The organism is Bradyrhizobium sp. CCBAU 51753 (genome assembly GCF_015291565.1).
GTDB classification, from domain to species: Bacteria; Pseudomonadota; Alphaproteobacteria; order Rhizobiales; family Xanthobacteraceae; genus Bradyrhizobium; species Bradyrhizobium ivorense.
In genome coordinates this window covers 5521695-6437290 of the sequence record NZ_CP030037.1, presented here as the reverse complement: position 1 = coordinate 6437290, position 915596 = coordinate 5521695, and the positions used below count along the sequence as shown (strand labels likewise).

General features: G+C 64.7%; 852 protein-coding genes, 6 tRNA genes, 6 pseudogenes and 3 riboswitches (2 of these 867 cut by a window edge). Of the genes and pseudogenes, 519 read left to right on the top strand and 345 right to left on the bottom strand.

Annotated elements, in window-relative coordinates; genetic code table 11:
• The 4 genes in view from XH93_RS29450 to XH93_RS29435 are tightly spaced (at most 49 nt apart) and all read right to left on the bottom strand, a layout consistent with a single transcriptional unit that may run on beyond the window.
• Positions 1-615, bottom strand: partial view of a TRAP transporter large permease gene (locus XH93_RS29450; RefSeq protein ID WP_139485027.1) — the beginning only. The gene continues 681 nt to the left of window position 1, outside the view; 615 of the gene's 1296 nt are visible here — the first part of the coding sequence; it begins with the start codon at positions 613-615; its stop codon lies off the left edge, out of view.
• 16 nt (positions 616-631) lie between these two features.
• On the bottom strand, positions 632-1144 hold the full coding sequence (locus XH93_RS29445; RefSeq protein ID WP_194470172.1) for a TRAP transporter small permease: 513 nt from the start codon (positions 1142-1144) through the stop codon (positions 632-634).
• Positions 1145-1168: 24 nt separating this feature from the next.
• Entirely contained in the window at positions 1169-2200 is a 1032-nt protein-coding gene (locus XH93_RS29440; protein WP_194470171.1) for a TRAP transporter substrate-binding protein, read from the bottom strand.
• Positions 2201-2249: 49 nt separating this feature from the next.
• Entirely contained in the window at positions 2250-2984 is a 735-nt protein-coding gene (locus XH93_RS29435) for a GntR family transcriptional regulator (RefSeq protein ID WP_194470170.1), read from the bottom strand.
• Positions 2985-3081: 97 nt separating this feature from the next.
• Here XH93_RS29435 and XH93_RS29430 point away from each other — a divergent pair, with 97 nt between their 5' ends.
• A complete protein-coding gene (locus XH93_RS29430; protein ID WP_194470169.1) occupies positions 3082-3888 on the top strand; it encodes an SDR family NAD(P)-dependent oxidoreductase in 807 nt (268 codons plus the stop codon).
• A 13-nt stretch (positions 3889-3901) separates the two neighbouring features.
• Here XH93_RS29430 and XH93_RS29425 read toward each other — a convergent pair whose 3' ends face one another.
• Positions 3902-4609 carry a substrate-binding domain-containing protein gene (locus XH93_RS29425; protein ID WP_194470168.1) on the bottom strand — a complete coding sequence of 236 codons (708 nt, stop codon included), beginning with the start codon at positions 4607-4609 and terminating at the stop codon, positions 3902-3904.
• 35 nt (positions 4610-4644) lie between these two features.
• On the bottom strand, positions 4645-5616 hold the full coding sequence (locus XH93_RS29420) for a tripartite tricarboxylate transporter substrate binding protein (protein ID WP_139863200.1): 972 nt from the start codon (positions 5614-5616) through the stop codon (positions 4645-4647).
• A 145-nt stretch (positions 5617-5761) separates the two neighbouring features.
• Between XH93_RS29420 and XH93_RS29415 the strand changes: the two genes are divergently transcribed.
• Positions 5762-6832 (top strand): ABC transporter substrate-binding protein, encoded by a 1071-nt coding sequence (locus tag XH93_RS29415; RefSeq protein WP_244626756.1) that lies wholly within the window; start codon positions 5762-5764, stop codon positions 6830-6832.
• 95 nt (positions 6833-6927) lie between these two features.
• Here XH93_RS29415 and XH93_RS42850 read toward each other — a convergent pair whose 3' ends face one another.
• Complete coding sequence (locus XH93_RS42850; RefSeq protein WP_194470167.1) at positions 6928-8793, bottom strand: calcium-binding protein; 1866 nt, start codon at positions 8791-8793, stop codon at positions 6928-6930.
• A 462-nt stretch (positions 8794-9255) separates the two neighbouring features.
• Here XH93_RS42850 and XH93_RS29405 point away from each other — a divergent pair, with 462 nt between their 5' ends.
• Together XH93_RS29405 and XH93_RS29400 are read left to right on the top strand one after the other, a co-directional pair.
• Positions 9256-11352 carry a molybdopterin oxidoreductase family protein gene (locus XH93_RS29405; RefSeq protein WP_194470166.1) on the top strand — a complete coding sequence of 699 codons (2097 nt, stop codon included), beginning with the start codon at positions 9256-9258 and terminating at the stop codon, positions 11350-11352.
• 67 nt (positions 11353-11419) lie between these two features.
• Positions 11420-12199 (top strand): enoyl-CoA hydratase/isomerase family protein, encoded by a 780-nt coding sequence (locus tag XH93_RS29400; RefSeq protein ID WP_194470165.1) that lies wholly within the window; start codon positions 11420-11422, stop codon positions 12197-12199.
• A 12-nt stretch (positions 12200-12211) separates the two neighbouring features.
• Here the strand turns inward: XH93_RS29400 and XH93_RS29395 are convergent, their stop codons facing one another.
• The 3 genes from XH93_RS29395 to XH93_RS29385 form a co-directional block, all read right to left on the bottom strand.
• Positions 12212-12640, bottom strand: coding sequence for a heme-binding protein (locus XH93_RS29395; RefSeq protein WP_139863204.1), 429 nt, complete (start codon positions 12638-12640; stop codon positions 12212-12214).
• Positions 12633-15611: an FAD-binding and (Fe-S)-binding domain-containing protein gene (locus XH93_RS29390; RefSeq protein ID WP_194470164.1), complete on the bottom strand. Its 2979-nt coding sequence runs from the start codon at positions 15609-15611 to the stop codon at positions 12633-12635. The genes XH93_RS29395 and XH93_RS29390 overlap by 8 nt, the downstream gene beginning before the upstream one ends.
• A 102-nt stretch (positions 15612-15713) precedes the next feature.
• The gene (locus tag XH93_RS29385) at positions 15714-16466 is read right to left on the bottom strand and encodes a GntR family transcriptional regulator (RefSeq protein WP_194470163.1); all 753 of its coding nucleotides are present in this window, start codon (positions 16464-16466) and stop codon (positions 15714-15716) included.
• Positions 16467-16600: 134 nt separating this feature from the next.
• Here XH93_RS29385 and XH93_RS29380 point away from each other — a divergent pair, with 134 nt between their 5' ends.
• The 10 genes from XH93_RS29380 to XH93_RS29335 all read left to right on the top strand — a co-directional run bounded on the left by XH93_RS29380 (position 16601) and on the right by XH93_RS29335 (position 31370).
• Complete coding sequence (locus XH93_RS29380; RefSeq protein ID WP_194470162.1) at positions 16601-17800, top strand: alanine--glyoxylate aminotransferase family protein; 1200 nt, start codon at positions 16601-16603, stop codon at positions 17798-17800.
• A gap of 61 nt (positions 17801-17861) precedes the next feature.
• Positions 17862-19145, top strand: a complete 1284-nt coding sequence (locus XH93_RS29375; RefSeq protein WP_194470161.1) for an MFS transporter — start codon at positions 17862-17864, stop codon at positions 19143-19145.
• A gap of 128 nt (positions 19146-19273) precedes the next feature.
• Positions 19274-20473 carry an alanine--glyoxylate aminotransferase family protein gene (locus tag XH93_RS29370; RefSeq protein WP_194470160.1) on the top strand — a complete coding sequence of 400 codons (1200 nt, stop codon included), beginning with the start codon at positions 19274-19276 and terminating at the stop codon, positions 20471-20473.
• A gap of 32 nt (positions 20474-20505) precedes the next feature.
• On the top strand, positions 20506-21303 hold the full coding sequence (locus XH93_RS29365; protein ID WP_194470159.1) for an enoyl-CoA hydratase/isomerase family protein: 798 nt from the start codon (positions 20506-20508) through the stop codon (positions 21301-21303).
• A 498-nt stretch (positions 21304-21801) separates the two neighbouring features.
• Positions 21802-25713 carry a VCBS domain-containing protein gene (locus tag XH93_RS29360; protein ID WP_246799326.1) on the top strand — a complete coding sequence of 1304 codons (3912 nt, stop codon included), beginning with the start codon at positions 21802-21804 and terminating at the stop codon, positions 25711-25713.
• 249 nt (positions 25714-25962) lie between these two features.
• Positions 25963-26910: a Bug family tripartite tricarboxylate transporter substrate binding protein gene (locus XH93_RS29355; protein WP_371815125.1), complete on the top strand. Its 948-nt coding sequence runs from the start codon at positions 25963-25965 to the stop codon at positions 26908-26910.
• A gap of 275 nt (positions 26911-27185) precedes the next feature.
• On the top strand, positions 27186-28061 hold the full coding sequence (locus tag XH93_RS29350; protein WP_139863213.1) for an S-methyl-5'-thioadenosine phosphorylase: 876 nt from the start codon (positions 27186-27188) through the stop codon (positions 28059-28061).
• Between the two features lie 40 nt (positions 28062-28101).
• Positions 28102-29205 (top strand): S-methyl-5-thioribose-1-phosphate isomerase, encoded by a 1104-nt coding sequence (mtnA, locus tag XH93_RS29345; protein WP_194470156.1) that lies wholly within the window; start codon positions 28102-28104, stop codon positions 29203-29205.
• 88 nt (positions 29206-29293) lie between these two features.
• Positions 29294-29836 (top strand): tripartite tricarboxylate transporter TctB family protein, encoded by a 543-nt coding sequence (locus tag XH93_RS29340; RefSeq protein ID WP_194470155.1) that lies wholly within the window; start codon positions 29294-29296, stop codon positions 29834-29836.
• A gap of 22 nt (positions 29837-29858) precedes the next feature.
• Entirely contained in the window at positions 29859-31370 is a 1512-nt protein-coding gene (locus tag XH93_RS29335) for a tripartite tricarboxylate transporter permease (RefSeq protein ID WP_139485048.1), read from the top strand.
• Positions 31371-31380: 10 nt separating this feature from the next.
• Here XH93_RS29335 and XH93_RS29330 read toward each other — a convergent pair whose 3' ends face one another.
• Positions 31381-32574 (bottom strand): CaiB/BaiF CoA-transferase family protein, encoded by a 1194-nt coding sequence (locus tag XH93_RS29330; RefSeq protein WP_194470154.1) that lies wholly within the window; start codon positions 32572-32574, stop codon positions 31381-31383.
• A 355-nt stretch (positions 32575-32929) separates the two neighbouring features.
• Between XH93_RS29330 and XH93_RS29325 the strand changes: the two genes are divergently transcribed.
• On the top strand, positions 32930-35587 hold the full coding sequence (locus tag XH93_RS29325; RefSeq protein ID WP_194470153.1) for a M10 family metallopeptidase C-terminal domain-containing protein: 2658 nt from the start codon (positions 32930-32932) through the stop codon (positions 35585-35587).
• A gap of 31 nt (positions 35588-35618) precedes the next feature.
• On the opposite strand, the gene XH93_RS29320 is transcribed toward XH93_RS29325, so the two are convergent.
• Genes XH93_RS29320 through XH93_RS29280 form a run of 9 tightly spaced genes read right to left on the bottom strand, consistent with a single transcriptional unit; the run spans position 35619 to position 43095 of the window.
• Positions 35619-36539 (bottom strand): hypothetical protein, encoded by a 921-nt coding sequence (locus XH93_RS29320; RefSeq protein ID WP_194470152.1) that lies wholly within the window; start codon positions 36537-36539, stop codon positions 35619-35621.
• Between the two features lie 12 nt (positions 36540-36551).
• Positions 36552-37256, bottom strand: coding sequence for an acetyltransferase (locus XH93_RS29315; protein WP_194470151.1), 705 nt, complete (start codon positions 37254-37256; stop codon positions 36552-36554).
• Between the two features lie 17 nt (positions 37257-37273).
• Positions 37274-37987: a class I SAM-dependent methyltransferase gene (locus XH93_RS29310; protein ID WP_194470150.1), complete on the bottom strand. Its 714-nt coding sequence runs from the start codon at positions 37985-37987 to the stop codon at positions 37274-37276.
• Between the two features lie 8 nt (positions 37988-37995).
• Entirely contained in the window at positions 37996-38910 is a 915-nt protein-coding gene (locus XH93_RS29305; protein ID WP_194470149.1) for a methionyl-tRNA formyltransferase, read from the bottom strand.
• Between the two features lie 2 nt (positions 38911-38912).
• Positions 38913-39686 carry a TylF/MycF/NovP-related O-methyltransferase gene (locus XH93_RS29300; protein ID WP_139863222.1) on the bottom strand — a complete coding sequence of 258 codons (774 nt, stop codon included), beginning with the start codon at positions 39684-39686 and terminating at the stop codon, positions 38913-38915.
• Positions 39683-40609 carry a glycosyltransferase family 2 protein gene (locus tag XH93_RS29295; protein WP_194470148.1) on the bottom strand — a complete coding sequence of 309 codons (927 nt, stop codon included), beginning with the start codon at positions 40607-40609 and terminating at the stop codon, positions 39683-39685. Before XH93_RS29295 ends, XH93_RS29300 begins: the two co-directional genes overlap by 4 nt.
• A 3-nt stretch (positions 40610-40612) precedes the next feature.
• On the bottom strand, positions 40613-42136 hold the full coding sequence (locus XH93_RS29290; protein WP_194470147.1) for an amino acid adenylation domain-containing protein: 1524 nt from the start codon (positions 42134-42136) through the stop codon (positions 40613-40615).
• The gene (locus tag XH93_RS29285) at positions 42136-42867 is read right to left on the bottom strand and encodes an SDR family NAD(P)-dependent oxidoreductase (protein WP_210340406.1); all 732 of its coding nucleotides are present in this window, start codon (positions 42865-42867) and stop codon (positions 42136-42138) included. The genes XH93_RS29290 and XH93_RS29285 overlap by 1 nt, the downstream gene beginning before the upstream one ends.
• 6 nt (positions 42868-42873) lie before the next feature.
• Positions 42874-43095, bottom strand: coding sequence for an acyl carrier protein (locus tag XH93_RS29280; RefSeq protein WP_139485059.1), 222 nt, complete (start codon positions 43093-43095; stop codon positions 42874-42876).
• 381 nt (positions 43096-43476) lie between these two features.
• Between XH93_RS29280 and XH93_RS29275 the strand changes: the two genes are divergently transcribed.
• Positions 43477-44439 (top strand): right-handed parallel beta-helix repeat-containing protein, encoded by a 963-nt coding sequence (locus tag XH93_RS29275; protein WP_139485060.1) that lies wholly within the window; start codon positions 43477-43479, stop codon positions 44437-44439.
• 119 nt (positions 44440-44558) lie between these two features.
• Here XH93_RS29275 and XH93_RS29270 read toward each other — a convergent pair whose 3' ends face one another.
• Positions 44559-45254, bottom strand: coding sequence for a WbqC family protein (locus tag XH93_RS29270; protein ID WP_194470145.1), 696 nt, complete (start codon positions 45252-45254; stop codon positions 44559-44561).
• A gap of 188 nt (positions 45255-45442) precedes the next feature.
• Here XH93_RS29270 and XH93_RS29265 point away from each other — a divergent pair, with 188 nt between their 5' ends.
• Together XH93_RS29265 and XH93_RS29260 are read left to right on the top strand one after the other, a co-directional pair.
• Positions 45443-46360: a bifunctional 2-polyprenyl-6-hydroxyphenol methylase/3-demethylubiquinol 3-O-methyltransferase UbiG gene (locus tag XH93_RS29265; RefSeq protein WP_194470144.1), complete on the top strand. Its 918-nt coding sequence runs from the start codon at positions 45443-45445 to the stop codon at positions 46358-46360.
• A 963-nt stretch (positions 46361-47323) separates the two neighbouring features.
• Positions 47324-47905, top strand: coding sequence for a tetratricopeptide repeat protein (locus XH93_RS29260; RefSeq protein WP_246799325.1), 582 nt, complete (start codon positions 47324-47326; stop codon positions 47903-47905).
• A gap of 75 nt (positions 47906-47980) precedes the next feature.
• Here the strand turns inward: XH93_RS29260 and XH93_RS29255 are convergent, their stop codons facing one another.
• The 3 genes from XH93_RS29255 to gspD all read right to left on the bottom strand — a co-directional run bounded on the left by XH93_RS29255 (position 47981) and on the right by gspD (position 51881).
• On the bottom strand, positions 47981-48736 hold the full coding sequence (locus XH93_RS29255) for a hypothetical protein (RefSeq protein ID WP_194470143.1): 756 nt from the start codon (positions 48734-48736) through the stop codon (positions 47981-47983).
• A 65-nt stretch (positions 48737-48801) separates the two neighbouring features.
• Positions 48802-49374, bottom strand: a complete 573-nt coding sequence (locus XH93_RS29250; RefSeq protein WP_246799324.1) for an A24 family peptidase — start codon at positions 49372-49374, stop codon at positions 48802-48804.
• 194 nt (positions 49375-49568) lie between these two features.
• A complete protein-coding gene (gspD, locus tag XH93_RS29245; protein WP_246799323.1) occupies positions 49569-51881 on the bottom strand; it encodes a type II secretion system secretin GspD in 2313 nt (770 codons plus the stop codon).
• 219 nt (positions 51882-52100) lie between these two features.
• On the opposite strand from gspD, the gene XH93_RS29240 reads away from it, so the two are divergent.
• The 10 genes from XH93_RS29240 to XH93_RS29195 all read left to right on the top strand — a co-directional run bounded on the left by XH93_RS29240 (position 52101) and on the right by XH93_RS29195 (position 60455).
• Entirely contained in the window at positions 52101-53789 is a 1689-nt protein-coding gene (locus XH93_RS29240) for a GspE/PulE family protein (RefSeq protein WP_194470141.1), read from the top strand.
• Between the two features lie 4 nt (positions 53790-53793).
• Entirely contained in the window at positions 53794-55005 is a 1212-nt protein-coding gene (locus tag XH93_RS29235) for a type II secretion system F family protein (protein ID WP_194470140.1), read from the top strand.
• Positions 55006-55016: 11 nt separating this feature from the next.
• The gene (gene gspG / locus XH93_RS29230; RefSeq protein WP_139485070.1) at positions 55017-55466 is read left to right on the top strand and encodes a type II secretion system major pseudopilin GspG; all 450 of its coding nucleotides are present in this window, start codon (positions 55017-55019) and stop codon (positions 55464-55466) included.
• Positions 55429-55929, top strand: coding sequence for a prepilin-type N-terminal cleavage/methylation domain-containing protein (locus tag XH93_RS29225; protein ID WP_246799322.1), 501 nt, complete (start codon positions 55429-55431; stop codon positions 55927-55929). Before gspG ends, XH93_RS29225 begins: the two co-directional genes overlap by 38 nt.
• Positions 55930-56044: 115 nt before the next feature.
• The gene (locus XH93_RS29220) at positions 56045-56398 is read left to right on the top strand and encodes a prepilin-type cleavage/methylation domain-containing protein (RefSeq protein ID WP_233286805.1); all 354 of its coding nucleotides are present in this window, start codon (positions 56045-56047) and stop codon (positions 56396-56398) included.
• Positions 56395-57105, top strand: a complete 711-nt coding sequence (locus XH93_RS29215; RefSeq protein ID WP_194470138.1) for a prepilin-type N-terminal cleavage/methylation domain-containing protein — start codon at positions 56395-56397, stop codon at positions 57103-57105. Before XH93_RS29220 ends, XH93_RS29215 begins: the two co-directional genes overlap by 4 nt.
• A complete protein-coding gene (locus tag XH93_RS29210) occupies positions 57105-58031 on the top strand; it encodes a general secretion pathway protein GspK (RefSeq protein ID WP_194470137.1) in 927 nt (308 codons plus the stop codon). Before XH93_RS29215 ends, XH93_RS29210 begins: the two co-directional genes overlap by 1 nt.
• Positions 58028-59089 carry a PilN domain-containing protein gene (locus XH93_RS29205; RefSeq protein ID WP_194470136.1) on the top strand — a complete coding sequence of 354 codons (1062 nt, stop codon included), beginning with the start codon at positions 58028-58030 and terminating at the stop codon, positions 59087-59089. The genes XH93_RS29210 and XH93_RS29205 overlap by 4 nt, the downstream gene beginning before the upstream one ends.
• Positions 59086-59652: a type II secretion system protein GspM gene (gene gspM / locus XH93_RS29200; RefSeq protein WP_194470135.1), complete on the top strand. Its 567-nt coding sequence runs from the start codon at positions 59086-59088 to the stop codon at positions 59650-59652. The genes XH93_RS29205 and gspM overlap by 4 nt, the downstream gene beginning before the upstream one ends.
• Positions 59653-59744: 92 nt before the next feature.
• Positions 59745-60455, top strand: coding sequence for a hypothetical protein (locus XH93_RS29195; RefSeq protein ID WP_246799321.1), 711 nt, complete (start codon positions 59745-59747; stop codon positions 60453-60455).
• 9 nt (positions 60456-60464) lie between these two features.
• Here the strand turns inward: XH93_RS29195 and rffA are convergent, their stop codons facing one another.
• Together rffA and XH93_RS29185 are read right to left on the bottom strand one after the other, a co-directional pair.
• Positions 60465-61607, bottom strand: a complete 1143-nt coding sequence (gene rffA, locus XH93_RS29190) for a dTDP-4-amino-4,6-dideoxygalactose transaminase (RefSeq protein ID WP_194470134.1) — start codon at positions 61605-61607, stop codon at positions 60465-60467.
• Positions 61608-61809: 202 nt separating this feature from the next.
• Complete coding sequence (locus XH93_RS29185; protein ID WP_194470133.1) at positions 61810-62862, bottom strand: acyltransferase; 1053 nt, start codon at positions 62860-62862, stop codon at positions 61810-61812.
• Positions 62863-63174: 312 nt separating this feature from the next.
• Here XH93_RS29185 and XH93_RS29180 point away from each other — a divergent pair, with 312 nt between their 5' ends.
• From XH93_RS29180 to XH93_RS29150, 7 genes are read left to right on the top strand one after another with little or no spacing between them, the layout of a single operon-like run.
• On the top strand, positions 63175-64728 hold the full coding sequence (locus XH93_RS29180; RefSeq protein ID WP_194470132.1) for a lipopolysaccharide biosynthesis protein: 1554 nt from the start codon (positions 63175-63177) through the stop codon (positions 64726-64728).
• A 2-nt stretch (positions 64729-64730) separates the two neighbouring features.
• Entirely contained in the window at positions 64731-66569 is a 1839-nt protein-coding gene (gene asnB / locus XH93_RS29175; protein WP_194470131.1) for an asparagine synthase (glutamine-hydrolyzing), read from the top strand.
• Between the two features lie 3 nt (positions 66570-66572).
• Complete coding sequence (locus tag XH93_RS29170) at positions 66573-67661, top strand: glycosyltransferase (protein WP_194470130.1); 1089 nt, start codon at positions 66573-66575, stop codon at positions 67659-67661.
• Between the two features lie 8 nt (positions 67662-67669).
• Positions 67670-68524, top strand: coding sequence for a methyltransferase domain-containing protein (locus XH93_RS29165; protein ID WP_194470129.1), 855 nt, complete (start codon positions 67670-67672; stop codon positions 68522-68524).
• Positions 68521-69084 (top strand): DapH/DapD/GlmU-related protein, encoded by a 564-nt coding sequence (locus XH93_RS29160; protein WP_194470128.1) that lies wholly within the window; start codon positions 68521-68523, stop codon positions 69082-69084. The genes XH93_RS29165 and XH93_RS29160 overlap by 4 nt, the downstream gene beginning before the upstream one ends.
• A gap of 7 nt (positions 69085-69091) precedes the next feature.
• On the top strand, positions 69092-70021 hold the full coding sequence (locus XH93_RS29155; RefSeq protein WP_194470127.1) for an NAD(P)-dependent oxidoreductase: 930 nt from the start codon (positions 69092-69094) through the stop codon (positions 70019-70021).
• Positions 70018-71205, top strand: a complete 1188-nt coding sequence (locus XH93_RS29150) for a glycosyltransferase family 1 protein (RefSeq protein WP_194470126.1) — start codon at positions 70018-70020, stop codon at positions 71203-71205. Before XH93_RS29155 ends, XH93_RS29150 begins: the two co-directional genes overlap by 4 nt.
• Here XH93_RS29150 and XH93_RS29145 read toward each other — a convergent pair.
• Positions 71172-72509 (bottom strand): hypothetical protein, encoded by a 1338-nt coding sequence (locus tag XH93_RS29145; RefSeq protein ID WP_194470125.1) that lies wholly within the window; start codon positions 72507-72509, stop codon positions 71172-71174. The genes XH93_RS29150 and XH93_RS29145 overlap by 34 nt on opposite strands.
• Before the next feature lie 426 nt (positions 72510-72935).
• Between XH93_RS29145 and XH93_RS29140 the strand changes: the two genes are divergently transcribed.
• The 5 genes from XH93_RS29140 (at position 72936) to XH93_RS29120 (ending at position 79613) form a co-directional block, all read left to right on the top strand.
• Positions 72936-73934: an NAD-dependent 4,6-dehydratase LegB gene (locus XH93_RS29140; RefSeq protein ID WP_139485087.1), complete on the top strand. Its 999-nt coding sequence runs from the start codon at positions 72936-72938 to the stop codon at positions 73932-73934.
• A 6-nt stretch (positions 73935-73940) separates the two neighbouring features.
• Positions 73941-75173 carry a LegC family aminotransferase gene (locus XH93_RS29135; protein ID WP_194470124.1) on the top strand — a complete coding sequence of 411 codons (1233 nt, stop codon included), beginning with the start codon at positions 73941-73943 and terminating at the stop codon, positions 75171-75173.
• Positions 75173-76561, top strand: a complete 1389-nt coding sequence (locus XH93_RS29130; RefSeq protein ID WP_194470123.1) for a hypothetical protein — start codon at positions 75173-75175, stop codon at positions 76559-76561. The genes XH93_RS29135 and XH93_RS29130 overlap by 1 nt, the downstream gene beginning before the upstream one ends.
• 57 nt (positions 76562-76618) lie before the next feature.
• The gene (locus XH93_RS29125; protein ID WP_210340405.1) at positions 76619-77944 is read left to right on the top strand and encodes a lipopolysaccharide biosynthesis protein; all 1326 of its coding nucleotides are present in this window, start codon (positions 76619-76621) and stop codon (positions 77942-77944) included.
• 85 nt (positions 77945-78029) lie between these two features.
• A complete protein-coding gene (locus tag XH93_RS29120) occupies positions 78030-79613 on the top strand; it encodes a hypothetical protein (protein WP_194470121.1) in 1584 nt (527 codons plus the stop codon).
• 9 nt (positions 79614-79622) lie between these two features.
• On the opposite strand, the gene XH93_RS29115 is transcribed toward XH93_RS29120, so the two are convergent.
• Positions 79623-80588 (bottom strand): NAD(P)-dependent oxidoreductase, encoded by a 966-nt coding sequence (locus XH93_RS29115; protein WP_194470120.1) that lies wholly within the window; start codon positions 80586-80588, stop codon positions 79623-79625.
• A gap of 166 nt (positions 80589-80754) precedes the next feature.
• Between XH93_RS29115 and XH93_RS29110 the strand changes: the two genes are divergently transcribed.
• Complete coding sequence (locus XH93_RS29110) at positions 80755-81555, top strand: FkbM family methyltransferase (protein ID WP_194470119.1); 801 nt, start codon at positions 80755-80757, stop codon at positions 81553-81555.
• 33 nt (positions 81556-81588) lie between these two features.
• Here the strand turns inward: XH93_RS29110 and XH93_RS29105 are convergent, their stop codons facing one another.
• The 5 genes from XH93_RS29105 to XH93_RS29085 form a co-directional block, all read right to left on the bottom strand.
• Entirely contained in the window at positions 81589-82743 is a 1155-nt protein-coding gene (locus XH93_RS29105) for a hypothetical protein (RefSeq protein ID WP_194470118.1), read from the bottom strand.
• Between the two features lie 258 nt (positions 82744-83001).
• The gene (locus tag XH93_RS29100; protein ID WP_194470117.1) at positions 83002-84354 is read right to left on the bottom strand and encodes a hypothetical protein; all 1353 of its coding nucleotides are present in this window, start codon (positions 84352-84354) and stop codon (positions 83002-83004) included.
• Positions 84329-85879, bottom strand: coding sequence for an MBOAT family protein (locus tag XH93_RS29095; protein ID WP_194470116.1), 1551 nt, complete (start codon positions 85877-85879; stop codon positions 84329-84331). The genes XH93_RS29100 and XH93_RS29095 overlap by 26 nt, the downstream gene beginning before the upstream one ends.
• Positions 85880-86169: 290 nt before the next feature.
• Positions 86170-87366: a UDP-N-acetylglucosamine 2-epimerase gene (neuC, locus tag XH93_RS29090; RefSeq protein ID WP_194470115.1), complete on the bottom strand. Its 1197-nt coding sequence runs from the start codon at positions 87364-87366 to the stop codon at positions 86170-86172.
• Positions 87363-88109, bottom strand: a complete 747-nt coding sequence (locus XH93_RS29085) for an acylneuraminate cytidylyltransferase family protein (RefSeq protein ID WP_194470114.1) — start codon at positions 88107-88109, stop codon at positions 87363-87365. Before XH93_RS29085 ends, neuC begins: the two co-directional genes overlap by 4 nt.
• A gap of 179 nt (positions 88110-88288) precedes the next feature.
• On the opposite strand from XH93_RS29085, the gene neuB reads away from it, so the two are divergent.
• The 12 genes from neuB to XH93_RS29025 all read left to right on the top strand — a co-directional run bounded on the left by neuB (position 88289) and on the right by XH93_RS29025 (position 102643).
• Positions 88289-89371 carry an N-acetylneuraminate synthase gene (gene neuB, locus XH93_RS29080; protein ID WP_194470113.1) on the top strand — a complete coding sequence of 361 codons (1083 nt, stop codon included), beginning with the start codon at positions 88289-88291 and terminating at the stop codon, positions 89369-89371.
• On the top strand, positions 89368-90000 hold the full coding sequence (locus tag XH93_RS29075; protein ID WP_194470112.1) for a NeuD/PglB/VioB family sugar acetyltransferase: 633 nt from the start codon (positions 89368-89370) through the stop codon (positions 89998-90000). The genes neuB and XH93_RS29075 overlap by 4 nt, the downstream gene beginning before the upstream one ends.
• Before the next feature lie 6 nt (positions 90001-90006).
• Positions 90007-91047: a nucleotidyltransferase family protein gene (locus tag XH93_RS29070; RefSeq protein WP_194470111.1), complete on the top strand. Its 1041-nt coding sequence runs from the start codon at positions 90007-90009 to the stop codon at positions 91045-91047.
• Positions 91044-91856: an SDR family oxidoreductase gene (locus XH93_RS29065; RefSeq protein ID WP_139863258.1), complete on the top strand. Its 813-nt coding sequence runs from the start codon at positions 91044-91046 to the stop codon at positions 91854-91856. The genes XH93_RS29070 and XH93_RS29065 overlap by 4 nt, the downstream gene beginning before the upstream one ends.
• 60 nt (positions 91857-91916) lie before the next feature.
• Complete coding sequence (locus tag XH93_RS29060) at positions 91917-93074, top strand: N-acetyl sugar amidotransferase (RefSeq protein WP_229174674.1); 1158 nt, start codon at positions 91917-91919, stop codon at positions 93072-93074.
• A gap of 52 nt (positions 93075-93126) precedes the next feature.
• The gene (gene hisH / locus XH93_RS29055; RefSeq protein ID WP_139485104.1) at positions 93127-93765 is read left to right on the top strand and encodes an imidazole glycerol phosphate synthase subunit HisH; all 639 of its coding nucleotides are present in this window, start codon (positions 93127-93129) and stop codon (positions 93763-93765) included.
• Positions 93766-93778: 13 nt separating this feature from the next.
• Positions 93779-94555, top strand: a complete 777-nt coding sequence (locus XH93_RS29050) for an imidazole glycerol phosphate synthase cyclase subunit (RefSeq protein ID WP_194470110.1) — start codon at positions 93779-93781, stop codon at positions 94553-94555.
• A gap of 4 nt (positions 94556-94559) precedes the next feature.
• Positions 94560-95219 carry a hypothetical protein gene (locus XH93_RS41935; RefSeq protein ID WP_210340404.1) on the top strand — a complete coding sequence of 220 codons (660 nt, stop codon included), beginning with the start codon at positions 94560-94562 and terminating at the stop codon, positions 95217-95219.
• A gap of 56 nt (positions 95220-95275) precedes the next feature.
• On the top strand, positions 95276-95899 hold the full coding sequence (locus XH93_RS29040; protein WP_194470109.1) for a bifunctional 2-polyprenyl-6-hydroxyphenol methylase/3-demethylubiquinol 3-O-methyltransferase UbiG: 624 nt from the start codon (positions 95276-95278) through the stop codon (positions 95897-95899).
• 124 nt (positions 95900-96023) lie between these two features.
• Positions 96024-97739, top strand: coding sequence for a glycosyltransferase family 39 protein (locus tag XH93_RS29035; RefSeq protein WP_194470108.1), 1716 nt, complete (start codon positions 96024-96026; stop codon positions 97737-97739).
• Between the two features lie 254 nt (positions 97740-97993).
• Positions 97994-100054 carry a calcium-binding protein gene (locus XH93_RS29030; RefSeq protein WP_194470107.1) on the top strand — a complete coding sequence of 687 codons (2061 nt, stop codon included), beginning with the start codon at positions 97994-97996 and terminating at the stop codon, positions 100052-100054.
• A gap of 531 nt (positions 100055-100585) precedes the next feature.
• Positions 100586-102643: a calcium-binding protein gene (locus tag XH93_RS29025; protein WP_194470106.1), complete on the top strand. Its 2058-nt coding sequence runs from the start codon at positions 100586-100588 to the stop codon at positions 102641-102643.
• A 98-nt stretch (positions 102644-102741) separates the two neighbouring features.
• Here XH93_RS29025 and XH93_RS29020 read toward each other — a convergent pair whose 3' ends face one another.
• A complete protein-coding gene (locus tag XH93_RS29020; RefSeq protein ID WP_194470105.1) occupies positions 102742-104055 on the bottom strand; it encodes an aminotransferase class III-fold pyridoxal phosphate-dependent enzyme in 1314 nt (437 codons plus the stop codon).
• Positions 104056-104586: 531 nt separating this feature from the next.
• Between XH93_RS29020 and XH93_RS29015 the strand changes: the two genes are divergently transcribed.
• Genes XH93_RS29015 through XH93_RS29005 form a run of 3 tightly spaced genes read left to right on the top strand, consistent with a single transcriptional unit; the run spans position 104587 to position 107220 of the window.
• Entirely contained in the window at positions 104587-105648 is a 1062-nt protein-coding gene (locus XH93_RS29015) for a Gfo/Idh/MocA family protein (protein ID WP_194470104.1), read from the top strand.
• Positions 105645-106112, top strand: a complete 468-nt coding sequence (locus XH93_RS29010) for an acyltransferase (protein WP_139485113.1) — start codon at positions 105645-105647, stop codon at positions 106110-106112. Before XH93_RS29015 ends, XH93_RS29010 begins: the two co-directional genes overlap by 4 nt.
• Before the next feature lie 10 nt (positions 106113-106122).
• Complete coding sequence (locus XH93_RS29005; protein ID WP_194470103.1) at positions 106123-107220, top strand: DegT/DnrJ/EryC1/StrS aminotransferase family protein; 1098 nt, start codon at positions 106123-106125, stop codon at positions 107218-107220.
• Between the two features lie 60 nt (positions 107221-107280).
• On the opposite strand, the gene XH93_RS29000 is transcribed toward XH93_RS29005, so the two are convergent.
• A complete protein-coding gene (locus XH93_RS29000; protein WP_194470102.1) occupies positions 107281-108516 on the bottom strand; it encodes a glycosyltransferase family 4 protein in 1236 nt (411 codons plus the stop codon).
• A gap of 214 nt (positions 108517-108730) precedes the next feature.
• On the opposite strand from XH93_RS29000, the gene XH93_RS28995 reads away from it, so the two are divergent.
• A complete protein-coding gene (locus XH93_RS28995) occupies positions 108731-109195 on the top strand; it encodes a hypothetical protein (RefSeq protein WP_194470101.1) in 465 nt (154 codons plus the stop codon).
• Positions 109196-109215: 20 nt separating this feature from the next.
• Here XH93_RS28995 and XH93_RS28990 read toward each other — a convergent pair whose 3' ends face one another.
• Complete coding sequence (locus tag XH93_RS28990) at positions 109216-110439, bottom strand: phenylacetate--CoA ligase family protein (RefSeq protein WP_194470100.1); 1224 nt, start codon at positions 110437-110439, stop codon at positions 109216-109218.
• Positions 110440-110534: 95 nt separating this feature from the next.
• On the opposite strand from XH93_RS28990, the gene XH93_RS28985 reads away from it, so the two are divergent.
• Entirely contained in the window at positions 110535-111671 is a 1137-nt protein-coding gene (locus XH93_RS28985; protein WP_194470099.1) for an AGE family epimerase/isomerase, read from the top strand.
• A gap of 33 nt (positions 111672-111704) precedes the next feature.
• Here XH93_RS28985 and XH93_RS28980 read toward each other — a convergent pair whose 3' ends face one another.
• The 4 genes from XH93_RS28980 to XH93_RS28965 all read right to left on the bottom strand — a co-directional run bounded on the left by XH93_RS28980 (position 111705) and on the right by XH93_RS28965 (position 116039).
• Entirely contained in the window at positions 111705-112547 is an 843-nt protein-coding gene (locus XH93_RS28980; RefSeq protein ID WP_139485119.1) for an ABC transporter ATP-binding protein, read from the bottom strand.
• A 180-nt stretch (positions 112548-112727) separates the two neighbouring features.
• Positions 112728-114011 (bottom strand): ABC transporter substrate-binding protein, encoded by a 1284-nt coding sequence (locus XH93_RS28975; protein WP_194470098.1) that lies wholly within the window; start codon positions 114009-114011, stop codon positions 112728-112730.
• Positions 114012-114068: 57 nt separating this feature from the next.
• Complete coding sequence (locus XH93_RS28970) at positions 114069-115142, bottom strand: branched-chain amino acid ABC transporter permease (protein ID WP_194470097.1); 1074 nt, start codon at positions 115140-115142, stop codon at positions 114069-114071.
• Between the two features lie 3 nt (positions 115143-115145).
• Complete coding sequence (locus XH93_RS28965) at positions 115146-116039, bottom strand: branched-chain amino acid ABC transporter permease (protein ID WP_139863275.1); 894 nt, start codon at positions 116037-116039, stop codon at positions 115146-115148.
• Between the two features lie 83 nt (positions 116040-116122).
• On the opposite strand from XH93_RS28965, the gene XH93_RS28960 reads away from it, so the two are divergent.
• On the top strand, positions 116123-116488 hold the full coding sequence (locus tag XH93_RS28960) for an endonuclease domain-containing protein (RefSeq protein WP_194470096.1): 366 nt from the start codon (positions 116123-116125) through the stop codon (positions 116486-116488).
• A 62-nt stretch (positions 116489-116550) separates the two neighbouring features.
• Here XH93_RS28960 and XH93_RS28955 read toward each other — a convergent pair whose 3' ends face one another.
• Together XH93_RS28955 and XH93_RS28950 are read right to left on the bottom strand one after the other, a co-directional pair.
• On the bottom strand, positions 116551-118479 hold the full coding sequence (locus tag XH93_RS28955; protein WP_194470095.1) for a long-chain fatty acid--CoA ligase: 1929 nt from the start codon (positions 118477-118479) through the stop codon (positions 116551-116553).
• A complete protein-coding gene (locus tag XH93_RS28950; protein ID WP_194470094.1) occupies positions 118476-119297 on the bottom strand; it encodes an ABC transporter ATP-binding protein in 822 nt (273 codons plus the stop codon). The genes XH93_RS28955 and XH93_RS28950 overlap by 4 nt, the downstream gene beginning before the upstream one ends.
• Before the next feature lie 403 nt (positions 119298-119700).
• Between XH93_RS28950 and XH93_RS28945 the strand changes: the two genes are divergently transcribed.
• The 3 genes from XH93_RS28945 to XH93_RS28935 all read left to right on the top strand — a co-directional run bounded on the left by XH93_RS28945 (position 119701) and on the right by XH93_RS28935 (position 122538).
• Entirely contained in the window at positions 119701-120375 is a 675-nt protein-coding gene (locus XH93_RS28945; RefSeq protein WP_194470093.1) for a Crp/Fnr family transcriptional regulator, read from the top strand.
• A gap of 140 nt (positions 120376-120515) precedes the next feature.
• On the top strand, positions 120516-121601 hold the full coding sequence (gmd, locus tag XH93_RS28940; protein WP_194470092.1) for a GDP-mannose 4,6-dehydratase: 1086 nt from the start codon (positions 120516-120518) through the stop codon (positions 121599-121601).
• Positions 121582-122538, top strand: a complete 957-nt coding sequence (locus XH93_RS28935) for a GDP-L-fucose synthase (protein WP_139485128.1) — start codon at positions 121582-121584, stop codon at positions 122536-122538. Before gmd ends, XH93_RS28935 begins: the two co-directional genes overlap by 20 nt.
• Positions 122539-122640: 102 nt before the next feature.
• Here XH93_RS28935 and XH93_RS28930 read toward each other — a convergent pair whose 3' ends face one another.
• Positions 122641-123483 (bottom strand): uroporphyrinogen-III synthase, encoded by an 843-nt coding sequence (locus tag XH93_RS28930; protein WP_194470091.1) that lies wholly within the window; start codon positions 123481-123483, stop codon positions 122641-122643.
• A 138-nt stretch (positions 123484-123621) separates the two neighbouring features.
• On the opposite strand from XH93_RS28930, the gene purU reads away from it, so the two are divergent.
• Positions 123622-124485 carry a formyltetrahydrofolate deformylase gene (gene purU, locus XH93_RS28925; RefSeq protein ID WP_194470090.1) on the top strand — a complete coding sequence of 288 codons (864 nt, stop codon included), beginning with the start codon at positions 123622-123624 and terminating at the stop codon, positions 124483-124485.
• Positions 124486-124734: 249 nt separating this feature from the next.
• Here purU and XH93_RS28920 read toward each other — a convergent pair whose 3' ends face one another.
• A complete protein-coding gene (locus XH93_RS28920; protein ID WP_194470089.1) occupies positions 124735-125028 on the bottom strand; it encodes a hypothetical protein in 294 nt (97 codons plus the stop codon).
• A 386-nt stretch (positions 125029-125414) separates the two neighbouring features.
• On the opposite strand from XH93_RS28920, the gene XH93_RS28915 reads away from it, so the two are divergent.
• From XH93_RS28915 to XH93_RS28890, 6 genes are all read left to right on the top strand, one after another.
• Entirely contained in the window at positions 125415-126599 is a 1185-nt protein-coding gene (locus tag XH93_RS28915) for an ABC transporter substrate-binding protein (protein ID WP_371814806.1), read from the top strand.
• Between the two features lie 199 nt (positions 126600-126798).
• Positions 126799-127668 carry a branched-chain amino acid ABC transporter permease gene (locus tag XH93_RS28910; RefSeq protein ID WP_139863281.1) on the top strand — a complete coding sequence of 290 codons (870 nt, stop codon included), beginning with the start codon at positions 126799-126801 and terminating at the stop codon, positions 127666-127668.
• A gap of 7 nt (positions 127669-127675) precedes the next feature.
• A complete protein-coding gene (locus tag XH93_RS28905; RefSeq protein ID WP_194470088.1) occupies positions 127676-128707 on the top strand; it encodes a branched-chain amino acid ABC transporter permease in 1032 nt (343 codons plus the stop codon).
• Positions 128704-129456 (top strand): ABC transporter ATP-binding protein, encoded by a 753-nt coding sequence (locus XH93_RS28900; RefSeq protein ID WP_194470087.1) that lies wholly within the window; start codon positions 128704-128706, stop codon positions 129454-129456. The genes XH93_RS28905 and XH93_RS28900 overlap by 4 nt, the downstream gene beginning before the upstream one ends.
• A complete protein-coding gene (locus XH93_RS28895) occupies positions 129449-130165 on the top strand; it encodes an ABC transporter ATP-binding protein (RefSeq protein WP_194470086.1) in 717 nt (238 codons plus the stop codon). The genes XH93_RS28900 and XH93_RS28895 overlap by 8 nt, the downstream gene beginning before the upstream one ends.
• A 122-nt stretch (positions 130166-130287) precedes the next feature.
• The gene (locus tag XH93_RS28890; protein ID WP_194470085.1) at positions 130288-131406 is read left to right on the top strand and encodes a cobalamin-independent methionine synthase II family protein; all 1119 of its coding nucleotides are present in this window, start codon (positions 130288-130290) and stop codon (positions 131404-131406) included.
• Between the two features lie 114 nt (positions 131407-131520).
• Here the strand turns inward: XH93_RS28890 and XH93_RS28885 are convergent, their stop codons facing one another.
• Positions 131521-133260, bottom strand: coding sequence for a caspase family protein (locus XH93_RS28885; protein WP_194470084.1), 1740 nt, complete (start codon positions 133258-133260; stop codon positions 131521-131523).
• Between the two features lie 306 nt (positions 133261-133566).
• The gene (locus XH93_RS28880) at positions 133567-137199 is read right to left on the bottom strand and encodes a S8 family serine peptidase (protein ID WP_194470083.1); all 3633 of its coding nucleotides are present in this window, start codon (positions 137197-137199) and stop codon (positions 133567-133569) included.
• 1108 nt (positions 137200-138307) lie between these two features.
• Between XH93_RS28880 and XH93_RS28875 the strand changes: the two genes are divergently transcribed.
• From XH93_RS28875 to XH93_RS28855, 5 genes are all read left to right on the top strand, one after another.
• Positions 138308-147553 (top strand): hypothetical protein, encoded by a 9246-nt coding sequence (locus XH93_RS28875; protein WP_194470082.1) that lies wholly within the window; start codon positions 138308-138310, stop codon positions 147551-147553.
• 258 nt (positions 147554-147811) lie between these two features.
• Positions 147812-149167 carry a hypothetical protein gene (locus XH93_RS28870; RefSeq protein ID WP_139485140.1) on the top strand — a complete coding sequence of 452 codons (1356 nt, stop codon included), beginning with the start codon at positions 147812-147814 and terminating at the stop codon, positions 149165-149167.
• A 61-nt stretch (positions 149168-149228) separates the two neighbouring features.
• Positions 149229-150425, top strand: coding sequence for a methionine adenosyltransferase (gene metK, locus XH93_RS28865; protein ID WP_139485141.1), 1197 nt, complete (start codon positions 149229-149231; stop codon positions 150423-150425).
• 200 nt (positions 150426-150625) lie between these two features.
• Positions 150626-152053 (top strand): adenosylhomocysteinase, encoded by a 1428-nt coding sequence (gene ahcY, locus XH93_RS28860; RefSeq protein WP_194470081.1) that lies wholly within the window; start codon positions 150626-150628, stop codon positions 152051-152053.
• 509 nt (positions 152054-152562) lie between these two features.
• The gene (locus XH93_RS28855; protein WP_194470080.1) at positions 152563-152982 is read left to right on the top strand and encodes a nuclear transport factor 2 family protein; all 420 of its coding nucleotides are present in this window, start codon (positions 152563-152565) and stop codon (positions 152980-152982) included.
• Positions 152983-153098: 116 nt separating this feature from the next.
• On the opposite strand, the gene XH93_RS28850 is transcribed toward XH93_RS28855, so the two are convergent.
• Genes XH93_RS28850 through XH93_RS28835 form a run of 4 tightly spaced genes read right to left on the bottom strand, consistent with a single transcriptional unit; the run spans position 153099 to position 157623 of the window.
• A complete protein-coding gene (locus tag XH93_RS28850) occupies positions 153099-153893 on the bottom strand; it encodes an IclR family transcriptional regulator (protein WP_194470079.1) in 795 nt (264 codons plus the stop codon).
• 40 nt (positions 153894-153933) lie between these two features.
• Complete coding sequence (locus XH93_RS28845; protein WP_194470078.1) at positions 153934-154698, bottom strand: SDR family NAD(P)-dependent oxidoreductase; 765 nt, start codon at positions 154696-154698, stop codon at positions 153934-153936.
• The gene (locus XH93_RS28840; protein ID WP_194470077.1) at positions 154695-156413 is read right to left on the bottom strand and encodes an FAD-dependent oxidoreductase; all 1719 of its coding nucleotides are present in this window, start codon (positions 156411-156413) and stop codon (positions 154695-154697) included. The genes XH93_RS28845 and XH93_RS28840 overlap by 4 nt, the downstream gene beginning before the upstream one ends.
• Positions 156414-156423: 10 nt before the next feature.
• Positions 156424-157623 (bottom strand): ABC transporter substrate-binding protein, encoded by a 1200-nt coding sequence (locus tag XH93_RS28835; protein WP_194470076.1) that lies wholly within the window; start codon positions 157621-157623, stop codon positions 156424-156426.
• A 348-nt stretch (positions 157624-157971) separates the two neighbouring features.
• Between XH93_RS28835 and XH93_RS28830 the strand changes: the two genes are divergently transcribed.
• Entirely contained in the window at positions 157972-158901 is a 930-nt protein-coding gene (locus XH93_RS28830) for an aspartyl/asparaginyl beta-hydroxylase domain-containing protein (protein ID WP_194470075.1), read from the top strand.
• Between the two features lie 70 nt (positions 158902-158971).
• Here XH93_RS28830 and XH93_RS28825 read toward each other — a convergent pair whose 3' ends face one another.
• Positions 158972-159127 carry a hypothetical protein gene (locus tag XH93_RS28825; protein ID WP_194470074.1) on the bottom strand — a complete coding sequence of 52 codons (156 nt, stop codon included), beginning with the start codon at positions 159125-159127 and terminating at the stop codon, positions 158972-158974.
• A gap of 328 nt (positions 159128-159455) precedes the next feature.
• On the opposite strand from XH93_RS28825, the gene XH93_RS28820 reads away from it, so the two are divergent.
• Together XH93_RS28820 and XH93_RS28815 are read left to right on the top strand one after the other, a co-directional pair.
• Entirely contained in the window at positions 159456-161150 is a 1695-nt protein-coding gene (locus XH93_RS28820; RefSeq protein WP_194470073.1) for an NAD-dependent malic enzyme, read from the top strand.
• A 124-nt stretch (positions 161151-161274) separates the two neighbouring features.
• On the top strand, positions 161275-161493 hold the full coding sequence (locus tag XH93_RS28815; protein ID WP_194470072.1) for a hypothetical protein: 219 nt from the start codon (positions 161275-161277) through the stop codon (positions 161491-161493).
• A gap of 152 nt (positions 161494-161645) precedes the next feature.
• On the opposite strand, the gene XH93_RS28810 is transcribed toward XH93_RS28815, so the two are convergent.
• Positions 161646-162347: a fumarylacetoacetate hydrolase family protein gene (locus XH93_RS28810; RefSeq protein WP_194470071.1), complete on the bottom strand. Its 702-nt coding sequence runs from the start codon at positions 162345-162347 to the stop codon at positions 161646-161648.
• A 153-nt stretch (positions 162348-162500) separates the two neighbouring features.
• On the opposite strand from XH93_RS28810, the gene XH93_RS28805 reads away from it, so the two are divergent.
• Positions 162501-163679 (top strand): dipeptidase, encoded by a 1179-nt coding sequence (locus XH93_RS28805; RefSeq protein ID WP_194470070.1) that lies wholly within the window; start codon positions 162501-162503, stop codon positions 163677-163679.
• A 184-nt stretch (positions 163680-163863) separates the two neighbouring features.
• Here XH93_RS28805 and XH93_RS28800 read toward each other — a convergent pair whose 3' ends face one another.
• Positions 163864-165675: an ABC transporter ATP-binding protein gene (locus XH93_RS28800; protein WP_194470069.1), complete on the bottom strand. Its 1812-nt coding sequence runs from the start codon at positions 165673-165675 to the stop codon at positions 163864-163866.
• A 98-nt stretch (positions 165676-165773) separates the two neighbouring features.
• Positions 165774-166787 (bottom strand): UDP-glucose 4-epimerase GalE, encoded by a 1014-nt coding sequence (galE, locus tag XH93_RS28795; protein WP_194470068.1) that lies wholly within the window; start codon positions 166785-166787, stop codon positions 165774-165776.
• 137 nt (positions 166788-166924) lie between these two features.
• Here galE and XH93_RS28790 point away from each other — a divergent pair, with 137 nt between their 5' ends.
• Complete coding sequence (locus XH93_RS28790; RefSeq protein WP_194475365.1) at positions 166925-167965, top strand: glycosyltransferase family 4 protein; 1041 nt, start codon at positions 166925-166927, stop codon at positions 167963-167965.
• Here the strand turns inward: XH93_RS28790 and waaF are convergent.
• Positions 167947-169011 carry a lipopolysaccharide heptosyltransferase II gene (waaF, locus tag XH93_RS28785; RefSeq protein ID WP_194470067.1) on the bottom strand — a complete coding sequence of 355 codons (1065 nt, stop codon included), beginning with the start codon at positions 169009-169011 and terminating at the stop codon, positions 167947-167949. The two genes, XH93_RS28790 and waaF, sit on opposite strands and share 19 nt — an antisense overlap.
• A 135-nt stretch (positions 169012-169146) precedes the next feature.
• On the opposite strand from waaF, the gene rfaD reads away from it, so the two are divergent.
• From rfaD to XH93_RS28755, 6 genes are all read left to right on the top strand, one after another.
• Positions 169147-170127 (top strand): ADP-glyceromanno-heptose 6-epimerase, encoded by a 981-nt coding sequence (gene rfaD / locus XH93_RS28780; protein ID WP_194470066.1) that lies wholly within the window; start codon positions 169147-169149, stop codon positions 170125-170127.
• Positions 170128-170145: 18 nt separating this feature from the next.
• Positions 170146-171618 (top strand): D-glycero-beta-D-manno-heptose-7-phosphate kinase, encoded by a 1473-nt coding sequence (gene rfaE1 / locus XH93_RS28775; RefSeq protein ID WP_194470065.1) that lies wholly within the window; start codon positions 170146-170148, stop codon positions 171616-171618.
• Positions 171619-171626: 8 nt separating this feature from the next.
• Positions 171627-172904, top strand: coding sequence for an O-antigen ligase (locus tag XH93_RS28770; protein ID WP_194470064.1), 1278 nt, complete (start codon positions 171627-171629; stop codon positions 172902-172904).
• 79 nt (positions 172905-172983) lie between these two features.
• On the top strand, positions 172984-174891 hold the full coding sequence (locus XH93_RS28765; RefSeq protein ID WP_139485158.1) for a nucleoside-diphosphate sugar epimerase/dehydratase: 1908 nt from the start codon (positions 172984-172986) through the stop codon (positions 174889-174891).
• A gap of 45 nt (positions 174892-174936) precedes the next feature.
• A complete protein-coding gene (locus tag XH93_RS28760; protein ID WP_194470063.1) occupies positions 174937-176166 on the top strand; it encodes a glycosyltransferase family 4 protein in 1230 nt (409 codons plus the stop codon).
• A complete protein-coding gene (locus XH93_RS28755; RefSeq protein WP_139485160.1) occupies positions 176163-177098 on the top strand; it encodes an NAD-dependent epimerase/dehydratase family protein in 936 nt (311 codons plus the stop codon). The genes XH93_RS28760 and XH93_RS28755 overlap by 4 nt, the downstream gene beginning before the upstream one ends.
• Before the next feature lie 25 nt (positions 177099-177123).
• On the opposite strand, the gene XH93_RS28750 is transcribed toward XH93_RS28755, so the two are convergent.
• On the bottom strand, positions 177124-178140 hold the full coding sequence (locus XH93_RS28750) for a glycosyl transferase (protein WP_194470062.1): 1017 nt from the start codon (positions 178138-178140) through the stop codon (positions 177124-177126).
• A gap of 8 nt (positions 178141-178148) precedes the next feature.
• Entirely contained in the window at positions 178149-179114 is a 966-nt protein-coding gene (locus XH93_RS28745; protein WP_194470061.1) for a lysylphosphatidylglycerol synthase transmembrane domain-containing protein, read from the bottom strand.
• A gap of 329 nt (positions 179115-179443) precedes the next feature.
• Here XH93_RS28745 and XH93_RS28740 point away from each other — a divergent pair, with 329 nt between their 5' ends.
• The 4 genes from XH93_RS28740 to murJ all read left to right on the top strand — a co-directional run bounded on the left by XH93_RS28740 (position 179444) and on the right by murJ (position 185285).
• On the top strand, positions 179444-180856 hold the full coding sequence (locus XH93_RS28740; RefSeq protein WP_194470060.1) for a mannose-1-phosphate guanylyltransferase/mannose-6-phosphate isomerase: 1413 nt from the start codon (positions 179444-179446) through the stop codon (positions 180854-180856).
• Positions 180857-181451: 595 nt separating this feature from the next.
• Positions 181452-182468: a Gfo/Idh/MocA family protein gene (locus tag XH93_RS28735; protein WP_194470059.1), complete on the top strand. Its 1017-nt coding sequence runs from the start codon at positions 181452-181454 to the stop codon at positions 182466-182468.
• A gap of 35 nt (positions 182469-182503) precedes the next feature.
• The gene (locus tag XH93_RS28730; RefSeq protein ID WP_194470058.1) at positions 182504-183655 is read left to right on the top strand and encodes a DegT/DnrJ/EryC1/StrS aminotransferase family protein; all 1152 of its coding nucleotides are present in this window, start codon (positions 182504-182506) and stop codon (positions 183653-183655) included.
• A gap of 100 nt (positions 183656-183755) precedes the next feature.
• The gene (gene murJ, locus XH93_RS28725; protein ID WP_194470057.1) at positions 183756-185285 is read left to right on the top strand and encodes a murein biosynthesis integral membrane protein MurJ; all 1530 of its coding nucleotides are present in this window, start codon (positions 183756-183758) and stop codon (positions 185283-185285) included.
• Between the two features lie 61 nt (positions 185286-185346).
• Here murJ and XH93_RS28720 read toward each other — a convergent pair whose 3' ends face one another.
• Entirely contained in the window at positions 185347-187788 is a 2442-nt protein-coding gene (locus XH93_RS28720) for a bifunctional diguanylate cyclase/phosphodiesterase (RefSeq protein ID WP_194470056.1), read from the bottom strand.
• Between the two features lie 497 nt (positions 187789-188285).
• On the opposite strand from XH93_RS28720, the gene XH93_RS28715 reads away from it, so the two are divergent.
• Together XH93_RS28715 and XH93_RS28710 are read left to right on the top strand one after the other, a co-directional pair.
• Entirely contained in the window at positions 188286-190595 is a 2310-nt protein-coding gene (locus tag XH93_RS28715; RefSeq protein WP_194470055.1) for a xanthine dehydrogenase family protein molybdopterin-binding subunit, read from the top strand.
• 102 nt (positions 190596-190697) lie between these two features.
• The gene (locus XH93_RS28710) at positions 190698-191144 is read left to right on the top strand and encodes a cytochrome c (RefSeq protein WP_139485169.1); all 447 of its coding nucleotides are present in this window, start codon (positions 190698-190700) and stop codon (positions 191142-191144) included.
• A 155-nt stretch (positions 191145-191299) separates the two neighbouring features.
• On the opposite strand, the gene XH93_RS28705 is transcribed toward XH93_RS28710, so the two are convergent.
• The gene (locus XH93_RS28705) at positions 191300-191722 is read right to left on the bottom strand and encodes a CHRD domain-containing protein (protein WP_194470054.1); all 423 of its coding nucleotides are present in this window, start codon (positions 191720-191722) and stop codon (positions 191300-191302) included.
• Between the two features lie 229 nt (positions 191723-191951).
• Here XH93_RS28705 and XH93_RS28700 point away from each other — a divergent pair, with 229 nt between their 5' ends.
• The gene (locus XH93_RS28700) at positions 191952-192893 is read left to right on the top strand and encodes a cytochrome c (RefSeq protein ID WP_194470053.1); all 942 of its coding nucleotides are present in this window, start codon (positions 191952-191954) and stop codon (positions 192891-192893) included.
• Positions 192894-192967: 74 nt separating this feature from the next.
• Here XH93_RS28700 and XH93_RS28695 read toward each other — a convergent pair whose 3' ends face one another.
• Positions 192968-193213: an Lrp/AsnC ligand binding domain-containing protein gene (locus tag XH93_RS28695; RefSeq protein WP_139485172.1), complete on the bottom strand. Its 246-nt coding sequence runs from the start codon at positions 193211-193213 to the stop codon at positions 192968-192970.
• A gap of 186 nt (positions 193214-193399) precedes the next feature.
• Here XH93_RS28695 and thiD point away from each other — a divergent pair, with 186 nt between their 5' ends.
• From thiD to XH93_RS28675, 4 genes are all read left to right on the top strand, one after another.
• Positions 193400-194200, top strand: a complete 801-nt coding sequence (gene thiD / locus XH93_RS28690; RefSeq protein ID WP_194470052.1) for a bifunctional hydroxymethylpyrimidine kinase/phosphomethylpyrimidine kinase — start codon at positions 193400-193402, stop codon at positions 194198-194200.
• 310 nt (positions 194201-194510) lie between these two features.
• Positions 194511-195323 (top strand): UDP-2,3-diacylglucosamine diphosphatase, encoded by an 813-nt coding sequence (locus XH93_RS28685; protein ID WP_194470051.1) that lies wholly within the window; start codon positions 194511-194513, stop codon positions 195321-195323.
• Positions 195320-196411 (top strand): glycosyltransferase family 1 protein, encoded by a 1092-nt coding sequence (locus tag XH93_RS28680; protein ID WP_194470050.1) that lies wholly within the window; start codon positions 195320-195322, stop codon positions 196409-196411. The genes XH93_RS28685 and XH93_RS28680 overlap by 4 nt, the downstream gene beginning before the upstream one ends.
• Before the next feature lie 53 nt (positions 196412-196464).
• Positions 196465-197454: a threonine/serine dehydratase gene (locus tag XH93_RS28675; RefSeq protein ID WP_139485176.1), complete on the top strand. Its 990-nt coding sequence runs from the start codon at positions 196465-196467 to the stop codon at positions 197452-197454.
• A 108-nt stretch (positions 197455-197562) separates the two neighbouring features.
• Here XH93_RS28675 and XH93_RS28670 read toward each other — a convergent pair whose 3' ends face one another.
• Positions 197563-198771, bottom strand: coding sequence for a hypothetical protein (locus XH93_RS28670; RefSeq protein ID WP_194470049.1), 1209 nt, complete (start codon positions 198769-198771; stop codon positions 197563-197565).
• A 75-nt stretch (positions 198772-198846) separates the two neighbouring features.
• Here XH93_RS28670 and XH93_RS28665 point away from each other — a divergent pair, with 75 nt between their 5' ends.
• Positions 198847-200049: an MFS transporter gene (locus tag XH93_RS28665; protein WP_194470048.1), complete on the top strand. Its 1203-nt coding sequence runs from the start codon at positions 198847-198849 to the stop codon at positions 200047-200049.
• Positions 200050-200073: 24 nt separating this feature from the next.
• Here XH93_RS28665 and dgcA read toward each other — a convergent pair whose 3' ends face one another.
• A complete protein-coding gene (gene dgcA, locus XH93_RS28660) occupies positions 200074-201075 on the bottom strand; it encodes an N-acetyl-D-Glu racemase DgcA (RefSeq protein ID WP_194470047.1) in 1002 nt (333 codons plus the stop codon).
• A gap of 137 nt (positions 201076-201212) precedes the next feature.
• Here dgcA and XH93_RS28655 point away from each other — a divergent pair, with 137 nt between their 5' ends.
• From XH93_RS28655 to XH93_RS28645, 3 genes are all read left to right on the top strand, one after another.
• Positions 201213-202346, top strand: a complete 1134-nt coding sequence (locus XH93_RS28655; RefSeq protein ID WP_139485180.1) for an ABC transporter permease — start codon at positions 201213-201215, stop codon at positions 202344-202346.
• Positions 202347-202348: 2 nt separating this feature from the next.
• Complete coding sequence (locus XH93_RS28650) at positions 202349-203119, top strand: ABC transporter ATP-binding protein (protein WP_139863317.1); 771 nt, start codon at positions 202349-202351, stop codon at positions 203117-203119.
• A 109-nt stretch (positions 203120-203228) separates the two neighbouring features.
• Positions 203229-204098 carry an MlaD family protein gene (locus tag XH93_RS28645; protein ID WP_139485182.1) on the top strand — a complete coding sequence of 290 codons (870 nt, stop codon included), beginning with the start codon at positions 203229-203231 and terminating at the stop codon, positions 204096-204098.
• 493 nt (positions 204099-204591) lie between these two features.
• Here the strand turns inward: XH93_RS28645 and XH93_RS28640 are convergent, their stop codons facing one another.
• Positions 204592-210690, bottom strand: coding sequence for a negative regulator of septation ring formation (locus XH93_RS28640; protein ID WP_194470046.1), 6099 nt, complete (start codon positions 210688-210690; stop codon positions 204592-204594).
• A gap of 384 nt (positions 210691-211074) precedes the next feature.
• Here XH93_RS28640 and XH93_RS28635 point away from each other — a divergent pair, with 384 nt between their 5' ends.
• Both XH93_RS28635 and XH93_RS28630 read left to right on the top strand, forming a co-directional pair.
• The gene (locus XH93_RS28635; RefSeq protein ID WP_194470045.1) at positions 211075-211449 is read left to right on the top strand and encodes an Hpt domain-containing protein; all 375 of its coding nucleotides are present in this window, start codon (positions 211075-211077) and stop codon (positions 211447-211449) included.
• Positions 211450-211606: 157 nt separating this feature from the next.
• On the top strand, positions 211607-211927 hold the full coding sequence (locus XH93_RS28630; RefSeq protein WP_139485185.1) for a 2Fe-2S iron-sulfur cluster-binding protein: 321 nt from the start codon (positions 211607-211609) through the stop codon (positions 211925-211927).
• Here XH93_RS28630 and XH93_RS28625 read toward each other — a convergent pair.
• Positions 211924-212385 carry a thioesterase family protein gene (locus XH93_RS28625; protein ID WP_194470044.1) on the bottom strand — a complete coding sequence of 154 codons (462 nt, stop codon included), beginning with the start codon at positions 212383-212385 and terminating at the stop codon, positions 211924-211926. The genes XH93_RS28630 and XH93_RS28625 overlap by 4 nt on opposite strands.
• 164 nt (positions 212386-212549) lie before the next feature.
• Here XH93_RS28625 and XH93_RS28620 point away from each other — a divergent pair, with 164 nt between their 5' ends.
• Together XH93_RS28620 and XH93_RS28615 are read left to right on the top strand one after the other, a co-directional pair.
• Positions 212550-213578: an NAD(P)/FAD-dependent oxidoreductase gene (locus XH93_RS28620; RefSeq protein WP_139863321.1), complete on the top strand. Its 1029-nt coding sequence runs from the start codon at positions 212550-212552 to the stop codon at positions 213576-213578.
• A gap of 123 nt (positions 213579-213701) precedes the next feature.
• Positions 213702-214292, top strand: a complete 591-nt coding sequence (locus XH93_RS28615; RefSeq protein WP_194475364.1) for a DUF2147 domain-containing protein — start codon at positions 213702-213704, stop codon at positions 214290-214292.
• Positions 214293-214296: 4 nt separating this feature from the next.
• Here the strand turns inward: XH93_RS28615 and XH93_RS28610 are convergent, their stop codons facing one another.
• The 3 genes from XH93_RS28610 to XH93_RS28600 form a co-directional block, all read right to left on the bottom strand.
• Positions 214297-215343 (bottom strand): serine hydrolase, encoded by a 1047-nt coding sequence (locus XH93_RS28610; protein WP_194470043.1) that lies wholly within the window; start codon positions 215341-215343, stop codon positions 214297-214299.
• A gap of 77 nt (positions 215344-215420) precedes the next feature.
• Complete coding sequence (locus XH93_RS28605) at positions 215421-216020, bottom strand: DUF2867 domain-containing protein (RefSeq protein ID WP_194470042.1); 600 nt, start codon at positions 216018-216020, stop codon at positions 215421-215423.
• Between the two features lie 239 nt (positions 216021-216259).
• Complete coding sequence (locus tag XH93_RS28600; RefSeq protein WP_194470041.1) at positions 216260-217456, bottom strand: alpha/beta fold hydrolase; 1197 nt, start codon at positions 217454-217456, stop codon at positions 216260-216262.
• Between the two features lie 119 nt (positions 217457-217575).
• Here XH93_RS28600 and XH93_RS28595 point away from each other — a divergent pair, with 119 nt between their 5' ends.
• On the top strand, positions 217576-218592 hold the full coding sequence (locus XH93_RS28595; RefSeq protein WP_194470040.1) for a methyltransferase: 1017 nt from the start codon (positions 217576-217578) through the stop codon (positions 218590-218592).
• A gap of 207 nt (positions 218593-218799) precedes the next feature.
• On the opposite strand, the gene XH93_RS28590 is transcribed toward XH93_RS28595, so the two are convergent.
• From XH93_RS28590 to XH93_RS28560, 7 genes are all read right to left on the bottom strand, one after another.
• A complete protein-coding gene (locus XH93_RS28590; protein WP_194470039.1) occupies positions 218800-219828 on the bottom strand; it encodes an ABC transporter ATP-binding protein in 1029 nt (342 codons plus the stop codon).
• The gene (locus XH93_RS28585) at positions 219821-220801 is read right to left on the bottom strand and encodes an ABC transporter ATP-binding protein (protein WP_194470038.1); all 981 of its coding nucleotides are present in this window, start codon (positions 220799-220801) and stop codon (positions 219821-219823) included. Before XH93_RS28585 ends, XH93_RS28590 begins: the two co-directional genes overlap by 8 nt.
• The gene (locus tag XH93_RS28580; protein WP_139863329.1) at positions 220798-221619 is read right to left on the bottom strand and encodes an ABC transporter permease; all 822 of its coding nucleotides are present in this window, start codon (positions 221617-221619) and stop codon (positions 220798-220800) included. Before XH93_RS28580 ends, XH93_RS28585 begins: the two co-directional genes overlap by 4 nt.
• Positions 221620-221686: 67 nt before the next feature.
• Entirely contained in the window at positions 221687-222619 is a 933-nt protein-coding gene (locus XH93_RS28575) for an ABC transporter permease (protein ID WP_194470037.1), read from the bottom strand.
• A 57-nt stretch (positions 222620-222676) separates the two neighbouring features.
• The gene (locus tag XH93_RS28570; protein ID WP_194470036.1) at positions 222677-224266 is read right to left on the bottom strand and encodes an ABC transporter substrate-binding protein; all 1590 of its coding nucleotides are present in this window, start codon (positions 224264-224266) and stop codon (positions 222677-222679) included.
• A 200-nt stretch (positions 224267-224466) separates the two neighbouring features.
• A complete protein-coding gene (locus XH93_RS28565; RefSeq protein ID WP_246799320.1) occupies positions 224467-226350 on the bottom strand; it encodes a hypothetical protein in 1884 nt (627 codons plus the stop codon).
• A 164-nt stretch (positions 226351-226514) separates the two neighbouring features.
• On the bottom strand, positions 226515-227591 hold the full coding sequence (locus XH93_RS28560) for a YbhN family protein (RefSeq protein WP_194470034.1): 1077 nt from the start codon (positions 227589-227591) through the stop codon (positions 226515-226517).
• 585 nt (positions 227592-228176) lie between these two features.
• Between XH93_RS28560 and XH93_RS28555 the strand changes: the two genes are divergently transcribed.
• The 3 genes from XH93_RS28555 to XH93_RS28545 all read left to right on the top strand — a co-directional run bounded on the left by XH93_RS28555 (position 228177) and on the right by XH93_RS28545 (position 234305).
• Positions 228177-229595: an MFS transporter gene (locus tag XH93_RS28555; protein ID WP_194470033.1), complete on the top strand. Its 1419-nt coding sequence runs from the start codon at positions 228177-228179 to the stop codon at positions 229593-229595.
• A 67-nt stretch (positions 229596-229662) separates the two neighbouring features.
• Positions 229663-231669: a S9 family peptidase gene (locus XH93_RS28550; RefSeq protein WP_194470032.1), complete on the top strand. Its 2007-nt coding sequence runs from the start codon at positions 229663-229665 to the stop codon at positions 231667-231669.
• A gap of 233 nt (positions 231670-231902) precedes the next feature.
• On the top strand, positions 231903-234305 hold the full coding sequence (locus XH93_RS28545) for an EAL domain-containing protein (protein WP_194470031.1): 2403 nt from the start codon (positions 231903-231905) through the stop codon (positions 234303-234305).
• A gap of 215 nt (positions 234306-234520) precedes the next feature.
• Here the strand turns inward: XH93_RS28545 and XH93_RS28540 are convergent, their stop codons facing one another.
• On the bottom strand, positions 234521-234955 hold the full coding sequence (locus tag XH93_RS28540) for a hypothetical protein (protein WP_139863339.1): 435 nt from the start codon (positions 234953-234955) through the stop codon (positions 234521-234523).
• Positions 234956-235128: 173 nt separating this feature from the next.
• Between XH93_RS28540 and XH93_RS28535 the strand changes: the two genes are divergently transcribed.
• Positions 235129-235755 (top strand): hypothetical protein, encoded by a 627-nt coding sequence (locus XH93_RS28535; protein WP_246799319.1) that lies wholly within the window; start codon positions 235129-235131, stop codon positions 235753-235755.
• 62 nt (positions 235756-235817) lie between these two features.
• A complete protein-coding gene (locus XH93_RS28530; RefSeq protein ID WP_194470030.1) occupies positions 235818-236411 on the top strand; it encodes a YdcF family protein in 594 nt (197 codons plus the stop codon).
• A gap of 227 nt (positions 236412-236638) precedes the next feature.
• Here XH93_RS28530 and XH93_RS28525 read toward each other — a convergent pair whose 3' ends face one another.
• Together XH93_RS28525 and XH93_RS28520 are read right to left on the bottom strand one after the other, a co-directional pair.
• Positions 236639-237994 carry an adenylate/guanylate cyclase domain-containing protein gene (locus tag XH93_RS28525; RefSeq protein ID WP_246799318.1) on the bottom strand — a complete coding sequence of 452 codons (1356 nt, stop codon included), beginning with the start codon at positions 237992-237994 and terminating at the stop codon, positions 236639-236641.
• Positions 237995-238293: 299 nt separating this feature from the next.
• Positions 238294-239634, bottom strand: coding sequence for a PLP-dependent aminotransferase family protein (locus tag XH93_RS28520; protein WP_194470028.1), 1341 nt, complete (start codon positions 239632-239634; stop codon positions 238294-238296).
• A 182-nt stretch (positions 239635-239816) separates the two neighbouring features.
• Here XH93_RS28520 and XH93_RS28515 point away from each other — a divergent pair, with 182 nt between their 5' ends.
• On the top strand, positions 239817-240053 hold the full coding sequence (locus tag XH93_RS28515) for a DUF1127 domain-containing protein (protein ID WP_246799317.1): 237 nt from the start codon (positions 239817-239819) through the stop codon (positions 240051-240053).
• 287 nt (positions 240054-240340) lie between these two features.
• On the opposite strand, the gene XH93_RS28510 is transcribed toward XH93_RS28515, so the two are convergent.
• Entirely contained in the window at positions 240341-240766 is a 426-nt protein-coding gene (locus tag XH93_RS28510; protein ID WP_139484920.1) for a universal stress protein, read from the bottom strand.
• A gap of 146 nt (positions 240767-240912) precedes the next feature.
• Positions 240913-241455 (bottom strand): histidine phosphatase family protein, encoded by a 543-nt coding sequence (locus tag XH93_RS28505; RefSeq protein ID WP_194470027.1) that lies wholly within the window; start codon positions 241453-241455, stop codon positions 240913-240915.
• 95 nt (positions 241456-241550) lie between these two features.
• On the opposite strand from XH93_RS28505, the gene XH93_RS28500 reads away from it, so the two are divergent.
• The 5 genes from XH93_RS28500 (at position 241551) to XH93_RS28480 (ending at position 249421) form a co-directional block, all read left to right on the top strand.
• Positions 241551-243041, top strand: coding sequence for an FAD-binding oxidoreductase (locus tag XH93_RS28500; RefSeq protein WP_194470026.1), 1491 nt, complete (start codon positions 241551-241553; stop codon positions 243039-243041).
• Between the two features lie 75 nt (positions 243042-243116).
• Positions 243117-243617 carry a peptide-methionine (R)-S-oxide reductase MsrB gene (gene msrB, locus XH93_RS28495; RefSeq protein ID WP_194470025.1) on the top strand — a complete coding sequence of 167 codons (501 nt, stop codon included), beginning with the start codon at positions 243117-243119 and terminating at the stop codon, positions 243615-243617.
• Between the two features lie 182 nt (positions 243618-243799).
• The gene (locus tag XH93_RS28490; RefSeq protein WP_194470024.1) at positions 243800-245608 is read left to right on the top strand and encodes a flagellar hook-basal body complex protein; all 1809 of its coding nucleotides are present in this window, start codon (positions 243800-243802) and stop codon (positions 245606-245608) included.
• Between the two features lie 44 nt (positions 245609-245652).
• On the top strand, positions 245653-247539 hold the full coding sequence (gene flgK, locus XH93_RS28485) for a flagellar hook-associated protein FlgK (RefSeq protein WP_194470023.1): 1887 nt from the start codon (positions 245653-245655) through the stop codon (positions 247537-247539).
• A gap of 1 nt (position 247540) precedes the next feature.
• Entirely contained in the window at positions 247541-249421 is a 1881-nt protein-coding gene (locus XH93_RS28480) for a flagellar protein (RefSeq protein WP_194470022.1), read from the top strand.
• A 65-nt stretch (positions 249422-249486) separates the two neighbouring features.
• Here the strand turns inward: XH93_RS28480 and flbT are convergent, their stop codons facing one another.
• Positions 249487-249918 carry a flagellar biosynthesis repressor FlbT gene (gene flbT / locus XH93_RS28475; protein ID WP_139863347.1) on the bottom strand — a complete coding sequence of 144 codons (432 nt, stop codon included), beginning with the start codon at positions 249916-249918 and terminating at the stop codon, positions 249487-249489.
• Positions 249919-250286: 368 nt separating this feature from the next.
• Between flbT and XH93_RS28470 the strand changes: the two genes are divergently transcribed.
• The 3 genes from XH93_RS28470 (at position 250287) to XH93_RS28460 (ending at position 252411) form a co-directional block, all read left to right on the top strand.
• Positions 250287-251456 carry a flagellin gene (locus tag XH93_RS28470; RefSeq protein ID WP_139484912.1) on the top strand — a complete coding sequence of 390 codons (1170 nt, stop codon included), beginning with the start codon at positions 250287-250289 and terminating at the stop codon, positions 251454-251456.
• A 198-nt stretch (positions 251457-251654) separates the two neighbouring features.
• Complete coding sequence (gene flaF, locus XH93_RS28465) at positions 251655-252020, top strand: flagellar biosynthesis regulator FlaF (RefSeq protein ID WP_139484911.1); 366 nt, start codon at positions 251655-251657, stop codon at positions 252018-252020.
• Positions 252021-252048: 28 nt separating this feature from the next.
• A complete protein-coding gene (locus tag XH93_RS28460) occupies positions 252049-252411 on the top strand; it encodes a hypothetical protein (RefSeq protein WP_194470021.1) in 363 nt (120 codons plus the stop codon).
• Between the two features lie 12 nt (positions 252412-252423).
• Here the strand turns inward: XH93_RS28460 and XH93_RS28455 are convergent, their stop codons facing one another.
• The 4 genes from XH93_RS28455 to XH93_RS28440 form a co-directional block, all read right to left on the bottom strand.
• A complete protein-coding gene (locus XH93_RS28455; protein WP_139863349.1) occupies positions 252424-252816 on the bottom strand; it encodes a hypothetical protein in 393 nt (130 codons plus the stop codon).
• Between the two features lie 158 nt (positions 252817-252974).
• The gene (locus XH93_RS28450) at positions 252975-253472 is read right to left on the bottom strand and encodes a hypothetical protein (RefSeq protein ID WP_139863350.1); all 498 of its coding nucleotides are present in this window, start codon (positions 253470-253472) and stop codon (positions 252975-252977) included.
• A 22-nt stretch (positions 253473-253494) separates the two neighbouring features.
• Entirely contained in the window at positions 253495-253851 is a 357-nt protein-coding gene (gene flgJ / locus XH93_RS28445) for a flagellar assembly peptidoglycan hydrolase FlgJ (RefSeq protein WP_194470020.1), read from the bottom strand.
• Positions 253851-254942, bottom strand: a complete 1092-nt coding sequence (locus tag XH93_RS28440; RefSeq protein ID WP_229177098.1) for a flagellar basal body P-ring protein FlgI — start codon at positions 254940-254942, stop codon at positions 253851-253853. Before XH93_RS28440 ends, flgJ begins: the two co-directional genes overlap by 1 nt.
• A 298-nt stretch (positions 254943-255240) precedes the next feature.
• Between XH93_RS28440 and XH93_RS28435 the strand changes: the two genes are divergently transcribed.
• A complete protein-coding gene (locus XH93_RS28435) occupies positions 255241-255654 on the top strand; it encodes a flagellar assembly protein FliX (RefSeq protein ID WP_139863351.1) in 414 nt (137 codons plus the stop codon).
• Positions 255655-255696: 42 nt separating this feature from the next.
• Here XH93_RS28435 and XH93_RS28430 read toward each other — a convergent pair whose 3' ends face one another.
• On the bottom strand, positions 255697-256083 hold the full coding sequence (locus XH93_RS28430; protein ID WP_194470019.1) for a helix-turn-helix domain-containing protein: 387 nt from the start codon (positions 256081-256083) through the stop codon (positions 255697-255699).
• Positions 256084-256187: 104 nt separating this feature from the next.
• On the opposite strand from XH93_RS28430, the gene XH93_RS28425 reads away from it, so the two are divergent.
• The 5 genes from XH93_RS28425 (at position 256188) to XH93_RS28405 (ending at position 260402) form a co-directional block, all read left to right on the top strand.
• Positions 256188-256799 carry an NAD(P)-dependent oxidoreductase gene (locus XH93_RS28425; protein WP_194470018.1) on the top strand — a complete coding sequence of 204 codons (612 nt, stop codon included), beginning with the start codon at positions 256188-256190 and terminating at the stop codon, positions 256797-256799.
• Positions 256800-257009: 210 nt separating this feature from the next.
• Positions 257010-257375 carry an RNA polymerase-binding protein DksA gene (gene dksA, locus XH93_RS28420; RefSeq protein WP_210241787.1) on the top strand — a complete coding sequence of 122 codons (366 nt, stop codon included), beginning with the start codon at positions 257010-257012 and terminating at the stop codon, positions 257373-257375.
• A gap of 240 nt (positions 257376-257615) precedes the next feature.
• On the top strand, positions 257616-258422 hold the full coding sequence (locus XH93_RS28415) for a phytanoyl-CoA dioxygenase (RefSeq protein ID WP_194470017.1): 807 nt from the start codon (positions 257616-257618) through the stop codon (positions 258420-258422).
• Between the two features lie 81 nt (positions 258423-258503).
• The gene (locus XH93_RS28410; protein ID WP_194475361.1) at positions 258504-259532 is read left to right on the top strand and encodes an aldehyde reductase; all 1029 of its coding nucleotides are present in this window, start codon (positions 258504-258506) and stop codon (positions 259530-259532) included.
• Positions 259533-259616: 84 nt separating this feature from the next.
• Positions 259617-260402: a 2-keto-4-pentenoate hydratase gene (locus tag XH93_RS28405; protein WP_194470016.1), complete on the top strand. Its 786-nt coding sequence runs from the start codon at positions 259617-259619 to the stop codon at positions 260400-260402.
• A gap of 111 nt (positions 260403-260513) precedes the next feature.
• Here XH93_RS28405 and XH93_RS28400 read toward each other — a convergent pair whose 3' ends face one another.
• On the bottom strand, positions 260514-261245 hold the full coding sequence (locus XH93_RS28400) for a carbonic anhydrase (RefSeq protein WP_194470015.1): 732 nt from the start codon (positions 261243-261245) through the stop codon (positions 260514-260516).
• A gap of 780 nt (positions 261246-262025) precedes the next feature.
• On the opposite strand from XH93_RS28400, the gene XH93_RS28395 reads away from it, so the two are divergent.
• From XH93_RS28395 to XH93_RS28380, 4 genes are all read left to right on the top strand, one after another.
• Positions 262026-262349, top strand: a complete 324-nt coding sequence (locus XH93_RS28395) for a helix-turn-helix transcriptional regulator (RefSeq protein WP_139484898.1) — start codon at positions 262026-262028, stop codon at positions 262347-262349.
• Entirely contained in the window at positions 262346-262777 is a 432-nt protein-coding gene (locus XH93_RS28390) for an SRPBCC domain-containing protein (protein WP_139484897.1), read from the top strand. Before XH93_RS28395 ends, XH93_RS28390 begins: the two co-directional genes overlap by 4 nt.
• 141 nt (positions 262778-262918) lie before the next feature.
• Positions 262919-263152 (top strand): hypothetical protein, encoded by a 234-nt coding sequence (locus tag XH93_RS28385; RefSeq protein ID WP_194470014.1) that lies wholly within the window; start codon positions 262919-262921, stop codon positions 263150-263152.
• A 33-nt stretch (positions 263153-263185) separates the two neighbouring features.
• Entirely contained in the window at positions 263186-263620 is a 435-nt protein-coding gene (locus XH93_RS28380; RefSeq protein WP_194470013.1) for a DUF1801 domain-containing protein, read from the top strand.
• 84 nt (positions 263621-263704) lie between these two features.
• Here the strand turns inward: XH93_RS28380 and XH93_RS28375 are convergent, their stop codons facing one another.
• The 10 genes from XH93_RS28375 to flgF form a co-directional block, all read right to left on the bottom strand.
• Positions 263705-264154 (bottom strand): VOC family protein, encoded by a 450-nt coding sequence (locus XH93_RS28375; RefSeq protein WP_210340403.1) that lies wholly within the window; start codon positions 264152-264154, stop codon positions 263705-263707.
• A 20-nt stretch (positions 264155-264174) separates the two neighbouring features.
• Positions 264175-265923 (bottom strand): MOSC and FAD-binding oxidoreductase domain-containing protein, encoded by a 1749-nt coding sequence (locus XH93_RS28370; protein WP_194470012.1) that lies wholly within the window; start codon positions 265921-265923, stop codon positions 264175-264177.
• Between the two features lie 18 nt (positions 265924-265941).
• Positions 265942-266805 carry a DUF427 domain-containing protein gene (locus tag XH93_RS28365; RefSeq protein WP_194470011.1) on the bottom strand — a complete coding sequence of 288 codons (864 nt, stop codon included), beginning with the start codon at positions 266803-266805 and terminating at the stop codon, positions 265942-265944.
• Positions 266806-267102: 297 nt separating this feature from the next.
• Positions 267103-267447: a hypothetical protein gene (locus XH93_RS28360; protein ID WP_194470010.1), complete on the bottom strand. Its 345-nt coding sequence runs from the start codon at positions 267445-267447 to the stop codon at positions 267103-267105.
• Between the two features lie 153 nt (positions 267448-267600).
• Entirely contained in the window at positions 267601-267894 is a 294-nt protein-coding gene (locus XH93_RS28355; RefSeq protein WP_139484891.1) for an antibiotic biosynthesis monooxygenase, read from the bottom strand.
• 96 nt (positions 267895-267990) lie between these two features.
• Positions 267991-268422 carry a hypothetical protein gene (locus tag XH93_RS28350; protein ID WP_194470009.1) on the bottom strand — a complete coding sequence of 144 codons (432 nt, stop codon included), beginning with the start codon at positions 268420-268422 and terminating at the stop codon, positions 267991-267993.
• Between the two features lie 270 nt (positions 268423-268692).
• Positions 268693-269445, bottom strand: a complete 753-nt coding sequence (gene flgH / locus XH93_RS28345) for a flagellar basal body L-ring protein FlgH (protein ID WP_194470008.1) — start codon at positions 269443-269445, stop codon at positions 268693-268695.
• A gap of 6 nt (positions 269446-269451) precedes the next feature.
• Positions 269452-270504 (bottom strand): flagellar basal body P-ring formation chaperone FlgA, encoded by a 1053-nt coding sequence (gene flgA / locus XH93_RS28340; RefSeq protein ID WP_194470007.1) that lies wholly within the window; start codon positions 270502-270504, stop codon positions 269452-269454.
• Positions 270505-270508: 4 nt separating this feature from the next.
• Positions 270509-271297 (bottom strand): flagellar basal-body rod protein FlgG, encoded by a 789-nt coding sequence (gene flgG, locus XH93_RS28335; RefSeq protein WP_139484887.1) that lies wholly within the window; start codon positions 271295-271297, stop codon positions 270509-270511.
• Positions 271298-271312: 15 nt separating this feature from the next.
• Positions 271313-272077 carry a flagellar basal-body rod protein FlgF gene (gene flgF / locus XH93_RS28330; RefSeq protein ID WP_194470006.1) on the bottom strand — a complete coding sequence of 255 codons (765 nt, stop codon included), beginning with the start codon at positions 272075-272077 and terminating at the stop codon, positions 271313-271315.
• Positions 272078-272462: 385 nt separating this feature from the next.
• On the opposite strand from flgF, the gene fliL reads away from it, so the two are divergent.
• Genes fliL through XH93_RS28310 form a run of 4 tightly spaced genes read left to right on the top strand, consistent with a single transcriptional unit; the run spans position 272463 to position 275448 of the window.
• A complete protein-coding gene (gene fliL, locus XH93_RS28325) occupies positions 272463-272951 on the top strand; it encodes a flagellar basal body-associated protein FliL (protein ID WP_194470005.1) in 489 nt (162 codons plus the stop codon).
• An 18-nt stretch (positions 272952-272969) separates the two neighbouring features.
• Positions 272970-274172: a flagellar motor switch protein FliM gene (gene fliM / locus XH93_RS28320; RefSeq protein WP_139863367.1), complete on the top strand. Its 1203-nt coding sequence runs from the start codon at positions 272970-272972 to the stop codon at positions 274170-274172.
• On the top strand, positions 274169-274639 hold the full coding sequence (locus XH93_RS28315) for a DUF6468 domain-containing protein (RefSeq protein ID WP_194470004.1): 471 nt from the start codon (positions 274169-274171) through the stop codon (positions 274637-274639). The genes fliM and XH93_RS28315 overlap by 4 nt, the downstream gene beginning before the upstream one ends.
• Positions 274636-275448, top strand: a complete 813-nt coding sequence (locus XH93_RS28310) for a MotE family protein (protein WP_139484882.1) — start codon at positions 274636-274638, stop codon at positions 275446-275448. Before XH93_RS28315 ends, XH93_RS28310 begins: the two co-directional genes overlap by 4 nt.
• 25 nt (positions 275449-275473) lie before the next feature.
• Here XH93_RS28310 and XH93_RS28305 read toward each other — a convergent pair whose 3' ends face one another.
• Together XH93_RS28305 and XH93_RS28300 are read right to left on the bottom strand one after the other, a co-directional pair.
• Positions 275474-275773, bottom strand: a complete 300-nt coding sequence (locus tag XH93_RS28305; RefSeq protein WP_194470003.1) for a HigA family addiction module antitoxin — start codon at positions 275771-275773, stop codon at positions 275474-275476.
• A 47-nt stretch (positions 275774-275820) separates the two neighbouring features.
• Positions 275821-276104, bottom strand: a pseudogene (locus XH93_RS28300) (type II toxin-antitoxin system RelE/ParE family toxin).
• 205 nt (positions 276105-276309) lie between these two features.
• On the opposite strand from XH93_RS28300, the gene XH93_RS28295 reads away from it, so the two are divergent.
• Complete coding sequence (locus tag XH93_RS28295) at positions 276310-280170, top strand: tetratricopeptide repeat protein (RefSeq protein ID WP_194470002.1); 3861 nt, start codon at positions 276310-276312, stop codon at positions 280168-280170.
• A gap of 11 nt (positions 280171-280181) precedes the next feature.
• On the opposite strand, the gene XH93_RS28290 is transcribed toward XH93_RS28295, so the two are convergent.
• Entirely contained in the window at positions 280182-281015 is an 834-nt protein-coding gene (locus XH93_RS28290) for a glyoxalase superfamily protein (protein ID WP_194470001.1), read from the bottom strand.
• Between the two features lie 271 nt (positions 281016-281286).
• Here XH93_RS28290 and XH93_RS28285 point away from each other — a divergent pair, with 271 nt between their 5' ends.
• From XH93_RS28285 to XH93_RS28265, 5 genes are all read left to right on the top strand, one after another.
• Positions 281287-281523: a hypothetical protein gene (locus XH93_RS28285; RefSeq protein ID WP_194470000.1), complete on the top strand. Its 237-nt coding sequence runs from the start codon at positions 281287-281289 to the stop codon at positions 281521-281523.
• A 25-nt stretch (positions 281524-281548) separates the two neighbouring features.
• Positions 281549-282490 (top strand): LysR family transcriptional regulator, encoded by a 942-nt coding sequence (locus XH93_RS28280; protein ID WP_194469999.1) that lies wholly within the window; start codon positions 281549-281551, stop codon positions 282488-282490.
• A 171-nt stretch (positions 282491-282661) separates the two neighbouring features.
• Entirely contained in the window at positions 282662-283372 is a 711-nt protein-coding gene (locus tag XH93_RS28275) for an SDR family NAD(P)-dependent oxidoreductase (RefSeq protein WP_194469998.1), read from the top strand.
• Positions 283373-283393: 21 nt separating this feature from the next.
• Positions 283394-283651: a 4-oxalocrotonate tautomerase family protein gene (locus XH93_RS28270; RefSeq protein ID WP_194469997.1), complete on the top strand. Its 258-nt coding sequence runs from the start codon at positions 283394-283396 to the stop codon at positions 283649-283651.
• 126 nt (positions 283652-283777) lie between these two features.
• On the top strand, positions 283778-285010 hold the full coding sequence (locus XH93_RS28265; RefSeq protein WP_246799316.1) for a YbfB/YjiJ family MFS transporter: 1233 nt from the start codon (positions 283778-283780) through the stop codon (positions 285008-285010).
• On the opposite strand, the gene XH93_RS28260 is transcribed toward XH93_RS28265, so the two are convergent.
• The 6 genes from XH93_RS28260 to XH93_RS28235 form a co-directional block, all read right to left on the bottom strand.
• On the bottom strand, positions 285007-286158 hold the full coding sequence (locus XH93_RS28260) for an aminotransferase class V-fold PLP-dependent enzyme (protein ID WP_194469996.1): 1152 nt from the start codon (positions 286156-286158) through the stop codon (positions 285007-285009). The two genes, XH93_RS28265 and XH93_RS28260, sit on opposite strands and share 4 nt — an antisense overlap.
• A gap of 51 nt (positions 286159-286209) precedes the next feature.
• The gene (locus XH93_RS28255) at positions 286210-287097 is read right to left on the bottom strand and encodes a hypothetical protein (RefSeq protein WP_194469995.1); all 888 of its coding nucleotides are present in this window, start codon (positions 287095-287097) and stop codon (positions 286210-286212) included.
• 135 nt (positions 287098-287232) lie between these two features.
• The gene (locus XH93_RS28250) at positions 287233-287886 is read right to left on the bottom strand and encodes a hypothetical protein (RefSeq protein ID WP_194469994.1); all 654 of its coding nucleotides are present in this window, start codon (positions 287884-287886) and stop codon (positions 287233-287235) included.
• The gene (locus XH93_RS28245; protein ID WP_139484936.1) at positions 287883-288296 is read right to left on the bottom strand and encodes a RusA family crossover junction endodeoxyribonuclease; all 414 of its coding nucleotides are present in this window, start codon (positions 288294-288296) and stop codon (positions 287883-287885) included. The genes XH93_RS28250 and XH93_RS28245 overlap by 4 nt, the downstream gene beginning before the upstream one ends.
• 115 nt (positions 288297-288411) lie before the next feature.
• Positions 288412-289164: a flagellar type III secretion system pore protein FliP gene (fliP, locus tag XH93_RS28240; protein ID WP_139863375.1), complete on the bottom strand. Its 753-nt coding sequence runs from the start codon at positions 289162-289164 to the stop codon at positions 288412-288414.
• A complete protein-coding gene (locus XH93_RS28235) occupies positions 289161-290144 on the bottom strand; it encodes a flagellar biosynthetic protein FliO (RefSeq protein WP_194469993.1) in 984 nt (327 codons plus the stop codon). The genes fliP and XH93_RS28235 overlap by 4 nt, the downstream gene beginning before the upstream one ends.
• Positions 290145-290522: 378 nt before the next feature.
• On the opposite strand from XH93_RS28235, the gene flgB reads away from it, so the two are divergent.
• From flgB to XH93_RS28190, 9 genes are all read left to right on the top strand, one after another.
• Positions 290523-290933, top strand: coding sequence for a flagellar basal body rod protein FlgB (gene flgB / locus XH93_RS28230; protein ID WP_194469992.1), 411 nt, complete (start codon positions 290523-290525; stop codon positions 290931-290933).
• A gap of 20 nt (positions 290934-290953) precedes the next feature.
• The gene (gene flgC / locus XH93_RS28225) at positions 290954-291379 is read left to right on the top strand and encodes a flagellar basal body rod protein FlgC (RefSeq protein WP_139484867.1); all 426 of its coding nucleotides are present in this window, start codon (positions 290954-290956) and stop codon (positions 291377-291379) included.
• 30 nt (positions 291380-291409) lie between these two features.
• A complete protein-coding gene (gene fliE / locus XH93_RS28220; protein ID WP_139484866.1) occupies positions 291410-291721 on the top strand; it encodes a flagellar hook-basal body complex protein FliE in 312 nt (103 codons plus the stop codon).
• 134 nt (positions 291722-291855) lie between these two features.
• The gene (gene fliQ, locus XH93_RS28215) at positions 291856-292119 is read left to right on the top strand and encodes a flagellar biosynthesis protein FliQ (protein WP_139484865.1); all 264 of its coding nucleotides are present in this window, start codon (positions 291856-291858) and stop codon (positions 292117-292119) included.
• Positions 292120-292137: 18 nt separating this feature from the next.
• A complete protein-coding gene (gene fliR, locus XH93_RS28210; protein WP_139484864.1) occupies positions 292138-292908 on the top strand; it encodes a flagellar biosynthetic protein FliR in 771 nt (256 codons plus the stop codon).
• 9 nt (positions 292909-292917) lie between these two features.
• Complete coding sequence (gene flhB, locus XH93_RS28205; RefSeq protein ID WP_194469991.1) at positions 292918-293991, top strand: flagellar biosynthesis protein FlhB; 1074 nt, start codon at positions 292918-292920, stop codon at positions 293989-293991.
• A 137-nt stretch (positions 293992-294128) separates the two neighbouring features.
• Positions 294129-296717: a cell cycle histidine kinase CckA gene (gene cckA / locus XH93_RS28200; protein WP_194475358.1), complete on the top strand. Its 2589-nt coding sequence runs from the start codon at positions 294129-294131 to the stop codon at positions 296715-296717.
• 391 nt (positions 296718-297108) lie between these two features.
• Positions 297109-298095, top strand: coding sequence for a Tim44-like domain-containing protein (locus tag XH93_RS28195; RefSeq protein WP_194469990.1), 987 nt, complete (start codon positions 297109-297111; stop codon positions 298093-298095).
• A 160-nt stretch (positions 298096-298255) separates the two neighbouring features.
• On the top strand, positions 298256-298933 hold the full coding sequence (locus XH93_RS28190) for a lectin (protein ID WP_194469989.1): 678 nt from the start codon (positions 298256-298258) through the stop codon (positions 298931-298933).
• Positions 298934-299070: 137 nt separating this feature from the next.
• On the opposite strand, the gene XH93_RS28185 is transcribed toward XH93_RS28190, so the two are convergent.
• A complete protein-coding gene (locus XH93_RS28185) occupies positions 299071-299472 on the bottom strand; it encodes a DUF3606 domain-containing protein (protein ID WP_139484860.1) in 402 nt (133 codons plus the stop codon).
• 155 nt (positions 299473-299627) lie between these two features.
• Between XH93_RS28185 and XH93_RS28180 the strand changes: the two genes are divergently transcribed.
• Positions 299628-300335, top strand: a complete 708-nt coding sequence (locus XH93_RS28180) for a glutathione S-transferase (RefSeq protein WP_194469988.1) — start codon at positions 299628-299630, stop codon at positions 300333-300335.
• A gap of 98 nt (positions 300336-300433) precedes the next feature.
• Here the strand turns inward: XH93_RS28180 and XH93_RS28175 are convergent, their stop codons facing one another.
• Together XH93_RS28175 and XH93_RS28170 are read right to left on the bottom strand one after the other, a co-directional pair.
• Complete coding sequence (locus XH93_RS28175; RefSeq protein ID WP_139484858.1) at positions 300434-300793, bottom strand: GFA family protein; 360 nt, start codon at positions 300791-300793, stop codon at positions 300434-300436.
• 9 nt (positions 300794-300802) lie between these two features.
• Positions 300803-301477, bottom strand: a complete 675-nt coding sequence (locus XH93_RS28170; protein WP_194469987.1) for an isoprenylcysteine carboxylmethyltransferase family protein — start codon at positions 301475-301477, stop codon at positions 300803-300805.
• A gap of 156 nt (positions 301478-301633) precedes the next feature.
• On the opposite strand from XH93_RS28170, the gene XH93_RS28165 reads away from it, so the two are divergent.
• Together XH93_RS28165 and XH93_RS28160 are read left to right on the top strand one after the other, a co-directional pair.
• Positions 301634-301960 (top strand): helix-turn-helix transcriptional regulator, encoded by a 327-nt coding sequence (locus tag XH93_RS28165; RefSeq protein ID WP_139484856.1) that lies wholly within the window; start codon positions 301634-301636, stop codon positions 301958-301960.
• Entirely contained in the window at positions 301960-302400 is a 441-nt protein-coding gene (locus tag XH93_RS28160) for an SRPBCC domain-containing protein (RefSeq protein ID WP_194469986.1), read from the top strand. Before XH93_RS28165 ends, XH93_RS28160 begins: the two co-directional genes overlap by 1 nt.
• A 6-nt stretch (positions 302401-302406) precedes the next feature.
• Here the strand turns inward: XH93_RS28160 and XH93_RS28155 are convergent, their stop codons facing one another.
• Entirely contained in the window at positions 302407-302895 is a 489-nt protein-coding gene (locus XH93_RS28155) for a hypothetical protein (protein WP_194469985.1), read from the bottom strand.
• 96 nt (positions 302896-302991) lie between these two features.
• On the bottom strand, positions 302992-303309 hold the full coding sequence (locus XH93_RS28150; protein ID WP_194469984.1) for a Kazal-type serine protease inhibitor family protein: 318 nt from the start codon (positions 303307-303309) through the stop codon (positions 302992-302994).
• 218 nt (positions 303310-303527) lie between these two features.
• Between XH93_RS28150 and XH93_RS28145 the strand changes: the two genes are divergently transcribed.
• From XH93_RS28145 to XH93_RS28130, 4 genes are all read left to right on the top strand, one after another.
• Positions 303528-305183 (top strand): fumarate hydratase, encoded by a 1656-nt coding sequence (locus tag XH93_RS28145; protein ID WP_194469983.1) that lies wholly within the window; start codon positions 303528-303530, stop codon positions 305181-305183.
• A complete protein-coding gene (locus XH93_RS28140; protein ID WP_194469982.1) occupies positions 305180-305854 on the top strand; it encodes a DUF429 domain-containing protein in 675 nt (224 codons plus the stop codon). The genes XH93_RS28145 and XH93_RS28140 overlap by 4 nt, the downstream gene beginning before the upstream one ends.
• 188 nt (positions 305855-306042) lie before the next feature.
• Entirely contained in the window at positions 306043-306561 is a 519-nt protein-coding gene (locus XH93_RS28135) for a hypothetical protein (protein WP_194469981.1), read from the top strand.
• Positions 306562-306612: 51 nt separating this feature from the next.
• Complete coding sequence (locus tag XH93_RS28130; RefSeq protein ID WP_194469980.1) at positions 306613-307179, top strand: hypothetical protein; 567 nt, start codon at positions 306613-306615, stop codon at positions 307177-307179.
• 75 nt (positions 307180-307254) lie between these two features.
• On the opposite strand, the gene XH93_RS28125 is transcribed toward XH93_RS28130, so the two are convergent.
• From XH93_RS28125 to XH93_RS28110, 4 genes are all read right to left on the bottom strand, one after another.
• Positions 307255-307551 (bottom strand): hypothetical protein, encoded by a 297-nt coding sequence (locus tag XH93_RS28125; protein WP_194469979.1) that lies wholly within the window; start codon positions 307549-307551, stop codon positions 307255-307257.
• A gap of 85 nt (positions 307552-307636) precedes the next feature.
• Complete coding sequence (locus XH93_RS28120; protein ID WP_194469978.1) at positions 307637-308194, bottom strand: inner membrane-spanning protein YciB; 558 nt, start codon at positions 308192-308194, stop codon at positions 307637-307639.
• A gap of 49 nt (positions 308195-308243) precedes the next feature.
• The gene (locus XH93_RS28115; protein ID WP_194469977.1) at positions 308244-308819 is read right to left on the bottom strand and encodes a hypothetical protein; all 576 of its coding nucleotides are present in this window, start codon (positions 308817-308819) and stop codon (positions 308244-308246) included.
• Between the two features lie 289 nt (positions 308820-309108).
• Positions 309109-310509: a carotenoid oxygenase family protein gene (locus tag XH93_RS28110; RefSeq protein ID WP_194469976.1), complete on the bottom strand. Its 1401-nt coding sequence runs from the start codon at positions 310507-310509 to the stop codon at positions 309109-309111.
• Between the two features lie 127 nt (positions 310510-310636).
• Here XH93_RS28110 and XH93_RS28105 point away from each other — a divergent pair, with 127 nt between their 5' ends.
• On the top strand, positions 310637-311353 hold the full coding sequence (locus XH93_RS28105) for a TetR/AcrR family transcriptional regulator (protein ID WP_194469975.1): 717 nt from the start codon (positions 310637-310639) through the stop codon (positions 311351-311353).
• A 201-nt stretch (positions 311354-311554) separates the two neighbouring features.
• Here XH93_RS28105 and XH93_RS28100 read toward each other — a convergent pair whose 3' ends face one another.
• Positions 311555-312157: a hypothetical protein gene (locus tag XH93_RS28100; protein ID WP_194475357.1), complete on the bottom strand. Its 603-nt coding sequence runs from the start codon at positions 312155-312157 to the stop codon at positions 311555-311557.
• Positions 312158-312320: 163 nt separating this feature from the next.
• On the opposite strand from XH93_RS28100, the gene XH93_RS28095 reads away from it, so the two are divergent.
• Positions 312321-313001 carry an SET domain-containing protein-lysine N-methyltransferase gene (locus XH93_RS28095; protein WP_194469974.1) on the top strand — a complete coding sequence of 227 codons (681 nt, stop codon included), beginning with the start codon at positions 312321-312323 and terminating at the stop codon, positions 312999-313001.
• Positions 313002-313066: 65 nt separating this feature from the next.
• Here XH93_RS28095 and XH93_RS28090 read toward each other — a convergent pair whose 3' ends face one another.
• Positions 313067-313498 carry an Rrf2 family transcriptional regulator gene (locus XH93_RS28090; RefSeq protein ID WP_139863398.1) on the bottom strand — a complete coding sequence of 144 codons (432 nt, stop codon included), beginning with the start codon at positions 313496-313498 and terminating at the stop codon, positions 313067-313069.
• 83 nt (positions 313499-313581) lie between these two features.
• Between XH93_RS28090 and XH93_RS28085 the strand changes: the two genes are divergently transcribed.
• On the top strand, positions 313582-314043 hold the full coding sequence (locus XH93_RS28085) for a group III truncated hemoglobin (protein ID WP_194469973.1): 462 nt from the start codon (positions 313582-313584) through the stop codon (positions 314041-314043).
• A 141-nt stretch (positions 314044-314184) separates the two neighbouring features.
• Here the strand turns inward: XH93_RS28085 and XH93_RS28080 are convergent, their stop codons facing one another.
• Entirely contained in the window at positions 314185-314583 is a 399-nt protein-coding gene (locus XH93_RS28080) for a hypothetical protein (RefSeq protein WP_194469972.1), read from the bottom strand.
• A 26-nt stretch (positions 314584-314609) separates the two neighbouring features.
• Positions 314610-314834 (bottom strand): hypothetical protein, encoded by a 225-nt coding sequence (locus XH93_RS28075; RefSeq protein WP_194469971.1) that lies wholly within the window; start codon positions 314832-314834, stop codon positions 314610-314612.
• Between the two features lie 94 nt (positions 314835-314928).
• Here XH93_RS28075 and XH93_RS28070 point away from each other — a divergent pair, with 94 nt between their 5' ends.
• Both XH93_RS28070 and XH93_RS28065 read left to right on the top strand, forming a co-directional pair.
• On the top strand, positions 314929-315753 hold the full coding sequence (locus tag XH93_RS28070; RefSeq protein WP_139484746.1) for a helix-turn-helix domain-containing protein: 825 nt from the start codon (positions 314929-314931) through the stop codon (positions 315751-315753).
• Between the two features lie 125 nt (positions 315754-315878).
• The gene (locus tag XH93_RS28065; RefSeq protein WP_246799315.1) at positions 315879-316622 is read left to right on the top strand and encodes a helix-turn-helix domain-containing protein; all 744 of its coding nucleotides are present in this window, start codon (positions 315879-315881) and stop codon (positions 316620-316622) included.
• On the opposite strand, the gene XH93_RS28060 is transcribed toward XH93_RS28065, so the two are convergent.
• Positions 316610-317407, bottom strand: a complete 798-nt coding sequence (locus XH93_RS28060; RefSeq protein ID WP_194469969.1) for a thioesterase family protein — start codon at positions 317405-317407, stop codon at positions 316610-316612. The two genes, XH93_RS28065 and XH93_RS28060, sit on opposite strands and share 13 nt — an antisense overlap.
• A 158-nt stretch (positions 317408-317565) precedes the next feature.
• Between XH93_RS28060 and XH93_RS28055 the strand changes: the two genes are divergently transcribed.
• Positions 317566-318231: a DsbA family oxidoreductase gene (locus XH93_RS28055; RefSeq protein WP_194469968.1), complete on the top strand. Its 666-nt coding sequence runs from the start codon at positions 317566-317568 to the stop codon at positions 318229-318231.
• A 79-nt stretch (positions 318232-318310) separates the two neighbouring features.
• Positions 318311-318949, top strand: coding sequence for an NIPSNAP family protein (locus XH93_RS28050; protein WP_194469967.1), 639 nt, complete (start codon positions 318311-318313; stop codon positions 318947-318949).
• A gap of 4 nt (positions 318950-318953) precedes the next feature.
• Here the strand turns inward: XH93_RS28050 and XH93_RS28045 are convergent, their stop codons facing one another.
• The 3 genes from XH93_RS28045 to XH93_RS28035 form a co-directional block, all read right to left on the bottom strand.
• Positions 318954-320138, bottom strand: coding sequence for a GNAT family N-acetyltransferase (locus XH93_RS28045; protein WP_194469966.1), 1185 nt, complete (start codon positions 320136-320138; stop codon positions 318954-318956).
• Positions 320139-320343: 205 nt separating this feature from the next.
• On the bottom strand, positions 320344-320676 hold the full coding sequence (locus XH93_RS28040) for a hypothetical protein (protein ID WP_139484754.1): 333 nt from the start codon (positions 320674-320676) through the stop codon (positions 320344-320346).
• Positions 320677-320937: 261 nt separating this feature from the next.
• Entirely contained in the window at positions 320938-321348 is a 411-nt protein-coding gene (locus tag XH93_RS28035) for a hypothetical protein (protein WP_194469965.1), read from the bottom strand.
• Positions 321349-321488: 140 nt separating this feature from the next.
• Here XH93_RS28035 and XH93_RS28030 point away from each other — a divergent pair, with 140 nt between their 5' ends.
• The 3 genes from XH93_RS28030 to XH93_RS28020 all read left to right on the top strand — a co-directional run bounded on the left by XH93_RS28030 (position 321489) and on the right by XH93_RS28020 (position 325406).
• The gene (locus tag XH93_RS28030; RefSeq protein ID WP_194469964.1) at positions 321489-321719 is read left to right on the top strand and encodes a hypothetical protein; all 231 of its coding nucleotides are present in this window, start codon (positions 321489-321491) and stop codon (positions 321717-321719) included.
• A 130-nt stretch (positions 321720-321849) separates the two neighbouring features.
• Positions 321850-323313 carry a caspase family protein gene (locus tag XH93_RS28025; RefSeq protein WP_194469963.1) on the top strand — a complete coding sequence of 488 codons (1464 nt, stop codon included), beginning with the start codon at positions 321850-321852 and terminating at the stop codon, positions 323311-323313.
• 71 nt (positions 323314-323384) lie between these two features.
• A complete protein-coding gene (locus XH93_RS28020) occupies positions 323385-325406 on the top strand; it encodes a pyrroloquinoline quinone-dependent dehydrogenase (protein WP_194469962.1) in 2022 nt (673 codons plus the stop codon).
• Positions 325407-325568: 162 nt separating this feature from the next.
• Here XH93_RS28020 and XH93_RS28015 read toward each other — a convergent pair whose 3' ends face one another.
• Positions 325569-326261, bottom strand: a complete 693-nt coding sequence (locus XH93_RS28015) for a helix-turn-helix transcriptional regulator (protein WP_194469961.1) — start codon at positions 326259-326261, stop codon at positions 325569-325571.
• Between the two features lie 303 nt (positions 326262-326564).
• Here XH93_RS28015 and XH93_RS28010 point away from each other — a divergent pair, with 303 nt between their 5' ends.
• Together XH93_RS28010 and XH93_RS28005 are read left to right on the top strand one after the other, a co-directional pair.
• Positions 326565-327017 (top strand): DMT family transporter, encoded by a 453-nt coding sequence (locus XH93_RS28010; RefSeq protein ID WP_210241785.1) that lies wholly within the window; start codon positions 326565-326567, stop codon positions 327015-327017.
• A 275-nt stretch (positions 327018-327292) separates the two neighbouring features.
• A complete protein-coding gene (locus XH93_RS28005; protein WP_194469960.1) occupies positions 327293-327586 on the top strand; it encodes an HdeA/HdeB family chaperone in 294 nt (97 codons plus the stop codon).
• 323 nt (positions 327587-327909) lie between these two features.
• Here the strand turns inward: XH93_RS28005 and XH93_RS28000 are convergent, their stop codons facing one another.
• Complete coding sequence (locus XH93_RS28000) at positions 327910-328374, bottom strand: PaaI family thioesterase (protein WP_194469959.1); 465 nt, start codon at positions 328372-328374, stop codon at positions 327910-327912.
• Positions 328375-328631: 257 nt separating this feature from the next.
• On the bottom strand, positions 328632-330107 hold the full coding sequence (locus XH93_RS27995) for an amidase (RefSeq protein WP_194469958.1): 1476 nt from the start codon (positions 330105-330107) through the stop codon (positions 328632-328634).
• A 146-nt stretch (positions 330108-330253) separates the two neighbouring features.
• Between XH93_RS27995 and XH93_RS27990 the strand changes: the two genes are divergently transcribed.
• From XH93_RS27990 to XH93_RS27980, 3 genes are all read left to right on the top strand, one after another.
• A complete protein-coding gene (locus XH93_RS27990) occupies positions 330254-330385 on the top strand; it encodes a peptidylprolyl isomerase (protein ID WP_139484761.1) in 132 nt (43 codons plus the stop codon).
• 86 nt (positions 330386-330471) lie between these two features.
• A complete protein-coding gene (locus XH93_RS27985; RefSeq protein ID WP_194469957.1) occupies positions 330472-330792 on the top strand; it encodes a hypothetical protein in 321 nt (106 codons plus the stop codon).
• Positions 330793-330894: 102 nt separating this feature from the next.
• Entirely contained in the window at positions 330895-331125 is a 231-nt protein-coding gene (locus tag XH93_RS27980) for a hypothetical protein (RefSeq protein WP_139484763.1), read from the top strand.
• Positions 331126-331205: 80 nt separating this feature from the next.
• Here XH93_RS27980 and XH93_RS27975 read toward each other — a convergent pair whose 3' ends face one another.
• Positions 331206-331412 (bottom strand): hypothetical protein, encoded by a 207-nt coding sequence (locus tag XH93_RS27975; protein ID WP_139859926.1) that lies wholly within the window; start codon positions 331410-331412, stop codon positions 331206-331208.
• A gap of 914 nt (positions 331413-332326) precedes the next feature.
• Here XH93_RS27975 and recA point away from each other — a divergent pair.
• From recA to XH93_RS27955, 4 genes are all read left to right on the top strand, one after another.
• Positions 332327-333415 (top strand): recombinase RecA, encoded by a 1089-nt coding sequence (gene recA / locus XH93_RS27970; RefSeq protein WP_139484768.1) that lies wholly within the window; start codon positions 332327-332329, stop codon positions 333413-333415.
• A 113-nt stretch (positions 333416-333528) separates the two neighbouring features.
• Positions 333529-334533 (top strand): hypothetical protein, encoded by a 1005-nt coding sequence (locus XH93_RS27965; RefSeq protein ID WP_194469956.1) that lies wholly within the window; start codon positions 333529-333531, stop codon positions 334531-334533.
• Positions 334534-334551: 18 nt separating this feature from the next.
• Entirely contained in the window at positions 334552-335544 is a 993-nt protein-coding gene (locus XH93_RS27960; RefSeq protein ID WP_194469955.1) for a hypothetical protein, read from the top strand.
• Positions 335545-335570: 26 nt separating this feature from the next.
• A complete protein-coding gene (locus XH93_RS27955) occupies positions 335571-336557 on the top strand; it encodes a hypothetical protein (RefSeq protein WP_246799314.1) in 987 nt (328 codons plus the stop codon).
• Between the two features lie 58 nt (positions 336558-336615).
• Here XH93_RS27955 and XH93_RS27950 read toward each other — a convergent pair whose 3' ends face one another.
• The 4 genes from XH93_RS27950 to gcvT form a co-directional block, all read right to left on the bottom strand.
• Entirely contained in the window at positions 336616-337053 is a 438-nt protein-coding gene (locus XH93_RS27950) for a thioesterase family protein (protein ID WP_194469954.1), read from the bottom strand.
• 195 nt (positions 337054-337248) lie between these two features.
• Positions 337249-340122, bottom strand: a complete 2874-nt coding sequence (gcvP, locus tag XH93_RS27945) for an aminomethyl-transferring glycine dehydrogenase (RefSeq protein ID WP_194469953.1) — start codon at positions 340120-340122, stop codon at positions 337249-337251.
• Positions 340123-340132: 10 nt separating this feature from the next.
• Positions 340133-340498 (bottom strand): glycine cleavage system protein GcvH, encoded by a 366-nt coding sequence (gcvH, locus tag XH93_RS27940; protein WP_139484772.1) that lies wholly within the window; start codon positions 340496-340498, stop codon positions 340133-340135.
• A gap of 9 nt (positions 340499-340507) precedes the next feature.
• The gene (gene gcvT, locus XH93_RS27935) at positions 340508-341653 is read right to left on the bottom strand and encodes a glycine cleavage system aminomethyltransferase GcvT (protein WP_194469952.1); all 1146 of its coding nucleotides are present in this window, start codon (positions 341651-341653) and stop codon (positions 340508-340510) included.
• 140 nt (positions 341654-341793) lie between these two features.
• Positions 341794-341884: riboswitch (glycine riboswitch) on the bottom strand.
• Positions 341885-342085: 201 nt separating this feature from the next.
• Between gcvT and alaS the strand changes: the two genes are divergently transcribed.
• Complete coding sequence (gene alaS / locus XH93_RS27930; RefSeq protein ID WP_194469951.1) at positions 342086-344758, top strand: alanine--tRNA ligase; 2673 nt, start codon at positions 342086-342088, stop codon at positions 344756-344758.
• 14 nt (positions 344759-344772) lie between these two features.
• Positions 344773-346026, top strand: a complete 1254-nt coding sequence (locus XH93_RS27925) for a cyclic nucleotide-gated ion channel (protein ID WP_371814803.1) — start codon at positions 344773-344775, stop codon at positions 346024-346026.
• Here the strand turns inward: XH93_RS27925 and XH93_RS27920 are convergent.
• The 3 genes from XH93_RS27920 to XH93_RS27910 form a co-directional block, all read right to left on the bottom strand.
• Positions 346023-346532 (bottom strand): DUF3455 domain-containing protein, encoded by a 510-nt coding sequence (locus tag XH93_RS27920; protein WP_194475354.1) that lies wholly within the window; start codon positions 346530-346532, stop codon positions 346023-346025. The two genes, XH93_RS27925 and XH93_RS27920, sit on opposite strands and share 4 nt — an antisense overlap.
• 35 nt (positions 346533-346567) lie before the next feature.
• Positions 346568-347779: an NADP-dependent isocitrate dehydrogenase gene (locus XH93_RS27915; RefSeq protein ID WP_139484777.1), complete on the bottom strand. Its 1212-nt coding sequence runs from the start codon at positions 347777-347779 to the stop codon at positions 346568-346570.
• Between the two features lie 233 nt (positions 347780-348012).
• Entirely contained in the window at positions 348013-349716 is a 1704-nt protein-coding gene (locus XH93_RS27910; protein WP_194469950.1) for a S9 family peptidase, read from the bottom strand.
• Positions 349717-350054: 338 nt separating this feature from the next.
• Here XH93_RS27910 and XH93_RS27905 point away from each other — a divergent pair, with 338 nt between their 5' ends.
• Together XH93_RS27905 and XH93_RS27900 are read left to right on the top strand one after the other, a co-directional pair.
• Positions 350055-351254, top strand: coding sequence for a TrmJ/YjtD family RNA methyltransferase (locus XH93_RS27905; RefSeq protein WP_194469949.1), 1200 nt, complete (start codon positions 350055-350057; stop codon positions 351252-351254).
• A gap of 277 nt (positions 351255-351531) precedes the next feature.
• A complete protein-coding gene (locus tag XH93_RS27900; RefSeq protein ID WP_194469948.1) occupies positions 351532-352260 on the top strand; it encodes an SDR family oxidoreductase in 729 nt (242 codons plus the stop codon).
• A 175-nt stretch (positions 352261-352435) separates the two neighbouring features.
• Here the strand turns inward: XH93_RS27900 and XH93_RS27895 are convergent, their stop codons facing one another.
• Positions 352436-353098, bottom strand: coding sequence for a TetR/AcrR family transcriptional regulator (locus XH93_RS27895; protein WP_139859766.1), 663 nt, complete (start codon positions 353096-353098; stop codon positions 352436-352438).
• Between the two features lie 278 nt (positions 353099-353376).
• On the opposite strand from XH93_RS27895, the gene XH93_RS27890 reads away from it, so the two are divergent.
• From XH93_RS27890 to cynS, 7 genes are all read left to right on the top strand, one after another.
• Positions 353377-353919 carry an OsmC family protein gene (locus XH93_RS27890; RefSeq protein ID WP_139484781.1) on the top strand — a complete coding sequence of 181 codons (543 nt, stop codon included), beginning with the start codon at positions 353377-353379 and terminating at the stop codon, positions 353917-353919.
• A gap of 37 nt (positions 353920-353956) precedes the next feature.
• The gene (locus XH93_RS27885; RefSeq protein ID WP_194469947.1) at positions 353957-355072 is read left to right on the top strand and encodes an acyl-CoA dehydrogenase family protein; all 1116 of its coding nucleotides are present in this window, start codon (positions 353957-353959) and stop codon (positions 355070-355072) included.
• Between the two features lie 49 nt (positions 355073-355121).
• Positions 355122-356000 (top strand): sulfurtransferase, encoded by an 879-nt coding sequence (locus XH93_RS27880; protein WP_194469946.1) that lies wholly within the window; start codon positions 355122-355124, stop codon positions 355998-356000.
• 106 nt (positions 356001-356106) lie between these two features.
• Positions 356107-357495 carry a CmpA/NrtA family ABC transporter substrate-binding protein gene (locus XH93_RS27875; protein ID WP_194469945.1) on the top strand — a complete coding sequence of 463 codons (1389 nt, stop codon included), beginning with the start codon at positions 356107-356109 and terminating at the stop codon, positions 357493-357495.
• Positions 357496-357709: 214 nt separating this feature from the next.
• Entirely contained in the window at positions 357710-358549 is an 840-nt protein-coding gene (gene ntrB, locus XH93_RS27870; protein ID WP_194469944.1) for a nitrate ABC transporter permease, read from the top strand.
• A gap of 201 nt (positions 358550-358750) precedes the next feature.
• Positions 358751-359662 (top strand): ABC transporter ATP-binding protein, encoded by a 912-nt coding sequence (locus XH93_RS27865; RefSeq protein ID WP_194469943.1) that lies wholly within the window; start codon positions 358751-358753, stop codon positions 359660-359662.
• Between the two features lie 18 nt (positions 359663-359680).
• Positions 359681-360169: a cyanase gene (gene cynS, locus XH93_RS27860; RefSeq protein ID WP_194469942.1), complete on the top strand. Its 489-nt coding sequence runs from the start codon at positions 359681-359683 to the stop codon at positions 360167-360169.
• A gap of 170 nt (positions 360170-360339) precedes the next feature.
• Here the strand turns inward: cynS and XH93_RS27855 are convergent, their stop codons facing one another.
• The 3 genes and pseudogenes from XH93_RS27855 to XH93_RS27845 form a co-directional block, all read right to left on the bottom strand.
• On the bottom strand, positions 360340-360639 hold the full coding sequence (locus XH93_RS27855; RefSeq protein WP_194469941.1) for a hypothetical protein: 300 nt from the start codon (positions 360637-360639) through the stop codon (positions 360340-360342).
• The gene (locus XH93_RS27850) at positions 360623-361033 is read right to left on the bottom strand and encodes a hypothetical protein (protein ID WP_194469940.1); all 411 of its coding nucleotides are present in this window, start codon (positions 361031-361033) and stop codon (positions 360623-360625) included. The genes XH93_RS27855 and XH93_RS27850 overlap by 17 nt, the downstream gene beginning before the upstream one ends.
• 249 nt (positions 361034-361282) lie before the next feature.
• Positions 361283-362109, bottom strand: a pseudogene (locus XH93_RS27845) (oxaloacetate decarboxylase).
• A 132-nt stretch (positions 362110-362241) separates the two neighbouring features.
• Here XH93_RS27845 and XH93_RS27840 point away from each other — a divergent pair.
• Entirely contained in the window at positions 362242-363159 is a 918-nt protein-coding gene (locus XH93_RS27840) for a LysR family transcriptional regulator (RefSeq protein WP_194469939.1), read from the top strand.
• A gap of 350 nt (positions 363160-363509) precedes the next feature.
• Here XH93_RS27840 and XH93_RS27835 read toward each other — a convergent pair whose 3' ends face one another.
• Positions 363510-363833: a DUF1476 domain-containing protein gene (locus tag XH93_RS27835; RefSeq protein ID WP_194469938.1), complete on the bottom strand. Its 324-nt coding sequence runs from the start codon at positions 363831-363833 to the stop codon at positions 363510-363512.
• 346 nt (positions 363834-364179) lie between these two features.
• Between XH93_RS27835 and purC the strand changes: the two genes are divergently transcribed.
• Genes purC through XH93_RS27815 form a run of 4 tightly spaced genes read left to right on the top strand, consistent with a single transcriptional unit; the run spans position 364180 to position 366875 of the window.
• Positions 364180-364947 carry a phosphoribosylaminoimidazolesuccinocarboxamide synthase gene (gene purC, locus XH93_RS27830; RefSeq protein ID WP_171708996.1) on the top strand — a complete coding sequence of 256 codons (768 nt, stop codon included), beginning with the start codon at positions 364180-364182 and terminating at the stop codon, positions 364945-364947.
• A gap of 10 nt (positions 364948-364957) precedes the next feature.
• Entirely contained in the window at positions 364958-365197 is a 240-nt protein-coding gene (gene purS / locus XH93_RS27825; protein ID WP_139484622.1) for a phosphoribosylformylglycinamidine synthase subunit PurS, read from the top strand.
• An 11-nt stretch (positions 365198-365208) separates the two neighbouring features.
• On the top strand, positions 365209-365910 hold the full coding sequence (gene purQ / locus XH93_RS27820; RefSeq protein WP_194469937.1) for a phosphoribosylformylglycinamidine synthase subunit PurQ: 702 nt from the start codon (positions 365209-365211) through the stop codon (positions 365908-365910).
• 5 nt (positions 365911-365915) lie between these two features.
• Positions 365916-366875 carry a tripartite tricarboxylate transporter substrate-binding protein gene (locus XH93_RS27815; RefSeq protein WP_194469936.1) on the top strand — a complete coding sequence of 320 codons (960 nt, stop codon included), beginning with the start codon at positions 365916-365918 and terminating at the stop codon, positions 366873-366875.
• A gap of 15 nt (positions 366876-366890) precedes the next feature.
• On the opposite strand, the gene XH93_RS27810 is transcribed toward XH93_RS27815, so the two are convergent.
• Positions 366891-367181 (bottom strand): putative quinol monooxygenase, encoded by a 291-nt coding sequence (locus tag XH93_RS27810; protein WP_194469935.1) that lies wholly within the window; start codon positions 367179-367181, stop codon positions 366891-366893.
• A gap of 325 nt (positions 367182-367506) precedes the next feature.
• Here XH93_RS27810 and XH93_RS27805 point away from each other — a divergent pair, with 325 nt between their 5' ends.
• The gene (locus XH93_RS27805) at positions 367507-368244 is read left to right on the top strand and encodes a tetratricopeptide repeat protein (RefSeq protein WP_139484626.1); all 738 of its coding nucleotides are present in this window, start codon (positions 367507-367509) and stop codon (positions 368242-368244) included.
• Positions 368245-368822: 578 nt separating this feature from the next.
• Here XH93_RS27805 and XH93_RS27800 read toward each other — a convergent pair.
• Positions 368823-369806: a DMT family transporter gene (locus XH93_RS27800; protein WP_194469934.1), complete on the bottom strand. Its 984-nt coding sequence runs from the start codon at positions 369804-369806 to the stop codon at positions 368823-368825.
• Positions 369807-370128: 322 nt separating this feature from the next.
• Positions 370129-370461 carry a helix-turn-helix domain-containing protein gene (locus XH93_RS27795; protein WP_194469933.1) on the bottom strand — a complete coding sequence of 111 codons (333 nt, stop codon included), beginning with the start codon at positions 370459-370461 and terminating at the stop codon, positions 370129-370131.
• Positions 370462-370568: 107 nt separating this feature from the next.
• Here XH93_RS27795 and XH93_RS27790 point away from each other — a divergent pair, with 107 nt between their 5' ends.
• Positions 370569-371279: a glutathione S-transferase family protein gene (locus XH93_RS27790; RefSeq protein WP_194469932.1), complete on the top strand. Its 711-nt coding sequence runs from the start codon at positions 370569-370571 to the stop codon at positions 371277-371279.
• A gap of 16 nt (positions 371280-371295) precedes the next feature.
• Here the strand turns inward: XH93_RS27790 and XH93_RS27785 are convergent, their stop codons facing one another.
• The gene (locus XH93_RS27785) at positions 371296-372261 is read right to left on the bottom strand and encodes a GlxA family transcriptional regulator (RefSeq protein WP_194469931.1); all 966 of its coding nucleotides are present in this window, start codon (positions 372259-372261) and stop codon (positions 371296-371298) included.
• Between the two features lie 268 nt (positions 372262-372529).
• Between XH93_RS27785 and XH93_RS27780 the strand changes: the two genes are divergently transcribed.
• From XH93_RS27780 to pstS, 3 genes are all read left to right on the top strand, one after another.
• Positions 372530-372823 (top strand): hypothetical protein, encoded by a 294-nt coding sequence (locus XH93_RS27780; RefSeq protein ID WP_194469930.1) that lies wholly within the window; start codon positions 372530-372532, stop codon positions 372821-372823.
• A gap of 135 nt (positions 372824-372958) precedes the next feature.
• Positions 372959-373363, top strand: a complete 405-nt coding sequence (locus XH93_RS27775; protein ID WP_194469929.1) for a muconolactone Delta-isomerase family protein — start codon at positions 372959-372961, stop codon at positions 373361-373363.
• 139 nt (positions 373364-373502) lie between these two features.
• On the top strand, positions 373503-374552 hold the full coding sequence (gene pstS / locus XH93_RS27770; protein WP_194469928.1) for a phosphate ABC transporter substrate-binding protein PstS: 1050 nt from the start codon (positions 373503-373505) through the stop codon (positions 374550-374552).
• Between the two features lie 30 nt (positions 374553-374582).
• On the opposite strand, the gene XH93_RS27765 is transcribed toward pstS, so the two are convergent.
• The gene (locus tag XH93_RS27765; RefSeq protein ID WP_139484634.1) at positions 374583-375062 is read right to left on the bottom strand and encodes a PaaI family thioesterase; all 480 of its coding nucleotides are present in this window, start codon (positions 375060-375062) and stop codon (positions 374583-374585) included.
• Between the two features lie 159 nt (positions 375063-375221).
• Here XH93_RS27765 and purL point away from each other — a divergent pair, with 159 nt between their 5' ends.
• Complete coding sequence (gene purL / locus XH93_RS27760) at positions 375222-377441, top strand: phosphoribosylformylglycinamidine synthase subunit PurL (RefSeq protein ID WP_194469927.1); 2220 nt, start codon at positions 375222-375224, stop codon at positions 377439-377441.
• A 42-nt stretch (positions 377442-377483) separates the two neighbouring features.
• On the opposite strand, the gene XH93_RS27755 is transcribed toward purL, so the two are convergent.
• A complete protein-coding gene (locus XH93_RS27755; RefSeq protein WP_139484636.1) occupies positions 377484-377744 on the bottom strand; it encodes a GlsB/YeaQ/YmgE family stress response membrane protein in 261 nt (86 codons plus the stop codon).
• Between the two features lie 175 nt (positions 377745-377919).
• Positions 377920-379104 (bottom strand): acyltransferase, encoded by a 1185-nt coding sequence (locus tag XH93_RS27750; RefSeq protein WP_194469926.1) that lies wholly within the window; start codon positions 379102-379104, stop codon positions 377920-377922.
• A gap of 188 nt (positions 379105-379292) precedes the next feature.
• Here XH93_RS27750 and XH93_RS27745 point away from each other — a divergent pair, with 188 nt between their 5' ends.
• Entirely contained in the window at positions 379293-379466 is a 174-nt protein-coding gene (locus XH93_RS27745; RefSeq protein WP_024582607.1) for a DUF1328 domain-containing protein, read from the top strand.
• Here the strand turns inward: XH93_RS27745 and XH93_RS27740 are convergent.
• Positions 379456-380598 carry an alpha/beta fold hydrolase gene (locus XH93_RS27740; protein ID WP_194469925.1) on the bottom strand — a complete coding sequence of 381 codons (1143 nt, stop codon included), beginning with the start codon at positions 380596-380598 and terminating at the stop codon, positions 379456-379458. The genes XH93_RS27745 and XH93_RS27740 overlap by 11 nt on opposite strands.
• A gap of 83 nt (positions 380599-380681) precedes the next feature.
• Complete coding sequence (locus XH93_RS27735) at positions 380682-381041, bottom strand: DUF427 domain-containing protein (protein ID WP_139484639.1); 360 nt, start codon at positions 381039-381041, stop codon at positions 380682-380684.
• Between the two features lie 184 nt (positions 381042-381225).
• Between XH93_RS27735 and XH93_RS27730 the strand changes: the two genes are divergently transcribed.
• Positions 381226-381462, top strand: a complete 237-nt coding sequence (locus XH93_RS27730) for a BolA family protein (protein WP_139484640.1) — start codon at positions 381226-381228, stop codon at positions 381460-381462.
• Between the two features lie 24 nt (positions 381463-381486).
• Positions 381487-382668 carry a low temperature requirement protein A gene (locus XH93_RS27725; RefSeq protein WP_194469924.1) on the top strand — a complete coding sequence of 394 codons (1182 nt, stop codon included), beginning with the start codon at positions 381487-381489 and terminating at the stop codon, positions 382666-382668.
• A gap of 121 nt (positions 382669-382789) precedes the next feature.
• Here the strand turns inward: XH93_RS27725 and egtD are convergent, their stop codons facing one another.
• Positions 382790-383758: an L-histidine N(alpha)-methyltransferase gene (gene egtD, locus XH93_RS27720; RefSeq protein WP_194469923.1), complete on the bottom strand. Its 969-nt coding sequence runs from the start codon at positions 383756-383758 to the stop codon at positions 382790-382792.
• A gap of 53 nt (positions 383759-383811) precedes the next feature.
• Entirely contained in the window at positions 383812-385065 is a 1254-nt protein-coding gene (gene egtB, locus XH93_RS27715) for an ergothioneine biosynthesis protein EgtB (protein ID WP_194469922.1), read from the bottom strand.
• 283 nt (positions 385066-385348) lie between these two features.
• Here egtB and grxD point away from each other — a divergent pair, with 283 nt between their 5' ends.
• The 6 genes from grxD to XH93_RS27685 all read left to right on the top strand — a co-directional run bounded on the left by grxD (position 385349) and on the right by XH93_RS27685 (position 391181).
• A complete protein-coding gene (gene grxD, locus XH93_RS27710; protein WP_016843475.1) occupies positions 385349-385681 on the top strand; it encodes a Grx4 family monothiol glutaredoxin in 333 nt (110 codons plus the stop codon).
• Positions 385682-385696: 15 nt separating this feature from the next.
• Positions 385697-386245 carry an O-acetyl-ADP-ribose deacetylase gene (locus XH93_RS27705; protein ID WP_194469921.1) on the top strand — a complete coding sequence of 183 codons (549 nt, stop codon included), beginning with the start codon at positions 385697-385699 and terminating at the stop codon, positions 386243-386245.
• A 43-nt stretch (positions 386246-386288) separates the two neighbouring features.
• Complete coding sequence (locus XH93_RS27700) at positions 386289-387566, top strand: serine hydrolase domain-containing protein (RefSeq protein ID WP_194469920.1); 1278 nt, start codon at positions 386289-386291, stop codon at positions 387564-387566.
• Positions 387567-387631: 65 nt separating this feature from the next.
• Positions 387632-388891 carry a serine hydrolase gene (locus XH93_RS27695; protein WP_194469919.1) on the top strand — a complete coding sequence of 420 codons (1260 nt, stop codon included), beginning with the start codon at positions 387632-387634 and terminating at the stop codon, positions 388889-388891.
• 21 nt (positions 388892-388912) lie between these two features.
• A complete protein-coding gene (locus XH93_RS27690) occupies positions 388913-390424 on the top strand; it encodes a serine hydrolase (RefSeq protein WP_194469918.1) in 1512 nt (503 codons plus the stop codon).
• A gap of 211 nt (positions 390425-390635) precedes the next feature.
• Positions 390636-391181 carry a hypothetical protein gene (locus XH93_RS27685; RefSeq protein WP_139484648.1) on the top strand — a complete coding sequence of 182 codons (546 nt, stop codon included), beginning with the start codon at positions 390636-390638 and terminating at the stop codon, positions 391179-391181.
• A gap of 61 nt (positions 391182-391242) precedes the next feature.
• Here XH93_RS27685 and XH93_RS27680 read toward each other — a convergent pair whose 3' ends face one another.
• The 5 genes from XH93_RS27680 to XH93_RS27660 form a co-directional block, all read right to left on the bottom strand.
• Positions 391243-392310: a low specificity L-threonine aldolase gene (locus tag XH93_RS27680; RefSeq protein ID WP_194469917.1), complete on the bottom strand. Its 1068-nt coding sequence runs from the start codon at positions 392308-392310 to the stop codon at positions 391243-391245.
• 177 nt (positions 392311-392487) lie between these two features.
• A complete protein-coding gene (gene rpsD, locus XH93_RS27675; protein ID WP_139484650.1) occupies positions 392488-393105 on the bottom strand; it encodes a 30S ribosomal protein S4 in 618 nt (205 codons plus the stop codon).
• Between the two features lie 401 nt (positions 393106-393506).
• Positions 393507-394460 (bottom strand): helix-turn-helix domain-containing protein, encoded by a 954-nt coding sequence (locus tag XH93_RS27670; RefSeq protein WP_194475353.1) that lies wholly within the window; start codon positions 394458-394460, stop codon positions 393507-393509.
• A gap of 202 nt (positions 394461-394662) precedes the next feature.
• A complete protein-coding gene (locus XH93_RS27665) occupies positions 394663-395439 on the bottom strand; it encodes an HpcH/HpaI aldolase/citrate lyase family protein (protein WP_194469916.1) in 777 nt (258 codons plus the stop codon).
• 138 nt (positions 395440-395577) lie between these two features.
• The gene (locus tag XH93_RS27660) at positions 395578-397077 is read right to left on the bottom strand and encodes a multicopper oxidase family protein (protein WP_246799313.1); all 1500 of its coding nucleotides are present in this window, start codon (positions 397075-397077) and stop codon (positions 395578-395580) included.
• A 228-nt stretch (positions 397078-397305) separates the two neighbouring features.
• Between XH93_RS27660 and XH93_RS27655 the strand changes: the two genes are divergently transcribed.
• The 4 genes from XH93_RS27655 (at position 397306) to XH93_RS27640 (ending at position 400811) form a co-directional block, all read left to right on the top strand.
• Positions 397306-397755: an ester cyclase gene (locus tag XH93_RS27655; protein ID WP_194469914.1), complete on the top strand. Its 450-nt coding sequence runs from the start codon at positions 397306-397308 to the stop codon at positions 397753-397755.
• Positions 397756-397954: 199 nt separating this feature from the next.
• Complete coding sequence (locus tag XH93_RS27650) at positions 397955-399307, top strand: ISNCY family transposase (protein ID WP_194469913.1); 1353 nt, start codon at positions 397955-397957, stop codon at positions 399305-399307.
• A 109-nt stretch (positions 399308-399416) separates the two neighbouring features.
• On the top strand, positions 399417-400508 hold the full coding sequence (gene ada, locus XH93_RS27645; protein WP_194469912.1) for a bifunctional DNA-binding transcriptional regulator/O6-methylguanine-DNA methyltransferase Ada: 1092 nt from the start codon (positions 399417-399419) through the stop codon (positions 400506-400508).
• Between the two features lie 99 nt (positions 400509-400607).
• Positions 400608-400811 carry a hypothetical protein gene (locus XH93_RS27640; RefSeq protein ID WP_194469911.1) on the top strand — a complete coding sequence of 68 codons (204 nt, stop codon included), beginning with the start codon at positions 400608-400610 and terminating at the stop codon, positions 400809-400811.
• Positions 400812-400846: 35 nt separating this feature from the next.
• On the opposite strand, the gene murI is transcribed toward XH93_RS27640, so the two are convergent.
• Positions 400847-401644 (bottom strand): glutamate racemase, encoded by a 798-nt coding sequence (murI, locus tag XH93_RS27635; protein WP_194469910.1) that lies wholly within the window; start codon positions 401642-401644, stop codon positions 400847-400849.
• Positions 401645-401825: 181 nt separating this feature from the next.
• On the opposite strand from murI, the gene XH93_RS27630 reads away from it, so the two are divergent.
• The gene (locus XH93_RS27630; protein WP_194469909.1) at positions 401826-402404 is read left to right on the top strand and encodes a cytochrome b; all 579 of its coding nucleotides are present in this window, start codon (positions 401826-401828) and stop codon (positions 402402-402404) included.
• Positions 402405-402484: 80 nt separating this feature from the next.
• On the opposite strand, the gene XH93_RS27625 is transcribed toward XH93_RS27630, so the two are convergent.
• The 4 genes from XH93_RS27625 to XH93_RS27610 form a co-directional block, all read right to left on the bottom strand.
• Positions 402485-403657, bottom strand: coding sequence for a M20 aminoacylase family protein (locus XH93_RS27625; protein WP_194469908.1), 1173 nt, complete (start codon positions 403655-403657; stop codon positions 402485-402487).
• 170 nt (positions 403658-403827) lie between these two features.
• Positions 403828-405135 (bottom strand): adenylosuccinate lyase, encoded by a 1308-nt coding sequence (gene purB, locus XH93_RS27620; RefSeq protein ID WP_194469907.1) that lies wholly within the window; start codon positions 405133-405135, stop codon positions 403828-403830.
• Between the two features lie 619 nt (positions 405136-405754).
• Positions 405755-406408: a response regulator transcription factor gene (locus XH93_RS27615; protein ID WP_194469906.1), complete on the bottom strand. Its 654-nt coding sequence runs from the start codon at positions 406406-406408 to the stop codon at positions 405755-405757.
• A gap of 1 nt (position 406409) precedes the next feature.
• Positions 406410-407768, bottom strand: coding sequence for a histidine kinase (locus XH93_RS27610; protein WP_194469905.1), 1359 nt, complete (start codon positions 407766-407768; stop codon positions 406410-406412).
• Between the two features lie 272 nt (positions 407769-408040).
• On the opposite strand from XH93_RS27610, the gene XH93_RS27605 reads away from it, so the two are divergent.
• From XH93_RS27605 to XH93_RS27580, 6 genes are all read left to right on the top strand, one after another.
• Positions 408041-408820, top strand: a complete 780-nt coding sequence (locus XH93_RS27605) for a MotA/TolQ/ExbB proton channel family protein (protein ID WP_194469904.1) — start codon at positions 408041-408043, stop codon at positions 408818-408820.
• A complete protein-coding gene (locus XH93_RS27600) occupies positions 408817-409491 on the top strand; it encodes a hypothetical protein (RefSeq protein ID WP_139484665.1) in 675 nt (224 codons plus the stop codon). Before XH93_RS27605 ends, XH93_RS27600 begins: the two co-directional genes overlap by 4 nt.
• Positions 409484-410089, top strand: coding sequence for a hypothetical protein (locus XH93_RS27595; protein WP_139859849.1), 606 nt, complete (start codon positions 409484-409486; stop codon positions 410087-410089). Before XH93_RS27600 ends, XH93_RS27595 begins: the two co-directional genes overlap by 8 nt.
• Positions 410090-411032: 943 nt before the next feature.
• Entirely contained in the window at positions 411033-411623 is a 591-nt protein-coding gene (locus XH93_RS27590) for a TetR family transcriptional regulator (RefSeq protein ID WP_139484667.1), read from the top strand.
• A 329-nt stretch (positions 411624-411952) separates the two neighbouring features.
• Positions 411953-412693: a metallophosphoesterase gene (locus XH93_RS27585; protein WP_194469903.1), complete on the top strand. Its 741-nt coding sequence runs from the start codon at positions 411953-411955 to the stop codon at positions 412691-412693.
• Positions 412694-412698: 5 nt separating this feature from the next.
• Complete coding sequence (locus XH93_RS27580; protein ID WP_194469902.1) at positions 412699-414153, top strand: bifunctional serine/threonine-protein kinase/universal stress protein; 1455 nt, start codon at positions 412699-412701, stop codon at positions 414151-414153.
• Between the two features lie 30 nt (positions 414154-414183).
• On the opposite strand, the gene XH93_RS27575 is transcribed toward XH93_RS27580, so the two are convergent.
• Both XH93_RS27575 and rpe read right to left on the bottom strand, forming a co-directional pair.
• Positions 414184-414324: a hypothetical protein gene (locus XH93_RS27575; protein WP_172626996.1), complete on the bottom strand. Its 141-nt coding sequence runs from the start codon at positions 414322-414324 to the stop codon at positions 414184-414186.
• 277 nt (positions 414325-414601) lie between these two features.
• Positions 414602-415303, bottom strand: a complete 702-nt coding sequence (gene rpe / locus XH93_RS27570) for a ribulose-phosphate 3-epimerase (protein WP_139484670.1) — start codon at positions 415301-415303, stop codon at positions 414602-414604.
• 250 nt (positions 415304-415553) lie between these two features.
• On the opposite strand from rpe, the gene XH93_RS27565 reads away from it, so the two are divergent.
• Positions 415554-416324 carry an EF-hand domain-containing protein gene (locus XH93_RS27565; protein WP_194469901.1) on the top strand — a complete coding sequence of 257 codons (771 nt, stop codon included), beginning with the start codon at positions 415554-415556 and terminating at the stop codon, positions 416322-416324.
• Positions 416325-416555: 231 nt separating this feature from the next.
• Here the strand turns inward: XH93_RS27565 and XH93_RS27560 are convergent, their stop codons facing one another.
• The 6 genes from XH93_RS27560 to XH93_RS27535 all read right to left on the bottom strand — a co-directional run bounded on the left by XH93_RS27560 (position 416556) and on the right by XH93_RS27535 (position 422774).
• Positions 416556-417551, bottom strand: a complete 996-nt coding sequence (locus XH93_RS27560; RefSeq protein ID WP_194469900.1) for a P1 family peptidase — start codon at positions 417549-417551, stop codon at positions 416556-416558.
• Positions 417552-417671: 120 nt separating this feature from the next.
• Positions 417672-418790: a branched-chain amino acid ABC transporter substrate-binding protein gene (locus XH93_RS27555; RefSeq protein WP_139859861.1), complete on the bottom strand. Its 1119-nt coding sequence runs from the start codon at positions 418788-418790 to the stop codon at positions 417672-417674.
• A 163-nt stretch (positions 418791-418953) separates the two neighbouring features.
• Complete coding sequence (locus tag XH93_RS27550; protein ID WP_194469899.1) at positions 418954-419700, bottom strand: ABC transporter ATP-binding protein; 747 nt, start codon at positions 419698-419700, stop codon at positions 418954-418956.
• A complete protein-coding gene (locus XH93_RS27545) occupies positions 419697-420524 on the bottom strand; it encodes an ABC transporter ATP-binding protein (RefSeq protein ID WP_139859867.1) in 828 nt (275 codons plus the stop codon). The genes XH93_RS27550 and XH93_RS27545 overlap by 4 nt, the downstream gene beginning before the upstream one ends.
• The gene (gene livM / locus XH93_RS27540; RefSeq protein WP_139484676.1) at positions 420521-421846 is read right to left on the bottom strand and encodes a high-affinity branched-chain amino acid ABC transporter permease LivM; all 1326 of its coding nucleotides are present in this window, start codon (positions 421844-421846) and stop codon (positions 420521-420523) included. Before livM ends, XH93_RS27545 begins: the two co-directional genes overlap by 4 nt.
• A 10-nt stretch (positions 421847-421856) precedes the next feature.
• Positions 421857-422774, bottom strand: coding sequence for a branched-chain amino acid ABC transporter permease LivH (locus XH93_RS27535; protein WP_139484677.1), 918 nt, complete (start codon positions 422772-422774; stop codon positions 421857-421859).
• 369 nt (positions 422775-423143) lie between these two features.
• Here XH93_RS27535 and XH93_RS27530 point away from each other — a divergent pair, with 369 nt between their 5' ends.
• Together XH93_RS27530 and XH93_RS27525 are read left to right on the top strand one after the other, a co-directional pair.
• Positions 423144-423317, top strand: coding sequence for a hypothetical protein (locus XH93_RS27530; RefSeq protein ID WP_172626997.1), 174 nt, complete (start codon positions 423144-423146; stop codon positions 423315-423317).
• A 224-nt stretch (positions 423318-423541) separates the two neighbouring features.
• The gene (locus XH93_RS27525; RefSeq protein ID WP_194469898.1) at positions 423542-424078 is read left to right on the top strand and encodes a hypothetical protein; all 537 of its coding nucleotides are present in this window, start codon (positions 423542-423544) and stop codon (positions 424076-424078) included.
• Here XH93_RS27525 and XH93_RS27520 read toward each other — a convergent pair.
• From XH93_RS27520 to XH93_RS27510, 3 genes are all read right to left on the bottom strand, one after another.
• Entirely contained in the window at positions 424058-424450 is a 393-nt protein-coding gene (locus XH93_RS27520; RefSeq protein WP_194469897.1) for a carboxymuconolactone decarboxylase family protein, read from the bottom strand. The genes XH93_RS27525 and XH93_RS27520 overlap by 21 nt on opposite strands.
• A gap of 137 nt (positions 424451-424587) precedes the next feature.
• Positions 424588-425370 (bottom strand): 3-oxoadipate enol-lactonase, encoded by a 783-nt coding sequence (gene pcaD / locus XH93_RS27515; protein WP_194469896.1) that lies wholly within the window; start codon positions 425368-425370, stop codon positions 424588-424590.
• Positions 425371-425474: 104 nt separating this feature from the next.
• Positions 425475-426830 (bottom strand): 3-carboxy-cis,cis-muconate cycloisomerase, encoded by a 1356-nt coding sequence (locus XH93_RS27510; protein WP_194469895.1) that lies wholly within the window; start codon positions 426828-426830, stop codon positions 425475-425477.
• 219 nt (positions 426831-427049) lie between these two features.
• Between XH93_RS27510 and XH93_RS27505 the strand changes: the two genes are divergently transcribed.
• The 9 genes from XH93_RS27505 (at position 427050) to XH93_RS27465 (ending at position 434772) form a co-directional block, all read left to right on the top strand.
• A complete protein-coding gene (locus XH93_RS27505; protein WP_139484682.1) occupies positions 427050-427496 on the top strand; it encodes a carbon monoxide dehydrogenase subunit G in 447 nt (148 codons plus the stop codon).
• Between the two features lie 155 nt (positions 427497-427651).
• On the top strand, positions 427652-428137 hold the full coding sequence (locus XH93_RS27500) for a (2Fe-2S)-binding protein (RefSeq protein ID WP_139484683.1): 486 nt from the start codon (positions 427652-427654) through the stop codon (positions 428135-428137).
• A gap of 85 nt (positions 428138-428222) precedes the next feature.
• Positions 428223-429029 carry a xanthine dehydrogenase family protein subunit M gene (locus XH93_RS27495; RefSeq protein WP_139857748.1) on the top strand — a complete coding sequence of 269 codons (807 nt, stop codon included), beginning with the start codon at positions 428223-428225 and terminating at the stop codon, positions 429027-429029.
• A 48-nt stretch (positions 429030-429077) separates the two neighbouring features.
• Complete coding sequence (locus XH93_RS27490; protein WP_194469894.1) at positions 429078-429986, top strand: MoxR family ATPase; 909 nt, start codon at positions 429078-429080, stop codon at positions 429984-429986.
• A 120-nt stretch (positions 429987-430106) separates the two neighbouring features.
• Complete coding sequence (locus tag XH93_RS27485) at positions 430107-431309, top strand: VWA domain-containing protein (RefSeq protein ID WP_194469893.1); 1203 nt, start codon at positions 430107-430109, stop codon at positions 431307-431309.
• A 28-nt stretch (positions 431310-431337) separates the two neighbouring features.
• Positions 431338-431661, top strand: a complete 324-nt coding sequence (locus XH93_RS27480; RefSeq protein ID WP_066499895.1) for an XdhC family protein — start codon at positions 431338-431340, stop codon at positions 431659-431661.
• 2 nt (positions 431662-431663) lie between these two features.
• Positions 431664-432365: an XdhC family protein gene (locus XH93_RS27475; RefSeq protein WP_194469892.1), complete on the top strand. Its 702-nt coding sequence runs from the start codon at positions 431664-431666 to the stop codon at positions 432363-432365.
• Positions 432362-433966 carry an NTP transferase domain-containing protein gene (locus tag XH93_RS27470; RefSeq protein ID WP_194469891.1) on the top strand — a complete coding sequence of 535 codons (1605 nt, stop codon included), beginning with the start codon at positions 432362-432364 and terminating at the stop codon, positions 433964-433966. The genes XH93_RS27475 and XH93_RS27470 overlap by 4 nt, the downstream gene beginning before the upstream one ends.
• A gap of 398 nt (positions 433967-434364) precedes the next feature.
• Positions 434365-434772 carry a DUF4189 domain-containing protein gene (locus XH93_RS27465; protein ID WP_246799312.1) on the top strand — a complete coding sequence of 136 codons (408 nt, stop codon included), beginning with the start codon at positions 434365-434367 and terminating at the stop codon, positions 434770-434772.
• A gap of 9 nt (positions 434773-434781) precedes the next feature.
• Here XH93_RS27465 and XH93_RS27460 read toward each other — a convergent pair whose 3' ends face one another.
• Together XH93_RS27460 and XH93_RS27455 are read right to left on the bottom strand one after the other, a co-directional pair.
• The gene (locus XH93_RS27460; protein WP_194469890.1) at positions 434782-435396 is read right to left on the bottom strand and encodes a tetratricopeptide repeat protein; all 615 of its coding nucleotides are present in this window, start codon (positions 435394-435396) and stop codon (positions 434782-434784) included.
• A gap of 101 nt (positions 435397-435497) precedes the next feature.
• Positions 435498-436946: a serine hydrolase gene (locus XH93_RS27455; protein WP_194469889.1), complete on the bottom strand. Its 1449-nt coding sequence runs from the start codon at positions 436944-436946 to the stop codon at positions 435498-435500.
• A gap of 92 nt (positions 436947-437038) precedes the next feature.
• Here XH93_RS27455 and XH93_RS27450 point away from each other — a divergent pair, with 92 nt between their 5' ends.
• Positions 437039-437782, top strand: coding sequence for a Crp/Fnr family transcriptional regulator (locus XH93_RS27450; protein ID WP_194469888.1), 744 nt, complete (start codon positions 437039-437041; stop codon positions 437780-437782).
• 65 nt (positions 437783-437847) lie between these two features.
• On the opposite strand, the gene XH93_RS27445 is transcribed toward XH93_RS27450, so the two are convergent.
• Together XH93_RS27445 and XH93_RS27440 are read right to left on the bottom strand one after the other, a co-directional pair.
• Complete coding sequence (locus XH93_RS27445) at positions 437848-438294, bottom strand: DUF3224 domain-containing protein (RefSeq protein WP_194469887.1); 447 nt, start codon at positions 438292-438294, stop codon at positions 437848-437850.
• Positions 438295-438305: 11 nt separating this feature from the next.
• A complete protein-coding gene (locus tag XH93_RS27440; protein ID WP_194469886.1) occupies positions 438306-438986 on the bottom strand; it encodes a carboxymuconolactone decarboxylase family protein in 681 nt (226 codons plus the stop codon).
• 193 nt (positions 438987-439179) lie between these two features.
• Here XH93_RS27440 and XH93_RS27435 point away from each other — a divergent pair, with 193 nt between their 5' ends.
• Positions 439180-439590: a DUF2000 family protein gene (locus XH93_RS27435; protein ID WP_194469885.1), complete on the top strand. Its 411-nt coding sequence runs from the start codon at positions 439180-439182 to the stop codon at positions 439588-439590.
• A 27-nt stretch (positions 439591-439617) separates the two neighbouring features.
• Here the strand turns inward: XH93_RS27435 and XH93_RS27430 are convergent, their stop codons facing one another.
• Entirely contained in the window at positions 439618-440736 is a 1119-nt protein-coding gene (locus XH93_RS27430) for a hypothetical protein (RefSeq protein WP_194469884.1), read from the bottom strand.
• 97 nt (positions 440737-440833) lie between these two features.
• On the opposite strand from XH93_RS27430, the gene XH93_RS27425 reads away from it, so the two are divergent.
• The 4 genes from XH93_RS27425 to XH93_RS27410 all read left to right on the top strand — a co-directional run bounded on the left by XH93_RS27425 (position 440834) and on the right by XH93_RS27410 (position 444773).
• Entirely contained in the window at positions 440834-441208 is a 375-nt protein-coding gene (locus XH93_RS27425) for a VOC family protein (RefSeq protein ID WP_194469883.1), read from the top strand.
• Between the two features lie 203 nt (positions 441209-441411).
• Positions 441412-441873 (top strand): (2Fe-2S)-binding protein, encoded by a 462-nt coding sequence (locus XH93_RS27420; protein WP_172627924.1) that lies wholly within the window; start codon positions 441412-441414, stop codon positions 441871-441873.
• A 1-nt stretch (position 441874) separates the two neighbouring features.
• Complete coding sequence (locus XH93_RS27415; protein ID WP_194469882.1) at positions 441875-444130, top strand: xanthine dehydrogenase family protein molybdopterin-binding subunit; 2256 nt, start codon at positions 441875-441877, stop codon at positions 444128-444130.
• A 10-nt stretch (positions 444131-444140) separates the two neighbouring features.
• Positions 444141-444773: a hypothetical protein gene (locus tag XH93_RS27410; protein ID WP_194469881.1), complete on the top strand. Its 633-nt coding sequence runs from the start codon at positions 444141-444143 to the stop codon at positions 444771-444773.
• Positions 444774-445244: 471 nt separating this feature from the next.
• On the opposite strand, the gene XH93_RS27405 is transcribed toward XH93_RS27410, so the two are convergent.
• The gene (locus tag XH93_RS27405; RefSeq protein WP_194469880.1) at positions 445245-446483 is read right to left on the bottom strand and encodes a cytochrome P450; all 1239 of its coding nucleotides are present in this window, start codon (positions 446481-446483) and stop codon (positions 445245-445247) included.
• 533 nt (positions 446484-447016) lie between these two features.
• On the opposite strand from XH93_RS27405, the gene XH93_RS27400 reads away from it, so the two are divergent.
• The 6 genes from XH93_RS27400 (at position 447017) to XH93_RS27375 (ending at position 453182) form a co-directional block, all read left to right on the top strand.
• Entirely contained in the window at positions 447017-447745 is a 729-nt protein-coding gene (locus tag XH93_RS27400; protein ID WP_194469879.1) for a TetR/AcrR family transcriptional regulator, read from the top strand.
• Positions 447742-448527, top strand: coding sequence for an HlyD family secretion protein (locus XH93_RS27395; RefSeq protein WP_194469878.1), 786 nt, complete (start codon positions 447742-447744; stop codon positions 448525-448527). Before XH93_RS27400 ends, XH93_RS27395 begins: the two co-directional genes overlap by 4 nt.
• Complete coding sequence (locus XH93_RS27390) at positions 448524-449486, top strand: ABC transporter ATP-binding protein (protein ID WP_194469877.1); 963 nt, start codon at positions 448524-448526, stop codon at positions 449484-449486. Before XH93_RS27395 ends, XH93_RS27390 begins: the two co-directional genes overlap by 4 nt.
• 5 nt (positions 449487-449491) lie before the next feature.
• A complete protein-coding gene (locus XH93_RS27385; protein WP_194469876.1) occupies positions 449492-450655 on the top strand; it encodes an ABC transporter permease in 1164 nt (387 codons plus the stop codon).
• A 97-nt stretch (positions 450656-450752) separates the two neighbouring features.
• On the top strand, positions 450753-452066 hold the full coding sequence (locus XH93_RS27380; protein ID WP_194469875.1) for an adenylate/guanylate cyclase domain-containing protein: 1314 nt from the start codon (positions 450753-450755) through the stop codon (positions 452064-452066).
• 201 nt (positions 452067-452267) lie between these two features.
• Positions 452268-453182, top strand: a complete 915-nt coding sequence (locus XH93_RS27375; RefSeq protein WP_194469874.1) for a PhzF family phenazine biosynthesis protein — start codon at positions 452268-452270, stop codon at positions 453180-453182.
• Between the two features lie 266 nt (positions 453183-453448).
• Here XH93_RS27375 and XH93_RS27370 read toward each other — a convergent pair whose 3' ends face one another.
• The 3 genes from XH93_RS27370 to XH93_RS27360 all read right to left on the bottom strand — a co-directional run bounded on the left by XH93_RS27370 (position 453449) and on the right by XH93_RS27360 (position 455933).
• On the bottom strand, positions 453449-454438 hold the full coding sequence (locus XH93_RS27370; protein WP_194469873.1) for an enoyl-CoA hydratase-related protein: 990 nt from the start codon (positions 454436-454438) through the stop codon (positions 453449-453451).
• 166 nt (positions 454439-454604) lie between these two features.
• Entirely contained in the window at positions 454605-455066 is a 462-nt protein-coding gene (locus XH93_RS27365; RefSeq protein WP_194469872.1) for a DUF488 family protein, read from the bottom strand.
• 12 nt (positions 455067-455078) lie between these two features.
• Positions 455079-455933, bottom strand: a complete 855-nt coding sequence (locus tag XH93_RS27360; RefSeq protein WP_371814796.1) for a DUF72 domain-containing protein — start codon at positions 455931-455933, stop codon at positions 455079-455081.
• Positions 455934-456048: 115 nt separating this feature from the next.
• Between XH93_RS27360 and XH93_RS27355 the strand changes: the two genes are divergently transcribed.
• The 8 genes from XH93_RS27355 (at position 456049) to XH93_RS27320 (ending at position 464097) form a co-directional block, all read left to right on the top strand.
• Positions 456049-456405, top strand: a complete 357-nt coding sequence (locus tag XH93_RS27355; protein ID WP_194469870.1) for a hypothetical protein — start codon at positions 456049-456051, stop codon at positions 456403-456405.
• Positions 456406-456475: 70 nt separating this feature from the next.
• Entirely contained in the window at positions 456476-456676 is a 201-nt protein-coding gene (locus XH93_RS27350) for a hypothetical protein (protein WP_194469869.1), read from the top strand.
• 246 nt (positions 456677-456922) lie between these two features.
• Positions 456923-458053: a glycosyltransferase family 2 protein gene (locus XH93_RS27345; RefSeq protein ID WP_139484707.1), complete on the top strand. Its 1131-nt coding sequence runs from the start codon at positions 456923-456925 to the stop codon at positions 458051-458053.
• A 6-nt stretch (positions 458054-458059) separates the two neighbouring features.
• Complete coding sequence (locus tag XH93_RS27340; RefSeq protein WP_194469868.1) at positions 458060-459577, top strand: glycosyltransferase family 39 protein; 1518 nt, start codon at positions 458060-458062, stop codon at positions 459575-459577.
• A 119-nt stretch (positions 459578-459696) separates the two neighbouring features.
• Complete coding sequence (locus tag XH93_RS27335; RefSeq protein WP_194469867.1) at positions 459697-460392, top strand: DUF899 family protein; 696 nt, start codon at positions 459697-459699, stop codon at positions 460390-460392.
• Between the two features lie 428 nt (positions 460393-460820).
• Entirely contained in the window at positions 460821-461975 is a 1155-nt protein-coding gene (locus tag XH93_RS27330; RefSeq protein ID WP_371814795.1) for a tlde1 domain-containing protein, read from the top strand.
• Between the two features lie 117 nt (positions 461976-462092).
• Complete coding sequence (locus tag XH93_RS27325) at positions 462093-463589, top strand: AMP nucleosidase (RefSeq protein ID WP_194469866.1); 1497 nt, start codon at positions 462093-462095, stop codon at positions 463587-463589.
• Positions 463590-463875: 286 nt separating this feature from the next.
• The gene (locus XH93_RS27320; RefSeq protein ID WP_194469865.1) at positions 463876-464097 is read left to right on the top strand and encodes a hypothetical protein; all 222 of its coding nucleotides are present in this window, start codon (positions 463876-463878) and stop codon (positions 464095-464097) included.
• 42 nt (positions 464098-464139) lie between these two features.
• Here XH93_RS27320 and XH93_RS27315 read toward each other — a convergent pair whose 3' ends face one another.
• Positions 464140-464733, bottom strand: a complete 594-nt coding sequence (locus XH93_RS27315; RefSeq protein ID WP_194469864.1) for a cysteine hydrolase family protein — start codon at positions 464731-464733, stop codon at positions 464140-464142.
• 132 nt (positions 464734-464865) lie between these two features.
• On the opposite strand from XH93_RS27315, the gene XH93_RS27310 reads away from it, so the two are divergent.
• The 5 genes from XH93_RS27310 (at position 464866) to XH93_RS27290 (ending at position 472194) form a co-directional block, all read left to right on the top strand.
• The gene (locus tag XH93_RS27310; protein ID WP_194469863.1) at positions 464866-465702 is read left to right on the top strand and encodes a LysR family transcriptional regulator; all 837 of its coding nucleotides are present in this window, start codon (positions 464866-464868) and stop codon (positions 465700-465702) included.
• A gap of 264 nt (positions 465703-465966) precedes the next feature.
• Positions 465967-466032 (top strand) — tRNA-Leu (locus XH93_RS27305).
• Between the two features lie 335 nt (positions 466033-466367).
• Complete coding sequence (locus tag XH93_RS27300; RefSeq protein ID WP_194469862.1) at positions 466368-467531, top strand: slipin family protein; 1164 nt, start codon at positions 466368-466370, stop codon at positions 467529-467531.
• A 220-nt stretch (positions 467532-467751) separates the two neighbouring features.
• A complete protein-coding gene (locus XH93_RS27295; RefSeq protein WP_194469861.1) occupies positions 467752-471120 on the top strand; it encodes an adenylate/guanylate cyclase domain-containing protein in 3369 nt (1122 codons plus the stop codon).
• 294 nt (positions 471121-471414) lie between these two features.
• Positions 471415-472194: a Crp/Fnr family transcriptional regulator gene (locus tag XH93_RS27290; protein WP_194469860.1), complete on the top strand. Its 780-nt coding sequence runs from the start codon at positions 471415-471417 to the stop codon at positions 472192-472194.
• A 16-nt stretch (positions 472195-472210) separates the two neighbouring features.
• On the opposite strand, the gene XH93_RS27285 is transcribed toward XH93_RS27290, so the two are convergent.
• The 3 genes and pseudogenes from XH93_RS27285 to groEL form a co-directional block, all read right to left on the bottom strand.
• On the bottom strand, positions 472211-472402 hold the full coding sequence (locus XH93_RS27285; RefSeq protein ID WP_194469859.1) for a hypothetical protein: 192 nt from the start codon (positions 472400-472402) through the stop codon (positions 472211-472213).
• 455 nt (positions 472403-472857) lie between these two features.
• Positions 472858-473304 carry a phasin family protein gene (locus tag XH93_RS27280; RefSeq protein WP_246799311.1) on the bottom strand — a complete coding sequence of 149 codons (447 nt, stop codon included), beginning with the start codon at positions 473302-473304 and terminating at the stop codon, positions 472858-472860.
• Positions 473305-473757: 453 nt separating this feature from the next.
• A pseudogene (gene groEL, locus XH93_RS27275) lies at positions 473758-473955 on the bottom strand (chaperonin GroEL); the annotation flags it as partial.
• 321 nt (positions 473956-474276) lie between these two features.
• Between groEL and XH93_RS27270 the strand changes: the two are divergent.
• The 3 genes from XH93_RS27270 to XH93_RS27260 are packed head-to-tail and all read left to right on the top strand — an operon-like array spanning position 474277 to position 476152.
• Positions 474277-474759, top strand: coding sequence for a hypothetical protein (locus XH93_RS27270; protein WP_194469857.1), 483 nt, complete (start codon positions 474277-474279; stop codon positions 474757-474759).
• Between the two features lie 60 nt (positions 474760-474819).
• On the top strand, positions 474820-475383 hold the full coding sequence (locus XH93_RS27265; protein WP_194469856.1) for a hypothetical protein: 564 nt from the start codon (positions 474820-474822) through the stop codon (positions 475381-475383).
• On the top strand, positions 475376-476152 hold the full coding sequence (locus XH93_RS27260; RefSeq protein WP_194469855.1) for a hypothetical protein: 777 nt from the start codon (positions 475376-475378) through the stop codon (positions 476150-476152). Before XH93_RS27265 ends, XH93_RS27260 begins: the two co-directional genes overlap by 8 nt.
• A 120-nt stretch (positions 476153-476272) precedes the next feature.
• Here XH93_RS27260 and groL (XH93_RS27255) read toward each other — a convergent pair whose 3' ends face one another.
• Complete coding sequence (gene groL / locus XH93_RS27255; protein ID WP_139484721.1) at positions 476273-477913, bottom strand: chaperonin GroEL; 1641 nt, start codon at positions 477911-477913, stop codon at positions 476273-476275.
• Between the two features lie 48 nt (positions 477914-477961).
• A complete protein-coding gene (gene groES / locus XH93_RS27250) occupies positions 477962-478276 on the bottom strand; it encodes a co-chaperone GroES (RefSeq protein ID WP_194469854.1) in 315 nt (104 codons plus the stop codon).
• A gap of 386 nt (positions 478277-478662) precedes the next feature.
• On the opposite strand from groES (XH93_RS27250), the gene XH93_RS27245 reads away from it, so the two are divergent.
• Positions 478663-478953, top strand: a complete 291-nt coding sequence (locus XH93_RS27245) for an usg protein (RefSeq protein WP_139484723.1) — start codon at positions 478663-478665, stop codon at positions 478951-478953.
• Between the two features lie 130 nt (positions 478954-479083).
• A complete protein-coding gene (locus XH93_RS27240; protein ID WP_194469853.1) occupies positions 479084-479635 on the top strand; it encodes a cupin domain-containing protein in 552 nt (183 codons plus the stop codon).
• A gap of 165 nt (positions 479636-479800) precedes the next feature.
• Here the strand turns inward: XH93_RS27240 and XH93_RS27235 are convergent, their stop codons facing one another.
• Positions 479801-481057 carry a NupC/NupG family nucleoside CNT transporter gene (locus XH93_RS27235; protein ID WP_194469852.1) on the bottom strand — a complete coding sequence of 419 codons (1257 nt, stop codon included), beginning with the start codon at positions 481055-481057 and terminating at the stop codon, positions 479801-479803.
• A 214-nt stretch (positions 481058-481271) separates the two neighbouring features.
• On the opposite strand from XH93_RS27235, the gene XH93_RS27230 reads away from it, so the two are divergent.
• Positions 481272-482495, top strand: a complete 1224-nt coding sequence (locus XH93_RS27230) for an MFS transporter (protein WP_194469851.1) — start codon at positions 481272-481274, stop codon at positions 482493-482495.
• Between the two features lie 527 nt (positions 482496-483022).
• Here XH93_RS27230 and XH93_RS27225 read toward each other — a convergent pair.
• From XH93_RS27225 to XH93_RS27215, 3 genes are all read right to left on the bottom strand, one after another.
• Entirely contained in the window at positions 483023-483784 is a 762-nt protein-coding gene (locus tag XH93_RS27225) for an SDR family oxidoreductase (protein ID WP_139484479.1), read from the bottom strand.
• 11 nt (positions 483785-483795) lie between these two features.
• Positions 483796-484557, bottom strand: a complete 762-nt coding sequence (locus XH93_RS27220; protein WP_194469850.1) for a proteasome-type protease — start codon at positions 484555-484557, stop codon at positions 483796-483798.
• Positions 484558-484706: 149 nt separating this feature from the next.
• A complete protein-coding gene (locus tag XH93_RS27215; RefSeq protein WP_194469849.1) occupies positions 484707-485159 on the bottom strand; it encodes a hypothetical protein in 453 nt (150 codons plus the stop codon).
• A gap of 259 nt (positions 485160-485418) precedes the next feature.
• Between XH93_RS27215 and XH93_RS27210 the strand changes: the two genes are divergently transcribed.
• A complete protein-coding gene (locus XH93_RS27210) occupies positions 485419-487014 on the top strand; it encodes an ABC transporter substrate-binding protein (RefSeq protein ID WP_194469848.1) in 1596 nt (531 codons plus the stop codon).
• 103 nt (positions 487015-487117) lie between these two features.
• Here the strand turns inward: XH93_RS27210 and XH93_RS27205 are convergent, their stop codons facing one another.
• Both XH93_RS27205 and XH93_RS27200 read right to left on the bottom strand, forming a co-directional pair.
• Positions 487118-487540, bottom strand: coding sequence for a carboxymuconolactone decarboxylase family protein (locus tag XH93_RS27205; RefSeq protein WP_194469847.1), 423 nt, complete (start codon positions 487538-487540; stop codon positions 487118-487120).
• A gap of 57 nt (positions 487541-487597) precedes the next feature.
• A complete protein-coding gene (locus XH93_RS27200; protein ID WP_371814794.1) occupies positions 487598-488440 on the bottom strand; it encodes an alpha/beta fold hydrolase in 843 nt (280 codons plus the stop codon).
• A 322-nt stretch (positions 488441-488762) separates the two neighbouring features.
• On the opposite strand from XH93_RS27200, the gene XH93_RS27195 reads away from it, so the two are divergent.
• Positions 488763-489494, top strand: a complete 732-nt coding sequence (locus XH93_RS27195; RefSeq protein ID WP_194469846.1) for a protein-L-isoaspartate(D-aspartate) O-methyltransferase — start codon at positions 488763-488765, stop codon at positions 489492-489494.
• Positions 489495-489708: 214 nt separating this feature from the next.
• Here the strand turns inward: XH93_RS27195 and XH93_RS27190 are convergent, their stop codons facing one another.
• The 3 genes from XH93_RS27190 to XH93_RS27180 form a co-directional block, all read right to left on the bottom strand.
• On the bottom strand, positions 489709-490065 hold the full coding sequence (locus XH93_RS27190; protein ID WP_139484485.1) for an Mth938-like domain-containing protein: 357 nt from the start codon (positions 490063-490065) through the stop codon (positions 489709-489711).
• A 200-nt stretch (positions 490066-490265) separates the two neighbouring features.
• Complete coding sequence (locus XH93_RS27185; RefSeq protein ID WP_246799740.1) at positions 490266-490580, bottom strand: GYD domain-containing protein; 315 nt, start codon at positions 490578-490580, stop codon at positions 490266-490268.
• Positions 490581-490872: 292 nt separating this feature from the next.
• On the bottom strand, positions 490873-491091 hold the full coding sequence (locus XH93_RS27180; RefSeq protein WP_194469845.1) for a hypothetical protein: 219 nt from the start codon (positions 491089-491091) through the stop codon (positions 490873-490875).
• A 134-nt stretch (positions 491092-491225) separates the two neighbouring features.
• On the opposite strand from XH93_RS27180, the gene pdhA reads away from it, so the two are divergent.
• From pdhA to XH93_RS27165, 3 genes are read left to right on the top strand one after another with little or no spacing between them, the layout of a single operon-like run.
• Positions 491226-492323 (top strand): pyruvate dehydrogenase (acetyl-transferring) E1 component subunit alpha, encoded by a 1098-nt coding sequence (gene pdhA / locus XH93_RS27175; protein ID WP_194469844.1) that lies wholly within the window; start codon positions 491226-491228, stop codon positions 492321-492323.
• Entirely contained in the window at positions 492316-493296 is a 981-nt protein-coding gene (locus XH93_RS27170; protein ID WP_194475349.1) for an alpha-ketoacid dehydrogenase subunit beta, read from the top strand. Before pdhA ends, XH93_RS27170 begins: the two co-directional genes overlap by 8 nt.
• A gap of 19 nt (positions 493297-493315) precedes the next feature.
• Positions 493316-494416, top strand: coding sequence for a dihydrolipoamide acetyltransferase family protein (locus XH93_RS27165; protein ID WP_194469843.1), 1101 nt, complete (start codon positions 493316-493318; stop codon positions 494414-494416).
• 36 nt (positions 494417-494452) lie between these two features.
• Here the strand turns inward: XH93_RS27165 and XH93_RS27160 are convergent, their stop codons facing one another.
• From XH93_RS27160 to XH93_RS27150, 3 genes are all read right to left on the bottom strand, one after another.
• Positions 494453-495295: a transglutaminase family protein gene (locus XH93_RS27160; protein ID WP_194469842.1), complete on the bottom strand. Its 843-nt coding sequence runs from the start codon at positions 495293-495295 to the stop codon at positions 494453-494455.
• A gap of 39 nt (positions 495296-495334) precedes the next feature.
• Positions 495335-496279, bottom strand: a complete 945-nt coding sequence (locus XH93_RS27155) for an alpha-E domain-containing protein (protein ID WP_194469841.1) — start codon at positions 496277-496279, stop codon at positions 495335-495337.
• A 176-nt stretch (positions 496280-496455) separates the two neighbouring features.
• Positions 496456-497874, bottom strand: a complete 1419-nt coding sequence (locus tag XH93_RS27150) for a circularly permuted type 2 ATP-grasp protein (protein ID WP_139857701.1) — start codon at positions 497872-497874, stop codon at positions 496456-496458.
• Positions 497875-498099: 225 nt separating this feature from the next.
• Here XH93_RS27150 and XH93_RS27145 point away from each other — a divergent pair, with 225 nt between their 5' ends.
• From XH93_RS27145 to XH93_RS27135, 3 genes are all read left to right on the top strand, one after another.
• Positions 498100-498855 carry a molybdopterin-binding protein gene (locus tag XH93_RS27145; RefSeq protein WP_139857700.1) on the top strand — a complete coding sequence of 252 codons (756 nt, stop codon included), beginning with the start codon at positions 498100-498102 and terminating at the stop codon, positions 498853-498855.
• Position 498856: 1 nt separating this feature from the next.
• Entirely contained in the window at positions 498857-499384 is a 528-nt protein-coding gene (gene gpt, locus XH93_RS27140) for a xanthine phosphoribosyltransferase (RefSeq protein ID WP_194469840.1), read from the top strand.
• A gap of 168 nt (positions 499385-499552) precedes the next feature.
• Positions 499553-500167: a hypothetical protein gene (locus XH93_RS27135; protein ID WP_194469839.1), complete on the top strand. Its 615-nt coding sequence runs from the start codon at positions 499553-499555 to the stop codon at positions 500165-500167.
• A 178-nt stretch (positions 500168-500345) separates the two neighbouring features.
• Here the strand turns inward: XH93_RS27135 and XH93_RS27130 are convergent, their stop codons facing one another.
• Positions 500346-501368, bottom strand: coding sequence for a methionine synthase (locus XH93_RS27130; protein ID WP_194469838.1), 1023 nt, complete (start codon positions 501366-501368; stop codon positions 500346-500348).
• A 100-nt stretch (positions 501369-501468) separates the two neighbouring features.
• Between XH93_RS27130 and XH93_RS27125 the strand changes: the two genes are divergently transcribed.
• From XH93_RS27125 to XH93_RS27115, 3 genes are all read left to right on the top strand, one after another.
• Positions 501469-502188, top strand: coding sequence for a glutathione binding-like protein (locus XH93_RS27125; RefSeq protein ID WP_194469837.1), 720 nt, complete (start codon positions 501469-501471; stop codon positions 502186-502188).
• Positions 502189-502350: 162 nt separating this feature from the next.
• Entirely contained in the window at positions 502351-502962 is a 612-nt protein-coding gene (locus XH93_RS27120; protein WP_194469836.1) for a 2-hydroxychromene-2-carboxylate isomerase, read from the top strand.
• Positions 502962-503933 (top strand): NADPH:quinone oxidoreductase family protein, encoded by a 972-nt coding sequence (locus XH93_RS27115; RefSeq protein ID WP_194469835.1) that lies wholly within the window; start codon positions 502962-502964, stop codon positions 503931-503933. Before XH93_RS27120 ends, XH93_RS27115 begins: the two co-directional genes overlap by 1 nt.
• Before the next feature lie 61 nt (positions 503934-503994).
• Here the strand turns inward: XH93_RS27115 and XH93_RS27110 are convergent, their stop codons facing one another.
• The 11 genes from XH93_RS27110 to XH93_RS27060 form a co-directional block, all read right to left on the bottom strand.
• Positions 503995-504672, bottom strand: a complete 678-nt coding sequence (locus XH93_RS27110) for an alpha/beta fold hydrolase (RefSeq protein ID WP_194469834.1) — start codon at positions 504670-504672, stop codon at positions 503995-503997.
• Positions 504669-505559 carry a crotonase/enoyl-CoA hydratase family protein gene (locus XH93_RS27105; RefSeq protein WP_194469833.1) on the bottom strand — a complete coding sequence of 297 codons (891 nt, stop codon included), beginning with the start codon at positions 505557-505559 and terminating at the stop codon, positions 504669-504671. The genes XH93_RS27110 and XH93_RS27105 overlap by 4 nt, the downstream gene beginning before the upstream one ends.
• A gap of 135 nt (positions 505560-505694) precedes the next feature.
• Positions 505695-507113, bottom strand: a complete 1419-nt coding sequence (locus XH93_RS27100) for an amidase (RefSeq protein ID WP_194469832.1) — start codon at positions 507111-507113, stop codon at positions 505695-505697.
• Positions 507106-508278, bottom strand: a complete 1173-nt coding sequence (locus tag XH93_RS27095) for a M20 aminoacylase family protein (RefSeq protein WP_194469831.1) — start codon at positions 508276-508278, stop codon at positions 507106-507108. Before XH93_RS27095 ends, XH93_RS27100 begins: the two co-directional genes overlap by 8 nt.
• A 7-nt stretch (positions 508279-508285) precedes the next feature.
• A complete protein-coding gene (locus XH93_RS27090) occupies positions 508286-509806 on the bottom strand; it encodes a M81 family metallopeptidase (RefSeq protein ID WP_194469830.1) in 1521 nt (506 codons plus the stop codon).
• A gap of 258 nt (positions 509807-510064) precedes the next feature.
• Positions 510065-511729 (bottom strand): ABC transporter ATP-binding protein, encoded by a 1665-nt coding sequence (locus XH93_RS27085; RefSeq protein ID WP_194469829.1) that lies wholly within the window; start codon positions 511727-511729, stop codon positions 510065-510067.
• The gene (locus tag XH93_RS27080) at positions 511726-512613 is read right to left on the bottom strand and encodes an ABC transporter permease (RefSeq protein ID WP_139484506.1); all 888 of its coding nucleotides are present in this window, start codon (positions 512611-512613) and stop codon (positions 511726-511728) included. Before XH93_RS27080 ends, XH93_RS27085 begins: the two co-directional genes overlap by 4 nt.
• Positions 512614-512616: 3 nt before the next feature.
• Complete coding sequence (locus XH93_RS27075; protein ID WP_194469828.1) at positions 512617-513558, bottom strand: ABC transporter permease; 942 nt, start codon at positions 513556-513558, stop codon at positions 512617-512619.
• A 320-nt stretch (positions 513559-513878) separates the two neighbouring features.
• The gene (locus XH93_RS27070) at positions 513879-515177 is read right to left on the bottom strand and encodes an ArgE/DapE family deacylase (RefSeq protein WP_194469827.1); all 1299 of its coding nucleotides are present in this window, start codon (positions 515175-515177) and stop codon (positions 513879-513881) included.
• A gap of 197 nt (positions 515178-515374) precedes the next feature.
• On the bottom strand, positions 515375-516682 hold the full coding sequence (locus XH93_RS27065) for a D-amino acid dehydrogenase (RefSeq protein ID WP_194469826.1): 1308 nt from the start codon (positions 516680-516682) through the stop codon (positions 515375-515377).
• A gap of 66 nt (positions 516683-516748) precedes the next feature.
• Positions 516749-516863, bottom strand: a riboswitch (glycine riboswitch).
• A 3-nt stretch (positions 516864-516866) separates the two neighbouring features.
• Positions 516867-516971, bottom strand: a riboswitch (glycine riboswitch).
• Positions 516972-517063: 92 nt separating this feature from the next.
• Positions 517064-518194 carry a M20/M25/M40 family metallo-hydrolase gene (locus tag XH93_RS27060; RefSeq protein WP_194469825.1) on the bottom strand — a complete coding sequence of 377 codons (1131 nt, stop codon included), beginning with the start codon at positions 518192-518194 and terminating at the stop codon, positions 517064-517066.
• Between the two features lie 262 nt (positions 518195-518456).
• On the opposite strand from XH93_RS27060, the gene XH93_RS27055 reads away from it, so the two are divergent.
• Positions 518457-520058 (top strand): ABC transporter substrate-binding protein, encoded by a 1602-nt coding sequence (locus XH93_RS27055; RefSeq protein WP_194469824.1) that lies wholly within the window; start codon positions 518457-518459, stop codon positions 520056-520058.
• A 99-nt stretch (positions 520059-520157) separates the two neighbouring features.
• On the opposite strand, the gene XH93_RS27050 is transcribed toward XH93_RS27055, so the two are convergent.
• Both XH93_RS27050 and XH93_RS27045 read right to left on the bottom strand, forming a co-directional pair.
• Positions 520158-520301, bottom strand: a complete 144-nt coding sequence (locus XH93_RS27050; protein WP_172626984.1) for a hypothetical protein — start codon at positions 520299-520301, stop codon at positions 520158-520160.
• 300 nt (positions 520302-520601) lie between these two features.
• Positions 520602-520688, bottom strand: a tRNA-Leu gene (locus XH93_RS27045).
• A gap of 236 nt (positions 520689-520924) precedes the next feature.
• Between XH93_RS27045 and XH93_RS27040 the strand changes: the two genes are divergently transcribed.
• Entirely contained in the window at positions 520925-521347 is a 423-nt protein-coding gene (locus tag XH93_RS27040; RefSeq protein ID WP_194469823.1) for a twin-arginine translocation pathway signal, read from the top strand.
• Between the two features lie 61 nt (positions 521348-521408).
• On the opposite strand, the gene XH93_RS27035 is transcribed toward XH93_RS27040, so the two are convergent.
• Together XH93_RS27035 and XH93_RS27030 are read right to left on the bottom strand one after the other, a co-directional pair.
• On the bottom strand, positions 521409-522611 hold the full coding sequence (locus XH93_RS27035) for an FAD-dependent monooxygenase (RefSeq protein ID WP_194469822.1): 1203 nt from the start codon (positions 522609-522611) through the stop codon (positions 521409-521411).
• Positions 522612-522618: 7 nt separating this feature from the next.
• Entirely contained in the window at positions 522619-522864 is a 246-nt protein-coding gene (locus XH93_RS27030; protein ID WP_139484603.1) for a zinc-finger domain-containing protein, read from the bottom strand.
• Positions 522865-523115: 251 nt separating this feature from the next.
• On the opposite strand from XH93_RS27030, the gene XH93_RS27025 reads away from it, so the two are divergent.
• Complete coding sequence (locus XH93_RS27025) at positions 523116-524252, top strand: hypothetical protein (RefSeq protein ID WP_194469821.1); 1137 nt, start codon at positions 523116-523118, stop codon at positions 524250-524252.
• Between the two features lie 73 nt (positions 524253-524325).
• Positions 524326-525078 (top strand): alpha/beta fold hydrolase, encoded by a 753-nt coding sequence (locus tag XH93_RS27020; protein ID WP_194469820.1) that lies wholly within the window; start codon positions 524326-524328, stop codon positions 525076-525078.
• Here XH93_RS27020 and XH93_RS27015 read toward each other — a convergent pair.
• Positions 525064-526461: a hypothetical protein gene (locus XH93_RS27015; RefSeq protein ID WP_194469819.1), complete on the bottom strand. Its 1398-nt coding sequence runs from the start codon at positions 526459-526461 to the stop codon at positions 525064-525066. The genes XH93_RS27020 and XH93_RS27015 overlap by 15 nt on opposite strands.
• Before the next feature lie 209 nt (positions 526462-526670).
• On the opposite strand from XH93_RS27015, the gene cysE reads away from it, so the two are divergent.
• Together cysE and XH93_RS27005 are read left to right on the top strand one after the other, a co-directional pair.
• Entirely contained in the window at positions 526671-527498 is an 828-nt protein-coding gene (gene cysE / locus XH93_RS27010; RefSeq protein WP_139484517.1) for a serine O-acetyltransferase, read from the top strand.
• Between the two features lie 131 nt (positions 527499-527629).
• On the top strand, positions 527630-527845 hold the full coding sequence (locus XH93_RS27005) for a DUF3126 family protein (protein WP_139484518.1): 216 nt from the start codon (positions 527630-527632) through the stop codon (positions 527843-527845).
• A gap of 55 nt (positions 527846-527900) precedes the next feature.
• On the opposite strand, the gene XH93_RS27000 is transcribed toward XH93_RS27005, so the two are convergent.
• Entirely contained in the window at positions 527901-528611 is a 711-nt protein-coding gene (locus tag XH93_RS27000; RefSeq protein WP_139857677.1) for a hypothetical protein, read from the bottom strand.
• Between the two features lie 217 nt (positions 528612-528828).
• On the opposite strand from XH93_RS27000, the gene XH93_RS26995 reads away from it, so the two are divergent.
• On the top strand, positions 528829-529158 hold the full coding sequence (locus tag XH93_RS26995) for a hypothetical protein (RefSeq protein ID WP_194469818.1): 330 nt from the start codon (positions 528829-528831) through the stop codon (positions 529156-529158).
• Between the two features lie 159 nt (positions 529159-529317).
• On the top strand, positions 529318-529848 hold the full coding sequence (locus XH93_RS26990; RefSeq protein ID WP_194469817.1) for a gamma carbonic anhydrase family protein: 531 nt from the start codon (positions 529318-529320) through the stop codon (positions 529846-529848).
• A gap of 4 nt (positions 529849-529852) precedes the next feature.
• Here the strand turns inward: XH93_RS26990 and XH93_RS26985 are convergent, their stop codons facing one another.
• Positions 529853-530107: a hypothetical protein gene (locus XH93_RS26985; RefSeq protein WP_194469816.1), complete on the bottom strand. Its 255-nt coding sequence runs from the start codon at positions 530105-530107 to the stop codon at positions 529853-529855.
• Between the two features lie 72 nt (positions 530108-530179).
• Between XH93_RS26985 and XH93_RS26980 the strand changes: the two genes are divergently transcribed.
• Both XH93_RS26980 and XH93_RS26975 read left to right on the top strand, forming a co-directional pair.
• Complete coding sequence (locus XH93_RS26980; RefSeq protein ID WP_194475547.1) at positions 530180-530515, top strand: hypothetical protein; 336 nt, start codon at positions 530180-530182, stop codon at positions 530513-530515.
• A gap of 150 nt (positions 530516-530665) precedes the next feature.
• Complete coding sequence (locus XH93_RS26975) at positions 530666-531211, top strand: hypothetical protein (RefSeq protein WP_194469815.1); 546 nt, start codon at positions 530666-530668, stop codon at positions 531209-531211.
• Between the two features lie 114 nt (positions 531212-531325).
• On the opposite strand, the gene XH93_RS26970 is transcribed toward XH93_RS26975, so the two are convergent.
• The 7 genes from XH93_RS26970 to XH93_RS26940 all read right to left on the bottom strand — a co-directional run bounded on the left by XH93_RS26970 (position 531326) and on the right by XH93_RS26940 (position 536640).
• Positions 531326-532135 carry a dienelactone hydrolase family protein gene (locus XH93_RS26970; protein WP_371815124.1) on the bottom strand — a complete coding sequence of 270 codons (810 nt, stop codon included), beginning with the start codon at positions 532133-532135 and terminating at the stop codon, positions 531326-531328.
• A gap of 361 nt (positions 532136-532496) precedes the next feature.
• A complete protein-coding gene (locus XH93_RS26965) occupies positions 532497-532982 on the bottom strand; it encodes a hypothetical protein (protein ID WP_139858571.1) in 486 nt (161 codons plus the stop codon).
• A 180-nt stretch (positions 532983-533162) separates the two neighbouring features.
• The gene (gene fabA / locus XH93_RS26960; protein ID WP_194469813.1) at positions 533163-533693 is read right to left on the bottom strand and encodes a bifunctional 3-hydroxydecanoyl-ACP dehydratase/trans-2-decenoyl-ACP isomerase; all 531 of its coding nucleotides are present in this window, start codon (positions 533691-533693) and stop codon (positions 533163-533165) included.
• A 33-nt stretch (positions 533694-533726) separates the two neighbouring features.
• Entirely contained in the window at positions 533727-534332 is a 606-nt protein-coding gene (locus XH93_RS26955) for a TetR/AcrR family transcriptional regulator (protein ID WP_194469812.1), read from the bottom strand.
• A 142-nt stretch (positions 534333-534474) separates the two neighbouring features.
• A complete protein-coding gene (locus tag XH93_RS26950; protein ID WP_194469811.1) occupies positions 534475-534759 on the bottom strand; it encodes an addiction module antidote protein in 285 nt (94 codons plus the stop codon).
• Positions 534760-535074: 315 nt separating this feature from the next.
• Complete coding sequence (locus XH93_RS26945) at positions 535075-535689, bottom strand: transglutaminase-like cysteine peptidase (protein ID WP_172626986.1); 615 nt, start codon at positions 535687-535689, stop codon at positions 535075-535077.
• 333 nt (positions 535690-536022) lie between these two features.
• A complete protein-coding gene (locus XH93_RS26940) occupies positions 536023-536640 on the bottom strand; it encodes a PilZ domain-containing protein (RefSeq protein ID WP_139484529.1) in 618 nt (205 codons plus the stop codon).
• 312 nt (positions 536641-536952) lie between these two features.
• On the opposite strand from XH93_RS26940, the gene XH93_RS26935 reads away from it, so the two are divergent.
• The 3 genes from XH93_RS26935 (at position 536953) to XH93_RS26925 (ending at position 541494) form a co-directional block, all read left to right on the top strand.
• On the top strand, positions 536953-538104 hold the full coding sequence (locus XH93_RS26935) for a zinc-binding dehydrogenase (RefSeq protein WP_194469810.1): 1152 nt from the start codon (positions 536953-536955) through the stop codon (positions 538102-538104).
• Between the two features lie 185 nt (positions 538105-538289).
• Positions 538290-540152, top strand: coding sequence for a cyclic nucleotide-binding and patatin-like phospholipase domain-containing protein (locus tag XH93_RS26930; RefSeq protein ID WP_246799310.1), 1863 nt, complete (start codon positions 538290-538292; stop codon positions 540150-540152).
• A gap of 202 nt (positions 540153-540354) precedes the next feature.
• Positions 540355-541494 (top strand): amidohydrolase/deacetylase family metallohydrolase, encoded by a 1140-nt coding sequence (locus tag XH93_RS26925; protein WP_194469808.1) that lies wholly within the window; start codon positions 540355-540357, stop codon positions 541492-541494.
• 207 nt (positions 541495-541701) lie between these two features.
• On the opposite strand, the gene XH93_RS26920 is transcribed toward XH93_RS26925, so the two are convergent.
• A complete protein-coding gene (locus tag XH93_RS26920) occupies positions 541702-542922 on the bottom strand; it encodes an ABC transporter substrate-binding protein (RefSeq protein ID WP_194469807.1) in 1221 nt (406 codons plus the stop codon).
• 65 nt (positions 542923-542987) lie between these two features.
• On the opposite strand from XH93_RS26920, the gene XH93_RS26915 reads away from it, so the two are divergent.
• Together XH93_RS26915 and XH93_RS26910 are read left to right on the top strand one after the other, a co-directional pair.
• Positions 542988-543305 (top strand): hypothetical protein, encoded by a 318-nt coding sequence (locus XH93_RS26915; RefSeq protein ID WP_194475546.1) that lies wholly within the window; start codon positions 542988-542990, stop codon positions 543303-543305.
• Complete coding sequence (locus XH93_RS26910) at positions 543283-545292, top strand: SPFH domain-containing protein (protein WP_194469806.1); 2010 nt, start codon at positions 543283-543285, stop codon at positions 545290-545292. The genes XH93_RS26915 and XH93_RS26910 overlap by 23 nt, the downstream gene beginning before the upstream one ends.
• Before the next feature lie 182 nt (positions 545293-545474).
• On the opposite strand, the gene XH93_RS26905 is transcribed toward XH93_RS26910, so the two are convergent.
• Entirely contained in the window at positions 545475-547079 is a 1605-nt protein-coding gene (locus XH93_RS26905) for an ABC transporter substrate-binding protein (RefSeq protein ID WP_194469805.1), read from the bottom strand.
• Between the two features lie 260 nt (positions 547080-547339).
• Here XH93_RS26905 and XH93_RS26900 point away from each other — a divergent pair, with 260 nt between their 5' ends.
• The 6 genes from XH93_RS26900 to XH93_RS26875 all read left to right on the top strand — a co-directional run bounded on the left by XH93_RS26900 (position 547340) and on the right by XH93_RS26875 (position 555687).
• Positions 547340-548200, top strand: coding sequence for a xanthine dehydrogenase family protein subunit M (locus tag XH93_RS26900; protein WP_194475348.1), 861 nt, complete (start codon positions 547340-547342; stop codon positions 548198-548200).
• 4 nt (positions 548201-548204) lie between these two features.
• Positions 548205-548699, top strand: a complete 495-nt coding sequence (locus XH93_RS26895) for a (2Fe-2S)-binding protein (protein ID WP_194469804.1) — start codon at positions 548205-548207, stop codon at positions 548697-548699.
• A complete protein-coding gene (locus XH93_RS26890; RefSeq protein ID WP_194469803.1) occupies positions 548696-550954 on the top strand; it encodes a xanthine dehydrogenase family protein molybdopterin-binding subunit in 2259 nt (752 codons plus the stop codon). Before XH93_RS26895 ends, XH93_RS26890 begins: the two co-directional genes overlap by 4 nt.
• A gap of 254 nt (positions 550955-551208) precedes the next feature.
• Positions 551209-552264: an AraC family transcriptional regulator gene (locus XH93_RS26885; RefSeq protein WP_194469802.1), complete on the top strand. Its 1056-nt coding sequence runs from the start codon at positions 551209-551211 to the stop codon at positions 552262-552264.
• Positions 552265-552390: 126 nt separating this feature from the next.
• Entirely contained in the window at positions 552391-554388 is a 1998-nt protein-coding gene (locus XH93_RS26880) for a serine hydrolase (protein ID WP_194469801.1), read from the top strand.
• Between the two features lie 321 nt (positions 554389-554709).
• Positions 554710-555687, top strand: coding sequence for an alpha/beta fold hydrolase (locus XH93_RS26875; protein WP_194469800.1), 978 nt, complete (start codon positions 554710-554712; stop codon positions 555685-555687).
• Between the two features lie 242 nt (positions 555688-555929).
• On the opposite strand, the gene XH93_RS26870 is transcribed toward XH93_RS26875, so the two are convergent.
• From XH93_RS26870 to XH93_RS26855, 4 genes are all read right to left on the bottom strand, one after another.
• Positions 555930-556421, bottom strand: a complete 492-nt coding sequence (locus XH93_RS26870) for a cupin domain-containing protein (protein WP_210340402.1) — start codon at positions 556419-556421, stop codon at positions 555930-555932.
• A 176-nt stretch (positions 556422-556597) separates the two neighbouring features.
• Entirely contained in the window at positions 556598-556990 is a 393-nt protein-coding gene (locus XH93_RS26865) for a hypothetical protein (RefSeq protein ID WP_194469799.1), read from the bottom strand.
• Positions 556991-556998: 8 nt separating this feature from the next.
• Positions 556999-557646 carry a hypothetical protein gene (locus XH93_RS26860; RefSeq protein WP_139484543.1) on the bottom strand — a complete coding sequence of 216 codons (648 nt, stop codon included), beginning with the start codon at positions 557644-557646 and terminating at the stop codon, positions 556999-557001.
• A gap of 348 nt (positions 557647-557994) precedes the next feature.
• The gene (locus XH93_RS26855; RefSeq protein ID WP_194469798.1) at positions 557995-558939 is read right to left on the bottom strand and encodes an ornithine cyclodeaminase family protein; all 945 of its coding nucleotides are present in this window, start codon (positions 558937-558939) and stop codon (positions 557995-557997) included.
• 416 nt (positions 558940-559355) lie between these two features.
• Here XH93_RS26855 and XH93_RS26850 point away from each other — a divergent pair, with 416 nt between their 5' ends.
• The gene (locus XH93_RS26850) at positions 559356-560093 is read left to right on the top strand and encodes a hypothetical protein (protein ID WP_194469797.1); all 738 of its coding nucleotides are present in this window, start codon (positions 559356-559358) and stop codon (positions 560091-560093) included.
• A 145-nt stretch (positions 560094-560238) separates the two neighbouring features.
• Positions 560239-560619 carry a hypothetical protein gene (locus XH93_RS26845; protein ID WP_194469796.1) on the top strand — a complete coding sequence of 127 codons (381 nt, stop codon included), beginning with the start codon at positions 560239-560241 and terminating at the stop codon, positions 560617-560619.
• A gap of 107 nt (positions 560620-560726) precedes the next feature.
• Here XH93_RS26845 and XH93_RS26840 read toward each other — a convergent pair whose 3' ends face one another.
• Positions 560727-561299 carry an HdeD family acid-resistance protein gene (locus XH93_RS26840; protein WP_194475346.1) on the bottom strand — a complete coding sequence of 191 codons (573 nt, stop codon included), beginning with the start codon at positions 561297-561299 and terminating at the stop codon, positions 560727-560729.
• A 222-nt stretch (positions 561300-561521) separates the two neighbouring features.
• Between XH93_RS26840 and XH93_RS26835 the strand changes: the two genes are divergently transcribed.
• On the top strand, positions 561522-561743 hold the full coding sequence (locus tag XH93_RS26835; RefSeq protein WP_139484547.1) for a dodecin: 222 nt from the start codon (positions 561522-561524) through the stop codon (positions 561741-561743).
• 226 nt (positions 561744-561969) lie between these two features.
• On the opposite strand, the gene XH93_RS26830 is transcribed toward XH93_RS26835, so the two are convergent.
• Positions 561970-562530 carry a GNAT family N-acetyltransferase gene (locus tag XH93_RS26830; RefSeq protein ID WP_194469795.1) on the bottom strand — a complete coding sequence of 187 codons (561 nt, stop codon included), beginning with the start codon at positions 562528-562530 and terminating at the stop codon, positions 561970-561972.
• Between the two features lie 18 nt (positions 562531-562548).
• Positions 562549-564906: an Orn/Lys/Arg decarboxylase N-terminal domain-containing protein gene (locus XH93_RS26825; RefSeq protein WP_194469794.1), complete on the bottom strand. Its 2358-nt coding sequence runs from the start codon at positions 564904-564906 to the stop codon at positions 562549-562551.
• 221 nt (positions 564907-565127) lie between these two features.
• Between XH93_RS26825 and XH93_RS43140 the strand changes: the two are divergent.
• A pseudogene (locus XH93_RS43140) lies at positions 565128-566117 on the top strand (acyl-CoA dehydrogenase family protein); the annotation flags it as partial.
• Between the two features lie 181 nt (positions 566118-566298).
• Here the strand turns inward: XH93_RS43140 and XH93_RS42470 are convergent.
• A complete protein-coding gene (locus XH93_RS42470) occupies positions 566299-567456 on the bottom strand; it encodes a DJ-1/PfpI family protein (protein WP_246799308.1) in 1158 nt (385 codons plus the stop codon).
• 191 nt (positions 567457-567647) lie between these two features.
• On the opposite strand from XH93_RS42470, the gene XH93_RS26815 reads away from it, so the two are divergent.
• Positions 567648-568043 (top strand): ester cyclase, encoded by a 396-nt coding sequence (locus tag XH93_RS26815; RefSeq protein ID WP_194469792.1) that lies wholly within the window; start codon positions 567648-567650, stop codon positions 568041-568043.
• 105 nt (positions 568044-568148) lie between these two features.
• On the opposite strand, the gene XH93_RS26810 is transcribed toward XH93_RS26815, so the two are convergent.
• The 4 genes from XH93_RS26810 to XH93_RS26795 form a co-directional block, all read right to left on the bottom strand.
• On the bottom strand, positions 568149-568751 hold the full coding sequence (locus tag XH93_RS26810) for a lipopolysaccharide assembly protein LapB (protein WP_194469791.1): 603 nt from the start codon (positions 568749-568751) through the stop codon (positions 568149-568151).
• A 238-nt stretch (positions 568752-568989) separates the two neighbouring features.
• On the bottom strand, positions 568990-570723 hold the full coding sequence (locus XH93_RS26805; RefSeq protein WP_194469790.1) for an adenylate/guanylate cyclase domain-containing protein: 1734 nt from the start codon (positions 570721-570723) through the stop codon (positions 568990-568992).
• Positions 570724-570854: 131 nt separating this feature from the next.
• Positions 570855-571295: a cupin domain-containing protein gene (locus XH93_RS26800; RefSeq protein ID WP_194469789.1), complete on the bottom strand. Its 441-nt coding sequence runs from the start codon at positions 571293-571295 to the stop codon at positions 570855-570857.
• Between the two features lie 63 nt (positions 571296-571358).
• Positions 571359-571913 (bottom strand): PAS domain-containing protein, encoded by a 555-nt coding sequence (locus XH93_RS26795; protein ID WP_194469788.1) that lies wholly within the window; start codon positions 571911-571913, stop codon positions 571359-571361.
• A gap of 737 nt (positions 571914-572650) precedes the next feature.
• On the opposite strand from XH93_RS26795, the gene XH93_RS26790 reads away from it, so the two are divergent.
• A complete protein-coding gene (locus XH93_RS26790; RefSeq protein ID WP_194469787.1) occupies positions 572651-573448 on the top strand; it encodes a rhomboid family intramembrane serine protease in 798 nt (265 codons plus the stop codon).
• 189 nt (positions 573449-573637) lie between these two features.
• Positions 573638-574066 (top strand): CBS domain-containing protein, encoded by a 429-nt coding sequence (locus XH93_RS26785; protein ID WP_139484558.1) that lies wholly within the window; start codon positions 573638-573640, stop codon positions 574064-574066.
• A 2-nt stretch (positions 574067-574068) separates the two neighbouring features.
• Here the strand turns inward: XH93_RS26785 and XH93_RS26780 are convergent, their stop codons facing one another.
• A complete protein-coding gene (locus XH93_RS26780) occupies positions 574069-575118 on the bottom strand; it encodes a patatin-like phospholipase family protein (protein WP_194469786.1) in 1050 nt (349 codons plus the stop codon).
• 233 nt (positions 575119-575351) lie between these two features.
• Here XH93_RS26780 and XH93_RS26775 point away from each other — a divergent pair, with 233 nt between their 5' ends.
• Together XH93_RS26775 and XH93_RS26770 are read left to right on the top strand one after the other, a co-directional pair.
• Complete coding sequence (locus XH93_RS26775) at positions 575352-576431, top strand: hypothetical protein (protein ID WP_194469785.1); 1080 nt, start codon at positions 575352-575354, stop codon at positions 576429-576431.
• 276 nt (positions 576432-576707) lie between these two features.
• Positions 576708-579191 carry a bifunctional diguanylate cyclase/phosphodiesterase gene (locus XH93_RS26770; RefSeq protein ID WP_194469784.1) on the top strand — a complete coding sequence of 828 codons (2484 nt, stop codon included), beginning with the start codon at positions 576708-576710 and terminating at the stop codon, positions 579189-579191.
• A 686-nt stretch (positions 579192-579877) separates the two neighbouring features.
• Here XH93_RS26770 and XH93_RS26765 read toward each other — a convergent pair.
• The 3 genes from XH93_RS26765 to thrS all read right to left on the bottom strand — a co-directional run bounded on the left by XH93_RS26765 (position 579878) and on the right by thrS (position 583723).
• Complete coding sequence (locus XH93_RS26765) at positions 579878-580726, bottom strand: hypothetical protein (RefSeq protein WP_194469783.1); 849 nt, start codon at positions 580724-580726, stop codon at positions 579878-579880.
• Between the two features lie 299 nt (positions 580727-581025).
• The gene (locus XH93_RS26760; protein ID WP_139484565.1) at positions 581026-581589 is read right to left on the bottom strand and encodes a nitroreductase; all 564 of its coding nucleotides are present in this window, start codon (positions 581587-581589) and stop codon (positions 581026-581028) included.
• Between the two features lie 88 nt (positions 581590-581677).
• The gene (gene thrS / locus XH93_RS26755; protein ID WP_194469782.1) at positions 581678-583723 is read right to left on the bottom strand and encodes a threonine--tRNA ligase; all 2046 of its coding nucleotides are present in this window, start codon (positions 583721-583723) and stop codon (positions 581678-581680) included.
• Positions 583724-583931: 208 nt separating this feature from the next.
• Here thrS and XH93_RS26750 point away from each other — a divergent pair, with 208 nt between their 5' ends.
• On the top strand, positions 583932-585239 hold the full coding sequence (locus XH93_RS26750; RefSeq protein WP_194469781.1) for a hypothetical protein: 1308 nt from the start codon (positions 583932-583934) through the stop codon (positions 585237-585239).
• Positions 585240-585368: 129 nt separating this feature from the next.
• Positions 585369-586505: an MFS transporter gene (locus tag XH93_RS26745; protein ID WP_194475345.1), complete on the top strand. Its 1137-nt coding sequence runs from the start codon at positions 585369-585371 to the stop codon at positions 586503-586505.
• A 231-nt stretch (positions 586506-586736) separates the two neighbouring features.
• On the opposite strand, the gene XH93_RS26740 is transcribed toward XH93_RS26745, so the two are convergent.
• On the bottom strand, positions 586737-588041 hold the full coding sequence (locus XH93_RS26740) for an alpha/beta hydrolase (protein ID WP_371814793.1): 1305 nt from the start codon (positions 588039-588041) through the stop codon (positions 586737-586739).
• Between the two features lie 308 nt (positions 588042-588349).
• Here XH93_RS26740 and XH93_RS26735 point away from each other — a divergent pair, with 308 nt between their 5' ends.
• Entirely contained in the window at positions 588350-589720 is a 1371-nt protein-coding gene (locus tag XH93_RS26735; RefSeq protein ID WP_194469780.1) for an APC family permease, read from the top strand.
• Position 589721: 1 nt separating this feature from the next.
• Positions 589722-590927, top strand: coding sequence for a hypothetical protein (locus XH93_RS26730; protein ID WP_194469779.1), 1206 nt, complete (start codon positions 589722-589724; stop codon positions 590925-590927).
• A gap of 187 nt (positions 590928-591114) precedes the next feature.
• Here XH93_RS26730 and XH93_RS26725 read toward each other — a convergent pair whose 3' ends face one another.
• A complete protein-coding gene (locus XH93_RS26725) occupies positions 591115-591282 on the bottom strand; it encodes a hypothetical protein (protein WP_194469778.1) in 168 nt (55 codons plus the stop codon).
• A 75-nt stretch (positions 591283-591357) separates the two neighbouring features.
• Positions 591358-591672: a membrane protein insertion efficiency factor YidD gene (gene yidD / locus XH93_RS26720; RefSeq protein WP_139484570.1), complete on the bottom strand. Its 315-nt coding sequence runs from the start codon at positions 591670-591672 to the stop codon at positions 591358-591360.
• 311 nt (positions 591673-591983) lie between these two features.
• Here yidD and XH93_RS26715 point away from each other — a divergent pair, with 311 nt between their 5' ends.
• On the top strand, positions 591984-592907 hold the full coding sequence (locus tag XH93_RS26715) for a hypothetical protein (RefSeq protein ID WP_194469777.1): 924 nt from the start codon (positions 591984-591986) through the stop codon (positions 592905-592907).
• 753 nt (positions 592908-593660) lie between these two features.
• On the top strand, positions 593661-593807 hold the full coding sequence (locus XH93_RS26710) for a hypothetical protein (RefSeq protein ID WP_246799307.1): 147 nt from the start codon (positions 593661-593663) through the stop codon (positions 593805-593807).
• Positions 593808-593907: 100 nt separating this feature from the next.
• Here the strand turns inward: XH93_RS26710 and XH93_RS26705 are convergent, their stop codons facing one another.
• From XH93_RS26705 to XH93_RS26695, 3 genes are all read right to left on the bottom strand, one after another.
• Complete coding sequence (locus XH93_RS26705) at positions 593908-594096, bottom strand: hypothetical protein (protein WP_194469775.1); 189 nt, start codon at positions 594094-594096, stop codon at positions 593908-593910.
• Positions 594097-594672: 576 nt separating this feature from the next.
• The gene (locus tag XH93_RS26700; protein ID WP_194469774.1) at positions 594673-594978 is read right to left on the bottom strand and encodes a hypothetical protein; all 306 of its coding nucleotides are present in this window, start codon (positions 594976-594978) and stop codon (positions 594673-594675) included.
• 793 nt (positions 594979-595771) lie between these two features.
• On the bottom strand, positions 595772-596218 hold the full coding sequence (locus tag XH93_RS26695; RefSeq protein WP_194469773.1) for an iron-sulfur cluster assembly scaffold protein: 447 nt from the start codon (positions 596216-596218) through the stop codon (positions 595772-595774).
• Positions 596219-596460: 242 nt separating this feature from the next.
• Between XH93_RS26695 and folE the strand changes: the two genes are divergently transcribed.
• From folE to XH93_RS26675, 4 genes are all read left to right on the top strand, one after another.
• Positions 596461-597156 (top strand): GTP cyclohydrolase I FolE, encoded by a 696-nt coding sequence (folE, locus tag XH93_RS26690; RefSeq protein ID WP_194469772.1) that lies wholly within the window; start codon positions 596461-596463, stop codon positions 597154-597156.
• A 27-nt stretch (positions 597157-597183) separates the two neighbouring features.
• Positions 597184-597612: a phosphoribosyl-AMP cyclohydrolase gene (gene hisI, locus XH93_RS26685; RefSeq protein ID WP_194469771.1), complete on the top strand. Its 429-nt coding sequence runs from the start codon at positions 597184-597186 to the stop codon at positions 597610-597612.
• A gap of 117 nt (positions 597613-597729) precedes the next feature.
• A complete protein-coding gene (locus XH93_RS26680; RefSeq protein ID WP_194469770.1) occupies positions 597730-598731 on the top strand; it encodes a transglycosylase SLT domain-containing protein in 1002 nt (333 codons plus the stop codon).
• Positions 598732-598885: 154 nt separating this feature from the next.
• The gene (locus tag XH93_RS26675; protein WP_194469769.1) at positions 598886-600067 is read left to right on the top strand and encodes a DUF2336 domain-containing protein; all 1182 of its coding nucleotides are present in this window, start codon (positions 598886-598888) and stop codon (positions 600065-600067) included.
• 54 nt (positions 600068-600121) lie between these two features.
• Here XH93_RS26675 and XH93_RS26670 read toward each other — a convergent pair whose 3' ends face one another.
• From XH93_RS26670 to XH93_RS26660, 3 genes are all read right to left on the bottom strand, one after another.
• Entirely contained in the window at positions 600122-600700 is a 579-nt protein-coding gene (locus XH93_RS26670) for an Hpt domain-containing protein (RefSeq protein WP_194469768.1), read from the bottom strand.
• 9 nt (positions 600701-600709) lie between these two features.
• The gene (locus XH93_RS26665) at positions 600710-601255 is read right to left on the bottom strand and encodes a response regulator (RefSeq protein ID WP_139484582.1); all 546 of its coding nucleotides are present in this window, start codon (positions 601253-601255) and stop codon (positions 600710-600712) included.
• Between the two features lie 155 nt (positions 601256-601410).
• A complete protein-coding gene (locus tag XH93_RS26660; RefSeq protein WP_139484583.1) occupies positions 601411-602190 on the bottom strand; it encodes an NAD kinase in 780 nt (259 codons plus the stop codon).
• A gap of 158 nt (positions 602191-602348) precedes the next feature.
• Here XH93_RS26660 and XH93_RS26655 point away from each other — a divergent pair, with 158 nt between their 5' ends.
• Positions 602349-603923 carry a S10 family peptidase gene (locus tag XH93_RS26655; RefSeq protein ID WP_194469767.1) on the top strand — a complete coding sequence of 525 codons (1575 nt, stop codon included), beginning with the start codon at positions 602349-602351 and terminating at the stop codon, positions 603921-603923.
• 707 nt (positions 603924-604630) lie between these two features.
• Positions 604631-604849 carry a hypothetical protein gene (locus XH93_RS26650; protein WP_194469766.1) on the top strand — a complete coding sequence of 73 codons (219 nt, stop codon included), beginning with the start codon at positions 604631-604633 and terminating at the stop codon, positions 604847-604849.
• Positions 604850-605050: 201 nt separating this feature from the next.
• Here XH93_RS26650 and XH93_RS26645 read toward each other — a convergent pair whose 3' ends face one another.
• Genes XH93_RS26645 through XH93_RS26635 form a run of 3 tightly spaced genes read right to left on the bottom strand, consistent with a single transcriptional unit; the run spans position 605051 to position 607166 of the window.
• Positions 605051-605998, bottom strand: a complete 948-nt coding sequence (locus XH93_RS26645) for a fumarylacetoacetate hydrolase family protein (RefSeq protein ID WP_194469765.1) — start codon at positions 605996-605998, stop codon at positions 605051-605053.
• 17 nt (positions 605999-606015) lie between these two features.
• A complete protein-coding gene (locus XH93_RS26640) occupies positions 606016-606654 on the bottom strand; it encodes a ferric reductase (RefSeq protein ID WP_371814792.1) in 639 nt (212 codons plus the stop codon).
• Positions 606655-606674: 20 nt separating this feature from the next.
• The gene (locus tag XH93_RS26635) at positions 606675-607166 is read right to left on the bottom strand and encodes a Twin-arginine translocation pathway signal (RefSeq protein WP_194469764.1); all 492 of its coding nucleotides are present in this window, start codon (positions 607164-607166) and stop codon (positions 606675-606677) included.
• 339 nt (positions 607167-607505) lie between these two features.
• Here XH93_RS26635 and XH93_RS26630 point away from each other — a divergent pair, with 339 nt between their 5' ends.
• Positions 607506-608078: a hypothetical protein gene (locus XH93_RS26630; protein WP_194469763.1), complete on the top strand. Its 573-nt coding sequence runs from the start codon at positions 607506-607508 to the stop codon at positions 608076-608078.
• A gap of 36 nt (positions 608079-608114) precedes the next feature.
• On the opposite strand, the gene XH93_RS26625 is transcribed toward XH93_RS26630, so the two are convergent.
• Positions 608115-608996: a LysR family transcriptional regulator gene (locus XH93_RS26625; protein WP_139484591.1), complete on the bottom strand. Its 882-nt coding sequence runs from the start codon at positions 608994-608996 to the stop codon at positions 608115-608117.
• A 192-nt stretch (positions 608997-609188) separates the two neighbouring features.
• Here XH93_RS26625 and XH93_RS26620 point away from each other — a divergent pair, with 192 nt between their 5' ends.
• Entirely contained in the window at positions 609189-609650 is a 462-nt protein-coding gene (locus XH93_RS26620; protein ID WP_139484592.1) for a (2Fe-2S)-binding protein, read from the top strand.
• A gap of 2 nt (positions 609651-609652) precedes the next feature.
• Positions 609653-611827: a xanthine dehydrogenase family protein molybdopterin-binding subunit gene (locus XH93_RS26615; RefSeq protein ID WP_194469762.1), complete on the top strand. Its 2175-nt coding sequence runs from the start codon at positions 609653-609655 to the stop codon at positions 611825-611827.
• A 26-nt stretch (positions 611828-611853) separates the two neighbouring features.
• Here the strand turns inward: XH93_RS26615 and XH93_RS26610 are convergent, their stop codons facing one another.
• Positions 611854-612072 (bottom strand): GDCCVxC domain-containing (seleno)protein, encoded by a 219-nt coding sequence (locus XH93_RS26610; protein WP_194469761.1) that lies wholly within the window; start codon positions 612070-612072, stop codon positions 611854-611856.
• 266 nt (positions 612073-612338) lie between these two features.
• Between XH93_RS26610 and XH93_RS26605 the strand changes: the two genes are divergently transcribed.
• The 8 genes from XH93_RS26605 (at position 612339) to XH93_RS26570 (ending at position 618314) form a co-directional block, all read left to right on the top strand.
• Positions 612339-612800, top strand: coding sequence for a hypothetical protein (locus tag XH93_RS26605; RefSeq protein ID WP_194469760.1), 462 nt, complete (start codon positions 612339-612341; stop codon positions 612798-612800).
• A gap of 72 nt (positions 612801-612872) precedes the next feature.
• Positions 612873-613169, top strand: coding sequence for a hypothetical protein (locus tag XH93_RS26600; protein ID WP_194469759.1), 297 nt, complete (start codon positions 612873-612875; stop codon positions 613167-613169).
• Positions 613170-613178: 9 nt separating this feature from the next.
• The gene (locus XH93_RS26595) at positions 613179-614606 is read left to right on the top strand and encodes a TolC family protein (protein WP_194469758.1); all 1428 of its coding nucleotides are present in this window, start codon (positions 613179-613181) and stop codon (positions 614604-614606) included.
• Positions 614607-614619: 13 nt separating this feature from the next.
• A complete protein-coding gene (locus XH93_RS26590) occupies positions 614620-615972 on the top strand; it encodes a multicopper oxidase family protein (protein ID WP_194469757.1) in 1353 nt (450 codons plus the stop codon).
• 55 nt (positions 615973-616027) lie between these two features.
• Positions 616028-616489, top strand: a complete 462-nt coding sequence (locus tag XH93_RS26585; RefSeq protein WP_194469756.1) for a cupredoxin domain-containing protein — start codon at positions 616028-616030, stop codon at positions 616487-616489.
• A gap of 28 nt (positions 616490-616517) precedes the next feature.
• The gene (locus tag XH93_RS26580; RefSeq protein ID WP_194475342.1) at positions 616518-616811 is read left to right on the top strand and encodes a copper-binding protein; all 294 of its coding nucleotides are present in this window, start codon (positions 616518-616520) and stop codon (positions 616809-616811) included.
• Between the two features lie 136 nt (positions 616812-616947).
• Positions 616948-617229, top strand: a complete 282-nt coding sequence (locus XH93_RS26575) for a hypothetical protein (protein WP_194469755.1) — start codon at positions 616948-616950, stop codon at positions 617227-617229.
• A 170-nt stretch (positions 617230-617399) separates the two neighbouring features.
• Positions 617400-618314, top strand: coding sequence for an NAD(P)-dependent oxidoreductase (locus XH93_RS26570; RefSeq protein WP_194469754.1), 915 nt, complete (start codon positions 617400-617402; stop codon positions 618312-618314).
• A 109-nt stretch (positions 618315-618423) separates the two neighbouring features.
• Here the strand turns inward: XH93_RS26570 and XH93_RS26565 are convergent, their stop codons facing one another.
• A complete protein-coding gene (locus tag XH93_RS26565) occupies positions 618424-618966 on the bottom strand; it encodes a lipopolysaccharide assembly protein LapB (protein WP_139484261.1) in 543 nt (180 codons plus the stop codon).
• Positions 618967-619288: 322 nt separating this feature from the next.
• On the opposite strand from XH93_RS26565, the gene XH93_RS26560 reads away from it, so the two are divergent.
• Positions 619289-619618, top strand: a complete 330-nt coding sequence (locus XH93_RS26560; protein ID WP_244622339.1) for a His-rich protein BRANT — start codon at positions 619289-619291, stop codon at positions 619616-619618.
• A 128-nt stretch (positions 619619-619746) separates the two neighbouring features.
• Here the strand turns inward: XH93_RS26560 and XH93_RS26555 are convergent, their stop codons facing one another.
• From XH93_RS26555 to XH93_RS26535, 5 genes are all read right to left on the bottom strand, one after another.
• On the bottom strand, positions 619747-620196 hold the full coding sequence (locus XH93_RS26555; RefSeq protein WP_194469753.1) for a DUF3237 domain-containing protein: 450 nt from the start codon (positions 620194-620196) through the stop codon (positions 619747-619749).
• Between the two features lie 5 nt (positions 620197-620201).
• Positions 620202-621212, bottom strand: coding sequence for an NADP-dependent oxidoreductase (locus XH93_RS26550; protein WP_194469752.1), 1011 nt, complete (start codon positions 621210-621212; stop codon positions 620202-620204).
• 15 nt (positions 621213-621227) lie between these two features.
• Positions 621228-622202 carry a zinc-dependent alcohol dehydrogenase family protein gene (locus tag XH93_RS26545; RefSeq protein ID WP_194469751.1) on the bottom strand — a complete coding sequence of 325 codons (975 nt, stop codon included), beginning with the start codon at positions 622200-622202 and terminating at the stop codon, positions 621228-621230.
• A 217-nt stretch (positions 622203-622419) separates the two neighbouring features.
• Positions 622420-623538 carry an alkene reductase gene (locus tag XH93_RS26540; RefSeq protein ID WP_194469750.1) on the bottom strand — a complete coding sequence of 373 codons (1119 nt, stop codon included), beginning with the start codon at positions 623536-623538 and terminating at the stop codon, positions 622420-622422.
• Between the two features lie 66 nt (positions 623539-623604).
• Positions 623605-624168 carry a TetR/AcrR family transcriptional regulator gene (locus tag XH93_RS26535; RefSeq protein WP_172627915.1) on the bottom strand — a complete coding sequence of 188 codons (564 nt, stop codon included), beginning with the start codon at positions 624166-624168 and terminating at the stop codon, positions 623605-623607.
• Between the two features lie 235 nt (positions 624169-624403).
• On the opposite strand from XH93_RS26535, the gene XH93_RS26530 reads away from it, so the two are divergent.
• The 3 genes from XH93_RS26530 to XH93_RS26520 all read left to right on the top strand — a co-directional run bounded on the left by XH93_RS26530 (position 624404) and on the right by XH93_RS26520 (position 626387).
• Positions 624404-624799, top strand: coding sequence for a hypothetical protein (locus XH93_RS26530; RefSeq protein ID WP_371815123.1), 396 nt, complete (start codon positions 624404-624406; stop codon positions 624797-624799).
• A 441-nt stretch (positions 624800-625240) separates the two neighbouring features.
• Positions 625241-625957: an outer membrane protein gene (locus tag XH93_RS26525; protein WP_139484267.1), complete on the top strand. Its 717-nt coding sequence runs from the start codon at positions 625241-625243 to the stop codon at positions 625955-625957.
• A 190-nt stretch (positions 625958-626147) separates the two neighbouring features.
• Positions 626148-626387, top strand: a complete 240-nt coding sequence (locus XH93_RS26520; protein ID WP_139484268.1) for a DUF6719 family protein — start codon at positions 626148-626150, stop codon at positions 626385-626387.
• A gap of 55 nt (positions 626388-626442) precedes the next feature.
• Here XH93_RS26520 and XH93_RS26515 read toward each other — a convergent pair whose 3' ends face one another.
• Positions 626443-626697, bottom strand: a complete 255-nt coding sequence (locus XH93_RS26515; protein ID WP_139484269.1) for a hypothetical protein — start codon at positions 626695-626697, stop codon at positions 626443-626445.
• Positions 626698-627136: 439 nt separating this feature from the next.
• Here XH93_RS26515 and XH93_RS26510 point away from each other — a divergent pair, with 439 nt between their 5' ends.
• On the top strand, positions 627137-627505 hold the full coding sequence (locus XH93_RS26510; RefSeq protein WP_246799306.1) for a hypothetical protein: 369 nt from the start codon (positions 627137-627139) through the stop codon (positions 627503-627505).
• Positions 627502-628350: an alpha/beta fold hydrolase gene (locus XH93_RS26505; protein ID WP_194469749.1), complete on the top strand. Its 849-nt coding sequence runs from the start codon at positions 627502-627504 to the stop codon at positions 628348-628350. The genes XH93_RS26510 and XH93_RS26505 overlap by 4 nt, the downstream gene beginning before the upstream one ends.
• Positions 628351-628358: 8 nt before the next feature.
• On the opposite strand, the gene XH93_RS26500 is transcribed toward XH93_RS26505, so the two are convergent.
• The 4 genes from XH93_RS26500 to XH93_RS26485 all read right to left on the bottom strand — a co-directional run bounded on the left by XH93_RS26500 (position 628359) and on the right by XH93_RS26485 (position 629716).
• The gene (locus XH93_RS26500) at positions 628359-628841 is read right to left on the bottom strand and encodes a hypothetical protein (RefSeq protein WP_194469748.1); all 483 of its coding nucleotides are present in this window, start codon (positions 628839-628841) and stop codon (positions 628359-628361) included.
• Positions 628842-628974: 133 nt separating this feature from the next.
• Positions 628975-629178, bottom strand: coding sequence for a hypothetical protein (locus XH93_RS26495; protein ID WP_194469747.1), 204 nt, complete (start codon positions 629176-629178; stop codon positions 628975-628977).
• Between the two features lie 127 nt (positions 629179-629305).
• Entirely contained in the window at positions 629306-629482 is a 177-nt protein-coding gene (locus tag XH93_RS26490) for a hypothetical protein (protein ID WP_172626974.1), read from the bottom strand.
• A gap of 45 nt (positions 629483-629527) precedes the next feature.
• Complete coding sequence (locus tag XH93_RS26485) at positions 629528-629716, bottom strand: hypothetical protein (RefSeq protein WP_139484274.1); 189 nt, start codon at positions 629714-629716, stop codon at positions 629528-629530.
• Positions 629717-629910: 194 nt separating this feature from the next.
• Here XH93_RS26485 and XH93_RS26480 point away from each other — a divergent pair.
• The 4 genes from XH93_RS26480 to XH93_RS26465 all read left to right on the top strand — a co-directional run bounded on the left by XH93_RS26480 (position 629911) and on the right by XH93_RS26465 (position 632027).
• A tRNA-Thr gene (locus XH93_RS26480) sits at positions 629911-629985 on the top strand.
• 180 nt (positions 629986-630165) lie between these two features.
• Complete coding sequence (locus XH93_RS26475; protein ID WP_194469746.1) at positions 630166-630873, top strand: urease accessory protein; 708 nt, start codon at positions 630166-630168, stop codon at positions 630871-630873.
• A gap of 172 nt (positions 630874-631045) precedes the next feature.
• Positions 631046-631519: a hypothetical protein gene (locus XH93_RS26470; RefSeq protein ID WP_139484276.1), complete on the top strand. Its 474-nt coding sequence runs from the start codon at positions 631046-631048 to the stop codon at positions 631517-631519.
• Between the two features lie 55 nt (positions 631520-631574).
• Complete coding sequence (locus XH93_RS26465) at positions 631575-632027, top strand: hypothetical protein (protein WP_194469745.1); 453 nt, start codon at positions 631575-631577, stop codon at positions 632025-632027.
• 862 nt (positions 632028-632889) lie between these two features.
• Here XH93_RS26465 and XH93_RS26460 read toward each other — a convergent pair.
• A complete protein-coding gene (locus tag XH93_RS26460; protein WP_139861044.1) occupies positions 632890-633105 on the bottom strand; it encodes a hypothetical protein in 216 nt (71 codons plus the stop codon).
• 478 nt (positions 633106-633583) lie between these two features.
• Here XH93_RS26460 and XH93_RS26455 point away from each other — a divergent pair, with 478 nt between their 5' ends.
• A complete protein-coding gene (locus XH93_RS26455; protein ID WP_194469744.1) occupies positions 633584-634747 on the top strand; it encodes a DUF2652 domain-containing protein in 1164 nt (387 codons plus the stop codon).
• Between the two features lie 328 nt (positions 634748-635075).
• On the opposite strand, the gene XH93_RS26450 is transcribed toward XH93_RS26455, so the two are convergent.
• From XH93_RS26450 to rlmB, 3 genes are all read right to left on the bottom strand, one after another.
• On the bottom strand, positions 635076-636503 hold the full coding sequence (locus XH93_RS26450) for an ISNCY family transposase (protein ID WP_194469054.1): 1428 nt from the start codon (positions 636501-636503) through the stop codon (positions 635076-635078).
• Positions 636500-636859, bottom strand: coding sequence for a DUF6788 family protein (locus XH93_RS26445; RefSeq protein ID WP_194469053.1), 360 nt, complete (start codon positions 636857-636859; stop codon positions 636500-636502). Before XH93_RS26445 ends, XH93_RS26450 begins: the two co-directional genes overlap by 4 nt.
• A gap of 321 nt (positions 636860-637180) precedes the next feature.
• On the bottom strand, positions 637181-638008 hold the full coding sequence (rlmB, locus tag XH93_RS26440) for a 23S rRNA (guanosine(2251)-2'-O)-methyltransferase RlmB (protein WP_194469743.1): 828 nt from the start codon (positions 638006-638008) through the stop codon (positions 637181-637183).
• Between the two features lie 195 nt (positions 638009-638203).
• On the opposite strand from rlmB, the gene XH93_RS26435 reads away from it, so the two are divergent.
• The 9 genes from XH93_RS26435 to XH93_RS26400 all read left to right on the top strand — a co-directional run bounded on the left by XH93_RS26435 (position 638204) and on the right by XH93_RS26400 (position 643638).
• Positions 638204-638289 (top strand) — tRNA-Tyr (locus tag XH93_RS26435).
• Between the two features lie 396 nt (positions 638290-638685).
• A complete protein-coding gene (locus XH93_RS26430; protein ID WP_139861040.1) occupies positions 638686-639204 on the top strand; it encodes a papain-like cysteine protease family protein in 519 nt (172 codons plus the stop codon).
• A gap of 351 nt (positions 639205-639555) precedes the next feature.
• Positions 639556-640575, top strand: a complete 1020-nt coding sequence (locus tag XH93_RS26425) for an amino acid ABC transporter substrate-binding protein (protein WP_246799738.1) — start codon at positions 639556-639558, stop codon at positions 640573-640575.
• Positions 640576-640589: 14 nt separating this feature from the next.
• The gene (locus XH93_RS26420; protein WP_194469741.1) at positions 640590-641459 is read left to right on the top strand and encodes a L,D-transpeptidase; all 870 of its coding nucleotides are present in this window, start codon (positions 640590-640592) and stop codon (positions 641457-641459) included.
• Between the two features lie 178 nt (positions 641460-641637).
• Positions 641638-641910 (top strand): hypothetical protein, encoded by a 273-nt coding sequence (locus XH93_RS42465; RefSeq protein ID WP_246799305.1) that lies wholly within the window; start codon positions 641638-641640, stop codon positions 641908-641910.
• Positions 641837-642406, top strand: a complete 570-nt coding sequence (locus tag XH93_RS26415; protein WP_246799304.1) for a DUF2092 domain-containing protein — start codon at positions 641837-641839, stop codon at positions 642404-642406. The genes XH93_RS42465 and XH93_RS26415 overlap by 74 nt, the downstream gene beginning before the upstream one ends.
• Entirely contained in the window at positions 642403-642702 is a 300-nt protein-coding gene (locus tag XH93_RS26410) for a hypothetical protein (RefSeq protein WP_194469740.1), read from the top strand. The genes XH93_RS26415 and XH93_RS26410 overlap by 4 nt, the downstream gene beginning before the upstream one ends.
• Positions 642703-642783: 81 nt before the next feature.
• Entirely contained in the window at positions 642784-643239 is a 456-nt protein-coding gene (locus tag XH93_RS26405) for a hypothetical protein (RefSeq protein ID WP_194469739.1), read from the top strand.
• Between the two features lie 165 nt (positions 643240-643404).
• Positions 643405-643638 (top strand): hypothetical protein, encoded by a 234-nt coding sequence (locus tag XH93_RS26400; protein WP_139484285.1) that lies wholly within the window; start codon positions 643405-643407, stop codon positions 643636-643638.
• Between the two features lie 30 nt (positions 643639-643668).
• Here XH93_RS26400 and XH93_RS26395 read toward each other — a convergent pair whose 3' ends face one another.
• Together XH93_RS26395 and XH93_RS26390 are read right to left on the bottom strand one after the other, a co-directional pair.
• A complete protein-coding gene (locus XH93_RS26395; RefSeq protein ID WP_194469738.1) occupies positions 643669-645171 on the bottom strand; it encodes an ATP-binding protein in 1503 nt (500 codons plus the stop codon).
• 100 nt (positions 645172-645271) lie between these two features.
• The gene (locus tag XH93_RS26390) at positions 645272-646147 is read right to left on the bottom strand and encodes a LysR family transcriptional regulator (RefSeq protein ID WP_194469737.1); all 876 of its coding nucleotides are present in this window, start codon (positions 646145-646147) and stop codon (positions 645272-645274) included.
• 102 nt (positions 646148-646249) lie between these two features.
• Here XH93_RS26390 and XH93_RS26385 point away from each other — a divergent pair, with 102 nt between their 5' ends.
• Complete coding sequence (locus tag XH93_RS26385; RefSeq protein ID WP_194469736.1) at positions 646250-646861, top strand: DUF1989 domain-containing protein; 612 nt, start codon at positions 646250-646252, stop codon at positions 646859-646861.
• 18 nt (positions 646862-646879) lie between these two features.
• The gene (locus tag XH93_RS26380) at positions 646880-647809 is read left to right on the top strand and encodes a LysR family transcriptional regulator (RefSeq protein ID WP_194469735.1); all 930 of its coding nucleotides are present in this window, start codon (positions 646880-646882) and stop codon (positions 647807-647809) included.
• Here XH93_RS26380 and XH93_RS26375 read toward each other — a convergent pair.
• Both XH93_RS26375 and XH93_RS26370 read right to left on the bottom strand, forming a co-directional pair.
• On the bottom strand, positions 647790-648674 hold the full coding sequence (locus tag XH93_RS26375) for a polysaccharide deacetylase (protein WP_194469734.1): 885 nt from the start codon (positions 648672-648674) through the stop codon (positions 647790-647792). The genes XH93_RS26380 and XH93_RS26375 overlap by 20 nt on opposite strands.
• 36 nt (positions 648675-648710) lie before the next feature.
• Positions 648711-649484, bottom strand: a complete 774-nt coding sequence (locus tag XH93_RS26370; protein WP_194469733.1) for an FMN-dependent NADH-azoreductase — start codon at positions 649482-649484, stop codon at positions 648711-648713.
• Positions 649485-649794: 310 nt separating this feature from the next.
• On the opposite strand from XH93_RS26370, the gene XH93_RS26365 reads away from it, so the two are divergent.
• Positions 649795-651255, top strand: a complete 1461-nt coding sequence (locus tag XH93_RS26365) for a cytosine permease (protein ID WP_246799303.1) — start codon at positions 649795-649797, stop codon at positions 651253-651255.
• A gap of 48 nt (positions 651256-651303) precedes the next feature.
• Here XH93_RS26365 and XH93_RS26360 read toward each other — a convergent pair whose 3' ends face one another.
• From XH93_RS26360 to XH93_RS26345, 4 genes are all read right to left on the bottom strand, one after another.
• Positions 651304-651735: a hypothetical protein gene (locus XH93_RS26360; protein ID WP_194469732.1), complete on the bottom strand. Its 432-nt coding sequence runs from the start codon at positions 651733-651735 to the stop codon at positions 651304-651306.
• 116 nt (positions 651736-651851) lie between these two features.
• Positions 651852-656444 (bottom strand): autotransporter outer membrane beta-barrel domain-containing protein, encoded by a 4593-nt coding sequence (locus XH93_RS26355; protein ID WP_194469731.1) that lies wholly within the window; start codon positions 656442-656444, stop codon positions 651852-651854.
• Positions 656445-656810: 366 nt separating this feature from the next.
• A complete protein-coding gene (locus XH93_RS26350; protein ID WP_194469730.1) occupies positions 656811-657020 on the bottom strand; it encodes a hypothetical protein in 210 nt (69 codons plus the stop codon).
• Positions 657021-657634: 614 nt separating this feature from the next.
• Positions 657635-658030, bottom strand: a complete 396-nt coding sequence (locus XH93_RS26345; protein ID WP_194469729.1) for an NUDIX hydrolase — start codon at positions 658028-658030, stop codon at positions 657635-657637.
• 477 nt (positions 658031-658507) lie between these two features.
• On the opposite strand from XH93_RS26345, the gene XH93_RS26340 reads away from it, so the two are divergent.
• The 4 genes from XH93_RS26340 to XH93_RS26325 all read left to right on the top strand — a co-directional run bounded on the left by XH93_RS26340 (position 658508) and on the right by XH93_RS26325 (position 662002).
• Positions 658508-658795 carry a hypothetical protein gene (locus XH93_RS26340; RefSeq protein ID WP_139484296.1) on the top strand — a complete coding sequence of 96 codons (288 nt, stop codon included), beginning with the start codon at positions 658508-658510 and terminating at the stop codon, positions 658793-658795.
• A 211-nt stretch (positions 658796-659006) separates the two neighbouring features.
• Positions 659007-660530, top strand: a complete 1524-nt coding sequence (locus tag XH93_RS26335) for an FAD-dependent oxidoreductase (protein ID WP_194469728.1) — start codon at positions 659007-659009, stop codon at positions 660528-660530.
• Between the two features lie 189 nt (positions 660531-660719).
• On the top strand, positions 660720-661517 hold the full coding sequence (locus tag XH93_RS26330; RefSeq protein ID WP_194469727.1) for a lytic transglycosylase domain-containing protein: 798 nt from the start codon (positions 660720-660722) through the stop codon (positions 661515-661517).
• Positions 661518-661600: 83 nt separating this feature from the next.
• Positions 661601-662002 (top strand): hypothetical protein, encoded by a 402-nt coding sequence (locus tag XH93_RS26325; RefSeq protein ID WP_172626976.1) that lies wholly within the window; start codon positions 661601-661603, stop codon positions 662000-662002.
• 94 nt (positions 662003-662096) lie between these two features.
• Here XH93_RS26325 and XH93_RS26320 read toward each other — a convergent pair whose 3' ends face one another.
• Positions 662097-662483, bottom strand: coding sequence for a YciI family protein (locus tag XH93_RS26320; protein WP_139484300.1), 387 nt, complete (start codon positions 662481-662483; stop codon positions 662097-662099).
• Positions 662484-662996: 513 nt separating this feature from the next.
• On the opposite strand from XH93_RS26320, the gene XH93_RS26315 reads away from it, so the two are divergent.
• Positions 662997-663070, top strand: a tRNA-Gly gene (locus XH93_RS26315).
• Positions 663071-663142: 72 nt separating this feature from the next.
• Here XH93_RS26315 and XH93_RS26310 read toward each other — a convergent pair.
• The 6 genes from XH93_RS26310 to XH93_RS26285 form a co-directional block, all read right to left on the bottom strand.
• On the bottom strand, positions 663143-664393 hold the full coding sequence (locus tag XH93_RS26310; protein WP_194469726.1) for a hypothetical protein: 1251 nt from the start codon (positions 664391-664393) through the stop codon (positions 663143-663145).
• Between the two features lie 647 nt (positions 664394-665040).
• The gene (lpdA, locus tag XH93_RS26305) at positions 665041-666438 is read right to left on the bottom strand and encodes a dihydrolipoyl dehydrogenase (protein ID WP_194469725.1); all 1398 of its coding nucleotides are present in this window, start codon (positions 666436-666438) and stop codon (positions 665041-665043) included.
• A 4-nt stretch (positions 666439-666442) separates the two neighbouring features.
• Positions 666443-667717, bottom strand: coding sequence for a dihydrolipoamide acetyltransferase family protein (locus XH93_RS26300; RefSeq protein ID WP_194469724.1), 1275 nt, complete (start codon positions 667715-667717; stop codon positions 666443-666445).
• Position 667718: 1 nt separating this feature from the next.
• The gene (locus XH93_RS26295) at positions 667719-668732 is read right to left on the bottom strand and encodes an alpha-ketoacid dehydrogenase subunit beta (RefSeq protein ID WP_194469723.1); all 1014 of its coding nucleotides are present in this window, start codon (positions 668730-668732) and stop codon (positions 667719-667721) included.
• 3 nt (positions 668733-668735) lie between these two features.
• Positions 668736-670025 carry a 3-methyl-2-oxobutanoate dehydrogenase (2-methylpropanoyl-transferring) subunit alpha gene (locus XH93_RS26290; protein ID WP_246799302.1) on the bottom strand — a complete coding sequence of 430 codons (1290 nt, stop codon included), beginning with the start codon at positions 670023-670025 and terminating at the stop codon, positions 668736-668738.
• Positions 669992-670258, bottom strand: coding sequence for a hypothetical protein (locus tag XH93_RS26285; RefSeq protein WP_025035527.1), 267 nt, complete (start codon positions 670256-670258; stop codon positions 669992-669994). The genes XH93_RS26290 and XH93_RS26285 overlap by 34 nt, the downstream gene beginning before the upstream one ends.
• A 134-nt stretch (positions 670259-670392) precedes the next feature.
• Between XH93_RS26285 and XH93_RS26280 the strand changes: the two genes are divergently transcribed.
• Positions 670393-670905, top strand: coding sequence for an Lrp/AsnC family transcriptional regulator (locus tag XH93_RS26280; protein WP_194469722.1), 513 nt, complete (start codon positions 670393-670395; stop codon positions 670903-670905).
• A 76-nt stretch (positions 670906-670981) separates the two neighbouring features.
• Here the strand turns inward: XH93_RS26280 and XH93_RS26275 are convergent, their stop codons facing one another.
• On the bottom strand, positions 670982-672313 hold the full coding sequence (locus XH93_RS26275) for an MFS transporter (protein WP_194469721.1): 1332 nt from the start codon (positions 672311-672313) through the stop codon (positions 670982-670984).
• A gap of 633 nt (positions 672314-672946) precedes the next feature.
• Between XH93_RS26275 and XH93_RS26270 the strand changes: the two genes are divergently transcribed.
• From XH93_RS26270 to XH93_RS26260, 3 genes are all read left to right on the top strand, one after another.
• Positions 672947-673849: an NAD(P)-dependent oxidoreductase gene (locus XH93_RS26270; RefSeq protein WP_210340401.1), complete on the top strand. Its 903-nt coding sequence runs from the start codon at positions 672947-672949 to the stop codon at positions 673847-673849.
• 36 nt (positions 673850-673885) lie between these two features.
• Entirely contained in the window at positions 673886-675367 is a 1482-nt protein-coding gene (locus tag XH93_RS26265) for an aldehyde dehydrogenase (RefSeq protein ID WP_194469720.1), read from the top strand.
• A 140-nt stretch (positions 675368-675507) separates the two neighbouring features.
• Positions 675508-676587: an isocitrate/isopropylmalate dehydrogenase family protein gene (locus XH93_RS26260; RefSeq protein ID WP_194469719.1), complete on the top strand. Its 1080-nt coding sequence runs from the start codon at positions 675508-675510 to the stop codon at positions 676585-676587.
• Positions 676588-676599: 12 nt separating this feature from the next.
• On the opposite strand, the gene XH93_RS26255 is transcribed toward XH93_RS26260, so the two are convergent.
• From XH93_RS26255 to XH93_RS26215, 9 genes are all read right to left on the bottom strand, one after another.
• Positions 676600-677496, bottom strand: coding sequence for a LysR family transcriptional regulator (locus tag XH93_RS26255; RefSeq protein WP_194469718.1), 897 nt, complete (start codon positions 677494-677496; stop codon positions 676600-676602).
• A gap of 497 nt (positions 677497-677993) precedes the next feature.
• Positions 677994-679265 (bottom strand): aspartate aminotransferase family protein, encoded by a 1272-nt coding sequence (locus XH93_RS26250; RefSeq protein ID WP_194469717.1) that lies wholly within the window; start codon positions 679263-679265, stop codon positions 677994-677996.
• A gap of 4 nt (positions 679266-679269) precedes the next feature.
• On the bottom strand, positions 679270-680334 hold the full coding sequence (locus XH93_RS26245; protein WP_194469716.1) for a phosphotransferase: 1065 nt from the start codon (positions 680332-680334) through the stop codon (positions 679270-679272).
• Between the two features lie 22 nt (positions 680335-680356).
• On the bottom strand, positions 680357-681286 hold the full coding sequence (locus tag XH93_RS26240; RefSeq protein ID WP_194469715.1) for a glyoxylate/hydroxypyruvate reductase A: 930 nt from the start codon (positions 681284-681286) through the stop codon (positions 680357-680359).
• Positions 681287-681289: 3 nt separating this feature from the next.
• A complete protein-coding gene (locus tag XH93_RS26235) occupies positions 681290-682909 on the bottom strand; it encodes an ABC transporter ATP-binding protein (protein WP_194469714.1) in 1620 nt (539 codons plus the stop codon).
• Positions 682910-682912: 3 nt separating this feature from the next.
• Positions 682913-683752: an ABC transporter permease gene (locus tag XH93_RS26230; RefSeq protein ID WP_194469713.1), complete on the bottom strand. Its 840-nt coding sequence runs from the start codon at positions 683750-683752 to the stop codon at positions 682913-682915.
• Complete coding sequence (locus XH93_RS26225; RefSeq protein WP_194469712.1) at positions 683749-684720, bottom strand: ABC transporter permease; 972 nt, start codon at positions 684718-684720, stop codon at positions 683749-683751. The genes XH93_RS26230 and XH93_RS26225 overlap by 4 nt, the downstream gene beginning before the upstream one ends.
• A 71-nt stretch (positions 684721-684791) precedes the next feature.
• Positions 684792-686342: an ABC transporter substrate-binding protein gene (locus tag XH93_RS26220; protein ID WP_194469711.1), complete on the bottom strand. Its 1551-nt coding sequence runs from the start codon at positions 686340-686342 to the stop codon at positions 684792-684794.
• 52 nt (positions 686343-686394) lie between these two features.
• A complete protein-coding gene (locus XH93_RS26215) occupies positions 686395-687168 on the bottom strand; it encodes a class II aldolase/adducin family protein (RefSeq protein WP_194469710.1) in 774 nt (257 codons plus the stop codon).
• 148 nt (positions 687169-687316) lie between these two features.
• On the opposite strand from XH93_RS26215, the gene XH93_RS26210 reads away from it, so the two are divergent.
• On the top strand, positions 687317-688021 hold the full coding sequence (locus XH93_RS26210; protein WP_194469709.1) for a GntR family transcriptional regulator: 705 nt from the start codon (positions 687317-687319) through the stop codon (positions 688019-688021).
• A 59-nt stretch (positions 688022-688080) separates the two neighbouring features.
• On the top strand, positions 688081-689106 hold the full coding sequence (locus XH93_RS26205) for a histone deacetylase family protein (protein ID WP_194469708.1): 1026 nt from the start codon (positions 688081-688083) through the stop codon (positions 689104-689106).
• A gap of 799 nt (positions 689107-689905) precedes the next feature.
• Here the strand turns inward: XH93_RS26205 and XH93_RS26200 are convergent.
• A complete protein-coding gene (locus tag XH93_RS26200) occupies positions 689906-690844 on the bottom strand; it encodes a LysR family transcriptional regulator (protein ID WP_194469707.1) in 939 nt (312 codons plus the stop codon).
• A 210-nt stretch (positions 690845-691054) separates the two neighbouring features.
• On the opposite strand from XH93_RS26200, the gene XH93_RS26195 reads away from it, so the two are divergent.
• From XH93_RS26195 to XH93_RS26170, 6 genes are all read left to right on the top strand, one after another.
• Complete coding sequence (locus XH93_RS26195) at positions 691055-692137, top strand: ABC transporter ATP-binding protein (RefSeq protein WP_194469706.1); 1083 nt, start codon at positions 691055-691057, stop codon at positions 692135-692137.
• Positions 692138-692173: 36 nt separating this feature from the next.
• Entirely contained in the window at positions 692174-692890 is a 717-nt protein-coding gene (locus XH93_RS26190) for an HAD family hydrolase (RefSeq protein WP_194469705.1), read from the top strand.
• A gap of 15 nt (positions 692891-692905) precedes the next feature.
• Positions 692906-694213, top strand: coding sequence for an FAD-binding oxidoreductase (locus XH93_RS26185; RefSeq protein ID WP_246799301.1), 1308 nt, complete (start codon positions 692906-692908; stop codon positions 694211-694213).
• 21 nt (positions 694214-694234) lie between these two features.
• Positions 694235-695281, top strand: a complete 1047-nt coding sequence (locus tag XH93_RS26180; protein WP_194469703.1) for an ABC transporter substrate-binding protein — start codon at positions 694235-694237, stop codon at positions 695279-695281.
• Between the two features lie 69 nt (positions 695282-695350).
• Positions 695351-696163, top strand: a complete 813-nt coding sequence (locus XH93_RS26175; RefSeq protein WP_194475339.1) for an ABC transporter permease — start codon at positions 695351-695353, stop codon at positions 696161-696163.
• On the top strand, positions 696160-696975 hold the full coding sequence (locus tag XH93_RS26170) for an ABC transporter permease (RefSeq protein WP_194469702.1): 816 nt from the start codon (positions 696160-696162) through the stop codon (positions 696973-696975). The genes XH93_RS26175 and XH93_RS26170 overlap by 4 nt, the downstream gene beginning before the upstream one ends.
• Before the next feature lie 641 nt (positions 696976-697616).
• Here the strand turns inward: XH93_RS26170 and XH93_RS26165 are convergent.
• Both XH93_RS26165 and XH93_RS26160 read right to left on the bottom strand, forming a co-directional pair.
• Positions 697617-697844, bottom strand: coding sequence for a hypothetical protein (locus tag XH93_RS26165; protein ID WP_194469701.1), 228 nt, complete (start codon positions 697842-697844; stop codon positions 697617-697619).
• A gap of 158 nt (positions 697845-698002) precedes the next feature.
• The gene (locus XH93_RS26160) at positions 698003-698329 is read right to left on the bottom strand and encodes a hypothetical protein (protein ID WP_194469700.1); all 327 of its coding nucleotides are present in this window, start codon (positions 698327-698329) and stop codon (positions 698003-698005) included.
• Between the two features lie 1029 nt (positions 698330-699358).
• On the opposite strand from XH93_RS26160, the gene ftsH reads away from it, so the two are divergent.
• Entirely contained in the window at positions 699359-701200 is a 1842-nt protein-coding gene (ftsH, locus tag XH93_RS26155; RefSeq protein ID WP_194469699.1) for an ATP-dependent zinc metalloprotease FtsH, read from the top strand.
• 338 nt (positions 701201-701538) lie between these two features.
• Here the strand turns inward: ftsH and XH93_RS26150 are convergent, their stop codons facing one another.
• The 3 genes from XH93_RS26150 to XH93_RS26140 all read right to left on the bottom strand — a co-directional run bounded on the left by XH93_RS26150 (position 701539) and on the right by XH93_RS26140 (position 703692).
• Entirely contained in the window at positions 701539-701919 is a 381-nt protein-coding gene (locus XH93_RS26150) for a hypothetical protein (RefSeq protein WP_139861582.1), read from the bottom strand.
• 124 nt (positions 701920-702043) lie between these two features.
• Entirely contained in the window at positions 702044-702496 is a 453-nt protein-coding gene (locus XH93_RS26145; RefSeq protein ID WP_139861581.1) for an Hsp20 family protein, read from the bottom strand.
• A 257-nt stretch (positions 702497-702753) separates the two neighbouring features.
• On the bottom strand, positions 702754-703692 hold the full coding sequence (locus XH93_RS26140) for a LysR family transcriptional regulator (RefSeq protein WP_194469698.1): 939 nt from the start codon (positions 703690-703692) through the stop codon (positions 702754-702756).
• A 90-nt stretch (positions 703693-703782) separates the two neighbouring features.
• On the opposite strand from XH93_RS26140, the gene XH93_RS26135 reads away from it, so the two are divergent.
• Both XH93_RS26135 and rpoH read left to right on the top strand, forming a co-directional pair.
• Positions 703783-704661: an NAD(P)H-dependent oxidoreductase gene (locus XH93_RS26135; protein WP_194475338.1), complete on the top strand. Its 879-nt coding sequence runs from the start codon at positions 703783-703785 to the stop codon at positions 704659-704661.
• A 296-nt stretch (positions 704662-704957) separates the two neighbouring features.
• Positions 704958-705851, top strand: coding sequence for an RNA polymerase sigma factor RpoH (gene rpoH / locus XH93_RS26130; protein ID WP_194469697.1), 894 nt, complete (start codon positions 704958-704960; stop codon positions 705849-705851).
• A 39-nt stretch (positions 705852-705890) separates the two neighbouring features.
• Here rpoH and XH93_RS26125 read toward each other — a convergent pair whose 3' ends face one another.
• Entirely contained in the window at positions 705891-706109 is a 219-nt protein-coding gene (locus XH93_RS26125) for a hypothetical protein (protein ID WP_194469696.1), read from the bottom strand.
• Between the two features lie 308 nt (positions 706110-706417).
• Here XH93_RS26125 and groES (XH93_RS26120) point away from each other — a divergent pair, with 308 nt between their 5' ends.
• The 7 genes from groES (XH93_RS26120) to XH93_RS26090 all read left to right on the top strand — a co-directional run bounded on the left by groES (XH93_RS26120) (position 706418) and on the right by XH93_RS26090 (position 712079).
• Positions 706418-706732: a co-chaperone GroES gene (gene groES, locus XH93_RS26120; RefSeq protein WP_172628135.1), complete on the top strand. Its 315-nt coding sequence runs from the start codon at positions 706418-706420 to the stop codon at positions 706730-706732.
• Positions 706733-706767: 35 nt separating this feature from the next.
• Positions 706768-708390 carry a chaperonin GroEL gene (groL, locus tag XH93_RS26115; RefSeq protein ID WP_194469695.1) on the top strand — a complete coding sequence of 541 codons (1623 nt, stop codon included), beginning with the start codon at positions 706768-706770 and terminating at the stop codon, positions 708388-708390.
• A 197-nt stretch (positions 708391-708587) separates the two neighbouring features.
• Positions 708588-708920 (top strand): hypothetical protein, encoded by a 333-nt coding sequence (locus XH93_RS26110; RefSeq protein ID WP_194469694.1) that lies wholly within the window; start codon positions 708588-708590, stop codon positions 708918-708920.
• Between the two features lie 534 nt (positions 708921-709454).
• A complete protein-coding gene (locus tag XH93_RS26105; protein ID WP_194469693.1) occupies positions 709455-709913 on the top strand; it encodes an Hsp20 family protein in 459 nt (152 codons plus the stop codon).
• Positions 709914-710084: 171 nt separating this feature from the next.
• Positions 710085-710420, top strand: a complete 336-nt coding sequence (locus tag XH93_RS26100; protein WP_194469692.1) for a hypothetical protein — start codon at positions 710085-710087, stop codon at positions 710418-710420.
• 134 nt (positions 710421-710554) lie between these two features.
• The gene (locus tag XH93_RS26095; RefSeq protein WP_194475337.1) at positions 710555-711646 is read left to right on the top strand and encodes a trypsin-like peptidase domain-containing protein; all 1092 of its coding nucleotides are present in this window, start codon (positions 710555-710557) and stop codon (positions 711644-711646) included.
• Positions 711647-711839: 193 nt separating this feature from the next.
• Positions 711840-712079, top strand: a complete 240-nt coding sequence (locus tag XH93_RS26090) for a hypothetical protein (RefSeq protein WP_139861571.1) — start codon at positions 711840-711842, stop codon at positions 712077-712079.
• A 127-nt stretch (positions 712080-712206) separates the two neighbouring features.
• Here the strand turns inward: XH93_RS26090 and XH93_RS26085 are convergent, their stop codons facing one another.
• Complete coding sequence (locus XH93_RS26085) at positions 712207-712845, bottom strand: MarC family protein (protein WP_229174182.1); 639 nt, start codon at positions 712843-712845, stop codon at positions 712207-712209.
• Between the two features lie 296 nt (positions 712846-713141).
• On the opposite strand from XH93_RS26085, the gene XH93_RS26080 reads away from it, so the two are divergent.
• Positions 713142-714656: an ATPase domain-containing protein gene (locus XH93_RS26080; RefSeq protein ID WP_194469691.1), complete on the top strand. Its 1515-nt coding sequence runs from the start codon at positions 713142-713144 to the stop codon at positions 714654-714656.
• Positions 714643-716319, top strand: a complete 1677-nt coding sequence (locus XH93_RS26075; protein WP_194469690.1) for an ATP-binding protein — start codon at positions 714643-714645, stop codon at positions 716317-716319. Before XH93_RS26080 ends, XH93_RS26075 begins: the two co-directional genes overlap by 14 nt.
• A gap of 47 nt (positions 716320-716366) precedes the next feature.
• Here the strand turns inward: XH93_RS26075 and XH93_RS26070 are convergent, their stop codons facing one another.
• The 3 genes from XH93_RS26070 to XH93_RS26060 all read right to left on the bottom strand — a co-directional run bounded on the left by XH93_RS26070 (position 716367) and on the right by XH93_RS26060 (position 717673).
• The gene (locus tag XH93_RS26070; RefSeq protein ID WP_194469689.1) at positions 716367-716561 is read right to left on the bottom strand and encodes a hypothetical protein; all 195 of its coding nucleotides are present in this window, start codon (positions 716559-716561) and stop codon (positions 716367-716369) included.
• Positions 716562-716625: 64 nt separating this feature from the next.
• Positions 716626-717123: an Hsp20/alpha crystallin family protein gene (locus XH93_RS26065; protein WP_194475336.1), complete on the bottom strand. Its 498-nt coding sequence runs from the start codon at positions 717121-717123 to the stop codon at positions 716626-716628.
• Between the two features lie 79 nt (positions 717124-717202).
• On the bottom strand, positions 717203-717673 hold the full coding sequence (locus tag XH93_RS26060; protein ID WP_194469688.1) for an Hsp20 family protein: 471 nt from the start codon (positions 717671-717673) through the stop codon (positions 717203-717205).
• A 652-nt stretch (positions 717674-718325) separates the two neighbouring features.
• Here XH93_RS26060 and XH93_RS26055 point away from each other — a divergent pair.
• Positions 718326-719579 carry a glycosyltransferase family 4 protein gene (locus XH93_RS26055; protein WP_194469687.1) on the top strand — a complete coding sequence of 418 codons (1254 nt, stop codon included), beginning with the start codon at positions 718326-718328 and terminating at the stop codon, positions 719577-719579.
• Between the two features lie 614 nt (positions 719580-720193).
• Here XH93_RS26055 and XH93_RS26050 read toward each other — a convergent pair.
• Positions 720194-721117 (bottom strand): LysR family transcriptional regulator, encoded by a 924-nt coding sequence (locus XH93_RS26050; RefSeq protein ID WP_194469686.1) that lies wholly within the window; start codon positions 721115-721117, stop codon positions 720194-720196.
• Positions 721118-721228: 111 nt separating this feature from the next.
• Between XH93_RS26050 and XH93_RS26045 the strand changes: the two genes are divergently transcribed.
• From XH93_RS26045 to XH93_RS26030, 4 genes are read left to right on the top strand one after another with little or no spacing between them, the layout of a single operon-like run.
• Positions 721229-722851, top strand: coding sequence for an FAD-dependent monooxygenase (locus tag XH93_RS26045; RefSeq protein WP_194469685.1), 1623 nt, complete (start codon positions 721229-721231; stop codon positions 722849-722851).
• 2 nt (positions 722852-722853) lie between these two features.
• Complete coding sequence (locus tag XH93_RS26040) at positions 722854-723636, top strand: alpha/beta fold hydrolase (RefSeq protein ID WP_194469684.1); 783 nt, start codon at positions 722854-722856, stop codon at positions 723634-723636.
• Between the two features lie 24 nt (positions 723637-723660).
• A complete protein-coding gene (locus XH93_RS26035; protein ID WP_194469683.1) occupies positions 723661-725130 on the top strand; it encodes an MFS transporter in 1470 nt (489 codons plus the stop codon).
• Between the two features lie 35 nt (positions 725131-725165).
• Complete coding sequence (locus XH93_RS26030; protein ID WP_194469682.1) at positions 725166-726362, top strand: Xaa-Pro peptidase family protein; 1197 nt, start codon at positions 725166-725168, stop codon at positions 726360-726362.
• Positions 726363-726454: 92 nt separating this feature from the next.
• Here XH93_RS26030 and XH93_RS26025 read toward each other — a convergent pair whose 3' ends face one another.
• The 4 genes from XH93_RS26025 to XH93_RS26010 form a co-directional block, all read right to left on the bottom strand.
• On the bottom strand, positions 726455-728671 hold the full coding sequence (locus XH93_RS26025) for a calcium-binding protein (protein WP_194469681.1): 2217 nt from the start codon (positions 728669-728671) through the stop codon (positions 726455-726457).
• A gap of 201 nt (positions 728672-728872) precedes the next feature.
• Complete coding sequence (locus XH93_RS26020; RefSeq protein ID WP_194469680.1) at positions 728873-729094, bottom strand: hypothetical protein; 222 nt, start codon at positions 729092-729094, stop codon at positions 728873-728875.
• A 144-nt stretch (positions 729095-729238) separates the two neighbouring features.
• Positions 729239-730810, bottom strand: a complete 1572-nt coding sequence (locus XH93_RS26015; protein ID WP_194469679.1) for a recombinase family protein — start codon at positions 730808-730810, stop codon at positions 729239-729241.
• 65 nt (positions 730811-730875) lie between these two features.
• Positions 730876-731487, bottom strand: coding sequence for an SGNH/GDSL hydrolase family protein (locus XH93_RS26010; protein WP_194469678.1), 612 nt, complete (start codon positions 731485-731487; stop codon positions 730876-730878).
• A gap of 579 nt (positions 731488-732066) precedes the next feature.
• On the opposite strand from XH93_RS26010, the gene XH93_RS26005 reads away from it, so the two are divergent.
• Genes XH93_RS26005 through XH93_RS25975 form a run of 7 tightly spaced genes read left to right on the top strand, consistent with a single transcriptional unit; the run spans position 732067 to position 739668 of the window.
• On the top strand, positions 732067-732840 hold the full coding sequence (locus XH93_RS26005) for an enoyl-CoA hydratase-related protein (protein ID WP_194469677.1): 774 nt from the start codon (positions 732067-732069) through the stop codon (positions 732838-732840).
• A gap of 33 nt (positions 732841-732873) precedes the next feature.
• Positions 732874-733734 (top strand): xanthine dehydrogenase family protein subunit M, encoded by an 861-nt coding sequence (locus XH93_RS26000; protein WP_194469676.1) that lies wholly within the window; start codon positions 732874-732876, stop codon positions 733732-733734.
• Between the two features lie 9 nt (positions 733735-733743).
• Positions 733744-734220, top strand: coding sequence for a (2Fe-2S)-binding protein (locus XH93_RS25995; protein WP_194469675.1), 477 nt, complete (start codon positions 733744-733746; stop codon positions 734218-734220).
• Positions 734217-734978: an N-acyl homoserine lactonase family protein gene (locus tag XH93_RS25990; RefSeq protein WP_194469674.1), complete on the top strand. Its 762-nt coding sequence runs from the start codon at positions 734217-734219 to the stop codon at positions 734976-734978. The genes XH93_RS25995 and XH93_RS25990 overlap by 4 nt, the downstream gene beginning before the upstream one ends.
• On the top strand, positions 734971-737373 hold the full coding sequence (locus XH93_RS25985; protein ID WP_194469673.1) for a xanthine dehydrogenase family protein molybdopterin-binding subunit: 2403 nt from the start codon (positions 734971-734973) through the stop codon (positions 737371-737373). The genes XH93_RS25990 and XH93_RS25985 overlap by 8 nt, the downstream gene beginning before the upstream one ends.
• Positions 737366-738115 (top strand): SDR family NAD(P)-dependent oxidoreductase, encoded by a 750-nt coding sequence (locus XH93_RS25980; protein ID WP_246799300.1) that lies wholly within the window; start codon positions 737366-737368, stop codon positions 738113-738115. The genes XH93_RS25985 and XH93_RS25980 overlap by 8 nt, the downstream gene beginning before the upstream one ends.
• An 11-nt stretch (positions 738116-738126) precedes the next feature.
• The gene (locus XH93_RS25975) at positions 738127-739668 is read left to right on the top strand and encodes a class I adenylate-forming enzyme family protein (protein ID WP_194469672.1); all 1542 of its coding nucleotides are present in this window, start codon (positions 738127-738129) and stop codon (positions 739666-739668) included.
• A gap of 8 nt (positions 739669-739676) precedes the next feature.
• Here the strand turns inward: XH93_RS25975 and XH93_RS25970 are convergent, their stop codons facing one another.
• A complete protein-coding gene (locus XH93_RS25970) occupies positions 739677-740717 on the bottom strand; it encodes a helix-turn-helix domain-containing protein (protein WP_194469671.1) in 1041 nt (346 codons plus the stop codon).
• Between the two features lie 181 nt (positions 740718-740898).
• Between XH93_RS25970 and XH93_RS25965 the strand changes: the two genes are divergently transcribed.
• From XH93_RS25965 to XH93_RS25955, 3 genes are all read left to right on the top strand, one after another.
• Positions 740899-742125, top strand: coding sequence for an ABC transporter substrate-binding protein (locus tag XH93_RS25965; protein WP_194469670.1), 1227 nt, complete (start codon positions 740899-740901; stop codon positions 742123-742125).
• Positions 742126-742191: 66 nt separating this feature from the next.
• Positions 742192-743745, top strand: coding sequence for a 4-hydroxyphenylacetate 3-hydroxylase family protein (locus tag XH93_RS25960; RefSeq protein ID WP_194469669.1), 1554 nt, complete (start codon positions 742192-742194; stop codon positions 743743-743745).
• Positions 743746-743853: 108 nt separating this feature from the next.
• On the top strand, positions 743854-744294 hold the full coding sequence (locus tag XH93_RS25955; RefSeq protein ID WP_194469668.1) for a carbon monoxide dehydrogenase subunit G: 441 nt from the start codon (positions 743854-743856) through the stop codon (positions 744292-744294).
• Between the two features lie 346 nt (positions 744295-744640).
• Here the strand turns inward: XH93_RS25955 and XH93_RS25950 are convergent, their stop codons facing one another.
• Positions 744641-745534: a 3'-5' exonuclease gene (locus tag XH93_RS25950; protein ID WP_194469667.1), complete on the bottom strand. Its 894-nt coding sequence runs from the start codon at positions 745532-745534 to the stop codon at positions 744641-744643.
• Positions 745535-745861: 327 nt separating this feature from the next.
• Between XH93_RS25950 and XH93_RS25945 the strand changes: the two genes are divergently transcribed.
• From XH93_RS25945 to XH93_RS25935, 3 genes are read left to right on the top strand one after another with little or no spacing between them, the layout of a single operon-like run.
• Positions 745862-746077: a hypothetical protein gene (locus XH93_RS25945; protein WP_194469666.1), complete on the top strand. Its 216-nt coding sequence runs from the start codon at positions 745862-745864 to the stop codon at positions 746075-746077.
• Positions 746078-746094: 17 nt separating this feature from the next.
• A complete protein-coding gene (locus tag XH93_RS25940; RefSeq protein ID WP_194469665.1) occupies positions 746095-748224 on the top strand; it encodes a sorbosone dehydrogenase family protein in 2130 nt (709 codons plus the stop codon).
• Complete coding sequence (locus tag XH93_RS25935) at positions 748181-749119, top strand: SMP-30/gluconolactonase/LRE family protein (RefSeq protein WP_194475334.1); 939 nt, start codon at positions 748181-748183, stop codon at positions 749117-749119. The genes XH93_RS25940 and XH93_RS25935 overlap by 44 nt, the downstream gene beginning before the upstream one ends.
• 22 nt (positions 749120-749141) lie before the next feature.
• Here XH93_RS25935 and XH93_RS25930 read toward each other — a convergent pair whose 3' ends face one another.
• Positions 749142-750986 (bottom strand): acyltransferase family protein, encoded by a 1845-nt coding sequence (locus XH93_RS25930; RefSeq protein WP_194469664.1) that lies wholly within the window; start codon positions 750984-750986, stop codon positions 749142-749144.
• Positions 750987-751353: 367 nt separating this feature from the next.
• On the opposite strand from XH93_RS25930, the pseudogene XH93_RS43135 reads away from it, so the two are divergent.
• The 5 genes and pseudogenes from XH93_RS43135 to XH93_RS25905 all read left to right on the top strand — a co-directional run.
• Positions 751354-751635, top strand: a pseudogene (locus XH93_RS43135) (acyltransferase family protein); the annotation flags it as partial.
• Positions 751636-751688: 53 nt separating this feature from the next.
• Entirely contained in the window at positions 751689-753281 is a 1593-nt protein-coding gene (locus XH93_RS42795) for an acyltransferase family protein (RefSeq protein WP_194469663.1), read from the top strand.
• Positions 753282-753400: 119 nt separating this feature from the next.
• On the top strand, positions 753401-754450 hold the full coding sequence (locus XH93_RS25915) for a S1/P1 nuclease (RefSeq protein ID WP_194469662.1): 1050 nt from the start codon (positions 753401-753403) through the stop codon (positions 754448-754450).
• A gap of 554 nt (positions 754451-755004) precedes the next feature.
• Positions 755005-756006: an ornithine cyclodeaminase family protein gene (locus tag XH93_RS25910; RefSeq protein WP_194469661.1), complete on the top strand. Its 1002-nt coding sequence runs from the start codon at positions 755005-755007 to the stop codon at positions 756004-756006.
• 23 nt (positions 756007-756029) lie between these two features.
• Positions 756030-756842: a phosphate/phosphite/phosphonate ABC transporter substrate-binding protein gene (locus tag XH93_RS25905; RefSeq protein ID WP_194469660.1), complete on the top strand. Its 813-nt coding sequence runs from the start codon at positions 756030-756032 to the stop codon at positions 756840-756842.
• Here XH93_RS25905 and XH93_RS25900 read toward each other — a convergent pair.
• Positions 756824-757423 carry a HutD family protein gene (locus XH93_RS25900; protein ID WP_194469659.1) on the bottom strand — a complete coding sequence of 200 codons (600 nt, stop codon included), beginning with the start codon at positions 757421-757423 and terminating at the stop codon, positions 756824-756826. The genes XH93_RS25905 and XH93_RS25900 overlap by 19 nt on opposite strands.
• A 348-nt stretch (positions 757424-757771) precedes the next feature.
• On the opposite strand from XH93_RS25900, the gene XH93_RS25895 reads away from it, so the two are divergent.
• Together XH93_RS25895 and hutC are read left to right on the top strand one after the other, a co-directional pair.
• Entirely contained in the window at positions 757772-758311 is a 540-nt protein-coding gene (locus XH93_RS25895; RefSeq protein ID WP_194469658.1) for a hypothetical protein, read from the top strand.
• Positions 758308-759051, top strand: a complete 744-nt coding sequence (hutC, locus tag XH93_RS25890; RefSeq protein ID WP_194469657.1) for a histidine utilization repressor — start codon at positions 758308-758310, stop codon at positions 759049-759051. The genes XH93_RS25895 and hutC overlap by 4 nt, the downstream gene beginning before the upstream one ends.
• A 6-nt stretch (positions 759052-759057) precedes the next feature.
• Here the strand turns inward: hutC and XH93_RS25885 are convergent, their stop codons facing one another.
• The 3 genes from XH93_RS25885 to XH93_RS25875 are packed head-to-tail and all read right to left on the bottom strand — an operon-like array spanning position 759058 to position 761768.
• Positions 759058-760101, bottom strand: a complete 1044-nt coding sequence (locus tag XH93_RS25885) for an ABC transporter substrate-binding protein (RefSeq protein WP_194469656.1) — start codon at positions 760099-760101, stop codon at positions 759058-759060.
• Between the two features lie 18 nt (positions 760102-760119).
• On the bottom strand, positions 760120-760962 hold the full coding sequence (locus XH93_RS25880; protein ID WP_194469655.1) for an ABC transporter permease: 843 nt from the start codon (positions 760960-760962) through the stop codon (positions 760120-760122).
• A 14-nt stretch (positions 760963-760976) separates the two neighbouring features.
• Entirely contained in the window at positions 760977-761768 is a 792-nt protein-coding gene (locus XH93_RS25875; RefSeq protein WP_194469654.1) for an ABC transporter ATP-binding protein, read from the bottom strand.
• A 615-nt stretch (positions 761769-762383) separates the two neighbouring features.
• Here XH93_RS25875 and XH93_RS25870 point away from each other — a divergent pair.
• The 10 genes from XH93_RS25870 (at position 762384) to XH93_RS25825 (ending at position 771287) form a co-directional block, all read left to right on the top strand.
• Positions 762384-762575, top strand: a complete 192-nt coding sequence (locus XH93_RS25870) for a hypothetical protein (protein ID WP_194469653.1) — start codon at positions 762384-762386, stop codon at positions 762573-762575.
• 500 nt (positions 762576-763075) lie between these two features.
• Positions 763076-763951 (top strand): AraC family transcriptional regulator, encoded by an 876-nt coding sequence (locus XH93_RS25865; protein WP_194469652.1) that lies wholly within the window; start codon positions 763076-763078, stop codon positions 763949-763951.
• A 143-nt stretch (positions 763952-764094) separates the two neighbouring features.
• The gene (locus XH93_RS25860; RefSeq protein WP_246799299.1) at positions 764095-765291 is read left to right on the top strand and encodes an ABC transporter substrate-binding protein; all 1197 of its coding nucleotides are present in this window, start codon (positions 764095-764097) and stop codon (positions 765289-765291) included.
• Between the two features lie 26 nt (positions 765292-765317).
• The gene (locus tag XH93_RS25855; protein ID WP_194469651.1) at positions 765318-766196 is read left to right on the top strand and encodes a branched-chain amino acid ABC transporter permease; all 879 of its coding nucleotides are present in this window, start codon (positions 765318-765320) and stop codon (positions 766194-766196) included.
• The gene (locus XH93_RS25850) at positions 766193-767191 is read left to right on the top strand and encodes a branched-chain amino acid ABC transporter permease (RefSeq protein WP_194469650.1); all 999 of its coding nucleotides are present in this window, start codon (positions 766193-766195) and stop codon (positions 767189-767191) included. Before XH93_RS25855 ends, XH93_RS25850 begins: the two co-directional genes overlap by 4 nt.
• The gene (locus XH93_RS25845) at positions 767188-767937 is read left to right on the top strand and encodes an ABC transporter ATP-binding protein (RefSeq protein ID WP_194469649.1); all 750 of its coding nucleotides are present in this window, start codon (positions 767188-767190) and stop codon (positions 767935-767937) included. The genes XH93_RS25850 and XH93_RS25845 overlap by 4 nt, the downstream gene beginning before the upstream one ends.
• Positions 767924-768625: an ABC transporter ATP-binding protein gene (locus XH93_RS25840; protein ID WP_194469648.1), complete on the top strand. Its 702-nt coding sequence runs from the start codon at positions 767924-767926 to the stop codon at positions 768623-768625. Before XH93_RS25845 ends, XH93_RS25840 begins: the two co-directional genes overlap by 14 nt.
• A 47-nt stretch (positions 768626-768672) precedes the next feature.
• Positions 768673-769893 (top strand): CaiB/BaiF CoA-transferase family protein, encoded by a 1221-nt coding sequence (locus XH93_RS25835; RefSeq protein WP_194469647.1) that lies wholly within the window; start codon positions 768673-768675, stop codon positions 769891-769893.
• The gene (locus XH93_RS25830) at positions 769886-770626 is read left to right on the top strand and encodes an SDR family NAD(P)-dependent oxidoreductase (RefSeq protein WP_194469646.1); all 741 of its coding nucleotides are present in this window, start codon (positions 769886-769888) and stop codon (positions 770624-770626) included. Before XH93_RS25835 ends, XH93_RS25830 begins: the two co-directional genes overlap by 8 nt.
• A gap of 1 nt (position 770627) precedes the next feature.
• Positions 770628-771287, top strand: coding sequence for a glutathione S-transferase family protein (locus XH93_RS25825; protein ID WP_194469645.1), 660 nt, complete (start codon positions 770628-770630; stop codon positions 771285-771287).
• Between the two features lie 84 nt (positions 771288-771371).
• Here the strand turns inward: XH93_RS25825 and XH93_RS25820 are convergent, their stop codons facing one another.
• A complete protein-coding gene (locus XH93_RS25820; RefSeq protein WP_194469644.1) occupies positions 771372-772604 on the bottom strand; it encodes a TetR/AcrR family transcriptional regulator in 1233 nt (410 codons plus the stop codon).
• Entirely contained in the window at positions 772604-774271 is a 1668-nt protein-coding gene (locus XH93_RS25815; RefSeq protein WP_246799298.1) for an AMP-binding protein, read from the bottom strand. The genes XH93_RS25820 and XH93_RS25815 overlap by 1 nt, the downstream gene beginning before the upstream one ends.
• Before the next feature lie 513 nt (positions 774272-774784).
• Between XH93_RS25815 and XH93_RS25810 the strand changes: the two genes are divergently transcribed.
• The 18 genes from XH93_RS25810 to XH93_RS43130 all read left to right on the top strand — a co-directional run bounded on the left by XH93_RS25810 (position 774785) and on the right by XH93_RS43130 (position 792529).
• Positions 774785-776002, top strand: coding sequence for a carbohydrate porin (locus XH93_RS25810; protein WP_194469643.1), 1218 nt, complete (start codon positions 774785-774787; stop codon positions 776000-776002).
• A 103-nt stretch (positions 776003-776105) separates the two neighbouring features.
• On the top strand, positions 776106-777614 hold the full coding sequence (locus tag XH93_RS25805) for an MFS transporter (protein WP_194469642.1): 1509 nt from the start codon (positions 776106-776108) through the stop codon (positions 777612-777614).
• 7 nt (positions 777615-777621) lie between these two features.
• A complete protein-coding gene (locus tag XH93_RS25800) occupies positions 777622-778842 on the top strand; it encodes a serine hydrolase domain-containing protein (RefSeq protein ID WP_194469641.1) in 1221 nt (406 codons plus the stop codon).
• 57 nt (positions 778843-778899) lie between these two features.
• Entirely contained in the window at positions 778900-779775 is an 876-nt protein-coding gene (locus tag XH93_RS25795) for an SDR family oxidoreductase (RefSeq protein ID WP_194469640.1), read from the top strand.
• Positions 779776-779921: 146 nt separating this feature from the next.
• Positions 779922-781175: an AGE family epimerase/isomerase gene (locus XH93_RS25790; RefSeq protein ID WP_194469639.1), complete on the top strand. Its 1254-nt coding sequence runs from the start codon at positions 779922-779924 to the stop codon at positions 781173-781175.
• Positions 781172-784258, top strand: a complete 3087-nt coding sequence (locus XH93_RS25785; protein ID WP_194469638.1) for a glycoside hydrolase family 38 C-terminal domain-containing protein — start codon at positions 781172-781174, stop codon at positions 784256-784258. Before XH93_RS25790 ends, XH93_RS25785 begins: the two co-directional genes overlap by 4 nt.
• 153 nt (positions 784259-784411) lie before the next feature.
• Positions 784412-785140, top strand: coding sequence for an autoinducer binding domain-containing protein (locus XH93_RS25780; RefSeq protein WP_194469637.1), 729 nt, complete (start codon positions 784412-784414; stop codon positions 785138-785140).
• Between the two features lie 191 nt (positions 785141-785331).
• Entirely contained in the window at positions 785332-785967 is a 636-nt protein-coding gene (locus tag XH93_RS25775) for an acyl-homoserine-lactone synthase (RefSeq protein ID WP_246799297.1), read from the top strand.
• Positions 785968-786157: 190 nt separating this feature from the next.
• Positions 786158-786634 (top strand): hypothetical protein, encoded by a 477-nt coding sequence (locus XH93_RS25770; RefSeq protein WP_194469635.1) that lies wholly within the window; start codon positions 786158-786160, stop codon positions 786632-786634.
• Positions 786635-786898: 264 nt separating this feature from the next.
• Positions 786899-787909 carry an ArdC family protein gene (locus XH93_RS25765; RefSeq protein WP_194469634.1) on the top strand — a complete coding sequence of 337 codons (1011 nt, stop codon included), beginning with the start codon at positions 786899-786901 and terminating at the stop codon, positions 787907-787909.
• Between the two features lie 286 nt (positions 787910-788195).
• Positions 788196-788342 (top strand): hypothetical protein, encoded by a 147-nt coding sequence (locus XH93_RS25760; RefSeq protein ID WP_194469633.1) that lies wholly within the window; start codon positions 788196-788198, stop codon positions 788340-788342.
• Between the two features lie 120 nt (positions 788343-788462).
• Positions 788463-788981, top strand: coding sequence for a thermonuclease family protein (locus XH93_RS25755; RefSeq protein WP_194469632.1), 519 nt, complete (start codon positions 788463-788465; stop codon positions 788979-788981).
• A gap of 197 nt (positions 788982-789178) precedes the next feature.
• The gene (locus tag XH93_RS25750; RefSeq protein WP_194469631.1) at positions 789179-789382 is read left to right on the top strand and encodes a hypothetical protein; all 204 of its coding nucleotides are present in this window, start codon (positions 789179-789181) and stop codon (positions 789380-789382) included.
• Positions 789383-789701: 319 nt separating this feature from the next.
• Positions 789702-790463, top strand: a complete 762-nt coding sequence (locus XH93_RS25745; protein WP_194469630.1) for a DNA -binding domain-containing protein — start codon at positions 789702-789704, stop codon at positions 790461-790463.
• A gap of 157 nt (positions 790464-790620) precedes the next feature.
• A complete protein-coding gene (locus XH93_RS25740; RefSeq protein WP_194469629.1) occupies positions 790621-790839 on the top strand; it encodes a helix-turn-helix domain-containing protein in 219 nt (72 codons plus the stop codon).
• Positions 790840-790897: 58 nt separating this feature from the next.
• Positions 790898-791368: a S26 family signal peptidase gene (locus tag XH93_RS25735; protein ID WP_194469628.1), complete on the top strand. Its 471-nt coding sequence runs from the start codon at positions 790898-790900 to the stop codon at positions 791366-791368.
• 409 nt (positions 791369-791777) lie between these two features.
• Positions 791778-792188, top strand: a complete 411-nt coding sequence (locus tag XH93_RS25730) for a hypothetical protein (protein WP_194469627.1) — start codon at positions 791778-791780, stop codon at positions 792186-792188.
• 89 nt (positions 792189-792277) lie between these two features.
• Positions 792278-792529, top strand: a complete 252-nt coding sequence (locus tag XH93_RS43130) for a PilZ domain-containing protein (protein WP_371814790.1) — start codon at positions 792278-792280, stop codon at positions 792527-792529.
• Between the two features lie 53 nt (positions 792530-792582).
• Here the strand turns inward: XH93_RS43130 and XH93_RS25725 are convergent, their stop codons facing one another.
• On the bottom strand, positions 792583-792852 hold the full coding sequence (locus tag XH93_RS25725; protein WP_194469626.1) for a hypothetical protein: 270 nt from the start codon (positions 792850-792852) through the stop codon (positions 792583-792585).
• A gap of 688 nt (positions 792853-793540) precedes the next feature.
• Between XH93_RS25725 and XH93_RS25720 the strand changes: the two genes are divergently transcribed.
• From XH93_RS25720 to XH93_RS25650, 15 genes are all read left to right on the top strand, one after another.
• Positions 793541-793852 carry a DUF736 domain-containing protein gene (locus XH93_RS25720; protein ID WP_194469625.1) on the top strand — a complete coding sequence of 104 codons (312 nt, stop codon included), beginning with the start codon at positions 793541-793543 and terminating at the stop codon, positions 793850-793852.
• A 585-nt stretch (positions 793853-794437) separates the two neighbouring features.
• Positions 794438-796405, top strand: a complete 1968-nt coding sequence (gene rlxS / locus XH93_RS25715) for a relaxase/mobilization nuclease RlxS (protein WP_194469624.1) — start codon at positions 794438-794440, stop codon at positions 796403-796405.
• A gap of 133 nt (positions 796406-796538) precedes the next feature.
• Positions 796539-797684, top strand: coding sequence for a GSU2403 family nucleotidyltransferase fold protein (locus XH93_RS25710; RefSeq protein WP_194469623.1), 1146 nt, complete (start codon positions 796539-796541; stop codon positions 797682-797684).
• Between the two features lie 516 nt (positions 797685-798200).
• Positions 798201-800228: a conjugal transfer protein TraG gene (locus XH93_RS25705; RefSeq protein ID WP_194469622.1), complete on the top strand. Its 2028-nt coding sequence runs from the start codon at positions 798201-798203 to the stop codon at positions 800226-800228.
• Positions 800229-800239: 11 nt separating this feature from the next.
• On the top strand, positions 800240-800791 hold the full coding sequence (locus XH93_RS25700; protein WP_194469621.1) for a CopG family transcriptional regulator: 552 nt from the start codon (positions 800240-800242) through the stop codon (positions 800789-800791).
• Positions 800784-801767, top strand: coding sequence for a P-type conjugative transfer ATPase TrbB (gene trbB, locus XH93_RS25695; RefSeq protein ID WP_194469620.1), 984 nt, complete (start codon positions 800784-800786; stop codon positions 801765-801767). The genes XH93_RS25700 and trbB overlap by 8 nt, the downstream gene beginning before the upstream one ends.
• An 87-nt stretch (positions 801768-801854) precedes the next feature.
• A complete protein-coding gene (locus XH93_RS25690; protein WP_246799736.1) occupies positions 801855-802154 on the top strand; it encodes a TrbC/VirB2 family protein in 300 nt (99 codons plus the stop codon).
• Entirely contained in the window at positions 802154-802411 is a 258-nt protein-coding gene (locus tag XH93_RS25685) for a VirB3 family type IV secretion system protein (RefSeq protein ID WP_194469618.1), read from the top strand. The genes XH93_RS25690 and XH93_RS25685 overlap by 1 nt, the downstream gene beginning before the upstream one ends.
• Positions 802405-804987 carry a conjugal transfer protein TrbE gene (gene trbE / locus XH93_RS25680; RefSeq protein WP_194469617.1) on the top strand — a complete coding sequence of 861 codons (2583 nt, stop codon included), beginning with the start codon at positions 802405-802407 and terminating at the stop codon, positions 804985-804987. Before XH93_RS25685 ends, trbE begins: the two co-directional genes overlap by 7 nt.
• Before the next feature lie 27 nt (positions 804988-805014).
• On the top strand, positions 805015-805764 hold the full coding sequence (gene trbJ / locus XH93_RS25675) for a P-type conjugative transfer protein TrbJ (protein ID WP_194469616.1): 750 nt from the start codon (positions 805015-805017) through the stop codon (positions 805762-805764).
• A gap of 11 nt (positions 805765-805775) precedes the next feature.
• Positions 805776-806939 carry a P-type conjugative transfer protein TrbL gene (gene trbL / locus XH93_RS25670; RefSeq protein WP_194469615.1) on the top strand — a complete coding sequence of 388 codons (1164 nt, stop codon included), beginning with the start codon at positions 805776-805778 and terminating at the stop codon, positions 806937-806939.
• A gap of 3 nt (positions 806940-806942) precedes the next feature.
• A complete protein-coding gene (gene trbF, locus XH93_RS25665) occupies positions 806943-807647 on the top strand; it encodes a conjugal transfer protein TrbF (protein WP_194469614.1) in 705 nt (234 codons plus the stop codon).
• On the top strand, positions 807644-808669 hold the full coding sequence (gene trbG / locus XH93_RS25660; RefSeq protein WP_194469613.1) for a P-type conjugative transfer protein TrbG: 1026 nt from the start codon (positions 807644-807646) through the stop codon (positions 808667-808669). The genes trbF and trbG overlap by 4 nt, the downstream gene beginning before the upstream one ends.
• Positions 808666-809940 carry a TrbI/VirB10 family protein gene (locus tag XH93_RS42445; protein ID WP_194469612.1) on the top strand — a complete coding sequence of 425 codons (1275 nt, stop codon included), beginning with the start codon at positions 808666-808668 and terminating at the stop codon, positions 809938-809940. The genes trbG and XH93_RS42445 overlap by 4 nt, the downstream gene beginning before the upstream one ends.
• Positions 809941-809943: 3 nt before the next feature.
• Positions 809944-810219: a DUF2274 domain-containing protein gene (locus XH93_RS25650; RefSeq protein ID WP_194469611.1), complete on the top strand. Its 276-nt coding sequence runs from the start codon at positions 809944-809946 to the stop codon at positions 810217-810219.
• Between the two features lie 190 nt (positions 810220-810409).
• Here the strand turns inward: XH93_RS25650 and groL (XH93_RS25645) are convergent, their stop codons facing one another.
• Together groL (XH93_RS25645) and XH93_RS25640 are read right to left on the bottom strand one after the other, a co-directional pair.
• Complete coding sequence (groL, locus tag XH93_RS25645; protein WP_194469610.1) at positions 810410-812050, bottom strand: chaperonin GroEL; 1641 nt, start codon at positions 812048-812050, stop codon at positions 810410-810412.
• Between the two features lie 90 nt (positions 812051-812140).
• Positions 812141-812455, bottom strand: a complete 315-nt coding sequence (locus XH93_RS25640) for a co-chaperone GroES (RefSeq protein ID WP_194469609.1) — start codon at positions 812453-812455, stop codon at positions 812141-812143.
• 297 nt (positions 812456-812752) lie between these two features.
• On the opposite strand from XH93_RS25640, the gene XH93_RS25635 reads away from it, so the two are divergent.
• A complete protein-coding gene (locus XH93_RS25635; RefSeq protein ID WP_194469608.1) occupies positions 812753-813049 on the top strand; it encodes a hypothetical protein in 297 nt (98 codons plus the stop codon).
• A gap of 155 nt (positions 813050-813204) precedes the next feature.
• Here the strand turns inward: XH93_RS25635 and XH93_RS25630 are convergent, their stop codons facing one another.
• Positions 813205-814155, bottom strand: a complete 951-nt coding sequence (locus tag XH93_RS25630) for an oxygenase MpaB family protein (protein ID WP_194469607.1) — start codon at positions 814153-814155, stop codon at positions 813205-813207.
• Between the two features lie 324 nt (positions 814156-814479).
• On the opposite strand from XH93_RS25630, the gene XH93_RS25625 reads away from it, so the two are divergent.
• Together XH93_RS25625 and XH93_RS25620 are read left to right on the top strand one after the other, a co-directional pair.
• Positions 814480-816078, top strand: coding sequence for an FAD-binding oxidoreductase (locus XH93_RS25625; protein WP_194469606.1), 1599 nt, complete (start codon positions 814480-814482; stop codon positions 816076-816078).
• 1082 nt (positions 816079-817160) lie between these two features.
• Positions 817161-821792 (top strand): Ig-like domain-containing protein, encoded by a 4632-nt coding sequence (locus XH93_RS25620; protein ID WP_194469605.1) that lies wholly within the window; start codon positions 817161-817163, stop codon positions 821790-821792.
• On the opposite strand, the gene XH93_RS25615 is transcribed toward XH93_RS25620, so the two are convergent.
• Positions 821789-821986, bottom strand: a complete 198-nt coding sequence (locus XH93_RS25615; RefSeq protein ID WP_194475545.1) for a hypothetical protein — start codon at positions 821984-821986, stop codon at positions 821789-821791. The genes XH93_RS25620 and XH93_RS25615 overlap by 4 nt on opposite strands.
• Positions 821987-822443: 457 nt before the next feature.
• On the opposite strand from XH93_RS25615, the gene XH93_RS25610 reads away from it, so the two are divergent.
• A complete protein-coding gene (locus XH93_RS25610; protein ID WP_194469604.1) occupies positions 822444-822788 on the top strand; it encodes a hypothetical protein in 345 nt (114 codons plus the stop codon).
• Positions 822789-823013: 225 nt separating this feature from the next.
• On the opposite strand, the gene XH93_RS25605 is transcribed toward XH93_RS25610, so the two are convergent.
• A complete protein-coding gene (locus XH93_RS25605; RefSeq protein ID WP_194469603.1) occupies positions 823014-823190 on the bottom strand; it encodes a hypothetical protein in 177 nt (58 codons plus the stop codon).
• Positions 823191-824068: 878 nt separating this feature from the next.
• Between XH93_RS25605 and XH93_RS25600 the strand changes: the two genes are divergently transcribed.
• The 5 genes from XH93_RS25600 (at position 824069) to XH93_RS25580 (ending at position 829167) form a co-directional block, all read left to right on the top strand.
• Positions 824069-827146 (top strand): glycoside hydrolase family 38 C-terminal domain-containing protein, encoded by a 3078-nt coding sequence (locus XH93_RS25600; RefSeq protein ID WP_194469602.1) that lies wholly within the window; start codon positions 824069-824071, stop codon positions 827144-827146.
• Positions 827147-827151: 5 nt separating this feature from the next.
• The gene (locus tag XH93_RS25595; RefSeq protein WP_194469601.1) at positions 827152-827661 is read left to right on the top strand and encodes a GNAT family N-acetyltransferase; all 510 of its coding nucleotides are present in this window, start codon (positions 827152-827154) and stop codon (positions 827659-827661) included.
• Between the two features lie 76 nt (positions 827662-827737).
• Positions 827738-828190 (top strand): cupin domain-containing protein, encoded by a 453-nt coding sequence (locus XH93_RS25590; protein ID WP_194469600.1) that lies wholly within the window; start codon positions 827738-827740, stop codon positions 828188-828190.
• Positions 828191-828214: 24 nt separating this feature from the next.
• Positions 828215-828913 (top strand): glycerol-3-phosphate 1-O-acyltransferase PlsY, encoded by a 699-nt coding sequence (gene plsY / locus XH93_RS25585; RefSeq protein WP_194475331.1) that lies wholly within the window; start codon positions 828215-828217, stop codon positions 828911-828913.
• A gap of 71 nt (positions 828914-828984) precedes the next feature.
• The gene (locus tag XH93_RS25580) at positions 828985-829167 is read left to right on the top strand and encodes a hypothetical protein (protein WP_194469599.1); all 183 of its coding nucleotides are present in this window, start codon (positions 828985-828987) and stop codon (positions 829165-829167) included.
• 6 nt (positions 829168-829173) lie between these two features.
• On the opposite strand, the gene XH93_RS25575 is transcribed toward XH93_RS25580, so the two are convergent.
• Both XH93_RS25575 and XH93_RS25570 read right to left on the bottom strand, forming a co-directional pair.
• A complete protein-coding gene (locus tag XH93_RS25575; protein WP_194469598.1) occupies positions 829174-830109 on the bottom strand; it encodes a sugar kinase in 936 nt (311 codons plus the stop codon).
• On the bottom strand, positions 830093-831139 hold the full coding sequence (locus XH93_RS25570) for an SPFH domain-containing protein (protein WP_194469597.1): 1047 nt from the start codon (positions 831137-831139) through the stop codon (positions 830093-830095). The genes XH93_RS25575 and XH93_RS25570 overlap by 17 nt, the downstream gene beginning before the upstream one ends.
• A gap of 121 nt (positions 831140-831260) precedes the next feature.
• Here XH93_RS25570 and XH93_RS25565 point away from each other — a divergent pair, with 121 nt between their 5' ends.
• Entirely contained in the window at positions 831261-831968 is a 708-nt protein-coding gene (locus tag XH93_RS25565; RefSeq protein ID WP_194469596.1) for an NUDIX domain-containing protein, read from the top strand.
• 115 nt (positions 831969-832083) lie between these two features.
• Positions 832084-833784, top strand: coding sequence for an EF-hand domain-containing protein (locus tag XH93_RS25560; protein WP_194469595.1), 1701 nt, complete (start codon positions 832084-832086; stop codon positions 833782-833784).
• Between the two features lie 135 nt (positions 833785-833919).
• Here XH93_RS25560 and XH93_RS25555 read toward each other — a convergent pair whose 3' ends face one another.
• From XH93_RS25555 to XH93_RS25545, 3 genes are all read right to left on the bottom strand, one after another.
• Positions 833920-835623 (bottom strand): bifunctional protein-serine/threonine kinase/phosphatase, encoded by a 1704-nt coding sequence (locus XH93_RS25555; RefSeq protein WP_194469594.1) that lies wholly within the window; start codon positions 835621-835623, stop codon positions 833920-833922.
• A gap of 56 nt (positions 835624-835679) precedes the next feature.
• Positions 835680-836939: a NarK/NasA family nitrate transporter gene (locus XH93_RS25550; RefSeq protein WP_194469593.1), complete on the bottom strand. Its 1260-nt coding sequence runs from the start codon at positions 836937-836939 to the stop codon at positions 835680-835682.
• Between the two features lie 321 nt (positions 836940-837260).
• Complete coding sequence (locus XH93_RS25545) at positions 837261-837458, bottom strand: hypothetical protein (protein ID WP_194469592.1); 198 nt, start codon at positions 837456-837458, stop codon at positions 837261-837263.
• Positions 837459-837584: 126 nt separating this feature from the next.
• On the opposite strand from XH93_RS25545, the gene nirB reads away from it, so the two are divergent.
• The 5 genes from nirB (at position 837585) to XH93_RS25520 (ending at position 845166) form a co-directional block, all read left to right on the top strand.
• A complete protein-coding gene (nirB, locus tag XH93_RS25540) occupies positions 837585-840029 on the top strand; it encodes a nitrite reductase large subunit NirB (protein WP_210241774.1) in 2445 nt (814 codons plus the stop codon).
• A complete protein-coding gene (gene nirD, locus XH93_RS25535; protein ID WP_194469591.1) occupies positions 840026-840355 on the top strand; it encodes a nitrite reductase small subunit NirD in 330 nt (109 codons plus the stop codon). Before nirB ends, nirD begins: the two co-directional genes overlap by 4 nt.
• A gap of 10 nt (positions 840356-840365) precedes the next feature.
• Positions 840366-843029, top strand: a complete 2664-nt coding sequence (locus XH93_RS25530; protein WP_194469590.1) for a nitrate reductase — start codon at positions 840366-840368, stop codon at positions 843027-843029.
• A 244-nt stretch (positions 843030-843273) separates the two neighbouring features.
• Positions 843274-844500 (top strand): CaiB/BaiF CoA-transferase family protein, encoded by a 1227-nt coding sequence (locus XH93_RS25525; RefSeq protein ID WP_194469589.1) that lies wholly within the window; start codon positions 843274-843276, stop codon positions 844498-844500.
• A gap of 270 nt (positions 844501-844770) precedes the next feature.
• A complete protein-coding gene (locus XH93_RS25520) occupies positions 844771-845166 on the top strand; it encodes a Rid family hydrolase (protein ID WP_194469588.1) in 396 nt (131 codons plus the stop codon).
• Positions 845167-845373: 207 nt separating this feature from the next.
• Here XH93_RS25520 and XH93_RS25515 read toward each other — a convergent pair whose 3' ends face one another.
• The gene (locus tag XH93_RS25515) at positions 845374-846066 is read right to left on the bottom strand and encodes a TetR/AcrR family transcriptional regulator (RefSeq protein ID WP_194469587.1); all 693 of its coding nucleotides are present in this window, start codon (positions 846064-846066) and stop codon (positions 845374-845376) included.
• Positions 846067-846365: 299 nt separating this feature from the next.
• Between XH93_RS25515 and XH93_RS25510 the strand changes: the two genes are divergently transcribed.
• Both XH93_RS25510 and XH93_RS25505 read left to right on the top strand, forming a co-directional pair.
• Positions 846366-847598, top strand: a complete 1233-nt coding sequence (locus tag XH93_RS25510) for an acyl-CoA dehydrogenase family protein (protein ID WP_139860922.1) — start codon at positions 846366-846368, stop codon at positions 847596-847598.
• A 290-nt stretch (positions 847599-847888) separates the two neighbouring features.
• Positions 847889-848947, top strand: coding sequence for a phosphotransferase family protein (locus XH93_RS25505; protein WP_194469586.1), 1059 nt, complete (start codon positions 847889-847891; stop codon positions 848945-848947).
• A gap of 62 nt (positions 848948-849009) precedes the next feature.
• Here XH93_RS25505 and XH93_RS25500 read toward each other — a convergent pair whose 3' ends face one another.
• Positions 849010-849573 (bottom strand): immunity 8 family protein, encoded by a 564-nt coding sequence (locus XH93_RS25500; RefSeq protein ID WP_194469585.1) that lies wholly within the window; start codon positions 849571-849573, stop codon positions 849010-849012.
• Here XH93_RS25500 and XH93_RS25495 point away from each other — a divergent pair.
• Positions 849524-850438, top strand: coding sequence for a DMT family transporter (locus tag XH93_RS25495; protein WP_194469584.1), 915 nt, complete (start codon positions 849524-849526; stop codon positions 850436-850438). The two genes, XH93_RS25500 and XH93_RS25495, sit on opposite strands and share 50 nt — an antisense overlap.
• Positions 850439-850529: 91 nt before the next feature.
• On the opposite strand, the gene XH93_RS25490 is transcribed toward XH93_RS25495, so the two are convergent.
• Positions 850530-851402, bottom strand: a complete 873-nt coding sequence (locus XH93_RS25490) for an alpha/beta fold hydrolase (RefSeq protein ID WP_194469583.1) — start codon at positions 851400-851402, stop codon at positions 850530-850532.
• Between the two features lie 162 nt (positions 851403-851564).
• Here XH93_RS25490 and XH93_RS25485 point away from each other — a divergent pair, with 162 nt between their 5' ends.
• Entirely contained in the window at positions 851565-853124 is a 1560-nt protein-coding gene (locus XH93_RS25485; RefSeq protein ID WP_194469582.1) for a winged helix-turn-helix domain-containing protein, read from the top strand.
• Positions 853125-853201: 77 nt separating this feature from the next.
• On the opposite strand, the gene argE is transcribed toward XH93_RS25485, so the two are convergent.
• The 3 genes from argE to XH93_RS25470 form a co-directional block, all read right to left on the bottom strand.
• The gene (argE, locus tag XH93_RS25480) at positions 853202-854371 is read right to left on the bottom strand and encodes an acetylornithine deacetylase (RefSeq protein WP_194469581.1); all 1170 of its coding nucleotides are present in this window, start codon (positions 854369-854371) and stop codon (positions 853202-853204) included.
• A 106-nt stretch (positions 854372-854477) separates the two neighbouring features.
• Complete coding sequence (locus XH93_RS25475; protein WP_194469580.1) at positions 854478-855314, bottom strand: hypothetical protein; 837 nt, start codon at positions 855312-855314, stop codon at positions 854478-854480.
• A gap of 441 nt (positions 855315-855755) precedes the next feature.
• Complete coding sequence (locus XH93_RS25470; protein ID WP_194469579.1) at positions 855756-856541, bottom strand: SDR family NAD(P)-dependent oxidoreductase; 786 nt, start codon at positions 856539-856541, stop codon at positions 855756-855758.
• A gap of 137 nt (positions 856542-856678) precedes the next feature.
• On the opposite strand from XH93_RS25470, the gene XH93_RS25465 reads away from it, so the two are divergent.
• Both XH93_RS25465 and XH93_RS25460 read left to right on the top strand, forming a co-directional pair.
• A complete protein-coding gene (locus XH93_RS25465) occupies positions 856679-857386 on the top strand; it encodes a histidine phosphatase family protein (protein WP_194469578.1) in 708 nt (235 codons plus the stop codon).
• Between the two features lie 40 nt (positions 857387-857426).
• On the top strand, positions 857427-858194 hold the full coding sequence (locus XH93_RS25460) for an SDR family NAD(P)-dependent oxidoreductase (RefSeq protein ID WP_139484327.1): 768 nt from the start codon (positions 857427-857429) through the stop codon (positions 858192-858194).
• Between the two features lie 94 nt (positions 858195-858288).
• Here the strand turns inward: XH93_RS25460 and XH93_RS25455 are convergent, their stop codons facing one another.
• Positions 858289-859512 carry a serine hydrolase gene (locus XH93_RS25455; protein ID WP_194469577.1) on the bottom strand — a complete coding sequence of 408 codons (1224 nt, stop codon included), beginning with the start codon at positions 859510-859512 and terminating at the stop codon, positions 858289-858291.
• A 205-nt stretch (positions 859513-859717) separates the two neighbouring features.
• Between XH93_RS25455 and XH93_RS25450 the strand changes: the two genes are divergently transcribed.
• Both XH93_RS25450 and XH93_RS25445 read left to right on the top strand, forming a co-directional pair.
• A complete protein-coding gene (locus XH93_RS25450; protein WP_246799296.1) occupies positions 859718-860338 on the top strand; it encodes a DUF6778 family protein in 621 nt (206 codons plus the stop codon).
• A 91-nt stretch (positions 860339-860429) separates the two neighbouring features.
• Positions 860430-860505: transfer RNA gene (locus XH93_RS25445), tRNA-Trp, on the top strand.
• A 57-nt stretch (positions 860506-860562) separates the two neighbouring features.
• Here XH93_RS25445 and XH93_RS25440 read toward each other — a convergent pair.
• The 3 genes and pseudogenes from XH93_RS25440 to XH93_RS25430 all read right to left on the bottom strand — a co-directional run bounded on the left by XH93_RS25440 (position 860563) and on the right by XH93_RS25430 (position 862499).
• Positions 860563-860751: a hypothetical protein gene (locus tag XH93_RS25440; RefSeq protein ID WP_194469576.1), complete on the bottom strand. Its 189-nt coding sequence runs from the start codon at positions 860749-860751 to the stop codon at positions 860563-860565.
• Between the two features lie 163 nt (positions 860752-860914).
• The gene (locus XH93_RS25435; protein WP_194469575.1) at positions 860915-861088 is read right to left on the bottom strand and encodes a hypothetical protein; all 174 of its coding nucleotides are present in this window, start codon (positions 861086-861088) and stop codon (positions 860915-860917) included.
• A gap of 200 nt (positions 861089-861288) precedes the next feature.
• Positions 861289-862499, bottom strand: a pseudogene (locus XH93_RS25430) (ABC transporter substrate-binding protein).
• Positions 862500-862670: 171 nt separating this feature from the next.
• Here XH93_RS25430 and XH93_RS25425 point away from each other — a divergent pair.
• A complete protein-coding gene (locus XH93_RS25425; protein ID WP_194469574.1) occupies positions 862671-863435 on the top strand; it encodes a FadR/GntR family transcriptional regulator in 765 nt (254 codons plus the stop codon).
• A 52-nt stretch (positions 863436-863487) separates the two neighbouring features.
• A complete protein-coding gene (locus XH93_RS25420) occupies positions 863488-865101 on the top strand; it encodes an acyl-CoA synthetase (protein WP_194469573.1) in 1614 nt (537 codons plus the stop codon).
• A gap of 6 nt (positions 865102-865107) precedes the next feature.
• Here XH93_RS25420 and XH93_RS25415 read toward each other — a convergent pair whose 3' ends face one another.
• Entirely contained in the window at positions 865108-866016 is a 909-nt protein-coding gene (locus tag XH93_RS25415; protein WP_194469572.1) for a DUF3313 domain-containing protein, read from the bottom strand.
• 215 nt (positions 866017-866231) lie between these two features.
• On the opposite strand from XH93_RS25415, the gene XH93_RS25410 reads away from it, so the two are divergent.
• The 13 genes from XH93_RS25410 to XH93_RS25350 all read left to right on the top strand — a co-directional run bounded on the left by XH93_RS25410 (position 866232) and on the right by XH93_RS25350 (position 886728).
• Positions 866232-866978 carry a response regulator gene (locus XH93_RS25410; RefSeq protein ID WP_194469571.1) on the top strand — a complete coding sequence of 249 codons (747 nt, stop codon included), beginning with the start codon at positions 866232-866234 and terminating at the stop codon, positions 866976-866978.
• Positions 866978-868318: an ATP-binding protein gene (locus XH93_RS25405; protein ID WP_194469570.1), complete on the top strand. Its 1341-nt coding sequence runs from the start codon at positions 866978-866980 to the stop codon at positions 868316-868318. Before XH93_RS25410 ends, XH93_RS25405 begins: the two co-directional genes overlap by 1 nt.
• Positions 868319-868809: 491 nt before the next feature.
• On the top strand, positions 868810-869001 hold the full coding sequence (gene secE, locus XH93_RS25400) for a preprotein translocase subunit SecE (RefSeq protein WP_139484336.1): 192 nt from the start codon (positions 868810-868812) through the stop codon (positions 868999-869001).
• A gap of 20 nt (positions 869002-869021) precedes the next feature.
• A complete protein-coding gene (nusG, locus tag XH93_RS25395; RefSeq protein ID WP_016840553.1) occupies positions 869022-869555 on the top strand; it encodes a transcription termination/antitermination protein NusG in 534 nt (177 codons plus the stop codon).
• A 128-nt stretch (positions 869556-869683) separates the two neighbouring features.
• Complete coding sequence (rplK, locus tag XH93_RS25390) at positions 869684-870112, top strand: 50S ribosomal protein L11 (RefSeq protein WP_006611824.1); 429 nt, start codon at positions 869684-869686, stop codon at positions 870110-870112.
• Between the two features lie 6 nt (positions 870113-870118).
• The gene (rplA, locus tag XH93_RS25385; protein ID WP_139484337.1) at positions 870119-870811 is read left to right on the top strand and encodes a 50S ribosomal protein L1; all 693 of its coding nucleotides are present in this window, start codon (positions 870119-870121) and stop codon (positions 870809-870811) included.
• A gap of 97 nt (positions 870812-870908) precedes the next feature.
• Positions 870909-871862 carry a 2-hydroxyacid dehydrogenase gene (locus tag XH93_RS25380; RefSeq protein ID WP_194469569.1) on the top strand — a complete coding sequence of 318 codons (954 nt, stop codon included), beginning with the start codon at positions 870909-870911 and terminating at the stop codon, positions 871860-871862.
• Between the two features lie 571 nt (positions 871863-872433).
• The gene (rplJ, locus tag XH93_RS25375) at positions 872434-872952 is read left to right on the top strand and encodes a 50S ribosomal protein L10 (protein WP_194469568.1); all 519 of its coding nucleotides are present in this window, start codon (positions 872434-872436) and stop codon (positions 872950-872952) included.
• Between the two features lie 53 nt (positions 872953-873005).
• On the top strand, positions 873006-873386 hold the full coding sequence (rplL, locus tag XH93_RS25370) for a 50S ribosomal protein L7/L12 (protein ID WP_139484340.1): 381 nt from the start codon (positions 873006-873008) through the stop codon (positions 873384-873386).
• Positions 873387-873828: 442 nt separating this feature from the next.
• A complete protein-coding gene (gene rpoB / locus XH93_RS25365) occupies positions 873829-877947 on the top strand; it encodes a DNA-directed RNA polymerase subunit beta (RefSeq protein ID WP_139484341.1) in 4119 nt (1372 codons plus the stop codon).
• Between the two features lie 124 nt (positions 877948-878071).
• Positions 878072-882271 carry a DNA-directed RNA polymerase subunit beta' gene (gene rpoC, locus XH93_RS25360; protein WP_194469567.1) on the top strand — a complete coding sequence of 1400 codons (4200 nt, stop codon included), beginning with the start codon at positions 878072-878074 and terminating at the stop codon, positions 882269-882271.
• Positions 882272-882452: 181 nt separating this feature from the next.
• Positions 882453-884513: an FAD-dependent oxidoreductase gene (locus XH93_RS25355; RefSeq protein ID WP_194469566.1), complete on the top strand. Its 2061-nt coding sequence runs from the start codon at positions 882453-882455 to the stop codon at positions 884511-884513.
• A gap of 193 nt (positions 884514-884706) precedes the next feature.
• Positions 884707-886728: an ABC transporter ATP-binding protein gene (locus XH93_RS25350; protein WP_194469565.1), complete on the top strand. Its 2022-nt coding sequence runs from the start codon at positions 884707-884709 to the stop codon at positions 886726-886728.
• A gap of 26 nt (positions 886729-886754) precedes the next feature.
• Here the strand turns inward: XH93_RS25350 and XH93_RS25345 are convergent, their stop codons facing one another.
• The gene (locus XH93_RS25345) at positions 886755-887990 is read right to left on the bottom strand and encodes an NAD(P)/FAD-dependent oxidoreductase (protein WP_194469564.1); all 1236 of its coding nucleotides are present in this window, start codon (positions 887988-887990) and stop codon (positions 886755-886757) included.
• Positions 887991-888689: 699 nt separating this feature from the next.
• Between XH93_RS25345 and rpsL the strand changes: the two genes are divergently transcribed.
• The 34 genes from rpsL (at position 888690) to XH93_RS25175 (ending at position 910086) form a co-directional block, all read left to right on the top strand.
• On the top strand, positions 888690-889061 hold the full coding sequence (rpsL, locus tag XH93_RS25340; RefSeq protein WP_028168167.1) for a 30S ribosomal protein S12: 372 nt from the start codon (positions 888690-888692) through the stop codon (positions 889059-889061).
• Positions 889062-889076: 15 nt separating this feature from the next.
• Positions 889077-889547 carry a 30S ribosomal protein S7 gene (gene rpsG / locus XH93_RS25335; RefSeq protein ID WP_139484346.1) on the top strand — a complete coding sequence of 157 codons (471 nt, stop codon included), beginning with the start codon at positions 889077-889079 and terminating at the stop codon, positions 889545-889547.
• A 30-nt stretch (positions 889548-889577) separates the two neighbouring features.
• A complete protein-coding gene (gene fusA / locus XH93_RS25330; protein WP_194469563.1) occupies positions 889578-891650 on the top strand; it encodes an elongation factor G in 2073 nt (690 codons plus the stop codon).
• 39 nt (positions 891651-891689) lie between these two features.
• Complete coding sequence (gene tuf, locus XH93_RS25325; RefSeq protein WP_018272140.1) at positions 891690-892880, top strand: elongation factor Tu; 1191 nt, start codon at positions 891690-891692, stop codon at positions 892878-892880.
• A gap of 94 nt (positions 892881-892974) precedes the next feature.
• The gene (gene rpsJ / locus XH93_RS25320) at positions 892975-893283 is read left to right on the top strand and encodes a 30S ribosomal protein S10 (protein WP_002712302.1); all 309 of its coding nucleotides are present in this window, start codon (positions 892975-892977) and stop codon (positions 893281-893283) included.
• 55 nt (positions 893284-893338) lie between these two features.
• The gene (rplC, locus tag XH93_RS25315) at positions 893339-894055 is read left to right on the top strand and encodes a 50S ribosomal protein L3 (RefSeq protein WP_139484348.1); all 717 of its coding nucleotides are present in this window, start codon (positions 893339-893341) and stop codon (positions 894053-894055) included.
• A 1-nt stretch (position 894056) separates the two neighbouring features.
• A complete protein-coding gene (rplD, locus tag XH93_RS25310) occupies positions 894057-894677 on the top strand; it encodes a 50S ribosomal protein L4 (protein WP_139484349.1) in 621 nt (206 codons plus the stop codon).
• Positions 894674-894973, top strand: a complete 300-nt coding sequence (locus XH93_RS25305; protein WP_139484350.1) for a 50S ribosomal protein L23 — start codon at positions 894674-894676, stop codon at positions 894971-894973. Before rplD ends, XH93_RS25305 begins: the two co-directional genes overlap by 4 nt.
• Before the next feature lie 12 nt (positions 894974-894985).
• Positions 894986-895819 (top strand): 50S ribosomal protein L2, encoded by an 834-nt coding sequence (gene rplB / locus XH93_RS25300; RefSeq protein WP_139484351.1) that lies wholly within the window; start codon positions 894986-894988, stop codon positions 895817-895819.
• Positions 895820-895831: 12 nt separating this feature from the next.
• Entirely contained in the window at positions 895832-896110 is a 279-nt protein-coding gene (rpsS, locus tag XH93_RS25295) for a 30S ribosomal protein S19 (RefSeq protein ID WP_018272137.1), read from the top strand.
• Between the two features lie 24 nt (positions 896111-896134).
• Positions 896135-896521, top strand: a complete 387-nt coding sequence (rplV, locus tag XH93_RS25290; protein WP_066499414.1) for a 50S ribosomal protein L22 — start codon at positions 896135-896137, stop codon at positions 896519-896521.
• A 20-nt stretch (positions 896522-896541) separates the two neighbouring features.
• Complete coding sequence (rpsC, locus tag XH93_RS25285; RefSeq protein ID WP_097675076.1) at positions 896542-897243, top strand: 30S ribosomal protein S3; 702 nt, start codon at positions 896542-896544, stop codon at positions 897241-897243.
• Between the two features lie 30 nt (positions 897244-897273).
• A complete protein-coding gene (gene rplP / locus XH93_RS25280) occupies positions 897274-897687 on the top strand; it encodes a 50S ribosomal protein L16 (protein ID WP_139862946.1) in 414 nt (137 codons plus the stop codon).
• 5 nt (positions 897688-897692) lie between these two features.
• On the top strand, positions 897693-897899 hold the full coding sequence (gene rpmC / locus XH93_RS25275) for a 50S ribosomal protein L29 (RefSeq protein ID WP_139484354.1): 207 nt from the start codon (positions 897693-897695) through the stop codon (positions 897897-897899).
• Positions 897900-897909: 10 nt separating this feature from the next.
• Positions 897910-898158 (top strand): 30S ribosomal protein S17, encoded by a 249-nt coding sequence (gene rpsQ / locus XH93_RS25270; protein ID WP_092114991.1) that lies wholly within the window; start codon positions 897910-897912, stop codon positions 898156-898158.
• Between the two features lie 75 nt (positions 898159-898233).
• The gene (rplN, locus tag XH93_RS25265; RefSeq protein WP_011473865.1) at positions 898234-898602 is read left to right on the top strand and encodes a 50S ribosomal protein L14; all 369 of its coding nucleotides are present in this window, start codon (positions 898234-898236) and stop codon (positions 898600-898602) included.
• Positions 898602-898916 (top strand): 50S ribosomal protein L24, encoded by a 315-nt coding sequence (gene rplX / locus XH93_RS25260; RefSeq protein WP_139862947.1) that lies wholly within the window; start codon positions 898602-898604, stop codon positions 898914-898916. Before rplN ends, rplX begins: the two co-directional genes overlap by 1 nt.
• Positions 898909-899466, top strand: coding sequence for a 50S ribosomal protein L5 (rplE, locus tag XH93_RS25255; protein WP_139862948.1), 558 nt, complete (start codon positions 898909-898911; stop codon positions 899464-899466). Before rplX ends, rplE begins: the two co-directional genes overlap by 8 nt.
• 46 nt (positions 899467-899512) lie before the next feature.
• Positions 899513-899818 carry a 30S ribosomal protein S14 gene (gene rpsN, locus XH93_RS25250; RefSeq protein ID WP_016843757.1) on the top strand — a complete coding sequence of 102 codons (306 nt, stop codon included), beginning with the start codon at positions 899513-899515 and terminating at the stop codon, positions 899816-899818.
• Between the two features lie 12 nt (positions 899819-899830).
• Entirely contained in the window at positions 899831-900229 is a 399-nt protein-coding gene (rpsH, locus tag XH93_RS25245; protein ID WP_139484357.1) for a 30S ribosomal protein S8, read from the top strand.
• 14 nt (positions 900230-900243) lie between these two features.
• The gene (gene rplF, locus XH93_RS25240) at positions 900244-900777 is read left to right on the top strand and encodes a 50S ribosomal protein L6 (RefSeq protein WP_139484358.1); all 534 of its coding nucleotides are present in this window, start codon (positions 900244-900246) and stop codon (positions 900775-900777) included.
• An 11-nt stretch (positions 900778-900788) separates the two neighbouring features.
• Positions 900789-901148, top strand: a complete 360-nt coding sequence (gene rplR, locus XH93_RS25235; RefSeq protein ID WP_194469562.1) for a 50S ribosomal protein L18 — start codon at positions 900789-900791, stop codon at positions 901146-901148.
• 58 nt (positions 901149-901206) lie between these two features.
• A complete protein-coding gene (gene rpsE, locus XH93_RS25230) occupies positions 901207-901782 on the top strand; it encodes a 30S ribosomal protein S5 (RefSeq protein ID WP_139862949.1) in 576 nt (191 codons plus the stop codon).
• A gap of 27 nt (positions 901783-901809) precedes the next feature.
• On the top strand, positions 901810-902001 hold the full coding sequence (gene rpmD / locus XH93_RS25225) for a 50S ribosomal protein L30 (RefSeq protein WP_024578582.1): 192 nt from the start codon (positions 901810-901812) through the stop codon (positions 901999-902001).
• Positions 902002-902023: 22 nt separating this feature from the next.
• The gene (gene rplO / locus XH93_RS25220; protein WP_194469561.1) at positions 902024-902512 is read left to right on the top strand and encodes a 50S ribosomal protein L15; all 489 of its coding nucleotides are present in this window, start codon (positions 902024-902026) and stop codon (positions 902510-902512) included.
• 148 nt (positions 902513-902660) lie between these two features.
• Positions 902661-903992, top strand: coding sequence for a preprotein translocase subunit SecY (gene secY, locus XH93_RS25215; protein WP_139484361.1), 1332 nt, complete (start codon positions 902661-902663; stop codon positions 903990-903992).
• 16 nt (positions 903993-904008) lie between these two features.
• Positions 904009-905208, top strand: a complete 1200-nt coding sequence (locus XH93_RS25210; RefSeq protein WP_194469560.1) for a preprotein translocase subunit SecY — start codon at positions 904009-904011, stop codon at positions 905206-905208.
• Positions 905205-906083, top strand: coding sequence for an adenylate kinase (locus XH93_RS25205; RefSeq protein ID WP_194469559.1), 879 nt, complete (start codon positions 905205-905207; stop codon positions 906081-906083). The genes XH93_RS25210 and XH93_RS25205 overlap by 4 nt, the downstream gene beginning before the upstream one ends.
• Before the next feature lie 191 nt (positions 906084-906274).
• Positions 906275-906643 (top strand): 30S ribosomal protein S13, encoded by a 369-nt coding sequence (gene rpsM, locus XH93_RS25200; protein ID WP_139484364.1) that lies wholly within the window; start codon positions 906275-906277, stop codon positions 906641-906643.
• A 114-nt stretch (positions 906644-906757) separates the two neighbouring features.
• Entirely contained in the window at positions 906758-907147 is a 390-nt protein-coding gene (rpsK, locus tag XH93_RS25195) for a 30S ribosomal protein S11 (protein WP_006021048.1), read from the top strand.
• 119 nt (positions 907148-907266) lie between these two features.
• A complete protein-coding gene (locus XH93_RS25190; RefSeq protein ID WP_172626979.1) occupies positions 907267-908295 on the top strand; it encodes a DNA-directed RNA polymerase subunit alpha in 1029 nt (342 codons plus the stop codon).
• 135 nt (positions 908296-908430) lie between these two features.
• Positions 908431-908847 carry a 50S ribosomal protein L17 gene (gene rplQ, locus XH93_RS25185; protein WP_139862953.1) on the top strand — a complete coding sequence of 139 codons (417 nt, stop codon included), beginning with the start codon at positions 908431-908433 and terminating at the stop codon, positions 908845-908847.
• A gap of 138 nt (positions 908848-908985) precedes the next feature.
• A complete protein-coding gene (locus XH93_RS25180) occupies positions 908986-909780 on the top strand; it encodes an SDR family NAD(P)-dependent oxidoreductase (RefSeq protein WP_194469558.1) in 795 nt (264 codons plus the stop codon).
• 6 nt (positions 909781-909786) lie between these two features.
• A complete protein-coding gene (locus tag XH93_RS25175; RefSeq protein WP_194469557.1) occupies positions 909787-910086 on the top strand; it encodes a DUF1330 domain-containing protein in 300 nt (99 codons plus the stop codon).
• 15 nt (positions 910087-910101) lie between these two features.
• Here XH93_RS25175 and XH93_RS25170 read toward each other — a convergent pair whose 3' ends face one another.
• Positions 910102-911115, bottom strand: coding sequence for a zinc-binding alcohol dehydrogenase family protein (locus tag XH93_RS25170; protein ID WP_194469556.1), 1014 nt, complete (start codon positions 911113-911115; stop codon positions 910102-910104).
• A 153-nt stretch (positions 911116-911268) separates the two neighbouring features.
• On the opposite strand from XH93_RS25170, the gene XH93_RS25165 reads away from it, so the two are divergent.
• Positions 911269-911646: a helix-turn-helix domain-containing protein gene (locus tag XH93_RS25165; protein ID WP_194469555.1), complete on the top strand. Its 378-nt coding sequence runs from the start codon at positions 911269-911271 to the stop codon at positions 911644-911646.
• 164 nt (positions 911647-911810) lie between these two features.
• Here XH93_RS25165 and XH93_RS25160 read toward each other — a convergent pair whose 3' ends face one another.
• Positions 911811-913409 carry an OprO/OprP family phosphate-selective porin gene (locus XH93_RS25160; protein WP_194469554.1) on the bottom strand — a complete coding sequence of 533 codons (1599 nt, stop codon included), beginning with the start codon at positions 913407-913409 and terminating at the stop codon, positions 911811-911813.
• 290 nt (positions 913410-913699) lie between these two features.
• On the opposite strand from XH93_RS25160, the gene XH93_RS25155 reads away from it, so the two are divergent.
• Together XH93_RS25155 and XH93_RS25150 are read left to right on the top strand one after the other, a co-directional pair.
• Entirely contained in the window at positions 913700-915124 is a 1425-nt protein-coding gene (locus XH93_RS25155) for a DegQ family serine endoprotease (protein WP_194469553.1), read from the top strand.
• A gap of 7 nt (positions 915125-915131) precedes the next feature.
• A protein-coding gene (locus XH93_RS25150) for a replication-associated recombination protein A (RefSeq protein WP_194469552.1) crosses the window boundary here: on the top strand, positions 915132-915596 show its 5' portion. It continues 870 nt past the right edge of the window; 465 of the gene's 1335 nt are visible here — the first part of the coding sequence; it begins with the start codon at positions 915132-915134; its stop codon lies beyond the right edge, outside the window.

Sequence of the window (915596 nt, the reverse complement as noted above, 5' to 3'; positions counted from 1 at the left end):
CTGGCCATGCGGGTGTTTCTCGCGGTAGGCGATCGCAAGGCACAGCACGACCAGCGAGAAGCCGAGCAGGAGACCGGGGAACACGCCGGCCATGAACAGGGCGCTGATCGAGATCGTTCCGCCGGTGGCCAGCGAATAAAGCACCGCATTGTGGCTCGGCGGCACCAGCAGCGCCTGCACCGACGAGGTGATCGTCAGGTTGGTGGCGAAGACCCGCGGATAGCCGTTCTTTTCCATTTGCGGAATCATCACCGAGCCGATCGCGGAAGTATCGGCGACGGCCGAGCCCGAAATGCCGCTCAAGAATGTCGTCGCGAGCACGTTGACGATCGAGAGCCCGCCCCGCAGGCGGGTAAGGCCGACCAGCACGTCGGCGAACGCCACCAGGCGTCGGGCCATGCCACCTTCGGCCATGATGGCGCCGGCCAGCACGAAGAACGGAATCGTCAGCATCGCGACCTTGCTGACGCCGTCCGAAATCTTCAGCATCACGGCCTCGAGCGGAATCCCGATCGACAGCGCGCCGACGATCGCCGCCATCGCCAGCGAGTAGGCGATTGGCATCCCGATCAGGAAGCAGATCAGCATCGTCGCGAGCAGGATGAAGATATCCATGTATTTCCTCGCGCCATCAGTCGATTGGCACTTCGCGATGCTGTCCGATCTGGTCGGGCGGAACGCCGAGGAAAATCCGCTCGATGATGAACAGCAGCAGGCAAAGGCCGCCGACCGGGATCGGCAGATAGGTGACGCCGACCGAAAGGAATGGAAAGTCTGCGATGGTGTTGTGCCAGGTCACCTCGACGAGCCGCCAGCCCCAGATGATCATGAACAGCGCGATCAGTCCCATCAGCAGCTGCACGGCCAGTTCGGCGAGGGACCGGAGCCGGTCCGGCAGCTTGCCGGCGAAATAGCCGACGTTCATGTGCAGGTTGAGCCGATAGCCTGCCGCCGCGCCGACGAAGGTCACGACGATGGTGAGGAGAACCGCAAGCGGCTCGGGCCAGGAGGCGGCGCTGTTCAGAACATAGCGCGTGAACACCGCCCAGGGGATCACGGCCGAGATCAGCACCAGGGCTACGCAGCCGGTGATGACGCAAGCCCGATACAGAATGTCCATTGCGCGGCGATATGATCGAGCCATCTCGATGTCCCGTGCAATGCCGGATCAGGCCGACTGGATACGCGCGATCATGTCCTGGTATTTCGGACCATACTTGTCCCATACCGGCTTGACCGCATTCTGGAACGGAGCCTTGTCGGCGATCTCAACGATCTCGCAGCCGGCGGCCTTGGCCTTTTCCATCGCCTGCTTTTCATATTCGTTCCAGAGCACGCGTTCCTCCATCTGCGCCTCGCGCGCCAGCTTCTTGATCAGCGTCTGGTCATCGGCCGTAAGGGTCGACCAGGTCCGCTTCGAGAACACCAGCACCTCGGGAACGATCAGGTGCTCGGTGAGCGAAAAGTGTTTCGCCGCCGTGTAATGGTTGCTGAAGACGTAGCTCGGCGGATTGTTCTCGGCGCCGTCGATCACGCCGGTCTGCAGCGCGCTGAACACCTGATCGTAGCCCATCGCGACGCCATTGCCGCCCAGCGCGTTCATCATGTCGACGAAGATCGGGTTGCCGATCACGCGGAACTTGAGGCCCTTGATGTCGGCGATCGCCTTGACCGAGCGCTTGGTGTTGTAGAGGCTGCGCGCGCCGGAATTCATCCAGCACAGCGCGACCAGGCCGGCGTTCGGGTTGGCGGTAATCTTGTCGAGCAGGTCTTGCCCGATGGGACCGTCCATCATCCGTTCGGCATGCGCCATGTTCTTGAACAGGAACGGCATGTTGACGACATTGATGTCGTCGACGATCGGGCCGATCGATCCGGCGCTGACGCGCAGCATCTGGATCGCGCCGATTTGGGTCTGCTCGATGGTCTCCTTCTCGCCGCCAAGCTGCATCGAAGGGAACATCTGCAGCGAGAGGCGGCCGTTGGTTGCGGCCGCGAGCTTCTTGCCGAGGTTTTCCGTCGCCGCCACGGTCGGGTAGCCCGGAGGCTGCACGTCGGAGGCCTTGAACACCGCTTTCGACTGGGCATGCGTTGCCGACGTTGACGTCGCGACTGCCGCGCCAAGACCGGCGCCCAGCCTGATGAAGTCGCGACGGTTGAGCTGCGCCAGACGCCGCTGCGATCGACGTGTATCGTCCATGTCGTTTCCTTCCCTGATGCCGGGCTCGTTGGTTTTTTGGCCGCGGTCGCTAGCTTTGTTGGTCGAAGAACTCCGGATTATTGTGCCGGGTGGCGGAGATGTCGGCCAGCAGCCGTTCGAGATGCCTGGCCATCGCAGCTCCGGCAGAAATGGAATCGCGCGCCTCGATCGCCGCCATGATGGCCTCGTGCTCGGCGATGACCTCGGCCATTCGCCCGCGTTGCGGCAGGGTGAGGCGTCGAAAGCGATCGACGTGGACCTTGACTTGAAGGATCAGCTTCCAGATGCCGGGATGTCCGGCGATGTCGGCGATGCTGGCGTGAAAGGCTTCGTCAGCCTGATGGAATGCCTCACGATCATCCGCCGCATCGGCCTCGCGCTGACGCTCGAGGATGGAATGCAGGCCGAGGATCTGGCTGGAACTGGCGCGCTCGGTCGCCATCCGGGTCGTGGTCTCTTCCAGCGACCTGCGGACGATGATCGCCTCGGGGAGCGCGGCGAGCGGAATGCGCGACACGAAGATGCCGGATTGCGGGAAGATCTCGACCAGGCCTTCATCAGCCAGCCGCAAGATCGCCTCGCGCACCGGCGTTCGGCTGACGCCATAGGAGAGGGCGATTTCGGTTTCAGGTATCGGATCGCCTGGCCGGCGCTGTAACGAGACCAACTCGGCGCGCAGGTCGGCATAAATCCGGGCGGCCGCGGTGGCGGTGCGGGGCCGGCCAGCGCGTCTCGCGCCGGCCAAGGCACGGAGTTCGGATTTCTTCTGCGCGCGTGCGGGCATTTCCGGTCCCAAATCTGATATATTAGTATATGAAGATGAACCGAAAGGCAATTGGAGCGGGTAGGACCTGGCGTCTGCCACTGAAGGGAGTTTTCGCGTGACCGACTATCGCAAGCTGTTTGATCTCACCGGCAAGACGGCCGTCGTGCTGGGCGCGGCCTCGGGCATCGGAAAATCCTCGGCCGAGGCGCTGGCGTCGCTGGGTGCGCGGGTGCTGTGCGCCGACCGAACGCAGGAGGGCGCGGCCGCGACCGCCGATGCGATCCGTCAGCAGGGTGGAGCGGCGACGGCGGCCAGTTGCGATGCGGCCGACCGTGCCGACGTCGAGGCGCTGGCGGCGAAGGCGCTCGCGGAATTTCAGCGCATTGACATCGCCGTGACCACGCCGGGGCTGAATATCCGCAAGACCATCCTCGATTACACCGAGGAGGATCTCGATCGCGTCATCAATCTCAACATCAAGGGCACGGTGTGGTTCTTCCAGGCGTTCGGCCGCATCATGGTCAGCCAGCAGGGCGGCAGCCTCATTGCCTGCTCGTCGGTGCGCGCGGTGACCATCGAGCCGGGGCTTGCGGTCTATGGATCGACCAAGGCGGCGATCGGGCTCCTGGTGAAGGGCTTTGCGTCCGAGGTCGGACGTGCCGGTGTCCGGGTCAACGCGATTGCACCAAGCATCGCGGAAACCGCGCTGACCGGACCGTTCAAGCAACGGCCCGATATCTACAACCTCTATGCCGGACACACCGTGTTCAACCGCTGGAGCAGTGCCGATGAGGTCGCGACCGCGGTCGCCTATCTGGCATCGGACGCCGCAAGCTATGTCAGTGGCAGCACGCTGTTCGTCGATGGCGGCTGGACCGCGGTCGACGGGCCGCCGACGGGCCTGACGCAACTGGCGCGTTAAGCCGCGGCATTCGCTATCCAGATTCGGAGACGAAGCCGGCGCGGCTACGCAACTCCGCTGCGCCTGACGACGTCAGCAACTCGATGAGACGTTGCGCCTGCGATACGGCCGATGCCCGTGTTGCGATGGCGGCCGTATACATGGTCGCAAGCTCAAATCCCGGCGGCAACGCGCCTGACAGCACCACGCCGCTGTTGCTGATGATCTCGGTCGATTGCGTGCAGCCGATTGGCCGCCGCGCGTCGGAATCGGCCAGATGCCGCATCGCGGTCGTGCCGTTTGGAAAAACCTTCAGCCGCTCGGCGACGTCGCTCTCGATGCCGAGTCGCGCGAGAACCTTGGCGACATGAATTCCCGCCGTGGATGCCTTGGTGTCCGGCACAAAGATCGCGTCCGCAGCGAGCAGGGTGCTGCGCAGGCTGGCGGCGTCCTCGGCGCGCACGAGCGGGTCGCCGGCGCGAACGGCAAGTGCAGTTGCAACCCGGCCGATGTCGGCGATCGAACTGCGCTCGACCAGTCCTTCGTCGGCGAGTATTCCGATCAGGGCCGCGGTGAGGATCACGATGTCGGCCGGTGCGCCGGCGCGCAACTTCTCGGCCATGGCGCCGACTGCGCCAAACTCGCCGGCAATGTCGAAGCCGGTTTCGGCCTTGAGCGCCGGCGCGAGGCTGCCCACCAGGCCCTGCGCCGCGCCGCCGCTGAGGATGTTCAAGTTCTTCATACGCTCTATTCCATGGCCACGGTTCTACTCCGCGCTTACTGGGGCTTCTCGAACTTCTTGACGACATCGGCCCACTTCACGATATCGCCGCGCAGGAATGCGTCGAACTGCTCCGGCGTCATCGCCATCGGCAGCGCACCCTGGGCCGCCCAGAGCTTTCCGACCTCCGGCCGCTTGATCGCCGCATTCACGGCCTGGTTCAGTCTGTCGATGATCGGCTTCGGTGTACCGGCGGGCGCCATCAGGCCAAGCCAGATCGTCGCCTCATAACCGGAAACGCCGGCCTCGATGACCGTTGGAACACTGGGCAGCACCGCCGAGCGAATCTTGCCTGTGGTTGCGAGAGCGCGGACCTGGTTTTCGGCGATGTTGGGGGCCATCGCGGGAACGGCATCGATCATCATCTGCACCTGGCCGCCGATGACGCCACTCCGGGCTTCGCCGCTGTTGCGATAGGGCACGTGCACGATATCGATCCCCGCCATGGCTTTGAACAATTCACCCGCCATGTGATAGGGCGTGCCCTGACCCGACGAGGCATAGTTCAGTTTTCCCGGCTGCGATTTGGCAAGCGCGATGAACTCCTGCAGGGTCTTCGCCTGCACGGCGGGGCTGACCACGATCACGAGATCGGAAGAGTTCAGCGGTGCGATCGGCGCCAGGTCGCGCATCAGCTCGTATTTGCGCTGCGGTACCAGCGATTCATTTGCGGTCTGGGTGTTCGACATCATGAGCAGGGTGTAGCCATCGGCCGGCGCCTTCGCGACCTCGAGCGTGCCGATCACCCCGCCGGCGCCGGTCCGGTTCTCGACCACGAAGGGCTGGCCGAGGCCTTCCTGCAAAATGCTGCCGATCTGTCGCGCCACGACGTCGGCTGGGCCGCCGGGACCAAACGGAACGACGATCCTGACCGGGCGCACCGGATAATCTTCGGCGCCTGCATGCGTGCCGGCCATCAAGATGCACAGCAGCACGACGAGCACCAAGACGTTCCGTACGCTCGCCATTGCTCTCCCCCGACTTTAGTCTTGTTTCTTAATCACAAGTCTAGCTGCAACCTGAAGCCGCTGTCGACGACAGACTCATTCTCTTGCGTCGGAATAAGATCGGCAGGGCGGTGTATCAACTTCGCCATCACGTGCGGGGGAACACATGAGGAAACATTCGGGATTGTCGCGCCGCGATGTGCTGAAGGCGTCCGGCGCGGTGCTGGCGGGTGCCGCCTTTTCGACGCGGGTGATGGCCGCCGCGCCTCCGGCCGAGCCGGTCACGCCTGCGCTGATCGAGGCCGCTAAGAAAGAGGGACAGGTTGTCTACTACACCTCGACCGATCTGCCGGTCGCCGAGAAACTGGCAAGGGCGTTCGAGGCGAAATATCCGGGCATCGCCGTGCGCGTCGAGCGTACTGGCGCCGAGCGCGTGTTCCAGCGGGTCGGCCAGGAATACGCCAGCAACATTCATGCTGTCGACGTCGTCAACTCCTCCGATGCCGCGCATTTCATCGTCTGGAAGCGCGACGGCCTGCTTGCGCCTTACGTTCCCGAGGAGGTCGCAAAGTACTATCCGGACGAGCATCGCGATGCGGACGGCCAGTTCGCGAGCTTCCGGGTCTGGCTGTCGATCATCGCCTACAACACCAATCTGGTGAAGGCCGAGGAGGCGCCGACGAGCTTTGCCGATCTGCTCGATCCGAAATGGAAGGGCAAGATCGTCAAGGCGCATCCCGGCTACAGCGGCACCATCATGACCGCGACCTATCAGATGCAGCGCGATCTCGGCTGGGGCTATTTCGAGAAGCTCGCCAAGCAGAACATCATGCAGGTGCAGTCCTCGACCGATCCGCCGAAGAAGCTCGATCTCGGCGAGCGGGCGGTGATGGCCGATGGCAACGAATACAACATCTTCCAGATCAAGGAGGCAGGGCGGCCGGTCGAGCCGGTCTATGCCAGCGAAGGCTCTCCGATGATCGTCGGACCGAACGGTGTCTTCAAGGACTGTCCGCATCCCAGCGCCGCAAGGCTGTTTCAGGCGTTCGCGCTCGGGCGCGAGGGGCAGCAGCTCAACGTCGATATCGGCGGCCTGCGCTCCGTGCATGCACAGGCCCAGGAAAAGCCGGGACGCAAGCCGCTGAAGGACATCAAGACAATGAAGGACGACGCCGCAGCGGTGGAGCGGGAAGGGGAATCGATCAAGTCGCGGTACACGCGCATTTTTCGCGTCTGATTGCCGCGATCTCGTCCTGCCGGGCTCCTCATCGTGAGGTGCTGGCGGAGAGGATCGTGGCAATCACTTGAGCATGGTGCGTGCCCGGCTGGCGACTACACGATGAAATCGCTGTGGTCGAACACGGCGGTGCCGCCGAGTGCGACGAACAGCGAGCTCGGCGCTGCCGGACCGGCCGACCCGTCGACGTCGAGCAGCACGCGTGTCGCGGGTGCCCCTGTGCTGCCAAATGCGGCAATAGGTTGAAACGTCAGCACGCCGTTGGTGAAGGGATCGGCGCCGACCGGCCCGAGTGAGCTGAGCAATTGCGAGACGTCGATCTTGTCACCCTCGGCGCGGCTGAAGTCGTGGATGAGGTCGACGGCATCGTTGGCGGTCGTGAACACGAAATGATCGGCACCGCTGCCTCCGGTCAATTCATCGCCGCCGAGCCCCCCGGTCAGCGTGTCGTTGCCGGCGCCGCCATAGAGGAGGTCGTTGCCCGTGCCGCCGATCACCGTGTCATTCCCGCCGCCGGCATCGACCCCCGAGGCCGCACCAAGGACGCGGATGACGTTGGCGAGATCGTTGCCGGTGAATGGTCCCATGCCGGTTTGAATGGTGAGGTCTTCGACATTGCTTGGCAGGGCGAACGAGTACAGCGTCGTCTGCACCGTGTCGTGGCCTTCATTGGCGAATTCGGTGATGGTGTCGGCAGAGCTTCCGACGATGTACAGGTCGTCACCCTTGCCGCCTTCAAGCAAATTCACCCCATCGCCGCCATCATCGAGCGTGTCGTTGCCGCCGAGGCCGATAAGGTGGTCGCTGCCGACGTTGCCACGGATTGAATTGTCGGCATCGTTGCCAGTGCCGGTGAAATTACCCGTGCCGGAATATCGCAGATCCTCGAAGTTGGGCAGCAACGTCAGTTGGGTGAGCGTGGTGAGAACGGTGTCGTGGCCTTCGTTGGCGAACTCCACGAGCGTGTCGCCGGGATTCTCGACGATATAGGTGTCGTCTCCGGTGTCGCCCTGAAGCGTGTTCGAAAGGCCTCCCGTTCCGTAAAGCGTGTCGTTGCCATTAAGGCCAATGAGATAGTCCGCTCCGTTACCGCCCTGAATCCAGTTGTCACCAGCGTTGCCGAGGCCAATGAAATCCGCGCTACCGGTGTACTGCAGCTTCTCGACGTTGTTCACGAGCCGCGCATACGTGTCGGTCGTGTAGAGGGTGTCGTAGCCCTCGTTCGATTGCTCGAGGATCGTGTTGGGGTTGTTGTTGCTGTAATAGGTATCGTCGCCAGTGCCGCCGACGAGCGTGTCCAATCCGCCGCCCGCGGTCAATATGTCGTTGCCATCCTGGCCATAGAGCGTGTCGTTGCCGGAACCGCCGGTCAGCGTGTCGTCTCCCGATCCTCCCACTGCGATGATCGGGGTCGTCGCCGCGTGCGCGTCCAGATTGTCGTTGCCTGAGCCGGTGTAGAAGATGATCTGACCGGTCAGCCCGGCCGATGACAGATCGCCGACGGTCACACGATCATCCGTCGAGTACAGAACCGGGTAGCTGGATGGCGGCGCCGGATCATGCGTGGCGCTAAAGGTGAAATTCTCGACGCCTTTCAGCGTGACGGTCGACTGGTAGGTGCCACCGGTCGCGGTGTTGAAATTCGCCCAATCCTGCGACAGCGTGAACACAGCGGAACCTTCGCTGCCTGCACCGAGATTGTAGTAGGTGGGTCCGACGTAGCCGTTCCGGCCGCTGAAGAACGTGACGTAATCGACGTTGGCCTGAAATGTGTCGTAGCCCGTTCCGCCATCGACGCCGTCGCTACCATCGCTGCTGGCGACGTCGTGCCCCGTGGAGTACGTGAAGAGGTCGGCTCCGCCCAAGCCGAACAGGAAATCATCGCCCTTTTTCCCGTTGATCTGGTCGTCTGAGTCGGTGCCGTTGAGATTGTCGGGGCCGTCTGTTCCTTCGATGTACATTTTCCAACTCCCAAAATGCCGGTGGCGCTGTCTGGCGCAGAGCCGCAATGAAGGGAGGCCGATGAGCAACCTCCTTAGTTGTCGCAATGGACAACTGCAGTGTGGAGCGATCGTAGCAGCTTTGTCGACACCTACCAATTAGTGGTCGTGCCTTGACGGCTGTGTGAAATTCAACCCGGCATTCCCGATCTTCGCATCTGCGGTGCGTTGCGCGTCATACGAAAGAACTGCGCGAATCGAGGCGCGATCTGATCCATCAGACGATCTCGGTGCAAAGCGCCGGCCGCGGAGGCCGCCACAACCTCCGGTTCCCCTGAAGCGCTGTGCGCTGCGTCAACGGCAAGGTGGTCCTTGCGGCGGCCTTGCTTAGCCCGCCCGAAGCATGGCTCATGCCCGGCTTGCGCACGAGCCGGGCGGAAAATGCCTCTCGGCGGACAGGTCATTTGATGTTACCTATTTGACATGAACCAGCACGCCAAGGTCGACATCCGCCATTCCACCTGTCCGCACGACTGCCCGTCGGCTTGTGCGCTCGACATCGAAGTCATCGATGGCCGCTCGATCGGCCGTGTCAGAGGCTCCAAACAGCAGACCTACACGGCCGGCGTCGTCTGCGCCAAGGTCGCGCGCTACGCCGAGCGGATCCATCATCCCGATCGGTTGCTCTACCCGATGCGCCGGACCGGGCCGAAGGGTTCCGGCCAGTTTGCACGGATCTCCTGGGACGAGGCGCTGGACGAGATCGCGGCGCGGTTCGACGCGGCCGAGCGCGAGTTCGGCGCGCAGTCGGTCTGGCCGTATTATTACGCCGGCACCATGGGGCTGGTGATGCGCGACGGCATCAACCGACTGTCCCACGTCAAGAAATATTCGCGCTTCTATTCGACGATCTGCGCCAATATCGCGCGCGTCGGCTTTGCCATCGGCACCGGCAAGATCGCCGGCGTCGATCCGCGCGAGATGGGCGTATCCGATCTGGTCGTGATCTGGGGCACCAACCCGGTGAACACCCAGGTCAATGTGATGACGCATGCGATGCGCGCACGCAAGGAACGCGGCGCCAAGATCGCCGCGGTCGACATCTACAACAACGACACGATGAAGCAGGCCGACATCAAGATCATCCTGCGCCCTGGCACCGATGCTGCCTTCGCCTGCGGCGTCATGCATGTCCTGTTCCGCGAAGGTCTTGCGGATCGCGCCTACATGGACAAATTTACCGACTGTCCCGATGAGCTCGAAGCCCATCTCAAGACCCGGACCCCGGAATGGGCCTCGGCGATTTCGGGCGTCCCGGTCGAGGAGATCGAGGCGTTCGCGCGTCTGGTCGGCCAGACCAAGCATTCGTTCTTCCGCCTCGGATATGGGTTCACCCGCAGCCGCAATGGCGCGGCGCAGATGCATGCGGCACTGTGCATCCCGGCGGTAACCGGGGCCTGGCAATATGAAGGCGGCGGTGCCTTCTTCAACAACGCCGCGATCTGGCGTTTCAATGAAGCCGTGATCGAGGGCCATGATGCGATCGATCACGCGACGCGCTGGCTCGATCAATCGAAGATCGGACGCATCCTGACCGGTGATGCCGAATCCTTGAAGGGTGGCCCGCCGGTCAAGGCGATGCTGATCCAGAACACCAATCCGATGACGGTGGCGCCCGAGCAGACGCTGGTCCGCGAGGGGTTTGCGCGCGATGATCTGTTCGTCGCGGTGCATGAGCAGTTCATGACCGAGACCGCAGGGATGGCCGACATCGTGCTGCCCGCGACCATGTTCATGGAGCATGACGACCTCTATTACGGCGGCGGCCATCAGCACATTTCGGTCGGGGCCAAGCTGATCGATCCGCCCGGTGAATGCCGTTCCAACCATCAGGTGATCCAGGCGCTCGGGCGGCGTCTCGGCGCGGTGCATCCCGGGTTCGAGATGTCGCCGCGCGAATTGATCGACGTGACGCTGCAGAAGAGCGGCCACGGCGGCATCGAGGGCCTCGAGGCCGACATCTGGCGCGATCTGCAGCCGGATTTCCGCACCTCGCATTATCTCGACGGCTTCGCCCACGCCGACAAGAAATTCCATTTCAAGGCCGACTGGGCCAATCCGCCGTGGGGCAATCCCGGCCTCGGCCCCTGGGACCAGATGCCGGGGCTGCCGGACCATTGGACCATCATCGAGGAAGCCGACGCGCAGCATCCGTTCCGGCTCGCGACCTCGCCCTCGCGCAGCTATCTCAACACCAGCTTCAATGAAACGCCGGGATCGCAGGCGCGTGAGGGCGTGCCGACCGTGATGATCCATCCCGAAGACGCGGCGGCGCTCGCGATCGCCGACGGCGACGCGGTGACGCTCGGCAACATGCGCGGCGAAACCACGCTGACTGCGAAGCTGTTCGACGGCGTGCGCCGCGGCGTTTTGATCGCCGAGTCGATCCACCCGAACAAGGCTCACATCGGCGGCCGCGGCATCAACACGCTGACCGGGGCCGACGTGGTCGCACCCGTTGGCGGTGCTGCGTTCCACGACAACAAGGTCTGGGTCAGGAAGGCCTTGCCCGCCGCGTAAATCCCGCTTGCAGTCGGCGCCGATCCGGCCGCAAATGTGCTCTGGCAACAGCGCACAGGCGGCACACATGACTGACAACAGCGTCATTCTCGAAAAACGCGGGCAGGCGTTCTGGATCACCATCAACCGGCCGGACAAGCGCAACGCGCTCAATGCCGGCGTGATCGCGGGCATTGCCAAGGGCTATCGCGACGCTCATGACGACAAGGACGTGCGCGTCATCGTGCTGACGGGCGCAGGCGACAAGGCGTTCTGTGCCGGGGCCGATCTGCAGAACAGCGGCGCGGCGTTCTCGATGGATTTTTCGCGCCCCAATGTCGACTACGCGGATCTGTTGCGGCTGTCGCAGGACGCGACCAAGCCGGCGATCGCGCGCGTCGGCGGCGTCTGCATGGCCGGCGGCATGGGCTTGCTGTGCATGACGGACATGGCGGTCGCAGCCGATCACGTCGTGTTCGGGCTGCCGGAGGTGAAGGTCGGCGTGTTTCCGATGCAGGTGATGAGCCTGCTGCAATCGATCGCGCCGCCGCGCCTCGTCAATGAATGGGCGCTGACCGGCGAGCCGTTCGATGCCCGCGCCGCACAGGCGGCGGGACTGCTGAACTACGTCGTGCCTAGCGCCGAACTCGACGCCAAGATCGATTGGCTGATCGGCCGCATCGTCGACAAATCACCGACCGCAATTCGTCGCGGCAAGTATGCGATGCGCGCGATTGCCTCGATGTCGTTTGACGAAAGCATCGCCTACACCGAAAGCCAGATCGCGCTGCTCGCGATGACCGAGGATGCGAAGGAAGGCCTCAAGGCATTCGGCGAGAAGCGCAAGCCGTCATGGACGGGACGTTAATCGGGGAGCGCCTCAGCCCGCATTCGCTTTCAGGCCGGCTGCCTCGATGCCGGCCAGCGCGCAGATCTCGTCATTGTCGGACGTATCGCCGCTGACACCGACCGCACCGAGCAGGGTGCTGCCGTCGAGGATCAGCACGCCGCCGGGGACCGGCACCATGCGGCCCTGCGCCAGCGTGTTCACCGCGTCGATGAAATACGCCTGCTCCTGCGCGCGCTGAAACAGCGCCCGCGATCCCATTCCGAGCGCCAGCGCGCCATAGGCCTTGCCATGGGCGATCTCGGCCCGCATCAGGCTGGTGCCGTCCTGCGCCGCCGTCACCTTCACGGCGCCGCGGGCGTCGAGGATGGTGATGACCAGCGGCTTGAACTTCTTCTCGACCCCCTTGGCCAGGGCGGCATCGAGAATCTTGCGGGCAATTTCGAGGGTGAGCTCAGCCATGGGCCTCTTCCTTTGTCGGCGATATCGTTTCGGAACTGGACTTCGCACACTTCAGGCTCATCGCCAATACGCTGGCGACATGCAGCGGCGTGCGCCCGCTGCCGTCCCTGATCTGGTGCCGGCACGAGGTGCCGTCGGCCACGATCAGCGTGTCCTGGTCCGCGCCGCGCACCGCCGGCAGCAGCGACAGTTCCGCCATCTCGATCGAAGCCTGATAGGTGTCAGCACCATAGCCGAAGGCGCCGGCCATGCCGCAGCAGCTCGATTCGATGGTTTTGACATCGAGGCCGGGCACCAGGCGGAGGACTTTCTCCACGGGTTTGAAGGCCCCAAAGGATTTTTGGTGGCAATGACCGTGGACCATCGCCTTTGCCCCGACTGGGCCAAGCGGCAGGCTGAGGCGGCCGGTCTCGGCTTCACGCACCAAGAATTCTTCGAACAGCAGTGCATGCGCGCTGATACTCTTCGCCGCATCATCTGATCGCAGCGAAAGCAGCTCGTCCCGCAGTGTCAGAAGACAGCTCGGCTCCAGCCCAATAATCGGCACACCGCGGGCCGCGAACGGAGCGTAGGCCGCGACCAGCCAGTCCAACTCGCTGCGAGCCTGTTCGACCAGTCCGGCCGACAGGAACGTCCGCCCGCAGCACAGCGGCCGGCCGCTATCCGACGGCTTCGGCAGGTGCACGCGATAGCCGCCGGCGACCAGCACCTCGATTGCGGCATCCAGATTCTCGCGCTCGTAAGCGCGGTTGAAGGTGTCGGCGAACAGCACGACTTCGCGCCCATCCGGCGGGCCAAACGTCTCGGCGTCGGGCCGGAACGGATCGCGGCGGAATGCCGGCAACGCACGCCTGGCGCTGATGCCGGCGAACTTTTCAAACAGCGCGCGCAGCAGCGGACTGTGGTTGCGCAGGTTCGCCAGCGGAGCAAAGCGGGACGCAAGATCCACATAGCGGGGCAGGTAGCCGACCAGCCGGTCGCGCAGCGACAGGCCGCGCTTTGCGGCGCGAGCCGCCAGCACCTCGATCTTCATCTTGGCCATGTCGACGCCGGTCGGGCACTCATGGCGGCAGGCCTTGCAGGACACGCAGAGCTTGAGCGTCTCCGCCATCTCGTCGGACGCCAGCGCGTCCGGGCCCAGTTGACCGGAGATCGCGAGCCGCAACGTGTTGGCGCGGCCACGGGTGACGTCCTTCTCGTTACGGGTGGCTCGATAGGACGGGCACATCACGCCGCCCTCGAGCTTGCGGCAGGCGCCGTTGTTGTTGCACATCTCGACCGCGCCCTGGAAGCCGCCGCCGGCGCCGGGATAGGCCGACCAGTCGAGCGCGGTCTTCATTTCGGCGACGCGATAGTCCGGCCGGTAGCGAAACAGCGAGCGGTCGTCCATTTTCGGCGGATCGACGATCTTGCCAGGATTGAGCGTGTTGTCGGGATCGAAGCGCTGCTTGACCTCGCGGAAGTCGGCGACGATGCGCCGGCCAAACATGGCCTCGTGAAACTCCGAACGCACCAGGCCGTCGCCGTGCTCGCCGGAATGCGAGCCCTTGTATTCGCGCACCATCGCGAAGGCTTCCTCGGCAATGGCGCGCATTGCCTTGACGTCCTTGTCGAGCTTGAGGTTGAGCACCGGGCGCACATGCAGGCAGCCTTCGGAGGCGTGCGCATACATCGTGCCGCGCGTGCCGTGCTTGGCGAATACGGCGTTGAGCCGCTCGGTATAGTCCGCAAGGTGCGGCAGCGGCACCGCGCAGTCCTCGACGAAGGAGACCGGCTTGCCCTCCTGCTTCATCGACATCATGACGTTGAGCCCGGCCGCGCGGAAATCGGCGACGCCGCTCTGCAGCGCCGGCTCGACGATCTCGACCACGCCGCCCCATTTACGTGGCGGCTTGTCCCAGCCGAAGCCGAGGTCGGCCATCAGCTCGCCGAGCTGCTTGAGGCGGGCGAGATTGTCGGCCTGGTCCTCTTCTGCGAACTCGACCACCAGGATCGCGTCCGGATCGCCGCGCACCGCCGCTGATATGATCGGCTGGAACATCGCGATATCGCGGCCGAGTGCGATCATGGTGCGATCGACCAGCTCGACGGCGATCGGCCGCAGCTTGACCAAATGCTGGGCTGCATCCATCGCCTCATAGAAGCTGCCGAAATGGCAGACGCCGAGCACCTTGTTACGGATCACCGGCCACAGCTTGAGCGCGACCTGCGTCGTGAAGGCCAGCGTCCCCTCCGAGCCGACCAACAGGTGCGCCAGATTGTTCGGCGCATTGCGCGGCACCAGCGCGTCGAGATTGTAGCCGCCGACCCGGCGCTGCACTTTGGGAAACCGCTCGGCGATCTCGGCGGCCTCGCGCTCGCCCAGATCGAGCATGTCGCGAAACAGCTTTAGGCCGCTTTCAGGCGAATTGACCCGGGTGAGATCGCGCGGCACCTCGCCGAAATGCAGCAGCGTGCCGTCGGCCAGCGCAGCGTCCATCGACAGCGTGTTGTCGCGCATGGTGCCGTAGCGCAGCGAGCGGCCGCCGCAGGAATTGTTGCCGGCCATGCCGCCGATGGTCGCGCGCGATGCGGTCGAGACGTCGACCGGAAACCACAGCCCGTGCTTTTTGAGCTGGCGGTTGAGAGCGTCGAGCACGATGCCAGGCTCGACCACGCAGGAGCGATTGGCGACGTCCAGCGAGACGATCCGGTTCAGGTGTTTTGAGAAGTCGACCACGATGCCGTCGTTGACGGTTTGCCCGCACTGCGAGGTGCCGCCGCCGCGCGGAGTGACGATGTGGCCATCGTCGCGGGCAATCGCGAGCGTTCGCAAGGCCTCGTCGATGGTTCGGGGCACCACCACGCCGGCCGGCATGATCTGGTAGAACGAGGCGTCCGTCGCATAGCGGCCGCGATTGAAGGCGTCGAAGAAGACGTCGCCGGTCAGGTTCGACCGCAGACGCTGTTCGAGCGATGAGGCGTTCTTCATCCCAGATCCAGTGTGATCCACGAAACGACGGCGGCACCGGCGTCCGACGGATTATACATTCTGTTGGCTAGAGAGTTACATTATGAATTCATAATGAGCAAGCTAGCCGTCCTGCGACGCCGTCTCAGGCGCTGCGTCCTGCGCTTCAGCCAGGTGCTCGATGGCTGCGGTCCGCTTGTTGCGCAGGTGCTGGAACAGGACGTCGCTGAGCTCGCTGCCGGCGCGGCGGCGCAGGGCGTCAAGGATCGCCTCGTGCTCGCGCATCGCCTCGGCCCAGCGCTGCCGCTTGCGGGCGAAATTGGCGGAGTACCTGATACGGCGGATCCGGCCGGCGAAGTTGGCGTAGGCTGCGCGCAGGGTTTCGTTGCGTGCGGCCGCGACGATGCTCTCGTGGATGCGCTGGTTGATCTGGAAGTAGCCGTGCATGTCGCGGTGCAGGTAGTGGCCGTACATGTCGTAGTGCAGCCGCTCGATCGCGATGATTTCCTCGTCGGTGATGACCTCGCAGGCGAGGCGCCCGGCGAGGCTCTCAAGCCCGGCCATCACGTCGAACAGCTCCTCGATGTCGCGTTGGCCGAGCTGGCGCACCCGCGCGCCGCGATTGGGCAAGAGTTCGATCAGCCCCTCGGCGGCCAGCACCTTGAGTGCCTCGCGCAGCGGCGTCCGGGAAATGCCCAGCATTTCGCACAACTGGCGTTCCGGAACGCGGGCGCCGTCAGGGATGTTGCCTTCCACGACGTGGTCGCGCAGCCGCAGCAGGATCTCGCCGTGGAGCGAGGCCTCCTGGCGCTCGCCGCCCTGGCCGGCGGCAGGTTGGGTGATCGGAACCCCGGTCTCGGGAATCGCGGATTTCATAATCTCGGACAATAAGTTGCCAGCGCGGTCGCGTCGATGTCTTCGATCGAATACCAAAATTCGATTGAAAAGACAAAAAATGAATGCAAAATTGGTTGCCAATAGCCCGGCGCTGCGCCGATTGGGAGGTTCTCATGCATCAAGGACGCCATTTCCTCCAGATTCCCGGGCCCAGCCCCGTCCCGGATCGCGTTCTTCGCGCGATGGACATGCCCGTCATCGACCACCGCAGCGCTGAATTCGCCGAACTCGGCCTGGCGGTGCTCGATGGCAGCCGCAAAGTGTTCCAGACCGCCGGGCCGGTGGTGATCTTCCCGTCGTCGGGAACCGGCGCCTGGGAGGCGGCGATCGTCAACACGCTGTCCCCCGGCGACAAGGTCCTGATGGTCGAGACCGGTCATTTCGCAACCCTGTGGCGCCAGATGGCCGGCCGCTTCGGTATCGAGGTCGACTTCGTCCCCGGCGATTGGCGTCGCGGCGCCGACCCTGCCCAGATCGAGGCGCGGCTCAAGGACGACACCGCGCGCGCCATCAAGGCGGTGATGGTCGTGCACAACGAGACCTCGACCGGCGCGACCAGCCGCATCGCCGACATTCGTGCCGCCATCGATCGCGCCGCCCATCCGGCGCTGCTGATGGTCGATACCATCTCCTCGCTCGGCTCGGTCGATTACCGGCATGACGAGTGGAAGGTCGATGTCAGCGTCAGCTGCTCGCAAAAGGGCTTCATGCTGCCGCCCGGCCTCGGTTTCAACGCCATCTCGGAGAAGGCGCGCGCTGCGTCGCGAACCAACCGGATGCCGCGTTCCTATTTCGATTGGGACGAGATGCTGAAGCCGAATGCGAAGGGCTTCTTTCCCTACACGCCGGCGACCAACCTGCTTTACGGGCTGCGCGAGGCCATCGCGATGCTGCTCGAGGAGGGGCTCGACAACGTGTTCGCCCGCCACCAGCGGCTGGCCGCCGCCACCCGCGCCGCCGTCACCCATTGGGGGCTCGAAGTGCTCTGCCAGGAGCCTTCGGAGTTCTCACCGGTATTGACCGCGGTGTTGATGCCCCCCGGCCACGATGCCGATCAGTTTCGCAAGGTCGTGCTCGACAATTTCAACATGTCGCTCGGTGCCGGCCTGTCGAAGGTCGCCGGCAAGGTGTTCCGAATCGGTCACCTCGGCGAGTGCAACGAACTGACACTGCTCGGCGCGCTGACCGGGGTCGAGATGGGGCTGTCGATCGCCGGTGTGCCGCACCGTGCGGGCGGCGTCGAGGCCGCGATGCGAGTTCTGGAGCAGCGCGGCCCGCGCAACTCGCCTCATCTGAAGGTGGTCGCCACATAGCGGCGACTTCGCCATCGCGAACGCCGGCTCAATAAAAATCGCGCACCAGGGAGGGGAGGCTATGAAGGTTCGGTTCAAGGCCACGCATGTCGTGCTGGCCATGCTCTGCGTGATGTATTTCATCACCTACGTCGATCGGGTCAACATCGGCACGGCCGCGAGCGAGATCCAGAAAGAGCTCGGCCTGTCCAACACCGAGCTCGGCCTGGTGTTCTCGGCCTTCGCCTATCCCTACCTGCTGTTCCAGGTGATCGGCGGCTGGGTCGGCGATCATTTCGGGCCACGCAAAACCCTGTTCTGGTGCGGCATGATCTGGGCCGCGGCGACCATCATGACCGGGTTTGTCGGCAGCCTCGCCGCGCTGTTCGTCGCGCGCTTCGCGCTGGGATTCGGCGAGGGCGCGACCTTTCCGACCGCGACGCGCGCCATGCAGTACTGGACGCCTGCAAGCCGGCGCGGCTTCGCGCAGGGCCTGACGCATTCGTTCGCGCGGCTCGGCAACGCCGCGACCCCGCCGGTGGTCGCGCTGCTGATTCTCTGGCTGACATGGCGCGGCGCGTTCGTCGTGCTTGGCGCTGTCAGCCTGCTGTGGGGCATCGTGTGGGTCTGGTACTTCCGCAACGAGCCGAAGGACCACCGCTCGATCACGGCGGAAGAGCTTGCGACCCTGCCGGCGCGGCCGCAAGGCGCGAGGCCGAAAGTGCCGTGGGGCCCGCTGCTGCAACGGATGTGGCCGGTGACGCTGACCTACTTCTGTTACGGCTGGTGCCTGTGGCTCTACCTCAACTGGCTGCCTTTGTTCTTCAAGAACACCTACAGTCTCGACATCAAGAACTCGGCGCTGTTCGCATCCGGCGTCTTCTTCGCCGGCGTGATCGGCGACAGCGTCGGCGGTGTCCTCTCCGACCGTATCCTCGAGCGGACGGGCAATGTGCGCCTGGCGCGGCTCAGCGTGACCATCGTGGGGTTCGCGGGGGCGCTGTTGTCGCTGCTTCCGATCCTGTTCGTTCGCGACATCACGGTGGTCGCGTTGTGTCTGTCGGCCGGCTTCTTCTGCGCGGAGCTCGTGATCGGCCCGATGTGGTCGATACCGATGGACATCGCGGCGAAGCATTCCGGCACGGCAGCGGGAATCATGAATACCGGCTCGGCGCTGGCGGCCATCGTCTCTCCGCTGGTCGCCGGCTTCGTCATCGACGCCACCGGCAACTGGTACCTGCCGTTTCTGATGTCGATGGGGCTTCTGCTGCTCGGCGGCTTCTCGGCGCTGCTGATGCACCCCGAACGTCCCTTTGAGGAGGCGGAGGGACTGGTCCCGCCGGGAAAGGTGGTGGCCGCGGAATGAGCGCCTGCACGGGCTGCGGGAGCGCCGTCGGATATGCATGACGGACCCCCGCCGGGCGGGGGACAAGCCGGTCAAATAGTGATATGCGAGCGGCTCGTGAAGCCGAAGCAAGACCGGGAAGGACGCCGATGACCGTGCACACTGGAAGGCATTTTCTGCAGATTCCGGGACCGACCAATGTGCCGGACCGGGTGCTGCGGGCGATGGACATGCCGACCATGGACCATCGCGGCCCGGAGTTCGCGGAGATCGGCTTTGCGGTGCTTTCTGCGATGCAGCGCGTATTCCGCACCAAGCAGCCCGTGATCATCTATCCCTCGTCCGGGACCGGCGCCTGGGAGGCCGCGATCGTCAACACGCTGCAGCCGGGCGACAAGGTCCTGATGTGCGAGACCGGGCAGTTCGCTGTCCTGTGGCGCGGCATTGCCGACAAGTTCAAGCTCGACGTCGATTTCATTCCGGGCGACTGGCGCCATGGCGCCGATCTCGAGCAGATCGAGGCAAAACTGTCCGCGGACAAGGCGCACAAGATCAAGGCCGTCTGCATGGTCCACAACGAGACCTCGACCGCCTGCGTCAGCTATCCGCTCGACGTGCGCAAGATCCTCGACACCGTCAAGCATCCGGCGCTGCTGATGGTCGACACCATCTCCGGCCTCGGCTCGCTGGAATATGAGCACGATGCCTGGGGCATCGATGTCTCCATCGCCGGCTCCCAGAAGGGGCTGATGCTGCCACCGGGCCTCGGCTTCAACGCGGTGTCGGAAAAGGCGCTGGCTGTCGCCAAGGCCAATCCGGGCATGCGCTCCTATTGGGACTGGCAGGACGTTATCAACATCAACAAGGCCGGTACCTGGCCCTACACGCCCGCGACCAACCTGCTGTTCGGTCTGAGGGAGGCGGTGAAGATGCTGGAGGAGGAAGGCCTCGACAACGTCTTCGCCCGCCACAAGCGTCACAGCGAGGCGACGCGTGCGGCGATCAAGGTGTGGGGCCTGGAGACCCAGTGCCAGGAGCAGGGCGCGCATTCGCCGGCGCTGACCGCGGTGCGGATGCCCGAGGGCCACGACGCCGATCACTTCCGCAAGGTCGTGCTGGAGAATTTCGACATGTCGCTCGGCACCGGCCTGAACAAGGTGAAGGGCAAGGTGTTCCGCATCGGACATATCGGCCACTTCAACGACCTGATGCTGATGGGCACGCTGTCGGGCGTCGAGATGGGCCTCGATCTCGCTAAGGTGCCGCATCGCGCCGGCGGTGTGCTGGCTGCGATGGAGGTCCTGAAGGGACGCGACGCCGCGCAGGCGCCCAAGGCTGCGGTCGCCTGAAACGAACTCCTCAAGAACAGAAAGAGCGAGCCATGAACGCGCCAGCGGCACCGACCGAAGACCTGATCTACTCCGTCGAAGACGGCATCGCGCGCATCACGTTCAACCGTCCGCAGGCCCGCAACGCGCTGACCTTCGCGATGTACGAGCAGATGGCGGCGATCTGCGAGAGCATCAACCAGGACCATCAGATCAAGGCGCTGATCATAACCGGCGCCGGCGACAAGGCGTTCGCCTCGGGCACCGACATCTCGCAGTTCCGTGCCTTCAAGACCGCGCAGGATGCGCTCGACTATGAAGCGCGGATCGACCGCGTGCTCGGCACGCTCGAGCAATGCCGGGTGCCTGTCATCGCGGCGATCGCCGGCGCCTGCACCGGCGGCGGTGCGGGGATCGCGGCGTGCTGCGACATCCGCATCGGCACCGAGGCGACGCGGATCGGCTTCCCGATTGCGCGCACGCTCGGCAACTGCCTCTCGATGTCCAACATCTCCCGCCTGGTGTCGCTGATCGGACCGGCGCGAACCAAGGATCTGATCTTCAAGGCACGCTTGGTCGACGCGCCGGAAGCGCTTGCGCTCGGGTTGTTGAACGAGGTCGTGCCCGACGTGGCCACGCTGCAGCGCCGCGCCGAAGAGACCGCGAAACTCGTCGCCGGTCACGCACCGATCACACTCGAGGTGACCAAGGAGGCGGTGCGCCGCATCCGCCGCACGCTGTCGCGCGAGGAGGGCGAAGACCTGATCCTGCGCGCCTATATGAGCGAGGATTTTCGCGAGGGCATGGACGCTTTCCTCAACAAGCGCTCACCCAACTTCAAGGGCAAATAGCACGCGGCGATCGCGGCAGGGCTGCACGGCGGCCCTACAGACGGCGTCGGGAACTGCCTTCGTGCAGACGCGCGGTTCCATTGATCCCGGTGTTCTGTTGCGCCGGCGAATCAAAAAAGTTCCCGCGGCATCCTCCGGTTGTTCACCTGATTACCCTAGTCTTGGTGCCCACAGCGCGCCGAAGGTTCAACGTCAATTCACGTTCATGTTGACGATTTCACAACCTGAGACTTATGATCGTTCTGGTTGTTGTCCGCGGTCTTTTATCCCCACCGACAATTTTTCGACGGCTTCCGACCTCTCATGACTGCTGCCGCAACCACGCGTCATCAAACTGAGAAGCGACACCGTTAGTTTCTACGCCGCAACCGCGCCGGCACCCATTGCCAACGTTCATTTTCCGACGCCGAACGCGGTTTGCGAGCACGCCAGGGCCGATCCTCATTTCGCTGCAGCGAAACGCTGCGGCGCATGTCGCAACGTATGCAGGGGTTTTCCATGACCAATCATACTCCGACTTTTACCTCGTCCTCCGCGTCGGGCAGCTTCGCGGAATTTGCCAACACCACTGACTCGACCACGCTGCACCAGCTGACCGGCACGATGAGTTTCAGGGATTCCGATCGGAGCGATACTCACACCACCTCGGCCACGCTTCATTCCGCCGTGCTTTCGAGCGGATCCATCATCCCCGCTTCGTCGCTGGCGCACTTTCAGACCGCGATGACGTCGCAGATCACCAGCGATTCCAATGGCGCAGGCTCACTGAAATGGACATTCAGCGATCCCGACGACGATTTCGATTTCCTGTCCAAGAATCAGTCGCTGGTTCTGACCTACGACATCATCGTATCGGACAACCACGGCGGCACGGCGATCCAGACGGTCAAGGTCACGGTCACCGGCACCGACGACAAGCCGGTCATCAACATGACGACCATTGCGACGGTCACCGAGCAGGTCGATCAGACGCTTTCGATTACGCCCGACACGGTTCATGTCGCGCTGAACTTCACCGACGAGGACCTCACCAACACCGGTCACACCGCGACCGTGATCGCCGCCAGTGCGGACGGCAACACCTCAGGTCTGCTCCCCGGATCGCTCGGCACCGCCGAGTTGATGTCGTTCTACCATGTCGACAACGTCATCAAGACGTCGGGCTCGAGCGCCGGCACCATCAACACCACCTTCGCGGCGCCGGACCTCGCCTTTGACTATCTCGCGGCCGGCGAACATCTCGACATCACCTACACCGTTCAGCTCGACGATCACGCCGGCGGCGTATCGACGCAAACCGTCACGGTGACGGTGGTCGGCACGAACGACAAGCCGGTCTTCCTGTCGCCGCCGGAGGAGGCTCACCTCGTCGAGGACCAGAACGTCAGCCCCGCGGGCGATCTGACGGCGCATGGCGATCTCTTGTTCGGCGATCTCGACCTGTTCGACGCTCACACGGTTTCGACCACGGTCACCGCGACTCGCTCCGGAGGCGGTGCGATCCCGCTCGGCGACGCGGCCTTGCTGGCGGCGTTCATGACCGGCCTCACGCCGGATTCGACCGGGCATCTGCTCGGCGACGTCTCCTGGAATTTTGCGCTGCCAAATGCGGACGCGAGCTTCCTCAGCGGCGGCGAAACGCTGACGCTGGTCTATCACGTCACCGTCGAGGATCCGTCCGGCGCAACCGACACGCAGGACGTCACCATCACGATCCTCGGCACCAATCATCCCGTCGTCATCACCAGCGCGGCCGAATCCTCCACGGTGTCGGAGCTCGCGGATACCACGGGTTCAGGGACCCTCGACACGACGCCGACCGTGCCAGCCGGAACGCTCGATTTCACCGATCAGGACACCGCCGACACGCACACGGTTGCGGTGACGCTGGCCTCGACCTCGGGAGCCACCGTGCCGGCTGCGACGCAGGCCGACCTTGCGGCGGCGCTGACGACCACGCTGCACGACTCCACCGGAACCGGCAGCGGCAGCATCGACTGGAATTTTGCCATTCCCGATAGCGATCTCGACTACCTCGCCGCCGGCGAAACGCTCACCGTCAACTACGACGTCAAGGTCAGCGACAACTCGACAAGCTCGACCCAGACCGTTTCGGTCGTCATCACCGGCGCCAACGACGCGGTGGCGATCAGCAGCGGGCCCGGGTCCGCGTCGCTCGCAGAACAGCCCGGCGTGACCGATTCGGGCGCCCTCGATACCACGCCGACCGGGACACTGGATTTCACGGACGTCGACCTGTCGGACGCCCACACCGTCAGCGTCGCGCTGAATTCCGCGACCTGGTCCGCGAATCCGGACTTCCTGCCGGGCGACGTCTTTGCCGATCTGCAGGGCGCGCTTGCGACGGCGCTGCACGACTCGACGGGCACGGGATCCGGCGGCGTCGACTGGACGTTCAGCATTCCGGATCGCGATCTGGACTTCCTGAGCCTCGGGGAGACCCTGACGGTCAGCTACGACGTCACGGTGTCGGATGGCACGACCAGTTCCACCCAGACCGTCACGATCACCATCGATGGCGCGTCGGACACCGTGGTGGTGACCCCGACGTCGGTGGATATTTCCGATAGCGCCGATCGGGATGCCGGCAACGTGCTGGCAGCCGGTAGCGTCATCGATCTGGCGCATGCCGTCGATTTGAGCTCGCATCGGACTATTGTGGATGTCAATGGAAGCGCCGCAAATGTCGGTACGGCGGTGGCCGGTAGCTATGGCTCGCTCTTTCTCGATAGCGACGGTAACTATTTCTATGCCGCGAACTCGGCCGTCGATGTCCTGCGGGATGGCGACAACGTCACCGATCAGTTCAACTTCACGGTCGACGACGGCCAGGGTCATCAGACCACGACGACACTGACCTTCAATATTGCCGGCGCCAACGATAATCCGACCGCCACCGGCGGCAACGTCACCGGTTCGGTGACCGAGGACGCCGGTCCGCCGGTTCTCGTCAACGGCGATTTCGAGACCGGCAACCTTGCCGGTTGGACCACCACCGGCACGCACATCGAGGTCCAGCAGTTCGAACTCGGTGGCACCTTTGGGCACTACTCGGTGCACCTGGCGCCGACCAATGTCTTGGAGACATTGGCGCAGGACGTCGCGACAACGCCGGGCCAGAATTACTTCATTACCTTCGACCTGCTCGGCGATCCGGAAACCGATAACACGCCGTTTACGGTGACATGGGATGGCATCACCCTGCTGTCGCTCAGCAGCGTTCCTTTCGGACTCAATCACTACGCCTTCGAAGTCGCAGGCGATGCCACGGCCTCCAGCACGTCGCTGCAATTCACCTACGCCGATGATGCCAATGGCATGATCCTGGATTCCGTGAATGTCACCGCCGCGACAAGTCCGCCGACCGAGTCGACGTCGGGCATGGTCTCGTTTGCCGACGTGGAGACCGCCGACACCCACACGGCCAGCTTCGCGCCGCTGGACGGCGGATATGTCGGGACTTTCACGCTCGATCTGGTGACGGAGACATCCGGCACCGGATCGGTCGGTTGGCATTTCACCGTCAACAATGCGGACATCCAGTTCCTGGCCCAGGGCCAGACCCTGACCCAGGACTATCTGGTCACGGTGTCGGACAATCACGGCGGCTCAATGGTGCAGGACGTTGCCGTCACCCTGATCGGCACCAACGATGCGCCGACCGCGGTCGGCGAGACCATCGTCACCGACGTCGATGCCAGCGGTGTGGTCGACATCCCGGCCTGGGTACTGGCGGCAAACGACACCGACCCGGATACGGCGGACCATCTGTTCGTCAACGGCATCGCTTCGAACTCCGGTGGTGCCGCGGTGTTCGGCGGCTCCGACGTGTTCTTCTTCGACGACGCAACTCCGGGCGGCTCGTTCACCTACACCTCGTCCGACGGCGTCTTGACCAGCAACCAGGCGACGGCGACCGTCATCAACAATGCGGTGTCGGCGACGACGCTGACCGGCACCGGCGGGGACGACATCGTGATCGCTACCAACGGCACCGAAACGCTCGACGGCGGGGCCGGCAATGATGTGCTGATCGGCAATGCCGGCAGCCACACGATGACCGGCGGCAGCGGTAACGACATCTTCGCGTTCCTGACCACGACGGACGGGCCGGGCGCGATCACCGACTTCAACAACACCACCGAGCACGACCGGATCGCGATTTCCGCAAGCGGCTTCGGTGGCGGCCTCAGCGCCGGGATGGATGTGTCGTCAACCTTCGAGACGTCGGGCGACGACCAGTTCTCAGGCTCCGGGGCGCAATTCCACTTCGATACCGCCAACCAGACGCTGTATTTCAGCGCCGACGGGACGCAGGCCTCCGCCATCACGGTCGCAAGCGTGCAGGCCAGCGTGGTGCTGAACCCGCACGACATTCTGGTCGTGTAGCGGTTCTGCCAAGGGCGGATTGGTCTTTAGCAGCGCGGGCTCGAATCGAGCCCGCGCTTTTTTGTTTCAGCGGCCACGCGTCTCATTCCAAAGTCATACACCATGTGACAGTTCACACCTTGAACTCACCGGCATTATCCGCACAATGACGGCGACCGGCGGGCTACGCGCCTTTTTGCCAAGCGGAACAAGTAGATAGGGAAGAAACTCGTGGGACAGATTGTGAAAGCCGCGGCTGCCATCGCGGCCATGCTCGTCAGCGCACCGGCCTTCGCCGCCTGGGAGCCCAGCAAGCCGGTCGAGATCGTGGTCGCCGCCGGCGCGGGCGGCGCCTCCGACCAGATGGCGCGCATGATGCAGGCCGCGATCCAGAAGAACAATCTGATGAAGCAGCCGATGGTGGTGTCGCTGAAGGGCGGCGCGTCGGGTGCGGAAGCGCTGATGTATATGAAGTCCAGCGAGGGCGACCCCAACAAGGTGCTGATCGCCTATTCGCTGATCTACATGTTGCCGCTGTCCGCCAAGATCCCCTTCAACTGGCGCGACCTCACGCCGGTATCGGTGATCGCGCTCGACCAGTTCGTGCTGTGGGACAATGCCAACGGCCCCAAGACCGTCAAGGACTTCATCGCCGCCGCGAAGGCGGCGAGCAGCCCGTTCAAGATGGGCGGCACCGGCTCCAAGCGCGAGGACCACGTGCTCACCGTGTTCATGGAGCAGAAGACCGGCGCCAAATTCTCCTATCTGCCCTACAAGTCCGGCGGCGAGGCTGCGACCCAGTTGGTCGGCGGCCACACCGAATCCAACGTCAACAACCCCAGCGAGAACCTCGAAGTCTGGCGTGCCGGCCAGGTCCGCGCGCTCTGCGTGTTCGACAAGGAGCGCATCTCCTACAAGACCAAGGTCACCGAGACGCAGTCCTGGAACGACATTCCGACCTGCAAGGAGGAGGGGCTCGACGTGCAGTATCTGATGCTGCGCGCGATGTTCCTGCCGGGCAAGGTCACCCAGGAGCAGCAGGCGTTCTATGCCGATCTGTTCCGGAAGGTGACGCAGACGGCCGAATACAAGGACTATATGGAAAAGCAGGCGCTGAAGCCGATCTTCCTCACCGGCAAGGACATGATCGAATTCCTCGAGGAGGACGACAAGCAGAACGCCACGCTGATGAACGAAGCGGGCTTTGTCGCGAAGTAGCCGGTCGCGGTTTCACGCATCGTCATTCCGGGGCACGCGAAGCGTGAACCCGGAATCTCGAGATTCCGGGTTCGATGCTTCGCATCGCCCCGGAATGACGAGGCGAAATGTGCAGCGAGCGATGTGTCTTTGAGAAGCTCGCCTCGCGCCCCGTATCTCACGCTTTACCTTCCGTTCGAAATGGCCTTGCAACCGCCCAACCCGCGGTGATTATTGCGCCGCAGTGTGGTCCGGCGCGCCCCTCCGTCGCCGTCACGCGACCGTGAGGAGCGATCATGACCAAAGCCGTTCTGGGGATCATTGGCGGATCCGGCATCTATGACCTGCCCGGCCTGGAAAACGTCCGGGAGGAGGCGCTCGCGAGCCCCTGGGGCGAGCCGTCGGCACCGCTGCGGCGCGGCGAGATGGCCGGATTGCCGATCGTGTTCCTGCCGCGGCACGGGCCGGGCCATGCGCTGTCGCCCTCCGACATCAACTACCGCGCCAATATCGACGTGCTGAAGCGGGCCGGGGTCACGGACCTCGTCGCGCTGTCGGCCTGCGGCTCGTTCAAGGAGGAGCTTTCGCCGGGCACCTTCGTGCTAGTCGATCAGTTCGTCGATCGCACCTACAAGCGCGAGAGCTCGTTCTTCGGCAAAGGCTGCGTCGCCCATGTCTCGATGGCGCATCCGGTATCGCCGCTGCTCGCCGCGCATCTGGCTGCCGCGGCGGAAGCCGAGGGCATCGCCTTTGCCCGCGGCGGCACCTATCTCTGCATGGAGGGGCCGCAATTCTCCTCGCTGGCGGAAAGCCTGACCTACAAGGCGCAGGGCTATTCGGTGATCGGCATGACCAACATGCCGGAAGCCAAGCTCGCCCGCGAGGCTGAAATCTGCTACGCCAGTGTGGCGATGGTCACCGATTTCGATTGCTGGCACCCCGGCCACGATGCCGTGACGGTGCAGGACATCATCCGCGTACTGAACTCGAACGCCGAAAAGGCAAAGGCGCTGGTGGCGCGTCTGGCGCGGGATTTTCCGCGCGAGCACGAGCCTTGCCCGATCGGCTCGGACCGCGCACTGGATACCGCGCTGATCACGGCGCCGGCGGCCCGCGATCCCGAGCTTCTTGCCAAGCTCGATGCCGTCGCCGGACGGGTGTTGCGGTCGTGAAAAAGTCCTCGAGGGAGCGCGGACGCGAAGGGCGTAGAACATGAAAGTCGACGGCCGGCATTTCCGCAGCATCTGGCTCGAGCCCGACGGTTGGTCGGTCGCCGCGATCGATCAGCGGCGGTTGCCGCATGAGTTCATCGTCACCAGGATCACGACCGCGGACGAGGCCGGCGAGGCGATCCGCTCGATGCTGGTGCGCGGCGCGCCGCTGATCGGCGCCACCGCGGCCTACGGCATGGCGCTCGCGATGCGCACCGAGGCCTCCGATGCGGCGCTCGATCGCGCGGCAAAAATGCTGCTCGCGACCCGGCCGACCGCGGTCAACCTGAAATGGGCTGTTGACGAGATGCAGCGCGTGCTCGCGCCGCTTGCCGCCTCGGCGCGTGCGGAGGCGGCCTATGCCCGCGCCCGCGAAATCGCCGAGGAGGATGTCGCGATCAACCGCGACATCGGCCGCCACGGGCTCGACCTGATCGCGCAGATCGCCGCGACCAAGAAGCCGGGCGAGCCGGTCAACGTCCTCACCCATTGCAATGCCGGCTGGCTTGCAACCGTGGATTGGGGCACCGCGACCTCGCCGATCTACCAGGCGCATGATCGCGGCATCCCCGTTCATGTCTGGGTCGACGAGACGCGGCCGCGCAACCAGGGCGCCTCGCTCACGGCCTGGGAGCTCGGCCATCATGGCGTGCCGCATACGGTGATCCCCGACAACACCGGCGGCCATCTGATGCAGCATCGCATGGTCGATCTGGCAATCGTCGGAACCGACCGCGTCGCCGCCAATGGCGACGTCTGCAACAAGATCGGGACCTATCTGAAGGCGCTCGCGGCGCACGACAACGGCGTGCCGTTCTACGTCGCGCTGCCGTCGCCGACCATCGACTTTAGTATCGATGACGGGGTCAGGCAGATCCCGATCGAGCAGCGCGCCGCCAGCGAGGTGACCCACCTCACCGGGCGCACCGCGGATGGGCGGATCGAGACCGTGCGCGTGGTTCCGGAGGGCTCGCCGGCCGCCAATTTCGGCTTCGACGTGACGCCGGCGCGGCTGGTGAGTGGATTGATCACCGAGCGCGGCGTGCTCCGAGCGGATCGTGCTGCACTTGCGAGCGCGTTTCCCGAGCGTTCCAAGGCTGGCTGAAGGAAGGCCGGCTGAAGGGCTGCATTGACGCGGATCGCGCCTGCGCGCTATCCCAATCGTTGCCCTCGCAACCCAGATCATCTCATCCATGTCCAATACCGATATTGAGATCGTCGTCGACGATCCGACTGCGCCCGAAGACAACTCGCCCGCCGTCGTCAGCAACCGCATCGTCGATGTCGTCGTCTCGCTGCTGCTGCTCGCGCTGGCCGTCACCCTCGGCTGGGACAATTGGCGCACCGGCGCCTCGTGGGACTCGACCGGGCCGCAGCCGGGCTACTTTCCGTTCTATCTCGCGGTGATCCTCGGCGCCGCCAGCCTCTACGGGCTCGGCGCCGCCTTTCTCTCGCGCCGCGAGGCGGCAGAAGTTTTTGTTACCCGCGCCCAACTGCGCCGGGTGATGGCGGTGTTCGTGCCCACCCTGCTGTTCTGCCTCGTCACCCAGTATCTCGGGCTCTATGTCGCGAGCTTTCTGTTGATCGCGGGCTTCATGCGCCTGATCGGCAAGATCGCGCTGTGGAAGTCGCTGCTCACCGCCTTCGTCTTCACCGCCGTGATGTTCGTGACCTTCGACATCGTGTTCGACGTCATCATGCCGAAGGGGCCGCTCGAAGCGGCTCTCGGCCGCTAGCCAGCCGACAGGAATTCAAGACATGGAAGCCTTCGGTCTCCTGCTGCACGGCTTTGCCGTCCTGCTCACCGGCAAGACGCTGCTCCTGATGATGGTTGGCCTGGTGCTCGGCATCTTCGTCGGCGTGCTGCCCGGTCTCGGCGGCCCGAACGGGGTTGCGATCCTGCTGCCGCTGACCTTCACCATGGACCCGACCTCGGCCATCGTGATGCTGTCCTGCATCTACTGGGGCGCGCTGTTCGGCGGCGCCATCACCTCGATCCTGTTCAACATCCCCGGTGAGGCGTGGTCGGTGGCGACCACCTTCGACGGCTATCCGATGGCGCAGCAGGGGCGGGCGGCGGAAGCGCTCACCGCGGCCTTCACCTCGTCCTTCATCGGTTCGTTCGTCGCCGTGCTCTTGATCACGTTCCTGGCGCCGATGATCTCGTCATTCGCGCTGAAGTTCGGCCCGCCGGAATTCTTCGCGGTCTATCTCCTGACCTTCTGCTCCTTCGTCGGCCTCGGCCGCGAAGCCAAGCACAAGACGGTGATCTCGATGTCGCTCGGGCTGCTGCTCGCCGGCGTCGGCATGGACACGGTGTCCGGGCAATTGCGCATGACGTTCGGCTCGGCCGAACTGCTGCGCGGCATCAACTTCCTGGTCGCGGTGATCGGCCTGTTCGGCATCAGCGAGATCCTGCTCACGATGGAGGAGCGGTTGGCGCTGCGCGGCCACGCCGCCGCGATCAGCCTGCGCGTCGTGCTCTCGGTGTGGAAGGACCTGCCGAAATACTGGGTGACGCTGCTGCGCTCGTCGGTGATCGGCTGCTGGCTCGGCATCACGCCAGGCGGCGCGATCGCCGCCTCCTTCATGGGCTACAATCTGGCGAAGCGCTTCTCCAACGACCAGGAGAGCTTCGGCAAGGGCCGCATCGAGGGCGTATTCGCGCCGGAAACCGCCGCGCATGCGTCCGGCACCTCGGCGCTGCTGCCGATGCTCGCGCTCGGCATTCCCGGCTCCGGTACCGCGGCGATCCTGCTCGGCGGGTTGATGGTGTGGGGCCTCAACCCGGGGCCACTGTTGTTCGTCGAGCACAAGGACTTCGTCTGGGGCCTGATCGCCTCGATGTATCTCGGCAACGTCGTCGGCCTCGTGCTGGTGCTCACCACGGTGCCTATCTTTGCCTCGATCCTGCGCGTGCCGTTCGCGGCGGTCGCGCCGATGATCGTGGTGTCCTGCGCGATCGGCGCCTACGCGATCCAGAATGCGATGTTCGATATCTGGCTGATGCTGGGTTTTGGCGTCGTCGGCTATGTCTTCAAGAAGATCGGCATCCCGCTCGCGCCGTTCACGCTCGCGCTGGTGCTCGGCAACCGCGCCGAGGACGCGTTCCGACTGTCGATGATCGGGTCCGGCGGCGACATGAAGGTGTTCTGGTCGAACGGCCTCGTCGGCACCATCACGACGCTCGCGATCCTGCTGCTGTTCTGGCCGGTGATCGACCGGGCCTTTAGCGGCGCCATACGTATGGTGCGGCCGGCAAAGGCGTAGGCGTGAGGTTTTACACCACCTTGCGCTGCCTGAGCTCGGCGATCTCGTCCTTGTCGAAGCCGAACTCGGCCAGCAATTCCTCGGTCTGTTCGCCGAACTCCGGCGGCCGCGCCGCCATCCTGCTGGGCGTGCGCGACAGCGTCACCGGCTGGCTGACCAACTGGATGTGCCGGTTCTCGTCATTGGGCACGTGCTGCGCCATGCCGAGATGCTTGACCTGGGCATCCTCGAACATCTGGTCGATCGAGTAGATCGGCCCGCACGGCACGCCGGCGGCGTTGAGTTCCTGCACCCAGGTCTCGGTCGATTTCTTTTCGGTCAGCGTATTGATCTTCGCATTCAGCGCGTCGCGGTTCTTCGAGCGCGCCGGGGCGGTGGCGTAGTCGGGGTCGGCGACCAGTTCCGGCGCGCCGATCGCCTGCGCGCAGCGTTCCCAAATCCGCCCGCCCGTGGTGGCGATGTTGATGTAGCCGTCGGAAGTCTTGAACACGCCGGTCGGAATCGAGGTCGGGTGGTTGTTGCCGGCCTGCTTCGCCACTTCCTTTTCCATCAGCCAGCGCGCGGCCTGGAAATCCAGCATGAAGATCTGCGCTTGCAGCAGCGAGGTCTGCACCCACTGGCCTTCGCCGGAGACGTCGCGCTCCAGCAGCGCGGTGAGGATGCCGAGCGCGCAGAACAAGCCGGCGGTCAGGTCCGCCACGGGAATGCCGACCCGCATCGGCCCCTGGCCGGGCGCGCCGGTCACCGACATCAGCCCGCCCATGCCCTGGGCGATCTGATCGAAGCCGGGGCGCTTGTGATAGGGGCCGTCCTGGCCGAAGCCCGAGATACTGCCATAGACGATCCGCGGATTGATCTTGCGGATGCTCTCATAGTCGATGCCGAGCTTCGCCTTGACGTCCGGGCGAAAATTCTCGACGACGACGTCAGCCTGCTCGGCGAGCCGCTTGAACACTTCGAGCCCCCTGGGGTCCTTCAGGTTCAGCGTCATGGCGCGCTTGTTCCGGTGCAGGTTCTGGAAGTCGGAACCGCTCCGCGGACCGCCCGGCTGCTCGCCGCCGCCGTCCTCCAGCAGCGCATCGATCTTGACGACGTTGGCGCCCCAGTCGGCAAGCTGCCGCACGCAGGTCGGTCCCGAACGGACCCGCGTCAGATCCAGCACGGTGAAACGGGACAGGGCTTGGGACGCGCGGGGGAAGGGCATTGAAACACCTCTTGTTCGGCGGCCACTGCGGGCCCTGGGCCTGTTTCAGCCTTAGCCAATTTGGCTCGCCTTTCCAACCGTCAGCCCGCCGGAAATGGCCGTCGGCGGTCGGCATTTCCGAATAGCGGTTCCGCGTTGGAACGCACCCGGTCGACCACGGGATTCCATGCGAATGCGAGGCGCCCGGTTGGCATTCGGATTTTTTCCAGGCCTTGGCCGCGATTCTCTCGATCGCCTTAATGATGTGCCAATAACGTTGCTTCACCATCACGGTAAACGGCGTGTCGTTTGGCGATGCCATGATGGGCTGTCGGCGATTCATCCAGGATAATAACCCCCAGGTACGGTCGGTTTGATGCGAAAAGGCTACTGGCTTTCCGATGATCTCGGAACGGTTCACCTGTTCGACGGCTGGGATGATTCGGTGCTTGCAGGGGCGCCGTCGACCCCCGCAATGGGCGCGGCGGCGGACTCCAATCCACTGCAGGACGGCGGCGATCCATATCCGCTTGCGGCCGGTTCAACGTCTACCGTTGTGAACTCCGGAACCAGCGTCAAGCCGGTGGCGACGATCAGCCAGCTTGCCAACTATCTGGTCAGCGGGTTTTGGGCGTACAACAACGCGCTGCCCCATCATTGGGGCTCCAACACGATCACCTACAATATCAACGGACTGAACAGCGCCGAGCAGGCGCTCGCGCGCTCGGCGCTTGCAGCCTGGCACGACGTCGCCAATGTCAACTTCGTCGAGACCACCGGCTCCGCCAACATCACGTTCGTGCACACCGGCACGATGACGGCCGTGACCAACGCCAGCTGGACCGGCGCCGGCATCATGACTTCGGCGACGGTCGACATCAGCTCGGACTGGATCACCAATGACGGTGGCGCCCGTGACGGCAAGACCGGGCTCGATAGCTACGGATACCAGACCTACATCCACGAGATCGGCCACGCGCTCGGGCTCGGTCACCAGGGGCCCTATAACGGCAGCGCGACCTATTCGGCCAACGCGACCTACGCCAACGATACCTGGCAATATTCGATCATGTCGTACTTCGCGGAAGACAATTATTCCGGAAGTAGCTATCGCTACGTGATCACGCCGCAAATGGCCGACATCTATGCCGTGGGCCGGATCTATGGCGCGGCGACCGCGACGCGAACCGACAATACCGTCTACGGCTTCAGCAGCAACGCAGGCGGGGTCTACGATTTCAGCAACTTCAACCCGACGCCGGCACTGACGATCTATGATAGCGGCGGCGTCGATACGCTCGACTGCTCCGGATATGGCGTCGCACAGACGATCGATCTGCATCCGGGAGCGTTCTCCTCGGTGGGCGGGCTGGTCCACAACATCGGGATCGCGACCAATACCATCATCGAGGGAGCGATCGGCGGCTCCGGCAACGACACGATGATCGCCAATGACTTTGGCTGCACCCTCATAGCCGGCGCCGGCAACGACACGCTGATCGGCGGAGCAGGGGCCGACCGGCTGGTCGCGGGCTCCGGTGCCGATAACATGACCGGCGGCGGCGCCGCCGACACCTTCGTCTTCGCCGCCGGCGACCTGACGGCACCGGGCGGGACTCACGACCTGATCAAGGACTTCGTATCGGGCGTCGACCTGATCGATCTCAGCAGCCTCGGCTCATTCAACTTCCTCGGCTCGTCGGCCTTCGGCCACAGCGCCGACGAACTGGACTACAGCTACAACGGCGCGCTCGGCGTGACGACGCTGCAAGGCGACATCAATGGCGACGGCATCGCCGACTTTGCGATCGATTTCACCGGCAATATTGCACTGAGCTTGACGGACCTGGTGGGAGCGGTCGCCGTAACCACGGTCATTGAGTCCACCGGCACCACCAGCCTGACGCAGGTCGGTTCGAATTACTTCCTCAATCCGACGGCCGGCGGAACGGGGCCGTCGCTGAAATATGGCTCCCTCGTGGTGGCCGGTGCGGCGGCGCCGTGGATTCCGGTTGCCGCAGAGCAGACTGCGAGCGGCTATGATGTCGCCTGGAAGAACACGACGTCGGATCAGTTTTCGATCTGGACCACCGACAGCAACGGCAACTTCACGAGCTATCTGACCGGGGCGGTGTCCGGCAGCAGCACGACGCTGGAAAATCTCGAAAACACCTTCCATCAGGATCTGAACGGCGACGGGACGATCGGCGTACCGGTGTCGGTCGCACTGGAGTCGGCGGGCTCGACCACGCTCACGCAGGTGGGCAACAGCTACGCTCTCTATGCAAGCGGCACGACCAGCGGTCCGACTCTCAAATATGGCGGCTCCCTCGTGGTGGCCGGTGCGGCGGCACCATGGATCCCGGTTGCCGCAGACCAGACTGCGAGCGGCTATGATGTCGCCTGGAAGAACACCACGTCGGGTGAGTTCTCGATCTGGAGCACCGACAGCAACGGCAACTTCACGAGCTATCTGACCGGAGCGGTGTCCGGCAGCAGCACGACGCTGGAGAATCTGGAAGGCACCTTCCATCAGGATCTGAACGGCGACGGGACGATCGGCATACCGGTGCCGGTCACGCTCGAGTCGGCGGGCTCGACCACGTTCACTCAGGTGGGCAACAGCTACGCTCTCTATGCGAGCGGCACCACCAGCGGTCCGACTCTCAAATTTGGCGGCTCGCCTGTGGTGGCCGGTGCGGCGACACCATGGACGCCGGTTGCCGCCGAGCAGACCGCGACCGGCTATGATGTCGCCTGGAAGAACACGACGTCGGATCAGTTTTCGATCTGGGCGACCGACAGCAACGGCAACTTCACGAGCTATCTGACCGGGGCGGTGTCCGGCAGCAGCGCCACCTTGAAGTCCTACGAGGCGATTTTCCATCAGGATCTGAACGGCGACGGCACCACCGGAGCCCAGACCCTGGCGTCAGCGGCGGCGCCGGCCGCGACCAGCAGCGACGACCTCGCTTCCGCGACCTCCGCCGATCTTCTCGCGGCCTTGCATCTCGATCATTGGCATCTGGTGTGATGCCAATAGAAATTGGGCCGCTTGGCGTCGATCAGCGCCACCGCGCGGCGCCAAAGCCGTCCTTGCCGTAGGCGTTGCCGTTGTAGAGCAGAAAATCGCCGCCGGGTGTCTCGAGCCGGCTGCCGTAGCAGACCATTTCGGAATCCCATCCGTTAGCGGCGACTTCGATCAGGGGCGATGTATCGCGCTCCCAGGACAGCCCGTCGCCGGAGGTCGCGCTGTAGATGCGATAGGTCTCACCCAGCCGGCGCGCGGAATAGATCATGCGATAGCCGCCGTCGACTTTCATCACCACCGGCCGCGCGATGGCGTGCTCGTTCTCGAGATAGGGCAGACACAGCCGGTCGTCGGTTTGCCAGCTGATGCCGTCGACGCTCACCGCGTGCTTGATCGAGTAGTAATGGGTCGGCGCCTCGCCTTCGGTCGCCCCCGGCACCCACTCGGTCCCCGAAATATACCACATGCGCAATCGGCCATCCTCCTCGATGACCCAGGGCGCGCCGGTCAGAAACGGGTCATGATGGTTGCGCCCAAGCACCGGCGCCTCGGAGACCTTCTCGAATGTCTTGCCGCCGTCGCGAGATTCGGCCGCCCCGATGAAGAACGTGAACGGCACCGCGCGCGCCAGCGTCCAGCCCGTGTAATACATCAGGAGCCGTCCCCGATGCGTCACGATGCTCCCCGGCATCGCGCCGCAATCGTCAAACGCGCCCAGCCTGCCGAGCGTGAGCGAGGGCGCGGTCGCCGCCTCCTTCACGACCAGCCCGGAATTTTCCAGCTCGACGTCGGCCCAGGCGCCCTGCGAACGGTTCTTGTCGTCCCGCGCGGCGAAGTGCACGCGATAGCGCGTCGCCGAGAGTTGCTGCACGAACGGGTTCTGGCAATGCGAGCGATGCCAGGCTGCGCCGGTCGGGCCGTAGACGAGTCCCAGTCGTTCGAAATGTTCGGGCATGAATGTCCTGTCTTAGTGATGGTCCTTGAGCAGGCGCACGAAGCGCAGGCTGTCCAGTCCCGCGGCCGGAGTTGCTTCGACGATATGGACGGCGCGCTCCGCGGTATCCTGCGTGATCAGCGCGTTGGCGCCGATGAACGATTGCCGGCCGACATGGACGCTATTCGAGATGTTGCAGTTGCTGCCGAGGTAGGCAGATTCGCCGATCGTGACGTCGCCATTGAGCACCACATGCGCCGCTAGGAAGGCGTGATCGCCGACACGGCTGCGGTCGCCGATCTGGCAGCCGCTCCATATCACGACGTTGTTGCCGATGACGGCATCGAAGTTCACCGATTGATTTTCGAGGATGAAGCAATTCTCTCCGATCTCGCAATGACCGGCGAGCCTGTTCGAGCCGTGAACATAGGTGATGAAGCGATATCCCATTGCTTTCAGCAGCTGGTATTTCTCCGTGCGCACCAGGTTCATGCGCGCCGAGCCGAGCGGGACGAAGGCCAGGAATTCGTCGGGCGAAAAGCGCGCGAGGGCTTCATCGACCGGCGCCACCGGACGGCCGTTGAATTCGCCTGCGCCAAGGAACTCGCGATCGACGATGTAGCCGGCGACCTCGTGCGGCGTGTCCCACTCGAAGTAGCGTCTGGCGGTATCGGCGCCACGGCCGGTCCCGAAGATCACGATGCGGCGCGGCCGGTCTTCACCCAAATATAACGCCATGTTCAGAGGTCCCGCGATCAAACGGCCTTTCGGCAAGCCACCGTCCAGACATGCTCCTCGATACCCCAGAAATCGTTGCGACACGAGCCGATTTCGAAGTGCGTAAACGCCGGCCGCAGCGCCGCCTCGATCTCGGCTTCGTTGTCGAACTTCTTTAGAACGTATCCGTTCCGCAAACCGTAGGGATCGTCGGCGATCTCCATGTGGCCATCGCCGAGATCCTTGGCACCGCGCAACACGTAGGTCGTTCCGATCGGAGCCGAAAATATCAGGAAGCCGCCGCCGCGCATCACGCGGGCGATCTCGCCGACATTGTCGGAAAAGCGCGTGCCGGGATCGATGTAGTAGCAGGCGTGGCAGGCCAGCACGACGTCGAAATGGCCGTCGGGATAGGGCAGCGCATGATTGCGCCCGACCGCAAGCGTGGCGCTGATGCCGAGATTGTTCATCCGCGCCGTGGTGAGGTCGCAAATCTCCTGCGAAATCTCGGTCCCGTGGATCTCCATGCCGAGATTGTGCAGCAGCGGCATGTTGCGGCCGTCGCCGCAGCCGAGATCGAGCACGCGCTTTCCCCGGTAGCTCGCCGCATCGGTCTTGTGCCGCGGATAGTTGCCGAGAAAGGCGCGGACGACGAATTCCACCGGATAGACATGCACCGGATTGCGCTTCTGGTAGAAGGCGCCGTAGGTGCCGTCGATGGCGGCGGGAGTGTTGTTCGGTTGATCAGCCATGGGGGAGGTCAGAACCGGTTGCCGAGCCGGATGTGCAGGGCGATATCGTCGGGTCGCAGCAACGGAAACATGTCGTAGTCCTCGATCAGAAGGCAGCCATCGACGCAGGAGACGACGAACTTCATGTCGTCGAACACCTTGCAGATCGTGCCGGATCCTTGGGCGCGGTATCCCTCGAGCTCGATGAAGGACGCCTTGTTGATGGTCACGCACTTGTTCAGAAGGAAGCAATAAGCCGGGAAATAGGGTTTGGCGTGGACCCGGATCTGGTTGCGGATTTCCGAGCGCGGCTGGTGCCAGTCGATGCGGTATTGCGGCGCGATCTTGTTGTAGTAGGAACCACCGGCAGGCTGCTTTCTCGCCGTCAGTTGCCCGCGCAACAGCTGATCGAAATTGTCGATCAGCAGGTCGGCGCACAGCTTCATCGATCGCCGGTAGAGCTCATGGCCGGTTTCGTCTGGACCGATCGGATAGGTCCTCTGCATCAGGATGTCGCCGGTGTCGATGCCTTCGTCCATGTAATGCAGGGTGACGCCGATTTCCTTCTCATTGTTGAGAATGCACCACGGCGTCGGAAACGTGCCGCGATAGTGCGGCAGCAGGCCGGGATGCACGTTGATGCAGCCAAGCGGCGGGATCCTGAGCAACCGCCGCGGGAAGATGCGGGGATAGTAGGCGCAGACGATCAGGTCCGGCGCCATCGTTTCGACCTCGGTCAGAAACGCATTGTCGATCACCCTCGGCGTCAATGTCCGCACGCCCTTCTCGAGACACAGATCGAGCGTCGCGCGATAGCCGTAGATCTCGTCGCGCTGGGTGCGTTGGGTGATCACCACGAGGTCGATATCGTCTCGCGCGTGCAGGTACGAGAACACATCGTTGCCGATGTCCTGCGAGGTGAACAGCAGTACCTTCGTCGTCATGACTATTCCTTGATGAAATAGCCGCCCGGCCTGATCGAGTATGACAGCTTGCGAACGCGGGGCAGGGGCTGCCCGATTTCCTTGAAATAGTGCTCGAAGGCCGCGGTCTCGCCGAGCCAGGGCGGCGTGCCGTAGCCGTTCATCGCAACCACGCCGCCGGGAGCCAGCAGCGGATAGAGCGCGCGAAATCCGGCCAGCGTCGGCTTGTACAGGTTGACGTCGAGGAAGATCATCGACAGCCGCGTGCCCTGATTGCCTGCGGCAAATGCCGGGACGGTCTGCAGGATGTCGCCGGAAATCACACGGCAGCGCTCGACGCCCGGCAGCAAATTGTCCTGATTGGTCAGCTTCACCATGCGATCGAGATAGCCGTCGGGCACCTGCTTGCGGCCGACCACGCTCTCGATCCAGGGGCGGGGATCGCCGTCTTCGGGCGCAAAATCCTGGTAGCCTCCGCCGCTTTCGAAGCCGAACACCTTGCGGGAGCGGTCACCCGGGAAGAACGTCTCGAGCAGCTTGGACCAGGTGAACAGGCCGGCGCCGAGGAAGACGCCGAGCTCCGCGATCGAGCCGGGGATGTCCTGGATCATCCGGAACAGATCGTAATCGGCCAGCAGGCGGGTCATCTCGCGCCGGCGCACGAAAGCCGGATAATTGATCAGGGTCTCGGCGAGCGAGATCTGCCCGTCGTCGAGGATGCTCTTGAGCTCCGCCCAATGCTGCTCCTCCCTGGATTGGTAGGCCGCGCGCGCGGGATCGATCTTCTCGGTGGTCATGGTGCAGCTCGCTGATGAACCCGTCGGACGATGACATAGGGACGATTTTTGGTCTCGACGAAGATCCGCGACACGTAGATGCCGATGACGCCGAGACAGAACACGATGATGCCGCCCATCAGCCAGATCGAGACGATCAGGGAGGCCCAGCCGGCGGAGGTGTTGCGGATCAACTTTTCCAGAATGACGACGATGCCAAGCGCAAACGACGTCAGCGCGGTCGCCATGCCGAACATGACCATCAGGTTCAGCGGAACCGTGCTGAACGACGTGATGCCGTTGATCAGCGTGCCGAGGCGCAAGCGCGGCGAGTAGGTCGTCGTGCCGCTGCGGTGTCCCTTGATGATCGCGGCGCCGATCTGCCGGAATCCGGTGATGACCCAGAGGCCGCCGATCACGGTATTGCTCTCGCGGTGCAGTCGCAGGGCATCGACGTATTCCCGGCGCATCAGCCGGACGGTGCACTGGTTGCGCGGGATGTCGATCGAATAGAGCTTGCTGATCCAGTACCAGGCGATCCGGCCGCCGGCACTCTCGAACGCATCGCCCTTGCGTTGTTCCTGAAATCCGTAGACCACGTCGCAGTCGGTCGCAGACATCTTGTCGAGGAAGCTTCCAAGCAGCGCCGGATCCTCCTCGAGATCGCTGTCGATCAGGAAGCACAGCGCACCCTGCGCGTGGTCGAGCCCGGCCATTAGCGCCTTGTGGTGGCCGAAATTGCGCGACAGCTCGACCACGCGAACATGCGGATCGGCATCGGCGATCGCACAGGCGAGCTGCAGCGAGTTGTCGGGCGAGCCGTCATCGACCATGACGATCTCGTAGTCGTCGGTGACGCGGCGCGCCGCCTCGCTCGCGCGGCGATGGAATTCCTCGACATAGGCGCTTGACCTGTACAGTGTGGTCACGATCGAGAGCTTCATCACTTAGGCCATTTGCTCGAGAAACGCGCGCACGGCCTTGCGATCGACCTTGCCGTTGGCGTTGCGCGGCAGCTCGTCGAGCTGGATCGTCGTCGCCGGGCACATATAGGCCGGCAGCGTCTCGCGGCAGCGGTCCCGCACCTCGGTCGACTGGACGGCGCGATCGGCGACGTAGGCGACCGCGATTTCGTCGCCGTCAGCGCCGCCCACCACCACCGCGATCGCGCGCCTTACGCCTGCGAGGCTCTGCACCGCGAGATCGATCTCCTCGAGCTCGATTCGATGGCCGCGGATCTTGACCTGATTGTCGACCCGGCCGTGAAACCACAGCGCGCCGTTGTCGTCTTCCCGGACCCGATCGCCGGAGCGGTAGAAGATCGCGCGATAGCGGTCCTGCCGTGGGTCCTGACGAAACCGCGCCGCGGTCTCGTCCGGATTGCCGTAGTAGCCGAGGCCCACGCAGGGGCCGCCGATCCACAATTCGCCGGGCTCGCCCCGCGGCACCGGCCGCTGCTGGTCGTCGAGGATCGCGTGCGTGAAGTCCGGGTGCATGCCGCCGAGCGGCGGAAACTCGCTGTCCGGCGCGCCGAGGATGTCCGGCGTGACCTCGATGCTCGAGCAGATGCAGCTCGTCTCGGTCGGACCATAGACGTTGATCAGCCTGGCTCGTCCGGCGAAGCGGCCATGGAATTCGCGCAGCTTGCCGATTGGATAGCCCTCGCCGCCGAACTGGAATGTACGAATGTTGGGCAGCGATTGCGGGGTCAGGAGGCCGAGCTGGTCGAGGATCAGGAACAGCGTGGGCACCGCGAACATCACGCTGGCTCCGCCGGCACGGATGATCTTCACCCAGCGTGCGGGATTGGCGATCTCGGAGGTCTCGACTGGAACCAGCGCGGCGCCGTTGAACAGGCCGCAGTAGACGTCGAACACCGAATTGTCGAAGTGCAGCGGGTTGATGCTGGTGAAGCGCTCGCGCGGCGAGGCCGGCACCATGCCGCTTGCCCATTCGATCAGGCTAAGCACGCCCTGGTGCGGAATCACCGCGCCCTTCGGCTCGCCGGTCGAGCCGGACGTGAACATGATGTAGGCCGGATCGGTGCCGGCGACCGGTGCCTGGACGGCGGCGCGCCCGGCCTCGGAGAGCCAGGTCTCGTCGCAGCCGTCGGACAAGGTCAGCTTCGCACCGAACGGATTGTCGGTGCCCGACATCGAGACCAGCAGCTTGGGACCAAGCCGCGCCACGATGCGTTGGGTGCGCTCCGCCGGATTCTTCGGATCGATGAACACGTAGGGCGCGCCAAGCCGCAGGCAGGCGAGCAGGAGTGCGTAGGTGAAGCGGCGCTTGGGAAGCTGCAGCGCCACCACGTCGCCCTTGGCCACGCCATGAGAGGCCAGAATTGTCGAACCGTGCTCCGCGAGCCGCTTCAGATCGCCGAAGCTGCAGATGGTCTCGCCGAGGACGAGCGCGGGCGCGGCGGGGGCGGAATCCGCGATCTTTGCGAAGGCGGTCCAAAGGTCGGTCATCAGAGGCGCAAGCCTCCGTCCAGCTTCACGATCGTGCCGTTGGCGAACGTGTTGCTCGCGAAAAACTCGATCGCATTGATGACGTCCTCACGTTGCCCGAGCCGTCCGATCGGCGTCTTCTTGACGTAGCCCTGCAGGCGCTCCTCGGCGACGGCCTCCCGCGTGGTGGCGACATCGATGAAGCCGAGCGCCAGCGCATTGACGCGCACGCCGAGCGGACCGAGCTCGATTGCCATCGTCCGGGTCAGTCCTTCGATGCCGGCCTTGGCGGCGCTGTAGGCGGCCTGACCCGGGTTTCCCTCGCTTGCGATCGAGGAGAAATTGACGATGGCGCCGCCGCCGCGGCGGACCATCCGCGCTGCGACCTGCGTGGCGACCACGAACGGCGCGGTCAGGTTGGCTTCGATGACGTCGCGCCAGGATTTCAGGTCATGGGTGTGAAGCCGCGCGCCTTTCAGCGCGAGCGTGGGCTCGTTCCAGATCAAACCCACGGCGTTGACCAGCAGCGCGATCGATGCGCTTGCGGGGATCGCCTCGGCAAGCGCCTGCCGCACCTCGGCCTCGTCGGCGAGATCGAGGGTTCGCCGGACCGCTTGCGGCGGCGGAGCTTCCGCATCGAAGTGCCGGTCAAGCGCCAGAACGGGACCCTTGGCGGCGAAATGCGACACAAGCGCACGCCCCAGCGCGCCGCCTGCGCCGGAGATGACAATCCAGCTGTCATTCGCCGCCATCATGATTCACGAGGCCTTCAATATCCGATCGACGTCGCCAACCGATTGTAACCGCTCGATGTCGTCTTCCGAGAGCTCCCTGCCGACGATCTCTTCCAGGCGCAGTACGAGCCGGACGCCTTTCAGCGAATCCCATCCATCGAGCTCGGCAAGCGGCACGTCGTGGCTTGCAACGGAAACGCTGCTTCGGAGGACTTCGGCCAACAGCTCTATCGCTTGCATCGTCATCTCTGGGAACTCGTAGATTCGTCTTGGTTCTGCAGTATCTTAACGGGGGCGGAAACGGCGCCGCGGAGCCCCTTCATAGGCGAATGGGTTTGAGTGTGCAAACAGTGTGAAAATTGCGGAATTTTCTTTTCAGCTGAGCGCGAGATTCGCGTTGAACCAGCGTCGTAGTTGCGGGACAAATGTCCGTGTGCAGTTCCTTGTCTTTCTAGCAGAGGTTGCTTGGGCTCAGCCTGTGTTTGAAAGTTGGTCCGGTTCGCTGACAGGCCACAATCTCGGGAGGCGGTTGCGGCGCTTGTCCATTTCTGAAATATGACCCCCGGTTCCGGGGTTCGATGCTGTGCCAGGTAATTTCCTGGAGAGACGAATACTGCAATCATTTCAGTGGGCTGGAACGAAATTCCGGTCATTTTACAGGAGGGTTCAATAATGCGCCGTCGTTTGTCTCTACTGGCACTAGCTATCGGAATGTTCCTGCCGTTCCTGGCATCGGCCCCGGCTCACGCGCAAGCGAACCGCACGTGGGTGTCGGGTGTGGGGGATGACGTCAATCCGTGCAGCCGCACGGCGCCCTGCAAGACGTTTGCCGGCGCGATCTCCAAGACGGCTGCATTCGGCGAGATCAACTGCCTTGATCCCGGCGGATTTGGCGCGGTGACGATCACCAAGTCGATCACGCTGAACTGTGCCGGTACGCTGGGCTCCATCGTGGCCGCCGGTAGCAACGCCATCAACATCAGCGCCGGCGCCACCGACCGGGTCGTCCTCCGCAATCTTCACCTGCAGGGCCTGCGGGGCGTCGCCTCGCCCGGTCTCGTCGGGGTCAAGATCAACACGGCGCAGTCCGTTTCGATCGAAAGCTGCATCATCGAGCAGTTCTCCCAGCAGGGCATCAGCGATGCGCGAACCACCGGCAACACCACGCTGTTCATTCGCGACTCCATCATCAGCTACAATGGCTCGACCGGTATCGGCCTGGGTGCGACGGCTGCGAACCGGGTCTCGATCGAAGGAACCCAGTCGATCGGCAATTCGTTCGGCATAGCAGCCGGAAACAACAACAGCGCGATGGTGACCCGTTCGGTGTTTGCGGGCAACAGCACCGGCGTCGAGACCGATGCGGGCGGCTCGGTCAATCTCGACAACACCTCGATTACGGCAAACACGGTCGGCGTGCAGGCCGGTGGCAATATCCGCCTGTCGAACTCCGACGTTTCGTTCAACACCACGGGCTTCACCGGTGGTGCGGCGATCACCTACGGCAACAACCGGATGCTCGGCAACACCTCGCTCGGAACGTCGCCGACGGCCGCCGGCGCCGCCGTCAGCAACCTCGGCGAGCAGTAAGCCTCCTGCTGCATCGCCGGCGACCGACCGGCGGATCGCCCGACCATCACGACCACAAAATCCCGGGACATCGTCCCGGGATTTTTTTGTAGGCCGCAAACGGCGCGCCGGTTGCCTGCTCATTGCGTTGCCGCCCGCCTGATGAAGCGCGGCGCCTCCGCGCCGGTGTTGAACAGCACATCGAGCACGCTGACCGCATGCTCGAAGCCGCCGTGCAGCTGGGGATATTCGCTGTAGCCCTGGTAGCTCATCCACTCGGTCGCGATCCCCGCGGCCGCGAGCTCGGCTTCATCGAGATAGGCCCGCGCGGCCGGGCCGCTGAGGTAGCGGTCGGCGCCCGCGGCCCGCGCGATGTTGAGTAGCCGCGTGGTCTTGATGCCGTCGGCGGGATAGGCGCTGTCCCTGACGATGCGGGTGGTGAGGCCCAGCAGATCGGCGATGCCGCGCAGGAACAGCTCGTTGACCGCGGTGAGCTTGGTCTCCGCATCGGCGCGCTCGTACCAGGTGCGGATGGCGGGCGCGAACTGATCGAAGAACGGCGCGGGCTTGTAGGCCAGCTCGATCGCACGCCAGTGCTTTTCCGCCCAGGGCTTTTCGATCTCGACCTCGTCGATCGGCTGCTCAAAGCGTCCCTTGGTCACGACCGGGATGGTGAGCCAGACCAGCCCGTTGGCGGTCTTGATGCGGTTGCGGTTGTGCCAGTGCCGCTTGGTGAATTGCGCGCTGTCGAACACGACGTATTCGTCGCACTGCCCGATCAGGTCGAAAAAGCCTTTCCAGGGGATGTAGCAGGATTGGATGATGCTAACGCGCACGTGACTGCTCTTGTCCGGTCGGGATCGATACGGCGTCGGGGTCTGACGCCAGGGACGCGGTGAGGGTGCCGGCCAGGGCAGGGGTGGTTGCTGGCCAGCGGTTCGGTAAGTGTTTATAGTCGCGGCATGCTGAAAGCACGAGATATCGTTGAGCGGCGCGGCCGCGGCCGGCCAGGTGCGCGTCCGACATGAGCTCTCCACAGCGATCGGGACGGCGTTGCCTCGCCTGCAGCGCGGTCGAGGCGGTGGCCGACGACGGGGCGTTGTGGCCGCTCGGATGGCGCTGTTCCGCCTGCGGCACTGCCGTCGCGCAGGATGGCGGCATTCCGATGTTCGCCCCCGGCCTCGCCGACACCGTCAGCGGCGTCGATCCCAAGGGCTTTGAGCTGCTGGCCAAGGTCGAGGCCGGGCACTTCTGGTTCGTTCCGCGCAGCGAGCTGATCGTCGGCCTTGCCGACAAGTTCTTTCCGCAGGCCCGCAGATTCATCGAGGTCGGCTGCGGCACCGGCACGGTGCTGGGCGCGCTGGCGCGGTCGCGGCGCTGGGAGCGTCTGGTCGGCTCCGAGCTGCACCCCTCGGGGCTCGCGCATGCGCGGCAGCGCCTGCCCGACGGCGTCGAGTTCGTCCAGATGGACGCGCGGGACATCCCGGCGGCCGGCGTCTTCGATCTCACCGGCGCATTCGACGTCATCGAGCATATCGCCGACGACGAGGGCGTGCTGCGTGGGATGCGCGCTGCGACGCAGACCGGAGGCGGCATCATCATCGCGGTCCCCCAGCATCCCTGGCTGTGGAGCCGGGCCGACGACGTCGCCTATCACCAGCGGCGCTACCGCCGCGGCGAAGTCGAAGCCAAGCTTCGCCGCAACGGCTTTGAGGTGCTGTTCTCGACATCCTATACCTCGTTGCTGCTGCCGCTGATGATCGCAAGCCGCCTCAAGGGCCGCGGCAAGGACAGCAACGACGATGTCGAGCGGGAGTTCACGCTGGACCCGCGGGTCAATGGTCCGCTGACGGCGATCCTGCGCGCCGAGGTCCGCATGACGCTGGCCGGATTGCGCTGGCCCGCCGGCGGCAGCCGCGTCGTGGTCGGGCGAGCGGTGTAGCGCAAGCGGCGCAGCTCTCTCCACGCGTCGTCCTGGCGAAAGCCAGGGCGACATTTGTAGCGCCGCTATTCAACCCGTCATCCCCGCGCAAAGGCTTCGCCTTTGTCGCTGGAGGTGCGAGCTCTTGCGAGCCTCGAAGGGTGCACGGCCACCAGCGGGGCCGATTCATCCTTCGAGGCTCGCCCAGCAGCGCAATTGCGCTGCAAGGCTCGCACCTCAGGATGACGGTGATGGGTTTGAGCGTGCATTCTCATTCTCGCGACATGATTGCCCGAGCTTTGCTGGTCGTTCCGCCCTCTCGCTAACAGAGGGCGCAGGGAATGCCGGGTGCGCGCTGCACCCGCGGTCTCGCGTGCAAGGGTAGAGAAGAGAAGCGCACACGAGCATACAGGTTCAGCGGGAGACACTCCGGCATTCCCTGCGCAATGGTTTTACGGCTTATACGTGCTCACCCCGGCGAGACTGGGCTTTGTTGTCACCGTCACTCGCGAAGACGTTGCGTCTTGTGAGGAGACACCTGCCACGAGGGCGTCAGGCCTGCACGATTTCACCGTCCGCTTCGGCACGTTCGTCTCGTGCGCCGCAGCGGCCACCGCATCTCACCGCAACACTTGTGACGACTCGCGAAGCGCCCCTCGATCGGATGAGACGGGTGCATCATAGGATAATTTTCCGTTCGTGTAAACAGAATTATTTTGAGCGCGAGGGCTTGACAGGTTTTTGGCTGACTTGCCCGTCGGGTCGGATTGCCGCACCGTCGCGCCGCCCGCGTCGTTGCAAAGCGCGTGCTGGCGTCTTCGGACAATGCCCCGCGGGCGACCGCGAGGCGACGTTGATCCGCAGGCAGGCCCGGTTCCTGTCGGCGCAGCGCGGCCATGCGCAGGTTTCCGACGCGCGCGCTCTGCTATGGATTCTCCGTTGCCGGCAGAATAGGGTGCTGCGCTGACGGCAAGGCAGGGCGGCATGATGAAGCTGACAGACATCGATCCGAAACTGGATGACACCGTATCCGATACAGTCGCGCGACGCCGTCTGCGACCGCGGCTGCGCCGTCTTGCCGCTGTCATCGGTCTTGCCATTGTCATATTGGCGCTGCCGATCGCGACGCCGTCATCCGCGCAGTCGCTGCGCCAAGGCATCGCGGCGGTCAACCGTCAGGACTATCAGCGGGCGTCGCGGATTTTCATTCCGCTGGCCGAGCGCGGTAACGCGGCCGCGCAGGCCTATCTCGGCTTCCTGTTCGAGACCGGCCGCGGCGTGCCGCAAAACCATACCGAAGCCGCGATGTGGTATCGCCGCGCCGCCGAGCAGGGCGACAGCCTGGCGCAATATTCGCTCGGCCTGCTCTATGACCGCGGGCAGGGCGTGCCGCGCGATATCGTCGAGGCCAGCAAGTGGCTCAATCTCTCGGTGGCCGCCGCGCCGCCGCGGACGCGCGACGCCCGCCAGCGCATCCGCGATGCCGTCACCAGCAAGATGTCGCGCGGCGAGATCGCCGAGGCCCGGCTGCGCGCGCTGGAATGGGCGCCGGTGCGGGAGCATTGAGGCGCGGCACTTTCGCTGACGCGGCCGAAGCAAAAGTCCGCGGCCAGACGTCATGCCGAAGCGCGGAAGGTCCGATCAGAAGCCCACGTGTTCGTCTATGTAGAAGGTATTTAGGATGGAGATCCGATTTCGATCGGTCTCGATCGGCGGGCGGCCGTGCCAGCTCATGTTCTTGAGCGAGTGATATGCCTTCAGGACCACAAAGGCATACCCGAGGTTGGGCAGGAACGGAATGGTCTTCACCGGCTCCAGGCAGTATGAACCGACGTGCAACAGGCCCTTGAGCGAAGCCTTGTACAGTGTGGTGCCGAGGCTTTCCTGACTGGCATCCGGCGGACAATAGAGCTGCATTGTCACGACTTTTTTCCGCGTGTCGGGATGCGGTTTGATGCGGTAGCCATTGCGGTCGCTGTAGAGCACGGGCTTTGCCACCAGTTTCAATGAGCGGGCGTCCGCGACCTTGTCGCCCCGGGCGCGAATCTCGAGCCCGTCGTGAAGCCGCTTCCTGATCGCGTCTTCGATTGCCTTCGAGGTGAGCATCACCGATGCAGCTTCCCAAATGGGGCGAACCGGCTCCTCAACGTGCTTGATATGATCCCCATAGAGCCTGAGCGCCATGCGGGTGCCCGTGCCGGTGATCGGATCGTACCCCTTGGTGGGAACGCTTCTGATGAGGTCCTGATAAAAGCTTTCCGGGAAGAAGTTCCGGAAAACAATGTGGGGGAACGGGGCAGGCGAGTAATCGGACGACTCGATGCAGGCAACGGCGTGAGCGATCAGGTCGTCGACCAAACCGGATTGGCGGACCGCACATTCCACAATGCCAGTCATCCTTGGCCTCGCGGTCGGATCGATGCTGTCGATCCTATGAGGGATGCTCCGGTCTTGCAATCCGGTCAGTATGCACTCTGGTTCAGCAGCGCCTCGGCCAGCCAGCCGAACCAGATCGCCGGCGCCAGGAACAGGCCGAACGGCAGGTACGCGGTCGCTCGCAGTTTTCGCCGCCGCAGGGCGCCATGGGCGATATAGGCGGCGAGTGCCGCCAAGGTCGCAGCTTCGATGACGGCGAGCACCGTGACCAGGCTGAGCCAGGCCCCGGCCACCGCAGCCAGCTTGATGTCGCCGAGCCCGAGGCCGTCGCGGCCGCGCCAGGCGCGGTAGCCGGCCATCAGTGCGAGGAAGGGCAGCGCCACCGCGATCCCCCGTGCGGCCGCAACCAGCGCGGCGTACCAGCCGGCGTCCGGGGCCATGGCCGCGGCGCGGAGCAGCGCCAGCGCCGCCGCGGCGCCCACAAGTTCGTTGGGGATGATGTAGCGCTGCGCGTCGGTCGTGGCGATCGCCAGCATCAGTGTGCCCAGCAGCGCGCCCAGCACCCCGTCGAGGCCAGGGGCAGCCATCAGGCTCGCCGCGACCACCGCGAGGAGGAGGATGGTAAGGGAGAGCTGGCGGAGTTGATCGTCTGTCTTCACAAGATCACGGGTGGTGGTTGGGCTCCCTCTCCCGCCCTGCGGGGGAGGGTGGGGTGGGGGCTCTCTCCACGGGTCATATCGTGGAGAGAGCCCCACCCGGCGCTACGCGCCGACCTAAGAGCGAGCTTCGCTCGTCTCGACCCCCGCAAGCGGGAGAGGTGCAGCGAGCCTGCTGCCAGGACTTTACCCCCGCGCTAGCGCAGAGGCGTTCCGGGCGGGGTCGTTACGACGACGGGATTGCTGGTCCCGACCAGGCGGCTGTTCATCTTGCTGCGCATCTGCTCGGCGATCACATGGGCGTCGACGTTGTCCCTGATCAGCGTCGGGCGGATGAACAGGATCAGCTCGGTCCGCTTGCGGTTGTTGGTCTGGTGCGCGAAGGCGTCGCCGACGCCGGGGATCTGGTCGAGCACCGGAATGCCCTGCCGCCCCTTGGTCTCGGTCTCGCTGATCAGGCCGGCGAGCAGCACGGTCTGGCCGGACGTGACCGCGATCGAGCTCTTGACGCGGCGCTGCGAGATGGTCGGCGTCAGGCCGTTGGCGCCGGCGCTGGCGACGCTGGAGATCTCCTGCTCGATATCGAGCACGATGTTGCCATTGGCATTGGCGCGGGGCAGCACGCGCAGGATGATGCCGGTGTTCTTGTAGTCGATGGTGTTGACCACCGTGTTGTTGGCGGTGAGCACCGTCGCGGTGCCGGTCGAAAACGGCACCTGGTCGCCGACCTGCAGGGTCGCCGCCTGGTTGTCGAGCACCACCAGCGAGGGATTGGATAGCACCTTGACGTCGGTGATGCCGTGCAGCGCGTCGAGGATGACGCGCGGCGAGTTCTCGGCGCCGACCAGGAGATTGAAGCCGGGCAGCACGCGTCCCATCAGGGCGCCCGCCGCGGCGTTGACCGCGTTGTTGGGCGGCTCGACCGCATTGGTCGAGGTGCTCGATCCGTTCGAGAGCGTGTTGACCATCGAGCCTTGCTTGCTCGCGAGGAAGAACTGCACGCCGTAGTTCAAATCGTTGTTCAGCGTGACTTCGGCGATCGTCGCTTCGATCGCGACCTGGCGCTGCGGCCGGTCGATCTGGCGGATGGTCTGCTCGACGATGCGCTGCGACTCCGCATTGGCATAGACCAGCACCGCATTGTTGGTGACGTCGGCGGTGATGCGCACGTTGGGCAGGAAGCTCGGGCCGCCGGGCTTGCCGCCCGGGCCGGCGGCGTTGCTGGGCGTCTGATCGGCGGCGGGTGCGGTGGCAGGGCGCGCACTCAGCGAGCCGCCGCCCACGCCGGTGACCGGCGTCGATGCGCCGGCGCCCGCGGTCGGCAGCGCGCTGAGCGAGGCGACCGGGTTGCTGAAGGGGGACGATGAGGATGAGGTCGGCGATGAGGACGACAGCGACACCCCCGAGCCCGGCGCGATCTGGTTGGGGCCGTTGTCGAGCAGATTGGACGAGCCGGTGCCGGGCGCCACCAGCATCTCGTTGAGCATCGCCACCACCACGCGCGAATTGCCGTAGCGCAGCGGATAGGATTTCAGATTGACCGCCTCAGTATCGGAGCGGTCGAGCCGCGCGATCCAGGTGCCGGCGCGCTTCAGATATTCCGGCTTCTGGCTGACCACGAGGATGGCGTTGAGGCGGTTGATCGCCTGCAGCTTGACGACGTTGCTGCTGAGGCCGCCGTCGCCGGTATCCATGATCTTCTCGAGCTCGGCGATCAGCGGCTCGGGCGAGGAGTTGCGCACCGGGAAGATGCCGACCGACTGTCCGCGCATCCAGTCGGCGTCGAAGCTCATGATGGTGTCGACCGCCGCGGCGCGCTCCGAGCCGCTGCCGGTGACGATCAGGGTGTTGCGGCCGTTGTCCGGCCGCAAGGTGGTGGCCTTGACGCCGAAACCATCGAGCAGCTTGAACATGGTCTGCGCCGAGGTGTAGCGCAGCGGCACCACGCTGATGCCCTGGCCCGCCTCGATGCCGGCACGGTCGATGCTGCCGGGACCGGCTTCGGCCGCGGGCAGCAGGCGGTAGCTGCCGCCGCGGTCGCGCACCAGCGCGACGCCGGACATTTTGAGCGCGTTCTCCAGAACGTAGATCGCGTCCTGCTTTGGCACAGGTCGCACCGAGGCCAGCGTGACGGTGCCCTGCACCCGCGGGTCGATGGTGTAGCCGACCTGCAAAACGTCGCCCAGAATGACCTTTGCCACGGTCGCAACCGGCGCATTTTCAAAGTTGAGGTCGTAGCCGTTGCCGCCGCCGTCGCGCTCGGCGAGCGCTCCGCCCGCGGGCGTGCCGTCGCTGAGATAGATCGCCGGACGCGAGGCGTTCTGCTGGCGCAACCCGCCAGTTTGCGTATCCGTAGTCTGACGGGGCAAGAGGTCGATCGAATTCACTTTCTCGACGATATCCTGCGCGCGAGGATCCTTCGGATTGGTCTCGATCGATTGGTCGGCGGTGACGATGCAGGCGGTCAGCGCGAACGCGGACAAAAATAGAACGAGCGGTCCAGCCAACACTGAACGCAGGCGCGAAAGCGGATGCTCCACTTTGAACAAAAGACGCCTACCAACTACTACTGTTGAAACTGGAATTACGTCCGAGCCACCTCGGCTCGAACGCTGGTAAATTTGCAATCACAATTATGTTTTTGATGCTAAAAGAGTCAAGCGCCAAGGGCTGGGTTGTGCACGTGCAAGCTGTTGTATTCGGGTAACATTGTGAACGGTAGGACTTCGATGCGCGACCTGTCCGCAGAGACCTTCCGGCAGCATCTCCTCGAGAAATACGCTCTGCCACGACGCGTGCATGCTCGCACCGAACCTGCCGCCAATTCGACCCTGACCCGTCCGCTGCGCGAATTGTGGGAGGCGAGCGATCTGTCCGCCGCCGAGTTCGCCGACGAGGTCTCGGACTATTTCGGCGTGGTGCGGCTCGGCCTGCCGCAGCTGCTGGCGGCGACGCCATGCCTCGACGGCTTCTCGCGGCGCTTCCTGCGCGAGTCCACCGTGTTTCCGTGCCGCGCCCCGAACGGCGGCTATCGCATCGCGGTCGCCGATCCCTCGGACACCGCGGCTATACGCGCCGCCGAGATCGTGTTCGGCGACATGGTCGAGGTCGCGGTTGCCTCCTATGAGGACATCACGACCGTGCTCGACCAGCGCATCGACGCCGATGGCGCCGGCGCCGAGGACGCGCTCAGGGCCGCGAGTCAGCAATCCGACGACGACATCGAGAGCCTGCGCGATCTCGCCAGCGGCGCGCCGGTGGTGCGGGCGCTCAACGATCTGCTCGAGCGCGCGGTCGAGCTGCGCGCCAGCGACATCCACATCGAACCGTTCCGCACCGGCCTCGTGGTCCGCCTGCGCGTCGACGGGCTGCTGCGCGCGATCCCCTCGCCATTGGGCGTGCCGCCGCAGGCGCTGATCTCGCGCGTGAAGATTCTGGCCGGCCTCAACATCGCGGAGCGGCGGCTGCCGCAGGACGGCGCCGCGCGCGTTCGCGTCAGCCGCGCCGAGCTCGACGTCCGCGTCGCGACGATGCCGACCCAGGCCGGCGAGAGCGCCGTGATCCGCCTGCTGCCGCGCGACCGCGGGCTTCTTGAAATGAGCAAGCTCGGGCTTGCCGCGCGCGACGAGCGGATCATGTCGCGGCTGCTGACGCTGCCGCACGGCATGATCGTGGTGACCGGGCCGACCGGCAGCGGCAAGACCACGACGCTGGCGACGATGCTCTCGATCCTCAACGAGCCGACCCGCAAGATCCTGACCATCGAGGACCCGGTCGAATACGAGATCCCCGGCATCAACCAGTCGCAGGTCAAGCCGTCGATCGGGCTGACCTTTGCGTCCGCGATGCGCTCCTTCGTCCGCCAGGACCCCGACGTGATCATGGTCGGCGAAATCCGCGACGCCGAGACCGCGCATATCGCGATCCACGCCGCGCTGACCGGCCATCTGGTCCTGACCACGCTGCACACCGAGACCGCGGCCGCCGCGGTGCCGCGGCTGATCGATCTCGGCGTCGAGAGTTTTCTGCTGCGCTCGACGCTGCGCGCGGTGGTGGCGCAGCGGCTGGTGCGCGTGCTGTGCGACCGCTGCAAGATGCCGCACACGTTGTCCGCCACCGACGTCGCCAACGATCCGCGCTTTGGCATGATCGGTTTTGCCGCCGGCGAGGTGGTGCACGAGGCCGGCGGCTGCGAGCGCTGCGGCGGCACCGGCTATCGCGGCCGCAACGGCGTGTTCGAGATCCTCGAAATGAGCGAGGGCGTGCGCAAGCTGGTCGGGCCGCAGACCGACTCGCATTCGATCGATCAGGCGGCGATGACCGGCGGCATGACCACGATGCTGGCCGACGCCGTCGCCAAGTGCCGGGCCGGTGTCACCACCGTGCCCGAGGTATTCCGCGTCACGACAGTGCGGTGATGGCATGCCGAATTACCGCTACCGCGCGATGAATTCCGAAGGCGAGCTGGTCTCGGGCGCAATCGCCGCGCCCGCGCCCGGCGACGTCGCGGCGCGGATCGAGCGGCTCGGCCTCGTGCTGGTCGACAGTGTCACGCTGGAGCAGGGCGGCGAGGGGCGCCGCGCCTTCAGCCTGTTCAACACGCCGAAGCCCGAGGACGTCACGATCTTCACCCGCGACCTCGCGCTGCTGCTGCGCGCCGGCGCGCGGATCAATGACGGGCTCGAGCTGCTCGCCGCCGACCGCGATTTCGGCCGGCTGCGGCCGGTGGTCGCCGACATTCGCGCCCGCGTGGTGGCCGGCGAGAGCTTTGCCGAGGCGCTGGCGCGGCACCAGGGCCTGTTTCCGCCGATGTATGTCGCGCTGATCCGGGTCGGCGAGGCCTCCGGCTCGCTCGACCAGGTGCTCGAGGTGCTGGCCGACGAGCGCACCCGCACCGAGGCGCTGAAGCGCCGGCTCGGCGATGCCGTGCGCTATCCGCTGTTCGTGCTCGGCGCGGCGAGCTGCGTGCTGCTGTTCTTCCTCACATTCGTGCTGCCGCAGTTCGCCAGCATCTTGCAGGATTTCGGCGCCAAGGTGGATCCGTTCATCCTCGGCTTCCTCAACCTCTCGACCTTCCTGCGCGCCAACTCCGACACCGTGCTGGCGATCCTCGTCGTGGTGCTGCTGAGCGCCTGGATGCTGCTCAGGCAGGAGCGGGTGCGCCGCGGCTTGATGACCGCGCTGACGCGGCTGCCGGCGATCCGCGAGGTGATGAAATATTATCGCACCGCGCTGTTCTGCCGGAACCTCGGCCTGTTGCTTGGCAGCGGCGTCAATTTGACGACGACGCTGCGCATCCTGGTCGACATGATGGCCTCGATCGGCTCGTCGGCGGTGTGGACCGACGCCACCGACCGGGTCCGGCATGGCGCAAAATTGTCGGACGCGCTGGCCGCCACCGAGGCATTGCCGGCGATGGCGGTGCGCATGCTGCGGCTCGGCGACGAGACCGGCCAGTTGCCGATGCTGGCCGGCCGGGTCGCGGAGTTCTACGAGGCCAAGCTGCAGCGCACGCTGGATCGCGTGGTCGGTATTGCCGGTCCGGCCGCGATCATCGTGATCAGCGTCGTGGTCGGAGGCTTGATTGTGTCTGTCATGACTGCGCTGATGTCGGTCAGCCAGATCGTTAATTGAGGTTGTTCAAGATGAAGATGTTTCAGAGCAGGCCGGCGCGCCGCCGGCGCAGATCCGAAGCGGGCTTCACGCTGGTCGAGATGCTCGTGGTCATCACCATCATCGGCCTGATCATGGCGCTGGTCGGGCCGCGGGTGCTGAACTATCTCGGCGAGTCCAAGTCCAAGGCGGCGAAGATCCAGATCGAGAGCTTCTCCAGCGCGCTCGACCTCTATTATCTCGACCTCGGCCGCTATCCGAGCAGCAATGAGGGGCTGGCCGCGCTGACCCGCAGCAACAATGCGCCGGGCTGGAACGGCCCGTATCTGCGCGGCGGCGTCGTGCCCAACGATCCCTGGGGCCACGGCTACATCTACCGCGCGCCCGGCCAGCGCGCGCCCTATGACATCATCTCGCTCGGATCGGACGGCCAGGAAGGCGGCAGTGGCACGGCAGCTGACATCACCAGCGCCGCGCGCTGAGGCCGCGCAGGGCGAGGCGGGTTTCGCGCTGATCGAGATCCTCTGCGTGCTGGCGATCACCGGCATGTTGGCCGCGATCATCCTGCCGTCGATTCCGCGCGCCACCACGCGGGCGCGGCTGGAGAGCTATGCGGTCGAGACCGCGGCGCTGCTCAAGGCCGACCGCAGCGCCGCGCTGCGCCGGCAGGTTCAGATCACGACGCTGGTCGATGCCGAGGCGCGGGCGATCCGCTCCGGCGCCACCGGTCGCATCGTGCGGCTGCCGAGCGACGTCACCGTCGGCGCGACCTTGGCGACGCGCTGCGCCGACCGCAGCGCCGGCCGCTCGATCGATTTCTTTCCGACCGGCATGTCCTGCGGCGGCGCCATCGCGCTGGCGCGGCCCGGCATGACGTACGAGGTCCGCGTCAACTGGCTGACCGGAGGTGTGGACATTGTCGCGCAGAAGCAAAAGCTGCTCTGAGCGAGCCCGTTCGGTTCTGGTGACATCAGAACCGGGCTCGATTGGTTTTTTTGGACGCGTTTTCTTCGCGCGAACCGGTGCCCACTTCGCTCGAAAACGCTCTCGAGGCTTCACGCTGATCGAGGCGCTGGTGGCGCTGGCGATCATCGCGGCCGTGCTGGGCGCGATCGGCTCGGTGATCGGCACCACGGTGCGCGGCACCCGCGCGATCGACCAGAAGCTGGCGTTGAGCGGCGCCGCCGAGAGCGTGCTCGCCGCGCTGCCGCCGCGCAATGCGCTGAAGGTCGGACGGCAGAACGGCACGCTCGCCGGCCATCGCTGGCGCATCGACGTCGCGCCGATCAATGCCGCGCCCGACACGCCGCCGAGCCGGTTCGTGCCGCTGGCGGTCAACATGCGGATGCAGGGGCCGGGCGGGGCGCAGATCCAGGTCACCACCGTCCGCCTGGTGCCGAAGGTGGCCGAATGAGACGGCAGCGGACACAGCGTAACTCCTGGCGCGACGAGGCCGGCTTCACGCTGCTCGAAGTGCTGCTGGCGACGCTGCTGATGACGGTGATCCTGGCCGGGCTCGCCACTGTCACTGCGCAATGGCTGCCGAACTGGAACCGCGGCATGGCCCATGTGCAGCGCGCCGAGCGGCTGGCGATCGGGCTGGAGCGTGCGCTCGCCGATCTTGCGGTCGCCGAGATGGTGCCGATCAGCGGCGACGCCAAGCGGCCGCTGTTCGAGGGCGGCGAGCTTTCCGTCACCTTCGTGCGCACCGCGGTCGGGCCCAGCAGCCGTCCCGGCCTCGAGATCATCCGCCTGATCGAGAAAGCCGACGCCGACGGGCTCGCGCTGGTGCGCGAGCGCGCGCCGTTCCGCCCGATGCCATCGGATGCGCAGATCCGCTTCGCCGATCAGGTGGTGCTGGTCCGCGCGCCGTACCGCGTCAGCTTCGCCTATGCCGGGCTGGACCAGGTCTGGCAGCCGACCTGGAGTGGCCAGACCCAGCTGCCGAACATGGTCCGCGTCTCCGTGCGCGACGCCACCACGGGACAGGTGCTGGCGGTTTCCAGCGCCGCGATCGTGCATGTCAACGCGCCAGCGGATTGCGCCCGCGCCAAGAACGCCGTGACCTGCCTCGCCGGGCGCAGCAATCCCGCCGCGGACAAGAAGGAGGAGCAGCTGTGATGGAAGCTGCTCACGATACGGCGCGACCGCCGCGCGCGCAGCGCGGCTTCATCGTGATCGCGGTGCTGTGGATCCTCGCTTCGCTGGCGGCGCTGGTGCTGATCTATCTGACCTATGTCACCAACACCGCTGTGATCGTCGCCAGCAGCACCGACCGGGTCCAGGCCGAAGCGATGGTCACCGCCGGCCTCGAGCTGACGGCGCTGCGGCTCTCCGGCGCCAACGAGAACGAGCGGCCGACCAGCGGAACCTTCAACGCCCGGGTCGGTCCCGGCCGGGTGTTCGTGACCTTCCGCTCCGAGGCCGCACGGGTCGATCTCAACGGCGCGCCGAAGGGCCTGCTCGCCGGCCTGATGATCGGGCTCGGCGTCGGCGCCGACAATGCCGCTTCCTATGCCGACCGTATCCTGGCCTGGCGGGCGCCGACCGAGCTCGGCGAGAACGACCCCGAGACCGCATTCTACAAGGCCGCCGGCCTTGCCTATGCGCCGCGCCACGCGCCGTTCCCCGTGCCGGAGGAGCTGTGGCTGGTCAACGGCATCCCCGCAACCGTGATCGAGCGGATGCTGCCCTTCGTCACCGTGTTCAGCAATCTGGCGCAGGTCAATGTGCGCGACGCCGCGCCGCAGGTGCTGGCGGCGCTGCCGAACATGACGCCGGAGACGCTGCAATCGGTGCTGGCGCAGCGCGCCGATCCCACGGTCGATCCGCGCGTCCTGATCGGCATGACCGGCGGCGAGGGCACCACGCTCGCCGCGTCGAAGGCCTATCGCATCTCCGTCGAGGCCGAGCTCGGCGACGGCCGGCGGCGCGGCAGCGAGGTGGTGATCCTGCTTCTCGAAAGCGGCGATGAGCCCTATCGTGTATTGTCGTGGCGCAACAATTCCGACGGCAGCACGGCGCCGCAAAGGACCTCTTCGAGATGAGCCTGGTTTCGAGCTTCGGTGCGATCCTGAGCGCCTGGACCGGAAGCGTCGCGGGCGCCATCATCGGGTGCATCAACCGCATCGTCTCGCCGCGGGTGGTCCGCCTGGTCGAGGCCGACGACGGCGGCTTTGCCGTCGAGACCACCGCCAAGGCCGACAACCTGCCGTCGCGCGTCGCGTTCGCCGACGGTGCGCTGGAAGCGCCCAATCTCGGTCCGCTGTTCCGCGGCAAGCGGGTCGAGATCGTGCTGCAGCCGAAGCGCTTCCTGTTCCGGCCGCTGGAGCTGCCGGCGCGCGCGGCTGACTTCGTCGACGGCATCGTGCGCGCGCAGATCGATCGGCTGACGCCGTGGACCGCGGCCGAGGCCGTGTTCGGCTGCACCGCGCCGGTGGCCGGCAACGGCGACACCATCAGCACCATGATCGCCGCGACCACCCGCAAGGTGGCGACCGGCTACACCCAGGCGGTCGCCGTCTTCCATCCGTCGGCGGTTGCGGTCTGCACCGACGTCGAGGGCCGTGCCGACCGTGTCAAGGTATTCGAGCAGAGCGCGCGCGGCCATCTCGACGCGGTGCGGCTCGGCCGTGCGCTGCAGCTGGTGCTCGGCGCCGCCGCCGTGATCGCGGTGCTCTCGACCGCCGTCTCCACCTATGTCGGCAGCAGCCTCGGCGCGCAGGAGGAGGAAGTGGCGCGGCAGATCTCGGCACGGCGCGCCGCGATCCGTGCCGGTGGCGAGGGCGGCGACCGCTCGCCGCTCGCCGCGCTGGAGCGGCGCAAATACGAGACGCCGGCGAGCGTGATCGTGCTGGAAATGCTGAGCCGGGTGCTGCCCGACCACACTTACGTCACCGAGCTGCATCTCGCCGGCAACAAGCTGCAGATCTCCGGCATCACCAGCGACGCGCCGTCGCTGATCCCGCTGATCGAGCAGTCGCGGCACTTCACCCGCGCCACCTTCTACGCGCCGACCACCCGCGCGCCGTCCGATCCCGGCGAGCGCTTCCATATCGAGACGCGGGTCGAGCCGAAGAGCACGCTCAGCGCGGGGACGCCATGAGCGCGGCGGGCAACATCATCACGCGCGCGCTGGCGCAGTCGCCGCTGATCGCGGTGGTGCTCTATCTCGCGGTGCTCGGCGGACTGGTCGCCGCAAGCGGGCTCGCGATCGCCGGCATCCTCGATCACCAGCGCGCGCTGGCGCAGACCTCCGACCTGCTCGAACAGTTGCGTGGACGCAAGCCGCGCAACCCGGCTGCGCTGTCGGCGGAGCATCCGGGCACGCCGTTCCTGGAGGGGCCGACGGTGACGGTCGCGGGCGCGGCGCTGCTGCAGCGGGTGGCCAGCGCGGTCGGCAATGTCGGCGGCACCGTGCAGTCCTCGCAGGTCGACGTGCTCGGCACCCAGGCCAAGGACGGCTTCGTCGGTCTCGTCGTCAGCTGCGAGATGGAGCAGCCGGCGCTGCAAAAGGTGCTGTACGACCTCGAGGTCGGCATGCCCTTCCTGTTCGTCGATCAGCTCGACGTCCAGGTGCCGCAGCTGACCGCGACCGGCGAGGCCGGCGGCTCGAGCCGCATCCGCGTCGTGCTCGGCGTCTCCGGCCAGTGGCAGGGCGGCAAGTAGTGTCGTTGCGGTTGCTGGAATGGGGCCCGCCGGATAGGCTGCGACCGATTGATTGCGGCGCGGCCGCATGCACGGCAGGTATCTGAATCAGAATGGTCAAGCGGCCAAAATTGTCGGTCCTGGTGTTGCTCGGTGCGACGATGTCGGTCGGCGTTGGCCCGCAGCTATGGGCCGCGACGACGTCGACGATCGACGTGCTGCCCGTCGAACGCGATGGTTCCGATTCCGTCGACGTCGGTGGCCTGAAGCCGCTGGCGGAACCGGTTCGGGAACCGGCCAAGCCGCTGCCGAGCGGCAATCCGCTGTGGTCGGTGCCGCTGTCGGCGCTGACCGCGACCGTCGGCCGGCCGCTCTTCTCGGCCTCGCGGCGGCCGCCGCAGGGTGCGGTGGCCGGACCGCCGGTCGAACCCGTCGCCGCGCCGGCGCCGGTCGCCGCCGAGCCCGAGCGTCCGGCGCTGGCGTTGATCGGGGCTGTGGTCGGTGACAACGACGCCATCGCGGTGTTCCTCGACCGCACGACGCAGAAGACCATTCGCCTGCGCCAGGGCGATACCCATGCCGGATGGCAGCTCAGCGCCGTGCAGGGCCGCGAGGTCACCTTCGAGAGAGCCGGCCGCAGCGAGGTTCTGGCGTTGCAACGCCCGGAGGGGGCAGGGATGGCGCCGTTAGGTGGCCCGCCGCTGCCACCCGTGGCCGGCTTGGCGGTGCCGCAGCCGCAGCTGGTGCCCGGCGCGCTCGACGGCTCCTACGCGCCGTTCACGCCGCGCTCGACGCCGAAGAACGGCGAGTCGGACGGGCTGTAACGCAGGCGTTTACGCGGCGAGGATCGTGCCAAGCAACTCGCAGACGCGCTGCTGCTGGCTTTCGCTGAGCCCGACCCACATCGGCAATCTGATCAGGCGTTCGGACAGCCGTGTCGTCAGCGGCAGCTCGCCGTCGGCGCGTCCGAAGCGCAGGCCGGCCGGCGACGAATGCAGCGGCACGTAGTGGAAGACGGAAGCGACGCCATTGTCCTTCAGTTTCCGCAGCACCGCCTGGCGATCGATGCCGTCCGCCAGCAGCACGTAATAGAGATGGCCGTTGTGGCTGCAGTCCGCAGGCACGATCGGCCGGCGCAGCAGGCCGCGGCTCTCCAGCGCCTCGAGCCCGGCATGATAGCGTTGCCACAGCGCGCGCCGTTCGCGGGTGATACGCTCGACCTGTTCGAGCTGCGCCCACAGGAACGCGGCGATGATCTCGCTCGGCAAATAGGATGAGCCGACATCCTGCCAGGTGTATTTGTCGATCTCGCCGCGGTAGAAGCGGGCGCGGTCGGTGCCCTTCTCGCGGATGATTTCGGCGCGCTGCGCCAGCGCGCCGTCATTGACCAGCAGCGCGCCGCCTTCGCCCGAGATCACGTTCTTGGTTTCGTGGAAGCTGAAGCTGCCGAGATCGCCGATCGCGCCGAGCGCGCGGCCCTTGTAGTCGGCGCCGACCCCCTGGGCCGCGTCCTCGACGACCGCGAGCCCGTGGCGTCGCGCGATCGTCATGATCGTGTCCATCTCGCAGCCGACGCCGGCATAATGCACCGGCGCGATCGCGCGGGTGCGCGGCGTGACCGCGGCCTCGATCAACCGTTCGTCGAGGTTGAGCGTATCCTCGCGAATGTCGACGAATACCGGCACGCCGCCTCGCAGCACGAACGCATTCGCGGTCGAGACGAAGGTGAACGACGGCATGATGATCTCGTCGCCGGGCGCGATGTCGAGCAGCAGCGCCGACATGTCGAGTGCGGACGAGCAGGAATGGGTCAGCAGTGCCTTGGCGCAGCCGGTCTGCTGCTCGATCCAACGATGGCAACGCGCCGTGAAACTGCCGTCGCCGGACAGATGCAAGGCGCGCTGCACCTCGGCGATGTGGTCAAGCTCGTTCCCGGTGACGTGGGGCCGGTTGAACGGAATCGGATCGATGGCCACGGTGCTGCTTTCAGGCCTTTGAGATGGCGGCGGAATCGCCTCGAGGATGACGTCAGATAGGCGGTTTCCGGGCGCAGAATCAACGGCCAATTGGCGCCCGCAGGAGAGGACGCCGGTAACCCTCGACGATCGCCGCGCGGACCGGCTGCGCAGAATACGTTTCCCATCGACTGGTTCCCGGGCTCGCCGTGTTCGCGGGTCGCTAGGCGACTGCGGGCCGCCAACGAGATACAGCGCGTCCCATCTTGATGGATGGAACCTCGACGAGCCGATGCATTAGAACAGCAACCAAGACGCTCACGATCAAGCACAGCGCTGCGATCAACACTGGATTGAACCCGTCGAGCGCTCTGAAAAGCACCCCGATGACGATGAAGTGCCATAGGTAGAGTGAATAAGAAATCCGACCCAAGAAGAGCAGCGGCCGAACCGAGAGGACTGCTTGCAGCAGTGGGTCCGAAACCGTGGCGGCAATGAAGAGTGCCGCCATGACTCCCATCCTCAGATAGTTCTCATAGCCGGACATCTGCGGTTTGACGCTGACCCAATAGAATACGGTCGCGAAGATCGCGTAACGCAGTACTGCCCAGCGGCCGAGGAAATCAGTAATGGCGGTTTGGTATCGCGCGATAGCCGCGCCGGCCAGGAAAAATGATCCGTAAAACGTCGTCGAGAGTATCCAGTCAAATTGGCTCTGCTGCCAAAACGAGGTTTCGGCCACCATGACCGTGAGGCCGAGGACGACGACCGAGACGAGCTTCGGAGCATTCAAGAACGCCACGACGACCAGCGGGAAAACGATTGAGACCCGCCACTCGTAGACCAAGCTCCAAAGTGGCGGCAACAGGAGGTTCAGGGGGTTGCTCAGGGTCAGATGGACCAGAAACTGGTCGAACGTGATGCCTGGGGGCCAACTCACTTCCCTGAACCAGGGAGTCAGATGTTGGATCGCGGCGGGGGCCAGATGCAGGTAGATTGCATACGATGCCAATACAGCAATGATGCAAGGCGGGAATAATCGCAGGAATCGGCGTGCAACGAACACCAGATAGCTGGGCCGCTCTGTCTGCAATTGATAGAAAAGCACGAAGCCGCTAAGGACGAAGAATAGGTCCACGGCGAAATCCGGTGCGCGGAGAACCCCCACGTACTTGATTTCGAACCCCAAGGCATCATCGACCAGCGCGAGATGAGCAATGGCGACCAGCAGCGCCGCTACACCTCTGATCGAGTCCAAATAGCCAAGTCGTTTCAAAGTGCCATTCCCCTGCGCGCCCTAGTACCACCACCGCCCCCAATCGGGCAACAGCCGCCTATTCGTACGTGACCTAAGCCAGGAGCCGCTCGACCGACCTCGACAATCGCCGCGCCGGCTGCTAGCCCGTTCCGCCTCAAAAGGGGTTTTGCCTTGATTGAAGAGGCACTTGACGTGTACCCGGGCGGTCGCCGCAGAGGACCGTTCCAAGCGGAACGCCGCTTTGGATTGTTGTTTTGACGCGTTTTCCTTACGTGAACCGGTGGCCACTTCGGTGGAAAACACCCTGAAGCTGGCATGGTTGAGAAGAGGATGGCGTTGAAAAAGGGTCCGTCCGATCTGCTCGGTAACTCGGCATGGAATGCGATCGCCTTTGCGGTCGCAGTGCTGCCCAACCTCGCGATCCTGCCGTTCGTGATCTTCCGCCTCGGGCTGCCCGCGTTCGGCGTCGCGGGCCTCGTCACCGCCTGCGTTGCGCCGGCGCTGATGTTCAGCAGCGCGCTGGGGCTCTCGACCGCGCGCGAGCTCGCGCAGCGGCTGGCGCCCGCCGATCGCGACGAGGCGCGGCGGTTCTTCGCGACCGCGCTGCTGCTCGCCATCGCCGTCGGCGGCCTGATCGCGGCGCTGCTCGGCTTCGCCGCCGCACCGCTGGCACGGCTTGGATTTCATCTCGGCGGACCTGCCGCCGTCGACCTGGAGCTGGCCTTTGCGCTGGCCAGCGCGGGCTGGCTGTCGCAGTGCGTGTTCGCGGTGTTCCTGGCGTTGTTCACGGCGCGGCAGGATTATCGGCGGATCGCCGCGATCAGCATCGCCGGCACGCTGGTGGCGGCGCTGGCGACGCTGCTGCTGATCCCGCTTTCGCCGCGCGCCTCGACCTTCCTCGGCTGCCAGGCGCTGGGCTTTGTCACCAATCTCGTGATGGCCGTGTACTGGTCGCGGCGCACGATCGGCGAGTGGCTGGCGCCGCCTGCGCTCGATCGCGCCGCGCTGCATGCACTGGTCAGGCTGGGCGGTTGGCAGCTCGCGGCGCAGAGCGGCGCGCTGTTTGCCGGGCAGGCCGACCGCTATCTGCTCGGCGCGTTGCTGCAGCCGCAATTCGTCGGCTTCTACAGCGTCGCGCAGCGGCTGGAGGAGGCGGTCTATATCGGCGTGCTGAAGATCGGCGAGATCCTGTTCCCGTTCTTCAGCACGCTGCAGAAGGAGGCCGACGACCGCAAGGTCGACCTGTTGCTGCGCTCGTCCTGGATCCTCAACGTGCTCGCCGCGAGCGCGCTGGGCGGCGTGATCCCGGTCGCCGGCGCGCTGCTCCATCGATGGACCGGCGCGGAGGTGGCGGCTGCCGCCGAGCTGGTGCTGGTGGTGCTGTCGATCAGCGGCATCCTCGGCTCCAGCGCCAATGTGTTTGCGTTCTATCTGCTGTCGCAGGGGCGCTCCAGCTCCAACGCGCTGATCTCGTTGCTGACCGGCGTCTTCACGCTGGCGACCAGCGCCGTCGCGCTGCCGTATTTCGGCTGGCAGGCGGCCGGCTGGAGCTCCTGCGTCGGCATGGTCGCGCAGATGCTGACCACGGTGTTCCTGCTGCGGCGGACCTTCAACCTTCCGGGCATCTGGTCGCGCGTCGCGCATTTTGTCCTGCTTCCGCTCGGCGTCGGGATCGCGGTTGCGCTGGCGCTGCGCGGCTGGCTCGGCTATGCCGCATTCGACCAGGCGCCATCATGGTGGTATGTGGTGTCGCTCTACGCGGTGTCGGCGGCGGCGATCTTCGTTGCTGCCGTCGCCGCTTCCCAACTTGGACCCTATCGCGCCGTCTGCTGGCGGGACCTCCGCGCCATCGTCGTTCGCTTCTTGCCGTTGAAGGCCGTCTAGACATGTGCGGGATCGCAGGCATCGTCAATCTTCGCGGCAATCCGGTCGAGCCGGCCGAGATCGAACGGCTGCGCGGCCTGATCGCGCATCGCGGTCCGTTCGGTGAGGGCAGCTGGTTCAATGCCCGCCGCAACCTCGCTTTCGGCCACCGCCGGCTCGCGGTGATCGATCCGACCGAGGGCGGCCGGCAACCGATGACGTCGGGCGATGGCCGTCACGTCATCGTCTATAATGGCGAGATCTACAACTTCCTCGAACTGCGCCGCGAGCTCGAGACCAAGGGCGCGACGTTCCGCAGCCAGTCCGACACCGAGGTGATCCTGGCCGCCTGGCAGGCCTGGGGCGAGGACATGCTGGCGCGCTTCAACGGCGAGTGGGCGCTGGCGATCTACGACACCACCACGGACGAATTGTTCCTGGCGCGCGATCATTTCGGCATCAAGCCGCTGCAATATGCGCTGTCGTCCGAGCGCTTCGTGTTCGCGTCCGAACAGCGCGCGCTGGCGCGCAGCGGGTTGGTCGATGCGGCCATCGACGTCGACGTGGCGCGGCGCCTGCTGCTCGATCCGTTTGGGATCGAAGGCAGCGAGCGCAGCCTGTTCCGGCAGGTGCGCCGGCTGCAGGGCGGCCACTGCATGTGGCTGCGCAACGGACGCGTCGAGGTGCGCCGCTGGTGGCGCACCGTGGACCGCCTGCCCGAGGTGCCGCGCGATGAAGCCGACCGCGTGGCGCGCTTCCGCGAACTGTTCCAGGATGCGGTTGCCTTGCGCATGCGCAGCGACGTTCCGATCGGAACCTGCCTGTCCGGCGGCTTCGATTCATCAGCGGTGATCTGCGCGATGTCCTCGCACGAGAAGGCCGGCATGGGACCGCGCGACTCGACGGCCTGGCGCCACGCCTTTGTCGCGACCTTTCCGGGCGCCAGCAACGACGAGCGGCCGGCGGCCGAAGAGGCGGCGGCCTGGGCCGAGGTCAAGCCGACGTTCCTGGAGATCGGGCGCAACGATGCGCTGTCCGATATCGACCGCATCCTCGACGACAATGACGACGTCTATATCGGGCTGCCGAGCGCGGCCTGGATGATCTATCGCGAGCTGCGCCGCCAGAACGTCACGGTGTCGCTCGATGGCCACGGCGCCGACGAGCTGATGGGCGCCTACATGCAGGAGGGCCAGTCGGCCGCATTCCGGATCCGCAACGCCGCCGCCGCGCTCACCTCGCGCGTCCCGCTCGCGCAGCGCGGCGTCGACCTGCTGCGGGCGCAGATGATCCGCCGCCAGGGCCACTATTTCCTGCGCGGCGGGCTTGCCGGCATTCCGGCGGCGCTGCCGCTGGTCGCCGAGGATGACGAATTGCCGAGCGGCTGGGGCGCGTTGAACCGGCGGCTCTACCGCATGTTCCACTCGACCACGCTGCCGACCATCCTGCGCAACTTCGACCGGCTGTCGATGGCGCATGGCATCGAGGTGCGCATGCCGTTCATGGACTGGCGGCTGGTGACCTACACGATGGCGTTGCCGGAGACCAGCAAGGCGGCCGACGGCATCACCAAGGTGGTGGCGCGGCGGGCGATGGAGAAGCTGATGCCCGAGAGCATTCGCACCGCGCGCCGCAAGGTCGGCTTCAACTCGCCGATGCCGGAATGGCTGAACGGGCCGCTTGCGGGCTGGACCGCCGAACTGCTCGACCGCAAGGTTCCGGCCTTTGCCGAGATCGTCGACGAAGCGCCGCTGCGCCAGACCGTCGGCCGCTTGACGGCACAGCAGAGTTGGGATTGGGAGAGCGTCGGCCGGATCTGGCCGTATCTGAACATGAAATGGATGCTGGCAAGGTACGCGTGAGCGATGCGCCTGTTCCAGAATAGCGGCCTCTATCCGTCCTATCTGCCGCGCCTGAACCAGCTGGCCGCGAACGCAACGCGTTTCGAGGCGCGCCGCGACGTGTTCCTGCACGACCGCTTCGGCGCGCCGCATTTCCTCAAGCCCGTGCTCGAGGGCTCGCCCGACGCGTTCTTCACCAATGGCGACGACGAGGTGCTGCAGCGGCAGTGGGCGCGCGCGCAGGGCATGTCGGGCACGCCGACATCAGAGGCGATCCTGCTCGCGCAGATCGAGCATCACCGGACCGAGGTGTTCTACAATCTCGATCCGGTGCGCTACCCGAGCGCGTTCGTCGCCAGGCTGCCGGCCTGCGTGAAGACGACGTTGGCCTGGCGCGCCGCGCCGTCAGGCAATGCCGATCTCACCGCCTATGGCGCGGTGCTCGGCAATTTTCCGTCGATCCTGGAGTCATGGCGCAGCAAGGGCTGCCGGGCCGAGTTGTTCTTCCCCGCGGTCGATCCGGTGATGGACGAATACGGCCAGGGCGAGCGGCCGATCGATGTGGCGTTCGTCGGCGGCTATTCGCGGCATCACAGCGCGCGGGGCAGGACGCTGGAACAGGTCGCCGACCTGTCCGCCCGGCACAAGATCGTGTTCTGCCTCGATGCCTCGCGCCTGACCCGGCTCGCCGAGAGCGCGATCGGCCGGCTGCTGCCGCTCGGAAAGCACCGCCGCCCCGACGCCATCGCCCGCATCGCGCGGCCGCCGGTGTTCGGCCGGGATCTCTACGCGCTGTTCGGGTCGGCCAAGATCGTGCTCAACGGCGCGATCGACATGGCCGGCCATGATCGCGGCAACATGCGCTGCTTCGAGTCGATGGGCTGCGGCGCGCTGCTGGTCTCGGATGCCGGGAACTATCCCGAGGGGATGCGGGACGGCGAGACGATCGCGACCTATCAGAACGGCAATGATTGCCAGGTCCAGGTCGAAAACTGCCTGTGCGGCTGGGACGAATTGAAGGCGAGGGCCGAGAAGGGGCGGGCTGCGGTCAGAGATTTGTATAGCAAAGAGCGCCAGTGGGCTCTATTTGAGCAACTTTTGGGGCGCCTCTAGGAGTGGGCATGCACGTTGACGGTCTGGTTTTCAGGATCAAGGAGATCGCCGACGCGGCGGCGACGCCGCTCTATCAATTGCGCGGGCGCCAGCCATGGTCGTTCGGCTACTACACACGCAAGAAGGCGAGCATCGAGAGCGCGGTGGACGGCGCGGCCGTGCAGGCCGGACGCCCGCTTCCGGACGGTTTCGGGGTCGGCATCGACGAACGCGTGGTCGAATATCCCTGGCTGTTCGACCGGCTGCGCCGCCACGGCGTCAAGCTCGGCCGGATGCTGGATGCGGGCTCGACACTGAACCACGACTACATCCTCAGCCGCGATCCGCTGCGCAAGGCGCACATGACCATCATGACGCTGGCGCCGGAGAAGCGCTGCTACTGGTACGACGGCTATTCCTACGTGTTCGGGGATTTTCGCAAGACCAGCTTCGCGGACGGCGCCTTCGACACCATCATCAGCATCTCGACGCTCGAGCATGTCGGGCTCGACAACACGATGCTCTACACCAACGACCCCGCGAAGTCGGAAATGAACCGGCACGGCTTCGTCGACGCCGTCAGGGAGTTCAGCCGCATCATCGCGCCCGGCGGCCGCTGCCTGATCACCGTGCCGTACGGGCGTTACGACAATTTCAAGTGGTTTCAGCTGTTCGACAGCGGGATGATCCAGGCGCTGATCGACGCGTTCGGGCCGTCGTCCTACGACCTCGAATTCTTCGCCTATGACAAGGCCGGCTGGCGGCGGGCCTCGCAGGCCGACGTCGCCGACGCCACCGCGTTCGATCCGCACAGCGGACGCGGCCGGCTCGACGACAAGGCGGGCTGCGCTCGCGCCATCGCCTGCATCGAGATGATCAAATGAATCGCGACTATTGGCTGCAGCGGTGTCTTGGGCGCGCGACCTGTCGGCTCGGCGCGGAGGCGAAGCTGATGCCGACCGCGCGGATCCGCAACATCCGCGGCGACAATGATTGCATCGTGATCGGCGATCACAGCATCATCCGCGGCGAGCTGCTGACATTCGCGCATGGCGGGCTGATCGAGATCGGCTCATGGTGCTACGTCGGCGAGCACACGCGGATCTGGTCGGCGGCATCGGTGCGGATCGGAAACCGGGTGCTGATCGCGCACGGCGTCAACATCTTCGACAATTTGACCCATCCGGTCGATCCGGTGGTGCGGCACAACCAGATCCAGGAGATGTTCACCCGCGGCCATCCGCGCAAGCTGGACCTCGACGAGCGTCCGGTCACGATCAATGACGATGCCTGGATCGGCGCGGGCGCGTTCGTCATGCGGGGGCTCAGCATTGGCGCCCGCGCCATCGTCGCCGCCGGTTCGGTCGTGACCAAGGACGTTGCGGAGGATACGGTGGTCGCCGGAAACCCCGCGCGCGTGGTAAAATCCATCCTAGAGGCATGAAGGGCGCATGACGGTCTGGGTCACCGGCGCGAATGGGTTCATCGGCCGCCATCTCGTCCATGCGTTGGCGGCGGCGGGCCGCGCGGTGCATGGCGTCGGCCATGGCGCGCTCGATGCGGCGGAGGCTCGCCGGCTCGGCCTGCAGAGCTGGATAAACGGCGAGATCGATGCTGCCAATCTGAACGCGCTTGCGGCGGCGCATGGATTGCCGGCGCAAATCTATCATCTGGCCGGCGGATCGTCGGTCGGGGTCTCGATCGAGCGGCCGTTCGAGGATTTCTCGCGCACCGTGACCAGCACTGCCCGGCTGCTCGAATGGCTGCGCGGCGCGGCGCCCAACTGTTCGGTCATCGCGGCGTCGAGCGCGGCGGTCTACGGCGCCGATCACCCCGGTCCGATCCCCGAGAGCGCCGCACCGACCCCGATGTCGCCCTACGGCCAGCACAAGCTGATGATGGAGCAGTTGTGCGCCAGCTATGCGCGCTCCTACGGCATCAACTGCACGGTGGTGCGGCTGTTCTCGGTCTACGGCCCCAATCTGCGCAAGCAACTGCTCTGGGACATCTGCTCGCGGCTGAACGCCGGGCAGCCGTCGCTCGATCTCGGCGGCACCGGCGCCGAGATCCGCGACTGGACCGACGTGCGCGATGTCGCGAGGCTGCTGGCTGATGTCGCCGAACCGTCGCCGCAGGACGCGTTCCGCGTCATCAACGGCGGCTCGGGCCGCGGCACCAGCGTTGCCGATATCGCCGCCGGCCTGGTGCGGCAGTGGGGCGGCAGCACCCTCGTGCGCTATTCCGGGATTGCCCGGCCCGGCGATCCCGTGAGCCTGCTGGCCGACGATGCCAGCCTGCGCCGCATCGGGTTCGACTGGCGGATTCCGCTCGACCGTGGTCTTGCCGACTACGTGGCGTGGTTCAGGCAGCAGGCCGCATGACAGTGTCTTCCCCGATGCGTATCGCGTTCAACTCCATCTCGCGTCGGCAATGGGCCGGCGGGTACAATTATCAGCGCAACCTGTTCGCGGCACTGGCCCGGTTCCGGCCCGGCGAGTTCGCCCCGGTCGTGTTTGCCGGCAAGCAGAGCGACGAGAGCGAACTGGCCGACCTTGCCGCGATCCCGGACGTCGAGATCGTGCGCGCAGAGGCATTCGACGGGCAGCCGGAATTGCCGGCGGCGATCGCGCTCGGCCTCGCCCAACGCGCCGCGGCGTCGTTTCGCGCGGCCGGCATCGATGCGGTGGTCGAGTCGGCGCGCTTCTTCGGCTGGCGGCTGCCGATCCCGGCGGTGGCCTGGATCCCCGACCTGCAGCATCGCTCCCTGCCGCATCTGTTTCCGAGGGCTGCGCGCTGGCGCCGCGAGTTCGGCTTTCGCATGCAGATCGGTTCGAGCCGGACCATCATGCTCAGCAGCGAAAGCGCGCTGCGTGATTTCAAGGCTTGCTATCCGCGCGCCAGAAACAAGGTCTGCGTGGTTCGCTTCGCGACCCAGCCGCCGGCTGCGCTGCTGAACACGGATCCGGCCGAGGTCATCGCCACCTACGGCCTGCCGCAAAGCTATTTCTATCTGCCCAATCAGTTCTACCGCCACAAGAACCACCAGCTGGTGGTCGACGCCCTGGCGATCCTGAAGCAACGCGGCGCCGATGTGGTGGTGTGCGCGTCCGGCAGCACCGACGACCCGCGCGAGCCGGGCTACTACGAGCGCGTCAGTGCGCAGCTCAAGGAGCGCGGCCTCGCGGCGAACTTCCGGCACGTCGGCACCATTCCGCTGTCCCACGTCTATGCGCTGCTGCGGGCCGCGACCGCGCTGGTCAACCCGTCGCGTTTCGAGGGGTGGAGCACGACCGTGGAGGAAGCGAAATCGTTCGGCGTTCCGATGATCCTGTCCGACATCGACGTGCACCGGGAGCAGACCGCTGGTCGCGCGCGCTATGTCGGCGTCGATGATCCGGCAGCGCTCGCCGACCACCTGATGCAGGCGTCACAGCAGGCCAGCGGGCTCGTGGTGCGCAGCATCATCCCGGGTCACGACGACAGTGTCAGCGCTTTCGCGGCGAGCTTTGCCGCCACCATGCGCCAGGCCGTTCAGGGGGATGCCGGCAAACCGGCGGCGGGTTGACGCTGCGCCGGCCTGCGTTCGACGCGGAACGGCGCGATGTACCAGAGCAGGAACAGCAGGACCGCGCCGTGGGTCAGCAACACGGTGGTGAAGGGAACGTTGACGATCAGCTGCACCAGCACGGCCCCGGAGATCAGGACAAAGCGCGGCGGCAGATTGGCCGAGGCCCGGTTCCCCAGTGCGACCACCAGTCCGCAGACGAATGCCGAGACCGGCGCCAGCACCGGTCCGATCGACGCAATTCCCTCGGTCGCGAACAGCGAGGCGTTGAAGTATCCGCCGATCCCGAATGCCTTGTAGATGATCGCGGAGAGCTGCTCGTTGTACGGGCAGGACATCACCGACTTCAGCACCCCGATCTGACAGTAGTAGGTCAGCGGATTCTTGGAGAAGAACTCGTTGTAGTAGTCCATCGCCAGCGACGGGATCGCGACCATCCGGAAATTGACCAGGCCGAAATACGGGATGCCCGTCGAATAGGGGATCCAGTTGAACTGGAACAGCGTGAACAGGAAGATCCCGAGCGTCACCGGCACGAGCAGGGAGACGACGACGGCAATCCTGAGTTCGAAAATCCTCGACAGCACCGTCATCACGATCAGCCAGGCCGACGTGAGCAGCGAGATCTTGCTCACCGTCACCGGATAGAACGCCAAAAGGATCAGCAGCGCCGTCAGGGCGCGCCATTTCTTCTTCAGCTCGATGCAGCAGGCAAAGGCGAACGGCAGCAAGGCGCCGCTCGCCATCGCCATCAGGTAGTTGAGCCCTCGCGGCGCCCGCAGCGATTCGCGGTAGTCGTAGATGCGTTCGATCGACACCAGCTGGAAGTCGTAGAACGCGCCGATCGACACCACCGCGGCGCCGAACACCAGGATGACGTCGATCAGGCGGTCGAGCGCCCTCGGCGACAGGGTCCAGAATTGCGGCAGCGGCGATCGAATGAGCAGCGCCGGCAACAGGAACGCGATGGCCGATGCCGCCGCGGACAATCTGGTCAACGAATGATTGTAGATGAAGTCCGAGAACTGATTGAGCCAGAGATAGCCCAGGATCATCGTGAACAGGTAGAAGCCGACGAAGTAGCCGAAGCTGAACTCGGCGTAAACGAACAGGATCGCAACCGTCGAGAACAGCGCGACGACCGCGATGGTCGAAGGCAGGTCGCTCGGCCGGAAAAAGATATGGTACTCGGGATAGAGCTGCGCGACGCAGCCGAGCGAGACGCAGGTCACCACGACATGAATGAAGACCAGGAGCGGCAGCCTGTAGCTCTCCGGCATCAGGCCGCGACCGATCCCACCCACTTGGTATTCTCCAGCACAGCTTGGCAGTAGCAGTCCGTCCGATACCCCATTCGAAACGCCCGGACAACTCTGCGCAGGCGCCGCGTCCGACGCGGGCACCGCGTGTTCCCCGGCGAGTGCTGTTCCATGAGCCCATCGCGCACGTGCGCATGCGCGTTCGACCCCTGGACTGGCCGGTTTTGTCATCGGGATTCGCGCGGATCGAGCGTGCGTCGGTTGCTTTGCCGGCGGGCCGGCCCACGGGCAATCCGCGCAAATCAGGTCCGCGTCGCGGTTGCTTGATTGTTATAGTAAATTCAATGGCTTAATATCAAATGGCGGCAGTTTCGCCGGCCTTTCGGCACTTTCCATCTGGTTTCCAGCCGCCGGAGTGGCTAGAAGCGGCCGTGTTGCCGGAGGGTGCCGGCATTTTGGGAGATTTGGGGCTTGCAAAAGGTATTGCTGACGGGCGCAGGTGGATTCATCGGCTCGCATCTTGCCGAGGAACTGGTGCGCCGACAGTTCGGCGTGCGCGCCTTCGTGCACTACAACAGCATGGGGTCGTATGGCTGGCTGGATACGCTGCCCGCCGACGTGCTCGACAAGATCGACGTGTTTGCCGGCAACGTCTGCGACCCGAACGGGCTGCGCACCGCGATGAAGGGCTGCGATGCGGTGCTGCACCTCGCCGCGCTGATCGCCATCCCCTATTCTTACCATTCGCCGGATACGTATCTCGATACGAACATCCGCGGCACGCTGAACGTGCTGCAGGCGGCGCGTGATCTCGACGTCGGCCATGTCGTGCACACCTCGACCAGCGAGGTCTACGGCACCGCGCAGTTCGTCCCGATCACCGAGGAGCATCCGCTGCAGGGGCAATCGCCGTATTCGGCGACCAAGATCGGGGCCGACCAGATCGCGCTGTCGTTCGAGAAGTCGTTCGGCACGCCGGTGACGGTGGTGCGGCCGTTCAACACCTACGGACCGCGGCAGTCCACCCGCGCGGTGATCCCGACCATCATCACCCAGATCGCGGCCGGCCGCCGCCGCATCAAGCTCGGCAGCGTTCACCCGACCCGCGACTTCAACTATGTCGGCGACACCGTCGGCGGCTTCCTCGCCGCGCTGGAGAAGCGGGCCGGCATCGGGGAGGTCGTCAATATCGGCAGCGGGTTCGAGATCTCGATCGGCGACACCGCGCAGCTGATCGCCGAGCTGATGGGGGTCGAGATCGAGATCGAGCAGGACGACGTCCGCGTCCGTCCCGACCGCAGCGAGGTGGAGCGGCTGTGGGCCAGCAACGCCAAGGCGCAAAAGCTGCTCGGCTGGTCGCCGCGCTTTGGTGGCGTCGACGGGCTGCGCAAGGGCCTCGAGCAGACCATCGCCTGGTTCACCAAGCAGGAGAACCTGTCCCGCTATCGCGCCAATGCATACACTTTGTGATTTTTCATGACTGCTTTGTCCGCCCAAGCCAGCGATATCAATTCCGCCGCAGTCGACCTGCAGCCCGTGCTCGCCGCGGTCGATGCCGTGCTCGGCGCGCAGCCGCGTCCGGTCGAACTGCATGAGCCGCGCTTCGGCGCGCGCGAGCGCGAGCTGGTGCTCGATTGCATCGATACCAACTGGGTGTCGTCGGCCGGGCAATACGTGACCCGGTTCGAGCAGATGGTCGCGAAAGTGGCCGGCGCCCGCCACGCGGTGGCGATCGTCAACGGCACGGCCGCGCTGCATGCGGCGCTGCTGCTCGAAGGCGTCAAGCCGAATGACGAGGTGCTGCTGCCTGCGATCACCTTCGTCGCGACCGCGAATGCCGTGAGCCACGCCGGCGCCGTCCCGCATTTCGTCGATTCGACCTGGGATACGCTCGGGATCGATCCGGTCGCGCTCGACAAGCATCTCGAGGCGATCGCCGTGCAGCGCGACGGCGGCTGGGTGAACCGGCAGACCGGCCGGCGGCTACGCGCGGTGGTGCCGGTCCACATCTTCGGCCATCCGGTCGACATGGCCGCGCTCGGCGCGGTGGCGGCGAAATACGGCCTCGTGGTCGTCGAGGACGCCACCGAGTCGCTCGGCTCGACCTGGAACGGGCAGGGCTGCGGCACCTTCGGCCATTCATCCGTGCTCAGCTTCAACGGCAACAAGATCGTCACCACCGGCGGCGGCGGCATGATCCTGACCGACGACGACGATCACGCCCGCCACGCGCGGCACTTCACCTCGACCGCGAAGAAGTCGCACGCCTGGGCGTTCGAGCACGACGAGGTGGCCTACAATTACCGCCTGCCCAACATCAATGCCGCGCTCGGCTGCGCCCAGATGGAACGGCTGGAGGGGATGGTCGCCGCCAAGCGGGAGCTGGCCGAGCGCTATCTGCAGGCCTTCAGCGCCTTTCCGTGGGCGAAGATCTATCGCGAGCCAAAGGGCGCGCAGAGCAATTACTGGCTGAACACGCTGGTGCTCGATCGCGACTATGCCGCCGAGCGCGACCGGTTGCTGGCGGCGCTGCATGGCCACGGCATTCGCGCCCGGCCGTTGTGGACGCCGATGCACATGCTGCCGATGTACCGGGATTGCCCGCGTGCGCCGCTCGCCGTGGCGGAGGACATGTCTGCGCGCTGCATCAACCTGCCGAGCAGTCCGTTCCTTGCCGAAGCCGGTCGGACGAACGCGAACCAGCGCTGATGTCCCGCATCGTCTTCTTCACCATTCACAGCACGACGGCCTGGTGGAAATATCTGGGCTCGCGGCTGGAGTTTGCCGACGTCACCGTGCTGAGCGATCTGCGCGACGACGGCGATTATTCGCTGGTCGACGATTTCTATCGCTTCATCGACAAGGGCGATGCCGACAAGGCCGCGATCGCCCGGTTCGGCGAGGACGGCTGCGCCGACATCATCCTGCGCTGCCGCGTGCTCAGAAGCATCGACCGCGGCCAGGCGCTGCGGATGATCGGCGGCATGACCCAGGCGATCGAGCGCGCGTTCGACAAGCTCGCGCCCGAGCTGGTCATGACCTTCACCATCGACCGCTATGTCATGGACGTGATGGCGCGGATCGCGAACCGGCGCGGCATCGACTTCCTCGAGATGACCACTTCGATCATTCCCGACCAGGTCATGCTGATGCGCCGCGGCCGGCCGGTCCGGTTGCACGAGCCGTCGAGCGCCGCGGTCGATTCGGCGGTCGAGCTGCTCTGCAAGGGCGACTTCGCGCCGGCCTATGTGCGCGACGCCAAGCGCTTCTCGCTCGGAAAATTCTGGCGCGTGTTCGGCTACTACGCGCTGCGCGGCGCCTATTTCAACCTCTGGCGCTTCGTGAAGCGCGACCGCTACAACTGCCACTACCTCGATGCGCTGAAGCGGCTGAAGCACAAGGTGCGCCCCGGCGACGTCGCGGTGCTGCCGCTGCTCGACCATGACTGGGACAAGCGCCTCGCCGAACTGCCGCGCGAGAAGCGCGTGTTCCTCGGCCTGCAGCTGTTCCCGGAAGCCTCGATGGATTACTGGCTGACCTCGCAGCGCATGCTGGCGCATGACGACGTGGTGGTGCGCTATTGCGAGGTGCTGGGCGGCGCCGGCTATCGCATCTTCGTCAAGGACCATCCGCTGCAGTTCGGCTTCCGCCAGCGCGAGTTGTTCCAGCGGCTGGCGAAGCTGCCCTATGTCACGCTGGTTCCTTATGACGTTCCGGCCAATCTCCTGATCGGCAAATGCGCGGTGTCGGTCACCTTCACCGGTACGATCGGCTTCCAGGCGGCGCTGGCCGGGCTGTGTTCCGTTGCAACCGAACCGTATTATGCCACCGAGCAACATTTCCTTCATATTCGCGACGTCGACGAGATCGAGAGCCTGCCCGAAAAGCTCGCGCGCTGGCAGGTGCCCGGAGATCTGGCGGACACGCAGCGCGAGATCATGCGGCATCTCGCGGCGGTCAGCGTCGAAGGCGATTATTTCGGCTGGCGCAACTTCGATCCCGAGAACGAGGCTGCGCGCAAGTCGGTCGAGCCGCTGGCGCGGTCGCTGAACGCGTATCTGCCGCAATTCCTGAAGTCCTGCAGAACCGCGGCGTGACTTGTCTCGCAATGTCTGCCACGCAGTGTCGATGACCGGCGGTGATGGAACAGCATGATGCGATCTCGTGTGGTTGATCTGCTGAGGCGCCCCGCAGTCGCCGCCCTGGTCGCGACCCTCATTCTGAGGGTGCTGACGCTGGGAAGCCGGTTCTTGCTGTCGCTGCTGCTGGCGCGGATGCTGTCGCCGGCGGAGATGGGGGAATACGGCCTGTTGACCGCCGCGCTGGCGTTCGCGCTGCTCGCGGTCGGGCTCGAGTTCTATTCCTACACCTACCGCGAGATGGTGCCGGCGAGCCCGGAGGGCCGGACCAGGATCATCGCCAACCAGTTCACGCTCGGCGCGCTGGCACTGTTTGCGGTCGGTCTGGTCCTGGGCGGCTTGGTCGTGGCCGGCAGCTTTCCGGCCCGGCTGGCGCCCTGGTTCCTGATCATTCTCATCACCGAGCATGCCTCGCTCGAGGCGACGCGAATTCTGATCATCACCTCGCGGCCGGTCCGGGCCTATGTCGGGGTGTTCCTGCGCGGCGGCATCTGGGTCTATGTGATCGCGGCGCTGATGTTCGCGGCGCCCTCGACGCGCACGCTCGAAACCGTGCTGGTCTGGTGGGCGCTCGGCGGCATCGCGGCGATCGGCTTTTCGGCCCTTGCGCTGTCCGACCTGCCGTGGCGGAGCTTGCGCGGATATCGCCCCGACTGGGAGGCGATCCGCACCGGCTTGCGGACCGCGCGTCCCTTCATGCTGACCGCAGGCGGCGCGCTGGTCATTTCCTATGTCGACCGCTTCGTGATCGATCAATTCGTCGGGCGCGACGCGCTCGGCATCTATACGTTCTATTCGACGATCCTGATCGGGCTGTGGTCGCTCGGCGGGTCGCTCTCGCACCAATTCCTGCCCAAGGTGATTGCCGGATATAACAGGGGCGGTGAGGCCTATCGCGCAGCATTGCGTCCGTTCTTCTGGACCATGTTAGCGCTGGCATCGGGCACCACCGTGCTCTGCGGCGTTGCCATGGGACCGATGCTGGCGATGCTCGGACTGTCCGCCTATGCCTCCGGTCTTTCGGTCTTTTATGCGATGTTGCCGGGAATCTTCCTGCGCATGATGTCCGACGTGCCGTCATACGCGGTTTATGCCGCGCGATCGGACAGATCCCTGCTGGCTTGCAATCTGGGATCCGCGGTGGTGTCGACGGTGCTCAATCTCGTGCTGGTTCCGCGGCTTGGCATCCTTGGCGCGGCGCTGGCCAGCGGCGTTGCCAGTGCCGCATTGTTTTTCTCCCTGGCCGGTTTCGCCCTGCGTAAACTGCGCGAGAACGGCAGGGAACATGGCGCATCCGCATCGGCCGGTCTTCCCACCGATCCCGATATGCTCTACCCCTGAGATTGCGCGGGCACACGGATTGCGGGGCCCGGGCGGTATTGGTACACAGCGGTCCCCTTCGGTACGATTTTTTTAACGGGGCAGTATGCAACGATTTGTTCAGCTGGCAGGCGGCCTCTCGTCGCCCGCGATTCTCATCGTTTTGATCTGGTGCGTGGCGCTCGCGCTGGTCGCTGTCGGACCGATCGATTTTCCGGGACAACCATCGCCCGCTGTGCTCGCCATCGTCGGTACCTGCCTTGCGGCGTTTCTGCTGGCGTATCGCGGCGGCTCCGTCCTGTTCGAGGCGGGCTTCGCCCGCCGTCATGAGATGCCGGCGCCCTCGGCGTCGATGCTCAATCGCACCGTGACCGCGACCTCGCTGACCGGAATTGCCGGCATCGGCCTGATGGCGTTCGATCGCATCGTGCTCAGCGGGGTGAACAACAGCAGCTATTCCGAGCTGCTGCGCTGCGCCCCCGGGCTGATCAGTTTCATCGAGATCAAGCGGACGCCGATCCTGTATCTCGGCTACGTCACGTTCTCGTTCGGCTTCGTATCCGTGATCCTGTTCCTGCTGAAGGGGGAGGTCATCAGGGGCTGGGCGGCGGCGCTCGCGCAATTGTCGATCGTCTCGCCGGTGGGTTACGCCGTGCTCTATTCCGGGCGCTTCCCGATCCTGCTCGCCATGCTGCTGATCATCGCCACGATGCTGATCCGCGTCAGCCAGGGGCGGCGGCCGTTGCCGGCCGGGCACCATTTGCTCCTCAAGGTGTTGATCGCGCTCGGGCTGTTTGCCCTCTATTCGAGCTGGGTGTGGTCAAGCCGGCAGAACTTCTGCATCCAACTCACACCCTTGATCCGTGAATTGGAGGAGAAGCAGCGCCAGGCAAGTGGGGTGCCCAGCCCCGGCCAACAGACGCCAGCGGCTCCGGTCCAGCAGGCTCCGAGTCCGCCGCTCCCGCCGCTGGCCGCACAGGGCCCGGTCGCTCCTCCGCCCCCGGGTGAGGGAATCTCCGGGACCGACCTCAGCAAGAAGATGGCCGAGGCGGCGGCTGTCGCGCCCAAGACGACATCGGAGACGAACACGGCTGACGCCGTGCTGGCGATCATGCTGGAAGCCTGGAACGTGAAGCCGCGCGGCTACGTCACCACCGCGCTCAACGCCGGCTATTTGTCGCCGCGCGCTGCGCTGATCGGGCTCAGCACCTTCTTCTATCTGACCCATGGCGTGCGCACGATCGATATTGCCTGGCAGGCACGCGACAAGTTTTCCCCGCAATGGGGCGTCTACGAAGTCGGCATTCTGTCGCCGATCCTGCGGGTGTTCTTCCCGCAGGTCCAGCAGGTGTCCGTCATGGAGGCGGAGCTGAAGGCGACCGGAATCTACGGCTTCTTTCCGACGGCCTGGCTCGCAGCCTTCATCGATTTCGGGATGATCGGTGCAATCGTCTACATCCTGATCTGGGGCGGCATTGCAGGCTGGAGCGCGACCGGTGCAAGGCGCTCGGGCCTGCTGACGCCGCAACTGCTGCTGATCTTCGTGATTGCCAGCATCCTTCTCAGCCCGGTTCAGGGGCCGCTCGGCGTCGCCAATGCGGCGCTCATTCTCGTTTCGATGCTTGTGGTCGGGCTGATCGTCGACGGCTCGCCCAGATTTGCCAAGCGCACCGATCCGGTTGCTGCGTGACCGATCGCGCTACGTCTTCGGTTGCGACAGGCTGTTGAACCATTCGACGGTCTGTTCGATGCCCTCGCCGAAATTGCTCGGCAGCGGCCCGCAGACCGCCTGCGTTGCGCTCAGGTCGAACTGATACTGGGTCAGGATGTTCTTCAGCCGGCGCGAGGTCAGCGGAAACTGCTTGAGGCCGAGCGCAATCGCCGCATCGCCGGAGTGCGCCAGCGCCCGCGCGAGAAACACCGGCATTCTGGGAATCCGGCGCGCATGCAGCGCGCGCTGGAATGCATCCCCCCAGGCGACGAGGTCGAGCGGTTCGTAATCGGCCAGGTAGAACGTCCTGCGATGCACCTGTTCCGGGGACGCCCGCAGCAACTGCCGGTACTGATAGCTGATGTTTCCGACATAGCTGAATGATTTGAGCAGCGGCGCGCTTCCGACATGGAAGTAATATCCGCGCTGGATCATGCGAAGAAAGCGCTGATAGTGCGCGCTCATGCCCGGCCCCCACACCGTGGTCGGGCGGACCAGACACCACTCACTGCTGCCGCCATCCTGCTCGCGAACGATCTGCTCGGTCAGAACCTTGCTGCGGCCGTAGGACGAATCCGGATTGTAGTCGGTGTCGCTGCTGGGAAGATAGTCGACCCGACAGACCAGCTGCGACGAAGTCCAGATCGTCCGTTTGATCGACGGGGTGCGGCGAACGGCGTCGATCACATTGCGGACGCCCTCGACATTAGCAGGGTAGTCCGAAACGTCTGCGCTCTCGTCGATGTCGATCCGGGCTGCGAGATGCACGAGTGCATCAGGGGCCGCGGCCTGAACCGCCTCCTGCAAACGCCCGGCATCGAGGATGTCGCACACAATGTCGGTCGCCGGCCCCGGACGCCTGTCGAGACCCACGACTTCGCAATTATCGGCCTTCAATCGCTGCGCGAGTGCCGTACCGATAAAGCCGGAGCTGCCGGTCACAAAAACTTTCATGCGAATTTGGCTATTTTCGAGGAAAAAGCGGTCGCTTGACCGGTCTGCCGCGCTGATTTACCAAACCGACCCATCGATTGCAAACCGCAGTCAAACCCTTGCAGCAGGCGGATTTTACGGCCAACCGCTTCCGTCGCAACGTTCAGGCACAACCGGCGTTCGCTCAATGAAGGCATCACTTTCGGCCGTGTTCCAGGCGGTCAACCTCGTGCTGGAGCCGTTCGGCCTACGCCTGATGCGCACCGACGCGCCGGTGCGCAACTTCGGCCTGTTCTTCAAGCATCTCAAGTCGCTCGACTTCGACGTGAAGACGGTGATCGACGTCGGGGTCGCGCTCGGCACGTCGCCGATCTACGACGCGTTTCCGCATGCCCGCTACTTCCTGGTCGAGCCGGTCGAAGAATGCCGGCCGATTCTCGAGCGGCTCAAGCAGCGTCTCAACGCCGAATATTTTTTGGTCGCGGCCGGCGCCGAGAACGGCGAGGTCACCATCAATGTGCACGACGATATCTCGGGCTCGAGCATCTTCACCCAGGTCGAGGGCAAGGCGCTCGACGGCGAGGCGCGACCGATCCCAATGCGGCGGCTGGATTCGCTGCTGCCGGAGAAGCTTGAGCATCCGGTCTTTCTGAAGATCGATACCCAGGGCGCCGAGCTCGAAGTGCTCAAGGGGCTCGGCTCGCGCATCGCGGAGATCGATCTTCTGATCCTGGAGACCACGATGATGCCGATGCGCCACGGCATCCCGGTGTTTGCCGATATCGTGCGGTTCTGCGACGAGGCGGGCTTTGCCGTCTACGACGTGCTCGAGGGCCACATGCGCGCGCTCGACGGCGCGCTGGCGCAGATCGATCTCGCGCTGGTGCGCAAGGACAGCAAGCTGCGCAGCCAGTCGGCCTATTTCAGCGCCGATCAGCTCGCCGGCTATCTGAAGCGGCCGAGCAAGCTGCGCGGCGCCAACGGCTGATCGCCGCAGGCTCCCGCCAGCGGCGGACGCCGATCACAGCTCCGCAAGCAGGATGAACAGGCAGCGCCGCTCGCCCTTGTTGACCATGCCGCCGCGATGCATGCCGTTGCCGTCGAACAGCACGCAATTGCCGTAGTTCGAGGTGGCGGGGAAATGGCCCTCGCGCAGCCGCGCAACGTCGGGGGAACTGTCGCTCAGGTCACCGCCGAAATCGGCTTTCTTGCGCAGGAACGCCGGCAGCGCAAAAAACTTCTTGCGCGCGTCGGGACGGCGCCCGGAGAAGCCCGAGAAGTCGTTGGTGCGGCGGACCATGCCTTCGAACCAGCCGATCTTCGCGTTCTGGCTGCCGCGGATGTAGCAGAACGGGCCGCCGTCCGGGCCGATCTCGTGGACGTAGATCGCGCATTTCAGCATGCCGTAGGTGGCGTCGATGTGCAGGTAGCTGCCCCAGGGATCGGCGAGCTGGGTGTCGGGAAACACCCGCTTCCAGAACGCGAGATCCTGGTCGTTGATCTGCGCATTGACGTGCTTCACGCCGACCGGGCGGCCGAGATAGGCGCTCGCGGCCTCGATAATGCCGTAGCGCTTGAAGATGTTCTCGACCGATGCGAACGCCGCCGGATCGGCCGAGCGCGTGCACCAGTAGACATTGTCGTCGAACTTGCGCTTCTCCGGCGGAATGTTGGCGCGGCGCTCGTCGAGCTTGGCGAATCCCGGGTTGGTGACGCTGCGGATCTGCTCGATCTCCTCGGGCGTCAAGGTCAGGCAGACGATGCCGTCGGACTTGATCTTGTTCAGCAGTGCGGGATTGGCGGGCATCGCCGGACGCCGTGCGCCGGTCAGCGTGCCGATCATGCGGCTGAGGCGGATGCGGCTGTACATCCCGATGTAGCGCATCGCGGTCGAGAAATTCAGGCCGCTGAAGCCGGCTTCCTTGGAGAGCAGCGGCATGTTTTCGTAATCGACGATGCGGCGGATGGTGACGAAGGCGAAGGTCTTCACGAAGATCTTCAGCGCATAGAGCCGTTCGCTCAATGTCGGCTTCGGCAGCATGCCGCCATAGGCGGGATGCGCGTCATAGTCGATCTCGGGCAGGGTGGTGCCGCGATAGGGCGGGATCGGCAGCTCACCGATATTGGCGGCACGCGCGGTCGGCGCCACGTCGGAAAGGGAGTCGATTGTCGTCATGTCGCGTTCTCCGCCCGTGCACGGGACGATCCAGGTTCGCCCGATCTATACAACCTGCGGCGTCGCACAGGCAACCGGCCCGAGACATTATGCGCCGGGATTTGCCGTGTTCGATGTCCGCATTAAGCGCATGAAATACTTTACGAAAATCCGATTGGTGCCAGCGTCTTGAGAGGTTCCAGGCCGCGGGGCCGCTACCGGGCTGACGCCAGACCGTCGCAAATTCAGGCCGTGGCGGAAAGGCGACCGCTGCAACGCTCATCCGGGTCCGGCTTTTCCAAAGCACTTCTCGCGCGCTTCCCGGGCGAGGATGGGCGAGCCCTTCTCGTTCACGTGGTCCGTGTTCTGATACATCGCAGGGTCGTCGAAGCGATCCCAGAAACTCACGTAGGGGATGCCGTTGGCCCGGGCGACCTCCTGATAGAACTTGCGCGTTTCGGCGAACGCCGGGATCCGATCGGCGCGTTCGCGGTAGAACGTGTCCACCGGGTAATTGACCAGGCACACCTTGGCCCCTCGCGCGACCAGAAAAGCAATCAAGTCGCGATAGATGCGGGCCTCGTCCCGCTCGCGGAAATTTGCAACGGGCGTGTGGGTGTTGACCTCGTAATCCATGAACGCGTTGAACTTGGCGAGCATTTCAGGATTCGTCTCTGCCGTGGGCGCTGCATTGGCCGTCGGCGCGGATGCTGCATTCGTTGTTATCACGGGCGCTGGATTTGCCGTTGCCGCGGGCGCTGGATTCGTCGTTGTCACGGGTGCTGGATTTGCCGTCGCCGCCGGCGCTGCATTGGCCGCTGCCGCGGGGGCGGCATTTGCAGCTGCCACGGGTGCATTATTTGCAGCTGCCGCGGGTGCAGGACTTGCGGCTGGCGCCGGTGCTGCATTTGCCGCTGTGACAGGTGCCGGACTTGCCGCTGCCGACTCGGCCTCGACCTTTGCCGTGTTGCTCGCTGTGTGCGACGGCGAGCCCGATGCGGGTTGAGGAGCCGAATTCGTTTTCTGCTCGACGATGGTCTCGGCCGGCGCGCTGGTGTGCTCGGTCGATGCCTCCTGCGGCTTCGGCTGGCCGATAAGGATGTTGCCGACGCTCTCCCAGAGCTGGTCGTAGCCGGGCTGCTGTTGACCGCGCAAATTGCCCGTCAACAGGAACCGCTTCCAATATTCGAGCATGAAGCCGCGATGCCTTGGGTCAAGGATTCTCAGCCTGTAGGCGGAATAGACCTCGGGCACGTAGCTGCCCTGCGCCTCGAGACGATACTCGGCGAATGAGTGCGGATCGGCCTGGATGATGACCTGACCCGGCTGCAGGTTCCGGTAATAGTAGCGCACGCGGTCGTTCATCTTGCGGATGGTGGTGCCGCCGATTCCGAGGTTGATGAAATCAGGCTTGTTGTAGTCGGGGACGGCGGCGATGTGGGAATCGCCGAACGCCGCATTGGGTTGGCTGGACGAGACCAGCAGCGATGCGATCCACTCATAATTGTCGATCGGCGTAATGTAGATGCGCAGCAGCCGCTCGGATGCGACCCCGAACGTCACGACGACGGTCACGACGATGGAGAGAAACAGATAGAGCCAGTGCTTAGAACTGAAAGTAAATGAACTCACTGGGCACTCCGAGATAGATGATGGCGAGCACGAGAACTCCGACGAAGGCGCCTGCGATTGCCGATATCGGGGTCGGCCGGAAGGCGAGTGCGCGGGCCAGTCCTCTTCGAACCGGGTGACCCGGTTTGTCGTCGTAGGTTCCGAGCAGTAGCTGCTGCGAATTCGGCAGGATGAATACGAACAGCGTCACCAGCACCAGCCACAGCACCGCCGTTTCGCTTCCGAACGTCACCAGATTTCCGGTTTGCATGTGCAGCGTCCGCATCACGGACGGCGCGAACGAGCCCAGCATGGCCTGATACTGCTCCGGAACGAGAACGCCGAAGCCTCCCATCATGGACTTGAGCATGATCTTGGCGCCCATCCACGATTCCGAGCGGAAGAACACCCAGGAGAGCAGCACCGCGGGGAAAACCAGCAGCGAGCACAGCGCTGCGATGCCGGCAACGATGCGCGACGTCGGGGCAAAGTGTTCCCTCAGATAGCGGAACAGATGGTTGATGATGAGGTAGATTCCGTGCAGTCCTCCCCACACGACGAAAAGCCAGCTCGCTCCGTGCCACAGGCCGCCGAGCAGCATCACGATCATCAGGTTGACGTATCGGCGGACCCAGCCGTCGCGGTTGCCGCCGAGCGGAATGTAGAGATAGTCCCTGAGAAAACGCGACAGCGTAATGTGCCAGCGCCGCCAGAAATCGATGATGCTGGCGGATTTGTACGGCGAGTCGAAATTGACCGGCAGCCTGACCCCGAACAGCAGCGACAGGCCAATCGCGATATCGCTGTATCCCGAGAAGTCGAAATAGATCTGGTAGGTGAAGGCTAGCGCAGCGCCCCAGCCGTCGAAAAAGCTGATCGGTTGCGCCTGGTTGGCGAGGCGGAATCCGGGAGCGGCGTAGCTCGCCATCGTATCGGCGATGATCACCTTCTTGAACAGTCCGCACAGGATGTAGGCGACGCCGGTTGCGACCTCGGCGTAGGAAATCGACTTCAGCCGCTCATTGGTGAACTGCGACATCACCTCTTTGTGGTGAATGATCGGCCCCGCAATCAGATGCGGGAAATAGGAGACGAACAGGGCATATTTCGGCAGGCCGAGGTCATCGGTGCGGTTGCGGTAGACATCGACCAGAAAGGCGATCTGGATGAACGAGACGAACGAGATGCCGAGCGGTAGTTCGATGGCGACCGCCGGCACTTCGATGTGAAAGAGGTAGGCGAGCGTCTGAAGAATGAAGTTCGTGTACTTGAAATAACCCAGCACCGCGAGGTTTGCGGCGATCGCGGCCCCGAGCACCGGCTTCGACTTCTGGCGAGCGATATGCAGGGCGGCGGCATAGTTGCCTGCGATCGATCCGAACAGCAGGATCAGATATCTCGGCTCCCATGCGGCGTAGAAGGTGGCCGAGCAGATGAACAGCCAGATGAACACCCACTGGATGTTGCCGAAGCGGCGGCAGACCAGAAAGCCGGCGCAGGTGATCGGAAGAAACAGAAGAAGAAACTGCAGCGAATTGAACAGCATTTGAAATCAGTGCCAATCTTCTAGCCAGGGAAACCTTGAAGGGCGCGTTGCAGGGCGCCGTGAAGGACGCCTTGGGTGAACGTTGCGCTTTGGATACGTCCGCAAGCCGGACCTGATGCGCCGATCATGCGACTGGCGCGCATGCAGGCGTGCCGCGATGAGGCGCATTCAGTGCCGCATCGGACAGTCGGCCGGTTCTCGTCATGTTGCGTTCCCCCCGCAGCGCATGGACCCATCCAGGGGGCGATCTATACAACCTGCGCTGTTGCACAGGCAACCGGGCCGAAAGGTTATGCGGCCGGATTTGCCGCGCCCGGCGTGTCCGGCAAGTCATGGAAATGCTTGGGGAAAGCCCGGCGCAGGTCGATCCCGCGCAAGGTTCCCGCGATCAGCTCCGAAGCGCCGCCACGGCCGTAGGGCGGCACAGCGGACGGATCGGGGTTGAAGCGGCCGGCGAAGATGCTGTCGAGGGCGGCGCGAATGGCCGCAGAATCCGCCGGGCAATCGATGATCGAGGCGGCGCGCAGCCGGCCCTGCTGGCGATCGCCGATGTTGATCGAGGGCACGCCGGCGGCCGGCGCTTCCAGAATGCCGCTCGACGAGTTCCCGACCACCGCATCGGTCAGCCGCAGCGCGGCCCAGTAGCGGTTGCTGCCGAGCGAGGTGAACAGATGCGCGCGGTCCGGCCGTGCCGCCACGAAGCTGCGGATCGCATCGTCGATCGCGCGATAGCCGGGATCGGCGTTGACGCCGGTGAAGATGAAGCTGCGATCGTTCACCGCTTCCAGTGCGCCGAGCAGCGCGGCGATGTTGACGGCATCGGCTTCCGGCTGCGCCGTGGTCGGATGCAGCGTGATCAGCAGGAAGCGCTCCGGCCCGCCGATGCCGAGCTGGGCAAACAGCTCGGCGCGGGTCAGCGCCGGCGCGGTGGTCGCGACATCGAGGCCAGGCGCGCCGACATTGAAGACGAAGTCCGGATTCTCGCCCATCTGGATGACGCGGCGCCGATACGGCTCGGCGGCGACGAAATGGATGCAGGCCATCTTGGTGATGGCATGGCGGATCGCGTCATCGAAGGCGCCCGCGGTGACCTCGCCGCCATGAATATGCGCGATCGGGATGTTGAGCAGCGTCGCGGCGACCGCGGCCGCCATGATCTCGTAGCGGTCGCCGAGCACGACGAGAACGTCGGCCTTGAGCTCTGCAAGCACGTCGGCGAATCCTGATACCCCGATGCCGGTGCCGCGCGCCACGGTCTCGGCGCGATCGTCGTCGAGCTTGAGGTCGATCTTCGCCGCGAGCGGAAAACCGTCGGCTTCGATCGCCCGCCAGGTTTCGCCAAAGCGCGGCACCAGATGCATGCCGCAGGCGATCACGCTGAGCGCGACGTCATTCGCAGCCTTGAGCCGCGTCAGAATCCCCCGCAGCAATCCGTAATCGGCCCGCGATCCGGTGACGACGGCGATCCGGCGAGGGGCGGCGGTCATGGCGATGTCCGCCACGGCGCGGCGTCGAGCATGCCATGCTCGATGACGTAGGAGGCATAGGCGAGATCGGCGGCGCTCTCGATCTCGATCGAGTGCATGCGGTCCATCATGATGCCATAGCTCGCCGCCGGGTCGGCGTAGATCTTGCGATGCTTGCGCATGGCGTCCCAGCCGACCAAATAGAGCGCGCCGTTCATCGTCACCTCCGGCGCCTGGTCCTGCCGGCGCTGCGCCGGCGTCTTCAGCATCTTGTCGACAATGCCGCCGATCGAGCCGTCAGGGCCGAGCGTGCCGACGAAGACCGAGGCGACCTCGGTCTCGCGCATGCCGACCACGAGGCTCGCCTTGCGCGCCATGAACAGCTCGACCGCCTCGTCGAAATGCTTGGGGAGCGCGAATGGCGACGACGGCTCCAGCAGCATGATCGCGTCATAGCGCCGGCCTTCATGGGCCTCGATCCAGTCCATGGCGTGCAGCACCACGTCGTTGGAGGAGGCGGTATCGGTCGCGAGCTCGGCCGGCCGCTCGAACAGCATCTCGGCGCCATGGCGGACCGCCTCGGCGCGAATCGCCTCGCTGTCGCTCGACACGATCAGGCGACTGCAGTAGCGCGACTGCCGCGCCGCCTTTGCCTTGTAGCCGACCAGGCTGAGGCCGCCGATCTCGCGCAGGTTCTTGCCCGGCAATCCCTTGGATCCGCCGCGGCCCACCAATAGAAACAGGATTTGCGCCGTATCAGCCATTTGCTCGACAGCCCCATGCGTTACGCCCGGGAAACGAGCGCAAAAATCCACCTCGCGAGGTGGCTGTGGAACACACTGCAAGCCGCCCGCTCGCGTTGCTTTTACCAGTGTACTCGACTAAGACAACCGCTTGATTGGCGGGTGATTTCGGTTACCCACCGCATCTCCGACGAAACCCGATGCATCGCCGAACCCTGATCATTGCCGAGGCTGGCGTAAACCACAACGGTGACCCCGCGCGGGCGCTGGCGCTGGTGGAGGCTGCCGCGCGGGCCGGCGCCGACATCGTCAAGTTTCAATCGTTCCGCGCCGACAAGCTGGCGACCGGCGCCGCGGCGAAGGCGAGCTATCAGCAGGCCACGACCGGAAGCGAGCAGTCCCAGCTCGAGATGCTGCGCGCACTCGAGCTCAACGGCGACGACGAGGAGCGCATCGCCGCCGCCTGCCGCGCCGCCGGCATCACCTATATGTCGACGCCGTTCGACGCCGACAGCGCAACCCATCTGGTCCGCCGCATCGGCGTCGGCACGCTGAAGGTCGGCTCCGGCGATCTCACCAACGCACCGCTGCTGCTGCACCTTGCACGCTTCAAGCTGCCGATCATTTTGTCGACCGGCATGGCGACGCTGGCCGAGGTCGAGCAGGCGCTCGGCGTCATCGCCTTTGGCTATCTCGGCGATGCCGGCGCCAATCCGACACCGGCCGATCTCGCAAAAGTCCTGCTCGACCGCGCGGCCTGGGACGAGCTGCGCGCCAAGGTCACGCTGCTGCATTGCACGACCGAATATCCCGCCGATCCGCAATCGATCAATCTGCGCGCGATGGCGACGTTGCGCGATGCGTTCGGGCTTGCGGTCGGCTTCTCCGATCACAGCCGCGGCATTCATATCGCGGCGGCCGCGGTGGCGCTCGGAGCGACCGTGATCGAAAAGCACATGACGCTCGACCGCAACCTGCCCGGGCCCGATCACCGCGCCTCGATCGAGCCGGACGAGATGGCGGCGATGATCGCCTCGATCCGCGACATCGAGGCCGCGCTCGGCGACGGCCGCAAGGTGCCGGCGCCGGAGGAGGTGCCGAACCGTGCGGTGGCGCGCCGCAGCCTCGTTGCGATCCGTCCGATCAAAAGCGGCGAGCGCTTCACCGCGGACAATCTCGGCGTCAAGCGGCCCGGCAACGGCATTGCGCCGATCGAATACTGGAGCTATCTCGGCCGCACCGCGCAGCGCGACTACGCGGCCAATGAGGCGCTCGAGCCATGAGCCTGATCGTGCTGTGCGCCGGCGGCCATGCCAAGGTCGTCATCGAGGCCTTGCTGAGCCGCGGCGCGCGGCCTGCGGCCGTGACCGATCGCGACGCGTCGCGGATCGGCGAGACCATCGGCGGCATTCCGATCACGGGGCCGGACGACGATATTTTGAAGATGGACACTGCGTCGGTCACGCTGGCCAACGGCCTCGGCAACCGCGCCTCGCGTTCGGATTCCGGATTGGCGGGACGGCGCGCGCTGTTTGAGCGTTTCACCGCGCTGGGCTACACCTTTCCGGTGATCGCACACGCCTCTGCGGTGATCGCATCCGATGCGGTGCTCGGCGACGGTGCGCAGGTGATGGCCGGCGCCGTGATCCAGCCGGCGGTGCGGATCGGCCGCAACGTCCTGATCAACACGCGCGCGGTGGTGGAGCATGACGGCGTGGTCGGCGATCACGCGCATATCGCCCCGGGCGCGGTGCTGTGCGGCGGCGTCTCGGTCGGCGAGGGCGCGCATATCGGCGCGGGAGCAGTGATTTTGGTTGGCGTCAGCGTCGGGGCGGGAGCGATCGTTGCCGCCGGCGCTGTGGTCGCAAGGAATGTCGAGGCCGGCGGATTCGCCGGCGGCGGCCGGGATTAGGTTGTTATGAAAGAAATATTTGTCGTCAATGAAGATACGCCCCTGATCGAGACGCTGCGGCGGATCGATCAGGGACATTTGCAACTCGCCGTGGTCGAGCGCGACGGCAGGATCGTCGGCACCGTCACCGACGGCGACGTGCGGCGCGCATTGCTCGGCGGCGTCGGGCTCGATGCCTCGGTCGAACTGGTGATGAACCGCACGCCGATCACCGCGCCGGTCGGCATCTCCAATCCGGCGGCGCTCAATCTGATGCGCAAGCATTCGATCCACCAGCTGCCGATCGTCGATCCCGAGGGCCGGGTGGTCGAAGTCAAGCTGATCGACGACCTCGCACTCGCGCAACAGTCTGATCACTGGGTGGTGCTGATGGCCGGCGGCCTCGGCTCGCGGCTGAAGCCTTTGACCGACGACGTTCCGAAGCCGCTGATCCGGGTCGGCGACAAGCCGATCCTGGAGACCGTGCTCGGCGGCTTCATCAAGGCCGGCTTCGGCAAGTTCTTCATCTCGGTGAACTACAAGGCCGAGATGATCCAGGATTATTTCGGCGACGGCTCGGCCTGGGGCGTCGAGATCAGCTATCTGCAGGAGACCGAGCGGCTCGGCACCGCCGGCGCGCTGTCGCTGCTTCCCGAGCGTCCGAAGCAGGCCTTCTTCGTCATGAACGGCGACCTGCTCACCACGGTGAATTTCGAGCAGATGCTGAAATATCATCATCAGCATCAGGCGTTCTCCACCGTTTGTGTCCGCGAGCATTCCGTCACGGTCCCGTTCGGCGTGATCGATTTCGACGATCACCGCCTGGTCGGCATCCGCGAGAAGCCGACCCAGAAATTCTTCGTCAATGCCGGCGTCTATCTGCTGGATCCCGGTGTGCTCGATCATCTCCAGGGCAACGAGGCGATCGACATGCCGACCTTGATCGAGCGGACCATTGCCGGCGGCCAACAATCGGTGGTGTTTCCGTTGCGCGAGTACTGGATCGACGTCGGTCGTCTCGACGATCTGCAGCGCGCTTCCGACGAATTTCAGAGGATCTTTGGATGAGCACCGAGCGCTCGCTTCGCACCATGATGTCGCTCGCCGGGCGCGTCGCGCTCGTCACCGGCGGCGCCGGCCATATCGGCCGGGCGCTTGCCAACGGCCTTGCCGAACTCGGCGCCAACATCGCGCTGGTCGACATCGACGCCTCCGCCGGCACGGAGGCCGCCGCAAAACTGACCGAGAGCTGGTCGGTCAGCGCCGAGGCCTTCGCCTGCGATTTCGAGCAGGCCGCCGCCGTGCAGGACCTGCCGCGGCGGGTGCGCGAGAAATTCGGCCGCATCGACGTCATCGTCAACTGTGCCGCGTTTGTGGGCACCAGCGGGCTGCAGGGTTGGGCGGTGCCGTTCGCGCAGCAGTCCGATACGACCTGGCGGCGGGCGCTTGAGGTCAATCTGACCGCGCCGTTCATCCTGGTGCAGGCGGCGGCCGAGGATCTGGCCGCCTCCGGGCATGGCAGCGTGATCAATATCTCCTCGATCTATGGGCTCGCCGGGCCGGATTGGCGGCTCTACGAGGGAACCGCGCTGGGCAACCCGGCGGCCTATGCCGCCAGCAAGGGCGGCCTGCTGCAGATGACCCGCTGGCTCGCCACCACCATGGCGCCACGGGTCCGGGTCAACGCCGTGGCGCCGGGCGGCGTGTTTCGGGCCACGCCCGAGCCGTTCCTGAGCCGTTACGTGGCCCGCACGCCGCTTGCACGGATGGCGCGTGAGGACGATATGAAGGGCGCCGTGGCCTATCTGGCGAGTGATTTGTCGGCCTATGTCACCGGCCAGTGCATTGCGGTCGACGGGGGCTGGACGGCGTGGTAAGCCGTCCAAAATCATGCAATTGCAGGAATCTCCAAAATGTTGAGCTGTAGCAAGTGCTTATTGCCTGAAACGGCAGAGGCGACGTCGTTCGACGACGAAGGATCGTGCAGCGTTTGCCGCCAGATCGAGGTCCGCGACACCCAGATCGACTGGAACGAGCGGCACCAGCAGATGATGGAGCTGGTCGCGCAATACCGCGACAAAGGCCTCTATGATTGCATCGTGCCGTATTCGGGCGGCAAGGACAGCGTTTTCCAGCTCTGGTACGTGGTCAAGAAGCTCGGCCTGAAGCCGCTGGTGGTGCGCTTCGACCACTGGTTCTACCGCCCGCTGATCGAGGAAAACAACACTTCGGTGTTCAAGCAGCTCGGCGTCGACGTGCTGAACTTCACGCCGAACTGGCACGTGGTCCGCGAGCTGATGCTGGAATCGCTGAAGCGCCGCGGTGACTTCTGCTGGCACTGCCACACCGGCATCTATGCTCACACCATGCAGATCGCGATCCGCTACGAGACGCCGCTCTTGTTCTGGGGCGAGAGCCTCGCGGAATACCAGTCGTTCTATTCCTATGACGAGATGGAAGAGGTCGACGAGAAGCGGTTCAACCGCGCCATGAATCTCGGCATCACCGCCGACGACATGTATGAATTCCTCGGCGGCCGCGTCGCCAAGCGCGACCTCTATCCGTTCGTGTATCCGCCGCGCAAGGAGCTGATGCGGATCAAGTGCCGCTCGATCTGCCTCGGCAGCTACATCAAGTGGGACACCAAGAAGCACGTCGAGATCATCAAGAAGGAGCTCGGCTGGAAGGGCCAGGAGGTCGAGGGCATTCCGCCGGAATACGACTACGAGAAGATCGAGTGCTTCTTCCAGGGCGTGCGCGACTACCTGAAGTACATCAAGCGCGGCATGGGGCGGACCAACCACCTCGCCAATATCGACATCCGCAACAAGCGCATGACCCGCGAAGAGGGCGAGGCGCTGGTGCGCGAGTTCGACGGCAAGCGGCCGCCGAGCCTCGATCTGTTCCTCGACTATCTGCAGCTCACCGAGGAGCAGTTCCTCGGCATTGCGATCAAGCACGAGGTCAGCCCGTGGCAGTTCTCGCCGAACAAGGTCGAGCCCGGCCGGCGCATGCCCGACATGGATCAGTGGAACAACACCCACGTGCCGTGGCCGAACCATCCGGGTGTCGAGATCGGCGGCGGCAAGGAGTAGTCTTTCACCTCGCCCGCTTGCGGGGAGAGGTGGTCGGAGACGGGGGCAGGCAATGTCAGGCGTTGCGATCGTCGATTACGGCATCAACAATGTTCGCTCGGTGCGCAATGCCGTCGAATATTGCGGCTTCGACCCCATCGTGACCCATGACGAAGACGCGATCGCCGACGCCTCGCACGTGATCCTGCCCGGCGTCGGCGCGTTCGGCGACGCCATGGCCAATATCCGCGAGCGCGGCATTGACGCGATGCTGGAGCGCCACGTCCGCGAGAAGGGCAAGCCGTTCCTCGCGGTCTGCCTCGGCATGCAGCTGCTCGCCAAGACCTCCGAGGAGCATGCCGATGACGGCGTGCCGCATCGCGGGCTCGGCTGGTTCGACGCCGACGTGCTGCGCCTGTTGCCCAACGATCCGGCGCTGAAGATTCCGCATATGGGCTGGAACATGGTGGCGAAGGAGCGCAGCCACCCGATCCTCGCCAATATCCGCGAGAGCAATTTGGCGTTCTATTTCGTGCACTCCTTCGCCATGCGCTGCAACGCGGAGGCTGACGTGGTTGGCTACGCCCAGTACGGCCAGCCGGTCACCGCGATCATCGCGCGCGACAATGTGGTGGCGACCCAGTTTCATCCCGAGAAGAGCCAGGACAGCGGCATCGAGCTGGTGAGCAATTTCCTGCGCTGGAATCCTTGAAACAACACAAGCGATGCTGAAAAAGAGACTGATCCCAAAATTTCTGCTGCGCGATGGCAGGCTGGTGAAATACGTCCGCTTCTTCGAGAACGAGCGCGCCGCCGGCAATCCGGTGACGACCGCGAAGGTCTACAACGACTACGGCGTCGACGAATTGATCGTGCTCGACATCGTGCCGAGCGAAGCCTCGCGCAGCCGCGTCGTCGAGATCATCGAGCGGATGTCGGAAGAGATCTTCATGCCGTTCACGGTCGGCGGCGGCGTCAAGACGCTCGAGGACGTCAACATGCTGCTGCGCGCCGGCGCCGACAAGGTGTCGGTCAACTCCGAGGCGGTGCGGCGGCCGGAATTCCTGCGCGAGGCGGCGCGTACCTTCGGCGACCAGTGCATGACGGTGTCGATCGACTACAAGCGGATCAGTTCCCACCACGCCACCGTGTTCATCGACGGCGGCCGCGAGCACGTCGCGCTCGACCCGATCGAATGGGCAAGGCGCTGCGAGGACCTGCATTGCGGCGAGGTGCTGCTCGGCTCGATCGATCGCGACGGCACCATGTCGGGCTACGACCTCGACATGATCCACCAGGCCTCGCGCGTGCTGAGCGTGCCGCTGATCGTGTCCGGCGGCTGCGGCTCGCTGCAGCACGCGATCGACGCGCTGGAGGCCGGCGCCTCGGCGGTCGCGATCTCGTCGATGTTCCTGTTCACCGATCACAGCCCGATCAAGCTGCGCAGCCATCTCGCCTCGCGCGGCCTCGACGTGCGCTCGAGCTCCTCAAGCCGGAACTAGCACCATGCAGCTCTCGCTTGGCCGCAACGAACTCGCCCGCTATGTGCAGAAGCAGTTCGAGACCTTCTTTCCCGACGGCGCCGATCTCGGCGACCTGCCGGCGTTCGTCGACAAGGCGCTGGGCCGGGTCGAGCACTGTTTTTCGCGCGTCCGGCTGAAGGGATTTTTCGCTGACGGCGAGGCGCGGTTCTCGCACTGGCACTGCGATCAGTACGCAATCTTCCTGTACTATCTCGCCAACACGGCGTTCCGCGAAAAGCCGGGCCATCCGATCGCCGACAAGGCCTACGCGCTGAACAAGGCGCTGCATGCGCTCGACGCGTTCTACGAGGTCGAGCTGCCCGACGTGTTCGCGGTGCAGCATCCGGTCGGCACCGTGCTCGGCCGCGCCAGCTACTCCGACTACTTCATCTGCTACCACAACTGCACGGTCGGCGCGAACCTCGAGAACGACTATCCGTCGTTCGGCCGCGGCATCGTGATGTATGGCGGCAGCCGGATCATCGGCAAGACCGCCGTGGGTGACAACACCTTCGTATCGACCGGCGCGATCGTGATCGACGGCGGCGAGCTTGCCGCCGACAGCATCCTGCACGGCATCTATCCGAAGGCCGGACGGTCGCGCACCGAACGCAACGTCATCAGCGATATTTTCGGGATTTGATTTGGCGAAAACCTTGCGCACCACCCGGCGCATCGCGCAGCAATTGAGGGCCTGACATGGGGCAACGAATTTCGGGCATCTACCGGCTGATTACGATTCCGTCGATCTACAAGGGACTGATGTTTTCGCTTGGCGCCGATAACGCCATCGCGCGCTACGTCAACGAGGCGTTGCGGCCAAGTCCCGGTCTGAAGATGCTCGACGTCGGCTGCGGACCCGCAAACGTGCTGTCCTACCTGCCGGCGCTGGATTATACCGGCATCGACATGAACGAGAAACACATTGCCTACGCCCGGGAGCGGCACGGCGACCGTGGCCGCTTTCTTGTCGGGAATGCCGCCGAGGATTTGAAGCAGGAGGAGGCGACATTCGATCTCATCAATGTCTCCGCATTGCTGCATCATCTTGCCGACAAGGAAGCCATTTCGCTGCTTGCCTCGCTGACGCACCTGCTCAAGCCGAAGGGGCGAATTGTCACCATTGACAATGTTTGGTTGCCGAGGCAACGCGCCGCGGTCAAGCTGATCAACACACTGGATTCCGGCGTCAACATCAGGACCCCGGAGGGGTATCTCGGATTGTTGAGCGGCATGGGGCTCGAGGTCGAAACCATCACCTGGAACGACTTGCTGCGCGTTCCGTACGACCACTTTGTCATGATCGCCCGCAAGGCTTCGTAAACCGACAGCGCTGTCATTCGATCGCGCGCAGGCATTGCGCCGCGGTTAATGGTGCGACTTGAAATCGTCCGGCGATGCTGCAAGACAGCTATCGCCGGATCGGCGCGGCAGAGCAGGTATCGTTATGGATGTTTCGAAGGGCAAGATGCGTTATCGCGCCGCCGGCGTCGGCATCCTGCTCGCCATCCTTCTTTGCTGGATCGCACTCTCGGTTGCGGCTGCGCTGCGCGAGGGCACCTGGCCGGACGAAACGGCCTATATCATCAAGTCGTGGTGGTACGTCAGCGGTGCGGTCAAGCCATATACCGCCGAGGATACGACCTGGTATCAGCCGCTGATCTACTATGTCATGGGACCGTGGCAGTGGATGTTCGGCCCCGGCGTCGTGTCGGCGCGCCTGCTCTCCGTGCTGATCACGGCGATCGACATTGCCTTGCTGGGGTATCTGTTGCGCCGGCTCGGCTGCACCGCCTGGCCGATCGCCTTCGCGGTCGTCGTATTCGTCCTGAGCGAGGACGGCATCTTCTATTTCAGCAGCGCAACGCCGTACGCTTACTTCGTGTGCGTGCAACTGATCGCGCTGCATCTGCTGCTGGGAATGCACCGGCAGGCCAGTCTCGCCACCGCCATCGCGTTGGGCGCCGTGTTGACCATGGCCTACCTGCTTCGGATCAATGCGGTCGCCTTTATCGCATTGAGCCTCGGGATTGCCTGGGTGCGAGCCGGCCGGGATCGCTGGCGCGTCTATTTTTGCTCGGCTGCGATATTCCTGACGACGTGGTCATTGCTGGCTTTGCTCTGGGGGCCGCGGTTCGTCTACGTCACGCTCTGGCTTCCCGGGATGACGGACTGGCTGATCCAGGCGGGCGTGCTGCCGAACCTCTATTCGTTCGCGCTCAGTCACAGCAGCCAGGCGCTTGGCGTGCCCCACCCGTCGACGCTGCGCGACATGCTGGCATACGCCTTCGGCTGGGACATCATGGGGCACTATTTGCTCAATCACCATGGCGTACCGTTGGCAAGCGCCCTGGCCGCGACGATCGTTGCCGCGCTGCGGCCGATCCCCAATCGCGGCTGGACTGCGCTGTTTGCGGCCTCCTATTGGGCGCTGCTGGTTTTCCACCATCTCGGGCTGCAATCGATCTGCCCGACCTGCATCCAGGCCTACGCGAACTATGTCGACTATCTCGCCGCGCTGGCGGGCGGACTTGCGCTGCATGGTCTGATGCGGACGGCCTCGAACGATCGGCTGGCCGGCGGCATCGCGGTGGGGACGATCTTCGCATCGCTCGCGCTGGCGGCGGTGCAGGCCTGGAATCTCGTCGGTCCGTATCAGCTGCCATCGATCCGCAATCGTGTGAGCTCGCTTCCGGAGGAGGTGCGTCTTGCCGGTGAGACGATGCGGACGCTGTTGCCGCCTGGTACGAAGGCTGAATTCGTCGGCAGTGACCTGCGCATCCCGCTGGCGCTGGTTCAGGCGGGCATCCAGATCCCGCCGATCACGCTCACCTTGCCCTCGAACTATCGCAAGCTGAACGAGGGTTTGACTCCCGAGCAGGTGGCACAGGCGACCGCGGAGATGAAGCAGCTTACCGGGTGGACCGATACGATCGCAAAGCAGTGGATGCAGGAGAGTGGCGACTGGCTGATCCTGCAGCGGAGACCGGTCGTTGCGGCGCCAGACTGGCTGATCTGGGCTCCCGATGCGGCGCTCGTGAAGACCGGTCTGGAGAAATGCTTCGAGCGGGTCTCGGAGTCGACGTTTGACACCTTCGTTCCGCCCTTGTCGATCGCGCTGTACCGACGCGTCCGCCGCGGCAAGACTTGCCTCGGCGAATAGACCGCCGCGTGACCCGCAAGACCGCGCTCGGCGCCGCGGCTCAGGCCGGCAAAAGCCCGGCCCGGCGGGGCCTCCTTCGCCCCCGATAGAAGCTTTCTGCCGCGTCTCCTGGCAGCGATCGGCATCGGCATCGATACGCTCACTGCCATCGGCTTACATCGACGGTAAGATTATTTACCTCCTCATTTGAACCTGAGCGGCGTGCTTTCGACAGAAGCTCCGGGGGATGCATTGTCACATGAGGATCTATTGTAATGCCTATTGAGCAAAGCCCCTATTCGATCACACGCACTTCAGCTCTGCCCGATATCGTTCAATCGGAAGACGATGGTTCGATCGCCAACGCCAACTGGACCGGCCTGTCGGCGGGCGTCGCCGGCACGCTGCAGGCGAACGGTTTTATCGGCGACGGGCCCTTTGGCCTGACGTCGGGCGACCATGACGGCTTTCGTTTCGAGCTGGCCGCGGGCTGGAGCGTGAGTATCGATGTCGATGCGGTCGCGTTCGGTACGCACAACGGCGCCTTGTTCGATTCATATCTGCAGCTATACGACAGCGCCGGCACCGAAGTCGCCAATGCGGACGACAACGACGGGCTCGATGGCTTTCTCACATTCACCAACGCCACCGGGACGACCCAGACCTACACGGTTTTCCTGTCCGATCTGCAAAGCCAGGTCACCAATCCCAACAATTCGGGAAGCAGCACCGCACCGGTAACCAATCCGCTCACCGATACGGGCGTCTACCGGCTGTTCATCAACACGTTCGATCCCGGCAACGTCAACCAGGGAAGGATCATCGTCGGGACAGGCGGAGCTGACGCACTCGACGGCACTGCCGGCAACGATGTCATCGAGCTCAAGGGCGGCAACGATACATCGAACGGGAATGGCGGTAACGACGTGTTCCGTTGGGACATGTTCGATGGCAGTGACACCATTGACGGTGGTGGCCCGGCCCAAGTCAATGTGCTTGACGTTCTCGGTGACCAGAATAATCAGCAATTCACGGTTGGTGCCTGGAACGGCTTCGGCTTCCTGTTCACCGCCAACGACCTGAACAGTTCGAAGACCGTCACGGTCCAGCAATGGATTACGAACCTCGACGTTCACGGCGGCGATGGCAATGACAGCCTTGCTGTCAACAACGCTGGCGGCGACCTCCAGACCATCACGTTCTGGGGCGATGCGGGCGACAATTCGGTTGCGGCATCGGGTATTGCGAAGGTATTTCGCATCTTCGGGGGCGACGGCAACGATACTCTGGTGACCGGTTCGGCTGCCGACACGTTTTACGGCAACGACGGCGATGACTTCATGAATGGAGGCCTCGGCACCGACGAGTTGAACTACGCCGCGATCGGCCGGGACATCAATGTCGATCTCAACATCACGATCGCGCAGAACACCGGCGGCGCCGGTTTCGATACCATCCTCAATATCGAGAACGTGGTCGGCGGCAGCGGCTGGGACACCCTCCATGGCAACACGGTCGCCAACTATCTGATCGGCGGCGAAGGCAACGACAAATTGCTCGGCGGCGAGGGGGCTGCCAACACGCTGCAGGGCGGCACCGGGAATGACACCTACTTTGTGGAGGCGGCCGGCGACACGATCGTCGAGTTTGTCAACGAGGGGATCGACAGCGTCCAGACCACGCTGACCTCCTTCACGCTCGCTGCCAATGTGGAGAACCTCACCAAGGTCGGCAGCAGCGGCTTCACCGGTGTCGGCAACGGATTGAACAACATCATGACCGGCGGCTCCGGCAACGACTACCTGGTCGGTTTCGGCGGCAACGACACCTTCATCGACGGGTCAGGCGCCAATACGTTCCAGGGTGGCACCGGCAATGATATCTACGCGGTGCAGTCGAACGCCGACACGGTCACCGAGTTCGCGGCTGAAGGGTTCGATCAGGTCCAGACCTTCCTGTCGTCCTACACGCTGTCGCCCAATGTCGAGCAGCTCGTCTTCATCGGCAGCGGCGACCACACCGGTGTCGGCAACAGCATCGGCAATACCTTTGTCGGCGGCGCCGGCACGGAGACGTGGACCGGTGCAGGCGGCAACGACGTCTACAATTTCCGCACTGCAGGAAACGGGCTCGACATCGTGACCGATTTCAATGCCGACAACGCCAACGCGGCCGAGCACGATCATATCGACCTGACGGGACGGGGTCTGAACTTCGCCTCGCTTGCGGTCTCGACCGTCAGCGGCGGCGTGGTGGTCGGCATTCCCGGCGGCGACGCTATCTTCCTGCAGGGCGTCTCGGCCGGCGCCGTCGATGCCAACGACTTCTTCTTCTAGCGCTCGATCATCGCAGATCGGTTGATTTGCCTATCCGAGGATCGGGCCGTCCCGCGGGGCGGCCCGATCTGCGTCTGGTTGGGCGTGCCGATCAGGTCGGCCGCTCGAACGTGGAATGCGCGAGGCGGTCGAGCCCGCGCAGCACCCTGCACCGGCCTCTTGCTCCACCGCACGCGCAGATTGTGCGGCGCCTTGCGCAATGCCTTCGGTCGTTATCTGGATGGGCGCGACTGGTACGGCATCACGGTGGAACCTGACGCCGAAACAGTAACATAGGTGATACGGTGGCAACTTGTCGCAGCCGCGTCGTGACGCGCCGCAATGCCCGGAAGATCATCGAGGTTTGCGTTGTCGAACAGCGGATTAGCGAGGGTGTTGCCTCATCAGATCGGCGCTCTCCATTATCGTAAGCGACCCTGGGATGAGGCAGTTCCGCCGCGTCCATTGAACCCGCCCTGATGCCTTCGGACTAACCTAGGCTGTTGCCGTTAGCTCTCGCCGTTTTTCAATTGTACCAACAGGAGATATTGCATGCCCATTCAGCAAACCGACCTTATTACGCGCACCTCGGTCGTCCCCGAAATCAGTCAAGCGGAGGACGACGGCTCGATCTTCAGCGCCAACTGGACCGGCCTCTCTGCGGGCGTTGCGGGCACGGTGCAGGCGAATGGCTTTATCGGCGACGGGCCATTTGGCCTGACGACAGGCGACCACGACGGGTTCCGTTTCGAATTGGCCGCCGGCTGGAGCGTGAGCATCGATATGGATGCGAGCGCGTTCGGTCTGCACAACGGCGAAAGCTTCGATCCATTTGTGCAGATCTTCAACAGCGCCGGTGCACAAGTCGCCAGTAACGACGACGACGACGGGCTCGACAGTTTCCTGACGTTCACCAACGTCACCGGGACGACCCAGACCTACACGGTTTTCGTGTCCGACCTCGACACCACGGTCACCGATCCCAACAATTCGGGAGCCAGCACCGGTTCGGTGAACAGTCCGACCAGCGATCTGGGCTTCTACCGGATGTTCATCAATACGTTCGATCCCGGCAACGCCGCCCACGGACGGATCATCGTCGGGACGGCCGGGGCTGACGCGCTTGACGGCACTGCCGGCAACGATGTCATCGAGCTCAAGGGCGGCAACGACACGTCGAACGGGGGCGGCGGGAACGACGTGTTCCGCTGGGACATGTTCGACGGCAGCGACACCATTGACGGTGGTGGTCCGCAAAGCAATGTGCTCGACGTGCTGGGTAACGAACTCGGCCAGCAATTCACCGTTGGTACCTTCAATGGCTTCGGCTTCCTGTTCACGGCCAACGACTTGAACGGTGCGAAGACAGTCACGGTCAACCAATGGATTCAGAACCTGGACGTTCACGGCGGCGACGGCAATGACAACCTTGTGGTCGGGGCCAGCGTCGGCAGTGATCTCCAGACCATCACGTTCTGGGGGGACGGGAACGACAATTCGGTGTCAGCATCGACCGCCACGAAGGCATTTCGCATCTTCGGCGGCGACGGCAACGACATCCTCGTCACCGGTTCGGGCGCCGACAAGTTCTTCGGCAATGACGGCGACGACTTCATGAACGGAGGAGCCGGCGTCGACGAACTCAACTTTGCTTCGCTCGGCCGCGACGTCAATGTCGATCTCAACATCACGACAGCGCAGAACACCGGCGGCGCCGGTTTCGACACCATCCTCAATATCGAGAACGTGGTCGGCGGCAGCGGCTGGGACACGCTCCACGGCAACACGGTGTCGAACTATCTGATCGGCGGCGAAGGCAATGACAAATTGCTCGGAGGTGAGGGGGCTGCCAACACGCTGCAGGGCGGCACCGGGAATGACACCTACTTCGTGGAGGCGGCCGGCGACACGATCGTCGAGTTTGCCAACGAGGGCACCGACAGCGTCCAGACCACGCTGACCTCCTTCACGCTCGCCGCCAATGTGGAGAATCTCACCAAGGTCGGCAGCAGCGGTTTCACCGGTGTCGGCAACGGATTGAACAACATCATGACCGGCGGCTCCGGCAACGACTACCTGGTCGGTTTCGGCGGCAACGATACGTTTATCGACGGCGCAGGCGCCAATACGTTCCAGGGCGGCACCGGCAATGATATCTACGCGGTGCAGTCGAACGCCGATACGGTCACCGAGTTCGTCGGCGAAGGGAACGATCAAGTCCAGACCTTCCTGTCGTCCTACACGCTGGCGGCCAATGTCGAGCAGCTCGTCTTCATCGGCAGCATCGACCATACCGGTGTCGGCAATTCCATTGCCAATACCTTCACCGGCGGGGCCGGCACGGATGTGTGGACCGGTGCGGGCGGCACCGACACCTACAATTTCCGCACGTCAGGAAACGGGCTCGACATCGTGACCGACTTCAATGCCGACAACGCCAACGCGGCTGAGCACGATCATATCGACCTGACGGGACGCGGCCTGAACTTCGCCTCGCTTGCGGTGACGACCGTCAGCGGCGGCGTGGTGGTCGGCATTCCCGGCGGCGACGCCGTGTTCCTGCAGGGCGTCTCGGCGGGCGCCGTCGATGCGAACGACTTCTTCTTCTGAGTCTGCCGCCCATATCGGGTGAGTTTTGATCGCGAAAAATGGGCCGTTCCGCATGGGACGGCCCATTTTGTCAGCAAGGCCGGACGGCCGCGCGCCGGTCAGGTCAGCCGCTTGAACCCGGAATGCGCGACCGGGCCGCGCAGCAACTGCTTCACCGCCTTCTGGTCGACCGCGGTGCGCAGCTCGCGGAACACCTCGCCCACCGCCTCCAGATAGCGGTCGACATGGGCGTCGGTGTGCGCCCACATCGCGTAGAACGAGCCGGTGGCGAAGATGCCGCGGTCGAGCATCATCTGGGTGAACAGCGTGCGGGTTTCCTGCGCCTCCGGCAGCTCGAACGCGAAATGGCCGAGCGGCGAGATGCCCGAGATGTGCACCGGCATGCCGGTGGCCTGCGCCGCCTCGGCCCAGCCCTTCTGCACGCGGGTGCCGATCCGCATCAGGTGCCTGGCGACGTTCTGCTCGCGATGCTTGCGCAGCGTCGCAAGCGCCGCGACCGGGCCGACGCGCTCGGTCCAGGCGGTCGAGCTGACGAAGGTCTCCTGCGCGGCGTCCATCACCGAGGCGCGGCCGACGATCGCCGCCATCGGAAAACCGTTGGCGATCGCCTTGGCGAACACCGCGATGTCGGGGTCGACGCCGTAGGCGAGATGGGCGCCGCCGGAATTGATGCGGAAGCCCGAGGTCACCTCGTCGAAGATCAAGGCCGCGCCGCAGCGGTCGGCGAGCGCGCGAATTCCCTTGATGAAGGGCGGCTCCGGCTCGCTCGAGCGCACCGGCTCCATCACGATCGCGGCGAGCCGCTCGCCATGTTCGGCGACGATCGCCTCGATCTCGTCGAGCTTGTTGAAGTGGAACGGCTGCATCAGCCCGGCGAGGCCGCGCGGCACGCCCTTGGTGTCGAGGCCCGGCAACAGATGGCCGTCGAGCGCGGTGGTCTCGCCGAGATTGGCGCTGAGATACCAGTCGTGCCAGCCGTGATAGCCGCAGAACGCCACCATGTCGCGGCCGGTCGCGGCGCGCGCGATCCGGACCGCGATCGCCATCGCCTCGCCGCCGGCGCGGCCGAACCGCACCATGTCCGCCCACGGATGCAGCTCGACCAGCAGCTCGGCGAGCTCGATATCCTCGGCGCAGTTCAGCGTCGACATCGAGCCCATGTCGATGGCGGCCTTCACCGCCGCATCGACGTCGGGATCGGCGAAGCCCAGGATGGTGGCGCCGATCCCGCAATAGCTCATGTCGAGATAGGTCTTGCCGTCGAGGTCGGTGACCTCCGCGCCCTTGGCCGACTTGAAATAGCTCGGCCACTGCTCCGGCAGGAACATTTCCGGCCGCTTGGAGAGCAACTGGGTGCCGCCGGGAATCACCTTGCGGGCGCGCCGGTAAAGTGCCTGTCCTGTTCCCGACATCAAATCAAATCCTTCCCCGAAAAACCTTCGGCTGAATACCCCATGGCCCGGCCCCGGGCAAGGCTATCTGCCTGTCGCTTCAGCGTGAAATCGCTGCGCGGGGCTGCCAGCGGTGCCGTAGGCCTCCACCTCGTTCTACCAAAGGTTGAACGACTATCTGACGGCAGAACAGGCGGCCGCGGCCACCGCCGAGATCGGCGAAATGCTGTGAAAGGCTCGGCGCACGATCGTTCGACGCGTCGGTGCGCCCGTTGTCGATCGAGATCTTATCATCGGACCAAACGCGGCGAGAGCTGTGTTGGCCCCGCATGCGCGCTATGGCGCCAGGCGGGGGCGCCGTCCAGCGGACCCGTAGCCGCCCGGGGCCGGGACTTTGGCGGCCGTGCGGCCGCTCAAACCGGGCCGATACCCTTGCCTTGGCCCGAGTTTTCCGAGTAATGGACGGTGTCGTGCGGCCCGCAAGGCCGCTTGTTCCCTCGGCTCTTCGGCTGACTTGCTGCGGCCGGCGATCAGACAAGATAGGGCCTGTGCATGATCAGATTCGGCCTGCTCGGTTGTGGGCGCATTGCCAAGCGTCATTCGGACCTCCTCGGCGGCAACCACATCGAGGGCGCGAGCCTGGTTGCGGTCTGCGACCCCGTTCGCGCGCGCGCCGATGCGATCGCCGGCAAGTTCGGCGTTGCGGCCCATTACGACATGGACGAGTTTCTGGCGCGCAAGGACATCGATGCGGTTGCCGTGCTGACGCCGAGCGGGCTGCATCCCGCGCATGTGATCGCCTGCGCCAAAGCCGGCAAGCACGTCGTGGTCGAGAAGCCGATGGCGCTGCGCCTGCAGGACGCCGACGACATGATCCGGGCCTGCGACGAGGCCGGCGTCAAGATGTTCATCGTCAAGCAGAACCGCTTCAACGTGCCCGTGGCCAAGGCGCGCGAGGCGCTCGATGCCGGCCGCTTCGGCAAGCTCATTCTCGGCACCGTGCGCGTGCGCTGGTGCCGCGATCAGGCCTATTACGACCAGGACGACTGGCGCGGCACCTGGGCCTATGACGGCGGCGTGCTGACCAATCAGGCGAGCCACCATGTCGACATGCTGGAGTGGTTCTTCGGCGATGTCGTCAGCGTGCACGCGCGCGCGGCCACCGCGCTCGCCCGAATTGAGACCGAGGACACCGCCGTCGCCACGCTGAAATTCCGCAACGGCGCGCTCGGCATCATCGAGGCGACCACCGCGGCGCGCCCGACCGACCTCGAGGGTTCGCTGTCGATCCTCGGCGAGCGGGGCACGGTCGAGATCTCCGGTTTCGCCGTCAACCAGATCCGGCACTGGCGCTTTCTCGACGAGCTGCCGTCGGACAAGGACGTCGTGGAGAAGTTTTCGGTCAATCCGCCCAACGTCTACGGCTTCGGCCATCAGGCCTATTACCACCACGTGATCGATTGCCTGGTGAACCAGCGCGCCGCGCTGGTCGACGGGCTCGAGGGCCGCAAGAGCCTGGAATTGATCTCGGCGCTCTATGAATCGATCGAGACCGGCGCGGAAGTCGCGCTGCGCTTCACGCCGCGGCTGAGCCGGCTGGGTGTCGTCTCGTGAACCAGCCGCAGGTGCATCAGGCTGATGTCCGCGACGTCGAGTTCGGGACCGGCGTCAAGATCGTCGAGCCGTGCAATCTTTACGGCTGCAAGCTCGGCGACGACTGCTTCGTCGGCCCCTTCACCGAAATCCAGAAGGGCGTCGTGATCGGGGCGCGCACCCGCGTGCAGTCGCATGCCTTCGTCTGCGAGTTGGTCACGATCGGTGAGGACTGCTTCGTCGGGCACGGCGTGATGTTCGTCAACGACACGTTCTCGACCGGCGGCCCGGCGCGCGGACGCAAGGAGCTGTGGCGCGAGACCGTGATCGGCAACCGGGTTTCGATCGGCTCCAACGCGACGATCATGCCGGTCAGGATCACCGACGACGTCGTCATCGGCGCCGGATCGGTGGTGACCAAGGATATCACGACGCCCGGCACCTACGCCGGCAATCCGGCGCGCCGGCTGTTGGCGGGCCAATAGGGGACATCAGATGCCGGTGCCGTATGCCGATCTGCAACTGCAGTATCAGAACATCAAGGGCGAGATCGATGCCGCAATCGCCGGCGTGATCCGCGACAACGCGTTCATCCGCGGCGGCTATGTCGACGCCTTCGAGCGCGAATTCGCCGCCGCCGCCGAGGTCAGCCATTGCGTGTCCTGCGCCAACGGCACCGACGCGCTCTACCTCGCGATGCGCGCCTTGAAGGTGAAGCCGGGCGACGAGGTGATCACCACGGCGCATTCCTGGATCTCGACCGCCTCGATGATCACGCACTCCGGCGCCACCGTGGTGTTCTGCGACACCGATGATGCGACATTCACGATCGATCCGGCGGCGATCGAGGCTGCGATCACGCCGCGCACGGTCGGCATCATCCCGGTGCATCTTTACGGCCAGCCCGCCGACATGGACGCGATCATGGCGATCGCGCAGAGGCACAAGCTCTGGGTGATCGAAGATTGCGCCCAGGCGCATCTGGCGCGCTACAAGGGCCGGATGGTCGGCACGTTCGGCGAAGCCGCGACCTATTCGTTCTATCCCGGCAAGAATCTCGGTGCGATGGGTGATGCCGGCGCCGTCGTCACCAATGACGCCGCGCTCGCCGAGCACATGGCGATGCTGGCGCGCCATGGTGGGCTGGTGAAGCATCAGCACCGCATCGAGGGCATCAACAGCCGGCTCGACGGCATGCAGGCCGCGATCCTGTCGGCCAAGCTGCCGCATCTTGCCGACTGGACCGAGGCGCGGCAGGAAGCCGCGAAGGTCTATGATGCCGGCCTCAACCAGATCGAGGACGTCGTGGTGCCCGAGGTCGCGCCGGCGCGCAGCCACGTCTACCATCTCTACACCATCCGCCATCCGCGCCGCGACGCGCTGGCGGCGCATCTTGGCGCCAACGGCGTGCAGACCGCGATCAACTATCCGACCGCGCTGCCGTTCCTGGCGGCCTATGCGCGGTTCGCTCACCAGCCGGAGCAATTCCCCAACGCGCATCGCGACCAGGGACAGATCCTCTCACTGCCGATGTTCGCCGAGATTACGCGCCAGCAGCAGGACGAGGTGATCGAGCTGGTTCGGAAGTTTTAGAGCTATTCTTTTGACGCGTTTTCTTCACGCGAACCGGTATCCACTTCGCTCGAAAACGCTCTAACGGCCGGCCCTGATCTCGGCGACGATGTCGCGGTAGCGCGCGAGCGCGGCATCCTCGGTGAATTTCTCGGCGGCGACGGTTGCCGACCGGCCCATCTGCACGACCTGATCCGGGTTGGCTGCGGCGGCGCGGATCGCCTCCGCGAGGCGAGCAGGGTCCTCGGGCGGGACCACCCAGCCGATGTTTTCCCCGGCGACCTCGATGGCGGCCTCGGAATGGTCTTCGGAGCCCGCGATGACGGCGCGTCCGATCGCCAGCAGATTGTAGAGACGGCTGGGGATCGACACGCCCGCCATGTTGCGGCGATAGGGAATCGCCCAGACGTCGGCGGCGGACAGGAACTCGACCAGATGCTCGGCCGGCACGGGTTCGATCAGCGTGACGTTGGGCAGCTGTTCCGCCGATTGAAGAGCGTTGAGCTGTTTCCAGCCCATCCCCCACCCGGACAACAGGAAGTGGATGCCGGCTTCGTTGCGCAGAATCCTGGCGGCCGCGAACACGGTGGCGGGATCGTGGGTAAAGCCGAGATTGCCCGACAGTCCGACCACCAGATGCGCGTCGCGTGGCCTGTACCGATTTGACGGCGCCAGGTCGCGATATCCGATCGGCAGAAAGGTCCAGTTCGGGATGAAGTGAAGCTTCTCCGCCTTCACGCCGCGGTACTTCGTGAGCAAAGGAGGCACGTCGCGGCCGACGACCACGATGCTGTCCAGCGCGCGGAACATGATGCCGTTCAGGAGGCGCAACAGCTTGTTGAGCGGCGACCCCGAGCCGATGAAGCCGGCTGCGACCAACGCTTCAGGGTACACGTCGTAGATCAGCAGTTCGGTGGCCGCGCCGCGCAACTTGGCTGCGAGGACGACGGCGTAGGGCAGGGTGAACGGATTCGTCACGCAGAACACGAGGTCGTTCTTGCGGGCATGTTTCAGCACACCGAAGAACATCGAGATGGAAAGCGCGAGGACGGAAAGTGCCCGCGAGACGACGGCCGTCTTTTTCGCTCGTGGGATGATCTGTTCGATCACGAACGGATTGGTACGCGCGCCATCCCGTGGGCTCTCCGATTGCTTCGTCGCGGACAAAACCACGACCTCGGTGTCAACGGCGAAGGCCTCGGCGATCTTGCCGATATAAGTCGCCGTCGATGTTGGGTCGGGCGGATAATACTGGGTGGCCAGCACGACCCTGTTGAACGTCTCCCGGCGGCGCGGCTTTTCGAACTCGGACGGCATTAATGAAAATGCTTTCGTTTGGTGTAGCCTCGATCTGAAGACCGCTCTGTATGGGATCGCGAAGCAGTCCTCAACTGCATTATGGCTATCGAGAGGACCTCGGAGCCGGCCAATTTCGGCCTTAAACATCCCCTACCGGCTATGCTAGCATCCCCACAGCCGAGGTTGCCAAGCCAGGTTGCCAAGACCGCGGCGCCCGATGATGGAATGTGGAATGCGAGTTGCATCGGTGCGGTTGATCAATCATCCTGCGTTAACGGTCAGGTTTAGCGCTGCTGTTGCAGCGCTGTTCGCTATCTACCTGCCGCTCGCAGCGTGGATGAACCACCGCTATGTCGATCCGGTGCCCAAGGGCACGATCGTGATCAGGCTGAGCAAGCCGTTTGAGGCCCATGACCACGCCGCCGTCAGCCGTCAGGACGTGCTGAGCAAGCTGGCGCCATGGGCCGACGACGACAAGGTCGAGGCGCAGCAGTCGCCGATCATTGTCTATGAGGATGGCGTTCCGCTCGGACCCGCCCACAATACGTTCGGCGATATCGCGCGGCTCGGAGCAGGGCGTTACGCGCACTGGCGCAGCGGCGTGGCGTTCTCGGCCAGCGACAACAGCGACCCGAACGACAATGGCCGGAACTATTGGGCCGTCCTGCCCAACGAGCAAAGTCGCCGCCGGGATTGAAGCCGCGGCGCGGCGCTGGCTCAACGTTCGTCGGCAATCACCTTGCCGTCGTTCGGCAGCTGGCCTGCGCCGACCAGTTCCACGGCGCCGCCGAGCTTGGTGACCGCACGCAGCGTGGCCGCAAGCTCGGTCTGCAGCGCGTCGTGCGGCGCGGTGCATTCGGCCCGCAGCGTCATCACATCGGATTCCCCCGCGCGGGTGACGACGAGGCGCAGCCGCCCAAGCTCGGGATGCCGCTTGCCGATTTCCGCGATCTGCTCGGGGCGGACGAACATGCCCTTGACCTTGGTGGTCTGATCGGCGCGGCCCATCCAGCCCCTGATGCGCATGTTGGTGCGTCCGCACGGGCTGTTGCCCGGCAGCGCGGCGGTGAGGTCGCCGAGCGCCAGCCGGATCCAGGGATGATGCGGATCGAGCGAGGTGACGACGATCTCGCCGACGTCACCCGGCGCGACCGGATCGCCGGTGCCGGGCTTCACGATCTCGAGGATCAAATCCTCGTTGACCGTCATGCCGTCGCCCGCCGGCGTCTCGAACGCGACCATGCCGAGATCGGCGGTGCCGAAGGCCTGGCGGGCCTCGATGCCGCGCGACTTCATCTCCTCCTGCAGTGATTTCGGGAACGCCGCGCCGGACACCAGCGCGCGCTTGATCGAGGAGACGTCGCGCCCCGCGCTGGCGGCGGCGTCGAGCAGGATCTTCAAGAAGTCCGGGGTGCCGCTGTAGCCGACCGGGCGGTAGGCCTCGATCAGCTCGAATTGCTGCTCGGTGTTGCCAGGGCCCGCAGGAATCACCGCGCAGCCGAGCGCGCGCGCGGAGGCGTCGAAGATGAAGCCGCCGGGGGTGAGGTGATAGCTGAAGGTGTTCAGCACCACGTCGCCCGGGCGAAAGCCGGCCGCAAACAGCGCGCGCGCGCCGCGCCACGGATCGGCCTGGCGGCCTTCCGGCTCGAAGATCGGCCCGGGCGAGGTGAACAGGCGGGCGAACGAGCCCGGCTTGTCGGCCACGAAACCGCCGAACGGCGGGGCGGCCTTGTGCAAGGCGGGCAGGTCCGACTTGCGCAGCACCGGCAGCCGCGCCAGCGCGCCGCGGCTCGTCACTGACGCAGGATCGGTTCCGCGCAGCAGATTGGCGTAGGCCGGTGCCGCCATCGCCTGGCGCAGCACCTCCGGCAGCCGGGCGAACAAGTCTGCTTCGCGCTCGGCCGGGTCGCGCGTTTCAAGGGCGTCGTAGTGTTCGGTCATGGCGGGTCCTTGGGACGGATTGCGCTGGTGGCACGCGGCCTTGCGCGTGCTATCAGACGGTGATCGCTTGTATCGGGATGGTTCCAGGAAGCGCGATGACTGAAGCACAGGACGGAGCGGCGGGCGTCGTCGCGAGATTGAAGCGCCACATGATCGAGCAGGCGCTGCCGCTGTGGTCGACCGTGGGCTGGGATGCTGCGACCGGTGGGTTCATCGAACGGCTGCACCAGGACGGCAGCGCCGATCGCGCCGCGCCGCGCCGCGTGGTTGTGCAGGCACGGCAAATCTATTGCTACGCCAAGGCGGCGCAGATGGGCTGGTACCCGGAAGGCCGCGCGATCGCGCTCAAGGGATTGGAGTATCTGCTCGCCAAGGCCAAGGCGCCGGACGGCCGGCCGGGCTTTGTCTACGGCCTGACGCCGGACGGCGGTGTCGCGGACCCGCTGCGCGACACCTACGGCCACTCCTTCGTGCTGCTCGCACTGGCGACGGTCTACGGCCTCGAGCCCGATGCTCAGGTCAAGGCCGAGATGGACGAATTGCTGTCGTTCCTCGACAGCAAGCTGCGCTCGCCGCATGGCGGCTTCCTGGAGGGGCTGCCGCCTGCGATGCCGCGCCGGCAGAACCCGCAGATGCATTTGTTCGAGGCGATGATCGCCTGCTTCGACGCCACCCACGATTTGTCGTTCCAGAACCGCGCCGGCGAGTTCTTCGCGCTGTTCCTCGCCAGCCTCTACGACAAGCAGACGCGCGTGCTCGGCGAATATTTCGAGGAGGACTGGTCGAAGATTCCCCCGGTCAGCGTCGAGCCCGGGCATCTTGCGGAGTGGATCTGGCTGCTGAAGGGCTTCGAGCGCGTCACCGGCTGCCCGACCGGGCGTCCGCGCGGTGAACTTTTGGCGTCGGCGCTGCGCTATCGCGATGCGACCGGCTGCCTGATCGACGAGGGCGACGCCGAGGGCAACATCCGCCGTCACACGCGGCGGCTGTGGCCGCAGACCGAGCTGGCGAAAGCGTGGATCGCGCAGGCCGAGTCGGGCGAGAGCGGTGCAGCGGACGAGGCGCGCGCGGCGCTCGTGCTGCTCGAGCGGCACTATCTCAGCCATCCCGTGGCCGGCGGCTGGTACGACCAGTTCGACCGCGAGGGCAACTCGCTGGTCGCCACCATTCCTGCGTCGTCGTTCTACCATGTGCTCTGCGCGATCACCGAAGCTGAGCAAGTGCTCGGCTGACGCCGCCCGGTTGTCGTGACGCGGTATCATGCTCTACAGCCAGCGCTTGCGCCGCTTGAAACTCTTCAGGTTCTTGAAACTCTTGCGCTGGTCGCCGGCGCCGCCGAGGTAGAATTCCTTGACGTCCTCGTTGTCGCGCAGTTCGTCGGCGGAGCCGTCCAGCACCACCTTGCCCTGTTCCATGATGTAGCCGTGGCTGGCGACCGACAGCGCGGCGCGCGCATTCTGCTCGACCAAGAGGATGGTGACCCCGAGATCGCGGTTGATCTCCTTGATGATCGCGAACACTTCCTTGACCAGCAGCGGCGACAATCCCATCGACGGCTCGTCCATCAGGATCATCTTCGGGCGCGCCATCAGCGCGCGGCCGATCGCCAGCATCTGCTGCTCGCCGCCGGAGAGATAGCCGGCAAGGCCGGTGCGCTCCTTCAGGCGCGGGAAATATTTGAACACCATGTCGATGTCGGCGGAAACCTCGTTGTCGCGGCGGGTGAAGGCGCCGAGCCGCAAATTCTCCAGCGACGTCATGTCGGCGACGATGCGGCGGCCTTCCATCACCTGGAAAATGCCGCGGCGGACGATCTTGTCCGGATCGATGCCGTTGATGCGCTGGCCCTCGAACAGGATCTCGCCGCGGGTGACCTCACCGTCCTCGGTCTTGAGCAGGCCGGAGATCGCCTTCAGGGTCGTCGACTTGCCGGCGCCGTTGGCGCCGAGCAGGGCCACGATCGCGCCCTTCGGCACTTCGAGGCTCAGCCCGCGCAGCACCAGGATGACGTCGTCATAGACGACCTCGATGTTGTTGACGCTGAGCAGCGGTGGCGGCGGGACCGCCGTCGGGACTGTGCGCGTGGTGGCTGTTGCGGTGTCAGTCATGCTTCGATCACCTTCGACTGTCGTCACCCGCGTTTCGTGCGCAACTGCGCACTAGAGCGGGTGACCCAGTATTCCAGAGACGCCAGCGATCAACCGAGAAGCCGCGGCGTACTGGATCCCCCGCTTTCGCGGGGGATGACGAGTTATGGTGGGGCTGCGCTGTCGGCAGCCTCACGAGCCTCACCAGCCGAACCATTCCGGCTTGCGGGGCAGTTCGACGGTCTTCACCTTCTCGAGCTTGATCGTGCCCTTGCTCATCAGGTCGTTGAGGTCGCCATCGGTCGCGCCTGATACTTTCGAGCGATAGAGATCGACTTTCATGGTCGGGCGGTGATCTTTCTCGGTCCAGGTCGAGGGATTGCAGACGCCGTCCATGCCGGCCGGCACCCAATCCTTCTTCTGGTAGAAGCCCTTGGCGACGTTCTCGCCGGTGGCGCCGCCGTTCTTGACGGCCCAGTCGAGCGCTTCCTTCAGGTACAGGGCGCTGCAGACCGCGGCGATGTAGTGCACCGGGCGATACACCTTGCCCGAGGGATCGGACATCTTGGAGATTTCCATCAGCGTCTTCATGCCGGGCGCGTTGCCGCCCCAGGCGACCGCGGTGCGCAGCGGGAAGATCACGCCGTCGGCGGCATCGCCCGCGGTCTTGGCGGCGTTCTCGTCCATGCCCCAGACATTGCCGAGGAACTGGACGTCGACGCCGGCGGTCTTGCAGGCCTTCAGCACCGAAATGTTGGAGGCCGCGGTGTTGCCGAGATAGGCGTAGTTGGCACCCGAGCTCTTCAGGCTCAGGCACTGCGCCGAATAGTCGCCTGGCGTCAGCGCGAACACCAGCGGCGGCAGCACCTCGAAGCCGAGCTCGGTCGCCAGCGCTTCGCCGGCGGCCTTCGGCGCGTTCGGATACGGGTGGTTGGCGCCCATATGGACGAACTTCGGCTTGCCCGACTTGCCCTTGGCCTTCCAGTCCTCCGCCGCCCAGGTCAGCATCGCGCGCATCGAGTCCGAATAGCTCGGGCCGTAGAAGAAATTGTACGGCGCGGGCTTGGCCTTGCCGCTGCTGCCCTCCGGATCGGTCAGGGCTGCGGCGTAGGAGCCGGAGATGTCGGGGATCTTGTCCTGGGCGAGGAAGCCGGTCAGCGCCTCGGTATCCGCGGTGCCCCAGCCCATGATCGCAGCGACCTTGCCGTCGGGCGCCGACCACTTCTTATACAGCGCGATCGCGCGCGGCACCTGGTAGCCGTAGTCGTTGCTGTCGACATTGAGCTGCTTGCCGCCGACGCCGCCGTTCTTGTTGACCCAGGCGAAGGTGTCGACGACGGCCTGGCCGTAGGGCGTGCCGACGTCGGAGGTGCCGCCCGAGAGGTCCTGCAGATGGCCGATCGCGATCTGGGCCTGCGCGGCGGTGGCGGCGCTGCCGATCAGCAGCGCCAGCGAGACCGAGCTCAAAAGGGATCTCATCGTCATTGTTGTTTCCTCCGGTTTTTCGTTGAACGATCTTGTGGGTAATATCCCGTGCCTGCCTCAGTGCGAGAACGGGTAGAGTTTCCAATAAGCCTTGATCTGCCGCCAGCGGTGTGCGAGCCCGTCCGGCTCGAACATCAAAAAGCCGATGATGATCAGCCCGATCGCGATCTCGCGCAGGAAGGTGATGTTGTTGTTGAGCTGCAGCGCCTTGTCGATTGCGCCGCCCTTCAGCCACGCACTCAGCCATTCCATCGATTCCGGCAGCAGCACCACGAAGGCGGTGCCCATCAGCGTGCCCATGACCGAGCCGGTGCCGCCGATGATCACCATGGCGAGGAACAGCACCGAGCGCTCGATGCCGAAGCCCTCCTGGGAGACGACGAGCTGGTAGTGCGCGTAGAGCGCGCCGGCGATGCCGGCGAAGAAGGCGGCCAGCCCGAACGACAGCGTGCGGTACTTGGTCAGGTTGATACCCATGATCTCGGCGGAGAGATAGTGGTCGCGGATCGCGACCAGCGCGCGGCCGTCGCGGGTGCGCATCAGATTGGTGACGAGCAGATAGCTGACCACCATGTAGGCCAGCACGACGTAGAAATACTGCCGGTCGCCGCGCAAGGTGTAGCCGAAGATCGAGAACGGGTTGGCGCTGGCCGGCACCGAGCCGCCGGAGAACCATTCGGCGCGCGAGAAGAAGTCGAGCAGGATGTACTGCGCGGCGAGGGTGGCGATGACGAGGTAGAGCCCCTTCAGCCGCGCCGCCGGCACGCCGAAGATCAGGCCGACCAGCGCGGTGATCAGGCCGGCCAGCGGAATGGCGAAGAACACCGGGATCGGTGCATTGTTGGAGATGTAGGCCGAGGTGAAGGCGCCGAGCAGGAAGAACGCGGCGTGCCCGATCGAGATCTGGCCGGTGAAGCCGACCAGGACGTTGAGGCCGAGCGCTGCGATCGCGAAGATGCCGATCTGGATCGCGATCGAGAGCCAGTAATTGCTGAGCAGCATCGGCGCAAAGCAGGCCAGCGCGATGCCGAGCAGCGCGAAGTTACGGCTGGTCGCGGTCGGGAAGATCGTGGTGTCGGCCGCATAGCTGGTGCGGAAATCGCCCGACGGAATCAGGGTGCTTGTTGCCATCGATCAAACCCGCTCAATGTCCTTGGTGCCGAACAGGCCGTAGGGCTTGATCATCAGGATGATGATCAAGACGTAGAACGGCGCGATCTCGTAGAGATTGCCGAGGTGCAGATACTGGCTGTCGACATATTGCGCGATGTTCTCCAGGAGCCCGATGATGATGCCGCCGAGCACGGCGCCGCCGACCGAGTCGAGGCCGCCGAGGATCGCCGCCGGAAACACCTTGATGCCGTAGGCGGAGAGGCCGGACGACACGCCGTTGACCACGGCGACCACGACGCCGGCGACCGCCGACACGGTGGCCGAGATCGCCCAGGCCATCGCGAATACGCTCTTCACGGAGATGCCGAGCGACTGCGCGACCTGCTGGTTGAAGGCGGTGGCGCGCATTGCGAGGCCGTATTTGGAGGCGCGGAAGAACCAGGCCATGCCGAACATCATGGCGAGCGACACCACGAGGCTCATGACATAGACGGTCTGGATCTGCAGCCCGAACAGGTTGACCGACTGGCTCTCGAACACCCGCGGGAACGGCTGCGGGTTGACGCCGAAGATCCACTTCAGCGCGGCCTGGAACACGGTCGACAGGCCGATCGTCACCATGATGACCGAGATGATCGGCTCGCCGATCATCGGCCGCAGGACGATGACCTGGATCGCGATGCCGAAGATGAACATGAACACCAGCGTAACAGGCATGCCGATCCAGAACGGCAGCTGATACTTGGTCAGCAGCGCCCAGCACACCCAGGCGCCGACCAGCAGCAGTTCGCCCTGCGCGAAGTTCACGACCTGCGTCGCCTTGTAGATCAGCACAAACGACATCGCGACCACGCCATAGAGCGTGCCGACCACGAGACCGTTGACGATGAGCTGGATCAGGAATGCGGTGTTCATGTGCTATGCTCGATCCTTCGCCTCTCCCCGCTTGCGGGGAGAGGCCGGCGCGCGAAGCGCGACGGGTGAGGGGGAGTCTCCGCATGCGCGGTGCTGATGAGTCCAAGACCGAGCGAGCAAGGAATCTGCGAAATGCCTCGACTGATGCCGAAGGGAAGCTCTGGTACCGGCTTCGCGCCCGCAGGCTGAGCGGCTACAAGTTTGTCAGACAGGAGCCGATTGGTCCGTACACCGTCGACTTCATCTGCCGCGAACGCCGCCTCGTCATCGAGGTGGACGGTGGGCAACATGCTAACAGCCAGCACGATGCCGTTCGCGACAAATGGCTCGTCGACCACAACTATCGGGTCCTGCGTTTCTGGAACAACGAGGTTTCCAGCAATTTGGCGGGCGTTCTCGAAACGATTATCACCGCGCTCGCGGAGGCTCCCCCTCACCCGGATCGCTGACGCGATCCGACCTCTCCCCGCAAGCGGGGCGAGGTGAAGAGCAGCGCTCGCGTTGAGAGGCCTCATTCCGCGGCCTCCGCGGTCATGGCGCGGCCGAGGTCGACGACCTGCAGCGTGGTGCGCACGCGCTGGGTGGTGCCGTCCTGGAAGCGGATCACGGTGTCGACCGGGATGTTGGCCTTGCCGCGATAGATCGCCTCGATGATGTCGGCGTATTTCTCGTTGATGACGCCGCGGCGGACTTTTCTGGTGCGGGTCAGTTCGCCGTCGTCGGCGTCGAGCTCCTTGTAGAGCAGCAGGAAGCGCGAGATGCGCTGCGCCGGCGGCAGCGTGGCGTTGACGGTTTCGACCTCTTTCCTGAGCAGCGCATAGACCTCGGGGCGGGAGGAAAGGTCGGTGTAGGTCGTGAACGAGAGCCGGTTCTTCTCCGCCCATTTCGAGATGATCGAGTAGCGGATGCAGATCATCGCCGCGAGCGCGTCGCGGCCGGCGCCGAGCACGACGGCTTCGGCGACGTAGGGCGAGAATTTCAGCTTGTTCTCGATATATTGCGGCGAGAAGCGTTCGCCGCGCGCGGTCTCGGCGAGATCCTTGATGCGGTCGATCACGACCAGCTGCTTGGCGTCGTTGTAGTAGCCGGCATCGCCGGAATGCATCCAGCCGTCCTTGATGTCGGCGACCGAGGCCTCGGGGTTCTTGTAATAGCCGAGGAACATGTTGGGGTGACGGACCACAATCTCGCCGACGCCGTTGACGTCGGGATTGTCGACCCGGATCTCGATCGTGTCGTCCATCGGGACGCCCGTGGTATCGGGGTCGACCTTGCCTGCCGGATGCAGCGTGTAGGCGCCGAGCAGCTCGGTCTGGCCGTACAGCGTGCGCAGCGGCACGCCCATCGCCTGGAAGAACTTGAAGGTCTCCGGCCCGAGCGCGGCGCCGCCGGTCGCCGCCGAGCGCAGCCGGGTGAAGCCGAGCCGGTCGCGCAGCGCGCGAAACAGCAGCTGGTCGGCGAACATCGAGCGCTTGCCCTCGGCCAGCGCGGCGAGACCGGTCCTCATGCCGAGATCGTAGAGCCGCTGCTTGAACGGCGAGGCATCCATCACGCCGGCGCGGACGTCGGCGGCGATCGATTCCCAGACCCGCGGCGCGAACAGCACGAAGGTCGGCGCGATCTCGCGGAAATCGTGCATCATGGTGTCGGGCTCTTCAACGAAGTTGACCTTCATCCGGCAAAGCAGCCCTTTGCCCATCGCGTAGACCTGCTCCATGATCCAGGGCAGCGGCAGCACCGAGACGTATTCGTCGTCCGGGCCCTTCGGATCGAAGGCGAGATACGTCGCGCAATGCCGCAGCACGCGGCCCGCGGCAAGCATCGCAAGCTTCGGGTTGGCCGTGGTGCCCGAGGTCGTGCAGAGGATTGCGACGTCCTCGCCGTTGGTCGCGTCGACCAGGCTGTCGTACAGGGTCGGCTCGCGCGCGGCGCGCTCGCGGCCCATCGCGACCAGCTTGCTCGCCTCCATCAGCCGCGGGTCGTCGTACTTCCGCATGCCGCGCGGGTCGGAATAGACGATGTGCTTGAGCTGCGGCACGCGATCGGCGAGGCCGAGCAGCTTGTCGACCTGCTCCTCGTCCTCGGCGAACACCAGCTTGGCCTCGCCGTAGCTCAGGAGATAGGCGGCTTCCTCGTCGAGCACGTCGCGGTAAAGGCCAAGGCTCATGGCGCCGATGGCGTGGGCCGCGATCTCGGCGGCGACCCAGTCCGGCCGGTTGTCGCCGATGATGCCGATCACGTCGCCGCGGCCGAGCCCGAGCTCGACCATGCCGAGCGCGAAATCATGGGTGCGGGTCTGGTAGTCGTTCCAGGTGAATTCGCGCCACAGCCCGAAGTCCTTTTCGCGCAGGGCGATCTCCTTGCCGTGCTCCTTTGCGTTCAGGCGCAGCATCTTCGGGAAGGTGTCGGCCTGCGCGGCGCGACCGGCGTAGTCCATCATGCCGCGCTCTCCCGCACCGACGGCTTGTCGTCGGGGTCGACCAGCACCTCGTCCTCTTCGCCGAGATAGGCGCGCTTGACATGCGGATCGGCGAGCACGGCCGCCGGGTCGCCCTCGGCGATCTTGCGGCCGAAGTCGAGCACCATGACGCGGTGGGAGATGTCCATCACGACGCCCATGTCGTGCTCGATCATCATCACGGTCATGCCGAACTCCTCGTTGAGATCGACAATGTAGCGCGCCATGTCCTCCTTCTCTTCGAAGTTCATGCCGGCCATCGGCTCGTCGAGCAGGATCAGCCGCGGCTCCAGCGCCATCGCGCGGGCGAGCTCGACCCGCTTGCGCAGGCCGTAGGGCAGGGTGCCGGCGGTCGCCTTGCGCACCGACTGCAGGTCGAGGAAGTCGATGATCTCCTCGACCTTGCGGCGATGCTCGAGCTCCTCGCGCCGCGCGCCGGTCAGCCAGTACAGCGATCCCGTGATGAAGTTGTTCTTCAGGAGGTGATGGCGGCCGACCATGATGTTGTCGAGCACGCTCATATGGTGGAACAGCGCGAGATTCTGGAAGGTGCGGCCGATGCCGAGCGCCGGCCGCGCATTGGGGTTGAGCCCGGTGATGTCCTGGCCGCGCCAGAACAGCTGGCCCTCGGTCGGCCGGTAGCGGCCGGAGATGCAGTTGACGATCGAGGTCTTGCCGGCGCCGTTCGGGCCGATAATCGAAAACAGCTCGCCCTCGTTGACGCCGAAGCTCACATCGGTCAGCGCACGCACGCCGCCAAAGCGTAATGAGACTCCGCGCACCTCAAGACTATCGGCCACCCTGTTCCCTCCAGATAAGGCGCTTGGCGCGCTCTTTATCTTCGCTTGAAAGCACGACTTCGATCTTGCATCGATCTTACACGTCGATCCTACATGGGCCGCTGTGGGGTGACCATCCGACTGATGCCGGAGCCGGAAGCGTCGCTTGCCGTTCACCGACATGATGCGCGGTAACGCCGCACCCACCTGTCCCACCTCGCGTCATCTGCCACTAGCGATCCGTTCGGAGCGTGCGCGGCGTTACGCGAGGTGGTTCTCAATACGGGAAAGCGTTAGGTTGAATTGTCATGTGCCGGACAATTGGGCAGGAATTTTTGCTGGCATTCCAAAGACGCCGGTTCCTGGACTGGTTGCTGCGGCCTGTTGCGGTGCAATATAGCTGGGGTGGGGTGCCGTCGCTCGAATGATTGCTGCTGATTACCTGAAGCGCATCGCGGTGTGGTCGCGCGAACTGACCGAGGCGGAAATCGAGATCGCGCGCGCCGGCGTCTCCGAGAAATCCTACCGCGCCAACGAATTCATCTTCGCGCGCGGCGACAATTTCCAGTACTGGACCGGCATCGTCACCGGCCTCGCGCGGATGGGCATCGTGTCGCGCGGCGGCAAGGCGGCGAGCTTTGCCGGCCTCACCGCCGGCGCGTGGTTCGGCGAGGGCACCGTGCTCAAGAACGAGTTGCGGCGCTACGACGTGGTCGCGCTGCGCGACACGCGGCTGGCGATGATGGACCGCCGCACCTTCGTCTGGCTGTTCGAGAACAGCGTCGGCTTCAACCGTTTCCTGGTCGGGCAGCTCAACGAGCGGCTCGGCCAGTTCATCGCGCTGCTCGAATATGGCCGCACCCTCGATGCCACCGCGCGGCTGGCCCGCTCGATCGCCTCGCTGTTCAATCCGATCCTCTATCCCGACCTGACGCGGCACCTGGAAATCACCCAGGAGGAGATCGGCGCGCTGTCCGGGATTAGCAGGCAGAACGCCAACCAGTGCCTGAAACGGCTGGAACGGGAGGGCCTGCTCCGGCTCGAATATGGCGGGGTGACCATCATCGACCTGGAACGGCTCCGCCACTACGGCGAGTGACCGCCCCGGGCCCAAAACGGAGGCATTTTGTGGGATTTTGGGTCCTGATTCGGGGGGCGGGGCATTAGACTTGGGCCGGGTCGGATGCTACAGACCGGCCCGAGTTGGGACCGCGCGGGTTCGCGCCCTCTGGAGACAATATGGCAGTTCAGGATTCGAAGCGGCGCGTGGCGCTGATCACCGGTGTCACCGGGCAGGACGGTGCCTACCTCGCCGAGTACCTGCTCGGTCTCGGCTACACCGTGCATGGCATCAAGCGCCGGTCGTCCTCGTTCAACACCGCGCGCGTCGATCACCTCTATCAGGACCCGCATGTCGGCAATGTGCCGTTCCTGATGCACTACGGTGACATGACCGATTCGACCAATCTGATCCGGCTGATGCAGCAGATCCGGCCGACCGAGGTCTACAATCTGGCGGCCCAGAGCCACGTCGCGGTTTCCTTCGAGAGCCCGGAATACACCGCCAACGCCGACGCGATCGGCGTGCTGCGCCTCCTGGAGGCGATCCGCATCCTCGGCATGGAAAAGGAGACCCGGTTCTACCAGGCATCGACCTCGGAACTGTACGGCCTGGTGCAGGAAGTGCCGCAGAAGGAGACCACCCCGTTCTACCCGCGCTCGCCCTATGGCGTCGCCAAGCTCTATGGCTACTGGATCACGGTGAACTACCGTGAGGCCTACAACATGTTCGCCTGCAACGGCATCCTGTTCAATCACGAGAGCCCGATTCGCGGCGAAACCTTCGTGACCCGCAAGATCACCCGCGGCGTCGCCCGCATCGAGGTCGGCCTGGAGAAGACGATCTATCTCGGCAATCTCGAGGCCAAGCGCGACTGGGGCCATGCCCGCGACTATGTCGAGGGCATGCACATGATCCTGCAGGCCGATAGCCCCGACGACTTCGTGCTGTCGACCGGTGAGACCCGTTCGGTGCGCGAATTCATCGAGCTGGCGTTTGCCGAGGTCGGCCGCAGCGTCGAGTGGCGCGGCAAGGGTGTCGACGAGGTCGGTATCGACAAGGCAACCGGCAAGACCGTGGTGCGGATCGACCCGACCTATTTCCGCCCCACCGAGGTCGATCTTCTGATCGGCGACGCGAGCAAGGCGAAGGCCAAGCTCGGATGGAAGCCGAAGACGTCGTTCGCGCAACTGGTGAAGGAAATGGTCGCCGGCGATCTCGCCGAAGCCAGACAGGACGCCGCCAATGGCAAACGCTCCGTTTGAACTGAAGGGCAAGACGGTTTTCGTCGCCGGCCATCGCGGCATGGTCGGCTCGGCGCTGCTGCGCCGGCTGGCGCGCGAGGGGGCGGACCTCTTGACGATCTCGCGCAGCGAGGTCGACCTGCGCAACCAGGCGGCGGTGGATGCCTGGTTCGCCGCCAAGCGGCCGCAGGCGGTGTTTCTCGCCGCGGCCAAGGTCGGCGGCATCGTCGCCAACAACACGCTGCGCGCCGAATTCCTCTACGACAATCTGGCGATCTCGACCAACGTGATCCAGGCCTCGCACGCCAATGGCTGTGAGAAGCTGATGTTTTTCGGCTCGTCCTGCATCTATCCGCGGCTGGCGCCGCAGCCGCTGCGCGAGGACTCGATGCTGACCGGCCCGCTGGAGCCGACCAACGAGCCCTATGCGATCGCCAAGATCGCCGGCATCAAGATGGCGGAGGCCTATCGCAGCCAGTACGGCTCCGATTTCATCAGCGTGATGCCGACCAATCTGTACGGCCCCGGCGACAATTATCACCCCGAATACAGCCACGTCGTTGCGGCGCTGATCCGCCGCTTCCACGAGGCCAAGCTGTCGGGCGCCAGCAACGTCGTGGTGTGGGGCACCGGCACGCCGCGGCGCGAGTTCCTCTATGTCGACGATCTCGCCGACGCCTGCATCCATCTGATGAAGACCTATTCCTCGCCGGAACTGGTCAACATCGGCACCGGCGAGGACATCACCATCGCCGAATTCGCCCGCGTGGTTGCAGCCACCGTCGGCTATCGCGGCGAGATCAGCTTCGATACGTCGCGGCCCGACGGCACCCCGCGAAAACTGCTCGACGTCAGCCGGCTGGCAAAACTCGGCTGGCGCGCGACGACGTCGCTCGAGGACGGCATCCGGCTCGCCTACCAGGCTTTTCTCAGCGAGACCAAACAGGCGGCGGAGTAGGGCTCTCTCCCCGTCATTGCGAGCGCAGCGAAGCAATCCATGCTTCAGCTTGCGCGGAGGGATGGATTGCTTCGCTGGCGCTCGCAATGACGGCGGTTGCGGCTACTTCGCCGCCATCCGCGGCGGGTTCTTCGCCAGCGCCGCCGCCATTGCCGAGATCAGCGGCTTCATGAAGAAGGCATCGTTGGCCGGATAGATGTCGGTGCGCAGGCCATAGGCCTGCAACTCGTCCGACACCACGGGCCCGACCGAGGCGATCGGCGTGCGCTGCAAGCCATCGCGGAGTTGCGGCTCGCAGCCATGCGCCTTGGCGACGTCGATCAATCGGCGAACCTGGCCGGAACTGGTCAGCGCGACCGCGTCGATGCGGCCCTGCGCCATCTCCTCGATCGCGGTGACGATGTTGGCGTCGGCGGCCTCGGCGTCATAGACATAGGGCAGCACGGTATCGACGTCGGCGCCCTGCGCCGTGATGGCGCCGATCAGCGTCGCATGGTCCTTGTCCGGATAGAGCTGCAGGCCGAGGCGATGGCCCTTCAGGTCGAGTTTGGACAGCATCTCGGCGACGCCCTCCGAGGTCGGTTTCTCGGTCGTCAGCTGCGGCTCCAGCCCAATCTCACGTAGCGCTCGCCCGGGCTTCGGGCCGCGGGCAAACTTGCGCGCCTTGGCGAGGCCGCCGACGAACTCCGCCTCCAGCCCGATCCGGCGCACCACCTTCATCAGGCGGCGCAGGCCTTCGCCGGTCATCAGCACGAGATCGTCGAGCGGCCGCTCGACGGCGCGGCGAATCCAGGCCTCGATCGGCGCCGGATCAGGCGCGTCATGGATGGTGAACATCGGGCATTGCAGCACGTCCGCGCCCTGCTCGGCGAGCAGGCGGGAGAACTGCGCCTCCTCGCGGGTCTCCAGGATGAGGATGCGGTAGCCGTTCAGCCGGTCAGCCATGATGATGTCCCAACAAATATTGCCGTCATTGGTTCGATTTGAACCCTGAGCGGGATTGGCGCAAGGGCGCGGGCGGTGCTAGACGGGGCCGAAAAATCGCCACTCCGCACGTTCCTGCTCAAGCTTTGGTCAATTGGCATGCCCGACCATCAATTCGTTCTGACCCTGTCCTGTCCGGATCGCCCGGGCATCGTCTCCGCGGTCTCGACCTTCCTCGCCCATAACGGGCAGAACATTCTCGACGCCCAGCAGTTCGACGACATCGAGACCGGCAAATTCTTCATGCGCGTGGTGTTCACCGCGGCCGACCTCGCGGTCGAGCTCGCGGCGCTGCAGACCGGCTTTACCGCGATCGCCGAGCGCTTCGGCATGGACTGGCAGATGCGCGACCGCGCCACCCGCCGCCGCGTGATGCTGCTGGTGTCGAAGTCCGATCACTGCCTGGTCGACATCCTCTATCGCTGGCGCACCGGCGAGCTCGAGATGATTCCGACCGCGATCGTCTCCAACCATCCGCGCGAGGTCTACGGCTCGCTCGATTTCGGCGACATCCCGTTCCACCATCTGCCGGTGACCAAGGAGACCAAGCGCCAGCAGGAGGACGCGGTCTGGCAGCTGGCGCAGGACACCAAAACCGATCTCGTGGTGCTGGCGCGCTATATGCAGATCCTCTCCGACGAGATGTCGGCGCGGCTCAGCGGCCGCTGCATCAACATCCATCACTCGTTCCTGCCCGGCTTCAAGGGTGCAAAACCCTACCACCAGGCGCATGAGCGCGGCGTCAAGCTGATCGGCGCCACCGCGCATTACGTCACGCGCGATCTCGACGAGGGCCCGATCATCGACCAGGACGTCGAGCGCATCAGCCACCGCGACACGCCCGAGGATCTCGTGCGCAAGGGCCGCGACATCGAGCGCCGCGTGCTGGCGCGCGCGATCCGCTATCACCTGGCCGACCGCGTCATCCTGAACGGCCGCAAGACCGTGGTGTTCGTCGACTAGCGCATGATGAAGTTAGGTTGAGCTAGAACGGCATCATGGTTCACCTCTCCCTTGGGAGAGGTGGGCGCGCAGCGCCGGGTGAGGCGTCTTGGTCTCTCGATGGAGCGTAACCCCTCACCCGATTTGCTGCGCAAATCGACCTCTCCCAAGGGAGAGGTGAACCGAAACCGCGGCAAGCCGATTTGACCTAATCTCATCACGCTTGGAGCGCGAAAGCGGGGCGCTTTCCACGACCGGATTACTCCGGCCTCACTGGGTTTTGGCTGCGCCCTGCGCGCTCGATGCCGCCGGCTTGCTCGCGTCCTGGTCGCCGCGCTCGGACGCCGGCAGCAATCGCTTGCGCTCCCGTTCCCGCATGAACGCGTCGTATTCCGGCGTGCCCGCGCGGGGCGGCGCATCGGCGGGGAGGCCGCCGGCCCAGGCCGGAATGTAATCGGCCATGCCGGCCGAAAGCTTCTCGTTGACCGTGCTGCATCCGCCGAGCGCGCACGCCGCCAGCACGAGGACGGTCAGGACAGGAATATGGCGGGAGATGATCGGCATTGGAGAACGATACAGTCCTAACCTTTAACGATGATGGATTTAGGGCGCGACCGTTCGGCTGCAATTGTGCTTGTTTGTTGACATCGGCGGTTCGTTTGTACGATCGTACAAATCGCGCGATGGTCAATTCCGGCCAGCCGAGCCTTGGCCAGGCGAAATCCGTTCTCATCGGCAGTGGATTTTGTAGCGCGATCCCGGTATTAAAATACCGTATAGGGTCGGCCGGGTGACCGTTTCGCGCAGGAAACTCGCCCATCGTCCGATTGACAATGGGGCAGCGGGAGACGCCATGTCGCCTTGCGGCCTGGCCGCAGAGAATGTGAGCTAATGGCGGGCAAGGGCCGGGGACTCGGTTCGCCGCAGAAGACTGGAAGGGGGAGACATCGATGGATTTCAATCGTCGCAAAATGTTGCTGTGGGCCGCCACGACGGCCTCCATCGCCGCCCTGTGCGCGGCTGCGCCGGCGCGCGCGGAGGACACCGTGAAGATCGGCCTGATCGTGCCGATGACCGGCGGCCAGGCCTCGACCGGCAAGCAGATCGACAACGCCGTCAAGCTCTATATGCAGCAGCATGGCGACAGCGTCGCCGGCAAGAAGATCGAGGTCATCCTGAAGGACGACGCCGCGGTGCCTGACAACACCAAGCGGATCGCGCAGGAACTGATCGTCAACGACAAGGTCAATTTCATCGCCGGCTTCGGCGTCACGCCCGCAGCGCTTGCCGCGGCGCCGCTGGCGACCCAGGCGAAGATCCCGGAAGTCGTGATGGCGGCCGGCACCTCGATCATCACCGAGCGCTCGCCCTACATCGTCCGCACCAGCTTCACGCTGGCGCAATCCTCCACCATCATCGGCGACTGGGCGGTCAAGAACGGCATCAAGAAGGTCGCGACGCTGACCTCGGACTATGCGCCGGGCAAGGACGCATTGGCGTCCTTCAAGCAGCACTTCACCGCCGGCGGCGGCGAGATCGTCGAGGAGGTCAACGTGCCGCTCGCCAACCCCGACTTCGCGCCGTTCCTGCAGCGCATGAAGGATGCCAAGCCCGACGCGATGTTCGTGTTCGTGCCGGCGGGGCAGGGCGGCAATTTCATGAAGCAGTATGCCGAGCGCGGGCTCGACAAGAGCGGCATCAAGGTGATCGGGCCGGGCGACGTCATGGACGACGATTTGCTCAACAACATGGGCGACGCCGCGCTCGGCGCGGTGACCGCGCATCTCTACTCCGCGGCGCATCCGTCCGCGATGAACAAGGATTTCGTCGCGGCCTACAAGAAGGCGTTCGGCAACCGCCCCGGCTTCATGGCTGTCAGCGGCTATGACGGCATCCATCTGATCTACGAGGCGCTGAAGAAGACAAATGGGGATACCAACGGCGACAAGCTGATCGAGGCGATGAAGGGCATGAAGTGGGAAAGCCCGCGCGGCCCGATCTCGATCGATCCGGAAACCCGCGACATCGTGCAGAACATCTACATCCGCAAGGTCGAGAAGGTCGACGGCGAGCTCTACAATGTCGAGTTCGCGACCTTCGAGGCCGTCAAGGATTCCGGCAAGACCAAGAAGTGATCCGCGAAAAGCGCGAACGCTGCTGCCCTGCGTCATGCCCGGGCAAAAGCGCGAAGTGCGTCTTCGCGCAGATGACCCGGGCATCCACGTTTTTTCCCATGCAGCGAAAGACGTGGATGGCCAGGACGAGCCCGGCCATCGCAGAAAATCGACGTTTCCCACGTGGCGTTTGAAGCATCTTCTCGGTTAAGCTGACCCTATGGCCTCTGTCCTCACCAACCTGTTCGACGGCGTCGCCTACGGCATGCTGCTGTTCGTGCTCGCCTGCGGGCTGGCGGTGACGCTCGGGCTGATGAACTTCGTCAATCTGGCCCATGGCGCCTTCGCGATGGCCGGCGGTTACATCTGCGCGGTGCTGGTCAACAATTCCGGCTGGCCGTTCTTTGCCGCGCTGCCGCTCGCGTTCGTCGCCAGCGCGGCGATCGGCGTCGCGCTGGAGCGCACGCTGTACCGCCATCTCTACACCCGCAGCCATCTCGACCAGGTGCTGTTCTCGATCGGCCTCGTGTTCATGTCGGTGGCGGCGGTCGACTACATCATGGGATCGTCGCGGGTCTTCATCAAGCTGCCGGCGGCGCTGGAAGGGCAGATCGACCTGTTCGGTGTCGGCATCGGCCGCTACCGCCTGATGATCGTCGTGATCTGCGGTCTGCTGACGCTGGCGCTGCAACTGATCCTGGCCAAGACGCGGTTCGGCAGCCGGCTGCGCGCCGCGGTCGACGATCCGCGCGCGGCGATCGGGCTCGGCATCAACGTGCCGCAGGTGTTCGCCTTCACCTTTGCTTTTGGTTGCGGGCTCGCCGGCCTCGGCGGCGCGCTGAGCGCCGAGATCCTCGGGCTCGATCCGTATTTTCCGCTGAAATTCATGATCTACTTCCTGATCGTGGTGACCGTCGGCGGCTCCTCCTCGATCACCGGGCCGTTCCTCGCTTCGCTCTTGCTCGGCATCGCCGATGTCGCCGGCAAATATTACGTGCCGAAGATGGGGCCGTTCGTGATCTACACCGTGATGATCGTGATCCTGCTCTGGCGCCCGAACGGCTTGTTCGGCCGCACGGCGGCGCGGTGAGGGCGCCATGACCGCGCTAACAGACGTCTCCTCCCATGCCATCGCCAGCGCGCGCTGGCGGGTCGGCGAGATCGCATTCTGGGTGCTGGTGCTGGCCTGCGCCTTGCTGTTCCCGTCGCGCTACCTGATCATGACCGACATCGTGCGGCTCGCGCTGTTCGCGCTGTCGCTCGACCTGATCCTCGGCTATGCCGGCATCGTCTCGCTCGGCCATGCGGCCTTCTTCGGCGTTGGCGCCTATGCGGCCGGACTGATAGCGCTGCACGGCATCATCAACGAGCCCGTGATCGCACTTGTCGTTGCCGGCCTCGTCGCGGCGGTGGTCGGTTTCCTGACCAGCTTTCTGGTCATCCGCGGCGTTGACCTGACCCGGCTGATGGTGACGCTCGGGATCGCGCTGCTGCTGGAGGCGCTCGCCGAGCGCTTCTCCAACATCACCGGCGGCACCGACGGCCTGCAAGGCATCGAGATGCAGCCGATTTTCGGGCTGTTCGCCTTCGACATGTTCGGCAAGACCGGCCTGTTCTATTCGCTGATCGTGCTGTTCATCCTGTTTCTGCTCGCCCGCCGCGTCGTGCATTCGCCGTTCGGGCTGTCGCTGCGCGCCATCAAGAACAATCCGCTGCGCGCCGCCGCGATCGGCATCCCGGTCAACCGCCGCCTGATCGCGGTCTATACGCTGGCAGCGTTCTATGCCGGCATCGCCGGCGCTCTGTTCACCCAGACCACGGCGCTGGCCTCGCTCGACGTGTTCGCCTTCGAGCGCTCCGCCGACCTGATGCTGGTGCTGGTGATCGGCGGCACCGGCTATCTCTACGGCGGGCTGATCGGCGCCGTTGTGTTCAAGATGCTGCAGGAGCTGTTCCAGACAATCACCCCGCAATACTGGCTGTTCTGGATCGGCCTCGTGCTGGTCGTGATCGTGCTGGTCGGCCGGGCGCGCATCCATCGCTGGGTGCTGTTCGTGCCGAACCTCATCATCCGGCAGTTCGCCGGACGCAAGGCGGTCGTCGCCGTGCCCGAGAGTGAGGCGTCATGACGATCGCACTCGAAACGCGCAGCCTCGAAAAGTCCTTCGGCGGCCTTCGCGTCACCCGCGACCTCTCGCTGAGGGTGACGCAGGGCGCCCGCCATGCGCTGATCGGACCGAACGGCGCCGGCAAGACCACGGTCATCAATCAGCTCACCGGCGTCCTGAGGCCGAACAGCGGCCGGATCCTGCTCGAGGGCAGCGACATCACCGATCTGTCGGTGCACAAGCGGGTGCTGCGCGGGCTGTCGCGCACCTTCCAGATCAACCAGCTCTATGCCGATCTGACCCCGCTCGAAACCATCGGCCTTGCGGTCTCCGAGCGGATGGGCCGCGGCGGCGACTGGTGGCGGCGGATGGGGACGCGCGACGACGTCAATGCCGAGATCGCCGATATCCTGTCGCGTTTCCATCTGCTCGACGTGATGACCGAGCCGACCGCGACGTTGCCCTACGGCAAGCAGCGCCTGCTCGAGATCGCGGTTGCGATCGCCGCCAGGCCGCGCGTGCTGCTGCTCGACGAGCCCGCCGCCGGCGTGCCGGAAAGCGAGCGCCACGACATCCTGGCCGCGGTCGCCGCCCTGCCGCGCGACGTCACCGTGCTCTTGATCGAGCATGACATGGACCTGGTATTCTCGTTCGCCGATCGCATCTCGGTGCTGGTCAATGGCGGGCTGTTGACCGAAGGCGCGCCCGACGAGGTCGCGCGCGACCCGCAGGTCAGGGCGGTCTATCTTGGCGAGGCCGCCGATGCCTGATCTGCTCGCGGTCCAGGGCCTGCGTGCCGGCTATGGCGAGGCGGTGGTGCTGCCCGATCTGTCGCTGTCGCTCGCCGAGGGCCAGGTGCTGGCGCTGCTCGGGCGTAACGGCACCGGCAAGACCACGCTGATCAATTCAATCGTCGGCATCGTCAGGCGTTTTGGCGGCAGCCTCGCGCTCGCCGGCCGCGACATCACCGCGCTGCGGCCGGACCAGCGCGCTCGCGCCGGGATCGGCTGGGTGCCGCAGGAACGCAACATCTTCCGCTCGCTGACCGTGGAAGAGAACATGACGGCGGTGGCGCAGCCCGGGCCGTGGACCGTCGAGCGGGTCTATGAGATGTTTCCGCGGCTCAAGGAGCGGCGCGGCAATTTCGGCAACCAACTGTCCGGCGGCGAGCAGCAGATGCTGGCGATCGGCCGCGCGCTGACCTTGAACCCGAAGGTGCTGCTGCTCGACGAGCCGACCGAGGGGCTGGCGCCGATCATCGTTGAGGAACTGTTAAAGGCGATCGGCAGCATCACGCGCGCCGGCGGCATCTGCTCGATCATCGTCGAGCAGAATGCACAAAAGATTCTCGGGCTCGCTGATCGCGTTGTGATATTGGAGCGCGGTACGATCGTGCATGATGCCGCGAGCAGCGTGCTGAAGGCCGATCCGTCCGTCCTGGAGCGCCATCTCGGCGTCGCCGGGGCCAAAATACACTAAAGCGTTTTCGAGCGAAGTGGATACCGGTTCGCGTGAAGAAAACGCGTCAAAACAAGAATCTAGAGCTCCGTTCCGATTCCATCGGAACGGAAATGGCTCTAGAAAACGTCCGGGAGTTGACCATGCAGCGAACCAAGCCTCCGTTCCGCGCCGACGAGGTCGGCAGCCTGTTGCGCCCGCCGAAGATCAAGGAAGCCCGCGCGAAGCTCGAGAAGGGCGAGATTTCGGCCGACGAGCTGCGCAAGATCGAGGACATGGAAATCGAGAAGGTCGTACACAAGCAGGCCTCGCTCGGCCTCAAACTGGCGACCGACGGCGAGTTCCGCCGCTCCTGGTGGCATTTCGATTTCCTCAGCCATCTGACCGGCTGCGAGCTGTTCCATCCCGACATGGGCATCCAGTTCGCGGGCGTGCAGACCCGGCATGATGCGATCCGGGTGATCGGCAAGCTCGACTTCCCCGACCATCACCCGATGCTCGATCACTTCCGCTTCCTGAAGAAATACGCCGACCAGGCCCATGTCACTGCCAAGATGACGATCCCGTCGCCGGCGGTGCTGCACTTCCGCGGCGGCCGCAAGCTGATCTCGAAGGAGGTCTATCCGGACCTCGAGGCGTTCTATCAGGACCTCGGCAAGACCTACCGCAAGGCGGTGAAGGCGTTCTACGACGCCGGCTGCCGCTATCTGCAGTTCGACGACACGGTGTGGGCCTATCTGTGCTCGCAGGAAGAGCTGCAGAAGTCGCGCGAGCGCGGCGACAACCCTGATGGCCTGCAGGAGATCTACGCCCGCGTCATCAACTACGCGATCGCCGAGCGTCCCGCCGACATGGTGATCACCACCCATGTCTGCCGCGGCAATTTCCGTTCGACCTGGATCTCGTCGGGCGGCTATGAGCCGGTCGCCGAGACCCTGCTCGCCGGCACCAATTACGACGGCTACTTCCTCGAATATGATTCCGACCGCGCCGGCGGCTTCGAGCCGCTGCGCTTCCTGCCGAAGGGCAACAAGGTCGTGGTGGTCGGCGTCATCACCTCGAAGTTCGGCGAGCTTGAGAAGAAGGACGACATCAAGCGGCGGCTGGAGGAAGCGGCAAAGTTCGCGCCGCTCGAGCAGCTCGCGCTGTCGCCGCAATGCGGCTTTGCCTCGACCGAGGAAGGCAACATCCTCTCCGAGGAAGAACAGTGGGCCAAGCTGCGGCTCGCCGTCGAGGTCGCGAACGAGGTGTGGGGGAAATAAGATTCTCTCCTTCGTCATTGCGAGGCGCGAAGCGACGAAGCAATCCATCTTTCCGCGTATGCGGAGCGATGGATTGCTTCGCTTCGCTCGCAATGACGTGGAGATAGCAGTGCGCTATTTCTCCGCCAGATAGACCTCGCCGAGCAGCGAGGAGTTCGACCACGGCACCTGCTTGCCCTTGGTCGCGGCCACGACCTCGGCGCGGACCCGCGTCAGCATCTGCTGCACTTCGAGCCCCGGCGTGCCGACATGGCGCGACAGCGCCGCCGAGAACGGGCTGTTGGCGCCCTCGCCGTCGAGCGCCACCTGGCCCGGCGCGGTCGCAAACGCGATCAGCGTGCCGGCGCCGAGCGTCGAGCCGGAGCCGAGCGAGGCCGGCGCTGCGAGGCCCGATCCGGCCTCGACGCCGCGGCTCGGACCGGCGGATGCCACCTGCGGCGCCATCGGATTGTTGCGGCAGGCATCGAGGATCAGGATGTTGGTGCGGATCTGGTCGTCGAGGCCAGCCATGATCGTGTCCATGTCGACCATCGCGTCGGTGACACGGCCGCCGGCCCTGAACTCGATGTCGACGGGCACGAGGTAGTTGCGGCCGTCGATCTGCACGCCATGGCCGGCATAATAGACCACGGCGATCTGCGCGCGGGTGGCCTCGCGCAGGAAATCGCGGATCGTCTTCTGCATGGCGTCGCGATCGAGGTCGAGGCCTTCGGACACGGTGAAGCCGATCTCGCGCAGGCTCTTTGCGATGGCGCGCGCATCGTTGGGCGGATTGGGCAGCGCCTTGACATGGGTGTAAGTGCCGTTGCCGATCACGAGCGCGACCCGCCGGCCGGCTGCGGCCTGCGCCTGGGCCGCGGGAGCAGCAGCGGGCGCGGCTGGTTCCGCGGTCTGGGTGGGCGGGGCAGCGCCTGGACTGGCCTGCTCGCGGGCCGGCGCCGCGGCCGCCTTGGGCGGCGCGATGGCCGCGTCCTGCAGCAGCGAGAGCCGCACCCGGGCGGTGGCCTGGCTGGCCTTGCTGGCGGCATCGGAGGCTTGGCCCTCGAGCACGGCGGCATAGTCCTGCCTGGCGCGCTCGCGGTCGCCCTTCGCCTCGTAGGCGAGGCCGCGCTGCGTGTAGGCCGAGATCAGGACGCTGCCGGGCGGCGTCATGATGTTGGCGGGTGCCTTCGCCTTGGCCAGCCGGATCGCCTCGCTGATGTCTGCAATCGCGCGGTCGATGTCGCCTTTGGCGCGCCAGATCACACCGCGGTTGATCAGCGGCTGCGGCAGCGACGGATCGATGCGGATCGCCTCGTTGATGTCGGCCAGCGCGCCGTCGAGATCGCCCAGCGCCTGCTTGCAGCCGCCGCGGTTCTGATAGGAGAAGGCCGACTTCGGGCCGGCCTTGATCGCGGCGTCGTAATCGGCGATCGCCCTCGCGTAGTCGCCCTTGCTGCGATAGGCGTTGCCGCGGTTGTGGAAGATGATGCCGCTCGGCGGCCCCATGCGCAGCGCGTCGTTGAAGTCTGATATCGCGATGTCGTATTCGCCCTTGTCGTAATAGGCCGAGCCGCGCAGATTGTAGATCGCGACGCTCGGGTGCAGGCGGATCGCCTCGGTGGCATCGGCGATAACCTGCGCATAGTTGCCCTTCTTGTTCCAGCCGACCGCGCGCCAGAAGTAGATGGTCGCGAGCTTCTCGCCGGAAAACACCTTTAGCCCGACGATCTTGGTGCAGGCGCTGATCATCTGGTCGGCCGGCGTGGTTTCGGTCGTGCAGAGCGGACCGAGCTGCGCGCGCGGTTGTGCGAAGCAGGGCGCCGCCCACAGCGCGGCGGCGAGCAGGGTGAGCAGCAGGATCGAGCGGCGCATCGGATTTGGCCTTGGCCTTGAGGGGGATGACCAGGGGTTTGTTGCCGCCGGCGGGCCGATGGTTCAAGGCGGCCGCCGGATCAGCGCCTCGGCGAGGGAGCGGCCAGCGACCTCCCGCCCGAGGGGGCGGGTGGCACCTGCATAATTTCGGAATATTGGAATAATACCGGTGATTTGCCCGACGTGTCAAGCTGTCGTGGCGCCGTCGGCCCGCCGGCTACTTTGCATGGGGTTGTTTTTCGGTATTTGCTAGTAACGCCCCTGCCGCCCGAGGCGGCAGGAGATCGCGGGCCTGTCACGGTTGCCTCAGAGGACCAGGAAATCGTGGGCGCTCAGGCCGAGATGCGCCCCGACGGTTGCGAACTGGACCGCGGCGGCGGCGCCATTGCCGTCCGCATCGTACGAGATCGCGCCGGTCTCGTTGTCGTAGATGATCCGCGTATCCGCGGTTTCGCTGCCCAAGCTGAAGGCCGCATCGGCCAGCACGCCGGTCGCGCCGATGGCAGAGAAGATCGAATGGTCGAGCACAATGCGGTCGACGTTGACGGCAAAGTCGGTGATCGTGTCGACATTGTTGCCGCCGGCAATGGCGGTGGAGAACACGAACAGATCAGCGCCCGCGCCGCCGGTCAGCGTGTCGTTGCCGGTCATGCCGTTCAAGAGATCGTCGCCGTCGTTGCCGACGATGACGTTGTTCTCGGCGTTGCCGACGCCGGTATGGGCATTGGCGCCGATGAAGGTGAGATTCTCGACATTGGCCGACAGCCCGTAGACCGACAGGAAGGTCTGCACCTCGTCGGTGCCCTCGCCGGGGATCTCGTAGACGGTGTCGTAGTTCGACTGCACGGCATAGATGTCGTCCCCGGCGCCGCCCTGCAGCGTGTTGAGGCCGCTGCCGTCGATCAGGGTGTCGTTGCCGTCGCCGCCGAACAGATAGTCGTTGCCGGTGCCGCCGACGATGGTGTTGTCGAGCGCGTTGCCGACGCCGACGAAATCATTGCTGCCGGTGTGGGTCAGGTTTTCGACATTGGCGCCCAGCGTGTAGCTGGACAGCGCGTCGGTCTTGACCGTGTCAGTGCCTTCGTTGGCGTTCTCGATCACGACGTCGCCGGCGTTGTCGACGACATAGGTGTCGTTGCCGGCGCCGCCGACCAGCGTGTCGGCGCCGAGGCCGCCGTCGAGCGTGTCGTTGCCGGTGTTGCCGGTGATGACGTTGGCGAGCTCGTTGCCGATGCCGGTGTGGGCGTTGCTGCCGATGAAGGTCAGGTTCTCGACATTCGGCGACAAATGATAGGACGTCAGGAACGTCTGCACCTGGTCGGTGCCCTCATTGGCGAACTCGAACACGGTGTCGAGGTTGGACTGCACGGCGTAGATATCGTTGCCGGCGCCGCCCTGCAGCGTGTTGAGGCCGTTGCCGTCGATCAGGGTGTCGTTGCCGATGCCGCCGATCAGGTAGTCGTTGCCGGTGCCGCCGATGATGACGTTGTTGAGGTCGTTGCCGATGCCGACGAAGTCGCTGCTCCCGGTGTGGGTCAGATTGTGCGCGTCGGCGGCAAGCGTGTAGGAGCCGAGCGCCGTTTCGACCGTCGACGGGTCGACGTCCTGGCCGCCGACCGTCGGTGGCGGCGCAGCGAAATCCGACAGATCCACCGACTGGGTCACGGTGTGGCCGGCCAGATCGCTGATCTTCACGATCACGCTGGCGTCGAGGTCAACCGAAGCATCGTTGGCGTAGATCACCGCCGTGGTCGCGCTGGTCTGCGCGATGTGGAAGCTGCCGTGGTAGTCCGAGCCGTCGGCATTGGTCAGGCTGAAGGTGAGCTGGTCGCCGAGCGCCAGATTGGCGTCGGCCGCGGTCACCACCGCGATCGACTTGGCGGCGCCCTGCAAGGCGGTCAGGGACGTGCTGGCGGCCACCGAAACCACCGTCGGCGCGGCCTCGATGACGTCGATCGCATCGACCTGCGACCCGATGCCGAGCCCGAGGAAGTCGAACACCTCGACATTGGTGACGGTGTCGACATCCGACGTCCCGTGATGGGCGACGTGATAGGAGCTGGTCGCCGCATCGTAGGTGATGTCGTAGTCGAACCAGATCCCCGCCAGCACGACCCAGTCGAGGCCTGCGCCGCCGTCGATCGTGTTCGAGCCGGTGCCGCCGTTCAGCACGTCGTCGCCGGCGCCGCCGAGCAGGATGTCGTCGCTGCCGCCGCCCGAGATCAGATCATTGCCGAAATCGCCGACCAGTCTGTTGGCCGCGTCCGAACCGGTCAGGACGTCGTTGTATATGGTGCCGATGGCGTTCTCGAAAGTGCCGCCGAGAATCACCGGGGTATTCTGGAACGAGCTTGCGGTCGCGCCCGACAGGTCGAGCGTGACGGCCTGGTCGCCGGCGGCGAAATTCAGCGTGTCGTTGCCGCCATCGCTGTCGGTCGCGTGGGTGCGGGTCGGATCGGCGGCGGCCAGCGCCGCATAGCTCGAAGTATAGTAATAAGTGTCGTCTTCGCTGCGGACGTCGCCATAGACATGGACGTCGGCCTGGGAGACCGCGAAGGTTGCGCCCGGCGTCGCGTGGGAGAACTGCAGCGTCCAGGTGCCGTAGGGGTTCTCGCCCATGAACTGCACGGAATCGAAGGTGAAGCTCAGCGTGGTCTTGCTGCCGAGCTGGCTCAAATTCTCCACCAGTTCCGAGACGGTGCCGTCGGGCGAGACCAGGTTGATCTGCAGGTCCTTCAGGTCGGCGTCGCTGATCGCAAGGTCGATATCGACGCGGCTGGTCGAGAGCTTCGCCATCGACGCGTCAGTCGGCGTCAGCGTGAAGGACAGCGACGACTGGGTCGGATCGAGATTGCTGGCCGGCGCGAACGAGAAGTCCAGCTCCTTCTCATTGGCGTAGGTCGAGGTGTACGACCAGTTGCGCGCCAGCGCGACGGCGGCGCTGGCGTCGAGCATGCCGAAGCCGCCGTTGCGGTCGAACATCAAGCCGCCGCCGTTGTAGCCGTCGAAGCCGTTCGCCGTGGAATGACCGTCGAGCCGCGAGGTCGCGCTTATCGCCAGAATCTCCTGCACGTCGCGATAGCCGAGATCGGGGTTGGCGGCGAGCATCAGGGCGACGGCGCTGGAGACCAGCGGCGCGGCGGCGGAGGTGCCGGAGGCGTAGCTGGTATTGGTGCTGCCGGCGGCGTTGCCGTCATCGACCACGAGGCCGACGCCCGGCGCCGTCAGCAGCACCGAGGTGCCGGGGTTCGAGAACACCGCGGGCGTGCCGTCCCGATCATGGGCGCCGACCGTAATGGTGAACCTCGAATTGCTGAAGTTGTGGAAGTTGGCGTCATCGCCGACGTTGCCGCTGGCGGTCTGGATCTTGCCGTTGCCGGCTGCGAACACCATCACGGTGCCGAGACCGTCACGGCCGTTGGCGACGTCGGCCTGCAGGGCGGCCGCCGCCGCGGTAAACGGCGCGGTCTGGAAATTGTCGGCGAACGACGCCGTGAAGCCCCAGCTATTGTTGCTGACGTCGTAGTTCTGCTGATGCGCGACGAGGCCAGCGAGCTCGTTCTGGTCGTACAGCACGCCGAAGCGCATGTAGCTGCCGGTGATGGTCGCGCCTTGCGCCGCGCCGACCGCGCCGAGGCTGTTGTTGATGTTGCCGGCGATCAGGCTCGCGACCATGGTGCCATGGTGCTGGGCAGCCGTATCCGGCATGGCGTCGTTGTCGCCGGTGTCGCGGGGGTCGTAGTCGATGCTGGTGTCGTAGCTGCCCACGAGATCGGCATGGAGGTAGTTCACACCTTCATCGACGACACTGATGACGATGCCGCTGGCGTCGTTCTGGGCCCAGGCGCCGAGAAAATCGGCGCCGCCAATCACGCTGCTGCCGAGATGCCAGAGCAGCGGCGCCGATGCTGTCGCAAGCGCCGTCGAGCTCAAGCTCATCGACTGTATTTCAAGATCTAGTCTATCTATTTCGGATACGTCCCCAGTATCCAAAATAGAATTACTTGCCGTGGTCATCCGCCGTCCCCGTCTTTTTGTTGGGGCCAGATGTACGGGCGGCGCAGTTAATTCAGGCTAATTCGCGTAGTTAAGGGAACTTGTGGCTGAAGATCTGCTGAATCGCGGCTTAAGAGAATACTTGAAATTGCAGTCGATTAAGATTGACCAATATTGAATATCAGCAAACCAATACTATTCGTTAAGCAACGAATGGTTGACGAGTACTGTTTCTTAACGTCAAAATTTTGCGCCGCTGCTTAGCGTGATGTTAAGCACGCCGGTGCGGTGCGTTCACAGGCAGCGGGTGAGGGCGATCAAAAATCGAGCATCGCATTCGCATTGGGTGCAGCAAACATTGCTCAACATTTCGCCCCGCGTTCAAACACCGCATCCAGTAATTCCACGGCCGGTTAAATGCTGCGAGGCAAGACCAACTCTACCAGAACGCGTAAAACTGGCGGTTCATTATTGATGTATTACATAATGATCGGCGTCGCACGATGAAATCTATATTCGATCAGCGCAGATATACTGCACGATAGCTCGCGAACTTCAAAGATAAGCCGACGGTAAAACGGTGCGGATATTAACCTAAACATCCGCATGACCGCGCAGCGTCTAAGGTCGAACTTGCCGACCGCACGGACTTCCCCTACTAGTCATCGTTAAGTTTGAGTTAACTTTTCCGTCGAGGTTTCTTTGAAATCGCCAGATGTCCCGTAGAGGACCAGGCGAGACAGGGTAGTTGCGTCAACAGGAGTCTTTTGAGGGGCGGCCAAGTAGGCCGGTCAGGAATTTAAGACCATCTCCGACGGGCTTTCGGGAAGCGTCCCGGAAGAACGGCGACGATGGGTGGAATGATTGCGAATGCTGTGAATTGGAATACCGCAAGCGTGCCGCCCATCTGACGATGGCGGACCCCCAGGTCCCACCGACATCCACAAATCTTTGAACCCTGCGGAGGAAGCGGCTGTTCGCGCCGTTTTCCCGCAACAGCAACCTATTGCCCGCGTCAATGCGGGTTGTGTGACATCGAGGAGACAATCAGATGGCGACGATTATCGTTCATGCGGGCAGCTCGATCCAGGCGGCGATCAACAGTGCCAGCAGCGGCGACACGATCTTCATCGAGAACGGCACCTATAGCGAACAGCTCAGCATCGCGGGCAAGACCGGCATCACCCTGCAGGGCGAGAGCGAAGGCGGGGTAATCATCACAGCGCCGGTCTCGCTGCTTCAGCAGAACGCCACCGACGCCACCACGGGCCGGCTGCAGGATGCGCTGATCGCGGTATCGAATTCCTCCAACGTCACCATCAAGGACCTATCGGTCGACGGCGCCGGTCGCGGCAACGACGTCGCCGGCGGCAACGATTTCGTTGGTATCGCGGTCGCGAACTCGACCGGCACGATCGACCATGTCGACGTCAGCGGCATCCGGGACGCCCTGATCGGCGGCGACCTCAGCGGCGTTCAGCGCGGCAACGCCATCGTGATCAGCAACACCGTCGGATCTCCGCAGGCCTTCACCGTCAGCAATTCCTCGGTCGAGGACTATCAGAAGACCGCGATCATCGCCCGCAACACCATCGCGACGGTGACCAACAACGACATCGACGGCAGCGGGCCGCACGGCGTCATTGCGCAGAACGGCATTCAGCTGTCGTCCGGCTCGACCGGCAGCGTGACCGGAAACCACATCTCCGGCATCGGCTTCACGCCTGATACCAATGAGGTCGTCGGCGTGATGGTGTTCGACAGCCACGGCAGCCTCAATGTCTCCGGCAACACCTACGACGGCACCCACACCAACGACCTCTTCGTCTATCTGCAGGATTCCACCGGCGTTACCGTCTCCGGCAACACCATCAACAATGCCAGCGAAGGCATCGAGGATTTCGGCACGACCCCCGTCACCACCGGCAGCAACACGTACAACGGCACCGCCGGCGACGACGTCATTCACGGCGGAGCGGGCAACGATCACATCGACGGTCTCGGCGGCAGCGATACGATCGACATGTCCGGCGCGGCCAGCGGCGCGTTCGTCAATCTGACGACCGGCCTCGCGATCTCGGCCGAAACCGGCATCGATACGCTGGCCCACATCGAGAACGTGCTTGGCAGCTCCGCGAGGGACAATCTGATCGGCGACGGCAACGCCAACACCTTCTTTGCCACGGCAGGTGGTGACACCATCGACGGCCGCGGCGGCAGCGACACCTACGACGCCGCGAGCGCCTCGACGTCGGTCTTCATCGATCTCGACGGCGGCTTCGTGGCCGGCGCGGTCAATGCCAGCATCACCTCGATCGAGAACGCGATCGGCGGCTCCGGCGACGACTACATCGCCGGCAGCACCGGAGCCAATGTGCTGACGGGCAACGGCGGCGCCGACTCCTTCGTCAATCTGCACGCCGGCGACGTCGTGCACGGCGGTGCCGGGCTCGACAAGGCGATCTTCGACGGCAATGTCGGCAGCGCGACCTTCGCGGCGGGAGCAACCCCGGGTTCGATCGCGGTCACCCTTGCGGGCGAAACCATCACGCTCGACAGCGTCGAAACCATGCAGTTCAACGACCACAATGTCCTGGTGGTCGGCTCCGGCGGTCAATATTCGACCATCCAGGCCGCGATCGACGCGTCGCATGCCGGTGACACCATCGTCGTCCTGCAGGGCACCTACACCGAGAACGTCAATGTCGACGTCGAGGGTCTGACCATCGCGGCCGTCGGCAATGTCGTGCTGCACGGCACCTTCAAGAGCGACAACACCATTGCCGATGGCGGCGTGGCGACCTTCCTGCAGACCGCGGCGAGCTATAGCGGTGCGGCCGGCAGCGGCCTGACGATTTCGGCCAACAACGTCACCATTCAGGGCCTGCACATCGACGGCTTCCTGAACGGCGTCCAATTCGCCGACAACATGAACGTCTCGGGCGCCACCTTCACCGATGTCGCGATCAGCGATTCCGTGAACGGATACTGGAAGGGATCGGCCGCCGGTGTGAGCGGTCTGACGCTCAACGACGGCTCGATTACCGACAGCTACATCGGCGTCTATTTCCAGAAGAACACGACTGCCGGCCAATCGGCTGTCGGCAATGCCGATCACGTTGTCATCGACGGAACGTCGTTCACGGATATCACGCAGAAGGGCATCTACGCCGAGACCCTGTCGAACGCGCACCTCACCAACATCACGATGGACAACGTCGGTCAGTACGGCGGCGGACCGGCTTTCGGCGCGAATGGTGTTGCCGGCAACGGTATCGATCTGAACCTCAAGAACGGCACATATTCCAACGTCGAGATCGACAATTTCACGCTGCACAATGTTGGCGCGTCGGACGGCGTGGTCGCCGGCGGACACCCGAATGGTGGCGCAATCGTCGTTGAAGCTCGTAACGACGGAAGCACCTATGGCGCAGCTCCTGCCATCTTCAACGGTGCGGTCGACATTCATGACGGCACGATCGATGGTCATACGTCGACGGGGATTCAGGCCGGCGAACCGACGAAGAGCAACACTGGCCCGATCGTCACCGTCACCAATGTGACGATCGACGGTGCGCAGCATAACGCAACCCATGGCGACATCGCCAACGTGACGCAGTCGGTGATGACGTTCAACGGCACCGCGGACGCCGACGTCGTCGCGTCCAGCACCAGCTCGACCGGCGCGATCGTGTTCCACGGCGGCGCCAGCGGCGACACCTTCACCGGCCATAACGAGCTCGATACCGCGACCTATGACGTGGCGCTGACCGCCGCCAACATCACCTACGACTCCGTCAACCATCAGTGGGTGGTCGACGCCGGCACCGACGGCATCGACCGTCTCAGCGGCGTCGAGAAGATCGTCGATGCCAACGGCCAGACCTTCTACCTGGCCGGCAATGGCTACGGCACGCTGCAGGCCGCGATCAACGCCGCCAGCGCCGGCGCCACCATTCTGGTCGCCGGCGAAACGCTGGCCGATACCGGCAGCGTCAACGTCAACAAGGAGCTCACCATTCTCGGCGTCTACCACGGTGTCGACGGCGCCGACGGTACGCGCGATGCAGGCCACGAATCCGTCCTGAACGGCGGGCTGTACATCTCCGCCGACAAGGTGACCATCGACGGCATGAAGGTCGTCGGCGGTGCGATCAACGCCGGCAATTCCTCGGCGATCTATGTCGACCACAACAACGTCACGATCTCTCACACCATCATCGATGCCGGCAACAGCCCCGCGGACTACGGCTTCCTGACGCCGTACGGCGGCAACGTCTCCAACCTCAACATCGACCACAATCTGGTGAACGGCTGGGATTCAGGCGGCTACTTCAATCCGTCGACCCAATTCCACATGACCAACAACACCTTCACGAATGCCAGCGGCAACTTCAACGGCTTCGTCGGTGACGATTGGGCGCCGGGCACCTTCATCGACGGCAACCATTTCGGCGCGTCGACCTCTTCGGCGGTCGGATACGGCGTGTTCGACAACGTCGAAAACGTTCAGAATTACTTCGGCACCAACGAGTACGACAGCAGCGGGCGCAAGGTCGGAATCTATCTGTACGGCGACGGCCTTAACGACGGCGACGGGCAGACCGTCACCGGTACCGACCAGGACGACTACATCACCGCGACCTACTCCTTTGTCGCAAACTCGAATCCGAACGACACGCTGATCGGTGCGGGTGGCAATGACAAGCTCGAGGGCGGCGCCGGAGACGACATCCTGATCGGCGGCGACGGCACTGATCTCCTCGACGGTGGCACCGGTATCGACACCGCGGTCTATGCCGCGGCGCTGACGGTCAATGATCTCTCCTTCGCGTCCGGCCACTGGACAGTGCATGCCGGTTCGGAAGGCGTCGAGACCCTCGCCAACATCGAGGAAGTCGACGGCAGCGGGCAGGGCGGCGCACGCATCCTGCTGGTCGGCGGCGACGGCTTCGCCAGCATCCAGGCTGCGGTCGACGCGGCCCACGACGGCGACACCATCCTGATCGCGGCAGGAACCTGGGCTGGCGTTACGGTCACCGACAAGCAGCTGACCTTCGTCGGCGCCAACCATGGCCTCGACGGTGCGAGCGGCGCGCGTGGCGCTGAATCGATCATCGTGGGCCAGGTGCAGGTCAGCGGCAGCAAGAACGTCACGTTCGACGGCCTCGAGTTCAAGGCCGACGCCAGCGTCACCGGTGCGTCCAATCCGGCGCTCGGCTTCCACGGTTCCGGCAATTATCACGTCCAGAACTCGGTGTTCTACAATCCGGCCGCGGGCGGCGCGAACGGCGTCGATGCGCGCGCGATCAGCCTCGACACGTCCGTGTCGGGCGCGGTGACGATCGACCACAACGCGTTCACCGGCGCGTCGGTCGGCAATTTCGGCACGGCGTCGTGGGGACGCGGCATCTGGTCCGACGGCACCAGCTCCGATCTCGATATCAACCACAACACGTTCTCGAACGTTCGTAGCGGCATCAATCTCGATGGCTACAACGATGCGACCCACAGCGTGACGGACAACACGTTTGTCTCGGCAGGCAGCGGCATCTCGGTCGGCGCTCCGACCGGAACGACCTTCACCGGCATCCACGACAACGACTTCCAGGCGGTCGGCGACGACTTCAACTTCCAGAACGTGACCACGCCGGTGACCCTCGACCTCACCGCGAACCCCGAGACCTCCTCGGGTGGTGATCCGCTGGCGGGCGGCGGCGTGCTGCAAATCCTCGGCGGCAAGGTCGACGACCACATCACCGGTTCGGCAGGCGCCGACAACATCTTCGGCAACAACGGCAACGACGTCCTCAAGGGTGGCGGCGGCGCCGACCTGATCGTCGGCGGTGCCGGCACCGACACGGCGGTCTACTCGGCCAACATCACGCTCGACAAGCTGTCCGCGGTACTCGATATCGATCCGGTTACGGTGGGTAACCAGTCGGGCTGGACCGTCACCACCGGCGGGGCAGAGGGCACCGACACGCTCACTGGCGTCGAGATCGTCAGCAGCGGCACGGGCCACATCCTGCTGGTCGGCAGCGGCGGCTTTGCCACCATCCAGGACGCGGTCAATGCGGCGGCCGATGGCGACACCATTCTGCTCGCGGCGGGCACCTATGCCGAGAACGTCACGGTCAGCGACAAGCAGCTGACCTTCGCCGGCGCCAATTTCGATACCGCGGGTGCTGATGCGCGCGGCGCCGAATCCATCATCAAGGGCCACATCTCGGTCACCGGCGGCAAGGCGGTGGAATTCAACGGTCTTGAATTCCTCGCTGATGCGACCACCGGCACCACCGGACACGGCAACGCCGCGCTGCAGCTGCACGGGTCGGGCACCTACACGGTGCACAACTCGGTGTTCTACAGCAACTTCGTCGGCGGCAATGTCGAGGCAACCGCGATCCAGCTCGACACCACGGCGACCGGCACCATCAACATCGACTCGAACCTGTTCACGGGGCCTGCCGCCAACACCAACCTGTTCGGCGGCGCCAACTGGCAACGCGGCATCTGGTCGGACGGTGCCGAGCACCAGCTCAACATCACCGGCAATTCGTTCTCCAACGTTCGCAGCGCCATCAACCTCGATGGCTACAACGACGCGACCCATGACGTCTCGGGCAACACCTTCGTCTCGGCGGGCACCGCCATCTCGGTCGGTATTCCCGTTACCAACGACTACACCGGAATCCACGACAACGACTTCCAGTCGGTCAACGACGACTTCAACTTCCAGAATCTGACGACGCCGGTCACCGTCGACCTGACGGCGACCAACGAGACCTCCTCGGGCGGCAACGTCGCGCTGGGCGGCACCGTCATTCAGGTTCTCGGCAGCACGGTCGGCGATCACATCACCGGCTCGGCAGGCGCCGACAATCTGTTCGGCAATGGCGGCGACGACGTGCTCAAGGGCGGCGGCGGAGCCGACCTGATCGTCGGCGGCGCCGGCACCGACACCGCGCTGTTTACGACCAACATCACGCTGGACAAGCTGACCGCAGTTGCCGACCTCGATCCGGTGACGGCGGGCAATCAGTCCGGCTGGACCGTCACCACCGGTGGCGCCGAAGGCACCGACACCCTGGTCGGCGTCGAGGTCGTCAGCAGCGGTGCGGGCCGCATCCTCCTGGTCGGCAGCGGCGGCTTCGCCACGCTGCAGGACGCGATCAACGCGGCCCAGGCCGGTGACACCATCTATGTGCCGGGCGGCCTTACGCTGACCGGCGATGTCACCGTCAACAAGCAGGTCACGATCGTCGGCGCCCAGCATGGCGTCGCGGGCGCGGACCACGCGGGGGCGGAATCCGTCATCAACGGCGGCCTCTACATCACCGCGGACGGCGTCGTCATCGACGGCATCGAAGTCACCGGCGCCGTGCAGGCCGGCGGCACCGAGCGTGCCTACGGCATCGTGGTCGGCGCCGACAACGTCACCATCAAGAACTCGACCTTCGACGGCACGGCGACGTTTGCTTCCGACACCCGTCCGTTCGGCACCGTCGCAGGCACCACCGGGCTCTCGGTGACCGGCAACGCGATCCACGATTGGGCCGAAGGTGCCTACATCGTGATCGGGACCACGGGCTCGATCGACCACAACGTCTTCACCGACAACGGCAACGGCGTCGTCAGCGAATCCATCGATACCCAGATCGCGTTCAACACGTTCTCGAGCGCGGGGGCTGTCGATCCGGGTGCCCACATCGCACCGCTGCCGTTCGTGTCGGCGGATATCGGCAGCTTCGTCCACGACAACACCTTCGAGGACCAGGCTCGTCCGATCACGATCTATGCCAACGGTCCGGCCGGGCAGACCATCACCGGCAGCGATGTCGCCGAGACCATCCACGGCGAGTATGTCAGCGGACCGCTGACCATCAACGCGGGCGGCGGCAACGACAAGGTGATCGGCAGCGCCGGTGACGACACCATCGACGGCGGTGCCGGTAACGACACCATCGACGGCGGCGCCGGCACGGGTGACACCTACGTGCTGAGCGGGGCATGGGCCGATTACGCCATCACGCGTTCGGGCGGCACCTACACCATCGTCAAGGGCGGCGAGACCGATACGGTCACCAATGTCGAGAAGTTCAGCTTCAACGGCAATGTGGTGAGCGTGACCTCGGATCCCGACACCATCGTCTCGCTCGCCCCGACCATCACGGGCGTCGCCGAGACCGGAACCGATGAGGATCACAACGCCGGCACGGTGGCTGTGAGCGAAGCGGCGATCAGCGGCACTGCGATCGCCACCGTTTCGGCCACAGATCACAACATCGCCGCCGGCGACGTGCTGACGTTCACCCTGGTGGACGGTTCGGGCAATGCCTTCAGCGGCCCGTTCTCGATCACCAAGAATGCGGACGGCGTCTCGGCAACGATCGCGGTGGCCGGAGCCCTCAACTTCGACCTGCACTCGTCGTACGGCTTCAATGTGAAGATCACCGACAGCGCCGGGCATTCGGTGACGCAGGCGACGGCGGTCAGCATCATCGACGCCAACCTGCCGCCTGTCTCTCCTGCGCTGTCGAACGTGAACGTGGAGTCCGGCGTGACGGAGGCCAAGCTGTCCGATCCCAACGACGCGCCGTTGAATCTGACACTGCCGGTCGATCCGGAAGGCGATACCCTCGCGTTCCATCTCGACACCGTGCAGCCGACGGCCGGCCATCAGGCCGGAACGGTGATGCTCAATGGCGTGGCGGTCGTTCTGGGCTCGCAGGATCTGTCACCGGCCGACATGCAGAACCTGACCTATCTCGCTCCGGTCACCGGCGATGCATCGACTGAGACGGTGACGCTGAACTTCAGCTACACCGACGGGGTCAACACCGGCAACATGCAGGTTATCGTCAACGTCGCAGCCGCCGTTGACGGCACCTTTACCGGAACGGCGGGAGCCGACCGGTTCGACGGCGGTGCCGGCAACGACACCTACACCGTCAACAACGTCGGCGACGTGGTGCTGGAACAGGCCAACGCAGGCATCGACACGGTCACCACCGCGCTCAGTGCCTATCATCTCGGCGCCAACGTCGAGAACCTGACCCACACCGGAAGCGCCGACTTCACCGGCCTCGGCACCGATGACAACAACGTCATCATCGGCGGTCTCGGCAACGACTACCTGGTCGGTTACGGCGGCAACGATACGCTGATCGACGGCAACGGCCTCAACACGCTGCAGGGCGGAGCCGGCGACGATATCTACGCCGTTCAATCCAACCTCGACACCGTGTTCGAGTTCGCCAATGAAGGCACCGACCAGGTGCAGACGTTCCTGGCGTCCTATCATTTGTCGGCGAACGTCGAAAACCTCACCTTCATCGGGGGCACTGCGCACATCGGCATCGGCAACGAACTGGCCAACGTCATCACCGGCAACGCCGGCAATGACACGCTGGACGGCGGTCTCGGCGCCGACACGCTGGTCGGCGGCGCCGGCGACGACAGCTACATCGTCGACAACGCCGGCGACGTCGTGACCGAGAACGCCAACGAAGGCAACGACACGGTGGCAGTCGGGTCGCTGGCCTCCTACGCGCTGTCGGCGAACGTCGAGAACCTGATCCATGGTGGAAGCAATGCCTTTGCCGGTATCGGCAACGCGCTCAACAACGTGATGATCGGCGGTCTAGGCAACGACTACCTGATCGGTGGCGACGGCAACGACACGCTGATCGACGGTAGCGGTGCCAACACCTTGCAGGGCGGAACCGGCGACGACATCTACGCCGTTCAATCCAACCTCGACTCGGTGGTCGAGTTCGCCAATGAAGGCACCGATCAGGTGCAGACATTCCTGTCGGTCTACGCGCTGCAGGCCAATGTCGAGAACCTCACCTTCATCGGTTCGAATGGCCACACCGGTGTCGGCAACGAACTGGCCAACGTCATTGTCGGCAACGCCGGCAACGACTTGATCAACGGCCTGGCGGGCAACGACACGCTGACCGGTGGTGCCGGTGCCGACCTGTTCGTGTTCAACACGGCGCTCGGTGCCAACAATGTCGACACGATCACCGACTTCACGTCCGGCACCGACAGGTTGGTGCTCGATCACGCGATCTTCTCGGCGATCGGGACCGGCCCGCTGGCGGATACGGCATTCGCCTCGTCGCTGGCAGCGGAGACCGCATCGACGCGGTTCGTCTACAATACCAGCACCGGCGCCGTGTTCTACGACGCCGACGGCAGCGGCGCCGGCGCCGCGGTCCAGTTCGCAACGCTGGGCACCACGACGCATCCGGCAACCCTGACCGCGCACGACTTCCTGATCGTGTAAGGCACAACCCGATCCCGCGATGTCCTGCAGTGCAGGGCATCGCGGATCAGTCTCGCAAAGGCCGGCCCGGACCTCCGGGCCGGCCTTTGGCGTTCATGGCCGGCGACCGGCCGTGCTGCGGGACCCGGTTGCCCACGAAAATGTCAGGCGATCCTGCGGCGCAGCGGGGTTTCCATGTTGGGCAATTGGTGATACTGATTTGGTCCGATCTGGTTCTGCCCACTCCCGTCCCAACGCCGGCGCCTGCCCACCGTCCTGATGAAGAACGACGAAATCCTCAGTCAAATCTCGGACTTCTGCCGGGACTCCGACATGGCGGAGACGACGTTCGGCCGCCGTGCGGTCAACGACGGCAAGCTGGTGCACCGGCTGCGCGAGGGCAAGCGAATCACCATCGACACCCTCGATCGCATCAACGCCTTCATCGCGGCGTCGACGCCGGGCGGGGTGCCGCCGCCGCGCGGCCTCGTGGTGCCGCCGGAGAAGCGCGACCCCAGGGGCAATTTCCGCTTCTTCGAGAACCGCCAGCGCTATCTGCTGTTCGTCCATACCTGCAGCGAGAAGCGGGTGGTCGCCGATCGGGTCGCGCTGGAATTGTCGGCAATCCAGCCGCGGCCGCCGGCGCTCCGGGTGTTCGACGCCGGCATGGGCGATGGAACCGTGCTGGCGCGCGTGCTGCGCGCCATGCATGGCCGCTTCCCGCATATGCCGTTCTATGTCGCCGGCAAGGAACTGAGTGTCGAGGACATCCGCCTGACGCTTGACAAGGTGCCGGACCGCCTGGTCGAGCATCCGGCGACGGTGTTCGTGTTCACCAACATGTATTACGCCGAGGCGCCCTGGCTGACGCCGCGGGCAAACGCGGCCGCCGCCAGCATGATCTGGCATGAGGTGCCGCTGCGCGGGACCGCCTCGGGCGAATTCGAGACCCAGATCGCCGAACTTGCCCCGTTTCTCGAGCAGAACTGGCGCGCCAATGTCAGCCCACGAACCGCCATGCCCATCTACGAGCGGCCGGTTGCCCTGGTGCTGTACCGGGACGACCACCGGTTCCTGCTCGATTCCATCATCCCGCGGGCCGGCCGCACCGAGGCCAATTTCGATCTTGTGATCGCCTCGCAGCCCTACCGGGCGAAATCCTCGGTGAATTTCCGTGCCAAGCGCATCATCGCCCCGCTCGCGCGCGCCCTGCGCGCCGGCGGCCGCCTGATCGGCATTCACTCCTACGGGCACGATCCGGGATTGGAAATCATCCAGTCGGTGTGGCCCGGAGAAAATCCTTTCGCCGTCAGCCGTCATGAGATACTGCGCGCCGTGAAATACGAGCTGGGCGCGGCCGGGCGCGATCTCAACTTCAACGCCTACGCCGACAATCGTTCGATCTTCCGTTATGATATGGAAGCACTGCCCAATGAGGTGACGGGCACGATCGGGACGTCGACCGCCTTTGCAGCGTGGAACGCGGCGGTGTATGTCGCCCAGATCGAGGATGACCGGTTGACCGATATGGCCGAAAGCGCGCGGACACTCGAGGCCACGCGCGACGTTCTCCGCAAACACAACGGGCTTTGGTTCTACGACGAATCCTACGTCATTTCGCGGCGACGCGAGTGACATTCCAGGGACACATTCACCAACGAAACGTCAAAGTACGACGAAACAAGGGGTTTGCTTGATGCGCGCGTCATATCTGTTCACCAGCGAGTCGGTCTCCGAAGGACATCCCGACAAGGTCTGCGACCGTATCTCCGACGAGATCGTTGACCTGTTCTACCGGGAAGGGCCGAAAGCCGGCATCGATCCGTGGGCCATCCGCGCCGCCTGCGAGACGCTTGCGACCACCAACAAGGTGGTGATCGCCGGCGAGACCCGCGGGCCCGCTTCGGTCACCAACGAGCAGATCGAGAACGTCGTGCGCGGCGCGATCAAGGACATCGGCTACGAGCAGGACGGCTTCCACTGGAAGACCTGCGACATCGAGATCCTGCTGCATCCGCAGTCGGCCGACATCGCGCAGGGCGTCGATGCGCTGCAGCCCGGCGAAGTCAAGGAAGAGGGTGCCGGCGACCAGGGCATCATGTTCGGCTACGCCACCAACGAGACGCCGGACCTGATGCCGGCGCCGATCTTCTACGCCCACAAGATCCTGCGCCTGATCTCCGAGGCGCGCCATTCCGGCCGCGAGAAGGTGCTGGGTCCGGACTCCAAGAGCCAGGTCACCGTGCAGTACGAGAACGGCAAGCCGGTCGGCGTCCGCGAGATCGTGGTCTCGCACCAGCATCTGGTCGAGGATCTCTCGTCGAACCAGATCCGCGACATCGTCGAGCCCTATGTGCGCGAGGCGCTGCCGAAGGAGTGGATCAACGGCAAGACGATCTGGCACATCAACCCGACCGGCAAGTTCTTCATCGGCGGTCCCGACGGCGACTCCGGCCTGACCGGGCGCAAGATCATCGTCGACACCTATGGCGGCGCGGCGCCGCATGGCGGCGGCGCGTTCTCCGGCAAGGACCCGACCAAGGTCGACCGCTCCGCGGCCTATGCCGCGCGCTATGTCGCCAAGAACATCGTCGCCGCCGGTCTCGCCGACCGCTGCACGCTGCAACTCGCCTATGCGATCGGCGTGGCGCGTCCGCTCTCGATCTACATCGACACCCACGGCACCGGCAAAGTGCCGGAGGATCAGCTCGAGCAGGCGGCGGCCAAGGCGATGGACCTGACGCCGCGCGGCATCCGCACCCATCTCGACCTCAACCGCCCGATCTACGCCCGCACCTCGGCCTACGGCCATTTCGGCCGCACGCCGGACAATGAGGGCGGCTTCTCCTGGGAGAAGACCGATCTCGTCGAGCCCCTGAAGCGCGCGCTCTGATCCACTTACCTCGCCCCGCTTGCGGGGAGAGGTCGCCGCGAAGCGGCGGGTGAGGGGGACTCTCCGCGAGTTCGTTGCGCGGATAGAGCCTCTCACCCCAACCCTCTCCCCGCGGCAGGCGGGGCGAGGGAGAGGGCCGCGCCGCAGGCGTTCGGCCTGCTTCGTTACTGACACGCTGATTGACCGATTAGGAAACAGACATGAACGCCCCCACCAAGCCCGTCTTCACCGACTACATCGTCAAGGACATTTCGCTTGCCGATTTCGGCCGCAAGGAAATCTCGCTGGCCGAGACCGAGATGCCCGGCCTGATCGCGACCCGCGAGGAATACGGCCCGAAGCAGCCGCTGAAGGGCGCGCGCATCGCCGGTTCGCTGCACATGACAATCCAGACCGCGGTGCTGATCGAGACGCTGGCCGCGCTCGGCGCCGACATCCGCTGGGTCTCCTGCAACATCTACTCGACCCAGGACCACGCCGCGGCCGCGATCGCCGCCGCCGGCATCCCGGTGTTCGCCGTCAAGGGCGAGACGCTGACCGAGTACTGGGACTACACCGCAAAACTGTTCGACTGGCACGGCGGCGGCACGCCGAACATGATCCTCGATGACGGCGGCGACGCCACCATGCTGGTGCATGCCGGCTACCGCGCCGAGCAGGGCGATGTCGCCTTCCTCGACAAGCCGACCTCGGAGGAAGAGGAAATCTTCTACGCGCTGATCAAGCGCCTCTTGAAGGAGAAGCCGAAGGGCTGGTTCGCCGAGATCGCCAAGAACATCAAGGGCGTCTCGGAAGAGACCACCACCGGCGTGCATCGGCTCTACGAGATGGCCAACAAGGGCACGCTGTTGTTCCCGGCGATCAACGTCAACGACAGCGTCACCAAGTCGAAGTTCGACAACCTCTATGGCTGCCGCGAGTCGCTGGTCGACGGCATCCGCCGCGGCACCGATGTGATGCTGTCGGGCAAGGTCGCGATGGTCGCGGGCTTCGGCGACGTCGGCAAGGGCTCGGCCGCCTCGCTGCGCCAGGCCGGTTGCCGCGTCATGGTCTCCGAGGTCGATCCGATCTGCGCGCTGCAGGCGGCGATGGAGGGCTATGAGGTCGTGACCATGGAAGACGCCGCGCCGCGCGCCGACATCTTCGTCACCGCCACCGGCAACAAGGACATCATCACCATCGAGCACATGCGCGCGATGAAGGATCGCGCCATCGTTTGCAACATCGGCCACTTCGACAACGAGATCCAGATCGCGCATCTGCGCAATCTGAAGTGGACCAACATCAAGCCGCAGGTCGACGAGATCGAATTCCCCGACAAGCACCGCATCATCCTGCTGTCGGAGGGGCGCCTGGTGAACCTCGGCAATGCGATGGGCCATCCGTCCTTCGTGATGTCGGCCTCGTTCACCAACCAGACGCTGGCGCAGATCGAGCTGTTCGCCAACAACAAGGGCGGCAAGTACGAGAAGAAGGTCTACGTGCTGCCGAAGACGCTGGACGAGAAGGTCGCCCGCCTGCACCTCGCCAAGATCGGCGTCAAGCTGACGGAACTGCGCAAGGACCAGGCCGACTACATCGGCGTCAAGCAGGAAGGCCCCTACAAGAGCGATCACTACCGCTACTGATCCCGCACTCGCACGCGATCACGCGAAGGCCCCGGCATCGTCCGGGGCCTTTTTGCTGTGGAGGTGTGGGCGCACGCCCGTGCGATGGATTGTGTAACGTCGCCATGTCCACTGCTGTCGTCCCGGCCTTCGCCGGGACGACATGGAGTGTGTTGCGCGATCTGGCCAGCACCGACGCCGTCATTGCGAGGAGCGAAGCGACGAAGCAATCCATCGTTCCGCATTCGCGGAGCTATGGTCTCCAGCAGGTGCGTAGCCCGGATGAAGCGCAGCGCAATCCGGGACCGGCGCCGCAACAGGTGAGAGCGGCCCCGGATTTCGCTTCGCAGCATCCGGGCTACGGAACTGATCCGGCACGAGGATACCAAAGCCCCGGGTTAACTCCCGGGGCTTTTTGATTGCGCCCGTGACCTTCCGCCATCTATAGTAGCGACGCTGTGCAGCCACGACTTTTTCGGGTTGGGGCCAGTATTTATTTTCAAGCATCGAGCCATTTGTGGAGGACGACCATGTCGGATGCCGCTGCCAATGTTGCCGTTTTGAAGGAGGCCTATCGCCGGTGGCACGAGAGCCGCGGCGGCAGCGTCGACCACTGGTTCGACAGCGTGTTCGGCGACCGGATCAGCTTCGGGTCGATTCCGCGCGGCGCCGCCCCGATGGAGTTCGCGACCCAGTACGAAGATCGCGCCAAGCTGCGTGCCTATTTCGACGGTCTGCGGTCCGAATGGAGCATGCAGCACTACACCATCACCGAATTTGTTGCACAGGGCGATGCGGTGGTCGCGCGCGGCTCGACGGCCTGGACCAACAAGAAGACCGGTCGGATCGCCGAGACGCCGAAGATCGATTTCTGGCGTTTCAAGGACGGCAAGGCGGTCGAATTCTACGAGTATTTCGACACGGCCAGCGTGTTCGCCGCCGCAAGTTGAGCACGCCGCGCGCGTGCGGCCGCGGTTCGGGCGCGACGAGATCCTCGCAGGATCGATCCGTGGGGCCATTCGGGCGCCGTTCTGCGCAGCCCGTGGCCGTTAGCCTTCCGGCCGCGTCACTCCGACGCGCGCACCGTGCCGTACCCGAGCTGCCGCGAGATCTCGCTCGCGCAACCTCGCAGCGCGGCCGCGATCGCGCTGTCCCAGCCGACGTCGAAGGTGCCCTCGGGGCCCATCGCGGTGATGACCAGCGCGACGTGGCCGGCGTGATCGAACACCGGCGCTGCGAATGCGTTGACGCCCGGCAGCGGATCGCCGATGGCGCGTGCGAGGCCCCGGATGCGGACCTCGGCAAGCATCTCCGTGGTCTTCGCGCTGGCAGGCGCGCGCTTCGGGTTGTAGCCGACGCCGAGCCGATCGAGGCCGCTGTCGAGCGCGGTCTTGACCGCGTTCGGCGGCATGAAGGCGGCGAAGGCGCGGCCGGTTGCGGTCTCCAGCAGCGCCACCACCGATCCGACGCGCATCGCGATGTGCACGGGGTGGCTCGGCTCCTCGAGCCGCACCACGGTCGGCCCGTGGGTGCCCCAGACCGACAGCGACACCGCGTGATTGATGCCGTCGGCGAGGCTGGCGATCCGCGGCGTCGCGATCCGCACCGCGGAGAGCCGGCGCAGGCTGATCAGGCCGAGTTCGAGCGCCAGCGCGCCGATCTCGTAACGGCCGGTGGTCTCGTCCTGTTCGATCAGGCCGATGCGGGAAAAGCTCACCAGGTAGGGATGCGCCTTGGCCGGCGGCATGCCCGCCTCGCGCGCGAGGTCGCGCAGCATCATCGGTTCGCCGCTGCGGGCGAGCGCGCGGAGCAATTCGCCGCCGACCTCGATCGACTGTATGCCGCGGCTTTCTCTGGTCATGTGGTCGTCATGGAATCTTGCCAGCTCTCCGATAACGTCCTTATACGGCGAGAAACCCTCCGTCGACCGGCATGGTCACGCCGTTCACATAGGATGCAAGCTCGGACGCCAGGAACACCACCGGCCCGACCAGCTCCTCCGGCTGCCTGACCCGGCCGAGCGGGGTGCGTCCGATGAAGCCGGCAAGCCGGGCAGGGTCGTTGCGGGTCGCTTCGGTCATCGCGGTTGCGATCACGCCCGGGGCAATCGCATTGACGCGAATGCCGTCGGCGGCAAGCTCGCGGGCGAGCGCCTGGGTCAACAGCTTCACGCCGCCCTTGGACGGCGCATAGCCGAGCGTATCGGCGACGCCGACAAAGGAGGCGACCGAGCCGAGATTGATGATGCTGCCGCGCGTCTCGCGCAGCGCCGGCAAATAGGCGTGGGTGACGTTGAACGTTCCGGTCAGGTTGACGTCGAGCACCCGCCGCCAGTTGTCTTGCGCGCGCGGCGAGTCGATGCCTTCACGGATGATGATGCCGGCATTGTTGACCAGGATCGCGATCGGCCCGATCTCGCGAGCCGTTCGTTGCGCCAGGGCGTGACACGCTTCGGCATCGCTGACGTCGAGCGCGAACGGCCAGGCGGCGCGGCCGCGCGCGCGGATATCGCCCGCGGTTCGCTCGGCTCCGGGAAGGTCGATGTCGGTCACCACGACGTCGGCGCCATGCGCGGCAAGTCCAATCGCGATGGCGCGGCCATTGCCGTGCGCGCCGCCGGTCACCAGCGCCCGCTTGCCGGCGAGCAGGGTGGCCATCGTGCTCATTCCGCGCTTCTTTCTTGCGTTGCGCCGGCGAGGTGCTTGCCCGCGATATAGCCGAAGGTCAGCGCCGGCCCGAGCGTGATGCCGGCGCCGGGGTAGTTGCCGCCCATGATGCTCGCCATGTCGTTGCCGGCGGCATAGAGGCCCTGGATCGGGTGGCCGTCGGCGTCGAGCGCGCGGGCATTGGCGTCGGTCCGGATGCCGGCATAGGTGCCGAGGTCGCCGATCACCATCTTGATGGCGTAGAACGGTCCATGCTGGATCGGCGCGACGCACGGGTTGGGCCCGTGCAGCGCGTCGCCCTGGTAGCGGTTGTAGGCGCGCGAGCCCTTGCCGAAGGCGGGATCGCGGCCCTCTGCCGCGGTTAAGTTGAATTCGGCGACGGTGGCCGCGAGCGCCTTGGCGTCGATGCCGGTCTGCGCGGCGAGCTCGGCGAGCGTCGCGCCGCGCTTGAGATAGCCGGTCTTCAAATGATGGCCGAGCGGCATCGGCCGCGGCGGCACGCAGCCGAGACCATAATTGCGCAGGGTCTGGTGATCGCAGATGAGGTAGGCCGCGATCTCCTCGCCGGGCTTTGCGGCCTTCATCATCTCCTGCACGAAATCGTGGTAGGAGTTGCCTTCATTGGCAAAGCGCTTGCCGTCAGCCATCACCGCGATCACGCCGGGCTTGGCGCGATCGATGAAATGCGGCATCACGCCCTTGGTGCCGTCCTTGCGCGTGGTGACGGAGACCGGCACCCAGGCCGCCGCGTTCGGCAGCGCGTCCTCGACCCGCCCGCCGGCGGATTCCGCCAGACGCAAGCCGTCGCCGGTGTTGCCGACAGGACCCGGCGAGTAATGCTCCTTGCCGGTCGGCGCGTGTGGAAACATCTTCTGCCGTCGTGCGACGTCATGCGGGAAGCCGCCGCAGGCCAGCACGACGCCGCGCCTGGCGTTGACGCGAATGGTGCGGCCCTCGCGCATGACCACCGCGCCGCGCACGATGCCGTTGTCGACGATCAACTCGCGCACCGGTGAGGACAGCCAGAGCGGGATCTTGAGATCGAAGGCGGATTTCGCCAGCCGGCCGGCGAGCGCATTGCCGTTGGTCAGCGTCATGCCGCGGCCGTTGCGCGCCACGTCCATGGCGTGCCGCGACAGCCGCTTGGCGACGTAGAGCGCCGAGGGCAGCGACTTCGTCGCGCGCATGAAGTGGATGATCTCCTTGCCGGAGCCGAGCATCATGCCGAACACGGTGAGCTCGGGCAGCGGGCTGCCGAGGTCGTTGATGGCATCGCCGAGCTCGTGGCCGTCGAAGGGGCGCGTCACCATCGAGCGGCCGCCCTGCGCGCCGCCGGGCGCCTCGGCGTGATAGTCGGGGAAGGTCAGCGGCATGTCGAAGCGCACCGCGGTCTTGGTGGTGAAGAAGTCGACCGCCTTCGGGCCCTCGGTCAGGAACGCATCGACGCGGGCAGCATCAAAACTGTTGCCGGCCTCGTGGCGCAGATAGGTCTTGGCCTGATCGGGGCTCTCCTGAATGCCCCAGGCCTTCGCCAGCGAGGTGCCGGGAATCCACAGCCAGCCGCCGGAGCGGGCGGTGGTGCCGCCGAACTTCGGCTCCTTCTCGACCACCAGAACCTTCAGGCCGTGATGGCCGGCGGTGACCGCCGCCGACAGCCCGGCACAGCCGGAGCCGACGACGAGCGCATCGCATTCATAGGTCTCTTCGTTGGCCACGTGATCGATCCTAATGTTTCAGGAGCGGGCATTTCGACTCGGAGACCGGACGATAGGCGTCCTCGCCCTTCACGGTCTTGACGATGTCGAGATAGTCCCACGGCTCCTTGGATTCCGACGGCTTCTTCACCTTCGCAAGATACATGTCGCGGATGACGCGGCCATCCTCGCGCAATTTGCCGCCGTGCACAAAAGTGTCCTCGATCGGCAGCTCGCGCATCTTGGCCATCACGGCTTTCGGATCGTCGGTGCCGGCGGCCTTGATTGCCTTGAGATAATGCAGCACCGAGCCGTAGACGCCGGAATGGATCATGGTCGGCATCACATTGGCGCGGGCGAGGAATTTCTTCGACCACGCCCGCGTCTTGTCGTCCATGTTCCAGTAGGACGCGGTCGTCATGTAGGTGCCTTGCGCCGCGTTGAGCCCGATCGCATGCACGTCGGTATCGAACATCAGGAGGCCGACCAGCTTCTGGCCGCCCTGCACGAGGCCGAACTCGCCGGACTGCTTGATCGCATTGTCGGTGTCCTGGCCGGCATTGGCGAACGCCACCACGTCTGCCTTCGAGCTCTGCGCCTGCAGCGCAAAGGAGGAGAAGTCGGCGGTGTTGGTCGGATGGCGGACATTGCCGAGCACCTTGCCGCCCATCTCGTTGATGAAGCGCGTGGCGTCCTTCTCGAGCTGCTGGCCGAAGGCGTAGTCCGCGGTGACGAAGAACCAGGATTTGCCGCCCTCGTTGATCACGGCCGAGGCCGTCACCTTGGACAGCGCGTAGGTGTCGTAGGCGAAATGCACCGTGTTGGGGCTGCACAATTCATCGGTCAGCGAGCTCGCGCCGGGGCCGGACAGCAGCGCGATCTTGTTGCGCTCGCGCACCATGTTGTGCACGGCGATCGCGATGCCGGAGTTCGGGATGTCGACGACCGCATCGACCTTGCCGTTGTCGAACCAGCCGCGCACGATCTGCACGCCGACATCGGTCTTCATCTGGTGGTCGGCCGAGATGATCTCGATCGGCTTGCCGAGCACGGTCGCGCCGAACTCCTCGACCGCCATCTTGGCGGCCTCGACCGATCCCGGCCCGGAATTGTCGCGGCCCCAGCTCGACAGGTCGGTCAGCACGCCGATGCGCACGACGTCATCGGATACCTGGGCGTGGGCGGCCGTCGTCATCGCCGCAATCATGGCTGCCGCCAAAACCTGTCTCATCGTTCCTCCTCTTGGTGTCCGCGTTCTCGGGCGGGTCACCCTGATTAGTAATTATCTAATCGATTTGTCAATGGCGAATGATGCGCGGAGGTCACAAGGCCGAAGCTCGAATGGCGCAACCCTTCACTTTCAGTGAGCGAATGCTTACAAAGCCATTCGCGATGGTCCTCGGCAGGGCTTCCGGCCTCAGTGCCGGAATCTCTGACGGCGGAGCCAAGCAGCGACGAAACAAGGGGAATTTTCGCGGACGGCGCCGCCTCTGCCGATGCCGAGCCACCCGTCGAGGGATCTGTGCTTGCGCTAGGCGGTGTGTGGCGGGCGTCGAGGGGCCGCGATCATAGATCGATCATGTTGAGACAGCTCTTCGCGCCGCAGCTCGTCATTCTCTACGTGCTGGTGGCTTCCACGCTTTACGTTCACTTCCGCGGCAAGCAGCGGCTGCGCTTCGCGCGCCAGCTCGGCGACCACTCGACCTACCTCGCACCCTACAACGTGCTGATGTATGCGGGATCCGCGGTGCCCAATACGCCGGTGATCCCGGTCGAGCAGTTTCCCGAGCTGAAGAAGCTCTCGGACAATTGGGAGACGATCCGCGACGAGGCCACGCGGCTGTTCGACGAAGGCTTCATCCGCGCCGCCGCCAAGAACAACGACTGGGGCTTCTATTCCTTCTTCAAGAGCGGCTGGAAGCGGTTCTATCTGAAATGGTACGACGACTTCCTGCCGTCGGCGCGCACGCTGTGTCCGAAGACGGTCGAGCTCTTGAACTCGATCCCGAACGTGCATGGCGCGATGTTCGCGATGCTGCCGCCCGGCGGCAAGTTAGGGGCGCATCGCGATCCCTTTGCCGGCTCGCTGCGCTACCATCTCGGCCTGGTGACGCCGAACTCGAACCAGTGCCGGATTCTCGTCGACGGCGTCGAGTGCGTCTGGCGCGACGGCGAGGCCTTCATGTTCGACGAGACCTTCATCCACAGCGCCGAGAACAAGACCGACGTCAACCGCATCATCCTGTTCTGCGACGTCGAGCGGCCGATGAAATACGGCTGCATGACCCGGATGAACCGCTGGGTCAGCCACAACATCGTCAAGGCGTCGGCGACCCAGAACGTCGACGGCGAGCATGTCGGCGCGCTCAACAAGGTGTTCGGCAAGCTCTACGAGGTCCACCTCGCCAGCCGCAAGGTGAAGGAGTGGAACCGCAACGTCTACTACACGCTGAAATATTCGGCGACCGCGCTGATCCTCGGGCTCATCGTGATGTCGGCGATCAGGTGATATTGCCGGTCCCGCAAATGCGGGATTGCTGCGGTCGAATTTGCGGGCTGCGAGGCGTAACCGCTGAAAGTCAGTCGCGTTCGAAGACCTTGGCGCCCGGGTAGACTCGCCTTGCGTAGGCGACAACCCATTCGCGGTCCTGAGTCTCCAGGAACGGCGTTCGGATCTGGCACGATCCGACGATGAGGTGCCAAAGGCCATTGAGCTTCTGAATGGTGACGATCATGTGAGCGTTCCTCGAAGAACCCGCATACAGCAACCACTTCGGTCTCGTCTTACGATTCACTCCGCGAGTATAGGAATCGCGCTCAATGGCTCAATTATACGAGCGTAAGCGTGAGGGCATGAAAAGGGATCGGGGAGATCATACCAAGGTATGGTGATCTCTGTCCGAGGGTGTAGCGTTTTCAGCGCGCAAGCCCCGGACGCATTGTCCGAGGCTTTCGCCTTGTCAATCGACTTCAATTTTACCGACCGCGTGCCTTCGCGCTCCGATCCGTCGCACCGAGGTGCTACAGTTCCGGTCCGGCATTCTGCATTGAGGGGACCTTGTCATGTCCGAGACGTCTGGAGCTTCCATCACCACCGCGCTGAGCGCTTATGAGTTGCTCGCGGATCCGCAGCTCAACAAGGGCACGGCGTTCTCGGAGGCCGAGCGCGATGCGTTCGACCTGCACGGCCTGCTGCCGCCCAGCGTGCTGACCTTGGACGAGCAGGTGTCGCGCCGCCTGCAGGCGCTGCGCGGCTATGAGACCGATCTCGAGCGCTACGCCTTCCTGCGCGAGTTGCAGGACACCAACGAGACGCTGTTCTATGCGCTGCTGGTCGGCAATCTGGAGGAGCTGCTGCCGATCGTCTACACGCCGACGGTCGGTGCCGGCTGCCAGCATTTCAGCCGCCTGTTCCGCAAGCCGCGCGGCCTGTTCCTGAGCATCCCGCACAAGGCGCGGATCGATCGCATCCTCGCCCATCCGCGCTTCGATGCGGTCGAGGCGATCGTCGTCACAGACGGCGAGCGCATCCTCGGCCTCGGCGACCAGGGCGCCGGCGGCATGGGCATCCCGATCGGAAAACTCTCGCTCTATACCGGCTGCGGCGGGCTGCATCCGGCGACCACGCTGCCGATCCTGCTCGACGTCGGCACCGACAATCCGGACTGCCTGGCCGATCCGCTCTATATCGGCTGGCGCAACGAGCGCGTCCGCGGCCAGGAGTATGACGACTTCATCGAGGCGTTCGTCTCCGCGGTGGTGAAGCGCTGGCCGCGCGTGCTGCTGCAGTGGGAGGATTTTGCCAAGAACAACGCGACGCGCATGCTGGATCGCTATCGCGACCGGCTCTGCACCTTCAACGACGACGTCCAGGGCACCGCGGCGGTGGCGACCGGCACCTTGCTGTCCGCCATCAACGTCACCGGGGTGCCGCTGACCGAGCAGCGCGTCGCCGTGCTCGGCGCGGGCTCGGCCGGCTGCGGCATCGCCGGCCTGATCCGCGCCGCGATGCGCGATGCCGGCCTGTCGGAGAGCGAGGCGGCGACCCGCTTCTTCATGGTCGACCGTGACGGGCTTTTGGTCGAAGGCATGAGCGGGCTCGCGCCGTTCCAAATGCCGTTCCTGCAGAACAAGGCGGCGATCGCGAACTGGAAGCTCGACCATCCCGACCGCGTTGCGCTGCTCGACGTGGTGCGCAACGCAAAGCCCACCGTGCTGATCGGGGTCTCCGGTCAGGCCGGCGCGTTCTCCGAGCCGGTGGTGCGCGCGATGGCCGAAGCCAACCAGCGGCCGGTGATCTTCCCGCTGTCGAATCCGACCTCGCGCGCCGAGGCGACGCCGGTCGACGTCGAGGCCTGGACCGAGGGGCGGGCGCTGATCGGCGTCGGCAGCCCGTTCCCGCCGATCACCCGTGACGGCGCCCGCTTCAAGGTCGACCAGACCAACAACTCCTACATTTTCCCGGGCGTCGGCCTCGGCGCGCTCGCGGTCGGCGCGGGCCGCGTCACCGACGGGATGTTCATGGCCGCGGCCAAGGCGCTGGCGAGCTCCTCGCCGGCGCGCAACAATCCGAAGCACAATCTGCTGCCACCGGTCAGCGCGCTGCGCGACGTCGCGCTGACGGTCGCGCTTGCCGTGGCGCTGCAGGCGCACAAGGAAGGGCAGGTCAAGGATATCCCGCTCGACCAGATCGAAGCGCGCATCCGCGCCAAGATGTGGACGCCGCGCTACGCGCCGTACCGGCGGGCGAAGGGCTGAGGGCGTTGCCGCGATGAGGCGGTCGCGCGCCGGTGATCGCGCGTGATGAAATAAACCGGCGCGCAGGTCGTATCTCGTCATAGGAGCCGGGTTTGCTCGGCTCTCTCATCGTCGGGAGAAAACCATGACCAAATCGATCTTCATCGCGGCCGCGCTGATCGCAGCAGCCGCATTCGCGACCGATGCCTCTGCCGCCACCCGCAACGCCGCCGCATCGCGCCAAGCCCACGCGCAGCCAACGGCCGGCAGCTTCGCCGGCGACTGCGTGCGCGCGCCGAATGTCGGCGCCTACGCCACAGCGCCGTATGCGGCGCCGCCCTGCCTGCCCGGCACGGCCCACTGATCACAGCAAAGGGCCCCGGACGCGATGTCCGGGGCCGTTGTTCGAACCAGATGCGTAGCCCGGATGCAGCGTAGCGCAATCCGGGACAGCCACGGTGAAGCCTCCCCGGATTTCGCTTCGCTTCATCCGGGCTACGGGTTAGCCGCGCTGCGCTACTCCGGCTCGCCGATCGAGACCTTCAGCGTGCCGACGCCGTCGACGCCGCATTCGAGCTTGTCGCCGACCTGCAGCTGCGAGACGCCGGCCGGCGTGCCGGTCATGATGATGTCGCCGGCGGCGAGCTTCACCTGCTGCGAGAGCTGCCAGATGATTTCAGGCACGTTCCAGATCAATTCGGTGAGGTCGCCCTTCTGGGTTTCCTTGCCGTTGACGGTGAGCCAGATCTTGCCCGCGGTCGGGTGGCCGATCTTGGACGCCGGCTGGATCGCCGAGCAGGGCGCCGAATAGTCGAACGACTTGCCGATCTCCCAGGGCCGCTCCTTCTTGCGCGAGGCGAGCTGCAGGTCGCGGCGGGTCAGGTCGATGCCGACCGCATAGCCGTAGACGTGATCGAGCGCCTTCTCGGCCGGGATGTTCAGCCCGCCGCTCTTCATCGCGACGATCAGCTCGACCTCGTGATGCAGGTCCTTGGTCAGCGGCGGATACGGAATCGTCGCGCCATCGGCCACCAGCATGTCGGCATGCTTGGCAAAGAAGAACGGCGGCGCGCGCTCGTCATTGCCCATCTCCCTGATATGCTCGAGATAGTTGCGGCCGACACACCAGATGCGGCGGACCGGGTAGACGCCGGCTTCGCCGACGACGGGAAGCGAAGGCTGGGGCGGAAGCGGGATGACGGTGGAGGCAGCGTTCATGAAGGGGTCCCGGAAGGTTGCAGGAGGGAGCGCGGACCGTATTTACAGGGCGGCGGCGTCCCGGGCTAGGGGCTGCGGCCACGCGGGGCGCAGATGTGAGGTCTCCTTTCGGATGAGCCCGGCCGCGACCTGTCGGCGGAAACGGCGCAGTCGATGAGGAAATGGCTCCTGATCGGCCTCGCCGTGGTCGCCGCGGTCCTGGTCGCCGGCGGCGCGACGGTCTTCGCCTTCGGCCCGGAAAAGATCGACCGTGCCCAGAACAAGGTCCAGCACGTCGCGATCGACATCACGCCGGCGGCGCAGGCGCTGCAGGCGACGCTCGACGTCGCCGACATGCACGCCGACAGTCTGTTGTGGAAGCGCGATCTGATCGCGCGCTCCGACCGCGGCCACATCGACCTGCCGCGCCTGCTCGAAGGACGCTACGCGCTGCAGGTGTTCTCGTCGGTGACCAAGTCGCCGAAGGGACAGAACTACGATTCCAATCCGTCCGACACCGACACCATCACCAACCTCGCCATCGTCAATCAGCAGCCGCCGCGGACCTGGTCCTCGCTGCTGCAGCGCTCGCTATGGCATGCGGAGAAATTGCAGGGCTTTGCCGGGGAGTCCGCGGGGCGCCTGCGCGTGATCACGACCGCCGCCGACATCGATCGTCTGCTGGCCGACCGCAAAGGCGGCGCATCCGTGGTCGGCGGCATGCTGTCGATCGAGGGGCTGCACAATCTCGAGGGCAATATCGACAATCTCGACGTGCTCTATGCCGCAGGCTTTCGGATGGCCGGGCTGACGCACTTCTTCGACAACGAGATCGGCGGCTCGATGCACGGCACGTCGAAGGGCGGGCTGACGCCGCTCGGCCGCCAGGTGGTGCAGCGGATGGAAGCCAAGGGCATGATCGTCGACATCGCGCACGCCAGCCACGAAGCGGTCGCCGACGTGCTGGCGATGGCGACGCGTCCGGTGGTCTCCAGCCATGGCGGCGTGCAGGCGACCTGCAAGGTCAACCGCAATCTCACCGATGACGAGGTCAGGGGCGTGGCGCGCACCGGCGGCGTGATCGGGATCGGGTTCTGGCAGGGCGCAGTCTGCTCGCTCGAGCCGAAAAATGTCGCGCGCGCGATCGCCCATGTCCGCGATCTCGTCGGCATCGATCATGTCGGCCTCGGCTCGGATTTCGACGGCTCGACCACCACAGGATTTGATGCAAGCGAGATCGTCGCCGTGACCCAGGCGCTGCTGACGAGCGGCTTCTCCGAGGACGACATCCGCAAGGTCATGGGCGGCAACGTCCTGCGCGTGCTGCGCGCAGGACTGGTTCCGAAGGGGTAAGGCCCTTGAGGAGCCGCATCGGAGGTTCACCTCTCCCTTGGGAGAGGTCGGCGCGCAGCGCCGGGTGAGGGGTTACGGTCTCTCGTTGAAGCTGCGGCCCCTCACCCGATTTGCTGCCGCAAATCGACCTCTCCCCGACGGGGAGAGGTGGACCGAACCCGCGGTCAAACTGACTTAACCGCTTCTACGCCCGCGCGCTGATCGGCGCCAGCGCCAGCGGCGAGGGGTCGTGGTGGTGCTGCAGGCGGAAGAACGAGGCGTAGCGGCCGCCGCGGCGCAGCAGCTCGTCATGGCGTCCGCGCTCGACGATTTCGCCGCCTTCGACCACCAGGATGGCGTCGGCATGCATGATGGTGTGCAGGCGATGCGCGATCACGATCGTGGTGCGGCCCTGGCAGAGATGCTCGATCGCCTCCTGCACCTGCTTCTCCGATTCGGAGTCGAGCGCGGCGGTGGCCTCGTCGAGCAGGATGACCGGCGCGTTCTTGATCAGCGCGCGCGCCACCGCGATGCGCTGGCGCTGGCCGCCGGAGAGCTGGGTGCCGTGCTCGCCGACCGGCGTGTCGTAGCCGAGCGGGAAACTCATGATGAAGTCGTGCGCGCAGGCCGCCTTTGCGGCCTCGACGATCTCCGCCTCGGTGGCGCCGTGCTTGCCGAAGGCGATGTTGCTCCGGATCGTGTCGCGGAACAGATAGACGTCCTGGCCGACATAGGCGGTCTGCTGGCGCAGCGATTTGCGCGACACGGCCGCGATCGACTGGCCGTCGATCAGGATCTGGCCCGCCGTGGTCTCGTAGAAGCGCAGCAGCAGCGCCAGCACCGTCGACTTGCCGCCGCCGGATGGACCGACCAGCGCGGTGACCTTGCCCGGCTCGGCGACGAAGCTCATGCGGTTCAGCACCAGCTCACCGGGCCGGTAGGCGAAGCTGACGTCGCGCAATTCGATCCGCGCGTCGGAGAGCTTTAGTGCCGGCTTGTCGTCGTCGCTCTGCTCGCTGGCCGGGCTGTCGACGACCTCGAGCAGCATCCGCGCGCCGACCAGCTGGCTGTTGAGGTCGATGTTGAGCCGCGCCAGCCGCTTTGCCGGCTCGGTCGCCATCAGGAACGCGGTCAGGAACGAGAAGAACTGGCCCGGGGTGGCGCCGAGCGCCACCACGCTGTAGCCGCCATAGAGCAGGCAGCCGGCCACCGCGAAGCCGCCGAGCATCTCCATCAGCGGATTGGAGCGGTTGGCGATCCGCGCCATCTTGTTGGCGTTCTGCTCGACGGTCGCGATGTTCTGGTCGATGCGCGCCTGCATCGTGCCTTCCAGCGTGAACGCCTTCACGGTGCGGATGCCCTGCAGCGATTCCTGCATCGTCTCCAGAATATCGGCGGTGCCGGTGAACTGGTTGTAGGCGAGACCCTTGATGCGCTTCACCAGCTTGCGCAGCACCAGCATCGCCGGCGGCACTGCGACGAGGCCGATGAACGACATCAGCGGATCCTGCCACACCATCACCGCGACCATGGCGATCAGCATCAGGAAGTCGCGGCCGATCGCGTTGACCAGCATGTTGAGCACGTCGGTGATCGACTTGGCGCCGGCGGTCAGCCGCGCCAGGAATTCCGAGGAATGCCGCTCGGAGAAGAAGCCGATGCTCTCGCTCATCAGCTTGGCGAACAGCTGGCGCTGGTTGTTGGCGAGGATGGCGTTGGAGATCTTGTTGAGGATCACCATGTGGCCGTAGGTCGCCACACCCTTGATGAACAGCAACACGCAGGTGACGCCGGCAAACATCGCGATGCCGGGGATGTTCTTGTCGACATAGGCCTGGTTGATGACCTGGCCGAGCACATAGGTTGCGGCCGCCGTGGACCCTGCGGCGAGCGCCATCAGGCCGAACGCCATCAGATAGCGCCGCCAGAAGGTGATCCCCTGTTCCATGACCAGACGGCGGATCAGGATCGCCGCGCCATAGGGATCGTCGGTGATTTTCTTTGGAAACTGAGCCATTCGCGTTCCATTGACGGGCGGCTTCTGCCGGCCGTCAGGGTTGCGGAGACTCCTTGCCCGCTTGGCGGGGCTTTTTCAAGTCCAATAAATGCTTGATTTCAGGCCGATTCCGCCTGCCGCGGCAGGCCGCCGCGCTCCCGGAACAGCTTCTCCTCCCAGGCCAGCGCATGGCTTGCGATGGTCTCGAGATCATCGAAGCGCGGCGTCCAGTCGAGCAGCGAGCGCAGCCGGCCGGTGTCGGCGACCATCGCCGTGATGTCGCCGGGCCGCCGCGCCGCATAGGCGACGGCGAAATTGCGCATCGAGATCCGGCGCACCGCCTCGATGGTTTCGAGCACGGAATAGCCGCGGCCATAGCCGCAGTTCAGCGTCACCGATTGGCCGCCGCCGCGCAAGTAAGACAGCGCCGAGCGATGCGCCTCGACGAGGTCGCTGACATGAATGAAGTCTCTGACGCAGCTGCCGTCCGGCGTCGGATAGTCGGTGCCGAACACGTCGATCTTGGCGCGCTGGCCGGTCGCGGCCTCGACCGCAATTTTGAGCAGATGGGTGGCGCCGACGGTGGCAAGGCCGCAGCGTCCCTTGGGGTCGGCGCCGGCGACGTTGAAGTAGCGCAGCACGACATAGCCCATGCCGTGCGCCGAGGCGACATCGTGCAGCATGATTTCGGTCATCAGCTTCGACGAACCGTAGGGCGACAGGGGGCGCGTCGGCGCGATCTCGGGCACCGGAACCTGGTCCGGATTGCCGTAGACCGCGGCGGTCGAGGAGAAGATGAAGCGGCTGACGCCGCCCTTCACCGCGGCGTTGAGCAGGCTGCGCGTCGTCATGGTGTTGTTGCGGTAATAGCCGAGCGGATCGCGCATCGAGTCCGGCACCACCACCGAGCCGGCGAAATGGATGATGCTGTCGATCTGGTGCTGCGCGATCACGCCCTCGACCAGGTTCTCGTCGCCGGCGTCGCCGATGAACAGCGGCACGCTCTCGGGCAAGAACGCCGAGAAACCGGTGGAGAGATTGTCGATCACGACGACGCTCTCGCCGGCATCGGCCAGCGCGTGAACCATGTGACTTCCGATATAGCCGGCACCGCCGGTCACGAGCACCGTCATGGCTAGAGCTCTCCAGATAGCTTTGGCCGGCGATGCTAGCGGTAGCGGGATGAAGAGGGGGTTTCGCCGCGGCCGAACTGGCCGCTATGCTTAATGTTGCGTATAGGAACTGGCGCGAAACGGAGACTTGCGTGCCGATCGAGAACATGCCCGCCGGCGAGCTCGCGCTCATCGTGCCGAATTTGCACAGGCGCTATTCAGGCGTCACCGCGACCAACCGCATGGTCGCGCCGAAGCTCGCAAACATGTTTCGCGCCGCCTGGCTCGGTCCGCACCGGCCCGACGGCATCGCCGCGCTGGGCTTCTTCGATCTGATGCGGCTGTGGCGGCGCGCGACGCCAATCATCTGGCACGCGCGGCGCAATGACGAGATGATCGCGGGGCTGCTGCTGCGCGCACTCGGCTGGCCGCTCAAGCTTCTCTTCACCTCGGCGGCGCAGCGGCATCACACCTGGCTGACGCGCTGGCTGATCAGCAAGATGGACGCGATCATCGCGACCAGCCCGCTGTCGGCGTCATACCTGAAGCGCGAGGCGACGGTGGTGATGCATGGCGTCGATACCGACCGCTATGCGCCGCCGGCCGATCGCGCGGCGGCGTTTGCCGAAAGCGGATTGCCGGGCCGCTATGCGATCGGATGCTTCGGCCGGGTGCGTGCGCAGAAGGGCAGCGACGTCTTCGTCGAGGCGATGTGCCGGCTGCTGCCGCGCTATCCCGATTTCACCGCGGTGATCGTCGGCGCGGTGGTGCCGGAGCAGCAGGGCTTTGCCAACGAGCTGAAGCGGCGCATCGAGGCCGCCGGCCTGCAGTCGCGCATCATCATCACCGGCGAGCTTGCGATCGACGATGTCGTGCGCTGGTACCAGCGGCTCGCGATCTACGCCTTCACCTCGCGCAACGAGGGATTTGGCCTGACCCTGATCGAGGCGATGGCGGCGGGCGCGGCGCTGGTTGCCGCGCGCGCGGGCGCAGCCGAGTTTGTCGTCGAGGACGGCGTCACCGGCGTGCTGATCCCGCCCGGCGACACTGATGCGCTGGTGGCGGCGCTGGAACCGCTGCTGCGTGATCCGGCGGCGGCTGCCGCGATGGGTGCGCGGGCGCGGCAGCAAGTTGTGGATAAGTTCAGCCTCGATGCCGAGGCCAACGCGATTGCCGCGGTCTACCGCACGCTGATCTGAGCCAGCACGCGCTCGGCGACGTCGACGACTTCGTCGGCGGCGATGTCGCGCATGCAGCGATGGTCGTTCATGGTGCAGACCGTGCGCTGGCACGGCTGGCAGGGCAGCTTGCTCTTGCTCTGCCGCACCGTCGCGGCGAGGCCGTTGAGCGGGGCCCAGAGATAGGGATCGGTCGGGCCGAATATGCCCATGGTCGGCGTGCCGATCGCAGCCGCGATGTGCATCAGCCCGGAATCGTTGGAGATGCCGACGCTGGCCGCGGCCATCGCCAGAATGCCGTTGCGCAGGTCGGTGCCGGTGAGGTCGCGGACCCTTGGCCCACCCGTGGCCGTGATCTGCTGCGCCGCCGCCTTTTCCGCGGGGCCGCCGACCACCCAGACGTCAAAGCCGCGTTCGGCGAACAGCCGTGCCGCCTCCGGGTAATAGGTCCAGCGTTTCGATTCGCCCACCGAGCCCGGCCCGAGCGCAATCGCGGGGCCACTGCCCAACCCGTTGGCCTGCCGCCATCGCCCGATCTCCTCAGTGGGAACCCGCAGCTGCGGCACCGGCCATTCGGCGGGGCGCGCCGCGCCCGCGGGTAGCGCCAGCACGGCGTTCTTGTCGATGAAGCGCGGCAACTGCCGTTCGCCCCAGCGCATTGCGTTGATCATGCCGAATCGGGCCTCGCCGAAAAAGCCGACCCGCTCCGGGATGCCGGCCAGCACCGGCGCGATGGCGGCCTTCCAGGTCCGCGGCAGCACCAGGGCGGTGGCGTAGTTCCGCGCCTTGAGCTCGGCCGCCAGCGCCCACTGCCGGCCGAGCGCCAGCCGGCTGCGCGGCAGGTCGGACACAATACCGGCGCGAACGCCCGGCATGTAATCCACAAGCGGGGCGCATTGGCGGGTGACCAGAAGGTCGACCGGCCGGTTCGGCCAGCGCTTCTTCAGCACCCGGACCACGGTGTGGCCGCGTACGAAGTCGCCGATCCAGACATAGGGAACCACCAGGATCGGGCTCGTATCCGCGCTATCCTGGGTCTCGATCCCTAATACTGAATCAACGTTCATATCTAAATGAGCCGGGCACGGTCGGTTGCGGCCCCGTCGGTAAACGGTTCGTGGGAATAGGTAAAGCCGTCGTTGCCTGCGGCACGGGAGTGGGGCAAAGCTGGCGTCGCACTGGGGCTTAGATAAGGTTTCGCAATGTTTCTGGTAACCGGGGGTGCCGGTTTTATCGGGTCGAACGTCGTGGCCGCGTTGAACGACGCCGGTCACAGCGACGTCGTGGTCTCCGATATCCTTGGCAGCGAAGGCAAGTGGCGGAACCTGGCCAAGCGCCAGCTCGCCGATGTCGTGCCGCCGGCCGAGCTCGGCGACTGGCTGAAGGGACGGCGCCTGGAGGCGGTCATTCACCTCGGCGCCATCTCGGAGACCACCGCGACCGACGGCGACCTCGTGATCGAGACCAATTTCCGCCTGTCGCTGCGGCTGCTCGACTGGTGCACGGCCAACACCACGCGGTTCATCTATGCCTCGTCGGCGGCGACCTATGGTGACGGCGAGGCGGGCTTTGACGACGATGCGTCGGTCGCGGCGCTGAAGCGGTTGCGGCCGATGAACCTGTACGGCTGGAGCAAGCAGCTGTTCGATCTCGCGGTTGCCGAGCGCGTGACGCGCGGCGACCGGCTGCCGCCGCAATGGGCGGGGCTGAAATTCTTCAACGTGTTCGGCCCGAACGAGTATCACAAGGGGACAATGATGAGCGTGCTCGCGCGCCGCTTCGACGACATCAGGTCGGCTCGCGCCGTGCAGCTGTTCAAGTCGCATCGCGAGGGCATCGCCGACGGCGATCAGCGCCGCGATTTCATCTATGTCGATGACGTCGTGCGCGTGATGATGTGGCTGCTGGCGACGCCGCAAGTCAGCGGGCTGTTCAATGTCGGGACCGGCACCGCGCGCAGCTTCAAGGATTTGATCGTCTCGGCCTATGCCGCGCTCGGCCTGCCGCCGAATATCCACTATGTCGAGATGCCCGAGCAGATTCGCGGCAGCTACCAGTATTTTACCCAGAGCGTGGTCGATCGTCTCGGGCGAGCCGGATACAATGGCGGCTTTACTCCATTGGAAGACGCGGTCGGGGCCTATGTGAAGGGCTTCCTCAACCGCGCCGATCGCTATCGCTGATGCGGGTTATGGGCACAGATGTTCGATTTTGAAGCCATCTCGCAGGCGATCTCCGGCAAGACCGTGCTCTGCGTCGGCGACCTCATGCTCGACGAGTTCGTCTATGGCGAGGTGTCGCGGATCTCGCCGGAGGCGCCGGCGCCGGTGATCGCGGCCAAGCGCAGCGAGATCAATATCGGCGGCGCCGGCAACGCCGCGCGCATCGTCGCCTCGCTCGGCGGACGCTGCATCTTCGTCGGATTGATCGGCGAGGATGATGCCGCCGTGCGGCTGGAAGCCGTGCTGGCGCAGGAGAGCCGGATCGAGTGCGTCCTGGTGCGCGATGCGAGCCGGCCGACCACGCGCAAGGTGCGCTTTGTGTCCGATCATTTCTCGACCCACATGCTGCGCGCCGACTGGGAGCACGCGGCGCCCGCTTCCGGCGAGGTCGAGCAGCAGCTGATCGACGCCATCCTGCCGCAGCTTGCGCGCGCCGATATCGTGCTGCTGTCGGACTATGCCAAGGGCGTGCTGACCGCGCGGGTGATCCGCAACACCATCGATGCCGCGCGCAAGCTCGGCAAGTCTGTCATCGTCGATCCGAAGAGCCTCAACCTTGCGATCTATCGCGGCGCCACGTTGATCAAGCCGAACCGCAAGGAATTCGCCGAAGCGACCCGCAGCCGCGCCGATTCGGATGACGCGATCGCCGCCGCCGCGCAGGACGCGATGCGGCTCGCCGACTGCGCGGCCATGCTGGTGACGCAGGGCGAGCACGGCATGACGCTGGCGCTGCGCGACGGCGGCACCATCCATGTGCCGGCGCTGCCGGTGAAGGTGCGCGACGTCTCCGGCGCCGGCGACACCGTGGCGGCGATGCTGGCGCTGGCGCTGGCCGCGAAAGCCGATTGGGACGTCGCGCTCCGCCTGGCGTCGGCTGCGGCCGCGGTGACCATCGGCAAGACCGGCACCGCCATCGTCAGGCCGGATGAACTGCGCCGCAAGATCCTGCCGCATGCGTCGCTGGCGGCCGAGGACAAGATCGTCGCGGCGGGCGGCGACATCGATGCGCATCTCGCCGAATGGCGCGCGCAGAATCTGCGGATCGGCTTCACCAATGGCTGCTTCGACATCCTGCATCCCGGCCACGTCAAGGTGCTGACCGCGGCGCGCGGCGCCTGCGACCGCCTGATCGTCGGGCTGAACAGCGACGCCTCGGTGCGGCGGCTGAAGGGCGAGGGGCGTCCGGTGCAGGACGAGCGCGCCCGCGCCGAGGTGCTGGCGGCGCTGGAGGCCGTCGACCTGGTCGCGATCTTCGAGGAGGACACCCCGATCAACCTGATCACCAGGGTGCGGCCGAGCGTGCTGGTCAAGGGCGGCGACTACACCCGCGAGCAGGTGGTCGGCCACGAGATCGTCGAGGCGGCCGGCGGCGAGGTCGTGCTGGTCGACATCCTGCCCGGCCACAGCACGACGTCGCTGGTCGACCGGGCGCGCGGGGGCAAGGCGTGAGCGCGAGCATGGCCGCAACGCCCGCCGCCGCATGCCCGGCCTGGCGCGATCCGGCGCGCTGGGAGACCACCGCCGACGTGGTCGCGGTGCTGATTGCGCTGTCATTGCCGTGGTCGACCTCGCTGGTCGGCATCTTCGGCGTCGTGCTGCTGATCGCGATCGCGCCGACCCTCGACCTCAAGGCGTTCTCGACGTTGCTGAAGCGGCCGATCTGCGCGGTCCCGGTCGCGCTGTTCGCCCTCGCGCTGATCGGCACGCTGTGGTCGGACGCCGCCTGGCGGGCGCGGTTCTATGCGGTCGAGCCGACCGCGAAGCTCTTGGTGCTGCCGGTCCTGCTGTATCATTTCCAGCGCTCGAAACGCGGCACCTGGGTGTTCGCCGCGTTCCTGGTCTCCTGCACGCTGTTGATGCTGATGTCGTGGCTGGTGCTCCTGTATCCCGGCCTCTCGCTGAAGCCGCCGAACACCGCCGAGCGCGGCATCTTCGTCAAGGACCACATCAATCAGAGCCAGGAATTCACCCTGTGCGCGGTCGCGCTGGCCTATCCGATCGTCATCCTGCTGAAGTCACGGCGTTTCGTGCTGGCCGCGTTGCTGACCGCGATCGCCGTGAGCTTCTTCGCCAACATGGCGTTCGTGGTGGTGTCGCGGACCGCGCTGGTCACGGTCCCGATCATGTTCGCGGTGTTTGCGCTGCTGCATCTGCGCTGGCGCAGCATCGCATTGATCCTGTGCGCGACCGCCGCGCTCGCCGTGGTGGCGTGGCATGCCTCGCCGCAATTGCGCCGGACCGCCGATTCGTTCAACCGCGACTACCAGCTCTACATGCAGCGCAATGCCCCGACCTCGATCGGGCTGCGGCTCGAATTCTGGCGCAAGTCGCTCGGCTTCTTCGCCGAAGCGCCGCTGATCGGCCACGGCACCGGCGCCACGCGTGGCCTGTTCGAACGGGTGGCGACCGGCGGGGTGACCAAGGCCTCAGGCGAGGTGATCGGAAATCCGCACAATCAAACGTTGAATGTCGCCGTGCAGTGGGGCATCATCGGCGTGACATTGCTGTATGCGATGTGGATCCTGCACCTGCTGCTGTTCCGCGGCGGCGGGCTGGTCAACTGGATCGGGCTTCTCGTCGTGGTGCAGAATATTTTTTCATCGTTGTTTAATTCACACATCTTCGATTTCCACGAAGGCTGGATGTATGTGCTGGGCGTCGGCGTTGCCGGCGGCATAGCGCTGAAGGGGCGGTCACCGGCGAGCACGGAACCTGAACGTCCAATCAGTCCATGATCGCTGGCATGAGCCCGGCAGATACGCTATCAGCCTTCGTACTTGCAAAGTTCCCGGTTGTCGCTAACCCCGCCGCTACATGACGCGCCTCTCACAATTCACCCTGCGCAACTTCCTGATTCTGGTCCATGACGCGCTCGCGACGACGTTCGCGCTGCTGGCGAGCTTTTATCTGCGGTTCGAGGGCAGCCTGCTCGCGGAGCGCTGGCCGCAGCTGATCCACATCCTGCCCTGGTTCGTGCTGTTCAGCATCGTGGTCAGCTATTTCAGCAACCTGACCACGGCGAAATGGCGCTTCACGTCGCTGCCGGATGCGCTGAACATCCTGCGCGTCGCGGCGGTGCTGACGCTGGCGCTGGTGGTGCTGGACTATGTCTATTTCTTCACCGGCTCGCGCACCTTCGTCTTCCTCGGCCGCGTCACCATCATCCTGTTCTTCTTCCTCGAAGTGTTCGCGCTGAGCGCGCTGCGGCTGGGCTATCGCTATTTCCGCTACTCGCGCACGCGGCTGCACGCCCGCTCCGACAGTGCCGCGCCGGCGCTGCTGGTCGGGCGCGCCGCCGACGCCGAGGTCGTGCTGCGCGGCATCGAGAACGGCGCCATCAAGCGGCTGTGGCCGGTTGGCGTGCTGTCGCCGTCGCCGGCCGACCAGGGCCAGCTGATCCGCAACATTCCCGTGGTCGGCGGCGTCGATGACATCGAGGCGGTGATTCGCGATTTCGAAACCCGCCAGCGCCCGATCAAGCGCGTGGTCATGACGCCTTCGGCGTTCGAGCCGGAGGCGCACCCGGAAAGCGTGCTGATGCGCGCCAAGCGGCTCGGCATGATGGTGAGCCGGCTGCCGTCGCTGGAGAGCGGCGACGCGCCGCGGCTCACCAATGTCGCGGTCGAGGACCTCTTGCTGCGCCCGACCCAGAAGATCGACTACGCGCGGCTCGAGGCGCTGGTGAAGGGCAAGTCGGTGATCGTGACCGGCGGCGGCGGCTCGATCGGCGCGGAGATCTGCGACCGCGTCGCGACCTTCGGCGCCGCGCGCCTCCTGGTGATCGAGCATTCGGAGCCGGCGCTCTATGCCGTCACCGAGGCGCTGTCCGCCCGTGACACCGGCGCCGTGATCGAGGGCCGGATCGCCGACATCCGCGATCGCGAGCGCATCATCCGCCTGATGGGCGAGTTCAAGCCCGACATCGTATTCCATGCCGCGGCGCTGAAGCATGTGCCGATCCTGGAGCGCGACTGGAGCGAGGGCGTCAAGACCAACATCTTCGGCTCGGTGAACGTCGCCGACGCCGCGCGCGCCGCCGGCGCCAGCGCGATGGTGATGATCTCGACCGACAAGGCGATCGAGCCGGTGTCGATGCTCGGGCTGACCAAGCGGTTTGCCGAAATGTACTGCCAGGCGCTCGACCACGATCTGGCGGCAGAGGCCGGCAGCAAGCCGCATATGCGGCTGATCTCGGTGCGGTTCGGCAACGTGCTGGCGTCCAACGGCTCGGTGGTGCCGAAGTTCAAGGCCCAGATCGAGGCCGGCGGCCCGATCACGGTGACCCATCCGGACATGGTGCGCTACTTCATGACGATCCGCGAGGCCTGCGATCTCGTGATCACCGCGGCGACGCATGCGATGACGCCGGCGCGGCCCGACGTCTCGGTCTACGTGCTGAACATGGGACAGCCGGTCAAGATCGTCGACCTCGCCGAGCGGATGATCCGCCTGTCCGGCCTGCAGCCCGGCGTCGATGTCGAGGTGGTGTTCAGCGGCATCCGTCCCGGCGAGCGGCTCAACGAGATCCTGTTCGCGAGCCAGGAGCCGACCATCGAGATTGGCGTCGACGGCATGATGGCGGCGAAGCCGAACCAGCCGCCGATGTCGACCTTGCGCAAATGGCTGGCGGCGCTGCAGGAGGCGATCGAGCGCGATGACCGCGTCACGATTCGCGCCGTGCTGCAGGACGCCGTGCCCGAATTCGGCTCGAATGCCGCCTGATCGCGCCGTCGCGCGCGGCGCGGCCTGACCGTTCGAGAGCCACCGATGCGCAAGCCCCGCAAAGTCGTCGTCGTCAGCCAGCATTATCCGCCGGACCACTCGACGACCGCCGCGATCATGGCCGCGATCGCCGAGCGGATCGCCGACGATGCCGAGGTGGTGGTGGTCTCCGGCATGCCGGGCTCGGCGCAGCCGGCCGCGCCGGGACGGCCGGTCGTCGTCGAGATCAAGAACTGGCTGCCGGGTAAGGCGGCGCTGCTCAAGCGCGCGCTGGCCGAGACGCTGTTCACGGCGCGGATCTTCCTCGCGCTGCTGACCCAGCTGAAGCGTGGCGACGTGGCGCTGACGGTGACCGCGCCGTTCGTGCTGCCCTATGCGGTTGCCGCCGCGGCGCGGCTGAAGGGCGCGAAGTCGGCGCTGATCCTGCACGATCTGTTTCCCGACGTGCTGGTGATGGCCGGGCTGCTTAAGCCGTCCTCGTTCGCGGCGCGCGCGCTGCGCGCGATCAACGCGCTGATGTTCCGTGCCCTTAACGCCGTCATTGTCATCGGCCGCGACGCCGAGAAGCTGCTGCTGCGCTATGGCGGCATGACCCAGGACAAGATCAGGTTCATTCCGAACTGGACCACGCTCGCGCCCGGCTACCGTCCGGTCAGCCCGGACAATCCGTTTCGCAAGGCGATCGCCGCCCGCTTCGTCGTGGGGCTGTCGGGCAATCTCGGCTTCACCCACGATCCGGACATCGTGTTCGAGGCGGCGCGGCTGCTGCAGGGCGAACGCGATATCCATTTCCTGCTCTCGGGCTGGGGCATCGGCTTTGACCGCCTCAAGGAGATGCAGGCGGCCGCACAGCTTGCCAACGTCACGCTGGTCGAACGCGTCGCCGATGACGAGCTGGCAGCGCTGCTCTCCAGCGCCGATGTCTGGCTGATTCCCTATCGCAAGAACGTCGCCGGCGTGTCGGTGCCGAGCCGGTTCTACAATCTGCTTGCGATCGGCCGGCCGGTCATGCTGGTCTCCGAAGCGGAGGCCGAGGCCGCGCTCACGGTGAAGGAAAACCAGCTCGGCTGGGTCGTGACCCCGAGCCGGCCGGATCAACTCGCCGATGCCATCCGCCTGGCCGCCGGATCGCTGGCCTCGGAAGCGCAGAGCGCCGCGATGGCCGAGCGGGCGGTCGCGGCGGCGCGGACCTTCAGCCCCGAACGGGCGCTCGGCAGCTATGCCGCGCTGGTCGGCGAATTACTGGGCAATCGCGACGTGGAGCGGACGGCATGACGGACGGTCGACCGACGGTTCTGGTGACGGGTGCGAACGGCTTCGTCGGCCGCCACGTGGTGCCGCTGCTGGCGAGCAACGGCTGGGTGGTGCGGCGCGCGGTGCGGCATCCGCCGCGCGACGCCAACGACGTCGAGATCGGAACGCTCGGCCCCGCCACCGACTGGGGCGCCGCGCTCGACGGCGTCGACGCCGTGGTTCATCTCGCCGCGCGCGTGCATCACCAGGACGAAGAGCATGCGATCGAGCTCTACCACAACGTCAATGTCGGCGGCACGCTGCATCTGGCGCGCGGCGCGGTCGCGGCCGGCGTCAAGCATTTCATCTTCATCAGCACCATCCTGGTCCATGGCCGCAGCAACAACGGGCGCCCGCCGTTTCGCGAGGACGACGTCCTGACGCCGCGCGGCCTCTACGGGATGTCGAAGGCCGCCGCCGAAGGCGGCCTCCGCGAACTGGTGCCGGGGAGCGGCATGCGGGTTACCGTGATCCGCCCGCCCTTGATCTACGGCGCCGGCGCAAAGGGCAACTTCGCGCTGCTCGAGAAGGCGGTGAAGCGCCGCATCCCGCTGCCGCTCGCCAATATCCAGAATCGCCGTGCGTTCCTGTCGGTGCAGAACCTCGCCGCGTTCGTCCTGTTCCGGCTGACCAATCCGGGGGCGGATTTCGACGTGTTTCTGGTCGCGGATAGCGAGCAGGTGTCGACGCCGCAGTTCATCGAGCGCCTCGCCCGGGCGGCGCAGACCGCGCCGCGGCTGTTCTCGCTGCCGAAGCCGGTGCTGAGCACGCTGTTCAGGCTCAGCGGCCGCAAGGAGATCGATGACAGTCTGCTCGGCTCGCTCGAGCTTGATCTCTCGAAGGCCGCCGCGAGCGGCTGGCAGCCGCCGGTCAGCCTCGACGAAGGCCTGAAGCTCGCGCTGGACCACGGCTGATCCGCCGCGCGCGGATCGCGCTGCTTCAGGCGCCGCGCGGCCGGGAGAACCGGCGCAGCAAGGTCGCGACCGCGACGCCGCCGGCCGCCAGCAGGCCGATGTCGGCGGCGAGCGAATTCACCGCGACCGAGACGATTGCAAGCAGCGCCAGCACGAGGTTGAGCGCGAACACCTCGCCGACCACGCGCCACACCGAAAAGCCGTTGTCGGTCGCGCGCTGATAGAAGTGGGAGCGGTGCGCGGCCCAGAACGCCTCGCGCCGCGCCATGCGGCGCAGCAGCGTCACCGTCGCGTCCGCCAGATAGTACAGCGGCAGCAGCAGCGCGGCGGCGAATTGCTGATGCCATGCGAGCTCCAGCAGACACCAGCCCAGCAGCAGGCCGATCGGCAGGCTGCCGACATCGCCGAGGAAGATCTTTGCGACCGGCCGGTTGAACGGGACGAAGCCGAGCAGCGCTCCGCCGAGCGCGGCGGCGACCAGCGTCGCCGCCGGCGGGACATGGCCGAAGCTACCGAGCAGGGCGACCGCGGCCGCGATCGGCACCGCCTCCGATACCGTCATCAGGTCGAGCCCGTCCATGAAGTTGACGAGGTTCACGAACCACAATCCGGCAATCAGCAGCAGCCCGCGTTCGAGCCAGAGCGGGCAGGCCTGAACGATCTTGAGATCAAGAGGCGCGGCAAACACCACGGCGGCGACGGCGGCGGCCTGCAGCAGCAGCCGCGGCGCGACCGGCAGCGGACGGACGTCGTCGACGAATCCGACCAGCGCGATGAACAGGGTGGCCGCGAACACGGTGATGGGGACGGTCAGGTTCGGCGATCCGGCCATCACGATCACGATGCCGGCGGCGAGCAGCGTTGCCGCGGTCACCGCGATGCCGCCGCCTTGCGGCGTCGGCACCTTGTGCGACGAGCGCGCATTGGGCTTGGCCAGCGCCACGCGCAGCAGCATCGGCCGCGTCGCCTGGATCAGGATCGCCGAGATCGTTGCGGCCAGCGCCGCTGCAACCAACGACAGGAGGATTTCGAAACTGCTCATCTGCTCGGCTACTGGGATGCGGGGACTTCGATCGGGGCGGTGCCCTTGGCGGCCTTTTCCGGACTCAGGATCCACACCAGGCCGCCGAACACGCCGACCACGAACGTCACCGCGCCGAACAAAAGCGAGATGTTGACGCCTTCGTTGGCGACCAGTCCGGCGTAGCCGAAGGCCAGCGCCATGGTGGCTTCGCGCACGCCCCAGCCCGCGATCGAGATCGGCATCATCGTGATCAGCATCACCGGCGGCAGCAGCTGGAAGATCTGGCCAAAGGTGACCGGAGCCGCGATCGCCTGCACCACGCACCAGGCGGTCACGACGGTCACCACGTGAATCAGCACCGACAGCACCGCGACCTTCAGGCCATGCGCGCGGCTGAACAACACCCGGTTGGCAATCACGGCGCAGGCATGGATGTGATGCGTCGCCCACCACTGTCTCAGCCAGGGCCACGGCAGCACGCCGATCAGCAGGAAGCCGAATCCGGCGCCGAGCGCGGCGAGATCCAGCAGCAGCAATGCGGTCCAGCCATTGGCGTCGGAAATCAGCCGGTAGCTCCACGGCAGCGTCGCGGCGATGACGACGGCAAGCGCGATCAGCCCGACCGCGCGATCGACGAAGATCGAGTAGGTCGCCGCGCGCCAGCCGGCGCCGCCGCGCGCCACCAGCCACAGCCGCACCGCGTCGCCGCCGATCGAGGACGGCAGGGTCTGGTTGAAGAACGCGCCGATCAAATTGTAGCGCATCGCCTGCCGGGTCTGCAGCGGCGCGCCGCACTCCGTGCCGATCTCGCGCCAGCGCAACACCCCGAGGAAGATCTGCAGGAAGGTGACCGCCATCGCCAGCCCCAGCCAGCCGAGGCTGCCGATCTGGATGCGGGAGGCGAGATCATGCAGGTCGACCTTGCGCAGCGAGAAATACAGCAGCGCAGCCGAGATCAGGATCTTGGAGGTGGAAAGCAGGATTCGGCGCATTTCGCCCGCGCTGGCCCGGTTCAGAATGTGTCAAAAACAGCGCAAAACGCCTTCGCGCGCCCAAATTCGCCGCCTTGGTATGGTTTCCGCAACGATCTGGCAATAGCCGTCCGGTCCCTATTGCGGCCGGCGCGACGGGGCGGTTAAAGAGGCCGGAACGGGGGGAACGCCTGTCATAAACCGGGGGGTTACAATACCGGAATAATCCGGGCCCGGACGCGCGGCTTGGCGTGATACTGCTTGGGGAACGGCTTCCCGAGCAACGATCGCGACGGCCTTCGCGCAATTTTGATGTGCCAGCCGCTGATACGACAGGACGTGAGGCATCGATGGACGGACGAATTATCCCCTTGATCATGTGCGGCGGCGCGGGCACGCGGCTGTGGCCGGCCTCGCGCGAGGTGCACCCGAAGCAGTTCCTGTCGCTGTTCGGGGCGCGCTCGACCTTTCAGGAGACGCTGCTGCGGGTCTCCGACGCCACCCTGTTCGACCGTCCCATCGTGATCACCAACGAGGCCTATCGCTTCATGGTGCTGGAGCAGCTCGCCGAGATCGGCCGCGAGGCCGACGTGCTCTTGGAGCCGATGCGCCGCGACTCCGGTCCGGCGATCGCCGCCGGCGCCGCCTTCGCGCAAACGCGCGACGCTGATGCAATCGTGCTGGCGCTCGCCGCCGATCATCTGGTGCGCGACACGCCGGCCTTCGTCGCCGCCTGCCGCGAGGGGCTGGCCGCGGCGGAGCGCGGCCGCATCGTCACCTTCGGCGTCAGGCCGGAACGGCCCGCCACCGAATACGGCTACATCAACCCGGGCGAGACCGTCGCCGGCGAGGTGAGGGCGGTGGCCAAATTCGTCGAGAAGCCGGATGCCGCGACCGCGGCCGGCTATATCGATGCCGGCTATCTCTGGAACAGCGGCAACTTCATGTTCCGCGCCGCGGTGCTGCTCGATGAATACCGCAATGTCGATGCCGACAGCGTCGCCACCGTCGAGACCTCGGTTGCCAACGCCGAGCGCGATCTCGGCTTCGTCAAGCTCGATACGCCGTCCTTTGCCGCGGCGAAGGCGATCTCGATCGACTATGCGGTGATGGAGAAGACCGCGCGTGCGGCGGTGGTGCCGGTGGCCTGCGGCTGGTCCGACATCGGCTCGTGGCGGCAGGTCTGGGAGCTCTCCGAGAAGGACAGCCAGGGCAACGCCTCGCGCGGCATGGCGGTGTTCGAGGATTCCCGCAACTGCAACGTCACCACCGACCGCGCGCTGGTCGCGCTCGAAGGCGTCGACGATCTCGTCGTGATCGCGACCCAGGACGCGGTGCTGGTGTCGCGGCAGCAGGACGCCAATGGACTGAAGCGGCTGGTCGCCAAACTGAAGGTGACGGCGCCCGAGGTGACCGAGAGCCACATCAAGGTGCATCGTCCCTGGGGCTCCTACCAGTCGGTCGACAATGGCGACCGCCACCAGGTCAAGCGCATCGTCGTCAAGCCGGGCGGACGGCTGTCATTGCAGAAGCATCATCACCGCTCCGAGCACTGGATCGTGGTGCGCGGCACCGCGCAGGTCACCGTCAACGAATTGATCAAGACGGTGCACGAGAACGAGTCGATCTACATCCCGATCGGCGCGGTGCACCGGCTGGAGAACCCGGGCAAGATCCAGCTCGAGCTGATCGAGGTGCAGACCGGCAGCTACTTCGGCGAGGACGACATCATCCGCATCGAGGATGATTACCAGCGTACCTGAGAGATTGTGAAGCTTTGTCCTCATCTACGCTGTCATCGCCCGGCTTGACCGGGCGATCCAGTACGCCGCGGCCTCTCGCTTCTATCACCGGCGTCTCTGGAATACTGGATCACCCGGTCAAGCCGGGTGATGACACCGAGCAAGCTAAGCAAACCAACACTGTCACCGTTGAGGTGCGCGGCCTCCCAGTGCCCGTCGTCCCGCTTGTGAGCCAAACGAGCGGGTTGCTTCGCGGTCGTTTCGCGCAAAAGCGACGGCCGCCATGTTGACGCAATCTTTCCCGTAAACCTTTCTCGAGCTGGGCTCCCATGCTCAAAAATGAGTCATCGGACGATGTAACTCTTTGAATCAAAACGTGTCCGGATATCGTCCTTGGCATTCGCCACATTTGTGGCGCCGTGCTATAGCGGCTGCCAACGAAGCGGGTCGTGGTTCGCGCCACAGCGCAAACGGGGGTAACCTTCGCGCTGATTCCCCGAGGGAAGGCCGGGGGTGGGCTTCCTGAGCAGCCGGGACAACCGCCAAAACTTCAAAAACGTCGCTTCAAAAACGTCACTGAAAAACGTCACTGAATACGTCACTTGGGGTCAATGAAATGAACGCAAAAGTGTCCGCATCGGGCGCGAAGGCCGACATCCAGCGCGCGTTGCGCGTCGGCGTGATCGGGGCCGGCGTGATGGGCAGCAACCATGCCCGCGTGCTGGCCGGACTGCCCGGTGTGGTGCTGGTCGGCATCGTCGATCCGCTGCCGGAACATCGCACGCGCGCCACCGAGCTGGTCGGCTGCCGCGCCTTCGAGAGCCTCGACGAGCTGCTCGGCGAGGGCGTCGATGCGGTGACGATCGCAGCTCCCACCCATCTGCATCACGAGATCGCGCTGACCTGCATCGCGCGCAACATCCACATCCTGGTCGAGAAGCCGGTCGCCTCGACCGTCGAGGAGGGCCGCGAGATCGTCGAGGCGGCTCTGCGCGCCGGCGTGACGCTGATGGTCGGCCATGTCGAGCGCTTCAACCCGGCGGTCGCCGCGATCAAGCAGGCGATCTCGGGCGAGGACATCCTGTCGATCGGCATCACCCGCGTCGGCCCGTTCCCGCCGCGAATGTCCAATGTCGGCGTCGTGATCGACCTCGCCGTGCACGACATCGACCTGATCCGCTGGTTCACCGAGTCGGACATCGTCGAGGTGCAGCCGCAGCTGTCGAGCGCGGTGGCCGAGCGCGAGGACATCGCGCTGCTGCAGTTCCGCACCGCCTCCGGCGTGCTCGCCCACATCAACACCAACTGGCTGACGCCGTTCAAGGCGCGCAGCGTGACGGTGGCGACCCGCGGCAAATATGTCATGGGCGATCTCTTGACCCGCCAGGTCACCGAATGCTTCGGCTTCAAGCCGGACGGCAGCTATTCGATGCGTCATCTGCCGGTCGGTCACGACGAGCCGCTGCGCGCCGAACTGATCGCATTCCTCGATGCCGTGCGCACCGGCAAGCTGCCGGCAGTGTCCGGCGACGAGGGCGTGGCGAGCCTCGAGATCGCGATCCGCTGCCTGGAATCGCCCGCCCGGCCCGCCGCCTCGACGGCACGCAAGGGACCGCGCCGTGTAGTCGGCTGACGTGTCTCATCTCCATTTCACGTGCGAAGAGCCTCATGAACCAGCATATGCGTCCTGAACCCATTCCCTTCATCGATCTCGCCGCGCAGCGCCGGCGGATCGGCAAGCCGATCGATGATGCGGTCGCTCGCGTGCTCGAGCATTGCCAGTTCATCAACGGCCCGGAGGTCACCGTGCTGGAGAAAGCGCTGGCCGATTACAGCGGCGCAAAGCACGTCGTGACCTGCGCGAGCGGCACCGATGCGCTGCTGATGGTGCTGATGGCGAAGAACGTCGGCCCGGGCGATGCCGTGCTGTGCCCGTCCTTCACCTTTTGCGCGACCGGCGAAGCGGTGGCGCTGACCGGCGCGACGCCGGTTTTCGTCGACGTCGACGAGGCGACCTTCAACATCGACGCGGCTTCGCTGAAGCGCGGCATTGCGACCGCGCGAGCGCGCGGCCTGAAGCCGGTCGGTGTCATTCCGGTCGACCTGTTCGGCCAGAGCGCCGATCACGATGCGGTGGCGGCGGTTGCCAAGGCCGAAGGCCTGTTCATTCTCGACGATGCCGCGCAGGGATTTGGCGCCAGCTACAAGGGCCGCAAGCTCGGCACCTTCGGGCTCGCGACCGCGACCAGCTTCTTCCCGGCCAAGCCGCTCGGCTGCTTCGGCGACGGCGGCGCGATCTTCACCGATGATGACGAGCTCGCGAGCACGCTGCGCAGCATCCGCGTGCACGGGCAGGGCTCCGACAAATACGACAACGTCCGCCTCGGTCTCACCGGCCGGCTCGACACCATGCAGGCCGCGGTGCTGATCGAGAAGCTGAAGATCTTTGACGACGAGATCGCGGCACGCAATGTGGTGGCGGAGCGCTACGCGCGCGGGCTCGGCAATTTCGTGACCGTGCCGCGGCTCGCCACCGGCTGCAGCTCGATCTGGGCCTGCTACACTGTCCGCCTGCCCAAGGGTACCGACCGCGACGCCTTCGCGGCGGCGCTGAAGGCGCAGGGGGTGCCGACCGCGATCTACTACACCAAGTCGATGCATCAGCAGACGGCGTATCGCAACTTCCCGGTCGCCGATGGCGGCCTGCCGGTCAGCGAGAGCCTGTCGGAGGACGTCATCAGCCTGCCGGTGCACGCCTATCTCGACGAGGCGACCCAGGACCGCGTCATCCAGGCCGTGCGCGGCGCGCTTCAGGCATGATCCCGAAAAGTGGTCCGGTTTTCGGATTGGATCACGCCTGAACTGTTAGCGGCCTGATCCGTCATTTTGACGTAACGGGATCATGCGCTAGAAGCAGCGCATGTTAGGGCGCATCTTCACCGTCGGCGGCTACACGCTCCTCTCGCGGGTGACCGGATTCGCGCGCGACATCATGCTCGCGGCGATCCTCGGCGCCGGGCCGGTCGCCGACGCGTTCTTCGTGGCGCTGCGGCTGCCCAACCATTTTCGCGCGATCTTTGCCGAGGGCGCTTTCAATGCGGCGTTCGTCCCGGCCTATGCCCACGTTCATGGCGAGCGCGGCGAGGCGTCGGCGCGGCTGTTCGCCGACCGCATCTTCACGCTGCTGTTCGCCTCGCAGGTGATCCTGCTGCTCGCCGCGATGGCGTTCATGCCGCAGGCGATGAGCATCCTCGCGCCCGGCTTCACTGAGGATGTCGCGCAGCGCAAGCTCGCGATCGAGCTGACGCGGATCACCTTTCCCTATCTACTGCTGATCACGCTGGTGACGCTCTATGGCGGCATGCTCAACGTCATGCACCGCTTCGCCAGCGCCGCGGCGGCGCCGATCTTCCTTAACCTCGCGATGATGATGACGCTGGCGCTGGCCGCGTTCTTCCCGAGCGCGGGCCACGCCGCGGCCTGGGGCGTGCTGATCTCCGGCTTCCTGCAGTTCTTCCTGCTCGCCGGCGACCTGTCGCGCCATGGCGGGCTGCCGCGCTTCGCGCCGCTCAAGCTCGACGAGGACGTCCGCGGCTTCTTCCGCACGCTGGGGCCGGCGACGCTCGGCTCGATGGGCACCCAGGTCGCGCTGTTCGCCGATACCATCATCGCGACCTTCCTGCCCGCCGGCGCCCTGTCGGCGCTGTATTACGCCGACCGCCTCAACCAGCTCCCGATCGGCGTGATCGGGATCGCGATCGGCACCGTGCTGCTGCCGGAAATGTCGCGGCGGCTCTCCGCCGACGATCACGCCGGCGCCATGGCGGCGCAGCGCCGCGCCTTCGATTTCACGCTGCTGTTCTCGGTGCCGTTCGTGGCGGCGTTCCTCACCGTCGCCGATCCGATCATGCGCGCGATGTTCGCGCGCGGCGCCTTCTCCAAGGCCGATGCCGCGACCGCCGGCGCCACGCTCGCGGCCTACGCGGTGGGGCTGATCCCCTTCGTGATGATCCGCAGCGCGGTCGCGACCTTCTACGCCCGCAAGGACACCGCGACCCCGGTGAAGGCGGCGCTCACCGGCGTTGCCGTCAACGTCGCGCTGAAGATCGCGCTGGTCTCCTCGCTGGCCCAGGTCGGCCTCGCGCTGGCGACCGCAGTCGGCGCCTGGGTCAATCTGCTGCTGGTGCTGTTCTTTGCGGTGCGCCGCGGTTTCCTCGTGCTCGATCGCGCGCTGCTGCGCTCGTTCGGCACGTTTGCGGTCTGCGGCATCCTGGTCGCGGTCGCGCTGTGGCTGACCTCGCATTTCGCCTGGGTCTGGTTCGCGCCGATGCAGATTTTTCGCGATGAACTAATCCTGCTGTTGCTGATCACGGTCGGCATCTTCGTCTATGCCTTTTCGATCCTCACGCTGTTCGGCCGCGGCTGGATTTTCGCGCTCCGTCGAGTTTAGGTAAAATATTACCCCAAATCCTACTTTGCATGGGGTTGTTTTTCGGTATTTGTGCGCGCGCCTAGAGCCGGTTCCGTTTTGGCTCAATCCGGCTCGCCTCGCGCTCGATGCGGGCGGCCACCAGCGGCGCTTCGTCGGCGGCGATGGGCTGGGAAAACACAAAACCCTGCACCAGGTCGCAGTCGAGCCCGCCGAGCACGTCGACTTCGGCCGGCAGTTCGGCGCCTTCCGCCACCACGGTCATGCCGAGCCCATGCGACAGGGCGATGATGCCGCCGAGCAGCTTGCGCTTCTCCGGCGCGGTGGAAATGCCATCCACGAAGGCGCGGTCCACCTTCAGCCGGTCGAACGGCAGACGCGTCAGATAGCCGAGCGACGAATAGCCCGAGCCAAAATCGTCCAGCGCCAGCCGGGCGCCGAGAGCGGAGAGGGCGGTCAGCGTGCGATTGATCCGCTGCTCGGTATGATCGACGAACAGGCTTTCGGTCAGCTCCAGGCAGAGCAGCTCCGGCGGGAAGCCGGTCTCCGCCAGCACGGCCGAGACCGCCGCCTCGAAATCCACGCTCCAGATCTGCGCCGGCGAGACGTTCACCGACACCGAGCGCCGCGGCAATCCGGCATCGAGCCAGGCGCGGCCCTGCCGGCAGGCCTCGCGCAGCACCCACAGGCCGAGATCGACGATCAGCCCGGAGCTTTCGGCGATCGGGATGAACTCCGCCGGCGAGATCGGCCCGCGCTCGGGATGGGTCCAGCGCAGCAGCGCCTCGAAGCCGGCGACGTGGCCGCTCCGCAGGTCGACCTGCGGCTGGTAATGCGCCTCGAGCGCGCCGGTCTCCACCGCGTGGCGCAGATGCCGGGCGAGATCGAGCCGTTGATCGACCGCCTGGGCATAGACCGGCTCGAACAGTTGCGCCCGGCCGCGCCCGGCCTCCTTGGCCATGTAGAGCGCGAGGTCAGCGTTGCGCACGGCGGTCTCCGCGGTCGCGCCATGCTCGGGCAGGCGGGCGATGCCGATGGTGGCGCCGACGAAGGCCTCGCCCTCGGTGAGATCGACGGGACCGGACAGCCTCGCGATCAGCCGATCGGCAAGCTCGGTCAGCGCGGCGTCGGACATGCCGGATCCCTCCGCCAGCACCGCGAATTCGTCGCCGCCGAGCCGGGCGATGAAGGCGCGCGGTCCGAGCTCCTGGCGCAGCGCAGCCGCGACGCAGATCAGCAATTCGTCGCCGGCGGCATGGCCGAGGGAATCGTTGACCTCCTTGAAGCGATCGAGATCGATGAGCAGCAGCGCGCTGCCTCTGCCGTCGCGGGCGCAGCTCTCGATCACGGCGGCGAGCTGACGCTTGAACAGCGCGCGATTGGCAAGGCCGGTCAGGGGATCGCTGTAGGCGAGCTGCTCGAGCTGGCGCTCGGCCTCCTTGCGCTCGGTGACGTCCTGCACGGTGCCGATGATGCCGATGACCTTGTCATGGGCGACCTCCGCCTTGCAGATCACCGCGAGGTCGCGGGTCGTGCCGTCCGCGTGCAGGATGCGCAGGTCGGTGGCCTCGGTCCTGCGCGTGCGCAGCACCCGTTTCTGCACCTCTCCGAGGCGGTCGGCGTCATCGCCCAGGAAATAGGGTTTGATGTTCTTGTAGGTCGGCTCGAATGCGTCGGGGTCGAAGCCGAGCAGCTGGAACAGCTCGGGCGCCCACACCGTGCGGCCGATGTCCAGCCGGTAGCTCCAGGTGCCGATCTTGCCGAGCTGATGGGCTTCCTCCAGCGCCCGCGTGCGCTGGTCGAGCAGCGCCTTGGCCGCCCTGAGCTGGGTGATGTCGCTGGAGGTGCCGCGATAGCCGAGAAAGCTGCCGTCATCGGCGAAGATCGGCTTGCCGCTGGTGCAGATGCTGACGCGCGAGCCGTCCTGGCCGATCAGCGTATAGATGAAGTCGCGGAACGAGCGATGCGCCTCCATGTCGGCCCGGTGCCGCGCCATCGCCTCGGCGTCCTCGGGCGCATACGCCAATTCCCAGCGCGCCTTTCCGCCGGCGGCAACGGTCTGGAACGCGGCATTGCCGGCGAGCGACTTCGGATACGGCAGCAGCCGATGCGCGGCGTCGCTCTCCCAGCACCAGTCCGAGGCGGTGCTGACAAAATCGGCCAGCCGTTGCTCGCTCTCCGCCAGGCGCCGCAGCGAGGAGGTCTCCTCGGTGACGTCGCGAACGATGCCGGACACGCGCCGGACCTGTCCGTTCGCGTCGAATTCCGGCTCGCCATGCTCGACGCAGTCGAGCACGCGACCATCGGAGCGGCGCAGCCGCGTCTGTACCGCGAAGGGCTTTCCCTCCGCCCAGCAGGCCGCGTAATGCGCCTCCAGCAGCTTGCGGCTTTCCGGCAAATAGCGCTCGCGCACCGTAGCGATGGGGATGAAACCGTCGACCGTTTCGAATTCGTAGTAGGCGGCAAGCTCGGGAGATATCCAGAGGTCGCTCGCAGCGGCGCGCTGCGACTCCCAGTAGCCCATCCGGGCCAGCCTGATGGCACAGCGTAGCGAGCGTTCCTCATGCCACCGGCGACGCGCTAGCCCCATGGGGGCCTGCCCTTGCGACACTTTGCCAGCGGTCATCGGTCCCCAAACCAAATCGCCAACGCACAATCACGCAGCTCACCGCCAGCTTATACCGCGACAACCTTACCTTGGAGCGAAGGCGGCAACAATCTGGGGTTCGTCCGCAGACTTGGTATAGTTTTCGTGAATCCTGCGACCGACAACCAGCGCCGGCCCATGCATCCCGGCATCGTCTGCAAGTCGATCGCAGGCACGCTGCGCGGCGAGTTCGGCGCGCAGCGCGGGCGATCGAATTTTACCGGCAGACCGTCCAGCCAAGGCCGCTCCGTCCGATCCCGCTTTAGTGATTGCGGCGGGCTTCGCAAGTGCCGAAATGCCCCGAGAAAGCCGTTTGCGCTTCCCAGCCAACCACGCCAATATGGTGGAACAAGAAGACTGCAACCGGAGACACTATGGCAGCCCCCATCAAATTCGGCGTCGGACAAAGCGTGCGGCGCAAGGAGGATGACGCTCTGATTCGCGGCAAGGGCCGCTATACCGACGACGTTGCTCCGTCTCCCGCGCTGCACGCGCTGGTGCTGCGCTCGCCGCACGCGCACGCGACCTACACGATCGACGCCGGCAAGGCCCGCGCCATGCCCGGCGTGGCGCTGATCCTGACCGCTGAAGATGTCGCCGAGCTCGGCGGTCTGCCGTGCCTGTTCAACCTCGAGACCGATCCGTTCACCGCGCCGCCTTATCCGATCCTCGCCAAGGACGAGGTGCGCCATGTCGGCGACGCCATCGCCTTCGTGGTCGCTGACACCGTCGATCATGCCCGCGACGCGATCGAGGCGATCGACGTCAAATGGACGCCGCTGCCGGCGGTGGTGGGCCTTGCCAATGCCGTGAAGAAGGACGCGCCGCAGGTCTGGCCCGACAAGCCCGGCAACGTGCTGTTCGACGTCTCGATCGGCGACAAGGGCGCCGCGGATGCCGCCTTCGCCAAGGCGCATGCGGTGGCCGAGATCACCATCGTCAACCCGCGCGTCATCACCAACTTCATGGAGACGCGCGCGGCGGTCGCCGAATACGACGCCAAGCACGATCACCTGACGCTGACGATCGGCAGCCAGGGCAGCCACCGCCTGCGCGAGATCCTCTGCGACATGGTCCTGAAAATGCCGAAGGAGAAGATGCGGGTGATCTGCCCCGACGTCGGCGGCGGCTTCGGCACCAAGCTGTTTCCGTACCGGGAGTATGCGCTGATCTCGGTCGCGGCGCGCAAGCTGAAGAAGTCCATCAAGTGGACCGCCGAGCGCTCCGACCATTTCATGGGCGACGCGCAGGGCCGCGACAACGTCACCACGGCAAAGATGGCGCTGGCCGAGGACGGCAAATTCCTCGGCATGGACGTCGACCTGATGGGCGACATGGGCGCCTATCTCTCGACCTTCGCGCCCTATATCCCGCATGGCGGCGCCGGCATGCTGCCGGGCCTCTACGACATCCAGGCCTTCCACTGCCGCGTCCGCACCATCTTCACTAACACGGTGCCGGTCGACGCCTATCGCGGCGCCGGCCGCCCCGAGGCGGCTTACGTGATCGAGCGGCTGGTCGACGCCGCTGCGCGCAAGCTCGGCATGACGCCGGATGCGATCCGGCGGAAGAATTTCATTCCGCCGAAATCGCTGCCCTACACGACCGCGACTGGCAAGGTCTACGACTCCGGCGACTTCGTCGCGCATATGAAGCGCGCGATGGAGATCGCCAACTGGAAGGAGTTTCCGAAGCGCGCCAAGGCCGCGAAGAAGGAAGGCCTGGTGCGGGGCATCGGCATGGCGAGCTATGTCGAGGTCTGCGGCACCATGGGCGAGGAGACCGCCAATGTGGCGCTCGATCCCAACGGCGACATCTCGATCCTGATCGGCACGCAGTCGAGCGGGCAGGGCCACCAGACCGCCTATGCGCAGATCGTCGCCGAGCAGTTCGGCGTGCCGCCGGAGCGCGTCCATGTGCTGCAGGGCGACACCGACAAGATCGCGACCGGCCTCGGCACCGGCGGCTCGGCGTCGATTCCATCCGGCGGCGTCAGCGTCGAGCGCGCGACGCGCGAGCTCGGCAACAAGCTGAAGGAGCTGGCGGCGCAGGCGCTGGAAGCGGGCGCCGGCGATCTCGAGATCGCCGACGGCCGCATCCGCATCGCCGGCACCGACCGCTCGATCAGCTTTGCCGATCTGGCAAAGCGTCCCGGCGGCGATTCCTCGAAGATGAATGCGAGCGCGACGTTCGCGAGCGCCGACGGCACCTATCCGAACGGCACCCATCTCGCCGAAGTCGAGATCGATCCCGCCACCGGCATCATCAAGATCGTCAACTATGTGATCGTCGACGATTTCGGCGTCACGCTCAATCCGCTGATGCTGGCGGGCCAGGTGCATGGCGGCGCGATGCAGGGCATCGGCCAGGCGCTGATGGAGCGCGCGATCTATAGCCCGGCCGACGGTCAGCTCGTCACCGGCACCTTCATGGACTACGCGCTGCCGCGCGCCTCCGACGGGCCGTCCTTCGTGTTCGAGACCCACAACGTGCCCTGCACCACCAATCCGCTCGGCGTGAAGGGGGCGGGTGAAGCCGGTGCGATCGGCTCGTGCCCGGCGGTGGTCAATGCGATCGTCGAGGGGCTGCATCGCGAGTACAAGATCGACCACATCGACATGCCGGCCACGCCGGAGCGGGTCTGGGTCGCGATCCGCGAGGCCGAGCGCCTGCACAAGCTCTGACAAACTGCCGCAGGCGGAATGAAATTCCGTCCGCGGTGTTCGCAAACAGGCCGGTCCGCAACCCTGTGGGCCGGGACAAACCGAAATTGAGGGATTTAGCCGATGAAGCGGATTGTCGTCGTCGCAGCGGTGCTCGCGTTCAGTGCCGGTGCCGTGGTTGCACAGCAGGATCAGGTCAAGAAGACCCAGGCCATGATGAAGGGCAATGGCAAGAATGCGGGCGCGTTGGCGGCGATCGTCAAGGGCGAGAAGCCCTACGACCAGGCGACTGTCGATGCGGCGCTGGCGCAATTCGATGACACCGCCAAGCAGCTTCCGACGTTGTTCCCGGAGAGTATCAAGGGCGCTAAGCTGGACGGTGACTACGCTCCCTCGCCAAAGATCTGGGAAGACAAGGCCGGCTTCGCGCAGCAGGCGGCGAGCTTTGGCAAGGCCGTCACCGACGCCAAGGGCAAGATCAAAGATCTCGATACGCTGAAGGCCGAGCTGGGCGTCATCGGCAAGCAGTGCGGCGGCTGCCACGAGACCTACCGTCTCAAGAAGAGCTGATCGCGCGTTCTTCACGCAGGCCGGAATTCATCTCGCGCGAAGTCGCGAGAGGTCATCGAGAAAGGGCGGACGCCGCGAAGCGTCCGCCCTTTTCGTTGTGTCGGCCTTTTCTTATTGCGATGACTTCACGCTTGCTTCGTCACTTACTTCGTCACTTACTTCATCACTTGGCCGCGGATTTCGCCGCCCGGGTTGGCCGCGGTGTGGATGTTGACATAGTACTTGCCGGCAAGGAGATCGGCGGCCTGCGCGTCGGTCAGCGTCGCGCTGCCTTCGACCGGGCTGGACGTTGCGTTCGGGATCGCAACCGCGACGCCGGCATTCTTGCCGCTCTCGGCAGGGCCATGGAAATGCGCCGCGGTGGCGGGGCCGGAGAGGCCAGAATAGGTCACCTTCCAGCTCAGCTTCTTGCTGGCGGCGTCGTAGTCGATGTCGGCGGTACCGGTCGCCGCGCTGCTGTTCGGCGGCACCTCGGACTTGCTGTCCAGCGCCACCTTGAACTTCTGGGCGAAGGCGGGACCGGCCAGCGCCAGCGCGGCGCCGAGCGTCAACGTGGCAAGCAAGGTCTTGTTCGACATGGTTCTCTCCCCTTTGACGTCACAGGACGGTTTCAGTCTTCAAACAGCGGCTTTGCGGAATTATTCCCAAAATCATCGTGAAGGCGCGAAATTTGATGCGAGCGCAGGCGACCGCTTGCCACCATACTGGGTTGATAGGCTTCGAACTCTAGATTCCTGTTTTAACGCGTTTTCTTCACGCGAACCGGTATCCACTTCGCGGGAAAACGCTCTAGCGACGGATCGGTGAATGCTGCGACGAATTGTTGTTCTGGCCATCCTGGCCTGCCTTGCCGGCTTTGGCGTGTTCTGGTGGGTGACCATCCCGGCGACCGTCGCAGCAAGCGCGCTGCCGGCTTACCAGCCTGATCTCGCGAACGGGCTCATAACGTTCAATGCAGGCGGATGTTCCTCCTGCCATGCCGTGCCGAAGCAGGACGACCGCTTGAAGCTTGGCGGCGGCCTCGCGATCGGCTCGCCGTTCGGCACCTTCTACGCGCCGAACATCTCGCCCGATCCGAACGACGGCATCGGCCGCTGGAGCGAGGCCGATTTCGTCACCGCCGTGATGAAAGGCACCTCGCCGGCGGGGACGCATTTCTTCCCGGCGTTTCCCTATACCTCCTATACGCACGCCAGGGTCAGCGATGTGCGTGACCTGTTTGCCTATCTGAAGACCCTGGCTCCGGTCACCGGCCGTGTGCGCGACCACGACGTGCCGTTTCCGTTCAACATCCGCCGCAATATCGGCGTCTGGAAATTCCTGTTCATGGACGACAAGCCGTTCGTGCCGGATGCGAGCCGCTCGGCGCAATGGAATCGCGGCGCCTATCTTGCCAGCAGCTTTGGCCATTGCGCCGAGTGTCACAGCCCGCGCAATTTCCTCGGCGGCATCATCAGCGCGCAGCGCTTTGCCGGCGGACCAAATCCGGAAGGCGAGGGCTGGGTGCCCAACATCACCCAGAAGGGGCTGTCGGACTGGAGCGCGAAGGATATTTCCTACTTCCTCGAGACCGGTCAGACGCCGGACGGCGACAGCGCCGGCGGCGCGATGGTGCGCGTGATCCGCAACACCTCGCAGCTCCCGGCAACCGATCGCGAGGCGATCGCCGAGTACATCAAGTCGCTGCCGCCGGTCGAAGGACCGCCGCGGCCGAAGAAGAAGGAGAAGGAGAAGGAGAAGGAATCCTAGGCGCGATGATCGGCTTGAAGTCATCGCGCAACGGCAGTGCTTCACCTCTCCCATAGGGAGAGGTGAAGCAGCAGCTAGCGCGCGCCGAACGCCTTGAAGGTGATGATCGTGAGCGTGTCCTGGATGCCCGGGATCACCTGCACCTTCTCGTTGATAAAGTGGCCGATGTCGGTGTCGTTGTCGACGTAGAACTTGACCAGGAGGTCGTAGTTGCCCGCGGTGGAATAGATCTCCGATGCAATCTCGGCCTCCGCCAGCGCGTTGGCGACGGTGTAGGACTGGCCGAGCTTGCACTTGATCTGGACGAAGAAAGGAACCATCGCTTTGTCTCCGGGGAATTGCCGACAATAGGCCAAAAACCAGCCGCCGTGGCAAGGCCGGTTCAGGCCCCAAGTCACGGCCAAGTCACGCCCAAGTCGCGGCAAAACCACGCGAACTTGCCGCCAATCGGCCGGCGCGCTAGGACAGGGCATGGTCCCGTTCCGATCAACCCCTTGTGTCCTCCGATGACGCCCGTCGCGCTCACCATTGCCGGCTCGGATTCCTCTGGCGGCGCCGGCATCCAGGCCGACCTGAAGAGCTTTGCCGCGCTCGGCGTCTACGGCGCCTCCGTCATCACCGCGCTAACGGCGCAGAATACCACGGGCGTTAGCGGCATTCATGCGGTGCCGGCCGCATTCGTCACCGCGCAGATTGATGCGGTGTTCTCCGACCTTGCCGTCGGCGCGGTCAAGATCGGCATGGTGGCGCAGGTCGAGACCATCGCGGCGATCGCCGACGGGCTGACGCGCTGGGCGCCGCGCCACGTTGTCTTGGACCCGGTGATGGTCGCGACCTCGGGCGACCGGCTGCTCGCGGCCGAGGCCGTCGATGCGCTGAAGACCAGGCTGTTTCCGCTGGCGTCGTTGATCACGCCGAACCTGCCCGAGGCGGCGGCGCTGCTGAACGAGCCGATCGCCGCGAGCGAGGCCGATGCCGAGCGTCAGGCGAAGCGTCTGCTGGCGACGACGGGATGCCGCGCGGTGCTGGTCAAGGGCGGTCATGGCCATGGCGCCGAGAGCGTCGACTATCTGATCGACGGCGATCGCAGCATCGCGCTGGCAGCGCCGCGGATCGCGACATCCAACACGCACGGCACCGGCTGCTCGCTGTCCTCGGCGATCGCGGCCGGGCTCGCCAGGGGCGAGGACATGGAGACCGCCGTGCGCAACGCCAAGGCCTGGATCACGCAGGCGATCGCTGAGGCCGATCGCTTCGCCGTCGGCCACGGCCACTCGCCCGTGCATCATTTCCACAAGTATTACTGAGCTGCCGTAGCCCGTAGCTGCCGTAGCCCGGATGAAGCGCAGCGCAATCCGGGGCCGCTGCAGCCGCGGATGCAGACCCCGGATGCCGCTCCTCGCAATGACGAGGGGGACAGACCTTGTTCCACCGCGATACACCGGCAACACATCGCCGTGTTCCGCACAACTCGCGCCGCTCGTGTCGCCAGATTGTCGCATGGCGCTGTTATCCGCAGGGAAGGGGCGTGCAACTGATTCTCGTTAACTGATTGTGAGGCCTCGGGTCGCGGGGATCGTCATCGCCTTGTCACAGGAATCTGTTAGGTGCACCGGCATGGGAAGTGACTCCTTGAGTGAAGAAAGCCCGGAGCGGCGCTTTCGCACTTTGTTTATCTCCGATGTCCATCTCGGAGCCCGCGGTTCGCAAGCCGACCGTCTGCTGGACTTCCTCCGCTCTCACGATGCCGACACGATCTACCTCGTTGGTGATATCGTCGACGGCTGGGCGCTGAAGTCGAACTGGTACTGGCCGCAGACCCACAACGATTTCGTGCAGAAGATGCTGCGCAAGGCGCGCAAGGGCGCCAAGGTGATCTACGTCCCGGGCAACCACGACGAATTCCTGCGCAAATATTACGGCACGCATTTCGGCGGTATCGACGTGGTGGAGAACACCGTCCACACCGGCGCCGATGGCAAGCGCTATCTGGTGATCCACGGCGACATCTTCGATCTCGTGGTGCAGAACGCGCGCTGGCTCGCCCATCTCGGCGACAAGGCCTACGACTTCGCGATCCAGATGAATCGCTTCGTCAACTTCTTCCGCAAGATGTTCGGCGTGCCGTACTGGTCGCTGTCGCAATGGGCCAAGCTGAAGGTCAAGAAGGCGGTGAACTATATCGGCGCGTTCGAGGCGACGCTGGCCGGCGAGGCGCGCCGCCACGGCTGCGACGGCGTGATCTGCGGCCACATCCACTACGCGACCATTCATGACGAGCATGGCATCCGCTACATGAACTGCGGCGACTGGGTGGAGAGCTGCACCGCGCTCGCCGAGCACGAGGACGGCCGCTTCGAGATCATCACCTGGACCGATCCGGTGCGCAGTGCGGTGCCGGTTCCGCGGGTCACGGCACGCGCTGCATGACGCATATCCTGGTCGCGACCGATGCGTGGCATCCCCAGGTCAACGGGGTTGTCCGCACGCTGACCATGATGGCGCAGGCGGCGAAATCGCTCGGCGTCGAGGTGAGTTTCCTGACGCCGGATTCGTTCCGCACCTTTGCGATGCCGAGCTACCGCGATCTCCGCCTGGCGCTGCCGTACCAGGCCAAGGTCACCAGCCTGATCGAAGCCGCAAAGCCCGACAGCATCCATATCGCGACCGAAGGCCCGATCGGGCTCGCGGTCCGCCGCTATTGCCGCAAGCGCGGCCTGCCGTTCACGACGAGCTTCCACACCCGCTTCCCCGAATATGTTTCGGCGCGGACACCGATCCCCGAGGCCTGGGTGTGGCGCGCGCTGCGCTGGTTCCACAGGCCGAGCCAGGCGGTGATGGCGGCGACGCCGGCGCTGGCCAGCGAGCTGCGCCAGCGCGGCTTCCGCAACGTGGTGCTGTGGTCGCGCGGCGTCGATACCGCGCTGTTCCATCCGCGCGATGTCGACCTCTGCTTGCCGCAGCCGGTCTATCTCAGCGTCGGCCGCGTCGCGGTCGAGAAAAATCTCGAGGCGTTTCTCGAGCTCGATCTGCCCGGCACCAAGGTCGTGGTCGGCGACGGCCCGGCGCGCGCAGCGCTGGAGCGCAAATACCCCGAGGCCGTGTTCCTCGGCGCCCGCCACGGCGAGGAGCTGGCCGAAATTTATGCGGCCGCCGACGTATTCGTATTCCCGAGCCGCACCGACACTTTTGGTCTGGTGCTGCTAGAGGCGCTGGCCAGCGGTCTGCCGGTCGCCGCTTTTCCGGTCACCGGCCCGCGCGACGTGATCGGCGCCGCGCCGGTCGGCGTGCTCGACGACGATCTGCGCCATGCCTGCCTGGAGGCGCTGAGCATCCCGCGGCAGGCCTGTGTCGACTTCGCCGCGCTCCACACCTGGCAGGCCTCGGCCCGGGTGTTCATCGACCGCGCCATGAACGTCCGGCCGGTGTTGCCGGATGACAAGGACAGGGCGGCCGAATTTGTTGGCGAAAACCGTCATTTCGCGGCCCTGCCGGCCAGCCAGCCGACCTCGCGCTAGCCTCACGCTAAAGCGTCTTGCCCGGCCGCCGTCGGCCGCGATAGAAATCGCGGATGACGGACAACGCCCAAATTCCACCCGTCGCTGCCGCGGACATCGATGCCGCCGCAAGGGTGGTCGCGCCGTTCGCGGTGCGCACGCCGCTGCTGACCTTCCCCGTTCTCAACGAGCGGGTCGGCACCAAGGTCTTCCTGAAACCCGAGATGCTGCAGCGGACCGGATCGTTCAAGTTCCGCGGCGCCTTCAACAAGCTCGCCTCGATCCCGCAAGCGCAGCGGAGCGGCGGCGTGGTCGCGTTCTCCTCGGGCAACCATGCCCAGGGCGTCGCGGCCGCGGCAAAAATCCTCAACATGCAGGCGACCATCGTGATGCCTGCGGACTCGCCGCTGACAAAGCGCGAGCGCACCAAATCCTATGGCGCCGAGGTCGTGCTCTACGACCGCGACCGCGACGACCGCGAAGCGATCGCCAACGGCATCGCCGGCAAGCGCGGCGCGACCCTGGTGCGGCCCTATGACGATCCCTTCGTGATCGCAGGGCAGGGCACCGCCGGCCGCGAGATCGCCGAGGACATGGCGGCGCTCGGGCTGACCCCCGACATCGTGGTGGCGCCGGCCTCCGGCGGCGGCTTGATCGCGGGTGTCGCCACCGCAGTGAAGGCGAAATTCCCGCAATCCCAGGTGATCGTCGCCGAGCCCGCGGGCTATGACGATCACGCGCTGTCGCTCAAGGCCGGGCACCGCGAGGCGCATCCGGTCGCGGCCCGCACCATCTGCGATGCGCTGATGGCGATGATGCCGGGCGAGCTCACCTTCGCCATCAACAGCAAGCTCTTGGCCAATGGCGTCGCCGCCTCCGACGAGGAGGTCGGCGCAGCGGTCGCCTTCGCCTATCGCGAGCTGAAGCTGGTGGTCGAGCCGGGCGGCGCGATCGGGCTCGCCGCGCTGCTGGCGGGACGGATCGACGTCAAGGACAAGAACGTCGTCATCGTGCTCTCGGGCGGCAATGTCGACGCCGAGCTGTTTGCCAGGCTGGTGGCCTGAGGCGATCGCATATTCAACTCGTCATGCGCGGGCTCGACCCGCGCATCCATCATGAGAAAAGCGCTTCACGTTTGATGGATTGCCGGGTCAAGCCCGGCAATGACGAGCTCACGAGAAGAACGCGATCTTCTCGGTCTGGCTCATGCGGCGGATCGGCGCCAGCGGATCGTTGGCCGCAGGGCTCGGCCGCTTCACCAGGCCGTTCGCGATGATGGTCGAGCCGAGCGAGATTTCTGCGGGCTCGGGCGCAGCTTCGACGACGGCGTGCGGAGGCGGCGGAGGCACCGGCGCTTGCACGGTCCGCGCGGCGGCAACTGGCGGCGGCGCGACCACCGGCTCAGTGACCCGCACAGGCTCAGGCTCCGGCGCTGCCATCTCAGGTTCGGCCGCCATCGCCTCGGCCTCAGCGGCGCGCATCTCCTCGGCGATCAACTCTTCGTCGATCGGATCGGCGGCGCCCATTTCCGTGGCGATGATGTCGAGCACGGCCTCGTCATGCGCGTCCGCGGCGGCTTCGTCGGCGGCGCGGGCGAGCTCGGCCGCCTCGGCTTCGGCCAGCGCGGCCTCAGCCTGGGCCAATGCGGCTTCATTCGGCTGTTGCGTTGCGGGTACGGCGGCCTCCGCTTGCGGCGCTACGGCGACCGGCTCAGCGGGCGGCGGCTCGGCAACCGCTGCTGCTTCAGGCGCAGCGCTTTCGGCTACCGGAGTTGCCGCGGGCGCTTCCGCGACCGGAGCCTCGGCCACCGCCGGTTCGGCCGCGGCCGGCTTATCCGCATCGAACTCGCCGAGCCGGCGCGCCAGCGCCGCGAAGGCAGCGTCCAGCACGGCCTTGGCGTCGTCCATCGAAAGCTGTGCGGCGCCGGCCTCGATTGCGCTGGCCTGCGAATCGATGATGTCGCAGATCCGGCCGTCATTGCCGATCTCGCGCAGCCGCCAGGAGATTTCCCGGATCACCCGCACGCCCTTGCGCACCGGCGCAAGCGTCTGCTCGAGGCTGAGACCGTCGAGCGCCGCGATGGCGGAGGCCTGGGTCGCCTCGACCGCGCCGCGCAGCGCCGCCAGCACCTGTTCCAGCTGCTCGTCGCGAATCGCCTCGACCGTCGCCTGCCGCTGCGCGCTGAGGCTTTCCTCGATCCGCGCCACGGCGTCGAGCACCCTGCTGGTATCGGCATTGCGGTTGCGCTTGGCATACTCGCCGAGGAACCAGCGGCCGCGCGAGGTCTCCATGAAGGCCTCGCTGATCGCGGCATAGTCCTCCTCGCTCGGCAGGGCCGCGCGGGCGGAAATCGGCGACAGGGCGAATGCTTCTTCGGCCATCACAATCTCTCCGCGCAAATCACTGCGCGTTACGCTAACGATCACCACGATATCGCGCGAATCGCAATTGAATTGATGTCTTCCGAATCACAAATCCCCATTGCAGCGAAGGTTGCATCGCGGCGATTCGCGGCCCGGCTCGCCGCATTCTATGCCACGCTGTTCGGCATGACCGGGGTTCACCTGCCGTTTTTCACGGTGTGGCTGAAGGCGATCGGCATCGACGCCACCTGGATCGGCATCATCACGGCGGTGCCGCCGGTGACACGCTTCACCGTGCTGCCGCTGGTCACCGCCAGCGCCGAGCGGCGCCAGATGCTGCGCGGCGCGATCATCGCCACGAGCTTTGCCACCGCGTTCGGATTTTGCCTGATCGGCACCCAGCACCAGCCGCTGCTGGTGCTCGTGTTCTATGCGCTGACCTGCTGCGTCTGGACGCCGATGGTGCCGCTGACCGATGCCTATGCGCTGCGCGGCGTGCGGCAATACGGCCTCAACTACGGGCCGCTGCGGTTGTGGGGGTCGGCGGCATTTGCGGTCTGCGCGCTCACCAGCGGTTTCCTGCTCGGCTATGTCGCGGCCGTCCATCTGATCTGGATCATCACCTTCATGACCGTCGTCGGCGCGCTGGTCGCCCTGACGCTGCGGCCGCTGGAGCGTCCGCCGGCGGCCTCGGCCGCTGCAGCCGGCGCGCGAAAACTGCTGCGCGATCGCGGGTTTCTCGCCATCATCTTCGCGGCGGCGCTGATCCAGAGCAGCCACTCGGCCTACTACATCTTCGCATCGATCGCTTGGCAGCAGGCCGGATTCAGCGGGCTGACGATTGCGGGCCTGTGGGTGCTCGGCGTCATCGCCGAGATCGTGCTGTTCGCGCTGTCGCCGCGCTTCACGCTGCGGCCGCAGACGCTGGTGGTGATCGCGGCGGTCAGCGCTGCGGCGCGCTGGGCGATCACCGCGCAGGATCCGCCGCTGCCGATCCTCGCGATGGTTCAGCTCGCGCACGCGCTGTCGTTCGGGCTGACCCAGGTCGGCATCATGGGGCTGATGGTGCATCACGTGCCGAGCCACATCATGGCGCGCGGGCAGGGCTACCTGACGGCCTGCGGCGGCATCGTCGCCAGTACGACGTCTATACTCTGCGGCATGGTCTATGCGCGCTACGGGCTCGGGGCGTACTACATGATGGCGGCGATGGCAGGCACCGGCGGGCTCGTGATGTGGCTGTCGCGCAGGCGCTTCATAGCGTTTTCAAGCGAAGTGGGTACCGGTTCGCGTTAAGAAAACGCGTCAAGGAAAGAGGCATCACCCCCAGAGCGCGGCGTCGGGCGGATAGACCAGGCTGCCCTGGTAGCGCAGGCCGTGGTCGCGGTCGCGCGCCAGCAGCAGCGGGCCGTCGAGATCGACGAAGCGCGCGGCCGGCGCGATCAGCATGGCCGGCGCCATCGCCAGCGAGGTCGCGACCATGCAGCCGATCATGATCTCGAAGCCGAGCGCGCCGGCGGCGTCCGCCATGGCCAGCGCCTCGGTGAGGCCGCCGGTCTTGTCGAGCTTGATGTTGACCGCGTCATAGCGGCCGCGCAGCGCCGCGAGCGAGGCGCGGTCGTGCACGCTCTCGTCGGCGCAGACCATCACCGGTCGCTCGATCCGCGCCAGCGCCGCGTCGTTGCCCGCTGGCAGCGGCTGCTCGATCAGCGTGACGCCGGCCTCGGCGCAGGCGGCGAGGTTGGCCGCAAGATTGGCCTCGGTCCAGGCCTCATTGGCATCGACGATCAGCTCGGAGGCCGGCGCCGCCTTGCGCACCGCTTTGACGCGCGCGCCATCGCCGTCACCGCCGAGCTTGACCTTGAGCAACTGGCGGTGCGCGGCCTTGGCGGTGGCCTCCGCCATCGCCTCGGGCGTCCCGAGCGAAATCGTGTAGGCGGTGGTGCAGGGCGTCGGCGCCGGCCGTCCCAGCAGGTTCCAGATGCGCTCGCCGGCCAGCTTGGCTTCGAGGTCCGCCAGCGCGCAGTCGAGCGCGTTGCGGGCCGCACCGGCGGGCATGGCGGCCTGCAGCGCGATCCGGTCGATGCCGGCGGCCAGCGGTGCCTGCATGGCCTGGATCGCCGTCAGCGTCGCCTCCGGCGTCTCGCCATAGCGCGGATAGGGCACGCATTCGCCGCGGCCGGTCGCGCCGCCGCAGCTCGCCTCGGCCAGCACGACGACCGCCTCGGTCTTGGCGCCGCGGCTGATCGTGAATGAGCCCGCGATCGGCCAGCGCTCGATCCGCGCGCTCAGGGAAATACTCCGGGATGGGCTCGAAGTCATTTTAAAGTCTACTATTTCCTGAACCGTAGCTTGCGAGGCGCAACCAACTATGGCTGGTTAGTGCCAGATTCGACAAGCCGGTCCGGCGGCACCGGGTACCGGTTCGAACCCGCCAACCGGCTGAGGGGTAGGCAAAATTGAGCGGCGACCCGACACTGGAGCGGATAGCCCAAGGCGAAGGACTGGCATTGTGCGCGGCGGGCAACTGGACCGCCCGCTTTGCCCCCGCGCTTGAGCGGATCGTATCCGATGCGGAGAAGCTGCGCGGCAGCCGCCCGCATATCTTCATCGATGTCTCGCAGGTTGCAAGCCTCGATACGTTCGGTGCCTGGCTGATCGAGCGGCTGCGCCGCAGCCTCAGCGACGCCAGCGCGGAGGCCAAGATCGCCGGCCTCTCCGCCAACTATTCCAGCCTGGTGGACGAGGTCAGCCGCGTCGGCGCGGCGCCGAGGGCGGCCACCGAGGCGCTGTCGATCTCGGGCATGTTCGAGCAGATCGGCCGCACCGTGGTCGGGATCGGTGGCACCATCATCGGCCTGATCGACATGCTCGGCGCGGTGCTGGCCGCCGCCGCCAAGGTGCTGATCCGGCCGCGCAGCTTCCGCCTGACCTCGACGGTGCATCACCTCGAGCAGGTGTGCTGGCGCGCGGTGCCGATCGTGGTGCTGATCACCTTCCTGATCGGCTGCATCATCTCGCAGCAGGGCATCTTCCACTTCCGCAGGTTCGGCGCCGACATCTTCGTGGTCGACATGCTGGGCGTGCTGGTGCTGCGCGAGATCGGCGTGCTGCTGGTTGCGATCATGGTCGCGGGCCGCTCGGGCTCGGCCTACACCGCCGAGCTCGGCTCGATGAAGATGCGCGAGGAGATCGACGCGCTGCGCACCATGGGCTTCGACCCGATCGAGGTCCTGATCCTGCCGCGCATGCTCGCGCTGGTGCTGGCGCTGCCGATCCTCGCCTTCCTCGGCGCGATGGCCGCGCTCTATGGCGGCGGGCTGGTGGCCTGGCTCTACGGTGGCGTCGATCCGGAAGCCTTTCTGCTCCGCCTTCGTGACGCCATATCGATCGACCATTTCATCGTCGGCCTGGTCAAGGCGCCGGTGATGGCCGCGGTGATCGGCATCGTCGCCTGCGTCGAGGGGCTCGCGGTGCAGGGCTCGGCGGAGTCGCTCGGCCAGCACACCACCGCCTCGGTGGTGAAGGGAATCTTCTTCGTGATCGTGATGGACGGCGTGTTCGCGATCTTCTTCGCCTCGATCGGGATGTGATCATGGCCGAGCAGGAGGTCGACGCCATCATCCGGGTCCGCGACATCACCGTGCAATTCGGCAAGACGCGCGTGCTCGACGGCCTCAACCTCGACGTCAAGCGCGGCGAGATCCTGGGCTTCGTCGGCCCGTCCGGCGCCGGCAAGTCGGTGCTGACGCGCACCATCATCGGCCTGGTGCCGAAGGTCGCCGGCCGCATCGAGGTGTTCGGCGTCGACCTCGATGCCGCGAATTCCGCGCAGCGCCAGGCCGTGGAGCGGCGCTGGGGCATCTTGTTTCAGCAGGGCGCGCTGTTCTCCTCGCTGACGGTGCGGCAGAACATCCAGTTTCCGGTACGCGAATATCTGCGCGTCTCGCAGCGGCTGCTCGACGAGATCACGGTGGCCAAGCTCGCGATGGTCGGGCTGAAGCCGGAGGTCGCCGACCGCTATCCGTCGGAATTGTCCGGCGGCATGATCAAGCGCGTCGCGCTGGCGCGCGCGCTTGCGCTCGATCCGGAACTGGTGTTCCTCGACGAGCCGACCTCGGGCCTCGATCCGATCGGCGCCGGCGAGTTCGACGAGCTGGTGCGCACGCTGCAGCGTACTTTGGGGCTGACCGTTTTCATGGTAACCCACGACCTCGACAGTCTTTACACCGCGTGCGACCGTATAGCCGTTTTAGGGAACGGTAAGATCATTGCTGCAGGATCGATCGCCGACATGAAGGCATCGCAGCATCCGTGGCTGCAGCAATATTTCAACGGCAAGCGCGCCCGCGCCGTTGTGGCATAGCGCATGATCCCCCATCGCGGAGGCCGGTTTTCGGACCAGATCATGTGCCAACAGGGAGTTCGACGGGCTTTCGCGCGGCTGAGCCGCGCGAGAGCCTGAGAAGCAATCGATGGAAACGCGGGCGAACTACGTCCTGATCGGGGCCTTCACGCTGGCGGTGATCGCGGCCGCGTTCGGCTTTGTGCTCTGGTTCCAGAGCCTGCACACCACCAAGCTGCGCAGCCCGTTGCGGGTGATCTTCGAGGGCCCGGCATCCGGCCTGCGCAACGGCGGCAATGTCAATTTTAACGGTATCCGGATAGGGGAAGTCATCTCGGTCAAGCTCGACAACCCGCGGCGCGTCGTCGCGCTGGCGATGATCGAGAACAATGCGCCGATCCGCAAGGACACCGTGGTCGGTCTCGAATTCCAGGGCCTCACCGGCGTCGCCGCGATCTCGCTGAAGGGCGGCGAGGAGGCGGCCCCGCCGGTGCCGCTCGACGAGGACGGCATCCCGGTGCTGACCGCCGACCCGAACGCGCTGCAGGACGTCACCGAGGCGATCCGCGCCACCCTGCAGAACGTCAACCGCATCGTCGCCGACAACCAGCAGTCGGTGAAGAATTCGCTGAAGAACCTCGAGACCTTCACCCAGGCCCTGGCGCGCAATTCCGAGAAGATCGACAACGTCATGCTCAAGGTCGACGGCGTGATGGGCAAGGCCGACAGCCTGATGCTCGGGCTCAACGCGATCGCCGGCGGCAACAATGGCGGCGAGCTCAATCTGATGGTGAAGTCGATCCGCGAGCTGGCCGAGGATCTCGACAAGCGCTCCACCGCGCTGATCACCGACGGCCGCAGGACGCTGTCGGACATCAGCCGCGCCGTGAACAATTTTGATCGCAACCCGAGCCGCGTGATCTTTGGCGGCAGCAACAATGCGGCACCGGAGCCCGCGCCGGCGCCGGCCCCTGCGCCCGGGCCGCGACGGCGGCAGTGAGCTGATGCTGCGAATGGCGAGTGGCGAATAGCGAATAGGGTTCGCTCTCGCCAAAGCCGTCATTGCGAGCGCAGCGAAGCAATCCATCTCTCCACTCGCTGAAGCATGGATTGCTTCGTCGCTTTCGCTCCTCGCAATGACGGTGGCTAAAGCCGAGACACAAACCCCCGCCGCGCGATCCGGACGCACACAATCCAAACAAGAACGGAGGCCGTTCGGCCTGTGTTTTCCATTTCGCTATTCGAATAGCGAGTAGCCTTTCCTCTGCTGCCAGCCCCGTCATTGCGAGGCGCGAAGCGACGAAGCAATCCATCGTTCCGCGTGCGCTGACAGATGGATTGCTTCGCTCCGCTCGCAATGACGGTGTGGTCACGCCGTCGCGCGATTGCCGATACAGAGCCCGCGGCTCCGTTCGCGTTAGCCCGAAACAAAACGGAGGCCGTTCGGCCTCCGTTTCCATTCGCTATTCGCTACTCGCTATTCGCCGATCCGCTTACCCCAGCCGTCCCGCCGCGTGGGCGAGCAGGGTGTAGACCAGACCCGTCTCCGAAATCAGGTGGCTGCGCAGCTCCTGCTGGCCGCGGCCGTCGCGGGCGACCTCGTCGAGCACGCGCTCGAACTCGGCGATGTAGCGGTCGACCGTCTGCTTGAAGCCGCGGTCGGCGCGGTACTTGCGTGCCACCTCGTCGAACGCCTTCTGGCCGGCCGGCGTGTACAGGCGCTTCGAGAACGCCTTGTTCTCGCCGCGCTGGTAGCGGTCCCACATCTCGGCGGCGAGGCTGCGGTCCATCAGCCGGCCGATGTCGAGCGACAGCGACTCCAGCGGATTGGAAGCGGCCTGCTGCTGCGGACGCGGGCGCGGGGCCTCGCGGCTCGGCGGGGCCGGCGGCGGCGCGTCGCTGCGATTGAGCAGGTCGGACAGCCAGCCGTCACGGCCGTTGTCGGAGCTCGCCGGGCTGACCGGCGGCGCCTCGGTGCGGCGCGAGCTCGCCATGCCGAGATCCGGCGGCGGCAGCGTCGAGGCGCTGTTGCCATTATCGCGGATGCCATTGTCGCGCATGCCGTTGTCGCGCATCCGCACGTCGCCGCCGCGGCCGCCGACGGCGGCCATCACGGCCTCCTCCTGGCGGACGCTGGAGCGGCCGGCGCTGACCACGTCGAGCCCGCGGCCGTGATGCGCGACGATGCGGTTCAGCTCGGCCAGCGCCTCGATCTGGTCGACGATCACCTTGCGCATCTGCGCGGTGTTCTCGGCGGCCTCCTGCGGCATTTCGAGCACGCCGCGGCGCAGCTCGTTGCGGGTGGCCTCGAGCTCGCTGTGCATCTCGCTCGCCATCTGCTTCATCGCCGTGACCATCGCGGAGAACTTCTCCGTCGATTCCTTGAACATCGCATCGGTCTCGGCGTTGCTCTGCTGATACAGCTCGTTCATGGCGTCGACAGTCTGCTGCCGCTCGTTCTCGGCGGCGAGCCGCACTGCCTCGAACTGCCGGCTGATCGCCGCCGACCCGGCGCCCGCGGTCTCCGCCACCACGCGGGCGATGTCGCGGGCGCGCTCCTCGGCCGCGGCCAGCGATTCATCGAGCAGCCCGGTGAAGCGCGACAGCCGCTGGTCGAGATCGGTGGTGCGCAGGTCGATGGTGGTGACCAGCGATTCCAGCGCCGCCTTGCGTTCGCCGACCGAGGCCGTGGTCGACCGGTTGGCCTGCTCGACCACGGCAGCCGCCTCGATCAGCGCCTTGCCATGGGTCTCGAACTGGCTCGACAGCTCGCCGAGGTCCTCCAGCGCCTTGCCGGTCTTGCTGTTGAACACCGTGAGCTGGTCTTCCAGCGTCTGGGTCGCGACGCCGTTGCGCGAGGTGACGTCGTTCATCGCGGACACGAAGTCGGCCACGCGGGTCACCAGCGCGCGCTCCAGCGAATTGAGGTTGTCGTGGGCGCCGGTCAGCACCTCCTGCAGCAGGATGTTGCCTTCGCGCAGCCGCTCGAACAGCGCCACCGTGTCGGTACGCAGGATCTTGCTGGTCTCCTGCATCTCGGTGACCGCCGAGATCGAGACCTGGCGGGACTGATCGATCGCCGCACGCGAAGCCTGCTCGAGGTCCTTGAGCGACTTCGCCACCGCGCCGGTCGCCTGGTCGCCGGCCGAGGTGATGTTGCGCGCGACGTCGCTGCCGTGCGCCGCCATCGACTGCGAGAAGGCGAGGCCGCGGGTTTCGATCGCCTTCAGCGCATCCGCGGTGGCGCGATCGATGTCGGTCGCAAGCTGCGTGGTCTTGACGGTCAGCGCCTCGACCAGGGTGCCGCGGCGGCCGTCGACCAGCTGCGACAGGCGCTCGGCCTGCTGCTGCACATAGGTGACGATCTCGTCGGTCTTGCCGGTCATCGCCGAGCCGAACGCGCTGGAGGCCGACAGCACCGAGCGTTCGATGTCGGCCGAGGTCGTCTTGACCTTGGTCGAGACCTCGTTGGACATCGTGATCAGCGCCGCCTGCGCGGTCTGCGCCGAGGTCTGGATATTGTCGGTGGTCTTGGCCGTGACCGCGCCGAGCGCGCGCTCGACGTCGGCCGAGAGCGAGCGGATCTGGCTCGCGGCGTCGGCCGAGGTCGCGGCGAACGAGGTTTGCGCCTCGCGGGCGCTGCTGAGGATGGCCTGCGCGGTCTCCGCACCGGCCGCGATCAGCGTGCGCTCGATATCGGCGGACAGCACGCGGATCTGGCCTGCCGCGTCGGTCGAGGTCGCCGCGAACGACGTCTGGGCCTCGCGGGCGCTGCTGAGGATCGATTGCGCGGTCTCGGCGCCGACCGAGGTCAGCGAGCGTTCGATGTCGGCGGAGAGCATCCGGATTTCTTCGGCGGCCTCGGTGGCAGTTGACACGAACGAGGTCTGGGCCTCGCGTGCGCTGCCGAGGATGGACTGCGCGGTCTCGGCGCCGGCGGAGGTCAGCGAGCGCTGGATCTCGGCGGATAGCTCGCGGATCTGGCCGACGGCCTCGGTCGAGGTGGCCACGAACGAGGTCTGGGCCTCGCGCGCGCTGCCGAGGATTGACTGCGCCGTGTTGGTGCTGACCGCGGTCAGGGCGCGCTCGACGTCGACCGCCAGCGACTTGACGTGGTTGGCGGCGTCGGTCGACGCGGTGATCAGGGTGTTCTGCGCCTCGCGGGCGCCGGCCGTCAGCACCTCGGCGGTGCCGTTGCCGGCCATCGACAGCGCGCGCTGGATGTCGGCGGCGAGCGCCGACACCTTGGTCGCGGCCTCGGTGGAGGCGTTGACCAGCGTGGTCTGGGCCTCGCGCGCGCCCGAGGTGATCGATTCCGCGGTGGCGGCGCCGGCCATCGACAGCGAGCGCTCCATGTCGGCCGCCAGCGTGCGCACCAGGTTGGTGGCCTCGGTCGAGGCGCCGGCCAGCGTGCTCTGGGCCTCGCGAGCCGAGGCGACGATGGATTCCGCGGTGGCGTTGCCCGCCGTCGACAGCGAGTGCTGCATGTCGGCGGACAGCGTGCGCACCAGGTTGGCGGCCTCGGTGGAGGCGGCGGCCAGCGTGCTGTGCGCCTCGCGGGCCGAGGCGACGACGGCTTCCGCGGTGGCCGAGCCCGCGACCGAGAGCGAGCGCTCGATGTCGCCGGCAAGCGACTTGACCTGGCCGGTGACGTCGGTCGAGGTCGAGATCAGCGTGGTCTGGGCCTCGCGGGCGCCGGTCATGATGGCTTCGGCGGCGGCGGTGCCCGACATCGACAGCGACTGCTCGACGTCGGCGGCCAGCGACTTGACCTGGCTCGCGGCATCGGCGGAGGCCGAGACCAGCGTGGTCTGCGCCTCGCGGGCGCCCGACAGCACGGAGGCTGCGGTGGCGGTGCCGGCCGCCTGCAGCGTGCGCTCGACGTCCTCCGACAGCGACTTGATCTGGGAGACGACGTCGCCGGAAGCGGCGACCAGCGAGGCCTGCGCGTCGCGGGCGCTGGAGAGGATCGAATTGGCGGCGCTGCCGCCGACCGCGGTCAGCACGCCTTCGACTTCGGCCGAGGTCAGCTTGAGCTGGGCGCCGACATCCGTGGATACGGCGAGCAGCGCCTGCTGCGCGGTGCGCGCGCCGGTCTGGATGGTCTCGCTGGTGTTGACCACGAGGTTGGTCAGCGAGCGCTCGGCGTCCTCGACATGGGACTTGATGCTCGACGACAGCAGTTCGGCGCGCGACATCAGGTCCTCGCTGGCCTGGCGGCCCGAGCTCTCGATGCGGCCGGCGACGGCCTCGACGCGCGAGCCGAGCAGGTCCTCGAACTGCGCGACGCGGGTGTCGATGTCGCTTGCGATCACGCCGACGCGGCTCTCGATGCCCTGCTGGACGTCGGCGAAGCGCGCCGCGATCGCATCGGTCAGGTTCGCGCTGTGGCCGTTGATGGTGTCGGCGAGGCGGATGCTGTGGCCGTCGATGGTCTTGGTGACGTTGTTGATGCGGTGGTCGACCGCGGCGATCGCCTGCACGGTGCCCTCGGTCAGGGTCGTGGTCAGCAGGCCGAGCCGCGAGTCGATCGACTGGATCGCCTGGGCGGCGCCCTCGGTCAGCGAGCTCGCGAGCGTGCCGAGACGGCCGTCGATGGTTTCGGTGACCGACTTGGCGCGGTTCTCGAACGTGACCTCGAGCGTCTTCAGGCGGCCGTCAAGCGAAGAGTCGAGCGTCGACAGATGGCCGCTGAGCGAGGAGTCGAGCGTGCCGATCTTGTCGGCAAGTGTGCTATCCAGCGAGCCGATCTTGGTGGCGAGCGCGCTGTCCAGCGAACCGATCTTGGTGGCGAGCGAGGAGTCGAAGGTCGACAGCTTGTCGTTCAGCGAGGCATCGAGATGGGTGACGCGGCTGCCGAGCGTGGTCTCGAACTGCAGCAGGCGCTGGTCGAGCGAGGCGGTGATCTGGCCGCTGTTCGAGGTCACGCGGTGATCGAAGGTGTCGACATAGGTCTTCAGGCTTTCGGCGATGTCCTGGGTGCGCTGGCCCATGCGCTCGACGATGTCGCCGCCGAAGGTCTTCACGGTGCGATCGAATTCCGAGATGTGGCGGGTGATCAGCGCGCCGAGCGTGCCGGAGTCGCGGGCGAACCTTTCCGCGAGCTCGCTGCCGTGGTTCTTCACCAGGTCGTCGAACGCGCTCATCTGCAGCGACAGCGAGTCGTGCGCGGTCTCGGTCTGGCCCACCACCTTGGCGACCAGCGAATTGACGGTGACGTCGAGCGCTTCGCTCGCCTTGTCGCCCGAGGTCATGATCTGGCCGGCGAGGCGGTTGCCGGCATCGTCGATCTTGCCGATCAGGTCGTTGCTGCGCAGCTCGAGCTCCAGCAGCAGCGAGTCGCCGGAGTTCTTCAGCGAGTCGTGGACCTGCTCGGTGCGGTCGGTGATGCCGTCGACGATCGCCGAGGAGCGCTGCTCGAACTCGCCGGCGATGCGGTCGATGCGCTCGTTCAGCATCTCGTGGACGCGGTCGGCCAGATCGACGAACTCGTCATGGACGTGGCCGGTCTTGAAGTTGAGGCTGGTGGTCAGCCGCTCGGAGGCGTCGAGCACGGCGCGCGTGGTCTCGGCGCTGGCTTCCTCGAGGCGGTCGAGCAGGTCGCCGCCGCGCTCGCCGAGCGCCAGGATCATGTTGTCGCCGGCATGGCTCAGCGCGGTCGTGATGTGCTGGCCGCGCTCTTCCAGCGCGCCGGTGATGCTCTTGGCGACCTCGTCGACGCGCGAGGCGATCGCATCCGAGATCAGCGCAATGTCGTGGCGCAGGTCGATCTGCACGCCGGAGATCGCGCTGCGCACCTGCTCGGCCTGGCCGACCAGATTGTCGCGCTGATGGGCGATGTCCTGCAGCAGCGCGCGGATCCGCACTTCGTTGTCGGAATAGGCGCGCTCCAGCGCGGCGACCTCGTTGGCAACCAGGGTCTCGAGCTCGCCGGCGCGCGCGATCGCGCGCTCGACGCCGTCGCCCATCGCGGCGACTTCGCGGCGGATCGCCTGGCCGACCGTCACCATCGATTCGGCGGCGGCGTTCTCCGGCTCCGAGAAACGCATCGCGACCTGCGCCATCGATTGCGCGATCAACTGCATATCCTGGCCATGCGCGGCGAGACGCGACAGGAAAAAGAACAATAGCACCGGCGCGACGAACAGCGCGGCAAGTCCGGCAAGCACGAGCACACCGGTGCCCTGCGCCATCGCGGACTGCAGCGACGGCCAGAACGCAACCGTGAGGATGGCGCAGCCGAGCAGCCAGACGCCCGAGCAGACCGCGAACAGCGTGAAGGAATTGCGGGCAGGGCGGCCGCGCTGCAGGGCCTGCAACAGCTGACCGATGGTTTCGCGATCGTCATTGGCGGCGCGGCGCGGGCTGCGCGGCTCCTCGATCGGCTCGAAGACCGCACGGTCGGCGTTGGCACGGGCTTCGAACTGCGTGGCGGAGAAATCCGGAGATTCCGGCGGAAGGTTCGGCGACGCTGCGCTCTCATTGGCCGCGTTGCGGCTCTCGGCGCTCTGTTCGCTGATGTTGAGGGCCTCCTGAATGGCAGAAAGCGCGACTTCGGTGGGATCTTTGACCTTCTTTGGTGTGTTCGCCATGTTCAGTCCGAGCCCTCTCACTATTTTACGCGTCGGCGAGCATGCGATCGTCCCCCCGCAAGCTCGAAGCCGGTGCCCATAAGCGGAGCGCAAGCGGCCCCCCTCGGCGGCTTGTCCGCTACATCCGCAAACATCCTATTGGCTGAGCGATGCGAATGAAATGCTTGCGATTAATACTTTCTTAATCATCGTTAACAGCTTTGCGCCATAAGGCCTTATGGGTACTCGAAATTCCCGCCATAAGCCGCCGATTGTGTCCGGATATTGTCCAAAATCGGGCAGATTTGCAGATGATCCCGACAACAATCCGTTAACCAGTTTCGTGATTGGCTGGCCTCAACAATCCGCTCCGGCACGTCGCCCGGCGCGCGACGGGGACAGCTCATGCCGCTTCATGCCGAACGGGTTGAATGGACGCAATCGCCGCCCTTGGCGCCGGGCGACGGTCCGATCGATATCGACCATCTCAAGCGCATGACGCTCGGCGACCCCGCCCTGGAACGCGAGGTCCTGACCATGTTCTCGGCCCAGTCGGCCCGGATCCTCGGCGAGCTCGCGGCGTTGCCGGCCGAGGCGGCCAGCCATGCCCACACCCTGAAGGGGTCGGCGCGCGCGATCGGGGCTTTTGCCGTGGCCGATGCCGCGGCAAAGCTGGAAACCGCGCTGTCCGGCGGTTCCGACCCCGCCCAGCCGCTCGCCGCGCTAGGCGCCGCCATTGCGGAAGCCCGCACCGCGATCGAACTGATTCTGCGCCGCTAGCGACCTTTCAGCGGCCCCCACGGACGGTCTCCCGACCTGTCCGAACCGGCCGGCAGGTTTTCGGTCTCGGGCGCTAGCGCTGTGCTGGTCGACCCGTTATAGGACTGCCGGGACCTTTCCATCCATCGTCCGGCTTATTCCGGCACCACGAGCAATCATGGCCAAAATCCACTTTATCGACCATTCCGGCGAGAAGCGCACTGTTGAGATCGAGAACGGCGCGACCGTCATGGAAGGGGCGATCCGCAACGCCATTCCCGGCATTGAGGCCGAATGCGGCGGCGCCTGCGCATGTGCGACCTGCCACGTCTATGTCGATGAAGCCTGGCGCGAGAAGGTCGGCGCGCCCTCGCCGATGGAAGAGGACATGCTCGACTTCGGCTTCGACGTGCGGCCGAACTCGCGGCTGTCCTGCCAGATCAAGGTCACCGACGAACTCGACGGTCTCACCGTGTCGACGCCGGAGCGTCAGGCCTAATCCCCGTCAGGGTTGACGCCGCGGCGAACCCAGCGCCGAAAATTCTCCTTGACCTCGGCCGGCAGCGGCGTCGGCTTGCGGGTGGCTTCGTCGATCATGACGGTGACCGCCTTCGCCGACGCCACGCATCTGCCTTCAGAGAACACCACCTGATCGAAGGTGGTCGACGTCCTCCCGAATTTCACGAGGCCGAGCCCGAGCTCGATCTGGCCCGGCCAGTGCAACTCGGCGCGGAAATGGATGTCGAGCCGCACCATGATCCAGCCCAATCCCGGCGGCAGCAGCCCGTTGCTGCGGTCCTTCACCAGCGTGACGCGGCCGGTCTCGAAATAGCTGGTATAGACCGCGTTGTTGACGTGCCCGTTGGGATCGAGATCGGCAAACCGCACATTGTCCGAAAGGCGATAGGGGAAGTCTTCCAGGCGCAGCGTGTCGTCGGCACGGACAGGGGCGTTCACGAGGGGGATCTCCGTCGGTTTCCCGCCCATACAGCCGACTTGTTCAGCCTCGGCAAGGGGTTGCCGCGCCAGCCTCTGTCCCTATTATGCATGCCAATCCGGCACCCCCTCCGGCTGGACAGGCGAGGAGCCGTCCGGCCGATTTCAACTGAAAAGAAGCGGATATGAGCGAAGCGATCAAAACCGATGTGCTGATTATTGGCGCGGGCCCCTGCGGACTGTTCGCCGTGTTCGAACTGGGCCTGCTCGACATGAAGACGCATCTGGTCGACATCCTCGACAAGATCGGCGGCCAGTGTGCCGAGCTCTATCCGGAGAAGCCGATCTACGACATCCCCGGCATTCCCTTCGTCACCGGCCAGGGCCTCACCGATCAGCTGCTGGAACAGGTCAAGCCGTTCAACCCGACGTTCCATCTCAACGAGATGGTAGAGACGATCGAGAAGATCGGCGATCCCTTGTTCCGGGTGAAGACCGATGCCGGCAAGGAGTTCGAGTGCAAGGTCGTGGTGATCTCCGCCGGCGGCGGCTCGTTCCAGCCGAAGCGGCCGCCGGTGCCGGGCATCGAGGCCTATGAGGGCTCTTCGGTGTTCTACGCCGTGCGCAAGATGGAGCAGTTCCGCGACAAGAGCATCCTGATCGTCGGCGGCGGCGACTCCGCGCTGGACTGGACGCTCAACCTGCATCCGATCGCCAAGCGCATCACGCTGCTGCACCGGCGCGACGATTTCCGCGCGGCGCCGCACAGCGTCGAGCAGATGCGCGCGCTGGTCGCCGACGGCAAGATGGATCTGCGGATCGGTCAGGTCACCGCGCTCGAAGGCGCGGGCGGCAAGCTCGCCGGGGCCCACGTCAAGGGCAACGACAATGCGATGAGCAAGGTCGATTGCGACACCATGCTGCCGTTCTTCGGGCTCACCATGAAGCTCGGCCCGGTCGCGAACTGGGGCGTTGCGCTGGAGAACAATCTGGTGCCGGTCGACACCGCAGCATTCGAGACCAACGTGCCGGGCATCTTCGCCATCGGCGACATCAACACCTATCCGGGCAAGCTGAAGCTGATCCTCTCCGGCTTCCATGAGGGCGCATTGATGGCGCAGAAGGCGCACCGCTACGTCTATCCGGACAAGCGGCTGGTGTTCCAGTACACGACTTCGTCATCGAGCTTGCAGAAGAAGCTGGGAGTGAACTGAATCGAGCGGAATTGAGACCAAGGCGTGCGCCACCGGATATTTACGGCGTGGCGCAGGCACTGGAACGGGCTGCGAAATGGCCGTAAACTTCGACTTCGGTGGTCGATTGATCAGGTGATGACGATGCGGACGACGCTATCCAGACTTCGGCTGATCTTCGCGATCGCGACGGCGTTGGTGGTCGCGGCCCCGCTCTCGGCCTCGGCGGTCGATCTGTCGTCGGCTGCCGGTCTCTGGCAGAAGGTCGAGGACGGCAAGACCAGCGGCTGGTTTCTGATCGTCGACCATAACGGCGTCTTCGAGGGTGCGTTCGCCAAGATATTTTCCGAACCCGGCGAATCTCCCAATCCGATCTGCTCGAAGTGCACCGACGATCGCAAGAACGCGCCCTGGCTCGGACTGTCCTTCATCCGCGACATGAAGCGCGACGGACTGAAATACGAGAACGGCAACGTGCTCGATCCGCGCGATGGCAAGGTCTACAAGGCCAAGATGACGCTCAGCGCCGACGGCCAGACGCTGACCTTGCGCGGCTATCTCGGCATCTCGCTGTTCGGCAAGGATGAGGTCTGGACCCGGCTGCCGGATACTGCGATGGCCCAGGTCGATCCCGCAGTGGTCGCCAAATATCTACCGCCGCAGGCGGTCGCAGCGAAGCCGCCCGCACCAGCCGCACCTGCACCCGCGCCGGTGCCGGTGCCGAAAAAGCGCTAGGCCGTCACTGATCCAGGCGCCCGACGCACGCGGCGCCCGCCGGCAGCGCCGCCTCCGCGGGCAGCACAACCTCGTTGATGAGCTTCGCGACCCCTCCGGGAAGGGTGGAGCCGGATGCCAGCGCGATCACGAGGTTGCGGTCCGGAAGGTTCAAAATGAGCTGGCTCTGAAATCCGGCAGCAAAGTAGGCCGGCGAGCCGTCGCCTATTTGCTTTGTCCACCACAGGTATCCGTAGGGGGCGTTGGCCGGCTCGCCGCCGTCGCTGTGCTTGCGCGTGGAATCGAGGACCCAGGCCTGCGAGACCACCTGCCGCTCCCGCCACCGGCCTTGCTGAAGATAAAGCAGGCCGATCTTCGCCATGTCCCTGCCGGTCAATCGCAGTCCGCTAAATCCGGGCAGGTTTCCGTTCGCATCGACAGCCCACTGATAGTGATCGATCTGCAGCGGGGCGAAGAGTTGATTCTTCGCAAACTCCGCAATGTTACCGCCGACCGCACGCCTCAGGATGATCGCGATCAGATTGGTCCCCTCATTGTCGTAGTCAAAATGCGTGCCCGGCGGGTGCGTGACCGTGCGCCCGATCATCCAGACGCTGGAATTCCAGACGCCCGATACCTCCGCCATCTGGTGCGGAGCGAAGCCCGACGACATCGTCAAGAGGTCGCGCAGCGTGATATCGGCGGCGCGCGGATCGATGGTCCCTTCCGTCGCTTCGGCAACCAGCTCGGGCAGCTTCTGGTCCAGTCGCAACAAGCCCTTGTCGATGGCAATGCCGACGAGAATGGACAACACGCTCTTCGTCACCGAATACACGGGCCATTGCGCATCGGGCGGACTGGAGGCGTAATATTCATGAAGGACGCAGTTGCCGCGCGCCAGCACCAGCGCCCTGGCCGACGGGTATTGTTCGGCGACTGTCGCCGAGAGCCTGGCGAGTGTTTCCGCCGTCGATGCCGTGGCTTGCTGTGCTGCGGTCTGCCGGGCCGGAAACCCTGCGGCAATGAACAACGAGATGCCGATTGCCGCCATCAAAGGTCGCGCGCTGCCCATCGCCCTTCCTCCGCCGTTCGGTCCGTGCCGCCCCTTGATCGCCGAGTCTTTTTTCGAAGTTCGAGGTTTCTGCAGCTCTACTGCAGTTGTGTTTGCGCACAGCGTGCCAGGTTGGCCCTGACCACGAGGTGATGAAAAGGCCTGATCGCGTTGAGATAGGTGAAGCCCAGGGCATTGTGGGTATGCACAACGGTTGTCGCGATCAGCAACGTGCCTATCGGAGAATGAGGTCGGAGCAGAGATAGCCGGAAGTCGAGGTGTCGGTCATCCGCACCGAGCACGATTTCGTCCTTGCCCTCCCAGTGCACCGGGAAGAAGTCCACCCGTTCAAGGCTGTCCGGGGACGTCCTGACGGTATCGGAGGTTTTGATGCCGAAGGGCGTCACCATGGCGTCGCGCAGCGCGATCAACGCCTTTTGCCACGCGGGTGGATTGACCAGTGTCCGCGTCGCCAGCTCGCGCATGCTCGACTGTTCCGATGCACGCAAGTCAATGCTGTAGCTATCGAGCAAACTGGCGTTCTCGTACCAGCTCGCAACGACACTTTCCGACGGCGGCGTCGTCCGGCGTACCTGCGCCTTGCGGTCTAAACCCATGCTCATGATGACGTCACCGGCTGGCAACTCGTCGCTGGTTTGCAGGACTTCAACTCTACGGTGATCGGCGCGGCGTCTCAAGGCCGATCTACGCGTTGATTCCACGAACGATGGAGGAGGCAATGTTCGAGGCTTATTCACACTCAAACCAGGAACGACTGATTGCGACCAGCTGCGTTGAGAAGGAAGTCCGGTTTGGGTCACAAGCCGTCGATTCCGGCCAACCGCGCAGTGTCCGCTCCGTCCAAATGAGCTGACCTGCTGACGAACGAGTGGACCTTCGGCTACGGCCAATACCGGACATGCGCCTCTCCAGCCCGCTATTGCTGCGACAGGAACGACACCAGCTCGCGGGACCAGAGCTTGGCCGCATCTTCCTCGAACACCGGCAAATGGTTTTCGCTTTCGAGTGGCACAAGCACGGCGTTTTTGATCGCCCTCGCCAGCAGACGTCCCTGCTCGAATGGAACAAGCTGATCATTGACGCAGTGGGAAATCATGGTGGGGACTGTGACTTTATCGAGTAGTGGGCGCACATTAATTGCATCAACGGCCGTTCGCGCCATGATGCCGCTCTGGAGCGACAGGGCCTTCGAGTGGAGGTCGCTGAATAGCCGAAGCTGCTCCGGCGTGGCCCTGGGCAGGAAGAACGAGCAGAATGCGCGCCAGAATGGGGCATCCAGCCTGTTCCAGGCGGAGCGTATCATCGTGAGAAATGCCTGGGCTTCAGCCTCTGTTTGCGATGATGCACGCTCGTTCCGCCCCTCCGCATACCCACCATGAAGCGCCAGCCGCGTGACGCGCTTTGGTTCCTCACAAGTGAAAGCTATGGAGGTTGCTGCCCCGCCCGACATACCAAGCAACGCGAAACGCCTGAGCTGCAACGTATCAACGACGTCCGTCAGATCGCTGACATAATTCGCAAACGACATGTCTTTCACGTCACGGTCCGACAGGCCGGCGCCCCGACCGTCATAGAGCACTAGCCTGAAGTGCCCGGCCAACTCGTGAAGCAAGGGCGCAGTCAGCGGATTGTCCCATTCGGCCTCGATATGATTGTACCAATGGGCGGCGCGAACGAGCACTGGGCCGCTGCCGACGACCGTTGTGGCAAGCCTCGTACCGTCCCTCACCTCAACGAAGGACACAATCGGCTTGGGAGGTCCGATCGCTGGCGGCGGCTGTCCGGCCGGCACTTCGGAAACGGTGACTTGCGCCACGAAGCGAAAGCCGTTCTTGGCATAGGTCCGGATGATGTGCTGCTGCTTGCCAGTGTCGGCAACGGCCTGGCGCGCCGCATTGATGCGTCCGGCAATCGTGGAGTCGGAAACGAAGCGGCCCTGCCAGACGGATCTGAGCAGCTCATCTCGCGAAACGACCCGCTGCCTATTAACTATGAGATGGACCAGCAGATCGAAAACGCTGGGCTCGATGGAAATGGTGCGGCCGCCCTGCGTGAGCTCGCGCAGCCTGGTATCGATGGTAAATCCCGCGAAGGAATAGGTTGTCCCGGACATCTGACCTGAGCGATCCGAAGGAAAAATGAAAGCAAAACAAAGAACGATCGAAGATTACAGTAATGTCCGGTGTTCGGCGAGGCTCTACTGTCTGCGCACAAAGCGAGCGGGAGGCGCCCATGGGCGATGCTGTCGAGCAGGTCATGAACCTTATCTTCGGACGTTGGCGGAGCCAAATCCTCTATGCCGGCGCAGAGCTTGGCATTTTCGACCACATCCAATCCGATCGTTGGATATCGCCGACAGAGCTGGCGGACACCCTGAGACTCGCCCCGGACCTCCTGTATCGCCTGATGCGCGCCCAGGCAGCGCTTGGCCTGCTGATTGAAGATCACAAACGATGCTTCATGTTGAGCGCCACGGGGGCTCTGTTGCGCGACGACGCCAAACCTTCCCTGAAGCACATGGCGCGGCTTGCCGAGGGTCCGCAACATTACGCCATATGGTCGCATTTGCCGGACGTTGTGCGGGACGGGAAGCAGGACGCGTTCGAGCGCGAGTTCGGCTACGGAGCCTTCGAACACGCCCGGCGGGACGCCGATTATGCCAGCCGCTTCAGGATGGGTATGTCGAGCTATTCGGAAGTGCAGTCGGCTCTCGCGATTGCCGTCCTGCGACAGCGTGCACCAAGTTCAATCTCGACGTTCTGCGATATCGGCGGCGGCCATGGCCATCTAACATGCTCGGTCCTGCGTGAATTTCCACACATGTCGGGAGTGGTCTTCGATCTGCCTGATGTGATTGCGGACCGCGGCGAACCATGGGCCGAGAGGCTCGGGGTCGAGGGTCGCTGCTCCTATGTCGGCGGAGACATGTTTACGGCAGTCCCGAAGGCCGATGCTTACAGCTTAAAGATGATCCTGCACGACTGGTCGGACAGCGACTGCGTGAGGATACTCTCCAACGTGCGTAAGGCCGCGAAAGTCGGTGCGCGGCTGTACATCATCGAGCATATCGTGCCGGGGCCCGATGCGGCTCACCTATCCAAGCTGTTCGATATTCACATGATGGTCTGGGGCAAAGGAAGGGAGCGTTCGCAAACCGAATACAACGATCTGCTACGGCTGGCCGGCTGGACGCCCGGAGAGATAAGCTATCCCAGTAACGGATTAATTGGTGTGCTTGAGGCCACCTGAAATAGCTCTACGCCCGCCGACGATGGCTTGGGTCGTTAAGTCCGCTATGGGTGACAAGACGATATTGCCGAAGTCAAGTCGCATGTCCGCTTCGCACCCGAAAGCGGACGTCCCAGTTTCATGAGTACCTAGGTCCTCTCATCCCGGTTCGAATTGCGCCTCTCTCGCGCCAAAGCTTGCTTCGACGCGCGCGTAGCGTCGTCGGCACTAGGTGAGGGCGGCGTCGGCGAAGGCTTCACCGGCGATGTCGTCAGCGCGCCAGCATCGCACCGCGTGTCCGTCGGGACGCGTTTCCAGTGGCGGCACCGGCGCGCGCTGACACACCGCTTCGGCATGACGGCAGCGTGGAGCGAACGCGCATCCATCCGGCGGATTGAGCGGGTTGGGAAGCTCGCCCTTCGTCGTCGCGAGCGGGGCGCGGCGCAGCGGATCGGGAATCGCTGATATCAGCGTGCGCGTGTAGGGGTGTGCCGGCCGCTCGAAGATTTCGCGCCAGCCGCCGGTCTCGACAATGCGGCCGAGATACATCACCGCGACCCGGTCGCTCATATGCTCGACGACGCCGAGGTCGTGGCTAATCATGATGTAGGAGAGGCCGAGCGTCTCCTTCAACTCCAGCAGCAGATTGATGATCTGGGCGCGGATCGAGACGTCGAGCGCGGAGACCGGCTCGTCGCAGATGACGATCTTGGGATTGAGGATCAGCGCGCGGGCGATGCCGATGCGCTGCCGCTGGCCGCCGGAGAATTCATGCGGGTAGCGGCCGGCCTGCTCGGGCCGCAGGCCGACATGCTTGAGCATGGCCTCGAGGCGTCCGTCGATCTCGCTCCTGGCCGTCACGCCGTGCAGCCGCAGCGGATCCTCGAGCGTGCGGCGAACAGTTTGCCGCGGATTGAGCGAGGCGTAGGGATCCTGGAACACCATCTGGACGATGCGGGCCAACGCCTTGCGATCGCCGGATTGCTTGCCGCTCACCGGCCGCCCGTCCAGCACGATGCGACCGCGCGTCGGCGTCAGCAGCCCGAGCAGCGACAGCGCCACGGTCGACTTGCCGCAGCCGGATTCGCCGACCAGGCCAAGGCACTCGCCGCGCCTCAGCTCGAGATCGACGCCGTCGACCGCGCGGAGCAGCCGCTGGCCGCGACCGAGCAGGCCACCGCCGATCGGAAAATGCACCGCGAGGTCCTCGACGCTGAGGATCACGTCGTCGCCGGGCCTGATAGCAGCTTCATGCATGGTGGTGGCACCTGACGAGGCCGCCTGCATCGAGCCAGGTCGTCTCCGGCGCGGTGGTCCGGCAAATCTCGGTCGCCTGCGCGCAACGCGGATTGAAGCGGCAGCCGCTCGGGAAGTCCGCGATCGCCGGCACCACGCCCGCGATCTCCCTGAGCCTGCTGCGGCCATGTGCGGCGCGCGTCCCCAGCCGCGGCAGCGAGTCGACCAGGCCCTGCGTATAGGGATGCGCGCAGGCGCGGAAGATCTCGTCCGAGCGGCGCTGCTCGACGATGCGGCCGGCATACATCACGGCGACGCGGCGGCAGACATTGGCGACCAGGCCGAGGTCGTGGCTGATCATCAGGATGGCTGTGCCGCGCTCGGCGCACAGATTGCGCATCAGCTCGATGATTTCCGCCTGCACCGTCACGTCGAGCGCGGTGGTCGGCTCGTCGGCGATCAGCAGATCCGGCCCGCAGGCCAGCGCGATCGCGATCATCACGCGCTGGCGCATGCCGCCGGAAAGCTGGTGCGGGTAGTCGTTGACCCGTCGCTCCGGCGCGGGGACGCGGACGCTCGCCAGCGCCTCGACGGCGAGCTGGTTGGCTTCGCGCCAGCTCTTGCCCTTGTGCAGCACGTACATCTCCGCGATCTGCCGGCCGACCGGCGAGACCGGATTGAGCGCCGTCATCGGCTCCTGGAAGATCATGGCAATGCGGTCGCCGCGCAGGTCGCGCTGCTCGGCCGCGGAAAGGCGCTGAATCTCGCGGCCCTCGAACCGGATGGCGCCGGAGGCGACCGACAGCGGCCGGCGCAGCAGGCCGATCAGCGCGAGCGCGGTGATGCTCTTGCCGCAGCCGGATTCGCCGACCAGGCCGAATGTCTCGCCGCGCTCGATGCGGAACGAAACGTCCTCGACCGCCGCAACGCGGCTCGATCCGCTGTCGAGATCGATGCGCAGGTCTTCGACTTCGATCAGCGGAGCGGTCGTCATGTGCGCCGGCTCCGCGACTGTGGATCGAGAATGTCACGCAGGCCGTCGCCGAGCAGATTGAGGCCGAGCACGGTGAGGAAGATGGCAAGGCCCGGGAAAACCGACAGCCAGGGCGCCGTGGTGATCTGGTCGCGCGCCTCCGACAGCATGCTGCCCCAGCTTGGAAAGGGCGGCCGGATGCCGAGGCCGAGGAACGAGAGCGAGGCTTCGGCCAGCACCGCGCTGCCCATGCCGAGCGTGCCGATCACGATGATGGGCCCGAGCATGTTCGGCAAAAGCTGCGTGATCATGATGCGCAGATCGCCATAACCGAGCACCCTGGCCGCCTGCACATAGCCCTGGCTCTTCAGCGACAGCGTCGAGGCCCGCGCGATCCGGCAGGTGAACGACCAGTTGGTCAGCCCGAGCGCGATCAAGAGGCTGGTCAGGCCGGGTCCAAGGACCGCCATGATCGCCAGCGCGAAGATCAGCGAGGGGATCGCGAGCATGAGGTTGGTCAGCCCATTGACGATGTCGTCCCACCAGCCGCCAAAATAGCCCGCGCTCAGGCCCAGTGTCACGCCGATCACGCTGTTGACCAGCTGCGAGACGATGCCGACCGTCAGCGAGATGCGCGCGCCGTAGACGACACGGGAGTAGATATCGCGGCCCTGCGCGTCGGTGCCGAACCACCAGAGCCAGCTCGGCGGTTCCTCCGCATTCATCAAATTGGCGTCCATCACGGGATCGGTGTGCGCCAGCCAGGGCGCGAGCAGGCCGACGACAATCGCCAGCGCAAACAATAATCCGCCGATGATGAGACTGGTTCCGAGCTTCATCGTGGCCGCTCCGCCGCGCCAGGCGGCGCAATCCGTCGTACCCAGGCGTGATCAAGCCGACCGACGCTCATGCGTATCTGATCCTGGGATCGATCACGCCATAGAGCACGTCGATCAATGTGTTGATCGCCAGGAAGAACAGCACCACGACGAGAATGGAGCCCTGAACGGCGGGGATGTCGCGCTGCAGCACGCTGTCGACCAGCAGCGAGCCGATGCCCGGCCAGGAGAACAGTTTTTCGACGACGACCGCCTGTCCCATCAGCGCGCCGAACTGCAGGCCGACCGTGGTGAGGATGAGGACCAGCGCGTTGCGCATCACGTGCCACTGCACCACGCGGGTCTCGCTCATGCCCTTCGAGCGCGCGGTCCGCACGAAATCCGCGGTCATGATCTCGAGCACCGCTGCCCGCGTCGTCCGCGCCAGCAGCGCCATCGGCGAGACCCCGAGTGAGACGGCTGGCAGGATCAGGTATTTGAGTCCGCCATCGCCATAGCCAAAGCTCGGCAGCCAGCCGAGCTTCAGCGCAAACACGTACATCAAGAGCAGGCCGAGCCAGAATTTTGCGATCGAGAGGCCCGACACCGCGACGACCATCGAGATGGTGTCGACGACGCCCCCCGGCCGCAGCGCGGCAATGAAGCCGAGCGGGACGCCGATCACGATCGCAAAAACGATGGCGGCGAAGATCAACTGCAGCGTCGGCCACATCCGCTTGGCGATCATGGTCGTGACCGGCTCGCGGGTGCGGAACGAAGTGCCGAAATCGCCTTGGGCGAGGCTCGCAATGTATTTGCCGAACCTGATGTAGACGGGATCGTCGAGGCCGAGCTGTTTTTTCATGCGCTCCACCACCTGCGGATCGGTCGGACCTCGGCCGTCATCGGCGGTCGATGCGATGCTGCCCGGAACGACGCTGAACAGCACGAAGATCACCAGCACGACGGCCAGCACGATCGGAACGGTCTGCAGGATGCGACGGATCAGGAAGGAGAGCATCGGAACTGTTCCTCCCTGTCTCGATCGCGCGTGCGATCGAGGCAGGGCGAGAGCCTGTCACTTCGCCGGCGAGGTCTCGTCGACCCAGAGGTCTTCGACGTTCTGATGGGTCAGCTCGGTCGCGTTCAGCTGAATGCCCTTGAGCCAGGGCTGCACCGCCATCACCGCCTTGTTGTAGTTGAAGAACCAGACCGGCGCCTCTTCCTGCAGCAGCGCGTTGGCCTTTTGCAGCAGCTCGATGCGTTTTTCGCCATCGTCAGCCTGTCCGGCCTGATCGAGGAGCTTGTCGAAGTCGGGGTTCTTGAAGCTCATGTAGTTGCAGGCCGATTGCGGCGTCGACGAGTGGAAGCATTTCAGCGCGGCCTGGGGATCCGGGCCGGTCGCCTGGGAATAGATGTAGGCCTGGAATTCGCCCTTGCGGATGACCTCCGCCAGCACCGCGGTCTCGACCTGCTTGACCTTCACCTTGATGCCCACTCTGTCCAGCATCGGGATGATGGCCTCGACGATCGGCAAGCCCCAGCTTTCATTCTGGCTGGTGGTCCACTCGAATTCGAAGCCGCTGGGATAGCCGGCGTCCGCCAGCAGCTGCTTCGCCTTGGCGGGATCGAAGGCGTAGGGCTTCATGGTCTTGTCGTAAGCGGGCGAGGTCAGCGGCAGCCAGCTTGTGGCGCGATAGGCCTTGCCCTTGACCAGCTTGTTGATGATCAGATCGGCATCGATCGCATGGTTGATCGCCTGCCGGACCCGCTTGTCGGCGAACGGCTTGAACGAGGGGTTCATTCCCATGTAGCGGGTGAAGACTTCGGCGACTTCGACGATGCTGCTCTTCAGGGCGGGGTCGGCCTGATAGGCGAGGTACTGCGCGGGCCCGAGCACCGAGGTGTCGATCTCCTTGTTGCGGAAGGCGACGTCGCGCGCTGCGGCTTCGGCCATCAGCGACACCACGATCTTGTCGGCATAGGGCTTGCCGGGTTTGTAAAACTTCTCCCAGCGCTCCAGCACCACGCGCGAGCCCGGCACGTGCTCGACGAACTTGAACGGTCCGAGCCCGATCGGCTTCTGGATGAAGCTCTCCTTGGCGGCTTCGTCGGCGGGGTAGATCGAGGTGATGGCGTTGAAGAAGTAGAAGCCGGGGTCGACCTTCTCGGTCAGCTTCATTTTCAGCGTGAAGTCGTCGATCTTCTTCAGGCCGGAGATTTCCTTGGCCTGGCCCTTCTCGACTGCGGCGGCACCCTCGATGACGCGGACGAAGCGCGCGCCGGGATACGCTTTGCTGCCGTCGACGATGCGATTGTAGGTCCAGATGATGTCGTCGGCCGTCATTTTGCGGCCATGGTGGAAGTAGACGTCGTCGCGCAGCTTGAAGGTGTGAACGAGACCGCCGTCGGAGACGATGTCCTCCTTGGCAAGCTCCAGCACCGGTTTGCCTTCGGCGGAGTTCCAGATGTAGAGCGACCGGTGCAGCGCCTTGGCGTAGATCTCGTCCTGGGCACGCGGCGAGGTATGAATGTCCATGCTGGTGAAGCTTGAACCGTAGGGCGCCGTCATTCTGATGGTGCCGCCCTTGCGCGGGGTCTGTGCCTCCGCCGTAGCGGAAAGTGCCAGTCCCAAGCCAACCACTATCGCAATCGTCCTGAACATCATGCCTGTCCCCAACAGGAGGAGTGATCATGGAGTTGACCACTCGCGGCACGTCGAACGCAAGATGCACGTCGCCTGTTGGCGGCGATCCGGATCAATATTGTGCCGGGGACAGGTTCGCCGGAATTCATCCAATGGCAGTTGTGCCTCGCTTGCAACTTGCGCGGGCATCCAAGTGACTGCGATTGAATGGATTTCGGGTTCTACCGCTGCTGCGGCGAGAGCTGCAGCGGCATGACCGGCTGCGAGGTGATCTCGCCCACGGCCGTGTCGAGTTGCAGCAGGCTGGCTGCGGCCGGCACCACGGCATCGGCCATCGCCGCGTGTCCCTCGGCGCTCGGATGCACCGCGCCGCCATAGACCGCCGACAGGATGCCCCAGGTCGCGTCGTGGATATCGCTCGGCTGCATCGAGGATGGCAGGCCCTGCGGATAGGTCATCGCCGAAAAATAGCTGTCATTGGCGTCGCGGATCCAGCGCGCCCGCGGCAAATAGGGGCGGTACTCGCCGGCGCTGCGGCCGCATTTCAGCGGCTGGCTGGCGGCGGCGACGATGTCGGAGACGAAGCTGTCGCCATTGGCCGCAAAGCAGTCGCGGTCGAATTCCGGATCACTCGCGGCGCGCGCGCAGAAGCCGTGGCTTGCGAACGCGTCCTGATGCGCATCGACGAAGGTCATGCGGTCGGTCTGCGGATCGCGGCAGATGATGCCGGACTGGCACTGCGCGATTCCCTTGAGCTGCGGCAGGAACTCGTTCTGCACGAAGCTCGAGACTTGGGCGAGCCGCTTCGGATCGGCGTTGAACGAGGGATGGATCTCGAAGCCGGCGCGGCCGCCGGGGCAGGGCGTGCCGCCATTGCTCAGCGCCGGATTGGCGTAGGCCGTGTAGATCACGCGGGAGAGGTCGCCGCCGACCAGCGGCTTCAGCGCCTCGCGCAGCTTGGCGAAGCCGGACGGCAGGTCGCGGGTCAGCTCCGAGCGCGCATCCTCGACGCTGGCCAGCGAGCCGCCCTGGCTGAACAGCGTTCGTTCGGTCGGGGTGTCGACGATGACGTTGGCGACGAGGCCGGAGAAATAGATGTCGTTGGCGCCGATCGACAGCAGCACGAGGTCGAGCGTGCGCTCCGGCTGGCGGCGCTTGGCCGCCGCCAGCGCCGTGCGCAGCTCGGCAATCTGGCCGTTGACGGAACCCGAGCAGCTGCTGGCCGACTTGGTCGGCAGGCACTCCCGGGCCTGCTGCGAGCCGAGCAGGCCGTCGGCGATGGTGGCGCCGGTGCAGGCCAGCGGCAGATAGGTCACCGCGATGTGCGGATATTGCACGGCGAGCGCCAGTGCGGTGCGGGTCTGGTAGCTGTACAGCGAGCGGTGGCAGGCCGAGTTGAGCCACAGCGCGCTGTGACGCTGCCAGTTCGCCAGGGTGTCCGGCGCCTCGCAGGCCCGCCCGCCCTTGAAGCCGGCGCGGCTCGGCCGGTAATACTGTGCGCCGCCGAGATAGGAGCGGAAGCAAAATCCCTCGTCGGACAGCGCGATCGCGCGGTCCGGATTGCCCTCGCCGGACGCGATGCTGTCGCCGAGCCCGGCGATGAAGACATCGCGCACCGCGATCTCGGTGGTGACGCGCTGGTTGGCCGCGGCGCCGCTCGCGACGTCGACGGTTGTGACCGTGGTGCGGCCGTAGCGGACCCGCAGATTGATCGGCTCGTTGCAGTCGAAGGTCGAGGTTTGCGGCCCGTCGCCGTCGTCGAACGACCAGGCGCAGGTGGCGCCGACCGGCACCGCGCCGGTGAGGCGGACGACGATCGGGTGGTCGATCGGCGTCAGATAGCTTTCCTTGACGTTGTCGCGGTTGCACGGCTCGTTGACCCGGCCCTGTAGGTCGATGCAGAGCCGGTTGACCATGTTGCGCGCCCAGCCGCGGCCGTCGCTCTGCACTTCCAGCGCCTGCTCCGAGGCCAGCACGCTGCGGCCGAGCTCGCTTTCAACATGCAAGCGGAAGTCGCGCTCCTCGCGGAACAGGCGGAAGCGGTTGCGGACCTCCCAGGAGATCTGCAGCGGCGCGTCCTGCGCTTGCGCGGCCGAGGCAAGCATTGCCGTGAGCGCGCTGCAGAGCAGCACACCGCAGACCGTCAAACGAAACGAAAATCGAGCCAAAGGACCAAGCATGGCGCGTTTGACGTTAGCGGTACGGCGAAAATAAGAGAATGGGGCTTGAGGGATCGAAAAACCGCAGCAAGCGGGCGGGAACGTCGCGATTAACCTTTCATCCGCCGGACCCGCTGCTGCCGGCTTTCGATCGGCTGCCGCACGGTCGCCGAGGCCGTGCAGGCCTGGCTCAATCGCTTTCGTTCCTGCCAGGGCTGCACCACGTTGAGCCACAGCTCGCGCATGCCCATGATCGAGATCGAAATCCCGAACGGGATCAGGAAATAGAGGATGCGGAACACCACCAGTGTCGCCAGCAGCTGTTCCTTGCTGAACTCCGGCAGCGCCACCAGCATCGCGGCGTCGAACACGCCGATCGAGCCGGGGGCGTGGCTGGCGAAGCCGAGCAGGGTGGCGAGGATGAACACCACTGCCAGCGAGACGAAGTCGATATGCGGCTCGGTCGGCATCAGCAAATACATCGCGAGCGCGCAGAAGCCGAGATCGACCACGCCGATCAGGATCTGCAGCAGCGTCAGCCGGGCCGAGGGCAGGATCACCTTCCAGCCGTTCTGGCCGAGCTCGCGGCGCTTCTCGCCGGTCAGCAGCCAGACGAAGTAGGCGGCGATGCCGGTCAGGCAGCCGATCGCGATCAGCCGGTTCATCGCCGGCGGCAGCAGGTCCATCGCCGACGCCGCGGAGGGGTGCCAGGCCATGCCGATCCCGAGCACGAACAGATTGCCGAGCCAGAACGTCAGCCCCGACAGGAAGCAGATTTTGGCGACGTCGATCGCGGTCAGGCCGTAGTCGGAGTAGATCCGGAAGCGGATCGCGCCGCCGGTGAAGACCGTGGCGCCGATATTGTGGCCGATCGTGTAGCTGGTGAAGCTGGACAGCGCTGCGATGCGGTAGGGTACATGGTTCTTGCCGATCGTGCGCAGCGCGAAGAAGTCATAGAAGGTCAGGGTGCAGAACGCCCCGACCACGCACAGCGCCGCCAGCGCGATCCGGTGCGAAGCGATGTCGGTCAGCGCGGTCAGGATGACGGCGGTATCCACGCCCTTCAGCGTGCGGACCAACGTCGTGATCGCGAACACGATGATGAGCAGACTGGCAGCGATCCCGAGCCGTTTCCAGCCGATCTTTTCCTTGAAGCCACGCCCGAGCGTGGTCAGCAGCCGATGCATTCATCCTCCCGGCGGGGCGGCGATTTCAATGGGACCCGGTCACGGACGGCGACGGGCGACGGGCAAACGCACCGTGCGCGATGACCCATAAGGCAAAATCGGCGCGTTGTGCAGCCCTTGACAAGCCAAGCTTCGTCTCCCGTCCGTCCTCATTGTCATACGGCCTACATATGTTTCCGCTTGCGGATTGTGAGTCGTGGCCGATTACCCCGCAATACTGCGGATACAGCGAACGTTGCGCTGTTCCGGCAGGTTTCAGCAGCGTTTTCCCCGATTTTGCCATGATGTCGTCGCTCCGCGGCCGCACGCCATTATGCGAATGGACGATATGCATCCACGAGGGGGCGCCGTCCCCCGTGACCGGCGTTTACCAAAGCATCAAGTCGATGCCGGCATCTGCCGGTCTTGGAGGGCTCAAGCGCGCCTTGAGCCAATTCCTAGGTCTATTGAGGCAAAACGCCGCGCAAGGGGCCGTGACGGCACGCCCCGCGCGACGCCGCACGATGACACTTCGATCTGTAGTGAAGTGTCATATCGGAGCGGACGCCTATGTCTCGCGTTGGTCGCCAAAGCGAGGATCAACTCATGCAACAGACATCGTCGAACCTCCGGCCGGTGCCGGATCAATCCGCTGCGTTCCGTGCGGCGCCCGGCGGGCTTGCGACCACATTGACGCTTGCCGCGATGAGCCTCGGCTATGGCGTGGTGCAGCTCGACGTGACCATCGTCAACACCGCGCTCGATGCGATCGGCGGCTCGCTCGGCGGCGGCGTTGCCGAGCTGCAATGGGTGGTCAGCGCCTACACCATCGCCTTTGCCGCCTTCATTCTGACCGCGGGCGCGCTGGGCGACCGCATCGGCGCCAAGCGCGTCTTCATGGCGGGCTTTGCGATCTTCACCGCGGCCTCGCTGGCCTGTGCCCTGGCGCCGGACGCGGTGACGCTGATCGCGGCGCGCTGTGTGCAGGGACTGGCCGCGGCGATCCTGGTGCCGAACTCGCTGGCGCTGCTGCGTCATGCCTATGCCGACGAGAAGGCGCGCGGCCGCGCCGTCGGCGTCTGGGCCGCCGGCGCCAGCCTTGCGCTGACCGCGGGCCCGCTCGTCGGCGGCGCGCTGATCGCGCTGGTCGGCTGGCGCGCGATCTTCCTGGTCAACCTGCCGATCGGCCTGGCCGGGCTGTGGCTGGCCTGGCGCTTTGCCGGCGAGACCACACGGCATCGCCAGCACGAGCTCGATATGCCGGGCCAGCTCGCCGCGGTCGCCGGGCTCGGCACCTTGGCCGGCGCGCTGATCGAGGGCGGCGCGCTCGGCTGGAGCAGTCCGTTCGTGCTGGCCGGCTTCGTGCTGGCGGCGGTCTTTGCGGTGCTGTTCGTGTGGCGCGAGGCGCGCGCGCCGCAGCCGATGCTGCCGCTGTCGCTGTTCGGCGAGCGGCTGTTCGCGCTGAGCGCGCTGGTCGGCCTGCTCGTCAACGTCGCGTTTTACGGGCTGATCTTCGTGTTCAGCCTCTACTTCCAGCGCGTCAACGGCCTGTCGGCGTTCGAGACCGGGCTTGCTTTCGTGCCGATGCTGGCCGCGGTGCTGCCGGCCAACCTGATCGCGCCGCGCGTCGCCGAACGGATCGGCGCGCCGGCAACCATTACGCTCGGCGCTGTGATCACCGCGGCCGGCTGCCTCGCAACGCTCGGCATCGACCGCGGCACCAGCTATCTCGCGCTCTGCCTGCAGATGATCGCGATGAGCAGCGGCCTCGGCCTCCTGGTGCCGCCGCTGACGTCGACGCTGCTCGGCAGCGCGGCGCCGGAGCGCGCGGGCATCGCCGCCGGCGTGCTCAATGCGACCCGGCAGACCGGCAGCGTGCTCGGCGTCGCGCTGTTCGGCTCGCTGATCAGCACGTCCTCCGCCTTCATCAGCGGCCTGCACGCGTCGCTCGTAATCTCGGCGGGTGTGCTGCTTGCCGCCGGCGCGCTGATCCGGATCGGCGCGTCATCACAAGCGCGGCAATGAACGAAGCCGGTGATTGCGCGGCGGCGGGCCCCCATCTAACGTTGTGCCGCCGACGGGGGCCGATCAGATGGCTGCGCCAATCGACCGACGAGTTTTCGTGCGCGGTGCCGCTGCGCTCGCGGCGTCGCTGCCGTTTGCCGGCCTGACCAGCTCAGTGCGCGGCCAGGCGCCCGAGCTGATCGCGCGCAAAGTGTTCTTCGACAATCCCGACTACATCAATGTCCGCCTCAGCCCGGATGGGACGCATCTCGCCTATGTCGCGCCGCTCGACGGCGTGAACAATCTGTGGGTCGCGCCGCTGGCCGATCCCAGGGCGGCGCGGCCGCTCACCCGCGTCACCGACCGCAACATCTCGAACTATCACAACTGGGCGCACACCAATCGCCATGTGGTGTTCTTCCGCGAGCGCGACGGCGACGAGAACTTTCGTGCCGCCAGCGTCGACATCGTGAGCGGCGCGATCGTGCCGCTGACGCCGGAGAGCGGCGTCAAGTCGTTCCTGCAGGAAGCCGACCGCAAGTTTCCCGAGGAGATGCTGCTGCGGCACAATGCCCGCGACAAGCGCTATTTCGACCTGTTCCGCATCAATATCGTGACCGGCGCCAGCGAGCTCGTCTACGAGAACCACGACTATATTGGTTTGATCACCGACAGCGCATTCCAACTGCGGCTGGCCTCGCGCCTGACCGCCGACGGCTCGGCCGAGGTGTTCGAGCGCCGCGCCGACGGCGGCTGGGCGCCGTTCATGACGGTGCCGATCGCCGACACCGATACCACGCATCTGCTCGACTTCAGCGCCGACGGCAACACGCTCTATCTGACGGACTCGCGCGGCCGCGACAAGGCGGCGCTGTTCGCCTTCGACATGACGACGCGGCAGGCGACGCTGCTCGCCGCCGACGATGAGGCCGACATCACGCTCGCGATCTTCGACGAGGAGCGCCGGCCGCTGGCCGCGATGGCCGTCACCGATCGCCGGCGCTGGCATGCCGTCGATCAATCGGTGGCCCAGGATCTCGCCGATCTGAGCCGTCACGGCGGCGGCGACATCACCTTCGTCAGCAACAGCAGTGATCTCCGGCTCGGCAGCATCTATTTCGAGCGCGACACCGAAAGCGGCGAATACGCGCTGCTCGATCGCAAGACGCGCGAGGTGAAGAAACTGTTCACCCAGCGCCGCGCGCTCGACGGCCTGGCGCTGCGCCGGCTCGAGCCGGTGGTGATTCTCGCGCGCGACGGCCTGCGCCTCAACGGTTACCTGACGCGGCCGATCGAGGCCGCGGCCGGCCGCGTGCCGCTGGTGCTGGTGATCCACGGCGGGCCGTATCTGCGCGACACCTGGGGCTTCAGTCCGACCCACCAGTGGCTGGCCAGCCGCGGTTATGCGGTGCTCGCCGTCAACTATCGCGGCTCGACCGGCTTCGGCAAAGCCTTCGTGAGCGCCGCCGACCATGAATGGGGCGGCAAGATGCATGACGACCTGATCGATGCCGTCGACTGGGCGATCGCGCAGGGCATCGCCGACTCCGCGCGCATCGGGTTCTTCGGCGGCAGCTATGGCGGCTATTCGGCGCTGACCGCGGCGACCAGGACGCCCGACGTGTTCGCCTGCATCGTCGACCTGTTCGGCATTTCCAACCTCGTCACCTTCATGGCGACGATCCCGCCCTACTGGGGCCCGTGGATCAGCGTCTGGAAGAACCGGCTTGGCGATCCCGACACCGAGGCCGGCCGCGCCTTCCTGGTCGAGCGCTCGCCGCTGACCCATATCGACCGTGCCACCAAGCCGATCCTGATCGCGCAGGGCATGCGCGATGTGAGGGTGGTCGCCGCCGAGTCCGAGCAGATGGTTACCGCGCTCAAGCGGCGCAATGTGCCGGTGACCTACATCACATTCGCCGACGAGGGGCACGGATTTGTCCGCCCCGAGAACCGGCTTGCCTTCTACGGCGTGACCGAAGCGTTTCTCGCCAAACATCTCGGCGGCCGCTGCCAGCCGATCGGGAATGATTTTGCCGGCTCGTCGCTCAAGGTCGAGACCGGAGGGGAGTTGATACCGGGCCTGCGCGGTTAGAGCATGATCCGGAAAAAACAAAGAGCTAAAGCGCCATGACGATTCAACACAATCTCATCGCGCTTTAGCTTCTGTGATGTCAGGTCATACGAAACTGCTGCTTTCCGAGGCAGCCGTCGGGCGGATTCGCGCGGCGTTGAAGGCTTCTTCACCATCCGTGGAACCAGGTTGGACGGCGGTTACCGTTCGTACACGAATGCGATCGTTTTTATGGGTCCATAAAGGGGGCCTATATGTATCGCGTTCTAACCTGTCTCACTTTGGAGCATGACTGGCGCCTGGTCGTCCTTGGCGGCGTCATCTGCATGCTGGCCAGCGCCGTCGCGATCAGCCTGTTTCACCGCGCCCGCGCCGCGCAGGGCCGCTCCCGCGAGATCTGGATCGGATTGGATGCGGCCGTCGGCGGCTGCGGCATCTGGGCGACGCATTTCGTCGCCATGCTGGCCTACGATCCCGGCATCGAGGCCGGCTACAGCATCCCGATCACGCTGCTGTCGCTGGTGCTCGCGGTCGCGATCCTGGCCGTCGGACTTGCCGTCGCCTTGCTCGACGCGCGCTGGACCACCGTCGCGGCCGGTGGCGCGATCGTCGGATTCGGCGTCGCGGCGATGCATTACACCGGCATGCTGGGGCTGGAACTGCCGGCGCGCATCGTCTGGTCGCCCGGCATCGTGGCGGTCTCGATCGCCTTCGGAAGCCTGTTCGGCGCGCTCGCGCTCGTCGTCGCCACGCGCAGCGAACGCTTTGGCCACACCGCAGCGGCGACCGGTCTGATGACCGTCGCGATCGTCTCGCATCATTTCACCGCGATGGGCGCGGTGACGCTGGTCCCCGATCCGACCATCGTTCCCGACGGGCTGTCGCTCTCGCCGCGCGTGCTCTCGTTCATGACCGCGGTTGCGGCGTTCGCCATCCTCGGCATCTCGCTGATCGCCTCTATACTCGATCGTCGCGCCAAGACCGAGCTGCACAAGCAGAAGCTGGTGCTGGACACCGCGCTCGAGAACATGTCGCAGGGACTGTGCATGTTCGATGCCGACGGCCGCATCATGCTGTTCAACGAGCGCTACGGCGAGATGATGGGCCGCGGCACCGTGCCGCTGCAGGGGCGCCTCCTGATCGATGTGCTGCAGGATCTCCGCTCGATCGGCGAGTGGGACGGCGACCCCGAGGAGTTGTGCGCCGGCCTGATCGCGGAGGCGAAGGCGGGCAACAACGCGACCCGGATCATCAGCCGCCAGGGCCGCGCGATCCGCGTCGTCGACCAGCCGATGAAGGGCGGCGGTTGGGTTGCCACCTTCGAGGACATCACCGAATGGCAGCAGGCCCAGGAGCAGATTTCGCACATGGCGCGGCATGACGCGCTGACCAATCTGCCGAACCGCACCCTGTTCCGCGAGCAGCTCGAGAAGGCGCTCCGCCTCGCCAAGCGCAGCGACCAGCTCGCGGTGCTCTGCCTCGATCTCGACCATTTCAAGGAGATCAACGACACGCTCGGACATCCGATCGGCGACGCGCTGCTGCGCGAGGTCGCGCGCCGGCTCGGCGACTGCGTCACCGAGCACGACACCGTGGCGCGGCTCGGCGGCGACGAATTCGCCATCGTGCAGTTCTGCAGCAATTGCGAGCCGACCGTGGTGCCGGCGCTCGCGAGCCAGGTCGTCGAGCGGCTGGCCGCGCCTTACGAGATCGGCGGCCATCAGCTCGTGATCGGCGTCAGCATCGGCATCTCGCTGGCGCCCGAGGACGGCCTCGATCCCGACGAGCTGCTGCAGAAGGCCGATCTCGCGCTGTACCGCGCCAAGGCCGACGGCCGCGGCACTTACCGCTTCTTCGAGACCGGCATGGACGCCCGTGCGCAGGCCCGCCGCATGCTCGAGCGCGACCTTCGGCTGGCGCTGCAGCATGACGAGATCGCGGTCTACTACCAGCCGATCCGCGACGTGGCCGGCGACCGCATCGTCGCCTTCGAGGCGCTGGCGCGCTGGAACCACGCGCTGCGCGGCCTGATCGCGCCGAACAATTTCATTCCCGTCGCCGAGGAAACCGGGCTGATCGTGCCGCTCGGCGAGATCGTGCTGCGCAAGGCCTGCACGGATGCCGCCGGTTGGCCCGAGGACATCGCGGTCGCCGTCAATTTGTCCCCGGTGCAGTTCAAGAATCCGAACCTGGTGGCGTCGGTGAAGGCGGCGCTCGAGGCCTCCGGCCTGGCGGCGGACCGCCTTGAACTCGAGATCACCGAATCGGTGCTGCTGCAGAACAGCGAGTCGACGCTTGCGGTGCTGCACGAGCTGCGCGGCTTCGGCGTGCGGATCTCGCTCGACGATTTCGGCACCGGCTACTCGTCGCTGAGCTATCTGCGCAGCTTCCCGTTCGACAAGATCAAGATCGACCGCTCCTTCGTCACCGATCTTGCGACCCGCGAGGAGTCGATGGCGATCGTCCGCGCCGTCACCGGGCTCGGCAAGAGCCTGGGCATCGTGACCACGGCCGAGGGCGTCGAGACCGACACCCAGTTCGACCTGCTGCGTCAGGAAGGCTGCACCCAGGCGCAGGGCTATCTGTTCAGCCCGCCGCGGCCGGCCGCCGACGTCGCCAAGATGCTGTACAAGGCTCCGGAACGATCGGTGGCCTGACCACAGCACGACGAGATTGCCTCGAACTCGAGCGGCAGCGAAGGTTCACCTCTCCCTTGGGAGAGGTCGGCGCGCAGCGCCGGGTGAGGGTTTACGGTCCCTCGTTGGAGCTGCGGCCCCTCACCCGATTTGCCAAACGCAAATCGACCTCTCCCCGTCGGGGAGAGGTGGACCGAACCTGCGGTCACACCGATCCAACCTAACTTCGTTACGCTCTACGACTTGCTCAAGGCAAAATACGCGCCGCAAAACGCCATCGATGCGCCGAGGCACAGCGCGGCGAGACCGGCGAGAACCGCCGAAATCGTCGAGACCGTGCTCGGCGCCGACGCGGTCTGGCCGGCACCGGCCAGCATCAAGACGCCGATCACGATCAGGAAGTTCCGCATCCGTTGCGGGATCTGCCCGGCCACCGCGCGGTGCATCAGATTGGCGGTGAAGTAGCCGCCGGAAAATCCGACCGAGGCGATCAGCCACCAGGCAATCGCAGCTCCCGCGGGCATGAATTCGTGGGTGTCGGACCGCCACAGGCCGCCGAGATCGAGCCCGTAGCGCGCGCCGAGCATGTGCACGGCCAGCGCCAGCAGCACGCCTGCGATCATCGCGCCGCCGAGGATGAGGTAACGGGGAAAATAGGTCGTCTCGGGCATGTCTCGCTTGTAGGATAGCCGCCATGTGCCGCGCAAGCATGCGGCAGAGCGTTTTCGAGCGAAGTGGATGCCGGTTCGCGTGAAGAAAACGCCTCAAGACCAGAATCTGGAGCCCCGTTCCGATTGATCGGAACGGGAGAGGCTCCAGGCGTTTGAACAAATGGAATGGGCGATTGCCGACAACGTTGCAGGATCGGTCGGAGGCAGGTGAGGGGACCGCGGTGCGCTATGCGTACAAGGCCTCCCTGATCGGCTCGGCGCATCAGTTCGAGTTGACCGATGCCGGCCTGTCGTGGCGGATCGCCGGCCGCTCGGGCGTATGGGATTATTGCGACATCTCCACCGTCAAATTGTCGTATCGCCCGGTGTCGATGCAGCAGCAACGGTTCCGGGCCGACATCGACAACGCCAAGGGCGGCCGGATCGCGGTGCTTTCGACGACCTGGCAGACCGCCACGCTGGTGGCGCCGCAGGGCCAGCACTATCGCGACTTCATCGTCGAACTGCACCGCCGGATGCAGGCGGCGGGCAGCAGGGCCGCGCTGGTCGGCGGCCTCGGGCCCAAGACCTACACCGCCGCGCTGGCGCTGCTCGCGGTGCTCGCCGTTTCGATGGCGGGCTTGCTGCTGCGCGCGCTGCTCACCGCCGAATGGACCGGCGCGCTGTTCCTGGTCGGCTTTGCGGCCCTGTTCGCCTGGCAGATCGGCGGCTTCATCACGCGCAACCGGCCGCGCCGCTACAGCTTTGACGATTTGCCCGAGGCGCTGCTTCCCGCCGCAACCAAGCGCAATGAAACGTGACTTCGTGACCGCGGCGGCGCAGGGCATCGTCCGAATCCGATGTTGCCGCCGGGGAGCAGGGCGTGGAAGACCGAGGTCTGCGGATGCCGTCCGAGACGGAGATCGCCGCCATCAATGCGCGGCACCTGATCGAGACGCCGCTCAAGCCCGCCGACCTGTTGTTCGTGTTCGGCACCCGCGTCGACGTTGCCGAGCGGGTCGATGCGGCCGTGCGGCTCTGGCGCGGCGGTTTTGCCCGTTGGACGATCGTGAGCGGCGGCGTGACGCCGGGCGATGACCGCAGCGAATGCGCGGTCATCAAATCCGCGATGGTCGCGCGCGGCGTGCCTGCGATCCGGATCCTCGAAGAGCACCGCGCGCAAAACACCGGCGAGAACGTGATCTTCGCGCTGCCGGTGATCGACGCCGCGCTCGGCCTTGCCAACATCAAAAGCGTGATCTGCCTCGGCAACAGCTGGACCGCGCGGCGCTACCCGATGACCTTGCAGCGGCACTGGCCGGAGGTCGAGAAGATGCTGGTCACGGTCGACAGTTTTGCCACGCCCCGCGCGCGCTGGCACACCGATGCCGAATTCCGCCGCCGCGTGCTGCACGAATGGGACAAGATCGAGCCGTACAAGGCGAGGGGTTTTATCGCGGAATGGCCCGTCGTCTAGAGCATGATCCGGAAAAGTGCGAAGCGGTTTTCCGAAAAGATCATGCTCAAACAAAGAGCTAAAGCGCGATGATGACTCAACCTAATCTCATCGCGCTTTAGCGTGTGTACTCATAGCTGTAGGCTCGCGAGCACGACTTCACCCATGTCCGCTATCAGGCGCTTTGCGGACTCAAACCGGACAACGTCCGAAAGGGCCAAGGCCGGACTCCCCCGCTGACTGGCCGTTCAATGATTACCCCCATCGATAACACGGAGCGCCGGTTGGCTAGCCGTGAGCGGCACGTTGTAGGTCACGATCGGCTGGGTAAGACCCTTCAACGAAAGTGCGCCAAGATGTTCAGTCGCCACGCTTCCTTTGAGAGCCACGTTGACGCGCTGGCTGAGCAGAATTTGGCCGTCCTTAGCCTCGCCGCACAGCCGTGCCGCCACATTGCACACGGTGCCAATCGCAGTATATCCGAAGCGCTCGGAAAATCCGATCTGGCCCAAGGTCGCGTAACCCTGGGCGATGCCGGCGCCAAATCCCAACTCACGGCCTCGCTCGCGCCAGGCCGCGGTCAGCGACGACGCAGCCTCGCGCATCGCGACGGCCATATCGACCGCGCGCAGGGCCGGGTCGGGGATTGGTACGGGGTCGTTGAAGAACACCATGATCCCGTCGCCGGAGAACTGGTCGAGCGTCCCCTCGAACTGGCTGACGAGCGGCCCGAGCGCGCCGTGATACTCGCGCAGTAAATTCAATACCTCCTCTGGCTCGGCGGTCTCGGTGAAGGCGGTATAGCCGCGCAAATCGCAGAACACGACCACGATCTCGCGGCGGTGGCTTTCGAGGATCTTCTCGTTTCCCTGCGAGACGATCAGTTCGGCCAGTTGTGGAGCGAGGAAGCGCTTCAGACGTCCGATGCGGCCCAATTCCTCGACTTGCTCGGCGACCCGCGCTTCGAGGCCCCGATTAAGCTCGGCTACTTGATCTGTGCGCTCCCGCAGTTCCTTGAGCAGCCGCGTGTTCTCGATGGCGATCACGGCTTGTGCCGCAAAATTTTCCAGCAACTCGACCTGCTTGTCGCTGAATTCTTGCACCTCCTTGCGGTAGACGGCAAAGGCGCCGACAAGCTCGCTCTCTTTGAGCATCGGCACAATCAGAACGGTGCGGGCTGCGGCGACCTTGTAGATCAGATCGTCGGGATGCTCGGTGGCAATATCGGCAATGTGAACCAGCGCCTTGGTCTCGACGAGGCGCCCCAGCGAAGGCACCCCATCAAACGGCGCGATGAAGTGTGGCGGCGTTTCCTGGTCGGGCGCATACGATTGCGGCACGTTTTGCGCGGCCATTCGCGCTACCCGCCGCAACCTGTCGCCTTCGTATAGGAGCAGCGTCCCAAAACTGGCGCTGCAGATGCGCACGGCATTTTTCAGCATGGCCTCGAACACCGGCCCAAGCTCGCCAGGCGAACTGGCGATGACCTTCAATATCTCGGCCGTAGCCGCTTGCTGCTCGCGGGCCTCCTGCAACTCTTTGGTCACATCGGAGATCGGAGAAATGCGGCGCTTATTTTTAATGGGCTTTTTGTGGTCGCCCATAGAGTTCGCCTTGCGGGTTTTCGCCGCGCTCCTCTTGCCTCTCGTTTTTGACGGCCGCGCCATATCTTACCCTGGGGGTCAGGAGGCGCATCTTATAGGGTCAGACCACAATTCTGGAAGGGCGGGTATAGCCAGAATTACCCCTTGCCAAATGGCCAGGCCGATGTCGGCTCCGGGTCATCTGCGCCGATTTTGTCATACCGACGATATGTCCTCTATCCGGCGCATCTCGGACCTGAAGTCGACGTTGCGAGCACCGGCATCGGCGTGATTCAAGCCACCGAACCGAAAACGCTACGTCACTCCGTCGAATCAAAATCCTCTTCGGTCGCGCTCAGCATGCCCGCGAGCGTGCGCAGGCCGATGTCGAGCTGCTCCAGCGGCGGCGCGGCGAGCGCGAGCCGCACCGCGTTGGGCGCGTGCCCCGGCGTGGCGGCAAACGTCGTCGACGGCGTCAGCGCGATGTCGCGGCGCGCCGCGGCTGCGACCAGAGTTTGCGAGCGCCAGTGCTGCGGCAGGGTCAGCCAGAGGTGATACGACTTCGGGTTGGTCTGCACCTCGAAGCCGGCCAGATGCTTCGCGGCGATCTGCTGGCGGCGGCCGGCATCGATCCGCTTCAGCCGCGACAATTCGGCGGCGGTGCCGTCGGCCATCAGCCGCTGCCCGGCGGCGAAGGCATAGCCCGACGCCGTCCAGCCGCCTGAGCGCACCGCGGCCATGATGCTCTCGCGCAGCCGCGGCGGCGCGACGAGGAAGCCGAGCGCCAGCCCCGGCGCCACCTTCTTCGACAGGCTGTCGAGCACGATGCAGCGGTCGGGCGCCAGCGCCGCCAGCGGCATCTCGTCGTCGAGGAAGCCGTAGACGGCGTCCTCGATGATCGTGAGGTCGTGCTTGTCGGCGAGGCGCAGCAGCTCGGCGCGGCGCTCCGGCGGCATCGTGATGCTGAGCGGGTTCTGGATCGTCGGCTGGACATAGATTGCGGACAGATGCGCCTCGCGGTGCGCCTTCTGTACCGCGTCCGGCCGCACGCCGTGCTCGTCCATCGCGAGTGGCACCAGCGTGACGCCGAGCCGCGCCGCGATGCCCTTGACGAAGGGATAGGTCAGCGCCTCGACGCCGCAGCGTCCGCCGGGCGGCACGACGGCGGCGAGCGCGGCAGCGATGCATTGCCTGCCATTGGCGGTGAACACGATCTGGTCGGAATTGGGCTGCCAGCTCTTGCGTGCGAGAAATTCGGCGGAAATGGTTCGCGCCGGGCGCGTGCCAAAGCTGGTTGCCGGCCGTAGTGCGCTTTCCAGCACCTCGGGCCGCTCCAGCCCCTCGAGGCTTTTGGCGATCATCGTCGCCTGGTGCGGCAGCAGCGGATAGTTGAACTCGAGGTCGATGCGGGCGCCGCGCGGCTCGTTCGGCGGCGTGGCGCGGCGGGCCTCGCCGGACACGAAGGTGCCGCGGCCGACCTCGCCGACCACGAGGCCACGCCGCAGCAGCTCGGTGTAGACCCGGCTCGCAGTCGACACCGCGATCTTGCGCTCATAGGCGAAATGGCGCTGCGGCGGCAGCCGGTCGCCGGCCTTCAGCGCGCCGCTGGCAATCTCGGCGGCCACCGTGTCCGCCAGCTTCAGATACTCGAATCTCGACATTATTGCACCGAGAGCAATGTTTTCCTTGCTCCGAGAAATGTATCGGATCATTTATGAGGAAACAAGCCCGCGATTGCACTGAGGTTTAGCCAAGCAATCCTCAGTCATTCAGGCGCAGATGCCAAAACGGCATTTACGTCAACGGTATAGCCTTGCCGCACGGGCGTCCGAAGGAGATGACAATGACCACGATGTCCTCAGCCGCGGTGCCACCCGCGCGGTCCGGTATCTCGGGTGGATTGCTCCGATTGATCCGAGTTGGGATCGATGCATTGGCCACCTATTGGGTGCGCCGCGAGGCGATCAAGACGCTGCGCGAGCTCGACGACCGGGCGCTGCGCGACATCGGCCTCTCGCGCTGCCATATCGAAGGCGCGGTCACCGGCGACCTCGAGTTCGAGCTGGCGCGGATTCGCTGACAGGCGAGGGGTGCGGCGCTGACGCCTGGATGAAACCAGGTTGAATTGCATCCGCGAAGAACCTGCGCTCCCTCGCGCGCTTGGGGGAGGCGTAGGCGCCCTTCGGTTGCCGGAGTGCGATTTCGGAATATTGGAAGATTACCCCTGAGTTGCCCGACGTGTCAAGTCGTTCTGTGGGGGCGGCCGCCGCGGCCGGCTACTTTGCATGGGGTTGTTTTTCGGCATTTTGCCAGCACGCACCCACGGCGGTGAGTTCCTCCTCCGTCACCCGCAGTTTTATCCGGGCTTCAGTGCCGCACCACCAGCACCGAGCATTTGGCATAGCGCACGACGTGGCCGGCGTTGGAGCCGAGGAAATAGGTGCGCATCGCCGGCCGGTGCGAGGTCATCACGATCAGGTCGGCCTTCATCGCGGCGGCCTCTTCGAGAATCTCGTGATAAATGCCGCCCTGGCGCACCACGGCCGAGATGCGTTCGGGCTCGATGCCGGATTCGCGCGCCACGATGGCCAGCGCCTCTTCCGACGTCTCGCGCTGCTGGCTGTCGAAATCCGCCGGCACGTATTCGGCGAGCATCACCGGCGTCATCGGCAGCACGTTGAGCAGGCGGACCGAGCCGCTCCAGGTGTGCGACAGCGTCGCGGCGGTTGCGATCGCCGGTTTCGCCAGATCGGTATCGGCGAGATCGATCGGCACGAGAATGGATTTGTACATCGGCGCCTCCTGTCCGCGATTGGTCTGGAGCCGTCTTGTCCCCGTGGCGAGGACGCGCGCCCTCTTTTTCTTGGATCGTTGACGCGAACCAGTCCCCTGTCGCGCGAGGCGAATATAACATGACGGAATGGCGCTGTCCGCTCGCGTCAGTTGCGGGAGGCCTGCTTCAACAGTTTCGGACTGACGAACAGCACGAGCCTGCCGCGCCGGAACGACACCTCATTCCAGTCGTCGATCGCAAAGTCGAAGATGGCGAGCCCCGAGGTCGGCAGATTATGGCTGAGCGCGCGCTTCGCCGCCTCCTCGCCGCTGCCGGTCAGGGTCAGCGCGAGCTCGTGCATGCCCGGATTATGCCCGATCAGCATCAGCCGCTTCGGATCGGTGACCGAGGCCATCCGGATCGTGGTCAGCAACAGCGTCGGATCGGCGCCATAGAGCTCCGGCACGAATTCTACCTTCGGCGCCGGTCCAGCCTCCTTGATCGCGTCGCGCACGATGTCCCAGGTCTGGGTGGTGCGGACCGCCGGCGACACCAGCGCCCGGTTGGGAAACGGCGGATGGTCGGCGAGCCAGCCGCCGATTTCCGCCGCATCGCGGTGGCCGCGCTCGTCGAGCCGACGGTCCTGGTCGTGCCCCGAAGGCGAGTCGGTTTCGGTCTTGGCATGACGCAGCAGCAGCAAACGGCGCATGGATATCGGTCTCGATTCGGTCAGGTGGCATTAATTCTACAGGCTCATGCCCTGGACAAGGTGACAAGCGCCGCGGCGGTTCGTAAGAAAACGCCATGAGCGAGACTTCCACAAGTGCGGCGGACGGCCTCGATGCGGCCTCGCCGTTCCGCAACCGCCTGGCGTTCGACCTCGATGTCGACATCTGTGTGGTCGGGGCAGGGCTTGCCGGCCTGACCGTGGCGCGCGAGGCGGCGCGGCTCGGGGCGAGCGTCGCCGTGCTCGAGGGCCGCCAGGTCGGCTGGAACGCCTCGGGTCATCATCTCGGCACCGTGCTGCCGGGCTTCGGCCTGCCGATATCAGATGTGATCGAGCGCGTCGGCCTTGATGACGCCCGCGAGCTGTGGGCGCTGTCGAAGCTCGGCGTCGATTATGTCCGCGCCACGGCCACCGAGGAGTTGATCCCGGGCATCGCCATGAGCGAGGGCGCGCTGGAGGTTTCCAATGTCGATGTCGGCGAGAGCTTGGTCAGCCGCTTGCAGATATTGGCCGAGGATTTTGCCACCGAGGTCGAGGGCTGGCAGGTCGACCATGTCCGTAGCGTGCTCCGGACCGGCCGCTATTTCCACGGCATCTATTTCCCGAAGGCGTTCCAGATCGACGGTCGCAAATATGTCCATGGCCTTGCGGCGCTGGCGACAAGGGCGGGCGCGCGGATCTTCGAGGAGACGCCGGTCGTCAGCATCGACTTCTCCGGCATCCGCAAGCGCATCGTGACGCCGTCGGCGCGGCTGCGCGCCACCCATATCGTGCTCGCCGGCAACATCCATCTCGGCGCGCCGCTGAAGCGATTGTCGGACACGCTGCTGCCGGTCTGGCGCTATGCGGCGCTGACCGAGCCGCTCGGCGCAGGCCTTGGCGAAGCGATCGCGTTTCCGGGGTCGGTGGTCGATAGCGACAGCATCGACCACTTTCGCATCGTCGACGGCGATCGCCTGCTCTGGGCCAGTCCGGAAACCACCTGGGCCGCCCGTCCGAAGCGCTTTGGCGCCGCGGTGCAGCGCCGGATCGCCACCGTGTTTCCGCAACTCGGCAAGGTGCCGATATCAGATGTGTTCGGCGGCGCGGTCGGCGTCACCGTCCACGGCATGCCGCAGATCGGCCAGCTGCGCAAAGGCCTCTGGGTGGCGAGCGGGTTCGGCCGGCAGGGGCTCAACACCTCGGCGCTGGCCGGCCAGCTGATCGCGCGCAGCATTCTCTGGGGCGACGACCGCTGGCGGCTGTTTTCGCCGTTCGAGCTGGTCTGGGCGGGCGGCACCACCGGCCGCGTCGCCGGCCATTTCATCAGCCTGTGGTCGCGGGGCGCCTCGTCCGCCGCCGGCGTCCTGGCGCGCTACCGCGAGGGTGCACGTGCGAAGGAGCGCCGCCGCGAGGCGCGGCTGGCCGAGGCCAATCTCAAGGCGGGAACCCGGGGGCCGCCGCCCCGCCGTCCGCCCGGCGCCGTGCGGCCGGTGCCGCCGCCCGCGCCCGCGGCGGCGGAGGAGGGGGGAGAGCCCTATCGCGGGCCCTCGCAAGAAAGTGAGAGGATCCCTGGCGCTGGGATGTAACGTCTCCCGGCGGGGTTCGTATTTGATCTCGAACCCCATCTCGACCCCTTGGGCTTTCCGCATCGGAGAAGATTGATGTTCGATCGCCGTATCCTGCTCACATCCGTCGCCGGCCTGTTCAGTTTCGCCGGCTTCCGCTGGCTGCGCGCCACGCCGGCCGAGGCCGCCGAGAAATTCGAGATCGAGAAGACCGACGCCGAATGGCGCGCCCAGCTGACGCCGCAGCAATATGAGATCCTGCGCAAGGAGGGCACCGAGCGGCCGTGGTCGAGCCCGCTGCTCAAGGAGCATCGCAAGGGCATCTTCGCCTGCGCCGGCTGCGACCTGCCGCTGTTCTCGTCCGACACCAAGTTCGAGAGCGGCACTGGCTGGCCGAGCTTCTATCAGCCGCTGGAGAACGCCGTCGGCACCACCTCGGACCGCAGCTTCGGCATGGTGCGCACCGAGGTGCATTGCCGGCGCTGCGGCGGCCATCTCGGCCACGTCTTCGACGATGGCCCGAAGCCGACCGGATTGCGCTACTGCATGGACGGTCTGGCGCTGGTGTTCCACCCGGCGACGCCGTCGGCGACCTGACGCTCCTTCCCGGCAATTGTTGCCGGCCCGGCAATTGTGCCCCGGTCCAACGACCGGGGCTTCTTTTTCAAGCGCATGATTTTGTTGCATTTTGTTTCCTGGCACGAGCCTTGCGACATGCTCCGCCGATGCGGCCGTTGTTCTGAACGCCAGCCGCCGGAAATCGAATTGGAGAACATGTCATGGGTATCTTCGGCGCTCTTACGACCGCGGTCGGCGGCCTGCGCGCAGGGTCGTATGCACTGGAAAACATCTCCGGCAACATCGCCAACTCGCAGACCACGGCGTTCAAGCGCATCGATACCTCATTCCTCGATCTCGTCCCGCAGACGGCGCTGACCGCGCAGCTCGCCGGCGGCGTCACCGCGCAGTCCCGCTCCACCAACTCGGTGCAGGGGGACGTGCAAGCGGCGTCGGTGGCGACCTTCATGGCGATCAACGGCAACGGCTTCTTTGCGGTGCAGAAGCCCGGCGCCTTCACCGACGGCTCCCCGGTGTTCGACGGCGTCGACCGCTACACCCGCCGCGGTGACTTCCAGCTCAACAAGGACGGCTATCTGGTCAACGGCGCCGGCTACTATCTCGAGGGCGTGCCGATCGACCCGACCACCGGCAACCCGGCCGGCTCTTCGCCCGAGGTGCTGCGCTTCAAGAACGACTTCCTGCCGGCGCAGCAGACCACCAAGATCGACTACCGCGCCAACCTCGCGGCCTATCCGCTGACCACGCAGCACGACACCTCGGTTCCGGGCTCCGAACTGCTGCGGCCGGGCTCGTTCAGCTCCGGACACAACCCGGTGGTGCTGGGCACGCCGGCCGCGCCCTATACCGATGCCGCCGTCACCGGCACCGCGCAAAGCAACAAGGCAACGCCGTCGGTCGCCAACACCGCCAGCACCGCGCTGAGCGGTGCCGCCGGCACCGACTCGATTTCGTCCAATTTCGTCGCCGGCGACACCATCACGATCAACGGCACCGTCTTCACCTTCGTGGCGTCCGGTGCAACCGGCAACCAGCTCAATGTCACCGACACCATCGGAACGCTGCTCGGCAAGATCAACGGCATCACCAACTCCTCGCCGGCCTCCTCGATCGCCGCCAATGGCTCCATCACGCTGCACTCCGGCACCTCGGCCGACCTTCTGGTGCAGAGTTCGAACACGACCGCGCTGCAGGCCCTCGGCTTCACCGGTTCGGCGGTTGCGAACCGCGGCGGCGGCGGCACCGTGGGCACCGGTCAGGTGATCGGCAACGACGCCACCACCTTCCGCGACGAATCGATCGCCGGCGGCTCGGTCACCGCCTATGACGTGTCGGGCGCGCCAGTGAACCTGCAGTTCCGCTGGGCCAAGACCGACAGCGCCTCGCTCGGCGCTGGCCATACCGACAACTGGAACCTGTTCTACCAGGTCGATCCCAATGCCACCGGCACCAACGTCGCCTGGCAGAACGTCAACATCAACTTCACCTTCGGTGCGAACGGACAGATGTCGCCGGCGATCGCCTCGGTGACGCTGAACAACGCCGTCGTCAACGGCGTGTCGCTCGGCAATCCCGTGATCAATTTCGGCACCGGCGGCGTCACCCAGTTCGCGGACTCCAACGGCAACGTTCAGGTTAACCAGATCCAGCAGGACGGCTTCCCCGCCGGCCAGCTGCAATCGGTCAGCGTCTCGACCAACGGCCGCATCGTCGGCAACTATACCAACGGCCGCAATATCGACCTTGCCGAAATCTCGGTCGCGACCTTCAACGGCACCAATTTCCTCAAGCGTATCGACGGCGGCGCATTTGAGGCGACCGACGAGTCCGGCGCGGCGCTGTTCGGCAAGTCCGGCACCATCGTCGGCTCGTCGCTGGAAAGCTCGAACACCGACATCGCCGACGAGTTCACCAAGCTGATCGTGACCCAGCAGGCCTATTCGGCCAACACCAAGGTGATCACCACCACCAACTCGATGGTGCAGGACCTGCTGAACGTGGTGCGGTGATCGCATCGTTGATGCGTGGACGAAGTAAAGGCGAGTAACAGATCATGGGTTTGAGCCAAGCCCTCTCCACCGCGATGTCGGGCCTGCGCGCCACGCAGGCCTCGCTCTCGCTGGTGTCGTCGAACGTCGCCAATGCGGAGACGCCCGGCTACGTCAGGAAGACGCTGAACCAGGTCGCCGGCACCACCGGCGAATTCGGCTCGAGCGTCCTGATCGCCGGCGTCAATCGCCAGCTCGACGAGTTCCTGCAGGCCCAGCTGCGCACCGAGACCTCGGGCGCGGCCTATGCCGACGTCCGCTCGGACTTCCTGACCAACCTGCAAGGCGTCTACGGCAATCCGGATTCCACCGGCACGATCGAGGACGCCTACAACAAGTTTCTCACCGCGCTGCAGGGCCTGTCGACCAGCCCGGAATCGCAGTCGGCGCGCATCAGCGCCGTCAACGCCGCGCAGTCGCTGGCGCAGCAGCTCAACGCGACCTCGCAGGGGATCCAGACCCTGCGCGCCAATGCCGAGGCCGGCATCAGCGATTCCGTCAGCACCGCCAACAATGCGATGCAGCAGATCGCGCGCATCAATGTCCAGCTGCAGGCCGCCACCGGCACCAGCGACGCCTCGACCGGGGCATTGCTCGATGAGCGCGATCGCTACATCACCCAGCTGTCGCAGCTGATGGACATCCGCACCGTCACCAACAGCCAGAACCAGGTGACCGTGTTCACCAACTCCGGCGTGCAGCTGGTCGGCTCCGAGGCGGCGACGCTCAGCTTCAATGCCCAGGGCACGATGACGCCCACCGCGTTGTCCAACCCGGACCCGACCAAGAGCACCGTCGGCACCATCACCATCAATTTCCCGCACGGCGGCAGCTACGACCTGGTGTCGACCAACTCGATCCGCTCCGGCAAGATCGCGGCCTATCTCGAGCTGCGCGACAAGACGCTGGTGCAGGCGCAGACGCAGATCGACCAGTTGGCCGCCTCGATGTCGAGCGCGCTGTCGGACAAGACCACCGCCGGCACCGCAGCTACGGCGGGCGCGCAGACCGGCTTCGACCTCGATCTGTCCGGGCTGCAGAGCGGCAACACCATCCATCTCACCTACAAGGACAACGCCACCGGCGTCACGCACAATCTGTCGATCATCCGGGTCGACGATCCGAGCGTGCTGCCGCTGAGCAACACCACGACCGTCGATCCGAACGACGAGGTGCTGGGGGTCGATTTCTCCGGCGGCATGAGCTCGGTGCTGGCGCAGCTCAACGGCGCGCTGGGCACCACCGCCGGCCTGCAGTTCTCCAATCCCTCGGGCTCGACCTTGCGGGTGCTCGACGACGGCGCCACCAACCGTTCCGACATCACCGCGGCATCGGTCACCACCACGGTGTCGTCGCTGACATCGGGCGATCCGCATTTGCCGCTGTTCACCGACAATGGCGGGCTCTACACCGGCGCGATCAACGCCAGCGGCTCGCAGACCACCGGCCTTGCCGGACGGATCAGCGTCAACACCGCCCTGATCGGCGATCCCTCGCGGATGGTGATCTTCGCAACCAATCCGCAGACGCCCGCCGGCGACACCACGCGCGCCAACCTCATTCTGAACCAGCTGTCGACAGCCTCCTTCAGCTATTCGCCGCAGACCGGGCTCGGCACCACCGGCGCACCATTCACCGGCACGCTGCTCAACTTCACGAAACAGTTCATCAGCCAACAGGGCGAGGCGGCGACCGCCGCCAAGCAGCTGGCCGATGGTCAGGACGTCGTGCTGAACACGCTGCAGAGCAAGATGGACTCGGTCTCGGGCGTCAACATGGATGAGGAGATGGCGCATCTCCTGGCACTGCAGAATGCCTACTCTGCCAATGCGCGCGTGATGTCGTCGATCAAGCAGATGTACGACACGCTGCTGCAGATCGCGGGAGGATAACATGACGATCAGCGGCGTTAGCGGCAAGACTTCCTATATCGGCACGACGATCGTCAATCTGCGCAATCAGCTCAACGATCTGACGACCCAGCTTGCGACCGGCAAGGTGTCGACGACCTATGCAGGGCAGGGGCTCGACCGCGGCTTCGCGCTCAGCCTGCGTGCGCAGATCAGCAGCATCAACGCGTTTTCCGACACCGCGACCAACCTCAACACCCGCCTGAGCGTCGCCAATCTCACCCTGCAGGGCTTGTCCGACATCAATGCCCAGGTCAAGAACGCGGCGACCACGGCGACGCTGACGCTCAACGACAGCGGTCAGACCTCGGGCCAGATCACCGCGCAGGCCGCGTTCGCCAACGCGGTGTCGATGCTGAACAGCCAGTCGGGCGACCGCTATCTGTTCTCCGGCCGCGCCATGGACACGCCGGCCACCGTTTCCGCCGACACCATGCTCTACGGCACGGCGACCCAGGCCGGCCTCACCCAGCTCATCAAGGAGCGCAAGCAGGCCGATCAGGGCACCACTGGCATGGGCCGCCTGACCGTGTCGTCGCCGCCGGCGCCGACCACGGTAACCAGCGTCGCCGAGGACGGTTCGGCGTTCGGCCTCAAGCTGCTGTCGGTGCAGTCGTCCCTGACCGGCGCTACGGTGACGCAGCCGACCGGCACGCCGAAGTCGGCCTCGGTCGATCTCGGTCCGGTCAATCCGAACGACGGCGACAAGATCAAGTTCAACTTCACGCTGCCCGACGGCACGACGGAAGCGATCGAACTGACGGCGACCACCACGAACCCACCGCCGGCGGGCTCGTTCCTGATCGGCGCCAACAGCGCGGCGACGTCGGCGAACCTGCAGACGACGCTGACCGCGTCGATCAAGACCTTGAGCGACACGTCGCTTGTCGCGGCCTCAGCGATCACCGCATCGAACAATTTCTTCAATCCGGTGTCGACGATTTCGGGCGCCGCGGTCAACAACCAGAACACGCCGGCGGCGCCGATCACCGGCGCCACCGCGCTGTCGGGCGCGCCCGGCACCGACTCGCTGTCGGCAAGCTTCGCGGCCGGCGACACCATCACGGTGAACGGCACCCCGATCACTTTTGTGGCCTCGGGCGCGACCGGCAACCAGCTCAACATCACCGACAGCGTGCAGACGCTGATGGCGAAGATCGACCAGATCAGCGGCACCAAGAACCCGTCGACCATCAGCAACGGCGCGATCACGCTGCACGGCGCCGACGGCGCGGACCTGTCGATCTCGAGCTCCAATGCGGCGGCGCTCGGCGCGCTCGGCATCGCCAACAACACCACCGCCAACCCGGCGCCGCTCAGGGTCGGCGGCCCGCCGTTCGATACCGCTTCCAACCTGGTCGCGGGCACGCCGGCCAACACGGTCTACTGGTACACCGGCGAGAACGGTCCGGGCTCGGCGCGCGGCACCGCAGTGGCGCAGGTCGACCAGTCGATCTCGGTGCAGTATGGCGCCCGCGCCAACGAACAGTCGTTCCGCTATTTGCTGCAGAACGTTGCGGCCTATGCCGCGGTCACCACCAACGCCAGCAACCCGAATGCGAGCCAGCAGGTCACCGCGCTGGCGCAGCGGATCTCGGCGAACCTCGCGCCGCAGAACGGCCAGCAGCAGATCCAGGACGTGCAGGCCGAGTTCGCCGGCGCGCAGACCGCGACCAAGGCGGCGACCGATCGCCAGACCCAGCTCAAGGGCATGGCGGAAACCATGCTCGACTCGGTCGAGGGCGTGAACCAGGACGAGGTCGCGACCAAGATCCTGGCGCTGCAAACCAGCCTGCAGGCGTCGTACCAGACCACGTCGATGCTGTATCAGACGACGCTGCTGAAATATCTGCCGATCGGCTGATCGTAGCCGCGGACAAGAAAAAGGCCTCCGTGCGGAGGCCTTTGTGCTGTTGGGGCAGGGAACGCCTACGCGCTCTTGCGCGCGTCGTCCTGATCGGCCGCCTTCAGGCTTCGCGCGCTTTCCAGAAGCTTCTCCTCGTGGGCGATCAGCTTCTTGGATTCCTTCAGCGCGTGATAGAGATCGCCGTTGAGGATGAAGTTGTTGATGCCCTCGATGAACGGCCAGGCGCTCGGCATCGCCGTGATGATGTCGCGCACCAGGCTGAAATAGGTCGGGTGGTGCGCCATCGGATCCGGCGACAGGTACATCAACTGCACGGCGAGATAGATCAGCTTCGCCGGCGTATCGGCGGTCTCCGGCGTCAGGATGTCCTTCTCGCGCAGGATCGGGATGCGGTCGCCGTCGATCAAGAGGCGGGCGCGCTGATCGGTGTTGGTGATCACGCAGCTGCCGACGATGATGCGCTCGTTCGGTTTGAGTTCGACCTTCAGGGCCATGCTCGTTCTCCTTTGCCGGCTCGCGCGGACGTCGTTGTCGCAGATCGAAAGTTGAGTTCGGCACTGCTTAGCAGCCACTGACGCGGCGGAGGGCCGATGCGACAGCGATCCTTTCCCATGATGGTTAACGCTTGGTGAACGAAGCGCACCCGCAGCCGGTGGCGCTGCGCGAAAAGTATCAGTCGCCTCAGTAGTTTTCGGGACGAAGCTCGTCCTGTCGCGGCAATTTTGTTCTTCTGCATTTGTCTCAAATGCCGTTGCGGAGATTTTATTTTCCTTCGCGGCTGCCCGCCACGATTGGAACACCCGCCCGATCAGAAAGGATTGGAGCGGCTTTTTCCTCAGTTTCACACCAGAAAGGTATGAAAATGTCCGATATCGTTCTCTCCGCCTCGGTTCGTCAGAACCTGCTCTCCCTCCAGTCCACCGCCGATCTGCTCTCCACCACGCAGAACCGCCTTGCCACCGGCAAGAAGGTCAACACGGCGCTCGACAACCCGACCAACTTCTTCACCGCGCAATCGCTGGACAACCGCGCCAGCGACATCAACAACCTGCTCGACGGCATCGGCAACGGTGTGCAGGTACTGCAGGCTGCCAACACCGGCATCACCTCGCTGCAGAAGCTGGTCGATACCGCGAAGTCGATCGCCAACCAGGTGCTGCAGAGCCCGACCGGCTACTCCGCCCGCTCGAGCGTCAGCTCGGTGGCGGCGCTTGGCGGAACGGCGACGAACCTGGTCGACGGCACCACCATCAAGAGCGGTGACGTGCTGGCGATCGCGGCCTCGGCCGGCCAGCCTGCCTTCAGCTTCACGTTCGGTGCCAGCACGTCGCTGGCGCAATTGAACACGGCGCTGTCGGCCAGCAACCTGTCGGCGACCCTCGACAGCTCGAACAAGCTCGTCATCACCACGACGAACGATGCGGCGTCCTCGACCATCGGTGCGGTGACCTTCACCAACACCGGCGGCGGCACCGCTACGTTTGGCGCGGCGGGCACGGCTCCGGTTGCTGATGCGGCCTCGCAGTCGGCCCGTGCCGCGCTGGTGGCGCAGTACAACAACACCATCGCGCAGATCACGACGACGGCGCAGGATGCATCGTTCAACGGCGTCAACCTGTTGAGCGGCGACAGCCTGAAGCTGACCTTCAACGAGACCGGCAAGTCGACGCTCTCGATCACCGGCGTCAAGTTCGATGCCGCCGGCCTCGGCCTCAATGCGCTGACCGCGGGCACCGACTTCCTCGACAACAACTCGGCGAACAAGGTGATCTCGACGTTGAGTTCGGCGAGCTCTGCATTGCGCAGCCAGGCCTCGACGCTGGGCTCGAACCTGTCGATCGTGCAGATCCGTCAGGACTTCTCGAAGAACCTGATCAACGTGCTGCAGACCGGCTCGTCCAACCTGACGCTGGCCGACACCAACGAGGAGGCAGCGAACAGCCAGGCGCTGTCGACCCGCCAGTCAATCGCGGTGTCCGCGCTCGCGCTGGCCAACCAGTCGCAGCAGAGCGTGCTGCAGCTGCTCCGCTAAGCGCGCCGGCAGACGACTTAGAGGCGGCGGGGGAAACCCCGCCGTTTCTGTTTGCTCCCGGTAAACTACGGTGCCGCAAGAATGACGCATTACGTAACGGCTGCTAACCATATTTAAAGGCACCGGATGCATAAATATCGGGCGCTAGAATTGCGTCCCCGCGGCTCGAGAAATCCGCTTCCCCATCGAGGTCATTGAATGTCGAATGCAGCCCAGGCCTACGCCCGCACGTCCACCGTGACGGCGTCGCCACGTGAAATCGAAGCGCAGGCTCTGTTGAAGGCCGCCCGGCAGCTGCAGGAAGTCCAGACCAACTGGAACGGTGCCGACAAGGCACTGGATCAGGCACTGCTGTTCAACCGCCGCCTGTGGTCGATCTTCCTCAGCGCAGCGCAGGGCGACGACAATCCGCAGCCGCTCGAGGTCCGGCAGAACATCGCCAATATCGGCGTCTTCGTCATGAAGCAGACCGTCGACATCCAGATGAATCCCGATCCGGCGAAGCTGAAGTCGCTGATCGACATCAACTGCAATCTCGCCGCCGGCCTGTCCGGCCGCGCCTGATCGATCGTTTTTCGGCGGAGCCTCCGGCATGGCCGACCTGATGAGCATCCTGTCGGCCAACTACAAGGCGGTGGGGCTGTCGGTTCCGTCCAAGACGCCCTATGTCGCGGTCGATCCGACGCTCTATGAAGGCAGCTGGAGCGGCAAGTACGCCAACAACAAGTCGTTCAACGTCACCGTGTCGAATGTCGACGGCTTCCGCGCCAAGGTGCATTACCAGAGCGACGGCACGAGCAAGTATCAGGACGTGCTGATCAAGGACAGCGCGTTCCGGATCGGCGATACCAAATTCTCGCTGGTGCAGAAGGGCACGGCGCTGATCGCCAATGTCGTCACCGATCCAGCCACCGGATCGACCTACCTCGACAAGGCCTACGCCACCCAGAAGTGAGCGCGCTTCCGCTCAGGCGCGGCGGTCGGTGGCGCGCAGCCGCGTCGGCGCATCCTTGCTGAGGTCGAGGGCGTGGAAATAGGCGCGGCGGCGCAGCACCGCTTCCTCCGGATACTGCTTCACCACCAGATTGGTGCGATTGTCGACCACCTGATAGACCACGGCGCGGGCGTCGCGGTCGATGATGACCTGGTTGGTGACCGATGCGGATGCAGCCTGATTGGACAGCGACGCATTGACTGCGTTCGGATCGATGGTGACGCGCGTGACCGGCTCCGGAGCGGTGACGCTCTGGCTCGCCGGCAGCTCGGTCGGAACCGCCTTCTGCGCCGTCTCGCTCGCGGGCGGGAGTATCGGCGCCGCAACCGGTGCCCCCACCGGCTTGATGTTGAAATCCGTACTCATGGCAGCCTCATAGTGCGAAAGCACTAGTTTGCTTGAGTCAAATCCCAACCCCTCCTGTTCCGCAACTCTACGGGGAACCTCTCAACAGGCTGTTAGAGAACACGCTGAACGCCGCGCTGACCTGGGCGCGGCGAATTGAAGAAAATTGTAGGAGATTTTCAGAGCGAGCGGCTGACGGCGATCGGCCGCATGTTGCGCGGACCGGGCGCCGCACGCTGGCCGTTCGCGGTGTAGGTGTTCGGGATGTTGCGGCGCTGCACCTCGGCGTTGACGCCGCGCACGATGCCTTCGGAGACCGCATGCGCGGTCGCAAGCACCGTCAGATTGACCTGCAGCATGGCGCGGAAGGTGTCGTGATGGCGCCGCAGCGTCGCCAGCAATTCGGGATCGGTCTGCGTCAGCATCTTCTGCATCGATTTCAGATGCTCGACCGCGAGCATGTAGCGCCGCGACAGCTCCGACTTCTCGGTCTCGAGCCGGATCGCCTCACGGATCTTGCCGGCGCGCACGAACTCGGTTTCCTGCTCGACCACGGCGAGCAGCGCGCTCATCACCTCGGTCAGCTCGTTGGCGAGCCGCGCGACGTCGGGCGGCGTCGGATGTGCCGGCCGCGCGGCGGGGGCGGAGGCGGACCGCTGCTGTGGACGCTGGTTCATCGCGCTGCTCCTTTGGGCCGAATTAGCTCTTGTTCGCTTGCTGCAGGATCAGCGAGCGGAAGACTTCATTGGAAATGCCGACGCCGCCGGACTTGGCAAAATTCTTCGCATACTGGTCGGTCAGCATCGATCGCCACGGGCCGGTGCCGACGGTGTCGCCGAACGGGCCGTCGCCCTTCAGCCCGGTCGTCATTTGCGAGAACATCGTGTTCAGGAACATCGATTCGAAATCGGTCGCGGTCGCCTTGGCCTTGGCCTGCGCCTGCGGCGACACCTTCTGCAGCGCCTCCTGCAGCACCGGATCGGGGCGGCCGTTGAACATCGGCATCAAGGCCTTGTTCGGCATGCTGCCTGTGGTGGAGTTGATCAGGCTCGCCATCACATCACCTCGATGTCGGCTTCGATCGCGCCGGCGGCCTTGATCGCCTGCAGGATGCTGATCAGATCGCGCGGTCCGATGCCGAGGCCGTTGAGGCCGTCGACCAGCTGCTGCAGCGACACGCCGTTGCGCACCACCGCGAATTTCTTGCCGTCCTCGGTGACCTGAACGCTGCTGCGCGGCGTCACCACGGTGCGGCCGCGCGACAGCGGATTGGGCTGGCTGACCTGCGGGCTCTCCGAGATCGTGACGGTGAGGTTGCCCTGCGCCACCGCGACGGTGGCGACGCGAACGTCGCGGCCCATCACGATGATGCCGGAGCGCTCGTCGATCACGATCTTGGCCGCAAGATCAGGGTCGACCTGCAACTGCTCGATCTCGGTCAGGAAGGCGACGACGTTGCCCTTGAACTCCGGCGGGATCGAAAGCTGCACGGTGGAGGGATCGAGCGGCTCGGCGGTCTTGACGCCGAGATAGTCGTTGACCGCGGCGGCGATCCGTTTGGCGGTCGTGAAGTCGGCGTTGCGCAGCGCGAGGCGGACGTTGGGCAGGCGGTTGAGCGCGAACTCGATCTCGCGCTCGATGATGGCGCCGTTGGCGATGCGGCCGACGGTCGGCACGCCGCGCACGATTTTTGCCGCTTCGCCCTCGGCATTGAAGCCGGAGATCGCCAGCGTACCCTGCGCCACCGCATAAACGTTGCCGTCAGCGCCGAGCAGGGGGGTGACGAGCAGGGTGCCGCCGCGCAGATCCTTGGCGTCGCCGAGCGCCGAGACGGTAACGTCCATCCGCGTGCCCTGGGTGCCGAATGCCGGCAGATTGCCGGTCACCATCACTGCGGCGACGTTGCCGGTGCGGATGGTGGCGCCGCGGATGTTGACGCCCATGCGTTCCAGCATCGCCTGCAGTGACTGCTTGGTGAAGGGGATGTTGTTCAGGGTGTCGCCGGTGCCGTTGAGGCCGACCACTAGGCCGTAGCCGATCAGCTGGTTCTGGCGCACGCCCTCGATATTGGCGAGGTCCTTGATCCGCGACGTCGCCGCAGCGGGCATGACCGATGCCGCCAGCGCCAGCAGCGCGGCGCAGGTCATGACGAAGTGTCTTGCGGTGCGGATGCCGGGCATCCCGATGCTCCCCTCGAACTTAACTCACGGATCGCGCGACACTCCCATGACGGCGATCCGCAATTAACCATGCGAGCCTCGTGCCAGCGCGTTTCCCCAGTGCAATGTGTTGATAGCTTTATCGAAATTGTCGGCGCGCTGTTTTGCTCCGGTTCGCCAGCCCGCGCGAAACTGCCGCGCGGCGGCAGAAATTGCCGGGTCGTTTACGCGCCGTTAACCATAAGGCGGCGAAGCTCGCGGCACTCAGGCCCGCGGGATCATGGCGATGCGCATTTACGGACCGAACGGCACCACGCTTGGCGCGCCCACCAGCGCCACGCGCCGCACCTCGTCGGGCGGCTTCTCGCTGCCCGACACCACGTCGGCGCAGGAGGAGGTCCGTTCCACCGCCGCACCGAAGGCCGCGGCCGGCATCGACGGGCTGCTCGCGCTGCAAGGCGTCGAAGACCCGACCGAACGCCGCAAGCGTTCGGTGGCCCGCGGCAGGGGCGCACTCGACGTGCTCGACGATCTCAAGCTCGGACTGCTCTCCGGCAATTTCGATGCCTCGACCGTGAACCGACTGCGCAGCGCCGCGGCGAGCTTGAAAGAATCTTCCGGTGACCCCGGCCTCGATGCCGTGCTCGGCGAGATCGAGTTGCGCGTCGAGGTCGAGCTCGCCAAGGCCGGGCAATTCTGATCCCTCCGGCATTTCGCTAGCTCACCTCAGGCCGCAAGTAGCTCACGCCGCCAGCGCCTTGCGCTGCGCGTCGTAGCGGCGCTGTGCCGCCAGCACCTCCTTCAAATTATGTTCGGCCCAGTCGCGCAGCGGATCGACCGCCTCGGCGAGCGTCAGCCCGAGCGGCGTGATCGAATACTCCACCGTCACCGGAACGGTTGCGATGGCGCGGCGGCGGAGCAGCCCGTCGCGTTCAAGGCTTTTGAGAACTTGCGACAGCATCTTCTGCGAAATTCCTTCAATTGCGCGCCGTAACTGATTGAAGCGCATGGGCTCGCCCCGCAGCAGCAACAGGATCAGCACGGCCCATTTGTCGCCGATCCGGTCGAGAATCTGGCGGGTCGGGCAGCCGGCGGCATAGGCGTCCGGTTTCAGGTGCGAGACTTTCATCGCGGTCACTCCGGCGTAATCAGGTGAGGCAAAAGTGCGTTCTTCACACCTACATCCGTTTCGCTATCTAGTCACCATTGGAAACCATCCATCGGAGACCTGAGATGAAGATCGCCATCGCCGGCGCGTCCGGCCAGGTCGGCTCGCGCCTCACCGCGGAACTGGCCCGCTGCGGCCATGCCGTCACCGCCATCGCCCGCAACCCGGAGAAGATCGCTGCACTGCCCAACGTCACCGCCGTCAGGGGTGACGTGAACGACCAGGCTGGCCTGGCCGCGCTGTGGGCCGGCCATGATGCTGCGGTCAGCTCGATCCACTTCCTGGATAGCGACCCGGCCAAGCTGATCGGGGCGGCCAAACAGTCCAAGGTCGGGCGCTACCTCGTGGTCGGCGGGGCCGGCAGCCTCGACGTGGCGCCCGGCGTCCGCCTGGTGACCACCCCAGGCTTTCCGCCCCAGTACAAGGCCGAGGCCCAGAAGGGGGCCGACTTTCTCGACCTGCTGCGGCAGGAGAAGGAGCTGAACTGGACCTTCCTGTCGCCCTCGGCGCTGTTCGTGGCCGGGGAGCGGACCGGCAAGTTCCGCCTCGGGACCGACCAGCTGCTGACCGGGACGGACGGAAAAAGCTGGATCTCGTTCGAGGATTTCGCAGTTGCACTCGCCGACGAAATCGAGCGTCCGGCGCACCTGCGCCGGCGCTTTACGGTCGGTTATTGAGGCCGCCGGGCTGCCTCCGGCCGGGCCGGATAAGTTTGCCTGTGCAAGGCCTTGGGGGCAGCCCGCTATTGCTGGTGGCAGATATTGTCTGTCACATGTCGTGGCTATATAAGGCGCCGCGCGGAGGGGTCCTGTTCCCACCGCCAGACAGGGACATGGCTGCCTTTGGAAAAGCTGAAGAACTACCGGCCGACTGAAAAAGAGCCTTTCATGAATGAGCGGCAGCGCGAATATTTCCGCGCCAAGCTGCTGTCCTGGAAGGATGAGATCCTCCGCGAATCGAAGATCACGCTGCAGACGTTGCAGGAAGAGAACGTCAACCACCCCGATCTCGCCGACCGCGCCTCCTCGGAGACCGATCGCGCGATCGAGCTCCGTGCGAGGGATCGTCAGCGCAAGCTGATCTCCAAGATCGACGCGGCGCTGCAGCGCATCGAGGACAACACCTACGGCTATTGCGAAGAGACCGGGGAGCCGATCTCGCTGAAGCGGCTCGAAGCCCGCCCGATCGCGACGCTGTCGGTCGAGGCGCAGGAACGCCACGAGAAGCGCGAGAAGGTCTATCGCGACGAATAGTGGCGGCGGATCGCCACGCATTGCCTCCGGCGCGCACCGCCTGTAGGGTCGCGCCGCCATGATGTCACGTACTCTCAACATCGCCTCGGTCTTCTTCCTGGGCTGATCCCGCTTCCTTTGGGGAAGCGCTGATCCACTCCGCAGGCATCGCGCTTCGCGGAACTCCAGTGAACCGAATGAGCCGGCCGGGTTCCGCGCAGCGCGGACCATTGAAGGCTGGCGACAGTTTGAGAGCCAATCATGACCCATCGACACGACGCGCGTGCGCTTGACGACGCGCAAATCGAGCAATTCATCGCGCAGGGCTTTGTCAGGATCGACAACGCCTTTCCCCGCGAACTCGCCGACCAGGGCCGCGCCATCATGTGGCGCGATCTGCCGTGCAGCGAGCACGATCCGGCGACCTGGACGCGGCCGGTGATCCGGTTGCCGGGATATGGCGGGGAGCCGTTCCGGCAGGCGATCAACGCGCCGCTGCTGCACCGGGCCTTCGACCAGATCGCAGGTCCGGGCCGCTGGCTTCCGCGGGACCACATTGGAACCTTTCCGGTGCGCTTTCCGCATCCGGACGATCCCGGCGATGCCGGCTGGCATGTCGATGTCAGCTTTCCCGCCGACGATGGCGACCCGAACGAGCGGCTCGATTTTTCGGCCTGGCGGGTCAACATCGTCTCGCGCGGCCGGGCGCTGCTGATGCTGTTCCTGTTCTCCGACGTCGGCGTGGACGATGCGCCGACCCGGATCAGGATCGGCTCGCACGTGCCGATGGCCCGCTACCTCGCGCCGGCCGGCGAGGCCGGACGGGCCCGCATGGTGCTGGACGACGTCGGCGCCGATTGCGAGGTCGCGCTGGCGACGGGGCAGGCGGGCACGGTGTATCTGTGTCATCCTTTCCTCATCCATGCGGCGCAGAAGCATCGCGGAAGGACGCCGCGCTTCATGGCGCAGCCGGCGCTCGGCGCCGGCGAGCCGTACCGGCTCGTGCGTGACGATGGCGCGTATTCGCCGGTCGAGGTCGGGATCCGGCGCGCGCTGGGTATGGCGTGAGGCGTCGCTTCCACGGTTCGCGTTCTCTCCCCCGCAAGCGGAGGAGAGGGCGCAGTGGCGATCATGGAGACGGATGACGACATGAGCACGGTTCTGGTCACGGGCGGCTCCGGCTTCATCGGCGCGCACACTATTCTGCAGCTGCTGGCCGCCGGCCACGCGGTGCGGACCACGGTGCGCAACCTTGATCGGGCTGCTGACGTCATTGCGATGCTGCGCGAGGGTGGCGCTGACGCGCCGGACAAGGTCAGCTTCGTCGCCGCCGATCTCTTGCGCGATGACGGCTGGCGCGAAGCGGCGGCCGGGTGCGATTACGTGCTGCATGTGGCGTCGCCGCTGATCGACCGCGCGCCCGATGACGAGAACGAGCTGATCATCCCGGCGCGCGAAGGAACCTTGCGGGTGCTGCGCGCGGCACGCGACGCCGGCGTCAAGCGCGTCGTGCTGACGTCGTCGTTTGCGGCGATCGGCTATGGCCATCCGCCGCGCGCGACGCCGTTCGACGAGACGGTCTGGTCCAACATCGATGGCGGCGACGTCCAGGCCTATCCGAAATCCAAGACGCTGGCCGAGCGCGCCGCCTGGGATTTTGTCGCGCGCGAGGGAGGTGGCCTCGAGCTTGCCGTGGTCAATCCGACCGCCGTGCTCGGCCCGGCGCTGGGTGCGGACTTCTCGCAGTCGATCGGCATCGTCAAGGCGCTGCTCGACGGCGCGGTGCCGGCGGTGCCGCGGATCCATTTCGGCCTCGTCGACGTGCGCGACGTCGCCGACCTGCATCTGCGCGCGATGACCTCGCCCAAGGCGAACGGCGAGCGCTTCCTCGCGGTCGCCGGCGAGACCATGTCGATGCTCGAAATCGGCCGCGTGCTGCGCGCCAAGCTCGGCAGCCGAGCGCGGCGGGTGCCCCGGTTCCAGGCGCCGGACTGGCTGATCCGGCTCGCCGCGCTGCGCAACCCGGTGGCGCGCGCGACGCTGCCGCTGCTCGCCAAGGTGCGCCGTTCCACCAGCGCCAAGGCGCAGAACCTGCTCGGCTGGCGTCCGCGCGGCAATGAGGAGATGATCGTCGCGACCGCCGAGAGCCTGATCAGGCTCAACTTGGTTAAGACTTGACTTGCCGCGCCATCTGGCGCGCTTGCCAGCGGCGTTGGCGAGTGCTGAGGTGCCCCGAGCAGACTGAACAAGGAGGCTGCGCCGATGGAGAGGATCCTGGCCGCCGCAAAGGCGATCGCCGGCGCACGCCGTAGCCGGGCGCCGTTGAAGGCGCTCGCCAAAGACGCCGTGCCGCGAGACGAGGCCGAGGGCTATCAGGTGCAGCGCGCGCTGCACGATCTGCTGCAGGCCCAGGTCGGCAGCCTCGTCGGCTACAAGATCGGCTGCACCAGCGCGGTGATGCAGGAGTATATCGGCATCGACCATCCCTGCGGCGGCGGCGTGTTCGAGAAGGTCGTGCATGACAGCGGCGTGCAACTGGCCACGGCGGACTACGTCCATGTCGGCGTCGAGTGTGAGATCGCGGTGCGGCTGGCGCGCAATCTTGCCGCCAGCGAAGCGCCGTTCACCGCCGAATGGGTCGGCGAGGCGATCGAGGCCTACTATCCCGCGATCGAGATCGTCGACGACCGCTACGTCAAATGGGAGACGCTGGGCGCGCCGACGCTGATCGCCGACGATTTCTTCGCCGCCGGCTGCGTGCTCGGCGAGGCGGTGCCGCGCAACACCGCACCCGACCTGCTGCGTGTCACCGGCCGCGCGATCATCAACGGCAAGGAGGAGAGCCGCGGCACCGGCGCCGACGTGCTCGGCCATCCGCACAATGCGCTGGCCTGGCTCGCCAATCATCTCGCCGCCGAGGGCCGCGGCCTGCATGCCGGCCAGATCGTGCTGACCGGCAGCCTGATCAAGACGGTGTGGCTGAAGGCCGGCGACACCGTCCTGATGGAGCTCGACGGGCTCGGCAAGGTCGAGGCGACGTTTACGTAGCGTTGTCTCGCCGTCATTGCGACCGAAGCGAAGCAATCCCCCTCTCCGCGTCGGTAAAGATGGATTGCTTCGTCGCGTCGCTCCTCGCAATGACGGCGGCTACCGAACGACTCACACCACCATCTCGACCTTGCCGTCGCCGAGGCGGTAGATGCCGCCGACGACCTTGAGCTTGCCCTGATCGACTGCGGCACTCAGGATCGGCGTCGCCGATTTCAGCTTGCCGATGTTGTCGATGACGTTCTGCCGGGTCGCGTTGGCCAGGAGGTCGCCGGGCTTGCCTTGGCTCGCCTTCACCGCCGGCGCGAGCGCGCTGACCAGCGAGGGCAGATGGCCGGGCAGGGTGGTGCCGTCCTTCAGCGACTTGATGGTGGCGTCGACCGCGCCGCAGCTCTCATGGCCGAGCACCATGAACAGCGGCACGTTGAGCACGGCGACCGCATATTCCAGGCTCGCGATGGTCTCGTCGCTGGCGAAATTGCCGGCGACGCGGCAGACGAACAGGTCGCCGCGGCCGCTGTCGAAGGCATATTCCGGCGCAATCCGTGAGTCCGCGCAGCTCAGGATGCCGGCGAACGGATTTTGCCCGCCGATCAGCGCCTCGCGCTCGTGCTTGAAGTCATGCCGGCGCGACACGCCGTCGACATAGCGGGCATTGCCCTTGATCAGCCGGTCCAGCGCCGCATCCGGCGACAGCACATTCTGCGGCTTCGGCGGCGGTTTGGTTTCCTTGGCGAAGGCCTGCGCCCCGAGTGCGAGGCTGGCGGCAAGGCCGCCCGCGCCGATCATGAAGCGGCGCCGGGAGGAGCGGGCAAAATGGGCGACGTCGCAAAGCTGGCACATGAAACGTTCTCCGTGAGCAAGAATCGGCGGGCGCAATGGTGAGGACGCAATAGTAGTACGGAGGGAATAACGAGCAATGACAACACGACGTAAAATTGTATTCTCGCGGCGCAACGCGCCCGAGCTTTTGTGTCGATTGACCCTCCGCTTTCGCAGAGGGCGCAGGGAAAGCCGGGTGCCGGTTCGCACCCATGGGCCCGGTGCAACAAAAAGCACCGGGGTAGGACCACAGGTGTAACCGGAAACAACCCGGCTTTCCCTGCGCGATGGGTTACGGCTTATACGTGCTCTCCCCGGCGAGACTGGGCTTTTTTGTCACCGCTTTCGCAAGAACGCGTTCGCGTTTTGCGAGAGGACACCTGCCACTAGGGCGTCAGGCCTGCACGACTTCACCGTCCGCCTTGCGTGCTCTCGTCAGTTACACGCCAGGCGTCCACCGCATCTCACCGCAACACTTGTGACGACTCGCGAAGCGCCCCTCGATCGGGTGAGATGGGCGGACCATACACCTGAGTTGCCCTTCGGATAAAGCGAAATATTTTTGCGCGCGGGGATTGACAGGTTTTTTGGCGTGAGTTGCCCGTCGGGTCAGTTTGTCGCAGCCGGCACCGCGCGCACGGTCGTCGTCCCTGCCGAGTGCGCAATTGCGCACGGGAGCAGGGACGACGCTGAAGTAACAGCAGCGATCGATCCGCCAAATAGCTTCAAGTTCGGAGCTTGACACACCCATAACTCTACGGTTATGAATTAAACCCATAGCCAACGGGTTATCAATTCGACATGACCGCCGCCCACGACATGCTGTTTCGAACGCTCGCCGATCCGACCCGGCGCGCCATCTTCGAGCGTTTGTGCCGCGACGGCGAGCAGACCGTCGGGGCCCTGACGGCCCACGCCAAGATCTCCCAGCCGGCGGTGTCAAAACATCTCGGCGTGCTGAAGCAGGCCGGGCTGGTGCGCGACCGCCACCAGGGCCGCCAGACCCATTACAGCGCGCAGCTCGGCGCGCTGGCGCCGCTGATCGACTGGACCAGCCAGATGGCCGGCTTCTGGCAGAACCGGTTCGACCACCTCGAAGATCTCCTCAAGCGAATGGACCAATGATCATGCAAGCGACCGAAACACGTTCCGCGATTGTCGAGCGCGAATTTCCGCATCCGCCGGAAAAGCTCTGGCGCGCGCTGACCCAACCGCATCTGATCGAGGAGTGGCTGATGAAGAACGACTTCAAGCCCGTGGTCGGGCACAGCTTCAATCTGCGCGGCGAGTGGGGCGGCGTGCTGGACTGCAAGGTGCTGACCGTCGAGCCGAACCGGACGCTGTCCTACACCTGGAATTTCGCGCATGACGATGCCGCCTTCAACCTCGAGAGCGTCGTGACCTTCACGCTGACGCCGACCGCCACCGGCACGCATCTGCGCGTCGAGCAGGCCGGCTTCCAGCCGCACCAGAAGCAGGCCTATGGCGGTGCCCACGCCGGGTGGAAGCAGTTTTTCGACAAGCTCGATCAGCTGCTGGTGCGCGAGGGGTGAGGCTTCCGACGCGCTATCCCCGTCATTGCGAGCGCAGCGAAGCAATCCATCCTTCCGCGCACTCGGTGACAATGGATTGCTTCGCTGCGCTCGCAATGACGGGTGCTGCACATCTGTCCACAATCCCAACAGGAGGTCCCCATGGACTGGAATAAATCAATCCGGCAGTTTCACCGCTGGACGTCGATCGCCTTCACCTTGGCCGTCATCGTCAACATCGTCGCGATGATGCAGCAGCAACAGGCGGTCTGGATCGGATTGCTGGCGCTGTTCCCGCTGATCCTGCTGCTGCTCACCGGCCTCTATCTGTTCGCGCTGCCCTATCTGGCGCCGCGGCGGATGCGTCAGGGCTCGACTGCGGCATCCCAGATGTGATTGCATGCGGCGGCACAAGACCACGAGGCCGCAATGACGCCATCGCAACGCATCGACCAAATGATCGCCGATATCGCCGACTGGCGCGGCCAGACGCTGGCCAGCCTGCGCAAGAGCATCCTTGCCGCCGATCCCGAGATAACAGAGGAATGGAAGTGGATGGGCAGCCCGGTGTGGGAGCGCGACGGCATCATTGCGGTCGGCAACGCCCACAAGGGCAAGGTCAAGCTGACCTTCATGTACGGCGCCAAGCTGCCGGACCCTGACAAGCTGTTCAACACGGGGTTCGAAGGCAATGAGCGGCGCGCGATCGATCTGTTCGAGGGCGACAAGGTCAACGACCGCGCGCTGCAGGCGCTGATCCGCGCCGCGATCGCATTCAACCAGGCGAAATCGAAGAAGCCTGCGAAGACGGCCAAGAAGCCAGCCACGGCGCGCACGCCGGCGAAGAAGAGCAAGAAGGCGTGAGATGCATGCGTAGCCCGGATGAGCGGAGCGACATCCGGGGATGAGAAGGCCCCGCATATCGCTGCGCTCATGCGGGCTACGGCTTCACTTCCGATAGCCGCGCTCCTGCAGCACAAAACTGTTGCCGTCCGGATCGGAGAACCCGGCGAAGCTGGCGTAGTCCTTGCGGGCTGGATCGAGGCCGGGCGCGAAGCTGCCGTCCCAGGCGTCGATCGGGGTCTTGTGCCTGATGTCGGCGACGGCGACGCCGCATTCGCGCAGCCGGTTGCATGCGGCCTCGAGGTCGGTCACGACGAGATGGATGTTGCGCACCGATCCGGCTGGCGCCGTGGTGATGCCTTTGCCGATCTGGATCGAGCAGCTCGAGCCCGGCGGCGTGAGCTGCACGACGCGGAAGGCGGCGTTCGGTGCGTAGTCGACGTCGAGGGCGAATCCGACCTGATCGACATAGAAGCGCAGTGCGCGATCGACGTCGCTCACCGGGAGGACGACCACTTCGACCGCGAATTTCATCGCCGTGCTGGCTTCGGTCATGGCGCGTGCGTGCTCCGAATTCAGAGATCGATGACGACGTCGCCGGTCGGCTGCGCGCAGCAGATCAGGAGGTTACCGTCGGGCGGCATGTCGAGCGGCTGCGGGCCATAGGCAACCGCGCCCGAGATCAGGCCGCTTTCGCAGTTGTGGCAGACGCCGGTCCGGCACGACCAGCGCACCGGCACGTCGCAGGCTTCGGCGAGCTCCAGAATGCTTTGATAGGCCGCCGCGTTCCAGTGCGCGGCGACGCCGCTGCGCGCGAACGACACCAGGGGACCGGTATCGGCATCATCAGCGGGCGGATGCGGCGCGCGCGGTGCCGACCCGACGATGCCGGGATTGAGCGCCTCGCCGCCATTGAAGATTTCGAGATGCTGCCGCTCCGGCGCCACGCCATAGGCAGCCAACGCTGTCTTCATGTCGGCCATGAAGTGGTTGGGTCCGCAGATGTAGACATCGGCGTCGCGCGGCAGGCCGATCGCATCGAACACCGCACGCGACAGATGGCCGGCCGCGTCAAAATCCTCGCCGACCTTGTCCTGCGCGTCCGGCCGGCTGTAGCAGACGTAGCTGCGCGCTTGCGGCAGCGCGCCCATCAGGCGGCGGACCTCGGCGGCAAACGGATGGTGCTGCCGGTCGCGCGCCGCATGCAGCCACAGGATCTTTCGCGGCGAGCACGCCGCCGCCAGCGCGGACAGCATCGCCAGCACCGGCGTCGCGCCGATCCCGGCACTGAGCAGCACCACCGGCTGTTCGCCGGATTGCAGGATGAAGCTGCCGCGCGGCGAACTGACGTCGATGAGATCGCCGACCCCGATGTGGTCGCGCAGATAGTTTCCGGCGGCGCCATCCGGCTCGATCTTCACGCTGATCCGATGCTGCCCGGTCGACGGCGGACCGGACAGCGAATAGCTGCGCAGCAGCGGGCGATCGCCGGCCGGCCGCAGCCGCAGCACGATGTATTGGCCAGGCAGCGCCGGCGGCAGCTTGCGGCCGTCCGGATCGCGCATCGTCAGCGAGAGCACGTCGGCGGATTCCTGTTCGATCGCGGCAATCGCAAGCGGGCGAAATCCCGGTGCAACCGGATGCGCGGCCGAGGCCGGCGCGAGCCCGGCATTGCCGGTTGCCGGTCCCTTGAGCAAGGCCTCGAGCGACCAACGCCATCCCGGCGACAGCGCAGCGATCCGCAGCGCGCGCTCCAGCCGCTCGCGCGGATGCTCCGACGAGTAGAGCAGGGCGTTGATCTCGGCGACGGTCATGCGCTCGTCCGCTTCGCCGACCTTGACGATCTCATCGCCGGCGCCGACCTCGCCCTCGGCGAGGACGCGGAAGTAGAAGCCGGGCCGTCCGCTCGCCGTCAGCAGGGCCGGCATCCGCGGCTCGCCGACGCGAATGCCGACGCGATAACAGGTCACGCGCGGCTGCGTGACCTCGAACAGCGCGCTGCCGATCCGGTAGCGGTCGCCGATGCACACGGCATCGTCCGGCAAGCCTTCGATGGTGAAGTTTTCACCGAACTGGCCGTGGACGAAATCGGTCCGCTGCAACTGATCCTGCCAGTGGCGATAGGATTCGATCTGGTAGACGAACACGGCGCGCATCTCGCCGCCATGACCGCCGAGGTCGCCCTGGCCGTCACCGGCGAGGTTGAGCCGGCCGACCTTGCAGCGGCCGGCCACCGGATCCTTCCAGATCCCGGTGTGCACCGTGCGGCCCTTCCACGCAATGTCGCGCGGCAGTCCGACATTCACCGACAGTAGGCGCGCCATGTCCGGCTCCGCTTTTCCTTACGCGCGGGCGAACTCTTCGACATCGAGGTTGCGGTCGGGACCGTGCGGCACCACCGACTGGCCCGGCTCGAGACGCAGCTGAACGCCGTCGAGATGGACCGTGACGATGTCGGGCTCGAACGACACCAGGCCCGCGATGCGGTGCACCTCGGGATAGGGATCGGGATACGACCAAGCCGCCTGACGCGCGTCGCCGATCGAGAAGTAGCTGCACAGCCCCTTGTACGGGCAGAAGGTCTGCAGCTTGACCGGCGTGAGCGCGGCCTCGTCGATGTCGTCGCGCGGAACGTACCAGCGCGGCGCAAAGCCCGACTCGTAGAGCACCAGCGGCCGTTTGGTGTCGGCGACGACGCGGTCGCCGTGACGGACCACGAGATTGCGTGAGGCCTGGCGAATGTCGATGCGGTGATACGGATCGGCGGCGTGGCCGACGATCCGCTCGTCTTCCTCGTAGAACGCATCCATCAGGCGCCAGGCGAAGGCGATGTGTCCCTGCAGATCGCTGGCGTGGGCCGGCAGGCCGGTGTGCTGCCAGGCGCCGCGCGCCGCGACGTGCTGCGCATCGGCGCGGACGCTGTACCAGGAGGTGGGGCCGAGATCGGCGTGTTGCGTGATTTGCTCGGCGCGCTCCAGCACGCCCGGTGCAATGTCGGCCTCCGGGAAGTAGGCGACCGGATAGCGGGCCGGCTCGAACAGCAGCAGCACGTTTTCGCTGTCGGCGATAAAGGCGCCGCCGAAGCGCACCCGCATCCGCCGGCGTAGCCGCTCGACATAGAGCAATCGCGTCGGCAATGGTTCGGGCACCAGGAAGCGGCCGATTGCGCCGGTCGCGAGCGGACCTTGTTGCCAGGACAATCCCATTGCTCTCCTCCCATCGCTCGGGTGATAGAGACCAGCCAATGCCGCAACGCGGATGCAGCCGTGAGCCTCCGTGACAAGGATGGCGACTTTCGGGCTGGCCGCGTGCGGCGGCACGCCTCGCCGCCGTGCATATGCGCGTCAGGATCAGCGTTCAATATCCGGGATTGCCGGCAAGTTCGCGCAGTTGATGAAATCGTCCACGGTGGCGATCCACAGAACGGCCGACAGACCGGTTACAGCGGTGAGTATCTGGTTATGCGGAACAGTGGCTGGATCGCCGTCATGTGCGGCGATGGACTACGCCGAGATGTCGACCGCCTGGCCGGTCTTGCCGGCGTTCTTCTGGAATTCCTGCTCGATTAGGTCCTTGATCTTCTGTTCGACCGCCTTCTGCTGCTCCGGCGTCATGTTCTTCAGGTCGTCCTCGGTCAGGCCCATGCTCTTGAGGATGTTGGCGCGCATGCGGTCCATCGGGCTCATCTGCGCGAATTTGAGAAATTGCTGCTCGACGCTGTCGCCGGCGAGACCGCCGGATGCGGCCTGGCCCGACGCGCTGGCGTCGGCGTCCTGCGGCTTCTTCAAGGATCCGCTCTTCATGCTGGCCACGAGCGAGCCGTAGGCCGAGATCGACGTCGTCTGCACGCGCTTCCCCCCATTGCAAATGTGCTGCAATCGCGGAGCAATTCGCGTGCCATCGGCTGGCTGCTGCAATTTCAAACACATCGCGACGCTCCGCGCGCGTGTTCAGCGCGCGGCAGGCAGCTTCTGCCGGGTGAAGTTTGCCGCGCGCGGCGGCTACGCCTTGGTGTGCACGATTACCGGACCCGCAACCGCGGTGGCCTGTCCGACCAGCAATGGGCCGAGATTGTCGTCGATCCAGGCCAGCGCGCGGCGGTTGGCTTCCTCGGCGCCGGCGTAGTTGTTGAAGACGCTGATCGCGGTCACCGTGTCGTCGCCGGCATAGACCACGTAATAGGCCATAAAACCTTCGACGTCGCTGATGATCGGGATCGCGCCGTCCTTGATCCGGCGCGCGAGTTCTTCGGCGGTGCCAGTCTTTGCCTTGGCCTGACGGATGGCGGCATACATTGGCTGCTCCTTCCGGCTGTATCGATCGGGCTGCGCTTCGCGCAGGCACAGATGCTACGCCGGTGCGGGCGGCGACGCCATCGGCATCGCGCCGGCTCAGCCGAAACGCTTGGCCACGAACGCCGGGCGGCGCTTGGGGAGTTTGGCCAGCCTCGCCGGGTCGGCAGGCGCGGCCGTGGATTTGCGGCTGGGTGTCGGCTCCGCCTCCTGCTCCTGCAGGAACAGCGTCGCCTCGAACGGCACGCCCGGCGCCTGCCTGGCTGTCCCCGTGCACACCGCCCGCTTGCCGTTGAACGTGCCGGTGATCTGCGCCTCGATCTCGTCGCAACCGAACACGGTGGTCGGGCCGTCGGCGTATCGGCGCGTCGTCAAGGTCGCCGTGAAGCGGTCCTGGTCGAGCTCGTAGCTGCCGCCATAGGTGAACATGCAGTCGCCGCCGGAGATCCTGCCGTTTGCGAGATAGACTATTCCGGTGCCTTCGCCGCGCGGCGTCCGGAACCAGGCCGCATATTGACCGTCTCGTTGCATGGAAGTCACGAACTGCAAACCCTGCGTTGTCCTCTCCCTACGTTGCAAGCGTGGCGGCTGCTACTATGCGTTGCTGCGACGGTTAACGAACCGAGAAGCCGATCGCACAACTTGCGCGAGGCGGTAACGGGCTGGCGCCGGGCCGATCGCACGCGCACGCAACTGTCACAAAATGCCACGGCCTCCGTCAGGGGAGCTAACGGAGGCCGTGTTGGTACATCGCGCCGCGCCTAGGTTCGCGACGAGATGTGGGAGCTCTTGGACAGTTGACTAGAACGGCAGCAGCACGTCCAGCACCTGCTGACCGTAGCGCGGCTGTTGCACGTCGGTGATCTGGCCGCGACCGCCATAGGCGATGCGGGCCTGCGCGATCTTCGAGGAGTCGATGGTGTTGTCGCTCTGGATGTCCTCCGGGCGCACGATGCCGGCCACCACCAGCTCGCGGATCTCGAAGTTGACGCGGATCTCCTGCTTGCCCTCGACCACGAGGTTGCCGTTCGGCAGCACCTGGGTGACGACGGCGGCGACGTTGGTCTGCAGCGCTTCCTGGCGGTTCACCGAGCCCTTGCCGTCGCTGGACGCCGTGGAATCGGCGGTGAGGATGCGGCCGGGCAGGATCTTGTTGGCCTGCGTGATGGTCTGCGAGCCCAGGAAATTAGTGACGCCGGAGTCTTCCGAATTGGTGCGGCTGCGCTGGGTCTCGTTGGCGATCGCGGCCTTGTCGGTGAAGTTCACCGAGATGGTGAGGATGTCGCCGACGCGGGCGGCGCGCTGGTCCTTGAAGAAGGCGCGGGAGCCGTTGCGCCACAGCGAGTTTGGGCTGTAGGAAGCGACCTCGGGCTTCGGCATCGGCATCTGCACCGGCTTGTAGCCGGGTTGGGTGGTCGGATTGTCGATCGACGACAGCTTTGGCTGCTCGCCGATCTGCGACAGGCGGTCGATCGACGAACAGCCGCTGGCGATGGTCCCGAGTGCGAGCAGCGCACCGGCCAGGGTAAGGCGGTTGATACGGTACTGGGACATGAACTTTTACTCGGCGTTTGGAGCGACTGAACTCAACTTGACGGGGGCGGAATTGGGTTCGGTGGCATCGGAGGTCGGCGCGGGCCGCGGGTTCGCGACCGCGATCGAAACCTCGGCGCGTCCGGTGACGACGCCGGAGACGACGCGCTTGGACTGCAGATTCATCACGCTGACGACGTCGCCCTCGGCGCCGCCATCCATCGCCTTGCCGCGGATCGTGAGGTAGAGGCCGTCGGCGCGGTAGATCAGCGTCACGCTCTGGTCGCGGGTGACGAGATCGGGCTTCGCCAGATCGGCGACGCGCAGCGCCTGACCGGCGCGCAGCGCGCGGCGCACCTGCATGCCGACGGTGGCGTCGCGCACCGCCGCGTCGCTGCCGACATCGGCCTTCGGACGGCGCTCGACCGACACGTCGGAGGCCTTCAGCACGTCGCCGCGCTCGACATTGCGCGTCAGCACGGCAGCCTCGATGGTCTCGATCGCGGTTCCGGTGAAGCGCAGCTTGGTCGGCGCGCTGCCGGCCTCATTGGCGATCTCGAAGCTGACGTCGAAGCGCGTCGAGCGCGGCTCGTAGCGCACCGCGACCGGCTGCATCGCGCCGGAATTGGTGGCCTCGAGCCTGACGTCGCCGGGATCGCGGTCGAACGTCACCGCAATGTTGCCGGCCCGGCCGAGACCGTGGCGGTTCTCCAGCGCCCGCGTCACCTGCTGCTCGATCTCTTTTGCATCGATGGTGCGCGCCAGCCGCGTCACCGTGATCTCCTTGAGGTCGCGGGTGTCGACGCCGATCACTTGGCGGGCGCGCAGCGTGCTGAGCACCTGCGCGACCGGCAGCGTGCCGGTGGTGCCGAGATCGGGGGCGCGGTAGATCGCGATGCTGCCGGCGGCACCGGCATTGTAGATGAGGTCGCCGACCCGCACGATGTCGTCCGCGACCGTGACGCTGGCGCGCAGCGTCGGCACCGCGATGGCCGCGCTGCCGTCTTGCGCGGCGGCGGGAGCCGCGGTGAGCGCGAGCAGGGCGGCGGCGATGCGGAGCGAGCGGGCGATCATCGGCATCACCTCAGCGGAACAGGTTGGCGGTGGACTGCATCATCTGGTCGGCCGCCGAGATCACCTTCGAGTTCATCTCGTAGGCGCGCTGCGCCGCAATCAGGTCGGAGATTTCCGAGACCACCTCGACATTGGCCTGTTCGAGGTTGCTCTGCTGCATGTCGCCATAGCCGTCGGTGTTGGCGATGCCGTCCTGCGGCTGGCCCGAGGCCGGCGTCTCCTGGAACAGGTTATCGCCGATCGGCATCAGGCCGGCCTTGTTGATGAAGCGGGTCAGGCCGATCTGGCCGATATTGGTCGATGCGGTCTGGCCCGGCAGCGTCACCGAGACCTGGCCCTGCGCGTTGATGGTGAGGCCGGACGCGTTCTGCGGGATCGTGATGGTCGGCTGCAGCAGATTGCCCTGCGCATTGACGATGCGGCCCTGGTTGTCCATCTGGAACGAGCCGTCGCGGGTGTAGGTGAAGGTGCCGTCCGGCATCAGGATCTTGAAGAAGCCTTCGCCGCGGATCGCGATGTCGAGATCGTTGCCGGTCGGCGACAGCGTGCCCTGGGTCATCATGCGCGGCGTGCCGACGGTCTTGACGCCGCCGCCGAGGTCGATGCCCATCGGCAGGATGGTGTTCTGGTCCGAGGCCTGGGCGCCGACCCGGCGCACATGGTCGTAGATCAGGTCCTGGAACGCGGCGCGCTGCTTCTTGTAGCCGGTGGTGCGCAGGTTCGCGATGTTGTTGGAGATCACCTGAACGCTGAGTTCCTGTGCCGCCATTCCGGTCGCAGCGGTGTAGAGTGCGCGCATCGGTCAGTCTCCCGATCAGGCCGGCACGTCGGCGAGCTTCTCGATCGCCGATTTGTGCAGGTCGCTCTGCTGCTGCAGCAGCGAGGCAATTTGGGTGTAGGTCCGCGTGATCTCGATCATGCGGCTCATCTCGGTGACGGAATTGACGTTCGACTTCTCGATGAAGCCCTGGCGGATCACCGACTTGGTGTCGGCCAGCGGCGCCGCGCCATCGCCCGCCGAGTAGAGGTTGGAGCCGTCCTTGAGCAGGCTCTGGGCCTGCGCGAACGAGACCAGGCGGAGCTTGCCGCGGATCGAATCGAGCCGGGAGGTGCCCTCGAGCACGGTGATGTTGCCGTCAGCGGCGATCGCGACGTCGTGGTCGGTCTGCTGGAAGGTGATCGGCCCGGCGGTGCCGAGCACCTGATAGCCCGCGGCGTTGACGAGTTGGCCGCGGTTGTTGATCTGCAGATTGCCGTCGCGCGTGTAGCGCTCGCCGGCCGGCGTCTGCACCACCAGGAAGGCCTTGCCGTCGATCGCGACGTCGAGCGGGTTCTTGGTTTCCTCGGTCGGGCCCTGCGCGAAGTCGTGGAAGGTGGCGCGGTCCTGCACGAAGGAGACGCGGCGGTCGGACGACGCGAAATTGTCCTCGTGCGCGTTCGAGCGCAGATATTCCTCGAACAGCGACCGGTCGGCCTTGTAGCCGTTGGTGTTCATGTTGGCGAGGTTGTTGGCAACGACATCCATCTGCCGTTCCAGCACCACCTGCTTCGATAGTCCGACCAGAAGCGTATTCTGCATCGGCGGTTCTCCCCTGTGAGGCGATCCGATGCGTCAGGTTCTCCCAAACCTTAAGCTTCGGACCTGTCGTCACCTCACAGGCTCTCCCAAGCGCGCGAGGTCACGCCGTCCTCTCAGCGAAAGCCGTGCCAACTTGAAATATGGCGTTACTTCAATGTGTTAGGTCTTTGTCCGGGCCCGGCGCGGGGCGGCAGAAAGGTCTTGTTGACCATGTTTGCCCGGCAGTTTTTTCCTAGTCGAAGCTAAATCCTAAGCTTCCGTTAACCATTGTTACCCTAGCGTTGACGGCATTGGGGCGCGTGTGCGCCGGCGGCATTTGTATCGCGTCTTCCTGCCAAGGCTGGGGCAAATCGCGTTCGCATCCTTCGGATGAAGCGAGCGGACGATGGCGGACGAGGACAAGACGGAAGGCGGCGAGGGCGCGGCCGCTCCGAAGAAGGGCAAGCTCAAGCTGATCATCGCCGTCGTCGGCTTCCTCGTCGTGGTCGGCGGGGGCGCGGGTGGATGGTTCTTCTTCATGCGCGGCCACGGCGAGGAGCAGCACGCCGAAGCGCCGCCGCCGAAGCCGCCATCCTTCGTCGACGTGCCCGACATGCTGGTCAATCTGGTCGGCGCTCCCGGCGAGCGCGTGCAATATCTGAAACTGAAGCTCGTGCTCGAGGTCAAGGAGGAGAAGCAGGTCGAGGCGATCAAGCCGGCGCTGCCGCGCGTCACCGACCTGTTCCAGACCTATATGCGCGAGCTGCGCCCGAGCGACCTCAACGGCTCCGCCGGCCTGTTCCGTCTCAAGGAAGAGCTGACCAAGCGCGTCAATCTGGCGCTGGCGCCCAACCAGGTGAACGCGGTGCTGTTCAAGGAAGTCGTGATCCAGTGACGGGGTGGATGTAAAGCCATGGCCGGCAACGACCAGATGGACCAGGACGCCATTGCCGCGCAGTGGGAGGCCTCGCTCGATTCCGAGGATCCGGCCGCCGCCGCTGCGGAGGCCGCCAAGAACGAACTCACCGAGAGCATGGCGCTGCAATGGGCCGCCATGGTCGAGGACGGCAGCCGCGACTTCGGCGGCAAGAACAACAATGGCGAGCGCGTGCTGTCACAGGAGGAGATCGACAATCTCCTGGGCTTCACCGTCGGTGACGTCAGCCTCGACGATCACTCCGGCATCCGCGCCATCATCGATTCCGCGATGGTGTCCTACGAGCGTCTGCCGATGCTCGAAATCGTGTTCGACCGCCTGGTGCGGTTGATGACCACGAGCCTGCGCAACTTCACCTCCGACAACGTCGAAGTCTCGCTCGACCGCATCACCTCGGTGCGGTTCGGCGACTACATGAACTCGATCCCGCTGCCGGCGGTGCTGTCGGTGTTCAAGGCGGAGGAGTGGGAGAACTTTGGCCTCGCCACCGTCGACTCCAGCCTGATCTATTCGATGATCGACGTGCTGCTCGGCGGCCGCCGCGGCCAGACCCAGCTGCGGATCGAGGGCCGGCCCTACACCACGATCGAGACCAACCTCGTCAAGCGGCTGGTCGAGGTGGTGCTGGCCGACGCCGAGCAGGCGTTCCGCCCGCTGTCGCAGGTGACGTTCTCGATCGACCGGCTGGAGACCAACCCGCGCTTCGCCGCGATCAGCCGTCCCGCCAATGCCGCGATCCTGGTGCGGCTTCGCATCGACATGGAAGATCGCGGCGGCAATGTCGAACTGCTGCTGCCTTATGCGACCATCGAACCGATCCGCAACGTGCTGTTGCAGATGTTCATGGGCGAAAAGTTCGGCCGCGACCCGATCTGGGAAGGCCATTTCGCCACTGAGGTGGCGCAGGCCGAGATCGCGGTCGACGCCGTGCTTTACGAGGCCGACATTCCGCTCAAGGAACTGATGAAGCTGAAGGTCGGCGACACCCTGCCGCTCGACATCCGTTCCGACGCGCTGGTCTCGGTGCGCTGCGGCAACGTCACCCTGACCGAGGGGCGGATGGGCCGCGTCGGCGACCGCGTCGCGATCCGCGTCACCAAGAATTTGCGTAAACCCCAAACCACCTTCGCGATGTTCGAGCAGGCGGACGAGCGGACCAAAATGATGGAGGCACCATGAGTCATGTGCTTGGATTAGCGATCGAGAGTCTGGTGGCCGTGTTGCTGATGCTGACGATCGGCTATTGCTGGCTGCTCAACAAGCGCCTGCAGCGGCTGAAGGCGGACGAGCACTCGCTGAAAGCTGTCATCGCCGAATTGATCACCGCGACCGAGATCGCCGAGCGCGCGATCGGCGGGCTGAAGCACGCCGTGCGCGACGTCAATGAGAACCTCGGCAACCAGCTCGACGCGGCGACGCAGATGTCGGCGCTGCTGCGCAACCAGCTCGCCGAAGGCGACAACGTAGTGCGCCGCCTGTCCAAGATCGCGCTCGCCGCGCGGCCCGCGGACCCCGCGCCGGCACCGGCGCCTGCGCCGGTCGCCGCACCGGCGGCGGCGGCGCCCAGGCTCTCTGCGGCGCGCGCGGTTGCCGCGGCGGCTGAAGCCTTCACCGAGCGCAGGAGGGCCGGCGGCCTCGCTGCATGAAGTCGTTTCGTGACATCAGAGTGATGCCTGTGGTGCTGGTCGCTGTCTTCGGCCTGATGGTGCTGAAGATCGCCGGCCTCGTGCTCGATGGCGGCTACGTGTTTGCCGACGATGCCCGGCCGGCCGGGCCCGCCCAGCCATCCTGGGCGCAGCAGAACTTCAACTTCCCTGGCGCCGGCAGGGTCGCTGCCGATAGCAAGTTCAAGGGCGATCCCGCCGACATCACCGGGTCGGTCGAGAAAAAGGAAGCGAAGAAGGAGGAGGCGCCGCAGCCGGCTGCGCCGGCCGCCGAGCCGCCCAAGCCCGACGGTGTCGTGGTCAACCTGAACCAGCCGCCGCCGGTGTCGGCATCCGAACGCGCGATCCTGGAACGGCTGCAGGCGCGCCGCCAGGAGCTCGAGCAGCGTGCCCGCGAAGTCGATATCCGCGAGGGCCTGCTGAAGGCCGCCGAGAAGCGCATCGAGGCCAAGGTCGAGGAGGCCAAGGCCAACGACGCCAAGGCGAGTGCCGAGGCGGCGGAAAAGGCCGCGGCCGAGGCCGCGCGCTTCAAGGGCATCGTCACCATGTACGAGAACATGAAGCCGAAGGACGCCGCAAAGGTGTTCGACCGGCTGGAAATGAACGTGCTCTACCAGATCGCCTCGCAGATCCAGCCGCGCAAGATGTCCGACATCCTCGGCCTGATGCAGCCCGAGGCCGCCGAACGCCTCACCGTCGAACTCGCCCGCAGAGCCAGCGGCGACAAGTCGGCCTCGACGGAAGAACTCCCGAAGATCGAAGGCAAGATGCTGGCGCCGAAGACGAATTGAGGGCGGCCGTCGAGAGGTGAGCCAGTCAGGCTGCCTCGACCACGGGCTTGATCTTGCTCAGCACTCCCGCAAGCGATGCCTCCGCAACGCGGACGTCATAGGCGTTCTGCAGGTTCAGCCAGAGCTGCGCGGACGTGTTCAGGGCTTTGGAAAGGCGCAACGCGGTATCCGCCGTGATGGCGGTCTCTTCATTTACGATACGCTCGATCCTGGTGCGCGGCACGCCGCAGACCTTGGCCAGCGCGCCGGCCGACAGTGACAGCGGGATCAGGAATTCCTCCCGCAGCACCTCGCCCGGATGCATCGGGGGCAGCTTCTTTGCCATGTGCAAGCCTTTCTGCGGAGGGATCCTCCGCGGATCCCTCGTTGTAGCTAAGAGTGATAGTCGGTGAATTCCACGTCCGCCGGACCCTCCTCAGTCCAGACGAAGCAGATGCGGAACTGGTCGTTCACGCGGATTGAATACTGGCCTTGGCGGTCGCCCTTTAACGCTTCCAGCCGATTGCCGGGAGGCGAACGAAGATCAAGCAACGTTGTCGCAGCGTGAAGGTACTGGAGCTTGCGTCGCGCGACCTTGAGCAGATCGGCCGGGAATCCCTTTCGGCCTCGCCTTCAAAGGCGGCTCTCGTCGCAGCGTCTTTGAAGCTCTTAATCACAGCGAGTTGTGTATCATGGCGTGATACACTATGCAATAGCGTTGTATCGTGAGGTGATACATGGGGCCGGTATAACTCCACCGCCCATCCGGAAACAATCCATTGACGTTAACAGCTCCTTAACGCCGCCCATCCAAGATCGGGACGCGTTAAGCGAGGGCGCTGCGCGTTTGGTATGGCTGAGGTCCCAAGAAGACGTTTCGAGATGGCGCGAACGGCTGCCGCTGGAACATGGTCGCTAGGCCGCGCCTTTGCGCGGGCTGCGCGCCTGTGCCTGCTTGTCAGCGGCCTTGCGCTCGCAGCCGTCACATACCCGACTGACATACGCGCCCAGGACACCCTATCGCCGGTGCCGGGTGAGGCGACGTTCTCTGCGGCGAACGGCTACGCGCGGCTCGTTTTGAAGCTGAAGGAGGACGTCGAGTCGGAGGTGATGACCGCCGGCTCGATCATCGTGATCCGCTTCAAGCGCCCGGTCGATATCCAGGTCGAGAAACTGGGCGATGCGGTGCCCGACTATGTCGGCGCGGCGCGGCGCGATCCCGATGGTACGGCGATCCGCCTGTCGCTGGCGCGCCGCGTCACCGTCAACACCATGACCGCGGCCGAGCTCATCTTCGTCGACTTCCTGCCCGACGGCTGGACCGGCCCGCCGCCGCCGCTGCCGCAGGAGGTGGTGCGCGAGCTGGCCGAGCGCGCCCGCGCCGCCGAGCGGTTGCTGCGCGCGCAGCGCGCCGCCGATGCCGCGAAGAAGAAGCCGCCGATGCGGGTCCGCGCGCTGGTGCAGCCGACCTTCGTGCGCTTCGTGTTCGAGGTGCCCGACGGCGTCGGCGTCTCCTCGGTGCTGAACGAGCAGAAGCTGACGCTGTCCTTCAACACGGTGCTGAGCTTCGACCTTGCGGATGCCAAAGTCGCGGCGCCGCCGAACGTCGCATCGATCAGCGCGCGCGCCGATGCCGATACGTCGGCGGTCGACATGACGCTGATCGGCGATGCCGACGTGCATTCGTTCCGCGATGAGAAGAACTACATCGTCGACGTCGCGATCCAGCAGAACGAGCAGCAGTCGACGACGAAGGGCGCAATCAGTTCGCTGATGCCGATGCCGCGCGGCAAGCAAAAGGGCATGCCGGCCGCGGCCGTGCCCGTCACATCGGAGAATATTGCGCGCGAGGCCAAGATCGAGATCAAGCCCGAGCCGGCGAAAGCGGAGCCGCAATCCGAGCCCGCCAAGCCTGAACTCGCAAAGCCTGAACCCGCAAAGCCCGAGCAGAGCAGCGCTGAGCCGCCGACAGCCGCGCCGTCCAAATCGGAGCAACCCAAATCGGAGCAACCCAAATCGGAGCAACCAAGGTCGGAGCTGCCCGGCCCGGAGCTGCCGAAGATTGCAGCCGCGCCTGCAGAAAAAGCGCCGGCCGCCGAAAGCGTCCCGATGCCGGCGGCGCCGCGCGAGGGCAGCGCTGGAACAGCGGTGGAGGAGACCAAGGCGGCTGTCAGCGAGGCAATGAAGCCACCGACGCCGGTTGCGGAGGCGCCGGCGATGGCGCAGCCGAAGCCTGCCGCGGCGCCATCGCCGCCGGCCGAGGTTCACGCCGGCGCCAAGTCCGCGGTCGAAGCCCAGCGCGACAGCGACGGGCTGCGCGTGACCTTCGCATTTCCCGTGGCGACGCCGGCCGCATTGTTCCGCCGCGCCGACACGGTGTGGATGGTGTTCGACACGCCTGATGCGATCGACATCGAACCGATCCGCGCCAAGGCCGGCTCGCTGATCTCCGATGTCACCCGGATGGCGCTGGAGAAGGGTCAGGCGGTCCGCTTCCGCCTCAACCGGCCGCAGATGCCGGCGCTCGAGAGCGACGACCGCTCGCGCGGCACCAGCTGGACGCTGACCTTCGCCGACCGGGTGCAGAAGCCGCCGCTGCCGCTGACCGTGGTCCGCAACATCAGCGAGCCCGCGCTCGCCAATGTCAGCGTGCCGCTGGCCAATCCCGGCGAACTGCACAAACTGGTCGATCCCGATGCCGGCGACACGCTCTGGGTCGTCACCGCGCCGCCGCCGACCCGCGGGGTCATCAAGCGGCAGGATTTCGTCGAGCTGTCGCTGCTGGAATCGATCCACGGCGTCGTGGTCCATCCGAACGCCGACGACGTCAAGGCGGAGGTCGGCGCCGACAAGGTGATGCTGGGCCGGCCCGGCGGGCTGACGCTGTCATCGGCCGACGTCGCCGCCGAACGCGCCACCGCCGCGGTGAAGCCGCTGTTCGATACCGATGAGTGGCGTAAGAACCAATCGGAGAATTTCGTCAAGCGGCTCGACAGCCTGATTGCGGCTGCCGCGGCGGCCAATGCCGAGCAGCTCCCCGAGGCGCGGCGCGATCTTGCCGAGTTCTACATGGCGCACGGCCTGTATGACGAAGCCCATGGCGTGACCAATCTGATCCTGTCCGAAAGCAAGCGCGGCAGCGAGCTTGCCTCGGTCGTGATGATCCACGCGGTCGCCAGCATCCTGATCGGGCGCCCGGCGCAGGGCGTCAAGGATCTCGCCAATCCCGTGATCGGCAACGGCTACGATTCCCAATTGTGGAAGGGGCTCGCCTTCGCGCGCGAAGGCAGATGGGCGGAGGCGCGGGAGAAGTTCAAGAATTCCGAGTTCGCGGTGGCGACGCTGCCGCCCGACCTGCAGCGCATCATCACGATGGACTCGATGAAGGCCGCGCTCGAGGTCAAGGACTATGCCGGCGCGGCGCGGCGCAAGAGCGACCTCGACGTGGTCGGCGTCCCCGCCGAGCTGAAGCCGGCGGTTGCCGTGTTGCGGGGACGGCTGGCCGAAGCGCTCGGCCAGGAGAAGGATGCGCTCGACGCCTACAAGTTCGCCGCCAATTCGGCCGATCGCCAAGCCGCCGCCGAAGGCAAGCTGCTCGAAACCCTGCTGCGGCAGAAGCGCGGCGAGATCGGCCGCGACGACGTGCTGAAGGAGCTCGAGCTGCTGTCGATGATGTGGCGCGGCGATTCCATCGAATTGAAGACGCTGTACGTGCTGTCGAAGATCTATGCTGAGACCGGCCGCTACGCCGACGCCTTCGCGGTGACCCGCGCGGCCACCCGCCTGCAGCCGAACGCGCCGGAATCGCGCCAGGCGCAGGATGCCGCCTCGGCGCTGTTCGTGCAGCTGTTCCTCGGCCCCAAGGGCGACGAGATGTCGCCGATCGATGCGCTCGGCACCTTCTATGAATATCGCGAGCTGACCCCGATCGGCCGCCGCGGCGACGAGATGATCCGCCGGCTCGCCGACCGCCTGGTCGGCGTCGACCTGCTCGACCAGGCTGCTGATCTTCTGCAGTATCAGGTCGACAAGCGGCTCGAGGGCGCGGCGCGCGCCCAGGTCGCGGCGCGGCTGGCGATGGTCTATTTGATGAACCGCAAGCCGGACCGCGCCGTCGCAGCGCTGCGCTCGACCCGGATCGCCGACCTCTCCGGCGAACTGCGCCAGCAGCGGCTGCTGCTGGAAGCGCGGGCGCAGAGCGATGTCGGCCGGCACGACCTTGCGCTCGACATCATCTCCAACATCACCGGGCGCGAGGCGGTCCGGCTGCGCTCGGATATCTACTGGGCATCGCGACACTGGCGCGAGGCCTCCGAGCAGATCGAACTCTATTACGCCGACCGCTGGCGCGACTTCACTCCGCTCAATGCCGGCGAGAAGGCCGACGTCATCCGCGCCGTGGTCGGCTACGCGCTGGCCGAAGACACCATCGGACTGTCGCGGTTCCGCGAGAAATACGCGCCGCTGATGTCCGGCGATGCCGACAAGCTGGCATTCGACGCCGCCAGCAAGCCGGTGGCGACCTCGAGCGCCGAGTTCGCCCAGATCGCGCGGATGGCCGCCAGCGTCGATACGCTGGACGGCTTCATCCGCGAGATGAAGTCCCGCTTCGGCGACACCACCGCCCGCGCGCCGCTGGCCGATCCGGTCACCACCGGATCGCTGCCGGACCAGCCGAAGGTCGAGCCGGTGAGCGCGCTGCCCGCGATCAAGGGCGAGCGGCGCGCCAGCGCAACGCCGTAAAGCGCGCCGCTTCACGGGCCGGGCGTCACCCATGCGGTCGAGATGATCCCGTTGGCATCGAGCGCAATGCGCCAATGCGACGCGCCGTTCTCATGCCCGATGCTGTAGACGTCCTCGCCCTGGGCGCCGACGCCCAGAAAGCGGATCGATCGGATCGCGCCGAGATCGGCGAGGCTGGGTTGCAGCTGCGGCAGCTGCTCTCGCGTCGCCGTGGCGAGCGCAGGGGTCATCTCGTCGTAATTGGGATGGCCTGATGCGACCGCCTCGACCAGGCGGCGCAATGCGTCTTCGGTGCCGGGAGCCGGCGACTGGTTCTTCACCCGCTCTGCGGTGCGATCCGCAATCTTCTTCGCGGTCGCGGCGTCGATGCGTGGCATCGGCCGGTCGCCATTCTGGTGCAGGATCAGCGACGTGACCTGCCCGTCGGGAGCGGTGACAAAGCTGATCTGCGCGTTGACCTCCCTGGCGAAGTACTTGGTCTTGCTCTCCGCAAAGAACGGCACGACGCGCTGACCGGTCAGCTGCACGGCGAGGTGGCGGTCGTCGCGTGTCACGGTGAGAACGGCCTGCTCGCTGAGCTGGTAGTAACCGGCATAGCGGTCGAGCGCCTCTGGATCGACTGCGATCTCCTGTCGCAGGGCGTCGGGCGGTGATTGTGGGGAGTCGGGCGCATCGGCAGGGCCGCCGGCGGACTGGATCCGCGCCGACAGCGTGTTCCAGTCACGCTGACCGAACAGCCTGGCGATCAGCTCCAGGCTGTCGCTGTGGGTGAGGGGGATCGATTTGGCACCGAGCGCTTCGCGCAGCGTCTGCGCCATGGCCTTGGCATCACGGAAATCGCGCATGGAATGGTCCTCTGCATCGACGAACGGAAAGCGTCAGGGGCTTGCGTTGCTGACCCGTTCGTGCGGGCAAAGGAAGCCTGGAAGGTGGCTTGATACGTTCACCGTTCCCGGGCGGGGTGCAAGCGGCAGGTGGTATCGACCCGGGCCGAATGTTCGCCTCCGACCTGCGATTTGTCAATCGCAACACGGCGTGATCGTGCGCGTCCCCTCGACAGACGGCCGCCGAACCGGCAACCTTGCGGCGATTGCCAGCCGGGAGGATGCCGTCACCATGTCGAGACCGATCAAGACCGAAGCCGAACTCATCGCGATGGCGCGGGCCGAGCTGAAGGCGCATTCCGACTGTCCCGACGGCATCAACATCTCGGTGCTGCGCGACGGCGACAGCTGGGAATTCCGCGCCAGCGCCGACGAGGCCACGATCGCAAAGCCCGGCTATCCCGAATGCGTCGCCATGCTGGTGCAGATCGGCGACCATCTCAACAAGCAGTATGACGTGAAGGGCTAGCGGCGGCCGCGCAGCGGGAGAGCGCATGGACCGCATCGACGCCATGAAGGTCTTCGTCGCGGCGGTCGACGAGGGCAGCCTTGCCGGGGCGGGCCGGCGGTTGCGGCGCTCGCCGGCGGCGGTCAGCCGCGCAATTGCGTTCCTCGAGCATCACGTCGGGGCCGAGCTGCTGCATCGGACCACGCGGTCGCTGAAGCTGAGCGAGACCGGACAGCGTTACGCGGCGGCGTGCCGGCGCATCCTCACCGAGCTCGAGGAGGCCGACATCCTCGCCGGCGGCGAGCGCACCGCGCCGCGCGGCACGCTGACCATCACCGCGCCGGTGGTGGTGGGCGAAGACGTGTTGCGGACGGTGCTCGACGCCTTCATGAGCGAATATCCGGCGGTGACGGTGCGGCTGGTGATGCTCGACCGCGCCGTCAATCTGATCGACGAGGGCATCGACGTCGCGTTGCGCATCGCCCATCTCGCCGATTCCAACTTCGTGGCGATCAAGCTCGGCGAGGTGCGCCGCGTCGTCGCGGCATCACCCGGCTATCTCGCGAAACATCCCGCCATCAACGAGCCGGCCGATCTCGTCAAACACCAGATCATCGCGATGACGCATTTCGGGATCGACTCCTGGAGCTTTCCGCCGGCGGCGAAGTCGAAGGTTGCGCGCGCCATCCAGTTCGCGCCGCGGCTCGTCGTCAACACGGTGCGCGCGGCGGTCGCCTCCGCGGCGGAAGGGCACGGCGTCACGCGGCTGTTCTCGTATCACATCGCCGAGGAGATCCGCGAGGGGCGGCTGCGGATCCTGCTCGGCAAGGACGAGCATCCGCCGCTGCCGGTGCATCTCTTGGCGCCCCAGGGTCGCTTCGACGTGCCGAAGGTGCGCGCCTTCGTCGATTTCGCGACGCCGCGGCTGAAGCGCTATTTCGAGCAGCTGTCGCGCGAGGCCAATCGCGCGGCTGCCAAGGCGCGATAAGCATCGTCGCGCTTTGGCACTATTCGTGCCTTTTCCGGACCAATTTCATTCGTTCGCCGCGCGGAAGAGTGTCTGCCGAATAGCGGGCATTCGCACGAAACGCGGATGTATCTAGCTTGCTCTCCATCGAGGCGGTGCTGATGCCGCTTCAGCAACAGATGGAGAGAAATCATGGGTGCAGAGCAGAAAGTCGTCATCGTCACCGGCGCGTCGCAGGGGCTCGGCGAGGCCATCGTCAGGGGTTATCGCGATCGCAACTACCGCGTCGTGGCCAATTCCCGCAGCATCAAGCCGTCGACCGACAGCGATGTGCTCGCCATTGCCGGCGACATTTCTGATCCGGCGACCGCCGAGCGGATCGTGGCGCAGACGCTGGACCGCTTCGGCCGCATCGACACGCTGGTCAACAATGCCGGCATATTCGTCGCCAAGCCGTTCACCGACTACACCGACGAGGACTATGCGAAGGTGCTGGCGACCAACCTCAACGGCTTCTTCTACATCACCCGCCGCGTGGCGAAGGAGATGGTGAAGCAGGGCTCCGGGCATATCGTGCAGATCACGACCAGCCTCGTGGACCACGCCAACAGCAACGTGCCCTCGGTGCTGGCGTCGCTGACCAAGGGCGGACTGAACGCGGCGACCAAGTCGCTGGCGATCGAATATGCCGCCAAGGGCATCCGCGTCAATGCGGTATCGCCCGGCGTGATCAAGACGCCGATGCACGCGCCGGCGACGCATGACTTCCTCGCCAAGCTGCATCCGGTCGGGCGGATGGGCGAGGCCAAGGACATCGTCGATGCCGTGCTGTTCCTGGAGAACGCGGGCTTCGTCACTGGCGAGATCCTGCATGTCGACGGCGGCCAGAGCGCCGGTCACTGAAAGCACGATCGGGAGAGTGTCATGCCAATCGTCACCATCCAGGTCACGCGTGAGGGGACGGCGCCGGGGGCGTCGTCCACCACACAGGAGCAGAAGGCCGCGCTGATCAAGGGCGCCAGCGAGTTGCTGCGCGACGTGCTCGGCAAGCCCTTGGAAGCGACCTTCGTCGTCATCGAGGAAGTCGATACCGACAATTGGGGCTGGGGCGGGCTGCCTGCGCTCGAGTATCGCAAAAAGCTCGCCGCCGCGCGTGCCGCGTCGCCGACGTCCGCCACCTGACGTCCCGCTGCAAATCAATCCGGGCACCTCTCCCGATCGGGAGAGGTGCTGAACGGCCATCGCTGCCAACGATCGCTGCAATCGCAACAAATCATTTTTCGCGAACTGCCGAAGGGCCTAACTGCCATGTCAATGTCCGCCAATGTCGATCATCACTACTCCGCGCGGCATCGCGAAGCGGGCAAGCCGCTGTGGCTCCTTGCGGCCGCCGGGCTGTGCGCCTCGCTGGTCGGGCTCGGGCTGGCGCGCTTCGCCTACACGCCGCTGATCCCGGCGCTGATTGCCGCAAAATGGTTTACGCCGGCGGAGGCGGTCTATCTCGGCGCCGCCAATCTGGCCGGCTATCTCGCCGGTGCGCTGATCGCCCGCGATCTCGGCGCGCGCATCGGCCAGGTCTGGGCGCTGCGCACCATGATGGCGCTCGCCGCCATCACCTGCTTCGCCTGTGCGGTGCCGATCTCCTTCATCTGGTTCTTCGGCTTCCGCGTCCTCGCCGGTGTCAGCGGCGGCGTGATTATGGTGCTGGCGGCAACCGCGATCCTGCCGCACACCGCACCACACAAGCGCGGCCTGGTCGGCGGCGTGATCTTCGCCGGCGTCGGGCTCGGCGTCGCGGCGTCAGGCACGCTGGTCCCGCTGTTGCTGCAACAGGGCGTCAAGCAGGCCTGGTACGGCCTCGGCGTGCTGTCGGCCGTGCTGACCGTGATCAGCTGGAAGGCGTGGCCTTCAGAGGCATCCGCAGTGCATGGCGGCGAGCAGCATCACGCCGCGGCGCATGGCGTGCGCGCGCCGCTGGTGCTCGCGCTGTGCCTGGAATACGGCCTCAACGCGCTGGCGCTGGTGCCGCATATGGTGTTTCTGGTCGACTTCGTCGCGCGCGGGCTTGGGCAGGGGATTGCTGCCGGGTCGCACTATTGGGTGCTCTATGGCCTCGGCGCCGTGGTCGGCCCGCTGTTGACCGGCCATCTCGCCGATCGCGCAGGGTTTGCCGCGGCGCTCCGCGTGGCCTTCCTGATCGAAGCGGTCGCGGTTGCAATCCCCGCCGTGACGACGTCGCCCGCCGCGCTGATCATCTCGAGCCTCATCGTCGGCGGCTTCACGCCCGGCATCGTGCCGCTGGTGATCGGCCGCATTCACGAGCTGATCCCGCATTCCGCGGCGAGCCAGCGGGCGGCGTGGGCGCAGGCCACCACGGCCTTCGCACTGTTCCAGGCTGCGGGCGCCTACGGGCTGTCCTATCTGTACGCGCATAACGGCGGCGACTACGCGCTGCTGTTCGTGATTGGCGCCGCCGCGGTGGTGATGGCGCTGGCGATCGAGCTCGTCGGAGTCGTCGCACTGGGGCGCGGGCGCGGCTAGCCGCGCAGCGCTTTCGCCAACACCGCGACAAAGCGATCGGTGTCGGCCTCGTCGTTGAAGACGTGCGGCGAGATCCGCATCCGGCCGAGCCGCAGCGCGACGTGGATATTCTCGGCGGCGAGGTGCGCGATCAAATCCTTCATGATGCCGCCCGCCATGCCGAGGCTGAGGATGTGCGGCGCGCGCAAATGGCGCGCCAGCACGTTGAGGCCGAGATCGCTGACGCCGTCGGCGATCCGCTGCGTCAGCATCGCAAGCCGCGCGCTGACCGCGGCGGCACCCCATTCCGCCATCATCTCCATGCCTATGGATGCCATCTCCAGCGAGATGAAGTGATCGCGCTCGCCCATGTCGTAGCGTCTGGCGTTGTCGACATAGCCGAGATCGCCGAAATAGACCGGGTTCTCGGAGTTGACGTTGCGGCGGCCGGCCGAGGTCTGCTCCAGCGGCACGCCGGTGTGGTGGCGTTTTGCCACGTAGAGGAAGGCGCGGCCGTAAGGGCCGATCAGCCATTTGTAGGTCGGGAACAGCACGGCATCGGGATCGAGCCGGTTCACATCCATCGCGATGACGCCCGCGCCTTGCGTCGCGTCGATCACGAACATCGCGCCATGCCGCCGCAGCGCCGCCTGCACCTTGTCGACGTCGATCATGCCGCCATCCGACCAGTGCACCGACGAGATCGAGGCGAGGCCGACGGGCGGCGCGCCCCGCCGCTCGATCGCCGCCAGCACCGCCGAGGTCCAGTCGCCATCCGCAGGCTGGCGCACGGTCTCGACGACAAAGCCCTGCGCCTCGGCGCGGCCGTGCCATTCCAGCACCGGCGAGGAGTGATCGTTCTCCAGCACGATCGCGCGCGTACCGCGGGGAATGGTCAGCACCTTCGCCATCGTCGCGACGCCGTAGCTGATCGCCGGGATCAGCGCGACGTCGTTAGCGTCGGCATTGATCAGTCGCGCCGCCGCGGTGCGGGCGCGCTCGTGCTGGCGGCCGGCAAAGCCCGCATCCAGCGTCCAGGGCTGCCCCTTGCGTCCGACCGCGGCGCGGCCGGCCTTGAGCGTTTGCCGCGGCAACGGGCTGTAGGACGCCGAGTTCAGGTAACAGACCTCGCGTGGGATCTCGAACAGGTCGCGCTGGGATGGAAGCATGTCGGCTCGTTGCTGGACGTTGCAGATGGTGGAGCAGGGATCGACCGACCGTCATCCGTCGTACTGATCCGGCCCCATCGCCCACTGCGCCTGGTCATAGCCATGGGCAAAGGTGCGGTTGGTCTGCGCCGGATTGCGGTTGATCAGCGGGCGCATGTACATCGGATGGGTAGCGCTGCGCACTTCGTGCTCGACGGTGAACAGGTGCCTGCCATCGGCGGGATCGACGATGTCGCAGAAGCGGTACTGGTACTGATTGTCCTCGCGCGAGATGAGCCCGCGCTCGCGCAGCCGATTGTACGGGCCGGAGAAATCCGTGATGTAGATCTGGACGTGATGCCCGTCGAACTCGCCCTGCACATGGTCGCTCTCGCGGAATTGCAGATATTGATCCTTGCCGACCTTGGCGCGCGCCACGACGCCGTCGCCATCGGCAAGGCTCGCCGGAATGCCCATGATCTGCGGATAGAACCGGCTGATCCCCTCCGCGGTGCCGCGCGGCACCTCGAACTCGACATAGGGTATCCCGAGCGCGATGCGGCCGAACCGGCCGGCGTCGGGCTCATAGCAGCGCAGCCGGTTGCCCCAGGGGCAGGTCGCCTCGACGTGGTCATTGTGGGCGCGGTAGGCGAAGGCGGTGCCTTCGAGCCTGGACGCGACCGCGGCGAGGCGCGCCAGCAGCGCCTCGCGTCCGGCGATTACGATGCCGGTGTGGCCGCGCAGCACCTGCGGCCGGCCGGTTGGCAGATGAAACTGGCTGCGCCCGGCGTTCACCCACATGTTGCTATCCGAGACCATCAGATAGGGATCGCGGGTCAGCCCGATGCCGGCAACATAGAACAGCGTGGCGAGGCGCTGGTCCGGCACCTGCACGTTGACATGCTCAAGATGGATAGCGTTGCCGAGATCTTCTGCGGCGCGGTCGAATGGCTGCTGCACGGGCGCGGCTCCATGGATGCGATGCCGCGCATGATAGTGCAACGCCATCGCCGATCCAGCGCAGAGGCCATGAGCGTTGCGCGGGGCTACCCCCCGTAGCTCTGCACCAGGCCGTGGATCTCTAGCTAACGGCGGTCATTGGACGGGAGGATTGGCACGCATTTGGTCCATGGCCGCCATCTTTCGAAGGATGCCTACCAGCCAAAGCAAGTCTTCGCTCTTGATCTCCGTACCAAGATCGCCATGGACGAGCTGATTGCGCTGGTCCGACAAAACCCTCATCCGATCGGCCTCAGCGGGGGTCAGCACGCCTTCTTGACCCAATACCTGCACCAAACGTGCTGGCGCTTGCGGCCGATCGAGTGTTTCCGCAAACGAAGCTCTTCCTTCTGCTTCGAACGTTGCCCACGCTAGCAGAAACGCCGCGCGCAAAGCGTTCAATTGCCCGAGTTGTTCGATCTCCTCAATCGCGCCGTCGATCGCCTGACGGGATTGCACGGGGACGGTCTTGCCTGACGATGTCGGTGCTACGAGTAGAACCTTGAGTTCCCACTCGCGTTGCTTGGCGAATCGCGCTGCGACCTCTTTCAGCTTCTCGCTTCCGGATGACCTCGCTACCTCCAGGACGATCTTCTTGCCGTTGCCCGTTGCAACGGCATCCGGAACGTAGTCGCCGAGAAATTCAGGAACGAGGGGCGCGCGAGGCTGCACGAATACGTCATACCCTTCCGACTCAAGCCGCGTGATCTCGCGTTGTAGCACCTGGTCTTCAATCGCGGTGTTGCTCATCGCAAATCCTCGAAGGGGTCGTTGGACACCCGCACATACAGCACTGGTTTCGTCCCAGTGATCGCGTCGACGACTGCTGTCGACGGGTTTGAAAAGCTGAAAACGTTGCCGGGCTCGAACTTTTGGACCACGACACGTTCAACCTGCCCGTCATCCAGGTAAATATGGGCGGTAAGGGCGTCCAAGACAAGCTTGACGATATTGTCAACGTCTCCCGCCATGGGCTCGTCCGGGAGGTAGTAGAGAGTAACGGCCATGCGTTGATCAGAGGCAAAATGCGGTTGAGGAATGACACTTCGGCTGGCGACCTTTACGCGGTCTTTCCAGGCGTCTCGCGCATCGGAGTTCTTGGCTTGAAATGAAACGGGCGTACCGTAGACGAGAAACTCTATTGGAAACGAGATTTCCATCGGCTGGGCCCGCACCTCACGCCATGCATGCTAATGAGACGCGCCTAGTTGTCAATTCGGGCGATGGTCTCTGGTGGTTGCATTTGCCCGTATGAGGGCAAGCTCCGCTGCGGGGCTACCCCCCGTAGCTCTGCACCAGGCTGCCGGCGACCAGCGACCAGCCGTCGACCAGCACGAAGAAGATCAGCTTGAACGGCAGCGAGACCACGACCGGCGGCAGCATCATCATGCCCATCGACATCAAGACCGAGGCCACCACGAGGTCGATGATCAGGAACGGCAGGAACAGCAGGAAGCCGATCTCGAAGGCGCGCTTCAATTCGGAGATCATGAAGGCGGGCACCAGGATGCGCAGCGACATCTCCTCCGGCGTCGCCGGCGGCGGCTCGCCGGAGAGGTCCATGAACAATTTTAGGTCCTTCTCGCGCACGTTCTTCTGCATGAAGCCGCGCAGCGGCACCGAGGCGCGCTGCAGCGCCTCCTCGACGCCGATCTGGTTGGCGACCAGCGGCTTGATGCCGTCGTCATAGGATTTTTGCAGCACCGGCCCCATCACGAACGCGGTGAGGAACATCGCGAGCGCAATCATCACCGAGTTCGGCGGCGCCGTGGCGGTGCCGAGCGCGGTACGAAGCAGCGACAGCACGACCACGATGCGCGTGAACGACGTCATCATGATCAGGATCGACGGCGCGAGCGACAGCACCGTGAGCAGCGCGATCAGCTGGATCGCGCGTTCGGTGACGCCGCCATTGCCGCCGCCGAGATTGATGGAGATGTCCTGCGCCATCGCCGGGTCGGCGAGGGACCCGGCGGCAATCAGGACAGCGATGAAACAAACTCTACGCGGGACCGACCCGAACCTCACGAAGGGGTCTTCGGCCGGCCGAGCAGCGAGGCCATCTCGTCCTCGAGATTCTCGAACCCGCTCTTCGGTGCGGCGGGGCCGGCGGGCGGCGGCTCGCTGCGCGGCGGACGCACCGGCGGCGCATCGGGCGCAACCGGCGGCGCGACGGTCTCGCCACCACCGGACGGGCGGCGCAGCGCCGCCTCAAGCCGCTGCGCCATCTCGGCGAGATTGGCGTCGGCGCTCGATTGCGGCGGCGGTGCGGGTGGCGCCGGTGGTGTCGGGGCCGGCGTTGCGGCCTGCGGCGGCGGAGGAGGGGGCGGCGGCGGCGGTGCAACGGCACGCTCGGTCGGGCGCAGCGGCGGCGGCATTTTGGGCGGCTCGGCGGCGCGCGGCGCACGCGGGATCGGCGGTTCGGCGCGCGGCAGCCGCGGCGGCATCGGATCCGGCCGCGGCTCGGTGCGTTCAGCACGCTCCGGCCGCGCGGTCACCGGCTCGGGCGAGAAGCCGGCGAGCGGATCGCCGCGGCGCTCGGCGGCGGGCGCCGGCCGGCGCATCTCCTCGAAGACGGGCCGCGACGGCCGCGGGGGAGGCGGCGGCAGCTCAGGCTCCGAAGGCTCGAACATGTCGGGGCGGGCCGCTTCGCTGTCGCTCCAAGCCGCGTCCGGAAGCGGCGCGACGCGCGGCGGCGCCGCGTCGGGAGCGACCGCCGGGCGGCTCGACATCTGGTCGCGTCCGGGCATCGCGCGGACGATGTTGGGCTCGACGACGATGTCGGTCGGGCCGCCGATCATCAGGAGGTGCTCGATGTTGTCGCGGCGGACCAGCACCAGGCGGCGGCGGCCGTCGACGGCGGCGGCGTCGATCACCGCCAGCCGCGGCATCCGTCCGCGGTTGGTGCTGGCGCCGAGCCGGCTGCTGCCGAAGCGGCGCACGAGCCATGCGGCGAGGATGATCAGCGCCAGCACGGCGACGAACGCCAAGACGAATGTTAGTCCCATATTGGAGTCCCCGGCCATGTGGCCTTCCTCAGCTTCCGCCTTCAGTGAGCGCGGACTGACAGTGCGGGTTTGCGCAAAGCGAATCGCGCCCGAGATTCGCCTTATTTCTTAATTCGCAGGCGGCTCTGTCGCCGACCGTCCTATTTGTAAACCAAGAATCGCTTGTCCCAAAACGACTTCTCAGCGCCCCACGCTGTTCTTGGCCGGGGCTGGTTAACGCAGCTTTCGTGGCGAAAATGCGCTCACAAGCCGCACTCCGGAGGTTCTCCACGGATCAGTCCGGCATTTTAACCAGCCGTTAACCATACACCGGGCAAATTCTGCCTACCTCGGGGCGTCCCACGGGTCGTCCGAGAGGTTAACGGAGTCGCGGCCACCATGTCCATGAACGATCTCCCGATCCTGTCGGCGCTGCGCACCAAGATGCAGTGGCACCAGGAGCGCCAGCGCGTGCTCGCCGAGAATATTTCCAATTCCGACACGCCGAACTTCCGGCCGCGCGAACTGGTGGAGCCGAAATTCGACAAGGCCGGCGCCACGGTCGGCGGCGGCTTCGGAACGCTACCGATGATGCAGACCAGCGCCACCCACATGGCGGCGGCGGGGGCGCCGGACACCTTCGATAATGACCGCGGCAGGGGCGCCTTCCACACCCGGCCGGCCGGCAACGCGGTCAATCTCGAAGAGCAGATGATGAAGGTCTCCGCCAATCAGATGGACTACGCGGCGGTGACGTCGCTCTACACCCGCAGCCTCGGGATGCTCAAGACCGCGATCGGCAAGCGCTGAAGCGCTGGAAGGACCAGACCATGGCAGACGGACCAGGTGATTTCGCCCGCTCGATGATGATCGCGACTTCAGGCCTGCGCGCGCAGGCGGGGCGGATGCGGGTGATCTCGGAAAACATCGCCAACGCCGATTCGACCGCGCAGAGCGCCGGCGGCGATCCTTACCGCCGCAAGGTGCCGACGTTCTCGTCGACGCTCGACCGCACGCTCGACGCCCAGGTGGTGACGCTCGGCAAGGTACGGCCGGACCGGTCCGACTTTCGCGTCAAGTTCGAGCCGGGCAACCCGGCGGCGGACGCCTCGGGCAACGTCAAATACCCCAACGTCAATTCGCTGGTCGAAATGACCGACATGCGGGACGCCCAGCGCTCCTATGAAGCCAATCTCAACATCATCAGCGCGACGCGGCGGATGATCCAGCGCACGCTCGACATCCTCAAGTCGTGACACAACAAAGAAAAGCAGGGATCGTAAATCATGGCTTCACCGACAGTCGCCGCCAACGCCTACGCCAGCCTCGCCAAGATGATGGAGCGGGGCGGCGCCGAGAAGGCGGGCCAGGCCACCGCCGGCCCCTCGTTCAGCGCGCTGCTGAAGGATTCGGTCGGCAGCGTTTTGGAAGCCGGCCGGAAGTCCGACGCGCAGACCGTCGCGATGGCCTCCGGCAAGGCGAATGTGATGGACGTGGTGACGGCGGTCGCGGAGACCGACGTCGCGGTCTCGACGCTGGTCTCGGTCCGCGACCGCGTGATCCAGGCCTATGAAGACATCATGAAGATGCCGATCTGACGTCGCTAGCGACGTCATCCCGGCGCGCGAAGCGAACTATGGCGCGCAATTGCGCGCCTGAGAATCTCGAGGTTCCGGGTTCGATGCGTCGCATCGCCCCGGAACGACAGTGCAAGACAACCGCGAGAACAACAATGACCGGTCCTGAAACCCTCGACGTGGCGCGTGATGCGATCTGGACCATCGTGGTGGTGTCGTCGCCGCTGATGGTGGTCGGCCTCGTGGTCGGCGTGGTGGTGTCGCTGTTCCAGGCGCTGACCCAGATCCAGGAGCAGACCCTGATCTTCGTGCCGAAGATTCTGGCGATCTTCGTCACATTATTGCTGGCGCTGCCGTTCATGGCGGACTCCCTGCACAGCCACATGATGCGGATTTCATCGCGAATCATCGGCGGTTGATGCACTAATGCTCCGGTCATGCGCATCGACGTCTCCGTGCTGCCGGCGCTGGCCGCCATCTTCGTGCTGGTCTTCGCGCGCGTGGGCGCGATGGTGATGCTGCTGCCCGGCTTTGGCGAGACCAACATCCCGGCGCGGGTGAAACTGTCGATCGCGCTGCTCTTGACGCTGATCATCCTGCCGCTGCACCGCAACGCCTATCATGTTGACGTCACCTCGATCTCCTCGCTCGGGGTGTTGATGGTGCACGAGCTGATCATCGGCGTCGTGCTCGGCGCCACCGCGCGCGTGACGCTGTCAGCGCTCAACGTGGCGGGCTCGGTGATCGCCCAGCAGCTCGGCCTCGGCTTCGTCACCGCGGTCGATCCGACCCAGGGCCAGCAGGGCCAGATCATCGGCAACTTCCTCACCATCCTCGGCCTGACGCTGCTGTTTGCCACCGACAGCCATCATCTCGTCATCGCCGCGCTGAGCGAGAGCTACCGGATCTTCTCGCCGGGCGAGGTGATGCCGACCGGCGACGTCGCCAAGCTTGCGACCACGGCGTTTGCTGCCGCCTTCAAGATCGGCCTGCAGCTCTCGGCGCCGTTTCTGGTGTTCGGCCTCGTCTTCAACATCGGGCTCGGTGTGCTGGCGCGGCTGATGCCGCAGATGCAGGTCTATTTCGTCGGCGTGCCGCTCTCGATCATGATCGGCTTTGTGATCTTCGGCGTCGTGCTCGCGGCGATGATGGGCACCTATCTCGACTACTTCCTCGGCGTCATGCGCCAGCTTGCTCCCATGAACTAAGGAGCAATCATGGCCGACGATAGCGAAGACAAAACAGAAGACCCTACGCAAAAACGTCTCGACGACGCGCTCGAGAAAGGCGACGTCGTCAAGAGCCAGGAGGTCAACACCTGGTTCATCATCGCCGGCGCCACCTTGGTGCTGTCGACGTTTTCCGGCTCGGTCGGCGGCGGCATCATGATGCCCTTGCGCAATCTGATCGCCAATTCCTGGATGATCCGCACCGACGGCGCCGGGCTCATGCATCTGACTCAGTCGCTCGGCTATGTCGTGATCGCTGCGGTCGGCGTGCCCTTCCTGATGCTGGCGCTGTCCGCGATCGCGGGCAACATGGTGCAGCACCGCCTGGTGTGGTCGGGCGAGCAGCTCAAGCCGAAACTCTCCAAGATCTCGCCGGGCGCCGGCTTCAAGCGGCTGTTCGGCAAGCAGGCACTGGCGAACTTCCTCAAGGGCCTGTTCAAGCTGATCGGGCTCGGGGCCGTGATGGTCATGGTGCTGTGGCCGGACCGGATGCGCATGGAATCCTTCATGCGCGTCGATCCGGCCGAGCTGCTGCCGGCGATCACCGGCATGACCGTGCATCTTTTGGCCGCGGTGGTCGCGATCCTCGCGGCGGTGGCGATCGGCGACTACTTCTTCCAGTACCGGACCTGGTTCGAGCGGCAGAAGATGTCGCTGCAGGAGATGAAGGAGGAGTTCAAGCAGTCGGAAGGCGACCCGCACGTCAAGGGCCGGATCAGGCAGTTGCGGGTGCAGCGCGCCAAGAAGCGCATGATGGCCCAGGTTCCCAAGGCATCGGTCATCATCACCAACCCGACCCACTTCTCGGTGGCGCTGGCCTACGACCGCAGCATGACGGCGCCGGTCTGCGTCGCCAAAGGCGCCGACGTCCTCGCCTTCAAGATCAGGGAGATCGCCAAGGAGCACGACATCCCGATCGTGGAAAACGTGCCGCTGGCCCGGGCGCTCTATGCCACCGTCGAGGTCGACCAGGAGATCCCGGTCGAGCACTATCACGCGGTTGCCGAAATCATCGGCTACGTGATGCGGCTGAAACGCGGCCTGTCCGGGCTGCGCGGGTGAGGGATATCCGCTTGAAATACGCGTAACCTGCGAAATAGCCGCCTGATGGACTTGCGTTTTCGGGTCCGATTCAGGCACTCAGGAGTGGGCGGCCGGACGGCCCGCCCAAGCGATGCCGACGAGCCATGTCCCTTCAGATGACCGCCGATAGCAACGATCAATCCGCGACTGAGCCGTTCGTGGCTCACGGACCGGCGCGGCGCGGCGGCAGCATCCTCCTGGTGCTGCTGATCGCGGCCGGCATCGTCGCGGTGGCGGTCTGGCTGATGACCATCGGCCGCACTCAGGCGCAGCCCTATATCCTCGGCGTGCTGGCGCTGCTCGCCACCGTCGGGCTGTTCAACCTGTTCGCCTTTGCCGCCGGCATCATCCGCTTCTCCGACCGCGCCACCGACGACCCCGTGATGGGGCGGATCGCCGACCACGCCCAGGAGGGGCTGGTCGTCACCGACGCCCGCGGCCACGTGGTCTATTCCAACGCCGCCTATCTGGCGCTGACCGGCGCCGCCTCGGCCCAGGAGGTCCGCCCGGTCGAGCGGGTCTTCATCGGCAACCCCGACGTCTCCGAGGCCGTGTTCCGCCTGCTCAAGGCGGCGCGCGAGGGCAAGCGGCAGCTGGAGGAGGTCCGCATCGCCGGCCATGACGGCGGCCAGGGCGGCCAAGGGGGACAAGCCCGCTGGCTGCGGCTGCGGGTGCGCCCGCTCGGCCAGGGCAAGCGCGACGCCAAATATGCGGTGTGGTCGATCGCCGACATCACCCGCGACCGCGAGCGCCAGGAGGATGTGTTCCAGGAGCTGCGGCACGCGATCGAGTACCTCGACCACGCGCCGTGCGGCTTCTTCTCGGTCAACCCGGCCGGCGAGATCGCCTATGTCAATGCCACGCTGGCCAACTGGCTCGACTACGACCTCGCCGAGATCGGCTCGGGCGGGCTGAAGCTGTCCGACATTGTCTCTGGCGACGGCGCGGCGCTGCTCGCCGCGATCCAGCCGGTGCCGGGCGAGGTCAAGACCGAGGTGTTCGACATCGACCTGCGGATGCGCGGCGGCAAGACCGTGCCGGTGCGGCTCTATCACAAGCTCGCCTTCGGCGCCGACGGCGCGGCGGGTGCCTCGCGCACCCTGGTGATCAGCCGCGCCCGCGACGAGCATTCCGATCCGGAGCGCGCCGCCGAGGTGCGCTTCATGCGCTTCTTCGACCATACGCCGATGGCGATCGCCACCGTCGACCGCGGCGGCAACGTGGTCGGCGCCAATGCGCGCTACGCCAAGCTGGCGCAGAGCCTGAACGGCGAGGGCGGCGCCGCCAAGTCGATCTTCCGCGCCGTCAATCCGCGCGACCGCGGCCTCCTGATCGCGGCGATCAACCACGCCGCCGAGGGGCAGGGCGACATCCCGCCGGTCGAGGTGATGCTCGACGGGCCGAAGGAGCGCTTCGCCCAGTTCTTCGTCACGACGGTGGAGAAGGACGAGCGCGACGCCGAGACCGCGATCGTCTACATGCTCGAGACCACCGAGCGGCGCGCGCTGGAGAACCAGATCAACCAGTCGCAGAAGATGGAGATGGTCGGCCAGCTCGCCGGCGGCATCGCGCACGACTTCAACAACGTGCTGTCCGCCATCATGATGGCGAACGACTTCCTGCTGAACGCGCACAAGCCGACCGACCCGTCGTTCCAGGACATCATGCAGATCAAGCAGAACGCCACGCGCGCCGCGACGCTGGTGCGGCAGCTGCTGGCGTTCTCGCGCCGCCAGACGCTGCGGCCGCAGGTGCTCGATCTCGGCGATGCGCTGTCGGATCTCACCATGCTGCTGCGGCGGCTGATCGGCGAGAAGGTCAAGCTCGACCTCGTGCACGGCCGCGACCTGTGGCCGGTGAAGGTCGACGTCTCGCAGTTCGAGCAGGTGGTGGTCAACCTCGCAGTCAACGCGCGCGACGCGATGGCTGACGGCGGCAAGCTGATCATCCGCACCGGCAACGTCTCGACCGAGGAAGCCGCGCAGCTCGCCAACAAGGGCATGCCGGCGGCCGACTATGTCAAGATCGAGATTTCCGACACCGGCACCGGCATTCCCGCCGAGATCATCGACAAGATCTTCGAGCCGTTCTTCTCCACCAAGGAAGTCGGCAAGGGCACCGGCCTCGGCCTCTCCACGGTGTACGGCATCGTCAAGCAGACCGGCGGTTTCGTCTACGTCGATTCCGTGCCCGGCGAAGGCACCACGTTCCGCATCTATTTGCCGCGGCACCGGCCCGAGCAGGAGGACGCGCCGGAGGCCCATGCCGGCAACGGCGCGGCGAAGGAGGCCGGTGCAGCCGCCGACGCGGCCAAGCCGAAGCCCGATCTCACCGGGCAGGGCACCATACTGCTGGTCGAGGACGAGGACGGCCTGCGCGCGCTGAATGCACGCGGCCTGCGCTCGCGCGGCTACAGCGTGATCGAGGCCGCCAACGGCGTCGAGGCGCTGGAGGCGTTTGCCGAGAAAGACGGCGCCGTCGATCTCGTGGTGTCCGACGTCGTGATGCCGGAGATGGACGGGCCGACGCTGCTGAAGGAAATGCGCAGCCGCAGTCCCGAGCTGAAGATCATCTTCGTCTCCGGCTATGCCGAGGACGCCTTCGAGAAGAGCCTGCCGGAGAACCAGCAATTCGCGTTCCTGCCAAAACCGTTCACGCTGACGCAGCTGGTCGCCGCCGTGAAGGAGACCATGACGGCGAAGTAGCAGCGGTCGGTTGGGACACTTGCGGCTTCCGCAACTGACATGTCCACGTCGCGCACCGACAAAATGCCGAAAAACAACCCCATGCAAAGTAGCCGGCGGCCGGCGGTCGACCAAGCGCTGTCGACCAAGCGCTTGACACGTCGGGCAAGTCAGGGGTATTCTTCCAATATTCCGAAATTGCGCCCTGATAACGATATGCGATCGCCCTGCCACGGCGAGAGGTGAGCCACCGGCGCTGCCCGCACGCGATCCAGGCTCAATGCGTCGTAGGGCACGCCCTCCCGGCGACAAGGACCATAGTGTCACATCTCCGCGACCGAGGGCCGCAGCCGCGGTTCCGGTTTCCGGCTTCACTTTTAACCGTCCCTGCCCATCTTAGGGGCGTTTCCCCATGCCGGGGATTCCTGAGGAAACCAACATGAATTTCTCGCAACGCACGCGTGGAATTGTACGGGCGATCGCGGTCGCGATGGCGCTGGCGCTGCCCGTCGTGATGACCGTTTCGGAGGCCGACGCGCGCGTCGGCGGCGGAGGCTCGCGCGGCTCGCGCACCTTCTCCGCGCCGCCCTCGACCAACACGGCGCCTGGCACCGCCGCGCCGATGAACCGTACCTTCAGCCAGCCCGGCAACCCCGGCATGGGCGCGCCGGCCGCAGCGAATTCCGGTGGCTTGTTCGGCCGTGGCGGAATGGGCCGTGGCCTGCTCGGCGGCCTTGCCGCCGGCTTCCTCGGCGCCGGCCTGTTCGGCATGCTGTTCGGCGGCGGCCTGTTCTCCGGCCTCGGCGGCCTGTCGTCGATCCTCGGCCTGTTGCTGCAGATCGGCCTGATCGTGCTCGTGGTCCGGCTCGCGATGGTGTGGTGGCAACGCCGCAATGCGCCGGCCCCGGCCTACGCCAGCGGCCCCGACGTCGGCCCCGGCCCGCAGCCGAACTATCGCTCGGGCTTCGGCTTCGGCCTCGGCGGCTCGAATGCGCCGGTCGAGATCGCGCCGGCCGACTATGAGACGTTCGAGCGGCTGCTCGGCGAGGTGCAGACCGCGTGGTCGAACGAAGACATCGCGAAGCTGCACACGCTGGCGACGCCGGAGATGGTCTCGTACTTCTCGAAGGATCTCGAGGAGAACAAGGCGCGCAACGTCACCAACAAGGTGACCAATGTGAAGCTGCTGCAGGGCGACCTCGCGGAAGCCTGGCGCGAAGGCGACAGCGAATATGCGACGGTTGCGATGCGCTATGGCCTGGTCGACACCATGCTCGAGCGCGGCACCGGCCGCCTGGTCGGCGGCAGCGAGCAGCCGCAGGAGGTCACGGAGGTGTGGACCTTCGTGCGCCAGCGCGGCGGCAATTGGGAACTCTCGGCGATCCAGCAGACCAGCTGATCGACCGGCCAGCAATTGCCAGTCAAAACATGCAAGGCGCCGCGGGCTCACCCCGCGGCGCTTTCGTATTGAGCGCTTCATTTGTCTGTCGCCGTGCCGGAATATCCGGTGAAGCCGCGGGTTGATGTCAGCGAACTATAACAACCGTTGGGAGGAAGACATGACTATCAGTGCTCGACTTGCCGTTCCTGCCTGCCTTGCATTGGCCATGATGGCTGCGCCGCCGGCGCAAGCGCAGACCGCCGAGACCAGCTTCTTCGTCACCAGCAACGGCATCGGCAATGGCGGCAATCTCGGCGGGCTCGCCGGCGCCGACAATCATTGCCAGACGCTGGCGCAGGCCGCGGGCTTCGGCGCGCCGAAGACCTGGCGGGCCTATCTCTCGACCCAGGCGGCCGACGGCCAGCCCGCGGTGAACGCGCGCGACCGCATCGGCAAGGGACCGTGGAAGAACGTCAAGGGCACGGTGGTCGCCAAGGATGTCGCCGACCTGCACAGCGCCGGCAACAATCTCACCAAGCAGAACTCGCTGTCCGAGAAGGGCGATGTCATCAACGGGGCCGGCGACGCGCCGAACCGCCACGACGTGCTGACGGGGTCGCAGGCGGACGGTACCGCGTTTGCGGCCGGCGAGGATCGCACCTGCAAGAACTGGACAAGCAGCACGCAAGGCGCCGCCATGGTCGGGCACATCGATCGCAAAGGCCTGCGCGACGACGATGCCTCGAAATCGTGGAATTCCTCGCATCCCTCGCGCGGCCCCGACGGCGGCTGCTCGCAGGCCGACCTCAAGAGCACCGGCGGCGACGGCCTGCTGTACTGCTTTGCGGCGAATTGAGGGGCGGAAGCGCAGGCGCGTCCCAGCTCTCCGTCATTGCGAGGAGCGATAGCGACGAAGCAATCCATCCCTCCGCGTATGCGGGACCATGGATTGCTTCGCTTCGCTCGCAATGACGGGGAGAGAGCGGCGGCCGATTAAGCCGCCTTGCGCTTTGCCGCCGTTTTCTTGACCGCCTTCTGGGCGGCCTTCTTCTTCATGGTCTTTTTCGCCAAGTAGGCCCCGACCTTCTTCGAGGAATGGCCGACCTCGGCCACCGCGGCCTTGAGCCGGGCGGGGGTCACCTTGAACTTGTTCGACCAGTAGCGCACTTCGTAGGGCTGGCTGACAGCGATCCGCGCGCGGTCGGCGGCCTTATGTCGCTGCTCCCCAAAATAAGCTTCCACCTTCTTGGCGGAGTGGCCGACCTTCTTGACCGCGGCCTTCAGCTTGGCCGGCGTGACCTTGAACTTCTTGGACCAGTAGGCAACCTCGTAGGACTCGCTCAACGCAATCAGGGCGCGATCGGCAGCGCCCCGCTTCTTCTTGCTGTCCGCCATGCGATGATTCCTCAATCGAAGGATTCGACGTTGGAACCTTAGCAGTCCCAACGTGGTTCGGACAGACCGCACACGGTGGACGGCGTGGCCGCAGCATGGCTACGATCGAAAGCGAACGGCAGATGTGCGGCGAACCGCGCCGCGGAGGTGAATGCATGCAGTACCAGCTCTACTACTGGCCGATGATCCAGGGCCGCGGCGAATATGTCCGGCTCGCGCTCGAAGACGCCGGCGCGCGCTACGACGATGTCGCGCGCGGCAAGGCCGGCATGGGCGCGATGATGAGGATGATGGAGACGCACAAGGGCACGCCGCCGTTCGCGCCGCCGTTCCTTGCCGCCGGCAAGCTCATGATCGGACAGACCGCCAACATCCTGCTTTATCTCGGCACCCGCCACGGCCTCGCGCCGAAGGCGGAGGGCGGGCAGCTCTGGGTGCATCAGCTGCAGCTCACCATCGCCGATTTCGTGCTGGAGATTCACGACACCCATCACCCGCTCGGCCCGTCGCTGTATTACGAGGACCAGAAGGCGCCGGCGAAGAAGCGCACCGAGGAGTTCTGGAATTCGCGGGTGCCGAAATATCTCGGCTATTTCGAGGACCTGGTGCGGGCCGGCGGCGGCGCGTTCGTCACCGGTCGCCGCGTCACCTATGTCGACCTGTCGCTGTTCCAGATCGTCGAAGGCCTGCGCTATGCGTTTCCGAAGCGCATGGCGAGGTTCGAAAAGAATATCCCGCGTCTGATCGCGCTGCGCGACCGCGTCGCCGAGCGGCCGAACATCAAGGCGTACCTCGCCAGCGAGCGGCGGATTCCGTTCAACGAGGAGGGGATCTTCCGGCGCTACAAGGCGCTGGATTTGTAGACACCGTCGCGCGACGTTGTTGCTCTCGCCATGGCCGGGCTTGACGGAGTGATGTGGTGTGCGCCGCGCATCGCGCCCCGCGATCACGTGTGAAAACCCTACTGACTCCGCCCGTCCACCGGCGTCATCGCGATCTTCGACAGGTCGATGCCGTCGATGCAGCTGACGTTGAGCGCCACCACGTCGCTGCCGTCGGGCTTCGTGCCGAGCGCGAACACGTCGACGCCGCAATCGACGCAGAGCTGGTGGTGGATGGCGTGGCGGTTGAACAGATATTCCTTCAGGTTCTCGGCGCCGGCGCGCAGCTGGAAACTCGACGGCGGCAGGAACACGAAGTGCAGGCCCTTCTTGGTGCAGATCGAGCAGTTGCAGGCCGTCACCATCGCCAGGTCGGTGGTGCATTCGAAGCGAACCTGGCCGCAATGGCAGCCGCCGGTGTAGGTCTTGCTGTCAGGCATGATCGTCCCTCACCACAATCCGGGCACGAGGCGATAGCGCACCCGCGCCGCATAGTCGGCATAGCCTTTTAATCCGGCAAGCAGCGTGCGCTCCTCGATCGCCGTGCGGATCGCGAACAGCACGAAGAACAGCGGCGCAAAGAGCAGGCCCCACCACGAGCCGAGCAGCAGCGGCACGCCGATGAAGAACAGCATGATGCTCGCATACATCGGATGGCGGATCAGGGCGTAGGGCCCGGTAGAGATCACCCGATGATCGCGCTCGGCCTGCAGCTTCACGACTGGCGCGGCAAAGGAGTTGGTGCGGAACACCCACATGATCAGAGCCATCGAGAGCAGATACAGCGCGAGACCGGGCAGCATCACCGCGACGCCGGCATTGGCGCCGCCGGACCGGCGTTCGAGCCCCATCGCGATGAACCACAGCACGACAACGATGATGAGCGCCAGCATGAACACCTTGTCCGCGGCAGGCTGCGCCTCGCGTCCGGTCAGCCGCATGCGCTCGGCAAGCAGCGCGGGATCGATCCTGGCAAGCCACAGCCCGCAGGCCGGGCCGATCACCGCCGAAGCGATCAGATAGGTCCACGCGCCGGGCCAGTGCAGCGTGCCGGCGGTGGCGAACAGCAGCGCGCCCATGCCGATCACGAACAACGTGTTTTGCAGGAGGAGCTTGGCGATCATCGGCGGCTCCATGCGAACAAAGGCAGCATCGCATGTTTTCCGGCGAACGTACGGCGGCATCGATCAACTCCCCGAAAGCGCAAGGCGTTCCAGCGCTCGCCGGGTGTTGAACTCTCCGGCTTGACATTTATATAAGCAATTGCTTATATATTTTTCATGGCCTCGACCGTGCAACTCACCAGCGTCCTGAAAACCCTCGCGGACCCGACGCGGCGCGCGGTGTTCGAACGCATCGCGCGGGAAGGCGAGGTCGCCGCGACCTACCTGGTGCAGGGCTCGAAGGTGTCGCAGCCGGCGGTGTCGCAGCATCTGCGCGCGCTGCGCGATGCCGGGCTGGTCGCCGAGCGGCGCGAGGGCCGGCACATCCACTATCGCGTGGCGCCCAAGGGGCTCGGCCCGCTGCTCGACTGGCTCGGTCACTACCAGACCTTCTGGGCCGAGCGCTTCGAGAACCTGGAGAAATTGTTGAAGGAGAGTGAGTGATGGTTGAGACGCGCGCGATCACGGTCGAGAAGGTGCTGCCCTATCCCGCCGACAGGATCTGGCGAACGCTGACGACGAGCGAACTGCTGATGAAATGGCTGATGCCGAACGACTTTCAGCCGACGGTCGGCCACAAATTCATTTTCCGCACCAAGCCGATGGGCGATTGGGACGGCGTCGTGCATTGCGAGGTGCTGGACTGCGAGCCGCCGCGGCTGCTGCGCTATTCCTGGAAGGGCGGCGCCGACACCAATCCGGACTACGGCTCAAAGCTCGACTCGGTCGTCACCTGGAGGCTGACGCCGGTCGAGGGCGGCACCCATGTTCAGATGGTGCACGACGGCTTCGTCATGCCGGGCAATCAGTTCGCGTTCGACATGATGAGCCCGGGCTGGGGCAGGATCGTCGATGCGATCGGTCGGGTGACGGCGGAGGCGTGACGCCGGTCACTCGTCCCTGCCGCGGCGAACCGTGATCGAGGCATCGGCCCGGGTGCGGGTGCACTCCAGATTGAGGCGGCGATAGCGCATCGTGATGGTGTTGCCGCGGAAGATGCCCATGCGCTTCAGGCAGCGCGAGGTGCCGGTGATGGCATCGTCCTTCGGCACGGTGAAGATCAGCGCGGTGGCCGAGCCGACCAGGTTGAAGAACTCCGGCTTCATCTTGCGGTCGGTCTTGGCATAGAGCTCGGTCGAATAGTCCTTGCCGCGGCAGCCGATCGACAATTCCTTGGCGGCCGGATGCTTCAGATAGGTGATATTGGCCGCGGTGAAATTGACCTTCAGCCCGTCGATCTGGCCGGCCAGTTGCTTGGCGATGTCCTCGCAGGGGTCGGCATAAGCGGGTGCGGCGGCGAGACTCGTGACGAGCGCCAGCGCGGCCGGCAAGGTGGCGCGAATGCCGAGCGGCAAGCGTCGGCGCAATGGTCCGGTCATGAATACCCCCGCAGCAGGAAATGCGCGAAGGTTCATGCAGGCTCCCGCGAACCGCGTCAATATCCGGCGCGGCCGCGGGCGTGATCATTGGGCTGGCTAATAGGCCGGCTTCCGGCACTTGCCGTTGTGCAGCTTGGAGACCCCGGCGGCCTGGCGCTCGCAATCGTTGCCGTAGGTCTTGCCGTCGCAGCCGCACACCGGCTTGAAGATCCGGGTGCAGATGGTCGGCTTGCGCGCGCAAATGCCCATCTGGTCGCCGCGGCCGCAGGTTCCCACCTTGAACTGGCAGTACTCCTCGGGGCCGCACTGCAGAGGGATGATGCCGCCGCACCTCTGGCCGGCGGCATTGGCGGCGGCGGGGATCGCGATCAGCAATGCCAGCGCGGCGAACGAGACGAACAGTCCGGTCTTCATGGTGGCCTCCCTTGGTCGTGCATGGGAGTCCATCATTACACAACCTATGATTACATACATGTGAAGTGTCACACATGGATTGTTGCGCCGGACGCTCGCGAGGCATGAGCTCATCGTGGCCGGTGTTCCCTTCCTTTTGTCGGGAAAAAGCTTAGAACGGCTCTACATTGCCGGCTGCACCGCGGCCGGCATCGGCCTTTCGAACCGATGAGCAGCTCATGAACGCCCCCACCGCCTTTCCCGACCAGCAAAAGCCCGTTCCGCCCTACAAGCACACCCCGTTGTTCCCGCTCGGTGCAGACACCACGCCCTACAAGAAGGTGACCAGCGAGGGCGTCCGGGTCGAGAAAGTCTTGGGCAAGGACATGGTCGTGGTGTCGCGGGAGGCGCTGCGGGCGCTGTCAGAGGCTGCGTTCGGCGAGATCAACCACTATCTGCGTCCGGGTCACCTCAAGCAGCTGCGCAACATCCTCGACGACAAGGAAGCCAGCGACAACGACAAGTTCGTCGCCTTCGACTTCCTGAAGAACGCCAACATAGCGGCCGGCGGCGTGCTGCCGATGTGCCAGGACACCGGCACCGCGATCATCATGGGCAAGAAGGGCTGCAACGTCATCACCGACGGCGACGACGAGGCCGCGCTCTCCGAAGGCGCGCGCGACGCCTATCTGCGCCGCAATCTGCGCTATTCGCAGGTGGCGCCGCTATCGATGTATGAGGAGAAGAACACCGCCAACAACATGCCGGCGCAGTGCGAGATCTACGCCGAGGGAGACGACGCCTACAAGTTCATGTTCATGGCCAAGGGCGGCGGAAGCGCCAACAAGAGCTTTCTGTTCCAGGCAACGCCGTCGGTGCTGACGAAAGATCGCCTGCTCGCGTTCCTGAAGGAGAAGGTGCTGACGCTCGGCACCGCGGCGTGTCCGCCGTACCACCTTGCGATCGTGATCGGCGGCACCTCGGCCGAGCTCTGCATGAAGACGGTGAAGCTCGCCTCCGCACGCTATCTCGACGCGCTGCCGACCCACGGATCGGCCGACGGCAATGCGTTCCGTGACCTCGAGATGGAGCAGGAAATTTTGAAGATGACGCAGTCGCTCGGCGTCGGCGCGCAGTTCGGCGGCAAGTATTTCTGCCACGACGTACGCGTGATCCGGCTGCCGCGCCACGGCGCTTCGCTGCCGATCGGGCTCGGCGTCTCCTGCTCGGCGGACCGCCAGGTGCTCGGTAAGATCACCAGGGATGGCGTCTATCTCGAGGAGCTCGAGCACAATCCCGCGCAGTATCTGCCGGCGGTCGAGCAGTCGCTCGGCGGCGAGGTGGTCAAGATCGACCTCAACAAGCCGATGAAGGAGATCCTGGCGACGCTGGCGCAGTATCCGATCAAGACTCGCGTCTCGATGACCGGCACCATGATCGTCGCCCGCGACTCCGCGCACGCAAAACTGCGCGAGCGGCTGGAGAAGGGCGAGCCGCTGCCGGATTATTTCAAGAACCATCCGGTGTATTACGCCGGCCCCGCCAAGACGCCCGACGGCTACGCCTCCGGCGCGTTCGGCCCGACCACCGCTGGCCGCATGGACTCCTTCGTCGACCAGTTCCAGGCGGCGGGCGGCTCGATGGTGATGGTCGCCAAGGGCAACCGCGCCGTCGCGGTGCGCGAGGCCTGCAAGAAGCACGGCGGCTTCTATCTCGGCTCGATCGGCGGCGCTGCGGCGAACCTCGCCGAGCACTGCATCAAGAAGGTCGAGGTGGTCGAGTATCCCGAACTCGGCATGGAAGCGATCTGGCGCATCGAGGTGGTCGACTTCCCGGCCTTCATCATCATCGATGACAAGGGCAACGACTTCTTCAAGGAATTGAATCTGGGTTGAGGGCGGTCGGCCTCGACGGATTTTCAAAAGGCTGGTTCGCCGTCGCAATTGACGGCGACCAACGCACGATTTCCTTCCATCCTGACATTGCGGACGCGCTGGCGCGTCCGTTCGACCGCGCCGGCATCGATATCCCGATCGGCATGACCGACGATGGCGCGCGTGCCTGCGATCTAGAGGCGCGCGCGAGATTGCGGCCGCACACTTCGCGCGTCTTCACCGGTGCGCGGCGCTGGCTGTGGGAGGAATTTTCCGATCCCGACCAGGCGAACGAGGAAGCGTTGCGCCGCGGCCAGACGCGCGTGTCGCGTCAGCTCTGGCATCTCGGCAAGAAGATCATGGAGGTCGACGGCTTCACGCGCGCGCACCCGGCGCGTGACATTCGCGAGGTGCATCCCGAACTGGTGTTCCTGCGGCTCAACGGCGGCAAGCCGCTGGCGCCGAAGAAATCCGAGGAGGGCGATGCCCTCCGCTGCAGGCTGCTCAAGCGTGCCGGCTTCCGCGAGCTCGACCGCTGGCTTACCGAGGTGCGGATCGGCAGCGGCGCCAAGCGTGACGACGTGCTGGACGCCTGCGCCGTCGCGCTCGCTGCGCATGAGCCGCATGGTTGCGTCCCCAACGGGCGAGCGCCGCGCGACACACACGGTCTGCCGATGCAGATCTGGTACTAGCCGCGCCCGGCGGCCGTATTGCCTGCGTTAACCACGATGCTGTGGGTGCGACGTTTTGGCACGTGTCGGGTTGCAGTCAGCGAAGAAAGCAACCGATTTACGCCAAGGAGCCTTAATCTTTCTCGCCGACGCTGCGCGCCATCCTGCCGGGAGAACGAGCAGGGGTGGGTGGCATGCAAGATTCGACGATGAAGCAAATTGGATGGGCAGTGCTCGTCCTCAGCGCCCTTGGTCTGGCCGGCTGCAAGGAAGAGCGGCCGCCTGGCGTCTATGACGTCAGCGTCAGCGAGGCCTATCGGCGCCTGTTCGCCGACAAGCTTCCCGACATGGTCTATGCCAAACAGTGCGGCATCCTGGTCCATGTCACGCCGGTGGGCGTGCCCGACCGTCAGGTCACCTGGAAGGTTCACAGCAGCGGCCGCGAGGTCGTGCAATTCACCGCCGTGCTGACGCCGTACAAGGACAAGCAGACCAAGGTCGAGATCCGGATTCCGCCGGCCGGCAACGGCGAGATGTATGACGGCTCGCAATTCTACAAGCGGCCGGCCTTCGACCAGCCGCTTCGTCCTGCGGTGCAGGAGCAGGTCGCCGCAATTCTCGAAGGTCGCAAATTCGACGTCCAGCGCGTCGGACCCGGAAGGGACAAGGTCTGCCAGGTGCAGCGCGGCGGCCTCACGACAGGCGTGGTGTTTCGCGTCGACGATTAATCGCTCGCGCCGGATCGTATCGGCCGGCACGGACATGCAAGGAGATTGACGATGAAGATGTTGTTTGGCGGATTCCTGGTCGCCTGCGTCGCGGGCTATCTGTACTACATCTATCCGGGCGAGGGTAACGCGGTCTATAACGTGCCGATCGGCCAGGCGCGGCAGGAGCTCTCGAGAGCCGAACTGCCGCCCATGGTGTTTGGAAGCGCGCAGCTCGACACCACGGTCCGCAGCAGCGACACCGAGGTGGTGTGGATCGTCCGCAGACGGAGCGAGGAGCTGTTCCGCTACACCGCCCAGCTCACTTCGGAAGAGAAGGGTGCCGCAACCCGTGTCCAGCTGAAGCTGGATGGTGCCAAGGGGAAAACCGAAGACTACGCCAAGAACCTGGCTGACAACCCCAAGATCCGCGACCTCTATCTCGTCGCGATGCAGGAACGCATCTCCTCCACGCTCCAGCGCCGGCCGTACGAGATGGGGCGCATCCATCCGGCGATGGCCGCTGCCGCGGTCGCGAACATGGGCAACATCCAGAAATCGGTCGACGCGGCCGCCGCGGCTTCCGCGGAGCTCGATCGCCAGAACATTCAGAAGGCCTATCGCAACGAGCGTCGCTGACGCAGGAGGCGGCCAGCGCGATGAGATCAGGTTTCGATCATCATCGCGCTTGAGCTCTTGCTGTTGACGCGGGCTTTACGCCCGTGTGCCGGTGAAGGGGAAGCTGCCCATCGGGCCGATGCCCATCTCGCCGGAGATGCCGTCGCCCGAGACCTGGCCGGAGAATTCGAGGGTCAGCGGCATCGGGTTGGTGATGGAAACCTTCCAGGCGACGCTGTCGCCGTTCACGGTGCCGTCGAAAATATCGGTCGAGTTGCCGTCGGCGCCCTGGGTGCCGGTGAGCGTGCCGCCGGTGCTCGTCAGCGACAGCGTCGCCTTGCGCTCGCCCATCGGCGTCGTCATCGTGAGATTCCAGTTTCCGTCCACCGCCATGAATATATCTCCCCTCGAGATGAAAGCGTGCGAGGCGGTATAGCTCAACTTGCCGCGCACGCCTAACGGTTTAGACCTGCGGCGATCAGGCGCGGGCGGCGGCGGCGCGCAGCCGGTTCGTAATCACGATGCGGAAGACGACGTACTGGATCGCGAAGGCGGCGATCTTGGCCCCGACCAGCACCACCGATACGTAGAACGCCCACAGCGCCATGTCGCCGGTCGACGCGACGGCGACCGTGCCGGCGGCAAGCACGAACATCAGGGCGGCCCAGGCGTAGCCCGCGAGGATGGCCTGGTCCGGGATGTTCTGCTTCACGATCGGCGGCAAATAGGGCAGCATCCAGCCACGCTTGAGCATGATCGCGCCGATCGCCACGTGGCCGATCGCGGGCTTTGCCAACACGAAGCGCGGATCGTGGGTGAGCAGTGTCGCCCCGCCCAGCACGATCACCAGCGCCAGGCTGGCCCAGGTCATGTAGCCGAGCGCCTCGCCCTTCACGCGCATATAGATCACCTGGGCGATCGCGCCTGCGACCGCGATGCCCGTGGCGAGCAGCACGTTGTCGGTGGCAAAATACACCACCAGGAACACGATGGTGGAGAAGAAGTCGCTCGCAAGCCTTGCCAGTACGCTCTTCATCGTCGTGCTTTCCGTTTCCTCTGATCGTTATGGTTTTTTTGTGTGTGTCTTAGTGCGAGGGCAGTGCGCGGGCCGGCGGCGCGCCGTACTTGGCCTTGCGATACTGCGGATACCACCGCGTGAAGCAGACCGCGGCATTGCGCGCGGCGAAGGCGACCAGAAGGCCGGTCCACAGCGGCAGGGCGGGCACGTAAAGCACCGCGATGTTGCCGATCAACATCAGCAGCACGGCGCCGGTCCAGGCCCAGGTGATCAGATAGTTGGCTTGCGTGAAGCCAGGCAGCTTCGCGATCGCGGCATCGACCTCCTCCACCGCATATTGCCGCGTGAAGGGATGGCCGACCAGGATCGAGCCGAGCGACACCACGAGCATGCCGGCGTCGATGGCAATCTTCACGGCGATCGTGCTCGGCGTCGCATCGACGAAGGTGAGGTAGCTGCCGACCGCGGTGAACACGATCACCGAGCCGACGGTGAGGATCTTGATGCTGCGGCGGCGCGCGACGTCGAAGGCGATCACGCCAAGGCAGATCAGCGCGGCGCAGAGCAGGCTCACGGTGGCTGAGGTCACCAGCATCAAGGTGGCGAAGGCACCGTAGGGAGCGAGGACCAGGAAGATCGTCATCGGAAGCCTCATGGGCTAATCTTTACATCGTAAAGATACCCTAAGGGTGAGGCGTGGAGTCGTCAAGCGAAATCTTTACAGTGTCAAAATCGTGAAGTGAATGAGGAAATGCGAGTAGTTTCAGTTGCTTGATTTCAAGGCGCCGGGGCGGGTGCTCCTTCTCGCCGCCGTCATGGCCGGGCTTGTCCCGGCCATCCGCGTCTTTCCAACGGCAAAGACGTGGATGCCCGGCACGAGGCCGGGCATGACGATGGGGATGGCATTGGCGCCAGAAAATTGGCGCCGGCCGCTACTCCGCGCCCACCCAATTGCCGTGAAATCCGTCCGGGACGCGGTGGCCGAGATGCACCAGCGCGGTCGGGCCAGCCTCGACATCCTGCGCGTTGAAGACGGCGAGGTCGCTGCGGTTCTCGCGGGCGCGCCAGACCACCGCGAGCAGCCAGCCGTCGCCCTCGGCGGCATCGCTGCCGCGTTCGACGAACACGGGCTCGGAGATCGTGTCGCCGGCCGGCAGCAGATAATGGCCGAGCCGCTTACCCTTGCCGTCGACATGCACGATGCCCGACAGCGCGAACATCGGCAGCGTGGGATTGGCGCAGGCGTACCAGCCGTGATTGCTCTTCAGTCCCGCCCGGCGGTCATCGACCCGCGGGAATTCACCCCAGAGATCGTCGAGATATGTCTGCGTGAAACGGTCGGTATTGCCGGAAAGGTCGAAGGTCCAGCGGCAGTAGCGCGCCTGGCTCTTGTTCGGATCGGTCGGCGAGCCGTCGGGATGGTTGAACAGCGGCGCTTCCTCGGCCTGCATCACGTCGGCGACGATGCGGTTGCCGTCCTCCCACGCGTTCATGACGTGGAAGACGTAGCAGCTCTCGGCGCGGAACCAGACGATGTCCTTCGACGAACCGCTGCGCTTCATCACGCCGACATAGGCGCCTTTCTCCGGCTCCCAGGCGTAGGGTGCCTGGCCGCGCATCGCGCGCTGCATGCTGCCGGTGATCGGCAGCACCGGAAACAGCACATGGTTTTCGGTGACGACGAAGTCGTGCACCATGCTGGCATAGGGCGCCTCGAAGCGCTCGAACCGCGTCACCGCGCCGGACGCATTGACCGCGCCGAACGAAATCTGCGGCGTCAGCGGGCCCGCGGCGTTGTAGCCGAAGAACAGCATCTCGCCGGTGAGCGGATCGATCTTGGGATGGGCGGTGAAGGGGCCCGAGATCGCGCCCTTGTAGTCGCAATAGCCGAGACGGTTGAGGGTGCCGGGCTCGATCTCGGTTGGCAGATGGCCTTCCTCGAGCGCAAGCAGCCTGCCGGCATGGAAGATGATGTTGGTGTTGGCGACGCCGCCGTCGGTCGTGATCGTCTCCGGCGTGTTGGGCAGCTTGCGGCCGAAACCGCCGAACAGCGCGCGGCCGGCATCGTGCTCGACCTGCCATTTCGGGGTCCGGACCCAGCGGTTGCGATAGCTGGCGCGGCCATTCTCGAGATGAAAGGCGTGCAGCATGCCGTCGCCGACGAACCAGTGTGCGCCCGGCGCCTCGAATTGCGGGTTGGGGCCGTTGCGATAGAGCGTGCCGTTCAGTTCGCGCGGCAGCTCGCCCGTGATCTTCAGGAACGGCGCATCGGCTTCGAAAGGAATCGGCGCCAGATTGGGCCGCTTGGCGTTGATCGTCACCTGGTCGAGCATTCCGCGTCTCCTCCATTTTGATCTTTACATCGTAAAGATATCAGTAGAGATGCTGCCGGCGACCGTCAAGCAAAATCTTTACAGTGTAAAAATTGCGTCATATAAGGTGACCCATGTAAGGTGAGCGATGGCAAGATTCTCCCGGGAAAACAAAGCTACGCGCGTCGCGCCGGTGCGCCGGCGCAGGGTTGCGCGAACCGCGGCCGAACGTCCCGCTCCGCGGCGGCGCGCGGCCGACGCGCCGTATCATCACGGCGATCTGCATGAGGCGCTGCTGAAAGCGGCCGAGCAGGTGCTCGAGCGTGACGGCCTGCCGGGGCTGACCCTGCGCGCGGTGGCGCGCGAGGCCGGCGTGTCGCATGCCGCGCCGACGCATCATTTCGGTGATCTCACTGGCCTCGTCAGCGAGCTCGCGGCAATCGGCTTTCGGCAGTTCGGCGTGGCGATGGCGGCCGCGGATGCATCCGCGGCGACGCCATCCGAGAAGGGCGTGGCGAGCGCCAAGGCTTATGTCGCGTATGCCGAAGCGCATCCCGGCATGTATGGGCTGATGTTCCGCAGCGAGCGGCTGGACTATTCGCGGCCGTCGCTGCACGAGGCCTCCGAAGCCTCGTTCGCGGGGCTCGCCCGCGGCGTCGGCGTTAGCCAGATTTCCAGGGAATCGCTGTCGCTTGACCAGGCGGCTGCGATCGCATCGGCCTGGTCGCTGGTGCATGGTTTCACCATGCTGCTGCTCGACGGACGCCTCTCCAAGATCCTGAAGCTGCTGCCCGAGGGCGCGACGCCGGAAACGCTGCTGACCGCGATGCTGCGGCTGAGCGCAGGCCGCCCGCCGCGACCGTAACCGGTGTTGGCTGGTGGGCCCTTCACCTCGCCCCGCTTGCGGGGAGAGGTCGGAACGCATCGTCAGATGCGTTCCGGGTGAGGGGGAGCTTCCGCGAGTCAATCTGCCGCCAAGTTACGCGGAAGCAGCCCCTCACCCCAACCCTCTCAGCGCGAGCTTCGCTCGTCGCGGCCCCGTAGGAACGGGAGAGGGAGAAGAGGGCTAGCGCTTCGTCAGCGCGGTGGTACGGCCGCTTTGGCCGATCGTCTTCACGGAATCCTTGCCGCAGTTGAAATCGCGGGCGAACTCGTCAGCGGCCTGCCGTGCCAGCGCGTTGGCATTGGGATTGGCCGCGACGTCGACATAGGCGACGTGACACACCGCGCCCGGCGGCAGCCGCGTCACCGCGAGCATCGCCCGCGAAACCGGACCGCCTCTTTTGTCCTGCTCGCTGTTGTCGGCGATCAGCCAGCGCTGGATGATGGCGAAGGGCTTGTTGTCGGCCGCGCGCCATTCGACGGTATCGCCGGTCGAACTGAATGGGCCGAACCAGGCCTGCGCCGCCGGTTCCTTCGCCGCGGCCTCGCGGTTTCGGCCTACCGATACCACTTCGCGCAGGTCGCCCTCATTGATCAGCACCACGAGGCCGTATTTCCCCGGGCAAACCCGCGTGGCGCTGCCGTCTTCCTCGTTGGGCTTGCCGATCATGCGGCAGGCCTTCGGCGCGGTCGATGAATAGCTGCTGCTGATCGTCTCGGCACCGGCCTGACCGGGGCTTGCGCCAGCCAGCGCTGCGACGGTTGTTGCAATTGTGAGATATTTCATCGGGAAAACCTGCGATCCGGACGTTACTTTGTGTCTGACATATGCAATCTGGGGAAGGTTCAACTGACATGCCGGAAACACCTGACAGGCGCGCGGAATCGTCCTAGAAGGGCGGCTTCGCAACTTGTCGCGTGCGCTTCCGCGTGCCGTAGCCTCGATCATCATGCCCACGATATCATCCAACAAGCCCTATCGCGTCGGCCGTTCCCGCACCGGCCTCGGCCTCTTCGCCACCAAGCCGATCAAGAAGGGTGACAAGATCATCCGCTATTTCGGCCCGATCCTCGACTCGAAAAAGAAGGATGAGGACGAGATCGAGAACAAGTATCTGTTCGAGCTCACCAACCGCTGGACCATCGACGGCTCGATCCGCGAGAACATCGCCCGCTATATCAACCATTCCTGCCGGCCGAACGCCGAGTCCGACGTTCGCCCACGCAAGCGAAAAGTGTTCATCCGCGCCATCAAGAACATCGAGCCGGGCGACGAGATCAACTACGACTACGGGACCGATTATTTCAAAGCCTATCTGAAGCCGATCGGCTGCAAGTGCGATTCCTGCGAGCGGAAGCGCAAGAAGCAGCGCGCCGAGGCGCGGGCGGAGCGGCAGCGGCTGAAGGAGAAGGCCGAGCGCAAGGCGAAGCGGAAGGCCGAGAAGCTCGCCAAGGAGCGTTCGAAGGAGCGGGCAAAGGCGAAGGCCAACGGCGCCAAGACGAGCGCCAAGACCAACGGCGTCAAGGCCAATGGCAAGATGCTGAACGGCAAGCACCTCAACGGCTACAGCCTGACCAAGGCATCAGGCAAGGGTTCGAAGCGGGCGTCGGCGCGGACGCTGCACGCCTAATCAAGCCCGATCTCGTCGGGCGGGCGTGGCGCCTTGCGCAGCCGAATTCCACGGATCGACCCCAGTCACAACGCTCGCGCCGGGCGCGCGGGCCGCGGCAGGTAGGCACATTCGGCGAGCGTCGTTCCGTCGAGCTCGCGCATGAACGCTTCGCGCGCCGCCGCCAGCCTTGCCTTCAGCCGGCAGCGCGGCAACAGCACGCAATCGCCGCCATCGCTCCTGAAGCATTCGACCAGCGCGCTGTCGCCTTCCAGCGCCCGCACCACCGCGCCCAGCGTGATCGCCTCGGGCCGCCGCGCCAGCGCGAAGCCGCCGCCGACACCGCGCTGGGTCGTGATGAAACCGGCGTCGGCGAGGTCGCGCACCACCTTGGCGAGGTGATTGCGGGAAATGCCGAACTCGGCCGCGATCTCGCTGGTGGCAAACGAGCGGTCCGGCTCGCCGGCCAGCCGCATCAGCGCGCGCAGGGCAAAATCGGTGAACGACGTCAGGCGCATGGTAGCCCCTCGCAATTCGAACTTGGCGGATCTGCTATAGCGCGCTAAATAGGTATTTGAAATACCTATTTATGGAGACCGCGATGGCGGAGGCAGAGCGCCGCGAGCAGATCACGGCCGGCATCATCGAGCGGACCGGCATCACCGAGGATGTCATCGCGCGCCTGGTGCACGGCTTCTACGCAAAGGTCCGCAGCGACCCGATGCTCGCGCCGGTGTTCGAGGCCAAGATCAGCGATTGGGCGCCGCATCTGGCGCAGATGTGCGCGTTCTGGTCGTCGGTCGCGCTGATGACCGGGCGCTACCACGGCACGCCGATGGTCAAGCATATGAAGCTGCCGATCGACGCCGCGCATTTCGACCGCTGGCTCGCCTTGTTCGAGGCGACCGCGCATGAACTGTGCCCGCCGGTCGCGGCCACGCATTTCATCGAGCGCGCCCGCCGCATCGCCTCAAGCCTCGAAATGGGCGTCGCCACCGGGCAGGGCGTGATGCTGGGCGTGGGCGAGCGGTTTCGGAGGAACGCGAGCGGCGCGACAGGGTAATGCTCTATCTCCGTCATTGCGAGGAGCCAACGGGTCGCGCGAACGCGCGCCCGATGACAGGCTCCGCGACGAAGCAATCCATCTCTCCCCGAGTCGAGGAATGGATTGCTTCGCTTCGCTCGCAATGACGTTGTGAGAGCGTTACGCCGTCACCACACCCTCGCTCCGGCGCATGCCGGCATATTGCAGCTCGGCCAGCACACCGGTGGCGATCGCCTGCGCCATGATCACGATGATGCCGAGCAGATTCGGCGACACCGCGCCCGAGAACAGCAGTGCGATGCTGGCAAGCGTCCAGGCCGCGTTGCCCACGATCACGAGCAGCACCAGCGGCTTCGGCACCGCGGCGCGCGCGCCGAGCCAGCCGACCAGCACGGTGTAGGCGACCAGGAACAGGCCGGTCTCGCGCAACAGCGCCTCCGGCAGGTTGAGGAACGATGCCAGCGGGGCGGCGTCGAGCACCATGGCAGCAGCGGACACGCCGCTGAAGACAGCGTCGGCGATGAAAGCGCGGCGCAGCAGCTGGGATGAGTGGATCATGGCAGGGTCTCCTAGGGGGTGGGTTGTCAGCGGAACCAGGACTGCAGCAGGCGCTGCAGGCGGAGCGGACACAGTGCCCGGCCGACCCGCATCTCCACCGCGTAGACCTGCGCGAACACGAACACGCCGGTGTCGTGCACGAGCGGCTGGGGCATGTTCAGCGAACGTGCGACCAGCCAGGTGACCAGATGGATCAGCCACGGGATCAGGACGGCGAAGCTTCGGACGAGGGTCAGCATCAGCATGGTCATCTCCTGTGCTCCGGAAGATGACCGGCCGCGCGCGCCAATTCGATTACCTCAGGCGTAATGGAACGGGCGAAATTCGCGTGGTAGGTTTTGCAGCATGAACGCACATGCATCCACGGCGCGGGCCGAGCCCGCAAAACCCGTCCATATCGGCGCGCATCTGCGCGAATGGCGGCAGCGCCGCCATCTCAGCCAGCTCGACCTCGCGGTCGAGGCCGAGATCTCGGCGCGGCATTTGAGCTTCGTCGAGACCGGCCGCTCGGCGCCGTCGCGCGACATGGTCCTCAAACTGGCGGAGCGATTAGACGTGCCCCTGCGCGAACGCAATGTGCTGCTGGTCGCCGCGGGTTTCGCGCCCGCATTCCCGCAACGCCCGCTGGAGGATCCCGCGCTGAAATCGGCACGCGAGGCGATCAACTTGGTGCTGAAAGCGCACGAGCCGCATCCGGCGCTGGCCTATGACCGGCACTACAATCTGGTCTCCGCCAACCGCATGGTGGCACCGCTGCTGGAGGGCGTGCCGGAGCGGCTGCTCGGCCAACCCTTCAACATCCTGCGGCTGGCCTTCCATCCGGAGGGCCTGGCGCCGCGCACCGTCAATCTGCCGGAATGGGCCGCGCATCTGTTGGAGCGGCTGCACCGGCAATGCGAGGCCACCGCCGATCCGGAATTGCTGAAACTGTACCAGGACCTGAAATCCTATCCGATCCCGGCCCGATCGGCCCCGCTCACGCCCGACAACAATGTCGCGCTTCCGTTCAAGCTGCGGCTCAACGGCGAGGTGCTGAGCTTCATCTCGACCACGATGGTGTTCGGCACGCCGGTCGACATCACGCTGCAGGAACTGGCGCTGGAGACCTTCTTTCCGGCCGACGAGCTGACCGCGGAGCGAATGCGGCAGATGGCCGCCAGCATGGGCTGAGCCGCGAAGCCTTTGCGGCGGAGGCGGCATCGCTGCATAATCCGGCCATGGACACGGCACCTAGCCGCGGCACAAGACCGCATCCCGTCGGCACCCTCCTGCGCGATTGGCGCGGGCGGCGCGCCATGAGTCAGGCCGATCTTGCCTTCGATGCCGGCATCTCCATCAAGCATCTGAGCTTTGTTGAGACCGGCAAGGCGGTCGCAAGCCGCGAGATCCTGCTGCAGCTCGCCGCTGCGCTCGGCCTCTCGCTGCGCGATCGCAACGCGCTGCTCGAGGCCGGCGGCTTTGCGCGGCAATATGGCGAGCGGGATTTGTCGGCGCCCGAGATCGCCGGCGCACGGCGGGCGATCGACCTGCTGCTGCGCCGCCACGAGCCGTTCCCCGCCATCGTCACCGACCGGCAGTGGAATGTGATCGAGGCCAACCGCGCCGCGACGCGGCTGATGACGATGCTGCTCGGGCCTCTGCGCATGCAGCGTCCGCTCAACCACATGCGGATGTTTCTGGCGCCGGATGAACTCAGGCCGTTCGTCGAGAACTGGCCGCAGCTCGCCGCGGCGCTGCTGCTCCGGGCGCGGCACGAGGCGATGGCCGCGCCGCTCGACCTTGCGCTGCAATCGACCTGGCGAGAGCTCTTGAAGCTGCCTGATGTGTCCGCGCCGCAATTGATCGAGAGCGAGACGCCGGGGCCGCTGTGTGAGGTGCGGCTGCGCAAGGGCGATGTCGGCATCGGCCTGATCGGCACCGTGCTGACGCTCGGCACGCCGCAGGACGTCACGCTGCAGGAGCTGCGCATCGAGATGTTCATGCCGGCCGACAGCGCCACCGAGGCGACGCTGTCGGCGCTGGCGGCTCAGGACGCCTGAGCCTGCGCCGCGCGGCGCTCAAAACTCATCGCCTGCATCACTTCGGCGAACGGGCCGGCACGATCGCTCAACGTCGCCATGGTGAGCCCGGCGCCGCCGGCCCCGACCCGGGTGCGCGAGCGGATCAGGATCCAGTCGCCCTCGGGCGGGCGGAAGAAGTAGAGGCTGATCTCGGGATTGATGAAGGTCCATTCGCGCATGTCGACGATCTGCGCGACGCCGCTGGAGAAATCCGCGGCCTGCACCGCCTGCAGCAGCGGCGTGTTGGCCTCTCCGGCAACCAGCGGCACGTCGAGCCGCATCCAGGCGGCCGCGGGGCCGGGCTTTTCCAACGCGCCTTCGATCAGCCGCACCGAGACGTTCTGAAAATAGCGGCTCCATTTCTGCGCAAAGGCCGGCGGCGGCGTTCCCGCCTCGGGTGCCTTGTCCGCACCTGCCGCCGGCGCGAACGGATCGAGCGGCGTGTCCTGGCCTTGCGCCGCCAGCAGCGCGGTGCAGCGGCCGATCTCGACCTCGCCGTCGAGCAAGCGCACCTGGATCGTCTTGGCCTTGCGGCCGTTGCGCAGCACGGCGGTGTCAAGGGCGAAGGCGCGCAACCCGGCGGGCCGCGACAGGTCGAAGGTCAGGCGGCGGACCGCGAACCCCGAGGTGTCAGCCAGTCGCTCGACCTCGCGCGTCATCAGCGCGGTGGTGGCGCTGCCCTGCAGCATGTCCGGCGACCATGGCCCGCCGGCGTGCTCGGTGGCGCGAAACAGCGGTCCTTCGGGCTGGAAAATGGCGGTCATCGGCGTCTCCATTGGGCTTGGGGCAGGCCGATGTCTAGAAAGCGGGCGGTCGTCCCGCAATAACCGCCGAGGTTATGTGATGCGTGACATGCGGCCGCTGGCCTTGTCTTGGCCGGTGAGGGGCTTAACTTCAGGCCTCATTTCCGGGAGGACGTCTCATGAGCACGCTGAAACCGCTTCGCCTCGACATCGTCTCCGACGTCGTCTGCCCCTGGTGCTATATCGGCAAGCACCGCATCGAGGACGCGCTGAAGCTCGTGCCTGACGTGCCGGTCGAGGTGCACTGGCGCCCGTTCTTCCTCAACAATTGGGTGCCGCGCGAGGGCATCAGCCGGGAGGAATATCTCACCGCCAAGTTCGGCTCGGTCGATGCCTACAAGGGCATCGCGGGCCGCGTGGTCGCTGCTGCCAACGAAGAGGGGCTGAGCTATCGCCCCGAGCTGGTCAAGCGCCAGCCCAACACCATCGATTGCCACCGTCTGATCCACTGGGCCGAGGCCAAGGGCAAGGCCGCCGAGATGAAGCAGCGGCTGATGGAATTGTATTTCCGCGACGGCGGCGATCTCACCGACAGCGACGTGCTGGTGCAGGCGGCTGAAGATGTCGGGCTCGACGCCGACGATGTGCGCAGGCGCCTCGCCACCGATGAAGATGTCGCCCTCGTCTCGGCGCAGGCCCAGGAAGCGTCCGAGAAGGGCATTTCGGGCGTGCCGACCTTCGTGTTCGCGCAGAAATACGCCGTCTCCGGCGCCCAGCCCGCCGAGCAACTCGCCCGCGCCATCCGCCAGGTCTCGGCCGAGATCAACGCCGAGGCCGCGGAGTAGGCACTATTCTCACAAAAGCCCGGCATCGCGCCGGGCTTTTTCGTTTGCACGATCTATCGAAACAATCAGGGAGACGACCATGATCTATGAGCTGCGAACCTACACCGCCCGCCCGGGCACCGTCGGCGAGGTGGTCAAGGCGGCGAGCACGCTGTCGCGCGACATCCGTGGCGATAATTTCGGCAAGCTCGAGGGCTACTGGATCACCGAGATCGGTCCGCTCAACCAGGTCATGCACATGTGGAGCTACGCCGATCTCAACGAACGGACCCGGCTGCGCGCCGAGCTGGCGAAGAACCCGCGCTGGACCGGAGAGTACATTCCGGCGATCCGTCCGTTCCTGGTGCGCCAGGAGGTTCGCTTGCTCAATGCGATCATCCCGCCGGTCGCGCCGGCCACCTCGGGCAACGTCTACGAGTTCCGCAACTACCGCGCCAAGCCGCTCGGCGCCTCCAAGCAATGGCAGGAGCTGTTCACCGGGGTGATGCCGACGCGCGAGAAATATTCGAAGATCGTCGGCCTCTGGTACACCGACGCCGGCCAGCCGAACGAGGTTTGCCACATCTGGGCCTATCCCGATCTCAACGCCCGCGCCGCGGCACGCGGCGGCGCGATGAAGGATCCGGCCTGGCAGGAATTTCTGGGCAAGGGCACGCAGCTGCTCGAGGAGATGCACTCCACCATCATGCTGCCGGCGCCGCACTCGCCATTGCAGTGAGAGATCAAGCCGACTTTCCGCGCCGGTTGCGGACGAACCCGACGGCACGACGCGCGGCCTCGTAGGCGAAGCCGTGCATCGTCACGGCCGTGTGGATCACAGGCACCAGCGGATCGTGCCGGCGCAGCGGCAGCAGCACGTCGCCGATCGCAAAGCGGCCGCGCCAGATCGGGTCGATCATGGGGTGGCCGGGCGCCGCGGTGGAATCGGCCGAGGCGATCGCGCCATCGGCGCAGAGATGGCGCGTCAGCTCCAGCGTCAATTGCGTGCCGGGTGAGGATTTTGCGAAGCGCTCGTCGATGCCGATCTTGAAGAAGAAGGCGCGGTCCTGGTGGCGCAGCACGATGCCGCCGGCGACCGGCGTGTCGCCCGCGTAAAGCGTGATGATCTCGCAGCGGCCGGCTTCAGCCATCGCCACCGTGGCGCGGCGGATGAAGGTGGCGTCGCCGGGATGCTGGCCGAGCGCGGTGCCGCGCTTGCCCTTCCAGCCGCCGGCTTCCAGCGCAAGGAAGGTCTCCAGCGCGGCTGCGACCTCGTGTGGCGTGCGCGCGACGTCGAAGCGCACCGCGCCGTGCTCGGCAAGGCGGTTGCGCTGCCGCCGCAGCTCCTTCAGCCGCTTGGCGCCGAGCGCATCGCGCAGCAATGCATCGGCATCGCGCGTCGCGTCGAGCTCGGCGCGCTGATAGGCGCTCAGCAGGCGCGGCCGCAGCCCGTCGCGCGCCAGCACCGCGCGGATCGCCGCCATCGCGGCGCCTTCGAGCGACATGGTGCGCAGGATCAGCGCATGCGCGCCGGCATCGCGGGCCTGCCGGAACATTTTTGCGATGGCATGTTCGGCCGCGTCGCGATCGAGCAGCGGCGTGCACAGCGTGCCATAGGGCTCGGCCCCGACCAGCGCGGGCAGGGGAATCTTGTAGATCCGCCGCATCGGGATGACCGGCAGCAGGCCGATCAATTGGCCCGCATCATTGCTGGCGCTCAGTACCGACGCGTCGGTGCGGCCGCGGGCGGAGGCATCGACCGCCAATTCCCAATCGGGCTGGTAGTAGCCGTTCGGCTCGATCGCGCGCTCGGCCAGCGCCCGCCACGGGCCGACCGGAGCACCGGCCAGCGGCGGCAGCGCGCGCGCATCCGCGGCATCGCGATCAGATGCCCCGCGGATCATCGCCCGATCAGCAATATCGGCCACGTCACAGTTTCCCCGTGCAGGGCCGTTTCCCGGCCGGCCTGCGTTCGTCACCGTCACGCTAACGGAAAGAAATGGAGAATGCCGTTGGGGCCATCAGGCAATTTGAGCGGTAATGTTAACGCTGCGTTCAACATGGCGGCGCGGCGTCCCCGCGCATCACGAGGCCGCCGCAGCGGCGGGCGGCCTCGTCGTGTGGCCGGATGCGTTACCAGCGATCGTTGCCGACGCCGACACCAACACTGACGCCGGGCGCGCGAATGCCGACGCCGCCGCGCGGACCGTCATCCCAGTCGCGATCGCGATAGACGCGGCGTTCGATGTAGCGTTCGCGCGGCTGGTAGCCGTAGGACTCGCGCACGATGGTGCGGCCGCCGCGGCTGCGATAGCAGCGTCCGTCCTCGTCGCAGATCATGCGAACCTGCTGCACCAGATCGGGGTTGGCATATTCCGTCGAGCTGATGATGTCGGATGCCCTGGCCGCGCTGCCGACGGACAGTGCGCCGACACCTGCGAGAATTGCGATTGCAATCGTCCTCATGTTTCCTCCTCGTAGCGATGCTGCCCGCGCGGGACAAATCTGCGCGAGCGCATTGGTTCCGAGGGTTCCCTGAGTTCCGTGCGAAGCGCGTGAATTGTATCGAAGCCACGGCCGCGCAAATGCCGGCCACGGCAATTGCAAATCAGTCGTTGGATGACCGTTTGAAGCGCATGAGAGCGCGGACCGGTTGCAAACGGATTGCACGTTGTGCGCTCTGCGCATCCGCGTTGTTGTATCCGCCGTGCTCCAAACTTGCCGCAGCTAGACCGGCTCGAAAGTCTCCGTCAGGCAATTGTCATCCTCTCCGGCGAGGCGGCGGTCGAAGATCGTGGTGGTGTTGAAGAACACGCGATAGGTCTGGGTGCCGAGCGGCTTGCCGATCACCGAGGTCAGCTCGGCGCGGACGCAGGCGGTCCAGCCGGTGCCGCGCGGGTCGTGCACCGGCGCGGAGACCCGCACATGGGTCGGCTGCGAGCCGGCGGTGAACACCGAATCGAGCTTGCCCGCGACCAGCTGCTTGACGTTGGGAGGTGCTTCGAGCGGCGCCGGTTCGGTCGCCTTGACCTTCAAGATCTCCGGCCACACCGCGTGGCTGTCGGCCAGCCCGCAGCCGCCCAGCACAAGCGTCGCGCCCGCCAGCAACGCTGCGGTTGAAATGAGTCCCTGTCCCATGGAATTGATTTAATATGCCGCCGCCCAGATTGCGCCCCCCTGGTGGGATTGAATTTGCGTGATCAATGATGTCGGGACGCGCTAGCATCAGCGGCGTGTTGCCGGATGTTGCTGCGGCCGGGCGGGGAGAGGGGACTGAGATGAAGAAGAGCATGACGGTGGCGGCCGTGGTTCTGGCGCTGATCGCGACGCCTGCGCTGGCCCAGGGCCGACGCGGCGGGGGAGGCGGGCAGGACAAGGCGGCCGACACCAAGCCCAAAGTCGACGAGAAAGCCTATAAGGCCGCGCTCGACCGGATCCCCGAGCCGAAGGAAAAATACGATCCATGGGGCGTGACCAAGCCGGCCGATGCCGCCAAGAAGCCGAAGTGAGCGGCGCTGTCATCCCTGCGACAATTCGACCGCTGACCCTGTGTGACCGGCGCCACAGATTTGCGGCGTCCGCCTGAACCTGCGCCCCGAGACGTCAGACCCATCTCCGACATCACTGCCGGAGGTCGCCATGCTTGCTCGCTCGCTGCTCAGTCTGATCCTTCCGGCCGCAATTCTGCTCGGTGGCGGCCCGGCCCTCGCCGAGAGCCGCCTGGCGCTGGTGATCGGGCAATCGGCCTACAAGTCGGTGCCGGCGCTGCCCAATCCCGCCAATGACGCCAAGGCGATGTCACAATTGCTGACCGATGCCGGGTTCGCGGTGACGTCGGCGTCTGACCTGTCGCAGGACGAGATGCGGGCCAGGATCAGCGATTTCGCCGGCCAGGTCGCCGCCAAGGGCGCCGACACCGTGGCGCTGGTGTTTTATGCTGGCCACGGCCTGCAGATCGACGGCGAGAACTATCTGGTGCCGGTCGATGTCGATCCGAAGCGCGAGGCCGACATTCCGATCCAGGCGGTCCGCCTCAACGATATCCTGAACACGCTGACCTCGGTGCCGAGCCGGATGCGCATCCTGTTGCTCGATGCCTGCCGCAACAACCCGTTCCCCGAGCTCAACAAGACCACGGGCCATGGCCTTGCCATCGTCGACGCCAAGGTCGGCTCGCCCGGCACCTTCGTGTCGTTCTCGACCTCGCCGGGCGCCGAAGCCGAGGACGGCAGCGGCTCCAATAGCCCGTACACCACGGCCCTGCTCGCCACGGCGAAGCAGCCGGGCATTGCGATCGAGGACACCTTCAAGCGGGTCCGCCTTGCCGTGAACAAGGCGACCGACGGCCGCCAGACGCCGTGGGATTCTTCTTCGCTAACCGAGGATTTTCGCTTCATCGCCGGCCCGGCATCGGCGCCGGCGCAGGCGCAGGCATCCGCGGCCGAGCCGAAGCCGGCCGCGGCCAGACGCAGCGTCGACGACTGGAAGCGCGAAATGCAGGGCAAGCCGATCGAGACCGCCAACGATCTGATGGTGGCCGACGGCAGCGACGAATCCTACGAGGCCTTCGCCGTCCTGTTTGCCGGCACCAAGCGCGGCTTGCAGGCACGCGACTGGCTCGACCGGCATCGCCGCATGGTGGCGTGGAATAACGCGGTGCTCGCCAACACCGCGGCGGCCTACAACCTTTTCCTGGCGCAGTATCCCGACAGCGATCTCACCGCGACCGCGCGCAAGCTGGTGGAGCGGCTGCGCTACCGTCCCGACACCAGGCCCGTGATTGCCAGCGTGCCGCCGACCAATGTCGCGCTGGCCGGGCCGACCTGTCCCTGCAACGCCGCGCCGCCGCAGCCGAAGAAGGTCGATGCGCCCGCCAAGAAGCGCGTCGTCGAGCCTGATCCGCCGCCGCGCCGCACCACCACGCGGCGTCCGCCGCGCGTCGTGGTCGAGGACGAGGTCGTGGTCGAGCGCCGTCCGCCGCCGCGCGAGGTCTATGAGCCGGCGGGACCGCCGATCGGCATCGGGATCGGCATTGGCCTCGGCGGCGGCGGTTTTCGCGGCGGCCATCATGGCGGCGACAATTATCGCGGGGGTAGATACTAGCGCTGCGATCGCGTAAATCCTTCACTCGTGATGCGGTGCAGCCGGAATGATCGCATCGGGTGGAGGATGCGATGCGATCGCTGGTTCGCCTGCTCGCTCTGCTGCTGCTGTGCGCGGAGCCCGCGCTCGCTTGGGAATATTGGGGCGGCGACCGCGAAGGCACGCGCTTCTCGCCGCTGAACCAGATCACGTCCGACAATGTCGCCACGCTGGTGCGTGCCTGGGATTTCCGCACCGGCGATCTCGATGTTCGCGCGCCCGAGCTGATGAAGCGCACCAAGTTCGAGGCGACGCCGCTGTTCGTCGAGGACAGCCTGATCTTCTGCACGCCGTTCAACGAGGTGATCGCGCTCGATCCCGGCACCGGCGCGCAGAAATGGCGCTACGATCCCAAAATCTCGACCGCGCAGCGCCCGGCCAATCGCTATGTCTGCCGTGGCGTCGCCTATTGGGTCGACGATCGCGCACCTGAAGGCGCCGCGTGCCGCTCGCGGATCTTCACCGGCACCAACGACGTGCGCCTGATCGCGCTCGACGCGAAGAGTGGAAAGCCATGCGCGGATTTCGGCAATGGCGGCGAGATCCGGATCGACGCGGGGATGAAGCTGGAATGGCCCGGCGAATTCCAGATCACCTCGGCGCCGGTGACCGGCCGCGGCGTCGTGGTGGTGGGCTCGGCGATCGCCGACAACCGCAGGGTCGATGCGCCGCTCGGCGCGGTGCGTGCCTATGATGCGCGGACTGGCGAAAAGCGCTGGAGCTTCGATCCGCTCGTGCATGACGGGATCACGGCCGGCCACAGCAATGTCTGGGCGCCGATGTCGGTGGACGAGGCGCGCGGGCTGGTGTTCCTGCCGACGACATCGCCGAGCCCGGACTTCTGGGGCGGCCAGCGCCCGGGCAACAACGAGCACGCCAACTCGGTGGTGGCGCTGCGGATCGAGAGCGGCGAACTGGCGTGGGCGTTCCAGACCGTGCATCACGACGTCTGGGACTACGACCTGCCGGCGCAGCCGACCTTGGCGCGGATCGACACCGGCGCGGGCATGCGCGACGTCGTGATCCAGCCGACCAAGCAGGGCTTTGTGTTCGTGCTCGACCGCGACACCGGCAAGCCGGTGTGGCCGGTCGAGGAGCGCGCGGTGCCGCAAAACGGCGCCGAGGGCGAAAAGCTGTCGCCGACGCAGCCGTTTCCGACCCACGTGCCGCCGCTGCTGACGCAGCGCATCCGCCCGACTGACGCGGCCGGCATGCCGGGCTTCGAACGCCCGGCATGCGAGACGCTGTTCGGACAGTCCAGCAATGACGGCCTCTACACGCCGCCATCGACGCGGGGCACCGTGATCTATCCGATGACCGGCGGCGGCGTGAACTGGGGCAGCGCGGCGTTCGATCCGGTCAACCAGATCCTCTATGCCAATGTCAGCCACGCCGTGCAGATCGTCACGCTGATCCCGCGCGACCAGGCCAAGGGCTTCAATCCGCCGCCGGGCCATGATTTCGGCCGCCAGGAGGGCACGCCGTTTGCGATGACGCGGGCGGTGGCGAAGTCGCCGCTCGGCTCGCTCTGCAACCAGCCGCCCTGGGGCGAGACGGTGGCGGTCGATCTGAAGGCCGGCAAGATCCTCTGGCATGCGACCGTCGGCACCAGCGAGGATCTGGCGCCGCTCGGCATCGCGCTCAACACCGGCACGCCGCTGGTCAATGGCGTCGTCATCACCGCCGGCGGGCTGGTGTTCACCGGCGCGATGGACGCCTATCTGCGCGCCTTCGATGCCAGATCCGGCCGCGAGCTGTGGCTCGGCCGGCTGCCGGTGCCGGGCGTTGCCAACCCCATGACCTATCTCTGGAAGGGCGAGCAGTATGTCGCGATCGGCGCCGGCGGCCATTCCGAGGCCGGCGCCTCGATCGGCGACAGCGTGGTGGCATTCCGCCTGCCGCGCGCGGGCGAGGGCGCCCCGCTGTGGTCGCGCATCATCGACCGTCCCGGCGGGCGGTTCACCGTCAAGGCGGTCGCCGGCGGCGTCGTGCTCGTCGTCCTCGTTGGGTTGTTGTGGCGCTGGCGGCGGCGCCGCCGCATGCGATCCGCCTAGCAGAACGCTCCGCCGCAGGGGCGTCCTGTCAAAATGCCAAAAAACAACCCCATGCAAAGTAGCCGCGGCTGCCGGCGTTCGACATGGCGGCTGTTCGACAGGCGGCTTGACACGTCGGGCAAGTCAGGGGTATTCTTCCAATATTCCGAAATTGTGCTTTCGCTAGACGGTCACGCCGAACTGCTCCCTGAAGCCTTTGATGCCAAGGGGCGTGATTGCAATGGCTCGCGTGCCGGGCAGGCGCCGTACCCAGCCCAAATCGAAGCAACGTGTGGCGAATGCCGCGGCGACGGCGCCACCCAAGTGTGGCCTTTGCTCACTCCAGTCGAGGCACGATCGGCAAAATTGACGCTTCGAGCCTTGTACCGCCGCCAGGTCGATGCCGAAATCGGAAAGCGACCTCGTCCCACGTGCCGTAAGGAGACCGCCATCCCTCGAAAGCACGATCAGCTTCCGCTTTATGAAGGCCTGGGTCAGCCCCACTCCTAATTTTCCGGCAAAGTGGTCGTAACAGGTTCGCGCATCGCGCAATGTCTGCTCACGCTCCGAGAGCGCATGCGAGCGCGACGGACGCACCGCGGTTATCGCAATCGCCATCACCGCTTCCAGCGCTTGCCCTACAAGCGGTCCCGCCAGTCGGAAATACCGGTTACGACCTCGCCTCTCGGGAGTGATCAACTGACCGTCCGTCAATTTCGCCAGATGCCAACTCGCAGTCTGCGGAGTAACGCCCGCAACTCCCGCCAGTTCGGTCGCACTGTGGCTACAACCATCCAGGAGCGTACAGAGTATCACCGCGCGCGCCTGGTCGCCGATGATGTCCCCGACTTCCGCCAGCTTGTTGGGACTGCTCATGACCGGAGTGTACGGAGGTCACGCAGGAATAGTCCAGAGATTATGCTTCGAGCGCGGTCGAAGTAAATCCGGTTGCGACACATGCGAGGTCGGCGCATCCAATGTCCAGGACACGCGGGATTCGTCGACGAGTCGTTTTTGTCGTCCGTGCGAGGAATGCCGAGCCACGGAGGGCGAAGCAATGATCGAATATCGAGGCCACGCAGAGCCGCGAAGCGGCCCGGCGATCGAGAACGACACGCCACACAATATCGTCTCAGATCTCCAAGGAGCCGCCCGGTGACATCGCTACGGAGCAACAACATGACGTCCGCATCTGGTACTTTTCTGCTCTCCTTTCTCATGCTTGTGACCGGAGTCTGCATTCCGATCATGGCCGCGTGGAACTCGAGGCTTGGCTCCGAGCTCGGGAGTCCCTGGGCGGCCGCCTTCATTCTTTTCGTTCTCGGCTCCATCGTCTGCGGTATTGCCATGATCTTCCTTGGCTTGCCGAAGCACGACTGGTTCAGCGCGACACCGCTCTATTACGCAGGCGGACTGGTTGTCTCTCTGTACATCCTGGGGATCACCTGGACGGCGCCGCGCATCGGCGTTGCCAACGCCGTGTTTTTCGTGCTGCTCGGGCAGATTGCGTCGGCCGCGCTCATAGATCAGTTCGGTGCGTTCGGTGCGCTGAAGTCGTCGCTCACCACGACGCGTATCATTGGCATCGCGTTCATGCTCGTTGGAACATTTCTCGCACGACGTATCGCATGATGCCGGCGCGGCGAGCCTCAGTGCCGGGTGAATGGATCGGCGCACGAGCTTTTGCCAAATTGAAAACAGGAATCGGAGCGGCGCGGAGCCGTTCGTGCCGTCACAAATCGGAAACACGAATTCTCAATCCGCGCATCGAAGCGACGTTCGGAGCAGTGTGTGGGATGCCTCACTTGCTCCGGCCGCGGTGTCTCGCTTACGACTCCGCGTGCAGAAGCGCTGGGGGCTCTCGGCGATCTGTTGTTTTCAGAATCCTTTGCTGACGGAGATTTCCGATGAAGACCACGGCCTCGATCCTGCTTGCCGCCGCGCTCGCGCTGTCGTCCGCGCCCGCCAATGCCACCGTGCTCGATCTCTCGACCATGAGCTGCAAGCAGTTCGTCGAAGGCGGCGACGACACCATCAAGATGGTGCTGGTCTGGATGGACGGCTGGTACAAGGGCGATTCCGACGAGGCGATCATCGACACCGACGTGTTCGTCGAGAACGCCAAGAAGTTCGGCACCTATTGCGGAAAGAACCCGACCATCAGCATCGTCAACGCCGCCGAGGCGGTGCTCGGCAAGTAAACTTGGAGGGGCGTCCCGGCGGGACCCATAACCATCGAAGGTCATGGTTACTCCGTCATCCTGAGGCGCGAGCCTCTTCGGCGAGCCTCGAAGGATGAATCGGCCCCGATGCAGCCACGCGGCCACGAGCCGGGCCGTCGACCCTTCGAGGGCCGCTGAAGAAGCGGCCACCTCAGGGTGACGGTGTTAGTTTGCTCAGCTTGCTCGGTGTCATCACCCGGCTTGACCGGGTGATCCAGTATTCCAGAGACGGGAGTGCTTGAGCCGGTAGGCCGCGGCGTACTGGATCGCCCGGTCGAGCCGGGCGATGACAGCGGTGGGTCCTATCCCGGCAGCATCGCGAATGCGCTCGAGACCATTGCCACCGGCTTGTTGTCGGTGGCGGAGAGCAGCGTGACGCGGCCGAAGCTCATGGTGCGGCCGAGGCGGACCACGCGGGCGTCGGCGAGCACGTCGGAGGCGGTCACCGCGCGCATGAAATGCGTGGTCTGGTCGACCGTGGTCATCGCGCGATAGCCCTTGTTGGCGGCGAGGTTGGCGATCACCATCGCGGTGTCGGCGAACGCCATCAGCGCCTGGCCGCTGACGGTGCCGCCGCTGCGGCAGAGCCGCTCGGAGAACGGCAGCCGCAGCACCGCGCCAGGCTGCCAGTCGGCGCCGCCGCCCGCAGGGGCTGCGAAGTCGAACTGCTCGACCGCCAGATTGAGATCCTGCACCCACGGCGCAAAGATCTCGCCGAGCGCGCGCCGCGCGTCCTCGATCCCGAATTCACCGGCCTGCTGCTGCATGACTTCCGTTCCCTCTGAACTGTTGCGCGTGATCTATTCTAGCGCGGGACGGCAAGCAACGGACTCCGTTTACCTCGCCCCGCTTGCGGGGAGAGGTCGAAATTCAAGCGCAGCTTGAATTTCGGGTGAGGGGGAGTCTCCGCGAGTCCAACTGCCGCCATGTTGTGTGGAAGCAGCCCCTCACCCCAACCCTCTCCCCGTAAGAACGGGGCGAGGGAGCGCAGCGCCGTCGCCGTTCGACCCAACCTCACCTCGCTCTAGTCGCGCGTGACATGCACGCGCGGCGTCTTGCCGTCGTTCCATTTGCCGCCGATCGCGCGTTCGATCTGGGCGGCGAGCTGCAGCAGCAGCCCGTCATCGGCCTGCTTTCCGATCGCCTGGATGCCGAGCGGCAGGCCGTGCTCGTTGGTCGCGAGCGGCAGCGAGATCGCGGGGATGCCGCAGAGATTGGCGAGCGGCGTGAAGGCGAAGTTGCGCCAGAGATTGCCGAACCAGTCCAGCACCGACGGATTGTCCGAGATGGTGAGATATTCCGTGGTGCCGACCTTCGGCGTCGGCAGCGCCGTGATCGGGGTCAGGATGATGTCCCAGTCCTCGAAGAAGGCGCCGAAGCCGCGTGACGTCGTGTTGAAGACGGCCTGCATGCGGGCGCGATCGGCGAAGCTGGTGTCCTTGCCGTGCTCCCAGATCCGGATGTTGATCGGCTCGATCAGCTCCGCCGGCGGGCGCTCAAGTCCACGCGCCGCCAGCATGTTGCCGATCACCACCGCGAAGTTGCTGATGTAGCAGGTGGTCTGCGCCGCGAACGCCGCCTGGTAGTCGATCGCGGGCAGGGCGTAATCGACCTGATGGCCGAGGTCCTCGAGGAAACGTCCGACCCGTGCGAGCTCGGCCGAAATATGCGGCGTTGCGCGATAGTCGCCCCATTGGTGCGACAGCGCGATTTTGAGCCGGGCAGGGTCGCGCGCGATCATCGCGGTATACGGCTCCGCCGCGCTCCAGTACGGCATGAACTCGCCGGGCGCGCCGCCGCGGCAGGCGTCGACGAAGGCCGCGGTGTCGCGCACCGAGCGCGACTGGCAGCCCTGGATCGAGACGAGGCCGGTGAGATCGGACAGATGCGGCGCGATCGAGAACACGCCGCGCGAGACCTTCAGCCCGATATTGCCGTTGACGCCGGCGGGAATGCGGATCGAGCCGCCGCCGTCGGTGGCATGCGCGATCGGCACCGCGCCGGCCGCGACCATCGCCGCGCTGCCGGCCGACGAACCGCAGGTGGTGTAATCGGTATTCCAGGGATTGCGCGTGACGTAGACCGCGGGGTTTTCCGCCGAGCTGCAGACCCCGAACTCCGGCGTGGTGGTGCGGCCGATCAGATTGAGGCCGGCCTTGCGCAGCTTCGTCGTCAGGAATGTGTCTTCACTGGCGCGGTTGCCGCGCATCATCAGTGAGCCCATCTCCTGCAGCCGGCCCTTCAGCGTCGGGCCGAGATCCTTCATCAGGAACGGCAGGCCGGCGAACGGACCATTGAGATCGGCGCCGTCGCGGGCGGGGTCGGCGATGACGTCGTCGAACAGCTCGACCACGCCGGACAGCGTGCCATCGACCCTGGCTGTGGCGGCTGCGGCCTGCGCGGCCAATTCCCGCGGCGTCAATTCACCGTTCCTGACGCGCGCGGCGAGCGCCGTCCCGTCATGCCGCGCCCACTCGTCCCAGCTCATCGCCAAAGTCATGCCGTCGATTCCTTTTCTGCTTTGTTTCGTAACTGTAATTTGCGCTGGCGCAGGGTCAAATCAGCGCTCCGGGGGCGGGGCGCAGGGGCTTGAAAATGCCCCAGTTCTGGGGCCCTATGGCCGCCTGTTCAGGGGATGGGGTCGTCATGTTCCGTCGATTGGTGATGCTGGGCGGCGTGATCGCAATCGGGCTCGCGCTCAGCGGCTGCACCAAATGCGGTCCGATCTGGGACGACTGGATGCAGTCGCCGAAATCCTGCAAGTCAGACCATCTTTGAGGTCTCAAGCGCCCTTGGCAAGGCGCGCTTGGCGACGGCTTTTTGGCGGTGATATACCCCCCACGGAAATGCAAGGGAGCGCCCTTATGAGAATTCTGAGCGCGGTCGCGGTCGCGGTGCTGCTGTCGGCGCCGGCCTATGCGCAGATGCCCAACGTCAACCTGATGCCTGAGGTCAAGACCAAGACCCAGGAGGAGAAGGATCAGGACGCCGCCAACCAGAAGGCCTACCAGGAATCGCTGCGCAAGATTCCCGACGCCAAGACATCGGCCGACCCCTGGGGCGCGGTGCGCAACGACGCGCCGCCGAAGAAGGCCGCCGAGCATCCCGCCAAGCCGAAGACCAAGTCTGGCAGCACAGCGTCCGGCAGCGCGGCGTCCGGCAATACGGCGCAGCGCAGCCAGTAGCGTCCGGCGGCCGTTCCCGCATCGCGCGTCCCGCAGACTCGGATTCCGCCGGCGCCGGCCCTATATATTAGGGACGTCGTCAGTTGGTCCGGATTAGCGACAATGGTCTCTCGCCCGCGCGATCTCGCCAGCCGGATGGCCGCCCGGCGCAAGCCGGACGACGGCTATCTGCGCGAGACCTTCACCCTGCCGCGCGATCAGGCGCGCTCGCGGGCGCGCGACTTCCTGAACCGCTACCCGAAGGCCGCTTATATGAGCGCGGTCGAGAGCTGGCGCGAACTGCCCGGCGGCGACATCGAGTTCACAATGCGGCGGCTGGCCAGCGCCGACTGAAGGCGCCCTTGTCCTTGTTTTGACGCGTTTTCTTCACGCGAACCGGTATCCACTTCGCTCGAAAACGCTCTCATTCCGTTTCAGTCCTTGTCGCCGTTGCTGCGGGCCTGCTCGCGCCCGAGCTGCTTCAGCTCGCGGTCGATCCGCAGCTGCACCCGGCGGATCGCCAAGAGGTCGAGCTTTGCCTCGGTCTTGCCCGTGAAGACCCGGTTCCCGATCTGGAAGCGCCATTTCCAGACGCCGGCCATCACTTGGGTGACGCTGTATTCGATGCCCTTGTGGATCATCTGAAACTTCCCCAGCGACTCAGGGCGGCACTCGGTAATTAAACTATAAGTTGTATCTATAAAGCAAAACCCGCAAAGCGACAATGTTATGGAAATTCCGTCCGGGACCCGTCCCGGATCCATCTGCTGGCGGCATCGTTGCCGCTTCCGGCGCGCCAATTCACGCCGGCCAGCATTGCTGTGACGAACACCGCTGAAATCCGCGTGTTCCACCGAGGTTTAAGTAGTTTTTCGGGCTCTGGAACTTTGTTCTAGCCCGGAGAACTACGGACCGCGGCGCGCCGGCACGGCCGCGCGCTGCCGGACAGCCGCTGGGCTGTCGGAACCGGACGCGAGGCGCGCCGTGACGATGAGGAGGGCACGCCGCAGTCCAGGTGGGAGGCGGGCCGCCAACCGGGCCGGCCTTAACCATGTCCGTCGGTGCAGTGATTCTACGGACTCGCCAGAACCGCGCCGGCGGGGTTAGGTAAACGAAGTGTTGACGCACTAATTCTGTGACCAAATCATAATTTTGGATTTTGGGTCAAAGGGGCCGCCCTTGAGCGGCCCCTTCATTTTTTCGGAACTCCGTTCACCCGCGGAGAATTCCGGGACTACCGGGTGCGCCGGCTGAGAACGTCTTGCGTCCCATAGCCAATGATGTGGCCAGAACATTCACCAAGCCGTCTCAGTAGCTCTACCGAGAACAACGGCTAACCCTTGGTTGCTGCTGGGTTAATGGCAATCCAGGCCGCTCCGAAAAGCAAAGCAGGACGCTGTGGATGGAGGCCGGCCGGCGTTTACTTGTTCGAAAGAACATATTGCGAACATAGAACAAACGTGGTACACAGTTCCTCATCAACAAAAGCCTGCCACCCGATCGCATCGTCCCGTTTTCCCGCTAGCGAATCCCCGCCATAAGGAGCACATCCCAAATGTCCGCCACCGCACTGCGTATCGTCGAAGGATCCTCCATGGACAAGTCCAAGGCGCTCTCTGCCGCGCTCTCCCAGATCGAGCGTCAGTTCGGCAAGGGCTCGGTGATGAAGCTCGGCAAGAACGACCGTTCGATGGACGTCGAGACGATTTCGTCGGGATCGCTCGGGCTCGATATCGCGCTCGGCGTCGGTGGCCTGCCGAAGGGGCGGATCGTCGAGATCTACGGGCCGGAATCCTCGGGCAAGACCACGCTGGCGCTGCACACCGTGGCGGAAGGCCAGAAGAAGGGCGGCATCTGCGCCTTCATCGACGCCGAACACGCGCTCGACCCGGTCTATGCCCGCAAGCTCGGCGTCAACATCGACGAGCTCCTGATCTCGCAGCCCGACACCGGCGAGCAGGCGCTGGAAATCGCCGACACCCTGGTGCGCTCCGGCGCGGTCGACGTGCTGGTGATCGACTCGGTGGCGGCGCTGGTGCCGAAGGCCGAACTCGAGGGCGAGATGGGCGATGCGCTGCCGGGCCTGCAGGCCCGCTTGATGAGCCAGGCGCTGCGCAAGCTCACCGCCTCGATCAACAAGTCCAACACCATGGTGATCTTCATCAACCAGATCCGCATGAAGATCGGCGTGATGTACGGCTCGCCGGAAACCACCACCGGCGGCAACGCGCTGAAATTTTACGCTTCCGTCCGCCTCGACATCCGCCGCATCGGCGCCATCAAGGAGCGCGACGAAGTGGTCGGCAACACCACCCGCGTCAAGGTGGTGAAGAACAAGCTGGCGCCGCCCTTCAAGCAGGTCGAGTTCGACATCATGTACGGCGAGGGCGTCTCCAAGATGGGCGAGATCCTCGACCTCGGCGTCAAGGCCGGTCTGGTCGAGAAGTCCGGCGCCTGGTTCTCCTATGACAGCCAGCGGCTCGGCCAGGGCCGCGAGAATTCCAAGGCGTTTTTGCGCTCCAACCCCGACATCACCGCGAAGATCGAAGCCGCGATCCGGCAGAACTCCGGCCTGATCTCCGAGCAGATCCTGGCCGGCACGCCCGAGAGCGACGCCGACGGCGATGAGCCGACCGAAGAGTAAGCCTCCAGGCCGCATAAGTTCGCTGCAAGCGGGCGCTGAGGACGTTGAGTTGCCGACGTCTTCGGCGCCCGTTTCGTTTTGCGCGGGATGTTGGGATGCTGAATGAGCGGCCGATGAAGCGTTTGATTTTGACCAGTTCGTCCGGCACCGAATTGGACCGTGCGGGGGTTGCCGCGAGCGTCGTTTCAGTCTGGTTTCGGTTCGTCTGGGGACCGTTGCCGTCACCGCAGAAACTGGACGCCTATTTCGGCGCGGGAAGCGATCAGAGTCCTGGCGATCAGAGCCTTGGCGATCAGAGCCCCGGCGATCACTGGTCCGATTGGTTTCCCCGGAGTCGCGAGCGCGACGCCGTCAGGCATCTTACGTTCATCGAGTATTGCGCCTCATTCGATCGCATCGAGCTCTGGTTCGATCCCGACCCGAACGATCAATTGCAACTGGCTTGCTTGCTCGATCATGTCCGATCGCATCCCGAGACGGTGGCCAAGTTGGAATTGCGTCTGGTCGGCTTCGATCTGATGATGATAGAGCCGACGTGGAAGGGGTGGAGCGAAGTGCCGCTGGTCAAGGTCCGGCCGGCGCATGTCGAAGCCGCCAGCAAAGTGTGGCGGGCGTATCGCGCCTCGACCCCCGAAGCCAGCTTCGACGTGCTCCAGCATGACCTGAGCGCGTTTCCCTTGCTGCGGCCCGCGCTGCTCGACCTGCTTCAGGAGCTTCCGTGGAGCGGATCGGGACTTGGTGCAACCGAAATGCGGCTGCTCGAACTGATCGGGGCGGGCTTCATGGGCACCAATACGCTGTTCTACCTGCGCGGCTTTCGCCAGCGCGGCGTGTTCAACGATAAGGAAATCGGCACGCTGCTCGAGGGCCTGGCGCACGGGCCGCAGCCGGCAATCGCCGGACTCGATGACGAGTTGCGCGTCATCGACCCGGAAAATCGACGCGCTCGCGTGGAAGCCTATCGGCGAAGCCGCTTGACCGTGACCGAATTCGGCAAGGCGGTCCTCGCCGGCGGGGAGGACCTCAGCCGCCACAATCCGATCGACCGCTGGTGGGGCGGCACCCATCTCACCAACGACAATCTCTGGCGCTGGAATTTGGCGCTGACCAAATCGTAGCGGAGCCGATTGAGGATCATGTCCAGGCTCATCCTCACCTTTACCGATAGCGGCGCCGGCGACCTGAAGACAGCGAGGCTCGCGGATTGCGTGATCGGTATTGAGCATCGCTTCGTTTGGGGGCGGCCGCCCGCATCGGACGAACTCGATCTCTCGCTCTCGCGGCGCCCGATCGAACGCCACGACCCGTCACCTCACTGGCTGGACAATCTCACCGGTGCCCCGTTTGCGGACGCGCGTGATCACGGCCTTGGATTGATCGAATTCTGCGAGCGCTTCGATGCGGTCGATCTCTGGGTCGATCCCGATCCCAATTCGCAATTGCAACTGGTCTGGCTGCTGGACTTTTTGCGTCCGCACCCGAACATCACGTCCAAGCTCGCCATTCTGCCGGCGGACTGCGTCATTGGCGATCAACCGCCGAGCGACCTGGCCACGCGACAGCTGGGGCTTGCTCCTGTCCATAGCGATCACCTCGACATCGCCAGCGCGGCGTGGGCGGCCTGGCGCGCGCCGACGCCGGAATCCTGGTTCGGTCTGTTGCAGCAGGATTTGGGCGAGCTTCCGCGCCTGCGGGATTCGGTCATTGCGCTGCTGGAAGAGCTTCCCTTGCGCAACTGCGGAGTAGGCGCGACGGAAATGCGCATGCTGGAGCTGATCTCGGCGGGATATTTGCATCCGTACGACCTGTTTCCCGGTCACGAGAAACCCAACGAGCGGTGCACGTTCGGCTACTGGGAGGTTGGAGCCCTGCTGGATGGATTGGCCCGGTGTTCGATGCCTGCCGTATCGGGCCTCGACGAGGGGCCTTTCGACCTTGCCATGCACGATGCGCCCGATCGTCACGAGCGCTACAGCCGAAGCCGGCTTGCACTGACTGAACTTGGCAAGGCGGTCCTCGCCGGCGCCGACGATTTCAGCCGCCACAATCCGATCGACCGCTGGTGGGGCGGCACGCATCTCACCAAGGACAATCTCTGGCGCTGGAATTTGGCGCTGACCAAATCGTAGCGTCGTCAAACTGAACGAGCGGTGCCGTGACAACTCTGATCCTGGCGACGGACGACATCGGGTGCGACAGACTCAGGCGAGCCGGAAAGGCGGACGTTGTCATCAGCCTGAGGCATCGGTTTGTTTGGCGAAAGCTGCCATCCCCATCGGAGCTTGCAGGTTCGCTGGAGGCGCGTTCGGCAAAACATGGCGTGCTCGGCTCGCATTGGCTCGACGATCACCGTCCAAAGCGGCTTGAACCATTCAGCAAGGACCTCGGCCTGATCGAGTTATGCGCCCGCTGTGACAGCATTGAGCTGTGGGTCGATCCCCGGCCCAACGACCAATTGATTCTGATCTGGCTGCTTGATGTTCTGATGCCGAACCGGGACATTCTGTCACGACTCAGCATCGTCCAGACCGACGCCGAGACCGGCAACTTTCTGCCTGAAAGCCTGGCAGAATGGCAATTGCCGAAACTGCCAGTAACTGACGACCGTCTCAGGCTGGCAAGCCGGGCTTGGCGCGCCTATCGCGCGCCGACGCCCGAGCCTTGCTTCGCTCTCCTCATGGAGGACCTTGCTGCGATTCCGCGGCTTCGTGCCGCGCTCATTGCGCTTCTCGAAGAGATTCCCGGATCGCGGACCGGGTTGGGTGCGACCGAGTACAGGATATTGGACCTGGTGTCCGACGGTTGGGAAAAGCCGACAGGACTTGCCTCCGAAACGTATCGGAGGTGCCCGGTTTTCAATTTCCGGGAGATTGAATCTGTGCTGGATGGTCTCGCTTATTGCCCGACACCGGCTCTCTCAGGATTCAACAGCGAGCTCGAAGCACCCGATGATGTCAAGGCCCGGTACGAGCGACACTTATGGAGCCAGTTGTCGTTGACTGATTTCGGCGAAGAAGTGCTGGAGCATGAGCTGGATTTCAGCCAGTACAATTCAGTGAAACGCTGGTGGGGCGGCACCGAGCTGACCAACGATCGGCTCTGGCGCTGGGATCCCGATAGCCGCGCCTTGCTCGCCCCCTAGGCTTGGCGAAGGCCGCAAGGCCAACTTCAGCGCAACGACAGATTTGTCCGTTGACGTGCTACCCCTCCGCCAGCGCCTTCTCCCGGCTCGCGATCAGCGCCCGCAAGTCGTCGGTCACCGCGACCGGTTTGTGGGTCTTCTGGTCGGTCGCGACCCAGATGATCTCGCCGATTGCGCGCAGGTCGTCCGAGCCTTTGGCGAAGATCGCGAGCGCAAGGTTGATCGAGGAGCGGCCGATCCGCGCGACGCGCACGCAGACCTCGATGTCCTCGTCAAAGCGGATCGGCGCCTTGTATTCGACCACCGTCTTCACGGTGTGGAAGTCGATGCCGGTGCGCGCGACCTCGCCGAGATAGTCGTAGCCGAGCGCGCGAAAATACTCCGTGATCGCGGTGTCGAAGTAGGTCAAATAGTGGGCGTTGAACACCACGGCCTGCGCGTCGACCTCGGAATAGCGGACGCGGAACGGGAAATGAAACCAGAATTCCTCGCGCATGGCTCCTCCTGCCGCGGCTTCGTTGGCCGCGTAATCAGCCGGACGTTATGATAGCAGAATGATAGCAGATCGTAGGATGGGTAGAGCGAAGCGAAACCCATCAATTGCATCCGCGCGGTGAGATGATGGGTTTCGCCAACGGGGGCCGCGCGCGGCGCGGACCCGTTGGCTCTACCCATCCTACAACATGTCCCGCTACTCCGCCGCCTGGGCGTAATCCGCGACCGGCGGGCACGAGCACACCAAATTGCGATCGCCGTAGACGTTGTCGACGCGGCCGACCGGGCTCCAGTATTTGTCGGAGCGCGACACGCCGGCGGGGAAGCATCCCTCGGCGCGGCTGTAGGCGCGATCCCAGCCATCGTCGGCGATGTCGTGCACGGTGTGCGGGGCGTGGCGCAGCGGCGAGGCCTCGATCGTCCAGCGGCCTTTCTCGACCTCCGCGATTTCGTTGCGGATTGCGATCATGGCGTCGCAGAAGCGGTCGATCTCGATCTTGGATTCCGATTCGGTCGGCTCGATCATCAGCGTGCCGGCGACCGGAAAGCTCATGGTCGGGGCGTGGAAGCCGTAGTCGATCAGCCGCTTGGCGATGTCGTCGACGGTGACGCCGCTGGTCGTCTTCAGCGGCCGCGGATCGACGATGCACTCATGCGCGACGCGGCGCTTCGCGTTGCGGTACAGCACCGGGAAGTGCGGCTCGAGCCTTTCAGCGATGTAGTTGGCATTGAGGATCGCAACTTCTGTGGCACGCGTCAGCCCTTCGCCGCCCATCATCAGGATGTAGATGTAGGAGATGGTCAGGATCGACGCCGAGCCGAACGGCGCCGCCGACACCGGGCCGATCGGATGCGCAATGTCGGCGTCGGTCGCGGGATGGCCGGGGAGGTAGGGCGCCAGATGAGCCTTGACGCCGATCGGGCCCATGCCGGGGCCGCCGCCGCCATGCGGGATGCAGAAGGTCTTATGCAAATTGAGATGGCTGACGTCGGCGCCGTAATCGCCGGGCCGCGACAGCCCGACCTGCGCATTCATGTTGGCGCCGTCGAGATAGACCTGTCCGCCATGCGCGTGCACGACCTCGCAGATCTCGCTGATATGCTCCTCGAACACGCCGTGGGTCGACGGGTAGGTGATCATGACAGCCGCGAGATTGGCGGAATGCTTTTCCGCCTTGGCGCGGAGATCATTGACGTCGACGTCGCCGCGCGCATCGCACGCCACCACCACGACATCCATGCCGACCATCGCAGCCGACGCCGGGTTGGTGCCGTGCGCGGAGGAGGGGATCAGGCAGACTTTGCGGTGCGGCTCGCCGCGTGCCAGGTGATAGCCGCGGATCGCAAGCAGCCCGGCATATTCGCCCTGCGCGCCGGAGTTCGGCTGCAGCGACACCGCGTCATAGCCGGTGATGTCGCACAGCCACTGCTCCAGCCGCTTGAACAGCGCGTGATAGCCCTTGGCCTGATCCGCCGGCGCGAACGGATGCAGCTGGCCGAACGCCGGCCAGGTCAGCGGGATCATTTCCGTGGTGGCGTTGAGCTTCATCGTGCAGGAGCCGAGCGGGATCATCGCGCGGTCGAGCGCGAGGTCGCGGTCTGAGAGCTTGCGCATGTAGCGCAGCAGCTCGGTCTCCGAACGATGGGTGTTGAACACCGGATGGGTCAGGAACGCGCTGCTCCGCTTCAGATCCTTCGGCAGCGCCTCGCGCGCGGTCGCCTCGATCTCGGCAAAGACGAGCTTGCCGCCGAACACCCGCCATACGGTTTCGACCGTCTCCGGCGTCGAGGTCTCGTCGAGCGCGATGCCGAGCGTGGTCTCGCCGATCCGCAGATTGATCCGCTCCGCCAGCGCGCGCGCGATCAGCTCGTGCTGCTTGGCGCCGACCTCGACGGTCACGGTGTCGAAGAAGCTCTCGCTGGTTGGGCCAAAGCCGAGCTTGCGCAGGCCCGCGGCGAGCACCGCGGCGCGGCGATGCACGCTGCGCGCGATGTGGGTCAGGCCCTCGGGGCCGTGATAGACCGCGTACATCGAGGCGATCACGGCGAGCAGCACCTGCGCGGTGCAGATGTTGGAGGTCGCCTTCTCGCGGCGGATATGCTGCTCGCGGGTCTGCAACGCGAGGCGATAGGCCGGCAGCCCGCGCGAATCCACCGACAGGCCGACGATGCGGCCGGGCAGCGAGCGCTTCAGCGCGTCACGCACCGCCATGTAGGCGGCATGCGGCCCGCCATAGCCCATCGGCACGCCGAAGCGCTGCGCCGAGCCGACCGCGATGTCGGCGCCGAGCTCGCCCGGCGAGGCGAGCACGGTCAGCGCCAGCAGGTCGGCCGCGACGATTGCCAGCGCGCCTTTGGCGCGCAGCGCGGCGATGGCGGGCTTGAGGTCGCGCACCGCGCCCGTCGTGCCCGGATATTGCAGCAGCGCGCCGATCACGTCGGCCTTGTCGAGCTCGGTGAGGGGATCGCCGACCACCAGCGCCCAGCCCAGCGGCGCGGCGCGGGTGCGCATCACCGCCAGCGTCTGCGGATGCACCTCCCTGTCGACGAAGAACAGCTTTGACTTCACCTGCGAGTGCCGCTCGGCGAGCGCCATCGCTTCCGCCGCCGCGGTCGCCTCGTCGAGCAGCGAGGCGTTGGCGACATCGAGCCCGGTGAGATCGCAGATCATGGTCTGGAAATTGAACAGCGCTTCCAGCCGGCCCTGGCTGATCTCGGGTTGATACGGCGTATACGCCGTGTACCAGGCCGGGTTCTCCAGGATGTTGCGCTGGATCACCGCAGGCAGGATGGTGCCAGAATAGCCCTGGCCGATCAGCGAGGTGAACACCTGGTTCTGGTTCGCAAGCTCGCTCATGTGGGAGAGCGCCTCGGTCTCGCTCAGCGCGCGCCCGAGATCGAGCGGCGCCTGCTGCCGGATCGAGGCGGGCAGCGTCTCGCTCATCAGCATCTGCAGGCTCGCAGCGCCGACCGTCTCCAGCATCGCGTTGATGTCGCGCGGCGAGGGGCCGATGTGGCGGCGGACGAAATCGGTGGCGGCTTCGTTGATCGGCTTGAAGGGTGCGTTCATGGCATCATCCTCAGGCGGTGTGCGCGGCGTAGGCGGCCTCGTCCATCAGGCCGCCGAGCTCGCTCTTGTCCGATATCTTCATCTTGAAGAACCAGGCCTTGCCCGCGGCGTCCGAATTGACCAGCGCCGGCTCGGCGACGAGCGTGTCGTTGACCTCGACCACCTCGCCGGTGATCGGCGCATAGACGTCGGAGGCCGCCTTCACGGATTCGACCACGGCGGCGGCTTCGGCCTTCTTCAGGCTGCGGCCGACCTTGGGCAGCTCGACGAACACGACGTCGCCGAGCTGCGATTGCGCGTAATCGGTGATGCCGATGGTGGCGACGTCACCCTCGATGCGGAGCCATTCGTGGTCGGACGTGTAGAGCGTCGTCATTGTTGATCCTCAGCGTTTGTAGGTATTGGGAACGAAAGGCGTGGCGGCGACCTTGAGCGGCAGCCGCTGGCCGCGCACTTCGGCGAAAACGGTAGTGCCTGTGACGGCGAGTGATGTCGGCAGATAGCCCATCGCTACCGGCGCATTGAGGCTCGGGCCGAAGCCGCCCGAGGTCACCTTGCCGATCGGCTCGGTAGAGGTCGGATCGGCAAACAGGACGGCGCCTTCGCGCACCGGGGCGCGGCCGTCCGGCCGCAGCCCGACGCGGCGGCGCGATGCACCCTGCGCGAATTGGGCGAGGATCTTGCCGGCGCCGGGAAAGCCGCCGGCGCGCCCGCCGCCGCTGCGGCGGACCTTTTGCACCGACCATTCCAGCGCGCCCTCGACCGGCGTGGTGGTGGTGTCGATGTCGTGGCCGTAAAGGCACAGCCCGGCCTCGAGCCGCAGGCTGTCGCGGGCGCCGAGCCCGATCGGCAGCACGTCGGCATTGTCGAGCAGCGCGGTCACAAGCGTCTCGGCCTTGTCCGCCGGCACCGAAATCTCAAAACCGTCCTCGCCGGTATAGCCGGAGCGCGAGACGAAACAGTCGATGCCGGCGACGCGGCGCGGGCCGGCATCCATGAATTTCATCGAACCGACATCCGGGCAGAATTTCGCAAGCGCCGCTTCGGCCTTCGGCCCCTGCAGCGCGATCAGCGCGCGGTCGGCCAGCGACACGATCTCGCAGGCGTCGGAAAGATGCGCGCGCAGATGCGCCTCGTCCTCGTCCTTGCAGGCGGCGTTGACCACCAGGAACAAATGATCGCCGAAATTCGCGACCATGAGGTCGTCGAGCAGCCCGCCGTCCTCATTGGTGAATTGCGCGTAGCGCTGCCGTCCCGGCGCGATGCCCAAAATATCCTGCGGCACCAGCGTCTCCAGCGCGAGCGCGGTGTCCGCGAGCTTGCCGGATTTCGGCCGCAGCGCGAGCTGGCCCATGTGGGAGACGTCGAACAGCCCGGCGTTGCTGCGGGTGTGGAGGTGCTCCTTCAGCACGCCGGCGACGTATTGCACCGGCATGTCATAGCCGGCGAACGGCACCATCTTGGCCCCACGCGCGATGTGCAGCGCATGCAGCGGGGTCTGTTTCAGCGGAGAAGTTTCGGGTGCACGCATCACAGGGCCCTCGCGGTTCCCGCGGGGACCTATTTCCCCTTGAGAAACCTGCAGAAAGCCCCATCTGTCGCTTTGCCTGAGAGTATTATCCCGTCGGCGGACGCATCGGGGTCGAACCCCAGCGCCTCTTTCCAGATGTCAGACGTCACGCGGTCCTTTTGCCTGAGAGTTTCCGGGGCGGTTGCTCCTTCGGCGCCGGCGGTAGGGCCGGTCTCTCCCGACGTGACGGGGTAACAGATAAGATGGAAACACGACGCCACCAAGGCTGTCAACGCAGCCGCAGCAACTATCCCATGTGGTGTTGTGTGCTGCGGCAAGCTTATGATCCGCCTGCACAGTTTCTGGACACCGCCGCCCGCAATGTCTAAAAGCGTTCGGCCGGAAAAATACGGTATTTTGCGCCCGACCGGCCCATTTTCCGATTGGATGAACATGAGCAGCGTCAACGACATCAGGTCGACATTTCTGAACTACTTCAAGGACAACGGCCACGAGATCGTGGCGTCGTCACCCTTGGTGCCGCGCAACGACCCGACCTTGATGTTCAACAATGCCGGCATGGTGCAGTTCAAGAACGTCTTCACCGGGATCGAGAAGCGTCCCTATCAGCGCGCCACCACGGCGCAGAAATGCGTGCGCGCCGGCGGCAAGCACAACGACCTCGACAATGTCGGCTACACCGCGCGTCATCTCACCTTCTTCGAGATGCTCGGCAACTTCTCGTTCGGCGATTACTTCAAGGAGCGCGCGATCGAGCTCGCCTGGAACCTGATCACGAAGGAGTTCGGGCTGAGCAAGGACAAGCTGCTGGTCACCGTCTACCACGACGACGACGAGGCGGCGGGCCACTGGAAGAAGATCGCCGGCTTCTCGGATGACCGCATCATCCGGATCGCGACCTCGGACAATTTCTGGGCGATGGGCGACACCGGTCCGTGCGGGCCGTGCTCGGAAATCTTCATCGATCGCGGCGAGCACATCTGGGGCGGGCCTCCGGGCACGCCGGAAGAGGACGGCGATCGCTTCCTGGAATTCTGGAACCTGGTGTTCATGCAGTACGAGCAGGTGACGAAGGAGGAGCGCGTCGCGCTGCCGCGTCCCTCGATCGACACCGGCATGGGACTGGAGCGGATGGCCTCCATCCTGCAGGGCGTCGAGAGCGTGTTCGAGAGCGACCTGTTCCGCAACCTGATCGATGCGGCATCGTCGGCGCTCGGCCATGGGCCGAACGCGCAGAACGTGGCGTCGTACCGGGTGATCGCGGACCATCTGCGTTCGTCGGCTTTCCTGATCGCCGATGGCGTGCTGCCGTCGAACGAGGGCCGCGGCTATGTGCTGCGCCGGATCATGCGCCGCGCGATGCGCCATGCGCAGCTGCTCGGCGCCAGCGAGCCGCTGATGCACCGCCTGGTCTGGGCGCTGGTCCGCGAGATGGGCCAGGCCTATCCGGATCTGGTGCGCGCCGAGAAGCTGATCGAGGAGACGCTACGGCTGGAAGAGACGCGGTTCCGCAAGACCCTGGTGCGCGGATTGTCGCTGCTCGACGAGAAGAGCGCCGGCCTCAAGAAGGGCGACATGTTCGATGGCGACACCGCCTTCACGCTGTACGACACCTATGGCTTCCCGCTCGACCTGACCCAGGACGCGCTGAAGTCGCGCGGCATCAGCGTCGACCAGGCGGCGTTCAGCGACGCGATGGAGCGCCAGCGCATCAAGGCGCGTGCGTCCTGGGCGGGCTCCGGCGAGGCGGCGAGCGAAGCGATCTGGTTCCCGCTCCGCGAGAAGCTCGGCGCGACGGAGTTTCTGGGCTACGAGACCGAGAGCGCGGAAGGCGCGGTGACGGCGCTGGTCAAGGACGGCGCCGAGGTCGACAGCCTCAAGCAAGGTGAGACCGGCGCGATCCTGCTGAACCAGACGCCGTTCTATGCGGAGTCCGGCGGCCAGGTCGGCGACATCGGCGTGCTCACCGGCGAGGGCGTCACCTTCCGCGTCACCGAGACGCAGAAGAAGGCCGGCGATCTGTTCGTGCATCTCGGCACGGTGGAGCAGGGCACGCTGAAGATCGGCACCGCGCTGCAGCTCGAGGTCGACCACGCCAGGCGCTCGTCGATCCGCGCCAACCACTCCGCGACGCACCTCCTGCACGAGGCGCTGCGTCAGGTGCTGGGCGATCACATCGCGCAGCGCGGCTCGCTGGTCGCGCCCGACCGGCTGCGCTTCGACTTCGTGCATCCGAAGCCGATCACGCCGGAAGAGCTTGCCCGCGTCGAGGACATCGCCAACGACGTCGTGCTGGAAAATGACGAGGTCACCACCCGCATCATGGCGGTGGACGACGCGCGCGAGGCCGGCGCCCGGGCGCTGTTCGGCGAGAAGTATGGCGACGAGGTCCGCGTCGTCTCGATGGGCAAGTCGGCCCGCGCGCACGGCCAGAACGCGCTCGGCTGGTCAGTCGAACTGTGCGGCGGCACCCATGTCCGCCGCACCGGCGATATCGGGTTGATCTCGGTGACCAGCGAAAGCGCGGTGGCGTCGGGCGTGCGCCGCATCGAGGCGCTCACCGGCCGCTACGCGCGCAAGCATGCCAACGACACCATGGCGCTGGCCAAGTCCGCGGCGCAGGAGCTGCGCACCTCGGTCGAGGACGTGCCGGCGCGCATCGCCGCGCTGGTCGAGGAGCGCAAGAAGCTCGAGCGCGATCTGTCGGACGCCCGCAAGAAGCTCGCGATGGGCGGCGGTGCCGCGTCGAACGGCGCGGGCGCCGGGGTCCGCGAGGTCGGCAACGTCAAGCTGCTGGCGCGCGCGGTCGAGGGCGTCGAGACCAAGGATCTGAAGAGCCTGGTCGACGACGGCAAGAAGCAGATCGGCTCCGGCGTGGTCGCCATCGTCGGCGTCACCGAGGACGGCAAGGCCGGCATCGTGGTCGGGGTCACCGCCGATCTCACCTCGCGCTTCAACGCCGTCGAGCTGGTGCGCAAGGGCTCCGAAGCTCTCGGCGGCAAGGGCGGCGGCGGCCGGCCCGACATGGCGCAAGCCGGCGGCCCCGACGGCGCCAAGGCCAGCGCCGCATTGTCGGCGATCGAACAGGCGATGGCCGGCGCCTGACGGAGAGGCAGATCGTGACGACAGTTCCGGGCAAGCGCAGTGGCAGCGACCCGGAGCTGCGGGACCGTCTCTACGAGCTGCTCGAACGCGATGACCTGCCGCATTCCGGCGGGTCGCGGTTTGCCCGCTTCATCATCGCCATCATCACAGCCGACGTGCTGGCGGCGATCCTCGCCTCGGAGCCCGAGATCGAGGCGCGGTTCGGCGGGCTGCTGACGACGGTCGAGATCGCTGCCGTCATCGCCTTCGCGCTGGAATATGCCGCGCGACTGTGGAGTGTGGTCGGCCATTCGCTGCGCCACATGACTCCGGTCAGGGCGCGGCTGGAATACGCGCTGTCAGCCCTCGGCCTGATCGATCTGCTCGCCTTCCTGCCGTCGGCGATCGCGCTTGTGATCGGCGACAAGACCGCGCTGGTGCTGTTCGGCATGCTGCCGTTCCTCAAGCTGGTGCGCTATTCGCCGGCGCTGCGCTCGCTGCTGGCGGCGCTGCACGCCGAGCGGCGCACGCTGTTCGGCTGTGTCGTGATCCTGACCGGCGCGGTGCTGCTGTTCGCCGCGCTGCTCTATGCCATCGAGCACAAGGTGCAGCCGGACAAGTTCGCCACCATGCCGCAGGCGATGTGGTGGGCGATCGTGACGCTCGGCACCGTCGGCTATGGCGACGTGGTGCCGGTGACGCCGCTCGGGCGGATCGTCACGGTGTTCGCGATCGTGGTCGGCTTTGCGATGATCGCGCTGCCGGTCGCGATCGTCTCGACCGCGTTCGCCGAGGAGGTGCGGCGCCGCGATTTCGTCGTGACCTGGGGCATGCTGGCGCGGGTGCCGCTGTTCGCCCATCTCGGCGCCGCCGAGATCGCCGACATCATGCGGTTGCTGCGGGCGCAGACCATCGAGCCGGGCGAGGTGCTGGTGCGGCGCGGCGACGCGGCGTCGTCGATGTACTTCATCACCTCGGGCGAGGTCGAGATCGACCTGCCGGGCCAGCGCGTGCGGCTGTCCGACGGCAGCTTCTTCGGCGAGATCGCGCTGCTCCGGCGGACCAAGCGCTCGGGCACCGTAACGGCGATCCACAAGAGCAGGCTGCTGGTGCTCGATGCGCAGGATTTTCACGCCTTGATCGAGCGCATGCCGGCGCTCGCGGCGCATGTGAAGGAGACCGCGGAGGCGCGGCTCGCCGACACCGTCGTGGCCGGCGGCGGCGATGTCGCACCCGGCGAGATCGCGCACGCGGCGCCGGCCGAAACCGACGGCGGCAATCGGGATTAGTGCCCCTCGCTCTTGCGCAGGAATACGTAATCCGCAGAGTACGCCGCGCTCGTCAGCGCGCCCGGCTTGTCGCAAGCGCCGTCGAGCTGGCCGCCCGAGGTGTTGATCCGCTGCACGGTGGTCACGGTGGACAGCACGCCTTCGCCGCGGTGGGCGATCACGATGAGCTTCAGCCAGGGGATATCGGCGGCGGTGGCGCCGGGTGCGGTGCCGGCGGTGCGCCCGGTGACGGCGCTGCCGTCGACATGCTCCCAGTTCGGCCCGGCATAGTGCCGGCCGATGGTGCGGCCGCCCTCGATCAGGGTTGCGACCGGCTCGCGAAACGACCAGGCGAGCTTGCCGTCGGTGACCGGCTTGCACTCATAGACCTGTGCGCCCACGGCGTGGAGGGTGAGGACCACGGTCTCGCCCGGTGCCGCGATGGCGTCGGGCAGGGCATCGGCGGCCAGCGCCGCCGACCCGGTCAGCAACAGCGCTGCGAGCGTGACGCTCCTGAGAAGGGTCATGGTCACGCCCGCTGCTCTGTTCCGTGACGACGGCGTCAGGCCATCGCCTTCACGAGGTTGTCGGAGACCTTGTCGAGGAATCCGGTGGTCGAGAGCCAGCGCTGGTCGGCGCCGACCAGGAGCGCGAGATCCTTGGTCATATAGCCTTCCTCGACGGTCGCGACGCAGACCTTCTCCAGCGTGGTGGCGAACTTCGCCAGCGCCTCGTTGTTGTCGAGCTTGGCGCGGTGGGCGAGGCCTCGCGTCCAGGCGAAGATCGAGGCGATCGAGTTGGTCGAGGTCTCCTTGCCCTTCTGGTGCTCGCGGTAGTGCCGGGTCACGGTGCCGTGGGCGGCTTCGGCTTCCACCGTCTTGCCGTCCGGCGTCAGCAGCACCGAGGTCATCAGGCCGAGCGAGCCGTAGCCCTGGGCCACGGTGTCGGACTGCACGTCGCCGTCGTAGTTCTTGCAGGCCCAGACGTAGCCGCCGGACCATTTCAGCGCCGAGGCCACCATGTCGTCGATCAGGCGGTGCTCGTAGGTCAGGCCCTTGGCCTCGAATTCCTTCTTGAACTCGCGGTCGTAGATGTCCTGGAAGATGTCCTTGAAGCGGCCGTCATAGACCTTGAGGATCGTGTTCTTGGTCGACAGGTACACCGGGTAGTTGCGCAGCAGGCCGTAGTTGAGCGAGGCGCGGGCGAAGTCGATGATGGAGTCGTCGAGATTGTACATCTCCATCGCGACGCCGGCGCCGGGCGCCTTGAACACTTCGCGCTCGATCACGGTGCCGTCCTCGCCGACGAACTTCAGCGACAGCGTGCCCTTGCCCGGGAACTTGATGTCGGTGGCGCGGTACTGGTCGCCATAGGCGTGGCGGCCGATGATGATCGGCTTGGTCCAGCCGGGAACCAGCCGCGGCACGTTCTTGCAGATGATCGGCTCGCGGAAGATCACGCCGCCGAGGATGTTGCGGATGGTGCCGTTCGGCGACTTCCACATCTGCTTGAGGCCGAATTCCTTCACCCGGGCCTCGTCCGGGGTGATGGTGGCGCACTTCACGCCGACGCCGACCTTCTTGATGGCTTCGGCGGCGTCGATGGTCACCTGGTCATTGGTTTCGTCGCGGTATTCCATCCCCAGATCGAAATACAGCAGTTCGACATCCAGGAACGGGTTGATCAGCTTGTCCTTGATGTACTGCCAGATGATCCGGGTCATCTCGTCGCCATCGAGTTCGACGACGGGGTTGGACACCTTGATTTTTGCCATGACGGAGAGGCCCTCTTGGGAATAGCGCACTGACGGCGGGAGTGGATTCCCCCGCGCTATAGCACCGCCCGGGGGCGGGCGGAAGCGGACGGGGTATGCACTTTAAGCCCATCTTTTAGCCGAGAACCGCCATCTGATGGCGGCTCTCGGTCCTCTGTCTGGACGGGTTTTCTTCACGCGAACCGGGGCCCACTCCGGATCAAGTCCGGGGCAGGCTTCGCTTGAAAACCCTTCTAAAACGCCGCCTGAGTGGCCGTGCCGGCCACGATGTACCAGGTCACGAACAGGCCGGAAATCAGGGCGCCCGGCAGGCTCGATCCGGTCCGCCGCCAGGTGAAGGTCGCGATCACGGCCACGATCGCCAGCAGCGGCACGAACTGGATCGCGACGATGGTCGACAGCGGCACGAAGCCGGGGTCGGGGACCGGGTTGAACAGCTTTCCGGTCAGCCACAGCGTGCCGTATTGCAGCACCAGCAACACGATGAAGCCGAGCGTCAAAGCGAGGATGTTGGTGAGGTAGAGCGCCCCGCGCGGCGCGTCCATGGTCGAGAAATTCCGGTGCAGCAGGTGTAGCGCCACGACGAAAAACGCCGTGAACGGAATCAGATAGATCAGGAAGATGAGGAATTGCTTCGCGCTCATCAACTTCAGCGCGATGATCCAGAACCTGAAGTCGATCTTGAAGGCGAGGTCGGCGAGCCACAGCGCGGCGTAGCCGACCGCAACCGAGGCCACCGCGATCGCGATCGACTGCCCGATCAGGCCGGACCGGCTCGCCCGCTTCGGGGCGAGCCACATCAGGGCGAGCGTGATCAGGCCGTTGATGATGGCCCAGACCAGGATCTGGTTGGTGATGCCCTGCGGTAGCAATTTGCTCGGAGTCACGACGGTGCCGCCCAGCGCAAAGGCCGGGTAATAGGTCAGCGCCGGGATGAACGCGGTCAGGATGAAGGCCGCGGTCCAGCGCCGGCCGCTGGCGGCCTGATGCGGCGGCATGGTGCCGTCGTCGATCGCCGGCAGCCGCAGCCGGGAAAACATCGGCGCCTCCAGCAGCCCGTCGAAGGTGCCGATCACCAGCGCCACGAAGCCGAGCAGCGCGATCAAGGTGCCGATCTCCTTGCGGAACCAGATCTGGTCATCGACCGGGCGCGGCGTGCCGCCCTTCAGCGTGGTGGCGAACCAGTCCAGCGCAAAGCCGATCGCCTCCGGCGAGATGTGCTCGGCGGGATGGGTCATTGCCGGCGTGTAGAGCACCCGCGCGGTGCCGGCAGCCGGATCGCCGTAGACCTTGCCGGGCTCGACCGGTCCTTGCGTGCCGAACAGCGCCCAGAGCTTTTGGCTTTTTGTCACGTCGCGGGCGAGGTCGACGCCCCACATCAGGGTGGAGAATTCCTCGTATTGCGCGAACACCAGCGCGGTGTTGCGCGGCCAACTCGTGGTGCCCTCGGCGGCGAACGGTTTTCCGGTCGAGGAGCCCTCCAGCACCATTGACTTGTAGCCGTCTGGCATCGCCGCCGCCGCGGCCAGCACGGTCCAGCCGCCCATCGAATGGCCCTCGAGGCCGATGTTCTCCTTGTCGACGATCTCGAGGCTGCGCAGATAGGCGAGACCGTCAGGGCCGCCAAAGCCGTTGGCGAACGACGGCGGGTCGCTGTAGCCGTGGCCGGTCTGGTCCAGCGCCAGCACGACATAGCCGCGGCGGGCGAACTCGATGGCAAAGCCGTCCTGGGTCTCGCGCGAATTGATGTAGCCGTGGACCGCGAGGATGCCGGGCACCGGGATCTGTGGCGTCGCATTCGGCGGGATGTAGAGCAGGGCGCTCATGGTGTTGCCCTTGGCGCCCTTGAAGCGGACATCCTCGATCCGGATGCCGCCGGCGGTCTGGGTGAGGTAGGCGAGCAGCCCGCCGGCCACGATCAGAACCACGCCCAACATCGCCAGCGTCCATCTGCCCCGCATTGTCGTTCCCCGTGCCGTTTCTGCTGCTTCGGCCGTTAAACCGGCGCCTGAAGCCCGGCTTTACAGCTTCGCTTTGGTTGTGGTTGATAGCCTATCCGTGGCTGAAGCGCGCGCAAAGCGCGGTCCCGGCCTTGCACCATTGCGATTCCGGTCGAGGATTCGCAAACGCCGCTAACCCTGTTATCTCCTTGGAGAAATCGGATTTGGCCAGGGCCGGCGCAGGGCTGCGCCCGATGCCCCGCATGAGATCTTGAATCAGTCTCCTCGGAAGCTGATTCAAAATCTTCAGATGTTGAATCAGAAGGTGAAGTGAGATGTCCGGCACCGACAAGACCAAGGCAGGGCACGACCTTGCCGGTCCCGTCGTCATCCTGGTCGAGCCGCAGCTTGGCGAGAACATCGGCATGGCCGCGCGCGCGATGGGCAATTTTGCGCTGACCCGGATGCGCATCGTCAATCCGCGCGACGGCTGGCCCAACATCGCAGCGCAGCGCGCCGCGGCCGGCGCCGACCACATCATCGGTTCCGTCGAGCTGTTCGACAGCGTCGAGCAGGCGATCGCCGATCTCACGCTGGTGTTCGCGACCACGGCCCGCGCCCACGACCAGGCCAAGCCGGTGGTCGGGCCGGAGGCGGCGGCCGGCGAGATCGTCGGCCATGTCGCATCGGGCGGCGGCGCCGGCATCCTGTTCGGGCGGGAACGCGCCGGCCTGACCAACGAGGAGGTCGCGCTCGCCAACCGCATCATCACCTTCCCGGTCAACCCCGGCTTCGCCTCGCTCAACCTGGCGCAGGCGGTGCTGCTGATGGGCTATGAGTGGTTCAAGCTGTCGACATCAGGCGCGCTGCCGTTTGCGATGCCCGAGCGGTCCGAGCCGGCCTCGCAGCACCAGATGCAGGCGTTCTTCGACAACCTCGTCGCCGAGCTCGACAAGGTCGAGTTCCTGCGCCCGGCCGAGAAGCGCGACACCATGCTGGTGAACCTGCGCAACATCTTCACCCGGATGGACCCGACCAAGCAGGACATGCACACGCTGCACGGCGTGGTGATGGCGATCGCCGAGGGCCGCAAGGGACCGGCCAAGGGCGGCGTGCTCGACGGCGCCCAGGCGACGCGGCTGCGCGCGCTGCTCGCCGAGCAGGGCCACGGCGGCGCCACCGCCGACAGCAGCTCGACCGTCCGCGGCCTCGCCCGGCTGCTCCGCCGCAACCCGACCGACGCCGAGCGGATGCTGTGGCAGGCGCTGACAAAAGACCGCCGCTTTGCCGGCCTGTTCAAGCGCCAGACCCCGGTCGGCCGCCACATCCCCGACTTCGTCTCCTTCGTGCACCGCATCGCGATCGAGCTGGTCAACCGCGGCGAGAGCGAAGCCATCGCCACCGACCGCGCCAAGCGCCGCGCCTGGCTCGAGGCGCGGGATTATCGGGTGGTCGACATCGCGGTGGCCGACGTCGAGCGCGATCTCGACGGCGAGCTGGTGCGGCTGGAGGCGAGGCTGAAGCAAGGGCGGTGAGCTTGCGATGGCGGGAGTTTTCTCGTGCGACGCGTAGCTGTCAGACCCGTCATCCTGAGGTGCGAGCCTCTTCGGCGAGCCTCGAAGGATCGACGGCCCCGCTGGTGGCCGATTCATCCTTCGAGGCTCGCCTAGCGGCGCAATTGCGCCGCAAGGCTCGCACCTCAGGATGACGGTGATGGACCTTGGCGCATCGATCTCCACCGGGACCAGCTCGTTGCCCGTCGGGTTGTTTTGCCGCACGCTGCGGCATGTGATCCGAACGAGGTGACATCCGATGGCGAGGAAACTGGAAGGCAAGGTCGCAGCGGTGACCGGGGCGGCGTCGGGCATCGGGCTGGCGAGCAGCGAGGCGATGCTGGCCGCAGGCGCGCGCGTCGTGATGGTCGACCGCGATGCGGCCGCGCTGCAGGCGCTGCGCAACAAGCATGGCGAGGCGGTGCTGCCGCTGGTGATCGACCTGCTCGATCCCGCCGATTGCGCGACGCTGTTGCCGAAGATCCTGGAGCAGGCGGGCCGGCTCGACATTTTTCATGCCAATGCCGGGAGCTATGTCGGCGGCGACCTGATCGACGCCGACAGCGTGGCGATCGACCGGATGCTGAATCTGAACGTCAACGTCGTGATGAAGAACGTCCACGACGTGCTGCCGCACATGATCGAGCGCGGCGCTGGCGACATCATCGTCACCAGCTCGCTTGCCGCGCATTTCCCGACGCCGTGGGAGCCGGTCTACGCCTCGTCGAAATGGGCGATCAGCTGCTTCGTCCAGACCGTGCGCCGCCAGGTGTTCAAGCACGGCATCCGCGTCGGCGCGATCTCGCCCGGCCCCGTCATCACCGCGCTGCTCGCGGACTGGCCGGCGGAGAAGCTGCAGCAGGCGCGGGAGCAGGGCAGCCTGCTCGAGGCCGCCGACGTCGCCGAGGTCGTAATGTTCATGCTGACCCGGCCGCGCGGCATGACCATCCGCGACGTCGTGATGCTGCCGACCAATTTCGATCTGTAAGGGGATCGTCATTGCGAGGAGCGTTAGCGACAAAATTGCGAAGCAATTTTGCGCTGAAGCGACGAAGCAATCCATGGTTCCGCGTATGCCGCCCGATGGATTGCTTCGCTTCGCTCGCAATGACGCGGATAGTGCCTTGGCACATCATCGCCAGGGCGCGCATGGCGCCGAAGGATCAGACCGCGACGAGCTGCTCCGCCGCGCTGCCCGTGCGCTTCGTCTTCTTCGCCTTCGCCGGCGCGAACAGGTTGCTCGCGGCAAGTCCCGCCGTATCGGCAACGCCGGGATCACACGACACCATCGCGGCGACGATCGCGCCGTCGATTAGGAGCGCCAGTTGGTGCGCGAGCACCGCGGGCTCGGCGGCGCCCATCTCGGTTGCCAGCTTCTCGATATGCGCCAGCACCACCTTCTTGTGCTTCAGCGCGATGTTGCGGAACTGTTTGGCGTCCTTGTCATGCTCGGCGACCGCGTTGATGAAGGGGCAGCCGTAGAAGCGTTCCTCGGCGAACCAGCTCTTCAGCGCCGGGAAGATCCGCGCCAGCTTGGTCTGCGGATCGCCGCCGCCGGCCTCGATCGCGCCGATGAACCATTCGCGCCACTGCCGGCCCTCGCTCTCCAGCACCGCGTGCACGAGGTTGGTTTTCGAGCCGAACAGCTTGTAGAGCGTGGTCTTGGCGGTGCCGGCCTCGTCGATGATCGCATCGATGCCGGTGGCGTTGATGCCGTTCTTGCAGAACAGATGCGTCGCCGCGCTCAACAGGCGCCCGCGTGCGGATTCATCGTCGCCGGGGGCGAACGCCGCGGCTGGTTTTTTCTTCGCAGGCGATTTGCTCATGGGCGGCAGTAAATCGAACCGCGGCAAAATCATCAAGCCGCATCTTCACGGGGCCGGGCATGCGCCCACCCATGCGAGCGGTCTTGCGCTCAAAATAATCGCGGCGTCGCGGCAGATGCATCGCCTTTGAGCAGCGGCGCGCTGATCAATCGATGGGCGGGGCGGGCTAACCGCCTGCGCGGCTTCGGCTTTTGATTTGGCTTCGCTCTGGCACGGCTTATGCAGGAAACAGACCGTTCGGTATCCTGATCAATCCACCGCTTCCAGGGAGAAAACTGATGACTGCTGTCGCTCAAAAAACCGCACTGACCGGCTGCCTCGCGCCGATCGACAGAGGCGGGCTCGAGCAGCTCATTGCCAACGGCAAGGCCAACCCGAAGGTGATCAAGACCTTGAAGTGCAAGACGGTGGCCGAGGGCAAGTTCCGCCACGCCAACTACATCCGCAACCTCGCGCCCTACATCGTCGATGAACCGCCGGGCCTGCTCGGCGACGACACCGCGCCCAATCCGTCGGAAGCCTCGCTCGCCGCGCTCGGGTCATGCCTTGCGGTGGGCCTGCACGCCAACGCCGTGCATCGCGGCTGGATCGTCAACAAGCTCGAGCTGGAGCTCGAGGGCGATCTCAATATCACCGCGGTGTGGGGCACCGGTGACGTCAGCGAGAAGCCGGTCGGCTTCACCGACGTCCGCGTCAAGGTCGACATGGAGTGCGAGGGCGTCTCGCAGGACGAGATCAACGCGCTGGTGGCGCATGTGAAGAAATGGTCGCCGGTCGCCAACACCTTCACCCGTCCGGTCAATCTCGAGGTCAGCGCTTAGCTCGATCAGGCAATCACGGAAGGTGCGGAGACGATCGATGGGTTCATTGGCTTTATCGCGGGTCGCAGCTCAAGATCCCGCACCGACCATCACGGACGAGGTCGCGCGCCTTGCCCGGCAGGAGCTGGCACCGCTCGCAAACGCGATCGATGCCGGCGAAGTCTATCCCGCCGCATTCCTGCGCCGGATCGGTGAGGTCGGGGCGTGGAGCAGCCACGTGCCGCAGGAAGGGCCGGCCGACCTGCGCTGGGCCATCCAGGCGATGGCCGCGATCGGCGAGGTCTGCGGCGCCACCGCGTTCATGGCGTGGTGCCAGAACACGCTGGTCTGGTACGCCGCCAACTCCACCAACGTGAAGCTCGCGTCGCGCTTCGGCAACTGCTTTTCCAGCGGGCGCGTGCTCGGTGGCACCGGGCTGTCCAACCCGATGAAGAGTTTTTTCGGCATCGAGCGGCTCAAGCTGAAAGGCCGCAAGGTCGACGGCGGCTATATCGTCCGCGGCGCGCTGCCCTGGGTGTCGAATCTCGGCCCCGGCCATTACTTCGGGACGATTTTCGAGCGCGAGGACGGCGAGCCCGGCGATACGGTGATGTTTCTCGCCGACTGCTCCGATCCCGCCATTACGCTGACGCCGTGCAAGCCGTTCCTGGCGATGGACGGCACCGGCACCTATGGCATCCAGTTCCGCGACCTGTTCGTGCCGGATGATCTGATCCTGGCCGAGCCGGCCGCGCCCTTCGTGAAGAAGATCCGCGCCGGCTTCATCCTGCTGCAGGTTGGCATGGGCCTCGGCCTGATGAAGGACTGCATCAACATCATGGACGAGGTCCATGCGCCGCTCGGCCACGTCAACCGCTATCTGCCGCAGCAGCCGACCCAGTTCCGCGAGCTCCACGCCGAGTTCGAGAAGGAGTCGATGGCGCTCGCGTGCGATCCCTACAATGCCGACGACAGCTACTGGCGCCGCGTCGTGGCGCTGCGGCTGCGCATCGGCGACGCCAGCGTCGCGGTCGCGCATGCGGCGATGCTGCATTGTGGCGCGCGCGGTTACCTCAAAAGCCACCGCGCCCAGCGCCGGCTGCGCGAGGCCTATTTCGTCGCCATCGTCACCCCCGCCACCAAGCAGCTGCGCAAGATGCTGGCGGACGGGTGAAGGGAGAGTCCGGGACCACCAAGACTGCAACCACGCACAGGAGAGAGCCATGACGGACGTTCTGATCACCGCCGGCGAACTAGCCGAGCTCGTCACCAAAGAGCCGTGTGTCATCATCGACACGCGGAATCCGGATGCCTATGCGGCGGGACACCTGCCCGGCGCGGTCAACGTGCATGACATCTTCACCTATCTCGCGACTTCGACGCCCGAGGGCATGCACGAGCTCAAGACAAAGTTTGCCGACGCGTTCGGCGCCGCCGGTCTCTCGGGCAAGGAGACCGCCGTGATCTACGAGCAGTCGATGAACTCGGGCTTCGGCCAGTCCTGCCGCGGCTATTATCTGCTGACGATGCTCGGCTATCCCAAGGTCAAGGTGCTGCATGGCGGCTTTGACGCCTGGAAGGCCGCCGACCTTCCCGTCACCACCGACGTCGCGGTGCCGATCAAGGCGGCGTTCACGATCGTACCGGAGGCCGGCGACATCATGATCGACGCCAAGGCGATGCTGGCAGCGCTCGACAAGCCCGGGGTCGCGATCCTCGACGTGCGCGACGTCGACGAGTGGATCGGCGAAAGCTCCTCGCCCTACGGCAAGGATTTCTGCCCGCGCAAGGGCCGCATCCCGGGTGCCGTGTGGCTGGAATGGTACCGCATGATGAAGCCGACCGCGGAAGGCCCGCGCTTCAAGTCGAAGGATGAGATCTTGGCGGAATGCGCCACCGTCGGCATCTCGCAGACCACGCCGGTCTATCTCTACTGCTTCAAGGGCGCACGCGCCTCGAACACGTTCCTGGCGCTGAAGAACGCCGGTGTGAAGGACGTGCGGATGTATTTCGGCTCCTGGAACGAATGGTCGCGCGATCCGTCGCTGCCGATCGACGAGGGGCTGCCGACGACTGCCGTCGTAACAGGCAAAGCGGCATAGAACGTGCATGTTCGTCACCGTCCAGCGGCGCAAAACGCAGCTGGACGGTGAAAATTTGACCGGAGCGCAATCTCCTGAGCGCTTCGGTGCGACAATGGGGCGCAGCATGTCCACCTTCGACGATCCGTTCGACGCCGACCGCGAACTCACCCGATGGGCTTGCGTGTGCGGCCGGCATCGCTCCATTGCCGAGCACGAGCACGCCGAGCGCGCGCTGCGCTGCGAACCGGTCGCTGATAGCGAGGAGAAGCGTTACCAGGGCGTCGTCGCTTCGGCGGTGATGCGCGCGGTGTTTCCGCAGGACGCCGCGCGCCGCGCCTTCCTGAAATCGGTTGGGGCAGCGACCGCGCTCGCTGCGCTGTCGCAATTCTTTCCGCTGAAACTAGCTACCGAAGCATTCGCCGACGCCGGTCCGCCGGAGAAGAAGGATCTCAAGGTCGGCTTCATTCCGATCACCTGCGCCACCCCGATCATCATGGCGGCGCCGCTCGGCTTCTACGCCAAGCAGGGGCTCAACGTCGACGTCGTGAAGACCGCCGGTTGGGCTGTGATCCGCGACAAGACCATCAACAAGGAATACGACGCCGCCCACATGCTGGCGCCGATGCCGATCGCGATCTCGCTCGGCCTTGGCGCCAACGCGATCCCGTTCACGGTGCCGGCGATCGAGAACATCAACGGCCAGGGCATCACGCTGGCGATCAAGCACAAGGACAAGCGCGATCCGAAGGACTGGAAGGGCATGAAGTTCGCCATTCCGTTCGACTATTCCATGCACAATTACCTGCTGCGCTATTATCTCGCCGAGCACGGGCTCGACCCTGACACCGACGTGCAGCTCCGCTCGGTGCCGCCGCCGGAGATGGTCGCGAATCTGCGCGCCGACAACATCGACGGCTTCCTTGCGCCCGACAACATCTGCCAGCGCGCGATCTATGACGGCGTCGGCTTCCTGCACATTCTCTCCAAGGAGATCTGGGACGGCCATCCCTGCTGCAGCTTTGCCGCGAGCCGCGAGTTCATCACGACGGCACCGAATTCCTTCGCGGCGCTGACCCGTGCGATCGTCGACGCGACCTCCTATGCGGCGAAGGCCGAGAACCGCAAGCAGATCGCGGAGGCGATCGCGCCGGCCAACTACATCAACGCGCCGGTCACGGTGCTGGAGCAGGTCCTGACCGGCACCTATGCCGACGGGCTCGGCGGCGTGAAGACCGATCCGAAGCGGGTCGATTTCGATCCGTTCCCCTGGCAGTCCTTTGCGGTGTGGATGCTGACGCAGATGAAGCGCTGGGGCCAGATCAAGGGCGACGTCGACTACAAGGCCGTCGCCGAGCAGGTGTATCTCGCCACCGACACCAGGAAGGTGATGGCCGAGATGGGGCTTACGCCGGCGGCTGCGAGCTACAAGTCGTTCGCGGTGATGGGCAAGACGTTCGATCCGGAGAAGCCCGACGATTATCTCGCCGGCTTCAAGATCAGGAAGTCGTCGTGAGGGGTGTTGCGCTTTCTTCGCCTCGCCCCGCGTGCGGGGAGAGCAATAGGCCGCCTTCGGCGGCCGTTCTAAAGAACGCCGAAGCCCTGCTTCGGCTATGTCGCATCGCAAGATGCGATACGGGTGAGGGGGAGCCTCCGCGAGTCCGACTCCCTGCGTCCTCGCGGAGAGCCCCCCTCACCCCGACCCTCTCCCCGCAAGCGGGGAGAGGGAGATGACCATGACCCTCCGCCTGCGCGCCGCGATCGTCTCGCTCGTGCTGCTCGCCGGCTTCCTCGGCGTCTGGCATCTCGCGACCCGCGGCACCGGTGCGGCCGCCAGCATGAGCCCGGAATACGCCAAGCTGATGGGGCTGACCGCAACGCAGGGCAAGTCGGCGATGCCGGGGCCTTTGGATGTCGGCGCCAAACTGTGGGAGCATCTGCAGCGGCCGTTCTACGACAACGGGCCGAACGACAAGGGGCTCGGCATTCAGCTCGCTTATTCGGTCGGCCGCGTCGGGCTCGGCTACCTGATCGCGGTGATCGTCGCGATCCCGCTCGGCTTTCTGATCGGGATGTCGCCGCTGATCAGCAGGGCGCTCGATCCGTTCATCCAGGTGCTGAAGCCGATCTCGCCGCTGGCCTGGATGCCGCTTGCGCTCTACACCATCAAGGATTCCTCCATCTCGGCGATCTTCGTCATCTTCATCTGCTCGGTGTGGCCGATGCTGCTCAACACCGCGTTCGGCGTCGCCAGCGTGCGCAAGGAGTGGATCAACGTCGCGCGCACGCTCGAGGTCGGCACCGTCAGGCGCGCCTTTACCGTGATCCTGCCGGCCGCGGCGCCGACCATCCTGACCGGCATGCGGATCTCGATCGGGATCGCCTGGCTCGTGATCGTCGCCGCCGAGATGCTGGTCGGCGGCACCGGCATCGGCTATTTCGTCTGGAACGAGTGGAACAATCTCTCGATCACCAATGTGATCATCGCGATCCTCTTGATCGGCATCGTCGGCATGCTGCTCGACCAGGTGCTGGCGCGCTTCACGCGCATGGTGACGTTTCCGGAGTAGCGCGCCGATGATGATGGAGTTCGTAGGCACTGGCGCTTGTTCGCCTCGCCCCGCTTGCGGGGAGAGGCCAGATCGCATCGTTAGATGCGATCTGGGTGAGGGGGAGCCTCCGCGAGTCGAATTCTCACCAGCTTTGTGGAGAGCCCCCCTCACCCCGACCCTCTCCCCGCAAGCGGGGAGAGGGGGAAGGGGCAGCCTGCGATGACGGACAAGTTCATCTCGATCGAAGGCATCGCGCGGCGCTATCCGGCGGCGAACGGCGGCACCACCACGGTGTTCGAGAACCTGTGGCTCGCGATGGCGCGCGGCGAGTTCGGCTGCATCATCGGTCATTCCGGCTGCGGCAAGACCACGGTGCTCAACATCCTCGCCGGCCTCGACGAGCCGAGCGAGGGTACGGTGATCGTCGACGGCGAGGCCATCGAGGGCACCAGCCTCGACCGCGCCGTGATCTTCCAGAGCCATGCACTGCTGCCGTGGCGCACCGTGCTCGGCAATGTCGCCTATGCCGTGAGCTCGAAATGGCGGCGCTGGGATCGTGCGCGGGTGAGGGCGCATGCGCAGAAGTTCATCGATCTGGTCGGCCTCACCGGCGCCGAGCACAAGCATCCGTCGGAACTGTCGGGTGGCATGAAGCAGCGCGTCGGTATTGCGCGGGCGCTGTCGATCACGCCGAAGATCATGCTGATGGACGAGCCGTTCTCGGCGCTGGATGCGCTCACCCGCGGCACCTTGCAGGACGAGGTCCGGCGCATTTGCCTGGAGGCCGGGCAGACCACCTTCATGATCACCCATGACGTGGATGAGGCGATCTTCCTCGCCGACCGGATCTTTCTGATGACCAACGGCCCCGGCGCGGTGCTGGCCGAGATCGTCGAAAATCCGCTGCCCAAGGACCGCGGCCGCATCGATCTGCACCGCCATCCCTATTACTATGCGCTGCGCAACCATATCGTCGATTTCCTGGTCAGCCGGAGCAAGAGCTTTGCCACTGAGGTGATCCATCACGATCCGCGCCGCGTGCCGACGGTGCGGCCCGGCGTCGGCGAGCCCACCATCGTGGCGCCGCCGCGCGTCGTCGAACCCAATCCCGCGCAGAGCGCTGCGCGCTGAAGCCAAAGGAGGAACCCCATGAAACGCGAAGACCTCACCGAAAAGCTGCTCGACATCAAGCGCGAGAAGGGCTGGAGCTGGAAATACATCTGCGAAAAGATCGGCGGCTATTCGGAGGTGCTGATCACCGGCGCGATCCTCGGCCAGATGAAATTGACAAAACCGCAGGCGGCCAATGCCGGCGAGCTGTTCTCCCTGTCGAAGGCGGAAATCGCGATGCTCAACGAGGTGCCGATGCGCGGCACCGGCACGCCGATGCCGCCGACCGATCCCTTGATCTATCGCTTCTACGAAATGGTGATGGTCAACGGCCCGGCCTGGAAGGCGCTGATCGAGGAAGAATTCGGCGACGGCATCATGTCGGCGATCGATTTCGACATGGCGCTGGAGCGTGTCGCCAATCCGAAGGGCGACCGCGTCAAGATCACGATGAGCGGAAAATTCCTGCCGTACAAATATTACGGCGCGAGCGGCAACGTGCCGGAATACGGGTTCAAGGAAGGCTGAGAACGCGAATGGCCAATAGTGAGTAGCGAATAGCTTCTTTCCATTCGCTATTCGCCACTCCCTATTCGCTTTCGCGGTCCAGAGCGCGAGCCACACCTTCGCTTCCGCTCGGCCGCGCCGATTGCCGGCGCGTCCTTCCACGGCTGATGGCGCGGCGATCGGCGTTCGGATCACGCGGCCGGAAAGACCTTGTCCTGGGACACGAGATTGCCCGAGGAAATGACGAGGTGGGTCCAGGGGTAATTCAGGTAAGCACCTGAGTAATGTTTATCGCCGGCAAAGTCGACGTCGCCGCGGTAGGTGCCCGCCGGGATGACTGTCCCGGTGTACTGGTCGACCACCGACAAATCGTACATGAGGTCCCAGAGCATCCAGACGCGGGTTCCCGCTGCGGGAGGATCGACGGAGTATTCGGTGGTCGTCGATGTCTGACTGCTCACCGTGACCGACTTGCTAAAGGTGGCGCTCAATCCGGCACTGATGTCGCCCGCCTTGATCCCGACCTGCGCGGTAATCGACTGCGAATCCGTCGTCGAGATGCCGTTGGTATACTGCCAACTCTGTCTCAGATGGCTGCCCCGGGGACAGGTGCGTGAAGGTGCCCGGCACCAGTCTCCAGTAGTGGCGCAGGACGAGCCGCCGCGGCGACCTCGGCGCCTGGCCTGACCACCAATTGTTGAGGCGGGGGTTGCCCGATCCCCTCGGAACGTCCGAAACCCAATCCTGGTAGTTGGCATTGTCCGCATCTGCGTAGATGTTCAGGCTGACATTATCGATGCGCGCGGCCTCTGTCGGCGCGGTCTGCGCCGGCGGTGCCCATGACAAACTGTCGATCGTCGGAAACGGCGGAAGCGTATCAGGCATTTTTTATCTCCCATGCATCGGGCGCAATTGGTCGAACGGCGATCGTTCGACCGTACCCGGGACGGGCTTCTAGCTTGGGAATCGCTTAAGGTTGTGTGAAGTCGTTAACACACCCTAAGGGGGAATGTGGTTTTTGCCTGGATCGCGCTGATTGAGCATTCCGGATGCGCGGATTGAGAAGTGAGGGCGAATGGCGAGTAGCGAATAGCGAATGGATTCATTCTATGGCACCTCGCCATTCGCCACTCCCTATTCGCCCTTGGCGGCAGCGAACGCTTCGCGCACCTCCTTCACCGGCGCCATGTCGCGGACGAAGCTGAACGCGCCTTTCTCCTTCATCTCGCGGGCGCAGCGCAAAAACGCCGCAAGCGCGTGGCGCTGCATCGCGCCCCCGACGCTGATCCGCTTGACGCCGGCGGCCGCGAGTTGCTCGAGCGTCAGCGTCGGATCGGCAAAGCCCATCACGAGGTTGAACGGCTTGTTCACCGCCGACACCACGGTGCGGATGGTCTCGAGGTCGTACAGGCCCGCGAGTACAGCACGTCGGCGCCGGCGGCTTCAAAAGCCTGCAGCCGCCTGATGGTGTCGTCGAGGTCCTTGCGGCCGTGCAGAAAGTTTTCCGCCCGCGCCGTCAGCGTGAACGGGAAGGGCAGGGCTCGCGCCGCCTCGACCGCCGCCTGCACCCGTTCGACCGCAAGCGAGAAATCGTAGATTGGTCGCTGCGGATCGCCGGTCGAGTCCTCGATCGAGCCGCCGACTGCGCCGGCCTCCGCAGCGAAGCGGATCGCCTCGGCCGCGAGCTTGGGCATGTCGGCGCCGCAGTTTTCGAGGTCGGCATTGACAGGCAGATCGGTGGCCTCGGCGATCTGCCGGCAGTTCTCGATGATGGCCGAGAGGCTGATGCGGGACTGGCCGAGCGTGTTCGCAACACCGAGGCTTGTGGTCGCCAGCGCCTCAAAACCCATCGCCGCGAGGATTTTTGCCGTGCCGGCATCCCACGGATTCGGGATGATGAAGGCGCCGCTGCGCTGATGCAGTTCGCGAAACCGTGCCGCCTTGTCCGCCTGGGTGCGCATGTCAGCTCCTGTTGTCTTGCAATGTCGCGAGCTGGTCTCGCGATCGACTGGCCGCAAGCCTAGGGCTGTTTCGCCCATCAGCCAAATTTGTTATTTCTCTGGATTACATCAGTTTTCTGCATGAGGTTGTCGATGGACAGCGACGCGCTCAACACCTTCCTGGTCGTGCACCGCCGCGGCGGCATCTCGAACGCGGCGAAGGCACTGCATCGCTCGCAGCCGGCGATCTCGCGGCGCATCGCGCTGCTGGAGCAGGAGCTCGGCGTGCCGCTGTTCGAGCGGATCGCCGGCAGGACGCGGCTCAGCGATGCGGGGCGGGTGATGGTGCCCTATGCCGAGCGCGCAGTGGCGGCGGCGCAGGATGCCGAGAACGCGGTGCGGGCGCTGTCGCGCGACAAATCCGGCCCGGTTGCGCTTGCGGTGACCGGCACGCTGGCCGGCGAGCGGCTCTCCAGGGTCTTGAAGCGCTTTGCGAAGCGGCATCCAGAGGTCGATCTGACGCTGCGCACCGCGACCAGCGCCGAGGTCAGCGACCTGGTCCGGCGCGGCGAGGCCACGATCGGCCTGCGTTACGACCGCGACCGGTCGCGTGACCTTGATTGCGGGCTGCTGTTTTCCGAACCGCTTCAGGTTGTGTGCGCGCGGCAGCATCGGCTGGCCGGGCGGCGGGTCGCACGACTGGCCGATCTCCGGGACGAGCGCTGGATCGCCTTTCCGGTGGTGCCGGGCCGCCGCGAGATCACGGCCGCGCATGTCTTCGCGCTGTTCCTGACCCACGGCCTCGGCGAGGTCGACTGGACGCCGGTCGACAGCCTCACGGCGCAAAAGCGCCTGGTCGAGGCCGGGCTCGGCATCGCGCTGCTGTCGCAAAGCAACGCCGCCGAGGAAATGGGCGCGTCACGGATCGCGACCATTCGCGTCGCCAACCTGACCGCGAGCCACGAGGTCGTGACGGTGACGCGGCGCGGCGGCTTCTTGAGCGCGGCGTCGCGGCTGCTGCTGGAGATGATCCGCACCGCATATGGCGGTCCAAAATCACGGGCGCGTTGACGAGATCGAGGAAGGCTCGAGGCGTTTATCGAGAAGCGGGCGCCGCGGTATTAGCCAGGGCTGGATCGCAAACAAAGCTTGCTACCATCCCGTCATCCTGAGGTGCGAGCCTCTTCGGCGAGCCTCGAAGGGATGAATCGGCCCGGCTGGTGGCCGTGCATCCTTCGAGGCTCGCAAGAGCTCGCACCTCCAGCGACAAACGCGGAGCGTTTGCGCGGGGATGACGGGACTGATAGTTCGCGCCGCCGGTTCCCCCAAATGCGCGGCATACAAACGCAGCGCGCCGGAACGGTGTCCGGCGCGCCTGGTCGAATTTGATACAGCTGTTGCGCGGAGCTACGCGCCCGCCTTCACGCCCCGGCCTTCACCTGGGCCGCGGCCACGGCCAGCAGCTCGTCCATCTTGGCGCGGATGTCGCGCTCGGTGACGGGCTCGCCCTTGGCGGTGAGATCGGTCAGCACCTTCTTCAGCACGTCGCCGTCGCCGGCCTCCTCGAAATCGGCGGCCACCACTTCCTTGGCGTAGGCGTTGGCGGCGTCGCCGGAGATGCCGAGCTTTTCGGCGGCCCAAAGGCCGAGCAGCTTGTTGCGGCGGGCTTCGGCCTTGAACTTCTGTTCCTCATCGAGGGCGAACTTCTTCTCGAAACCTTCCTCGCGCTTATTGAATTCGCTCATAGTCGAAGTTCCCCTGGTGACATTGTGGGTCGCGGCGTCCGTTGCGGCGGCCCCGATCCCTGCCTAGATAAGCAGGAGGAAATGACAGGACAACGAGCCGTTAAGCCGCAGCCAAAACAGGCGGATTCGGCCCTTGACGATAGAGCGGTATAAGTGGGTTCGAGCGGCCGGTACTGATTGTGCTGGATGGGCCAATCGGATAGGTTGCCGTCAGGCGTGGTTCTTGTTCTGTTTCCAGTTGGAATGCCCAGGTTCCAGGCCTCCGCGGCAGCTCCGTCGTGGGTCGTAACCCCAAGCCATCGGAGCACCCAAATCAATGGATTTCAACAAAACACGGTACATCCCAATGAGCCGTCGACGCCGTATTTATGAAGGCAAGGCCAAGGTGCTTTATGAAGGCCCGGAGCCGGGAACCCTGATCCAGCACTTCAAGGACGACGCGACCGCGTTCAATGCCAAGAAACACCAGGTGATCGAGGGCAAGGGCGTCCTCAACAACCGGATTTCGGAGTACCTGTTTCAGCACCTCAACGACATCGGGGTGCCGACCCACTTCATCCGCCGCCTCAACATGCGTGAGCAGCTGATTCGCGAGGTCGAGATCGTGCCGCTCGAGGTGGTGGTGCGCAACGTCGCCGCCGGCTCGCTGTCGCAGCGGCTCGGGATCGAGGAGGGCACCCAGCTGCCGCGCTCGATCATCGAGTTTTATTACAAGAACGACCAGCTCAACGACCCGATGGTGTCGGAAGAGCACATCACCGCCTTCGGCTGGGCCACGCCGCAGGAGATCGACGACATCATGGCGCTCGCCATCCGCGTCAACGACTTCCTCACCGGCCTCTTCCTCGGCATCGGCATCCGTTTGGTCGACTTCAAGATGGAGTGCGGCCGGCTGTTCGAGAACGAGATGATGCGGATCATCGTCGCCGACGAGATCTCGCCGGATAGCTGCCGCCTGTGGGACATCAAGTCGAACGAGAAGCTCGACAAGGACCGCTTCCGCCGCGATCTCGGCGGCCTGCTGGAGGCCTATACCGAGGTCGCAAAGCGGCTTGGCATTTTGATGGAAAACGAGCGGCCGGCCGGCACCGGCCCGGTGCTGGTGAAAAGCTAAGGGGCGAGGCGTGAAGGCACGTGTGACTGTGACGTTGAAGACCGGCATCCTCGATCCGCAGGGCAAGGCGATTGAGGGTGCGCTGAAATCGCTCGGCGTCGATGGCGTCGCCAGCGTCCGCCAGGGCAAGGTGTTCGACATCGAGCTCGCCGCCACCGACAAGGCCAAGGCGGAAGCCGCGCTGAAGGCCGCGGCCGACAAGCTGCTCGCCAACACCGTGATCGAGAACTACCGGGTCGAACTGCTCTAGGCCGCATCGAAATGAAATCAGCCGTCCTCGTCTTCCCCGGCATCAACCGCGAGCGCGACATGGCGCGCGCGCTCAAGCTGGCGTCAGGTAACGACGCCGCGATGGTCTGGCACGCCGACACCGCGCTGCCGGCGGGCACCGACCTCGTCGTGGTGCCCGGCGGCTTTTCCTACGGCGACTATCTACGCTGTGGCGCGATCGCGGCCCGCGCGCCCGTGATGGACGCGGTGCGCGACTTCGCCGCCAAGGGCGGGCTCGTGCTCGGCGTCTGCAACGGCTTTCAGATCCTCTGCGAGTCCGGGCTGCTGCCGGGCGTCCTGATGCGCAACGCGCAGCTGAAGTTCGTCTGCCGCGACGTGCACATGAAGATCGAGCGCTCCGACACGCCGTTCACGCGGGGCTACAATGCCGGCCAGGTGATCCGGGTGCCGGTCGCCCATGGCGAGGGCAATTACGAGGCGGACGAGGAGACGCTGAAGCGGCTCGAAGGCGAGGGGCGGGTGCTGTACCGCTACTGCTCGCCGGAAGGCGTGGTCGACGAAGCCTCCAACGTCAACGGCGCCGCGCATTCGATCGCCGGCATCGTCAACGAGCGCGGCAACGTGCTCGGCATGATGCCGCATCCGGAAAACCACGTCGAAGAGATCATGGGCTGCACCGACGGCCGCGGCCTGTTCGCGGGGCTGGCCCAGCATCTCGAAAAGGCGGCGTGAGCATCATGCTGCGCCGATGCTTGGCCGCAGTCGCGGCGCTCGTGTTTGTGACCGCTGCCGAAGCCCAGGATTTCCCGAAGCGCCCGATCGCCATGATCGTGCCGTTCGCGGCCGGCGGCACCTCCGACGTGATCGCGCGCGCGGTGGCCGACCAGATGGGTGTCGCGCTCGGCCAGAGCATCATCATCGAGAACGTCGCCGGCGCCGGCGGCTCGACCGCGCTGACGCGGGCGGCGCGCGCCGAGCCGGACGGTTATACGATCGCGATCGGTAATGCCGGCACCAATGCCGCGACCTACACGATCTATCCGAAGCTGGCGTTCACGCCGGACTCCTTCGCGCCGATCGCGGTGGTCGCAAAGACCTTCGGCATCGTCGCGCTGCGCAAGGATTTTCCGGCCAAGGACCTGAAAGAGTTCATCGACTACGCCAAGAAGAATCCGGGCAAGATCAATCTCGGCCATGCCGGCGTCGGCTCCTCGAATTACCTGATCTGCAAGAGTTTTGTTCATGCCGCCGGCGTCGACGTGACGCTGGTCGGCTATCGCGGCGCGGCGCCGGCGCTGACCGACGCGATCGGCGGCCAGATCGACGGCGTCTGCGATGCCGCGGCCTCGGTGTCGCAGGCGATCGACGACAAACTGGTGAAAGCGGTGGTGGTCGGCTCGACGGTGCGGCTCGCGTCGCTGCCGGAGCTGCCGACCTCGGCCGAGGCCGGACTGCCCGAGTTCGAGGCGCAGGGCTGGAACGGATTGTTCGCCCCGAAGGGCACGCCGGGCGAGATCATCGCCAAGCTGAATGCGGCGGCGCGCAGCGCGGTCGCGAGCGAGGCGGTGAAGAAGCGGTTCGCCGATCTCTCCACGGTCGCACCCGACGCCAATGAGCTCGCGCCCGAGGTGCTGCAGCAACTGGTGACCCGCGACGTCGCGAAATACCGCACGCTGCTGGCGGACGACAAGAAGTAGGCTGCGAGCCGCGCTTCAAAGCATCATTTCAGTGCGGCACATCTCCGGCGGACGGTCGACCAGTTCCCTCATGGTCGCGAGGAATTCGACCGTATGCGGGAGCGTGGCGTGCAAGTCGAACGCCGCCTCATCCGCCCATATGGAATGGATGAAGAACGTCGCTCGATCGCGGGTGCCGCGGAAGGCGTGAAACGCCTTGCAGCCGGCCTCGGCGCGCGAGGGGGCCGCGACCTTGCGGAGTGCCGCCTCGACGCTCGCTTCGTTGCCGGGAGCGGCGTGAAACTGCGCGAAAAAGTACAGTTGCATCGGGCACCTCGCAGATTCCGCCGGCGCGAGAGCACCATCACGCGGCGGACGCGTCAACCGCCGTCACGCTCGGCTTCACCGGTTTGATCGAGTCGGTGATCGGCGTCCGCGGGCAACGTGGCAACGGCAATTCGTTCGGCGTCGATACGCGCGGAGCATGAACCTGTCGGGCCGCGTCCGAAACTAATGCGGTATGACGGCTCCCGTCTTTACAAAGCCTACACGTTAAACCGCCTGATGCGTCAACCCGGGATTGTTTTGGCATGCCGGACACGCTATCACGGGCGCGATTTTGAGGTCTCCGGCCGCTTTGGGGAAACTCGACATGCCCTTTGCCTTGGTCGTCTTGCTGCTCGACATCACGCTGATCTGGCACGCCGCGCGCACCGGGCGTCTGCAGCCCTGGGCGTTCATCATCCTGATGGTGCCGCTGATCGGCGGGCTCGCCTACATCGTGGTCGAGCTGATTCCGGAATGGTGGGGCGGGCCCGGGGCCGCGCAAGCCCGCAAGCGGGTCGCCAACCGGCTCGATCCGGAGAAGCGCTATCGCGAACTGTCCGACAAGCTGGCGACGTCAGACACGATCGCCAACCGCGCTGCGCTCGCCCAGGAGTGCCACAATGTCGGGCGCTACGAGGAGGCGGAGGGCCATTACGACCACATCATGAAGCTGCCGCAGGGCGACGATCCGGCCTACGCGCTCGCCAAGGCGCAGGCCCAGTTCGCCCGCAAGCAGCCCGCCGATGCGCTGGCGACGCTCGATGCGCTGCGCGAGCGCTGGCCCGATTTCGAATCCGCCGACGGCCATCTGCTCTATGCCCGCGCGCTCGCCGAAATCGGCCGGGTCGATGAGGCGCTGCAGGAATATCAGGAGGTCACGCAGTATTTCCCCGGCGCCGAGGCGCGGGTGCGCTATGGCCTGCTGCTGCAACTGGTCGGCCGCACCGCCGAGGCGCGCATGGTGTTCAACGAGCTGTTGATCCAGATGCGCCGCGCGCCAAAATATCTGCGCGACGCCCAGGCCGAGTGGCTGTCGATCGCGGAGAAGCAGCTGTCGGCGTGAGCTGCTGTCAGCTTATCCGGCCGTCATTGCGAGGAGCGAAGCGACGACTTGTCCGCCGAAGCCTTGGCGAAGGCGGAAGAAATCCATCGCTCCGCATATGCGGACCCATGGATTGCTTCGCTTCGCTCGCAATGACGCGGATAGTGCTGCTTTGCCGATGTAAGGTAGGCACCAGTGGAAGGGTTCCCTCCCCCCTTGCGGGGCAGGGCTATCGCATATGAAAGAAACCCGCGTGGAATCGATAGTTCTGCGAAGGGTGGGTCGAGTGAACGTGTCCGCCATTCGCGCTCCGATTCCGATTTGTTCTCCATCCGATTCCACGGCCTATTCAGGTCGAGCGCGTGCCGCGCCAAGCCAAGCATCGGAAGAGACTCGGGAATTGCCATATGCGATCGCCCTGCCTTGCGGGGGGAGGGTTAGGGAGAGGGGTGCCACACGACGCGCTCTATCGATGAACGCTGATGACGCGATGTCGGAATAGCGAGAGCAATGCCTTCATCAATCATGTCGCCCGTGGCTTACCCCTCTCCCCAACCCTCCCCCGCAAGGGGGGAGGGAGCCTGAGCCGTGTGCTCACCTCACTTGCGCAGCCGCCGCAGCCCGCGCTTGAACGTTTCGCCCGGAAGGGTCATCGCGGCGACGCCGGCCATCACCAGCACGAGGCCGAGCGCGAGATTCGACGGTACGGTTTCCCCGAGCAGCACGACCGAGAGCGCCACGCCGATCGGAATCCGCAGATAGCCTTGCGCGTTCGTCGTGAGCGTGCCGAGCCGGGTCAGGCACATGTAGAACAGCATCAGGCCGAACGCGCTGGAAAAGATCCCCATGATGACGGTGGCGGCCAGCGCCTGCGGCGTCGGGTGCAGCGTCCAGGGCTGGTCGACGATCAGCGCGAGCGGCAACAAGACGGTGCCGCCGAACAGCAGCGAGCCGGCCGCGACCGCCATCGGATCGTAGTCCGACACCTTGAGCCCAAAGATCGTAGCGCAGGCGAACGAGACGGTGGCGAGCAGGATCGCGATCTCCGCAAAGATCTCCTTGCCGAAGCCGCCGAGCGCGTCGAGGCCGATGATCGCGACCGTGCCGGCGAGGCCGAGGATCGCGCCGACCAGCTTGAGCAGCGAAGCCGGCTCGTGCCGGGTGATCGTCCAGGTGATCAGGAAGGCAAAAATCGGCGTCGTCGAGGCCAGCACCACCGTGTTGGACGCCGGCACATAAAGCTGCGCCCAGGTGATCACCAGAAACGGGACGGTGGAGTTGATGGTCTGCTGGACCGCAAACAGCTTCCAGGCTTTCAGATCGGTCGGGATGCGCATGCCGCGCAGCCGCAGCACGATCAGCAGGAAGCCGGCTGCGACCAGCGAGCGCGCCGAGATGAAGGTGATCGGCGGGATCGAGCCGAGCCCGATCTTGGTCAGCGGATAGGTCGAGCTCCAGCAGCAAGCCAGCGCCAGCAGCAGCGCATAGTCGCGCCAGCCGCGCGCGCCGGGCGCAGCGATGGACGGAGTGGACGTCTGCACGGGAGCCGTCACGCCGCCCGTACTCGCTGCTTGTTTAGGCATGATCCTTTCGGAAAACCGCTTCACACTTTTCCGGATCATGCTCTGGCTGTGCTCTTCGGCACCTTGATTGGCTCCCCCGCGCATCGGCGCGTGAGGATGAATGTAACGCGGCGGCGTGCGGGAACGCTAGGGGCGTTGCGCCGGATGCGCTTGCGCAGCGGTGCCATGTCGCGGAATTTCCATCGCGGACGCGGTGTCGCTGGCAACACGTAGCCCGGATGAGCGCAGCGAGATGCGGGACGTTGGGAGTGCAGTCGGCCAGCAGCCCCGGATGTCGCTGCGCTCATCCGGGCTGCGTGTGCGCGATCCGTGTCGTCATCGCTCAAGCAATGGATGGTACGCCGGCGTCCGACGTCGCTTCCCACCAGTCGCCCAGCGCATCGATCAGCGGCACCAGCCGCTCGCCGGCCGGCGTCAGCTCGTACTCGACGCGCAACGGATATCCCTCGAATTCGGTGCGCGCGACGATGCCGGCGTCCTCCAGCTTGCGCAGCTCCAGTGCGAGCATCTTGTGCGAGATGGTCGGATTGTCGCGGCGCAAATCGCTGAAGCGCTTGGTGCCCTGCTTCAGATAGTAGATCAGCAGCGTCGGCCAGCGGCCGCTCAGGATCTGCATGACTTCTTCGATCGGGCAGCGGGAGACGCGAGATTTCATGGATCGCTCGTGGTTACAAAAAGGTGCGTAATTTACTTCGCCGATGTGGTGACTAGGGTCCCCCTCCGCTGCGCAGCGCGATCACTGACATCACCGGAGACCACATCATGGAACCGATCCTTATCTATGGCTTCCCGCTGGGAAGCTCCATGGGGCTCGTCGCAGCCCTCGAATGGCTGCGCAAGCCATATCGCCTCTGCCGCGTCGACATGCTCGGCGAGATGCGCCTTCCGTCCTATGCGCGGATCAATCCGCGGCACGAGACGCCGGTATTCGTCACAGACAAGGGCAGGGTGCTGACCGAGAACATGGCGATCGCAGGCTGGCTCGCGGCGCGCGATGCCGAACGCCGCATCAGCTTCGATCCGCTGTCGCCGGAGGCCGACCGGATGCACCAGCTGATGGCGTTCGTGAACACCGGCTTCACCGCCGCGTTCAGTCCGCTGTGGGCGGCGCTGGAGATGCAGACGCCTGATCCGGCCATGCAGTCGGCGCTGCGGCGATGGGGACAGGGCAACGTCATGCAGCGGCACGACCGGCTCGAGGAACTGATCGGCGAGGGCCCGTTCCTGCTCGGCGAGCGCCCGACATTGGCCGATGCGCTGCTGATCGGGGTGGCGCGCTGGCTCGATTTCCATGCCGTGGCCGATCGCGGCCGCTGGCCGAAGCTGGATGCGCTTCGCGCGCGGCTCGAAGCCGATCCGGCCGTGATCCATGCGACGGCGCTGGAGAGCGGCGAGCGCAGCGCGGGGAGCGGCGCCTGCGTAGGACACATTCCACTCGCCGAGGTCATCGAACGCTTCGGCGCAGCGCGTTGACGTCGCACGTTGCGGGTCAGCGCAGATCGGCGCGGAGCTCGCGCACGCCGCGCCCCAGGCGTTCACGCAACAGGGTTCGCAGCGTCGCGCCGTCGAGGTAGCCGACCTCGGCGGCGATGGCGTCGAGCGCAAGGCCGCTGCCGTGCAGCAGCGATTGCGCGCGCTCGACCCGCAGGTCCTGGAAATACGACAGCGGCGATTTGCCGAGCACCGCTTCGCAGCGGCGCTGCAAGGTGCGGGCGCTGGTCGCCAGCGCCTTGGCGGCGTCCTGCAGCGAGAACCCTTCCTTCAGATGCTCGCGCGCCCATTTCTCGAAACGCAGGATCAGCGGATCGGCCTGCGCCAGATGATTGGGAATGATGTAGGGCGCCTGTGAGGAGCGCAAATCGGCGAGCAGATAGCGCGAGACGAGGTTTGCCAGCTCCGGGCTCGCCTGGCGGATGAACCAGAGTGCGAGATCGAGATGTCCCATCGCGGCGCCGGCCGTGACGATGCGATCCGAGGTCACCAGCATGCGCGTCTCGTCGAGCCGAACGTTCGGGTAGCGCTGCCGGAAGAGCGGCGACAACCACCACGTCGTCGTTGCTTGCCTCTGATCGAGCAGTCCGCTCTCGGCGAGCACAAATGTGCCGATACAGGACGCCGCGATGCCGGCGCCGGCGGCGTACCATCTTCGCAGTTGCGCGGTCGCCTGACGCACATCGCGGCGTTCCAGCGCCGGCAGCAATTGCTCGGGCTGGCCGGTGCTGAGCGCCGGCACGATCACCCAATCCGGTTTCGAATCCGGCGTGATCGATTGCACCGGCATCGCAAATCGCTGGCCGGATCGGACCCGCCTGCGCACGCCGACGACCGACACGTCGAACCGCGGCGCACCGCCCAACTGCGCGGCTGCGAACTTGTTGGCGAGCGTGAGCGCGTCGAGCGTCACGACGAGCCCGGTGTCCCAAAACCCCTCGAGCGCGAGGATCGAAATGCGCATGGCGTAAATGGCCTCAAGATTGGCATTTGCGGCAATACCGATTTCGCAGCCCGCACGCTAAATCCTGCGCCGTCGGGGATCGCGGAAGCGCGAAGCCTACAATCGGAGATGTACACATAATCGATTGAAAAACAACGCGTTCGTGCAGCGATCATCGATTTTTCGGTGGCGTAAATGCTCCGAAAAATGGCGCTTACGCCGCTATTCGGCTCGCACTTTAGAGCCGGATGGCACCGGCAAACATCTGACGACGAACAGGAGAACGGACATGAAAGTCATCGCTATCGGAAACATCACCAAGCCGGTCACCCCGGAGCAGCGGCAGCAGATCATGTCGAAGGAAGTCCCGGCGACGCTGCAGCTCTATCTCGACGGCAAGATCGAGCAGTTCTTCTTCCGCCAGGACAAGCCCGGCGTGATCTTTCTCATGAATGCCGAGTCGGTCGAACAGGCGCGGGCGACCGTCGAAGCCATGCCGCTCGTGACCGAAGGCTTTGCGCAATACGACGTGATCCCGGTCGGTCCGCTGGCGCCGCTGGGTCTCTTGATCCAGGGCAAGTAACCGCTGCGATCCCCGAGGCGCCAGCGGCAAGATGAAATCCATCATTTCGCCGGCGCCGAGGGGCGGTCGCCTCCGCGCAGCGCGATGCGGCAAGCGCGAGTGAAACTCGATTGAATCCGAATGAGGAGTACGAAAATGAACAACGCTCTGGCTGGCTCCATCGCTGCGCTGATCATCTGCCTGATGGGAGTGGACGGTGGCCGCGCGCAGTCCGCAGCTCCGCCGGCGCCGACGACGCGCATCCTGGCGGTCGGAACGCTCAATCGGGGCGTCGATCCGGCCGCGGCACGGGCGATCCTTCCGACCGAAGTGCAAGAGACCGTCAAGCTCTACCTCGATGGCAAGATCGACCAGTGGTTCTCGCTACAGGGACGTCCCGGTGTGGTGTTCATCCTGAACGTTACGGATGCCACGGCTGCCCGCGAGATGCTGGAAAAATTGCCGCTGGGCCAGGCCCATCTGATGAGTTTTGAGCTGACGCCGCTTGCTCCGCTCAATCCGCTTCGCCAACTGCTGGGCGCGAGCACCCGCTCGCCTTAGCTCCCTGAGCTTGACCCGTTTGGTCTATCCCGTGGGCCTCCTGCGGTGGCGGAGCATCGTTGTCCGGTGCTGCGGCCCATGTTACGGTTTTGTGACGTGGCCCACATGATGTTGTCGTTCGTCCTGCTAGGCTCGAGCCATGACGAAACATCTCAAGGGACTGACCATCTTCGCTGCACTGGTCGTCGCAACGCCAAGCCTGGCTGCGGAGACAAAGGGCGCGGGTTCGACCTTCGTCTCGCCTGTGATGGCGAAATGGATCAGCGCGTACAAGACCAGGACCGGCAACGATGTCAGCTACCAGCCGGTCGGCTCGAGCATCGGCGTCGGCCTGATCAGGAAGGCGGCCGTCGATTTCGGCGCGAGCGACATGCCGCTTGATCCGACTGAGCTGGACAAGCTCGGCATGATGCAATTTCCGATCGTGATCGGCGGCGTCGTGCCGGTGGTCAACATCGACGGCGTCAAGCCCGGCCAGATGCAGTTCACCGGCCAACTGCTGGCCGACATCTATCTCGGCAAGATCAGGTCGTGGAACGACCCGGCGATCCAGGCGATCAATCCGGGCCTCAAGCTGCCGCGCGTGGCGATCACCGTCGTGCATCGTGTCGATGGATCGGGAACGACGTTCAACTGGTCGAACTATCTCGCGAAGATCAGCGCGCAGTGGAAGGCAAAGGTCGGCGAGGGCACGACGGTCGAGTGGCCGGTCGGGCTCGGCGGCAAGGGCAATGATGGCGTTGCCTCGCTGGTCAGCCTGATTCCCGGTTCGATCGGCTATCTCGAATACACCTATGCGCTGCAGCGGCTCGACAGGATCTCCTTCGGGCTGGTGCAAAACAGCGCCGGCAATTTCGTCACCCCGGACGCCGCATCGTTTCAGGCTGCCGCATCCAGCGCCGACTGGAAGGCCACGAAGGATTTCCACCTGGTGCTGACCAATGCGCCGGGGGAGGACGCCTACCCCATCACGGCCACCACATTCGTGCTGATGTACAAGCAGCCGAAATCGCCGGAACGCTCGGCCACCGCGATCGAGTTCTTCCGCTGGTCGCTGGAAAGCGGCAAGCCGCAGGCCGAATTGCTCAACTATGTGCCGCTGCCGCCGGCGCTGATCGAGCAGATCGAGTCCTATTGGCAGCAGAATTTCGAGGCGCTCACGGCGTCGGCGCAGCCGGCAAAGCGCTGATCCAAGAATCGGCCTCCGGCCGGATTGGCCTCAGGCTCCGGCCTTGCGCTTCACCCGCTTGATGGTGCCCGAGAAGGTGAACAGCATCCGCGTCCCCGCGCGCAGTGTGCCGCGCAGGAAGATCAGCGAGCCGCCGGCGCGCGTCACCTCGCCGTCGCATTCGATCAGCTCGCCCTCGCGGGCGGCGTCGAGGAATTCGCAGGAGAAGCCCACCGTGACGCCGGGACCCTGCAGCAGCGGGCCGGCCAGCGCGAACAGGCAGTAGTCGGCGAACGTCATGAAGCAGCCGCCATGGACGTTGCCGGAGCCGTTGAGGTGCTTCTTGCCGACCCGGAACGCGCAGGCGATACGGCCGTTCTCGTCCATCCGGTGGTAGAACGGGCCGCTATTGGTCTCGAAATTGTCGCGGCTCCAGGTTCGCCAGCCGGCGAATTCGCCCTCGGTTTCGACGTGCAGATCGGGGCGGAGGTTGAATGCGGACTTGAGTGCGGTCTCGGCTAGCTCGTTCACGAAATTGGCCTTCAATTATCGGGTTTTGATCCTTAAATCCGATCCATCCCGATTGTGCAAACGCCGTGCCGCAGCCACCGGCCGCAAAGCTCTGGACAGGCCGAAAATGCCCCCTAAAAGGCCTTTTCGCCCCCGTTCGATCTACCTATTAAGGGACCAATGACCGCGCCCAAGAATGAGCCCCAAATCACCCCCGAACTCGTCGCCGCCCACGGGCTGAAGCCGGACGAGTATGAGCGGATCCTGAAGCTGATCGGGCGGGTTCCGACCTTCACCGAGCTCGGCATCTTCTCGGCGATGTGGAACGAGCACTGCTCGTACAAGTCCTCGCGCATCCATCTGCGCGGGCTGCCGACCAAGGCGCCCTGGGTGATCCAGGGCCCGGGCGAGAATGCCGGCGTGATCGACATCGGCGACGGCCAGGCCGTGGTCTTCAAGATGGAGAGCCACAACCACCCGAGCTACATCGAGCCCTACCAGGGCGCGACCACTGGCGTCGGCGGCATTTTGCGCGACGTCTTCACGATGGGCGCGCGGCCGATTGCCTGCCTCAATGCGCTGAGCTTTGGCGCGCCGGAGCATCCGAAAACCCGGCACCTGGTGTCCGGCGTGGTCGCAGGCGTCGGCGGCTACGGCAATTCGTTCGGCGTGCCGACGGTCGGCGGCCAGGTGCGCTTCCACACCCGCTATGACGGCAACATCCTGGTCAACGCGATGGCGGTGGGCCTCGCTGATGCCGACAAGATTTTTTACGCGGCGGCCTCCGGCGTGAACATGCCGATCGTCTATCTCGGCTCGAAGACTGGCCGCGACGGCATTCATGGCGCCTCGATGGCCTCGGCCGAATTCGACGACGCCTCCGAGGAGAAGCGGCCGACCGTGCAGGTCGGCGATCCCTTCGCCGAAAAACTGCTGCTGGAAGCCTGCCTGGAGATCATGGAGCAGGGCTGCGTGATCGCGATCCAGGACATGGGCGCGGCGGGCCTGACCTGCTCGGCGGTCGAGATGGGCGCCAAGGGCGACCTCGGCGTCGAGCTCGACCTCAACGCGGTGCCCACGCGTGAGACCGGCATGAGCGCCTACGAGATGATGCTCTCGGAGAGCCAGGAGCGCATGCTGATGGTGCTCAAGCCCGAGAAGGAACAGCAGGCCGAGGCGATCTTCCGCAAATGGGGGCTCGATTTCGCCATCGTCGGCTACACCACACCGACCAAGCGTTTCGTCGTCAAGCACGGCGGCGACGTGATGGCCGACCTGCCGATCAAGGAGCTCGGCGACGAGGCGCCGGTCTATGACCGCCCGCATGTCGCCTCCAGCGCGCAGGCCGTGATCCGCGGCCAGGACGTCAAGCCGCCGCTCGCCATGTCGGACGCGCTGGTCAAGCTGATCGGCACGCCGGAGCTGTGCTCGAAGCGCTGGGTGTGGGAGCAGTACGACCACGTCATTCTCGGCAATACGGTACAGCGCCCCGGCGGCGATGCCGCGGTGGTCCGCGTCGAGGACGGGCCGAAGGGCTTGGCCCTCACCGTCGACGTCACGCCGCGCTATTGCGAGGCCGATCCGTTCGAGGGTGGCAAGCAGGCGGTCGCCGAAGCGTGGCGCAACATCACCGCGGTCGGCGGCCGGCCGCTCGCGATCACCGACAATCTCAATTTCGGCAACCCCGAGCGCCCCGAGATCATGGGCCAGTTCGTCGGCTGCTTGAAGGGCATCTCGGAAGCCTGCCGCACGCTGGACTTCCCGGTCGTCTCCGGCAACGTCTCGCTCTACAACGAGACCAACGGCCGCGGCATCTTGCCGACGCCCTCGATCGGCGGCGTCGGCGTGCTCGACGACTTTACGAAGTCGGCGACGCTGGCGTTCAAGGCCGCCGGCGAGGCGATCCTGCTGATCGGCGACACCCAGGGCTGGCTCGGCCAGTCGGTCTATCTGCGCGATGTCTGCAGCCGCGAGGAGGGCGCTCCGCCGCCGGTCGATCTCGCCGCCGAGAAGCGCAATGGCGACGTTGTCAGAGGCATGATCCACGCCGGTACCGCGACCGCGGTGCATGACGTCTCCGACGGCGGGCTTTTGATTGCGCTCGCCGAGATGGCGATCGCAAGCGGCATCGGCGCCCAGCTACTCGCCGCGCCGAGCTCGATCGTGCCGCATGCCTACTGGTTCGGCGAGGACCAAGCCCGCTACATCGTCACCGTGCCGGCCGCCGAGGCCGGCCTCGTGCTCGCGAAGATGAAGGGCGCGGGCGTGCCCTGTGCGCGCATCGGCACCACCGGCGGAGATGCGATCGCCGTCGCCGGCGAGGCGCCCGTTGCAATCGAGGAGTTGTCCCGCGCCTTCGAGCACTGGCTGCCGAACTACATGCGGGGCGCCGCCGCCTGATCCGGCCGGATCAGGCGTTGTCTTGCAAACGTGCCGTGAGGGCTAGGCGCGGCCCCGGATCGCGCGCCACAGGAAGATGATGATGCAGGCGCCGATGAAGCCGGCCACGAGGTAGGCGATCCAGCCGCCGCCCAGCGACACGCCGAGCAGTGCCAACAGCCAGTTCGCCAGCGCCGCGCCGACGATGCCGAGGATGATGTTCATGACGATGCCGGTGCCGGACTTCATGAACATTTCGGCCAGCCAGCCCGCCAGTCCCCCGACGATGATTGCGGCGATCCATCCGATTTGCGGGTCTTGCATCTGAGACTCCTTTGGGTCGATCAGTGCCGCCAGCATACCCGAGAATCATCGACAGCCATGTGATCAATGGCAGCTTGCGCGCAGATTCGTGCGCGCAACTGATTCGCGGTTAGCCCCTAATCCTCCCGCGAGCGGGAGAAAGACGCAGTATCGATCTGGCTTGGTTTCGTCCAAGCTACAGCACGTGCTTGGCGCCGGGGATCTTGCGCAGCACGGCGGTGACGGCCCAGCTCAGCGCCACGGTGGCGAAGAATGCGATCGCCGCCTTGGCGATCGCCGGCAGGTCGAAATCGAACAGCCAGTATTGCAGCCACAACACGATCGGATAGTGCACCAGGAACATACCGTAGGCATCGCCCTGCATGCGGTCGAGCAAAGTCGGCCCTGATGCCTTCGATTGCAGGAAGTAGGCCAGGATCGCGAACAGGATCGAGGCGCTGAACAGCACGTAGAACGTGCCGTAGATCGCCAGATACCAGCCCGGCAGCGGATCGGGATTCCCGATCACCTCGCGCTTGATATAGATCATCGTCCACATCAGGACATAGGGGATCAGCGTGACGCCGGTCCAGAACCAGCGCCGCTGGGTCAGCCGTCCGTGCGCGCTGAGCAGGCCGCCCTCGAAGTTGGCGGCGCCGATGCCGGCACCGATGAAGAAATAGGCTGCATAGAGCAGCACGCGGCTGGCCTGCACCGAGAACGGCCCGAACTCGAACCAGTAATTCTGGCCGTAGCTGACCAGCATCGGGAGATAGACGGCGGCGCTGACCAGGACCAGCAGCAGCCAGAATTTTGACGGACGAGCGAATCCCTTCTCCGACAGCCGGTTGATCGGATCGAGCAGCCGCGGCGACACCCGGTAGAGCAGGCTCGCGGTCACGTCGAAGACCATCAGCACCCAGACGAACCAGATCGGTCCACTCGGCCATGGTCCGATCGTCATGGTCTTCCGCCAGAATTCGGCGAAAGAGATCCCGGGCGTGTGGCGCAGCTCGATCGCCCAATAGGCGAGCGGGATCACGGTGACGGCGCAGACCACGAACGGCAGGCCGAGCCGCAGCAGCCGGGTGGTCAGGAAGCCAAGCAGCGACTTGTTGCCGAGCCCCGGCCAGACGAACAGCCCCGACAGGAAGAAGAACATCGCCATGAAGAAGCTGTCGGTGGCGAGCACCACACAGTCGAAGCCGATCCACGACGTCGGATCGGTGTGGCCGAAATGGGTGTAGGGGATCACCGCGTGATGCAGCAGCACGACCAAAGTGAGGAAGGTGCGGGCGCGGTCCAGCGCCACGTTGCGGGCATGGGCCTTCGGAGCTGCCTGGACGTCGACGGCCGGAGCCGCGTGCGCAATCGATTTCATGGTGCCCCCAGCCGGGTCTTTCGCCGGATGTTGCAGTTGGGAACTGGAATCGGCAAGGCCCAATCGCGTTGATTCGCTGGCCTCTAGGTCTATCATTTTCGGTCTTTTTCTTTTTGGAACTGCGGTCGTCGGCGCTGGTTATCGCAGCGCCGTTTGGATGCGCGTGCCGCGCGGTTTCAGGAGCAAGTATGACAATTCTGAAGTGGGCGCTGATCTTTCTCGTCGTGTCGATTATTGCGGGCTTGCTCGGCTTCACCGGCATCTCGGCGGCCTCGGCCGACATCGCTCGCTTCCTGTTCTATGTTTTCGTGGTGATCTTCCTGGTGCTGCTGATCCTCGGGCTCACCATCTTCAGGGTGTAGCGCTGGTCGCCATCGGACCGGCCTCGGCGACCGGAGGATTGGCGAGCGGTCTGACGCGTGCCACCAGCTCGTCCAGAAACTGGTCGGGACGATCGAACGGAATGAAGTGACCTGCGCCGCGGACCGGCACAAACTCCTTGTGCGGGGCGGTGATCTGCTTGAGGTATTGTTCGGCAGGCCCGCTCGGCGTGATGTCGTCGGCGTCGCCCTCGATGAGGATCACGGGGACCCGAAATTCAAGTCCCAACGCGACGAGGTCGCGCTGAAACATCGGGCTCACTCTGCCGCGCAGATATTTTGCCGAGAAGGCGGTGCCGCTCCGCCGATTGTACCAATCAAGCAGCGAGAAGTCCGGCATGAAGAGTGGCGGGACCGGGCCCGCCGGCCGGAAAGCATCCGGCGGCAGCGCCAACGCCTTGCTCCACCTGTCCGCGACGAGCCGATTGTCCGGATTGGCGACGGGGTTCGCAGCGATTGGCGCGAGCTCCGCCAGGGCCTCGCGGTTGTTGGCGGACTGCGCCAGCGCTTGCAGGCGCGCGATGGTGTTCTCGAATGCCTTTTCGAAGGTCGCCCGGCCGACGACCTGCCCAGTGCCGACATAGGCATAGAACAGGTCCGGCCGCTGCTTGACGATGTGAACGCCGAGGAACGAGCCCCAGGAATGCCCGACCAGGATGATCCTGTCCTTGCGCAGGTGCCTTCGCAGATAATCGGCAAGTTCGACGCCGTCCTGGGTCATCCGCTCCAGCGTCATGGTCGGCGCGACCGTATCGCCGGTCATGCCGTAGGTTCGCCCGGCGCCGCGCTGGTCCCACTGCACGACGGTGAAGTACTTCTCCCAGGGACGCCAGCCCGACGAGATCGGCAAGGTGGAGCTGCCGGGGCCGCCATGAACGAACAGCAGCACCGGGTTGCCGCGATCCTCGCCGCGGATTTGTATCCATTGCTGGATGCCACCAAGGACGACATAGCGTCCCTCCTGCACGCCGTTCGGTGAGCGGATCGCCAGGATCTCCGCAGCAACTTGCTGGCGCCAGGCGCGGTAACCCAACCCGGCGGCGGCCGCCGCGATGAGAACGGCGGCGATGCCCAGGACCGAGAGCCCGACCAGTTTTGCAGCCTTGCGCGGCATCGGTGCTGTTTTTCGCTTCTCGATCCGTCACCCCGCGCAATGGCCTGGCCGTTGTCGCAGGAGGAGGCCGGTCCGCTTGACGGCTAGGCCACTTCCTCGATCTTCACCTTGTCCGGATAGAACGCCAGGTGACCGGTGATCTCGGCCATCGCCGGGAAAGGCGTCTCGTAGGTCCAGATCGCGTTGTCCAGCGTCCTGCCGTTGGCCTTGATGCTGAAATAGTTCGCATCGCCCTTGTACGGGCAGTGCGTGGTCCGCTCGGTGCGGGCCAGCAGCTCCATATTGGCATCCTGGCGCGGGACATATTGCACGGCGGGATAGCTCGCTTCCTTCAGGGTCAGCGCATGGGTCGTTTCGGCGATGACGACGCCGTCGGCGGTGACGCGGACGCGCTTCGGATTGGGCGTGATCGTGATCGGATGGTCGGGGCCGGGAAGCTTCATGGTTCTGCGCCTTTTCTGGTCATTTCGGCGTGATGGCTTGTGACCGATTGATGCAGGTTTCAATCGCGGGGAATGGGAATATAGTGTCGCCCCAGATGACCTAGAAGACGACTGTCGCTAGGTTTTGCATTCACGGCCGCGTGAGCCGGCCTTGATTCGAACGATCTGAAGGAGGTTGACTGGGATGCCGATGGACGCCCGTGATATCGAATCGATGATCAAGGCAGCGATCCCGGATGCCGATGTAACGATCCGCGACCTGGCCGGCGACGGCGACCATTACGCCGCCACCGTCATTTCAGAATCCTTCCGCGGCAAGTCCCGCGTCCAGCAGCACCAGATCGTCTACCAGTCGCTGAAGGGCCAGATGGGCGGCGTGCTGCACGCCCTGGCGCTGCAAACCGGGGTGCCTGAAGGCTAGCCCCGGCAGGCTGGGGACGGAGCGATGGTGGACAATCCGCGCGGCGCGATGTTTCGCGTCATCGTGCCGAACCAGCACAGCCGGGTCACCAATGCCGAGCTGTTCTTCGACCTCGTCTTCGTCTTTGCCGTCACGCAGCTGTCGCACACGCTGCTGCACCATTTCACGCCATCAGGCGCGGTCCAGGTCACGCTGCTGTTCCTCGCGGTGTGGTGGGTGTGGGTCTACACCACCTGGGTCACCAACTGGCTCAATCCCGACCTGACCCCGGTCCGGCTGCTGCTGTTCGTCCTGATGCTGGGCGGGCTGTTGCTGTCGACCTCGATCCCATCAGCGTTCGAGGGGCGCGGGCTGTGGTTCGCCGCCACCTATGCGGCGATGCAGACCGGCCGCACCCTGTTCTGGCTGCTGGCGACGCCGCGGCGCCGGACCGCGGTCCGCCACAACGCGATCCGCATCCTGGCCTGGCTGAGCTGCTCGGCTGTGCTCTGGATTCTGGGCGGCTTCGCCGAGCACGAGACGCGGTTGTGGCTGTGGATCGCGGCGCTGACCATCGAATACATCGCGCCGGCCGCGCGGTTCTGGACGCCGCGGCTCGGACCGTCCTCGATCGAGGCCTGGTCGGTCGAGGGCGGCCACATGGCCGAACGCTGCGCCGGCTTCATCATCATCGCGCTCGGCGAGGCCATCGTCGTCGACGGCGCGACCTTCGCCGAGCTGACCTGGACGCCGGAGAACATGGCCGCGTTCGTCTCCGCTTTGGTCGGCAGCATCGCGATGTGGTGGATATATTTCCACAAGGGCGCCGAGGCCGGCTCGGAAATGATCTCGAAATCGGAAGAGTCCGGCCGGGTGGCGCGGATCGCCTACACCTATCTGCACATGCCGATCGTCGGCGGCATCATCCTCACCGCGGTCGCCGACGAACTGGTGCTGAAGCATCCCGGCGGCCATTCCGATCTCAAGACCATCGTGAGCTCGGTCGGCGGTCCCATGCTGTTCCTGGTCGGGACCATCCTGTTCAAATACGTGATCCGCAATTTCCTGCAGCTCTCGCACGGCGTCGGCATCATCGCGCTGGCGGTGACCGCCTATTTCGCCGGCGCGATGTCGCCGCTTGTGCTCTCGCTGGTGACGACGGCGATCATGATCGTGGTCGCGACGTGGGAATCGCTGTCGCTGCAGTCGACGGCGGACGAGGAATAGCGCGCGCTCTCTATCCACGTCATTGCGAGCGAAGCGAAGCAATCCATCGTTCCGAATGCGCGGACAGATGGATTGCTTCGTCGCTTCGCTCCTCGCAATGACGGGGGCGAGAGGGGTGCCCTTACTCCGCCGTCAGCGCGTGCACCGAGAACATCCTGGCCGCGTCGGTCCAGCTTTCCCGCACCGTCCAACCGGCGCTGCGGGCGAGCACGGTGAAGCGCTCCAGCGAATATTTGTAGCTGTTCTCGGTGTGAATGGTCTCGCCGGGGCGGAAGGCGAAGGTGTTGCCGAGAATGCGCACGGTCTGCGCCTTGCGGCTGATCAGGTGCATCTCGATGCGATGGCGGTCGCGGTTGTAGATCGAGCGGTGCATGAAGCTCGACAGATCGAAATTGCCGCCGAGCTCGCGGTTGATGCGCACCAGCACATTGAGATTGAAGCGCGCGGTGACGCCGGCCGCATCGTTATAGGCGTCGTACAGGGTGCGCTCGTCCTTCTCGAGGTCGACGCCGATGATCATCTGCGCGCCGTGGCCGAGGATTTTTCGGGCGCTGCGCAGGAAGCTGGCTGCTTCCTGCGGCTCGAAATTGCCGAGCGTCGAGCCCGGGAAGAAGCCGACTTTCGGCAGGTCGGCGACCTCCTCGGGCAGCGCGAACGGCGCGGTGAAATCGGCCGCGACCGGGTAGATGCCGAGATCGGGGAAATCCTTGCGCAAACCGTCGGCCTGCGCCTTCAGGAAGTCGCCGGAGATATCGACGGGCACATAGGCGCCAAACTCGCAATGCTCGAGCAGCAGCCGCACCTTGGTGGTGGCGCCGGCGCCGAACTCGACCAGCGCCGCGCCTTGCGGGATGATCGCCGCGATCTCGTCGCCGCGGTCGCGCAGGATGCCGAGCTCGGTGCGCGTCGGATAATATTCCGGCAGCACCGTGATCTGCTCGAACAGCTCCGAGCCGGCGGCGTCATAGAAGTATTTCGGCGACAGCCGTTTCGGGTGACGGGCGAGGTCGCCGATCACGTCGCCGGCAAACGCCGAGGTCGCTTCGTCGAATGGATAGGCTTTGGCCAAAGCGGCGGCATGCACATTCATGATACTCTCCTGAACGCGCTTACCGGCGCGCACTTGATGTCGACGGGAATCAATCAGGCGTAGTCGGCGAGGCGTAACCCCGTGAATTGCCAGCGATGGTGCGGATAGAAGAAATTGCGATAGGTGACGCGGCTGTGACCTGGCGGCGTCGCCAGCGATGAGCCGCGCAGCACCAGCTGATTCACCATGAATTTTCCGTTATATTCGCCGAGCGCACCCTCGATCGCGCGGTAGCCCGGATAGGGCGAGTATGAGCTGCGGGTCCACTGCCAGACGATGCCGTAGGCGTCGTTGAGCAGGCCGGCGCGGGCGGCGACCTCCCATTCCATCTCGGTCGGCAGATGCTTGCCGGCCCAGCGCGCAAACGCGTCGGCTTCGTAATAGCTGACGTGGCAAACCGGGGCGTCAGGGTCGATCGGCTGCAGGCCGCCGAGCGTCATGATCTTCCACTCGCCGTCGATATCACGCCAATGGCCGGGGGCCTGCCAGCCCTCGTTGCTCACGGTCGCAAATCCGTCCATCAGCCACAGCGTCGCGGTCGCATAGCCGCCGTCCTTCATGAAGGCGAGCCATTCGGCATTGGTGACGAGGTTCTTCGCGAGCTTCACGGGGCCGACCAGCGCGCGATGCGCGGGCTTCTCATTGTCGAAATGGAAGCTGTCGTCGGCATGGCCGACGGTGTGAATGCCTTCGTTCAGCGTCACCCACTGCTCGGTGCTGCCATTGGAGGCCGGGAAGCGCCAGGCCGGATCGTAGGCCGGCGGAATCGGGTTCTGGGCGAAGGCATGCAGGATGTCGGTGTACATCAGCTCCTGATGCTGCTGCTCATGATTGAGGCCGACCTCGACCAGCGGCACCAGCGCCTGCAGCTTCTCTTCGCCCGCGCTTTGGAAGAACTTCACCACCTCGGCGTCGACATGGCGACGATAGGCGGTGACCTCGTCGGCGCTCGGACGGGTCAGATGGCCGCGCTGATGGCGGGCGTGCCGCGGGCCGGCGCTGACGTAATAGGAATTGAACAGATAGGCGTAGTCGGGGTGAAACGGCGTGTAGCCGGCGACGTGTTCACCGAGCAGAAACTGCTCGAAGAACCAGGTGGTGTGGGCGCGGTGCCATTTGGCGGGGCTCGCGTCCGGCATCGACTGGATCAACTGGTCTTCGGGTGACAGCGGCGCGGCCCGGCGCTCGGTCTCGTCGCGGACCGCGCGGTAGGCGTCCACCAGCCGCTGGGCGAGCGGAGCGGAATCGGAGGACGGTGACGGGGGGGCGGTGGCAAGGGCGGCCGCAGCAGAGGCTGGTTTCGTCACGATGGTCTCCGGTTCAGGGGGAGAACGTTGCTTTGGCGAACTGGTTCCCGACGGGCAGTTCGTCCTAGATGGGGGCTCCGTTACGGAAAAAAAGCCTTACACGGATGATATTAGTCCCATCAGATGATCCACAGGCGGCGGGGCCCGGCGCCGGCCGCATGTCAGATTTCTGCCATTTTGCTTTGGATGCACAATGGTTTGAGCTACATATATAGCCAGTCACGGGTTAGAAGGGCGGGCCGGCCCGAAACGGCTTGAGAGCGCCGCCCACAAGGAAGCGAAAATGAGCATCGAGCAATTCATCGACAATGAAGTGAAGTCGAACGACGTCGTGCTGTTCATGAAGGGTACGCCGCAATTCCCGCAGTGCGGGTTTTCCGGCCAGGTCGTGCAGATCCTCGACCACATCGGCGTCGGCTACAAGGGCCTCAACGTTCTCGAATCGGCCGAGCTGCGCAACGGCATCAAGGTCTATTCGAACTGGCCGACGATTCCGCAGCTCTACGTGAAGGGCGAGTTCGTCGGCGGTTGCGACATCATCCGCGAGATGTTCCAGGCCGGTGAATTGCAGCAGCTGTTTGCCGACAAGGGCATCCCGGTCGACGTTGCTGCCTGATTTGGCGGCCCGATCTTGACGGCGCGCCAGCTCGGCAACGCGCGGCTCGAAGTCATCGTTGCCGACATCACGACGCTTCGCGTTGACGCCATCGTCAACGCGGCGAATTCATCGCTCCTCGGCGGTGGCGGTGTCGACGGCGCGATCCATCGCGCCGCCGGGCCGGAGCTGCTCGCCGAGTGCCGCACGCTTCACGGCTGCAAGGCCGGTGATGCCAAGATCACCAGAGGCTACCGGCTTCCTGCCAGCCATGTGATTCACGCCGTCGGCCCGATCTGGCACGGCGGCGCCCAGAACGAGGATGCGCTGCTCGCATCCTGCTATCGCCGCGGCATCGAGCTCTGCCAGGCCAACGGGCTCGGCTCGGTGGCATTTCCGGCGATTTCCACCGGCGTGTATCATTTCCCGCCGGACCGCGCGGCCGGCATCGCGGTCAAGGCCGTGGCCGACGCCCTCGGGACCGCTCCCAATGTGACGCATGTCATCTTCTGCTGCTTCTCCGCCGCAAGCGGCCAGCTGCATGAGGCCGCATTGTCCGCCTTTGGCAGCCCTTGTGCTGATTGATGCGGCCGCTACACTTCCCCGTGATATCCGGGGAGGGATTTGCATGAGTTCATTTCGATTGCTGTGTGCCGCGGCGGCTGGCGCAATGCTGCTCGTGGCGCCGGCGGCGCGCGCCGAGGGTACCTACGAGATTCCGGCGGGGGCGCATTTCAACAAGGACAAGCTCGCCAAGATCAGCGAGTTCTTCAAGAACGAGGTCGCGACCGGCAAGATTCCCGGCGCGATCGTGCTGATCCAGCAGCACGGCAAGCCGGTCTACCACGAATCCTTCGGCGTGCAGGACGTGGTCAGCAAGGCGCCGATCACCGACCAGACCATCTTCCGGCTGGCTTCGATGACCAAGGCGATCACCGCCGTGGTCTCGATGCAGCTGCTGGAGGAGGGCAAATACAAGCTCGACGATCCGGTCTCGAAATACATTCCCTCGTTCGCCAATATGAAGGTCGGCGTCGAGAAGGGCGAAGGCGAAAACAAGACGCTCGAACTGGTGCCGCTGAAGCGGCCGATCACGATCCTCGATCTGATGACGCACACATCGGGCGTCACCTACGGCTTCTATGGCAACAGCCTGGTCCGCAAGGCCTACAAGGAAGCCAATATCTACGGCGGCGATTTCGACCTCGCCGAATTCGCCGAGCGGATCGCCAAACTGCCGCTGCACAATCAGCCCGGCGAGCTCTGGCAGTACGGCCATTCCACCGACATTCTGGCCCGCGTGATGGAAGTCGCCACCGGCAAGTCGCTGCTGACGATCGAGCGCGAGAAGCTGCTCGATCCGCTCGGCATGAACGACACCCGCTTCTTCGTCACCGATCCGGCGAAGCAGAAGCTGATGGCCGAGCCGCTGCCGACCGACAGCGATTTCCGGGTCGGCCGGGTCAACGATCCGACCAAGGTCAAGAAATGGGAATCCGCCTCCGGCGGCATGGTCTCGACCATGCACGACTATTCGCGGTTCGCGCAGATGCTGCTCAATGGCGGCACCTTCGACGGCAAGACCTATCTGAAGCCCGAGACCTTCAAGGAACTGACCACCGACCGGGTCGGCCCGGGCTCCGGCGTCGAGCGCGATTTTTTCTACTTCCCCGGCGACGGTTTTGGGTTCGGGCTCGGCATCGGGGTGCGGACCGATCCGGGCAACGCCAAGCCGCCGCCGCCCGGTGACCTCGGCGAGCTGAAATGGGATGGCGCCAGCGGCTGCTATTTCGTGATTGACCGCAAGCAGGACATGTTCTTCGTCCTCTTGGAGCAGACGCCGACCGAGCGGCAGCGCGTCCAGCGGACGCTGAAACTGCTGGTCTATGAAGCCATGGAAAACTAGAGCGTTTTCGAGCGAAGTGGATACCGGTTCGCGTGCAGAAAACGCGCCCAAATAAAGGATTCGACATGCGTGGGTGCCGCGCGGTCGTCGCGGCACTCCTGCTCGCGTTCGGCGCATCGGGTGTGAAGGCCGGCTCCGTGGGCCGGCCGCACAGCTTCTCGCCGGAGGGCCTAGCCAAAGTCTCCGACTACATCAGAAACGAGATCGTGACCGGGAAGATTCCCGGCGCGATCCTGCTGCTTCAGCAGCACGGCAAGCCGGTCTATTACGAGAAATTCGGGGTGCGCGACGTCGCCACCGAGTTCTCGATGAGCGCCGACACCATCTTCCGCCTCTACTCGATGTCGAAGCCGATCACGACCGTCACCGCAATGATGCTGGTCGAGGAGGGCAAGCTCGCGCTGAGCGATCCCGTCTCGAGATACATCCCGGCCTTTGCCGACATAAAGGTCGCGGTGGAGAAGCGTGGTGAGGACGGCAAGCTGGCGATGACGACCGAGCCGCTGAAGCGTCCGGTCACGATCGAGGACCTGATGCGCCACACCGCCGGATTGCCTTACGGCTATTACGGCGGCGGCCTCGTCAACAAGGCCTACGCCGATGCCGGCCTGTTCGACAACGATCCCTCCAATGCCGACCTGGTGGCGCGGCTGACCAAGCTGCCGCTCGCCGAGCAGCCCGGCACGGTCTGGGACTACGGCCATTCCACCGACGTGCTCGGCCGCATCATCGAGGTGATCACGGGAAAGACGCTGTTCGCCTTCGAGAAGGAGCGGCTGCTCGGCCCGCTCGGCATGAACGACACCGAATTCTATGTCGCCGACAAGGCGAAATGGCCGTTGATCGCCGAGCCGATGCCGAAGGATCGCGTGATCAGCCCGGTCGCCGAGATGCGGGATATCAAGCAGCCGCTGCGCTGGGAATCCGGCGGCGGCGGCATGGTCGGCACCATCGGCGACTACGCGCGGTTTTCGCAGATGCTGCTGAACGGCGGCAGCTATGGCGGCCGGCGCTATCTGAAACCGGAAACCATCGCGCTGATGGCGTCGGACCATATCGGCCCCGAGACCGGGGTGATCCGTGACCAGAACTTTTACCCGGGGCCGAATTCGGGCTTCGGCCTCGGCTTTGCCGTCCGCACCTCGGTGCCGCCGAACACCAATTGGCCGCTCGGCGAATATCGCTGGGACGGCGTCGGCGGCACGTTCTTCTTCATCGATCCCGCGGACGATCTGTTCGGCATCCTGATGATGCAGACGCCGACGCAGCGCGGCCGGATCCAGCAGGAGCTCAAGACGTTGATCTATCGGGCGATGGGGCGGTAGATTTGATGCAAGGGGGAGATCGTGAGAACGAAGCTCACGCTCCACAGGCTGATTGCGCTCGCCATCCAGCTTGCCGTCGTGCTCGCATGCCGCGCGGCTCTGGCCGAAGAGCCCCGCCAGGGCGATGCTGAGGTCATGCAACGCATCGAACGCATCGCGCATGGCTTGAGGACCGCTGTCATCGTCGACGGCGATGCCCCGATGAACCTGTCGGACCGGATGAACGCGCTCCACGTTCCCGGCGTCAGCATCGCAGTCATGCATGGCGCCGCCGTCGAATGGGCGCGCGGTTTTGGTACCACCGCAATCGGCGGTCCACCGGTTGGCGCCGAGACGCTGTTCCAGGCGGCCTCGATCAGCAAGCCGGTGACGGCCGTCGCCGCACTGGCGCTGGTCCCGGCCGGCAAGCTGAACCTCGATGCCGACGTCAATCTCGCGCTGAAGAGCTGGAAGATTCCGGAGAGCCCGCTCTCCACCGAGTCCAAAGTGACGTTGCGACGGCTGCTCAGTCATTCGGCCGGGATCTCGGTCTCGGGCTTCGCGGGCTATCAGGCCGGCAAGCCGGTCCCGTCGCTGATCGAGGTTCTCAACGGCGCGCCGCCCGCGAACAGCGCACCTGTCAGGATCGAGCACGAGCCCGGCAAGCAGTTTCAATATTCCGGCGGCGGCTACACCATTGTCGAGCAGCTGCTGATGGACGTCACCGGCCGGCCGTTTCCTTCGCTGCTCGAGGACACCGTCCTCGCGCCGTTCGGCATGACGCACAGCAAATTCGAGCAGCCGCTATCTGCGGATCGCTTGCAGATGGCGGCTACGCCCTACCAGCCGGACGGCGCTCCGGTGCCGGGCGGCCCGCATGTCTATCCGGAATTGGCCGCGGCCGGATTGTGGACGACGCCGACCGACCTCGCGCATTTCGCGCTCGCGGTGGTGAATGCGCTGGCTGGCCGCGACAACGCGGTTCTGCCGCAGCCAATGGCGGCCGAAATGCTGTCGCCGGTGCTTGGCAGCGCCGCAGGCCTTCCGCCGGGTCTCGGGACCTACGGATTGGGCTGGCTGGTGCGCGGCGCGGCGCCGCATCGCCAGTTCTGGCACAACGGAGGCAACGCCGGCTTCTTCAGCACGATGGCGATCTTCGAGAACGGCGATGGCGCGGTTGTGATGACCAATGGCGACGGCGGTCAGGTTCTGGTGGACGAGATCCTGCGCGGCCTTGCGGTCGAGTACCGTTGGCCCGATCGCCAGCCCCGGATCAGAAAGCTCGCCGCCGTGAACCCGCAGGCGCTGGATCGCCTGGTCGGCACGTATCAGCTCACGCCGGAGTTTGCGATCCGAATTACGCGCGACGGAGATCGCCTGTTCAGTCAGGCAACAGGGCAGGCGCGCTTCGAAGTGTTTCCTGAAAACGATCGCGACTTTTTTTTCAAGGTCGTCGATGCGGTACTGTCGTTCGACGCCGATGGTCCAGCGGCCGCGGCGCAACTGATCCTTCACCAGAACGGCAGGGATCTGATCGCGAAACGGGTCCAGTAGCCCCACAGCCACGATCTCCCTGACCGCAGGATGATTTAAGCTTTCATTGCCAGGCGATGCTGCTAAGCCCCAGTCTCAGCGGATGAAATCGATCCGGGTCGCGATGGCATTGGCCGAATATTAACAAAGGTTGTGGGGCAGACTTACTCGCTAACAGATTGCAAACGGTATTCGTCCGATGATGGCCCGAATCCCCATTCGGAGGTGTCATATGGACGCCAGGCTCATTTCTACGCTGGGCGCTTTAGGTCTGGCCGGCGGCTATGTCGTCTACGACACGTCGAACTCCGATCCCACTGTTTATCCCTATTCCAGGCAGCAGGCCCAGACCATGCTGGTGGCTGCGAAGACCACGCTTCCAAGGCGCGACAAGAGCGGGCAGATCGAGATCTGGAGCACCGGTCGCTCGAGCAAGGGCGTCATGCTCAACATGAAATATGCAAGCAAGGCGCCGCTCATCACATGCGACGTTGCGATCACGGACGTCGGGCCCGACAAGGTCCGTGTCGTTCCGGATTGCGGCGCCGATCCGAAGCAGGAGTCCGCGATCAATCGGACGTCTGAGGAACTGCGCGTCCCCATGTTCGCGGAGCATGTCGAGGCGACGCTCAACAAGCGAGAATTCAGCCGCGAGCGGGTCAGTCGGAAGGAAGTTGCGATTACGTTCAAGAACCTGAACGAAATGCAGAACGAAGCGCTGCAAACATACGCGGATGAGCAGCGGTTGCTGCACGACACGTATTCCACGAAGCGGTAAGGATGGCCGTTCCGCCAGTTTCGTAGCCCGGATTTCGCTGCGCTCCATCCGGGCCACGGAGCTACGCCGCGCGCACGATGTCCCTGACGTGGCCGATCGCCTCGTCGATCATTGCAGCAGTCACGTCGAGATGGGTGCAGGCCCTGATCCTTCCGTCCATCATCGCCAGCATCACGCCGCGCTTGCGTAGCTCAGCGACCATCCTGTCGCCGGCGACACCGGCCCCGTCAGGCTTGAAGAACACCAGGTTGGTCTCGGGCGCCTGCACCTCGATGCCGTTGATCTGCGACAGTCCGCGCGCCAGAGCCCGCGCATTGGCGTGGTCGTCGGCAAGGCGCTCGACGTGATGATCGAGCGCGTGGATGCAGGCGGCGGCCGCGACGCCGGATTGCCGCATCGAGCCGCCGAGCCGCTGCTTCCAGCGCCAGACGTCGTCGATGAAGGCGCGGCTGCCGGCAATCGCGCCGCCGATCGGCGCGCCGAGCCCCTTGGAGAAATCGATCCAGGCCGAATCCCAGCCGGCCGTCATGTCGCGCGGCGAGATGCCCGAGGCGACGGTGGCGTTCAAGAGGCGCGCGCCGTCCATGTGGGTGGCGAGACCGTGGGCTTTTGCGATGCGCACGATCTCGTCGAGCGCCGCCTTCTTCCAGATCGTGCCGCCGCCGATATTGGCGGTCTGCTCGACGCTGACCAGCACCTGCGGCGGCTGGTAGCGGGTGCGCGGATGCAGCGCGGCGCGGAACGTCTCCGGCGCGAACTGGCCGTCATCGCCCGGCAGCGGCGTGATCTGGAAGCCGCCGAGCGCGGCATGGGCGCCGCCCTCGCGCGCGATGATGTGCGCGGTCGCATGCGCCAAAATCTCGTCGCCGGGGCGGCAATAGGCCAGCGTGGCCGCGACGTTGCACATCGTGCCCGACGGCATGAACACCGCCGCTTCCTTGCCGAGCAGGTCGGCAACGCGGGCGTTGAGCTCATTGGTGGTCGGATCGTCGCCGACCTGCTCGTCGCCGACCTCGGCCTTCGCCATCGCCTCGCGCATTGCTGGTGTGGGCTTGGTTTGCGTGTCCGACAACAGGTTGATGCGGACGGGCGGAGCCTTGGGGTCGGGCGGGGCAGGGGTGTAGTGCATGTGGCATTCTCTCCAGTGTCATTCCGGGATGGTCCGAAGGACCAGACCCGGAATCTCGAGATTCCGGTTCACGCTCCGCGTGCCCCGGAATGACATCCGTGTTTGACCACCGATCCTAGCCAAACAAAAAGGCCCCGGCAAAACCGGGGCCTTTCGTATTTCGCATCGCTGAGATGATCAGCGCGAATAGAATTCGACGATCAGATGCGGCTCCATCTGCACCGGGAACGGCACGTCGGAGAGGCCGGGGATGCGCGCGAACTTCGCGGTCATCTTGGAGTGATCGACCTCGATGAAGTCAGGCACGTCGCGCTCGGGCAGCTGGGTTGCTTCCAGCACCGGGGTGAGCTGCTTGGAGGATTCCTTGACCTCGATGGTGTCGCCGACCTTCAGCATGTAGCTGCCGATGTTGACCTTGCGGCCGTTCACCTTGACGTGGCCGTGGTTGATGAACTGGCGCGCGGCGAACATCGTCGAGACGAACTTCGAGCGATAGACCACGGTGTCGAGACGGCGCTCCAGGAGGCCGATCAGGTTCTCGCCGGTGTCGCCCTTGAGGCGGCTGGCCTCGACATAGATGCCGTGGAACTGGCGCTCGGAAATGTTGGCGTAGTAGCCCTTGAGCTTCTGCTTGGCGCGGAGCTGCACGCCGAAGTCGGAGAGCTTGCCCTTGCGGCGCTGGCCGTGCTGGCCGGGGCCGTATTCCCTGCGGTTCACAGGGCTCTTCGGGCGGCCCCAGATATTCTGGCCCATGCGGCGATCGATCTTGTACTTCGCCTCACTGCGCTTTGTCATCGCGGTCCTCTTTGCATAGCCGTCGCGCAAGGCGCCGGCGTTTTGTTAGTTTCAGGTTTGAGGAGACGCGCCCTCCTGTGTACCGGCCCAAGGGCCTGTACCGACAGATCCGCCTCGAAAGCTCGAGGACGAACCACGGGTCGCGAAACGCTTCGCGGGCCGAAACCGGCCCGCGAGCAGGGGAGGTCTTAAGGAGAAACCGCCGTCCTGTCAAACAAAAGACAGGGCATTTTGGGCCGATTTGGCACCAAAATGGTCGTTTTTGCCCTTTCGGAGGCTAGGAGCCGTCGCTTGTGGCCGGCCAAACGTCAGCTCGTGGTCGGATCGCACGGCAATCGGGCAAAAAACCGGCGCTTACCGCCGGTATTGGCGAGCGGCCGGGCATCCATCGCTGGGCCGGTCTAGCTCGTTCCGCTCAGCGTCTGCGACGGATACTCGCCGAACATCGCGCGGTAATACTGCGCGAAACGCCCGAGCTCGATAAAGCCCTGCTCGAGCGCCACCTCGGAAACCGTGGTCTGCTTGGGCCTGCTTTGGCGCAAGATGGAATGGATCGCGCAAAGCCGCTTGTGGCGGAGGAACGTAACCGGCCCGATGCCGAACACTTCGTGGAACGCGCGGTGCAGACTTCGCCGCGAGACAGCGAAGGCGGAGCAGATTTCCGAGACATGGACCGGGCGGGATCCCGCCGCCTCCAGATATTCCTCGATGTTGCGCACCAGCTTCATGGCAGACGGCAGATAGCCGGAATCGTCGCGGGGCAGCGAAGCTGCGACCGGCTCGGTCATGCAATCGACGATCGCACGCTTCCAGAATTCGGCCGACGCCTCCGACAGCGCGCCGGGCTGCCGCGCAAGGTGCGCGACGATCTGCTGCAGCTTTCGCGCGCCTGCCATGCCGATGGCGTCGTCCGCGCGATAGTGGCGCTTCTCCAGCCAGGCTTCCGGATCGGCAAGCCGGGGCTCGCCACCGAACACGCCGGGGAGGTCGGCCAGATCGAGACGGATCGCCGCATAGGACGAGGCGCTGTGAAAAACCCCGTCATGTTCGACGGAGGGCGGGATGACGAGAACGTCCGCCGGCTGCATGTCGAAGGCCCAGTGCGTGACGCGCTCTCTGGCACTGAGCAGCATGCCAACGATCAGCTTCTCCTCGGTCGAGATGCGCTGGGTACGGACGCCGACATTGAAGGCGCCGATGCTGAGCGAGAAATCGCCGATGCCGACATGCGAGAGGGTGCCGCGCAGCCGTCCGCGCTCGAGCTGCATGACGTCGACATGCGAGCCCTTGACGGCCTGATGAAGCCCCTCAAAGCCCTCAAGTTTGCTGGTGCTGACCGACAGATGTTCGCCCATCATCTGCATGCCCCGTTACGGAAACGCGATTATTCTATTGGTTCCACGGCAGAAATCTGCCCCATCTTGTTCCCTGCGGCAACCTGTCCTCATTGTGCTAATTCGGATGGCGGATGTTCGTTACGGCTACCTCGCCGATTTTCGCTTGTTTTTCAGAGAAAGCGATGCCGACCGGGATTGGCACAAACTGCATATTGGCGGCTCACCGCCTGATCCCGGCAAACGCCGCGGCAATCCCGCGCTGGAACAGCGACCAGTCGAAGCCGAGCGCCAGCGCCGCGTAGCCGCGCTCGATCATCGCATTGGCCTGCTCGGCGGTACGCGCGACGCCGCCGATCGGCACGCCGCTTTGCATGATGCCTTGCTCGGCGCGCTGCATCAGTGCGACCACCTCGGGATCGTCGGGCAGGCCGCGCTTGTTGATCGAGGTGGCGAGGTCGCCGGGGCCGATCACCGCAAGGTCGATGCCGGGTGTCGCCATGATCTCGTCGATGCGCTCGACCGCCTCGACATGCTCGATCGTGATCATGCAGATCATGTCGTCATCGGCGGTCGCCATGTAATCGTTCATCGAGACGCCCCAGCGGAACGGGGCATGGAACGGGCCCCACAGCCGCTCGCCGTTCGGCGGATAGCGCACGCTGCGCACCGCCTTCGCGGCGTCGGCGGCGTTGCAGATCATCGGAAAGTTGATGCCGAGCGCGCCGATGTCCATCGGCGCCTTGGCCAGATGCGGCTCGTTGGCGGCGATCCGCACCATCGGCACGCAGGGCGTGCCTGAGGTCGCCACGATCATCGCATGCGCGGTGCCAAGATCGATCGGGCCGTGCTCGAGGTCGACGATGATCCAGTCCAGCGACTGCGCCATGATCTGCACGGTCTGGATGCTCGGAATGGTCGCGATCGCGCCGAAGGTCGGGCGCTTCTCGCGCCAAGCTTGTCGCAAGCGGTTGAGCGGCGTCAGCGGTGCTGATGTCAAGGCGGTCCTCCCTCGATGGGCGAAAGCAAGCTGGGGCGTGTATTCATAGACATTCGCCTTGCAGGCGCAAAGCAGACAGTTGTCTGTTCGCCGTGATCGACGGCCCTTGCGGAAACTGTGTCGGTCACCCGGGCGTATTCAAGTGACGACTTCGATGACGCCCATCATCCCCTTGTCTTCGTGATCGACCGCGTGACAATGGTAGACGAACCGGCCGACGATTGTGGGATCAGTGAACGGGATAACCACCTTGAGCATGCCTGGCCCGCGGTCGGTTGCCGGCGGCACTGAAAAAGTGTCGCGCAGACTATCATCGTTCCAGGGAGCACCGCCGACCTCCGTCACCAGGAAGGGCGTCTGGTGAATGTGAAAGCTGTGATACTGCTGATCCGTGTTGACCACCGTCCACTCTTCCGTATCGCCAAGCTTGACGGTTTGGTCGATGCGCGCCTCGTCGACGACGCGGCCGCCAATCATGAATACCTTGCGGTCGGCGGTGCGCGAATAGGATAGCGTTCGACGCCGGGCAATCGGCGCGGCGCGAACGTCGTCTATCCATTGCGAGCCGACAGCTCGTTGGCGCAAGATTTCATCCTCGGGCGACGCACCCGGCGACAAACCGCTGGAGTGGATGACCGCCAATTGCCGCTCCGGCTCCGGCGGCCGCCAGGCCTCGTTCTGAAAGGAAATCGTTCGCATCGGGTATTCTCCCGGCGGCGGGCCGACCGCAATGGCATCGATCCGCTCGCCGGGGCCGATAAAGAACTCTGTCACCTTGCGCGGCTGCGACAACGCATGCCCATCGGTTGCTACGACGTATAGCGGTACGCCCTCGACACGAAATTTGTAGAAATCCGACGCTCCGATGTGCGCGATACGCCAAAATTGCATTTCGCCGGGGCGCATGGCGACGGCGGGATTGATCTGACCATTGATCGAAACCAGCTCGTGTTCATCGTCAAACTTGACGTGCTTGATCAGAAAAAAGCGTTCCGGCAATCCGTGCAGCAGCGGGAAAAGTTGATCGATACCATCGACGACCAGAGCGCCCGACATGCCGCCAAGGATTTGATCGTCGACGAAGCCGTGTGCATGGGGGTGGTACCAGAACAAGCCCGGACCTTGGCGGCCGGCCGCGGGGATGCTTACCCGGTATTCGAATGTTTCGCCGGGCTGAACATGAACGAATACGTTATCGCTATTGCCTTGTGGCGACACGCTCATGCCGTGAAAGTGCAGGTTCGACGCGGTGCCGGAACCGGTACAAATAGGGCCTACATAGCCGGGACGATCAAGTCCGGAGGTCAAATTGTTGCGGAAGGTAGTCCGCAACGTGTCTCCCAAGCGCACGCGTAGTATCGGCGGCACATAGGCGCCGTTGTACAGCAGTCCGGCAAACGCGCGATCGCCGAGCTGCACCTGCCCGGGCGCTGCCGCAATCGCTGTATCCAGCATGCCGTTAGCGCTGGATATCTCCGGTGGCTGGATGAGCGGCTCGGGTGCTGGTGTCTTGGGCTGCGAACGCGCCCTCATGGACGGGCCAAGCGACAGCAAACCGCCGGCCGCGGCCGTCCCGCCGACGAAACCACCTGCGGCCTTGATGAACGAACGGCGGTTGAGCGTCGAGGACCGGCGCATTGCATCCCTCACCACACGAAAGGCTACGGCACACGATATTGGATTTCTATGGCGTTAATTTGCATCCTGCCATCAAGCCGACCTGGAGCACTTTCTCGGCGGAAACAACAGAGTTGGAATTCCACGACAAGAACCGGAGTTTGGCCGATTGGATTCAGACGTAAACGCTCTCCCGGGTCGCTGGCGACGCCGGCGATCTTTGACGAGTCTGATCAAGGAGCCATCCGAATGAGCAAGCAAGATGATAACAAGGCGGTGGTCGGCCGCTGGTTCACCGAGTTTTGGGGCAAGTCCGTCAACCTCGGTGTTATCGACGAGATCGCCGCGCCCGACATGCTGTTGAAATATTCGCTGCACGAGCCCCGCCGCGGACGCGACGACATCAGGGCGTTCATGACCGATTTCCGCGCTGCGTTCCCCGATCTCAATTTCTGGGGAACGGCCGATCTGATTGCGGAGGGCGACTACGTCGTCGGTCAGTGGGAAGGCGGCGGCACCCACACCGGGCCCGCTTTCACGGACTTCCTGATCGGCGGCCTGCCGGCCGCGACCGGGCGCAAGATGCACTTCACCGGCACCACCGTGCTGAAGGTCGTGGGCGGCAAGATCGTCGAGGAAGTCGGTCTCGACGATGGTGTCACCGCGCTGACGCAGCTCGGGCTGCTGAAGGCCGCGTAATCGGTCCATAGCGACGTCAAGCGAGGCTCGCACCGGTTCGCGGGCCTCGCCGTGCCGTTCGGAAATCGGGTGGCAGCGTTGGCCATCCTGTGGCGCTATGCAATCGATGAACGTGAACCTGTCAGTAGCTCGTGATCTGTCGCCTGTTTGTAGCTCGTGAAGTGTCGTGTTTTTGGTGCCCCGGGACAAAGGGGGCACGATGGGCACGGCATCCATTCACGAGGGTGTACGACGGATGCGGTTTTCAGATTTGCTGGAACGGACGGAGGCGAGGGAGCTGACGCAGGAGGCTGCTGCGGAGTCTCTCGGGATCAGTATTCGGACCTTCCAACGCTGGGCGGAGCGTTATGAAGCGGAGGGCGATATCGGGCTGGTGGACCGGCGCATGGGACGGCGATCGCCGCGGCGGGCACCGGAGGAAGAGCTGGAGCGGATGCTGGGACTGTTCCGGGACAAGTACGCGGACTTCACGGTGAAGCACTTCCACGAGCAGTTGCAAAAGCGGCATGACTATGTGCTGGGCTATACGGTGACGAAGCTCGCCCTGCAGGCGGCGGGCCTGGTACGGAAGGCGCCGAAGCGTTCGGCGCACCGTAAGAAGCGCCCACGCCGGCCGCTGCCGGGGATGCTGCTGCACCAGGACGGGTCGCGCCACGTCTGGATCGAGGATCTGCCGGCGATGGACCTGATCGTGACGATGGACGATGCGACCAGCGAGGTCTACTCGATGCTGCTGGTCGAGGAAGAAGGCACGGCCTCGACGTTCCTGGCCCTGGGCGAGGTGATTGGCGAGCGCGGCTTGTTCTGTGCGCTCTACACCGATCGCGGCAGCCATTATTTCCTTACCCCGAAGGCTGGCGAGAAGGTCTCGAAGACGCAACAAACCCAGGTGGGACGGGCTTTATCGCATCTTGGGATCGAGCATATCGCGGCCTATTCGCCGCAGGCGCGGGGGCGCTCCGAGCGGCTGTTTGGCACGCTGCAGGACCGCCTGCCAAAGGAGCTGCGGCTCGCCGGGATCAAGACAGTCGAAGCCGCCAATGCGTGGTTGAAGGCGCACTACATCGCCGAACACAACGCCGCATTTGCGATCAAGGCCGAACAGCAAGGCACCGCCTTCGTTGCCGACCGCCACGAGGCCTGGCGCGAGGCGCTGTGCGTGATCGAGGAGCGAACCGTCGCCAACGACAATACCGTCGCATGGAAAGGTCGCCGGCTGCAGTTGCCGGAGAGCCGCCTGAGGCCTCACTTCGTCAAGGCCCTGGTGCGGGTGCATGAGTATCCCGATGGCACCGTCAGCGTGTTCCTCGGCCCGCATCGATTGGCGAGGTTTAGCGCCAACGGACAGCAGATCAGCCCCGACGCGCCTCAGCCTGGCAGCGTGCTCGGAGCCGTCAAGGACAAGCCCTGGCGGGCGCGCAAGCGCGCGTCCTTGACCGCTCCTGCGCGCGCCGCCGTCGAGAAAGCGCGGGTCGGGACGGAGAAACGGGCTTCAAATCGAACAAAGAAACCCGCCCGCACGGCTGACCAGACCGCTCTATCCATGGCATGACAAACCCGGCGCTCCCGTCCACGCCTTCCGCGGGCGCCCAAAACTCCAAAACGAAGGCGACAGATCACGAGCTACAAAAACACGACATCTTCACCCGCTACGGACATCGATGAACGTGAACCTCAAGAGACCCGAGACAACGACACCGCTCTCCGTCGCGGCCGACCCGCGCTGGGCGCGGATTGCCGCCCGCGACAGGACGGCGGATGGCGCGTTCTGGTATTCGGTGGCGACGACCGGCGTCTACTGCCGGCCGTCATGTCCTTCGCGCACCGCGAACCCTAAGAATGTTCAGCTGCACGACACGCTGGCAAGCGCCAAGGCGACCGGCTTTCGGCCGTGCCGGCGCTGCAATCCGGACGGACCATCGATCGAGGCCGAGAACGCCGCACTTGTCGTCAAGGCCTGCCGCCTCGTCGAGCAGCGCGAAGAAGAGCCCTCGCTCGAAGAGCTGGCTGACGCGGTCTGCCTGAGCCCAAGCTATTTCCACCGCATGTTCAAGGCGGCGACTGGCCTGACGCCCAAGGGATATGCCGCGGCCTACCGCGCCAGCAAGGTGCGCGAAAGTCTCTCCTCGGGACACAGCGTCACCGCGGCGATCTATGACGCCGGGTTCAATTCAAGCGGCCGCTTCTACGAAAAATCCACCGGCATGCTCGGCATGACGCCGTCGCACTACCGCGCAGGTGGCGCCAATGAGGAGATCAAATTCGCGATCGGCCAGACGTGCCTGGGCGCCATTCTGGTCGCGTCGAGCACGAAGGGCGTCGCCGCGATCCTGTTGGGCGACGATGCCGAGGCGCTGCTCCGCGAGCTGCAGGACCGCTTCCCGAACGCCCGCCTGATTGGTGCCGACCGGGACTACGAGGCGATCGTCGCGCGCGTTGTCGGCTTCGTGGAAGCACCGGAACTCGGCCTCGATCTGCCGCTCGATGTCCGCGGCACCGCCTTCCAGCAGCGCGTCTGGCAGGCGCTTCGGGACATTCCGGTCGGGGCGACCGTCACCTATGCCGAGCTCGCGCAACGCATCGGCTCCTGCAAGTCGGTGCGCGCGGTCGCCGGCGCCTGCGCCGCAAACAAGCTCGCCGTCGCCATTCCCTGCCACCGCGTGATCCGCACCGATGGTTCGGTCTCGGGCTACGCGTGGGGCGTCGAGCGAAAGCGTGCGCTGCTCGACCGGGAGGCCTCGCAGAAAGTCTGAGTGTTCGCCCGTCGAAGCAATGTCCGGGTCTCGCCGCTACAAGGAATTTCCCTGACGATGGATCCTCGCATCGCACCGAAGAAACGGCTCGAGAAACGCGTGCGTGTCGAGACGACGTGCGATGCGGTTGCGGCCCTGATGGAGTCCGATCCCGCCAAGGCCGAAGTGATGGTTCACCTCGCCAATCTCGTCGCGGACGGGTTCGCCGAATGGCAAATGCTGGACAGCGGGACCATCCGCCTGCGGCTGACCACCGGCGCGACCTATCTGCTCGAACAGACCACGGTCACGCGCATTGCCTGATTGCTGAGGTCGTTCTCTGACGGCGCAACGCCGGCTCAGGCCGGAACGCGGCCGCCGAAGAATGGCGTCAGCGCCGCGCTCAGCATGTGCGGACGCTTCGAGGTGAAGATCATCTCGGCGCCGGCGGTGTCGCTCTCGGTGCCGGGCGGGCCGAGCAGGTCGGCGACGCGGCGGGCGATCGCGGGCGCCGGATCGATCCAGTCGACCGGCCAGGGCGCGAGCCTGGTCAGGCGGTCGAGCAGCAGCGGATAATGCGTGCAGGCAAGCACGACGGTGTCGGTACGGGCGGGATCGTCGGCGCCGTTGCCGACGAAGCAGGGCGCGAGCTCGGCCGCGATGTCGGCGTCGCGCACGGTCTCCCCGCTGAGGGCTGCTTCCGCCAGCGAGGCGAGCTCGCCGGAGCCGACCAGCGTCACCTCGCAGCCCTGGGCGAAATCCGAAATCAGCTTGCGGGTGTATTCCCGCTTCACGGTGCCGCGGGTGCCGAGCACCGAGACGCGCCGCGTCTTCGAGGAGGCGCAGGCCGGCTTGATCGCCGGCACCGTGCCGACGAAGGGCAGGCGGTAGGCGTCGCGCAGATGCGACATCACGATGGTCGATGCGGTGTTGCAGGCGATCACGACGAGGTCGGGCGCATGGGCTTCGATCAGCTCGCCGACCAGCGGCACCACCCGGGCGACGATCTCGTCCTCGCCATGATGGCCGTAGGGAAAGAACGCGTCGTCGGCGACGTAGACATAATGCGCGTCGGGCCGGACGCCGACGATTTCGCGCAGCACCGTGAGGCCGCCGAGGCCGGAATCGAACACGAGGATGGTTGGGGGAGCTGCCACGCGCAAAACTTTATCCGATCCAGGGTTACCATTCAGTTGTTTTTGGCTTCCCGGTGTCCCGGGCCACACAAGGCGGTGAACGCGGGGAATTTCATATGGGCTTGGGCGATAGCTGTCACTATCAGGGCAAGCCATTGCCGTGACATGTGAAATTCAGGCGGGCCGCAGGGGCAGACCGGACATGATGCGAAACAATTCGACCGCCTGGGGGTGGCTCGCGCGCGCCTTCCACTGGGGGCTGGGCGCCGCGATCATCGGCATGATCGCCTATGGCTGGTGGATGAACCACTTGGCAGCGCGGCCGGATCGCTTCTTCCACCGCTCGATCCATGCCGACATCGGCTATCTGGTGCTGCTCTTCACCGTGCTCCGGCTGATCTGGCGCGCGGTCAATCCGACGCCGGCGCTGCCGGCGGACACGCCGCACTGGCAGCGGATCGCCGCCCGTGTCAGCCATGGCGCGCTCTATGCCGTCACCATTCTGGTGGCTGTGCTGGGCTGGGCGCATTCCGGCGCCCACACGCCTGACTATGCCGGCTTCTTCGGTCTGTTCCAGGTGCCGCAGATCACATCGCCCGACAAGGCGGCGGCGCAGGCCTATGAGGATCGCCACATCCTGTTTGCCTATGTGCTGCTGGCGCTGATCGCGCTGCATCTCGTCGCGGTGGCGTTCCACCACTTCGTCAGGCGTGACCGCGTCGCCGCGCGGATGATCGGCGCGCGCCAGGCCGATGGCGCGACGCACCTCGGCGTTCGGTGAGCAGGAACGCGCGACCATTCTGATTGTTCGTGCCGCCGGCAAGCGGTCGGCACGAACAAGCACGCTCAAGGCGCAGTCGCCTAGCCCGCCGGCATCTGCTTCTCGACCAGGCGCACCCAGTACGAGGCGCCGTGGCCGAGGATGTTGTCATTGAAGACGTAGGCGGGGTGGTGGCACATCGGGCCTTCGCCCGTGCCGAGGAACACGAAGGCGCCGGGGCGCGCTTCCAGCATGAAGGCGAAATCCTCGCCGCCCATCACCGGGATCGCCTTGTCGTCGACCCGGTCGGCGCCGACCACGTCGCGGGCCACCTCGGCGGCGATGCCGGCCTCGCGCGGATGGTTGATGGTGGCCGGATAGAGCCGGATGTAGTTGGTCTCGGCCGAGCCGCCATAGGCCCGCGCGATGCTGTCGGCGACCTCGCCGATGCGGCGCTCGACCAGATCGCGGATCTCGGGATGCAGCGTGCGCACGGTGCCGCCGAGCTTGACCGTTTCCGGGATGATGTTGAACGCGGTGCCGGCCTGGAACATGGTGATCGAAATCACCGCCGACTGCAGCGGATCGACGTTGCGCGCCACGATCGATTGCAGCGCGTTGATCACCTGGGCGCCGATCAGCACGCTGTCAACCGCCCGGTGCGGGGCGGCGCCGGCATGGCCGCCCTTGCCATGGATGGTGATCTCGACGCTGTCGGATGCGGCCAGCATCGGCCCGGGGGTGGTGGCGAAATGGCCCTCGGGCAGGCCCGGCATGTTGTGCAGGCCGTAGACCTCCTGAATGCCCCAGCGGGTCATCAGCCCGTCGTCGACCATCGCCTTGCCGCCGGCGCCGCCTTCCTCGGCGGGCTGGAAGATCACGATCGCGGTGCCGTCGAAATTGCGGGTCTCGGCGAGATATTTGGCGGCGCCCATCAGCATCGCGGTGTGGCCGTCATGGCCGCAGGCATGCATCTTGCCGGGGATTTTCGAGGCGTAGGGCACATCGGCGGCCTCTTCGATCGGCAGCGCGTCCATGTCGGCGCGCAGCCCGATGGTCCTGCCGGATGTGTTCTTGCGGCCGCGGATCACGCCGACGACGCCGGTGCGCCCGATCCCCGTCACCACCTCGTCGCAGCCGAACTCGCGCAGCTTGTCGGCGACGATGCCGGCGGTGCGGTGGACCTCGTAAAGCAGTTCAGGATTCTCGTGGAAATCATGGCGCCAGGCGGCCATTTCGTCCGAGAGGGCGGCAACACGGTTGACGATCGGCATGGGAGTTGAGTCCGTTTCTTGTGAGTTCGTAAGGCGTCTGAGCGTAGCGTAACCGGCCGGGATGTCACGAAAAAGAGAACGGTCATTCCGGGGCGATGCGGAAGCATCGAACCCGGAATCTCGAGATTCCGGGTTCACCCTTCGGGTGCCCCGGAATGACGGAGGAGACGTCAGCTCTCCCCGAACACCCGCTTGAAGATCGTGTCGACGTGCTTGAAGTGATAGCCGAGGTCGAACTGCTCCTCGAGCTCGGCGTCGCTCATGTACTTCCTGACGTCGGTGTCCTTCTTCAACAGCGTCAGGAAGTCGCCTTCGCCGCGCCAGACCGGCATCGCGTTGCGCTGCACGAATTTGTAGGCGTCCTCGCGGCTGGCGCCCTTCTGGGTCAGCGCGATCAGGACGCGCTGCGAATGCACCAGGCCGCCGAGGCGGTCGAGGTTCTTCTGCATGTTGGCGGGATAGACCAATAGCTTCTCGATCAGCCCGGCGAGGCGGACCAGCGCGAAGTCGAGGGTGACGGTGGCGTCCGGGCCCATCATGCGTTCGGCGGAGGAGTGCGAGATGTCGCGCTCGTGCCAGAGCGCGACATTCTCCAGCGCAGGGGTCACATAGGCGCGGACCATGCGCGACAGGCCGGAGAGGTTTTCCGACAGCACCGGGTTGCGCTTGTGCGGCATCGCCGAGGAGCCCTTCTGGCCCTCGGAGAAGAACTCTTCGGCCTCCAGGACCTCGGTGCGTTGCAGATGGCGGATTTCTACGGCGAGCCGCTCGACCGAAGCGGCGATCACGCCGAGCGTGGCAAAATACATCGCGTGGCGGTCGCGCGGGATCACTTGCGTCGAAACCGGCTCAGGCCGCAGGCCCATCGCCTTGGCGACGTGCGCTTCGACCCGCGGGTCGATCTGGGCGAAGGTGCCGACCGCGCCCGAGATTGCGCAGGTCGAGATCTCGTCGCGCGCGGCGACCAGGCGGGCGCGGGCGCGGTCGAACTCGGCATAGGCATAGGCGAGCTTGAGGCCGAAGGTGACCGGCTCGGCATGGATGCCGTGGGAACGGCCGATGGTCGGCGTCATCTTGTGCTCGAAGGCGCGGGTCTTCAGCGCCGCCAGCACCCGGTCGAGGTCGGCGAGCAACAGGTCGGCGGCGCGCTTGAGCTGGACGTTGAGGGTGGTGTCGAGCACGTCGGAGGAGGTCATGCCCTGGTGCACGAAGCGCGCCTCGGGGCCGACGATTTCGGCAAGGTGGGTCAGGAACGCGATCACGTCGTGCTTGGTCTCGCGCTCGATCTCGTCGATCCGCGCCACATCGAAGGTGGCGTCCCTGGCCTTGGCCCAGATCGTCTTCGCCGCTTCCTTCGGGATCACCCCCAGCTCGGCCTGCGCGTCGGCGGCATGCGCCTCGATCTCGAACCAGATCTTGAAACGCGTCTGCGGCTCCCAGATGGAGGCCATTTCCGGGCGGGTATAGCGGGGGATCATCGATAACTCCGAGGCGGGCAGGGGAGTGCCAAAGCGGCTCCCGGCCGATTTGTTTTTTACGCCGTGCTTTAGCAAATCGAGCCGGGCGAGGCCACCAAAACGGCGCTCCGGGAGGGGGAAAACCGGGTGAATCGAGAGGAAAATCCGATCGGGCGGCGTACTCCGTTTCGCCTCTCCCCGCTTGCGGGGAGAGGCCGGAACGCATCGCCAGATGCGTTCCGGGTGAGGGGGAGCCTCCGCGAGTCCAACTCCTGCCGTGTGCGCGGAGACGGCCCCTCCCCCTCTCCCCGCGAAGAGCGGGGAGAGGGAGTGGATATAGACGGGCGAAGGAGCGGGCTACGAAGCTTGCTGCCGGGGGCCCCTGCCAAAACATGGAAAACAACCCCATGCAAAGTAGCCGGCGTTCGACGCAACTTGGCACGTCGGGCAAATCAGTGGTATTATTCTACTATTCCGAATGAAGGCGCATAGCTTGGACGACCGGAGCGACATCCGGGATGTTCCGGGTGAGGGGGAGCCTCCGCGAGTCCCGCTCTCACTGCCTATGCGGTGATAGCCCTCACCCCGACCCTCTCCCCGCGAAGAGCGGGAGAGGGAGCGGATAGAGCTGGGCCAGCGGCTACAGATTCGCCAGCCCGCACTCCACGGCGAGCCGCACCAGCTGGGCGTCGGTGCGCATCCCGGTCTTGGCCTTGATCAAATAGTGGTAGTTCTGCACGGTCTTGGTGCTGAGGTTGAGGTTTTCCGCGATCTGCTCCTTGGTGCTGCCGGCCGCGAGCTGGCGCAAAATCTCGATCTCGCGCTCGCCGAGCTGGTCGAGCGCTGATTTGGTCGGCGCCAGGCTCTGCAGCGCCAGCACCCGGGCGACGTCGTCGCTCATGGCGTGCTCGCCGCGCGCCACGCTGCGGATTGCCTGGATCAGCTCGGCGGGTTCGCTGCCCTTGGTGACGAAGCCGCTGGCGCCGGCGCCGAACGCGGCCTTCACCTGTGCCGCCTCGCTGTGCATGCTGAACACCAGGATGCGGGCGTCGGCGTCGCGGGCGCGGATGTTTCTGATCGCCTCCAGCCCGCTGGCGCCCGGCATCGAGATGTCCATCACCACCACGTCCGGCGCATGCGCCTTGAACGCACGATAGGCCTCGGCCGCGTTGTCGGCCTCGGCGACGACGCGAAAATCATCCTGATGCTCGAGCACCCGGCGGTAGCCCTGGCGGACGACGGGATGGTCGTCCACCAAGAGGATCGAGATGCCCCGGGTCTTTGCGGTCGTCATCTCAGGCGGCGAGTGGAATGGTGGCGGCGACACTGAGCCCGCGACGGGCCGGCGCGATCGACAGCGAGCCGCCGAGCGCTGCGACGCGCTCGCTGACCCCGGTGAGGCCGAAGCCGGCCGACTGCGCCACCTTGGCGGCATCGCCGCCGCCGTCATCCTCGACCCGCACCAGGAGTGCATTCTCCGCGCCGCTCCGCCTTTCGATCCGCAGCACGATCTCGCGCGCGGCGCCGTGGCGCAGCGCATTGGTCAGGCATTCCTGCGCGACGCGGTAGGCGGTGGCGGCGACGGTGCCGCTGATGCCGGCGAGGTCGCCCTGCAGATCGAGCTGGATCAGCGGCTGGGTTGCGGCCTGCGATCGCCAGCTGTCGACGAGGTCGACCAGGCTCGCCTCGAGCCCGAGCTCCTCGGCCGGCGGATGGCGCAGCCGGTTCAGCGTGTCGCGCAGGCAGGCCATGATGCGGCGCGTCGCCTGCGAGATCATCCGCGCGTCCTGCGCGGTCTCAACCTTGCCCGCGGTGGCTTCGATCGAATTGGCAAAGGCGAGGATGGCGGTGAGGTTCTGGCCGAACTCGTCATGCAGCTCGCGGGCGAGCGCGCGGCGCTCGTCGCTGCGGATATCGAGCAGGCGCCGTGTCAGCACGGCGCGTTCCTCCTGGGCCTGTGCGAGGCGGTCGCCAAGCTCGCTGACGGCCTGGCCGATCATCGCGAGTTCCATGGAGCGAAAGCGCGGCAGCGCCGTGCGGTACTGGCCGTCGGCCATGCGGCGCAGCGCCGTCACGATCGAGCGCGCCGGCGCGAGCGTGTGCGCGATTGCGAGCGAGGCGAGCAGCGCGATCGCCAGCGCCATCAGCAGCGCGACATGGATGTTGTCCAGGATGTGCTGCCAGGCCAGCGCGACCGCTGCGTCCGGATCGGCGTGGGCGCGGACGGTTCCCGCGGTGGCGGCGCGGGCGCTGATCGGCCGCTCCACGGTGGCGTGATCGCCGAGCGTCATGTGCACGGCGGCGGCGAACCAGCGCGGCGGCGTCTTGCCGATGCCCTTGCTCTGACCGCACAGCGGCTGCTCGAACGCGCGGGCCGGCTCGAACTCGACGCAGATCCCCGGCGCGATCCGGCTCATGGTCTCGATGGTGCGCCAGTCCGGCGCCGGCAGCAGTTGCTCGCGCATGCGGCTGCTGCGCAGCAGCAATTCGCGCCAGTACAGCGCCTCGAGGGCCTGCGAGACGCGATCGGCGGAGGCTTCCGTGGCGCGATCGACGCTGCGATAGGCGTCGATCGTGGCCCAGATCGTGGCTGCGCCAAGGCACAGCGCGACGATCACGAGCAGGCGGGCGACCAGTTGAAGCACAAGGCGCATGCGATCCACTCCAGAGCCAGAGCATGATCCGGAAAAGTGTGAAGCGGTTTTCCGAAAAGATCATGCTCAAAGGAGACGCGAAAGCGCGATAGTTTCGCGCTTTGGCGGCGAAGCGTAACAGCAAGGTGGTTCCGGGCCAATTGCATGCAGGGCCATGCCATGCATATCGGGAAATTTGCCCGACGAAACCTGGGCAGATGTCTTTGGACGGCGCCGGCCGGCTCTGGTGTAACATCGAGGGAGCACCAACCGTCACAGGGAGCTAGCGCAGCATGGATGCCAAGGTTAGCGCCGCGGCCGCATCCGCCGGCACGGACGCGGCGGAACGCCGGGTCCTGTTGCTCTGGATGATCTTCACCGGCCTTTCGGTCTTCGCCGCGTTCCTGCTTTGGCGCTACGGGCTGATCCGCCTGATGGTTAGTTCCGACCGCACCTACATCTCCAGCGTCATCGCCGTGCTCTACATCGTCACCTGCGTGCATTGCTTCTGGCGCACGCGGGCGATCGCGCGGGAAGGCGAGGCGGCGCGCGGTTGCCGGGCCATCCTCGCCGCGCCCGACGGCGCCAGCGCACTTGCCGGCGATGCACGCAACCTGCCAGGCGGCCTCGTCACCGAACACATCAAGAGCCTGGTGCAGAAGGCCAAAGCCCAAGCAAAAGGCCCGATCGACCAGACGCTGCTGCTGCGAACGCTGGCGGACCGGCTGCGCGGCTCCAACGGTTTTGGCGCCTTCGTCTCCGACACGCTGATGAAACTCGGCCTGCTCGGCACCATCATCGGCTTCATCATCATGCTGGCGCCGATCGCAACGCTGGATGCCGCCGACAAGGTCGCGATGAAATCGTCGATGGGGCTGATGAGCGACGGCATGGCCGTCGCGATGTACACGACGCTGGCCGGGCTGATCGGATCCATCCTGGTCCGCATCCAGTACTACATGCTCGATGCCGCGACCCAGCGGGTGTTTTCCGATGCCGTGGTGCTGACCGAGACCCACGTCACCCCGGCTTTGGAACGCCGGCTTGGAACGCCGCTCGGATCGCCGCCATGATGGATGATTTCGGCCTCTATCCGCGCGAGGAGCCGTTCGATCCGCTCGGCGTCATGCTGTTCAAGGCGCTGCAGGTGATCGCCTTCCTGTTCTTCCTGGCACTGCTCGCGGTGTCGCCCGACTCCAAGGAGGGCAAGATCGAATCCAAGGCGGAGTTCATCATCACGATGGACTGGCCGGACAACCATCCCGACGATCTCGACCTGTTCGTGCAGGACCCTGCCGGCAACATCGCCTGGTACCGGCACCGCGAGGCCGGCTTCCTCACCCTCGACCGCGACGACCGCGGTGGCGCCAACGACTTCATCGTGGTCAACGGCAAGAAGATCGCCTCGCCGATCCGCGAGGAGATCGTCACCGTGCGCGGCATCGTCGCCGGCGAATACACCGTCAACATCTCGCATTTCGCGGCGACGACCGGTCAGCCGGTCGAGGCCAAGATCAAGGTGCAGAAGCTCAATCCGACGGCGCAGGTGATCTTCGACAACAAGCTCACCCTCGACCACACCGGCGATGAGAAGACCGCGGTGCGGTTTCGTCTCGACGCCGCGGGCAAGGTGATCAATGTCGACCAGCGGCCGAAGTCGCTGCTGGAGACGTTCCGCAGCAGTTGGCGCAACGGCGCCGACGTCGATCCGAAGACCGGGGTGAGGGTGCTGCGCCGTGAATAGCTTTCAGTCGGTGATCTTCACGCTCGCGGTCGCCTATGCGGTGGTCGGCGCGCTGCTCCTGGTCGTGCTGGTCTATGCGCGCCTGCACTGGTCGTTCAAGGCGATCGCGATCGTCGTGACCAGCGCCTTCTATGTCGTCAGCTTCGGCGGCATGCGCGGACTGCTCGGCTGGGCCTCGACCGAGCGGCTGCCGGCCAACTTCAAGCTGCTGCACTCGAGGATCGTCGAGCCGCATTCGCTGGAGGGCGATCCCGGTGCGATCTATCTCTGGGTCGAGGAGGTCGACGAGGACAACCGGCCGAGCGCGATCCCGCGCGCCTTCCGAATTCCCTACAGCGACGCGCTGGCCGAGCAGACCCACACCGCGGAGAACGAGATCAAGGCCGGGCATCCGCAGGGCGGGCGGGCCGCGGATTTCGGCGGCGGCGACGGCACCATCATGGACCTGGTCCGCGAATACATCACGCCGAAGACCATCCTGGAGACGTCGGGCGGGGATTCCACCACCGGCGTGTTCGCGCCGCCGCCGGCGGGCTCGGCGTCGGTGTTCCAGCCGCTGCCGCCGCCCCGGATGCCGCCCAAGGACGACCTGCAATAGAAGGATGGGCAGCGGCGACAGGGCGCTGTGCGGCAAGGGTAAGTGGCAGGAAAATAGGGATTCGGAATAATCAGTCAGCCGGATGGACAGTAGTCATCCGGAATTCCTCAATCCCCTGAAGCGTGTAGTCTTGGTGCCAACCGGGGCTAGATTTCATCCCCAAGCCATTTTCCCGGCAAAGGGGCCGCTGCGTGAGGCGGCCCCTTTCGATTCCAGCCTTCCATTCGGGATCTCCGTCAGCAGGGATGGGGCTGGATTCGAACTCTGGAACCCGTATCTCCCCGGATAGACCGTTTGCCCCTATCCCATCTCGGTTTGGGCGCTAAAGTACCCCTACTTCAATACTGATCTCGGATTGAAATCATCGTCAGGGGGAGTGTTATGAAGTCAATTTTCAAAGTCGCTTTGGCGTTCGCTGTCTTCGTTGGTTCCGCCTCGGCCTACGCGCAAGCTCCAACGGCCACTTCAAAGGCTGCGAGCACTCAGAAAGCAGGGGCCAAGACAGCGAAACGTGGGCCGATGCATGATGGCTGCCACGGCAGGGCCGCTCAGATGTCGGGCAAGCCTTGCCACTAAGGTCGATTTAGCACGGGAACCAGAACGGGCCGCCTCAATTGGCGGCCTTTTCATATTCTCCTAGGCGTTTTGCTCGGTCGGTCAGTTCACAAAATATTGTCTGACAGATATTGAAATCTGTCAGCGAGATGGTGTATATACATCCTGCGCAAGGGAGGAGGCGCCAACTGGCCGATCCGGCACGTCGCCGGCGAAGCCGCCCTGAATTTGATTACCTCGAAGGACTACCTCCATGACGATAGAAATCTTTCAATTGACCGCCCAGATTCAACAGTGGCTCAACCTTCGCGTCGCCCGCCATTTGGCCGCTCAGGCCGCCAAATTCAGCCGCGGGTAAGGACAGCGAGACCCAGACGACGGTGAACGCATGAACGAGACGGTGGTTTTGACACCCGAGCGGATTCTCGAAGCAACCGAGGATGTTTTGCGGCGCTACGGGCTCGCCAAGGCCACTGTTGTCGATGTTGCCCGTGCGCTGGATGTCAGCCACGGCAGCGTTTACCGCCATTTCCCCAGCAAAGCCTCGCTGCGCGACGCCGTCGCCAAGCGCTGGCTGGATCGCGCCAACGAGCCGCTCTGCAAGCTGGCCGCCTCAGACGGCCCCGCGCCGGAACGGCTGGAGAAGTGGCTGCGCACCATGTTCGAGATCAAGCAGAAGAAGGTCTGCGACGATCCGGAAATGTTCGCGACCTATCTCGCGCTGGCCCAGGAGGCGCGCGAGGTGGTGGAAGCCTACAAGAACAAGCAGTGCGACCTGGTCGCCAAAATCCTGTCCGACGGCATCGCCCAGGGCGTGTTCGAGATCGACGACGTCAAGGCGACCGCCCGCGCCGTGTTCGACGCCACCGTCCGCTACCATCACCCGGCGCACGCCGAGGAATGGGCCAAGCCGGAATGCCCGTCGCGCATCGACGCGCTGATCAGCCTGCTGCTGAAGGGCCTGCGGGCCTGCAAGTAGGCAGACGCGGCCGGCGATTTCTCTCAGACAGTTGAGCAAGCGGTACCCCTCTCCCTAACCCTCCCCCGCAAGGGGGGAGGGAACCCTCTCGCCGGTACCTCCCTTACATTCGTTGCCGAGTGCTCTAACCAAGCTGCGGCGTTGCTTGTCAGTGAGGTGAGCACATCAGGAGGGCTCCCTCCCCCTTGCGGGGAGGGTTGGGGAGAGGGGTAAGCCGCAAACTCCGAGCTCTGACGTGATGCGATCTCGCGTCTGACCAGGCCCGCTCCGATTGCGAGCCGGGCGCCGCGTGTGCTTGATATCGACCGGGATCAACCACGCGGACCACGATGCGGCTTGCGCTCTTTTCGGACATTCATGCCAACCGGCAGGCTTTTGCGGCCTGCCTCGAGGCCGCGCGGGCGCGTGGCGCGGAGCGGCTGATCTGTCTTGGCGACATCGTCGGCTACGGCGCCGACCCGGAATGGGCCGTCGACACCATGATGGACCTCGTCGCCAAAGGCGCGGTCGCGCTGCGCGGCAACCATGACAATGCGATCGGCATCCCCAGCGACAGCATGAATGACGACGCGCAGGCCGCGATCGACTGGACCCGCACCCGGCTCAGCGCGGAGCAGAAGGCGTTCCTCGCCGGCCTGCCGTTACTGCGCGAGGAGGACAACCGTCTCTACGTGCACTCCGAGGCGTCGGACCCGGCGAAATGGCGCTACATCCGCGACACCGCCGATGCCGCGCGCAGCATGATGGCGACCGAGCTGCAGATCACCTTCTGCGGCCACATCCACCGGCCCGGCCTCTACTCGATGTCGGCTGCGGCCAAGATGACGAGTTTCGTGCCGACCACGGGGATCGCCGTGCAACTCTTGACCGGACGGCGCTGGCTCGCCGTGCTCGGCTCGGTCGGCCAGCCGCGCGACGGCGACCCAGCCGCCTCGTTTGCGATGTTCGACACGGCGAGCCGCGAGATCACCTATCTGCGCGTGCCCTACGATGCCGAGACTGCGGCGGCGCGGATCCGGGCGAACGGCCTGCCGCTCTGGCTGGCCGATCGCCTGTTGATCGGCCGGTAGCGCAGATGGCTGCGCTGACGATGCAGCCTGGCGCCGAGATCGATGGCTTCACCATTGGCGAGCGCCTGCACCGCGGCGGCATGGCTGTTCTGTGGAGCGTCACCCATCCCGGCATTACCGTGCCGCTGCTGATGAAGGTTCCGCTGGTCGCCGAAGGCGAGGATCCGGCGGCGATCGTCAGCTTCGAGATGGAGCAGATGATTTTGCCGCGGCTGTCGGGCCCGCATGTGCCAGCCTGCTTCGGCACCGGCGATTTCGAGCGCCAGGCCTATGTCGTGATGGAGCGCATCCCCGGGCAAACGCTCTACAAGCGGCTCGACGATCTCCCGATCGCTTACGAGGAGGCGAGGGGCATCGCCGGCAAAATCGCCTCCGCGCTGACCAGCCTGCACCGCCAGAACGTCATCCATCACGACATCAAGCCGAGCAGCATCATGTTCCGCGACCATGGCGAGGCGGTGCTGATCGATTTCGGCCTCTCGCATCACCCGCATCTGCCCGATCTGTTGCAGGAGGAGTTCCGCCTGCCGTTCGGCACCGCGCCCTACATGGCGCCGGAGCGTTTGCTCGGCGTGCGCGACGATCCGCGCAGCGATCTGTTCTCGCTCGGCGTGCTGCTCTATTTCTTCACCACGGGCGTGCGGCCGTTCGGCGAGAGCGAAACCCTGCGTGGCATGCGCCGCCGGCTGTGGCGCGATCCCGTGCCGCCGCGCAAGCTCCGCGCCGACTATCCGCCCTGGCTGCAGGAGATCGTGCTGCGCTGTCTGGAGATCGACCCCGCCGCGCGCTATCCGACCGCGGCGCAGCTCGCCTTCGATCTCGGCCACCCCGAGCAGGTCAAGCTGACGGCGCGATCAAGACGCCTCGCGCGCGATTCCCTCGGCACGGTCTGGCGCCGCCGCTTCAATCTCGGCGCGGGGCCGCCGCAGCCGAAATCCGACGTTGCCGCCCAACTCGCCGCGAGCCCGATCGTGGTCGCCGCGCTCGACATCGCCGATGGTTCCGAGCAGCTGAACGAGGCGATTCGCGTCACCGCCGAGCAGGTGCTGTCGACGTCGCCGTCGGCGCGGCTCGCCTGTGTCAATGTGCTGAAGCTCAATCGGCTGGCGATCGACCGCACCCTCGACGAGCAGGGCCAGAACAAGCACATCGACCGCATGGTGGCGCTGCAGCACTGGGCGCGGCCGTTCCGCCTCGCGGAGGACCGGCTGACCGTGCATGTGCTGGAGGCGGTCGATCCCGCCGCCGCGATCCTGGAGTTCGCCGCGGTCAATCTGGTCGATCACATCATCATCGGCGCGCGGCAGAACTCGATGATGCGCGCGCTGCTCGGCAGCGTCTCCGCAAAAATCGCGTCCGAAGCGCCGTGCACGGTGACCGTGGTGCGTCCTTCGCGTCTGGCATCACAGCCGGACGCCGGGCCGAGCGATGACGCGGCGATTCCGCCCGGAATGTTCTGATCGCGCGTTCCCTCGCGTACCGGTTCGCCCTCAGGCCCGGCGCGAATGGATGTAGATGAACTGTGCGCTTACCGTCCGATCGGGCCACGTCACGTAGATGCGGCGCGCGGCGAAGGCGATGTTCGAGCCGACCCACAAAGCGACGCTTGCCCAAACAAGGGTCATCGTCATGATGGCGCCTCCCTAAGATTTCTTATGCGCCATTTGTGCATCGGATTGGCGGAGTCTGTGAAGTCCGGATGACGCCGGTCTCCCGCAAAAACATTGTGCATGTTGCAAAAGCGCAGCAGCGTGTTGTGCGCCGCATTTGCAGGCGCCGGCGCACAACAGAGCGTTTTCCAGCGAAGTGGTTACCGGTTCGCGTCAAGAAAACGCGTCGAAACGAGAATCTAGAGCTCCGTTCCGATTTTATCGGAACGGAAATAGCTCCAGTGCTATCGGAAGTTGGTCAAATGGCTTCGCCGCGCGCCTGGGCTGCGGCGTTGCGGATCGCACCAATGTTGGCCTTGTAGGCCTCCATCGTGCCGCCCTTGAACACCGCCGAGCCGGCAACGAAGGCGTTGGCGCCGGCGGCGGCGAGCTCGCCCGCGACATCTGGTGCAACGCCGCCATCGACCTCGATGTCGATCGGACGGCCCGCGGTCATCGCCCTGATGTCGCTGATCTTGCCGAGCGCCGAGCGGATGAAGGCCTGGCCGCCGAAGCCCGGATTGACCGACATGACGAGCACGAGGTCGATCAGGTCGAGCACATATTCGATCGCGCTTGCCGGTGTTGCCGGATTGATGGAGACGCCGGCCTTCTTGCCGAGCGCGCGGATCGCCTGCAGCGACCGATGCAGATGCGGCCCGGCCTCGGCATGAACCGTGATGTGGTCGCAGCCCGCCTTGGCGAAGGCTTCCAGATAGGGATCGCAGGGCGAGATCATCAGATGGGCGTCGAAGATCTTCTTGGTGTGCGGCCGCATCGCCTTGATGACGTCGGGGCCATAGGAGATGTTGGGGACGAAGTGCCCGTCCATCACGTCGAGATGGATCCAGTCGGCGCCGGCCTGATCGACGGCGCGGACCTCCTCGCCGAGCTTTGAGAAATCCGACGCCAGGATTGACGGAGCGATGACGAGGGGACGCGGGGTGAATGACGGAGTCATAGCGCTGTTCCGAAAGATTTTTGGGGCGACGGGCTAGCCCGCCTAACATGCGGACGCCGGGCGGGCAATGCGAGGCGAGGGCGCGCGGGACAAGGAAAATTCTGCCGCAGCGGCAGCTCTTGCCGGGCCCGCGGAACCCGCGCGGTGGGGGAAAAGCCCGGTTTTATTGGGTTTTTTGCATGGCACGGCGCTTGCTGACCGAGCTGGGCAAGCGTTTTGCCGCCGCGCGCGGCTTGTTCGGAGTATTGCCATGTTGTTTGCCCTTGGCGCTGCGTCCTCGGCCATCGATCTCCTGAGCTCGCTGATGTCGTCGAAATCGACGACGCAGACCGGTGCTGCCAAACAGGGGACCGGCCTGTTTTCGCCCTCGGCCGCCCCGTCGACCTCGACGTCCGGCACGGCCGGGACGGCGTCGGGCAGCGGTTCCGCACAGATCTCGCCGGAGACGATGAGCGCGCTGCTCGCCGCGCAGTCGCAAACGTCGGCCTCGACAAGCTCGGCCCCGACCAGCCGGTCGGACGCGCTGAAGGACCTGTTCTCGCAGATCGACGCCGACGGCAACGGCAAGATCACGCAAACCGAGTTCGAGAATGCGCTCGGCGCCGGCGGCACCAACACCGCGCAGGCCGACGACGTGTTCGGCAAGCTCGACGCCGATGGCGACGGCAACGTCAGCCTCAACGAGATGTCGCAGGCGCTCCAGGGCAAGAAGGGCGGCCATCACCACCACCACCACATGGCAAGCGGCTCCACCGATGGCTCCAGCTCCAGCGGATCGAGCTCCGATCCGCTGATGCAGGCGCTGGACGGCGCGACCTCGACCTCGGTGACCAACAGCGACGGCTCGACCACGACCACGATGAGCTACGCCGACGGCTCGAAAGTGTCGATGACGAAGCCGGCGGCATCGTCGGCGTCCGGCAGCGCGACCTCGTCCTACTATTTCGTCGAGCAGCTGATCCAGCGCCAGGCAAAGGCGATCTCGGCGCAGGCCTCCGCGCAGCTTTCGGTCAGCGCGTAGCCCCTCGCTTTGTGTGTGAGGCGGTCGGATCGCGAGCTCTTCGCCTCTCCCCGCCTGCGGGGAGAGGCCGGAACGCATCGCAGATGCGTTCCGGGTGAGGGGGACTCTCCACGAGTCCGACTATCACTGTTGATGCCGAGGCAGCCCCTCACCCCAACCCTCTCCCCGTAAGAACGGGGCGAGGGGGCGCACCTCCGATGCCGCCACTTTCTCATCGACGTCGCGATCCGCCTACCCGAACCGGTCCTGCCAGCTTGGCAGCGCGCCGGGGAAGGGCAGTGCGGTCGCCGCATACACGCCGCGGGCGATCGCGCGCGCCACCGTGTTAGCCGCGATCCCGCCGAGCGTCGTCAACCCGAACAGCGGATCGATCGGTTTTGCGCCGGTCGCCGCGGCAAACACCACGTCGCCGTCGAGCGGCGCGTGCACTGGATAGATCGCGCGCGCCATGCCGGTCTGCGCGATCATCGCGAGCCGCTTGGCCTGCGCTTTGGTCAGTTGCGCGTCGGTCACGACCACGACCAGCGTGGTGTTCTCCGCCGCGGTCGCCTCGGCGCCGCCCTTCAGCCGCATCCTGAGCATGTCCGATGTGAAGGCCGGCGGCAGGCCGCGGCCGCCGAACTCGCTATCGACCTCGAACGGCGCGGCCCAGAACCAGGGGCCGCTGCCGACCGTGACGCTGCCGACCGCATTGACCACGGCGAGCGCCGCGACCGTCACGCCGTCGTCGGCCTTCGCCGATGCCGAGCCGAGGCCGCCTTTCAGATTGGCCGTGGTCGCGCCCATGCCGGCGCCGACGCTGCCGAGGCGGAAGTCGCCGCCGGCGGCGTCGGCTGCGGCATAGCCGAGATCGCGATAGGGCGGAAAGCGGCCCCACGCCTTGTTGCCGCCGTTGAGCAGGTCGAAGCAGATCGCGCCCGGCACGATCGGGATCACCGCGTCGCGAATCCGAAAGCCGCGGCCGCGCTCGGCAAGCCACGCCTGCACGCCGCCGGCGGCATCGAGCCCAAGCGCGGAGCCGCCGGACAGCGCGATGGCGTCGACCGCCTCGACGACGTTATGCGGCGCGAGCAGCGAATCCTCGCGGATCCCGGGGCCGCCGCCGCGGACATCGAGCGAGGCCACCGCCGGGCGATCGAACAGGATCGCGGTGACGCCCGAGCCAATCGCGGCGTCATCGGCGTGGCCGACGCTGACGCCGGCAATATCGGTGAGCAGGTTTTTCAAGGTGCCTCGCGCGGCTATCCGATCGCTCCGATATTAGCAGCCGCGGCGGCAAAGAAAAACGCCCCGGCGGGCCGGGGCGTTTTGTTGCGCGTTCTGATGTCAGATCAACAGTGAGGGATCTCAAGACCCCTTCGGGTTGATCTCGGTGTAGTTGCCCTTGGCGTCCCACTTGTAGACGACATAGTCGATCGCCTTGATGTCGCCCTTGGCGTCGAACGCCATCTTGCCGAGCACGGTGTCCCACTCGCCGGCCTTGATCGTGTCCATCACCTTCTTGGCGTCGGTCGACCCGGCCTTGGCGACGGCCTGGGTCCACACCTGCATCGCGGCGTAGGTGTAGAGCGTGTAGCCCTCGGGATCGATGTTCTTGGCCTTGAACTTCTCGACGATCGCCTTGGCGGTCGGCTTGTTGCGCGGGTCGGGGCCGAAGGTGAACAGCGTGCCTTCCGCGGCCGGGCCGGTGATCGAGGCGAACTCCTTGTCGTTCATGGCGTCGCCCGCCATCAGCACGGTCTGCAGGCCCTGGTCGCGCATCTGGCGCAGGATCAGGCCGGCTTCCTGGTGGTAGCCGCCGACATAGACCAGATCGATATTGTCGCGCTTCAGGCGCGAGACGATCGAGTTAAAGTCCTTGTCGCCCTTGTTGTAGGACTCGAACATCTTCTCCTGGAAGCCGGCCTTGTTCAGCGCCTTCTTGGTCTCGTCGGCGAGGCCCTTTCCGTAAGTGGTCTTGTCGTTCAGGATCGCGACGTTCTTGCCCTTGTAGTTCTTGACGATGAAGTCGGCCGCGACCAGGCCCTGCTGGTCGTCACGGCCGCAGACCCGCGCCACGTTCCAGAGCTTGCGCTCGGTGAACAGCGGATTGGTCGAAGCCGGCGTGATCTGCAAGACGTTGCTGTCGGCATAGGCTTCGGAGGCCGGGATCGAGGACGACGAGCAGAAGTGGCCGGCCACGAACGGGATCTTCGCGCCGCCGATCTTCTCCGCGATCGAGCGCGCCTGCTTCGGATCGCAGGCATCGTCGTTGGCCTCGAGCTTGAGCTTCTTGCCGAGCACGCCGCCGCCTGCGTTGATGTCGGCGACCGCCTGCTCGGCGCCGTTCTTCATCTGCCGGCCGAAAGCGGATTCGGAGCCCGTCATCGGGCCCGCCACTGCGATGGTAATGTCTTGCGCGAATGCGCTCGCCGACAATGCGAACGTAGCGCCCAATGCCAGGCCGATGAGCTTCAGTGATTTCATGAGACGTCCCTCGTGGTCGTTGCCTCTTGCGGGAGGACCCGGGCAGGGCCCTTAACCACGGGCATTGTCGGCTGATTTTCCGGCGAAGTCACCGGCAATTTTCAGGCAAAACGGCGCTGCGGCTGCAGCATCTTGCTGCAGGGCAGCCTGAGAAAGCGTGCCGCTAGCCGCGGCGGCCGCCTTCCAGATAGGCGGCGCGGATTTCAGGGCGCTGCAGCAATTCGGCGCCGGTTCCGGCCAGCGTGATCAGGCCGTTGACCATGACATAACCGCGATGGGCGAGCTTCAGCGCATGGTTGGCGTTCTGCTCGACGATCAGCACGGTGAGGCCGTCCTGCCGGTTCAGCGTGCGGATGGCGTCGAAGATCTGCCGCGCGATCAGCGGCGCGAGCCCGAGCGAGGGTTCGTCCAGCATCAACAGGCGCGGCCGGCTCATCAAGGCGCGTCCGATCGCGAGCATCTGCTGCTCGCCGCCCGAAAGCGTGCCGCCGCGTTGTGCGACGCGCTCCTTCAGCCGCGGGAACAGCGCGAACACGCGCTCGAGCCCGGCGGCACGTTCCGCCTCGCTGCAGTCGGTAGCGTCGGCGCCCATCTGCAGGTTTTCCGCCACGCTCATGCGCGGAAAGATCCGCCGCCCCTCCGGCGATTGCGCGATGCGCAGCCGCGCGATGTCGTGCGTCGGCACGCCGGTGATGTCGTGGCCGTCGAACTCGATCCTCCCCGAGCGGGCGCGCGGCTTGCCGAAGATCGTCATCATCAGCGTCGACTTGCCGGCGCCGTTGGCCCCGATCAGCGCGACGATCTCGCCGGCATTAATCTCGATGTCGACACCCTTCAGCGCCTCGATCTTGCCATACGCCGCACGCAGTCCGCGCACCGCGAGCAGGGGAGTTGAAGCTGCCGCGCTCACGTGCCGCTCTCCATCACGGCGATGGCTTCTTCCTCGTCGGCGCCGAGATAGGCGGCGATCACCTTGGGATCGTCGCGCACCGCCTGCGGCGTGCCTTCGGCGATCTTGACGCCGTAGTCCATCACCACGACGTGGTCGGAGATCTCCATCACGACAGACATGTCGTGCTCGATCAGCAGGATCGACGTGCCGTCCTCGCGGATTGACAGCAAGAGCTCGTTGAGCCCGCCGCTCTCGCGCGCGTTGAGCCCCGCGGCCGGCTCGTCGAGGCAGAGCAGCGCCGGCTCGGTGCACATCGCGCGCGCGATCTCGAGCCGCCGCTGGTCGCCATAGGGCAGATTGCCGGCGGCGTCGTCGGCGCGCGGCAGCAGGCCGACGCGGTCGAGCCAGGTCCGCGCCAGATCGATCGCGCGCTGTTCGGCCTCGCGCCAGGACGGCACCCCGATCAGGCCGAGAAAGGTCAGCCCGGAGGCGCGCATCAGCGCGTTGTGCTGGGCGACCATCAAATTCTCCAGCGCGGTCATGCCGGGGAACAGGCGGATGTTCTGGAAGGTGCGCGCCACCTTGGCGTATTTGGAGATGCGGAAATCGCCGAGCCGCTCGAGCTGGATGTTGCGGCCGTCGTCATGGGTGAGGCGGATCGCGCCGCCGCTCGGCCGGTAGAAGCCGGTGATGCAGTTGAACACCGTGGTCTTGCCGGCGCCGTTCGGCCCGATCAGCGCGGTGATCTTGCGCCGCTCGGCGGTGAAGGACAGGCTGTTGACCGCAACGATGCCGCCGAAGCGCATCATCAGGCGGTCGACGGCGAGGATGTCGTCGCTCATCCGTGGCCCTCCTTGACGAGGTCGGACGAGATCGCCTGGTTGCGTTCCAGAAACACGGTCGGCGCGCGATGGCCGATCAGCCCGCGCGGCCGCCAGATCATCAGCAGCACCATCGCCATGCCGAACACCAGCATGCGGTACTGATCGAGCCCGCGGAACAGCTCGAAGCCGCCGATCATGGTGACCGCGGCCAGCGCGACGCCGAGCTGCGAACCCATGCCGCCGAGCACGACGATCGCAAGCACCAGCGCCGATTCCTGGAAGGTGAAGGATTCCGGGCTGATGAAGCCCTGCCGTGTCGCGAAGAACGCGCCGGCAAGGCCGCCGAACATCGCCCCGGTCGCGAATGCCGTCAGCTTGGTCGTGGTGACGTTGATGCCGAGCGCGCGGCAGGCCACTTCATCCTCGCGCAGCGCTTCCCAGGCCCGTCCGATCGGCAGCCGGCGCAGCCGGATCGTCACCCAGTTGGTGAGCAGCGCCATCGCCAGGATCAGGTAGAACAGGAACACGATGCGGTGGGTCGGCGAGAACTCGATGCCGAGCCGCGCCGCCAGCCCGTCGTCGCCCGGCGTCAGCGGAATGCCGAACATGGTCGGGCGCGGAATGCCGGAGACGCCGTTGGGGCCGCCGGTCAGGCTCTGCCAGTTGATGATGACGAGGCGGATGATCTCGCCGAAGGCGAGCGTCACGATCGCGAGATAATCGCCGCGCAGCCGCAGCACCGGAAAGCCGAGCAGCACGCCCCAGAACGCCGCCAAAATGCCGGCGAGCGGCAGGCAGACCCAGAACGACAGTCCGAAATTGGTGGCGAGCAGCGCGTAGGAATAGGCGCCGACCGCGTAGAACGCGACATAGCCGAGATCGAGCAGGCCGGCGAGGCCGACCACGACGTTCAGGCCCCAGCCCAGCATCACATAGGTCAGCACCAGGATCGAGAGGTCGAGAATGTAGCGCTGGTTGTAGAAGATCACCGGGATCAGGAAGGCGAAGATCAGCAGCGCCGGCGCGAGCCAGCGCCCGACGAACGACATCGCGGCCTGCACGGGCTTTGGAACCACCCGCTCCGTGTCGACCGGTCCCCACCATTGCCGCAGCAGCTCGACGATGATGCTGCCGCCGAACACGGTGGCGACGAGGGCTGCGAGATCGCCGAACCGGGTCCAGTAGATCAGGCCGCCCTGCGGGCCGGCCTCGGTGCGCACGCCGATCATCAGCGAGAACAGCACCAGCGCGACGCCGGCGCTGATCAGGGCTTTCTTGAAGATGAAGGCGGCGCCCGATGTTGGCGGCGCGGGCGAGGGGCGGGCTGATGTTGCGCTCACAGGGCGTCCGTCAGACTTTTTCGACTTCGGGACGGCCGAGCAGGCCGGTCGGCATGAAGATCAGCACCACGATCAGGATCGAGAACGCGGCGACGTCCTTGTACTCGACCGAGAAATAGGCCGACCAGAACGTCTCGATCAGGCCGATCGCAAGCCCGCCGAGCATCGCGCCGGGCAGCGAGCCGATGCCGCCGAGCACGGCGGCGGTGAACGCCTTGATGCCGGCGACGAAGCCCATGAAGAAATCCACCAGACCGTAATACAACAGGTACATCATGCCGGCGACCGCGGCGAGCGCAGCGCCGATCACGAAGGTCATCGAGATGGTGCGGTCGACGTCGACGCCGAGCAGCGCGGCCATGGTCTGGTCCTGCTCGCAGGCGCGCATGTCGCGGCCGAGTCGGGTGCGCGACACGATCCAGGTGAACATTGCGAGCAGCACGATGGTCGTGATGACGACGACGATCTGAATGTTGGAGAGCTGCACCGCGAACCCGGCCGGTCCCTCATGCAGGGTGTAGCCGCCGGTGATGATCGGCGGCACCGGCTTGACCCGCGCGCCCTGCGACACCTGCGAGAAGTTGGTCAGCACGAACGACATGCCGATCGCCGACAGCATCGGCGCCAGGCGGAACGAATGCCGCAACGGCCGGTAGGCGATCCGCTCGATGGTCCAGCCATAGAGCGCGGTGATCACCATCGAGACCAAGAGCACGATCAGGAGGATCACCGGCACCGCGGTGAGGCCGAGCGACACCAGCACCAGGAACGAGATCAGCGCGATGAAGCCGCCGATCATGAAGATATCGCCATGGGCGAAGTTGATCATGCCGACGATGCCGTAGACCATCGTGTAGCCGATCGCGATCAGGCCGTAGATCGAACCGAGCACGAGGCCGTTGATCAGTTGCTGGGCGAAATAATCCATGCGCTGCCGTAGTTCGAGCCTGTTCGGTTGAGAACCGAACTGGCTCTCGTTTGATTTGGACGCGTTTTCTTCACGCGAACCGGTCCCCACTTCGCTCGAAAACGCTATCTCGAGGACGCGGCGAGGGCCCCCGGCAGCCAGTTTCCCCGCGTCGTGTCATTTTCTAACAGCGGAACCCCGGCGGCGGCAACAGCGCGGGGTGCGGCGAGAAGGCTTGTACATAACTAGTTTGGCGGGTGCGGTTCCGATGTCACAGGGGCGACACGGCGCTGCCTTGCAATGATCACGCCGGAACTCGTGTTCCCCGCGCAACTCCGCTGCTGCGGCCTGCGTTGCCTCCATGCTTCCATCAAGCAAGGGAGATTTTGCGTGAACAAACAGAACCAGAGCCCCGGGCAGCAGGGCCAGAGCCCGCCCCAAAAGCCCGGTCAGCAGCAGCAGGGCGGCAGCCCGAAGCCCGGTCAGCAGCAGGGCGGCCAGAAGCCCGGCCAGCAGCAGATGGATCCGGGCCGTCAGGACCAGGACCCCGATCTGGATCGCTAAGCCGCAGTAGGCAAGCAGCAGATGAGAAGGTCTCGCCGAGCAGGCGGGACCTTTTCTTTTGCCCCGATTTGGCACGGACACGGCTGTTCCCGATGCGATCCCCAGGAATTGATCGCGCCGGTTAAGGTAAACAAAGGGTTTAAATTGCTGCCGGCAATTGAACGGCGTTAGGTCGCTGGTCAAACCGCCCGCTTCAGCGGGCCGCGCAAAGCATGGGAAGCGTCATGTCCAGCAACTGGCGGATCAGTTCATTCAACGGCGCGCTGCTCGCCGCCTATTTCATTCCGGTCTGGACCATCATCGCCTTCAACATCATGGTGTCGCCGATCCACGGGCTCTACGAGCGGCCGAGCGTGTCGATCGCGCTGTATGCTAGCGATCACCTGCAGCTCGCCAAAATGGCGACGGTGCGGCTCGCCTGGATGCTGGCGCTGGCGCGGATCACCGTGGTGGCGTTCTTCGCCCTGTTCCTCGCCATGGTCGCTTTCCCGAGGATGCGCAAGAACGGCGGCAGCGACGAGGCGCTCGCGGTGGCGCTGTGCCTCGGCAGCGTGCTGAGCTTCGTCAGCATGCTGCTGGCCTCGAAGACCGGCGAGCTCGGCGCGTTGCGCATGCATGCGGCCGAGCTGTTGATGCTGCTCGGCACCGCGATCGTGATGCTGGTCGACACCGCTCCGAAGCCCGCGGCCAAAGTAGATGCCGTTGCCGAGACGGCTCCGCCCGCACTGCCCGCTGGCGAGCTATCCCTGCAGCAGCCCTAGCTCGGCGATGATCGCGCCTGCTTCCTTGACGGCGTGATTGGCCGCAGGAACGCCGCAATAGATTGCCTGCTGCAGCAGGATTTCCTTGATGTCGTCGGGCGAGAAACCGCCCTCGGTCAGCGCCGCCCGCACATGCAGGCGGAACTCATCCCACTGTCCCAGCGCGACCATGGTGCCGATCACCAGCACCCGCCGCGTGCGATGATCGAAATGCGGCCGCGTCCAGATGTCGCCCCATGCGTAGCGGGTGATCAGGTCCTGGAAGTCGGTGTTGAAGGCGTTGCGGTTCTTGAGCGACTTGTCGACCCATTCATTACCGAGCACCTTGCGGCGCTGCGTCATGCCGTCGTCGCGGCGTTGATTGTCGTCCATTGAAATTGTCTCCTCGTCATCGCGAGTCATGAACTCGTAGCCCGGATGGAGCGTAGCGCAATCCGGGGTTTCTGCGCCCGCTGCGAAATCTGTCCCGGATTTCGCTTCGCTCCATCCGGGCTACGACGCAGCTTGGACTAGCGTTGCGTCAAGAAGCCGACCACGGCTTCGGTGAAGGCGTGCGACTGCTCGACATTGGAAATATGCGCGGCATCGAGCAGCGTCATGCTGGCGCCGGGAATGCCGCTGCGGATCATCTCGGCTGCCGACACCGGGGTTGCCATGTCCTGGCGTCCCGCGATCACCAGCGTCGGGCTCTTGATGTCAGGCAGCAGCGCGCGCTGGTCGAGTGTCGACAGCGCCTCGCAGCAGGCGAGATAGCCTTCAACGGGAGAGGCCAGCAGCATCGCCTTCATGTTGGCGGTGGTCTGCGGCTCGCGCTCGCGGAAATCGGCGGTCAGCCAGCCCGCGATCACGGTGTCGGCGACGGCGGCGATGCCGCCTTGCTCCACCGCCTTGATGCGGTTCAGCCAGTTGGTCGGATCGGGGTAATAGCAGGCCGTGTTGGCGAGGATGATCTTGCCGAACCGCTCGGGCGCGTTGGCGCCGAGCCATTGCCCGACCATGCCGCCCATCGACAGGCCGCACCAATGCACCTTGTCGATGTTGAGGTCGTCGAGAATCGCCAGCACGTCACGGCCGAACCGCTCCATGGAATAGGGGCCTGCAGGCACACCTGATTTGCCGTGGCCGCGGCGGTCGTAGCGGATGACGCGGAACATCTGCGTCAGCGCCCGCATCTGCGGCTCCCACATCTGCAGGGTGCAGCCGAGCGAGTTCGACAGCATCAAGGTCGGTCCGCCGTCGCGGCCTTCGACCTGGACATTGAGCAGGCATCCGTCGGCGTTGATCATCGGCATCGATTAGTCCCTCTGTCATGCGCGGACTTGATCCGCGCATCCATCTAAAGTGAACTCTTCTTGCGATGATGGATTGCCGGGTCAAGCCCGGCAATGACATCCCGCTACTTATCGTCCAGCGAGGCGAGCAGGCGGTCGATCAGCGCCTGCGAGGCGCCCTGATAGGCCATCGGCTCGAACAGCTTTGTGATTGCGTTCGTGTCGAGCTGCGCGGTGAACTTGGCGTCGGCGCTCAGCACGTCGCGCAGATGCTTCTTCTCGGCGACCGCCTGCTTGCTGGCAGCCTCGATCAGGTGATGCGCGTCGCTCTTGCCGATCTTTTCGGCAAGCGCAAACGTCACCGCTTCGGCCATGATCAGCCCGCCGGTGGTCTCCAGGTTGCTGCGCATCCGCGCCGCATCGACCTCCAGCCCCTCGGCGAGGTCGACGATGGCCGCGAGCGCGCCCGAGGTCACCAGCATCAGGCCCGGCAATGTCGGCCATTCCGCGTGCCAGGGGCCGGCGCTGCGCTCATGGTCCTGCACCTGCGCGGCAAAAATTGTGGCGGCGAGGTTCGGCGCCATGGTTGCGGCACCGAGCGCGCTTGCCGCGGCGACGGGATTGCGCTTGTGCGGCATGGTGGAGGAGCCGCCGCGGCCGGCGCCCGCGGGCTCGAAGGCTTCGCCGACATCAGTCTGCATCATCAGCGAAATGTCGCGCGCGATCTTGCCGCAGCTGCCGGACAGGATCGCGAACACCGACGCCGCCTCGGCGATGCGGTCGCGATGGGTGTGCCAGGGCGCATCGGGTAGTGGCAGGTCCAACTCTTTCGCGAGCTGTGCGGCGACCGCAAGTCCATTGCCGCCGAGCGCGGCCAGCGTGCCGGCGGCGCCGCCGAACTGCAGGGCGAGGGCCTCCTTGCGCAGCCGCAGCAAGCGCTTGCGCGAGCGGTGCAGCGCCGCGGCGTATTCGGCAAGCTTCAGCCCGAACGGCATCGGCAGCGCGTGCTGCAGCCAGGTGCGCGCTACCATCGGCGTGTCGCGATGGGCACGCGCGAGGGTGGCAAAGCCGGTGATGGCGCGGTCGAGATCGGTCAGCAGCGCATCGATGCCGGCGCGCAAGGTCAGCATCGTCGCGGTGTCGATCACGTCCTGGCTGGTCGCGCCCCAATGCACATAGCGGGCGGCCTCGCTGTCGGCCTTGGCCACATTGGCGGTCAGCGCCTTGACCAGGGGGATCGCTAGGTTGCCCGACCGCGTCGCCGCCTCCGCCAGCGCCGCCTGGTCGAATGATTCGGTCTTGCAGGCGGCGCTGATCGGGCCAGTGGCCGGGGCGGGAATCACGCCGCAGGCGGCTTCCGCGCGGGCCAGCGCTGCCTCGAAATCCAGCATGTTCTGCAAGGTGGCCGCATCGTCGCATGCCGCGCGCATCGCGGCGCTCGACAGCATTGGCGCCAGCAGTGGAGAGATGGCTGTGCTCATGGCGAGCGACCTAACCACTCCGCAGCGCCCCTGCCAATGGGCGCCGACGGCCTCTGCCGATTTTCAACCGCAAGCCGAGTTCGCGCGAATTTGTGAACGGCTGGACCGTCTTGCTGCGGTTGCGAATATGCATCGCTCATCCTCCCAAGGTGCCCTTTCCTTTGCCCCCCGGCTGCTTTACTTGGAAAGCGAGGCTTTAAGCGATCGAGGAGGTGCCCCATGGCCATGACGATGACCGGCGAAGTCCAGCTTGCGGCGTCGCGCCAGGCCGTATGGGACAAGCTCAACGATCCCGAGGTGCTGAAGGCCTGCATTCCCGGCTGTGAGGAGCTGGAGAAGACCGAGGACCAGGGCTTTCGCGCCACCGCCAAGATGAAGGTCGGGCCGGTCTCGGCGCGCTTCAAGGGCAAGGTCACATTGAGCGATCTCGATCCGCCCAACGGCTACAAGATCACCGGCGAGGGCGAGGGCGGGGTCGCCGGCTTCGCCAAGGGCGGCGCCACCGTCGGGCTCGCCGACAAGGATGGCGGCACGCTTCTGAGCTACAACGTCGAGGCGCAGATTGGCGGCAAGCTCGCCCAGCTCGGCCAGCGCCTGATCAACGGCGCCGCCAAGAAACTGGCCGATGAATTCTTTGCCAATTTTGCCAAGGCGGTGCAGGGCTAGCCCTGCCGATCGGCCGGATCATTTAGGTCCGGCCATGTCCTGGACGGGTGGCTCGAATGGTTGCCCATCGGGAAACCCGCCCATATTATGCCGTCTGGAATGATTTTAAACCGCCTGCTCCGCCGATATGCGGCGGCGCAGATAAGAGAGTGCTGATGGCCAAGATTTCAATGATCGTGAACGGCAACCCCGTGAACGCGAACGTCGACCCCCGTACCCTTCTGGTCCAGTTTCTGCGCGAAAACCTGCGCCTGACGGGCACGCATGTCGGCTGCGACACCTCGCAGTGCGGCGCCTGCGTCGTCCATCTCGACGGCAAGGCGGTGAAGTCCTGCACCACGCTCGCGGTGATGGCCGACGGTCATGAAGTGAGGACCATCGAGGGACTGGCGGCGGACGGTGCGCCGCTGCATCCGATGCAGGAAGCCTTCCGCGAACATCACGGTCTGCAGTGCGGTTTCTGCACGCCCGGCATGATCATGACCGCGGTCGACCTGGTGCACCGCAAGGGCCACGACCTCTCCGACGAGGTGATCCGCGAGGAGCTGGAAGGCAATCTGTGCCGCTGCACCGGCTATCAGAACATCGTCGCCTCGATCGCGGCCGGCGCCAAGGCGATGGCCAAGTCCGATCTCGCTTAACGTCTGATCTCGCCCAAGTCTGATCCCGTCTAGGTCGGACCTCGCCTCATCGAAATTCATCGCGACAAGCGATCAGGACATTCCAATGTACGAATTCAAATATCATCGTCCCGGGACCGTGCGGCAGGCCGCCAACCTCTTGGTGAAGAACGAGGACGCCAAGCTGATCGCCGGCGGCCACACGCTGGTGCCTGTCATGAAGCAGCGGCTTGCCAGCCCGCCGCATCTGGTCGACCTCTCCCACATCGAAGGTCTCGACACCATCGAGATGAAGGGCCGCTCGCTGGTGATCGGCGCCACCGCCAAACACGCCGACGTCGCGAGCTCCGCGGTTGTGGGCGAGGCGATACCGGCGCTCGCCGAGCTCGCCGGCCAGATCGGCGATCCCGCGGTGCGTCACCGCGGCACCATCGGCGGCTCGCTCGCCAACAACGATCCGACCGCCGACTATCCGGCTGCGGTGCTGGCGCTCGGCGCCACCATCGTCACCAACAAGCGCCGGCTAAAGGCCGAGGAGTTTTTCCAGGGCCTGTTCTCGACCGCGCTGGAGGCCGACGAGATCATCACCAAGGTGATGTTCCCGCTGCCGAAGAAGGCGGCCTATGTGAAATTCCGCAACCAGGCCTCGCGCTACGCGCTGGTCGGCGTGTTCGTCGCCAAGCGTCCGTCCGACGTGCGCGTCGCGGTAACCGGCGCCGGCTCGGACGGCGTGTTCCGCGTCACCTCGTTCGAGGAGGCGCTGAAGAAGCGCTTCTCGCACAAGGTGCTCGACGGCCTGACCGTTCCGGCCGATGGCCTGAACAGCGATTTGCATGGCAGTGCTGAGTACCGCGCGCATCTGATCGGCGTTTTGGCGCGCCGGGCGGTGGAAGCCGCGACCGCCAAGGACTAGATACCAAGGCGTGACCTTCCTAACACCCGTTCGAAGACTGGCGGTTCCATGAGTGCGTCGGCGTTCCCCACTTCCGTCGATACGCTCCTGGAGCTGTTGACGTTGCGCGGCTATCTCGCCGAGCGCTCGCTGGCCACCGTGACCTATCTCGCGCTGCGAATGGGCCGGCCGCTGTTTCTCGAAGGCGAGGCCGGGGTCGGCAAGACCGAGATCGCCAAGGTTTTGTCAACGGCGCTCGGGCGCAAGCTGATCCGCCTGCAATGCTATGAAGGTCTCGACGTCGCCTCCGCGGTCTATGAGTGGAGCAGTGCGGCGCAGATGATTGCGATTCGCCTGGCCGAAGCCTCCGGCGATACCGACCGCGACCAGCTGGCCAGCGACATCTTCGCCGAACGCTTCCTGATCAAGCGGCCGCTGCTGCAGGCGCTCGAGCCCGACGTCGCCGGTCCGCCGGTGCTTCTGATCGACGAACTCGACCGCGCCGACGAGGCGTTCGAGGCGTATCTTTTGGAAATCCTCAGCGACTTCCAGGTCACCATCCCGGAGCTCGGCACCGTGAAGGCGCCGGCGCCGCCGATCGTGATCATCACCTCGAACCGCACCCGCGAGATCCACGACGCGCTGAAGCGGCGCTGCCTGTATCACTGGGTGGATTATCCCTCCGCCGAGCGCGAGCTCGCGATCGTCAAGTCGCGGGTGCCGAACATCTCCGCAAAGCTGTCGCAGCAGGTGGTCCGCTTCGTGCAGGCGCTGCGCAGCCAGGATTTCTACAAGTCGCCGGGTGTCGCCGAGACCATCGACTGGGCGACCGCGCTGTCCGAGCTCGACGCCCGCTCGCTGACCCCGCAGGTGGTCGGCGACACGCTGGGCGCGCTGCTGAAATACCAGGACGACATCGCGCGCATGCAGGGCGAGGCGCTGGCGAAGACATTGAAGGAAGCGACGAGCGACGTTTAGCTTCGCGCGCGCAAACAGCACTCGTCATTCCGGGGCGATGCGAAGCATCGAACCCGGAATCTCGAGGTTCCGGGTTCGCTCGCTCCGCGCGCGCCCCGGAACGACGGGGATTAGATTACGATGGCGATCAATCACCTCAATCCCCCGACGGGCCACATGGCCGACAACGTCATCGGCTTTGCCCGGGCGCTGCGCGCGGCCGGGCTGCCGGTCGGGCCGGGCTCGGTGATCGACGCGCTCAACGCGCTGCAGCTGATCGAGGTCGGCAACCGCGACGATTTCTACGCCACGCTGCTGGCGATCTTCGTCAAGCGTCACGAGCACGCGCTGATCTTCCGCCAGGCCTTCGACCTGTTCTTCCGCGCCGCCGAGGAGTGGAAGAGCATGCTGGATTCGGTGCCGCTGCCCGATCACGCCAAGAAGAAGCCGCCGCCGGCCTCGCGCCGGGTGCAGGAGGCGATGGCGCAGCCCGCCATGCGCGAGGAACGGCCGCAGGCCCAGGAGCAGGAGCTAAAACTCTCGGTCTCCGACAAGGAGGTGCTGCAGAAGAAGGATTTTGCGCAGATGACGGCGGCGGAGATCGCCGAGGTCGTCAGGGCGATCGCGCAAATGCGGCTCCCGCAGGCCGAGCTCGTCACCCGCCGCTACCAGCCGGACGCCCGCGGCCTGCGGCTCGACATGCGCCGCACGATCCGCAGCTCGCTGCGCACCGGCGGCGAGATCATCGATATCCGCAAGCTCGGGCGGATCGAGAAGCCGGCGCCGATCGTGGCGCTGCTCGATATCTCGGGCTCGATGAGCGAGTACACCCGCCTGTTCCTGCATTTCCTGCATGCCATCACCGATGCCCGCAAGCGGGTCTCGGTGTTCCTGTTCGGCACGCGGCTGACCAATGTGACGCGCGCGTTACGGGAGCGTGATCCCGACGAGGCGCTGGCGCGCTGCTCGTCCACGGTCGAGGACTGGGCCGGCGGCACCCGGATCGCGACCTCGCTGCACTCCTTCAACCAGCTCTGGGCCCGCCGGGTTCTCGGGCAGGGCGCCATCGTACTCCTTATATCCGATGGACTAGAACGCGAGGCGGATGCCAAACTGGCCTTCGAGATGGACCGGCTGCACCGCTCCTGCCGCCGGCTGATCTGGCTCAACCCGCTGCTGCGCTATTCCGGCTTCGAGGCCAAGGCGCAGGGGATCAAAATGATGCTGCCCCACGTTGACGAATTTCGCCCGGTGCATAACTTGACGTCCATCAAGGGGCTGATCGAGGCGCTGTCATCGCCGCCGCCGGCGCACCACCGCAGCCTGATCCGCTCCGTAGCCTGAGACGCATCCGAATTGACAGGAGGCCGCCATGCTCAATCGCGACGAGGACATTCTTCAGGCCGCCGAGACCTGGCAGAAGCAGGGCCACGGCGTGGCGCTCGCCACCGTGGTCGACACCTGGGGCTCGGCGCCGCGTCCGGCCGGCTCGAGCCTCGTGATCAACGATGAAGGCACCTTCCTCGGCTCGGTGTCCGGCGGCTGCGTCGAGGGCGCCGTGGTCACCGAGGCGCTCGATGTGATCGCCAGCGGCCAGCCCAAGATGCTGGAGTTCGGCGTCGCCGACGAGACCGCCTGGAATGTCGGCCTGTCCTGCGGCGGCACCATCCGCGTCTTCGTCGAGAAGGTCGGCTAGCCGTGAAGCTCGAAACCCTCAAGGAGCTGAACGCCGAGCGCGCCGCGCGCCGCCCGGCCATCATCGTCACCGACACCGCCAGTGGCGAGCAGCGGTTGGTCAAGGCAAAGGACATCGCCGCCGATCCGCTGAGCGCTGAACTTTCAAAGCAGCTCAGGATGGGCAAGAGCGGCAATGTCGAGGTCGCCGGCAAGAAACTGTTTCTCAACGTCTACGCGCCGACCGCAAAGCTCGTGATCGTCGGCGCTGTCCATATCAGCCAGGCCCTGGCGCCGCTGGCGCGCGCGCTCGACTACGACGTCACGGTGGTCGATCCGCGCACCGCCTTTGCCAGCCCCGAGCGCTTCCCCGATGTGCCGCTGATCGCCGAATGGCCCGACGTCGCGCTGCCGCCGCTCAATGTCGATCACTACACCGCGTTCGTCGCGGTGACGCACGATCCGAAGATCGACGATCCGGCGCTGATGCACGCCTTCGACCGCGACTGCTTCTATATCGGCGCGCTCGGCTCGCGGAAGACCCATGCCAAGCGCGGCGAGCGGCTGCGCGCGCAGGGCGCCAAGGAGAGCGACATCGCGCGCATCCACGCGCCGATCGGCCTCGACATCGGCGCGGTGTCGCCGGCCGAGATCGCGGTGGCGATCATGGCCGAGATCACCGCGCAATTGCGCCTGCCTCCCAAAGAAAAAGAAGAAGCGGCATGAAGTTCGGTCCCGCCAGTCCGGCCGACGCGATTGGCGGCGTCACCGTGCATACGCTGCGCCAGGGCGCGCTGGTGCTCAAGAAGGGCACCATGATCGGCCCTGAAGAGGTCGAGGCGCTCACCAAGGCCGGCGTCAAGGACGTCGTCGTGGTGCGGCTCGAGGAGGGCGACGTCTCCGAGGACGCCGCGGCCGCCAGCATCGCGCAGGCGGTGGCGGGCGAGGGCGTCAATGTCGAGCGTGCCTTCACCGGCCGCTCCAATCTGTTCGCGGCCCGCCCCGGCGTGCTGGTGGTCGACCGCGCCGCAGTCGACCGCATCAACGCCGTCGACGAGGCCATCACCTTTGCGACGCTCGCGGCATTCAAGCCGGTGGTCGAAGGCGAGATGATCGCGACCGTCAAGCTGATCCCGTTCGGCGTCGAGGGGCGGCTACGCGATGCGGCGGTCGCAGTCGCCGGCAAGGATACGCTGCGCATCGCGCCCTATGTGATCAAGAAGGTCGGCGTGGTCTCGACCTTGCTGCCGGGGCTGTCGCCAAAAGTGATCGACAAGACGCTGCGCGTCACCGCGGAGCGGCTGGCGCCGGCGGGTGCCGAGATCATCGCCGAGCGCCGGGTGCCGCATGACGAGACGGTGCTCGCCGCGTCGATCAAGGAATTGCTCGGCCTCGGCGCTGAACTCGTCATCGTGTTCGGCGCCTCCGCGATCGCTGACCGGCGCGACGTGATCCCCGCCGCGATCACTGAGATCGGCGGCGCGGTCGAGCATTTCGGCATGCCGGTCGATCCCGGCAATCTCTTGCTGATTGGCAGCGCCGGCGGCGTGCCGGTCTTGGGCGCGCCGGGCTGCGCGCGCTCGCCGGTCGAGAACGGTTTTGACTGGGTGCTGATGCGGCTACTCGCCGGCATCAAGGTGACGCGCTCGGATCTCACCGGCATGGGCGTCGGCGGCCTGTTGATGGAGATCGTGACGCGGCCGCAGCCGCGCACCGTCCCCGACACCGAAGGCAACCGCAAGGTCGCGGCGATCGTGCTCGCCGCCGGACGCTCGACCCGGATGGGTGGCCCGAACAAGCTGCTCGCCGAGCTCGACGGCAAGAAGCTGGTGCGCATCGTCGCCGAGCAGGCGCTGGCCTCGAAGGCCGCGGAGGTGATCGTCGTCACCGGCCATCAGGCCGACCTGGTCGAGCAGGCGCTCGCAGGCCTCAAGGTGACATTCGCCCGCAATCCGGATTTCGCCGGCGGCCTTGCGAGCTCGGTGAAGGCGGGCATCTCGGCGGTATCGGATAGCGCCGACGGCGCCATCGTCTGCCTCGGCGACATGCCGCTGATCGATGCGCAGCTGATCGACCGTCTGATCGAGACGTTTGCCCCGGACCGCGGCCATCTGATCGCCGTCCCCGTCAGCGAGGGCCGCCGCGGCAATCCGGTGCTGTGGTCACGCCGCTTCTTCAAGGAATTGATGACGCTCGACGGCGACATCGGCGCCCGCCACCTGATCGCCAAGCACGCCGAGGCCGTCGCCGAAGTCCCGGTCGAAGGCGACAGCGCCTTCCTCGACATCGACACCCCGCAGGCCCTGGAAGCCGCGCGGCGGGGGTAATCGCTCCCGCCGTCGACCCTTCGAGGGCCGCTGAAGAAACGGCCACTTGCGGGGATGGTTTGCTCGGCTTGCTCGGTGTCATCACCCGGCTTGACCGGGTGATCCAGTATTCCAGAGACGCCGGTGATAGAAGCGAGAGGCCGCGGCGTACTGGATCGCCCGGTCAAGCCGAGCGATGACAACGGTAGATGAGGGCAAAGCTTCATATTCTCTCAGGGTGACGGTGATAGATCGATCGCACAGCCTCTCCACCGTCGTCCCGGCCCCCGTGCGCAATTGTGCGCACTAGGCCGGGACGACGAGGGGATGGACATACGCTCGTCCTCCATCAACCCGTCATTCACCATCTGGAAACGACCCCCGCGTAGAGTCCGCGCCGGGCTTTGGGGGAATTTCACTTGATCGTTTCGACCGCAGCCGCGCAGCGCAGCGCGCTGATGATTCTTGGCCTGACATTGCTGCTGGGCGCCACCCGTTTCGCCACGGAGACCTTCATCACCAGGGCGCATGCGGCCGGCGCGTTCGCGGTCGGCAAATGCGGCGCCTATGGTCAGGCCTATGACTATCCGGCGGAGGCCGCGGCGCGCGCCGCTGCGCAAAAACAATGCAAGGGCGACTGCACCACCGTCACCATGAAGCGCGCCTGCGCCGCGCTGTCGATCGACCTGAAAAATCCCTGCGGCGCGCATGGCTACGCGGTCGCGCCGCAAATCTCCTCTTCGCTCAACGCCGCCACCCGCAAATGCTACGACTATGGCGGCAAGGAATGCGTGATCCGCGCCTGGGCCTGCGACGCCAAGGGCTAGCCAATCCAACTACTGATCGACCTTGGGATCGATCTTCTTCGCCGCAGCAATGTCTGCCTCGCCGCCGGCGGCGTCGCCGGTCTGGCGCCGGGTGATGCCGCGCCAGTACAGCGCGGCGGCGGAGGCCGGCTGCAGCTTCACTGCATGGTCGAACTCGGTGAGCGCGCGGTTCAAGTCGCCCTTGGCGAGGAAGACGATGCCGCGGCCGGCCATCGCCAGATCGTTGTTGGGCGCGAGCGCGATCGCCTTGTCATAGTCGGCCAACGCGCCGTCGTAGTCCTTTTGCACCAGATGCAGATCGCCGCGCGCGCCGAACGCGAAGGCGTCGTCGGGATCGAGCCGGATCACCTGCTCGATATCGGCGAGACTCCTGTCGAGATCGCCGGTCTGCGCGTAGGCTTGCGCCCGGAAGGTGAGGGCCTTTGCAAGCGCCTTCCCCGCGTACTTGCCCGACTCGATTGCCGTGGTGCATCCCTCGACCTGCTCGCGCCAGGCGACGTCGGGCTTGCCGGTGCAGTTGGCGGCGAGCGGGACCTCGGCCTTGCTCTGGATCGTCGGCAGGATCAGCGCCGCGACGAAGCAGAGCATTCCGGCCGATGCAAGCAGCAAAAGACGTCTCTTCATCGATGCGGGTCCGAAGCGGGGACATACGGCTCTCGCGGAGCCGCACGTCTTTAGTCGCCGCCGCGCAATCGGCGGTTCAGGGCGCGCCGAAGCCGCCGCGATCAGTATTTCGTCAATTTGTCCGGCTGCAGGGCGGCGATGGTCTCGCGAACCAGCCGCTCGGTCGCAACGCGGTCGTCATTGTCCGTGTAGGACCAGCCGATCCTGACGATCACGAGGTCGTGCGAGGGCATCACGATCGCATACTGGCCCTGGCTGCCGGCGGCCATGAAGCTGTCGGGTGGAAAGCCGCCGGCGATGCGGCCGCGCGCCGCGGCCGAGTTGCCGCGCTGGGTCCAGAAGCCGGCAGCATAGCCGTATTCGTCGGCGCTCTGCGGCGTGAGCGTGGCCGAATAGTCGACCCAGCCCTCGGGCAGGATGCGCCGCCCGCTCTCGGTGACGCCGTCGCGCAGATAGAGCTGGCCGAAGCGCGCCCAGTCGCGCGCGCTGGCCCACAGATGGATGGTGCCGAGCGGAATGCCGGTGCTGTCATATTCGATCGTGGCATGCTGCATCCCGACCGGCTCGAACAATTCGCGCGCGATGAATTGCCGGGTCGCATTGGCGTCGCCGCCGGCGAGGTTGCGGATGATCCGCGACAGCAGCACGAAATTGCCGTTGGTGTAGCGCCATTCCTGTCCGGGTTCGGCGCGCAGGCCGGCATTGGCCGCGAAGCCGGACTGATCGGCCATGTCGTATTCCATCTGGGCGTCGGCGTCGAAGATGGTGAAAAATCCCGCCGTATGAATCGACTGGCCGCAGCGGATGCCGCTTGTCATGCGCAGCATTTGGTCGGGCGTGATCGATCGGCGCGGGTCCTGCACCTTCCCCCATTCGACGATCGGCGCCGGTGCGTTCATGTCGAGCTTGCCGCTGCGCACGAGAATGCCGAGCAGCGCGTTGGTCACGGATTTCGTCATCGACCAGCCGATCAGCGGCGTCGCCGGCGTGACGCTGTCCGCATAACGCTCGCCGACGATGCGTCCGCGATGCAGCACCACGACGGCTTTGGTAAAGCGCCGCGGCCCGGAATCGGATTCGGCAAACGCATGCGCCAGCGCCTCGGCCAGTTTTGCATTGACCGGCGCGACGACCTCGGGGCCTGCGAGCGGCGGCATCGCCGCGGCGGCGGGCTGCTGAGCGTCGTTCTCGCCGCGGAAGAACCGCGCCTCACGTCCGGGATGCAGCACGCGGCATCCGAACGGCCCGTCGTTAACGGCGCGGCTCTCGACGAGGCCCGCGAGGCTGGTCCGCACCTCCTGCCGCTGCCGGTCGATCTCGTAACGGATCAGCCCGCCGGCCGGGCCGAGTTTCGGCTTGATCGCCTCGGCAAAGAACTGCGCAGGATCGAGTCCCGCCACGAAGGTCGCCGAGCAGAGCTGGTGGCTGGCAAAATGCACGGGAACCGCGGCCGCGCGCGCCAGCGCGTCGCGCCCGACGTAGGCCGCCGTGGCCGAGCCCAGGCAAGCGATGGCCGAAGCCAGCTTCCAGTTGTATCGCAGCGAAATCATTCACGTTACCCACTGATGTTGCGTGGGCCGTGGCATAGCCGCATCATGCGCGCGCCGTCTGTCGGCGGGCCGACACAGCGCACGAGGATGTGATGCAGATGGGAGCGACCAACGAGGCCGGGCGATCCGCCGCGCTCACCACGGCACAGCGGGCGGTGCTGGAGAGCAGCGAGTGGTTCGCGGCGCTCGATCCGGCGTTCCGGCAGGCCGTGCTCGCTTCATCGCGCGTGATCACGGTGCCGGCCGGCGGCGCCGTGTTCCACCGCGGCGACGCCAGCGACGGCCTGTATTGCGTATTGTCGGGCGCGATCTGCTTCAGCGGCAGCGCGCCGTCGGGCCGCGGATCGATCGCCGCCATGGTCGAGGCGCCGCAATGGTTCGGCGAGATCGCGCTGTTCGACGGCGGTCCGCGCACCCACGACGCGCTCGCCGACATCGCCTCGACCGTGCTGCACCTGCCGCTGCGTCATTTGAGCAAGCTCCTGGCCGACGATCCCGGCCGCTGGCAGCAGCTTGGGCGTCTGCTGGTCGGCAAGCTCAGGATCGCGCTCACGCTGCTCGAGGATATGGCGCTGGAGCCGCCGAAGGTGCGGCTGGCGCGCTGCCTGATCAATCTGCTGGAGGGTTATGGCCAGCGGGTGGCGGCGCCGGAGCGCAGCGTGCGCGTCTCGCAGGAGCGGCTCGGCATGATGCTCTCGCTCAGCCGCCAGACCGTCAACGAGCTGCTTCGCCATCTCGAGCAGGACGAGATCATTCAGTGCCGCCGCGGCGGCGTCCGCATCCTCGATCTCGGCCGGCTCAGCGACGTGGCGCGCGGGGCTGCGTCGGATGGGTAGGCGAAACGAACCCATCTCCTCAGTTTCGTGGTCGGAATGATGGGTATCGCTGCGCTCCACCCAAGCTACTGATCGAACCAATAGGTGAGGGTCGTGTCGGCCGACCAGCCGGTCTTGGCCGATTTGTCGGGCATCGCGGCGAACGCCGCGTAACCGCGCAGTCCAGCGAGGTCGCCGGTCGCCGATCCTTCGAGGATTTCCCAGCTTCCGTGCACGGCATGATGCCGGTCGGTGAAGCCGCTGGCCTGCAGCAGGAACGAGCCGGCGCGGCCGTCGAGCGTGCCGGTGATGCGTTCATAGCAGGTCAGCATGCCGGTGCCGTCGCTGCGCTCGATGCGCAGATGAGTCGCAATCCCCTTGCCGACGAGCCCGCCGGAAAAGTTTTCCTCGAGCCGCGTCTCCACCACGGTCATGGTGCTGTCGCTCACATGATCGAGCACCTCGCGGAGATATTTCGCGACCTCAACCTTTGACTGCGTGGTGGTGTGGGCGACTGACTTGGCTGCGGCCATGGTGAGCTCCGTCAGTTGGTGCGGGCATGCGGCAGCAGCGCGTCGAGCGCGATCAGCGCCTGCCAGGCCTTCGGGATCGAAAATTCCGCCAGCGCGCGCAGCGCCACGCAGCAGTCCGCTCGTGTGAGCCCGGCCTGCCGGCACAGCCCGACATGCACCGCGAAGGGCGTGCCAAGCGTGCCGCCGACGACGTCGACCGCGAAGGTGGCGAGGCAGCGCTCGCGCCGGGACAGGCCGGGCCGCGACCACAATTGCCGGCTGGTCCGGTCGACCATGCGCGCAAATTCCGGATCGAGCTTCTCAAGCGCGGCGAGCGTCGCCGCGTCATAGACCGGCTGGTCCGCCTCCATCCGTGTCGCCGAACTGCCAGAATCCTTGTCGAGCTCCTTGGCGATCTGCAGCAGCCGCTCGAATCCCATCGCGACGATATTGAAGCCCGCATCGGGCGCGATATGACGCAGCAGCTCGCGCAGATCCTCGACCGTCATCTTGGCCTGGCCCAGCGCCATGCCGACATGCAGCTCGAATGGCAGTCCGAGCTCGGGAACGCAGAGATCGGCCGTGATCATCACGACGGCCTTTTCCCGCATCGACAGCGCCGGTGCGCTCCAGATCGCCTTGCCGGCCTCGATTCCCATCTGGCCGAACACCGGATCGAGGCGCGTCACGCGCTGTTCCGACATCAGTTGCATGCGAGACTCCCGGAGCATCTACAACGTGTCGGTCTACAAATTGGTGCGCGCCGGATCGTTCCTCTCACGGTGATGATTTCTCAACCACACATGTTGTGGCACCCGTCCAAGTTGCCATCTGCTGCCAACATGGCAGTCATGACTGAACCGGCAGGACTGGCCTCGCCGGCCGCTCTGCCGCTACACTTGCGTCATGCAATTCGATACCAAGATCGCGGTCGTGATCCGCACCGACCTGGAAGTCTGGCAGAAGCTCAACGTCGCGTCGTTCCTGTCCGGCGGCATCGCGGCGTCGTTTCCCGAATGTATCGGCGAGAACTATCAGGACGGCTCGGGAACGACATATCTGTCCCTGATCGGCCAGCCGATCCTGATCTACGGCGCCGATCGCGCCCAGCTGTCGCGGGCGCTGGAGCGTGCACTGGCGCGTGACGTGAAGCCTGCGCTCTACACCGAGGACATGTTCAAGACCACGCATGATGCCGCCAACCGCGAGGTGGTGAAGGCGGTGGCGCGCGCCGAGCTCAACCTGGTCGGCCTTGCCGTCCGCGCCGAGCGCAAGGTGGTCGACAAGATCCTCGACGGCTTGAAGTTTCACAGCTAGCGGCGGGCCGCGCCGACACCGATCACCTCAGGTAACGCAGAGCGGCCCGATCGCGCCGCATTGCCGGCAACGAAAGCTGCCGAGGAAATTGCGCAGCAGCACGGCAGGCCGCTGGGCCGGCGCGCGCTCCGCGAGCAACAGCAGCCGCGCCAGCGAAGGCGCGAGCGCGTCGGTGTCGGCCGCAGGGACGACCAGGCTGTCGTGTCGTGAGGCTGCCTTCTCCTTGTGGTCGCGCAGCAGCGCGTTGTCGGCGAAGATAGCCGCCGGCTTTGCCGAGGGTGGATGCTCATCGGCATAGAGGGCCATCTGGTTGCCGAACAGGAGGTATCGATAGCCCCAGCCGCAACGCGTGCACCTCAGTAAGCTGGCTTCTTCATGAAAGAGAAGGCCGGCGAGGTCGCGGTGCCCTTCCGCGGCGGCAACGCCTCCGAGCAACGGCACCAAGCCGCTCTCGTCATGCGACATCTCCACCAACGCCTGCTCGCACATCTTGCCGATCCGCGGCAGCGCGGACAGAAACTCGGTCCTGATTGCCTTGATCCGGACGATATCGGCGCGGCCGATCGGCGCCGTGCGCAGAATTTTCCTGTAGCGCGGCAACAGTTCATTGCGCTCATAATGCGAGATGTCTCGGCCTCGATCCTCGAGGCTGGCCAGGAGGCTGCGATAGCAATCGAGCTTCCGATCCCACGCCTCGGTCGTTTCGGGAAGTCCGGGCAGCGCCTCATCCCCGGTTCGCCGGTGTTCCAGCACACAATGCACGACAAATCCGGCGAACAGTGCGATCTCGAACCGCTCACGCCGGTTGCCGTCAGGTTCGGCGATCTCCAGCAGGTGCGGGATCGCGGCGTAGGTCGCCCCGTAACAGGTGCCCTGGTGGCAAAGACAGTCCCAGAACAGCGACTTCGCAATCTCGTCATCCCAGGCTTGTGAAAACCCGGCAAGCAATCGCGGAATGTCCCGGTCGCGATGCGCATCGTCGAGCTTGGCCCAGAGCGGATCATTCAGTGCAAGCATCGGCTCACCGGCAATTGTTGCTGTGGCAGCTCCGGGAGGGTAGGGCAGGTCAAGCGTTGCTGCAATGAAGCGACCGGCCCGCGGCGGGTTCGAGCGGTATTTGCAAGTTGGCCGGGAGCCGCCGTCCACGCGGACGGCATGCCGGCCCGCTCGGTTTCCACGGTTGCAATGACATCGTAGGATGGACAAAGGTGCGAAGCGGGCCCCTCCAACCGCGGTGAGCGACATGCTTGATGGTTGCAGCCCGATGACCTTTGTGGCGACGACCGACAGCGCGCGAGCGCGCGCGTTCTACGAGGGCGTGCTCGGCCTGCAATTCGTCTGCGATGACGATTTTGCCGTCGTCTATGATCTCGCGGGGATCGAGCTGCGGCTCCAGAAGGTGCGCGCGTTGATACCACAGCCGCATACCGTGCTCGGCTGGGCGGTTCCGGACATCGATGCTGTCGTGCGCGGCATCGCCGCTCGTGGCGGCGTGTTCGAGCGCTATCCGCGCCTCGCGCAGGATGAGTTTGGAATCTGGCCATCGCCATCCGGCGCCCGGATCGCGTGGCTGAAGGATCCCGACGGCAACGTGCTGTCGATCACCGAGCGACCCTGACGCGCCGTGGCGATGATTTGTCGCATCCACGCGTCGCGCGCGCGTCCGCAAGCGCGCGCTATCACGTGTCGTCTCCCGCGTAATGCGACAGCGCTGGTTGCCTAATTGCCGTGCTTGGCAGCCCGGCAGGCCTACGTTACGCTGCCTCGGATACCAGTTACCCGGAAGTGAGGACGACAACATTCGCGAAGGGGCGTATCGACATGATCGAACTCACGGTCAATGGCATCAAGCATCGAGTTGACGTCGTTCCAGAGATGCCTTTGCTCTGGGTGTTGCGCGACGAGCTCGGTATCACCAGCCCCAAATACGGCTGCGGGATCGCGCAATGCGGTGCCTGCACCGTTCAGATCAACGGCGCGGCGGTCCGTTCCTGCCAGGCGCGGATCGGCGACCTCGCCGGCAAGTCGGTCGTCACCATCGACGGATTGGACAACAGGGAGCAGCACCCGGTCCTGCAAGCCTGGATCGAGCATCAGGTCCCGCAATGCGGCTACTGCCAGACCGGCCAGATCATGCAGGCCGTGTCGCTGCTCGAGCTGATCCCCAAGCCGACCGACGAACAGATCAACGAGGTGATGTCGGGCAATCTGTGCCGGTGCGGCACCTATCCGCGTATTCGCGCCGCGATCCATGCGGCTGCGGCCAAGATGGCGGAGAAGTGAGATGGGCGTCATGCAAAACCTGTCCCGCCGCGTGTTCATCATCGGCTCCGCCGCGGTCGCCGGCGGCGTTGCGTTCGGCTCCTACAGCAATGCCGAACAGGCCGCTCCAGTCGCCAATGGCAATCCATTGGCCGCAGGGCTCGGGCCCAATTCCGCGACTTTCAATCCCTGGGTCGAGATCAGCCCGGAGAAGATCACGCTGATCGCGCAACACGCCGACATCGGCCAGGGCGTCGGCTCGGTGCAGCCGATCCTGATTGCCGAAGAGATGGACCTCGACCCCGGCCAGTTCGAAGTCCGCTTCGCGGGGCCGAGCCCCGCCTATTTCAACACCGGCTTTGCCGATGAGTTCGCGCCGTTCCTCGCCGCGGACCAAAGTCCGGCCGCTGAAGCCGCGCGCGCCGCCGTGCTGCAAAATCTGCGCAAGTCCGGCCTGCAGATGACCGGTGGATCCAGCACGATCCCGGACACCTACGAAAAGCTGCGCATTGCCGGCGCGGTCGCCCGCGAGACGCTGAAGGTCGCGGCGGCCGACCGCGCGGGCGTCGCGCTGGCCGACGTTCGCACCGCATCCGGCCATGTGATCTTGCCCAACGGAACGAAGATTCCCTACGTCGCGCTCGCGGCGGACGCCGCGAAGATTGCGCCGGTGCTCGACGTCAAGCCGCGCGACCCGTCGACATGGCGACTGGTCGGCAAGCCGATGACGCGCCTCGATATCAAATCGAAGGTGATGGGCGAACTCAAGTTCGGCATCGACCTGAAGATGGAGGGCATGATGTATGCCTCCGTCAAGCTGAACCCCAACAAGGGCCAGCCGCTGAAGTCATATGACGCACGCAAGGCGCAGGCGATGCCGGGGGTCAAGAAGATCCTCGAGATCAAGAACGGCGTTGCTGTCGTCGCGACCAACAGCTGGTACGCGATGAAGGCGGTCGCGGCGATCGATTGCGAGTGGGCGCCATCGACCTATCCCGCCGAGCAGGCCGACCATTGGAAGGTTCTGGAATCCTCGTTCAAGCCGGAATTTTTGGGCAAGGAGTGGCGCAAGATCGGCGATGTCGAAACCGGATTGAAGGCCGGCACGCTGGTGGAGGCGGAGTATCGCGCGCCCTATCTGGCGCACGCGCCGCTGGAGCCGCTGAACGGGATCGGCATTGTCACCGACGCCGGGATGGAAATCTGGGTTGGCCATCAGAGCCCTCAATTCGTGCAGTCGGTCGCGGCGACGGCGATCGGCATCAAGCCGGAGCAGGTCACCTTCCACAATCAATGGACCGGTGGAAGTTTTGGCCACCGTCTCGAGTACGAGAACGTGCGCGTGCTGGCCGAGATCGCCAACCAGATGCGCGGGACGCCGATCAAGCTGGTGTTCTCGCGCGAGGAGGATTTCATCCAGGATATTCCGCGACAGATCGCGATCGCCCGGCACCGGGGCGCCATCGACAAGGGAAAGATCGTCGCGGCCGATCTGCAATTGGCCTCGACCGCGCCGCTCAAGGGGCTGCTCGAGCGCTCCGGCATCCCCTCGAAGGATCCCGATGCGCAATTGGCCTCCGGCCTGTGGAATGTCTACTACGACATCCCGAATTTCCGGGCCACGACCTTTGAGGCGCAGGGCCTGTCGCCGTGCACCACGTGGCGCTCGGTCGGCGCCTCCACTGCCGGCTTCTTCACCGAAAGTTTCATCGACGAACTGCTCCATGCGGCGGGCGTCGATCCCCTGAAGGGGCGGATCGAGATGTGCGCGGTCCCGCACTACCGCAAGCTGCTCGAGACCCTCGCCGAGATGTCGGACTGGAAGGGGCCGCTCGGCAACGGCAAGGGGCGCGGCGTCGCCTTCGTCGAGGCGTTCGGCACGCCGACCGCGGAAGTCGTCGAAGTCACGGCGACCGATCGCGGCATCAGGATCGACAAGGTCTGGATCGCGGTCGATGTCGGCAAGGTGGTCGATCCCGTCAATTTCGAGAACCAGGTGCAGGGCGGGGTGGTGTGGGGGCTCGGCCACGCCATCAACTGCGAGCTCACCTACGCCAAGGGTGGCGTGCAGCAGACCAACTACCATCACCACGAAGCGATGCGGATCTACCAGTGTCCCGTCATCGAGGTGCGCGGGCTCGAGAACGATCCGAAGGTGAGGGGCGTCGGCGAGCCGCCGGTGCCTCCGGCCGCACCGGCGCTCGCCAACGCGATCTTCGCGGCGACCGGAAAACGGATCCGCGAGATGCCCTTCAACAAGTTCATCGATTTCGTGTGAGGGGCGCGCCATGAAAGCAGCATTGATCGCGATCGCGCTGGCGGCTGCGTCGATCGCGGCTCTGACCGGGATTGGGGTGGCCAAGGACGACGCCTCCAAAGATGCGCTGCCGGCGGGCAGCGTCAGCCGCGCCGACGGGCTCGAGGCGTGGAAGCGGATCGAGGCCGTGGTGACCCATCCGCGTTGCGCCAACTGCCATGTCGACGCCAAGGCGATCCCGATGTGGACGCCGGCCGGCGAAACCAAAACCCGCGTGCATGGCATGAACATCCATGGCGGCGAGAGCCGCATCGGCGCCGAGACGATCGCGTGCTCGACCTGTCACATCACCACCACCTTGCCGAACGATCCCGCGCCGGCGCCGCTGCACGCCGGTATCGACTGGCAGCTGGCCCCGGTGGAGTTCATCTGGTTCGGCAAGAGCGGCGCCGAGATCTGTGCGCAACTGAAGGACCCCAAGCGCAACGGCGGCCGCGACGCCGTCGCACTGCTCGAGCACCTCAGGCACGACGCATCGCTCAGCGGCTTCATCCCCCGGGCCTGGGCCCCCGGTGCGGGCCGCACCACGCCGCCGGGCAACTTCGAGGATCACGTCAAGGACATGGCGCTGTGGGGCGCCGCCGGGCAACCCTGCCCGAACTGACGGTTTCCCGCTGCGCTGTCGTCGCCCGCGCAGGCGGGTGATCCAGTATTCCAGAGACATCGGTAATTGAGCCGAGAAGGCGCGGCGTACTGGACCGCCCGGTCTGCGCGGGTGATGACAGCGAATAAGCTGTTTCGCACTTGAATCAGACCAACCCGTCATCCTGAGGTGCGAGCCCCTTCGGCGAGCCTCGAAGGGTGCACGGCCCGGCTGGTGGCCGTCGATCCTTCGAGGCTCGCAAGAGCTCGCACCTCCAGCGACAAAGGCGAAGCCTTTGCGCGGGGATGACGGAACTGACCGCAGCGCGCGTATGCACACCTAGTTGGTATGTCGCATCAATCGACTTGACCGACGGCCAACCTGTCAGTGATGTGTCCGAACAGGTGTCAGCCATGTCTCCGGACTAAACAAGTCATCGGGCCGCGCTTCGCAACACGCGCGGTAATCCGACATCGATGCCGCATCCGGATTTCACGGCTGCCAGGATATCCGCATGGAATCGACGCGGCGGATGCCGCTGTGCCCCCTGATCACGGGCGCCTCATCCAGTCGAAGTTGCGGGAGGCGGGCCGCGAGCGCCGCCAGGCTCTCCTCGAGTTCGACGCGCGCCAGCGCCTCACCGATGCAACGATGGGCGCCGGCGCCGAAGGCGGGAAGCAGCCGTGGCTGATCGGTTCGACGGATGTCGAACACGTCGGGTCGGTCATAGGCGTCTCCGTCACGGGCGGCGGACATCGTCGACAAGATGACGAATTGCCGGGCCGGAAGAACCGCGCCGCCAAGCTCGATGTCTTCGGTCGTCACCCTGACGAACGATGCCACGCTCGGCTCGAAGCGCATCGCCTCCGCAACCGCGCCTGGAACGAGCGAGGGATCGCGACACACCGCGTCCCATTGCTCCCGGTGCTGGAGCAGCAGCGCCAGTTGCATCACGATGGCGACGCGGGTCGTGTCGGTGCCGCCGATGATCAGCTGCACGATCTGGAATACGATCTCGAGAGGTGACAGCTCGCCGGCTGCGTCCGCCTTGCCCAGGAAATCCGAGAGGAAATCGTCGCGAGGGGCGCTGCGTCTGTCGTCGAGCGTCTTTTCCACGTAATCGCGCAACTCTCGGCACGCCGCCTCCAATTCGGGGATTTCGTCCGGCACGATGCTCGAGCTGAAGAAGCGGGTCACGGAGTAGACAAGGCTCGTAAAGGACGGGATGTCGGCGCGCGGCAGGCCGAGAAGGTTCCCTATGACGCGGGCAGGAAGTTGGGCTGCGAACTGATCGACAAATTCGACCCGACCATCGGCATACCAGCTCTCGATCAACTCCTCGGCAGAACGCCGTATCTGCGGCCTCAGATCGGCCATCGTGCGCGCCGCAAAGCTCCTGGAGAACGGTGAGCGTCGGCGACGATGAACGGCGCCATTCGCGGTGAGCATTCCCTGCTCGAACAAATCGAACAGCGCTCCCTCGGTGACACCGAACATTTCCGGGTGGGCCGTTTCGGATGCGGCCGTACCCGAACCATTGCCAAGCCGCTCAATGTCGGCATGGCGCAGTATGAGGTAACCTCCCGCTTGATGTCCGACAAAGGGATAGGCGGCGCGATACCTGCGGAACATGCCGTGAGGATCGGCGTCGAGGTCGGCCACACTAAGAACCGGCAGGCCGTCGAAAGCGCCGAGAGCCACCCGATCGTTTGCGCCGATAACTTCTGCCATTGAGATTCCCTTCTGTCCTTGACTGAGACTTCTCCTCTCTAGGCATCCCCGTTTTACGTCTCGATTGCCGGACGGCCGAAGTTCGTTGCAATCGTAATGGAGAGGGCTCCCGCCCACGAATGTCATCGCCCGGCCTGTGCGCAATTGCGCACATGGACCGGGCGATCCAGTGCGCCGCGGCCTGTCGGCTCAAGCACGACCGCCTCTGGAATACTGGATCCCCCGCATGCGCGGGTGATGACACCGAGCTAGCTGCGTGAGTTGCGGCTCGAACTCACCCCGTCATTGCGAGCGCAGCGAAGCAATCCATAGCGCCGCATATGCGGAGCGATGGATTGCTTCGTCGCTGTCGCGCCTCGCAATGACAGGTGTGGCCCGGCGAAAGCAGGGACTTATGACCACCCGCGTCAATCGGTGCGCGACGCCGGAACGGCGAGTCGGATCGCAGCAAAACCGCCAGGAACGTTCCGCGCCGATATGCGTTTTCCTCCCATCATCTTGACAATGACTGACTAGTCAGTCATATTGGACTCATGACAAAGCGCACCGATAAACCGACCCGCACATCGCCCGAACGGCCCCACAAGGCCGCGATCCGGGCTGCCTCGGCCAAGACTCCGAAGGTCGTCTCGGCAAAACTGGCCGAGGCGAGGCCTGTGGCGAACCGCGCCGAAAGGTCGGCGGAGCGGCGGGCGGCCATCGTCGAGGCGGCGATGGACGAGTTCGTCGCGCGCGGCTTTGCCGCGACCCGGCTCGACGACATCGCCAAGCGGGCAGGGGTCGCCAAGGGCACGCTCTACCTGCACTTCAAGGACAAGGAATCGATGTTCGAGGAGCTGATCCGCACCGCGCTGGTGCCGCTGATCAGCCGCTTGGCCGCGCCGCCCACGATCACCGGTCCGGTGCGCGATGCGGTGGAGGGGTTCGCCGAGATTTTCATTCGCGAGGTGGCAACGACCCGGCGCGGCGACATCATCCGGCTGATCGTTTCGGAGGGACCGCGCTTCCCGGCGATCGCCGACTTCTATTTCCGCGAGGTGGTGTCGAAGGGGCTGGCCGCCATGCACCGGCTGGTCCAACTCGCGATCACGCGCGGCGAGATCAGGCAGAAGGAGCTGGCGCACTTCCCGCAACTGATCGTCGCGCCGGCGATCGTCGCCGTGATCTGGCAAAGCCTGTTCGCCCGCCACGCGCCCCTCGACGGCATCGCGATGTTCAAGGTGCATCTCGATCTGATTTTTGGCGAACGGAGGACGACATGACCTCGTCGCGCATATTACAGTGCCTGGCCGTCGCCGCGCTGGCGGCGGTGCTTGCCGGCTGTCAGGAGAAGCGCGACCCCGGCTTCCAGGGCTGGGTCGAGGCCGACATGATCTTCGTCAGCCCCGATGAATCCGGCCGGGTCACCAAGCTCAACGTGCGCGAGGGCGACGAGGTCAAGCCCGGCGACCTGCTCTACACCGTCGACGACGATCTGCAGCGCGCCGATCTCAACCAGAGCAATGCGACGCTGGCCAATGCGCAGCAGACCTACGACCGCGCCGCCTCGCTGCGTGGCACCGGCTCCGGCACCCAGGCCAATCTGGATTCCGCGGTCTCGGCGCTGCGCATCGCCGAGGCGCGCGTCAACACCTCGCAGACCCGGCTCGACCGCCGCAAGGGTTTTGCCCCGATCGCCGGCGCCATCCAGCAGATCTATTTCCGCGAGGGCGAGATGGTGCAGGCGCAGCGGCCGGTGCTCTCGATCATGCCGCCCGGCAACATGAAGCTGCGCTTCTTCGTGCCGGAGACCGAGCTGCCGAAGCTTGCGCTCGGCGACGAGGTCAAGGTGAGCTGCGACAATTGCGCTGAAGATCTCACCGCAAAGATCTACTTCATCGCCACCACGGCGGAATACACTCCGCCTGTCATCTACAGCCTCGATGAGCGCAACAAGCTGGTCTATCTGATCCAGGCGCGGCCGAGCCGGCCCGACGTGCTGCGGGTCGGACAGCCGATCAGCATCCACCTCAACCCCAAGATCCCGGTGGCGGACCGCAGATGACCGCCGCCACCACCCATGCGCGCTCTGACGCATCCGGCTTCGCGATCGACGCCAGGGGCCTGACCAAATCGTTCGGGGGGCGCGAGGTGGTCCATGACCTGTCGATGCAGGTCAAGCGCGGCTCGATCTACGGCTTCCTCGGTCCCAACGGCAGCGGCAAGACCACCACCATCCGCATCCTGTGCGGCCTGCTGACGCCCGACAGCGGCGAGGGCACCTGCCTCGGCTACGACATCCGGCGCGACGCCGACAAGATCAAGCGCAAGGTCGGCTACATGACGCAGCGCTTCAGCTTGTACCAGGACCTCAGTGTGCGCGAGAACCTCGAATTCGTCGCCCGGCTCTACGGCCTGCCCGACGCGCCGCGCGCGGCGTCCGAGATGATCGCGCGGATCGGCCTCAAGGGCCGCGAGGAGCAGCTCGCCGGCGAATTGTCCGGCGGCTGGAAGCAGCGGCTCGCGCTCGGCGCCTGCACGCTGCCCAATCCGCAACTGCTGCTGCTGGACGAGCCGACCGCCGGCGTCGACCCCAAGGCGCGGCGCGACTTCTGGAACGAGATCCACGCGCTCGCCGCCGAGGGCCTCACCGTGCTGGTCTCGACCCACTACATGGACGAGGCCGAGCGCTGTCACGAGATCGCCTACATCGCCTATGGCCATCTGTTGGCGCACGGCACGGTGGACGAGGTGATCGCCGGATCCGGGCTGTCGACCTACACGGTGACCGGCGACGATTTCAACGGCCTGATGGCCGAGCTGTCCGGCAAGCCCGGCGTCGACATGGTGGCGCCGTTCGGCACCAGCCTGCACGTCTCCGGCCGCAACAAGACGGCACTGGAGGCCGCCATCACGCCGTACCGCAGCAACGCGAAATGGCACTGGCAGCCGAGCGAGCCGTCGCTCGAAGACGTCTTTATCGACCTGATGGGGCGCTCCAGGGACAATTTCCAGCAGGGATAGTTGCCATGAGTGCGACCGATGCGATCCAGAACCGCGAGACCAGGGAGCCGGCGTTCGGCTTCTGGCGGCGCAGCTATGCGATGCTGGTCAAGGAGTTCATCCAGCTTCGCCGCGACCGCGTCTCGTTCGCCATGATCATCATGCTGCCGGTGATGCAGCTCACGCTGTTCGGCTACGCCATCAACACCACGCCGCGCAATCTGCCGACCGCGGTGCTGACCCAGGAGGATAGCGATCTCGGCCGCTCGATCCTGAAGGCGATGCAGAACACCGCCTATTTCCGCTTCACCCGCGAGGTCCATACCGTCACCGAGTTCGACGAGCTGCTGCAATCCGGCAAGGTGCTGTTCGGCGTCGAGATCCCGCGCGGTTTCGAGCGCGCGGTGCGGCGCGGCGACAGGCCGGCGCTCCTGGTCGCCGCCGACGCCACCGATCCGGTCGCCTCCGGCTCGGCGCTCGGCGCGCTCGGCCCATTGGTGCAGACCGCGCTGGCGCATGATCTGCATATCGGCGATCCTCCGGAGATGCCGTTCGAGATCCGCGCCCACGCCCGCTACAACCCGGCGGCGGAATCCCGCCTCAACATCGTGCCCGGCCTGGTCGGCACCATTCTCACCATGACGATGCTGATCTTCACCGCGCTGTCGGTGACGCGCGAAATCGAGCGCGGCACCATGGAGAGCCTGCTGTCGATGCCGATCAAGCCGGTCGAGGTGATGTTCGGCAAGATCATCCCTTACGTGATCGTCGGCTTCGTGCAGGCCGCGCTGATCATCGGCATCGGCGTGGTCGTGTTCGGCGTCCCGATCATCGGCAGCATGACGCTGCTCGCGCTCCTGACCACGCTGTTCATCACCACCAATCTGTCGATCGGCTACACCTTCTCGACCATCGTGCAGAACCAGCTGCAGGCGATGCAGCTCTCGATGATGTTCTTCCTGCCGAGCATCCTTTTGTCCGGCTTCATGTTTCCGTTCGCGGGCATGCCGGTCTGGGCGCAATATATCGGCGAGGGGCTGCCGCTGACCCATTTCGTCCGCATCGTCCGCGCCATCATGCTGAAGGGCGCGGCGATGGAGAACCTGCGCTACGACACCATCGCGCTGGCCTGCCTGATGCTGTTCGCCATGACGGTCGCCGTGACGCGCTTCCGCCGCACGCTGGATTGAGGCAGAATGCGGCTGGTTGTTCATCGTTATTCCGGGCGAACCCGGAATCTCGAGATTCCGGGTTCGCTTCGCGCCCCGGAATGACTGGGGCGGGGAAATGGCGGAGTTGCAGGACAAAGACAAACCGGCGCACGGCACCAACGTATCCGTGGACTTTCATCACGCGCTGATGCACGAGGTGATGACCACCGAGCTGCTGCGCATCAAGGTGCTGATCGGCATCGCCGCCGGATTCTCGGTGGTCAGCTCGATCATCTACTTCGTCAATCCCGAGGCGCTGGTCCGGGTCTGGCACGGCAATTTCAAGCCATCCTATCTCTATTCGGTCGTTGTGCCGTTCATCCTGTTCGAATTGTGGGTGCACGGCGCGATCGTCAGGCACATGAAGCAGGGCCGCGACCTGCCGATCGTCCGCCGCTATATCGGCGCCTTCATCGAGACGTCGATGCCGACCATCGCGCTCGCGCTGCACATCGACAGCATGGGCCCGGTCGCGGCGCTCGGCTGGGTCGCGCCGCTGATCTATTTCATCTTCATCATCGCCTCGACCCTGCGGCTGGATTTCTGGCTCTCGACCTTCACCGGTTTCGTCGCCGCCGCGGAGCTGTTCTGGATGGCGATGTATTATCGTCCCGACGGCACGTTGGATCCCGCGCCCGACCTGTTCTACCATTCCGCGCGCAGCGTCGTGATCCTGGTCTCCGGCATCGTCGCGGGCACCGTCGGCATGCAGCTGCGCCAGCAGTTCGGCGCCAGCATCATGGCCGCCACCGCGCGCGACCGCATCACCAATCTGTTCGGCCAGCACGTCTCGCCGCAAGTGGTCGAGCGGCTGATGATGGAGGGCGCCTCGACCGAGAGCGACATCCGCCGCGTCGCCGTGATGTTCGTGGATTTCCGCAGCTTCACCGCCGGCGCGCGCACCCGCTCGCCGCAGGAGGTGGTGGATCGGCTCGACGGCGCCTTCGCGATACTGGTGGACATCCTCGATCGCCATGGCGGCATCGTGAACAAGTTTCTCGGCGACGGCTTTCTCGCGCTGTTCGGCGCGCCGATCCACGCCGTCGACGCCCCGCATCAGGCCGTCGCCGCCGCACGCGAGATGCTCGCGGCCAACGAGCAGCTGAACGCCTCCTCGAGCTGGCAGCTGCGCATGGGCATCGCCATCCATGTCGGCGACGTCGTCGCCGGCAATATCGGCTCGCCCAGGCGCAAGGAATACACCGTGATCGGCGACACCGTGAACTTTGCCGCGCGGCTCGAGGCGCTCAACAAGGAGCTCGGCTCGCAATTCTTGATCTCGTCCGAAGTGCGCGAGGCGCTCGGCGACGACTGCAAGGATGCGGTCTCGCGCGGCGAGATCCCGGTGCGCGGCTACGAACACCCGGTGGCGGTCTGGCAGCTCGGCTAGAGCGTTTTCGAGCGAAGTGGATGCCGGTTCGCGTGAAGAAAACGCGTCAAAACAAAAAGCTAGAGCTTCGGTTCTGATTCAATCAGAACCGCAATGCTCTAGCACGCGATTGCACCGAATGCTCTGAAGCGCGCGATTCCGGCCATGCTAGGATGCGCGCGATCGGTCGCCGGTTGCGACCCAGGCATGAGGACAAGCAAGATGCAGCGCCGCTATATCACTGTCGACGTATTCACTGACCGGGCCTTTGGCGGCAATCCGCTCGCCGTGGTGCTGGACGCCGGCGGGCTGTCGACGGCGCAGATGCAGGCGATCGCCACCGAGTTCAACTATTCCGAGACCACCTTCGTGCTGCCGCCGCAGGACACGGCCAACGACGCCCAGGTTCGCATCTTCACGATGCGCGCGGAGATTCCGTTCGCCGGCCATCCCAATGTCGGCACCGCCTTCGTGCTGGCGACGCGCGCGGCCAAGGCGCCGGAGCGGCTGAGGTTCGAGGAGAAAGCGGGCCTCGTGCCGGTCGAGATCCTGTCCGATGGCGGCAAGGTGATCGGCGCCGAGCTGACCGCGCCGCAGCCGCTGCAGCGCTCGCACGAGGTGAGCGCCGCCGAGGTCGCCGCGTGCCTGTCGCTGTCGGCCGATGACATCAGGACCGACCGCCACATGCCGCAGGTCGCTTCCGTCGGCCTGCCGTTCCTTGTGACCGAGATCGCTTCGCGTGAGGCGCTCAAGCGCGCGACGCCGAATGCCGCGGCGTTCGCAAAAGTGCTGGCGCATATCGGCCGCGACGTCATCTATTTCTACACCCGCGACGTGCCGCCAAGCGAGCAGCCGCTCGACCTGCAGGCGCGCATGTTCCATCCGGGCGCGAGCGGCCTGTCCGAAGATCCCGCGACCGGCAGTGCGACCGGCGCGGCCGCGGCCTTGCTCGCCGACCTCGATCCGACGCGCGACGGCGAATTGCGCCTGCGGATCGGGCAGGGCGTCGACATGGGCCGGCCGAGCCTGCTGCTCACGCGGGTGAAGAAGCAGGGCGGCGCCATCACGTCGGTGCATGTCGGCGGCAGCTGCGTGAAGATGATGGAGGGCACGCTGAACGTGGCGGGCGAAGGCTAGAGCATGATGAAGTCAGGTTGAGCCGGAACTGCGTCGAAGGTTTACCTCCCTTGGGAGGGGCGATCGGATGACATGCCAATTCCGCGGGATTTCGCCGGCTCAGGTCGGAGTGGCTAGAACGCCAGTCCGACCAAGCAGGCTATGACAGCGGAAACAACGGCACTCTTCGCATACCCGGATCGATCGAATCGAACCGGGCAGATTCATAAAGATCCCGCTCCCGCTCCGCATCGTGCGGCCCGATCAAACGATCCAGGCGGCATGGATCAGCGTCCATGGAATACGGGAGGACGCTTCTCCCGTTGCGCGCGAAAGTATTCTTCGTGGTCGTCGCTCTGCGCAAGTCGGGCAAGCTCGGGGAACAGCGCTGCGTAAGCCGCTTCCTGACCTTCGCTGAGTGCACGATGCGCCGAATTTATCGTCGCGCGAACACCAAGCGGGGCTGCGGCGGCTATGCTTCGAGCGACCTCGATCGCACGATCGAGTTGCTTTCCCGGCGGCGTCACGAATTGAACGGTACCCATTCGGTAGGCCTCATCGGCACTCCATTCATCGCCGGTCAGCATGTAACGCATTGCATTCGCCCAACCCACCTCGCGGACAAAGGCGATCGGCGCGCCGCCGGCCGGGAAGTGGCCACGGGTGACTTCCGGTTGTGCGAATACAGCATTGCTTGCGGCAACTCGGACGTCGGCAGCAAGGAAAAGCTCGTGGCCTGCGCCTTGACACCTGCCCTGTACGGCGACAACGAGCGGCTTCTCTCGACGCGGCGGGATGGTGCCGACCGGATTGACAAACTGGGCGATCTCCGGGAAGCGACCGCTACGAAGCACCGGCGCCCAGCTTTCAGCATCAAGGACTCCCCCGACAAAGTCGGGACCCAGGGAGTAGAGGACAGCGACGCGCAGAGCGTCATCATGATCGAGCATATACATCAAGCGGCCCAAGCCGATAACGCTCGACAGTTCGACACGGTCGTTGTCTTGCCGAATGCCGATCATCAAAATCGAGCCGTCCAGCCGTTCTACCTTGACGTTGCTCGGCATTGCTCCCGGGCCTGCAGGCGCTGCCGGCGGCTGGCTCTGTGCGAAGCCGGGGCCGGCTGCGAGGATAGTTGCGGTTGCGCCGGCGGCCAAAAACGCTCGGCGGTGCAATCCGCCTGCATGAGTTTCAGATAGCTGATCAGCGGATTGCTGCGGGTGAATTTCCCTGGATACGTCGCCGCGGTGGTTAGATTCACCAAAGACGTTGGCCATTGCGTTGCTCCTCCTATTCTTCGCGTCGCGTAGAAGAGATACGAGGGCATTCCACGAGCAGCTATCCTGGATAATATTGACGGGGTATGAAGGAGAACTTCACAGTCGAGCAACGCTGATGCGCGGCAGAATCCGGAATCCCGTTCCGATTTATCGGAACGGGATTTTAAACCTGCGGCGCGGCGAGATTGTCGATTTTGACGCCGTTGCGCTCCTCGATGATCTCGGCGATCCAGCGCCGGTGGCAGTGCTGATGGTCGCGCTCGTAGCAGAGGATGCAGACCGGCCCGGATGTCTTGACCAGCGCGGACAGCTCGTCGAGCTCCTCCTTGGCCTGCGCAGTCTTCAGGTGCGCGGTGTAGATCTTCTCCAGCAGCTCATACTTGCCGCTGCGCGCCGCCTCGCGGCCGTTCTTTGGCGTGCCGAGCCCGCGCAGATGGACATACGAAATGCCGCGCTCGTCGAGACCGGCGGCGAGCGCGCTCTTGGAGAAGCCCGGCCGGCGCGAGGAGGCCACCGCGCGGACGTCGACCAAAAGCTTGACGCCGGCCCGCGCGAGCTCGTCGAGCACCGCCTTCGAGGGGGTCTGCTCGTAGCCGATGGTGAACAGCTTCTTGGCCTTCGCCATGGCGTCTCCCGCTCAACTCACGCGCTCGATCAATTCCATCGCGCCCGCCGGCGCGCGGATCTTGCCCTCGTGGATCACATAGGCGAACACGTCGCGCGGTGCCTTCTTCGGCGCGGTGTTATCGACCCGCGGCAGGTCGTCCGGCTCGCCGCCGCCGGCCCAGTCCTGCAACCGCTTGGCCCAGGCATCGAGCTGTTTCGGCGGATAGCAGGTCTTCAATTCGTCATTGCCCTTCTGCAGCCGCGCATAGACGAAGTCGCTGGTTATGTCGGCGATCGCCGGATACTTGCCGTGCTCGGCGAACACCACCGGCACCTGGTGCTCGCGCAGCAGCGCGATGAACTCGGGCACGCGAAAACTGTCGTGGCGCACCTCGACGACATGGCGCAGCGCGCGGCCCTCGAGCTTGCGCGGCAACAGCTCGAGGAACTTGCCGAAATCGGCGCCGTCGAACTTCTTGGTCGGCGCGAACTGCCAGAGCACCGGGCCGAGCCGGTCCTTCAGCTCCAGCACGCCGGAATCATAGAACCGCTTCACGGAATCGCCGGCTTCGGCCAGCACGCGGCGGTTGGTCGCGAAGCGCGGACCCTTCAGCGAGAAGATGAAGCCGTCGGGCACTTCGCCGGCCCATTTGCGAAAGCTCTCCGGCTTCTGCGAGCCGTAATAGGTGCCGTTGATCTCGATCGAGGTCAGCTTCGAGGCCGCGTAGGACAGCTCCTTCGATTGCGCGAGCTTCTCGGGATAGAACACCCCGCGCCACGGCTCGAAGGTCCAGCCGCCGACGCCGATATAGATGTTGCCTGCGTCGGTCTTGGTCGTCTTTGTGTTTGTTGTCTTGGAGGGAGCTTTGGCCACGACTGCACTCATCGTGAGGAAGGAACGGGGATCGAGCCTAGTCAAAATAATCGTGATTGGCCAGTTTGCCAGACTGCTTATCGCGGTTGGCGGTCCTCGCTAGGATGCAAGAAACCGGAGAACAACAATGCGCATGCTGGCCGTCGCCGCCCTCTTCCTCCTGCCTGCTGCTGCCATGGCCGACGAGACCGACGATGCGCACAAGCTCGCGATCACCGGCCGCGACGCCTACTGGAATTGCCTCGCCCGCGAGTATCCGCGCGACAGCAACAAGGCGATGTCCGACCAGGAATTCACGACGTTGATCGCGACCGTCTGTCCCTCGGAGCGGCAGAATTTTCGGGTGTCGCTGATCGACTTCCTGTCGCTGCAGTTTCCGAAGCAGGATGCGGATGCGCGCCTGACAACCGCCAATCGCGCGATCGAGCTCGCGCAGAGGGACATCGTGACCGCCTTCGTCCGCCGCAAAGCGGCGGTCAAATAGGCCGCCAGATCCTGTTGCGCGCGGCCGGTTTTTGCTATCAATCCGCGCACAGGCAATGGGACGGTCCGGCATGAATTCGCAATCGACGGCAGGCTTTCTGGGCGCAGTGGTCGCGGCCATCGCGCTGGCGGCGGCGTTCATCTACGGGCCGTCACCGAGCCAGATGCGCAATCCCCAGCCGGCCGCGGTGCAGCAGGCGGCGCCCGCCGAAGCCGCCCCGGCGGCTCCGGCGCCGCGGGGTCCGGTGATTCGCGAAGTCCCGAATAATTAGTCCCTTGCCCCTTGCGGGGCGCCTCGGGCTCCCCACATGATTTCGAATGGTGCCGTCGAGCCTTCCAGCTCTCCGGCACCGGGGACGACCACGAATGTTAGGCTGCGCCGGATGTACGCGCGCCCCTTGTTCGTGGTCGTTGGCATTTTGGGGGTATCCTGATCCCCGTTTTCCCACCGTCGGATAGTGAGTTTGGACTCACCTGCGCTTGGCAGGGAGAGAGGCTGCCGCTATACGCTGGCGCTCATGAAAGACGCCCTCCAGCCGCTCGAGGCCCCTTTGCAGGCCGCCACATTGCCGCAGCTTTCGATCGTCGTCCCGACCTTCAACGAACGCGACAACGTCACGGTTTTGTACCGGCGGCTCGACGCGACGCTGAAGGACGTCGCCTGGGAGGTCATCTTCGTCGACGACAACTCGCCCGACGGAACCTCGGACGTGGTGCGCGGCCTGGCACGGCAGGATTCCCGGGTGCGCTGCATCCGCCGCATCGGCCGGCGCGGCCTGTCGGGGGCCTGCATCGAGGGCATTTTGGCCTCCAGCGCGCCCTATGCCGCGGTGATCGACGCCGACCTGCAGCATGACGAGACCCAGCTGCCCAAGATGGTGGCGCTGCTGCAGAGCGGCGAGGCCGACCTCGTGGTCGGCAGCCGCTACATCGAGGGCTACAAGGCCGAGGGTTTTAACAAGCAGCGCGCCGGCGCCAGCGCCTTCGCCACCGAGGTCGCCCGCCGCACGCTGAAGGTCGAGATCGCCGACCCGATGAGCGGCTTCTTCATGATCCGCCGCGACCGCTTCGAGCAACTCGCGCCGCAACTGTCGACCCAGGGCTTCAAGATCCTGCTCGACGTGGTGGCGACCGGGCAGGGCAAGCTGCGCACGGTCGAGATCCCCTATACGTTCGGCGCCCGCCAGCATGGCGAAAGCAAGCTCGATTCCATGGTCGCGCTCGACTTCCTCGGCCTGGTGCTGGCGAAGCTGACCAACGACGTGATCTCGCTGCGCTTCATCCTGTTCGCGACGGTCGGCGCGCTCGGCCTCCTGGTGCATCTCGCCGCGCTGTTCATTGCGCTGGAAGTGTTCCGCGCGCCGTTCGCGGAGGCGCAGGCCACCGGCGCGATCGTCGCCATGACCAGCAACTTCATCCTCAACAACTTCCTGACCTACCGCGACCAGCGGCTGAAGGGGTTTGGCATCGTGCGCGGCCTGCTGCTGTTCTATCTGGTCTGCAGCGTCGGTCTGCTCGCCAATGTCGGTGTCGCGTTCTCGGTCTACGATCAGGAGCCGATCTGGTGGCTGGCCGGTGCCGCTGGCGCGCTGATGGGCGTGGTCTGGAACTACGCGATGTCCGGGCTGTTCGTCTGGCGCAAGCGATGACGCCGCATGAAACCGAATGAGGCGCGGCTCGCCCAGGACACCGCCATTGCGGTCTGCGCGCTGGTCGTGCTGCGGCTGGTGGCAGCGTACTGGACGCCGCTGACCTTCGACGAAGCCTATTACTGGATGTGGTCGAAGGCGCTCGCCGGCGGCTATTACGACCATCCGCCAATGGTCGCGGTCGTGATCCGGCTCGGCACCATGATCGCGGGCGATACGCCGTTCGGCGTGCGGCTGGTGTCGATCCTGCTCGCGTTCCCGATGAGCTGGGCGATCTACCGCGCCGCCGCGATCCTGTTCGGCGGCAGCCGCGTCGCGGCGGGCGCCACCATCCTGCTCAACGTCACGCTGATGGCCGCCGTCGGGACGCTGATCGTGACGCCGGATTCGCCGCTCCTGGTCGCCGCCAGCTTCCTGCTGTTCGCGCTCGCCAAGGTGCTGGACAGCGGCCGCGGCGCCTGGTGGCTCGCGGTCGGCGCCAGCGCCGGCGCCGCCCTGCTGTCGAAATACACCGCGCTGTTCTTCGGTCCTGCGATCCTGTTCTGGCTTTTGGCCGTGCCGAAGCTGCAGCACTGGTTTCGGTCGCCCTGGCTCTATCTCGGCGGCCTGGTTGCGCTCGGCATGTTCGCGCCGGTCATCCTCTGGAATGCCGACCATCACTGGGTGTCCTTCATCAAGCAGATGGGGCGCGCCCGGATCGAGGATTTCCGGCCCGTCTACATTGCCGAGCTGATCCCGACCCAGTTCGCCTTTGCGACGCCCCTGGTCTTCATCCTCGGCATGATGGGTCTGTACGCGCTGTATCGGCGCCGCGCCGGCGCGATGCCCGCCCGCGTGCTGATCAACACCACGTTCTGGACCATCGTCATCTATTTTGCCTGGCATGCGCTGCATGCGCGGGTCGAGGCCAACTGGTTCGCGCCGGTCTATCCGGCGTTTGCGGTCGCGGCGGCGGTCGCCGCGATCCAGGTGCAATGGGGGCCGCGCGCGCAACGCACCGTCGATTTCTGCCGCCGCTGGTCGGCGCCTGGCGGCGTCGTGCTGTTCGCGCTGCTGATCGTGCAGGCCAACACCGGCGTGTTCTCGGCCTATCACCGCGACGCCACCGTGCGCAGCGTCGGCCTCGGCTGGGACGACCTTGCCAGCCGGATCGAGGCGGTGCGCAGTCGCACCGGCGCGACCTGCGTGCTGGCGCCGGATTACGGCACCACCGGGTGGCTCGCCTTCTATCTGCCCAAGGGCACCTGCGTCGCGCAGCACGGCCAGCGCATCCGCTGGATCAACATGCCGGAGCCGAGCCCGGCGCAGTTGGCCGGCAAGCTGTTGTTTGTGCATGAGTTCGGCCAGAACGTGCCGCCGTCGATCCGCGACGGCTTCAGCCATGTCGAGACCGTCGCCGAGGCCCAGCGCACCCGCGGGCCGCTGATCATCGAGACCTACGCTCTCGACCTCTTGGAAGGGCCGAAGGGCGATGTTTTCGACCGCTCGCCGCCGCCGGAATTGCAGGAAAACAGCGGCAGCTAGAGCAGGATCCGGAAAAGCGCGAAGCGGTTCTCCGAAAAGATTCATCGCGATTTGATGTAGGACCCATCGGTTTCGGCACGTCTTGTAGGGGTGTCTGCCAACCATATGAGGTTCCGACCATGACCAGTTCCGCCCTCAAGCCGGCCGCCGATCTCGCCAACACCAACACCAGGCGCGTTCCCAATGAGAGCGCCGAATATCGACGCGCCCGCCAGGCGCTGCTTATCGAAGAGATCGAGCTGCGCCGTCACATCGAGCGCGTCGCCGAATTGCGCCGCGCCTTGCCGCCGGGCGGCGAGGTGACGAAGGCCTACGAGTTCGTCGGCGAGTCCGGCAAGGCTTCGCTCGCCGACCTGTTCGGCAACAAGCCGACGCTGATCGTCTACAGCTACATGTTCGGTCCACAGCGCGAGAAGCCGTGTCCGATGTGCACCTCATTCATGAGCACATGGGAAAGCAAGCTGCCCGATGTCGAGCAGCGCGTTTCCTTCGTGTTCGTGGCGCGGTCGCCGATCGCGCGGCTGATCGAGGCGAAGCAGGCGCGCGGCTGGACCGGCCACCGGCTGTATTCCGATCCGTCGGGCGACTACACGCGCGACTATGTCAGCAAGGAAGACGCCGATCTGCCCGGCTATAACGTCTTCACGCGCCACGACGGCACCATCCGCCATTTCTGGGGCGGCGAAATGGGCGGCGGGACCATGGATCCCGGCCAGGACCCGCGCGGCGCTCCCGATATGGATCCGCTGTGGACCGTTCTCGACACCACGCCCGAAGGGCGCGGCAAGGACTGGTACCCGAAGCTGAGCTACTGAGGAGATCGTTTTTGCCGAAATCCCGCATGATTACGGGCTGATCGGAAACGAAATTCTCCGCAGCCTCACCGCCGCCGGCCGGGCCCGTGGCGGCGAGGCGGCCTGTCCCATGATGAAACAGAAAATGGGCATTTCGCGACCCAGGCTGATCTTAAAAAAGCCCTATGCCACAGGCACTTCCCGCGCTGCAGGGGACCGCAGCCAGTTAAATCGTATTTAACTAAAAGTCGCCTTAATGGCCGTCTGTGCCCCCTGTGCGACAGCAAGCCGAACGGCATTCGGCCGTAGTCGGGTGTGGGGACAAAGGTGGACCTGTTTTGAGCGCCGGGCGTATGAGTACGAGTGCGAGTGCGTATGTTCTTGGGGCGGCGAGCCGCAGGAAATCCTCCCGAAAAATTCTCCCCCAGCATTTCCTCGGCAGCGCCGCGGTGGCGGGCCTGGTGCTTGGCTGCGCCTGGACCGTCTATGCCAACATCTTTGCCGCGGGCGTCTATCCAACGGTGAACAGCGCAGCGTTCGACGCGCCGGTGGTGAAGCGGCCCGCGGCGGTGGCGGCGCGGCCGACACCGTCGTTCAACGACGTCTTCGCATCGCTGACGCCGCCGCCGGCCGCGCCCGCAAAGAGCGAGGTCGCGAAGTCGGAAGCTCCGGCACCTTCGCTTATGTTTAACGATCGGTTTGCGGCGGCGTCGCCCGATGGCGTGCCGTCCAGCGTCGTGGCCGATGCCGCGCCGCAGATCGACCCGATCAAGCAGGCTGCCGCGCCAAGACTCGCCGACGCGCCCAAGGTGGTCGCGACGACAAAAATCGCCGAGGCCTCCAAGCCGCTGCCGTCGCCGAAGTCGGTCGAGGCCGCGAAGAAGGACGCCGCCGCCAGCCTGCAGGTGGCGCTCAACGATCCGGCTGCGAAGGTCACCGAAACCAAGGCTACCGAAAGCAAGGCTACCGACACCAAGCCCGCCGAGACGAAGGCCGCGGCGAAATCCGGCAGCGTCACGGTGCGCGACATGGCCGCGCGCGCCAAGGCCGCGGTGATGTCGATCGCCTCGAACGAGCGGCAGACCATGGTCGAGAAGCTGTGGGGCAAGCGCGAGTCGAACGGCGGGCTGCTGTCGTTCGCATCGGCCGACGCCAACGTCACCGGCAGCATTCCCTCGACGCTGGACCAGAACCCGATGCTCGGCGGCTCGCCGCCCTATGACCGCCAGACCGCGGTCTACGACATTTCGGCCAAGACGGTGTACCTGCCCGACGGCACCCGGCTCGAGGCGCATTCCGGCCTCGGCTCCAGGATCGACGATCCGCGTTCCTCGCATCTGAAGATGGTCGGCGTGACCCCGCCGCACATCTATGAGCTGAAGCCGCGCGAGGCGCTGTTCCACGGCGTGCCGGCGCTGCGGCTGACGCCGATCGGCGGCGAGGGCAAGATCTTCAACCGCGTCGGCCTGCTCGCGCACACCTACATGCTCGGGCCCAACGGCGATTCCAACGGTTGCGTCTCGTTCAAGGACTACTACGCGTTCCTCGACGCCTACCGCAACAAGGGCATCCGCCGCCTCGCGGTGCTGGCGAGGGTTCAGTAAGGCGCGTCCTCCGCACCGCTGACACAATTGGCGCCGTTTCCCGTACCGGGCTCGGCTGTGCTAATGTTGCGGCAATCTGCTGCGAGTCGAACTCGACAACGGATCGGCGCAAACGATATGTCTCCTACAGCTCCCATCGAAACACCGCCGCCTCTTGCGACCGAAGCGTTCGCCGATGCCGACGCGGCTGTCGGCCGGATCGAGGAGATCTACGAGCGCAACACCCAGTTCCTGCGCAATCGCTTCGAGGCCTATGTCAACGGCGTGCCGTTCACGGCGCGGGTGCGCGCGTATTACCCGTTCGTGCGGATCACGACCTCGTCGCATGCGCGGCTGGATTCCCGTCTGGCCTACGGCTTCGTCGCGGGTCCCGGCGTGCACGAGACCAGCATCACTCGGCCGGACATTTTCCGGACCTATCTCACCGAGCAGATCGGGCTGCTGATCAAGAACCACGCCGTGGCGGTCGAGATCGGCGAATCGAGCGAGCCGATCCCGATCCATTTCGCCTATCGGCGCGACATCAACATCGAGGCCGCGCTGACCATTGCCGACAGCTCGGCCTTCACGAGGTCGCTGCGCGACGTGTTCGACACGCCCGATCCCGCCGGGATGGACGATGCGATCGCCGACGGCACCTTCGAGCTCAAGCCGGGCGCGCCGGAGCCGCTGGCGCTGTTCCGCGCCGCGCGCGTCGATTACTCGCTGCGCCGGCTCTATCACTACACCGGCACCGATCCGGAGCACTTCCAGAACTTTGTGATCTTCACCAACTACCAGTTCTATGTCGATGCCTTCGCGCAATCGAGCCTGCAACGCCTGGCGTCGGGCGAGGCCGGCATCGAGGCCTTCGTCGCACCGGGCAATGTGATCACGCAGAACGCGCGGCTCGGCGGCGGCACCACAGGCGTTGCATCCGAGCGGGTGCCGCAAATGCCGGCGTTTCATCTGGTCGAGCCGGGCTATCGCGGCATCACCCTGATCAATATCGGGATCGGTCCGTCGAACGCGCGCAACATCACCGATCACGTCGCGGTGCTGCGGCCGCATGCCTGGCTGATGATCGGGCACTGCGCAGGCTTGCGCAACACGCAGCGGCTCGGCGACTACGTGCTCGCGCACGGCTATGTCCGCGAGGACCATGTGCTCGACCACGAGCTGCCGCTCTGGGTGCCGATCCCGGCATTGGCGGAAATGCAGGTCGCGCTCGAGGAAGCGGTCGGCGAGGTCACCGGATTGTCCGGCTTCGAGCTGAAGCGGCTGATGCGCACCGGGACGGTCGCGAGCGTCGACAACCGCAACTGGGAGATCAGCGGGCCGCAGGTGATCCGGCGCATGTCGCAGTCGCGGTCGATCGCGCTCGACATGGAATCGGCGACGATCGCCGCCAACGGCTATCGCTTCCGCGTGCCCTACGGCACGCTGCTCTGCGTCTCCGACAAGCCGCTGCACGGCGAGATCAAGCTTGCCGGCATGGCCAGCGAATTCTATCGCCAGCGCGTCGGCCAGCATCTGCAGATCGGCCTGAAGGCGCTGGAGCGGCTGAAGCAGCAGGAATCCGAGCGCCTGCATTCGCGCAAGCTGCGCAGCTTTGCCGAAGTCGCGTTCCAGTAGCTTTTGCGCAGTTGCGCGCTGCTGACAATTCGGCAACCGTCGAGAGCGCACCCGAGCGGGTGACGCGTCGTGCGGCCTTGGCGCAAACCTTGCATTTCCTTTCAAGCAAAATTGACCGGCTCATGTGAACCGCGCCACACGGTGTTTCGCGGGAGCAGCGTAATCAGAGCGTGATTGCGAGTGAGGCAGTGCTGTCCGTTTGGGACACGCCTGCGGAAATTCTGGGCGACCAGCCGTTTTTTTGACGCAGCTTTTTTCATCACGTGCCAAGTTGACGGAGTCATTGATGCAAGACTATTCCGCTGGCCGCGATCCGGAGGAACGTTCCGTAGTGCGCAAATGGCGCCTCTATGTGATGTCGTTCTACGGATCGCTCGTTGCGATCCTGTTGCTGTTGTCCGCGATCGGCGACCGGCCGGTGCAGCTCGCTCGCAACGCGGACGCGCCGCATGCCGCCGGTTCGCTCGAGCACGTTCGACCTCAAGCTCACGCCGTGGTCAAGCCATGACGCCGTCCGGAAGCGATCAGGCGCTTTGCAGCATGGCGCTCGTCAGGCGAGCGCGTTGCCGCGGGCGATGATCGCGAAGCGATCCGACAGTTCTGCCAGCGCGACCTCGTGAATGGTGCGGGCCGCGAGCGTCCCGCCGAGACCGTCGGGCAGGTCGCGGGTCGCGCAGCTCTCGGCATCAACAGTGGTGCGGAAGCCGAGGTCGAGCGCGGCGCGGGCGGTCGAGCTGACGCACATATGGGTCATGAAGCCGGCGAGCACGAGCTCCTTGCGGCCGGTGGCGTCGAGCTGCACCTTCAAATCGGTGCCGGCAAAGGCGTTCGGCAACTCCTTCTCGATCACAGCCTCGCCTGCACGCGGTGCCAGCGGAGCAACGATTGCGCCGCGATCGGCGCCGCGGTCGAACAGGCTGCCGGGCTTGCCGCGATGCGCGATGTGAAAGATCGCGGCGCCGCTCTCTCGGGCACGTGCGAGCAGCGCCGTCGCACGCGCGATCGCGGCGTTGGCATCGGGCAGCGCGAGCGGGCCCGCGAGATATTCGTTCTGGATGTCGATCAGGACGAGGCAGGCATCGCCGAGGCGCGGCGGGGTGAGGTCGGCGCCGGCGAGCTGAAACAGGGTTTTGGCGGAGGACATGGCTTTCTCGATCTCCGGAAGGTGTGGTTGCTTGGCCAGATATAGCCTGCCCATCGCCTGCCGTTATGCAGGGATATCGCAGCCGCTGGCTGCAGGATTGCAGGAGGGGATCGGGCCATGTAGCCTGACGCCATGAATTGGGACGACTTCCGCATCATCGCGGCCGTGAGAGACGAGGGCACCTATGCCGGCGCCAGCGCCCGGCTGCGCATCGACGAGACCACCGTGGGCCGCCGGCTGGCGCGCATCGAGCGCGCGCTCGGCTTGCGGCTGTTCGAGGCCGCCGACGGCGTGCGCAAACCGACGGCGCAATGCGAGCTGCTGCTGGCGCATGTCCAGGCGATGGCCGTCCATGCCGACGAGATCGGCCGCATCGGCGAAAGCCTGCCCGGTCCGGTGGGGCGGCTGCGCATCGCCTCGACCAGCGCGATCGCCGAGGAGGTGCTGGCGCCGCGCGCCGCGGAATTCTTGCGCGCGCATCCGGGGCTTTCGCTGCAATTCCTGACGTCGAGCGAGAACGTCAAATTCTCGCGCTGGGAAGCGGATCTCGCGATTCGGCTGCGCAAGCCCGACAGAGGCGACTTCGCGATCTCCAAGCTCGCCGAGATCCGCATCTATCTCTTCGAGCCGATCGCGGCCGCCGCAGGCGACGCGGTGATGTGCGTCTATCCCGATGAACTCGACGGCACGCCCGAGATGCAGTTCTTGCGCGCGCGGCGGGTGCGCGGGCGTTGCGTCACCGACAATGTCCGCGTCATCCGCACGCTGATCCAGTCGCATCAGGCCGCCGGCGTGCTGCCCGAGCACGGTTGCGCTGATCTCTTGAGCGATCGCCGCCTGCGCGCGACGCTGCTGCCCAAGCGTCGCGACGCCTGGCTCTTGGTGCAAAATCACCTCAAGCACGACGCCGCGGCGCGCGTCACGATCGACTGGGTGCGCGCCTGCTTCCAGGAGATTTCGCGCGGCTGACGTCGCAAGGTTCGCCGTGATGTCCGTGATGCGGCGCCGCGCCTGCGGCAAAAAATTCTTGCACTCCCTCTTGCAACCCAGGCGAGCTTGGTCTATTAGCCCGCTCCTTCGCTTTGGCCTCGGGTTCGGGCTCGTTGAGATCCCGACTGGCGCGAGCCGCGCTGCGGTGTCGTGTTCCGCCGAAATGAAGACCACGGGATGTAGCTCATGGAGAGCGTCGGGGTGAAACCCGAAGGCATCGGTTCGATTCCGATCTCTCACAAAGGATAGCTCAGTTAGGTAGAGCAGGTGACCGAGAATCATCTTGTCGCGGGTTCAAATCCCGCTCCAGCGCTCCGTTTCAGCCTGTAAAGCTGATACCTCTGACGAGGACCGGACGCGCGCTTCAGTCGCGGTCCGGCCGTTTTGCCGCAAGGCTTTCCGTCCGACCATCGACACTGTGAGACCGGCTTTGCGCCGCGGTGGATACCGCTTGCGCTGATGCCGGGTGGCTCCGCACGGCCGCGCGACTTTGTCGCGCGATCGCGCGCGTGCGCCCGTCATCATGCGAGCTCAAGCCACGGCCCGCTTGGCCTGACAGGAAGGCGCGTTCGGTTCTCACGTCCTTTGCAATTGCAACCCGCTCTTCGGCCCATGGGCCGGAGCGCAAAACATGGAGGTGTGCCATGAAGCTGAATGAGACCTGGCATGTCCTGACGACCAGTGTGACGGTGAAGGATGGCGAGCGCGCGCTGCTCACGCGCAACGGCCGGCTCGAGCGCGTGCTCGCGCCCGGACGCTACAGCCTGTTCGATCCCCTGCATCAGCTCAAGGCCGAGCTGTTCAGCGTCGTGCGGACCGAATTCCCCGCGGATCGCTTCGCGGTGATCAAGGCCGCGCGTCCCGATCTCGCCAGCGAGCTGTTCGAGGCGGTCGAGACCAAGGCGAACGAGATCGCGATCGTCAGCCTCGACGGCCGTCCCGTGCAGCTGATGACGCCCTGGCAGACCCGCGTTTACTGGAAGGTGGCGACCGCGGTCGACGTCGAGCGCATTGACGTCGCCGAGGATCCCCGTGTCACCGCGCGGCATCTGGCGATGATCCAGCCCAACCGGGCCGGCGTCATCACCGAGGCCGTGGTCGAGAACCACGAGGCCGGTTTGCTCACCGTCGAGGGCAGGCTGGTCGAGCGGCTCGCGCCCGGCCGGCACGCGTTCTGGATCGCGGGCCGCAAGATCGAGGTCAAGCGCCTCGACCTGCGTCCCCAGGCGGTCGAGATCACGGCGCAGGAGATGCTGACCAAGGATCGTATCGCGCTGCGCGTGACGCTGACCGCGTTCCGCCGGATCGTCGATCCCGAGCGCGTCGTGGCCAGCGTGCCCGACGTGGATGCGTGGCTGTACCGTCTGGTGCAGTTCGCAATCCGCGAGGCGGTGGCCGGCCGCACGCTCGACGAGGTGCTGTCGGCGAAGACGGCGCTCGATGCCGAGCTGCGCGACTACGTCCGCGAGCGTGTCGCGGAGAGCGGTGTCGAGGTCACCGAGCTCGGCGTCAAGGACGTGATCCTGCCCGGCGAGATCCGCGAGCTCGTCAACAAGGTGGTGGAGGCGGAGCGGCTGGCGAAGGCCAACCTGATCCGCCGCCAGGAGGAGACCGCGGCGACGCGGTCGCTGCTCAACACCGCCAAGCTGATGGAGGAGAACCCTCTGCTGCTGCGGCTCAAGGAGCTGGAGTCGCTCGAGCGCCTGGTCGAGAAGGTCGGCCGCATCGACCTGCATGCCGGCGAGGGCCAGGGCCTCGATGCCCTGCTGACCAAGCTGGTGCGCCTCAAGGCGCCCGAGAGCGCGTGAGAAGAAGGGCCGCCCACGGGCGGCCCTTTGCTTTCCGCCGGGACGAACGCCGGCATCCTTACGGATGTTAGCGTGCAAAGGCCGCTGTAAGGGAGCGCCGCCGCGGCACAATGCCGGGCAGGCTGCCACAAACAAGGAGGTGCCACTGCGGACGGATTGCGGTAACGTTTGGTCACCGTGGTCCGGAATTCGGCTGGCCGCCAACCCGTCGGTGGAGCCAATGCAACAGATTGCGGAATGGCTCGAGAAGCTGGGGCTTGGGCAATACGCGCTGCGTTTTGCCGAGAACGGGATCGACATCGGTGTTCTACCCGAGCTGACGGATGAAGACTTCGACAGGCTCGGGGTTCTGCTCGGGCATCGCCGTAAGATGCTCCGTGCGATCGCCGATGTCAGTCAGGCCGAACTGATCGCCGCGCCGGTTTCACCGCACGATGCCGAGCGACGCCACCTCACCGTGATGTTCTGCGATCTGGTCGGCTCGACGGCCTTGTCGGCGCGTCTCGATCCCGAGGACATGTGGGAGGTGATCCGCGCCTATCGCGCGGCCTGTGCGCGGGTGATCGCGACCTACGATGGCGTCGTTGCGAGATTCGTCGGCGATGGCATCCTCGCTTATTTCGGCTATCCCCGTGCCCACGAGGACGACGCCGAGCGCGCGGTGCGCGCCGGCCTCGACGTCATCGCTGCAATCGGCAAGCTCGAGACCCGCGCGGAGGAGGGAGTCGCCGTGCGGATCGCGATCGCGAGCGGGCTTGTCGTGGTCGGCGACCTCGTCTCCGGCGGCGCGTCGGAGGAGCAGGCGCTGGTCGGCGATGCGCCGAACATCGCCGCGCGGCTGCAGAGCCTTGCGGAGCCGGACGTGGTCGTCGTCGCCGCCTCGACACGCCGGCTGCTCGGCAATCTGTTCACGCTTCGCAATCTCGGCCGCCGCGAGGTCAAGGGCATCTCCGAGCCGATCGCGGTGTGGGCAGTCGAGGGCGAGCCGGCGTCGGAAAGCCGCTTCGAGGCGGTGCGCACCGCGCGCTCGATCGGCTTCGTCGGCCGCAAGGCGGAGATCGAATTTGCGCTGTCGCGCCAGCAACTGGCGTGGCAGGGCCAGGGCCAGGCGGTGCTGATATCGGGCGAAGCGGGTATCGGCAAATCGCGCATCGTGGCGATGCTCTCCGACAGCCTCGCGTCCGCGACGCATCGCCGTGTGCGGTATCAATGCTCGCCCTATCACAGCAACAGCGCGCTGTACCCCTTCATCGCCCAGCTGGAGCGTGCCGCCGGCATCAGGCCGGAAGACGTGCCGGAGCAGAAGCTGGACAAGCTCGAAGCCATGCTGGCGCTCGGGACGCTGCAGGTTCCTGCCGTGACACCTCTGATCGCGGCGCTGCTGTCGATCCCGACCGGCGAGCGTTATCCGCCGCTCGGCCTGAGCCCGGCGCAGCAGCGGCGGCAGACATTCGCAGCGCTGCTCGATCAGCTCGAGGGCCTCGCCCGGCAGCAGCCGGTGCTTGTCGTCTGCGAAGACATGCATTGGGCCGACGCCACGTCGCTCGAGCTGCTCGATCTCGCGGTCGACCGGATCAGGGGACTGCCGATCCTCATGCTCATGACGTTCAGGCCGGAGTTCGAGCCGCCGTGGGCGGGGCTCGCCAATGTCAGCCTGCTGCGGCTCGATCGGCTCGACCGGCAGGACACGCGCGCGCTGATCGAACAGGTCACGGTCGGTCGGTCGCTCCCCGGCGAAATGATGACGCAGATCATCGAGCGGACGGATGGCGTCCCGCTGTTCGTCGAGGAACTGACCAAGATGGTCATGGAGTCGGGACTGCTGGTCGAGAATGCCGGGCGCTATCGCCTCGACAATCCGCTGCCGCCGCTTGCGATTCCTGCGACGCTGCAGGACTCGCTGATGGCCCGGCTTGACCGGCTGGCGCCGGTCAAGGAGGTGGCGCAGATCGGTGCTGCGATCGGCCGTGATTTCTCCTATGCGCTGCTGCGCAGCGTGGCCGGGCGCGATGATCTGACGCTAGCCGCGGCGCTTGCCCAGCTCGAAGAAGCCGAGTTGCTGTTGCGCCGGGGCACGCCACCGGATGCAAGCTACAGCTTCAAGCATGCCCTGGTCCAGGAAGCGGCTTACGACAGCCTGCTCAGGAGCCGCCGGCAATTGCTTCACAAGCTTATCGGCGACGCGCTGCGTGACAAGTTTGCCGAGATCGCGGAAATCGAGCCGGAAGTCGTTGCCTACCATTTCACCGAGGCAGGGCTCGGCGAAACCGCGCTGGCGTGGTGGCGCAAGGCGGGTCAGCAGGCGCTGAAGCGCTCGGCTTATCGCGAGGCGGTCGCGCATCTCGGCAAGGCGGTCGCGATAGCCGATGGATTGCCCGACGAGCCGGCTCGGATGATCGGCCGGCTCCATCTGCAAATCGCCTACGGCCGTGCGTTGCGGGGCAGCCTTGGGCACAGCGCGCCCGAGACCGTGGCCGCCTGGACGCGCGCCCGGCGGTTCGCCGCTGACATCGATGATCCAATCGAACTGGCGCCGATTCAGTCGGGCCTCTTCAATGCCTGCTTGACCCATGGCGAGCTCGCGCCGATGCGGGAGTTGGCCGAGGCGATTATGGGGGCGGCGGACCGGCATCCGGAATCGCCGGTGGCGACCATCGTCGCGCGCTGGGCCGGAGGGGTGACCTGCTGGTTCGCGGGCGACTATCTGAACGCCGCTAGCCATCTGGAGCAGGCGTTCGCGGCCTATACGGCCGAGCCGGATCCGGCGACCTTCAAGGCGTCGACGCTCGACCTGCCGTTCGTCATCATGAGATTTCTCGCCCTGGTGCTTTGGCCGCGCGGCGAGATTGATCGAGCCCAGCGGCTCGCAGGCGCAGCGGTGAGCATCGCCGGGGAACAGCGCGCGCTCGCGCGTGCCAATGCGCTGGTTCACAAGGCCGTTTTCGATGGGCTGTGCGGCAGCAGGTTGCGGCAGACCGAGACGATCCTTGCCCTTGGCCTGGCGCAAGACCACACGATGCCGCTGTATGTCGCCGCCGGCACTTATCTCAATGGGCTGGCGAAGTGGCGCGCCGGCGACCGCGCGGCAGGTCTCGCGGAGATGCAGCGTGGCTGGACGTTGCTGCACGAAAACGACTGCTACCTCTGTGAGCCGTTCTGGGGATTGCAAATTGCGGTGGCGAATGCAGCAGCCGGGCATGCGGAGGCGGGGCTCGACATCGTCAATGAGCTGATCGACGCGACCGAGCAGTCCGGGCAGCACTGGCTGGATGCCGAGCTGTACCGCGTGCGGGGTGAGTTGCTGTCGCGTCGCGACAACCCTGACATTTCCGGCGCCGAGCAGGCCTTCCACCGCGCGCTGGAGATCGCTCGAAGGCAACAGACGAAGACATTCGAACTGCGTAGCGCGCTCGCATTTGCACGCCTGTACGCCGGCATCGGCCGGGTGGATGCGGTGCCGGAGGTGCTTGCGCCGGTTCGCGCCGGCTTCGATGCGGAGCAGGATCTCGCCGAGATCCGGGATGCCGACGAACTGCTCAGCCAGGTGAATTGGCCGGGCTGCCACTCGCGCGCATTGCGCCGCGACTGAGCAATTGCGCGGCGGCTGTGCAATTGCGCATCACCGCTCGCGCGCAGCCCGTCATCAGGCCGCACTTTGCGGCGCTTGCCATGCGGCGAAATTGGAACTCCTTCGTTCCCGCGGTTCTACGGTGCGATCATGCGCATTTTGCTGTTGCGTTCGGCGGCTCATTTGCATCTAAACTCTGTGTGTGCTGTGCAGAGAAATTCCGCCTTGCGGTCAGGCGTTTGGAGATGTTTTTTTGAACGAGTATCTGAGTGAGTTGGTGCTCATTGCGCGTTGCTTCGATGCGGGACAGAGCCGGTGAGTCTTTGCGGCGGAACTGGTAATCGCCTTCTCGCGACACTGCCGACGGCGGATCTCGATCTGCTGAGACCTGATCTGGAGACGGTGGACATCAATCAGGATGAGATCCTGGCGCGAGCCGGTGACAAGATCGATCATGTCTTCTTTCCCCATAGCGGGGCGATCCTGCTGATGATCGACATGGCGGATGGGCAAACGGTTGCGACTGGCGTTGTCGGGCGCGAAGGGGCCGTGGGCAGTCTTTCGGTGCTCGGGTCGTCCCCATCGGGCGTTACAGCAGTCGTTCGTGCAGCGGGCACCGCCTCGCGGATTGCCGCGCCGCGATTCTACGCGGCGGTCGGCCGCAGTCCCGCAATCCGGAAGGCGATCCAGAATCACGTCAGGGCGATGCTGATCCAGTTCCAGCTCGGTTCGGCCTGCAATGCGCTGCATCCGGTTGAAGCCCGCATGGCGCGCTGGCTGCTCCAGCTTCGCGATCGTGTCGACAGCGACGTGCTCCCGCTGACCCAGCAGGCGCTCTCGCAAATCCTCGGTGTGCGGCGAACGACGGTGACGCTGTTGATGCGCAATCTGCGCATGCGTGGCGCGATCACGTCTGAGCAACGTGGCCGGATCGAGATCGACCGGCCGCGGCTATCGGCGGCGGCGTGCGAATGCCACCGCGTCATGCGTCTCGAAGTCGAGAAGATCTTCTCGGACAAGACCGTCCGGCCTCTCGCGGCGGCTCAGGCTGACGAGCCGCGCATTTCGGAAATCGAAGCCGACGACGTGGCGTGAGCGCGCTGCAACGCGATCAGCTTCTCCGATCAGGCTCCCCTGCGGGTCCGGATGCCGCCTCGAGCTTTGCGATCTCGCGCAGCACCTTCGCCGTCTGGCGTAACTCATCGCGCTCCGGCCCCGGTCTCAGCCGTCGTGCTTCGTCGAGAAAGTCTTTGGCCTGCAGCAACCAAATGGATACTTCCGTTGCGGTCTGCGTGTGCGCCATGGTGTCCCTCCATCGCGATCCTCAATGACCTGTGTCGAGGCCGGCGAGCCGGCGTCGCGCGCGGATGCTCGGCTCGTCAACCCAGGCATCGCGCGCGAACCAGGCGTGATCAGTGCGGCAGAATGGGCAGCGGCTGCGCGAGAAGAACACCGCGCTGCGTCTAAAGCTCTCGTGATCAGTCCGGATGCCGGTGGGAATTGCGTGTCCGGTTTGCGGACATTTGACCATGAGCATGCCCATGTGAGCCTCCCTCGCGATTGCTTTTTGTCTTGTGCAGTAAAGAAACTCCGGCCGGTTGGATTACGCCTGCTGTCGGTGCGACTAGTTGGGGGGCATCGCCGCACCTGCGGCTTTGACAGAGCATTGGGCAGTGGGGGCTGTATGCTCGTTGCTAGGCTTATCCAACCGGCCGGATCCCTCCTCAAACGAGTTCTCGACGTGAATTGAGAGTCCTTTTAGTCGGCGTGGCCGAAAACCCTGGCGAAGTTGTTCCTGATCTGCCCGCCGGTTTCTGTTGCGAGCTTCCGGCCGAGTTCGCGCAATTCCTTGTTCTGCTCGGATGCCATGGCGAAGGCCTTGCGGGCCTGCTCGGTGGACAAGGTCAACACATCGGTTGCTGACTTGCTGTCGAGGAGATCGGCGTAGAAGTCGAGCGCGGAGGTGACATTGGCGTGTGAGATTTCGATCAGCTTGAGCCCGTAGTCGGCCGTGCCTCGCGCATTGCATGAATACGTTTCGTCCAACGCCTCGGCCATCTGTTGGCAGGCGGTTCGCGCGCGGGCAAAACCCTGATCGGCAAGATCGCCGACCACGCCGGGCAAGCCCATCTTCGGGAAGCCGAACAACGGCATTCCAAAAACATTCGTGCCGTTCGCCGGGTCTTTCATTTCGCTTTCACTCAAGGCGCAGTCTCCTTCGCAGGCGAAAGCGTTCCTCGCAACGCTCGCTCGCGTCACGAGAGCCAACGCTCCGTGTTCAATTCAGATTTTGGGTGAGCTTCGATTTCAGTCCCGAGGCTACTGTGCGGGAGGAAAGCGGGACTGTCGGTTCGATTTGCGACTCTCGCGCAGAATTTTTTTTAAAGTGTCAACTCACACCAACGTATATTTGCGGGGTGCTGTGCATAACGTGGATATCCTGAGCAGCAGGAGACTGCTTCTTCAGCGTTAGATTGTGCAAAGCTCTGCGTTGGACGGCGTATCGCTTCTGCGATGCTGGCACTGGTCTCAGGCCCAGAACCTTGCACCGTAACCGTCAGCTCCGGTGACGACCTCGGCACAATGACCAAGCAAAACAAAAACCCCGGCATCGCTGCCGGGGTTTTGCATTTCTTCGATTGCCTGAGAGGCCGGACCTTAGAAGTCCATGCCGCCCATGCCGCCGCCCGGAGGCATTGCGGGGCCGGCAGCGGCCTTCTTCGGCAGCTCGGCGACCATCGCTTCCGTGGTGATCAGCAGCGCTGCAACCGAGGCAGCGTTCTGGATCGCGGTGCGCGCGACCTTGGTCGGGTCGATGATGCCCTTCTTGACGAGGTCGGCATATTCGCCGGACTGGAACGGTGCATGATCGCTATCTTCACTGTCGATATCGGGCTGGGCAGACAACTCCGTAAGCATCTTCCATTTGCTTGGTGAAGTTAGACCATATTGCAGAATGATGGCTAGTGTTTGATGAACATTGCGTATAATCGATTGATATATAAGGAAAATTATTTTCCGTCTTAATCGGAAAATAGATCGTCATATACCGAGACGCGTTGAATTAGAGAGGTTTCCACAACCAATATCTGTCGAAGCCCGACTCTCGGTTGCATTTCGGGCCAGCGTTCTCTATATGTATCGGTGCGCGGGTCGCTTCAACTAGGATTTCTTATGATGAGTGAAGATCGAGAGTTGTCTGCTATGGGGCGGGTATTGGAGGTAATGGAGCCTCTTGAGGGTGAGGCTCGAAAACGTGTGCTCGTGTGGTTGACTCAAAAATTGGGGATTGAGCTGTCGCTACCTCAGCACGACCGTCAGCCAGTAGCGGTCCAGCCTCAAAGTCTCTCGAAATCATTCGATCTTTCGACCGATACTATCGCAAATATCCTTGAGGCCAGTTCAGGAGCCGATCTTATTATTGCTGCTGCGGCACAGCTTCATTTTGTCCAAGCAAAGCAGCGGTTCACGAGAAGGGAAATTACAGCTGAGATGAGGACGGCTCCAGGTCATTTCAAAGAGGCTTTCTTGAACAACTTATCGACGTATCTAAAAAGCCTGACCAAAGCCGACCGTTTGAGATTGGTGGCTGCTGATACATTCGCGTTGTCGAATAAGGAGCGCCAAAGCCTTCAAGAGAAACTCGTAAACGCTGCCTAATGCCGCCACTCGGATGAGAGAAGGGCATCTCCGATGGAATTAGACCGAGAGCTGAAAGCGATGGGACTGGTGCTCGCCGCCTTGGATCCATTGGAGGTCGAGGAACGGGCGAGGGTAATTGCTTGGGCCACGCAAAAGTTTGGTGTCCAGGGGCATCAAGCTCTGAAATTCAACGATCAAAACTCCAAATCGAAGTCTTACGATCGGTTCGGAGCTGAAGCAGACGCCGGAGGAAGCCCACCCCTATCTGGTAGAGGCACTTCCTGGCTGCGGCAAAATGGATTGAATTCACATCAACTTTCTGAAGTCTTTCATTTTGAAGATAATCGCGTGGAGATCATTGCGGCCGAAATCCCAGGGGCCTCGGTCAAAGATAAGGTTAGGAACACGTATATCCTACTGGGGCTTTCCAACCTGTTCGCCACCGGGACGCCGACTGTCGTTGATGCGCTAGGTCGGTCTGTGTGCCAGACGTTCGGCGTCTACGATCGGACAAACCATTCCAAGGCCTTCAAAGGCGGAAATGAGCTCACAGGTTCAGTGAAGAGCGGTTGGACCGTAACCGTCCCAGGATTGCGGTATGCCGCGACGCTCGTTAAGCAAATGAGCAAATCAGGTGATTGATCCCTCGAGTTTGCTAAAGGCCGTTCCTGATGGCCTCCGCGTGCCGCTGATCACGAGCTACAGGGAAATTAGTGCAAACTATGTTGAGCACAGGTGGGAGCCTGCGGAGCTGAATGGCGGCAAGTTCTGCGAGATCGTATATTCAATCGTTCAGGGTCAGTTGTCGGGCACGTTTCCGAGCGCTCCGTCTAAGCCCGCGCGGATGGTCGATGCCTGTCGTGCGCTTGAACAAATACCGCGCGACCTGAATCGCACAGGCGATCAGAGCTTGAGAATACTGATTCCCCGAGTGCTGCCGATCCTCTATGAGATCCGAAATAACCGTGGGGTTGGCCACGTAGGTGGTGACGTCAACCCGAATTTTCTTGACGCTACCGCCGTATACGGAATGGCTAGCTGGGTTCTCGCCGAGTTGGTGAGAATTTTTCACGGTGTCTCAACCGAACATGCTCAAGATGCAGTTGACGCGCTGATCGAGCGTAAACATCCCATCATTTGGGAACTCGGAGACGTGAGACGCGTTCTTGATCCCAAAATGGAAAAGAAGGATCAGGCTCTCCTGCTATTGCATCAGCGGCCCGGCTGGGTTCAGGATTCGGATTTGTTTCGATGGGTCGAGTATAGCACTCTCACAAACTTTAGACGAGTTGTGCTTAAGCCTTTTCATGCCAAGCGACTAATTGAGTACGATACGAAGTCCCATCGAGTTCAGATATCGCCTCTAGGTGTTCAAAAAGTCGAGAGAGAGATCCTAAAGTCTCGGGCCTAACGGAACTGCGTCGACGCTGTCATTCGGCCATCCTCGCGTGCGGGACCGCGAGCAAAAACAAAAACCCCGGCATCGCTGCCGGGGTTTTGCATTTCTTGGATTGCCTGAGTTGGCCGGACCTTAGAAGTCCATGCCGCCCATGCCGCCGCCCGGAGGCATTGCGGGGCCGGCCGCGGCCTTCTTCGGCAGCTCGGCGACCATCGCTTCCGTGGTGATCAGCAGCGCTGCAACCGAGGCAGCGTTCTGGATCGCGGTGCGCACGACCTTGGTCGGGTCGATGATGCCCTTCTTGACGAGATCGGCATATTCGCCGGACTGGGAGTCGAAGCCGTAGGTGTAGGCCTTGTTCTCCAGGATCTTGCCGACGATCACCGAACCGTCCTCACCGGCGTTGATCGCGATCTGGCGCGCCGGAGCCGACAGCGCCTTGCGCACGATCTCGACGCCGGTCTTCTGGTCGTCGTTCTTGGTGCGCAGGCCCTTCAGCGCCTCGGAGGCACGGAGCAGGGCGACGCCGCCGCCCGGGACGATGCCTTCCTCGACCGCCGCGCGGGTCGCGTGCATCGCGTCATCAACGCGATCCTTGCGCTCCTTCACCTCGACCTCGGTCGCGCCGCCGACGCGGATCACCGCGACGCCGCCCGCGAGCTTGGCGAGACGCTCCTGCAGCTTCTCACGGTCGTAGTCCGAGGTGGTTTCCTCGATCTGCGCCTTGATCTGGGCAACGCGGGCGTCGATGTCGGCCTTCTTGCCGGCGCCGTTGACGATCGTGGTGTTCTCCTTGTCGATCATCACCTTCTTGGCACGGCCGAGCATCTGCAGCGTGACGTTCTCGAGCTTGATGCCGAGGTCTTCCGAGATCGCCTGGCCGCCGGTCAGGATCGCGATGTCCTGCAGCATGGCCTTGCGGCGATCGCCGAAGCCCGGAGCCTTGACGGCCGCGACCTTCAGGCCGCCACGCAGGCGGTTGACGACCAGGGTGGCCAGCGCCTCGCCTTCGACGTCCTCGGCGACGATGACCAGCGGCTTGCCGGTCTGCACCACGGCCTCGAGCAGCGGCAGCAGCTCGTTCAGCGAGGAGAGCTTCTTCTCGTTGATGAGGATGTAGGCGTCGTCCATCTCAACGCGCATCTTGTCGGCGTTGGTGACGAAGTAGGGCGAGATGTAGCCGCGGTCGAACTGCATGCCCTCGACGACGTCGAGCTCGGTCTCGAGCGACTTGGCTTCCTCGACGGTGATCACGCCCTCGTTGCCGACCTTCTTCATGGCGTCGGAGAGGAACTTGCCGATCTCGGCGTCGCCGTTGGCCGAGATGGTGCCGACCTGGGCGATCTCCTCGTTCGAGGTGACCTTCTTGGAGTTCTTGACGAGGTCGGCGACCACGGCTTCCACAGCCAGGTCGATACCGCGCTTCAGGTCCATCGGGTTCATGCCGGCGGCGACCGACTTGGCGCCTTCACGGACGATCGCGGCCGCCAGCACGGTGGCGGTGGTGGTGCCGTCGCCGGCCGCGTCAGCGGACTTGGAGGCGACTTCGCGCACCATCTGGGCGCCCATGTTCTCGAACTTGTCCTCGAGCTCGATCTCCTTGGCGACGGTGACGCCGTCCTTGGTGATGCGGGGAGCGCCGAACGACTTCTCGAGCACCACGTTGCGGCCCTTCGGACCGAGGGTGACCTTCACCGCATTGGCGAGGATGTCGACGCCGCGCAGCATCTTGTCGCGCGCATCGACCGAGAATTTGACTTCTTTGGCTGCCATCTGAATTTTTCCTTGAGAGGTTTAATCTTGAGGAGGGAGAGCGGGCGCTTAGGCCGCCTTCTTCTTGGAAGCGGGGACGTCGAGCACGCCCATGATGTCGCTTTCCTTCATGATCAACAGGTCTTCGCCGTCGATCTTGACCTCGGTGCCGGACCACTTGCCGAACAGCACGCGGTCGCCGACCTTGACGTCGATGGGGGTCAGCTTGCCAGATTCATCGCGGCCACCCGGGCCGACGGCGATGACTTCGCCCTGCGAGGGCTTTTCCTTGGCAGCGTCCGGAATGATGATGCCGCCAGCGGTCTTCTCTTCGGCGTCGATACGCTTGACCACGACGCGGTCGTGAAGCGGACGGAATTTCATGCAGTCCTCCTAAATATTTGCGGATGCTGTAGATTTTGGAGTGTTAGCAGTCCAGCCGGGTGAGTGCCAGACTGCTGCGCAGGAGATAGGCCAACGCCGGGCGGCGGGCAAGAGCCTCTAGCAGAAAATTTGGCGGCCGGGCGGTGCACTTAGCCGCGGTCGTTCCGGCATGCTTAACGCCGTCTCGCCGGTCGCCAAGGCTGAGAAGCCTTATTAGCAGACGCGGTAAGCTGCTGCCAATGCAAGAGATTTCAACCAACCGTTAAACATTTAGGCTTGTGATGGGTTAGTCGCGTGCGTCACATTTCTCTCATGTGAGCGCATCCATGCCGGTGGTCCGGCGCGCCGGCCGCCATGTGAATGCGCTCCGTCACAGGAGGTTTGGCATGGTATCGCGGGTTGGTGGCGTTGCTTCTGAAGACTTTCGGAAGCAACTGCTCGGATACGGTCTGACGACGGCGCAGATCCTTTACCGGATGCCGGATCATCCGGCGCTGCTGCAGACCTATGTCTGGCAGAACTACGACCTGTTCCCGAAATTTCCGGCGCTGCACGACTTCCTCGCCTTCTGGCAGGAGAAGCTCGAAGGGCCGCTGTTCTCGGTCACGGTGGCGCATTCCAAGCTGATCAAGCCGGCCGAACTGCGCGCCGTCGACGGCGTGTTCCGGCTGCACTGAGGCTGAATTCGGGATCGGTAGCGGGGCTCACCGTCTTGAGCTCGGGCACGGCGCATGTGCGCCTTTGCCTACCCTGCACGGCGAGAAACTGTGCTAGCGTCGCCGCTTCAAAAAAGACGGGAGGTAAACAATGGCCAAGCAAAAGGCGACCTCGAGGCCCGCGGCCAAGACTGCGGTCCGGAAGAAATGGACCGGGCTCACGACAGCCAAATCGTCCGCGCGCAAAACCATCAAGTCGAAGGGCCGCGTCTCGACCGCCAAGAAGACGGCGGCGAAGGCTGCCGCGAAGGCCCGGCCGAAGCAGAGCATCGCGATCAGCCATCACCGCGAAGAGGATTTCAAGGCCGACGGCCTGCGTGCCTACGCAAAGTACCGCGACCTCGGCATCGCCGCGGCCACCCACGGCCTGGCGCAGGCCCATGTGATCCGGCTGCAGGGCCCGTGCAATCCGGAGGAAGTCTCGAAGCTGCATTACCACGACGTCGAATTCCAGATGGTCTACGTGCTCAAGGGCTGGGTGAAGACCTACATGGAAGGCGAGGGCGAGACCTTGATGACGCAAGGCAGCGCTTGGACCCAGCCGCCGCGCATCCGGCACATGATTTTGGACTACTCCGACGACGTCGAACTGCTCGAAGTGATTTTGCCGGCAGAGTTCAAGACGGTGGAGTTGAAGGCGTAAGCGCCCCAACTCGTCATGGCCGGGCTTGACCCGGCCACCCATCTCGCTTCGCAAGATTCGAGTCTAGGGTAAGCCTCGTAGCCCGGATGAAGCGCAGCGAAATCCGGGGCCTGTATCCGCGGTAAGATTCCCGGATTGCGCTTCGCTCCATCCGGGCTACGGTTGCTACGGCTGCGTCAGCACCCCCACGATCGCGCCCATCAAACACGTCGTCAGCGTCCCTGATACGATCGACTTCAACCCGAGCGCGTTGATCTCGTCGCGACGCTCCGGCGCCATGATGCCGAGACCGCCGATCATGATGCCGAGGCTGGCGAAATTGGCAAAGCCGCACATCGCATAGAGCATGATCAGCCGCGAGCGCGGATCGAGCGCGTCTAGCCCGAGTTTTGACAATTCGACATAGGCGATCAGCTCGTTCAGTACGGTCTTGGTGCCCATCAGGCTTCCTGCCGTGACCGCCTGCGGCCAGGGCAGGCCCATCAGCCAGCACACCGGCGCCATCAGGTATCCGAGCAGCCGCTGCAGCGAGATTTTTGCGCCGCCGATCTCGGGCAACAGGCCCAGCATCGCGTTGACGAGATAGACCAGCGCCACCAGCACCAGCAGCAGCGCGACGATGTTGAACAGCAGCTCGAGCCCCGCCGTGGTGCCCTTGACGATCGCATCCATCGTCGAGGAGACCTGCACCTCGGGATCGTCGAGCGATCCGCCGGTGCGCTTGTCGGAAGTTTCCGGCAGCATGATCAGGCTGACCAGGATCGCGGCCGGCGCGCCCAGCACCGAGGCGATGACGAAATGCGCGGCGGCATCCGGGATCAGCGGCGCCAGCAGCGTGGCGTAGAGCACCAGCACGGTGCCGGCAATGCCGGCCATGCCGCCGGTCATCACCAGAAACAATTCGCTGCGGGAGAGCTGCGCCAGATAGGGCCGGATGAACAGCGGCGCTTCCACCATGCCGAGGAAGATGTTGGCGGCGGTCGACAGCCCGACCGCGCCGCCGACGCCGAGCGTGCGCTCGAGCAGCCAGGCCATGCCGCGCACCACCGGCGGCAGCACCCGCCAATAGAACAGCAGCGTCGTCAGCACGCTCATCACGAGCACGATCGGCAGCGCCTGGAAGGCGAGGATGAAGTCGGAGCCCGGCACCTTGGGGTCGAACGGCAGCGTTCCGCCGCCGACATAGCCGAACACGAAGGCGGTGCCGGCCCGCGTCGCGGCGCCGATGGTGCCGACCGCGTCGTTGATTGCGCCGAACGCCGTGGCGACCAGCGGCACCTTGAGCAGCACCAGCGCGGTGACGATGGTGACGGCGAGGCCGATCGCCGCCTGCCGCAGCGACACCGCGCGGCGGTTCTCACTGAGCGCCCAGGCGATCGCGAGTAACGCCACCACGCCGAACGCCGATTGTAATTGCAGCATCACGCCCCCGAAGACTCGTCGCGGGATTATGGCAGGGGTCCCGCACGGCGCAATGCTGTTGCGCATCGAAGCGTTCTCAAGCGAAGTGGGGCCGGTTCGAGTGAAAAGAACGCCTCCAAAACAAGAATCAAGAGCTCCGCTCCGATGTTATCGGAATGCAGCCCTGGCATTACCGGCATTGACAAGTTGCAGGCCGTCGGCCACGCAATCATTCATGTCCTCCATCACGCCGGCCGGTGCCCGCGATCTGCTCGGCCACAGGCCATTCCTGTTCTTTTTGTCGTCGCGCAGCCTGTCGCGCTTTTCCAGCCAGATCGGCGCGGTCGCGATCGGCTGGCAGATCTACGAGCTGACCGGCAGCGCGTTCGACCTCGGCATGGTCGGGCTGGTGCAATTCCTGCCGACGGCGCTCTTGGTGTTCGTCGCCGGCCACGCCGCCGACCGCTTTGAGCGCAAGCGCGTGGTGCAGGCCTGCCAGCTCGCGGAGGCGCTGACCGCGCTGTTCCTCGCGGCCAGCACCTTTGCCGGCACCATCTCCGAGATCCAGATCTTCGTCGCGACCTTCGTGCTTGGGATCGCCGGCGCGTTCGAGAGCCCGGCGACCGCGGCGCTGTTGCCGCTGATCGCCCCACAAGGCTCGCTGCAGCGGGCGACTGCGATCTCGAGCGGCGCCGCACAGGTTGCGACCATCACCGGTCCGGCGCTCGGCGGCTTCGCCTATGCGCTGATGCCGAGCGCGCCCTATGCCGTGATGCTGGTGTTCTGGCTGCTCGGCGCGGCCCTGACCGGCGGCATCGGCCGGCTGCAGCAGGCGCCGGTGAAGGATTCCGGTTCGTCCGACGATCTGTTCGCCGGCGTCACCTTCGTCCGCAGCAACCCGGCGATCCTCGGCACCATCTCGCTCGATCTGTTCGCGGTGCTGTTCGGCGGCGTTACCGCGCTGCTGCCGATCTACGCCCGCGATATCCTGCAGGCCGGTCCGCTCGGCCTCGGCATCCTGCGTGCCGCGCCCGCGGTCGGCGCGCTGTTGATGACGATGGTGCTTGCGCGGCACACCATCAATCGGCGGGTCGGGATGCGCATGTTCCAGGCGGTGATCGTGTTCGGCGTGGCGACGGTGGTGTTCGCGCTGTCGCAATGGATGTGGCTGTCGGCGCTGGCGCTCGCGGTGCTCGGCGCCGCCGACACGATCAGCGTCGTGATCCGCTTCTCGCTGGTGCAGCTCGCCACCCCCGACGCGATGCGCGGCCGCGTCGGCGCGGTGAATTTCCTGTTCATCAACGCTTCCAACCAGCTCGGCCAGTTCGAAAGCGGCGTCGCCGCAGCGCTGCTCGGTACCGTGCCGTCGGCCGTGCTCGGCGGCGTCGCCACCGTCGCCATCGCGCTGCTCTGGATGAAGCTGTTCCCGACGCTGCGCAACGTGGAGAAGCTGGAGTAGGGCTGGCTCCCGCCGCCGTCATTGCGAGCGAAGCGAAGCAATCCACCCTTCCCCGCGGGGACAGATGGATTGCTTCGCTGCGCTCGCAATGACGGTGCTTGTTGGTTCACCTCGCCCCGCTCACGTCTGCCGAAGCCTTGGCGAAGGCGGATGCGGGGAGAGGTCGGATTGCATCGTCAGATGCAATCCGGGTGAGGGGGACTCTCCGCGAGTCGGCTCTCGCCGTTCAGGCGCGGACTCCCGCTCATCCCATGGCGGGGTACTTGCACAATTTCGGAATATTGGAAGAATACCCCTGACTTGCCCGACGTGTCAAGTCGCCATGTCGAGCAGTCGCCATGTCGAGCGTCGCCATGTCGAGCACCGGCCCGCCGGCTACTTTGCATGGGGTTGTTTTCGCCATATTGGCAGTTCGCCCCTGCGACGGGCCCTCATCCCGACCTTCCCAGAGCGAGCTTCGCTCGTCTCGGCCCCGCATCCGCCTTCGCCAAGGCTTCGGCGGACGGGAGCAGGGAGAAGGAGGAAGATCAGCCGCGGCCGACGAACGGCATCTTGGTGGCCATGACCGTCATGAACAGCACATTGGCGTCGAGCGGCAGGCCGGCCATGTAGGCGACCGCGTCGCCGACCGCCTTGGCGTCCATGCGCGGCTCGTGCCTGGTGGTGCCGTCCGGCTGCAGCACGCCGGGGCCGGCGACCATGCGGTCGGTCATCGGGGTTGCGGCGTTGCCGATGTCGACCTGGCCGACCGCGATGTCGTACATGCGGCCGTCGAGATTGGAGGACTTGGTCAGGCCGGTGATGGCGTGCTTGGTCGAGGTGTAGGCCGCCGAGAACGGCCGCGGCGCATGCGCCGAGATCGAGCCGTTGTTGATGATGCGGCCGCCGCGCGGCGTCTGGTCCTTCATGATGCGGAAGGCGTGCTGGGTGCACAGGAACGGCGCGGTGAGGTTGGTGTTGACCACGGCCTGCCACTGCTCGAGCGACAGGTCCTCGAAATTGACCGGCGGCGCGCCCATGCCGGCATTGTTGAACAGCACGTCGAGCCGGCCATAGGTCGCCTTCACCTTGTCGAACAGCGCGGCGATCGCGGCCGGGCTGGTCATGTCGGCGGTGACGCACAGGCTCTTGCCGGCGGGGCCGAGCTTGGCGGTCTCCTCCAGCATCTCGAGGCGGCGCCCGGCGAGCACGACGGTGTAGCCTGCGTTCATCAGGGCGAGCGATGCCGCGCGTCCGACGCCGGTGCCGGCACCGGTGACGAGCGCGATCTTGTTGGTGGCCTCAGACATCTGGTTTCCTCTTACTTGGTTTTTGCTTCGGTTTCGTTCTTGTAGGGCGGCCGCGGGATGTTCTGGTGCGCCGCGCGCAGCGCCGCCGACCAGCGCGAGCGCAAATCGTGGAAATAGGGCTCGCCGGCCTCGATGCGGTGGTTGAGGTCGGCCTCGCAGGCATCGGTGCGGACCACCAGCACGTCGATCGGCAGCCCGACTCCGAGATTGGAGCGCATCGTCGAATCCATCGAGATCAGGCCGGTCTTGAGCGCCTCATAGAGCTCGACGTCGTAATGCATGGCGCGGTCGAGCACCGGCTTGCCGTATTTGTGCTCGCCGATCTGCAGATAGGGCGTGTCGATGGTGCATTCGATGAAGTTGCCGGCGGTGTAGACCATGAACAGCCGCATCCGCGAGCCCTTGATCTGGCCGCCGAACAGGAACGAGACGTCGAAGGAGATGTCCTCGGCGCGCAGCGCATCGCCCTCGTTGGCATGCACGGCGCGGATGGCGCGGCCGATCCGCTGCGCCGCCTGGAACATGGTCGGCGCGTTCATCAGCGTCTCGACCTCGCCGCTGGTCGGGTCCTGCATGCCCTCGGTCAGGGTCGACAGCACCGACTGGCTGATCGCGAGATTGCCGGCGCTGGCAATCGCCATGATGCGATCGCCGGGCTTTTCGAAGATGTGCAGCTTGCGGAAGGTCGAGACGTTGTCGAGCCCCGCATTGGTGCGGGTGTCCGCGATCATGACGAGCCCGTCCCGCACCAGAATTCCGCAGCAATAGGTCATTTCCAGTCCCCGAACGGCCCGAGTTTTCGGCGCCAAACTAGTAGCCAATTTCGGAGGCGCATCCAACCCCAATTCCCCGTCGCGGGAGGGGCGGCGGATGGGGAAATGGTCCTTGGGGCGGGGGCTCGGCCGTGCGTTTCTGGGCGGGATCAGAACCAGTCGAGCATGTTCGACACGATGTAGAGGATCGCGAGCACGAACAGGACGCCGATCAGGAACATCGACACCTCGACGGCGATCGCGCACACGCCGAGCGTGGCGGACACGCCGGCCAGGAGCTTCTCCTCGCGGAAGATCACCGAGAAGACGGCGAGCGCGATCGCAAGCAGGCCGAGGGTGATCGCGGCCAGCGAGAAGTTGCCGTGCAGGCGGCTGCCGAGCGATGGCTCGCGGTGCGGCGCCTGGTACTCGACGCCCTTGAGGCGGGCGATGAGGCGGTCCTTCACGCGCGATCCGGTATCGACCACGACCTGATCGACCGGTGGCGGCGGTGCGACCATGGGGATCACCCACTGCGGCAAAATGGCCGCCATCAGCGCCAGCAGGCCGACAATGCTGCCGATGATTCCAAGCCGGCGGTTGTGCGCAATTGAGGCGGTCATCGAAAGCTATGTGTCAAAGGTCCGATTGCCCTTTAGTTGCCGCCGGTGTCGGCAAGGTTCACGGGCGATTGGGAACCCCGGGATAACCCGGCGCTGAGGCCGGTTTCGCCTGGCGATCTGCGCTGCGCGCATCGGGCAATGAACTGAAGCGCGGGCAATTGCGAGGGCCTTCGCCTTATGCTCGACTGCTCGCACTCGCGACAAACGCGGGTGCGTTTGCGCGGGAAATGACAACAACAAGAAATTCCGGGAGGCGAGAATGGGGTTGAGACTGGCTGCGTGCGTCGCGGCATTGGGCATCGCAGCAGTGGCCGCCAGCCCCGCATCGGCGCAGAAGAAGGGCGGCACTTTGCGGCTCTACCACAACGACAATCCGCCCTCGACCTCGCTGCTGGAGGAATCCACCATCGCCTCGGTGATGCCGTTCGCGGCGGTGTTCAACAACCTCGTGGTGTTCGATCCGGCCAAGGTGCACGAATCCATCGACACCGTGGTCCCCGATCTCGCCGAGAGCTGGTCGTGGGATTCGACCAACACCAAACTGACCTTCAAGCTCCGCCACGGCGTGAAGTGGCACGACGGCCAGCCGTTCACCGCGAAAGACGTGCAGTGCACCTGGCGGATGCTGATCGGCAAGGCCGAGACCCAGGATTTCAAGCGCAACCCGCGCAAGGTCTGGTACACGAAGCTGAAGGACGTCAGCATCAACGGCGACGACGAGGCGACGTTCGAACTGACCGAGCCGCAGCCCGGCCTGCTGACGCTGCTCGCCAGTGCGTTCTCGGTGGTCTATCCCTGCCACGTGCCGCAGCAGGTGATGCGCACCAAGCCGATCGGCACCGGACCGTTCAAATTCGTCGAGTTTCGCCGCGGCGACCAGATCCGCCTGGTGCGCAATCCGGATTACTTCAAGAAGGACCGGCCCTATCTCGACGAGATCACGGTGCGCAGCATCGACAGCCGCGCCACGCGAATGCTGGCGTTTTCGACCGGCGACTACGACATCACCTTTCCCTCCGACGTCAGCGTTCCCCTGATGAAGGACGTCAAGGCGCGGGCGCCGAGCGCGATCTGCGAGATGACGGCGACCAACACCCAGATCAATCTCTTGGTCAACCGGGTCAATCCGCCGTTCGACAATCCGGACATCCGTCACGCGATGTCGCTGGCGCTGGATCGTAAGGCCTTCAACACCATCCTGTTCGAGGGCAGTGCGCGGCTCGGCGGCGCGATGCTGGCGAAGCCGGAAGGCGAGTGGGGCATGCCGGCCGAGGTGCTGTCGACGCTGATGGGCTACAGCCCCGATACCGAAAAGAGCCTCGCTGAGGCGCAAGCGATCATGCAGAAGCTCGGCTACAGCGACGCCAAGCCGCTGTCGATCAAGATCCAGACCCGCAATCTGCCGACCTATCGCGATCCGGCGGTGATCCTCGCCGATCAGCTCAAGAAGATCTACATCGTGGCCGAGCTGGATATTCTGGACACGCCGCGCTGGTACTCGCGGCTGCAGCGTAAGGACTACACGATCGGCCTCAACGTCACCGGCGTCAGCGTCGACGATCCCGATGGCAACCTGGTCGAGAACTATTCCTGCAACTCCGAGCGCAACTACACCCAGTATTGCAACGCCGACGTCGACAAACTGCTTGCCGCGCAGTCGCGCGAGCTCGACAAGGACAAGCGGAGGAAGCTCGTCTTCGACATCGAGCGCATCCTGGTCGACGACGCGGCGCGGCCGATCATCCTGCATTCATCCGCCGGCAATTGCTGGCAGCCCTATGTGCGGAATTTCCATCCGCACGACAACAGCCAGTACAACAATCTGCGCTTCGAGGATGTGTGGCTGGACAAGTGACGGATGCGCAGGGTGGGTAGAGCGAAGTGAAACCCACCATCTCTCCCGCGGCACGAAGCCGATGGGTTTCGCTGCGCTCTACCCATCCTACGGCGGGCCGTCGCTACTCCTGCGCCCGTCCCGCCGGCGCATCGACGAGGAACGCCTCGTCCACGGGCACGCCGAGCGCGGTGACCAGCCGGTTGGTTTCGGCGGCCATGCCGACGATCGCCAGCAGCTCGTGATACTCGGCCTCGGTCATGCCCTTGGCGCGGGCGGCCGCGGTGTGGGAATGAATGCAGTAGCTGCAGCCGTGGGCCACCGAGACTGCGACGTAGAGCATCTCCTTGACCTTCGGATCGAGCGCGCCCGGCGCCATCACCTCCTTGATGCTCTCCCAGGTCCGCCGCAAGGTTTTCGGATCATGCGCCAGCGCGCGCCAGAAATTGTTGACGAAGTCCGATTTGCGCGTGTTGCGGATATCGTCGAAGACGGCGCGCGCCTCCGCCGAGAGTTCGTCATCGGAGAGCAGTTTTACAGTTGCCACGACTTCTCTCTTTGCACCGGTTTGAGACGACGGCGATCATAGCAGTTCAGGCTTCGGTCAGGAGCCCAGAAAATCCAGCAGCGCCGCGTTGAACAGCGCGGGATCCTGCAGGAAGGCGAAGTGGCTGGCATTGGGCAGGATCAGCAGGCCGGCGCCCGGAATGGTCGCGGCCATGTACTCGGTGTGCTCGCGCTTGATGCCCTCGTCATACTGGCCGTCGGCGATCAATATCGGCGCGCGGATTGCGCGGAGCTGCTCGTCGGTCCAGTTCGGCTGGATCTCCCACATTTTCTCGATCTGCTGCAGGAACTGGTCATATTCGCCCGGCGTCGGCGAGAGCCGCTCATACTCTGTCTTGGCCCGCGCGATGAATTGCGCGAAGGTCGGGTTCTTGTCGATGTCCGGCTTGAGGCCCGACGTCTGGGTATTGGCGCCGAACGCGAACACGCGCGTGACCCGATCGGGATGGCGCATCGCCATATCAAGCCCGATGATGGCACCGTCGCTCCAGCCGACGATCGCGGCCCGCGGAATCTGCAGATGATCGAGCAGGGCGACGACGTCGTCCGTCATCAGATCGTAGCCGAACGGCTGTGCGTTGCGGGTGCTGCGGCCGTGGCCGCGGCTGTCGACGCAAATCACGCGATGCCGCCGCGCCACCTCCGGCGCCTGCAGGCCGAAATAGTCGGAATTGGACAGCCCGCCATGGAGAAACACCACCGGGCTTCCTTCACCGGTCTCGACATGGAACAGGCTGATGCCGTTGACCTCGGCGCGTGCGCTGCGCCCTGCGATGGGCGGCGGCGTCGCCGGCAGCATCTGCCAGCGCTCGGCAGCTATGGCGTGCGGGATGCGCGCCAGGCCGAACAGCGCAGTTGCCAGAAAGAGACGTCGGTCCACGGTTCAATCTCCTCAATCGGACGCAATGGTGCAGCGTCCACAGCTTGGCCGCCGATTGTGGAGAGATAAGGATTCCGGGCGCGTGCCAGGAGACCGCTCTAAAATGTGATCCCGGACGAGGGCAGGAAGGAAACGATCTACCGTCCGTGGAGTGAAGCGGGGCTCCGTCCGATCCCGCCGTTTCGCGGCAATGCGTGCGAGGAGCCAGCTTACCGACGCGATGCAATCGTGGTATGAAGTCGCGCTGGAGGATCGCCCGACCGATCTGGCTCAGCGGTGAGCGGTCGGCGCGAACGATGCACCGCTCGTAGAGCGCACGGTCATGAAGCCGCTGCTGCTGTTCGTGCTTTCCATGGTTACCTTCGCGCGGGACGCGGCCGCAGAGGATGCGGAATGCGTCCGTGAGCGCGGTGCCATGATCGAAACCATCCGGGCCTATGCCCAGTCCGACGCCCGTGCCTTGGGACCGCAGGGCCTGTCGGAGCGGGTCCTTGAGGCCATGAAGCAAACGAAACGCCACCTGTTCATCGCCGAGCGATCTTGTTCCATCGCATACGTGGACGGGCCGGTCCCGATCGGACTCGGACAGACCATGTCACAACCGTACATCGTGGCCTTGATGACCCAGTTGGCCGCGGTCGCGCCCGATCATGTCGTGCTCGAAGTCGGCACCGGTTCGGGCTACCAGGCCGCGATCCTTGCGCAGTTGGCGCGAAAGGTTTGCACCATCGAAATCATCCCGCAATTGGCCGAAGGCGCCGCGAAAACACTCAAGAAGCTCGCGTATGACAATGTGAGCGTCAGGCTCGGCGACGGCTACAATGGCTGGCCCGAATGCAGTCCCTTTGACGCCATCGTCGTGACCGCAGCGCTCGGGGAGGTGCCGCCGCCTCTGATCGAGCAGCTAAGAGTGGGTGGCCGGCTGGTGATGCCGGTAGGGGCCGGTTACAGCACTCAGCAACTCACGGTCGTCGAGAAGATCGCCCCCGGCAAGACGGCGACGCGCGCGGTCGCCCTCGTGCGCTTCGTACCCTTCACACGTTCAAATGATTAGCAGCTGCCGACCGTGGTCATCCTTCAAACGAAGATTGGCGTTCAAACTTGACTCGGTAGGCTGGCCGCCAGCATGAGGAGGCGGCCGTTGAAAACTGCGCTCCCAGACAGTCTTGAGGCAGTCCGACTGGATACCCCGAACGTCTGGGCGCGAGAACGTTTATCGTGTTGATGAACATGGGCTCATCGAGCGCCCACCCCACATGAACACCGATTCAACAAGTTACGTGAAAAAGACCGATCTTCCTCGCACGCGAGCCGTTGAACGTTTGAATCGCCTCGGGAGTCGGCTGCAATAGGACCGTGCAACTCCTCTTCGCAAGATAGGCTTCGGCTTCCTGCGATAGATGCACATTTCCGAATTGGCCCGTGCCCAAAATCAGCTGCTTGCATCCGTCCTCGAAGACGAACTTCGCTTCGTCCTTCGAGACGATATGCGAGGTACCGTAGTATTTCTTCGACAGCTTTTTCTTCCGTTTCGTCACTTCGCCGGACAGGCGAATGATCACGTCGTGTTCATAGGTCTTTCCGTCAATCGTGATACTGCCGAATGTGGTGCCTTCGATTTCCATGGCATGACCTCCTCATGTTCGCGGCACGAAGCCCGGTTTCTTCCGCGGCAGACGAACCTGGTATCGAAGCATCATGGCCCAAAACAGCGCAGATATGCCTCCTTTCGATGAAGGATTGTGCTACCCGCGCACGGGTGTTGAAATCGCGACGGCCGCAATCGATCACGCCGCGCAGAGGCTCGTCGTGAAATCCGAAGCCGCTACGGAAGCTCGGATATCAGCTTGGTCCATTCCGCCTCGGGCCAGGCACGTGAGGTGCTGGTACGCACGTTTCCCTGAGAACCGATTGCAAGCGCGAATTTTGTGACGTGGTCGCCGAGAGGCGCTTCGGCGATGACAAGGATGTCATGCGCGCCGGAGGTAAGATAAACCTCCTTGAGCTCGACCCCGAATTTCTTGGCGAGCTCTTTCGCCGCCGCGCTGCGCTTGGGAGCATCCTTGACAGCCCGAATTCCCTGGTCGGTCCAGTTGATCGTCAATACGAATGTCGCCATGTCGTCCTCCAAGGGTTGCACATCCCTTGCTTGCCGCATACGCGCGGCAGGCCAACCTGCTCCATGTGGAAGTTGAGGTCGCGCCACAAAGGTCGGCGCTGCTTTCAGAATGCGATGCCTGCCGACGGCATGATCGCTGCCCGTTCCATCAAACGGCGACCTCGGCCCGTCCCGTCTTCACGGCAGCTCGTCACAGACTACGCCATATCGTGTGCCCGAAAAAGAGGACTCCGCATCGTCATCGGAGGCGCGGTGTCGACTCTAGGCGCCGCAGCAAGCGTTCGACGCTACATCGACGGCCATCTGGTGCCGGTCAGGTGTGGGTGTAGTCGCCGGGCTTCAATCCGAGCGCCTTGACGGCGGCTTCCGGAAGCGGCCCCCACGCTTCGACGCTTTCATTCGGGGCCATCATGTCCGCAATAATCGCCGCGGCCTTGGCCGGATCCCCTTCAGCCACGAAGAAGACCGAGCGAACCGGCGGGCCGCCGTCCAACGGCGCAGTTGTTACCAGGACAACCTGACCATTTGCCATGCTCTCATATACCGCTATCGCGGTGCGGTTTCCACGATCGTATCAGTCGATCTCCGTCAACCTGGTATTGCGTCGTCCCGGCACGAACACCAAATGATCGACATGGGAGGCGGGATCGCTCCAGGAGTGAGAGCGTGGCCAGCAAAAGGGCAAACGAAGAGCTCCCCGTGATTGCGCGCTTTGAGGTGCGCCGTCGCAATTACCTCGCGCCGGACGGTTCGGCGGTCCGGCCGCTGCCCGCCTTCGCCGCTGATGCCAAGCTGCTCGTCGAGCTTTACCGGTCCATGGCGCTGCTGCGCCTGTTTGATCGAAAGGCTGTTGCATTGCAGCGCACCGGTCGGCTGGGAACCTATGCCGTTTCGCTCGGCCAGGAGGCGGTATCGGTCGGAGTAGCGAGTGCGATGCGGGAAGAGGACGTCCTGCTACCCTCCTATCGCGACAATGGCGCGTTGCTCTGGCGTGGTGTCAGGCTGGAGGAGATATTGCTGTTCTGGGGCGGCGACGAACGGGGCAATCAATTCTCCGGTCCGGTCCACGATTTCCCGTTTTGCGTTCCCGTCGGATCGCAGGCGCCGCATGCCGCGGGCGTCGCCTATGCCTTGAAACTGCGCAAGGAGCCGCGTGTCGCCGTATGTCTGTTCGGCGACGGCGCCACCTCGAAAGGCGATGTTTACGAGGCAATGAATTTTGCCGGCGCACACAAATTGCCGGTTGTGTTCGTCGCCACCAACAATCAATGGGCCATATCGGTACCGTTGCGGCTTCAGACCGGTTCTGAAACGCTGGCGCAGAAGGCCATCGCCGCAGGCTTCAGCGGCGAGCAGGTGGACGGGAATGACGTGGTGGCGATGCGCACCGCCGCCGAGGAAGCCATTGCCGCTGCTCGCAACGGCACAGGCCCTCGCTTCATCGAAGCGGTCACGTACCGGCTCGGCGATCACACGACCTCCGATGATGCATTGCGCTATCGCTCGCCTGAAGAAGTCCAGGCGCATTGGAAGGAAGAGCCGCTTGCGCGCTTCCGGTCATATCTCGTGGGCCAGAAGATGTGGACCAAGGCGGACGAGGAGCGGCTTGCCGCCGAGTGCCATGAGCGCATCGAGGCGGCGGTCGAGCGCTATCTGTCAACGCCGCCGCGCCGACCCGAAACCATGTTCGACAACCTTTATGCCGATCTGCCCGAGACGTATGTCGCGCAGCGGCACGAACTCGCGGGAGAGGACGATGCCTGAGGTCACGTTGGTCGAAGCCATCAATCTGGCGCTCGGCCGCGCGATGGAGGATGATCCCGATGTGGTCGTGCTTGGCGAAGATGTCGGCCTCAATGGCGGCGTGTTCCGCGCCACCGTGGGCTTGCAAGAGCGCTTCGGTTCGGAGCGCGTTCTCGATACGCCGCTTGCCGAAGCCCTGATCAGCGGGCTCTGCGTCGGCATGGCGGCGCAGGGGCTGAAACCCGTCGGCGAAATCCAGTTCATGGGATTTCTCTACCCCTGCCTCGATCAACTAGTGAACCATGCATCCCGAATGCGCAACCGGACCCAGGGACGGCTCACCTGTCCGATGGTTCTGCGCACGCCGCATGGCGCGGGAATCCGTGCACCCGAGCATCATTCCGAAAGCACCGAGGCGATGCTGGCCCACATACCCGGCTTGCGTGTGGTCATGCCTTCGTCGCCGGAGCGCGCCTATGGACTTCTGCTCGCCGCGATCCGCGATCCCGATCCCGTGGTGTTTCTGGAGCCGACGCGGCTCTACCGCGCGGCGAAAGGCGAGGTCGAGGATAATGGCGAAGCCTTGCCGCTGGATATCGCCTTTGTCCTGCGGGAAGGTCGCGACGTCACGCTGATCAGCTGGGGCGCGATGGTGAAGGAAACGATGGCCGCCGCCGAAGCACTTTCTGCCGAGCGCATTGCTGCCGAGGTCATCGATCTCGCCACCCTCAAGCCCTATGACGAAAATACCGTGCTTGGTTCGGTCGCAAAGACCGGACGCTGCGTCATCGTGCATGAGGCGGCGCATACCGGCGGATTTGGCGCGGAGATCGCAGCCCTGGTCGCCGAGCGCGGCCTGTCCTCCCTGCTTGCACCCGTGATCCGCGTCACCGGCTACGACACGATCGTGCCGATGGCGCGTCTTGAGCAACACTACATGCCTTCGGTCGAACGCATCGTGACCGCAGCCCGGAAGGCATGCCAGTACAACTGAACTCCAACGGACCTGTCCCATGCGCCAGTTCATGTTGCCGGATCTTGGCGAGGGTCTTGAAGAAGCGGAAATCGTCACCTGGTACGTCAACGAAGGCGACCACGTCGTCACCGACCAGCCGCTCGTTTCTGTCGAGACCGACAAGGCGGTGGTCGAGATACCGTCGCCGTCGAGCGGACGCATCGCGCACCTGTTCGGCGCCAAGGGCGACATCGTGAAGGTCGGCGCGCCGCTCGTGGAGTTTGCCGAGGGTGCCGAGCAGGACACCGGCACGATTGTCGGCGAGCTCGCTACAGGCGAGGAGCAGCCGGCGGCCGCTACCCGTTCTGAGTCGCCTGCGCGGCCGGACGCTCAAGCATTTCCGGCGGTGCGCGCACTCGCACGCAAGCTCAACGTCGCGCTTGATCTCGTCGAAGCGACGGGGCCGGGCGGCACCATCACCCGGGCCGATGTCGAGCGGGCTGCGAAGCGGATGCCTCACAGCGGGCCGGCTGAGCCCCTGCGCGGGTTGCGGCGCGCGATGGCCCAGCGCATGGCGGCTGCCCATGCCGAAATCGTCCCTGCCACAGTCACTGATGAAGCCGATATCGAGGATTGGCGGCAGGGCGAGGATGTGACGATCAGGCTGGTGCGCGCCATCGCCGCCGCCTGCAAGGCTGAGCCTGCGCTCAATTCCTGGTATCATTCCGGCACTGCAGAGCGGCGTCTGATCGAACGCATCGATCTCGGTATCGCCGTCGACACCGGAGGCGGCCTTATCGTTCCGGTGCTGCGCAACGTCGCGGAGCGGAGCGTAACGGACTTGCGGGCGGGACTCGACCGCCTGCGGGCTGACGCAATCGCGCGCTCGATACCCCCGGAAGAGCTGCGCGGTGCGACGATCACGCTGTCGAACTTCGGAATGATCGGTGGCCGGTTCGCCAATCTGGTCATCGTGCCGCCGCAGGCGGCAATCATAGGCGCCGGCCGGATTTCGAAGCGGGTGATCGCACACCGGGGGCAGCCTGCAGTCAGACGCGTGCTGCCGTTGTCGCTCACCTTCGACCATCGGGTGGTGACGGGCGGCGAAGCTGCCCGCTTCCTGGTCGTCCTCAAGTCCGACCTCGAACTGACCTCGTGAGCCACCCAGTTCTGCGCCGCGCATCGCGGAGGCGGCTTACGACTGTGTCTGGCTCTGCCACTGGCCGGGACGCCCGGCCTGATCCACCTTCACGGCCACCGTCAGCGTTTCGTTGCCGCCGCCGTAGCGGGTGCCGCGCACTGGCGCGGCGCCGAGATAGTCGAGGCCGATCGCGACGCGGGCGTGGGCGTCGGTGGTGCAGATGCCGTTGGCGGCATCGAAGCCGACCCAGCCGAGGTCGGGGACGTAAGCCTCGGCCCAGGCGTGGCCGGCCTGCTGGTTGACCATGCCGTCGGAGCGCAGGAAGTGGCCGGAGACGAACCGTGCCGGCACCCCGCCGGCGCGCGCGCAGGCGATCAGGATGTGGGCGTAGTCCTGGCAGACGCCGCGCTTCAGCGCGAACGCCTCGGAGGCCGAGGTCGCGCTGGTGGTCGGATCCTCGTCGAAGGTCATATGCTCGTAGATCTGCACCATCAGCGCGTGCAGAAAGCCGAGCACGTCGCCGTCGGCTTCCGCGCGCAGCTCGCGCACGAAGCCGGTCATCGCCGGATTGAGGTCGGTGAGCGGCGTCGGGCGCAGGAACAGGCTCGGCGGAAACCGCTCGTCGCTGCCGCGCAGCACGCCGCCGGTGTCGTGGGTCTCGATCAGGCCCTCGCAGTGGATGGTGAGGTCGGTGATCGGTCCATGCGTCAGCACATGGGTGAGGTTGCCGAACGCGTCCTCATGGCTGTCGAGCCGGGAATCGGTCGAGACGTCGATCTGCCAGTCCGCGACATACTGCCCGTCATGGCTGCCCGGCGTCATCCGCAGGATCTGGATCACGTTCGAGGCCGCCGGCTCGTAGCGATAGGTGGTGGTATGGGCTATCCGCAGGCGCATGGCACCAGGTCCGAATTGAAGGCAGCGGCGACGTAGCCGCTACATCAGATACTGCTTGGCGATGATTTCGCCCAGCCGCGAGTTATCCGCAAGGAATTCCTGGATGAACTCGTGCACGCCGTGCTGGAAGATATCGTCCATATGGCTGTGTTCAAGCCGGTTCCGGATGCCGCGGGCGTGGCGCTGGGCAGCGCCCTGGCGGCCATAGGCGACCCCGATCTGGTCGAGATTGCGCACCAGGTTGCTGTAGCAGCTGGCGAGCGACCGCGGCAGTGTGTCGTTGAGGATCAGCAGGTCGGCGATCAGCCAGGGTTTTAAGGTTTCCCGGTAGACCCAGTGATAGGCCGTGGTTGCCGAGACCGAGCGCAGAATCGAGGTCCACTGGTAGTAGTCCAGCGGGCCGCCGACATGCTCCTCCTCGGGCAGCAGCACGTGGTACTTCACGTCGAGAATGCGCGCGGTGTTGTCGGCGCGCTCGAGATGCACCCCGAGCCGCGAGAACCAATAGGCGTCGTTGCGCAGCATGGTCCGGTAGGCCGAGCCGTCGAAGCGGAGCGAGGTCTCCTGCACGAAGCGGAGAAATTTGGCCAGCTCCTCGCGGTTGGCGGGAGCCTTGTTCCAGACCGCCTGCAGCTCGATCCAGGCCGAGTTGATGGTGTCCCACATTTCCGACGTCAGCGCGGTGCGCACCGAGCGCGAGTTCAGCCGCGCGGCCTCGATGCAGTTGCGGATCGAGGAAGGGTTTTCCGGCGAGAACGACAGGTATTCGACGACGTTCTCCGCGTTGGCTTCCTTGTAGTGGTTGTAGAAATTCGCACCGACCCCGGCGGTGAGCAGCGCGGAATCCCATTCATTGGTCTTGCCGATATAGGCCGCCGGCAGCGCGGTGACGCGCAAGGTCGCGTCGATGGTGCGTGCAAGGTATTCGGCGCGCTCGACATAGCGGGCCAGCCAGTACAGATTTTCGGCGGTGCGCGACAGCATCCGGCAATCCTCACAAAGCGTGACGCATTTCGAGTTCACCTCCCCCTGAAAGGGGGAGGTCGGCGCGCAGCGCCGGGTGGGGGTCTTCTCTCCATTCGGCGTATGCGGCCGACCCCCATCCCGACCTTCCCCCTTGCAGGGGGAAGGGGTACTTCCGTGCCAAGCTCTGCTTCAAATCACTCACTCAATATCCAGGTGTCCTTGGTGCCGCCGCCCTGGCTCGAATTGACCACGAGCGAGCCTTCCTTCAGCGCCACCCGGGTGAGACCGCCGGGCACGATGGTGGTGTGGCTCGAGCCGGTCAGCACGAACGGGCGGAGGTCGACATGGCGCGGCGCCAGCCCCTTGTCGGTGCAGGTCGGGCAGGTCGACAGCGCCAGCGTCGGCTGCGCGATGAAGCCCTCCGGCTCGCGCTTGAGCTTGTCGCGGAACGCCTCGATGGTCGCCTTGGTGGCGGCGGGGCCGATCAGCATGCCGTAGCCGCCGGAGCCGTGCACCTCCTTGACGACGAGGTCGGCGAGATTGTCGAGCACATAGGACAGATCCTGCGCCTCGCGGCAGCGCCAGGTCTGCACGTTCTTCAGGATCGGCTCCTCGCTGAGATAGAATTTCACGATGTCGGGCATGTAGGAGTAGATCGCCTTGTCGTCGGCGATCCCGGTGCCGACCGCGTTGGCGAGCGTGATGTTGCCGGCGGCATAGGCCGACATCAGACCGGGCACGCCGAGCGCGGAATCCGGCCGGAAGGTGAGGGGATCGAGGAAGTCGTCGTCGACGCGGCGGTAGATCACGTCGACCCGCTTCAGCCCCTCGGTGGTGCGCATGAACACCTCGTCGTTCTTGACGATGAGGTCGCGGCCCTCGACCAGCTCGATGCCGAGCTTGTCGGCGAGGAACGAGTGCTCGTAATAGGCCGAGTTGTAGACGCCCGGCGTCATCAGCGCGACGGTCGGCTCGGCCGAGGCGCTGTGCGGCGCCACCGAGCGCAGCGCCGAGAGCAGTTCGTCCGGATAGCGCTCCACCGGGGCGACGCGGTGGCGGGCGAACAGGTCCGGAAACAGCCGCATCATGATCTCGCGGTTTTCCAGCATGTAGGACACGCCGGACGGCGTGCGCGCATTGTCCTCCAGCACGATGAAGTTTTCGGCGTCGGTGCGGATGATGTCGATGCCGGCGATGTGGACGTAGATGTCGTGCGGCACGTCCTGGCCGTTCATCTCCGGCCGGAACACCGGATTCTGGAAGATCAGGTCCTCGGGGATGATGTCGGCGCGCAAGATGTCGCGGCCGTGATAGATGTCCTTGAGGAACAGGTTGAGCGCGAGCACGCGCTGCTTCAGGCCGGTTTCCAGCAGCGTCCATTCGCTGGCCGACATGATCCGCGGGATCACGTCGAACGGGATCAGCCGCTCCTGGGCTTCGGCGTCGCCATAGACCGCGAAGGTGATGCCGATCCGGCGGAACAGCAGTTCGGCCTCCTGGCGGCGATATTCCAGCGCATCCGGCGGCGTCTCCTTGAGCCAGCGGGACAGCTCCTGGTAGGCCGGGCGCAGATCCTCGCCGAGGCCGTTCATCTCATCGAACGCAGCTGCCATAAGTCTCGACTGCCCTCCCAAGCCACGTGACACAGTGCATGAGTTGAGGTGTGGGTAGCAAGGGGCGGGCCAGCGCGATATGCATTGGCCTGTGGCATCTGCCGGGGGATAGCTCGGCGAGCTGCCCGAAAAACCGGCTGAGCTCTGCTTAATTCGGCGGCAAAATCCCGTGACATCAAGCCGTTGGATCGGCAAAGTCAGGGGGCAAGTTAAGGAAATGAGACCATGAGCGAGATCGTCACGGCAGGGCTTCTGGTGATCGGCGACGAGATCCTGTCCGGCCGGACCAAGGACAAGAATATCGGCTTCATCGCCGAATACCTGACCAACATCGGGATCGACCTGAAGGAAGTCCGCGTCGTCGCCGACGAGGAGGCCGACATCGTCGCCGCCCTTGATGCGCTGCGGCATAGATACACCTACGTCTTCACCACCGGCGGCATCGGGCCGACCCATGACGACATCACGGCCGACAGCGTGGCGAAGGCGTTCGGGGTCGACATCCACCATCACCCCGAGGTGGTGGCGCGGTTCAGGGAGCGCTGGAGCGGACAGGACCTCAACGAGGCCCGGCTGCGCATGGCGCGTGTGCCCGACGGCGCCGAGCTGATCCAGAGCGCGACCATTCTGGCGCCCGGGTTCAAGCTCGGCAATGTCATCGTGATGGCCGGCATCCCCAGCATCATGCAGGCGATGATGGACATCGTGGCGCCGACCCTGAAATCCGGGGTGCGGATGCTGTCGGATTCGGTGCGGGCGGATGCGCGCGAGGGCGATATCGGCGGTCCGCTGCGGGCGATCGCGCTGGCGCATCCTGACACCATCATCGGCAGCTATCCGTTCCAGGACGAGAACCAGAAGCCGAACACCAATCTGGTGGTGCGCTCGCGCGATCCGGACAAGCTGGCCGCTGCGATGGCGGAGGTGAAGGAGATGCTGAAGCAGCTGCATGCCGCGCAGAACAAACCGGCGGTGGGTTGATATGGTCGATAAGCCTTCCGATCAGATCGCACAGGAGCGCGCCGGCCGGCCGTTTCCGGTCTCATGGGATCAATTCCACCGCGATTGCCGGGCGCTGACCTGGCGGCTCAATGAGGTCGGGCCGTTCCACGCGGTGATCGCGATCACCCGCGGTGGGCTGGTGCCAGCCGCGATCGTGGCGCGCGAGCTCGGCTTGCGCGTGATCGACACGGTCTGCATCGCCAGCTACGACCACGACAAGCAGGGTGACCTGAAGGTGCTCAAGGGCATTTCGGAGCAAACAGCAAAACTCGGCGGCGGCACCGGCAAGGGTCTTCTGATCGTCGACGACCTCGTCGACACCGGCAAGACCGGCAAACTGGTCCGCGAGCTGCTGCCCGACGCGCATTTCGCCACCGTCTATGCCAAGCCGAAGGGACGCCCGCTGGTCGACACCTACATCACCGAGGTGTCGCAGGACACCTGGATCTACTTCCCGTGGGACACCGCGCTGTCGTTCCAGCCGCCGATCCGCGACGGCGCGGCCTAGAGAGTCACCTCGCCCCGCTTGCGGGGAGAGGTCGGATTGCATGTAGCGAAGCGGAATGCGATCCGGGTGAGGGGGGCTCGCCACGGGCCCATCTCCCACTATCTTTGCGGAAGCGGCCCCTCACCCCGACCCTCTCCCCGCAAGAGCGGGGCGAGGGGGAAGTCAAACATGCCCCTGCAAAACCGCGTCACCCCGACCGGCGAGATCGTCTCCACCGAGCATCGCGGCACCTTCACCGGCAATCGCGGCATCATCCATGATCCCGCGACGCGGACGCTGCTGAACAAGCGTTGGTCGACGCCGGCGTGGCTGACCTGTGTCTGCGAGTTCAGGGGACGGCGACGCGAGGTGATGACCCGGCAAAGCTGGACCGAGCTGTTCTTTCTCGACGAGGCCACTGCGTTTGCGGCGGGGCACCGGCCCTGCTTCTACTGCCGCCGCGACGATGCAAAACGGTTTCGTGCCGCCTGGGAGACGGCCAACGGCGTCAGCGATCTCAAGGTCAAGGCGATGGACGCGGTGTTGCATGCCGAGCGGCTCGATCGCCGCAACAAGCGGCTGCATCCGCTGCCGATGCCGCTCAATGAACTGCCCGATGGCACGATGGTGCAGGCGGACGGGGAGAGCTACCTCGTCGTTGATGGTGCCACGCTGCGTTGGTCGTTTGCCGGCTACAGCCGGGCTGACCTAACGGACGCCGCCATGCTGTTGACGCCGCCTTCGACGGTGCGCGCGTTTCGGGCCGGCTACCGGCCGGTGCTGCATCCGAGTGCTGCACTTTAGGCTCTGCGCTTTAGGCTCCCTCTCCCCGTTCTTTACGGGGAGAGGGGCGGGGTGAGGGGCTGGCCCCGCATGCTCCGTTGACAGATGGATTTGCGGAGACTCCCCCTCACCCGAAATTCAAGCGTCGCTTGAATTTCGACCTCTCCCCGCAAGCGGGGAGAGGTGAAGGGGGCCGCGACTACGCCAGCCGCTGCCGGGCGAGCTTCGCGCCCGCACCGAGCGCGACCAGCTTTGCTTCCGCGATGTCCCGCCGCATCGGCGCCATGCCGCAATTGGTGGTCGCGATGATGTTGCTCTTCGGCACGAACTTTGCCACCGCCTCGATCACCTTGACCACGTCCTCCGCGGTCTCGACCTCGTCGCTGGCGACGTCGATCACGCCGGCCTGCACGATCTTGCCGGGCAGCGCCGCCAGCAATTCCAGCGGCACCTTGGAATTACGGCACTCGATCGCGACCTGCTGGATCGCGCTCTTGTCGATGACGGGAAAGGTCTCTTCGTACTGCCGCCACTCGCCGCCGAGCGTCTGTTTCCAGTCGGTGTTGGCCTTGATGCCGTAGCCGTAGCAGATGTGAACCGCGGTGGCGCAGGTCAGTCCCTCGGCGGCGCGCTCCAGCGCCTTGATGCCCCAGTCGCGGACTTGATCCATGTAGACATTGAAGGCGGGCTCGTCGAACTGGATCATGTCGACGCCGTCGGCCTGCAGCGCCTTGGCCTCCTGGTTCAACAGCTCGGCGAAGGCGAACGCCATCTTGACGCGGTCGCCGTAATATTGGTCGGCAATGGTGTCGATGATCGTCATCGGGCCGGGCAGGGTGAACTTCAGCCTGTTGGTGGTGTGGGCGCGCGCGACGCGAGCTTCGCCCTCATGGACGCGGCCCTTGAGCTGCAGCGGCGCCACCACCTGCGGGACCATGGCTTTGTAGCGGTCCTTGCGGATGCCCATCTCGACCTTGTGGGCGAAGTCGATGCCCTCGATCTTTTCCAGGAAGCCGTGCACGAAATGCTGGCGCGCCTGCTCGCCCTCGGTGACGATGTCGACGCCGGCATCCTCCTGCAGCTTGACCGCGAGCATGGTGGCGTCGCGCTTGGCGCGGACGAGCTCGGCGCCCTCCGACCTCCAGGGCGCCCACAGCACATTCGGCTCCGCCAGCCATTCCGGCTTGGGCAGGGATCCGGCGATCGTGGTTGGAAACAGCATGGGAGCCTCCCGGACGGTTCGGATTGAGCGCCTGTCTGCCATGTCCTATGCTCGCCGTACAGAACAACAAAAGTCTTTGTGACGGGGAATAAACACGCCGATGATCGACCTGCACTACGCGCCGACGCCGAACGGCTGGAAAATCTCGATCATGCTGGAGGAACTGGGGCTGCCCTATACGGTGATCCCGGTGAACATCCGCGCCGGCGAGCAGTTTCGCCCTGAATTCCTGGCGATCAGCCCGAACAACCGGATTCCCGCGATCGTCGACCATGCGCCTGCCGACGGCGGCGGGCCGTTCTCGGTGTTCGAGACCGGCGCGATCCTGATCTATCTCGCCGACAAGACCGGGCGCTTCCTGTCGCGGGAATTGCGAGCGCGTTCGACCGTCATCCAATGGGTGATGTGGCAGATGGGCGGGCTCGGGCCGATGCTCGGCCAGCACGGCCACTTCGCGCTATACGCGGCGGAGAAGATTCCCTACGCCATCGAGCGCTACCGCGACGAGACGGCGCGGCTCTACGGCGTGCTCGACCGCCAGCTCGGCAAGACCGGCGCCTATATCGCCGGCGACGAGTATTCGATCGCCGACATCGCCTGCTTCCCCTGGACCATGACCCACAAGGCGCAGGGCTTTACCCTCGACGATTTCCCGAACATCAAGCGCTGGTACGCCACCGTGCGCGCGCGCCCGCAGGTGCAGGCCGGGCTTGCGATCGGCAAGTTCGTCAAGGAGCCGTTCGACGAGGAGTCGCGCAAGAACATGTTCGGCGCGAGGGCGAAGGAGTTGAGTGGAAAAACGGAAGTACCGTCATCCTGAGGTGCGAGCCTCTTCGGCGAGCCTCGAAGGATGAATCGGCCCGGCTGGTGGCCGTCGATCCTTCGAGGCTCGCAAGAGCTCGCACCTCCAGCGACAAAGGCGAAGCCTTTGCGCGGGGATGACGGGAGATGCAGCACTGCAAACACGATAAAAGGAAACGCCATGATCGAATTCTTCTTCGACTGCTCCAGCCCCTGGACCTATCTCGCCTGGCACAACATCCAGCCGCTGGCGAAGGAATTTGGCACGGCGATCAGCTGGCGGCCGATCCTGGTCGGCGGCATCTTCAACACCGTCAATCCGTCGGTCTATGCCCAGCGCGAGACGCCGGTGCCGCTGAAGGCGCGTTACATGAAGAAGGATCTCGGCGACTGGGCCCGCTCGGCGGGGCTCGCGATCAAGATGCCGCCGACGGTGTTTCCGGTGAACAGCGTCAAGGCGATGCGCGGCTGCATCTGGCTCGGCAATGAGAAAATGGTGCCGTTCGCCCGCGCCGTGTTCGAGGCCTATTGGGGCGACGACAAGGACATCTCGCAGGACGCGGTGCTGACCGAGATCTGTGCCAAGGTCGGGATCGACCCGGCAAAGTTCTTTGCCGGCATCGGCGATCAGGCAATCAAGGATCAGCTCAAGGCCAACACCGACGAGGTGATGGCGCGCGGCGGCTTCGGCTCGCCGACCATCTTCATCGGCAAGACCGACATGTATTTCGGCAACGACCGCCTGCCGCTGATCCGCGAGGCGCTGGCGCGCAGCAAGGCGAGCGCCGCCTGATGCCGAAAGCCGTTGTTTGCCGCGAGCTGGGGCCGCCCGAGCGCTTGCAGCTTGAGAACTTCGCCTCTGCGCCGCTGAAGCCGGGCGAGGTGCGGGTGGCGATCCGCGCCGCCGGGATCAATTTCCCCGACATCCTGATGGCCGCGGGCGAGTACCAGCTCAAGCCGCCGCTGCCGTTCACGCCGGGCTCGGAAGCGTCAGGCGACGTTGTCGAGGTCAACGAAGCCGCGGGCGTTGCGGTCGGTGACAAGGTGATCGTCAAGATGCGCTTCGGCGCCTATTGCGACGAGACGGTGGCGACGCCTTCGCAGCTCGTGCCGGTGCCCTCGACCTTCGACTATGCGGAGGGGTCGACCTTCCTCGCCGCGCATGGCACCGCCTATCACGCACTGATCGACCGCGGCCAGATCAAGCCGGGCGAGGTGCTGCTGGTGCACGGCGCCGGCGGCGGTGTCGGCCTCGCAGCCGTCGAGATCGGCAAGCTGCTCGGCGCCACCGTGATCGCGGCGGCCTCGAGCGAGGAGAAGCTTGCGATCGCCAAGGCGCGCGGTGCGGATCATCTCGTGCTTTACGCGCGCGAGCCGTTCCGCGACGCGGTCAAGCGCCTCACCGACGGCCGCGGCGCCGACGTCGTGTTCGATCCGGTCGGCGGTGAGGTGTTCGAGAACTCGATGCGCTGCATCAACTGGGGCGCGCGAATCCTGGTGATCGGCTTCACCGGCGGCATCGGGCTGGCGCGGACCAACCTCCTGATGATCAAGGGCGCCAGCGTGCTCGGTGTCCGCGCCGGCGAAGCGGTGCGGAAAGACCCCGCGCTCGGCGAGGTCAGGATCAAGGCGCTCAGCGAATGGGCCGAAGCCGGCAAGGTGCGGCCGAACATCTCGCACCGCCTGCCGCTGGAGGATTTTGCCAAGGCGATGCGGCTGTTGATCGAACGCAAGGCGATCGGGCGCGTGGCGTTGATGATGTAGGGCGGGTTAGCCGAAGGCGTAACCCGCCGCATATTGCAGCGAATTGGCGGATGACGCTTCGCTAATCCGCCCTACGAAACTTTCCCTCTCGCAGGAACGCGATCGTCTGCGCGATCGCGTCCTTGTTGCGCACCAGCCAGGGATGCGAACTGCGGATCACGATGTGATCAGCCATGCCGTCGAGTTTGGTGTTCGCCACCGACACCCGTCCGTCATGTGGCCGCGGCAGCATGATCGACGTGATCGGATAAATCGAACGGCTGCCGGCGATGATGCCGAGCGGATAGTCGGGCCGCGGCAGCAGCGCGGCGGTGGCAGCGTCGCGCAGCGTGCCGAGCTGTTGGCCGGCCGGGCCGAAGAAGGCGCGATAGGCGGAAAAATCCTTCAGGCGGTCGGCGATCTCGCTGCCGCCGTTCGGCGTGCCCAGCATCACGACGCGGCCGAGCCGCGGCGGGCGATGTCTTGCAAGATAGACGCGGGCGAGCAGACCGCCCATGGAATGGCAGACGAAATGCACCGCGCCGCCGCGGCCGTTCGCGAACCGGTCGACCTCCGGATGAATGTCCTCCGCCAGCGCATCGAGCGGTTTGCGCCGGCTGTCGTAGTCGAGATTGAGCGTGGCAAAACCGGTGGCCTGCAGCGCCAGCTCCATGCGGCGAAACGAGCGCGCCGTCCTGCTGATGCCATGCAGCAGGACGACGCCGTCGGATGCAGACGCGGCGGGTCGCCGTTCGCTCACTTATACTCGCGCTCTGGCCACCACGGGAAATAGTCGGGCATGTCCGAGGACACCTTGTTCTTGAACTGCGCCGGGCGCTTCTCCAGGAACGACACCACGCCTTCCTTGACGTCGTCGGAGCGGCCGCGGGCATAGATGCCGCGGCTGTCGACCTTGTGCGCCTCCATCGGATCGTCGGCGCCCATCATCCGCCACATCATCTGGCGGATCAGCGCCACCGATACCGGTGCGGTCTTGGCCGCGAACTCCTTTGCGAGCGCGCGCGCCGTCGGCAGCAGATCATCGGGCGGCACCACCTTGCTGACGAGCCGGCCGGCGAGCGCTTCCTGCGCCGGGAACACGCGGCCCGAGTAGCACCATTCCAGCGCCTGCGAGATGCCGACGATGCGCGGCAGGAACCAGCTCGAGGCGGCCTCCGGCACGATGCCGCGCTGCGAGAACACGAAGCCGAAACGCGCGGCCTCCGACGCGATGCGGATATCCATCGCAAGCTGCATGGTGACGCCGATGCCGACCGCCGGGCCGTTCACCGCGGCGATCACAGGCTTCAGGCACTTGAAGATGCGCAGCGTCACCTGGCCGCCGCCGTCGCGCACCTGCGGATCGCTGTAGTCGACGCTGCCGTCGGCATTGCGCTTGACCGGGCCGCGCCGCGCGTCGCGATCGAAGGTGTTGGCGCCGGAGGAGAGATCGGCGCCGGCGCAGAAGCTGCGGCCGGCGCCGGTGACGATGATCGCCCTGACGTCGTCGTCCTTGTCGGCCTTGTCGAACGCGTCGATCAGCTCCTGCTGCATCGTTGCGTTGAAGGCGTTGAGCTTGTCGGGCCGGTTGAGCGTGATGGTGAGAATCTGCTCGGCGACCTCGTACTTGATCGTCTCATACGCCATGGGGATGATTTCCTCTCGGTTTTCTTGAATGGAGCGCGCAACGCGCGTCTCCATCCAGTTAACCCGGCAATGCATCCCTTGTGAAGAAGTCGGATGCGCGGCGTGATCCCGCGCATCGCGACTTGCGTTGAGGCGCTACTTCTTCGGCGGCGTCGGCCACGGCTTCTGAGGGCCGCGCAGGCCCTCGAATGCCTTGCCCATGCCGAGCACGCCGACGTCGTCGAAGCGGCGGCCGATGATCTGGACGCCGATCGGAAAACCCTTCTTGTCGTAGCCGCCGTTGATCGACAGCGCCGGGTTCTCCGACATATTCCACGGCACGGTAAAGCAGATGTGCTCGAACGGCTTTGCCGGGTCGTTGAGCGGCGCGGCGAACTCCGCCGGGAAGTTCACCACCGGCGACACCGGCGAGATCACGTAGTCGACGTCGCAGAACAGTTTTGCGGCGGCGGCGCGGATCGCCATCGTGGTGTTGAAGCCGCGCACCACGTCGACGCCGGAGAGCTTTGCGCCGGCCTCGGCCCAGCTGAAGATGTAGGGCAGGGTCTTCTCGCGCTCCGCCTGCGACAATTTCGACAGCTCGTCCCAGGTCCGCGCCCGCCAGAAATGGTCGAGCCCCTGCAGGATCTCCGGCGTCATGATGCCGTCGATCTCGGTCACCACGGCGCCGGCGGATTCGAACGCCTTCGCCGCCTTGACGACGACCTCACGGACTTCCTTCTCGACCTTCTGGCCGGCGCCGGCGTCGAGCATCAGCCCGATGCGCAGCTTGCGCGGCGACTTCTCCAGCGCCTTCCAGTTCACCTCCAGCGCCGGCAGGCTCATGCCGTCGCGGCGGTCGGGACGCGACAACACGCTCATCATCAGCGCGGCGTCGTCGACGGTGCGGGTCATCGGACCTGCGACGCGGCCGACATAGGGCGGGTCGATCGGCACGCGGCCGAGGCTCGGCTTCAGCGCGACGAGGCCGCACCAGGCGGCCGGCAGCCGCACCGAGCCGCCAATATCGGTGCCGAGATGCAGCGGCCCGTAGCCGGCGGCACCGGCCGCGCCGGCGCCGGCGCTGGAGCCGCCCGGATTCTTGCTGACATCCCAGGGATTGCGGGTGAGGGGATGGAACGAGGACAGCCCCGACGACAGCATGCCGTAATCCGGCATCGTGGTCTTGGAGAAGATCACGCAGCCGGCCTCGCGCAGCCGCGCCGCCGGCGGCGCATCCTTCTCGGCCGGCACGAGCTTGACGCTGGCGGCGCCCAGCGGCACCGGCTGGCCCTTGGTCGCGACGTTGTCCTTGATGGTGGCGGGAACGCCATCGAGCGTGCCGGTCGGCTCGCTCTGCTGCCAGCGCTCGGTCGAGGCTTTCGCGACCTTCCGCGCGCCATCGGGATCGTAGAGGTAGAGCGCCTTGATGTGCGGCTCCCAGCTCGCGACCTGGGCGATGATCTCCTCCAGAACCTCCGACGGCGAGAACTGCTTGGCGCGATAGCCGGCCAAGAGGTCGGTGGCTGAGAGATCGTGCAGCGAGGTGATGGCGTCCTGCTTCGGCTTATGCATGGGCACCTACCGGCAGGCGTTTCTCGATGATGCGGGCGAACATGCTGGCGCCGATCGGCAGGATCTTGTCGTCGAGAACGTAGCCGGGATTGTGCACGGGCACGGAACCATCATGGCCGACCCAGAAATAGGCGCCGGGTACGGCCTGCATCATGTCGGCGAAATCCTCGCTGCCCATCTTGGGCGTCGAGCGCGTGATCACCTTGGCCGGATCGACAACGGTGCGCGCGACTTCCGCGACGACGCGGGACTGCTCTTCCTGATTCACCAGCACGCTGAAGCCGTCGCGGATCTCGACCGAGATTTCGGCGCCATAGGCCGCCGCGAAGCCGGCGGAGATTTCGCGCATGCGCTTGCGGATCAGCTGGCGAATCTCGTCGGAGAAGCAGCGCACCGTGCCGCACATCCAGGCGTCGCCGGGAATGACGTTGTAGGCCGAACCGGAATGGATCTGCGTGATCGACAGCACCGCCGCCTGCAGCGGATCGACGTTGCGGCTGACGATCGACTGCAACGCCTGGCCGAGCGACATGGCGATTACGACCGCGTCCTTGGAGCGCTCCGGCATCGCGCCGTGCGCGCCGTAGCCCTGGATCCTGATGTCGAAGAAGTCGGCTGCGGCCATCGCCGGTCCGGGCAGGATGGCGATTTCGCCATGGTTGAGGTCCGGCGCGTTGTGCAGACCGTAGACCTCGTCGCAGGGGAATTTCTGGAACAGGCCGTCCTTGATCATGGCGCGGGCGCCGCCGAGGCCTTCCTCGGCCGGCTGGAAGATGAAATGCACGGTGCCGTCGAAATTGCGGGTCTCGGCGAGATAGCGCGCCGAGCCGAGCAGCATCGTAGTGTGGCCGTCATGGCCGCAGCCGTGGAAGCGGCCCGGGATGGTCGAGCGCCACTTCAGATTGGTGTTCTCCTCCATCGGCAGCGCGTCCATGTCGGCGCGCAGGCCGATCTTCTTGCCGCTCGTGCCCTTGCCCTTGAGCACGCCGACCACGCCGGTGCCGCCGAGGCCGCGGTGCACCTCGATGCCCCAGCTCGTCAGCTTGTCGGCGACGATGCCCGAGGTCCGCACCTCCTCGAAACCGATTTCGGGATGGGCATGCAAATCCCGCCTGATCGCGGTGAGCTCGTCGGCAAAACTGTCGATGCGGTCAATGGTGGGCATGATCTCTCTATCCGTTGCTGCGTGATGGGGAGGTGGGTGTGAAAACGGGGCCGTTCGGCTTGAGGCGGATGCCGGCACGCAGATGCTTCCAGGGCAGCGATGCCGGATCCGCCGGCATGGCGCCGGGCGCGGCGCAGATCAACAGCTTCTCGGCGATCGGCTCGAAGTCGGCGCGGAAATGCACTGAGCTCTTGTTGACCAGGATTTTCTGTGCGGTCGGCTCGATGCCGACATAGCGGTACATCGCCTGGTCGGCGAGCTGGGCCTTGTAGGAGGCGACCACGACGCGGACGTCGCCGATGCGCAAACAGGCCGACGGCCCCATGTCCATGTCGCGGCCGCCATAGAACGGCCCGGGCGCCACGAACTTGCCGTCCGAGAGTTTCTCGACGAGGAAGCTCTCGCGATATGGCGCATCGCCGGGCGTGCCGGACTTGCCGCCGAGCTCGAGCGTGACGGTTGCGCCTACGCCGGCTTCATGCGCCGCCTGCGCCGAAGCGGGATCGCAGATCACGCCGGTGGCGCCGCTCGCTCCGTTGCGCACCAGCGCGCGCAGCATGCCCGTGGTATCGGACGTGCCGCCGGCGCCGGGATTGTCCTGGGTGTCGGCGATGACGATCGGTTTTGCTGCCGATCGCGCCAGCTCCATCGCGTACCTGATACCATCGTCGGGCGAATAGATGCGGCCGTCGAAACCGTCTTCATGGCCTTCGACCAGTGCGGCGATGCTGTCGGCCGCGGCATCCGCATCGGCTTGCGTGCGGCCATAGGCGAACACGCTCGGGCCGCAATCCCTGAAATCGGCGGCCGGGAAGCCAAACGCAAATGAAAGCGTCGGCACCGCCGCGCTCTCCAGCGCCGCGAGCTTCTGATAGATGCCCTTGGCCGGCTGGTCATTGGTGCATTGCCAGCTGATCGGGATCAGGAACGGCAGCTGCCGGAACGCCTTTGCCAGGCGCTGCCCGGACTTGAGCAGCAAGGCGAGATGCCTGGCGCTGGCGCGGCCGGTGTCGGCCATGTCGACATGCGGATAGGTGCGGTAGGCGATCAGCGCGTCGGCGTGCGTGATCATCTCGGGCGAAACGTTGGCATGCAGGTCGAGGCTCGCGACCAGCGGCACATTCGGGCCGATTGCCTTGCGGACGCGGGCGAGAATCTCGCCTTCGCCGTCGTCAAGGTGCTCGGTCACCATCGCGCCGTGCAGATCGAGATAGACGCCGTCGATCGGGCCGGCTGCTGCGATGCCGTCGACCATCTCGGTCACGATGCGCTCGAAGGCGTCCTTCGTCACATGCGCCGACGGGGTGGCGCCGGCGGCGACGGTGGGGACCAGCTCCCAGCCATGGGCTTCCGCCGCGTCGACAAAGCCGGCGAGACCGGCGTTGATCCTGCGCATCACCTTGAGCACGCCGGCGCCATGCGTCATCGCCGGCCAGCCGCCGCCGTGCACGAAATCATCGTAGGTTGCCTTCGTCGGCGCGAAGGTATTGGTCTCGTGCAGGAAGCCGCCAACGGCGATGCGGGTCATCAAGTGGTCTCGACACTTTTCTTCGATCATGATGCGATTGGAAGGGATCGCGTCACGACCTGGTCTCGTTGCTGAGCTTGATCTTCCGGACAACCGGCGGCCGCTTCCGGATCATGCTCTGGCCGGCGACGTTAAGCGTGTCGTCGCGCCCAGCGCAAGCCGTCGAGCACCTCCGGATTTGCATGCCCTATGGGCGTAACGACGGCCCGAGGCCAAGGCATATCCAAGGCATATGCCCAAGGGCCTAAGGCTAAAGGTCTACGCCGTTGCCACCATGCCTTCGGAAACCGGACGGAAATTCGCAAAATCCCAGCCGCGTCCGGGGGCGGCGTCGAGCAGCGCGCGGGTATAGGCCTGCTGCGGATTGGTCAGCACCTCGGCCGCCGGTCCCTGTTCCACGACGCGGCCATGCTGCATCACGGCGACGTCGTCGCAGATTTGCGCGGCGACCCGCAAGTCATGGGTGATGAACAGCAGCGCGATGCCGAGCCGCTTCTGGATTTCGTCGAGCAGATCGAGCACCTGCGCCTGCACCGACACGTCGAGCGCGGACACCGCTTCATCCGCCACCAGCACGTCGGGATCGAGCGCCAGCGCGCGCGCAATCGCGATGCGCTGGCGCTGGCCGCCGGAAAACTGATGCGGATAGCGCGAGATGGCGTCCGGCGGCAAATGGACGAGCTCGAGCAGCTGGCGCGCCCGGGCCAGCGCATCCTTGCGCGGCATGCCGTAGTTGATCGGCCCCTCCGCGATGCTCTCGCCGACCGTGACGCGCGGATTGAGCGAGCGGTAGGGGTCCTGGAAGATGATCTGGATCTTCTGGCGATGCGGCTGCAGCAGCCGGCGCGACAGGTCGGAGATTTCGCGGCCGGCAAGCCGCACGCCGCCCGAGGTCGGATCGATCAGGCGGACGATGCAGCGCGCCACCGTCGACTTGCCGGAACCGCTTTCGCCGACGATGCCGAGCGTGCGGCCCTTGCGCAAAGTGAGGGTGACGTTCTGCGCGGCGGCGACCTCGCGGGCTTTGCCGAACAGCGAGCGCTCGCGGTAGACCTTGCCGAGCTCGTTGGCCTCCAGCACGACCGGCTCGGTGGTCTCGGGGCGCGGCGTCCGCGGCACCAGGCTCGGCACCGAGGACAGCAAGTTCCTTGTGTATTCCATCTTGGGATGGCGCAGCACGTCCTGCAGCGGACCGGTCTCGACCAGCCGGCCGTGCCGCATCACCGCGACGCGGTCGGCGATCTCGGCGACCACGCCCATGTCGTGGGTGATGAACAGCACCGCGGTGCCATGATCGCGCTGCAGGTCGCGGATCAGGGTCAGGATCTGCTTCTGCGTGGTGACGTCGAGCGCGGTGGTCGGTTCGTCCGCGATCAAAAGCTTCGGCTCCAGCACCAGCGCCATCGCGATCATGATGCGCTGGCGCTGTCCGCCGGAAAGGCGGTGCGGGTAGGAGGCGAAGATGCGCTCGACATCGGGCAGCCGCACATGCTCCATCATCGCCAGAATCTTCTGGCGGCGCGCGCGGGCGTCAAGGTCGGTGTGGGCGCGCAGCACCTCGTCGATCTGGCGGCCGACATGCACCACCGGATTGAGCGCGGTCATCGGCTCCTGGAAGATCATCGCCATCCGCGTGGCGCGCAGCTGCCGCAGCCGGCGGTCGCTCGCGGTCAGCAGTTCCTCGCCGACCAGCTTGACGCTGCCGCCCGATGGAATCAGCGTTCCCTTCTGCTGCAGGCCCATCACGGTCAGCGACGTCACCGACTTGCCGGAGCCGCTTTCACCGACCAGGCACAGCGTTTCGCCCTCGGCTACCCGCAGCGACAGGTCATCGATGATGCGGTGCGCATCGGCCTTGCGGCCGAGGCCGACGACGAGGTTGTTGATGTCGAGGACGACGTTGGAAGCGTTGGTTGCGGTCACTTGCCCTCACGTTGCTTCATGCGGGGATCGAGCGCGTCGCGAGCGGCATCGCCGATCAGGTTGACGCTGAGAATGGCGATCGAGAGCAGCAGGCCCGGCCAGAAGATCAGCTGCGGCTTGACCTGAAAATAGGCGCGGCCTTCGGCCATGATGTTGCCCCAGGTCGGCGTTTCCGGCGAGATGCCGGCGCCGAGGAACGACAGGATCGCCTCGGTCAGGATCGCGGATGCGCAGACATAGGTGCCTTGCACGATCAAAGGCGCGATCGTGTTCGGCATCAGATGCCGCCACATGATCTTGGGCAGGCTGGAGCCGACCGAGATCGCGGCCTCGACATAGGGTTCCTCGCGCGCGGTCAGCACCACCGAGCGCACCAGCCGCGCCACACGCGGGATTTCGGGGATGGTGATCGCCACCATCACGGTCCAGATGCTGGCGCCCGATAGCGACACCACGGCGATTGCGAGCAGGATGGAGGGGATTGCCATCAAGCCGTCCATCACCCGCATCATCACGGCGTCGACCCAGCGGAAGAAGCCGGAGACCAGCCCGATCAGCAGCCCGATCACGATCGAACAGACCGCGGCGCCGAGCCCGATCACCAGCGAGATGCGCGCGCCGTAGATGATGCGGGACATGAGGTCGCGGCCAAAGGCGTCGGTGCCAAGCAGGAACTGGGCGCTGGCGGGCTTCAGCCGCTGCGCCGGCGCCAGCAGCAGCGGGTCGTGCGGCGCCAACAGCGGTGCGAAGATCGCCATCAGGATGATGAGGGCGAGGCAGATCGTCGCAATCGCGATGATCGGCGTCGCGGTGAGAAAGCCGAGCCGCAGGCGGAATGGCCGCGTGACCGGAATGGAGGATTCTGGAAGGGTGTCGATCGCCATCGCTCAGTACCGGATACGAGGATCGAGCAGGGTGTAGGCGAGGTCGATCAACAGATTGACCGCGACATAGATGCCCGACGTTAACAGGATCATCGCCTGGATCACCGGATAGTCGCGCGCCAGCACCGCATCGACGGTGAGGCGGCCGATGCCGGGCAGGTTGAACACGCTCTCGGTGACGACGACGCCGGAGATCAACAGCGCAAAGCCGGAGCCGATCACGGTGATGACGGGCACCGCGGCATTGCGCAGCGCGTGGCGCAGCAGCACGCCGGCCTCGCCGATGCCCTTGGCGCGCGCGGTGCGGACGTAGTCCTCGCCGAGCACGTCGAGCATCGAGGCCCGCGTCATGCGCGCGATCAGCGCGACATAGATGAAGGAGAGGGTGCAGGTCGGCAGGATCAGGCGCTCGAAGAACGGGCCGAAGCCGGCCGATAGGCTCTTGAAGCCCTGCACCGGCACCCAGCGGAAGTCGATCGCGAAGATCTGGATCAAGACGTAGCCGATCACGAATACCGGCACCGAGAAGCCGAGCACCGAGAGCCCCATCACGAAGCGGTCGATCCAGGTACCGTGCTTCCACGCCGCGATGACGCCGAGCGGCACCGCGACCAGGATCGAGAGGATGATGGTGGCGAGCGCGACCGAGATCGAGGGCTCGAGACGCGGACCGATCATCTCGAGGATCGGCTTGTTCGAGATCAGGGAGACGCCGAGGTCACCATGCAAAAGCTTCATGATCCAGGTGTAGAACTGGATATAGATGGGCTCGTTTAGCCCGAGCGAAGCGCGGATGCGATCGAGTTGCTCGGGCGTCGCGTTGTCGCCGGCGAGGATCGCGGCGGGATCGCCCGGCGTCAGCCGCAGCAGCAGGAACACGAACAGCGCCACCACGCCCATCACGGGAATGGCGGCGAGGATGCGGCGAAGGAGATAGCCGAGCATTGCGTTATCTCCTGCCGCCAAACGGTGCGAAGCGAAGGCTGGACCGCATCATGTCATTGATGTCCCTGTGATGTGTCTCATGCGCTTCTGCGTCTTTGGTCGCAAATTTAGCGCGAAAGGCAATGAATTTGCAGGCAAATCTTGTGCCAACGGGGCCGCAATATCAAGGCGCGGGTCAGGCGGTCTGAGGCCCGGGGAGCGCGATGTGGTGCCAACATCCGTACCGTTTTGACGTCCCCTAATCGTCCCCTCCCGTTTGCCTGAAGCTGCGATCTCGAATTGCACGTGCGCTCGGCCATCGACCTGAAGCGACAGCCCGTTTACACTTTTGTCACTCCGCACCATCCGGCGACGAACAGCGCGATGCTCTGCGTTGTCTTGCGAAGGCTCTCGAGCTCGACACGTTCGTTGAATGCGTGCGGGCCGATGCCGTAAGGACCATAGCAGAGTGCAGGGATGCCGTAGTCGACGCAATAGTAGCGGGTGTCGTTGACCGCCGTGGACAGCCGCTCCTCCATCGGAGCCCGGAATACGGATTGATGGGCGGCGGACAGCACAGCTTCCGCTGCGCTGCCGGGCTCGCACACCGCGGCGTCAGCCTGAAAACCGCTCCACACCAGTTCGGCCGGATTGTCTGCGAGGAAGTCGTCGGCCTTGTGCGCCTCGGCGAGGCATTCTTCGATGCCGCGCATCGCCTCTTGCGGCGTCTCGCCCGGCAGCAAGCCGAGCCGGCAATCCAGCTCGCACCAGGCCGCGGTCGAGCTTGCCCAGTCGCCGCCCTTGATGATGCCGACGTTGAACTTGATCGGATTCTTGACGCCCCGGAACCAGCTGTTGTCGAGCGCCCGTGCGTTGAGTGCCTTGGTGTAATCCTGGAACGCGCGCACCAGATGCATCGCCGACAGGATGGCGCTGGTGCCGGTCTCGGAGTAGGCGACATGCACCGGCGTGCCACGCACGCGCAGCCGAAACCAGATCGCCCCGACCTGGGCGCGGGTCAGCGTATGGCCGGTGGGTTCGGGGATCAAGCAGGCGTCGGCGCGATAACCACGCATCAGGGTCGACAGCGCACCGTTGCCGGTGCTCTCTTCCTCGGTGACGGTCTGCAGATGGATGCGGCCATTCGGCGCATAGCCGGCGCCTCTGATCGCATCGAGCGCGAAGATCATCGCCGATACGCCGGCCTTCATGTCCTGCGCGCCGCGCCCGAACATCCAGCCGTCGCGCACCGCCGCTGCGAACGGCGGCACTTCCCAGAGGTCGGCGGGGCCCTCCGGCACCACGTCGATATGACCCTGCAGGATCAGGCTGCGCCCGCTGCCTTTGCCGTTGAGGGTCGCGACAACCTGTTGCGATCCGGCCAGATCGATGCCGTCCATCGGCGCCGCCTTCGGATGGCTGGTCAGATCGACGTCCGCCAGGCTGAAGGTGTCGACGTCGTAGCCGCGCTTTGCGAACTGCTCGGCGAGCCAGCGCTGTTGCGGCGCTTCCTGCCCGCGGAGGCTGCGGAACTGCACCATGCGCGACAGGAATGCGACCTGATCATCGAAATGTCGGTCGACGGCCGCGCACACCTCGCCGGCAATCTGATCCGGCCTGGTCAACGTCTCAGTGGTCATGTCCCGCCTTTCTTCTCGTTCACAAGCCCATGGACCGCCATGTCACGCATGCGCGCCACTGCGATGCGCAATGTCCACTCCTGAAATGGCTTGCTTCTCCCCATGGTAAGGCTAATCCCTGTCACGCGGTGGTTCTCAGCGAATTCCGGCCTGCCCACACTCTCATACGCTCATATTCCTTCCCTTCGGCCGGATAATTAGAGGAAAGCTGCGTGAGTGGTCTCGGCCGCATCGGTCTGCGACGGCACCATCGGCGGCGCGCCAAGGCCGCGCCAATCGTCGATCGCCTGGGCCACCAGCTGCGCTGTCGCGGCCGACAGGGTCCAGCCGAGATGGCCGTGGCCGGTGTTGTAGAACACGCCGGGATTGCGCCCCGCACGGACCACCGGCATCATGTTCGGCATCATCGGGCGCAGGCCCGCCCATGGCGCGATTTTCGAGGTGTCGATCGCCGGGAAATGATGCCGCACCCAGTCCACCAGCGGCCGGATCCGGTCGGCGCGAATGTCGCGGTTGAAGCCGTTGAATTCGGCGGTGCCGGCGACGCGGAAGCGATCGGCGCCGAGCCGACTGGTCACGATCTTCGCCGCTTCATCGAGCAGGCTGACCGTCGGTGCGGCCTGCCGGCTTTGCGGCGCATCGAGCTCGACGGTGATCGAATATCCCTTCACCGGATAGACGTTCACCCGGTCATGAAGCATCGCGGCGAAGTGACGGCTCGCGACCCCGGCGCAAATGACGATGCCGTCCGCTTGCAGTTCGTGCCGCGCGGCAACCGCCGCGTCATGCGCGGCCGCCTCGCTCCAAATGACGCGGAATCCGTCGTCGTGGCGGACGATCGCATCGACATTGGCTTCGTGAATCATGATCGCGCCGCGGCGGCTGCAGGCGTCGGCGAGGCCACGGGTGAATTTGTGGATATCGCCGGTCGCATCCGACGGCGTGAAGAAGCCGCCATAGCACGGCGTCTGCAGCGCCGGCTCGATGCTGCGGATTTCATCCGGCGTCACCGGCCGGCGATCGAGCCCGCCCTGCTGCAGCAGCGTGTTGACCCGCAGGCCCGCATCGAAGCCGGCCTTGTCGTGATAGATGTGCAGGATGCCGCGCCGTTCGAGATCGAAGGCGATGTTCTCGCGCTGAGCGATGGAAAACAGATGCTTGCGCGCTTCGATGGCGAGCCGCGTGGTCTCGATGGTGTTGGCGCGATAGCGGCCGATGCTGCCGACGAACTCACCGACCCATGAGTATTTGTGCCAGCTCGGCATCGGATTCATCAGCAGCGGTGCGTCGCTTCTCAGCATCCAGCGCAGCCCCTTGAGAATGGTCGCGGCGCTGTTCCACACTTCGGCATTGCTGGCGGAGAGTTGTCCGCCATTGGCGAACGACGTCTCCATCGCGGCATAGCGATGCCTGTCGAGGACAGTCACCCGGTAGCCGCGTTCGAGCAGGGCATAGGCCGTCGTTACGCCGGTGATGCCGGCGCCAATGATCGCGATGTGAGGCATAATGGTCTTCAGGCTCCCGTGTTGTTAGAGTCGCCGAGCCGCCGGTGAAACCGGTGTCGGCGCCCCATCTGTCACGGTACCTGAGAGCTTGATCCGCATCGGGCCGAGGCCAGATCGCGGACTATCCCCTTCGGTGGACGCATGGCCTGTCGTGTTGGGCCATGTTCGTCTCTCTCCAGATCGTCCTGACGATACGGTCCTTTTGCCTGAGAGTTTCCGGGGCGGTTGCTCCGTCGGCGCCGATGCGAATGCGTGATGCATTCGCGTCGATCTCTCCCGCATCGTCGATTTGGACGGCCGGACCGTAGGCGAAGCCAAAAAATTGGACAAGGCTAAATTTCGATCCGGACGTGCCAACCTGTTGTGCAGTGCAAATCCGATTTACTCCAGCGTCGCCAACAGCGCCGCCATCAGCCGGCCGCGCTCGGCGAGGCTGTCGACTTCGATGTGCTCGTTGAGCGTGTGCGCATCGGCGCCGCGCACGCCGAGACCGTCGAGCGTCGGGATGCCCATCGCACCGGTGAAATTGCCGTCGGAGCCGCCGCCGGCGCTGCCATGCGGCAGGTCGAGCCCCATCGCGCCCGCGAGGGTTTTGGCTTTTTCGTACAGCGCCATGGTGCCGGCGTTCGGCTCCCACACCGGGCGGGTGACGCCGCGCGTCACCTTGAATGTCACGTCGTTGGACGTGCCCGACAACGCCAGCATGCGCTCGACGCCGCGGTCGAGATCGGCCTGGCGCTTGGCCATGCTGAGCGCTTCACCGCTGCAGGTTGTCGCAACGCAATTGACCCACTGGCCGCCATGCACGATGCCGACCGAGAAGGTGCAGTCCTCGGTGGTCATGCCGTCAATGGCGAGGATCTGCCGCGCCATCTCGCGGATCGCAGAGCGGCCGGAGGACAGCGTCGCACCGGCATGGCTCGGTTTGCCGACGGCCTCCAGATTGAAGCGCGCGATCGCGTAGCGGCCGGTGACGACGCCGTTGTTGGGCCGGCCGGGTTCGGGCACCAGCACATATTTGTTGCGCGCGGCTTCCGCTTCGATGATGTCGCGGGTCGACGGCGTGCCGACTTCTTCATCGGGGGTGAACAGCACGGTGATCGGCAGCGGCGTCGTGAACGCGGCGCGCGCCAGTTGCCTGATCGCCTCGAGCGAGAGGTAGTTGCCGCCCTTCATGTCGAAGATGCCAGGGCCGAAGCATTTGTTCCCCTCGCGCCGCCATGCGAGCTTCTCGATGGTTCCGACCGGATGCACGGTGTCGAGATGGCCGGCAATCAGGATGCCGGGCTGGCCCTGCTTCGGATGCGGAAAGCGGGCGCGGACGCAGCCGGCAAAGCCCTGGCGTCCGGCGATGCGCTCGATCGTCGCACCCATGATCGCCATCTCGCGCGCGGCGAGGTCGAGCATCCGCTCGACGGCGGCTGCGTCCCAGGTCGGGCTCTCGCATTCCACCCAGCTGCGCAGGCCCTGCAGCATCGCTTCGGAATCAAAGGGAAGATTGGCTGGGTTCATGATTTTTTCTCTTCTGTTGTTATGGCGACGGCCGCGCGCGCCTACGAAAATCGCAGGCGACGATTTTGTAAAGTCAAAATGCTGGCGCGGCGCACAATTCGTTTGTGTACGTGCGATCTTCCCGGAAACCGATTGACGCGCACCGTGCTTGATGCAAGTCTCAATTTCGCAAGCCATACAGCATGTTAGTCCGCCCAAACAACGAACCGCATGCATAACGAATAAGCCGGCTTTGACCAATTACACGTCAGGAGAAATCGTAATGTTGCCTATCTCGCGTTGGAAGCGCCACACGATAGCGGCCGCGTTGTCGGCGATCGCGCTGTCGTTCGCGGCGCCGCAAGCCATGGCCGCGCCCAAGACCGTCACCGCGGTGATGCATTCGGATCTGCGCGTGATCGATCCGATCATGACCACGGCCTATATCACCCGCGATCACGGCTACATGGTCTACGACACGCTGCTGGCGACGGATTCCAGTTTCAAGATTCAGCCGCAGATGGCGGACTGGAAGGTTTCCGACGACAAGCTGACCTACACCTTCACGCTGCGCGACGGCCTGAAATGGCACGACGGCGCGCCGGTGACGGCGGAGGACTGCGTCGCCTCGCTCAAGCGCTGGGGCAAGGCCGACGGCATGGGCCAGAAGCTGATGGACTTCGTCGCCAGCCTCGAGGCCACCGACGCCAAGACCATCACGCTGAAGCTGAAGGAGCCCTACGGCCTGGTGCTGGAATCGATCGGCAAACCGTCCTCGCGCGTGCCGTTCATGATGCCGAAGCGTCTCGCCGAGACGCCGCCGGACAAGGCGATTCCCGAGCAGATCGGATCGGGTCCGTTCAAGTTCGTGCAGGGCGAATTCCAGCCCGGCGTGAAGGCGGTCTATGAGAAGAACAAGGACTACGTGCCGCGCAAGGAGCCGGCAAGCTGGACTGCCGGCGGCAAGGTCGTGAAGGTTGACCGCGTCGAATGGATCACGATGCCCGACGCGCAGACCGCGGTGAACGCGCTGCAGTCCGGCGACATCGATTTCATGGAGCAGCTGCCGTTCGACATGCTGCCGGTGCTGGAGGCCAGCAAGGATCTCAAGATCGAGGTGTTGAACAAGTTCGGCTTCCAGACGCTCGGGCGCATGAACTTCCTGTATCCGCCGTTCGACAATCCGAAGGTGCGTCGCGCCGCGTTCCTGGCGATGAACCAGAAGGACGTGCTCGATGCGTTGGTCGGCAATGCCAAGTATCAGCAGGTCTGCGGCGCGTTCTTTGTGTGCGGCACGCCGCTGGAGACCGACGTCGGCGCCGAAACGCTGGTCAAGGGCAACGGCTTGGCGCAGGCCAAGAAGGCGCTCGCCGAGTCGGGCTATGACGGCACGCCGGTCGTGGTCATGGCGCCGGGCGACGTCACCACGCTGAAGGCCCAGCCGATCGTTGCGGCCCAGCTGTTGCGCGATGCCGGCTTCAAGGTCGACCTGCAGGCCACCGACTGGCAGACCGTGGTGACCCGCCGCGCCAGCCAGAAGCCGCCGAAGGAAGGCGGCTGGAACATGTTCTTCACCAACTGGGTCGCCGCCGACGTCGCCGATCCCATCGTCAATGCCTCGATCACGGGGCGCGGCAAGAACGGCGGCTGGTTCGGCTGGGCCGAGGATCCCAAGATCGAGGAACTGCGCGACAAGTTCGCACGCGCAAGCTCGGCCGAGGAGAAGAAGAAGATCGCCGCCGAGATTCAGACCGAGGCCTATGATCAAGTGATCTACATTCCGCTCGGCCAGTATACGGTCCCGAGCGGGTGGCGGAAGTCGCTGACCGGCGTGCTCGACGGTCCGGCCACCCCGATCTTCTGGAACATCGACAAGTCGGAGTAGGGCGAAGCGACGAACCGTCACGCGACGCCAATACATCGCACAAATGAAAATGGCCGGGCATCGCCCCGGCCATTTTGATTTTCGCCCGGTTCCCGGCGGTCAGGTGTGACTGTCGCGCACCTGCTCGAGGCCGTCCTGCACCGGCGGTCCACCCTGTGGCGGCTTGCGCTCGGGCGACGGCGGATCCTTGCGCCGGTCCTGTTCACTCGCCGCGGGCTTGTCGGAAGGATACTCGTTCGTCATCGTCATGCTCCAATTGCTGCATGACAACAATTCTGCTGCGGAGATGTTCCAGAGCTGCATGGTCGCTGGCTTGCGCGTGTTGCAACAGGCGGGTCAGCGCCGCGGTACCCGCTTGCATGTTGAATGTCTTGTTGAATGTCTTGAAAAGTTCGCAAGTGTCGTCGCGATGATGACGGGGCTCATTGGGCAGAATGTGTGTTGTTGCGTGCCATCGCGGCATTCGCGGTGTCTGCTTTGTGCGAGGGCACGTCGTGGCACGTTGCGGCCTGCCGAGCCGTGACTCTCTCCGCGAGCGAAGGCTGGTGCGGGCGGTGGGACTCGAACCCACACGACGTTGCCATCGAGGGATTTTAAGTCCCTTGCGTCTACCAATTCCGCCACGTCCGCGTTGCCTTGCGCGTTGCGCCAGGCGCGCCGATATCTAGCGCGTTTGGTGCCGGAGTGGAATTGCCATTATCCGGCGCGAATGGATGCGGTTTCAATGGTTTAGCGCTCCGGCCGCAATCCCCGTTGCGCCCGGCGCCGGTTAAGGGATATGGCTGCGCGCCGCCGCGATTGAGCCTCAATCCGGACACCGGCGGCTGCTTTAGGCAATCTCAATACTGTCTGACTAAGAAAACCGAATGTCCGTTCGCATCCCACGCTGCCGAAGCTCGCGCGCAGCGGCTGCAATTGCGCTGCTCGCTCTCGCGGCGGGCGCCTCCGGCTGCGCGCAGATCGGCGACAGCCTCTCGCCGGCCTTTGTCGATCCCGCCAAGTACGAGCTTTACGACTGCAAGCAGCTCGAAACCGAGCGCAAGAACCTCGTCAGCCGTGCCAAGGACCAGGAAGCGCTGATGAACAAGGCGCAGACCGGCGTCGGCGGCACCGTGGTCTCCGAGATGGTCTATCGCAACGAGCTGATCTCGATCCGCGCCCAGCAGAAGCTCGCGGAGGAATCCTGGCGCAGCGGCAAGTGCCATGAAACTCCGCCGGAGACGGCCTCGGCGGCGCCGCCGCCCGCACCTCCGCCCGGCGCGAAGCCGCCGCGGTCCGGGCTGCGTTGAGACACCGGCGCGTTTTCGCGCCCGGTGGAATCCGTTTTCGCGTGAAGACAGTGCGTCCGTTTCAAACCCGCCAGTCGTAGATCCAGTCCTGCCGCGCCAGCATGCGCTGCGGCCCGATCGCGCGGATCGCAAGATCGCGCGCGATCGCCGCAGGCCCGCTCAAATGATAGATGCGGCCCTGCCGCCGCGCCAGCCGCTGCACCTTGAGCACGCGCGTGCGCCGCATCTGTGCGTAGCGCTGCAGCGCGGCGGGAATGCCGGCGATGTTTTCGCCGGTGCTGTCGCTCAACGCCTTGGCGAGCACCGCGGCGTCCTCGATCGCCATGCCGGCGCCCTGTGCGGCAAACGGCAGCATCGCATGCGCGGCGTCGCCGAGAAGCGTCACTGCGCCTTCGCTCCAGCGGCCGATATCGGGCAGGGTGAACAGCGCCCATTTGCGCCAGCCGTCGACCGCGCCGATCAGCATGCGCGCGGTCGCGGGCCAGCGCTGCGAGGCGAATGCGTCCTTGATCTCCCTGGTGTCGCCGGGCGCGCTCCAGCCCGGCCGGTTCCAGGTGCCGGCGACGATCGCGACCACGTTGATCTGGCGCCCGGCCGAAATCGGATAGGCCACGAGATGCGCGTCCGGCCCCATCCAGAGCTGCACCCGCGGCGAGGTGTATTCACGGGGCAGGGCGGTCGCGTCCAGCGTGCCGCGCCAGGCGATCAGGCCGGAGAATTGCGGCTGCAGGTCCGGGAACAGATGTCCGCGCACCGCCGACCAGATGCCGTCGGCGCCGATCAGTGCCACCGCCAGTTCCTGCTGCCGTGCATTGCCGCGGCGCTGGACCACGGTCAGCCCTTTGGCGTGCTTGGTCACATCCTCGAACTGGCAGCCGAGACGGAGATCGATGTCGGGATGATCGTTGACCGCGGCCTCCAGCGCGGCCTGCAGGTCGGCGCGGTGGATCACCCAATAGGGTGAGCCGGCGCGGAACGCCGCCGCCTCGCCGAGCGGCATCCGCACGATCTCGCCGCCGGCCCGCGCGCTCATGATGGCGACGGATTCCGGCGTCACCGCGCGCCGCGCCAGCCGTTCCTTGAGCCCGAGCTCGACCAGCACGCGGCTGGCATTGGGGGAGATTTGAATGCCAGCGCCGGCTTCCTCGAGCCGCTCGGCCTTTTCCAATACGACGACGCGGAACCCTTGTGCCGCCAGGGTCAGCGACGCGGTCAGTCCTCCGATTCCGGCGCCTGCAACGATGACGGTTCGCGTCAGCGCCACGGAACGGTCAGGCGACCTTGTCTTTCAGCACGCATTCGGGCGGACGCGCCTCACCGGGCGCCAGGTCGGAGGCGAAGCGATACAGCGTCGAGCAATACGGGCAGATGATCTCGTTGTCGTTGCCGAGGTCGAGGAACACATGGGGGTGGTCGAACGGCGGGTTGGCGCCCACGCACATGAACTCCTGCGAGCCGATCTCGATCACTGAAACACCGGCATCGTTATGGAAGTGCGGAACGACGTGGTCGGACATATTCTCACCTTGGATGGCAAAGACGACAAAAACGCAATCAGCAGCATGCAGCATCGCGAAATGCCGCGCACCATACTGGCGGGAACAGTTGATTCCTAGAGCCCCGACGGCCCATTTGCTCATGCAAATTCGACACAATCTTGTCGTCCCAGAGAAGCCCTTCTTTGGTCGCAGCCGTTGTGTCGCAAAAACGGCACACTATTTCCAAGGCTACTTAAACTAAGGCGAATTAAACCAGAGGTTTCGGCGGAATGAACCGGGTGCGGCTCAGTTTTGCGGTGGCAGGCCTCGCGGCAAGTGCTGTGCTGGGTACGGCCATTTGGCCGCACGCCCGCGACGCCGGTGTGGTGCTGGCCGCACGGGACGATCCTGCTGCGCTCGCCGATCTCAGGATCAATGCGGCCGTGCGCGACAACCCGGCGTTGATCGCTGATAACATCGAGGCTGCCCTTGCGTCCGGTGACGCCGATCTCGCGGCGAGCTTCGTCGCGCTCGCGCGTGAGAAAAATATCGCGCTCGATGACAGCATCACCAAGCGCGTCGACGATGCGATCGCCGAGCAAGCAACCACGATGCATTTCGCCAAGGGGTTCGCGACGGGCCTCGTGACCGGCAATGCCGACGATGTCGCAAGCCTGTCCGGCACTGTCGCAGGCGATCTGTTCGTGTTCGGCGACATCAGGGATGTGGTGCGCGAGAGCAAGCATCTGGCGATGGGTGAGGATACCGATCATCTGGTGCTTGGGCTTGCAACCGCGGGCCTCGCAGTGACGGCGGCGACCTACGTCTCGGTCGGTGGCGCCGGACCGCTCCGCGCCGGGCTGACGCTGGTCAAGGATACCCGCAAGGCCGGACGGCTGAGCGAGGGGCTGATCGCATGGGCGGGACGCTCGACGCGCGAGGTCGTCGACGGGCCGGCGCTGAAAGAAGCCGTCGCATCCGGTTCGGTGCTGCGGCCGGCGGAAACCGCGAGCGCGATCCGCGCGGCGTTCCGTGCCGAGAAAGCCGGCGCGCTGGTGCGCGTCGCCAAGGATGTCGGGCGCATCGGCGAAGCTGCCGGCGTTCGCGCTGCGCGCGACACGCTGAAAGTCGCGGAGAACCCGAAGGAGCTCGCGCGCGCCGCCCGCATTGCCGAAGCCAAGGGCGGCCAGACCCGCGCGATCCTGAAACTGCTCGGCCGCGGCGCGCTGTTGCTGGTGGCCGGGACATTCAACCTGACGATGTGGCTGTTCGGCGCGCTGCTTACGCTGTTCGGCTTCCTGTCCTCGATCAAGGCAACCACCGAGCGGGCCACCGCCTGGTGGCTGAGGCGGAGCAAGGCGCGCCGCCTGCAGCGGCAACTGGCGGCCGCTCCCATCGCGCTGGCGGGCGCTGCAGTCCAAGGCTAAGCTTGCGACGGCTAAGCTTGCGACCGGCTGCCGGTCGCCAATCCCAAACCTCCCAGAAAAAACGGAACTGACGATGCCGAGTTTCCATCACGGCGATGTTGAAATCGCCTATCTCGACGAAGGCGAGGGCGAACCGATCGTGCTGGTGCACGGTTTTGCGTCGAGCAAGAACGTCAACTGGGTCTATCCGACCTGGGTATCGGATCTGGTCAAGGCCGGCCGGCGCGTCATCGCGCTCGACAATCGCGGCCACGGCGACTCGGCAAAGCTCTACGATGCCGAACAGTACGAGATCGCGATCATGGCAAGCGATGTGATCGCGCTGATGGATCACCTCGGAATCGCGCGCGCCGATATCATGGGCTATTCGCTGGGCTCGCGGATGACGGCGATCCTGGCGCTGCAGAATCCGGATCGGCTGCGCTCGGCGATCCTCGGCGGCATCGGCATCGGGCTGATCGAGGGCGGCGGGCCTGGCGAGAATGTCGCCCTGGCGCTCGAAGCGCCGTCGCTTGAGGATGTCACCGATCCGGTCGGCCGCACCTTTCGCGCCTTCGCCGACCAGACTCGCTCCGACCGGGCTGCACTCGCGGCCTGCCTGCGCGGCTCGCGCCGCCTGATGACGCGCGAGGAGGCGGCTGCGATCCGCGTGCCGGTGCTGGTTGCGGTCGGCAGTAAGGACGAGATCGCCGGCTCGGCGTTCGCGCTCGGCAAGGTCATCCCGGGTTCGGAAGTGCTCGATATCCCGAACCGCGATCACATGCGGGCGGTCGGCGACAAGGTCTACAAGACCGGCGTCATCGAGTTCCTGTCACGGCGCAAGTAGGTCGTCGACCTCGTCATCCCCAGCGAAGGCACGCGCTGCCGCGATCAGCACCACGAAGGTCGCGACCCAGGCCATGCGCGCGCCGTAGCGGTCGTGCGGGCCGGAGATCACGCCGCAGACCACGGCATTGCCGAGCAATGCGAGCGTCACCGTGCCCGCAAGAAGCGTCAGCTCGTCGCGCTTCCGCCGCCACAGTCCGCGACCGAACAGCAGCGCGACCAGCAGCATCGACGCCAGCGCGACCGGCACGTGGATGCGGTTGATCGTGGTGAAATCGACCTGCCATTGCTGTTGCTTGGCCTTGCGCATCGGCGCGAGCTGCGCCGGGATGTAGCGCTCGATGATGCCGTAGGTATGCGGGATCCAGCCATTGGTGCCTTCGCCGGTCGCGACGTGCATCAGCTGGTCGGCGGTCGCGGCCAGCGCGGCCTCGGCCTGCCATGCCGGATATGCGGCCAGCGCGTGCAGCACGATGAAGCCCATCTCGTCATTCAGGCCCTGGAAGCGGCCGAGCGTGTTGAACATGCTGTTGCCCCACAGGAAGTCGTCGGCGGTCGGCGGCAGCCGGTCGCGATAGGGGCAGAGTTTCAGTGTCTCTTTCGCGCAATGATCGCGCAGATATTGCGCGACGATGCCATCCTGCAGCATGCGGCCGAACGGGACGCCGTAGCCGCCGGGTGTCCAGGCGAGCTGTCCCGACAGCGAAAAATTCGCCGCCAGCAGCATCACAGCTCCAGCGACGATGGTCAGGCTGCCCTGCGCGAGACCTGCGAGCGGGATTTGCCGGCGCAGCCACGGGCGTGCGATCCAGCCGACGCAGCACAGGCCGAGCAGCACCGCGAGCGTCGCGCTGTGGGTCGCGGCCGAGAACGCCGTGAACACGAACAGCGCGGCTTTCTCCAGCGTCGAAATCCGCGCGCCGTGCAGCACGAGGACGAACAGGGCGAGCACCGACAGGCCGGCAAAGATGTCGGTCAGCAGCATGCTCGAAAGCCAGGGCAGGGCGGTGGTTGCGATCAGCGCGAGACTGATGGCGACCAGCCGGACCGGGCGGGCAAGATCGAGCACGCGCAGCACGAGCTGCAGGATCCACAGCGTTGCCAGGCTCTGGATGCCGAGATTGAGCCAGAAGCTCGCTTGCTCGCCGAGATGCAGGTAGATGCCGAACACCGTCGACCGGCTCGGCACCAGGTACCCCTCATACCAGCGCGCGAGGTAGCCGCCGGTGTCCCACTGGAGCAGCGGATAGCGGTTCCAGAAGGCAGGCGCGAGCAGCAGCAAGGGAATGGCAATGGTGGCGATCCAGACCGACCGCGTCTCGGCCCGGCGCGCCCGTAAGACCTGGGTCTTGATGGTGTATCCCCCCGTAAGTGGGCCGACCATGCCCAAAACCACGGTCGGGACGAAATCCGCCAATAGTTGCAGAGGGACGGCTTGATTTCGGCAAAATCCCGACCACCTGCCCTAGGCGTGCTCAAGGCGTCCTTGGGGCCGCGTTCGGCTGGGGGTTTACCGTTACCGAGCCATCCAGGGACGCAGATAGTGCGCCGTGCTATAATCTACAATCGAACAACCGAATTGCGAGAGCAGCTATGGCAGTTCATCAGGTCAATCCGCAGGGGGGCAAGCTTGCGGCACTCGATCCGATCTGGGATCGCATCCGCAACGAGGCGGAAGACATCGTCCGGCGCGAGCCGGAACTTGCGTCCTTCATCTATGCGACCGTGCTGCATCATGACCGCCTGGAAGATTCAGTGGTGCACCGGCTTGTCGAGCGGCTCGATCACGCCGCGCTGTCGGGCGATTTGATCCGCCAGGCCTATGCCGAGGCACTGCGCGATGCGCCCGATATCGGCAATGCCTTCCGCGCCGATCTCGTCGCGGTCTACGACCGCGATCCGGCGACCTCGCGCTTCATCGATCCCTTGCTCTACTTCAAGGGCTTTCACGCGCTGCAGACCCACCGTCTCGCGCACTGGCTGTACCAGAAGGGCCGCAAGGATTTTGCCTTCTACCTGCAGAGCCGTTCGTCGGCCGTGTTCCAGACCGATATCAACCCGGCCGCCAGGATCGGCCGCGGCATCTTCCTCGATCATGCCACCGGTTTCGTCTGCGGCGAGACCGCGGTCATCGAGGACGACGTCTCGATCCTGCACGGTGTCACGCTCGGCGGCACCGGCAAGGAGAACGAGGATCGCCATCCAAAAATCCGTCATGGCGTCCTGATCGGCGCCGGCGCCAAGATCCTCGGCAATATCGAGATCGGTCATTGCGCGCGCATCGCCGCCGGCTCCGTCGTGGTCAAGCCGGTGCCGCACAACGTGACGGTTGCGGGCGTGCCCGCGAAGATCGTCGGTGAAGCCGGCTGCGCCGAGCCGTCGCGCACCATGGATCAGATGCTCGGCGCGATCGGGCTTTGATTTCATTCGTTTTCTGAGCACGCACTGTGTGCGTGAACGTCACGTTGCCAGAGCCTGAAAAGGCTCTGGCGATCCGTGTCGTCTCGTCCTAAAACCTCCCCGGAAAATGATCGACCAGATTGGAGACTGCCGTGGACGTTCAGGAAGTCAGGAAGCTTGACGCGTATCTCAAACGCGTATTCGGCAATCCCAAGATCCGCGTGGTGCCGCGGCCGAAGAAGGACGACTCCGCCGAGGTCTACATCGGCGAGGAATTCATCGGCGTGCTGTTCGTCGACGACGAGGACGACGATCGCTCGTTCCAGTTCCAGATGGCGATCCTGGAAGAGGATCTCAGCGAGTCATAGTTCGGCGCGATGCCGAACGGTGGGCAAAGGCGCGGAGAATGAATTTAGGTCTGCGCTAGCCCTTCGCGCTGTGCATCTGCGCGGCGAGGCGCTCCATCGCGTTGGCGATATCGCGCCATTGTGCGAGCCAGCTGCGCGGGAAGCGGAAGGTCAGGTCGGCGCCATCGATGCGCCGCTCGCTCAGGCACATGCCCGGCGTTGAGGTGTCGCGCGTGCAGCGCGCGGTCAGCGCCGGCTCGCTCGCGCTGAACAGATCCTCGCCGGCATAGGGCGAGCCGTCGCGAAACGCGCGGCTCGTCAGGCCGTCGTCGGTGGCGGCGGCCGCGTCGAGATAGCGCGGATAGATCGTACGGATGCGAACCTCGGGCGCCATGGAATCGTGGTGCGCCGCGATCGACACGAAGATGCGGTCGATCGGCTGCACCTTGTCCTCGACGGTGTCGGCGCTGTAGTGCTTCGGCGCCGCGGGCGCCTCGAGCGACGGATAGAGGAAGCTGAGGTCGACGCGCTCCTGCGGCCCGGAATGGCGCTGGACCTTCATCCGCACCGCCGCGGTCGGCACGTTGAATAGCGTGCCGCCGACGCTGACCGGCAGCCGCGACGGATCGCTTGCCGGAACCGTGGTGTAGGTCGGCCACAACAGATACGCGACGAGCGCGATCGCGCCGGCAGCTAACACCGCCGACAGCATGATCGGAACGATGTGCGCGCGCGGATTGCGGCGGGTGTCGCGGGCGAGATGCTGGGCCGTCGAGAGCAGGGTCATGAGCGAGGCAAAGGGACCGGGGCGAGAGTAACCGAATCACCTGCCGACTATGCCACGCGGTGGCGGATTTCCGTATGATTCCAATGGAATCCGGGCACCGCCGGCCATGCGCAAATGCGCCGTCCACCTCGCCGGATTAACCTTTTCTTAAGGATGCTGTGGCGGCGGGCGGGCAATTCTGCGAAGCAGGGTGGTCAGTTGCGTAGCGGAAGTTCCGATGTCGCCCGATACCTTGAATTCGCTGTTCTCGCTCTTCATCGGCTTTGCGCTCGCGGGCGCGTTGGCCAGCGGCTATCAGGCGATGGCCGAGCGTCCGGCCGGGTTCGGCCTGCTGCACGAGGGCGTGGCCCCGAAGACGTTCGCCGCGGTTCCTTTCCTGGTGTTTGCCGCGCCCTTCATCATCATGCGCAACACGCTGCGCGGCGCCCGGATCGAGCGCCGCCGCTTCGAATTCGTGATGATGGCCACGATCATCTCCGGTTTCTGGAGCCTGATGTCGGGCACCTTCTTCGTGATGACGCTGCGCGCCGCCGGGCTGCTCGCCTGATCCGCCTCCCGCTTGCTTGAAACCATATCCGCCGCTGTGCCAAGGTCGCCTCGACCGGGGCTTCGGTCCTGATTGAATCAGAGCCGAAGCTGCGGATGGATTTGACGCGTTTTCGTCACGCGAAGGAGTGTCGCGCGAAAACGCTCCAGGGAGACCTTGATGGCGATCTACGAGCTCGACGGGCAGGCGCCCGATCTTCCCGCCGACGGCAACTTTTTCGTCGCCGATACCGCCGTGGTGATCGGCAAGGTGCGCCTCAAGCCGCGGGCGAGCGTCTGGTTCGGCGCCGTGCTGCGCGGCGACAATGAATGGATCGAGATCGGCGAGGGCTCCAACGTCCAGGACAATTCGACCCTGCACGTCGACCCCGGCTTTCCGCTCGTCATTGGCAACGACGTTACCATCGGCCACAACGCGATCGTGCACGGTTGCACGCTGGAGGACGGCGTGCTGATCGGGATGGGATCGATCGTGATGAACGGCGCGCGGATCCGGCGCGGCAGCGTCGTCGGTGCCGGCGCCGTGATCACCGAGGGCAAGGAATTTCCGGAGTACTCCCTGATCATCGGCGCGCCGGCGCGCGCGATCCGCACGCTCGATGCCGCCCAGATCGAGCAGATGACGAGGCCGGCCAAGTCGTATGCGATCAGGGGACCGCAATACAAGGCAGGACTTAAGAAGATCGGCTGAGGCGTCAGCTCTTCCGGCCACGCTTGCGCGCGTTCTTCGGCTGAGCTGCAGGGCCTTGCTTCGCCGCGTCTTGCTTTTTTGCGTCTTGCAGCCGCGCGCTCTTGCGCAGCGCGTCCTTCAGGTCGATCGGAATACCGTGCTTCTTGAGCAGGTCGGCGAAGGCCTCGTCGGCCAGCTCTTGCAAGGTCGCCATCCGGTCACGGCCGAGCTGCTTCAGCTTGTCGAACGTGTCGTCGTCAAACTCGATCAGCTTGCGCAAATTGCATTGCTCCAATGTCAGCCGGAACTGCCGCCTTGCGGGTTCGTTGATTCCCAGCAAGGGAGAAGCTCCATGCGCAAACTATCCGTCACCGCCGCACTCGCGACAATCGCAATTCTGCTGGCGCCTTCGATTACCGTAGCCCAAGGCACTGGCACTGGCACTGGTACTGCCGCCGGCACCGGTACCGGCAGCTCCTCGACGGGCAGCCCCAGCCCGACGTCACCGCAGATGTCGTCCCCGCCGCAAGGCACCAACAGCGCTGGCACCGCGCAATCCTCCGGCAAGCCGAACAGTGGCCCCGGCGTGACGACTGGCTCGGCGACGACGCAAAGCGTCGACAAGGCCATCGAGAACGAGAACAAGGCAGTCGACCACCGGTTGAAGGGCATCTGCCGCGGTTGCTAGAATGTCGGCGGCCGCCGCTTTGGTTAACGCTGGTCGCGCAGAAGTGAGTGCGGCATGGCGCGCGGGCGGGAAGCTGCGGTCTTACATTGGTTTAGCATGATCGGACGCAGGGACGCGTCGAAGGATTCTTCTTTAGAGGAGTAACGGGTGATGTTGCGTAAAACGATGATTGCCTTGATGGCGACGGCCGCGGTCGGCCTGCTCACGGTCGACGCCGCGTCTGCACGCGGTGGCTTTGGCGGCGGCGGCTTCCGCGGCGGCGGTGGCGGTTTTCATGGCGGTGGCTTCGGCGGCTTCCGCGGCGGTGGCTTTGGCGGCGGTGGCTTCCGCGCGATGGGCGGCGGCTTCCGGACCGCAGCGATCGCCGCTCCCGGCTTCCGCGGCGGCGGCGCATGGGCCGGCCGTGGCTGGTACGGCGGCGGCTGGCATGGCGGCTATCGTCGCGGCTGGGGTTACCCGCTCGCGGCGGCGGCAATCGGCGCCGGACTGGCTTACGGAGCCTACGGCGGTTACGGCTATTACGACGACTACTATGGCGGCGGCTATCCGTACTACGCCGGCTATGGCTACGGTTACGGCCCCGGGTACGGTTACGATGATGGGTACGGTTATGGAGACGGCGGCTGCTACCTCGTCCGCCGCGGCGTCATGACGCCGTACGGCTGGCGGGTCCGCAGCGTGCAGGTTTGCAACTGACGTTGACCAGCGACGCCGGCCGATCGATTTGATCGCCCTGCGGCCTCGGCGCTTTCGCGCCGGGGCCGTTATCTTGCCGGGCGCATCGCGCAAGCCCGCCGACGACCAACGTGGTCAGCCGAGCACGCCGTATTTCTTCAGCCAGGCCTGCATCTGCTTCCAGCCGTCCTCGGCGGCCTCCTTGCGGTAGCTCGCGCGATAGTCGGCATGGAAGCCGTGCGGCGCACCGGGATAGACCTTGAACTCGGCGGTCTTGTTGTTTGCGGCCAGCGCTGCCTTGAAGGCTTCCACGCTGGCAACCGAAATGCCGGTATCCGCCTCGCCGTAGAGACCCAGCACCGGCGCCTTCATGTCAGGTGCGAGCTGCATCGGGCTCTTCGGCCACAGCGGGTTCGGCGGGTCGAGCGGCGCGCCGTAGAAGGCGACGCCGGCCTTCAGCGCGGTCGAATGCGCGGCGTACTCCCACACCGTGCGTCCGCCGCGGCAGAAACCGACGATGCCGAGCCGCGAGGTATCGCCGCCCTGCGATTTGGCCCAGGCCACCGTCGAGTCGAGGTCACCCAGCAGCTCGGCATCGGGCTTGGCGTTCACGAACTGCACCAGCTGCGAGGTATCGGTGATCTTGGTGAGGTCGCCCTTGCGGAAATAGTAATCCGGCGCCACCGCGAAGGCGCCAAGCTTGGCGAGCCGGCGCGTCACGTCCTTGATGTATTCGTGCACGCCGAAGATCTCCATCGCGACCAGCACCACCGGCGGATTGTTGACGCCGGCGGGGCGGGCGAAATAACCGGGCATCTCGCCATCGGCGACCTTGATCCTGGCGTCGCCGACCGTCAGCCCGCCGGTGTCGGTCTTGATCACGTCGGCACGCACGGGACCGGCGGCCAGCGTGTAGCCTGCGGCAACGGCGGCCGATGCGGTCATGAAGCCGCGGCGCGATACCGGCGCGGGCTTTGTCAATCCGATGACATCCTGGGTCAGAATGGGTTCGGCGCTCATCAACGTCCTCCTGCGGGATCAAGGAGGCGCATTCAGCAAACAAAGCGTCCGCTGGCAAATCACCAGCCTGCGAGGATGGGAGCGCAAAAAAAACAAGGCCGTCGACGTAGTATACCGTCAACGACCTTGCCAGCCCCGGATATTGAAATCGGCTCACGCCATCCGGTGATTTAAGGATGACTCGGATTCGAAGGGCGATATGTGAACCACTTCACAAACCCCGCGATTAAATTCACGCTAGCGGGTACACCGGAAAAATACGGGGTTTGGGCGGATTGCAAAGGGATTAGCCGCGCGAGCGGTGGCGCTTGCGATAGGCGCTCCGCTTCGACCGCTTTCGCGGCGAGGGCTCCGCGGCCGGCTCATTGGCTTGCGCGTTGGCCTGCGCCTGGCGCAGACCCTCGATCTGCTCGGTCAGCGCGGCGATCTGCTCGGAGAGCTTCTTGTTGTCGGCCTGCTGCGCGGCGATCTGCCGGCGCAGGGTCTGCAGCTGGTCCTGTACCGTCTGCAACTGGTCGATCGATTCCTGCTGGGTCGCTTCCAGCCCCTTGGTCTTTTCCACCAGGGCCTCGGAGACCTGCGCGGTCTTCGCCTGCAGCTGGCGGGCGGCCACCATCCGATCGGTCTCGGGCATGTTGCCGGTAAAGCTGCGGTAAAGCGCGATCGAGCCGATCCCGAACAGCACCAGCACCAGCGCCACCGCGCCGATCGCAATTGGCTGCACACCAATACGGCTGCTCAGCTCTGCATTCCGGGGGGCAAGTTCGACCATGCGACCAAAACCGGACATCAACTGAAAGGTTCCGATTAGCACAACCTCTCGGCGCGGGCAAAACCGGGCATTCAAGCGGCCCGCCACCCGATCGGCGAAATGCCGCAAATTCGAAGCTTTTGCCCCAAACCGGGACGGGGCCGGGGGCAGAGTGTGCCCCGCGCGCGCCCCGGCCGCGTCTCAGGTCGCGGACGCGATCAGGCCGACTCTCATGTCTCTGGCGACATAGACGCAGGTGTCGTCGGCCAGCACCCGGCCATCGGCGATGCCGAGAACCAGCCGGCCACGCCTGACCTTGCGCATATCGACCTCATAGCGCACCCGCCGGACCTCCGGCGTGATATGTCCCCTGAACTTGACCTCGCCGACACCGACCGCGCGGCCTCGGCCGGCGGAGCCGGACCAGCCCAGCCAGAAGCCGATGATCTGCCACATCGCGTCGAGGCCGAGGCACCCCGGCATCACCGGGTCGCCGGCAAAGTGGCAGGCGAAGAACCAGTGCTCCGGCGTGATGTCGAGCTCGCCGACGACATGGCCCTTGCCGTACGCGCCGCCGTCCAGGCTGATCTCGGTGATGCGGTCCATCATCAGCATCGGCGGCGCCGGCAGCTGCGCGTTGCCGGGCCCGAAATAGCCACCCGCGCTCGAGCGCAGCAGATCGGCCTTGCTGTAGGACGATTGCGGCCGGTGAAAATCGTGCGGATTGAACATGATGACGTCAGATCTTTGACTTCTGGCTGAACCTTAGCTGCCGCGCCTCGAGGGCCGGGCCTGCGCTTTGGCGGGCAGCCGCAGCGCGGCGGCCATGAAGGCCCAGATGTCGTCGGTGAGCCTCGCCGGATCGGGCCGCCGTTCGCCGGTGAACGCACCGATCAGCGCCTGGCGAATGCCGCCGATCATCAGCGCGATGGTGAGGTCGGGATCGATGTCGGCGGAGACGATGCCGTCACGCTGCGCCGCCTCAAGCATGCGCGCGCCACCCGCGAGCTGCCGGCGGGTGAAGGCGGTCTCCACATCCAGCACCTCCGGCGCTCGGCTCAGCGGACCGATCACCAGCGGCGCAAACGGGTGGTCGTAGTGAAACGCGACATAGGCGCCGATTCGGGCTTTCTCCCGGACCGCCCAGCTCGTTGCCGGCAGCTTGGCGCCGCCGAACGCCGCCTCATCGAGCTGGCCATAGAACGCCTCGACGACGGCGGCGATCAGCCCGGCCTTCGATCCGAAGTGGTGATAGGCGAGCCCGACCGACGCACGCGCCCGCCGGGCGACGGCCTGCATCTCGAGGTGGCCGTGGCCTTCGATCAGCTCGTCCTGCGCTGCGGCGAGCAGCTTTTCGCGTGTCCCAAGCATCTTCCGTTGTCTGAATTGAATTCAATTCAATTCCAGCTTCGCTGGATTGTCAAGCTTGCGTCGGGACGGCCGGATCAAACCGCGGAGGGGGGCTATGACGTTTGCGATCAACCGAGATGCAGGGCGCAGCTTCGGCCGCCCGCTACGCCGCCTTTTTCAGTTTCAATTCAAATCCCATGGCGCGAAGGGCGCCAAGAAAGGTGCTCAGCCGGGGATCCCCATCCTTGCTGAGGGCCTTGTAGAGGCCGGCCTTTGTGATCCCGATATCCTTCGCGATTTGCGGCAGACCTTTTGCTCTCGCGATATTGCCGAGTGCGTGAGCAATAACCTTGGGGTCTCCGTCCTCAAAGGCCGCTTCCAGATACGCGGCAATGGCTTTTGGAGTGCTGAGATAGTCGGCACTATCCCACTTCGTGGTCTTGGTCACGGTGTCTCTCGATCGCGTTCATCGCGCAACTGGCTAAACCAGTTCTCGAGTACATCGATCTTGCGAACCGCGATCGCAAGTAAACTATAGTATACTGATAGGATCGGTGGCAACGGTGGGTTTGCTGCACGTGCCTTCGAATGCGTGTTCGAACTGCAGCTCCGCCCGTGCTTCAAGCGCCTTCAGTGCGTTGTCGCGCATCCCTCAAAAAGGGTGCGGCCAGGCTTTGGGGGAAGCCTGGCCGCGCGCGAACCGGTCTGGGACGGGGAGGGGTGGGGATGTGACCGGGTCGCGTAACCAAAATCCTTCTTCGCTTCAGCGCGAGCTTGCCGTCGAGATCGCCGGGCGGCTGTCACCGAGCGAGACCCACACATTGGGATCGCTCTGCGATTGCCGCTTGACGAAGCGGTAGCCGGTGTCGGTCCAGGCGACGATGCTCTCGTTCTGATTGTCGAGCACGAACTCGCCCTTGTCGGTCTTCACCGTCAGCACCGCGTGGCCTTCGCCCTTCTTGTCGCGGACGACCGTGATCAACAGCGCCTCGCGCGGCCAGCCGGCATCCATCAGCATCTTGCGCTTCAGGAGCACGTAGTCCTCGCAGTCGCCGTAGCCGTCTGATGGCAACGACCATTTCTCGATCACGCCCCAATGATCCATGTCGGTCATCGGCTTGATGGTCTCGTTGACCCATTTGTTGACGCGCACCAGGTCGCGCCAAGCGGTCTGCGACAACACGATGTCGCGTGGTTGTGTCGCACCGCCGCGGCAGTCGCCCGGATTCTCGGTGCAGAATTCGACCCAGCCGATCGGCGAACGCGCGACGTCGCCGAGACTGGCGTAGACCACGTCGCCGGCCTTGGCCGACGCGCAAGTCGCAAACAGGATGGCGGCAACCGCCAAACCTTTCCCCTGTCCCCTGAACCCAAACATTGTGGCCCCCGTTCTTCTTGTTGGGACCATGTTTGACACAAAGGATTTGCACCGCCGCTAAGTGCGTGAAGTCGATTTGACGCGAATACTGGTAAAAGCTGCGGCGAATTCGATCTGTACTTGAATCGAATTTGCGTAAAATTTGAAACGACTGCAGTTGATTCAAATTTTACGCATTAACCGGCCCGCGCCTTGTTCCATCGCGATTTGCGGGCGAAACGGAACCGCCGTTAACCGCCGAAATGCATGCGCCCAAACGCGGCGAAGGCGGCCACCGGAGCTCCGGGGCCGCCTTCGCGCACTGAAAGAATGGGTTTTGAGTGGGCTGGCGCTTTACCTGGCGGTAACGCTCTCTTCGAGCGTTTCCGCGGCCTGCTCGTGAACGAACTCGAGCGCAAAGCCTTCCTCGAGGTTTCGCACCACCCGGGCCTGCACCTTGCCCAGCATCACCAGCGACTTCAGCGGCGGGCGGTTCTCGGCGGCGATGGCTGCGCCCGACAGCGAGAGGTCGATGATGCGGCAGGTCATCCGCGTGCCGTCTTCCTGGGTCAGCAGCGCGATCGGGTTGCGCGGCACGATGCGGTCGTGGCGGCGATCCTCCGGCAGGTTGAGGATGTCACGGTTGGCGAGCCAGGTGAGCTGGGCGGCGAGCTTGTCACGCTTGCGCGCGGTGGCCCCGATGGTCATCGCAAAGCCGTTGTCGATGATCCGGGTAATGCGGCCCTCGACCCGGCCGATATGGTCGAGATAGGCGATCACGCGGTCGCCGACATTGCCGATGCCGGGCGCCAGCAGCGCGAGGCCGCCCGGGGACATGTTGATAATCTGGCAGGGAAACTCGCGCCGGTCGGGCAGCATGTAGCGGCCGAGCAGGTGGACCTTGACGCGCTGGAAGCGTCGCCGTTCCTCGGCTACGGGGACGACGGTAGTTTTCTTCTGTGCAAACGACATCACCACAAACCCGACCACCGTCCATTCGGAGCCCCGACGACCCTAAGGCTGATAGGGTTAACGGGGCGTTACGGCGGCGTGCATCAAGTACAGGCAATAGGCCTGCGGTTGAGTGACGCGCCGCATGTCGGCCGCCAGTGGAACCCAGACGCGGCTGATCCGCCCGAGACGATCGCGCCGGCCCCGATCAGCAAGGCGCGCGGAGGGCCACGGTGCCGCGGGCGACATTGGCATCTCCAATGGCTTCACCTAGCCTGTCGCTCAGGCGCGCCATAACAAACGCCACAACGACAACAAGAGGGAGGACAACCGATGCAGCAGATCCGCGTCTGCACGCATGAAGGGCCGGGCGCAAAGCCCGTCATCCGCACCGTGCCGTGGCCCGAGGTCGGCAAGAAGGCGGCACTGATCAAGGTTGGCGCCTGCGGTGTCTGCGGCACCGATCTGCACATCCTGAAAGGGCACTGGCCGAAGCCGCTGCCATGGCCGTTCACGCTCGGCCATGAGCTCGGCGGCGTCATCGTCGAATGCGGCGGCGAGTTCACCGAGGACTTCATGAGCAAGCCGCTGCAGGTGGGCTCGAAGGTGATGATCCCGCCCTTGATGCCGTGCGGCCGCTGCTACTACTGCATCCACTATCCGCAAAGCGCCAACAAATGCCTGACGCCGGTCTATTACGGCCGCTATCTCGGCTTCGACAAGCCGCCGCACATGTGGGGCGGCTGGGCCGAATATGTCTATGTCGATCTCGACATGCTGCCGGGCACCAAGATCTACAAGCTGCCCGACGACATGTCGCTGCGGCTCGGGGCGCTGTCCGAGCCGCTGACCTCCTGCATCCGCGCCTTCAACCGGGCCACGCGCGCCGGCGGCTTCAGCTGGGGCGACACGGTGGTGATCCAGGGCTCGGGGCCGATCGGCATCCTCGCGGTCGCCGCCGCGCAGGAGATGGGAGCAGGGCGCGTGATCTGCGTCGGCGCGCCGGAGGTGCCGCGGCTGGCGCTGGCGCGAAAGTTCGGCGCCGAGGCGACTGTCGACATCGAGCAGCTGAAGACGCCGGAGCAGCGCATCAAGGCCGTGCGCGACATCGTCGGCGGCTTCGGCGCCGATCTGGTGATGGATTGCTCGGGGCATCCGACCGCGGGGCCCGAGGGCATCGAGATGCTGCGCGACGGCGGCACCTATGTCGAGATGGGCCAGTTCACCGATGCGGGCTCGATCGACACGTCGTGGCATCGCATCTGTACCAAGGACCTCAACGTGCTCGGCTCCTGGGGCTTTACCGGCAACGACCTGCCGCTCGGCGTCGACATGCTCTATCGCACGCGGAGCAAATATCCCTGGCTCGACATGCAGACCATCTACCCGTTTACGGAGGAAGGTGTCGGCCAGGCGGTCGCGGACGCGATGGCGATGAAGACGGTGAAGTCGACCATCGTGCCGTGGCCGGAACTGGTGGGGTGATCGCCATGCGTGCCCCGCTGCAATTCGTGTTGCAGCGCTTCCAAGGGTGTCGAGGCTGCGGCGGTAACACGCAGGTACCCTTGATATTACTCGCGGGCGCGGCGGCCCGGCGCTAACATCCCGTCATGCAATCGAACCGGGTACCGCCCACGGAGGGCGCGAGCGCGACATTTGCGTGGGGGAACGTGTCGGACGAATTCGCGCTGTTCAAGACGCTCAGCGCGGAACAGCGGCTGAGGGCCCTTGCGGCAATGACCCGGCAGGATCTGGTGCGCGGCCAGCTGCTGGTCGAGCAGGGCGGATCGTCGGACGCATTGTACCTCGTGCTGCACGGTGCGCTCGCCGTGTACCGGACCAATCATCCCGAACCGATCGCCGAGCTTCGCGCCGGTGAACTGGTCGGCGAGATCGGCTTCTTTGCCAACATCCCGCGCACCGCCAATGTGATCGCCATCAGGGACTCAAGCGTGCTGGTGCTGACGCGCGCGGCCTATGCGACACTGGTGCAGGAGGCGCCGGCCATCGGCGATGCGTTGTTAGCTGCGCTCGCGCAGCGCTTTGCCCGCGAAACCGCGCGCCTGATCCCGGTGCGGGCGTCGCCGAAGGCGCGAACCGTCGCGCTGATCGACTGCGGCCGCGAGCCGGTGCCTCCCGGCTTTGAGCATCGGTTGCGTCAGGCGCTGGCTGCGGCCGGCGCCGAGATCGTTGATCTCGCACGCCTTCAGGCGATGTTTCCCCGACGCGCGCTGGACGCGTCCGAGATCTCCGACTGGCTCAATCAGCTCGAATACAACGCGCCGCTGGTGGCTTATTTCGGCGGCTGCAAAGCCTCCGATTGGGCGCACAAGGCGATCAGGCAGGCCGACCTCGTCGTGTTCGTCTGCCGCGGCAATGCGCCCGCGCCTGATCTCACCGAAGTCGAAAGCTTCGCCTGCACGGTTCACCCGGTCGCGGCGCGGCGGCTGGTTCGCGTTCATGACCATCGGCGCCACGAGGTCAGCGGCACCGCGGCGTGGCTGGCGCGGCTGCCGTGCTTCATGCATCACCATGTCGCGCTCGAGGACCAGATCGATATCGACAGTCTGGTTCGCTTCCTGTGCGGACGCGCCGTCGGATTTGTCGCCGGCGGCGGCGGCAGTCAGGGCACCGCCCATGTCGGGGTCTACAAGGCGTTTTGCGAGCGCGGCGTCACGTTCGACATCTTCGTCGGCACCAGCGTCGGCTCGGCGATGGCGGCCGGCTTTGCCAAGAACTACGATGCCGAGCATCTCGAGCGCGGCACCCACGAGATCTTCGTCTCCAGCCGCAGCTTCCGCCGTCCAACCTGGCCGCGCTACGCGCTGCTGGACCATAAGGATTTCGACGCCGCGCTCGCCGATCAGTACGGCCATAATTGCCGGATCGAGGATTGCTGGCGGCCGTTTGCGGCGGTCGCCACCAATCTGTCGACGCACAGCCTCGAACTGATCCGGACCGGCCTGCTCTGGCAGGCGGTGCGCGCCTCGAGCGCGATCCCCGGCCTGCTGCCGCCGTTCTACACCGGTGACGGATTGATGCTGGTCGACGGATGCCTGGTCGACAACGTGCCGCTGGGGCCGATGCAGCAGCTGAAGAGCGGCCCCAATCTGGTGGTCCATTTCGGCGATCCGGCGACCGAGATGTTCAATGTCGATTATGCTGCGCTGCCAGGGCGCCTCGAACTGCTTGCGGCGATGCTGCTGCCGTTCGGCAGGAAGACGCTTCCCGCAGCGCCGAGCGCCGTCAACGTGTTGTGGCGAAGCCTGGTCGCGCATCAGCGCTACGATACCTTGCCGACCACGCCGTCAGACGTGGTGATGCGGCCGCCGACGCCGTTCGGCATCGACGTGACGGACTTCGACCGCCATCGGGAGATCTTCCAATCCTCCTACCTCTGGGCCCGCGACACCATCGCCGGCATGGAGGCTGCGCATCATCCCGCCCTTGCGGCGATCGTCGCGTCGGTCGGTCGCGCGGACAGCACGGCGCCCGCGACCGCGGCGGCTTCCCAGGCTTCGCTCGTGCCCTGAGCGGTCGGCCTGACCTGCCATATCCCGATTGGCTGCACCGCTTCGGTGGCAGTTGCGAATGCCGGCGAACTCGACCATCGTCCCGCGCCAGAGCGTTTTCCAGCGAAGTGGATACCGGTTCGCGTCAAGAAAACGCGTCAAAAAAGAATCTAGAGCTCCGTTCCGATTCCGTCGGAGCGGAGCTCTTAATCCGGAGATGATGATGCCTTTTGACTTGATCCTGCGCGGTGGCCGGGTGATCGACCCCTCGCAGAAGCTCGATGCCGTGACCGATGTGGCGTTCAGGGGCGGCAAGGTGGCCGCGGTCGGCAACGCGCTCGCCGCCGATCCCGCGACCGAGGTGCGCGACGTGTCCGGGCTGATCGTCACGCCGGGGATCATCGACCTGCACACCCATGTCTATTGGGGCGGCACCTCGCTCGGCATCGATGCGGAGGAGTTTTGCCGCACCTCGGGCGTCACCACCGCGGTCGATACCGGCAGCGCCGGCCCGGGCAACTTTGCCGGTTTCCGCAAGCATGTGATCGAGCCGAGCCAGGTCCGCATCCTCGCCTATCTGCACGTCTCCCATGCCGGCATCTTCGGCTTCTCTGACCGGGTGATGGTCGGCGAGAGCGAGGAATTGCGGCTGATGAATCCGGTCGACGCCGCGCGCGTCGCTGACGCGAACCGCGACCTCATCGTCGGCATCAAGGTGCGGGTCGGGCTGTTCGCCTCCGGCACATCGGGGATCGTGCCGCTCGAGATCGCGCTGGAGGTTGCGGAGCAAGTCGGCATGCCCCTGATGGCGCATATCGACCATCCGCCGCCGAGCTATGAGGAGGTGCTGGCGCGCCTGCGTCCCGGCGATGTGCTGACCCACGCGTTCCGTCCATTCCCGAACACGCCGGCGACCGCGCAGGGCACGGTGAAAAGGAGCGTGCTCGAGGCGCGCGAGCGCGGCGTGATCTTCGACATCGGTCACGGCAAGGGCTCGTTCGCGTTCAAGACCGCGCGCGCGATGCTCGCCAACGGCTTCTATCCCGACACCATCTCGTCTGACATCCATCAGCTCTGCATCGACGGCCCCGCGTTCGACCAGGTGACGACGATGTCGAAATTCCTCTGCATGGGGATGCCGCTGCCCGACGTGATCGCGGCCTCCACGGTCAATGCGGCGATGGCGCTGCGCCGGCCGGAGCTCGGCAGCCTGAAGCCGGGCAGCGTCGGCGACGCCACGCTGATCTCGGTGCGGGAAGGGCAGTTCGACTATGTCGACGTGGTCGGCGAGCACCTGACCGGCAATCGCAAGATCGCGTCGGAAGGCGTCGTGATCGGCGGCCGCTGGTGGCACCCGACATGACCGGCGCCGGCGCTTCACCTCTCCCCGTCGGGGAGAGGTCGGATTGCGCTCGGCGATGCGAAGCATCGTCCGGTGCAATCCGGGTGAGGGGTCTTGCTCTCGATAGACCGTAACCCCTCACCCGATTTGCTGCGCAAATCGACCTCTCCCAAGGGAGAGGTGGACCTGCTGTGCTGCTGCAGATGAACGCAATCCAATCATGCATGTCTAATCAGCGACGATCGGCCCGAACGGCTCCCATCGCTCGCCGGTGAAGCGCATCATGCGGAACTGCTTGATCACGCGATAGTCGGCGCGGCTGGTGTTGATGGCAAGGCCGGGCAGCAGCAGATCGAGCTCGACGTTGTTCAGGTTGGCAGCCTGGCGCATGATGTTGTCGCGCGAGACATCGTCGCCGCATTGTTTCAGCACCTGCACCAGCAGCTCGGCCGCGCTGTAGCCGTAGACCGTGAACAGGCTCTTGCGGTCGCCCTCCGGATAATACGCGTCCATGAATGCGCGCCATCTCTTCATGCCGGCATCGTCAGCCCAGCTAGGATCGCTTGCCTCCTTGAACGAGCTCGCCGAGATCAGTCCCTTGGCATTCCCGACTCCCGCCGGCACCAGCACCGCGTCGATCGAGGACGAACCGACGCCGAGCAGGTGCAGTGGTTGCCAGCCGAGTTCGGCCGCCTTGCGGATGGCCTGGGCGGCGAATTTCGGCGCGGCCATGTCGATCAGCACGTCGATCCCGGCGGCCTTGAGCCGGACCACCTGCGTATCGATGGTCGGGTCCGTCACGTCATAGGGGGCTTCCGACGCGAGCATCGCCGGCGCCCGCGCGCCGAGCGCGTCCTTCAGCCCCGCGAGATATTCCTTTCCGCTCTCGTCGTTCTGGTAGAGCAGGCCGATCCTGGCATTAGGATGATTGTCGAGAATGAAACGCACATAGACGCGGATCTCGGTGCGCAGGTTCGGCGCAAATCCCATGGTCCATGGAAAATTGACCGGATCCTCGAACCGCGTGGCGCGCCCGCCCGCAAACAGTTGCGGGACGTGTCGGTCGTTGAGGTATTTCTGCACGGCGATGTTTGGCGCGTTGCCGACGCCCTGGAACGTGAACAGGACCTCGTCGCGTTCGACCAGCTTGCGAACCTGCTCGACCGTCTTGGCCGGCGTCGCGGCATCGTCATAGGAGATCAGGTTGATCCGGCGGCCGTTGACGCCGCCGCGGTCATTGATCATGCGGAAATAGGCCTCCTGCACCTTGCCGATGACCGCGAAGGCCGACACCGGGCCGCTATAGGGCATCGTCTGTCCAACCTTGATTTCGGTGTCGCTGGCGCCGGGATCGTATTTGCGGCTTTCGGCGCGCATCTCGGCCGCGGCGAATAGACTGAGGCTGATGATTGCCGCTCCGATCGCCGGTCTGCGCCATATTGCAGGCATCGCGGGACTCCACGGTCGGCGGTAAGACGAAACATCAAGCGCGTGCCGGTTCTCGCGACGCGTCGATGCAGCAAACCGACCCTACAGCATCGGCGCACAAACGGTCTCGCAATGTTGTCGGGCGTTTTGCCCGAAGCGGCGTGGAAATACGCCCGACTGATCAGCAATCGCGGCAACGTGATCGCGCGGATGTCGCGCGATTCGTTCCGCGGTTCATGCTGTCAGCAAAAAAAGATTGGCACGCCGCACTGCGTCCCTCGCCTTGTGCCGGCAAGGCCGCGCACCACATCTCCGCACCGCAATTCTTGGGTGCAGGTTTGGGTTCCCAAACCGCCCAGTTGCGAATTGTGGAGATGGACTATGGACTTCCTCGGTTTTCTTAATGGCTCAGGTTTAACCCAACCGGCCATTTGGATCGCTGCAGCGGTCGCATGTGTGATCCTGCTGCGCGTATCAAACGTATTTCGTTACATTCCAAACAATCAGGTCGGCATCGTCGAAAAGCTATGGTCGCTGAAAGGTTCGATCGATGACGGCTTCATCGCGCTGAACGGCGAGGCCGGCTTTGAACCCGAAGTGCTGCGCGGCGGCCTGCACGTGATGTTTCCCTTCATGTACCGGATTCACACCTCCGACCTCGTGACCGTCGGCCAGGGCAAGATCGCCTACGTGTTTGCGCGCGACGGTGCGCCGCTTGAGCTCTCGCAGGTGCTCGGCGCCAACGACACCGAAGACAAATCCGACTTCCAGGACGCGCGCCGCTTCCTGCTCGGCGGCGGCCAGAAGGGCCCGCAGCGCAAGGTGCTGCGCGAGGGTACCTATGCCATCAACACCACGCAGTTCGCCGTCATCACCGACGAGCGGGTGTATGGCCATGCGCTGAGCGAGCGCGAGCGTGGCGTGCTCGAGAGCATGCAGCTCACGATCACCGAGCGCTGGGGCTTTGCCCCGGTGGTGCTGGCCGCCGATCACGATCTGGTCGGTGTCGTCACCGTGCATGACGGTCCGTCGCTGCCTCCGGGCGAGATCATCGCGCCCGAGGTCGGCACCGACCTGCGCGAGGAGGCGACCTTTCACAACAATTTTCAGGAGCCCGAGAAATTCCTGGCGGGCGGCGGCTATCGCGGCCGCCAGCTGCAGGTGATCGTCGAGGGCACCTGGTACATCAACCGCCTGTTCGCGACCGTCGAGGCGGTGCCGAAGACCGTGATCCCGGTCGGCAATGTCGGCGTCGTCATCTTCTACACCGGTCCGCGCACCGACGACGTCTCGGGCGAGCAGTATCGCCACGGCGAGCTCGTGCTCAACGGCAGCCGCGGCGTCTGGAAGGATCCGCTGCTGCCGGGCAAGTACGCCTTCAACACCTATGCCGGCAAGATCGAGATCATTCCGACCGTCAACTTCATCCTGAAATGGGTGCGCGGCGAGGTCGGCGCGATGAAGCTCGACGAGAACCTGTCGGAAATCTCGCTGATCACCAAGGACGCGTTCGAGCCGACGCTGCCGCTCTCGGTGGTGATGCATATCGACTACAAGAAGGCGCCGATGATCATCCAGCGCTTCGGCGACGTGAAGAAGCTGGTCGAGCAGACGCTCGATCCGATGGTCTCGGCGTTCTTCAAGAACATCGCGCAGAAGATGACGCTGATCGAGCTGTTGCAGAACCGCGCCGCGGTCCAGGCCGAGGCGGCGGACGAGATGAAGGCGAAGTTCGAGAGCTACTCGCTCGACCTCCAGGAAGTGCTGATCGGCACGCCGCGCGCCGCGGCGGGTGACCACACCATCGAGAACATCCTGATCCAACTGCGCTCGCGCCAGATCGCGCGCGAGCAGATCGAGACCTATCAGGAGCAGGAGAAGGCCGCAGTGCAGGAGCGCGCGCTGAACGAGGCCAAGGCGACGGCGGCGGCGCAGACCGCGCTGACGCAGTCGCTGATCCAGGTCAAGGTCAACGAGAACGAGGGCGCGGCGGCCCTTGCGCGTGCGCAGAAGGACGCCGAGACCCGCAAGGTCACCGCCGCCGCGGTCGGCGAGCAGTCGCGGCTCGAAGGCCAGGGCGAGGCCGACCGGGTGCTCGCGGTCGGCGCCGCCAATGCGCAGGCGACCAAGCTGGCGGTCGATGCCTATGGTGGCCCGGAGTACCGGCTGGCCGAGCAGAACTTTGCGAAGTTCGCGGATGCGCTGACGCGGATCAACCAGCCGCTGGTGCCGCAATTCCTGATGTCGGGCGGGCCGGCGGGCGAGGGCTCTGGTGCGGGTCTGATCCCGACCGCGATGCTGAGCTCGCTGTTCGGGCAGATGATGCCCGGCGCGCTGGAAAAGCTGAAGGACGAGGCGCCGAAGCCCGCGCGCCGCGCTAACGGCCAGTGACGTTGCGCGCTGCCACCTCTCCCTCTGGGAGAGGTCGGCGCGCAGCGCCGGGTGAGGGGTTACGGTCCCTCGTGGGCGCCGTGGCCCCTCACCCGATTTGCACTGGACGATGCTTCGCATCGCCAGGGGCAAATCGACCTCTCCCAAGGGAGAGGTGAACCGAGTCTGCGGCTCGATCCATGCTATTCGCTCTTGTCGATGTTCCAGAACACCGGCGGTGCCGGGCCTTCCAGCACCCCGCTCAGCGATTTCCTCCAGGCGCTCGGTAGCCGGAACTGGCCGAGCGGAATGTAGACCACCTGCTCATAGGCTTCCTTCTGGATCTCGAGCGCGAGCTGCTTCTGCTCCTCAGTAGAAGTCGCGCGCGCATAGGCGTCACGCATCTGCTCGAGCTTGTCGTCCTCCGGCCAGCCGAACCAGGCGCGCTTGCCGTTGGCGGCGATCTGGTTGTTGACGATCGGGTTCATCACTTCGGTGGCGCCGGTGAAGGTGAAGAACATGTTCCAGCCGCCTTCCTTCGGCGGCTTCTGGCTGGCGCGGCGGCTGACCACGGTCTGCCAGTCGGTCGCCTGCGCGTCGACGTTGAAGCCGGCCTCGCGCAGCCGCTGCGCCGCCACGATCGGCGGCCCCTTCAGCGTCTGCACGTCGCCGGGCACCATGATCACGACCGGCGTGCCGTCATAGCCGGAGGCGGCCAGCGCCTTCTTGGCCTCGGCCATGCCGCCTCCCTTGATCAGCGTCCCGGCGCCGGCGTCGCTGGCGAGCGGCGTGTCGCAGGCGAAATAGGCGCCGCAGATCTCGTAATATTTCGAGTTGCCGACGGTGGCGTCGAGCACGTCCTTCTGGTTCAGCGCCAGCAACGCGGCGCGGCGGATTTTGACGTTGTCGAACGGCGGGTGCAGAAAATTCATCCGGCCGTTGATCTGGAAGCCGAACTTGTTGAGCACCGCGACATTGAGCTCGGCATTGGCCTCCAGCACCGGCAACAGGTCGATCGACGGCTGCTCCAGGAAATCGATGTCGCCGGATTGCAGCGCGTTGATCGCGGTCTGCGCATCCGGCATCGTGATCCACTCGACGCGATCGACCTTCGCGACCTTGCCGCCCGAGGTCCACTCCGGCTTCTCCTTGCGCGGCACATAGTCGGCGTTGCGCTCATAGGCCGCCTTCACGCCCGGCTGGAATTCGCCGGCTACGAACTTGAACGGGCCTGAGCCGATCTGCTCCGGAATCTGCTTGCCGGCCGGCGTCTCCGCCAGCCGCTTCGGCATCATGAACGCGACATAGGAGGACGGTTTCGAGATCGTCTCCAGCACCAGGCCGTAGGGCTCCTTGAGCTTGAGCACGATGTCCTTCGGCCCGCCGGCCTCTAAGCTCGCGGTGAAATCCATCAGCTTCTGCGCCATGCCGTCGACGGTGGCCCAGCGCTTCAGCGAAGCGACGCAGTCCTCGGCGGTGACGGGCGCGCCGTCATGCCATTTCAACCCGTCGCGCAGCGTGAAGGTGTAGGTCAGCTTGTCGTCGGAGACCGTCCATTCCGCCATCTGAGGCCGCACCTTGAAGCTGGCATCGATGCCGAGCAGCGTGTCGTAGACCATGTAGCCATGGTCGCGGGTGATGTAGGCGGTGGTGAAGCCGGGGTCGGTGATGCGCAGATCGGAATGCATCACCGCGGTGATGGTCTTGCCTTTGCCCGCGGCGGCGGCGCGCGACGTCGGCACGGCCGGCATCGCGATCGGCACGCTGGCCGCAAGCTTGAGGAGAGTTCGGCGCGAAACATGGGGCATCGCTGTCTCCCGATATGACCGCCGCATGCTTCACTAATCCGCGATCCAAAGCAAGCAAGGGTCCGATCGGATCGAGGCCGGCGATGCTGCAACTCTGCCGCGCAAGCGCGCATCCTGCATAGGAGCCTGCGCATTCCACCGCATCTCGAAGGCTGTTCGGACCGCGGTCCGCCGTGTAGGCTTGCGGTCTGCCGGCCAAGATAAGGCCCCCGCCAAGGGAACAAGCAGCCGAGGGAGACTAAGGTAGCCTCATGACCGATATCCGATACGTAGCACCGCGCACGCTTGATGAAGCGATTGGCGCATTCGCTGCCGCCGGAAGTGCCGCCCGCATTATGGCAGGCGGCACCGATTTGTTGGTGCAAATGCGCTCCGGCCTGGTGCGGCCGGGATTGATCGTCGACATCAAGAAGATCGGCGAGATGACCGAAATCACCGAAACCGCCGACGGCGGTTTTCGGGTCGGCGCCGCAGTCTCCGGCATGGAGCTGTTGGAGCATCCGCGCTTCGGCAAGGTCTGGCCCGGCGTGCTCGAGGCCGTCAACCTGATCGGCTCCAAACAGGTGCAGGGCCGGGCATCGGCCGGCGGCAATCTCTGCAACGGCTCGCCGGCCGGCGACAGCGTGCCGGCGATGATCGCGGCCGGTGCCGTCGTCACCCTGCAAGGCCCGAACGGCCGCCGCGAGCTCAAGGTCGAGGATGTGCCGGCCGGCCCCGGCCGCACCAACCTCAAGCAGGGCGAGATCCTGGTCAGCTTTACCTTGCCGCAGCGGCCCGCGGGATCGAGCGACGCCTATTTGCGTATGATCCCGCGCACTGAGATGGACATCGCGGTGGTCGGCCTCGGTGTCAGCCTGACCCTGAAGGACGGCGTCTGCACCGCGGCCCGCGTCGGCCTCGGCGCGGTGGCGCCGACCGCGCTGCTGGTCGAGCCGGCGGCCAAGGCGCTGATCGGCTCGAAACTCGACGTAACAGCGCTGGAAGCTGCAGCCGCTGCTTGCCGCGCCGCCTGCCGTCCGATCGACGACAAGCGCGGCACCATTGCCTATCGCGTCAAAACCGCAGGCGTGCTGCTCAAGCGCACGACCGCGATCGCCGCCAAGCGCGCCGGAGGAAACTAGCACCATGGCGAAACTGCACGTCACCACCACCGTCAACGGCGAGCCGACGGAATTTTTGTGCGAGCCGTATGAGACCATGCTCGACGCGCTGCGTGGCCAGCTCGGGCTCACCGGCTCCAAGGAGGGCTGCTCGTCCGGCGATTGCGGCGCCTGCTCGATCACGCTCGACGATCGGCTGGTGTGTTCCTGCCTGATGCTCGCGGCCGAGGCCGAGGGGCATCAGATCCGGACCATCGAGGGCATGGCCAACGGCGAAAGACTGCATCCGCTGCAGCAGAAGTTCCTGGAGCACGCCGCGCTCCAGTGCGGCATCTGCACCTCGGGCATGCTGGTCGCCTCCGACGCGCTCTTGAAGCAGAATCCGGACCCGACCGAGGAGGAAGTCCGGTTCTGGCTCGCCGGCAATCTCTGCCGGTGCACCGGCTACGACAAGATCGTCCGTGCGGTGATGGAGACCGCCGCCGAAATGCGCCAGGGAATTCAGGAGGCAGCGCAATGAACGTCCTCAACAACAAATGGATCGGCCAGCGCACCATCCGGCCCGACGGCGTCGACAAGGTGACGGGCCGCGCGGCGTTCGCCGCCGACACCACGATGCCCGGCATGATCTGGGGCAAGGTGTTGCGCAGCCCGCATCCGCATGCGCGGATCAAGTCGATCAACACCGCGAAGGCCGAGGCGCTGCCCGGCGTGAAGGGGGTCGTCACCGCACGTGACATCGTCGATTTCACGATCGAGAAGGGCGCCGTGATGCTCGGCATCCAGGACATGCGCTGGATGTGCCGCAACGTGATGGCGCGCGACAAGGCGCTGTTCCCCGGCCACCCCGTCGCCGCGGTGGCGGCGACCACGGAAGCGATCGCCGCCGAGGCCTGCAAGCTGATCGAGGTCGACTATGAGGTGCTGCCCTGGGCGATCGAGATCGACGACGCGCTGAAGGACGGCGCGCCGATCCTGCACGAGTTCAACAGGTTCGACGGCAAGCCGTCGAACATCATGGGCCGTATCGAATCCAAGAAGGGCGACATCGCGCAAGGTTTCAAGGACGCCGAGATCGTGATCGAGCGCTCCTTCACCACGCGCCCGGTGCACCAGGGCTATATCGAGCCGCACGCCTGCCTGATCTCGGTTGCGGCCGACGGCAAGACCACGATCTGGTCGTCGAGCCAGGGCCAGTTCATGGTGCGCGCGATGACCTCGATGCTGACGGGCATCCCGCAGAGCGACATCCGCGCCATCCCCGCCGAGATCGGCGGCGGCTTTGGCGGCAAGACCATCGTCTATCTCGAGCCGCTGGCGACCCTGCTCGCGAAAAAATCCGGCCGTCCGGTGAAGATGGTGATGACGCGCGAGGAGGTGATGCGCGCCACCGGTCCGACCTCGGGCTCCAAGAGCACGGTGAAGATCGGCGCCAAGAAGGACGGCACCATCGTCGCCGCCCACGGCGCGTTCTACCTGCAGGCCGGCGCCTTCCCGGGCTCGCCGATCCGCGGCGCGGTCGGCTGCAGCTTTGCGCCCTACGACATCCCGCACATTCTGTCGGAAGGCTTTGACGTCTGCTCCAACCGCTCCAAGGTCGCGGCCTATCGCGCGCCGGGCGCGCCGATCGGCGCCTATGCGGTGGAATGCGTGCTCGACGAGCTCGCCGAGGCCCTGAAGATGGACCCGCTCGAACTGCGGCTGAAGAACGCGGCGAAGGAGGGCACCAAGGCGGCGCACGGCCCGGTGTTCCCGCGCATCGGCTACATCGAGACGCTAGAGGCGGCAAAGAACCATCCGCATTATGCCGCGCCGCTCGGCAAGCTGCAGGGACGGGGCGTCGCGTCGGGCTTCTGGTTCAACGCCGGAGGCGAATCCTCCGCGCAGGTCAACATCACCGAGGACGGCAACGTCGTCGTCACCACCGGTCACCCCGATATCGGCGGCTCGCGCGCCGGCATCGCCAACATCTGCGCCGAACTGCTCGGCATCGACTACAAGCGCATCTCCGTCATCATCGGCGACACTCAGACGGTCGGCTTCTCCAACCTGACCGGCGGCAGCCGCGTGCTGTTCGCCTCCTCGATGGTGGTGACGCAGGCGACCGACAAGATCATCGCCACCCTGCGCGAGCGCGCCGCGAAGATCTGGGAGATCGACCCCGAGGCGGTCAAGTGGGAGGACGGCGCCGCGCATCCGGTGAGCCCGAATGCCGGCGAGTTCAAGCCGCTGACGCTCGCCGACCTCGCCGAGAAGGCGCCGTCGCAGGGCGGTCCGATCGGCGCCAGCGTGCAGCTCAACACGCAAGGCGCCGAGGGCGGCTTCGGCACCCACATCTGCGACGTCGAGGTCGATGTCGATCTCGGCATCGTCCGCGTGATCCGCTACACCGCGGTGCAGGACGTCGGCCGGGCCATCCATCCGAGCTATGTCGAGGGCCAGCTGCAGGGCGGCGTGGCGCAGGGCATCGGCTGGGCGCTGAACGAGGAGTACATCTACAACAAGGACGGCAAGGTCGATAATCCCGGCTTCCTGGACTATCGCATGCCGGTCTGCTCCGATCTGCCGATGCTGGATTGCGCGCTGGTCGAAGTGCCGAACCCGAAACATCCGCAGGGCGTCAAGGGCGTCGGCGAAGTGCCGCTGGTGCCTGTCATGGCCGCGGTGGCCAACGCGGTGCACAACGCGCTGGGCAAACGCTTCTACAGCCTGCCGATGTCGCCGCCAAAGGTGTCGGAAGCGCTGGACGCGCCAACGCAACAGGCGGCGGAGTAGGGGACGCTTCACCTCGCCCCGCTTGCGGGGAGAGGTCGCAACGCATCGCCAGATGCGTTGCGGGTGAGGGGGAGTCTCCGCGAGCGCAACTTTCGCCGTCCATGCGGAGACGGCCCCTCACCCCAACCCTCTCCCCGTAAGAACGGGGCGAGGGGGCGCAGGCCGCGCCCTGTTGACACCGCTCCCCCCGATGCGGTCCTCTCGGAACGATCTCAATCGGGCCGTTGAATCGGATGTCGACCCTGGAAGCTGCATTGCGAGGCGGGGCAGTCGTGCTGCTGCTGTTCCGCATCGTGACGCTGGCCCGCGACGCGCGAAGCAATCAGGTCAGCCGCTATTCCGCACTGCTGCTGATCGGCATTGCAGCCTATGTCGTCGAATCCGCTCCCAATTTCGGCGCGCTGGATTTGCGCTGGCGATGTCTGGTCCACCTCGTCGGCGCCGGCACGCCGGTCGCATTCTGGCTCACGATGGGCGCGATCTTCACCGATGAGTTTCGCCCGCGCTGGTACCACGCGCTCGCCTGGCTGGTGTTCATCGTGCTCGGCGTGCTCGAAACGTTGGGCCGGCCGACTTACACCAGCGCGGCGCTGCACTCCGCCTTGCTGCTGCTTTGCCTGCTGCTCGGGATCTGGCATGCGCTGGCCGGCCGGGCGACCGACCTGGTGGAGGGAAGGCGCCGGCTTCGCGTCTGGTATGCGGTTGCGATCGCGCTCTACACGGTGCTAAGCGTCGCGTCGGACTGGATCTGGCCGGGCGCGCTATCGTCCGCACCCTTCAGTCTCGCCAATGCCGCCGCGCTGGTCGGGTTGATCTTCCTGTTTGCGGCGGTGGGCTCGCTGCCATCGACCGGAGAGCCGATGGCGCCGGCTGTGGCGCGCGCCGGGTCGAAGCCATCCGCCAACGGCAGCGAGCCGGCCGCGTCGGCCGATGCGGCGCTGGTCGAGGCGCTGCGCAGGCTGATCGACCACGACAAGGTCTATCGCGAGCCGGACCTCAGCGTGACGTCGTTGGCGCAAAAGCTCGACATTCCCGAATATCGGCTGCGCCGCCTGATCAACGGGCAACTCGGCCATCGCAACTTCAGCGCCTTCGTCAACGGCTATCGGCTGGCCGAGGCCGAGGCCGCGCTGCGCGATCCCGGCCAGGCCGAGGTGCCGATCCTGACGATTGCGCTCGACGCCGGCTTCGGCTCGATCGGCCCCTTCAACCGCGCCTTCAAGGCGCATACCGGGCTCACCCCGACCGAGTACCGTCGTGCCCGACTCGGTGGCGCTGAGGGCGCCGAGCCCTTGCCGATTCCGAAATAATCCGCCCGTTTGCAGAAATCGGCCAGTCCGGGCGCCGGAATCGGCGCGCGGCGCAGTTTCGCATGTGCAACCGTCGATTCGGCGGGCAGGGCCCCGCAACGTTGCCGTTCATATGGAGAATCCCGGATGAAGCTCATCGCATCGATCTGGAGCGTTGCCATCCTGCTTTGCCTGTCCGGGGCGGCCTCCGCCGATGACCTGACGGCACCGGGCGATGCCGAGAGCCTCGGCTTCTCAGCCGCGCGTCTGGCGCGGATCGCGCCCTGGTATCAAGCCCGCTTCGATGCGTTCCCGCCGACCGAGGGTCTGCTTCCCGGCGCCGTCGTCGCCATCGCCAAGGACGGCAAGCTCGCCTACCTGCAGGCGGTCGGCTTTCAGGACCGCGCCAAAACGGTCCCGATGCAGACGAACTCCATCTTCTGGATCGCCTCGATGACCAAGCCGGTGACCAGCGTCGCCGCCATGATCCTGGTCGATGACGGCAAGCTCGAGCTCGACGCGCCCGTCGCCCGCTATCTGCCCGAGCTCGCGGAGATGCGGGTCGCGTTCCGAAAGACCGATGCGGCCAGCGGCAAGACCGAGTACGGGCTCGAGCCGCCAAAACGGCCGATGACGGTGCGCGACCTGCTGCGCCATACCTCCGGTCTGGTCTATCCGGAAATGGATTTTGCCTATCCGGAGCGCGGCCTTTCCGACCCGAACGACGCGCAGGAGATTCGCACCATCCACATGCTCTATGGCTGGAGGGCGGTGTTCCGGCGGGACAAGACGCTGGCCGATTTCGTGTCCAGCCTCGCCAGCCTGCCGCTCGCCCATCAGCCCGGCGAGGTTCATGAATATGGCTGGAACGCCGATGTGCTGGGCCGCGTCGTCGAAGTTGCATCCGGCCAGCCCCTCGATCAGTTCCTGCAGGACCGCATCTTTGCGCCGCTGCATATGATCGACACCGGCTTTTACGTTCCGAAGGAGAAGCTTGGCCGCCTGGTCGATTCTCCGACGCCGGAACGGCCGCCGATCTGGGATGTCACGACGCCGCCAAAACTGTTTGCCGGCGGCGGCGGGCTGGTGTCGACCGCGCCCGACTATCTCCGCTTCTGCCAGATGCTGCTGAATGACGGCGAGCTCGACGGCGTGCGCGTGCTCACGGCGCAGGCGGTGAAGCAGATGACGACGAACGCGCTGTCGCCGGACGTCCGCATCTTCGGCGGCGACGAGGTCGGCGCCCGCGCCGGGACCACCTTCGGGCTCGGCTTTGGTATCCGCGCCAATCCCGTCTTCAGCTGGATCCCGGGAGCGGTCGGCAGCTACTCCTGGGCCGGATTGTGGGGCACCTATTTCTGGATCGATCCGGCAGAGAAACTGATCGGCTTGCAGATGGTCCAGGCCACGCCCGGCAGCAAGGGGCGCGCGGCGGTGATCTCCGCGGGGATCAATCATCTCACATACGGTGCGCTCGAAGTTTCGCAGCCGTCCTCGACCGCGTCTGCGGTGCCGGCGACGGTCAGCCCCGAAGTGCTCGCCGATTACGTCGGGAGCTACGACTTCGGCTCCTCCGTGAGTTCGCGTGACCGGCAGGGCCTCGCCGACGGCAAGACCGGATGGCTCGGGATCGAGGCATTCGTCGCGATGGAGCAGGAGGGCCTGCGGATCAACCGGCCGATCGCCAACAGTCCTGCGACCAAGGCCGGCCTTGCGGCGGGCGATCTCGTCACCGAGCTCGACGGCGCGCCGCTCAAGGGCCTTTCGCTCACCGACGTTCTGGCCCGGCTGCGCGGGCCAGCCGACACGACGATCAGGCTGAAAATTGTCCGCAAGGGTGAGGCTGATGCAAGCGAGCTCGGCGTCGTCAGGGCCGCGCGCCGCGCCAACGTGGTCCAGCTTCAGCTTCGCGTCGAGCAAGGCAAGCTCGTCGCAGAGGCCACGGGAGCCTGGCCGATCCTCGCATTCGAGCACGGCAAGGCGACGCCGCTGGTGGCGACGTCAGCCAACGACTTCATCGTCAACGACGAGGATCACACCCGCATCGCCTTCGTCCGCGATGCCGCCGGCAAGGTCGCCGGGCTGATCCTCAATCCCGGGCCCTTGGAGCAGAAGGCGGCGCTGATCGCACCAGGAGCGAGATAGCGCGCGATGACTTTACCTCGAATCGAGCAACGGGCTCTGCTTCACCTCGCCCCGCGCTTGTCCGCCGAAGCCCGCCTTCGGGCGAAGGCGGATGCGGGGAGAGGTCGGAACGCATCGTAGATGCGTTCCGGGTGAGGGGGAGTCTCCGCGAACGCAGCAGATCGGGTTCCTTCAATTTCCCGCGCTGGCGCCGCGGCGCTCGACGTCCGGCTGGATAGGAACATCGACTCGGGCCGATCGTTTTCGAGGTGACCAGCGCGCCCCACGCTTGTGGACATGGCTCCGGGAGGTCGGGCGCCACAACGAACTTGGTTCATCATCATGGCAATCAAGCAAAGCTTCCTGGCCGCTGTCATAGTGGCGGCGCTCGCGTCTCCCGTGCTTGCCCAACCGCGCCAGCCTGCTCCTGCCGGGGCGCCGGCCGGCCTTCCGTCAGCTTTCGACACGCAGTTCTCGCATCGCTACGCGCAGGCCAACGGAGTGCGGCTGCATTACGTTGCCGGCGGTCCCGAAGATGGGCCGGTGGTTGTGCTGCTGCACGGCTGGCCACAGACCTGGTACACGTGGCGCAACGTCATGCCGAAGCTCGCTTCCGCCGGCTATCGCGTGGTGGCCGTCGACTATCGCGGTGCCGGTCAATCTGAGAAGCCGGCGTCCGGCTACGACAAGGCCGGCATGGCTGCAGACATCCGCGCGCTCGTCCGCTCGCTCGGTGCGTCGAACGTCAATCTGGTCGGTCGCGATATCGGCGTCATGGTCGCCTATGCCTATGCGGCGCAGTGGCCCGGTGAGGTGAAGACGCTGACCATGCTCGATGTGCCGATCCCGGCGACGCCGGCCTGGATCGAGGCCAAGCATAAGCCCGACCCGGAGCTTTGGCATTTCGGCTTCTTTCAACAGCCCGACATTCCCGAGTTGCTGCTGGCCGGGCACGAATTCGCCTTCATCCGTGACTTCATCCATGACCGGGAATTCCGCCCGATCGACGACGAGGACATCCGCGTCTACGCCGACGCTTACGCCGCCGCCGGCGGCCTGCGCGCGGGCTTCGAGCTCTATCGCGCATTCGCGCAGGACGAAGCGCGGTTCGCCGAGCTCGAAAAGACCAAGCTGCCGATGCCGGTGCTGGCTCTCGCAGGCGACAAGAGCAACGGCATGATCGAGCTGACGATGGCGCAGCACCTCGCCACCAATGTCATCGGCGGCACCGCGCCGGAGACCGGACATTGGTTGCCGGACGAGAATCCCGCCTTCCTGTCCGATCAACTTGTCGCATTCCTGCGCGAGCACGGACGATGAAGGGCATCGCCTTCCGGCGACGCAGGCCGTCCGATCTGCGTTCCGGACACCGCCGCTTAGTCCGTAGCCCGGATGGGCGACTTGTCCGCCGAAGCTCGAAGAGCGAAGGCGGAAGCGATATCCGGGGCAAGTGGTCCCGCATGTCGCGGAGCCTGTCATCGGGCGCGCGTTCGCGCGACCCGTTGGCTCATGCGGCTACTTGCTCGGCGTCTTGGCTCTTGTGAGCAAATGTTTGAGGCCGCCTAGGTGTATTCTGCTCCATATTTGAGACCGATCGCGTTGATCTCCTCCCGCGTCAATTCCTTTCGCGGTTCGCCGGGGCGGCTGCAGGTTTCGCGAAAGAAACCGTCTAGGCCTGGTGGCGCCATGATCCACAGCAGAACCAGTTCCTGATCCGGACTACTGAAACCATGCCACGTGTTCCTGGGTATGAAAATCGTTCCACCTCTTTCGCAAGAGTGACGCACATCGTTCAGTGTGACCGTGCCAGTGCCTTCCAGAACGTAGAAGGCTTCGTCCCTGTCGAGGTGTCGGTGAACCGGAATGCCTGAGCCCTTAGGTAGCTGCTGAATGCCCAGGCCAAAATTATTGGACCCCGTTATGGGGTCGGCCTTGATGAAGATGTTACCGCCATCACGAAAATGGATCAGGTGTTCACCCTCTCCAGCACCAAGCACATAGCCCTGCGGCACCGGCTTGTGCGACTTCGCCTCGATCTCCTCGCTGTTTGGCATCGCGTGCTCCATTCGGCAGGTTGATATCCGCTTCTGCCCGTAAGGGCCGAGTCCGTTCATTCGCGTCAATCAGGCCATGGCTGCACCTTAGTCCGTAGCCCGGATGAGCGAAGCGATATCCGGGGCAAGTCGTCCCGCATGTCGCTACGCTCATGCGGGCTACTTGCTAGGCGGCTCTACTGCGCAAATTTGCAGGGGTATGTCGTCTGCATTGAGAGCAGCAGGGCGAACCCGAAGGGTATTAGCAGGGTTCTGGGATCGGCTTTAACTTGAAGTCGGACCGTCTCCAAAAGTTGGCCGCCGGTCGGGGTCAGTTCGGTCGGAGCGCAATAGAGCTTTGGACGACTTTCCATTGCCTGCGCTTCGTTTGCCCAATGGAAGCCGTTTTGATTGTTCGACAGATAGGTTTCGACCATTTGACGGTCTTCCGGACTTCCGTCGGCGTACAACCTCAGAAACCAGCCCGTGTTTTTCTCGGTAAACGCATGCGACGGCGCGATTGCCAGAGCTATCAGTATCAAACCTCCGAAGCGCTTCACTTTCGAGCTAATGGGCATCTTAGCTGCCATCCATGAGCCTACAGGCCGTTCCGCTTTTCCTGCTCGCTCAACTGGGTCATAAGGCGTCTTTTGGCTCTGGTCATCGTTACAGGAATCCGCTGCTTCAGCGAGGCGAGCGTTTTCGGACTAAAGTCTTCAACGTGCGCAGAGCCGGAGTAGGTTGGCTTGAAAAATGAGCCGCCCTTCCTGTAGTCCAAAACAACTGTGCCTGCCGCAATGATTTCGCCCGAACGTATCGTGAATTTTGCAAAGTTTCCCCGAAATAGATGGGTATTATTGCCGAGGCCGCACGTTATTCCCGCAGCAAGGTATAGCCCGGGTGCTATCCCCGCGAGGCCACCGTCGGTGACATCGGTACCAAAGAGCCCGCCGACGCGTGTCTCGATGCGAACCACTCGCCCGTGTTCACCTGCAAGACTGAGGGTCAGTTTGCCGCAAGGCATGGGTTCACCATTCTCATCCCTCATCCGCGCATCGACAATGAAGATCGCAAGGTCGGGACGTTCACGTAGAATCTGCTCGACCTTCGCGTCATCCCTCGTCAGGGTTTGGGCTTTCGCGAAATCGAGTATGGATCCCATAGCGACTGCAATAGCAACAATTGTAACTCGAAGCATTTGGCCACCCTGCGAACGAACGCGCTCTTCTCCGATATAGATCAACATAACCAAAGGTTGCAAGAATGGGTAACCAATTCACAGCAAGTAGTCCGCATGAGCAAGGCGATATGCGGGGGGTGAACCCGCATATCGCTTTGCTCATGCAGGATACGCTTGCTGAAGCAGGGATGAGTTTTGGTTGAATCGGCTCCGCCACGATCTCGGTCCGCCTCTCCCCGCCGGGAAGAGGTCGGCGTGCAGCGCCGCGTGAGGGCGCCCTCTCGATAGACCGTAACCCCTCACCCGATTTGCTGCGCAAATCGACCTCTCCCAAGGGAGAGGTGCACGGAACCCGAGGCCAAACCGATCCAACCTAGCTTCATCGCGCTCTGGCGCTGCCGCCACGCCGCGCCGTCAGCGCAGTTCCTTGCCCAGCCGCCGAAACACCGTCTCGCAAGTCATCAGATCGAGGTGGCCGCCGCCGGCGTTCTTGAAGAAGGTGATGTCGCTACTCGACAACCGGCCGGCGACCTTGCCGGTGGCGAGGTCGTAGTGATCGCCGAGCACACAGGTCTCGCGGATCGCGCCGCTGGCAATCGGCTGCAGGATGTCGCCGACGCCGTCGAATGCGGATTCGCGGCGGTCGACGAACACGCGCGCGCGGCGCGCCGCCTCGTCGTCGGCCTCGCGGGTGTCAGGCGTGAAGCCGCCGACGAGGTCGAGATGGGTGCCGGGCCGCAAATTCGCGCCTTTGACGAGCGGTTCGCGCGAGCGGGTGCAGGTGGTGATGATGTCGGCCTCGCGGGTTGCGGCGTCGAGATCGGTCACCGCCTCGGCCGCGATGTCTTCGCCTGCGAGCCGGGTGGCGAGCGCCTGCGCACGCTCCACCGTCCGGTTCCAGATCAGCACCCGCCGCAGCGAGGGCCGCACGGTGCGGTGGCCGCGCACCAGCCAGTGCGCCATCTCGCCGGCGCCGACCACCAGCAGCGTCTCGGCGTCGGGCCGCGCCAGGTGTTTGGCGCCGAGCGCGGAGTCCGCCGCCGTCTTCCAGTGGGTGATCTCGGCGGCGTCCATCACCGCGAGCGGCCTTCCGTCATGGCCGTCGAACAGCACGCAGACCGCCTGCACGGCCGGCAGCCTGCCGGCGGCAAGATTGCCCGGAAAGCTGGTGTACAACTTGGTCATCATGAAGCGGCCGGCATCGACCGCGCTGCGGGTCACCAGCTGCTGGCCCTTGTCGTCGCCGAGATAGCCGTCGCGCACGGCAATCTTCGGCCGCCGGTGCGCGGCCTCGATCGCCTCGATCAGGACCGGAAAGCTCAGGACGCGGTTGACCTCGCTGTCGTCGACAAAATGCACAATGGTCTCCTCTGGAGCATGATCCGGAAAAGTGTGAAGCGGTTTTCCGAAAGATCATGCTCAAACAAAAAAAGCTAAAGCGCGATGATTCCATCGCGCTTTGGGACCCTTGATGGATACCGGTTGGGGAGGGCGAGGGGCGTTTGCGGATTTCGGAATATTGGAAGGTTAATGCTGAGTTGCCCGACGTGTCAAGTCGCCTGTTCGAGTCGCCTGTTCGAGCGCTCGCCTGTTCGAGCGCGGTCCGCCACCACCGGCTACCGCCGGCCCGCCATCCGGCTACTTTGCATGGGGTTGTTTTTCGGCATTCGGTCGGCGCGCCCCCACGACGGCGGTTGGGGAGGCCCGACCGGCATGCGCCGCCGCGCCGCACTTGCTATCCTGCGGCCTGATTCTCTCGCAGGTTTCGCAAGGCCGTGGTCGCATTCGTCATCGCTGTCCTGATTTTCGTGCTGCTCAGCGGTGCCGCGCTTGCCACCATGGCCGTTCATGGCCGGCTCAAGGAGCATCATCGCTCCGACGAGACCAACACCTCGGTGCGGCTGGTCGCGCTGTTCGTCACCATGCCGTCGCTGCTGCTCGGCCTGATGATGAACAATGCGGCCAACACCTATGTGGCGGTCGACCGCAATCTGCATGTCTTCGCCACCGACATCATCCTGCTCGACCGCAGCATGCGGCCGCTCGGCGAGAGCGCCGACGAGCCGCGGCGGCGGCTGCTCGCCTATGTCGAGCAGGTGTTGAGGGATGTCCCGATCTCGCGGGCCAGCGAGGTGTCGGAGCATCTGCTCGACGAGGTCGGCAACAGTCTGCGCGAGCTGCGGTTCGACGACGAGCAGAAGGTCGCGCTGTGGAACGATGCGCGCTCGGTCTATCGGCAGGCGGTGCAGCAGCGCTGGACCTTTGTCGAGCAGTCCGACGGCTCGTTTCCGTCGCCGCTGATCTGCATCCTGGTCGGCTGGCTGACGCTGATGTTCGCGACGCTGGGCTTTCGCGCGCCGCGCAATGCGGTGGTGATCTCGACCTACATCGCCGCGGCGGCGCTGATCTCGGCCGCGGTCTACCTGATCATCGAGATGAGCACGCCGTTCTCCGGCCCGATCCAGCTCTCCGACCGCCCGCTGGTGCGCGCCGTCGAGGAGATCAGGCGGTAGCGGCCGGTATCGGCACGCGCATCTGGCTTTATTCCCCTCGTGCTGATTGCTGTTTGCAAAATTGTTTCCGCGCCCTTGGCGGAATAGGCGCGGTCGCGCGGCGTCCTACCCATGCAAGCCATTTGCATTCGAAACGGGAGACACCATGAAGACTTCGCTCGTACTCGCCACCGCCATGTCGTTCGCGCTCGCCTCGGCCGCGCTGGCGGCGCCGCCGACCAAGACCGGAACCACGCCGAAGGGTTCGGTGCTGACCGATGCCAAGGGCATGACGCTCTACACCTTCGACAAGGACAGCGACGGCAAGTCGGCGTGCAACGGTCCGTGCGCGACCAACTGGCCGGTGCTGAAGGCTGATACCAGCGACAAGGCCGACGGCGGCTACAGCGTCATCACCCGCGACGACGGCTCCAGGCAGTGGGCCTACAAGGGCAAGCCGCTCTACACCTTCGCCAAGGACCAGAAGCCCGGCGACATCACCGGCGACGGCTTTCTGAACGGCGCCTGGCATCTCGCGCAGCCCTGAGGCCGCATTGTAGGGCGGGTTAGCCGCAGGCGTAACCCGCCATTCTTCCCCCGCGGAAACACGGCGGGTTACGCTTCGTTAGCCCGTCCTACGGATGCGCGACGACGTTACGTCCTGCGCTTCAGCGCCAGCCCCATCGTGATCCAGCTGACGCCGGCGCAGATCAGATCGACGCTGAGGAAGATGCCGAGCACCCAGAGGCTCGAGACCGGCCAGCCGGCGAGGATCATGACGCCGAGCACGAAGGTGATCAGGCCGGAGAGCGCGACCAGCCCCCAGGACGAGGCGGCATTCATGCCGAAGGCGAGGAAGATGCGGACGATGCCGGAGACCACCAGCGCGACGCCGAGGAACAGCGTCAAGGTGACGGCGGCGAGCAGCGGGTTCTCGAAGGTGACGAAGCCGGCAATGACATAGAGCGCGCCGAGCGCCATCCAGAGCAGGAACTTGCCCCACGATTTGAACTGAAACGCGTTCACGATCTCGGCGACGCCGGCGACGATCATCATCGCGCCGACGAACAGCACGCTGACGACGGTGGCAAACAGCACGCTGCCGAAGGCGAGCACGCCGGCGATCAGGTAGATCACGCCAAGCGCGACGATCCAGCCCCACTTCGCGCGAAGGCTGGCAACTCCCGATCCGAGGCTGTGAGGAGGGGTGGCGGGTGAGCTCGACATGGTGGACATGATATCGCTCCCATAGACTGCACCTCCCCATGCTACCATAGGTGCCCGCACCGACAAGGCGGGTGACGCGGTTGGCACCACAAGCGCCGCGACACGTTAACTCACGATGCCGGGTGTGCTGCCGCGCAGCAATGGCGGCCGGCCGACGGCATCAGGCAATTTGAGGAGACTACCGGTCCCCACCATCCCGTCCAAACCACAGAGGAGATCGACATGCCCGCCACTCACGACAAGGATCACGTCTACAAGATGCTGGATCTGGTCGGATCATCGGAGAAGAGCATCGAAGCGGCGATCGAGAACGCCATCGGCCGCGCGTCAAAGACGATCCGGGAGATGAAGTGGTTCGAGGTCGTGCAGACGCGCGGCCATATCGAGGACGGCAAGGTCCGGCACTATCAGGTGACGCTGCGGGTCGGGTTTACGCTGGAATAGGCGGGCGAGGAGCTCGGCTATCGCGCCACATACTCGGTGTCGTCCCGGCCTAGTGCGCAATTGCGCACGGGAGCCGAGACCGATAACCACCGAAGGTCGTTGTTGCGCAACGCTGGGGCCACAGCGTTCCTCAACAACCCAGCCCTGTGGTTATGGGGCCCGGCTCCGGTGCGCAATTGCGCACTAGGCCGGGACGACGGTTGTGCGCGCGGCGACGACATAGCCATCACCGCCGCGACAGCGGCGCGGGTGGCGGCGGCGCGGTTGCGCCGGCGGCGAGCGAGCGCTGCACCATCACGGTGTCGGACCAGCGGCCGTAGCGGTAGGCGACGCCGGGCAGATGCCCGACGCGGGCGAAGCCGAAGCGGTCGTGCAGCTTGAGCGAGGCGGCGTTGTCGGCGTCGATATAGCCGATCATCTGGCGAAAGCCGGCCGCGGCGCAGGTGTCGATCAATTCCTGCAGCAGCCTGCCGCCGACGCCGCGCGCGGTGAAGCGGTGATGCACGTAGATCGAATGCTTCACCGTGTAGCGATAGGCCGGCCGCTTGCGGAACAGCACGACATAGGCGTAGCCGACCACCTCGCCGTCGCAGACGGCGACCAGATGCGGCAGGCGGGTGTTGCGCAAATTCTTGCGGCGGTCGCGCAGATCGTCGGGCTCCGGCGTGCCGGTGTCGTCGACGCTCTCCTCGACGCCGCGGCGGATGTGGTGGCGGTAGATCGACAGCATCGCATCGACATCGCTGTCGCGGGACGCACGGACGGTGATCTTGTGATCATTCTCCATTGTTGGCGGTCCGCTCGCTTACTCGGCAACGACGTAGGTGTAGAAGCGGACGCGGCCGGCATCGTCGATCTCCTTGTAGATGCCCTGGACCTCGACCTCGAAGCCGGGAAACGCGTTGAAGCTCGCCTCGAACATCTTGAGATAGTCGATCATCGGCTTGCTGCGTTCGGTGAGCCGCTCGCCGGGCACGATGGTGGCGATGCCGGGCGGGTAGACCACGAACGGCGTGGCGGCGATGCGGCCGAAGATCTCGCCGATCGGCAGGTAGTCGACGTCGTTGCGCACCAGATAGCGCGAGGCCTCGCGCGGCGACATCGCGATCTCGGGCAGATGCTCGGGCAGGAACTGCCTGGCCTGCAGCGCGCTGACATTGGCGTCGCGGAAGAAGCGGTGCATGTCGCCGCAGAGGTCGCGCAGCCGCACCCCGGCATAGCGGTTCGGACGGCGGCGGTAGAATTCCGGGATGACGTCCTCGATCAGCGCGTTGTCGTCATGCAGCTTCTTGAACGCGACGAGGCCGGAGATCAGCGTGCCGGCCTTGCTGGCCTCGACGCCCGGCGTCAGCAGGAACAGCAGCGAGTTGAGGTCGTTCTTCTCGGCGACGATGCGGTTCTCGCGCAGATATTGCGCGACGACGGGGGCGGGGACGCCGTGGTCGGCGTAGACGCCGGTGGCGTGATCGAAGCCCGGCGTGAGCAGCGTGAGCTTGTTCGGGTCGGTCATGGCAAAGCCTTCCGTCAGCTCCGGGAAGCCGTGCCAGCTTTGGCCGGGGTTGAGCTGCCAGTAGGACGGATTGGTCGCGAGCTGGTCGGTCAAGATCGTCTCCCAGGCGACGTTGTGCACGCCACCTTCGCGCGCGACATCCGGGATCATCACGCGATCCGGCACGAACGGCTCGAAGAACCAGCGCCGCTCGGTCCGCGTCTCGTTCTCCTCGAACTCGCGCTTCACGGCGCGGACCTTCTTGCGCAGCTCGATGCCGAGCCGGATCGTGTCGTCCCACAGCACCTCGCCGGAGCGGCCCTTCATCATCTGCGCGCCGACGTCGAGCGAAGCGAACAGCGGATAGAACGGCGAGGTCGAGGCGTGCTGCATAAAACTTTCGTTGAAGCGGCGGTGCTCGACGCGGCGCTTCTGGCCCTTGATGTGGCGGTCGCGGATGTGGATCTGCGAGGCCTGCGAGAAGCTCGCGAGCTGCTTGTGGGTCGATTGCGTCGCGATGATGCCCGGCGCCTCGGGGCCGAGATCGGCCAGCCCCATCGCGAAGCGGCCGGCGTAGATCGGGTGGAATTTCATGAAGCCGGCCCAGGCCTCGTCGAACAGGATGTAGTCGCAGAGATGGCCGATCCGCTTCAGGATCATCTCGGCGGAGTGGATGGTGCCGTCATAGGTGCACTGCTCGACTACCGCGACGCGGAACGGGCGGGGCTTCTTCCAGGCGTTCTCATCCTTGACGAGCGGGTGCTTGCGGATGTGGTCGCGCAGCGCACCTTCGTCGAGCAGATCCCAGCGCATCGGGCCGATCAGGCCCCAGGCGTTGCGCACGGTGGGCACATAGACCGGGATGCCGCCGCCGATCAGCAGCGCGCCGTGATGGGCGGCCTTGTGGTTGTTGCGGTCGAACAGCACGAGGTCGCCGTCGGTGACCAGCGAGCCGAGCGCGACCTTGTTCGAGGTCGAGGTACCGTTGAGCACGAAATAGGTCTTTTCAGCGCCAAAGATCCGCGCCGCCTCCTTCTGCGCCTTCAGTGCCGGCCCCTCATGGGTGAGGAGGTCGCCGAGGTCGAGCACGGAATTGTCGAGGTCGTCGCGAAACACCGCCTCGCCGAGATGCTCGACGAACACACGGCCGATCGGGCTGCGGCTGTAGAACACGCCGCCATTATGGCCGGGGCAGGTCCAGAGCTGGTTGCCTTCCTCGGCATAGTCGACCAGCGCCCCGAAGAACGGCGTCTTCAGGTTCTCGGCGTATTGCTTGAGCCGGCTGATCAGGTTTTTCGCGATGAAGGGCGGGGTTTCCTCCGACAGGAACACGTAGCCGTCGATGAAATCGAGCACCTCGACCGGCAGGTCCTCGAACCGCTTGCGGCGGATCAACAGGATGATCGGGAAGTCGAGGCCGCGCCGGCGCATCAGATTGATCAGCGCGGCCGTCTTGCCCTCAAGTCCCTTCTTGCCCCAGTCGACCACCATGCAGCCGATTGCGGCATCGGTCTGCACCGCGATCTCGGCATCCTCCAGCTTGCGGGCGCGGACCACCTCGAAGCCGGAGCGCTCGATCTCGCTGATGATCTGGTTGAAGCGGATGCCTTCGAGATCGTCCGATTCGAACACCGGCGCGGCGAACAGGAAGTTGAAGCGTTTGAAGTAGTCCATGCGAGTCCCCGAAACTGGTCCGGCTGAACCTGTCGGCACATTTCATGACGATGAGATGACAATGGGCGGGCGCCTGACACGCGGATGCGTCCGGTCAGCGGCGGGAGCTTGCGCATGGGAGAAGTCTGGGTGAATTCAGTTCATCTGTGGCTGAATTCTTCGGATTTGCGCGGCCCGAGAGGTTGTCCGACAATCTGCATGTTCCGGCTGGAGAGGGCATCATGCATGCACGCGCGGAAGCCAGTGTTGCGGACCATCTTGCCGCGGTGGCGCGGCTGGCGCCGCTGATCGCCGAGCAACGGCAGCATTTCGATCGCGAGCGCAGGCTCCCCGATGCCGTCTTCCGGGCGCTGGCCGAGGCCGGACTGTTTCGGCTGTATTTGCCGAAGGCGCTCGGCGGGCCGGAATTCTCGCCATTCGACTTCATGACCATCGTGGAGGCGGCGTCCGCGCTTGACGGCTCGGTCGGCTGGCTGGTCGGCAACGGCGCCGGCATGAGCCGGATCGGCGGCTACCTGCCCGCAGACGTGGTGCGGAGCTGGTTCGCCGAACCAATGGCCTTCATCGCCAGCGCCACCGGTGCGGTCGGAACGGCGGTGGAGGTCGAGGGCGGCTACCGCGTCAGCGGGCGCTGGCCGTTCGGCAGCGGCGCGCATCATGCGACGCGGTTCATGGGGCTCGCCAGCGTGAAGGGGCCCGACGGCAAGGACGGCCCGTCGCTGTGCTGCTACTTCGATCGCGCCGAGGTCCGCGTTCACGACACCTGGTTCGTATCCGGATTGCGCGGGACCGGAAGCTGCGATTTCGAGGTCGAGGACGGCTTCGTGCCCGCGAGCCACGTCCATCCCCTGATCGATTGTCAGCCAACGCAGTCCGGCATCATCTATCGCCTGCCGGCGCTGTCGGCGTTTCCGTGGACGGTCTCGGTGGTGCCGCTCGGAATCGCCCGCGGCGCGCTCGACGCCTTTATTGCGCTCGCCGGCAAGAAGCCGCGGATGGCTGGCGGCGGCCAGCTCCGCGACAGCGAACTGGTTCAGGCACTGGTCGGCCGTGCCGAGGCCGCAGTGCGGTCTGCCCGGGCGCTGCTGATCGAGGCGATGACCGAGCTGATGGCCGCGGTCGATGCCGGCGGCGATCGCCTGATTGAAGCGCGGGTGCTGTTCCGGGTCGCCTGCGCCAATGCCGCGGAGAGCGCCGCGCGCGTCGTCGAGATGCTCGCGGCACCGGCCGGGACCGCGGCGATCTTCGAGACCGGCACGCTCGAGCGGTCGATCCCGCGACGTTCAGGCGGCGATCAAGCATGTGGCGATGACCCAGAACAGCTACGTGCTCGCGGGGCGCATCAGCCTCGGCCTCCCGCTCGGCACGACGCGGTTCTGAGGAGCCTTCCGGCTATTCGGTGCGCGACGCCGGTGACCGCGGATATTCGAGCTGCATCGCGACGAAGTCGGCCGTATCCGTGCCATATCGGGTCTGGATTGCGCGCAAGGTGGTGTCGAGCGCCTGCGCCGGCGGCGTGGTTCCGACGGCGGGCAGCAGGCGCTCCGCGGGCCAGGTCGCCGCAACCTGTTGCGGATAGATGCGCAGGCCGTTGCGCGTGGTCTGCGCTGCGTCGGTCTTTGCAAATGTCACTGCATGCGAGCGATAGGTCCGCGACCAGCTGTCGGCGACCAGCGCCAGCGAGACCTCGTCGACATCGGCGGTCAGCGCGAGGCCGAGCTGCTCCCGGTTCCAGAACGCCAGCGTGTTCCGGATTGCGGTCAGCGCGAACGGGCGCGTGAATTTGAAGGCGCCGCTGTCGTGGCGCGCATTCCAATCGGGCAGGCCGATGTCGCGGGCGACCGCCTCGGCCTTGCCGCGGCCCGCAATCGCCTCGATCAAGGTGAGCGACATCGGCATCGACGCCGAGATTCCTGTCGTCGTCGCGACGCCGCGGTCGACCACGATGCGGCGGTCCGCGACGTACTGGATCCTGGGATGCTTGTCCTGCCAGCCCTTCAGGTAGAACCAATGCGTGGTGGCGCGCTTGCCGTCGAGCAGGCCGGTCGACGCAACGACCTTGCCGCCGGCGCAGATGCCGACGATCACGGCGCCCTTCTCGGCCTGACGCTGGATCCACTGCACCACGGCCGGATCGTCATCGCGGCTCATCGCCGGCACGATGACGTAGTCGGCGCCGTCGGGATGCGCGGTGTCGAATGCGGCTGTCGTCGTATCCGGCTCGACCTTCAGCACCGGGAACAGCGTCACCGGTCCGGGGCCCGTCGCCAGCGTCACGACATCGGCAACGTCGGCGCGCTTGAGAATGCCGTAAGGCATCAGATAGTCGGTGGTCTCGGTCATGTCGTTGATGCCGACGATCGCGATCAGCGGGCGCGCTCGCCTCAGCGGCTTCAGCGCCGCGAGCGTTGCGTCATGCTCCTGCTGCGCGATCGGTGGCGGAACCTTGATGGCCGATGCGGCGGGAAGGGTGAGCAGCCAGGCGCCGCCGACAATTGGAACCAGCGCGGCGATGGCAGCGCCACTCCATGCAAGAAATCGCCAACTCATGATCCATCTCAACGTATGCGTTCGCGTCGCCCGGCGCGCAAACTATCCAGCGACCCCATCGGTCGAAATGGCGAAATTCCCGCAAAAACGGACACGCCTGAACGTGACTCGCTGGCGTTGGTTGCGCCGGCGCTCCGACTACCCACATGGCAATGCGTGCCGGAGCGAACTCGCAGACCTGGAGGCGATCGATGACCCAAGACCTTCCCGGCATCTACCGGAACTACATCGCTTGCCTGAACCGGCAGGACTGGTCGCGGCTTGGTCAATTCGTCGACGACGACGTATCTCACAACGGCCGGCGGATCGGTCTGTCGGGCTATCGCGAGATGCTGGAGCAGGACTTTCGCGATATTCCCGACCTTCACTTCAACGTCGAGCTGCTGGTGTCCGACGCGAGCTACGTCGCGAGCCGGCTCGCCTTCAACTGCTCGCCGAAGGGCAGGTTTCTCGGCCTCGATGTCGACGGCCGGCGCGTCGCGTTTGCCGAGAACGTGTTCTATGAATTCCGCGAGGGCAAGATCGTGCAGGTCTGGTCGGTGATCGACAAGGCCGCGATCGAGGCACAGCTAGTAAAGAAAGTGTAGCCCGGATGAGCGCAGCGACATCCGGGTTCTATCTCCCACATATCGCGGAGCCTGTCATCGGGCGCGCGTTCGGGCGACCCGTTGGCTGATGCGGGCTACGGTCTCTCAATACACCAGCCCGGTCCCGGGCGGCTTTTCCAGCGCCGCCGCCAGCGAACGATATTCGTCGCAGCCGGTGCCGCAGATCGCGGCAATCCGGGTCAGATGATATTGCGCCTGCTCGCGGTTGCCTTGTTCGATCTGCCAAAGGCCGTAATAGTTCCAGGTCAGCACGTGGTTTGGATCCGCTTTCAGCGCGCGCTCGTACCAGAGTTGCGCCTCCCTGAAGTCGCCGAGCTTGCGATAGGAGTAGCCGATCAGATTGGCGACGTTGGGTTGGTCGTCATGCTTGAGCGCGTGCAGCTGATCGATCGCTGCGAGATAGTCGTTGCGTTCGTAGATCGTTGCATAGGCCGTGCGGTAGGCTTCGCGAAACGCCGGATCATCGAAGGCCGACTGCTTGGTTGGTTTCTTGGTCCTGCGCGTGGTTTTTCTGTCCCTCTGCTGAGGGGACGATGACGCGGGACCGCTGTAACTCGATCCGTAGGGATCGCCGCCTCCGCCGCCGCCACCGCCGCCTCCTGCGGCGATAACCGGTGGCGAGACCAGGACGAGCGGCGCTGTCAGGAACGTCGCAACCGCTGCAAGCTTGATCGGTGACTTGATCATGGGGACCTCCCGCTTCGACCGGGCGAGTGCCGGTTTGAAGCAATAACTCCCCGTCGCCTCGCGCATTCCCTTCAATGCGAAAAATTGTCTGCGGCGACGCGTGTGACAGTTGCGCTGTCGTTTTCGAAGAGTGAGGCGCGTAGGTGAGGGCGTATGCGATACCAAGGACGGCACAGCCGAAACTAACATCGGCGTCAGGATTCGACGCCGTGAGCAGCCCGACCCAGCGCAGTGATCGCTATTTGCTCTCCAGACGCCACGCGCCGTCCCAGTCCGGCGCCGGCGGATTTTGCCGAAAGCTCTCGACGCGCGTCTTCAAGGCGAGCGACGGACCGTCGCCGGGGACGGCTTCCAGCGCGGCGGCGAAGGCGCGTGCCGCATCGTCCCAGCTGCGTGCGCGGTACGCCGCGAGGCCTTCCGCATAGTGCTGGCACAGCAGCGTTTGCGCCGGCGTCAGGGCGTCCTTCTGGCCCATGATCTCGAACACGGTCTGCGGCTGGCTCTGGCCGACCACGACCAGCCGGTCGATCTCGCGCAGCGCGATGGTATCGGCGCAGCCGGCGGCGGTGGCTTCCGAGATCAGGCTGCGGCTGCCGTAATATTTGTTGGCGCCCTCCAGCCGCGAGGCGAGGTTCACGGTGTCGCCGAGCACGGTATAGCTCATCATGAATTCGGAGCCGATGCTGCCGACCAGCGCTTCGCCGGTGGCGATGCCGATGCGGACGTCGCAGTCGGTCGGGATCGCGCGCACGCCGAGCAGCTCGGGCAGATCCTTGCGCAGCTGGGCGACGCGCCCGGTCATGTCGATCGCGGCGAGCGCGGCGAGATGGGTCTGCTCGTTTTCCTCGACGAACGGCGCGCCCCAATAGGCCATGATGGCATCGCCGATATATTTGTCGATGATGCCGCGATGGGCGTGGATCGGCTCCGACATGGTCGAGAGATAGAGGTTCATGATCTTGACCAGGCCGCGCGGCGTCACGCCTTCGCTCAAGGACGTAAAGCCCTTCATGTCGCAGAACATCACCGTCATGACGCGGCGCTGCCCTTCGGTGGCGGCGATCGCCGGCTGGTCGAGCAGGCCTTCGGCGATCCGCGGATTGATGTAGCGGCCGAAGGTTTCGCGGATGCGCTGGTTGTTGCGCAGCGTCTCGATCATCCGGTTGAAGGCGGCCGAAAGCTGGCCGATCTCGTCCTGCGTCGTGATGGTGATGCTGCCGTCGAGCTTGCCGGCCTCGACCGCGCGGGTGCCTTCCAAAAGCCGCATCACCGGCCCGGTGATGCCGCTGCCGACCAGCATCGCGAACACGAAGCCGAGGATCGCGGCGATGCCGGTGACGACGGCCGAGACGATGATGGCCTGGTGCTGGGCGCCCATCACCGTGCTCGCCGCGAAGCCGACCTGGGCCAGCATGTCGGCACGGATGGCGTCGATCCTGGTGTTGAACTCGTCGCGCAGCGCGTCCGCGCGCAGCGAGGTCTGGCGCGCAGCGGCAATGTCCTTGGCCTCGATCTGCTCGAGCAGGGTCTTGTTCTCGGCGTTCAGCCGCACCAGCAGGTCGTTGACCGCGTTGTCGATGCGGTCGTCGAGGCGCCCGAGCGCCGCATTGTCCGATGGCGTCGAGCGATCGGCGATGATCGCGTCGATCAGCTCGCGCGCGGCATCGGCCTCGCTCTTGATCAGGGGCTCGATCTCCTGGAACGATTTTCGCGCGGTCTCGTAGCTGGCGTCTTCCGCCGGCCCCTGCATCTTCGCCATCATCATCCGCCGCATCGCCAGCGAGCGCTCCAGCGCGCGGACATTGACGCGGGCGAGATGGCCGTAGGCGGGGATATAGCGGTTGGTGAGTTCGTCGAGCAGATGGCCGACGCGGCCCGCCATCACCATCGACAGCAGCGAGGTCACGACCGCGAGGATGATCAGCCCCGCGGCGATGCCGACGATCTTCTGCCTGATCGAGCTTCGAAACATGCCCCTGCGCCAGCCCGGCCGCGGATGCCAACTGCGGGAAGGCGACCCGTCATCCCGGCGGACCAGCTAATAGAGTTCCACGGCGCGCCGCGCAAGCGGGCCGCCGGAGCAGGACGGGGCAGGGCAGGGTGTTAGGCCTTCCGCGTATGTCCCCAGGCCTCATCCCAGTCCTGGCCGCTGGCATCGACCACGCGGCCGTCGGCCTCGAAGAACTTGTTCGGCACCTGGAAGATCGCGAGCATCAGGCCGCCTTGCGGACACCAGGCGACGTGGCGGCTGCCGGCCTCGCGCCAGATGAACTCGCCGGCGCCGCAGATCATGCCCTCGGCCGGGCCTTCCTTGTCGACGAGGGCGCCTTCGAGCACGAAGGTCTGCTCGATATTGACATGCTCATGATCGGGCAGCACCGCACCCGGCGCAAAGCGCATCAGGGCGGTCATCAGTCCGGTCTTGCGATCGAACAGCAGCGTCTTGGCCTCGCAGCCCGGGAAGCGGGTCTGCTGCCATTCCATGTCCTGCGGGCGAACGATGTGGGAATGCGTGTCGGCACGCTGCGGCGTCACGGCGTCCATGCGATGATGCTCCGTCCTCGTGGAACGCTGGATCGTAGCATCATCGTGGGTGAACGTCTCTCGCTAGCTCAGGCCCTCATAGACGGTGAAGCCGCGCGCTATGGCGAGCTTTCGCAGTGCACGCGGCACGAACCGCTCCGGCGGATGCAGATAGCGCCATGAGGTCAGCGTCAGGTCGCGCAGCGCCGTGGCATCGTCCTCGAACGGGGCGAGCAGGCCGGTCAGGCTCGCCGGCACATGGACGCGCGCGGTGAAGGGCAGCAGCAGCAATTCGAGATGCGCCTTGGCGCCGCTCCCGGTGGTCGCGGTCACGCCGGCGATCGCCGGCAGCGTCTCCTCCGCAACGCAGGTGATGATGTCGTCGACCTCGCGACGGCTGGCGCCGCTGAACATGGCGGAGAAGCTTCGCCCCTTGAGGTCGCAGCCGAGCAGGGCGGAGGTGCGGGTGCCGGCGACGCGGAACGGGTAACCGGCCTCGCCGTCATACGACAGCACGAAAATGTCAGCCAGCAGCTCGCGCACCGCTGACGGTTCGAACTCGCTCCGGTCGGGTGCGCGCGCAGGGCCGCGCTTCGCATTCCAGTAAGCGAAAAACGCGCGGCTGGACGAGTGTTTCATCTAAAGAACCTTGCCCGGCGCCTGTCTCACCACGACACATCTGTCCCGGTTCCGCTCAAACGCCTTCCCTTCTCTGTTGTGCAGGGAAGGCATTGCAGCGTCCATGCCGGGGGCGCGTTTTCGGCGCGTTATCGACGGTTTTGCGCTGTTAACGTAAATTTAACTATAGGCTTGGCGACCGCGGCCGGCCCGCGTAGGGTCCCGCGCATTCCCGTTCGGGCCGGCTGCCCCAAGCGCCGGCGTCGCACGTTTACAGGTGGCGTCAAACAGTTTGGTCGTCGCGCGGGGAGGGGTGGGGATGCACCCCCGATCCCTCAGGGGCGCGAGAAGGTCAGCAAAGTCGGGGAGGGGTGTTCTCAGCGCCCCTCCCTTTTCTTTTTGGTTCTGTCACACGGGTAGGTCGCGTCATCGACCGCTGCGCACGAATGCGGGGATCGACGATTGCCGCGCTGTCGTGAGCGGCATGCGCGGATGCCTGCACCGACCTCGATTGTGCGCCAGCGAAGCGAGCCGGGCGGGACGATGCGAGCCGGGCGGCCACAATCGGCCGCGCTTCTGCGGCTGCTGCGGTTTGATGAAACGGGCCATCCTCAGGGACGTGCTGCGACGCACCCGCAACCGCAGCTCCGCTTGCCCTCAGCCGCCGCGGCCCCAACTCTTTTCCCGATTGTGCACTTGCACAGCGCCGCCAAAGCCGCCTATCTGAGGCTTATTCCGCATGCGAGGTCGTCGGCTCCTTGGACTCCCATCCCGAATCCCCGATCGCCCCGCCGCCGGAGGCGCCGCGCGAGCCGATCCTGACCTTGCCGCCGGCGCTCACCGCCTACATCGTGTTGATCGCGGTGATCCATCTGCGGGTGTTGCTGCCGCCTGAGCTCGAGAACTGGACCATCGACGTCTTCGGCTTCATCCCGAAGCGCTACGATTCGACGCTGCTCGACGTCACCTTTCCAGGCGGCGACGGCGCCAAGGTCTGGACCTTCGTCACCTATTCGCTGCTGCACGCGAATCTCACCCATATCGGCTTCAACGTGCTGTGGCTGTTGCCGTTCGGCAGTGCGCTGGCACGGCGTTTTGGCGCGGTGCGCTTCTTCGTCTTCATGGCGGTGACGGCGGCCGCCGGCGCGCTCGCGCATCTGTTGACCCATGAGCACGCCATCGCACCGATGATCGGCGCATCGGCGTCGGTGTCGGGCACGATGGCGGCGGCGATCCGCTTTGCCTTCGTCCGCGGCAGCTTCCTGTCGTTCAGCCGGGGCGACGCCGACGCGGCTGCCCGGGTGCCAGCGCTGTCATTGTCGCGCGCGCTGCGCAACGGGCGCGTGCTGGCCTTCCTGGCGATCTGGTTCGGCGTCAACATCGTGTTCGGCGTCGGCTCGCTGGCGATCGGCGGCGACAATGTCAGTGTCGCCTGGCAGGCGCATATCGGCGGCTTCCTGGCCGGGCTCTTACTGTTCTCGCTGTTCGATCCGGTGCCGCGCGCGCGGGATGATGCTGCAGATGCGTCATCGGTGGACCAGTCCGGCCACGTCTGAACGCCGCTTGCGGCTCACGGCGAATTCCTCCATCATCCTTGCAACGCGAGATGAAACCGGCTGAGACATACAGCCCCGCTGTCAACCGCGCCCCGGAACCGAAATCGGCGCGGAACTGTTGATTGAAGACTCTGGCGAACAGGTTCGATCCCCGCGCAAGGGGACGCGATCGGATTCAGGGAGACGACAATGACGGTACGCTCCATTCTCGATACCAAGGGCCACCAGATCATGAGCGTCGAGCCGAGCGCAAAGCTTTCGGCTGCGGTCAAGCTGCTCGGCGAACGCAAGATCGGCGCGGTGCTGGTGATGGATCAGGGCCGGATAGAAGGCATCCTCTCGGAGCGCGACGTCGTGCGCGTGCTCGGCGAACGCGGCGCCGGCGCGCTGGACGAGCCGGTCAGCGCGGTGATGACGCGGAAGGTCGTGAGCTGCCGCGAGTCCGACACGGTCAGCGGCATCATGGAGATGATGACCACCGGCAAATTCCGCCATCTGCCCGTGGTCGAGGACGGCAAGGTGGTCGGGCTGATCTCGATCGGCGATATCGTCAAGTGGCGCGTGCAGGAATACGAGCTCGAGCAGGAAGCGCTGCGCGACTACATCAAGACGGCCTGATTCTATTTGCCCACGCTGCCGTTGCCGGTCGACGGCGGCACCAGGATATCGATCGCTTCCTCGATCGCGCCGATGGCGCGCTCGGCCGCGCGGATGCCATGCGCGATCAGGTCGTCGGCGCGGTGGAAGTCGAACCAGCCGATCTGGCCGACGCGAGGCGAGATCAGCATGTCCGGCGGATCGCCGGCGAGGCGCGCGCGGGTGATGCGGTCCTGCATGATGTTGAAGGCGTCGACCATGACGCTGGAGATGCCGGGCCGGGTCGCGCTGCCGAAGAACTCGCGCTTGACGGTGCGCTCGGCGGAGAAGAAGCGGCCGAACCGGCGCTTCGGCGGCTCGGGTTCGATCTCGGCATCGGCGGTCACCGCCACCGTCACTTCGGGGGCCGGCGCTGCCGCACCGTGATTGTAGATCGTGGTCGAGTGCGCGAACACGTCGCTCGAGAGATTGGCGGCGATCACGATCTCGGCGCCGAGCGCCCGCGCCGCCGACACCGGCACCGGATTGACCAGCGCGCCGTCGACCAGCCAGCGGTCGCCGATCAGGACCGGCGCGAAGATGCCGGGCAGGGCGTAGGAGGCCCGCATGGCGTCGACCACGCGGCCGTGGGTCAGCCAGATCTCGTGGCCGGTGCGCACTTCGGTCGCGACGCTGGCGAATTTGACCGTCAGGTCCTCGATCAGGATCTGGCCCAGCGCCGCCTCGATCTCGGCGGCGAGCTTGGCGCCGCGGATCAGGCCGGAGCCGTTGAGGCGGATGTCGAGATAGCCGAGCACGCTGCGCGGCTGCAGGCTGCGGGCCCATTGCTCCAGCGTCTCGATATGCCCGGCGGCATAGGCGCCGCCGACCACCGAGCCGATCGAGGTGCCGACGACGACGTTGGGGACGATGCCGTGGGCGAGCAGGGTCTTGATGATGCCGATATGGGCAAAGCCGCGCGCCGCGCCGCCGCCGAGCGCGAGCCCGATCACGGGACGGCGAACCGGTCCCAGTCCTACCTTGTCGGGGCCGTCGGAGCTCTTGTGGCCTCGGCCCATCCAGCTATCCAACACGACAAATCTCCTGCCAGCACGAGCTTAGGCCTCGCAGCGCGGCTTCGCCACACTTGCCCATCTTCATGGTTAGTCCTGAAGGCATGATTCAGGCCACTGACCGCCGTAGGTAGGGATTGTGACTGGACCGCGACGTGGAGCTAACATCCGCTTGATCGGCGGGTTCCTGGCGGGGGACGGCTGCATCCCGGCCGTCACCAAGGCTTGAATTTGCCGCGTTTTCGTTGAAAAGCATGACGATGACTTCCAGGGGCGGCAATGGCATCGGCGGATGCGGGCGGGGCAGACGGCTGCTTCCGCTCATTGCGCTTGCCGCCATGGTACTTGCCCTGATCCCTACTTCCGCATCGGCTCAATGGTTTAGCGACCGGCCACCGCCGGTTCCGCCGGCCTCGGTCCCCGAGGCGCCGTCCGCCCCGGCGCTCAATCTGGCGCCGCCCTCCGGGGCCGGATCCGGACCGACCTTGCCGGGCCCGCTGAGCCAGCCGACCATCGTCCAGCCGTCGATCGCCACGGTCCCGCCGGCGCCGCCGCCGCCCGGCACCCCGACCTCGGCCCAGGCCGTGCTCTCGCTGACGGCGAAATACGGCAAGGACCTGCCCGCGATCAATGGCGGACTGGTGTGGCGGGTGTTCGCCGACAAGCCGGACGAGAACGGCACCTTCAAGCTGATCCGCGAGGACCGCGGGGCGACCCCCAACATCGTGCTGCCGCCGGGCAATTACGTCGTCCATGTCGCGCTCGGTCTGGTCAGCGCGGTGCGCGCCGTCAGCCTGAAGTCGGAGACCGACCGCGAGTCCTTCGTGCTGCCGGCCGGCGGTCTGCGGATCGAGGGCCGGGTCGGCGGCAGCAAGATCCCCGGCAACCAGATCTCGTTTGCGATCTTCAAGGGCAGCCAGTTCGACGGCTCGGACCGCGGCGCGCTGGTGCCCAACGTCGCCGCCGGCGACGTCGCGCTGCTGCCGGAAGGCACCTACTACATCGTCTCCAACTACGGCGACGCCAACTCGGTGGTGCGCTCCGATATCCGCGTCACCGCCGGCAAGCTGACCGACGTCACCGTCACCCATCGCGCCGCCGTCATCACGCTGAAGCTGGTCGGCGAAAAGGGCGGCGAAGCGCTCGCCAACACCGCATGGTCGGTGATCACGCCGGGCGGCGACGTCATCAAGGAATCGATCGGCGCGTTCCCGCGCGTCGTGCTCTCCGAAGGCGAGTATCGCGCCATCGCCAAGAACGAGGGCAAGGTGTTCGAACGGCCCTTCAACGTCGTCAACGGCGTCGACGGCGAGGTCGAGGTCATTGCGCGCTGACAGCGGCAGCCGCTGCATTTCATGCAACTGTCATAGTCGCTAACACCGACTAACCATCACGCAAATTTATGCCGTCATAATCGCTCGTTGCCGCGCGACACTGCGCTTTTTTTACATGGCGTTAAGCGGGGTTGACTTGGATGCCGCGGGGACAAGCGCGGCGCGATCGGGTCGAACCATCGTCGCGCTCTAACTTCTGCCTGAGCATGATCGTCCGAGAAGCTGCTTCGCACTTTTCTGGATCATGCTCTGGCGCTTGCGTGAACGGGGCGTGCCATGGCGATGGCCAACAAGAAATCAGCAAAGACATCGGCCAAATTCAATTCCGAGATGTTCGCTGACGTGCCGGTTCTGCAGCGCAAGTGGCAGGCGGCGGTGCGGCCGGGCGAGAAGCTGCCGCAATATGAAGACGTGATGCTCGGCAGCCTCGGCCGTCTCGCGGATCACATCGTGCTGCTGCGCGACGTCGACGGCGTGCTGCGCGTCTCGCAACCCGGCCGCTACATCCAGACCTGGTTGAACGACGAGCGCTGGGACATTCCGCTCGGCGCGCTGCCGCCGGACTGCGCCACTGCGCTGACCGAAGCCGCGGCGAACGCGCGCCAGAACTGCCGGCCCTATCTCGCCTCGGCGCATTGCGTGCGCGACGGCCTGGTGCGGACCTATGACGTGCTGGCGCTGCCGACGCGCTCGCGCTGGGGCGGCGTGCTGGTCGGCGTCTACGTCAACGAACGCAACGCGCAGTACAATCTCTTGGACACGATCTTCTCCGCCACCGACGAGGGCGTGCTGTCGCTCGCCGCGATCCGCGATGCGCGGGGTGAGCCGGCCGACTTCCAGATCGTCCATCTCAACCAAGGCGCCGCACGGCTGTTGATGCAGCCCGCGACCGAACTGCTGTGGCGCCGGCTCGGCGCCGGCGGCAACCCGCTCGCGGCGCCCGACGTGATCGCCCGGCTGCGCGCATTCGTCGGCGGCGGTCCCGGCGGACAGTTCGAGATCGACAGCGGCGATCGCTGTCTGCGGCTCGGCGTCACCGCGTTCGGCGACATGCTGTCGCTGACGGTCTCCGACGTCACCGCGCTGAAGCAGCGCGAGGTGTCGTTCCGCCTGCTGTTCGAGAACAACCCGATGCCGATGTGGGTGTTCGACGCCGACACCATGGCGTTCCTGAGCGTCAACGACGCTGCCGTGCAGCACTATGGCTACGCCCGCGAAAAATTCCTCGGCATGACGTTGCGCGAGATCTGGCCGGAGGATGAATGGGCGGTGCACAGCGCCGCGCTCCGGCAGATCGGTGACGTCTATCAATCCAGCCGCGACTGGCGGCACGTCCGCGCCGACGGCACCGAGATCCATGTGCTGACCTTCGGGCGCAAGGTGACCTTCGATGGCCGTGACGGCTATCTGGTCGCGGTGGTCGACATCACCGAGCGTCGCGCCGCCGAGGCGCGGATCGCCCACATGGCGCACCATGACGGGCTGACCAACCTGCCGAACCGCGACTTCTACCAGGAGCGCCTCGGCGCGGCGCTGGAGCGCGGCCGCTCCGGCAACAAGCGCGTTGCCGTGATGTGCGTCGACCTCGACCTGTTCAAGAACGTCAACGACTCCTTCGGCCATCCGATGGGCGACCGGCTGCTCAAGCAGGTCGCGGAGCGGCTGCGCGCGGAGGTCCGGGGCGACAACGTGGCCGCCCGGCTCGGCGGCGACGAATTTGCGATCGTGCTCGCGGCCGACGTGTCGCCGAAGGACGCCAGCGCCTTCGCGGAACGGCTGATCGAGGTTCTGAGCGCGCCCTATGACATCGACGGGCTCGAGGTGGTGGTCGGCGCCAGCATCGGGATCGCGCTGTCGCCCGGCGACGGCACCACGTCGGAAGAACTGATGCGCAATGCCGACATGGCGTTGTACCGCGCCAAGTCCGAGGGCGGCGGCACGCATCATTTCTTCGAACCCGAGATGGACCAGCAGGCGCAGAAGCGCCGCGACATGGAGCGCGACCTGCGCGCGGCCTTCTCTAATGGCGAGTTCGAGCTGCACTACCAGCCCCTGGTCGATATCGCGGCCGACCGCATCAGTGGCTTCGAGTCGCTCTTGCGCTGGCGGCACCCGCAGAAGGGTATGGTCTCGCCGGCGGAATTCATCCCGGTCGCGGAAGACATCGGCCTGATCGTGGCGCTCGGCGAATGGGTGCTGCGTGAAGCCTGCGCCGAGGCGATGAAGTGGCCCGCCGACGTCAAGATCGCGGTCAACCTGTCGCCGGTCCAGTTCCGCAGCCGCAACCTGGTCCAGGCCGTGATCTCGGCGCTGGCGCATTCCGGCCTGCCGGCGCGGCGGCTTGAACTGGAGATCACCGAGTCGGTGTTTCTAGCGGAGACCGAGGCCAACCTCGCGATCCTGCATCAGCTGCGCGAGCTCGGCGTCAGCATCTCGATGGATGATTTCGGCACCGGCTATTCCAGCCTGAGCTATCTGCGCAGCTTCCCGTTCGACAAGATCAAGATCGACCGCTCGTTCGTGAAGGACCTGGCGCGGCGCTCCGATTGCGTCGCGATCGTGCGCGCGATCTCCGGCCTCGGCCGCAGCCTCAAGATCACCACGACGGCGGAGGGCGTCGAAACCGTCGACCAGCTCGACTGGCTGCGCGCCGAAGGCTGCAACGAGGTGCAGGGTTTTCTGTTCAGCGCGGCGAAGCCGGGGAGTGAGATCGCGGCGTTGCTGGCCGGCTTTGCCAAGCGCGCATCGAAGGCGGCTTGACGGTTCCCACGCCCGTCATGGCCGGGCTTGACCCGGCCATCCATCTTCTTTTGCAAGAATCTCTTGTCTCGATGGATTGCCGGATCAAGCCCGGCAATGACACCGCAGATGCGGCCCTATCCCCGTCATTGCGAGCGAAGCGAAGCAATCCATCGTGCGGCATGCGCGGAAGCATGGATTGCTTCGTCGCTATCGCTTCTCGCAATGACGGACCGCAATCACCAGCCCGGTAGCCCGGGTGAGCGAAGCGACACCCGGGGGCGAGGGTCCCGCATGTCGCTGCGCTCATGCGGGCTACGATGCTATCCCCGTCATTGCGAGGGAAGCGGAGCAATCCATCGTGCGGCATGTGCGGAAGTATGGATTGCTTCGTCGCTTCAGCGCAAAATTGCTCTGCATTTTGTCGCGAGCTCCTCGCAATGACGGACCGCAATCACCAGCGCGCGTAGCCCGGGTGAGCGGAGCGATACCCGGGGACAGCGGTCCCGCATATCGCGGAGCCTGTCATCGGGCGCGCGTTCGCGACCCGTTGGCTCATGCGGGCTACATTGCTGACGGGATTTGCGGCACGCGCGTGGAAGGCGGCGTAGGCACACTCGTCATGGCCGGGTTGACTCGGTCATCCATCTTCGGAGGGGGCCTTGCTTGATGGATAAGCTCTCGCGCTTATAGCCATTCGCAGCAAGCTACTTGCGTCGCCACGACTCGACCAGGGCCGCTAGCTCGGCATCTAGCGTCTCATCAGCCGCCGCCAGGTCTGCTTCGTATCCGAACCAATAGTTGCCCACCAGCGCGCGGTGCATACAAAACCTTTCGCCGCCGAGCCAGCACTTGACAAGTCGCGTAAGGTCTCCGTTCGAATTCAGGCGCGCGAAGTAATGCTCGACACGAGTAGGTCCGGCGGTTTGCAACGCATAGCGCAAGTCAAACGATTGATAACCGCTACGGTCCGGGCCGGGACTCATTTGAGACCGGTACTTGCGCCATGACTCTAAGACAGGATCAGCAACGTTTTTCTCATTTGGTAGAACACGGACCTGTTGAATAAAGCGACAGTCAATGTCAGTGCGTCCCTTGAGATTGGACAAGCAGAGATCGAAAACGAAGCCAATCTCATTCGGCGTTTCGTGGGGAGGTCTTCCGGGGCTCGAATCCGCGTACCACCAAGGTACGAGGAAGACCTCCGGGCCGATATGGCGCTCGAAATAGTCCGGTCCTGGTTTTACAAAGGATCGAACCACTTGGGTGCCGGCAATTGCCGTACTCCAAATCACAATAACCAACGCGGATGCGGTGGCTCGGAACTTCAGGGCAAGGGCGATCGACGAAGCTACTGCGGCAAAGGCGCCAGCAGCAAGAACGACGTTGGAGGCACCCATATCATAGCTATTCAACGTAACTTGCGGGTGCGCAGGGAAATAGAATGAGCTGAAACCAGCAGCCGCTCTGATAAGAAGGCAAACCGGCACCGACACCACAAAGAAGACCCAGCCGAAGACGACGAATGTCTTGGCGCGATTCCGAAGAATTTCCACAATCTCTACCAGCAGCCAAAAGTTGCGAATAGATCGCCTGCAATCTTAGCAGAAAGCCTTGGCGAATAGCCACTATTGGTGGAGCACTCTCGCGCGGCACATTTCCGCCAGGGGGTCAATTCGATGTTTGGGGAAATGGCTTCGGACGCGCGGCCGGATCGGAAATGACATGGGCTATGCGGCCCTAGAACCGCGTCACTATATCCGGTAGCCTCGTAGCCCGGGTGAGCGGAGCGACACCCGGGGACGGCGGTCCCGCATATCGCTGCGCTCATGCGGGCTTCAATGCGGCGCCTCGACTAAAACCGCGTGACGATATCCGACAGCGCCGGGCGCGGGCGGTCTTCGCTCGGCTTGGTCGGGGTGCCGATGTGGATCAGGCCGGCGAGCTTTTCGTCCGGCTTCAGGCCAAGGCCGTCGAGCACGTCGCGGTCGAAGGCGAACCAGCCGGTCAGCCAGCAGGCGCCATAGCCGAGCGCGGTCGCCGCGGTGACGATGTTCATCGCGCTCGCGCCGGCCGACAATTCCTGCTCCCACGGCGGCACCTTCGGGTGCGGCCTGGTGAACGACACCACGCCGATCACCAGCGGCGCATCGGTCAAGCGCTTCTTCTCGACCTCGATGTCGGCCGCCGGCGCGCCGGGATTTTTTCGCGCGAACACCTTTGCAATGACGTCGCCGGCCCGTGCGCGGGCGTCGCCCTCGAACACGATGAAGCGCCACGGCGCGAGCTTGCCGTGGTCGGGCACCCGCGCGCCGATCGTCAAGATGGTCTCGAGCTCGGCCGCCGACGGGCCGGGGGAGGTCATCTCGCGCGGTTTCATCGAGCGGCGGGTCTTCAGAAGTTCAATGGCGTCGGGCACGGAAATGTCCTCAGGGAATGGTGGCCGTGCCCTCGAGATAGGGGCACGGCCGGGCCGGTGAAAGCCTTCTTTAGACCGATTGTGAGGATCAGGCGGCCGCGCGCACCCGCTTCACGTCCGGTGGCGTCGCCTCATCCACCAGCGCGGCGAGCGCCTCCTCGGTCGGCATCACGGTCTGCCGCTCGCTGCCGAGCCGGCGGACAGAGACCGAATGCGTCTCGGCCTCCTTCTTGCCGACGACGAGCAGGGCCGGGATCTTGGCTAGCGAATGCTCGCGGACCTTGTAGTTGATCTTCTCGTTGCGCAGGTCGATCTCGACCCGTAGGCCGGCCCGCCGCGCGGCGGCGGCCACCACCTTGGCGTACTCGTCGCCCTCGGAGGTGATGGTGGTGACGACGACTTGCGTCGGCGCCAGCCAGAGCGGGAAGTTGCCGGCGTAGTGCTCGATCAAAATGCCGATGAAGCGCTCCATCGAGCCGCAGATCGCGCGGTGCACCATGACAGGCACCTTCTTCGAGCCGTCATGGTCGATATAGAACGCGCCAAAACGCTCCGGCAGGTTGAAGTCGACCTGGGTGGTGCCGCACTGCCAGTCACGGCCGATGGCGTCGCGCAGCACATATTCGAACTTCGGCCCGTAGAACGCGCCTTCGCCCGGATTGATCTCGGTCTTGATGCGGTTGCTGCCGCTGGCCTTGATCTCCGCCAGCACCGTCGCCATCACGCGCTCGGCGTGATCCCACATCTCGTCGGTGCCGACCCGCTTCTCCGGCCGCGTCGACAGTTTTACGGTGAGCTCGCCCTCGAAGCCGAAATCGGCGTAGGTCGACAGGATCAGATCGTTGATCTTGAGGCACTCGTCGGCGAGCTGCTGCTCGGTGCAGAACACATGCGCGTCGTCCTGGGTGAAGCCACGCACGCGCATCAGCCCGTGCATCGCGCCCGACGCCTCGTAGCGGTGCACGACGCCGAACTCGGCGAGCCGCAGCGGCAGGTCGCGGTAGCTCTTCAGGCCGTGCTTGAAGATCTGCACGTGGCCCGGGCAGTTCATCGGCTTCAATGCGAACCAGCGCTTGTCCTCGGCCTCGTCGCCGGCGGACTGCGCGGCGAACATGTTCTCGCGGTACCAGTCCCAGTGGCCCGAGGTCTCCCACAGCACCTTGTCGAGGATCTGCGGCGCGTTGACCTCGTCATAGTCGCCGGTCAACCGCCGCCGCATATAGGCGATCAGCTGCTGGAAGATGGTCCAGCCCTTCGGGTGCCAGAACACCACGCCCGGGCCTTCCTCCTGGAAATGGAACAGGTCGAGCTCGCGGCCGAGCTTGCGGTGGTCGCGCTTCTCGGCCTCCTCGATCTGCTTGAGATAGGCGTCGAGGTCCTCCTGCTTGGCGAAGGCCGTGCCGTAGATCCGGGTCAGCATCGGGTTGTTGGAGTCGCCGCGCCAATAGGCGCCCGCGACCTTCATCAGGCGGAAGGCGTTGCCGACCTTGCCGGTCGAGGTCATGTGCGGGCCGCGGCACAGATCGAACCAGTCGCCCTGGAAGTAGATCTTGATCGGCTCGTCGCCGGGAATGGCGTCGACCAGCTCGACCTTGAAGGCCTCGCCCTTGTCGCGGAACACCTGCTTGGTCTTCTCGCGATCCCAGACCTCTTTGGTGAACGGCGTGTCGCGCGCGATGATCTCACGCATCCGCTTCTCGATCGCGGCAAAATCCTCCGGGGTGAACGGCTCGTTGCGGAAGAAGTCGTAATAGAAGCCGTTCTCGATCACCGGGCCGATCGTCACTTGCGTGCCCGGCCACAGCGACTGCACGGCCTCCGCCAGCACATGCGCGGCGTCGTGCCGGATCAGCTCGAGCGCGCGCGGATGCTCGCGGTTGATCAGCTCGATCTTGGCGTCCTGCTCGATCGGATCGTTGAGATCGGCGAGCACACCGTCCAGCGCCATCGCGACGGTGCGCTTGGCGAGCGAGGGCGAGATGCCCTTGGCGATGTCGAGGCCGGTGGTTCCGCGGGCGAATTCGCGCGTCGCCCCATCCGGAAAGGTGAGGGCGATCTTGTGCACGGGTTCTGCGGGCTTGAGGTTGGAGAGGCTGTACTGGAATCCGGACTCGGATTTGGGCGTATCGGGCATCAAGGGCTCCTGTGGCTCACTCCTGCGAACGAACGCAGGTAAGCGGAAAGCAGCGGTATAGCAGGGGATTCGACGCCTGCAATCCGGCAATATCAAGAAATTCGGCCTGCGCCGGCGGCTGCATCGCATGCGACCTGCCGTTGCGGCTGCGCCGCGCATCGTCTAACGTCCGGCCGCCATTTTCCGCGGTGTGCGATCAGCAAATTTCATGTTTGGCCGTCTCCTGTTTGTCGTGGGTTTGCTGTCGATCTCGCCCGCGTTGCGGGCGCAGGAGACGCCTGCCGAGAAGGTCGAATTTGCCCCGAAGCTGACGATCTACCTCGCCAAGGGCGCTGCGAACGCCTGCGGCGCCGGCTGCGATCGCTGGATCGCAATCGAAGGCGAGATCGATCGCGGCGCCGCGGCGCGGATCCGCAGCTTCCTCGCCAAGGTCAAGGACACGCAACGGCCGATCTATCTCTATTCGCCGGGCGGCAATGTCGAGCAGTCCTACGCCATCGCGCGGCTGCTCCGCGCCCGCAAGGCGATCGCCCGGGTCGGCCGGACTATTGTGGGCGCCTGCGCCACGGGCACGCAGGTCGACGCCAAATGCCTGACGATCAAGAATGCCGTCGGCGAGGTCGAGGCCGAGCTCACCACCCGCAACGCGCTGTGCAACTCGGCCTGCGGCTATCTGTTCCTCGGCGCCACCAGCCGCGAGGTGGCGCCGGATGCCGTCATTGCCGTGCATAATTCGAGGCTGACCTTCACGGTGCACGGACATCCGCCGCCGGAGATCGTGGCGGCGTACCGGCAGCGTCAGCTCGTGACCGCCGATCGCGATCGCGCCGCCTTCGTCGCGGCGATGGGGATCAAGCGCGAGCTCAACGATCTGATCAAGACCGTGAAGTTCGAGAGCATGCACGTGCTGACGCGGCCCGAGCTCTATCGCTTCGGGATCGACACAAGGCCGCTGCCGGAGACGATGTGGACGCTGGAAAAGGTCGCGCGGCCCTATGTGCGCAAGATCGCGCTGGAGAAGCGCGGCGACGGCGCCGCGTTCCGGATGCTGGAGTGGCGGCTGTTCTGCGAGACCAGGGAGCGCGCGCGGCTGATGTTCGTGCGCGAGTTCGACGAGGGCACAGCCGGCAAGAGCACGGTGGCGATGACGGCCGGCACCGGCAAGGCCGTGGCGTTCGGCAGACTGGCGGTGCGGCTCGGCAAATACGAGGTGTGGAGCGATGCGGTGACGCCGGACACCGTCAAGGCGATGCTGGCGGAGCCTCATCTGCAGGTCGACGAAAGCACGCAAGGTTCCGACGGCAAGCCGAATCCGGCGACGTTCGACATCGACACCACCGGTCTCGAGCCTGCGTGGACGCAACTGATGACGTCGTGCCCGGCGGCGCCGGCCGCCGCAAAGCCCTCGACCGCGTCGCCGGCGGCGGCGCCGCCGAGCGCCATTGCAACGCCCTCGAGCGCCAGCGCCGCGCCATCCGGCGGCCGCGCCGCGCCGGGAGAAACGCCGTCGCCGTGAGCGCAAGGGGAGCGCAAAGGGGAGCGCAAGGGGCGCGATCCGGCCAGCGGCCATGCATTTAGATGCAGTTGCATTGAACTTGCGGTCTGCTACCAACGCCGGGTGAAACGCTTCGCTCCCACCGCCTTGATGCTCGGCAACATCGTCACCGGTTGCTCGGTGATGGCGCCGGCGGGCATGCTCGCGGAACTGTCCGGCGGCCTCGGCATAACCATCCACGCCGCGGGCCTTTTGATCACCTTCGGCGCGATCGTGCTGTGCGTCGGATCGCCGGTGACGGCGTGGCTGACCAGCCGGATCGAGCGGCGCACGCTGCTCACGGTGACGCTGCTGGTGCTGGCGCTGACCAACGCGGCCTCCGCCGTCGCGCCCGACTACGCCAGCCTCTTGATCATCCGCCTGGTGATGCTCGCGATCGGCGTGCTCTACACGCCGCAGGCGGCGGGCACCGCGGCGTTGATCGTGCCGGTGGAGAAGCGCGGCAGCACCATCGCCTACATCTTTCTCGGCTGGTCGCTCGCCGCAGCGGTCGGGCTGCCGCTGATCACCTTCATCGCCAGCCGATACGGATTCCGCGCGGCGTATGGCGCGATCGCGCTGACCGGCTTCGTCAGCGTCGCGCTGCTGTGGTGGCGGTTGCCGGGCGGCTTGCAGGGCGTGCCGGTCGACTTGCGGACCTGGCTCGATCTCGGCCGCAACCGGATGATCGTCCTGCTGCTGGCGATCACGACGCTGCAGATGTCCGGCCAGTTCGTGGTATTCACTTTCATGGGGCCGCTGCTCGCCAAGCTCACCGGCGCGAGCTCTGACGCCATCGGCATCGTGTTCGCGCTCTACGGCATCTGCGGCTTCGTCGGCATCATGATCGCAACGCGGATCGTCGACACCTGGGGCGCCTGGAGGACCTCGGTGCTGTTCACCGGATTGCTGCTGGCCGGTGTTGCCGGCTGGGCCGTGAGCGCCGGCGTGTATGGGCTGATGGCGGTCTCCGTCGCGCTGTGGGGGCTCGGCTTTGCGTCGACCAATTCGATGCAGCAGGTGCGCCTCGTCGCAGCAGCGCCGCCGTTTGCGTCGGCGTCGGTCTCGCTCAACACCTCGGTGCTCTATGTCGGCCAAGCCATCGGCTCGGCGATCGGAGGCTTGCTGTTCGCGCGCGAGTGGCTGCACAGCGCGGGCTACGTCGCAGCCGCTTTCGTTGCCGTGGCCCTGACGATCGTGATCATCACGCGGCCGCGCCGCACCGCGCGTGCCGTCGCGGCCGAATAAATTAATCGGCGATCCGCGTCATCACCGCCTTGAAGTTTACGCCGGGCATCTGCAGCGCCTCGCCCTCGAAGTCGACCATGTCGCCGTTCCCCAAAAAATCGTCGTCCCAATATCAGCACCCGATGGTGCACACGCGAGGCAAACAGTGCCGCGCATTGCAAATCGTTCGATCATCAACACAGCAATTTTTGTGCAACCCCGAGGCAGCGTCCGCGGGCGCGGAATGCGCGATCAGCGGCTCGCCGCTGCAGGGGCGCTCGCCAGCCGCGTCAGCGCCGGCGTTGCCGCCATTTTGGTCAGCACTTCCTTGATCGGCAGCTCGGTCCAGGCCTGCGTCACGTAGCTGCGATGGGTGATGCCGTCGCGCGTCTGCACGAACACCACGCTACCGGGATGCAGCGGACCCTGCATGCTCTCGCTGACCGTGATGCCCTTGTCGCGCAGCATCGACATCAGCTCGCGGTCGCGCTGCTTGGTGTAGCGCGTATAGGACGAGATGAAGAAGCCGGTGCGGTTCTTCTCGATCCAGGAAGCGAACTTGTCGAGCTCGCCATAGACGGCGTCGAGCAGCACCACGCCGCGGACCCGATCGGTGGCGCCGCCGACCGCGAGACTCCAGGCGGTCGGCAGGAAGCCGCCGCTGTAGCCGACGATCACGACCGGCATGTTGGAAAACGCCTGCGCGGATTTGGGATCGCCATAGAGGCGGGCGAGGTGGGTGGCAGATTCGTCGAGGAAGCGCTTGAGGCCGCCCGCCTGCCAGAACTTGCCGGCGCTGGAGTCGGCGGCATCGACCGCCATTTGCGGCGCGAGCAGCACGGCGTTGAGCCCGGACTCGGTGATCTGCTGAGGCACCAGCTGGCGGTCGCGCACGTCGCGCTCCAGCGTCGCGCCGTTGCCGTGGAAGAACACCACGATCACGCCCGGCTTGCTGGCGTCAAAACTTTCCGGCACGTGCACCAGCACGCGGCTGTCGTTGTAGGTCTCGTTCTGCCAGTAGACGCGGCCGGAGAGGCTGCGGTGGCCGCGGCGCTCGCCCTTGCCGACGTTGAGGAACGGGACGTCGTTGCGCGGATTGTTGCCGAAATACGGGAAGGCGGAGGATTTCATGCTGACCAGCGTGGTCAGTTCGTCGCGCTCGGTGGTGCGCGGCAGCGGCAGGGTCGGCGAGATCGAGGCGAGGCGGACCGGCGAGGGCGCGGCCTTCGGCTGCGTCGGCGCAGCCGGGGCCGGCGCGAGCGCGACGGTCCGCTGGTACGGCGCAAAACTTTCCTTGTCGGTCGGAAAGCGATCGCTGAATTGCGGTGCCGGGAAGCGATCCTCGAAGCTGTCGCCGCCGGTCACTCCGGTCGCTTGGGAATTGGCCGCGACCATCTCGGCGTTCGGCGCCTTGCCGCAGTGGGCGAGCGGCAGCGCAAGCGGGAGCAGGATCGCGGCTGCGAGGATCCGGTGCGACCGCGCAAATCGTGGCGCGCAGGGTGCCATCACCCTGCGCGCACGATCATCGCCGTCGAATTTCGGTTGCGCCCCGACCATCCACCCGTTGCCTTGACCCCACCGGCAAACGACGCATTTGAGCTTGTCGGTGTTGAGGTCACGTTAAGCTTCCGGAAGCTTTCCCCACATCCGGAAGGCATTATGAAACCATCCAATCGTGTCTTGATTGTGGGAGGGCTGTCCCGTTTTGCGATCCAGGCCCTTGTCAGACTCGGTGGCCTATCGGATTGTGGTATTTTGGCACCTCTCAGGGTTACGATTTAAACCATTGTTAACACTGCTTGAATTGCGCGGCGCGAGCCTGCACCATGGGCGCTCCGGCGCGCGGCGGCTTGAGGGGACGGTCGATGGCGGCATCACACACCGAAAGCGCGGCGCTGCGCGGCCCGTTTCCCGGCACCGGCTCGACCGTTTCGGTCCTGACCGCGACCGCCATCGTCGTCGCCGACATGGTCGGCGTCGGCGTCTTCACCAGCCTCGGCTTTCAGGTCAAGGACATCCCCTCCGGCTTCTCGATCCTGCTGCTGTGGACGGTCGGCGGCATCGTCGCGCTGTGCGGCGTGTTCTCCTATGGCGAGCTCGGCGCGATGTTCCCGCGCTCCAGCGGCGAGTACAATTTCCTCGGCCGCGCCTATCATCCGGCGTTCGGCTTCGTCGCCGGCTGGGTTTCGGCGACGGTCGGCTTTGCCGCACCGGTCGCGCTGGCGGCGATGGCGTTCGGCGAGTATGGCCGCGCGATCCTTCCCGATGCGCCGCCGCTGCTGCTCGCGATCGGTGTGGTGTGGCTGGTCTCGATCGTCCAGCTCACCGGCGTGAAGCACTCCTCGACCTTCCAGCTGATCGCGACGGTCCTCAAGGTGGTGCTGATCGTCGGCTTCCTGGTCACCGGCTTCGTGATCGCAACGCCGCAGCCGACCTCGTTCGCGCCGACATCGGCCGCGCTCGGCCAGGTCTTGAGCGCGCCGTTCGCGATCAGCCTGGTGTTCGTGATGTATTCGTTCTCGGGTTGGAATGCCGCGACCTACATCATCGGCGAGATGCGGATGCCGGAACGCAATCTGCCGCGCGCGATGCTGACGGGCACGCTGATCGTGCTGGTGCTCTACGTGGCGCTCAACGCGGTGTTCCTGCACACCGCGCCGATCGACAAGCTCGCCGGCCAGCTCGACGTGGCCCGCATCTCCGGCAGCTACATCTTCGGCGAGGTCGGCGGCCGCATCGTCGGCGCGATGATCTGCGTCGGGCTGATCTCCTCGATCTCCGCGATGATGTGGATCGGCCCGCGCGTGATGATGACGATGGGCGAGGACATCCCGGCGCTACGGCTGTTCGCGCGGCGCTCGAGCCGCGGCGCGCCGGTCCCTGCGATCCTGTTTCAGCTTGCGGTGGCCAGCGTGATGCTGCTCACACGCAGCTTCGAGGCGGTGCTCGATTTCATCCAGTTCGCGCTGCTGTTCTGCTCGTTCTTTGCGGTCGCAGGCGTGATCAAGCTGCGCATCACCCATCCCGACCTGCCGCGTCCGTACCGGGCCTGGGGATACCCGATCACGCCGCTGGTTTTCCTGCTCGTGACCGCCTTCATGATGTACTATCTTCTGACGCAACGCCCGCTGCAGTCGGCGCTTGGTACCTTGATCATGGTTTCCGGCCTTGTGATCTACGCGATCTTCCGCAAGCGGCCCGATCATCCCAGAAGCGAACGCCCGGGTAGTGAATGACATGCCATTGTTTGTGAGGATGTTGACGCTGGCAGCAAGCCTGCTGCTGGCTGCGCCGGCGGCGCGCGCCGCCGAGGCGACGGCCGACGATACGGCGCGCTTTCTCGCCGGCATGGCGCCGTCGGCGGACTCGCCGCTCACGCCGTTGACCAAGAGCCCGGCCTGGCAGCGTCACGCAAGATTTTTCGACTCGGCCTTCGGCCAACTCGAGCAGCGGCAATTGTCGAAGATCCGCGCCTGGTCCGACGCCAATCTCGCCGCGCCGAAGCCGACCATGTTCTACATGTTCTCGGGTCCCGACTTCCTCTACGCCGACGCATTCTACGGCAAGGCGACCACCTACGTGCTGAGCGCGCTGGAGCCGCCCGGCAACGTTGCCGACTTGACCAGACTGCCGCCCGGCGGCCTCAGTGCGGCGCTCGCCAATGTCGAACATTCGCTGCAGTCGATCCTGAGCTTCTCGTTCTTCATCACCAAGAACATGAAGACCGACCTGCATGCCAGCCAGGTCGGCGGCACCTTGCCGATCCTCTATGTGTTCCTGGCGCGCTCCGGCAAGACGGTGCGTGACGTCAAGCCGGTCACGCTCGACGACAACGGCACCTTGGCCGTCGGCACCGACGTGCCGGCGCGCAGCAATGCGCGCGGCATCCGCATCCTGTTCGCCGGACCCGACGGGGTGGAGAAGACGCTGTACTACTTCTCGACCGATCTCTCCAATTCCGGCGTCAAGGCGAGCGGCTTCCTCAAGTTTTGCGCGACGCTGGCGCCAGGCAACAGCCTGATCAAGAGCGCGTCCTATCTGATGCACGGCGGCAATTTCACCACGGTGCGCAACTTCATCCTCGCCAACAGCGCGACCATCATCCAGGACGATTCCGGAATTCCGCTGACCTACTACAATGCGAAGAAGTGGCGCTTCTTCCCGTTCGGCCGCTATCTCGGTCCGATCGACAAGTTTCCCGGCCGCTATCAGGCGTCCTATGCGCAGCTGTTCAGCCGGGCGCAGCCGATCGATTTCGGCATCGGCTATCGCTGGCGCACCCATGAATCCAATGTGCTGCTGTCGGTGAAACTGCCCGATGACGGCACCGGCGCCGCGGAGGCCGCGGCCGCGCCCGAGGACGCCGCGCCGGCGGCGCCGCCAAGGCCGCGGCCGCGCAAGCCGCGTCCGCTCCCGCCACCGCCGTTCTGGTTCTGGCGTTAGCCGTAGCTTCGCTTCATCCGAGCTACGAGGCTCCCCACCTCCCCTTGAAAAGGGGAGGTCGCTTTGCTCGCAGAGCAAAGCGGGTGGGGATCTGCTCTCTCCATGGACACCGTCGCCTGCGGCTCACCCCCATCCCGACCTTCCCCCTTTCAGGGGGAAGGAGAAGACCATAGCCCGGATGCGCGTCTCACCACTTCACGCTCTGGCTCGGCACGATGAATGCCGTGGTGTTCGGCTTGCCCGGGTCGTGGACGAAGTAGGCGTAGGCGGCAACGATCAGGACGAGGAGCGCAAGCACGGCCAGCAGATCGATCTGCCGGGGGTCGTGCCCATTGTGGCTGATTTTCCAGCGCATTGTTGTTTCCTCCCCAAAGGGGCAACACGACAATGCGGCAGCTTCGCCACAGTTCCGCGCACCAGCAATGCGCGCTCATCCATTCTCGTTGACGCCGCGCCAGCGGCCGTAGCGCCAGGGCAGGTACCAGCGCGCACCTGGCGGCCTGGTCTGCGGCACGTTGTCGATTCCCGACGTGCCGAACGGGTGGCAACGCAGCAGCCGCGCCAGGGTCATCCAGCCGCCGCCCCACAATCCAAAGCGCTCGATCGCCTCATCGCCATAGACTGAGCAGGTCGGCAGATGCCGGCAGTTGTAGCCGACCAGCGGCGACAGCGTGTGGCGGTAGATCCAGATCAGCGCGCGGCCGAAATTGCGCGGCAGGCGGCGCACGAAGCTGGCACACTCCATGCATCCGTTGATGCATCGAGAAGGATGTGACGTTGGATGATCTGTCGGCAGCATGATCGCACTATGTACGTAGTCTTGCGGGGGTTCCAAGCCAAGGAACTCAGTCGCTGCAGATATTTACGCCACAGTTCGCAATTATCGCAGTGCACCGGTAGCGCTGCAGCAAGCGGTCCTATGGACGGTTTGCTTTGGCAACGCTACCGTTCCAGCAACGCGCAGATGACAGAATCATGGCGCGCTGACATGGGGCCATTGCCACCGCCGCTCGCGACCTTTGACTCGCGAAGTGGGGCTTGGGGGAAGGAACCAACTTGACGTTTCTGAGATCGCTTTCATTGCCCGGCTGGGCGCTGCTCGGCGCCGTTGCGATTTGCATCGCAGGTTCCGGCACGGTCACGACGCTGGGCAGTCAGGCGCGCGCAGGCTCGACCCTCGAGGAGCGCAAGCTGCCGATGAAGTTCAACTGGGTCGCCTGCCAGCCGAATTGCCGGGGCTGGGTGTCGGCGGTCGGCATCATCACCGCCGACAGCCCGAAGGAGTTCGACGAGTTCGCCCGCGGCCGGCAGCTCAATGGCGCCACCATCGTGCTCGATTCCTCCGGCGGTTCCGTCAACGACGCGATCGCGCTCGGCCGCCGCTTCCGCAGCCTGGGTGCGCTGACCACGGTCGGCACCAGCGTCGTTAGCCAGCCCGGGCCGGGCGACCGCGCCGGCGTGATGCCGGAGGCCTATTGCGAGTCGATGTGCGTGTTCCTGCTGCTGTCGGGCAAGACCCGCTACGTGCCGCCGGCCGCCCATGTCCGCGTTCACCAGATCTGGATGGGCGACCGTGCCGACGACGCGCGGGCCGCAAGCTACACCGCGCAGGACCTGATGATCGTCGAGCGCGACATCGGCCGGCTCGCCAAATACACCTTTGATATGGGCGGGGCAGGCGAGCTGTTGGCGCTCGCGCTCAGCGTGCCGCCGTGGGAGGATCTGCACGAATTGTCGGCCGACGAATTGCGGCTGACCAATCTCGTCACCACGGATGCGGTCGCGGACGTGCTGCCGCGCAAGGACGACGCCACTCCCGTCGCCGACGCCAAGCCGAAGGACCGCGACCGCTTCGTGAGCAGCGCGGCGGACGGCGAGGCCCAGCCGCAGCCGGTGCGGGCGACCAAGACCGCCGAGGTCGTGGCGACCGGCGGCACCGCGCCGCCGCCGCCGGCACCGGGGCAGCCGGCCAATCATTGATTGTCGTTGCGGAGCGCGCAGCGAAACGCCGCCCCGTTGGATCATTGGGTCGGGGTGTCTTCCCATACGATTACGGGAAAGAATGGCACGAACTGCACTTTGCGTGGTTGCCGCCTTGTCATAGGTTGAGCGTCTTGTATTTGAGGCGCACGTCATGTCCGAAGTTATTTCCAGCGCGGGCATCGTCGTACTCGGACTTTGTCCGGTCGCATTAACAGCCGTCGCTCTATTCATTTGATGGAAGTCCACCTGCCCAGTCGCGCCACTCGGGTCGGTAGAGCCTCAGCAACTGCCCCTGCACAGGCCCCCTAATGTTGCTGGGGTCGCATAGGAAAGGCCGCCTTCATCAGCGGCCTTTCTGCTGCCATCTCCGGCAGTGTTGTTCCGGAGCGCGTAGCGAGAGTAGCGAGCAGCCCGCATGAGCACAGCGACATGCGCAAACCGGTGAACCCTGCACATCGCTCCGCTGATGCGGGCTACGCTTTCTGCGTTTGCCGCACGCACGGCATCGAGTGGCATAGAACCTGCACTTCGTTTTTGTGCTGGGAATTTCAGTGTCCCAGTTCGGGAATAAAGCACCGCTGAGTGCGTTTTGAAACTGAAGGTGCCTTTTGCGGGTCACCGGCTGGTCTGAACGGTCCCACACAACGGCATCTGGAAATTCCGAAGAGCACGTCATTTTGAGGGAAGATGTTGAGCCAAGCACCTCCACGACAGGCCAGGTTCGTCGTTCGGACAGGAGGCACCGGCTGGATGGTTTACGACCGGGAGCGCAAGGGGCCGGCGCTTTTGAAGAACGCCGGCTTTGCCGAGAAACTGACGAAGGAGCAGGCCGAACAACTAAAGCAGGCGCTGACGGACGCCGTCACACCAACGAAAACGGGCAAGCCTCGGCCGTGAATGGCGCGTGGATTCGCCAAAGACAGCTTCCGTCTGCGGTCGCTCAATCGTGTGGAAGACGCTATGGGATTTTGAAGATCGCGATTTCGAGCCGGTGTGATCAGCGCCTTTCGTGAGGGTGCTTGTCGATATTCGCCTTTGCCTCGGCGATGGCTTGCTGCCTGCTCTGATACGTCACGGTCCGGATGATTTGGCCTCCCGCGGGCGGCGTGATCTCGACGAAGAAGCCGCCGCCGGGCTGCTCGATGACCGCCAACTGGTGACTTCGATACTCAAGATCGTCCGGCATCGTCTCTTTCCTGCTGGCGCCCGGCCACCATCGGCAACGAGGGCGCTGCACCAAAGCCAAGCTCATCATGTACCGAGACGACCCCAGCTCCGGGGGGCTTAGGGGCATTGAAGAGCCGGGGCCATCCCAGGTCGGGGGCGGCGGGCACCCGACCGTTCCAACGGCGCCGCGGCACGGACGTTCCAAACGGGCGGGAATCGGTGCTTGAGGGCTTTCGGAGCCAACGTCGCTTATCCCGCTTTCGGCCGTTGCTGATGTTGACCGCCCTCAGGTGTCCAAAATCATGTCCCGAGAGTGCGAAGCTGCCGTCCCACCCACAACTGTCATCGCCCGGCCTGTGCGCAATTGCGCACATGGACCGGGCGATCCAGTACGCCGCGGCCTCTCGGCTCAATCACTGCCGTCTCTGGAATACTGGATCACCCGCATGCGCGGGTGATGACACCGCGATTGTTGACAGTGGATCGAAAACGATCCCACTGTCGTCCTGGCGAAAGCAAGTAGCCCGCACGAGCGCAGCGACATGCGGGACTGTGTGACACCCGCCACGGTCCGCCTCCAGAAAAACGACGCCACTCATTCCGAGGCCCCTTCTTCATCGCGAAGCTCTTGTTGGACCATCTCGAGCATCCGCGCGATCAGATCGACGACTTGCTCCGTGTCCCGACCTGGGAAAAGCGCTAACACCGTATGATAGATTACGTCGAATACCTTGGGCTTAATTTTGGCTTGCTGCTCGACTGTACGCACGTACGATCGCCAAGCCTCGGGCGATCGCTCCTTGAGGGTCTTTATCAACTCGGCTGCATCGCCGGTCAGCGTCAACCGGTACGCCTTCTTCTCGGCGAGACGACGCGCTTGAATCTCTTTCTCGTCGGTCATCGCATCAACATCTGCTCGTGAGACAGCCCGCATCAGCGCAGCAACATGCGGGATCTGACGAACTCGCTTGCGGCGACGGAGCTGTCCGCAGGAATTTAATCAGTGAGTTGCCCGACGGCGCAAGCCCCTACTGCGAAAATAATTCGCTTTATCCGAATGACAACTCAAAGTATAGTTCGCTCATCTCATCCGATTGAGGGGCGCTTCGCGATCGTCACGGGTGTTGCGGTGAGATGCGGTGGCCGCTCCGGCGCACGAGACGAACGTGCCGGGGCGGACGGTGAAATCGTGTGGGCCTGACGCCCCAGTGGTTGGTGTCTCCTTGCACGACGCGCAAGCGTCGTTGCCGGGGCGGTGACAACAAAGCCCGGTCTCGCCGGGGTGAGCACGTATAAGCCGTAAAGCCATTGCGCAGGGAATGCCGGAGTTGCCTCCGCTGAACCTGTATGCTCGTGTGCGTTTCTTTTTCTACCCATGCACGCGAGACCGCGGGTGCAGCGCGCACCCGGCATTCCCTGCGCCCTCTGTTTTCAGAGAGGGCGGAACGAAAGACAAAGCTCGGGCAAGGGATGTCGCGAGAATGCCGAGTTATGTTTCCCGTCATCCTGAGGCGCGAGCCTTGCAGCGCACTTGCGCCGCTGCGCGAGCCTCGAAGGATGCACGGCCCGGCTGGTGGCCGATTCATCCTTCGAGGCTCGCAAGGGCTCGCGCCTCCAGCGACAAAGGCTTCGCCTTTGCGCGGGGATGACGGGTCTGGCGGGCGCTGCGTCGCGCGAACGGCGCGCACCGCCGCCTACGCCGGCTGCTTCGCCTTGGCCTCGATCTGGCCGATCGCGTCGACCACCGCATCGAACGTCAAGAGGGTCGAGGCATGGCGGGCCTTGTAGTCGCGGACCGGTTCGAGCAGGGCGATGTCGGCCCATTTGCCGCCCTCGGGCGGCTGGCCGTTGTCCTTCAGCATCTTGCGGACGGTCTCGCGCAGCTCGCGCAGTTCGTCCGCGCTGGAGCCGACCACGTGGCTGGCCATGATCGAGGACGAGGCCTGGCCGAGCGCGCAGGCTTTGACGTCATGGGCGAAGTCGGTGACCACGCCGCCGTCCATCTTGAGGTCGACCTTTACGGTCGAGCCGCACAGTTTGGAGTGGGCGGTGGCGCTGGCGTCGGGATCCTTGAGCCGTCCGAGGCGCGGAATATTGCCGGCCAACTCGATGATCCGCTTGTTGTAAATGTCGTTCAGCATGGGGACCGATGCCTGGTTCCGGCGCGCTTCCGGCGCTCTTGGCGGTTACGTTTCACCGTCCTATATATGGACCGCAACGCCGGAAACATAGTCCGGCCATGCGGCCGGCGCGGCCCACCTCCGCTCGCGACGGTGCTATAAGTATGGGACTCAGGCGCCCGGCGGCGTGAAATCCGCCCCGTCTGCCCGGTGACACATCCGGCCCCAAGGGTGAATGCCAGGGCCGGTCGAACGGAGAAGACATGGACGCCTTGATCAAATCGATCCGCCCCAACAAGCCGACCGACGCCAAAACCCCTGAAGCCCGTCCGGGCGAGCTCGACCCCGCCGAATTCCTGGCGGCCGCCGTCCGCGCCGACCAGCCGCGGCCGTCGCGCGCCGAGGCGGAAGCGGCGGTGAGGACGCTGCTCGACTACATCGGCGAGAATGTGAGCCGCGAGGGCCTGCTCGACACGCCGCGCCGCGTCGTCGAGGCCTATGACGAACTCTATCAGGGCTACCATCAGTGCCCGGCCGAGGTGCTGAACCGCACCTTCGGCGAGACCGCCGGCTACGACGACTTCGTTCTCATCCGCGACATCGAGTTCACCTCGCAGTGCGAGCATCACATGATGCCGTTCTACGGCAAGGCGCACATCGCCTATACGCCGGTGGAGCGGGTCGTCGGGCTGTCCAAGCTGGCGCGGCTCACCGACATCTTCGCCCGCCGCCTGCAGACCCAGGAGCATCTCACCGCGCAGATCGCAGCCGCGATCGACGAGGTGCTGAAGCCGCGCGGCGTTGCGGTGCTGATCGAGGCGGAGCATACCTGCATGTCGGTGCGCGGCGTCGCCAAGCATGGCGCGTCGACCTTCACCAGCCGCTTCACCGGGATGTTCCGCGACAATCCCGCCGAGCAGCAGCGCTTCCTGTCCCTGGTGCGAGGACCGAACCGGTAACCTCGCAGTTTTCCGAGCGAGGTTTCCGTGTCCGCATCGACCCACGATCACGACCGCGAGGAGGGGCTGGCGTTCCAGCCCAAATTCGACGCGGCAGGTCTCGTCACCTGCGTCGCGACCGACGTCGCGACCGGCGACGTGCTGATGGTCGCGCATATGAACGACGAGGCGCTGCGCAAGACCATTGCGACCGGCGAGGGCTGGTACTTCAGCCGCTCGCGCGGCGCGCTGTGGCGCAAGGGCGAAAGCTCCGGCCAGACCCAGCGCGTGGTCGAGATCCGCCTCGACTGCGACCAGGACGCGGTGTGGCTCAAGGTCGAGCAGCAGGGCGCGGCCTGCCACACCGGCCGCCGCTCCTGCTTCTATCGCGCGGCGAAGGCGGAGGGTGGCGCGGTCACCCTGTCGTTCGTCGACGCCGACCGGCTGTTCGACCCGGCAGAGGTCTATCGCAAGTAGGGTTGGCGGGGCTTAACGCACCGTTAACCATAATTGCGGCAGGTTGACATCATATGGGCGCCGATTGCCGGCGTCCGGCAGGGAACCGGCAAGGCACCGGACAAAGGCACCGAAGAGATGGCGGTCGACCTCTTCAATGCCACCAACGCGGCAGGTGCCGACCGCTCACGCCTGCAGATCGCAGGCTCGATCAAGCAGGCGGCCTCGAGCACCGGCGCGAGCTTCCAATACCTGCTGACCACCGCGAAGATGGAATCCAACTTCAATCCGCGGGCCAGCGCCTCGACCTCGTCGGCGCGCGGACTGTTTCAGTTCATCGACCAGACCTGGCTCGGCACCGTCAAGGAAGCCGGCAGCCAGCTCGGCTACGGCCAATACGCCGACGCCATCACCAAGAACTCCGACGGCAGCTACTCGGTCAGCGATCCCAGCGCGCGCAACGCGATCATGAAGCTGCGCGACGATCCGGATGCGGCATCCGCGATGGCGGCGGTGCTGACGCAGTCCAACAGCTTCAAGCTCACCGGCAAGATCGGCCGCCGCCCGACCGATGCCGAGCTCTATATGGCGCATTTCATGGGCGTCGGCGGCGCCGCCAAGCTGATCTCGAGCGCCGAGGATTCGCCGAGCATCAATGCGGCGGCGATGTTCCCGAAGGCGGCCGCCGCCAATCAATCGATCTTCTACGACAGGTCCGGCAGCGCGCGCAGCGTCGCTCAGGTCTATTCGGTGCTGACCACGCGCTATGTCGCGGCGGCCAATTCGCAGGACACGCGGACCGCGTTCGCTGCGGCGGGCGGCGACACCACGAGCCCGGTTGCGGTCGCGGGCGCCGCGCCGACGCCGGCGCTGACCATGGACACCGCGTCCTATCTTTCGACCTTCCCGGATGGGCGCGGCGTCACGCCGGTCGGCGCGACGTCGACAACGGCAGCGGCGCAGCCGGTGCCGGCGTTCCGCTCCCTCTACCAGGGCGGCGATCGCCCGCAGCCGATCTCGCCCGCGGTGCAGGAATTGTGGGGCAATTCCTCCTCGCTGACGTCAGCGGCGACGCCTTCCGTCCGCGTGCCGGGCCGGCTCGACCTGTTCAGCGATCCCAACGGCACCTACAGCGGCTAGCGCTTGACGTTCGTCCGTCGCACGCGGCGGCATTAACGAAACGTCAATAATCCCAAATGTTTATGGTGAACCCTTTGTTAAGCGTCATGGTTTATTTTTGGTTTTAGGGGGCATCGCAGTCCGATGCCGTTTCGTTGCGTAAGCCGGCAGGACCATGATCGTTCGGCAGTTTATTAGTTGGATTAGAACCGCTCCGGCAGGCGAGCGGGCGGAGGCCACGCGGGCCTTGGCGCGGGCTTGGCTGATTTCAGATCTCACCGAGGACGACCGCATCGCCGCCGAAGGCGCGCTGTTGATGCTGCTCGACGATCCGTCGCCCTTGGTGCGGCAGGCGATGGCCGAGGTCTTCGCGCGCAGTGCCGAGGCGCCGGCCGCGATCGTGCGGGCGCTATCGGCCGACCAGCCGGCGATCGCGCTGCCGGTGCTGGAACATTCGCCGCTGTTGATCGATGCCGATCTGGTCGACATCGTCGCGACCGGCAGCGATGAGATGCAATGCGCGATCGCGCGCCGCATCAACCTGCCGGCCTCCGTCTCCGCCGCGATCGCCGAGGTCGGCTCGGCGGCGGCGGCGCTGGAGCTGATCGAGAATCCCTATGCGGGGCTCGCGCCGTTCTCCTGGGACCGCATCGTCGAGCGCCACGGCCATCTCGCCGCGATCCGGGAATCGATGCTGGAGCTGGAGGACCTGCCGTCGGCGACCCGGATGGCGCTGGTGGCAAAACTGTCCGACACGCTGGCGCAGTTCGTCGTGGCACGGAACTGGCTCGGCGCCGACCGCGCCGAACGGATCGCGGGCGAGGCGCGGGAGCGCTCGACGGTGAACATCGCCGCGCGCGCCTTCGGCGCCGACATGCAGAACCTGATCACCCATCTGCGCGCCACCGGCCAGCTCACCGCGGGGCTGATCCTGCGCGCGCTGCTGTCCGGCAATCTCGACCTGTTCGGCGCCGCGCTCGCCGAACTGTCCGGGCTGCCCTACGGCCGCGTCTCCGCGCTGCTCAACGACCGCGGCGGCAGCGGGCTGCAGGCACTGCTGCGCAAGGCCGGCCTGCCGGAAACCACCTATGCGGCGTTCCGCGTCGCGCTCGAGGCCAGCCACGAGATCGGCTATGTCGATACCGGCGACGGTGCAGCGCGGCTGCACCGGCGGATGGTGGAGCGGGTGTTGACCCATTGCGAAACCGATCATTCGGCGGCCGAGCCGCTGCTGATCCTGCTGCGGAGGTTTGCGACCGAGTCGGCGCGCGAGGATGCGCGGATGTTCTGCGACGGGCTGGTCGCGGAAGACGCCGTTGCGGTCGTGCCTTACGACGACGACCTGATCGCGGCCTAGGCTGCGTCCCGACGAGAGATCAACGGCAAAACCGCCGCCGCAATCACGGCGGCGCTATTCGTTCGGCACGATGCTCGGCGCCAAAATCGCCTCGAGATGCTCGGGGCGGTCGCGGTTGGCGTGGGTCAAAAATTCGTCGGCGATGCCGCGCAGCTGCTTGCTCAGCACGCCGGCCACCATCGCGGTGTCGAGCTTGGTGCGCTCGCGCACGATCGCCTGCACGGCGTTGATGTGGTGGGCGATCAGCTCGGCCGGCACCGCGTCGAGATCCGGCGCGTGCTCGATGATCCGGCACAGGCTCTCCGCCGCCGCCGCCGCCGAGGGATAGCCGAACGTCGCGGCGTCGCCCTTGATGTCGTGAGCGGCGCGGAACAGCTCTTCGCGGGTCCGGTCGTTGAAGCCGTCACGCTTGATCGCGGCATGCGCCGCGGAGAGGCGGTCGGCCTCGATCGTCATCCATTGCTTGAACTCGCCGGAGAGGCCGGCGAGCGCCTTCTCCGCGCGCGCGACGGGATCGTCGAGATCGCTGTCTGGCACGCGCAGCAGCATCTTGCGCAGCGGATTGGGCTGCGTGATGACGTGATGGGTGCCGAAACTCTTGACCTCGATCGTCCCGGGCTTCTCTTTCGCCATGGCGGTATCCTAGATAGTGGTGCGCGCCTTCTCGAGCAGCGACGGTTGCTGCAGCACCTCGACCTCGCCGCTGCCGCGGCGCTCGGGGCCGATATAGGTGTTGGTGGTGTTGCGGCGGCGGTCGGGGCCGAAATAGGTCTTGGTCTTGATGAACGGCCGCGGATTCGCGACCACGTTGAGGATGCGCTGATAGAGTCCCTTGGCCGAGATCGGTTTTGCCAGGAATTCGGTGACGCCGGCATCGCGCGCCACGGTGACGCGGCGCTTCTCGGAATGCCCGGTCAGCATGATGATCGGCGCATAGGGGTTGCCCTTGGATTCCGGCTGCCGGATCATCTGCGCGAGCTCGAGCCCGTCGAAGATCGGCATCGACCAGTCGGTGATGACGATGTCGGGCACGTAATGGGTGTACATTTCGAGCGCGGTGGCGCCGTCCTCGGCTTCATAGACCTCGCGCGCGCCGAACGAATGCAGCAGCGTGCGCAGGATGCGGCGCATGTGCGGATTGTCGTCGCAAATCAGAAATCGCAGCTTGTTGAAATCGATGCGATACATGGTCCGGCCCTGAACGGGCACTACCTCGCCAATGCGGTATTACCCCGCGTTAACCATATCCCGCCCGCGGTTAATGAATGGTTGCCGGGCCGGGCCGCCTCCTTGTTGCATGGATCTCTTCGGAAAACCGGTACTCGGTTTTCCGGATCCATGGCTCAGGTGCCAAACTGCTCGCGCAGGATGCGCTCCTCCAGCGAATGGCCGGGGTCGAACAGCATTCGCATCGCGATCGTCTTGTCGGACAGGATCTCGACGCGGCGGACGTCGCGCACCTCGTCATGGTCGGCGACCGCCGCGACCGGGCGCTTCTCGCCCTCGATCACCTCGATCACCACGAAGGCGGAGTTTGGCAGCAGCGCGCCGCGCCAGCGCCGCGGCCGGAACGCGCTGATCGGGGTCAGCGCCAGCAGCGCCGCGTTGATCGGCAGGATCGGCCCCTGGGCCGAGAGGTTGTAGGCGGTCGATCCTGCCGGCGTCGCGACCAGGATGCCGTCGGCCATCAACTCCGGCATCCGCTCATGCTCGTCGATCAGGATGCGCAGCTTCGACACCTGGTAAGTCTGGCGGAACAGCGCGACCTCGTTGATGGCGTGATGCAGGTGGACGGCGCCGTGAATGTCGGTGGCGCGCATCAGCAGCGGATTGATCAAGGACTCCCGCGCCGACGCCAGCCGCTCGCGCAGGTCGTGGGTGGAATACTCGTTCATCAAAAAGCCGACGGTGCCGCGGTGCATGCCGTAGATCGGCTTGCCGGTGCGCATATGGGCGTGCAGCGTCTGCAGCATCAAGCCGTCGCCGCCGAGCGCGACCACGACGTCGGAGTCGTCGACCGGAAGGTTGCCGTACATGGCGGTGAGCTGCGCGAGCGCCGATTGCGCTTCTGCGCTCGGGCTGGCGACGAAGGCGATCCTGTCATACCGCTTGGCGTTGTTCATCGCTCACGAACTCGTTTGGCCCGGACTACGCCGCGCTCGTCTATACATCCTGCGCGGCCTTGTCGAGATGGTCCCCCGATCGACCGTTGCCTCGCCGGAGCCGCCAAATTAACGCAGTTCGCGGCTGGAATCGTTACCGGGCGCAGGGAGTGAACGACATGGCTAACAGTTTTGCGACACGGCTCGCGGCCGCGCTGCTGGTGGTCTGCCTGGCGGCCGCAGCCCGGGCCGATGACGAGGCCCCGCAGCCATCGCCGTCGCCCTCGCCGAGCGCGCAGGCCCCCGCGGGCCAGAAGGGGCGGGCAGGGCGCGGCGAGGCCGGCGCCGCCACCCCCGCCAGCACGCCTGTCGCCGAACAGCACCGCCTGCCGCCGGACGCCACGACCAAGCAACAGGTCGCGCTGCCCGGGCGGACGCTCGCCTTCAGCGCCACCGCCGGCTCGATCCGCGTGTTCGACGACAAGGGCGAGCCGCTCGCCGACATCGCCTATACGTCCTACCAGCTCGACGGCGCCGACAAGGCGAACCGCCCGGTGACGTTCCTGTTCAACGGCGGTCCCGGCTCGTCGTCGGCCTGGCTGCAATTCGGCAGCGCCGGGCCGTGGCGGCTCTCGTTCCAGGGCGACGGCGCAGTGTCCTCGGCGTCGCCCGACCTCGTGCCGAATGGTGAGACCTGGCTCGACTTCACCGATCTCGTCTTCATCGATCCGGTCGGCACCGGCTACAGCCGCTTCGTCACCACGTCCGAGGAGGCGCGTAAGCGCTTCTTTTCCGTCGACGGCGACGCCAATGCGGTGGCGCTGGTGATCCGCCGCTGGCTGGAAAAATACGACCGGCTGCCGTCGCCGAAATATGTCGCCGGCGAAAGCTATGGCGGCATCCGCGGACCGAAAGTGGTGCGCAATCTGCAGATGCAGCAGGGCGTCGGCGTCCGCGGCCTTGTGCTGATCTCGCCGGTGCTCGACTTCCGCGAATATGCCGGCTCCAGCATCCTGCAATACGTCAACAGCCTGCCGACCATGGCCGCGGTCGCGCGCCAGGCCAAGGGACCGGTGACGCGCCAGGATCTTGGCGATGTCGAGCGCTACGCGCGAGGCGATTTCCTGCTCGACCTCATCAAGGGCCAGGCCGATAGCGAGGCCACCGCGCGGCTCGCCGACAAGGTCGCGAGCCTGACCGGCATCGACGCCGCGGTGAGCCGCCGGCTCGCCGGCCGCTTCGACATCGGCGAATTCCGCCGCGAGTTCGACCGCAAGAACGGCAAGGTGACGGGACGCTACGATGCCTCGGTCGAGGGCTTCGATCCCTATCCCGATTCCAGCTACTTCCATTTCAACGATCCCTCCGGCGATCCCTTGATGGCGCCGCTCACCAGCGCCGCCGTCGACCTCACCACGCGCAAGCTGAACTGGCGGCCGGACGGCTCCTACCATCTGCTCAGCGAGAGCGTGAACAAGGCCTGGGATTTCGGTCACGGCATCAACCCGGCGGAGTCGGTGACGCAGCTGCGCCAGATGCTGGCGCTCGATCCAAAACTCAAGCTCCTCATCGGCCACGGCCTGTTCGACCTCGCCACGCCCTACCTCGCCTCGCAGATCATCCTCGACCAGCTGCCGGCCTTCGCCGGCCGTGATCGCAGCAAGCTCATGGTCTACCCCGGCGGCCACATGTTCTACTCCCGCGACGGCTCGCGCGAAGCGTTCCGGAAAGAGGTCGAGGCGCTGATGAGGTGAGGGGAGTGCGTCGCTCGCTGCCCAATTCCGGTGTCGTCCCGGCCTGCGCCGGGACGACGTTGGGGATGGTCCTCGATCACTATCAACAACCGCGGTGTCATCACCCGCGAAGGCGGGTGATCCAGTATTCCAGAGACAGCAGTGATTGAGCCGAGAGGCCGCGGCGTACTGGATCGCCCGGTTGAACCGGGCGATGACAGTTGTGGGTGGGGACGCAGCTTCGCATTCTCGCGACATGATTTGTCCGAGCTTTGCATCTCTTTTCGCATGCCGATCCTTCCCAGGGCTGGCTCCTTCCGGGGAGACGGACATGGCGAGCAAGCCGCGACTTTCGCCACTTGACGACGGCAGGAAATTTTCGAACCCGGTCGGCCGCGCCGGCGTTCCGAAAATTGCAAGCACGCGACGATTCCGGACCTTGCAACCACAAAACATTTGACGCGCTGACTTTTCTCTGCGCTTAGATCATGGCATTCGCCGCGGGTGAAACAGCCTGCACTCTTGAGGACCGTCATGCGTAACGCACGCGCAGATATCGTAGAGACCGCCGCCCGCGTCTGGCCGCTTATTCGGCCGGCCGATTGGTCGTGCGTGTCCGCGATGACACGAGGTCCGAATTTTCAGCTCCAGGCCGGGCTGATCCGCAAGGCAAGAGTGTAACACTCGGCGCAGGGCCGCTCCCTCCGCCGAAACGGCAGGAGGGCAGGATGAACGCCCGCAACGACGTCAAGAGACCATTCGATCAGACCCTGGACCCGCGGCTTGTGCTGGCCGCGGCGCAACGCCGATTCGCCGCGCGGATAGATGTTCTCGTGGCTCGCTGGCTCGAGCGCCGCGCGACGAACGCCGAGGCCGCACAACGGCTGTTCCAGCCCGATCAGAAACCGCACGTGAGTTCGGGAATGGGCGTGAGCCTCGGCGCTTGATCTCCAAATTGGCTTGGGTCGCAACATTGAGGCAGTCGGCGGGGTGGGGATCGCGTCCTCGTCCGCCGGCTGCCTCACGCATACGTCTCCACGACAAGATCGATCAGCAAGCAAGCGTAGCCCGCATGAGCGAAGCGACATGCGGGTTACACGCGGTCCCGCATATCGCTTCGCTCATGCGGGCTGCACCTGGCCCGAAGCCTACTTCGCGTATTTGCCGGTCAGCTGCGGGGTGTAATCCGGGTAGGCGCCCGCCGTCTTCTCCTTGGCCTCTTCGTGGATCTGGAGGCGGGTCTTGCGCGCCCAGCCGCGCTTCAGCTCGTCCTTCACGCTGAAACGCAATCGGCCGAGCCCTTCGGTTTCCAGCTCGATGGTGTCGCCGTCCATGAATGGGTTGAGGCCGCGGTGATTGGTGCCGGTGGCGACGATGTCGCCGGGCAGCAGCGTGTGGATGCTCGACAGCCAGGCGATGCACTTGGCGATCTTGTGGCCCATGTCGTCGGTATTGAAGTTCTGCATCAGCACGCCGTTGTTCCACAGCCTGATCTGCAGCGACTGCGGGTGCTTGATTTCGTCTGATGTGACGAGATAGGGGCCGATCGGCGCGAAGGTATCGCGGCTCTTGGTCTGGAAGAACACGTTGTTCGACGGCGGCAGGCCGCGCGCCGAACCGTCGACGAAGTTCATGTAGCCGAACACGTAGCTCATCGCGTCGGCTTCGCTGACGTGGCTGCATCTCCTGCCGATCACCGCCGCCACTTCGGCTTCGCCCTCGAAGATCGTGGCCGGCACGTCGGGCAGCACCATGGTGTCGCCGTGTCCGATGATCGCGCTCGGCGATTTGTGGAAGGCGTTGATCGGCGCCGGCGCGCTGCGCGTGCCATCTTCCATGTAGTTGACCGCCATGCAGTCGATGGTGCGCGGGCCCGGCACCGGCGGACGGATGCGGATGCCGGACAGCGGCACGCCGGCGCTACGCGCGACCGCCGCCTCGAGCCGCGGCCTATAGCTGCCCCAATGCTCGATCAGCCCGTTCATCAGATCGCCCGGGCCGATATGCGGGATGTCCTTGACCTCGGCACTGACGTCGACCACGGCGTCGCCCTTCAGCACGCCGAGCTTGAAATCATCGAAATAGACCAGCTTCATCGCGTATTCCTCACCCCTTATGCCGAGCTTGCGCCGACGTCGGTCCGGTCGCGCAACCTCGCGCGCCTTCGCCACATCCAGAGATCCGCCATGACCTTGACGGTCGCAGCGAGGACCAGTGCGCAAAGCGCAAGCTTCGAGACCATCTCCATGGTCCCCTCGATCAGTATGCCATGGACCACGCTGCCGACCACGATGACGATCGCAAGCAGCCTATGCGCGAAGAGCCAAGTTCGCGGCCGCAGTCCCAACCGCCGTCGGAACGCGGCCAACACGGCGACGGCGAAGATCGCCCACATCGCGATCACCCCGAACGGGGAGAACGGCGTCGGCGACGTGAAGGTCAGGGCGTCGATCATGTCGGGCGGACTGGTGATCCAGAGGCCGCCGACGTGGATCACCACCGCCGCGACCAGCGTGGCTCCGGTGAACAGATGGACGCGCCGGCCGATCCGGCCGGGCAGTCCCGGCAGGTATCCGCCGATCAGCACCGGCTGAAACAGCATGACGCCGAGCGCGACGATCCCGGCGAAGCCGGCCAGGATGTAAAGCGGATCGCGCCATGCGAGCAGGGGACTTAGCGCGGCTGCGGCGATCGGCACGCCAACGGCCAACGCGACGGCGACCCAGATCAGGGTCACCCGGGCCAATCTCAATCCTCTCGTCGGCAACTCGGTCAGGCCGGCTGCAGGACGAAGTGCGCCTCCAGGCTGGTATCCTTGGGGCTCCCCATCACCGGACGCAGGAACACGGTCTTGAATTCACCGCTGTCATAGGCGAGGTGGCCATGCGGCTGGCCGAAGACAGGAATGATCTGCGGAATCTCGAGACGGAACGCGCCATTCTTGTCGGTGAGCGTGGCTCCATGACTATGCGGTTCATGCTCGCGGCCCTCGATGGTGTGCGCCCAGATCTGGATGCGCTGCCCGGCCAGCGGCGCCCCATCGCCGGCGCGGCGCACCGTGCCACTCATCCAGAAGCCACCCTTGCCGATCCGCTCCACGACCGGCGCGCCCGCGAGGTAGTTGTTAGACCCGCCCAGCATCGAGGGGGTCGGTGCGAGGTTCTGCGCGCGGGCGGGCAACAGCAGCGCGGGAACCGCGGATGCTGCCAGCACGGAGCCGCCGGCAGCGAGCAGGGTGCGGCGGTTGAGTAGGACGGCGGTCATGTGAAACCCTCGTGACGTCCGTGGTGCTTCTCCAAGACTACAACAACAGACGCAAGTCGCCCAGTTGAAGGAGGCGAACCGCGCGACGCGTCGCAATAAAAGTGTTGTGAATGGCGCGCCGGTCTCGCAACGCAAAATGCCGGGTCCGCAAACGCATGGCCGAAGAAGGGAAGGTGAGGTAGTTTGTTCCGCCGCAGCGGTGGAGTTGCGTGCGCATCAAGCCGATTGTCTCCGTTGCGTGTTAGGGGACCCGGTCGCTCAAGCGTTCATGGAATCTTCAAGCGAGGCAGCTCGCAGACGGTCCAGTTAACAGCCATTGGTCTCTCACAGGAGATTGGTATGTTTGACCCCGAGCAATTCATCGCCGGCTGCCGCGCAGCTTTTGCGGCGGAGCCTACCCACAAGGCGGTCCGCGAGGTCCTTGCACGCGCGGTGTCCGACCCGGCGGCCGTGCTCAGAGGGCTGGGTGAGCCGACGCGCCCAGAAAGCCGCGCTCTCTTCCATTCGGACAAGCTCACGATCCTCAACGTAGTCTGGGCGCCAGGCATGATGGTGATGCCGCACGATCACCGGATGTGGGCCATGATCGGCGTTTACTCGGGGCGCGAAGACAACATCTTCTGGCGCCGCATTCCCGATACGCCGAAAAAGGTCGAGGCCGCCGGCGCGCGGGCGCTTTGCGAAGGCGACGCCGTGGCCTTCGGCGCCGACATCATCCACTCGGTCATCAATCCGATCGATCGGCTGACCGGCGCGATCCACATCTATGGCGGCGATTTCTTTGCCGCCGAACGCAGCGAATGGGACGCGATGACTCTCGAGGAGCACCGCCTGGATCGCGAGCAGCGGCGCCGCATGTTCGAGGCGGCGGCTGCCCGCTACGAGGCAGATCATCCCGGCGGCGCACGCTGAGGATTCATTCAGGACCAGCAAGCGTAGCCCGCTGCCTCACCCGTACGTCTCCACGACAAAATCGATCAGCGCGCGCAGCTTCGGCGTCATCTTGCGGTGCTTCGGCCACAGGATCTGGCGGGCGCGGGATTGCGTCCGGTAGTCCGGCAGCAGCACCTTGAGCCGGCCGGCGGCGATATCGCCGGCGAGCAGCTCGTCGCGCATCAACACGATGCCGGCGCCGGCGAGCGCGGCGTAGCGGATTGCGAAGGTGCTGTTCATGGTGAGGCGGCTCTTGACGTCGACATGGATTTCGCCGTCGGGCCCGAGAAAGGTCCAGCGCTGGCCGTCCGACCAGCCGGGATAGCGCAGGCATTCATGGCCGGCGAGGTCGCGCGGATGCGCCGGCGTGCCGCGCTCGGCGAGATAGCTCGGCGCGGCGCAGACCACGCCGGTGTAGGGCGACAGCGCGCGCGACATCATGGTGGAGTCGGTCAGCGTGCCGACCCGGATCGCGGCGTCGAGGCCCTCCTCGAGCAGGTCGACCATCTTGTCACTGAGCACGAGGTCGACCGTCACCTCGGGATAGATTTTCATGAAGCGCACCAGCGCCGGCGCGAGGCTGTAGGAGCCGAACGCGACCGAAGTGGCGACGCGGAGCTTGCCGCGTGGCGCGCTCATCGCTTCCTCCACCAGCGCATCGCCGGCCTCGGCCTCTTCCAGCAGGCGCTTGCAGTGATCGAGGTAGCTGCGGCCGAGCTCGGTCAGGCTCTGCCGCCGCGTCGAGCGGTTGATCAATTGCGAACCGAGCCGTTCTTCCAGGAAGCGGATATGCTTGCCGATCATGGTCGGCGAGATCCGGAGCTCCTTGGCCGCCGCGGTGAAGGAGCCGAGATCGGCGACCTTGGCGAATACGGCCATGCTGGTCAGTCGGTCCATGATTATAAACCAATGGTTCTTTCATAATGGAACAGGGCGTCACTAACGCGGCGCCGGAATTGGATTTATTACCACGAGTGAGTAATCGGCGCGACCAGCGCGCCGGATTGATGCGAAATGCTTGCCGACCGCGCCCGGAGGGGGCGACCGCGCGAGCGTCCTTGCAGGCCGAACCAGGACAGGAGTGTCGCGATGGCCTTCCAGATCAATATCAACGGGACCAGTCATTCGGTCGACGCCGACGGCGATACGCCGCTGCTGTGGGTGCTGCGCGACGTGCTCGGCATGACCGGCACCAAGTTCGGCTGCGGCATGGCGCTGTGCGGCGCCTGCACGGTGCATCTCGACGACACCGCGGTGCGCTCCTGCATCACCACGATCGACAGCATCGGCGATTCCAAGATCACCACCATCGAGGCGGTCGGCAAGACGCCGGCCGGCAAGAAGATCCAGGACGCCTGGCTCGCGCACGAGGTGCCGCAATGCGGTTACTGCCAGTCCGGGCAGATCATGTCGGCGTCGGCGTTGCTCGCCAGCAAGCCGAAGCCGACCGACGCCGATATCGACGACGCGATGGCGGGCAATATCTGCCGCTGCGGCACCTACGTGCGCATTCGCGAAGCGATCAAGCAAGCTGCGCAGTCGGGAGGTTGATCATGACGCTGACGAATCTTTCCGAGCGCGCGGCCGAGCTGTCGCGGCGCAATTTCCTCCGGGCGACGGCGGTGGCCGGCGGCGGCCTGTTGCTCAGCGTCAGCCTGCCGCTCGCCGGCGGCGACGGTGCGCTGGCCGCGTCCGACAATTTCGAGCCGAATGCCTTCGTCAAGATCGGCGGCGACGGCCGCATCGTGCTCACCATGCCCTATGTCGAGATGGGGCAGGGCACCTATACCTCGATCCCGATGCTGATCGCCGAGGAGCTCGAGGTCGAGCTGAAGCAGATTCAGCTCGAGCACGCGCCGCCGAGCGACAAGCTCTATGCCAATCCGCTGCTCGGCGTGCAGGCGACCGGCAATTCGAACGCGATGCGCGGCTCCTGGCAGCCGATGCGCAAGGCTGGCGCCACCGCGAAGGCGATGCTGGTCGCCGCCGCGGCGAAGCGCTGGGAGGTCGATCCCGCCTCCTGCCGCGCCGAGAAGGGCGAGGTGATGCACACAGCCTCGGGCCGCAAGCTCGGCTATGGCGCGCTGGCCGCCGACGCAGCCAAGCTGCCGGTGCCGGAGCAGGTGACGCTGAAGAGCCCGGCCGATTTCAAGCTGATCGGCACGCCGGCGAAGCGGCTCGATACGCCGTCGAAGATCAACGGCACCGCGATGTACGGCATCGATGTCCGGCCGCCCGGAGTGAAGATCGCGACCTTGGCGCAGTCGCCGGTGTTCGGCGGCAAGGTCAAGCGCGTTGATGATGCGGCCGCCAAGGCCGTCAAGGGCGTGCGCCAGATCGTTCAGGTCGAGGATGCGGTCGCCGTGATCGCCGATCACATGGGCGCGGCGAAGAAGGGCCTCGCCGCGCTGACGATCGAGTGGGACGACGGTCCGCACGCCAAGCTCAGCACGGCGGACATCGCGCGCGAGCTCGAGGCCGCCACCACCAGGCCGGGCGCGGTGGCGCAAAATGTCGGCGACGCCGACAAGGCGATGGCCGGCGCGGCGACCAGGGTCGAGGCGACCTATCAACTGCCGTTCCTCGCGCATGCCACCATGGAGCCGATGAACTGCACCGTGCATGTGCGCGCGGATGGTTGCGAGATCTGGCTCGGCAGCCAGGCGCTGTCGCGCGCGCAGGCGGTGGCGGCGAAGGTGCTGAACCTGCCGCCGGAGAAGGTCGTGGTGCACAATCATCTGCTCGGCGGCGGATTCGGCCGCAGGCTCGAGGTCGACAGCGTGATCCGCGCGGTGCAGATCGCCAAGCAGGTCGACGCGCCGGTCAAGCTGGTGTGGACCCGCGAGGAAGACGTCCAGCACGACATGTACCGTCCGTACTGGTTCGACCGGATTTCCGTCGGCCTCGATGCGGTGGGCAAGCCGGTCGCCTGGAACAACCGGTTTGCCGGATCGTCGGTGCTCGCGCGCTGGGCGCCGCCGGTGTTCCGCAACGGCCTCGATCCGGATACCACCGAAGGCGCGATCGATCTGGTCTACGACATCCCGAACTTCCATGTCGAATATGTGCGGGTCGAGCCGCCCGGCATTCCGACCGCGTTCTGGCGCAGCGTCGGGCCCTCGCACAACGTGTTCGTCGCCGAGAGCATGATCGACGAGCTGGCGGCGGCGGCCAAGCAGGATCCGGTGGCGTATCGCCGCGCGCTGCTCGGCAAGTCGCCGCGCGCCAAGGCGGCGCTGGAGCTGGCGGCGGCCAAGGCCGGCTGGGGCGAGAAGCTGCCGGCCGGACGCGGCCGCGGCGTGTCGCTGCAATTCGTGTTCGGCAGCTATCTCGCGCAGGTTGCCGAAGTCGAAGTCGCCAAGGACGGCTCGGTGCGCGTGCACCGCGTGGTCTGCGCGATGGATTGCGGCACCGTGGTCAATCCGAACACGGTGCAGGCGCAGCTGCAGAGCGGCATCAATTTCGGCGTCACCGCCGCGCTCTATGGCGAGATCACGCTGAAGGACGGTCGGGTCGAGCAGGGCAATTTCGACAGCTACCAGATGCTGCGGATCGACGCCGCGCCGGCGATCGAGGTGCATATCGTGCCGAGCACGGAGCCGCCGGGCGGCATGGGCGAGACCGGCACGTCGGGCATCGTGCCGGCGATCAGCAACGCGATCTTCGCGGCGACTGGCAAGCGGCTGCGCAAGATGCCGATCGATCCGGCGCTGCTGAAGCAGGCGTAAGGCGAACCGCGCCAAAGCTGCTGCGTTCAGGCCGGTCGCGCCTGATCGCAGCAGCGTCCTGCGGTCTGGACCGGCGGGCAGGGCACCGATCCGTAGGAGCAGAACACGCAGCAATCGCCGGCCTTCGGCTTGAGACGGCTGCCGCAGCCCTTGCAATCGTAGAAGAACTGGCAGGCATCGGTCGGCATGGTCTCGGCGGCGGCAAATCCGCAAGCCGGCCAAATGAGGGTCGAGACGAACTGCATGCGACGCCGGATGATGTTGCCGGCGCGCCGGCCGGGAGCCGTGACGTCACCATCCTTGCAGGATCGCGCGTGCCGTGGAAGTGGTGTGGCGCGATCGTGGTGCCGTTCGCTTGATGCAGTTCCCTTGATGCAGTTCCCTTGTATCGACGCGAATTCGCGGGATTGAACAATACCCTGTGGGGGTATATAGCTCACGGCGGTTTGCAGCGGGCCGATTTGCAGCTAGGTTGCGGACGATCGGAGGCGCAGGGCGCGTGTTGGTGCGAATGAACAGGTCGGGACGGATGCGGGCGGGATGTTCCATCATCCTGGCCTATCTGTTTTGCGTCCTCGCGCCGTCCTTCGCGCTGGCCTTCGGCGCGCCGTTTCCGTGCGTGACCGACGAGGTCCAGCCGGTCGCCATGGTGCATGCGCATGAGATGCCGGTGGCGATGGTCCACGACGGCGGCGCCGCGCATGATCACGCCGCCATGCATCAGCATGAGCCTCAGCCTCAGCATCACTTGGCCGATGCCGCCGATAGCCATGCCAATATCCCCGCCAAGCACGACCACGACGGCAAGAGTTCGCCCGGGCCGTGCTGCGCGATGATGTGCGTGTCGGCGCTGCCGGCCGATCTTCCGTCGGTTGCCGCGCCGCTGCATCCGATCGCGACGCGCATCGCCGAGGCCTCTCAGGGCCTGCGCAGCGAGGCGCCGGCGCGGCTCTATCGTCCCCCCATCGCCTGATCATCGCTGAAGTCGTGGCCGCGAGCGCGCATCGCGCGCGGCCTGTGATTCATTGATGATCGGGACAGATCCATGTTGTCGCATCTCGGGGCGAAGCTCGCCGCCGTGGCCACAAGGCGTGGCCGGCGAACCCAACTCTATTTCCTGACGCGGACGGCCGCCGTGATGGCGGCGGCGGCGCTCGCCGGCTGCATGTCCGATGGCAGGCAAACCGTCGCGGCCGGCCACCCGGCGGAGCCGTCGGCGCGCACCGCCGGGGTCGGCTACCGCTCGACCATCGCGCCCTACGACAGCCTGCGTCCTGCGACGCCGCTGCCGTGGCGCGAGCGCAATGACGGCGTGACGCCGCCGGCCAAACCGAATCAGTAGGAGGGCGCCATGCGACATCGCACCATCGCGCCGCTGCTGCTGCTGGCGTCATCCGCGCTTGGCGGCTGCGCCTCGTTCTCGGCGGACCGCGGCATGGGCGTCGTCTCCGACGTGACCGAGCGGGCCATCGGCAAGGACGTCGCCTTCGTGCGTTCCGCCGACGAGGCCGCAACCGTTGACGCTGCAGTGAAACGGCTGCTCGCGCGCAACCTGACGGCGGATGCCGCGGTCCAGGTCGCGCTGCTCAACAACAAGGGCCTGCAGGCCGCCTATGGCGAGCTGGCACTGGCGGAGACCGACCTCGTCGCGGAAAGCCTGCCGCCGAACCCGGTGTTCTCGATCTCGCGCATCACCGGCAACGGCGCCAGCGAGGTCGAGCGCCAGGTGGTCGGCGACATCCTCGCGCTGGCGACGCTGCCGGCGCGTTCCGAGATCGCGCGCGAGCGGTTCCGCCAGGCGCAGCTGCGCGCCGCGCTCGCCACCCTGCGGCTCGCTGCCGAGGTGCGGCGCGCGCATGTCGCAGCCGTTGCCGCTGGCGAGATGGTCGTGCTGCTCACCGACGCCAAGGCGACCGCCGAATCGACCGCGCAGCTTGCGAAGAAGCTCGGCGAGACCGGCGCGATGAACAAGCTCGACCAGGCCCGCGAGCAGGTGTTCTACGCCGAGATCACCGCCGACCTCGCCAGCGCGCGGCAGAATGCCGCGAGCGCGCGCGAGCGGCTGGCGCGGCTGATGGGGCTGTGGGACGGCGACCTCGGCTTCCGGATCCCGAACACACTGCCGGCGCTGCCGCGGCGGCCGCGGCAGCAGCCGTCGATCGAAGTCGATGCCGTCAGCCATCGCGTCGACCTGCAGATTGCGCGGATGGACCTCGTCGCGCTCGCCAAGACACTCGACCTCACCGAGGCGACGCGCTTCGTCACGCTGCTCGACGTCGCCGGGATCGACAAGCGCACGCACGATCCGGAAAGCCCGCCGTTTCGCGAGCGCGGCTTCGACGTCCAGTTCCAGATCCCGATCTTCGACGGCGGCGAGGTGCGGGTGCGCCAGGCGGCGGAGACCTACCGGCAGGCGATGAATCGCCTGACCGAGAAGGCGGTCAACGTCCGCTCCGAGGCGCGCGACGCCTACCGCGTCTACCGCTCGGCTTACGACATCGCCAGCCACTACCAGCGCGAGGTGCTGCCGCTGCGCCAGATCGTCACCGAGGAGATGCAGCTGCGCTTCTCGAGCATGCAGGTCGACGTGTTCGCGCTGCTGACCGAGGCGCGGCAGCGCCTTGCCTCGCTGCGCGCGGCGATCGACGCCAAGCGCGATTTCTGGCTCGCGCAATCCGACCTGCAGACCGCGATCAACGGCGGCGCCGCGGCCACCGCGCCCTCGACACCATCTGCCATCGCCTCGTCCGCACAGTCGGCGGCCGGCGGCGATCACTGAACGGAGACAGCCGATGTATTCACGACGTGGATTTTTGGGGACCGCCGCGCTGGTCACCGCAAGCGCAGTCAGCGGGCGCGTGCAGGCCGCCGCGATTCCGGAGGCGCCGACCATGGACAAGACGGTGATGCAGCCGCCGCTGCATCCGACCAGCGGCCCGGACTACCGGCCGGTGGTGACGCTCAACGGCTGGTCGCTGCCGTGGCGGATGAACGGCGACTGGAAGGAATTCCATCTCGTCGCCGAGCCGGTGGTGCGCGAGTTCGCGCCGGGCATGAAGGCCAATCTCTGGGGCTACAACGGCCAGGCGCCGGGCCCGACCATCGAGGCGGTCGAGGGCGACAAGGTCCGCATCTTCGTCACCAACAAATTGCCGGAGCACACCACGGTGCATTGGCACGGCATGATCGTGCCGAGCGGCATGGACGGTGTCGGCGGCCTCAGCCAGCCGCACATCAAGCCCGGCAAGACCTTCGTCTACGAGTTCGAGATGAAGCACAGCGGCACCTTCATGTACCACCCGCATTCCGACGAGATGGTGCAGATGGCGATGGGCATGATGGGCATGTTCATCGTGCACCCGCGCGATCCGGCGTTCCGCCCGGTCGACCGCGACTTCGTCTTCATCATGAGCAGCTACCTCATCGATCCCGGCACCTATTTGCCGAAGGTCAACGAGATGACCGACTTCAACATGTGGGCGTGGAACAGCCGGGTCTATCCCGGCATCGATCCGATGCCGATCCGGCTCGGCGACAGAGTACGGGTGCGGATCGGCAACCTGACCATGACCAACCATCCGATCCATGTGCACGGGCACAATTTCGCGGTGACCTGTACCGACGGCGGCTGGGTGCCGGAGAGTGCGCAATATCCGGAGACCACGACCGACGTGCCGGTCGGCGCGGTGCGTGCGTTCGACATGCTCGCCGACAACCCGGGCGACTGGGCGTTCCACTGCCACAAGTCGCACCACACCATGAACGCGATGGGTCATGACGTCAGAAATCTCATCGGCGTGTCGCGCCAGGATCTGGCGAAGGCGGTCGGCAAGCTCGCGCCCGATGCGATGGTGATGGGATCGACCGGCATGGCGATGGGCAACATGGAGATGCCGGCGCCCGACAACACGCTGCCGATGATGACCGGCACCGGACCATTCGGGCCGATCGAGATGGGCGGCATGTTCACGGTGATGAAGATCCGCGACGGGCTCGCGCGCGACGATTACGCCGACCCCGGTCCGTACCAGCACCCGCCCGGCACCGTCGCCTATGAGGTCGAGGCGCCGGCCGAGCCCGCGCGGCAGCCGCCGCCTGCGCCCGAGCGAAAGGCCAAGCCATCGATGAAGGGAATGAAGATGTAGTGCATCGAAACCGTCGTCTCACGAACAGCAAACATCAAACCCAAATGGAGAAACCATGAATCACTTCACCAGGATCGGCATCGCGCTCCTTGCGCTGTCGGTCACCGCGGCGGCCTCGCGCGGTCATGAAAAACACGGTCACGAAACCTATTCGGCCGGCGAGCCCGGCGATCCGAGCAAGCCGTCGCGCACGGTCGAGATCGAGATGAAGGAGATGGAGTTCACGCCGTTCCGCGTCGAGGTCAGGCGCGGCGAGCAGATCCGCTTCGTGATCCGCAACGCCGGCACCGAGGATCATGAATTCCTGCTCGCCACCACCGAGGAGAATTTGAAGCATGCCGAAGTGATGAAGAAGCATCCGCACATGGAGCATGACGATCCGAATGGCGTGCGGCTGGCGCCGAAGAAGACCGCGGAGATCGTCTGGAAATTCACCAAGGCCGGAACGTTCGAATATTCCTGCCTGATCCCCGACCATCGCGACTACGGCATGACCGGCCGCGTCGTCGTGAAATGACAACCAGCGAACAGAAAGACCAGCCATGATGAACAAGACGATCCGGATTGCCGCCACCATGCTCGCCCTCGCATTGGGCTCGGCCTTCGCGCAGGCCGCGCCGATCAGCGGCGAGGTCAAGAAGATCGACGAGAGCGCCGGCAAGATCACCCTGAAGCACGGCCCGGCCAAGAGCCTCGGCATGGATGAGCCCATGACCATGGTCTACCGCGTCAAGGACCCGGGCCTGCTCAAGCAGGTCAAGGTCGGCGACAAGGTCCAGTTCGAGGCCGAAGGAGGCGATGCCGGCTACACCGTCACCAAAATCCAGAAGGCGAGGTGAGGCCGGCGGCGGCCGCCGGTCCTCCGGGCTGCGGCCGCCGTTAGGGCAGCATTAACTCTGCCGCGCCGGCGCCGCGTCTGGGAACGCGATCGGCGCTGGCGCGTTGCTGTGCATCTTGCGCAGAAGGACCCCTTCCATGAGACTCAACGCGGCAATCCTGATGGCGGCACTGGTGGTATCGGGAACCGTGTTGGCGCAGAGTTCGGGTCCCTCGGCGGGTCCTGTCCTGGCCGGGCAAGGGGCGAACCAGGGCGCGAACGTGACGACGACGGGCCAAGCCCAGAACAGCAACAAGAAGACCGGCGACAGCGGCCCGCCGATCGAGCAGGCGGCGCGTCCGGCCAAGCCGGATGCCGGCGGCAGCACCGTCGGTGCAAACCGGCCGAAACCCGACCGGCGCAACGAGCACTATCCATAGACCCGCAGACCTGCCGCGGCGCGCCCGAACCGTCGATTGCGGCCTGACGGTTCGCAGCTTCGTACTACCCATTCTACGCAGCGCGATCCCCCGGCACATTTCTTGCCTCGTATCGGCTGTCCGATCGCGCACGAGCGATCGGCGCGCTCAGCATGATGCGGAGGGTTGCGATGACCCAACAGAGGATCGGCTTTGTCGGTTTCGGCGAGGCAGCGCAGTGCTTCGCGGCCCATCTCGTCAGCAAAGGCGCAGCCGCGCCGCTGGTGTTTTGCGAGGGAAAGACCAACCATCCGCCATACCCCGAGGCGTTCCGCAGCATGGCCGCGGCGCACGGCGTTGAGCTGCTCGACAGCCTGCACGAACTAATGGCGCGTGCCGATGTCGTGTTTTCGGCGGTGGTGGTCGCGACAGCGGTGCCGGTCGGCCAGGCGATCGCCGCGCTGGTCCGTCCGGGTATGCTGGTGATCGACATCAACGCCTCGACGCCGAGGGCCAAGCGCCTGGTCGGCGACGCGGTGGCGGCGCGTGGCGGCAGCTTCGTCGATGCCAATCTGATGGGCGCGGTCAGCATCTACGGCGCAGCGGTGCCGCTATACTGTTCCGGCGAGGGCGCGGTGCGCTTCGCCGAGACATTTGCGCCGCTCGGCTTCACCATCGAACTCGCCGGTCCGCAGGCCGGCACGGCGGCGGCGGTGAAGATGCTGCGCAGCGTGGTGACAAAAGGCATGGAGGCGCTGATCGTGGAAGCGCTGACTGCCGCATCGCTCGCCGGCGTGCGCAACGAGGCGCTGCGCGGCATCTGCGAGCCGATGGACGCGACACGCTACAGCAAGTTCGTCGACATGTGCGTGCGTACCGATGTGCTGCACGCCGAGCGCCGCGCGGTGGAAATGGATGGTGTTGTCGAGGGGCTGCGCGAGATCGGATTGCAGCCGATCATGACGGAGGCCACCGCTGCGCGGCTCAGGACATCGGCAGGGCTCGGCCTGCGCGACGATTTTGCGGCGCGGCCGGCGTATAGCGCGGACGACGTGCTCGATGCATATGCCGCGAAGCTGTCGGCGTTGGCCGATCGCAGGCTGTAGGCTGTAGGATGGGTAGCAAAAAGCCGGCGCAGTCATGGCGACTGGCCGGCTTGGTGGAGCGAGCACGGTGGGCACGGCGCTACGCGCCTTTGCCTACCTCACGCATCGTTCAGTAGACGAGGCCGGTGCCCGGGGGCTTTTCCATCGCCGCGGCGAGTGAGCGATATTCATCGCTGTTGGTGCCGGCGAGCTGGGCGATCTTGTTCAGGTGATACTGCGCCTGATCGCGGTTGCCTTGTTCGACCTGCCAAAGGCCGTAATACTGCCAGGTGCGCACATGCGCGGGATCGGCCTTCAACGCGCGCTCGTACCAGACCTGCGACACCTTGTAGTCGCCGAGCTTGCGATAGGAGTAGCCGATCAGATTGGCGACGTCGGCGCGGTCGTCCTGGCCCAGCGCCTTCAGCTGATCGATCGCGGCCGTGTAGTCGTGACGATCGTAGATCGTGGCGTAGGCGGCGCGATAGCCGGCCAGGAACTTCTGATCGTCGATCGCCGAGCTCCTGTCCTTCTTCGACTTCTTGCCCTTGGTGTTGCTGTCGGACGCCGGCGGTGACGGATTGTCGCCGCCCGCGGCATAGGCCGAGATGACGGGACTGGCCACCAGGGCCGCCGAGAGCACCGCGAGGGTCAAAAACCGTGTCTTTCTCATTCTCTGTCGCTCCTGATCGTTTCTGATCGTGCTCGGTAATCGTACACCGAAGCCCGCTGACTTGAACACCCATGGTCTCGGAACATTCCCGCCGCCCCGACGATTCCCCGTGATCGGTAAGCCCGGTCGCACTGGTGCGACCCCGGTCACACTGACGATCTTGTCGCACCCGCGGAACATGACATGGATGTCATGCAGATGAATGAAGTCCGTCTGCGCCCTTCAGAACGGGTTCAGTGCGCGGCCGCTACGGTCGCATGCACTGATCGGCGAGGCCGACCATCCGGCCGGACACCTCTCGATCCCGAAGAGGAGGACCACCATGCTCAAGACGATTTCCGCCGCGCTGCTTGCCATGTCCGTGATCGCAGCGCCCGCGCTCGCCGCCGAGACCGGCAAGGCCGCAACGCCCGCGCCGGCGACCAAGACCGCTCCCGCGACCAAGCCCGCTCCCGTGATCAAGAGCGAGCAGCTGCCGTCGAAGGTGCAGAACGCCAACGCCAAGATGGGCGGTCATCACAGCAAGCACTATCGCCATCACCGCCACCACAAGCACATGGGTATGCTGAAGGTGAAGGCGCCGAAGCACGCGACCAACCACGTCCACGGCAAGGTCGCGATCAAGCACGTCGCGCCGGCCAAGCGCGGCTGAATCTGATCCGCAGGGCGCGGGTTCGATCCACATTGCCCCGCCGCGTCCTTCGGATGTCAGACCCGGCCCGCCCGTCCATTGCTTCCCCAATGGCGGCGGGCCGGTTGCGCTTTTGCCACGGAACGAGGTCAGGCGACCTCGTAGAAGGCGTAGCGGAGTTGGCGCGCCGCTGGATCGAACACGCCGGTGCCGATCGCCTGGAGGCTGTTGAGCCAGCCATAGCGGGGATCGCCGGTCTCGAAGCGCGGCGCGACGACGGCCCTGTGCGGTCCCGTCGCCGAGAAGCGCAGGCGGCCGTTGTACTGGACGAAGATCAGCGCATCGTCGTCGGTCCGCACGGTGAAGCGCACGTCGAGCATGGCAAAGGAACGGTCGGGCGCCACGATCAGCCAGTCGGCGGCGGCCTTGCCCGCCAGCGAGGCGTTCAGGCGGCGGCCGCTGATCCTGAGCGTGTTGACCTCCGACACCGCGCGCTCGCCGAGCGGCGTGCCTGATAACGCGAAGCGCTCACCCATCCCGGCAAGAACCTCGCAGATCGGTGTCAGTGTCGGCGGCGGCAGGCTGTCAGCGAAAGTCATTGCCGTTACTCCGCACCGGCCAGGCGCACCATCAGCTTGCCGAAATTCTTGCCGTTCAGCATGCCGATGAAGGCTGAGGGCGCCTTGTCGAGGCCATCGACGATGTCGTCGCGCGTCCTGATCTTGCCCTCACGCAACAGCGTGGCGACCTGCTGGACCGCGTTCGGGATCTCCGCGACGTGGTCGGAGATGATGAAGCCGCGCACATTGATGCGATTGCGCAGGAGCGTGCTCCAGTCCGGTCCGGGCGAGGGGGCAGTCTGGTTGTATTGTGCGATCAGGCCCGACACCACGGCGCGGGAATGCCGGTTCATCCGCGGCCACACCGCATCGAGCACCGCGCCGCCGACATTCTCGAAATTGATGTCGATGCCGTCGGGCGTGGCCTTGGCGAGGTCGCCGATGAGATTGCCGGCCTTGTAGTCGACGCAGGCGTCGAATCCGACCTCGTCGACGACATAGCGGCATTTGTCGGGGCCGCCGGCGATGCCGACGACGCGGCAGCCCGCGATTTTGGCCAACTGGCCCGCCACCGTGCCGACGGCACCTGCCGCCGAAGACACCAGCACCGTCTCGCCCGGCTTCGGTGAGGCGAGGTCCATCAGGCCGATATAGGCGGTCCAGCCGGGCAGGCCGAGCGGCCCGAGCCAGGCCGGCAACGGCGCCAGCGCCGGATCGATCTTGCGCCAGGTGCCCGCTGCGGTGGCGATGTTGTAGTGCTGCCAGCCGCCCATGCCGTGAACGTGGTCGCCGGGCACGAGCGTCGCCGACCGCGACTCGACCACGATTCCGACGACGTGGCCACGCATGGCCTCGCCGAGCTTGACCGGCGGGAGATAGGAATCCTTCTCGTCCATGATCCCGCGCATGTAGGGATCGAGCGAGAGATAGAGCGTCTTCACCAGCGCCTCCCCGTCGGCAAGCTCGGCCGTCCCGCGCTCGGACAATTCGAAATCGGCCTCGGTCGGCATGCCCACCGGGCGGCGCTTGAGCAGGATCATTTGATTTGCTGGCATCGTGAACTCCAGAGGTCAGGACGCGGTAAAGAGGATCTTGCCCTTGGCGCGCGCCGCGTGGCTGATCGCCTCGCGGGCCGACGACAGCGGGTAGATGTGCTCGACGGGCACCTTGATCGAACCGTCGGCGATCAGCGGCAGCATCTCGTGCTGGATTTCGGCGACCAATCTGGGATCCGCCGATCTGAACCACTTGATCAGCCAGAAACCGCGGATGGTGAGGTCGCGGAAGATCAGATGCGGCGGAAACGCCACCGCCGGCTGCGCGCTCATGCCGGCATAGACCACCAGCGTGCCGCCTTCTGCGACCGTACCGGTGAGGGAGCGCATCGCCTCGCCGGCGACGCCTTCGAAGCCGAGCCGGATCGGCGCATTGCCGGTTGCCTCGGCCACGCGCTTCGGCAGGTCTTGGCCATCCACCAGCACCACATCGCCGCCGGCAGCCTTCAGCTCATCGATCAGCTCCGGGCGGCGCACCACGTTGACCGTCCGCAATCCGCGCGCTTTGGCGATCGCGATCACCGCGCGACCGACGCCGGAATTGGCGGCGTTCTGGATCACGAATTCGCCGGGTGCGAGCTCGACGAAGTCGGTCAGCATCAGGCGTGCGGTGAACGGATTGATCATCGCCATCGACGCCTGCGCGTCGTCGATGCCGGCGGGCACCTTGACCGCGCGTTTTGCGGAGATCGTCAGATGATCGGCCCAGGTATCATGTCCGTAGGGAATGATGACGCGGTCGCCGCGCTTGAAGTCGGTGCCCTCGCCGACATCGACGACGGAGGCGACACCTTCGCCACCCATGCCCACGGGCAGCGACGGGCGCTTGCCGTAGAGCCCGCGCATCAACAGCAGATCCGCCGGATGGATCGGCGCTGCCAGCAGCTTGACCTTGAGCTGTCCTGCGGGAGGCGACGGCGGCTCGGTGGCCTCCATCGTTCTGACGACTTCCCACGGTTTTCCGTAATCGACGACCTGCACCGCAAGCATGCGTTTCCTCCAGATTGTTTTTGTTCGAAGTCAGGATGATGGGTTGGTTTGCTCAATTTGCTCGATGTCATCACCCGCGCAGGCGGGTGATCCAGTATTCCAGAGACGCCAGTGATAGAAGCGAGGGGCCGCGGCGTACTGGATCGCCCGGTCCATGTGCGCGATTGCGCACAGGCCGGGCGATGACAGCGGTAGATGACGACAAAGCTCACATCCCTCAGGCGACGCCTTCCGCGACAAGGGCGGGATAGTCGGTGTAGCCGCGCTCGCCGCCGCCATAGAAGGTACCGGCGTCGGGGGTATTGAGCGGCGCGCCGATCGCGAAGCGATGCGGCAGGTCCGGATTGGCGATGAAGGCGCGGCCGAACGCGATCGCATCCGCATTGCCGGTTATCAGTTCGGCTTCCGCGGACTGCTTTGTGAAGCCGCCCGAGGCGATCAAGGGGCCGTCGAACAACTTGCGGAACAGCGCGGTGACGGAGGCGGGCGCCGCGAGGTTGAGCCCGTCGCGGATGCCGGCGTTCGCCCGCGGTTCGATCAGATGCAGATAGGCGATCCGCCGCGCCGACAGCGCCTCGATCGCATGGCCGAACAGCGCGGCCGGATCGGAATCGGCGATGTCGCCGACCGCGCCGAACGGCGACAGCCGGACGCCGACGCGGTCGGCACCGCAGACCTCGATCAGGCCCTCGGTCGCCTCCAGCAGCAGGCGCGCGCGATTTTCGATCGAGCCGCCGTAACGATCAGTGCGCCGGTTGGTGCGGTCGTGCAGGAACTGGTCGATCAGGTAGCCATTGGCGCCGTGCAGCTCGACGCCGTCGAACCCGGCCGCCAGCGCGTTGCGCGCCGCGCGCTGGTAGTCCGCGACGATACCCGGGATCTCGTCGGTCTCCAGCGCGCGCGGCTGCTCGTAGGGCAGGCGCTCGAACGCGGCCCCGAACGCCTGTCCGGCCGGCGCGACGGCGGAGGCGGAGACGGGGAGGGAGCGATCGCTGCGATGGCTCGAATGCGAGATGCGGCCGGTGTGCCAGAGTTGCATGAAGATCACGCCGCCCTTGGCGTGGACCGCGTCGACGACGGCCTTCCAGCCGGCGATCTGCTCGTCGGAGTGGATGCCCGGCGTGCGCGGATAGCCCTTGCCCTGCCAGGAGATCTGCGAGGCCTCCGAAATGATGAGGCCGGATTGGCTGGCGCGCTGTCCGTAATATTCGGCGTTCAGCGCGGCCGGCGCCGCACCGGGCTCGGAGGCGCGCATCCGCGTCAGCGGCGCCATCACTACCCGGTGGGCGAGCTGATGGCGACCGATCTTGAGGGGAGAGTGCAGTGTAGGGCTCATCGGATGCTCCTAAGATGACCAGTCATATTGAAGTCAGTCAAAGCAAGGTGTTGCGGGTTTGGGTTGTCAACGTGTGAGGCTGGTGAACACCACCGTCTCGAACGCCTCCAGTGCGGCGCGGTCCTTGTCGACCTTGCTGCGCATGACGGTGCCTTCCCAGGCGTTGAGCAGGAATGCGGCGATCATTCTGGCGTCGATGTCGCGCCGCATCGAGCCGTCGGCCTGGGCTTCGCGGACGCAGGATTCGATGCCGCGGGTCCATGCGGCCATCACGATGGCCAGTCGTTCGCGGATCGGGCGGCTCTGGTCCGACATCTCGGTCGCCATGTTGCCGATCAGGCAGCCATTCTCATACTTCTTCTTGCGGGAGATCTCGTCGAGGGCGCGGAAATATGATTTGAGCCGGACAATGGGTGGGACGTTCGCGTCGTTCAGCATGCCCAGGCCGGCCAGCGCGCGCTGCCAATAGCGCTCGATCACCTCGATGCCGAGTTCTTCCTTGCTCTCGAAATGATTGTAGAACGAGCCCTTCGGCACGCCTGCCGCATCGGTGATGTCCTGCACGCCGGTGGCGTTGAAACCCTGCCGGTGCAGGGTCTCAAGTGCCGCCGCGACGATATTCTCTTTCACGCTCGGTCTCGCCATGGCGTTCAATATGACCGATCGTCTTAAGGGCGTCAATGGCGCTGTGAAGACGCATCGGCGGCGAGGCGGTCGCGGGTCGGACCGGCCGGTCCTGACGCCGCGGGGATAACCGAGTTGCGAATTCCCTTCGACGGCGCGGCGGTTTAAGAGACCCGCACCGGGGATCAGGGACTTGCGACGCTTGAGATTTCAGCTGGGGATTGCAACCAAACTTGCGGCGATGCTGCTGTCGCTTCCGTTGGCCGGCTGCCTCACCAGCGACGACAGCAGCGGGCCGACTACCTTTACCGGCGACCGCGGCGTGGACAACCAGCCGGTCCCGACCAACTCCCGCGCCCAGATCCTGGCGTTCATGCGGACCTATCTGAACGATCCGGTCGGCGTGCGGGAGGCTGCGATCGCCGAGCCGGTGCAGCGCACGGTCGGCGGCCGGCTGCGCTACGTTGTCTGCCTGCGCTACAGCGCCAGGGATACCGACGGCAATTACCGCCCCTCGCGCGAGCGCGGCATCGTCTTCGTCGATGGCCGGCTCGACCGCATCCTCGAGAACGCCACCGAGCCCTGCGGCGGGGCGTCCTACGGGCCGTTCGCCGAGCTGGAGAAAATGACGCGCTGACGCTGCCGGCGCAATTTTAAGCCAGTCCCGCCATTGCGCGCGAAACCGATGACGGGGGTCCCTCGTAGCTGGAGCGTCGGCTCACTTCTTCCAGACGACTACGAGCTGGCTGGGGTCGTTCGAACTACCCAGTCGCGAGCGGCCCCAATCTGTTCCAGCGATTGATTGCGTCGGGCACCCGGGAGGCGTCACCGGCCCGTTAGTGATGTCCGATCACTTTTCAGCGAGCCCTGAACCTGCCCTTAGGCATTTGCGACATCCATGCAGCCGAAATGCGGCTGCTTAACCGTTGGAAAAACCTTCGGTGACAAGGAACAAACGGGCCTTGTTGCGGCGTCGTCACAGTTCGTGAACTTCACAGCTGCGGCATTGCCCCAAAGCAACCCAATTGGGGTCACGTTGTTTGTCTTGATAGCGCAACGTTCGTAACGGGGATCAGAGATGAAAAAGTTATTGCTCGGCACGGTCGCGCTGGCCGCTCTTGCGAGCCCTGCGTTCGCGGCTGACATCCCGGCCCGCACCTATACCAAGGCACCGCCGCCGGTGACCGCGCCGGCACTGGTCTACAACTGGACCGGCTTCTATATCGGCGGCCATGTCGGTGGCGGCTTCACCGACGGCACCAACCTGATGGGCAGCGACGCGCGCTTTCTGGGTGGTGTGCAGGGCGGTTTCGACTATCAGTTCGCGCCAAACTGGGTGGTGGGCGCCGAGGCGCAGTATTCCTGGCTGACCGGCGGCTCGAACAACGGCACGCTATTCCCGGGCGGCACGCTGGTGACCGGCAACACCGACCAGCTCGGCTCGGTCACCGGCCGGTTCGGCTACACCTGGGGTCCGGCGCTGCTCTACGCCAAGGGCGGTTACGCCTGGCGCGACGCCACCAACATCAACGCCACGGTCGGCGGTGTGCCGACGGCCTTCACCACCGACGGCAACCACAAGGACGGCTACACGGTCGGCGCCGGCCTCGAATACATGTTCGCCCCGAACTGGTCGGCCAAGGCCGAGTACCAGTATTACAATTTCGGCAAGACCACTTTCACCGCGGGGCCGCCCGACATCGTCGGCACGAGCTTCCGGAACGACGAGCACACCGTCAAGGTCGGCATCAACTACCGCTTCGGTTGGGGCGGGCCGACCGGCTCCCGCTACTGATCGAGAGGTTCGCTCTCTAAGACTAGTCTAAAGGCCGACCTTCGGGTCGGCCTTTTTATTGGCGCGACGGCGGCCATTCAGCCGGCGTTCACGCCTGATCGTGCAATGCAGAAAATAATCCCTGCATTGCACGGAACCTTCATCGTGATGCGCTATTATGGGATTTGCCGGGGCTGGTGGACAAACAAACATGCGTAGCTTTGCGTTAGGGCTGATCCTCTCTGCGGTCTGCGTGCCGTGCCTTGCCCAGACCATCCTGAAATCCGAACCGCTGGCGCTTGCGCCCTATGAGGTCGTGTTTGTGCAGGATGCGTCGTGCCCGTCCGGCAAGGTGCTCAAGGTGACCGGCGCGATCCGCGGCCTGCATCGGCGCAAGGTCTGCGTCTCGCTCGCCGCGGAGCAGGCCTCGCTGGCGACGGCGACGCCGTAACCCTTCTCAGCGCCGACGGTCAGAGCCCGCGCTTGCGCGAGGGCATTGCTCGACCTCACGAATTCAGCCGCGGCTCCAGACGAGCTTCGCGATCGGCGTCGGCCTTGTTCTTGTCCGGATCCTCGTTCGGGTCGAGCTGGCAGGGGCGGATTTCGTAATCATTGTCGAGCACCGGGCGGGGCACCGATGTCTCCTCCTCGGAGATGGCGTCGACCACCAGGCCGGACTTCTGCGCGAGCTTCCAGACGTCGGCCTCGGTCGGATAGGCCTTGCTCAGTTTGGCATCCTGGTAGAACAGCGCGTAGGGCATTGGTCATCTTCCCCCAATCTGACAATTCATCGACAACGCCAGCACCGCCTGCTGGTTTCAGGTCGCGGGTCCGCTCACGGAACCGTGAGCAAGCGCTTGAAAATATGAGTCATTTCGGCCCTTTCGCGAGCCGCGCCTGAGTCCTTAACGAGCGGTAAATCCGGCAAAAAAGAATCCCCGGGACTCTCCGGGTAGAATCGCCGGATGCTCCCCGGCATGAGAGCGATCCTTCAGACCCCCCATGACCGCGTGCAGCTCGCGCTCGCCGTTGCGCTGCTTGCGGCCTGCGCCGCGAATGTCGCGCTGGTCTGGTCCTGGCTCTAGCGAAAACGCCGTGGCACCGCGCCGCCGGCAGCAATTGACGGTCCGCCCAATCCTCCCATCATTGTCCGCATAACAAGGCCTGCCATTAGGCGGGCCGCAGCCGGGTGGAGCGAGCATGATCGAAGCGCTGCAGGAGCGGGTGAACGGCGATGCTTCCCTGGTGCGGCGCGGCCGCTACCTGACGACGACCTTCCTGCTGGAGATCGGCAGCACGGCGTGGCTGATCGCGATCCATGAGGGCCGCATCGTGTCGGTGACGAAGGGGCCGTTCGTGATGCCGTCGTCGACCTTCGCGCTGCGCACCTCAGGCGAGGAATGGGACCGCTTCTGCGAACAGCGGCCGCCGCCGGGCTCCAACGACGTGATGGCGCTGATCAAGCGCCGGGTGCTGAAGGCCGAAGGCGACCTGCAGGTGTTCATGGCGAACCTGCGCTACTTCAAGGACGCGCTGGCAAAACTGCGCCGCGACGGAGTGGCGGCATGAGCGCGAAATTCGAACCGATCATCGGCCGCTACATGCATCTCGATTTGTCCGGCCGGGCGCACCGCCTCTATGTCGAGGAGGCCGGCGCGGGCACGCCGCTGGTCTGCCTGCACACCGCGGGTGCCGACGGGCGGCAATATCGCGGTCTGATGAACGATCCGCGGATCACCCGCAATCATCGCGTCATCGCCTTCGACATGCCCTGGCACGGCAAGTCGTCGCCGCCGTCAGGCTGGCATGACGAGGAGTATCAGCTCACCTCGCGGCAATACACGGAGATGATTTTGGCCGTGATCGACGCGTTCGAGCTGGAGAAGCCGATCGTGATGGGCTGCTCGATCGGCGGCCGCATCGTGCTGCATCTGGCGCTCGAGCATCCCGAGCGCTTTCGCGCCATCATCGGCCTGCAGGCCGGCGCGCATGTCGATCCCTATTACGATCTGAATTTCCTGCACCGGCCGGACGTGCATGGCGGCGAGGTTGCGGCCGCCATCGTCTCCGGCCTGGTCGGGCCCGACGCGCCGGAGAGCGAAAAGTGGGAGACGCTGTGGCACTACATGCAAGGCGGCCCCGGGGTGTTCAAGGGCGATCTGTATTTCTACAAGATCGACGGCGACATCCGCGCCCGCGTCGCCGAGATCGACACGCGGCGGTGTCCGCTGTTTTTGCTGTCCGGCGAATACGACTATTCCTGCACGCCGGAGGAGACGCTGGCGGTGGCGAACAGCATTGCAGGCTGCGAGGCCACCATTATGAAAGGTTTTGGCCATTTCCCGATGAGCGAAAATCCGAGCGAGTTTCTCAAGCACCTGTTGCCGGTGCTGGAGAAGATCGGCGGGCGCTAGAAGGGAAGCTATTTGCCGGAGCGCGGCAGCTCGCTGATGTCGCGGATCGCGGCGCGCACCTTGGCCATGGTGGAGGAGCAATACTCCTCGCGCTCCCTGATGAAGCGCTGCTGATTGGCGCGGAAATTCGCGACACGGGCCCGCACCTCGGAGCCGAAGTCGCCGCGGATGTCGAGCGTTGCGAATTGCGGTAGCGGCGCGGGCGCCGGCGGCGCTTCGCCGACGGTCACAGCGACCGCAGCAGGCAGCGCGGGTGGCGGCACCTCGATCACGGTCGGCACCGGCAGCGCGGACGGCGTAGCGGCTTCCGGGTCGGCCGCGACTTTCGGTGTCGCGGCGATCGGAACAGCAACCTGTGGCGCGGGGGCGGGCGGATTGGCCTTTGACGGCGCAGCCATCAGCGTCTCGGCGTCGGGCCGCTTGCCCGTCACCGACTGTACGAAGGCCATTGTCTGCGCGATCAACAGATCGCGTTCCTGCATCCACTTCATGGCGCACCTTGAGCGCGCGGATTCCAGCAAAGCAACTTTGCGGAATCAAGCTTTGATCATCATCATGGTTGATGAAGACGCCTGTTTGGTAGGCACGGTGACAAAATTGTGACATCGGCCTGCCGCCAAGGCGTCAGCGCCGGCGCGGATTCGTGTTGGGGATGAACGGGGTACCGACGATCCGGACGGGCGGCAGGTCAGCGGCGGCCGGCCGGGACGCTGCACTGGCCGGTGCCGGCGCCGAATCCAGCGCCGCGACGAGACCGGCGCCGGCGAGGCTGAGCAGCGTGAAGGCGCCGAGCAGCAGCATGTTCCAGGTGACTTCGCGTCCTCTCATGAAGGGAGAACAGCGTGTGGGGCCTTGGGGTTCCGAAGCGATCTTTAGGCGTCTTCGAGCGGGTGCGGGCGCGCGTTAAGACAATGCCTCAAGGGAAAGGGTGAAAGCACTGTATAGGCTGATCAACTCAGGCCGCCGCCTCAGCGACGACGCGTTCGGCGGCGCGGGCCTCGATCAAGTCGGCGTAGCGGCCATACTCCTCGGCCATTTCGAGCAGCTTTTCGCGCACGGCGGCGTCGGTGACCTGACGGGCCAGCCGTTTGGCTTGATCGGACTGGAAACGGTAGTGGGCTGTGTCGGACATGGCAGCGGCTCCTCACACGTTAGGTAAGGAGGCGTCTTGAAAGGTTCATTGAAGCGTTTGTGAACGCTCCCCTGGCGCGGCTGAAGCCGGGCACGCCGTCGTATCCTCGCGGATCTCGACTTCGAACCAGCCCATCTCCCGCAGCTCATGCGCCTTCTTCGCGGCCGCGTCCTCGCTGTCGCGCTTCAGCACGATTCGACTGGTGCCATCCCGGGCAAGGATCAAATAGGTCATTGGCTGAGTCCACCCCACTACTGCATACACGATTTCGGGCCGCAATGACAGAATCAATACGAGATCATGCGTGGTCTTGCGGAGGGTATCCCACGATTCCTGCCAACGCCGCGGGCGGCGCGAGGACCGCCGCTTCTGGTTCTGGCCCTGACCGGCCAAGTCTGCTATGCGAGCCCGCGCAATCCTTCCCATTCGCCGGCTTAGCTCAGCGGTAGAGCAGCAGTTTTGTAAACTGAAGGTCGGGGGTTCAATCCCCTCAGCCGGCACCAGCCGCGCCCGTTCCACCGGACTGGAAGGGGCGCCCTGCGGCGCCGAGGACCCTGCCTCCCAGGCTTGATGTGATTTAGGCGATCGTATCGCGCTCGATGGCGTCAATTGTGCTTCCGGCCTGACACGGCCGGCGATCTGGTGTTTGATCCGCTGCCAGGTGGGGCGCGCGCAGGGATGAGATGTTCGGAATTCTAGGTCTTGGTTTTCTGCTCGGGATGCAGCATGCGCTCGAGCCCGATCACATCGCCGCCGTCTCCAGCATCGCGGCGCGCCGCACCAGCATCAGCGACATCGTCAAGCACGGCCTCACCTGGGGTTTTGGCCACACGCTGACGCTGTTCATCTTTGCCGGCGCCGCCATCCTGCTCGGCCGCGCGATCCCCGAGACGGTGGCGCAACCGATCGAGACCGCGGTCGGCATCATGCTGGTCGGCCTCGGTGCGCATGTGTGGTGGCGGCTGTGGCGCGACCGCGTGCACTTCCACGCCCATGCGCATGGCGACGGCACCGCGCATTTCCATGCCCACAGCCATGCCGGCGAGACCTTGTCGCGCACCGTGCCGCACGCCCGCGCGCCGCACGCCCATGCGCACGGCTTCCGCTGGCGCACGCTGCTGGTCGGGCTGATGCACGGCATGGCCGGCTCGGCGGCGCTCTTGGTGCTGACGGTATCGCAGGCGCCGACCCCGGTGACCGGGCTCGGCTATGTCGCGCTGTTCGGCATCGGCTCGATGATCGGGATGGGCGCGCTGTCGAGCGTGATCGCGCTGCCGCTGGCGGCCTCGGCGCGCTGGCTGACCTGGGCCAATCGCGGCCTGCAGGTCGCAGTCGGCGCCGTCACCATCGCGATCGGCATCCATTCGATCGTCGAGAACGCGTTCACCTGACGCAGCCGCGCTATCCCCGGCCGCCGTTAACGATTCCTGATCCCGTTCGGACGCATTGACCTGATGGTGATGCTTACACGTTAGGCTTACCGGCAGTTCGCGCCGCGGCCTTAACCCTTGCGCCGAGGCGTTCGATTAGGGTGGGGACGGAACAATCGGGATGTAGGGTGGCATGCGCGTTGGCGTTGCACTGGCGATCTTGGCTGCGACGACCTCGGCGGCGTCGGCCGGCGGCGGCTTCGACATCGTCGTGCCGGTGCGTCCCGGCGTGCCGATCATCATCAACGGCGTCGACGCCTCCTATGCCGTGATCGAAAGTGCGATGGGGCTCGCCCGCAACGAGTCGCTGGTGCCGACCGTCTATGGCGGCCGCCCGATCTCGCCCGAGCCGAATGTCGGCCACTATTATCCGAGCCTCGGCCGCATGCCGGGCTACGGCCGCCTCGAAATCGAGCCGCCGGCCAATCGCCGCCTGCCGAAGCCGGCCGAGAGCTATCACGAATCATGGTCGGCGCAGTCCGCGCCGCTGCCGGCACAGTCCAACGTGCCGGTCGATCCGCCGCCGGTGATCTACGCGCCGGAGTTCAACGGCCCGCCGCGGCCGTATCCGCGTCCGATCCCGCGGCCGCTGCCGAGGAGGCCATAACCGTCAACGAGCTACGCGACGACAAACCGACAGAAAATACCGACAGGAGAGAGTAATGCGTCGAATGATGACTGGACTGATCGCGGCGGTCGCCGCGATGGCGAGCGCGCCCGCGATGGCGTGTGGCTTTGATCTCTGCGCCCCGCCGGTCTATTCCGCGCCGGTCGCGAGCTACGGTTATGGCTACGGCTACGGCGGTGGCTGCGGCGGGTGCGGCGGCGGCTGGGCCGGCGTCGAGCGTCTGCCCGATCCGGACCGCTACTACATCAGCCCGGCGCAGCAGTACTATTACGTCAACCAGGGCCCGACCTACACCGGTCCGGGCAACTGGGCGCCGCGTCCCTACTATCGCGAGGGCTACGCGCGGCCGTATTACGGCTATCGCCGCCACTACGGCTACCGCCACTACGGTTATCGGCCCGCCTACCACCGTCCGCACTACGGCTACCGCGCCTACGGCTATCGCCATGGCTACCGCCACGGCCCGGTGCTGCGCCGCTACTACTGATCGCTCGACCGGTCGAACTGCTCGGCGCCCGTTCGCAGCTTGCGAACGGGCGTTTTGCTGTGGAGCAGGGGCGCTCTACCAAAATGCCGAAAAACAACCCCATGCAAAGTAGCCGGCGGCTGCCCGGCGTTCGACATTTGCCACCTGACACGTCGGGCAACTCAGCGGTACTCTTCCATTATTCCGAAATATGCGAGCGTCCCGGGGCTTGGCCGCGCGGAGGCTGCGGTCAGCATGCGACTAGCGATCATTAGGAAGCGGATCACCACGGAGCGGTTGCGGCGGGGTAATCCGTGATCGTCATCGGAGTTGCCACTTTTTCGCAGTAACGTGCATTGCGCTCTCGGCATGGAGCGCGAGTGAGGACGGCTCCGATGTATCAGCTAGCCCCGAACACCGGGGCCGTTCTTTCGACCGAGACCCTGTCTCATGTTCAAGTTCGATCACATGGACGGCGTCGAGTGGGTCCTTGCAGGCCTGGCGCTCATCATCATCGCTGCCGGCGTAGTGGCTTTTCTTCTGATCGATTGAAGTTTGCAGAGGGGAATTAGGACGCCCCCGGTGGTTCCGCTATGCGGAACACCGTGCTATTACGGAATCCTCAAATACTGTGGAAAAGTGTAAATAAATCCTTGCCGGGGGCTAGGATTTCATCCCGCAAACGTTTTTCGAGAATTTTCCTCGGTCAGGGGCCGCTGCCGCGACGCGGCCCCTTTCTAATTCGGCGGCGTGGCGAACGGCTTCAGCATCGACCTCCAAGGGTGCTGGGGCCGTTTCCCTTTCTATTGATGCCGTTGCGTGCGCGCCAGCTGGCGATCAGGGCCACAAGCGACACTACCGCAGCGGGCGCCCCTCGGCGTCCCTACTCCCTGAGCTTCTTCTCGATATAGGAGTTGACCGCTTCAGCGAAGGTGCGCCGGTCTCCGATGACCGCGCTCAATTGAGCAAACACGTCCTGCTGGATGACCCGCAAGCCGCTCTTGCGCGCCCCGGGCAACGTCGCTTCCCAATACTCGTCAATGGCGCGCTCTGCCAACGGGACTTGGGTTGGATCACCCTTGGCGATCAGTCTGCGCAATATTCCCAGACAAGTGTCCAAGTGCGGCATGGCCGCGAATATGCATTCTGATTCTAGCGCTTGTCATTCAGGAACTCCGTTCACCCACGGAGAACACCGGACCGGCGCGATTGCTCCGAATCCAGTGCGATTGCTGTGTTCAAGATGTCGAAAAACAACCCCATGTAAAGGAGCCAGCGGCGGCGGCCGGCGTTCGACATTGCCACTTGACACGTCGGGCAACTCAGCGGTAATCTTCCATTATTCCGAAATCGCGTCAGCTGCGCGTGACGACCTCCCGCCGTAAGCGGAAGGTGAGCGCGTCTGTGGCGTCAGCTCACCCGAAAGCTGGGCGATACTATACTTGCCGTACCCGGTCAGGGGACGCTACCATGAGTAGCACCGGGGATCGTATGGCGCCCGGCTTGGGGGGCCTATGGCGGTGTGACAAGCTGCGCACCCGCCCGATCTGAGCAAACCAATTGCGATGGAGGTCCCCATGCTTCCGAAGGCTGAAACGGCGTATTTCGCGATTGCCGATATCTCCGGTTACACGAGTTTCCTCGCGGCCGTCGAACTCGACCATGCGCAGGACATCATCGCGGATTTCATGGACACGGTGGTGAAAGGGCTGCGTCCGCCGTTTCGCCTTGCCAAGTTCGAGGGCGATGCCGCGTTCGTCTACACCACCGCCGGGAACGTCGACGGCTCGCTGCTGCAGGACGCGATCGAGGGCGCCTATTTCAAGTTCCGCCGGCGTCTGCGCAGCGTTCGCCAGGCCTCGACGTGCGAGTGCCAGGCCTGCGTCGCGATGGGCGATCTCGATTTCAAATTCGTGGTCCATCACGGCGAGATGGTGAAGCAGAAGATGGGCGGAAGAGAAGAGCTCGCCGGGCGCGACGTCATTCTGGTCCATCGGCTGCTCAAGAACACGGTCGCCGAGAAGGTCGGCGGGCGCGCCTACGTGCTGTACAGCGACGCGGCGATGCGCGCCATGGGCGCCGACCCGGTGGCGCAAGGTCTCATCGCGCATCACGAAACCGTCGACGTCATCGGCGACGTGACGCTGTGGGCGCGCGATCTCGACGCGGCCTGGCGCGAGGAAGACGCGCAAGTTCGCAACGAGGTGACGCGCGGCGACGCATACGCCACGTTGGAGTTCGATATCGCCGCGCCACGGGAGACGGTGTGGGAGTATCTGTCGGTGCCCGGGCAATGGCGGAAATGGTGGGACGCCGACGACATCACCGAGGAGTCGGGCAAGGGGCGGCGCGGCGTCGGCACCAGGAATCACTGTGCGCACGGCAACCATACGAACATCGAGGAGACGCTCGATTGGCGCCCGGTCGATTACTATACGGTCGGCATCACGCTGCCGATTCCCGGCGCGCCGAAGATCGTGATGACCCGCGCCCTGCTGGACGGTCCGGACGGAACGACGCATTTGGAGCTGCGGGTCGCCAAACCGAAGCCGAAGGACAAGGCTTTCGTCGACGGCGCCGCGGCCAAATTCGCCGAGCGGATGACTGCGGGGATCGCTCGCTTGCGGACCATGGTCGAAGGCAGGCAGTTTGCCTCAAGCACCGCGGTGGAAGAGCCGACGATGCAACCATCGACCGGGCGCTTCCTGACCGAGCCGGTCAAATCGAGCGCGCAGCGCTGAAGGCGACGGATTTTAAAGCGCGATGAGATCAGGTTGGATCATCATCGCGCTTTAGCTCTTTGTTTGAGCATGATCTTTTCGGAAAACCGCTTCACACTTTTCCGGATCATGCTCTAGTCTAGTTTCTGTCGCGAAACGCCCGGCTTGAGTGGCGCAATCTAAGTTATGCCGATGGATTGGGCACAAAATGCCCGTGGCTGCAGGGATCGGCAAGCTCCGAAGGGAGATTTTCGGGCCCTGGTTTCGGTATTGAGCAGCGGGGTTTCAGATCAAGAGGCGTTGAGCCGCGAGTGGACCTGCGGCTTCGGCGAAGGGGGCACCATGAAGGTCAAGCCGCTTTTTGCCTGCGCGGCAATCGTGCCCCCAGCATTGCCGCAATCCTCATGAGATTGTTGGCGAGCACGGCAGCGCCGACCCACAATTCGAAGCGGTCGCATCCTTCGGCAAGACAGCGCTTCATGCCGCGGCCTCGGAACAGCACCGAGATGCGTCCCTCGATGCCGGCGCGAAAGCGCTGACCATTCTTGAAGACCGCGCTCTTCTCGTACGCTTCACGTCGTCCCGTCCTCTTGCCGCCACGCTGCGGAATGCAGACCACCTTGACGCCGGCGTGCTTGCACGAGGCAAGGTTCTGCTCGCTGAAGAAGCCACGATCCGAGCCGTACAGCTGCGGGGCACGGCCAAAGGCTTGCCTGTGGCGCTGGAGGGAAGATGCCACGTGAACCTCGTCGGGCGGATTGCCTTTCAGCACCTCGTATTGCGTGATCAGGCCCTCCGCGCTTTCGGCGAGGAAGACTTTATGGCCGAACTCGACCGGCGTGCGCACCTTGCCGCGTTTGATCAGGTCGGTATGGGGCTCGAAGATGGAATAAATCTTCTCGTCGGTAGCCACCTGCTCACCAAAGAGCAGACGACGACGTGCCTGATCGATGACACGATCTCCCAGCCCGCAAAAGTGCTCGATCTGCCTGCCCAGTTCCTCAATGGCTATGTCGGCGAACATGTCCTTGCCGCGCATCGCGCGGGTCCTCTCAAGCCCCGCGCGCGCGTTTCCTACGACCTCCTCGGCGATGTCGATGAGCACCCGGTACGTTCGGGTCTGCTGCTCGTGACGCTGCCTCGTCGTCATGCGCTGGATTTCGTACATCCGGCGCCGCGCCGCGCGCGTGCGGTCGCAAAAGCCCTTGATTCTTCGCAATTCCAGCGCTTTGGCCAGACGGCGGACCAAGCGTGTGACGACGCGGACCACATCCCATAGCAACGTGTTGTCGGTCGGATGATGAATGTCGGTCTGCACCACCGTAGTGTCGACCCGCAGCTTCGCGCCGTCCTCCAATCCGAGTTCGACCGCTGCCCGAACCACCAAATCGTTGACCGCTCTCAGCGTTTGCGGGGTCAGACGGATGAAGCCACGCTGAAAGGCGTCATGCTTCGGCACCGGCGCGCAGTAGAAGTCGGTGAACTGACGAAGCGTCAATCCATCTGCGATGCGTTCACGCAACTCGCGATAGTCCCAGTTCTTGAGCCGCATCAGAACCAGCGAGCGCAGAACCTGTGTCGCCGTCAATCCGTGACGACCGCTATCGGGCTGCTTCAGGCCACGCACCAGATCCCGCCGGACGCGCTCGACGACGTCCCGCTGGTCGTCGAGAAAGCCGGATATCGCCTCCAGCAGCGGCTCCAGGCGAATGCCCTGATCACATTGCCGCATCAGCTCCCAATCGGCAAAGCTGATCTGTCGCGACGTCGCTCTCACACCGCTCGGCTCTTCTTGCTTTTGGTTGCTTCGGCCCGTTCTCGCTTCAAGGCATTCACGTAGCGCGGCGCGGCCTGCTGCAGCAGCTCCTGCAGGGCGCGTCCGTTGTCCAGACTGCGCTGAACCTCCGGCACAAGCTCTTCCGGCACATAGACCGCAGCGCGACGCCCGTTTACGCGACCGTACAGCACATAACTTTGATGCTGCTCGCCAGACTGGCACGCTGGGCAATTCTTGCGGATGCACCGACTCCGGCGCAGGCTCAGCGAACCCAAAAACGCAGGCCAAAGAGTCGCCGATTCGCTTTGCAGCCAGCGCGCGACATCAGAAGGCGATTCCGAATCAACATGCTTCATATCAAGTATGTGATACCGTGCACATGTGCGCCGCAAGAAAAAACGTACTCGAAAATCGCGCGATAACCCTTATTTTAAAGGGCGAAATGTGTTTCGCGACAGAAACTAGTCTAGAGCATGATGAGAAGGTTAGGTTGGAGCGGCAGCGAAGGTTCACCTCTCCCTTGGGAGAGGTCGGCGCGCAGCGCCGGGTGAGGGGTTGAGGCCTCTCGTTAGAGCTGCGGCCCCTCACCCGATTTGCTGCGCAAATCGACCTCTCCCCGTCGGGGAGAGGTGGAGCGAACCCGCGGTCAATCCGATTCAACCTAACTTCATCCCGCTCTACCCCATCAACCCGAGCCGGCTGGCGCCGATATAGAGCGCGAGCACGGCGGCGTTGGAGACGTTGAGGCTCTTGATCTCGCCGGGCATGTCGAGCCGAGCGACGGTACGGCAGGTCTCGCGGGTCAATTGCCTGAGACCCTTGCCTTCGGCGCCGAGCACCAGCGCCAGCGGCTGCTGCAATTCGACCTTGCCGAGATCCTCGGCGCCCTGGCTGTCGAGGCCGACGGTCTGAAACCCGCGGTCGTTGAGCTCGGTCAGCGCGCGCGCCAGGTTCTGCACGGTGACAACAGGCACCAGCTCGAGCGCGCCCGAGGCGGACTTCGCCAGCACGCCGGTCGCCTCCGGGCTGTGGCGCGCGGTGGTGACGATCGCCTTCACGGCAAACGCCGCGGCCGAGCGCAGGATGGCGCCGACATTGTGCGGGTCGGTGATCTGGTCGAGCACCAGCACGATGCCCTCCAGCGCCAGCGTGTCGATGTCGGGCGAGGGCAGGGGATCGGCTTCCGCCAAAAGACCCTGGTGCACGGCATCGGGGGTGAGCCGGCGGTCGAGGTCGCCGGGGCGCACGATCTCCGGGGTGACGCGGGTCTTGATATTCTCGTCGGCGAGCCGCTTGGCGGCGTTTTCGGTCAGATAGAGCTTGCGGATCCGGCGCTCCGGGTTGGCGAGCGCGGCCGACACGGTGTGCCAGCCGTACAGAATCACCGGGCCGTCGGAACCGGAATCGCGCTCCCGCCAGGGAGCCGGGCGGGCGAATTTTGCCCCTTTTTGGAAGGGTTTACCGCCCTTGCTTCGGAAATTGGGTTTGCGCTCGCGATCGCTCATGTGAGGCTTGTGTCACGGCTGCCGATTATTGGCAATTTAACCGGCAAATAGCCCACCGGCTTGGTTGACTTTGACCGTCCCCATCGCCCATAACGGCGCCCGACCGCGCACCCGAACCGGGCCCTCGCGGTTATCAGCGTCATTTCGATGACCCGGTCCGCCGCCACTCGCGCGGCCGGTTCGGCGCTGTTGGACGGGGGAGTGTCCCGAGTGGCAAAGGGAGCTGACTGTAAATCAGCCGCCTCATGGCTTCGCAGGTTCGAGTCCTGCCTCCCCCACCAGCCTTCGCTCGCTTCGCGAGCTACAGCTAGGCAAGCCAGCAAAACTCAATCGCAGCGAAGTGAGCTAAGGCTGTCGCGCCGAAGCCCGGAGGGCGCAGGCGGGCTGTGTCCGCGTGCAAGACTGGCTTAGAACCTCTTCGTAATTCCAAGGAAACCCTCTGTTTTAGGGCGCCTGATCTTGATGCCTACTGTCGGGTCCGCGCCAACGATCTGCTGCTCCAAGAGCCGAGTGAACAGTTCGCGCATAGTGTCGAGAAAATTGCGCGCGGCCGAGGGTGTCGACGATCTGCGCTCAATACCTTCTGATCGCCAATGTTAGCGCGGGTTTGGCCAACCGGTCGGGCGAAGAATGAGATAGGGTCAACTTCTAATTATTTCGAACCTTTTTGGTGCAACATGACAAATTTCAGTGGCGTTTATGAAGTCCCCGGAATCAAGTTGCTTGTCCAAGACAAGGACATGGCGTGTTGGTTTGCGTCGGCAATGATGGTCTTGAATTGGAAGGAGCAATACCGGCCCGGCAAAGCTTATCAATGTTCTGCAGTCGATCGAGCAACTATCGATCTGTATAGGGCAAACAAGGGAATCCAGAATCCTCAAATTATTCCGTTGGCGAGGAGATTGGGCCTGGTTCACGTGCCGCCGATGTCGCCAACTATTGACGCCTTGGCCGGCTGGTTGCGAAGCTATGGCCCTCTGTGGACAAACGGCAAAAAGCACATCGTGGTCATAGCCGGACTTCGCAAGACGTCGCGCGGCGGCTACGAAGTCAAGGTATACGACCCTTGGCCAGGAATTGGAGTAGGCTGGCGCACTCTTTCCGGCTGGTATACCGGCTTTGATGCTGGTCAACAGGTATCTAGCTCAAGAGACGCCGGTGCGGACGTAGAAGCTGTATTTCTGCATGCTCCATAGTTCGACCGATGTGACTGGTGACGGTTTCTGGCTAGAGGCGAGCGATTTGCTCGTCCGAGAGCTTTCCGGGGTGTAGCTGTCGCGCCGAAGCCCGCAGGGCGTAGGCCGGGCTGTGTCCGCGAGCAATGCCTGGCTTCGCGAGCTACGGCCCGGCAAGACAGCCCAACTCCCTCGCGGCGCAGTTGCCTGCGCCCCATGTCCCTTGCCACGCCGTTGATTCAGATCAAAACTTGCGTTTGCGGGCAGCCAAGATTGCGGGAACAGGAGCATGAGCGCCTGTCTCTCTTTCTCAGCGGCCTTACTCCCAGCCGTGCCTTCAACCCCGATCGCGAGACTGGAATGCCCGATTGCATCAAGCGCGCCGTCCTCTTCGCCGCAGTTCTGCTCGCCGTGTTCGCAGCAGGGAGCCCGCCTGCGCACGCGCAGACCCTGAAGGCCGTCAAGGAGCGCGGCATCCTCAGGTGTGGCGTCGGGCAGGGGTTGCTGGGCTTTTCGAGCCAGGATGACCAAAGCAACTGGCGCGGCCTCGATGTGGATATTTGCCGGGCGGTCGCGGCCGCGGTGCTTGGCGATCCGGCCAAGGTGACGTTCGCGCCGCTCGACGCCGCAAGCCGCTTCACCGCGTTGCAATCCGGCCAGATCGACCTGCTGTCGCGCAATTCGACCTGGACGATGTCGCGCGAGACCTCGCTCGGCCTGATGTTTGCCGGCGTTGCCTATTTCGACGGCCAGGGTTTTCTGCTGCGGCGAGACAGCGGAATTGATACGGCGCTGCAGCTTGGCGGCAAAACGGTCTGCGCGCAGACCGGTACGACGAGCCAGCTCAACGTCGCGGACTATTTCCGCGTCAACGACATGCCGCTGAAGGTGCTGGCGCTCGACACCGTGGAAGAGAGCCGCAAGGCCTATGATGACCGCAAATGCGACGTGCTCACCAGCGACGTTTCGCAGCTCTACGCCGAGCGCCTCAAGCTCGCGGCACCCGACAGCCATGTGATCCTGCCGGAAGTGATTTCGAAGGAGCCGCTCGGGCCGGTGGTCCGGCAGGGTGACGATCAGTGGTTCAACCTCGTCAAGTGGACGCTCTACGCGTTGATCAACGCCGAAGAGCTCGGCATCAAGTCCACGACGATCGACGATGCGTTGAAATCCTCCGATCCAAACGTCCGCCGGCTGGTCGGAACCGAAGGCGAGTTCGGCCTGCAACTCGGCCTCTCGAACGACTGGGCCGTGCGCGCGGTCCGCGCGACCGGCAACTACGGAGAGATCTACGAGAGAAATGTCGGGACGCAATCCCGGCTGAGCGTTCCGCGCGGGCTGAATGCGCTCTGGACCAAGGGCGGGATTCAGTACGCGCCTCCCATCAGGTAGTTTTGGGGGTATCCATGGACGTGGACTACTATTCGCTGCTGTCGAAAGCCGTTGCCGGCAAGGACGTCGCCGCGCGCGATCAGATCTACAAGGAGGCCTACGAGATCATCAGGCGGTCCCGTCTCGCGCCCGAGGCCGCCTCGTCTCACGTGGCCGCGCTCGATGACGCCGTCCGCCGGATCGAGGACGAACTCGCCGTCGATGAAGCGAGGGGCGCGGCAGCACTCGACGAGGTGCTGTCGACGGGCAGAAGCTGGAAGCCGCTGCTCGCCGGACTCTGCGCGCTGGTTGCCATCGGCCTGACCGCCGTGCTGTACGGATACGTCGCCGGCAAGCCCAAGGTCACGGCGTCAGCGGCGAAGATGGCCCGCGCAAGCGAGGACATCGTCATGGCGGACCTGAAGGCCGGCGTCGACGGCGGATCGAGTGGCGAGGGCCTGCCGTTCGCATTTCAGCGGCAGGTGGTGTTCTATCGCACCACCGTTGTTCCCGGATCGATCGTGATCGACCGCGAGAGCCGCTTCCTTTACCTGATCGATTCGAACAATTCCGCGCGCCGCTATGGCATCGGTATCGCGCAGGAATGCCTCAAGGGCGGCAGCTTCTTCCGCGTCACCAACAAGTTCGAATGGCCGGAGTGGCGGCCTTCGGGCGCAAATACCAAAGATGCCGACGCGCTGCTCGCGTCGGCCGGCCGGCCCGGCAGTCTGCTGGGTGCACGCGCGATGTTGCTCGACAAGCCCGGCCTGCTGATCCATGGCACGAATTCGCCGAAGACGATCGGCCATCTCGTCGCGTCCGGATGCATCCGCCTCGTCAACGACGATGTCGAGGACCTGTATCGGCGTGTTTCCCTGGATACCCGGGTCGTGTTCGTCAGCTAGTCGCTGATGACACCGCTTCGACGTCCGCCTCCCGGTGGTTCCGCCATTGCGGTGATGGCGATGGGCCGAGGCCGAGTCTTGATCCATATCAAGCCGTGATTGCGATGCATTCCTCATAGTGCGCGGGTGCCTATGGAGGAGTGAGATGAACAGAGCACCACCCCGCGTCTTGATCCGCATGTCGGCAACGGCCGTATCGGCCGCCTTGCTTGCGGTCGCCGCCAGCTATGGCGCCCGCGCCGACGATTCCGCAAGCCTGCTGAAGGCCATGACCGAGTATACGGCGGCCCAGAAATCGATCACCGCGACGTTCGACAGCGACGTCGAAATCATCACGCCGGACCTGCAAAAAAATCCAGTTCACCAGTTCCGGTCAGTTGAGAATGGCGCGACCCGACAAGCTGCGGATCAGGCGCACCGGCGGCTACGCCGATGTCGATCTGGCCTATGACGGCAAGACCGTGTCGCTCTACGGCAACAACGCCAAGGCCTATGTGCAGGCGGACGCGCCCGGCACGATCGACCAGCTGGTCGATACGATACAGGCCAAGACCAACGCCGCGCTTCCGGGCATCGATCTGTTGCTGTCCAATTCGTTCGACGTGCTGACGTCCGACGTCATCGAGGGTTACCATATCGGCCAGGGCGTCGTTGACGGCGTCGAGTGCGAGCATCTGGCGTTTCGCGGGCGGGACACGGACTGGCAAATCTGGATCCAGGCCGGCGCGCAACCGATCCCGCGCAAATATGTCATCACCAGCAAGACCGTGGCCGGCGCGCCGCAATACACGCTGCGGATCAAGGACTGGAAGACCGAGGCGATCGCCGACGCGGACGCCTTCGCCTTCAAGCCGCCGGAGGGCGCGACGAAGGTCGGGCTCGATTCCGACGTGATGATCGAATTCGACGAAGTGCCTGCCGGCACGACCAGTGGAGCCAAGAAATGATCATTTCACTTCGCAAGCTGCTTCTGCTCCTCGCCGCCACGCTTGCCTTCGCGAGCGCATTGCTCTGGAACGGCAAGGCCGATGTCGGACAGGGGCTGGTGTCCAGCTCGGAAGCCCGGGTCGGGCGGCCGTTGACGCCGATGAGCTATGCCGGCGTCGCACGCCGCACCACGCGCCGCGCGGTCGTTTACGGCGGCGCTGCCGCGGCCGGCGCCGCAGCAGCCGGCGCCTATGCGGCCTCGCCGGGTTGCGTGCAAGTGACCAATGCCTACGGCCAGGTCGTCACCAAGTGCTGAGTTGGCCGCCAGATCAATCGTCTGCATCGGCTGCACCGCAGTTCGATAGCTCGTGAGATCGTTCGTAGAGGAGGACCTCCCATGCTTCGCCCTATCTTCGCTGCGCTGGGAATACTGGTTCTGACCGCCGCGTGTCTGGTTCCCGATGACGCCTATGCCCGTCGTGGAGGAGGCGGCGGCTTCCGCGGCGGAGGCGGTGGATTTCATGGCGGCGGGATGCGTGGCGGAGGCATGCATGTCGGCGGCGCAAGATACCATGGCGGCGGGTATCGGGTCGCAGGCCGCCCGCGGCCTTCACACCCGATCGCGGGGCGTCCGGGCTATCCGGGCCGGCCGGTCGCAGGTCGCCCCGGCCGTCCGGTCGCCGGCTACCCCGGATACGGCCGCGGCTACTATCGCCCCGGATACGGCGCCGCAGCCGTCGGCGCCGCGGCTGCCGCCGGCGCGTATTATGGCGGCTATGGCTATTCCGGAAACCAAGGCTGCTATTACGATCAATACGGCCAAATGATCTGCCCGCAGTACCCGTACCAGTAGCGATCCGGCCGAGCGGTGAGGGATGGTCGGCCGCCGCACCGCAAGGTCTCGTTAACCAGAATCGGTCACGCTTCAGCACGACCGGATTGGATGGGTTCGCGCGCGAAGGTCGCTACGATCGTCATCGTGGCGGCCTTTCGTGTTTGCGGCTCCGGGAGACGATCGATGGAGTATGGCGCTTTCACCGACGCGAGCCTGAAGATGATGTACGAGGCCGTTCGCGGCGCGCTCGAAGCCGACGATGCGTTCGAGGCCAATGGTGAGGAGCCGAAATTCCGGGTCCGCTCGACGGCCGAGTGGAAACGGCATGCCGGCAATCTCGAGACCGAGATGCTGAGGCGAGGGCTCCAGATCGACATCATCGACTGGACCGGCGGGCAGGGCGAGCTGCCGCTTTAGCCGGCGCCTGCAATTGGCTTGTTCCACCGCTCACCCGCTGCAGGCGGTCTCCGCCGACAAGTCGTCGGCATTCGGATCGGCGGCGGCGGTGGCCCAGGCCAGTTCGACCAGCGTCACGATGCGCCGGCCGGCACCGTCGAGCTGGCAGACGATCAGGCCTTGCTCCTCGATATAGGTCAGAAGGTGCCGCGCGCGGCGCAACGAGTGCGTGCCATAGGCGCGCGCGATCGCCGCGTCGCTCGGGCAGGGCCAGCCGTCCTTGGCGGCGCGGGCGATCATCATGAAGACGCCCTGCATGTCATCGGGCAGGATCGCGGCCCGCAGCAGCACGTCCTGCCACGCATCATCCTCCGCCATGTCGGTGCCGAGCCCGGCGCGGGCCCGCGTCAGCATGCGGCGGAAATCGGCGAGCTCCGGCACCACGGCGCCTAAGCCCTCGATCCGGCAGCGGACCACGAATTCCTGGTAGAGCACGCCGATGGCGCGGAAGCCGGCGTCGGGCTCCGCCAGAATGGCGCGCAGGATGCGATCCAGCCGCTCGCGCCGCTCCGCCAGTTGCTCGGCGCTGAGCGGCGGCTCCGCGGCGTCGGGCTCGATCTCCGGCGCCGCCTGTTTGGCCGCCATCAGCTGGTTGAGCAGATCCGGCGCCGGCCGGCGCTGCGGCCGGGCCGTCTCGGGCGGTGGGGCGGCGAGGATGATGGCGCGGGCGTCCTCCAGCGCGGCCTCGGGCAGCGGCAGCAGCCGCGGCGCGGCGTTGCGCGGCTGGGTGTCGGTCGGGCCGATGCGCAAGCCCAGCGGGCGGCGCGACAGCGCAGGTCCCAGCGCCATGAATTGTCCGCGCTCGAGGTCGCGGAAGGCTTCCGCCTGACGCCGCTCCATGCCGAGAAGGTCGGCGGCGCGCGCCATGTCGATGTCGAGGAAGGTGCGGCCCATCAGGAAATTGGACGCTTCGGCCGCAACGTTTTTCGCAAGTTTGGCCAGCCGCTGGGTCGCGATGATCCCGGCCAGCCCGCGCTTGCGGCCGCGGCACATCAGGTTGGTCATGGCGCCGAGCGAGAGCTTGCGGGCCTCGTCGGACACTTCGCCCGCGATCGCCGGCGCGAACAATTGCGCCTCGTCCACCACCACCAGCATCGGATACCAGTGGTCGCGGGCGACCTCGAACATGCCGCCGAGGAACGCCGCGGCGCGGCGCATCTGGTTCTCGGCGTCGAGCCCCTCGAGATTGAGCACCGTGGAGACGCGATGGATGCGCACGCGCTCGCCCGCGGCCTGCAGGCTGCGCTCGGTATGGTCCTCGGCATCGATCACGAGGTGGCCGAATCGCTCGGCCAGCGTCACGAAGTCGCCTTCGGGATCGATGATGGTCTGCTGCACCCAGCGGGCACTCTGTTCCAGCAGGCGGCGCAGCAGATGGGATTTTCCGGAACCTGAATTGCCCTGCACCAGCAGGCGGGTGGCGAGCAGTTCCTCGAGGTCGATGGCCGCTGGGGCGCCGGCCGTCGTCTGCCCCATCTCGATCGCGACCGTCATGTCCCCGACTCAAACGCTGCTTGCGGAGAGGCGGCTTAACAAGCCGATCGCGCGCCGTCGAGCGACCCGCCGCATCATCCCCAGGCACGACCGAACGCGATCACCCCCGCAAGCCGCGCCGCAGCAGGGCGGCGAAGTCCTGCGCCACCTGGGAGAGCGCTTCGTGCGTGGGGGAGAGGATGGCGATCTGGTATTGGATCCTCGGTTTGAACGCGCGGATGGTGAGGCCTTCGGTGAACGGCTTGCTCACCACGGGATCGACGATGCCGACGCCGCGGCCCTGCGCGACCAGCTGGCAGGCGGTCGAGAAGAATTCGGTCTCCGCCACCACGTTCCAGCGTGCGCCGGCTTCCGAGAAGGCGGAGGCGAGCTGCTGGTAGATCGGGTCGCCGCGGAACAGCGTGACAAACGCGACGCCATCGAGGTCCTTCGGCGTGATCTGCTTGAGTTTCGCGAGCGGATGCGCCGGCGGCAGCATGCACAGGCACTCATACGAGAACACCTCCATGTGCGAGGTCGGATAATCGAGCGGCAGCTCGGCGACCGCGAGGTCGAATTGCTGGGTCGACATCAGCTCGCGAACGGTCGCGGAATTGCGCGTGATGATCTTGATCTGCAGCTCGGGCCGGTTGCGGGCAAACTGCGACAGCAGGCGCGGCAACAGGTTGATCGAAATGCTCGGATAGGCCGCGACCGCGAGGTGACCGCGCCGGCCGGACCGGATCTCGGCGGCGACCCGGGAGGCATTTTCCGCGGCTTCCAGCGCCCGCGCAGCCTCGACATAGAACAGCTTGGCTTCCGGCGTCGGTTGCAGGCGTCCGCCGCGGCGCAGGAACAGCGTCAGCCCCGTCTCATGCTCGAGACCTGCGATCATCGTGCTGATCCCGGGCTGCGACATGCCGAGCAGTTCGGCGGCCCTGGTCATGGTGCCGTGAAGCATCAGGGCGCGAAAGCATTCGAGCTGTCGGAGGCGCATGCGCGACTATACGATTAAGCTATAATGGGCACAATTAATATTATTGGAATTGCATGAGCGGCGATGCTCCGATGGCGCGACGAAGCCTAGAGGAGACACCACGTGACCGCAGCCGCCGCCGATCTCGCCCGCGCCCGCCTGATTCCTGCCCGCCACGGGATCGCCGCCCGCCTCAAGGCGGGAGAGACAGTCACCGTCGTCAACACGCACGGCAAGCAGGTCGTCGACACCTGGGCCTTCAATGCGCGCGATGTGAGCGAATTCATGTCGATGGAGCACAGCCGCGCATCGATGTTGCGGCTCATCCCCCGGGTCGGCGACACGCTGACGACCAACCGGCGCCGCGCGATCCTCACCTTGGTCGCCGACACCACGCCCGGCATTCATGACACGCTGATCGCGGCCTGCGACATCCACCGCTATCGCCAGCTCGGCGCCGTCGGCCATCACGACAATTGCACGCAGAACCTGGCAAGCGCGCTCGAGGCCGTCGGCCTGCCGGCGAGTGTGACGCCGGCGCCGCTGAACCTGTTCATGAACGTGCCGGTGACCGGCAACGGCGAGTTGGACTTTCGGTCACCGGTCAGCGAGGCCGGGCAGTACGTCGCGCTGCGCGCCGAGATGGACCTCGTCATCGTGTTCTCCGCCTGTCCGCAGGACATGGTGCCGGTGAACGACATGCACCCGACCGACGCCCATTTCCTGATCGCCTGACCTCGCGGAGAACCGACCATGCGCAAGCTGCCGCCCCTCAATGCGATCCGCGCCTTCGAAGCCGCCGCGCGCCACGAGAGCTTTACCGCCGCCGCGAGCGAACTCTGCGTCACGGTGACCGCGATCAGCCACCAGGTCCGGCAGCTCGAAGCGATCCTCGGGCGGAAACTGTTCGAGCGGTCGGGGCGCGCCGTGGTGCTGACCGCGGAGGGGCATGCGGTGTTTCCCTTGCTGCGCGACGGTTTTGACCGCATGGCCAGCGCCTTTGCCGCGATCAGGCCGCCGGCCGGCGGCGATGCGATCACGGTTTCCACCACGCGCGCCTTCGCCGAGCGTTGGCTGATGCCGCGGCTCGCGCATTTCAATGCGGCGTTTCCGTCCGTCGTGGTCCACATCGATGCGACCGAGGACGCGCGGACGCCGGGCACCGAGGGCATCGACCTTGCCGTGCGCTATGGCCGCATCGACCGCGCCGGCGAAGCCGCCGTGCTGTTCAACGATCGCTACATCGCGGTCGCAGCGAGCACGATCTGTCCGCCGGGCAGTCGTCTTGCGATCGATGAGTTCCGCTCCCGGTCATTGCTGGCGTTTCGCTGGAAGAACGCGGCGCTGGATTCTCCTGCGTGGTCGGCCTGGCTTGCCGGAGTCGACCACGATCTCGGGCGGGATTTTCGTATCTCCTGGTACAGCGAGGAGCCCCTGGCGCTGCACGCCGCCGAACGCGGCCTGGGGCCGCTGTTGTGCAGCGATGCGCTGGTGGACGAGCAATTGCGCCAGGGCACGCTGCGCCGGCTCGACGGACCCGCGCTGCCGGGCTTTGCCTATCGCCTGGTGGAAGCGCCGGACGGCGTCAGGCGCAAGTCGGTGATCGCCTTCGTCGACTGGATGCGCGCGGAGGCTGCCGCATTTCGCAGCGGCCCGGAGCCGGTCATGACACAGGCTGCGTGAAATAGGGTAGCGTCTCGGTCCGGACCTGATAGGTGCCGGCCTTGACCAGGCCGTCGATATGGGCGGCGATGTCTTCGAGCGGGGCGAACCACACCTTGTCATCCGCGACGATCCGCTCGAGCCAGCGCTCCACCACGCGCCAGCGGGCCAGCCGGCCGGTCAGGAACGGGTGCCATATCCCCATCCAGAGCCCGCCGGCCTCATAGGCGGCCTCGAATTCCTCGAAGGAGGCGGCGAGACCCTCGCTCGGCGCTTTGACCGGCATCATGTAGCCGATCTCCGCGTAATGGGCGAACGGCGGCCAGTCATCCGATCCCCAGTGCGGCGGCATTTCGTAGAGCAAACCGCGCGCGGTACGCATCAGATAGGGGATGTCGTCCGCCATCAGCGAGGAATCGTAGACGAAGCCGTGCTCGATCAGGAGATCGATGGTGGTCTGATTGGCATTGTAGACCGGCGCGCGGTAGCCGCGCGGCTTGCGCCCGGTCATCGCGACGTGAACGCCGAGGGCGCGTTCGAATGCCTCACGCTGCTCGGCGGAGGAAATCTCCGTTGGATCTTCGTGGATGTAGCCGTGATGACCGATCTCGTGGCCATCGCCGAGGATCGCCTCCACCGCGTCCGGGTAGCGCTGCATGGTCCAGGCCGGCATGAAAAACGATTGTTTGAGGCCGAGGCGGCGATAGGTCTCCAGGATGCGCGGCACGCCGACGGTCGGTCCGTATCGTCCCATCGTGATCGGATAGAGCCGGTCGAACGAATCCTTCGGCCGCGCGATGTGGATCAGGCTGTCGGCGTCGACGTCGAAGGTGATCGCACAGGCGCAGCGCGCGCCGTTCGGCCAGGGGATGGGATTGCGTATCATCGGATCATCCTCGCAGTGGTGGCCAGAGGCGGCGCATCATTCCGCGGCCACCCTAGAGCCTTTTCCGTTCCGATTTAAATCGGAACGGGGCTCTAGGTTCTTGTTTGACGCGTTTTCTTCACGCGAACCGGTATCCACTTCGCTCGAAAACGCTCTAACAGGCCCGTCGATCCCAAGACACTGCCGGACCAGGACGGGAATGGCGGCGAAGGCATCGGCGAGCGACTGCCGGTGGCGTTCATCGCCGAACTCCTGGTAGTCGACCGCGATCAGATGGCTTTCCTGCACGCCGAGATAGTGCGCGCAGGTGAAGATGTGGGTTTCCAGATGGTTCATGCTTTCCCGCACCCCGCTGGGACCGAAGCCGAATTCGCCGCGCGAGCTCAGCACCACCAGCGTCTTGCCGCGCATGATCGGTTCGAGCGGAAAGTCGCCGCGCTTAAGATCGAAGCTGAACGTCTTGTCGATGCGGATGACCTTGTCGAACCACGATTTCAGCGATGCCGGCATGCCGTAATTGTGCATCGGTGCGCCGATCACGATCACGCCGGCGCGCGCGAGCTCGTCGATCAGCACGTCGGAGAGGCGAAGCTCGTCCTGCTGTTCCGCGGTGCGGTTCGCGGGCGCGGTGAAGGCCGCGGCGATCCACGCCTCGGTGACGAGCGGCGGCGGATCGCGGCCGACGTCGCGGGCGATGACGGTGGCGCCGGCCTCGTGCGCCAGCCAATGATCGACAAAGGCTTTTGAGAGTTTGCGGCTGACCGAACGGTCGCCGCGCGGGCTGGCATCGATGTGCAGAAGGGTGGTCATCCTTTTGGGTCCTTTGGGCCTCGGCTGGTTGTGCGCAATGCGTTGGCCGCACCATGACCGAGCGCCGCCTTCGGCGTGAGTGACGAATCCAGAAGGTGGGTTGAGAAAATCTCAACAGTGAAGCGGTGTACCATCGTGAGGCGATGGTCGCGCTTGATTTGGCTGCGCTCGGTCGCGATCCCTCTGCGCCAGCTTCACTCTCGATGTCGCCTCAACCCGGCTTGAGCAATTCTCACTCACGTATCAGGGCTGTCGCTGCTCAGATGCCGATCCCGGCCGAACCCAATGCGCCGGACAAAACGGGGGAAACATGGTGGACAGGCGAACACAGCTATCAGTGCAGGATGAGGCCGGCTTCGATGCGCACGGAATCGAGCCGGTGCCGGCGGCGCACCGGACGTCATCGCCGTTCGATCAGTTCTGGATCTGGACCGGCGCGAACATCGCGCCGATCAACTGGGTCCTCGGCGCGCTCGGGATCCAGCTTGGCCTCAGCCTGCTGCAGACGCTCGCCATCGTCGCGGTCGGCAATCTGCTCGGGGCGGCGCTGTTTGCCGCGTTCTGCCTGATGGGCCATCGCACCGGCGTGCCGCAGATGGTGCTGGGCCGCTTGGCGTTCGGTCGGCGCGGCGCCTATCTGCCGGCGCTGGCGCAGGTGCTGATGCCGATGGGGTGGGTCGCGGTCAACACCTGGATCGTGCTCGACCTCTGCATGGCCGCGCTCGACCGGATGGGAATTGCCGGCGGCGTCGAGCTCAAATACGCGATCGCCGCATCCGTCATGCTGCTGCAAGTCGCCATCGCCGCCTGGGGTTTCAACGCCATCAAGGTGTTCGAGCGCTACACCATGCCGTTCATCCTGCTGATCATGGCTGTGATGACCGCGCTCGCATTCCTGCGCGTCGACATCAAGTGGAGCGCCGCAACTGTGACCGGCATGCCGGCATTCGCCGCGGCGACGCAACTGATGACCGCGATCGGCATCGGCTGGGGCATTTCCTGGCTGACCTACGCGTCGGACTACACCCGCTTCACCCGGCCTTCGCTCAGCGTCGCCAAGGTGTTCCGCGCGACGTTCCTCGGCATGTTCCTCCCGACGGTCTGGCTCGCCTTCCTCGGTGCTGCGATCGCGTCCGCCGGCGCCGGGTCCGATCCGTCAAAACTGATCATCGCCGCCTTCGGCGCGATGGCGCTGCCGGTGCTTCTGGTGCTGATCCATGGCCCGATCGCGACCAACATCGTGGTGATCTATTCGGCGGCGTTGTCGTTTCTCGCGCTCGATCTGCGCCGCCCACGCTGGATGATCTCGGTGGCATCCGGCCTCGTCGCCTCCGTGATCCTCTATGCGTTCCTGCAGTCGGGTGATTTCGCCCACGCCTTCGACAACTTCATGGTTGCCCTGATCGTCTGGATCAGCCCGTGGGCGGGCGTCACGCTCGCGGATTTCTATCTGGTGCGGCGCGGCCGGATCGATGTCGCCTCGCTCTATCGTCCGTCGGACCGCCGCCGTGATTTCAATTGGGCCGGGCTCGTAGCGTTTGCCGCCGGCCTGTTGGCGGCCTGGGTGTTCCAGATGGGCACCATCCCGGCCATGCAGGGCCCGCTCGCGCTGGCAACCGGCGGCGTCGATCTGTCCTGGCTCACCGGCATCACCGTATCAGCGTCGAGCTATCTCGTGCTGCATCGCCTGCTTGGCCACAAGCGAGCGCCGGACGGACATGCGCCGGTCGCCGATCAGGTGCCGGTTGAGGCCGCGCCGACATCGAGCTGACGAGGCAGGCTTCACGATACTGTGCCCGAGCGGCTGAGTGCGGCGTCGCTATTGCTTGGTCCGCTTGGTGTTTCGCGGCACGGGCGCGGGCTGCGGTGCGGCAGGGCTTTCGGCCCTGGCCGATTCCAGCGAGTTGACCCGCGCGCTGAGCGAACCCAATTGATCGGAGAACAACTTCTGATCGCCCTGTTGCGTCGACAGCCTTTGTTGGACGTCGCTGACTTGCGTTGCCAGCTTCTGCTGATCGGTCTGCACGCCTTGCACCGCCTGCTGCAGCGACGCCAAAGTCTGCTTGATTTGCTCGATCGCCGGATCCGGAGCAGGCGCGGCCGCGGCCTGTTGTTGTGAGCCGGCAGACCTGGTTCCGCCAGCGAAGCTCATCCATAGCGCACCGCCGGCGACGATGAGGGCGAGCAGCGCCACGAGCAATGGCAGCGCCGATCGCGGCCGTGCGTCGGCGGGCATCGAAGGGTCGGTCATGAGAATTTCCCCCGTTGGCGGATGACGGGATCAACGATCATGGCGCAGGCTGGTTCCGCGTTCCACGTCGACCAAGCCGCTGCCATGAGGCGGCATGCAGCGCAGCCGGTCCGCGCTCACCACACCACGCGGAAGCCCGCAGTGCCCCGGTAGCCGTGGCTCTGGTTCGGCTCCTGCAGGCTGGCGCGATAGGTGGCTTCGCCGAACAATGTGTAGCGGCCGTTGGCCCAGCTATAGCTGCCGCCGCCGCCGACGCTGCCCCAGAGCCGGTCGTTGGCGCTCGCAAAGCTGATGCTGGCGACGTCGACCCTGGTGCCGTCGAGGAACTCGTAGTGCAGATTGCCGATCGCGTAGAGGTCGGAGCGGACGATGCCGGCGCCATTGTCCCAGCTCTTCTGATGGTTGAGCATCAGGCCGACGCGGCCGAGCAGGCTGTCGGCATTGCCGAGCGAGACCAGCGCGCCAAAGCGGTCCTTGAACGGATCGAACTCGACCCTGGAATAGGCGAGCTGCGCCTGCGGCGTCAGCCAGACCCCGTTGCCGACGGCAAACCGCTTGCCGCCTTCGACGCTGAAGGCGTAGCCGAGGCCTTCATTGCCGTGCGTCATGCTGCCGACGAGGTCGGAGGTGAGATCGCCATGATAGAACATGGTCTGCGCCTGGCCATCGACATAGACGCCGTCATGGCCGTACCAGGTCGCGGTGGCGCCGACGCCGGAACCCTCGGCGCGGATCCGGCCGTTGCCGAACACCGAATTCACATAGGCCGTGGTCAGCCCGTATTGCGCGGTGAGGCCGACGATCAGCCGGCCGCGATCATTGTCGAGCGCGACGCCGTCGAGGCCGGCCTGCGCCTTGAACTGGTCGGCATTGTAGGTGGAACCCGTGATGTTCGAGGGCCGCATGTTGGCCTGGCCGCCTTCGACGCGGCCCCAGAACGCCGACTGCGTCCACGAAATGTCGCTCTGCGCTGCCGACGCCGCCGGCACGCCGCCCATCCGCGCCATCGCCGCGCTGGGATCGCCGCCCCAGTAACGGTTGCCGACGCGCTCCTGCAGCGACGGTAGCGCGTTCATGCCGAGCAGCACCTGGCCGTAGTTTTCGTACAGCGGCACGCCGGGCTGATAGAGCGGGCCGGGCGGGGTTGCGGGAGGCGGCGGCGGCGTCGGATCGCCGGGCGTCGACGGCGGATTGATCAGACTGGAGCGCAGGTACCAGTCGCCGTCATTCGGTGTCGAGGCGCCGCCCTTCTGCAGCGTGTAGGCATAGGCGCCGGCGACCATCGCCTGCTGGCCCTGCAGCACGTAGTCGCCGATCAGCGCGAACGTGCCGTTCGAGGCGCCGGCGACGTCGATCAGCTTGATGCCCTCGATTGTCTGCGCACCGCCGCCGCCGGCATTGCTGACGCGAACATTCGATGTGCCCGAGGTGCCGCCTTGCACGACGAGGCGGTCGGTCGGCGAGGCGTCGCCGCCGAGCACGGTGTTGAACAGCAGCGTGCCGCCATTGCCGACGTAATTGCCGCTCACCGTCAGCGTGGTACCGGGCGCGGCGCCGAACCGCAGCGTGCCGGCATTGTCGAACGACGCCATGGTCTGGTTGAAGCCGTCGAGATCGAACGTGCCGCCGCCCTGCGCGACATAGGCCGACGCCGCGCTGAACGCACCGGCCGCGCCCGCGCGCAGCACGCCGCCGGAGACCGTGGTGGTGCCGCTGTAGCTGTTCGTGCCGGTCAGCGTTTCGGTGCCGCCGTTGATCCGCAGCCCGCCGGTGCCTCCGATGACGCCCGCAAAGGTGTCGTTCGCCGCCGTGAGCCCCAGCGTGTTGGCGCCGAGATCGACCGTGCCGTTGCCGGACAGCGTGCGGATGTTGGTTCCCGTGATCGTGAGGTCGGCGATGCTGAAGGTACCGTTGGCGATCACCGCGCTCGAAAAGCCGAGCGCGCCGTTGCCCGTCAGCGCCAGCGTGCTGCCGCCCGCGATCGTGGTCGCGCCGGTATAGCCCTGGGTGCCGGACAGCGCCTGCGTGCCGCCGGTCACCGTCAGTCCGCCGCTGCCGCTGATCGAGCCGGCGAAGCTGTCGTGCGCGTTGCTGATGACGAGGTCCTTGGTGCCGAGCGTGACGAAGTTGTTGCCGGCAAGGCTCTGGATGCTGGTGCTTGCTCCGGCGATCCCGGAAATGTCGAAGGTCGCGTTCGCCACTACGCTGCTGGAATTGGCGATCGAGCCCGCGCCTGTCAGCGCCAGCGTGCCGCCGGAGATGGTGGTGAGGCCGCTATAGGTGTTGACGCCGGACAGCGCCTGCGTGCCGCCAGTCAGCGTCAGTCCGCCGCTGCCGCCGATGACGCCGCCAAAACTGTCGTTCGCGGACAGGATCGTCAGCGTCTTGCCGCCGAGATTGACCGCGCCGCTGCCCGACAGCCGCTGCACGCTGGTGGCGGCGGCCGCGATGTTGGAAATGTCGAGCGTGCCGTTCACGATCGCCTGGCTCGAGTTGAACAGCGAGCTGGTGCCGGCCAGCGCCAGCCTACCCGCGTTGACGAGGGTTGTGCCGGTGTAGGTGTTGAGGCCCGTCAGCGTCTGTGTGCCGCCGTTGATCGTCAGTCCGCCGCTGCCGGAGATCGTGCCGGAGAACGTATCGGCCGTATTGATGAGCGTCAGCGTCTTGGCGCCTAGCGCGACGCTGCCGTTGCCGGCCAAGCCCAGGATCTGCGAACCGGGGCCGTTGACGCCTGAAATGTCGAACGTTCCGTTCGCGACCAGCCGGCTCGACGCGATCGAACCACTGCCGGTCAGCGCCAGCGTGCCGGCGGCGATGGTGGTGACGCCGCTATAGCTGTTGACACCGGACAGCGTCTGCGTGCCGCCGATCGTCAGCCCTCCGCTGCCGCCGATGGTGCCGGCAAAGCTGTCGTTTGCTGCCGTGATCGTCAGCGTCTTGCTGCCGAGATTGACCGCGCCAGTGCCCGCCAACCGCTGGATGCTGGTGCCCGCGGTCGCGACGTTGGAAATGTTGAATGTGCCGTCCGCGATCACCTGGCTCGAGGTTGCGAGCGAGCCGGTGCCGGTCAGCGCCAGCGTGCCGCCGAAGATCGTCGTCGCGCCGGTGTAGGTGGTGGGGCCGGACAAGGTCTGCGTGCCGCTGGTCAGCGTCAGGCCGCCGCTGCCGCTGACGCCGCCGGCGAAGGTGCCGTTCGCGGCGGTGATCGTCAGCGTCTTGGCGCCGAGATCGACGCTGCCCGTTCCCGACAGGCTCCGGATGCTGGTGCCCGTGCCGGCCACGCCGGAAATGTCGAAGGTCGCGTTCGCCACCACGCCGGAATTGGCGATCGAGCCTGCGCCTGACAGCGCCAGCGTGCCGCCCTGGATCAGCGTCTGACCCGAATAGGTGTTGACGCCGGTCAGCGTCTGCGTGCCGGCGGCGATTGCGAGCCCGCCGCCGTTGCCGCCGATGGCCCCGGAGAACGTATCGTTGGCGTTCTGGATCGTCAGCATGTTGGCGCCGAGATTGACCGCGCCACTGCCCGACAGCCGCTGGATGCCGACGCCGGCCGCGAGGCTGGCGATGCTGAACGTGCCGTCCGCGACGACCTGGCTGGAGGCGGAAATGTCGCCGGCGCCGGTCAGCCCCAGCGTTGCGCCTGATGCGATCGTGGTCGCGCCGCTATAGGCCTGCGAGGTGGACAGCGTCTGCGTGCCGCCGGTGACCTGAAGCCCGCCGGTGCCGCCGATCGCGCCGCCGAACGTGTCGTGCCCGTTGGTGACAATCAGGTCCTTGGTGCCGAGCGTGACGGTGCCGTTGCCCGACAGACTCTGGATGTGAGCGGCGGCGTTGGTGATGGCGGAAACATCGAAGGTCGCATTGGCGACCACCCGGCTCGAACTGGCCAGCGCATCGCCGGCCGAGGCCGCCGGGCCGCCGAGTGCCAGCGTGCCCTGCTGGATCACGGTCTCGCCGGCAAAGGTGCTGCCGGCGTTGAGCCTGAGCGTGCCCGCGCCGGTCTTAGTCAGGCCGCCGACGCCGCTCAATCCGAGCGTGCTGACGGTGTGGCCGTTGGTATCGAAGGTCAGCCCACCCGCGGCGATGTTGTTCTGGGCGATCGTTCCGCCGAAGAAGGCGGCATTGTCGGCGACCGCGCGGACAACGGCGTTGTCGAAATTTACCCGTCCGCCGGCGTTGCCGACGCTGATGTTGGTCGTCTCCAGCGTGCCGTTGCTGATGTTGATGGTGGCCGTGCCGCTGCCGGCAGGCGAGACGGCGATCCTCGACGTCATGACGACGGTTGCGCCGTTCTCGATGTTAAGGGTGCTTGTGCCGGTGGGGCTGACACTGAGTACGCCGTTGATGTTCCACTGCGACCCGGCCCCGGTCACGGTCACGGTGGATGTCGTGCCACTGGTGTTGCCGATCGTAAGGGAGCCGCCGGTGGTCGTCAGCACGGCGCCGTTTTGAATGGTGAGGCCGGCCGTTATCCCGGCCGTGGTTCCGCCGAGCCTGAAATTGCCTGTCGTGCCCGTCGCTCCGGGGGCGACGCCGAGAACGACGCTGGAATTCGAACCAATGACGACGGCACCGCCGGCGACGGGCGCCGCTCCACCGGACCAGTTCCCGCCGGTCGTCCAGTCGTTGCTGACGGCGCCGGTCCAGGTCTGCGCCGCGGCTGAGCGCGGCGACAGCGCCGCGAGTGCGGCTGCCGAGACGCTGATCAACAGCAGGTGGTGAAATTGAGCGTGTGTGCGTGAGGGAGACGAAGAAGTCCGGCGTGGTCCCAAACGCTGCTTGTCATCCGCTTGTCGCGAATCTCTTGCAGCCCCGATGCATTCGCGCATGGCGCTTTCAGTCCCGTGTTCTTGCCGCGGCCACGAATGGCTGGTGTGCGAGCATTCGCCCGGCTGCGGAGAACTGTTACGCTATGTGACTCATTGTGATCTGGCAAAACAAAGGTTGCTGTTCCCGGCGCGAAACAAGGCGCAGTGTGCTCAACATGCAACGTGGACGCGACGCCGTTAAGCGATGGGTAACCAGTCGATCCCGGACGCGATACCGTGCGGCGCGCACGGAGTTTGGTGGATGAGTTACGCGGCTACCAGCGGTCGCGTCATCTCCTCGATCGTCGGCACCAGCTGCGGCGCTTCACAATCGAGCTCGGCCAGCCGGCGCATCAGCTCGCGCAGCCTTGGCGGCAGATCGGCGTAATCGTCGCGCAGCGCGTAGCGCAGCCGCTCGCCGATTTCCTCGCAGATGGCGCGCGCGTGCTCGGAGCTGATCGGGTGAAGCTCAATCATTGGTGTGGACCGCTGTTGCAGACGGCGGACCGGCAAACTGCATGTCCGCAACGGCCGATCCGGCATAGGCGCAGGCGACCAGGATGAGGATACGAACAACGCTGAACATGGGACGCTCTCCCGTTTTTCTTCAGCATTGAATAGCAGGCGCTCGTTGCCGCCCGCTTAGGGAACCTGGTTCTCACCGCCTTTAGAGGCGTGGTAAACACGAGGTGCAGGGCCCGTTCAGAAACCGGTAACGCTATTGGCCGCAGCCGTAGCCCGGATGATCGCAGCGATATCCGGGCCCGCTCCAGCGCCTGAGCAGACCGTACCCGCATCTCGCCTTCGCCGTCGCCCTTCGAGCTATGGCGGACAAGTCGCTCATGCGGGCTACGCGCCGGCAACCCGCTCAGTGCCGCGCTTGTGATCGCAGCCGCCGGGGCGTGTGGCCCACTTCATAAGCGCGCCGTGCAGCTTCGCCTAGCTTCGCACCATGCGGAGCCTCATCATGCGTGGCATCATCGTATTTGTGGTTTTGCTCGTGGCGGTGGCCGCGATCCATGGCGGTTCTTTCAAACCGCTTCCCACCGCGGCGATGCCGCAGGTCAACGTGCCCTGACGCGCGCCGCGGCTCAACTGCGGCGCCGCAGCTTGCGCGGAAACAGCCGATCGCGGATGTAGCGCGAGGTCGGCGTCAGGCGGATGCCGCGCGGCTTCTGCCAGGCGGCGCGGTCGATCTCCTTCTTGTCGCCGATCGCAAGGCGGCCCTTGGCATTCTTGGCGATGAAGATCGCGTCGCTCATCTTGCGGCCGGAGCGCTTATTGCGCGCCGTCACTTCCTTCCAGAGGCTGAGCCGGCCGAGCTTGAGCTTCGGCAGCTCTTCCTTGATCTCGCGCTTGAGACAATTTTTGCCGGACTCGCGCGCACGCCGGCGGCCGCCCGGGAACATCCATAGGCCGTCGGATCGGCGTCGAACCAGAAGAACCTTGCCGCGCTTGGCGGCAACCAATTTGGAGGATTTCGTCACTGCTGCAGCAAAACCTAAATAGAATCGCGGCTCATTCTAACTTGTCTGTTTTGATAGACAAGTTCAATTGCGGATCGCTCCACCGCAGGTGGTTGTCGCGTGCTGCCGTCCGCGCCGGCAGGTTCCCACGCATGCTGTCACCCCGTTGTTGCACGTCGCGTGTCGGCGAGGTGATGACTGTCGTCCTGCAATCGCGCGTGTCTGCGGATCACCGACGCGATCAGTTTGGATATCGGTCACGCCCGCGAATTTGTCGGATGTCGGACGATTGCGCCGCCGCTCATCGTCAACGTTGCGCGGGTTCGAACTGCGCTGTGCCCGATGGCGCAGCCCGCCGAGCCTCACAACCAATTGGCGCTGCGAAGCGCCGCAACCTGTCGCTGCTGCCGCACCATGAATCTTCCCGATTGATCTTCCCGATTGACAGTATGTTCTCGTTTTGTTCTAATCGACCTCCACCGCGAGGGAGAACACGCCATGGACAACCGTATCAGCGAAATCCGCAGGCAGATCAGGGCGCTGCGGGTCAGCATGCTCGAAGCTGAAGCGATCATGCGCCAGCAGGTCAACCGCGATGAAGACTGCGCCTTCGTGGCCGGCGACCTCTTGAAGATGCGGGGCGTGATGAGCCGTCTGGTCGCGGAGCGCCGTGCGCTCGGCGATTCCGAGCCGATCCTGGTGAATGGCAGCGCCGTGCCGCGTCGGCTCGCGAAGTCGGTGTTCGTTCGCCCGACACGGCGTCACCTCGTCGAACTCCGGGTATGACGACGCCGCTTGCGAAGATGCGGCTCGCGCCTGATGGTGCGAGCCGTCCGTGCTGGTGAGCTGTCGCGCACGGCCGGGATGATTCCCCGATCTTGCGTGTTGCGCGTATAATGGATGTCGCGAAACTGCGGGCGCGCGTCCGGATCCTCTGGAACCGATTGCGGCCAGCCGTCTTGGTTCGTCGTCGACGTCCTCGGGGAGGAAAGCGCAGATGGCCGAAGAGAGCAAAGCGCCCGCTGGTCCCGATCTCGCGCAAGGTGTCGCCCTCAGCGCCTTCGAGAATGACATGCTGCTCGGCCATGTCGGCGACGACGACGTGCTGCTGGTGCGGCGCGACGGGCAGATTTTTGCGATCGACGCCTATTGCAGCCACTATCACGGGCCGCTGGCCGAGGGGCTGGTGGTCGGTGACAGCATTCGCTGCCCCTGGCATCACGCCTGCTTCGACCTGCGCAGCGGCGCGGCGAGCCGGCCGCCCGCGCTGTCGCCGCTGTCGGTGTGGCAGGTGGAGCAGGACGGCGGCCGTGTCGTGGTCCGCACCCGGCAGCAGCCTCAGCCCGCAACATCGTCACCAGCGGATGCGCCGCAGCGGATCGTCATCGTCGGCGGTGGTGCCGCCGGCTTTGCCGCCGCCGAGATGCTAAGGCGCGAAGGTTTTGCCGGCGAGGTCACGATGCTGAGCAGCGATGCGGCGCCGCCGGTCGACCGGCCGAACCTGTCGAAGGACTATCTCGCCGGCAGCGCGCCGGAAGAGTGGGTGCCGCTGCGGCCGGATGATTTCTATCCCGAGGCGAAGATCGATCTGCGCCTTGGCACCGAGGTGACCGCGATCGACGGCACAGCGCGCCACGTCGTGCTCGCCGACGGCAAGGCCGTCGGCTATGACCGCCTGCTGCTCGCGACCGGCGCCGAGCCGGTGCGGCTGCCGATCCCCGGCGCCGATCAGGTGCATGTCCACACCTTGCGCACGCTGGCCGACAGCCGCGCGATCATCGCGGCGGCCGCGACCGCGCGGCGCGCCATCGTGATCGGGGCCAGCTTCATTGGGCTCGAGACCGCCGCGTCGCTGCGGGCGCGCAACCTCGAGGTTCACGTCGTGGCGCCCGAAGCGCGCCCGATGGAGCGCATCCTCGGCCCCGACATGGGTGATTTCGTGCGCGCGCTGCACGAGGAGCACGGCGTGATCTTCCATCTCGGCGACACCGTCACCGCGATCGAGGGCCATCGCGCCAGCCTGAAAGGCGGCGGCACGCTGGACGCCGACCTGATCGTGCTCGGCGTCGGCGTGCGGCCGCGGCTCAAGCTCGCCGAGCAGGCCGGGCTCGCGATCGACCGCGGTGTGACCGTCAACGCGGAGCTCGAGACCAGCGTACCCGGCATCTACGCCGCGGGCGACATCGCGCGCTGGCCCGACAGCCATTCCGGCGAAAGCATCCGGGTCGAGCATTGGGTGGTGGCGCAGCGTCAGGGCCAGACCGCCGCGCGCAACATGCTCGGCCGGCACGAGGCGTACGATGCCGTGCCGTTCTTCTGGAGCCAGCATTACGACGTGCCGATCAACTATGTCGGGCACGCCGAAAGCTGGGACGAGATCGCCGTCGACGGCGACATCAAGGCGAGGGACTGCCTGCTGCGCTACAAGCGCAAAGGCCGCGTGCTAGCCGTCGCCTCAATCTACCGCGACCTCGACAATCTGCGGGCCGAGCTCGCGATGGAGCGGGGCGAGACGGTCTGACGGCCGCAATTCTGACGGTCATATGGCATGCCCCGCGGCGTTCTGCCCCGGACGCCGCGCATCCTCACTGACAAACCGGGCCTGACAGCGTAGCTTCGCGGGCGGTGAACGCGGGGACTCCCGCCGCCCGGCCGCGCTAGATTGGCGCGGCCGATTCCGGTTCGGACGCGCGATGCAAAGGAGTTTTGAATGACCAGGGGCAGGGATGTTGCAGTCGCCGTTGCCGCGTTGGCGATGCTGGCATCGCTTGGCGGGCAGGCTGGCGCCGCGTCGTGCGGCAACGGTCCGGGCGGCTTCGAGAGTTGGAAGCGGGAGTTTTCCGCGGAGGCGCAGGGCAAGGGCATCGGCGCTGCCGGCATCGGCGCGCTGATGCAGACCAACTACGCCAGCGCCACGATCGCCGCCGACCGCGGCCAGCACAGCTTTCGCCTGTCGCTCGAGGCGTTCATGGCCAAGCGCGGCGCCGCCACCATCGTGTCGCGCGGCCGTTCGCTGAAACAGTCGCAGGCGGCGCTGTTCGCCTCGATCCAGCAGCGCTACGGCGTGCCGCCGGGGCCGCTGCTCGCGATCTGGGGCATGGAGACCGGCTTCGGCAGCCAGCGCGGCAATCAGAACATGCTGTCGTCGATCGCAACGCTGGCCTATGACTGCCGCCGTCCGGAATTCTTCACCGACCAGCTCTATGCCGCGCTGAAGCTGATCGACCGCGGCGCGATCTCGCCGAGCCAGCGCGGCTCGATGCATGGCGAAGTCGGCCAGACCCAGTTCATGCCGAAGAACATCCTCGCCTACGGCACCGGCAATCTCGACGTCGCCGCCAATGCGCTGAGTTCGACCGCGAACTTCCTGCGCGCGCATGGCTGGCGCGCCGGCGCCGGCTATCAGCCGGGGGAACCGAACTTCGCGGCGATCGAGGCGTGGAACGCGGCGCAGGTCTATCAGAAGGCGATCGCGATCATGGGACGGCAGATCGACGGCGGCGGGTAGGCGTGCCGGGTTCCTTCACCCGTTTTTAACGCAACGGTGCCCAGATCGATCGCTCCGCAACGGGGCGGATGGAGACGGGCTCCATGCTCGAGAACGGCACCTACGCGGCGTGGTTTCGCACGTCGCTCGCGCACGGCACGGGCATCGTGCATGTTGCCGACGGCAGGCTGTGGGGCAGCGACAGCATCATGCTCTACGACGGCACCGTCGCGCACGACGGCGATCGCTTTTCCGCCGTGCTCGTCGCCACGCGGCACACCGAGGGGCACGCCACCGTGTTCGGCACCGATGACCTCGTGGTGCGGCTCGAGGGCACCGCGACCGGCGCGATTGCGACTTGCAAGGGGAGAGCCGACTCGGTGCCCGATCTGGCCTTCGACGTCACGCTGATTCGCAGCCACGATGTGCCGGCCGAGCCGCCGGCCGACTTGCCCATGCCGAAGTTCGATCCGAGCAAGCTTCCGAAGCCGCCCAAAGCGCGATGAGAATCGCCATCGCGCTTTGGCTCTTTCTTGAGCATGATCTCCGCGCAAACGCGTTCCGCGTTGGTCGCGAGGGAAAACCGCTAACGCGCCTTGGTCAGAGATCGTCGGCGCCGGTCATCTCGGCAAACGGCGCGCCCGGGATGTAGCGCCTGATGGCGCGGATCTCGTACACTGCCGACGGGTTGACGCTGCGCAGGTCGCGCGCGGCCGCAATCGCCTCGTCCGCGTCGGCGCAATCGATCATGTAGAGCCCGAGCAGCTGTTCCTTGGTCTCGGCAAACGGGCCGTCCAGCACCATGCCGTGGCCGGGCCCGCGCAGCGTGCGTGCATTGCGGGTGTCGCCGAGCCGTGCGGTCGGGCCGAGCCGGCCCTTCAGCTTCTCGTGAACCCCGAGCAGGCCGGCCATCACGGTGGCGTCTTCCTCGGCGGTCCAGGACTTGACGTCGGCTTCGACATGGTAGGCCAGGATGGCATAAAGCATCGCGTGTGCTCCTCGTTTTGATGCGACAGGCCCAAGGACGTCTTGCGGCGGCCCGGGCCGACATTTGGTTGTTAGCGGATCGGGCAGGTTTTTGTGTTGCGGCGGGTGCGCGCGGAATGGTCCGGATGACGGCAGTTGGCAGCAGGCCCGCGAATCGCACGCGGCCCGCCAAGCAAAAGGCGCGGCGGAATTGCTCCCGCCGCGCCCCGCACTCTTGTTGTCTCGCTGGTCCAGGGCTGAGAGCGCCCCGTTGCCAGGCTGATCACTCAGCGCCTAGCGGGCGATCCCAGCGAGGTGACAGCGCTTGAGACAAGACACTGGATCACCTCCTTTCTTTGTTGATGGGATCCCCAATATAGGCGGCGAATCCGCCGCTGTTAAGGCCGCCCGCGACCGGACCGGGCGGGGCGCCGGCGCCGATTGTGCACAAATCGGGGCCGTTTGCCGCGAATGAACCACGCCGGCCGGCAGCAGTTGAGGCCGCCGCCGGGCCGTGTTAGGTGATCGGCCGACGCGGGTGTAGCTCAATGGTAGAGCAGCAGCCTTCCAAGCTGAATACGAGGGTTCGATTCCCTTCACCCGCTCCAATCTTTTCAATGGCTTAGAGCGTCAAGACCTTTTCATTCTGACAAGTCGCGCGTTTTCATTCTGACAAACGTTCACTTTCCCTTCGCTTGTTTTGCACGGCGCTTGATGCGTTTCATTTGCGCATCCTGCTTGGCCTCATCATCATCGTGCAGGTAGTGCGCCATAGCCGCGGTCGAAGACCACTGACCCTTCTGCATCAACTGGCTCTCCGTTAGCCCAGACGCACTCGCTTCCGTGGTGCCGCCATGCCGGCCGAACGATGTAAACGTCAGCTCGGGCCGCAAACCGGCAGCCAAGATAATCTTCTTCGTGATGCGCTGGACCTGCGTGAGTAGTTCCCCCTTGCCAAACCAGGGCAGGCTGCTGCCGTCACGCCGCAACATCAGTCCACCCGTCGGACGCAGCTGCTTGATGGCATCGAGCTCAGCCATCAACACCGGATAGAGAGGGGCTCCTTTTTTGTTCAGTAGCGGCTCCCAGGAGCCGGTGCTCGTCTTGTAGTTGATGACGTATATGTGGTCGGGGCGGCTTGGGGGACGATAATGTTCGACCATGAAGCGGATGAAGATATGCGCTTCGCGTTGAAGCAATTCCCAACCGATCAACGCACCCGTGGCCAGCGATGAATAGCCCATCTCGATCGCTTGGGCGCGGAACGCTATGAGCTCGGCGAAGGTGGCATGTGGGGTTTCGCGCGACGTCGATTGCAGGCCCATTTTTTCGAAAGGATTGCGGGGCGGAAAGATACCTGGATGTGCTCGAGAAATTGTATTCCAGGCACCGCGTGCGGTCTTCATCGCATGATTGGCTGTCGTACGTCGCTCCACCTTCTTGCCGTTCACTTCCTTAAAGAGAAGTTTTGCAAAGAGGTCATCGACGAACGCGGTGTCGATACTTGATACGCGGCGTGTCCCCAATCGCCGGCTATCTTGCAAGATGTACTCGCAGATCATCTTGATCCCGGTCTCATGAACACGGCACTGACCTGGGCTCAAGGGCTGGAGCCGCTTTGCCGTCTTCTGAGACCATGTTTGACGATAAAGGTGAAACATCCAATCCAGCGTGCCGACGACCACGCCAATGCCGATCGGATTTGCGTCCTCACCACCGGTGCGCCAACTATCAAAGGCAGGAAGAAGAATCTGCTCTGCGCGCGCAACCGCGCGCTTGTAGTCGGTACCAAGGGCTTCGTTTGCGACGGAGCATCCCCGCTTGCGCGCCCACATCGGGATATTGAAGAAGTAGCCGAAGCTGCCGTCTCCGAGACGCTTGCGGAGGGTGTAACGAGGTAGCGGTAGCGCAGATCGTCCAAGTGAATTCACAGCAGTCTCCTGGACACCTCCGGGTCGTCCTCAGGATCAATTGGAATCGATCTTTCTTCTCTTATCAACACAGAAATGCGGCCGTCGGGCCAAATCTCGACGCGCGCGACTTTGCCACCACTGTCGAGGACGCCTCGAATAGCGCGCTTGATATCTGCTTCAGTAAATCGGGCTCTCGACATCCAGGCGGGTCGGTGCGGAAGCGAAGGAGCAGTTGGTAGTCAATTCAATCATGATCCTCCCTGATCGCTCCACTGAACGTAGAAGAAGTTTGATGCACCGTCGGGCACCTGAAAGGCACTAGATTCGGAGTGAGGCAGAGAAGACATAAAAGAGGCTAGCGATCATTTTGTTTTGAGATCGCATCAGCCGGGTTGGGATCGGACCTTGTCGCCGTCGTTTGGCTGGAGCCAGCCCAAACTTCCCAATGATGGATTGGAGCGAGAGTTCAAGTTTTTCAAATAGTTAGAATGCGGCGTGTGCACGACGTGTGCACCGAGAGATCAAGTAAAATCCCGCAACGTCCAACGTGGTGCGCAAAACCAACGGCACTTCTGATCGTGGTGTTGCTTGACGTGGCGCCCCGTCCGTAGCCGGTCGACGGCAGAATGCTGTCGATCGCAGTTGATACCAGCGCGCCTTTACGTTCAGATATGAATCGCATGTCCCAGCGATTTCAGCGCCGCCTCGTGAAAGCCCTCGCTTTGGGTCGGGTGTGCGTGGATCGTCATCGCGACGTCGTCGAGCCGCGCGCCCATCTCCAGCGCAAGACTGAAGGCTGCAGATAGCTCGGCAATGCCGGCTCCGACACCTTGGATACCAAGCAGGAGATGGTTGTCCGCCCGTGCCACGGTTCGGATGAAGCCGTCCTCGTGCTCCAGCGTCAGTGCGCGGCCGTTGGCCCTGAACGGAAAATGATCCGTCTTGATTTCGAAGCCCCTGCCGCTTGCTTCGCTTGGTGCCAGCCCGACCGTGACGATCTCCGGATCGGTGAAGCAGATCGCAGGAATCGAAACCCGGTCCCAGGCACGGCGACGGCCGGCGACAATCTCTGCGACCATCTCGCCTTGTGCCATGGCGCGATGCGCGAGCATCGGTTCTCCTGTGACGTCGCCGATCGCGAAGACGCCGCGCATCGAGGTGCGGCATCGATCGTCGATCCTGAGGAAGGGGCCTATCGTGTCGAGATCGAGCGTCTCTAGACCAAAGCCGGACGTTGCTGGCCTTCGACCGACCGTAACGAGGATCTTGTCGGCTTCGAGTGATGTCTGCTCGCCGCTGGCGGTTTCGACTGCGAGTGCCTTGCCGTCCGCGGCGAGCGCCTTCGCCTTCGCGCCTGTCAACACCGTGACGCCGAGTGCGCTCAGGCTCCGTCCGACCGGCGCGCTCAGCTCGCCGTCATATTGCGGCAGAATACGTGGCGCGGCCTCGACGACCGTAACGGCCGCGCCCAATTTCTTGAAGGCCGTGCCTAGCTCGAGCCCGATGTAGCCGCCGCCAACCACCACAAGCCTGTTCGGGATCTCGGTGAGCGCCAATGCCTCGGTTGACGAGATCACCCGGTCCCCGAATGGCAAGGACGGGATTGGGATCGGCTCAGAGCCTGTCGCGATGACCACCGTTTCGGCACGGATCATCTGTGGGCCGGATCGTGTTTCGACTTCGATGGACTTGCCATCTACAAAGCGAGCGTGCCCGGCGATGAGCCTGACGCCCGCTTTCTTCAGAAGGCCGGCCACGCCCCCGTTCAGGCGCCGAACGATGCCGTCTTTCCAGGCTATGGTCCTAGCGAAATCGAGCGATGGCTTCGCACAGGAAATTCCGAGTGCGCTCTTGCCCTCCGTGGCACCTGTAATGGTTTCATACTCGCCGGCCGCGTGGATCAAGGCCTTCGAAGGAATGCAGCCGACATTGAGACAGGTGCCGCCCGGTTTTTCCGCTTCAACAATGATCGTATTGATGCCGAGCTGCCCGGCACGAATTGCGCAAGTGTAGCCGCCGGGGCCGGCGCCGATGACGAGGAGCTTGCAGGTGATTTCGGTCATCGTTCTACAAATTGATGAAGATCATGGCCGGCGTTTCCAGCAGCAGCTTGATACGTTGGACGAATTGCGCGGCATCAAAGCCGTCGATCACGCGATGATCGAAGCTAGAGGACAGATTCATCATCTGGCGCGGCACGAAGGCGGTGCCGTCCCAGTGCGGGCGGATGGCGATCCGGTTGACGCCGACGATCGCGACCTCCGGGTGATTGATGATGGGCGTAGTGGCTAGCCCGCCCAAGGCGCCGAGCGATGTGATGGTGATGGTCGAGCCGGTGAGCTCGTCGCGGGTGGCATTGCCGTTGCGAGCCGCTTCGGCGAGCCGGGCGACCTCGCTGGCGCAATCCCAGATATCGCGCGCTTCCGTGTGCCGCACGACGGGGACCACCAGCCCCGTCGGCGTCTGCGTGGCGATGCCGACATGAACGCCGGCGTGCCAGCGCACAATACCAGCCTCGTCGTCGAAATGGGCATTGAGATGCGGCTGTTCGGCGATCGCCCGCACCATGGCGCGCATCAAGAACGGCAGCAGTGTGAGCTTGGGCTTGTCCGGCCGCTTCTGGCCGTTGACCTTGGCGCGCAAATCCTCGAGCGAGGTGACGTCGACCTCTTCGACATAAGTGATGTGCGGAATGCGCGAGCTCGCAATTGACATCTTCTCGGCGATCTTGCGGCGCAGACCGACGACCTTGATGTCGGTCACGGCAGTTTGCGCCGGATTCGGCGTTGCCGTGGTTCCGGTGCGGCCACGCGTCAAGTGGGCGTCAAGATCGTCGTGGGTGATCCGCCCAGCGGGGCCCGTACCGCGGATCAGATGCAAGTCGATGCCTGCTTCGCGCGCACGAAGACGAACCGCAGGAGCGGCTAGGGGCCGGTTGGCCGCATGGTGGAGCGGCGCCGCGCCGGGCTGCGATTTCACCCCATTGGGTGGCACGTTCGCCGGCGCGCGCGGGGCGCTTGCGGCGTGACGGGGCGATTGGGCCCCCACGCTTGATGCAGGCGATGCGAGCTCGGCCGTCTTCGGCGCCTGCTGGCTCTTGCCATCTACCTCCAGCCGAACGAAATCCGAGCCGATGGCGAGCAGGTCGCCCACGTTGCCGGCGAGCCAGATGACGCGTCCGTCTGCCGGCGAGGGGATTTCGACCGTCGCCTTGTCGGTCATGACGGCGCCGAGCACGGCGTCCTCACGTACGATATCGCCGACCTTCACATGCCATTCCACAAGCTCGGCTTCGGCGATGCCTTCGCCGACGTCGGGCAACCTGACGACGCGCTCGGCCATCTCAGGCCTCCAGCGTTTCGATCAGTGCGCGACCAACTCGCGCGGGGCCTGGAAAGTAGTCCCATTCCTGCGCGTGCGGGTAGGGCGTGTCCCAGCCGGCGACGCGAACGATTGGTGCCTCCAGATGGTAGAAGCATCGTGTCTGGACCAGCGCGCAGAGTTCGGCGCCGAATCCAGAAGTCAAAGTCGCCTCATGCACGATAACGCAGCGTCCTGTCTTCTTGACCGACGTTTCGATGGTGTCGAGATCGAGCGGCAACAGCGAGCGGAGATCGATGATCTCCGCATCGATGCCGGTCTCGGCTGCGGCGGTCTCGGCGACGTGAACCATCGTGCCGTAGGCGAGGATGGTGACGGCATTACCTTGCCTGCGGATCGCGGCGCTGCCGAGGGGCACTGCAAAATGTCCGTCGTCGACCTCGCCGAGATCATGCTTCGACCAGGGCCTCACCGGCCGGTCATGATGACCATCGAACGGGCCGTTATAGAGTCGCTTCGGCTCGAGAAAGATCACGGGATCGGGATCCTCGATCGCTGAAATCAAGAGGCCCTTGGCGTCGCGCGGGTTCGACGGCACGACCGTTTTGATACCGCAGACATGGGTGAACAATGCCTCCGGGCTCTGGCTGTGAGTCTGGCCGCCAAAAATGCCGCCACCCGTCGGCATGCGCACCACGAGCGGACAGGTGAACTGGCTATTGGAGCGGTAGCGAAGCCGCGCTGCCTCGGAGACGATCTGATCGTAGGCCGGATACATGTAATCGGCGAATTGGATCTCGACACAGGGTTTTAGGCCATAGGCTGCCATGCCGACGGCAATGCCGACGATGCCGAGCTCGCTGATGGGAGTATCAAAGCAGCGGCTCGTTCCATATTTCGTTTGCAGGCCTTGGCTCGCGCGAAACACGCCGCCGAAATAGCCGACGTCCTCGCCGAACACGACGACGTCCTCGTCGCGCGACATCATCACATCCATCGCGTCGCGAATCGCTTCGATCATGGTTTTGCGCGGCATCGCTCAGACTCCGGCTTCCTGGCGTTGCCGCCGCAGGTGCGGCGGCATCTCCGAGAACACGCCTTCGAACATGTCGCGCGCCGAGGCATGCTGAAGTGAGTGCAGCGTGCCGTAGCTCTCGGCCTCCTTCTGCGCCGCGATCACGGTGTCCATGATCTCGGCCTCGGCCTGCTTGTGCCGCTCCTCCGACCATGCGCCGCGTACGATCAAATGGTTCTTCAGCCTGATCACAGGATCTCCCAGCGGCCAAGCCTCGGATTCCGTCTTCGGCCGATAGCCTGCGGGATCGTCGGAGGTGGAATGTGCGCCGACGCGATAAGTCACGTGCTCGATCAGGGTCGGACCGAGGTTGAGGCGTGCACGCCCGCAGGCCCATTTCGCGACCGCATGGACAGCGAGGTAGTCATTGCCGTCGACGCGCAGCGCCGGAATGCCGAAGCCGAGCCCGCGCGCTGCGAACGTGCCGGAGCCGCCACGCGCGATGCCCTGGAACGTTGAGATCGCCCATTGATTGTTGACGATGTTGAGCACGACCGGCGCGCGGTAGGTCGAGGCGAACACGAGGGCGGCATGGAAGTCGGATTCGGCAGTTGCCCCATCGCCGATCCAGCCAACCGCGATCTTGGTATCGTTCTTGATCGCGGATGCCATCGCCCAGCCGACCGCCTGGATGTACTGGGTGGCGAGATTGCCGGAGATCGAGAAGAAGCCATGCTCCCGGGAGGAATACATCACCGGGAGTTGGCGTCCCTTCAGCGGATCGTGCGTGTTGGAGTAGATCTGACAGGCCATCTCCACCAGCGAATAACCGCCGGCGATCAATAGCCCCGCCTGCCGGTAGGTCGGAAAATTCATGTCGCCCCGAAGGAGCGCCTTGCGGAAGGCGCAGCTCACGGCTTCTTCGCCCATATGCTGCATATAGAACGACGTCTTGCCCTGACGCTGCGCCAGCTGCATGCGCGCGTCGAATGCGCGGAGCGTCATCATGTGGCGTAAGCCCTCGAGCAACTCGCTGTCCGAGAGCGCGCCTGCCCACGGACCGACCGCCTCGCCATCGCGGTTCAGCACGCGGATGACGGAAAACGCGAGGTCACGTATCGCCTCGGCGTCCACGTCGACGGGGGGACGATCGACCTGACCTGCGCGTGGAATGCGGATGTTCGAGAAATCGGGGATGCCGCCGGGGCGTACCGCTGGTTCCGGTACGTGCAGCTTCAACGGCGTAGACTCCGGTGATCGAGCGGCTTCGCGTTGCGGGATCACGGCGTCATGTGTGAGGCTGGGGTCGGGCATTGGCATTCACCTCTCACTTCGATCGCATCGATGCAGAACAACGCGCCAACACGGCGAGCGAGCCGGTCGACGATGTCGCGGTCATCGATGTCTATGGAAGCCGAGATGCGGCATTCGCTCGCGCCTGCGCGCGCGCTGACCGCAGCCAGCCGAAGCCCCGCGACGCGAGTCTGGTCGAGCAGGCGGCCGAGTGCGGCGTGCATATCGCTGGTCTGAAGTTCGAGAAAAAACACCGCATATGTCTCGCTTTGTCAGCATATCGTACTGGTAAAGGTCAGGATTGTTGTTCCTTTAATCTGGGTGTAGTTTGGAATCGCAGTATAGATATTCTAGAGATGTGACTTGAGACCAGAATGGAGTTCTCGGTATGGCGCTAGTCGGACGTGCCACAGGGCTGGCTAAGGCTCCGCGCAAGGATGCGCTTCGGCTTGACGAGATCGATCGCAAGATCCTGCGCGCCCTGCAGCAGGATGCGCGCCTGACCACGGCGCAACTCGCCGACCGCGTCGGACTCTCCACCACACCATGCTGGAACAGGCTGAAGCGCTTGGAGACCCAGGGCTATATCGATGGCTACGTCGCGCTGCTCAATCAGGACAAGCTCGGCCTGCCTGAAACAGTCATCATCGAACTGACGCTCGATCGGCACGACGAGGAGATGCTCGAGCGTTTCGGCCAACTGCTCACAAACTTGCCGGAGGTCATCGAAGCCTATCTCACCACCGGCGATTACGATTACGTCGTGAAAGTCGCGGTCGAAAGCACCGCCGGCTATGAACGCTTCTTGCGTGAGAAGCTCTATCGCATCCCGGGCATCCGCCACAGCCGGTCGTCGTTTGCGCTGCGCTGCCTGAAGAAGTTGACTTCAGTGCAGGTGTAGCGGGTGCGGGGTGCGGCTCCTGATGACGATCGGGTTGCGGTCCCCCCCTTTAGCAGGAATCCGCCGAACGAAAGGCTTACCGCCCCTTTTCGGCGAACTCGTGCTTGCTGTCGTGGCCACCGAGGAAGACGAGGATGCCGGCGATCAGAGGCAGCACGGCGAGCACCAGCAGTCCCGTCGAAGTCTGGCCGGTGGCTTCCTTGATCCAGCCGATCAGATACGGCCCGCCGAAGCCGGCGAGATTGCCGATCGAGTTGATCAGGGCGATCGCGCCTGCGGCCGCCGTGCCGGACAGCCAGGCGGTCGGCAGGGTCCAGAACACACCGAAGCAGCAGAACACGCCGATCGCGGCGACCGTCAGCGCCACCATCGTGAGAGTCGGATCAGTCAGATAGGAGGACACGCCGAGGGCGACCGCAGTGAGCAGTAGCGGCGCGCCGACATGCATCACGCGCTCGCGCGTCGCATCCGAATGCCGCGCCCACAGGACCATGGCGATGGTGCCGAACAGATAGGGGATCGCGGTGACGAAGCCGGTCTGCGCGTTGGTGAGGCCGAACGCCTTGACGATCTGCGGCAGCCAGAACTGCATGCCATAGAGCGCGCCGACGAAACCGAAATAGATTGCGCTCAGCGCCAGCACTTTTGGCGACGCCAACGCCTCGCCCAGCGAGAAATGCTTCACCGCCTGCTTGGCCGCGATTTCGGCGTCGAGCTTCGCCTTCAACCACGCCTTCTGCTCGGCCGAAAGCCAGTCGGCTTTCTCCGGCTTGTCGGTGAGATAGAACCAGGTGACGATGCCGAGCAGCACCGAGGGAATGCCCTCGATGATGAACAGCCACTGCCAGCCCTTCAGTCCCATCGCGCCGTCGAGCCCGAGCAAGAGGCCCGAGATCGGCGCGCCGATCACGGTCGAGACCGGCACGGCGAGCGCGAACGCGGCGAGGAAGCGCGCGCGGTATTGGGCCGGATACCAATAGGTGAGATAGAGGATGATGCCGGGGAAAAAGCCGGCCTCGGCGACGCCGAGCAGGAAGCGCAGCACATAGAAGCTGGTCTCGCCGGAAACCATCGCCATCAGCGCCGAGATGACGCCCCACGTCACCATGATGCGGGCGATCCACTTGCTGGCGCCGAACTTCTCCAGCGCCAGATTGCTCGGCACCTCGAAGATGAAATAGCCGATGAAGAAGATGCCGGCACCCAGCGAGAACACCACCGGCGTGAACTTCATGTCCGCGTTCATGGTCAGCGCGGCGAAGCCGAGATTGACACGGTCGAGATAGGAGAAGAAGTAGGCCAGCACCAGGAACGGAATCAGGCGCCAGGAGATGGCGCGGATGGTCGAGCTCTCGATCGCCGACTTGGCAGCGCCGGCCGCACCGGCATAGGTGGTAGTCTGACTCATCGCGCTTCCCCCGTCTGTCCGCCAAGTCGACTTGGCTTCGTTATGATTGATACTTGTGGATCTAATTCTCGGCAGAGTGCTGAAGCAATGCTGGCGTAGCGCAGTAATTCTGAACAGGGTGTCAGTTTTTCTCACGGGCCGACGTCCGGGAGACACTGCGGACCTCGTTGGACCGTCGGCGCGCCTCGGCATGACGGAAGCAACGCCGTGGGTTTTTCCGGCCCCAGGGGAAAGGCCGGCAGATCAGAAAAACCAAACGGGAGGTCAGAAAAAGCGCCTTGCATGGAACCGGACGACGCTGCTCATCTTGCGCCATCAAAAAGGAAGCCTGTCGCAGGCGAGGAAACGATGGTTGCAAGCGGCCTATCCAGCGCAGAGTACGACTTCGCGTCGGCCTTCAAATCCCGTCGCGCCGCCACGGGTCGGTGCCGCAACGTTGCGCCGACTAAATGAGCCGGGCGGAGCGTCTGCGGATGCGGGCTCGGCTAGCGTCGTGATGCGCCCTTACCTGCCAGAATTGTTGACGCCGTCGGATCGGATCGTGGTCGCCAAGCGCGGGAAGATCGTCGACGCGATCAGGCGACAGAGCAACAGATCATCTACGCCGCCATTCACGAGAGGCTTGCATGAACGATGAATGAGATGACTATGCTGAGAGTTGGAATTGTCGGCGTAGGTCTGATGGGCCATGGAATCGCAAAGAATGTCCTGGCGCGGGGCAGCTTTCCTTTGGTCTTTCTCGACCATCCGGGCAATCAGCCCGTTGACGATCTCCTCAGCCTCGGGGCCACGGCCTGCAGGACGCCCGATGAGGTCGCGAGCGCGTCGGATATTATCATCCTCTGCGTAACGGGTTCGCCTCAGGTCGAAGCAATCCTGACGGGCGAAGCGGGCGTTCTGTCTGGTCTCCGTAAGGGCACCATCATTGTCGATTGCTCGACGGCGCTGCCGGACTCGACGTTGCGGATGGCCGCCGCGATCGAGGCGGCGGGTGGACGCTTTCTCGATGCGCCCATGACACGCACCGCAAAGCACGCGGAAGAAGGAAAGCTCAACCTTCTGGTTGGTGGCAATGAAGCTGACCTTCGGAGTGTCCGCGCGGTCCTCGACTCTTTTGCCGAAGGGGTCGAGCATGTGGGCCCGGTGAGCTTTGGCCATCGGCTCAAGCTGCTCCACAACTATGTGTCGATCGGCTTCATGGCACTGCTCGGTGAGGCTGCGGCGCAGGCCGCCGATGCGGGTGTCGATCCGGCCATCTTCGTCGACGTTCTCGCCAAGGGAGGCGGGGCCGGCGCTGCGCTCCAACGTATGGCACCGGCGCTTGTGACGGGTGACGTCAGTACCGTTCCATTCTTTATCGGCAATGCGCTAAAGGATATCTCCTATTACCAGGCGATGGCCAGCAATTCCGGCGCATCCAAAACGATCGCCGACGGCGTCGGTGCCGCCATCGCGGCTGTAGTCGAGAACGGTCACGGCCAGGCTTATATATCGGACCTGACGCGGCTTCTTCGGAAGGCAAAGCCGGCTGCCTAGGCGGAAAACAATCATCGAGACCGGGAAGACCAACCAATGACAAGAGCCGATATCCTATTTCCCTTGGACGGCCGAACTCGCAAGATGTTCATCGATGGCGCGTGGGTCGAGGCCCGCTCGGGGAAAGTCTTCGAGACGCGAAATCCTGCGACCGGCGAGGTGATCGGTCGTGTCCCGCGCGGAGACACCGGCGACATCGATGCGGCTGTCACCGCCGCCCGCCGCGCCTTCGGGGGACCGTGGAGCCGTTTCAAGCCGTTCGAGCGGCAGGCGCTGCTCCTGCGCATCGCCGATCTCTTCGAGAAGCATTGGGAGGAGATCAGCCAGTCCGATACGGCCGACATGGGCATGCCGATCGTCAGGACACGGGCCAACAAGCTTCGTGTGCTCGGCATGCTCAGATACTACGCGGGCATGGCGACCGCGATTCATGGTCAGACGGTCGACAATTCTCTTCCGGGCGACATCGTCTCCTTCACGCGGAAGGAGCCCGTCGGTGTCGTCGGCGCCATCATCCCCTGGAACGCGCCTACGGCAGCGTCTGTGTGGAAGATCGGACCTGCGCTCGCGACTGGCTGCACGATCGTCCTCAAGCCTTCCGAAGAGGCACCGCTGACGCCGCTGCTGATCGCACACTTGATCAACGAGGCAGGCGTGCCGCCCGGCGTTGTTAACGTGGTGACCGGCACCGGACAGGAGGCGGGTGAGCCTCTCGCCGAACACTCGGCCGTCGACAAGATCGTCTTCACGGGGTCCACCGCCACCGGCCAGGCGATCATTCGCGCCTCGGCCGGCAACCTCAAGCGGGTGTCGCTCGAGCTTGGCGGAAAGTCGCCCGTCATCGTCTGCGCCGATGCTGACCTCGACAAGGCCGTCCCCATCGCTGCGATGGCAGCATTCGCCAATTCCGGCCAGATCTGCATCGCCGGTTCCCGCTTGTTCGTCGAGCGGGCGATTCACGACGAACTGGTCGAGCGACTCGGGAAGTTTGCTTCGGCGCTGAGGATCGGCGATGGAGCCGACCCGTCGACGGAGATCGGCCCTCTCGTGTCCGAGCGACAGCTCGACAAGGTCGAAGGCTTCCTGCGAAGCGGGCGCGACGAGGGTGCCAAGGTCGTGACCGGAGGTCGGCGCTTGAGGGAGGGGAGTCTCGCCAAGGGTAACTTCGTCGAGCCGACCGTGTTCGCAGGCGTCTCCGACGACATGCAGATTGCCCGCGATGAGATATTTGGTCCGGTGATCTCCGCCCTGCCGTTCGACACGCTCGACGAGGCTGTGGAACGAGCCAACGCGACGCCATATGGGCTCGCGGCAGGTGTCTTCACGCGCGACGTGAGCAAGGCCCACATCGTCTCACGCAGCCTGCGCGCAGGGTCGGTCTGGGTAAACACTTATCACGCCATCGATCCTGCGTTACCCTTCGGCGGCTACAAGATGAGCGGATATGGCCGTGAGGGCGGTACCGAGCAGCTCGATGAATATCTGAACACGAAGGGGGTCTGGATCAAGCTGGATTGAGCCAGCAGATCTCGCGGTCAGGTGCGACCACAGACTCCCCATCCATCCAACGTGGCGAGCCGACGCGGGATCTGACGCATTTGCCGCTACGTGTGAAATGACGTGATGATCCGGAACATTCAACTCACTGAGCGAGTATCATGAAGGACAACTACAAGATTGCCGTCGTGCACGGAGACGGCATCGGACCCGAAGTCGCCGGTGCGGCGCTCGCGGTGCTGCAAGCCAGCGTCCAGGCCGGCACGCTTCAGTTCGAGGAGTATCCAGCAGGCGCCACGCATTTTCTTGAAACGGGAGAATCGTTCCCGGCAAAGTCGTTCGAGGGCTGCCGTGCGGCAGATGCCATCCTTCATGGGGCGGCGGGAATCCCCGGTGTGGTTCATCGTGATGGGACCGAAGCCGGTCTGGATTTTACGCTATCGCTTCGCTTCAAGCTCGATCTTTATGCCAACGTGCGCCCCATTAAGCTCTACAAAGGCGTTCCGTCTCCGCTCGGGCGCCCGGGGGCCATCGACTACGTTATCGTCAGGGAGAACAGCGAGGGGCTCTATGCTGCGCGCGGCGCCGGCGCGCTGCTGAGGGAAGAGGTTGCCGTCGACACGCTGGTGCAGACCAGGAAAGGTATCGAACGCGTCGTCCGCTTCGCCTTCGAGCTTGCCAGAACGAGGAACGGTTCGCCCAAGGACGGGCGGCGTCGCGTGACCTGCTGCGACAAGGCCAATGTGTTGCGGACCTATGCGTTCTTCCGTGCCGTCTTCGACGAGGTAGCCAAGGGCTATCCCGACATCGAGGCCGAGCACGTCCTTGTCGATGCGATGACGGTTCACCTCGTCAACAAGCCATCACACTTCGACGTTATCGTCACTGAGAACATGTTCGGTGACATCATTTCCGATCTCGGTGCCGCGACGGTTGGCGGCATGGGCATGTCTCCGTCGGAAGAAGTCGGTGATGGAATCGGCTTCTTCCAGGCTTCGCACGGCTCGGCACCCGACATCGCCGGGAAGGGGCTCGCCAACCCCTATGGAACGATCCTGGCTGCGATCCTGATGCTGAGACGCCTCGATCAGCGCTATCGGGACAACCGGCTGCGCCTCGGTGCGGACAGGATCGAGGCTGCCGTTCGCGCCGGGTTGGAGGATGCTGCCCTGAGAACACGGGACATCGGCGGCGATGCGACGACCAGTCAGGTCGTCGATGCGCTTCTGAAGCTGCTCTGAGCGCGAGGGCGTCTAGCGCAGCTGGGAAAAACTCGAGCGGATCAAAGCCATCAACTGCTCGGTGTTGGGACGCCTTACCGAGCTGCGCGTGGTGATCAAGCCGATTTGGCGAAGCTTGATTTGGTCGGAGATCGGGACCACACGAAACCGTTGCACGCCGGCTTGCACGAGTGCAACTCGTGGCACGATCGCGATGCCGAGGCCGGACGCGGCCAGGGCCACGGCCGTCGTGGCCGCCTGGACTTCGAATTGAACATCGAGCCGGACAGCGAGCGTCTCAAGCGTCTCGTCGATCAATCCTCGTACCGCCGTCGTTTTCGACAGCAGGATGACAGGCTTTTCCACCAGATCGGCGAAGCCTGTGCTTGCTTGCCCCTCGTCGAACACGGGCGGTACGCAGGCAAAAAGGGGATCCTCAAGCATCGGTTCGAACTCATAGTCCCCCATGTCGGGGACTTGTGGGCCAATACCGAACTCGACATCCTGCCGCTTGAGTAGTTCAAGCATTGGCGCGGTGGAGAGCTCCATGAGCTGGACCTGGCTCCTTGGATAGCGCACCTTGAATGTTGCTAGAATGTTCGGAAGCCATCCGGACGCGAGCGTCGGAACGCAGGCCATACGGATGTGACGGCTGCGGGACTGCGCTGACTCGCTCAGCAGATCCAGCCCGGATTGAACTTCCTGGAGGGCTCGCTTGGCCTGTTCAAACAGGATCCGCCCCTCGGGCGTGAGCAATACCTTCTGCGGCGTTCTGCGAAAAAGGAGGACGCCGATCTGCTCCTCCAGGTCGCGGATCTGCATGCTGACCGCAGAGGGAGATCGGTTAGATTCTTCCGCAGCCTTCCGAAAGCTTTCGTGCTCGGCGGCGAGGAGGAAGGTGTGGAGGAGCTTGAGATTGATGTTCGGCAAGTCCTTACCTCGATGGGCTGATTCGACGGTCGAATGCGGGGCGAACCCAGCCCCGACCGAGATGTATATCCGTCGGAACAGGCTGCCGTCTTGATGAAAACAGACGCCGTTGCGTTGCATCACAGTTTGGGATTCATCAGATCAGATACTCGTAGCGCAGGACGTCTGCGAACGAAGGACCTCGTTTGAGAGGCTTAGATCGCTTTGGCTTTGGCTAGCTCAAACTTGCCCATGATGGATTGGAGCGAGAGCTTAAATTCTTCAGATGTTTAGAGGGCTGCGTGTGCACGACGTGTGCACCGAGAAATCAAGAAAAATCTCATCCCATCCACTATGAGCTGCGTCCTCGCGTGGCCTCGGGATCGACGCTGCGACGGACCGGACGGTGTGGTTGGTTGCGGAAATGCTCTAAACTAGGCCGTATCAGCGGGGTAAGGCTGAAGGGCGGCATGAAGGTATTGCCCGCTGCTGACGAAGACCAGCAATCCGCGAGATCGTCAGTCAATCGAATTTTCTTGTAGCGCTTGATCGAGCGCCTCGAACAGTAGATCGCCGTGCTCCATGCCGAATGTCAGGGGCGGACGAATCTTCAGCACATTGGCGCCGGGACCGGCCGCGCTGATCAGAACATGCCGTCTGCGCATTGCATTGACCAGTTTCGTCGTCTCACCCGCGGCGGGCGAGTCGCCGCGGCGGAGCTCGACACCGATGAAGAGACCAGCACCCCGAACCTCCGCCACGAGCTCATGCCTCGCGCGCAGCGCGGTGAGCCGCTCGCGCAAATAAGTGCCGGTGCGCCTGGCGTTCTCGACCAGGCTTTGCCGCTCGATTACGTCGAGCACGGCCATGCCGGCGGCGGCGGACACGGGATTGCCGCCAAAGGTGTTGAAATAGCGTGAGCGCGCGCCGAATTCCTTGAGCAGGTCCGGTCGCGCCGCCATCGCCGCGATCGGATGGCCGTTGCCCATCGGCTTGCCCATCGTGACCATGTCGGGGACCACGCCGTGGCGGGCAAAGGCCCACATGCTCTCGCCACAGCGGCCGAAACCGGGCTGCACCTCGTCGGCGATGACCAGTGCGCCGGCCGCACGCGCGGCATCCACCGCCGGCCGCAGGAAGCCCGGCGGATCGGCGAATACGCCGTCGCTGGAGAAGATCGTGTCGACCAGCAGGGCCGCCGGGCGAATACCGCTGCGTACCATATCCTCGAATGCTGCACGGACGTGGCTTGCAAAGGTCTTGCCCGTGTCATCGTCGGCGGACTGCGGCGCAGACACCAACCGGACATGGGGGGCGGTCGGCTCGGGCAGGCCGAGCGACGGCGACAACTCGGCGAGCGCGCCGGTGACGCCGTGATAGGCGGTCCGGGTGACGACGACGCCGGTCCCGCCGGTGCAGGTGCGGGCGACGCGGAGCGCCAGATCGTTGGCCTCGCTGCCGGTGCAGGTGAACATCACCTGGCCGAGCTCGGCCGGAAAGGTCGCGAGCAGCCGCTCGGCGTAGTCGAGGATGGTCTCGTGCAGATAGCGGGTGTGGGTGTTGAGCACCGCGGCCTGCCGCGCGATGGCCTCGATGATATGCGGATGGCAGTGGCCGACGCAGGCGACGTTGTTGTAGGCGTCGAGATATCGGTTGCCTGCGGCGTCGTACAGCCAGACATCTTCGCCACGCACCACATGCACCGGCTGCTCGTAGAACAGCCGGTAGGCGGGCCCGAGCAAACGGTTTCGGCGTGCGATCAGCTCCTGGGTCGAGGCGTCGGCCGGCATTGTATCACTCCCCCTGGCAGGCACGCTCGATCTGCTGTGCGGCCTGTGTTCGCGTCAGCGTCGCGATCCGGGCGAGCCGGGCCGACGCCTGCTTGTTGTTGCGCAAAATATACGCGCTGTTCTCTGGATAGCGAGCGGCCCTGATATTGCTGATCACGATCGTCATGACCATGCGGGTCGCGATCAGGTCGAACAGGATGCCGCGCTCGCGCGCCTCGAGCGGCGAGACCGCATGATAGGCCCCGACCAGATCGAGCGCCGACGCCAGCGGATCGTCGCTGTCGGTCACCTGATAGGCTGCTGCGATCGCCAGGTCGTTGATGCGGGCCGTCGCGGTCATGTCGCCGAAATCGATGATCCCGCAGACGCGGGCCTGCGAGGCGGTGTCGACGAGGATGTTGTGCGGATTGAGATCGTTGTGCAGAAGTTGCTTTGGAAGCTGCGCCAGCACAGGCACGGCGTCGGCTTCGAAATAATCGAGGACGCGTTCGACCAGCTCGCGCTGGGCAGACGGGACCGCGCCGAGCAATGGCCGCAGCTCGGCGGCATGCTGGATGTCCCAGAGCAATTTGTGGTCCGCAGCGGGATGAACGAAGTCGCGCAGTGCAAGGGCGAGCCGCGCCGCGCAGCGGCCGACATCACCGCGCAACGTCGCCGACGGCGGCGCCTGATTCATCGGTGTCCCCGCAAGGAACGACAGCAGGCGCACCACCCTCATCGAGCCGTCGTCGAAGCCGATTTCGAGCTCGGCCGCGCCGTCCTGTGCGGGAATGACGCGTGGGATCGGCAGCAGTGGATCACGGTCCGCGATGTGGCGCAGCGCTTCGGTCTGCAGATTGGTGACGGCCCGGTCTTCGGCGGGATTGGCGATCTTGAGGACGTATTCGCCTTCGTTTTGCGTGCGCAGCCGGAAATTCTGGTCCCGCTCGCTATCGAGCCGGCGGATCTCAGCCGCCAGGCCGTAATAGTCCCTGGCCAGCGTCTGCGCCCGCGCCTCCGCAATCGGCCCGGCGGCGCGCAGCCCGTCGAGCGGGTGAGCGGCATCGGCGGACAAACGCGAGTTCTGCATCTGACCCTCCTCCGTGTCGCAATCAATAACCGCGCGCGCGGTCGATCGCATGCGGAGGACGCCGTCCGGCGCGGATCGCGTCCGCCGTCGTGGCAAGCGTGGTCGCAACGGCGCTGATGCTGACGTCGCTGGCGTCATGCGGCGTGATGACGATCCGCGGGTGGCGCCAGAACGGATGCGCCCCAGGCAACGGTTCGGTCGCGAAGACGTCGAGCGCCGCGCCGGCCAGCTGACCGCTGTCGAGTGCCGCAAGCAGTTCGGCCTCCACCAAATGTTCACCGCGGCCAACCTGGATCAGGTAGCCGCCGCGGCGCATCCTGCCGAACAGATCACCATTGAGGATGTTGCGCGTCTCCGGCGTCAGCGGCAGCAAATTGACAAGCACCTCGGTCTCGCTAAGCATCGTGGCAAGACCGGCCGGCCCATGGAAGCTGCGGCTCGCCGATGAAATGGCCTTGGCGGTCCGGCTCCAGGACATCACGGGAAAACCGAGATGGGCGAGGTCGACGGCGACGCGCCGTCCGATCTCGCCATTGCCGAGGATGCCGACCGGAACATCCTTTGCGCGCCGCTGCGCGCGGCGTTGCCAGATCCGGTCGCGCTGCTGGGCGCTGAAGGCGGCAAAGCCGCGTTGATGCCCAATTGCGTGCCAGGCGATGAAGCCCGACATCATCTGCCCCTGTCCGGGATCGACCACGCGCACCACGTCGACACTGGGTGGCAGGCTCGGGCAGGCCATGATGTTATCGACGCCGGCGGCGATCGAGCATACCGCCTGCAGAGCGGGATAGCGTTCGAACGCGTCGTCGGGCGGATGCCAGGCCAAGGCGAGACGGACATCCGCGGCACCGCCGGCGTGATCGACCACCTCGACGCGTGGCGCAATGCGCGCCAATTCGGCACCGAAATAGTCGCGGAGATCGAGACTGCTGCTGATCAGGACGCAACGCATGGTTCAGGCCGCACGCGATGAGGAAATCTGGCCGGGCACCGCGGCGAGCAGCTCGCGCGTATAGGGATGTTCGGGCGCCGAGAACAGCGCGGCGGTCGGTTTCAGCTCGACGATCGCGCCGCGCTGCATCACCGCGATGCGGTCGCAGATCTGCGCCGCCACCCGCAGATCGTGGGTGATGAACAGCATCGACAGGCCGAGCCGCGCCTTGAGGTCTTCCAGCAGGTTCAGCACCTGCGCCTGCACCGAGACATCGAGCGCCGAGACGGCTTCGTCGGCGACGATGATTTCCGGCTCGAGCGCCAGCGCGCGGGCGATGCCGATGCGCTGGCGCTGGCCGCCGGAGAATTCGTGCGGATAGCGTTCCATCGCGCTGGCGTTCAGGCCGACGAGGCCGAGCAGTTCGGTAGCGCGCTGACGTGCGAGCGCCGGATCGGTGCCGTGGGCGATCGGCCCGTCGGCGATGATGTTGCCGACCTTGCGGCGCGGGTTGAGCGAGGCGAACGGATCCTGAAAGATCATCTGGATGCGGCTGCGCTCCTTGCGCAGCACACGGCCTGCGATCCTGGTGAAATCGGTGTCGCCGAGCCGCACCGTGCCCTGGTCGGGCTCGATCAGCCGCATCACGAGTCGCGCAACGGACGACTTGCCGGAGCCGGATTCGCCGACCAGGCCGACGGTCTCGCCCTGCAGGATGTCGAAATTCACCTGCTTCGCGGCCTGAACGCGGCGTTCCGGCTGGAACCAGCCGCCACCGCTGACATAGGTCTTATCGAGGCCGACCACTTCGACTGCCCTGGCGCGATCCGCAAGCGGCGCACGCGGTGGCGGTTGCATCGACGGCACGGCGGCGAGCAGTGCCTTCGTGTAGGGATGTTGCGGCCGTCGCAACACGTCGTCGGCCGCGCCTTGTTCGACCACCTTGCCGTGTTGAAGCACGACGACGCGGTCGGCGATATCGGAAACGACGCCGAAGTCGTGGGTGATGAACATCACCGCCATGTTGCGACGGCGCTGCAAGTCGCGGATCAGTTCGAGGATTTGCGCCTGTGTGGTGACGTCGAGCGCGGTGGTCGGCTCGTCGGCCACCAGCACGGTCGGCTCCAGCGCGAGCGCCATCGCGATCATCGCGCGCTGGCGCTGGCCGCCGGACAGCTGATGCGGATAGGCGCGCACCGACCGCTCGGGCTCGGGCAGGCCGACCTCGCGCAGCAGCTGCAACGCCTTCTGCTTGCGTTGCCGCCGCGTCAGCAGATTGTGCGCCTCGAACATCTCGGCGATCTGGTCGCCGATCCGCATCAAGGGATTGAGCGCGGTCATCGGCTCCTGGAATACCATCGCGATATGGCGGCCGCGCAATGCAAGCCAGCCGGCGTCGTCGAGAGTGAGCAGGTTCCGGCGGTCATAGGCGATCTCGCCGGCCTCGCGGGTGATGGTGTCGGGCAACAACCCCATCAGCGCGTGCGCGCACATCGACTTGCCGGAGCCGGACTCGCCGACCACGCAGAGGATCTTGCCGGGCACGAGATCGAAGGAGACACCGTCGACGGCGTAGGGACGGTCGGAGCCCGGCGGTAGCCCGAGCTTCAGGTTCTTGATAGAGACGACGGGTGCGGCGGACATGCGTCAACGCCCTTCCTTGTTGAGGCGCGGATTGAACGCGTCGTTGAGCCCTTCACCGATCAGGTTCAGCGCCAGCACCGAGAGCAGGATCGCGATGCCGGGGAATAGCGTGATCCACCAGGCCTGGCGGATCACGGTGCGGCCGGCACCGACCATATAGCCCCAGGACATCAGATTGGGATCGCCGAGGCCGAGGAAGGAGAGCGAGGATTCCAAGAGGATCGCGGTCGCGACCATCAGCGAGGCGAGCACGATGACAGGCGACAGCGCATTGGGCAGGATCTCGCGCCAGATGATCCAGCTGTGCGACTGCCCGGTGACCACGGCGGCCTGGACATATTCGCGGGTGCGCAGCGACAGCACCTCGCCGCGGACGAGACGCGCCACTGGTGGCCAGCTCACGATCGCGATCGCCAGCACGATCGAGACGATCGAGGGCTGCAGGATCGCGACCAGCACGATGGCGAGCGCAATGCTCGGCACGGTCTGGAAGAATTCGGTGAAGCGCATCAGGGCATCGCCGATCTTGCCGCCGAAATAGCCGGCGAGGGCGCCGACCGGAATTCCGACCGCCAGCGCGGCCATGGTCGAGACCAGGCCGACCAGCAGCGACACGCGGGCGCCATAGATGATGCCGGCGAGCACGTCGCGGCCGAGCGCATCGGTGCCGAGCGGCAGGCCGGGCGCCGTGAACGGCGGCAGGAATGGCCGCTGCACCATGCGCCAGGGCGAGGTCGGAAACAGCAGCGGGCCGAAGATTGCGATGGCGATCGCCAGCAGCAGGATCACCAGACCGATCGCGGCGCCGGGGTTGCGCAGCATGGTGCGCCAGAACTTGCTCATGAGGCGAACTCGATGCGGGGATCGACCGCGCGGTAGATCAGGTCGGTGATCAGGTTGAAGGCGAGCACCATGGCCGAGCACACCACGAAGACGCCGAGCAGCAGATTGTAGTCGCGCTGCAGCAGCGCCTCGTACATCAGGCGGCCGATGCCGGGCCAGGCGAACACGGTCTCTGTGAGCACCGCGCCGCCGACCAGCGTGCCGGCCTGCAAGCCTGCCAGCGTCACCACCGGCAGCAGCGCGTTGCGCAGCACGTGGCGACGCTGGATCACGGCGTTGCGCAGGCCCTTGGCGCGGGCGGTCTTGACGAAGTCGTGCCGCTGCACCTCCAGCATCGAGGCGCGGGTCATGCGGGCATAGGTCGCCGTGAAGAACAGGCCCATCGTCATGGCCGGCAGGATCAGATGCGCGCCGACGTCGAGCACGTGGGCGATACCGGTGTAGTTCGCGCCGACCGTCTCGTAGCCGAAGCTCGGCAGCCAATCCATGGCGACCGAGAACAGCAGGATCGCCATCAGCGCCACCCAGAACAGCGGCGTGGCGTAAAAGATCAGCGCCAGTATCGTGATCGCGGTATCGGCCCAGGTGCCGGCAAAGCGCGCGGCCAGCGCGCCGAACAGGACGCCGAGCAGCAACGAGATCACGAAGGCCGTGACAGTCAGCAGCAGCGTCGCCGGCAGCCGCTCGGCGATCAGCTTGGCGACCGGCATCTGCTGGCGGAATGAGAAGCCGAGATCGAGCGTCGCGATGCCCTTGACGTAGCGGTAGAGCTGGACCGGCAGCGGCTGGTCGAGCCCGAACTTCTCGCGCAATTGCGTGACGAAGATCTTGTCGCTGGCGCCGGCCTCACCCGCCATCACCATCGCCGGGTCGCCCGGCGCCATGCGGATCAGCATGAAATTGAAGACCACGATTGCGAGCAGCACGACCACGGCCTTGGCAAGTCGCTGGGCTATGAAAGAGAGCATGGGTGACGTCGTTGCGTTCGAGGAAACGGCAGAAACCGCGGCGCTGGACGGCGCCGCGGTGGGATACGTCGTTACTTGTCGAGCCAGGCGTCGCGGAAGCCGTCATTGACGCCGATCGCGGTCGTGACGAGGTTCTTGACGTTGCACCGGGTGATGGTCGGGAACTGGAGCTCGAGCTGCCAGGCCACCGGCACGTCGTCGGTCAGGATCTTCTGCGCCTTGAGATAGATCTCCTCGCGCTTGGAATCGGGGAAGGCGGTGGCGCCGTCGGCGAACAGCTGATCGATCTCGGGGTTCGAATAGCCCTCGACATTGTTGAACGGCGAACCCTTGGAGATCTGGCTCGAGATGTAGTTGCGGCCGACGCCGAGCGCGGGATCGCCATACTGATAGAGGTAGGTGAAGGCGATGTCGTAGTCCCAGTCGGAGACCTTCTGGTTCCAGCCTGGTACGTCGGTAGCGATCATCTCGACATTGATGCCGACGTCCTGCAGGTTCTGCTTCACCGCTTCGGCCCAGCGCTGCCAGGTTTCGCCATAGGGCAACGGCAGCAGACGGACCTTCTCGCCATTATAGCCGGCCTCCTTCAGCAGCGCCTTGGCCTTCGCCGGGTCGTAGTCGTAGGTGGTGACTTTGTCGGTATGGTACTTGATCGTGGAGGCCGACGGGCCAGTCGCGACCTTGGCGAGGCCGTTCCAGATCACGTCCTTGGCGAAGTTGCGATCGATCGCATACATCAGCGCCTGGCGGAATTTCTTGTTCGCGGTCGGGCCGGAGCGGTTGTTGAGCCACAGCCACGAGTGCGGGCTGAAGAACTCCCAGCCCGCGCCAGTGACGCAGACGTTCTTCAGCTTCGTCAGCCGCGGCACGTCGAAGTTCTCGACCGAGCCGCCGGGCAGCACGTCGACCTTGCCGGTCTCGAACGCCACCGCGCGCGCGGCCGCATCGGGGATCATGTGCCAGTAGATCTCGTCGAGATGGGGCAGGCCTTTGATGTAGTAGTTCGGATTCTTGACCAGGCGGATAAACGAGCCCTTCTGCCATTCCTTGAACATGAAGGGTCCGGTGCCGATCGGGGTGTTGTTCGCCGGATTGGTCTTGTAGTCGGTGCCTTCGTAGATGTGCTTCGGGATCATCGGCAGCGAGCCGACCTCGAAGATGCCGAGAAACGGGCCGAATGGCTGCTTCAGCGTGAACACGACCGTGGTGTCATCCGGCGTCTCGACCTTGTCGAGCTGCGCGAGGTTGCCGCGGGCACGCGGATGGGTCTGCTTGAGGAAATCGATCGAGAAGGCGACGTCGGCCGAGGTGAACGGCTTGTTGTCGTGCCAGGTGACGCCCTTGCGCAGCTTGAACGTATAGACCTTGCCGTCCTCGCTGACGTTCCAGCTTTCGGCGAGACCCGGCAGCGGTTCGAGCTTCGGCGAATAACGCAGCAGGCCTTCATAGATGTTGCCGGCGATCATCTGGGTCGGTCCGTTCTGGACGAGGCCGACCATCAGGCCCGGCGGCTCCGGCTGGATCACTGCGTTGATCACGCCGCCGGATTTCGGCTCCTGCGCAAAGGCTGCGGTGCTCAGGGCACTCGCCACGAGAAGGCTCAGCAGAACTCGTTTCAACATGTCCAATCTCTTTTGTTGAATTTTCCCGGCGGCGGCGTGACCGTGCCGACGACTAGTTCACGAAATCCGGATCGGTGCGCGCGAGCATGCGCTTGAAGGCGGCCCATTCGCTGTCGGGCACGCCCTTGGTCTCGATGGCGTCGTAGAAGGTTGCGTACTGGCCGGCGGTCTTGTGCGCGACCGCATCGGACAGCGGCGCGATCTCGGCGCCGGCTGACTGGATCGCGAGCTGCGCGCGGCAGGAGCGCTCCAGATTGTGCATCAGCTTGAAGGCCTCTGCGACCGAGCGGCCGCAGGTCAGCATGCCGTGATTGCGCAGCACCATCACGAAATTGTCGCCGAGATCGGCGACCAGGCGCTGCCGTTCGTCGAGATCGAGCGCGATGCCTTCGTAGTCGTGATAGGCGAGGCAGCCGGTGAACTGCATCGACCATTGATTGAGCGGTAGCAGTCCCTGCGTCTGGCAGGACACCGCGACGCCGGCGACGGTGTGGGTGTGCAGCACGCAGGCGACATCCGGCCGCGCCGCGTGGACCGCGCTGTGGATGGTGAACCCGGCCGGATTGATGCCGAGCCCGAGCGGGTCGTCGATCACGACGCCGTCGAGGTCGACGGTGACGAGGTTCGAGGCCGTCACCTCCTCGAAGCGCATGCCGTAGGGATTGATCAAGAAGCGGTCATGGCTGCCGGGCAGCCGCACCGAGATGTGGGTGTAGATACTGTCATCGAGACCGAGCCGGTGAATCAACCGGTAGGCTGCGGCGAGGTCGATGCGAAATTGCTGGTTCTGGTCCTTTACGGCGTCGGGCCGCACATGCGTCGTCATCGTTGCTGCTAGTCCCTGTCCGCGGGCCGTTTTTGTTGCGCTGCAATGCCCGCGTCACTAAACTGTCGACAATCTAAGAATTGATCAAGTCTAAACTGTCGACAATCGGCGATTAAATAATGTACAAGGGTCAAAACGGACCCTTTTGATGCGCACGATCTCTCCTCCGGTCGGCTTGCCGGCCCTCAACGAGACGGACCTGGTTGGCCAGGTCGCCCGTCGCCTGACCGAAGCCATCGTTCAGGGGCGGTTGCCGCCGGGATCAAAGGTCGTCGAAGCCGGGATCGCGCGCGAACTGGGGGTGAGCCGGGCGCCGGTGCGCGAGGCCGCGCGGCTGCTCGAGCAGCAGGGTCTGCTCGTCGCCAATCCGCGCCGCGGCTTCTTTGTCCGGCAGTTTGCCGCTGACGATATCGACGAGATCTACGATCTGCGCCTGTGCGTCGAGCGTCACGCCGCGGTGCTCGCCGCACGCAACCTGACGTCGGAGACGCGCGACATGCTGCGCCGGCAGATCGACGTGCTGCACGAGACGGCCGATCTCGACGACCCGGCCCGACAGGTCGAGGAGGATTACCGCTTCCATCGCCTGATCTGCGAGATCGCCGGCAATCGGCGGATGCTGCGGCTGTTCGACGACCTCGCTTCGGAGCTGCGCATGGTGATCGGCCTGATCGGCCGCCTCTATGACGATCCGCACGAAATCGCGCGGACGCACGAGCCGGTGCTCGCCGCGATCGAAGCCGGTCACCCCGAACGCATCGTCGCGCATGTCGACTATCACATCGGCCATGCCTGGCGCGAAGTCGGACGGCTGGTGCGCGAGATTCCGCCGTGGCCGGTGGCGGCGAAATAGTTGCACATGCGCGACGTCGCGCGATCCATCTCACTCATTGATCGAACAGGAGTGTCCCCGTGAAGGCCGTCTACACCGATCTGCACCGCAGCCATGATCCGCAATTCTTCCTGGTCCGCGGCGTGGTCCAGCGCACCACCGAGCAGCCCGAGCGCGCCGACCGCCTGCTGGCGGGCCTGAAGGCCGGCAAGCACACGCTGATCGAGCCGACCAGGTTCGGGCAGGGACCGCGGGCGCGCGTGCACAGTCCGGAATATCTGAGCTTTCTCGCCGAGGCCTGGGAAGCATGGTCCGCGCTCGGCGATGCCGGACCGGAGATGATCGCGAACATCCACCCGGTGCGCAACGCCGCCACCTATCCGACCCATATCGTAGGCAAGCTCGGCTGGCACACGGCGGACACGGCAGCACCAATCGGCCCGGGCACCTGGGCCGGCGCCTGCGCCTCGAGCGACGTCGCGGTCACCGCTGCGCAGATGGTGCTTGACGGTGAGGATGTGGTCTATGCGCTGTGCCGTCCGCCCGGCCACCATGCCTATCGCGATATGGCCGGCGGCTTCTGCTTCCTCAACAACAGCGCGATCGCGGCCGAGCATCTGCGCCAGAAGCATGAGCGCGTCGCCATCCTCGACGTCGACGTGCATCACGGCAACGGCACGCAGGGCATCTTCTACGAGCGGCAGGATGTGTTCACCGTCTCGATCCATGCCGACCCGTCGTTCTTCTATCCGTTCGTCTGGGGCTACGCGCATGAGCGCGGCGCCGGACCCGGCCTCGGCGCGAATCTCAACATTCCCCTGGCCAAGGGTACCGGCGACGACGACCACATGAAGGCGCTCGCGGCGGCGGAGAGGGCGATCCGCTCCTTCGCGCCGACCGCGCTCGTGGTCGCGCTTGGCCTCGACGCCTCCGAGAAGGATCCGCTCGCCGGTCTCGCCGTCACCATCGACGGCTTCCGCCGGATCGGCGAGGGGCTGGCCCGGTTTGGACTGCCGACGGTGTTGGTGCAGGAAGGCGGCTATCTTTCCGACATCCTCGGCGCCAATCTGACCGCGGTGCTCGGCGGATTCGAAGCCGCGCGCTAATGCCCTTGCGTTAAGGACGCGTCGCGCCATTCATATCGCGGGATGTTCGGTATCGTGCTTTTCATCCCATCGTTGGCCCCACATATTTCGCGCCGGTCCGAGTACTGGTCGGCCAGCGTGTCGTGATTGAATCAATCCTATCAACTGGATGTTGCGCCTCGAGGACAAGGCTTGCTGCTGGGCGGCGAGAGATAGTGGACAAAGGGCGAGTTACTGCCAGGACACCGAATTCCAAGCTAGCTGTCCTTCGACAAAGAAACAGGGCTTCCGCAATTCGCGATGTGGCGGATCCGAGACTTGACGCCCCGATAGGCTGTCAGAGTATCAATGCTCCCGATCTGTGCAGCGGCTTTTTCCTGAAGATTATTCCAATTTCTGTAGTTTGGCTGGAACTGGCTCAAACTAGCCCATGGTGGATTGGAGCGAGGGTTCAAGTTTTTCAATCGGTTGGGAGGCCTGGTGTGCACGACGTGTGCACCGGGAGATCAAGAAAAATCCTGCGTCGCCCAATATGAGACTGTGAGTAGGTCAGGCGAGAACATGACCAAAGCACCAGAGATGAGCGTAGGATCTGCTTGACGCGCAAATCGTGCGGTCGATTGTCGAAATCGGCGTCGGCATCTCGATTCCCGCCAACGAGAAGAGATCGGCCCCTTGCTCGACCCGGCCGGACCTTGAGTTGATCCTCGCCGCCAAAGCCGGTTTCACAGTCGTATCCCTTTGAGGTGCGGTATCGCTTCGTGAACGAATTCTCAATCGGATGAGCCGGCCGCCAAGAAAACCATTCCATTCCTGAACCTCAGTAGCATGCAGGCATCAATCCAAGTCGCGGATATAGCCGATCGACTGCAGCCAGTTCGTTTCGCATCTGTGCGATGATCCAATCCCGGATCTCGGCCGCAATAGGCCGCATGGTACGGTTTCGCGGCGGGATGAACTCGCAGAGGCGGCGCGTGATCGCAAGAGTATCGGAGGCTGGCACCAGCGCGCCCGTCAGTAACCAATGCGAGGTCACCGTGAGCCAGCCGAGCGCAATGCCTTGGCCGAGCAGGGCTGCCTGCACCACAACGGCATAATCGGTGAAGCTGAGTGCCTTCGCCGCCCCACGGCGCCCAGTGAGAAGCGATGTGTAATCCACGGCCCAGTCGCCGGGCGTCTCGGCAAGGCGAATGATAGTGTTGCCTTCGGCAGGACCGGTCTCGCCGAGATAACCGGGGCTGCACATCGGCAGCATCACTTCCTTCATAATCAGCGTGCCGCCGGAAGACGGCTCGTCGCGGTCACGAAAGCGCATGCCGAGGTCGACGTTCTCCACCGGTCCGCGCAGCGCGCCGGAGATGAGCTGGAAACGCAAATCCACTTGCGGAAACTGCTTCTGCAGCTTGTCGATGCGCGGCATCAGCCAGTGCGTGGTGAAGGCGGAGGAGACTGAGAGCGTCACCGTCTCGGTGCCCTTGCGGCGCCGCTCGATCTCGACGAGCCCGCTCTCGATGCTGCGGAAGCCTTCGAGCACGCGGCGATACAAGAGCTCACCTTCCTCCGTGAGCACGGCGCGGCCCGCCTTGCGATCGAACAGGCGGACGCCGAGATGCTCCTCGAACTGGCCGAGCATCCGGCTCACCGCCGGCTGCGTCACGTTCAATTCCGCCGCCGCTGCGGTGAAGCTACCATTGCGCGCCGCTGCGTCGAAGACGAACAGGGCGTTGCTGGAGGGCAGCATGCGGCGAAGCTCGGGCATAACGTGATGTTATGGGCGCGGTGAGAATTTGGCAATTGCCGAGTTTTCGCAAGTCTGGTGTCATCGACATGACAGCCCAAAGACAGGGACTCCGAGCGGAGATTTGGTGCAGCGCACGCTTCGGCCGTGATTGCTCCAAACCCCTGTCTATAAAGCAGGCTTATGGCGCGCAGCGAGGCACGCCAGCTAGGGACATGGCGAGGTCGATCGTTGGATAAGCGAGCGGAAAGCGTCGAGATCAGGTCTGCCAGCAAGGCCTATGGCGCCGTTCGCGCCCTCGACGACGTTTCGCTTACTGTCGGCGCCGGTGAATTCGTCTCGCTGCTCGGCCCCTCCGGCTCCGGCAAGACCACGCTGCTCGGTATCTTGGGCGGCTTCATCCTGCCGACGTCAGGCACAATTCTCTTCGGCGGCCGCGACGTGACGTGGATGCCGCCGCACAAGCGCGAGATCGGCGTTGTCTTCCAGAACTACGCGCTGTTTCCGCATATGAGCGTCGGCGAGAACGTCGCCTTTCCGCTGCGTGCACGGCGCCTGTCGAAATCCTCCTGGCCGGACAAGGTGCGCGCGGCGCTGAGCATGGTCGGCCTCGCCGGATATGAAGAGCGCGGCATTGCCCAGCTCTCCGGCGGCCAGCGCCAGCGCGTGGCGCTGGCGCGCGCCATGATCTTCGAGCCGCGCCTGATCCTGATGGACGAGCCGCTCTCCGCGCTCGACAAGCAGCTCCGCGAATCCATGCAGATCGAGCTGCGGGCGCTGCACAAGCGCATCCAGGCCACCATCATCTACGTCACCCATGACCAGCGCGAGGCGCTGACCATGAGCGACCGCGTCGCCGTCATGAAGGATGGCCGGCTGGTCCAGATCGACGAGCCGGCGCGGCTGCACGATCATCCCGCCGATTCCTTCGTCGCGAGCTTCATCGGCGAAGCCACGATGCTGCCGGTCCGTCGGGTCGATGCCTCCAGCGTCGTGCTCGGCAATGCCTTGCTGCGCAGCGCGCGCGCCATTCCCGATGGCGATGCGCTGATGCTCGCCGTGCACAGCGAGAAGCTGCTGATCGATGACGGCGCGCAGGATGCCGCCTGCAACCGGATGACCGGGACCGTCACCGACATCGTCTACCAGGGCGAGAGCCTGCGCATTTTTCTCGCGCTCGCCGATGGCATTGCGCTTAGCCTGCGCCAGCCGAGCTACCACCAGGCCTATCACCGCATTCCGCCGCTCGGCGGCAGCCTCACCGTCACTCTCCACCCAGAGGACACCATCGTCGTGCCCCAGGTGGGGGACTGAACTCAAGCCTCATCCAACCCGAGAGAAGAAACCAAAATGTCGACCGAAGCCGCGTTCAGCAATTTCAAGGTCCTCACCTTCGACGTCGTCGGTACCCTGATCGATTTCGAGACCGGCGTGCTCTCCGCGGTGCGCAAGATTTCGGGCAAGACGCCGGCCGAGCTCAGCGACGACCAGATCTTCGAATCCTACAAGCGCGGCCGCGACAAGCACTACGAGCGTTCGAGCGAGGTCATGTTCCACGTTTACCGCTATCTCGCCAAGGAGCTCGGGCTGCCGGCTGACGATGCCTCCTGCGACGTGTTCCAGCTCGCCGTGCTGCGCTGGGGCCCGTTCCCGGATTCGGTCGAGGCGCTCAAGCGGCTGCGCACAAAATTCCGCCTGGTCGCAATGACCAATGCCGACCGCGTCGCGCTGTCGTGCTACGCGCATGCGCTCGGCAATCCCTTCGACGACACCGTCTGCGCCGACGATACCGGCGTGGCCAAGCCGAACCCGGAATTCTTCGCCTATAACAAGGGCCGGCAGTCCGCCTTCGGCTACAAGCAGTCCGACATCTTGCACGTCGCGCAGAGCCAGTATCATGACATCGGGATCGCGCGGAAGCTCGGCTACAAGGTGTGCTGGATCGAGCGGCGCCAGGGCATCGCCGGCTTCGGCGGCACGCCCGCGGTGGAGACGCTGACCAAGCCGGACTTCCATTTCCCGACGCTGAAGGCGCTGGCCGACGCTGCGATCGGGCCGGTGGCGTAACGGATGAGCTGTGGCATGACACGGGACTGGAGCGCGCTGCCGTCGGTCAATTCGCTGTGGGAAGCCACGGCGGTCCCGGCGCGCGACTTTCCCCTGCTGTCGGGCGAGCAACAGGCGGACGTGGTGATCGTCGGAGCCGGCTATACCGGTCTCTCCGCCGCGTACCACATCGCCAGGAGCGGGCTCAGCCCCGTCGTGCTCGAGGCCAACCGCCCCGGCTGGGGCGCGAGCGGGCGCAATGGCGGAGTGATCACCGCAAAATTCCGCCTCTCGTTCCGCGAGATCGACGCCGTGCACGGCCGCGCCATGGCGCGGCGGATGTACGAGATCGCGCATGAATCGACCGACATGGTCGAGGAGCTCGTCTCGGAATTCGGCATCACCAGCGCAAACCTTACCCGCACCGGGCAGGTCAAGGCTGCCCATAACGAGACGACGCTGAAGGCCGCGATTGACGAGGCCAACTGGATGACGCGCGAGCTGGGCTCAGCCGAGGTGCGCATCCTCGACAAGAACGGCGTGTGGGAGGAGACTGGCTCCGACAGCTTCGTCGGCGGCGTGCTCAATCCCGGCTCGGGCGGCATCCATCCGCTGAACTATCTGCGCGGCCTCGCCGACGGCGTGGCGCGCCGCGGCGTGCCTGTCTTCCAGGAATCGCCGGTCGTCAAGCTTCGCCGCGAGACGGACGGTATCATCGCGGAGACGCCGCGAGGGACGGTGCGCGCCAAGCAGGCGATCATCGCCACCAACAGCTATTCGGATCTGACCGGCGCCACCGCGCATCTGCAGCGCACGCTGATCCCGTTCCGCAGCGCCATGGTCGCAACCGAGCGGCTCCCCGGCAATCTCGCGGGAAAACTAATGCCGACGGGGCGCACCTACACCGAGACCAAGCGCATGATGCGCTGGTTCCGCATGGTCGACAACCGCGTGATCTTTGGTGGCCGCGGCGCCTTCGGCAAGCAGGATTCGCAAGCCGCCTTCGACGCGCTGCGCAAGGCGATGGTCGGCATCTTTCCCGAGCTCGCCGATGTCCCGCTCGAATATAAATGGTCGGGCCTCGTTGCGATGACGTTGGACTCGGTGCCGCATATCGGCCGGCTCGACGACCGCACGCTGTTCTCGGTCGGCTACAACGGTGCCGGTGTTGCGATGTCGAGCCTGATGGGCTGCTATCTCGCCGCCTTCGCGCGCGGCGAGACGCCCGACGTCGGCCTGCTCGACGCGCGGCGCATGAAGGCGATTCCGTTCTATCCGCTGCGTGAGCCCGCCGTGCGCATGGTCGCCGGCTGGTACCAGTTTCTCGATGCGATCGGTCAGTGAGCTCTATTTGGAGAGGCGAGGATGACGATGAAGCAGAGTCTGGGATTGGGTTGCGCGCTGCTGGGCGCGATCGGATTGATCAGTGCGGCTGATGCCGCCGAGCAGATCACCTTCGTCTCGCAGGGCGGCGCCTATCAGCAGGCGCAGACGGTGGCGATCCTCGATCCCTCCGCCAAGAAGCTCGGCATCACCATCAACCAGGACTCCATTCCCGACGCCTGGCCCGCGATCAAGACCCAAGTCGGCAGCGGCAAGCCGATCTGGGACGTCGTCGACACCCCGACCGGCAACTGCCTGCGTGGCGGCGAGCAGGGGCTGATCGAGAAGCTCGACTTTTCGAAGATTCCAAACGGCGCGGCGATGCCGGAGGCCTATCGCAGTCCCTATTCGGTGTCCTACGAGTTCTATTCAAGCGTGCTGTCCTACAGCCAGAAGACCTTCCCGAAGGACGCGCCGAACAGCTGGGCCGATTTCTGGGACGTCAAGAAGTTCCCCGGCCGCCGCGCGCTGCGCAACCATCCGTTCGCGACGCTCGAGGCGGCGCTGATGGCCGATGGCGTCGCGCCGGACAAGCTCTATCCGCTCGATGTCGACCGCGCCTTCAAGAAGCTGGAAGAGATCAAGCCGCACATCACGGTGTGGTGGACCTCGGGCGCGCAGTCGGCTCAGTTGCTCAACGATGGCGAGGTCGACATGGAGATGGCCTGGAACGGCCGCGTCAGCGCGGTCGCGAAGGAGGGCGCCAAGGTCGCCTTCACCTACAACCAGGGCATTTTGCAGAGCACCTCGCTGTGCATCCTCAAGGGCGCGCCGAATCTGGAAACCGCGGTGAAGTTCCTCAACGAGGCCGTCGATCCCGTGCACCAGGCCAATCTGCCGCTGCACATTGATTATGGTCCGGGCAACCCCAAAGCGTTCGAGACGGGCGTGATCAAGCCCGAGCGTGCCGCGCAATTGCCGAGCGAGCCGGCCAATGCGGCGAAGCAGGCACTGATGTCCTACACCTGGTGGTCCTCTCCGGCCGGCGAAGCCGCCGAGAAGCGCTGGGCGTCGTTCATGCAGAAGTAAGGCGAGGCAGCGTTGACGACATCCGTGCCAGATCCCGCCCAGAAGCATCAGCGCCGCGAGCACGGCCTGATGCTGGCATTGGTGTCGCCGGCGTTGCTGGTGATCCTGGCTCTGATCGTGCTGCCGGTCGGCTGGCTCGCCTGGCAGTCGATCTATCATGACGGCTTCACGCTTGAGAACTATCGCCGCGTCTTCACAGAAGACGTCTACTGGCGCAGCTTTGCGCTGACCTTCGAGATCAGCTTTGCGGTCACGGGAATCGCGTTGCTGCTCGGTTATCCCGTGGCCTATCTTGCCAATTCGGTGCCGAAAGGGTGGACCATCCTCATCCTCTCGCTCGTGGTGCTGCCGTTCTGGACCAGCGTTCTTGTCCGCGCCTATGCCTGGTTGGCGCTGCTGCAGCGCACCGGCGTGATCAACCAGTTTCTGCGCTATCTCGATGTGATCTCCGAGCCGCTTGCGCTGGTCCACAACACCTTCGGCACGGTGGTCGCGACCGTGCACATCCTGCTGCCGTTCATGGTGCTGCCGCTCTACGCCACCATGCAGAAGATTCCGAGCGATCTGATGCAGGCCGGCGCCAGCCTCGGCGCGAGCCCGTCGCTGACCTTCATGCGCGTGTTCCTGCCGCTGTCGCTGCCGGGCGTGCTTGCGGGCTGCACCATGGTGTTCGTGCTCTGCCTCGGCTTCTACATCACGCCGGAGCTGCTCGGCGGCGGCCGCACCGTCATGGTGTCCATGCTGGTGAGCCGCAATGTCGAGCTCTACAACCAGTTTGGGGCTGCGAGCGCGGTTGCCGTGGTGCTGCTCCTCTGCGTGCTCGCGATCTTCTTCGTCGTCAGCCGCTTCATCTCGCTCGATCGCGTGCTGGGGCAGAAATGATGCGCGCCTCACCCGCACGGATTGCCCTCTACGTGATCAGCGCGCTGGTGCTGGTCTTTCTGATCATCCCCGTCCTGATCATCGCGCCGATCTCGTTCTCCAGCGCGCGCTTCCTGACCTTTCCGCCGCCGTCCTTCTCGCTGCGCTGGTACCAGCAATATTTCTCGAACTCCGCCTGGATGCAGGCGACGCGGGTGACGCTCACGGTCGCGCTGCTGACCGTCGTGATCGCGACTCCGTTCGGCGCGGCCGCGGCCTACGCCATCAGCCAGTCGAAGCTGCGGATCATGCGGCTGATCCACATGGCGCTGCTGCTGCCGCTGGTGGTACCGATCATCATCACCGCGGTCGGCATCTTCTTCGTGTACGCCAAAGTCGGCCTGGTCGCGACCATGCCCGGCCTCGTACTCGCGAACGTGATGCTGGGCCTGCCCTATGTCGTCATCTCCGTGCTCGCCGGCCTGCAGAGCTTCGATCCCGCGCAGGAGATGGTGGCGCGCAGCCTGGGCATGAACCGCCTGCGCAGCTTCTTCGCGGTAACGCTGCCTCAGATCAAGTCCAGCGTGGTCGCCGGGGGCATCTTCGCGTTCATCTCGGCCATGGACGAGACTATCATCGCGCTGTTCATCTCCGGCGGCCAGTACCAGCCGTTGACCAAGCGCATGTTTACTGCGCTTCGCGACGAGATCGATCCCACGATTGCAGCGATATCGACGTTAATGACGGCGGCCTCCTTTATGCTGGTGCTGGCCGCAACTGCACGAGAGAAAGGCAACGCGTATGGCAAATCCATGGCCGATGACGCGCTGTAGCGTAACCACGAGAAGAGGCGGGCTTTCGGGCCCACCAAGCGGAGCTCGGTCAGAAGGAGCTGCACTTCGATCGAAAAATGAGTTCGGGATTGTTGCCGCTTGTTGAAGATGCTGTACCACATCGAATAACGTTCGGGACGCATGGCATCCCTCAGTCAGATCGCAGGACCGAATGTCGGTATCGGTGGTTGCGCCTCCCCGCAACGAAGAGAATGAAAAAAGCAAGCAATCAATTAACTGCTTGGGTTTCGTTTTTCAGTCTGAGCCGCGCATTAACAAATCCAATTGCTTGGCCCGGTAGGTTCAGATCAACCCGCAACCAATTGCGGACCGCGAAGCGTCACGGGCGATTGGTGCCACTGGCGTAGGTCCTGATTACCAAGGAGGGGTTGACGCGTTGCATCATCTCTTCAATTCCGAAGGTTGGTTCGTCTGGCAATGCCGTGCGGCCCGAACTAAGTGACGAAGGCGATGAAGCGCGGCTCTGGCTGCAATGTGATCGATAAGGTCAGCTCGTCGGGCGCTTTGAAACGCCCACGGACCTGTTCAACAGCTGCTTTTCAAGGTCTCTTGTACTTCCGCGCAGACACTGCGCGCATGATGGCGCCCTCCATGCGTCTTGAGCGTGCGGAAATCCACGGTCAATGCGAAGGCGGCTTGTACGCTGGATCGATCAACGCTCTACCGAGCGCACTGACCATGGCGGCCGCTTCATGGTCTCCGCGATCATCTAGGATTTGGTAAAGCGTCTCCATTCTCTCTCGGAATGCCCGCAAGAGCGATGGATCGCGCTCGCACAAAGCACCTGCAATACACAGCACCAAAGCTTCTGTACCCATCTTGATCTGGGCTATGGCATCAGCAGCCATTGCTCCCTCCCGCGTACTCGCCCCTCTTTTTTCAGAAACGCCCAGCCTTGCTCTCTGTTCCCCTGACGGCTCGCACGACCTGCGCGGTGCCACAAGGTTCCTGGAACACCACTGCCCGACACAGAGCGCGGCGGGACCCGCGAAAGCCCGGATATAGATCACAGGTAAACTCGGATCATGCTCTCGGCGGTGCTCTGCGATCTGCCACCGTCCATTTTCTCCGGACGCGCCACGTGGGTCAGCAGGGCATCTGCAGATCGCCGCTCCCATGAGCTCAGCGCCTCCTCGCCATTAGCGGCCTGGACGACGTCGAACCCTGTTTCACGAATAGCATCGACGACTAACTCGCGGACGATAGGTTCTAGACGAGAAGGAGCCTCAATTTGCTTGAATTGCGCTTTACATACGACGTTGAGGTCTACGAACGAGCCGAACGCTAAAAGCCAAGGTGGTGGTCGACGGGCTTGCGGCGCACCGTAGCGCAAGGGTGGGGCCTCTCCCAAGGTGGGGCTACCGCCGCATCTAAACGGTTGAGATCGGCCGACGGGGAGCCGTCCTTGGCTCCGTCAGAGCCTCTTCATGGCGACGGCCAGACAAGTGGCCGTCTTTCCCTATAGCGAATACCTGCAGTTACGGCATCGGGGAAAGTCGATGCCGCGGCATTTCCGATCGCACCTGCAGAGCACGCGCAGCACGGGTGCGGGATCTCTTCCAGCAGGCACACGAAAAGGTAGCGGCAATCATCTTATCGACGTGCTGGTCGGCGGGCCCTGCAGCTGAATTAATCGTGTTGGTCGTCTATCGACGGGAGTGGCCGACGATCTGCGCCAGGTGACGACACCGCGCGGAGCATGGTGCTAAGCTATCGAATAGGCAGCTTCGGTCCTCGATCAATGTACTTGTCGCCGCCGTGCTGGGCTCGCGAAATTGTTTGCGTCACATCGTGGTTCTAGACCCCTTTTAGTCAACGAGTTACTTGAACTCGCTCCGAACGGTTCTAATTCATTGTATAGCCGAACCGAGCTTCGGCTAATTGGAGCACGACAAAACAAGCAAGCGCGCGGAGCGCTTAAGAAGTTGAGGAAAGGGACATGAGAAAGCTTGCTCTTGCAGTCGTCGCGGCGGCAACGCTCCTCATTGGATCGGTTGCCCCTGCTTCGGCCGCTCATTGGCATCACCATGGCTGGGGCGGTCCGGGAATTGGGCCCGGACTTGCTCTCGGATTGTTCGCCGGAACACTGGCGGCTGCCACAGCACCCCCGGTCTACTATGGACCGGTCTACGGCCCACCACCCTACTACTACGGCCCCCCGTACCGGGTGGTTCGCTACTATCGGCCGGTTTATCCGTTCTGGTACTGGTGATGACAACAAGGCTCGGCCCCCGCCGGGCCTTCTGTCGAGGTCTGCACGCATGCATCCAGCGTCCGACCGAGCAGCCGAGTAACACGACGCTGACTGCTGAAACCAAGCTCGTCCTCTCCGGTTGTTCCGGAGACAACTCGAGCTTTATGCATGACCAAAAAGAGCCGATTCAACGTCGCCTACGCGATTTTTGCCCTCTGTGCGCTGTTCTTCATCGAGTACGCGGTGGTAACGGCGAACAGGATCGCCGTTATCCCCTACAGCGAGTACCAGCAACTGCTCCGCGACGGAAAGGTTGACAGCGTCGGCATCTCCGATCGCTCCGTACAGGGGATCCTGAAGGAGCCGCTGCCTGGAGGTCAGAAGCAATTCATGACCACGCGCGTCGACCAGGACGTGGCACAGGAGCTTGAAAAATACCACGTGCGTTTCACCGGGCAACTCGAGAGCACGTTCGTTCGCGACCTGCTCTCATGGATCGTGCCGGTTCTGCTGTTCTTCGGCATCTGGTGGTACATCGGCCAGCGCATAGCACAAGGCGGGGGTCTTGGCGGCGGGCTGATGCAAATCGGCAAGAGCAAGGCCAAGATCTACGTCGAATCCAACACCGGCATCACCTTTGCTGACGTTGCTGGGGTCGACGAAGCCAAGGACGAACTTCGGGAGGTTGTCGATTTCCTGAAGAACCCCACCGACTATGGCCGGCTCGGTGGTCGCATGCCCAAAGGCGTGCTGCTGGTCGGGCCGCCCGGAACCGGCAAGACGCTACTGGCGAAAGCGGTGGCTGGCGAAGCCAGGGTGCCGTTCTTCTCAATCTCGGGGTCGGAGTTCGTCGAAATGTTCGTCGGCGTCGGTGCCGCGCGCGTGCGGGATTTGTTTCAACAGGCGCACGAAAAGGCGCCTGCGATTATCTTCATCGACGAACTCGACGCTCTGGGCCGGGCCCGCGGCATCGGCCCCTTTGCCAGCGGACATGACGAGAAGGAACAGACGCTGAACCAGCTCCTGGTCGAACTCGACGGCTTCGATTCCCGTTCAGGCCTTGTCATCCTGGCCGCGACCAACCGGCCGGAAATCCTTGATCCCGCTCTGCTGCGGGCGGGCCGCTTCGATCGCCAAGTGCTGGTGGATCGCCCGGACAAGAAAGGCCGCATCGAGATTCTCAAGGTTCATATGAAGAAGGTGCGGGTCGCGCCTGACGCGGCGGCGGACGCTGTCGCCGCACTGACACCAGGGTTTACCGGCGCCGACCTCGCCAATTTGGTCAACGAGGCGGCCCTTCTGGCGACAAGACGCGGTGGCGATTCCGTGAGCATGAGTGACTTCAACAATGCCGTCGAGCGCATGATCGCCGGCCTGGAAAAGCGCAATCGACTGCTCAATCCCAAAGAGCGGGAAATCGTCGCGTATCACGAAATGGGCCACGCGCTGGTCGCGCTCTCGCTGCCCGGCGTCGACCCGGTGCACAAGGTCTCGATCATCCCTCGGGGGGTCGGCGCCCTCGGATACACCATTCAACGCCCTATTGAAGATCGCTTCCTGATGACCAAGGAGGAGCTCGAGAACAAGATGGCGGTCCTGCTGGGCGGCCGAGCGGCGGAATCGATCGTCTTCGGTCACCTCTCAACGGGGGCGGCGGATGACCTGCGCCGCGTCACGGACATCGCCCGCAGCATGGTGACGCGCTACGGCATGTCGGAAAAGCTCGGCAGCGTCGCCTATGACCGCGACCCCGGCAATTTCCTGGCGAATGCGGACCGGCCTTATCCGGTCCGTGAGCGTGATTATGCGGAGGAAACCGCCGCCGCTGTCGATCGCGAGGTCAAGGACATTGTCGATCGCATTCTTGAGCGGTCCGAAGGCATATTGACGACGCGCCGTTCGATCCTCGACCGCGCGGCCCAGAAGCTCCTGGAAAAGGAAACATTGGAGCAGGGCGACATCGACGCGCTGATCCGGGAGATGCCCAAGGAAAGCCTGCGGGCGGTTTAAACAGGATTGTGCAGATCGGCAGACTGCCGCGCGCTCAACTAGTGCTGTCCTTCTCAATGCCTTGGCGCGGCCCAGCCGTGTTCTCGTGTGAAGAGGGCGCGTGCGAGACCAGGGCCGGAGGCTGCGGCTGGGAATGGACTCGCTGGCTGTCTTGTACAGGATGGTGCTCGATATAGAGCTGGCCCGCAAGCAACATGATGCCGGCACACACGAGCGCAAGGCTAGCAGTCATCAGATCTCGATAGTCGTCCATCTCCGTCACAACCCGGTTGACCGAGCAGACAACGTCTGCATTCGCAGCTCGGTTCCAGAATATGAACGCACCTGTCTTTCGCAGTTTACTTTGCTGGGACGCTGGCCTGGAGTGGCGGTGCTGATTTCGCCGCCTCACGCGATCTCGTCGGCTCCGCTGGACTTGAAGGCGAGCCGGTCGCTGCGGGTTGGTCTTCCGCCTTGTCGATCCGGCCGCACGACATCGGCCTGGCAAGACGAAATGCGATTGCAGTGCCGGGTATCGGATCTTCGCCCGCTCGCCTGATGAGCCCACGCGCCGCGAGATGCTTCAAGGCAAGTGCCAGTTCGTTTGCGCGCCCAACCATGCCGGTGCTGGCGGCCAGGCTCTCGAGCGTCATGGCTCGGCCATCACGGCCGTGGCGTTCGAACGCTGCAAGTAGCCTGTGCTCGATCTGCTGGAGGTTCGTTGAGGTCCAAGTTTCCATGGCTGTCTTCCGAAATCTTGTGCGTCGAAGTTGTCAAACAGCACTGGTTGGCCGGCCAATGGAGGCAGGCTCCCTCGTCGCGCGGAACGGGCCGCGCGGCGAGAAAGGATCGCCGGGCAAAGGCCTAGGCCATCTGCTTGTGCTCGAGCTTCTGGTTGTCGTTGCCGGCCTTGATCGGAACCTGGCGCGGCTTCATGGCCTCAGGGACCTCACGGATAAGCTCGATCTTGAGCATGCCGTCCACGAGGGAAGCGCCCTTCACCTGGACGTATTCGGCCAGGTTGAACTGCCGCCGGAACGGGCGGGACGAGATTCCCTGGTACAGGAACTGATGGGGGCCCTTGTCGGCCTTGCGGCCCTCGACGGTCAGCACGTTCTGCTCCGCCGTGATGGTCACCTCGTCGGGGGAGAAGCCGGCCAGAGCGAGCGAGATCTGATAGTGGTCCTCATCCGTCCGCTCGATATTGTAGGGCGGATAGTTGTCGCCCGTCCATTGGGCGGAATCTTCGAGCAGATCGAACACGCGATCGAAGCCAACGGTCGATCGCCAGAGCGGGCTGAAGTCAAAGGTGGTCATAGCCACATCCTCCTTTCGAGCAATATGGTTACGAGCGCACGGACACCGTATCCGGCGCCCGATAACCGGGTCCTCAGAAGGCACCCGGAGCAGCGCACCGAGCGCGCTGCACTCTTGGAATTAGAACGGGCTCGGTCAGTTTCAAGGCCTGATGTCGGGCGCGCCCAAGTCGAGAACCACGCCCAAATCGAGTACCAAGCAAAAAGGAACTACACTTCCGCCGTGCCTGGCCACGGCTCGACGAAGCTCGAGGGACTTCACATCCTGCCACCGACCGCCGGCTTCTCAATGCCGGGCGTACGTGCGATCTGCTCGGCGAGGTGGTCGGCCAGCAGGCGCACCCGGGAGATGCCCGTCCGCTCGGGTACGAGCAGCATGTTCAGCGGAACCGGAGGCGGGGAGAAGTCAGGCAACACCACTTCGAGCTTGTTGGCAGCAATGAGATCCTCCACGAGCCATAGGTGCGCGGGCGCTATCCCGCGTCCCGCGGCCAGCGCTTCTCGCGCGGCGAGTCCATGATCGACGCGCAAATGGCCACCGAACGGCACCACGTTGCGGCCGCCGCGGCGACCATGGAGTACGAGCAGATCGCTCCCTGCGATGTTGGACATCCTGACACCTTCGTGGCCGACCAGCTCGTGCGGGCTTGCTGGCTTGCCGCGGGCGGCGAGATAGTGAGGTGCGGCAACGAGCACGCGCCGGGATTGGCCCAGGGCTTTCAGCTTCATCGAGCTATCACCGGGTGGCCCGAGCCGGATGGCGATATCGACCCCTTCGCGCACGAGGTCGATCCGTTCATCGGTGAAGCTGAGATCAACCACGATGTCAGGGTAGCGATCCTGAAACGCGAATATGAAACGGCTCACGTGCAGCACGCCGAAGGCCGCGGTGCACGAGATGCGCACTGTACCGGCTGCCGCGCCGCGTGTGCTGCGCGCCTCCTCGCCCGCCAGATCGACCTGGCGGAGGATCTGGACACAGTGGCGATAGTAGCGCGCCCCCTCTTCAGTCATTGTCACCCGGCGCGTGGTTCTGCTGAGCAATGCCACGCCGACCGCGTCCTCCAGCTCCCGCAAATGGCGCGTCACCGTGGACTGGCCGACTCCCAGTTCGCGCGCGACCGCGGATAGATTGCCCCGTTCGGCGACCCGGACGAAGCTGCGCATACGCTCCAGCGTGACTTCTGATTTATCCATTTTTCGGCATAATCCTATCCATTGTCTGCATCTACCGGATCGCGGCTTCGCGTGCCACCTGATCAACGTCACTCATCAGGAAGTGCTGTCATGAAAGTGTTGATTGTCTTCGCCCATCCGGAGCCGCGCTCGCTGAACGGCGCGCTGCTAGACGTCGCTGTCAGGGAGCTCAGGCGGCTCGGCCACGATGTGCAGGTGTCTGATCTGTATGCCCGGGGCTGGAAATCGGAGGTCGACCGGGCCGACTTTCCGTCGTTGGCCCAAGGTGAGCAGCTCAAGCCGGCCGCGGCCTCCAAGCAGGCTTTTGAGGCCTCCACGTTGACCGGCGACGTGAGAGCCGAGATCGAAAAGCTGCTGTGGGCGGATGTCCTGATTCTGCAATTTCCGCTGTGGTGGTTTTCGATGCCGGCGATCCTCAAGGGCTGGGTCGACCGGGTGTTCGCCTACGGCTTTGCCTACGGGGTCGGCGAACATAGCGACAAGCGGTGGGGCGATCGCTATGGCGACGGAACCTTGAAGGGCAAGCGCGCGATGCTGGTCGTGACCGCCGGCGGCTGGGAAGAGCACTATTCCAGTCGCGGCGTCAACGGGCCGATCGACGACCTGCTCTTTCCCATCAATCACGGCATTCTCCACTATCCGGGTTATGACGTCCTTCCGCCGTTCGTGGTCTATCGGGCGGACCGGCTCGACCATTCCGGTTTTGCGCCGATTGCCGAAGCCCTGCGCGAGCGGATGCGCGCGCTCGCAACCGCAGCGCCCATTCCGTACCGGCGACAGAATGGTGGCGATTACCTGATCCCGAGCATGCAGCTCCGCGCCGGGCTCGAGGGGCCAGGGGCAAGCGGATTTGCGCTTCACCTCGATCGGGCGGGTGGCGCCGGGCGGGACGGTAAGCTCCACTCGTTGGGCTCGTCTCCTCGTCCTGCCGGCGGTGCCGGTACGGTGGTCAATGATCTTGCGAAATGAGGACGATTTTTCCGACTAATGGCTAGTCGAAATGGGGAACAACCCATTCGCTTCGCAGTTCTTTTGGCGCCGCCGGCCTGAGTGTCGCTGGGCGCCCTTTGGGCCCAACCAAGGTCAGGCAACCCGGCGGGTCGTACCATTTTGCTCCATGGAGGATTTGGATATGAAAGCCACCTGTCCCTTCACCTTGCAGTCCACCGGTCTCGCTCACCTCGGTGGGCTCGCGCGGTTGCATCTTCCCTTTGGCAGCCCGTTCGAACTCAAGAGCGGCTTTGGCTTCTGAAGGAGGGCAAGTCATGTCAATCAAGTCAGCCCTGCCTGCCATCCATTCGGAAGCCGCCTTGTCCCGGTATCTGCAAGAGATCCGTCGCTTCCCGCTGCTCGATGCATCCGAAGAAGTGATGTATGCGAGGCGTCTTCGGGATTCTGGTGATCGCGAAGCTGCCTACCGGCTCGTGACAAGCCATCTGCGACTGGCTGCCAAGATCGCGCTGAAATATCGGCGCTATGGATTGCCCATCGCCGACCTCATCTCGGAAGCCAACGTCGGATTGATGCTGGCCGTCAAGCGGTTCGACCCTGAGAAGGGATTTCGCCTGGCGACCTATGCCGCTTGGTGGATCAAGGCGTCCGTGCAGGAATTCGTCTTGAGATCGTGGTCGCTGGTCAAGCTCGGCACAACCACGGCGCAAAAGAAGCTGTTTTTTAACCTTCGAAAGCTGAAAAGACGCCTTGGTGCGCCGGACGATGGCGAGCTTTCGCCGGAGCTGGTGAAGCAGATCTCTGACCATCTTCAGGTCAAGGAAACCGACGTCGTCGAGATGAACGGGCGGATCCGTGGCGACATGACACTGAATGTTCAGCTCAGTGACGAAGAAGGCGAACAGTGGCAGGACAGAGTCGCCGATTCATCTCCTGATCCTGAAACCCTGCTCGTTGAGGCCGGAGATCGAGAACGGCAGAAGGCCGCACTCTCGGAGGCGCTGAGTGCGCTTTCTCCGCGAGAACGCACCATCGTCGAAGCCCGTTACATGGCTGAAGAGCAAAGAACGCTTGACGATCTTGCCAATACCTTCGGTATCTCTCGTGAGCGTATCCGCCAGATCGAGCAGCGTGCGTTGAAGCGTATCAAGCAGATGCTCTGCGCACGCCTTCCGGAGCTTGAGGCTGCTTCAGCGAGCGCATACTAGAAGCAAACAGAAGCCGCTGGCCGGCTGCTGATCGATGGATCAGCAGCCGGTGCAGATATCAGGCACGATGATCTCCGCCGAGAAATCACGGTTCTTACGGCCATCGGACCTTGTTCTTGCGGGCTTGCCCGCGGGCTGGCCGCTTTGATCGCTGACAAGCTGCTTAACGGTGGCCTCGGGGCTTCGCACTGCTCGCGACGAATCCGCTTCTTTCGCCTGCAGCGAAACCACCATCCCGAGCAGAGCAGCAAGTACCATTAAGCTCCGCATCGCTGGTTACCCTCCTTTTCGACGATGCTCCAATTTGCTGCGCAGAGTTGTTCTGCAGCCGAGACAACATCTCGGTTTGATGGTCTCAATTTTCAACGTGCGGCGAGTGACTCTGGACGTGGGGAAATACTCCGGGTTGCGAGCCGCAAACGATATCGACGAGCCGGCCTTCGCCGCAAAAAAAAATTGCTTCCTTCCTCTTGAAAGTAGAACCCTCGCTCCTAGGTGGATTTTCGCCCGGGGGCCGTTATGGACCCGGTTTTGGACATCGCTGAACCTACCCAAGGAGGATGTGCATGCATTTCCGTCCCTTGCACGATCGCGTGCTCGTGCGACGTCTCGACGCCGAAGAGAAAACCGCCGGCGGCATCATCATTCCAGACACCGCAAAGGAGAAGCCGCAGCAGGGCGAGATCGTCGCCACTGGCCCCGGCGCACGCAACGAACAGGGCCAGCTCGTTCAACTCGACGTCAAGCCCGGTGACCGCGTCCTGTTCGGCAAGTGGTCTGGTACAGAGGTCAAGATCGACGGCGAGGAATTCCTGATCATGAAGGAAAGCGACCTTCTGGGTGTCATGGACGAGGCGGGCACCCTCAAGAAGGCAGCATAGTGCGCTGACAGTCATAGAGGAAAGGAGAGATCAAAATGGCTGCCAAGGACGTGAAGTTCGCAACCGAGGCCCGAGAGCGCATGCTGCGGGGCGTCGACACACTGGCAAACGCGGTGAAGGTCACACTCGGTCCGAAGGGGCGCAACGTCGTGATCGAGAAATCGTTCGGCGCGCCACGCATCACCAAAGATGGCGTGACCGTCGCCAAAGAGATCGAACTGGAGGACAAGTTCGAGAACATGGGCGCGCAGATGGTGCGCGAGGTCGCATCAAAGACCAATGATCTAGCGGGCGACGGCACCACGACCGCGACCGTGCTCGCTCAGGCCATCTTCAAGGAGGGCAGCAAATCCGTCGCCGCCGGCATGAACCCAATGGATCTGAAGCGGGGCATTGACCTGGCTGTCGACGCCGTCGTTTCCGACCTCAAATCACACGCCAGGAAAATCACCTCCAATGACGAAATCGCCCAGGTGGGTACGATCTCGGCCAATGGTGACACCGAAATCGGCCGCTTCCTGGCCGACGCCATGAACAAGGTGGGTAATGAGGGCGTGATTACCGTCGAGGAGGCCAAGAGCCTGCATACCGAACTCGAAGTGGTCGAGGGCATGCAGTTCGACCGCGGCTACATCTCGCCATACTTCGTCACGAACACCGAGAAGATGCGCGTCGAACTCGAGGATCCCTACGTTCTGATTCATGAGAAGAAGCTGTCCGGCTTGCAGACCATGCTGCCGCTGTTGGAGCAGGTCGTTCAGTCCGGTAAGCCGCTCCTGATCATCGCGGAGGACATCGAAGGTGAAGCGCTTGCGACATTGGTCGTCAACAGACTGCGCGGCGGACTGAAGGTCGCGGCCGTCAAGGCGCCGGGCTTCGGTGACCGTCGCAAGGCCATGCTGGAGGACATCGCGATCCTGACCGGTGGCAATGTCATCAGCGAGGACCTCGGTATCAAGCTGGAAAAGGTCACAGTAAAGATGCTCGGGCGCGCCAAGAAGGTGGTCATTGACAAGGACAACACCACCATTGTTGGGGGCGCGGGCGCCAAGAAGGATATCGAGGCGCGCGCCCAGCAAATCAGGCTCCAGATCGAGGAGACGACCTCCGACTATGATCGCGAAAAGCTGCAAGAGCGCCTCGCCAAGCTTGCCGGAGGCGTCGCAGTGATCCGTGTGGGTGGTGCAACGGAGGTCGAAGTCAAGGAACGCAAAGACCGTGTCGACGACGCGATGCATGCTACTCGCGCGGCGGTGGAGGAGGGGATTCTCCCCGGAGGCGGGGTTGCCCTTCTGCGTTCTCTCAAAGCGCTCGATGGCATCAAGACGGCGAACGCCGATCAGAAGGCCGGCATCGACATCGTTCGCCGCGCCATCCAGATGCCGGCTCGGCAGATCGTGCAAAACGCCGGCGAGGACGGCTCGCTGGTTGTCGGCAAGCTTGTAGAGCACCAGAGTTACAACTGGGGCTTCAACGCGGCGACTGGCGAGTACGAGGACCTGGTGAAAGCCGGTGTGATCGATCCCGCCAAGGTCGTCCGCACCGCCTTACAGGACGCCGCGTCGGTAGCTTCGCTGCTGATCACCACCGAGGCACTCGTAGCCGAGAAGCCGAAGAAGGCTGAACCAGCTCCGGCAGCTCCCGCCATGGACTTCTGAACAATAGAACCCGGCCGATCACGGCCGGGCTCGACCAATGAGAGGAGAGAAGACCGCTTCCAAAGACGGAGTCGCCCATGAACAAGTCTCATCGTCGTCAGCTCAGGATGAGGCAGGACGCGATCCACCGGTTCATGTTCTACCTGAGCTTTGTCACCATTACCTGGATCTGTTTTCGAACGATTGGAGGAGTATAGATGCTGAGCCATCACCGTACGTTCTCCGCCCGAACGGAGACCAACCGCAATCTGCGGCGACGCCTGCTCTCTCTCGTAGTGGGCAGCGCAATGTCCCTGACCGCCTTCGGTGCTTACGGTGTGGAAAGCCCGCCGAGAGCCGAGGTCACACAGGGCGCCTTCACGGGACTGCCACTACCGCCAATCCCGTATCTCGAGACGATGCCGTGGCTGAAGTGGCAGCCTGCGGCGGCAACGATGAAGATCGACATCTTGCTGCCGCCGACCTCCGCGCCGACCGGTATTTGGCCGCAGCCGACCCCCCGTCCCGCCGGAGTGGCGGCGACAAGCTGAACGTCAGTGAGCGGCCTGCGAAGGCCGCTCGCTCGCTTATGCAAGGTCGTCGAGAGCGAGCGACAATCATGTCCGGACCGAATTCGGCGAGATATTTGCTGCGCGGGAGCTCCGACCCGGCCTCAAGCACAACGGTCGGGCCTGGCGTCCGCGACTTCCTCATCCGAGGCAGCCAGAAGGTGATCGGCCACTACGAGCGCCTTCTCCGAACTGCGAAAAGCGAGCAAGAGCGCCAGCTCTATCAAGCGCGAATTGAGCGGGAGCAGCGAGTGATAAGCGATCTACGCCAGGGCGCTCTCACCGAGCGCTTCGCCGCGTAGTCACTGAGCTCCGGCGAACGTCTGCTGCAGAAAAAAATGCGCACGGCCTCTTGAACTCAGGAGCGTCAGTTCTAGTTCGTTTCTCGACCGCGACTGCGGTGTGTCGAGCGCCAGGTGGGGCTCGGCACGAGGCGCTGGACTGGGCGTTCGACCGTAACCGAAAGCTCCATCCTGCCTTGCTTCGTATCCATATTGCTCTCTGGAGGACTTGGCTATGAGGACACTTGATTTTGCGCCACTTTGGCGCACCACCGTCGGCTTCGATCATCTGGCCGACCTCGTCGACGGCATGTCGCGCAAGCCGACCGAGGACAACTACCCGCCGTACAACATCGAGCGGTCCGGCGAGGATCACTATCGAATCTCGCTGGCCGTGGCAGGCTTCGGTGCCAACGATCTCTCCGTGACGGCCGAGCAGAATGCTCTCACGATCGAAGGCAAGAAGTCCGATGGTGCCGCGCACGAGTATCTGTATCAAGGTATTTCGGCGCGACCGTTCCGGAGAGTCTTCAGTCTTGCCGACTACGTTCAGGTGAAGCAGGCATCGTTCCACGATGGCCTTTTGATCGTGGATCTCGTTCGAGAGATTCCGGACGCGATGAAACCGCGCAAAATCCGGATCGGAAGCGGCGCGGCTGCTTCATCGCAGATCGAGCAGAAGAAGGCGGCTTAGGCACTTGATGCGTGACGGCTGAATGTGGCGCCAACCTGCGTCACACTTTCGGATGTCTTGTCATCAAGCATCAATGCTTACTAACCCACATGCCGGGTGGCGACGCGGATCGCGCCGCTGCCCTTAACGCAAGCACCATCCCTTTGGAAAGGAGTGATAGGGAGGCAGACCATGAACAAGGTCAACCTTAATGGCGGTGGTACGCATCCATTCTTTCACCCTGCTGCTCACTACGGTTCGCCAGCGGAAGTCCTCAACGACAAGGAGCTGTCGACCCCTGAGAAGCGAATCATCCTGTCATCGTGGGCGTCGGACGTGTACGCGGTGGAATCCTGGCCCAACTTGCGGGAGATCCCCGGCACCGGCAATTCGGTACGGCTGAGCGACATACTTGCAGCCTTGCGCCAGCTCGACGAAGGCGGTGATGACGAACCGCCCCGTGGCGGTGGCGTTCCCATGCGGTTGCGGCGGCCCTGGGCCGCCGCCGCACAGCCGGGGTCGCTCTGATGGTCACGGAAGCCGTTCTGGGCATCGTTCTGCTTGGCCACGCCGCAGCGATCTTGGCAATTCCGATCGTAGCATGGCAACGGGCGCCTCTGGCCTCGACTTAATGATCCCACAACAATGCAAGAGTGATCGAGATGTTTGGTCAGCGCACGATGTTGGCATGGCTTCTGATTGTGGCGCTGTTCGCGTTTCAGCCGGCTATAGCTCAGGTGCCGGACCCGAAGACGGGCGGTTCTGTGCCAACATTGGCGCCGGTGGTTCGACAAGTGACGCCGGCGGTCGTGAATATTTCCGTGCACGGCCGTGTTCGTGAGGACAATCCGCTTTACCGCGATCCGTTCTTTCGTGAGTTTTTCGACATTCCCAGGCAGGTCGAGAAGGAAGTCAATTCGACCGGTTCGGGAGTCATCGTCGATGCTCGGCGCGGCTATGTTCTGACCAACAATCATGTCGTCGAAGGCGCCTCCGTCGTTCAGATTACGACCAGGGATGGCCGCCAGCTTTCTGCGAAAGTGATCGGACGCGACCCGCCCACGGACGTTGCAGTGCTGCAAATTCAGAACCCCGCCGGCCTCGAGGGACTTCCTTTCGGCGATAGTAATGCGCTTGAGGTGGGGGATTTCGTGCTTGCGATAGGCAATCCGTTTGGTCTCGGCCAGACGGTCACGTCCGGCCTCGTGAGTGCGTTGGGTCGCACCGGCTTGAGCAAAGAAGGCTTTGAGGACTTCATCCAGACCGATGCTGCGATCAACCCGGGAAATTCCGGCGGGGCGCTGGTCAATCTTCGCGGCGAGTTGGTTGGTATCAACTCGGCGATTATTTCGCCCGGTGGAGGTAACGTCGGGATCGGGTTTGCCATTCCCGCGAATATGGCGCGGCTGGTTATGGAGCAGATTGTCGACAAGGGACGCGTCGAGCGTGGCCGGATCGGCGTGTCACTGCGCGACCTTCAACGGTCGGCCAATCCAGGACGCAACGAGGGGGCGCAGATCGCTGAGGTTGCGCCGGGATCTCCGGCTGACAAGGCAGGTTTGAGGAAGGGTGATATCGTGATCATGGCGGATGACCGTCCGATCCGCACGGCATCGCAACTTCGTAACAAAATCGGTCTCGCGCGTGTCGGCCAGGACGTGAAGCTCACGTTTGCGCGCGGCGAACGCGCCAGCTCACTCGTTGTCAGAGTCGCTCCAGCAGTGGAGGCGAGTAACGCCACTCGTCCGCGTTAGATCCCAGGGGGGGCGAGCTTCGTTGCTCGGAGTGGCTGCTAAATGACAGGACCGGGTTGGATGTCTCAATGTCAGCCTCCGCGGTCGCGTCGTTCCGGATGTTGGCTGGGTGTCAGGGCCGAGATGGAGATAAGTCGGATCGAATCCGGCAAGTTCCTCCAACTGCTGAGAACTGCGGAAGGGAGTGGCTTCCATGACGATTCATTCGTGTTCCGAGTCGGGCGATGCCGCTCAAGCGGAGACGGCGTATCTCGAATCGTTGATCCGCCAGGATTTCGAGCGATGCCATCCCGGCGAGACCCTTGAGGATCTCAAGCGGCGGGCGTCCTTTTCCAAGGAGGACAGAGGATTGCTGCGAGATTGGATGGCTGTTGCGGCGAGCCGCGCAGCGGCTGAGCGGGGCAAGAGGAGCGACTTAAACTCCGCGGCGTAGTCCCGGGCGCGTCTTCTCGAGATAAGGGATCGATTTGACGACGAGCTACGATCGCCCAACCTCCGTGGCAAAGACTTATCCTCATGAAACGACATCACGCCGTAGTCGGGCAGGCACTGGATGCCTCCTACCGGCTCACCAAGCCAGGCAGCTGGCTCTTGATCCCCGTCATGATAAAGTTCACGGCGATTGCCGCGATGATGAGGGCCATCACACGGGTCATAATGCTGATGCCGGTCCGCCCCAAGAAGCGCTCGATCGCAGCGGCCATCCACAATGTCAAACCGATTAGTGAGGTGGCGAGCACGGCTGCGGCCGCCAAGAAGGCCTTACCAAGCCATCCCGGGTTATCGTTCGAGAGGGTGATCATAATGCTCAACTCGGCCGGCCCCACCAGCAAGGGAAACGCAAATGGCGTGATGGCCAGACCATGTATGTCGACCTCGCTATAGTTCGCCTCGTCGGCGCGAGGGATGAACTTTCCATATTGTGCCTGAAACATTTCGAACGCGATCACCAGAACGAGCAGCCCACCCGCGATCCGGAAGTCATCGAGGCCGACATTGAAGAAGGCCAAGATCTCCTTCCCGAACATCGCAGACCCAACGAAGAAAACGGCGACTGCCGCGCAGGCCAAAACAATGATCCGGTGGGTCTTCACCGCGCCGGCGCGCCCCGTCAATGCCAGGAAAACCGGGATCGCTCCGACCGGGTTCGTTAGGGCGTAGAGGAGCATAATGGTGCCGACAAACTGATTCCAAGCCACAGTTTTCCGGGTCCCTTTGCTCTGGCCCGTCAGGCAACTGTCGTGCTCAGAGATTTTCCGTGAAAACCGGGTAACTCAAGCCTCTCATTCGGGTTCCGGCCCGCGGCAGTTCCAGCGGCTTGACAGAACAGCGGAAATTCGTACGAAAATAGCCCTCCGGGAGATGCTCGAGCCAAGGTGCCTGCTCAAGGGCTTTGGCATTGTCTTCGCGAACCACGCCAATCACACATCCTGCCATGCCAGTCGGGCGGAGCGACGCCTGCTGGCCGGCGCGCGCCTGGACGATCGGAAGACAAATGAACATTCCTGAAGGCAGCACCAAAACGCAGGCGATCTCCACGGGGATCGCCGGCTTCGACGGCATCCTCGATGGCGGATACGCGTCGCACCGCGTCCACTTGATCGAAGGCCAGCCGGGAACCGGCAAGACGACGCTCGCATTGCAGTTTCTTCTCGATGGCATCTCCAAAAGGGAGCGTTGTCTTTACATCACGCTTTCCGAGAGCAAGGACGAATTGCGACAGGTGGCCGAAACCCACGGCTGGAATCTCGATGGGATCGAAATCTTCGAGCTGGTCCCCGCGGAACTCAGCCTGGACCCGAAGCAGCAACAGACCGTCGTCTACGCTTCCGACCTGGAGCTCGGCGAAACGACGAAAATGACCTTCGATGAGGTGAAGCGGGTTGCGCCTGCTCGGGTGGTTTTTGACAGCCTCTCCGAGATAAGGCTGCTCGCGCAGAACCCTCTGCGCTACCGCAGGCAGGTCATTGCGCTGAAGCATTTCCTGGCCCAGGAGGGCTGCACCGGGCTGTTGTTGGACGACCTCACCGACGATGCCGACGATCTTAATATGCACAGTCTCGTTCACGGTGTTATCAGGCTCGAGCACAATGCACTGCAATATGGTGCAGAACGTCGCAGGCTGCGCATCTTCAAGATGCGGGGTCGCAGCTTCCGCGGCGGTTTCCATGACTTCGTCATCCGCAAGGGCGGAATAATTCTGTTTCCGCGCCTGATCGCGTCCGAGCACCTCGATGGCAAGCCCCTGGCAGAACCGCTTCTGAGCGGGATCGGCGAGCTGGACCAATTGCTGGGCAATGGTCTCGACCGCGGCACGAGCACCCTGCTCATGGGGCCGTCCGGCTCCGGCAAATCGTCCATCGCCATGCAGTTCGTCATGGCGGCGCTTGCTCGTGGTGAGCGCGCCCTTTTTGTGACCTTTGATGAGACCAAGGCAATTCTGATGAAACGTGCAGCCGGCATGGGCTGGCACCTGGATCAGCCGATCGCATCAGGGCAGCTGGTGCTCGAGCAGGTCGATCCCGCGGAGCTTTCGCCCGGAGAGCTCACCGGGATGGTTCGCCGGCGGGTCGAGGCGGACAACGTCAGGGTCGTGGTGCTGGACAGCTTGAGCGGCTATCAGAACGCCATGCCGGCCGAGCAGTTCATGCTGCTCTTGATGCACGAAATGCTGACCTACCTTAACCATCGCGGCGTCGTGACGATGCTGACGCTTGCGCAGCACGGTCTTATCGGTTCGATGCAATCAAGTGTCGACCTCACTTACCTGAGCGACACGGTCCTGCTGCTGCGCTTCTTCGAGGCCGCTGGAAAGATCCGTCGCGCGATCTCCGTTCTGAAGAAGCGTACTGGGCGCCACGAAGACGAAATCAGAGAATACCGGCTCGATAACCGCGGCATCCGGGTCGGCCCGCCTCTGGCGGAATTCCAGGGCGTCCTATCGGGTTCACCGATCTATACCGGTCAGCATGGCGCGCTACTTACGGCGAGGAGCAATGGACATTCGTGAGCCAACCCCGAGCGGACCGGTGCTCGTGCTGGCGCCGTTTGGGCGTGATGCCGGCGTGGTTTGCTCGGCTCTGCGCGACGTTGGTCTTCACGCTTCCGAGCAGCCGAGCCTTTCGGCATTGGTGGCCAATCTCAATGATGCAGCCGCTGCGGTCGTTGCGGAGGAGGCGCTCGTGCACGAGCATCGTGGCGCGGTGGCCCATTGGATCGCAAATCAGCCACCATGGTCGGATTTTCCATTCGTGCTGCTAACGCTGAGGACCGGCAACAACGGCCCGGCTCTTACGGAATTGATCGATCTGCTTGGACATGTCACCGTGCTCGAGCGACCATTGGCCGCGACCTCTCTCAAGAGTGCGGTACTCGCAGCAGTGCGCGGTCGCCGGCGGCAGCGACAAGCCGAGCAGTACCTGGGGCAATTGAAGCAGCTGGCCGACACGCTCGAGCGGCGCGTTGAGGAGCGGACCGAGCAGCTCTCGGAGGCGAACAAGCGGCTGAGAGACGAAATGGTGGAACGAGAGCGCACCGAAGTTGCGCTGCGTCAGGCACAGAAAATGGAGGCTGTCGGGCAACTGACAGGCGGGATTGCGCACGACTTCAACAATCTTTTGATGGCGATTATCGGCAATCTTGAGCTGATCGCCCGGCGAGTGGAGGATGAACGCATTCAGCGATATGTGCGGAACGCGATGCACGGAGCGCAGCGCGGAGCCAAACTCGTCGGGCAGTTGCTGACATTCTCGCGCAAGCAGCATCTCGCACCGGAGCCCGTGGACGTCAATCAACTCGTGGGCACGGTGGCGGAGATGTTGTCCAGAACTTTGGGAGCTTCCATTCGCGTCGACGTAGTCACGCACAAGAATCTTTGGCCTGCATTGGTCGATGTCACCCAACTGGAGCTGATGTTGCTCAACCTTGCGATCAACGCGCGGGACGCGATGCCCGACGGCGGACTTCTTACGATAAAGACAAACGTTCTCCACGGCGTCCCGGAGGATCTGCAGGCCGAGCTTAGGCCGGGTGAGTATGTCTCCATCGCAGTGAAGGACACCGGCACCGGAATGCCTCCGGACGTTCTGGCCCGTGCCTTTGATCCTTTCTTCACCACGAAGGAGCCCGGCAAGGGAACGGGACTCGGATTGTCGCAGGTCTACGGGTTTGCCCGCCAGTCCGGCGGGGCCGTGAAAATTGAAAGCGAGCTTGGTCGGGGGACGGTGGTGCGGATTCTCTTACCGCGATCCACCGAAGCGGTGGTAGGACACGAAGATCGCCAATCGGGAACTCCACGTGTGGGCGCGAAGGAGCACATCCTTGTTGTGGACGACGACGCCGGCGTGCTCGAAACGACGCGGAGCATGCTTGACGATCTCGGATACCAGGCGATCGCGGCTGACAATCTGGAAGCTGCGCTGGCAACCATCTCCCATCAAGCCGTCGATTTGGCGATTATCGATCTCGCGATGCCCGGCGTCTCGGGACTGGACGTCGGACTTGAACTCCAACGGCGGCAGCCCGGCCTGCCGGTCGTGTACTGCAGCGGCTATCCTGATCTCATCGAAGAAACCGGCAAACGTATGAACGGCAGTATGCTGCTCAGCAAGCCGTTTTCCTCCCGGGAACTGTCGGGCAAGCTCGATGCGATGCTGCACACAAGAACCAACTAATCTGCTCAAGCCGGACGCACGCGAACGCAACTTGGCCGCGCTCGGACTCAGTCGAGACCGGTCCGCACCATGGTTCGAGCCAGCTCGAGTTCGCTGATCGCCTGGCGCAACAATCGACGGACGGCGCTCTTGTCGCCGTTCGTGCAAGCGATTTTCAGCTCCTTAATGTGTTGAGCCGCGGCCTGCGCATGCGCAACCACGTCCGCGGCGCCTGCAAAACTGCAAGTCCGCTTGGTGTCCATGGTCGGGCACACCCCAGGGGCTTTGGCAAAACGGGAGCGGGGACCCGCTCCCGTTCATTCGCGTTCATTTCGAGTTGATCGCAATCCGCCTCACCTTGGATTCAGCCTGCGGCAGCTTTGGCATTGTGACCGTCAGCACGCCGTTCTTGAACGCAGCAGAGATCTTGTCCTGATCCACGTCTTCGATCGGGATGCGTCGTTCAAATCGGCCGTAGTAACGCTCGCTGAACTTGCGATCCTTGTCTTGCGTCTCGGTCTTCCTCTCTCCCTTGATCGAGAGGACGCCGTTGGCGAGTTCGACCTGGACGTCTTTCTCCTCGAGGCCCGGCAATTCCGCCGTGACCTTGACGTCCTTGTCGGTCTCATTGACCTCGATGCTCGGCCAATTCATCGACTGCTCCAAAAAGCTGCCGCCAAACGGCGCGACATCAAAGCCGCGGAAGACATCATCGAATAGCCGGTTCATCTCCCGATGCAGGGTCAGGACCGGATTGTAGCTTTCGGAGCGACGGGTGGTCAGATCACGACCACGGCCCCAAGGGATCAGATCGGTGATAGCCATAGGGTTTCTCCTTTCTTGTTTCCAAAGGCTCGCGACGCGGCGAGACAGCGCCGCGAACCGCACCTAGATGCAAGCGGTATTACGCCGCCTGCTCGTTCTCGACTTGTTGGTGGTTCTCGACTTGTTGGTGGTCACCAGTGCTGATCGCAATCCGGCGCGGTTTCATCGCCTCGGGAACCTCACGCACCAGATCGATCTTGAGCATGCCATCCTCAAACCAGGCGTCCTTCACGTCCACGTATTCCGCCAGATTGAACATCCGCCGGAACGGACGCGAAGAGATGCCCTGATAGAGGTACTGATGGCTGCCCTTCTCGGCCTTGCGACCCTCGACGATCAGCGTGTTCTGCTCGGCCGTGATGGAGACCTCGTCAGGCGTGAAGCCCGCAAGAGCCAGCGAGATTTGGTAGTGGTCCTCGCCGACACGTTTGATGTCGTAGAGCGGGTAGTTGTCCCCGCCGGTCCATTGGCCGGAGTCCTCGAGAAGGTCGAACAAACGATCGAACCCGACCGTCGTTCGCCACAGGGGAGCAAGATCAAGCGTGGTCATAGCCATATCCTCCTTTGAGCAACATGGATAAGAGCACCCCGGACACCTTCCGGGTGCCCGATGACCGGGCCCTGTACCAGGCGCCCGATCGTGCCGCGCCATTGCTACGCGGCTACCCATGAAATTAGAAGCGGGTCGTATCTTTTCAAGGCCTTCCAGGCACTTGCGAAAATTGCAATGTCGCACCCATGTCTTGGTCGGGTCCAGTTGAGACGGATGCAAAAGGAGTTCCTGCTGTCTCAGCCGGTCCCTCCAAACGTACTTACCCAACGAGAGTGACCATGGCAGCGGCAGTCCCAAACGACGTGATCGACACGGCGCTTCTGGAGTCATTTCCTGCGAGTGATCCGCCGTGCTTCGCCGCGCTCGGTATCAATATCGGAGCTCCCAGCCGGTTTGGTACTTCGCGCGCGCAGGATCTTGAGCTTAGCCGCCCGCCTTCGGTCGCAGCTGGCGGAAGACCACAGGTGCCCTCGGTGCCGGACAGCGGCGCCCGAGGCGTCGCTCGACGATAGCAGCGCATGGCGACATCACGGAACGACCGGCGCCTGCCGCGGTTCATAGCGCTGCCGCGTCGGCGTAGCCGTCTCGCCAGAGCCGGCTAGACCTGACGCCGAGAACGATGCACCCAATTAGAAGCACGGAGGACCGAATGAAAATCGCGCAGATCGCCCCGCTATTCGAGAGCGTACCGCCTCGGCTCTACGGCGGTACTGAGCGGGTGGTGCACTACCTGACGGAGGAATTGGTCAGACAGGGGCACAAGGTCACCCTGTTCGCGAGTGGGGACTCTATCACCTCCGCCGAGCTCGTTCCCTGCACGCCGCGGGCGCTGCGTCTCGACCCAGATGTTGAAAATTCCATCCCGCACCAGATGGTGCTGCTCGACAAGGTCCGGGAGCGCGCTGGAGAATTTGACGTGCTCCACTTCCACGTCGACTACTTGCACTTCCCACTGTTTCGGACGCAGGCGGGACGGACTTTAACGACCCTCCACGGGCGGCAGGACCTGCGAGACCACCTGCCGTTCTACGCCCATTTCTCGGAGATGCCGTTGGTGTCGATCTCCAACGCGCAGCGCGCGCCCCTGTCGCGAGCCAATTTCATCTCAACCGTGCACCACGGGCTGCCGCTCGATCTGCACATGCCGACCTATCATCCGCGCGGCGGCTATCTCGCCTTCCTCGGGCGAATTTCACCCGAGAAGCGGCCGGACCGCGCCATTGCAATTGCGCGCGCAACAGGGCTGCGGTTGAAGATTGCCGCGAAGGTCGACAATGCCGATGAGGCCTACTTCCGCGATACGATTGCGCCGCTGCTTGACGGCCCGGGGGTGGAGTTCATCGGCGAAATCAATGAGAGCGAAAAGACGGAATTTCTCGGGAACGCCGCAGCACTGCTGTTTCCGATTGATTGGCCGGAGCCATTTGGCCTCGTCATGATCGAGGCCATGGCATGCGGCACACCGATCTTGGCGTTTCGCGGAGGGGCAGTCGCCGAGATCATTGAAGACGGCATCACAGGATGCATTGTCGATGGTGTGGAAGAGGCCGTGAAAGCCGTGCCAAATTTGCTCGCGCTGGACCGTAAGGCCGTGCGCGCCCGTTTTGAGGAGCGCTTCTCCGCAACGCGCATGGCAGCCGATTACGTGAAGCTTTATCAGATGATGCTGCGAAAGCATGCCGCATCCGAGCGTCACCTGTCGAGCTTGGCGGAGCATCTGACCTCCCACGCACATGCGCGCGCGGACTCTGTAGTCCAAAGGGAACCCAGTGGACGGGGCCCAATACATCCAGGGATGTCTCCAATGCCGGTGCGCCAGGTACCGACGACGCATAGCACGTTGAGTGAGCATGCAGTTGTCGTTGCGTTGCCTTGGCGGCGATCGGACGCCTTCACAGCTTGATTGCACCACATCTGAACGAGCTATTGGGGGGTCCGTTGCCTTTGCCAAGCGGCTGTCCACGATCGGTCGCCGCACTCTTTGGCGAACCTCCGGTAGCCGATCGACTTCGTCCGCGGCTCTGCCAGCGTCACGAGGCGTAGGCTGCCAGGCCCGATGTCGCATCGCTTGCCATCGGACGGGTCGACGACCAGTTTCCGTCACCGTACCGGCGCCGAGAGCTTGTTGATTCGGAGGGCGGAAAGGACTTTTTGGGACCGTGGTCGGGGCCGGTCCATACCAAATCCATGTCACATTCGGATCGGGATTTGACGACCCGGATCGGCCTTCACCAGAAAAAAGGGACGATGCACCCTACGGTGGTGCGGACCAAAGAACTTCGTCGGACACTGTCTCCGCCATTTCGAACAATTCTATCCCTGCGGCCAAGAAATCTACCCCTCAAGCCGTTACCTCTAATGGAAATTTGAGATGGTTACAGGTCCGCGATTTGACTCCCTTTTGTGAGGGTAAATCTCCACTCGCGACACAGGCTGACGAATTGCCCTATGCGAAGGATTGGTTGGGGGTATCGTAGGTTTGGTTGGTGTGGGCAAAGGCGGTAGCGCTCTGGGCTCTCAATGAGCGGAAGTTCGCTGCTGTCGGATGACTCTCTTGCGCTGTGAAGTGCGGATTATTCCGTCGCGGATCAGATCACCGCAGATCTCTTTCAGCAGAGTCCTGGTTTCCTGCGTTGCTCTGCTGATCGGCCGGCCGCGCGGCAGGGCGAGTACGCGCTCGGCGCTCATCCATGGCAAGAGGGCCGCGGATAGCTGGCCGGCGTCGACCTCCTGGTAGATGCCTGAGTAGGGGAGCAGCGCGTAGCCGAGACCGGAAGCCACGATGCGCTTCATCGGCGTGCTGCTTTCGACGCGCACGAAAGAGGGGACCTCGGGCGGGAACGGCGTGCGGCTCAAGGGCAGCATTGCACGCGACAGATGTTTCAGGTCATTGACGGTCATCCTGCCACGCTTGAGCTTCGGGTCATCTGGCGGGCCGATCAGAAACACTTGCTCCTCCACCAGCGTCTCATAGCAAAGATGATCGTTCGGCTGCGGTGCCGTAACGATCGCAAGGTCGAGCTGTCCACGCAACAGGCGGTCGCACGCAAGCTCGGTCAGCGCTTCGCCGAGTTCGAGCTGGACGCGAGGGAAGCGCGCGGCAATCAGGCGGGCAAGCGGCGGATAGAAGATCTCCGCAACGCTCGACGGTGCGCCCAGCCGCACCGTGCCGCTCGGCTCGCGGTTCTCGGTGCGCACCTCGGCCTTGATGTCGTCGACCAGTCCGAGCAGCCACCGTCCGCGCTCCAGCAGCACCTTGCCGGACTCGGTCACCGCGACGCCGCGTGCGGTACGCGTGAATAGGGCGCCGCCGAGCTCGCGCTCCAATTCCTTGATGTGACGGCTGAGCGCGGACTGCGCGATGTTCAGCGCGCTGGCGGCGGCGCCGAAACCGCCGCGCTCGGCCACACCGATGAAATAACGAAGCTGACGCAGGTCCATTCGCGTCTCCATCTCGAAACGAGATGGAGGCCATATCAAACATATTCTTGTGAGATGTCAAAAAGCGCGCATCTTCGCGGCCAAGAACACATCACCAGGAAGGAAATGCTCATGGGCACGTCCGAAGAGACGCTGCGGCGGACATCGATCATGATCGTCGGCGGCGGACCGGTTGGGCTCGCAATGGGGCTGTTGCTCGATCGCTTCGGTATTGACGCCATCATTGTCGAGAAGAGCCCGACCACGACCGATCATCCGAAGTCGCGGGGCTGCTGGGTCCGCACCATGGAGATCTTCCGGCAATGGGGGATCGAGCAGGCGATCCGCGATCGAGGGCTGCAGGATTCCTCCGACATGTTCGTTCAGGTCGAAAGCATTGCCGGACGCGAGATCAGCCGCTCGCGTCCCGAACCCAATCTCGGCCAGACGCCAGCCTGGAAATCGCTGGTCGCGCAGGACGCGGTCGAGGAGGAGATTTACAAGGTCATCGCGCACTCCAACCTCGTCCAGGTGCATTTCTCGACCGAATTTGTCGGCTTCGAGGAGGTCGAGGATGGCGTCATCTGCGAGATCAGGTCGGTGGAGACGGGGCGCAGCGAGCGCTGGCACGCCAGATATCTTCTGGCCTGCGACGGGGCCGGCAGCCAGACCCGGCGCCGCGCCGGCATCGACATGGTGGGCCCGCCGACGCTCGCGGTGATGCTCAACGAGTATTGGCGCGGCGATCTCTCGCACTTTCCGATCACGCGGGAGGCTGCAGGTTACCAGGTCTACAGCGACAAGCCGGGGATGCCGCGGCGGGCGGGTATTCTCAACACCAACGGTCGGGATCGCTGGCTGTCGGTGATCCAGATCGGCGAGGAGAAGGATGAGCGGCCGCGGGCCTGGACCGATGCGGAGACCATCGAGATCATCCGCTGCCACGCCGGCGTTCCCGATCTCGACGTGACGCTGCTCAACCGCTCGATCTGGCGGATGAGCAAGCAGGTTGCCGGACAGTTCCGCAAGGGCCGTGTGTTCGTGGTCGGCGATGCCGCGCATCGCTTTCCGCCGACTGGCGGCTTCGGCCTGAATTCGGGCGTGCAGGACGCACATAACCTCGCCTGGAAGCTTGCCTATGTGTTGCGCGGGCTCGCCTCGGAGCGGTTGCTCGAAAGCTACGATGTCGAGCGCCGTCCAGTCGCGCAATCGAACGCTGATTTCAGCTACGGCAACATGATCCGCTTCCGCCGGCTGGATGAGGCCGTGCGTTCCGGCAACGAGGACCGCATCCGCTTCTGGGTCGACGACCTCGACAATCATCTGCACTCGATCGGCCAGGCGCTCGGCTTCTCGTATGAGGAGGGCGCCGTGGTCCCTGACGGCACGCCCCGCGGCGGTCACTTGACCCGAACCTACTTTCCATCCGATCGCCCGGGTGGACGTTTTCCGCATCTTTGGCTCGACATGGCGCGCAAGCACTCGACGCTCGATTGGTTCGACAAGGAGTTCACGGTCGTCACCGGCCCGCTCGGCGGCGAATGGCTGGAGGCCGGGCGCGCCGTGTCCGACAAGCTCGGCATCCCGCTCAATTTGCAGCAATTGCCGAATGCGCATCAATCGGACGGCATCCAGATGGGCCTGCGCGGCGCCGTGCTGGTCCGGCCCGATGGCCATGTCGCCTGGCGCATGCCCTACATCCCGCAGGCTCCCGCGCGCGAGCTCGCCGGTGCCGTGCAAAGCGTGTTGCACTAGCCATGGACAGAGTTGAGGCCAACGGCATCTCGATCGGCTTCCGGCGCAGCGGCGAGGGGCCGCCGCTGTTCCTGCTGCATGGCGCGGAAGCCGATCATTCCATGTTCGATGCGTTTGGTGCTGCCCTTGCACGATATTTCACGGTCATCGCCTATGACCAGCGCGATTCCGGCGCCACGCTCAATCCGCCTGAGCCCTACGGATTGGGCGAGCTCGCCGACGATCTCGCCGCCCTGATCGCAGCGCTCGGCTATGGGCGCGCCCATGTCTTCGGCACCTCCTTCGGCGGCGTGATCGCGCAGGTCGCCGCGGTCCGGCACCCCGCCCGGATCGATCGTCTGGTGCTTGCCTCGACCTTCCGCGTCGGCGTGTCGGTCGCCTCGATCAACCCCGAAGGCTTTCCGAGATTTGCCGAGCTGCGCGCGCGCCTTCCGGAGAGTCTGCCGGCTTTCGCCGAATATTTCTTCGCGCCAGGCTACATCGCGGCTCATCCGGAAGCTCTCCGCCTCTTCACGGACAACAAGCGCGATGCGCGGCAGAGGGAGCGCCGTGGCGCGGTGCTGGGGCAACCGATTGCAATCTCGCTCGAGGCGATCAAAGCGCCGACGCTGGTGTTGGCGGGAAGCGAGGACCGCCTGATTCCGCCCGTGCATACCATATCGCTGGCACAGGAGATTCCGGGTGCGCGTAGCGCAGTGATCGAAGGCGTCGGCCATGTCGGCACCATTCAGGATCCGGCGGCGGTGGCCGCTCGGGTGAGGGAGTTTCTACAAAGAAAAGACTAACGCAAATCGTGGAGGAGGACGACCATGGCGCAATCGGGGGAGGATCTCGTCACTGCCTATGACAGCGCGCCGCTCGACGCCCGCTACTGGACCAGCATCGCACTTGGCATTTCGACCAGCATCTTCGATTATTTCGACTACTATGTTGTCGGTTTCCTGGTTGCAGTGCTGGCGCCGCAATGGCAGCTGACCTTCGGGCAGACCTCGCTGATCCTGCTCAGTGCGGGCGTCGGCGCAATCCTGGGTTCGCTTGCCTGGGGCGCGCTGGCGGACCGCTTCGGCCGCAAGGCGCTCCTGGTCGCCGGAGTTGCGCTATGCGCGTTGAGCTCGGGCTCGGTCGCGCTGATACCGGACGGGGTATGGGTTATGTTTGCCGTGCTGCGCTTCTTCGTCGGCTTTGGTGTCGGCGCCGCGGCCTCGGTCGCCGTGCCGTTGATCGTGGAATATACCCCGACCCGTCACCGCACCCTGGTGACCAGCGCAACTGTCATCCCGGTCTCGCTCGGCATCCTCGCCGCATCGCTGTCGGCTGCGACCCTGCTGCACCAGATCGGCTGGCGTGGCCTTGCCGCGCTTGGCTTCCTGCCCCTGCTGCCGGCGCTCTTGATTGCGTTCATCATGCCGGAATCCGTCCGCTGGCTTGTGTCGCGCGGCCGCGATGCGGAGGCCCGTCGCATTGTCGCCCGCGCGCTGCGGGTTGCACCTGACGCATTGCCGCCGTCGCCTGCGATCGCTACGACGGCACAGCCGCAAGGTGCGGGTTTTGTGGAACTTCTGCAGGAGCCGAGGCGGATCTGGCTGACGCTGATCGTCTGGTTCGGCGCAAGTACCGCCAACTACGGCGTCTTTCTTTGGGGCCCAACCATCGTCGCCCTGCTGATGGGCGTGTCGGCTGTGGAGGTCGCTCATTTGTTCGTGATCGTCTCGCTCACGGGGATGATCGGGCGCGCAATCTTTTCCGTGCTGGCGCACCGGATCGGCCGGCGGCGCTGCGGAGAGATCATGGGCTATGGCATCGCAATATCGCTCGGTGCGGCGGGGCTATTGTTCGACCAAACGCTGTTCGGCTATCCCGCCTTCGTGGTTCTTCTGATCCCGGCCGCGCTGTTCTTTGACGGCGGCTTCTCCAACATCGCGCCATATTCGGCCGAGATCTTTCCAGTTCGGCTCAGCGCACGCGGCGTTGGGCTGGCGCAAGCTGCCAATGGGGTCGGCAAGATTGCTGGTCCCTTGTGTCTTGCGCTGATTGCCGGCACCTCGAACCTGATCACGCCCAAGGCCACCATCGATGCGGTCACGCCAGCGTTCCTGTTCCTGGCGGCGTGCGGACTGACAATCGGACTGGCATTCACCCTGCTTGGTGTCGAAACCCATGGCCGGCCGCTCGCGTTGGAAGTGCCGCAACCCGGTGAAAGCGCGGGAACAGCCGCCAGTCCTCTTGGCCACGTCGCGGAGGACGGCGTTGCGGCGCGGCCGACGCCATCATTACCGTGAGCCTAAAAGCCCACAAACCAGCAAGGAAGCAGGTCATGCAGGACAGCGTTCAGACGAGATCGGCCTCGCGGGGCATTCCCTTCGATACGGACAAGCTCGATCGGCTGATGGAGGCGGCGGGGCTCGACGTGCTGCTCGTCACCTCCAAACATAATGTGCAGTACATGCTCGACGTCGAGCGGGCAATTTTCTTCGACTACATGGATGCGATCGGCATCAGCCGCTATCTGCCGGTCGTTGTCTATGCCAAGGGCGCACCAGACAAGGCGGGCTATGTCGGCCATGGGCTGGAGACGCATCAGCGGGAATTGATCCGTCCCTGGGTGCCGACACTCAAGACGTCCGGCCAGGGCAGCGTGGACGCAATTGCAACCGCCGTGGAAATCATCCGTGCCAGCGGCGTACCCGCTAAACGCATCGGCGTCGAGACCGCCTTCCTGCCGATGGATGCGGGCAAGACGCTGCAGGACGCGTTTGCGGGCAGCGAGATCAAGGATGCACTCTTGGTGCTGGAACGGTTGCGCGCGGTGAAGACCCCGGCCGAGCTCGCCAAATTGCGCGCCGCCTCCGAACTCGTGACCGAAGCCATGCTCGAGGTCATCGCCCATCACGGCCCCGGCACCACCAAGCGACAGCTGTTCGACGCGCTACGGGTCGCCGAGGTCAATCGCGGGCTCACCTTCGAATATTGTCTGCTGGCCGCCGGCAGGAGCCACAACCGCGCGCCCTCGGAGCAGCGCTGGGAGGAGGGAGACGTGCTCTCGCTCGATTCAGGCGGTAATTATCACGGCTATATCGGTGACCTGGCACGGATGGCCGTGCTGGGGAAGCCGGACAGCGAGTTGGAGGGCCTGCTTGCCGAGATCGACGCCGTGCAGCAGGCAGTATTTGCGGCGATCAAGCCGGGTGCGATGGGAAGCATGATCTACACAGCGGCCGAGCGTGCGCTGAAGGAGACCAGCCAACGCGACAGCACCGAATTCCTGGCTCACGGCATGGGCCTTGTCAGTCACGAAGCGCCCCGGCTGACCGCCTCAGGTCCCGTCCGCTACGATGCGGCCGATGCCGATCGCTCGCTCGAGCCCGGCATGGTCATCTCGGTCGAGACCACGATGAAGCATCCCAAGCGCGGCTTCATCAAGCTCGAGGACACGATCGCAGTGACTGCGAGCGGATATGAGATGTTCGGCGAAAAGGGCCGTGGGTGGAATCTCGGCGGAGTTTCGATGTGATGAAAGCGGCTGCGTCAATCTATTCATGACCTTCGGCCCCGCCTCCTCTGAGGCGGGGCTCTTTGCATCCAGGTAACCGCCAGAGTGCCTTCTCAGAACCGGAACCAGGACTCGCTGACCTGCCCCTTCAGAATGCCGTCCATAAGGATGGCATCGCCGCCCGGGATGCCGACCACTGTGCCATAGAACGTCTCCGTCACCGCCAGGTCTTTGTAAGCGAGCCCGCGACCCGACAAATCGATGATGTCACCGAATTTCAACTCTTTGAGGTCGTCGAATCCATTGCCGGGTGTGCGATAGTTGAAGATGTCGTTGCCTCCAACCCCGGCGTAGAAGATGTCGTCTCCCGGCCCGCCGGTGAAGGTGTTGCTGAGAGAATTCCCCACCCCGACGTGCGAAGCCGAGCCGATGAAGGTCAGCTTCACGACATCGGCCGGGAGCGTGTAGGAGGCGAGGAAGGTCTGTACCTCGTCGACGCCTTCGTTTGCGAATTCGAAAACGGTGTCGGCGTTCGATTGCACGGCGTAGATGTCGTTGCCTTGTCCACCCTGCAGGGTGTTGAGGCCCGAACCGTCGATCAGCGTGTCATCGCCGGCTCCGCCGATCAGATAGTCGTTGCCGGCCCCGCCGATGATCACATTGTTGAGTTCGTTACCGGCCCCCGTGAAATTTGCGCTTCCAGTGTGGGTCAGGTTCTCGACGTTCGATGGCAGCGTGTACGTTGCCAAGGCCGTCTCGACCAGGTCGGTGCCCTCATTGGCCAACTCCTTCACCGAGTCTCCGGCCGCCTGGACAACGTAGCGATCATTGCCGGTGCCGCCCTGCATCGTGTTGGCTGCGCCGGCGCCGCCGATGAGCGTATCGTCACCGCCGCCGCCGATCAGGGAATCGGCGTCGCCGCCGCCGTTCAGCGTGTTGTTGCCGCCATCGCCAATGATGGTGTCGTCATTGTTCGAACCAACGATGTTCTCGATGCTCGTATAGGTGTCGGTCCCGCCATAGCCATTCAGGCCGTGGCCGGTCGCCAGGCTCACCGAGATTGCCGCAGGTGCCGCGGAATAGTCCGCGGTGTCGCTGCCGGCGCCGCCGTTCAAGACATTGTTGCCGCCCGCGCCGGTCAGAAAATCGTTGCCGCTGCCGCCGTCGATGCTGTTGGCGAGCTCGTTGCCGCTGCCGGCGAAGTTCTGGCTGCCGGAATACGTCAAGTCCTCGAGGTTTGCGCCGAGCGCAAAGACGGCGAGGGTGGTCAAGACCCTGTCGTGTCCCTCGTCCTGAAATTCGATCAATCCGTCGCCGGCAGCCTCGACGATGTAGGTGTCGTCGCCTCTGCCACCCTGCAACGCGTCCGGCGCGCCGCCGTAGTCGTAGAGGACATCGTTACCGTCGAGGCCGATCAGATAGTCGCTTCCTGTACCGCCCTGGATCCAGTTGTTCGCGGCATTGCCGATGCCGGTGAGACCCTGCGCGCCCGCATAGAACAGGTTCTCAACATTCGCGGAGAGCGTATAGGTGGACGAGCTTGCGAACACGGCGTCGCTGCCTTCGCCGGAGAGTTCGGTGATAGTGTCGGCGGCGTTGTTGACGAAATAGACGTCATCACCTGTTCCGCCCACCAGCGTGTTGAGGCCGCCTCCTGCCCGCAACGTGTCGTTGCCGGCATCGCCGAACAGCGTGTCGTTACCTGATCCGTCGTTCAGGATGTCGTTGCCGTCGCCCCCATGCGCGGCAACGGAGACCCCGGCTGCCGTTGCATCGAACACATCGTTGCCGGAGCCGCCATCCAAGGACACATCCTGAACGCCGGTCCCCGCCAGATTAGGCAGAACGAAACTATCGTCCGTCGAAAAGGTGTGAATGAGCCCGTTGCCGTCGGTGAACTGTGAGGGCGAGTTTGCGGATCCTCCGATGATCTGCAGATGCTCGACGGATGTCAGGTCGGTTCGCTTGAAGCCGTTCTCGGTGAAGGTGGTCGTATGCTCATGGCTGTTGAAGGTCGAATGCAGGATGTACGAATCGAACACAACGTGGCCGGTGACGGGGTCGACCTCGATCCGCGTCTTTTCGGTGTCGTCGAAGGTGAACTGCCCCAGGATTTGCAGAACATCTCCGTAATAGGGAATGGTGGCCTGGAACGTGTCGCTGCCGTCACCGCCGTTCACGGTATCTGCGCCGTCGCCGCGCGACCAGACGAACAGGTCGGCACCGCCGAGACCGTTGAGGATGTCGTCGCCCTTCAGTCCGGTAATCGTATCGTCGCCTGGGGTACCGTTGAGGACTTCTGGATTGTCTGTTCCTTGAACCAGCGGCATAACTTCCCTTCCACGAATTCCGCCCTTGTCATCGGTGACGACGGGGCATAGTTCTCACTTGCAGAATGTCTTTGCTCTACCTCGGCGTGTCAATCAGCTCTCAGGTTGATTCGACGCCAGATTTGTCAAAGACTTCTCGGAGCAGACCGTCACCGGTGCGCCAAACGGCAGGCGGCAGGGTGCGGCACACCGCATCGACCACTAATGGCCGGTGATGATCGGCAGTCCATATTTTTGTAGTAGGGCAGTCACGCCAGCTGCTGCCAGCGCAATGACCGCATTCCAGAAGATCGATCCGCCGCGCACAGCGCTGACGGATCGAAGATATAGCAGGGCGCCGACGAGCACCCCGTAGTTCTTTCGAAAATCTCCATTGCGCTTAACGACTTCGACCAGGTTGGTATCCTTGAGTTCGTCTGACATGCACGCAGCCTCGTTCGCCCGCGCGCGGGAGCGCCGGGCGGCTCGATTGGTTAAGCTTCGGAATGTCAGCATTTAACCACTGAGTTGCCCGACGGCGCAAGCGTTTTTTGATAGGGAGCAGTGCGGTCAGGAAAGGCCCGGGCGCTAGGCTATCAGTCGTCGATGAATACCCTTTGCCAAAGCATCGGGAGTCTTGAAGGTATGAAAGCCGAGCCGCTTTCTCGCGTAGTCAGTAAACCGTGGCCCGCAAGCTCTGGACGGATCAATCAACCCCGTGGTCGGCGCCAACACGTAGTCCCGGACAGACATATTATCGTCGGTGAGTCGGATCACGACCAGCCATCGATCGGACGTCTTTGGCATGTCCCTAATGTAATATCGCGTCATCACATTAGTATTGGCCTCTGATCGCGCGACGCGAAACCATACGTCGTCTTTTCCTTCAACGCGGAGGAGATCATTCTTGGGAGCGATCCTCACCCGCTTCCCCGATCGTTCAAGGCGGGCCGCAACTATTTTGACGAGATCATGTCTCGTTTGATCCCATAGCTGTCTGTTATCGGAAAAGGAATAGTCGCGGTCGCCAGCATAACCAATCAACCTGTAGGCATTGCGGAGCGAGCCGAAGTGGTTGATGTATGTAGACATATGGGGAAGGCCGCGCGTGGCGTTGACGATGGCGGCAGAAAGACGTCCGTTCTTCTGGAGAGCGCGACGCAACCTTGTAAGCATCTCCTCTTCGGAAATCCGAATGTGTCGATCACACGTCAACTGTTGAACACGCTGAAATGTCTCGATGTCGATGATGGGATCGATGCAGCCATCATTCCGAACCCAGAGTTCTGGAGGATTCGAAATTCTTGGGGTCTTCAGCCTTGACGACTGACGGTTGTAAACAAGATTGCCGACGTAAACTTCGTGATGAAGAATTCGCGTTATGCTTTTTTCATTCCACCGGCGCCCCTTCGAATTTGGAACACCCGCCGCGTTAAGTTCGCGTGCGATCTCGGCGTCCTTCTTCTTGTGCAGACACTGCTGAAAAATCCAATTCACAATCGCGATTTGCTGCGGTGTCCCGGGGTGAAGCTTTACGCGGTCGGTAACGAGATTCTTGTTCTCGCCATCATCCAACGAGCCCTTTGGATTCGAATCTTTGTCGACGAGAAGGCGTTGAATTCCATAGGGTTTGGGTCCGCCGTGGGAGAAGCCAAGGCGCACCAGCTGGCATTGCCCGGCATGGATTTTGACGCCGAGTTCGCGGCTGTATTCGGCCGCCATGACTCTTTTGAGGTTCTTGACGATGCTGGAGAGCATGCTCCCATCGTTCTCGAATTGCTCCGCACAATAGGCGATCTTGACGCCAGCCCGCTTACAAATGAACTCATAGTGGGCGCTCTCATCGGTATCCTGAAAGCGTCCCCATCTGCTGACATCGTAGATCAAGAGATGCTTGTAGTCGGCTTGGCCTGTCGTGATGTCCTTGATCAACTGCTGGATACCGGCTCGGTTTTTGATCTGTAAGCCACTCTCGCCCTCATCGGCGTAGGTGCGAACGATTTTGAGACCGTGGGCGTGAGCATAGGCAGCGATGACGGCGGCCTGGTTCTGAACTGAATATCGCTGCCGTTCAGTGGACATCCGAACATATTGCGCCGCTCGCCTTGCTCTGTCTGAGGTGGGCAGATGCTCGCGACGGACCGTGAGTGCGTTGGCCATGGGATTTACTCCTCAAGACCGCGGCTGTTCTGAGCCGGAATGCCGGTACTTTATAGCAGGGGTACTTAGTTCGGGCCAGCAATCAACGTCCCGCATTCCTTGGAAATCGCCGCCTCGAGCGCCGGCAACCATGTCTTGTAACCTGCGGCGGTGAAATGCTTGCCGTCTGTCATCTTGGATCCGGATGGCAGTTCAGGGTCGACAAACTGAACGGCACGATCCGCTGCGGCTGCCCCGATCGCCGCATTGGTGTGCGCATCGGCGACCGCGGCGACCACCAGTGGCCGCGTCGACAGGGGTTTGACGGTATCGATAAGCTCGCCGAAATCACGCTGTGCGGTCGACGATCCGATATCATTCGCGCCAACGGTGAGGGCCACCAGAAATGCGGGGTCTTTGAGCAGGCGCGCGGCAAGCCGGCTTGCTTCCTGAATAGTCTGGCCGCCGACGCCGGCGTTGACGACGGGATGTCCGCAGAGCTGTCGGGGAAGCGGAGCCATTTCGGTGACGCTGTCACCAAGCACGACAATTGGGGCGGCCGCCTCTGCGAGCGCGGCGCGTATCATGAACTCGCGGACCTCGGCGTGGTCGTGAAAGGTGTGTTGAGACACCTCGCCAAAGCGTTTGCGCATCCTCTGCAGTTCGGAGAAGGAAGCGACAAAGCCGACCAAAAACACGGCGGCCAAGATCCATGGGAGCGCGCGACGCATGGCGCTCTAACTACCATCAGGTGCGTAACCCTGGCAACATTCAGCAACAATACATGCAGCTCGCAACTGGGATAGTCGTGCCGGTGGAATCGCCGCGGCCTTCGGCCCGGTACGGATGTGGGGAAGCTAGGAGCTCGCGTGCTCGCCTAGATCAAGTTAGCAGGTAGTCTGCACCATCCCGCCGACCCGCCTTGATTGGCAAGTGATTGGCGGTGAAGGAGCGGCAACCGGGCACTACCCGGCTGACATCCGGGACGAGTCAGTAGCTGCAAGCGGCACTCGCCTTCGGACAGCGGCTGGTCGCTCCGGTAGCACCGCGGCTACTTTGCAGTAGCCCCAGCCGCATTTCGCCCAAGAGCGCGCAGAGCAGCCAGCGCTGGCTGGTTCCGGCGAATCCGATCGATTGGTCATCCACTTAGTAGAAGCGACGCCAAAAAAATCATTGCAACTTGACGCGGTCGAAATAATCAGTCTACTTATGCAAGTAACAATTTTCAGCTCGGGTCCGGCGCAGGATAGCACCGGCCAAGCGCCAGAGAGGTGACGGTGGAGGACATTCACATCGAGCGCCGCGACAGCATCGCCCACGTCATTCTGAACCGGCCCTCCGTCAGGAATGCCGTGACGTTCGCGATGTGGCGCGAAATAGCCGCGACCTTCTCCGCCCTGGCCGGCGACCGGAAGGTTCGCGGCGTCGTGCTGAAGGGCGCGGGCAAAGACTTTTCCGTCGGCGCCGATATCTCCGAATTCGAGACCGTCCGGGACGAAAGGCATCAGAGCGCCGCCTACGAAGTCGCTGTCGACACCTGTTCCGGCGCGATCGCCGCGCTCGGAAAGCCGGTCGTGGCCGCGATCTCCGGCTACTGCCTTGGCGGCGGCTGCCACCTCGCTTTGGCATGTGATTTTCGCTTCGGCGACCACACCGCGACGGTCGGCATCCCTGCGGCCAAGCTGTCGATCGTCTATGGCCTGCAAAGCGTGCAGCGGCTGCTGGCCCTCACAGGCGTTTCGAACGCGAAGCGGATCCTCTACTCGGCGGACCGCTACTCCGCCAAGGAAGCCGCCTCTATGGGGCTGATTGACGAACTGCACGAGGATCCCGGCCTGGCGGCAGACGAATTCCTGCGGCGGCTTGCCGTCAACGCGCCGCTGTCGATCGCCGGCGCGAAGTACATGCTGAATGGACTTTCGTCGGATATCGGCGGGCTCGATCCGGCCGCGGTGCAGCGGCTGATCGACGAAGCCTCCGACAGCGAGGACTTCAAGGAAGGCCGCCGCGCCTTCGCGGAGAAGCGGTCGCCGCGGTTTCGCGGCGCGTAGGTCCGGACAGGAACGAGCCTTGGAGGGCACCCGATGAAGCCTGCCCAATTCGAGTACGTTGCACCGTCGACGGTCGCCGCCGCCATCGAGGCGCTTGTCGCGTCGAACGGCGAGGGCAAGGTGCTGGCGGGCGGTCAGAGCCTGCTGCCGCTCCTGAACTTCCGCATGGCCCGTCCCGCCGTGCTCGTCGATCTCAACGGCATCGAGGGATTGTCGTACATCGAGGACCGGGGTGACCGCATTGCCATCGGCGCGCTGACGCGCCATCGCGAGCTCGAGCATTCGCCACTGATCGCGTCGAAACTGCCGGTGATGTCCGCGGCAATGCGCCACGTCGCTCACCTGGCGATCCGCAATCGGGGCACCATCGGCGGCAGCTTGTCGCACGCGGATCCCGCCGCCGAGCTTCCGATGCTCGCGACCTTCTATGAGGCCCGAATTGCGGTGCAGGGACCGTCGGGCCGCAGGACGATCGCCCCCAGAGACTTCTTCGTCGACGCTCTGACGAATTGCCTGGAGCCCGAAGAGATCGTGGTGGAGGTCGAATTCCCGGTTCTGAAACAGGATGGCTGGGCGTTCGAGGAAGTCGCGCGCCGCTTTGGCGACTTTGCGCTCGCGAGCATCGCCGTTTCCGTCTGCCGCGGACCGACCGGCGTGGCGGCCGCGCGCGTCGCGGTGATGGGCGTGGCCGACACGCCGAGGCGCCTGAGGGAGGCGGAGGACGAACTCGTCGCGATAGGGCTCGACGACACGACACCGGATCGTTTCGCGGAAATCGTCGTCTCGCTGGTCGCTCCGAACGACGATCTTCACGCGTCAGCCGACTACCGCAAGCATCTGCTCGCGCAACTGGCGAAGCGCGCGTTGCTGGCGGCGTTGGCCATGAAGGGCTGATCGATGTTGATGAAGCTATCCGTCACCGTGAACGGCGAGAAATACGACGCCTCCGACGTCGAACCGCGCATGCTGCTTTCCGACTTCCTACGCGATCGGCTCGGACTGACCGGGACGCACGTCGGATGCGAGCACGGCGTGTGCGGCGCTTGCACGGTGCTGGTCAACGGCGATAGCGCGCGCTCCTGCCTGATGTTGGCGGTCCAGGCCAACAACGCCGAGATCGTCACTGTCGAAGGGCTCGGATCGCCCGACGAGCTCAATGTGCTGCAGGCTGAGTTCCGCGAGCATCACGGGCTGCAGTGCGGCTTCTGCACGCCCGGCATGCTGATGACCAGCGAAGACTTGCTCCGGAAATATCCGCTCGCAACCGACGACGACATCCGGGAGGGGCTATCGGGGAATCTCTGCCGCTGCACCGGATATCAGAACATCGTCGCGGCGATCAGAAGCGCCGCCGCCAAGCGCACGGAGAGAGCGTCATGAAGCTCAATTTCCTCGCGGCCGGCCGCGTCCGCATGAAGAAGAGCATCTACGTGGCTGGCGCCGATCGTGGCGAAACCATCGACCTGCCGGTCAGCAGTGCGCTGATCCGGCACAAGCAGGGCAATGTGTTGTTCGACACCGGCTGTCATCCCTCGGCGGTCGACAACGCCGAGGGCCGCTGGGGGCCACTCGCCAAGGTGATGAAGCCGCTGATGGCCGCGGAGGAAACCTTGTTGCCGAGCCTCGCCTGCACCGGTCTCGGGCCGGATGACATCGACATCGTCGTCAACTCGCACTTTCATCCCGACCATTGCGGCTGCAACCAGTTCTTCAGGAAAGCGACGATCCTGGCGCACGCGAAGGAGATCGACGCCGCTAAGGCGCCGAACGCGGAAGCGGCCGGCTACCTCAGGAACGATTGGGACTACGGGCAGCCGATCGAGGCGGTGCACGGAGAGAAGGATCTGTTCGGCGATTCCAGCGTCGTGCTGCTGCCGCTGCCCGGCCACACGCCGGGGATTGTCGGTGCGCTCGTCGGTCTCGACCGCGACGGCCAGTTCCTGCTGGCGTCCGACTCGGTCAGCCTGCGGCTGCATCTCGACACCGACGCTGCGCCGCGCAACACCTGGAACGTCGATCTGCAGCTGAAGACCTATGCGGACGTTCGCCGGATCGAGAAGGCCGGCGCCACCGTCATCTGCGGCCACGACGACCGGCAATGGCAAAGCTTGCGGAAGGGATCCGAAGGCTATGAGTAGCGACCGGCGCGCAAGCCCTTCCGACGTCATGAGGCCGCGAAATGTCGGTGCGCCGATCAAGCGCACCGAGGACCCGCGTCTTCTGACCGGAAATGGGGAATACACGGCCGACCGCAAGCCGGACCGGCCGCTGCACATCGCGTTCCTGCGCAGCGGTCAGCCTCATGCGCGGATCGTGCGGATCGACGCCGCCGCGGCGTTCGAGGCGCCGGGCGTGGTCGCCGTACTTACGGCGGACGACATCGTCGACGACTTCAAGCCGGTGATTCCATTTTCGCGGATGCCGAACTACTATGCGACGCCGATCCTGCCTCTCGCTTCCAGGAAGGCGCGGTACGTCGGCGAAGCCGTCGTCGCCGTCGTCGCCACCTCGCGTTACCTTGCCGAGGATGCGCTCGAACTGATCGACGTCGAATATGAACCGCTCGGCGCACTCGCCCGCGCCGAGCTGGCGCTTGCAGATGATGCTCCGCTCCTGCACGAAGAGGCCGGCACCAACGTCCTGATTGCGCGCGAGTTCAAGAAGGGCGACGTCGCCGCCGATCTCGAGGCCGCGGCGGTCAGGGTGGGCGGGCGTTTCGAGATGACGCGCAAGGCGCCGCTCGCTATGGAGCCGCGAAGTTACGCAGCGGAGTATGACAAGCGTCGTGATGCGATCACGCTCCACACCTCGTCGAACATTCCCGGCATCGTTCGCGACGCCGTCTCGGAGTCGCTGGGTTTACCGGGACACCGCCTGCGCGTGGTCGCGCCGGATGTGGGCGGGAGCTTCGGCTCGAAGGGCTCGCTTTATCCGGAGGAGCTGCTGATCTGCATCGCCGCGCGCAAGCTGCGCCGGTCGGTCACGTGGACGGCGGACCGGCTCGAGGACGTGAGCAGCAGCAGCCAGGCCTTTGCCGAGATCGTCGATGCCGAGATGGGGTTCGACGCCAACGGCATCGCGACGTCACTGCAAGCAGAGGTGATCGGGGACGTCGGCGCATTCTCGATCTATCCCTGGACCTGCGGTCTGGAACCCGTTCAGGTCGTGAGCTTCCTGCCGGGGCCCTACAAGATCGGCTCCTACAGGGGCGCCGTGCGCGGTGTCGCGACCTGCAAGCCGCCGACCGGTCCGTACCGCGGCGTCGGCCGGCCGATCTCGACCTTCGTCGCCGAGCGTCTGATGGATCTCGGAGCCGCGGCGCTCGGGATCGATCCGCTCGAGATCAGGCGGCGCAATCTGGTCCGGGCCGAGGAATTTCCGTACCGGATCGCTTCAGGGATCATCTGGGACAAGACGGGATTTATGGAGTGCCTGGAGGCCGCCGCCGAAGCGGCCGGTTACGACCGGCTCCGGAAGGAGCAGGCCAACGCGCGCAAGCAGGGGCGATTGTTTGGCATCGGCATCGCGTCCTATGCCGAACTGACCGGCATCGGATCAAGGATCGCGGTGGCGCCGGGCATGCCGATCAACACCGGCTCGGAAACGGCCAAGATCACGATCGACTCGACGGGCGCCATCACCGCGGCATTCGGCGTCGCGTCCCACGGTCAGGGCCTCGAAACCACGCTGGCCCAGATCGTCGCCGACGATCTCGGCGCCTGCTTCGAGGATGTGCGCGTCATCCAGGGGGACAGCGACGAAGTGCCGATGTCGACCGGGACCTACGCGAGCCGCAGCGCGGTGCTCGGCGGCGGCGCGGCGAAACACGCTTCGAAGATCCTGCGGGAGAAGGTCAAGCGGGTCGCATCGCACCTTCTCGAAGCCAACGCCGACGACATCGAGGTAGCCGACGGCAAGGCCGTCGTGCTCGGCACCGATCGCGCCGTGACCTTCAGGCAGATCGCCAAGGCCGTCTATTCGGACATGAAGACGCTGCCGGTCGAGGCGCGCGAGGAACTGAGCGCGACCTACACCTATGATCCGATCAATGGGACGACCGCGGCGGCCACCCACATTGCTGCCGTCGAGATCGATCCGGCGACGTGCTTCGTGCGGATCCTCAAATTCGTCGTTGCCGAAGACTGTGGCCGGATCATCAACCCGATGATCGTCGATGGGCAGGTGCACGGCGGAGTGGCGCAGGGCATCGGGGCCGCGCTGTTCGAAGAATTGATCTACGACGAGGACGGCCAGCTGCTGACCGCGAGCCTCGTCGACTACATGATCCCGTCCGCTCCCGAAGTGCCGTTCATGGACGTCGTCCATGTCGAGAGCGAGTCCACCGTCGCCGGCGGCTTCCGCGGCATGGGCGAGGGTGGGACCATCGGCGCGCCGGCGGCAATCGCAAGCGCGATCGCCGATGCGCTGTCACCACTCGGCATCGGCGTTTCGATCCTTCCGATGACGCCGGAGCGCATCTTCGAACTGATGGAACAAGCCAGGCTCAAATCAAGAGGAAAAGCTGATGAATGACTTGAAAGGACGCGTCGCGCTGGTGACGGGCGGCGGACGGGACGTGGGTGCGGCCATCTCCAGGATGCTTGCGGAACGTGGGGCGAGCGTTGCGGTGAACTACCACAGCTCGAAGGCCGAAGCGGAAGCGGTGGTCGCCGAGATCGAAAAGGCCGGCGGCAGGGCAAAGGCCTATCAGGCCGACATCGCGGATGCAGACATCGTCAGAAAGATGATCGCGGACATCAAGAGCGATTTCGGCGGACTGGACATTCTGGTCAACAACGCCGGCCTGGTCTTCCGCAAACGCTTCAGCGAGAGCACGCCCGAGGATTGGAAGAAGCAGATCGACACCTGTCTCTACGGTGCGCTGAATTGCTCCCACAGCGCCGGCCCGCTGCTCGAGGCGTCGGGCCGCGGACGGATCATCTCGATCATGGGCGATTCGTCCAGGGTCGGCGAGTCCGGTCTGGCGCTGGGGGCCGCGGCGCGCGCAGGCACGATCGCGCTGATGAAGTCGCTGGCGCGCGAATGGGGACGCTCGGGCGTGACCGCCAACTCGATCTCGCTCGGCCTGATCGAAACCGCGCACGACAAAACCTGGGTCGATGCGAACCGCGAGAAGCTGGTCAAGGCCTACACCATCCGAAGGCTTGGATTGCCATCCGATGTCGCTCCTCTGGTCACTCTGCTCGCGTCCGATGCCGGAAGCTGGATCACCGGGCAGGTGATCAGCGTCAACGGCGGATACAGCATGGTCTAGGGGAGGCAGGCATGCTTCACGTCGATCTGATCGCACCGGTCGCGACGCTGCTCGAGCGTCACGCCAAACAACGGCCGAACCAGGTAGCGTATTGGGATTCGTCCCGGTCAGTCACCTACGGCGAACTGGCCGGGCGGACCGCGTCGATCGCGGCCAGCCTGACGAAGGCCGGTCTGCGGGACGGCGACAGGATTGCGATCTATCTGCCGAACGGCGTGGATTGGGTCGAAGCATGCTTTGCGGCGTTGCGCGCCGGCGCCGTCGTGGTTCCCATCAGTTACGATGCGGCCGAAGGTGAGATCAGCTACCGCCTGACCGACGCGGCTTGCGGGTTCGTCGTCACGACGGCCGCCAGGAAGGATTTGCTGGAGAAGATCTGCCGCGATGCCGCGATCGCGCCCACAGCGATCTTCGCGGGGCCGGACGCAGAGAAGGAGGGCCTTTTACTGGAAGCGCTCGCATCCGGCGCCTCCGCGTCGCCGTCGGATCCGGGCGACATCGATCGTTCCTCCTTCATCATCTATACGTCCGGAACGACCGGGCGGGCGAAGGGCGTGGTGCTCTCGCTGCGCAGCATGTTGTGGATCGCCGCCGCGTGCTGGGCGCCGGTCGCGGAGCTGACCGACAAGGATGTCGTCCTGTCGCCGTTGCCGCTGTTCCACTCCTACGGCCTCAATCTGTCCGTGCTCGGCGTGCTCGCAGTGGGAGCGAGCGAACGCATCATGGAGAAGTTTTCGCCACAACAGGCGCTCGACCTGCTGCAGACGGGGACATATTCGGTTCTCCCGGGCGTGCCGACGATGTTCCACTATCTCCTGCTCCGCGCCCAGGAGAGCGGCGTCGAACGCCTCGGTGCGCTCCGTCTCTGCATCTCCGCCGGAGCAATCATGCCCGCGACCCTGAACAGGGCGTTCGAAGAACGCTTCGCGATCCGGCTGCTCGACGGATACGGCATCACCGAAACCGCCACCATGGTGACGATGAACTGGCTGCATGGCGCCCGGCCGATGGGGTCGTGCGGGTTGCCCGTACCGGGCCTTGCCGTGCGCATCGTCGATCCGTCGTCCACCGAGGACGTACCGATCGGCGAGGAAGGCGAGTTGATCGTCCGCGGCCCGAACCTGATGCAAGGCTACCACAACAAGCCGGCAGAGACGGCATCGGCGCTCCGCAAGGGATGGTATCACACCGGCGATCTCGCGAAGTCTGATCCGGCCGGCTACCTGACCATCACGGGGCGGATCAAGGAGTTGATCATCCGCGGCGGTCAGAACATAGCGCCCGCCGAGATCGAGGAGGTCGTCGTTCGGCATCCGCAGGTCAGGGATTGCGCGGTGGTCGGCCTGAAGCACGCAACGTTGGGAGAGGTGCCTTGTCTCTTCGTCGTGGCAAAGGAGAACGGCTTGGATATTCCATCGCTGATGGATCACTGCCGGTCCCAGCTGTCTGCCTACAAGATTCCCGAGGCGACCCATCTCGTCGGCGAAATTCCGAGGACCGGCTCGGGTAAGATCATGCGCTTTAAGCTGGTCGAAATGTTGAGCCAGGCGTGACGGCCCGCTCAGTCGACGGACCGCGGCGCGGAGGCGCCGAATAATTTGGGATCGTACGCCAATCGATACCGCATGTCGGCGGCGACGATCGGCTTGTGACAGCAATCACAGTCGACCGACGGCTCGAAATCGTGTCCGCACTTGAGATGGGTCAGGATCAGCGGAGGCTTGCCCTTGGCGAGCCAGCGGTCTCCCCATCTCAGCATCGCGATGAAGGGACCATAGAGGTCGCGTCCCATGTCGGTGAGAAGATATTCGTACCGGTCCGGCGAGCTTTGATACTGCCGCCGGAAGAAGACGCCGGCGGCGACCAGGCGGTTGAGCCGATCGGTGAGGATGTTCGGCGCGATCGCGAGCTCGTTTAGAATCTTGTCGTAGCGGCGATTGCCGAAGAAGCCCTCGCGGACGACCATGAAGCTCCATTTGTCGCCGATGATCTCGAGCGCGCGCGACACCGAGCTCGGGCGGCCGAGGACAAATCGGCTTCCGTCGGAGGCCCGTCTGGTGTTGCGGCCCGGCTTGGCGGCACATCGTCCGGCGCCGGGGCCGTCGCGATACTTCGCGTCGCGCGCGCCGACGCCCTCGCCGCAGTGGGAGCAGGTGACGATCGGGTGGCTGTCGCAACCGCATGTCGCGTGGATCAGCGTCAGCGGAGGAGGCTTGCCCTTGGACAGCCAGCGGTCGCCAAACTGCATGAGCGCGATGAAACTCGGGTAGAGATCGAACCCCATCTTGGTCAGGCGGTATTCCTTGCGCAGCGAGGATCCCGGCGCGACCTGACGGAAGATGGCGAGCTGGGTCAGCTTCCTCAGCCGATCGGTCAGCGTGGCCCGCGGGATACCCAGCGCCGAACGGAACGCTTCGAAGGTCTGCGTCCCAAAGAATGCCTCGCGGATGATCAGGAACGCCCACGCGTCTGACACGATGTCCAGCGTGCGCGCCACCGAACAGTTGCGCTCGGTCCGGGCGACGACCTTCCGGGCCGAGAGCGCTGCGCGCCGCGGCTTCGCGGCAGGTTTCGTCGTCCGGATCTTGGCGGCGGCAGGCATTTCCAATCAGTCCATTCACGCGGCGCCGTGACGGCGGCCTTCGAAGGTCGCGCACCTCTAGCACAACGGCACCGTTGACTCGTTGGAAAAATCAGTCTAGTTACGCATGTAACATAAGTCTAGTTATGCTAGTGATAAAAGCGTGAATGCGCAAGCGGAGCAACCCCTGGGGAGGAGTGTCATGAAGCGGAGAATCGGAAGCGTCCTGATCGCCATGGCGGCGATCCTGATGTTCGAAGGTGCAGCGGACGCGCAGAGCGCGCGTATCTCGGACGATGTCGTGAAAATTGGCGTGCTGACGGATATGTCGGGACAGTTCTCCCATGAATCCGGCGAAGGCGCGGTGACGGCGGTCAAGATGGCCGTCGAGGATTTTGGCGGCAAGGTGCTCGGTAAGCCGATCGAGGTCGTCGTCGCCGATCACCAGAACAAGCCCGACACCGCCTCAGCGCTGGCGCGGAAATGGTTCGACGTGGAGCGCGTCGACATGATTGCCAACCTCATCAATTCCTCGATTGCGCTCACGGTCTCCGGACTCGCGAAGGAAAAGAACCGGATCGCCATCATCAACGGCTCCGGGTCGTCTCGTCTGACGGGAGACGCGTGCACGCCCAACAGCATTCACTATGCTTACGACACCTATGCGCTCGCGCGCGGGACCGGCACTGCGCTGGCCAAGGCGGGCAAGAAGTCGTGGTACTTCCTGACCGCAGACTATGCGTTCGGGCACGCACTCGAGGCCGACACCTCGGCGATCGTGAAGGCGATGAGCGGCGAGGTCATCGGATCGACCCGCTATCCGCCCGAGGCGTTCGACCAATCCTCGTTCCTGCTGCAGGCGCAGTCGTCGAAAGCGCAGGTTGTGGCGCTGGCCGGCTCCGGCAATGTGCTGGTGAACTCGATCAAATCAGCGCAGGAGTTTGGCATTCCGGCCGGAGGCCAGACGCTCGCCGGGCTTTTGGTCTGGATTACCGACGTCAAGAGCCTGGGCCTCTCGGCGGCGCAAGGACTGGTTCTGACCAACGCGTTCTACTGGGACCGTGATGACGAAACGCGAGCCTGGTCCAAGCGCTTCTACGAGCGCATGAAGCGCATGCCGCACATGGGCGACGCCGGCGATTATTCGTCGACCATTCACTATCTCAAGGCGATCGAAGCCGCCGGCACGGATGAGGCCATGGCGGTGATGAGCAAGATGCGCGAGCTTCCGATCAACGATTTCTTCGCCAAGAACGGGCGGATCCGCGAGGACGGTCGCATGGTGCACGACATGTACGTCTACGAAGTCAAGAAGCCGTCCGAATCCAAGAGCGATTGGGACTTCTACAAGCTTCGCGAAGTGATTCCTGGCGATCAGGCGTTCCGTCCCCTCAAGGACAGCGCCTGCCCACTGGTCAAGAAGGGCTGAGCAGGTCCCACCACACGGTGCCCGGATGCGATCGCATCGCGGGCTCGAAGCCACGGAGCCATCGAGATGGATCAGGAAGCCCTAACTGCAAAGTCTGCTTCGTCGCGTAATCCGATCCGGTCCGGCGCCGAGTACATCGAGAGCCTGAGGGGCCGGAAGCTCAAGGTCTATCTGATGGGCGAATTGGTCGCGGAGCCGGTCGAACATCCCATCATCAGACCTTCGATCAATGCGGTTGCGAAGACCTACGATCTTGCCGACGAGGACCCCGAGCTTGCGTCCGCAATCTCGCCGCTCACGGGCGGCCGCGTGAACCGCTTCCTTCACATCTCCGGGAGTTCCGGCGACCTAGTCATGCAGAACAAGATGCAGCGCCGGCTCGGGCAATTGACGGGCACGTGCTTCCAGCGCTGCGTCGGCATGGATGCGCTCAATGCGTTGCATTCTGTGACCTACGATCTGGACCAGAAGTACCGGACCGATTACCACGCCCGCTTCAAACAGTTTCTTGCCCGCATGCAGGATGCCAACCTCGTCATCGGCGGCGCGATGACCGACGTGAAGGGCGATCGTGGCAGATCGCCATCGCAGCAGGCCGATCCGGATCTCTTCCTTCACGTCGTGCGCCGCACGCCTGAAGGCGTTTATGTCAGCGGCGCAAAGGCGCATCAGACCGGTTGCCTCAATTCGCATTGGCTGATCGTGATGCCGACCATGAGGCTGGAGACGGCCGACAAGGACTACGCGATCGTCGGTGCGATACCCGTTGAAGCCGAGGGCGTCACCTACATCTACGGCCGGCAATCCTGCGATACCCGCAGCGCCGAAGGTGGCGACATCGATGCCGGCAACGCACGCTTCTCCGGCCAGGAGGCGATGATCGTCTTCGAGGAGGTGTTCATTCCGCGCGAGTTCATCTTCCTCGACGGCGAGTTCGAATTCGCCTCCACGCTGGTCGAACGCTTCACCTGCTATCACCGCCGCAGCTACGTCTGCAAGACCGGCGTCGGCGACGTCTTGATCGGTGCGGCGGCCACGGTGGCGGACTACAATGGCGTCGAGCGCGCTTCTCATGTCCGTGACAAGCTGGTTGAGATGACCCATCTCAACGAGACGATCTATGGCGCCGGCATCGCGGCGAGCCATCAGGGTATGGCGATGAAATCCGGGGCGTACCTGCCGGACGAGATGCTCGCGAACGTCTGCAAGCATCACGTGACGAAGATTCCCTACGAGATCGGGCGGTTGGCGCAGGATCTCGCCGGGGGATTGATGGTGACGCTGCCTTCGGAACGGGAGCTGCGGCATGAGGCTATCGGTCCGATTATCGAGAAATACCTGAAGGGACGCCCTGAGGTGGCGACCGAGGACAGGATCCGCATCCTTCGCCTGGTGGAGAACATGACACTCGGCCGAAACGCCGTGGGCTATCTCACGGAATCCATGCATGGCGCCGGATCGCCGCAGGCGCAGCGCGTTCAGATCGCTCGATCGATGCAGCTCGAGTTCAAGAAGCAACTGGCGAAGTCGCTGGCTGGCGTGGCGGCCGCTTTGCCCGCCGAGATCGTCGACGACCTTTCGAACTATATGGCGAGAGTATTCGCGCCCGTCACGGCATGACCGGCTCCGGCTGTTGCAAGCCTTCCTGTGCGCACTTCTATCCCCTGGGTCTCCACTGAAGTAGGCGCCCCGGTTCAATGCTTCTTTTTACGAACCTCGGAGACTTTTATGGCGATGACGATGACGGGCGAGATCGAGCTTGCGGCCCCGCGCGAGGTGGTCTGGGCAAAGCTGAACGATCCCGCGGTGCTGAAGGCCTGCATCCCGGGCTACGAGGAACTGGAGCAGACCGAAGATCAGGGATTTCGTGCCGTCGCGAAGATGAAGGTCGGGCCAGTGTCCGCGCGATTCAAGGGCAGGGTCACCTTGAGCGATCTCGATCCGCCTAACGGCTACAAGATCGCCGGCGAAGGCGAGGGCGGTGTCGCCGGCTTCGCAAAGGGCGGCGCCACGGTAGCGCTTGCCGACAAGGACAGCGGCACGCTCTTGAGCTACAGCGTCGAAGCCCAGATCGGAGGGAAGCTGGCGCAACTCGGCCAGCGCCTGATCAACGGCACGGCCAAGAAGCTTGCCGACGAGTTCTTCGTCAATTTTGCCCGAGCGCTTTAGCGCGGAAGCCGGATTGCGTAATGTGCATCCGCCTGCGGCAATGCGCAGCCGGACGGCGCGTTTAAGTTGCCTCCGAGCCCGAAAAAGCCATCCGAGCGGCGGGCCATTCATTCGAAAAAGCGCGCGAAGATGACTCGGCTCCGCTTATCTGTAACGGTTGCAAGTCAACACTGACACACCGGCGGCGGTTCAGCCCACCACGATAGCCGTTTTCGGGAACTTACGCCAGACAACGCCGGCGTTCTCGAACAACGGCTCCCTTCATCCGCAGGCGATCCGCCTGTGGATCCCTGTTGCTGGGTTTGCCGCACACGACACGTATGGGACTGCTGGACGGGGTGGAAGGTCAGATCCTCGCGGAAAAGCGGTCGAATGCCGTCAGGACTTGAGTTCGCACCTCGAGCTCACGCTGATAGACATTTCTCTGCAGGTACTCGACTTCTGCCGCCTGACTGGCCTCATCCACATCGACATACCAGGACCGCGGACGGCCGTCGGCGCCGTCGCTCCAGCGATAGCCGCGCCGCTTGAGTTCGTCCTTGAGTTCGAACGGCGACTGCTCAGCCCAGATCCTGATGGTCTTGCGCCGGGCCCGCTCCAGTAGAACGGACAGGACGGTGCGATCGAGGTGGGGCAGGTGCAGCGCAAGAATTTCGAGCAGCGCCAGGCAGTCGTCGACTGCACGATGCGCTTCATGGAACAGGCCGGCCTTCATCAGGAGGTAGGGCAGGCGGGACCCCTCGAAACCGTGGCTGCGCCACTCGACCTCGCTGACCGAGCAGGCCCATGCCTTGTGCTCAAACAGCGGTGCGTAGCGCTCCATGAACTTGCGATCGAAGCCGGCGTTGTGGGCGATGACGACCACCGCATCGGAGGCGAACTGATTGATGCGGTCGTCCTCGAGCCTGTGGCCAGCGACCATCTCGTCGGTGATGCCGGTCAACGCCGTGATCTCGGGCGGAATCGCGATCGACGGCTGATTGAAGCAACTGAAAGTGTCGACGACCCGGGCGATCCGGCCGTCGGCAAGGTATGTAAACTTGACCATGCCGAGCTCGATGATTTCGTCACGGACGGGGTCGAGCCCGGTGGTCTCGACGTCAAGCAGGATTGCCGTTCTGGCTGGTTGCCCGTCGCCAGGGGTGAATTCGGAGCGGGGAGCGAGACGGCGCAGCACCCGGTAGTCGGGCGACTGGTCCAGCATGGACGCTATCTCGGCGAGGGTCGGTTGAACGGTCATGTCGGGTCGGATGGGTCGAGGTTGTCTGATGTGGCAGCCTGTAACCTTATCCCATCCGGTCAGGTCGAGGATCTGGCCGGTTGTGGATAGTTCCGCCGCAAGCCGTTTTTTCGTTCGGAAACACGGAACCGGAGGTATTCCGCGCGCCCGCAATCGGCGGGACGGGCTCTCGTGAACCGTGCCGCTTCGCGTCACGGCCCGGCGGCTTCGATCTCTCGCGCTATGCCGCGCCGCGCCGATCACAGTATTCGGAAAATGCGAAAAAGAGCTGGACCGGACACCCAACTCACCTTTATAAGTGTCGGGTAACGCAGCAGGGGTGCTGTCATGGCGAATGAGCCGGTCAGATCTTCAGATATTGTTGAAATCGCTCGTAGAAGCGGTGATTTTCGAAAGCACTATGGCGTCGTGCTCGGTGCGGTTCTTTATCTCAGTTCAATCAGCGCGGCGCGGCCGCGGTCGATCTGGTGGAGCGGCATCATTACCGCTTTGATCGGGGCGTTCGTCGTGTGGTTCAAGAGCAGGTGGCTCGGTGGCCAATGAATCAGAGCCGGTGCTCTATGGGATTCAAAGGCGGACTAGGCGGTCACGATGCCGGTGCTAAAGGTCGCACGCAAAATCTGCAAAACTACGCGGGCAAACTAGGCAGATTGGGCCTTGTGTGGCTTCTTTCCACGATCGCTGCGGGGTTGTTCGCACCAGCGGCCTCTTCAGAGCCCGATAAGAAGAGCGGCTACGCGATCGGCTCTCATCGATGCGGGACGGGCTCGTTGTCGTTTCCCGCCCTTCAGATCGACATGAAGCAGGGATTTTGCGCCGGCCTCGTCGCCAGCGAGGACCATGACCTCCGCTTCCCGCGCTCGATTGTCCAGATTCCAGGCCATGAGCTCTTCGTCGTTGCGGACATGGGCGGTTGGGGGCACGGCGACGGCCGGCTCTTGCTACTTGATCCGCTTGCCGCGGAAGGGAAGAGAGTGAGCGAGTTGGTCGCCGGGCTCGAATACCCGTTCGGCCTTGCGGTCGGTCCGGACGGGAAGGTTTACGCATCGACGGCCGAGACGATCTTTCGTTTCGACCCCCTTGCGGCCAATCCGAAGAGCACGATCGAGACCATCATCCATAACCTTCCGGGCCGCCGGCTCACCTTGCCGGATGGCACCAAGGTCACCGAAAGCAGCCACCCGCTCAAGCATTTTGTATTCGATCGGCTGGGCCGGATATTCGTCAATATCGGCTCGCACAGCGACGACTGCATTACGCGGCCGCCGATCACCAAGCCCTGCGCGGCCGGAGAGGGACCATCGCCCCTGGCATCGATCTGGATGTTCACGCCGCCGGCGGGCGGCATCTTTCCAGTCCTCAAGCCAAGTGATCCGAATCCGCCGCGCATCGTCTATGCACGTGGCCTGCGCAATTCGATGGCGCTCGCCATTCACCCGCGCTTTCCCGATGAGGGCTACGCTTTTCTGCAGGGCGAGAACGGCCGGGACCTGCAGGACATCTTCAAGCCCAACGAGGAGATCAACGCCGTCGAGCAAGGCAAGCATTATGGCTGGCCGTATTGCTACGATCTCTCGACGTCCAGTCCCGAGTTCAGGGCGGTATTGCAATCGGGGCCCTACAAGAACCTCTGCAACGGGGCGGCGAGCTACAGGCAGCCGCACTCGCTGCTACCGCCCCACGGCGCGCCGCTCGCCATGCTGTACTACCATGGCAGCAAATTCCCCGAGCTTGAGGGCAAGCTCCTGGTCGGGCTCCACGGCTATCGCCCGACCGGCAACCGCGTCCTGATCTATGATGTCGACGACCACGGATTTCCGAAGCTGAGCCCGCCACCGGTGCGCTACCGCGTCAGCTGTGCTTCCGAGCCGACACGCGCATTTCAGACCGACACGGGTGAGGTGAAGGCCGCGCCGTACGAGGAACTGATATCCGGCTGGCACCGCGTCAATGGCGCGCGGCCACGCGGCGCACCCGTGGGCATGACCGTGGCCGAGGATGGCGCGATCTGGCTCGTCGAAGACAACAACAAGACCGTGATCCGCATCGATCGCGCCGCGGGTGAGCCGCCGGCGCCGCTGCCCTGCGATATGCGCAGTCAGGCCCAGATCGACGAGCTGGTGCGGTTCGTCAGGCAGGACGTCCAGAAGCGCGGCTATCTCAGCTCGGTTCGTGCCAATCTCGTCGAGAAGCACTGCCTTGGATGCCACTCGGATTTTGGTCTGAAGGCCGGGCAGAATGATGCCGAGAAGGACGAGGCCGTGCTGCGCTTCATGCTGGCGCAGGATGGCTGGATCTATCCCGGAGATCCGGACTCCGGAAAGCTGCGGGTCCGCCTGCGCGGGATCGGGGCCGAGAAATTGATGCCGCCCGCCGGCGAAAAGCTGCCGAAGACGGAGACCGGCTACGCGAAGGTGCTCAACTTCGCCGATTATCTCGTCGGCAAGATGGCCCCGGGAACGCGGATGCGGATCAAGGCCGGTCCACCCCAGCGGAAATTCATAAGCAAATCCAACAAGGAGTGCGGCGAAATTCCGACGACAAAGGTCGTGGTGGTGACACAAAGAAACGTCAGCGATAAGCCCGGCTTCAGCCGCTTCTACCGGCCAGCCGATCCTTTCCTGAATGGCGAGTGCACCGACGCAGATGGCTATTACATCCAGAGCAATTTTCTGGTGCCTTTGCTGTGAGATCCTGATCGTCGCGGGCGGGGCCGCCGCGGCTCAGCCAGCCCTGTTCGAGAGCAGGCAGGTGACGCCGACCGGCGAATACACCTTCGGCATCGAGGGCCCCGCTGTAGATCTCGACGGCAATCTGTTTGTCGTCAATATCGGCAGGGCCGGCACAATCGGCAGACTCTCCCAGGGCGCCTCGCAGTCGGAGAAATTCCTCGACCTGCCGGAGGGAAGCGTGGGCAACGCGATCCGCTTCAGCCCCGACGGGACGATGTTTGTCGCCGACTACAAGAAGCACAACATCTTCCTGGTCGCCAAAGGCGCCTCCGATGCTGCGGTCTGGTTTCACTCCGACCAGATGAACCAGCCGAATGACATGACAATCGCGCGTGACGGCACGATCTATGCCAGCGATCCGAATTGGAAAGGCCGCAGCGGACGTATCTGGCGGATTGCGCGCGGAGCTGATGGAGCGGTGCAGGGCGAGGTGATGACGGCTCCGCGCGCGATGGGCACCACGAACGGGATCGATCTGAGCCCGGATGGGCGTGTGCTCTATGTCAGCGAGTCCAACAGCGGACAGGTCTGGTCCTATTCCCTTCGCGGCAACGACCTGACTGACGCCAGGTTGATCCGGACGTTCGAGCCGGACACCGTCGATGGTGTCCGTACCGACGTCACCGGGAGGCTGTTTGTCGCTCGCATCCTCAAGGGAGCGATCGCGGTGCTCAATCCGAACGGCAGCCTTCAGCGGGAGATCGTGCTCAGAGGCAAGGAGCCGACCAACCTGGCGTTCGGCGGCAGCGACGGTCAGACGGTTTTTGTAACCCAGCGCCAGGGCGGTTTCATCGAGTCCTTCCGGACCGACCGGGAGGGGCGCGAGCACTGCCTGCAGAGAGGCAATTGCTAGGGGCGCCCGGCCGTGCGCCGATTCACCGAACAGCTCCAATCTGAGCGGCAATCGAGTTTATGAGAAAGATGGATCCACTTTCAGACAGGTGAACCTCGTCGACGGCGGTCATGTCACGTTCCCCGATCCGGGTCAGGCAACCATCCACAGTGCAGAATATCGCCCAGGCCGAAACGTATTCGGCATGATGCTCCTGAAAGAATTGTCGCGCAGATAGATCATTCCAGAGATTCTTGACTTGCGACTGAGAGCGTTCCGGTAAGCGTCGTCGGTGCGTGATGTAGTAACTGGTGAACTGCTCTGGCAAACCGCGCTTCCATAGCGGGGCCGGACCGACAACGACAACTCGGGGAACATTCTTGAGCGCCTTCACGGTCGCGCCCCATCCTTCCTTGGTGGTGTCATCGAGCGGGCCGAAGCCGAGCAACAATACGATGTCTGGCTGTACTCGGGCGATCAGCTCCAGCACGCGTTCATTATTCGAACGGCATGCCGGTGATACTGCGGTCGATAGAAGAGGTTGACAGCCGTTGGCTGTCAGCTGGCCGATACCGAACGATGTTCTTGATTGCAGGTCGCGCAAACCCGGCATGAGAGCGCCAGCGGTGCTGTCGCCCCAAATCAAAACTAACGGACGAACAGGTTCAATACAGGTGTCAGCGAACTTGGTTTGGGAAGCCAGGTCCAAAAGGCATGTGTCAACGCGCCAGGCTGGAATGCGTGTGGCGTTGCTAGCCGGCAAGATATCAGGGGGAAAGCGGCCTCCGAAGCCGTTCCATTTGACGATGGCGCCACCAATGCCTGCAGTGGCGGCAAGGCAGATCGCGAAAGAGGCAATTTGCCATCGCGCCAGATGCCGTCCTCGAATGGGACGCTCGATGTACCAGAAAGTCGCTGCCGCGAGCGCATAGGCCGCGACGATTGCTGCACTTCGCTCCAACAGCGTAAGCGGCAAAAATTTCGCCGAGGCGGCCAAAACGAGAATGGGCCAGTGCCAGAGATAAAGAGGATAACTGATCAGTCCGGTAAATACTGCGCTGCGGTTGGAAAGCACGTAAGCGGCGAACCTGCTGGATCCTCCCGCCGCAATAACGAGCATGGAGCCGACGACGGGAAAGGCTGCGCGCCAACTTGGAAAGTCGCTCTTGGCGTCGAGCAAGAGCGCGCTGGTGGCGATGAGCGCGAGGCCGACCGCAACCAAGAGGTTGGGGGCTTGGACACTTCTCAGCGGCGCCCGCCGATCAAACCAAGCGAGCGCAGCTCCTGCCATCAGCTCCCACGCTCGAGTGACCGGCAAATAGAAGTCGAGCTCGCGATGATCCGCTAGTAGGACGGAAAGCGCGAAAGACGCGACGCCAAGCAGCAGAATGACTGCTGCCCACCGGGACGGTCGTGCAAGGAGCACAACGAGTAGTGGCCATACGATGTAGTATTGCTCCTCAACCCCGAGCGACCATAAATGCAGAAGGGGAAACGAAGCTGCGTCAGGGCTGAAATAGCCAGATTGAAGCCAGAAGAAGAAATTTGCTGCAAACAGGGAGCTTGCAATCACCTGGCGCCCGAAGTGCTCGAATGCCGCAGGCAACAAAATGAACCACGACGCTACGATCGTTGCACAGACGACGACAACCAAGGCCGGGAAGATTCTACGGACCCGCCGGGCATAGAACCGGGCAAGGGAGAACCTTCGGCTCTCCATGTCATCAAAGATGATCCCGGAGATCAGGAACCCGGAAATAACAAAGAAAACGTCGACGCCGACAAAGCCACCTGGAAGTAGCTCGGGAAAGGCGTGATAAACCACTACGGCGGTAACCGCGATAGCTCTTAGACCGTCAATATCCGGTCTATAGGCCGTCGTGATCAATGTTCGTGGTTGTCCAGCCGTCTTGTGCACGGGGCTGGCTCTTAGCTACACCCAATAGCGCCTATGACGCGGTCAAGGTTTGCTCCAAGCCAGACAGATTGATCGTCAGCTGACAAATCGACTCCCTTGGCTTGGAAGGGCGGGTTTCGCTAGCGCCCGTTGATCGAAAGCATGGGTTCCGCAACTCACCATTGCAGATTTGCGTCCGCCGATCTAGTACACTCAGCAACAAATCAGATACGTACAGAAACAGTCGGGGAGCCCGGTTGGGCGTCGCGCATACCCTTCAGCCGGCAGCGGAGCAGTCGCTGCCGCGGCATGACGCCGGAAGCGGGTACGAGATACCCAATCTCGCTCGCTCTTCCCAATATCGTGCATTGATGGTCTTCGGGCGTTCGCTGTACTCTCGGTCGTTCTCTACCACGCCTTTCCAAGCGCCCTCCCGGGCGGCTATGCCGGCGTCGACGTTTTCTTCGTCATCTCCGGCTTCCTCATATCGTCGATTCTTCTCACCGAGCTCGGTGAGCATCGCTTTTCAATTCTAACTTTCTACAGCCGGCGCATCCGACGCATCTTTCCAGCCCTCGCCGTGTGCTTGGCCGTTGTGCTGGCCTATGGATTTGTTTGCTTAACGCCAGTTGAACTCGCGCAGCTTGGCAAGCACGTCTTTCTTGGCGCCGGCTTTGCGTCGAATATCGGACCATGGTGGAGACGGGATATTTTGATGCCGCCGCGACTTCTAAACCGCTGCTGCATCTGTGGTCCTTGGGTATCGAGGAGCAATTCTATCTGGTCTGCCCAGCGTTTTTGTGGTTGGCCTTCAGGAAGAAAGTTGTTGGCCGCTCGTTGGCGGTGGTTTTCATCAGCTCGTTTGGCCTCAACATCTTCATGTCGGCGAGTAGCGTTGCCGACGCATTTTACTTGCCTGTGTGTCGGTTTTGGGAATTGGCGGCCGGCGCGACACTGGCGTCGTTGGGGCAAGTCGCTGTGCCGCCCAAGACAAGATCCTGGCTATCCATTGCTGGATTTGCAGCACTTGTCGTTTCCCTAGTAATGTTTACTCAGGATATCCGCTTCCCCGGCTGGTACGCCCTGCTTCCCGTGGCGGGAGCAGCAGCGATAATCCTGGCGGGGCCTGAGGCAGGATTGAATCGGATGGTCCTTTCGCACCGCGCGGCAGTCGGTATCGGGCTGATCAGTTACCCGCTTTATCTCTGGCATTGGCCGCTGATCTCCTACGCCTACATCATTCGGCTGGGAAAGCCGCCAACGCCCTTGCTGGCAGCCGCGCTGCTGGCTCTGGCGTTTCTACTCGCGTGGCTGACATATCGGTTCGTCGAGCGTCCGGTACGATTTGGGCGTCAGCGCAATTACACTGGGCTCGTTGCGATCAGCTTGGCGGCGATCGGGACGGGTGGTCTCGTCATATGGGTGAGCGGCGGTTTCCCCGAGCGGTTCTCCACATCGCCCCAAGTGGATATCGGCAAGATCGGAAGCGCCAAACTCGACGCAGACTTCAAACCCACATCTGGCATGGAGGTTGACGGTCATGGGTGGGGCAGGATCGCTCGTGTAGGCCACGGCGTGAACAAGGTCGCGCTGGCTGGCGACAGCCTGGTTTTCCAATACGGGCCGCGTGTCCAAGAGCTCGCAGATGAAAAGCGCCTCCGTACCAGCGTGTTCTTCGTAGTGGGTCCCAGATGCCCGCCGGTTCCAGGGGTGGTGCAGCAGGACAAGTTCGCTGGCTGCGCAGGTCTGCCTGACACGTTGATGGCGCTGGTGCAGCGGGAGAAAGTACAGACCGTTGTCCTGGGGGCGGGCTGGAGCGGCTACAGCGAAAAGGGAATGATGATTCAGCGAAATGGAGAGACGCTTGCGCTGAACACGTCAGAAGGCAAGGAAGCGTTTTATTCGAATCTCGAGGACTATATCCGCGCGTTACAGTCGTCAGGCGCCAAAGTTTATTTGGTGCTTGGGTTGCCAGTGCATGAGCGCTTTGATCCCGCGAGAATGGTTGCCCGAAACGCAATAGGAATTCATATTTCCCCGGATGTCGGCAGAGCCGTCCCAATGCCCGAGCTCCGTTCGATCCAGGCGAACACGGACGAACATCTTCACAGAATCAGCACGCGGACCGGTGCGACACTCCTCGATCCATTCTACGACATCTGCGGTAGCGATGAGGGGTGCTCGCCTTTCTTTGGAGAAGGCGAGCCGAAGTTCTCGGATTTCACCCATCTGAGACCAATCTTCGTTCGTCAGCACCTCCGATTTCTCGATCACTTGCTCGAGTGAGCGGCGCATCTGAGAAACCACCACCGCCGACGCAATCGAGAGGGGGGAGGACTACGCGAATATATTGACAGCATCTACCGGAGCGTGTCTTATCCAGCAGCAGCCGAAAGGGCTTCGCCATGCGGAAATTTCTCGCCACGGTGCCGGTGCTGTTTCTTCTCCTGACGGCGCAACAGGCAAAAGCCTGGAATGCCGAGGGCCATCAGATTGTAGGTGCGATCGCCGACGCCATGCTGTCCGCGAACGCCAAGTCGAAGGTCGCGGCGGTCGTGGGCGTCGATCTGCGTACCGCAGCTCCCTGGCTCGACTGCGTGAAGAGCGTCCATCGGCTCGACAACGGCACCTTCAAATATGTGGTGGAGGAAGCCTTTGAAGCACCTTGCACGCCGTTCAAGGATGCCAGGGACCTGATGGAAGCCTATGTCGGGCGCAATTTCGTCCAGTGCAGCTACACGGTTCACCGCAAGGAGCACGGTCACGAATTCGACGAGGAAATGGGATGTCACAACACCTACCATTTCGACGACGTCGCTATCCAGCGCGATCGTTTCGACCGCAACTTCCAGGGCACCAACGATCATGACATTGTCGCGGCGATCAACGCCGCGATCGCGGTTCTGCTCGATCGTTCGTCGCCGCCTCCTTTCAAAGTCGCTACAAAGGCAGAAGCGATCTTCCTCCTGGCTCACCTGATCGGCGATCTGCATCAGCCGCTGCATGTCGGTTCTGTCTATCTCGACATGCAAGGGCAAATGGTCGATCCTGACATCACCCACACCATCGATCCGGCCACCGAAACCATCGGCGGCAATGCTATCCTGGACAACAACAAGAACTTCCACTCGGCGTGGGATGCACCGCCGACGAATTTCCATGTCGCGCAGGCCTCCGATCTGCTGCCAGCCGCGCAGCAGGTCGCCAGGGACAACGATCGGATCGAGAACTGGTCGTTTGCCTGGGCGAGCGACACCATCAAGCTTGCGCCGCGAGTCTTTGCCGGCGCAACCTTTGCGAGGGTGCAGCCGAGCACCGCTCATCCGAAGGGCGGCTGGTCGATCACGTTTCCCGATCACGCCGCTTATGCAGATGCCCGCGACAAGATCAAGCGTGAGCAACTGGCGAAGGCAGGGGCTCGGCTTGCAAATCTGCTGAACGCGATCTGGCCGTAACGATCAGTCGCGCTTCACGGGCGCGGTGAGGCGTTCGTGAAGCGGCGCACGCTCACAAATCTGTCAGGGTTTATCCCGTGCGCATGCCGCTGTTGCCGCTGCGGGCTCTCGTAAACCGAGCCGCCCGGCGTCTCGGCCATCCGGGTTCGATCCCTCGCGCAGCGTCATGTATCGTTCGCCGGAGGCACTCGCTCGTGGGCCCCGTCGGCATTGCATGCCCGCGTTGCCATCGCCGTCCCGCGCTCGGGTGCCTTTAATCGGACTCGCGACTGCGGTCGCCTCGGGGCCCGCGGTCCTCGCTATCTGACCCGCTGCAGAAGATTTCCGCGGCCTCAAGATCGACAGCGAGGCCCTGCGGCTCGCACCGGCGACGGCGACCTATGGATCGCCGGGCTCAAGTGATGAAAAAATACTGCCCATCGGGCGGTGGATTCCGGGCGCCGCCGGCATCGTTCCCGCTGACGATGTTACCGGAGCTGTCCGTCCCGATCCTGGGCGATTGACACCGACTTGCCCGAAGGTAATGTATAGACATATTATCGAGGAACCTTGGTATGCCGCCCATCTACATCGCCTATCTCAATCGCCTCGACATCGAAGAGCTAAAGATCACCGACCAGGAAATCCTCGCGGCGATCGAGACCAGCCTGGCTGCCCAGGGCAGGGGTGACACGGTGATCGAGCCGCGCATGCATCTCGAGCCCGGCGCGGCCAACGGCCATTTCAACGTGCTGCGCGGGGCGATCAAGCCTCCGATCGACCGGGCCGGGGTCAAGATCGTCGGCGACTTCGTCGACAACTATAAGCTCGGCCTGCATTCCGAGCTTGGCATTCTCGCGCTGTTCGATCCGCGCACCGGTGCACCCCAGGCAATCATGGATGCGAGCGGCATCACCGACATGCGCACCGGCGCAGTCACTGCGATCGGCGCCAAATACCTTGCGCGCAAGAACTCCAGGATTCTCGGTCATATCGGCGCCCGCGGCACCGCCTACTGGAACGTGCGGCTGCTCGATCATCTGTTCGACTTCGAGGAAATTCGCGTCCACTCGCGCCGCGAGGAAAGCCGCAACAGCTTTGCGGAGCGGTTGAGCCGTGATCTCGGCAAGAAAGTCGTCGCGACGGAGGACTGGAAAAGCTGCGTCGAGGGCGCCGACATCGTCGTCGAGGCGTCGCGCCTCGACAGGCCGACGCCGATGCTGAAGACCGAATGGATCAAACCGGGCGCCTTCGTCGTGCCCTACGGCACGATGAGCGCGATCGAGCTGTCGCTGACCGACATCATGACGAAGCTGGTCGTCGACGACTGGGGACAGTGCAAGGGCGGCAAGTTCGGCAGCCTTCGTGCCCATGTCGAGGCCGGCAAGCTGTCCGAGACGACGCTCCACGCTGAGCTGGGGCAGATCGTCGCCGGGCTCAAGCCCGGCCGCGAGAACGATTCCGAGACGAATTTGCTCTGGCATCGCGGACTGTCGCTCTCCGACATTGCGCTGGGCCATGCAATGCTGGAGAAAGCCGAACGGATCGGCGTCGGCCAGCGCCTGCGTTTTGCCTGATCCTGCCGTCGAGGCATTCGAACATGCGCCTTGTTGCCAATGCGCGAATGTACGCGGTCAATTCACCGGCAGCCGAAGCCTGGAAAGAGCTGTTCGGCTGGCTGGCGCGCGAGGCCGGCGTCGAGCTTGACGTCATCGCTCATGCGTTTCCGCTGTCACTGTCCGATCTGTGGTCGCGCAACGATCTTGCCTGCGCCTTCATGTGCGGATATCCGTTCATGCTGGCGGCACGCCGGCCACGGCCGGTCGCAGCGCCCGTTCCAGCCGGGGCGCCGGCGCGCGGACGTCCGTTCTACGCGACACGGCTGCTAGTTCGCGCGGATTCGAGGTTCGATACGATCGAGGACACGTTCGGTGGCCGGATCGGATACACGGTCGCGGATTCCCATTCCGGCTACAACGCGCTGCGGCACCATCTGCTGCCGTATTACCAGCAGCGCGGTGCAAGGCTCTATCGGCAGAGCGTCGGTCCGCTGACGACCCCGCGCCGTGTCCTCGATGCGTTGCAGGCGGGCGACATCGATATCGGGCCGCTCGACAGTTACGCGCTGGACCTAATGCTGCGCCACGAGGCTGATCTGTTGTCGAAGATCAGGATCGTCGCGACGACCGATCCTGCGCCGATCCCGTTCCTGGTGGCGGCGCCCGAATGTCCCGATGGCGTTGTGGCCAGATTGCGGGGAGCGCTCGCAACCTTCGGTGAAGCGCCGGCCTGCGCCGATTTGCGGGACCGGCTTTGCCTTGAGGGCTTCGCCCCGGTCGACATTGATGACTATCAGCTGATGCTGCGCTGGGATACCGAGGCGCGCGCGGCCGGTTACGCCGGGCCGGCCTGACGGCGGGTTTCGCGCAGCAGCACAAGATAGCAGGCGCTCGCCGGGGCCGGCACGATCAGGCAGGGAGCGTCGGCTGAGGATGTCAGGATGGCGGCATCGCCGCGCATCAGCGTCACCGCTCCCTGCCGCGCGACCAGGCTGACTTCGCCGGAGGCCGCGACGATCGCAGCGATGTCATGATCGCCGAAGTCGCAATTCGTCGAGGTGCTAACGCGCTGCAGGCGGTGGTCGAACCGGATGCGCCGTGTCATCACGTTGAAATCGACGATCGGACCGGCCAGCAGGCGCGCCGAGGTTGGCGTGTCGCCCGCAAACCGGACCGGCTCGGAGATGTCGTCGAGCACGAGCTCCGGACAATCGCCGATCGTCAACGCCATTCCGCGGCCCCTTGTCACGGCAAGGCTTCGGTCGATGCCAGCGAACTGGGAGAAGGGGCCGTCGGAGGCAAACCGGGCCATGCTGATGCGCCAGTCGAAATCGTCGAGCGAGGCATTGGCGGGCTCGACCGCGATCTCGGTGGTTTCGCCGCCGCCATTCTTCCAAGGCGTCGTACGACAATCGGCGGCCCGGATGATCCTCACGACGTCCTCAGCCAAGGCTCGGAAGGTCGAGATTGTTGGCCCGTGCACAGTCGATCGCGGTCTCGTAGCCGGCGCCGGCATGGCGCATCACGCCGCTTGCGGGATCGTTCCAGAGCACGCGGCGACACGCTGCGCCGCGTCCGCCGTGCCGTCGCAAACGACGCCGAGACCCTTGCGACCAGCAGAGCGCATGCCAGGCCCGATCGGCGACTATCATGATATTGAAGGTCCGTCATTTCTCCATCGCCCGCTTGGCGGGCAGGCCTTTGGCTTGGCAGAAAGCCACGACTTGTCTATACATATTAGACCAAGGCGGGGGCTGTCCAGGCCGCCGACAAGGGAGAGCGGATGTCCGAGCCGCATTTCGAGCAGGCCCTGCTTCCAAGCGGATGGTCGCGCGATGTGCGCGTGTCGACCGTCGGCGACGGCATCTTCGATGCGCCGAGCTATCGCGGGAGCGGAGACCAATTTGGCGTCGGGTCTGATTCCAAGGTGCTGATCGGAGTGGCCGACGAACTGCGACAGCTGAAATATTCGCAGCGCCTGGTGCAGCGCGCGCGCAATGTCATGGCGACGCCACAAGCCACGTCGACTGCGCGTGCGCTGTTTGATGGCGCGCTGGCAGCTGGCGAGCAGGCGCTCGGAGACGGCGGCGGCATCGCGCCCGGCCTTGCGGCAGATATCGTCAGCCTCGATGCCGAGAGCCTGGCGCTGGCCGGCCGGTCTGGCGATGCCATCCTTGATAGCTGGATCCCCGGCAACGCGCGCCGGCTTGTGGACTGTGTCTGGACATCGGGCCGCAAGGTTGTGACAAGGGGCAGGCATCACCAGGCGGAATCGGTCGCGGCCGTCTTCCGCCGGCGGCTTGAGGGCTTGCGGACAGAATGACAACGCTATCGAAACGGGGAGCGTCCGCGGGCGGCACTCTCCATCAACGCATCCGCAACGACATCGAGCGGCGCATTCTGTCTGGCGAGTGGCCACCCGGCTACCGTCTGCCGTTCGAACACGAGCTGATGGACACCTATTCCTGCGCGCGGATGACCGCAAACAAGGTGCTTTCGGCGCTGGCGGCCTCCGGCCTGGTCGAGCGCCGGCGCCGCGCCGGCAGCTTCGTTGCGCGCCCGAAAGTGCATTCCGCGGTGCTGCAGATTCCGGACCTCAAGGCGGAGGTCGAGAATCGTGGCGAGCAATACGGCTACGAACTGCTCGAACGGCAGCAGCGTGGTGCAACGCGCGACGACAGGGGGCGGCTCGAGGTTCACCTCCGCGAACCCATCATCGCGCTGCGCTGCCGTCACGACGCCGCGGGCCAGCCGTTCGCGCTGGAGGACCGGCTGCTCAATCTCAAGGCGGTGCCGGATGCCGCCACGCAGGATTTTTCGCAGGTACCGCCAAGCACCTGGCTGGTCGACCATGTCCCGTGGACCGAAGCCGAGCATCGCATCTCGGCGCGCAATGCCGACGCGGCGGTTGCTGGCGAACTCTCCGTCGAAATCGGGGCAGCCTGCCTTGTCATCGAGCGATGGACCTGGCGCAGCGGCGAGCCGATTACCGCGGTGCGCTTCACGCATCCCGCCGATCTCTACGATCTCGTCGCGCGATTCACGCCGAGCGGTCAGGCCTAGGCTTCCTCATTGCTTCGCCTTGGCGGCATCGACGTAGCGGTTGGTCCACAGATCGTTCTCGGACGCCTTGGCGTCGAATTCCTTGCCGAAATTGGTGCCGACTTCCCTGGCGAAAGTCAGCGCGTTCTGCATGCTCTGGACGTCGATGCTGCCGCCACCGGCGACGCCGTTGCTCATGACCTTCACGGCGGCCGCAATCGCCTGCGGATCCGCCTTGGGGAAGAATTGCTTGTGGATTGCCTCGGCAGTTTCGTCGGTCTTGCTGACCGTCGTGGCGCTAGCCAGCTGGAGGGCCTTGGCCGTCTTCGTGATGAGGTCGGCGGTTGCGGGGCTGATCGGCTTTTTGGCGACGAGCACGAGATAGGGCTGATTGGCAAGCAGCGGAAAGTCGTCGCCGAGCGATACCAGCACGAGGCCGGTGCCCGCCTTCTCGGCCAAGAAGCCTTCCGGCGGCGACAGCAGGAAGGCGTCGATCCGTTTCGCCTCCATCGCGGCCTGAATGGCGGTCGGATTGCCGACCTGTGCGACCTTGAGATCGGCCTTTGGATCGAGCCCGCCCTTGCCGGCGAGCCAGCGTGCCGCAATCTCTTGCACGCCGGCAAGCGCGGTGGCGCCGACCAGGCCGCCTTTGATGGCCGCGATCCGCTTCTCGAGCGGATCGGCCGGCTTCACGCCGGTGCGTTCCGCGAGCGCCTTCGAGACGGTGAGCTGAAGGGTGACCTTCGACATCAGCGAGTAGACGATCTGGAATGGCTGGCCCTTCGCCACGGCGCGCAGCGTCGCGTCGGGGCCGACCGCGGCAAGCTCGATATCGCCGGCATCGAGCGCCGCAAGCGCCGAGGCGTCGCCGCCGGGCAGCGCAACCACGGTGGCGTTGAGCCCCTGCGACTTGAAGGTATCGAGCGCACGCGCCGACCAGATCGGCAGGAAGCTCAAGGTCGGCGCGCCAAGCCCGATCCGCACCGTCTGCTGCGCCGTCGCCGTATCAGGCAACAGCGCCAATGCAGCACCGATGACGGCCAGCCTTGCCAGGTTCATGGTCTTGCGCATCATGGTCTCCCGTATCCTTCAGATGTCGGCGGGGCCGGCGCCCGACAGCGCACGCCAGCGCAGCAGCCTGCGCTCCAGGCGCCCTGCGAGAACGTTGGCGACGGTGACGAATGCAAGCAGAATGACGATGCCCGCAAACACGCCGGCCGGATCATAAGTCGACGACGCCTCGTGGATGAACAGGCCAAGACCCTGCGCCGACGAGGTGAACTCGCCGACGATCACGCCGATCACGCTGTAGGGGATCGCAAGCCGCATGCCGAGCATCACATACGGCGCCGCGGCCGGCAGGAATACGTGATAGGTGAGCTGACGCTGGTTCGCACCCATGATCAGCGTCAGATTGACGAGCTCACGGTCGACGCTGCGCACGCCTGCGAACACATTGTAGAAGACCAGGAAGAACACCATGATTGCGGCGAGCGCGATCTTCGATCCCATCCCGATGCCGAACCAGATGATGAACAATGGCGCGAGCGCGATCTTGGGGATGCCATAGAACGCCATCACATAGGGTTCGAAGATTCGCGCAAGGCGCGGCGACCGGCCGAGCGCATAGCCGCCGACGACCCCGCCGGCCACGCCGATGACGTATCCGAACACGAGCTCCTGGCCGGTCGTCCACAGGTGCGGATAAATCTCGCCGGATGCAAACAGCTCGTACAGCCGTTGGGCGACCGCCGTCGGCTTGCTGACATAGATCTCCTTGATCAGTGGGCCGGATGCCCATTGCCAGAACAGCAGTAGCGCAATCCCCGGCAGCAGTTTCAGCAACCATTGCAGCGGCTTTGCTGCGCTCGCAGCGAGGCTTCGGCGCGCGGTGGCGCCGCCGGCAGGGGCGTCATACGCCGTGTCGGTCATCGGCTTGCCCTTTGTCAATGAACCCGTCCGGTATCGATCTGCGAGCGGAACTCGGTCCAGACCGCGTCGTAGGCGGCCTCGAAGCCTGGATTGCGGAACGGCTCGAACATGTTGCGCGGCCGCGGCAGATCGATCGGGATATTGGCGAGCAGCCGCGACGGCCGCTGGCTCAGCACCACGACATGGTCGGCCAGCAACACGGCCTCGGTGATGTCGTGGGTTACGAAAATCACGGTCGCACCAGCCTCCATCGAGAGGCTCTGCAGATCGCTCTGCATCACCATGCGGGTCTGCGCGTCGAGTGCTCCGAACGGCTCGTCCATCAGAATGATATCCGGGCGATAGACCAGTGTGCGCGCGATCGAGCCGCGCTTCTGCATGCCGCCCGAGAGTTGGCTCGGGAAATGTTGCTCGAAACCGTTGAGCCCGACCGAATTGAGGGCGCTGGCGACGCGCTCGCGCCGTTCGCCGGCTGCGACGCCGCGCAGCAGCAGCGGCAGTTCGACGTTCTCGGCAAGGGTCTTCCAGGGAAACAGCTGGGCCTGCTGCGGCACGAAGCCGACTTCGGTGTTGATCGAGCCGATCTTGCGACCGCGGTGATGCACCGCACCACGGGTCGGGATCAGGAGGCCGGCGGCCATCTGCAACAGCGTGCTCTTGCCGCAACCGCTCGGACCAATCACGGCGACAAATTTGCCGTGCTCCACGTCGAAACTGATGCCGTCGAGCACGCGGACCTTGTTCCGCTGCCCCGGTGACGGAAAGTCCTGTCCGATCCCGTCGAAGACGAGTGCTCGGTCATTCATGCCGACGATCCTCATTCGAACATGTCTATACATAATTGAAGCCGTCCGAATGGGCAAGCCGGGATCGGTGCCGAGATTTTGGTCGCGCCTGCCCAGGCCCGCGGCATGGAGCAGCCCGCCGCCGTGACGGCGATCTGCGGCGCTCATTGCATTTGGTTTTCGTATCGGCGGCTTCGGCCGATCCGTGATTGGTCGCGCTGCTAGCCTTCCGTTGCGGGCGGCGAGACACAGAGCGGTGAAGAAGAGAAACACATGGCCGATGCGTTTTCACAGAAACGATTGTCTCCCGGACCGGATGATCGAGGACGGTCGGAGACGGCAAGGTACAAGCCGTTGGAGTTGGCGCGGCACTGCAGGCGAGAGGCATCGGCGGCTCGGTTTTCTGGTGCTGCGAAATACGATCGACGCCCAAGTGCCGCAGCCAGCTAGAGCAGGAAGATTTCATGTGGTCGACGCGGAGCGCCGCCGCCGGCGGCGTGCTCGGATGATGTGAACGCCCTCCCTTATCGATGAAGGCGGACAATCCGGTCGTTGGCAGAAGTGACGCTAGCCTGGTTTGGGCGACTCACGCTACCAGACCGCTCTCGATTGCCTTCACTGCACGACGAGGACGACATGGTTGCAGCCACTCCCAAAATGCCAGCTGCGGGTTACGGGCTTGAAGTGGATGGCCGACTGAAGGTCGAATTTACAACCGAGGCCGGCGCCAGGGCAGGCGGAGAAGAGCTCAAGAAGCGTTTTCCAAGGCTTCAGGTTAGAATCTATGACGCGGAGACCAAGGCTCGGGAAGAAATCAGGATTCCCTGAACTCGCATCTTCTCGGACTTTGTCCGTGCGCGTGCGGCGTTCGCCGCAGCGGGCTCGCGTGAACGGAGCCGTGCGGCGTCTCGGCCGTCCGGCTTCGATCTCTCGCGCGGCATGATGTGCCGCTCGCCGGAGGCACTCGCTCGCGGGCCCCGCCGGCATTGCATGCCGGCGTCGCTATCGCTGTCCCGCGCTCGGGTGCCTTGTTAACCGGTCTCGCGACCGCAGTCGCCTCGGGGCCCGCGGGCATTGCATGCCCGCGTCGCTATCACTGCCCTCTCGCCGGCTGCCTTCTGTCTCGCCTCCGCAGGCTTCGGCCTGAGACTCCGGGATCGCAGCATTGTCGCACGCGCCAAAAACGCGATCGTTTGGTCCTGAAATGGGTGAACGCCGGGTGTGGCTGCCGATAAATCACTGGATCAGTGAGTGATTTTGTGCATTCTATATTGGAACTGACGTCGCTATAGCGATCCAAAGAAGGACGCGTCGAAAGGGAGGAAGGCATGACCGCGCTTCATGCGTCCAATTCATTCGTGCGGATGGTCGGGGGCGATCTCGTTTCGTCGAAGATCACCAACACGAATGCTATGCGGATCGAGGTTCTGCGTCGGGTTTCCCGGCCAAAGATGGAGTGGCACTTCCGGCAGCCCGAGGTCACGCTGTTCTGGTTTCGACGTGGCGCCGAAAATCTCCAAGGTATGATTGACGGCTGCAATGCCGCCCATCGCTTTAGCGGAAGAGCCAACCTCGCCCTGTTTCCAGCGGGTATGGAGATCCAGGGTCAATGGAGTGTCGGCCCGTCGCTTGACTACGTCGTCGTGTTTCTCGATCCGGAGTTCGTGCATGGCCGCCTTAAGACCGACATCGATCGTCCGCTGGTCGGCTTTGCCCACGAACAGTTGACGAGGGGCCTGGAAGAGCTTCGCCGCGAAGCTTTGGCGCCGGACAATGTGTTTGAGCTCTTCGCCGAGGGATGGGGTGCCCAAGCTTTGGCCCATTTGGCGCGGGTCACCCGGATCGCCGGCGCGGATAAGATCGTGTCGCGTGGCGGCCTGAGCGCGCGGGTTCTGGCGCAACTGGATGAGTACATCAGGGTTCGCCTAGCGGAGCCGATTTCGCTGGAGGATTTGAGTGGCGTTGCCGGGCTGAGCAGGCGCCACTTCCTGCGAGCTTTTCAGGAAAGCACGGGGACGACGCCGCACCGTCACGTGCTCAACTTACGAATAGAAGACGCCAAACAACGGCTGACAGGCACGGACGCAGACCTTACGAGCATTGCCTGTGCATCCGGTTTCAGTCATTCGCAGCACTTTTCCACCAGCTTCCGACGCGCAACCGGAATGACCCCGTCGGCATTTCGCCGTAGCCGGCTGTCCTGACGCACCGGGTCGCTTTGCGGCGCTTTTTGGCAAATGCCGGCCCTCTGACGGAAGTATTGCATCACGTGTCCTTGTAGAGCTCGGGCGTGGCAGCCCATCCGCGAAGGCGGGCGCCGCGGGAGGTGAGCTGAAGGAGGACGCGGATGAAGCGTACAAGCATTTTGGCGGCTGCAATGCTGTTTGCCGCGGGCGCTGCGTCGCAGGTCGCGCTCGCCGCGGATCTGCCTCCCCTGAAGATTGGCCTCATGCTTCCGTACAAGGGGGTCTACGCGGTTCCGAGCGAAGGGATCGATCGAGGCTTCCAGGTCGCTCTCGCCGAATACGGAAACAGCGTCGGAGGCCGACGCGTTGAAGTCGTCCGGGCCGATGACGAATTGACACCGAACGTGGGCGTTCAGCAGTTCAATCGCCTGGTTCAGCTTGAGAAGGTCGACCTGGTCGCGGGTGTGGTCAGTTCGAGCGTCGGCATCGCGGTTTCGGGATTGGCAGATAAGGCGGCAACGCCGTTGGTTCTCGTGAACACTTTCGCGGACGAGATCACGGCCAAATTCTGTAGCCCTTACGTGGCCCGCACCTCGTTCAGCGCCAACGGGTTTCAGTACAATTCGGGCAAATACTGGGCGACCCACGGCATCCGCACTGCCGTGATCATGGGGCCTGACTACTCCGCCGGACATTCCTTCCTCGACGCGTTCAAGCGCGGGTTCCAGGAGGCTGGTGGCAAGGTTGTTCAGGAAATCTGGACGCCGTTCCAGAAAACCAAGGATTGGGGCGCCGCCCTGACCCAGGCGAGTAATTCGGGCGCGCAAATCATCTACTCGTTCTACGCCGGTGCCGAGGCAGTCCAGCTGGTCAAGCAGCATGCCGACTTCGGCTTGCGCGAGAAGCTCCCGCTGGTGGGTGACCACTGGATATACGACCAGCTCAACTGGTCGGCTCTTGGCGATCTGATCGTCGGGCCGGAATTCATCACAACCTACTTGTCGACCGCCAAGACGGAGGCGAACGAAAGGTTCGTCGCGAGATACCGCGAGATGTTCAAGCAGGATCCGGAAGTCAACGCCGAACTCGGCTACGACAACGGAAAAGCCATCATGCTCACCCTGGAGAAGCTGGGCGGCAGGATGCCGGCAGACAAATCGCAGTTCATCGCGACCATGCGAGGTCTTGCCTTCGACTCGCCGCGGGGAAAGGTCCGCTTTAATGCGAGCAATAGCGCGCTGCTCGAGAAAGTCTACGTGGTGAAGATCAAGAAGGATCCGGCAGGAAATCTCCTGCCGACCTATGTGGACGAGTTTGCCGGCGCCGAGGATTTGCCGGGATGCACCAAGTCCTTCTGAACCGGATTCGGTGAAAGCGCTGTCAGATGCAGGTTTTCCTCACGCAGGTGCTGAATGGTCTACAGCTCAGTATGCTGGTGTACCTTCTTGCCGCAGGCCTCACCTTGATTTTCGGTTTGATGAACATCCTGAATCTCGCGCACGGCGCGTTTTTCACGCTGGGGGCCTATTGCGGCGTCGTCGTTGCGAGTGCCACCGGATCGTTCTGGCTCGCGTTGCTGCTGGGGCCGCTGTTGCCGCTGGTGCTGGGTGCTGTGCTCCAGTCGATGCTGCTGCAGCCGCTGGCCGAACGTGGCCGATCCACCCATCTTGATCTCGCGCTGCTTACGTTCGGCCTGCTCTTCGCGACGGCCGGAGCCGTCGAATGGTTGTTCGGATCCGCTTTTCTGGCCGTACCGACGCCGCCAGTGCTGGCAGGTCACGTCAGCCTGCTCGGCATATCCTACCCGGTCTATCGGCTGTTCATTATCGGCGTCGGTCTCGCGGTCGCCGCCGGGTTGACCTTCGTCTTCGACCGGACGCTGCTCGGGGCGACACTGCGCGCCGGCGTCGATGACCGCGCGATGGTGACGGCGCTGGGCGTGAATATCAACGCGCTGTTTGCGGCGGTGTTCGGCCTCGGGGCTGCGCTCGCTGGCCTGGCGGGCGTCATCGCAGCGCCGCTTACGAGCGTCTATTCGCAAATGGGCATCACCATCGTCGTCGAGACGTTTGTCGTGGTGGTGGTTGGCGGACTGGGCAATCTCAGAGGCTCCTTCTATGCGTCGCTGATTGTCGGGATGACGAATGCGATGTCGCAGGCATACCTGCCCGAGGTCGAGATGTTCGCAATCTATGCCCTTCTGATCGGCGTCATGATCATCCGCCCGCAGGGCATGTTCCGCAACGTAGAGCGCGTGGCATGAGCGAGGAGGTCACGATTGCTCGAACGACGGCGCGGGACGATATTTCTCCCGCAGCCCAGGTCCGCCGTGCCACGTTTGTGCTGGCCGCGTCCGCCGTTCTGGGGGCGCTGGCGCTTCCCTGGCTGTCGACCTCCTACGCCACAACGCTGGCGATCGAGATCATGATCGCCGGAATATTTGCTTCAGGAATAAACCTGCTCGTCGGCACGACCGGGCTCGTCTCGCTGGGGCAGGGAATGTTCCTGGGTCTCGGCGGTTACGGCATCGGAATCGGGACGACGGTGTTGGGGCTGCCGCTGTGGCTGTCGGTGCCTGCGACATTGGTCCTGGTTGCGATACTGGCAGCCGCAATCGGCGCCGTCTGCACGCGGACCCGCGGTGTCGAGTTCCTGCTCATTACGCTTGCGTTTTCGCAGATGTTCTACGGTGCCGCGATCAAGCTCCGTTTGACCAACGGTTCGGACGGCATGTCGGGCATCCCGCGGCCTGATCTCGGCTTGCTCGGCCTGAATGCCGATAGCCCCGTGGTCTTCTACTATTACATCCTCCTGGTCACCGTTCTAGCCGTCGCAGCCGTGTGGCGGATCGTCGAGTCGCCGTTCGGCAGCGTCCTGGCCGCGATCCGCGAAAGCGAACGACGCGCGGCAGCCATGGGTTACACGGTGAGCAGCTACAAGGTCGGCGCGTTCGTTGTTGCGGCCGTCACCTGTGCCGTCGCCGGCATCCTTCAGTCTCAATATACTTACTTCATCAATCCGGACTCGATGAGCTGGCAATTGAGCGGCGAGGGGGTCCTGATGGTCATCATCGGCAGCACGACGACCGTGGCTGGTCCGCTGGTCGGCGCGGCCGTCTTCGTCCTGGCGAAGCAGGGACTCAGCGTCCTTACCACCGAGTACATGCTGTTCTTCGGCATTTTCTTCATGCTGGTGGTCGCGTTTTTTCGCGACGGCGTGGTTGAGGCATTCAAATCGGCCGTTCGGAGCAAGCCATGAGCACGCTCGAGGTCAGAAATCTGCACAAGGCGTTTGGCGGGCTCGATGTCATCTCGAACCTCAACCTGACGGTGCCGCCCGGGCAGCGGCGCGCGGTGATCGGGCCGAACGGCGCGGGAAAAACCACCTTCCTCAACTTGATCACCGGTTGGCTGACGCCGACCAGCGGCGCAGTGCTGGTTGACGGACAAGCTGTTGCAACCCATCCGGAGAAGGTGACTCACTCCGGTATTGCGCGCTCGTTCCAGCGCAACATGCTGCTGGAAGATTTGACGGTCGTGGAGAATCTCAGGATCGCCTGCCAGGCCTTTCATCCGTGCCGCCGCATCTTCTGGCGCCCGAAGCGGCAATTCGGCGATCTGTTCGAGCAGGCCCGGCAGGCCGCAGAACGGATGCACCTGACCGACACCCTCGAGGTGCCGGTCACCCATCTTTCATACGGCCAGAAACGGCAGCTGGAAGTGGCGCTGGCGCTGTGCGCGAAGCCGAAGATTCTCTTGATGGACGAACCCGCAGCCGGAACTTCGCCGCAGGAGCGCGCCCGGCTGATCGATCTCATCAACAGACTGCCAAAGGATCTGACGATCCTGCTGGTCGAGCACGACATGGATGTCGTATTCGCGACCTGCGACATCATCACCGTGCTCAGCTATGGCAAGGTGCTGGCCACAGGGACGCGTCGCGACATTCAGGAGGATCCGGCAGTCATTGAGGCTTACCTGGGGCGCCGTCATGCTAGAGGTTGAAGACCTCCACGCCTATTACGGCGACAGTCATGTGGTCCAGGGCGTGTCACTTACCGTCGCCTCGCGCGAATGTGTGGCGCTTCTCGGCCGCAATGGGGCTGGGAAAAGCACGACCCTGAAGGCCATCGTCGGCCTCGTTCCGTCGCGCAAGGGCAAGGTGGTGTTTGGCGATCGCCGGATCGAGCGGTTGCCGACCTATCGGGTTGCGCGGACAGGCATCGCTTATGTTCCGGAAGATCGCGGCATCTTTCCATCGGTGACGGTTGATGAACACCTCGGCATTGCGGTGAAAGCGGCGCGCGGTCGCCGCTCGAGAAAGACCGCGGACTACGTCTACGGGCTCTTTCCGCGGCTCGCCGAGCGGCGCAGCAGTCTCGGCGGCCAGTTGTCTGGCGGCGAGCAACAGATGCTGGCGATCGGACGCGCACTTCTTTGCGGTCCCGACCTTCTCATTCTGGATGAGCCGAGCGAAGGACTGGCGCCGGTGATCGTGGACCATCTGGCTGATGTCCTTGAACTGATCAGGGACGAGGGCACGCCCATTCTGCTGGTCGAGCAGAACTATCAGCTCGCGGTGCGGCTCGCGCACCGGGCCTATGTGCTGAGCCAGGGATGCGTTCAATTCGCCGGAACGATGTCTGCGCTGGATTCCGATGAAGCCGTGCGCCGCACCTATCTGAGCATCTGACAATTCGAGACACTTGCAGAGTTCTGAAGCCAAAAAAGGAGAGTTCAATGCCGGGACCACTGAACGGCGTTCGTGTGCTGGACCTGACCGGCGTCGTATCCGGGCCATTTGCGACGATGTTTCTCGCAGATCAGGGGGCCGATGTCCTGAAGATCGAGCCGATCGGAGGCGACATCACCCGCCGCAGCCGGGCGACCATCGACCGGGCGGGCGAGTTTTCCGCGCTGTTCATCTCTTCCAATCGAGGCAAGCGCTCGCTCTCCGTCGACGTCAAGTCCGACGCCGGGCGGGACATCCTGGCGCGGCTGGTCGCCCAAGCGGATGTCCTGGTGCAAAATTTCCGCCCGGGAACGATGGAGCGACTCGGCCTCGGCGTGGACAACCTGCGGAAGCGCCATCCCCGCTTGATCTACGTGTCGATCAGCGGGGTCGGGGACCATGGCCCCTACGTCAAGAAGCGGGTCTATGACCCGATCGTCCAGGGCCTGTCCGGCTTCGCGGACATCCAGTCGCAGCCGGTGACCAATCGGCCGCAGATGATCCGCACAATCGTCTGTGACAAGACGACCGCGGTGATGACCGCGCAGGCCGTGGCCGCTGCTCTGTATGCGCGGGAAAAATCCGGGCATGGGGATCACATCCACGTCGCGATGCTGGATGTCATGATCTCCTACCTTTGGCCGGAGGGGATGATGCAGTACACGGTCGTCGGCAAGGAGCAAACCGCCACCGACCCCAACGACCGGCCCGACCTGGTCTTCAAGACGCTCGACGGCTTCCTGACCTGCGGCACCATCTCGGATTCGGAGTGGCAGGGGTTCTGCAAGGCCTCGGGCGATCCGGAGCTCGTCAAGGATGAGCGCTTTGCGACACCGACCGCTCGCTCGTTGAATGCCACTGCACGCATCAACAAGATGCAGGAGTATATCGGCCAGCGCACCACGGCGGAATGGCTCGAGCGGCTTGACGCGGCTGATGTGCCGTGCGCGCCGATTCTGCGCCGGTCGGAAATCATCGAGAACGAGCAGGTGGTCGCCAGAGGCATCATCACCGAGTTCGAGCAACCGGGCGTTGGCCGCGTTCGGCAACCGAAGCCGGCAGCCCAATTTGCCCTGAACCAATCCGCGATCGGCGGACCGGCGCCGCGGATCGGTCAGCACAGCCGCGAGGTGCTTTGCGAACTCGGATATTCCGATGCCGAGATCGAAGGAATGATCGCGGACAAGGCCGTACGGGTTGCGATCGTAAAGGAGCACGAACATGCCTGAGACGAAAAAGGTTGCATTGCTGGTTGGCGCGGGCGACGCCATCGGAGCTGCGGTCGCAAGGCGTTTCGCGCTGGGCGGCTTTGCCGTGTGCGTCGCGAGGCGGGATGCTGCGAAGTCGGATCAACTCGGCGAAGAGCTCAGGAAGGAGGGCTGTGACTTCTACGCCTTCTCGGTCGATGCGCGCAGCGAGGAGGCGGTCCAAGGACTGTTCACGAAGGTCGAACAGGAGGTGGGACCGATCGAGGTCTGCCTGTTCAATGCCGGATCAAACGTGAACAAGCCGCTGCTCGAAACCACCGAGAAGCTCTTCACCAGGGCCTGGGAGCTCGCCTGCTACGCCGGATTTCTCGTTGGCCGGGAAGCCGCGCGGCACATGATCCCGCGCGGGCGCGGTACGATCCTGTTTACGGGTGCGACCGCCAGTCTGCGCGGCGGCAAGGGCTTTGCGGCGTTCTCCGCGGCCAAATTCGGACTGCGGGCGGTGGCGCAGGCCATGGCGCGTGAACTTGGGCCGAAAGGCGTTCACGTCATGCACCTCATCATAGACGCGGGCGTTGACAGCGTGGCCATCCACGAACGCATGAAGGCTGCGGGCGTGGATCTCGCGACCATCAGACCTGACAGCCTGACCAGGACGTCCTCGATCGCCGAGGCCTATTGGTTCGCCCATCGGCAGAGCCGCGATGGCTGGACGCATGAGCTTGACTTGCGGCCGAGCGTGGAGGCCTGGTGACATGGATCCCAATATCATCCTATGGGGAGTCGGGACGTCTCGCACGATTCGTCCGCATTGGGCGCTGCATGAGCTCGGGCTCAAATACGAGATGCGCCCGATTCAGCCGCGCACGGGTGAGACCAAGACGGCTGAATTTACCGCACTTAGTCCACGACAGAAAATTCCACTGCTTCAGGACCACGACCTCACAATCGGCGAAAGCGCCGCGATCGTTGCTTACCTCGCGCGTCGCTACGGGACCAGCGAGAATTCGCTGGTGCCGCTGGACCCCGATGGTTACGCCAAGTGGCTGGAATGGTGCTTCTTCATTGTCACCGAGCTCGATTCAACGAGCCTGTATGTGATGAGGCGGCATGGTACGGTGAAGGGCTTGGCGCACATTTACGGTCATGCACCAGAGGTCGTGCAGCAGGCCGGTGAGTACTTTCGTGGCCAACTCCGAAATGTCGATGTCGCATTGCGCGACGGGCGAACCTATCTCATGGGCGACCAATTCACGACGGCGGACATTCTTCTCACGACGTGCCTTACCTGGGCGATCGACTATGGCGTAGGAATTTGCGACAGCGCGGTCCCGTACCTTGAACGAACAACAGCAAGGCAAGCCTACCGCGCCAGCGAGAAAACAAACTGCGCGGTATCACCCGTGGCTTCTTGAGATGGAGGAGCGCTCCTCCGGATGGTGACGGTGTTGCCGCGACTTGGATCTTGGCGGCACGATGCCTGTATCTGACAGTTTCGTTCAGCCTGGCGCGGTGTGTTTCGATTGCGCAGATGATCTGGCGTAGCCTTCAAAGAACGGCCGCACGAATAGATCGGCCACATTGTCGACGGTCAAGTCGGGGACCCACGCCCGCAGATCGACGGCAGCGTTGATCATCGATGATAGCATCCATGCGGCCACGACGGGGGAAGTGGTTCTGATCGAGCCATCCTCCATACCCTCGCTGAATAATAGAACAAACCCATTAGTGATGCGGTCGGACTTGTGCAACAGGTCGGTGCGGATATGCTTGGGGAGCGTCATCAGGGCAGACATCGAGAGCAGCGGCGCGTCTCCACGCAACTGATGCTCGATCAGGTGGACAGTTAGCGCCAAGAGTTTCTCAGCCCCCGGCGCGGAGAGTCTCGCTGCGTCTTGTTTCGCCGTCTGTACCAGCGCCAGGGAGCGCTCGAAACACGACACGACCAGATCATCCTTCGCCTCATTATGGTGATAGAAAGAGCCTTTCGTGACGTTGAGCTCGGCCGATATGCGCTCGACCGATGCACCCGCATAGCCTTGCTCATTGAGTACCTTGGTTGCGGCTTTCAGAAAATCCTCAGCACGATCATCCCCATGCGGAGACTGATGCGCCAAAACGCGAGGCCGCCCGACTCTCAAAGGTTGGGCCGAAACTCCCCCCAGCCATATTCTGAGAACGATGCCAGCTATTGCGTCATATTCATCCTCGGAGTGGCGTTCGAGCAACGCCGGCATCCAGAAGATCCAGGAGAAGAGCAGGTGCGCGTGGGCGTTGGAAACACGGCTTTGCCTGTCGGCAGGATCGCGCAGCAATTGACGAAACTTGCTGAACGTTTGAGCGATTGCATCGTCGACAGTAGGGTCGGCCAGGACGCGCACTTCGTCGAAACGCACGATCGCAGGCGCACGTCCAGCTGCCACGTCCGCAAGGTATCGGCAATAGTTGGACAGGAAGGACTTGAGCCGACCTTCGACCGTTGTTCCGGCTGCCGACGCGATGAAGCCTTGGATGCGCTCCAGAGATGAAATATAGCACGCGCTCGCCAACTGCTCCTTGCGCCGGAAATAGTACGCAATGCCGGTAGCAACGATGCCGAGCTTGTTTGCAATCTCGACGAAGGTCATTCCCCTCAAGCCGACGTCGTTGATCAATTGGATAGCGACGCCCAGTACCGCCTCACGCCGGCGGAAGCGCTTCGGCTTGGGCTGGCTCGCAGCAGAAGGCGCCATCACTGTGATCTGCCTTCAGGTGTCGCTCGCTCTTCGTTTGACAAGCTCGGTGCCTCGCTAGAGGCCGTTCGTTGCACACGGTCGGCCCGCAATTGGAATCGGCGTACTTTACCGGCATCGTCTCGCAGCGGATAGGTGACAATCTCGATGGATCGTGGACGCTTGTAACTGGCGAGGCGCTCTGTCAGATGGCGGTTGAGCTCGTTCAGGTCGATCGTCGGTGGCGCCTGAACGATGGCGTGAACACGCTGGCCAATATCATCGTCAGGAAGGCCGATGACCGCGCTCGACGCAACAAACGGATACTCCTCCAGTGCCGCCTCGACCTCGGCAGGGTAGACGTTAGCGCCGCCGACCAGGATCATGTCCGTACGCCGGTCCGTCAGGTAGAGATAGTTGTCTTCGTCCATCCAGCCGAGATCGCCTAACGTCTCCCATTCCCCGATCCGCTCGGCTATGGCGCCAATGTAACGATACGTCGGCGATCCACTGCTTGGCATTCTTAGGTAGACGGTGCCGACGGTCCCCGGTGCCAGCTGTCGTCCTTCATCATCAAAAATCGCAATCTCGCCCGTCACGGGGCGGCCGACCGATCCACGGTGCTGCAGCCAGTCCTGGCCCCCGATGACCGTTACCGCCTGGCTCTCTGTCCCGCCATATAGTTCCCATAGCTTGTCTGCGCCGATCCATCCGATCCAGGCCTCCTTGAGGCGCGGCGGACAGGGGGCGGCCATGTGCCAGACGTTGCGCAGCGAAGAAATGTCGCTCCCGTCCCGAACCTCCTGCGGCAGCTGCCAGATCCGATGCATCATGGTGGGTACGAGATAGAGCCAAGTAGCCTGGCGGCGCGCTACAATTTGCAGAAGCTCCTGGGGATCGAATTTGCGCATCAGGACCAGGTGGGCGCCTGCAAGAATTGCGATGAGTGCCAGCGAAAACGGGGCATTGTGGTAGAGCGGGGCCGGCATCACGGCGATATCACCCCGCTTGATGCCATAGAAGTCTCCCTCACCCGGCACGACGATACCTGCTCGACCAGACACGATCAGTTTTGGCCGTCCCGTCGATCCACCGGACGTCGGAGCTTTCAGGGCAGGGGAAATCCGATCCGGCAAATCCGTGTCATCGATGCTCTCCCCAATCAGCATCGCCGGCGTCACGTCAGAAGGCCGCGCTATCGCAGCGCGGATCACCACGCGAGGGCAGGCAAGGGACACGATTGCGTCGAACTCTTTCTCCGGAAGCTTTCCGGAGACGGGTTGCGGAATGGCTCCGAGCTTCAGCACCGCGCATGTCGCGATCACGAAATCGAGCCCGTTGGGCAAGGCAATGCTGACGAAATCGCCGAGGCGGACGCCTCTCGCCGCGAGTGCGTGAGCCATCCGGTTTGACGAGAGGTGCAACTCCTGCCGCGTCAGAGTGGCGTCCTCGAAAGTTACGCAGTCTGCCGACGGTGAATCCCAGGCGAGATTGGCGATTCGTGCTCCGATTGGGAGGGGTATTTCGGTCATTGCTCTTCTGCCAGTCCTGTCGTTGTGGATTGCGTCATCATAAGCGATGCAAAACAAACCCAAAACAAAAATTAGTTGGCTTTGGTTGGAGGGGCGATGCTGCTCTGACTGCAGGCTTCCAGCGCTATCGATTTGGTTTTGTTTGAAATTCCGCACGATTTAGCTTCGATGTGGGTTCGAGTGACGATTTTAGGTCGATGCTTGACGGACGGTCAGCTTGCGCTGTACAGGATACCCAGAACAAAAATAACATACTCAAACATAAAATATGACTGGGGAGGATGGATTATGGTTGGGCTGGAGAGCGAGTGCGGTAACGGGAAGCGCAAGTCTGGCGGGTGTCAGGCGCGCTGCGCGGCAGATGGCGCAACCGCGCGGGTGACGGCGTGGACACATACTGGAATAGTCGTGTGCGCTTCGCTTGCCCTGGTCATCGGGGCGCCGGCGCGCGCCGGGACGGACGACGCTGCCGGAAACGCGAAGGCGGCTCGAGCGCCTGTGAAGCCAGTAACGGGGCGTAAGAAGCCGGCCCAGGCGGCAGCGCCAGCCACACCCCCGGCACAGCCGGGAGCTGCTGCGCCAGCAACGGTGTCGCGAGCCTGGTCGGCGGGTCCGGGCACGGCGCCGGCGCCGTCTGCTGGTGGCGCCGTATCTCCAGAGGTCGCGAAGATGATCAAGTTCGCGGCCTTCGACAAGCTATCCATGAAGGGCTGGATTACGACTGTCCCACCGGCGGCGGAATCGATCTTCCAGGATCCGAACGGGTTGCGAACAGCCCTTGCCGAATACGGCATCGGCTACGTCGCCTACAGCACGAACACATTCACCGCCAACATGCTGAACAACGCTCCGCCCAAGCCGCAGACCTATCAGGGGCAAATACCAACGACCTATTCCTTTTCGGAAGTGACGGTCAGCTACGACCTCGGCCGGCTCGGCTTGACGGGCGGGCAGCTCTCCGTTGGAACCATGTTGACCGGGACAACCTGGGAACCGCTCGGCCCTTCCGGCGCAAAGTTTGCGAACCTGTACTACTTCCAGTCGCTGATGGAGGATACGGTACAGCTTCAGGCTGGCGTGTTTTACAACGCGCAGAACTATCTTGGCCTTCTTGTCGCTGCCAGCATGGCGACCGGCCCGCAGGCCCTCGTCCCATACGAGCTTGGCCTGTCGCGACAGGGCGTGCCCGCGCCCGGCGCCAACTTCATGATCAACTTGCCGAACAATTTCTATAACAAGGCCGGCGTGCAGCGGAGTATCTCGCCGGACGGAGCTGACGTCGAGCAACAAGCCAATCCGATCGGCCTTGGACTCTCCAGCCCGGACGCCAAGGCGCTGTTTATCGATGAGTTTGGCTACAAGACGTTTTCGTCACCCGCGCAGGGATCGGTCTGGGTCCGTGCCGGCGGCCTGTACAATACGTCGCCTTACTTCGACTTTTCCGCGGGCCGCAAGACCGACACGAACTGGGGATTTTACGCGGCGGCAGACGTTCAGGTCTCCCAGATCTCGTCCGCCCCCTATGAGGCCTATCAAGGCTACTACGTGGGAGGTTTCTACATGACCTCCGATCCCAACAAGAACATGTATCAGAACTACTACGAAGGGCGCGTCTACGGGATGGGGATCATTCCCGGACGACCGATGGACCAGACGGCCCTCATCTTTGGCTACACCACCCTGAGCAAGTCAGCGCTCGATTTTCAGGCGGCGCTCACCGGGATCAGGCCCTTCGGTGATTATGCATCGGTCACGGTCAGTAACTCGTTTCGTCTGAATCCCGGCGTCTATCTCATGTTGGGGACCAGCTACAACGTGCATCCGAGTGCGACCCCGCGGCTGAAGAATTCACTCAACTTCATGGCCAGCTTGACGACGGCGTTCTGAGCCATTCAGCGCGAGAGCCTCGCGGTCGAAGCCTTCAACCATCTGACGAAGACATGGGGGCGGGCTTACGAGTCCAGCCAGGCACCCGATAAAGGTCTCCAACATGAATCTCAGAGCGAATTTTGAGAGGCAAGATCTCTCGCCGATAACGTCGAAGAGACCACCGATCAGCCCGGTCACGCGTATACTCTATGGCGCTGGCTCGCTCGCGTTCGGCATCAAGGACAACGGCTTCAACATCCTTCTGCTGCTTTACTATAACCAGGTGATGGGGCTTTCCGCCCAATTGGTCGGAACCATCGCGATGGTTGCCCTGCTGCTCGATGCCTTCATCGATCCGATCATCGGTTATGTTTCGGATCGGTGGCGCTCCAGTTGGGGGAGGCGTCATCCATTCATGTATGTGGCGGCAATACCGGCCGGAGCGACCTATCTCCTTCTATGGAATGCGCCGTCGAACTGGAGCCACCCGGGACTCGCGATCTACTTGCTCGTGACCATTATCGTGGTGCGCAGCTTTCTGGCTCTCTACGAGATACCAAGCTCCGCCTTGGCCGCTGAGCTCACCGGGGATTATGACATCCGAACAAGCCTTCTCAGCTACCGGACGTTCTTTGCATGGTTCGGTGGTGTCAGCATGGCATTCGTGGCCTTCATCGTCTTCCTGCGTCCGGACAGCGATCATCCCGTCGGCCAGCTTAATCCAGATGGATACGCGCACTACGGCGTCGTCGCCGGCGTCATCATGTGCGCCGCAATTCTGGTGTCTGCGGCCGGTACGCAACGACAAATTCCCTGGCTTCGGCAGCCTGGGCATCGGGCGGGAGGTCTTGTTGCCGCCTTGAAGGATATGGTCGGGAGTTTCTCAAACCGGGCGTTCCTGATCCTGCTTGCCGCCGGCATATGCAGTGCCATGGCGGCGGGAATCCAGATTTCGCTGAGCACCTACTTCAACACCTACTTCTGGGGCTTCAACTCGGATCAATTGTCAGCCTTGATGCTTGGAGTACTGGTCGCATCCGTTCTTGGTGCAGTCATCGCGCCACGCCTTTCGCGCCGTCTGGGCAAAAAGCGGTCGGCGATCGCGCTTTGGCTGCTGTCGATCGTCTTCTACTGTGCTCCGTTTGTACTGCGGCTTTCCGACTGTTTTCCCGCCAACGGATCCCCACTGTTACTACCCGTTCTCCTGATCGCGATTACGATCTCTCTAACGTTGATCGTGAGCTCCTCAATCCTCACGGCGTCCATGCTTGCTGACGTGAGCGAGGCGAGTGAGTTGTCGACCGGGCGGCGTTCCGAGGGATTGTTCTTCTCCGCGAACACCTTCGCGCAGAAATGCGTGTCGGGCGTAGGCCTCTTCGTGTCGGGTATGATCCTGACCTTTGTGCATTTTCCGGAAGGGGCGGTACCCGGTCAGGTTAGCGCGGAAGTCTTGCGAGATCTGGCTCTTACCGCGCTTCCCATCCAGGCGGCGCTGTATCTGCTCTCGATCGGCTTTATCGCCGCGTTTCCGATCACACGGGCGGCCCACGAAGCCAATCTGGCGCGCCTCGCATCACGCGAGGCAGCGGCCGCAGCTGCGGATTCCCGACAACCAGATCGCGCGAACTGAGGAGCGAATGGGCGTTATCGATGTTCTCAAGAGGGTCGGCGGCAACCAAATCGAAGGCCGCTATGACCGAAGTTTCGAGCCGGTCATGCAGGCCTTTTGCGCCAATTTCGCAGAGCGTGGCGAGCTCGGGGCGAGCATTTGCGTCACGCACGAGGGCAGGAAAGTGGTCGACCTCTGGGGCGGGCAGGCAAGCTCCAACGGGAGGCGCTGGACGCGAGATACGATCTCACTGGTGTTTTCGGCGACAAAGGGAGCGACGTCGCTCTGTGCTCATCTGCTTGTCGAGCGTGGCTTGCTCGACCTCAACGCCCCCGTTGTCCGGTATTGGCCTGAATTTGGGCAAGCCGGCAAACGGGAAACGACCGTCGCCATGGTGCTCAACCACACGGCGGGCTTGCCACACTTGCGTGAGGCGGTGAGGGCGGGCGGCTTCTACGATGCTTCCTACATGGCCGATCTCGTTGCGCGGGCGGAGCCATTTTGGCCGCCAGGCTCGCAGTGCGGATATCATGCTTTTACGTTCGGATGGATCATCGGCGAGATTGTGCGCCGGATCACCGGACGCAGTCTTGGCAAGTTCTTTCGGGAAGAGCTGGCGATCCCAAATGGGCTGGACTTCTGGATCGGTCTGCCGGTCGATCTCGAAGACCATGTAGCGGAGCTTCATCAGCCGCAACACGACGAGACGGTTCCGGTTTCGCGCTTCATGCTCGCGGCGCTGCAGCAGCCAGACTCGCCAGCGCATCTATTCCTCGCCAATACCGGCGGCTTTGACTTCATGAGCCGCGAAGCGCGCGCGGCGGAAATTCCCGCAGTCAATGGTGTGACGAATGCGCGCGGTCTTGCCGGTCTATATGCGCTGGTAGCAAACAGACGGCTACTAGGGCGGCAGGCGATCGCGCGCTTGAGCAAAGTGGCGGTGGCACCTCGGGAGGACGTAACGCTGCTGATGCCAACCCGGTTCAGTTACGGCTTCATGAAGTCGATTGACAACCGCACTCTGCCGGGCGCGGATCAGAGCTGCGTGCTCTCCAGCACAGCCTTCGGTCACGCGGGAGCGGGCGGATCGTTGGGCTTCGCCGATCCCAGGGCGCGCCTGAGCTTTGGATACACGATGAACCTGTTGGGTAGGGGCCTTCTCCTCAACTCCCGCGGACAATCACTGGTCGATGCGACCTATCGAGCTCTCGGCTATCGATCCAACCTCGAAGGCGTCTGGAAAACCTAGAACTCAAAATCCATCCTCACTCGATCTTGCAACCCACTCCACTCTGGATCATTCAACATGCCTTCGCGTCAGATATTAGTGCCTCCCAGCGACAAAGAGCGACCTCTGCAAGGCAAGGTCGCGTTCGTCGCCGGCGCATCGGGCGGGATCAATCTCGCAATCGGCCGCGCGCTCGCCAATGCCGGCGCGAGCATCGCCATTGTCAGTCGTAGCCAGGAGAGGATATCGCAAGCGGCCCGAAACCTCCTTGCTGATGGACACGAGGCTATCGGGCTCGTCGCGGATGTGCGGGACTACGGTCCGGTCGAGTCTGCCCTGGCCCAGACGGTAGAGCGGTTCGGAAACATCGATATCGTGGTGTCCGGAGCGGCCGGAAATTTCCTTGCCCCGGCGATGGGCATGTCCGCTAACGCCTTCAGGACGGTTGTCGATATAGACCTGATCGGTACCTTCAATGTGCTGAGAGCGGCATTTCCGTATCTACGCCGGCCTGGTGCATCCCTGATCTCGATAACCGCTCCGCAGGGCGCGACGCCGAGCATGTTTCAGGCCCATGCCTGCGCCGCGAAGGCCGGGATCAACATGCTGACGAAATGCCTTGCGATGGAGTGGGGCCCCGCTGGAATACGTGTGAATGCGATCTCTCCGGGGCCGATCGCAGATACCGTGGGTATGGCGCGGCTTGCGCCCACGGCTGAGCTCGAGGCGCAAGCGAAAAAACGCATCCCGTTGCGCGACTATGGCACCAAGGAGGACGTGGCGAATGTTGCAGTATTTTTGGCGTCTGACCTCGCAAGCTACATCACGGGCGCCATTCTCAATTGCGACGGTGGCGTCAGCCTCGGAGATGCCTCAGCGGACGCGATTGACTTCCCGCCCCCAGGGCCCAGGCAGTTGATTGAACCTGACCGTATCAATGTCGATCGACCCTAGCCGGTGTGCATTTGGGGTCGAGCGATGGTCCGCATCTCCTGCCTTGTGATGACCCGGACGCAAATCACCCGAGACGCAGATGGTTTCTTGCCGTCGCGTTCGCGCGAGGACATTTCCCCATTCATCACTTGAAAGATCCCAGATAGATGGAAGGTCAGTCATCTTCGACACGGGCGGCAGATTCGGCAGGCTTCGCCGCGGCCCGGCAGATGCATGAGAGGCTGAAAGCATGGTTGCTGAATGAAGCCATTCCGTTATGGACCACGATCGGTCTCGATGCGGCCGGCATCTTCTCTGAGGCAATTTCCCAGGGAGGGCATCCCGTGGTCGCCGCACGGAGAGCCGGGGTACCTGCACGACAGATTTACGCTCTGCTCACGGCCCATCGCCTTGGCGCCCGAATAGACGTCGAGCAGGTGTTACGCGGCGCCGACCGATATGTCGTCGATTTTCAGCGCGCAGACGGGCTGTTTCGAAGTCTGCTTTCACATGACGGTATTGTCCTGTCAGATGGGGCTGCGCTTTATGATCAAGCTTTTGCCATGCTTGCCGGTGCTGCCGTAGCGCGGCATTCCCGACAGCGGGCGAAGCGCGTTGCCCATCGGGTGCGCGATTGCCTGATCAGAACGTGTCGGCATCGGGCAGGTGGTTTTGTGGAGAGCGATCGCCCGACCACACAGCGATATTCGAGCCCGCACAAGCATCTGCTCGAGGCCTGCCTGACCTGGGTCGAGCTCGGCGATAGCGGGACCTGGCAGCAATTGGCTGATGACGTTGTCGAGTTGGCAATTGCACGCTTCATTGGGCGCGGAGGGGCCCTTTACGAATGCTTCAACGTTGATTGGTCAGCTCAGTCCGGTATCGCTGGCCGCATCGTTGAACCCGGGCATCAATTCGAGTGGTCGCGGCTTCTGGCTGCGTGGGCAAACCTGACAAGAAATGACTCGGTTTACCTGGTCGCTGATCGACTACAGAAGATCGGCGAAACGCATGGTATCGCGCGCCCTCGGTCCGTCGTCGTCGACGCAATTCTTGACGACTTCACGGTGTTGGAAGACACGGCACGCCTGTGGTCCCAAACGGAACGGCTGAAGGCGGCGGTTGCACGCGCCGAGCGCGAGGGGGATGCGTGGTGGGCGATCGCTGCCGAAGCTGGCGAAACCCTTGAGCGATTTCTCCAGACGCCTATCAAAGGGCTATGGTGGGACCGGATGTCTGCGGACGGTGAATTCACCGGGGCGGCAACGGCGGGTTCGCTTTACCATCTGGTATCCGCGATCGATACGCTCGATCAGGCCATCTATCGGCGCGTGGCGCCGCAGGTTTCCGAGTCGCCGGAGTTCGCGGCCATCGAATCTGGTGCCGGTGGCAGTGCCAGCACCGGCGCAGGTGAGGGATGATCGACGGACAAGACCAACTTGCGAACGATCCGGCGATCGCGCGGGCTCGCGGACGCTATCCAGGATACACGCGCGGTCGTTTGAACCGTTTTGCGCAAAGGTTGCTGCGCGGGGTTCACTCCGATCGGGTGCCGGTGGTTTCGCTCGAGCTTGCCGGCCCGACGGAGCGCATCGGTCTGGAAGAGGCCCTTGGGCTGGATTATCGGCCAGTGTCCATGGGCGAGAAGCTCGGGCCGCTTTGGGCGACCTATTGGGTCCGGGTCGTGGCTGAAGTGCCGAAGACCTGGGCGGGTGCCAGAACAGACCTCTATTGGGACAGCCGCTCCGAAGCCCTGCTTTGGCTGGACGGACGTTCGTCGCAAGGACTCAATCCGGGCCGCCACACCGCGCCACTGATCCAGTCCGCACATGGTGGGGAGCGCATCACCTTTTACGTTGAAGTAGCCTGCAATGGCCTGTTCGGCGCCCTCGGCGGCGAGCAGCAAGGCTACGCGCTGGCGGCTTGCGAGCTCCGTCGCTTTGATCCAGAGGTCTCGGCGTTCTATTTTGACTACAGTGTCCTTCGCCAGCTCGAAGCAGACCGGGAGCCTTCCAGCAGGTCCAGATCGTACGGCGGCGTGGGTGAGCTCGTGCAACCGGCATTAGACCCGACATGGGCTGGCCGGCTGCTGCACGAGCTCAACCGCGTGTGCAATATCGCTGATCCCGATGATCGCGCGACCTGGCCCGCGGCTCGTGCGATTCTCGGCGGCCTGCTCGACGCACGCAACGGCAGCGTCGCGCACGAATTGTCGGCGATCGGGCACGCTCACCTCGACACAGCCTGGCTATGGCCCTTGGACGAAACCCGGCGCAAGGCGCAACGCAGCTTCTCGACTGCCGTTGCGCTGATGGACCGCTATCCGGATTTCAAGTTCGCCTGCTCGCAAGCCTATCAGTACACAGTCATTGAGCAGAACGATGCCGACCTGTTCGCTCGCATCCGCGCCAAGGCAGCGTCCGGACAATGGATTCCCGTGGGCGGCAGTTGGGTGGAGCCCGACTGCAATCTGCCGTGGGGAGAGTCGATCTGTCGGCAATTCCTTTATGGTCAACGCTACTTCGAGACGGCATTCGGGCGACGCTCGACCGTGTTCTGGAATCCGGATGTCTTCGGCTATGACGGCCAACTGCCCCAGCTCATGCGCCAGGCGGGAATGTTTCGATTCCTGACCCAGAAGCTGTCCTGGAACAAATTCACCTCGCCGCCGCATCACAGTTTCCATTGGCGCGGCATCGACGGCAGCGCGGTGCTGACCCATTTCCCGCCCGCCGATACCTACAATGGCTCTGCTGAGGTTGCGGGGCTTCGCTATCACGCGGCCAACTACAAGGACGCTGACCGGTCGGCCGATGCGCTGTATCTGTTCGGACATGGCGACGGCGGCGGTGGTGCCGATGAGACGATGCTCGAGACGCTGCAGCGCGCAAAGGATCTGCAGGGGCTTCCAAGAATCCGGATTCGGACCGTGGACGAGTTCTTCGATCGCCTGTCGATGTCGGCCGAGGACCTCGCCACGATCGAGGGTGAGCTCTATCTCGAATATCATCGCGGCACTTACACCACGCAGGCTGAAATCAAGCGCCTCAATCGCGCGTGTGAGGCCGCCCTTCAAGCCCTCGAATTCGTAGCCGCGCTTGCGCGCGCCTGGAAACGGCCCGGGCCGTCGGCGGGCGACATCGAAGGTTTGTGGCGAACGCTCCTGGTCAATCAGTTTCACGACATCATTCCAGGCAGCAGCATTCGCGAGGTTTACGAGAGGGCAGAGGCAGACCTCGCGGCCGTAGAGGAGCAAGCAAAATGCCGCACCCAGGTGATTCTGACTGCGTTGTGCGACGCCGGCGGAGCCGGGTGGACGCCGGTTAACCCCCTCGGCGTCTCTCGCGCCGGGGTTATGTCCGATCCAGAAGGTGCGCTCCGCTACGTGGTCGCCCCACCGTTCGCGGCCGGTGAGGTAGCCACGACGGACGAGCGCGTCACGATGTCAGTCGATCCGGACGGGTTCGTGCTGACGAATTCGCATCTTAAGGCGCGAATTGACCGCAGCGGCCTGGTTCAGTCGCTGGTCCACCTGCCGACCGGCCGCGAAGCCTTGGCATCCGCCGGAGCCCGGTTTCTGCTGTATGATGACAGGCCGCTCGACTTCGAGGCGTGGGACATCGATCCTTTCGCGCTGGAGACCGCGCGGGAGCTGACTGGAGAGGCGAGTTTCAGCATTCTGTCGGAGACTCGCCTGAGGGGTGAGATTCGGTTCGAGCGGGCGCTCGGCAAGGCGAGCCGACTTACGCAGGTGATCCGCATGGACGCTGGCGCACGCCACCTCGAATTCGAGACCATCGTCGACTGGCAGGAGCGCCGGACGCTTCTGAAGGTGATGTTTCCCGTCGCCTGCCGTGCGTCACGCGCGACCTATGAAACGATGTTTGGTGCGACGGAACGGCCGACACACGCCAATACCGATGCTGACGCCGCCAGGTACGAGGTTCCCGGCCATCGCTGGTCGGATCTGTCGGAGCCGGATTTCGGCGTGTCATTGTTCAGCGCCTCCAAACATGGGTATTCGACGTTTGGTAACCAGCTCGCTCTCACGCTGCTGCGCGGCGCGGTATCTCCCGACCCAAACGCCGATATCGGGTATCACCGCATGCGCTACGCGATCTATCCTCATGAGGGCGATTGGCGCACCGCCAGCACGGTCGGGCACGCCCTGTGCTTTGCGCGTCCGGTGCTTTGGATCAAGGGGCAACCGCATGAACCGTTGCGACAATCGTTTCTGCGGGCGTCTCCGTCCACTGTGATCGTCGATACGATCAAGCCGGCGGAAGATGGAAGAGGGTGGGTCGTCCGGCTCTACGAAAGCTCAGGTGTTCAGGTGCGCCCGGTGCTAGAGTTTGGGGTCGACGTATCGTCGGTGTGGGCAAGCAACATTCTCGAAGATCGAATTGAACAGCTAAGGATGGACGGTCGTACCTGCTGCCTGTCGCTGCGCGCTTTCCAGGTCATGACCATTCGCGTGTTTCCGGCGGCCTTGAATCGCGAGTAGCGGCGATGCATCAACCTGCTTGCGGCCGTCGAGCACCGGAGGGAATGGCCACCGCACATTGGCGCGTATGCGCGTCGAAAAGCCCTGCCAATTTCCGGTATGGGCATTGGTTGCTCAGGGCTAAGCAACCTCAGCGAATCAGGCTGCAAGCCAATGGGAGCCTTTGAACGTCTGCTCGAGGAGTTTGCCGATGCCGTCAATACGGCTGAAGGAGCGAGCGGCTTTGAGAAGGTCGCGCGGCGTACGGCTGAGCAGTTGGGGTTTCGGTGGTTTGCCTATCTGAACGTTATGAGCGGCCAACCCGAGATTGTCTCGTCCTATCCCATGGCCTGGACGCGGCGATACGCCGAACGCGATTATCAGCGGCTGGACCCGGTGATCCGCCGTGCGTCACGTGACAATGAGATATTCAGCTGGAGCAGCAGCGCGCCCGATCGATCGGCGAGTCAGGCAGAACGCCAGTTCTTTGATGAAGCCGGTACCTTCGGCATCAAAACTGGACTTACGATTCCGATCAGAGGCGGATTTGGGCGAACGGTGGCCTTTACGCTTGCAATGGACGAGAAGTCGGTGGTGATTGAGCGTCCGGCTACGGAGCTGCTCGAGATCGTTCACTTGATCGCGGTTTATTTTCACGCGCACTTTTCGGCCGAACGACGCCGATGTCCAAGGGTTTCAGATGGACAGGACATCCTCACGCAGCGAGAACGGCAGTGCCTCACCTGGACTGCACAGGGTAAGACTATGACGGACATTGCGGTGCTCGTCGGGATATCGGCACGAACCGTCTCGTTCCATTTGGAGAACGCACGCGCCAAGCTCGGAGCGGCATCGATTGCGCAGTGTGTCGGCGAGGCGTTGCGCCGAGGTCTGCTCCCGTGATTTCACGCGGATGAATTAGGACAGCGCCATCTTTTCCAAGAATAATTCCAAAACGAAAGCCTTCGGCTGGTCTTAGCTTGACCTTGATGGATCACGTTTCCCTTTGAAATTTCCCCCTGTAAGATTCAACAGGTGAAGCGAACAACACGCTCTGATTGTGTGACGGCCTCTACGGAATGCGGAGGTCAGGCGTGAAGATCGTTGCCATCGAGAGCCATCAGTTCAGTGAGCACTTCGACGTGCTTAGGCAAATGTACGGACTCCGGCGTCGAGTGTTCAAGGATCGCCTCGGATGGGAAGTGTCGGTCGGCAACGATATGGAACTCGATATCTTCGACACGCTCAACCCATCATACCTGGTCATGCTCTCCAATCGGAGGGACGTTTTGGGATGTGTGCGTCTCTTGCCAACGACCGGGCCAACCATGCTCAGCGAGGTGTTCAGCTCGTTGCTTGAGGGGGAGCCAATGCCGCGGGATCAGCAGGTCCTGGAGAGCTCACGCTTCTGCGTCGATACGGAGCGGCTCGGACATTCGCCCACCGGGGGATTGAGTCGCGCGACCTTCATGTTGTTTGCTGCGATGATTGAGTACTTGAGGAGCACCCAATCCAGGTCGATTGTCACCGTGACCGACGTTCGCATGGAGCGGATCCTGCGCCGCGCCGGATGGCCGCTTGAGCGGATCTCTTCTCCCAGACCTGTTGGCGCAACAATGGCGCTTGCCGGTTACCTCCACGGCGACAATACGGCTTTCTCGACCCTGTGTCGGCAGGCCGAGGTCTCGCCGCCTGTCCTCAGGACCCTCGCTCGGTCGGAATGCGTCTGATGCGTGCGCATTCGAGCCGCAGGACGATGCGAGCCTTCCGTGACTCGATGGCAACTCCTGCCGCCGCCGTTCGGGCGGCCCGCAGCGTGGAATCGTGGCGGTCGTGGCGACAAGGCTATCGGTTGTAAGGATGCTGGCAGATCCTCAGAGAAGCCGCGTCGTTCTTGTGAATCCCGCGCGGACCCCGTCGTTGGGGGCAACCGGCGAACGGGCGGCGAGAGCTGCTGAGCGTCTTGAGCTGCTCTCCGCGTGCCGCCAATGGCTTGCTGTGCCGACCTTTGCCATCGGGGAATATGATTCTGATGCCATGCCCGGCACGTTCAGCGCCGGCGTCTGTCATCTCGGCGGTCAAGCGCTGGATCTTTGGTCGGACACGCAATTTACTTCGGATCTGGAGGCGTCGGCAGGTCATTGTATCTTCCTCGGCGGATTCTGGCTCGACGAGGACGTCCTGATACTGGCCCTGGAGGGTGTCTGGCTTGGCTATGATATCCGTTTGCTGCTCGATCTCTCATGGCCGAGGCAGGATGGGGACCTGTTCCTGGCCATCCAGCGCCTTATGCTTCACGGCGTCATCCCGACAAACGTGCGCCAGATGCTGCTGGAATGGACGGTCCACACCGGAAATCGTGATCTGAGAGACAAGGTCATGCGCTTGCTGGGCTGATTTGAGCCGGCCGGCTGCGGCCGGCGCCCTTTGATTGGCTCCGAACGGCGGTGTGGGCGGCGCTCCCCGATAGCCGCGAACCGGCAAGCCGCAACCGCGCCCCATCGAATATCTATTTGGCCATCTTGCCGGAGCGCGGTCCTGCGCTGTCGCTCCGGCCGTTCCGGTGCGTCCCGCCTCAAGCGTTCGCGGCTGTCCGGTCGCTCTTCGCCGCCCACCCCGCCACCGGGGGCCGGTGCGGGGAAGTCAGCAAGGGACAGCATCATGTTACACAAACGAAGCCGCAACGCAGCCAAGCCGCGCACAACGCTCTATGAAGAAATCACCGCCCGGATCGTCTCCGAACTCGAACAGGGCACCGTGCCGTGGGTGCAGCCCTGGGGCCGCGGCAAGGAGCAGTCCGTCGTTGGATTGCCGCGCAATGCGGCGACCGGCCGGGCCTATTCCGGGATCAACGTCCTGATCCTGTGGGGCAGGCTGTTCGATGCGGGGTATCGCACGCAGCAATGGCTCACCTTTCGGCAGGCCACCACCCTCGGCGGCACGGTCCGAAAAGGTGAGCAGGGCGTCGCCATCTGCTACGCCGACAGGTTCGTTCCGAGGGACCGGCGAACGCAATCGCAGGATGATTTGCCATCGACCCCGGACCAGGTGAGCGGGCCGGAGACCGTCGCCTTTCTGCGGCGCTACACGGTGTTCAACCTCGCGCAATGCGACGGCCTGCCGGACCATTGTCAAGGCCCGCCATCAGCTTTGCCGGAACGTGAGATCGCGCCGGAGGCCGAGGCGCTTGCCGGAGCGACGCTTGCCGACATCCGCCATGGCGGGGCCGAGGCGTATTACGAGTGCGACCGCGATTACATCCAGCTGCCGCCGCAGCCGGCGTTCTTCGATCAGATCAACTACTATCGCACCCTGTTCCACGAACTCGGGCACTGGACAGGACATCGCAGCCGTCTGGACCGCGACCAGACCGGCAGTTTCGGCTCGAGGCCCTATGCCAGCGAGGAACTGGTCGCGGAGATGACCGCCGCATTCGTTTGCGCAGCCCTCTCCATATCTCCGACGGTTCGACACGCCGACTATATCGGCAACTGGATCGAGGTCCTCCGCGCGGACAACCGCGCGATCTTCCGCGCCGCAAGCAGGGCTTCAAAGGCTGCAGACTTCCTGCTGGCCTTCCGCCCGCCGGTTCTGGCTCCCCCGGCGGCGGCCGTCGATTCTTCGGACATGATCCCGGATGCAACTGAGGATCACCCGCGGCAGGCGGGCTGACGCAGGGTGGCAAGCGAGCAAGGGCGGCGGCTGTGCCGCATGGCCTTCCAGCCCCAACTCGTGAAGCCGCCTGGACGCTGTGTGCGGCCGGCGGCCGAATCGAATCCGACCAAATGGCGGCCGCGCGCATCGATTCGGCCGCCGGGATCTTTCGGCGATCGGTGAGGAGGTCTCCGAGTCGTGAATCAAACCCTAACGCCCCGAGAAATAAGCTTGCGGCGCTGGCTCCGCGACTCAGACTATGAATCCGGCCCGATCCACGGAAGGAACGCGACGGAGCCGGCCCATGCCAAATGCATTCAGCGTCTTTGTTGACGGCAGTGCCATGGTGCGGCGGTGCATCGCGCAGTGTGTGGTCGGAGGGGCGACGCTGACCGCGACGCTCGTGATGCTGGTGCGGGTTGTTTCCTCGCTGACGGCCGGTGGGCCATAGGCCGCGGACCGGACAGACGGACCGGCTACCCGCGAGGATCACATCGGGGAGCGCATATTGCTAGCATTCGCCTCGGTGTGGTTGGCCAGGATATGGGGATGGCTGCGACTTGCCGGGCGTATGCTTGCGCTGTTCGTCATCATCGCACCAGCGGTCGATCGGGCGCGCGCCGGCGACGTCACCGGACAGGCGAGCGTGATCGATGGTGACACCATCGATATCCATGGCACGCGGGTGCGTCTCTACGGAATCGACGCACCGGAGCACGACCAGCTCTGCCGCGACGCGCATGGCGGCCCCTATCGCTGTGGGCAAGTGGCTGCAAACAGATTGGACGCATTCATCGGCCGGCAGGCGGTGGCCTGTGTGGAAGTTGACCGCGACCGGTTCGGGCGGTCGGTCGCGGTCTGCAGCGTCGGCAAGGTCGATCTTGGCGATTGGCTGGTGCGCAGCGGGCTTGCTGTCGACTGGCCACGCTTCAGCAAGGGTGACTACGCGCCGGCCGAGGCCGAGGCGCGCGGCAGGCACAGCGGCATCTGGAGTGGACGATTTGTCGAGCCCTGGCGCTACCGTCAATGCATCGGCGCCGGAGGCCGGCCGAACGCCTGCTCCGTCGAAGCGACGGGCGGGCAGCGATAGCGCGGCTGTCGGAAACGGATAGAGTAGGCTGCCGCGAGCAACAGCTGCTGCAGCAAGGATTCGGATCGCCGGAGTACCGAAACCGGACCCATGTGCATCAATCTGGTGGCTGCTCGAGGCGTGTGCACATGGGGCCGGCCTGATCGTCGCCGCGGCCTCGGATGAGCATCTTGCGATGCGTCCGCTCTCATCGCGTCATGATCGGCGCAACTGGCGATGTCGCGGCGGCCCGGGCGCGGAAGAACCGCGCCTACTTCTTCATCTTTTTGGTCTTCTTGGCGACCTTCTTGGTCGCCTTCACGGTCTTCTTCGCCTTCTTCGCTTTCTTGGCCATGTCGTCCTCCTGGTTGGTTGGCTTGACGAATGCGCGCCGCGAACCGGTGCGCGCACCATCAAGCTAATATGAAACTAGCAAGATTGATACCAAGTCGGGTTAACGCGTCGTCTTGACAGTGCCGGCTGATCAGCGACGCAGCGCGTGCTGCTCATGCTTCACGAGCGAATGCACGTTTCGACCGGTCGCCGGCAATCGCAGTCGCCGACTGGCTGTGGGCAATGACCGCTCGAGCGTGCCTTGCGTTTGCGCAGCTCGGGTAAGGGCAGCCGTCCTCTTGCCCCAATCGGCCGGAACGATCATAAGCGCAAGCTCAGAGCGTGGTGGGCCTCTTGAACATGTCGCATCTCAGGCGAGCCAGGTGCGACGGTAGCGAAGCGGCTTCCATGCCTGACCGCCTGGACGCCGCCGACTGGGCGTGGGAGTTCCTGCGGCGCAACGCCGACTATGCCGCGGACTGGCGGCACTCCGTCCCGCAGCACCTTCCGCTCCTGACACTGACCGACGGCACGCGCCTGTTGCGGCTGCCGCGGCGGTTTCCGCATGCCGAAAAATGGGGCCTGCTTGCCTTCGCGGATCCCGCGCTCGCCGCGCGCCAGGCGGCGGTGTTCTGGCATGCCCGGGCGTTGAAGCGTGTGGTGCGGCTGAGGGCGCTGCCGCCGCGCCGGGGCGACGAGGAGGGAGTGCAGGCGCTCGCCGACTTCAAGGTCGAGCGCCATGCGGTCATCGATGCCGATGGCGTGCCGCTCGTGGTGATGAAGGGCGCAGGCGCCCATGTCGCAGTTGAGCTCCATGATCTCCCGGTTCTGACCCGGCGGTTCCGCCCCGTATTCGAACTCGAGAACCTGTCGGACCTCGCGGCCCAGACTGAACTGCTGAAGCGCCTGCAGCGCTTCATGGCGAGCGGGACGACACCGTCCGAAACCTCACTCTTCGGCGGCGACGAGCGGCTTCGCCTGGCCCTGCTCGCGCTCGACGAAAGCTTGAATGGCAAGACCTATCGGCAGATCGCGATCACGATCTTTGGCGAGAAGATGGTCGCCGACGACTGGCAGGGACCGAGCCAGTTTCTGAAAGACAGGACACGGCGCCTGGTCGCCAAGGGCACCGAGCTGATGAGGGGCGGATACCGCGATCTGCTCGGCTGAGGGGGAGTCCTGCCTCTCGCTGGACGAGGCCTGCCCGCACGGGGTGGCAAACCGCCCAAGTTGATCTTCGCCACTCGGATTCCGGCACGATCTGACGACGCTTCTCCTCGCATCCCGTGCCTTGCGCGGGCTCTCGCGAGAAGGAGTGCCGGACAACATGACGAAAATGGAAGACAAGCAGCCTGACAAGCCGTTCCTGAATACGACGGAAGCGGCCGCCTGGCTCAGGCTCACCAAGAACACGCTGGAGAAAATGCGCGTGCAAGGGCGCGGGCCCGCCTACCGGAAGCACGGCCGCTACGTCCGCTATCACATCGAGGACCTCGTGGAATTCTCGCAAGCCAGCAAGCGGAGGTCGACCTCCGATGCGGGTTGATCCACGCCGCCGCTTCAGAAGGCGCGCAATCCTCGCAACCATGTGCTGCGGTATCGTCATGCTGTGCACGGGCTTTGCCGGCCGGGCGCCGCTCCTGATCTACAACGCCTCGGGCAGCGCGCCGCTCGGCTTCTACATGATCGAGCAACGCTTGCCGGTGCGGGGGGAGCTCGCGGTGCTGAGGCCGCCGCCTTCAATCGAGCTCCTGATCGTGGCGCACGAGATCGCGCCGGCGGCGGTGCCGCTGCTCAAGCGGGTGGCGGCGGTCCGGGGCGATGAGGTCTGCCGCTCAAAAGACCCGACGGACGCGATTACGATCGGCGGCAAGGTCATTGCCGAAGTTCAGGAGAAGGACCATGCGGGCCGGCCCTTGCCGTCCTGGGAGGGCTGCATGCGGCTCGTCGACGGGGAGTATTTTCTGCTGCAGCCGCATCCTCTCTCGTTCGATTCCAGATATTTCGGGCCGATCCTGCGGTGCGACATTCTCGGCGTCGCGCATCCGCTCTGGACGTGGAATCGGGACGTTTGAGTGGGGCACAGAGCGCGTTCCAACGGAGCGCGCTCCCTTCCCCTGTTCCTTCGGCCTGGCACGATCGGCGGGCATCCAGCCAAGCCAATGAGATCTCACGCCCACCAGCAGTGGGTTCGCCATCGTGGACCCGATGGACGGCAAAATGCCTTGTTCCAATTTCTGATCGTTTGTCAAAATCGAAGCGATTGAACTCGCTCGCCAAGCTTGATCGAGCGGCGAGGTTGAATCCAGACCCTCGGTACGCGCATTGGCCATCTGGTTCGGGCCGAGCTCGCGCAGTCGTTGGCGCCCGCCGGCTGTGCCTGATCCATTGCGCCCATTAGGCATTTGGTAATTGCAATCCTTGATCGGAGATTAACCTCCCCGAGAGAGACTTTGCATCCAGCCTGACCGGGAGACGTGGAAGGTGTCCTTCCAGCTGACCGTCTTGAAAGTGCTGGCCGGCCAGCCCGCCGGACGGGCCTCCGTTGCCGAGGTTCGGGACGCGGTCGAGATACTGATGAACAGCGGTAAAGACTGGACTGATCGCATGAAGCGATTGGCCGAGCATGCGCCTGACCTGAATATCTTCTCGGCCAAATTTGTGGTTCGCGATCCAGACGGTTGGGAGATTACGGAAGAGGGACGGCAATTCCTCGCCGCGCTGCAAACGGCGGTCGCTATTCGAAGGTCGCCGCTTCGCCCGGTCGACGATCCGCCAACAAGCGGGCCCACCGCAAGGAATGCGATGAGATTGTCTGATCCACCGCGCGGGCACCGTCGCGACGGGACGCGGCGTCGTCGCGGAAAAGGTCGATCCAACCGGCGCACAACGTGAAGCAGGCAGCCAGCTCTGCTGTTAGCAGAAACGCAACGTTTCTCACACAGCATCGATCTTATTTGCATTAGTTGTTGATCGACACGGACATGATCGTTCTTCCGGACAGACGAAAGTCTGTGCGCAATCCATCGCTGGACAATGCGTTGATCAGGTGTGGTGACCTGTCATTGTGCTGCGTCGTGCGCGATATCACCGAGAGCAGCGCAGCGCTCAAGGCAGACGACCCGCCATCCTCTCTTCCCGACCAATTCACGCTTATCGTTCCACCCAGCAAGACTTATTCGTGCAACGTTGTTTGGCGTGAAGGCGATTGGGTTGGCGTCGCGTTCGTTGCATGATGATCGCCTCCTGAATGCACCTGAATTGCGTGGAAAAGCCATGGCTGTATGATCTACGCCACACGTGGCCCTGCCCAATTGGCACTATCCTGCTGTGAGTTCAGCGGGACACCATGGACGACGATTTTTGCAAAGAGAGAGCGCGGACTGTGCGGGCGCTCGCCGAACAGGCTGACCCCTTCATCAAGAAGCGTCTGTTGCAGCTGGCCGATCACTACGAACGGCGCGTCGTGATTCAGCCAGATGGCGCCGATCGCGATCCGAAGCGAGGCGCAGGGCAGCGAACCACGTTTGCAGCGGAGTAAAGCCAGCTCGGGTGCCACGCGAGCCGCTCCGGTAGGCTTCTAGGGCAGGCCGCGCGCGACGGAGCGCGGCTGATTTCATCGATGCCGAAGTGGCGACGCCCGACGCAAACCCTTCCTCCGATCTTGGGCACGATCCGTCCGATCAATGCCGATTGCCGCAGCCCAGGGAGAGCGTCGCGCCTTCTTTTGCAGGGCGAGGCAACCAGACCAGATACTTCGATCCTGTCATGATGCAGCGTCTTGAAGAGCGCGCTCTGGCGGAAGTTCTGGCGATGCCGCCGGTTCATTTCCGAGAAGATGCAGCTGGCTTCCTTTGCGTTGGTTCGGCTGCGTCCGCCTTACGATCGATGCACAGGCGTCGGGTTATCTTCGGCCGATCTGGCCGTCTTCTCACGCTGTGCAGGCGGCGGTCGCCACGGTCATGTCCGTCAGTTCGGTCATGGGCTCGCCGCCAACGCAGTCACGATTGGGCTGATCAAGCCCGGGGGGCGGCAAGGGCCTCGATCGCCTTCCCGCAACGGCTGCGCCTGCTTTTTTCCCCTGCCGCGAAGCTGCGGCATTCCTCGCGAAGGACAAAAAAGCAGGCTTGTCGCCGTCCTCCGCTGGCGCTGCGGGCCTCAAAGGCTGCGGGCCGATCGCTCCCGGGCCAAGGATCGCCATCGAGGCTGCGATGGGCGCGGCCCGAGCAAAACAGACGGAGATTATCATGGCGACCATCGGCACCTTCACCGCTTCCGATAACGGCTATACAGGCTCGATCAAGACGCTGACGCTCAACATCAAGGCCAAGCTCGTCGCGTCCGAGAAGGACAACGACAAGGCTCCCGACTACCGCATCTTTGCGGGTAGCACTGAGTTCGGCGCGGCCTGGAAGAAGACCGTCCGCGACAGCGAGCGCGAATATCTCTCGGTCAAGCTCGACGATCCGAGCTTCCCGGCCCCGATCTACGCCTCGCTGGTCAAGGTCGAAGGCGATGAGGGATTCAGCCTGATCTGGTCGCGCCGCAGCGGCGACTGATCCTGACGGATCATCGGCCCCGCCTCTTCGGAGGCGGGGCTTTTTTGCTTCCTTGCGCCGCTTTGGAAAAGAGCAGAGCAGTTTCTACGTTCAGGACGGGGCTTCGCCGCCAGCCGAAATACGATCAGTCGGACGGATTCTTGCGCGACGTTCCGCGCCGATTTCCCGGAATTTCCAGATCGCTTCTGGTGCCAATTTTCGATCCCGGCGCGCGCTGTCCCGCCCGTTCGAACACCGGCCGCGCTCAGCGCGCGATTGCTCCCAGAGCCCGAGCTTTTGCTCAGCCGATTGCCGAAATCAAATTCCTCGTGTCCCTCGCACCTTCGGACCCGTGGCGATTTGGGCAAAGTAAGAGCCGACAGGGCTGAGGGCGGAGCAGAGCAGGGGCGTAAGGCAAGATAAAAGCATTGGCGCTTGATGCCGGCTAAGCTCTTGTCTGCACATCCCAGATTTGGTGGCGTCGAGGGGCGCGGTATCGCCAAACCGGGCGTATTGCGATGATGCTCCTGCTCGATTGCGTCTGCGTCTTGGCGCGCTGTCGCCGGGTCCACATATCGGCGGCGTTCTCAAGGTGGACGCGACGCCATGGACGAGATCGACGACGAATTTGAGGTGAAGCCGGGCAGGATCGGCAATCGACGAACCAGCAGGGCCACGAGCTATCTGCGGCGTGTCCGCAAGGAGGCCCAGAAGGCCGGCGCGACCTCGCGACAGGCCTCGTCATTCACGGGCGGGAGGATCGGTCGAGGTCACGCCCATGGAGCAACGGTTGCCGGCCGCGGCCGGGCGCCAGGCCAGCGGCGCGTCGTCGTCAAGGCGCGCATCGTTCGCATCAAGTCGGGCGAGACGGGCGCCGTCCGCGCGCACCTGCGTTACATTCAGCGCGACGGCGTCACGCGCGAGGGCGCGCCAGGTGAGGTGTACGATGCCGCAACCGACCGCGCCGACGCCAACGCGTTCACGGAGCGCAGCGCCGCCGACCGCCACCAGTTCCGCTTCATCGTCGCCCCTGAAGACAGCGCAGAACTGACCGACCTGAAGCCATTCGTGCGCGACCTCATGCGTCAGATGGAACGGGATCTCGGCACCAGGCTCGAGTGGGTCGCAGCTGATCATTTCAATACGGGGCATCCGCACACCCACGTGGTCCTGCGCGGCAGGGATGATCGAGGAGGTGATCTCGTCATCGCCCGCGACTACATCTCTCACGGTGCGCGCGCGCGGGCGGCAGAGCTCATCACGCGCGAGCTCGGGCCTGAGACCGCGATCGAGGCTGCTCGCAAGCTTCAACAGGACGTAGTGGCCGAACGGTTTACGCGCCTCGACCGGGCTATCGTGCGCGACGCGCCTGATGGTCATCTCGATATCGGTGCCCGGCCCGCAAAGGAACCAGCCAGGCACGCCGCGCGGACGGGGCGGCTGCGAGCGCTCGAACGGATGGGGCTCGCCGAAGAGGAAGGCCCTGGCCATTGGCGGATCGATGCCGCCCTTGAGGCAAAGCTCAGGCGCATGGGTGAGCGCGGCGACATCATCAAGACCATGCATCGCGAGCTCGATGAGGCGGGTATTGCGAGGGCGCCCGGCAACTATGCGATTTTCAATCCGGAGAGGGGCGGTCAGCGCCTGATCGGACGGATCGTCGGTGAGGGATTCTCCGATGAACTGAGCGAACGTCGTTATGTGGTGATCGACGGGGTCGATGGGCGGACGCACTATGCCGAGATTGGCGCACTGATGGTCAACGACAGTCCGCCTGTTCGGAACACCATCGTCGAACTCAGATCGCGGGTTGCCGAGCCGCGCGAACTGGACCGGACCATCGCAAAGGTCGCCGGGGCCCATCACGGTATCTACAGCGATCGCCTGCATCGGGAATTCGACCCGCGGGCTTCCGCCGAATTTGTCGCCGCCCATGTGCGGCGGTTGGAGGCAATGCGGCAGGACGGGATGGTAGGCCGGCTTGCTGATGGGAGCTGGAAGGTCGGCACGGACCATCTTGATCGGGCGCTTCGGTACGAAGCGCTGCACCGCTCGCGCAATCCCGTTCGGCTTGCGGTTCTCTCCTGGCAAAGGCTTGAGGAGTTGCCGCAGGCGGTGGGCGCGACCTGGCTCGATCGCGGGCTCGTCTCGAAGGAGTATGGGCTCGCGTCAACGGGCTTTGGCGCGGAAGTCGAAGCGGCTCTCCGTGCGAGACGGCAGTGGCTGGTCGGTCAGGGGCTCGCACGAGAGGAGGGAGGGCAGATGCGCTACGCACGGAATATGCTGCGGACGTTAGAGACGCGCGAACTGGCACGAACCGCAGCGGACATCTCTGCCCGAACCGGGCTCGAATATCGCGACGTGAAGGCCGGCGACAGCGTCAGCGGCGTGTACCGGCGGATGCTGACGCTGAACAGCGGTCGCTTTGCCTTGATCGAACGATCCCACGAGTTCACGCTGGTGCCTTGGCGACCCGTCCTGGAGCGCGTGCGCGGGCAGGTCGTCACCGGCAGTATCGGCGGTGGCGGAATTTCCTGGTCGATTGGACGGAAGCGCGGTCTGAATGTCGGATAGAGGTCAGTTTCTTGCTTTAAGCGATTGACTTGTAAAGATTATACTATTTTCACAGAAATAGTATAACTGGCTTGCCTGTTGGTTCCGTTTATTATACTATTTTTGCGAAAATAGTATAACCGAGGGAACCGCGATGGCGCCCACCCAACGGCTCGATATCTCCTACCAGACGCTCTATTCCGAACTGGTCCAGCGCAGCCTCGACGAGAGCTTCACTTCCGAATTCTCCTCGAATGGCAGGTTCGTGGCCGTCGAGGTCAAGAACAAGAAGTACTGGTACTTCGACACGCCCAAGGCCGAAGGCGGCGGCCAAGACCGACGTTACGTCGGTCCCGTGGACGATTCCGAAATCACCAAAAGGGTCGAAGCCTTCAAGGATCTGAAGGCCGATCTCAAGGGACGGCGCCGACTCGTCTCCACACTGGTCCGAGAGGCGCATCTGCCGCGTCCGCTCGCACTCGCAGGCCAGGTCGTCGAACAGCTGGCCAAGGCCGGCTTCTTTCGCATGAGGGGCGTGCTGGTCGGCACGGTTGCCTACCAATGCTACGCTGCAATCCTCGGCCGGCGTCTCGAAGCCGTTGCCATGCAAACCGGTGATGCCGACTTCGCCCAGTTTCACGAGATCTCGGTAGCCATCAAGGACTCCATCCCTCCCATCCTGCAGGTCTTGCAGGAGGTCGATCCGACGTTTCGCGAAGTCCCGAGCCAGGCGGACAACAGGGCCTCAACTCAGTTCGTGTCAAAGGAAACCCGCTTCAAGGTCGAATTTCTGACCCCCAACCAGTGGTCCGACGATCAGGCAGGCAAGCCCGTCCCGATGCCGGCATTGGGAGGAGCGGCGGCATTTCCGCTGCGGTTCCTCGACTTTCTCATCCACCAGCCCATCCGCGCGGTGCTCCTGCATGGTGCCGGCGTGCCCGTCCTCATCCCGTCACCGGAACGGTACGCCGTCCACAAACTCATTGTCGCATCCCGTCGCAAGACCGACGGCGACGTCAGCGCAAAGAGCTCGAAGGATCGCCTTCAGGCCAAATCCATCATCGAAGCCATGATCGCGAACCGCCAGCAGGCCGACCTCGCATCCGCCTTCGTGGAGGCCTGGGATCGCGGGGATCATTGGAAGGCGGCGATGCGTACCAGCATCGCAACCTACGATGACGACTTCCAGTCCTCATTGCGAATCGAGCTTGCGAAGGGTGTAACCGAAATCGGCTCCGATCCCGAAGACTACGACCTTGCACAACAGTCGGCCGACGAGAAGCCCGCGACACGGAACTGAGCTGCGGGCCAGGGGCCCGCGAACCGGCCGGGATAGTCGACCAACTTGCCACGAGCACGGTCAGCTCGCGGACAACCCGGCCATCGTCCGCCTGCCGATGATAACGATGATCCATCTGTCGCCGGTAACGCCGTGAGCGTCATGGTCATTCGGCGGATCGACATGTCGTCGTTGACCATTGCCCAGAGCGTGCTTTGGGCCAAATAGCAGAAATTTGGTCCTGTCGCTCTTTGAGACGTTGTCTCTCGTTGAACTGAGTCGTGCGGTTTCTGCCTGAACAAGAGCTGCATCGCAGATAATCGGCTTACGAGCGCGCGACGAAATCTCATTTGCGCAAACCGTTCACGCGCTGTTGAGGCGTTGGATGATGCTGGGCCGATCTTGCTGTTCGAACTCGCGGCCTGATCGTACTTGACCAACCTCGCGCTCGCTGACAGCGCGAACTTTTATTTCGATTGAAGGCTTGCCGGATTCACCGTTCTCATCGTGCCGCTCACATCGAGCGGGTGGCAGCGAATGTTTCCGGCAAAAATCTATGTTGGCCAAATCACGGTCGTATTCGGCATCGTCGCCGCATCGACCTGGGGCGCGACGCAATGGACGGCGGGAGCTCTCGGATTTCAGCACCGGCTCGGTGCGCCGTGGTTTCTTATTGCCGACTATCCGGTCTATCTGCCCTGGCGTTTGTTCGAATGGTGGTTTGCCTACGAGGCCTACGCGCCCGAGATATTCGAGGAGGGCGGCGCGATTGCGGCTGCCGGCGGCGTCGCAGGCGCGCTCTTTGCGATCGTCAATTCGGTTTGGCGCGCGCGTCAAAATCAATTGGTGACGACCTACGGTTCGGCGCGCTGGGCAAGCGCGAAGGAAATCAAGGCCGCAGGTCTGTTCGCCGGCAAAGGCGTGTTTCTCGGGCGTCTTGAGAGCAACTACCTGCGCCATGATGGGCCAGAACATGTGATGTGCTTTGCGCCCACGCGATCGGGCAAGGGCGTTGGGCTCGTGCTGCCGACGCTGTTGTCGTGGACGTCGTCTGCGGTGGTCCACGATATCAAGGGCGAGAATTGGGAGCTGACAGCAGGCTGGCGCTCGACCTTCTCGCATTGTCTGCTGTTCAATCCAACCGATCCAATGAGCGCCCGCTACAATCCTTTGCTCGAAGTTCGCAAAGGCACGGCCGAAGTCCGCGACGTCCAGAACATCGCCGACATCCTCGTCGATCCCGAGGGAGCGCTGGAACGGCGAACCCATTGGGAAAAGACCAGCCATTCGCTTCTGGTCGGCGTGATTCTCCATGTCCTTTATGCGGAGGAGAGCAAAACGCTCACCCGCGTCACCGAGATCCTGGCCGATCCTGCACAGTCCTTTGAGAAGACGCTCAGGATCATGCTGGCGACCAATCACCTTGGCAGCGAGGCCGAGCCGAAGGTGCACCCGGTTGTAGCCGCGACCGCGCGGGAACTTCTGAACAAGTCGGAGAACGAGCGCTCGGGCGTTCTGTCGACAGCAGTCAGCTTTCTTGGTCTCTACCGCGATCCCGTGGTCAGCCGAAACACAGAAACCTGCGATTGGCGCATCGCCGACCTCGTCAGTGCCGACAAGCCAGTCACACTCTATCTCGTTGTTCCACCGTCGGACATCAGCCGCACCAAGCCGCTGATCAGACTAATCCTCAACCAGATCGGCCGTCGGCTGACCGAGACCTTGAACGTCAATGCGACCGACCGCAAGCAGCGCCAACTTCTCATGATGCTCGATGAGTTTCCCGCTCTCGGCCGGCTCGACTTTTTCGAAAGTGCGCTGGCGTTCATGGCCGGTTACGGCATTCGTGCTTACCTGATCGCACAGTCGCTCAACCAGATCGCAAAGGCCTACGGCGAAAACAACGCCATTCTGGACAATTGCCATGTCCGCATTGCCTTCGCCGCCAATGACGAACGCACCGCCAAGCGGATCTCGGACGCGCTCGGCACCGCGACCGAACTGCGGGCGCAGCGCAACTACGCTGGTCATCGGCTGGCTCCCTGGCTCGGCCATGTCATGGTCAGCCGTCAGGAGACCGCGCGTCCCTTGCTGACGCCAGGCGAAGTGATGCAGCTGCCGCCCGACCAGGCCATCGTGCTGGTCTCGGGCCTTGCCCCTGTCAGGGCGACGAAGCTGCGGCACTATGAGGACGCAAACTTCGTTGGGCGGCTGCGCAAGCCGCCATCCCTGGCGAGCGATGAGTATTCCGATCGGCCGCCGGCGCGCCCTGACAATTGGAGCGGCCAGATACGCTCCGTCGACCTCCGCCTCGCCACCCTGCCGTACCGCGAGCTCATCCAGGCGGGTGCCGAGGAAGGCGGTCTGAAGCAGCAATTGGCCTTGTTCGATGAGACCGCGGTGTCCGCGAGCGACTCGCGCGGCATCGAGGAGCGGCTGCTCGATGACGAGTCCGACGTCGCCGCCGATCGCAGCCAAATGCGGCAGGCCGCGAACGCGTCCGGTGCCGTGCGCCGGGCCCACGCGGTCACGCGCGGCGACGACGACCTCCTTCCCTCGTTCTGAAGAGTCCCTCGATGAAACCGAAACTGTCGGCCTATGTCTCCGAAAGCGTGGCGCAGCGGCTTGAGCTTGCCGCCAGGCGTCCCGGTACCAACAAATCGGCCATTGTCGATGCCGCGCTGGACCGCTTTCTCAACCCCGAGAGAGATACGAGCGGCGATGCGGCGCTGATCCGAAGACTGGACCGGATGAGCAGGCAACTGGAGCGCACCGATCGGGATCTTGGCGTTCTCGCGGAGACCATTGCGCTCTTCATCCGCTACTACCTGGCCATCACGCCGCCGCTGCCTTCGCAAGACCAGGACGCCGCGCGGGCGCTGGGACGCGAGCGGTTCGAGATGTTTGTCGCCCAGGTCGGCAAACGTGTCGCCTCCGGTGGCCGGCTTGTTGCCGATGTGATGGATCGCGTCAGCGCCTCGAAGCCGGATCTTTTCATGCGGAACGTCGAGGAGGGCGCCCCGCTGGGCGCGGACCAACCTAGCGATACTGGATCCCGCTCGCACACCGCGGCGGGCGAGCCGCCGGAGCCGTCTCCGGCAAGGCGAGAGGAGGTCGACAATGTCTGACCTCCTCTCGCCAGAGACCCGCGAACGACGGCGCAGCATGCTGCGGACCGCGATGGGACCGGCTATCGCACTCGCTCTCGAAAAACCTGATGTTGTCGAGGTCATGGTCAATCCCGATGGACGGCTTTGGCTTGACCGGCACGGGACGGGGCGCGCCGATACAGGTGTAGTCCTGACGCCGCAGGAGATGGAACGGATCATCCGACTGGTTGCCAGCCACGTGCGGGCGGAAGCGAGCGGTTCGTCTCCCATCATCTCGGCGGAACTCCCCGAAACCGGCGAACGCTTCGAAGGCGTCCTGCCGCCGGTCTCGCTCGCGCCGTGCTTTGCCATCCGCAAGCCGGCGACCACCACCTTCCGCCTGTCCGACTACGTGAAGATGCAGATTGCTTCTCCGTTGATGGCCAAAGTGCTGACCGCGGCAGTCACGGAGGCGCGCAGCATCCTGATCGCCGGCGGCACCGGTTCGGGCAAGACGACACTCGCCAACGCGCTGCTTGCGGAGATTGCCGGCCTCGAGGAGAGGGTCGTCATTATCGAGGACACTCGCGAACTGCGCTGCGATGCCAGAGACGCCGTAACGCTCCGGACCAAGCCGGGTGTAGCGAGCCTTGCAGATCTTGTGCGCTCCACACTGCGCTTGCGCCCGGACCGCATCGTCGTTGGCGAGGTCAGAGGCGCCGAGGCGCTCGATATGCTGAAGGCATGGAATACTGGCCATCCCGGCGGAATCGCTACGGTGCATGCCAACTCGGCACGCGCTGCGCTCTACCGGATCGAACAGCTGATCCAGGAGGCGGTCGCCACGGTACCGCGCCGGCTGATTGCCGAGGCGATTGATCTCGTCGTCTTCATCAAGGGGCGGGGCCCCGCGCGGCGGATTGAGGCTGTCGCCGAGCTCAAGGGCCTCGATCCGTCGGGCGACTACCTGCTCGAGACCCCGCCTGGACTTCCAAACATCGCCCACCGTCCCTGAGCTTGAGGAGACTGCAATATGTCCATTCGATTGCGGCCAAACGCGCGTTCGCGCCTTCGAGGTTCCTGTGGGTTCAGCGTGTTTAGTCTGGCGGAGCTCGGTGCGGCCTCGGCCTGCCTGCTCCTCAGCGTGTCGGCGGCGCGCGCCGCCGGCTCGGGCATGCCATGGGAAGCCCCGCTCGAGCGCGTCCTTGAATCCGTGCAGGGACCGGTCGCCAAGATCGTCGCGGTCATCATCATCACCGTGACCGGCATCTCGCTCGCATTTGGCGACACGTCAGGCGGCTTTCGGCGAATGGTCCAGGTCGTGATCGGCCTCTCGATCGCCTTTGCCGCAAGCTCCTTCTTTCTCTCGTTCTTCTCATTCGGTGGCGGAGCACTGATCTGATGCGCACGGAAGGCTTTGAACTCGTGCTCCATCGCTCGCTGACCGAACCCATTCTGATCGGCGGCGCGCCGCGCGCTGCCGCCATCCTGATCGGGACGCTGTCGGCTGCGCTGGCGCTCGGCTTGCGGCTGTGGCTGGCGGGGCTCGTGCTGTGGGTCATCGGCCACGGCATCGCCGTCTGGCTCGCCAAGCGCGATCCGGCCTTCGTCGAGGTCGCCATCCGTCACACCAAGCACAAGGGGCGGCTCGCATGCTGAACTTAAGAGAATTCCGCGGCGATGCGTATCGACTGGCCGATTGGCTGCCATGGGCATGCCTGGTCGCTCCGGGCGTGATCCTCAACAAGGATGGCAGCTTCCAGCGGACGATACGCTATCGCGGACCGGATCTAGATAGCGCGACCGAGGCCGAGCTGATGAGCGTCGCGTCACGCGTCAATAACGTGCTGAAGCGCTTTGGCTCAGGCTGGGCCCTCTTCTTCGATGCCACGCGCATCGCGGCTTCCGAATATCCAAGGTCGGAGTTTCCGGACTCGGTGTCCTGGCTGGTCGATCAGGAGCGACGCGCTGCCTTTGAAGGAGTAACCGGTGTCGCCTGGGAGGATCCGTCACGTCCCGACGGGCAGCATTTCGAGAGCATGCTGCACCTGACCTTAATGTACCTGCCGCCGGCCGAGAGCGTCTCGCGGCTCGAGGGCCTGTTTCTCGAGCATCCGAGGGAGAAGGATCGCACGGCGAGGAGAGGCCGACCCATTCGCCGCGATCAGTCAATCGACGCTGACGAAGGCGGCAATCCGGCAAAAAGCGGCGTGCGCGGCGCCGATAGCGAAGGGCCGCAAGCAGGTCGAGCCGGGCAGGGCTACCGTGATCATCTCCAGAGGTTCATTCAGGAAACCGATCGGACAATCGATCTGCTTGCGTCGGTCTTGCCCGAAATCTGGCCCCTCAGCGACGCGGAGACGCTCACCTATCTGCATAGCTGCGTTTCGACGAAACGCCATCCCGTCGGTGTCCCCGAGATCCCAGCCTATCTGGATTGCTTTCTGAGCGATGAGCCCCTGACCGGCGGATTGTCGCCCGCCATCGGGCGGAGCCATCTTCGTGCGCTGACCGTGCTCGGGTTTCCGCACGTCACCTTTCCTGGGTTGCTCGATGAACTGAACCGGCTTGGCGTCGCCTACCGCTGGGCCACCCGCTTCATCCCGCTCGATCGCACGCAGGCCAACGCGACGCTGTCGCGTTACCGGCGGCAGTGGTTTGCCAAGCGGAAGTCGCTCGCAGCGATCCTGAAGGAGGTCATGTTCAATGAGCAGGCGGCGCTGCTGGACACCGATGCGAGCAACAAGGCGCTCGACGCTGACGCCGCGCTCTCCGAGCTTGGCGACGACCTGGTTGCCTTCGGTTACATCACGACGATCGTCACCGTGAGTGACGAGGAGGCGCATCAAGCGGACGAGAAGATCCGCGCAGTCGAGCGGGTGATCAATAGCCGAGGGTTCACGGCCATCCGCGAGAGCGTCAATGCGGTTGAGGCCTGGCTCGGCGGTCTGCCGGGGCAAGCCTATGCCAACATCCGCCAGCCCATCGTTCACACGCTGAACCTCGCTCATATGTGCCCGCTGTCGGCGGTGTGGGCTGGACCGGAGCGGTGCGAACACCTCGATGGGCCGCCGCTGCTCATCGCCAAGACCAGGGGCGCCACCCCATTCCGCTTATCTCTGCACGCCGGCGATGTCGGGCATACGATCGTTGTCGGTCCCACGGGCGCCGGCAAGTCCGTCCTGCTTTCGATGCTTGCCCTGCAGTTCCGGCGTTATCCCAACGCCCAACTGATCACATTTGACAAGGGCCGATCGGCACGCGCCACCACGCTGGCGCTGTCGGGCGCCTGGTATGAGCTGGGCGCCAAGGGCGGCATCGCCTTTCAGCCGCTCAAGGATGTGGCGGAGGATGGGGCGAGGGTCTGGGCGCTCGATTGGCTTTGCGGGGTGCTTGCCCATGAGGGGATAGCCGTGACGCCTGACGTAAAGGAGTCGCTGTGGTCGGCGCTGAGAAGCCTCGGTTCCGCGCCCGCCCCGCAGCGGACAATGACCGGGCTCGTTGCGCTGCTCGCCCGCGATGCGCTGCGACAGGCGCTGCAGCCTTACACGATCGAAGGACCATATGGCCGCTTCCTGGATGCGGACGCCGACCGTCTGTCCGGCGCGGACGTTCTGACCTTCGAGATGGAAGAGCTGATGGCCTTGCCAGGCCTGGTGGCACCGGTTCTGACCTATCTCTTTCATACTCTCGAGGGGCGCTTTGACGGCCGGCCCACCTTGCTGGTGCTCGATGAAGCCTGGGTGTTCCTTGACGATCCGCTGTTCTCGACCCGGATCCGCGAATGGTTGAAAACGCTCCGCAAGAAGAACGTAGCCGTCATTTTCGCCACCCAGTCGCTTGCCGATATTGCCGACAGCGCGATTGCGCCCTCGATCATCGAATCCTGTCCAAGCCGGATCTTCCTGCCGAACCCCCGAGCGCTGGAGCCGACCCAGACCGAGACGTATCGCCGTTTCGGTCTGAACGACACACAGGTGCGGCTGATCGCCGAAGCCTTTCCCAAGCGCGATTATTATCTGCAGTCGCGTGCTGGAAACCGCCTGTTCGAGTTGGGCCTTGGACCGGTCGCGCTCGCGCTTGCTGCAGCTTCCTCGCCTGAGGATCAGCAGGCCATCGACGCTGTCCTGGCCCGCACCGGGCCTCACCACTTCGCCGAGCGCTTTCTCGCCGAACGGGGCCTCCACTGGGCGGCGAACCTCATCAACACTTACGAACAAGCCCACAAGATCTGATCCTCAACCTCATCCCTGGAGACTTCCATGCTCGAAGGTACTGGCCGCTTGCTCATGGGTACAACTTCAAGAGCCATTATAACAACGATACTATCTTTCGTCATCGCGGTGAATGGCTCGCGGCGACTCGGGGCGTTCGACATCGTATTCGATCCCACGAACTACAGCCAAAATCTCCTGACGGCCGCGCGCGCGCTCGAGCAGATCAACAATCAGGTCAGGAGCCTCGAGAACCAGGCGCAGTCGCTGCTCAATCAGGGCAAGCATCTGGCGAGCCTGCCCACAAGCGTCGTCGGCCAGCTCACATCGACGATCAATCAGATGAACAGTCTGATTAGTGAGGCAAAGAACATCTCCTTCGACGTGCAGACGACACGGCAGGATTTCCAGCGGATCTATCCCCGCCAGTACGCGGCGGCCATCTCGTCCGACAAGATGGTGCAGGATGCAACGACACGCTGGGACAACAGCTACGACGGACTGAAGCAGTCGCTCACGCTGCAATCGGCCATCGTCAGTACGCTCGATCAGGACGGCCAGACGCTGCGGACGCTGATGTCGAGGTCGTCTGCTGCGGTTGGTTTGCTGCAAGCTCAACAGTCGGGTAACGAACTGCTCGCCCTGCAAATCAAGCAGTCCTTGCAGGTCCAGGCGCTCATGGCAACGCAGGCGCGCGCGGACAGTTTGCGAGCGGCCGAACAGCAGGCGTCGGCGGCTGCGGCCGGGGAGCGGTTCATCCGCTTCATCGGCGACGGCCATGCCTACACCGGCAGGTAGGTGACGGTGCCATGGCTGATCTCTCCGTTATCGACCGCTTTACCGACACCTTCTCGCGTTACATCGACTCCGGATTTGGTCTTCTGTCCGGCGACGTCTCGTTCTTGAGCTCGACGCTCATCGGAATCGACCTGACGCTCGCCGGGCTCGCCTGGAGCCTGCGCGCGGACGACCAGATCCTGGTCACGCTTGCGAAGAAGGTGCTCTATGTCGGCGCTTTCGCATTCATTATCGGCAACTTCAAGAACCTTGCCGATATTGTCTTTTCGTCGTTTTCGAGCATCGGTCTGAAGGCATCCGGCGGGAGCTTGAGCGCAGCCGACCTGGCGCGGCCGGGCTTCGTCGCTTCCGCCGGCTTTACGGCCGCTCATCCGCTTCTGGAGGAGACCAGCCAGTTCTCGGGCTTTGACGTCCTGACCAACCTGCCGACGATCCTGATCCTCTTGTTCTGCTGGATCCTGATCGTGCTCGCGTTCTTCGTGCTTTCGATCCAGCTCTTCGTCACGCTGATCGAATTCAAGCTGACGACGCTCGCAAGCTTCATCCTGGTGCCGTTCGCCCTGTGGGGCAAGACCGCATTCCTGGCGGAAAAGACGCTCGGCAACGTGGTCGCATCCGGTGTGAAGGTAATGGTGCTCGCGATCATCGTCGGCATCGGCTCGACCATCTTTGGACAGCTTGCAGGCGCGTTGACACGGCCGATCGACATCGGATCGGCCATGAGCCTGCTGCTGGCGGCGCTGTCGCTATTTGGGCTTGGGATTTTTGGTCCGGGGATTGCGGCGGGGTTGGTCTCGGGGGCGCCTCAGCTTGGTGCGGGAGCGGCGGCCGGGAGCGTGGCAGGTGCCGCGGCCGTCGCGATCGGCGGCGGAGCGGCTGCCTTGGGCGGACTTCGCATGGCTGCCGGCGGTTCAATGGCTGCCGTCCGATCTGCGGCCTCGCTTACGGGAGCGTCTTCCGCGGCGGGCACTTCAGCCCGGGCCTTGGCGGCGGATCAGCTCTCGGGTTCGAGCACTGGCGCTGCGGGCAACGGAGCGACAGTTCGGGGGGCGGGGCCCGCGACTACTTCGTCGGGACGGGGACACGCGAGGGAAGCGGCACGGGTCGCCGTTCATACCCTGAAGGAAGGTGACAAAGGCGGGCATTCGTCCGGGCCGAAGCTCGGGGAGGAATAGGATATGGCAGGTCATTCCTTTCAGCGTGTGTCCGTCCGCTATGGTGAGACGCCGGAGCCGGTCACCCCCTATCAGAAGGCAGCTCAGGTCTGGGACGAGCGGCTGGGCAGCGCGCGCGTGCAGGCCAGCAATTGGCGGCTGGCGGCGCTCGCGGCTATCGGCCTGTCAGGCCTGCTCGGGTTGACGATCTTTGCCGAGATCGCGAGGTCCGGTGTTGTCCCCTATGTGGTCGAGGTCGACCGGCTCGGCGAAGTCCGCGCGGTCGGCCCGGCGGTCGAAACCTATCAGCCGTCAGATGCGCAGATCGCGCACTTTCTCGCGCGGTTCATCGAGAACGTGCGCTCGCTGTCGATTGATCCGGTCATTGTCCGGGCGAATTGGCTGCGCGCCTACGATTTCGTCACCGATCGCGGCGCGCAGGCGTTGAACGACTACGCGCGGGAGACCGACCCCTTCACGAAGATCGGATCGAAGACAGTGACAGCCGAAGTCACATCCGTGGTGCGCGCATCCAGCGACAGCTTCGAGATCCGCTGGAAGGAGAACACCTACGAGAACGGCTCGGTCGCAAAGACAGAGCGTTTCACCGGTCTCCTTACCACGGTTCTGAAACCGCCTACGGAGGCCGAAACGCTGCGGAAGAATCCTCTCGGCCTCTATGTCCATTCCCTCAACTGGTCGCGCGACCTCATTGGAGACGCCAAATGAATTCCAAAGCTCTTACCAAGCTCGCGTCGGCCAGCGTTCTCGCCTCGTCGCTTGCGCTTGGCGGATGCGCCACCAAGCTCAATCTCGAAGCGCCCTATGATGAGATGACATTTGAGAAGGCACTTCCCGAGGCCGACCCGCCGGCGCCGGTACAGGTCGTCGAGACGCCCAAGGTCCTGCCGTTGCCGGGCCAGTTGAAGCCCTTTCCGACAAAGGGCGCCAAGGAGGAAAAACTGCCGCCGGAGCAGGCGATCGCCAAGGCGAACAAGGCGGCGCGGATGGAGCCGACGCGCGCCGGCTATATCAACGCCATTCAAGTGTATCCCTGGACGGAAGGCGCGCTCTACCGGCTCTATGCAAGCCCGGAGAAGGTCTCGACCATTGCGCTGCAGCCTGGCGAAGAACTGATCGATGTCTCCACCGGCGACACTGTTCGCTGGGTGGTTGGCGATACCTTGAGCGGGCAGGGCAGCGCGCGGCGTGTGCACATTTTGGTCAAGCCGACACTTCCGGACATCCAGACCAATCTCGTGGTCTTGACTGACCGGCGGGCCTATCATCTTGAACTGGTCTCGACCAAGCAGACCTATATGGCGTCCATCTCCTGGACCTACCCGACGGACACCCTTGTTGCGCTCCACAAGCAGAATGCAGCCGCCCAGCAAAACGAGGAGCGGATCGCCGATCGGGGCGTTCGGCTCGACAGCCTGAACTTCCGCTATCGCATCGAAGGAGACGATCCGCCGTGGCGGCCGGTGCGAGCATTTGACGATGGTCGCAAGGTCTACATCCAGATGCCATCCGGCCTGTCGCAGGGGGAGGCGCCGCCCTTGTTCGTCGCCGGCGCCGATGGCCGGCCGAACCTCGTCAACTACCGTGTCCGCGGCTCTTATTACATCGTCGATCGGATGTTCGGCGCAGCCGAGCTTCGCCTTGGCGAAAATCCGCAGCGCATCGTCCGGATCATACGTATCGACGCGCGGCCGGTGTCGCAGGCCTTCAGCTCAGGGAGCGCCTCGTGACGAACCTGGATCAGGATCCCGAGCCGCTGGAGCTGCGGGCGCGGCCGCGGCCGGTTCGGCGCCTCAACAGGCGCGCCCTCATGATCGGGTGCGCGGTCGCCGCGCTGTTCGTTGCCGGAGCGACGCTCGTGGCGCTCCGGCCGCATTCCTCCAAGCAGGCGGAGCGGACAGAGCTTTACAATACCGACCGCAAGCAGACCGCCGAAGGCTTGAGCAAGCTGCCTAAGTCCTATGAGGAGTTGCCGCCATCGACGCCGCGACTTGGACCGCCGTCGCCTGGGGACATTGGGCGAGCCTTTGCCGAGAACGAGAAGAAGGTCGGTGCGGCATCGGACACGGGTTTCCGGACCAACCCTGAGGAAGATGCCGAACGGGCCGAACGGATCCGCCAAGCGCGGATCAGTCAGCAGGCAAAGGAGTCGAGCTTGTTCGTCCGCCTGTCGGAGAAGCAGGACAAGCGCAAGCAGGCAAGTCCGATCGAAGCGTCGGCTGCTGCCCCATCCGCATTTCGGCCTGCAACGCCCGATACGGGGCCGTCGGCTGCGGAACTCGCGAAGACTGCGCAGGCGATGATCGACCGCTCCGGCGAGATCATTCCCTCGTCGCAAGCGCGCAAGCTGGCCTTCGTGGGAGCGAAAGCCGACACGGAAACCACCAATCCCCATGCGCTCAAACCGGCACCCTCCACCTACGCCGTGATGGCCGGGTCGATCATTCCGGCGAGCCTCGTCACCGGGCTGAATTCGGACCTGCCTGGGGCGACTATCGGCCAGGTCACCGAAAACGTCTACGACACGGTCACCGGCGCGCATCTTCTGATCCCGCAGGGGACGCGGCTCGTGGGCAAATACGATAGCGTCGTGGCCTTTGGCCAGAAACGGGCGTTGGTCGTCTGGACGAGACTTATCCTGCCGAATGGCAATTCAGTCGTGATCGAGAACCTTCCGGCAACCGACGTCGCTGGCTACGCAGGTCTCGAAGACGAGGTGGATTTCCACACCTGGCAGTTGCTCAAGGGCGTCGCGCTCGCGACCCTGATTGGGGTGGGGACCCAACTCTCTATCGGCAACGACGAGAGCGATCTCGTCAAGGCGCTGCGGGAAAGCACGCAACAAACGACCAATCGTGCGGGGCAGCGCCTGGTGGAGCGTGAGCTCGACGTGCAGCCAACGATCACGGTGCGGCCGGGATGGCCGCTGCGGGTGATTGTTTCGAAGGATCTTGTGCTGAAGCCGTATCAGGATGTTGAGGCAGTAGCGAAGGGCAGGTGAGGGATGAAGCTTGCGAAGCTGCCTGATCGAACACCCGTAAGGATGAATCTTGTGCTGGCACCGAGCTTAGCGAAGCGGCTGCGGGAGTATGCTGATTTTTATGCGGAGACTTACGGCAGCAAGGAGGAGGTTGCCGAACTGATCCCGTTCATATTGGAGGCATTTCTCGATAGTGACGCGGATTACAAATCGAAACAAAAGGATGACAAGCGTAAAAAATCGAGCCGATTGGGTAGCTTGCAGGGCTTGCGTGAACCGGCGAACGACCCGGGTCTATAGCTTTAGGTCGTCCCTGCGAGAGTGGTCAGAGCTGAGGCTCCGCCGGAGCCCACGTCTCCGCTTGATCCAACCCATGCTGATTCGTCACCTCCACGCAGTTGTTGTAGTCGAGTCGGACCCGTAGCTAACGCGCAAAGGCCCGGCAACGATGCCGGGCCATTTCTTTCTCTTGAGCGCTGAACGGTCGGGCTCAGAAGTCCATGCCACCCATCCCGCCGCCTGGGGGCATCGCGGGACCGGCGGCGGCCTTCTTCGGCAGCTCGGCGACCATCGCTTCCGTGGTGATCAGCAGCGCTGCAACCGAGGCAGCGTTCTGGATCGCAGTGCGCACGACCTTGGTCGGATCGATGATGCCCTTGCTGACGAGATTGACATACTCGCCGGTCTGACTGTCGAAGCCAAACGGGTACTGGTCCTTCTCCAGGATCTTGCCAACAATGACGGAACCATCCTCGCCCGCGTTGATCGCGATCTGGCGGGCCGGAGCCGACAGCGCCTTGCGCACGATCTCGACGCCAGTCTTCTGGTCGTCGTTCTTGGTGCGGATGCCCTTGAGGTGCTCGGAGGCCCGGAGCAGGGCGACGCCGCCGCCCGGCAGGATGCCTTCCTCGACAGCCGCGCGGGTCGCGTGCATCGCGTCATCCACGCGATCCTTGCGCTCCTTCACCTCGACTTCGGTCGCGCCGCCGACGCGGATCACCGCGACACCGCCCGCGAGCTTGGCCAGACGCTCCTGCAGCTTCTCACGGTCGTAGTCCGAGGTGGTCTCCTCGATCTGCGCCTTGATCTGGGCAATGCGGGCGTCGATGTCGGCCTTCTTGCCGGCGCCGTTGACGATCGTGGTGTTTTCCTTGTCGATCATCACCTTCTTGGCACGGCCGAGCATCTGCAGCGTGACGTTCTCGAGCTTGATGCCGAGGTCTTCCGAGATGGCCTGGCCGCCGGTCAGGATCGCGATGTCCTGCAGCATGGCCTTGCGGCGATCGCCGAAGCCCGGAGCCTTGACGGCCGCGACCTTCAGGCCGCCACGCAGGCGGTTGACGACCAGGGTGGCCAGCGCCTCGCCTTCGACGTCCTCGGCGACGATGACCAGAGGCTTGCCGGTCTGCACCACGGCCTCGAGCAGCGGCAGCAGTTCGTTCAGCGAGGAGAGCTTCTTCTCGTATATCAAGATGTAGGCGTCGTCCATCTCGGCGCGCATCTTGTCGGCGTTGGTGACGAAGTAGGGCGAGATGTAACCGCGGTCGAACTGCATGCCCTCGACGACGTCGAGCTCGGTCTCGAGCGACTTGGCTTCCTCGACCGTGATCACGCCCTCGTTGCCGACCCTCTTCATGGCGTCGGCGAGGAACTTGCCGATCTCGGCATCGCCGTTGGCCGAAATGGTGCCGACCTGCGCGATCTCCTCGTTCGAGGTCACTTTCTTGGAGTTCTTTTCCAGATCCGCGACAACGGCGTCGACCGCGAGATCGATACCGCGCTTTAGATCCATCGGGTTCATGCCGGCGGCAACCGATTTGGCGCCTTCACGGACGATCGCGGCAGCCAGTACGGTCGCGGTGGTGGTGCCGTCGCCGGCAGCATCCGCCGCCTTCGACGCCACTTCGCGCACCATCTGGGCGCCCATGTTCTCGAACTTGTCCTCGAGCTCGATCTCCTTGGCGACGGCAACGCCGTCCTTGGTGATGCGGGGAGCGCCGAACGACTTCTCAAGCACCACGTTGCGGCCCTTCGGACCGAGGGTGACCTTCACCGCATTGGCAAGGATGTCTACGCCACGCAGCATGCGATCGCGGGCATCGACACCTAGTTTGACCTCTTTAGCTGACATGTTTGTCCTCCCTGAATTGAAATTCGTCTCTCACCTGCGAGGCAGCATCGACAGGTGCTCCTCAGGGGTGAGCGCTTGCGGCGGTCAGCGTTAGGCCGCCTTCCTGGAGCCGGAAACGTCGGTGAGAACGCCCATGATGTCGCTCTCCTTCATGATCAGAAGCTCCTGGCCGTCGATCTTGACCTCGGTGCCGGACCACTTGCCGAACAGGACCCGATCGCCTACCGTGAGGTCGATCGGGATCAGCTTGCCAGCTTCGTCGCGACCACCGGGGCCGACGGCGATCACTTCGCCCTGGGAGGGCTTTTCCTTGGCAGTATCCGGAATGATGATGCCGCCAGCGGTCTTCTCTTCGGCGTCGATGCGCTTGACCACGATGCGGTCGTGAAGCGGACGGAATTTCATGCGATCCTCCTTGGCTTTTGTGATTATTGCTGGATTGGCAGTCGCAATGAGCGAGTGCTCACCGCTCCTCACATAAGTCCGTGACACTCCGGCGCAAGGGCTTCGACCCATGTCGCCTGTTGGCCCTTGGTGTCGAACCGCGCCCCTCACTTTGACTACGGCTCTTTTGGGGAGATCGGAGGTGACTGCGGGCATACTAGATCGACGCAAATGACCCGACGCGGAAGTACGTCCTAGTCCAGCGCCTGCCCAATATGCTTTGATGCGCGGGTTAGGACTGAGATACATGGGTGGCTGATGTACATGTTCATTCGAAAGTACACCAACGTTCGTTCGGTTGCGGACGCTGCTCGCCGCGCCAAAAGCGGCATCGGTCAGATCCTAAGAGAATCGCACGGATTCAGATCTTATTACGTATTGGATGGGGGCGATGGCGTCGGTATCGCTGTGATGATATTCGATGACCGCGAAAGCGCTAATGCTGCGAACGATAAAGTGCTGGATTTCGTTCAAGCAAGCCTGCATGACCTTAATCTTGGAGACCCCGAAATCATCGCTGGGGAAGTTTTGGTGAAAATAGAATCTGATGCGTAGTCTTCCGCGCGTCGGTTGCCGCGGGAGAACCAGACTTCTCTGTGTGCGGGCTCTATCGCCGCCTGTAACCCGAAGGCGATAGTCGGCAGGCCGATTGGGATCGCGGCAGGCGGCGGTCGGCCGCATGCGAACGTCTGCGGCAGTCCGGGACACCTTCACTTATTCCAGCGGTCATCCAACTGGGGGCGTCCTATCCAGGCCCTGTTCAGGCACCGGGTTGTCCAGCCAAGCTGCGACTTCCCCTGTAGTCGCGCCTGAGCTTCCTGGTAGGGGCCGACGTAGCGAAGCTGGGTCGGTATTTTGGGATAGATGCGTCGTATCCGCGCAACGGCACGCTCTGCAGCCTTCCTGTCGCGTGCGTCAAAGGCAAATCCGAAGCCGGTGCGCAATCGGTCCGGCAGCAGCTCGGCACTCAGGGTTTGATACCAGCGCGGCGACCGCAACCACGGTCGTCCACCGGCGAAGATCTGTCGAGCTATCTCGCGCGCGGCGGTGCTGACCGACAATGTATCCGATTGCATCGTCGCCGCGGTGTAGGCCGCGAATGAATCCCAATCCGCCGGCAAGTCGCTCGGAGTCAACCCGAACAACGCCCCAAACAGCCGGCTTTCGGCCCAATAGTGCTCGCGCTCTTCGACCGAGAGCGGAGGCAGGATCAGGTCGTGGACGGCCAGAGCGGTGTCGACAAGGGTCGCGTGAACCCAGCGCAATGCTGCGGCCTCGTTGGCGCGGTACGGCGAGCCGCTCTCGAATGGACCAATTGCTTCGGGCAGGCGGCCGACGATCATGGTATGGCGGCGGTGCAGTTGCCGGGCAGCGGTAAGGGACGCATCGAGCGAGCCGAACACCATCGTAAACACCACGTCAAAGGTTCGATGGAAGCGACCGATCGGATCCGCGAAGGTCCGCGAGTGCTCGGCGACCGCGGCGGCGACCCAGGGATGCGCCAGCTGAAGCAGCAAGGCACGACCAGCACCCAAAAAGGTGATGGCTTCTCGGTCGATCCGCCAGGTCATCGAGCCTGGACCAAAAATGCCCTCGACCGGTCCGGCGGCCCGAGCCCGGACGAAATCAAGAGCGAGCTCGAGATCGCTTTCGGAAACCAAATGCGCACCTCCCGAACCAGACGGGGGTATTCCACTGGTCTGTGCAGTCTATCGCAATTCGGCAAGCCAAAGCTCGCCTAGTCGCATGATGTCTACCCGGGCGGAATACGCCGGCCTGATTTGGTCGTGTCCCATGCGGGTAAGCCGAGTGCCGCGGCTGCTGCGACGCCGTTTGCTGAAGGAACTGTCCCACCGCCGCGTCTTTCATACTCCCGCTCGAAAGCGTATTGTTTCGATCGAACGAGCTCACTCTGCAGCGTGGTCGTTCAGAGTATCTTGTTCCCCGATTCAAAAAACTCTCGAAACGAAACGCGGAGGACGCTCATGACCGGCGCAAGGCTGAAACATTACGGCTGGGGACGGGAAGGCGAAGGCATGAGCGCGGAAGAGCGAGCGTTTGTCCTCGGCCGTTACCATGCCAAGTTTGGCGCCCGCGAATTCGAAACGGTCACTGTTCCTGGCCTCGAAGAGCTGTCCTTGCGGGAACCGCGCGTGGTGCCGCCGGCTTCGCTCACGCCGTTCTGCACGACTGAACGCTACGACCGCGCCGCGCACACTTACGGCAAGTCCTATCCGGATTACGTCAGGGCCATGCTCGGCGATTACGGTTGCGCGCCCGATGTCGTGGCCTATCCAACCAACGAGACGGAGATTTCGGCTGTCATGGACTGGGCGGGGTCCGTCGGTGCTTCGCTGACGCCGTTCGGGGGCGGATCGAGCGTGTGCGGTGGCGTCGAGCCGCAGGCCGATGGCATCAAGCACAAGGCGGCCGTCACGCTTGACCTGCGCAATCTCTGCAATGTCGTCGAAGTCGATCCGGTCTCGCGCGCCGCCTTGATCGAAGCCGGTACCTATGGGCCATCGCTGGAAAACCAGCTCAAGCCGCACGGCGTCACGCTGCGGCATTTCCCGCAGAGTTTTGAGTATTCGACTTTGGGCGGCTGGATCGCGACGCGATCGGGCGGCCACTTCGCCAGTCTCTACACTCATATAGACGATTTCGTTGAAAGCCTGCGTGTTGTGACGCCGGTTGGCGTCGTGGAAACGCGCCGGCTTCCCGGTTCGGGTGCGGGGCCGAGCCCCGACCGCATGTTCATCGGCTCGGAAGGAATCTTAGGCGTGATCTCGCGCGCATGGATGCGATTGCAGCCGCGTCCAAAATACCGCGCCGGCGCATCGGTTCGCTTTCCCACTTTCTTCGATGCCGCGCGCGCGGTGCGTGCCGTGGCACAAGCCGGCCTCTATCCCTCCAATTGCCGCATCTTGGACCCGCAGGAGGCGTTCAACACCGGTGCGTCCGACGGCAGCTCCGCCATCATGGTGCTGGCATTCGAATCGGGCGATCATCCCTTGGACGCCTGGTTCAAGCGTGCGCTCGAATGCTGCGCCGACCACCGCGGGACACCGGAGCCCGTAGAGGCCGGCGACGCGCATCTCGAAGGCGCGGCAGGCATCTGGCGCAACGCGTTCATTCGCATGCCCTATGCGCGCGAATTCTTGACGCCCGTTGCTATCATCAACGATACGTTCGAGACCGCCATCACCTGGGATCGGTTCGAAAGCTTTCACGATCAGGTCAAGACGGCAACCGAACGCGCGATTCTGCAGGCGACCGGGGTGAAGGGTGAAGTCACCTGTCGCTTTACCCACGTCTACCCGGACGGGCCCGCGCCCTACTTCTCCTTCCATGCGCGCGGTCGGCACGGTGGGCTGCTCGCGCAGTGGAAGGCCATCAAGGACGCGGCGAGCGACGCGCTGATCGCGGCGGGCGGCACCATCACGCATCACCATGCCGTCGGCCGCGATCACCGACCCTGGTACGACCGGCAGCGGCCACAGCTTTTTGCCGCAGCGTTGCGGGCCGCCAAGCGCGAACTGGATCCCCGCGGCATGCTCAACCCGGGTGTCCTGATCGATCCTTAGGCGGGTGCCGTAGCTTCGACGGATTCTCCGATGGACAGACTAAAAGGGATGTCAGGTAGTCTGCCACGAATCGGAAGCAGCGTGGCTCCATAGCTCTGGGTGGCTTGGGCCACCCGGTCCATCGCCGTCGACCACTTGGATGGATCGTAAGCGGCCTCAGCAAAGGCAGATGCTGCGCTTTCGATATCGAAGCGAGAGCCCAAGCGCGCCTCCGTAGTCTTGGAAGAAATCTTAGATTGAAGCGTAGCGGTCCGCTTCCGTATTGTGGGCGGGAGAATTTCTCATTGAGCCTAGGAGACCCTTGTGCGCGAACTGATCATTAGCCCAAGGTACGCTCGAAGGTGGTGCCGTCCCGCAACATGTGGGTGCACGCCGAAGGAGCAAGGTGTTCCGGAGCTGTGGATGACTTTCGACACCTTCCGTGCCATCAAATGTTGAATGACATTTCACGAACGCCAGCGCGGAGCCAAGCGCGGTCTCGACCGGGGTAGAACTGAGGACGGCCGGGACCGCGCCCTCCACATATGTTCACGGAGGACCAAGCAATGTCCTTGTTACGGCGTCGTCCGAAAGACCGCGCTGCTTTGGAGCACGTGAAAGACCGCGCCTCCGTTATCTTACGCGAGTATGTGCAAGCGGAGATTGAACTCGTCGGAAGGGCTGCGGTTCTCCCCGAAGGGACTGCGGGCACCGTCGAGGGTGTATTTCTGGATGAGTCTCACGGCATGCGCATATCGATCAGAGGCCACATCGGGAAGTGGCCGATTTCGACAATCAAGATGCTTCAACCATAGACGAACCCGGGCCGGGGAAAGTCCATACGCCTGACCGTGCCACTAAGCGTCCTCTTAACCGTCAGCATCGCGCCCAACGCGACGATAGTGTGGCCACAGACCCCGACGATTCGTGAACGACGGGAGCCACGTTCTCGCTGTTGTTGAATGCGCCGGTTCCCCAATAGAAACTTGCTCGACCGATTGCACGGAACGCATGAATTGGAAGATCTTTGAGCGAGACATCCTGCTCGCTTCATGCATATTTCAACTGCACCCAATACGGACAAGGCTGGCGTGAGCACCCTTATGGCGGTGTTAACGCCAAGGAGTAAAGAGTTCTTCATGACAACCGGCCCAGCCTACGCGAGCGTTATCGTCGGAACTTCTGGATCGGACATTCTCTTCGGAGGAACTGGGAACGATCTTCTTATCGGCGGAGCCAGCAGCGACATCTTCGCAATCTCGAAGGGCTACGGCTCTGACACCATTAGCGACTTTCAGACTGGCGTCGGCGGTGACGTCCTGCGTCTTCAGAACTACGGGTTTGCGAACTTCGCTGCCTTCGTTGCCGCTGTCAAGCAAGTGAGGTCTGACACGATCGTTACCCTGTCCAGCACCGAAACCCTGACGTTGCAGAATGTCGCACTGTCGTCGCTCGTCGCCTCCAACGTCGTGCTCGACAATCCGCTTCAGGGCAGCGCCGCGCCGAACACGGCGGCGCAGACGGTGCAAGCAGGCGGTACGCTGACCGGCAGCGCGATGAACGATTCCCTGCAGGCACTCGGAACCGGGGTCACCCTGATCGGGGGCGCTGGCGACGATCTCTACTTCGCGTACGACCACAACACCAAGATCGTCGAGCAGCCCCGCCAGGGGATCGATACCATCCATGATTGGACGGTCGACGGCTACAGCCTTGCCGACGCGCCGAATGTCGAGAATCTGACGTTGAACGGGAACTACGCAGCGCCTGCGACCGGCAACGATCTCGACAACATCATCATCGGCAGTTCCGGCAACAATATCATCGACGGCGGCGAGGGCAATGACGTGCTCACCGGTGGTGCCGGCATCGACACCTTCGTCATCGCTGTCGGCAACGGCAACGATGTGATCACTGACTTCCAGACCGGCGCTGGTGGCGACATCCTGCAACTCAATGGCACCGGCTTTCACACGCTGTCCGACGTCACCGCCGCCATGAAGCAGGTCGGCACTGACACTGTGCTCACGCTTAGCAGCGGAGAGACCATCAGGCTCAACAATACCAAGATCGGTGATTTCACAGCGGCCAATGTCAATATCGTCACACAGCCCACCGACCTGGTGCAGACCTTCAACGATGATTTCAATACGCTCTCGGCAGGCCAGGACCCGCATCTGACATGGCGCACGAGCTATGCCTGGAGCGGCCCACCGAGTTACTCGCTCTCAGGCGAGCAGCAGGTCTATGTCGACCCGAGCTTTTCGGGATTGCCGGGGAGCCAGGCGTCAGCGCCGCTCGGCCTCAACCCATTCTCGATCCAGGACGGCCATCTCGTCATCTCCGCGCAGCCGCTGCCTGCGAGCGCTGCGCCCTATGTCGGCGGCCATCAATTCTCGTCGGGGATGATCTCGACCCAGAACAGCTTCGCCCAGACTTACGGCTATTTTCAGATGACGGCGACGCTGTCGGGCGCGCCCGGCGCGTGGCCGGCCTTCTGGATGCTGCCCACCAATCCGCACGGTCTCGCCACGGAACTCGACGTGCTCGAAGCGCTCGGCACGCATCCGGACCAATCGCATTGGGGGTTTCGATCTTCGACCACGCCTGATCAGGGGTACTGGGCGAACACGGCCGATCTGACCGCCGGTCAGCATACTTTCGCGGTCAAATGGACGCCGTACACGCTGACCTATTTTGTGGATGGTGCGGAGGTGGGGCAGGTGGCCACCCCCTCCGACATGAACACTCCGATGTACATGATCGCCAACCTGGCCATGGGCGGCAACTGGGCCGGCAACGCCGCGCCGGACGCGACAGCGAGTGTATCGATCGACTCGATTACGGCATATCAGCTGCCGGAATACACGCTCGCGAACTATAAGCTGCTCGCCAGCGGGGCGCCGACCAACACGATCACCGGGACCGCGGGCGCCGACACCCTGACCGGCACATCGGGCAACGATTTGATCGACGGAGCGGGCGGCGCCGACACCATGAGCGGCGGTGCCGGCGACGACACCTATATCGTCTCCGATCCGAACGCAAAGGTTGTCGAGGCCGCCGGCGGTGGCGTCGATACCATAGAGTCGTCCGTCACCTACAGCCTGCCCAGCTATGTCGAGAACCTGACGCTCGCCGGCTCAGACGCTATCAACGCCACCGGTAATTGGGGATCCAACATTATCATCGGCAATGATGCCGCGAACGTCATCACCGGCTGGCTCGGCAATGACGTTCTGACCGGCGGCGGCGGCGCGGATACCTTCGTCGTCAACGCCGGCGACGGCTCGGACATCATCACCGATTTCACGCCGGGAGGGGCGGGGCACGACGTCGTTCCGCTCAACGGCTTTGCCTTCACCTCGTTCAGTGACATTCAGTCGGCGATGACCCAGGTCGGGAACGACGTCTATTTGGCGTTGACGAGCCAGGACACGCTTGTCTTCCGCAACACCACCATCTCGTCCTTCGTCAGCGACGATTTCCAGCTTCCCGGTTCGCTCCCCGTTGGCGGCCTGATCACATCCTGGATCAACGGAAGCGCCGCCAGCCACACGATCTATGGCACTTCGGCCAACGACGATATCACGGCATTCAACGTCGACGACACGATGATCGGATGGAACGGGGACGACACCTATGTCGTCAACAATCCGAACCAGAAGATCGTCGAAAATCCCGGCGGCGGCATCGACAGTGTTGAAGCCTGGACCTGCTATACCTTGCCGGACAACGTCGAAAACCTAACCATGATGACGGGCGGGCTCGCGGGCATCGGCAATCAGCTCGCCAACCGCATCGCAGGCTTGAGCGGCGACGACTGGCTTTTCGGAGGTGCGGGGAACGACACCTTCGTCTACACCCTGGGCAGCGGTTATGTCACGATCGCTGATTTCCATCCGCTGACCAGCACCAGCTCCGAGCACGACAAACTCTCGCTGAAAGGTTACGATGCTTCGGCCTACCTGACCAACGTCGGTTATGTCTGGACGGTTCACTATGCGCGAGGAACGGACACGCTGCGCCTCGTCGGCGTCACCCAGCTGACAGCCTCGGACGTCGAATTCGTCACCGACGGGAACACGCCGATGACGATGACAGGGCTCGCGGCCCCGACGGCGTCGTTCTCGGCCGATAGCAGCGTGACCGGCTCGGGCCTCACCGCCGTAAATCACCTGACCCTGACCGGAAACGCCCAGGCCGGTGTCACCGTCGAAGTCTTTGATCAGGGGACCCTCGTCGGGACCACGATAGCCGACGCAGCCGGAGCCTGGTCGTTCGCGACGGCAACGCTGGCCGACGGTAGTCATCTCTTCACTGCCGAGGCCGCGGATGCCATCGGCAACCTTAGCGCTGCTTCTGCGCCGTTGAACGTGACTGTCGATACGCAACCACCCGCGGCCCCCAATCTGATCTCGGCCACGCTTACCTCTGGCAGCGTCACCGTCTCCGGCTCGGCGGAAGCCGGAAGCACCGTCAATTTGTATGACGGGACAAACTTGCTGGGCACGACTGTCGCGGTATCCAACGGTACGTGGAGCGTCAGCACCGCTGGGCTCGCCACCGGCATGCACAAGCTTTCCGCAACCGCGACCGACGAGGTCGGCAATCAAAGCCTGTCCTCCAATGACCTGGCGGAGGTGGTCGGTACGACGATCGAGGCGGTAGGCACGACGTCGTTCACCAGGGTCGGAAACGACTATTACATGTCGGTTGCCGACGCCGCGGTCGTGCTGAAATACGCCGGCGCGCCGGTCGTGGCAGGGGAGTTCGGCATCTGGTCGCCGGTTGCCGCGGAGGCGACCGCGAGCGGCTATGATGTCGCCTGGAAGGATTCCGGGAGCGGCCAGTATGCGGTATGGACCACCGACGACGATGGCAACCTGAACAATCTGGCGAGAATCCGTCCCTCACTTGAAGCGATCGAGCCGATCTTCCACCAGGACCTGAACGGTGATGGCGTGATCGGTGTTCCCCCTGTCAGCTCGACGCCGACGATCGAAGCGTCCGGTAGAACCAGTCTGGACAGGCTCGGCATCCACTACTTGCTTGATACGATCGGCGACAGCCTGGGAGCAACGTTGAAATACGCCGGTGCCGGCGTCGTCGCTGGGCAATTCGGTACCTGGTCATCAGTTGCCGCGGAGGCGATGTCGTCGAGATCGATCACCTTCAATGCCGCGACCGGCACGCTGGTTCTCGATCATGCGTCCCAGGTCAGTAGAAAGCTGATCGATCCGGCATCCCATTCGAACCAGATCGACTTGAAGGACATTGCTTTCGGGGCCGAAACATCCGCATCCTATTTAAAAGATACATCCGTTGGTGTGCGGACCGTGGCCGATGCCCAAAGCCACGCCGCGCACCTTTCGCTGGTCGGCGACTACACGCGGACGACGTTCATTCTTGCGAGGGACAGCAGCGGCGGCACGCTGGTGATCGATCCGTCCAAGGATGAATTTGATTTTGGCTCAGTTCAGGCGCCACAACGGATGCCGACTGCACAGCCTGCACCGGCCGCATGGCTGGCGGGGGAAAGCTTTGTTTTTGGCCGCGCCGGTTCATCGGCAGGCGCGGCCGATTTCAGCCTTCGAGCTGATCATCCGGCGATGCCGCAGCTCGACAGCATCGGGTCGGCTTTGCTGGCGACCGATCATCCCGAACTGTTTCACGTTGCCGCGCCGGTAGATGCGCATCTCGCGGAGTTTCACAACTTCATGCTCCACCACTAGACTAGCACGCAGAAAACTGTCCAGCTGTCATGCGGACCTTGTTTGTCGACCGTGAAGAACCCGGACTTCAGTTCGGCGGCCGCGCGGACCGCATTGATGGCATCGCCCTGGCGATGCCAGAGCTGGTTGCAGCCGTTGCGATGCTCGGATTTGAGATGGCCGATGACCGGCTCGACGGTGCCGGGCACTGTCATCAGACGGCTCAAGAAATGACCGCTCCTGGCGTGCGCCCAGCGCCTTCTGCGTGTATCCGGTGGATCGCAGATTAATCCAGCCGCGCAGCAGCAATGGTAGACCGAATTTCGTCTATCTGCCGACAAATGCTGATCGCACTTTCCCTCAGATCCTGGATCGCTCGAGATTCCGTGCGCGCTCTCTCGATTTGAGAGTTGATAGTTGCAAGTTCCGCCTGAAGAGATTGAAGGTCGGAACCGCTCGCCCTTTCCACCGCATGTGTCCGCATAGTCGTCGTCCCCAAATACGGCCACGAATCATGGCCGTATTTTGAGTCCGGTCGCCTCTCGGGGCAAGTCGGCAAAAATGTACCGCTGTTCTACGGTGCTCCAGCTCGACGCGACGAAGGCGCTGATGAAAGCAATGTGTGAGCCTGTGGATGTATGCCAAGGCGCAGTGGCGATCGAGGCGTCATAGATGACTGAAGCGCCAATCCGGATTCGCAACCGCTATTACGTGATCGATTTTGAACGTGAAACGTTCCATCGCGCTCAACCCTGTGCCGGTGTGAGCAACTATCCGAATCTCTATGGAGATGCAGCCGCAGAGATTCTCACCTGCCGGTATTGGCGCAATGAACTGACGGAGGAGCAGAACGCTGCTGCTAACGCCTTCGCAGACGGTGGCGCATCTGGCGACGATATCAATGTCATCATCACCGGCCTTGAGATCATGAAGGAACGCTCCTACCTCCAGGCCGTCGCTGACGCTGATGAGGAGACGATTGCCGAACTGGATGCGTACGAGCGAGGAATCGCGTGATCCTAGCGCCAGGTGAAAGCCGTGTGGTCCGTCCCATGGCTGGTCCGGATGGTTTTTACAGACCTAGCCGATGGCAGAGAATGCAGTTCATGACAGCGACCTCATCTGCTCGAACAATTCCTTGATAGCAGCTACAGCGCGGTCCAAGGGCTTGTCATCGGGGGGCGCGGGTGATGCGCCATAGCTGCGTCGATCCTCGCTGCAGCTAGGAGCGGCGACTTTACTTTACTGACCGGTATTAGCGAACGAGAGCTTCAAGTCGCTCGAAACGGCGACAGCATCAGAAGCTTGCAGTTTGAGAATGACGTGTTGAACAAGGCGATCGACGGCTTCGGTGTCGTCGCCGTGAAGAACAGCAACTCGGTGGTCTGCCAAACGGTTACGAATCAGCAAAGAGCTCATGGGAATCACTGCTGTCACGCAACGTAGATCGTTTTCGGTTGGAATTCGGCGCGCCAGCTTCGACGATTTCGACCTCGATCGACAGTACGTTCGTGGCCGCGAAGAGAGGTCAATGCGACGCGATTTCTGGAGCAGCCAAGGACCTTCGGGAGTGGATCACGAGTTTGCAGCGAGACAAACTTAGCTATCATATGGATCTCTCGCTCGTGGCATAAGGCCCGTATGTTTCGAGGCCGCCGTTGGTCGATAGAAATTAGCAGACCGCCGATATTGGCCGGATTGTAAACCTGTCACCGGCCCTGCTGGTCGATCCATTCGCCGAGAAATTCTTTCCAAAGAGAGTATTTATTGTCGGCAGTCGGACTTCGCAGTGTTGGTATTTTTGTTGGTATCGATTGAGTCGGCGGAAAATAAGCGAAGCAATTTCAATGCGCTAAGTATCAGTATCCATTACCTCAGGCGTTGTAGAATGGGGACATCGCCGGGACGCAGGCTCACCACGTTTGGGCCATCAGTCTCTCAAGGGCGATCGCGAAAACCAAAAACACATCGAAGCGACTATTGGCAACGAGGGCGGTATTTGCGTGCTTGGTCGCCAATGTCGGCTCCTAAGTCCGTTCTGACAAGACGAAATTCCCTAATGATCTCAACGAGCAAAAACGGTGTGAATTGTCAGAATGCATTGAAATCACAGAGGAAATTCGAAGACTTCCAAGCTGAATACGAGGGTTCGATTCCCTTCACCCGCTCCAATCTCATATCCTCTGTTCCGGAATCGCGGTTGCTCCCGGCGGGGCGGCCTGTGCACTGCTGCAATTGGCAATGTGATCGAGCCGGCTGTGTTCGATCCCGCGCTCTGAGACTGATGCAGGTGGAACATGATCGATGAGACGGATCAGACTGGCGGCGATCCGGTGATGGCCCGGCTCCGCGGCCGCTATGACAAGTACACGCGCGGCCGGCTGGAGCGTTTTGCGCAGCGGCTGCAGGAGCGGATTCATTCCGATCGCGTGCCGATCGTTTCGCTCGAACTGGCCGGGCCGACGGAGCGGATCGCGCTCGCCGACGCGCTCAAGCTCGACTATCGGCAGGTCCCGCTCGGCGGGCGGCTGGGGCCGCTGTGGGCGACGTATTGGGCGCGCGTCGTGGTCGAGGTGCCCGAGGGCTGGGCCGGCGCGCGGGTCGACCTCTATTGGGACAGCCGCTCCGAGGCGTTGCTCTGGCTCGACGGCCGCTCGACCCAGGGCCTCAATCCCGGCCGCCACACCGCGCCGCTGCTGCAGCCGGCGCGCGGCGGCGAGCGGCTCACCTTTCATGTCGAGATCGCCTGCAACGGCCTGTTCGGCGAGTACGGCACCGACCCGCAGGGCTACGCGCTGGTCGCCTGCGAGCTGCGCCGCTTCGATCCCGAGGCCTTCGCGCTCTATTTCGACTACGACGTGCTGCGTCAGCTCGAGGCCGACCGCAATCCCGCCGGCAAGACCAGGTCGCATGGCGGCGTCGGCGAATTGGTGCAGCCGGCGCTGGACCGGACCTGGGCCGGGCGGCTGCTGCACGACCTCAACCGCGTCTGCAACATCGCCGATCCCGAGGATCGCGCGACCTGGCCTGAGGCGCGCGCGATCCTTGAAGGCCTGCTCGCGGCACGCAATGGCAGCGTCGCCCACGAGATGTCGGCGATCGGCCACGCCCATCTCGATACGGCGTGGCTGTGGCCGCTCGACGAAACCAGGCGCAAGGCGCAGCGCAGCTTTTCCACGGCGGTCGCGCTGATGGACCGCTATCCCGAATTCAAGTTCGCCTGCTCGCAGGCGTACCAGTACGCCGTGATCGAACAGCATGACCCCGACCTGTTCGCGCGGATCCGCGCCAAGGTCGCGGCCGGGCAGTGGATACCGATCGGCGGCAGCTGGATCGAGCCGGACTGCAATCTGCCGTGGGGCGAGTCGATCTGCCGCCAGTTCCTCTATGGCCAGCGCTATTTCGAGCGGACTTTTGGCAAGCGGTCGACGGTGTTCTGGAATCCCGACGTGTTCGGCTATGACGGCCAGCTGCCGCAGCTGATGCGCTCAGCAGGGATGTCGCGCTTTCTGACCCAAAAGCTGTCGTGGAACAAGTTCACCACGCCACCGCATCACAGCTTTCATTGGCGCGGCATCGACGGCAGCACGGTGCTGACGCATTTCCCGCCGGCCGACACCTACAACGGATCGGCGCAGGTCGCCGAGCTGCGCTATCACGCGGCCAATTACAAGGACGCCGACCGCTTGAGTGAGGCGATCTATCTGTTCGGCTATGGCGACGGCGGCGGCGGCGCCGACGAGACCATGATTGAGACGCTGCGGCGGACCAGGGATTTGCAGGGCATTCCGAGGATCGGGATCCGCAACGTCGATGAGTTCTTCGACCGCCTCGCCGTGTCGGCCGGGAATTTTGCGACCATCGAGGGCGAGCTCTATCTCGAATATCACCGCGGCACCTACACCACGCAGTCGGAGGTCAAGCGCCTCAACCGCGCCTGCGAGGCCGGCCTGCAGGCGCTGGAATTTCTCGCCGCGCTCGCCGGCGCGTGGGGGCAGCCGGCGCCCTCGGCGGAGGACATCGAAGGCCTGTGGCGCACGCTGCTGGTCAACCAGTTTCACGACATCATCCCGGGCAGCAGCATTCGCGCCGTCTATGAGCGGGCGGAGGTCGACCTCGCCGCGGTGGAGGACGAAGCGAAACGCCGAGCGCAGGCCTTGCTGGCCACGCTCTGCGATGCCGACGGGGCGGGCTGGACACCGGTCAACATGCTGGGCGTCGGCCGCGCCGAGGTCGCGACCGATCCGGATGGCGGCCTTCACACCATCGCCGCCCCGCCGTTCGCGGCAGGAGAGGTGGCGGCGACGGACGCCCGCGTCGTCGTGTCGTCCGGCCTCGACGGTTTTGTGCTGTCGAACGCGCATCTCGAGGCGCGCATCGACCGCAGCGGCCTGGTGCAATCGCTGATCCATCTGGCGACCGGCCGCGAAACGCTGGCGGCGCCGGGCGCGCGCTTCCTGCTGCTGGACGACCGCCCGCTCGATTTCGAGGCGTGGGACATCGATCCGTTCGCGCTGGAGACCGCGCGGGACGTGACCGGCGAGGTCAGCTGCGAGGTCGTCTCGGACGGCGGGCTGCGCGGCGAGGTTCGTTTCGAGCGCAAGCTCGGACGCGACAGCAAGTTGTCCCAGGTGATCCGCCTCGATGCCGGCGCGCAGCACCTCGCATTCGAAACCACGGTCGACTGGCACGAGCGCAAGACGCTGCTGAAGGTGATGTTTCCGCTCGCCTGCCGCGCGGCGAATGCGACCTACGAGACCATGTTCGGCGCGATCGAGCGGCCGACCCACGCCAACACGGATGCGGATGCCGCCAAATACGAGGTCCCGGGCCAGCGCTGGTCGGATCTTTCGGAGCCGGATTTCGGCGTGTCGCTGCTCAGCGAAAACAGGCACGGCTATTCGACGTTCGGCAACCAGCTCGCGCTGACGCTGCTGCGCGGCGCCACGATGCCGGATCTGCAGGCCGATATCGGCCGGCACACGATGCGATATGCGATCTATCCGCACGCCGGCGATTGGCGCGCCGCCGACACCGTCGGGCATGCCTTGCGCTTTGCGCGTCCGGTGCTGTGGGTCAAGGGGCGGCCGCGCGCGCCATTGCAGCAGTCCTTGCTGCGCGTTTCCCCGCGCAACGTCATCGTCGACACCATCAAGCCTGCCGAGGATGGCGAAGGTCTTGTGGTGCGGCTTTATGAGAGCACGGGCGTTCGAGCTGCTGTGACTCTCGACTTCGGCGTCGACGTCGCGTCAGTGTGGATGAGCAACACGTTGGAGGATCGCCTCGAGGCATTGCAGACTGACGGCCGGAGCTGCCGCTTGCCGCTGCGTCCGTTCCAGATCGTGACGCTGCGGGTCTTTCAGAAGCCGGATTGATCAGCATGACTGCATCTTCCATCGATATCAGGCGTCTGACGGCGGCCGACGGCGCGCTGTATCGCGATATCAGGCTCGAAGCGCTCCGCGCGAGCCCGGAGGCGTACGCCAGCGCGTTCGAGACCGAAAGCGTCCATCCCGTCGCCTGGTTTGCGGAGCGGCTCGAGCGCGCCAGCGTGCTCGGTGCATTCAACGGCGGCGAGCTCGCCGGGATCGTCGGCCTCGTGATCGGCGAGGGGCCGAAGCGGCAGCACAAGGGCACGCTGGTCGGCATGTATGTCCGACCTGTGGCACGGCGTGCGCGGATCGGCCGCCGGCTGGTGGACGCCGCGCTCGAGCTTGCGGCGCAATCCGTCGAGCTGGTTCAATTGGGCGTGACGAAAGGCAACGCGCCGGCCCTGCGGCTCTACCAGAGCGTCGGCTTCGTGGAGTACGGGCTGGAACGGCACGCCCTGAAGGTCGACGGGCGCTACTACGACGAGATCCTGATGCAGAAGGATCTGGCCGGAATCTGAGACCTGAGCCCGACACATTTGCGGGCGCTATCGTGCTAGATGTGAGGCCGTGTCGTCCTCATCGAGAGAAAGTGCCATGCCCAGGATCGATGTTGCAAACGTGCCGGAGCGCAAGGGGAGCGGCTATCCCGCGGAGTTCGCCGCGGCATGCGCCGAGCGGGTGCGGCAGCGGCTCGGCGACGCCGGCGGGCTCACCGACTTCGGCGTCAATCTGATGCGGCTGCCGCCGGGCAACTGGTCGAGCCAGCGCCACTGGCATTCGCACGAGGACGAGTTTGTCTATGTGCTGGCAGGTGAAGTCGTGCTGGTCGAGGATGGCGGCGAGACGGTGCTGCGCGCCGGCGATTGCGCGGCGTTCGCCAAGAACTCGGGCAACGGCCACCACATGATCAACCGCTCGCAGGCAACCGCGATTTATCTGGAGGTCGGCTCGCGCTCGCCCGACGACGTCATCACCTGCTCCGACATCGACATGATGAGCCCGAGCTCCGACGGCCGCTTCCTGCACAAGGACGGCACGCCGTACTGACATGCGAGCCTCACAGTGAATCCGGTGATTTTCTGGACAGCGAGTGTGGCGGGATTGGCGGTCGCCTATCTCTTCGGATCGATGCCGACTGGCTATCTGGCCGGAAAACTGCTCAAGGGCATCGATATCCGCCAGCATGGCTCCAAATCCACCGGCGCGACCAATGTGCTGCGGACCCTGGGCAAATGGCCGGCGCTGCTGGTTCTCGTGGTCGATGTGCTGAAAGGCGCGGCCGCGATCATGTTTGCCGGCTGGTATTATCCCTGGCTCGGGACATTGCCGTCCGTCGCGCCACCGACGGCGCTCGATCTGCAAAGCTGGGTGCCCTGGTTCGTTGGCCTCGCCGGGCTCGCCGTGCTGCTCGGGCATGGCCGCTCGATCTGGCTGAATTTCACCGGCGGCAAATCCGCCGCGACCGGGCTCGGCGTGTTGCTGGCGTTGTCCTGGCCGGCGGCGCTTGGCGCTGCGGCCGTCTTTGGCGTGACGCTGGCGATGCTCCGGATTGTTTCGCTGAGCTCGATGCTGGCGGCGTTGACGGCCGTCGTGCTGATCTGCGGCTTCGAGCAGCCGCTGCCGTATCGGCTGCTGGTGATTTCAGGCAGCCTTTACGTGATCGTGCGCCACCGCGCCAACATTCAGCGGCTGCTGGCCGGAACCGAGCCGCGCCTTGGGCAAAGCAGCCAGGAATCGAATGTGAAATCGAGCGCGGAATCGAAGATATAGCCGCCATCAGCCGTTGCAGGGACCGCGCCGAAGCGCCAATTTTGATCCATGCTGATCGCCGGACCCTTCTCATGACCCAGTGGTATTTCGTTTGGATCGATGGCCCGCGCGGGCCCGAGCCGCAAAAATGGTCGGCGGAGGGGCTGTGGGGTCAGCTCGGGCGGCAGGACGTGATTGTCCGCTTTGCCCTGAACGATGTTGAAGCCGAGCTGCCGCTCGACCAGCTGGCCAGGCTGCATCCGATCCCGCGTTGAACCCCGCTACACCACCAGCCGTCCCTCGCGCTCGGCGACCGTGATCTGCGCCTCGGTCCCCGAATTGAAATCCAGCCGGTCGGCCTCGATGCCGTCAGAGAAGATGACGCCGTTCTCGGGCATCAGCGAGCGCACGCTGAGGCGCTCAGTGCGGGCGAGGCTGCCGCAGACCAGATTGACCTGCGAGGTCCGGCTCGGGAACGGCTCGCGCACCGCAAAGCGCAGCGCGTCGGTGTCCCACGCCTGCGGCAGATAGGGCGGGGCGCCGTCGCCGCCACCGAAGCGGCCGGCGATCGCCAGCGAGCCGGTGACGATGCTCTTGAACCAGGCGGTCGAGCCGAGCCCGGTCGCCACGATCAGGCCGCTGGAGGACTGCCGCTCGCGTTCACCCGCGAGCGCGATCTCGTACACGGCAGATACATGCGTGCGCGCGCCGATGAACATCTCGTTGACGGCGTAGAGCACCTGGCCGTTGGCGAGCTCGGCCTTCGCCATCGTCACCGCCTTGTGGCCGCGTCTGTCCGCCGCGACCTCGCCCAACAGGGCAGGGAGGTCGCGCGGCACGAAGGGCAGCAGGATGCCGTCGTAACGCTTGGCGTCCGGGTTGAGCCCGATCAGCGGATGGCCGTCGAGATATTTCATGGTGTTGGCGACCACGCCATCCTGGCCGAGCGCCACCACGATGTCGGACGGGCCGAAGATGAAGTTCGGCAGAAAGCTCCGGTCGATGATCTGGTAGCGGCCCCATTGCTCCAGCGCCTGCACGGTGACACGGCGTTCGGCCTGATAGACATCGTGCTCGCGCTGGTAGTCGGAGAAGTCGGCGCCGAGATGCTCGACATAGAACCGCGCCTGCGCCGCCGTCAGATATCTTGCAATCAGCTCCTCGAGCCGCGTCTTGCGGGTGACGAGCACGATCTTGCGGTCATTGTCGGCGGGCACGGGCGGCCTCCGCGGCAGCGGGCTTGTCCAGCAGCGTGTTGAGCAGGTCGGGCGAGACGTTGAGCTGGCCGATCTTCTCGGCCTTCTCGGCGATGCCGCTGAAGGCCTGCGCGATCAACTGGCCCGGCTGCATGCCGGCGGACGCCAGCGCCTGGATCACGCGGGTGTCGACGCCCTCAAAAATCTTCATCAGCGCGCCGACCCGATAGGCCTCGGCGTCGGCCAGCGTGCGGGTGTTTTCCGCGTTGAGGCCGACAAAGTCCTTGCGCTTGCTCTCCAGCGTGATGTCGGCGACCATGCCGGCCTCGCGCAGCTCGGCCTGCTTGGCCGCGACGCTGGCCTCGGCATCCATCTGGGTCTCGCGGATCGAGCGCTTCTTCTGCTCGACCGCGATCTCGGTGTCGAGCTCGCTCTCGCGGATGGCGCGTTCCTGCTCCACCGCAAAGTTGCGGCGGGCGAAGATCGCCTCGTCGGCGCTCTTGAGGATCGCCTCGCGCGCTTCCGCCTCCAGCGCCTTGGCGGTGTCGGGAGTCGGCTTGACGCCGCGGATCGAGACCCCGAGGATTTCGAGGCCGAGCGCGGCGATATCGGCGCGGCCGCGCAGGCCGCTCTCGATCATGCTTGCGATGCGGTCGGAAGCCTGCAGCGCGTCCTTCAAGGTCAGCTCCTTCACCGCCTGCTGCGCCAGCACCTCGACGGTGGCGAGGATCCGCTGCGGCAGCTTTTCCGGGTCGTCGGATTCGTAGGTCTTGCCGTCCCGCTTCAGGGTGAAGTTCAGCATCGCGGCGGCCTTCTGCGGCTCGCTGATCCGGTAGGTGACGTGGCCCTGAATGGTCAGCGCCTGAAAGTCGCGGGCGATCTGCTGGAAGATGAAGGCGGCGTCGCGGCTGCCGATCGGGACTGCGACCAGCGAGGTGACCGGCGCGTAATAGAAGCCGGACAGGCCGGCGCCCTGCTGGGTCACCGCGCCGCCGCGGAATTTCATCAGATAGGTGGTCGGCTGAGCCTTGATGAAGCGGAGGCCGAACATGGCGCGTTCTCCTGAATAAGTGTGTCTAAGCAACTAAGTTAGTTGGACTGTACAACTAAGTATGTTATTGTCAAGCCGAGCCGGGAAAAGGTTCACGCCAGCGGAGAGGAGAGCGGAAAATATGTCTGACCGACCGGAGCTCGACTTCCCGCGGCCGCTGACGACGGTCGACGTCGTCATTTTCGCCATCCTGTCAGACGCGCTCCAGGTGCTGCTGGTTCAACGCCCGAAGGCGGAAAGCGAGCCGTTTCCAGGATCTTGGGCCTTGCCCGGCGGCTTCATCGACATCGCCGGCGACCGCGATCTGGAGGCCTGCGCGGTGCGCAAGCTGAAGGACAAGACCGGCGTGGTCAGTCCCTATCTGGAGCAGCTCGGCAGCTGGGGCAGCGCCACGCGGGATCCGCGCGGCTGGTGTGCCACCCATGTCTATTTCGCGCTGCTGGGCGAGCACGCGGCCGGCGGCACACGGGCGGCGGATGCGCAATGGTTCGCGATTGACGGCGAGAAGGTGAAGCCAAAGCTCGCCTTCGATCATGCCGAGATCCTGCAGGCCGCGATCCAGCGCCTGCGCGCCAAGGTCGAGTACACCTCGCTGCCGGCCTATCTGATGGCGCCGGAGTTCACCCTGCCGGAATTGCAGCGCAGCTACGAGATCGTGCTCGACCGTCCGCTGGAGAAGAGCGCCTTCCGCACCCGCATGCTCGCCGCCGACCTGATCGAGCCGATCGCCAAAATGCGCAAGGGACCGAACCGCCCGGCACAGCTCTACCGGCTGAAGAAGGCCAAAGCCCCGGTGTTCTTTGCGCGCACGTTCAATCCGCCGGATTGAGCATGTTGGTGGCCGGACACCGGCGCGCGGCGAACCAAACAATTTGAAGCAACGCGGGACGGCAAATTTAATATATGTACGCGACACCGCTCAACCTGGAATAGTGGAGTTTGCAATGCGATTGCGGGTGGTTCGCGTTCTCGGCGCTTCGGCGATGTGTCTCGGTGTGCTGGCTGGGCCGGCGAGCGCCAGCACTGAATGGGTCGTCAACCGGATGGGCGGCCTCATGCGCGCCGACGTGACCTGGAAGCAGGTCAGGTCGCAGACGTTGGCGGCGTTCTATCAGAGCAATCCGGACGAGCGCGGCGTCACCGCGCAAGGCGTCGACGATTTGCGCAAGATAATCGCAGCGCAGCGGCGGTCGCAGGCCATCATGCAGATCCTGGTCTATGACCTCGACGGCGACGGCGCCGTGACGAAGCAAGAGATCACCGCCGTGATGCAGCCGCGGGCGCGGCAGATGATCCATGCCAATGGCGTGCAGCTCGAACCGACGCCGCAACAGACGCGCCTCCAGCTCGACAGGCTGGTCAGCGACGCACTCAAGCCGGACGCCGACCACGACGGCGTCATCAGCGCCGCCGAGATTCAGCAGGAGGGGCAGCGGCAGGCGGACCAGGCGAGCACGGGCTGGCGGCAGAACGGGAATCAGTACATCCCGATGACGCTCGATGCCAACGGGGACGGCGCGGTCTCGCTCGCGGAATATGAGACGGCGATCCGCGAGCAATTCGATGCGGTCGACCAGGATCGCGACGGCCGCATTTCGGCGCTCGAGGCAGCCGAATTCGGCAAGCGCGCCAATGAGGCCCGCTTGGCGGTGCAGCGTGCGCGCGAGGCGGAGGTCAAGAAGCAGCGGCTCGCAGCAAGCGTGGCGGGCTGCGACGTGCCGGCTCCGCCGCGCGATGCGCGCATTATCCTGCTCGGCGCGACGGAGGGCAGGGCGTTGTCGAACGCCTGGATCGGCAGCGAGGACCGCATGACCTATGTGACCACGGTCGAGATCGCGCCGGGACCCGCGCCGCTCTATCTGGCGCTGGCGAGCGGCGGCGCGATGATCTGGGACATTGTTGGTGCGACCGAGCGCATCGCAGGTGTCGTCGCCCATGGCGAACGGACCGCCGAAAAGGAGGGCCCGGTGCGCGTTGTCGAGTCCAGCGCCGGGCGTCCGCGTATTGGCAAGCCGCTGGTCGGCGTGATGGGCGTGCCGCGCGAGAAAATACGCTTCACGGCGCACACCGGATGTCTGGTGCCGCCGATGGATGCGACCATGAAGGACGGCAGTGCGCAGGAAATCGCAACGCTGCTGCTGGGGCGTGCGGCGGACGAGATCGGCGGCGAGTATAGCGCAGGAACCTTCCGTGTTCCGGCCGCGCGGCATTTTGAGGACCGCCCGGTCCGCAATGCCATTCCATTGCCGAGGGAAGGGCTTGGCGATTTGCTGTGGCGTGAGGTGCGCGAGGACTTCCCGGCAGGGATCGCGCAGATCGACATTGAGCAGGTGGTCTCGGCTCATCCGGTGAAGCACTATTCCATCTTGCCGGCGCGTGCCGGTCTTGCGGAACTGGTCGACACCGGCGCGCTGCTGGTCACCAGCACGACCCGCGGTGTCCGGATCAACGGCGGCGACGTCAGGCCGTACATCTCGCCGGACAAATACAAGATTGCCAGGAAGCTCCGGCTTCCCGCCGGCGCATCGGGGACTTTCGTCCTGCCCTCCCAGGTGCCGGCGCCTGACGGCGATCTCAGCACCGCCTGCGTGTTGACGGAAACCGACATGAAGCCGGTCAGCGGATCACGCGCGAACTGCAGCTAGGTCAGACCACGAGATTGAAGCCGGGCGTCGCGACGTCCGACAGGGACGAGGCGAGAAACATCTTGCCGCGCAGGTGCCTGATCGCGAGCGTGCCGGGAATGCGGTGACCCGCGCGCGGCGCTCACCCAATCGCCTTTAGTGCCGCGCCAGCAGCACCACGATGATCAGCGCCAGGAGGGCGCACAGCACCTTCCAGAACGTCACGGGATCGCGGTCGTGCAGCGATTTGCGGGCCGTGACGGCGGGGCCGGCCCAGGTTGCGCCGTTCTCCAATTCGTGCGCGAACTCGATGGCATCGCCAAAGCGCTGCGCCGGGTCGACGCTGAGCGCCTTGCCGATCACGGCATCGAGCCAGGCCGGCAGGTCCGGCCGGTAGCGCGACAGCGGCGCCGGCTTGCCGAAGCGCGGCCGTGAGAACGGCTCGATCTCGCCGAACGGATAGTTTTGGGTGAACATGCGGTAGACGGTGACGCCGAGCGCGAACAAGTCGGAGGCCTCGTCGCCGGCCTTACCGCCGAACAGTTCGGGCGCCATGTAGCTCGCGGTCCCCGGAATGTCCTCGGCGGGAAAATCCTCCAGCAGCGGCACCCGCGCGACGCCGAGGTCGACGAGGCGCAGGCCGCCGTCCTTCAGCAGGATCACATTGTCGGGCTTGATGTCGCGATGGATGATGCCGGCGCGGTGCAGCGCCGTCACCGCGCGCACCAGCTTGGTCGCAATGGCGATGCCTTCGGTGAGCGACAGCCGCGGCGCGCGGCCGAGCCGCTGCTCCAGCGTCTCGCCCTCGTAGAGCGGCATCGCCGAATAAAGCCGCGTCTGCCGCTCCGCGGGCACCTCGATGATCTCGCCGATCCACAGGCTGCGCACCCGCGCGGCGACCCACGCCTCGCGGACGAAGGCGAGCCGATAGGAGCCTTCGCTTGCGACCCTTGGATGCGGAAATTTCAGCACCACCTCGCGACCGGCCCGCTTGTCGACGGCCTTGAACAGGCGGCTGTAGCGCCCGTCGGACAAGACGTCGCCGAGGCTGAAATCATCGACGGTGTCGCCGGCCTCCGGCAAATCGAGGATCGGCAGCGTCGCGATCGCGTAGGTGAGCTCGTCGCGATCCGCCGGCGGCAGGTCGACCACGTCGAGCACCAGCGCGGTGCTGTTGTCGCTGCTGCCGGCTGCAAGCGCCGTCTCGACGATGCTGCGCGCGGCGTCATCCGGCGGCGTGCGTTCCTCCAACAGTTGCTTCAGCCGGGAATCGCCGAGCGCGCCGTGCACGCCGTCGCTGCAGATCAGGAGACGATCGTGCTGCCGCAATCCGACGCTGGCGTAATCGAAGCGGGCGAACTCCTCGAAGCCGATGGCGCGGCTCAGCAGATGGGCGAGGTCGCCGCGGCCGGCGATGTGGTCCTGCGTCAGCCGCTCCAGCCGGCCGTCGCTCAGGCGATAGGCGCGGGTGTCGCCGATATGGATGACGTGGCACTGCCGCCGCGACAGGATGACGGAGGAGAAGGCGCAGGCCATGCCGCTGCGCGCGGCGTCGACCCGGCCCTGGCCGTAGATCCAGCTATTGGCGGCTTCCAGCGCCCGCGCGGCGCGGCGGCGCACGCCGAGGGTCTCGGGCAGGGAATAATAGGCGTCGATGAAGCTGCGGACGGCGATCTCCGCGGCCTCGCGTCCGCCCTTGTGGCCGCCGACGCCGTCGGCGACCGCGGCCACGACGTCGCGGTGAACCATGCCGGGCCGGCCGAGGCAGGCCGCGACATAGTCCTCATTGGCGTCGCGCCTGCCGGTCTCGCTGGCGAAGCCGACGCGGACGCCGAGGTCGCGCTGCAAGTCTCGTTGCATGCCGCTTTGCGCGCCGTTCGCCACGTTCGAGCCCCGTCATTGCGCGGGGCGGGCGGTCAGACGCGCGCTCCCGACACTGCGCCCCAGGTGGTGCGCCAGCGGACCTTGACCATGGCAAGTCCGATGAAGCCAAGCAACGCCAGCGCGCCGAAGAACAGGAAGCCGGCGCCGAAGCCGCCGGTCATGCCTTTTGCGGTGCCGAGCGTCTGGGCGAGGAAGAAGCCGCCGATGCCGCCGGCGCAACCGACGAGGCCGGTCATCAAGCCGATCTCGTGCCGGAAGCGCAGCGGGATCAGTTGGAACACGGCGCCGTTGCCCATGCCGAGTGCCAGCACGCCGATCGAGAACAGCAGCACCGAGATCCAGGCGATGCGCGGCATCTCGGTCAGCGACCAGCCGGCCTGCCCGGGCGCGGCCGGGCCCTCCGGCATGAAGGCGATGACGAGATAGGCGGCGACCACGATGCCGAACAGGATCGACAGCGAGCGGATGCCGCCGATGCGGTCGGCGATCAGGCCGCCGACCGGGCGGAAGCCGGAGCCGAACGCGACGATCAGCGCGACCAGGAGGCCCGCCGCGACGCCGGAGACGTGATACTGCACCGTGAAATACAGCGGCAGCGCGTTGGCGAGGCCGACGAAGCCGCCGAAGGTGATGAAGTAGAAGAACATGAACCAGCGGCTGTCGGAATCCTTCAGCAGCGCGCCATAGGCCTTCAGCGACACCGGCTTGCGCTCGCCCGGCGCGTCCTTGGCCGCGACGATATAATAGGCCAGCACCATCAGCATCGGAACCAGCAGGCAGCCGAACACGGCCTGCCAGCCCCAATGTTCGGCGATCGAGGGCGCGAGCAGCGTGTCGAGCACGACGCCCATATTGCCGGCGCCGGCGATCCCCATCACCACGCCCTGATATTGCGGCGGATACCAGCGGCTCGCCTGCGGCAGCGCCACCGCGAACGAGGCGCCGCCGATGCCGAGGACAAGTCCGAACAGCTCGATCGCGAGCTTGCTGGTCAGCCCGAAATGCCAGACCGCAATGGTCGCTAATATGACCACGAGCTGGGCGATGATGCCGGTGCGCTTGGCGCCGATGATGTCGGCGAGCAGGCCCATCGGCACGCGGAGCAGCGCGCCGGCGAGCACGGGGATCGCGACCAAAGTGAACTTCTCGTTCACGGCCAGATTCATGTCGCGCGCGATGTAGACGATCAGCGGTCCGAGCGCGACCCACGCCATGAAACTGATGTCGAAGTACAGGAACGCAGCGAGCAGTGTCGGCCAGTGACCTGCCTTCTTGAACTCGGCTAGCTTCATCCAAGCGTCTCGCGTTGATGCGGCGGAGGCAGCCGCAGGCGTGCGACTGTCTCGGACACAGATAAACAATGTGGGTGAAAGTGAGCGCGCTCGTCGTTGAGACGCACTCGGTCAGGGAGATATCTCAGCAAGTCCCGTGCCATCGAAGCGATCGCGGCGCTTTGCCTTGCAGTCGCAAGGCGTTGCCGCAAGATGTTGAACGGCATGCGGCACCCGCGATTGCCGTGGCTTGCAGCACGTGCCGCCGCGCAAACGCGCATGCTGGTGTTTTTTTGAGCGGTGTGCACATCGGCGCGCGCCGACGCGTCGACGTCGCGCTCGTCATCGCCGTGGCGGCTGACTATGCTGTGCTGCACAAGAGATCATCGGCGTGGCTAAAAAATCGGCCGGCGGTGCACGCGCCGCGTCATCAGGCAGATTCGAGGACGTCGAGAATGCCTTGATTTCGCTGCCAGATTCCATCGGGCCGAATTGGCATGCGTCTTGAATATCAGTCACCAACGGAACATCGATCGTCATTGGCGACGGTCTGCGCCCGCGGCTGGGCTTCCTACAAATCCAACCTTTATCGGTGCCGATCCACGACGCATGCGCGTCGTTGGCAGCGCCGTCGGAATTGAGAGGCAGACCATGCTCGACAAGGTGATCAAGCAAAAGCTGGTGGTGATCGGCAACGGAATGGCCGGCATCCGCACGGTGGAGGCGCTACTCGAACGCGCGCCCGATCTCTACGACATCACGGTGTTCGGCTCCGAACCCTACGGCAACTACAACCGCATCCTGCTGTCGCCGGTGCTCGCCGGCGAGAAGACCGTCGACGACATCATGCTCAACACCGTCGACTGGTACGAGGACAACAACATCACGCTGCGCAAGGGCGAGACGGTCACCATGATCGATCGCCGCACCTGCGAGGTGGTCACGGAGGCCGGCGCGCGCGTTCCCTACGACCGCCTGCTGATCGCGACCGGCTCCAATCCGATCATGTTGCCGCTGCCGGGCAAGGACCTGCCGGGCGTGATCGGCTTCCGCGACATCTACGACGTCGACCGAATGATCAAGGCGTCGACCGACTATCGCAACGCCGTCGTGATCGGCGGCGGTCTGCTCGGTCTTGAAGCCGCCAACGGGCTGATGAAGCGCGGCATGAACGTCACCGTCGTGCATCTGCTCGACACGCTGATGGAGCGCCAGCTCGATCCGGTCGCCGGCGGCCTGCTGCGCAAGTCGCTGGAAGAGCGCGGCATGGTGTTCAAGATGCCGGCGCAGACTCAGGCGATCCTGGGCGAGGACCGCGTCACCGGCGTGCGCTTCGGCGACGGCACCGAGCTGGCCGCCGATCTCGTGGTGATGGCGGTCGGCATCCGGCCGAATTTCGAGCTCGCCAAGAAGGCGGGGCTGCACTGCGAGCGCGGCATCGTCGTCTCCGACACCATGCAGACCTATGACGGCCGCATCTATGCGGTCGGCGAATGCGTGCAGCACCGCCGCCAGGTCTATGGCCTCGTCGCGCCGCTGTTCGAGCAGGCCAAGGTCTGCGCCAACCATCTCGCGATGAAGGGCTTTGCCACCTATGACGGCTCGGTCACCTCGACCAAGCTGAAGGTCACCGGCATCGACCTGTTCTCGGCCGGCGACTTCTCGCCCGGGCCGGACAAGGAGGAGATCGTGCTGCAGGACGCCAATCGTGGCGTCTACAAGCGCATCATCCTGAAGGACAAGAAGATCGTCGGCGCCGTGCTCTACGGCGACACCATCGACGGTCCCTGGTACTTCCAGCATCTGCGCGACGGCACCGACGTCTCGCATATGCGCGAGCGGCTGGTGTTCGGCGCCGCCAATCTCGGCGACGGCGGCGTCAACGGCCAGAACTCGGTCGCCGCGATGAGCGACGAGACTGAGATCTGCGGCTGCAACGGCGTCTGCAAGGGCGCGATCGTCAAGGCGATCAGCGAGAAGAAGCTGTTCACGCTCGACGACGTCCGCGCCCATACCAAGGCATCGTCGTCCTGCGGCTCCTGCACCGGCCTGGTCGAACAGGTCCTGGCCTTCACGCTCGGCGGCGACTATTCGGCGGCGCCCAAGGTCAAGCCGCTGTGCAAATGCACCGATCACAGCCACGACGACGTCCGCCGCGTCATCGTCGAGCAGCAGCTCAAGACCATCCCGGCGGTGATGCGCTTCATGGAGTGGAAGACGCTGAACGGCTGCCACTCCTGCCGCCCGGCGCTGAACTATTATCTGCTCGCGACCTGGCCCGGCGAGTATCGCGACGACCAGCAGTCGCGCTTCATCAACGAGCGTGTCCACGCCAACATCCAGAAGGACGGCACCTATTCGGTGGTGCCGCGGATGTGGGGCGGCGTCACCACGCCGAGCGAGCTGCGCGCGATCGCCGACGTCGCCGAGAAGTTCAACATCCCGACCGTCAAGGTCACCGGCGGCCAGCGCATCGACCTGCTCGGCGTCAAGAAGGAGGACCTGCCGGCGGTGTGGGCCGACCTCAACGACGCCGGCATGGTGTCGGGCCACGCCTACGCCAAGGGCCTGCGCACGGTGAAGACCTGCGTCGGCTCCGAATGGTGCCGCTTCGGCACCCAGGACTCCACCGGTCTCGGCATCAAGCTCGAGAAGTTCATGTGGGGCTCGTGGACCCCGGCCAAGGTCAAGCTCGGCGTCTCCGGCTGCCCGCGCAACTGCGCCGAGGCGACCTGCAAGGATGTCGGCGTGGTCTGCGTCGATTCCGGCTACGAGATCCACTTCGCCGGCGCCGCCGGCCTGCACATCAAGGGCACCGAGTTCCTGACCAAGGTCGAGACCGAGGACGAGGCGCTGGAGGTGATCGTGGCGCTGACCCAGCTTTACCGCGAGGAGGGCTGGTATCTCGAGCGCATGTACAAGTGGTGCGACCGCGTCGGCCTCGAGCAGATCAGGAAGCGTGTGGTCGACGACGTCAAGAACCGCAAGGCGCTGTTCGAGCGCTTCGCCTATTCGCAGCAGTTCTCGCAGAGCGATCCGTGGGCGGAGCGCGCCAGCCGCGGCGTCGACCGCAACGAATTCGCCCCGCTTGCCGAATTGGAGCTCGCATGACCCAGTGGATCGAAATCGGCGCGCTGGACGACATTCCGCGGCTCGGCTCGCGCGTGGTGCGCACGCCCGGCGGCAACATCGCGGTGTTCCGCACCGAAAGCGACGAGGTGTTCGCGCTCGACGACCGCTGCCCGCACAAGGGCGGGCCGCTGTCGCAGGGCATCGTGCACAACAAGCGCGTGACCTGTCCGCTGCACAATTTCGTCATCGAGCTGGCGAGCGGCGAGGCGGTCGCGCCCGACGAGGGCTGCACCCGCTCGCATCCGGCCAAGGTCGAGAACGGCATCGTGTGGCTGGCGCTGCGGCAGGCCGCGGCAGTGAGCTGAGCTGAGCGCCATGGCGGTCAAGACCACGTGTCCTTATTGCGGCGTCGGTTGTGGCGTGATCGCGAGCAGGGACGCGGCCGGCACGGTCAGTGTCGAGGGCGACCGGCAGCATCCGGCCAATTTCGGCCGGCTTTGCAGCAAGGGCTCGGCGCTGGCCGAGACGATCGGTCTTGAAGGGCGGTTGCTCGAACCGCTGGTCGACGGCCAGCCGGCGACCTGGGACGACGCGCTCGATCGCGTCGCCGACGGCTTTGGTCGCGTCATCAGGGAGCACGGACCCGACGCGGTGGCGTTCTACGTCTCCGGCCAACTCTTGACCGAGGACTATTACGTTATCAACAAGCTCGCCAAGGGCTTTGTCGGCACCGCCAATATCGACACCAACTCGCGGCTGTGCATGGCCTCCAGCGTCGCCGGGCACAAGCGCGCCTTCGGCAGCGACACCGTGCCGGGCTGCTATGAGGATCTCGAACAGGCGGACCTGTTGGTGCTGGTCGGCTCCAACGCCGCATGGTGCCATCCGATCCTGCACCAGCGCATGCTGGCGGCAAAGGAGAAGAATCCCGCCTGCAAGATCGTGGTGATCGATCCGCGCCGCACCGCGACCTGCGAGGGTGCCGATCTGCACCTGCCGCTGCGCTCCGGCAGCGACGCGGTGCTGTTCAACGGGCTGTTCGCATTCCTTGCCGGCAGCAAGGCGGTCGATCGCGAGTTCGTCGGCAATTGCACCACCGGCGTCGTCGAGGCGCTCAAGCAGGTCGCCGGCCAGACCGTGGCGCAGACCGCCGCGACCTGCGGCCTCAGCGAAGGCGCGGTCGGATTGTTCTTCGACTGGTTCGCGCGGACCGAGCGTGTCGTCACGCTGTATTCGCAAGGCATCAACCAGTCGAGCAGCGGCGTCGACAAGGTCAATGCCATCATCAACTGCCATCTCCTGACCGGGCGGATCGGGCGCCCCGGCATGGGGCCGTTCTCGCTGACCGGCCAGCCCAATGCGATGGGCGGCCGCGAGGTCGGCGGGCTCGCCAACCAGCTTGCCGCGCATATGGAGCTCGAGAACCCCGCGCATCGCGAACTGGTGCGGCGATTCTGGCGCGCGCCGGTGATGGCGGAGAAGGGCGGCTTGAAGGCGGTCGACATGTTCGACGCCATCGCCGACGGCCGCATCAAGGCGGTGTGGATCATCTCGACCAATCCGGCGGTGAGCCTGCCCGATGCCGACCGCGTCCGTGCCGCGCTCGACAAGTGCGAGCTGGTCGTGGTGTCGGATTGCGTGCGCGACACCGACACCACGCGTTATGCCGATGTGCTGCTGCCGGCGCTGGCGTGGGGCGAGAAGGACGGCACCGTCACCAACTCGGAGCGCCGGATCTCGCGGCAGCGCCGGTTCCTCGAGGTACCAGGCGAGGCGCGCGCCGACTGGCGCATCATCTGCGACGTCGCCGCCCGCATGGGATATTCCGGCTTCGACTACGGCTCGGTCGCCGAGGTGTTCCGCGAGCACGCCGAACTGTCGGGCTTCGAGAACAATGGCGCGCGCGACTTCGACATCTCGGCGTTGTCGACGCTCGACGAGCGCGGCTATGAGGCGCTGGCGCCGGTGCAATGGCCCGTGACCTCAGATCATCCGGCCGGCACGGCGCGGATGTTCGAAACCGCAAAATTCTTCACGCCGGATCGCAAGGCGCGCTTCATTCCGATCGCACCGCGCGCGCCGCGTCATGCGACCAGCCGCGACTATCCGCTGGTGCTCAACAGCGGGCGCGTCCGCGATCAGTGGCACACCATGACGCGGACCGGCAAAACCGCGCGGCTGCTGTCGCATGTGTTCGAGCCCTATGCCGAATTCCATCCCGAGGATGCGCGGCTCGCCGGCCTTGCCAATGACACCCTGGCGCGGCTGACCAGCCCGTGGGGCGAGATGATCGCGCGCGTCGTGGTCTCATCCGACCAGCGCCGCGGCTGCGTGTTCGTGCCGATGCACTGGAACGCGGAGTTTGCCGGCGAGGGGCGGGTCAATGCGCTGGTCAACCCGGCCACCGACCCGTTGTCGGGCCAGCCGGAATCGAAGCACACGCCGGTGAAGGCCGATCCCTACGCGCCGCAATGGCACGCCTTTATCCTGAGCCGCAATCCGATCCGGCGTCCGGAGGCGGGCTACTGGGTGCACGGCAAGGCCGGCGACTGCTGGCGGTTGGAACTGGCCGGCGAAACGCGGCCGGAGAGCTGGCGCGACTGGGCGCGTGCGCAACTCGGCCTCGACGACGTCGAGATCGAGTGGATCGCCTATCGCGATCCCGGCGCCGGACGCTTCCGCTACGCGGCGGTGCGCGACGGCCGCCTCGATGGCTGCGTGTTCATCGCGCCCGACCACACGCTGCCGTCGCGGGCGTGGCTGACCGGGCTGTTTGCCGAACCGCAATTGTCGGCGAATGCGCGGATGTCGCTGCTGGCGGGCCGGCCGTTCGGGGCCGGCGAGGACACCGGCCCGGTGGTCTGTTCCTGCTTTGGCGTCGGACGGCACCAGATCACCGCCGAGATCGGCAAGGGCGCCGACAGCGTCGAGGCGATCGGCCGGCGCCTGAAGGCCGGCACCAATTGCGGCGGCTGCCGGCCCGAGATCAGCAAGCTGGTCGGCGCCCGCGCGCAAATGCGGCAGGCGGCGGCATCCTAACAACCGGGGCAGATCGGCCCGACGCAGAATTGCAGTCGGCGGTTTCGCAATTTCGCGCGGCGGCAATCCGCGACCTCCAGGAGCCGGTTCCGGCGGATGTACCGCCGCGCTGCACATAGGGCGCAGGCGGATGGTGTCATGCCGCCAATGCAGTGCTCGCCACACCAAAATGGTGTATCGGCAAGCCGAGCGGCGCGCGGACAGGGGTCCTGCGCCACATAATCACAAATTGGAGGACGCTTTCATGTCGGCTCTGCCACTCTCGGGCATCAAGATTCTCGATTTGACGCGGGTGCTGGCGGGCCCGTTGTCGGCCCAGATGCTGGCGGATCTCGGCGCCGACGTGATCAAGATCGAGCGTCCCGGCGGCGGCGACGATGCCCGCGCCTTCGGCCCGCCTTACCTGACCGATCCCGAGGGCAAGGAGAACAACAACAATTCGTTCTATCTCTGCGCCAACCGCAACAAGAAGTCGGTCACCGTCAATATTGCAAAACCCGAAGGGCAGCAGATCATCCGCGAGCTGGCCAAGACCGCCGACGTGATGATGGAGAACTACAAGGTCGGCGACCTCAAGCGCTACGGCCTCGACTACGAGACCATCAAGGCGATCAACCCCGGCATCATCTATTGCTCGGTGACCGGCTTCGGTCAGACCGGCCCCTATGCGCCGCGCGCCGGCTATGACGCGATCCTGCAGGCGATGGGCGGGCTGATGAGCGTCACCGGCCATATCGACGGCGAGCCGGGCGAAGGCCCGATGAAGGTCGGCCCTTCGATCGTCGACTACATGACCGGCATGAACACCTCGATCGGCATTCTCTCCGCGCTCTACCATCGCGACGCCAACAATGGGGAGGGGCAGCATATCGACGTCTGCCTGTTCGACACTGTGATCGCCTCGCTGTCGCACTGGCTGCAGATCTATCTCGTCAACGGCAAGATGCCGCCGCGCCGCGGCACCTGGGGCAATGGCGGCATGCCGGCCGGCGTGTTCCGCTGCACCGACGGCGAACTGATGCTGGTGGTCGGCAATGACGGCCAGTTCCAGCGCACCTGCGCCGTGCTCGGCGAGCCCGAGCTCGCCAATGACAAGCGCTTCATCAAGAACAACGACCGCGTCGTGCACGGCAAGGAGATCATGGCGATCTTCGCCGGCCTGTTCCTGAAAAAGCCGGTGGCCTACTGGCTGGAGAAGCTGGAGGAGGCCGGCGTGCCGTCCGGTCCGATCAACAATTTCGAGCAGGTGTTTTCCGATCCGCACGTGCAGTCGCGCGGCATGCGGGTCAAGGTCGACCATCCGTTCGAGCCGAACCTGTCGCTGATCCGCAATGCGCTGAGTTTCTCCGGCACCCCCATCACCGACTACCGCGCCCCGCCGTTGCTCGGGGCCAACACCAGGGACGTGCTGGCGACAATCGGTTACGACGACGCCAAGGTCGAGGCGCTGAAGGCGCAGGGGATCGTGTAGCCGCGGGCGGGGCTGCCCGCGCGCCGGTTGATCCCCGTCATCCTGAGGTGCTCGCCTCTTCGGCGAGCCTCGAAGGATGAATCGGCCACCAGCCGGGCCGTCGACCCTTCGAGGGCCTTCGAGGGCCGCTGAAGAAGCGGCCACCTCAGAGTGACGGACCGAACGCGCAGGGTGCCGGGGCATTACGACAACACTTCGACTGATATCGAAACATGATTGACGCGATCGCGCTACTCTGGCGCGATCGATCCCTGTCGAAGGTGTCAATCAATGAAACGAGAAGTCGTCCGCGTCGAACCGATCTCGACCTGGCTGGAGCGCTGGAAGGCGCCGGCGTCGGTGGTCACCTGCGCCGGCAACATGGTGTTCGTCTCCGGCCTGCCGCCGTTCGATCCCGCAACCGGCGAGATCGCCGCCGGCGCCTCGATCGAGCGGCAGAGCGAACTCGTCATGGAGCAGCTCAAGCTCTGCCTCGTCACCGCCGGCGCTTCGCTCGACAATGTGATGAAGTGCAACGTGTTCTGCACCTCGGCCAAACATTTCGCGGCGTTCAACGCGGTCTACGCCCGATATTTCCCGAACGATCCGCCGGCGCGGATCTTTGTCTGCATCCCGGAATGGACCGGCCCGTTCGACGTCGAGATCGACTGCATCGCGATGGTGTGAGGGCAGCACGACTGATCGGCTCCGCTTCACCTCGCCCCGCTTGCGGGGAGAGGTCGAATTCGAGCGTAGCTCGAATTCGGGTGAGGGGGAATCTCCGCGCGCACGTCTTTCACCGTATCTGTGGAGGCAGCCCCTCACCCCAACCCTCTCCCCGCAAGGGCGGGGCGAGGGGGCGCAGCGCCGCCGGGGCCGCTCTTCGCGCCTGTTTCAAAGATCCTGCCGCGTCAACCGTCCCTGCATCGCCGCCGACCGTGCGGCGGGCTTGCTGGCGGGGACCTCGCCTGCGGTCAGCGCCATCACGGTGACGCTGACGACGCGGTCGATGATGGCGCGGACGTCGTCGAGGTCGCATTTGCCTTCCGACAGCCTGAGCAGCCGCTCCTTCTCGCGGATGGTGTGGTGCGCCATCGCCAGCGCAAAGTGCAGGCCCCAATACAGCTCGGTGTCGTCACGCCCGGGCATCGCGCGGCGCATCGCGGCGGCGAATTTGCGCAAGTGATCGACCTCGCGGTTCTTGATGCGGCGGATCGGCGGCACCGATTCGATCGAGGCGCGGATCATGAAGCGCGCTGCGGTCGAGCCTTCGCGGTCGGGCCCGAGGCAACCGCGCAGCGGCGGGCCGACCAGCGCACGGATGATGTCCTCGATCGCGGCGCGGCCGCCGCCGCGTTCCTCCGCCGCCTTCAATTCGTTGAGGCGCTCGCGGTTGGTCTGGATGCTGCGGGTGACGAACAGCTCCGCGATCAATTCGTCCTTGGAGCCGAAGTGGTAGTTCACCGCGGCGAGGTTGACATTGGCCTCGGCGACGATGTCGCGCAGCGTGACGTCGCCGAAACCGCGGTCGGCATAGAGCCGCTCGGCGGCGGCGAGTATCGCGGATCGGGTCTGATCGCTGGCCATGGCTCCAAACCTCCGGTCATTCCGGACCGCGATGACGTCGCGAACCCGGAATCTTGCACCGTAACCTCGGGATTCCGGGTTCGGCGCTGGGCGCGCCGCCCCGGAATGACGTGGGCGGACGGTGGTTGCATTTCAAACATTTGTATGAAACTATCGTTTGAAGAGCCGGAAATGTCAATCCGCAACAATGCAGGCGGCATTCTGGCACACCACGGCGCGGTCCCGCGAAGGCCCTTGCAGGCTCGTGGCGCGAGGTGGACAGTGCGGCCCAAAGTCTAGGAAAAACGAGGAGCGTCCCGATGGATTTCACGATGTCGCCGAAGCAGAAGGAATGGCTCGAGCGCGTTCAGGCCTTCATGAAAACCCACGTCCGGCCGGCGGTGCCGATCTACGACAAGCAGGACGCCGAGGGGCCGCGCTGGAAGGTGATCCCGATCCTCGAGGAACTGAAGAAGAAGGCGAAGGCCGAAGGCCTCTGGAACATGTTCATGCCGCCGTCCTCGCATGAGGACGATGAATTCCATGGCGCGGGATTGACCAATCTCGAATATGCGCTGCTCTCGGAAGAGATGGGCCGCATCTCCTGGGCCTCCGAAGTGTTCAACTGCTCGGCGCCCGATACCGGCAACATGGAAGTGTTCATCCGCTACGGCACCAAGGAGCAGAAGCGCAAATGGCTGCGGCCGCTGATGGACGGCGAGATCCGCTCCGCCTTCCTGATGACCGAGCCCGCGGTCGCGTCTTCGGATGCCACCAACATCGAGACAAGGATCGAGAAGGACGGCGATCATTACGTGATCAACGGCCGCAAATGGTGGTCGTCCGGCGTCGGCGATCCGCGCTGCAAGATCGCGATCCTGATGGGCAAGACCGATTTCAACGCCGCCAAGCATCAGCAGCAGTCGCAGATCCTGGTGCCGCTCGACACGCCCGGCATCAAGGTCGAGAAGATGCTGCCGGTGTTCGGCTTCGACGACGCGCCGCACGGCCACGCCCAGGTGCTGCTGGAGAACGTCCGCGTGCCGAAGGAGAACATTTTGCTCGGTGAGGGCCGCGGCTTCGAGATCGCGCAGGGCCGGCTCGGTCCGGGCCGCATCCATCACTGCATGCGCACCATCGGCCAGGCCGAGGAGGCGCTGGAGAAGATGGTGAAGCGGCTCGCCTCGCGCACCGCGTTCGGCAAAAAGATCATCGAGCATTCGGTCTGGGAGCAGCGCATCGGCGAGGCCCGCACCGACATCGAGATGAACCGCCTGCTGTGCCTGAAGGCCGCCGACATGATGGACAAGGTCGGCAACAAGACCGCGCAGGCCGAGATCGCGATGATCAAGGTCGCCGCGCCCAACATGGCGCTGAAGATCATCGACCAGGCGATCCAGGCCTATGGCGGCGGCGGCGTCTCCGACGATGCCGGGCTGGCGCGCGCCTACGCCCACATCCGCACGCTTCGTCTCGCCGACGGTCCGGACGAGGTGCACAATCGCGCCATTGCCAGGCTCGAACTTCGGAAGTATGCAAACACGTCGCACTAACGCGAGACGATGTTTGGTTGAACTGGCGTCTCCGCGGACTCGCTTCACCTCTCCCGCTTGCGGGGGTCGAGACAAGCGGAGCTTGCTCTTAGGTCGCAGCGCATCTCAGATGCGCTGCGGGTGGGGGCTCTCTCCACAGTGGGATTCGCGGTGGCACCCCCACCCCAACCCTCCCCCGCGGGAGAGGGGGCGCAGTTTCTTCGCGGCTGCCATTCAGCTAAAACCTCGTGTCGTACCAACGGGAGCGTGCTAACGACGCTCTCCAAGAATTAGATTGAGGGAGCGTCAGCGTGGCGGACGGCGTCAGGAAAGACGAGGAATTTTCCGGCACAAGGGAAGTCGAGGAGCGCCATCGGATCAACGAGGCCAATCTCGACGCCTGGATGCGGGAACACGTCGAGGGCTATCAGGGACCGCTCACCGTCCTGCAGTTCAAGGGCGGCCAGTCGAACCCGACCTACAAGCTGCAGACGCCCGGCCGCGCCTATGTGATGCGGCGCAAGCCGTTCGGTAAATTGTTGCCGTCGGCGCATGCGGTCGATCGCGAGTTCCGCGTCATCGCCGCGCTCGGCAAGCAGAACTTTCCGGTCGCAAAAGCCTATGCGCTGTGTACCGATGATGCCGTGATCGGTTCGGCCTTCTACATCATGTCGATGGAGGAGGGGCGGGTGTTCTGGGATCCGACGCTGCCGAGCCAGAATCCCGACGCGCGCCGAAAGATTTTCGCCAGCAAGATCGAGACGCTGGCCAAGCTGCATCTGTTCAATCCCGAGGCGATCGGGCTCGGCGATTTCGGCAAGCCCGGCAATTATTTTGCGCGGCAGGTCGATCGCTGGACCAAGCAGTACCGCGCCTCCGAGACCCAGCACATCGAGGAGTTCGAGAAGCTCGCCGAGTGGCTGCCGAAAACCGTGCCTGAGCAGCAACGGGTGTCGATCGTCCATGGCGACTACCGCCTCGACAACATGATTTTTCATGCCACCGAGCCGCGGGTTCAGGCGGTGCTGGACTGGGAGCTGTCGACGCTCGGCGACCCGATGGCCGACTTCACCTATCTGTTGATGCAGTGGACCATGCCAGGCCTCGCCGGGGCCGACCTCAAGGCGCTGAACATTCCAAGCCAGGACGAGGCTGCCGAGATCTACTGCAAGGTGACCGGCATCCCGGTGCCCGATCTCAACTGGTACTTCTCCTACAATCTGTTCCGCCTTGCCGGCATCACCCAGGGCATTGCCGGCCGGGTCCGCGACGGCACCGCGTCGAATGCCAAGGCGCTCGAGTCGGCCAAGCGCACCGTGCCGCTGTCGCAGGCGGCATGGGAATACGCCCAGAAGGCCGGCGCGACCTGATGAGATCAAAGGGCGTGACCGTAGGTCGCGCCCTTTTGCTTTCTATGTCGGCGTTTCGACGATTAGGACTGATAGTCTTCAAATTCCCACTTGCCCAGTCGGGATAGTTTCTCCGCGAGGAGTGCCCAGCTGCGCTCTTCGCCGCAACTCGTGCAATAGTCCTGAACGAACTCTTTGAGACGAGCGTAATCGAAGTCTCGAACAAAGAGGTAGTGTCGACCGATCGTAAATTCGCCGCTTGTATTGGCGGAAAACCACTCCGGCGTGCACAACACAAAATCGAACGATTCAGCGCCTGCCTCTCCCGCAGGACCGATCATTGCCATCACGAGGATTCCGAAGGAACCCATCGGTAGAAAATCTTCCAACGGGTCGGCGTCGGGACTGAAAATCGACTTCAACTCGGCGCGCATTTGCCTGAGACCTCGTTGTATGCCGTGGCGGCGTGTCGCGGCCGCTTCCTGGAGCTTCGGGCTGTTTCGGGTTGTAGCCATCTGTGACTTGCGTTGGCGGCGCCGCTTTGGCAAGCCCATCCAGTCGAATTGCCCACCTTGGTCCTGATCCGGACAGATCATCTTGAAACTCTCGTCGAACCTTCGCGGCAGCCTGCTGATGGCTGCGGCCATGGCCAGCTTCACGGTCAACGACACCATCACCAAGGCGGTGTCGGTGGAGCTCAATATCGGCGAGATCCTGCTGGTCCGCGGCGGCTTTGCGATCGTGCTGGTGGCGGGGCTCGCCGCCTACCGCGACGCGTTGCGCAGCCTGCGAGTGCTCCTGATCTGGCCGGTGGCCTTGCGCGTGATCGGCGAGATCGGCGGCACGCTGACCTATCTGTCGGCGATCGCGCAGATCCCGCTCGCCAATGCGTCGGCGATCTTCCAGGCGCTGCCGCTCGTCATCACGCTCGGCGCGGCGCTGGTGTTCGGCGAGCCGGTCGGCTGGCGGCGCTGGCTCGCGATCGCAGCCGGCTTCATCGGCGTGCTGATCATCGTCCGGCCGGGCGCGGAAGGATTTAGCCAGGCCGCGCTCTCGGCGCTGGCCTCGGTCGGCTTCTGCGCGGTGCGTGATCTCGCGACGAGGCGGATCCCCAAGCAATTGCCGACCCTGTTCATCACGCTGCTGACGACGGTGACGGTGTCGACGGCGGGCGCCGTCGTGCTGGTTCCGCTCGGTGGCTGGAAGCCGCCGTCCGGCAACGCGCTCGGTCTGCTCGCGCTCGCCGCGGTCCTGATCCTGATCGGCTATCAGTGCATCATCGCCGCGCTGCGCACCGGCGACATCTCGGCGATCGCGCCGTTCCGCTATTCCGCGCTGCTGTGGGCGATGCTGACCGGCTATCTCGCCTTCGGCCACAAGCCCGACGGGGCGATGCTGATCGGCGCCGCGATCATCGTCGCCTCCGGCCTCTACGCCTTCTACCGCGAGCGCCTCCGCGACAAGCTCCGCCCGGCCGCCAGCGGCCCCGGCCTGCCGCCGGACGGATTGTGAGTGCGGTGGCGCGAAGTCCGTAGTCCGTAGCCCGGGCGAGCGGAGCGATACCCGGGGACACCGTTCCCGCATATCGCTTCGCTCATGCGTGCTACGAAACTGATCCGGCGGGATTGCGGAAACCTGGTCCGAAGGGAGAGGCAAAGCTCAGGCTGCTCCAGGCCAGCGACTCCGTCATCAGAACATGATCGCCGATCAGCCGGGCGAGCTCCGCCGCGTGCGTGGTCGGCATGAAGTGACTGGCGCCGGCGATCGTCCGCAGCGATGCATTCGCCATCGCACGGCTGAGAATATCGGCGCTCTTCGCCAGGGGTTCGGCGCCATGTTCGCCCCGGATGATGAGGCTCGGCAGCAATATGTTGGCGAGCGACCCCATGGACGGGTCGAAGCCGGAACGCATGTCGCGAATGTGGGTCGGCGTGGCGTCAACGACATATTGTCGCCCGCGTGACGGCAGCGCATCGAAGCTGCCGCGGCCGGCGAGATAGTCGACCATCCGGCGCGCGGCCTCCTTGTCGCCATTCTCGTACGCCCGGACGTAATCGTCGCGCATCGCGATGAACTGCTCGTAGAGCGTTTGCTCTCCCGCCTGGCGCAGCAGTCCGAAGGCGACGGGCTCGATCAGGGTGAGGCTCATCAGCGGAACCAGTCCGCACAGCGCAAGGTCGAGGCAGACCAGCGCGCCATAGGAATGGCCGACGAGATGCACCGGGCCTCCGGTGTGACGAATGACCGCTTCGACGGTTTCGGATTGCCGATCCACCGAGCTGTCGGATGACGTCCGGCTTTCCCGCGTGCCGCCGTAGCCGGGAAGGCTCGTCGTCACGGTCCGGAAGCGATTGCGGAGCCCCGCGACGATGTCGCGCCAGGCCGACTCGCTGGACCATGATACGGGCACCAAGACGATGGTCGGCCCCGCGCCCTGTTCGCTGTAATCGATAGGTCCGTGCTTGTCCTGCAGCATGTCGATCTCCCGTTGTTTCCGACTGCGAAGGCGGCAGTTGCAGGATGCACGGGCCGGACTGCGACACTTTACCAACCTGTTATTTTTCGATGACTGGCCACTGACTTTGCGGTCGGCCGGCTGCTAGGCTTGCCTTGCTCGGGCTGGATCGGGAGCGGAGCCTTGCGCTATCAGTTTGAGGATTTCGTGCTCGACGCCGACAGGCGCGAATTGCATCGCGGATCCGAGACGGTTGCGATTGCGCCGCAGGCCTTTGATCTCCTGGTCTTCCTGATACGCAACCGCGAGCGGGTTGCCAGCAAGGACGACCTCATTGCCGCGATCTGGGGGCGCCGTGTCGTTACCGACGCAGCACTTGCGACCCGACTCAACGCCGCCCGTGCCGCGATCGACGATCGTGGTGACGAACAGCGCCTGATCAAGACCCTGCAGCGCAAGGGCTTTCGCTTCGTAGGGGCCGTCAAGGAGATCGGCGGCGCAGATGACGGCCCGGCGGCGCTGCCGGCAACCCCGGCGATCCCGTCCGACCGGCCATCGATTGCCGTGCTTCCATTCGAGAATCTGTCGGGCGATTCGGATCAGGACTACTTCGCCGATGGCCTCGTCGAGGACATCACCACGGCGCTGTCGCGGTTCAGGGCGTTGTTCGTCATCGCCCGGCAGTCGAGCTTTACCTATCGTGGGAAGGCTGTCGACGTCAGGCAGGTCGGGCGCGAGCTCGGTGTGCGCTACGTCCTGGAGGGGAGCGTACGAAAGTCGGGGACCCGGCTCAGGATCACCGGCCAGCTCATCGATGCCGCGACCGCGGCGCATCTATGGGCGGACCGGTTCGACGGCGCCCTGAAGGATATCTTCGAGCTGCAGGACAGCGTGACGCAACAGGTGATCGGGGCCATCGCGCCCGAGCTCGATCGCGCCGAGGTCGGGCGGGCAAGCAGGAGGGTAACCGGCAATATCGATGCGGTCACGGCATTCTACCGCGGCTTGCCCTACGTCGAATTTCCGACCACCGCGGCGAACAACGAGGCCGCCATGAGCCATTTCCGGCAGGCGGTTGCGCTCGATCCCGCGTTTGCTCCGGCGCTTGGCGGCATCGTGAGTTGTCTGGCATGGCGACGCGCCAACAAATGGCCCGGCGACATCGCCGAGGACAACGGCGAACTTTCACGTCTTGCCGAACGCGTCAGGCAGTTGGGCACCGATGACGCTTTCACGCTCTCGGTGGTGGGCTTCAATCTGTTCTGGATGCTGCTGGATTACGATGCCGGCTTCGAGATGATCGAACAGGCCGTTCGCTCAAACCCGAACTATGCGCGGGCCTACAATTTGAGGGGACTGCTGCGGACCTGGAACGGCGAGCCGGACGCGGCGGCGGACTTCGAGCAGGCCATGCGGCTGAGCCCGCGCGATCCCTTCAAGTACAACGCGATGATGGGGCTTGCCCTTGCGCATCACAATGCCGGCCGGCATGCGGCGGCGGCCGAGTGGGCGGACCGGTCGCTGCGTGCATTTCCTCCGTCATTCTTTGTCGGAATGACGCAGGCGATCCTCTGCTACGTGGGGGCGGGGAGGCTGAACGACGCCAGGAGCGTGATGGCGGAATGCCTTCGCATCAATCCTGCATGGAGCCGCTCGAACACCTTGGCCCCGCCCTGGGTCAGATCACCGAGACTCCGATCGGAGCTCATGGAGGCGTTCGTCACGGCTGGATTGCCCGACTAGGCCGCGCTCGGCGTGACGGTCGACCACGGGACGCTCCCGCGTGTCGCTACGCTCATGCGGGCTACGCGGCTACGCCGTCACTTCGCGCAATGCGTGATCAGCCGCGCGACGAAATCCCCGCAGGCGAGCAGCTGCGACAACTCGATGAATTCATCCGGCGTGTGGGCCTGCGCGATTCCGCCGGGGCCGACCACCACCGACGGCACGCCGGCTATGCTGACAAACAGGCCGGCCTCGGTGCCGAACGCCACCTTGGCGTGGTCGTTGCGGCCGGCGAGCTGCTTTGCCAGCGTGACGAAGGGATTTTCCGCCGGCGTGTCGAGCGCGGGATAGTCGAGGATCTCCTCGAAATCGATGCCGCACTCCGGATGCTGCGCGCGCATCCTCGGCTCGATCTCGGCCTTGGCCCAGGCGATGATCGCGTCGGTGACCTGCCGCGACTCGGTGATGCCGATGCCGCGGCATTCGAACTCCACCGCGCAGGTGTCGGGCACGATGTTGAGCGCCGCGCCGCCATGCACGATGCTGGTCAGCAGCGTGGAGTGCGGCACGTCGTAGAGGCTGTTGCGCTCGGCGTCCGCGGCGAGCAGCGCGGCGCGCCGGCGGATCTCGACGATCAGCTCGGCGGCAGATTCGATCGCGTTGACGCCGTCGGGCGCGATCGAGGAGTGGCGGGCGAGGCCGCGGAAGGTGGCGCGGACGCCGTGCTTGCCCTTGTGTCCGATGATCACCTGCATCTGCGTCGGCTCGCCGACGAAGCAGCCGAGCGGTTTTATCGGCTTGCGGCTGAGCTCGCGCAGCATCGGCCGCACCCCGACACAGCCGATCTCCTCGTCATAGGAGATCGCCAAATGAATTGGGGTTTTCAAATTGGCCGTGAGCATCTCCGGAACCATCGCAAGGCAGACCGCGACAAAGCCCTTCATGTCGGTGGTGCCGCGGCCATAGAGCCGGCCATCGCGCTCAACCAGCTCGAACGGGTTGTGGCTCCAGTCCTGTCCGGCAACCGGAACCACGTCGGTATGTCCCGACAGCACGAGGCCGGCTCTGTCCTCGGGACCGATCGTGACCCACAGCGAGGCCTTTTCGCCGGTGTCATCCACGATCCGCTGTCCGCTGACGCCGAGCGAGGCGAGATACGCCTCGATGTAGTCGATCAGCGGCAAGTTCGAGCGATCGCTGACGGTGTCGAAGGCGACGAGGTCGGCGAGCAGCTTGCGGATGCGGTCGGGACGTTGGTTTTGCATGGTCCGGCTCACTTCGAGGGATCGGGCGCGGCCAGGGCCGGCCGAGAAACGACGACAAGTTCGCCTGATATGGCGCCACAAGCAAGGCCGCGCCGGTCGATTGGCGCTATGCCGTCTGCTGCAACGGATGCTCGAAGAAATGTCGGTATGCGTACGACAGAAAGCCGATGCTGATGGGCAGCAGCAGCAAGGAGCAGACCGTGCTCGCCGTACTGGCTGCGGCTATTCGCGTCGCGGTCAGCGTTGGATAGGCAAGGTCCAGCACGGCGATGACGACGAGATCGGTCAGCAGCAGCGGCGGGAGGGTTGTGACGATCAGTCCCCAGAACAGCCGCCAGGTATTGCCGCTTGTGCGGTGCCAGGCCTGGCCGAAACTCAGATCCTCATTGCCGATTGCGCGGGCGGGAAGCAGCAGGCTCAGCCGCAACGTGACAGCGAGGCCGACGACGTAAACGGCAGCTGCAGCGAGCAGCAACGGGATAAACGCGATGGGGCCGACTGTATTCGGGCCGAACGTGGCCGGCACCGTCAGGTAGAAGCCGCCGAGGATGACGACGAGCGCCGGCCCGATCAGGATGACGCAGAGCAGGAAGCCGATCACCACAAAGTGCCACAGATCGCCGCTGGTGATGTTGCTGCCGCTGAGGCCGGGCTGTTCGTCCAGGATCATCAGCCGGTGCCAGGCGACCGCGATGCTGACCGCGGCCAGGATCGCCAGAGCGGCGCCGAGCTGCAGCAGCGCGGTGGTTTGCCGAAGCTGCGTCATGCTCGGGAACAGTTCAGGCTCGACCTGCCCCATCACCGCCATCGCCAGGGACCATCGCTGCCAGCTGGCATAGCCGGTCAGCGCGGCAACCGCGATCAGCCAGAGCCACGAGGCGCGCAACACATCCTCAAACCGGCTGAAGAAGCTCGAATAGGCGAGGCCGATCGCTTGCCACAACGGCAGCTTTGGATATGGCAGCTCGGGCGGGGTCTCGGCCATGCTCATGTCGGTTGCCCTCGATGTCGAGACCGAACGGTTCGAACCGGCTCTCAGACCACCACAGATTGTGAAATGTTTCGTAAGCGATGGGCGGAGAAGCCGCCCATCGCGTGCCGCGCCGGCACCGGAGGGAGCGGGCAGCCCCCGACCCGTCATCCTGAGGTGCGAGCCTTGCAGCGCAGTTGCGCTGCTGGGCGAGCCTCGAAGGATGAATCGGCCCGGCTGGTGGCCGTCGATCCTTCGAGGCTCCCCGAAGAGGCTCGCACCTCAGGATGACGGAACAAGCAACGGTGCTACACACTCAGTGGCGTCCCCGCGAACACCCGCCGCGGAGTATGGGTCCCGGCTCCCGTGCGCAATTGCGCACTAGGCCGGGACGACGAGTTGATGGAGTCTTTGCTAGATCGGCTTGCCCGTATACGGCATCGAGGCCGTCAGGCCGCCGTCGACCGGGATCGCCTGGCCGTTGACGTAGGACGCCTCGTCGCTGGCCAAAAACAATCCCATCGCGGCGAGCTCGTGCGGCTGGCCGGCGCGCTTCAGCGGGTTGAGCTGGCCGATCTTGTCCGCCGTGCCGCGCTCCTTGGCGCGGTCGAACACCGGCTTGGTCATGCCGGTCTCGATCAGGCCGGGGCAGATCGCGTTGATGCGCACGCCGGTGCCGGACAGCGAATAGGCGGTGGTCTGCACCAGGCTGATGACGCCGGCCTTGCTGGCGCCGTAGGGATGGCCGCTGGCGCCGGACTTCAGGCCGGCAACGGAGGCGGTGCAGACGATCGAGCCAAAGCCCTGCTTGGTCATGTGCGGGATCGAATGCTTGATGGCGAGGAACGGGCCGATCAGATTGACGCGCAGCACCTCCTGCCAGTGCTCGACGGTCTGGTCGGCGAGCGGCACCAGTCCGCCGCTGACGCCGGCATTGGCCCAGATCGCATCGAGCTTGCCGTATGTTGCAACCGCCTTGGCGATGAAGGCTTTTACGTCGCTCTCCGAGCCTGCATCCGCCACGACAGCTTCCACCGTGCCGCCGGCATCGCTCACCAGTTTTGCGGTTTCGTTGACGCCGTCGCTGCGATCGACCGCGATCAGCTTGGCGCCTTCTTTGGTGAACAGCAGCGAGGCGGCGCGGCCGATGCCGCTGCCTGCGCCGGTGATGATGACGGATTTGCCTTCGAGGCGGCCCATGCGTGTCTCCCTGGTCACGAGCTCCGCTACGCCTGCCGCGCGACGGAATTCAAACAAAATTTCAAACGTCTGAAGGACTTGAGGCCATCAGCGCTCTGACGTACAGCGACGGGGCACAGTATGGAAGGGCTTTTGCGATGTCCAACCCAGAGCAGCCAAAGACGATCGTGACGCGCTGGTGGTGGGTGCGCCACGCACCGGTGCGCAGCGACGGCGGCAACATCTACGGGCAGGCCGATATCGAGTGCGACACCGGCGATACCGAAGTGTTCGAGGCGGTCGCCAAGATGCTGCCGCGCCGCGCCGTGTGGTACTCGAGCCATCTGAAGCGCACGCATCAGACCGCGGCCGCGATCTGGGCCGCCGGATTCCCAAAGCCCGACAGCATGACGCAGGAACCAGCGTTCGCCGAGCAGCATCTCGGCGCGTGGCAGGGCATGAACCGCGCCACGTTTCTCGCCAGCCGTCCGGCCGGCAGCACCTGGTTCGCCGATGTCAACCAGCCGGCGCCGGGCGGCGAGAGCTATATGGACATGTACACCCGCGTCTGCCGTGCGATCGTGCGGATCAACACGGCGGAGGCGGGCAGGGATGTGATCGCGGTCGGCCATGGCGGCGTGATCAAATGCGCGGTGGGGCTCGCGCTCGGCGGCCAGCCGGACCGCGGCCTGGCCTTCGACATCGACAATGTCTCGGTGACGCGGCTCGATCATGTCGCGGGACCCGGCCTGTCGACCTGGCGCCTGCCGATGGTCAACCAGCAGCCCTGGATCGCCGATCCGCGCCACGCCGCCATGCATCAGCAGGCCGGGCCCGAGGTGCGGCCGGCGACCAAGCTCGCGTAGAACGCTGCCAAGCTCAACGAGAATTCAAAGGGAGAGAACCATGACTTTGTTCGACATGAAGGGAAAAGTCGCCGTCATCACCGGCTCGACGCGCGGCATCGGGCTCGCCATCGCCGAGCGCATGGCCGAGCACGGCGCCAAGGTGGTGATCTCCTCGCGCAAGGCCGATGTCTGCGACCAGGTGGCCGCCGACATCAACGAGAAGTTCGGCAAGGGCACCGCGGTTGCGATCGCCGCCAACATCTCGTCGAAGGAAAACCTGCAGAACCTGGTCGACGAGAGCAACCGCGCCTTCGGCCGGATCGACGTCTTGGTCTGCAACGCCGCGTCAAATCCCTACTACGGTCCGCTCGCCGGCATCTCAGACGACCAGTTCAGAAAGATTCTCGACAACAACATCGTCGCCAACAACTGGCTGATCTCGATGGTGGTGCCGCAGATGATCGAGCGCAAGGATGGCTCCATCATCATCGTGTCCTCGATCGGCGGCCTGAAGGGCTCGACCATCCTCGGCGCCTACGCGATCTCGAAGGCCGCCGACATGCAGCTCGCACGCAACCTCGCCTGCGAATACGGCAAGCACAATATCCGCGTGAACTGCATCGCGCCCGGCCTGATCAAGACAGATTTCGCGAAGGCGCTGTGGGACAATCCGGAGAATTTGAAGGCCTCGACCTCGCGCTCGCCGCTGCTGCGGATCGGCGTGCCCGACGAGATCGCGGGCGCCGCCGTGTTCCTCGGTTCGCGCGCCGGCGACTTCATGACTGGCCAGACCATGGTGATCGACGGCGGCGCGACGATCAGCTGATGTTCGAGAGTCATTCCGGGGCAGCCCGCAGGGCTGAACCCGGAATCTCGAGATTCCGGGTTCGATGCTGACGCATCGCCCCGGAATGACAAGCTCACTCCACCGCCGCATACACCCCGTTGCGCACCAGTGAGCGGAAGTATTCGCGCTGGCCGGGGCCCTGCATCATGAAGACCGCGATCAGGTCTTCGCTCGGATCGATCCAGAAGAAGGTGCCGGCCATGCCGCTCCAGAAGAACTGGCCGACCGAACCCGAGAACGACGCCATGCCCTGCTGGGTGCGCACCGCGAAGCCGAGGCCAAAGCTGTGGCCGGGCGGCACCAGGGTGCCCTGGATCCTGACGTCGACGCCGAGGTGATCGGAGGCCATCAGCTGCAGCGTCTTGCGGCCGATGATCCTGGTGCCGTCGAGCGTGCCGCCGCCCCGCAGCATCTGCGCGAAGCGCGCATAGTCCATCGTGGTCGAGACCAGCCCGCCGCCGCCGGATTCCATCGCCGGCTTCTCCAGCATGTTGAACAGCTGCACCTTTTCGTTGGTCCAGGGATCGTTGGCAAAGGCCTCGGCGAGCCGGCCGGCATTCTGCTCACCGGTGTGGAAGGCGGTCTCGGTCATCTGCAACGGCGAGAGGATGCGCTCGGTCAGGAATGTGCCGAGGGTCTGGCCGCTGACCACTTCGATGATGCGGCCGAGGATGTCGGTGGAGCGGCTGTAGTTCCACTCGGCGCCGGGCTGGCAGATCAGCGGCATGCCGGCGAGTAGGGTAGCGTGCTCGGCATTGGTGATCTTGCGGCTGCGCAGCCGCGACTGCTGGTAGAGCTGCTGCACCAGGCCGTTGCCGGTGTGGTCATAGGTCAGCCCCGAGGTGTGGCGGAGCAGGTCCTGGATCGTCATCGGACGCTTCGCGGGGACCAGCTCGAGCTTGCCGTTGTGCTCGACGCCGACCTTGGTCTCGGCGAACTCGGGAATGAACTTTGCAACGGGATCGTTGAGCAGGAAGTGGCCGTCCTCGAGCAGCATCATGATGCCGATCGAGACGATCGGCTTGGTCATCGAGAAGATGCGGAAGATCGTGCCATGCGCCATCGGCGCGCTGGCCGTCGGGCTCTGCCGGCCGATCGCGTCGAACCAGCCGACCTGGCCGCGCCGCGCCACCAGCACGGTCGCGCCGGGCAGGCTGCCCTTGTCGACCTCGCGCTTGAAGGTGTCGCTCATCGCCTGCAGGCGCTTGCTCGACAGTCCGATCGATTCGGGCTTGGCGAGGGGAAGGGACGGGGTGCTTTGGTCGGCGGTACGTGCGGTGGCGGTTTGAGGGTTCATGGTCTCTCCCTGTGTTCTTGCCCTTGCGCCGAGTGTGGCGCAGAGGCCGTGCCATGAACAGGCATTCCGGCGCAATGCAGCTCCGGCATCGCCGCAGTTGCGGCGTCGGCCGTTGCCGCGCCGCAATGCAATTAAAGGTAGACAAGCATCGTCATGACCTCCTATCTCGATCTCCGGGCTGAACGATTGGGGTACGGGGGATTCGGTGAAACTATTGCCGTGGCTGGCGCGCGTTGTCGCGCTCGGCGCAATGCTCGCGCTTGCGGGCTGCGTGACTGCAGAGAATCGACTGTCGCAAAGCGATATCGCCAGCATGCGGCTGAGCGCGGTCGCCGTCAGCTTTGCGCCGGACGCGCTGGTTGTATGGGAGGATGGCATCCGCGCCTATGCCAACGCGAAGACGATCAGCGACGATCAGATCACGGCGGCGGCCAACACGCCCGAGGCGAGGGCTTATGTGCAGGGCCTGCTGGTGCCGCGAATCAAGTCGGGCATCGAGCAGGCGATGGCCGGCCAGCTTGCAGGCACCCGGCCGGTGCGGCTCGATATCGTGGTAAAGAACTTTGCGCTGCCGTCGGCGGTGCAGCGCGTCGTGATCGGCGGTCACCGCGGCATGACGGCGGATGCGACCTTGGTCGATGCGCGGACCGGCGCTGTGATCATCGCCTATCCGAATCTGACGGCATTTCTTTACACCGGCCAAGGCATCGCCGGCACCATCGTGCAGGCGGCGATCGACAACTCCGACAACCAGAGCCCGGCCGACAAGGTGATCGCGCGCTACGGCGAAACCTACCGGCTCTGGCTGCTCAACAACAAAGTCTAGCCGGCGCGCCGCCGCGCTCGCTTCGCCCTTGCATTCGGGGCATGGCTTATGCTTGAAACGGCGCGAACCGGCGGCGACGCCGGTTCCCTGCAGGAGTGTAGCTCAATTGGTAGAGCACCGGTCTCCAAAACCGGGGGTCGCAGGTTCGAGCCCTGCCACTCCTGCCAGCAAAATCAAATACTTGGCTGACATTCCGGCTCCTCCGCAGCGATCCGCGTGAAGCCTTATTTCTTTGCCTGGGCCTCGCGGGCCAACCGTTCGGCCCGCAGCCGCTTCATGTTGTCGTAGATGGCTTCCTGGGCAAGTTCATGCTCGCGCATCGCGCGCACGGCATCCTGCCGACGCTCTGCGTCCCTGGCTTTACGTTGATCCCGGGTGAGTTTCTCGCGCTCGGCGACGGTTTCATTTGGCATCCCATTCATAACGCGGAGCACCCGCGTAAGTTCCCGGGAAGGGGAATAACGGGAGCATCTCACATTCTGGACAGCGCCAGCGCGAAGCAAGAAATCAGCGTCGCGGTGCTGAGGATGATGACCACCAGCGCTTGCTCGGTGCGGGCCTGCAGGGTTTTCCGGCTCATCGCGACACCGCCTGCTGATCTTGATCAGCCAGAATGACGACGATCTCACCGCACTGTTCGCAACGCGCCGTCAGGAAGCGCGTCGCGGTCTGGGTATCGACATAGGATCTAAGGTTTGCGATCTCGCGCCCACACTTGCAGCGGGCGATGGTTTCCTCTCTTTGGCGCATGGCATGATCTCCTGCGCGAGAATCATGCTGGTCCAACCAACGTATGATAAGTCCGTTCCCCGTTCGGCAAGGAACTCAGTGCGTTCCGAACGCGGGAACTTCACCCGCCAACGCGGCAGCTTGCAGACGCTGCATGCCGAACCGTCTCACGCCACGACCGCAGGCTCGCCGGCGCGAGCCCCGGCCATGATCATCTCGCGCTACTTGAGCAGCGGGCAGCCGCCGTCCTTCAGTGGCCGGAACGCCTGGTCGCCGGGCACTTCGGCGAGCACCTTGTAGTAATCCCACGGCACTTTCGATTCCTCGGGCTTCTTGACCTCGAACAGGAACATCGAGTGCACCATGCGGCCGTCCTCGCGCACCACGCCATTGTCGGTGAAAGCGTCGCGGACCGGGGTCGCGCGCATCTTCGCCAGCACCGGCTTGGTCTCCTTGGTGCCGGCGGCCTTCACCGCGTTGAGGTAGTGCAGGGTGGCGCTGTAGGTCGCGGCCTGGTTCATGGTCGGCATCCGCTTCATGCGCTCGAAGAAGCGCTTGCCGAAGGCGCGGGTGCGGTCGTTGAGATCCCAGTAAAGTAATAGGCCTCGGTGATGATCAAGCCCTGCGCGAGCTTCAGCCCGAGGCTGTGGATGTCGGAGATGAACATCACGACGCCGGCGAGGTTCTGGCCGCCCGCGACGATGCCGAACTCGGCGGCCTGCTTGATGGTGTTGATGGTGTCGCCGCCGCCATTGGCCATGCCGATGATCTTCGCCTTCGAGGCCTGGGCCTGCAGCAGGAACGACGAAAAATCCGGCGTGTTGAGCGGATGCCGCGCGCTGCCGACCACCTTGCCGCCGGCCGCGCGGACCACGTCACCGGTGTCGCGCTCGATCGAATGGCCGAACAGATAGTCGGCGGTGATGAAGAACCACGTGTCGCCGCCGTTCTTCACGATCGCGCTGCCGACGGTGTGGGCGTTGGCGTAGGTGTCATAGGTCCAGTGCAGCGTGTAGGGCGAGCAGGATTTTCCGGTGATGTCCGAGCTCGCCGCATCGGTCACGATCATGATCTTCTCGAACTGCTTCGACATCTCCATGCCGGCCAGCGCGGTCGCCGAGGTCGGCATGTCGATGATCATGTCGACGCCCTCGGCCTCGTACCATTTGCGCGTGATGGTGGCGGCGACGTCGGCCTTGCTCATCGGGTCGGCGGTGACGACCTCGATTGGCTTGCCGAACATGCTGCCGCCGAATTCCTCGATCGCCATCTTGGTGGCTTCGACATTCCCGGCGCCGCCGATGTCGGAATAGACCGACTGGAAATCGGTCAGCACGCCGATCTTGAGCGGCGTCTGCTGCGCGAGCGCGGGCCCTGCCAGCGCCGCAGCCAGCAGCGCGGCGGCGGACAGAATGGTGACGGTGGACCTCATGACGTGCCTCCCCAGGGTCTTCTTATGAGTTTGTCCGACAAAGCTAGATTTGACCATTCGGGGAGTCAATTCGGCAGGGCCGGGCGCGGCATTTCGCCCTGAACAGGCTCGTTTGACGCTCTTCAGGGGTTTGCTATACTTTGTCGGACAATCGCCAATCGGGAGCCCGAGGTGACCGCCACGCCGCTATTCCGCCGCATCGACGTCGCGCCGGCCTACCAGAAGGTCGCCGACGCGATCGAACGCGAAATCATCAACGGCCGGATCAAGCCGGGCGAGCCGATCGGCACCGAGCAGCAGCTCGTCGAGCAGTTTGGCGTCAACCGATCGACCGTGCGCGAAGGCATTCGCGTGCTCGAGGAGGGCGGGCTGATCCGCCGCGATTCCAGTCGCCGGCTGCAGGCCTGCCTGCCGCGCTACAACAAGCTCGCCACCCGGCTGTCGCGGGCGCTGATCCTGCACGAGGTGACGTTCCGCGAATTGTTCGAGGCGTCGATGACGCTGGAGGTCGCAAGCGTCGAGGGCGCGGTGGAGCGCGCGACCGAGGAGAACATCAAGGAGCTCGCCGACAATCTGGCGCGTAGCGCCGAGGTGGTCGGCAAACCGGCTGTTCTCGCCGAGCTTGACGCGGAGTTTCACGTGCTGTTGGCCAAGGCGTCGCAGAATCGCGTGCTGCAGCTCGCTCGCGAGCCGGCCGCGCAGCTGTTCTTTCCGACCACCGAGATGATCGTAGGCGGCGTGCCGGAAGGCGGCGCGCGCCTCGTCGAGGCGCATCGCCATCTGCTGGAGGCGATCAAGCGGCGCGACAAGGCGGCCGGCGTGTTGTGGACCCGTCGCCACCTGCAGGATTGGCGACGCGGCTTCGAAAAGATCGCTTCGCTCGATCGCTCGGTCGAGCACACCTACATGGAGCACGCCTACGCCGCCCGGCAATAGGCGGCGCGACGGCAGGCAAAACAACGACAACAAGCACATTCGGGAGGGACAGATGAGCGGAGATATCGCAGTCACCATTCAACGCGCGCGCGAGCACAGCATCGGCGATCTGTTGCGCCGGTCGGCGCGGCGCTATCCGAACAAGACGGCGCTGATCTGCGGCGAGGTGAGCTGGACCTTTGCGGAGATGGATGCGATCTGCAACCGCCTCGCGCGCGGCCTGCTCGGCCTTGGCATCGCGAAGGGCGATCGCGTCGCCGTGCTGTCGCGCAATTCGCACGCCTTTGCCGCGCTCCGCTTCGCGGTGGCGCGGATCGGCGCGATCCTGGTGCCGATCAATTTCATGCTGAACCCGGACGAGATCAATTTCATCCTCGCCAACTCCGGCGCCAAACTGCTCGCGGTCGGACCTGATTTCGTGGAGACGGCGCGCGCTGCGGCGGCCAAGGGCTCGGCAGTCGAAACGCTGGTCTGGCTGCCGGGTGAAGATCCGGCCTCAGCGCCCGACGGCATCAAGACGTTCGACGGTCTGCTGCACAGCGACGCGTCGGCGCCCGACGCGTCCGTCGACAGCCGCGATCCCGCGCAGATCATCTACACCAGCGGCACCGAGTCGCTGCCGAAAGGCGCGATCCTCACCCATGAGGCGGTGATGTGGCAGTATGTCAGCTGCATCATCGACGGCGGCATGGCGACCGACGACACGGTGCTGCACGCGCTTCCGCTCTATCATTGCGCGCAGCTCGACGTCTTTCTCGGGCCCGCGATCTATCTCGGCGCCACCAGCCTGATCACCGGCAAGCCGGTCGCCGACAACATCCTGGCGCTGATCGCGGCCCACAAGATCAACGCGTTCTTCGCGCCGCCGACGATCTGGATCGCGATGCTGCGCGCGCCTGCGTTCGATCGCACCGACCTGTCGACGCTGCGCAAGGGTTATTACGGCGCCTCGATCATGCCGGTCGAGGTGCTGCTCGAGCTGCAGCGCCGGCTGCCGGACGTCAAATTCTGGAATTTCTACGGCCAGACCGAGATCGCGCCGCTCGCGACCGTGCTGACGCCGGAGGATCAGCTGCCGAAGGCCGGCTCGGCCGGCAAGCCCGCGATCAATGTCGAGACGCGGGTGGTCAATCCCGACATGACCGACGTCAGGGGCGGCGAGGTCGGCGAGATCGTGCACCGCTCGCCACACCTGTTGTCCGGCTACTACAATGATCCGGTGAAGACCGCGGCGGCCTTCGCGGGCGGCTGGTTTCACTCCGGCGATCTCGCGACCGTCGATGCCGACGGCTACATCACCGTGGTCGACCGCGTGAAGGACATGATCAAGAGCGGCGGCGAGAATGTCGCAAGCCGCGAAGTCGAGGAGATGATCTATCGGCTGCCGGCGGTGTCTGAAGTCGCGGTGGTCGGGCTGCCCGATCCGCGCTGGATCGAGGCGGTGACGGCGATCGTCGTGGTCAAGGCCGGGCAAAGCCTCGACGCCGACGCGGTGATCAAGCACTGCGCGGCCTCGATGGCGCACTTCAAGGTGCCGAAGCAGGTCATCTTCGTCGACAGCCTGCCGAAGAACCCGAGCGGCAAGCTGCTCAAGCGCGAGCTGCGCCAGCGCTATGTCGGCGGCGCCACGCTCGACCAGGCGGTGCAGAAGAGCTTTGCCGGGTAGCAGAGTCTATTGCCCGGTCGCTGCAGGCGCCTTGTCCGACCACTCCGGCGGCAATCCGAGCTTGCCGGCGGCCATGCCAATCAGGCCGGGATTGCGCCCGAACGTCTCGCAGGCCGCGTATTTTGGCTTGCCGCCGAGCGAGGCGCCGACCTTGTCGAACGACGGCAACTCCGGCGCCTTGCCGAACGGCGTCGCGCCGGTAACGACCAGCTTGCTGAAGTCGTCACTGAACGAGGAGGCGAGGTCGTAGGCGTCAGCGGCGCTCGAGACCCGCGGCGAGTTGGTGAAGGAATTGGCGCCGCGGGCCCAGACCATCGCCGCCTGTTGGCGGCTGGCGGGATCGCGCACCTCGGCTTCGACCGTCAGGCTGCCGAGCCCGACCGGCAACCGCGGCACCGGTATCGGCACGCCGGCGCCGAGCGCGGTCGGCAGGAAGCCGACCACCTTGGAGGCGCCCGCGGCAACCTCGTCGGTCGGCGCTGCCTGGGTCACGAGCGCATGCGCGGTCAAGTCCGCGTGCTGATCGCGACCGACGACTTCAAGCCGCTCGCTCAGGCCCATGCACAGCGAGCGATCGATCGCGTTGGCCACCAGATGTCGTTGCTCTTGCGACAGCGTCGGCGATGCGGCCTGGGAGAATGTCGTCGGCACGATCCGTACCGTCTTCGCCGCAAGCACGTCGTCCTTGTTGACGCGAACCAGCGATTTCGCGAGCAGTCCGTCGGACTGCGTCAGGTTGTCGTAGGAAGCCAGCGATCCGCCCCTGGTCAACGGTGCGCTGGCGCAACCTGTCAAAACGACCATCGCGATCGCAGCTCCGGCAAGCGACGCTGACCGGTTGTACTGGCCGTCATGCCACGCCGGTCCCGTGCTCTGCGCATCCGCCGCAGCGCCCGGTCGAAATTCCAATTTCATGTCACCCCTCGACGACCGCTCACCCCACGAACGATCGCACGCCACGATAGAGCAGGGCCGCCGGGACCGGGATTAAGAGATATTAAGTCAGATATAGACCACGAAACCGCGCGACCTATTCGCGACCTATTTGAGCCACATTTGGACGCGCACGCTTAACAAAACGCTATATTTGTGCGCTGCGCATTGGCGGCCGACGCCTCTAAAATGCCGTGATGCAAATCGTGGAATACGACCTCGTGACTTTCCCCGTCACCAACGCGCGCATTCTCTGCGTCGAGGACGATGCCGACATCGCGCGGATGCTGGCCGAAGTGCTGCAGGACAGCGGCTTCGGGCCGGTGCTGGTCGGCTCGGCGGTCGAGATGGATGCGCTGCTCAAGCGCGAAAGCTTTGATCTCATCGTGCTCGACGTGATGCTGCCGGGGGAGGATGGACTGAGCATCTGCCGGCGGCTGCGCGCCTCGTCGTCGATACCGATCATCATGGTGACGGCGCGCGGCGAGGACATCGACCGCATTCTCGGCCTCGAGCTCGGTGCCGACGACTATGTCACCAAGCCTTTCAATTCGCGCGAGCTGGTGGCCCGCATCCGCGCGCTGCTGCGCCGGGTCGAGAGCGGCGCCGCAGCGCGGTCCCGGCCGCGTCCTCTGACCTTCGCCGGATGGCGCATCAACCCCACCACGCGCGAGCTGCATGACCCCGCCGGTGTCCGGATCACGCTGACCGGCGCCGAGTTCGACCTGCTGCTGGCGTTCTGCCGCAATCCGGGACAGGTGCTGTCACGCGAGCAGCTGATCGAGCAGGCGTTCGGCGGCCTGATCGCATCGGTCGAGCGCAGCATCGACGTCCATATCAGCCGCATCCGGCAGAAGATCGAGCCCGATCCGAAGGACCGCTCGATGATCAAGACGGTGCGGCTCGGCGGCTACGTGTTCACGCCTGCAGTCGAGCAGCTCTGATGCGATGGGCGCAGCGGCTGATCCCACGCAGCATCGCCGCGCAGATCATGACCCTCGTCGCGCTGTCCGAGCTGATCGGCATCGTGCTGGCGGCGGCGACGGTGATTTTTCTGTTCGATTCTCCCTCGATCAACGACACGCAGAAGTTTCTTGCGGGGAGAGTGACGGAGCTTGCGCAGTTGCTGCGTTCGACGGCAACGCCGGCCGAAGCCGACGGGTTGCTGGCTGCGGCCAGGCGCGGCGGTCTCGACGTCAGGCGAGTCGCCTTGGGCGAACTGGTGCCGCGAACGGCCGGAGAGATGCGGCCGTTCTCCCTGCGATCGGTGTTTCGGCAGCTCACGGCCGAGCCGCGCATCGAGTTGCTGGAGGGGCTGCGCCATCCGGCGGGTTCATCGTCGCAGGTGGTCGTGAAGCTCGACGACGGTCACGCGCTGACTGCCGACGTCGCGACCGACGGCGGTTTCTGGTCCTTTCTGCTGCGTCCCGCCGCTGCCATGGTGATCGTCGTGCTGATCTCCATGCTGTTGCTCTCGATCTATGCGGTGCGGTGGGTGATCGCGCCGCTCGCCGAAGTCGCGAGCGCGGCGACCTCGTTCGGCCGCTCGCCGCGGGCGCCCGAGACGCTGCGCCGGCGCGGGCCGCTCGAAATCGCTCAGGTCGCCGACGCGCTGAACGACATGCGCACCCGGATCCGGGCGCTGCTCGATGACCGCACCCGCATGCTGGCTGCCATCAGCCACGACCTGCGAACGCCGCTGACCCGGCTCAGGCTGCGTTCCGAGCGGGTCCGCGAGGACACCCTGCGCACGGCGATGCTCGGCGACATCGCCAAGATGACCCGCATGATCAACGAGACGCTGGACTATTTGCGCGAGGATGCGCGCTCGGAGGCGCTCTCGTGCATCGACCTGCCGAGCTTTCTGCAGACCATCTGCTCGGACTTCGCCGACACCGGCCATGCGGTATCCTATGCCGGCCCGGCCCGGCTGCCATATGTCTGCCGGCCCCGCGCCTTGTCGCGCGCCGTCACCAACATCGTGGAGAATGCGGTCAAGCACGGCAGCACGGTCACGGTGGCGCTGCGGCCCACGGCCACCGACCATATCGAGATCGAGGTGGCCGATGACGGCCCCGGCATCCCGCCGGCGCTGCGCGAAAAAGTGTTCGAGCCGTTCTTCAAGGCCGACAGCGCCCGGCAGGACAGCGGCGGCTTCGGGCTCGGCCTGTCGATCGCCCAGGACATCGCCAAACGCCATGGCGGCAGCATCGCATTGAAGCCGCGGGAGCCGAGCGGGCTGCTTGTCTCGATGCTCCTGCCGCCGGAGCCCGCCCTGGCCTAGGAGGGGCGCTGGCCGGGGAGCAAAATGGCGCCTCCGGGGTCTGGGCGCCCCTGGACCGGCGGCCGCCGGCTACTTTGCATGGGGTTGTTTTTCGGCATTTTTGGCAAGCCGGGACAAACCCGGCCGTGACGACGTGGACATGCCAGTTGCAGGAGGTCCGCAAGTGCCATATCCGGTAGCTCGGCCCTTGGACGTCCCGGATGCTCACCCGGCTAAGCCCTTGATTTGAGGTGGCCAATGCCCGCCCGCCCCAAGCCCGGCCGGAGCAGGGGGCGGCGGCGCCGATCTTGACCTTTTGCCGTTCACGCAGTAGATACGCCGCACTCGCTGCCGGCCCGCTTAAATGACGGATATCCGGCGCGGCCGAAATCCCCGAACAATCGAGCTCGTTTATTGGCTCAACCTTCGCATGAGGGCTGGGCCCGCAAGATCGGCTGTTCGGATTCCTTGAAACTTTGCAACTTAGTCCGGTGACGGACGCGGACCCAACGATGGCTTTCAGCCCGTTTAAATTCCTGCAGGAAGTGCGTTCGGAGACCGCAAAGGTCACCTGGCCGACGCGCCGCGAGACGATGATCACAACCATCATGGTGTTCGTGATGGTGGCGCTGGCCTCGGTCTTCTTTTTCGCTGCGGATCAGATCATCCGCTATCTGGTTACCCTGATCCTGGGCATCCACTGATGAGCACCGGAACTCTAGTGATGGACAAGCGCTGGTACATCGTCCACGCCTACTCGAATTTCGAGAAGAAGGTCGCGGAATCGATCCGCGAGCAGGCCAAGCAGCGCGGGCTGGAAGAGCTGTTCGAGCAGGTGCTGGTCCCGACCGAAAAGGTCACCGAGGTCCGCCGCGGCCGCAAGATCGACGCCGAGCGAAAGTTCTTCCCGGGCTATGTGCTGGTGAAGATGAAGCTGACCGACGAGGCGTTCCATCTGATCAAGAACACCCCGAAGGTGACCGGCTTCCTCGGCGCGGAAAACAAGCCGATGCCGATCTCGGAGGCCGAGGCGATGCGCATCCTGCACCAGGTGCAGGAGGGCGTGGAGCGGCCGAAGGCGTCGGTGTCGTTCGAGATCGGCGAGAACGTCCGCGTGGCGGATGGTCCGTTCGCCTCGTTCTCGGGCGTGGTGGAAGAAATCGACGAGGCGCGCTCGCGCGTGAAGGTCGCGGTGTCGATCTTCGGCCGCGCCACCCCGGTCGAGCTGGAATTCGGTCAGGTCGAAAAGGTGGTCTGACCGGGCGGCGTGAGGTATACGGCCTCACGTCAATAAGGCCGTGGGAGGGAGGAGGCGGTTTGCCAGCCCCTTCAACCGAACCACGGAACCTGAACCGCCGGCATCGTCCGGCATAACAGGAGTACAGAATGGCAAAGAAAGTGACCGGATACCTGAAGCTTCAGGTCCCGGCCGGTGCGGCGAATCCTTCGCCCCCGATCGGTCCCGCGCTTGGTCAGCGCGGCCTCAACATCATGGAATTCTGCAAGGCGTTCAACGCCCAGACCCAGAAGGAAGAGAAGAATACCCCGATTCCGGTGGTGATCACGATCTACGCCGATCGTTCGTTCACCTTCGAGATGAAGACCCCTCCGATGTCCTTCTTCCTCAAGCAGGCTGCCAAGATCCAGTCCGGCTCGAAGGCGCCGGGCCGCGACAAGGCCGGCAAGGTGACCAAGGCGCAGGTGCGCGAGATCGCCGAGAAGAAGATGAAGGATCTCAACTGCGATTCCATCGAGTCGGCCATGAAGATGGTCGAGGGCTCTGCCCGTTCGATGGGTCTGGAAGTTGCGGGGTAGCGGGTCATGGCAATCGGAAAGCGTTTGAAGAAGGCCCGTGAGGGCGTCGACCGCGAACACCTCTATCCGCTCGCGGACGCCATCAAGATGGTCAAGGAGCGCGCCAAGTCGAAGTTCGACGAGACGATCGAGATCGCAATCAATCTCGGCGTCGACCCGCGCCACGCCGACCAGATGGTCCGCGGCGTCGTGATCCTGCCGAACGGCACCGGCCGCACCCTGCGCGTCGGCGTGTTCGCGCGCGGCGCCAAGGCCGAGGAAGCCAAGGCCGCCGGTGCCGACGTGGTCGGCGCTGAGGACCTGGTCGAGAAGGTGCAGGGCGGCACGATTGATTTCGACCGTTGCATCGCCACCCCCGACATGATGCCGCTGGTCGGCCGTCTCGGTAAGGTGCTCGGTCCGCGTGGCATGATGCCGAACCCGAAGATCGGCACCGTCACCATGGACGTCACCTCGGCCGTGAAGGGCGCCAAGGGCGGGTCGGTCGAGTTCCGTGTCGAAAAGGCCGGCATCGTGCAGGCCGGCATCGGCAAGGCCTCGTTCACCGAGGAGAAGCTGGTCGAGAACGTCAAGGCGCTCGCGGATGCGGTCGCCAAGGCGAAGCCGGCCGGTTCCAAGGGCACCTACATCCAGCGCGTGGCGGTTTCCTCCACCATGGGCCCGGGCGTGAAGGTCGAGCCGGGCACGATCCTCGGCTGAGGGCTTTTGCCGGAATGAGATAAAGAGGGGCGGGATCGGATTGCCGGTTCCGCCCCTTTGTTTTGGCGCGTGAAGGCTTTCGCAGGAAACAAGAACAATGCCCGACAAGGTCCTGGTCTATTCGCGCTTTCCCAAGGCTCAACTGGTGCGCTTCGGCGAGCGCTACGAGATTCTCAACGCCGCCGGCCAGCGTCCGGACCAGGCGCTCGCGGCCAGCGAGATCGCCGACATCCGCGCGATGATCGCATCCGGCGGTGCGCCGCTCGGCGGCGATGTCATGGACACGCTGCCGAAGCTCGGCGCGATCGTCTGCTACGGCACCGGCTATGACGGCATCGATCTGGCGGCCGCCGCCCAGCGCGGAATCGTGGTCGGCAACAGCCCGGGCGCCAATGCTGCCTCGGTCGCCGACATCGCGGTGACCTTGATGCTGGCAGCGGTGCGGCGTCTGCCGGTGGCCGACAGCTATGTTCGCAACGGCGACTGGGCCGGCCGCAAACCGTCGCCGATGATGCGGCCGCAGGCCGGGATGCGCGGCCGCAAGGTCGGCGTCTACGGCATGGGCGAAATCGGCCGCAAGATCGCGGCCCGGGTTGCCGCCTTCGAGACCGAAATCGGCTACTTCAGCCGCACCCGGTACGACCTGCCGTATCAGTATTTGCCGAGCCTGGAGGCACTCGCCGACTGGTGCAGCATCTTGATGATCGCGGTCCGCGCCGGTGCCGACAATGTCCATGCGGTCGACGCCGAGATCCTGCGCCGGCTCGGCAGCAACGGTTTTGTGGTCAACATCTCGCGCGGCTCGGTGATCGACCAGCCGGCGCTGGTCGCGGCGCTGACCGATGGAACCATCGCCGGCGCCGGCCTCGACGTCTTCGCCAGCGAGCCGCACGCGCCCGATGCGCTGACCGCGCTGCCGAACGTCGTGTTGTCGCCGCATCTCGGTGGCCACACTCTCGAATCCCATGTCGCGATGCAGGACTGCGTGCTGGCCAATCTCGACGCGTTCTTCGCCGGAAAGCCGCTGCCGTATGAAGTGCGGGGCGCCTGATCGAAACCGGTTCCGGCGCCGCGGCCGGCTTCCACAGGCTAAATGAAACTGGTCTGAATTTTGCTCTTGGCAAGTCCGGCGATACCGGCTAGATAACGCCTTCCGGGCGTGCTGGCACTTGCTGGCATGTCCGTGCTCGCATTCCGAAAACCTGAGATGATAGGAGATCATTCCTTTCCGCATGCCCGCAAGGATGCTCGAAAGGAAGGAGACCCGTCGGCTCAAGTGGAATGAGAGCAGGGTGTTCGGCTTCGGCCGATAGCCCGATCCTGTCCGAGACTGCAGGCGCCCGCGAGAACTTCTTGTTTTCAACGGCTTAATCGCATGGCCTGCATAGACGGGTGAAGACCGGATTTCGCACTCCAGGTCGCGCTTCGCGGCTGGAGGCTGATTTGGTTCGAACCTCGACAGCCCAGGGCCGCAAGGTCTTGGGAGGGCAGGCTTCTAGATGTCGTCTTGCCCGGCATGTCCGAAGGGCCCTGGCCCCGAGGAATCAGGTTTTGGGCAGGACGATGGGTGCAACCCGGCGGTCCTGCCTCGCGGAAAGGCCGCCAACCGGAGAGAGCTTGCTGTGGAACGAGCGGCAAAAAAAGAGGCGGTCGAACAGCTCAACGAGGTCTTCAAGACCACGGGCGTCGCGATCGTTGCTCACTATTCCGGCCTCACCGTGGCCCAGATGCAGAAGCTGCGTTCGCAGATGAAGCAGGCGGGCGCGTCGGTGAAGGTCTCGAAGAACCGTCTCGCCAAAATTGCTCTTGAAGGCACTGACGTCGCTGCCGTCGGCTCCCTGCTGAAGGGGCCGACCGTGATCGCAACTTCCAACGATCCGGTCGCGGCGCCAAAGGTTGCCATCGAATTCGCCAAGGCGAACGAGAAGTTCGTCATCCTCGGCGGCTCGATGGGTAAAACCGTCCTGAATGTCGACAGCGTGAAGGCGCTTGCCTCACTGCCGTCGCTCGACGAACTGCGCGGCAAGATCGTGGGCCTCATCGTGGCGCCGGCGACCAAGCTCGCTCAGCTGTCCAACGCGCCCGCGGCCAAGCTCGCACGCGTCATTCAGGCTCATGCCTCAAAGGGCGAAGCGGCCTGACCCCTTCGCTAATCTCAAACCTGGTTCGAACCAAACGTTTAAGGAACTGATCAATGGCTGACTTGCAGAAAATCGTCGACGACCTCTCGAGCCTCACCGTGCTCGAAGCCGCCGAACTCGCGAAGCTCCTCGAAGAAAAGTGGGGCGTTTCCGCCGCTGCCGCCGTCGCGGTGGCCGGCCCGGCTGCTGGTGGCGGTGGCGCCGCTGCTCCGGCTGAAGAGAAGACCGACTTCACCGTCGTGCTGGCTGCCGCCGGCGACAAGAAGATCGAGGTCATCAAGGAAGTCCGCGCCATCACTGGCCTCGGTCTGAAGGAAGCCAAGGACCTCGTCGAAGGCGCTCCGAAGCCGGTCAAGGAAGGCGTCAACAAGGACGAAGCCGACAAGATCAAGGCCCAGCTCGAGAAGGCTGGCGCCAAGGTCGAGCTCAAGTAATGCGCGATCCGGGAGCGCCACACGGCGCTCCCGGGCCATGCAAACGGCGTGCGGCAGGTGGTCGCGTCGGGCGCCGGACACAAGAAAGTGTGGGGATGCGTGGACTTAACCCTCGAATCTCCATTATTGCCTCCCCATATCGGGTTGGCAGCGGAAAAACACGGTCGGCGACGGGAACGGCAGGGTTCCCGGCGTAAGCCGTTGGGAGACAGTCAGATTTCGGGCTTTTTCAGTCCGTGAAGCGGAACGATTTGACGAGCGGGTGCAGCAATGCGCCTCGCGCGTCGTTTTGCGTTTTGGAGACCGCGGGACCGGGTTGGGGATTTAATTCCTGAACTTTGGCTTCGTTCCTTCGAAACGATGCGAAATTCAACCCGGGGGCCGATGGCAGTCGTGTCCCGGAAGGTTCGCCCCTCAAAGGCGACGAAAATGAGAGGCCACGATGGCGCAGCAGACATTCACCGGTCGCAAACGCGTACGCAAGTTTTTCGGTCACATCAAGGAAGTCGCCGAGATGCCGAACCTCATCGAGGTTCAGAAGGCGTCCTACGACCAGTTCCTGATGGTCGACGAGCCGACCGGCGGTCGGCCGGACGAGGGCCTGCAGGCGGTGTTCCGCTCGGTGTTCCCGATCTCGGACTTCTCCGGCACCTCGATGCTCGAATTCGTCCGCTACGAATTCGAGCCGCCGAAATATGACGTCGACGAGTGCCGCCAGCGCGGCATGACCTTCGCTGCGCCGCTCAAGGTGACGCTGCGCCTGATCGTGTTCGATATCGACGAGGAAACCGGCGCCAAGTCCGTCAAGGACATCAAGGAGCAGGACGTCTACATGGGCGACATTCCGCTCATGACGATGAACGGCACCTTCGTCGTCAACGGCACCGAGCGCGTCATCGTCTCGCAGATGCACCGTTCGCCCGGCGTGTTCTTCGACCACGACAAGGGCAAGACCCATTCGTCCGGCAAGCTCCTGTTTGCCGCGCGCGTGATTCCGTATCGCGGGTCCTGGCTCGACATCGAGTTCGACGCCAAGGACATCGTGTTCGCGCGCATCGACCGCCGCCGCAAGATCCCCGTGACCTCGCTGATGTATGCGCTCGGTCTCGACGGCGAGCAGATCCTGTCGACCTTCTACAAGAAGATCACCTACAAGCGGACCAAGGAAGGCTGGCGCGTGCCGTTCGACGCCAACCGTTTCCGCGGCTATTCGACCGTCAACGACCTGATCGACGCCGACACCGGCAAGGTGGTGCTCGAGGCCGGCAAGAAGCTGACCGTGCGCCAGGCCCGCCTGCTGCAGGAGAAGGGCCTCAAGGCGCTGCGCATGTCGGACGAGGAGCTGGTCGGCAACTACCTCGCCGAGGACCTCGTCAACCCGAAGACCGGCGAGATCTACGCCGAGGCCGGCGAGGAGATCACCGACAAGTCGATGAAGCTGCTCAACGAGCAGGGCTACAAGGAGCTGCCGCTGCTCGACATCGACCACGTCAATGTCGGCGCCTACATCCGCAACACGCTCTCGGCCGACAAGAACATGACGCGTGAGGACGCGCTGTTCGACATCTACCGCGTGATGCGTCCGGGCGAGCCGCCGACGCTGGATTCGGCGCAGGCCATGTTCCAGTCGCTGTTCTTCGACGCCGAGCGTTACGACCTGTCCGCGGTCGGCCGCGTCAAGATGAACATGCGCCTCGAGCTCGATGCGCCCGACACCCATCGCACGCTGCGCAAGGAAGACATCCTGGCGGTCATCAAGACGCTGGTCGACCTGCGCGACGGCAAGGGCGAGATCGACGACATCGACCACCTCGGCAACCGCCGGGTGCGCTCGGTCGGCGAGCTCATGGAGAACCAGTACCGGATCGGCCTGCTGCGCATGGAACGCGCCATCAAGGAGCGCATGTCGAGCGTCGACATCGACACCGTGATGCCGCAGGACCTGATCAACGCCAAGCCCGCCGCGGCTGCGGTGCGTGAGTTCTTCGGCTCCTCGCAGCTGTCGCAGTTCATGGACCAGACCAACCCGCTGTCGGAGATCACCCACAAGCGGCGCCTGTCGGCGCTCGGCCCGGGCGGTCTGACCCGCGAGCGCGCCGGCTTCGAGGTCCGCGACGTGCATCCGACGCATTACGGCCGCATCTGCCCGATCGAGACGCCGGAAGGCCCGAACATCGGTCTGATCAACTCGCTGGCGACGTTCGCGCGCGTCAACAAGTACGGCTTCGTCGAGACGCCCTATCGCAAGATCAAGGACGGCCGCGTCACCGACGAGGTGGTCTACCTCTCGGCGATGGAGGAGGGGCGCTACCGCGTCGCGCAGGCCAACGTGCCGCTCGACCCGAAGGGCCGCTTCACCGAGGACCTCGTGGTCTGCCGTCACGCCGGCGAAGTGCTGCCGGTGACGCCGGACAAGGTCGACTACATGGACGTGTCGCCGAAACAGCTGGTTTCGGTCGCCGCAGCGCTGATCCCGTTCCTCGAGAACGACGACGCCAACCGCGCGCTGATGGGCTCGAACATGCAGCGCCAGGCGGTGCCGCTGGTTCGCGCCGAGGCGCCGTTCGTCGGCACCGGCATGGAAGGCGTGGTGGCCCGTGACTCGGGCGCCGCGATCGCCGCGCGCCGCTCCGGCGTGATCGACCAGATCGACGCCACCCGCGTCGTGATCCGCGCCACCGAGGATCTCGATCCGACCAAGTCGGGCGTCGATATCTACCGGCTGATGAAGTACCAGCGCTCCAACCAGTCGACCTGCATCAACCAGCGTCCGCTGGTGAAGGTCGGCGACATCGTCAAGAAGGGCGACATCATCGCCGACGGTCCGTCGACCGATCTCGGCGAGCTCGCGCTCGGCCGCAACGTGCTGGTCGCGTTCATGCCGTGGAACGGCTACAACTTCGAAGACTCGATCCTGCTCTCTGAGCGGATCGTGAAGGACGACGTCTTCACCTCGATCCACATCGAGGAGTTCGAGGTGATGGCCCGCGACACCAAGCTGGGCCCCGAGGAAATCACCCGCGACATTCCGAACGTCTCGGAAGAAGCGCTGAAGAACCTCGACGAAGCCGGCATCGTCTACATCGGTGCGGAAGTCCGCGCCGGCGACATTCTCGTCGGCAAGATCACGCCGAAGGGCGAGAGCCCGATGACGCCGGAAGAGAAGCTGCTCCGCGCCATCTTCGGCGAGAAGGCCTCCGACGTCCGCGATACCTCGCTGCGCGTGCCTCCGGGCGTGCAGGGCACCATCGTGGAAGTCCGCGTGTTCAACCGCCACGGCGTCGACAAGGACGAGCGTGCGCTGGCGATCGAGCGCGAGGAGATCGAGCGTCTGGCCAAGGACCGCGACGACGAGCAGGCGATCCTGGACCGCAACGTCTACAACCGCCTCGCCGAGCTCCTGGAGAACCGCCAGGGCATCGCCGGTCCAAAGGGCTTCAAGAAGGATACCAAGATCACCCGTGCGGTGCTCGACGAGTATCCGAAGTCGCAGTGGTGGCTGTTCGCCTCGCCGAACGACAAGCTGATGGCCGAGATCGAGGCCATGCGGAAGCAGTACGACGAGTCGAAGAAGGGCCTCGAGCAGCGCTTCCTCGACAAGGTCGAGAAGCTGCAGCGTGGCGACGAGCTGCCGCCCGGCGTGATGAAGATGGTCAAGGTCTTCGTCGCGGTGAAGCGCAAGATCCAGCCCGGCGACAAGATGGCCGGCCGTCACGGCAACAAGGGCGTGGTGTCGAAGATCGTGCCGATCGAGGACATGCCGTTCCTCGAGGACGGCACCCATGCCGACATCGTGCTCAACCCGCTCGGCGTGCCCTCGCGCATGAACGTCGGCCAGATTCTGGAGACGCATCTGGGCTGGGCCTGCGCCGGTCTCGGCAAGCGCATCGGCCAGACCATCGACGCCTACTATCAGAAGCAGGATCTCAAGCCGCTGCGCGAGACCCTGAAGAAGATCTACGGCGAGGATGAAACCATCCGCTCGCTGAACGACAACGAGCTGGTCGAGCTCGGCCGCAATCTGAGCCACGGCGTGCCGATCGCCACCCCGGTGTTCGACGGCGCCAAGGAGGCCGACATCGAGGAGATGCTGAAGCTCGCGGGCTTCGACGCCTCCGGCCAGTCGACCGTCTATGACGGCCGCACCGGCGATCCGTTCGATCGCAAGGTGACGATGGGCTACATCTACATGCTCAAGCTGCACCACCTGGTGGACGACAAGATCCACGCGCGTTCGATCGGTCCGTACTCGCTCGTCACCCAGCAGCCGCTGGGCGGCAAGGCGCAGTTCGGCGGCCAGCGCTTCGGCGAAATGGAGGTCTGGGCGCTCGAAGCCTACGGCGCCGCCTACACGCTGCAGGAGATGCTGACGGTGAAGTCGGACGACGTCGCCGGCCGTACCAAGGTGTACGAGGCGATCGTGCGCGGCGACGACACCTTCGAGGCCGGTATTCCGGAATCGTTCAACGTGCTGGTCAAGGAAATGCGCTCGCTCGGCCTCAACGTCGACTTGCACAATTCCAAGGTGGGACCGGCGCCGACGTCGGAAGCGGCCGAGTAACGCGTCACTTTCTGCCCGGCCGTTCCGCCGGGCCTACGCGCTCCGCTCGGACGTTGAGCGGGGCGCGGGCGAGACAAAATTTCGAATTTGCTGCCGGTGACGATCGGCACGCGAGGAGAAGACCATGAACCAAGAGATTATGAATCTTTTCAATCCGACGACGCCGGCCCAGGTCTTTGACCAGATCCGGATCTCGATCGCGTCTCCGGAGAAGATTCTGTCGTGGTCCTACGGCGAGATCAAGAAGCCGGAGACCATCAACTACCGCACCTTCAAGCCGGAGCGTGACGGCCTGTTCTGCGCGCGCATCTTCGGGCCGATCAAGGACTACGAGTGCCTGTGCGGCAAGTACAAGCGGATGAAGTACAAGGGCATCATCTGCGAAAAGTGCTCGGTCGAGGTGACGCTGTCGCGCGTCCGGCGCGAGCGCATGGGCCATATCGAGCTGGCCGCGCCGGTTGCCCACATCTGGTTCCTGAAGTCGCTGCCGTCGCGCATCGGCCTGTTGCTCGACATGACGCTGAAGGATCTCGAGCGGATCCTCTACTTTGAATACTACGTCGTGCTGGAGCCGGGCCTCACCGCGCTGAAGGACCGTCAGCTCTTGTCGGAAGACGAGTATCTGAAGGCGCAGGACGAGTACGGCCAGGATTCCTTCACCGCCATGATCGGCGCCGAGGCGATCCGCGAGCTGCTCAAGGGTCTCGAGCTCGAGAAGCTCGAGGCGCAGCTGCGCGCCGAGATGGCGGAGACCGACTCCGACATCAAGCACAAGAAGCTCGCCAAGCGGCTCAAGATCGTCGAGGCGTTCCGCGTCTCCGGCAACAAGCCGGAATGGATGATCATGACGGTCGTGCCGGTGATCCCGCCGGACCTGCGTCCGCTGGTGCCGCTCGACGGCGGCCGCTTTGCGACCTCGGATCTCAACGACCTCTACCGCCGCGTCATCAACCGCAACAACCGCTTGAAGCGGCTGATGGAGCTGCGCGCGCCTGACATCATCATCCGCAACGAAAAGCGCATGCTGCAGGAGGCCGTCGACGCGCTGTTCGACAACGGCCGCCGCGGCCGCGTCATCACCGGCGCCAACAAGCGTCCGCTGAAGTCGCTCGCCGACATGCTGAAGGGCAAGCAGGGTCGGTTCCGCCAGAACCTGCTCGGCAAGCGCGTCGACTATTCGGGCCGTTCGGTGATCGTGGTCGGTCCCGAGCTGCGCCTGCATCAGTGCGGCCTGCCGAAGAAGATGGCGCTCGAGCTGTTCAAGCCGTTCATCTATTCGCGGCTCGACGCCAAGGGCCTCTCCACCACGGTGAAGCAGGCCAAGAAGCTGGTCGAGAAGGAGCGTCCGGAGGTCTGGGATATCCTCGACGAGGTGATCCGCGAGCATCCGGTGCTGCTCAACCGCGCGCCGACGCTGCATCGCCTGGGCATCCAGGCGTTCGAGCCGGTGCTGATCGAGGGCAAGGCGATCCAGCTGCATCCGCTGGTCTGCGCCGCCTTCAATGCCGACTTCGACGGCGACCAGATGGCCGTGCACGTTCCGCTGTCGCTCGAAGCGCAGCTGGAAGCGCGCGTCCTGATGATGTCGACCAACAACATCCTGCACCCGGCGAACGGCCAGCCGATCATCGTGCCGTCGCAGGACATCGTGCTCGGCCTCTACTACGTCTCGATCATGCGCGAAGGCCTGCCCGGCGAGGGCAAGATCTTCGGCGACATGGCCGAGCTCGAGCACGCGCTGCACTCGAAGGTCATTCACCTCCACACCAAGATCAAGTACCGGTGGGAAGGCACCGACGAGGACGGCAACAAGTCCAAGCGCTGGATCGAAACCACCGCGGGCCGCGTCATGCTCGGCAATCTGCTGCCGAAGAGCACCAAGATCTCGTACGACATCATCAACAAGCTGATGACCAAGCGCGAGATCTCCGGCGTCATCGACCAGGTCTACCGCCACTGCGGCCAGAAGGAGACCGTGATCTTCTGCGACCGCATCATGGCGCTCGGCTTCTACAACGCCTTCAAGGCCGGCATCTCGTTCGGCAAGGACGACATGGTCGTGCCGGCGTCGAAGTGGAAGATCGTCGATCAGACCCGTACGCTGGCGAAGGATTTCGAGCAGCAGTACAATGACGGCCTGATCACCCATGGCGAGAAGTACAACAAGGTCGTCGACGCCTGGTCGAAGGCCGGTGAAGAAGTCGCCAAGGCGATGATGAAGGAGATCTCGGCCACCAAGAAGACGGCGGCCGGGGCCGATGCCGACATCAACTCGATCTACATGATGGCGCACTCCGGTGCGCGCGGTTCGCCGGCGCAGATGCGCCAGCTCGCCGGCATGCGCGGCCTGATGGCCAAGCCGTCGGGCGAGATCATCGAGACGCCGATCATCTCCAACTTCAAGGAGGGTCTGTCGGTGCTCGAATACTTCAACTCGACCCACGGCGCCCGCAAGGGCCTCGCGGACACCGCGTTGAAGACCGCGAACTCCGGCTACCTGACCCGCCGCCTGGTCGACGTCGCGCAGGACTGCATCATCACGCAGACCGACTGCGGCACCACGCTCGGCATCAAGATGCGCGCCATCGTCGATGCCGGCACGGTCGTCGCCTCGCTCGGCTCGCGCATCCTGGGCCGCGTGGCCTGCGATGACGTGCGCGATCCCGCCACCAACAACGTCGTCGTCAAGCGCGACACGCTGATGGAGGAGAGCCACATCGACGCGATCCAGCAGGCCGGCATCCAGGAGGTGAAGATCCGCTCGGCACTGACCTGCGAGCTGATCAACGGCATCTGCGCCAAGTGCTACGGCCGCGATCTGGCCCGCGGCACTCCGGTCAACCACGGTGAGGCGGTCGGCGTCATCGCGGCGCAGTCGATCGGCGAGCCCGGCACCCAGCTGACGATGCGCACGTTCCACATCGGTGGCGCGGCGCAGCTCAACGAGCAGTCGTTCGTCGAATCGAACTTCGACGGCAAGATCGTGATCAAGAACAAGGCGATCGCCCGCAACAGCGAAGGCCATTTGATCGCGATGGTGCGCAACATGGTCGTTGCGATCGTCGATGCCGACGGCGCCGAGCGTGCAACCCACCGTATCCAGTACGGTTCGCGGATGCATATCGACGAGGGCGACATGGTCAAGCGCGGCCAGCGCATCGCCGAGTGGGATCCCTATACCCGCCCGGTGCTGAGCGAGGTCGAGGGCACGATCGGGTTCGAGGATCTCGTCGAGGGCCAGTCGATCTCGGAAACGCTCGACGAATCGACCGGTATCGCCAAGCGTGTGGTCATCGACTGGCGCTCGACCCGCGGCGGCTCGGACCTGCGTCCGGCCATCGTGGTCAAGGGCAAGGACGGCAAGATCATGAAGCTCGCGCGTGGCGGCGATGCCCGCTACATGCTGTCGGTCGACGCCATTCTGTCGGTCGACATCAACGCGAAGGTGATGCCCGGCGACATCCTGGCGCGTATCTCGACCGAGAGCGCCAAGACGCGTGACATCACCGGCGGTCTGCCGCGGGTGGCGGAACTGTTCGAGGCTCGCAAGCCGAAGGATGCGGCGATCATCGCGGAGACCGCGGGAACGATCCGCTTCGGCCGCGACTACAAGAACAAGCGCCGCATCTCGATCGAGCCGATGGACAAGACCGAGGAGCCGCGCGAGTACCTGATCCCGAAGGGCAAGCACATCCATCTGCAGGACGGCGACATCGTCGAAAAGGGCGATTTCATCGTCGAAGGCAACCCGGCGCCGCACGACATTCTGGCGATCAAGGGCATCGAGGAACTCGCGGCCTATCTGGTCAACGAGATCCAGGAGGTCTACCGGCTGCAGGGCGTGCTCATCAACGACAAGCACATCGAGGTGATTGTCCGTCAGATGCTGCAGAAGGTCGAGGTCACCGATCAGGGCGACACCGACATGATCGCGGGCGAGCAGGTCGACAAGATCGAGTTCGACGCGCTCAACACCAAGGCCAAGGAAGAGGGCAAGAAGGTCGCCACGGGAACGCCAGTTCTGCTCGGCATCACCAAGGCGAGCCTGCAGACCCGCTCGTTCTTCTCGGCGGCGTCGTTCCAGGAGACCACGCGCGTGCTCACCGAAGCTGCCGTCAACGGCAAGGTGGACCCGCTCGAAGGCCTCAAGGAGAACGTCATCGTCGGCCGCCTGATCCCGGCCGGCACCGGCGCCTCGATGGCGCGGATCCGCGAGGTCGCGGTCAAGCGCGACAAGCTGATCCTCGACGAGCGCGAGAAGCAGGCGGCGATCGTGCCGACGGCCCCGGAAGCGGAGCCGCTGGCGCTGCCGCCGGCGGAATAGGCATCCGCAAGACTACGGTACTGAGCGAGAAGGCCGGCATTGTGCCGGCCTTTTTGCTGCTTTCTTTGCTTGCTGCGGTGCAGGGACGCGCTTTGTTCATCTTTCCTTCAGCCGCAAAAGTGCTTTTGCTACGCTGAATTAGACCGGCCGCGCGGCAGCGCCGGAGACGACGGAATCCACAATGCTTGATCTGGCAATCGTTGGCGGCGGCCCCGGGGGGCTGATGAGCGCCTGGTATCTGAAGCGCAAACTCGGCGACCTCTGCCGCGTGACGATCTTCGAAGCCTCCGACCGGCTCGGCGGCAAGGTCTTGACGCGCAAGTTCGAGACCGCGCCCGCGATGTACGAGGCGGGCGTTGCCGAGATCTATGACTACTCGATGACCGGGCCGGATCCGCTGCGCGAGCTGATCCAGCATTTCGGTCTGCAGACCATCCCGATGGACGCCGAGCAGGTGCAGCTCGACGGCGAGCTGCTCGGCGACGTTCCGGGCATGCGCCGCAAATACGGCGCGAAGACCGCCGCCGCAATCGAGGCGTTCCGCGAGCGCTGCGCCAAACTGGTGTCGCCGATCGAGTACTATGAAGGCATCGGCGCCCACGACAACGAGCATCCCTGGGCCTACAAGACCGCCGAGCAGATCCTCGACGAGGAGGTCGACGACCCCGTCGCCAAGCGCTTCTTCAAGGTGATGGCGCGCTCCGACATCGCGACCGAGAGCCACAACACCAACGGTCTCAACGCGCTGAAGAACTACGTGATGGACGTCGACGGCTATATCGGCCTGTACTCGATCCAGAACGGCAACGAGCAGCTGATCGATTGCCTGCGCGCCGAGGTCACCGCCGACATCCAGCTCAACCATCGCGTCCTCAAGGTCGGCAAGACCGAGAGCGGCCGCTATCAGCTCAACATGATGAACGGCAAGGGCCCGGAGACGCGCGACTTCGACCTCGTGCTGGTCTGCCTGCCGCATTCCTGGCTCGCCACCATGCGCTGGGACGGCGAGCAGCTGCGCCAGTCGATGGTCAAGCACATCGCCTATTTCGACCGGCCCGCGCACTATCTGCGTGTCTCTATCCTGTTCGACGAGCCGTTCTGGGGCGAGAAGATCCCGGGCGCCTGGTTCATGTCGGAAGCCTTCGGCGGCTGCTGCGTCTACAACGAGGGCGCGCGCCACGACGTCGGCAAACACGGCGTGCTGAACTGGCTGATCGCGGGCTCCGACGCGCTGGCCTTTGCCAATCTTTCCGACCAGGAACTGATCGACGCCGCGCTGAAGTCACTGCCGGCCTCGCTCGGCGATGCGCGTGCGCATTTCCTCGAAGGCAAGATCCATCGCTGGCTGTCGTCGGTCAACGCGCTGCCGGGCGGCCTGCCGGTGCGCGACGTCATGACCAACCACCGCCCAGAGCCGAAGCAGCATCCCGGCATCGTGGTGGTCGGCGACTATCTGTTCGATTCGACGCTGAACGGGCTGCTCGACTCCTCGGATGCTGCGACCGACATCATCGTCACCGAGATGATGCGGCTGCGCCGCGCCCGCGCGCAGGGCACCGCGAGCCCGTCCGACAAGATCGACCGCGGCTATTTCGAGAACTACCGCGGCGTCGGTCCCTACAGTGAAGTCTGGCACAATTTCGCCGATCCGGCCTATCTGATGGACCTGATCAAGACGGTCTGGGGCAGGGCGAAGGGCTACAAGCTTTTGGTTGCGGGCTCCGCCAGCGGCGAGCTGGTCGGCGCGCTGCGCGAGCGCGGCATCGATGCCTGGGGCATCGAGAACAACCGCTACATCCACGGCAGGACGCCGAAGGCGCTCAGGAAGTACAACAAGCTCGGCTCGATCACCGATCTGCCGTTCAAGGCCGAGGAGTTCGATTTCGTGTTCGAGACCTCGCTGTGCCATCTCGGCGAAAAGCAGGTGGTGCGCGGCGTGCGCGAGCTCAACCGCGTGGTCAAGACCGGCCTGGTGTTCGGCTCGATCACCTCGGACATGCCGCCGGCGCTGATCGATCGCTACGACCTGTTGCGCGGGGTGAAGAAGCTCGGCACCTGGTGGGAATGGTCGGAGCTGTTCTTCGGCAACGGCTTTGACCTGTCGATGCACCGCCGCGACGTCACCGATGCGGTGTGGGCGCTGACCCTTGCCGCGGGCAAGGGGCCGGGGCAGTGGTACGCCGACTCCGAAAGCCTGCGCTATTCCTTCTTCGACAAGGTCGAGGACGAGGACGACGACTAGCGAGGTGACGCGGGGCGGGCCGTCGCGCGTCAAAGAACTGTCAAGCGGCCGCGCCAAGACTTTGGAGCGCGCCGCACCGGCCGGTCCAAACGCTTTGCCGAATTCATCCTGATCGCATAGGATCGCGGCCGCGGCGTTCGCCGCTTGCGATTTCGATTTGCGGTCATGCCGGCCGTGGAGCATCGGTTGGTTCATGGCGCCAAAGCCTCCCGCATCTGACAACCCGGATCCGGCCAATGCCGACGATCTCGAGCTGAAGAAGAAGCTCGCGACACCGCCCGGACCTGCCGCCTCCGCCAAGCCATCCGCCGCGCCCGCGGATGACGACGAGGACGATGACGACGACGAGCTTGAGCTCGACGACGATGATGACGACGAGGACCTCGTCGTCTTCACCGCCAAGGAAGCCGCCGGCGCGCTCTCGACGCTGTACGCCTTCGTCCGGCCGATCCTGGCGAACTACAAGAAGCCGTTCACCTTTGTCGCCTTCGGCGTGATGGTCGAGACGTTGTTCAACGTCATCATGCCGCTGAGCCTGAAGTTCCTGATCGACGACGCGCTCGGCGAGGAGGATTTCCAGGCCCTCTACAAGATCCTCGGCGTGCTGGCGGTCGCCGGCATCGTCACCTCGATCATCGCGGTCTGGTACGAGCGCTGGGATGCGCGGCTTGCCGCCGGCATCATCGCCGACGTCCGAACCCGCATCTTCGAGCATGTCCAGAACCTGCCGTCGGCCTATTTCGCGCGCACCAAGCGCGGCGAGATCCTGTCGCGCTTCTCGATCGATCTCTCGGCGTTCGAGGGCTCGGTCAAGACTTTTGCCAACAGCGCGGCGCTGCCGTTCCTGGAACTGATCGCCGGCATCATCCTGATGCTGTTCCTGAACTGGCAGCTCGCCGCGGTCGCGCTGCTGGTCTTCCCGATCACGCTAATCGGGCCGCGCATCCTCACCCCCAAGGCGGTGCAGGCCAATTACGAGCAGAAGCAGAACGAGGCGGCGCTGCTCGCCACGGTGCAGGAGAACGTCGCCGCGCAGGCGGTGGTGAAGGCGTTCAACCTGCAGCGCCGGGCGCTCGGCTGGTTCACCATGCGCAACCGCGACGTCCGGACCAAGGCGGCCTCCGCCATGTTCCTGTCGACCATGGTGGAGCGCACGGTCACCATCGCGGTGCTGTTGCTGCACCTCGTGGTGCTGGCGATCGGCGCCTATCTCGCGACCAAGGGCCAGATCACGGTCGGCACCTTCGTCACCTTCGAGAGCGCGTTCTGGGAGGTGTCCTACAACATCGCCCACCTGATGCACTTCATCCCTGTGTCGATCCAGTCGGCGGCGGCGGTGCAGCACATCCAGGAACTGCTCGACGAGCCGACCCGCGGCGCCGACCGGGCCGGCGCACCCGATCTGCCGCGCATCACCAACAACATCAGCTTCGACCGCGTTACCTTCAGCTATGAGGGGGCTCAGGCGCCGGTACTGGACAATCTCAGCCTCAAGCTCAATGCCGGCAGAAGCATCGCGATCGTCGGTCCCAGCGGCTCCGGCAAGAGCACGCTGATCAACCTGATCCTGCGGCTCTACGTGCCGGACGAGGGCCGCGTCGCCATCGACGGCGTCGACATCCGCCGGGTGACGCGGGAATCGCTGCGCGCGAGCATGGCGGTCGTGTTCCAGGAGAACATGCTGTTCAACATGTCGATCCGCGAGAACATCCGGCTCGGCAAGGAGGGCGCCGATGACGCGGAGGTCGAGGACGCCGCCAAAAAGGCCGAGATCCACGGCTTCATCATGAGCCTTCCGGAAGGCTACGACACGCCGGTCGGCGAGCGCGGCGATACGCTGTCGGGCGGCCAGCGCCAGCGCATCGCGATCGCGCGCGCGATCATCCGCAATCCCTCCGTGCTGCTGCTCGACGAGGCGACCTCGGCGCTCGACCAGACCACGGAGGCCGCGATCAACCGCACGCTGCTCAACGTCGCCAAGGGCCGCACCATGATCTGGTCGACGCATCGCCTGACCTCGGTGGTCGAGATGGACGAGATCATCGTGATCTCCGGCGGCCGGGCCATCGAGCGCGGCTCGCATGCCGAACTGCTGGCGAAAGACGGCGTCTACCGCAGGCTATGGGACGACCAGGGCCACCTGCACCACGGCGACGAAGATGAGGATGACGACGCGGAGGATGAAGAGGACGAGGACGAAGACGACGAGGAGTGATCGGCGGCGCAGTGCTGCCGCCACCGCTACCGCGCCGGTCGTGCCCCTGCCGTCCGCCGTCGTTCCGGCGCCTCCGCGACGGACAAATCCTGCCGCATCTGGCTGACCGGCCGCGCGGCCGACGGGCCGCGCAGCCGGCGCAGTGTGCCGCGGCCGAGATAGCCGAAAAACCGCGCCCAGCGCTGGGCCTGCCAGTACGGCCCGCGGCCGATCGACACCTGGCGGAAGTTGAAGGCCTTGGCGTTCGACCAGGCGTCGCATTCGGTCTTGACCGGGTCGTCATAGAACGCCGCGATCTTCTCCAGGCCCATGCCGTCGCTCGCAAGCCAGGCCGGGATGTGGACGTTGCAAAGCTGCGCCACGTCGGTGAACACCTTGTCGGTTCCGGTGCCGGTGACCGGGCAGGTGCTGGCGAAGGCATCGCCGACCAGCACCACGCCCGGCTGCCGATAGCCGGTTGAGACATAGATATCGGCGGGCCGGATCTTGACGTCGCCCGCGATGTCGAACTCGCCGGTGAGCCGCCGCAGCCGTGGCAGCGCGGCGTTCAGCGTCTCGACCGGGTTATGCCGCATCGCGCGCAGCCAGAGATCGTCGGCCGGGCGATAAGTGAACAGGTTGGCACGCATCCGGTTCTCGACCGGGAACAGCGTGATGTAGGGAATCAGGTCGCTCGGCCGCTCCGAGAAATAGGTCATGGCCGCGAACGGGAAGGCGGGTTGGCCCACCGGCACGAAATCGAAGCCGATCGAGATCGAGTGGCAGTGGCTGGTGACCTGCCGCTCGATCCCGAGCATCCGGCGCAGCCCGACATTGAGGCCGTTGGCGAGCACCACCAGCCGCGCCGAGATCTCCTCGCCGCTGGCCAGCACAAGCCGCTGCCGCTCGAAGCTGGTCGCGACATTGACCACCTTGTCGCAGATGAATTCCGCGGGCGCCGTGATTTCGGCCCTGATCGCGCGGATCAGCGCGTCGTACATGATGCCGTGCTGCCGGCTCGGCTGCCGGTCGAGCAGATGGCCGAATCGCGCGATCCAGTTCTCGCCGTCCACCGTCGCCGAACGCAGCACGGACTCGGCAATCCCGGTCCGCTCGAATCGCGCCAGCTGCATATCTCCGCCGATTTTCTCGACCCGGAAATCGAACGGATAGACGTGGTGCGGGTCGATCAACAGGCTCGGAATCCCGGCGCGGCCGAGCATTGCGGCGGCGGTCGAGCCCGCGAGACCTCCGCCAATGATTGCGATGTCGGTGTACCGCATGAGAGGTTTCCGCGCCGAAGACCCCCAGATTTGCCCTGCGAATGGCAAATAAAGGCTTAGTTTCGGGGGTTGCTTTGGCGTCTAAGTTTGGGAGAGTTGTTTCTGTTCATGTTTTGCCCGGGTAAAATGGCTTCCCGGGCGGGAGCCGGGGAGGGCTCCGGCGAGTCGCGGGCAGCGGCGGCATTGTCATAATCCGCCCTCGAACCAAGCGCTGACGAAATGCGAAATATGCAAGCGCCAGAGGCGTTTCTTGCTTGTCGTTTTGCTTGACTTCACTATCTCTCGATTATACAAGGCGCGCACTTAACGACAGGCGGTGAGCTACGCCAGCGTCGGAACGGAGCACCCGGAAGGCCTTTTTGGCCGGATCGGGCACCAACCTCGACGAATGCCGCTCAAACGCTGTCGATGATAGCTAGGCAATGCCAGGACGATACTAGTTCTCTTGAGCAAGTCCTCTTGAGAGTGAATTCGGATGCATGACCTCGGTGGCGGACTGAACAGCGAACGCTGAGCAGTTCGGGATCGGGGTCCTCTGTGGCGTCGAAGCGCTTTCCGCTCAGCGATGGGTGGTTGGCGCGATTTCGTTTTGCGTGGGTGTTTGTTCCCGCGCCGGACGGACCGTACGGGACGGTTGTTCCCGCGAAGAATTGGCGGAGCCGTTCGGGGTTTCGCGCGAACTAAGAGGGTGAAGGCTGCATGCCGACGATCAACCAGCTGATCGCAAAACCACGTGAAGTGCAGAAGTCGCGCAAGAAGGTGCCGGCGCTGCAGCAGTCGCCGCAGAAGCGCGGCGTGTGCACGCGCGTCTACACCACGACCCCGAAGAAGCCGAACTCGGCGCTTCGTAAGGTCGCCAAGGTGCGCCTGACCAACGGCTTCGAGGTGATCGGCTACATTCCGGGTGAGGGCCACAACCTGCAGGAGCACTCGGTGGTCATGATCCGCGGCGGCCGCGTCAAGGACTTGCCCGGCGTGCGCTACCACATCCTCCGCGGCGTGCTGGATACCCAGGGCGTCAAGAACCGTAAGCAGCGCCGTTCGAAGTACGGCGCGAAGCGTCCGAAGTAAGCGGGAAACGATCAGATGTCGCGTCGCCATTCTGCTGAGAAGCGTGAAGTTCTTCCGGACCCGAAGTTCGGGAACATCATCATTACGAAGTTCATGAACTCGGTGATGTACGCCGGGAAGAAGTCGGTTGCCGAAGGCATCGTCTACGGTGCGCTCGGCATGATCGAGAGCAAGACGAAGCAGAACCCGCTCGGCGTGTTCGAGCAGGCGCTGGAGAACGTGATGCCGACCATCGAGGTCCGCTCCCGCCGCGTCGGCGGCGCGACCTACCAGGTTCCGGTCGAAGTCCGTTCGGTGCGCCGTCAGGCGCTCGGCATCCGCTGGCTGATCGCAGCCGCCCGCGAGCGCAACGAGAAGACCATGACGGAGCGGCTCTCGGCGGAGCTGCTCGACGCGTCGAACAACCGTGGCAACGCCGTCAAGAAGCGTGAAGACGTGCACCGGATGGCGGAAGCCAACCGCGCCTTCTCGCACTACCGCTGGTAAGGCGAACAACGGAATTTAAGGAACAGTCTCATGCCCCGCCAACATGCCATCGAGGACTACCGCAACTTCGGTATCATGGCGCATATCGACGCCGGCAAGACCACGACCACCGAGCGCATCCTGTATTACACCGGCAAGAGCCACAAGATCGGCGAAGTGCACGAGGGTGCCGCGACGATGGACTGGATGGAGCAGGAGCAGGAGCGTGGCATCACGATCACCTCGGCTGCCACCACCGCGTTCTGGAACGGCAAGCGTCTGAACATCATCGACACTCCCGGCCACGTCGACTTCACCATTGAAGTCGAGCGTTCGCTGCGCGTGCTCGACGGCGCCGTTTGCGTGCTCGACTCCAACCAGGGCGTCGAGCCGCAGACCGAGACCGTGTGGCGCCAGGGCGACAAGTACAAGGTGCCGCGTATCGTCTTCGCCAACAAGATGGACAAGACCGGCGCCGACTTCTTCAAGTGCCTGTCCGACATCGTCGACCGCCTCGGCGCCAAGCCGATCGCGATCCAGCTGCCGATCGGTGCCGAAAACAACTTCAAGGGTCTCGTCGACCTCGTGAAGATGAAGGGCATCATCTGGAACGATGAATCGCTCGGCGCCAAGTTCGATTACGTCGACATCCCGGAAGATCTGGTCGAGCAGGCCAAGGAATATCGCGAGAAGATGGTGGAAGCCGCCGTCGAGCTCGACGACGACGCCATGGCCGCCTACCTCGACGGCAAGGAGCCCGACGAGGCGACGCTGAAGCGTCTGCTCCGCAAGGCGGTGCTGACCGGCGCCTTCTATCCCGTGCTGTGCGGGTCGGCCTTCAAGAACAAGGGCGTGCAGCCGCTGCTCGACGCCGTCGTCGACTATCTGCCGTCGCCGATCGACGTGCCCGCGATCAAGGGCACCGACGAGGACGGCAATGAAGTCGTGCGCAAGGCGGACGACAAGGAGCCGCTGGCGCTGCTCGCGTTCAAGATCATGGACGACCCGTTCGTCGGCACCATCACCTTCTGCCGCATCTACTCCGGTATCCTGCAGTCGGGCACCGGCGTCATCAACTCGACCCGCGAGAAGAAGGAGCGGATCGGGCGGATGCTGCTGATGCATGCGAACAACCGCGAAGACATCAAGGAAGCCTATGCCGGCGACATCGTCGCGCTGGCCGGCCTGAAGGAAGCGCGCACCGGCGACACGCTGTGCGATGCCAACAAGCCGGTGATCCTCGAGAAGATGGAATTCCCGGAGCCGGTGATCGAGATCGCGATCGAGCCGAAGTCGAAGGCCGACCAGGAAAAGCTGGGCGTGGCGCTGGCCAAGCTCGCCGCGGAGGATCCGTCCTTCCGCGTCTCGACCGACCACGAGTCCGGCCAGACCATCCTCAAGGGCATGGGCGAACTGCATCTCGACATCAAGGTCGACATCCTCAAGCGCACCTACAAGGTCGACGCCAACATCGGCGCGCCGCAGGTGGCGTTCCGTGAGCGTGTCACCAAGCGGGTCGAGCACAGCTACACCCACAAGAAGCAGACCGGCGGTACCGGCCAGTTCGCGGCCGTCACCCTGATCGTCGAGCCGAACGAAGCCGGCAAGGGCTACGAGTTCGAATCGAAGATCGTCGGCGGCGCGGTGCCGAAGGAATACATCCCCGGCGTCGAAAAGGGTCTCGAGAGCGTGCTGTCCTCTGGCGTGGTCGCGGGCTTCCCGATCGTCGACGTCAAGGTGCAGCTGATCGACGGCAAGTATCATGACGTCGACTCGTCGGCGCTGGCCTTCGAAATCGCCACGCGCGCCTGCTTCCGCGAGGCGCTGCAGATGGGCAAGTCCGTTCTGCTCGAGCCGATCATGAAGGTCGAGGTGGTGACCCCGGAAGACTACACCGGTTCGGTTATCGGCGACCTGAATTCCCGGCGCGGCCAGATCCAGGGCCAAGACATGCGCGGCAACGCCAACGTCATCAACGCGATGGTGCCGCTCATGAACATGTTCGGTTACGTGAACAATCTGCGCTCGATGAGCCAGGGTCGCGCGACCTTCACCATGCAGTTCGATCACTACGCCGAAGCTCCGGCGAACGTGTCGGCTGAAGTCCAGAAGAAGTTTGCCTGATTGTCGTTGATGGCAGTCAACGATTGAACGGAGAGTCAAATGGCCAAAGCTAAATTCGAACGTAACAAGCCCCACTGCAACATCGGGACCATCGGTCACGTCGACCATGGCAAGACCTCGCTGACCGCAGCGATCACCAAGGTGCTCGCAGAAACCGGCGGCGCGACGTTCACCGCCTACGACCAGATCGACAAGGCGCCGGAAGAGAAGGCGCGCGGCATCACCATCTCGACCGCGCACGTCGAGTACGAGACCACCAACCGTCACTACGCCCACGTCGACTGCCCCGGCCACGCCGACTACGTGAAGAACATGATCACCGGCGCTGCCCAGATGGACGGCGCGATCCTGGTCGTGTCGGCCGCCGACGGCCCGATGCCGCAGACCCGCGAGCACATCCTGCTCGCCCGCCAGGTCGGCGTGCCCGCGCTCGTCGTGTTCCTCAACAAGTGCGACATGGTCGACGATCCGGAGCTGCTCGAGCTCGTCGAGCTCGAAGTCCGCGAGCTGCTCTCGAAGTACGAATTCCCGGGCGACAAGATCCCGATCATCAAGGGCTCGGCGCTCGCCGCCCTCGAAGACAAGGACAAGAAGCTCGGCCACGACGCCATCCTCGAGCTGATGCGCAATGTCGACGAGTACATCCCGCAGCCGGAGCGTCCGATCGACCAGCCGTTCCTGATGCCGGTGGAAGACGTGTTCTCGATCTCGGGCCGCGGCACCGTGGTCACCGGTCGTGTCGAGCGCGGCGTGATCAAGGTCGGCGAGGAAATCGAGATCGTCGGTATCCGCGACACCCAGAAGACCATCGTCACCGGCGTCGAAATGTTCCGCAAGCTGCTCGATCAGGGCCAGGCCGGCGACAACATTGGTGCGCTGCTCCGCGGCACCAAGCGCGAGGAAGTCGAGCGCGGCCAGGTGCTGTGCAAGCCCGGCTCGGTCAAGCCGCACACCAAGTTCAAGGCTGAGGCCTACATCCTCACCAAGGAAGAGGGCGGCCGTCACACTCCGTTCTTCACCAACTACCGTCCGCAGTTCTACTTCCGCACCACCGACGTGACCGGCGTCGTGCATCTGCCGGAAGGCACCGAGATGGTGATGCCGGGCGACAACATCGCGATGGAAGTGCACCTGATCGTGCCGATCGCGATGGAAGAGAAGCTGCGCTTCGCGATCCGCGAAGGCGGCCGCACCGTCGGCGCCGGCGTCGTCGCCGCCATCATCGAGTAACGGTGGATCAATCAAGTTTGCGGCGGGTGGGTTCGCCCACTCGCCGCTCACCACCCGCTATTCGCAGGTAAGCGACGAAGAAAGAGATACGGCAATGAACGGCCAAAACATTCGCATCCGTCTCAAGGCGTTCGACCATCGGATCCTCGATACGTCGACCCGTGAGATCGTGAACACGGCGAAGCGCACCGGTGCGCAGGTTCGCGGACCCATTCCGCTGCCGACCCGCATCGAGAAGTTCACCGTCAACCGTTCGCCGCACGTTGACAAGAAGAGCCGCGAGCAGTTCGAGATGCGCACCCACAAGCGCCTCCTCGATATCGTCGACCCGACCCCGCAGACCGTCGATGCGCTGATGAAGCTCGACCTGGCCGCCGGTGTCGACGTCGAGATCAAGCTCTAAGGATTTTGGATTTTTACGTCCGCCGCTTGCGGACAGAAAGACAGGAAGCACGCCGATGCGCTCCGGAGTGATCGCACAGAAGGTCGGGATGACGCGGGTCTTTACGGAGACCGGCGAGCATATCCCTGTGACCGTGCTGAAGCTGGGCAACTGCCAGGTGCTGGGCCACCGCACCACCGAGAAGAACGGCTATGTCGCGCTTCAGCTCGGCGCCGGCACCCGCAAGACCGTCTACATGCCCAAGGCCGAACGCGGCCAGTTCGCGGTCGCCAAGGTCGAGCCCAAGCGCAAGGTCGCCGAGTTCCGCGTGTCCGAGGACGCGCTGATCCCGGTCGGCGCGGAAATCCAGGCGGACCATTTCGTGGTCGGCCAGTTTGTCGACGTCACCGGCACCTCGATCGGTAAGGGCTTTGCCGGCGGCATGAAGCGCTGGAATTTCGGCGGTCTGCGCGCCACCCACGGTGTGTCGATCTCGCACCGCTCGATCGGTTCGACCGGTGGCCGTCAGGATCCCGGCAAGACCTGGAAGAACAAGAAGATGCCCGGTCACATGGGCGTCGACCGTATCACCACGCTGAATCTCCGCGTGGTCTCGACCGATGTCGAGCGCGGCCTGATCCTCGTCGAAGGCGCCGTTCCCGGCTCCAAGGGCGGCTGGATCTCGGTGCGCGACGCGGTGAAGAAGCCGCTGCCGAAGGAAGCTCCGAAGCCGGGCAAGTTCAAGGTTGCCGGCGGCGAGGCCGAGGCTGTGGCCGAGAAGGAGGGTGCGTGAGATGGAACTGAAAGTCACGACCCTTGAAGGCAAGGACGCCGGTTCGGTTGAGCTCTCCGATGCGATCTTCGGGCTCGAGCCGCGCGCGGACATCATTCAGCGCTGCGTGCAGTGGCAGCTGAACAAGCGGCAGGCCGGCACCCACAAGACCCAGGGCCGCGCCGACGTCTGGCGCACCGGCAAGAAGATGTACAAGCAGAAGGGCACCGGCGGCGCCCGTCACGGCTCGGCCCGCGTGCCGCAGTTCCGCGGCGGTGGCCGTGCGTTCGGTCCGGTGGTCCGCTCGCACGCGACCGACCTGCCGAAGAAGGTGCGCGCGCTGGCGCTCAAGCATGCGCTTTCGGCCAAGGCCAAGGACGGCGGGCTCGTCGTCATCGACTCGGCCGCCGTCAAGGAAGCCAAGACCAAGGCGCTGCTCGGTCACTTCTCCGGCCTCGGGCTCACCAACGCGCTGATCATCGACGGCGCCGAGCTCAACGCCGGTTTCGCGACCGCGGCCCGCAACATTCCGAACATCGACGTGCTGCCGATCCAGGGCATCAACGTCTACGACATTCTCCGCCGCCACAAGCTGGTGCTGACCAAGGCTGCGGTTGATGCGCTGGAGGCGCGCTTCAAATGAAGACTATCGACCCGCGCCATTACGACGTGATCGTCGCTCCTGTCGTGACCGAAAAGGCGACGCTCGCCTCGGAGCACAACAAGGTGCTGTTCAAGGTCGCCAGCAAGGCGACCAAGCCGCAGATCAAGGAAGCGGTCGAGAAGCTGTTCGACGTCAAGGTGAAGAGCGTCAACACTCTCGTTCGCAAGGGCAAGACCAAGGTGTTCCGCGGCAATCTCGGCTCGCAGTCGGACACCAAGCGCGCGATCGTGACCCTGGAAGAGGGCCACCGCATCGACGTGACTACCGGACTATAAGGCGCAACGACGATGGCATTGAAAACCTACAATCCCACGACGCCGGGCCAGCGCCAGCTGGTCATGGTCGATCGTTCGGCGCTCTACAAGGGCAAGCCGGTGAAGGCGCTGACCGAGGGCAAGCTCGGCAATGGCGGCCGCAACAACACCGGCCGCATCACCGTGCGCTTCCGCGGCGGCGGCCACAAGAAGGCGTATCGCACCGTCGACTTCCGCCGCGACAAGGTGGACGTGCCGGCGATCGTGGAGCGGCTCGAGTATGATCCGAACCGCACCGCGTTCATCGCGCTGATCAAGTATCAGGACGGTGAACTGGCCTACATCCTGGCGCCGCAGCGCCTGGCCGCGGGCGACACCGTCGTCGCCGGCAACTATGTCGACGTGAAGCCAGGCAACGTCATGCCGCTCGGCAACATGCCGGTCGGCACCATCGTGCACAACATCGAGCTGAAGATCGGCAAGGGCGGCCAGCTGGCGCGCTCTGCCGGCACCTACGCCCAGATCGTCGGCCGCGACCAGGACTACGTGATCATCCGCCTGAACTCGGGCGAGCAGCGTCTCGTGCACGGCCGTTGCCGCGGCACGATCGGCGCGGTGTCGAACCCGGATCACATGAACATCTCGATCGGCAAGGCCGGTCGTACCCGCTGGCTCGGCTGGCGTCCGCACAACCGCGGCGTCGTCATGAACCCGATCGACCATCCGCACGGCGGTGGTGAAGGTCGCACCTCGGGCGGTCGCCACCCGGTCACTCCGTGGGGCAAGCCGACCAAGGGCAAGAAGACCCGCACCAACAAGTCGACCAACAAATTCATTCTCCTCAGCCGCCACAAGCGGAAGAAGTAAGGAACGCCGGACATGGTTCGTTCAGTCTGGAAAGGCCCGTTCGTCGAGGGTTCTCTGCTCAAGAAGGCAGATGCCGCGCGCGCGTCCGGCCGTCACGACGTCATCAAGATCTGGAGCCGCCGCTCCACCATCCTGCCGCAGTTCGTCGGGCTCACCTTCGGCGTCTACAACGGCCAGAAGCATGTGCCGGTGGCGATCAACGAGGAAATGGTCGGTCACAAGTTCGGCGAGTTCTCGCCGACCCGGACCTTCCACGGCCACTCGGGCGACAAGAAAGCCAAGAAGGCTTAGAAAGTTAGGCTTGAGGAATAGACGATGAGCAAACCAAAGCGCGAACGTAGCCTCGCGGACAATGAGGCCAAGGCCGTCGCCCGCATGCTGCGCGTCAGCCCGCAAAAGCTCAACCTGGTGGCGCAGCTGATCCGCGGCCGCAAGGCGTCGGCGGCGCTCGCCGACCTGCAGTTCTCGCGCAAGCGGATCGCGGTCGACGTCAAGAAGTGCCTGGAATCGGCGATCGCCAACGCCGAGAACAACCATGACCTCGAGGTCGACGATCTCGTCGTCGCCGAGGCGCATGTCGGCAACGGCATCGTGATGAAGCGTTTTGCTCCGCGCGGCCGTGGCCGTTCGGGCCGTGTGTACAAACCGTTCTCGCACCTGACCATCGTGGTTCGTCAGGTCGAGGCCGAGGCAAGCGCTTAAGAAGGGCGCAGGAGAAGACGATGGGTCAAAAGATCAATCCAATCGGGCTGCGTCTCGGCATCAACCGGACCTGGGACTCCCGTTGGTTCGCCGGCAAGCAGGAATACGGCAAGCTGCTGCATGAGGACGTCAAGATCCGTGAGATCCTGCACAAGGAGCTCAAGCAGGCGGCTGTCGCCCGCATCGTGATCGAGCGGCCGCACAAGAAGTGCCGGGTGACGATCCATTCGGCGCGTCCGGGCGTCGTGATCGGCAAGAAGGGCGCCGACATCGACAAGCTGCGCAAGAAGGTCGCCGACATCACCTCGTCGGACGTCGTGATCAACATCGTCGAAATCCGCAAGCCGGAGCTCGACGCCACCCTGGTCGCCGAATCGATCGCCCAGCAGCTCGAGCGCCGCGTCGCGTTCCGCCGCGCCATGAAGCGCGCCGTGCAGTCGGCGATGCGTCTCGGTGCCGAGGGCATCCGCATCAACTGCTCGGGCCGTCTCGGCGGCGCCGAAATCGCGCGCATGGAGTGGTACCGCGAAGGTCGCGTGCCGCTGCACACGCTGCGCGCCGACGTCGACTACGGCGTCGCCACCGCGTTCACGACCTTCGGCACCTGCGGCGTCAAGGTCTGGATCTTCAAGGGCGAGATCCTCGAGCACGATCCGATGGCCCAGGACAAGAAGATGGCCGAGGGCGACAGCACGCCGCGTTCGCGCCGCGACGCCGCTTGAGGCAGATTGGGAATTTGAGGGCCTAAAGCCATGATGCAACCTAAGAAAACGAAGTTCCGGAAGGCGCATAAGGGCCGTATCCACGGCGTTGCGACCTCTGGCGCGACGTTGGCGTTCGGCCAGTTCGGCCTCAAGGCGATGGAGCCTGATCGCGTCACCGCCCGCCAGATCGAAGCCGCCCGCCGCGCGCTGACCCGTCACATGAAGCGCGCCGGCCGCGTCTGGATCCGCGTGTTCCCGGACGTGCCGGTGTCGAAGAAGCCTGCCGAAGTCCGCATGGGCTCGGGCAAGGGCGCGCCGGAATTGTGGGTGGCGCGGGTCAAGCCGGGCCGCGTGATGTTCGAGATCGATGGCGTCAACGTGCAGACCGCCAAGGAAGCGCTGTCGCTCGCCGCCGCCAAGCTGCCGATCAAGACGCGCTTCGTTGCGCGCATTGCGGAGTAATCGCCATGGCCGAGATGAAAGTTGAAGACATTCGCGCGATGAGCGACGACCAGCGGGAAGACGCGATCGTCAACCTGAAGAAGGAGCGCTTCAACCTGCGCTTCCAGCGCGCCACCGGGCAGCTGGAGAACACCTCGCGGATGCGGGAAGCCCGCCGCGACATCGCTCGTATCAAGACCATCGCCGCGCAGCTGCGCGCGAAGAAGAAGTAAGGGGCCAGCTATGCCGAAACGTACTCTGCAGGGCGTGGTCGTCAGCGACAAGCAAGCCAAGACGGTCGTGGTGCGGGTCGATCGCCGCTTCACCCACCCGATCTACAAGAAGACGATCCGCCGTTCCAAGAACTACCACGCGCACGACGAGGACAACCAGTTCAAGCCGGGCGACATGGTCTGGATCGAGGAATCGAAGCCGATCTCGAAGCTGAAGCGCTGGACCGTGGTCCGGGGCGAACACAAGAAAACGGCCTGATTACTTCGGCTGGACCGAGGGTTTTCAGGGAAATTTTGAGCGCGCTAAAGCGCAGAAAGAGGACGAGGTGCATCAATGATTCAGATGCAGACCAACCTCGACGTGGCCGATAATTCTGGCGCACGCCGTGTCATGTGCATCAAGGTGCTTGGAGGCTCCAAGCGCCGCTATGCCACCGTGGGCGACGTTATCGTTGTGTCGATCAAGGAAGCCATTCCGCGTGGCAAGGTGAAGAAGGGCGACGTGATGAAGGCCGTCGTGGTCCGGGTCCGCAAGGACATCCGCCGCGCCGACGGTTCGGTCATCCGCTTCGACCGCAACGCCGCCGTGCTGATCAACAACCAGTCGGAGCCGGTCGGCACCCGTATCTTCGGGCCGGTGCCGCGCGAGCTTCGCGCCAAGAACCACATGAAGATCATTTCGCTCGCGCCGGAGGTGCTGTGATGGCTGCCAAGATCCGCAAGGGCGACAAGGTCGTCGTGCTGACCGGCCGCGACAAGGGCCGCACCGGCGAGGTGTTCGAGGTGCGGCCGGACGAGAACAAGGCTCTCGTTCGCGGCATCAACATGGTGAAGCGTCACCAGAAGCAGACCCAGAACCAGGAAGGCGGCATCATCTCCAAGGAGGCGCCGATCGACCTGTCCAACGTTGCGTATGTCGGCAAGGACGGCAAGCCGACCCGCATCGGGTTCAAGATTCTAGCCGATGGCAAGAAGGTTCGTGTTGCCAAGAGCTCGGGAGCAGAGATCGATGGCTGAGACCGTTTACGTGCCGCGCCTGCGCGCGGAGTATGACAAGAAGATCCGCGGCATGATGACCGAGAAGTTCGGCTATGCCAATGTGATGCAGGTTCCGCGCCTGGACAAGGTCGTGCTCAACATGGGCGTCGGCGATTCCGTCAACGACCGCAAGAAGGCCGAGACCGCCGCTGCGGAGCTGAGCCAGATCGCCGGCCAGAAGGCGATCGTGACCTATTCGCGGATCGCGATCGCGACCTTCAAGCTGCGTGAGAACCAGCCGATCGGCTGCAAGGTCACGCTGCGCAAGGCCCATATGTACGAGTTCATCGACCGCCTGGTGAACGTGGCGCTGCCCCGCGTCCGCGACTTCCGCGGCCTGAACCCTAAGAGCTTCGACGGCCGCGGCAACTATTCGCTCGGCATCAAGGAGCACATCATTTTCCCCGAGATCGACTTCGACAAGGTCTCTGAGGCGCGTGGCATGGACATCACGGTCTGCACCACCGCCAAGACCGACGACGAGGCACGTGCCTTGTTGACCGCTTTCAATTTCCCGTTCCGGCAGTGAGTAGCTGACAAAAAGCCACTCAAACGCGGATACCCAGGAGCCAAGCATGGCAAAGAAGAGTTCAGTCGAGAAGAACAACCGGCGCAAGCGGATGGCGAAGAACGCCGGCCCGCGCCGCGAGAAGCTGAAGGCGATCATCGCCGACAAGACCAAGCCGATGGAAGAGCGCTTCGCGGCGACGCTGAAGCTCGCCGAGATGCCGCGCAACTCGTCGCCGACGCGCATCCGCAACCGCTGCGAGCTGACCGGGCGTCCGCGCTCGAACTATCGCAAGAACAAGCTCTCGCGCATCGCGCTGCGTGAACTCGGCTCCAAGGGCCTGGTTCCCGGGCTCGTGAAGTCGAGCTGGTAAGGAGGGCGGACCATGTCTACGCACGATCCGATCTCCGATCTCATCACCCGCATCCGCAACGCGCAGATGCGCTCGAAGTCCAAGGTCTCGAGCCCCGGCTCGAAGATGCGCGCCAACGTGCTCGAGGTGCTGAAGTCCGAGGGCTACATCCGCGGCTACGCCAGCGTCGAGCATGCCTCGGGCCGCAGCGAGCTCGAGATCGAGCTGAAGTATTTCGACGGCGAGCCCGTCATCCGCGAGATCGAGCGGGTGTCGAAGCCCGGCCGCCGGGTTTACGCTTCGGTGAAGAATCTGCCGCGCGTGAACAACGGTCTCGGCATTTCGGTGTTGTCGACGCCGAAGGGAATCATGGCTGACCACGAGGCGCGCGAGGCGAACGTGGGCGGCGAAGTTCTCTTCACGGTGTTCTGAGGAAGGAATTTGCGATGTCACGTATCGGCAAGCGGCCGGTGACGATCCCGTCGGGTGTGACGGCGACCGTGGAAGGCCAGACGGTGAAGATGAAGGGGCCGAAGGGCCAGCTTCAGTTCGTCGTGCATAACGACGTCGAGGTGAAGTTCGAGAACGGTCAGGTCAAGGTCGCCCCGCGCGTCAAGACCAACCGCGCGCAGGCGCTGTACGGCACCGCGCGCGCCCAGGTCGCCAACCTGGTCGAAGGCGTCACCAAGGGTTTTGAGAAGAAGCTCGAGATCACCGGCGTCGGCTACCGCGCCGCGATGCAGGGCAAGAACCTGCAGCTCGCGCTCGGCTACAGCCACGACGTGATCTACGCGATCCCGGAAGGCATCACCATCGCGGTGCCGAAGCCGACCGAGATCACGATCACCGGCAACGACCCGCAGCGCGTCGGCCAGGTCGCGGCCGAGATCCGCGCCTACCGTCCGCCGGAGCCCTACAAGGGCAAGGGCGTGAAGTACGCCAACGAATTCATCTTCCGCAAGGAAGGCAAGAAGAAGTAACGGAGCCGGTCATGTCACTCAAGGTTACGAATGCCCGGCGCAAGCAGCGCGTGCGCCTTGCGCTTCGCCGCTCGGCAGGCGGCCGTCCGCGGCTGTCGGTGTTCCGCTCGTCCAAGCACATCTACGCCCAGGTCATCGACGACCAGAAGGGCGAGACGCTGGCTTCGGCCTCGTCGCTGGAGAAGTCGATGCGCGATGCCGGCAAGACCGGCGCCGACATCGATGCGGCCAAGGCGGTCGGCAAGCTGCTCGCCGAGCGCGCGGCGCAGAAGGGCGTGAAGGAAGTCGTGTTCGATCGCGGCGCCTACATCTATCACGGGCGCGTCAAGGCGCTGGCGGATGCGGCGCGCGAAGGCGGGCTCAGCTTCTAAACCGAATTGAACGATTACGAGGAAAGAGGCATCGGCCTCCTAGAGATTGGAAAACACCATGGCAGGTGAACGCGAACGCGGCGGACGCGAACGGAGCAGGGAGCGCGAGGAGCGCGACAGCGAGTTCGTCGACAAGCTCGTCCACATCAATCGCGTGGCGAAGGTCGTCAAGGGCGGCAAGCGCTTCGGCTTCGCGGCGCTGGTCGTGATCGGCGATCAGAAGGGCCGGGTCGGGTTCGGCCACGGCAAGGCGCGCGAAGTGCCGGAGGCGATCCGCAAGGCGACCGAGTCGGCGAAGCGCAATCTGACCCGCGTCGCGCTGCGCGAGGGCCGCACGCTGCATCACGACATCGCCGGCCGTCACGGCGCCGGCCGCGTCTATCTGCGTGCCGCTCCGGCCGGTACCGGCATCATCGCCGGCGGCCCGATGCGCGCGGTGTTCGAGACGCTCGGCATCCAGGACGTGGTGGCGAAGTCGATCGGTTCGTCGAACCCCTACAACATGGTTCGCGCCACCTTCGACGCGCTGAAGCATCAGGACTCGCCGCGCTCGGTGGCGGCGCGCCGCAACATCAAGGTCTCCACCCTGCAGTCGCGCCGCGTCGGCGGCGACGCCGAAGCGGTGGCGGAATAACCCGCGCGATATTTGGAGTCATAAGTCATGGCCAAGGCCAGCAAGACGATCAAGGTCGAGCAGACCGGCAGCGCAATCCGCCGCCATCACTCGCAGCGTTCGACGCTGATCGGCCTCAAGCTCAACAAGATCGGCCGGGTTGCCGAGCTGCAGGATACCCCTGAAGTTCGCGGCATGATCAGCAAGGTCCAGCATCTCGTCCGCGTCGTCGGCGAGTAAGCAAGAGATAAGGAGAAGGGCGATGAAGCTCAGCGATATCGCCGACAACGCCGGCTCGCGCAAGAAGCGCATGCGGGTCGGCCGTGGCATCGGTTCCGGCAAGGGCAAGACCTCGGGCCGCGGCGGCAAGGGCCAGACCGCGCGTTCCGGCGTCCGCATCAAGGGTTTCGAAGGCGGCCAGATGCCGATGCATCGGCGCCTGCCGAAGCGCGGCTTCAACAACATCTTCCGGCTCGAATTCGCCGAGATCAATCTCGACCGGCTGCAGGACGCGATCGACAACAAGCTGGTCGACGTCTCGGAGACCGTGAACGCGGAATCGCTGGTCAAGGCCGGCGTGCTGCGCCGCGCCAAGGACGGCGTGCGGCTGCTCGGCCGTGGCGAGATCAAGGCCAAGCTGACCATTGAGGTGCACGGCGCCTCCAAGTCGGCCATTGCCGCGGTCGAAAAGGCCGGCGGCTCGGTCAAGATCCTGGCCCCCGCCAAGACCGAAGAAGGCGAGGCGGCGTAACAACTGCGTCATTGCCTACGTACCTCGTAGGCAATCCGCAGCTCGAATGATGGACTTATCGAGGCCAAACACCAGATAATGTCCGGTGTCTGCCGGTCGCCCCCGGGACGGGGGCGTCGGCAAAGGGGGCTCCGGGAGAAAGCCGAACATGGTCTCAGCAGCCGAACAACTTGCCGCAAATCTCAATTTCGGAGCGCTGGCCAAGGCCGACGAGCTGAAGAAGCGCATCTGGTTCACCCTGGGTGCGCTGCTTGTTTATCGGCTCGGCACCTACATCCCGTTGCCCGGCATCGATCCCAACATCTGGGAGCAGGTGTTCCGCAGCCAGTCCGGCGGCATCCTCGGCATGTTCAACATGTTCGCCGGCGGCGGCATCCACCGCATGGCGATCTTCGCGCTGAACATCATGCCGTACATCTCGGCGTCGATCATCGTTCAGCTGCTCACCACCGTGTCGCCGCAGCTCGAGGCGCTGAAGAAGGAAGGCGAGGCGGGCCGCAAGACGCTGAACCAGTACACGCGCTATCTGACCGTGATCCTGGCCGCGTTCCAGTCCTACGGCATCGCGATCGGCCTCGAAGGCGCCGGCAACGTCGTCAGCGACCCCGGCATGTTCTTCCGCCTGTCGACCACGATCACGCTGACCGGCGGCACCATGTTCCTGATGTGGCTCGGCGAGCAGATCACCTCGCGCGGCATCGGCAACGGCATTTCGCTGATCATCCTGTCCGGCATCGTCGCCGAGCTGCCGGCGGCGCTCGCCAACATGCTGGAACTCGGCCGCCAGGGTGCGATGTCGACCGGCCTGATCCTGATCGTCATCGTGATGGCGGTCGCCGTGATCGCCTTCATCGTGTTCATGGAGCGCGCCCAGCGCCGGCTCTTGATCCAGTATCCGAAGCGCCAGGTCGGCAACAAGATGTTCGAGGGCCAGTCCTCGCATCTGCCGCTCAAGCTCAACACCTCGGGCGTGATCCCGCCGATCTTCGCCTCGTCGCTGCTGCTGCTGCCGACCACGGTCGCGAACTTCAACGCCGGCAAGGGCCCGGAGTGGTTCCAGTGGATCACCACCCAGCTCAGCCACGGCCGGCCGCTGTTCCTGTTCATGTACCTCGCGCTGATCGTGTTCTTCGCGTTCTTCTACACCGCGATCGTGTTCAACCCGACGGAGACCGCGGACAATCTGAAGAAGCACGGCGGCTTCATTCCGGGCATCCGGCCCGGCGAGCGCACCGCCGAATATATCGACTACGTGCTGTCGCGCATCACGGTGGTCGGCGCGATCTATCTGGCGATCGTCTGTCTGATTCCCGAAATCCTGATCTCCTATGCCTCGGTGCCGTTCTACTTCGGCGGCACCTCGCTGCTGATCGTCGTCAGCGTGACGATGGATACGGTGGCGCAGGTCCAGGGCTATCTCCTGGCCCATCAATATGAGGGCCTGATCCGCAAGTCGAAACTGCGCGGACGCCGCCGCTGATGGGCACCGCCGGCAAATGAGCGAACTGGCGCGCCGCATCGCAATCACGATCGGCGCGCTGCTCATTTACAGGCTCGGCTGCTTTATCCCCATATCGGGTCTGTCGCCGCAGGCTGGTCTGCTTCAGCCGAATGCGGCTGCGCGCCTCTCGATCTTCTCGCTTGTCATCTTCCCCTACCTCAGCGCGGCGATCATCATTCAGCTCGTCTCGGTGGTGTGGGGCAGGTTGAGCGCGCTCGAACGATCCGGCGAGGCAGGCCGTCGCAGAATCGCACGCTATACGTTGAGCCTGACGCTGCTGTTTGCCGCATTCCAGGCCTTCGGCATCGCGTCCACCTTGCAGAGCATGCGCGGCCTCGTTGCCGAACCCTCCGCCTGGTTTCTGATCTCCACCACCGCGACACTGGTTGGTGGTGTGTTCTTCCTGGTGTGGCTCAGCGAGCTGATCACCCGTCACGGGATCGGCAATGGCCTCGCGCTCATTTTGAGCGTGGGCATCGTCGCTGCGTTCCCCGCCGAGGTTGCCACGACCATCGAGCTTCTGAGGCAGGGTGCCGTCTCCGGCAATCTCGTGCTGTTCAATGCCATCCTCTCGGTTGCGGTCGTGGCGATGATCGTCCTCGTCGAATCGGCGCGGCGGAACGTGCCGGTGCAGTACGTCGCGCGCCAGGTCGGAAAGCGGGTGTTTGCCCCACGCGCCTCTGTGCTGCCGATCAAGCTCAACAGCGCCGGCTTCCTGATCCCGGTGACTGTGGCGCCTTGGATATTCAATCTGCCGCTGGCGCTCGCGACCTTGGTGTTCGGACAGACGCTGTGGCTGGCCGCGGCTTACGCGCACCTGACGTACGGAAAACCGCTCAACATCGTCCTCATATCCATCGCGGTCTTTCTGCTCGCCTTCATCTATGCGGCCCGCGTGCTGGATCCCGAGCACGCCGCCGCAACCCTGCAGAAGCTGGGCGGCACGATACCGGACGTCGCGCCGGGCGATGCGACCGCCGACCATCTCGACCGCATCGCGTCGTTGACGACCGTCGTCGGAGCCGTCTACCTCGTCGCGGTATTGCTGATTCCGGCGGCCCTGTTGGCAAGCGGGACGGTGCTACCCTATAACTTCGCTGGTGGTTCGGTGCTGATTGTGGTTTGCACTATTCTTGATCTGAAAAAGCAGGTGCGCGAGCTATCGCGCATCAATCGTGGGGGCGAACGCATATGAGACTTATCCTTCTCGGTCCGCCGGGCTCGGGCAAGGGGACCCAGGCGCAGCGGCTGGTCCATAAGCATGGCATCGTGCAGCTTTCGACCGGCGAGATGCTGCGTGCGGCGGTTGCCGCCGGCACGCCGGTTGGGCTGCAGGCCAAGGAGATCATGGCCAATGGCGGCCTGGTTCCCGACGAGGTTGTGGTGGGGATCATCGCCGACCGCATCGAGCAGCCCGATGCCAAGAAGGGCTTCATTCTCGACGGCTTCCCGCGCACTGTCCCGCAGGCCGAAGCCCTCGACGATCTGCTCAAGAGGAAGCACCTCAAGCTCGACGCGGTGGTCGAACTGCGCGTCAACGAGAGCGCGTTGCTCGAGCGGGTCGAGAAGCGCGCCGAGGAGACCCGGGCGCGGGGCGAGGAGGTCCGCCTCGACGACACGCCGGAAGTGCTGACCAAGCGTCTGGCGCAGTACCGCTCGATGACCGAGCCGCTGATTCACTATTATTCGGAGCGGCGGAAGCTTTTGACCGTCGATGGCATGATGACCATCGAGCACGTCACCCGCGAGATCAACCGGATCCTCGCCGCGATCGGGGCGCTGGAACCGAAGGGGCACGAGGAACCCGCCAAGGCGGCTAACAAGGCGACCAAGAGGCCCGCCAAAAAGACTGCCAAGGCCGCCAAGAAGGCAGCCAAAGGCGCCAAAAAGGCTGCCAAGGGCGCCAAAAAGGCCACCAAACCGGCTCCGAAGGCCGCCAAGGGGGCTGGCAGGGGCGCTTCCAAGGCCAGGACCGCCAGGAGCACCGCCCGCGGCGTCAGTGCCCGGAAGGGGGCAAAGGCCGCCAAAAAGCCTGCAAAAAAGGCCGTAAAAAAGCGCGCTAAACGCTAGGAGCGGTTGACGAAACCGACATGAATCCTTTAATAAGCCCCGCATCCAAGTCGGATAGTTTTATGACGATGCCGGGCCCCAAAGGACATGAGGGGAAGGGCGTCGTGTTCGCGTTTGTGGACACACTGCCCGCAACAGCAAGAACTTGAAAAGCCCGTATCCGTGATGGATCGGCGACAGGAGAGAAGTCCGTGGCCCGTATTGCCGGCGTCAACATTCCTACCAACAAGCGCGTCCTGATCGCGCTTCAGTACATCCATGGCATCGGCCAGAAGAATGCGGCCGACATCATCGAGAAGGTCAAGATCCCGCTGGATCGTCGCGTCAGCCAGCTGACCGACCAGGAGGTCCTCCAGATCCGCGAAGTCATCGACCGCGACTATCTGGTCGAGGGCGACCTCCGTCGCGAGGTCGGCATCAACATCAAGCGGCTGATGGACCTCGGCTGCTATCGCGGCCTGCGTCATCGCCGCGGTCTGCCGGTGCGTGGCCAGCGCACCCACACCAATGCGCGCACGCGCAAGGGGCCGGCCAAGGCGATCGCCGGCAAGAAGAAGTAAGTTTTGCGAATTGCAGGTGGGGGGTAGCGAAGCAATCTTCGCTACTCGCCATTTGCGTTTTGAGGTGTAGCCGCTGGCACTACGGCGGCGTTGAGATCACAGGAAAGGTTTGAAATGGGCAAGGAAGCCACCCGCGTACGCCGCCGCGAACGCAAGAACATCGCCTCCGGCATCGCGCACGTGAATTCGTCGTTCAACAACACGACCATCACCATCACCGACGCGCAGGGCAACACCATCGCCTGGTCGTCGGCCGGCACGATGGGCTTCAAGGGCTCGCGCAAGTCGACCCCCTATGCCGCGCAGGTTGCGGCCGAAGACGTCTCCAAGAAGGCGCAGGAGCACGGCATGCGCACGCTGGAGGTTGAAGTGGCCGGCCCCGGTTCGGGCCGTGAATCGGCGCTGCGTGCGCTGCAGGCTGCGGGCTTCACCGTCACCTCGATCCGCGACGTGACCACCATCCCGCACAATGGTTGCCGTCCGCGCAAGCGCCGGCGCGTCTGATCTATCGTCGCGGGCGGCCCGGCCGCTCGCGATTCGTTTTTGGAATTACCGCGCGGACTGTTCCGCGATCTCCAACGCCAGGTACGGCCATTCGACTGGGCCGATCGACCGGCACATGGGTGAAAACAGTGACGATCCAGAAAAATTGGCAAGAGCTCATTCGACCGAACAAGCTGCAGGTGACGCCCGGCTCGGACGCGACCCGCTTCGCCACCGTCGTCGCCGAGCCGCTCGAGCGTGGCTTCGGCCAGACGCTCGGCAACGCGCTGCGCCGCATCCTGTTGTCCTCGCTGCAGGGCGCCGCGGTGCAGTCGGTGCACATCGACGGCGTGCTGCACGAGTTCTCCTCGATTGCCGGCGTTCGTGAGGACGTCACCGACATCGTGCTCAACATCAAGGACATCTCGATCAAGATGCAGGGCGAAGGCCCGAAGCGCATGGTCGTGAAGAAGCAGGGCCCGGGCGCCGTCACCGCTGGTGACATCCAGACCGTCGGCGACATCACCGTGCTCAATCCCGACCTGCAGCTCTGCACGCTGGACGACGGCGCCGAGATCCGCATGGAGTTCACGGTCACCACCGGCAAGGGCTACGTCGCCGCCGAGCGCAACCGTCCCGAGGACGCGCCGATCGGCCTGATCCCGGTCGACAGCCTGTTCTCGCCGGTCCGCAAGGTCTCCTACAAGGTCGAGAACACCCGCGAGGGCCAGATCCTCGACTACGACAAGCTGACCATGACGATCGAGACCAACGGCGCGATCACGCCGGATGACGCGGTGGCCTATGCCGCGCGCATCCTGCAGGATCAGCTCAACGTGTTCGTCAACTTCGAAGAGCCGCGCAAGGAAGTCACCCAGGAGATCATCCCCGATCTCGCGTTCAACCCGGCCTTCCTCAAGAAGGTCGACGAGCTCGAGCTGTCGGTGCGTTCGGCAAACTGTCTGAAGAACGACAACATCGTCTACATCGGCGACCTCGTGCAGAAGTCGGAAGCGGAAATGCTCCGCACCCCGAACTTCGGCCGCAAGTCGCTGAACGAGATCAAGGAAGTGCTGGCCCAGATGGGTCTGCATCTCGGCATGGAAGTGCCGGGCTGGCCGCCGGAGAACATCGACGAGCTCGCCAAGCGCTTCGAGGATCACTACTGAGCGAATAGGGAGTAGCGAGTGGAAGACCATTCGCTATTCACCATTCGCTACTCGCTACTTTGGGCGAACGCAGGAAGCCCACCTGAGAAACTTGTCGCTGAACCACCGCGACAGAATTGAAGAAGGAATAAGTCAATGCGTCACGGCAAGGTTCATCGCAAGCTCAACCGCACCGCCGAGCACCGGCGTGCGATGTTCGCCAACATGTCGGCGGCCCTGATCAAGCACGAGCAGATCGTCACCACGCTGCCGAAGGCCAAGGAGCTGCGGCCGATCGTCGAGAAGCTCGTCACCCTCGGCAAGAAGGGCGGCCTGGCGTTGCGCCGCCAGGCGATCTCGGAGCTGCGCGACGTCGACCAGGTCAAGAAGCTGTTCGACGTGCTGGCGCCCCGCTACAAGGATCGCCAGGGCGGCTACACCCGCATCATCAAGGCCGGCTTCCGCTATGGCGACAACGCGGCGATGGCCGTGATCGAGTTCGTCGACCGCGACGTCGATGCCAAGGGCCAGGACTCCGGTCCGACCCAGGAAACGGAAGCCGAGGCTGCGTAAGCCGGTATCGAGCCCGAGGATATCAAGATGGTTTGGAAAACGGCGCCCCTAGGGCGCCGTTTTTGTTTGCGCACATGCCCGGTTGCGCTGACACGATCGCGCACAGATATCTCCCGCAGCATTCACAGGAGACCTCCCATGAAGATCGACCTTTCCGGAAAAACTGCGCTGGTGACCGGCTCGACCGCGGGCATCGGCAAGGCCATCGCCAGAGGCCTTGCGGCGACAGGGGCGGAGGTCGTCGTCAACGGCCGCGGCCAGGCCAAGGTCGACGCCACCGTTGCCGAGATCGCCAGGGAGGTGACGGGCGCAAAGGTCCGCGGCATTGCCGCCGACGTTTCCACCGCCGCCGGCTGCAAGGCGCTACTCGCCGCGGTGCCTGATGTCGACATCCTCGTCAACAACGCCGGCATCTTCGAGCCAAAGCCGTTCTTCGAGATTCCCGACGAAGACTGGAGCCGCTTCTTCGATATCAACGTGATGTCGGGCGTGCGGCTGTCGCGCGGCTACATGCAGGGCATGTTGAAGCGCAACTGGGGACGCATCGTCTTCATCTCCTCAGAATCCGGCCTCAACATCCCGACCGAGATGATTCAGTACGGCATGACCAAGACCGCGCAGCTCGCGATCTCGCGCGGGCTCGCGGAGCTGACCCGCGGCACCGCCGTGACCGTCAACTCGGTGCTGCCGGGGCCGACGATGTCGGAGGGCGTCGAGACCTTCGTCAAGGATCTGGCGAAGCAGAACGGCCAGTCGGTCGAGGAGGCCGCATCCAACTTCGTCAAGCAGCACCGGCCGACTTCGCTGTTGCAGCGCTTTGCCAGCACTGAGGAGATCGCCAACATGGTGGTCTATGTCTGCTCGAAGGGGGCGTCGGCGACCAACGGCGCGGCGCTGCGCGCCGAAGGCGGCATCGTCAACACCATCGCGTGAGGCTGCATGCCGGCCTACGTGATCTCGGAAGTCGAGATGCGGGACGCTGCCGCGTTCGAGGCCTATCGCACGCTGGCGGCAGAGACCATTGCACAATACGGCGGCCGCTACATCGTGCGCGGTGGAGCGGCCGAACTGGTGGAGGGCGGTCCGGCGCCGAAGACCATCGTCATCGTCGAGTTTCCGACGATGGCGATCGCGCGGGAGTGGTACGCCTCGGCAGAATACGCCGAGGCGCTGAAGCATCGGCGGACCGCGCTGGACCGCCGGCTCATCTTCGTCGAGGGCGTGCTGCCGATGACGTGAAACCGCAGGGCAGGGCTACCAGCCCTCCAGCACGATCTTTCCACGCGACTTGCCGCTTTCCAGCAGCGCATGCGCGCGCTTGAGGTTGGCGGCGTTGATGGTGCCAAAGGTCTGGTCGAGCGTGGTGCGCAGCACGCCCTTGTCGAGGAGATCGGCGACGTCGTTGAGCAGATGATGCTGCGCGATCATGTCCGGCGTCTGGAACGACGAGCGCGTGAACATCGATTCCCAGTGCACCGAGACCGCCTTGCCCTTGAAGGCGGCGACGTTGAACTCCGGCGGATCGTCGATCAGGCCGAACTTGCCCTGCGGCGCGATGAAGTCGGCGATGCTCTTGTAGTGCTGGTCGGTGTAGGTGAGGCTGGCGACGAGGCCGACCGGCGGCAGCTTCAACTTGTCGATCTGCTCCTTCATCGGCTTGCCGTGATCGATCACGGCGTGCGCGCCGAGATCAAGGCACCATTTTTGCGACTCCGGCCGCGTCGCGGTCGCGACCACAGTGAGCCCGGTGAGGCGGCGCACGAGCTGGATCAGGATCGAGCCGACGCCGCCGGCGCCGCCGGTGATGAGGAGCGTGCGCGGATCGAGGCTCTTGCCCGGCACCGCGCCGAGCCGGTCGAACAGCAACTCCCAGGCGGTGATCGAGGTCAGCGGCAGCGCTGCGGCCTGCGCGTAGGACAGCGACGTCGGCTTGTTGCCGACGATGCGCTCGTCGACCAGATGAAACTGCGAATTGGTGCCCTGGCGCTGGATCGAGCCGGCATAGAACACCTCGTCGCCCGGCTTGAAGAGGGAGACATCGGGACCGACGGCGTCGACCACGCCGGCCGCGTCAAAACCGAGGATCTTGTATTCGCCCTCGGCAGGCGCCGCGCGCCTGCGGACCTTGTAGTCGACCGGGTTGACCGAGATGGCCTTGACCGCGACCCTGATGTCGCGGCCTTTCGGCTCCGGCTTTGCGATCTCGAAATCGACGAGCGAATCAGCCGCCTCGATGGGCAGCGACTTCTGGTATCCGACGGCCTTCATGCCTGGTCTCCATGGCTTACGCGATTGCCTGCCGCTCTACCTGTCGCGCTGGCTTCCGTTTGGCAAGTACTGTAAATTTGGGGAACTAGTCCCCGTTTGTATACTATTGGGAAAATCCCGGGAAAAACTTCAAGAAAGACTTCAGGAAACCTCATGAAGCGGCAGAATTTTTCACGCCGGCCCGGCTGCGCGGTCGAGACCGCGCTCGACCTGATCGACGGCAAATGGAAGGGCGTGATCCTGTATCACCTGCAGGCCGGCACCCAGCGCTTCGGCGAATTACGCCGGCGGATGCCCAGCGTCACCCAGCGCATGCTGACCAAGCAGCTGCGCGCGCTCGAGCAGGACGGTCTCGTGATCCGCAAGGTCTATGCCGAGGTGCCGCCGCGGGTCGAATACACGCTGTCCGAGCTCGGCGAGAGCCTGCGTCCTGTGATCGATATCTTGAAAGCCTGGGGCGAGGGCCACCAGGAGCGGCTGTCCGGCGCGCCGGCGCCCGACGTCGTGAAGAAGCCGAAGCGCGCGGCCTGATGCGAGATCGCGCCTTCACCTCTCCCGAAGGGAGAGGTCGGATCGCATCGTGAGATGCGATCCGGGTGAGGGGTCACAGTCCACCACGAACGCTGCGGCCCCTCACCCGAATTGCTTCGCAATTCGACCTCTCCCCGTTGGGGAGAGGTGAGAGCGAAGCTGCGTCAGAACGCAACCTGGGTGCGCAGCGCCACCGCGTCGAACTTCGAGCCGACATCTGCGCTCGAGGTCGGCGAGGCCTGCTTGGAGATGTTGCCATGCAGGTAGTCCAGCATGAAGCGGACGTTGTTGTTGACGTACCAGTTCAGCGCCGCGGTGTAGACGGTCTGCCGTCCGCCCGCGATGCCGGTCGCCTGCGCGATCTGATCGTTGAGGTTCATCTGGCTCACCCGTCCGGCGATTTCCCAGGCGCCCCAGCCGCCGCTGGCGAGCGAGAACGGATCCCTCGGCTTGATGCCGCTGTAGGAGGCCGTTGACGAGTTGTAGGCATGGTTCTCGCCGGTCAGCACGTAGCCGACCTGCGCATAACCGCCGTCGAACTTCAGGCTCGGCGCGCCGAACGGCGGCAGGCCGGTGTTCGCAGAACGGTCGATGTTGAACCAGTAGTACTCACCCTGTGCGATGAACGGACCGTAGGTCGCCGCGGCCTCGACGCCGTAGACCTGCGCGCCGGAGACGTTGGCGATCGCACCGGTCGAGATCAGCGTGGTCGGATCGATGCGCAGCTCGGGCCGATCGCTGAGCGTGAGCGTCTGTGCCTGGGTCAGCTGGTTGCGCGGCGGCTGGATCAGCCATTCTGCATCGGCGCCGATATGCACCGAGTAATCCTTGCCGTTGATCGGATTGCCGGCGATGCGGACGACGCTGCCATACTGCTCGGACGAGCCTGCCGGGGTGACGCTGGAGGCGGAGTGGATCTGGCCCGTGGTCGGTCCGGTGACGTAGCCGCCGATCCAGAGCTGGTCGTTCCACCAGCGGGTGCCGACGGCCGAACGGAAGTCACCGGCCGCGATGTTCTGCGCGATGATGCCGGCCGAGGCGCGCTCCATGAATAGGATGTCGTTGGAGCTGGTCGACTCGTCCATCGTCCACAGCACGTCCATGATGCCGCCTTCGATCGCCATCTTGCCGCCGAATGGCTTCAAGCCGGTGTAGCTCAGATAGGCGTTCTCGATGCCCGAGGTGCCGCCGCCCGGCAGCGATCCCGGCGCTGCGCCGCCAAAACCGTCGGAGGAGCCGCCGAAGTCGTAGATCAGCGAGTAGTTCCAGTCGCCGAAGAATTTGCCGACGACGCCGATGCGCGCACGGCGAACGTTCTCGCCGCTGTCGAGCTTCTGCGGCACGGTGCCGGCGGTGTTCGGACGATAGTCGTAACCGCCGACGTCCCAATGCACGCGGCTGGTGATGGCGACGCAGTTCTGCTCGTCAGCGGTACAGATCGTCGGCCGGTTGTTCGGCAGCGTCACCACGACGCCGGACGGCGCGACCGGGCCCTTGACCGGGATCGCGGCATTGGCGGTCGCGACTCGCGCGGCCTTGGCGTCCGCCGCCTTCGCATTGGCGTTGGCGCTTGCCGCGGTCGCGGTGTTGGCGTTGGTCTGCTTTTGCAACTTGTCGAGCTTCTGCTCGAGCAGCTTCAGCTGCTGCTTCAGCAGCGCGATCTCTGCATCGCTGCCGCCACCGGCCGATTGCGAATGTGCCGGCGAAGCGGCAAGCGCTCCCGCCAATCCGATGGCGATTGCGCCTAGTCTTGTTGCACCCATTGTGCACCCCTGTTGTGTTTGAAGTCCCCGCTCACTGAATTCGAGTCCTAGATTTTGATCGTGACTGACACACGACAGCATAACCCGGGATTTCAGTTCCGCTTGTTGTACACGGGCAACAAGCGGAGCTGCTTCGTGAGATGACAAGCATCATAGAAGCCACGCGGCGCGTCAACGCGGCCACGGCGGTTTTTGCACCGGTGTGGCCGGGGGGCCAGCTAACCGGTCAGGCACCCTTCAATTGCCGCGCGAACGCGCCTATATTCCGGCGTTTTCCGCGAGAGGTGAGAATGCTCCGACCCGTCCGCTTTGCTGCCCTATCCGTTCTGTCCGTGCTGGTTTTGGCAGGGAATCTTTGCCAGGCGGAGGCCCAGGATCGAACCCAGGACCGCCGGGTGCCGTCCTCGCAGGCGGAGCTCAGGCTGTCCTACGCGCCGATCGTGCAGCGCGTGCAGCCGGCAGTGGTCAATGTCTATGCCGCCAAGACCGTCCAGAACCGCAATCCGCTGCTCGACGATCCGATCTTCCGCCGCTTCTTCGGCGTGCCGGGACAGCAGCCGGAGCAGATGCAGCGCTCGCTCGGCTCCGGCGTGATGGTCGATTCGACCGGACTTGTGGTCACAAACAATCACGTGATCGAGGGCGCCGACCAGGTGAAGGTCTCGCTCGCCGACAAGCGGGAATACGAGGCCGAGATCGTCTTGAAGGACAGCCGCACCGACCTCGCCGTGCTCAGGCTGAAGAACACCAACAAGGAGAAGTTCACGACCCTCGACTTTGCCAATTCCGACGAGCTTCTGGTCGGCGACGTCGTGCTCGCGATCGGTAACCCGTTCGGCGTCGGCCAGACCGTCACCCACGGCATCGTCTCGGCCTTGGCGCGCACTCAAGTCGGAATCACGGATTATCAATTCTTCATTCAGACCGACGCCGCGATCAATCCGGGCAATTCCGGCGGTGCGCTGGTCGACATGACTGGGCGGCTTGCCGGTATCAACACCGCGATCTTCTCGCGCTCCGGCGGTTCGCAGGGCATCGGCTTTGCGATTCCCGCCAACATGGTGCGGGTGGTGGTGGCCTCGGCCAAGAGCGGCGGCAAGGCGGTGAAGCGGCCATGGCTCGGCGCGCGGCTGCAGGCGGTGACGCCCGAGATCGCCGAGACGCTCGGACTGAAGCTGCCGACCGGCGCACTGGTCGCCAATGTCGCGCCGAACAGCCCGGCGGCGAAGGCGGGGCTGAAACTGTCCGACCTGATCGTTTCGATCGACGGCCAGACCATCGACGACCCCAACGCATTCGACTACCGCTTCGCCACCCGTCCGCTCGGCGGCACCGCCGATATCGAGGTGCAGCGCGGCGGCAAGCCGGTCAAGCTCGCGGTGCCGCTGGAGACCGCGCCCGACACCAACCGCGACGAGATCGTGCTGACCGCGCGCTCGCCGTTCCAGGGCGCCAAGGTCGCCAACATCTCGCCGGCGCTGGCCGACGAGCTGCATCTCGATGCCGGCGCCGAGGGCGTCGTGGTGACTGATCTCGCCGATGACGGCACCGCGGCCAATGTCGGCTTCCAGAAGGGCGACATCATCCTTGCGGTCAACAACCAGAAGATCGCGCGCACCGGCGACCTCGAGAAGGCCTCGAAGACCGGCACACGGATCTGGCGAATCACCCTGGTGCGCGGTGGCCAGCAGATCAACGTGACGCTCGGCGGATGAGTCCCAGGTGAGCGCAAAGCAGCCGCGAGAAGCCAGTAACCTCTTTGCTGCGGCGGGGATGGAGCAGGACGCGCCGCATCCGCTGCCGGACCGGTTGCGTCCGCGCTCGCTTGGCGACGTCGTCGGCCAGGATCACATCCTCGGCCCCGACGGCGCGCTGACCCGCATGCTGGAGACGCGCACGCTGGGCTCGCTGGTGTTCTGGGGACCGCCCGGCACCGGCAAGACCACCGTGGCGCGGCTGCTGGCCGATGCCACCGAGCTGCACTTCGAGCAGATCTCGGCGGTGTTCTCCGGCGTCGCCGACCTGAAGAAGGCGTTCGATGCGGCGCGCGCCCGCCGCGAGACCGGCAAGGGCACGCTGCTGTTCGTCGACGAGGTGCACAGATTCAACCGCGCGCAGCAGGACTCCTTCCTGCCGGTGATGGAGGACGGCACCGTGGTGCTGGTCGGCGCCACCACCGAGAACCCG

Bases quoted from the DNA above. Each gene is read 5' to 3' on its own strand.
- XH93_RS29445 (WP_194470172.1), bottom strand. From the start codon at position 1,144: ATGGCTCGATCATATCGCCGCGCAATGGACATTCTGTATCGGGCTTGC.
- XH93_RS29440 (WP_194470171.1), bottom strand. From the start codon at position 2,200: ATGGACGATACACGTCGATCGCAGCGGCGTCTGGCGCAGCTCAACCGT.
- XH93_RS29435 (WP_194470170.1), bottom strand. From the start codon at position 2,984: ATGCCCGCACGCGCGCAGAAGAAATCCGAACTCCGTGCCTTGGCCGGC.
- XH93_RS29425 (WP_194470168.1), bottom strand. From the start codon at position 4,609: ATGAAGAACTTGAACATCCTCAGCGGCGGCGCGGCGCAGGGCCTGGTG.
- XH93_RS29420 (WP_139863200.1), bottom strand. From the start codon at position 5,616: ATGGCGAGCGTACGGAACGTCTTGGTGCTCGTCGTGCTGCTGTGCATC.
- XH93_RS29415 (WP_244626756.1), top strand. From the start codon at position 5,762: ATGAGGAAACATTCGGGATTGTCGCGCCGCGATGTGCTGAAGGCGTCC.
- XH93_RS42850 (WP_194470167.1), bottom strand. From the start codon at position 8,793: ATGTACATCGAAGGAACAGACGGCCCCGACAATCTCAACGGCACCGAC.
- XH93_RS29405 (WP_194470166.1), top strand. From the start codon at position 9,256: ATGAACCAGCACGCCAAGGTCGACATCCGCCATTCCACCTGTCCGCAC.
- XH93_RS29400 (WP_194470165.1), top strand. From the start codon at position 11,420: ATGACTGACAACAGCGTCATTCTCGAAAAACGCGGGCAGGCGTTCTGG.
- XH93_RS29395 (WP_139863204.1), bottom strand. From the start codon at position 12,640: ATGGCTGAGCTCACCCTCGAAATTGCCCGCAAGATTCTCGATGCCGCC.
- XH93_RS29390 (WP_194470164.1), bottom strand. From the start codon at position 15,611: ATGAAGAACGCCTCATCGCTCGAACAGCGTCTGCGGTCGAACCTGACC.
- XH93_RS29385 (WP_194470163.1), bottom strand. From the start codon at position 16,466: ATGAAATCCGCGATTCCCGAGACCGGGGTTCCGATCACCCAACCTGCC.
- XH93_RS29380 (WP_194470162.1), top strand. From the start codon at position 16,601: ATGCATCAAGGACGCCATTTCCTCCAGATTCCCGGGCCCAGCCCCGTC.
- XH93_RS29375 (WP_194470161.1), top strand. From the start codon at position 17,862: ATGAAGGTTCGGTTCAAGGCCACGCATGTCGTGCTGGCCATGCTCTGC.
- XH93_RS29370 (WP_194470160.1), top strand. From the start codon at position 19,274: ATGACCGTGCACACTGGAAGGCATTTTCTGCAGATTCCGGGACCGACC.
- XH93_RS29365 (WP_194470159.1), top strand. From the start codon at position 20,506: ATGAACGCGCCAGCGGCACCGACCGAAGACCTGATCTACTCCGTCGAA.
- XH93_RS29360 (WP_246799326.1), top strand. From the start codon at position 21,802: ATGACCAATCATACTCCGACTTTTACCTCGTCCTCCGCGTCGGGCAGC.
- XH93_RS29355 (WP_371815125.1), top strand. From the start codon at position 25,963: ATGCTCGTCAGCGCACCGGCCTTCGCCGCCTGGGAGCCCAGCAAGCCG.
- XH93_RS29350 (WP_139863213.1), top strand. From the start codon at position 27,186: ATGACCAAAGCCGTTCTGGGGATCATTGGCGGATCCGGCATCTATGAC.
- mtnA (WP_194470156.1), top strand. From the start codon at position 28,102: ATGAAAGTCGACGGCCGGCATTTCCGCAGCATCTGGCTCGAGCCCGAC.
- XH93_RS29340 (WP_194470155.1), top strand. From the start codon at position 29,294: ATGTCCAATACCGATATTGAGATCGTCGTCGACGATCCGACTGCGCCC.
- XH93_RS29335 (WP_139485048.1), top strand. From the start codon at position 29,859: ATGGAAGCCTTCGGTCTCCTGCTGCACGGCTTTGCCGTCCTGCTCACC.
- XH93_RS29330 (WP_194470154.1), bottom strand. From the start codon at position 32,574: ATGCCCTTCCCCCGCGCGTCCCAAGCCCTGTCCCGTTTCACCGTGCTG.
- XH93_RS29325 (WP_194470153.1), top strand. From the start codon at position 32,930: ATGCGAAAAGGCTACTGGCTTTCCGATGATCTCGGAACGGTTCACCTG.
- XH93_RS29320 (WP_194470152.1), bottom strand. From the start codon at position 36,539: ATGCCCGAACATTTCGAACGACTGGGACTCGTCTACGGCCCGACCGGC.
- XH93_RS29315 (WP_194470151.1), bottom strand. From the start codon at position 37,256: ATGGCGTTATATTTGGGTGAAGACCGGCCGCGCCGCATCGTGATCTTC.
- XH93_RS29310 (WP_194470150.1), bottom strand. From the start codon at position 37,987: ATGGCTGATCAACCGAACAACACTCCCGCCGCCATCGACGGCACCTAC.
- XH93_RS29305 (WP_194470149.1), bottom strand. From the start codon at position 38,910: ATGACGACGAAGGTACTGCTGTTCACCTCGCAGGACATCGGCAACGAT.
- XH93_RS29300 (WP_139863222.1), bottom strand. From the start codon at position 39,686: ATGACCACCGAGAAGATCGATCCCGCGCGCGCGGCCTACCAATCCAGG.
- XH93_RS29295 (WP_194470148.1), bottom strand. From the start codon at position 40,609: ATGAAGCTCTCGATCGTGACCACACTGTACAGGTCAAGCGCCTATGTC.
- XH93_RS29290 (WP_194470147.1), bottom strand. From the start codon at position 42,136: ATGACCGACCTTTGGACCGCCTTCGCAAAGATCGCGGATTCCGCCCCC.
- XH93_RS29285 (WP_210340406.1), bottom strand. From the start codon at position 42,867: ATGGCGGCGAATGACAGCTGGATTGTCATCTCCGGCGCAGGCGGCGCG.
- XH93_RS29280 (WP_139485059.1), bottom strand. From the start codon at position 43,095: ATGACGATGCAAGCGATAGAGCTGTTGGCCGAAGTCCTCCGAAGCAGC.
- XH93_RS29265 (WP_194470144.1), top strand. From the start codon at position 45,443: ATGAGCTCTCCACAGCGATCGGGACGGCGTTGCCTCGCCTGCAGCGCG.
- XH93_RS29260 (WP_246799325.1), top strand. From the start codon at position 47,324: ATGATGAAGCTGACAGACATCGATCCGAAACTGGATGACACCGTATCC.
- XH93_RS29255 (WP_194470143.1), bottom strand. From the start codon at position 48,736: ATGACTGGCATTGTGGAATGTGCGGTCCGCCAATCCGGTTTGGTCGAC.
- XH93_RS29240 (WP_194470141.1), top strand. From the start codon at position 52,101: ATGCGCGACCTGTCCGCAGAGACCTTCCGGCAGCATCTCCTCGAGAAA.
- XH93_RS29235 (WP_194470140.1), top strand. From the start codon at position 53,794: ATGCCGAATTACCGCTACCGCGCGATGAATTCCGAAGGCGAGCTGGTC.
- gspG (WP_139485070.1), top strand. From the start codon at position 55,017: ATGAAGATGTTTCAGAGCAGGCCGGCGCGCCGCCGGCGCAGATCCGAA.
- XH93_RS29215 (WP_194470138.1), top strand. From the start codon at position 56,395: ATGAGACGGCAGCGGACACAGCGTAACTCCTGGCGCGACGAGGCCGGC.
- XH93_RS29210 (WP_194470137.1), top strand. From the start codon at position 57,105: ATGGAAGCTGCTCACGATACGGCGCGACCGCCGCGCGCGCAGCGCGGC.
- XH93_RS29205 (WP_194470136.1), top strand. From the start codon at position 58,028: ATGAGCCTGGTTTCGAGCTTCGGTGCGATCCTGAGCGCCTGGACCGGA.
- gspM (WP_194470135.1), top strand. From the start codon at position 59,086: ATGAGCGCGGCGGGCAACATCATCACGCGCGCGCTGGCGCAGTCGCCG.
- XH93_RS29195 (WP_246799321.1), top strand. From the start codon at position 59,745: ATGGTCAAGCGGCCAAAATTGTCGGTCCTGGTGTTGCTCGGTGCGACG.
- XH93_RS29180 (WP_194470132.1), top strand. From the start codon at position 63,175: ATGGCGTTGAAAAAGGGTCCGTCCGATCTGCTCGGTAACTCGGCATGG.
- asnB (WP_194470131.1), top strand. From the start codon at position 64,731: ATGTGCGGGATCGCAGGCATCGTCAATCTTCGCGGCAATCCGGTCGAG.
- XH93_RS29170 (WP_194470130.1), top strand. From the start codon at position 66,573: ATGCGCCTGTTCCAGAATAGCGGCCTCTATCCGTCCTATCTGCCGCGC.
- XH93_RS29165 (WP_194470129.1), top strand. From the start codon at position 67,670: ATGCACGTTGACGGTCTGGTTTTCAGGATCAAGGAGATCGCCGACGCG.
- XH93_RS29160 (WP_194470128.1), top strand. From the start codon at position 68,521: ATGAATCGCGACTATTGGCTGCAGCGGTGTCTTGGGCGCGCGACCTGT.
- XH93_RS29155 (WP_194470127.1), top strand. From the start codon at position 69,092: ATGACGGTCTGGGTCACCGGCGCGAATGGGTTCATCGGCCGCCATCTC.
- XH93_RS29150 (WP_194470126.1), top strand. From the start codon at position 70,018: ATGACAGTGTCTTCCCCGATGCGTATCGCGTTCAACTCCATCTCGCGT.
- XH93_RS29135 (WP_194470124.1), top strand. From the start codon at position 73,941: ATGACTGCTTTGTCCGCCCAAGCCAGCGATATCAATTCCGCCGCAGTC.
- XH93_RS29130 (WP_194470123.1), top strand. From the start codon at position 75,173: ATGTCCCGCATCGTCTTCTTCACCATTCACAGCACGACGGCCTGGTGG.
- XH93_RS29125 (WP_210340405.1), top strand. From the start codon at position 76,619: ATGCGATCTCGTGTGGTTGATCTGCTGAGGCGCCCCGCAGTCGCCGCC.
- XH93_RS29120 (WP_194470121.1), top strand. From the start codon at position 78,030: ATGCAACGATTTGTTCAGCTGGCAGGCGGCCTCTCGTCGCCCGCGATT.
- XH93_RS29115 (WP_194470120.1), bottom strand. From the start codon at position 80,588: ATGAAAGTTTTTGTGACCGGCAGCTCCGGCTTTATCGGTACGGCACTC.
- XH93_RS29110 (WP_194470119.1), top strand. From the start codon at position 80,755: ATGAAGGCATCACTTTCGGCCGTGTTCCAGGCGGTCAACCTCGTGCTG.
- XH93_RS29105 (WP_194470118.1), bottom strand. From the start codon at position 82,743: ATGACGACAATCGACTCCCTTTCCGACGTGGCGCCGACCGCGCGTGCC.
- XH93_RS29095 (WP_194470116.1), bottom strand. From the start codon at position 85,879: ATGCTGTTCAATTCGCTGCAGTTTCTTCTTCTGTTTCTTCCGATCACC.
- neuC (WP_194470115.1), bottom strand. From the start codon at position 87,366: ATGACCGCCGCCCCTCGCCGGATCGCCGTCGTCACCGGATCGCGGGCC.
- XH93_RS29085 (WP_194470114.1), bottom strand. From the start codon at position 88,109: ATGGCTGATACGGCGCAAATCCTGTTTCTATTGGTGGGCCGCGGCGGA.
- neuB (WP_194470113.1), top strand. From the start codon at position 88,289: ATGCATCGCCGAACCCTGATCATTGCCGAGGCTGGCGTAAACCACAAC.
- XH93_RS29075 (WP_194470112.1), top strand. From the start codon at position 89,368: ATGAGCCTGATCGTGCTGTGCGCCGGCGGCCATGCCAAGGTCGTCATC.
- XH93_RS29070 (WP_194470111.1), top strand. From the start codon at position 90,007: ATGAAAGAAATATTTGTCGTCAATGAAGATACGCCCCTGATCGAGACG.
- XH93_RS29065 (WP_139863258.1), top strand. From the start codon at position 91,044: ATGAGCACCGAGCGCTCGCTTCGCACCATGATGTCGCTCGCCGGGCGC.
- hisH (WP_139485104.1), top strand. From the start codon at position 93,127: ATGTCAGGCGTTGCGATCGTCGATTACGGCATCAACAATGTTCGCTCG.
- XH93_RS29050 (WP_194470110.1), top strand. From the start codon at position 93,779: ATGCTGAAAAAGAGACTGATCCCAAAATTTCTGCTGCGCGATGGCAGG.
- XH93_RS41935 (WP_210340404.1), top strand. From the start codon at position 94,560: ATGCAGCTCTCGCTTGGCCGCAACGAACTCGCCCGCTATGTGCAGAAG.
- XH93_RS29040 (WP_194470109.1), top strand. From the start codon at position 95,276: ATGGGGCAACGAATTTCGGGCATCTACCGGCTGATTACGATTCCGTCG.
- XH93_RS29035 (WP_194470108.1), top strand. From the start codon at position 96,024: ATGGATGTTTCGAAGGGCAAGATGCGTTATCGCGCCGCCGGCGTCGGC.
- XH93_RS29030 (WP_194470107.1), top strand. From the start codon at position 97,994: ATGCCTATTGAGCAAAGCCCCTATTCGATCACACGCACTTCAGCTCTG.
- XH93_RS29025 (WP_194470106.1), top strand. From the start codon at position 100,586: ATGCCCATTCAGCAAACCGACCTTATTACGCGCACCTCGGTCGTCCCC.
- XH93_RS29020 (WP_194470105.1), bottom strand. From the start codon at position 104,055: ATGTCGGGAACAGGACAGGCACTTTACCGGCGCGCCCGCAAGGTGATT.
- XH93_RS29015 (WP_194470104.1), top strand. From the start codon at position 104,587: ATGATCAGATTCGGCCTGCTCGGTTGTGGGCGCATTGCCAAGCGTCAT.
- XH93_RS29005 (WP_194470103.1), top strand. From the start codon at position 106,123: ATGCCGGTGCCGTATGCCGATCTGCAACTGCAGTATCAGAACATCAAG.
- XH93_RS29000 (WP_194470102.1), bottom strand. From the start codon at position 108,516: ATGCCGTCCGAGTTCGAAAAGCCGCGCCGCCGGGAGACGTTCAACAGG.
- XH93_RS28995 (WP_194470101.1), top strand. From the start codon at position 108,731: ATGCGAGTTGCATCGGTGCGGTTGATCAATCATCCTGCGTTAACGGTC.
- XH93_RS28990 (WP_194470100.1), bottom strand. From the start codon at position 110,439: ATGACCGAACACTACGACGCCCTTGAAACGCGCGACCCGGCCGAGCGC.
- XH93_RS28985 (WP_194470099.1), top strand. From the start codon at position 110,535: ATGACTGAAGCACAGGACGGAGCGGCGGGCGTCGTCGCGAGATTGAAG.
- XH93_RS28980 (WP_139485119.1), bottom strand. From the start codon at position 112,547: ATGACTGACACCGCAACAGCCACCACGCGCACAGTCCCGACGGCGGTC.
- XH93_RS28975 (WP_194470098.1), bottom strand. From the start codon at position 114,011: ATGACGATGAGATCCCTTTTGAGCTCGGTCTCGCTGGCGCTGCTGATC.
- XH93_RS28970 (WP_194470097.1), bottom strand. From the start codon at position 115,142: ATGGCAACAAGCACCCTGATTCCGTCGGGCGATTTCCGCACCAGCTAT.
- XH93_RS28965 (WP_139863275.1), bottom strand. From the start codon at position 116,039: ATGAACACCGCATTCCTGATCCAGCTCATCGTCAACGGTCTCGTGGTC.
- XH93_RS28960 (WP_194470096.1), top strand. From the start codon at position 116,123: ATGCGCGGTGCTGATGAGTCCAAGACCGAGCGAGCAAGGAATCTGCGA.
- XH93_RS28955 (WP_194470095.1), bottom strand. From the start codon at position 118,479: ATGATGGACTACGCCGGTCGCGCCGCGCAGGCCGACACCTTCCCGAAG.
- XH93_RS28945 (WP_194470093.1), top strand. From the start codon at position 119,701: ATGATTGCTGCTGATTACCTGAAGCGCATCGCGGTGTGGTCGCGCGAA.
- gmd (WP_194470092.1), top strand. From the start codon at position 120,516: ATGGCAGTTCAGGATTCGAAGCGGCGCGTGGCGCTGATCACCGGTGTC.
- XH93_RS28935 (WP_139485128.1), top strand. From the start codon at position 121,582: ATGGCAAACGCTCCGTTTGAACTGAAGGGCAAGACGGTTTTCGTCGCC.
- XH93_RS28930 (WP_194470091.1), bottom strand. From the start codon at position 123,483: ATGGCTGACCGGCTGAACGGCTACCGCATCCTCATCCTGGAGACCCGC.
- purU (WP_194470090.1), top strand. From the start codon at position 123,622: ATGCCCGACCATCAATTCGTTCTGACCCTGTCCTGTCCGGATCGCCCG.
- XH93_RS28920 (WP_194470089.1), bottom strand. From the start codon at position 125,028: ATGCCGATCATCTCCCGCCATATTCCTGTCCTGACCGTCCTCGTGCTG.
- XH93_RS28915 (WP_371814806.1), top strand. From the start codon at position 125,415: ATGGATTTCAATCGTCGCAAAATGTTGCTGTGGGCCGCCACGACGGCC.
- XH93_RS28910 (WP_139863281.1), top strand. From the start codon at position 126,799: ATGGCCTCTGTCCTCACCAACCTGTTCGACGGCGTCGCCTACGGCATG.
- XH93_RS28905 (WP_194470088.1), top strand. From the start codon at position 127,676: ATGACCGCGCTAACAGACGTCTCCTCCCATGCCATCGCCAGCGCGCGC.
- XH93_RS28900 (WP_194470087.1), top strand. From the start codon at position 128,704: ATGACGATCGCACTCGAAACGCGCAGCCTCGAAAAGTCCTTCGGCGGC.
- XH93_RS28895 (WP_194470086.1), top strand. From the start codon at position 129,449: ATGCCTGATCTGCTCGCGGTCCAGGGCCTGCGTGCCGGCTATGGCGAG.
- XH93_RS28890 (WP_194470085.1), top strand. From the start codon at position 130,288: ATGCAGCGAACCAAGCCTCCGTTCCGCGCCGACGAGGTCGGCAGCCTG.
- XH93_RS28885 (WP_194470084.1), bottom strand. From the start codon at position 133,260: ATGCGCCGCTCGATCCTGCTGCTCACCCTGCTCGCCGCCGCGCTGTGG.
- XH93_RS28880 (WP_194470083.1), bottom strand. From the start codon at position 137,199: ATGAGCTTGAGCTCGACGGCGCTTGCGACAGCATCGGCGCCGCTGCTC.
- XH93_RS28875 (WP_194470082.1), top strand. From the start codon at position 138,308: ATGGCGACGATTATCGTTCATGCGGGCAGCTCGATCCAGGCGGCGATC.
- XH93_RS28870 (WP_139485140.1), top strand. From the start codon at position 147,812: ATGAAGAACGACGAAATCCTCAGTCAAATCTCGGACTTCTGCCGGGAC.
- metK (WP_139485141.1), top strand. From the start codon at position 149,229: ATGCGCGCGTCATATCTGTTCACCAGCGAGTCGGTCTCCGAAGGACAT.
- ahcY (WP_194470081.1), top strand. From the start codon at position 150,626: ATGAACGCCCCCACCAAGCCCGTCTTCACCGACTACATCGTCAAGGAC.
- XH93_RS28855 (WP_194470080.1), top strand. From the start codon at position 152,563: ATGTCGGATGCCGCTGCCAATGTTGCCGTTTTGAAGGAGGCCTATCGC.
- XH93_RS28850 (WP_194470079.1), bottom strand. From the start codon at position 153,893: ATGACCAGAGAAAGCCGCGGCATACAGTCGATCGAGGTCGGCGGCGAA.
- XH93_RS28845 (WP_194470078.1), bottom strand. From the start codon at position 154,698: ATGAGCACGATGGCCACCCTGCTCGCCGGCAAGCGGGCGCTGGTGACC.
- XH93_RS28835 (WP_194470076.1), bottom strand. From the start codon at position 157,623: ATGAGACAGGTTTTGGCGGCAGCCATGATTGCGGCGATGACGACGGCC.
- XH93_RS28830 (WP_194470075.1), top strand. From the start codon at position 157,972: ATGTTGAGACAGCTCTTCGCGCCGCAGCTCGTCATTCTCTACGTGCTG.
- XH93_RS28825 (WP_194470074.1), bottom strand. From the start codon at position 159,127: ATGATCGTCACCATTCAGAAGCTCAATGGCCTTTGGCACCTCATCGTC.
- XH93_RS28820 (WP_194470073.1), top strand. From the start codon at position 159,456: ATGTCCGAGACGTCTGGAGCTTCCATCACCACCGCGCTGAGCGCTTAT.
- XH93_RS28815 (WP_194470072.1), top strand. From the start codon at position 161,275: ATGACCAAATCGATCTTCATCGCGGCCGCGCTGATCGCAGCAGCCGCA.
- XH93_RS28810 (WP_194470071.1), bottom strand. From the start codon at position 162,347: ATGAACGCTGCCTCCACCGTCATCCCGCTTCCGCCCCAGCCTTCGCTT.
- XH93_RS28805 (WP_194470070.1), top strand. From the start codon at position 162,501: ATGAGGAAATGGCTCCTGATCGGCCTCGCCGTGGTCGCCGCGGTCCTG.
- XH93_RS28800 (WP_194470069.1), bottom strand. From the start codon at position 165,675: ATGGCTCAGTTTCCAAAGAAAATCACCGACGATCCCTATGGCGCGGCG.
- galE (WP_194470068.1), bottom strand. From the start codon at position 166,787: ATGACGGTGCTCGTGACCGGCGGTGCCGGCTATATCGGAAGTCACATG.
- waaF (WP_194470067.1), bottom strand. From the start codon at position 169,011: ATGAACGTTGATTCAGTATTAGGGATCGAGACCCAGGATAGCGCGGAT.
- rfaD (WP_194470066.1), top strand. From the start codon at position 169,147: ATGTTTCTGGTAACCGGGGGTGCCGGTTTTATCGGGTCGAACGTCGTG.
- rfaE1 (WP_194470065.1), top strand. From the start codon at position 170,146: ATGTTCGATTTTGAAGCCATCTCGCAGGCGATCTCCGGCAAGACCGTG.
- XH93_RS28770 (WP_194470064.1), top strand. From the start codon at position 171,627: ATGGCCGCAACGCCCGCCGCCGCATGCCCGGCCTGGCGCGATCCGGCG.
- XH93_RS28765 (WP_139485158.1), top strand. From the start codon at position 172,984: ATGACGCGCCTCTCACAATTCACCCTGCGCAACTTCCTGATTCTGGTC.
- XH93_RS28760 (WP_194470063.1), top strand. From the start codon at position 174,937: ATGCGCAAGCCCCGCAAAGTCGTCGTCGTCAGCCAGCATTATCCGCCG.
- XH93_RS28755 (WP_139485160.1), top strand. From the start codon at position 176,163: ATGACGGACGGTCGACCGACGGTTCTGGTGACGGGTGCGAACGGCTTC.
- XH93_RS28750 (WP_194470062.1), bottom strand. From the start codon at position 178,140: ATGAGCAGTTTCGAAATCCTCCTGTCGTTGGTTGCAGCGGCGCTGGCC.
- XH93_RS28745 (WP_194470061.1), bottom strand. From the start codon at position 179,114: ATGCGCCGAATCCTGCTTTCCACCTCCAAGATCCTGATCTCGGCTGCG.
- XH93_RS28740 (WP_194470060.1), top strand. From the start codon at position 179,444: ATGGACGGACGAATTATCCCCTTGATCATGTGCGGCGGCGCGGGCACG.
- XH93_RS28735 (WP_194470059.1), top strand. From the start codon at position 181,452: ATGAACGCAAAAGTGTCCGCATCGGGCGCGAAGGCCGACATCCAGCGC.
- XH93_RS28730 (WP_194470058.1), top strand. From the start codon at position 182,504: ATGAACCAGCATATGCGTCCTGAACCCATTCCCTTCATCGATCTCGCC.
- murJ (WP_194470057.1), top strand. From the start codon at position 183,756: ATGTTAGGGCGCATCTTCACCGTCGGCGGCTACACGCTCCTCTCGCGG.
- XH93_RS28720 (WP_194470056.1), bottom strand. From the start codon at position 187,788: ATGGGCTACTGGGAGTCGCAGCGCGCCGCTGCGAGCGACCTCTGGATA.
- XH93_RS28715 (WP_194470055.1), top strand. From the start codon at position 188,286: ATGGCAGCCCCCATCAAATTCGGCGTCGGACAAAGCGTGCGGCGCAAG.
- XH93_RS28710 (WP_139485169.1), top strand. From the start codon at position 190,698: ATGAAGCGGATTGTCGTCGTCGCAGCGGTGCTCGCGTTCAGTGCCGGT.
- XH93_RS28705 (WP_194470054.1), bottom strand. From the start codon at position 191,722: ATGTCGAACAAGACCTTGCTTGCCACGTTGACGCTCGGCGCCGCGCTG.
- XH93_RS28700 (WP_194470053.1), top strand. From the start codon at position 191,952: ATGCTGCGACGAATTGTTGTTCTGGCCATCCTGGCCTGCCTTGCCGGC.
- XH93_RS28695 (WP_139485172.1), bottom strand. From the start codon at position 193,213: ATGGTTCCTTTCTTCGTCCAGATCAAGTGCAAGCTCGGCCAGTCCTAC.
- thiD (WP_194470052.1), top strand. From the start codon at position 193,400: ATGACGCCCGTCGCGCTCACCATTGCCGGCTCGGATTCCTCTGGCGGC.
- XH93_RS28685 (WP_194470051.1), top strand. From the start codon at position 194,511: ATGGGAAGTGACTCCTTGAGTGAAGAAAGCCCGGAGCGGCGCTTTCGC.
- XH93_RS28680 (WP_194470050.1), top strand. From the start codon at position 195,320: ATGACGCATATCCTGGTCGCGACCGATGCGTGGCATCCCCAGGTCAAC.
- XH93_RS28675 (WP_139485176.1), top strand. From the start codon at position 196,465: ATGACGGACAACGCCCAAATTCCACCCGTCGCTGCCGCGGACATCGAT.
- XH93_RS28670 (WP_194470049.1), bottom strand. From the start codon at position 198,771: ATGGCCGAAGAAGCATTCGCCCTGTCGCCGATTTCCGCCCGCGCGGCC.
- XH93_RS28665 (WP_194470048.1), top strand. From the start codon at position 198,847: ATGTCTTCCGAATCACAAATCCCCATTGCAGCGAAGGTTGCATCGCGG.
- dgcA (WP_194470047.1), bottom strand. From the start codon at position 201,075: ATGACTTCGAGCCCATCCCGGAGTATTTCCCTGAGCGCGCGGATCGAG.
- XH93_RS28650 (WP_139863317.1), top strand. From the start codon at position 202,349: ATGGCCGAGCAGGAGGTCGACGCCATCATCCGGGTCCGCGACATCACC.
- XH93_RS28645 (WP_139485182.1), top strand. From the start codon at position 203,229: ATGGAAACGCGGGCGAACTACGTCCTGATCGGGGCCTTCACGCTGGCG.
- XH93_RS28640 (WP_194470046.1), bottom strand. From the start codon at position 210,690: ATGGCGAACACACCAAAGAAGGTCAAAGATCCCACCGAAGTCGCGCTT.
- XH93_RS28635 (WP_194470045.1), top strand. From the start codon at position 211,075: ATGCCGCTTCATGCCGAACGGGTTGAATGGACGCAATCGCCGCCCTTG.
- XH93_RS28630 (WP_139485185.1), top strand. From the start codon at position 211,607: ATGGCCAAAATCCACTTTATCGACCATTCCGGCGAGAAGCGCACTGTT.
- XH93_RS28620 (WP_139863321.1), top strand. From the start codon at position 212,550: ATGAGCGAAGCGATCAAAACCGATGTGCTGATTATTGGCGCGGGCCCC.
- XH93_RS28615 (WP_194475364.1), top strand. From the start codon at position 213,702: ATGCGGACGACGCTATCCAGACTTCGGCTGATCTTCGCGATCGCGACG.
- XH93_RS28610 (WP_194470043.1), bottom strand. From the start codon at position 215,343: ATGGGCAGCGCGCGACCTTTGATGGCGGCAATCGGCATCTCGTTGTTC.
- XH93_RS28600 (WP_194470041.1), bottom strand. From the start codon at position 217,456: ATGTCCGGGACAACCTATTCCTTCGCGGGATTTACCATCGATACCAGG.
- XH93_RS28595 (WP_194470040.1), top strand. From the start codon at position 217,576: ATGGGCGATGCTGTCGAGCAGGTCATGAACCTTATCTTCGGACGTTGG.
- XH93_RS28590 (WP_194470039.1), bottom strand. From the start codon at position 219,828: ATGCATGAAGCTGCTATCAGGCCCGGCGACGACGTGATCCTCAGCGTC.
- XH93_RS28585 (WP_194470038.1), bottom strand. From the start codon at position 220,801: ATGACGACCGCTCCGCTGATCGAAGTCGAAGACCTGCGCATCGATCTC.
- XH93_RS28580 (WP_139863329.1), bottom strand. From the start codon at position 221,619: ATGAAGCTCGGAACCAGTCTCATCATCGGCGGATTATTGTTTGCGCTG.
- XH93_RS28575 (WP_194470037.1), bottom strand. From the start codon at position 222,619: ATGCTCTCCTTCCTGATCCGTCGCATCCTGCAGACCGTTCCGATCGTG.
- XH93_RS28570 (WP_194470036.1), bottom strand. From the start codon at position 224,266: ATGATGTTCAGGACGATTGCGATAGTGGTTGGCTTGGGACTGGCACTT.
- XH93_RS28565 (WP_246799320.1), bottom strand. From the start codon at position 226,350: ATGCTTGCCTCGGCCGCGCAAGCGCAGGACGCGCCGCTGCAGATCTCC.
- XH93_RS28560 (WP_194470034.1), bottom strand. From the start codon at position 227,591: ATGCATCGGCTGCTGACCACGCTCGGGCGTGGCTTCAAGGAAAAGATC.
- XH93_RS28555 (WP_194470033.1), top strand. From the start codon at position 228,177: ATGCAACAGACATCGTCGAACCTCCGGCCGGTGCCGGATCAATCCGCT.
- XH93_RS28550 (WP_194470032.1), top strand. From the start codon at position 229,663: ATGGCTGCGCCAATCGACCGACGAGTTTTCGTGCGCGGTGCCGCTGCG.
- XH93_RS28545 (WP_194470031.1), top strand. From the start codon at position 231,903: ATGTATCGCGTTCTAACCTGTCTCACTTTGGAGCATGACTGGCGCCTG.
- XH93_RS28540 (WP_139863339.1), bottom strand. From the start codon at position 234,955: ATGCCCGAGACGACCTATTTTCCCCGTTACCTCATCCTCGGCGGCGCG.
- XH93_RS28525 (WP_246799318.1), bottom strand. From the start codon at position 237,994: ATGGGCGACCACAAAAAGCCCATTAAAAATAAGCGCCGCATTTCTCCG.
- XH93_RS28520 (WP_194470028.1), bottom strand. From the start codon at position 239,634: ATGTCGAGATTCGAGTATCTGAAGCTGGCGGACACGGTGGCCGCCGAG.
- XH93_RS28515 (WP_246799317.1), top strand. From the start codon at position 239,817: ATGACCACGATGTCCTCAGCCGCGGTGCCACCCGCGCGGTCCGGTATC.
- XH93_RS28510 (WP_139484920.1), bottom strand. From the start codon at position 240,766: ATGTACAAATCCATTCTCGTGCCGATCGATCTCGCCGATACCGATCTG.
- XH93_RS28505 (WP_194470027.1), bottom strand. From the start codon at position 241,455: ATGCGCCGTTTGCTGCTGCTGCGTCATGCCAAGACCGAAACCGACTCG.
- XH93_RS28500 (WP_194470026.1), top strand. From the start codon at position 241,551: ATGAGCGAGACTTCCACAAGTGCGGCGGACGGCCTCGATGCGGCCTCG.
- msrB (WP_194470025.1), top strand. From the start codon at position 243,117: ATGTTCGATCGCCGTATCCTGCTCACATCCGTCGCCGGCCTGTTCAGT.
- XH93_RS28490 (WP_194470024.1), top strand. From the start codon at position 243,800: ATGGGTATCTTCGGCGCTCTTACGACCGCGGTCGGCGGCCTGCGCGCA.
- flgK (WP_194470023.1), top strand. From the start codon at position 245,653: ATGGGTTTGAGCCAAGCCCTCTCCACCGCGATGTCGGGCCTGCGCGCC.
- XH93_RS28480 (WP_194470022.1), top strand. From the start codon at position 247,541: ATGACGATCAGCGGCGTTAGCGGCAAGACTTCCTATATCGGCACGACG.
- flbT (WP_139863347.1), bottom strand. From the start codon at position 249,918: ATGGCCCTGAAGGTCGAACTCAAACCGAACGAGCGCATCATCGTCGGC.
- XH93_RS28470 (WP_139484912.1), top strand. From the start codon at position 250,287: ATGTCCGATATCGTTCTCTCCGCCTCGGTTCGTCAGAACCTGCTCTCC.
- flaF (WP_139484911.1), top strand. From the start codon at position 251,655: ATGTCGAATGCAGCCCAGGCCTACGCCCGCACGTCCACCGTGACGGCG.
- XH93_RS28460 (WP_194470021.1), top strand. From the start codon at position 252,049: ATGGCCGACCTGATGAGCATCCTGTCGGCCAACTACAAGGCGGTGGGG.
- XH93_RS28455 (WP_139863349.1), bottom strand. From the start codon at position 252,816: ATGAGTACGGATTTCAACATCAAGCCGGTGGGGGCACCGGTTGCGGCG.
- XH93_RS28450 (WP_139863350.1), bottom strand. From the start codon at position 253,472: ATGAACCAGCGTCCACAGCAGCGGTCCGCCTCCGCCCCCGCCGCGCGG.
- flgJ (WP_194470020.1), bottom strand. From the start codon at position 253,851: ATGGCGAGCCTGATCAACTCCACCACAGGCAGCATGCCGAACAAGGCC.
- XH93_RS28440 (WP_229177098.1), bottom strand. From the start codon at position 254,942: ATGACCTGCGCCGCGCTGCTGGCGCTGGCGGCATCGGTCATGCCCGCT.
- XH93_RS28435 (WP_139863351.1), top strand. From the start codon at position 255,241: ATGCGCATTTACGGACCGAACGGCACCACGCTTGGCGCGCCCACCAGC.
- XH93_RS28430 (WP_194470019.1), bottom strand. From the start codon at position 256,083: ATGAAAGTCTCGCACCTGAAACCGGACGCCTATGCCGCCGGCTGCCCG.
- XH93_RS28425 (WP_194470018.1), top strand. From the start codon at position 256,188: ATGAAGATCGCCATCGCCGGCGCGTCCGGCCAGGTCGGCTCGCGCCTC.
- dksA (WP_210241787.1), top strand. From the start codon at position 257,010: ATGAATGAGCGGCAGCGCGAATATTTCCGCGCCAAGCTGCTGTCCTGG.
- XH93_RS28415 (WP_194470017.1), top strand. From the start codon at position 257,616: ATGACCCATCGACACGACGCGCGTGCGCTTGACGACGCGCAAATCGAG.
- XH93_RS28410 (WP_194475361.1), top strand. From the start codon at position 258,504: ATGAGCACGGTTCTGGTCACGGGCGGCTCCGGCTTCATCGGCGCGCAC.
- XH93_RS28405 (WP_194470016.1), top strand. From the start codon at position 259,617: ATGGAGAGGATCCTGGCCGCCGCAAAGGCGATCGCCGGCGCACGCCGT.
- XH93_RS28400 (WP_194470015.1), bottom strand. From the start codon at position 261,245: ATGTGCCAGCTTTGCGACGTCGCCCATTTTGCCCGCTCCTCCCGGCGC.
- XH93_RS28395 (WP_139484898.1), top strand. From the start codon at position 262,026: ATGACCGCCGCCCACGACATGCTGTTTCGAACGCTCGCCGATCCGACC.
- XH93_RS28390 (WP_139484897.1), top strand. From the start codon at position 262,346: ATGATCATGCAAGCGACCGAAACACGTTCCGCGATTGTCGAGCGCGAA.
- XH93_RS28385 (WP_194470014.1), top strand. From the start codon at position 262,919: ATGGACTGGAATAAATCAATCCGGCAGTTTCACCGCTGGACGTCGATC.
- XH93_RS28380 (WP_194470013.1), top strand. From the start codon at position 263,186: ATGACGCCATCGCAACGCATCGACCAAATGATCGCCGATATCGCCGAC.
- XH93_RS28375 (WP_210340403.1), bottom strand. From the start codon at position 264,154: ATGACCGAAGCCAGCACGGCGATGAAATTCGCGGTCGAAGTGGTCGTC.
- XH93_RS28370 (WP_194470012.1), bottom strand. From the start codon at position 265,923: ATGGCGCGCCTACTGTCGGTGAATGTCGGACTGCCGCGCGACATTGCG.
- XH93_RS28365 (WP_194470011.1), bottom strand. From the start codon at position 266,805: ATGGGATTGTCCTGGCAACAAGGTCCGCTCGCGACCGGCGCAATCGGC.
- XH93_RS28355 (WP_139484891.1), bottom strand. From the start codon at position 267,894: ATGTATGCCGCCATCCGTCAGGCCAAGGCAAAGACTGGCACCGCCGAA.
- XH93_RS28350 (WP_194470009.1), bottom strand. From the start codon at position 268,422: ATGCAACGAGACGGTCAATATGCGGCCTGGTTCCGGACGCCGCGCGGC.
- flgH (WP_194470008.1), bottom strand. From the start codon at position 269,445: ATGTCCCAGTACCGTATCAACCGCCTTACCCTGGCCGGTGCGCTGCTC.
- flgA (WP_194470007.1), bottom strand. From the start codon at position 270,504: ATGCCGATGATCGCCCGCTCGCTCCGCATCGCCGCCGCCCTGCTCGCG.
- flgG (WP_139484887.1), bottom strand. From the start codon at position 271,297: ATGCGCGCACTCTACACCGCTGCGACCGGAATGGCGGCACAGGAACTC.
- flgF (WP_194470006.1), bottom strand. From the start codon at position 272,077: ATGCAGAATACGCTTCTGGTCGGACTATCGAAGCAGGTGGTGCTGGAA.
- fliL (WP_194470005.1), top strand. From the start codon at position 272,463: ATGGCGGACGAGGACAAGACGGAAGGCGGCGAGGGCGCGGCCGCTCCG.
- fliM (WP_139863367.1), top strand. From the start codon at position 272,970: ATGGCCGGCAACGACCAGATGGACCAGGACGCCATTGCCGCGCAGTGG.
- XH93_RS28315 (WP_194470004.1), top strand. From the start codon at position 274,169: ATGAGTCATGTGCTTGGATTAGCGATCGAGAGTCTGGTGGCCGTGTTG.
- XH93_RS28310 (WP_139484882.1), top strand. From the start codon at position 274,636: ATGAAGTCGTTTCGTGACATCAGAGTGATGCCTGTGGTGCTGGTCGCT.
- XH93_RS28305 (WP_194470003.1), bottom strand. From the start codon at position 275,773: ATGGCAAAGAAGCTGCCCCCGATGCATCCGGGCGAGGTGCTGCGGGAG.
- XH93_RS28295 (WP_194470002.1), top strand. From the start codon at position 276,310: ATGGCGCGAACGGCTGCCGCTGGAACATGGTCGCTAGGCCGCGCCTTT.
- XH93_RS28290 (WP_194470001.1), bottom strand. From the start codon at position 281,015: ATGCGCGATTTCCGTGATGCCAAGGCCATGGCGCAGACGCTGCGCGAA.
- XH93_RS28285 (WP_194470000.1), top strand. From the start codon at position 281,287: ATGTCGAGACCGATCAAGACCGAAGCCGAACTCATCGCGATGGCGCGG.
- XH93_RS28280 (WP_194469999.1), top strand. From the start codon at position 281,549: ATGGACCGCATCGACGCCATGAAGGTCTTCGTCGCGGCGGTCGACGAG.
- XH93_RS28275 (WP_194469998.1), top strand. From the start codon at position 282,662: ATGGGTGCAGAGCAGAAAGTCGTCATCGTCACCGGCGCGTCGCAGGGG.
- XH93_RS28270 (WP_194469997.1), top strand. From the start codon at position 283,394: ATGCCAATCGTCACCATCCAGGTCACGCGTGAGGGGACGGCGCCGGGG.
- XH93_RS28265 (WP_246799316.1), top strand. From the start codon at position 283,778: ATGTCAATGTCCGCCAATGTCGATCATCACTACTCCGCGCGGCATCGC.
- XH93_RS28260 (WP_194469996.1), bottom strand. From the start codon at position 286,158: ATGCTTCCATCCCAGCGCGACCTGTTCGAGATCCCACGCGAGGTCTGT.
- XH93_RS28250 (WP_194469994.1), bottom strand. From the start codon at position 287,886: ATGAGCAACACCGCGATTGAAGACCAGGTGCTACAACGCGAGATCACG.
- XH93_RS28245 (WP_139484936.1), bottom strand. From the start codon at position 288,296: ATGGAAATCTCGTTTCCAATAGAGTTTCTCGTCTACGGTACGCCCGTT.
- XH93_RS28235 (WP_194469993.1), bottom strand. From the start codon at position 290,144: ATGGGACTAACATTCGTCTTGGCGTTCGTCGCCGTGCTGGCGCTGATC.
- flgB (WP_194469992.1), top strand. From the start codon at position 290,523: ATGTCCATGAACGATCTCCCGATCCTGTCGGCGCTGCGCACCAAGATG.
- flgC (WP_139484867.1), top strand. From the start codon at position 290,954: ATGGCAGACGGACCAGGTGATTTCGCCCGCTCGATGATGATCGCGACT.
- fliE (WP_139484866.1), top strand. From the start codon at position 291,410: ATGGCTTCACCGACAGTCGCCGCCAACGCCTACGCCAGCCTCGCCAAG.
- fliQ (WP_139484865.1), top strand. From the start codon at position 291,856: ATGACCGGTCCTGAAACCCTCGACGTGGCGCGTGATGCGATCTGGACC.
- fliR (WP_139484864.1), top strand. From the start codon at position 292,138: ATGCGCATCGACGTCTCCGTGCTGCCGGCGCTGGCCGCCATCTTCGTG.
- flhB (WP_194469991.1), top strand. From the start codon at position 292,918: ATGGCCGACGATAGCGAAGACAAAACAGAAGACCCTACGCAAAAACGT.
- cckA (WP_194475358.1), top strand. From the start codon at position 294,129: ATGACCGCCGATAGCAACGATCAATCCGCGACTGAGCCGTTCGTGGCT.
- XH93_RS28195 (WP_194469990.1), top strand. From the start codon at position 297,109: ATGCCGGGGATTCCTGAGGAAACCAACATGAATTTCTCGCAACGCACG.
- XH93_RS28190 (WP_194469989.1), top strand. From the start codon at position 298,256: ATGACTATCAGTGCTCGACTTGCCGTTCCTGCCTGCCTTGCATTGGCC.
- XH93_RS28185 (WP_139484860.1), bottom strand. From the start codon at position 299,472: ATGGCGGACAGCAAGAAGAAGCGGGGCGCTGCCGATCGCGCCCTGATT.
- XH93_RS28180 (WP_194469988.1), top strand. From the start codon at position 299,628: ATGCAGTACCAGCTCTACTACTGGCCGATGATCCAGGGCCGCGGCGAA.
- XH93_RS28175 (WP_139484858.1), bottom strand. From the start codon at position 300,793: ATGCCTGACAGCAAGACCTACACCGGCGGCTGCCATTGCGGCCAGGTT.
- XH93_RS28170 (WP_194469987.1), bottom strand. From the start codon at position 301,477: ATGATCGCCAAGCTCCTCCTGCAAAACACGTTGTTCGTGATCGGCATG.
- XH93_RS28165 (WP_139484856.1), top strand. From the start codon at position 301,634: ATGGCCTCGACCGTGCAACTCACCAGCGTCCTGAAAACCCTCGCGGAC.
- XH93_RS28160 (WP_194469986.1), top strand. From the start codon at position 301,960: ATGGTTGAGACGCGCGCGATCACGGTCGAGAAGGTGCTGCCCTATCCC.
- XH93_RS28155 (WP_194469985.1), bottom strand. From the start codon at position 302,895: ATGACCGGACCATTGCGCCGACGCTTGCCGCTCGGCATTCGCGCCACC.
- XH93_RS28150 (WP_194469984.1), bottom strand. From the start codon at position 303,309: ATGAAGACCGGACTGTTCGTCTCGTTCGCCGCGCTGGCATTGCTGATC.
- XH93_RS28145 (WP_194469983.1), top strand. From the start codon at position 303,528: ATGAACGCCCCCACCGCCTTTCCCGACCAGCAAAAGCCCGTTCCGCCC.
- XH93_RS28135 (WP_194469981.1), top strand. From the start codon at position 306,043: ATGAAGCAAATTGGATGGGCAGTGCTCGTCCTCAGCGCCCTTGGTCTG.
- XH93_RS28130 (WP_194469980.1), top strand. From the start codon at position 306,613: ATGAAGATGTTGTTTGGCGGATTCCTGGTCGCCTGCGTCGCGGGCTAT.
- XH93_RS28125 (WP_194469979.1), bottom strand. From the start codon at position 307,551: ATGGCGGTGGACGGAAACTGGAATCTCACGATGACGACGCCGATGGGC.
- XH93_RS28120 (WP_194469978.1), bottom strand. From the start codon at position 308,194: ATGAAGAGCGTACTGGCAAGGCTTGCGAGCGACTTCTTCTCCACCATC.
- XH93_RS28115 (WP_194469977.1), bottom strand. From the start codon at position 308,819: ATGACGATCTTCCTGGTCCTCGCTCCCTACGGTGCCTTCGCCACCTTG.
- XH93_RS28110 (WP_194469976.1), bottom strand. From the start codon at position 310,509: ATGCTCGACCAGGTGACGATCAACGCCAAGCGGCCCAATCTGGCGCCG.
- XH93_RS28105 (WP_194469975.1), top strand. From the start codon at position 310,637: ATGGCAAGATTCTCCCGGGAAAACAAAGCTACGCGCGTCGCGCCGGTG.
- XH93_RS28100 (WP_194475357.1), bottom strand. From the start codon at position 312,157: ATGAAATATCTCACAATTGCAACAACCGTCGCAGCGCTGGCTGGCGCA.
- XH93_RS28095 (WP_194469974.1), top strand. From the start codon at position 312,321: ATGCCCACGATATCATCCAACAAGCCCTATCGCGTCGGCCGTTCCCGC.
- XH93_RS28090 (WP_139863398.1), bottom strand. From the start codon at position 313,498: ATGCGCCTGACGTCGTTCACCGATTTTGCCCTGCGCGCGCTGATGCGG.
- XH93_RS28085 (WP_194469973.1), top strand. From the start codon at position 313,582: ATGGCGGAGGCAGAGCGCCGCGAGCAGATCACGGCCGGCATCATCGAG.
- XH93_RS28080 (WP_194469972.1), bottom strand. From the start codon at position 314,583: ATGATCCACTCATCCCAGCTGCTGCGCCGCGCTTTCATCGCCGACGCT.
- XH93_RS28075 (WP_194469971.1), bottom strand. From the start codon at position 314,834: ATGACCATGCTGATGCTGACCCTCGTCCGAAGCTTCGCCGTCCTGATC.
- XH93_RS28070 (WP_139484746.1), top strand. From the start codon at position 314,929: ATGAACGCACATGCATCCACGGCGCGGGCCGAGCCCGCAAAACCCGTC.
- XH93_RS28065 (WP_246799315.1), top strand. From the start codon at position 315,879: ATGAGTCAGGCCGATCTTGCCTTCGATGCCGGCATCTCCATCAAGCAT.
- XH93_RS28060 (WP_194469969.1), bottom strand. From the start codon at position 317,407: ATGACCGCCATTTTCCAGCCCGAAGGACCGCTGTTTCGCGCCACCGAG.
- XH93_RS28055 (WP_194469968.1), top strand. From the start codon at position 317,566: ATGAGCACGCTGAAACCGCTTCGCCTCGACATCGTCTCCGACGTCGTC.
- XH93_RS28050 (WP_194469967.1), top strand. From the start codon at position 318,311: ATGATCTATGAGCTGCGAACCTACACCGCCCGCCCGGGCACCGTCGGC.
- XH93_RS28040 (WP_139484754.1), bottom strand. From the start codon at position 320,676: ATGAGGACGATTGCAATCGCAATTCTCGCAGGTGTCGGCGCACTGTCC.
- XH93_RS28035 (WP_194469965.1), bottom strand. From the start codon at position 321,348: ATGGGACAGGGACTCATTTCAACCGCAGCGTTGCTGGCGGGCGCGACG.
- XH93_RS28030 (WP_194469964.1), top strand. From the start codon at position 321,489: ATGAAGAAGAGCATGACGGTGGCGGCCGTGGTTCTGGCGCTGATCGCG.
- XH93_RS28025 (WP_194469963.1), top strand. From the start codon at position 321,850: ATGCTTGCTCGCTCGCTGCTCAGTCTGATCCTTCCGGCCGCAATTCTG.
- XH93_RS28020 (WP_194469962.1), top strand. From the start codon at position 323,385: ATGCGATCGCTGGTTCGCCTGCTCGCTCTGCTGCTGCTGTGCGCGGAG.
- XH93_RS28015 (WP_194469961.1), bottom strand. From the start codon at position 326,261: ATGAGCAGTCCCAACAAGCTGGCGGAAGTCGGGGACATCATCGGCGAC.
- XH93_RS28010 (WP_210241785.1), top strand. From the start codon at position 326,565: ATGACGTCCGCATCTGGTACTTTTCTGCTCTCCTTTCTCATGCTTGTG.
- XH93_RS28005 (WP_194469960.1), top strand. From the start codon at position 327,293: ATGAAGACCACGGCCTCGATCCTGCTTGCCGCCGCGCTCGCGCTGTCG.
- XH93_RS28000 (WP_194469959.1), bottom strand. From the start codon at position 328,374: ATGCAGCAGCAGGCCGGTGAATTCGGGATCGAGGACGCGCGGCGCGCG.
- XH93_RS27995 (WP_194469958.1), bottom strand. From the start codon at position 330,107: ATGACTTTGGCGATGAGCTGGGACGAGTGGGCGCGGCATGACGGGACG.
- XH93_RS27990 (WP_139484761.1), top strand. From the start codon at position 330,254: ATGTTCCGTCGATTGGTGATGCTGGGCGGCGTGATCGCAATCGGGCTC.
- XH93_RS27985 (WP_194469957.1), top strand. From the start codon at position 330,472: ATGAGAATTCTGAGCGCGGTCGCGGTCGCGGTGCTGCTGTCGGCGCCG.
- XH93_RS27980 (WP_139484763.1), top strand. From the start codon at position 330,895: ATGGTCTCTCGCCCGCGCGATCTCGCCAGCCGGATGGCCGCCCGGCGC.
- XH93_RS27975 (WP_139859926.1), bottom strand. From the start codon at position 331,412: ATGATCCACAAGGGCATCGAATACAGCGTCACCCAAGTGATGGCCGGC.
- recA (WP_139484768.1), top strand. From the start codon at position 332,327: ATGTCCGCCACCGCACTGCGTATCGTCGAAGGATCCTCCATGGACAAG.
- XH93_RS27965 (WP_194469956.1), top strand. From the start codon at position 333,529: ATGAAGCGTTTGATTTTGACCAGTTCGTCCGGCACCGAATTGGACCGT.
- XH93_RS27960 (WP_194469955.1), top strand. From the start codon at position 334,552: ATGTCCAGGCTCATCCTCACCTTTACCGATAGCGGCGCCGGCGACCTG.
- XH93_RS27950 (WP_194469954.1), bottom strand. From the start codon at position 337,053: ATGCGCGAGGAATTCTGGTTTCATTTCCCGTTCCGCGTCCGCTATTCC.
- gcvP (WP_194469953.1), bottom strand. From the start codon at position 340,122: ATGAACGCACCCTTCAAGCCGATCAACGAAGCCGCCACCGATTTCGTC.
- gcvH (WP_139484772.1), bottom strand. From the start codon at position 340,498: ATGACGACGCTCTACACGTCCGACCACGAATGGCTCCGCATCGAGGGT.
- gcvT (WP_194469952.1), bottom strand. From the start codon at position 341,653: ATGCGTGCACCCGAAACTTCTCCGCTGAAACAGACCCCGCTGCATGCG.
- alaS (WP_194469951.1), top strand. From the start codon at position 342,086: ATGAGCAGCGTCAACGACATCAGGTCGACATTTCTGAACTACTTCAAG.
- XH93_RS27920 (WP_194475354.1), bottom strand. From the start codon at position 346,532: ATGACCCTTCTCAGGAGCGTCACGCTCGCAGCGCTGTTGCTGACCGGG.
- XH93_RS27915 (WP_139484777.1), bottom strand. From the start codon at position 347,779: ATGGCAAAAATCAAGGTGTCCAACCCCGTCGTCGAACTCGATGGCGAC.
- XH93_RS27910 (WP_194469950.1), bottom strand. From the start codon at position 349,716: ATGTTGGGCGTGGTTCTGATCGTGGCCGGCGGGCTGCTCGCCTACCTC.
- XH93_RS27905 (WP_194469949.1), top strand. From the start codon at position 350,055: ATGTCCGGCACCGACAAGACCAAGGCAGGGCACGACCTTGCCGGTCCC.
- XH93_RS27900 (WP_194469948.1), top strand. From the start codon at position 351,532: ATGGCGAGGAAACTGGAAGGCAAGGTCGCAGCGGTGACCGGGGCGGCG.
- XH93_RS27895 (WP_139859766.1), bottom strand. From the start codon at position 353,098: ATGAGCAAATCGCCTGCGAAGAAAAAACCAGCCGCGGCGTTCGCCCCC.
- XH93_RS27890 (WP_139484781.1), top strand. From the start codon at position 353,377: ATGACTGCTGTCGCTCAAAAAACCGCACTGACCGGCTGCCTCGCGCCG.
- XH93_RS27885 (WP_194469947.1), top strand. From the start codon at position 353,957: ATGGGTTCATTGGCTTTATCGCGGGTCGCAGCTCAAGATCCCGCACCG.
- XH93_RS27880 (WP_194469946.1), top strand. From the start codon at position 355,122: ATGACGGACGTTCTGATCACCGCCGGCGAACTAGCCGAGCTCGTCACC.
- XH93_RS27875 (WP_194469945.1), top strand. From the start codon at position 356,107: ATGTCCACCTTCGACGATCCGTTCGACGCCGACCGCGAACTCACCCGA.
- ntrB (WP_194469944.1), top strand. From the start codon at position 357,710: ATGACCATGACCCTCCGCCTGCGCGCCGCGATCGTCTCGCTCGTGCTG.
- XH93_RS27865 (WP_194469943.1), top strand. From the start codon at position 358,751: ATGACGGACAAGTTCATCTCGATCGAAGGCATCGCGCGGCGCTATCCG.
- cynS (WP_194469942.1), top strand. From the start codon at position 359,681: ATGAAACGCGAAGACCTCACCGAAAAGCTGCTCGACATCAAGCGCGAG.
- XH93_RS27850 (WP_194469940.1), bottom strand. From the start codon at position 361,033: ATGCCTGATACGCTTCCGCCGTTTCCGACGATCGACAGTTTGTCATGG.
- XH93_RS27840 (WP_194469939.1), top strand. From the start codon at position 362,242: ATGGACAGCGACGCGCTCAACACCTTCCTGGTCGTGCACCGCCGCGGC.
- XH93_RS27835 (WP_194469938.1), bottom strand. From the start codon at position 363,833: ATGAGCGAATTCAATAAGCGCGAGGAAGGTTTCGAGAAGAAGTTCGCC.
- purC (WP_171708996.1), top strand. From the start codon at position 364,180: ATGAGCCGTCGACGCCGTATTTATGAAGGCAAGGCCAAGGTGCTTTAT.
- purQ (WP_194469937.1), top strand. From the start codon at position 365,209: ATGAAATCAGCCGTCCTCGTCTTCCCCGGCATCAACCGCGAGCGCGAC.
- XH93_RS27815 (WP_194469936.1), top strand. From the start codon at position 365,916: ATGCTGCGCCGATGCTTGGCCGCAGTCGCGGCGCTCGTGTTTGTGACC.
- XH93_RS27810 (WP_194469935.1), bottom strand. From the start codon at position 367,181: ATGCAACTGTACTTTTTCGCGCAGTTTCACGCCGCTCCCGGCAACGAA.
- XH93_RS27805 (WP_139484626.1), top strand. From the start codon at position 367,507: ATGCCCTTTGCCTTGGTCGTCTTGCTGCTCGACATCACGCTGATCTGG.
- XH93_RS27800 (WP_194469934.1), bottom strand. From the start codon at position 369,806: ATGCCTAAACAAGCAGCGAGTACGGGCGGCGTGACGGCTCCCGTGCAG.
- XH93_RS27795 (WP_194469933.1), bottom strand. From the start codon at position 370,461: ATGAAATCTCGCGTCTCCCGCTGCCCGATCGAAGAAGTCATGCAGATC.
- XH93_RS27790 (WP_194469932.1), top strand. From the start codon at position 370,569: ATGGAACCGATCCTTATCTATGGCTTCCCGCTGGGAAGCTCCATGGGG.
- XH93_RS27785 (WP_194469931.1), bottom strand. From the start codon at position 372,261: ATGCGCATTTCGATCCTCGCGCTCGAGGGGTTTTGGGACACCGGGCTC.
- XH93_RS27780 (WP_194469930.1), top strand. From the start codon at position 372,530: ATGAAAGTCATCGCTATCGGAAACATCACCAAGCCGGTCACCCCGGAG.
- XH93_RS27775 (WP_194469929.1), top strand. From the start codon at position 372,959: ATGAACAACGCTCTGGCTGGCTCCATCGCTGCGCTGATCATCTGCCTG.
- pstS (WP_194469928.1), top strand. From the start codon at position 373,503: ATGACGAAACATCTCAAGGGACTGACCATCTTCGCTGCACTGGTCGTC.
- purL (WP_194469927.1), top strand. From the start codon at position 375,222: ATGACCGCGCCCAAGAATGAGCCCCAAATCACCCCCGAACTCGTCGCC.
- XH93_RS27755 (WP_139484636.1), bottom strand. From the start codon at position 377,744: ATGCAAGACCCGCAAATCGGATGGATCGCCGCAATCATCGTCGGGGGA.
- XH93_RS27750 (WP_194469926.1), bottom strand. From the start codon at position 379,104: ATGAAATCGATTGCGCACGCGGCTCCGGCCGTCGACGTCCAGGCAGCT.
- XH93_RS27745 (WP_024582607.1), top strand. From the start codon at position 379,293: ATGACAATTCTGAAGTGGGCGCTGATCTTTCTCGTCGTGTCGATTATT.
- XH93_RS27740 (WP_194469925.1), bottom strand. From the start codon at position 380,598: ATGCCGCGCAAGGCTGCAAAACTGGTCGGGCTCTCGGTCCTGGGCATC.
- XH93_RS27735 (WP_139484639.1), bottom strand. From the start codon at position 381,041: ATGAAGCTTCCCGGCCCCGACCATCCGATCACGATCACGCCCAATCCG.
- XH93_RS27730 (WP_139484640.1), top strand. From the start codon at position 381,226: ATGCCGATGGACGCCCGTGATATCGAATCGATGATCAAGGCAGCGATC.
- XH93_RS27725 (WP_194469924.1), top strand. From the start codon at position 381,487: ATGGTGGACAATCCGCGCGGCGCGATGTTTCGCGTCATCGTGCCGAAC.
- egtD (WP_194469923.1), bottom strand. From the start codon at position 383,758: ATGAATGTGCATGCCGCCGCTTTGGCCAAAGCCTATCCATTCGACGAA.
- grxD (WP_016843475.1), top strand. From the start codon at position 385,349: ATGAGCATCGAGCAATTCATCGACAATGAAGTGAAGTCGAACGACGTC.
- XH93_RS27700 (WP_194469920.1), top strand. From the start codon at position 386,289: ATGAGTTCATTTCGATTGCTGTGTGCCGCGGCGGCTGGCGCAATGCTG.
- XH93_RS27695 (WP_194469919.1), top strand. From the start codon at position 387,632: ATGCGTGGGTGCCGCGCGGTCGTCGCGGCACTCCTGCTCGCGTTCGGC.
- XH93_RS27685 (WP_139484648.1), top strand. From the start codon at position 390,636: ATGGACGCCAGGCTCATTTCTACGCTGGGCGCTTTAGGTCTGGCCGGC.
- XH93_RS27680 (WP_194469917.1), bottom strand. From the start codon at position 392,310: ATGCACTACACCCCTGCCCCGCCCGACCCCAAGGCTCCGCCCGTCCGC.
- rpsD (WP_139484650.1), bottom strand. From the start codon at position 393,105: ATGACAAAGCGCAGTGAGGCGAAGTACAAGATCGATCGCCGCATGGGC.
- XH93_RS27670 (WP_194475353.1), bottom strand. From the start codon at position 394,460: ATGGGCGAACATCTGTCGGTCAGCACCAGCAAACTTGAGGGCTTTGAG.
- XH93_RS27660 (WP_246799313.1), bottom strand. From the start codon at position 397,077: ATGCGCCGGTCCTCGACGCTCAACCGCCGTTCGTTCATCAAGGCCGCA.
- XH93_RS27655 (WP_194469914.1), top strand. From the start codon at position 397,306: ATGAGCAAGCAAGATGATAACAAGGCGGTGGTCGGCCGCTGGTTCACC.
- XH93_RS27650 (WP_194469913.1), top strand. From the start codon at position 397,955: ATGGGCACGGCATCCATTCACGAGGGTGTACGACGGATGCGGTTTTCA.
- ada (WP_194469912.1), top strand. From the start codon at position 399,417: ATGAACGTGAACCTCAAGAGACCCGAGACAACGACACCGCTCTCCGTC.
- XH93_RS27630 (WP_194469909.1), top strand. From the start codon at position 401,826: ATGATGCGAAACAATTCGACCGCCTGGGGGTGGCTCGCGCGCGCCTTC.
- XH93_RS27625 (WP_194469908.1), bottom strand. From the start codon at position 403,657: ATGCCGATCGTCAACCGTGTTGCCGCCCTCTCGGACGAAATGGCCGCC.
- purB (WP_194469907.1), bottom strand. From the start codon at position 405,135: ATGATCCCCCGCTATACCCGCCCGGAAATGGCCTCCATCTGGGAGCCG.
- XH93_RS27615 (WP_194469906.1), bottom strand. From the start codon at position 406,408: ATGACGACCGCAAAGACCCGGGGCATCTCGATCCTCTTGGTGGACGAC.
- XH93_RS27610 (WP_194469905.1), bottom strand. From the start codon at position 407,768: ATGCGCCTTGTGCTTCAACTGGTCGCCCGCCTGCTCGTGATCGTCGCG.
- XH93_RS27605 (WP_194469904.1), top strand. From the start codon at position 408,041: ATGGATGCCAAGGTTAGCGCCGCGGCCGCATCCGCCGGCACGGACGCG.
- XH93_RS27600 (WP_139484665.1), top strand. From the start codon at position 408,817: ATGATGGATGATTTCGGCCTCTATCCGCGCGAGGAGCCGTTCGATCCG.
- XH93_RS27590 (WP_139484667.1), top strand. From the start codon at position 411,033: ATGAACGAGACGGTGGTTTTGACACCCGAGCGGATTCTCGAAGCAACC.
- XH93_RS27585 (WP_194469903.1), top strand. From the start codon at position 411,953: ATGCGGCTTGCGCTCTTTTCGGACATTCATGCCAACCGGCAGGCTTTT.
- XH93_RS27580 (WP_194469902.1), top strand. From the start codon at position 412,699: ATGGCTGCGCTGACGATGCAGCCTGGCGCCGAGATCGATGGCTTCACC.
- XH93_RS27575 (WP_172626996.1), bottom strand. From the start codon at position 414,324: ATGACGATGACCCTTGTTTGGGCAAGCGTCGCTTTGTGGGTCGGCTCG.
- rpe (WP_139484670.1), bottom strand. From the start codon at position 415,303: ATGACTCCGTCATTCACCCCGCGTCCCCTCGTCATCGCTCCGTCAATC.
- XH93_RS27565 (WP_194469901.1), top strand. From the start codon at position 415,554: ATGTTGTTTGCCCTTGGCGCTGCGTCCTCGGCCATCGATCTCCTGAGC.
- XH93_RS27555 (WP_139859861.1), bottom strand. From the start codon at position 418,790: ATGAAATCACTGAAGCTCATCGGCCTGGCATTGGGCGCTACGTTCGCA.
- XH93_RS27545 (WP_139859867.1), bottom strand. From the start codon at position 420,524: ATGAGCGACGACATCCTCGCCGTCGACCGCCTGATGATGCGCTTCGGC.
- XH93_RS27535 (WP_139484677.1), bottom strand. From the start codon at position 422,774: ATGGATTATTTCGCCCAGCAACTGATCAACGGCCTCGTGCTCGGTTCG.
- XH93_RS27525 (WP_194469898.1), top strand. From the start codon at position 423,542: ATGTCCAGCAACTGGCGGATCAGTTCATTCAACGGCGCGCTGCTCGCC.
- XH93_RS27520 (WP_194469897.1), bottom strand. From the start codon at position 424,450: ATGGACGACAATCAACGCCGCGACGACGGCATGACGCAGCGCCGCAAG.
- pcaD (WP_194469896.1), bottom strand. From the start codon at position 425,370: ATGCCGATGATCAACGCCGACGGATGCCTGCTCAATGTCCAGGTCGAA.
- XH93_RS27510 (WP_194469895.1), bottom strand. From the start codon at position 426,830: ATGAGCACAGCCATCTCTCCACTGCTGGCGCCAATGCTGTCGAGCGCC.
- XH93_RS27505 (WP_139484682.1), top strand. From the start codon at position 427,050: ATGGCCATGACGATGACCGGCGAAGTCCAGCTTGCGGCGTCGCGCCAG.
- XH93_RS27500 (WP_139484683.1), top strand. From the start codon at position 427,652: ATGGCCAAGATTTCAATGATCGTGAACGGCAACCCCGTGAACGCGAAC.
- XH93_RS27495 (WP_139857748.1), top strand. From the start codon at position 428,223: ATGTACGAATTCAAATATCATCGTCCCGGGACCGTGCGGCAGGCCGCC.
- XH93_RS27490 (WP_194469894.1), top strand. From the start codon at position 429,078: ATGAGTGCGTCGGCGTTCCCCACTTCCGTCGATACGCTCCTGGAGCTG.
- XH93_RS27485 (WP_194469893.1), top strand. From the start codon at position 430,107: ATGGCGATCAATCACCTCAATCCCCCGACGGGCCACATGGCCGACAAC.
- XH93_RS27480 (WP_066499895.1), top strand. From the start codon at position 431,338: ATGCTCAATCGCGACGAGGACATTCTTCAGGCCGCCGAGACCTGGCAG.
- XH93_RS27470 (WP_194469891.1), top strand. From the start codon at position 432,362: ATGAAGTTCGGTCCCGCCAGTCCGGCCGACGCGATTGGCGGCGTCACC.
- XH93_RS27460 (WP_194469890.1), bottom strand. From the start codon at position 435,396: ATGAAGAGACGTCTTTTGCTGCTTGCATCGGCCGGAATGCTCTGCTTC.
- XH93_RS27455 (WP_194469889.1), bottom strand. From the start codon at position 436,946: ATGATTTCGCTGCGATACAACTGGAAGCTGGCTTCGGCCATCGCTTGC.
- XH93_RS27450 (WP_194469888.1), top strand. From the start codon at position 437,039: ATGCAGATGGGAGCGACCAACGAGGCCGGGCGATCCGCCGCGCTCACC.
- XH93_RS27445 (WP_194469887.1), bottom strand. From the start codon at position 438,294: ATGGCCGCAGCCAAGTCAGTCGCCCACACCACCACGCAGTCAAAGGTT.
- XH93_RS27440 (WP_194469886.1), bottom strand. From the start codon at position 438,986: ATGCAACTGATGTCGGAACAGCGCGTGACGCGCCTCGATCCGGTGTTC.
- XH93_RS27435 (WP_194469885.1), top strand. From the start codon at position 439,180: ATGCAATTCGATACCAAGATCGCGGTCGTGATCCGCACCGACCTGGAA.
- XH93_RS27425 (WP_194469883.1), top strand. From the start codon at position 440,834: ATGCTTGATGGTTGCAGCCCGATGACCTTTGTGGCGACGACCGACAGC.
- XH93_RS27420 (WP_172627924.1), top strand. From the start codon at position 441,412: ATGATCGAACTCACGGTCAATGGCATCAAGCATCGAGTTGACGTCGTT.
- XH93_RS27415 (WP_194469882.1), top strand. From the start codon at position 441,875: ATGGGCGTCATGCAAAACCTGTCCCGCCGCGTGTTCATCATCGGCTCC.
- XH93_RS27410 (WP_194469881.1), top strand. From the start codon at position 444,141: ATGAAAGCAGCATTGATCGCGATCGCGCTGGCGGCTGCGTCGATCGCG.
- XH93_RS27405 (WP_194469880.1), bottom strand. From the start codon at position 446,483: ATGGCAGAAGTTATCGGCGCAAACGATCGGGTGGCTCTCGGCGCTTTC.
- XH93_RS27400 (WP_194469879.1), top strand. From the start codon at position 447,017: ATGACAAAGCGCACCGATAAACCGACCCGCACATCGCCCGAACGGCCC.
- XH93_RS27395 (WP_194469878.1), top strand. From the start codon at position 447,742: ATGACCTCGTCGCGCATATTACAGTGCCTGGCCGTCGCCGCGCTGGCG.
- XH93_RS27390 (WP_194469877.1), top strand. From the start codon at position 448,524: ATGACCGCCGCCACCACCCATGCGCGCTCTGACGCATCCGGCTTCGCG.
- XH93_RS27385 (WP_194469876.1), top strand. From the start codon at position 449,492: ATGAGTGCGACCGATGCGATCCAGAACCGCGAGACCAGGGAGCCGGCG.
- XH93_RS27380 (WP_194469875.1), top strand. From the start codon at position 450,753: ATGGCGGAGTTGCAGGACAAAGACAAACCGGCGCACGGCACCAACGTA.
- XH93_RS27375 (WP_194469874.1), top strand. From the start codon at position 452,268: ATGCAGCGCCGCTATATCACTGTCGACGTATTCACTGACCGGGCCTTT.
- XH93_RS27370 (WP_194469873.1), bottom strand. From the start codon at position 454,438: ATGGCCAACGTCTTTGGTGAATCTAACCACCGCGGCGACGTATCCAGG.
- XH93_RS27365 (WP_194469872.1), bottom strand. From the start codon at position 455,066: ATGGCGAAGGCCAAGAAGCTGTTCACCATCGGCTACGAGCAGACCCCC.
- XH93_RS27360 (WP_371814796.1), bottom strand. From the start codon at position 455,933: ATGAGTGCAGTCGTGGCCAAAGCTCCCTCCAAGACAACAAACACAAAG.
- XH93_RS27355 (WP_194469870.1), top strand. From the start codon at position 456,049: ATGCGCATGCTGGCCGTCGCCGCCCTCTTCCTCCTGCCTGCTGCTGCC.
- XH93_RS27350 (WP_194469869.1), top strand. From the start codon at position 456,476: ATGAATTCGCAATCGACGGCAGGCTTTCTGGGCGCAGTGGTCGCGGCC.
- XH93_RS27345 (WP_139484707.1), top strand. From the start codon at position 456,923: ATGAAAGACGCCCTCCAGCCGCTCGAGGCCCCTTTGCAGGCCGCCACA.
- XH93_RS27340 (WP_194469868.1), top strand. From the start codon at position 458,060: ATGAAACCGAATGAGGCGCGGCTCGCCCAGGACACCGCCATTGCGGTC.
- XH93_RS27335 (WP_194469867.1), top strand. From the start codon at position 459,697: ATGACCAGTTCCGCCCTCAAGCCGGCCGCCGATCTCGCCAACACCAAC.
- XH93_RS27325 (WP_194469866.1), top strand. From the start codon at position 462,093: ATGTCTCCTACAGCTCCCATCGAAACACCGCCGCCTCTTGCGACCGAA.
- XH93_RS27320 (WP_194469865.1), top strand. From the start codon at position 463,876: ATGCAAGACTATTCCGCTGGCCGCGATCCGGAGGAACGTTCCGTAGTG.
- XH93_RS27315 (WP_194469864.1), bottom strand. From the start codon at position 464,733: ATGTCCTCCGCCAAAACCCTGTTTCAGCTCGCCGGCGCCGACCTCACC.
- XH93_RS27310 (WP_194469863.1), top strand. From the start codon at position 464,866: ATGAATTGGGACGACTTCCGCATCATCGCGGCCGTGAGAGACGAGGGC.
- XH93_RS27300 (WP_194469862.1), top strand. From the start codon at position 466,368: ATGAAGCTGAATGAGACCTGGCATGTCCTGACGACCAGTGTGACGGTG.
- XH93_RS27295 (WP_194469861.1), top strand. From the start codon at position 467,752: ATGCAACAGATTGCGGAATGGCTCGAGAAGCTGGGGCTTGGGCAATAC.
- XH93_RS27285 (WP_194469859.1), bottom strand. From the start codon at position 472,402: ATGGCGCACACGCAGACCGCAACGGAAGTATCCATTTGGTTGCTGCAG.
- XH93_RS27270 (WP_194469857.1), top strand. From the start codon at position 474,277: ATGAGTGAAGATCGAGAGTTGTCTGCTATGGGGCGGGTATTGGAGGTA.
- XH93_RS27265 (WP_194469856.1), top strand. From the start codon at position 474,820: ATGGGACTGGTGCTCGCCGCCTTGGATCCATTGGAGGTCGAGGAACGG.
- groL (WP_139484721.1), bottom strand. From the start codon at position 477,913: ATGGCAGCCAAAGAAGTCAAATTCTCGGTCGATGCGCGCGACAAGATG.
- groES (WP_194469854.1), bottom strand. From the start codon at position 478,276: ATGAAATTCCGTCCGCTTCACGACCGCGTCGTGGTCAAGCGTATCGAC.
- XH93_RS27245 (WP_139484723.1), top strand. From the start codon at position 478,663: ATGGTATCGCGGGTTGGTGGCGTTGCTTCTGAAGACTTTCGGAAGCAA.
- XH93_RS27240 (WP_194469853.1), top strand. From the start codon at position 479,084: ATGGCCAAGCAAAAGGCGACCTCGAGGCCCGCGGCCAAGACTGCGGTC.
- XH93_RS27235 (WP_194469852.1), bottom strand. From the start codon at position 481,057: ATGCTGCAATTACAATCGGCGTTCGGCGTGGTGGCGTTACTCGCGATC.
- XH93_RS27230 (WP_194469851.1), top strand. From the start codon at position 481,272: ATGTCCTCCATCACGCCGGCCGGTGCCCGCGATCTGCTCGGCCACAGG.
- XH93_RS27225 (WP_139484479.1), bottom strand. From the start codon at position 483,784: ATGTCTGAGGCCACCAACAAGATCGCGCTCGTCACCGGTGCCGGCACC.
- XH93_RS27220 (WP_194469850.1), bottom strand. From the start codon at position 484,557: ATGACCTATTGCTGCGGAATTCTGGTGCGGGACGGGCTCGTCATGATC.
- XH93_RS27215 (WP_194469849.1), bottom strand. From the start codon at position 485,159: ATGACCGCCTCAATTGCGCACAACCGCCGGCTTGGAATCATCGGCAGC.
- XH93_RS27210 (WP_194469848.1), top strand. From the start codon at position 485,419: ATGGGGTTGAGACTGGCTGCGTGCGTCGCGGCATTGGGCATCGCAGCA.
- XH93_RS27195 (WP_194469846.1), top strand. From the start codon at position 488,763: ATGAAGCCGCTGCTGCTGTTCGTGCTTTCCATGGTTACCTTCGCGCGG.
- XH93_RS27190 (WP_139484485.1), bottom strand. From the start codon at position 490,065: ATGGAAATCGAAGGCACCACATTCGGCAGTATCACGATTGACGGAAAG.
- XH93_RS27180 (WP_194469845.1), bottom strand. From the start codon at position 491,091: ATGGCAAATGGTCAGGTTGTCCTGGTAACAACTGCGCCGTTGGACGGC.
- XH93_RS27170 (WP_194475349.1), top strand. From the start codon at position 492,316: ATGCCTGAGGTCACGTTGGTCGAAGCCATCAATCTGGCGCTCGGCCGC.
- XH93_RS27165 (WP_194469843.1), top strand. From the start codon at position 493,316: ATGCGCCAGTTCATGTTGCCGGATCTTGGCGAGGGTCTTGAAGAAGCG.
- XH93_RS27160 (WP_194469842.1), bottom strand. From the start codon at position 495,295: ATGCGCCTGCGGATAGCCCATACCACCACCTATCGCTACGAGCCGGCG.
- XH93_RS27155 (WP_194469841.1), bottom strand. From the start codon at position 496,279: ATGCTGTCGCGCACCGCCGAAAATCTGTACTGGCTGGCCCGCTATGTC.
- XH93_RS27150 (WP_139857701.1), bottom strand. From the start codon at position 497,874: ATGGCAGCTGCGTTCGATGAGATGAACGGCCTCGGCGAGGATCTGCGC.
- XH93_RS27145 (WP_139857700.1), top strand. From the start codon at position 498,100: ATGAGCGAGATCGTCACGGCAGGGCTTCTGGTGATCGGCGACGAGATC.
- gpt (WP_194469840.1), top strand. From the start codon at position 498,857: ATGGTCGATAAGCCTTCCGATCAGATCGCACAGGAGCGCGCCGGCCGG.
- XH93_RS27135 (WP_194469839.1), top strand. From the start codon at position 499,553: ATGCCCCTGCAAAACCGCGTCACCCCGACCGGCGAGATCGTCTCCACC.
- XH93_RS27130 (WP_194469838.1), bottom strand. From the start codon at position 501,368: ATGCTGTTTCCAACCACGATCGCCGGATCCCTGCCCAAGCCGGAATGG.
- XH93_RS27125 (WP_194469837.1), top strand. From the start codon at position 501,469: ATGATCGACCTGCACTACGCGCCGACGCCGAACGGCTGGAAAATCTCG.
- XH93_RS27120 (WP_194469836.1), top strand. From the start codon at position 502,351: ATGATCGAATTCTTCTTCGACTGCTCCAGCCCCTGGACCTATCTCGCC.
- XH93_RS27115 (WP_194469835.1), top strand. From the start codon at position 502,962: ATGCCGAAAGCCGTTGTTTGCCGCGAGCTGGGGCCGCCCGAGCGCTTG.
- XH93_RS27105 (WP_194469833.1), bottom strand. From the start codon at position 505,559: ATGGCGTATGAGACGATCAAGTACGAGGTCGCCGAGCAGATTCTCACC.
- XH93_RS27100 (WP_194469832.1), bottom strand. From the start codon at position 507,113: ATGCATAAGCCGAAGCAGGACGCCATCACCTCGCTGCACGATCTCTCA.
- XH93_RS27095 (WP_194469831.1), bottom strand. From the start codon at position 508,278: ATGCCCACCATTGACCGCATCGACAGTTTTGCCGACGAGCTCACCGCG.
- XH93_RS27090 (WP_194469830.1), bottom strand. From the start codon at position 509,806: ATGACCCGCATCGCCGTTGGCGGCTTCCTGCACGAGACCAATACCTTC.
- XH93_RS27080 (WP_139484506.1), bottom strand. From the start codon at position 512,613: ATGGCGATCGACACCCTTCCAGAATCCTCCATTCCGGTCACGCGGCCA.
- XH93_RS27075 (WP_194469828.1), bottom strand. From the start codon at position 513,558: ATGCTCGGCTATCTCCTTCGCCGCATCCTCGCCGCCATTCCCGTGATG.
- XH93_RS27070 (WP_194469827.1), bottom strand. From the start codon at position 515,177: ATGACCACTGAGACGTTGACCAGGCCGGATCAGATTGCCGGCGAGGTG.
- XH93_RS27065 (WP_194469826.1), bottom strand. From the start codon at position 516,682: ATGCCTCACATCGCGATCATTGGCGCCGGCATCACCGGCGTAACGACG.
- XH93_RS27060 (WP_194469825.1), bottom strand. From the start codon at position 518,194: ATGAACCCAGCCAATCTTCCCTTTGATTCCGAAGCGATGCTGCAGGGC.
- XH93_RS27055 (WP_194469824.1), top strand. From the start codon at position 518,457: ATGTTGCCTATCTCGCGTTGGAAGCGCCACACGATAGCGGCCGCGTTG.
- XH93_RS27050 (WP_172626984.1), bottom strand. From the start codon at position 520,301: ATGACGAACGAGTATCCTTCCGACAAGCCCGCGGCGAGTGAACAGGAC.
- XH93_RS27040 (WP_194469823.1), top strand. From the start codon at position 520,925: ATGTCCGTTCGCATCCCACGCTGCCGAAGCTCGCGCGCAGCGGCTGCA.
- XH93_RS27030 (WP_139484603.1), bottom strand. From the start codon at position 522,864: ATGTCCGACCACGTCGTTCCGCACTTCCATAACGATGCCGGTGTTTCA.
- XH93_RS27025 (WP_194469821.1), top strand. From the start codon at position 523,116: ATGAACCGGGTGCGGCTCAGTTTTGCGGTGGCAGGCCTCGCGGCAAGT.
- XH93_RS27020 (WP_194469820.1), top strand. From the start codon at position 524,326: ATGCCGAGTTTCCATCACGGCGATGTTGAAATCGCCTATCTCGACGAA.
- XH93_RS27015 (WP_194469819.1), bottom strand. From the start codon at position 526,461: ATGGTCGGCCCACTTACGGGGGGATACACCATCAAGACCCAGGTCTTA.
- cysE (WP_139484517.1), top strand. From the start codon at position 526,671: ATGGCAGTTCATCAGGTCAATCCGCAGGGGGGCAAGCTTGCGGCACTC.
- XH93_RS27000 (WP_139857677.1), bottom strand. From the start codon at position 528,611: ATGACCCTGCTCTCGACGGCCCAGCATCTCGCCCGCGACACCCGCCGC.
- XH93_RS26995 (WP_194469818.1), top strand. From the start codon at position 528,829: ATGTCGCCCGATACCTTGAATTCGCTGTTCTCGCTCTTCATCGGCTTT.
- XH93_RS26990 (WP_194469817.1), top strand. From the start codon at position 529,318: ATGGCGATCTACGAGCTCGACGGGCAGGCGCCCGATCTTCCCGCCGAC.
- XH93_RS26980 (WP_194475547.1), top strand. From the start codon at position 530,180: ATGCGCAAACTATCCGTCACCGCCGCACTCGCGACAATCGCAATTCTG.
- XH93_RS26975 (WP_194469815.1), top strand. From the start codon at position 530,666: ATGTTGCGTAAAACGATGATTGCCTTGATGGCGACGGCCGCGGTCGGC.
- XH93_RS26970 (WP_371815124.1), bottom strand. From the start codon at position 532,135: ATGACCGCATCGGCCGCCGTTGCCGCAGGCTACACGCTGGCCGCCGGT.
- XH93_RS26965 (WP_139858571.1), bottom strand. From the start codon at position 532,982: ATGGTCGAACTTGCCCCCCGGAATGCAGAGCTGAGCAGCCGTATTGGT.
- fabA (WP_194469813.1), bottom strand. From the start codon at position 533,693: ATGTTCAATCCGCACGATTTTCACCGGCCGCAATCGTCCTACAGCAAG.
- XH93_RS26955 (WP_194469812.1), bottom strand. From the start codon at position 534,332: ATGCTTGGGACACGCGAAAAGCTGCTCGCCGCAGCGCAGGACGAGCTG.
- XH93_RS26945 (WP_172626986.1), bottom strand. From the start codon at position 535,689: ATGTTTGGGTTCAGGGGACAGGGGAAAGGTTTGGCGGTTGCCGCCATC.
- XH93_RS26940 (WP_139484529.1), bottom strand. From the start codon at position 536,640: ATGTCGTTTGCACAGAAGAAAACTACCGTCGTCCCCGTAGCCGAGGAA.
- XH93_RS26935 (WP_194469810.1), top strand. From the start codon at position 536,953: ATGCAGCAGATCCGCGTCTGCACGCATGAAGGGCCGGGCGCAAAGCCC.
- XH93_RS26925 (WP_194469808.1), top strand. From the start codon at position 540,355: ATGCCTTTTGACTTGATCCTGCGCGGTGGCCGGGTGATCGACCCCTCG.
- XH93_RS26920 (WP_194469807.1), bottom strand. From the start codon at position 542,922: ATGCCTGCAATATGGCGCAGACCGGCGATCGGAGCGGCAATCATCAGC.
- XH93_RS26915 (WP_194475546.1), top strand. From the start codon at position 542,988: ATGCAGCAAACCGACCCTACAGCATCGGCGCACAAACGGTCTCGCAAT.
- XH93_RS26910 (WP_194469806.1), top strand. From the start codon at position 543,283: ATGGACTTCCTCGGTTTTCTTAATGGCTCAGGTTTAACCCAACCGGCC.
- XH93_RS26905 (WP_194469805.1), bottom strand. From the start codon at position 547,079: ATGCCCCATGTTTCGCGCCGAACTCTCCTCAAGCTTGCGGCCAGCGTG.
- XH93_RS26895 (WP_194469804.1), top strand. From the start codon at position 548,205: ATGGCGAAACTGCACGTCACCACCACCGTCAACGGCGAGCCGACGGAA.
- XH93_RS26890 (WP_194469803.1), top strand. From the start codon at position 548,696: ATGAACGTCCTCAACAACAAATGGATCGGCCAGCGCACCATCCGGCCC.
- XH93_RS26880 (WP_194469801.1), top strand. From the start codon at position 552,391: ATGAAGCTCATCGCATCGATCTGGAGCGTTGCCATCCTGCTTTGCCTG.
- XH93_RS26875 (WP_194469800.1), top strand. From the start codon at position 554,710: ATGGCAATCAAGCAAAGCTTCCTGGCCGCTGTCATAGTGGCGGCGCTC.
- XH93_RS26870 (WP_210340402.1), bottom strand. From the start codon at position 556,421: ATGCCAAACAGCGAGGAGATCGAGGCGAAGTCGCACAAGCCGGTGCCG.
- XH93_RS26865 (WP_194469799.1), bottom strand. From the start codon at position 556,990: ATGGCAGCTAAGATGCCCATTAGCTCGAAAGTGAAGCGCTTCGGAGGT.
- XH93_RS26860 (WP_139484543.1), bottom strand. From the start codon at position 557,646: ATGTTGATCTATATCGGAGAAGAGCGCGTTCGTTCGCAGGGTGGCCAA.
- XH93_RS26845 (WP_194469796.1), top strand. From the start codon at position 560,239: ATGAAGACTTCGCTCGTACTCGCCACCGCCATGTCGTTCGCGCTCGCC.
- XH93_RS26840 (WP_194475346.1), bottom strand. From the start codon at position 561,299: ATGTCGAGCTCACCCGCCACCCCTCCTCACAGCCTCGGATCGGGAGTT.
- XH93_RS26835 (WP_139484547.1), top strand. From the start codon at position 561,522: ATGCCCGCCACTCACGACAAGGATCACGTCTACAAGATGCTGGATCTG.
- XH93_RS26830 (WP_194469795.1), bottom strand. From the start codon at position 562,530: ATGGAGAATGATCACAAGATCACCGTCCGTGCGTCCCGCGACAGCGAT.
- XH93_RS26825 (WP_194469794.1), bottom strand. From the start codon at position 564,906: ATGGACTACTTCAAACGCTTCAACTTCCTGTTCGCCGCGCCGGTGTTC.
- XH93_RS42470 (WP_246799308.1), bottom strand. From the start codon at position 567,456: ATGAGTTGGCGATTTCTTGCATGGAGTGGCGCTGCCATCGCCGCGCTG.
- XH93_RS26815 (WP_194469792.1), top strand. From the start codon at position 567,648: ATGACCCAAGACCTTCCCGGCATCTACCGGAACTACATCGCTTGCCTG.
- XH93_RS26810 (WP_194469791.1), bottom strand. From the start codon at position 568,751: ATGATCAAGTCACCGATCAAGCTTGCAGCGGTTGCGACGTTCCTGACA.
- XH93_RS26805 (WP_194469790.1), bottom strand. From the start codon at position 570,723: ATGTTTCGAAGCTCGATCAGGCAGAAGATCGTCGGCATCGCCGCGGGG.
- XH93_RS26800 (WP_194469789.1), bottom strand. From the start codon at position 571,295: ATGGACGCCGTGACGCCGCAGCGTGCCGACACGCATTCCCACATCGTT.
- XH93_RS26795 (WP_194469788.1), bottom strand. From the start codon at position 571,913: ATGAAACACTCGTCCAGCCGCGCGTTTTTCGCTTACTGGAATGCGAAG.
- XH93_RS26785 (WP_139484558.1), top strand. From the start codon at position 573,638: ATGACGGTACGCTCCATTCTCGATACCAAGGGCCACCAGATCATGAGC.
- XH93_RS26775 (WP_194469785.1), top strand. From the start codon at position 575,352: ATGACGATGACTTCCAGGGGCGGCAATGGCATCGGCGGATGCGGGCGG.
- XH93_RS26770 (WP_194469784.1), top strand. From the start codon at position 576,708: ATGGCGATGGCCAACAAGAAATCAGCAAAGACATCGGCCAAATTCAAT.
- thrS (WP_194469782.1), bottom strand. From the start codon at position 583,723: ATGCCCGATACGCCCAAATCCGAGTCCGGATTCCAGTACAGCCTCTCC.
- XH93_RS26750 (WP_194469781.1), top strand. From the start codon at position 583,932: ATGTTTGGCCGTCTCCTGTTTGTCGTGGGTTTGCTGTCGATCTCGCCC.
- XH93_RS26745 (WP_194475345.1), top strand. From the start codon at position 585,369: ATGCTCGGCAACATCGTCACCGGTTGCTCGGTGATGGCGCCGGCGGGC.
- XH93_RS26740 (WP_371814793.1), bottom strand. From the start codon at position 588,041: ATGGTCGGGGCGCAACCGAAATTCGACGGCGATGATCGTGCGCGCAGG.
- XH93_RS26735 (WP_194469780.1), top strand. From the start codon at position 588,350: ATGGCGGCATCACACACCGAAAGCGCGGCGCTGCGCGGCCCGTTTCCC.
- XH93_RS26730 (WP_194469779.1), top strand. From the start codon at position 589,722: ATGCCATTGTTTGTGAGGATGTTGACGCTGGCAGCAAGCCTGCTGCTG.
- XH93_RS26725 (WP_194469778.1), bottom strand. From the start codon at position 591,282: ATGCGCTGGAAAATCAGCCACAATGGGCACGACCCCCGGCAGATCGAT.
- yidD (WP_139484570.1), bottom strand. From the start codon at position 591,672: ATGGAGTGTGCCAGCTTCGTGCGCCGCCTGCCGCGCAATTTCGGCCGC.
- XH93_RS26710 (WP_246799307.1), top strand. From the start codon at position 593,661: ATGGTTTACGACCGGGAGCGCAAGGGGCCGGCGCTTTTGAAGAACGCC.
- XH93_RS26705 (WP_194469775.1), bottom strand. From the start codon at position 594,096: ATGCCGGACGATCTTGAGTATCGAAGTCACCAGTTGGCGGTCATCGAG.
- XH93_RS26700 (WP_194469774.1), bottom strand. From the start codon at position 594,978: ATGACCGACGAGAAAGAGATTCAAGCGCGTCGTCTCGCCGAGAAGAAG.
- XH93_RS26695 (WP_194469773.1), bottom strand. From the start codon at position 596,218: ATGCTGAACGACATTTACAACAAGCGGATCATCGAGTTGGCCGGCAAT.
- folE (WP_194469772.1), top strand. From the start codon at position 596,461: ATGGACGCCTTGATCAAATCGATCCGCCCCAACAAGCCGACCGACGCC.
- XH93_RS26680 (WP_194469770.1), top strand. From the start codon at position 597,730: ATGGCGGTCGACCTCTTCAATGCCACCAACGCGGCAGGTGCCGACCGC.
- XH93_RS26675 (WP_194469769.1), top strand. From the start codon at position 598,886: ATGATCGTTCGGCAGTTTATTAGTTGGATTAGAACCGCTCCGGCAGGC.
- XH93_RS26670 (WP_194469768.1), bottom strand. From the start codon at position 600,700: ATGGCGAAAGAGAAGCCCGGGACGATCGAGGTCAAGAGTTTCGGCACC.
- XH93_RS26665 (WP_139484582.1), bottom strand. From the start codon at position 601,255: ATGTATCGCATCGATTTCAACAAGCTGCGATTTCTGATTTGCGACGAC.
- XH93_RS26660 (WP_139484583.1), bottom strand. From the start codon at position 602,190: ATGAACAACGCCAAGCGGTATGACAGGATCGCCTTCGTCGCCAGCCCG.
- XH93_RS26655 (WP_194469767.1), top strand. From the start codon at position 602,349: ATGGCTAACAGTTTTGCGACACGGCTCGCGGCCGCGCTGCTGGTGGTC.
- XH93_RS26650 (WP_194469766.1), top strand. From the start codon at position 604,631: ATGAACGCCCGCAACGACGTCAAGAGACCATTCGATCAGACCCTGGAC.
- XH93_RS26645 (WP_194469765.1), bottom strand. From the start codon at position 605,998: ATGAAGCTGGTCTATTTCGATGATTTCAAGCTCGGCGTGCTGAAGGGC.
- XH93_RS26635 (WP_194469764.1), bottom strand. From the start codon at position 607,166: ATGACCGCCGTCCTACTCAACCGCCGCACCCTGCTCGCTGCCGGCGGC.
- XH93_RS26630 (WP_194469763.1), top strand. From the start codon at position 607,506: ATGTTTGACCCCGAGCAATTCATCGCCGGCTGCCGCGCAGCTTTTGCG.
- XH93_RS26625 (WP_139484591.1), bottom strand. From the start codon at position 608,996: ATGGACCGACTGACCAGCATGGCCGTATTCGCCAAGGTCGCCGATCTC.
- XH93_RS26620 (WP_139484592.1), top strand. From the start codon at position 609,189: ATGGCCTTCCAGATCAATATCAACGGGACCAGTCATTCGGTCGACGCC.
- XH93_RS26615 (WP_194469762.1), top strand. From the start codon at position 609,653: ATGACGCTGACGAATCTTTCCGAGCGCGCGGCCGAGCTGTCGCGGCGC.
- XH93_RS26610 (WP_194469761.1), bottom strand. From the start codon at position 612,072: ATGCAGTTCGTCTCGACCCTCATTTGGCCGGCTTGCGGATTTGCCGCC.
- XH93_RS26605 (WP_194469760.1), top strand. From the start codon at position 612,339: ATGAACAGGTCGGGACGGATGCGGGCGGGATGTTCCATCATCCTGGCC.
- XH93_RS26600 (WP_194469759.1), top strand. From the start codon at position 612,873: ATGTTGTCGCATCTCGGGGCGAAGCTCGCCGCCGTGGCCACAAGGCGT.
- XH93_RS26595 (WP_194469758.1), top strand. From the start codon at position 613,179: ATGCGACATCGCACCATCGCGCCGCTGCTGCTGCTGGCGTCATCCGCG.
- XH93_RS26590 (WP_194469757.1), top strand. From the start codon at position 614,620: ATGTATTCACGACGTGGATTTTTGGGGACCGCCGCGCTGGTCACCGCA.
- XH93_RS26585 (WP_194469756.1), top strand. From the start codon at position 616,028: ATGAATCACTTCACCAGGATCGGCATCGCGCTCCTTGCGCTGTCGGTC.
- XH93_RS26580 (WP_194475342.1), top strand. From the start codon at position 616,518: ATGAACAAGACGATCCGGATTGCCGCCACCATGCTCGCCCTCGCATTG.
- XH93_RS26575 (WP_194469755.1), top strand. From the start codon at position 616,948: ATGAGACTCAACGCGGCAATCCTGATGGCGGCACTGGTGGTATCGGGA.
- XH93_RS26570 (WP_194469754.1), top strand. From the start codon at position 617,400: ATGACCCAACAGAGGATCGGCTTTGTCGGTTTCGGCGAGGCAGCGCAG.
- XH93_RS26565 (WP_139484261.1), bottom strand. From the start codon at position 618,966: ATGAGAAAGACACGGTTTTTGACCCTCGCGGTGCTCTCGGCGGCCCTG.
- XH93_RS26560 (WP_244622339.1), top strand. From the start codon at position 619,289: ATGCTCAAGACGATTTCCGCCGCGCTGCTTGCCATGTCCGTGATCGCA.
- XH93_RS26555 (WP_194469753.1), bottom strand. From the start codon at position 620,196: ATGACTTTCGCTGACAGCCTGCCGCCGCCGACACTGACACCGATCTGC.
- XH93_RS26550 (WP_194469752.1), bottom strand. From the start codon at position 621,212: ATGCCAGCAAATCAAATGATCCTGCTCAAGCGCCGCCCGGTGGGCATG.
- XH93_RS26545 (WP_194469751.1), bottom strand. From the start codon at position 622,202: ATGCTTGCGGTGCAGGTCGTCGATTACGGAAAACCGTGGGAAGTCGTC.
- XH93_RS26540 (WP_194469750.1), bottom strand. From the start codon at position 623,538: ATGAGCCCTACACTGCACTCTCCCCTCAAGATCGGTCGCCATCAGCTC.
- XH93_RS26530 (WP_371815123.1), top strand. From the start codon at position 624,404: ATGCTGCTGTCGCTTCCGTTGGCCGGCTGCCTCACCAGCGACGACAGC.
- XH93_RS26525 (WP_139484267.1), top strand. From the start codon at position 625,241: ATGAAAAAGTTATTGCTCGGCACGGTCGCGCTGGCCGCTCTTGCGAGC.
- XH93_RS26520 (WP_139484268.1), top strand. From the start codon at position 626,148: ATGCGTAGCTTTGCGTTAGGGCTGATCCTCTCTGCGGTCTGCGTGCCG.
- XH93_RS26515 (WP_139484269.1), bottom strand. From the start codon at position 626,697: ATGCCCTACGCGCTGTTCTACCAGGATGCCAAACTGAGCAAGGCCTAT.
- XH93_RS26510 (WP_246799306.1), top strand. From the start codon at position 627,137: ATGATCGAAGCGCTGCAGGAGCGGGTGAACGGCGATGCTTCCCTGGTG.
- XH93_RS26505 (WP_194469749.1), top strand. From the start codon at position 627,502: ATGAGCGCGAAATTCGAACCGATCATCGGCCGCTACATGCATCTCGAT.
- XH93_RS26500 (WP_194469748.1), bottom strand. From the start codon at position 628,841: ATGAAGTGGATGCAGGAACGCGATCTGTTGATCGCGCAGACAATGGCC.
- XH93_RS26495 (WP_194469747.1), bottom strand. From the start codon at position 629,178: ATGAGAGGACGCGAAGTCACCTGGAACATGCTGCTGCTCGGCGCCTTC.
- XH93_RS26490 (WP_172626974.1), bottom strand. From the start codon at position 629,482: ATGTCCGACACAGCCCACTACCGTTTCCAGTCCGATCAAGCCAAACGG.
- XH93_RS26485 (WP_139484274.1), bottom strand. From the start codon at position 629,716: ATGACCTATTTGATCCTTGCCCGGGATGGCACCAGTCGAATCGTGCTG.
- XH93_RS26475 (WP_194469746.1), top strand. From the start codon at position 630,166: ATGTTCGGAATTCTAGGTCTTGGTTTTCTGCTCGGGATGCAGCATGCG.
- XH93_RS26470 (WP_139484276.1), top strand. From the start codon at position 631,046: ATGCGCGTTGGCGTTGCACTGGCGATCTTGGCTGCGACGACCTCGGCG.
- XH93_RS26465 (WP_194469745.1), top strand. From the start codon at position 631,575: ATGCGTCGAATGATGACTGGACTGATCGCGGCGGTCGCCGCGATGGCG.
- XH93_RS26455 (WP_194469744.1), top strand. From the start codon at position 633,584: ATGCTTCCGAAGGCTGAAACGGCGTATTTCGCGATTGCCGATATCTCC.
- XH93_RS26445 (WP_194469053.1), bottom strand. From the start codon at position 636,859: ATGAAGCATGTTGATTCGGAATCGCCTTCTGATGTCGCGCGCTGGCTG.
- rlmB (WP_194469743.1), bottom strand. From the start codon at position 638,008: ATGAGCGATCGCGAGCGCAAACCCAATTTCCGAAGCAAGGGCGGTAAA.
- XH93_RS26430 (WP_139861040.1), top strand. From the start codon at position 638,686: ATGACAAATTTCAGTGGCGTTTATGAAGTCCCCGGAATCAAGTTGCTT.
- XH93_RS26420 (WP_194469741.1), top strand. From the start codon at position 640,590: ATGGACGTGGACTACTATTCGCTGCTGTCGAAAGCCGTTGCCGGCAAG.
- XH93_RS42465 (WP_246799305.1), top strand. From the start codon at position 641,638: ATGTCGGCAACGGCCGTATCGGCCGCCTTGCTTGCGGTCGCCGCCAGC.
- XH93_RS26410 (WP_194469740.1), top strand. From the start codon at position 642,403: ATGATCATTTCACTTCGCAAGCTGCTTCTGCTCCTCGCCGCCACGCTT.
- XH93_RS26405 (WP_194469739.1), top strand. From the start codon at position 642,784: ATGCTTCGCCCTATCTTCGCTGCGCTGGGAATACTGGTTCTGACCGCC.
- XH93_RS26400 (WP_139484285.1), top strand. From the start codon at position 643,405: ATGGAGTATGGCGCTTTCACCGACGCGAGCCTGAAGATGATGTACGAG.
- XH93_RS26395 (WP_194469738.1), bottom strand. From the start codon at position 645,171: ATGACGGTCGCGATCGAGATGGGGCAGACGACGGCCGGCGCCCCAGCG.
- XH93_RS26390 (WP_194469737.1), bottom strand. From the start codon at position 646,147: ATGCGCCTCCGACAGCTCGAATGCTTTCGCGCCCTGATGCTTCACGGC.
- XH93_RS26380 (WP_194469735.1), top strand. From the start codon at position 646,880: ATGCGCAAGCTGCCGCCCCTCAATGCGATCCGCGCCTTCGAAGCCGCC.
- XH93_RS26375 (WP_194469734.1), bottom strand. From the start codon at position 648,674: ATGATACGCAATCCCATCCCCTGGCCGAACGGCGCGCGCTGCGCCTGT.
- XH93_RS26370 (WP_194469733.1), bottom strand. From the start codon at position 649,484: ATGACCACCCTTCTGCACATCGATGCCAGCCCGCGCGGCGACCGTTCG.
- XH93_RS26365 (WP_246799303.1), top strand. From the start codon at position 649,795: ATGGTGGACAGGCGAACACAGCTATCAGTGCAGGATGAGGCCGGCTTC.
- XH93_RS26360 (WP_194469732.1), bottom strand. From the start codon at position 651,735: ATGACCGACCCTTCGATGCCCGCCGACGCACGGCCGCGATCGGCGCTG.
- XH93_RS26350 (WP_194469730.1), bottom strand. From the start codon at position 657,020: ATGATTGAGCTTCACCCGATCAGCTCCGAGCACGCGCGCGCCATCTGC.
- XH93_RS26340 (WP_139484296.1), top strand. From the start codon at position 658,508: ATGGACAACCGTATCAGCGAAATCCGCAGGCAGATCAGGGCGCTGCGG.
- XH93_RS26335 (WP_194469728.1), top strand. From the start codon at position 659,007: ATGGCCGAAGAGAGCAAAGCGCCCGCTGGTCCCGATCTCGCGCAAGGT.
- XH93_RS26330 (WP_194469727.1), top strand. From the start codon at position 660,720: ATGACCAGGGGCAGGGATGTTGCAGTCGCCGTTGCCGCGTTGGCGATG.
- XH93_RS26325 (WP_172626976.1), top strand. From the start codon at position 661,601: ATGCTCGAGAACGGCACCTACGCGGCGTGGTTTCGCACGTCGCTCGCG.
- XH93_RS26320 (WP_139484300.1), bottom strand. From the start codon at position 662,483: ATGCTTTATGCCATCCTGGCCTACCATGTCGAAGCCGACGTCAAGTCC.
- lpdA (WP_194469725.1), bottom strand. From the start codon at position 666,438: ATGACCGAAATCACCTGCAAGCTCCTCGTCATCGGCGCCGGCCCCGGC.
- XH93_RS26300 (WP_194469724.1), bottom strand. From the start codon at position 667,717: ATGGCCGAGCGCGTCGTCAGGTTGCCCGACGTCGGCGAAGGCATCGCC.
- XH93_RS26295 (WP_194469723.1), bottom strand. From the start codon at position 668,732: ATGCCGCGCAAAACCATGATCGAAGCGATTCGCGACGCGATGGATGTG.
- XH93_RS26290 (WP_246799302.1), bottom strand. From the start codon at position 670,025: ATGCCCGACCCCAGCCTCACACATGACGCCGTGATCCCGCAACGCGAA.
- XH93_RS26280 (WP_194469722.1), top strand. From the start codon at position 670,393: ATGGCGCTAGTCGGACGTGCCACAGGGCTGGCTAAGGCTCCGCGCAAG.
- XH93_RS26275 (WP_194469721.1), bottom strand. From the start codon at position 672,313: ATGAGTCAGACTACCACCTATGCCGGTGCGGCCGGCGCTGCCAAGTCG.
- XH93_RS26270 (WP_210340401.1), top strand. From the start codon at position 672,947: ATGAATGAGATGACTATGCTGAGAGTTGGAATTGTCGGCGTAGGTCTG.
- XH93_RS26265 (WP_194469720.1), top strand. From the start codon at position 673,886: ATGACAAGAGCCGATATCCTATTTCCCTTGGACGGCCGAACTCGCAAG.
- XH93_RS26260 (WP_194469719.1), top strand. From the start codon at position 675,508: ATGAAGGACAACTACAAGATTGCCGTCGTGCACGGAGACGGCATCGGA.
- XH93_RS26250 (WP_194469717.1), bottom strand. From the start codon at position 679,265: ATGCCGGCCGACGCCTCGACCCAGGAGCTGATCGCACGCCGAAACCGT.
- XH93_RS26245 (WP_194469716.1), bottom strand. From the start codon at position 680,334: ATGCAGAACTCGCGTTTGTCCGCCGATGCCGCTCACCCGCTCGACGGG.
- XH93_RS26240 (WP_194469715.1), bottom strand. From the start codon at position 681,286: ATGCGTTGCGTCCTGATCAGCAGCAGTCTCGATCTCCGCGACTATTTC.
- XH93_RS26235 (WP_194469714.1), bottom strand. From the start codon at position 682,909: ATGTCCGCCGCACCCGTCGTCTCTATCAAGAACCTGAAGCTCGGGCTA.
- XH93_RS26230 (WP_194469713.1), bottom strand. From the start codon at position 683,752: ATGAGCAAGTTCTGGCGCACCATGCTGCGCAACCCCGGCGCCGCGATC.
- XH93_RS26225 (WP_194469712.1), bottom strand. From the start codon at position 684,720: ATGCTCTCTTTCATAGCCCAGCGACTTGCCAAGGCCGTGGTCGTGCTG.
- XH93_RS26220 (WP_194469711.1), bottom strand. From the start codon at position 686,342: ATGTTGAAACGAGTTCTGCTGAGCCTTCTCGTGGCGAGTGCCCTGAGC.
- XH93_RS26215 (WP_194469710.1), bottom strand. From the start codon at position 687,168: ATGACGACGCATGTGCGGCCCGACGCCGTAAAGGACCAGAACCAGCAA.
- XH93_RS26210 (WP_194469709.1), top strand. From the start codon at position 687,317: ATGCGCACGATCTCTCCTCCGGTCGGCTTGCCGGCCCTCAACGAGACG.
- XH93_RS26200 (WP_194469707.1), bottom strand. From the start codon at position 690,844: ATGCCCGAGCTTCGCCGCATGCTGCCCTCCAGCAACGCCCTGTTCGTC.
- XH93_RS26190 (WP_194469705.1), top strand. From the start codon at position 692,174: ATGTCGACCGAAGCCGCGTTCAGCAATTTCAAGGTCCTCACCTTCGAC.
- XH93_RS26185 (WP_246799301.1), top strand. From the start codon at position 692,906: ATGACACGGGACTGGAGCGCGCTGCCGTCGGTCAATTCGCTGTGGGAA.
- XH93_RS26180 (WP_194469703.1), top strand. From the start codon at position 694,235: ATGACGATGAAGCAGAGTCTGGGATTGGGTTGCGCGCTGCTGGGCGCG.
- XH93_RS26175 (WP_194475339.1), top strand. From the start codon at position 695,351: ATGCTGGCATTGGTGTCGCCGGCGTTGCTGGTGATCCTGGCTCTGATC.
- XH93_RS26170 (WP_194469702.1), top strand. From the start codon at position 696,160: ATGATGCGCGCCTCACCCGCACGGATTGCCCTCTACGTGATCAGCGCG.
- XH93_RS26165 (WP_194469701.1), bottom strand. From the start codon at position 697,844: ATGGCTGCTGATGCCATAGCCCAGATCAAGATGGGTACAGAAGCTTTG.
- ftsH (WP_194469699.1), top strand. From the start codon at position 699,359: ATGACCAAAAAGAGCCGATTCAACGTCGCCTACGCGATTTTTGCCCTC.
- XH93_RS26150 (WP_139861582.1), bottom strand. From the start codon at position 701,919: ATGGAAACTTGGACCTCAACGAACCTCCAGCAGATCGAGCACAGGCTA.
- XH93_RS26145 (WP_139861581.1), bottom strand. From the start codon at position 702,496: ATGACCACCTTTGACTTCAGCCCGCTCTGGCGATCGACCGTTGGCTTC.
- XH93_RS26140 (WP_194469698.1), bottom strand. From the start codon at position 703,692: ATGGATAAATCAGAAGTCACGCTGGAGCGTATGCGCAGCTTCGTCCGG.
- XH93_RS26135 (WP_194475338.1), top strand. From the start codon at position 703,783: ATGAAAGTGTTGATTGTCTTCGCCCATCCGGAGCCGCGCTCGCTGAAC.
- rpoH (WP_194469697.1), top strand. From the start codon at position 704,958: ATGTCAATCAAGTCAGCCCTGCCTGCCATCCATTCGGAAGCCGCCTTG.
- XH93_RS26125 (WP_194469696.1), bottom strand. From the start codon at position 706,109: ATGGTACTTGCTGCTCTGCTCGGGATGGTGGTTTCGCTGCAGGCGAAA.
- groES (WP_172628135.1), top strand. From the start codon at position 706,418: ATGCATTTCCGTCCCTTGCACGATCGCGTGCTCGTGCGACGTCTCGAC.
- groL (WP_194469695.1), top strand. From the start codon at position 706,768: ATGGCTGCCAAGGACGTGAAGTTCGCAACCGAGGCCCGAGAGCGCATG.
- XH93_RS26110 (WP_194469694.1), top strand. From the start codon at position 708,588: ATGCTGAGCCATCACCGTACGTTCTCCGCCCGAACGGAGACCAACCGC.
- XH93_RS26105 (WP_194469693.1), top strand. From the start codon at position 709,455: ATGAGGACACTTGATTTTGCGCCACTTTGGCGCACCACCGTCGGCTTC.
- XH93_RS26100 (WP_194469692.1), top strand. From the start codon at position 710,085: ATGAACAAGGTCAACCTTAATGGCGGTGGTACGCATCCATTCTTTCAC.
- XH93_RS26095 (WP_194475337.1), top strand. From the start codon at position 710,555: ATGTTTGGTCAGCGCACGATGTTGGCATGGCTTCTGATTGTGGCGCTG.
- XH93_RS26090 (WP_139861571.1), top strand. From the start codon at position 711,840: ATGACGATTCATTCGTGTTCCGAGTCGGGCGATGCCGCTCAAGCGGAG.
- XH93_RS26080 (WP_194469691.1), top strand. From the start codon at position 713,142: ATGAACATTCCTGAAGGCAGCACCAAAACGCAGGCGATCTCCACGGGG.
- XH93_RS26075 (WP_194469690.1), top strand. From the start codon at position 714,643: ATGGACATTCGTGAGCCAACCCCGAGCGGACCGGTGCTCGTGCTGGCG.
- XH93_RS26070 (WP_194469689.1), bottom strand. From the start codon at position 716,561: ATGGACACCAAGCGGACTTGCAGTTTTGCAGGCGCCGCGGACGTGGTT.
- XH93_RS26065 (WP_194475336.1), bottom strand. From the start codon at position 717,123: ATGGCTATCACCGATCTGATCCCTTGGGGCCGTGGTCGTGATCTGACC.
- XH93_RS26060 (WP_194469688.1), bottom strand. From the start codon at position 717,673: ATGACCACGCTTGATCTTGCTCCCCTGTGGCGAACGACGGTCGGGTTC.
- XH93_RS26055 (WP_194469687.1), top strand. From the start codon at position 718,326: ATGAAAATCGCGCAGATCGCCCCGCTATTCGAGAGCGTACCGCCTCGG.
- XH93_RS26050 (WP_194469686.1), bottom strand. From the start codon at position 721,117: ATGGACCTGCGTCAGCTTCGTTATTTCATCGGTGTGGCCGAGCGCGGC.
- XH93_RS26045 (WP_194469685.1), top strand. From the start codon at position 721,229: ATGGGCACGTCCGAAGAGACGCTGCGGCGGACATCGATCATGATCGTC.
- XH93_RS26040 (WP_194469684.1), top strand. From the start codon at position 722,854: ATGGACAGAGTTGAGGCCAACGGCATCTCGATCGGCTTCCGGCGCAGC.
- XH93_RS26035 (WP_194469683.1), top strand. From the start codon at position 723,661: ATGGCGCAATCGGGGGAGGATCTCGTCACTGCCTATGACAGCGCGCCG.
- XH93_RS26030 (WP_194469682.1), top strand. From the start codon at position 725,166: ATGCAGGACAGCGTTCAGACGAGATCGGCCTCGCGGGGCATTCCCTTC.
- XH93_RS26025 (WP_194469681.1), bottom strand. From the start codon at position 728,671: ATGCCGCTGGTTCAAGGAACAGACAATCCAGAAGTCCTCAACGGTACC.
- XH93_RS26020 (WP_194469680.1), bottom strand. From the start codon at position 729,094: ATGTCAGACGAACTCAAGGATACCAACCTGGTCGAAGTCGTTAAGCGC.
- XH93_RS26015 (WP_194469679.1), bottom strand. From the start codon at position 730,810: ATGGCCAACGCACTCACGGTCCGTCGCGAGCATCTGCCCACCTCAGAC.
- XH93_RS26000 (WP_194469676.1), top strand. From the start codon at position 732,874: ATGAAGCCTGCCCAATTCGAGTACGTTGCACCGTCGACGGTCGCCGCC.
- XH93_RS25995 (WP_194469675.1), top strand. From the start codon at position 733,744: ATGAAGCTATCCGTCACCGTGAACGGCGAGAAATACGACGCCTCCGAC.
- XH93_RS25990 (WP_194469674.1), top strand. From the start codon at position 734,217: ATGAAGCTCAATTTCCTCGCGGCCGGCCGCGTCCGCATGAAGAAGAGC.
- XH93_RS25985 (WP_194469673.1), top strand. From the start codon at position 734,971: ATGAGTAGCGACCGGCGCGCAAGCCCTTCCGACGTCATGAGGCCGCGA.
- XH93_RS25980 (WP_246799300.1), top strand. From the start codon at position 737,366: ATGAATGACTTGAAAGGACGCGTCGCGCTGGTGACGGGCGGCGGACGG.
- XH93_RS25975 (WP_194469672.1), top strand. From the start codon at position 738,127: ATGCTTCACGTCGATCTGATCGCACCGGTCGCGACGCTGCTCGAGCGT.
- XH93_RS25970 (WP_194469671.1), bottom strand. From the start codon at position 740,717: ATGCCTGCCGCCGCCAAGATCCGGACGACGAAACCTGCCGCGAAGCCG.
- XH93_RS25965 (WP_194469670.1), top strand. From the start codon at position 740,899: ATGAAGCGGAGAATCGGAAGCGTCCTGATCGCCATGGCGGCGATCCTG.
- XH93_RS25960 (WP_194469669.1), top strand. From the start codon at position 742,192: ATGGATCAGGAAGCCCTAACTGCAAAGTCTGCTTCGTCGCGTAATCCG.
- XH93_RS25955 (WP_194469668.1), top strand. From the start codon at position 743,854: ATGGCGATGACGATGACGGGCGAGATCGAGCTTGCGGCCCCGCGCGAG.
- XH93_RS25950 (WP_194469667.1), bottom strand. From the start codon at position 745,534: ATGACCGTTCAACCGACCCTCGCCGAGATAGCGTCCATGCTGGACCAG.
- XH93_RS25945 (WP_194469666.1), top strand. From the start codon at position 745,862: ATGGCGAATGAGCCGGTCAGATCTTCAGATATTGTTGAAATCGCTCGT.
- XH93_RS25940 (WP_194469665.1), top strand. From the start codon at position 746,095: ATGGGATTCAAAGGCGGACTAGGCGGTCACGATGCCGGTGCTAAAGGT.
- XH93_RS25935 (WP_194475334.1), top strand. From the start codon at position 748,181: ATGGCTATTACATCCAGAGCAATTTTCTGGTGCCTTTGCTGTGAGATC.
- XH93_RS42795 (WP_194469663.1), top strand. From the start codon at position 751,689: ATGGTGGAGACGGGATATTTTGATGCCGCCGCGACTTCTAAACCGCTG.
- XH93_RS25915 (WP_194469662.1), top strand. From the start codon at position 753,401: ATGCGGAAATTTCTCGCCACGGTGCCGGTGCTGTTTCTTCTCCTGACG.
- XH93_RS25910 (WP_194469661.1), top strand. From the start codon at position 755,005: ATGCCGCCCATCTACATCGCCTATCTCAATCGCCTCGACATCGAAGAG.
- XH93_RS25905 (WP_194469660.1), top strand. From the start codon at position 756,030: ATGCGCCTTGTTGCCAATGCGCGAATGTACGCGGTCAATTCACCGGCA.
- XH93_RS25895 (WP_194469658.1), top strand. From the start codon at position 757,772: ATGTCCGAGCCGCATTTCGAGCAGGCCCTGCTTCCAAGCGGATGGTCG.
- hutC (WP_194469657.1), top strand. From the start codon at position 758,308: ATGACAACGCTATCGAAACGGGGAGCGTCCGCGGGCGGCACTCTCCAT.
- XH93_RS25885 (WP_194469656.1), bottom strand. From the start codon at position 760,101: ATGCGCAAGACCATGAACCTGGCAAGGCTGGCCGTCATCGGTGCTGCA.
- XH93_RS25880 (WP_194469655.1), bottom strand. From the start codon at position 760,962: ATGACCGACACGGCGTATGACGCCCCTGCCGGCGGCGCCACCGCGCGC.
- XH93_RS25875 (WP_194469654.1), bottom strand. From the start codon at position 761,768: ATGAATGACCGAGCACTCGTCTTCGACGGGATCGGACAGGACTTTCCG.
- XH93_RS25870 (WP_194469653.1), top strand. From the start codon at position 762,384: ATGGTTGCAGCCACTCCCAAAATGCCAGCTGCGGGTTACGGGCTTGAA.
- XH93_RS25865 (WP_194469652.1), top strand. From the start codon at position 763,076: ATGACCGCGCTTCATGCGTCCAATTCATTCGTGCGGATGGTCGGGGGC.
- XH93_RS25860 (WP_246799299.1), top strand. From the start codon at position 764,095: ATGAAGCGTACAAGCATTTTGGCGGCTGCAATGCTGTTTGCCGCGGGC.
- XH93_RS25855 (WP_194469651.1), top strand. From the start codon at position 765,318: ATGCAGGTTTTCCTCACGCAGGTGCTGAATGGTCTACAGCTCAGTATG.
- XH93_RS25850 (WP_194469650.1), top strand. From the start codon at position 766,193: ATGAGCGAGGAGGTCACGATTGCTCGAACGACGGCGCGGGACGATATT.
- XH93_RS25845 (WP_194469649.1), top strand. From the start codon at position 767,188: ATGAGCACGCTCGAGGTCAGAAATCTGCACAAGGCGTTTGGCGGGCTC.
- XH93_RS25840 (WP_194469648.1), top strand. From the start codon at position 767,924: ATGCTAGAGGTTGAAGACCTCCACGCCTATTACGGCGACAGTCATGTG.
- XH93_RS25835 (WP_194469647.1), top strand. From the start codon at position 768,673: ATGCCGGGACCACTGAACGGCGTTCGTGTGCTGGACCTGACCGGCGTC.
- XH93_RS25830 (WP_194469646.1), top strand. From the start codon at position 769,886: ATGCCTGAGACGAAAAAGGTTGCATTGCTGGTTGGCGCGGGCGACGCC.
- XH93_RS25825 (WP_194469645.1), top strand. From the start codon at position 770,628: ATGGATCCCAATATCATCCTATGGGGAGTCGGGACGTCTCGCACGATT.
- XH93_RS25820 (WP_194469644.1), bottom strand. From the start codon at position 772,604: ATGGCGCCTTCTGCTGCGAGCCAGCCCAAGCCGAAGCGCTTCCGCCGG.
- XH93_RS25810 (WP_194469643.1), top strand. From the start codon at position 774,785: ATGATCAAGTTCGCGGCCTTCGACAAGCTATCCATGAAGGGCTGGATT.
- XH93_RS25805 (WP_194469642.1), top strand. From the start codon at position 776,106: ATGAATCTCAGAGCGAATTTTGAGAGGCAAGATCTCTCGCCGATAACG.
- XH93_RS25800 (WP_194469641.1), top strand. From the start codon at position 777,622: ATGGGCGTTATCGATGTTCTCAAGAGGGTCGGCGGCAACCAAATCGAA.
- XH93_RS25795 (WP_194469640.1), top strand. From the start codon at position 778,900: ATGCCTTCGCGTCAGATATTAGTGCCTCCCAGCGACAAAGAGCGACCT.
- XH93_RS25790 (WP_194469639.1), top strand. From the start codon at position 779,922: ATGGAAGGTCAGTCATCTTCGACACGGGCGGCAGATTCGGCAGGCTTC.
- XH93_RS25785 (WP_194469638.1), top strand. From the start codon at position 781,172: ATGATCGACGGACAAGACCAACTTGCGAACGATCCGGCGATCGCGCGG.
- XH93_RS25780 (WP_194469637.1), top strand. From the start codon at position 784,412: ATGGGAGCCTTTGAACGTCTGCTCGAGGAGTTTGCCGATGCCGTCAAT.
- XH93_RS25765 (WP_194469634.1), top strand. From the start codon at position 786,899: ATGTTACACAAACGAAGCCGCAACGCAGCCAAGCCGCGCACAACGCTC.
- XH93_RS25760 (WP_194469633.1), top strand. From the start codon at position 788,196: ATGCCAAATGCATTCAGCGTCTTTGTTGACGGCAGTGCCATGGTGCGG.
- XH93_RS25755 (WP_194469632.1), top strand. From the start codon at position 788,463: ATGCTTGCGCTGTTCGTCATCATCGCACCAGCGGTCGATCGGGCGCGC.
- XH93_RS25750 (WP_194469631.1), top strand. From the start codon at position 789,179: ATGATCGGCGCAACTGGCGATGTCGCGGCGGCCCGGGCGCGGAAGAAC.
- XH93_RS25745 (WP_194469630.1), top strand. From the start codon at position 789,702: ATGCCTGACCGCCTGGACGCCGCCGACTGGGCGTGGGAGTTCCTGCGG.
- XH93_RS25740 (WP_194469629.1), top strand. From the start codon at position 790,621: ATGACGAAAATGGAAGACAAGCAGCCTGACAAGCCGTTCCTGAATACG.
- XH93_RS25735 (WP_194469628.1), top strand. From the start codon at position 790,898: ATGCTGTGCACGGGCTTTGCCGGCCGGGCGCCGCTCCTGATCTACAAC.
- XH93_RS43130 (WP_371814790.1), top strand. From the start codon at position 792,278: ATGATCGTTCTTCCGGACAGACGAAAGTCTGTGCGCAATCCATCGCTG.
- XH93_RS25720 (WP_194469625.1), top strand. From the start codon at position 793,541: ATGGCGACCATCGGCACCTTCACCGCTTCCGATAACGGCTATACAGGC.
- rlxS (WP_194469624.1), top strand. From the start codon at position 794,438: ATGGACGAGATCGACGACGAATTTGAGGTGAAGCCGGGCAGGATCGGC.
- XH93_RS25710 (WP_194469623.1), top strand. From the start codon at position 796,539: ATGGCGCCCACCCAACGGCTCGATATCTCCTACCAGACGCTCTATTCC.
- XH93_RS25705 (WP_194469622.1), top strand. From the start codon at position 798,201: ATGTTTCCGGCAAAAATCTATGTTGGCCAAATCACGGTCGTATTCGGC.
- XH93_RS25700 (WP_194469621.1), top strand. From the start codon at position 800,240: ATGAAACCGAAACTGTCGGCCTATGTCTCCGAAAGCGTGGCGCAGCGG.
- trbB (WP_194469620.1), top strand. From the start codon at position 800,784: ATGTCTGACCTCCTCTCGCCAGAGACCCGCGAACGACGGCGCAGCATG.
- XH93_RS25685 (WP_194469618.1), top strand. From the start codon at position 802,154: ATGCGCACGGAAGGCTTTGAACTCGTGCTCCATCGCTCGCTGACCGAA.
- trbE (WP_194469617.1), top strand. From the start codon at position 802,405: ATGCTGAACTTAAGAGAATTCCGCGGCGATGCGTATCGACTGGCCGAT.
- trbJ (WP_194469616.1), top strand. From the start codon at position 805,015: ATGCTCGAAGGTACTGGCCGCTTGCTCATGGGTACAACTTCAAGAGCC.
- trbL (WP_194469615.1), top strand. From the start codon at position 805,776: ATGGCTGATCTCTCCGTTATCGACCGCTTTACCGACACCTTCTCGCGT.
- trbF (WP_194469614.1), top strand. From the start codon at position 806,943: ATGGCAGGTCATTCCTTTCAGCGTGTGTCCGTCCGCTATGGTGAGACG.
- trbG (WP_194469613.1), top strand. From the start codon at position 807,644: ATGAATTCCAAAGCTCTTACCAAGCTCGCGTCGGCCAGCGTTCTCGCC.
- XH93_RS25650 (WP_194469611.1), top strand. From the start codon at position 809,944: ATGAAGCTTGCGAAGCTGCCTGATCGAACACCCGTAAGGATGAATCTT.
- groL (WP_194469610.1), bottom strand. From the start codon at position 812,050: ATGTCAGCTAAAGAGGTCAAACTAGGTGTCGATGCCCGCGATCGCATG.
- XH93_RS25640 (WP_194469609.1), bottom strand. From the start codon at position 812,455: ATGAAATTCCGTCCGCTTCACGACCGCATCGTGGTCAAGCGCATCGAC.
- XH93_RS25635 (WP_194469608.1), top strand. From the start codon at position 812,753: ATGTACATGTTCATTCGAAAGTACACCAACGTTCGTTCGGTTGCGGAC.
- XH93_RS25625 (WP_194469606.1), top strand. From the start codon at position 814,480: ATGACCGGCGCAAGGCTGAAACATTACGGCTGGGGACGGGAAGGCGAA.
- XH93_RS25620 (WP_194469605.1), top strand. From the start codon at position 817,161: ATGGCGGTGTTAACGCCAAGGAGTAAAGAGTTCTTCATGACAACCGGC.
- XH93_RS25615 (WP_194475545.1), bottom strand. From the start codon at position 821,986: ATGACAGTGCCCGGCACCGTCGAGCCGGTCATCGGCCATCTCAAATCC.
- XH93_RS25610 (WP_194469604.1), top strand. From the start codon at position 822,444: ATGACTGAAGCGCCAATCCGGATTCGCAACCGCTATTACGTGATCGAT.
- XH93_RS25605 (WP_194469603.1), bottom strand. From the start codon at position 823,190: ATGAGCTCTTTGCTGATTCGTAACCGTTTGGCAGACCACCGAGTTGCT.
- XH93_RS25600 (WP_194469602.1), top strand. From the start codon at position 824,069: ATGATCGATGAGACGGATCAGACTGGCGGCGATCCGGTGATGGCCCGG.
- XH93_RS25595 (WP_194469601.1), top strand. From the start codon at position 827,152: ATGACTGCATCTTCCATCGATATCAGGCGTCTGACGGCGGCCGACGGC.
- XH93_RS25590 (WP_194469600.1), top strand. From the start codon at position 827,738: ATGCCCAGGATCGATGTTGCAAACGTGCCGGAGCGCAAGGGGAGCGGC.
- XH93_RS25580 (WP_194469599.1), top strand. From the start codon at position 828,985: ATGACCCAGTGGTATTTCGTTTGGATCGATGGCCCGCGCGGGCCCGAG.
- XH93_RS25570 (WP_194469597.1), bottom strand. From the start codon at position 831,139: ATGTTCGGCCTCCGCTTCATCAAGGCTCAGCCGACCACCTATCTGATG.
- XH93_RS25565 (WP_194469596.1), top strand. From the start codon at position 831,261: ATGTCTGACCGACCGGAGCTCGACTTCCCGCGGCCGCTGACGACGGTC.
- XH93_RS25560 (WP_194469595.1), top strand. From the start codon at position 832,084: ATGCGATTGCGGGTGGTTCGCGTTCTCGGCGCTTCGGCGATGTGTCTC.
- XH93_RS25555 (WP_194469594.1), bottom strand. From the start codon at position 835,623: ATGCAACGAGACTTGCAGCGCGACCTCGGCGTCCGCGTCGGCTTCGCC.
- XH93_RS25550 (WP_194469593.1), bottom strand. From the start codon at position 836,939: ATGAAGCTAGCCGAGTTCAAGAAGGCAGGTCACTGGCCGACACTGCTC.
- XH93_RS25545 (WP_194469592.1), bottom strand. From the start codon at position 837,458: ATGACGATCGATGTTCCGTTGGTGACTGATATTCAAGACGCATGCCAA.
- nirD (WP_194469591.1), top strand. From the start codon at position 840,026: ATGACCCAGTGGATCGAAATCGGCGCGCTGGACGACATTCCGCGGCTC.
- XH93_RS25530 (WP_194469590.1), top strand. From the start codon at position 840,366: ATGGCGGTCAAGACCACGTGTCCTTATTGCGGCGTCGGTTGTGGCGTG.
- XH93_RS25525 (WP_194469589.1), top strand. From the start codon at position 843,274: ATGTCGGCTCTGCCACTCTCGGGCATCAAGATTCTCGATTTGACGCGG.
- XH93_RS25520 (WP_194469588.1), top strand. From the start codon at position 844,771: ATGAAACGAGAAGTCGTCCGCGTCGAACCGATCTCGACCTGGCTGGAG.
- XH93_RS25515 (WP_194469587.1), bottom strand. From the start codon at position 846,066: ATGGCCAGCGATCAGACCCGATCCGCGATACTCGCCGCCGCCGAGCGG.
- XH93_RS25510 (WP_139860922.1), top strand. From the start codon at position 846,366: ATGGATTTCACGATGTCGCCGAAGCAGAAGGAATGGCTCGAGCGCGTT.
- XH93_RS25500 (WP_194469585.1), bottom strand. From the start codon at position 849,573: ATGGCCGCAGCCATCAGCAGGCTGCCGCGAAGGTTCGACGAGAGTTTC.
- XH93_RS25490 (WP_194469583.1), bottom strand. From the start codon at position 851,402: ATGCTGCAGGACAAGCACGGACCTATCGATTACAGCGAACAGGGCGCG.
- argE (WP_194469581.1), bottom strand. From the start codon at position 854,371: ATGCAAAACCAACGTCCCGACCGCATCCGCAAGCTGCTCGCCGACCTC.
- XH93_RS25470 (WP_194469579.1), bottom strand. From the start codon at position 856,541: ATGGGCCGCCTCGAAGGCAAATCCGTCATCATCACCGGCGCAGGCAGC.
- XH93_RS25465 (WP_194469578.1), top strand. From the start codon at position 856,679: ATGTCCAACCCAGAGCAGCCAAAGACGATCGTGACGCGCTGGTGGTGG.
- XH93_RS25460 (WP_139484327.1), top strand. From the start codon at position 857,427: ATGACTTTGTTCGACATGAAGGGAAAAGTCGCCGTCATCACCGGCTCG.
- XH93_RS25455 (WP_194469577.1), bottom strand. From the start codon at position 859,512: ATGAACCCTCAAACCGCCACCGCACGTACCGCCGACCAAAGCACCCCG.
- XH93_RS25440 (WP_194469576.1), bottom strand. From the start codon at position 860,751: ATGCCAAATGAAACCGTCGCCGAGCGCGAGAAACTCACCCGGGATCAA.
- XH93_RS25435 (WP_194469575.1), bottom strand. From the start codon at position 861,088: ATGCGCCAAAGAGAGGAAACCATCGCCCGCTGCAAGTGTGGGCGCGAG.
- XH93_RS25420 (WP_194469573.1), top strand. From the start codon at position 863,488: ATGAGCGGAGATATCGCAGTCACCATTCAACGCGCGCGCGAGCACAGC.
- XH93_RS25415 (WP_194469572.1), bottom strand. From the start codon at position 866,016: ATGAAATTGGAATTTCGACCGGGCGCTGCGGCGGATGCGCAGAGCACG.
- XH93_RS25410 (WP_194469571.1), top strand. From the start codon at position 866,232: ATGCAAATCGTGGAATACGACCTCGTGACTTTCCCCGTCACCAACGCG.
- XH93_RS25405 (WP_194469570.1), top strand. From the start codon at position 866,978: ATGCGATGGGCGCAGCGGCTGATCCCACGCAGCATCGCCGCGCAGATC.
- secE (WP_139484336.1), top strand. From the start codon at position 868,810: ATGGCTTTCAGCCCGTTTAAATTCCTGCAGGAAGTGCGTTCGGAGACC.
- nusG (WP_016840553.1), top strand. From the start codon at position 869,022: ATGGACAAGCGCTGGTACATCGTCCACGCCTACTCGAATTTCGAGAAG.
- rplK (WP_006611824.1), top strand. From the start codon at position 869,684: ATGGCAAAGAAAGTGACCGGATACCTGAAGCTTCAGGTCCCGGCCGGT.
- rplA (WP_139484337.1), top strand. From the start codon at position 870,119: ATGGCAATCGGAAAGCGTTTGAAGAAGGCCCGTGAGGGCGTCGACCGC.
- XH93_RS25380 (WP_194469569.1), top strand. From the start codon at position 870,909: ATGCCCGACAAGGTCCTGGTCTATTCGCGCTTTCCCAAGGCTCAACTG.
- rplL (WP_139484340.1), top strand. From the start codon at position 873,006: ATGGCTGACTTGCAGAAAATCGTCGACGACCTCTCGAGCCTCACCGTG.
- rpoB (WP_139484341.1), top strand. From the start codon at position 873,829: ATGGCGCAGCAGACATTCACCGGTCGCAAACGCGTACGCAAGTTTTTC.
- rpoC (WP_194469567.1), top strand. From the start codon at position 878,072: ATGAACCAAGAGATTATGAATCTTTTCAATCCGACGACGCCGGCCCAG.
- XH93_RS25355 (WP_194469566.1), top strand. From the start codon at position 882,453: ATGCTTGATCTGGCAATCGTTGGCGGCGGCCCCGGGGGGCTGATGAGC.
- XH93_RS25350 (WP_194469565.1), top strand. From the start codon at position 884,707: ATGGCGCCAAAGCCTCCCGCATCTGACAACCCGGATCCGGCCAATGCC.
- XH93_RS25345 (WP_194469564.1), bottom strand. From the start codon at position 887,990: ATGCGGTACACCGACATCGCAATCATTGGCGGAGGTCTCGCGGGCTCG.
- rpsL (WP_028168167.1), top strand. From the start codon at position 888,690: ATGCCGACGATCAACCAGCTGATCGCAAAACCACGTGAAGTGCAGAAG.
- rpsG (WP_139484346.1), top strand. From the start codon at position 889,077: ATGTCGCGTCGCCATTCTGCTGAGAAGCGTGAAGTTCTTCCGGACCCG.
- fusA (WP_194469563.1), top strand. From the start codon at position 889,578: ATGCCCCGCCAACATGCCATCGAGGACTACCGCAACTTCGGTATCATG.
- tuf (WP_018272140.1), top strand. From the start codon at position 891,690: ATGGCCAAAGCTAAATTCGAACGTAACAAGCCCCACTGCAACATCGGG.
- rpsJ (WP_002712302.1), top strand. From the start codon at position 892,975: ATGAACGGCCAAAACATTCGCATCCGTCTCAAGGCGTTCGACCATCGG.
- rplC (WP_139484348.1), top strand. From the start codon at position 893,339: ATGCGCTCCGGAGTGATCGCACAGAAGGTCGGGATGACGCGGGTCTTT.
- rplD (WP_139484349.1), top strand. From the start codon at position 894,057: ATGGAACTGAAAGTCACGACCCTTGAAGGCAAGGACGCCGGTTCGGTT.
- XH93_RS25305 (WP_139484350.1), top strand. From the start codon at position 894,674: ATGAAGACTATCGACCCGCGCCATTACGACGTGATCGTCGCTCCTGTC.
- rplB (WP_139484351.1), top strand. From the start codon at position 894,986: ATGGCATTGAAAACCTACAATCCCACGACGCCGGGCCAGCGCCAGCTG.
- rpsS (WP_018272137.1), top strand. From the start codon at position 895,832: ATGGTTCGTTCAGTCTGGAAAGGCCCGTTCGTCGAGGGTTCTCTGCTC.
- rplV (WP_066499414.1), top strand. From the start codon at position 896,135: ATGAGCAAACCAAAGCGCGAACGTAGCCTCGCGGACAATGAGGCCAAG.
- rpsC (WP_097675076.1), top strand. From the start codon at position 896,542: ATGGGTCAAAAGATCAATCCAATCGGGCTGCGTCTCGGCATCAACCGG.
- rplP (WP_139862946.1), top strand. From the start codon at position 897,274: ATGATGCAACCTAAGAAAACGAAGTTCCGGAAGGCGCATAAGGGCCGT.
- rpmC (WP_139484354.1), top strand. From the start codon at position 897,693: ATGGCCGAGATGAAAGTTGAAGACATTCGCGCGATGAGCGACGACCAG.
- rpsQ (WP_092114991.1), top strand. From the start codon at position 897,910: ATGCCGAAACGTACTCTGCAGGGCGTGGTCGTCAGCGACAAGCAAGCC.
- rplN (WP_011473865.1), top strand. From the start codon at position 898,234: ATGATTCAGATGCAGACCAACCTCGACGTGGCCGATAATTCTGGCGCA.
- rplX (WP_139862947.1), top strand. From the start codon at position 898,602: ATGGCTGCCAAGATCCGCAAGGGCGACAAGGTCGTCGTGCTGACCGGC.
- rplE (WP_139862948.1), top strand. From the start codon at position 898,909: ATGGCTGAGACCGTTTACGTGCCGCGCCTGCGCGCGGAGTATGACAAG.
- rpsN (WP_016843757.1), top strand. From the start codon at position 899,513: ATGGCAAAGAAGAGTTCAGTCGAGAAGAACAACCGGCGCAAGCGGATG.
- rpsH (WP_139484357.1), top strand. From the start codon at position 899,831: ATGTCTACGCACGATCCGATCTCCGATCTCATCACCCGCATCCGCAAC.
- rplF (WP_139484358.1), top strand. From the start codon at position 900,244: ATGTCACGTATCGGCAAGCGGCCGGTGACGATCCCGTCGGGTGTGACG.
- rplR (WP_194469562.1), top strand. From the start codon at position 900,789: ATGTCACTCAAGGTTACGAATGCCCGGCGCAAGCAGCGCGTGCGCCTT.
- rpsE (WP_139862949.1), top strand. From the start codon at position 901,207: ATGGCAGGTGAACGCGAACGCGGCGGACGCGAACGGAGCAGGGAGCGC.
- rpmD (WP_024578582.1), top strand. From the start codon at position 901,810: ATGGCCAAGGCCAGCAAGACGATCAAGGTCGAGCAGACCGGCAGCGCA.
- rplO (WP_194469561.1), top strand. From the start codon at position 902,024: ATGAAGCTCAGCGATATCGCCGACAACGCCGGCTCGCGCAAGAAGCGC.
- secY (WP_139484361.1), top strand. From the start codon at position 902,661: ATGGTCTCAGCAGCCGAACAACTTGCCGCAAATCTCAATTTCGGAGCG.
- XH93_RS25210 (WP_194469560.1), top strand. From the start codon at position 904,009: ATGAGCGAACTGGCGCGCCGCATCGCAATCACGATCGGCGCGCTGCTC.
- XH93_RS25205 (WP_194469559.1), top strand. From the start codon at position 905,205: ATGAGACTTATCCTTCTCGGTCCGCCGGGCTCGGGCAAGGGGACCCAG.
- rpsK (WP_006021048.1), top strand. From the start codon at position 906,758: ATGGGCAAGGAAGCCACCCGCGTACGCCGCCGCGAACGCAAGAACATC.
- rplQ (WP_139862953.1), top strand. From the start codon at position 908,431: ATGCGTCACGGCAAGGTTCATCGCAAGCTCAACCGCACCGCCGAGCAC.
- XH93_RS25180 (WP_194469558.1), top strand. From the start codon at position 908,986: ATGAAGATCGACCTTTCCGGAAAAACTGCGCTGGTGACCGGCTCGACC.
- XH93_RS25175 (WP_194469557.1), top strand. From the start codon at position 909,787: ATGCCGGCCTACGTGATCTCGGAAGTCGAGATGCGGGACGCTGCCGCG.
- XH93_RS25170 (WP_194469556.1), bottom strand. From the start codon at position 911,115: ATGAAGGCCGTCGGATACCAGAAGTCGCTGCCCATCGAGGCGGCTGAT.
- XH93_RS25165 (WP_194469555.1), top strand. From the start codon at position 911,269: ATGAAGCGGCAGAATTTTTCACGCCGGCCCGGCTGCGCGGTCGAGACC.
- XH93_RS25160 (WP_194469554.1), bottom strand. From the start codon at position 913,409: ATGGGTGCAACAAGACTAGGCGCAATCGCCATCGGATTGGCGGGAGCG.
- XH93_RS25155 (WP_194469553.1), top strand. From the start codon at position 913,700: ATGCTCCGACCCGTCCGCTTTGCTGCCCTATCCGTTCTGTCCGTGCTG.